This is a genomic window from Catalinimonas alkaloidigena (assembly GCF_029504655.1).
Lineage (GTDB): Bacteria > Bacteroidota > Bacteroidia > Cytophagales > Cyclobacteriaceae > Catalinimonas > Catalinimonas alkaloidigena.
In genome coordinates, this window is the sequence record NZ_JAQFIL010000001.1 from 3926483 (window position 1) to 4849228 (window position 922746).

Genomic DNA, 922746 nt, shown 5'->3' on the forward strand with positions numbered 1-922746 from the left:
ATTAAATCTCAGTTAGCCTAAAATAGCACTTTGCAATATTTCATTGAGTTTTTTCTCTTTTTTAGATTAATATCTGCTAAGAATATTTGTATATACTGGTATATTCTGAGCACTGAAAAAATCAAAGTTTGAAGCGACTTATTTATATTAGTCTACTTATATCTCTCTTCTTATTACTGTGTATTTTTATTTCCAAAAAAATACCCAAAGATTCATTCACAATTCAACTCGCTTCAGGACCTACTACTTTCATGATACCCTGCATAATACGCCAGTGACCGGGGAAGGTACACACAAAAGGATATTCCCCTGGAGTATCCGGGGCCATAAAAGTAAGCTCAATGGTTTGTTCGGGATCTACCAGAGGTGTACTGAAAAGCACTTCGGATAGCTCAGGTATATAATTTTTCTCCGCCCCCTGAGGATCGGTTGCCAGCTGATCTGCTGCGGCACCAACGGTTTCCAGTGTCCCCGGTTGTACAATTAACAGGTTGTGCTGCATAAAGTCAGGGTTTTCAAATACAATTTTCACCGGCTTTCCTGCTTTTACCACAAACTCACTCAAGTCGTATTTCATTTCGTTCTTCACAGTCCTGATCTGTACTACCTGTGTCTTTTCCTCGGTAGCGTCTGTCAGCATTGTATTCATCTCACCAGCGGCAGGTTTGTTCCAGTAGTTTTCCATCAGAGCATCTGCTAGGATTTTACCTGCAAATGGGGAATTTCCGTGGTAGATACGCTGATGGACTATACCTCCATGAATAAACACCTTTTCATTGACTGAAATTATAGGTTCATTTCTAACCACCATCACTTATACACCTCGAGTATTTTCCTGTGCAAAAAGCGAATTACACATTAGGTATATGCCAATGTAAAGTTGAAACACTATTATTTTTTTCTTCATTATAAAGTCTGCCATTTAATCGTTCCACTACTCACATCCAAGAGTCTGTAATAGAGTTTTTCTTCATCGCGACTATAATAAAAATCTCCTATTGCACCTATATTATCGCCGTCCACGGGTTTAACATCACCTAAATAAAGTACAGGGGTACGATAACTATCGGCTTTAGCTCCTATATTAATAGGTGATGAAGGGGCTGTATTGTATCCACCCAAAGAGGTCCAGTTTCCGCTCACTTTGTGATAAACTATATTATCATCAGTATCATAATAAAAGTCACCATTCTCAGCGCCAAGTGGATACAAAAGTGTGGGGGTATTTGTATCTGCATACCATTGTTTACTACCGAACGAAAAAAGCGCAAGCGTCTGAGGCTCCCATGCAGATCCATTCCAGCCAAGTACCTGGCCATTAGCTGGGTTGGGTGCATTGACTGCCTTACCTTGTAGCTTGGATATGTTTGCATTTCCAATAGCGTCCAGTGAAATGTCGCCTGAAATACTTCTGGAAGCCACTGTACTACCCTGTCCGATAAGTAGTTCTCCACTATTGGTATTGATGGTCTCCAGGCTTCCATCTACTGCTTGAATCAAACCCGTGCCCGCTACATTGCTGTTGATCTTGTCACGCGTAACCGCATCGTCTGAGATTTTGGTTTCCGTTATGGCGTTGTTTGCCAGTTTAGCATTTGTGACAGCTCCATCAGCAATTTTGTTAGTGGTCACTACGGTGTTTTTTAATGTAAATGTACCATCAGATTGTAGTACCAGATCGCCGGTTATACTGACAGAAGCAACTGTTGTCCCATTTCCTACTAATATTTGTGCATCAGCACTTGCATCAAAAGCAATCGCCTTATCCGCGTTGCTCCCTACCCATATATTTCCTTCAGTAAGCGTTGTAGCACCTACCAGACCACCAAGGTTTACTGTGTTTCCGTTGGAAATTTCTAAGGAGGTTCCACTTGTAGTTAAAGTTTGTGCATCTGTATTATCCAGATAAGAGCTAAGGTCAATCGTAGAGGCAGATGCGTTATTGGTTATTTTTAGTTCGTCATTGATTAGTGACAGGTCTTGTATCTCATTTCCAGAATCTGAGTCAGCATCGTTCACATTGTCAGTTGCAGAAACAGTGAAATTTGGATAAGTACCGCTAACGCTCACCGCGCCACTGCCAGTGATACTGACAGTCTGGTCGGGGGCTGTATTAATAATTTCATCACTACCGTTAATATCTATACCTGAGCCGGCTGTGTAGCTATTTCCCTGAAGACTGCTCAGGTCTACTATGTTTCCGCCAGAAATTTCTAGCTGGCTACCACTTAATGACAGTGTTTGTGCATCTGTATTATCTAAATATGGTAATAGGTTGATGGCAGTTGCCGAAGGGTTATTAGTGATTTTTAACTCGTTGCTACCTAGAGTCAAGTCTTGAATCTCATTGGTAGGGTTAGCATCAGCGTCATTCAAATCAGCTACAGACACTTGATAATCAGATCCGCTTTTAGTGACTATTACCGCTCCGCTTCCGGTTATATCAAACGGAATATCAGGTGCCGTATTAATAATTTCATTCTTACTGTTGATTCCGATACCACTACCTGCCTTATACTTATATTTACTGAAATTTACTGTATTACCGTTCGTGATGCTAAGTTCATCTCCCACCAAATCAAGCGCTTGTTTATCTGTATTGACACCAGATAAATCTACACTCTCCCCGTTTTCTAATGTTAATGTGTTATTGGAAATGGATAGCTTTAGGTCTTCTTTTTTTACCAGGGAACTGCCTAGCTCAATGGTATTACCACCGCTGATACTTAAGGATAAAGTTGTTTCATCATACATTAACGACGGAGCGGATAGTTGCTGAAACTGAGTCATTACAAAATTACGAGTAGCAACTTCCTGAGCATCTAAGGGGTCCGCTACGTTGGAGATTCGTTTACCTCCAGCATCCGTGCCTAAAGATAAGACTGATGACAAATTTTGTAATTCATTTGTAGAATCCCTATCACCAGTATTGTGTATAATATTCTCTTCAAATTTTATTCCTTTTCCTGGTTTTAATTGTGTTATTTCAGGTGATATATCCCCGTTTGATGGGTCAAGTTTGTGCCAGCTTTCTTCCCACCAGTAAAAAAACTTACCTTCATCTTCTACAAAGATCAGCAAGCCATTATCAGCAGCAGACAATTTTTCGCTTAATGCATTTGCTTCTATTTTGAGTAAACGGGGTACTAATAAACCTTGATCTCTTTGTGTGGAAACTAACTCAAGTACAGCATTAGGGTTCGGATTTTCAGTACCCATCCCTACAATAGTCTGACTTTTAGCGTTTTTCGTCATTAAAAGCAGTAGAGTGATAATGCTTATCCATAAAATATACTTGTCTTTCCAGACGCCTTCCCTAAATATGTGTAATAATAGATAAGTAGAACTTGTCATAGAAATTCAGGATTCAATTATTCCTAAATATCACTGATATAGTCTCCTTATTAAATCTCAGTTAGCCTAAAATAGCACTTTGCAATATTTCATTGAGTTTTTTCTCTTTTTTAGATTAATATCTGCTAAGAATATTTGTATATACTGGTATATTCTGAGCACTGAAAAAATCAAAGTTTGAAGCGACTTATTTATATTAGCTTACTTATATCTCTCTTCTTGTTACTGTGTATTTTTATTTCCAAAAAAATACCCAAAGATTCATTCACAATTCAACTCGCTTCAGGACCTACTACTTTCATGATACCCTGCATAATACGCCAGTGACCGGGGAAGGTACACACAAAAGGATATTCCCCTGGAGTATCCGGGGCCATAAAAGTAAGCTCAATGGTTTGTTCGGGATCTACCAGAGGTGTACTGAAAAGCACTTCGGATAGCTCAGGTATATAATTTTTCTCCGCCCCCTGAGGATCGGTTGCCAGCTGATCTGCTGCGGCACCAACGGTTTCCAGTGTCCCCGGTTGTACAATTAACAGGTTGTGCTGCATAAAGTCAGGGTTTTCAAATACAATTTTCACCGGCTTTCCTGCTTTTACCACAAACTCACTCAAGTCGTATTTCATTTCGTTCTTCACAGTCCTGATCTGTACTACCTGTGTCTTTTCCTCGGTAGCGTCTGTCAGCATTGTATTCATCTCACCAGCGGCAGGTTTGTTCCAGTAGTTTTCCATCAGAGCATCTGCTAGGATTTTACCTGCAAATGGGGAACTACCCGAGTTGAACTCTCTTTCTACCTGATACTTCCAGTTACCTGCCAGTGAAGTTTTGCTATTGCCCACCTGAATAAACATCTGCTCAGGCTCACCGCTGAAACCACCCCACCCACGGTAGTCTTCCAGCTTTACTACCACCAGATTGTTACCATGCTTTAATACATCAGCAGGAATAGGATATATTCTTTCAGTCTGGTAATCGTCCTTTGTCCCCCCTACCCTGAATCCATTCACCCAGACTTCATCGGTTTCATCAATTGGACCTAATGATATGGTGCCTGCCCTTCCTGCTGAATGTGCAGGCAGATTTATAATCTTCCTAAACCAAACGATACCATCTATGTCAAGGCCCGAGCGTTCCAGAAACTCCGGCAACTTCATCAGTTTCCAGTCATCATCTGCGTAACCCATATTTTCCCTTGAAGGCATAGCTGCTTTTTGAGCCTGCAACTCTTCATAACGGGGATTAGCAGCCAGATAGGCTGACATGAAACCATCCCTATGGCGACTGCCTGCCAGGTAAGCAGCTTTAGCAAGCCAGGCATCATTCTGTACATTTTCATCCTGAGTTAAGGCAAAAAGCTTCTCCCCTATTCCTTTTGAAGTTGGCATATCCGCTAAAGCTAAAACGGTAGCCAAACGAGTATGAGGGTCTGGATCTTCAGTAATTTGTGAACGCAATATTGCCTGATTGGCCCAGGGTGTGGAAGGTAAAACTTGTACCGCCGCCTTTCTTACTCCGGCAGCAGGATGATTGAGAGCATCTACAGCCACCCGGTAAGCTTCTTCATTTACATTATCTTCAAGTACTCCCAGCCCGTGCATTGTCCACAGTGCGTGTAAGGCGGCATTACCAAGACCCATATCATCGGTTTCTTTTGTTTTCAACCAACTCAAGGAGTTCAGGCAAAATATCGGTTTCGCCTCTTTCTACCAGTAAGCGTTGAGCAGTGAGTCTCCAGAACATATTGTCATCATTTAGTGCTTCCACCAAGCCTTCAGGATCTTCCATACTCAGGCTCATATGCTCATCAGGTTCAGCTCCTTTGTAGACAATACGCCAGATACGGCCATGCTGACGGTCACGTAGGGGGTTCACGTACGCGTTACCTTCGCCAGTTTCTGCTTCATACCCACCTCGCTCCAGTGTAGGGGTTGGGTTATGCTGTACAATAAAGTTATACCAGTCAGCCACCCAAACCGCTCCGTCAGGTCCTACCCTGGCTTCCACCGGAGACACCCATTCGTCGGCACTTGCCAATAGGTTGCCGCCATTTTTTTCAACAAAGCCCGCTCCTTCTTTTTCTAGAATGGCAGTGTGCACTACACCTCCGGTTGGCTCACAAACGAATGCAATACGGTTCCAGTAGTTTTTGGGGAAATTTCGGGCGGTATAAAAATTGTGACCGGCTGCAGCGGTAAACCCACCCCATACATCTACCTGACGTACATTAGGCGTGAGCGTCTGCATGATATAGTGACCATCTATTTTGGTACTACCGCTTACTGGCAGTCCGTCTACATTTTCATAGTAAGCATTGGGAATACCCATGAAAACACTATGCGTGTTGTTGGCAGTTGAAGCAAAAACATCAAAAGTCTCCGTGAAGCCTAGCCCCCAGGTGTTATTACTGGTACGGGTCAGAAACTCAAAGCGGTTCCCCGCCGGTTCACTCGCATCCGGTTTCAGTCGGTAGATACCCTGACCGAACTGATGATTTTTTCCGCCAATAGTACCTTCAAAACCAGAGTAACCTACTACGCCCCAAATCCAGTTGTCTATACCATACTTAAGGTTAGAGGGTCCGGCATGGGTGTCAAAGGTACCCCAGCCATTTACCAGAACTTTTCGCTCATCGGCCTTATCATCACCGTCAGTATCTTTGAGAAAGAGAAAGTCAGGTGCCTGAGAGACCACTACGCCACCATTGACAAAAGTCAGACTGGTGGGAATATTCAGTTGGTCAGCAAAAATGGTGAACTTATCCGCTTTTCCATCGCCATCAGTGTCTTCGCAAATTTTGATTCTGTCATCGCCCACTCCTGAATCATTTCTAACGGTGTTTGGGTAATCAACAGTTTCTATCACCCACAGCCTACCTTTTTCATCCCAGTCCATGGCGATTGGGTTGATGATATCCGGTTCTGAGGCAAATAATTCCAAGCTGAAATCCGGTGGAACCTGTATGAGCTTTTTAGATTCTTCAGGAGAAAGAGGAAGCTGGTACTTAGGTGCAAGATCTCTTTTCTCGTAGTTGGGTATGCTGTCTTTATCAACATATTCAAGCTTAGGAATATCCCGCACATATGCCTGCCACTGCTCAATTGCCTGATCACTCACTGCCCATAATACGCCCTGTTCAATCATCTTGTGAAACCCGGGCTTACTCCAGGCTTTTTCATCATGACCTGAGGCTGTATAAAATACTCTTCCTTCACCCTGCTCCCGCACCCAGGTCCAGGGCTCATGATGATCGCCTTCTACTCTTTTCATCAATACAGTACGATCCTCATTATGCTTGTGATGGACATAGGTCTCATCCCATGCGGAAAACTCTTCTACACCTTCCATAGCCGGATGCTCGGGCTGAATGATATCCGCTACAAATGTAGCCGTATCATGGCTATGAAACTGGGCACCTACCAGGTCTATGTATGCTTCTGAATTCTGGAAACAGAAGCTGGCACTATGGATAGGAATAAAGCCTTTTCCTCCTTCCACGAAATCTATTAAAGCTTTTTCCTGGGAAGGCGTAATGGTTTCATGGTTAGCATAAATCATCAGCCCATCATATTTGCTGAGCGTTTCAGCATTCAGGTCTGATTGATTTTCTGTATAAGTGAGGTTGATACCTTTCATGAAGAGTGGTGCAGCCAGCATAGGCATCAATATCTCAGAATTATGATGCTCACTATCGTGACCCAGGAAGAGAATTTGTATGGGTTTGGGACCAGTTTCGGCTTGCTGCTGTTCAGATTTACAGCCCAGTATCAACAAACACAGTAGGTAGCAGTACCAATTCCTCGCAATTTTCATGATTTTGTAGGTTGTTTATTGCTAAAGTCATTATTTTAATAAATAAAAACATACAGTATTTTACCCTATATCTGCACTATTTTATCCCAATTGATAAAGAATACATGCATATCATGATAATTTAGTTTTACCTTTATATATCCGCTTCAATTTTACATACCAAACAGACCTTAGAAAGACATTCATTGCATTTAAGTATTACTGCTCAATTCAGAAAAGACTTTATCCTATTCTCTTTTAACATTTGGGTTTCAATGGTTATATTGGGAAGGCATACCATTTAAGTTAATGCTTGAAAAAATTGCCAAGACTCCCTGATATGGCTTATTCCTGCTAATATTTTTATTGTTGCTTGTACTTTTTTTCATTATACAGTCAATCATAAAGGTGACCCAGGCAATGGCTTTGGATTTTATTTACCTTTTTGTTTAGCTTCTCTCGGTTTTATCAATGTCATAGTTGTAAAACTCAAACTGTTCTTATCAACGCTGCTCACCACCATCGTAAGCGGATTCATTGTGTTTATTGCTTACAGTAAGTTTAATGCACCAGATTTAAATGACACAGAAAGTCAACAGTTGACCTATCATTGACCTGATAGTCAAAAAACGATAGCTATGCCTTTTCAAATAAGTAATTTCGGTCATATTTTATTGAAAGCACCGTTCAATGATTCCAGAGGGCTATTTTTATTTGACACCGAAGCAGGAATTACTACCATCTAAGTAAACAAGAATTTACCAATGTAGTGTATTATGAAAAGAGATATGTTGACCTAACCGGTCTACAACTTATCAAAGCTTTTTGTGAGAGCAATACTGGATTATCGTGGTCAAAACTTATATTTGGTTAGAAAAGATAGGGAAGCGATAATATGAAATCATTAACCATTCTAACAAAGACTAATATTGACGCACAGTATAGCAAAGTAATGAATGAAAAAAGTTTTATTGATATTTCGCTTAATCATTAGCTTAGCGAGAATGTACAAAGAATAACGCAAAAAAAAGATGCCACAGACAGCAGATATCCATTCTACTGCGCATCAAGAATTTGGGGAAATTCTATAAGCGAAAACGAAAACATTATCAGCAGGGACTCAGTGAAGTTGCCCAATGGGAAATTAAACATGCACCCATCACAATTAATTTGACCAATGGATACTTTATTGCCCCCTGATGTATCATAAGCATAAAAAATTGCCGGAGAGATTTATCCAGCAATTTTTTCACTATAAAAACCAAATCTTTTCTATTGCCGCAGGGTAAAATCAGGCATTTTCATCACTTCACCGTTTTTCTGCGCCGACTCATGGGCAATGATACCCACGCAGGTAATATTGGCTGACTGCACCGCATTAGGATAAGGATCTTCACCCTTTACCAGCGCATCCAGGAATGCATGCACCAGATGGGGATGTGAACCGCCATGACCTGCTCCCTGCGTAAAGGACAAATGCTGATGCTCATCTTCATCATATACCCCTTTGGTGGTAAAATGCTGTATCTCTTCCGGCAGCAGTTTGGCATAATCCGGACATTCTACCTCTTGGGGTATTTCCGGCTCAGGCTTCTTGGCGGTATGTACCACCAGAGGATTACCTTCTATCAGGGGCCATTCCACTCCCTTTTTAGAACCGTAGACTTCAAAGCTCTCCCTGTACTGACGGGCCACATCAAAAAGTGAACGGTAGATATGACCGGTGAGATCAGAGTTTCGGAATTTGATATGCGTAGTTTCTACCGCATAAGGTGAATTGTAGTGCTTGTGGAGTTCTTCGCGAATGGTACCGGAACCAAAGCAGGAAACGTATTCCGCTTCAGCGCGGGTAAGTCCGAGTACAGGGCCTACGCAGTGCGTAGCATAATACATTGGCGGTAAGCCCGGCCAGTAATTGGGCCAGCCGTCCATATCCTGCTGATGACTGGCTTTCAAAAACTGCACTTTGCCCAGTTCGCCCTTCTCATAAAGTTCTTTCATATACAGGAACTCACGGGCATAGACTACAGTCTCCATCATCATATAGGTCAGACCTGTTTCTTGTGTAAGCTTTACGATTTGCTCACACTCCTCCACCGTAGTGGCCATTGGCACCGTACAGGCCACATGCTTACCTGCTTTCAGTGCTTTAATAGACTGTGTAGCATGATCGGGAATGGGCGTATTGATATGTACCGCATCCACTTCGGGGTCTTTCAGCAATTCATCATATGAAGTATAGCGATTTTCAATGCCGAAGGCATCCCCTATTTCGTCTAGTTTGGACTGGGTGCGCTGGCAAATGGCATACATATTAGCGTGGGGATGCTTCTGGTAGATAGGAATAAATTCCGCTCCAAAGCCTAAGCCGATGATGGCAATATTAATCTTATCTTTTCGCATAGGTGTAGTATTAATAGTTAAAAGTCTTTTTCATAAATTCCAGACCATCGGAAGCAAACTGGTCCTGATCATCCGCCAGATGACGCCAGATACAGACAGCTCCTGCCAGTTCCTTGATCTCAGGTGTGAAGCTTTCAATAGAGATGACACCATCATAGGCTATCCCTTCCAGCCCTTTGCACAGGCTGTCCCATCGGACTGAGCCGGTGCCCGGCGTACCCCGATAGTTGTCGGCGATCTGCAGGTGGATAAGTTTGTCACCCGCCAGTTTAACTGCTTTTTCCATATCGGGTTCTTCTATATTCATATGGAAGACATCCACCATGATTTTGGCTGCATCATGATTGATATCTTTGATCAGGCGCTGCACATCTTCCACCGTATTGATCAGGTCTGACTCAAAACGATTGAGCGCTTCTATCGCTAAAGAAAGACCTTCTTCGCTGGCCATACTACAGACTTTTTGGAGATTGGTAACAGCTCTGTCCCACTCTACTTTTCGCTCTTCCGGACTGAGCATGCGGGTTTTACCTACTGCAGCATACATGGGGCCCGCCAGAAAATCAGCATCCCAATCCTTGCAAAGCTTGAAGCAGTCAGCGATATAGTCAAAGCAGGTCTGGTGTACTGCAGGATCAGCATGGGTAAGATCACGGCTAGGCCCAAAAGCTCCACATACTACTGCTTTGAGACCGTATTCTTCCAAAGCTTCTCTCACTTTTTTGCCATCAATCAGATCAGGATATTCCACCGGAATTTCTACTACATCATAACCCATTTTCTTAATTTTCGGAAAGAGGGTCTGAGCAGAAGCTGTATTAAATGGAGATGTCCACAGCCAAGTACTCACGCCAAAAGTAGGTTGCATATGGATATGTTAGTGTCTTAAAAAATGAATTTCAGTTTGCTTTTACCTTTGAAGGGTAAAATACAATGATTGAAAATGTAGTTTACAATTTCATACTGTATGTTACCAATTACAAGCACTTTTTTGCCATCATTAGAATATTTTTACTTTTGCTGGGATAAATTAGTGTAACTATGCCACATGCTCTGCGAAAATCGCCTATCCCTGAGACCCATACTTTTATCATCAGGGAATTAAAAGAACCTTATTTTGATCCCAACTGGCATTTTCATCAGGAGTATCAGCTTTTTGTAGTGCTTAAAGGCTCAGGAACACGCTTTGTCGGCGACAACATCAAATCTTTTGAAGAAGGTGATGTGGTATTCACCGGCCCCAACCTACCGCATCTCTGGCGAAGTGATGTGATTTATTTTGATGGGAATCCCGATCTATATACCCATGGCATTGTTATTTACTTACATGAACACTTTCCCGGAAAAGACCTGATCAGGAAAGAAGAGGCTATTCGTCTCCGTCATTTCCTAGAAAGATCAAAATTAGGTTTGGAAATACTGGGTAACTCAGCGAAAAAAATCACCCACATGATGCAGCAACTTCTAAAAAAAGAGGGCTTGGAAAGCATCATCTTTCTACTTCAGATTCTCAATGAACTGATGCATTCAAATGAAATTTGTGAACTTTCCAGTCCCGGCTACACCAATACGCTCAAGGATGGTGACACTGAGATCATGAACCTTATCCATGCGTATGTAATGGACAACTTCAAGCAAAAAATCAGTCTCAAAGAGGTAGCTTCTATTGCCAATATGACGCCCTCTTCTTTCAGCAGATACTTTAAGATGCATGCAAACAAAACCTTTACTGAGCTAGTCTGTGAGGTAAGAATTGGCTATGCCTGCCGCCTCCTTATCGAAAAAAAGATGAATGTATCTCAGGCCTGCTACGAAAGCGGCTATCAGACGATTACCAACTTTAACCGTCAGTTTAAGACGCTCATGAAGCGAACTCCGCTGCAGTTTAAAAAAGAATATGAAGAAACACCCCATACGCATGCCAAAGTTGCAAGCTCTAAATAGACTACGATTTTTGTTGGAAAACCAATCTTAAAACATATAAGGTTGTAAAAAATTACTACTCTACCCGATGATTTTGAGTAAGAAAAAGAAAAGCTGAATTTTGAGGTTACCATACACTCTAAACTCAGCTTTACCATGAAATATTTATTAGAATCAAAGATAAAAAAACTTTGAATGCCTTTCCTGTTGTCCGCCATTTGTCACGACAGAAATTTGTCTGGCAGTTTGTAAAAACAGTTATCAAAATGCGCACTGTGCAATTCTGTGAGTTAGCTACGGAACTGAATGATGAAGTACGAGAGACTTCAAATGAACGGCGCATCCAAGCTTTTTTCAAAGATGCTCTTCTTGATTATCAACAAGTAGCGGCCCTTCTATCTAGGTTTCTACCCCCCGGAGAAGTGAGTCTGAGTCTTGACCGTACGGAATGGGATTTTGGCCAGTGCCAGGTTAATATTTTATGTATCACCGCTTGTGTAGGTAAAGTGGGCTTGCCTTTATACTTTGAGATGTTGGATAATAAAAGTGGGAATAGCAACTATCAAGATCGGATCGATCTACTGAAGCAGTGTGTAAGGCTGCTAGGTAAAGCACGCATCGCTTCAGTCATTATGGATAGAGAATTTATCGGCCATCAGTGGCTGACTTGGCTTCAGAAGGCTGAAATTCCCTTCTGTGTCCGCGTTCCTAAACATCATACTATCACCTTGCGTAACGGTGAAACCTACCAAGCCGAAGAATTAATGGCTCACCAGTCTACACGGTACTTTCAAAATGCTATTGTGGATGGAGTAAGAGTTAATGTAGCTATTAGAAGACTGGCTAACCGAGAAATGTTGTATGTCATCGGTACTCACTTTGCTAAGCAGCTTCCGCACATATATCGCAAACGCTGGACCATAGAGGTTTTCTTTCAAAGTTTGAAAGGACGCGGTTTCAAATTGGAAGGTTCACATTTACGAAGTCTAGACAAGTGGAAAAAACTATTTGCTTTAGTGTGTATTGCTTTTGCTATTTGCCTGTCCTTAGGCAGAGAGTTCTTGGATAAAACACAAAAAGTAGCGATCAAAAAGCACGGCTATCCAGCCAAGAGTACTTTCCGCAGAGGGTTAGATTGGTTCCGGCAGTATTTAAAAGGCAAGCATCAAGCTGACTTTGATAGGCTGCTTAAACTATTTCTGCGAAGAGTAGAGCGAACTGGGGCCTGCGATTATCAACTGATAAATATCATCGGGTAGAGTAAAAAATTACCATAGCAGTAAACTATTCTTTTGTGTTTTGCTTTATTAGTAGGAGCTAAGCTAGACACATATGCGTGCAAAATACTTTTGTTCTAAGGTGGAAAGGGTACAAAACTCTTTGATCGCTCATCTTCATGGCATACAAGGAATAGATACTAATGATGATGTAGATAACAATCAGTTTAATTTGTCTGCTCCAATTGGAAAACTACAAATCTGGATAGATAACCCTAAAGCTGAACAATTTTTTATAAAAGGAAAGGAATATTATTTGGACATCACAAAAGTGGATTCAGAAACGTTCTGATTATTTAGGAGTAACAAATTGTGTTATTCACTCTTTTAATAACCGGTTTGTGAAGATATTAAAGTAAAAAAGGCATTACAAAGAAATTTTAGCAACTTGAGTTCAGTAATTTGTCGTATCTTCACCGAACTTTGTGAAAAGCCATTGTGTTGAAATGACTTCCCCTTTAAATATCTCTGGATTTTAGTCATATTTTGAGGTTGAATTTTTAGTGCCGCATCTTCACAAACAATGATTTAATCAATCTCTGTAAACTTTAAAAAAATTACATTTCATAAAATTATCCATGAGACAACTAAAGATAACAAAACAGATCACCAGCAGGGAAAGCCAATCACTGGATAAGTACTTACAGGAAATAAGCAAAGTAGACCTGATCACACCTGATATGGAGGCTGAGTTAGCCAGAAGGATAAGAGAAGGAGATCAGGTTGCCCTCGAGAAGCTTACTAAGGCTAACCTGCGCTTTGTTGTATCTGTCGCCAAGCAATATCAGAACAAAGGTATGTCGCTAAACGACCTGATCAATGAAGGAAATTTAGGTCTCATGAAGGCAGCACAAAGATTTGATGAAACACGAGGTTTTAAGTTTATTTCATATGCTGTATGGTGGATACGTCAATCTATCATGCAATCACTGGCTGAGCAGTCCCGGATGGTGCGTCTTCCGCTCAACCGTATCGGTACTTTAACCAAGATCAGCAGAATATTCGCTGAACTTGAGCAAAAGTATCAGCGCGAACCTTCGCTGGAAGAATTGTCTGAAATGTTGGATATCACAGAAGAAGAGATTGCTCTTAACCTAAAAGTTGCCAATCGTCATTTGTCAATGGATGCGCCTTTCGCCAGCGGGGAAGAAAACGGATTGCTGGATGTACTGGAAAATAAAAGTGAGGTAACGCCTGACTCTGACCTGATGCACGATTCGTTGCAGAGGGAGCTGCAGAGATCACTATCTACACTTACGCAGAGGGAAGCTGACGTAATCACGCTGTATTTTGGATTGAATGGAGGAAAAGCCATGACGCTGGAAGAAATTGGCAGCCGATACGATCTCACCAGAGAAAGAGTACGTCAAATCAAAGAAAAAGCTACCCGCAGGCTTAGACATAGCTCACGCAGCAGTGCCTTAAGACCTTATCTGGGCTAGTATTTGTTCTTCCCACATAATTACCGATATTGTTACTATTCTCATTTACTCAGGATTCAAAATGTTTTATGCTGAAGCCAAGTATTTAAAAACCTTTTGTAGCAATACGGTAATTTACTGTAAGGTCAATGCTGTTCGTCCCCACCAATATCAGGTGACCATTCACGATCGGCTGTACCTCAACACATCCGATTATCATAAAGCTTTCTGTGCTATCAGAAAGATATTGAAGGCCAGGTTTAGTGAACTTAACTAGCTATTAAGAAGCTTTTATGGCATTTTATAAACCACAGCGTTTACATTCATCCCAGCCCCTACTGAAGCAAAAACCACATGATCTCCCTTACTTACCCGATGGTGCTCAAACTCTCCTCTCAGCAGTTTGTCCAGCAAAATCGGTACTGTAGCTACTGAATTATTGCCCAGCGTGGCAATGGTCATGGGCATAATATGTTCGGGGATTTCCGGGACGTTTAGTAATTTGAATAATCTTGATAAAATAGCATCATCCATTTTAGCATTTGCTTGATGGATGAGTACTTTTTTGATCTGTTGAAGACTAACATCGGCTTTATCCAGACATTCACTCAGCAGTTGTGGTACTGTCGTAAGGGCATATTCATATAGTTTTCGGCCTTCCATCTTAAGGAAAAGCGTATCGTCCTTATAATCCGGATTGTAGGATACGCCCATATTGAGGAGATGGGCATGTTGTAAGGTATCAGAACGTGTTTTGTGTGCTAAAACCCCTACCCTGCTCTCCTGCTGTACTGCTTCAACTACTACCGCTCCTGCTCCATCAGAATATATCATACTGTCAATATCGTGCGGATCAGAGATGCGGGAAAGTGTCTCGGCACCAATCACCAGTATTTTTTTGGCATCCCCCGATTTGATATAGTAGTCTGCCTGTATTAAGCCCTGTACCCAGCCCGGACAGCCAAAAGGTAAATCATAGGCAATGGTATAAGGATTTTGGATTCCGAGTTTATATTTGATCCTGGCAGCCAGGCTGGGCACCAGGTCTGTTTTTTTATTGGCGTGCAGTACGTCACCAAAATTGTGGGCTACTATGATATAGTCCAGACTTTCTTTGTCAATACCTGCTGAGATGACAGCCGCTTCAGCGGCGTAATAACCGATATCGGAAGTGACCATATCATCTTCCACGTACCTGCGTTCTTCTATTTCGGTGATCTGCTGAAACTTTCGGATGATTTCATCATTAGATTTGGGTATCCTCTCACCGGAAGCATTGAAAAATTCACTATCAAGAAAAGCTTCATTTTTTACAATTTGGGAGGGTATATATCTTCCTGTTCCGGAAATAACAGTGTAATAGGTATCATGAATCATAAAATTTATGTTTTTTTAAAGCATAAAATTTTAGAAATCACTCTATCTATTTTTATGCTTTAGTTGAAATTGAAATCTATAACCTTCCAACTTAAGCAAATGCCGGGCAATTTTTTAAGTTCAGTTAAGTTTTCTTTCCTATTTGATGTCTGATTATTCTTTATTTCTCACATAAATCAGCTTGAATTTTCCTTTTTGATTTTCTCTTTGCTCCACATCAAATTTATTGATAGACTTGATCAAGGGCGTAAGCTTCTGAAAACCATAGTTTCTTGAATCAAAGTTGGGTTGTTTCTTTTGGAGTAAGTTGCCTACATCTCCAAGAAAGGCCCAGCCATCGTCATCGGCAAGGTCGGAGATAGTCGTTGAGATCAAACGAATTACTTTGGGCGTAATCTTGTCTACATCACTTTTCTTCTCAGTCTTTCCTTTCCGAGAATCTGTTTCTTCTTCCTTGGATTGATCCTTTAAGATTTCCAGATAGATAAACTTATCACAAGCGACTATAAATGGATCTGGTGTTTTCTTTTCTCCAATCCCGAATACTTTCATTCCTGCTTCCCTGAGGCGAGTAGCTAATCGGGTAAAATCACTATCACTGGATACCAGGCAAAATCCATTTACCTTCTGCGAATACAGGATGTCCATGGCATCAATGATCATGGCTGAGTCGGTAGCGTTTTTACCGGAAGTATAACCATATTGCTGTATTGGAGTGATCGCATTCTCCAAAAGAAGGTTTTTCCATTTAGACAAATTAGGTTTGGTCCAGTCTCCATAAATTCTTTTGATGGTAGGATTACCATATTTAGCTATTTCCTCCATCATCTCTTTGATATAGGCTGATGGAATGTTGTCACCATCAATCAGTACCGCCAATTTTAAATCTGTTTCCATAAACTAAAAAAACATGCCCTTTTAGGAGCATGTTCTTCATTTCAAAGTGATAATATATTTTATTAAATAACTTTCACATTGACTGCGTTAAGACCTTTTCTTCCTTGTTCTTCTTCATATTCAACCTTATCGTCCTCTTCTATCTCATCGATAAGTCCACTTGAATGAACAAAAATGTCTGCACTTTGATCGGCTGGCATGATAAAACCAAATCCTTTCGTGTGGTTAAAAAATTTTACGGTACCTTCTTTCATTGAATTATTATTATAAGTATTAAGGCAATGTAACTGTAATTCATGGATAGTAGTTCAGTTCTTCAATATTTTTTTTTCAAAAAAGGAAAGTTCGTTTGTAATACAAATGATTTCAGTAGCGAAATACCTTATTATTCAGGTATTTATGGTTATCTTACTTCATGCAAAATATTTTTCCCGAAGGCTCTGTAGTTTACGCAAAAGAAAACCCCGAGCGGAAGCTCATCATCAGGCGTTATGTGGACCGTATCTACTATTGTGTAGATCAGAATGACACTTCCAAAAAAGAACTGGTGTACTTTGAGCGGGAATTAGTGCCTAAGCTTAAATAAGAGAAATTTGGATTATGCCGGTAATGTAAATATTATTATTTTCTAATGTTCGTGCTATAGTAGGGTATTCCTGGTGAATGCCTGTCCGTTATAGGAATGTAGGGTAGGCATGAGGACTGAAGGAAGCAATTCAACTACGTGTCCTATAGTCAGGTGCTAACATCATTTTTTTTGAGATTTAATCACACGGAATTTTATATGAATTTATTTGCTTAAAATTTACTTCACTTAATTCATAAATCCACATAGAATAGTCACTTGGATAAACCTCATAATCAGTTCGGCAACTAAATTCTTTTGTGTCTTCAATATCTAAATACAGTGTTTCAAGTCTTTCCCCAACGAGTAAAACTGTTTGATTATTAATTTCAAAAAAACCAGTATCTACCAACCAACCTATTCCTGAGGAACGTCTAACTTTTGCCTTTCTGTGTCTACCCAGGCTACGATCTGGCTGATCTGTTCTTCACTAAGAATCGCATCTCTATGTATCCAGGCATAGGTTGGCAATGGCATATGCCCCTCTTGTACTTCTTCCGCAATTTCTTCCAGCTTATGATCCATGCGTTTGATATCGTAGTCAGCAAAATCTGAAAAGTTAAGCTCGCTCTTGCCTTTATTGACATGGCTGTTTAACCACCAGCCTACGGGGTTCACTTTTGAGTACCAGGGGTATGCTGTGTGGTTGGAATGACAGTCATAGCAGGAAGCCTGCAAAGTAGTCATTACCTGCTCCGGCACATTGATAAAATGCGTCACATCCGTGCTGCTTTCCGCTTCACCCAAGTTTTCTTCAGGCCTTATAAATTGGATAATGATAAAAAGAGCCAGGAATCCAAATCCGAATATTTTTTTCATGGAATTGAGGTTTAAGATTGATCTGAATAGCACACATCTAATACAATGAAATACTTCTGGCGAATATTGTCAATGAAAAAGCCCGAATTAAGTTAATCCGGGCTTTTTGCACTATGTTGCATTTAGTTACAACTTTCTACTGGTATTTTTCAGACTGATCAATTCACCATCTGCACTATTGAGTAATATTCATCTGATTACTTCCGCCTTCTTTCAGGTCGTTATTTTGAATAGATTTTCTGCGTTTTGACTTTGGATCCGCATTAAGCTTGCCGATACGATAGCTGAAGTTAATCTTGAAGCCCATATTGCGCATACTGTTGGTGCTACTCTGACTGATGATTGGAGAGTTTACTTCGGTAATCATTTTAAATTCATTGGTGAAGAAATTCTCAGCACCGAAGCCGATGCTACCCTTTTTGTCGTTAAAATCTTTCTTAATGCTAAGGCTATAGATGCCGAATCCGGTCTGGTAACCTTGCAATTGCACCTGCTTACCCCTATAAAATCCGAAAAACTGCAAGCCCCAGCTATCGTTGATATTGTAGTTTCCGAACAACCTTCCGCTAAGTACCCAGCCTTCATTTTCTGCCTGATAAAGTGGATTATTCACATTGTTGTCCAAAACCGCATAGTATAGGTCAGTGCCACCGTTGAGTGAAAACTTATTGGATATATTCACATTGGCAAAGACGCTCATGCCATATGCATCTTCACTTCCTATATTCTCATAAGTGGTGAGCACCGTATCCTGACCTATCAGGCTACGTATCGGCTGGATAGATCCACTGGTGTTCCGCATAAAAGTGGAGATATTGAGTGAAGTTCCCTTGAGGAAAGTACTGTAAGACAGCTCATAATTGTTGGTATACTCCGGCTCCAGATCAGGATTTCCCTGCGTAATATTCAGGGGGTTTGAGGCTTGTAAATTAGGGTTGAGAAATTGTAAAGAAGGACGCTGGATACGACGGTTATAAGCGGCTTTGACCATGTCACCGTTCTCAAGTTTTCTGGACAGGTTTACACTGGGGACTAATATACCATAGGAAGGAATTTCCACCTCCTGCTCATCCTGAAAATTCGCCTGAATGGTGGTGTACTCGTATCTTAGGCCCGGTTTGATGCTGTACTTATCCAGATTAAGCGTATAAGATACATAGCCTGCCATCACATTCTGATCATAATTAAAGACATTGCTCAAATCATCATTTTCCACAGCCTCGTAGTTGCCCTCTTCATCACTAATGTAAAACTGGTAATCGCTGGACACTGTCCGCATGATCTCCTTTCCACCAAACTCAAGCATCTGCTTATCGCCAATTGGCATTTGATAGTCTGCCTGTAAAGTAATCTCCTGATTGAAGCTCTGGTTCTCATTTTTAAAACGATCAATCGCGCTCTCATCATTTTGGTTGATGATGTCGTTCACAAAATCGTTAGTACGGTTATTCCGGCTGTAAAGGCCCATCAGTATGAACTCCTGCTGAGGCTTCTCATAGGAATGAACATAAGTCAGGCTTACATCCATATTCTCCGACAAATTGGTCATATTTACATCTCTAAGGCTGCTGCTTAGCAATGCATCATTCTGGAAGGTCTGAGTTAGCAGTGCATCCTGCCTGGAATAAAAGTTGAAAGCACCCAGCTGCACAGAAGCTGAAACCCAGTTTTTCTCATTGATGTCATAGTCCAGACCCAGGGTATAGCGACCAAAAAGCATATTGTTACGCGTATCGGCCTGCTGCGTAGTTAAGATCTCATTGCCATCACTATCAGTAGTCAATTGGTTATTCTCAAAACTGCCCAGGATATTGTATCCGGTTCGTCCGAATCCGCCCAGCGAAAGCCCTACTTTCCCTTTGCGATAACTTCCATTCAGCCCCAGGTTAGACCCACGGTTACCTACGCTGCTATCAACACTTAGCGTCCCCCCCTGCAATTTGTTCTTTTTGGTAACAATATTGATGATTCCCCCGGTACCTTCAGCATCGTAGCGGGCGGAAGGAGAAGTGATCACCTCAACGGATTTGATCTGGTCAGCAGGAATTTGTTTTAGGGCATCTCCCACATTGGTTGCCGTAATGGTGGATGGCTTATTGTCAATCAGGACTTTGATGTTCTGGCTACCTCTCAGATATACATTACCGTCCAGGTCAACCGATAGCATAGGTACCCGCTTGAGTACATCGGTAGCATCTCCTCCTTTGGTAGTCTGATCATGTTCTGCATTATATACTGTTCTATCAACCTTCTCTTCAATAAGGTCACGCTGCCCCAACACCACAACTTCATCCAGCTGTTTGGTTTCTGAAGTAAGGAAAAGATCGCCTAGTTCAACTTGCTTTTCATTTCCGCTGATTTCAACTGAGCTTATTTCAATAGCCTCATATCCGATAAAACTGATGCTCAGTTTATAAATACCTGCCGCTATATTTTTAAGTTGAAACTTACCCTTTTCATCAGCAATGGTACCATCTATTGGTTGGTCAAGGTCCGGCTTGATGAGTGCTACTGTCGCATAGGGTATGGGTGACTGGCTTTCTTTGTCCAGGATGATACCGCTTATTTTTCCATCTCCCTGGGGTAGGTTAGACTGGGCTTTGCCTCCGGCCACAGTTTGTGGAGTCTGTGCTGAAGCTAGTCCGGAAATGGCGATTAAACCGGTAAATAGTATAAGTAAGTTTGCTATGTTTTTCATGATTGAGTGCTCGTTTAATATCTTTTTAGTGGGAATGCAACACGCATGTTGGCCAAAGGATATTTGAATTAACGGGCTAATTTGGTACAGGAAAATTAGAATAGACAGTCGGACAGAACATCACGACAGTTGATTTCTTTTCAGCGATGAAACAGGCATACAGGACATTTACAAAGCCATTAAGCAAGGAAATAGAGAAAAAGATGCATTCTGTCGTCATATTAATATAAACCATAGATTTGGCTGGCCTCAACTTATTATTTACCGTATGTTAGTTCTATAGTGAGACTACCTTTTCATCTCAGGATTCATTCTCTACATTATGGCACCATTCTCTGTACATCTTTCATTTCGTTCTCCATTCATACAGGCTTTGGTGTGGGTAGTGATGGGATTGTTTTTTCTCTTATTTCAGCCTATGGCCTGGCAGGCCTCTCTTCAGATTATCCTGCCAGTTGAGTTCTGGATCAAGCAGGCTATTCTCTTTTGCTTCCTGGTAGGTATTTTTTATCTGAACTCCGAGCTATTGGTTCCTAAGCTGTTGTTTCACAACAAAATTGGTTTGTTTATTCTGATGGTTTTAGCGGCAGTTTTCGTGCTGATGCCTGTCATGAAAACGATAGAAGGCTGGCTCAATCTGCCAGAGCTTATGCATAGAGCTTTCCATCCAGAGAGTGATGAACCCGCCCGGAAAGGAAGCCTCTGGTTTGATTTTTTTTTACTGTTGCTCTCTATGTTCGTTTTAGGGGTCAGTACCAGCGTGAAAGTCATACAGAAGTGGCAGGAAGATGTACAATTGCGCCAAAGCCTGGAACAGCAAAAGATCAGCTCTGAACTTTCATTCCTGAAAGCCCAGATCAATCCACACTTTTTCTTCAATACTTTGAATAATATCTATGCCCTCACTTTATCTGATTTAACTACGGCACGCCAGGCTTTGCATAACTTATCCCGCATGATGCGTTATGTACTCTACGAAACCCGCAAGGATGTTACTTTTCTGAGCCAGGAAATTTCATTTCTACAGGATTACATCAAGCTGATGCAACTCAGGCTTACTGATAAGGTCAAGGTAACTTTTAAGTACCCTTCTTCTTTGCATGATAAAAGTATTGCCCCTATGATGTTTTTACCTTATGTAGAAAATGCGTTCAAACATGGTGTCAGTACCCAATCTTCCTCCTGTATTTTTATTAATATAGAACAGGAAGGAAACTGCATACATTTAGAAGTAAAGAATTCTATTTTCAACAATAAGAGTATGATTCTTGAAGAAAGTAATGGCATAGGCTTAGCCAACACTAAAAGACGATTGGACCTATTGTATCCCGGCAGATATGCTCTTCAGGTCAATGAAAATGCTCCGAAAAATACTTTTCAGGTAGAACTAAAAATTCAGTTATCATGATAAACCTGAAGTGCATAGCCGTAGATGATGAGCCTCACGCGCTCAATATGGTGTGTACCTATATTGAACAAACTCCTTTCCTTGAGCTTACAGGACGCTTTTCTAGTGCGGTAGAAGCATTGAAGATATTACACGAACAAACTGTAGATCTTATTTTCCTGGATATACAAATGCCTGACCTGAGTGGTATTGAGCTTGCCAGGGTACTGGACAGAGGGGGAAGGATGAAAGGCCCGCGCATCATCTTCACCACGGCTTATGACCAGTTTGCCCTGGAAGGTTATAAGGTAGATGCGCTTGATTACCTTTTAAAACCATTCAGCTATGAGGAATTTTTACGTGCGGTAAGCAAGGCCCAGGCGTATGCCGAATTCGCTCAGCCTAAGGGTAATCCCGGCAGAAGCGCTGAGCCTGAAGCAGATTACCTCTTCTTAAAGGTAGAATACCAACTGGTGAAGATAAACTTTAATGACATCCTTTACATACAGGGACTAAAAGATTATGTAAAGGTATATCTGTACAGTAGCAACAAACCTCTGCTAAGCCTGATCAGTATGAAAGCCCTGGAAGATAAACTGCCTGCAAATCGATTTAGGCGTATTCATCGATCTTACATCATCTCCTTAGAAAAGATCAATGCGGTAACCAAAAGCAGCGTGCAGATAGGGAAAGAAAGCATCCCAGTGAGCAATCAATATAAAGAAGACTTCGCAAAGCTGATAGAACGCTGGATAAGTTAATTGAACCTACAAGCAAAACTCAAACTCTATCATGGACAAGGCTGATGTACAATTGGTCAAAGTAGAACGCCATCATTTGGATGAACTTCGGCAACTAAGCCTGACTACTTTTCTGGACGCTTTTGCCGACGCCAATTCTGAAGAGGACATGAGAATATACCTTAATCATGCATTTAGTAAAACACAACTTTCAGAAGAACTTCAGGATACAAACACACATTTTTACTTTCTAAGTTTTGAGGGAGAACTCGTAGGCTACTTTAAAATAAAATTTGGTTTGCCTAAGGTACTTCCTGAAGTGGGTACAGCGCTGGAGATTTGCAGACTTTATATTCACCAGGACTATCAGGGGCAGCAGTTGGGACAATGGATGCTGGATAACATCATACAAATCGCCAGAGATCATCGACTGGACTTTGTATGGCTGGGCGTATGGAGCCAAAATCCGGGTGCCATACGCCTGTATGAAAGAAAGGGTTTTAATAAAGTTGGCGCTTATACTTTTATGCTGGGCAATGATGCCCAAACTGACTTTATCATGAAAAAGGAGCTTGGCTAAGAATTTTGCCAACCTGGCCGTTATCGCTTAACAATAATACTATGAAACGTCTGTTAAAGCTTTCAGGAATTACTTTTATTGGTACTCCCTTCGCTTGCCTGCTTTAGTTCTTTCAGACTTTTCTCCATGCCCGCACTTAGGTTTTTCTGAAATGATTTTTTCATCAAAGATGGAAAAAAGCCTTCCAGGCTTTCCTCCACAGTGACGATAGTGTTATCTTTTTTTTCAGATAATGTCCAGTTGTGAATGGCAAAAGCGCCCATGATTTTACCTGTCCTCCCAAATGCCTGCTGAGGCTCAACTGTATGCAATTGTGAATGAAAGCTGAGGCCTCCGGCTTTCCAGACAAACTCCCTTCCTTCAGCTACTTCTCCTTTTCCTTTTAGCTTGGCTGATTTGACATTTTCCTGCCATTCCGGCCAACGCTTGATGTCAGTGAGCACTTTCCAAACTGATTCTACCGGAGCTTTGATTTCAATCTCTTTTCGCTCAATGACTGGTGCCTTCGGGTTGACTTCTCTTTTCATAAAGCCAGTAAACTCAGTTAATGATAAGCCAAAAAAGGTGGTTGATAAATCCAATGTCTAGCCTAGGGAATCCATTTGATATCTTTGAAGTTAGGCTTTCTTTTCTCCAGAAAAGCGTTCCTCCCCTCTTTGGCTTCGTCTGTCATATAAGCCAGGCGGGTAGCCTCTCCGGCAAATACCTGCTGCCCTACCATGCCATCATCGGTGAGGTTGAAGGCAAACTTGAGCATCTTGATAGAGGTAGGTGACTTTTCCAGAATTTCCTGTGCCCACTGGTAAGCCGTATCTTCCAGTTCGTCATGAGGAACCACAGCATTGACCATTCCCATATCGTAGGCTTCCTGCGCTGAATAGTTTCTCCCCAGAAAAAAGATCTCTCGAGCACGCTTTTGCCCTACCATCTTCGCCAGGTAAGCTGAGCCATATCCACCGTCAAAACTGGTCACATCGGCATCGGTCTGCTTAAAGATCGCATGCTCCTTACTGGCCAGCGTAAGATCACAAACAACATGCAGGCTATGCCCTCCTCCTACCGCCCATCCAGGCACTACAGCAATCACTACTTTGGGCATGAAGCGAATCAGCCGCTGTACTTCCAGAATATTGAGGCGGGGCATCCCTTCATCATCCACATAGCCCTGATGGCCACGCGCATTCTGATCCCCGCCACTACAGAAAGAATATACACCATCTTTGGTAGAAGGCCCTTCGGCTGAAAACAAAACTACGCCGATAGCTGTGTCTTCACGGGCATCTAAAAAGGCTTCAAACAGCTCAGCAACCGTTTTAGGGCGAAAGGCATTGCGAACATTAGGACGGTTAAAAGCGATGCGGGCCACCCCATCCGCTTTACGGTAGGTGATATCTTCGTACTCCTTGACAGTTTTCCACTTATCTTGACTCATAACTATTTTTTTGTGGTCAAATTAGAGGTTTTAAATTTTCTCTCAAATTAAGAATTAAAAATTCATCTCTTTGCAGGACTAATGCGATAGAAACAACTGCATAAAGACCAGGTCCAGCCAGCGGTTAAATTTATAGCCTACTTCTCTGAACCTTCCTACTTCCACAAAACCAAATTTCTGATGAAAAGCAAGGCTAGCCTGGTTATCAGCACTTATGCCTGCTATGATGGTATGAAAACGCTGCTTTTCTGCCAGTTCAATCAGTTTGTGCATCAATTGTTTGCCTACCCCCTTAGCTCTCATATCTTCAGTCACATAAATGCTATGTTCGACACTGTACTGATAAGCTGCCCAGGAACGAAAGATGCCATAACTTCCAAATCCCACAACCTCACCTTCCTGTTCGGCCACGATGACCGGCATCTGAGAATCCTGCTTCTTTTGAAACCATAACTGTTGTTCTTTCAGCGTGTGCGGATCATAGTCATACACCGCTGTGGTATGAAGAATGGCCTGGTTAACGATTTTCAGAATTGAGGGCAAATCTGTGGGGTGGGCATTTCTGATGATAGTTTCCATAGCAGTTAAGTTTACGCAAACCTCACAAGGCTTGTAAGGTAGCAAATATACCCTGATAGCTCATATAACTCATGATGACAGCAAAAATCAATATGGCTATCAGTACGATATTCAGCGCAGTAGAAAATACATGGTCCTTCATGAGCGAAGCTTTATTTCCTAGAATAATGATACAGGCTACGGTGACCGGTAGCACCAGCGCTCCGAATGCCTGAGAGGTGATCATGACTGCAATGGGAGGAGCATCAAATACCGGCACAATTAAACCTAGCAAAGAAATAAGCAGTACAATGCCCCTGTAATTCGCCCTTTTCATGTCAGGCTTTCTTTGATAATAGTCATCCAAAAGCCAGGGTAATAATGCTGTATTTGGAAATTGAGATGAAACGCCGGCAGCGATGATTCCCAGCGTAAATACAGCCACCGCAAAGCTACCGGCTGTGGGTTCAAGTATTTTGATCATCTCAGATACATTGAGCAGGGGCAATGCCTGAGCGTGTAATGTTCCTGCCGCTGCAGCCATGATCGCGGCACTTACTACAAACATCATAAAGCCAGAGAAGAGCGCATCTTTTCGTTGCGTTTTTAATTCAGCCATCGTCCAGCCCGCCTCCTTAACCAGTGTAGTTCTCAAAATGAACAAACCAGAAAAGACCGTAGTGCCTACCATAGACGCAATGACCAGAAAAGCACTTTCGTCTGGGCCTGTGTCTGGGATTTTGGGAATCATTCCACTTGCTATTTCTACCAGCGGAGGTCTCAGCAGAAAGAAGTTCATCAAAAAACTGATAGCCATAATGGCTACAATAAAAGCCAGCACCTTTTCAAATAAACCAGTCTTTCCCAGAAGAAAAATAAAATATACCAAGCCTATGAAAAATAAAGCAAAATACACGGGAGCTATACCTCCTGGAACATACATTTTGGACCACTCAAAACATACATTGGAGACTATGCCCATTACGCCAATTACACTACCGGACACATGAGCTGTAAGGGTAAGAATAAAGAAAATACCTACCATCGGATGGATATGTTTCTTAAAAGCGGCCAGGGCTGTCTCTCCACTCACCAAAGTAAATTTGCCATACAAATGGATGAGGAGGAAGGTAATGAGGCAGGACAGGAATACTGTCCATAGCAGGGTCATCCCATAATCTGCCCCTGCTTTCGCCATTGAAGTCACACTTCCGGTACCTATGGTATAACCAAATAAAAAAATGCCTGGTAAAAGTGATTTTACAATTCTTTTGAGTTGAGACATGCTTGAGGTTTTAGGTTGCGTTAAAGTAATATTGATTTTAGGGTAATCATTTAAGTAATTGTAAAAGCTGCTCAGTTGTTAGCACACGTGCGAACTCCCCTTCCAGGCTGGCCAGTTCAGTCGCATGCATGATTTCCGCTGAATATTTCTTTCCATCCATCCCTAACCTGTCAAAGGTAGCGGTAGCATCAGAAACCAGATAAGTTTCGTAGCCGAGATTACCTGCCATGCGGGTAGTAGTAGAAACACAGTGGTTGGTAGTAAGCCCGGTAATGACCAGCTTTTTTATGCTTAATTTATCCAGTCGCGGCTGCAGCTCTGTTCCGATAAAAGCACTGTTTACACTCTTTTCAATTACCGTTTCACTTTCCAGCGGTCTGACAATGTCTTTGATCTCATTACCAGGCTTTCCTTTCGCCAGTCTGGATTCAGGATTGGTAGAATTGTGCCTGACATGAAAAACTGGCAGTGCATGTTCACGCCAGAACTGCAGTAGCCTCGCGGCATTTTTTTCTGCTTCAGGATTGTTCCTGTGCCCTCCCCAGTATGCGATGTCATCCATACCTTTTTGGATGTCAATCAGCAGCAGGGCGGGCTGACCTTTTGGTGTCATAGGCTAAAGGCTAAATGTATGTATCAATTGTTTAAAGGAAGAAGCAAAATAATTTATGTTCACTTAAGTTTTGTAAAGGAGCCAATAAATTATCTTTTTTAGGGAGATGTATTGCTTCAGATTGATTTAATGATCAGACCAGACTGTTGAAGCGAGTTGACTTCATCAGTTGTTTGTCACCATATTAAATTGTGCCCTGCAATTCATTTTATGGGGATACGTTCGTGACAAAATCATCTTACGACCAGGTAAGGCTTAGCGTTCTATGAGTGTAAAGATGTAAAATCCCTCCTTACTTTCCTCATGTTTACTCAATCCTCAATGGCCGCAATGCCCAATGGCTTAAGTTTATTTCAACTTCCACAATTGAATTGAAGCTCACAGATACTCGTCAAGTTTGAAACTTGACTTGATCTAAAAGCTTCAGTAACATACTGAAGCTAGAGTGGGTATCTACAGTCTTAAAGATATCATAATTAGATCAATATCTCCTTTCCCATCTGTCATTCTGGAAGAAACTTTTCCGTAGTGAAGGTTTAACTATAATGTTTATGCTAAATTAAACTTAAGAAGATATAGAGACAGGCTCAATCTATATTTTTTTATGTCGGAGCACGTAGACTACTGGAACATTCCAGCCACATAGAGATTCTTATTTGTAGGGCACTGTTATATTTTTTGAATTAATTCTATTGTTCTATTAACATAGTTTCTCAACTCTTCGCTATTCATTGGAATTTCAAGATAGTTAGGATTTGAATGATGGCAAGATTTTGAATAACCATTAATATCAGATAAATCATCCAAAAATATTTTCAGCTTATTTAATGGATCATTTTCTTTTGAATCACGGATAGCTTTTAACATATCTCCAAGCCAATCGTCAGATTTAAAGATTGAAAAATATTTAAGTCTAAACATACCTTCAATACTTGGTCTGATACAGCGAGCTACTTCTCTTTGGTCAAATTCTGAGGTTTCGCCAAATTCCAAGAAATTGTACATGACAGTCAAGTCTTTATATATTCCTGTCATCGGTTCCAATTCAATATTATGAGGTATTATGGCGCTTGTTGAATTTTTAAAGACAATCTTTAAGCTTAGGCAATTTTCAGATCTTGTTATAAAATCCTTTACAAAATTTATATCATGCTTGCCACGCTTTGGAGTAAAAAAAATAAAAGTCTTTGATGCCCAGGGCAGCTTGGTGAAGCTTCCAGTCCGGGAATTCCTGTCCGGAAAACTGGTTTGAAAGTTAAGACACGCGTTACGCTGCACTAAACGTGCGCCAGATTAAGAAGGATTGAAATATTGTACTGTAAAGCTGGGCACACCTTAGTAATCGTGTGCCCAATGTCATTACGTTAAGGAAATTTACTAGCTTCAGTCGCAGACTACGCGTCCCGGACTGGCGAGTCCCGGACTGGCGAGTCCCGGACTGAAGCGAGCTTCGGAGCTTTGTACGCGTTAGAAAACGCGCGCCAGTTTCCAGTTTTCATTAGACAGGAATACACATATACGCTTTGTTACATTTATGCCAATTGTATGGGTATTTATACAAACGATATTCCGTGCTCACCACATATTTTGGCTACCTTTTCAAAATCGGGCGGGCCGGGAGGTAGTTCAGATAAAGCCTTGAACATCTTTTCTATGCCTGCGGGAAAAGCACTGGTAATCATTTTCGCCTTCTTAGTCCCTACTACTTTCCAGGAATGTACTACATTTTTGGGAGCAAAGGCAATGTCGCCTTCATTCAATACAGTGGCTTTGCCATTGACCATGATCTCAACTTTCCCTCTGATTACCCTGAATATTTCATCTTCCTGAGTATGTACATGGGGAGGAATTCCTACGCCCGGCTCAACATCATCTACCCATTCCACAATCTGATTATCGGTTTCACTGCCCAATAGTTTGTGGGTCTGTATGTCACCTAAGACATTCAATACTTTTCCTTTCCCATCTTTGATGATCTTTGGTTCTGCATGAGATAAGGCTTCTTCTTTGGGCAACAAACTTTTGCCAATAACGGCTTGTGAAGTTAAAGCAATCCCAAGCCCTATTCCTGAGGTTTTGATAAATTCTTTTCTGTCCATATTACTTATTTTAATATTCATCCGAAAGATATGGACAGCAGGCGCTAAAAAAGTTGCGAATAATACGGTAATACCTTAGAATTTTGTACTGCTTATTCTTTTCTAAGCTGAGTAGGTGTACTTCCGCTTTGCTTTTTAACGAAAAAACTGAAATACTCCGGTGAAGAAAAGCCTAAATCATAGCTTATTTCTTTGATGGTCTTATCAGTAAATTTGAGTTGGTGCCGGGCAATCATGCTCAATTGTTCATCTATAAGATTTTTAGCATTTGTACCCAGAACTTCTTTCACACACTCATTCAGATATTTATCAGAAATATTAAGCAGTTTAGCATAATCACCCACTTCATGGTATTGCGCAAACCGCTGGTCCACTACTTTTTTAAACTTATATACCAGGCTTGATTTAGCGTTATTACAATGAATTACGGATTTGATATTGCATTTACCATCACAGTAGACAAAAAAGGTATTCAGAAGCGAAAGGATGGCTTCTTCTTTATGTTTGAGGTTGGTACTTACAAGTTCATCAAGCATTTCAAGAATCGCCTGAACCCGTTTTTCAATACCGGGCGTAAGGTTTATCTTAGGGATTTCGCCCGCACTAAAAAGCCGCACTTCACTAATATGAAGGTTCTTGAAAACAGGATTATTCAGAATGGCGTGAGGAAGATAGAGTATGTAGCCGGATGAAGTGCCTGCCACTTTTTTAATGATCTTCCAATCAAATCCGGGGTTCAAAAAGAAAACAGCGTTAGCTACATTTTCATACAAAATTTGATCAATCTCTATTCCCTGAATTTCATGCTTTATCCAGCAAACAGCATAAAAATCATCCTGAGGGTTAGAAGTTATCTTTTCAGTGATCAGCGATATTTTGATGTCATTAGCGTTCATATTCATTATGCTACCAGCCGGCTCAGTATTTCCATATCTTTTTTCGGCTTATGGTAAAGCTTAATTTAGTTGTACGTACACATACAATGATATGGCCAATTTTTCATTTATTCAATTTCTCAAGGGCACATCAGAGTTGGGGCTGTCCTCCTGACTGAAAATATCAGCATCAGTAAGAAAAGTCCAATCGCTCAAACAATATGTAAGTTAGATTTTCGCCCATGATACCGTCCCGGCGGACTTATACACCCTTACATCACACCCGATTACAGCTTATCTAACACTCTACTCAAGCCTTCTGCTTACTCACGATAGTCGGCGCCGGTCAGGCTCTCAAGTACTGACTCCTGCCATGCAAGCAATTGCTGTTCTAGCTTTTCCGCGATCTCCGGCTTACTGCTGATCAGGTTATGCTGCTCTTCCGGATCATTATCCATATCAAACAGCTCTTTGCCGCTTCCCTCCTCTCCATCAATCACCAGTTTATAGCGATTATCCAGTATAGCCCGTTCTCCGGCATAATTGTCCTCGCCAATATCAGAATAATGAAAATTCTGAAATGAACGGGTGTATTGTCCGGCCATGATCTTGACCAGGGGGGTAGTTCCCTGCTGTAGTTCAGGGTCAATATAAGGCTCAGGATCAGCGGCAAGAATGGGGCCGGGTTCAAAATCCCAAAAGCAGATGGGCGCCGGACGTTCTTCCATCTCTCCCCTGATCAGGGGCATAAGATTGATACCATCCATAGGACGTTCAGGCAGTGGCTGTCCACTTAGTGCAGCCAGCGTAGGCAGCATATCACTGGTAACAGCATTTACCGAGCTGCTTCTTGCTTCCGGAATGGCCTGCGGCCACTCAATAATTCCGGGTACCCTTATGCCTCCTTCATACATCATGGCTTTCTGCCCTCGTAAAGAAGCGTTGAACTTCCCGCTGGAAGGAACGCCATTGTCTCCACAGTACCAAAGCAGTGTGTTTTTTTGCAAACCCTGCGCTGACAAATGCTCACGTAATTTTCCTATGGCCCTGTCCATGGCGGTAATCTCGGCATAGCGCTCCTGCAATACCGAATCAAGGGGCCGCTGCACAGGCTTGCCCGTTTCCATAGAAGTGAGCGTGACGTACTGTTCTGAAAGACTATCCGGTAAATTCTGATACAAGGCAAGGTCTTCTTCCAGTCCACTGTATGGTTCATGGGGAGAGCCAAACCAGACTACCGCAAAGAAGGGCTTATCCTGCTGCTGTGCCTCTTCTATAAAGCGTATGGTCTCGTCAATCAGAATTTCCGAACTTTCTCCCTCTATTTTGACCGGTGCTGCTCCATCTCTGGAAAGTACGGGATCAATTTCAAAGAAATTATCATGCGAAAGCCAGCTGTCAAAACCCATAGCTCCGGGATTGGTGGGAGAAGCTGCTTTTACCGGCCCTAAGTGCCACTTTCCGAAATGCCCGCTGCTGTAACCGGCATCTCGCAGAACCTGGGCGATAGAGACTTCCTCGGGACGTATTGACCAGTTAGGGGTGAAGGTACCGTAGCGGTTGGGATGGCGTCCGGTAATGACACTACCCCGGGTGGGTGAGCAGACCGGAGAGGCCGAGTAAAAACGGTCCAGCCGGAGCCCGGAGGCAGCCATTTCGTCCAGCACCGGGGTTTGTAGATAAGCATGGCCGTTGTAGGCGGTTTCTTCCCAGCCATGATCATCCCCCATCAGTAAAATGATGTTAGTTGGTTGTTCAACAGTAGTATCTTCCGATTCTACACAGCTTATCAGGATGGTACAGATTGAAAGTAATAATAAGTTGTAAAAAGATAGTGTGTTCATAGTTGAGAGATCAATTGTAAAACTGAAAAGGTAATATCTTACAATATTTTCTCAAAACATAAACTATTCTCCATCTTGACATATTGGCCATAATTTGGAATTATACTATAACCATTCTTTTCATATAGCCTGATAGCTTCAGACTGTCTTTTTCCTGTTTCCAGCACACACTTGACATAGGCCAGTTCTTTAGCCCAGCTTTCCAGTTCACCAAGTATACGACTTGCCATGCCTTTTCCTCTAGCTTGTGGCAGCGTATACATACGCTTTACTTCCATCGCTTCCGGGCTAAATTCTTTTATGGCACCACAAGCCACAGCATTATCATGCTCGTAGGCGATAATAACATATTTGATCTTGTCTAAGGTATTGTATTGAGCGTAGAATGCATGTTCTTCTCCATCTCTCTGAGCCAGTTCAACATCCAGCTGTTGTACGAGTATCTCAAAATCATGATGAGAGGCATCAGTACGCATCAGGCTTAACATATATAAATCATATAAGTCCTAGACATGACTAAAGATAAGCCTTTGACCTGAAATAAAGAACGGCTGAAAAGCTCAGGGGTATGAAAACTATGTCTGCTCACTGTCGACTGCTTCTGCAAATTCTTCCATGACCTGCTGTACCCATGCTTCTACCCGCTCTACGGTTAACTCGGGCTGATTGTCTTCGTCTATCGCCACCCCAGGCACCAACCTTCCTGAAACTCTGCTTTGGAAGCTTCAAAATCATAACCTTCGGTAGGCCATACGCCTACGATTTGTCTTCCGTTTTCAAAGTTCATAAGTAAGTGCCCTACAAGCTATTGTCAAATTGCTAATGCTAGTGTTTATGATTTACTAGTTCTAGTTAGTGTATCTTGTGAACGTTCTAGCTTATGTATTTTGAATTAAGAGTGCTTCTTTTTCCAATGCCAGAAAATGAGCAAGCTGATTCTGGTTATCAAATACAGGATGGATCTCTACATGGCAAAGATACTCTTCACCATTTTTACGATAATTAACTATATCGGCAGCACAGAATTTTTTCTGAACCAGTTTTTGTCTGATCAGCGCCTTGGTTTCGGGTGAAGTATTTTTCCCCTGCAGAAAAACCGGTCTTCTCCCCAGCGCAAAACTAGCCGGATACCCGGTCATCTGGGTAAATCCATCATTGACCCAACAAATAGTTTGTTGTGAATCAGTAACTACCAGGGCTTCGTATGAACTGGATAAGATTGCCTCTAATTCAATCTGCCAATGGTATTGCTTATGTAATTTTTCCAGTGAACGCAGGTCATTGTTTTTTTTTGCTTCATTTTTTCTCTCCAGTAAAAACATGGAATAGACATCCCAGCATAATATGGGAGACAATACCTTTTCGGGTATATTTTTACTTACACTCATTAATAATAATTTTCTATAAACTGATTAGCCACCAATGGATCAAAGATATCTATTATTTAATAAATACAACAAGGCAGATTTGTTCAATATACTGTACTGATTTTTTAAAAATAATACATTTTTTAATAAAAAAAGTGCAGGTATGCGTGGTAGCGAATGCACTTAGTCATTTTACACCTGCACTTTGCAGATAAACAAAAGCTTAGCTGAAAGCTCTTTTAATTAAACAGGATTTATGGTTTACACAAATATTAATGTATTCGCCAGGTCTATTTCCTGTTGGCTGATAACATGTCCTCGGTCTTTATAGATCTTGACAGTGACATCAGCATGCATGTCTCTGATTATTTCTGCTGACGCATGTACTCTATCAACTGGAATATGAGGATCAGGATCACTACTGCCAATAAAAACAGGCGTTTGCTCAAAGTCACCATGATATTTTTCTGCATTGAGCTTGTCCCCGATGAGTCCGCCGGTGAGGGCTATGACTCCTCCGTATTTTTTGGCGTGTCTGCTACTATATTCCAAACTCAGGCAGGCCCCTTGGGAGAAACCTAAAAAGTAAATATTTTCAGACGCAAAACCCTGATCAATAAGCCCCTGCTCAATCGCTGCCAGCCATTGCAAAGCAGAAGAAAGCCCCGGCTCATTCTGGTCGGTGGGCATCAAAAAAGAGTGAGGATACCAGGTATGTTGGGTTGCCTGCGGTGCCAGTAATGCATATTTGTCTACGTTAAGGTAGGATGACAAGCTAAGAATATCCTCTGCTGACCCTCCCCTACCATGAATCATGATCAATACTTTTTCAGCTTCTTCTACTGGTTTTCCTGCTTTTATAATGTTATTGCCGTGCATAAAAATTTAAGTTTAATTGTAACAAGTTTTGATCTTTAACCATGAGGGATACCCATGCAAGTCTGTATGTGCATGGGTACTCACCTGAGCCTCTTTAAAAGCAAATTTACCTTTAAACCAATTTAGGTAATACTGCCTCTATCTCTGCTCTGCGTGCTTCGTACTGAGGTGGAAGAAGCAAACCTGAACCTAACTGATCAAATGGCTCATCAACTCCAAAACCCGGATTGTCGGTAGCGATTTCAAAGAGTACGCCTCCCGGCTCACGGAAGTAGAGTGAATAAAAATAATTACGGTCAATTTTTTGGGTAATATGCAAACCTTTCTCTACCACCCGTTCCCGAAATTTCATTTGCGTTTCTTCATCTTTTACCCGAAATGCTACGTGATGATTTGTCCCAGCACCACCCAAACCTTTAGGTCCATCAGGGGATGCAATCAAATCAACGATATTTGCCTCTTCAACAGCATCAGTCATATAGCGGTAATGCTGACCCTTCTGTTCCAACAAATGGTAATCAAAGATATCTGTAAGCACCTTAGCGGTTGCCTCTGCGTTGTTTATCGTAAGGGTCACCCCATGAAATCCCCGGATGGCAACTTCAGCGCTTATTTCGTCAGTCACCCAGGCTATACGTTTATCTTCCTGCTTAGGAACCACCAGTTCAAACTGTAAGCCATCAGGATCTTCGAACGCAATATATTGTTCACCAAACTTCTCAGCTGCTGGGCTGTAAGTAACATCATATTCTTCAAAACGCTTTGTCCAGAACTCAAAACTGCCTTCAGGAACTGCGTAAGCAATTTGCGTAGCCATGCCACTTCCATTTCTGCCCTTTCGGCTTCCTGCATAAGGAAAGAAGGTAAGTATAGTCCCCGCATGTCCGATCTCATCTCCATAGTATAGGTGATATGTACCGGGATCGTCAAAATTTACCGTCTTTTTTAGCAATCGCAAACCCAATATTTTTGTATAAAAATTCAGATTGCGTTGAGCTGATTCAGCAATTGCTGTAATATGATGTAAGCCTAAAATTCTGTTTTCCATGATATTCAATTTATATAATATTTTACTGAAGTATTGCTTTAAATTAATTTACTGGCCAACAAAAGTATATACGTATATTGTATATACAATTGTTTCTCTTTGATCATTTTTTTAGCAAATCGGTGCAAGCATGGTACGCTTTTTTCTCTTTTAAAATCCAAGTCGGTCATTGCATTATTCCTTAAGAGGTCTTAAGTTTGAGTTAATTTATAATTAGTTTAAATAAAATTAAAATATTATATCAGTTTGATGGTACTACCATTCGCGGCTGTTTAAATTTTTGACTGTTTTTTGCTCTAAGTAGATGGAACCAACAAAAGTATTTGTAGCTGATCATCAGGAACTTGCGGTTGCAGGAATAAAACAGCTACTTTCAAGAGAAAAGCAGTTTGAAATTATTGGTCAAACCAGCAGTAAAAGAATGCTGGAAAAATCGCTTCAACTGTATACGCCTGATATTCTGGTGCTAGACTATGCTAACCTAAGAGATTTCAACCTAAACGATTGCCTGAATCTTTCCGCTGCTTATCCATATCTTAAGGTTTTTATCATTACTGCTGATCAACATCAGAAACGTATTATGCAGGTGCTGGAATCAGGGGTGCTGGCCTTTCTTACAAAAGATTGTAGCGCGCATGAAATCCTAAATGCTTTTCATTCCATTGTCAAAGGGCAAAAATTTTTCTGCAATAAAGTGCTGGATGTGTTGATGAACCATAAAGTGTATAAATCAAATGCGGACGAATCTTCTGATAAGCTTAGTGAAAGAGAAGAGCAGATTATCCGATTCATTGCCAAAGGCATGGGTACCCAACAAATCGCTGCTGAGCTTAACCTGAGCCCACATACAATCAATGCTCACCGAAAAAATATTCTCAAAAAACTGGATGCAACCTCACCGGTTGAGATGATAGTAAAAGCCATGAGCATGAAAATTATCACCATAGATTAGCGTAACCAGCTAATTTTATGATATTAACAAATATCTCACTTTTCTGCCTCTAATTTTTGCCCGATTTCTTCAAGGCAGTTTCGGCATAAGCAAGCACTATAATGCTCAAATATATACTCCTTTGCGCTATCAGTAAGTCTTAAGCCAAAACACTGGCACTCACCTATATTTCCGGGTTTACATTCAAAGGCTTCCATGCATCGGTGACAATATTTAGTTTCGTGCAAAGACATGATAGAAAAAGGGTAGGCAATCAACGATACCTACCCCAATATATTATAAAGCAGTGTCACTTACAAGTTCGCGCATACCTGTAGCTGCTTCTACCATTCTTTTTAAAGCCTCCCTGGTTTCTTGCCAGCCTCTGGTTTTCAGACCACAGTCAGGATTCACCCAAAGCTGCTCCGCAGGCAAGACTGAAGTGGCTTTTCTGAGCAGAGTGATCATTTCTTCGCTAGTCGGAATGCGGGGAGAGTGAATATCATATACCCCCGGACCTATCTCATTTGGATACTGAAAATCCGCGAACGCATCCAGCAGTTCCATCTGAGAACGAGAAGTTTCAATACTGATCACATCTGCATCCATAGCCGCTATATGTCGGATAATGTCATTAAACTCAGAATAACACATATGGGTATGGATCTGAGTTTTATCTTGTACCCCGGATGCCGAAACCCTGAAAGCCGATACTGCCCAGTCCAGATAATGTTCCCAATGCTTCCTCAGTAAAGGCAAGCCCTCACGAAGCGCAGGCTCATCAATCTGAATAACTTTAATGCCATGATTCTCCAGATCTGACACTTCATCTCGGATAGCGTAGGCAATTTGCCTACAAGTTTCGGCACGGGGCTGGTCATTGCGTACAAAAGACCATTGCAAAATGGTGACCGGACCGGTAAGCATTCCCTTGACGAGTTTATCCGTTAAGCTCTGAGCAAAAGTCGCCCACTTTACTGTCATGGCTTCAGGTCTTGAAACATCACCAAAGATGATAGGAGGCTTGACACAGCGGCTGCCATAACTTTGTACCCAACCATAACGGGTAAAAACAAAGCCCTCAAGCTGCTCACCAAAATACTCCACCATATCATTACGCTCAAATTCACCATGTACTAATACATCCAGACCTACCTCTTCCTGCCAGCGGATTGCTTTTTCAGTTTCTTCTTCAATCAACTGATTATAGGCATCAGCACTCAGCTCTCCTTTTTTGTGCTGTCGTCTCCATCTTCTTACCTCCTTCGTCTGAGGAAAAGAACCAATGGTGGTGGTTGGGTAAATGTTAAGATTAAGTGCCTCAGCCTGTTTCACCTTACGTACTGCGAAGGGATTTCTACGCTCTGCATCCTCAGTCAGAGCAGCCTTTAGTCTTTCTTTCACTTTTGAGTTGTGAATAAGTTCGGAAACCTTACGACTTTCTACTGCCTTTTGGTTTGCTCTAAGCTTAGCTTCAACTTCCTCTGTCCCTACTTTAGTAGCAAGTTGCTTTAGCGTTACTACTTCATCAATCTTTTGACGGGCGAAAGCCAGCCATTGTCTAACTTCTGTCAAGTCAGCGCTCTGATCTTTCTCCAGTGCAAGATCATAAGGCACATGCAGTAGTGAACATGAAGGAGCGATAAATACACGCCCATCTCCCAGTTTTTGTACTGCCTGGTTGATAAGCCCTAAAGATTGCTCATAATCATTCCTCCAGATATTTCTGCCATCTACCACTCCAAGTGAAAGGGTGGTTTTCTCAGGGAGATTTTCCATTACTTCTTCCAACTGTTGTGTCCTGCGCACCAGATCCAGGTGCAGGGCACATACTGGCAAATTGACAGCTGTTTTCAGATTATGTTGAATGCCTTCAAAATATGTAGCCAACAAAATCTTTAGTTCGGGAAAGGTATCACGGATCACTTTATAGGCATATTCAAAAGCACGATTATCTTTATCCTGCAAGTCCATGCCCAGTAAAGGTTCGTCCAGTTGAACCCAATTTGCTCCCTCTTGCTGCAGTGCTTTCAAAATTTCCAGGTAGACAGGAAGCAGTGAAGAGAGAAGCTCCAGTTTATCAAAAGAAGCACCTTTTTCTTTCCCTAACAATAAATAGGAAACCGGCCCTATGAGTACCGGCTTAGCAGGTATGCCCATGGCTTTAGCCTCCTTATATTCTTCTACAACTTTGTTTGAAGTCTTCGTAAAAGTTTGGTTTTCATAAAACTCAGGTACGATGTAATGGTAATTGGTGTCAAACCATTTGGTCATTTCCATAGCCACCACATCAAGGCCGTCTTTCTGATAGCCTCTGGCCATCGCAAAATACAGATCTGTAGGTGATATACCCTGTTTAAGAAGAGCTTGAAAACGTTTGGGTATAGCTCCTACCATCAGCGACATATCCAGCACCTGATCGTAGAGTGAAAAATCATTGACCGGGATTAAGTCAATACCACTCTCTTTTTGCAGCTTCCAGTTTTCAGAACGGATTTGACGGGCTGTATCCAGCAAGTCAGCCTGAGAAATTTTGCCTGACCAATAGTTTTCGCAGGCTTTTTTTAGTTCGCGATGGGCACCAATTCGCGGATAACCCAGATTGTGCGTTTGCATTTTCTTTAATTATAGTAAAACAATGAGAAAATGTCTTTGCATTACTTCGGTACCTTTGCGAACATCTCGGTGTAGTGAAGTATTGATACAATAAACCTACAAACAGTTTTATCACTATGCTTAAAAGACATAATTATACTGTTAACTGTATATGATTAAGGTATCAAACTGACTAAAACCTCAGAGCGCGAAGGCATTGTCATCACATAACGGGCAGGTCTCCTGGCTTGTAACGTTTTTACCATCCTTCCCGCTTTTGGCAGTGGATAACAAGGGTAAAAACAGTAGCGTTACTTACAGTTGCGCGACAGCTCGTGATTTTCACACGATTCCCTATTAGTTCACCTTCGGCAAAACCCGCTATGCTTGATAAAATGAAGCTATCAAAGAACGTTCAATTCAAAACTATAGTAATTCGCTGAGAGAAAAAAATATATTTGTGGGCGTAAAAAACAAAGCTCACTTGTTTTAATTTTATAGCCTGTCATTAAACTTAATATGAAACATTAATAAGGAATAATACTTAATCCTTTATTAATTAGTTTCCATGAAGAAGACAAATTTTCACTTTCAAAGTAGAATCATTTCATAAAAGAACTTTTCTCAGTACACTACCCTATCTTCATAAAATACATTGCCTTTTACAGAAATAATACCTTTTTCGTGTTTCACACCATTTTTAAAAATAATGATGCTAAGCGAAAAATTAGCGCAAAGAGTTAAATTATGCTCAAGCGCCGGAACCCTGTCTTTTAAACAGTAAAAATTGTTAAGGTCAACATCTTTAAACAGTAAAATTCGTATAAATAAGAAATAAATAATAACCTCATTGCCTGAGCCAAGGGTTCCCTGCCCCATTCTGACAACGCTTAAACTTTTTTAATTATGGTAAAATTTAGAAAAAAATGGTGGCTGGAAAAAATCAATAAGATTTCTAGCATAGCTAATACAAAAAAGGAGAGCCTTTATAAAAAAAACAACAATTTTAGTGCGTCAAAATCCCGGTTTGATGAGTTGGCAATGTGGAAAAGTATCTTATATAATCAGAGGAAAAAGTTGATTGACCTCTATACCAATACCGGTACTTTACCTATACAAAAAAAGAATCGTGTTCCCGGAAAAAAAACCTTTATTTACAAAACAGAACAAATTCTGGAAGCACATCTGACAGATCCGAACTTTGGAGTTTGCGCCTTCAGTTTTGAAATGAGCATGAGCCGGGTACACCTTTACCGGCTCACGAAGGATTTCACCGGTCAGTCTCCATCAGAATATATTCGTAACTACAGGCTCCATAAGGCCACCCTTCTACTTACACAAGCTAATAAGTCGGTCTCTGAAGTGGCCTATCTTACTGGCTTCAACGACCTTTCGCATTTCAGCAAATGCTTTAAAAAAGTATTTGGCGTTTGCCCATCCGAATACAAAAAAGTGGAAATCATGAGCTATTTATTTGTTTAAGTACGATATGCAACCAAATTACCAGAATATGTAACCTCAGTACTGCCTACCCCATCAATAAATCCATTAACTTGATCACATAAAAAGTTATAAAAATGAGCATGAAACCTAATACAAATCTATGTCTACTGCAGCTAAGCTATAATTGAGCGATAGCGCAGCAAAAGGGTAAAAAAACATTGTTAAGCTGTTAAAAGGCAGCATTAAGATTTCTCAACGGGCTCCAGTAGCCTGATCATTTGCGTTTTAGGAATAGCCCGGGGTTTTACCTCGTGGCTATTTTACTTTTAATGGCAAGCTAAGTATACATCTTGTCAGTGTATAAGACAATAGGTTACCTTTTTACCAGAAATTGACACATAAGTAACAGCCTAATACGTTTCTAGTACCTACCTTAAGTTTAGTATTTCAAGCATCGCACCAATGCCAGTCGGAGCGCTAAGCCTGTGCGAGTATTGCAAAGTCAATTTTCAACCATTAACAAGTTTCTACCATGAAACTAACCGCTATTCTATTACTAAGCTTACTGTGCTATTTCCAATTCCTCATGGCACAGCCTATTGTAAAAATCGGTGGACATGAAGACCCTTTCGCTATGGAAAAAGAGGTCTACTGGTATCTGAATCAGTTGGGTATACAGGAGAACATTCACCTTACGGTTATTTTCACCTCTATCATCCCGAAAGGTTTTGATGGACTTACAGTCAGTAGAAAAATTCTTGGAAATGGATATCAGGTACTCATGGTACGTATCAACAAGGCTTTGGTAGAAAGGCAACAGCAAAAAGTGCTTGCTCATGAAATGATACATGTCAAACAATACGCGAAGGGAGAATTAAAACTTTTAAAATCCAATACAGTGGTATGGCTGGGCAAAAAACATCGTTTGAGTAAGATACACCATAGAGGGCCGTGGGAAAAGGAGGCTTACAGAAACGACCATGTGCTGGCAGTTCAGCAACGGCAGAAGCCTGATATCACCACACTTGCATCATTTAAGAGTAAAGCAGATAGCCTGGTTTATATGCGTGAAGTCCAGCATTAGCGCATGCGCCTGAACAAGCTCCAGAAGAATACATGCTGTCTATTTATCTCAAATTTTTTCCTCTCTAACAACACCATATTTGTAGTGCATTTTCAGTAAGTTACCAAAGTGTTTTTAACAAGCTTGATAAGGTAAGTTGAAAAGTTTTGTTTTATGTTACCTACTTACAAATTTGTGTTACCTATGAATAAATCTTATTCAGTCTAATTCCTTACCTTGATAAGGTCAATAAAGTTAAAGGATTTAAGCACATGCTCTGCATCAATACTAAAATAGAGAGCAAAACTCCTTTCTTGACAAAAATCATCAATATGGTAATTAGATTGTGTAGCAAATAGAACAGTTCACCTTTGTTTACAAGCATCAAGAAATGATCTTCGGCTACAAACTTCATCTCAGGATGCATCGATACTAACCGAATATACCCAATAAGCTTAAACGTACTGATTATGAAAACTCAAATTCTTCTCATGCTGACGTTGTTACTTTCTTTTTGTATACAGTTAGTGGCACAGCAGCATCCACTGGTAGGTACCTGGCAAATGATTTCCTCCAAAGTGATAGATGTGGATGGTAATGAAATTTTACAGGATAACTCAAACGCAAGGGAAATTAAAATCATTACCCCTACCCACTTTATGTTTATCGCTCACGATATCAAAGACGACTCGCTCATTTTCAAGGGAAGTATAGCAGGAACTGTAAACGTGGAGGGTGACCGCTATATTGAAAGTCCTATCTATAGCTCAGCTGAGGAATATAATCACTTCAAAACCAACTTTAGCTGGCAGGTTGATGGTGATCAATTCATTCAAAGAGGCACTATTACGCTGGCTGATGGCAGCAAAGTCATATTGAAAGAGCTGGTATTTCAGCGGGTAAACTCAACTGAACAATACGTAGAAAACCCTTCGGTAGGAGTTTGGGATCAACTTTCATCATCTTACACCCTGGCTGATGGAACACAGGAATCACATACCAATGCCATTGCTACGCGCTTTCAAATTATTACCTCTACTCACTGGATGAGGATAAGTCATAGAAACAATGAGTTTGAAAATGCTATGGGAGGGCGTTATACTTTGGAAAATGTAAGCGAGGAAGTGAACCTTGAAGATTTCGCTCCCGGATATGGCGGTAAGCATACATCTGAAATTACTAAACTTTACCCTCAGCTTGAGTATGCATCCTTCTCTGTGAACCCTGAGGAAAAGTATGAATTTATCCAGCGTGTAGAAGACGATAAGCTGTATATCAGTGGATTTGGTAAGGACGCGGAAGGAAACAAAATACTAAGCTTTGAAGATATATTTCAAAAAGTAAATTCGCATGCCAATGGAACTACCTTATTAAAATAAATTTTGTGCTATTCTGCTCGCAAGAGCAGTGATCAGTTCTTTTATTTTTCTGGACAGTAATAAATTCGCACTTAGTCCTAAGAAATATAGGGCGGCAAATTAAGGGAGCGCATCCGCTCACAAATTTATTTCGGTCCACCCACTGTAAAGCTAACATTTGACTTAGAGAAATTTTAAATGCTCAAGCGATATTTACAATGAAAAAAGCAGAAGAAATTTTAACGAATCACTTACAGGCACTGGGAAGTGGAGACATAGATCAACTCATGCAGGACTACTCAGAAGAGTCGGTATTTATAACTCCCAATGGTTTATTCAAAGGTCTTATGGCAATTCAGGAAGAGTTTAGTAATTTACTGAGGGCCTTCCCTCCCGGCTCAACTTTAAACATTCTCAATAAACTCATCAAAGATAAATACATGCTTCTCATGTGGTCCGGAGAATCTGAAAGTCTAAACATACCCTTTGCTTCGGACACATTTATAATCAGTGACGATAAAATTATCTTTCAGTCTTTTGCCGGTCAGTTAATCGCCAAATGAAATGAGCTTAAGCACTTTGGTAGCTTCTGAGTATTTCATTTGGCTTTTTTATACCTCATCTGTATGTTTAAAGAATTTTTAAAATTACTTTTTAACTACTATGCTGAGATTTCTATTTACATTGACAACACTCCTTTTTTTTACATTTCAATCATTTGCCCAGGTACCCCCTAAGCATCATCCAAAAACAAAAGGTGATGATTGGAAACTGCTTTTTCAGCCTGACTTATCCGACGCTATCTATCCTGAGGGCGTATGGTCATTTGAAGATGGAGTACTAACTGCCACCGAAGACCAGGCCATCTGGACAGAGGAAGAGTATGATAATTTTATCATTAATCTTGAGTTTAAAACAGCAGAAGGTACCAATAGCGGTGTGATTGTGTATGCCAGTGATATTGATAACTGGATACCCAATTCCGTTGAAATCCAGATTGCTGATGATTATGCTGAGCAATGGGCCAATGCAGACCCCACCTGGCAGGCAGGAGCTGTTTTTGGACATCTGGCCCCTAAGCGTAGCAAAGTAAAAAAGCCGGGCAAATGGAACAAATATACCATTACCTGCAAAGACCAGATGATCTGGGTGATGCTTAACGGAGAAATGGTAAGTGAGATGGATATGAGCAAATGGACGTCTGCTACAACCAATCCGGACGGATCAGAAATACCATCCTGGCTGAGCACTCCCTTTTCAGAACTACCTACACACGGTAGAATCGGCTTGCAAGGTAAGCATGCCGGAGCACCTATCTGGTTCCGGAATATGAAGGTTAAAATATTGCCTTAAGCTTAAGATAAGAGTTAATAACCTCTTAATATTCTGATTAAGAGGTTATTACAATTTCAATTGAAGAATTGTGTTGATTACATTTAACCAATACTCTCTGCGATATTATCAAAAATAGCGCCTAGAACTGAGATCACGAGGCTAAAGATCAGTGCCCACCAGAAGCCGGATACATAAAAGTCGCCTACCATCGCATCGGTCAGGAGTACGATCACCGCATTGATGACCAAAAGGAATAACCCCAGGGTCAGCACAGTCACTGGAATCGTTAGAATTACTAAGATGGGGCGCAATACCGCATTAAAAAGGGACAAAATAACTGCGACGAGCAGCGCTGCCCAAAAGCTCTCTACTTCCACTCCAGGCAGTATATAGGCAGCGATTAACACAGCCACCGCCGAAAGTATCCATTTGATAATAAATGATAGCATAATTGTTGGTTCGGTTGATAATTCTCTGAATATGGCTAAAATATCCTTATCTGGCAATAAGATGCTCAGTATATCCTTCATCTACTAACCTTTGATAAGCTTCCCAAACCTCCTGGGGAACTTCCTGAGAAATCTGAAAACCTTTTTCTGCATAAATTTTGATTCGCTGCAGATCCCCTACAATGAGGTGAATGACTCTTTCATGATTAATTTCCGGATCACTGGCGATACAGTAATTATGATAATCTAAAGGAGGTGAAGAGATCAGGCATTTTTTATCAGGAAAATGCTTTTTAAAAGTAGCAAAAGCTCTTCTTTCCATATAGGGCTTTTGAACCACGATAAAATCCTGAAGATCCAGCCCTTCCGCCTTGATCAGCGACTCAGTTAAACGAAGGTTTTCTCCTGTATTGGTAGACTTATTTTCCAGATATATCCTTTCTTTGGGCACTCCTTTTTCAATAGCGACATCAGCGAAAACCTCAGCTTCCGCTCGTTCCCACATGCCTTCTGTAAGCCGGCCTAGTCCTCCGGAAAAGATAAGATGATCTGCCCAGCCTTCCAGATAGAGATCAGCCGCATGCGCTGCTACACGTAAATCATGGCTTCCCAGCGTGAGGATACAGTCTGCCTTTTCCAGTTGATGATGCATAAGGTGATAATCCCAGATAGTCTGAATACATTTGTTTTTGTCCATAGTCTGCAATTTAGTATTTTTAGTTTTAGTGGGTTTCCCGTTTACTAAAGTGATGTGACGAGCAACCCTAATGATCAATTTGTTCACCAACTCAAGCAAACTTAATCTCATGTTAACAATTTCTTAAACTCCCCTGCCTGAACTAGTTACTATTTAATGTAATTTTGAGTTTTCATCAACCTAATCTTCAACATGCAAAGCAATATCCAAAATAGACGTTCTTTCATCAAATCTGCCGGACTGGTAAGCCTGGGATTTCTGGGGCTTACACAGTATGTCAACGGAAAATCTTTTCTGACACCTGCGGCTAATAATGCGGGCTATGGCGCATTGTTAGCTGATCCTCAGGGAATTCTTAATTTACCCAAAGGCTTTTCTTATAAGGTAATTTTTCGTCAGGGAGATAAAATGACTGACGGCTTCTTTGGCCCAGATTACCCTGATGGAATGGCAACATTTAAAGGTAAAAATGACAGAGTCATTCTGATCCGTAATCATGAAACTAATCCGGGACACGAGAATGGTCCGTATGGCAAGAATCTGGAACTTTTAGGTAAACTGAAGCCCGAACAAGTGTATGATTATGGAGAAGGGAAACAACCGGGAACCGGAGGTACTTCCACTCTCATTTTTAACGAGAAAACGGGAGAAGTAGAAACTTCTTACCTCAGTCTGGCCGGTACAGTCCGTAACTGTGCCGGTGGCATGACGCCCTGGAGAAGCTGGATCAGCTGCGAAGAAAATACCAGCCGTGCCGGAGAGGGGCTGGAAAAAGACCACGGTTATAACTTTGAAGTTCCTGCCTCTGAAAAAATCAATCTCGCTGACCCGCTTCCTTTAAAAGAAATGGGGCGCTTTAACCATGAAGCAGTATGCGTTGACCCCCGTACCAGTATCGTCTACCAGACTGAAGACCGTGGGGATGGATTAATTTATCGCTTCCTGCCCAACAAAAAAGAAAAACTGCACAAAGGAGGTACGCTACAGGTGCTCGCCATCAAAGGACAAAAAAGCTTTGACACACGCAACTGGAAAGATCTGGAAACTCCTAAAATGCCAAAAAACGAAAAAATGGAGGTAGAGTGGCTGGACATTGACAATGTGGAAGCTCCTGAAGATGATTTGCGACTCAGAGGTTTTGAAAGTGGGGCAGCGAGATTTGCCCGCGGTGAAGGTATGTGGTTTGGCGATGACGAACTTTATTTTGCCTGTACCAATGGTGGAGAGATAGGCAGTGGGCAGGTTTTCCGTTATGTGCCCAGTACATACGAAGGAACAGAGCGTGAGAAAGAAGCTCCCGGCACTGTAGAGCTTTTTCTGGAACCCAACGATCAGGATATTTTAAAGAACTGTGACAACCTAACGATCGCACCCTGGGGGGATATTATCCTCTGTGAAGATCACCCTGAGCCTTTTGTCGTTGGCGTAACCCAGCAGGGAGAAATCTATAAGCTGGCTGAAAATGTAGGCTACCGTACAGAATTTGCCGGAGGTGTATTTTCTCCTTCCGGAGATACGTATTTTGTGAATATACAGGGGGCAGGAATCACCCTGGCAATCACCGGTCCCTGGAAAAAACCAGCCTGATCTGGTAGATAAGCTGATATAGAGGGATCTCGTCAGGTTTTGATGAGGTTCCTTTTTAGTTTAACCATGTCAGCAATTCATTACATTAAAGTGCACATCATTTCTACTTATGAAAAAATTATTTGCCGTATTATTTAGCTTGCTGATTATCAACAGTCTACAAGCGCAGGTGATCCCTTTACCTCACGCCCACGCCCACAATGACTACAATCATGAACGCCCTTTACTGGATGCGCTTGCCCACGGATTTACCAGCGTTGAAGCTGATGTATTGCTCATTGATGGTGAGCTGTATGTGGGACATGATATGCCTGAGGGAAAGCACGCTTTGCCTACATTCAAAGCATTGTACCTAGATCCATTACAACGGATCGTACATAACCACAGAGGCAAGGTTTACCCAGATTATGAAGGTGATTTTTACCTGATGATTGATATCAAAACTGAAGCTGAACCTACTTATGCAGTACTCCGTGAACAACTGGCTGCGTACACCTCCATGCTTACTTACTCTGAAAATGGAGAGGTCCATAAAGGGGCGGTAACTATCTTCCTCTCGGGCAATCGCCCCATTACAAGCGTGGAAAAGCAAAGTAAAAGCCTGGTTGCTATTGACGGAAGGCCGGAAGATCTCGGCAAAGATTATCCAAGCTCCCTTATGCCATTTGTCAGCCAACATTTCAGGGCAGTAGTAGATTGGGATGGCGAAGGAGCTATACCGAAGCAGGAGATGGAAAAACTAAGTGCGCTTACTGCCAAAGTCCATGCCGAAGATAAAAAAGTAAGGCTCTGGGCTTCTCCTGAAAATGAAAACACCTGGAAAATACTGATGCAGGCTGAGGCTGATCTGATCAATACTGACAAACTCAGTAAGCTACAGGATTTTCTCATCAGAGGTTATAGCAGTAGGCACTAGTCTTCAAGATAACTTAACATTGGGTTAATATTAAGAACATACTACTATCGTACATTTACCGCTGTAGATTTGATTTTCATAATGGACGGTCACAAAGAGCTGGGAACTTTCTCAGCTTTTTGTATTATATCCAAATCAAGAATTATTGGGATCCAGAAAGTTAAGCAGGCAAACTTGAAGAAAGCGTACCCCTTAGCCTGAGTATCCGTAGCTCAGGCAGGTATAAGTGGTGCAGTGAGGTACAACAGTCGTAGTGCTGGCTTTTGTCAGAGTTTTTCCCTTTTTATTTGTTGCCAGCTACTTGCACTTCATGCGTAAGCATGTATTTTTCACCTACGTCCATAAACTTAAGCTCACCATGAATACTTCCTCGCTTTTCTAGGTCTTTTAAAATATTGACAGGCTCCCCCAAAGGCTCATCTGAAAGGTCATACGTACCGTAGTGCATAGGAATCATTACTTTACCCCCCAAATCATTGAAAGCATGCACTGCTTCACCGGGATGCATATGGGCGGCTTTCATAATATAAGAGGGCTTATAGGCGCCTACCGGTAACATACAAATATCCGGACTACCTAAAATATCGCTGATCTCCTTGAAATGATCGGCATAGGCAGAATCTGCTCCGAAGTAGATACTCTTGTTCTTAGTTTTGATCAGAAAGCTTCCCCACAATTGCCGGTTGAAGTCCTTTAGGTACCGACGGTTCCAATGCTTGGCAGGTAAAAAATACACAGCTACATCTTCATTCAATGTATACTGCTGCCACCATGCTGCTTCCTGGAAACTGACATTTTTTTTCTTTTTGCCCAAAAGATCGCTGATTTTTAGTGGTAAGAGCAACTTCATTTTAGGGTTTTGATCCAGCAGCTGATTTACTGATGTTTTATCAAAATGATCCCGGTGTCCGTGAGAGATCAGCAGGTAGTTTATACCGATCAGATCGTAAATTGAACAGGGCAGGCCTACCTGTCGCTTTATAATCGGAAGGTCTTTGAGACAGGGATCAGTAAAAAAGCTCACGCCATTGATGCGGATAAAAAAAGAGGCATGGCCCAACCATACGATCATATCCTCATCACTGGTTATAAAAGAAGTATTGCGGTTTACTCTGAGTCGAAAATTATCATCTTTCTTCTCGGTTTTTTGAGGATTAGGGCTGAACTGCCACTTCAGGATTTTTTTGAAAGGAATTACCTCCGACGCATAATCAGCGCTTTCAAACATTTTATTTTGAAAGAGGTTTCCTTTATAGTTCTTTTTTATGGTTTTTAGCTCCGGGTTCAGTAAATACATAGTTGGAAAAATAGTGACGATAATCCGCCTTCAAACAAATTATTACGCAAAAAACATTTTATTTCAATTATTGAATGTATTAACTGTTTTTACTCCTAAACGTTTGTTATATTTTTCATTAATACTTTTACTGGTCTCTTGTGGAGATTCTTCAGAAAAAATTAGTGGAAATTATGAAACTACTGTAACCTCTCCTTCCCAACTCTATGAATATGAAGCATTTTCTAAAACATTGAATTCAGATTCTACTCAGGTAAATGATTTAGGCATAAGCCTTAAATTAAACCTTTTTGAAGACCATAGGGCAGAATTAACAATTGACTTTATGGACGCCCGTCCTGATATCAAACAAAAAGGGAGCTGGGAACTTACTGGAAATCAGCGAGTAACAGCTTATTTTGTAGAAAAAAACGGGAAGTATTTTCGGGACACGCTACTTCTTCGTAACGAAGGTTTGAGGTTGATGCTAAAAAGCAAACAAAGTTCCAGCCTTGAAGATATAACCCTAATGAGGTTGCAGTAGATAAAATGGAATTATGATCACTGAAGGCTAAATTAATACACCTTGATAATGATTTTCTTCTCCCATAACAATGATTTATAGTTGAGCCTGTCCATCTTTTAATACTTTGGCTTGCATCACCCATCCATCTCTTTTGATACGACCCGGGAAAAATTCAATAGCTTCATTGACCTTGGTCTCATCATCCTGATTGAACCTTGAGATCTGTTCAAAAGTATAAATACCCAGGGCATTGAGTTTCTTTTCTATGAATGGTCCCACGCCTTTGATAAGTTTCAAATCATCTTTTTCATGTTTGTCAGAACGGCCTATTCTATTGAAGTTGATGTCTGAGGATTTAGCTTTAATGCGGTCCAGTACTTCTGCCTGGCTTGTTTGCTTAGCAGCATTATTTCCATTAGCCTTAGGTGGCGGTGAAGGCAGCGGCTCAGGCGTAGCCTTGGTTTCAAAACTTTCAAGTCTGGCTTGCAAATCAGCCAGTTTCCTCTCCGCTTCCGCTCGCCTTCGGGTACAACGGCTAAGCTGGGCGGTAATGCCGGCCTGTTCCTGCCGGGTTTCTTCCAATGCCCGCTCTTGTTCATTAAGTGTGGACTCGTAGGCATTGGTAACCGTCTTTTTTCCGATCAGATAGCCTAAGAATGCACAGCCACCCAGGGCAACAAGCGCAAGAAATAAATCTAAAATCATGGTTTTAGGCGTTAGTTAAGTTTAATTTCTACACGGCGGTTTTGACTTCTTCCTGCTTCAGTATCATTACCGGCGATAGGTTCAGACTCACCCCGGGTATCAGTCACAATCTGTACTCTGGCTATGCCCGCCCTTGTCAGGATGTCTCTGGTAAACTCCGCCCTGTCCAGCCCATAATCCAGGTTGCGCTGAGCATCTCCGACATTATCCGTATGACCTATCAGTGCGACTGTTGCCTCCTTTTGATGACTTAGGTATAGTTTGAGCTGACTGATATACTGCCGTACTTCATCATTCACTTGCAGAGATGTTTCACCGGTTTCAAAATAAAGATTTTGGGAAGTGTTCTTCAACATTTCTTCCAGCGCGGCGACTTCCTCTTCTTCCAGTTTGTTTTCTTCGGGAAAATCATCTGTGATTTCAAATAAGAGCCCATCCATTAAAGTGTCTCTTTGAAAATTCAGATTGATATTTTCCTGGGCATTTACAAATAATTGCTGACGATCAATGCCAAAATCATTCAGCCAGGTTTTAAATGCTTCCGCTCTGGCCATTCCCAGATTGGGAAGCAAAGAGTTATTGGTTTCAGTATCATCGTACAAACCGATAATGAGCAAGCCCTCATCCTCATGTTCATTCAGGTAATTTTTTAGGGTACTGAGCGCCGTATCAGCAGTATTAGGTATAATTGGAATAGCCTGAGAACGAGCGAATTTGATATTTTCTTCCGCCCCTACTTCCAGGTCTTCACCCGCAAATATCAGCTGCGAAACTGTCTCTGTTCTTAAGGCAAGGTCTGAGGCACTTTCATCTCCACAGTGCCCCTGATGCCAGCAGACATAATAGTACGTCCATAAGCTGATCCAGCCTGCTAAGATGAGCATTAATAAAATTCTCATGCTAGGATATAGTAATCACCAATAATTCAATCCTTATCAGGTATCTTTTTTATTGAGTTGTTTTGCCTGCTCAATCCAATGATCTCTTTCAATCCGACCTGAAAAACCGTTAAGCTTTTCTTCTATTTTTTCAATATCCTGCCTGGTCAGCTCTGCAATATGCTCATAGGTAGTCAGGCCAATTGCTTTTAATTTCCGTTCTAAAACCGGCCCTACTCCTTTGATTTTTTTGAGATCATCTCCAGCAGCCGCTTTTGTTTTGTTTTTTTTCTTCTTCTGGGCTTTGGGGGGGGGCTCAGGAGAAGTTGGGGTTTGCGCTTCCACCACTTCCAACTCCCACACCTTGATGTTCCTACCCATTATGTAAAGCAGTATGCCTAATCCAGCGAGGGTAGCAATTATTTTTAAGATTAATCGGGACATATATTCATCGTTTAGCTGTGATCAATATAAGAAAAACATACCTTTTTGCATAAGCATACTGCTAGTTTGAGGCGTACAGCGAACGGAAGTGTACAATTTTGCTGTTTCAGGCATTTTCTTTCAAAAAACCCTTTATTTTGTATTAAAAGTTAAAACTGAAAATCGTATTTTTAGTTAATAGACCAACATTTTCACCAAATAATAATCATATGGGATCTATAGCTATACCAATTCCTCCCTTATCCGGCAATCAGGATATTGAAGTTGACATCCGGGTCAACGGAGAGTTGAAGAAACAGAATTTCCGGGTAGAAGTTTTTTTCTGGAAGGACTGCAAAGCACAGCAAAACCGTGCTGAATGTATCAGAGAAATACTCTCTAAGTATGATAAAGACTGGCAGCTCTACTACATAGGAATGCCCACCGATGAGTTTGTGCCAATTACATTTATGAAAAAAAGTGCCTGACCTACATCTGCTTACCAATATTAATTTAAAGGCACTTCTTCTGAATCATGTATTAAATTCATCCACAGCGCCACCATACCCTTCTTGTGGCTGCCATATGCCATTTTAAATTTACGCCCCCACACTATTTCGTCATTTTTATAAGAACTACGGGCATACACTTCCTGACTAAAAGAGTCATCAAAGCCCTTGATCAGTACCAGAAACTCCCCATTTTGCTGCTCAAACGTCTCTTTGGTAACTTTAAACAAGGGGCTATCTTCATCCAGTGGGTGCACGATAGTCCAGCTCATGGCCAGGAAATCTACTTTGTTACGCTCAAGCTTAAGGTTCTCATATACTCTTTTCTTCTGCTGATGGTCAAAATAGGTATACACTACTTTTACCTGTACCTCTATCAGCTCACTGCTTCTTTTGTTAGCGATACGAAACATAAAAGCATTGATATCACGATAAGGGGCGATAATCGCATTTTCGCTATAAAGAATTCTGGCATGCGGACGGGAAAAGCGGCCGTATATCAATCCGGTAATAAGTGCAAAGCCCATCAAACCTAGTAAAGATTCTACTGAGGAGACTACTCCTGCCCAAAAACTTACAGGGTTAACTCTTCCATAGCCTACTGTGGTTATGGTCTGAGAGCTAAAGAAAAAAGCCTCATACAGATTACCCATAAAAGCGCCTTCACTCACTGACAATTGGTCAATACCAACGGCTACATAGATAAATGCGAAGATAAGGTTAACCACAAAATAAGAGGCACTTACCAGACACAGAAACCTGATCCAGGACATGGAGATGAGTGCATTATACGCATCATAAGGACGAAGCCATGGCCTTCCTTTCTTCTTTACATTAAAACTCCCGTTTTTATTGATCAGGCGCTGACCGTATTCAAAGCTACTGTTGCCTAAACCCAGGTCTTTAAAGGAGTCATTCATGTGCAGGTTCTGGCTTAACTGACTTAAGTAATCTTTTAGGGCCACTGCATTAAATTTTTGATTTAGATAATTTGAAAGTTGAGCGAAAGTAATTTCATCTTATATTAGAACGTTCAAAACTTTCATAGGATAATATAGCAAATACATTATCATCTGATTTCATCAAACCCATAAGATACCCTTAGTTTCATGAATTGTACTAGAACCCTGAAATTGCTTTTGTCGGTACTCACCCCACTTTATCTGCTCACATCATGCGGTGAAGATAGTTTACAGTTTGCCATCACCTTCCCTGAATCCTTGAGTGAGGAGGCACTGGATGGCAGAATGTTGCTACTCATCTCAGACAATAATGAAGATGAACCTCGTTTTCAGATCAGTGACGGGCCAGATACAAAATTGGTGTATGGAATAGATGTGAACGCCTTGAAGGCAGGTGATGAAGCAATCATTTCAGATACAGTCTTTGGCTATCCGTTAGAATCACTCAGCAGGATCCCTGCGGGAGAGTATTACGTACAAGCACTGCTGCATAAGTACGAAACATTTAATCTTTCCAATGGCCACACCGTTAAGCTGCCGATGGATCAGGGGGAGGGACAGCAATGGAACCGTTCTCCCGGCAACTTTTACAGCACTCCGCAAAAAGTTTATATTGACCCTGCAGCAAAAGAAACGATCCACATCAGTCTTGACAATGAAATTCCTCCCATAGAAGAGCCTGAAGACACTGAATATATCAAGCATATCAAAATACAGAGTGAATTGCTATCAGAGTTCTGGGGTCGGCCTATGTATCTGGGAGCCCATGTCCTCCTGCCGGAAGGGTTTGATGAGCATCCAAACGCTCGTTATCCCCTAGCAGTTTTTCATGGTCATTTCCCCTATACTTTCGGTGGCTTTCGGACTGAAGCACCTGACCCGAACCTGGAGCCGGATTACAGTGAGCGATTTGACATGGAAGGATATAATAAAATTCAGCAGCAGGAAGCTTATGAATTCTACAAAACCTGGACCGGACCGGATTTTCCCCGCATGATCATCATAGAGATACAGCATCAAAACCCTTACTATGATGACAGTTATGCGGTAAACTCTGCTAACCTTGGGCCTTATGGAGATGCCATTACCTATGAGCTTATTCCTTATATTGAGCAACAGTTTCGTGGCATAGGCGAAGGCTGGGCACGTTTTCTTTATGGAGGGTCAACCGGTGGCTGGGAAGCCCTGGCCGCCCAAGTGATGTATCCGGAGGAATATAATGCCTGCTTTGCCGCCTGTCCGGACCCCATTGATTTCCGGGCTTACACCGTTGTGGATATTTATCAGGATTCAAATGCCTATTACCTGCCCAGCAAATATAAAAATACCCTTCGTCCCGGGCACCGTGACTATCTGGGGCATGTGAGTGCTACGCTCGAGGACATGAACCACAAAGAACTGGCTCTGGGAACCAAGAGTCGCTCCGGCCAGCAGTGGGATATCTGGCAGGCTGTATATTCTCCTAGCGGCGCTGATGGTTACCCTAAACCCATCTGGGACAAGCGTAGTGGAACAATAGACCATAGCGTAGCGGAATACTGGAAAGAAAATTATGACCTGCGACATATACTGGAACGTGACTGGGACAAGCTTGGCCCTGAGCTTCAGGGAAAAATCCATATCTACTGTGGCGATATGGATAACTACTATCTCAACAATGCCGTGATGCTGATGGAAGATTTTCTGGAGAATACTGAAGACCCTTACTATGATGGTGAAGTGGCCTATGGTGATGGCGCAGAGCACTGCTGGAATGGTGATCCGGAATTACCCAATGCTATTTCAAGGCTTCGTTATAACACCATGTACGTTCCCAAAATTCTGAAACGTATTGAAGAGTCTGCACCTGAGGGGGCGGATCTTAGCAGTTGGCGCTATTAATAAGAGCAGCTTGCGTAAGCGCAACAACAACATTCTGTATTTTATGCATTATTGAAACATTAATTGTTTTAGCTCGCTGAACTTTTTAACTTTCGGAAAAATATGATTAGGGTCCCTTCTTTTATTTAATTTACTGATTATGAAGGATTTGAAGACTGATTCAAAACAACAGTCTAAAGAAAAACATTCACCCTCTGATGAGGGGGTAAACAAAGATGAAGTATTCAAAGAGCCAAGCAACCGGGTAGAAGACTTCAAATTCAGCAAAAAGGTAGCTACTGTATTTGACGACATGGTCAGTCGCTCCGTGCCTTTCTATGGAGAAATGCAACGAATGGTCGCTGAGATCGCTTCTGACTTTGCTACTCCAGGCTCGGTAGTGTACGATCTGGGCTGCTCCACAGGTACTACCATGATAGGTATGAACAGTATGCTGGACGACAGTATCAAGTTTGTCGGCATAGATGAGTCGGATGACATGCTTAACAAATGCGACGAAAAGCTAAAAAAAGCAAATTTCACCCGTCCCTATGAATTAAGAAATACCAACTTACATCAGGGAATCAAACTTGATAATGCTTCGGTTGTGGTACTCTGTCTTACCTTACAGTTTGTGCGCCCGCTTTATCGTGATAAATTGATTGCTGAAATTTATGAGCAAATGAATCCCAATGGTGCCTTGATTCTTGTAGAGAAAGTTTTGGGAGAAGACTCCATTTTTAACCGCTTGTTTATCAACTATTACTACAACTACAAGCGCAGAAACAACTACAGCGAGATGGAAATCTCCCAGAAGCGTGAGGCGCTGGAGAACGTGCTGATCCCCTATAAGCTCATGGAAAACCGGGAAATGTTGCTCAATAATAAATTCCGGTACTTTGAGGTGTTTTTTAAATGGTATAACTTCTGTGGACTCGTAGCTGTAAAATAATGGTTAAAATAGGTAACTTCTTTTTTCATTACCGGAACTTCATGTTCCCGGTATTTTATCTGGCACTCTTTCTCCCTTCTCCCCCCATTTTTGAGCATTATGTAACGGCCATAATTTCAGGGGGAATCATAGCACTTATCGGCCAGAGCATACGCTGGACGACCATAGGCTTGGTGTACATTATCCGGGGCGGTAAAAACCGACAGGTATATGCTGAGAAGCTGGTCACTGACGGCATCTTTGCCCACTGCCGCAACCCCATGTATGTAGGAAATGTGCTGATGCTGATTGGTACCGGCATACTGGCAAACAGTTTGTACTTTCTGCTGATCGGTGGCCCTTTCTTTATCTTTGTGTATCAGGCGATCATCATGGCGGAAGAGAATTTTCTGCACAATAAGTTCGGTGCTGAGTTTGAAGCTTATAAAGCCAGCACCGGACGCTGGTTACCCAGGCTCAAAGGACTAGGCACCACCCTGAACAGTATGACTTTTCGGTGGAAGCGGGTAATCCTTAAGGAATACAATACTTCCTATATCTGGTTATTGGGCTGCACGTTACTGATCCTCAAGCAAGTGTACGAGCATGAGACTTCCGTAGAATTTGATAGGGCTTTGCCTGTTTTGATTGGCGTGATTATTTTCATTACGCTTACCTACGCTACGATCAAGTATATGAAAAAGACCAAGCGCTTTACCAGTGCTTAGTGAAAAGGGTTCTATCGCAAAAACATAAAGCCGACTTGACAGTCGGCTTTGTTATTTGAAATAGCTTATTATTTCATATTAAAAAATCTTCTCATAATTATATCATGAGGGTTCTGTATATGTTTGTTTTCTTTAGTTTTAGCTTCTGGATGTTCTGAATCAACTAATATAAACTCAAACTCATTAAATTCATATTTGGCATCATAAGCTTTTTCAATGAAGCCATTTAATGAACTTACTCCATCATAATTAAAGAACTGTATTTGTTCATGTGATAGATTATTTTTAGAATCTCTTATCAAAGAATATCTTTCATAGATTTCAGCAGGAATATTCATTTGCTGAACCTCTATATTTCCTTCTTTAACATCAGAATCAATATACCAATACACATTTCTCAATTCAGTATCAGTGCGATACCTATATCTCCATAGATTACTAACAAAATCAGCTTCGTAGTCCACTAACGCAGAAAAGGACTCTATACTATTATCGTCGATTTCAAACCCAACCTGAGGTATTTCATATAGATTATCAGGCTTGTCACTCGAAGTTTTATAATAAAGAACGGGTCCATTTTTGATAGTAATTCCATATTTATATTCTTCAAATAGGTCATTTGGTACATAAGCTGAGATGGAAGAAACATTTCCTGAAAAAGAACGCCAGTATACATCATATACCTCACTATTATTATACTTGCCTCTTATATTAAGGATAACAACTTCATTTAATGGAAGTGATATGTTTTGCCATAATTGCATAGGTGTGAAGTCTTCTTCTGTAAGGTTATATTCTTTATCCAACTCTATTGAAGTAATCCAATTATACCTTGGAGGTTCGTTATTAGTTCTGTTAAATATATATGTAAAAGCTCTTGCTGGCACTTCAGCAATTTTTAACATAGCATTATGTTCGGTAATACCATTTTCATAATAGACGCTTCCCCAGTTTCTCCTTGAAACGTTATAAGTTGAAATATTTGAACTTTCGTTCTGTTCTAAGTAATAATTTATCTTTGCTGAACCAATGCTATCATCATTGTACATAGAGCCTTTAAGAGTCCAGTTTTGAGGTTTCAAATATTGATGTTGCCAGATATGTATTGATTCATTACTATCATCAAATTCATTTCTATTCACACGCATAATGTTGATTTCTTCATCTAAGAAATCTTCAGGTCTGTCTACCCGATAAACTTTACCATTTTCCAACATAAAAGACTCTATTAGCTCTCCATTCGTTTTTCCAACAACCACCCATTCTTCTTCACCATTTTTCAGATAGCTTTCTTCAACCTCTACCTTCAATAAAGCATTGAAAATCTCTATCTCCTGCCTGGCTTCAGTTTGATTTCCTCTCCCATCATAGGCAAGGGCTTTGAGTGCATATTTACCATCTTCATACTGCTTGCTGTTAAAGCTTAATTCGTAAGGAGCTTCTGTATCTTCACCTAATAGTTCATCATCCAGATAAAACTCTACGCTCGCCACCTTCTGATCATCAGTTACTTCAGCCTTTACCGACACATCCAGCCAGAGCTTTGTATCTGTAGTAGGCGACATAATGCTAATATTAGGTGCTACAGTATCCTGTATTTCTTCTTTGCAGGATGCCAGCAAGCATGCAAGTACCAATGCATAATAGCCCAGCCAGTTTCTTTTTATCATCATCAATAAGTTATGGGAAATAAAATATGACCGGCCAAAATTAATAGGATGAAGAAAAGTTATTTATCCTTTATTAAGTGTCTGCTACTTGTGTAATATATGAGAAACTCATGCATAAATCAGAGTATTGAGATAAGCTCTTTCAGATTCGATATTAGCTTACTTCAACCAATACTGGCGAACATTTGGAAGAATGACTTTTCGGCTATTGTAACTGTTGATTGATAAATAGCTTAGGATAAGAAGATTTTAAGGGCCAGCGAAAAAACAAAATAATCACCTCCCTAGATATATATAAAAGCGTTACAATGAATTATAAATTTTTTAAACTGACTTGTGTAGGTTTGTTATTTCTACTGATGACTTTCTCTTCCTGTACTGAGGATGAGGAGCGTCCGGTGCTTCAGTTAGACCTTCCTGATTTTAACAAAATAAATGTAGCACAGAATATCATTGTGAATATTCATGCTGGTGAGCAGAAAGTAGAACTCACTGGCTTAGGTCTATTGGATAGCGTTGAAATGACGGTAGTAGATGAGGAGTTAAGTATTTATAATCCCAATCCGACTTTAGTCAATGATGTGGTAGCTGATATTTGGGTACCGGAACTAATACAGATCATCTGCCGGGAAAACAGCATCACTTATTTTCCTGACAATTTTAGTAGTCGCAGTAATGAACTCACTTTGTTCGGTAGAAATTCTGCTAAGGTAAAAGTTGAACAAAATTTTACGTATGACTCCGTATACTTCGGCTTGCGTGATGCTGCTACCCTTGAAATCGCAAATATCCAAAGTAGGGAAGTTTACGCTTTTTTACGTAACAGTACCCGTAGTAATATTCAAGGTTTTAGCGAGCGCTTTAACTTGGTCATGAACGATGATTCCCAATTCAATATAGATTTTCCCGATGCTACAATTCTGTTCATTGAACCTATAGCGTCTGAACAAGTCACCATTACTACTAGAAATGATGCTTACGCCTGGGTTTATTCTACCAACATTCTGGATGCTAATGTAAATGATGGAAGTATCGTCTACTATAAAGGTAAGCCGGCAATCATTAAGCAAGATTTAAGTGAAGATGGCCAACTGTTAGAAAAGGACCAATAATACTGTTTCGCTCAAAGGCTCTGATTTTTTTGGGCGATCTCTTCCAATCTTATATTTATGTCATCACGGCTGAGCCAGCGTCCCCGTACCATCACCCCTGCGGGACTTTTAATGGCCTCCAGGCTTTCCAGCGGATTTGCGTTGGTTAAGATCAGGTCAGCACTGGCTCCTTCTATCACTTCGCCAAACTCACCTTCCATCTCAAAAAATACTGCCGGGTTAATGGTACCAATCTGTATTGCTTCCAGCGGAGTAAGTCCTGACTGAAGCATACCATTGAGTTCATGATGGATAGAAAAGCCCGGTACATTAAATACCTGAGGGGCATCGGATCCCAGCAACAGCCCCTGTCCATTTTCGTGCAACTGATGAATCATCTCATGGCGAATAGCATTAAATGACTCCCACTGTTCAGCGCTATACTCAGCCCCTCCTACCAGTTCGGTTTTTCTTTCCACCCAGTTTTCCAGCGTAGACTTAGGCATGTATTTCATCTCAGGAGCCTCTGCCAGCATATCCGCCGCTTCAGGAGAAAACCAGCGGTCAAACAGTGCCTGGGTAGGGACTACCCACACTTCATTTTCACCACTCATCTGTACCAGTTCACCTATCGTAGAAGTATCAGCCAGCATGGTAAAGTTATAGCCAAAAAAGCCATTTTCATCGGGCTGTACATTGGCATCTTCAGGTACCAATCCTTCTAGAAAACCATCTACATGGTCTATGGATGCATAGCCGCTTTCCAGTGCCCTTCTGATTCCTACATCTACCGATACATGGCCGGCAAAAGGGATATCTACTTCATGGGCTGTACGCACGATTTCATTAAAAACTTCAAGTTGTATTCCCGGATGAAGCTTCAAGAAATCGTAGTCGGCTTCTTTAGCGCTTACTACTTTCTCACGCGCCTGCGCTACGGTCTGTACGGTATTTCCATTGAAGGAAGGGCTGGAAGTAAATATCCTCGGACTGAGAATTTCGTTATTTTTCGCCTGTTCTCTTAACTCCAGATGAAGCGGGTGCCCTAACATTCCCCTGATGGTTGTCACCCCATTGGAGAGATATAAAAACAGTGTTTGGTCAATCAGTTCTTGGCTTTGCGGTGGAGAAGGAATATGGGCATGCATTTCCGCCAGCCCGGGCATCAGGTATTTTCCGCTGCCATCAATCAGCGCTACACTTTCAGGCCATTCTGCTGCCTGATCTAGGATACGGCTGATTTTACCGGAGTCAACAACGACGAACTGCCCTTCATCAATACTGCCATCACGCACATCTACCACATTAACATTACTAATCACTGTTGAAGTGTTGCTGATATTCTCTTGAGTAACTTCTTCCTGTGTTGTACAGGCAAAAAAAGGTAGGAGTAAAAAGATAAGATACTTCATAGCTTAGGTCGTTTTTGGCTGAAAGTTGATTCCTGAATGTAATGATTTTAGTGAACATTTGCCTGAGCCGGACCCTGGCAAATACCATTGCTTTTTGTAATAGCCTATTCAATCAGGCCCAGCTTTTTTGCTCGCTGCTCCCACTTTTGGCGGGCATAGCTTTGCAAATCGGATATAGAATCGGTCTCATCCATAATCTCAAGCCCGAAGAGCGTTTCTATCACATCCTCAAGGGTAACCAATCCCATCAGCCCTCCGTATTCATCCACCACTACGGCCAGGTGTTCCCTTTTTTCATTCAGCGTTTCAAATACTTTACGGAGCGGTGTATGGTTCCAGATCATGCTCACCTCTCTGCTGATATTTTTTAACAACTCATCCGACTTGCCATCCACCAGATTGGATAAGAGGTCATCTTTGAGCAAAATGCCTGTAACCGTATCTTTACTCTCATTGTACAACGGAATACGGGAAAAGTTCATCGGCTGATTGTTCTGATAATAGTGCATCAGCGTCTGATTTTCTTCAGCCATAACCATGACAGTACGGGGTGTCATCACATCTTCAGCTGTCAACTCGTCAAATTGCAAGACATTCTTGATCAGCTTATAGTCTCCTTCGTCAAAAGCACCACTCTCGTTGGCTACTTCGGTCATGGCGGCAAAATCCTGTCGGCTGAACACACTTTTGCCCTTATCTTTTTTCAGAATCTTGGTAAGTTGATTACTCAGCCATACGAAGGGAGTCAAAATCCACATCAGTACTCTCAAGGCACGTGCCGTCAAAGGAGCCAGCGACTTCCAGTTATTGGCGCCTAAGGTTTTGGGAATGATTTCGGAGAGAAATAAGATTGCCAGCGTCATGAGGGTGGCAATCAGTGACTCATATGTCATCTGAAATCCCAACACATTAAAATAGCTGGAACCGTATAACTTGCCTGCCTGCGCTCCTACCCCGATGGCTCCTACGGTATGAGCTATGGTATTGAGTGTAAGTATAGCCGACAGAGGTTTGTCAATATCTTCTTTCAGTGCAGCCAGTAATTTACCAGTGGCGGGAGCCTCTTGCTCTTTTCTTTTGATATAAGAAGGGGTCACACTAAGTAAGACTGCTTCCCATACAGAGCATAAAAATGAAAAGAGTATTGACAGCAGAAAAAATCCAATAAGTATGGTCATGCCAAAAGGTAGTATTTTTTTACATAAATGTAGTTCTGTTCATTGATGTTTTACAAATCAATCGCAAACAAAAAAAGCAGCAGGCTGCAAAAAAATGTACTTGTAAAAGTTGACCGAAAGCAATATACTAGTAAACAACTTGAACAACCTATCATTATGAGTGACTACTTACAGCAACTGGGTGTACGACAAGACACCCTTTCTATTGAAGAAAAAGCATTTCTGGACGAAAACGGTTACCTCGCTTTAGGAAAACTCCTGTCTGATCAGCAATTAAATGATATACGGAAGGTAATTCAACGTTTGTTGGATGAAGAAGGAGAGCGAGCCGGATTTGAACTGGCTGAGTCTAAGTACATACGTCACCCTAAAGAAGAAGGTGCCGACCGCCTGGCCGACCTGGTCAACAAAGATCCTATATTTGATATTTTCTATACGCACCCCAGGGTCCTGGCAGGGGTTGCTCATGTCTTAGGTCGGGAGTTGAAGCTTTCATCGCTAAACTACCGGGCTGCGCTGCCGGGTTTTGGTCAGCAGAAACTGCATGTTGACTGGCACGAAATTGTAGCACCTGCTGATTATAAAGTCTGCAATTCCATCTGGCTTCTGGATGATTTTTCTGCAGCCAATGGTGCGACTCGTCTGGTAGCCGGAACCCATAAAAATGGTAAATTACCCCAGGATGAACTGGAAGATCAGATGGCTACACATCCCGAGGAAATTATCATTGAAGCTCCCGCCGGAACTGTAGTGATCTTCAATTCCCATACCTGGCATGGCGGTACTACCAACCGTACGGATAAAGCAAGAAGGGCAATACACAGTTACTTCTGCCGTCGTGATCAGCCCCAGCAAATAGATCAGAGCCGATATATTCTGCCCGAAACTAAAACCAGATTAAGTAAAGCAGCCATTGAAGTGCTGGCGGTATGAGTAAAGCAATTACGCTTTGATTTGTACAACTTATGCCTTAACATTTCCAAAGATATATTGCTCCAGATAGGCGTTTCTGAACTTACCTTCCGGATCATACTCCTTCACCAGCTTGATGAAGTCAGGCATTCTTTCATACAGCGAAGCCAAACGAGCTGCAGACATCCGAAAAACCTTGCCCCAGTGTGGTCGGGCATCATAAGGCTGTAAGCTTTCTTCTAGTGCAGGGAGCAATTGCTGTAGCTTTTCTGTTTCCTGCTCCCAGGTAAAATGAAATGCTACACATTCCTGCCGATAGCAGGGGCTCATCCAATAGGTATCGGCAGCGATGGTGCGTATTTCTGAAATCATCAGTATAGGGCCAATCTGATCTTTCAGTGCCTGTATGCTTAGAAAAGCCTCTAACGCATGTTGTTTAGGCACAAAGAATTCCGTCTGCAGCTCTTTTCCACTACTAGGCGTAAAGTTCATACGGAAATGCGGCATGCGCGCATACCAGGGACCAGCTACGCCCATTTGCCTGGTGCAGTTTTCTGCCGAAATTTCAATGATAGGGTGTACATCCCTATCGGCCAACCTGGCTTCATAAAACTCCGGCTCGGCAGGGCCGTCAGGCATATTTTCTATTTTGCGTTTGATCCATACCTGGTTGACCTTATCGCTTTGCCAATCGGTAAAAAGGCTTACACTGTAGCCAGATGACATGATCTCTTCAAAGTTTTCTTTCAACTGGCTTACTGGCAAAGAGAGGTAAATATCCTGCCGCATGTCAAAGGTAGGCTGAATATCCAGTCCAAGTTGGGTGACTATACCCAAAGCCCCCAGATTGACTATTGCTCCCTGAAATGTGTCGCCATCTGCCTCACGTGATAGCTTAAGCAGTTCACCATCTGCTTTGATCATCTCTATACTGTTTACTGCTGTAGGTAGATTACCATTGTTTACTCCTGAGCCATGGGTAGCGGTAGCACAGGCCCCTGCCACCGATATATGTGGCAAAGAAGCCAGGTTGTGCAGGGCATAGCCTCTCTCATGTAAATAAGTAGAAAGCTCACCGTAATTGACACCTGCTTCTACATATACAGTATTCGCTTTTTCGTCAAGCCTGATCTGCTTAAGCTGCTGCAGTGAAACCTGATTGGCTTTACTGTCGGCAATGTTATTAAAGCAGTGACGAGTCCCCAGAGCTTTTATTTTATCCAGGCTCCTGATGGTTTGCTGTAGTTCTTCCACATTTTGAACTTCATACAGCTTATCAGTGCTGTAGGTCAGGTTACCTGCCCAGTTTTTGCGTGCTTCCTGACTCAGTACTTCCTGATTTTGCTGCTCTGTGGATGAATGGCAGGCGGCGAGAGGAGTAAGCAAACTGCCAATGACAGTAGCGGAGGTCGTCTTCAGAAATGTTCTCTTTTCCATAAAACAAGGGCTGTTGTATTGTGTGAAAGTGTTGTCTTCACGCCCAATATAGCTATTTGTATGAAAAATCAAGATACTTAAGCACTGAGCCTGAGGCTGCTTCCTGACAATCAGACTAAGCTACTTCCATCCTGCGAAAGGTAAGGTTGATCCTGGCACGCTTTACCTTTTTTGTTTTGGGGAGCCTGTGCCACCAGTAAGTCTGGGTTGTACCTTTCATCTCCAGCAGGCTTCCATGCGCCAGTATGAGCGATATCGTTTGCCTGCTTTCTTTATGTTTGAAAGCAAACTTTCTTGCCGCGCCCAGGCTCAGGGAAGCAATGCTGCTATCTTTGGCCAAAGCTTTCTCATCGTCACTATGCCAGGCCATACCCTCTTCTCCATCATGATACAGGTTGAGCAGACAGGAATTGTAGTTCGTATCACAATGTTTCTCTACCAACTGTTTGAGTTCCAACAGCTCTTCTGTCCATGCTAATGCCTGCTTGGTGGCGTTGGAGTAGGTATATGAATAATCCTCATCACCATACCAGGCTACCTTTCGTTTGGTAACAATATGTTTTCCAAACATCACCGCCTCATCATATTTCCATGCAATACGATGCATCAGTTTTTCATAATAATTATCTGCCACTTCTGGTCGGATAATATTTCCATAGTAGTATACCTCACCATCGTAAGGCAGATGGTTGATGATTTCGTTCTGGCTAAATAAATTCATTTTTCCACGCTTGATAGGCTAATGACATACAATGCGCGCAGGGTCGGAACCCATTCCGCACTGCTTCCTCTCTGCTGCCAAAAAATATACGGTTTTGTTTATGCATACGTTTACCGCTTTTGCAGTACAATTCACCAAAGATTTTTAGTTTATGATTACCAGCCCACTGAATAACTCCTGTGCTGATCATTTTTCTGAGCTCTCTATCACTTATATTACAATGCAGCCACATGGTTACTCATTATTCATCAATCAGCATTTGTTCTGCCTTTACTGCTTCCCAGCCAATCATCGCCGCTTTGCGCACACTCCCCCAATGATACTGCCCGAACAATCCGCTGGACTGTATCACCCTGTGGCAGGGAATCAGATAAGCGACCGGATTATCACCTATTGCCGTACCTACCGCGCGTGATGCTTTGGGACGTTCTATCTGACGGGCGATGCTTCCATAAGTAGCCAGTTGGCCACTGGGAATCCTGAGCAGCGTTTCCCAAACTTTGAGTTGGAAATCCGTACCTTTCAGGTGTAACTTGATTTCATGGATTTTGTCCCAGTCATGGGTGAAGATCAGACGGATATTTTCCAGAACCGCATCCATTTGCTGAGTGTATACAGCGGCGGGAAATTTTGCTTTAAGCCCTTGTAAAGCAGCTCCTTCATCGTCTGCAAACGCAATGTGACAAACCCCTTTGGAAGTAGAAGCAATTAGCATTTTTCCGAATGGACTTTCCACATAGCTGTAATGGATGGATAAGTTTTCTCCTCCATTTTTAAATTCACCCGGCGTCATTCCTTCTATACGCACAAAGAGATCATGCAGTCGGCCGGAGCCGGACAAGCCACTTTCGTAGGCAGTATCAAAGAGGGAAGACTGCTGTTCCTTGAGTAGCTTTTTGGCATGTTTCAGCGTGATGAACTGCAAAAACTTCTTAGGACTTACACCTGCCCATTCGGTAAAAATTCTTTGGAAATGATACGGACTGAGATGCACATGCTCAGCAACTTCTTCTAAGGAAGGCTGCTCCTTAAAGTTTTGCTGAATATAAGCGATTGCCTCAGTGATGCGGTCAAAGTTCGTTGCTGCCTGTGTATTCATCTTGTTCATGGATCAGTAATAAAACAAAAGTAACACACAATACAGCAGCTACCCACCCGAAATTTGCTAATGTTAATTAACTCACCTATACTAATTTCAAATTAAGTAAGGTGACACTATTAGTTTAAATCATTGCTTTGTAGCAAGATACTCGCTTCAGTTTCTAACTGAAGTGACCAAATGAAGCAAAGTCTCAGACTTTGCCTTCATTCATAATTTCAGTCTTGAAGACTGAAACCAGTTTTTAGTTTAATGTAAATAAGTCTTCATACTTAAAAATTACAAACGACCATCGTGGCGCGATCGCCGCCGATTGAAGATTGATGAATTTCTAATTATCAGGCATTTAATAAATTTTCATTGCAATTTCTATATCAATATAAGTTCGTCATGAGCTTTTATGGGGAAACAAAAAAAGTCCAGACCGGAAGGCCTGGACTTGCTTAACAAAGTCATTGAGACATTAATTGGTCTTCGCCACTGCAGTGGAAGGATCAATATTGGCTTTGATTTCCATGATATTTGTACATGGGAAACCACCTTTTTCCGCATGCTCTTTAATTAAGTCTTCATTTTGAGCTTTGTACACACAGTAAAATTTATCTTCAAGTACATAGCTATTGATCCACTCAATGCCAGTCTCCATTTTATTGAGTACCTCACAGGATTTTTGAGAAGCTCCCTGCAAATCTGCCTGGCTCAGCGACCCTGCACCCGGTATATCACGCTCAATAAGATAAGTTTTCATAGTAGTTGATTTTGATGTTTCCTGCTTTTCTTGTTGCTGGGCAAATGCCGCAGTACTTAAAAAAAATGATAAGATGATCGTAAGTGTCTGTAAAGTTCTCATAATTGTTTTGAGTTTGATGATAACTCAAAGCTATGGGCTTTTTTACAACCAGGATGCTACAAATCAACCAATGAATTGTATAGATCAACCGAATTTAGCCTTCCAGTTTGAGGTATTCCAATGGCTTTAAACCAAACTTCTTCTGAAAGCATTTGGTAAAGTAAGAAGGGCTGTTAAAACCGGCATCGTAGGCTGTTTGAGAAATGTTGCCATCTGCTTTTTTGAGTAAACCCAGCGACTTGTTGAGCCGGTACTCCCGGAGCAGCACATTGGGAGCTAAGCCGGTTGCCGCGGTGGTTTTTCTGTATAGTTGAGAAGTACTTACATATAGCTGCCTAGACAAATCGCCAACATCAAAGTCAGGCTTGTTCCAGTTTTCTGATAAGGAGCAAATAAGCCCATCCAGAAAATTTTCTTCTTCAAGAGAAACCACATGAATGTTCTTATCTGATAACAGCTTTTTTTTGTCTTCTTTGTGCAAGTTATGGACCAGATTAGAAAGCGTAATCTGTTTCCCCTGCCCCAGTAGGCATAAATGTCGGGCATAACGGATGCTTTCTCCAAATAGTTCATCGCTATTCGCTACCGGCACACCGGCGTGCAAGCCTATCCGAAAATGCAAAAGCTCGGCAGCAATATGTAAACGCTTTTGTATAGCCTGAGCACACTGAACCGCCTGTGAGGGCGTGATAAAAGAAACTACAAAGCCCTTGCCTTCCATTTCTATTTTCTGCCCCTCATATTCCTCAATTTGTTGGTGTATTATTTCATTTTGTAGTGAAAAGAGCTCATATGCTTTATCCTTACCCGATGTATGGGTCAGCAGTTTGAAATCCAGGTGATCAGTGACCAATAGCAAACGAAAAGCCGGATCACTATAAAATGCCTGAATGTCAGATTTGCTCAATTCATCCAGGGACTCAGGATCTTGTAGCCTACCCAAAAAAGCAGACACCAGTTTACTGTTTACCTGCATTATTTTGTGAGGAATAAGTCCATGTGCCTCATCATGCATTTCTACTACCGATTCCTTATCCGGCGCCTCAATTAAACAAAATGCATGTCCACGATCCTTGTCAAACCAGAATGTCATACAATCACAATCAAACTGCTCCTGTATCGCTACATCCAGTTTGTGGGCTTCTACCACATCATCAATTACAGCTCCGGGTACAATATGAAGGTCCATGAAAAGCGGCATGTGTATATCATTTGATGTCAGCTAATAATAAAATAAATCTATTTTTAGTTTTATAAAACAATTCATGCAGGAAATCACACAAATCATTCATCTACCCACTCATTTACAGGCTTGAAATGACATATATTGCAAGCATGGGGAGGGTATTGAAAGCTATATTTGCTATATATTTTCAATCTCAAAGCTTTTTGTCCCGAAAAGTATTCAAATGCCCGGTATATATTACTTTGTAGGGTGCAGAGAGGCAAACGAGTACTCATATGTCATTCTGCACGCTTACAAAGTCACATTTGAGTACCCATATGTCATTTTGCAGCCTTGCAAAGCGATATATTTTTGGTTGAGATGATTGTGCAGGCTTACAAAATGGCAAATAGCAACCTAAATTCCATGCTACGTACTCGCATAGTAACAAATGCTTATCCTTATGTCTACCTCTTGCTTCAGGTCTTTTAAATAGATACCGCCAAAGTATTGCGGTTGCCAAGAAGAAAAAAGAGGAGTTAGACAAACTGTTAGCCTTGTACAACATTCAATATACAATTGAGGTAATTATCAATAAAGATTTACATGGCAATCAAGAAATTGATACAAAACTGACGTTCTTGCGCAAACACTACCGTTAAATAGTATCTTAAATAAGCTCTCCACACCCTACCTTCATGCCCCATTTCTCTTATCTTTGTAGGCTATGGCACAATCAAGCGAAGAACTCAGAAAAGTATACGAGTTGCTGAAGTTGGAGAAAGCAGCAGACCTTGAATATTATCGTCAGAAGGTTTTGAACGCCTCGCTGGAGCAGCGTAAGAAAGAAGGCCTCTGCTGGTATCCGGTTACCCTCACCAGCCAGCGCTACAGTATGGGCGAAAAACTGATCATTAAGCTCAACCGCACTACTGAGATTAACCGGCCTCATGTGTTTCAGTCGGGAAAAATTGTCAGCCTCTTCGCCAATACCAATGACCATAAGCAGCCGCCCAGTGTGTCGGGCGTGGTGAATGACGTGCGCAGCAACCAGATGACTATTACGCTCAATGTGGATGAACTTCCTGACTGGATAAACTACGCTAACTTAGGTGTTGACCTTCTATTTGACGAAATGGCTTACCGGGAAATGAACAAGGCACTTAAGAAAGTGATGGATGCCAAAAATGACGGTAGCCGACTGGCTGAACTCAGGGAGATTCTTCTGGGAAAACAGAACGCTGAATTTGACGAGAAGGAAGCCGAAAAAGTTCCGCGTTTAAATGACAGCCAGAATGCTGCCCTGCGAAAGGTAATGCAGGCTCGTGATGTAGCCATTATCCACGGTCCTCCCGGCACCGGCAAGACGACCAGCATGGTGCAGGCCATTATACAAACAGTGAAGCAGGAAGAGCGGGTGCTGGTTTGCGCCCCCAGTAATGCAGCAGTGGATTTACTCACAGAAAAACTAAGTGAAGAAGGGAAAAGAGTGGTACGGATAGGTCACCCTGCCAGGGTAACCGATGTGAACCTCAGCAAAACCATAGATGCCCAGATCGCCAATCATGATTATTACAAAGAACTTAAAAATCTACGCCGGAAAGCTGACGAATACCGCTCGCTGGGTTTTAAGTACAAACGTAAATATGGCAGAGCGGAGCGGGAGCAACGGCAACATCTGCTCCGGGAAGCTTCCCGGGCCAAGGAAGAAGCAGAACAACTGGAGCACTACATCGTCGCTGATATCTTTACCAAAGCCGATGTGATCACTTCTACACTGGTGGGAGCTTCAGGGCAGTTGATGAAAGGTATGCGCTTTCGCACCGTCTTTATTGATGAAGCGGCCCAGGCACTGGAAGCTGCCAGTTGGATTCCCATCCTCAAAGCGGAGCGCGTCATATTCGCAGGAGACCACTTTCAGCTCCCTCCCACTGTAAAATCCTATGAAGCTGCCAGGCAGGGGCTGGGTGAAACCCTGATGGAAAAATGTATCAAGCGTCAACAGGAGATGGGCAAGCCGGTAGATAGTATGCTGCAGACGCAGTACCGCATGCATCAGCAGATCATGGATTTTTCTGGTCAGTATTTTTACAAAGGTGCCCTCAGGGCAGATGAAGGCGTAAGGCAACAGCTACTTTCACCAGACATACCCCCTATGACCTTTATTGATACTGCAGGTTGTGGCTATACCGAAAAAGTAGACCCCGAAACACTGAGTACTTACAATGAGGAAGAAGCCCATCTGTTACTCAAACACCTGGCTGGTCTGGTAGAGCAATTAGGGATAGAACGTATGCATAAAGATGAATTAACCATAGGAGTTATTGCCCCTTATCGCGCCCAGACCAAAACCCTAACTGAGCAGTTTGAGTCTTTTGAAACGCTAAAAACTGTCAAAGACAATATCACCATTGATACAGTGGATGCATTTCAGGGAAGGGAAAGAGATATCATTTACATCAGCTTAGTACGTTCCAATAGCAAGGGAGAAATAGGTTTCCTGGCAGATGAAAGACGGATGAATGTAGCCATGACCCGTGCGAAGATGCGGCTGGTGATGATTGGCGACAGCGCTACCCTGGGAAGTAATACATTTTACAGTGAGATTCTGGATTACATACATTCTATTGATGCCTACCAAAGTGCATTTGAGTTACTCTACTAGGGTGCAAGTGGAGCAGTATTGCTGTCCATCCCTGCACATCTAATGTACGTTAATGAACACTATCTAAAGAAAAAATCCCCCTAAAAATACGATTTAGGGGGATTTTAATAGTTGGCACGGCAGTTGGCTTAAATACTGTGAAACAACATTAACCTTTTAAAACAATATTAACCCAAAATTTGAATAGCCATGACAACTGTTATCAACATTAACCCAAATTTATTTATAGATGTAGAAGGTGCTTTCATTACTACTTCTAAAGCTCCTGTTCCGCTAGCTGAAGTAAGTATGAAACGAGATGTAACCCCCATTTCCCAGATCAAAGTCGGCAAGTTTCGCCGCTTGTTCAACCGTCACATCACAGCTTTCAGACGTTAATCTACCTTTCTATTCAAAAGCTAGTGAATTTCAGGCAATTTTCCGAATGATCCGGAAAATTGCCTTTTTTATTTATCTCAATGATGAAATGATCACCCTCGGCACTCCTTCTGTTTTTAGTACCTTCTCAAAATACATCAGTTCATTATCAAGTATTTGCTGAAAAACACTACGGTATTTGGCGAGTTCTTCATTCAAATCTTTAAAACGATCGTAACAGCCTTGCGTTGGCCTGGCATCCTGTGAATGAATCACAGAATATAAATAAGCAAACTGATTATCCAGCTTAACCGGATAATTGATTGGATCCTGCGAACTCTCGTTACGACTTTGTATAAGCACATCTTCAAGGGAATCAAGCTTTTGTACCAACTGATTACAGGGCGTTATCAGCTTATCCCCGTAAGCTGTTTTCTGGCTGCGCTCAGTAATGAATTTTGCCTGTTCTTTTAACCCCCTGATACTTCTAATCAGATCATGCACGGAACTAAGAGTGTCACGAACCGCCAAAGCAAGTGCTAATTGGGCCTGTAGCTCATCTTCTGAGAATGTCCAGCGGGGGTCTTTGCTGACAGTGAAGGACTGCTCAAACTGTTGCTGTCCATCACTCAGCCTTACGGTATACTTTCCGGGAGCAGCTTTTGGTCCACCCGTATAGCTGAGGGACATTACCGCTTCATCTATAAGTTCAGGCTTAGGGTAAGTTAGATTCCATACAAAATGATGAGCTCCGGCCTGCGCTGAAAGTGCATGGGAATCATCATTACTATGATACGTACGGATGAGCTCACCCTCACTATTCAAGATTTCCAGACTCAGGCTATCCTTTTTGTCTTTCAAGAAATAATGAATTACTGCTCCATCAGGTTTGTTCTGTGGTGCGTTATCTCCCCGATACCCTTCTAACTGGGTGCGATAGGCTTTCGCCGGTTGATACAGAAACACCTCTTTTTGTAGGATGTCTTCACTTATTTGATGTAATGGCGTTACATCGTCCATGATCCAGAATGACCTTCCCTGGGTAGCTACTATCAAATCCTGATGATGAACTTTCAGGTCTGTGATCGGCGTATTGGGCAGGTTAAGCTGAAAGGGCTGCCACCGCTTTCCATCATTGAAAGAGATGAACATGCCAAACTCTGTTCCTGCGTACAATAAACCCTCTTTGTCCGGATCTTCCCTGACCACACGTACAAAGTGATCATCAGGAATACCGTTGGTCAGCTGGCGCCAGCTTTGCCCATAGTCTGTGGTCTGAAAAATATAGGGACGAAAATCATTGTCTCTATATTTATACACTGCCACCGTAGCCTTACCTTCCTGATGACGGGAAAGCTCAATACTATTCACTGTGCCATTCACAGGCATGTTTGAAGGAGTGATATCTGTCCAGTTTTGTCCACCATCTTTTGATAAATGAATAAGTCCGTCATCACTACCAGCCCATAAAACACCTTCCTGCAAAGGGGATTCTTCCAAAGCAAAAATAGTACAGTACAACTCCACACCAGTATTGTCATTCTGAATCGGGCCACCGGGTATCTCTGCCAAAAACGCTTGGTTGTCAGTAGTAAGATCAGGGCTGATCACCTCCCAGCTTTGCCCTTCGTTGGCAGACCTGTGCACATAGTTTGAAGCATAGTAAATAACATCGGGATTGTGTTGGGAAATAAAAATGGGAGCGTTCCACTGAAAGCGATACTTCAGGTCTTTGGGAAGAATACCATCATTTAAATCCGGATAAACTTCCACACTTCTGATATGTCCCTGGCTACGGTCCAGGCGAGTCATAATACCAATATAGTTGCCTGCGTAGATGATGTTATGATTTTCAGGATGCACAGCGATGTGTCCGCTTTCCCCTCCACCTACACTCAGCCAATCCTGTATTGGATCAAGATTGCCTTGTCCTTGACTGGGTACTGAGATGGTTGTATTGTCCTGCTGCGCACCGTACACACGGTACGGAAACTGATTGTCTACAGTCACTCTGTAAATTTCGGCAGTAGGTTGATTGTACTGTGTAGACCAGCTTTTTCCTCCATTGAAACTAACATTTACACCTCCATCATTACTTTGTATCATGATTTCGGGATCGTTGGGATTTAGCCATAAGCTATGGTTATCGCTGTGCGGAACAGAAATATTTTCAAAGTTTTTACCATCATTTAAAGATTTATAGAAGCCCACATTGGACAGGTATAGCGTATGTTCCTGCTTGGGATCAGCAAAAATACGCGAATAGTACCAGGCCCGCTGACGGTACGCATGTTTACGGTTGATTCGCTCCCAGTTTTTACCCCCATCTTCCGACATATACAAACCACCCTTTTCCTCGTCCAAGGCTTCCTGAATCACCCAGACCCTTTTGGGGTTCACCGGAGAAACAGCTATTCCTACACGGCCTACTACACCGCCAGGCAAGCCACCTTCTAATCGCTCCCAACTGTCACCCCCATCGGTAGATTTATACACACCACCCCCCTTGCCTCCATCAATGATAGTCCAGGGCTTACGCTCTACCTGCCAGGCGCCTGCATAGAGGATTCTGGGGTTCTCAGGGTCCATCACCATATCTATGATACCCGTACTGTCATTGATATACAGTACCTTTTCCCAGCTTCTCCCTCCATCCTTGGAGCGAAATACTCCTCTTTCAGAGCTGGGACCAAAAATATTTCCCAGAGCAGCAGCGTAAAGGATATCATGATTTTTAGGATGAGTCTGAATTTTGCTAATCTGTCCCGCATTTTCCAGGCCTGTTGCCTGCCATGTACTTCCACCGTCAACAGATTTGTACATACCTTTACCTGCCGAAATATTGCCTCTGGGAGAAGCTGAACCGGTGCCTACATAGATAATATTATTATCGTCAGTTGCTACTTCTATTGCCCCAATAGAGCCCACCGGGATAAAGCCGTCAGAAATATTTTTCCAGTTCAACCCACCATCAACAGTTTTCCATACCCCTCCACCCGTTGTACCCATCAGGAAAGTCATCGGTTGATCTGCTATTCCGGTAACGGCTGTACATCGCCCTCCTCTGAATGGGCCTATCATACGATAAGAGAGTGATTCAAACAAAGAAGAAGAAATAGCTGATTCCTCTCTTTTATTGGATTGAGCCAATAAGGAGGGGATCAAAACAATAAGACAAAAGAATACTAGAGTCAAGCGGTAATGTTGTTTCATGTGTATCAGTATTAAATGAAGCGTAATTTACAACTCTTGTTCTAATTGCGTTGTTTTGACTGTTTAATCCATACGATTTTAGTAATTTCGCGAGCTGAAATGCCAGGCATATGAACAGAGAAGTCATCCAGTTAGCATCCTACGATTATCATTTACCCGATGAACAAATCGCACGTCATCCCTTAGAAAAGCGTGATCAGGCAAAACTATTACATTATCAAAACGGAAAAATTGAGGACCGTTCCTTTATTGAATTGCCAGAACTGCTTCCTGCACAATCCCATCTCTTTTTTAATGCTACCAAAGTCATTCCCGCACGTGTGTTTTTTCAAAAACCCTCAACTGCCCAGGGAGAGGGCGCACACATAGAAGTTTTTTTGCTCAACCCGATAACACCAAGTACTATAATTGGCGAAGCCATGCTCGCTAAGCAAAAGTGTAGCTGGCACTGTATGATTGGCAATAAAAAGAAGTGGAGAAGCGATTTAGTACTCAAAAAATCATTATCAATCAACAGCAAGGAAATAGTTCTTTCCGCTACGCTAGAAAGGTCCGATGAGCAGATTGTCAGCTTTAGTTGGGACAATCCTGAAATGAGCTTTGTAGATATAGTGGAAGCCGCGGGTCGTACTCCTCTCCCACCCTATCTTAAACGTGAGGCAACAGATGAGGATAAACCTCGCTACCAAACGGTATACTCGGCCCATGAAGGCGCAGTAGCGGCCCCTACCGCTGGTCTTCATTTTACGCCTGAAGTTCTCAAAGCACTGGAGAACAGAGGCATTATTCAGGATTACCTAACGCTGCATGTAAGTGCCGGTACCTTTCAGCCAATTAAAGCGCACGATATTACTCAGCATCCTATGCATTCAGAACAGATGGTAGTCAACAAAACTCACATTGAGCGTTTGTTAGCCCATGAAGAAGGAAAGATTATTGCAGTTGGTACTACCTCTCTTCGCACGCTGGAAAGTCTGTACTGGTTTGGTGTTCTACTCAGCAAAGATGCAAATGCTTCTTTCAAGATTCCCAAGTTAGTTGCTTATCAGGATAATCCTGAAATCCTTATTTCATTAAAGGAATCCATGAATAACATTCTTGGATATATGGAAAAGCACAGGTTTGATCAACTCATAGGTGAAACAGAAATTTTTATTTACCCGGGCTACAAATTTAGAGTTTGCCAGGGGTTGATTACCAATTTTCACCTGCCCAAGTCTACACTTATCTTACTTATCGCAGCATTGGTGGGAGAAGACTGGAAACAGATTTATCAACATGCTTTACAAAATAACTATCGCTTTCTCAGTTATGGTGACTCTTCCCTGTTGCTACCGTAACAAATAGCAAGCTACCTATTCATTCATCGTCAAGGCATCCTCCTCAATATGCTCATTACCCTTCAGGCGATTAAAATAAGAGATCAGCAGATACATATTTACTTCTTTGTGAAGATTGCTCAATCCATTACGATCACGAAACACTTCTACTTCTGTTTGATAATCTTTCATCATAGGTAGAATTTGTCTTTTAAAGTTTCTCAGCCGTTTCACTTTATTTTCCTCATCAATAAAATAAAATTCCTCAACGGTGTATTCATCGCTGGCATCAAATACATCATACTCAAAAACACGCCTTAACAAGGTGATCTCTCCATCTGCTACGACCTGAAAAAGTTTTTTCTCCATACGGTCAAAGAAGCTATTGGATCTATAATCATAGCAGCGATACGCTCTGCTAAAATCACACTCATCAACTGTTTCAATTGAAGTTATCATGGAAGCATGGTAAGTAAGTTGCCTTCCGTCGTCCAAAGTTACTACTGCAGAATTGATAAACGAGTTGATATCAACCTTACCACTGACCACATCCTGGCTGGTAAGTTTTACTATTCCTTCTTGTGGTGCTTGAGCGAGTAGACTGCCATGTAATAAAAATGAAAGGACTAAAAGTGAAATATTTCTCATGTTATGGTTATTTAGGATAAATCTTACATCTGTATTCTATTACAATTATATAACTTTTCTTTAATAAAAATAAACTATTTGTATAATTTTTTATTGATTTTAGCTATTTCTAAGCTTTTATGGTTTTTTAAAGGTGTATATTTTCAACTAATCTTCTTTAATTTTATGTATTTGGCACTTAAAGTGCACACGTATTAATTTTCCCCACAATGAGTTTTTATTCATTTACATTGTCATTCTTACCTGAGTTTATTCCTATATTTTTATTATGAACAGACTTGCTAACTTTATTTTATGCTGTTGCATAGCATCACTATGTGCTTGTGAAAAGCAGAGTGTGAGTCTCGCCAATGCAGAGGTGGATACGATCTTTTCGCGCAGGAATACTTCTACCATCAACAGTACGGGGGGGGCGCCACTCCAGGATGTACATTGGCAGTCATACATCAGGGAGAAATCCTATACAGCAAAGGGTATGGAATGGCTGACCTGTAATACAATGTACCGATCATTCCCCGATCCATATTTTCATTTAGCTCAATCTCTAAACAATTTGTAGTCACTTCCTTTTTGTTGCTAGAAGAGGAAGGAAAGCTATCGCTGGATGATGATGTAAGAAAATACATTCCCGAACTTCCGGATTACGGGCATACCATCGGACTGCGTCACCTCATACATCATATCTGTGGCTTAAAGGATAAGCTCACCCTGTGGGAGATAAGCGGCAGAACATGATGGATGACATACCTGAAAAAGAGATCTTTGCGCTAATCTGCCGCCAGCAGGGACTTAACTTTCCGGAGTGGAATATGCATATAGCAACACCTGATACTTTTTGATGTCCATCTTTATTGAAAGGGTCAGTATAAAGTCACTAAGAGGATTCGCCAGGGAAAATATATTTGCTCCACTGGGTATGCATCATACTCAGCTTAATGATGATGATAAACGTATCATACCTATGCGGCTTCAGGCTATACTGAGCTGGCTGATGATAGCATAGGAAACCTTATTATGCGTTTTGATCTGGTAGGTTCGGGAGGCCTTTACAGTAGCGTAGAGGACCTGTACTTATGAGATCAGAATTTTTATCATAATCGGCTGGGTAAGCGTGGTCAGGCACTTATTGAGTAGTTGCAAACCAATGGTATGTACAATAATGGAAAAGAAGTCAACTACGCCTATGCTTTGATAAACGGAACATATCGGGGCTTGGAAACAATGCATCATACCGGGTCTATGAGGGCCACAGAGCAGTATATCTACGATTTCCTGACGAACAGTTCTCTGTCATTATTTTAGGAAATATAGACAAGCTGAATCCTTTGGCACGTGCATATGAGGTAGCATCAGTTTTTCTCAAAGATCAGTTAGGTCCCGAGGAAAAAGATAAAGAGAGCGTAGATACAGTAATGCACAAACCATACGCAGCGCGGAAAAATTACGTTACAGACATACATCAGCTTAGCGGATCTTATTACGGCCCTGAGCTAAATGCTACCTACCAACTCAAAATTGAGCCTAAAGGAGAAAAAATTATTTTGTATGATGCCCAAAGAAATACTTCAGTTCTTCATGTATTAAATCTCTATGAGTTAAGTAATAACACCTATAAAATTATTTTCAATACTAACTTTCAAACATTCAATATGAATTATGCTGGTACAAGAGGGATAATTTTTCAAAAAATTGCTAATCTTGCTGCAAATGAATAATTTAAATAGAGTTTAACGATTTTTTATTAGCTAGTTATCTAAAAAATTCGTTACTTTGTTTACATAAATACCTAAGTAATTTTTTAAGTATTGCTTCATATTTTTCAACTAAAGATTAACGAAGAGCAGAGACAGCATTAAGCTGATTTTTTGGGATGGGCACTTTATGTGCCCTTTTTTTATATCCATCCACTTCTCTTCTAATTTTCACATCATTTTGTAAATTGATCTTTCAATATCAACATTAACAAAAGCATATCCCATGGCAGAACGATCTCGAAAACCCGATAGCAGGATCATAGTTGGTTTTATTTTCGTCCTGATTGGCGCATACCTCTTACTTTATAACCTTAACCTGCTACCATTTTTCCTACCTAGCTACATCCTTTCCTGGAAGACCCTCCTAATCGCAATCGGCTTGTTGCTTATTGGTACCAGAGAAAATAAAGGTGGAGGCATTACGCTGATAGTAGTGGGTGGGGTCTTTCTTATTGCTGATATACTTGATCTTACCATTGGTCAGCTCATTTCCGAAATTTGGCTATTCTGGCCTGCAATCTTCATTATTGTTGGGCTATCTCTTCTGTTGAGACGCTCGCGTGAAAAAAAAACTGAAAATGTAGATGGTTTCAGAAGCTATGAGTCCGATGAAGATTACTTTGAAGTATCGGCAGTGCTGGGGGGTAATAAAAAAATTGCCTATTCCAATCATTTCAGAGGAGCCAAAGTCACTGCGGTACTGGGGGGCACCGACCTCAATTTGCTAAACGCAAAACCTGCGCCAGGCCGCCACGAGATTGATGTGTTCGCTTTTATGGGAGGCGCTTCCATTATTATTCCAAATGACTGGAATGTGCATCTGGATGTGACCCCTATAGCAGGAGGCGTTGACGATAAACGTACTTTTCCTCAAACTTATATTCCAAATGCTGATACAGAGATTATCATAAAAGGAGTGGTCATCTTTGGAGGGGTTGAGCTTAAAAGCTCCTAATCCTTAAGCTTTAGCCTGCATCCTTATTAATAATCAGTAAAAGCAGGCTTTGGCCTGGCTTTTTCATAAAATCGCCTGATCTCCCGGGTCAGGCTGGGAATTTCTATCAGGAAACCATCATGGCCGTAATCAGAGTCAATGATTGCCAACTGTGCATTTGCCACCCGATCGCTGAGAAACTGCTGCTCACTGACGGGAAAGAGAATATCAGTGGACACTCCAAGAAATAATGATTGCGCTTTTACATTCGCCAGTACTTCGTCCATACCAGCCCGTCCTCTTGCTACATTATGCGAATCCATGGCTTTGGACAGCAGCCAGTAAGAGTATGCATTGAAGCGTCTGACGAGTTTATCTCCCTGGTATCTTTGGTAAGAAGAGGCCTTAAAATGATTTACCTTGCCATTAGTCGTTTCACTTTGGGTTTTTTGATAAGTATTATAATGACGATAGGAAAGTAGTGCAATAGAGCGTGCTGTCGCCAACCCATGCATTCCTGCATTCGCATCTTTATTGGTCCAGGTAGGATCCTGCTCTATAGCCATCCTTTGCGACTCATTGAAAGCTATGCCCCAGGGGGAATGCTGGGCGTTAGAGCAAAGCTGCACCATGTGCGTTATACGATCCGGTTCCATAACCGCCCATTCCAGTGCATGCTGTCCTCCCAGTGACCCTCCGATTACGGTGTGGATTCTGTCAATGCCCAATGACTGTCTCAGCAGGTCAAAGGCTTTGACCATATCACGATTGCTTAGTAGTGGAAAATCGTGAAAATAAGGTTTACGGGACGCAGGGTTGATGGACAATGGGCCGGTTGAGCCATAGCATGAACCCAACATATTAGCACAAATAATGAAATATTTTTCGGGATCGTATAATCTGCCTTTGCCGAATAAACCTTCCCACCAATCCAGGAAGTTAGCATTGGCTGTTAACGCATGGCATACCCAGATTACATTATCTTTAGCCTCATTGAGCTGACCGAAAGTAGTATAACGAAGCTGAAAGCCGGGAAGTGATTCTCCCGACTCCAGCATGAATTGTTCCTCGTAAATGAAATTATCTTCTCTTTGCATTGGCTTTTTATACCAGTACAGTATCTGATATTTGTTTAAATGCTTGTTTGAAATCGTCTTTGATGTCATCAATATGCTCAATACCTACTGACACTCTCAACTGCGTAGGATGTACGCCAGAGTGTGCTTGTTCCTCCTCAGAAAGCTGAGAGTGGGTAGTAGAAGCCGGATGTATAATTAGCGTTTTAGCATCACCTACATTAGCCAGGTGGCTTACTAACTTCATACTGTTGACAAACTTTTTAGCTCTTTCCAGGTCACCTTTCAGCTTAAAAGTAAGCACTCCTCCGAAGCCTCGCTTCAGGTATTTTTTGGCCAGATCATGATACTTACTGGATTCCAGTCCGGGGTAATTTACACTTTCTACTTCAGCGTGCTGCTCCAGCCATTTAGCCAGTTCCAGCGCATTACTTACCGTTCTGTCCACACGTAATGATAGTGTTTCCAGACCTTGTAACAGTAAAAAGGAATTAAAAGGGCTTAAAGCAGGTCCAAAATCCCGCAGACCTTCTACCCTGGCACGGATTGCAAAAGCAATATTGGGCAAGCCCAAAGGGTTATTTTTACCAAATACTTCCGAAAAGACGATGCCATGATAACCTTCAGCAGGCTCAGAAAACTGCGGAAATTTACCGTTGCCCCAGTCATAATTGCCTGAATCCACGATGACACCTCCAATACTGGTACCATGTCCCCCTATCCATTTGGTGGCGGAGGAAGTAACAATTGCAGCTCCATGTTCTATAGGACGGAAAAGATAGCCTCCGGTACCAAAAGTATTATCTACTACCAAAGGAATATCATACTTCTGTGCCAGAGCAGCGAAAGCATCAAAGTCAGGAATATTAAACTCAGGGTTTCCAATGGTTTCTAAGTAGATGGCTTTGGTTTTCTCATCAATCTGCTTTTCGTAATTTGCCACATCTTCACCCTGCACAAAGCGCACATTGATACCTACACGTTTGAAAGCGATTTTGAATTGATTATAAGTACCGCCATACAGATAATTGGTAGATACGATATTATCGCCCACTTCGCAGATATTATTCAGAGCAATAAACTGAGCAGCCTGCCCTGAAGCTACTGCCAGCGCAGCCACCCCACCCTCTAAAGCAGCCATGCGCTGCTCAAACACATCGGTGGTAGGGTTCATGATACGGGTATAGATATTTCCGAACTCCTTTAGCGCAAAGAGATTCGCTCCGTGATCAGCATCTTTGAAATTATAAGATGTAGTCTGATACAAAGGGACTGCTCTGGCACCGGTCGTAGGATCAGGCTGCTGACCGGCATGAAGTTGTAAGGTTTCAAATTTGTGTGTTTCTGACATAGTTTTGTAAGTTGTTTTTGAAAGTAATAGGTTAAAAATTATTGCTTAGGTAAGATGCTGCCATTCAGAAAAGCCATAGGCTTGGCGAAAAGGCAAAGCGCTACCTCTACTTGTCAGTTGCAACAGCAACCGTACTTACCAATATACATCATAAGCGCAAAAAAACATGCAAAAGATGTAAAACTGGACTTACTTAAGAAAGTGTTATTTGTATTCATTTGACTCATTAATTTATATTCTCCCGGCACTTGCCGAGATCAGGATTTAGCACCTTTCCTATCGGAGGGAGGTTGCTAGCGCTTCGGTGAGCCTGTCTCTCCACGCTTCTGTATAAATCAACTACCTTATAGAAAGGTATTCATTGACTTGCAGGCTACAATATTAGGCATCTCTCTCAAAAGTTCCAAGCTTACTTTCAGATACTTCCTATCAGCCTGGCGATGCGCAAATAGGGCATTAAATCAAATTTTATTGTTAGTTAAACACACATCACTAACTTTTTTTGAGATGTCAACGTGATATAAGTAAACACCATCTAAAGCAATCCGTCAACCTTAATTCAAAAACATGGGCAAATTAATTCTGGCACTCATCGGATTTGGTCTGGAAGGTTTTCTGTGAGTGATTCTCATCGGTTCTAACAACCCGTACCGTCAGAAATATGGTTGGAAATATTATTTAATTGCCATTCCGCTGCTTGGCCTTACTGTGATTACCTTTATCATTTTGTATGCTTTCTGGCTATATTGATTCTTGACTGCTCTTTCTGAAAATTTGTATTAATAAAAAAACCGGCCTTAAGCCGGTTTCCCATATTGCAAGTTATTGCTTACTCAATTCTAAACACTGCCCTTACCTCCGCTTCTATCTCTATCGTCTGAAAATCTATGCTGGGCGCTTGTGCCCCTGAGTCAGCAGATTCCATCATCGCCATATTGCGGGCTTTGTACATGACGGGTGGCTGATAACCATTGTTGTTGACCTCCTGAACTTCCAGCACCTCTCCTCTTCTCTCATCAATTCCTTCCAGTAAATAGTCTGCTTTTTCTTTGGCATTTCGTAGTGCCTCTATCTTTAGGTCGCGGCGATATTGCTCAATCTGAGAGTGAGAATATTCAGAGATATTCGCATTCTGAATGCCTTTAGGGTCCAGATAGGCAAACAAGCGATTGATCTTATCCAACTCTGAAAATTTGATACGATACTGCTTCTGGGCAAGAAAATCCTCACGGTCTTTCTTTTTGTTCCAGGGATACCAGTTATAGTTGTAACCGTATACATTCTCTATCTGAAAATCTTCCTCCGGAATACCGATCTTACGAACAGCATTGTAAAGCTCTCTCTCCAGTTTTTCAATAGATACTTTAGCTTTATCCTCTCCTATGTATTCTTTCATGGTGATAGAAAAATAGATTTCATCGGGAGTGATTTCCTTTTTCGCGCTACCATAAACTTCTATTTTTTTGACCATCTCCTGATCATTCTGCGCCAAACTCACACCTGATATCATAAGACATAAGCTTAATAAAAATATATATTTTATCTCTCTCATCTTTATTTCTTTTTTATTGGACTATATTAAAATACTAATCAAAATTTATGCTTCATGCCGTGTAAAGGTGACTTTTATTCTGTTGTAGTACAAACGGGTTTTACCTTCAAAACCGGAATCAGTACCTAGGATGAGCCAGGCCTCACCTTTTTCATCAGTAGTCATCTTAAAGCTTTGCTCTTCATTATTGTTCCTTCTGATCAAATCATACTGCTCATCCTGCCGATTTGTGCCTATATGACCCAGTAACAGCATATCAGTCCCTCCTTCAGCCTGATTCCCTTTGTCAATGTTCATGCGCCAGTTTCCATCTTCCTTTACCGCGATAGGTTCTTCCAGAGTTACGCCTGCTTTCAAAAAAACCGAGCTTCCCGGGCTACCTCCTACCCCTAAATAGGATTCAGGATAGTTGGATGCGAATTCTACACTAAAACTCACGCTATATTGTGTCAGCGTATCAAGACCTTTTATTTTACGTTTCATAAACATAAAAAGGTCATCACTATGGTTATTTCCTTCTATCATCAGCGATTTTTTTGTCTGATTCAAGGGATAAGGTAGCGTGACCCAAGCTGAATCCAGTTCGTAAAATTCTTCTTCTCCTAACGGATAATCTGTAAAACCAACAGACCACTCCTGCAAGCTTTCCTTAAAGTCATAAGCGTACACCAAATCTTTCTTCTCGATGATAGGGTCTTCTTCACAGGCAAACAAAATTACTGAAATGAGTATGGCAGGACTATTCAAATATCTACGCATGGGTTAATATTGTTTTAAACCCATGACACACTACTGACATTCAAGGTTGGAATAAAGAAAGATGAATTTGATCTGAATTACCTTGCCTTGTATTTGTTTAAGGTTAATGAATGTATTTCCAAATCTCTGCGATTGATCTACACATTTCTTCTTTCAATAAAGAACGAAATTATTTAAGATTGCATTCAATGAATTTCGGAACAAATTAGTGCTATCAATCAACCATGAGCAAAGCCCATAAAGGTCCCAACCCTCCCAACGAAGAGCAAGTGACAAAAATATCCTCAGCGCGAAAGATGCTATTGATTGCAATCGTTGTAGGCATTGTTATCGGCATCGCCTACTGGATAAATGAAGATGCTGGTGACTACACTTATGTGCCTGATATAGAAAGTGTTGAAGAACCTGCATTTGTCAAAGAGGGTGAACTTGTTTTTCTGGAACAAAATACTGCAGATACATTAGCTCACATTGCCATAGAAGTAGCTGATGACGACTCACAGAGAAGCCAGGGGCTGATGTACCGTAGCAGCATGGAAGATTCTACCGGGATGCTTTTCATATTTGATGAAGCACGTCCCCAATCATTCTGGATGAAAAACACTAAAATTCCACTGGACATTATGTACGTATCAGAGGATTCTACCATTTTTATGATTTATAAATCTGTCATGCCTTATTCTGAAAAATCCATTCCCTCTGAAGAAAATGCCTTATATGTGGTTGAGGTCAATGGTGGTTTTACCAACCGAAATAATATAGAACAAGGGGATAAAATAGCCTTTGAATTAGAATAGGCGCCACTGATATAATAGTAAGATTATGAGTGTTCCGCCTTATAGTCTGTCTTTATCCCTTCTTTCAGCCATTTACGTATCCGAGATCTGGAGAGAAAAGTGTAAACTTTATACTGATTTAATGATTGCACTATTCTTTAAACTTTTGCAGTATGGGGATTAAGCAGCCCTCATCTCCTCTACATCTGTAGGCTTATTGCAAGTTTTTTCAGGTTAAACGCATTTAAACGTATGTAAAAAAAGAGGAGAGAGCTAACTTTGCCAGATGAATTGGCAAAAGGTTTTTGGAAGCGTTCCTGATTTTAGGATAAATCGGCGCAAGAAGCATAATCTGGTAGATATTTTAGTCATAGCCTTATGTGCGATAGTAAGTGGAGCAGATGATTTTGAAGAGATAGAAGCCTATGGTAAACGAAAGGAGGTATTCTTGAGAGGATTTTTAGAGCTACCGAATGGTATTCCCTCTCATGACACTTTTAATCGCGTGTTCAAATATATGGACAAATCAGCTTTTGGAGGTTGCCTGTATCGTTGGTCTAAGGAGTTATTAGGGTTTATCAAAAGTAGTATTGTCCAAATCAACGTGGATGGTAAGGTGCTTTGCGGTACAGCAAAGTCAGGCTTTAAGAAGAGCGGCATTTGTATATTAAGTGCCTGGGTAGCCGAACACCACTTGATATTAGGTCAGGAAAAAGTAGATGCTAAAAGCAATGAAAAGACCGCTATTCCTGAATTGTTGAAGTCTTTGGATTTGGAAGGCTCCTTAGTGAGCAGTGATGCAGCCGGTTGCCAGCTCAAGAATGCAGACGGTTCGCCGTGCGATTTAATTATAGAGAAAGGAGGAGACTATTTGATAGCTATCAAGAAAGATCATAAGCATATGTATGAGCAGATTACAGACTGGATGAGTAAAAGAAAAAAGCATATGTGCTTTGATGAGTGGATAGATTTTGGTAGTGGCCGCATTGAGAAGAGAGTCTGTTATGTGGAAACCCAGCTTGCATTACTAGATGATTTATCAGAATGGAAACATTTAAAGTCAATCATAATGGTGGAAGCAAACCGGGAAAAGGGTGGAAAAATTACCTATGAAAACCGCTTCTATTTAAGCAGTTTAGAGGTTACTGCTAAAGAGTTTAATAAACTCATTAGAAATCATTGGAGCATTGAAAATCATCTGCATTGGAAACTTGATGTTGTATTCCGAGAAGATATGAGTAGAACTAAAACAGGCAATGCTGCTGAGAATATGACAACCGCTCGGAAGTTAGCTCTGCAACTGCTCAATCAAGTTCAAGATAAGGAAAGCGTGAAGAACAGAAGAAAGATAGCAGGTTGGGATGATAATTATCTGCTAAACATTCTTAAAAACTTGACTAAAAATTAAATGCGTTTAACCTGAAGTTTTTTGGTAAAAAAAGTATTTCTCACTAATTCTGCTAACTTAGCATTAATCTAATAGTTAAATAAGCAAGCAACAATTCATTTTAACTGGTATTAGTGAAGCAGGAAGAACTTGTAGAAAAACTTCGGAAGAAAGACAAAGAAGCTTTGTCTTATCTGTACGATCATTATGCTGATGCTATCTACGGGGTGATTCAAAGGATTGTCGTGCAAACCGATGTGGCTGAAGAAGTGTTGCAAGATGCTTTTATGCGCTACTGGAATAAAATAGACCAATTTGATTCCAGCAAAGGGCGGCTATTTACCTGGATGCTACGTATTGCACGTAATCTCGCGCTGGATAAGCTTCGTTCTAAAGGGATGAAACAACACAGCAAATCCGATAGCATCTCCGATAACGTAAGTATCCTTGACAGCAAACTGCATACGGAAACCGTTACCGATCCTATAGGCCTGGAGAATGCCCTTAAAGACCTGAATGATGATCAACGTTTTGTGGTAGAGCAGCTGTATTTTCGTGGTTATACCCAATCAGAACTGGCAAAAGAGTATAACATTCCTCTGGGAACGGTGAAAACCCGCTTGAGGGCGGCTATGGTCAGGCTTAGAAAATTAATTGTGCCATGAATATTAACGAATGGATAAATTCGGGGGTTATTGAGTCCTATGTATTGGGCGAGCTGAATCAGGAAGAGATGCGCGAAGTTGAAGAGATGGCGCAACGCTACCCCGAAGTACAAAAAGAGATAGAACAAACTGAAGAGGCTTTGGAAGGAATTGCTATGAAAGCTGGTCTACAGCCTCGTCAAGAAGTAAAGTCAAAGATTCTTCAACAAATAGAGCGTGAGCTAAAAACAGATAAACAAGGCTTAGATCAGGAGCCTTCTCCTGAAAAAAATACGTCTGAAATTCAACCCGAATCCTTCAAAAGTATGAAACTATGGCAATACTGGTCGGCTGCAGCTTCAGCATTACTGGTATTGGCAACTGTACTGGCGATATATTACCGCCAGCAATGGCAGGTTACGGAATCTGAACTAGAAAATTACCTTGCTGAAAATCAGAACCTTACCCAGGAGTATCAGGCACTGCGCAGTGATTACGATAAACTACAGGAACAACAAAACATATTATCCAGCCCGAATTTCACGCAGGTAAAACTGAACGGTACGGATGTATCACCTTCTGCCTACGCCGTAGTGTACTGGAATGCTGAATCTGAAGAAGTTTACCTGCATTCGACTGGATTACCCACTCCGGAAAGTGGTAAGCAGTACCAGCTTTGGGCAATTGTAGATGGTCAGCCCCAGAGCGCAGGTGTTTTTGATCTGCAAAACCAGCTGGTAGACATGCAGGAGATACAAAATGCTTCTGCCTTTGCCATTACCTTAGAACCGGAGGGCGGTAGTGAGAACCCTACCCTGGAAGCCATGTATGTGCTGGGTGAAGTGTAGAATGTATCCAGTGAAGAATGGAAGCAGAACGACTCTTATGAGTCGTTCTATATAACTCCACTTCCTATCAGGTGGCCTTGATATCCATATTTTCAGGATCCCAATGCACCATCTTCTTTTCATAATGGCTAATATTAGCCGCCAAAGCAGGCCCGGCTGCTCTTAGGCCAAAAACGGGGTCTTCTACCGTAGCTTTTTCGCCTTTACGCATAGCCTGAAAGAGATTATCGAAATGATCCTGCCGCATACCATCATAGCCATATGCTTCCGGTACCCGATAAGTCATTTCTTTGGGTTCATGCATCTCAGGCCGAAGGTTAGCATACTCTTTTTGATACCATTCTTTGAATTCTTTCTGCGTTGCTTCAGAAAAAGAACCGATACTCATACCCGGTGCTTTAGGTAATTTTCTGCGCCGCACAGTCACTGCATCCCAATCCAGTTCCATCTCCCCTTCAGAGCCTACCATACGTATGCCGCTACGTCCGCCAGAACCATCAGCAAAGTTTACCCTGAGAGAAAAGTTAAAGGCAGGATGGTTTTGAGTCTCTGCATAATCAAACATACCCAGCATCACATCAGCTACATCGCGCTCGTCATCCCAATACCGTAAACCTCCGGTAGCCATCACCCGCTCGGGTCCGTGCGAGCCAGTGATAAAATGCAGCATAGAAAAAAGGTGAACGAACAAGTCGCCTGGAATTCCAGTACCATAATCCTGATAATTTCTCCAGCGGAAAAAACGTTTGGCATCAAAGGGGCGGTCAGGGGCATCTCCTAAAAATTGTTCCCAGGCAATGGCCTCTCTCTCTAAGTTCGGTGGAATAGAATACTGCCAGGCGCCGATAGCACTGTGGCGATCAAAATAGGCCTCAGCAAAATTGAATTTTCCAATTTCACCTGCCTGATAAAGCTCTTTTGCTTTCTCATAAGTCAATGAACTTACGAACTGGCTACCTACCTGAAATGGCAAGTTGCTTTCATTATAAGCTTTGATGAGCTCATGCCCTTCAGGGATGTGTTGCACTATTGGTTTTTCGCAGTATACTGCTTTCCCCTTACGTAAAGCCTCAATAGCAATAGTTTTGTGCCAATGGTCAGGCGTGGCAATAATGACCGCATCTATATCTTTATTATCCAGTACCTCTTTATAATCACGGGTAGTTTTTACACTTTGCCCAAATACTTCTTTGGAATGGATAAGACGGTCATCGTAGCAATCACAGGTGGCGATCAGTTCTGCTCCTTCTCCGCAGCTGAGCGCAGCATGTGTATCCCCAAAACCCATACCTCCCACGCCAATGGTAGCGATGTTGATACGCTCATTGGCCGCGATTCTATTTTTCTTTTTCAGGATTTGAAAAGCATGAGGAGATTGCTGAGCCGCTATGGCAGGAACACCAGCCAGGCCAGCCGCCGAAGCGCCTAACTTTTTAATAAATCTTCTTCGGTTGTTGTTGTAGTTACGCATGTATTGAATGGTTAATGAATTTTAGGTGAGTAATAAATTGATGGGTAACGCCTGCTATTCAATTTTCTGCTTAAATTTTTTGTCTTTGTCACTGGAAAGAAAATCCGCATTTTCGGAAATTCCCCTGCCAGTAGAGTCCATTAATACATCATCATCCACTTTTCTAATTGGTGTATAGCATGAGGAAGGCTCATCTTTGTAAGGCTTATTGGTAAGCAGATTGTAAACCGAAATCAAAGACCAACGGGAATGATCACTATCATTGCTGTCAGAGCGATGTAGCAGGTTGCAGTGAAAAAATAAGGCATCTCCCGCTTCAAGTTCCACATAGACCAATTCGTGCCGTTTCATAGCCTCATTCACTTTTTCCATCCTGGCTCCAACCTGTTCTCCCGCCATATTGTGCTCTACCCTGCCCATTTTGTGCGAACCTTTTAACACCTGTAAACATCCGTTTTCACGATTGGCTCTGGTAAGCGCCAGCATGATACTGACCATATCGGGATACAAAAATCCATTGTTGTACCAGTATCCATAGTCCTGATGCCACTCCCAGGCGCCTCCTTTCTTAGGTTCTTTCTGCATCAGTTTGGAATGGTAATGACCTACTTTGCCACCCAGGATCACCTCTGCGGCATTGACCATTCTTGCCGAACGGCTGTAAATGCCATATACATCGTCCTGAGGCGTATACCAGAGTGCCAGTTTGGTACGTAATCCTTTGCTGTCATTGAAATCAAAAGATTTTTCCTTGATCACCTGATCCTGCACTGAGGTCTGATAAATGAGATTGACTTCCTCAGGCAGAAAGAAATTACGAATAATCACATAGCCATCCCGCTCAAAATCAGCCAGATGTTTGGGAGTAAATGATAGATACTTTTTCATAGCTGAAGGTTTACTATTAATGCTCGTATAAAGAACGAAGGTTAGATCTTCCTCATTTTGAAAGTCTGGCAGATCTATAGTTTTTATAACTCTTTTTCAATGATCTTTCCGCTATCTTTTACTTTAAGTATTGCTTTTTTGCGGCCATCAGGCAGATGCTCTTCCTTAATCAGCCAGTGCTCAGCATCATATTCTTTAGCACCCAGCGCTATATGCTTTTCTGTATTTCCCCTCCAGAGCGGTAGTTTGACCGGCTCCCACTTTTTAGATCTGGCGGAAGCGTAACTGGCGTCCATGATGGCATTGACGATATAGGCATCGTAAAATGTTTCCATGGGACTTTGCTGCTTGTCCAGGGCATTGAACATGTCGGTAAACATCTGGTCATAACCCAGCGCATGAATTTCATCTCCTACCGGCGAAAGCCAGCCGGTTTCCTGTTCAGCCTTTTCAGCTACATAACCCTGCATACCCACAGCGGTAAACATATTATAGCCTGTATTCAGAAAATGATCTAAACGGATAGTACCTTCGGTGCCAGAAACTTCATCGCGCAAATCCATACCTCCCCGGAAAGCCCAACTCACTTCAAACTGAGTAACCGCACCAGTCTCATATCGGACCAAACCTACCGCATGATCTTCAGCACTGATGGGTTTTACCAATGTGTCAGCCCAGCACATGACCTCTACAGGTTTTACATCTTTGCCCACAAAGTTTCTTCCGATCTCTATACAATGGCAGCCCATGTCAATGATAGCACCTCCTCCTGACTTTTCGCTTTCCCAAAACCAGTCGGAATGTGGGCCGGGATGCGCTTCCCGCGAGCGGGTCCAGAGGATCTTTCCCAGCGCTCCTCTTTTGACAGCTTCCAGTGCATCCAGGGTTTTAGCGGTATAGACCAAATCTTCCAGATACCCGTGAAAGACACCGGCTTTTTCTACGGCTTCCAGAATTTCCAATGCTTCTTTTCCATTCATGGCCAGTGGTTTGGTGCAAAGCACCGTCTTACCCGCTTCTACGGCAGCCATGATAGCTTCTTTGTGCAAGTGATTTGGGAGCGCTACAATGACAATATCAGTTTGATCATCTTGTACCGCCTTCTTTAGATCGGTATAAGTACGGGGCACATTGAACTGCTCAGCAAACTTTTTACCTCTTTCTTCAGTACGTGAGTAGACAGCGCCGATGGTATCCCTCCGGCGGTGGCCCAGCAATGTCATGGCATAGAAAGAGCCGATCAGGCCGGTGCCCAGCATACAGATTTGATGCGTTGTATTGTGCATTAGTATTTTGTTAAACCTTTATTCTATAAAATTTGGAAATATTTACGCACAAAACCCATACGTTTTTAACATTTTTCATAATTTTATTATCAAATACGGATAAATTAGTATTATGAAGCCTATACTGGAAAAGCTGACACCTGAGCCGGAATGTTCTTTTGTCTTACAGAAAGACTCTTTTCCTTATTACCCTACACCCTGGCATTATCATCCTGAATATGAGCTGGTGCTGGTACAAAAGAGCAGCGGTAAGCGGATCATCGGAGATCACATTTCCTACTTCTCTGATGGAGACCTGACATTGCTGGGCCCCAACCTTCCTCATGTATTTGATAACGATCCGGCATACTATGAGAAAAATTCCACGCTAAGAGCTGAAGCGATTGTCATCCACTTTGCTGAAGACTTTTTAGGTAAGGGCTTTTTTATACTGCCTGAGATGGCCAAAGTCAAAAAGCTGCTCAACGCTTCCCGGCAAGGCTTGCAGATTGAAGGAGAGAGCAAAAATGAAATTGCTTTTCGCATGGAAAAGATGCTTCGCCTTTCTCCTCCTTTGCGGCTCACAGAATTGCTGAATATACTAATACACTTAGCCCAGACAGAAGCCTACACTACTTTAGCGAGTCCGGGCTTTGTGCAGCATTATGGCAACGCCAATGCGGAACGGCTGGACCCAGTGCTTGCCTACATGATGCAGCATTTTACAGAAGACATCTCTCTGGAAGATGTCGCTGAGCTGGCGAATATGTCTCCTCAGTCTTTTTGCCGATTCTTCAAACACTGCACCCGCAAAACTTTTCTTGCCTTTCTCAACGAATTACGCGTAGGTTATGCCTGCCGCCTGATCAGTGACAACCGATATAATATTTCAGAAGTCTGTTATAAAAGCGGGTTTAACAACCTTTCTAATTTCAACCGGCAGTTTAAGCGCGTAATGCAGAAAACACCTTCGGAGTATAAGCGGGAATATGTTTAGGAGAGATGAGTCACCTCAGAATAGATAAAGTCATCCGTAATTTTTAAGGCTTCTGCTGCTTCTTTTCTTTCTATAGTTTTACCCGCATGAATAGCTTTGTTTCTTAGCACAGCTAGTTCAACAATTCCATACTTCCTTTTAAAGAGATTTAGATAACAAGCTAATTCGTATTTACTTTTTAACCCATTATACTTACTCAAAATGGAGTCTTTAAAACTATTGCTGTATTCTTTTTTTATATGCTTTTCAATTCTGTCAGTCAACAAAACCTCGACAGCAGAGGCACATTCAAATACATTTGAGCGATATTTTTGCTGAAAGAATAATTTTCTTGCTTCATTAAGTAATTGAAATGAAAGTGGAGGCTCTTTCAACTTTTCTACATAATCAATAATTTTACTGATGAGATTTGAATCTAAGGCATTATAAGTTATAATAGAAGCATAAGCTGGCTTTGAGTACTTTTCATTAAATTTTTTGTCAAGCTTTTGCCTTAACTCATTTTTTGTTACATAATTAATTTTTGGTCTAGTATTATAATACTTTGGAGCAAAAGATTCTTTAGTATGAATTGAGAGATACTGCCTGAAAAGTTCTATACTTTTTTTAATATCTTCCATCTTATTAATAATCTTTTCCCCTTCAATTTGATTTGTAAATGGTATAATCAAGATAGCTTTTCTTACAAAAACTTCAATTTCATTATTTTGATCAATGCTAGTAACCATTCCCCATTCAAAATTATCTTTATACCATTTTCTAATACTTTTAGGGGTAAGTAGATAGGGATCATTGAAATTGCTATAAGACAAGGGAGATGAAACTTGAGGGAATTCAATATTAGCATTAATGCTATGTATTTTGATCTTGAAGGATTTCTCTAAAACTCCTTTTTCTACCGCTATTCCTTTTCCAAATTCAATTTCAAAAAAGATAAACTCATCCATCCCCTAAAATAAAAAGACCTATAAGATTAAGCGTTAAGAGAAGGAAAATATATTCTCATTCAGGCAAGCTTCTTCACACTTCTTTCTTTCAGGTTAAAATAGTAAAGCAGTGCCACAAGGAGACTTGCTCCGGCACAGCTCCACCAGAGTATACTAAAGCCATATACATCAATTACGCGGGTACCCAGGTAGGGAGCCAGCATGAAAGCGCTGGCCCAGGATAGAGAGTACAAACCTATATAAGCTCCTTTGTTATCTTCACTCGCACGATGAATAGTATAGGTCACCATAAAAGGCATGGCCATGATTTCAGCAAAGCTCAGCAAAAACATAGCGACTAGCAGTAATGAGAGTCCGGTACTGAAGTTTAGCAAAGCATACGATAGGCCGCATAGCAGTGTACCTATGATTATCATTTTCATCACCTGTACTCTGGGTTCCAGATAATTTACCAGTAACATTTCAAACAGAAAAACAACCAATCCATTAAGCCCCAGCAGCAGTCCAATGGTACCTTCCGACAATTGATGTACTTCCCGGTAATAGATTGGCAAAGTGTTGAAAAGCTGAAAAAATACGATCGCATAAGCCGTAGTAAGCAGGACGAATACCATAAATGTTCCATCCCGATAGGGAGAGCTGCTTTTAAGGGCAGTTTTGATTGGAGCCGGAGCTACTTCACTAGGCGTCCTTTTTCTAAAATAGAAGTAAAAGAAAATACCTGCACATATACAGCTAATACCATCTGCATAAAATAATAATTCATAAGAACGGGAAGCAAGTAAACCTCCGATGGCTGGGCCGACCGAAAACCCCAGATTGATTGCCATGCGGTTCAGTGAAAAAGAACGGGTCACATTCTCAGGTTTTGAATAGGCTGCAACAGAGGCCGTATTGGCCGGACGTAGACATTCTACAACCATACTGGCCAGAAAAAGGGTGGGCAACAAATATTCATATTGGGTAATCATAGGAAGCAGCAGAAACAATACCCCTCCCAGGGTGAGGCTTAGAAACTGCACCCAAAAGTTGCTGATCTTGTCTGACAGCCAGCCTCCCAGCAGTGAACCAGCCATGGCTCCAAGACCATAGGTTGCCAACATAATCCCCGTTTCACCTATGCCAAAGCCCAGGGCATCGGTCAGATAAATACTCAGGAAAGGCAATACCATAGAACCTGCCCGGTTAATGAGCATTACCACGGCCAGCATCCAGGCCGCCTCTGACAGCCCGGCATAAGCATTTCGGTATAAAGACAGTAATTTGTACACAGATTAGGAAATAAGAAATATTGCTTACGGCAATATTCACGAAAGCCTTGCTGATTTAATTAAGAATGAGCAGTTTTTTTTCTCCCCATCAATACAATTGTAAAAACTATAATTGTTTGAAATTCATCAATATTTACAATTCCAAAAATCATCTCAAACAAAGCTTCAAGATGAGCTGTTATTCGCATGATTTCAGAACAAAACATTTATGATTGTAAATCCTACGTCCCAGGGTTGGGAAATTATTTTTCAGAGAGCACACGCCCTGCTGGCTGCCAAGCTGGCCTATTACTTAGCTAACAAATTAAGGACCCCGGAAGCTATCTGGCTGGAAATGCTCACCAGCATAGCCGAGCATGATGATGGTCAAACTGGCTGGAAAAGAAAAAATCACTTAACAGAAGCCAATGCCCCCAAAGACATCACGCAGCAAAAATATAACCTCGAGCAGGCTCGCAGGGTAGTTTCAGAGTCTGCACACAAATCACGCTGGATAGCCCTGATGTCATCACTACATGCGTATCATTTACATCATCCTTTCCAGGGTGATAATCAGGAGGTAGATCAATTTCTGGAGGAGCAGAAAACTTACCAAAAATTGCTGCGTAAATCGCTGAAAATATCTGAAGAAGAAAGCGAAGTTGCCTATACAGTAATGCGCTGGTGCGATGAATGTTCTCTGATTCTATGTAAATCACAGATTCCCCCCCAGGATAAAAAGCTGGAAGTGGGAATGCTTCCTTACGGCACTTCACGTTTTATCCACCAGCAAGGTGACAAAGTCAGCGTTAGTCCATGGCCTTTTGAGAAAAAGCAGTTTGAAATCTCAGTAGAATACTACAGCGTGGACCAGCTTGCCTTTGATAATGATGAGTCACTAAGAAAGCACCTTAAAGATCAGTCACCGAATGTACGATGCTGGCATTTTGCCGAACATAGCTAGCAGTTATACCAGTGCCTCATACAAAATTTCAGCAGTATGCTTGGCAATACGACCGGTTCCGTCTTTGATCTGGTGGCGACAACTTGTCCCCGGTGCGGCGATGATCACCTCCTCCGGCTGCTTACGCACTGTGGGGAATAAGACCAGCTCACCTATCTGCATAGAAACATCAAAATGTTCTTTTTCATAACCAAAAGAGCCAGCCATACCACAGCATCCTGAAGGTATCATATGCATTTCGTAGTTTTCCGGCAGGCTCAGCATTTTCTTGGTAGGTACTAGTGAAGAGAGTGCTTTCTGATGGCAATGTCCGTGCAGCTTAATCACTTTCTTTTCTTTGGTAAAAGCTTCTTTGGTAATATTACCTTTATCTATCTCACGGGCAACAAACTCATCAAACAGATAAGTATGTTCAGCTATGCTTTTTGCCGCTTCCTGCTCTTTTCCACGCGTCAGATCAACGTATTCATCCCGAAGCGTTAAAATAGCAGAAGGCTCAATGCCAATAATAGGTGTCTGTTCACTGACGATATCCTTCAGATAGCTGATATTTTTCTGTGCAATCGCTTTTGCCTTGCGCAGCATGCCTTTGGAAAGATAAGTCCTTCCGCTTTCTTCATGCCTGGGGATTTCTACTTCATAGCCTAATTTCTCCAACAGAAGAATAGCCTTTATTCCGACCTCAGTATCATTGTAATTGGTAAATTCATCGCAGAACAAATAGACTTTTCCTTTACCTGTCTGCTGCTTTACCGGCATTTCAGAATATTCATCCCCAACGGGCGTGGTGGAAGGAGCGGAAAACCCACTCAATGCTACTCTGTTACCCTGCTTATGTTTCTGGTACCACTTGCGCAAAGTGGTTTTGTGCAAGAGCGGCATAGACCGACCCGGCGCAAATCCAGTTATTTTTTTCAGTATGCTGGAAGTAAACGGATTTTTTACTGACCAATTGTATAAGCCCGGGCTCAAGGCAGCTAATGAAGTAAGCCTGGTAAAATTACCGATAATCCGATTCCGAAATCCTACACCTTTAGCATCATAATAATGCTGTAAGAACTCAGCTTTCAGTTTTCCTACATCCACATTAGAAGGGCATTCTGATTTACAGCCTTTACAGGATAAGCATAAGTCCATCACTTCTTTGATCTCTTCATGGGCAAAGCGGTTGGGCTGCTCAGAATTGGTCAGAAAATGTCGCAGGATATTGGCCCTGGCGCGGGTAGTATCTTTTTCATCGCGCGTAGCCATATAGCTGGGGCACATGGTACCGCCTGAAATATGCGTCTTACGACAGTCGCCGGAGCCATTACACTGCTCTGCTGCTCTTAACACCCCCAGATTCTGGCTAAAGTCAAAAATAGTGTCAATTTCAGGAGTTGGATGATCAGGCATATAACGCAGGTACTCGTTCATGGGAGGGGCATCCACAATTTTTCCCGGGTTAAATATATTTTTGGGGTCCCATGTATGCTTTACCTCCCTGATAAGTCCATAGTTTTTATCTCCGATCATGAATCGGATAAACTCAGCTCTCAGCCTGCCGTCACCATGCTCACCACTCAGTGAACCTCGATATTTTTTCACCAGTTGCGCAATATCCTGCGCTATGGTACGAAACATCTCATTGCCCGGCTGGGTCTTCAGGTTAAGAATGGGTCTGAGGTGGAGTTCTCCATCTCCCGCATGTGCATAGTGCACACAGGATAAACCGTATTTTTTGAGGGTAAGGTTAAACTCAGCGATGTATTCAGGAAGGTCGCTCACAGCTACCGCAGTGTCTTCAATCACTGGCTGCGCCTTAGCATCTCCCGGAACATTGCCCAGCAGACCCAAACCGGCTTTGCGAACGTTCCAGGCATCCCGGCTATCCTGATTGTAGAGTACCGGAAAGTGATATCCCAGCTCATTTTCCTGCATTTCTTTGTACATGGCTTCAATGGCAGCATCTACCTCTTCTCTGGTTTCCCGGGCAAACTCAATCATGAGTACTGCTTTTGGTGAACCTTCAATGAAAGAAGCATACTTTCGGTACTCTATATTGGCACGGGTACGCTCTATGATATGATCATCCATCAACTCAGAAGCACCGGCACCATGTTTCATGGCAATAATGTTGGCCCGCAAAGAATCATCAATGGTTTTGAAGTGAGGGCAGGCTACACCTACTTCTTTGGGGGGTAAGGGCAGGCAGTTTAGTTTGATTTCAGTAATGAATGCCAGTGAGCCTTCAGAGCCGCAGATCAGCTTACACATATTGAAAGCTTCACCTCCTTCGGTAAAAATCTCGCTGTCCATCAGCACATCTATGGCATAGCCGGTATTTCGGCGGCGTTTGATTTCCTTTTTAGGAAACTGCGCTCTTATCTCATCCTGAACTGCTTGATCAGAAAGGCGGTCACGAAGGGTTCGGTAGATCCTGGTTTCCAGCTCGCTAACTGCAGTTTCCCCGCTACACTTCTTCTCAAATTCTTCAGGGGTAAGTGCTTTAAAAACCGTTTTACTGCCATCACTTAATATAGCTTTGACCTCCAAGGTATGTTCACGGGTAGTCTGGTAGATAGGCGAATGCAGCCCACAGGAGTTGTTACCAACCATCCCTCCTATCATCGCACGGTTGGCGGTAGAAGTTTCCGGCCCAAAGTAAAGGTCTTGATCTTTGAGGTAGTAGTTAAGATCATCACGAATGACTCCCGGCTGCACCCTCGCCCAGCTTTCTTTTTCGTTGATTTCCAGTATGTTGGTAAATGTCTGAGAAATGTCTACGACTATCCCCTTTCCTACTACCTGTCCTGCCAGTGAGGTGCCTGCGGCCCGCGGTATCAGCGACACTCTATGTTGATCAGCAAATTTAATCAGTTTGATGATGTCTACCTCTGTCTCAGGTATGGCCACTGCCAGGGGCATTTCCTGGTAAGCAGACGCATCCGTAGCATAGAGCGTACGCATCATATGATCGTAATGTAATTTTCCTTCTAGAGTATGTGCCAGTTGTTTGAGCTGCTGATTGTCCATAGTCTTCTTTTCGGTCTTCTTGCTGCTGTAAATGTAATACAAAATAGACAGGGCTTAAGTTTTTCACCTCCAAAATGTTTATAAATCCCCGCTTAAAGGTATATACGGATAAACTAGCCTCTACCTGCATAAGTAAGTCTCACTCTAAATTACTTAGTTATGGAAATTCAATCTTATGTGGTAAGAAGCAACCGACAAAAAGAAGCCAGTAATAATCACCGGTACTTTCTATTGTTAGAGCCCAAAAATCCTTCAAGCAATGTACAACACATTGTAATTTACTTCTTCGTACGGGAAAGAGTGACTAATGAGGACAATGTAGGATACCACCCCCTTAGTCGTACTAAGCATAAAGTGATCCGGTAGTCAGCAATCAGCCTGAAACAAAGAGTTTCAGCCTTCTTTCCCCCACTGCACCAGAAATGCCCCGGCAATTAATAAAAGTACGCCGATGATTTTTCTAAAATTGATTGCCTGCACATCAAAGCCCATCCATCCGTAGTGATCTACAATGACTGAAAAAATGAGCTGACTGGCGATGATCAGCCCGAATAGCTTGGTAGGACCAATAATCGGTGCAATGAAAATGACTGAGGTGATGAAAAAAGCACCTAAAATGCCTCCCAACCACATCCACCAGCGGGTGCGCATAATGTGTTCTGAATTTAGCAGGGAAGGATCAGTACCTACGATAATGTTCAGTATTAACAGTGAGAGTGCTCCGGTAGAAAAAGAGATTAAAGCAGCTAGAAAAGGGCTGCCTAACATGGCTCTGAGTTGAGTATTGGCCCCGGATTGAATCACTACTCCCATGCCTACCAGCAAAGGAATCACTAAAAGTAAGTTTCGCATAAAAAATATCAGACTGGTCAAAATGCCAAAGATATACGAATCCTCCTGATATAAAAAAGTAGATACTCAACTACCTGCCTGCCTGCTGCATCGGCCTATTGGTTACCTGATTGATCAGCAGGCGTAGTGTCTCCATGCGTTTGGCGGGATATAAATAGGAGGCATAATCCAAATATTGAGTAGCCAGCTTCAAATTCTGCTGGTTATAATGATCTACCGCTTCATTGTAATAATTGAGAGCCGCCAGTTGCTTTAAGCCTATTTCTTCATCAATGACGAAATTGTAAGTATAGTGGTCCTGTTGATCAGACTGCACATCTTCAGCATACATCCGGATCATCTCCTGCACTCTTTCAGGCTCTTCCACAAATCCACTTCTGGCATCCGTACTTTCCAAAAGGACAGGAGCTTTCTCATCGCCGGGCTGTGCTATCAGATATACATGATAGGGTAATTCTTTGATGATATAATCAACCTCTAAAGCTTCAAGAATTAAGGCATAAAATGCGCTACCAGTGATACAGTCATACTGTCCTTTATCCAAAAGGTCATTCAAACTGGCATGCGCAGTATAATGCTTCAAGTAGCGATTATGAATTTTGTAAAAAGTGTACTTAAGAAACTGCTTTTCAGAACGATACCGCTGCTTTCTTTTGGCTAACTTTTGGGTAAATTTTTCTATATCATCCAGAGAAGCTATCAGTTGTTCTTCAGTAAGCTGTGTGTCGACTCCTAGAAAAAGAGAAAATTGCTCCTGAGAAATTAATGTCTGTGCTTTCTGTGTGCTATCCTCTTGATGCAAGGACATAGCAGACAACTCCAGGCTTATACTCTGAAGTATGTATATACTGCACATTAATGCTGTGCATATGTAAAGCTTAGAACGACGAACAAATAAAATCTCCATTACGGCACCTCCCTTTCTTTATTTATTTCTCCTGATTGTTGAGTCAAACAAGATACATATTTTCTTAACAATTTGTTAACATTAAATTAACGTTGGGGTAATGACTGATTAACATATGTAATTGCTATGTGTTTAGAAAAGAGAGATTTGTGAGCCTGAAAGTGGCTTAAATTATTTTTCAGCAAGAAAATTGAGCATTTCTACCCAGAAATCGCTGAAGATTTTCAGATTAACTTAATGTTAAGGATGCAAGAAATTACTAAAAAAAGAGTGGATTGATAGGATTAGTTGTCTACCACTATGGTTTCTGTAATCTTATCGTGTGTCGTCTGACGGTTGCGGTCCCAAAAGTACTGAAAGAAACCCAGGCCTATTAAGGAAGCTGAGGCAGTATAACCCATCACCCGCTCCAGACTTCCCCACAAAGAAATTTCATTGCCATTCAGCTTTACCACCCGTATTTTCAAAAAACGTTTGGCGGGAGTCTGCCCCTGCCATCGCCAGGTGAAAAAAGTAAAATACACAAAGGCACCGAAAAAGCTGACCACCAGTCCAAGCGCATCATTCATGTCACTCAGCGGGCGTGTTAACCAGGTAAGGTTATTGATAAGTGATGCTTTTGCTGCCTGGTATGTATCTTCAGAAATAAAGCTCAGCATAAATGAAAAGAGGATGATAGCGGCGATTATTACAGGAGCATAGATAATCACGTACAGATAGACAGTCATGTGGCGACGGAACTGATTTCTTACTTTTTCTTCGATGGCGATTTCCTCCAGCTTACGGTCAGCAATGGCTATGTTTTTTTTCAGCAGCCGGCGGTTTCTCACCAGTGTGGTACGGAATCTTTTTTTGAAAAAAAGGAAAACGAACATGAGTGGAAATAGTAGTACGAAGTACTCAGAGCATAATATGATGATCAGCCAGTCCAGGCCGTAAGCGATGGCCCTGCGAGGAAAACTGGCCAATTTGCTGCCTTGTAGCTTTTCAGCAACTACAATGTGGCTAAAATCAAATTGTTGTTTTTTATGTAGTTGCTCCGAACTCATACTTAACAAAATGATGACATCTTTTTACAAATCGTTATCCACCAGTGACAGGCAAAGCTAAGCATTTACCTTATTTAATATTGTGTAAATATTCTGATAAGCATTCGTTAAGCACAAGGCCCATCGCTTTTTGCTTACACTTTATCCCCTCATAGTTTAAACATTTATCATCCAATTTACTAATTCATTCCATATATTATTATCCAATTGTAATCAATAACCAAATAAAATAGGTAAATCAGTTAATACTTTAATTATATGGTCCTATTTTTTTAACTTTCGCGCTTCTCTAAAAATTTAATGACAGAATCATTAACAATCTAACCTTTCTTGCATAATGATAAAAAAAATAGGGATTCTGGTTACCTGCCTGTGTTTCTGGCAGTTGACCTATGCTCAGGATGACATTTATCCGGTCAATGATGTAAGGGATAACCGACCTGGCATTTATCTTTTTCAAGATGCTACCATTATTACTGATTATCAAGCTAAGCTGGAAAATGCTTCACTCCTCATACGAGATGGATTTGTAGAAGCAGTAGGTACTAATATCAGTGCGCCAGAAGGTGCCAGGGTAGTAGATCTAAAAGGCAAATACATTTACCCCGGCTTCATTGACCTTTACAGTGATTATGGCCTATCCGATTTGCCCAAAGGCAGCACTTTCAGTTGGGGTAGTGCCGAAAAGCTGGGGACACAGAAAGAAGGAGCTTTCAGCCAGAATGACGCGCTTAAAGCACAATACAATGCGTTAGAAGATTTTACCGTTAAAGATGAGGAAGCCAAAGTGTACCGTGCAAATGGATTTGGAGCTGTACTTACCAACAAAAGAGACGGCCTTGCCCGTGGTTCTTCTGCGCTGGTCTCCTTAGGAAATGAGAAAGAAAACAAGACAGTGCTCAAAGCTCCGGCGGCAGCCCATTATTCTTTTGACAAAGGAAGTTCATCACAGTATTATCCGGTATCTAAAATGGGCTTTATCGCGCTATTGCGCCAAACATATATGGATGCCGAATGGTACCAGTCTGCAAATAACAAAGATTATACTGATAACACGCTGGAAGCATGGATTGACCTTCAAAATCTGCCTCAGATTTTTGATGCTCCCGGCTGGTTACAGATCCTCAGAGCTGATCAACTGGGCGATGAGTTTGGCAAGCAATATATCATCCGTGGAAATGGCGATGAATACCAGCGCCTGCAAGCTTTAAAAGCTACCAACGCCACTCTTATCGTTCCGCTAAACTTCCCTGATCCTTATGATGTAAGTGACCCCTATGAAGCACGCTATGTGGACTTCAAAGATATGAAACACTGGGAACTGGCACCCGCTAACCTCGGTATGCTGGCTGCCCAGGGGATTGAATTCTGCATTACTTCCGATGGGCTTAAAGAGAAAAATGACTTCCTGAAAAACCTGCGCAAAGCGGTAGCTTACGGTTTAAGTGAAGAGGACGCACTCAAAGCACTTACATACACTCCTGCCCGACTGATTCATGCTGAGAACCAGCTAGGCAGCCTTAAGGAAGGGGCAGTAGCCAACTTTTTTATCAGCTCGGGAAATATTTTTGAAGATGATGCTGTCATCTATGAAAACTGGATACAGGGCAGAATGTACAAGCAGGCAGATAAAGATGCTCCCGACCTGAGTGGAGTATATACCCTGAACGTCGGCAATGATACTTATAATATGACAGTAAGCGGAAAGCCCGGAAAGCAGGAATTTAAGCTGGTCAATGGTGATACCATTAAAGTAGATGTTACCCTCAGGGGTGACATGATTACCCTCAACTTTGCTCCAGCCCCTGAGAGTGATCAAACCGTACGCCTCTCCGGCTGGATAGATGGAGATGACCTGCAAGGCCGTGGAGAACTGGCTGACGGAAGCTGGGTAGACTGGCAGGCCAGCTATCAGAATGCATTGGAAGATGAGTCAGGAGATGAAAGTGGCGAAGAAGAGGAAAGTATTAACCTGGATGAGCTTACCGCCATCACATATCCTTTTCTGCCATTTGGAAATGAAGAGCTTCCGGAGTCAAAGTCATACCTGATAAAAAATGCTACCGTCTGGACCAATGAGGAAGCAGGCATTATGGAGAATGCCGATGTACTGGTAAGTGATGGTAAAATCGCTGAGGTGGGCGAGAACCTTACTGCCAGCGGAGCGGTGGAGATAGACGGTACCGGCAAGCACCTTACATCAGGTGTCATTGACGAACATACTCACATCGCGGCCAGCAGCATCAATGACGTGGCTACGGTTTCCGCAATGGTACGTATGCAGGATGTGCTGGAATCAAACGACATCAACATCTACCGCCAGCTATCGGGTGGGGTGACTGCCGCCCAGCTTCTGCATGGCTCTGCCAATCCCGTTGGAGGTCAGTCAGCGCTGATCAAGATGCGCTGGGGCGTTTCCCCTCAGGAATTGCTGATTGAGGATGCCGACGGTTTTATCAAGTTTGCGCTGGGTGAAAACGTGAAGCGTTCTTCCAACGAAAACTCAGTACGTTATCCCCAGACCCGTATGGGTGTGGAGCAGGTATTTGAAGATGCTTTCACCCGTGCCAAAGCTTATGACGAAGAATGGAAAGCTTATAATGCGCTCTCTTCACGTGAGAAAGCCAATGCAGTGAAGCCCCGTCGTGACCTGATGCTGGAAACCATGGCCGAAATCCTCAACAGTGAGCGCTTCATTTCCTGCCACTCCTACGTACAGTCGGAGATCAATATGCTCATGAATCTGGCCGAGCGTTTTGACTTCAGAGTCAATACCTTTACCCACATATTGGAAGGCTATAAAGTAGCGGATAAGATGGCTGATCATGGTGCCAACGGCTCTACCTTCTCCGACTGGTGGGCTTATAAGTTTGAGGTACGCTACGCCATCCCATACAATGCAGCCCTGATGAAATTGGCAGGTGTGAATGTAGCCATCAATTCCGATGATGCAGAGATGGCGCGTCGCCTTAATCAGGAAGCGGCCAAATCAGTGAAGTACGGAGATATGTCGGAAGAAGAAGCCTGGAAGATGGTTACCCTTAACCCTGCCAAGATGCTGCACCTGGATGACCGCATGGGTAGTATCAAAGCTGGTAAAGACGCAGACCTTGTACTCTGGTCAGATAATCCGCTGTCCGTTTATTCCCAGGCCGAGAAAACCATGGTAGACGGACGCATCTACTACGATATGGAAGAAGATCAGCAAAAGCGTGAGATGATAGAGAAGGAAAGAGCCAGACTCGTACAGAAGATGCAGGATGCCAAAAAGAACGGGTCATCTACCCGTCCGGCTAGCCGTGAGATGCAACAGCTTTGGCACTGTGATGATATCCACTTCGGGCACCTCGCTCACTAATTTCTCAATGAAAAACATGAAATCAAGCATGAATCAATCAATCAATATATTAGCTAGTTGGGCGCTGCTGTTGAGCTTGTCCATGGCATCAGCCTTTGCCCAGGTACCCGCTCCGGCACCACCTCAGGAACAGCCCATCATCATCATGGGGGCTACTGCCCACATCGGTAATGGTGAAGTCATTGAAAACGCGGCCATCGCCTTTGAAAACGGTGAGATCAGCATGGTAGGGACTGCTTCAGAGGCGCAGAGCATGGACCTCTCCGGCTATGAGCAGATCAATGCCGAAGGCAAGCATGTATACCCCGGCTTTATCCTTCCCGATACTGACCTGGGACTAAAAGAGATAGGTGCGGTACGGGCTACCGTGGACAATGAGGAAGAGGGACAACTCAACCCTAACGTTCGATCTATCATTTCTTACAATACTGACTCCGAGCTGATCCCAACATTCCGTTTCAATGGGGTACTTACGGCGCAGATTGTACCGCAGGGAGGCATGATCCCCGGCACTTCTTCTATCGTGCAGTTGGATGCCTGGAACTGGGAAGATGCTGCCATTAAAATGGACGATGCCATGCACATGAACTGGCCGGGTCGCTACCGTTCTCAGTTTGACTATTCTACCTACACTGTGAACAGAGTGCCTAATGAAAGCTATGAAGGTCAGGTGCAAAAGCTGGAAGACCTCTTCTCCGACGCAGTAGCATATAGCCAGTTAGGAAACGATAAGGAAGTAAACCTTAAGCTGGAAGCCGTTCAATCTTTATTTGATGGCAGCAAAGCCCTTCATATTCATGCGGAGGAAGCCCGGGAAATGGCTGAAGCCGTACTCTTTGCCAAAGAGCTGGGGGTGCAGCGGGTGGTCGTGATTGGTGGCTATGAGGCCTATCTGATTGCTGAGCTTTTGAAAGAGCATGATGTGCCAGTTATCATAGACAATGTACACCGCCTGCCTGCCCGGGAGGAAAATGATGTGCTTCTACCCTATAAGCTGCCCGCCATGTTGCAGGAAGAAGGCGTTAAGGTAAGTCTGGGATGCAGCTATGGTATGAATTCCCGTTCCCGTAACCTGGGCTTCATGGCAGGCACCGCCAGCGCTTATGGCGTAGAAAAAGAAGAGGCTTTGAGAATGATCACCCTCACCACGGCTGAAATTCTCGGCCTGGATGATCGCTTAGGCTCTCTGGAAGAAGGCAAATCGGCTACCTTATTCATCTCGGAGGGTGATGCCCTGGATATGCGGGGCAACATCATAGAGCAGGTATTCATCAACGGACGCAAGCCCCAGATGGACGCCATGCAGCAGCGTTTGTATCAGAAGTACAAAGAGAAATACAGCGACGATTGATGATGAATGATTAATTTCAACTTACTCAGAGTTCCCGCGATTGGTCTAGTCTGAGGGAGGGGGGTAAGGTTTGTGGAGACACAAACCTGGGCATATACGCCGTGGGCTTGTGTCACACAGCCCCTAGATGTGTTAGGCGCAAAGTTCCTAGGGGGTGATACATTCGGGTATTCTGAACTCTCTCAGCTTTGCTCTTCAGAGAATTCTGAGGAAGGAGTGGTTTAGAATAATAGTCGTATCTAAAACTACTAATATAGCAATGGTTCTTTTGCATTATTACTCTTTTTTTGAGTCTTCAATATCACTAGCAACTGCATGTAAGAAAGTCTTTCCAAGTTCAGTAAATGTTATATATCCCTCCTAGCTTCAGTGTCCCACTGAAGCTTTTGGATAGGATTCAAGTTTCAAACTTGTTTTTATCATAAGGCTCAAGTTAAAAACTTAAGCCAGAAAGGTGCGGTTCCTATTAGCTCCCTCAGAGTTCTCTGGAGAGTAACTCTGAGGGGGAATAGAGCTGTCTTCTCTTATGTTTTTAAAACATTTCTAAAGTTGTATGGTGAGCTGTATCTTTCCTGCAAAAAAGCATGAGCACGCATTATGTAACCGAAAAAGAATTCAGGGATCAGGATTTCACCCAAACTATTCTGGACAAAGGAGAGTATGAGGACTGTAGTTTTATCAACTGTAAGTTTGCCCGGGCGGATGTCGCCGAAATTACTTTTGTGGATTGCCACTTTGAGGATTGCGACTTCAGCCTGGCAAGAATAGCGCATACCGCTTTTCGTGAGGTAAACTTCAAAGCCTGCAAACTGCTGGGGCTCCAATTCAATACCTGTAATAGCTTTTTGCTTTCTTTTCGTTTTGAAGATTGTCTGCTCAACTCCTCTTCTTTTTATCAGCTCAGCCTTAAGCAAACAGTCTTCAAAAACTGTAGTTTGAAAGAAGTGGATTTTGCCGAAGCTGATCTTAGCCAATCTATTTTTGAGCATTGCGATCTTGCAGGAGCAGTTTTTGATCAAACGAAGCTGGAGAAGACAGATTTTCGCAGCGCCTACAACTTTACTATTGACCCTGATCACAACCGCATCAGGAAGGCGAGGTTCTCCAAAGAGAATATTGCCAGTCTTCTGGATAAGTATCAGATAATCATTGAATAATTAATAAGGCAAAAGCATAGTCGGATAAGTTTAAACCTTTTTCACCAACACATAAGCAATATTACAAAGCGGGTCAGTTGTGAATTTTAATTCATGCACCTGATCCTGATTGATGTCACTAAACAAGCTAATGATTTCGGTATCCGTACGATATTGTATATACCAGCCCATAAAGGCTTCCATATAGGTACGGTAAAGGGTATTGCTAACTTCATCACGGAAATGGCAAATCAGCATCATGCCGTGCGCATGCAAAGCATCAAACATCCATTGAATCAGTTGATGGGCTAATTCTTTATCTACATAATTTAACATTGAAGTAGCATAAATCAGATCATATTTGCCTATTGGTAAAGCGTCGTTGAGCAGATCGTCTATAGTACCTTTTAGCGGAACGATGCCCAGGTGTGCATAGACTTTTTTCACAAAACTGATATGAGATTCCTCCCAGTCATAAGCAATAAAGCGCTTGATCTTATATTCATCAAAGGCAGTGGACAGATCGGCTTCCCTTACATGTGCCGCACCAATGGATAGAACTGATACAACTTCATTACTTTGATTGACGATATCATCTATAAGTCCGGCAATATAATCCCGGCGATGCCTAATCGCTTCTGCAGGATCACTAAATAACATAAAGTCAGAAATACTTTCAGCCAATGCATTATTTGGGGTATGGTGAGGCAGTTGATAGCCTAAGAGATAATCCAGCAGTACGGCATCGTCCTCATTTTCTACCGGGCTTTCAAATGCCTGTTTCGTCAAACAATCTTTAAGTAAGACCTTATGTATTTGATGATAGTATACATGTTCCTGACAAAAGGCTCTCCAATCTTCAAGGCTTAAAGTACGCCTAAGGTTATCCAGTCCGTACAGGATGATCAAAAGCTGATGTACTATTGACTGCGTATCAGTCTGCTCATCATCTGAATCAAGGGTAGTAAAATTCATAGGTAGAGATGTCCTATTCGTGAGCTTAACGAATGGTGGGTGTATTAATCTTAGGTCACAAATTTAAATGAATGGATTCTATTTACGCTCCACCCTTAGCATTTCCTGAATCCGGTGTTGTAACACCATTAGGAGCAGAATCTCTGCTTCTTTCTTCATTACCACTTCCTCGCTTTTCAGAAGTTGCCTTTCCAAGTACATATCCTGCAATAGCCGCCAGTAAAGTACCAATATGCTGTTCTTTCAGTATTCCTAATATCCCCAGGATTACAGCTGCAAAAATAATTACCACCACTGCTGTAAATTCTAATACAAACTCAGCACCGCGTCCTCTTAAAGCAGATAAATCCATTTCACTGGTTGCTCTTTTTGCCCGCTTGGCAGCTTTTTCCTTCACATAATTCAAGTCTTTAGCATAGGCATCGTTGACCTTTTTGTTGATTTCCTCGTCCCACTTCTTTAAATCAGTTATCCACAGGTTCAATAAGCTATAAAATTCTTTTTTAATCTTATTTGAATCATCCTCGGGATTCTTATTTGGATCCTGAATAACCTGCTGTGGGCCTTCCCAGGGATCATCAAAGCCATTATCTATAAGACCCGGGCCACCTCTTAGCCTGTAAGTTTGCCTTGACCTAAGTCTTTCAATCTGATTCCTATACTGTGGCCCAAGATCTTCAGCACATCTTAATAAATCAGGTGATGGTTCCGGTCTGGCTTTTTCCATATTCCGAACTGCTTCTGCATAATACTCCCTTCTATCCCATTTCTCTTTATAGGGAGCCAGAATTTGTCTGTATTCCCAGTTTTCCACTGTCTCCTTATATACTTCTCCATAATAGCTTGCCATATCACGGGTACGAGACCAACTCAAAAGTAGATAAAAAAGAAGGCTCAATAACACTAAAACCAATATCACCAGAAGTACCGCTTCTCTACTATATTGAATCACATCATTAGCAGTAGATGCATCTTCATTAGCAGACAACTGATTTTACTGACCTTCTTGAAAGCGCGTTGGGGGGGGCTGCGCCTCCTGCACAGCAGTATCTTCTACTTCCTGCTCAGCGTTCAATTGAGCTGTATCTGACTCTTGCGCCTGCCCAAAATAAGCTAAGGCTACTGGCTTGGCTTCGTATTTCTCTTGAGAAAATATTGAATTGACTAACATTAATCCCAATGCAACTATTGAAAATACCAATAGTATGTGTGTTGTTCCTGCTTTCATAATTTCATTTTTTTGTGCAAAAAATGTAGGTAGCACGGCTTGCACTTTTTGGTATGAATAAAATCCAAGTCGTGACTGACAGTAAATAAGATTTTAATGTCTTTTCCTTAGCCCATTAATAGTAAAAGGTTATCATCTGAAGCACAATGAGCGTTTATTTCAATGGGTTCAAACTGATATTTTTGTGAGAATTCGGTACTGAATGTACCCTCAGGAATAAGTCCTAAATCAGCAATAGCAGTCCTCCAATCCGTAAGCGATGAACCAAAAATATTAGGGATTTGAAGTGCATATCCTGGTGGTGTAAGCTGCCCCCAGTGAAACACTGCCCCGTATTGTGTTCCCAGTGCCAGTGCATTAAGGATGCCTATATCATTTCCAGGGAACCCTTTAAAAAAGGTACACTCAACACTCACTGTTACGGACCAGCGTTGCATAGCCATTGTTGCCCTGGATTGTCCCATAAACCTCAGTGAAATATAGCCGGTTTTACGCCCGGGTGAATTATTCCACGTATTCTTAAGCTCATCAATAAATTTGAGATAGTTTGGGTTATTCGCATCAAAGAAAAATTCTATGGAGTCAACACGCCATTGGTCTTTCCACATGGCCTCCATCTGTGCCTGATAATTTGGATAAGGATCAGGCCTTCCTGCGGATGCATAATAACTACGATCGCGCACAAGCCGTGGATAGCGTTGCTGTCCAAAAGTGCTTCTTACGAGATCAAGATAGACATGATGAGGAAATAAACCTAGGTTAGTTTTTAACCATCCTATCCAATGTGCATCCCTTGCAAAAGTAGTAGGTTTGCTGGGTGGATTATCTATCCTAGAAGATGATTGCGTGGCCCACCGTTTGGTTACATAGGCCGCTTCAACACCATTGGGATCAATATCAACTTGAAGGTAATGGAGTGGATTTGGAGATCCGAGAGGAGAACGCTGCCCAGCCAACGCGTTATCAAATCCATTTAAGCTGGCCATGAGCAATGTATGCCGCATTACTTCAAGTTTACCACCTACCTGGCCCTGCCAAAGTGCATTATACCGCCATTCCTCCAGGTAATATGCTTCTTCTACTTCCAACACATAGGAATACACAATGCCACAGCGTCCCATAGAAACTAAAGCAGCATTAAAAACTGCATTTTCGCGAATAATCTTAACCCCACCAAACCATTCAGGTATGGTGAGGGTGTTACCAGTAGTCAGATGCTCACCTTCTGGCTCCAGCCAGAATTCCTGTCCACCTCGGCTCACCAGGTGAATTGCCCGTACTGCGTCGGCGAGCGGGGGGCGGTCAAAATCCCCCCCATGTGTTCCGGTTGAAATAGCCCCTGCCAGGCTTTGTCCCTGGCTTCCGCCCAATGAATGCAAAGCTCTGCCCTGTGCCCAAAGCCTTTCGTTCAACGCATGCAGCTTGATGCCTGCTTCTACATGCACATACCTGCTTGCATCCAGGCCAGGGCGTACCAGATTATTCATATTGGTAGGTAATTGACGGTTCAGTTGTTCCAAATCCACCCAGAAATCCTCCGGCTTAGCTGCACCGGTAAACGACCAGCTTGATCCAACAGCTTTGATCTGTGCTTCCCTTTGCTCTGCGTAAAGAACAGAGGCAACCAAATCAGAAAGTGATGTAGGTACTATCCGCCTCCCCCCAGCGCTTTGGTTCATTCTCCAATTGATCCAAGGTATGGGGGCTGCTTGAATTTCATCAATATTTACTTCACGTATCATAATAATATACTATTTTGAGCCAAAAAAAGATTAATCTAACATGCTTTCTTCATTTTCCCCTACCGGTTCCCTTGAGGATGAATACAAAAAGAAATACTTGTTTTCATCATCATAATGAATACCTATTGGACGCTCATTTCTGAGTAAATCTATGCACCATCCATATTTTGATGATGGAAGCTGAATATGAAACCAGAGTTTTCCATTTGGGCGTTTTTCAACACTATTTTCAGGTACTTTCTCTCCCTCATCCCGGAAATTTGCCCAAATGAGTTTGTTGTCATCCTGCGACCAAAGTTTAATCAGTGCTGACCTTGAGATTTTATCCTGGCTAAAAATCAAGGATTGATAGGTCACTATATTTATGTAATATTTCATGATTATATTATTTAAGAGTGTTGAATATTTAGAATTAATTAAAATAATCTTGTACAATACTTATTGTGAAATAATGCGATCACCAGATCATTATATTTTCTAACTATAGCGAATAAGCATGGTGCGCCATTAACCATTGGCTTAACGGTTTCCAAACCTCTTCAGGAGCGTTTTTAGCCATAAATACATCCGCATGCCCGTAGTCAAATGCACGCTGTGAATCTGGTTTAAAATCAGCAGTATAATCGGTAATATCAGTACTGGCAGTAAGGCTGCTGGTAAAAATTCCAAAGTCACCGAATCCTCCTCCTGCTCCCAGGTAAAGGATAGGTACACTTATCTGATCCAGATAATCATCAATGCTCACCTCCTCTTCATCACACTGACAAGCTCTAAACTCATAGACTGTCCGTATGGGCATATAAGGGGCAAGTGTAGTGAGCAAATTAAACCAGCGAGAGTTTTCAGTATAGGCCAAACCCAGAGGCACTCCATTTTCATCAAATTCACCAGCAACAAAGTGCCATAAAGGGGCAGGAACCAGATTAGGCAGGGCACCAACCGCAATAGCTACCTGGGAATTGGTAAGATCAGGAATTGGAAAAGGTAAGGGAAAATCATCATTAGGAGCATTAACCGCCAGGTTTCCGATAGGTGCGAGATCAATACCCTGGGTTAAATTATAAGTACCACCTTCTAGCGTAGCTTTAAATCCAGCAGCCTGCTCACATACCAGAGATCTAAGGTCTGAAGCGGTAGGATCACTCTCATCGTATTTCATGCCTGCTTCCACAGGTATTAGTCCTTTAATATTACGACAGAGGGGATGTTGCTGTGTTTCAATGCCTGCTGCCGTGTAAGCTACGGGTACGCCATAGCTAAAACCTAATACATTCAGGCGACCGAAGCCCTGGCCAGTCAGCCCTCTGATCAGGCGAGCAATTGACAGAGCTGATAAGGTATGTTCCGCATCTTTTTCAACTCCCCAGTTTTCCATGAAGCTAAAATCAGAAGTTTCTTCAGGTACCATGGTCCAGGCCAGGTCAATTCCCCACACATCTATGCCCTTTGATGCCAGATAATAGGGTGAAGAAGTTTGGGCATTTATATTATTAAAGGCTCCGGCAGTCAGAAATATATCATCAAAATCCTGGGACCCTCCATGTATCATAAATACTTCACTTTTGGTTCTTGCCGGACGATAATCTCTTTTTTCTTTGACCACTCTATGGATGCGTACTTTATCGTATTCACCATTTCCAAGACGAATCTCAAACTTGTAGTGGGCAATATTTCCCCCCAAAGACGCTCTTTTTATCTTACAGCGACGGTAATGCCTGGCGATCTGAGTTGAAGGCTTAAGGTTGGAAGGAAGGCTATTATCTGTAAAGTGCTGTAGTTCTACGTTTCTTATTTCTATTTCCCCTGCCAGCTTACCTAGTCGTATTCCAGCATCCTTATTTCCGGGATTTTCAAGAATGACCTTCTCACCCGCATTGCTTTCTATCCCGATCAGTTTGATTTTAGCTTTGTCAATGGTTAATACCTCTTTATAGACACCTGCTTCAACAAATATAGTTTCACCAGGTTTTGCAGCATTAATGGCCTCTTGAATAGAGTTTCCCTGTTCCACAATGATGCTATTTTCATAAATCATTGCATCAAGACGTTCCTGCCATTCCTCCACCCCCTGGTAGTTTTCAGCTTCCTTGATAGCTAGTTCCTCCTGTACCGGATCAGTACAACATATGCACAATATCAGAATGACATAGAAATAAGACTTACTCAGTAGTTGAATTGATAATGAAGTTAAGTTTTTCATGATTGAATCGTTTATCAGGCAGCAATGATCAGACAGACCAAAGCATTTATTTTTCATAAACTTCAGTCATTGATTTCCACCTTATTTTACAAAATTGTATGGAAAAGGAAGGGCCTATCACTTTTACAAACTTTGAATAAAGTTGTGACAAAAAAATGCATAAGACTTAGTACCTATGTTGCGAATGTGTACAAGTTTTCGCGTACATATGTTGTATTGTGCATGTATGTAACCTTAGACAAAATATAACTGCTACACTACAGCATCAGTCAGAAAAATAGTAGGGGTTTATAGTTCAGCTATTGGCGGATGGTTGACAGGGAGGTTCATTTTCTCCAGTAAACTTTGATAACGTTCTTCTGGCCGAAGAATGTCAAAAATGGGATCTACTCCTATGTAAGGCATATTAGAATCGTGCGCTTCATAGGCTTTCTCCAACCATTTTAAGGCTTCCACTTTGTTTCCGGCACGTGTATAAAGTGTAGCAATTCGCCAGGGAGTGACATAAGTTGATTCAGAACGTTCAATCAAGTACTCCGCCAGCTTTTCCAGTGCCCGATGGTAGCCTCCTTCTTCAGCGCCTTTTTCTAATGCTCTCATAGCTCCCTGATCCGCACGCTTGGCATAAGACACCTTCCAGACCTCCAGAGCCTCCTGGTACATACTTTTCATATGGTAGCTGGTTCTGAGGGTAGATAGTGCTACCAAGTGATTGACATCTTTTTTCAGATCTTCACCAAAGAGCGCAATGGCTTTGTCATATTGTCGGGTAAAGTTAAGGTCCATTCCGTACAAAGCACGGTATAAGTCATTGAATGGGTCAAGCTCCATCGCCAGTGCTATCTGTTCCATTGCTTCCTCTGGTTTATTCAGTATGATGAGCACATGAGAAAGGTATGCCCTGGCAGCTGAATAATTTGGGTTCAAAGCTATTGCTTTTCTAAGTGATTTTTCGGCTTCTTCATAATCCCAACCCACCCAACAGCCAGAGCCTCCCAGTATATAATGTACTTCGGCCAGTGTGCTATCCAGTTTCAATGCTTTCCGGGCTGCTGTCTGCAAACTTATAATACCTTTTTCATAAGGAACAAGTCCCTGTTGTAAGCGCCCTATCCAAACCAGACAAACTCCCGCGTATGCCAAAGCATTTTCTGGGTCTAAGGTTTTGGCCAATTCAAAATACTGCAGAGAGGTATTGAGATCTTCTTCAGTTAACCTATCCCAATAAAACACACCTTTAAGATAGGCCCTGTAAGCATCAGGATTTACCTTCGGAGCAACATCAAGCAGTAATTCTTCTTCAGGAGTTAATGTCACTTGTATTTCACGGGCAATGTTTTTAACCACATCATTTTGTAAGGCAATGATCCCGCTTATTTCCTGTTGATAATCCTGTGCCCATAAATGTTGTTCCTCGGGAAAAGCTTCAATCAATTGTAACTGTATGCGTATCTGATTTCCTGTACCCATTACAGAACCTTCCACAATAGCATCTACGCCTAGTTCTCGTGCGATATCCTGCAACAGCATATTACTTTCCTGATAGCGCAGCGTAGAAGTCCTGGATATCACCCTTAAAGCAGAAATCTGACCTAAAGAGCCAATTAGCGCATCGTGGAACCCGTTAACAAAATACTCCTGATCTTCCTCTCCTGTAAAATTGTGTAATGGTAATACTGCAATTGACTTCTGCGAAGGTACTGTCTGGTAGTAGAAGTAGATAAACGTACTAACAAGAACAAGTAATAATAAGATAAGAAAGATCACTCTGTATCTCTTCGTCTGCCGTACTTTACCAACCTCCGGATGAAGAAAAGGCTTGGTGTGTGTGATATGCTTATGTGTATCAGAAAGAGAAGGATTTAAGCTTTTACTCTCATATTTTCTGTTTTTGATCTCTCCGGGAGCGTATCCATAGTGCTTGCGAAAGCAACGGTGGAAATAGGTAGGGCTGTTAAAACCTACCCGATAAGCAATTTCTGATGCAGTACCTGCATCCTGCTGAAGCAGCTTGATTGCTTCATTCAGTCTTACTTCTCTTATAAATCGACTTACAGACTTCCCTCTGAGTAATTTAAGCTTACGGTGCAGATGAGAACGGCTGATGCCTACCTGGGCAGATAAGTCTTGCACCCCAAATTGCTCATTATTCAGATTTTGAAGAACAACATCAGTAAGCTTTTCTAGAAAGGCGTGATCTAACGAAGATTCTTCAGGTGAAGTCATGCTATTGATATTTATACCCTCATAGAATGTACTAAAAATTGTGCTTTCTTGCACCCTATATTCAGAAAACCGCTTATTTCTTTCTGTTGAATAAGCTTATTCCATGATGGCTTATACCTCAGAGATTAATTATGTTAACATAAGATATATGGTTATTAGCCTGAATAAAGGCTAAAATTTACCAAATTACAGCAACCGGCTACTTAACTGTATGCCAAATAAGCGGGGAGGTCCGGCAATGAAGGTAGGAATACCAAAGGCCTCTCCGGTGTTTCCCGCATCTATCAGATATTCTTCATTCAGTGCGTTATTGATGTAAAAAGCTACTTCATAAATGCCTCTCCAAAGCTTCATGCCTGTTCTGACATTAAGCAGTCCGTAGCCATCCTGTGCAATATTGGGCTGATTCTCCTCTTCAAAGTATACTTTAGATTTGTAATTATAGGTTGGCCGGAAAAACACCCTGCCCCAACTTGCCACCGGCATTTCAAAATTGAGCCCTAATGAGCCGGAATGCTTGGGCGTTAAACGAAACGTATTATCTGCCAGCGACTGTTCATTGCCCTCAGAGTCAGTATCATCAAAGCGGGCATGGATAAAAGCATAATTGGCAAACACCTGTAGTGGACGTGCCAACACATACTGCATGGCGGTTTCAAATCCCAGCGCAGTAGCATTACCCACATCCCGTGTCTCAAACACAAGCCCCTGATCCTCTGTAAGTCGGGCTACCTGCGTCTGGAAATCACTATAGTCGTAATAGTAAGCGTTAAGGTCCCACTGTAGCCGGTTGTCTCTGCTAAGCAGTTTTGTTCCCACTTCATAGCTCCACACGATTTCATCATTGAGCACACTTACATCAGTGCCCAGCACCTGTATGACATTCGGCCTCCTCCCCCGGGCAATACTGGCAAAGACATTCAATGATTCGGATACTTCATAATCTAAGGCCAAACGCCCTACTGCGGAAAGGTAGGATTCGGAATGAGATACGCGTCCGTTAGTAGGAGGAAAGATGTTATTGGGAAAATTGCCCAGTACAAATCCTAGTAGACCCAGAGAGTCAGCATCCTGACTTTCAATAGCTCCGGTAATATGTTCAAAGGTACCTCTTACGCCTAGTGTTACATCCAGCGCATCTGTTAGCTCATAAGTACCATCGGCAAAAATCTCAAAGGCATAATTCTTTCCGTAATTGGTTTGCCCCTCCCGATGAAAAGACTTCAGGGGTAAGCCGGCTAAGGGTCCCAAAAACTGTGGTAAATCAGGTAAATTGGGAATCAGATTAGGCGTACCATCAGGATTTACAAGCGGCTCAAGTGGCACAGCGGCCAAAAGCTGCTCTTTTTCGGCCTGAGAAAAGGCTGGATTATTCGTGATACTTCCCCTTACAAAAGGGTTAAGCAAAGCAAACAAGCTTCGTTCATCGGTTTCAACAGGAGTAGACTGTGAGCCATCTTCCCAAAAAAAGTTGACTCCCCCAAAGCCTGAAAAACCCTGCAGGTTGTTATAGTTGAACCTTACTTCCTGACTGAACTGCTTGCCTATTGCTTCTTCGGCAATCCATAAAGCGGGAGCCACTGTTCCATCGGCATCAAAAGCCTCATATGAATCAAAAGCTCTATAAGCCGTAATGGAAGTCAGATCCCACATATTGGTCAGCGAACGGTTTACCAGCAAAGTGGCTCCCCAAACCGTACGGTCAACGCCCAGTTCCTCTCCTCTTTCCAGTTCTGCAAAAGTGAAAGGGCTGGTATCTCCGCCAGCGGGGGCATAAGTACCGCTCTTGAATGAAGTTCCGGGAGGAGTATCCAGTTGGTAATTGAAGATGAAATCTACCACCGTTTTTCGGTCAGGCAGGTAGCGCCAGGCAGTACGAAAGGCTTTGGTCTCTTTACCATTCAGTTTACCTCCAGCATGATTATCAATGAAACCCTCTCTTTCATTGAAAATTCCCGCTACTCTGGCAAAGAGTTTATTTTCTACAATGGGTAAATTGAGATGTCCGGTAAGTAAGTACTGACCATAATTTCCGAAGCCGGCTTTCAACTCAGCAGTCGTTTGGTTCTGTGCTTTTTGCTGTATCAGATGGATGGCTCCTATCTGAGCTCCTCGTCCGAAGAGTGTTCCCTGCGGCCCTTTCAATACCTCTACCCTCTCCATATCGTACAGCTCAACGACCGATCCACGGGATTTACTGATAGAAACACCATCCTGGAAAACCGATACCCGGGGCTCAATACGGGCATCGCCATTATCACTGGTGATGCCTCGCACTACAAAGCCAGGATTATTTACGCTCTGAATCTGCACTTGTAAACCGGGAACATAATCTGAGAGGGCATCAAACTCAAATATATTGGTTTCCTGCAAAAATGAACCGTCATAGGTGGTGATAGCTATTGGCACATCCTGTACCAGTTGTGTTCTCTTCTGTGCAGTTACGATCAGCCCATCCAGCGCCAGGATATCCTCTTCCAGCCGAATGGAAAGTACTTCTTTCTCCCCGGCATTCAGAGCCAGGGTTTCGTTGTAGGTTTTATAGCCTACAAAGCTCACCATCATTTCATATACCCCTTCCGGAATATTGTTGATTACAAACCGACCTTCCAGGTCACTGATACTTCCATACGTACTACCAAGAAGTGTAATATTGGCACCGGGAACCGGTGCACCATCACTTGCCTGTACAATGCTCCCTTCTATGTTTGCCAAATTGTTTTGTGCAAACAATGGGCTTGCATTCAGGCAAAACACAACCCAAAACAGACAAGCCGGGGACAGTGTTTTCATGCTCAAGATGGTACTCACGTAAAAAATATTCCATTTCATATTACTGAAGATAGACATAGGAGTAGCAGATTGCAACAAAAAAAGCTACCTCCTCATGCAGGAAGCAGCTATTTATATTCATCCTTAACCAGTACTAAAGTTAAGGGCTTATAATCAAAAGGGTCAAAGGAGAGATCAGACCAGTTCCATCCGATTTTCCATCACTACACGCGCAAGTTCCATAAAGCTCCTGGCACCAGTTTTTTTCAGGATGCGAGAGCGGTGATTTTCGGCAGTCCGCTTACTTATTCCATAGAGGTCGGCGATATCATGGTTACTTTTGCCTTCAACTACAGCACTCAGAATCTCTTTTTCTCTACGGGTAAGCTGGTTAATCTTGTCAATCAGGCCTCCTTTGGGGGGCTCAGGTGTCCAGTCACCAATCAGCGTTTCAATGATTTTAGGGCTGTAGTATTTTTTTCCATTGGCCACATCTTCTATTCCACGCATTAATTCTTCGCCCGAGGCATCCTTAGGTAAAAACCCTTTGGCACCCAGCTTGATTGACTGCTGGATATTTGAAGGATTGGCATACATTGAAAGGATAAGAAATTTGATCTCGGGCCGGTCTTTGTAGGAAGCACGTAAAAGTTCCAAACCATCTCCTTCACCGAGAGAGAGATCCAAAATACAAACATCTACCTTCTGTTTACTCAATACTTGCTCGGCTTCTTCCAGGGATGAAACTTTACCTACGATTGAGTACTCTTCACGTCCGTCTAACATAAATCCAATCAGGTCACGGATCATCTGATGGTCATCTACAATGAGTATTTTACATTCATTTTTCATAGTCTTTTGGGCAGGGGTAAATATGTAATTAGAGAATAATTATACCTACGTATCAAAACGAAATTTAGGATTTTTTTTACTTAATACAAGATATATATGGCTTTATTCATTTTTGGGCAAAGTTATTATTTTTCCATTTCTGTATTATTTCTTTAAAGTAGCCATCCAGTTTTTTGACAAGATCTTTTTTTTCTGAAGTTTTTTTGGGAAGATCAGCCATGGACTCCAGAAAGTCCAAAAAGCTAGCCTCATGCATAATTTTTAGCGCACTGCTCAACTTATGAACCATCTGCAAGTACAATCTGTAATTTTGCCGAAGAACACTTTGCGAGAGCTGTTCCTTAATCATCAGCAATTCACTTTCCATATTTTTCACAATGCTCTGATAGTGAGCAGGTTGATGCTCACGAAGAAACGCGAGTACATCCTTGCTTCTAAAAGTATTGTCACCTTCCAGGCTCCGACTGATATTATGTAGCTCCTTTTCGTTAGGGGTTAAATACTTACGTAACACGTAAAAGAACTTATCAAAATTAATCGGCTTTTGTATGTAATCGTTGAAGCATCTCTGCCCTTTGTTGTCTAAACTATAAGCTGAAATAGCGATAAATGGAATATTATGATAGTATGAATTTATTTTTTTCAGTTTAACGACCACATCTTCACCACTACCGTCAGGAAGTCTGAAATCTGTCAGTACAAGATCATATTTTTGTTTAGTAGCCATCTCCACAGCTTCCTTGACGTTCGCTGCCAATTCAAGGTTAAGATTCCACATCTTTACATAACCTTTAAGGAGTAACTGGTTATAGACAGCATCTTCTACATACAGGACTTTTTTATCAGAAAGCTGTAAATGCTTATGCAATTCATCACTCTTTTCTCTCTGACTATTACTCTGAACCTTATAAAAGGGTAAGGTAAAGATAAATCTGGTACCCTTACCAAACTCACTTTCCACACGAATGTTTCCCGACATCAGGTTAACCAGTTCTCTTACGATATATAGCCCCAGGCCTGTACCTCCCTTCTGCTGATTGATCAGGAGGTCGTCCTGCTCAAAAGCGTCAAATATTTTCTCCAGATTTTTTGAGAGAATGCCTACTCCGCTGTCTGAAACTACAAATTGCAGCAGATAGTGATCTGCCATCTGCTTTAACTGTTTTACCTCCAGGGTTACACACCCGCGATAAGTATATTTAACCGCATTGCTGATCAGGTTAAAGATAATCTGATTAAAACGAGTGGGATCTCCTAGCACCTCTTCCGGAATATCGTCATCTACCTTTACTTCCAGCGTGGTTTCTTTATCGGCTAGCTGAGGACGAAAAAGATCTTCGGTTTGTCTCAGTTGCTCAGTAATACTGAAAGGCATTTCTTCCAGGCTTATTTTTCCATACTGAAGCTTAGCGGTATCCAGTAGGTCATTGATCAGGGAAAGCAGATGGCTGGCCGAAAAGTTAAGCGTTTTGATATGCTCCTGGCTTTTGTTCAGATCCGCTTGTTGAAGCAAGCGACTGATACCCACGATGGCATTAAGGGGGTTGCGGATTTCGTGACTGATGATTTGCAGAAAGCGATCTTTGGCCTGCTTGGAAACCTCTGCCTGCTCTTTGGCAAGAATAAGTTCTTTCTCCCTTTGCTTTACTTCAGTAATATCTTGTGTAGTACCAATGAGCTTGTCAGATTCGCCATCACCGCTGCGGGTATAAAACTTACCTGTACTCCTGAGCACTTTTTCTGTACCGGAACTTAGGCGCACGTGAAACTCTATGGAATGAGTTGGCTTGTGTTCAGGTAATGCAAGCACCTCATGTATAAAATTTTTTACTTTAGCTCTGTCTTCCTCTACTACCAACTGAGCAAGAGCCTCCATCAATCTCTTACCCCTGATTCTCTTGTCTATGCCATAGATGTTGTAAAGTTCATCTGAGAATATCAAATCTTTTTCCTCTATGTTCCAAGTCCAGCTTCCAACTTTGGCAATATGCTGAGCAAAATTAAGTATCCTATCCTGCTGCAGGAGTTTCTGCTCCACTACTTTGCGATTATGGATGCTACTGATCGCCCCTACCATGAAATCTATCTCTTTTTGCTCATTCATGATCACTGTACCTTTAGCCTCATACCAGCGATATTCGCCGGTTTCTGACAAAAGACGGAGTTCACGGCTAAAGTGTGGTATATTACCTTTCAAACAATCTTCAAGAATTTCAGAGATAGCTTCAATATCATCAGGATGAATAAGCATATCCCATTTCGCCTCCTCCAGATTTTTTCCAAGCACATCAAGCTTTTCTAGTATCCATCTGTACTTGGAAGAAATATAGGTATCATCGTTGGCTTTATTCCAGTACCAGATTCCGTCATTTGTATTCTCCGCCGTAAGTCTGTAACGCTCTTCGCTTGCTTTCAGGCGGGCTTCGGATTCTTTTCTTCGGCTGATATCCTGAATTGTTCCAATGATCTTCTGGATAAAACCTTCATCATCCTGTTCCAGCCGGATGATAGATAACAGGTGTTTCTCAGTGCCATCTTTAGTCTTAATTCTATGCTCAAAGCTCCCTCCCTTTTTTCTTTCCAACATTTTTCTTATAGAGTTCTTCACGTCAGTCCGATCATCAGGGTGGATATACTGAAGATAAGAGGTGACGAATGAATCCTTTTCTTCCTGGCTTTTTACACCTACGATCTGACAGAATGTCTGGGAGTAATGACTTTTAAAACTTTCTCCATCAATGCTGATGGTATAGCTTCCCAGCTGTGCAATCTGCTGGGCCTCTGCCAGCCTTTGTTCACTTTCAAGTAGTTGTTGTTGCGTCAGCTTGATAGAGGTGATATCTATGATACGAATGAAGATAAGCGTATTTTCCAGTAATCTGATCTTTTTACAGACCATATGCCCCCAGCGTTGATTTCTGCGCGAGGTGGTAAACTCAATTTCCATAGATACTTCAGGGTAGTCTTTCAGTGCTGAGCCCAACTCCTTCAAAATTTCAAAAAAAACAGGGCGATCCTGAAATAAATCGTCCAGGTAAGTGGCTAAATTTTCTTTGGTATCTAATTCTAATAAAGCGAGCGCAGCCTGGTTACAGCCTTCCAGAAACAGGGTTTCATGGTTGATAAGCAATATAGCATCAGGAGAAAGATTGATAACCTGATCAGCATAGAGTTTTAGCACTTCACTATTATCATAAGGTCTGTGCTCCTGACTCTCATTTGCTTTCAGGAACAAATCTACCAGCGCTTCTTTATCCAAACGCTCCAGGTATGCGCGCGTATATGCCATAAGTACTCTCTGAGTTCTTTATAAAGTTAACATTTAATCCCAAGGAATATTTTTCATTTTAAAAGTCAAAGCGTTTTACATGGGCTGGCTTACATCTTTAATATTGCAGAAAACATTTCCTGCAATTGAACATATATTGTAATTTGTTCTTTTCACCACAAAAAAAATTTAAAATCTCTTTACATTCTGTGTGCTGTCGGGCAATTTTGACAACTCATTAATGATAACATTATGAATAAGCAAGAAGAGCGTACTTCACTTAATTTTTTAGAAGCGATAATAGAAGAAGATATTTCTAAAGGAAAAAACAATGGCGTAGTACATACCCGCTTTCCTCCGGAGCCTAACGGTTATTTACACCTGGGCCATGCCAAATCCATCTGCCTGAACTTTGGTTTAGCTGAACAATATGGCGGTAAGACCAATCTCCGTTTTGATGACACCAATCCCGTTACTGAGAGTATTGAGTACATCAATTCCATCAAAGAGGATGTACACTGGCTGGGCTTTGACTGGGAAGGCCGGGAATACTACGCTTCAGACTACTTTCCCCAACTCTATGAATGGGCAGTAAAGCTTATTAAGGAAGGTAAAGCTTATGTAGATGATTCTCCCGTTGAGGAGATTCGCCGTATGCGCGGTACCCCTACTGAGCCGGGAGAAGAGAGTCCTTTTCGCAACCGTCCGGTGGAAGAAAGTCTGGACCTTTTTGAAAGAATGAAGAGCGGGGAATTCCCCGAAGGTTCTCGGGTACTGCGGGCAAAAATTGACATGACATCACCCAATATGCAATTGCGCGACCCGGTAATGTACCGCATCTTAAACAAGGAGCATCATCGTACCGGAGATAGCTGGAAAATTTACCCCAACTACGACTGGGCTCACGGGCAAAGTGATGCATTAGAAGGCATCACACACTCTATTTGTACATTGGAGTTTGAAATACATCGCCCGCTCTACGACTGGTTTCTTGAGCAGATTGGTGATTTCAACCCACAGCCCCGGCAAATTGAATTTGCCAGGCTCAACCTCAGCTATACAGTTATGAGTAAACGTAAGCTGCTGGAGTTAGTCAATGGTAATTATGTAAATGGCTGGGATGATCCCCGCATGCCTACCATCAAAGGGATTCGTCGCCGTGGCTACACACCGGAAAGCCTGCGCAACTTTGCTGAACGTGTAGGCGTAGCAAAGCGGGATAATGTAATTGATTTGAGCCTACTGGAGTTTTGCATACGCGAAGACCTTAACAAAAAGGCGCCCCGGGTGATGGGAGTACTCAACCCTGTCAAACTCATCATCACCAATTATCCGGAAGGCAAAACTGAAGAACTGGAAGTAGAAAATAATCCTGAAGATCCGGATGGTGGCAATAGAATCGTTCCATTTTCCAGAGAACTGTATATTGAACAGGATGACTTCATGGAAGAGCCACCCAAGAAGTTTTTCCGCTTGGGGCCGGGAAGAGAGGTAAGGCTAAAAGGCGCTTACATCATCAAATGTGAGGACTTTAAGAAAAACCCAGAGACCGGTGAGCTTGAGGAAATCTACTGTACCTATGATCCTGAAACCAAAAGCGGTGAAGATACCAGCGGCAAAAAGGTAAAAGGAACCATGCACTGGGTTTCGGCTCCTCATGCCATTTCCGTAGAAGTAAGGGTGTACGACAGGCTCTTCAGTGATCCTGATCCCAATGGGCATAAAGACAAAGACTTCAAAGAGTTCTTGAACCCTGACTCTTTACAGATTATTGAAAGCGCTTTTGTAGAACCCAGCCTGAAAGCAGCAAAGCCGCTAGAGCCTTTTCAGTTTATGCGCAAAGGTTACTATACGCTTGATCCGGATTCTACATCAGATCAACTGATATTTAACCAAACCGTCACCTTACGTGACACCTGGGCAAAAATTCAGAAGAAATAAAAATGAACTTTACAGGGAGCAGCAGCTCCCTTTTTTTTGATCCGCTCCTTTTATTCAGGTAGCGTTTGACCATGCCTGATCAAAAGGTAAGTCTGCTTACTTAATAATTTTTAGTATTTTTGCAATCTACCTTTTGTTATAAGAACAGATAAGACAGGCATCGCTAAGGATTTTTGTATATTAATCACAAGGCATCAAAAAAAACTATTCACCCGACAGTTTCATTTTTAGCTGGTTACAAAATTGATTTTTTTAAACAATAGCAATCGCTATTTCATTTAATTTTCAAACTCATGAATAAACTAAAGATAGGAATTATAGGAGCTACAGGATACACGGGCTCCGAGCTTATCCGTATTTTATATGGGCATCCTCAGGCAGACATCAAATTACTGACTTCTGAAAGTAAAAGCGGGCAAAAAATTTCAGAAATTTACCCTGCGCTTCTTGATGTGGTAGACCATGTACTTCAGCCTATGGCAGAAGTAAAAAATCATGAACTGGATGTAGTTTTTTTGGCGCTACCCCACGGCGCAGCTATGAATTTTGTCAAAGACCATTCAGATGCTCCTTTCAAGATCATAGACCTTTCCGGCGATTTCAGACTGAGCAATGTCGAGGTGTATGAAGAGTGGTATGGAATGGACCATATTTTTCCTCAGGGCTTTGAAACGGCTGTCTATGGATTGCCTGAAATCAACCGGGAGCGCATTCGCGACGCCAAGCTGATTGCCAATCCCGGATGCTACCCTACCGCATCCATACTGGCTACTTACCCTTTAATGAAAAGTAAGCTGATCAATCCTGATACCATCATCATAGATGCCAAATCTGGTACCACGGGTGCAGGGGTAAAGCCCAAGTCTGCTACGCATTTTACCAATGTACATGATAACTTCAAGCCTTACGCAATCAAAACACACCGGCACAGCATTGAAATACAGGAAACATTAAGTGCTCCCGGCTTGGAGGCTACCGTACAATTTACGCCCCACCTGCTACCTATTGACCGGGGAATCATCGCAACAGCCTATACACAACCTGAAGGTGAAACAGATGAAAAAAGTGTACAACAAGCCTATGAAGCGGCTTATGCTGATGAGCCTTTCATACGCCTGCGCCAGCAGCCTCCTTCGGTAAAAGATGTGCGTAGCTCTAATTTTTGTGATATCTTTGCTACCTATGACGCGCGCACTAAGCGCATCATTACCGTAAGTGCTATTGATAATCTGGTAAAAGGAGCGTCAGGACAGGCAGTACATAATATGAATCTGATGTTTGGTCTCGCTGAAGATAGCGGACTCAGGCAAGTACCTATCAACCCATAAACAAGAACCAAATACGAAACTTACATGATTCGCAACATAACTAGTGTTAAAGGATTTAGCTGTTGGGGAGCCCATACAGGCGTTAAGTCCATGAGGCGAGATCTCGCTCTCATCTTTTCTGAAGTACCCGCCAGTGCTGCGGCTACTTTTACGCAAAATGAAGTAGTAGCTGAACCCATCAAAGTTTCCAAACGGCATATCGCCAACGGAAAGGCACAAGCTATCGTAATCAATGCAGGAAATGCCAACGCCTGCACCGGAGAACAGGGCCGGCAAGGAGCGGAAGCGATGGTAGAAACCATGGCTGAAGAACTGGGCATTGACAAAGAGCTTGTACTTGTGGCCTCCACCGGCTTAATTGGTAAAGAATTTCCCACAGATGAAATTGTAGAAGGCATACGTGAAAACGTAAAAAAACTTAGCAACAAATCAAATGCCGGGTCTTTTCTCGCCAATGCAATTCTTACTACAGACACTTTTGCTAAAGAGGGCTATATAGATTTTGAGATTGATGGCAAACAAGCCAATATGGCGGGCATTGCCAAAGGCTCGGGAATGATTCATCCTAATATGGCGACCATGCTGGCTTTTATCTGTACTGATGTCGCCGTTGCTCCGGAATTGTTACAAAAAATGGTAAGAAAGGCGGTCAGCACTTCTTTCAATATGATTACTGTGGATGGCGACACTTCTACCAATGATATGGTAGCAGTACTCGCCAATGGTTTGGCAGGGAATCAGGAGATCCAGTCCGAAGATGATCCCGGCTATAATGAGTTCATGCATCAGTTGGAAGAAATGATGAAGCACCTGGCGAAGCTGATTGTTTCTGACGGAGAAGGCGCTTCTAAGTTTATTGAATATACAGTGGTCAACGCTCCTGATGAACTCACGGCCCGTAAGCTGGTCCGTAATATTTCGGATTCAACGCTGGTCAAAGCCGCTATGTATGGCAGGGACCCTAACTGGGGCAGAGTGATTTGTGCAGCCGGTAATGCCGGAGTCCCTTTTAATTACAAGGATGTTGATCTCTACATTGGAGAAGAGAAAACGCTCGTTAAAGTGCTGGAAGATGGCAAGCCGCTGGAATTTGATCGCAACTATATGAAAAAAGTGCTTCGTGAATCTCATATACGTATCCAACTGGATATGAAAAACGGGGATGCACAGGCAGTAGGTTGGGGCGCCGACCTCACTACCGATTATGTGGTATTTAATTCGGTGTATACTACGTAAAGCCGAGAATAAGATATAACGAATCAAGGGAGTTTTTTACTCCCTTTTTTTTAGCCTCAATTTCACTCATAATCCCTCACATAATCAATCTTAAGATAATTGGGCCAGAACGTATTTTTATCCGGAGCTTCAGTTCAGGGGCCCTTGAGGAGCACCAAGCACATTTCTTCATCCGGGCAGGAGGATACTATATTCGCGCCCAGTCTGTGTACCATCTGCTTTATCTCTCATTTTAGGAGCTGTCCGATAAGTTGTACAGTGACTATTAAGATGGTCTTCAAAAATAGTTCTATTCCTTCCCTTATACTAAGATCTGTTAATCAGTTTAAAAGCCAGCGCGGGCGAAATTCTGGACAAGAGATTGAGCATACCTACTTTGGCAATCCTGATCTCTTCCTGACGCTTTTCCAGTTTACTCAGCATTTCTTTTACCGCTTTCTGAGGTGAAATCGCCATAGCAGGTGCATTCCCCTCATGCCAGGGCGTATCTACTACAGTCATCTGCACCTCTATGATTCTTACCGGATTTTCCTGCAACTGATGTCTGAGCACCTGGGAAAAAGAATGCAAAGCAGCCTTGCTGGCGTTGTAAATGGGATAAGCAGCTTTAGGAGCATATACTAAACCAGTGGTAATGTTGATGATGGCAGGGTTTACGTTCTTCTCAAGCAGTGGTAAAAACAGTTTACTAAGGGCAATGGGCGCCATCAGGTTAGTCTGAATTTCTGCTTCCGCTTTTTCCATCATAGCTTCATCACATCTAAAGTCCGTGCGGTGGACGATCGCTGCATTATTGACCAGCACATTACATTCAGGATAATTTTCTGCTACCCGCTGATATAAGTTCTGTCGTTCAGTCTGGTGCGCTAGGTCACAAACGAAAATCTCCAGTTCTGGTATGCTCTGCCGTGCCTTTTCCAGTTTGCTTTTAGAACGACCACAAATCAGCACACGATTTCCTTTGCTTGATAATACGCTGGCGAGTTCTAAACCGATACCGGAACTCCCTCCGGTGATCAGGATGGTATTATCCTGTAATTTCATCACTTACACTGTTTTGATTAAACTTATGCAAAAGAAGTGTAGTGAAGATAGAATTGCATTAACCTAGGTTAACGACGCCCATTTTTCTTCGGATTCTGCTGAGGGCTACCGAAGTGATACCCAGATAGGAAGCGATAAGGTGTTGTCTGATTCTCTGGTCCAGTCCGGGATAACGATCCAGAAAAAGCAAATAGCGCTTTTCTGCGTCAAATAGTAGAAACTCTCTTTCCCGCATTTCTTTTATGATAAAGGCTTTTTCCATCATGGCTAGCAGGAACTCATTCCAGCAAGGGTGCTGCGCACGAATGTCATTCCAGGCCTCATAGTCAATGACCAGTATTTCCGCATTTTCCAGCGCTTCTATGGTGAAGTAGGAAGGGATTTCCTGTATCATGGCACTGTAAGAACTCAGGAATAAGCCTTCGGGAAAAAAGCCTTTGGTAAACTCATTGCCCTTTTCATCTACATAAAAGTAACGAAAGAGCCCTGCGTTGACGAAAGCAAATTTGTGAGGCACCTGCCCTTCCCGGATAAAAAGGTCTCCTTTCCTGACTGACTGAGACTTACAAATGCTGAGCAACTTGGTTTCCTGATCTTCAGGTATGTTTGTTATGGCTCGTATTGCTTGTAACATCAATGTATGCATACCGTTTGATTTTGTTATCCGTACAGCTCTGTTAGGACCAGGTGTCGCCATTTCAGAAATCGGGTAGATCTACAAAACTTATATTTCATTAGCTTCAGTCAGAATAATGGCCTCCTGATCCGTCACCATGATGGTATGCTCATGCTGGGCCACGAAGCCTCCTCTGTTACCTTTGAGCGTCCAGCCATCTTTTTCTTCACGGGCTATGGTAGAATGGGTAGCGATAAAAGTTTCGATGGCTAGCACGCTGTTCTTTCTAAAACGCTCACGATTGTAGCTGTCGTAGCAATTCAGGATTTCCAGTGGTGCTTCGTGCAGACTTCTGCCTACCCCATGCCCAGCCAGATTTCTGATTACCCTGAAGCCAGTCTTTTTGGCTTCGCTTTCTATCATCCTGCCTATTTCTGAGATGCGCACCCCACTTCTTACCCTGCCAATAGCTTTGTGTAATATCCGCTGTGAAGCTTCTACCAGTTTGGCATGCTGATGAACATCATTGCCCACTACAAATGAGCCACCATTATCTGCCCAGAAACCATCCAGTTCGGCTGATACATCAATATTCACCAGGTCACCACCTTTCAACACCTTTTTGGCTGAAGGGATACCGTGGGCTACTTCTTCGTTTAGGCTGATGCAGGTCCAGCCGGGAAAACCATAGGTGAGCTTGGGCGCAGACCTGGCTCCCATTTCTCTCAACAGACTTCCTCCGTATTCATCCAGTTCGGCGGTGCTCATACCTGGCTGAGCAAAGTCACGCATTTTTTTCAGGGTGATGCCTACGGCTTCGCTTACTTTCTGGATGCCGAGCAGCTCTGTGTGTGTAGTGATGGACATAATAAGAGTGTTTTGATGTTATCTTTTACTGATTTGGTGCTCATAAGTATTGATCCATTCCTCTGGCGTGATCTTTTTACTCAGTTCACCTATGAGCTCATAAGGTATCTGATCCATTTTTTTGAAGCGAATACAGCTTTTACCCATATCCAATTTACTTTTTGAATGTTTTGGGTATGCATCGGTAAACCATTTTAATAATTGCTTATCTGAATAGATTCCCATATGATAAAGAGCGATATAGTTTTTCTGTGAGGCAAGACTCATAAAGGGCAATGGCTGCTTAGGGTCTGCGTGATAACCTTTCGGATAAAGTGAGTGGGGCACTACGTAGCCAAGCATGCCGTAACTCATTGTTTCTTCAAAACCTTCAGGCAGGTTTTCCAGTATCGTATTTCTTAATAAAGATACAGCTTCTTTTCTATTCTCAGTAAGCGTTTCCAGATATTCCTCGGGTGTCCTTACTTCTGATTGCATAGCATAAAAGGATTGTTTACCCTAAGGTACGATACGCATGGTAAACCTGCTTCATGCCCATAGGATTTATATCATCAAATGCCTGTCCAATAGCATATCCTACTTATTCTTCCTCTTCCGTCTGACTACTTATCTGGCCTTCGGTGGTGAATCTGGCCGGGGCTGACCACTCACTCCAGTTGAGGTTTTTATCCCTGTACCTCACTCTCCAGAAATAAGTTGTATTTTCATTGAGCTTTCTTAGCTTTTCATCAGTCAGGTCATCATCTTTCTGCAAATCCTGATAGGCGTACCAGTCTTCAAACTGCTTCCAGCTATCAAAGACCGGCTCCTTAAAATCTCCGGTAGTGGCTAGCTGCCAGTGGCTGGCACCATGTTCGGCACTGGCCAGGTCACTGCTGAAAGCATTGGCCTTGAGCATGATATTGAATGGGTTTACCTTAGTATTCTTAGGAGAGATGGCTTGCGGAGTACTTGGTTTTTTATCAAATCTCCAGACAGTAACACTGTCTCTCAGTTCATTCTCTCTCTCCAGATTCTCATTGCCCTGGCTGAAGCGCTTCACCGTAAACTTGGGATCACCCTGGTTGGGATCTACTTCTACCATCACAAAGCCGTATTCGTCCTGCGTGACGGTAAACTCATCGTAGTTTTGCTGGGCAAACTCACCCCAGTAGTCTATGTTGCCTCCGGCGGTAGCTACATTGATCCACAAATGCTTATGGTCACGGGATTGTCCACGGGAATAGCCGTGTGTATGCCCAAAGAAGTGGATGCTGGGCTTGCCGGTTTCGGTGCTGAAAGTTTCCAGCTTCTTCACCACTTCTCCGGTAAAATCTTCTTCTCCCGCCAGCCAGAGTTCCGACTTATGCGGATGATGCAGTTGGGCAAAGACAAAGTCAATGGAATCATTCTCACGGGTTTTGGCGAGTACCTCATCCAACCAGCCCAGTTGTGTGCGGTTGCGATAACCTTCGTTAGAGTCTAAACCGATGATGCGCACATTGCCATAGTCTTTGTACCACCAGTGCTCATCAAATTCAGGGCTGCCGTTTCTGGGCAGGCTAAAGTACTTGAAGAAATACTGGGAGTTACGTTCATGATTGCCGGGAACCGGGTAGACCGGAACCTGAGAAAATAAATCCTGAGCGGGAGTAAAGAAATGTTCATTCCATTGCTCGTATACCCCACCATCCGTTACCAGATCACCGGGAATCATCACCAGCGCCAGATTCTCCGGCACTTCGCCTTCAAATTCGTTTTGCAGGTAAGTGAGGACACCATCCTGCACAATCTCGGCAAACTTATCCGGCTTGCCATCGTCAATCTGCATATCGCTCATTGCCACCAGTTGAAAAGCCTGCTCATCTCTGGCAAAAGGTGGGGTCTTGAACTGATAGATCTCCGATACCGCTTTGCCTGTCCTTACCCGATAATAATACATTGTAAGTCGCTCAAGATCCGCCAGGGAGACTTCATGCACGCGGGCATCGGAATAATTGATCGGAAAGGCTGTGCCCTTGGTCTTATTGCCTAGTTTAGGCGAAGTCCCCCACTCCACGATGCTTTCTTCTCCTGAAGAAGTCTCCCACATCACTTTGATGGAATGAGGCGTAGCATCCTGTAAGTAAGGCTTAATGGTGATTTTGGCAGTAGTGTTTTGCTGGGCAGCGGCAGGAAAGCCCAGCAAAAGCATAAGCAGAATGGAAAGTTGAATTTGTCTGGTCATTGGTGTTTAAGGTTAATAAGGCTAAACAAATATAGGAATAGCCAGCAATTGCCTACTCCTATTGCTTTGCAGAATGACCAAAATTCCTGATTATTTTGAAATAGAGGAAGTAATGGATGTTAATAATACGTTACTTCTTACCGATCTGCCAGTAGTCGGCTTACTTCTTTCCATACATCGGTGGCTACTGCTTCGGGTGAACGGTTGCCATCAATAATGCTGATTTTCTCCTCACCTTTTACCTTTTCAAAGGCTTCATAATACTTGTTTCTCACAAGTTGGAGGTTGTCCAGTGTTTCGTACATTTCGGTAGTATCACGCCCCTTATTGATGCGTTCCATGCTGATCTCCGGTGAAATGTCAATAAATATATTGAGGGCAGGACGCAGCAGTTCGGCACTCATGGCATTAGCCTGTATGACCCAGTCCATCTCCATGTGCACAGAATGATAGGCGTAGGATGAGAGGTAATAACGATCGGTCAGCACCGTATAGCCTTCTTCCAGTTTCTTCAGGATACCATCGGTTTTGCTTAGCAGATGGTTGAGGCGATCGGCCACAAACAGTCCGGCGATGACTTTATGATCGGCTTCCATGCGGTGACTGAAGATGTCCCGTATCATCTTACCGATGGGGCTGTCGGTGGGTTCAAAGGTAGTATATACTTTATGTCCTGCCTTCTCCAGATGCTCGGCCAGCAGCTTAATCTGCGTGCTTTTTCCACTTCCGTCTATCCCTTCCAGGGCAATCATTACATTCTTTGTCATGGCTTATCGGTCTATGCTCACAAAATTATTGTCGCCAAAGATAGGAGGTATGTATCAATTAGGCAGATAATGAGAAGTTATATTTGTAGATACGAACAGCGTGGAGCACTATTCTTCAATCTCCCTATCTATCAATTGTAGTATATGATCAATCAGTTCTACCAGGGGTTGATAGTGGACGTACTCCGTACTCACGCTGTTGGAGATGTATAGCAGGAGATTATTCTCAAAAGCCAGGGAAGTCAGCAGGCTAAGATTGCTGTAGTGCTGCTCACTTAGAGGGATATCCAGTTCCTGGGTGGATATACCGCTAAGGTCAAAGATCGTCCTGACGCTGCCCGCATCCGTTCTGAGCAAGTCAATCATCTTTTCCCGCTCTTGACGCAAACTCTCTTCCTGCCGACGCAGATTATCAATCACCGATTCCCAGGAGGTGAGGTAAACTCTGAGTTCTGCATTGGACACATCTTTCAGACTTCCCGAGCTGATCATTTCATTGAGCAGGGAGTTGTTGGGGTTATAGACAATCTCTGAAGCAAATGCATGGTAGAGTAGTTGGGATAATTCCTGCTCGCCGGGACTCACCCCCTCACTGATCATTCCGGCAATAGTTTTCGCTCCTTTATAATTCTGCTGGTTCACCTCCATCAGGTTTTGTAGCTTGTCCTTGTTTCTTTCAAACTCACTTTTCAACGCTTTCAGATAAAACTGCTCTTTCTCCCGGATGATACGGCGCTGATTCCAGTTGTTGATGCTCAGGGCAATCAGGATTCCGATTACCACCAGCACGATTTCACCGATGGCATAAAGCAGGTATCTGCCAAACCTGCTCTCCCTTAAGAGTTGTCTTCTAATGTTGCGGAAGAATTTCATAGTTTATTGAGTGAATTTACCAAACCATCCGGGCAACTACAGCCACATCCTTTGTAGATGTACTTACTAACTCATTTTTGCCTACAAGATAATAAATGTGCTGACTAATGGGTTAGTATCCCTCCTGATAAAGCATTTACCACTTGAAGTATGAAGACTTATTTACATTAAACTAAAAACTGGTTTTAGTCTTCAGGACTGAAATCATGAATGAAGGCAAAGTCTGAGACTTTGCTTCATTTGGCCACTTCAGTTAGAAACTGAAGTGAGTACCTTGCTTTAAAGCAATGATTTAAACTAATAGTGTCACCTTACTTAGAAGAAGTAGGTTCTACATCAGCATTTAGGTGCAGGGATTCGGAGCACCCAATGCCACAACAAGATGCACTTTAAGATAAGTGCAATGTGAATCTTACCTATCTTCCAGAACATGTCTCATTATCATTTCATCAGGGATAAAGGTTGTTCTGATTTTCTTTCAATAAAAGCAAAGAAGAACATATAGTACATTTTGACTGTCATTCCTCAACGCAGTGGAGGAATCTTAACCACTTTTGCAAATCAAAAACTTTCATTATGTCCGCTACGGTTTGGCTAAGATCCCTTCGCAAGGCTACGGGATGACATAGTATAATAAGCTCTAGTTTAGCAATAATTAGAATAATCTCTAATGATTGATAAGAAAGGGGCTTACCCACCTTATCAGTTATTAAAGGAAGTGCTCTTTATCTCTATGAGTTCAGGGGCAAGTCAAAGCTTTTCTAGGTATTTATACAAGTATCCAGTCTCCTTCCACTCCGGATTGATGCCAAAGTAATAGTACTTTAACCTCAAGTCGGGTGGATTGTACGTAGTGGCATGCTACTTTTGGGCAAAGTCAGCCGGATTTACGCAGCCGACGTAAGTTTATAAGGCTGCGTCAGATGGCGGTAAGGAAAAGTAGTATGACTTGCAGACAACTCCATACAGATTTACGTAGCAGAAGAGCTTATTTACCTAGTTTCCGCCCGACTTGGGCCAAAGTTGGTACAGCCGGAGCGTGTAAGAGCTTGTTGGGAGTTTGTTTGATTTGAATAGAATTGGTCGTCAGTATATATTAAGAGTGAACAAAACTCATATGATATGCAGTCACATTATACGCGACTTACTGACGACCAATGGAAAGTTATTAAACAGTTTATAAACTGGCAAAGGAATAGGGAACTAGATTTACGCAATGTTTTTGATGCAATTCTTTATATTACACGAACTGGCGTTCAGTGGCGGAACTTACCTTTCCCCAATTTTCCAGATTGGCAGGCCGTTTACTATTATTTTGATAAGTGGAAAAAGAATGGAGTTATTGAAAAAATAAACTTGTCACTAAATTTTCTAGAGAGACTACAAAATGACCGGCAGGCAACTCCAAGCCTTGGTTTAGCAGATTCTCAGAGTATCAAACTTGCCCCGATGATCTGTTCACATCGTGGCATTGATGGAAATAAAAAGGTAAATGGTAGAAAAAGACATGTGCTGGTTGATGTCCGTGGTAGAATTTACCAAGTACATGTTCATGCTGCAAACTTCCACGATAGCCCTCAAGGAGTGAATTTATTAGATGAGAAGGCTCCGTATTCCGAACGTTTAGAAACGATAATAGCAGATAAAACTTATCGTGGAACTTTTGCTAAAGCAGTAAAGCAAATAGGGATAGAGTTTGAAGTGCCTAATAGAGAAAAAAGCACAAAGGGATTTGTAATAGAAGCTAAAAGGTGGGTAGTAGAAAGGACTTTTGCTTGACTTAATTTCTATCGCCGAACAGTGATAGATTATGAACATACATCCGAAAGTTCAAAAACATTCTTACTTCTAGCAAATTTGTCTATGTGTATTAAGGCAATCTAACTTTTAACAAAAAGAAATTTCCCAACAAGCTCTAAGATTCAGGAAACACTTTTCCTGCCGCCATTGTGATGTCCTAATAAACAGGAAGCATACTGGAAGAACAGAAACTATTCATCCAGCAGCCCGAAAGTCTCAAAGTTGGTAAGCAGATGATCGGCAAAGCGGAGAAAACCCAGATCAGTAAAATGTACCCCATCTACCGTAGCTTCATGATCATCTCTCAGAGCCCCCTCCTGGCTCACATAATAGATATGCTTAATTCCCTTTTCCTGTAGTTTCTCATATTCTTCTTTCAGTGCCGCGTTCTTTCTTTGCAGCAAATCGTTCAGTTCCTGATTGAGATATGCCCCTTCATAGATCAGGTTTTCTACCAGTACAATGGGCGTTTCAGGCTGATGCTTACGGATGATCTCCACCAGAGGAATCGTACGTGCACTGACTTTATCCGGCTTCATATTGGGTAGGCAATCTATCACATAAAAACGAGCATCAGTTTGGGCGATCAGTTCGGCAATGGGTACTTCCATCTTGCCGTTGCCACTAAAGCCAAAGTTCACCACTTCTGTATCCAGCTTTCGGGAAATGATACTGGTATGCGCCATGCCGGGACGGGAAGCACAACCGCCTTGCGTAATGCTGGTGCCATAAAAAATGATCGGCTTTTGTGTTAAAGGTTCAGGTTTCTGTATCACGCTGCCAGCATCTATACCTATTTCCAGCTTTTCCAGACCATCATACAGGGGAAGAAACATTTTGTACGCTTGCATCTCACTGCTCATATGCTCAACCAGCAATGCTTCATTCTCTTTTCCTGATGGTTTGGCGGTATTGACGTATTGCCACTTGCCCTGATGCTTATAGTACAGGTCCAGCCCTTTGATACCGGTTTCCGCCATATGGGGCATATCCGCGTCATTGAGTACCGTCCACTTCGCACTGATGCTAGATGAATTGGACATAAAACGTACAGTTATGCCAGCTGATGATTTGGACAGTTCCCAGACCGGCTCTCTGACCTTTTCTTTATAGGAATCCGGTAGCCGATGGTAAGGATTAGACTTGAGAGATTCGTCTACACAGCTTCCCTCAATCAGAAAATGATCCTTTCCATAGTACTGAATGCTGTCCTCAGCGGTCTGCTCCTGAGCATAGAGATCTGTTGTGAGCATGGAAATAAGCAAGAGGCAAAGAAGTAAAAAGCCAGCTTTAGGCTGTCGCTTGAGAAAAATCATCATAGGTGTAGTATTGCTGCTTGTACACTAAACGGACTCCAATGTAATAATTATTTCTTTGTACCCAGCAAATACAGAATGACTCCCGGTCCTGACTTCATCTTACCAATATCCCAGGCAAAGCTGTCTTTTTTATTCAACTGATTGACCAAATGCTGCATTTCTTTGACAGAGTACGTTCGCAGGCAGGAGACCATCCCATCCCACCAGACAAATAAAGGTACGATGGGAATGAGGTAGGTATACAATATTCTACCTAATTTGAAAGGGCGGATCATAGGCGTGGTGAGCAGTACAGTAATGGGTGAAAAGAACATCGCCAGAATACTCCTGAAGCTTCTTTCCTGCGCTTCAAAAATAGCGATAGGCTGCTGAGCATCTACCGCGTTTTGTAGTATGCGTTGGGCATCTGACGGTGTAAAGTGATGTAAGGATAAGAATTGGGTTCTCAGGCCTTTAAGTTTTTCAGGCACATCTCTGGCATCTACTGGCTCGGCTAAATAATCTATGTTTTCTGCCTGCTTTTTGGTATAGTCAAAAGCATCGGTATTGGGAAAATAATCGGTGAGCAGGATTTTGAGCAGGGGGTACGTCTTTTTCAACTCCTGATTCAGCCAAAGCAGTCCACCACTACCTCCTGATGCAAGGTCTACGATCTGAGCTGTACAACTATTCTGCAAACCCTTTTGCAACAGAGGAATAACAGGCTCATACATTTTGGTCTTGTTAGCCAGAAACTGCAAAAAGTCGGTACCATAGTTTCTTAAAAAAGAAGGAAACCAGGGCAGGTCTTCAAACTCAAATAAATGGATACGTGCCATAGCTTAGGTCGGATGCTACCTCAATTTACACATTCTTTCTCTTTAAGCACTGTCTAAACAGTACTGTACGCATCGCATTGAAGCTTGAATTGCATTCCATTTGATCAATTTATCTTGATGAACCCATGGTTTCATGCTCGCATAGTCAGGAGGACCTTAACCCATTAAGCAGCACTGATCAGTTTCATTTAAGTGAGGCCCGTCTTTTCAAATGAAGTATTTAATTATTTCTAAAAAAATAATTTATAGCCTCAGAAAATAGTATTATCCTAATAGATATTTCTATGGCATCACTTTTTTGCATATTAATCAAAAAATTTAGTTCCAAAACCAATTAATCTTTTCTATATTTTGGATAATAATTGACCATTAGATATTTTTTCATGCTGATTATTTCTATCCCTAAAAGTGCAAGCACTTCATTACTGGACACTTTTGGCAAGCTACACGCTCTACCCTCAAGGCAGCTAGATTTCAAGAACAATCAAGCGGATGAAAGATTCCCTCTTTTAGGCAGTTACCATAATGATACCTGTAAACTCAGTAAAGAAGATATATCCATTTTTCTTGATAAAAAGAAACTTTATAAGCAACACATTCTGCCCACTGAGCAACATCTGAAATTGCTGAGGACTACCAAAAAAGTTGTTTTACTAAGAAATCCATATGATATCCTCTTGTCTTACCGTCGGGGTACATTAAAAAATATACACGGAGAAAAAAATGGCTTTAAGATCAGTTTTACAGAGGGAGAATGGATTGAAGCAGCGCAGAAAAATGGTTTCCTGGAAGAGTTAAGACAGTTTTACAATGGCTGGGCGCAGCATAATGATGAATATACTCTTCTACTGGGATACAAAGAATTAGTGAGAGAGCCATTAAGGTCAATTAATAAAATTGAGAAGTTTTATGAACTCCCACTCACGAAGAGAAAAATAACGCTTTCAAGAAAGCGGTACTCTCGCCATTCAAAAATAGTGGATATCAATAGCGCTTTTCGCAGAAAACTTATGCGCTTAATCGCAAAAAATAATATCTATGAACCCCTGAAAGGTTGCCAAACCTACCTGCGTGAACATGGTATCAAATGGGTTTAGTAAACCAAACACTATTAAAAAATAATACCGGCCAGATTCAGGATCAAGCCGGTTTTCATATTGATTTATTTCATTGTCAATCGTTTTCGTAAACCCTATCAAGAAAAAGGTAGCGGCTATCATTTTTTGCTTCTACTGCTTTGGACTCCACATCTATCACCATGACCGGAGGAGTAGTATCACTGGCATCCGCCGAAGGCCAGTTTGGTAATCCTTTTCCATTAGGATTACCACTCAGCACAAAATTAGCGAAGTAGTTCTGCATGGTTTCCGATACATTGTGGTCTTCCTCCTCCCAGGCATACACATCAATCAAATGGAGGTTGCCCATGGCATACTCTATTTCAGCAGCATGAGGCGCACCTACCGGATCCGGGCGTGGTGAAGCGTTGTCTTCTTTTTTTACCGTACCTCCGGCTAGTCCTGATTCCAGGGTCTCATCAACCAATGGTGGCCTTAACTTGCTATAGAGATATCTGTATACCGGCTGATCGGAATTTTTTCGGTGGAGGTCAAACCATTTCCAGGTACTGTAAGCAATAAACCGGTCAGATGCCAGAGCGGTAGCTGACAGTTCAATTTCTTGGGGTGATCCATGAGGGTACAATTCCAGTACCTGTTCATAATCTTCAGGATAAGCTTCTTTTACTTTTTGTATGTAGTTTTCTTCAGTATATGGCTGCCCTTGCATAAATGCCATGCCCGGTATTTCAGCTGAATTCCACCCCAAGAGTAAAGGTACCTGGGCTTGTTCTCCGGCTCTAAATATTTCTGGTAAAGATTTAGGAAAGAAATAACCGTCTATCACTGAGGGAAAGCCAAAACGCTTGGACTCATTGTATGCACCAAATATTTCTTCGGTACTGGTTGCCCTAAGTTCTTCTAACGAATTAAAGCCCGCGTTTTCAGCAAACTCTTTACCTATTTGCTCTGCTTCAGCCAGCGGCACCGGCGCTAAGGTAGGTTTGATGGCAGCGCCACTCTCTCCTATCGCTCCGGCAATCAGGTCTTTAGACAGTGGTGAAGCCATTTGCGCACTTACCGAGATAGAACCGGCAGATTCTCCTGCAATTGTCACTTGAGCAGGATCACCACCGAAAGCCGCAATATTTTTTTGTACCCACTCCAAAGCCGCATGCTGATCAAGCAATCCATAATTCCCTGAAGCATTGTAAGGAGCCTCTTCACTCAGTTCGGGATGAGCAAAAAAACCAAAAATATTTAAGCGATAGTTTACAGTAACGGCCACCATACCTTTTTGCGCCATGCTGGCACCATCATAACGAGGTTCGGAGCCATCACCTGCTACAAATCCTCCTCCATAAAAATATACCAGCACAGGAAGACCTTCTGATTTATTGAGTGCCGGAGTCCAGATGTTTAGGTAAAGGCAGTCTTCGCTCACGGTATCCGAACGAAATTCCATATCGCCAAAAACATTGGTTTGTACTGGAGAAGGCGCAAAAGATTTAGTTTCCAAAATCCCTTCCCATGCTTCTGCTTTCTGAGGCGCTTTCCAGCGTAAATCTTCAACTGGTGGTTTGGCAAATGGGATACCGAAAAACATATCCAGTCCGGTTTCCGCATTATGAAAACCTTCTATCACACCATTTTCAATTTTAGTTCGTACAGAGGTATTTTCACTTTGGGCCATGACAGTATTACTCATCAGACAAATACATCCTATCGTATAAATTAATCTTCTCATAATCCGCTTTACTTTAATCATTAACTTCTAATTTAGTTAAAAGTTAATAGGATACTTATATACTAATAAATAAATCACTATCTGGTCTTATATAAAGACAATTGTTGTGATTTATTATTTGTTTTCCGCAGCCTGGCTATTCCACGCAGGGTGTTTGTTCAGGGCTTCCTCCAGCATTGATTTTACCTCCTTTTCATCTTCAGAAAGTGTGGTTTCAGTTAATGCATTTTGCTCCTGTATATCTTCAGAAAGTTGATAAAAGTGACCATCCTGATACAGCTTATAATCCAGCGTTCTGACAAAACGGTTCCGGTGTTGATTCACATTTTTACCCCACCTCGGATCGTAATGAACAAAAGCTGTATTCCGGGCTTCTGGATTTTCACCGCTTAGTAAGGGATAAAAGCTTTTGCCATCAGTGTTTACTTCCTTGCGTACCACATCAGCCAGTGTGGGGAAGAAATCACTGAACTCAATCAGGCCTTCATAGACAATGCCCCGCTTTATTTTGTCCGGCCAGTAAGCAATCAGAGGCACATGCGTACCGGCGTCAATGGTGTTACCTTTTCCTCCCTGAATTATACGCTCATCAGTCTGGGAATAGATGGTAGGATGAGTACCATTGTCTCCGGTAAAGATAAATATGGTATTTTCATCAAGCTCCAACTCCCGGAGTTGACGAGCTATTTTGCCTACTATCTTGTCAGTATAGGCGACCATATCTTTGAAATAGGCGGTATCATTCTGATAACGCATACTTTTATCCATCCAATCTTCAGAATCCGGGGTAGGCACGAAAGGATCATGTACCAATACCATTGGGTAATAGATAAAAAAGGATGAGTCTTGTTTACGTTCTATAAAGTCAAGAATAAAATCAGCGAAGATATCGGGTCCATAGCTGTCTTCAAGATTCTCCAGCACTCTGCCATTTTGTTCAATGAGCGGATCAGCATACCTTTCTCCCTCTCCTCTGGTCTTAGTAAGTTGCCAAAGACAATATTCATCAAAGCCAAACTGATGAGGTCTGCCTGCATCGTTCCAATGGGGAATTTCTTCCTTATAGGCCAGCCCATTCAACTGCCACTTGCCGGCAATACAGGTGGCATAGCCCGCCTCTTTCATCAGATTACCAAAGGTATAGGCTTCATTTTGCAGGTGTCCGAAATAATCATAATTACGATAGTTGTAAAGTCCGGTCATGATCTTGACCCGCGAAGGGGTACATAGGGGCTGAGATACCGCCTGATCAAAGCGGATGCCCTGGGCAGCCAGGGAGTCCAGCACTGGCGTATGATAAGACTGGCTACCGTAGGTACTTAAACATTCATAGCCCATATCATCTGCCATGATCAGTATGACATTAGGAGTCTTACTTTCTTCATGAGAAGTGCAGGCCGTAAAGCCCAAAATAATGAAAAGTAGAAAGAAGTGGTATGTAGAAGTTTGGTCAATAAGTTTATGTGAACTGACTATAAAATAATGGGTGTTGCTTGCTGTTTTTGTCATGAATTAGGTTGTTCTGCAGTTTACTTTGAGTATTTAGACGCCAAATTGATTTAGATGATGATCCAGGTGCTTGTAAAACATATTGTTCCATTCGTTGATGTTCAGCTTACCAAATGAGTGAGAGGCTTTGTTGTCAAAATGAACCTCTCCTAATTCCTGGGTTTTCCTGATATAATTGATCAAACGGGTCTTTTCTTTTTCAAAGTCTCTGGAATCTATGATCAAAAAAGCCGGGGCAGTACGTGTATTTCGCTTATAGGGCTTTTCACCGGTTACTGTTTCTTTGATAAAAGATTTTAAGAAGAATTTCATCAGAAAGTTGGGCTTGGGATGTTTGTCCTCATACACCATTTCATAAGTAACATTGCAGTGCGCCAGCATCTGTGATACATTCATCTTACCCCAAAGTGGTTGTGTGTCCGGCTTGAGCTGATCGATTCTGTGTATTGTATTTTCCGAAACTTCCTTGTCAAAAATATTAGGTAAAGCCATAAGCGAATTTTGTTTAGATGATAGGAAATTACAAAATACCTCTGATTAAAACCCTAGTTGGCACCTCCCTTCCTGATGTTAAGCTTGGTATATCTTTTATATCCATTGAGATCCAGACTTAATACTTGTGTTTCCTTTTCTCGGCCTGAATGGCTTTATATAGTTTTCCCTGCTCTTTACTTTTCTGACGTTTCTCTTTGAGGGTACTGGAAAAGTGACTTTGCTCCCGCTTTAACTTCAGGTAATTGTCATAAGCATCCTGAGAAATTTCACCTGCATTAACAGCTTCCAATACTGCACAGCCTACTTCATGTGTATGGGTGCAGTCATTAAATTTACACTGCTCAGCCAGTTCCACGATCTCATCATAGGTCATTTCTATACCTTCTGCCTGATCTGTCATACCTACCTCTCGCATGCCCGGTGTGTCAATCACTATACTTTTGTTGGGAAGCACCATCAGTTCACGATGGCTGGTGGTATGCCTGCCCTTATTGGTACTGCTGCTAATTAGGCTGGTTTTTAATACTTCCTGCCCACACAAATGATTGATGATGGTTGATTTACCCACCCCGGAAGAACCCAGGAAGCAGTAAGTTTTATGGGGATACATAACTGCATGTAATTGATCAAAGCCCTTTTGGGTCTCATTACTCAGGGGGATCACCTGAATATGCTTGATGCGTTCCTTGATTTGCCCTACTAACTTTTCTACTTCCTCTTCTTGCACCAGATCAATCTTCGTCAGGATGATAAGGGGCTTAATGTCAGAGGCATGACAAATAGCCATGTAGCGCTCTATTCTTTTTAAGTTATAATCATGACCGACAGCCTGAACAATAAAGGCTACATCTATATTGGTAGCGATGATCTGCGTTTCTCCATGTTTGCCTACTGCCTGTCTTTCCAGTAAGCTTGTCCTGGGAAATACTTCCAGAATGACAGCCGAATTCTCATCCATGGGCGTGACTTTCACCCAATCTCCTACCGCGGGAAAGTCCCTTCGGCTACTGGCTGAAAACCTTAGGTTACCGGTAATTTCAGCATGATAAGTGCCCTGCACAGTTTGCACTATATATCGCTCCTTATGCTCTACAATGACTCTTGCCAGCTCAAAGCCTTCCCAGGCATCTGCCGTGATCAGTGTCGCGATCTTTCCCTCATAACCTAAACCTTCTAGCTCCATGATTTTTCAGATTAATGTTGGCTTTAATAAGCATATCGATGCTTTTGCATATATCAATTTAACAAAGCTTTCTGATTTGTGCTCAAAAAAATTTCTCGCAAAATACTTCTCACTACACAGGCTGGGTTACAGCTTTCACAATCTTTATGGTAGGATCAAAAGTATCTATCCACTCCACTTTTTCCAATGCTGTTTGATCAATAAGCCCTTTCAGATAGCCATTCTGCTGGTAGGTTTTGAAGTGTGGATAATGGGAGGTGAATCGCTGATCCAACCATAAAAGGAGTGTCTGTTTTTGAGTAAGGGGAGGACAGAAGCCACATATCAGTATGTTGTCAGCCATGCGCATCATATGGCTCAATATCTGCTGAGCATCATGCCAGGGGATAACATGAAAGAATAAGCTGGCAATAGCAACATCAAAATGTTCCTGAGGCTGATAATTTGTATTGACTTCTATTGCATTAAACTCAATATGCTCTATTTCAGTTTTATCAGCCTTCTTCCGGGCATAATCAATTTGGGATTTGGACTTGTCTATACCCAAACCATATTTGATTTTGGGAGACAATTGATACAAAAGGTCTCCAGTGCCACAACCAACCTCAATCACGCTGGATTCGGCTTCCACCAAAGCTACCATCTGCTTTCTAATCGGTGCCAGATATTGACCTGCCAATAAGGACCTCATATAAGCTTTTTTTTTACAAAAGTAGAAGATTCTACAGACAAAAACACCATCACCTGCCACAGGTTAAGTTCTGCTAAATATGCTGAAGTAAGCGGCTTTTACACATCAGCAAACATATGGTGCAGAAAAAACATCTACGCATCTAAGCGAATAGCTTTAGGCAGATTAAATAAATTCATATAAATTATGATTAGCTTACGCATTGATTCTTTGAACAAACCTCTGCTTCCCTGAAGCCAAGAGCTTTGGCAGTTCTTAGAAACCATAATAAGCAAAACTATCAGTTAGAAATATGGTAAAGAAAAGCCTAACGATAGCGGTATTTATGTTACTTATCTCCTCCCCGGTGGAAGCTCAGTTTATTTTTGGGGAAGTGTTGGATCACGAAACAGACAGTGTTATTGCCTATGCCAACATTTACTTTAATAACTCTTTTAATGGAACCACCTCCGACCTGGATGGACATTTTAAATTGAACATTAGCCAAAATCGTGGGCAGGACATTAGCGTAAGCTGTATGGGTTACTATTCCCAAAGCATTCAGGATTTTAACGAAGGCACATTCTACCGGGTTTATTTAAAACCCAAACCCAATATGTTGAAAGAACTGGTCATTGTATCGGATGATGTAGCACGAGAGAAAAAACTTAAAATGTTTATGAATGAGTTTTTGGGTAGCTCTTCCAATGCCAAAAATTGTACAATAGAAAATCCGGAGGATATTCGTTTAGTTTATTTCAAGTCTACCCATACCCTGGAAGCCTATTGTGATGCCCCGCTAAAGATTCATAACAAAGCCCTTGGATACCAGATCACTTACTTTCTGGAAGAGTTTACTCACAGTGGGCAGAGGACCTTTTACAAAGGTACTTCTATCTTTGAAGAAGATACCAGCCTTACTGCCCGTAATAAGAAAAAGGTACGGATAAGAAGAAGAAAAGCTTATTTAGGTTCAAGAATGCACTTTTTCAGGGCTTTATGGGCTGATAAGCTTGAGCATGAAAACTTTTCAGTACGTAATACTTTAAAAGGAAATTCGCTATCCTGCCAAGAAATAGTGGCCTCTCAAGGTCAATATGTGAAGCACTTGTCTTCAGTTGTTCCGCTTAGTATCTCATACGCTCGCAGGATGAGCTATATCACTTTTTATCAGGACAAAGACATATTATTTACCCAAAACGGTTTTTTTGATCCTGATGGACATTATTGGGATGGTAATATGGCTCAACATAGAATGGGAGATTACCTCCCCTTTGAATATACTTTCTGATTAAACCTAAACTATCAATTCGTGTTCCTATTAGAGCACGCGCAAGCTGGAGTGTATATCTGAATTTTCGTACTTCTGACAATAAGCGTCAAAATATTGCCTGGTAGTATATACGCCAATATTAATCAGCCTGAAAGTTGTTGTTGAAGTAATTTGAACCGTAGTCCGGATACTACATGATTATGTCACCAAAGTAAAGTCAACTTCAAATGAAACTGAGTGAGGGCCAACTGGCAATTGATTTTAAGGCAAAAGATATTAATGAACACGAAATACAACTTTCCTGCTATCGGGGCAAGAAAGTTATGCTGGGCTTTTTCAGAAATGTAAACTGTCCTTTCTGTAATCTGAGGGTACACGAACTGACCAGGTTAAGAGAGCAGTTTGAGGAAAAGGGACTCTACATGATTATCTTCTTTGAAAGTCGTCCAGAATTACTGAAACGCAGTGTTTTTCACCAAGAGGTGTCACCCATCCCTCTGATTGGAGATCCCAAAAGAAAATATTATAATCAGTATGGTGTGGAAAGATCAACCATGAAAATGCTGAATACTGTTTTTAAAAAAGGGAATATAGATATGGTGAAACAGAGTAAAGCACTCAACCTTCCCGAAGAAAAAGATCAGGAAGCTTCTCAAAACCTGATCCCTGCGGATTTTCTGATAGATGAAGAACAACGTATCGTAAAGGCCTACTATGGCTCAAACATCAGGGACCATATTCCCATAGAAGACATCAAAGCTTTCGCTGGTTTATAGCAGGTAAATATGGATACAGTAAGGTTTTAGCTACTCTATTCCAAAAGTTTGAGCAAAGCGGGGAACTTGTGGGTAAAATACTTCAAACTTTCAGCTTGCTACTCATCACTTATTATATCATTAATTCAAAAGCTTCTGCTTTTCATCCTATATAAAGCTTCCTCCTGAATGACAGTTTGATATAAGTTATCGTGTGATGACCTCCATAACTCTGGCTTATTCTCTTTTAAGTTTGTTGAGAGATAAATATTATGCTATAGGTGATTAAAACATATAGCCTATCTCACAAAGGAAGAGACAAATAAAAAGCGGATGAAAACCTATAGTTCTCTATCCGCTTTAAAGAAAATTGACGCTAATCTATTTATTATACATTGTTTTCTACTACATAAGGCTTTCTGTACTCACGACTCAGCATCTTGTCGGCCTCAGGATCTCTGACAAACTTCTCTTTCTTGCCATCAAACTCCAGGCTACGTCCCATACGATAAGAGATGTTGGATAACAAAGGAAGAACGGTTGAATAATAGCCTTCTTCAATATCACAGGTGAGGTCTGACTTTTTACCAGAACGTACAGCTGCGATAAAGTTGGCATAATGTCCACCACTGCCCGGAGCAGCCAGATAATCTACTACTTTATCAGTACCCTCTTCCTCGCTCTCAGAGCTTGGGCCGGGTTCGTTATCTCTACCCATATAGGTTTTCCATGTACCACCATTGACTTCCATCCAGCCTTCGGTACCATAAAAGAGGTTACCTATCTTCACACCCATATCAGCTTCACCTCCGGTATACAGACCACGAACTTCAAACTGTAAGATTTTACCATCCGCGTATTGCAGTTCGGCAGTCTGGGTATTGGCTGTTTCCTGACTGCACTCATCTGGACCATACTTATAATATCCACCCGAAGAAGATACTTTAACCGGATGCTCGTTCTTATTCATACCCCAGCGGGCTACATCAAACTGGTGAGGCCCCTGGTTACCAATGTCACCATTGCCGGTATCCCAATGCCAGTGCCAGTTGTAATGACTTTTCTTCTCATTATAGGGGCGCATGGCAGCGGGTCCAAGCCACATGTCGTAATGGAAGCCCTGCGGCGGCTCACTGTCCGCGGCGATGCCAAAAGAATCACGGGGTTTGTAACATAAGCCTTTTGCCATGTATACTTCTCCAATACCACCGTTGTGCAGGAACTGCATGGCCTTACGTACATTATTGATGGAGCGGTTCTGGAAGCCTACCTGTACGATTCTGTTGTATTTTCTGGCCGCTTCAATCATTTTTCTGCCTTCAAATACATTGTGCGAGCAGGGCTTTTCAACATATACATTTTTACCTGCCTGCACTGCCCAGATGGTAGCCAATGCGTGCCAGTGGTTAGGCGTAGCGATAGAGACAGCATCCACATCTTTGTCATCAAAAACTTTACGCATGTCTACTTCAGTACCTGGCTTCTTGCCCTGGATTTCGTTTACCGCCTGTACCCTTTCGGCCCAGAGGTTTTCGTCTACATCACAGATAGTTTTTACGTATACATTTTCTGATTCGGCCATGCTGGCCCAGCGTTTGAGGTGGCCAAAGCCCTGCCCTCTTGTTCCGATCACGCACATATTCACGCGGTCGTTAGCTCCCATAATTGAATTGTAGCTTTTGGCACTAAAAGCAAAGGGCGCACTCCCCAGCGTAATGCCGGTAGTGCCTAATGCGGCTTTTTTGATGAAGGTTCTTCGGTTGTCTTTCATGATATTAGTTTTATACAAACGATTGCACAATTACAATTTGTAAATTTATCCTCAAAACTCAAAGTATAAGCTAAAACTCGGGTGTTTTAATATGGGTAGGAATAAAGTAGATTGAAGAAACACGATTCAGCCTGGCTACAATGAATGAAAACACAGGAAAGGAAAGTACGACACAATATTAGTCCCTGCCACTTTCTAATAACCGATTTTGTACGTCAGAATAATGAGTCCATGATCAAACTCCTGTAATTCTGTTAATTCGTTTTGGGTCTGCTTTCGTACATTTCCAAACAGCGGTGTGCCGTCTCCCAAAGTGATGGGATTGAGCTTGATTTTGAGGATATCTATCATTTCATTTTCCAGCAACCATCCGGCGAAAACACCCCCACCACAAAGGTAGATATCCGTACCTTCATTCTGCTTTAGCGCTTCAATGATATCCAGCTTAGGAGGATGCACATGCAACTTAGGATCAGCATTATTCAGCTTCAGGCTTTTAGAAAAGATATGATGCTCCATATGCGGATACGCGAGTTGGCCGGGCTTAAGGCCAAATTTATAGCCAAATTCATAAGTACGCCTCCCCATGATGACTGTATCAAAAGATTGCAGGTCACTCAGGTATTTTTCAACACCAGTACCTTCTCCTACAAATGTACTGATATCTTCATCCGCTCCCGCGATATACCCATCCAGCGAGGAGGCTACATAATAAACGATATTTCTCATAGGGCTCAGAAGTAGGTTTGACTATTTTCTCATTTGACTATTTTCTCAGTGATGATCAAAGTAATTTACCTACTTAAGCGACAAAACAAAAGCCTGCTCCCGAAAGGAACAGGCTTAGCTCATGGAGTCGCTTAGACTCATGAAAACCTACATGAAAATCTATCTATGATTATTGTACCATATTTCCGTCCTCATCAAAGGCCAGGATTCCTGACTGAGAACCATCGGTAATGGTCAATTCATATTGTGTTCCCGCTTCAGCAGTTTCCGCATCCACTTCTACTTCTTCTACCTTAGATACTTCCCACTCTTTATACTGAGATTGCTCAAAAGCTGTTTTTACTTCTTCAGGAAGATCTTCATACTTTATCTCTTTGCGGTCAATTTTAGCTACAACTTCTATTTTGCTATCACTTTCATTTATGGGAAGCGCATGGGCTCCTACACTTGCAAATGAAAAAGTGGCTAATGCGGCAACTGCAATTATTCTACGTTTCATATCCTAAAAATTTAGTGTTAAAAAAATATGTATTTGAAATACATTTACTGGAGAAGTAATAACTGTGCCAATTGATATTTTTATTATCAAACAGTTGACAATCAGATACTTATGAATATATTTGGGTTTTGTAGGAGAAAGAACACATTGTGTATTTTAGTAATAATATATACTCAAACTGAGGTTTTATTCTACAAATTAACCCTCATACTATGGCTAAGGGCTCTACTATTTCCTGGACTTTCAACATTAGCTAGTCCGAATTGGATAGGGTGGGATAGCGGAAAATGTAGATGACTTTACTTTGATATGACTCTCCGATGATTTGTTGGATGACAGGAATTTAATGCTGAAATATTCAGCAATATATAAGCGAGCGATGTAAAACTATAAATTCTATTCGCTCCCCTGCTCAACGATCGCGTGTTCTCGTGCGATAATGTCAGATAAGGAATTGTTTTTCAAAAGATTGACGGTCTGATCTCGTACTTCCTTAAACAAGCTCCGGATTCCACAGACTTTTTCGTCCTTACATTCTTCACAACGCTCATAGTAACGATGGGTGACACAAGGCAGGAAACCAATCGCGCCATCAAACAGCCGTACTACATCAGCCATGTTGACCTCATCTGGAGATTTGATCAGATAATACCCTCCCCCTCTTCCCTTCTTACTGCCAAGGACTCCTGCATTTTTAAGATCAAGTAAAATTGCTTCCAGAAATTTTTTAGGGATGTTCTCATGCCTGGCAATATCCCCTATCAGCAGAGGCCCCTGCTCATATTTTTTGGCCAAATAGACCAGGGCGTTGATTCCATACTTGGCTTTTTTTGAAAGCATAAATAGTTCAGCGAATTAGCTTTGAAAAGGATGTATATTGCTGTTTGACAAAAGATAAAAAAAAGTAATTTAAAAGTGACAAACAAAAAAATCTGTTATTTCAGCACAAATAACCTAGTTATGCACTTCCCGGCAATTCATTAAAAAAAAGTCTCAACGGAAATATGAACATTACAACTGGATTCATATGATGGAATAGACAGTCTTCAGCGCAACTTAACGAAAAGCTTTACTAATTTTAATTTCGGGCAATTGAGTCTTATCCGAAAATCTCGCTGGGGTGACCATCAAGACTTCTCGTATTTTTTTCTTTCCAGTATTCTTTAATCCCCTCTTCTCCTTTTTTCTCAGCCCATATTTTAAGGGATTCTCTTTCACCCTGATAATCCATGTAAGGCACCGCCATACCGCAGGATGTCTGTACCATTGCTACCTGGATATCTATTAGCTGTCTGCTGCCCGCATGGGGAGCAAACAATTGAATGTGTTCCTTCCATTCCTGATTTCTATGATGATACACCCTGGCTGTTCCATAAAGTCTGAGAATAAGGGGTTTCCCTTCAAAAGCACAAAACATGACCGTAATCCGCTTATCATGTATCAGATGCGTAGCCGTTTCATTTCCACTTCCGGTAAGGTTAAGCCACATCACACGATTGGCATCCAATACGCGAAAAGTATCCATGCCCTTGGGTGAGAGGTTTACATGACCCTCGGCCATTGCAGTAGCGACAAAAAATATTTTTTGCTTTTGTATAAATGCCTTTAATGCGGGAGTAATTTTCTCAAGCTTCTTTCCCATGGATGTATGATTCTAAAACTGTAGTTATTGGTTTAGAAAAATAGTCCTTTATACAATAATTCCCTACCTAATATTAATTAAAAAAAGGAGCATAATTCGTCAGCCTTCTATGTTCATAAACATATCAATTTGTTAATCTGGGTTTAATATTAAAGTAATATACGCGTAGTAAATTTAACCTTACAAATTCCAGGGATGCGGAAAAAACTTATTCAAATCACCTTAAAAGAGGCTGTCATTCAACTCATTACGGCTTCATGCATACTGGCATTACTTCAATTGATTTTGCCTATCCCCACCTTGCACAAAGCTTTATGGGGCCAGCAAGCAATGGGCGATGCATATACTACTGAGTATGTTATCGTGCTGATGGTATTTACCAATTTTATACGATTATGTAGCGTCGCAGTGCCTCTGCTTTTCTCAAAGACTGAAGAGCAAGAACAGGCACATGTATACCATCAGACCTACCAGTCTTAGCAAAGCCTTCTTTTCAGAAACATAAGGCGGGAATAAATCACCACTATAATTTAGGGTTATTAGCAGAAATAAGGCTAATTTTCACACCTTATGAGCCTGGACTATAGATACATGTTATTGCTTGCCAGCCTGCTGATTCTCTTAAGTGTATTGGCGAGCCGTTTTGCTGCGAGATTAGGCATTTCTTCATTACTGGCTACGTTAGGCATTGGTATTTTGATAGGCAATGGGGGCAAATACGATTTCAATTACGATTTTCCAGAGCTTACCCTCCACATCAGTGAAGTAGCGCTATGCTTTATCATCTTCACCGGAGGCATTAATTCTAACTGGAAAGGACTTCGTCCAATTCTGGGTAAAGGTTTGTCATTGGCTACCATTGGTGTTCTATGTACCAGCCTTAGTGTGGGCTTGATTGTTTATTTGTTGTTTGACTGGCCTTTTCTGGCTGCCTTGTTGCTCGGTGCCATCGTTTCTTCCACCGATGCCGCCGCAGTATTTTCTATACTGGATAGTACCGGGCTCAAACTCAAAAACAGCCTGGGTGAGATTTTGGAATTGGAATCGGGTACCAATGATCCGATGGCATATTTCCTGACCATTAGTTTTTCTTTTTTGCTCGTTCAGCCCGATGCTGGTGTGTTGCAACTTAGTCTCAATTTTCTCATTTCCATGTCAGTAGGTCTGGTGACAGGAATAGTATGTGGAAAGCTTGGCAACTATATCATTATACATAGCAAGCTAAAAAAGGGACAAACCCCTGTGCTTCTCCTTGCCCTGGTGTTACTATTATATGCCGTCAATTCATTATTAGGGGGAAGTCCTTTTCTGGCAGTATATCTTGCAGGACTGCTGATCAGCCAGTCCCACTGGACAAACAAACCTATCAGTATATTTTTCTTTGAGGGTTTTTCCTGGCTCATGGAAACTGCCCTCTTCCTGATTTTGGGCTTGCAGGTGTATATTTTTGAAATTATGGATGTGTTCTGGGAGGGGCTTTTGCTTTCTTTTGTCCTTATACTTCTGGCACGACCAGTAGGAGTATATATATCGCTGATCTTTTTTAAAGATTTAGACTGGAAGCAAAAAAGTTTTGTGTCCTGGGTGGGATTAAGAGGAGCTACTCCTATTGTATTCGCATTGATTCCTCTGGTTAATCAAATTGGCGTAGCCCGGGAGCTGTTTAACGTTTCATTTATCATCGTGATCACCTCAATACTATTGCAAGGCACTACTGTTAAATATATTGCACTACTTACTGATAGTAGTACGGTCAAAGCTTAAAAAGCTACTGCTGAGGAGACAACTCCTTTTTCTCCATCAATACACCATCTGTGGTAAAAGAAATGCCCTGCTGAGAGGACGTTCCGATCATCACTGCCTGAATTACAGGCTTCAGGTCTGACTTTGCTCCCCAGTCTACTATAAAATTAGCCCCTACTCCTCCTTTATCTTCTTCATCTTCTATGACAAACTCTACCGAAGCCAGGGGAGCTAAACGGATTGAGCGATCCAGGTAAGTACGGTACTTAGTCCCTTCGGAATCATAATAATCTACAGTACTTACATAAAGTGTATCTACCATGCTGATATTCCTGATACTGAGCGTAGCAGTAAGCAGGAAACGGCGGTCACCGCTGCTATGATAAATCTCTGAATAAATTGGCACATAAATTTTTTCCTGATAAGGCATTCCTCCAACATTGACATCTACATACTGGTAGCGCTGGCCGTGGAGCTGAGTTTTCGGTTTAACGTCTGCATTCTGCTCCGAAGAAGAACAAGCGAAGAGTTGCAAGAACAAGAAGTATAAAAAAGAATAACGTAAGTATCGGATCATTATGGTCAAGTCTTCATGGTATTGCTATAAAGCTAAACAAGCAAATTTCTGAGTGAAACAAAGATATTCAAATTCTAAACTATTATTTTCTTGGGTAAGCGTGTGTATCTCATAAATTATGACGGAAAAAGGCTGTTGTAGGCTAATACTTCTACAGACAGCAAAAAATCCTCCCCCAGCAAAGCCGGATGGAGGATTTGAAACACTACAAATTAATCTTTATTTCATGCTTACGGCAGCATCACCTTTGAGGGTCGTCAGGTATTCTACCAGATCTATTAACTCCTGCTGCGTCATGGCGCGCTCCAGGTTATCAAACATTAGTGATTGTTCCATTTCTTCAACAGATGCTACCTGATCCATATTATACGTATTGGTCAAACCGCCATAGGCACGTATTTGAAGTTCGTTTTCATTTCTACTTAGGATATAACCCGTCACGGTGCTGCCGTCGTTCAGCTTTATGGTATAACCTTCATAGCCAAAGCTGATTCCTTCACTCGGATTTAGTATGGATTTATATAATGCGTCCCTGGACAGTTTATTACCAATCTCTGACAGTCCGGGACCATAGTCCACACCTTTACCATCCACCACGTGACAGTTTTGGCAGGAACGGGCGAATACGGTAGCCCCACTTTCGGCATTACCCCTTTGCGTCACCAACTTTTTGATAGGAGGCAGATCACCCTCGGAAGATGCTCCGGGCAAGTCCATCAGGGCTGCTGCTTCTTCGTAGATAGAGTTGCGGGAGGCACGAGAGAGGACCAGCGCAGTGACCGAATCCAGTTCGGAGTGAATATCTCCGTTCCTGACTGCGTCCAGCAATCTGTTCTCTCCTCCCCAGCTACCGGCAAAAGCCATGACAGCCTGCTCCCGGACAGCCTGGGGCTGTTGACGACTTCTGATGATATCCAGGAGCATCTCATGAGACTGACGGTTATCTACCCTGCGGAGTACTGCAATTATGGCATCTTTTTCTTCTTCCCTTCCGTTTCGGAGTACAGCTTCCATGGCATTTCCTCCTCCCATACTTAGTAATAATTTAGCGGATTCAGCACCGATATTTTCTTCTGGCTTATCAATAGCCAGAGCCAAAAGATTTTGATTATATTCTTTCAGGTCATATCGCTTAATCAGCTCTATGTATTCCTGACTGCCTTCTATACTGGTAAGAGATTGCTTCAGCGCACTCTTCAAGCGAGGAGAACTTTGTACTTTATCGGTAGAGATATGGTTCAGTGCCAGCATGGTAATCGCTTCCTGATTAGGGTGTTGCTGTACTGCCAGGTCAGCCAAAACTTCTTCCTTTTTGGGATCGGTCTGGAAGTCAAAAGCACGAAAATAACGCAGACGGTCAGTATAGGTATTAGCCTCCGAACTGTTTATCAGCTCTGCCAGCAATGGAATAGCTTCGCTGGAGCGTGCCCTCCAAATGATGTCCTGCCCGGCAGCATTGTTCCAATCCTCTCCTACTCTATTCATCCATGCCTGAAAACGCTGATCAGCATGCAGATCAGCGCCTATTCCCAAGGCTTCCAGGTACCAGCGATCTTTACCATCATGCTTTATGGCAAGTTCTGCCCATAGATCATCAGCTTCAGTACCTTCCATATATCGTAAGGCAATGGCTACTTGTCTCCTCACTTCAGGAGCATGATCACTGGCCATCTTCTTAAGGATGGGCATCATTTCCAAATCCAGTTGACGTGCCATCCGGATACCTGCAATGCGCAAGTCAGGGTTTTCATCCTGTAAAGATTCCTGCACATATTGCTCACCTTTGCCTTCAATTTTGGACAATAGCCATAATGCACGCGCACGATGACGATCATTTTCTGAGGAAGCCATTTCCTGCAAAGCTCCTTCTGCCTCGCTGCCCCATTCGTGGAGTTGGGTCCAGGCCAGGTAGCGACGTGAAAGGTTAGGGTTTTTCAGTGCTTCAACTGCCTTTTCAGGTGTAGAAATATCTAATTCACCTACATCATAAGCTTTTTCCCTGCTTCCAAACAGGCTTTGGAAGAAGCCTTCTTCGGCTTTTGGGGTAATTCTATAAACTCTGCCTTTCTGCTGATCGCCCATCTGGTGACCTCCTACGCCAGGGTCGTACCAGTCTGCAATGAAAAGAGAACCGTCAGGTCCGATACAAACATCGGCAGGGCGGAACCACTGGTCTTTTCCTTTGACAATATTATCTATACTGGCAGAGTAGCCCGCACCATTTTTTTCCACCGGATAAGCTCTAACTATATTAGGACCGGCATCGGAATGGATAATCTGGTTATGGAATCGTGCTGGTAATAAGTCACCTTCATATACCAAGATTCCTGTAGGAGAACCCGCACCGGTCTGTAATAAGTTAGGCACTACACCAGGGTCATTAAGGTGCCAGTGACGTTTAGGAATTTCTTCATCCATTCCAGTACGGTAAGACCGCCAGTTTTCGCCTGTCATCTCATCGGTATAGCCATAGTTACCATATTCCATCACATAGTTGATGCGCACCCCCTTGTTTCCGTCATCATCATTATCGGACTGCCAGAGGGTTCCGTATGAGTCTACTGCCACTTCGTAGTTGTTGCGGAAATTATGGCCCAGCACTTCAAAATTGCTTCCATCGGGATCGCAGCGAAACACCATTCCTTGCCGATACGGTTGACCTTTAGCGCTGACTTCTATTCCACTCTGTTCGGTTACCGGATCTCCATTTTTGTCCAGCACTTGCTCACCCGCATTGCCGAAGTTAAAATACAGTTTACCGTCCGGACCAAAGACAAAAGCATGAATAGCATGATCATGCTGCTCCCCTTTAAGTCCACTGAACAACACTTCTTTTTTATCCGCTTTATCATCTCCATCGGTATCGGTAAAGAGGAAAACATTCGGACTACAGGAAACGATAGCTTTATTGCCCATTACCCAGATGCCCAGGGCAGCATTGATGTCGTTGCCCTGATAAAACACTTTACTATTATCGGCTTTTCCATCGCCATCCGTATCTTCCAAAATCAGGATGCGGTCACCTTCCTTATTGGTAGGGTTGTTAGGATTGAGGCGAGGGCGATAATTATATCCTTCACAAATCCAGACTCTACCATGAGCATCTATGTCCATGTTGGTAGGATTCATCATCATAGGTTCAGAAGCAAAGAGAGTAGCCTGAAGGTCATCTGCTACTTCTAAGCCGGCCAGGGCGTATTTGACATCACGTTTCTGTTCATCACTCAATGAGTCATAAGCAATGTGTTCCGTGGGTTCGCCGGAACCACCACAGGCCGTCATTAGTACTATTGCACACATCAGTGTCCATAGCAAATATTTAAAAATTTGACCTTTATCATTATCAGCTTGATAAAGTTGCATACGATTAAGTAGTTTAATTTTAGGATTGTCTTAAGACATCAAGATAATAAATAGCTGTTAATATGCTGAAAAGATGACACAAAAAAGCCGATAGCACTAAGAAAATTAACTAGCACCATCGGCCTGTAGCAGAAAACTGTTTTGTTATTCAGAAGATACCGTCAAAATTATCGTCATCTTCTTCCATATCAATTGAATCAGAAAAGCCGATACCTTCAGCATCAACCTCTTCTAATTGCTCAAACAGGAAATCATCAAAGCCCGCCTCAAAGCCCTGGTCAAACTCATTGTAATCCTGGTCAAAACCATCATTCATAAAACTAGTAGAATTTTCCATCCTTAATACTTTATGGTTAAACAATTAATACTAATAATTATCAGAATAATATTAACACATGCCGCCAAAGCAGTCAAGAAAAGGTTATCTAATGCTAAAAGTTGCAGAATATACTGCTGTTTCAGTCGTATACATGCTGAAGCCTACATTTGCAAGAGATGAAATATTCTATGAGAAATCGGCTAATGATGGACTTTATCCTTACCTTTGTTCATGCAATAATTATATAAATCTTCTATTATGAATATCCTCCAGGCAATCCCACCTACTTTTTTTCTGCTATTTTTTTCATTATCATCAGTTTTCGCACAAGTACTATCTTCTCCTTTCGTGGAAGAAACCATAGATGAAATTGATATCGGCTACGGATTAGAGATTGGGGATGTGGATGGTGATGGTACATTAGACATTATACTGGCCGATAAGGAGCAATTTGTCTGGTATCGTAATGGAGACTGGAAGCGTTATGTGATGGTAGATGGGCTTACCAAAAGAGACAATGTCTGTCTGGCAGTACGGGATATCAACCAGGATGGCAAGGTAGAAGTAGCGGTAGGAGCGCAATGGAATCCTGGCGAAACCAGCGATACTGAGGCTTCTGGCTCGGTGCATTACTTAATAAGACCGGAAAATCCTGAAACCCCATGGACTCCCGTACCACTACACCATGAGCCAACAGTTCACCGCATGCGCTGGATTCATGCCGGAGAGAATGATTATAAGCTTGTCGTGCTTCCCCTACACGGACGAGGAAACAAAGGAGGTAATGGTGAAGGCGTGAAGATCATGGCTTATGACGCCCCCAATGAACCTGCGTCTAAATGGGATATTGCTACCGTTGACAGCAGTATGCATTTGACCCACAACTTTATGGTGGATGACCAGAACCACAATGCTGCCACATTTCTGGTGGCCGGCAAAGAAGGAGTTAAAAAATTCAAGTATGAAGGTAACGTTTGGCATTGGGAGGAAATGCCAAAGCTAAATCATGCGGCGGGAGAGATCAGTATGGGAAAACTGAATGATAAGTCATTTATCACTACCATAGAACCCATGCACGGTACAAATCTAATGTTTTACAGCGGTGATAATTATGAAGATAAAACCGTGCTGTATGATGACTTGCAGCAGGGCCATGCTCTGGCTGCCGCAGATGTGCTGGGTATGGGCAGAGATCAGATCATCGTAGGATGGCGTGAGCCTAACAAAAAAGGCAAGGTTGGCATTAAAATCTTTGTTCCTATGGACAGTAGTGGAGAATCATGGATGCACTATTTTATCGATGATAATGGTATGGCCTGCGAAGACCTGAAAGTGGCAGACCTGGATGATGATGGTGACCTGGATATTATTGCCGCGGGAAGAAGCACACAAAACCTCAAAATCTACTGGAACAGTAAAGTGAACAATTAAGCGATTAATTTTTTCACCATATACTTAGGTCAAAATTTTTATTTTGCTAAATCCAATATATAAAACAGTCATTTTGGTCTTTAGCATAGCACTGACTTTTTTCTTCTTTGGCTGTAAAAGTAATAAGAAGTTGAGCGCAAATGCACAAGACCAACAAATTTATGTAGTCAGCCAGGGCTGGCATAGTGGTCTTGTGGTTCCTTCTTCCTGCATAGCGGACTCTTTATGGCCGGAGAAGCATGACTACAGTGAATATGAGCATATACAGATTGGCTGGGGAGACAAGGATTTTTACCAGAATCCCGGTTTCAGTATCTGGTATGGAGCAAAGGCGGTACTCTGGCCGACCAAAAGTGCACTTCAGGTACTTGGATTACATCAGCTTTCAAACTTACAGTATTATGCTAATGAAACGGTTTTGCTGCAAGCTTCTCAGGCCCAGTACACTTCGCTTTGTAAATTTCTGCTGACGCAGTTTCAGCAAAATGACTCTGCCCGATTTATCCCGTTAAAAGAAGGACTATACCAGAACAGCCATTTTTTTCTGGGCGAACAGTCTTATTATTTTCCAAAAAACTCAAACGTATGGACTGCCAGCGCCTTAAAACATGCAGGTTTTGACCTTACGCCTATCTGGTACCAGTCACAAAGATCCTTACTCAAAAGGATGAAGAAAGAAGGCAAGCTGGTCTACTCCAAAAAAGAATAAGATAATCTTGTTTTATGGATAGATATTGATGGGCGTATGGAGAGGTACCGCACGATACAGCTCTTCTATTTCAGCATTGGTTAGAGCAATACAACCGGCTGTCCAGTTACGATAACGGTGGAAGCGACCTCTCCAGCCACAGCCATTCCTAAGTCCGTGGATTTTGATAGCACTTCCGGGCTTTAAACCATTTGCTTCAGCATGTGCCTGATCCCGATCATTAGGATACGAAATCCCCAGATTGAGATAAAATGCACTTTTAGGATTCTTATCATGTATGAAGTAGCTGCCCTCAGGAGTTCGCATGTCACCTTCTCTGCTTTTTGCGCCAACAGGCACTTTACCTAATGCTACTTTATAAACCTTAACCAGTTTTCCTTTAGACCAAAGCTGTAGTATCTTTCTTTTTTTAAAGACAATTAGCCGATCACATACGGTAGCAGTAGGCAAGTGGCGGGTAGGAAATAATGCATACAAAATGGTCATTATCAACACTCCACTCACTACACTAAGCAAACGAAACATATGCTATTAATCTGCTATCCACTCAGATACATTTACCTTACTCTCCAGGAGCACTTCTTCCTGCTCGGTTAAGGCAGGAAAAAAATCTATATTGGTCACCTTTTCTATGCTGTCAATAGGTACTACAAAGGAATAAATATCTTTCTCAGATCCATCATTTGGAAATAAAAACCCTATCGCCTTGATTTCAGGTTCAGTGTAATCCAAGAGTACTTTATAATAAGCTTTGGGGATGCTCACCCTGTTTTTGCCTATCCTTTTGGACCTCTGGTAAAATACCGGTCCTGTCACTACGTATAGCTTCCCATTTTCCAGCGCCCAGTCACGTACCTGCTCTTCCAAAATCCTCCAGATTCCACGATTAAACTCAGGTGCCTGAGGACTCATATTAGACATAAAGAAGCTTTCACTCATCGCTTCTTCGGAAAATTTCATATCACCTGCCGGAGCTAAGTGTCCTCTGTCGTAGCCGGAGCGATAATAATCATCCAAGCTGGCTGAACCTGTAAGTACCATAGGATCTTCCCGAAAATCATCAGAACGCTCTTCTACACCTTCTACTTCTATGCCTGTTAATTCATAGGCTACCCATTCAGCCTGCTCATGTTTTTCTACGTAAGACAGGGTATAGAACTGATGCTGAATTATTTGTTGGTTTTCAGATTTGGGTAGATAATCAAGCGTTCTAGTTTCTGAAACAGAGGGTTCGCTCTGTTTTTCCTGTTCGCTTTGTGTCTGTGGGGATTCAACTGGAGAAGGTTGCCTCTGCCAATTTTTGAGCAGCAAAAGCAGGAGGATAAAAACACCGACAATGATGATTGCCAGGATAAGGTATCGGGTAGATCTACTTGCCATTGATCGCTTTATATTTATTTAATGAGCTAATCAAAGATTAGGCAAAAATAGGCAAGGTGCAAGTTTAGCGATGATGTTTCAGTATAAAGTTAACTATAGGGCGTGCATCTTTTAGTCCATGTACATGCCCTTCTCCTTCCTTCATAACTACTTTTACCTTTCCCTTACGTTCTTTATATGCTTTCACGATCAGGGCACCATTTTCTTCAAAAGGGACCACCTTATCTTCATCTCCCGACACCATAAACAGAGGAATATCAGCTTCCGTGATAGCTTCTATTTTGTCTATAGGGTTTTGCTGGTAGTTGAGTGCTTCTTCCTCGCTCATGCCATATGCTTCCAGACACTGCTGCCAGTCTTCTTCACTGCCCCGACCGCTCATTTTACCTCCCGGCCAGCTTTTTATGTCGCAGACAGGTGCATCGGCATAAATACAGGAGACTTTGTCCGTATTTTCAGCAGCCCAGTTAAACACGATTAAGCCCCCCCTACTCATACCTTCCAGTACGACTTTGGAAGAAAAATCATATTCCTGAGTTACGTACTTGTAAAAATCATCCCAGATTTCAACCGCCTGAGGACTGCCATACAAACCGGACACATCAATGAAAGCCACATAAAACCCACGTGACAAGAGCTCTATATCTACCTCAGGCCGATGGCCAAAAAATCGTGCGCGCCATATCCAGGGATTATCTTTAGCAGGTCGTTTAGGGACCACAATTCTACTCTGCCGCCCCTGAAACTCAAAAGCGTACATACGAAATCCATGGAAATTGCCGGGCTCTCCCTGGATGTTGATTTCAGTTACTGACTGCTCTGCCTGTTGTACATAGGTACAACTCAGGCAGAAAAACAGGAGTAAGTATACACGAATATCAGGTAGTTTCTTGATGTTAATCATCCACGATTACGCAACGATTATTTTTAAGGTCATCTTCAACGGTTTTAAACTTAACATTTTTCTTGATACTTCCATCACTATATTGAACATTCACCCTATCGTTCCTACCTGCTACTTTGGTGGTTTTCGCAGGCTGTACCGGCTCAGCAGGCGGACGGTTTCTCTGGGCTGCTGCAGCATTGGCTGCGCTGCCTCTGTCAAGTGAGGAAGAAACTTCCTCTTTGGATTCTTTGAGCTTTTGTTGCTTTTGTCTTACAGACCGGGCTTCTCTTACCTGTTCAGAGCTTTGTACCGGGATATCAGCTTTCATCAGGAAGGAAATCGTTTCTTCATTGACTTTGGCAATAAACCGCTTAAACAGTTCAAAAGCCTCAAACTTATAGATTAGGAGCGGATCTTTCTGCTCATATACCGCATTTTGAACTGACTGTTTCAGATCATCCATCTCGCGCAGATGTTCTTTCCAGTTTTGGTCAATGATTGCCAAGGTAATAGCTTTTTCCATCGCCTGTATCATAGCTCCCCCTTCGGTGTCAATTACTTTCTGAAGGTTGGCTGATACACCCAGTTGCATTTTCCCATTGGTAAAAGGCACCAGAATATTTTCTACCGTTGCCCCTCGGGTCTCTTTGATGTTTTTCAGTACTGGCAGGGACTTCTGAGCTACGTGTTCATTCTTTTTGCCGTACTGCTCATAAGCGTATTGATACAGATTTTCTGTCAGTTGGTTTTCAGAAATCTGATCAAATTCGGCATGTTCAATTGGGTAATCAATAGCTAGCGTTCCCAATACAGTCAGCTTAAAGCTTTCGTAATTACTTACCCCTTTGGTACCAAGTACAATGTCTTCGCAAGTATCATACAGCATCGTCATGATATCCATGGAAAGTCTTTCTCCCTGCAGGGCATTTTTACGTCTTTCATAGATTACCTCACGTTGCTGGTTCATGACGTTATCGTATTCCAGCAGGCGTTTACGGATAGCAAAATTGTTTTCCTCTACTTTTTTCTGCGCTCTTTCAATGGAGCTGGTCACCATAGAATGCTGGATCACCTCACCTTCTTCCAGTCCCATGCGGTCCATCAGTTTGGCAATACGGTCAGAACCAAACAGACGCATCAGGTTATCTTCCAGGGACACAAAAAACTGTGAAGAGCCCGGATCACCCTGACGACCGGCACGCCCTCTGAGCTGGCGGTCCACACGACGTGACTCATGCCGCTCAGTACCTATAATCGCCAGTCCACCAGCCTGTTTTGACTCTGGTGAAAGCTTGATGTCCGTACCACGGCCTGCCATGTTAGTAGCAATAGTCACTGTACCGGGTTGACCGGCTTCTGCTACTATTTCTGCCTCCCGCTGGTGTTGTTTCGCATTTAGTACGTTATGTTTCACATTCCTCATCTTGAGCATGCGGCTCAAAATCTCAGAAATCTCCACCGAGGTAGTACCTACTAATATGGGGCGGCCTTTTTCAGACAGCTCATTGATTTCATCTACTACCGCATTAAATTTCTCGCGCATGGTTTTGAACACCAGGTCCTGGCGGTCATCCCGAACGATTGGGCGGTTGGTAGGGATCACTACCACATCCAGCTTGTAAATTTCCCAGAACTCCCCTGCTTCTGTTTCGGCAGTACCTGTCATACCCGCCAGCTTATGGTACATGCGGAAGTAATTCTGCAAAGTAATGGTAGCATAGGTCTGGGTAGCCTCTTCTACTTTCACATTCTCTTTGGCTTCAATGGCCTGGTGCAGACCGTCTGAATAGCGGCGGCCATCCATCACCCTACCTGTCTGTTCATCTACAATTTTGATTTTGCCATCAGCAATGATGTACTCCTGATCAATTTCAAAAAGCGCGTATGCCTTTAATAACTGGTTGACCGTATGGATACGCTGCGATTTTACGGCATAATCTTTAATCAGCTCATCTTTTTGCTTCACCTTTTCTTCATCGCTCATTTCTTCATCTTTCTCCAGATCAGCGATAGCCGTACCAATATCCGGCATGATGAAAAATTGTGGGTCTTCACCTGTTTGCGTTATTAAATCAATCCCTTTCTCTGTAAGGTCAATATTGTTATTTTTCTCTTCTATTGTAAAGTATAGAGGAGCATCCGCTTCAGGCATATTGCGAGAATTATCCTGCAGATAAAAGTTCTCAGTTTTTTGCATGATCTGCTTGTTGCCCGTCGCGCTGAGAAAGCGGATCAGAGGTTTGTATTTGGGCAACCCACGGTGCGCTCTGAATAGCGAAAGCCCACCTTCCTGCGTATTTCCTTCCTTTACTTTCTTCTTGGCATCCTGTAGCAGTTCGTTCACAAGCTTTTTCTGTGCTTCATACAAACGAGAAATACGAGGCTTTAGCTCGTAAAACTCATGCTCATCTCCTTTTGGAACGGGTCCGGAAATAATCAGCGGTGTACGGGCTTCGTCTACCAGTACGGAGTCAACCTCATCCACCATCGCGAAGTGATGTTTACGCTGTACCAGGTCACCCATTTCACGGGCCATGTTGTCACGCAGATAATCAAAACCAAACTCATTATTAGTACCATAAGTGATGTCTGCTTTATAGGCAGCGCGTCGTTCATCAGAGTTAGGCTGGTATTTGTCAATACAATCCACTGTCATTTGATGAAACTGGAAAAGAGGTGCCATCCACTCGGCATCTCTTTTGGCCAGATAATCGTTGACTGTAATCACATGCACGCCACGCTTGGCCAGGGCATTCAGGAAAGCTGGCAGGGTAGCTACCAGCGTTTTACCTTCACCGGTAGCCATCTCTGCGATTTTACCCTGATGTAACACGATACCTCCGATGAGCTGCACCTCGTAATGCAGCATATCCCATTTGATTTTCTGTCCGGCAGCCAGCCACTCGTTGCTCCATACTGACTTCTCACCTTCTATGCTTATGTGCTCATGTTTGGCGGCCATCTGCTTATCAAAGAGCGTGGCGTTTACCTCCATTTTACCATTGTCCTTGAAGCGACGTGCAGTTTCTCTTACGATCGCAAACGCCTGAGGTAATACTTTTAGCAATACCTCCTCCAGTACCGTATTGCGGTCTTCTTCCAATTTATCTATCTGTGCAAAAACCCTTTCTTTTTCATTTATATCCATTTTGGGGTTTTGCTCTACACGTTCATGAAGCTCTTTGAGTTGCTGATCAATGCTTTCTAACTCACCATCAATCACCGCTTTTACTTCAAAAGTTTTGCCTCTCAGCTCATCATCACTTATGCCTTGCAGCTTATCATATTCAGCTTTAATCTCCTCAACCATTGGCATGACCTCTTTGATATCTTTGTCAGATTTACTGCCGAATAGTTTTGCCAGTAATTTATTTAGCATATTGATTGGATATTTATATCTCTGTTGATTTCAAATAATTAATGTGTGTAAACTTTGCTAACCCTCGGTCCGAGTTTGCAAAAACACTAATATGTAAAAAAACCGTATTACACAAAAACAGTGCCCTCAAAAACCATGACAGCAGGCCCAATCATATATATATCTGTATAAAAATTGTCTTTCAGCTGTCGGAACGATACCTGAAGAATTCCTCCCTGGGTATTAATTGTTATGGGGCTGGCAAGTCCTTTGACTTTCGCTACCGTGAGCGCAACTGCGGTTACACCTGTTCCTGAGGACAAAGTCTCGTTTTCTACTCCTTTCTCATATATACGCATATGAACCTCATCGCCTTTCATTTCTACAAAACTGGCATTGGTACCCTGAGGCACAAATGCTTCATGATAACGGATTTTTTTTCCTACACCCATCACATCATAATCTGTCAGATCTTCTACAAACCTGACATAATGGCGCGTGCCTGTATTCATAAAGTAGCCGCTTTCAACCTCCTCAATACCTACTACATCCACCATGCGAATGTGAATCTGCTCGCCTTCAATCCGGGCCTCGTGGAAGCCGTCTTCAGCATAAAACTGTGAATGCTTACCGATCATACCCAGATGATGTGCCAGATGAACCGCGCAACGGCTGCCATTCCCACACATACTGGTGGTCGCATCAGCATTGTAGTAAATCATCTCAAAATCATATTCATCATGGTCCTGTAAGAGTATCAGGCCATCAGCACCTATACCGAATTTACGATGGCAGAGTCTCTGAATCAGCTTTTCATCATGTTGCGGAAATTTTCCTTCCCGATTGTCTATCATCACAAAGTCATTACCAGTACCCTGATATTTATAAAAATGCATTGTATTCATAGATGGTTCGTATTTTTGCAGATGGGCTAAAGTTTGATCAGTATATACATCTTAAGATTCACTGCAATAGCCTAGGGTATTTACGCTTGCATCGTGCAAATGCTAGCCCACTAATAATTTTTACAATACTAGAAAAATTTGAGCAGATTAGTGGGTCAAAATAAGAAAGTCCTTAAGCCGGGCTTCATTTTATTTCATCTATTTTTATATATTCAGATTTATGAATCTAATTAGAACCTCTAAGATGAGAAAAATCATTTTTCTTCTTTCCCTGCTTACTTTTTATGCTTGCCAGCCTCAGGAGCAGGAAACACATGACCAAAGACCCAATATTCTCTTTGCCATCGCAGATGACGCTTCCTTTCCCCATATGGGAGCATACGGCACTAATTGGGTAAATACACCGGCCTTTGATCGCGTAGCCAGCGAAGGCCTCTTGTTTAATAATGCTTACACGCCCAACGCAAAATGCGCGCCTTCCCGTTCATGTATACTCACTGGCCGCAATTCCTGGCAGTTGGAAGAGGCTGCCAATCATGTACCCTTCTTTCCTGCAAAATTCACCACTTTCATGGAAAGCCTGGCTGAGCATGGTTACTTTACCGGGCATACTGCCAAAGGCTGGTCTCCCGGTGATCCGGGAGAGAGGAACGGAAAAAGAAGAGAGCTTACCGGACCGGCCTTCAACGAATATATGACCACCCCGCCCGCAGAGTTTATGAGCAATAACGATTATGCCAGAAACTTTGAGGATTTTCTCCAAGCTCGTCCGGATTCGCTACCCTTCTGCTTTTGGTTTGGTGCCATTGAGCCTCATCGTGCCTATGAATACGGCGCGGGTATCAACAAAGGAGGTAAACAAATTGATCAGATTGATGAGGTTCCGGAATTTTGGCCTGACACTGATTCGGTACGCACCGATATGCTGGACTATGCTTACGAAATTGAATATTTTGATCAGCACCTTATGAGGATGCTGGAAATTCTAGAAGAAAATGGACAGCTGGATAATACTATTATTGTTGTCACCGCCGACAATGGTATGCCCTTTCCACGGGTAAAAGGTAACGCTTATGAATTGTCAAATCATTTGCCGCTTGCCATGATGTGGACGAAAGGCATAAAAAACGCAGGCCGTAAGATTGATGATTTTATCAGTTTCATTGACTTCGCTCCTACCTTTATGGAGCTGGCACAAATCTCTCCCGAACAGAACAGTATGCAGGTGATGCAGGGAAAGTCCATGACGGATATATTTCAGGCAGAAAAAGAGGGAATGGTCAACCCTGACCGTGACCATGTACTTATCGGAAAAGAGCGGCATGACGTAGGCAGACCGAATGACTGGGGCTATCCCATCAGGGGAATAGTTACAGATGACTTGCTGTATGTTCAAAACTTTGAGCCGGACCGGTGGCCCTCCGGTAATCCTGAAACAGGCTACCTGAATACCGATGGAGGTGCTACCAAAACGCAGATATTAAACATGCGCTATGAAGAAGACATGCGTGCGTATTGGCTGATGAATTTTGGCAAGCGTCCGGCAGAAGAGCTGTACCGCATTGATGAAGACCCTGATTGTGTACACAATTTAGCGCTCAACCCGGAATACACACCTATGCTGGAAGAACTAAAAGTACGCATGCTGGCAGAATTACAGGCGCAGGGAGATCCTCGAATGATGGGCAATGGGCACGTTTTTGATGAATATACATATGCTAATGAGTCCAATCGCAATTTCTATGAGCGCTACATGGAAGGCGAAGAGGTAAATCATGGCTGGGTCAATGATAGCGATTTCCAGGAAGAGGAGGAGTAGCTTCACAGAAAGTAAGTAGAAGTAGATGAGCATGATTCTCTCTTCCTTTAGGTTAGATGCATGCTTTTAACGCTGGAGGTCAAGCTATGCTACATATTTTCAACTACCTTTCGCTAGTAGGTAAGCAAAGCCATGCAGGCTGCCGAATACAAAAAGAAATAGGATAAAATGCATCATTAGTTATCAAAGTTCCATGAATAGGGGGCTTTTTTTGGCTCCTGCCTGCTGAAAGCATATTCATTTGATCAGTATAGAATCGCCATCCGATGGGCGTCCTCTCTTCATCCGATGCACAGGCGTTGATCATTGCATCCCCATCGGCTTGCCAAGCTGTGCCCATTCGGCTTTTAAAAAGACTGTAATAGAAAACCCAGGCCAAGAAAGCTGAGACTTACGCAAACAACGCTTAAACTTTTGAATAGAACCATACTGATAAATGGTAAGGAGAAGCCGATATGCAAAATACTTATTATTGCTGTGATCTTTTTTTCTCCCTCGCAAATTACAATTGAAAGTTACTTGAACTTTAAAGCTCTTGGCTGTTTAGAATAGGTTGAGTATTAGAAAAACGTACTTATAGGTAAAATAGTCAATCTCCTCGCCTGAGGGGAGATCTTATCATCAAATAATCAATAGAAGCCCGATAAGGATAAGAATAGACAGTATACTAGTTTTTATTTAAGCCCAAAAAAATGTGACAATTTCACGGAAGGAAAGCTGACAATTAGCACTTTACAGAAAAACACTCATCACCTTTTTCCTTACCTACAGCCAACAATCACATCATAAAAACCTTAGACACAGGCATACAAACATATATTCACAATACATGTGAGTATTTATACGTTACTTCTAATACTAACTTATATAGAACATACGCTAACCAAAACATGATGAATGCTACAGTTCTGCCTACGCTACTCTCAGTTCTACTTATTCTTTGTACTGCCGCAAGGGGACAACATATCAGTGGTAAAGTGCTGGATACGGAAACACAAAAGCCTCTCGCTTATGTACATGTGAGCATAGAGAGTGGTCAGAAGGGGACAGTAACCAACAGGTTTGGAAACTTTAGACTAGAGATCAGTAAAGCTACTGAATTACAGTTTTCTTCCATTGGCTATATCACCTACTATCAGCTGGTTGATCCTGCTGCTGATAGCAGCTTTACGGTCTACCTTATTCCCGACACCCATCTGCTCAGCGAAGTATTAGTATTTTCCAGTAGAATCAATATGTTAAAGCGGCCAGAGCGTACGCCAATTAAAGTACCTGTTCTTTTATCGCAAAAAAAATCTAAACCCATAGAGACAGGCAGTTGGGTATGGGATATGAGTTGGTATCCTGAGATAAGAGAAATAGTTATGCCTCCACAGCAAATTGGTGGCATACTCTATGGACCATTCTCATACTTCTCGACTCAGGAGAAACAAAAAAGAAAGATGAAGGCCGTACGCAAAAGAGAAAGAGACCTAAATGCCTATCATACAACTCTGGAGGATGAGGATTTCAAGCAGGAGACACTCAAGGCTTTAGACATGAAAGCCAGAGAATATGACAGTCTGCTGATCATATTCAACCAAGAACATACTGATCTGGTTGCCAACGCAAGTGAAAATGAAGCCATGACTATGCTTTACTTATTTTTTCAGGAGCAGCTTGGCAAATAGCAAAGAAAACTTTCCTTCCGCCTTCTCATACATTGCCCCACGTCACAATTATCCGTAGGTTAATGGTAAAAAATCTAACATAGCATGAAGCTACTACACACCTCTTCCCTATCCTTATTATGTTCCTTTCTTCCTTTTCTGGCGTCCGGGCAGGATAAAAATGAAGAGGAAAAGTGGAACGTAAGCCAGACGCACGGTCCTGCCAGTGAAGTTACAATTACTACTAACGAAGGTACCTGGATGAACCTGGATGTCAGTCCCGATGGACAGCGTATTGCTTTTGACCTTTTAGGTGATATTTTTACCCTGCCCATTGGCGGAGGTGAAGCTCGACTGATACGTGAAGGTCATGCTTATGAAAGCCAGCCCCGCTTTAGCCCGGAAGGCTCACAGATTGCCTTCACCAGCGATGCCGGAGGAGGTGATAATATCTGGCTGATGAATACCGATGGCAGCAATGCGCAACAGGTCACCAAAGAAGATTTCAGGCTGCTTAATAACCCTGCCTGGACACCTGACGGGCAGTACATTGTGGCCCGCAAGCACTTCACCTCCGGCCGGTCTTTAGGTGCGGGAGAGATGTGGATGTACCACATCAGTGGAGGGAGCGGCATACAACTGACAGAACGTAAAAATGACCAGCAGGATGTCAATGAGCCCACTGTCTCGCCTGACGGCCGCTTTGTTTACTATAGCGAGGATATGTATCCCGGAGGCTATTTTCAGTACAATAAAGACCCGAACAGCCAGATTTATGTAATCAAACGCTATGACCGTAAGACCGGAGAAATAGCTACCGTAACCGGTGGTCCGGGAGGCGCCTGTCGTCCGCAGGTTTCTAACGATGGCAAAAAGCTGGCTTTTGTTCGCAGGGTAAGAACCAAATCCATCCTGTTTGTTCATGATCTGGAAAGCGGAGAAGAGTGGCCGATTTATGATGGACTTAGCAAAGACCAGCAGGAAGCCTGGGCCATTTTTGGTACTTACCCCGGCTTTGACTGGATGCCCGATGATAAAGCCATCGTGATCTGGGGAGAAGGTAAACTTTGGAAAGTTGACATTGATCAGGTGAATGCTACAGAGATTCCTTTTACAGTAAGTGCTACCCATCAGATTGAAGAAGCGCTGCATTTTGAGCATGAGCCCGCTCCTGAGCGGTTTACTGCAAAGGTAATACGCCATGCGATTACTTCTCCCGATGAGAAAACATTGATTTTTCATGCCCTGGGCTATCTCTGGAAAAAATCCCTTCCTGATGGCAAACCAGAACGGCTCACTAAGGGAGCGGATTTTGAATTTGAACCGGCAATTTCCAAAGATGGCAATTCCCTTGCATATACAAGCTGGAACGATGAAACTTATGGCGCACTGTATCAACTCAAGCTCAATGAAAGAAGGGCTACACCGGTAAAGCTTACCACCCTCAAGGGAAGTTTTCGTACTCCTGCCTTTTCACCCGATGGTAAAATGATTGTGTTTCGCAAAGAGTCAGGGAACAGCGATCAGGGCTATAATTTTGACAAAGAACCCGGTCTTTATCTCATGGGTTCGGATGGAGGAAATGTGAGAAAAATCACCGATGAAGGTGAGTTTCCCATGTTCAGCCCGGACGGTCAGCGAATCTACTATCAGACAGGAGGCTCCCTATTCGGCTCACTGGACAAAAAGTTCAAGAGTGTCAATCTGAATGGAGAAGATGAGCAGACTCATTTTACTTCCAAATACGCTACGCAGTTTGTCCCCAGCCCGGATGGCAAGTGGATTGCCTTTACTGAGCTTTTCAAGGTATACATCGCGGCTTTTCCTCAGGCGGGTAAAGGCATAGAACTTAGTGCCGACACCAAAGCTATTCCTGTCACGCAGGTAGCCCGTGACGCAGGCATCAACCTGCACTGGTCTGCCGATAGTGAAAAACTTCACTGGACACTGGGTGAAGAATATTTTACTACTGAGCTGAGCAATAGCTTCGCCTTTATGGAAGGTGCTCCCGATGAATTATCTCCTGTGGATACCACAGGACTTAAAGTAGGGCTGGAAGTTGATTTTGATAAGCCGGAAGGAGTACTAGCATTACGAGGAGCCCGCCTCATCACCATGAAAGGCGATGAAGTGATTGAAAACGGTACCATTCTGATTGAGGATAACCGTATCAAGGCAATAGGCTCAACCGATGAAGTGGAGATCCCGAATTCAGCCAAAGTAATGGATGTCAGTGGCAAAACCATCATCCCCGGCATCATAGATGTGCATGCGCATGCGCAGCATTTCCGCCTGGGGCTTAACCCTCAGAAGCACTGGCCTTATTATGCCAACCTGGCTTATGGTGTTACCACCATGCACGACCCTTCGGCTAATACCGAGATGGTCTTTGCCTTTTCTGAGATGGTTAAAGCCGGTAATATAGTAGGTCCAAGAGTATTTTCCACCGGAGTTATCCTCTACGGTGCCGAGGGAGATTTTAAAGCCAAGATCAATAACCTTGATGATGCTCGATCTGCCATTCGTCGTACCAAAGCTTTTGGAGCTTTTTCAGTCAAAAGCTATAACCAGCCCCGTCGTGACCAGCGTCAGCAAATCATACAGGCAGCCCGTGAAGAAGAGATTTTAGTAGTTCCTGAAGGTGGTTCATTCTTTTTTCATAATATGAGCATGATCCTGGACGGACATTCCAGTATTGAGCATAATATTCCGGTTGCTCCACTTTACGATGATGTGTTACAGCTATGGGCAGCCAGCAAAACTACGTATACGCCTACGCTGATCGTCAATTATGGTGGGCTGAATGGTGAATATTATTTTTACCAGAATTCTAAAGTTTGGGAGAAAGAACATCTGCTCACATTTACTCCCCGGGGAGTGATTGATTCCCGCTCACGTCATCGGACTATGGTGCCTGATGAGGAGTATGATCATGGTCATATTCTGACTTCTGAAAGCTGCAAAGCTTTGGCAGACCAGGGTGTAAAAGTAAACCTGGGCGCTCATGGTCAGTTGCAGGGCTTAGGAGCTCACTGGGAACTCTGGATGCTGGAGCAGGGGGGCATGAGTGAGATGGAAGCGCTGAAAGCAGCGACTATAGATGGTGCTTATTATTTAGGCATGGACAAACATATCGGCTCGCTGGAAGAAGGTAAGCTGGCCGATCTGGTGGTGCTGGATGCCAACCCTCTGGATGATATCCGCAATACCGAGCAAGTAAGCCATACTATGGTCAACGGACGTTTATACGATGCCAAAAGTATGAATGAAGTAGGTCTTTATGATCAGGCAAGAAGCAAATTTTACTGGGAGCAGAATAAATACAATCAGCAGTTTGACTTCCATATGGAAACGTGCTCTTTCCTGACACCCCAGTGTCACTGTGGTGTACATTAGCAAAATTGTTTTTTTACAGCTTCCCAGACAGCAGAACGACTTTAATAAATCGTTCTGCTTTTTTGCTGATACTTGAATTATGTTAACAACAATTTGATGATTTGTAACCGCCTCCACTTTAATGCAGATACTGGGCTAAACATACTTCTCCAAATAAACGCAGGCTACATCCTTTTTCACTAAATTCAGGATAGGATAAAGTTTGGCAAGCCTTATGCTTCATTTATTTCTGTATGCATGAACGTGCTAACGCATGGTTGATGTTGACCTTACAGTAACTTCTGAAATCGCATGAAGCATATCCAGTATTTATTTGTATTGCCTTTCCTCTTGTTGATGGCTTGTGGCCCTAGTGAAGAAGAAAAATTTGAGCAGCAGGTAAGAAGCCGCGCCATTGAATATTTTTCTACTTATCAAAAAAGAGAAGATTGGAATAAATTTCTATCTTTTTACCATCCAAAAGTTACTTTTACTGACGCTGCCCTCAAGACCCGTACAAGAGGCCTGGAAGATTTTAAAGAATTCTACAACTGGCCCGACTCAAATTTTCAGAAGATAAGTCCCGCTCAGAAACATCTGGAATTACAGGATATCATCACTCAGGATAGTCTGGTAGTAGCTCGGGGACACTTCAATCCTTTTTACTGGCATGGCGAAAAGCAGGAGTGGACAGGAGGCTTTACCATCTGGCTCTACTTTGACAAAGATTTAAAAATAAGACATCAGGTAGACTATATTCAATACCCTGCATCGGTGATCCTTTCAGCAAGGAGGTAAATGAATAAAACTTATCGGTCTAAGATCAATCTTTTACGATTGTAAACCCTAATGCTTCAGCCTCAATCCGCTGTTCGTCTGCAATGTTAATATAGAGGTTGTTTCCACTCCAGCAATTACATGCTTCACAAAGATATGTATCGGGAGCTAATTCATTTTTCAACTCCAGCGATAAAACCTTTACCCCCTGATCTTTCAAGTAATCTCTGATATTATTCATGTATACCTCTTGATCATGCGCAAAGGCCCAGGGGTTCGCACACTGTGTTTCCGCCATCATCATTTTGATGCGACCTGCTGTACTGCCTTTCAAATCCTCTTCGCAGGAAATAAAACTTACGAAAAGGACCAACAGTAAAATATTCTTTTTCATAACTATCTCTTTTTAGGCTAGACTCCTATATTCACTTTTTGATTGGAATATTATCTTTACAGCATTCTCCACTGCAAATACCTGATCCATGATGAGAAAAAACTATACATATATTTTTTTAATAGCATTTTTGCTATGCAATGCATCCTTAGAAGCACAAAAGCTCCAGCAAAAACAGATTCAGGCGCTTACTAAAAAGCATCTAAACGATGGTATTCTGGAACTCAAAGAAATTCTCTCCATCCCTAATAATGCCAGTTACCCGGCACATGTTCAGGCCAATGTGAAATGGTGCGAGCAGGCTTTTGGCAAACGTGATTTCCAAACCCGGCTTCTGGAAACTGATGGACCTCCCCTACTGCTCGCTTCACAGTTTATCAGCCAGAAGTTGCCAACGGTACTTATCTATTTGCAGATTGACGGTCAGCCGGTAGATTCTTCTCGCTGGTTTCAGCCCAGCCCCTATGAGCCCGTTCTCAAAACGGCTGATGCTTCAGGTGGCTGGAAAATCATAGATTGGAGCAGCTTGGAGAATGATTATAAGCCTGACTGGCGGATATTTGCCCGTTCTGCTTCCGATGCCAAAGGTCCGGTGATCATGTTTCTGAAAGCAATGGATATTTTAGCCGAGCAAAATGTAAAGCCTTCTTTCAACCTCAAGGTAATCATGGATTTTGAGGAAGAACTGGGCTCACCCCACCTGCCCGGAGCTGTCAAAACTTATGCTGAAGAGTTGATGGCTGATCACATGATTGTCCTGGATGGTCCGCGTCATCCTTCCAATGAGCCTACCCTCACTTTCGGAGCAAGAGGTATACAGACCGTTACGCTAAAGATATTTGGACCTAAAAACCCTCAACACAGCGGACACTATGGTAATTATGTACCCAATCCTGCCTTTCGTATGGCTCATTTGTTGGCTTCCATGAAGGATGAATACGGCAGAGTGACTATTCCCGGCTATTACAAAGGCATCAGCCTGGACGAAAAAACCATTGCCCTATTAAAAACTGTACCTGACGATGAAGCCGCTATCAAAAAGATGATTGGCATCTCCGGTCAGGATAGCGTAGCGGATTTTCTACAGGCTTCACGTCAGTATCCTTCGCTCAACATACGTGGCCTGCAATCGGGTTGGGTAGAAGAAGAAGTACGGACTATCGTACCTGACTTTGCCATTGCAGAAATTGATATACGCCTGGTCAAAGAGTCTGATCCCGAGTACCTTTTAAATCTGCTTAGAGCACACATTGCGGCACAGGGCTATCATTTTGTAGTGGGTGAACCTGCTGATGCTGAGCGCCAAGACTATGATAAGCTCATCAGCATGGAGCATGAATATTCTTATGGTGCATTCCGCACTGAGATTAATTCACTCACCGGAAACTGGCTCTCCGCAGCCCTGGAACGGGCCTTCGGCAGTACACCGATTCGCATCCGTACTTCGGGCGGGTCCATACCAATTTCTCCCTTTGTGATTACGCTGGGTGTTCCTGCCGTTACTGTACCTACGGTAAACTCTGACAACAATCAGCACAGCCCCAATGAGAATCTGAGACTAGGTAATTTTGAGGAAGGCATACGTACTGTGACCGCAATTCTTACTCAGCCCATAGAATAATGTTAATAAAGATAATATTTTAATAGCGTTGGGAGTTTGATATGTAAGAAACGCTGGCAGGTACAACTTTTATTTGTTTTCACAGATTTTACATTTGCTAGTAATACATAGTAATCACCCACATTTGTAAGTAAAGAGCTTTTCTTATGCAATCCATTAAAAACATCCTCCGAGATGAGATGAATATTTTCATGCTTATCGTGTTTTTAGGCTTCACATTTGATTTTGTAACTACCTCATCTCTTCTGGATCAGATCCTTGATGGGCTTATTCTTGCCGTTACGATGGTTTATTTTAGAATCAGAGGTATTTTATAGGGTAAGTAATAAGAGAGACATGTCTTTGATTAAGAGCATGTGTTCCATCTCAAAAAGATTCTTTACTCATAAGCCTATCCAATATTCTGGCATCATTTTCCTGGCTATTTCTCCGTACCAAAAGGAAAGGCGGATAGTCCTTATTTTGCTTTATGGCGAAGACCTGTATTTCAAATGAAAGTATAGCTTTATTGCCTTTAACCTTCATAACTTTATAGATAAAATTGCCAAAACGGACGCAAAACGAAGGAATACCAGACGAGTAAGGAAGGCAGGTAGATGCTGTCTACCTGCGATAATACAATTATCACCCCCTGATTAGTCTGCCCTTGATGAGGTAAGCTTTTGCTGGCAAAGCGATATAATTAAATTGAGTTAGCAGTACATTCCTTTGTCGTTAATAAAGACCGCTTTGCAATTACTTACATTTCCCGTAGCCCGGGTACAGACAATTCTTCCACATTCCAATGGGCCAGCTTCGCCCCTGCCTGATACGCACTTTCCAGGAAGCTCAATAGCGCCTCTTCGGGATTCTCCAGCTCACGAATTTCATCATACATCAGCAAGGCCATAGGCGAACCATTGGCATCTATCCATTGTGCAGTTGCTGGACTCAGTTTTTCCAGGCCCAATCCTTCAGGAGACGGATAGGTATATGAGTAAAATGCAGGAGCAGGAGTATTATCATCACCTGCCCAGAAACCAAAACTAATTACCTCGTGTGAATAGGCATCTTTTTCTACTACTGACGCTCCGGCATCCATAGGAGGGGCTTTTCTTCCCGAAAAACGGGTCACCGTTAGGTCCATATGGTGCCAGTAGAGGTGTACCGGACAGGTTTTCCCATAATACCTTCCGCTAAACTCCTTGAACACGCCATCCACCCACAGCATGATCTTCCAGAACTTTGTAATGGAATCCAGATCCCAGTGATGATACTGCTTTATCTTTCCAAAGCTTTCCTGTATGGGCAGGTCAAAAGGTTGAGGAATGATGTCTACTTCCACACCTATCTCCCGCAGATGCATGCAGAACAACTGATAAAACTCAGCAACCGAGTTGCCATCTTTCAGAGATATCTGTATGTCATCCGCCCAGCTACTGATGATTTCCACCCTGCTGTCTTTGATGTTCAGATTGATCTCAAATACCTCCTGTCCAAAAGGAATGCTACGGGTGCTGAAGCCTTTGGCGCTGATATGCTCGGTAATGTACCACCAATGATTCTTGCGGGGCATGAACTGTAGCTTTACTTTTCCGATGATTTGTAAGATCAGATGCAGCGTCATTTTACTGTCTTTCCAGTCTGCAAGGGGCAAAGCAGGTAACGATAATTGTGTGGCTGAGGATTGCATAAGTAAAAAGTTTAATGTTCCAGAATAAAAATTTGTATGTATGTTCCTGTTTAAGCTACGTGTATAACACTATTTGCAGTTATTTGATGATATGTTTCCGGTAAAATCTGTTTATCTTAGATTACGTGATCATTAAATATATGGTACAAGCCGTCATACATTGCTTCTCTTCCAAGATAAGATACAAAACCACATACCTCAAATGCATACAGCTTCGTTGAGTAATTGCTGCCTCCTTACAGCGTTTAAATAAAGCATAGCCGATGCAAATCAAAGTAGAAAAAGAACCATACTCTCTTACAAAAGCATTGTGGGTTTACCTGATCCTCTTTCTGCTGTATTTTGCCATTGCAGTAGCTCCCGGCTTCTGGCTAAATGACGACAATTGGCAAAGCCTTCCCTTTCTGCGCTGGCTTAATCTCATGCTCATCCCGCTCATCTTCAGCCTGATCATTACCCATACTTCCCGCATAGCTCACCTTCACCTTACCCATCTGTCAGAACCGGAAGTAATAAGGCAGCGCCTGTTACAATCTTTGCAGCAACAGGGCTACAGCATAGCCCGTGAGTTCCCTGATAAAGTGTATCTGCGTTCCCGTTTCTTCCTCTGGGACTTCCTGATGGGGAAGGGTAATTTACAGTTGAAAGAAAAGAAATCATCCGTCCAGATCAGTGGATGCTGGAGCAAAATCCATCAACTGGAAAAGTTGACGCATGAGGGAGAAATACTTCTCCCCAACCCCAAATAGCCTCACTGGCAATATTCATTACATCAGTTGTCAATGCTCACTTCTATGCCGCAATTCACCATCGTCTGATCCAGTGCCATCCCGATAAACATAGGATATGACCAGTTCTTATACCTTCCCCAAACCTCACCGGAATATTCAGGCATGACCTGTTCCTGAATTGTGTCAACCAGCGGTTGCGCTTTCTCCCCCAGATTTCTTACGCTTATAGCCGCCTGTAACACCACCGGCTCGTTTTCATGTTGTAACATACGAGCTAATTCCTGATAAGCTCCTTCATCTTCTATCTGTTTGATCAGAATTTCTGAAGCCAATATGGCTACGCTGGGCGATTCATCCTGTGATAAGCTACTCAACACATTATACTGCGAAGCGATATCCCCCTCATAAGCGTCCAGGGCTACCAGCGCCCAGTAACGCACCCCGCTGTCTTCCGATTCCAGATAAGATGTCAGCTCCCCGGGATCATCGAGCTTACCAACCAGATCAGCAACCTGCAGTATATTAGCGGTAGCATAACTGCTGCTGTCACGTGCCATTTCATATACACTTCCATCCCCTTGCGCACGCATCATCATTTCTCCTTCGTTCAGCAAACCGGTATCATGATGTCTTACCATCCAGTCATATAGATTCTGCTGCATCTCCTGTGCCCTGGCCTGATGCCCTTCTTCACCGATCAGGTTATGCAACTCATAAGGATCATTCTGTAGGTCATATAGTTCTTCTACCGGTTTGGGCGTAAACATATCCTGAGCTTCAGGAGGTAGTTCGCCCTCTTCCTTCACCCTGAACAGCTCCTCAAAGCCTCTCTTTCCCCGGTTAAAGATGACGGCATTCTGTATATATGGTTTATGCGGCATGAAGTGACGTATGTACATATAGCGTCCATCGTAGACCGAACGGGCGACATCATAGCAATCGTCTGCCCGATCGCGATAACCGTAAATATATTCTTTGGGCTGTACTTCTTCTCCCAGAAAGTTTTTTCCTTCCATCATTTGTGGAACTTCGGCACCAGCAAGCGAAAGTACGCTGGGGGCAAAATCCACAAAACCTACCATCTGATCTACTTCCTGAGTCGTAAGATTAGAAACCAGCTCTTTGTACTGATCCGGCACATGCAGCACAAATGGTACCTGTAAACCGGAATTATACAGCCAGCGTTTGTAACGGGGCAGTCCATAGCCATGATCAGCAAAGACAAAAATGATGGTATTTTCATACTCTCCATCTTCCTTGAGCTGCTGTACCAGCTTCCCTACTTCCTGATCAAAGACCGTGATCAGATCATATTGATGTGTCCATATGCTTTTGAATTCGTCTGTCTTTGGATAATAGGGAGGAATCTGCGCCCGCTCAGGATCATGCTTTTGTTCCAGTGACTCTGTATCTTCGGGCCTGTTACTATTGGCATGACCTTCATGGGTAATGCCAAAATTGAAAACACTAAAAAAGGGTTGATCTCCTCCTCTATTTCGCCAGTGCGCTTCTCCTCCGTTCTCATCCCAGCGGCCTTCCGCACTAAAATTATAGTCGGTCTTGGCATTGTTGGTGGTAAAATAACCGGCATCCTTCATGAGTTCGGGCAGAACGCGCAGGTTTTGAGGCACAGGTATCTCAGAACGAAGATGCTGCGTGCCCAGCGAGGTAGCGTATATGCCGGTAATCAGCGTAGACCTGGCTGGAGCGCAGATTGGCGCGTTAGAAAAAGCTTTTCTAAAAATATAGCCTTCTTCTGCCAGTTGATCAATGTTTGGCGTAATAGCATAATCGTCGCCATAGCAGCCCCAGGCCGGGCCAATATCTTCGGCATTGATCCAGAGAATATTAGGAGGCTGAGGTTCCTGACAGGCATATAAGCTGAGAACAACTAATAAGAATATTAAGCTACGTTGCATAAAGTTGATGATAGTTTTTGTAGTTGATATTAATTATTTCGCCAAAATTTGTGAAGACACAAACTTTGCTTATTCGTCCTCCTGACCTGGCACCGGAAAATTTTTGTTGGCATCATCCAGTAGCAGTATCCAGTCCTGCCCCCGGCCCGAACTGGGCGGCGTGAAAGTCTGCATGCCTGTATTATCACCGGTATGGATGATATCTGTGATACCGTAGCGGGGATCGTACCAGGAAGCAGTGACCGCATGGGAGTCAAACTGAGAAAGATCTACTGTAAAAGGCGCTCCCCGGGGAGAATATACCAGTGCGAAGGAAGCATCACTGGCAATCATGGCTTTGATCTTTGCGCCACCTCTTTCAGGGCCATCCAGTACGAGCGCAGTATCCGGTATCAGGAGAGTGAAAGGCCGCGACGCAAATAAATTGCGCACATGCTTCATCTGAAAGCTGCCCGCATGGTCAATGGCATCGTACCAGGGTACGTTAGCGCCAATGACCGGATCACGTCCCGGCTCCCACATCTGCCAGATACTATTATGTCCGTAGGTATGTCCGCAGGCTCCTTCCAGCAAAGAAAAGTAGGCAGCCTGACGCGCGTCATAGTCGTCAAAGCGCAGGTTTTTAGGGTCTTTCTGATTGTAAAAGCCCACCAGTATATTTTCATAGCGCGGCTCTCCATCCAGCGTAGGCTTGACAGGCTTTAGCTGATAATCATGGGCAGCGAATAGTCCGTTATCATGATCGCGGGCACCGTGGGAGGACTGAAACATATTGAAATCCAGCCACTCGGCCTCATGAAAAAAGTCGGAAGACAGGCCCGGTCCTCGTGGATGATAGGTAATGAGATGTGCCCCACCATCACCTTCTCTCAGCCCCTGGGCCATGGCTTCAATGATATCCGCTTCCTCTTGGGTAATAATGTTCTGGTCGCCGCCCAGTATCCAGATGATAGGCTGGTCCCGATAGCGCTCTCCCAGAAACTCACCGTAGGCCCGGGCATTCTCCACGGTAAAAATGCCTGACTCATCGGAGGCATCGGCCTTCCACTTATCGCCCCAGGAGGGCAGCATACCGATAAACATATCCAGCACAGCGGCTTTGTTCACGATATAATCCACATGCTCAAAGTAAGCCTCATTGGGCCGGGCAGGATCATTATCTTCCAGTGGTGTTGCTCCATATGCATTGGGTACATTCAGCCCGCCAAGCTGCGCCAGCACCACTGCCTGGATTACGGTGAAGCCTTTTTCAGCACGGTTTTCCAGGTATTGATCTGCTTCTCCCCTGTCCAGGCGATGAAACAGCTCCCAGGCGGTATCTCCCATATAAAAGAACGGCATGTCATCATCATACATTAGATAGCGTCCGTTGTCAGAAACTTTAAGGCCGGGCACAGGCTGCGCAAAGAGTAGGTTAGTGAAAAGTAGCAATGAGAGTATTCCTGTAATACGCTTAAGGTTTGGTTGTTGCATTTAGTTTTTCAGTGAATATAAAAGCTTATGGCTAAGTCAGCAAACTGTAGCTCTAATAAAAAGCCTGAAGAATCGTTAGTGTTCTTTTCAGCAATTATTAAATTAGGAGAAAATTAAGCGCCTAAACTTATTCTCAATGCGACTATCTTTTATTCCTGCTTTGCTATTTGGTTTACTCATTTTTTCCTGTAGTTCTAATGCACAGGATATTCCTAATAAAGATGAACAGATACAGGCCGCTGTTATAGCAGCTCCCGAAGATAAACGAGCGGAGGCTACCGTATTAGGTTTTGATGCGGAAGGTAAATTAGTCACGCTCAGAGAGGGTAGTAATAATATGATTTGCCTGGGTGATGATCCCAATTCAGCTGGTTTTAACGCTGCCTGTTATCATAAGGACCTGGAGCCATTCATGGCGAGAGGGCGAGCACTCAAAGCCGAAGGAAAATCTCCGCAGGAAATCTTTGACATTCGGGAAGAAGAAGCTAAGTCAGGACAACTTGCCATGCCGGAAAACCCCAGTACGCTACATGTCCTCTCAGGAAAAGAAGGAAAATACAATGCTGAAAGCGAATCGGTTGAAAATGCCAATTACCGCTATGTAGTCTACATTCCTTTTGCAACTGCCGAATCTACCGGTTTGCCGGAAAGCCCTGTGGTACCCGGCGGCCCCTGGATTATGGACCCCGGCACCCACCGCGCCCATATTATGATTTCTACCCCTGCTCAGGAGTAAATAGTGTTATGGTTCTTGGTTCTTAGTGTTATCGCAACTTGGAACCAAGCCCCATAATACTAAGCACTTTAGATGGCAGAAGTAGCTTAACTTTGGCTTACATCCAATTCTGTATAGTTACCCAATTCCAGCGTCCAGTCGTAATCTTTGAACTCTAAGTCGGGATCAGCGTCTTCGGGAATAATATCGTAGCGGCGTAGCATCTCTTTGGCTCCATCCAGTCCGTCAAAGTCACCCCGAAACCAACTGATAAGCGAAGTAACATACACCTTACTTTCTTCCGGTTTATAGGTAGTGGTACGATTAAGAAACTGCCGGGAAATAGCATCTAACTGCTCATCCATTTTTGACACATCAAAAATCGCAATGTAGGGGCAACTCCTGGCCCCACAATTAAGCGCAAAATGGATGCGGGGATCAGTTTCCTCTACCCTAAAAGCTTTCTCAAAATCATCTGCAAATGGATCCTGAATCAGCCCTAAAGACCACTTCACCTTTGAACCACGAATGATGCCGTGTTCAATATCGTCCAGGCTAAGCGCTTCTCCGGCGATAGTAATCTGTTCGCTTTTGAAAAATTTATCCCTATCCTCAAATTTCTCCGGGTTTTTTATCAGGATATGCTGTACAAAGCCATTGTAAACGTTGATAAAGAACGCCTTTTTGGCCGCATCACTATCCAGTTCGCCTTTCAGTTCCTGCATGGGTGCATTGGCAAGCTGCTCAATAATTGGGGAAGCATCCTGTTGATTTTTTGCCCGCTGTACCAGCTGTTTGGAGAGTTCCAGATAGCTAGAGGCATGTGCTTTTTGTGCTATTTTTTCATTTATAGCATCATTATTGTTTGTTTCCGGGAGAAAACAATTCCAGCTTAAAGCTGTAAACAACATCAGTAAGATTGTCATATATTTGATGAATACTTTTTACTTACAAATCCGGCTTCTATATAGATTACGTAACTTATATAACCTACGGATTGATTATTACTTTTTTATGTAACGTTTTTTTCGCTCATCAATACAAATAAAGAACTGCAAATGAAGGTCAGTGTCATCATACCGACATTCAATGAAGAAAATAACATCGCAAAACTCATTCACTTCCTCTTTTTACACGCTACTGATAAGCTGGAAGAAATTATAGTTTGCGATGGTAACAGCAAAGATGCCACGCTCATTAAAGCTCAAAAGGCCGGAGCCAGCACTTTTCTTTCTCCCCGAAGAGGCAGAGCTTCTCAGATGAACTACGCAGCCTCACAGGCAAATGGAGATGTGTTGTATTTTGTGCATGCCGATACCATTCCTCCCAGCACCTATATCAAAGATATACAAAAAGGGCTGGCTGAAGGCTTTCTGCTAGGTGGCTATCGTTCTAAATTTCAGTCCAGAAACCCTTTGCTTAAAATCAACGCCTACTTCACTCGCTTTGATAGTGCAGCTTCGCATGGAGGTGACCAAACTCTTTATATCTACAAAGACTTTTTTGATGCGCTAGGAGGATACAGAGAAGACTATGTTATTATGGAGGATTTTGAGCTGATCAAGCGCGCCCGCAAAACGGCAGTATTCAAAAAGATGCGTAAGAGTGTTCAAATCTCAGCACGCAAGTACAGTAATAACAGTTATCTGAGGGTAAACTTTGCTAATCTCATTGTTTTCAATATGTACCGCCTGGGTTTTTCTCCTGCTGTACTACAAAACACCTATCATAAGCTGATCAAGCATCCCAAGCCAAAAATTGAACAGGAATCTTCTTCTCCACTGCAGGCATATTAGGCTTGATTTTATAAATTGTGCCAAAAATTAATTATGCCGAAGAAAATTTACTGCACAATACTATGCTGCCTGTTGACCTTTTTACCATCAATTCTACAGGCACAAGCTGAAAAAGAGAAAATCTCCGCTTCTATTGAAGCACAGCAAGACGCCTATCGTGATCTTGCCCTGGACATCTGGAACTACGCTGAAATAGGCTATAAGGAGACCAAAAGCAGCCAGGCTTTGCAGCAAACACTTGAGAGCGCCGGCTTCAACATAGAAAGAGGAGTTGCTGAGATTCCTACTGCTTTTGTTGCCAGCTACGGCAGCGGAGAACCAGTCATCGGCATATTGGGAGAATACGATGCTTTGCCTGGACTATCACAAGCAGCAGTTGCTGAACGTAAAACGCTCGTAGAAGGTGCTGCCGGTCATGCCTGTGGCCATCACCTGTTCGGAGTGGCATCAGCCGCGGCGGCTATTGCCATGAAAGACTGGCTGGACAATAATGATAAGTCTGGCACAGTCCGTTTCTACGGAACTCCCGCCGAAGAAGGAGGCTCAGGAAAAGTGTATATGGTACGTGCCGGTCTTTTTGATGATGTAGATGTGGTGCTGCAATGGCACCCTTCCAGTGTCAATGATGCCAGCCCGGGCACTACCCTGGCCAATAAATCAGGCAAGTTTCGCTTTTATGGGGAAGCTTCACATGCCGCCTTTGCTCCCGAAAGAGGCCGCTCCGCACTGGATGGCGTTGAAGCCATGAACTACATGGTCAATATGATGCGTGAGCATACTGAAGAAAGCTCCCGTATTCATTATGTTATCACTAAGGGTGGCGAAGCGCCAAACGTAGTACCTAATTTTGCCGAGGTATATTATTATGTCCGTCATAAAGATGTGGCGGAAGTAAAAGACATGTGGAATCGCCTAATCAATGCTGCCGAAGGCGCTGCGCAAGGTACAGATACCCGGGTAGAGGTAGAAGTGGTAGGAGGTGTATATAATATCCTGCCCAATGAAACCCTCTCTGAAGTCATGTATGAGAATCTACAATTCGTAGGTGGCGTGGACTATGATGCGAAAGAAAAAGCTTTTGCCGAGAAGATATCTGCGACATTTGGTAATAATGCAGTGGACCTCAGCATTGCCAATGAGATTCAGCCCCGACAGATGCGAGAAGGAAAAGCTTCTTCTGACGTAGGTGATGTAAGCTGGGCAGTACCTACCGTAGGATTGGGAACAGCTACCTGGGTGCCTGGTACTTCAGCGCACTCCTGGCAGGCAGTAGCCGCCGGAGGCACCAGCATCGGCATTAAAGGCATGATAGTCGCTGCTAAAACGATAGCCCTTAGTGGCATTGAGCTGATTCAAAAACCCAACATCATAGATGAAGCGCGACAGGAGTTTGATCAAAGAAGAGGAGAAGGCTTTCAGTATGAAGCCCTGATCGGTGAGCGTGAGCCCCCTTTGGATTACCGAAAATAATTGTAAGTGTAAAAGGGGATAGATATAGCTTTACTACATTTTTTTATTCATGGATATCAAGTACGTTCATACCAATATCATTAGCCAGGACTGGCGTAAACTGGCGGAGTTTTATATTCAGGTCCTGGGCTGTCAGTTATTATCTCCGGAAAGAAAGCTATCAGGAGCGTGGCTGGAAAAAGGAACGGGAGTCAAAGGTGCAGCATTTGAAGGTGTACATCTGAGGCTGCCTGGTTATGGAGAATCCGGCCCGACCCTGGAGATTTATCAATACAAGAAGATGGAGGATAAAACTGAGCCGAAAGCGAATCGTCTGGGCTATGGCCATCTTGCTTTCTTGGTAAAAGATGTAGCTGCAATGCTTAATAAGCTTATAAGTAAAGGTGGAAAAAGCTTAGGACAGACCACTCAGCATCAGGTAGAAGGTGTTGGTTTGCTTACTTTTGTGTATGCTACTGATCCGGAAGGAAATATTCTGGAACTACAGCATTGGTCGTAAGGTTTGACACCTCTGTTTTAAAAGAGAAATTTTTTATCCTTAAAATAAACTGATAAGTTCTATAGAATAGAGATATTGACGAGCGCGCAACTATTCCTGGAACTATAAAACTATCTCTGATTCACCATTACTCTTACATTCTCAGCAAAACCTGTATTTTAGCATAAAACCCAACCGCTATGAGTTCCTCTGATGATGCCCTTGATCGTTACATGAAAAAACTGACGGAATTGCAGTATGCCCGACAGGAAACACTTTATTCTGATGAAGAACTCAAGCAAATCGCGTTTGACTCAGGCTTTACTGAAGCTGAATGGCAAGAGGCCCGGAAACGCGCGGAGAAGCAGAAGCAAAGAGGAAAGTACCATATTGTTCATGCCAACTGGCAGGACGCAGTGGAAGAACTGGAGGCAGCCTGTGCCCTAACTCCTAATGATGCCGAAGCGCATACGATGGCTGCTGAAGCTTATATCAATCGTGGGGGCACCCAACAAAATACGGAAGATTTTCGTCAGGCAGAATATCACCTGGATCAGGCGCTACTGATAGACAGCAAATATGAAAATGCATTTAAGTTAAAAAGAGAACTAAATACTCGCCGTAAGATACTTACCACACAAACTCATAAAAGCACAAGAAACCGTAAACTTATTCGCTGGATGATTCTGGGAGGCATAGCATTAGTTGTAATTTTCTGGTATTTCACTTCTTATAACAGCATGGTAAATGCTGAAGAAGAAACCATAGAAGCCTGGGCACAGGTAGAAAATGTATACCAGCGTCGTGCCGACTTAATTCCAAATCTTATATCTACTGTAGAGGCCGCTGCTGACTTTGAAAGAGAAGTGCTCACGGAAGTCACCCAGGCCCGAAGCCAGACTTTAGGAAACCCTGTAGACCCTACTGAACTTAACCCAACTGCGCTGCGTCAGTTTGAACAAAACCAGGCAGCATTAGGAGCATCACTTTCACGGCTGATAGCCGTGGCAGAAGATTATCCTCAAATTACTGCTACTGAGAATTTTCGGGATTTGCAGGTTCAGTTGGAAGGCACAGAAAATCGTATCGCTGTGGAGCGAAGACGGTTTAATCAGGCTGTACAAGCCTACAATGCCAAAGCCCGTAAGTTCCCGTATAACCTCTTAGGATTTGATACTAAAGCCTATTTTTCAGCGAATGCAGGAGCAGAAAACGCACCCAATGTAACATTTGATTGATTATGTCCCAGTCCCTTATCACTAAAGAAGAAGCATTACAAATCAAAAATGCAGTAACAAAGGCTGAAGAACTTTCGGGAGGAGATATTGTCCCGGTAATTTCGCGTCAGTCTTCCTGGTATGAGTACACGCTCTGGCGTGCGGGAGCGCTTTTCTCTCTACTGACTGCAATCGTACTCACCATCATTTACCTGAGCTCTGACACTTTGCTTTGGTTTCCTCCCTATTTATGGTTGCTCATTTGTACTACCGGAGGCATAGCAGGGGCTACGCTTACTGAGTCATTCTCTTTTATAAAACGTTTTTTTATCAGCAAAGAAAGTTTAAAGCAACAGGCCGAGAGCAGGGCAAAACAACTGTTTGTAGAACAATCCATCAGCCATACTGAGCAGCGTACCGGTATTCTTCTTTATATCAGTTTCTTTGAAAAGCATGCTATTATTTTACCCGATATCGGTATTAGTGAGATCGTTGACCAGAACGTATGGGATGAAATTTTACTTAAGCTGGTCAACGATATGAAAAATGGTGCATACGCCTCCGCTATTTGTCATGCTATTGTTAGTTGTGGTAAAGTACTGGAAGAAAGCGGCATACAAAAGGTGATTGAGGATGATAATGAATTACCGGATAAAGTGCATATAGATGAATAAGCGCTTACCCAATCTTCGCAGATGGTTAATGCTGTTGTTCATCCTAAGCTTCCATGCTTCCTGGACCCAGGAAGTTCCTTACCTCTCCGCCCGTGTCAACGATTATGCCGATCTGATACCTGATCCACAAGAGAGGCTACTGGAAGAGAAGTTGTATAACTTTGAACAACAAAGTACGCATCAGCTTGTCATACTCACCATCAACAGCCTGGAGGGCGGTGATCTGGAAGACTTTGCAGTACGCACCTTTGAAAAATGGAAGCTGGGACAAGCCAGTAAAGATAATGGTGTGCTCTTACTCATCTCTTCCGAAGATCGTAAACTTCGTATAGAGGTGGGCTACGGACTGGAGCCTTATCTCACAGATGCCCAGGCCAGCCGTATCATTCGTGATGTGGTCGTACCTTACTTCCGTCAGGATAGTTATGCAGAGGGCATTACCGCTGGCGCAGATGCAATTATTCGTCAAATTGAAGGCACAGGGGAACTGCCTGAACCACAGGAGGGCAGCGGGGGTGGAAGTAGTTTTTTCCATTGGTTGCTTACTGCTATCATGAGCGTGATTGCATTGGGGCTCGTATTATTTCTGGTCAAAAGACACCGCAGAAACCGCCCCAGAGTAAGTCCTGAGACAGGCCTGCCCATGAAGAAACTGAGTGAGAAAGAGGAGGATATCCATCTGGACCCAGGACAGCAGGTGGAAGAATCTATCGGCTCGGTGGATTATGATGTCTGGGTATCAGGAAAAGAAAATGATATACTCATCATTCCCTACAAAAACTTCTGGGAGCAGTCGTACACTACATGTCCTAAATGCGGATATAGAACCTATTACCGTAAAGCTACCAAAGTAATTAAAAGTGCTACGTATGCCCATCATGGTAAGGGTGAGAGAATATATGCCTGTAAGCACTGCGATTACACCCAACATAAAGCGTATCGTATCCCCAAGCTCCAAAAGCAAAAAACCGTTATTATTCCCACCGGTGGCGGAGGAAACTTCGGACGTGGCGGGGGCTTTAGCGGAGGAGGCGGGTTTTCAGGGGGAGGATTTAGTGGAGGTGGTGGTTTTAGTGGCGGCGGCGGAGCATCTGGCAGTTGGTAAAAAGCATTCTAAACTTCTCATTATCAATGATTTGAAATTTTCATAGTATTTTTCTCAAAAAAATCGCAACCTTTGCCATACAATACTTGTATATACAATTAAATTAAATACAAGAGTAATTCTCAAACTATTACAAGTATCATGAAATCACTTAAACTTATTGCAAGCGTTGCACTCATTGCTTCAGTACTGGTATCTTTTACCCTGCCTACCAAAGTAGAATCTTATAATGTAGATGCTGAGCAAAGCACACTCATATGGACAGGGCGTAAGGTAACCGGAGAGCATACGGGAACCATTAATATCAAAGAAGGAAATCTGGAGGTAAATGGCGAAAAGCTTGAAGGCGGAAGCTTTACCATTGATATGAGCACAATTGAGAATGCCGATCTGGAAGGCGAATATAAAGGTAAACTGGAAGGGCATCTCAAATCTGATGACTTTTTTGGCGTAGCCAGCCATCCTACTGCTCAATTTGTCATCACCCAGGCCAGGGCCCAGGAAAATGGACAGTACGAAATCACTGGTGACCTGACAATCAAAAATATTACCAACGAAGTGACTTTTCCTGCTGAAGTAAAAGTAAGCGGAAATCAGGTAACTGCCGACGCTAAAATTGTAGTAGACCGTTCAAAATACAATGTACGCTATGGTTCAGGAAGCTTCTTTGATAATCTGGGAGATAAGACCATCTATGATGAGTTTGACCTGGAAGTAAGCCTGGTAGCCAATACTGCCGTAGGTAAATAAATATTACTCGTTTAGCCTTTACTTGCCTCTTTCGGTATTGCCGGGAGAGGTTTTTTTTTATAAATAAAGCGCTATTCAGTTAGAATAACGCTTTATGAAACATAGTCTGGTTGGTATAATTCAGCAGTAATATTTTTATTTACAGTGTATTGACCGTCTTATTGTCAATAGCTCCATCATAGGTATTACGGTAATACACTTTTTTCTCTATCGCCCTGATGATCTTACTGCCGTAATCAACTTCATACATCTGCGACATCAGATTGAGTCCTCCCGGACTGAATACATTTACTTCCATCAGCTTATCTCCTACGATGTCTACACCTACCAGAAACATTCCGTCCTGTACCAGTTTCGGACGCAGTACCTCTACCAATTGTAACATTTCTTCAGTGACTTCTGCTTTTTTGGGTTGTCCACCCGCATGAATGTTACTTCTAATCTCATCGGCATGATTTACCCTTCGCAAGCCTGCGTATTTGCCATTACACTGCAAGGGTTTACCGTTCATCAGGAACAGGCGGGTATCACCTTCCTTGGCTTTGGGCAAATACTCCTGGGCAATGATATAACCATCTCTGCTTATGGCTTCGATGATCTGGTTAAGATTACTCTTTGACTTACTGTCAACCATAAATACATTGGCTCCTCCCGAACCCTGCAAAGGTTTAAGTATCATCTTTTCCTTCTCATCTTTAAAAAATGCGTGTATTTCTTTGGGATCACGGGTAATAATGGTCCTGGGACGCAGAATTTCAGGAAAGTGCTGAAAGTACATCTTATTGATGGCATCCGACAAACTTCCGGGATGGTTCAAAACGATCACATTATCTTTCAGCGCAATCTGCGCAAAGATGTAGGGTGCGTTCTGTGCCCAGTTTCTTTCGTTCATATCATCGGCCGGATTATTTCTCAGAAATATTACATCCAGATCTACTGAACTGATATGGGTGGTTTCTGCATTCCGCAAATCTTTAAGAAAAGTAGAGGATGATTTGTATTTATGTTCTTTTACCGACTTGGCACGGGCTACCATATGTCCGTCTGAGGTATACCCCAGGTCACCTACGCCAATGATAAATACTTCATGGCCCATTTTATACGCTGAAAGAGCAAGGTATATCGTAGTATACCCTTCCTTTTCTGTTTCTATACTATTAATGACGAATGCTATCTTCATGATTTATGAGTTTAGTAATTGAGATCCCCCGGCGAACTTCCTCTAGCCTGCTTTTGGCCTGTTCGCTATTGATATAAGGCGGTAGAAAGGGAGTTTTTACTACCCGCCGGTGTATTAATTCTTTGACAAAGGGCACATGAGCAAGGGCAAATTTACCGGCATAAAGCGGTTCTACTTCCCCCCCTTTTTTCATGTACTCCATTAATTTTACCAGACCTTTAAGATAAGCCGCATCTTTGGTGAGGCCTCCGCCTCTGTGTACCCTGGTACTGATGTTGAATGCGCTTTTTTCCGCAAAACCGTAATCTTGATTTAGCATGCGGTAAGTCTCTATAAAGTCTGCACCATCACAAACCGACTCTACAGCCAACACTCGGATGGCCAATATTCTTAAGCGGGCTGCGGTAAGTCCGCCCACTAAATATTCTGCCAATACCGCCAGCCCTTCCTGCAGAGGGTCATAGCCTGCCATGCCGGCATAAAACAACTTGAATGGCTGATGCTTACCGTTTCCGTAGGTAAGTATGTGCGTACCTACCTCATGTTGAAGCAGTGCCTCTGCCCTCGCTCCTTCTAAGGAAAAATCCTCTCCGATCAGAAGCCTGCTTTTAGAAACCATAATGCCATTGATATCTTTTCTGATCTCTACGCCCAGCTCCACATCAGGAAAATGTGGGCGATACTGACCCAACTCATTGAGGGCTAACTGTTTAAATTCTTCAGCCTGCATCCGCTCCCTCTCCTCACTCTCTTCCGCTGAAACTTCTTCTAATAGCTCTTTTGCTATTTGAATAATGTCTTTTTCTACTTCACCATACAAGCTATTGCTCAGGTGCAGAAAGTTCTTGCTTTCTCTTTCTTCCAGCATCAGCAGTTGTTTTTCCAGCTCCATCCTTTTGTCACGAAAGAGGAAAGCCAGCGTAGGATCTTCAATATTTTCCAATTGTAAATTGAACAGTCGGCGCTTCTCTTCTTCGGGGTCCAGCGAGATCAGGCGGTAGTTAAATTCGGGAAGCCTACTGTAATGATGTTTTCTAAAGTTCTCAAACTCCACCGATTGGTTGACCGGGCTTACCCGCAGCAGAAAACTCATCTTCTCACTCACTTCCGCCAGCTGACGATCAGCCGAGCGAATCATCTGCGTCAATTGTGTCTTACCCAGGGTAAGGTAGTGACCAAACTGATTGGAAGTCTGTACCCTGATAAACTCAAAGGCCGCTTTTTTCAGCACCTGAGAGATTTTGCGCCTTACTTTACGGTACAGTAATGCATAGAGGTTCCCTTTTTCATCCTGATAGATCAGTGGGATTTCTATGCCTACCTGCAACGTACCTACTTCTTTCGCTCTCTCTAGTGAAAGCAAAGGCGTCAATCCGGGAGGGTGACGTTGCACAGTGTTCAGTACCTGTACTTTTAGCGGGTTGTATACTGCTTCTATGTCTTCAAATCCTTCTTTCAGGGCTTTGATGGTAGCGGGCGAACGATCTTCAGGAGCATATATCTTAAAAGTTTCAATTCCATTTTCTGGAGCCATCCACAGTTCAATGATCATAAAAGCATGGAATGCATGTGAAGCTGTAGCCGCAATGCAGAAAAGCAGTTCATCAATTTCCAGATCCTGACGTGCGACAAGGTAGGCCCCCTGCGTCTTCAGCAAACCAGACAGATAAGTATCTTCCTTATCGGCATAGCGATATACGCAGAGGTAAGGAAGCGGCTTGTCAATAAAGAGCTTACCTCCCTCCGGTAAGCGTCGGTTCACACTCTTGCCATTCGAGAGCGAGCGACACACGTAATTAATGAATGTTTTTTCCAGACTCATGCTTTCACTTTGAAGATCTCTTCAGCCGCTTCACGTACCGGCAGCATAGAAGAAATAAATAACTCTCTAAGGTGTTTAAGCTGATCCTGATTGGCTTCTCCAGTCCACTCGTTCATAAAAAACTTCTTCACTTCTACAGGCAGCACACACACCCTGTCTCCATAGTGATCGTTGATCCACTTACTGAAATAACCTCCCTTAAATTTCACATTCTCCCGCACGTCCAGATGCCTCCCTTCAAAATTATATTCCCTGAAGCTTTGTATCAGCGTATCCACCACAGCAGCCCATTGCTTGCGGTTCATGTTCTGCGTGCCGATGTTGATTTCCGGATTCTCCTCAGGACTGGCGTAACGGTCTACACCTTCCCGACGAAAGTTGTAAGAATGAAAATCATACACGACCAGCCAGGGATGCTTCAGTAGCAGTTGATCCAGATGATCGGCGAGCTGCCGGTAAAAATTATCGTAAACATTCAGGGATTTTTCTATCAGCTCGGCAGGGACGTCTTCTTTCCATACCTGTAAACCCCAGCTATCTTTAGGTTTTGAGTACACTGCCTTTTCCCTTGGCCGATTGACATCTACCTCAAAGCGGGAGTTGTGTACTTTTATCGTATTGTCGGATATATGTAGCCACTCCGTCGTGAAGGGGTCTTCTTCTCTCAGACGCTCTGTCTCATTCAGGTTCAGGTAAGGCAGAAGTTCAGGCCTGATCTGATGCCCATTGTGTATGGCCGCCGTCACGATGGGGCTATCTCCAGTATTGATTTCTATGTGTACCATAACCGTAGAAGTACAATTTGGAAACCATTCTTATCCGGATAGAATCAATTGAGTAAGTGGCAACCCCTTATCAATCGCATAAAAAAGGCTTTTTTTATAGAAATAATGGCCGTCTAAATTTTCTGTCTATAAAAAATTCATCCTTATGAATGGCTATCAGTTGAGGTCAGAAAATGTGGACTTCTACCTCATAGTAGTGGCGATTTGGCTACAAAAGTTGCTCAACACACGCATGCATTTCATTTGTTTTGCACAGGATAAGGCTCATTCTTTTTTATTATATTGTTGGTTCAACTACCGGATCAAAACATGAAAATAAATGTTCAGACTGTGCTCATTCTTTTTTTCAGTCTTGGCAGTGCTATGATGAGTACACAGTTTCCGGTGGATCAACAGTTCTCCAGCATGATCGCTCTAGCCATGTTCTTTACTTTCTTTTGTGGCCTTGTTACCATTTATGGACACATGAGCGCAGTAGAAAAGAAGAGCAGTACCATTAAGCAGAGCCGAAAAGTCCTGACAATGCTGAACTTTGCCTGCCTCCTCATCATCTGTAGTACACTAGGCTGGATCATCGGAGGCGTAGTAGTGTATAGCCAGACCAACTTCTTCGCTTTCTCCATCATGCTATATTTTCTCGGCCTTCGTTTAGGTGCTTATCTGCAATTTCATTTATTAAGTTTGGACAATCTACTGCTTAAATGACGGTACTCAGGCTTCCGGATAGCTGCCCCCCAATGTCCCTTCCATAACTACCGCAATGGTTTGCCCCAAAGATTGTCTGTTAATTTGTTCTCGCCTTTCAAATGTCAATGAAGGATATGGTTGTCTATTGAATAAAACGCTTTTCATATACTCTTACATCACTTAAAGGCTCATGAATATTTTAAGCAGTGTATTCAATGAGCTGCTTTCCGCTACCAAATACTCTCTCCTTTGGTTCTTACTGTATACCCTCAGTTTTGACTTGATAATTATTTGTGAACAATTTTCAAAAAGCTAAGCTCCTATCTACATGATAGCGATTGTTAGGGGCTTTTGTGTTTTGCTATTTCTTCTTCACTAAGCCCGAGAAACTTTGCGGCATTATTATAGAAAATATCCTCCTTCTGCTCAAGTGTGAGAAACTCAACATTATTGATTGATGCTATGCCATCGCTTATTACCTGAGGCCAGACCATCTGGTCACTTCCAAACATGATCCGCTCTCCAAATCCCGCATTAATCAGAGATTTTAGAAAGGCATTGAGTTCCGCTTGGGGTAAAATCCAATTGAGAACAGCAATGTCAATATATAAGTTAGGATGCGCATACATCAAAGCTTTCACATCGTCCACATATGGCCAGCCAGCATGCATAATATAGATTCTCAAATTCGGATACTTCACCAATACATCTTCCAGTTGTAATGGGCTGGCATTGTATGCACGCATGCCCCCCAGCATTTCAGGCATGCGGTGAAACCCATAATTTGGACCACCCGGAAAAATGTGAAATCCAACAGGAATGTCCAGATCTTGCGCCAATTCATAGTATGGCAGCTGAGAAGAATCGTTTGCTAATATCCCCGCATAAAAAGGAGCCATTTCTGCAATAGCTTGAAGAGCTCCTTCCTGATGCTGCTCTCTTAATGCATCTACTTCCCTGCCTGCCCCACCGATTAGTATAACTTCAGAACTATCTTCGTCCCATAGCTGACCATTAGTGACTACAGCTTTTACAATATTGTGTGTAATGAATTTCTCCAGAGTCTTTTCTTTTTGTTCTATGGCAGAATTCACACCTTCATAGGTCTTAGCTCGTAAAGTGGGTGGATGGGTCATTCCAAACATAGGATGTCCTTCATCAAAGGCATGAATGTGCATGTCTATGATCGGACCACTGTATTTTTCGGTTGCCTGAGTTTTCAGGTCATCATGTTCTGCCGTTTGGGTACACCCGCCTGCTACAGCCAGAAAGACTAAGTATTTGAATAAATAATTTTTCATAATGTTGGGGATGGCCCATGCGTTTTGATTCAATGCGTTCAATGCATTTTTATCCTTTGTTAGAGGAAGTTTAATGTTCTTAAGGTGGGGCTGGCTTCATTAAGTTAGTATTAAATTTCAGATGCTATGAAAAACTTTCAGCTTAGTTTGTGGATTGAAATTAAAAATTGACCATGCCAGCCATAATCATGATTGCCCTATTTTAGCTGCTCCATTGTATACCGGATCATGAAATCCTCATTTTTTCTTTCCGATTAATAACAGAGAATCTCCATACTCAAATTCTTTATATTCTTTAAGCAGTAAGATTTCAAAATAGTCCTCAAACAAAAGTCTTAGACTTTCATCGGTCTGGTAATTAACATATAATCCTTTGAATACTTCATCTCCTTCCCCCTTCCAAAATGAATGGCAGATGATTCCATTAAAATTCAATATATCAACTTGCCTTAGAATGGATTTTCTTAATTCTTCGTTGGTCAAATGCTGAAGGACTTTATTTGAGTACATCCCATCAAATTTCTTGTCAGTTTCTAATGTTATTGCATCTAAATGTAAAAATTCATCTTTTGTGTTATGATTAACGAGTCGACTTAGAAATTCTGTGGAATAATCAGAACCGACAACACGATAATTTTTCTTCAATATTTGAAAGTCAGTTCCAGGCCCGGAACCAATCTCAAGCAACAATGAATTTGAAGGCAAGTAAATATTCAATTTACGAATCAATTCACTTCCATCAACATCATTAGCTAATCTGATATATTCTTCAACAGATGCTTTGGTCTTATAATAATTGTTATCCATGTCTTTTAGATTCTAAGTTGTCATATTCTGTTAAAGGCATTACAATGATCTCGTTTAAGCTTCTTGCAGGTTGGGGAGAGTTTAACTGTCCGCCTGCTACAAGTGTATTGAAAGAAAAGTGCTCAATTTTAGTGCTTCAGATTACATTATGCTTATATTTTTACGGTTGGTGCTCTCGCTTATATCCAACCACTAATTAATTCTGATATGGCTCCATCCTAGGGCAAGGCCGGATCCCAGTAACAAATGCACAATACCCCATAATATGGCTACTGCGACTATGCCTCCGAGAGAAGGGAAGAATGTGATGCCAAGGCCAATAGCGAGTGCTACGTTCTGGAATGCAACCTCTATCGCCACTGCTCTACGTTCCGCTGCCAATAGTCCCACCACCCATCCAATTCCCCATCCCAAGCCGACTGCAAATACGAAAGTGAAAAGTACAGGAAATAAAGCAACTTGAGCTAACAGGGCAAGTGATTTAAAGTTGCTTCCGATTAACATGGCAACAATCACGAAAAATACGATCCCCGCGATGAGACGCACCATGCCACGAATGTGATTGGCAGTGTGGGGACGATTGGCACGGAGAAGCATACCGGCAGTGACAGGGACTACCAGCATGATGAGTAAGCTGATAATTACCTGCTGTGGATCCATACTGATGTTCTGAAGTACCTCAAGTGTGGAAGTGTTCATGGATGCCCAAAAAGTGAATAATACCGGTGTAAGTACGATACTGAAAAGCGTAGAGACTGTTGTCATGCTAATGGAGGTTGCCACATCCCCTTTTGCTACACCGGTAAGATAATTGGATAGCGCTCCCCCCGGACAACAAGTAACCAGCAGAAGTCCCAGTGCGATACTCGCTGCATCGCTTAGGTACAGGCCTGCCAGGAAGGCAATGGCAGGCAGTATTCCAAACTGAGCAAGAAGTCCGATTATTGGGGCTTTCGGATTCTTTAAGACGCTCATAACCTTTGCCCAGGTCAAGTCCAGAGATACGGCGAAGACCAGGAAACCTACCATGATGCCGACAATTAATCCGATTCGGGGATCGAAGTTAAAAGGGATTTGATTGATGTCATCCATTAGTCGTCCCTTTTAGTTGACAGCCGGTTTCTCTCCCAGCATACAATGAGCACCAAATCGTACTTCATCATTGTGTTCGGTTCTACAATTGACAAAGCCCGCCTCGCGGAATGCTTTCTCCAGATCTCTCAGTTCATGGAGATAAAAGCCTTCTGTTCCTACCGGTTTGAATTTTATAAAATTGGCCCGGACTGGAAAAGTTACGGCAGCAAGTCCATTGGATTTGAGAACACGATACATTTCTTTAAACACGGCACCAGGATCTTTAATCACATATGCCGTGGCAACCGTACAAGCTTTGTCAAAGACACCCGCTTCAAGAGGCAGTGCATTACCTGCGGCTTTGTGAAGTTTCACCTTGCCCTCCGAGATAGCCCTGGCATTTTTCTTAGATGCCATTTCAATGGCGGTGTCTGATATTTCGACTCCCGTAACGGAGCCCCTGGCTGCTCGTTGTAAGAGTAATTTAATGTTAGCACCGTTACCGAAACCTATCTCGAGGATATCATCATTCGGTTGTATATCCATGAGTTTCACCGTCCACCGAGCATGCGCAATGGTCATTCTCGTCATCCACGCAAACAAAATCTTGCCGAATAGCCCCCTCGGATACTGCATCTGCTTTCCGATCACGTTTATAAGTTTCATGATTTCAGGAGTTGATGTATTACTAAAATACAAAATTTTAAACTTTCTTAATTGAGGTCTTTTTTTTATAGCTGCCCTACATCAGCCAGTGGTATGAAAGTTTGGGAAGAGCGGGGAGCCTTTGTATCTACCCTTTCAGGATGTTGATGCGTGCCAGGGGCGCAAATAAGCACTTTATCTCAAATATTTGATGACCGCATATCAGCCGCTGGCAATTAGGATTTACTCTCTTTTCTACAAATTATCTGAATAAATCTTTGTGCCGGTTTGTTACCAACCTTTATGGCAGGTTCACGAATCTCCTCCGTATTTATCAATCCAAAATTTCCAAATTCTTTCTTTACTGCATCCGAATCATAAAAAAACAAGTGTATTCCATGTTTGGTCTTAAATGTATCTTCGCCAACTTTTTCTCCATCTCCATAACGAATATCCAATTTTGAAATCGCTACAAAGACCAGATATCCATTTGGATTTAGTTGGTTGTAACAATCCTGAATCAGTTTTTCTCGCTCAGACTTATTCAATAAATGAATCAAAGCGTAGCAATAAATTCCGTCATATGATTCCCGGTCAAAAGGCATGTTATGGACTGAACCATGATGAACTTTCAGCCTATTGCCATAATGCTTTTTAGCTAATTCAATCGCTGTTTCTGATATCTCAATTCCGGTGACATCAAATCCCTGATCTATAAATATTTTGGCATTTCTCCCGTAACCAAATCCAGGGATCAATATTTTATTCAATCCTTTTTTTTTGAACAGATTTAAGGTGGAAATGGCAGAATCAGCAGGTTCATAACCCCACATTTCTTTTTTATCCTTAAAGCTTTCTTCCCAAAATTCTGACATCTTTTACTTTTTTATTCAGTATCTCCCGGCCGTTTCTCCCGCTTATGGCCAAGGTCGGCGCTCAGGGAAATTTGAGTGCCGCATTCTATTAGTAAGATTTAAATAGAAAATTTAATAACACTATCAACAGGCAGAAATAGTTAAACTGCCAGAATTAACTACTACGATGGAGCATGCGATAAAGCGTAATGTGGTAATAATATCAACTCGTTGTTTATGTGTCGTTATTAGGAATCAGAAATTAGTTACATCTATCTGTGTAGTTGATATGCATGCTGTATTTTAAATATGCTTACTCGGATTAAGAAAACGAGCAAAAAAGACTATTCCCAATAGAACAATTAGTAATCCGAAAAAGCCATAGATTGATACGGAAACCCAAAACAATAATGGTTCTGACGCCTTCTGGATAAGTCCAACTCTTTGCTCGGTTTCACCCTCCTTAATGGCCAAAAGAACTTTTTCATAGATTAAGTAACTGCCAAATATTACTAAGGACATGCTAATCGCAAAGCTAAGTATTCGGGAAAATATAGTTTTAACTAATTTCATGACTAGGCGAGTTTGCGCCTTGGATTCTTACAAGTAACGTATCTGGTAGCATCATAAAACCCCGCATAACGATGAAGTTCAGGTGACACGGAGGCGTTGGCGCTGTTTTCTTACGGTGCTTTATATACCTGTTTGTTTGAAACAATGTTTCTTTTTTGCTCACTTACCAGCCGTGGTGCTTGCTCGGTGTCAGGAGCTTGTGTTTTACTTTATATCTAAATTAAATAATTGTGTCAGTTTCTTATCTAAATCTTCTATTTGGTTGGAGGTGATATTTCCTAATTTACCTATCACTAAAGATTTATCATTGGTAGCTATTTTACTAGTTCTTACTAAGGAGGCCTTTTTAAGGCCATTTGTTGGGTCAGGCTGCAAGAGAAAATCTGTGGGTTCTTGCCAGTGTAATTGAGTGGAAATAAAACTTACCGTTACATCCAAACTACCTGCAATTGAGATCAGAGCAGGACGTTTTTTCCTACCTGAAAGATCAGTAAATGAATTGGAATGAGAACGATGCCCCCTTTCACCATCAGTACTTTTCTTTTGGTCATTCTCATCATACAAATCTTCATCATCATGCAGAAAAGTAAAACTATCAGACTCGCTGACTAAAGTTTCTATGCCACTCTGAAGAAGCTGTTCTTCATGTTTTTTAAGTACATAGTCTGCAAAATCAGCTATTTCATGAATTCTATCTTCAGGTAGTTTTTCTAGTGTCTCAAGGGTTCTATTGATCAATCCTTGCTAATTCATTGCTTTATACTCTTTTTCTCAATATACGGATTTTCTCTCTTTTCTTTATATAGTCCATAACAGACAAATGCAGCGGGCGGCTCTGCTGGCAGCCTGAACGATGTTGGGCACTGTACTCACTTTATCTCTATTTCTTCAAACTCCAAAATATCATCACAGTTATTAAAGAGTCATTTTTGTCAATTTTCACTGATAGAATGCCATTGTCGCAATAGAATTGCTGCCTTCTTTCAGTAAGAAGTTGAGGTGACAAAACTACGGTTGAAATACAGCACGTGGGCAGAAGACAGGAGGAAACAGATAACTATTCCATCTCCCTTTCCTGATTTCTGATAAGTTCAATGGATTTGTCGGCAAAGCGTTTACCCATTTCCACATAGCCACTGGCCGACATATGCAGATCATCTTTGATCTCCTCTCCTCTCCTATTCACTCCATCATTCAGATCATCGGTATTGATCCAGCCAAAACGAGGATTAGACTCTGCCACTTTTACCTGTATCTCCCTCATCAAAGGCCATTGCGGATAGTTTTTGTCTTCAAGATCATGGTCACTCAGCCTTCCGATAACAAAGTTGATGTCTGTTCTATCCAGATCGTCACTAAGCTGTTGATAAATACCCATCAGGCTCTCTTCGTACACTTCAGCCAGTTGCTCTTTGGCATCACGCTCTCCCTGCATCCAGATGAATGTTACTGAGGCTAGTTCCTCATTTTCTATGTTTGCATTGACCTTGTTGATCAGTGAATCGTAGAGATCGGGCTGCGCCTGAGGTTCATCACCTTCAGGTGGCATCCAGTTTTTATACCAACGCCTGACCGGCTGTCCTCCGTAAGCGCTTTTCACTACGATCACCTTGTCGCTGCCAAATTCGGATTCAACTGTGGGTGTGAAAGATTCCTGAGGCCTTAGTCCCCCCATATTAGATTGACCGGAGAGAATAAAGAGATGCTTACCTTCCTGCGCTAAGGCAGTAGGTAAATTAATGAACAAGGAACCGCAAAGGGCAATTATGAATAATACTTTCATGAAAAGTGAAGTAGTGTGTTTTGATAGTTAAAGTTATAATCCGATATAATAAAGCGTTACTTGCATCTACATGATCAGGAGCAATGTACACTAAAGTTTTGAGCTTTTCATTCCTGCCTGCTTATTGCGATCTCATCCACCGGCAGTGGATGCCCAATGGCTCCTAATGCTGTTAAGGTTTGCATTACTTGGGTCAGCATCGCGGTATCTACTGATACTTCCCCGCTCCATTCTGTTTTGCTGAGCCATGCAGCGGCATCTTCTTCCGGCAGCGCAAAGCGGCTACTGATCAGTTCCAAAGCATCCGGTCTTTGCTTAATGTTAGCAGCATACTCGTTTATCACTTTGAGCATCTTTTGAACGGCTTCCCCTTTACTTTCCAGCACTTTGTTGCGAACTGCCACCACAAAGCAGGGCCAGGGGGTATCTATTTCTCCCACCCTTCTGAACTCTCCTCTGTCTACCAGGGGCTTGGTCATAAACTTCTCCCACATAAAAGCATCAGCTTCTTCCTCCGCCAGCGCTTTGCGCGCACCCTCTATCCCTCCTACTTCTACGAAAGGAATTCCAGCGCTATCCCATCCCTTTTGCTGTGCCAGCACAAAAGCCATGAGGTGAGAACCCGATGTAGGACGGCTGATGGCAAAGCGTCTTCCTCGCACATCCTCAACCTTTTGGAAGTCCTTATGCGCTGCCACATGTATACCCCATGTAAGAGGCGAAGTTACAAATACCCGCGCTATACGAGCTGCCGTACCTTTGATAATGCTAGTCACCACACCTTCGGTGAGGGCAATGGCCACATCTGCCTCTTCATTTTGTAAAGACTGCATCATGGCTCCGGTACCTCCGGGAGCATCCTGCCACTGCAGATCAATCCCTGCACGGGCAAAAGCCCCTTCTTCTATCGCCAGATACCAGGGTAAGTTGAAATGTTCGGGAACACCGGTTACTTTGATTGTTATAGGATTAGACATATGGTCTACTTGTTAAAAATAAATGCAATACTAACTTTAGCAGAATATGATTCAAAGTAGAGAATACAAGTCATCCCTGAAATATTTTGTTCAGAATTTGTTGAAAAGGAATAAAGGCTCTAGACAAAAGCGAAAATCAAATTTACCTCTTCGCTTTTTAAACGAGATAAATGATGGTTTTCAAGAGAGAAGTCATTTCGCAGTGAAACGGAAATATCCTTATTATGCGCCCAATGAATGTGGACATACAAACGGGCAAAAATATTTTCGGCATGACAAAAGAAGCACGCCCAGCCATGGATATTGGCTCGGGTTTATCCTGCTTATTGCATTTACAGCCGGACTTTTCCCTTTACCCATCCAGGCTCAGGATAGTGATCATACACTGAAAGTGGCAGTAGCTGCCAATCTGCTTCTTCCCATGCAGGAAGTCAAAAAGCTGTATGAAGAAAAGTACAGCGGAGAGCTGATTCTGATTCCCGGCTCATCGGGTAAGCTGACGGCTCAGATCATCAACGGCGCACCTTATGACATTTTCCTGGCGGCCGATATGAAATATCCCCAGCAGGTTTTTAATGAGGGGCGGGCAGTGAGCAGACCGGAAGCGCTAACCCGTGGCAGGCTGGTATTCTGGAGTAAAACCAGAACTGAAGCGCCTTTGGAAGAATGGCTACAGAAAAACAGCGACATCAAATCTATCGCCATCGCCCAGCCGGAACTGGCCCCATACGGCCAAAGGGCCAAAGACTGGCTCAGTGAAAAAGGGATCTATGAAAAGGTGCTGCCCAGAGTTATCTTTGGAGAAAGTATCGGGCAGGTAAACCAATACATACGTTCGGGAACCGTAGAAGCTGCTTTTACTGCTATCTCTGCCATGCAGGCTGAGGTGATGAAAGACATAGGTTACTGGCAACCCCTCACCGTAAATAGCGGAGAGGCCAGCCAGCTGGATCATGGATTCGTTCTACTGGAAAATGCGGTAGCCCCGGAGCTTGCCATCAATCAGTTTGTAGAATTTGTAAAATCTCCGATAGCAGCGCAGGTTTTTCAGAAATTTGGGTATGAGACCTATTAATTATACAAAAACATGAATACAGATGAGAAAAAGCTGGTAAATGACCAATAAGCTTTTAGGTTTGTAGATCAACTGCTTGTGCATCATATGTCAGAGTTTCTTCAACCTTTGGTACTGAGCTTACAACTTGCCATGGCAACTACGGTCCTGCTGTTTATTATCGCTATTCCATTGGTATATGCTATTTACTTCCACAGTGGCTCCGCCAAGCCTCTGTTCAAAGCAGTAGTAAGCATGCCCCTGGTACTTCCTCCAACCGTATTAGGCTATTATCTGCTTATTTTTATGCGTCCCGACGGATGGCTGGGGCAATTAAGCCAGCAGCTATTTGATCTCAGGCTGGTATTTAGCTTTCCCGGCCTGGTCATAGGCTCGCTGATTTTTAGCCTGCCATTTATGGTCAACCCAATTTTATCAGCGATTGAAAACCTCCCTTTTTCTTACAAAGAGGCAGCATATACTTTGGGGAAATCACGCTGGAATACACTTTGGCATGTCCTTCTTCCCAATGTGCGGTCCTCCGTACTCGTAGGTCTGGTGATGACCTTTGCCCACACCATTGGGGAGTTTGGCGTGATACTGATGATAGGAGGTAATATTCCTGGCGAGACCAGGGTAGCATCCATAGCTATTTATAATGAAGTGGAGATGTTGAACTTTGACAATGCAGATATGTACGCCGGAATACTACTGGCTTTTTCCTTCTTTGTACTTATCAGTGTATACATCTACCAAAACCGTAGCCCACAGGGAGTGATATGATCAAGGTATCTCTCCATAAATCTCTGATAGGTAGTGAAGGCAGCATAGCGCTGGATATTAGTTTTGGTATGCCTCTACATAGCATATGGGCCCTTATGGGGCCTTCCGGCGCCGGTAAAACCAGTATACTCAAGATGCTGGCCGGCCTTATGAAGCCCGACCGGGGTCAGATGTATGTAGACGAGCAATGCTGGTATGATAGCGAAAAAAAAATCTGGAGGAAGCCTCAGCAACGAAGTATCGGTTTTGTTTTTCAGGATTATGCCCTCTTCCCCAATATGAACGTACGTCAGAATCTGGAATACGCTCTCCCCTCATCATCCTCATCTCAGCTGATTGATGATGTAATGACTTTGATGCATATGGAAAAGCTGCAAACGCAGAAGCCTGCCAACCTATCAGGAGGGCAGCGACAAAGAGTGGCACTGGCACGCGCCATCATTCGTCAACCTAAATTGTTATTGCTGGATGAGCCTTTTGCCGCTCTGGACCGGAACATGCGCGAAAAGCTTCAGCAGGATGTGCTTAGCTTGCATCACAGGTTTAATACTACTATTTTACTTGTCAGCCACGATGTCCTTGAAGTGGCAAGGATGGCCGATAAGGTACTGGAGATTCAGCAGGGAAAAATTATGTATGAAACAAATGCTACCGAAAGGCTTCCCATAATTGATCAGGCCTGCTTTGAGGGAGAGGTCATAGAAATTGATGAGGAAAGGCAGTACTTTATTTTGCTGGACAAAAGAGTAGCTGGGCTGCTACGCTTTACATTACCTCAACATCCACAATTCAAAATACATGACAGGGTAGTAGTAAAAGGGGATCAAATTAAAGTGCAAACTTTAGATTGAACAAAATTATCATATATTGCCAAGCAAAAAAGGAATCATGAAAAGGACTAAAATGCAGGATTACTGGCGCCATAACCTTAAATATCTGGCTATACTTTTGGCTATCTGGTTTATCAGCTCTTATGGCTTTGGTATACTCCTCGCCGATGAGCTTAATCAGATCAAAATGGGTGGATTTAAGCTAGGTTTCTGGTTTGCCCAACAAGGTTCTATTTATATTTTTGTGGTCATCATATTTATTTATGTCTGGCTCATGAATCGCCTTGACAAAAAGTATGAAGTTGATGAGGAGGAAAAACTATCTTGATCAATACTTAATCTGACTGCAGCACTTCTATCGGATTTTGCTGCCGCTTAGGAAGTTACAAATTTCTGTTATGCTTCCTATGCATAATTTATTCCTGATAGAACTACCGCTAAACTAGTAAATGTACTTATGAATGATTCCGCTTCTTCTGACTCCGTAGACTCCAGAATTAGCCGCTTTGAAAAGGAACTTTTCAAGCTGGACACTTCCCAGCTCTTAACTATGATGAAACAACATCTCAGTGATGGCTATTGCATTACTGATGATGAGGGTATTATTGTAGATGTAAACGACTCTTTTTGCAGTACTTTGGAATATCGTAAAGAAGAGTTGCTTACAAAAAACTTTGCAGAGCTCTTACCCCAGGGCATACGTCCTTATGCCCTGATGCTGCATCACGAATATATATCAGGACAGACAGAAGAGAATGCTGCTGAGTGGGCATACGAAAGTAAATCGGGTAAAAAAGTGCTGCTGCGCTCCTCTACTTCCAGGCTGGCGCTTTCTCCAGGTCATACCTATAAGTTAGAGATCTTACAGCTAACTACTCAAGCAGTTGCTGATGAGCAGGAAAGTATGAAGAAGATCATGCATCAGTTTAAAAATACCTTACAGGAAATTGGCGGGCTACTGCAACTGCAAGCAGTGCAGCTTGAAGGAGAAGCCAAACAGGCAGTTGTACAAGCTCAACGTAGAACATCAGCGATTGCCCTCGCCTTTGAGCTGTTGCATAAGAGTACATATAGTGAAGCGATCAATATTGGAGAATACCTCTCCCGCCTGACCGGGCAGTTTGGGCAAAACTGTCAATTACACTTACACCACCAGGATATCTACTGGCAGATAAACAAAGCTTATGCGTTTGGAATCATTATTACTGAAAGCTTAAACAGCTTGATTGCAGCCGGAAATACTGTAATGCTACATCTAACCGCTAGTCAGGACAAGAATATATACGTGTGTGACTTGCGACTTGAGTACGCTTTTAGCGGAAAATTTACAGACTTCAGCAGGCAGTTAATTAATGCTCTGGGGAGGCAACTACAGGCAAAAGTAAAAATCCTACCCGACAGCCATCAAATACTTGATGTACAGTGTCCTTTATGACGCCTCAGAAAGTTCCTCGTATTTACTTTTGACTTGAACAAGTAAGTTATCAAATGATTGTCCCAGTTCATGAATTAGTACCGCTTTCCTTTCCTTATCTATAGCGGCCCCACTGATCTGTGGCTTAACCTGTTCCAGAAACTGACAAAGCTCATTTGCTCTCAACATCTCCAGATGTGACATGACATTATGTAATGTTTTTCTGAAACTGTGTATATCCTGCTGCTCAATTGAGAGTACTAACTTATTTATTGCTTCTTCAAATTCTACACTTATAATCTGCAAAAAATACCTGTATTCGTCTCTGGACTCAAATACTTCTTCTACATACGAGTAATCTATGTTAATATTCATTTTACTCTATCTGCTAATAGTTTCTGATTCATTCCCTAACACTACAATTTGCTTACAATGGAAACATTAAAAAAAGATGAAAGGAGAAGTATATACCTTATGTTTGAATATTTATTAAATGTTAAAATAACGAGGGATTGATCAAATAAACCGTAAGTCGCAACTGACATATGCGTGCCATCATTTAAGCTAAAATGATATTTTAACAGTAAAAAATTGAACTATTAAAACTTGTTTTCTGGGTTTTTTAAACAATGCGAGATATATACGTTATAAACAGTGTACATTATGTAAATTTGTACTCAGCCTACACGTAACCGTAAAACAACACCAAAATTATATACTCCATGGAAGAAAGTAATATTAAAGGTGTAGTTGCCCAACTTAAAGAAGACATTGATCAGGTGTCTCGCCAAACCAAAGGATTAAAAAACGGAGAAAGATTCAGATCAGTAAAAAAGCTCAATGACCTTCGCACAATTCTGGATAAAATTACCGAGATCAATCAGTCGGTAGATCATCTGATAGATGAGCAGCATCAAAAAAGAAACGGTCACCACTAATATTTTCTCCTTTTACGCATCCCTGGTTTAAAAGCATGATAACCTCTCTATCAGGCTAAGGCTATTTCTACGTGTACTTACTTTCCTTATTACTATTTTAAAATTGTTGTATATTGATTGATCATAAATCAACAACCTAACTACAACAATGAAGAAATCTATTTCTAAACATCCTGATCCTGCAGGACGAAGAAAGTTTGTAAAAAGCTCAGTAGCGGCATTCGCTACCATTAGTATCGTGCCCCGACATGTGCTTGGCGGTACAGACCACATCGCGCCCAGCGATAAATTCAACCTTGCTTATATAGGTACGGGCAGACAGGGAAGAGGCACCCTTTTCAGAAGTTTTATCGAAATCCCTGAAGTTCAGATTGTAGCAGCTTGCGAGGTTGATCAAAAGAAACTCGCTGACTTTGAACAAATGGTATCTGACTATTATAGCGCTCAAAAAGAGCAAAATAGTTACCAGGGATTATCCACGTATGCTGATTTCCGAGAAATGTTAGGCAGTTCCGATGTAGATGGAGTGATAGTTGCTACCCCGGACCATTGGCACGCTTTGGCCTCAATCGCGGCTGCCAATGCAAAAAAACATGTTTACTGTGAGAAGCCTTTATCGCTTACGGTGGCCGAAGGAAGGGCAATGGTAGAGGCTGCCCGTAGAAACAATATCGTATTTCAGACCGGAAGTATGCAACGCTCCTGGGCTGACTTTCACCGGGCTGCTGAGCTGGTTATCAATGGTTATATCGGAGACATAGAAAAGGTAGTAGTAAGTGTGGGAGGTCCACCTGAGGAGTGTAATCAGCCCGATGAGCCTACTCCGAAATACCTGGACTGGGATATGTGGCTTGGTCCTGCCCCTCAAAGAGGCTACAGTTCTTTCTTCGCCCCTCCCATAGAGTGGGATGGGTGGCCCCGCTGGAGATATTGTAAGCATTATGGAGGGGGCATGATGACTGATTGGGGAGCACATATGTTTGACATAGCACAGTGGGCCCTGGGGATGGATAATTCAGGACCAGTAGAGATAATTCCTCCTGACGGTAAAGACACGAAAGTACTGACTTACAGATATGCAAATGGAATCCCGATGACTCGTGAAGATTTTGGTAAAGGTAATGCTGTGCGATTTATAGGTTCTGAAGGAACAATTGAAGTAAGCAGGAGCTTTCTGAATATGCCTGAGAATTTAAAACATCAGTCCATTGATCTGAACGACACGCATCTGTATCAAAGCCTCAACCATTACCGGGACTGGCTTAATTGTATCAAAACAGGAGAAAAACCGATATGTGATGTAGAAGTCGGGCACCGTACCGCTTCAGTATGCAACATTGGTAATATTGCTTATGAGCTTGGCCGACCATTACAGTGGGATCCTGAGAATGAGACGTTTAAAAACGATAAAGAAGCTGATAGTATGCTGTCACGCGATATGCGACAGCCCTGGAAGGTTTAAGATGGATTAATGTTAATATTATTACCTCAGGCCGTAAAAAAAATTACGGCCTGTTTTTTTACGTTTAATTTCGTGAATGTTCTAACTGATAATCCTTGTAACACTGATTGATCGCCAGTATCACTTCATACTCATTTGGTCTTTCAACAAACAGATCTTTCATCCGGCAATACATCATAAACTCATCCAGTTTTTCTTTATTCAGGCCCGTCACTTTTTCTACTAAATTACGGTTGTACTCCTGTGTAAGGGCATTAGATCGTTTGTCTGCGGCGATCTTCCTGCGTGCTTCTCTCTCGTATCTTGCTCTTTTATTTAACCTGCCCGCGATAAAAGAAACAGGATTGAGTGGAGAAGCTGTAACTTCTCTTCTGGGACCATAGTAGGAGCCGGGAATATGAATCTGCTCTTCTTCCTCATCTAACTCCATCTCCAGGATAGCTTTCTTAAAAGCATATTCATCTTTAAAGGCAAAGATGGTGACATTTTCAAGTGCATATTCCTGTTCACTGAGGCGTATTTTCAGGTCATAATTATCAGTAGTAGCTGTATCTCCAAAATAAAGGTGCTGGGGCTTATGTGCTACTGTAGAAAGGACAAGGGTATCCTGCTTCGGAAAAACGATATAAAAAAAACCTTCTTCATCGCTTACTACTCCTTTACCACGCTTGCCAATAGAGATTGTGGCATAGGGTACCACTTCATCTTGCTCATCAACTATAGTTCCGGAAAGGCGTATCTCCGACGTGCTCTCCTCACCTTGTACATCCTGCTGAGCGAGCAGCGTTCCTGGTACAATTAAGCATATAAGACACAAAAAAAATGTATTTCTCATTTCAATATCATCAAAATTAAAGCTACTGCCGAACTCAAGTGCATTTTTTCATTATCATCAGACCAACGATTATTCTGTAAAAATAATCCATTTTTTGGATAAACTAGCTGGCAAATCTCTAAAACCAGAGATTAGCTACTGATTTACTCTTTTCAGTAATACAAATATTGCAAGGAAAAGTCTGTCCTATGTCTAACGAACAATAGATTGGTAATTGCATACCAACCACTATTTCTCCATATCATGAATGAGCAATATAAATTTTTCAGCATTACTGCATACCCAACTTTATAAAGTATGCATTGACATTTTGTAAGCCGACGCTTTGACATGAGGGTATTTTGAAAGACACTTTATACGTATAGGAGAATAACTTTGCCCACAAATCTGCCAATCTGTCACGACTTCAGCTGTTGGCATAAGCATTGATCAAACAACAGTGAATTTGAATTTATTAAATCTGAATCAATAAGATATTATGGGAAAAGTTATAGGAATAGACTTAGGAACAACAAACTCCTGTGTCGCTGTAATGGAGGGTAACGAACCCGTTGTCATCCCCAACAGTGAAGGAGGAAGGACGACCCCATCTGTGGTCGCTTTTTTAGATAACGGAAATGGTGAACGTAAGGTAGGTAGTCCGGCCAAGCGTCAGGCAATTACCAATCCTCATCATACAATCAGTTCTGTTAAGCGATTTATGGGTAAGAAGCACTCTGAAGTAACAGAGGAAAGAAAAAATGTCTCTTACGAACTAGAAAAAGGAAGTAATGATACGGTTCGCGTAAAAATTGGCGACCGTCTATATACCCCTCAGGAAATCTCAGCGATGATTTTGCAAAAAATGAAATCTACTGCTGAAGATTACCTTGGCACTACCATCACTGATGCGGTAGTTACAGTACCTGCATATTTTAATGATGCTGAGCGCCAGGCTACTAAGGAAGCCGGACAGATTGCTGGCCTGAATGTCAAAAGAATTATCAACGAGCCTACTGCTGCAGCCCTTGCTTATGGCCTTGACAAGAAAAACAAGGACATGACCATTGCAGTGTATGACCTTGGAGGTGGTACTTTTGATATCTCTATTTTGGAATTAGGTGATGGTGTATTTGAAGTGAAGTCAACCAATGGTGATGTTCACCTCGGTGGTGATGATTTTGACGGAAAAATCATTGACTGGCTGGCGGAAGAATTTAAGAAAGATGAAGGCATTGATCTGAGAAAAGATCCCATGGCACTTCAGCGTCTGAAAGAAGCTGCTGAAAAAGCTAAAATTGAGCTATCTAGTGCTACCAGCACTGAAATCAACCTTCCTTACATCATGCCGGTTGATGGAATTCCCAAGCACTTGGTAAGGACACTGAGCCGTGCTAAATTTGAGCAATTAATTGATGACCTCGTACGTCGTAGCATGGAGCCTTGCAAAAAAGCCTTGGAGGATGCAGGCATGTCTACTTCTGAAATTAATGAAGTGATTCTGGTAGGTGGTTCTACACGCGTACCCAAAATACAGGAAGAAGTAGAGAAATTCTTTGGCAAAAAGCCTTCCAAAGGTGTTAATCCTGATGAGGTAGTAGCAGTAGGAGCTGCCATTCAGGGTGGTGTATTCTCTGGTGATGTTAAAGATGTATTACTCTTAGATGTTACTCCATTGTCACTGGGTATTGAGACTATGGGTGGCGTATCTACCAAGCTGATAGAATCTAACACTACGATTCCTACCAAGAAATCTGAAGTGTTCTCAACAGCTTCTGACAATCAGCCTTCAGTAGAGATCCATGTCCTGCAAGGTGAACGCCCCATGGCTAACCAAAACCGTACAATCGGTAGGTTCCACCTGGATGGCATACCACCTGCTCCTAGAGGGGTGCCGCAGATTGAGGTGACTTTTGATATTGATGCCAATGGTATCCTGAATGTGTCAGCTAAAGACAAAGGTACCGGCAAAGAGCAGAAGATTAGAATTGAAGCTTCTTCCGGACTTACCGAAGAGGAAATAGAAAATATGCGTAAGGAAGCAGAAGCTAATGCTGAAACTGATAAGCAGGAGAAAGAAAAAGTGGAGAAAATCAATTCCGCTGACTCATTGATCTTTCAAACTGAAAAGCAGTTAAAAGAATTTGGTGAAAAACTTTCTGAAGGCAACAAAAAGCCCATTGAAGAAGCGCTTGCTGAACTTAAAGAAGCACATGGCAAGCAGGACTTGGATGCTATTGATGCAGCCATGAACAAATTGAATTCTGCATGGCAAAACGCTTCTCAGGAAATGTACCAGGCAGCGGGTGCTGATCAGGCAGGTGCAGCCGGAGGCCCTGAAGGTGCTCAGCCCGGTGGTGAGGATGCCAACGCTGGTGCAGACGGCGATGTCTCAGATGTAGAATACGAAGAGGTAGACGACAAAGACAAGAAGTAATTTGTTAAGCCTCTAAGGCCCAAATAAATAAGCTGAGAGCTCCACTTGCGTGGAGCTCTTTTTATTCGATTATATTTTTCTTATACCCAAATCGAATATATCTTCAGAGTGAATACTTCATCTTATTACATTTGAGAAAGTGAATTATTGCAGTAATTGTGGCAGCGAACAAATTAATTTTGATATCCCTCATGGAGATAACAGAGCCCGTTATATCTGCCATCAATGTAATGCCATACACTACCAAAACCCCAAAATGGTAGTCGGTTGTCTACCCGTTTTTGAAGATAAAATTCTGATCTGCCGCCGTGCAATTGAGCCCTGCTATGGACTCTGGAATTTACCCGCCGGATATTTGGAGAACAATGAAACCGTAGAGGAAGGCGCAGCCCGCGAAACATGGGAAGAGGCCAGGGCAAATGTGAAAATCATAAAATTGCACTGCATTTATAACCTACCTCATATCAATCAGGTATATCTGCATTTTCTGGCTCACCTGAAAAATGACAGGATTGCCTGTGGAAGTGAAAGCCTGGAGGTAAAACTATTTGATGTTTATGATATCCCGTGGAAGCAGTTGGCATTCAGTTCAAGTAAGTTTGCTCTGGAAAAATACATTGAATTTAAGGAAAGTTATCAGGGCGTACATATGGGTACTTACCAGGCGGATTAAGAGCAATCTACTATGATAATTGTTTCATTTGCTTGTATTTTCGCTTGATTGATCTCTTATAAAAATAATAACATCTCCTTCCTCAATTTTTTTGTACCGGATAATCTACCCGTACATTCTGAGTAATTATATCTAGCCAAAACCCGGATTAGTATCAAATAAATAAGAAATTATATCATTTGGTACGCTTCCTTGACAATGTAACTTTTTACCTCAATACCACAGAAAAATAAGTAGCATGAGCCCTAGTTTTACCGTATACTATCAACGAAGAAGCAATACTACCTTACAGGTGGTTTAACAATATCTAAATTTTTATAAGGGCGACGTTAATTTGTTAAACCTTACTGCAAACTTAAAATAGCGCAATATAATATTGTTTAGGCAATAATTTTTTAACTGTATCAGATAGAAGGATTAGGAGTCATCGTAATTTTTTATAAGTATGATTTTAATGATTTTTGAAATGTACTTAGATAGTTGTTTTCCTTTAGGCGAAACGCTGCAGGAAACACTGAGTAGCAAACAAATTATACAAAGTGAGCTGAGTAATATTTCTCCTTTACTTGCTTTGTTAAGCAGCATTTTCCCAAAAATAGTCTTTGAATGGCTCTACCTTATCATACCAATGGGTTTTTTCTATTCTCTTAGGTGTGATAAAAAAACAAAAGAGCTACACTTGTTTTTTGTCATAACAATAGCGTACCTGACGCTTTTTGCATTTATAAAAGTAGCTGGTGCCCATACTTCATGGATTAGTTTTAACGCAATGAACAACCTTTGGCTCGTAGCTTCAGCCCTGCTGTTAGCAATAAGTATTAAGGTCATTCCTAAAATAATTCGGATATCTAAGTCAGCTGAGCTGGAAAGAATCAACAAGAGACTGACTGAGGAGATCCAGGAAAGAAAAAAGGCAGAGCAAAGTCTAAAAGAACATAAAGAAAATCTGGAATTGGTAGTAAAACAGCGAACTGTTGATCTGGAAAACACTGCCGAAAGGTTACAAAAAGAAATCAATGAACATAAAGAGGCTCAGGCACAGATTAGTCTACAAACTTCACTTTTAGAACAGGTTGATAGTGCCATCATCGCCACTGACCTGCAGTATAATATCATCTACTGGAATCAATGTGCTGAAAGCTTGTTTGGCTGGCAAAGCAGCAAAGTACTGGGTAAGCCTGCATTGGAAGTCATGATTCGTAAAGAACATAGAAAAGCAGGTAAGCGGTTTCTTGAAAAATTAGGCGATAGAAAAGCCTGGTCAGGAGATTTTACTATTCCTCATATTTCGGGGAGAAAAATTCCTGTGGAGTTGAATTGCTCAGCACTACTGGACGCTCAGGGCAGACAGATTGGTTTCACCTGTGTGGCGATAGATATCACTGATTATGTTCGCTCCGAGCGCAAATTATTGCGAGAAAAAGAGAAAGCAATCAAGCAAGCTCATGCCAAACAGGATTTTCTGGCTACTATGAGTCATGAGATTCGTACCCCGCTCAATGTGATTATCGGAATGACGCGTCTGTTGAACGATACTAAGCCGACTAAAAAACAGGAAGAATACTTAAATAGCTTAGAGCTTTCTGCCAATCATTTACTTACGATCATCAATGATATTCTTGATTTAGCCAAAATTGATGCAGGCAAAATCAAACTGGAGAATATTAGTTTTAACGTTCACCAGGTAATTGAAGGCGTAAAGCAATCATTTGCTGCCAGAGCAGCGGAAAAGGGCATTGATTTAAGAATAGATAATGAAAGTATCTTACCAGTTTACCTAAAAGGAGATCAGGTAAGGCTTACTCAAATTCTCAATAACTTAATTAGCAATGCGCTCAAATTTACCAATGAGGGTTTCATTACAATTAGAACGAGGGTTCTGGATAGCAGAAATGAAAAAGTAAGACTACTGTTTGAGGTAAGTGACAGTGGAATTGGTATAGCCGCAGACAAGCTTGAGCATATATTTGAGAATTTCACCCAGGCGCAGGAAGATACAACGCGTAAATACGGTGGAACAGGTTTGGGATTAACTATCTGTAAAAAATTAGTTCATCTCCAGAAAGGAAAAATCAGTGTAAAAAGTAAGGAAGGTATAGGCAGTACTTTCAGCTTTGAGCTAAATTATGAGCTTGACCAACAAAATGAGGCCATCATAGAAACTACACAAGAAATTCAGTACCCGTTACAGGAGGTGTGCCTATTGCTGGTTGAAGACAATCATGCCAATAGAATTGTAGCTTCCAACTTTTTAGGTAAAATGGGTGTAAAGGTAAGCTTTGCTGAAAACGGAGCTCAGGCATTACAAATGGTCCAAAAACAAAAGTTTGACATTGTTCTCATGGACTTACAAATGCCTGTCATGGATGGTTATGAAGCTACAAGAAAGATTAGAATGCTTGGCGAAGAGTATACAAAACTACCCATCATCGCACTGACTGCTGATGTGGTATCAGATGTACGTCAGAAGGTGAATGAATCAGGGATGAATGACTACCTCTCTAAGCCATTTAAGCCTGAGCATTTGAATTACACAATAGCCAAAAATTTAAATATCAAGTCTCAGCCAGCCACGGTTGAAGAAGAGAATGTCATGACACTCTGTCAGATATTGGATGAGTATAGCGATGATACTCAGTTTGTGGCTACGCTGCTTGAATCTTTAAAAAGTAGCTTTGAAAAGCTACCGCTTCAGATCAGAGAAACAGCCAGAGAGCGTGACATCTACTCATTACGTAGAATTATGCACAAGCTTCAGCCTTCAGTCAGAATGATGGAAGATCATGAACTTTTTCCAAAACTGGAAAGCTTAAAACATATGCTTACCAAGGATGATGTAAATGATACTGAAATCCGCCTGATACTGGAAGATATTCATCAAGCTACCAAAAACTCCGTAAGCTATCTGGATAAGCTACAAAGAAAAACCCATAGCCAGAGCGCTAAAGTTTGATGAAAAAGTAAAATGCTTGTTGCTTTCCTGCTAATTTTGTTAGTTGTATGACATATAAACACTAACATAACTATCGCCATGAAGCTACAAACGCTATCATTTTGTCTACTCTTCTCTCTTTACTTTTCATGTGGCTCACAAAACAGCGAGAACATGGCTGAGGTAAATGGTGCAGGTTTGGCAGAGACTAATCCTCCCGCTGAGGGATTTAATGTTAACACTTCAGATCCTGAAGCAATTGAGATCGCTGATAAAGTAATGGAAGCCATGGGGGGCCGGGCAGCCTGGGACAACACGCGTTATATCCGCTGGAACTTCTTTGGCCGCCGCTCATTAGTGTGGGATAAAAAAACCGGTGATGTTCGTATTGATGTGCCTGCTGACTCAGCCACTTACGTCATTAATGTTAACAATGATCAAGGCCAGGTAATGATTGGTGGAGAAGAAATTACCAATCCGGATTCACTGACGAAGTATGTGGAACAAGGTAAGAAAATATGGGTCAATGATAGCTACTGGCTGGTAATGCCCTACAAACTAAAAGACAGCGGCGTTACTTTAACCTATGTAGGAGAAGATAGCATGCAAACAGGCGATATGGCAGATGTGTTAGAGTTGCGCTTTGAAAACGTTGGTTTCACGCCACAGAATAAATATCAGGTATATGTTGATAAAAATGACGGGTTGGTGAAACAGTGGGCATACTATAGTGAAGCGTCTCTTGACTCACCTAACTTTGTTACATCCTGGGATGACTACAAGGACTATAATGGCATCAAACTTTCCAGCAGCAGAGGTGAAAGAGGCATGAGTGACATCGGTGTGTTTGATTCTATCCCTCATGAAAAAGTATTTACACTGAAGCCATACAGGTTCAACTAGGAAAAAAAACGCACTGTCTTACAGTGCGTTTAGTTCTTTAATCGTTTGATATTCAAACTCAAAATCTATCTCAAAGCAGTCAACAAACTGCTTTTTCATGGCTTTCTTGAGTGCCTGAGTGTCCTCACAGTAAAAAATAAAAGCTCCCCCTCCGCCGGCACCGCATATTTTCCCACCGTAGGCTCCATTCTCTTTGGCAAAAGCATACATGGCATCCAGGTTTTCATTGGTGCTTGCCTGAGCCAACAGCTTTTGAGCTTCCCAGTTATCTTCCATAATTTTAGCACAGGCGATAAAATCCTTTTCTGCCAAGGCATGGATAAAACGATACCCACAGTCAGTAAGAATATCTAAAGCTCTTTTCCCCTCTTCTGTCTGGTAATTTTGATATACCTGTTCTACTGCCGACTGAGCATTTCGAGATACTCCCGTATGTAGCAAAAGCAAATTCTTTCTGAAAGCTTCAAGGGTATCTTTGGACACTTTTACATCCAAAGGTTTGGCAGTATCTTCCACACACTCAAAGCAATTAAACCCTCCAAAGACAATTGCGTACTGGTCCTGCCTGCCAATAGCCCAATTGAGCTCCCTATTTTCCAGGTTAAACAAGTCCTCAGCAATCGCGTGTAGGGATTTAGGCTCAGCGTTATACGTTTTGCTGCTGAGCATTTCCAAGAGCTTTACCGCAGTAGAAGTGCTTAACCCACTTCCCCGGGGATAACCGGAAAAGTTAAAGGTCTTGTTTCTCATCTCAATGATAGGCTTGATAGCAGCATTAGATACGTAACCTGTTTTTCCCTGCATAATATAGGGTACATCGGTCCAGCCTCCGGCAAAGTCAATCCTGAGTGGCGCCTTGTACGCATAATTAATCTTGTTAATGATTCGGGTAGTTGAGGTTGGCATAAGTTCAGGAGGAACAGCTCTATCTACGTATTCAATCTTTACTCCCACTTGGTCACAGAGTGCCTGCTTTTCTGCTATGGCAGAATCATCCTGATTAAGCACAAAAATGTCGGGTCTCAATTGGGTGATAACATCAGCAAAATCAATTTTTCCTTTACCGATCTTATGATCGTTAAGTACAGCGAAATCCACATCTTCTAATGCGGCGACCAGGTACAGTCTATTGTTCTCAGGATTTACAGGACGCCCGGGTCCTTTTAACCGTCTTAAGGTTTCATCTCTACCCACACCTACAACCAGCAGGTCACCATATGATTTACACTGGTTAAAAAATACTGCATGCCCTGATTGCAGTATGTCATAACATCCACTACAGAAAACTATTTTTTTGTCCTTGTAAGTATTTCTTAGCTCAGCAAGTGATTCAAGTTGGGTTATCTTGGCTCTGATATTGTCAAACATATTTGCTACTTTTATCAAAATGGTTAAAGGTAAATAAAAAGCTGACAACAAAGGACATGCATTTGCCTTAAATGTAGATTTGAGTTTGCAGCGTCCATTGCCCTAAACGATCGTTGGAAATATTCTCACCAGCCTGTCTGATAAAAAGCTCTCGTGTACCGTATTGTAATGTAATCTTCGCATGATGTCCTTCAATAAACCAGTTGAGACCTAAGTCAGTATTCAGTATGGAATCGTCTAGATAGTCCAGATTTTTTAGCTCTACTCGTGCAAAAGGCTGCAGCTTACCAAGACTTCCCAGCCAGTTGTCGGGCAAAAGTAATCCTGCCTGGGTCAAGAAGATACTTCCCGTTCCCAGCAGTGGCTCGGCATTGCCGAAGCCATCAATGGATACATCACCTTCAAAGCCAGTAGGCGAAGAAGCCTGCCCGGCAGCCGTATTCATCACGCCTACACTCCGATAGTAATCTGTCCCATAATCGTAATTGTAAAGTACTGAATATGCAGTTATCGCCATTCCCCTGATTCCAAAAGGATAGTCCAGGAAGGCATCTACTGCCCAGGAAGTATGGTCCTGGCGTTCCAGGTCACCGGAAACATCAAGAAAGCCACTTGCCTCAGGCTGGTGATAAAAGCCTGCTCCCAGATTAAAAACTCTTTTTGTACCCACATAAGTCTCTGTTCTGAAAGGAGTCAAATTTCCCTCAGGCTCCAGGAATTCATAAGCTACATACCCTCCCAGGGCTGGCTTATCAGAAGGAATATCTACTGCACTTTCAGTATTTACATTCTCCAGGCTTCCGCTTACAAAGGGTTTATTCAGATGAAAACGATAGTCCAGAGGACCGGCCTTCCCTTTGGCATAAATTCCAAACTGACGTCCAAACTGATCGCTTTGCTCTATATTTGGGAAGTTAAAAACCGGTAAGTCCAAGGTCATAAAGCTCACCACGCTGGCATTAGAAAAACGGGACACACCATTCCAAAAGTGCAGCCCCATGCCCAGAGCCAGAGAAAAAGGGTTCTTTTCTCCACTGCTTGGGTTCACCTGTGAAACTACTGAATATTCTGTCCAGGCATCATGGAAAAAAAGTTGTGGTTTTTTGGGTCCCTGCCCGGGAGCTCCTCCATTGATAAAGGTCTGATTGTTAATACCAATTTGGGTAAAAATTAAAAAGCGGGGAGTAATCTGCGAGTAAATGGTTGCCCTGGCCCTGCGTACACCAATATCAAAGCTATGCTCGGCCAATTCACCATTTGCGCCTACTGTACCGGGATTGTTCTCTACCCATTTTGCCCAGAACTGATTGAGGAGGATGATACGAATGTTTTTGCTACTATCCTGCCCAACCGGGATGTTGATACCACCATTATAAATTTCAGATCCCTGAGCATTTAGCTGGGTATGACCGATGAAAAAGAGACCAAGGATTAAGAAAAAAATTGCTTTGCGCATCATTATTAAATGACATTTTAAGTAGCTGAGCATAAACAAAAAGATATTTATTTACTGTAAAAGGTTGACGATAACATTCAGGTTTGAAATTCAAAAGCAACCGGCATGTGAGCTGGAGCTTATTTCAAAGCGCCAAAGATAGAAAAAATATAAATGCTACCCTTAAGGGTCGGGGATTGATCCGAATCAGCCGCCGATAGTAGACATAGATTCTGAAGCGGGGTGGGAAGCCTGCCGGGATTTTTCAGCCTCAAAACCATCTTTGGCACGATTGCCAAACGCTTTTTTCAGCGCATCCTGAATCTCATGATCACTGGCTCCGCTACGCATGAGCTTCCGGATATCCAGCACTCCTTCATCATATAAGCAGGTTTTGAGGGTGCCCTGAGCAGTTACACGAATACGATTGCAGCTTCCGCAAAAGGTTCGGCTGAAAGCAGCAATAATGCCTACATTACCTTGATGTCCGGGAATGTGGTAATTATAAGAAGTTGAATGCGCGGCATCTTTCACTTTCTGTATATCAGGATATCGCCCGCTTAGTTTCTCCAGAATTTTACGATGGGTCCACACCAGTACCGGATAGTGGCTGCCCTCTCCGTTAAAGGGCATCTCTTCAATAAAGCGAACATCTACCGGATAATCACGCGTTAGCTCAGCAAGCGGAATGATATCATCTGTGTTTTTGCCTTCCATCACTACCGCATTAATTTTGGTATGCACCTCATGAGCTATCAGCAGGTCAAAACAAGCTTTTACCTTTTCAAATTCATCTCTGCGGGTGATTTCTTTGAAGCGTTCCCGGTCAAAAGTGTCCAGACTGAGATTAACAGAACGAACTCCCAGTTGTTTAAGCTCAGCTACATAATCTGTAGTCAGCACCCCATTGGTGGTAATGTTGATATCTTCAATACCTTTGATCTGGCTAAGCTGCCGCAAAAAATACATCAGATCTTTCCGCACAAAAGGCTCTCCGCCGGTAATTCTCACCTTAGACACGCCCATCGCTGCCATCAGCCGCACCATCTGGAGCATCTCTTCATAGGTAAGGAGTTCCCGCTTGGGTAAATACCTGATCCCTTCCGCCGGCATGCAGTAAAAACAGCGCAGGTTACAGCGATCTGTGACTGCCAGCCGCAGGTAGGTGATAGGACGTCCGTGATTATCGTATATCAGGTCAGGCATAAAGAAATTTTTCCTAGCTCAAATACAAATGTACATAGCTTTGCGTATTAAACATAACTCACTTAATTTGTGTGCTATGCAACTTAATATTTTATTATTCGGCGTTACCAAAGAAATTGTTGGAGAGCAAAGGCTAAAACTGGAGCTACCCCAGGAGGCTAGTGTAAGCATTCTTTTACAAAGTCTCAAGCAAAACTATCCCGCATTGGAAAATTTGGAGTCTATGCTGGTGGCAGTCAACAATGAATACAGCGAGCAGGATCAGCGCTTACAGGAAAGTGATGAAATCGCTATCATTCCTCCGGTGAGCGGCGGATAGAATAATGAAAGATGAGCAATAAGAAGATAGATATAGCGCTCAGCGATCAGCCACTGGATATCAAGGCAGTGATGGAAGCCGTCAATGACGGAAGTGCCGGTGCGGTAGATGTTTTTATTGGCACCGTTAGAAACAAGACGCAGGAACGTTCGGTAGTAAGGCTGGAGTATGAAGCTTACGACAGCATGGCAATAAAAGAAATGGAAAAGCTGGCGGCAGAAACCGCCAATAAGTGGCCGGTGGCTAAAATTGCGATTCATCACCGCAAAGGAACTTTGTATATTGGCGATATCGCTGTGATCATTGCAGTATCCACGCCGCATCGTCAGGAAGCTTTTGAAGCCTGTAAATTTACCATTGACACCTTAAAGCAGCGGGTACCTATCTGGAAAAAGGAGGTTTTTGAAGATGGAGAAACGTGGGTGGCCGCTCACCCCTAGCCTATGCCCCATATAGAAAAAATCACCCTCTATCCTATCAAGTCACTGGATGGTATAGAGGTAAGTCATGCTAAAATCACCGACAAAGGAGCTTTGTATCTGGACCGCACATTTGCGCTGTTTAACAAAGCGGGCAGAACGGTGAATGCCAAGAAATACCCTACAATCCAAAAGTTACGCGCTGTTTTTGATCTTGCTGAGCTAAAGGTTAAGCTATCTACGCCTGGTGGGCTGATCTCAAGCTTTCAGATGGAACACGAACAGCAGCAAATCGAGGAGTTTTTCAGTGACTATTTAAAAGAGCCCGTGTCTATCAGGCAGAATGATATTTCCGGTTTTCCTGATGATGATGAAAACTCCGGTCCTACGATTGTTAGCACAGCCACTTATCAGGAAGTACAGCAGTGGTTCCCGGATTTATCTTTAGGCAATATCAGAAAGCGATTTCGGGCCAATATTGAATTAGGGGGATGCGAAACCCCTTTTTGGGAAGACCGGCTGTTCAATGCTCCTGGTATTGATCTGAGTTTTCAAGTTGGAACCGTTACTTTTACCGGTAAAAAGCCCTGTGCCCGATGTACGGTACCTACCCGCGACCCATTTAGCAGTGTTGCCGAAAAAAGCTTTATGTCCACTTTCATCAGTCGAAGGGAGGATACCATGCCTTCCTTTGTACAGTCAGAACAGTTCAGCCACTACTACCATTTATGTGTCAACACGCTTATTCCAGCCAGTGAAAAGGGTAAAATTGTGCAGCTAAAAGATCAACTCAACTTACTATGAGGGAACAGCCTGAAGCTCTTGTCCATCTAAATATTCTTTGAAGGTCAATTTTCCATAGCGGGGCGCTACCATATCATGTGTAGTGATGTAAGTGAAATAGCTAAGCTTATCATAGAGGTTCTTGTTGAGTAGCCTCACCAGCATCAGTCCTGGCTTCACAATCCAGAGGGGAATGTTCATAGTAAGCCTGGTATGGGTGGCCTCAGCTACCATTTTCATTACTTCATTACGGCTATGAATTTCCGGTCCTCCTACTTCAGCTACCTGAGGACCGTTCTGAAGATGGTTAATACAAAATGAAGCGAGATCTTTGGGGTGAATGGCATTGGTCAGACATTTACCGTTTCCCGGAGTCATCAAGATTCCACTTTTTGCCATAATGATTAGGTCATTCAGACCAGAAAACATACCCACTGGCTTAATGATCGTGTGAGATAATTTTGTATGCATCAGGTTTTGGGCAAACATTTCCTGTGTCCAGCCCTGCATGAGATTAGGTGAAGTTTCACTGCCATAAATAGAAGTGTAGACAAAGCGGGAGACGCCTGCCTTTTTGGCTTCTTCCAGCAAATTAAGATTCCCTCGGAAATCTAAATCCACAAAATTCCCAGCTTCCGGCGCAAACAAGCTCACACTTTTGCCAATGGTGGAAAACACAATCTCTATATCATCACAAATCCCCTTTAGCTGCTCAGGCTGCCTTGCATCTGCCAGCACCACTTCATCACAATAGGGAAGTATAGCTTTTCTTTTAGCTGCATCACGAATATGTCCTCTCACCCAATACTCAGGATGATCTTGTAGTTGTTTGAGCACTTCTAAGCCTAAAACGCCTGAAGCCCCAGCAATAAGTACCTTCTTCACTTGGTTATAATTTTAGAAACAACAGTTTTCTTTTATTTAAGTTTTATTTATATAGAACTAATCGTATCAAAATGGCTGATCAAAGCATGAAGATTAGGATTGGCACATCAGCACCATAAAACAACGACCCATGATGAAGCAAGAATATGAAAAGTACAGTGAAGAGGATTTTCAGGTATGGAAAATCCTGTACGAAAGACAGATTGTAAACCTACCCCATGCCGCCACCCAGGCTTATCTGGACGGGCTGCAACTCATTAATTTTACTGCTGACAAAATCCCCAACTTTGAAGAAACCAATGCGGTGCTTAAAGGACTTACCGGCTGGCAAATCCATGTGGTGCCCGGCCTGATTGACGATGACAAATTCTTTCAACTGATGGCTGACCGCAGGTTTCCGGCCTCTACCTGGCTACGCAAAATGAGTCAGCTGGATTATCTTGAAGAACCTGATATGTTCCATGATGTGTTCGGACATGTACCGCTGCTTACCAACCAGCCTTTTGTAGATTTTCTGCAAGCGCTTAGTAAAATTGCTCTCAGCTACATTGACAATCTGTGGGCGATTCATCTCATCTCCCGCATTTACTGGTTTACTGTGGAATTTGGCCTGATCAGAGAAAATAATGCTTTACGTATCTATGGAGCCGGAATACTTTCTTCTGCTGGAGAAACCAAATATTCGCTGAGCGAAGAAGCTACCCAGCTTCCTTATGATGTTGATAAAGTGATGGGTACACCCTATCGCAAAGATGTTTTTCAGTCTCAATATTTTATCATTAATTCGTATGAAGAACTATTTAATTCCATATCCGCTATTGGGGGCTATCTGGAAAAACATGCCGATACACCTGAACCTAACTTTGCCTGATATTGAAAAGAATTCATCTGATCTCTAACCCCCGTAACCTGTCCACTGCTTTGATGTATTCCTTTGCCCAGCGCAAAGATACCCGGGTGGTGGATGAACCATTATACGCTTATTACCTTAAGCTCAGACCTGATGTAGATCATCCCGCCAAAGATGAAATCATGGATAGCATGAGCAGTGACCTTCAACAGCTTATTGATGAAGTATTGCTCAAAGATTATGACCGGCCCGTGTTCTTTATCAAAGATATGGCGCATCATCTCATTAAGTTGGAGCTGGATTTCATGCTTTCCATGACCAATCTATTCCTGATCCGTACCCCCAGGCAATTGATTGCTTCCATCGGCAAGGTGATGAAGCAGCCAGCGATGGAAGATATCGGCTCTAAGCAGCAGTACGAACTCTACCACTGGCTCAAGGAGCGTGGGCAGAATCCGCTGGTGCTGGATTCGGGAGAATTACTTAAAGATCAGCGAGGCGTAATGCAAAAGCTTTGTGCCGCATTGGATATCCCTTTTGATGAAAACATGCTGCAATGGGAAGCAGGGGCACGGCCTGAAGATGGGGTATGGGCCAGGTACTGGTATCACAACATTCACCAGTCTACCGGATTCAGTAAGCAGGAAACGAGCAGCCGGCCACTGCCTGACCATCTGAAACCACTGTATGAAGAAGCTAAACCTTATTATGATTCGCTCTATCAGTATTCCATCAAAGCTTAAAAATTTCAGTATGAAAATTTCATATTAACAAACATCAAGACCCTAATAAATTTCAGCCTAAACCTTTAACCTACAACTTTTTACCAACCCCATGCTACAGAAATTCAATCCTAAAAATGCAGATATACAAGTCTATGTGAAAGATGGCCTCTACCCTCGTTCAGCAGCCAAAGTCTCCGTATTTGATAGCTCAGTACAGGGCGGAGATGCGGTATGGGAAGGGCTGAGGGTGTATAAAAATAAAATCTTCTGCCTGGACCGCCACCTGAACCGCCTGCAGGACTCAGCCAAAGCACTCTTGTTTGACAATGTCCCGAGTAACGAAAGCATTAAGCAGGCGATCTTTCAGACCCTGGAAGCCAATGGCATGAAAGACGATACCCACATCCGCCTGACACTCACCCGTGGTGAGAAAGTGACTTCCGGCATGGACCCACGGGTAAACCAGGATGGCTGCTGCCTTATCGTGCTGGCGGAATGGAAACCTCCGGTGTATGACAATGAGAAAGGCATTAGAGTCATTACCTCAGGGATCGCCCGTAACAGTCCTAAACACCTTGATTCCAAAATACATCACAACAACCTGCTCAACAACATACTGGCAAAAATTCAGGCCAATGTTGCGGGTGCTGATGCCGCCATCATGCTGGATGCTTACGGCTTTGTGTCTGAACTCAATGACACCAATCTTTTCATGGTGAAAGGGGGGAAACTGTACACCCCGCATGCCGATGCCTGTCTGCACGGTATTACGCGCGGACTGACCATTGAAATCGGACGTTCGCTGGGCATAGAAGTGATTGAAAAGAACCTATCGCTTACCGAATTCTATACGGCTGATGAGGTTTTTGCCACCGGTACTATGGGCGAGATGACCCCTGTAAGTGAAATGGATGGGCGAAAAATTGAAAACAAAACAGGCGAAAAACTTCTCCCTAAACTCAGAGGGAAGTTTGTCCAGATGATAGATGAGTTGAGTGAGTCTCTGCCTTTCTAAACACAATTGTTTAGCCGCTTACATTTAGCTGAGCGGCTAAACAAAAGCTTTTAGCCACTTACTTCAAGGGTATGGCTGTGTGATTTTTTTCACCAATATTCATCTAGGCCTTTCTTTACCAAATAAGACAGTCCTGTTGCAGATGCAACAGTCATGGTAAATTGTTGGCAGAAGGCTATTTATTCATACCTTATCCATGAACAATTAAGTCAGAACGATTCATCTCAATTAAAACATACCGCTTAAATAATCTTTCAATCTTGTCAAAATTGCTTTCAAATAGACGGATCAATTCGCTGTTCTTGATATTTCCTGTTTTTATGATTAACAGTTTCTTGGGTCTTCCTCTCAAGATATGATCATCAAAGAAATCACTATCTTTTGAGATGACAATTCTGTCTTCCTGATCAGCAATAGTAATAATTTCTTAATCGTCACTGTGATTAGCTTTGGGAAGGTTCAATGTATGTATCGCATCAACCCCATGATTTTCCAACCATATAGCTAATAGTTGAGGAAGTTGTGCATCGATGATAAACTTCATGAGGCTAAGGGATAGATAGCCTTAGTTTGAGTTACCCTCACAGCATAAGCCAAACAAGCCAGCAAATCTTCTTTTACCAAATCAGGATAGTCAGCTAGAATTTCTTCATAACTCATCCCTGCTGCTAACAACTCTAACATATTCTCTACTGGATACCTTAAGCCTCTAATAGTGGGCTTTCCATGACAAATATTCGCATTGATCGTAATTCGTGATAACAAGTCTTCTTGTTCCATAGTCTAACATTAATTTCCATCTAATATAGGCAAAATCATTATTTTTAGCTTGCTACTTCTTTGTGTTGGTACAGCTATCTGCTCCAATCGTTTATCTCAATGCAGATTCAATATCAAGCCTTGTACCATCAGTATTTTAATTTTCAGAAATGATCCAACAGTCTTTTACGTCTCCTCTTTTTAATAAGTTCGTATTCATTCCCTTCAATTTTCTCAAAAAGGCTCCTTCCCAAACTCAGAGAGAAGTTTGAGCAGATGATAGATGAGTTGAGTGAGCCTCTGCTTTTCTAATCATGATAGTTTAGCCGCTTACATCCAACTAAGCGGCTAAACAAAATGCTTTCAGCTACTTACATCAAGTGTATAACAATGCGAATTTTTTCCTTTCTGATATTCATTTATGCCTCTGTGTCAAATAAGTCAGTTCAACTCCCAGGCTAAGGAACGTAAGGAAATCCACTATTTTTGGTTACACCGCAACTACTATATTTTCTTAGCAACTGTTAGAGCAGTTTTTTTCTTTTTAAATATTCATATAGTCCTTTTTGAGTCAAATAAGTTGACCCCAAAATAATAAGTCCGACAATACCTATATCTAAAGGAAGTTTATCACTTAACGAGAAAATAAGGTCACTAAAAATGAGCACTCCACCAATAATTGACATTCCATTAAATGCCCAATTATATGTTCCAAGTTTAGCATGGTCATACCAAACTTTATAGTAATAATGTTCAGGATCTTCCTTGGCAAGTCTTTTGAATATCAGATAAGATTCTTTGAATTTTTTCTTTCTCGCCAACACCATTCCTTTTAAGAATCTTATATGTCTCTCCGATTTTTTATAGTTCCAATGTTCTTCTGATAACTTTTCCAATAGTTGAGAAACTTCCTCAAGGACACTGATCATCTTGTCAAAATGATGATTTTCTGTGAGAGAATTCGCGTAGTGTAATTTAATGTCTATAAACTTACTGATTTTGTCTGTATCCTCTAGTCTTTGATAATTATCATAGTAAATTCGGTTCAATTCATAGAAATTAATGACCTGATCTGGGTCTTTGAAGTCTACTTGTCTTAATTGATCTTCAACATTCATTTTTCAAATTATCTTAACACCTATGAAATAGAGACTTACCTCTTATATTTACATATAATACACCTCTCCAAAGTAAGCTAATCCACTATATTTTTCATTGAAGACGTATTAAATGAGTGGGTTTTGCCCAAATCTGTGAGTAAGTGTTCATGAAAGGTGAATTGATTTTTTACAGATGGTACCATTGAAAGAAGAAAAAATAAGTTTTCAGTCCACTGCGGCAGTCGCCACCAAGTTATCCAGTTAGGGATCTTATACGTTGTGAAAGTCATTGATTAATGATTTATATGGCTGGAGAAGATCCCTACACTACGTTGCGAAATGACAATTAACATATTCAATACTAGGTTACATCTCCCATGCGTATGTTTACTAAGCCTTATAGAACAAAAAAGCTTACTACGACATGGGCACTACACTAACTGACACCCTATTGTCTCTATTCCTTGGAGGCACTTATTTTTTTATGGTATTGCTGACCACTTACCTGGGAAGAAAAAGTAACCTGCACTGGGGCTTAGTAGCCATTGCCTCATTGCTATTTACACCGATAGTTGGCATGCTTCTCTTACTTTGGTTTGGAGAAAGAATGAACTCTTATCATAGAGTAGAACGCCTTAAACAACTGAGAGATCAGGGCATCCTCAATGAAGAGGAATTTAACTGGAAATACTATCCGGCAACTCCTGAAATGTTGCTTCGTGAGTTGGCTATACTGAGGGATGAAGGGGTACTCACTCGTAGTGAATACTCTTCCAAAGCATATCGCATAAAGGAAGAAGGAGTGCCTGGCCACAATCCTGACCATCATATTTCCAGAGCATCCCGGCAGACTGAAATAGCCGTATAATATCTATATGAGCGCTACGCTTGTATTCAAACGCATAGCGGAGATCATAATTGTATGCTGCTCACCTTAAATACCGTGCAGATGGAGTATCAAAAAGCCAATCAGATTTATTATTTTAAGGTAGGAAAAGGCAAGTGGACGGGTCAGTTTGAATTCAGACTTACTGATAAAGAAAGGCTTAAGCAAGAAAAAGTGGGGCTGCAAAACAATTTGCTGGTACAGGCTATGCTGCTCTTTCAAAAGCTTTTTGGCAAAGCCCGTATTGACTCTGAGATTAAGATCTATCCGCAAAAGTATGAGATTGGTAGCGCCTTTAATGTAGTCAGGATTCACAAATTTGGATTGACACTCTATCTACTAAAAGAAGAATACATCCTGAATGCCAATGGTAAAGATGTAGTCGTAAACGCTAATGATAGATTTGGCCCATTTCCTTTTCTCCTGAATAAACAAAAATCGTATCCAGCAGAAATTCTTAATGAAGGTTTGCAGTCTCGCTACTATATGCCCTTGCTGGGTAGCACCTGGATTTGTGAATATACGGTGAAAGATAATGATCATGTAGATGGGCTTTTGAAATGTGACTGGGGGGAATCTATTGAAACCATTCATAGGCTATGACCGCGACTACACTTACCTATCAGCAACGTATTGAGAAGGTTTATAATGCGCTGGATAAACTTACGCGAGAATTAGAATCTCAGCGGGATAGCAGGGCTACCTTTTCTTTGGTATATACCAGGATGACTTATAAGATCCTCTTAAGCCTGAATGAACATACCTACTTAAGTCCCGAAACTGTAACTGCCCTGACGGAAGCCTTTGCCCATAAATACATGAGTGCAGTAGAAGCTTATACTGAAGGCACTCACTGCCCTCCCGCCTGGCAATATGCCTTTGACACCCTTAAGCGAACCCATACCTCCCTGCTAGACGAACTGCTGATCTGCATGTATGTGCATATCAGCTACGATTTACCCTATGCCCTCTGGCAGGTGGATCAGCAATATCCTGATATCCTTAGCATTCATGATTTTCATCTGGTCAATGATGTTTTGCAATCTTCTATTGAGGAAATACAGGAGCTGGTAGCACAGCGATATAGCTATCGCCTTTTCTCACTAGACCGCCTACTCAAAAACAATGATGAAATTATTACCAATTATGGAATTCGGCTTTCGAGAGGTATCGCCTGGTACAATTTCCAAAGACTGAAGGCAAACATTGATATTGAAAGCGCCCTTTATCGGAGTTGCGAAGTCAATACCCGGCTTATCATCAACGGACCCTATCGCATTACCCAACTGCCTCTCAAAATCATCCGCTACCTCTTAAATCTTGACAGGTTATGGCCTTCTGATGATGAAAAAGAACTTGTCTGAGAAAATAATTATTTATGCTTCAGCCTCTGAAGGCATTAAAGCGTTCATATCGTTTTCCCACTCAGGCAGGCTTACTTGATATGGTTTTTCATCTTCGCTTCATTGACACAGCAAACATATTTGCGTATATGTCCATCAACTATTGATTTATTGCTGATTTAGTTATTTAATTTAGAGATATTCCTTCAACACTGCATATGAAAAAATTCAGATGGCCACTCATTGTTTTATCACTGCTCATCATCATCTATATGGCAGTCGCATGGATCGTTCCACAACAATTTGACAAGAAGCTGAATAAAACCCAAAAACCTCCACCCTATCTCGTATCAAATAAAGCACTCCACCTCTACCAATCCCTGGATTTTGTGGCTGACCTACACTGCGATGCCCTGCTCTGGGACCGTGACCTCACCGAAAAGAATGACATAGGCCATGTAGATTTCCCCAGAATGCAGCAGGTCAACATGGCCTTACAGGCATTTACCATCGTTACCAAATCCCCCTCAGGGCAAAACTTCAGAAAAAATTCAGGAGATACCTTTGATAATATTACATTACTGAATTTTTTACAGGCCAAACCGCTATCCAACTGGTTTAGTCTGGCCGAAAGAGCTGTATACCAAAGTCAGCAACTCTTTAAGTTTGCCGATGAATACGAAGACCCTTTCATTGTGGTAAAAAGCAGGGAAGATTTAAACCAGCTTATCACATCAAGAAAAGAGAACAGACGAGTTACGGGAGGTTTTTTAGGCATTGAGGGAGCACACTGCCTGGAAGGCAAGATGGAAAATCTTGAAAAACTATACCAGGAAGGTGTTCGTATGCTGGCTCCTACACACTTCTTTGACAATGCACTGGGAGGCTCCGCCCACGGTATAGAAAAAGGTGGTCTTACCGATTTTGGCCGTGAAGTCATACAGCGTATGGATGCTTTGGAGATGATCATTGATCTGGCGCACGCCTCCCCTGCCCTGATAGATGATGTGCTGGATCTGAGCCAACGTCCGGTCCTGGTTTCACATACCGGGGTCAAGGGCACCCGGGACAATGTGCGTAACTTATCCGATACACATATTCGTCGCATTGCTGCCAATGGAGGCCTGATAGGCGTAGGTTTTTTTGCGGGTGCAGTCAATGAGCCTCTGACGCAGGGAATCGTAGAGGCCATGAAACACATCAAATCTATTGCTGGTGTAGCGTGTATTGCTTTGGGTTCTGACTATGATGGCAGTGCCACCGTTCCCTTTGATGTGACCGGCTTACCATTGCTGGTAGAAGAAATGCTCGCCCAGGGATTTAAGGAAGATGAAATCAGAGCCATTATGGGTGAAAACGTAAAGCGCTTTATGCTACAAAACCTGCCTTAGTGCTTAAAAGCAAACAGAACTGACAGATTTTGTAGTCTAGCGCATTGAAAATTAACATTGGTCCCCAATAGGCAGATGTTCCCCTAGGTTACTTTACAGTTAGAGTTCCGTTTTGTGAGACACAATCCGGGGGCTCAGGCTTATTAATTTTTAACCTTCATTACAAGCAATCTGGCAGCGCTATGACCTGCTTATTTTGGTAAAAACCTAAACCAGCCAAGCTCGCAAAAAGCCATTATGACTGCCCTCAGACTAAATGGCGGGTTAATGACGGGTCAAAGTTCTTTAATTTCGTGTACTGGTATTGCGCTTTTCTCTAATCTTGTTCCCGATGCTGATCAGCAAGGGATTTCAAGCACGTAAGTTGAATGCTCCCGGACTTTTCAGCATGATCACCTAGCTGACAGCCTCAGAGGTGTGGCTGCCAACAGCTATAAGTGATCTTATGTATCCAAATGACCCATTAAACTTAAACCGGAACAAGATGAAAACAACCAAAATGTCTGCACTCACTATTTGTACTTTTTGCCTTATGATGATGACAGTAGCTACAGAAAGCAAAGGGCAAAGCACTGCTGAAGCCCAACAAGCCATTCAGACCGCTAATGATAATTATGTCAAATGGTTTAACCAGGGGCAAGTTGATTCACTGATGACCTTATACCGGGAAGATGCCTGTGTGATAGGCATTGGATGTAACAAAAACTACCTTACGGATTATTATCGCGCACAGATGGGCCGATATTCTTTCAACAAACTGGCTGCTGATCACATCAGCATACAGGATACTATTGCCAAAGAAGAGGGGAAGTTCAGCATTCTGTTTGCCTCTGGTAATGAGGTGAAAGGCACTTATGTTACGGAATGGCAGTATACTGATGGTCAATGGCAAATCAAAAGAGACCAGGCGAATATCACCGCTGGCCGATAAAGGCTGCATCAGCATTAGAGGCGGTAGATACACGATAGCTTATCGTCTCACCGCCCTCGTCTTTCACTCATTTATGCTACCCTCTAGCTGAAGTTTGCAACTTCAGCAACAATGCCTCCGTGCTCGCTATCTTCACCGACCTCACTCATACTCCAAAGGCAGTGCTTTGCATTCATCATATATCCAGCTTAGCCTGCCGGATATGCTCCATTGAAGCATTCCGTAACGCTAAGGAATCCTCACCTTACTAAGCATATTTCCCCACTAGCTGAAGTTTGCAACTTCAGCATCAATACCACTTCTCCAAAAAATACAAAAAACCCAAAACACAGCTATAACGAAGGAATACCGAAGGAGAAGCGAAGGAGAAGCGAAGACAAGCTATAACTCATTTCCAGCTAAAGTACAACTCAGTGAGTCTGCTTGATTTCTGATAACCATTAATCCAATCTTAGCTCACTCCCCCGCAAAGCCGAACAGCTAATTTTTAGCTCGTTGTATAAGCTCACTTACTGCCTGCTCCAGCTCCTGAGGTCTGTTATAAAGGGCTTTAGAATACAGCCACCCCTTTTTCGGTCCAATATTCAGCAAGCCGGTTCTAGCTTTATACAATCCCGCACTTACCGGACTCGACTCTTTCAGTGCCAGTTTCCACTGTATCACCTTTCCACTAGCCCTGGTGTCTTCATCGTCCAGGATACAAAAAAGATGCTTCTCGGTAGCTACCAGCCATGTCCGTTGTTGGGACGTGCGGAAAATCAGGATTTCATCTACTACCTGCTCACCTTTTCCTACCAGCTCTGAGTCGTTGATGATTTCCCTGATACCTTCCCGGGTAAAAAAACCGCTGGCTCCCAACTTTTCTATATTGCTATCCGCTTCGCCTCCCGGACTGGTAGCTTCAGCCACTTCCGGCTGAAAAGAAAACTCAGCTTCACCAAATTTGAACTTAGCCAATCGTTGAAAGAGCATCTTGAGTTCAATACGAAAATAAAAGAGCATCACTACTACGATGACCTGCCAGAAAAAGGTGGATACAAAATCAAGCCATACCTGTAGTTGCGTAGTGGTATCTTCCATGATGAGGGTTTTTCAAAAGAAGCTGTAGAGAAGGTCTCTTGCTGAATTTAAAGAAATGTCAGCTACAATGAAAATACTTTGCAGATCCCTATACGCTCCCGCATCTAAGTACGCTAAAACAACTCCCACTGCTTTACTTACCTACTCCCGCTTAAAATCTCGTTTGCCTCCGCTCTTGGCCATCAGTTTGGTCTCTTTGATCACAATGTCGTGGGAAAGGGCTTTGCACATGTCGTAAATGGTGAGGGCCGCTACATTGGCGCCGGTGAGTGCCTCCATCTCCACCCCGGTCCTGGAGGTTACGCCTACCGTACATTCCACCACCACCTCCTGTGCAGCATTGATGTATATCTTCAGCTTGCACTTCTCTATCGGCAAAGGATGACAAAAAGGAATCAGTTCATGGGTCTTTTTAGCTGCCATGGTACCGGCAATAACAGCGGTCTGGAATACCGGGCCTTTCTTACTATAGATTTCGTCCTTGTCTCCACTTTGGCTGAGTTCCTGCATAATATCATCCCCTAAAATGACAATACACTGTGCTGTTGCGCTTCTCTGTGTCACTGCTTTATCTCCCACATCTACCATCGTAGGCTGGTTTTTTGCGTCCAGGTGAGTCAGCCTTTGCTTATCTTTTGCCATAGTGTTTTGCTTTGCTATCGCTGCTAAGATAATAGGCAAAGGGGGCATAAAAAAACCTCCGCATAGCAGAGGCTTTTGTCATTCTTATGGTTTCTAATATGCTGTTCCTTTGTTTATTCTCCCAGTCTGCCTTCTTCAGCCGCTTCCTTCATCTCTTCATTGGCATAGATAGCCACTTCCACACGACGGTTTTCCTGACGGCCTTCAGCCGTATCATTATCGGTGACAGGCTGCTCCTCTCCATAGCCCATGGTGGTCAGACGGTCAGGGCTTACGCCTAAACTAAGCAGATATTCCGAAACTGACTCTGCTCTGTCTTCTGATAATTCTTCATTGTAATCATCAGAACCAGTACTATCAGTATGTCCTTCAATCAATATATTGGTATCTTCGTATTTTTTAAGGGTTTCGGCCATCTCCTGAAGGTTTTCTTTGGTATTGTCTCGCAATGCGTAAGAGTCATAGTCAAACAGCAAGCCGGAGTCAAAGGTAATCTTGATCCCCTCACCTACCCGGGTAACTTCAGCGCCTTCCAGGTCTTCTTCCAGTTCTTCTGCCTGTTTGTCCATTTGGCGACCGATCAGGGCACCGGCAGCCCCCCCTACCGTAGCGCCAATAATAGCTCCTACCGCGGTATTACCTGCTTTGTTTCCAATCACTCCACCAATAGCACCGCCTGCTCCGGCACCTATGGCTCCTCCCTTTTGTGTATTGTCCATCGTTTTACAGGCAGGCAATAAGCTTAAGTTGGTCAACAAGGCAAATGCTGCTATCCAGCTTAGTATTTTATTTGAATTATTGTGTTTAATATTTCTCATCAGTCTAATAGTTTGTTTACATGCCTATACATATTCAAAGTATGTACCAAAATCAGTAAGACATATACTTGATAGATATGAGCCTGCAAAAACCTGTAGGAAGCGTTTACATGAAGAAAGAGCATCTTTATGTTTTATAGAAAATAAATGTATACCAAAAAAATCCACATCATTGGGTAAATATTACACACTTCTGTGGAAAGATTACTTTTAAACGTTCTACAAAAAAAATAAATAATGGCTTAAAACAGTCAGCAATGGCTGTATTTAAGGCTTAAGCTAAAATAACTCACTCCAGTGGCACCATATTTACTTACTTTAAGACATAATCATCGTATACACTTATATGGAAAATATAGACCAAATCAATAAAAAAAGGAAGACAATCATCAGACTGATTATACTTATCATGTGCGCTATGCTTATTCCTTTGAGCATCATCGCACAGGATATTAAAGCAGGCGTAAAGGGAGGTGTAAATTTCAGTAATTTTGCTTCTCTGGAAAATGTAGAAGAGCAAAGTATGAGAACCGGCTTTCATGCAGGAGTGTTCGCCCAACTGCCCATTCTGGATGGCTTTGCGCTGCAGCCGGAAATTCTCTATAATACCAAAGGTACCAAAGCTACCTATGACATAGGAATAGCTGAAGGTGATGTAAAATATAACTTAAGCTATATAGACATACCCGTGCTCGCAGTGTTCAAACTGGGAGAGTCGGCCAATATCCACATAGGTCCCTATGTAGGCTTTTTGCTAAACAGCAATATTGACGCGGATGCGGTAGGTGAGTTTGATGGAGAAGATAGTTTTAAAACGCTGGATTTTGGACTTGCCGGTGGTTTTGCTTTAGACTTTGAAATATTATCTGTAGGTACCCGATATAATCTCGGACTTACTAAAATTAATGAAAGTGCCACTTCTGATGCAGTACTGAGTGAAGTGAGTAATTCACTGGCACAGGTTTATATCGCCTTGCAGCTTAATAATTAAACATTTACCCTATTGATTCTATTGACAAAGCGCCTTGATGGCGCTTTTTTATTTTGTCTATACTTTTTAACATTGCCATATCACCTAACGCTAACACTATGATTGACGTAGAGCAGGCCTATGAAACCGTAATGCAACATGTGCTGAGTCCAGGAACGGAAAATCTTCCATTAGAAAAATGTCAGGGCAAGGTATTACAAGAGTCTATCCATGCTGACCGTGACTTCCCTCCCTTTGACCGGGTAACGATGGATGGTATTGCCTATCGCTATGATCATGTGGAGGAAGGAGAACTCCTGGAGGTTGAAAGTCTGCTGGCCGCTGGAGTCCCTCCCCTTACTTTACAAGATGAACAAGCCTGTATGGAGGTGATGACCGGCGCGGTATGCCCTGTCAATGCGGATACGGTCACCCGATACGAAGATGTGGAGTTTATAGAAAAAGAGGGTAAGAAATATGCTAAGTTTTTGGAGCTCCCCAAAAAGAAAGGGCAGAATATCCACCGGCAGGGACTGGATGAGATAGAAGGTACTGAACTGCTGGCGGCAGGCGTGGTAATTGGTCCGGCAGAAATCGCGGTAGCTGCCTCGGTAGGTAAAACACAGCTAAAAGTAAGTCAAAGCCTGCATGTCGGTATTATATCGACAGGCGACGAACTGGTAGGAATAGACGAAAAGCCAAAGCCTTATCAGATACGCCGGTCAAATTCCTATGCGCTCTATGCGGCACTGCAACAGTTGGGAATCACAGCCAGCATCTATCATTTTGCTGATGAGAAAGATATCATTCGGGAAGGGCTCGGCAATGCACTGACAAAGCACAATGTACTGATCATGAGTGGCGGGGTTTCCAAAGGCAAAAAAGATTATGTTCCCGAAGTGCTGGAAGCCCTGGGCGTGGAAAAGCTTTTTCACAGGGTAAAACAAAAGCCTGGCAAACCTTTCTGGTTCGGTAAAAGCCCCAGGCACAAAGTTGTCTTTGCCTTACCCGGCAATCCGGTATCTACCTTCATGTGTTTTCACCGCTACGTAAAACCCTGGATTCTCGCGAGTATGGGCATCAAAGAAAGCAAACTTTATTTTGCGGAGCTGGCTGGAGAGATCAAATTTCCTCCTCCGCTCACATATTTCACCCAGGTTAAGCTAGAAAGCAAAACCGATGGCAAACTGCTGGCCTATCCCGAAGAAGGGCAGGGTTCCGGTGACTTTGCTAATCTTTTGGCATGTGATGCTTTCATGCAGCTTCCTCCCGAAAAAGAAGTATTTAGCTCCGGTGAAGTTTATCCAGTGTTGATTTATCGTTAGGCTGAAGCAGCGTCTGGTTTCAGTTTCACACGCTTACTATAATTATATATCAACCGTAATAATACTTGCATGGCTTAGCACAGGTTGATACTTTAAGAAGTGAAAAGGTAAAGAAGGGATTGATCTGAATATTATCTATGTAAAACCCTGACTTTATTGTGCTTAAGAGGTATCAGATTGTTGCTTTATCAGATGAATGTTTAAATTCAGCTTATCATGTCAACCTAACTCAATATACATGAAAGTCAGAGGTTTTCTTCTTGTATTCTTTCTGTGGGGAGGCTGCACGCAAAATCAGGATAGCACGACAGTCAACGGGTCATACGATATTTCTGAGGCACTGCTCAGTGGAACTATCGTTGACCTTACCTATGCCTATGATAGTTCAACCATTTATTGGCCCACAGAGGATGGGTTTCAATTGAATGAAGAGGCAGAAGGCTTTACCGATAAGGGATATTATTACACAGCCAACTCTTTTTGCGGAGCTGAGCACGGAGGCACACATTTGGATGCTCCGATCCACTTCGCCGAAGGACAGCAGGCTGTAGATGCTATTCCTCTGGAAAACCTGATAGGTTCAGGGGTGATCGTTGACGTGCAGGATTCTGCCGGTACTAATCCTGACTATCAGGTATCGGTGGATGACTTTGAGGCATGGGAAACCAGACAAGGTCAACTCCCAGAGGGAAGTATTGTCTTTCTACGAACTGGATATGGTCAATACTGGCCGGATCGGATGCAGTATATGGGTACTGATGAAAGAGGAGCAGAAGCAGTAGAAAAATTACACTTCCCGGGGCTTCATCCTGAGGCTGCCAACTGGCTGATAGAAAACCGTAATATCAAAGCCATCGGCATTGATACTCCAAGCATTGACTTCGGCCAGTCTACACATTTTGAAACCCATCAGGCGCTGTTCCAAGCAAATATTCCAGCTTTTGAGAACCTAGCTAATTTAGAGCAGTTAGCCTTTCAGGGCTTTACGGTTATCGCGCTGCCCATGAAAATTGGAGGTGGTAGCGGTGCTCCACTTCGCGTTATTGCTATCCATACCGAGTAGTTATTCTTTAGCTCAGGTCTTACCAAGATTTGCTTATAAGTTTTATCAGATTCAACTCATCTCAAAAACTCTTCGGAAGAAATAAGTATTTTCGTGATTTTTAGCCTATTATGCCGGCTCAAAACCACAGTAGTATGCAGCGTACAAGCTTTGTATTGATTTTATATTTGTTACTAATCATTCCTGCGAAAGCCCAGGATGCACAAGTCAAATGGGATGATACTTCAAGTAAAACCTGGCCTGATGCTTTCAGTACTGTTGAAATTCCGTCAACTACTGATAGCACTATTCAGAAAGCACGCTTTTATGCCAGTCAGCAGCAAAGTCCTCAACCGCTGATCGTCTCGCTGCATACCTGGAGTGGAAATTACAATCAGGAAGACCCTTTGGCCAAAGAAATTCTGCTTCGTGACTGGAATTACATTCATCCCGATTTCAGAGGCCCCAACACCACCCCTCAGGCTTGTGGCAGCGAGCTGGTGATTTCTGACATTGAGGACGCAATACGTTTTGCCATTGAGCATACCAATGTCGACCGTAGTGAAGTACATGTCATTGGTGTATCGGGCGGAGGATATGCCACACTGCTGTCTTTTATGAAGCTAAACTATCCGGTAAAAAGTTTCCATGCCTGGGCATCCATTGCTGATTTGGAAGACTGGTACTGGGAAAGTAAAGGCCGGAATTTAAAATACGCCAAACACCTGGAACAGGTGACCACAAATCGTCATCAGTTTGATCCAGCAGAAGCCAGAAGAAGATCTCCTATGCACATGGATTATGATGCTGAGCTAAGAACAAATGCACAACTGAGGATTTATACAGGTATTCACGATGGCTATACAGGTTCGGTACCGGTTACACATTCCATCAATATATACAATAAGCTATTGGATGAAATGTACGGAGAAACTGTCTACCCTGATCAAAGCGTATCATATCAAACCATTGAAACACTGCTTACCAAACGGTTGATGCCAGTTCCTGACACCTCTTTGGCGCTGGGCAGCAGAAAGGTTCATCTGCTTAAAGAAACTCCCCGCCTTTCCCTTATGATTTTTGAGGGGGGGCATGAAATGATTACCCCCCAGGCCTTGTCATTATTACCCATAGAAGGAAATCAGATTAACAAAAAATTCAACATCCTGACCATAGGTGATTCTAATGGAGCAACGGAATCTGGCTGGCCAGAGCAGATGAAAAAGCTTTTACCCTATGCTAGGGTCATCAACACTTCTGTTTCGGGCAATACCATTGGCTTTGATAATCTGGGCCGTGAAAACCTCAACACATTGAAAAACATAGAGGCTTACCTTCAGCATGCTACCGACTCCCTGGCAGAAGAGAAGCTGGATTATATCATCCTAGGTCTAGGTACAAATGACACAAAAAAAGTGTTTGCTGATCGTCAGGATGAGGTAATTAAAAATATGGAAAGCTTAGTGCAAAAAATCAAAGCTTTTCCGGCTTTTAAAAATCACACACCCAATATCTTAATACTCACGCCTCCCCCCTATGGATGAATCAAAAATTAATCAGGATAAATATGGTGGTGGAAATCAGCGCATTCAAAATAACAACAAAAAGTTCATAAAGCTGGCTCGGAAGTACGACTGTACAATCGTGGATAGCTATGCTTTGCTGGAAGAGGATTTTTCAAATTTATCTACCGATGGCGTGCACCTGAATGAAAAAGCACAGTTTAGCGTAGCGAAGCAGCTAGTAAATCAACTCATGACTAGCACTCCGGCACCTTAACAGAAATATTGACTGCCAGACCGCCCTGAGAGGTTTCCTTGTATTTGTGGTTCATGTCCTGAGCGGTTTCCCACATTGTTTTGATGATATTATCCAGCGATACACAGGCATCAGCAGGATCGCTGTCCAGTGCCAGTCGTGAGGCGGTAATAGCTTTGATGGCTCCCATAGAATTACGCTCTATGCAAGGTATTTGCACCAATCCTCCCACCGGATCACAAGTCAAGCCCAGATGGTGCTCCATCGCGATTTCTGCTGCCATCAAGGCTTGTTCTACGCTACCTCCCAGGCATTCTGTGAGGGCTGCCGCAGCCATGGAGGACGACACCCCTATCTCCGCCTGGCAGCCGCCCATAGCCGCTGAGATAGTCGCATTTTTCTTGAACAGTGAACCAATTTCACCCGCTACCATCAAAAAGCTAAAAATGTCATCTTCCTGAACATTTTCTCCTGAGAAACAGATATAGTACATCAAAACCGCGGGAATCACTCCGGCAGCGCCATTGGTAGGCGCAGTAACAATACGTCGGAAGCTGGCATTCTCCTCATTGACTGCCATGGCAAAGCAGCCTATCCATTTGAGTATGGCATTGAAGTCATTGGGACGTCGTTTTACCTCTGCCAACCAGTCTTCTGCATTTTCAAACTTTATGCCACCTATTAACTTATGATGCATGCTGGCTGCTCTACGCTTAACATTTAAGCCTCCGCCAAGTACCCCTTCAGCATAACATCCATGATACATACTTTTGAGCATAACCTGCCAGATTTGGCGTAGTCCAGAACGTATCTCCTCCTCTGACCTCCAGGCAAGTTCATTGGCCCACACCATATCAGCAACCTTCATCTGCTGTGACCGGCAATGTTGTAAAAGTTCTTCTCCATTTTGTGAAGGGTAAGGCAATTGAACCGTTCCCTGAGGGTCAGCTTTTTCGTTCGCTTTTTTTACAAATCCACCCCCTACCGAATAATAGGTTTCTTCAAAAACTCGCTCAGTAGTATAAGCTTTAAATATCAGCCCATTGGCATGTTCAGCTAACCTTTCGCCTCCATGCATGATGATATGTTGAGATGGATCAAAAGGAATGATGTACTGATCAGCAAGATTGATTCTGTGTTCTCTATAGATCTGCTCTTTAATATCCAGAACATTTTGAATGGGAATATCCACAGGGTCCTGGCCGCTCAGGCCCAGCATCACGGCAAGATCAGTACCATGACCTTTTCCGGTAAGGGCGAGAGAAGCATACAGATGTACTTCTACTGCCTGTACTTCTTGCAGGTCAAGCTGCTGACGGAGTTCCTCTAGCCAACGTTGTGCTGCCCGCCAGGGGCCAAGCGTGTGTGAACTGGATGGACCAATTCCAAGCTTGAACATATCAAATACGCTGATCATTTCCATTATTATCCTTAACGCTAAATTTCCACTTTTCGCTTAGCGTATTGGTAATATAGTTCTTGTTTCTTGGTTCATTAGTGTTAAACAGATATTTCAAAGAGCGGTGAAGATATTCAATGGACTCACTCTTTTGTTCACAGAAAAATTATAACTACACAAACTCAGAATCATAACACTATAAAACCACTCCGTAGTGGCCAGGAACTTAGTACTATTTTTTCGGACGGAAAGGCTTGATCACTTCTTCATTACACTCCAGATAGGGACCTTCCAGTAAATCTATGCAATAAGGGATGGCAGGGAAAACCGCATCCAGGCACTGGCGAATTGCTTTGGGCTTGCCTGGTAAGTTAACGATCAAAGTCTGATTGCGAATGCCAGCAGTCTGGCGGGACAAAATAGCGGTTGGTACATATTGCAAGCTCACCTGACGCATAAGCTCCCCAAAGCCGGGCATCATCTTTTGGCACACTGCTTCTGTAGCTTCGGGGGTAACATCTCTTTTGGCCGGTCCGGTACCTCCCGAAGTGATGATCAGGCAACAGCCCTCTTCATCAGCCATACGCTTCATTGTAGCTTCCAGTTGATCCTGCTCATCAGGCATGACCGCATACACTTTTTCCCAGCTTGAAGTGAGGTAATCATTCAGTGTATCGACAATAGCTTTACCGGGAATGTCTTCATAAACTCCTTTACTGGCACGGTCTGAAACATTGATGATTCCTATTTTGATATTCATAGTTAGTTCTTGGTGTTATGGTATAGGGTACTGTTGTTAGAATTGATATGTTTTTGTACTTAAAAAACAGATTATGCTGAAAAATTTGTTTAAAATGAAAAACAAGCTGAGAATTGAAGTTAGCCAGCCCAATATCCAATCTCTAAAATCAAAAAAATTAAATCTCTTAATACATAACAAATATCTGCTGGTCAAAATCCATAGGATACATATACTCAGAAAGCTATATCACTTAAAATCATCTCGGCTGATCATTTGTTTTTGCAGTAATTCACGAATTACAATTTCTGTGAGTTCACTTTTGAAGGCAAACTCATAGCGAATATCCATCACATAAGCTTTAAGGCGCATTTTAAGATAAGACCTTCGCTCTTTTACCTCATTAAAGAATAGCACTGCTATGGGTTTATTCAAAAAGATATATTTAGAGGTTTGTGCAGCCTCGGTGGCAATCTTTCTTACCTGTGAAGTATCAATATCCAGCGGCAAATATATCTCAGCTACCACCTGACAGTTGAGTTCTCCGGCATTGCTGTTAGACACTGAACGGTTCATTAGCTCTCCATTAGGTATAGAAACTAATGAGTCATCCGGTGTTACGATCCTGGTAGAGCGCAAGCCGATTTCAACTACTTCACCATAGAATGAGTCAATCTCAATTTTATCGCCTACCTTAAAAGGCGTATCCAGCAAGATTACAATACCACCAAATATGTTCTTCAGGACGTCTTGCGAGGCGAAACCTACGGCTACACCCACCGAAGCAGTAAGCGCCAGTACAGCCTCTATCTTAGGTTGTATTACCCCAGTTATGATCACAAAAATAACGATGATCCAGCCTAATATTCTGACTACGGGAATCAGTCCTTTGATCGTGATACGGTAATTAGTACTCCTTTCTGAAAATAACTCCAGAACTCTGGTAAGAAACCGGATCACAAAATATCCCAGCGCGAATATGATAAAGCTCCAGAAAATTTTTCCTAATGAAATTTGCCGAAGAGCTTCTGGTGTGCTTTGCTCCTCTTCCTCTGTTACCGAAGTATCTATCAGCGGCCTCTGGCTATTTACAAGTGTATCAGCCTGAATAATGATACTGTTCGCCCGTATCTGCAACTGAGAGCCTGCACTATCCAATGAATTTACTACTGCCCCATTCTGCGTAGAGTCAGCCGCAACTTGTGCGGTTTGCGCTCCAGCAGAAACCAGGTGCTGAGGTACGGGCAACCTCATATTCACAGAGTCTCTCGGAACCAGTTGTAAAGGGCTTATCAGCAGGAGCAGCCATATCGTGATTAGCTGGAACATCAGTGCAGGAAGTTTTTGTCTTTTAACAAGTTCACGACCTGGCGATACAGCAATGGATTGATCGTAAAGACATCGTCTCTTTTAACAATAAACCCATCATCCATCAGTTGAATCAGCTCAAGATTATTATTACCTGGCTTTTTGATCATTTTTGTACCCATAGTCTGGTAATCTGTCAACTCTTTGTACTGTTCTTCGGAAAGCCCATCATGCTGTATCAGCAAATGAAGAGTAAGCACATGTTGTAAGGAAATAGATTTGACAAAGGAAAAATCATAGTCTTTCAGCGCGCCAATGTAGATGGTATCACCAGTTACCCTACGCGCTGACCTGAGCCAGAATAATTGCGAGATACTAAAATTACCGGCAGTTATCTTGTTCAAATCATTAAAATACTCTTTCTCGAGATATTGCTGCTGCTCTTCATCCGACATCTTCTCAAACTTCTTTCTTCCTATATCTTCCAGTGCAGGTTCGTACACCAAGGCATAGCCACTCACCCGGTGACGTTTCAGGATGACTTCCCGTAATTGTTGATTCTGAAAAGGCTGGAGTTCAACCAGATATTCAAAATAATCGGAGATACGAATTGATTTGTCCAGGTATTCCCAGGCGTAAACTGTACAGGTACAAAGCCAGAAAACCTTTTTATTGGTTTTGGAAATCAGTTCAAAGAGAATTTTAAGACAAGCAAAACCTCCTACCCTCCTCAGATAGAAATGCTCCAGGTTTTCAAACACAAAAATCAGGGGTTGAGACCGTTGCTCAAAATATTGTACGATGTCCTCTATGCTCAAAAAGTGCTGGTCAGTAAATAGCTCACTAAAAAAATCAAGCAATGATTCTTCGGTATAAATCTGGCTCATTGTTGTTGACCTTACCAGCTGACAGCGTTTGATCAACCTTTGGTTACTCTGCTTCATGAAAAAGTTGAGCAGCGTAGTAATTCCGCTTCCTTTTTCACCGATGATAGCAGTGCTGGCAAAGCGTCCTTTGTTCCAGTTCTGAAAAGCCTCTTGCATGCTTTTTATCTCATCCGTACGCTCTTCATAAAACACCGGTTCGTCTAGTGGGCGGATACTGAATAAGCGCTGATAAACATAGGGCAATTGCTGGATAGATTTTTCGCTTTCTGTCAGGAAATCCGAAATCTCTGTACTAACCGCTACTGAGTTAGACTCTATCCCCATCTGCTTGCGGTAAGCCTTTAGTTGCTGATTTGCACTTAGGTAAGTCTGCCGAACAAACTTCAGCGTATAAGGTACCGCATTCTTAATATAATCAAATGCTTTCTGCTTAAGCTCTCGTGTCCTTTCCAGCGCTTTGGCTTTGGCAACTCTCAACTTCAGCTCAAGCGCATAATCATTACTCTTAAGCTCGGTCAGCTCATTGATAAAAGATTGGACTGCCTTATGCACATCGCTATCCAGATGAAGATAAACCTCATCCAAAGACTCAGTAATATGCTCTATTACCTTCAGGGCACGTTGCAAGCCTTCTACCGCAATGCTCTGGGCTTTATCCTTATTTTCCTGCTCTCCCTCGAAGACTGAAAGTGCTGAGTCCAGGTTGAAATAAGAAATCTGTCCTACCTCATTGATCATCTTTTGCACCTTTGCCAGCTCGTCGCTTACGGCTAGTTCTGATTTATTGATATTCTCTCTCAGATTGGGTAGGGTCTCAAAGCTCACAATCTGATGGGGAGACACATAATCAATCTCTGAAGTTTTGATACCTCGGTTATATTCATTGGTCTTCACCAGTCCTCTCCGATCCGCTAAATCATCTACTTTTTCTTTGGCCTGGGATTGTATATTGTTCAGCAGAGAAGGCAAGGCCTGCCGATAGAGCACCGCGATGGTCGCCGGGATGACAGTCCGGATCAACTGCAGATCAATGTATTGTTTCTGCTTATTCAGGCTTTCTTCAATCTGTTTTTTCGGTGATTTTTCTATGGCTTCCAGGGCATCATTGATCACACTTTTAGCTATGTTGAGCTGCGGAAGTACTGCCTGCTTTATTTTTAACTTTGCCTCTTCCCGCACTTTGTAGTGCTGGTAGAGTAGGTGATTGCTCAGGATAATGAATTCTTCGTCGATACGCCAATCTTCGTGTAAAGCAAAAAGTGTATTCCTCCACCCTTGAGCAATTCCTAGATAGACCTTTTTTGTGTGATGATTTTTGCTCAGTAATTTGGAATTACTGAAACGACGGGATGGTAGCTCCGCTGTTCCTGCTCTCTCATAAGCACTTAAGTACCTTTGGTGAAGGTCGGCAAGCAGCTCTGTATGGTCATGGATAATCTCCTGATGTAAGCTGTGCAGTTCATCAAGTACTTCCTGTATCTTTGCTTCAAACTTTTCTACTTCCAAAGCAGGTAATTCAGCCAGCCAGTTTTCCCGCTGATAATCTAGTTCCTGCATAAAATGGTTAATTTTAACCATTATACGATCTGATACCTGCCAGACCTGCTGGGAAGTAATGGCTAACTCCCGGTAAATTTTTTCAAATGCAGGAATAAGGGCCAGCGCATATTCTTCTCTATAGTAAAAAGCAGTGAGGTTTCTCAGTGGAAGCTTGTACTTCCAGGGCTCCAGTGGCTTTTGGGTTTTGCGGAACAGTTTACGGAAAAAGTTTTTCACCCTATGCGGCAAATCTCTCCACCTTCTGAGCCATCTTTTCCAGTATTTGATCAGACGAATACGCCAGTTGTCCTCTTCTTTTGTTTCAAAGCGTGCTTCTGCCTGCACCTCATTATGGTAAAGAGGCAGATTATCTAAATATTCCTTACTGGCCTGAAAGTATTCTTCCAGAATTTCATCAATATGGCGCAACTTATTGTCTTCGTACCTATGCGCAATCAGCTCATAAGTATTGCTACTGTAAGTCCGTAATGCCTCAAAAAAGCCTGCCGCATCTTGCTGCTTTTTAGCATCTTCATATTGAGCTGCGAAGTCATGAAAGGCAAGCAGTACCTCCTCAGCAAATTCTTTCTGGTACTGGATCGTCTTGCCCAGCACGGGTAGTGCAGTTGTTTGAATCAGGGAAGAGACACTCTCCTGAACTTCGGAGGGTTTGTTACTCATACCTATACTGATGATAAACTGCTATGAGTTCAACAGTGTCTTTGGGTTTCAGCAGCATTTACTTAAAATGATAGCGCGCTTTTTTGATCGCTTCATGCAAGGCATCGGCTGCTTTTTCAAAGCCCTGGCGTATATCATGGAAAGCTGCTGCGCTGGAATATTTAAGATCTTCATAGCTACGGTAGAGAGAGCTGTCCTTTTCTTTAAGACCGTTTAGCTCTTCATCCAGTTCTACCCTCAAATCTTTAGCCTTTTGCTCAAACTCCTTGATCCTGGCGTATATTTCCTGTAACCTGTCTTTAGCCTGATCTTCTGATTTATTTTGATCTGACATAGGTAAATAATGTTGGTTTTCTCTTCAATTTAACAAAAACACCCATGATTACAAGTAAGTAAGTCGTCATGATCTAAATCAACTCAAAAGAAGCTGAAATTTGATATCTCGGTGATAAAGTGAGAGATCACATTTGGCTCAATGATGACTGTAAAGATAACGCCAAAAAGCGCTCCATAGAGGTGGGCATCATGGTTAATGCGGTCACGCATCTGCTTAGAACGTTGATAAGAGTATAATAAAAACAATGCACCCAATATAAAGCCCGGTATGCCGATGAGGCCAAAAAGATATATTTTGCTGGTGGGATCAAACATAATGGCGCTAAAGACTACCGCGGATACACCACCGGAAGCGCCTAATGAGTTGTATGAAGGATCTTCGCGATGCTTAATATAGGTAGCAACATCAGAAATCACGATAGCCACCAGATACATCCCTACAAAAAGTACGATACCCAAGGTCCCCCCAAAAAGGTAAGCATAATACTGCTCAATGACACTACCGAAGAAGTAGAGGGTAAACATATTGAAGAACAAGTGCATATAGTCCTGATGAATAAACCCAGAGGTAATAAAGCGCCAGTACTCCTGTTTGGTATAGACTGAATACGGGTTAAAAATCCATTTGTACATCACTTCCGGCTTATTCCAGGCATATAGACTGGCCGCTACAGAAATGACGATAAGTATGATTGTGATAGAGTCCATAAGTATAATAGTCCCTTACTGAGGAGTTTTATTTTTCTCTTGCCATGAGATTTTCTGCAAAATGCCTCAGTATCTCTTTTTTATCGGGTTTTACATTGATTTGTTGTAGCTTTTGTAAGCCAATATCAAAAAATTCATTCATCTTCTGCTCGGTCAGCGCGCGGATATTCAGTTGGTCATATATAACTTTCACGGCACTTACTTTTTCTTCTTTATCAAACGCTTCCTTATACAGCCAGCGCTGCAGTTCTGACTTCTGCTGAGAATCTGCTTTTTCAAGTGCCTTGATAAGCAAAAAAGTTTTTTTGTTTACAATGATATCTCCTCCCACCTGCTTTCCAAATTTAGCCTGATCTGCATATACATCCAGGAGATCATCCTTTAGCTGAAAGCTGACACCAATGTTTACGCCAAAATCATATAAATGCTGACAATCTTTAGCATCTGCACCAGCCAGCATACCGCCCAGTTGTAAGCTGAAGCCTAACAAGACCGCTGTCTTTTGCTTAATCATCATCAGGTACTCTTCTTCACTTACCTCCTGACGGCTTTCAAAGTTCATATCCCACTGCTGACCTTCACAAACTTCGGCCGCACATTGATTGAAGGCCTTAAGCACTCCTAATAGTTTGTCCTGCTCAACGCCAATCAACAATTCATAAGCTTTCACCATCATCACATCACCTGAAAGTATGGCAATATTCTCATTCCATTGTTTGTGGACGGTAGGTTCTCCTCTCCGGAGAGGAGCCCGGTCCATGATATCATCGTGCATCAGCGTAAAATTATGAAAGACCTCTACGGCCAAAGCCGGGCCAAGTACTTTTTCCTCAGAGATATGTTCATGATAGAGCTGGTAAGCCAGAAGAGTAAGCACTGGCCTGAGTCTTTTTCCTCCCAGATTCAGAATATAACGTATGGGCTCATATAATTCACCGGGCTGATCCCCAAATTTATGATGCTGTAATTTCTGATTAATTTTTTTAATGTATTCCTGCACCACCGGCTGCATATACTTGTTCAAGTAGAATAGATATTACAAATGATCAAACCTCTGCCAAAAGCTACATTATAACTAAACATTAGTAAAAGATTTTAAGCGCTTTTGTAAAGTTTGGCTTCAGTTAAAATAGCATAAAAAGGAATTTCCAGAGCGTTGTAAAACTGTATAAAAGTATTTACAAATACAACTGATTACGACGGTATGCTAATAGCTTACCTAAGCCTCAGAATTAGCCCTCAATTTGTATTTGAAAAAATTACGGGCAAATTTTTACTTACGTATTATATTTAAATTCTTTTTTGCTACATTAATCTTTTAGTAGCTAATTATAACAGAAATATTAAGTATATACACTCAAATAATCTTAATAAGAAGTTTTTTGCAGCGTTTTACTAAGGTATAATTTAACGACACTTTACTTGTATATCCATCCAGAATACAAGCATTGATACATGAATATCTACTTACAAGCCTATTACAAATTTCTGAGCCTGATAGTATTTAAATTAATACTCATTTTGTTGATGGGCTGCCAAGCCAACATGCATCAAGTCCCGACTGCTCAGCAGGGAATTCTGGATTTGCGGCAATGGGATTTTGAAAAGTACGGCTCCGTCAAATTAAATGGCGAATGGACATTCTATTGGCAAGAACTTCTGAGTAGCGACCCATCCCTTTTAGCTGTAGTAGACAAACCTGATTATATTAGCCTTCCATCTGACTGGAAAAACTATGAATTAAACGGGCAAACTCTTGGTGGACAGGGATATGCCAGCTACGCCTTAGATATCTTACTTCCTGAAAATCACACAGAATTAGGCATCAATATTCTTAGCGCTGCAACTGCCATGTCCCTTTATGCAGACGACTCGCTGATATATGTAGCCGGTAAAGTCGGTAAAGATGCGCAAAGTGCACAGCCATGGTATGCTCCTGATTTTGTAAGATTTTTTCCTCAGGGGGATACGCTTAAGCTACAACTTGAGGTATCAAATTTTCATTATCGTAGAGGGGGCGCTTGGTCCCCTTTTTTTTTAGGAAGCTTCACCGATATCCGCAAAACATGGATTTTAGAAAGCGGGCTGGAGTTTTTTTTAGCAGGGTGTATTTTGATTATGGCGCTCTACTATCTAGGGTTTTACTTTTTTAGAAGAGATGACAGCACCTATCTGATTTTCAGTATCGCCTGTTTTTTTATTGTAATTAGAATTCTCAGTACCGGGAAATATCTTATCCATTATCTGCTACCGCTGAACTGGAACTGGATGGTCAGGCTGGAGTTACTGGGGTTTTACCTCTTTGTACCCCTCTTTTTGAGCTTCCTTTTCCAAATTTATCCAAAACTTATCCTTAAGCAGTTCATTCAGTTTGTCTGGGTGACCAGCATAGCCTTTTCATTATGGGTGATGCTAAGCCCACCCCTCAGTTTTTCCTACTCTATCATCCCCTATGAGATATTTACTATCGTCATCTGCATATTTGTACTCTATAGAATAATAAAAAAATACGACAAGAATGCCCCCGGTCAAACGATATTATTGATCAGCCTGATTGCTTTCTTCCTGGCATTTATCAATGATGTACTGTATGCGAACAACCTTATTTCTACCGGATATATAACTTCTTTAGGCTTATTATTATTTATTCTTTCTCAATCACTTATACTCTCCCAACGGGTTTCCCTGGCTTTGCATGGCCTTGAAAATGCTAACCAAACCTTATCCGTGCAAAACGAAACCATACACAGCAAAAACAAAGAGCTTACACGACTTAATAAAGAGCTGGATGTATTTGTGTACCGAACGTCTCATGACCTTAGAGCACCGCTAACCTCTACCATGGGACTTATTGAGGTACTGAGAATGGAAGATGACCCTAATAAGTTTGAAGCCTATCTGAATATGCAGGAGCAGGCACTCAACCGACTTGATGACTTCATACAGGATATTCTTAACTACTCGAGAAACACCCGCCTGGAGGTAGTGCATGAGCCTGTTGATTTTAAATTATTACTAGAAGAAGTGTTCGTGCTCTACCAACACCTCAGTAATTACCAGGAAGTGGAAAAAAACACTGAAATCAAACAGGAAGGTATATTTTATGGAGACAAGAAACGTCTGTCAATTATTATGAATAATCTTGTGTCCAATGCTTTTCGTTACTACGATCCTGAGAAAACTAAGCCATATTTAAGAATTAATGTCTTTACGGATAGTCAAAAAGCCGAAATCGTAGTAGAGGATAATGGCCTGGGCATTGATCAAAAGCACCACAAAAAGATTTTTGATATGTTTTACCGAGCGAGTAATAGTGCCAAAGGTTCAGGCTTAGGCTTATTTTTAGTAAAAGAATCAGTGACAAAAATGAATGGTGAAATACACCTGAAATCTGACAAAGGGGCAGGCTGTACTTTTTTAGTGGTTGTACCCAACCAATCACCCTCAGATGAGCAATAAGCTGGGCTATCTGTCAAGCGAATTCTGAATAACACTGATCTTTTATTTCAATCACTTTACAAACTCCAGGTCAATGGTACGTCGGTCCATGTCCGTTTTAAGCACCCTTACTTTTACTTTATCACCTAAAGCGATGATGCGCTTACGGCGCTGCCCAATGATGCGGAAATTTTTGGCATCGTACTCATAGAAATCATCAGTAATTTCAGACATGCGCACCATACCTTCACAGTGAGTTTCAATCATTTCCACATAAACCCCCCACTCTGTCACTCCTGATACGATACCTTCAAACACCCTGTCTACACCAAACTGCTGCATATACTGTACCTGCTTGTACTTGATAGAAGCCCGCTCGGCATCTGCCGCTCGTTTTTCCTGTTCGGAAGAGTGCTCGCATTTTTTCTCATACTTCTGCTGCTCTTCTACAGCCGCATCGTCCAGGTACTTTTGCAGGAGCCTGTGCACCATCACATCCGGGTAGCGACGTATGGGTGAGGTAAAGTGTGAATAGTGTTCAAAAGCCAAACCAAAATGCCCTTTGGCTTCAGTAGTATATTTGGCTTTCGCCATGGTACGAATCGCCAGTTGCTGCAGGATATCCTGCTCGGGCTTACCTTCCACGGCTGACATCAGTTCGTTGAGTGAAGCAGAAATGGCATCATCAGAAGTGTGTAATTTGTAGCCAAAACGTTGGGCAAACTCAGAGAACTCCTGAATCTTGGTGATATCAGGATAATCATGCACGCGGTACACGAAGGTGTTTTTTTCCTTCCTCTTTTTATAATGAAACACAAATTCCGCTACCTTTTTATTAGCCAGCAGCATAAACTCCTCTATCATCTTGTGCGCATCTTTCCGCACCTTAGGCACTACTTCCAGGGGATTACCTGCCTCATCCAGTCTGAAGCGGACTTCAGTGGTTTCAAAGTTCACAGCTCCCTGGGCAAAACGCTCATTCCTTAGCCGTTTTGCAAGGTTGTTTAATGTGATGACTTCATCCGCAAACTCTCCTTTGCCGGTTTCAATTCTTTCCTGTGCATCTTCATATGCAAAGCGGTGGTCTGAGTGTATAACTGTTCTTCCCAGCCACACATCTTTTACTTTGGCATTCTTATCCATCTTGAATACCGCTGAAAATGTAAGGCGATCTTCGTGAGGACGAAGTGAACAAAGTTCGTTGGACAGCTTTTCCGGCAGCATAGGAATCACACGATCTACCAGGTATACTGAAGTGGCTCTTTCTTCAGCCTCACGTTCCAGGGCTGTATTTTCCTGCAAATAATGGGTGACATCGGCAATATGGACACCAATTTCCCAATGCTTGTCATCCAGTTTTTTTATAGATAGCGCATCGTCAAAGTCTTTGGCATCAACCGGGTCAATGGTGAAGGTGGTGACATCACGGAAATCTCTTCTTTTAGAGAGCTCTTTTTTGTTCAGGCTGAATTTGATCTTTTCGGTTTCTTCCACCACATCTTCGGGGAACTCAAACGGCAGGTCAAACTCTGCCATGATGGAGTGAATCTCAGCATTATTCTCACCGGCAGGCCCCAGAACTCTGATCACCTTTCCAACCGGACTTTTATCATCCTCCGGCCACTTGATCAGCTTTACGATTACTTTGTCATTATTCTTTGCCCCTTGCAGGTCTTCCAGGCGCACAAAAATATCGTGATGCATTTTGCGGCTATCCGGCACGATGAAAGCGAAGCGGTTGGACATTTCTACCCTTCCTACAAACTCTTTGCGGGTTCGCTCAACCACTTCCAACACTTCTCCCTCAGGCCGTTTTCCTTCTATACCCGGACCAAAAGAAAGCACTTTCACAATATCACCATCAATAGCATTTTGCAGATAGTCAGCATCTACCTTGATATCTTCTTCCAGTTCATCGCAGATGATGAAGGCAAAGCGAGGGTTTACGAAGTCTACTTTTCCCAGCAGAACCTTAGGCTCGGCAGTAGTCTGATATTTTCCGTTGATAATCTTTTTAACTTTGCCCTCTTCTTCAAGTTTGTGCAGTATGTTGGGCAAAATATTTTTTGAAGCCTTGTCATGAATTTCCAGTCGCTTGGTAATCTGTCGGACCGAGTATGCTTTGGTAAGGTTAGCGTCAAGCAGGCCAATCGTCATATAGGCAAGCTGCTCCTTGGTATAGGCTTGTTTCTTTGATCGGGAACGTGTTTTCTGTTTATTTCTTCTTTTTGACATATTGATTGAAAAAATTCTTGCAGTGTTTGTTGAGCGAAGTTATAAAGAAATCAGAGGGCTCAGTGAAACACTGATTAATATTTTAGTTTAAAAATGGAAGTCTTCTTGTCAAACTCATTCAGAGAAGTGATGTTCTTCTAAATTCTTCAAATTATCAATCTCTGGAATTATTTGTTCAGCCTGCCAGCCCAGGGGCTTTGGCCTATTCAAGAAAAAGCGCAGACCAGTTAGGAAGACTCGATGTTAGTGAAATGAAAATTAATAAATTATGTGATTGTAAGATGGAGGGGTAACTTTTAAAAATATCATGGTTCCAATGTACTAACTGATTTCAATACATTTAGGTTCTAATCCATTGTTTATACTACCGTTATATTCTCCTGCCTGATAGGGTCAAGCGACTGCAAGTGCAAAAACACCTGTGCCAATACTGACACATTACGTTTACAGAAGCGCGCGATTTGTTCCAAAGACTTATCTTTATAATAGAGTCGGTTAACATCACTACCTTTCATATTTTCTTCCTTTACCGCTTGTACATCAAACAAAGCTGCCAGTAAATCTAAAGAAATATAGCTTTTGTAATCGCCAAACTTCCACATCTCCATGGTATCCAGATGATGAATCTCCCATGATTTTTTACCTGCTACATCCATAGATGGAGGTAAGTTAATGCCGTTGATCAGCATACGACGACAGAGGTAAGGAAAGTCAAATTCCTTTCCGTTATGGGCACAGAGCCTTAATTTGCCCTGATCAAACTTCATCACTGTTTCTTTAAAGTTCTCAAGGATTTCTTTTTCATTTTCACCAGAGATACATTTGATCCGCAGCTCTGTTTCATCGTTATCCAGCGTATGAAATATACCTACCGAAATGACAACAACTTTTCCAAATTCAGCATAAATACCTGCCCGCTCAAAAAATAAATCCTCTACGCTTAGCTCTTCTTTATTTTTTAGGTTGGATGCCTTACGGCTCCATTCGCGCTTGAGTACTTCTCCTAAATCATCAAAGCTGGCTTCAGCAGATACTGTTTCAATATCTACAAACATCAGGTTGCTCAGGTTAAGATCTAGTGACATTGCAAAAAAATTGTAGGTAAAAAATAAAAGTTATCTATATAAAAATTCAGATCAAGATACTATTTCTCAAAGTCTTTATAAAGCATACTGGGCTGAATTCCTTTGTTGTGCTGGTATTTTTTACTGTGGTATGCTTCGTATACACCCTCAATGGAATGGTAAAAAATCTGACAGATTTCCACACCTGCATATATACGAATAGGCTGCACACAAAACATTTCCAGGGTCCAGAAACCAGAAAAGCCCACATCGCCGAAGCCAGCGGTAATGTGAACAAACAGTCCCAAACGTCCTATGGAAGAACGCCCTTCCAGCATGGGTACATAATTGTGTGTTTCGGTAAACTCCAGTGTTCTTCCCAGATAAAGTTTATCTTTTTCCAGTAACAAGCCCTCTTCAGGTATCGTAATTTTCTGGGCCGTATTCTCAGTCTTCATGTCCAGCACCTGCTTATCGTATATTAAAAGGTCTTCATGAAGCCTGAGATTATAACTATTGGGGTTAAGTTGCTCTTTACGAAAAGGTTCAATAATAATGTCTTTACCTAATTTTGCTTCAATGGATTTTCCGGAGAGGATCATTCGGTTATAAAGTTCAGAGGTTGAGAGTTCACTGTTCTGGATTATCTATGTCTGAAATAGATTTTACCTGATGCAAATTAGGCAAATAATCATGGTAAAGCATAGGCTTGATACTTTCAAATGCAAATGTTAAAACGATTTTGCTTAGTAGTCAAAATTTTTCTTTCGGACTATTGTATTTTAAAAACCCATGCTTAACTTTGTACTCCCATTCGGAAAAAGCGAAAGTAGCTCAGCTGGTAGAGCGCAACCTTGCCAAGGTTGAGGTCGCGGGTTCGAACCCCGTCTTTCGCTCAAAACTTAAAGCGACTCCCAGATCAGATTAACGGAGAGTCGCTTTGCTGTTCTAAATAAGATGAGTTTTTTACTCATGCCGGGATGGTGGAATTGGTAGACACGCAAGACTTAAAATCTTGTGACCATTAGGTCGTGCGGGTTCAAGTCCCGCTCCTGGTACTCATTGAGCCTGTAAGTTTATCTTGCAGGCTTTTCTATTTTGTATAATCTTTTCAAGCACTCGTCTTCCGATAATTCCAGATAGCCAGCAAATTCATAATCACGGCATAAAGAGCAATAACTCCAAAAAGATGCGCCACATCTGCAAAGCCACTGCCTTTCAACAGTACCATGCGCATTATCTTCACAAAGTAGGCTACCGGATTGAAGCGGGTAATTGCCTGTGCCCAGTCAGGCATATTTTCTATCGGTGTAAACAGACCGCTCATCAGGATAAAAATTACCAGAAAAAACCAGGAAACAAACATAGCCTGCTGCTGGGTGTCGGTAATGGTAGAAACAAACATGCCCATACCCAAGACCAGTACCAAATAAATGCCTGCGAACAAATAGATCAAACCCAGGCTACCTTCAAAGCTGATCTGAAAATGATAATGAGCAATGAGCAGTCCTATCGTCAATTCAGCCAAAGCAATGATAAGAAATGGCAGCAGCTTACCGATAATGAACTGGTATTTTTTAATGGTAGTCACATTCAACTGCTCAATCGTGCCTATCTCTTTTTCCCGGACAATATTCATGGCCGACAGAAAAACCGCGATCATTGTAACCAGCAGCACCAGTATGCCAGGCACCATAAAGGTTTGATAATTTAGCTCAGGGTTATACCAATTACTGCTTTTAACGCTAATTCCTGTGCTATTGTGCTGCTTACTGCTAAGCATCTCAGCACGGACGTTCTGATTAAAATCTTGTAAAACTGTACTGATATAGGCATTGGCTAGTCCGGCTTTGGTACCGTTGATCGCGTTAATCAGCAGTTGGACAGACGCCTGTTTTTGTTTGTACAAATCCCTCTCAAACTCCATAGGGATATTGAGCAGTACATCGGCCTGATCAAAATCCAAAGCCCGGTAGCCTTCTTCCAGATTTTCTGAGTGGGCTGTCAGCTGAAAATAGGTGGAGCCTAGCAGTTTATCCAGAAGCTGCCTTGAAGCCTGACTTTTGTCGTGGTCAATGATAAATACTTTGACATGCTTGATTTCAAAGTTTGCCGCATAAGACAGCAAAAATATCTGTACTATCGGCATCACAAAAAGTATAGGCAGTATGCTGCGATTACGAAAAATCTGCAGAAATTCTTTTTGTATCAGAAATAATATTTTTCTCATGATTGGCTAAGTCTGACGTTGAATTTTACAATACTGAGCCCCAGCAGCAATAAGGTCATCCCGGCTAAGACTGCTGTCTCAAAAGCTACCGAAGCAAAGCCGGTTCCCTTCAGCATCACATTTCTGATAATAATGATAAACCACTTGGCAGGAATTACATTACTGATCCACTGCAGTATCTCCGGCATACTTTCAATGGGAAAAATGAAGCCCGACAGAATGATGGTGGGCAGCATCAAGCCCATGAGTGAAAAAAGGAGGGCGGTCTGCTGAGTTTCTGCAATGGTAGATATCAGGATGCCAAGCGAGAGTGACAATACGATGTAGAGAAATATCTCAGCGACCAGTAAGCCCAGGTTCCCCTCCAGGGGCATTCCAAAAACCGTGGCCCCTATGATAAGAATCGTGGCCGCATTGATCAGCGCTAATACGATGTATGGAATGGATTTCCCTAAAATAATGACTGCCGGGCGCAGGGGTGAAACCAGCAGCAACTCCATGGTACCGGATTCTTTCTCACGTGCAATGGTGATGGACGTCATCATGGCACCAATCAGCAGCAGAATCACCGTAATCAAGCCAGGAACGAACATATATGTTCCTTCCAGTTCAGGATTGTACAGCATGCGCAAATCCGGCTGCACCTGAATGATACCTGCCTTATTTCGTGCTTGGCTCAACTGATAATCCTGCACAATGGCGCTTACATAGTTTGTCAGTGTAGAGGCGGTATTCGGGTCAGTAGCGTCGGCGATCAATTGAAGGTTGCTACTTCCGTTTTTCAATAAATTATGCTGAAAGTCTTGCTCAAAGATGACGGCCAGCTTGATTTCTCCTTTTTTGAAAGCCTGCTCTATCTGGGACTCAGATTGCAGTATGCTGTTGAGCCGGAAGTAACCTGAGGCTAAGAGCTTATCCGTAATCTGCCGCGTAGCCGTGTCTTTGGACTTGTCCAGAATCGCGATGTCCGCATTACGTATCTCATTGGTAATAGAAAATCCAAACAGAATGATCTGTATGATCGGCATCCCAAAAAGAATGGTTAGCGTCCGCACATCACGAAAAATGTGAAAGAACTCTTTCTTGACAAAGGATATAAATCTTTTCATGGCCTAGCAAGTTGGATAAAAACATCATTCATACTCTCGGCATGGAATTGCTTCTTCAACTGATTCGGTGTATCCAGCGCTTCTATTTTTCCAGCCACCATCATGGAAATGCGGTCGCAATATTCAGCCTCATCCATATAATGGGTCGTGATGAAAATAGTGACACCTTCCTCAGCAGCTTCATAGATCATCTCCCAGAACTGTCGGCGGGTAAGCGGATCAACACCACTGGTAGGCTCATCCAGAAAAATGATCTGGGGGTCGTGCAGGGCAGCTACTGAGAAAGCCAGCCTTTGCTTCCACCCCAGCGGTAAAGCTTTTACAAGCTGATTACGCTTCTCAAAAAGTTGCAACTGGTGCAGGAGGCTACTGCTTTTTTCTTTGATCTGCTTTCGGGAAAGTCCATAAATACCTCCGTAAAAACGGATGTTTTCCGCAATCGTCAGGTCTTCATACAGGCTAAATTTCTGACTCATATAGCCGATGTTCTGCTTAATTTTTTCTGACGCTTTGTACACATCAAAGCCTGCCACTTTAGCTTCTCCAGCTGAAGGGCTGAGCAGACCGGTAAGCATACGCATGGCAGTTGTTTTGCCCGCCCCATTAGCTCCCAAAAAGCCAAAAATTTCCCCTCTTTTCACTTCAAAGCTGATCTGATCTACCGCCTTGAAGCTCCCGAAATGTCGGCTTAACTGCTGGGCTTCTATGACATATTGCGTATTCATAAGCTTGACGTTTCTTGCTTGCCCATCAATTCCATGAAGCGGTCTTCTACGCTGGCTTCTATCGGATTAACTATCAGGCCATGATGCCCCAACTCCTTCAGATGCATTTTCAGGGATTCCAGAAAATGCTCCTGCCTGAGGGTAAGGTGAACATGCTCCCCAAAAGCATATGCTGAGGAGGTTTCAGGAAAGGACCTCAGATCATTGAGCAGCCTGTACATACTTTGGTCAGTGCTTACTGCCCACAGGGTTTTGCTAAAGGTCTTTCTGACTTTATCCGGCTCATCTACCGTCATAATTTTACCTTTCTGTATCAGTGCTACTCTTTCACACAGGCTGGCTTCGTCCATATAAGGTGTGGATACCAGCAGCGTGATTCCTTCACTTTTAAGCTTACGCAGCATTTCCCAAAGCTCTTTGCGGGATACCGGATCAATGCCGGTAGTAGGTTCATCCATAAAAAGCACTTTTGGGCGATGAATAAGCGCACAGGAAAGGGCGAGCTTCTGCTTCATCCCTCCCGACAAAGCCCCCGCTTTCCGGTCTTTGAAAGGCTCAATCTGACTATAGATATCTTTGATCAGTTCATAGTTTTCCTGAATGCTGCTGCCAAAAACGGTGGCAAAAAACTCCAGGTTTTCCTGTACACTCAGATCAGGGTAAAGCGAAAAACGTCCGGGCATATAGCCTACATGCTGCCTGATTGTACGATAGTCTTTCACCACATCCCGGCCTCCTACTTTTGCTTTACCTCTATCAGCCAGCAATAACGTAGTGAGGATGCGGAAAAGCGTGGTTTTGCCTGCTCCATCGGGACCTATCAGACCAAAAAGCTCTCCTTCTTTCACATCCAGATTGATTTCATTCAGCGCCTGCACATCACCGAACTGTTTGGATATTTGTTCGGTCAGTATCATGATTCGGCTTCATTTGGATTGAAAATTACTTCGCCGGGCATACCAATTTTCAGGCGCCCATCATTCTTTACCCTTACTTTGATGGCATAGACAAGGTCCACCCTCTCATCTTTGGTCTGTATGATTTTGGGCGTAAACTCTGCTTTGTCCGATATCCAGCTGAGCGTGCCTTTCAACCGGTGAAAATTGGCTTTGTCCTGATCAATGAGCACGTCTACTTCCTCACCAAGCTTTACATCATCCAGTTGGTTGCCACTGATGTACGCTCTCAGCTCCAGATAGTCCAGATCGGCCATACGCAGCAAGGGCGTACCCGCATTGACCATCTCATGCGCTTCGGCCAGCTTCACCAGCACTGTCCCATGAAGGGGAGCGTTCAGTCGGGCATCTTTTATTTGCTCATTAAGCTGGGCAATGCGGGATTCCATGGTTTCTATTTCAGCAGATAAAGGACCAAATTCGGTGCGGGCAGAAGCGATCTGACGATCCAGGACTTCCAGACGGCTTTGCAGATCATCCACCTGCTTGGCAGTAGCGGCACCTTCTTTAGCGAGAATCTGAAAACGCTCTACTTCTCGGGCAGCATTTTCCCTTTCTTCTTTCAGCACGTCCAGCCGTGAAGCAACGCCCGGCTGACGGGCTTTAATGGCCTTGATACCCGCTTTAAGTTCCTGTTTTTTCAGATGCAATTGGGTGGTGTCTAGCTGCGCAATGAATTGCCCTTCATTGAGTTCATCCCCTTCCTTTGCATCAAAATTCAGTATTTTGCCAGGCACTTCGGCAGATAATGTCAGTTCAGTAGCTTCAAAATTTCCGTAGGCATCGGCCACATCTGAGTCCTGCTGACAGGCAGTAAACAGTAGGGCGAGGGCAAATAGGGTCATAGGTGTTTTCATCAGTATATTCCTTTTTCTGTGAGATAGGCCACTTGTGCCTGAATGAGTTGAATTTGGTGTAAACTATGGTTGAGCCGGGCTTTTTGCTCCTCATGCACATCGTCCAGATATTCAGTAGGCGTAATGATGCCCTGATCAAGCTGACGGGAAGCATACTGTCTGACCTCCTCCATCATGCTGATGATCTCTTCATCCTGCTCCATCAACTGCTGGTAACGGCTTATGTCAGCTTCCTGCTTTTCCAGTCGGATACGGATATTTCTTTCCAGATTTTCTTCTTCAGTACTGATGATCTGCTGCTGTATACTTACTTCTTCCTGTTTTCTTTGGGTCCTGCCCCAATCCATAAACTGCCACTGCATCCTCACACCTGCCTGATAATAGGGACTGGTATTGATCTCAAAAAAATTGAGGGGGTTAGGATAGCCCAAACCACCCTGAGCAAAAACTGAAATCTTAGGCTTGTTATCTGTACCAATCAGCTGAGACTGCGCCCCGAGCTTCCGGGATTGCAGAGTCAACAGTTCAAGTTCCGGACGATCAATCTCAGGATCAGTAATGTTGATTACCGGAGTACGCAAGGCTGTTGCTTCAGTGATATCAAATCCGGTCAGTGTACTGAGGGTTTGCATCGCGGCATTTTCTCTGGCACTCAGCTCTGCCATTTGCTGTTTCAGCTTAGCAATTTCGGAACGCAACCGCAGCGCATCAGCGGGCAATGCTACTCCTCCCCTTACTCCCGCTTCCACAGATCTGAGTTTATCCAGAAGCAGTTTTGTGGTAGTTTTTAAAATTTCTTCAGACTGCCGGGCAAGCAGTATGGAAAAATAACTTTGCTGCACCCTGGGTTTGAGCTGCTGAATATTGACTTCCTTCTGCTGTATATCAATTGCCAGTTGCTGCTCTTCCAGCGATTGACGAGCGGCCCTGCTCCCTCCACTATAGATCGGTTGGTTGATATCCAGGTATGCCTGCCAGCGTTCTTTAGGAAGTTCGGGAAGTTCAGTGCCGGGCATGCCTAAAGGAAACTGAATTACATCTGACTGATAAGTTACCTGTCCGTTCAAGCTAAGCCTGGGCAGGTAATCCGCCAGTGTGTTTTCTCTGCGAAGCTGACTTGCCTGTCGTAGTAAATCCTGCTGTTTGAGCAAAGGGAAACGGGCAATTGCTTCATCCTGACATGCCTTCAGACCAATTGTATCAGCCATTTGTGCTATGCCTGAATGCGCATACAAGAGTAAAATGAATATGCCATATTTCATGGTATTGGCTATTAAATTGAAAATCAGATTCTTCTGCTTTACCTAAATGGGTAAATTATGGGTAAAAAATTTAAGGTCGTAGCGCGCTTTTTACAAAATCGGCTATCAAAGTTTTACGCTCTTCTATCATCTTTTGAAATTCAGGATTGTCAGCATCAAGCAATACCTGTATCATAGGTCTGGCGACAAAAGGAAATATGCAAAGCCCTATGATATTTATGATCAGTTGCTTAGGTGGAAAGGGCCTGATATTCCCATGCTCTATCTCATGCTGTATAGCATCCAGAAGTGCCTGAACATTGGGCCGACGCTTTTTGGTTAGCACTTTGTTAATGAATTCATCCGGATGGCGGTTGAGCTCATTGATGACAAACAATGGCAAATGCGGATGCTTGATCAGCATGTTCATATAGGTATCTACCATCTTATCTATTTTATCATCCAGTGTATGCTGCGTGGAAATGATAGCATTAAGTCGGTTAACCATCAGGTCAAAAGCTTTGCTGAATACAGCTTCAAAGAGTTTGTCTTTGGTCTTGAAATAATAGTGAAGCAAACCCTTATTGATCTCTGCTCTGTCAGCAATTTCCTGCATACGAGCTCCGTTGAACCCCTTGCGCTGAAAAACCTGTTCAGCGGCATCAAGTATTTTTTCTTCAGTGTTAAAATCCTGTGTCATTTTTTACCTGTTTGGGTAAACTTACTAATTATCACGAATACAGCTCACGAAAGTTACCCGTTTAGGTAATTTTTTATGACTTATTTCAGGCAGGAGTGGATTTGGACAAATAATCTATGCCAACTGTCTGGTTACGACTAACCTCCTGCCACATTTTGCCGTTATCTATTGCGAAGCTTTTTTAAACTTAAAACCGAACATAAATTTTTTAGCTATGGCCATACTTGGCAATATCATTAAATCCGCTTTAGAACTGACGGATAAGGTTGTTCCTGAATCATCTCCACTTGAGGAGCAACAAGAAGTTCTGAAACAACTCCTAAAAAAAGCAAGGAATACCGCTTTTGGAAAGTACTATAATTTTTCCTCATTACTGGAAGAAAAAGATATACCCCGCGCATTTGCCGCTACTGTACCTTTTCATGATTACAACCAGATTTTTGAAGAATGGTGGGAAAGACAACTGGAAGGGGGTGAAGACATTAGCTGGCCCGGAAAACCTAATTATTACGCACTAAGTTCTGGAACTACCGGAGACAAAGCCAAGCGTATTCCTGTCACTGATGATATGCTGGATGCTATCCGCAAAACAGGGGTGGCACAGGTCCTGGCGCTCTCCAATTTTGACCTGCCTGCGGATTTTTTTGAAAAAGAAGTGATGATGCTGGGCAGTTCTACCGACCTGGGCCATAATGGAGATCATCTGGAAGGTGAAATCAGCGGTATTTCTGCCAGTAACATTCCTTCCTGGTTTAGAGGATATTATCGTCCCGGACCGGAAATATCCGCACTGGAAGACTGGGACGAAAGAGTGGAACTGATTGCTAAAAATGCCAAAGACTGGGATATCGGTGCTTTAAGTGGCATACCCTCCTGGAATGAGTTGATGCTCAAAAAAATTATTGAGTACCACAATCTCAACCATATCCATGAAATCTGGCCCAACCTGTCTGTCTTTACTTCAGGTGGAGTCGCTTTTGAACCTTATCGCAAAAGTTTTGAAGCACTCCTGGGTCATCCTATTACCATTATTGACACCTACCTCACATCGGAGGGATTTATTGCCTTTCAAGCCCGGCCAAATGAGCATATGGCCATGAAACTGTCTACCAGAAATGGGATTTATTTTGAGTTTGTCCCTTTCAAAGACGAACATATTGACGAAAACGGGGCTATTATACAGGGTACAAAAGCACTGACGCTGGAAGAGGTAGAAGAGGGTGTTGACTATGCGCTGATCATCTCCACCGTATCCGGGGCCTGGCGGTATATGATAGGTGACACCATACAGTTTACAGATAAGGAAAAAGCTGAAATTATCATTTCCGGCCGTACCAAGCATTTTCTGAATGTTGTGGGCTCTCAGTTATCTGTGATGAAAATGAATGATGCGATACAGCACTTAGAAGAAGAATTTGGGATTAGAATTCCTGAGTTTACTGTAGCAGCAGTACGTCCTGAAAAGGATTATATACACCATTGGTATTTAGGCATTGATGGTGAAGGTAATACTGATGAAGAAAAGCTGGCTAAGACGCTGGACGAACGCTTGAGAAGCGTCAATAAAAATTACAATGTAGCCAGGGACAAAGCGCTGAAAGATGTTAAGGTTTCTGTGGTGCCTAGCGATGTATTCTACCAGTGGAACGAAAAACAGAAGAAGAAAGGGGGACAAGTAAAAATGCCCCGGGTGATGAAAGAGGAAGAGTTTCAGGAATGGATAAAATTCACCGAAACGCTGTAATGCTATAATTCATCACCTTCAATGGGCAAGAGACTTCCGTCCTCATCAATATGCTCCATTACCTCCTCAGGCGACATATACAGTCGCCTGATTCTTTCTTTATAGGCCAGGGGAATCTGGGCATTTTCAAGAATAAAATGTTTGGTGCTGAGTATTTCGCTACCCAGCTGATGATTGATGGCATACATATCGGCTCTCTGTTCCGCTTTTTTCAAATATTTTTCTGAAGTCAAATAACCTATGCCAAAGCGTATAAGCGCAAAACCGCTTCTGTTTTTGTAATCCATAATATGTCCTAACTCATGACCTAGCCATCCAATCAATGCCTCAGTAGGTAGCTCTTCCACCGGTATGGATTTATCTTTCAGCTTCAGGGCAGGGGTAATTTTTACAACATACTTTCTTCTCTTTTTTCCCTGAAAGATACCGTACCATTTAGGCTGTGCCTGCATAAATGACTTGATAATATCTTTACGAAACACAAAATCTATTGGTGTTTCTGCCAGTTCAGGGTAGTGTGATAAAGCGGCAATAGCTTCATCTCGGATAATGTCAGGTATGGTTTTATTTTTTGTAAATTTCAAAGAATCAGCTTTGGTTAGTGTTTTTGGGGAAGCATTCTTAGCCACAGGTGTATCATCAGATTGAACCTCTCCTTTCTGAGCATAACACCAACTGATCAAAACGAATGTTACAGTGGCAAGCACAAGGCTACGTCGCATATGGTAAAGTATATTCTGAAGATATGCTTATTTACTCTATAGCAACTCAATTGTAGCCTGCTATTGTTTCAATTACACTCATATTTATCAAATTCTTTTCATTTTTTAAGCTTTTCTTTAATGACCGCTGATGGTATTACAATTGTCTTGAATAATAGTATTTAGAACCAGGTAAAAAAAAATAGCTACTACAGCGTAATAGCTACTTTCTAAATTACCAATCTACTTTCTTTACTGCTTCATGATTTTCCTGTCCACCACAAACTGATCGTGTGATATTCTCAAAATATAAGCTTCACTTGCTAATGTGGACAAGTCTAAAGCAATAGCTGTCTCACCATTCATCATTATTTTCTCATCCATGATGATTGAGCCTGTCATGCTTGAAATCATTATACTTACTTCTCCCTGCAGCGCCTGGTTAAACTCAACAGTCATATAGTCCATAAACGGGTTAGGATAAGTACCTACCATAATTGGTATTTCATCTATTTGCTCCCTGAGGTCAGCTTCGGTCAGAACCAGTCCTTTGTCACCCTCAGCTAGTTTCAGCGCGGCCACCTCATTTGCAAAACATGCATTGGTAGCTGCTCCACCAAGTCCACCGGGCTGTACACCACTGGTATTAAGGTGAAGTTTGTCTAGCTGAGTACCATCTTCACGGTAAGCGAATTCAATCGTATTATCTCCGCTGTTTAGGTTGAATGGAGCACCTGCCACTTCATTCCATGCAAAATTATTACTGATCGTCATACCCTGCCACCATTGAATCCAGTTACCTCCATTCACTCTCACCCAGAAGGAATCATTCACAAAGGAAGTAGCTTTCACCCTGGCAAACAGATAGTAAGCTCCGGTCTGCTGTACACTAAAGTTGTATTTTAGGATAGCCGTTTGACCTTCAGGAGCGGCAGCTAAACTACTTCCTGAAAGCTTCACTACATAAGCATCTCCGGAGGCTATATCATCAGCTACCACACTCCACTGATTACCCAATTCATTTGCGCATTCAGCTTCCAGCCATACCTCTTCAGGTGTTAAAGCCGAAGGCTCATCGCAAAGGGTATTCACTTCAATATTTGAGAATTGCGCTGAAGCTACTGCATTGTTATCATGCGCTGTCAATGCCATACCAATCAATACATTGCTGCCCATGCTAATTTCAATACTGCCTAATTCTGTCCACTGCTGAGAAGTGCTTTCACGATAGTAACCCGTGAAGACCGACCCTTCTCTTACGATGCGCAACCATTCTGGAGCACTGCCAGGAGTATTGGAGAAAGACATGTTGCCCCCGGTATTGACTCTATACTGAAAGTTTATGCCCTGCCCGGGGGTTACAACTATCATGGCATGCTTAGCGTTGGCAGCAGTGCTTTCTCTGATCATCACGCCTGCTTTGGCCCAGCTGTCTACTCCTTCCAACTCACTTAGCTGTACTATGATTTCTCCATCGCACGCCAGAGGCTGGTACACGTACCTGAACTCGTCAGAAGTACCCCAGATGTCACTGCCGGATGCAGTGATCTCAAATTCGCCAGCCGAATAACATGCTTCTCCGCTGCTGTTTCCACCTCCAATATAGGTAGCTGTCCAGTCCGCAGGAAGCGGTCCACATCCGGGTGATTCTTCCACGCTAACGACCACCACATCGGTTGCCGTACCTCCATCATCATCTGTGACTGTCAGCAGTAAGGTATGTATTCCCGCCGGCAGATCAACGGTAGGGTTAATTCCAGTAGCGATTTGTATACCACCCTCTGTCCAGACGTAACTCTCAATGATTCCATCACTGTCTGACGAAGCACTACCATCCAGTTGTATTGTAGCAAATCCACTCTGTCCTGCTACCGCCTCCTGGTTAGAACCTGCTGAAGCGAACGGCAATTCATTGCTTACTGTCAACCCTATTACTTCTATCGCTGCAACTGTAGGTCTATTGACTGAAGCATCCATCAGCATGGTCAGCACGCCATCTGTTACTTCAATATCTTCAAACTCCAGTACTAAGTACTTCTGCTGTGCGGCACCGGGTCCTACACCTTCGGCAAACAGATCCAGATCATTTTGAACCAGATTACCTTCCACGAAGATATCAAATACTCGCTGTCCTGCCTGTGCTGTGGGACCATTATAACCATAGTATAGCTCAGCATGATGCGTACGGATGGTATAAGTACCGTTTGGCACAGGTATATTGTAGCTGAGTATACCGCCATTTGTCTCAGATCCCCTCTCTGTCTGATAAAGCGCAGGAGCATTCAAACTTGTGTTCTGATAAGTATGGTCACTATTGTGATACGCAGGATTGATACTCGCATCCGCCGTAAAACTATCTCCATTTAGGTTCAGACTCGGCCCGCCCGCATTGATGCGTAAGGCACTGGTCTCTTCCGGTGCTTCTTCTACAGTGATCACCACTACATCGCTTGCCGTACTTCCATCGTTATCAGTAACAGTAAGCTGTAAAGTATGGATACCCACCGCTAGGTTTACTTTAGGGTTCACTCCCGTAGCAAGCTGAACGCCACCTTCTGACCACACATAACTCTCAATGGTGCCATCATCATCAAAAGAACCATTGCCATTCAACTCTACCTGTGCCAGGCCGCTTTGCCCTGCTACTACTTCCTGATCAGTACCTGCTGAGGCTACTGGTAACTCATTGCTGGCAGTTAATCCGAGCACTTCAATCGCTGATAATTTTGGCTGATTTACTGAAGCAGAGAAGTTCAGGTTCAAGGTACCATCGCTTACTTGTATTTCTACCTCTTTTACCACTGCAGTCATGCTTCCTACATCTGCAATAATATCATAGTTGCTAAGTCCCGGAATTGCATTTCCTTCCGCACTTACACTAAATATCCGCTTGCCAGCACCTCCGGCACCACCGCTGGTAGCCCCAAAGTATATCTCCGCAAAATGCAGTCGCACTAAATAGGTACCTGTTGTTACGGGAATATTATAGGCGAAGCTTTGCAAATTCTGGAGGGTGCTGCGTTCTGTCAGATATAGTTCATCAAAGCTGGTACCCGCAATGCTGGTGATATTGGTATTTGCATAAGATTTACCATTGCCATTAAAATACTGATCGGCCACAAAAGTTTCTCCGAAAGCGTTTATCTGCCCACCCCCAGCGTTGATTCGGATGGCTGAGAACACATCGGGGGCTTCCTCTACGGTAATGGTCACTTCATCAGTGGCAATAGCTCCATCATCGTCGGTGACTGTTAAGGTAAGCACATGTACTCCTACCCCCAGTTCTACCTGGGTGACAGCATTGGTACCATTGTACAGCACCGTTCCACCTTCGCTCCAGTTGTAGTTTACGATCTCTCCATCCGTATCGCTGGAAGCACTACCATCAAGCGTAACGCTTAAGTCTGCAAATCCCGTAGTCGGATCTGCACTAGCCACCGCGGTAGGAGCCTCATTGGGTTCTACATACTCTATCACCTCAATACCACCGATACTTGGACGGTTTGTACCTCCTTCACCTGTCGCTGATGTAAAGAAGATATTGAGTACCCCATCATTTACGGTAACAGGGTTTTGAAGTGCAAAAACGACTCCGGTAGCTGAAGCATTACCCGCCTCGGCATATATATTATAGTTATCAAGCACTTTTTCCCCTTCAATGAATACGTCAAAGAGGCGAGGGCTGCCACCTCCAATAGGAGCACCGCCAGGGGTACCGAACCAAATTTCAGCCATATGCAGCGCTATCTGATACTGGTTAGACTCCCCTGCTACAGGAATAGCATATGAGAAGCTTCCATTATTACTGTCAGCACTTCTTTCTGTCTGATACACTGTTCCATTCAGGTTAGTCAGATCTGTTCTACTGGAAGTTTTATTGCTTCCAGCGAAGTATTGATCAGCCTGAAATTCCTTGCCATCCATCGTAATCGCAGGACCACCAGTATTGATGCGGATAGCAGTCAGGTCAGCACCGCAACCTTCGTCTATCACTCCATTACAGTTATTATCCACGCCATCACAAATTTCAGGAGCTCCGGGGTAGATATCAGCGTTTCCATCATTACAATCTACATCATTGGTAAAGCCATCACCGTCAGCATCTATCGGCCCTCCACCAGGATTAACATTGATACTGAAGTTACGGCTGAATGTATTGTTCACAGCCTGTCCATCATTTAGCGTCAACACGAGCTGAGCTGTACCGCTTAAATTGGTGACAGGTGTATAAATCAGATCTCCGGTTTCCACATTTACCACAGGTTGACCTGTAGAAGTAAACAATTCAGGAGCGTTTGTCTCCAGATCAAAACTTAAGGCCTGTTCTACCTCACTGTCACCATCATCAATGTTGAAGGCCCAGCCAAAGACTGTTTGCTCCTCCAGACTAGTATTGGTGGTAGCATTGGCTGACAGGTCAAAGAAAGGCTCGTCATTCACCGGCGTCACTGAAATCGTGATCGTAGCCGGTGCAGAACTTTCATACCCATCATTCACCTGGAAGGTAAAGCTATCCGACCCACTTTCAGATTCATCGTTAAGTTCTGCATCTGGTGTATAGGTAAGGTTAGGGGCTTCGCCGCTTAAAGTTCCAAAAGACGGAACATCAATAATAGTGTAGCTTAGCTCATTGTCATCAGCGTCCGTTCCACTCAAAGCAATATTTAGTGGTGTATCTTCCTCAGTAGTCAGGTTCTGAGCAACAGCCACAGGTACGAGATTAGCCACACCCGTAAGGGGTATCAGCAGTGGCTTTTCTGAGTAATCATTATTCACTACCAGCGTAGCCTCTTTATCCCCCGAAGTCATAGGCACAAAGTTTACAGTAATGCTGGCAGACTCACCACTGGCAAGCTGTGTATCTATGCCTGTCTGTTCAATTTCAAAGTCAGCCGCATCTTCACCTGTGATTTGCAAGGAAGAAATATTCACAGTAGGATAGCCTGCTTCACCAATATTGGCAATACTGATTGTCTCGCTACTGCTGGTCTCAGTCTCAATGATGCCATAGTCTACACTTTCAGGGGTTGAAGCAAGCAACTGAGGCACTGCCCCTTCTACGTTAAGCGTGAAGGTTTCACTTGCATCCAAACCGTTGTAATCGGTGATCGTTACGGCTATTTCATAGCTTGATTTAGCGTTAAATGGAGGTGTTCCACTCAGCACCCCTGTATTCTCATCAAGCACCAGCCAATCAGGCAGAGCCTCCAGGGTCTGGCTGATGTTAGCAGTATACAGGATCTTGTTTCCAGGATAACCATTGTTAAAGAATCCTGAGAGATCAAAAGTAAAAGGTTGATTCGCTGTGGCTACAGCATCATCAATAGGCAAAGCGAATGGTACCGCTTCCGGACGTATATTGATAAAGTAAAAGGTATTATCATTCCAGTCGCAGTTTGCAGAGCCTGCGCCGCATCCATTTCCGATGAAATCCTGCAATACAATATATTCATTAGGGATTACATTGCCATTATGGTCTATCACTCTATATACCCTCACTCCCAACAATGAGCCGCCATTCTTTCCTGAGGTAGTCTCTCCTGAAACATTGATGCGGAAAGGCTGATTGATAGTATTGGCTGCATCAAAATTAATGTTACCACTATTATCTGCTTTGCGAGGAAGTAGCGTTTGGTACCAGAACTGATTGTGATTGAAGTTTATCCCTCCAACAGTACCTGAACCATTCACTTCAACAAGTTTAGCGCCATTTGATCCCGGCCCACCATGCAAAGCGGACAACTGTATCCCTATCACTGGCTGCTCAGGGTCTGCCTGTACAAACGTAGAAGAAAGTATCAAATCTCCTTCGTATCCACCATCTATGTTAGCTGGCAAAGGAAAATTTGAACTAGGGTTGGTAGTAGGTGTGGCTGTCACTTCTCCTTCATCATTAACATAACTTAGCATGCTAGTCTGGAAACCGAAAGCATCAAATACTTTTTGTGCATTGATTTCATCCCCTCCTTCAGGCTGAGGTGAGTATGCACCATGAAGGGTAGCACTCACATCCTGTGCATTATCAGCATTCGTGGTGAATGAGATGGGCTGCGTGAAGATTCCATTACTGCCGGTACCTGTTGTTCCAATGAAAGTCAGATTGATATCGCGTGACTCTCCGGGCGCAATAGTAATTGGCAGTGCTGTCGGAGCCTCTCCCTCCGGCAGAATCTCAAAGACAAACTCTGTAATATCAGGAATTATGATGTCTGAAATAACTAATGCAGCAGTACCGGTATTGTGCACCCTCATGACGTTAGCGTCATGGACCAGTGCCTGGCCGGGACTACCCAAACGATGGAAAGTATAGTAATCGTCTGCGGGAAAACCACGATCAGTACCCGGCACTTTCGTCATGTTTTCAATCGCCAGGAGCGCACCGCTTGCCGCTTCAACTGTAAGGCTGAATATTTCCTCTGTTACATTTCCATTGTTATCTTCTGCGACAACTACCAAAGTATGCTCACCCACTTCATCTACCACAATCGCTTCGTTATAGGTTTGCACTCCCTGGCTATCCAGCTCGTAAGTCAGGCTGGCGATACCACCGCTATTACTGTTATCTGCTGCCTGAAGGCTAATGCTTACCCTTCCTCTGTACACATTTTCAGCAAAAGCATTCCCTTCAAGTTCCGCGAAGATAGAAGGAGGCAAGGTACTTCCATCCACAGGAGAGAGCCTCACATAATTAACTTTGGTATTACTTCCTCCTGTCCCTTGCGTTAGTATTAGTATCCCATCGGTCACTTCAACGATTTCTGTACCTTCTGCAGTATGGGTGCCTAAGGGGCCATTCACTGCTTCGTCAAAAGTTACGATGGTCACCCCATTTACTTCTACCTCATGATTACTATCATCATCTGTACCCGGATCACCTACACTCACATTTACGTAGTAGAGTCCGTTGGGCAGTTCTATCATCCAGTCACGAGGAGGGTACTGCAAAGGTGAATTCTGATGATTAATAATATTCAGGGTATTTTCTAACCCACCCACACCACTCACACCTCTGTTTCTGGTATTGGCTGTAGCATCGGCAGGCGTGGTGGTACCCGCTTCAACCCAACCGAAAGACAGAGATTCTCCACCTACGGTTTTTGTACCGAAAGGCAGTCCGGTATCATCAACATACCCTTCAGGAGAACTCACTGAGCCATCCTGGAAGTTGAACTGATAAGTCCAGACAATTTCATCCCTTACTGACAGGTTGATGTCCATACCAGCACCCACATAACCCGGTGAAGAAGCAGTAACAGTTGCTGTATAATTGCCCTCAGCTAAGTCCGCCACGTTTACATTAAATGCCATCGGTGAGCCTACTATAACTTCATCTGGCAATACCACCCAGCTTTCTGAAGCCGTTAAGTTTACATTATCTCCCGCAATGCCACTATTGGCACTAAGGGTAACTGTCTGGGCCAGAGCCTCTCCTCCCGTACCTACTATAAAGTTCAGTGAAGCAGGGTTCAGGGTCAGAAGCAACGAACCTTCTTCGTAAGGCTTTACATTACTCAGCACGAACATATAATCCTGATAGTCCCCATTAGTGGCATCCTCAAAACATACCAGATAGCTGTTGGCTTCCACATTTCCATCTCTATCCTTCACAGGATAAATACGGGTACGATGCGCTACTCCACCCGTGTTGATCGCATCTTCAGTGTAGTTAAACCTACCAAATGAATTAGACTCAACAAATATTCCGAAGTAAGCACCCTGCGGATTAAACTCAGTAGAGCCGCTGCTTACCGCAGGATAAAGCGTTTGTGCTTCATCTATTCCATCTGCCAGAATTCCCACTTCATGCGTAGTGACAGAACCTTCTATATTGGTATACCAGCCAAAAGGAAGCTCTTCGGCAGGAGAATAACGTCCTACTGGTTCTATAGAAATATTTCCTGCCCCGGCTTTTACAAACAGTGGAGCGATCACTTCTTCACCTTCAGGAGCAGGAGCAGTACCATTGGAAAGGCTTGTCCAACCGACATTAATACCAATTCCTAATGCATCTACAACTGCCTGTAAAGGCGGTTCCTGATTTCCTTCAAAACCAGACTTTTTCAAAGCATGCAATCCTACATTGATACTTTCACTCTCACCATCATTACTTTCCAGTATCAGGCTGGCTTCCTGATAGCCCAAATCGTTCTGATTAAGATCAGGCTGATAAGTAAGTGTATAGACTGTGGATTCACCAGGTTGTAATGTAATTGATCCTGCGCCACTCAAGCTAAACTGACTGGCGAAAGCTCCACCTATGCTGATACTATTGATTGATAGCTCAGCAGTACCCTGATTGGTCACAGTCAGCTCCTGCTCATCGGTTTGATTGCCTTCGTTATTGACTGTAGTCTCAAAGACAAGTTCACCAGGCTCTACTGCCAGCTGCGCTACCGGGCTAGCCTGATCATCCGCACGTAAGAGCACCAATTGTTGGTTTACACTACCATCTCTGTCATACTGAGCCATGTAGATATTACCGGTATTAATATCTTCTACAATCTCCAGAGGATCATCTAAACCTTGTAAGCCCGGCACATCTTCGTAGGCCTCTATCACATCACCACTATTATTACCTGGCTGTAACACAATGATATCATCCTGTCCGCTAAAGCGGGTTACCAATAATAAACCTTTCATCGCCCCTCCGAATGCGTTACTCTTGTACTCTATCGCTCCGTTAGGGGATTTGTTCTTCCCAAAGTCAAATGCGGGTTCTACATAGTCAGGGTCAGGACCCAAATCATTAGGATATTTAGCTACGTCGGTGTAAGCGCTTTCCTGCTGTCCGGGCAATCCGCTATACGATATGCCACCATGGTTGAGAACAAACTCCCCGCGCAGTGGGTTGGGATGTCCATGATAGCTTCCTTTGAAAGATTTAAACAGCCAGTCTTTCTGCGTTTCTCCACCATTCACTCCCGGAATAGAGGTATCGGTAAAGAGCGTGCCATCAGGACGGCGTACCGGAGCATAATCTGCCGAAGCAGGTGTATTGGGTGAGCTGCTATTATTCCCAGCCGTTCCATTGGTAGGCACATATAACCAACCATTGGTATGCCATACGAGGTCATAGGCATTTCTTACTCCGGTAGAGAATATAGTCAATGGAGAACTGGTGGCATAGGGGTTATACGTACCATCCGTCATCCTTATGCTATTGGCAGGTGCATTATTGATTACACTGATGTTATCCGTAGTATAAGCATCTAACGGCCAGCTATTTTCATCCAGCAGATCCAAATCCAGTTTAAGAACCGCACCAGCCAGTAAGCGTTCTGGACGGAAACCCCAGGCAGCATCAGGTTTACCACCCGCTGTATTACTTCCCTGGCTCAAATAGATATCTCCGTCAGGACCAAAGATAATACTATTGGTGAGGTGATCTTTGAGAGAGCGGGGAAGATGAATTACAACATCCTTCACCGTAGCAAGGTCAGGACCACTCAACTGGCTGATCATACCATCCCACTCAGGGCCATCGGATAAGGTTAGAGCACTATGGGTTACATAGGCGATCAGGTTATCGGCAGTTGCTTCAGGCGCGAAGGTCAGGCCGATGATTAAGCGATTATTATTGTCACGGGCACCATCGCTAGGGTGAGGAGCACCATTCAGCTCAGGAGTAAGAATCTGCAGATTAGAAAGAGAACCATCCGCATTAATGTCCCACCGTTTGATCACTTCGCTGGTAGTACTGCCATAAAGTTTACCATCAGGCCCGATCACTAGGCTGGAGAAGCGATCTTCTATGCCTTCTCCTAAAGCTGCTCCTTTCACCTGGGTAAAACTTACCCCTGCCAGGTCAGCAGTTGGGTTTGTATCATCGTCCGTACCGGTAGTGAAGCGTGACTCAAAAGGCGTAAAGCTCATACGATCATTCAGGTCGCCGATGAGGTTAGCTTCCACCCCGTCTACACGGAAAATGTACTCTGAAAGCGGGTCCAGACGATCTATTGGCGTAAGGATAATGGCATCTCCCCCTCCGGTATCATTCACGTTGGCAGGCACTTCTACCTGATCGTTTGGCCCGTTATCTTTAATCAATTTTACATTACCACTTAGCGTAGCCTTATCCAGTTCGTATCCGTCAGGCGTTAATAAGCCTACGACAATCTGGAAGCTGTTCAGCGCTACACCGGTAGCTCCATCAGCGGGGTTTACCCCAGTGAAGAATGGTTCAGTGATCTCTTCAGGGGTGATGCTAAAATCTTCAAAACTGTAGACAACCGGTACATTCGCGTTTTCTCTACGTTTGGAAGCAAACACCCCTCCGAAGCTTACTTCCTGTCCATCTACATTTGCCCCATTGATCAGGCTGGCGTATAGCGGCATGGTACCCATTTCCACCTCTCTTCCATCATTGAGCGCATAGAAAGCGGTAAGCGTCAGTTCCGCAGGATTAATGAGCAAGCGTAGGGTTACGTTACTATTATGAATAACGTCAAGGTCTTCCAGCATAATCTGAGTCGCATCCGGCGTAAGCCCGTTTTCTTCAGCACGTAATTCTATGATGCCGGCATTACGCACCACTAATTTCACATAATTGTCCTCATCCAAGCCAAACCATAAGCCTGCCTGTTCAAAGTTATTGGAAGCATCTGAATAAGGATTTATAATTGTAGTCTGTAGGCTAAAACTACCTGCGTTTGCATTGAAACCCACTCCCATCGTATTGATTTGGGAATTCACTTCATCGCTAAACCCTTCTCCACTTCCATTTCGGGCAAAGGCTAAGCCTTTAGCAGCATCTATCTGAAGAGTACCTGAAGAAAGACTGAGGCGTGCTGGATCAAAACCAGGTACCTGTGGGTTACTAATGGTACCATCCGCTGACAACCTGGCTGAAGGGGGATCTACCATTGTAAATCCGGTATTCTCAATACCACCCTCTGCTCCTGTAAAATTCAATACAAAGGGCAAAGTCTGAATGATTTCTTCACATGCCAGCGTACTGATAGGCGAACAAGCCAGTACCGGCTTATCATCCGCGCCTATAACTTCTATTGCTGAGATGATAGCATTGTTTACACTTGAGGTGAAATCAATGTTCAAACTACCATCCGTTACAGTGATATTCTCAAAAGTGCGGATGATAGCTGTTCCCGGAGTTACCACCTCTGCATTCATATCAAAGTCAGTTAATGTACCCTGTCCACCTTCAATGTTCACGCTAAACACTCTGTTACCAGTCCCTCCCTGATTCGCACCACTCGTTCCTGGCACACCAAAGAAAGGCTCAACAAAATAGAGATTGACTGTCACTGGTTCAGTGGACTCTACAGGCATCTGATAGCCGAAAGGCAGACCAACACCATCTGTTCCCGCCTGTGCAAACCTGTATTCTAAGAAGAGAAGGTCCTCTTCAGTACCCTGTACATCAAAAGTTTTGGAAGAGATTTCTGATGAGCCTGTCAGGTATTGTCCATCCAGTTGCCATGTATTACTCTGGCTGTCTGTATAGGCTAGCGTTCCCCCTGCATTTATCCTGATTGCTTCAGCTACAGGAGGAGTGGAGTCTGCCGGTCTGATATTGCGGGCAATGACTACTATATCCTGATAATCAAATCCTGAAACATGCTCCTCTGTAGCAATGACATAAGCATTGGCCTCTCCCGGCAAAGGATATACTCTGATATGGTGAGGAATAGCACCGCTAAAAGTATTAAGCGCATCTTCACTGTATAACGTTCTATTGTTGAAAAACGGCCAGTAGTTATAGAAACCGAACGCTTCTAATCCCGGATCAAATGTCAGGCTGCCATTTAGGTTGGGGGTTAATGTTTGTCCGTTGCCAGAAACAGTATTCTGTACAGTGAAAAGTTCGTTCAATGCATTGGCCAGACCGGCTTGGTACCAGCCGAACCCAACAATCGGATTACTACTTTCAGGTCCATACACAGACAAAACCTCCAGTGTGACCGGCGCATCTGAAGCGCGCTCAAACTTCTGTATGCTTACTTCATCTCCCAGTAAACTGTTATAAGTCAAGCCATTGGCTAAGTTGATCAGGTTAGTAGCCGGGTTCTGGTCTCCTGCGTTCACTGCTATGCCATAAGTATCCAGTATCCACTGCAAGGAAGGCTCATTGCTTCCGCCTGTGCCTTGCTTACCTAAGCCACTTAGGCTTGTTTGCTTGCTTTCAGCATCTGTCCCACTTACTTCTATACTTGCAAACTTGGGTCCGTTACTGTCTGGGTTAAATGCCACTTTTATACTAGCAGAGGCTCCCGCAGCCAGCGCGTTAGGCAAGCTACTTTGATCTATCGTAAACTCCGATGCATCTGCACCTGTCAGATTTACGCTGATATCGTTGAGTTCAGCATTTCCGTTGTTTGAAATAAATACGGTATAATTTTCTCCTGCTCCACTGCCTGTAATACCATCTGTCACAATCTTTTCAGGACTTAGAGCGATTACCGGTTTAGGGGCAGCCTGATTGCTTGGCCTGATCAGTGTGATTTTATTGGCACCATATTCGGACACATAGATATTTCCAGTATTTACGTCTTCCACCAGGTCCAGAGGGCCACTTAAATTGGTAAAACCGGGGATACCTGCTTTAGAGGTACCTATATCACCATTCGTACCGTCAGGAACCAATGCTATGATATCACTACCTCCACTATAACGCACTACCAACAAACTACCTGTCAGATTACCATTCTCAGCATTGCTTTTGTACTCAATTACACCATTGGGTGATTTGTTAAACTCAAAGTCAAAGGCTGCGCCACGATAATTTGGATCAGGTAATACTCCATTATATACCGCATCATCAGTGTCAGCGTCCCCCCTGTTCAACACAAACTCTCCACGCAATGGGTTGGGGTGACCATAGTACCCAATAGAAGCATTAGGGTCTATTCTAAACAGCCAGTCACGCTGGACTTTATTACCATTAACGGCAGGAATCTGAGGATAAATATTATGGTCATAGAAAGTGCCGTCCGGGCGACGTGTTCCCTCTATGGAAGCAGGAGAGTTTGCTCCGGCAGCAGTACCGTTCGTAGGTACGTATAGCTGACCGTTGCTATGCCATACCAGGTCATAGGCATTACGAACACCTGTTGCGTAAAGTGTGAGAGGAGCATCTGTATGGTAAGGATTATACATTCCATCTAGGGAAGGAGAGCTCACATCCACGCTGTTGATCGCCTGAGCATTCATAGTTGTCATAGCGTCAAGTGGCCATTCAGAGGAAGGAAGTTTATCCAGATCAAGCCTCAATACTGCCGCAGATAGAAGCCTTTCCAGGCGATTGCCCCATGCATTATCAGGCGCGCCACCGGCACTGTTGCTTCCCTGATTGAAATACAGCACATTAGGTTCTCCGGGCCGGAAGGCAATACTATTGGTGAGGTGATCCTTTTTAGAACGAGGTAAGTTGGTTACAATCAGCTCTTCTGTTTCAAGGTTTAGCCCACTCAGTCTGGATATTTTCCCATCCCATTCGGGAGCGTTATTAAGTCCACCGGAACAATGAGAAATATAAGCGATCAGATTTTCAGCGGTTGCATCCGGATCAAATGTAAAGCCAACTGCTGACCTGGCTCCGTATTTTTGAATCAACACATCAAAGGTTTCTTTATTGGATAATGTTCCGTCCGCCTCAATGATCCAGCGATGGACTTCTCCACCAATAGCCAATCCATAGAATTTACCATCCGGACCTATGGTAAGTGAGGTGTAACCAGCTCCTGAAGCCACTGTTCCTGCTTTGGTAAAAGCTACCTGATCAAGATCTCCAGCGCCCACTGAGCTACCGGACCCGGTAGTAAAGGTAGAGGAGAAAGCTTCAAAGGCTATACCTGTCAAATCAGTTACCCCATCGATCTCAAACCTATAAGTAGTATTCGCTTCCAATGGAATGGCCGGTGTTAGGTTAATTGCATCACCTCCGCCGGTTCCTCCTACGTTGCTTGGTATTTCAGTATTGTCAGCATCCTTAAAGAGTTTGACTGTACTGTTTGTTATAGAGTTATTATCCACCCCATAGTTGCCTATTTCGTTAGCATTGGGCAGATATAAATCATTTGCAGAAATATTGGTGTTGAGTGCGATATTGGTTGAGCCATCCGCAGGTATGACACTGAGTACACGGGGAAGCAGTGAACCAGCGCTCAAAGATTCTATCAGCACTGAGTTTATTTTGGTGTTGGTACCTCCTGCAGCATCTAAGGTCAATGCACTATCCTGAACATTGACCACAACTGTAGCCGTTTCATACTCTTTGGCTGATGCACCCTGAAACTGGCTTATTGCACTAACCCCTTCCACATTGATGGAATGCTGGCTATCATATGCGTTATTGCCCCCTGGCTCATCCCCCACTGTAACGGTTACCTGGTATTCACCATTGGGCACGCCTATTTCCCAGATACCTTCAGTAAGGTTTCCATTGCCCCCTCCGGTATGCCCGTACTGCATGTGGATGATGGTATTCAGTAATAAATCTATGCCGACACGATCACGATTCCGACCGTTAGCTGTCAGATCCAGACCGCTTTGACCATCAACAGTCAACCAACCGTAATCATAACCTTCAGGAGTCACTTTCATACCATAGGGTTGCCCATCATCTTTCAGGTATCCCGGAGGAGGAGTGCTTGCCTCATCCTGGAAGTTGACCTGAATTACCAAAGGTTCAGTGGCAGATTCAGTTACTTCCAAAGTCACGATTAATTCTGCAGACACATAGCCCTCAGCGATAGCGAATACTGAGGTAGTATAAACATCAGGCACTAAGCCTTCCGCATCTATTCCGAAGCTTAAGTTTCCTATACTGGTGTTCTCGGGCAGTATCAGCCAGTTTGCTTCGGGGTCTTCACTAAGCGTAATGAGCGGATCGCCCTCACTCGCTACTAAGGTGGACGCTAAAGCCGAGGTTAAGCCTCCTTCTTCAACACTAAATTCCAGTGTTTTGGGCGTAAAGGTCAGCACGGGCTCCATGAGTGACTCAACACTAAATTCGTCAAAACTGGCAGTAAATTGGGTGCCATTTCTGTGGGTGGCAAATATACCAGCAAAGCTGAGTTCACTGCCTTCATATAGGGTACGGCCATTAAAGAAATTCGTAGGCACTGTAAGTGTTCCCAGCTCAGTTCTTGTTCCTTCATTTATGGTATAAAATGCAGTAACCGCATTGGTAACTGGATCTGCTTCCAGTTCCAATAGCACATCAGCACCGGATGCACCGGTAGCATTAGCCTTGATTTGATCAGGTAGATTGTTTCCGGATGCTCCTTCCCGCTCAACTCTTAATTCTATATCATCATCTGTTATTACCAGTTTAGCGAAATTATCTTCGTCAATGCCAAACCAAAGTCCTGCCTGCGCTGAGCCTGTACCCGTAGTAATCCCTTTCAGGCTGGTACTGATACGGAAGGTGCCTAGCAGGTTCTGCAAACCTACTCCCAGCGTGTTGACCTGATTATTATTGTTGGAACTGGCAGGAGGATCTAAGTAGGCGATCCCTGCCTGAGACAAAATGTCTAGCTGTCCACTTGTCGTATTTACTGTCAACAAAGCAGGCTCGTAGCCATTTACTTCGGGATTACTGATAGCAAGATCTCCATCTCTTCTGGCTTCTGAATGCTCAAGTACCATGGTAAAACCAGTACCTGTTCCATTTCCATCAAGTAATTGACCCGCATCCGCACCAAAATCCAGGTTCAGCGGTAGAGTAACAGCTATGTCTTCACAAGCTAATGTACTGATAGGGCTACAGGCTTCCACTTCTTCTATTACTGCTAACTCAAATACATCACTTACTACTTCAATGCCATCACTGGCTGTCACTTTAACCATCCATATACCCACTTCTGCAGGAGTACCATTGAAGGTACCTTCAACAAAAGTAAGCCAGACTGGAAGGGCAGTATCGTCTTCTAAGCTGGCTGTTAAAGTAAACTCTCCGTCCGCGTCTGCAAATGTATTCTCTGCTATGATGTACTCAAACAATGTACCCGCGGTAGCTGACTGATCCGGAATCATATTGACTACCACCGGAGCATCATATACCTCAGTGAGGTTAAAGGTGAAGGTATAAGCAGCATCACTATAATTTTTGCCATCACTTACACTAAAGCTGAATGAAGCATAGCTATCTCCATTAGCATTTTGTTCAGGGGTAAATGACAGATCAGAAATCTCTTCATGCAGGATGACGGTCTCTTCTGTGATTTCAGTACCATTGAATGTGAGGCTACCTGCGCTTACGGGACTAACTGTTATTTCAGCCAGTTCGTCTCCTTCATCTTCGTCAACAAATACAAAATCTGTAGAAGCAAAGGTATAAACTTCATCTTCATCAATTGTGACCGTAATATCTTCCGATGTGGGGTAGGCATTCAGTGTATTCTTTACGGTAAATGTAAAGATATCTGTAGTCCAAAGTCCTTCTTCGTCGGTTGCCATAAGCTCAACATTATGGACGCCGAGATCTTCATCCTCAGGGTTTGCGATGATCAGTTCTCCAAAAACCAGGGTAACCCATTCTGGACTTCCGCTTCCTAAACTATAGTCAAGTTCATCCCCATCAATGTCAGAAAAGGTCTCCAGCGGCACTTCAAAAGATGTATATTCATTGACAAGAATAGCTATGTTACCGAGCGAAACCTCTACTTCAGGAGCATCGTTTTGTGCTGTCACATTGATACTCATGGTACTAAATTCACTATAGCTTTTACCATCACTTACCGCAAAGCTAAAGCTTGTGTAATCTTCTCCGTTAGCATTAGCTTCCGGCATAAAAGATAGGAGACCGATATTGGCTAAGTAAATTTCAGTATCGCTTACTATTTCATTGGCGTCATAAATTAAACTCCCGGCAGTGGGTTGACTTACCTTTATAGCAATGAGCGCATCCCCTTCATCGGTATCACTGAATGGAAAATCATCAGCCTCAAATGTTAAAGCTGTATCTTCATCAGTATCTAATGTTTTATCTGAAGTAAGTGGAAGGCTGTTTTCAGTTAGAAATTCTTCTACATTGATGATTACATCGGTAGATGCTGAGGCTGTTGGTTCACCATCGTCAGTTACATTTATGGTTAGCGTATATTGGGAGTTTGTGGCAAATTCCAGTGCTCCAGCCAATGTGATAATGCCCAGGTTGTTGATGGCAAATACCTCATTAGTATTTCCTGCGCTAATTGAATAGCTTAAAGTTTGTCCTTCATCCGAATCTTCCGCTATAACTGTCCCTACTTCATCCGCAATATTGGCATTTTCAGAGATATTGAATTCAAAAGACGCATTGACAAATACCGGCGGAGAATTTGCCTCCTGTAATTCTAAGATCTCAATGGCCTGAATGATACCATTATTAACAGTTGATATAAACTGAATATTAAGTTCATTATCAGTAACTTCTACTGTAAAGGTTTCAATAGCAACTACACCTTTTCCATAGCTATCCACCAAATCCAGGTCATCTACTTTTACTTCATCTTCTATCAATACATCAAATACCCTGGCTCCAGGCTCTCCAAAAAAGTTTTCTGCCATATGCAAGGCTACCGTATAAGTGCCATTAGCGATAGGTAAGTTATAGCCAAAATCTGCACCAAAACGACGGGGATAATATAGGTCAGCATCTCCTCCCCCCAACTCATATTCACTGTCGCTTACAGTAGTGGAGGCATTTTCTACCAGATAGTTAATATTCTCTACTACATATATATCACCTTCCTTATTGTAATCACTGCCTCCCACATTCATCCTGTAGGGAAGCGCAATGGGTGGCGTAGACAATACGTTCACATTAATATCCAACACAAGAGGTGTAAAACCTACAGCCGTGGTAATTACTTCACTGTTGAGATGATCTCCTGCGGCTAAGGAAGCTGCACTGATTATAAATTCAATGTTGCCGACAGCGGGTATTTCCGGTAAGCTGAGCCATCCCCCATCAGTTGACGAATTGATGATCATGCCTACTGAGGGATTACCTGTACTTACTCCCAATGAAGTGTTTGCGACAGTTGATTCACCACTTTCAACTTCTACCTGTAATGGTGTGGGGTCAAAGGTAAATGTAGCGGGTACTAACGGAGCCTGCGTAGTTTCGGTAATCTCTACATAATTTATCTTGGAATTGACACCTCCCAATGCATTGATTGTCAGGGCTCCATCATTCACTTCTACGACAAATGTATTGTGGGTCAGCCTCTCAAAACCACTACCCTCAGGCACATGAGTAGAAATGATAGTAGTTCCTTCTACATTGAAAGTATGGACTTCAGGGTCTTGTCCTGTACTGTAGTCTCCAGCGCCCAATTTAACTTCATATACGCCATTGGGTATTTCCAACTCCCAGTATACCTCGGTGCCTCTTGCCTGTCCCGCCCAGTTCCCGATATGATTGCCCTGTACATGAACGAGCGTTCCTTCAACCTTTTGCTGATCAGTTGCACCTGCATACCCACCCCCTAATCGGTTTCGTCCACTACCGTTTTGCGGACTGGTAATATCATGAGGTTGGTCATCGGATACTTTCTTCCAGCCATAGGAAAAATTATTTCCTCTGTCACCAAATGCCTGTCCATAATCCTTGAGATAACCTGCCGGTGGTGTAGTAGCTTCATCCTGGAAGTTTACTTTTATAGATAAAGGCGCTACATATTCAGTAATATTGACAGTAATATCAGCCTCAGCAGCAACAGTCCCGTCATTGACCTCTACTGTTAATATATAAGATGAACTGACATCAAAATCCAGTGAAGCCGCTACTGTGATATTTCCTTCATCATCTATAGCAAACACATCTCCGGCATTTCCAGAAATGATTTCAAATGTCAACACGTCCTCATCGGCGTCACTGGCCTCCACCTGACCTAGAAAATCACCCACTTGCGCATCTTCCTGTATTTCAAAGGTAGCCTCATTGATAGAGGGGGGCATATTGGTGATCTCAATTTCCTCTCCTTCTATCTGAAAAGCGTCTATCCGGAGACCGCCATTCACTGAAGCTGAGTATAGGCCAAGAGCAGAAAGCTGGCCCAGGGGGATATCGCTGGCAGGCGTATCACCTACTGACAAGTTGCTTCCTTCTACAAACTCCAATACTTTCCAATCTTCTGCGGAGGCGGAAAATGCGATAGTCTTCAGTTCGGCATCAGTGTTAAAGTTACTGGCACTGCTGATAGCTGTATTCGTTTTTCCATCATTGTGCACATACCAAACGTCATTTACTTTGATGACTAAGTAGGTAGTATTTGAAGCAGAAGCATGTCCCTGATGCCAGGAGAACTGGATATTTTCATAACTGTCCAGGTTTATGCTGAACTCTTCGGTATATGCAAACCAACGGTCTGATGGAATATTAGCAAACAAGAATCCCTGCTTCTGGTCTGGGGTAGCCCCGGCATTAACATTATCTAAATTTGAAGGTTTACCATTAAAGCCTGAAATAGCTGCCTTAGGCTGTGGATCTTGTCTTCCAAATAGTGTAATCAGTTGAGCATTAGCTCCTTCATAATTATTCCATCCAGCCTCTGTGAGCGGGTCAATTGGTTCAGGAACATTATTCCCGGGATTTACCTCTGTATTATTATTCCCAAAAACTTCTCTATATAGTACCTGGCTGGAGGTAAGGGGTGGAGCTGTAGAAATTTGCAACTGAAAGTCATCAGCGGCAGAAAGGTTATTCTGATCTGTAGCAGTAATGACAATCTGATACGTATGCTCAGTACTAAGGCCTTCACTCGCACTGAAAATCAAAGTGTTAGCTACTGCATTGAAGCCCAGCCAGGCCGGCAGGGGTTGTCCTCCCTGCAATTGGGCAGTGTAAGTAAGTGTCTCACTGTCTATTTCACCAAAAACATCGCTAAAACTAAAACTGAAAGCTGCACTTGCTTCAAAAGGGCCCTGATCTGTTAATGCACTAAGCAGAAAAGGTGGATTACTCCCAGCTTTCACGACTTCATTATAGGCTGTACTTATACGTATGGCCTGAAATATTCCGCTGCTACTTGCATTATTGGCTGATGTACCGGCAAATAAACGCACAAATTCCAGACTCGTACTATTGGCAGAATGACTTCCTACCGGATTCCAGCTTACATCTCCTTCGTTTAGTGGCGGGTCTAGCGCAGCAGAATAATTAATCTGGTTCCCATCCCATACCGCTTTGATCACCCACTGATGACCTGTACCTGTACTTGCATCCTCTGTATAGTCATTAGGAGAACTGGAACCGCTGGCTAAAGCAACCGCAGCTTTTAGCTGGTTTTCCTCATTAAGAATACGAAGACGTACTGACTCGGTATTGCCTAGATCACCATCCTTACTTAATTCAATAAATGAACGGTAGGCATTTCCACTTGGAAGGTTATTGAAATCTTCCACCATAAAATCTACCGCGTAATAGAATGGTACATCCTTTTGGATCGGATAAGGTTGATCAAAGTAATTATCGTCTCCTCCCGTATTATAATTGAACGCGGCATTCCCACTTCCACTAGTGAACTCTCCCCCTTTTTGATTAGTAAAACGGTCAGGAATCTTCCCTTCCTGTGCTACGATGGTAGCTGATCCACCATTGCCACCTCCCGGTACCCACTGAGACACTGCTTCTAACGCTCCCTCTGCATAGTCAAACTCTTCAACCAAAGTAAAGCTACCACTGCTAACATTGAGTATAAAGTTAGTACTGTTACTAAGCGCTTCGCTATCTGTAGCAGTAATTTTTATTTCATATATACCAGAAACAGTAGTTCCTTCTGATGCAGTAAAGGTACGACTAAGTCCATCAAAGCTTAGCCAGGATGGTAACGCGCTATCGTCAGCTAATGATGCGCTGTAAGTTAACCCGCTTCCATCTTCTAAATCCTCAAAAGTATTCTCAGGAAATGTATAGCTCAAGGCAGCTCCTTCCTCTAAGATTACAGGTCCTTCTATTGGATTTAAAGTAACTGGTGCCTGATTTCCACTTGTTAAGCTTACTGAAAAATCATCAAATGAATAACTTAAAGCATTGGTTCCGTTTCTATGGGTTGCAAACAGACCGGTGAAGGTGACATTTTGACTAAATTTTCCATCATGATCTGTACCACTAATGAAAGAAGCGGGTACTGCAAGTATACCTAATGACTCCTCCTCCTGACCATCAATTGCATAAAATGCTTCCGCAGTGCTAGCTAACGGATCTATATATAACCTTAATGTTACAGTGCTGCCCGATACATTAGCTATACTTGCTTGAAGCTGATCACTATTTACGGACAGTGCATTCACTTCTCTGCGCAACGCAATTTCGCTACCGGAAGAAGTTGAGACCAGGACTAACTTGAAGAAATTGTCTTCATTCAGGCCAAACCACAAGCCTGCCTGCTCTGATTTTCCACTCCCACTCGGTGGGTTAATAAGTGTGGTTTTTACATTTAATGGTTCAGAAATACTTTGTAAACCAATGCCTAAAGTGTTTACCTGTGAGTTAGTGTTATTACTTTGTGATGGATTGCGATAAGCTATCCCTGCGGTAGTCGTAACAGTTAAGCTCCCTGAGCTTAAACTCAAATTTGATGGCTCATAACCGGGAACATTGCTATCTGAAGGGGCAAATAAAGGAACTGATGGTGGATCAATCATGGTAAATCCGATCACGTTTCCATTGCCATCTTCTAGGCCATCAGTAGTTGACCCATCAAAATTTAAAACATAAGGCAAGCTTGTATTTTCAATAACTACTTCATTACATGCTAAGGGAGAAAGCGTTAAACATCCAGCAAACGGCTCTAAAGCACCCTGACTGATTAGAAATTCGTCTGAAGCGGTATTACCGTTCCAATCAGTAGCGCTTACCTTGATACTTAGGGCTTCAGACAGCTCTCCTGCCTGAGGGTTTCCTGTAAATATCTGCTCCAAAGGTTCAAAAATGAGCCATGCAGGTAAGTTGCTTCCATCACTAAGTGTAGCGTGATACGTAAGATGGTCATTCGCATCGTCTGCAAATGCATTGACAGGAACCTGGAAAGTGAAGGTTCCTCCTTCAGCAAAGGCTAAGTCCTGCAGCGGGTTAGCCACCGAAGGGGCATTGGAAGGATCGGGTAATGTACCACTCTGATGACCTACCGAGGTTTCCCAAATTTCATATCGTGCAGCAAGATTATTGACAATAGCAGGATAACTACTGGATATGTTATTGAGCTCAGTAGGGTCTTCCTCGATATTATAAAGACTCCAGCTTCCATTGCCAGAGTTAGATTGTATTTTCCATTTTCCATGTCTTACTGCTCTCTCACCGCTATATTCCCAGAATATCTCTCTTGCTTCAACTTGTGCCGGATCGTCAAAAATCTGGGCAAAGCTTTCTCCGGCTAAAGGTTTGATTATATTTCCGTTATAATTTGTGGGATATGCATGGGTAGAGCCGGCAGCTTCAAGCACAGTTGGCATGATATCTTTGACATGCCCTATCTGATCAGTAATGATCCCATTATTTTGTATGCCATCTGGCCAGTGCACTATGAGAGGAGTCGCAATTCCTCCTTCTTCAGTTTCGTTCTTATGTTTCCTGAATGGTGTATTGGACGCATTGGACCACTCTTTCAAGTAAGACAGGTAAGAGCCTTGTTCCCCAATTAATTTACTATCATCATGATTATTTCTCCCTGATACATCCTCAGCACTTCCACCATTGTCTGACATAAACATGATAAGCGTATTATCATACGTCCCATTATCTTTGAGGTATTGCACTAACTTTCCAATAGCCTGGTCCATTCTGGAGACTTGAGCAGCATATACCTGCATACGACGTGTATAGTCAGCTTTGTCCAGATCATCATCATTGGAGCCATTATCGTCAGAAATACTGCTCCAGGCTTTGCCATCTCTGGCACTAAGTTGGGTTCCCGGTGCTATAATCCCTTTGGTGACCATGTTTTGCAACCTGGCATTTCTAATGTTATCCCATCCATCATCGTATACACCATCATAAGCTGCAATGTCGGATTCGTAAGCATGCAATGGCCAGTGGGGTGCTGTAAATGACAGATAAAGGAAAAAGGGATCACTTGTTCTGGTACTTTGGTGATCGTTCAAAAAATCAATAGCAAAATCTGTAGTAGCGTCAGTCATATAAAATCCATCACGCCCGTGACGAAGCTGGTCTGCCGAAGTATAGTCTGTTGCCGGATTCCAGGATTGTGAACCCAGCGCCATTTGCCTGCCATTTTCGGTAAGTAGCTCATAATAGCTGTTCGCTCCACTAATTAATCCCCAGTAGTTATCAAAACCTCTTTCCGTTGGCCAGTGGGCAGAATTTTCACCCACGTGCCACTTTCCTGACATATAAGTGCCATACCCCTCGCTTTTCAATACTTCAGCAATGGTTACCGTTTCGGGAGAAAGATAGCCCAGGTAAGCTGGAGAGTTTCCACTCCCGGAAGTGGTTAAATTTTCCATGCCGGCTGCATGAGGATACTGACCGGTTAACAGGGAAGCCCGCGTAGGACTGCATTTGGCGGTATTATAAAACCTCCTGAATTTGATTCCATTATCGGCAAGTGCATCCAGATTAGGCGTCTGAATTTCACTGCCGTAAGAACTTAAATCTGAAAAACCCATGTCATCAGCTAAGATGACAATTACATTAGGTTTTTGAGCAAAGCTATTGCTTGCACTTAGAAGCATGAATAGCAATAAAAGAAGAACATTCAGGCTGTTAAATTTTGATGGCAAAGAAGTTTTGGGCCACATAGTAGTATTGAAGTATTTGCTGAGGTAAAGATTTGCTGACGCTTATTAATAGATAATTATCTATTAACTCTATAGCATTTATAGGTTAATAGACATTTGTATATATGGAACTGACTAAAGTTTTATCCGACCTATCTCAACATATATTTGAGTAGCAGTACGGCTATAAAACTCTGGAATCAATCAGACTAAAGACAATCAATATTATTTAAAACAAATATGAGCTACTGGACTTGTCTTGATACTGAATCTTATCATGGTAGTGGGTGAACACCTATAACTGTGATAAGCTACAGGTGAAGCAATGACAAGCGCATGAGGAAAAAGAATAAGCATGAAACTTCTATAAAAAGTGCTTATTGCTTGCTTTAATCCAGGTAAGAAAACGTTAATCATAGAGGTAGTAAAGTATAATAACATGTAATATTCATTGCAAATTTTAAGAAGTAGTGTTTTGTATAAGATTACTTCAAAATCAATTTGTTTTTGTACAATAATAAATATTATGAGCTTAATTATCAATATTTATTAATGAAATATTCATATTACTATCTTCTTCATATAAGATTCGTGAATTGATAAATTATAGATAATTTAATTTTATATATGTATAATTATAATATATTTATTTATACAAGTTGAATTCCAATGAAATACATGTGCCTTTTATTACTTTTTTGAAGATTTATTAATCTGCGATTTTTATGCTGTAAAGTATTTTTTAAATTTAAAAAAACCGGAAGGGTAAAATTCGCAAATCAATTAGCTAGGGAATACTGAGTATTAGTCCTTACTTTGAAAAGAACTACATATTACTAATTGTACACTGTCGTAGGATAGGGCTAAACAGCAGAGGGCTGACAAAAGGGTAGGTTAACGCATCCTTATCAGTAATGACAGGTTGTTTATTTATACAGTAATACCTGATCTAACGGTTATTATAAGTGATACAAGCAAAAAGAAATAAACGTTTATCACTCATTTTTTAACAACAGATAACGCTTTAATTTCTGAGATAATGTATCAGCTTTTGCCTGATTTTTGGAGTATAAGTTTTTGACCTGTCCTAAATCATCGCGCAAGTTATAGAGCTGACCTTCACCTTCTAAAGGATAACCTTCAGGGCGAGGGTATCCCGCGCTAAAACCTCCTGAACCTGGACCATTAATATACACCCAATCTCCTTCTCGCATGGCATACAAACCATACACAGACTCTACCAGGAGATCATTTCTCAAAGCAGCACTGGGAGCTTCATTCAGTAAAACAGGCAAGAAACTATAGCTGTCTTCTGCCGTATTTTCCTGATCGATAAATATATCCAGCAAATCTGCCATGGTTGCCATCATATCGGTAAAACAGATAAGCTGGTTGCTGTTAGTATTCTCAGCAATATGTCCTTTCCATCGGGCCACAAATGGCATACGATGTCCTCCTTCATACGCATCTCCTTTCATACCATTTAAGGGGCCAACTGCACTATGCTCATAGCGCTCTACATCTTCAGAAAACCAGACAGGACCATTGTCGCTGCTAAAAAAAATCAGGGTTTCTTCATCAATGCCTGCTTCTTCAAGGTAAGCAAGTATGCTTCCAACAGTCTGGTCAACCTGGTATACGAAATCACCATACATTCCGGCATCACTTTTACCCTGATATTCTTCCAGCGGCAACCAGGGGGTGTGCGGTGCCGGTAAGGCAACATACAGAAAAAAAGGATCATCAGATTGTTGCTGATGGTTTTTGAGAAATTCCAGGCTTTTATCTCTTAGGTGAGGTAATACTTCTTCATGTTCAAAACCTGGAGCAATTTTACCTCCTCTCCAGAATGCTCCCTGTATCGGGCTAACATTCGGTGAGTTATTATCACCTATACTATCGGTAGGTAAGGCAACGCACTGGTCATTTTCTATGTAGTAGTACGGAGGAATATCCAGCGAAGCAGGTATTCCATAGAAGTAATCAAATCCCCGGTTGACAGGCCCGGCACTAAGCTTTCCATCAGGTGCAGGATCTTTCTCGTTCTCTCCCATCCCCAGATGCCACTTGCCTACACAAGCAGTGGTATAGCCCTGCTCCTGCAACATACTTCCTAAGGTCATTCTGTCTTCCTCTATCCAGGAACCATTGAAAATACCTGTGCGCCGTATAGGATACCTCCCGGTGATGAGCCCGTAGCGGGAAGGGACACATACCGCAGCGGGGGCGTGTGCGTCTGTAAAACGCATTCCTTCACTCACCAATGTATTGATCGCAGGCGTTGGAATTTTAGAATTGGTGTTAAAAGCAGATACATCTCCATAACCCATATCATCAACCAGAATGAAAAGAACATTAGGCGGTTTTTCTTCAGTATTTTGGGATTGTTGTGGGTTTGATTGACATCCAAAGAGAGTAATAAGTAGTAAGATGCTGAGGTAGAGAGGTCTATTCATTTTGGTAAGGCTTGAGGTTTAGGTTGTCTGTCAAATAAAAGCATTTCCTGCTTAGCGCACCACCGAATCAGCATATTTTGGGGATAAAATAAAGAAACCCGAGTAGTATTTCCCCGGGTTCATGTTGATCATTCTTTATGACGATTCAACTAATCTACTGTAAACGAAATTTTTGCATTAACCCCATAAGAGACAATTTTGTTGCCCTCTACATTAGCTTTCATCTCTTTAACATAGATGGAAGTAATGTTCTTAACTGATTTAGAAGCTTCAATCAACGCATTGTTTACCGCATCATCAAAACTTTTTTCTGATCCTGCGATCACTTCAATAATCTTTGTAATAGCCATAAGTGAAAAAATTTATTGGTTAATAAAAATGTCAAGGTCTTTGTCTCAGTTTACATTAATATACATTTCCGTAAAACAATTGTTCACGTTTGTGAATATTATTTGATACTCATCAAGCAGGTATCAGGGTGATTCTCTGGAGTCCGGACAGCTTCGTCAGAGGTTCTGAGTACAGCCTATCATTCCAGAACTATGTAATACAAAATACTGTTCTAATGAGTACAACATTAACCCTAATTACATGAACCTGACCCAAACTAAAGATAAAAAAAGTTTTTTCGGGCCTAAAGGTATGTCAGAATCTGGCAGGAAAGAAGAGCCCTATATCTGGCGTTACCTAAGGTCTTATGAAGGCAAAGCGATGGCTGAACTAATTAATTGGGAGGAGAGAATGCAAAAGGCTCCCAGCTTTGTCAACAGGCTATCCAAAGGATTCCAACACAAAGTCAACACCTTAATTCCTGATAAGATACATCGTGCGGTAACACTGGCCATTAAACAAATGGTACGTTCCATTCTCTTTGGCTCTGAGTTTACTTCAAAACGGCCTTTTACTGGCTTAAGCTTTCAGCAAAGGGAATTTAAAGCGATGCGATGTATCAATATCTACAACCGCTTAGCTGCAACTGAAGGGGGAATCACCGGAGCAGGGGGCTTCCTGATGTCGCTGGCTGACTTTCCGCTTTTCCTCAGTCTTAAGATGAAAATGCTTTATGAAATCGCTTCCATCTATGGTTTTGACGTACGAGACTACCGCGAGCGCCTGTACCTATTGAAAATATTTCAATTGGCTTTCTCCAGTCAGCAGCAGCGCAATGTTGTATTTGAAGAACTTAAGCATTGGGATGAATACAGCAAAAAACTACCTTACGATATTCATGCTTTTGACTGGCGTACGTTTCAGTTGGAATATCGTGACTACCTGGACCTCGCTAAACTGGCACAGATGATTCCCGGTATAGGTGCGGTCGTAGGGGTAGTGGTAAATTACCGGCTTACTAAACAACTGGGAAGAACTGCCATGAATGCCTACCGTATGCGCTGGAGAGCCTCTCAGAAAATGGAAACCATTAAGGTATAGGGATCTTCGCATATCCTGAGATAATTTTTAACAGGACTGCTTATAAAAGTCTGGCCTTTTGCTTATGGGTATGCTGATTTCTATATTAAAACGACTTCAAAAGTCGTTCTACTGAACTTTTTATATAAGAGCGGGTAAATATTTACTTCATATCTCCTTTTGCCTTTCCATTTAACTCCCTTAATAGATCGTATACTTCAGATTCTTCTGAGTTTTAGATATGTAAGGAAAAAAGTATCGTCCGATACGCTTTGTTATCCCCTAGCAAAGTGGGGAAATCTTTATTGTGGATAAGCAGACTTTCTATTGAGCTTTACATGCCCCGGTAAGAGGACTAATGATTATTTCCCTATTAGCCTGTACTTCTCATTATCAGGCATAGGAATGACAGAGGCAAAACCATTGCCCCTGCAAGCTGAATTTCGTCACGAAATTATGTTTGGTCAGAAACCGTATCCATCATTAAGCGTTACATTTAAAGAATTGACGAAGCAAGCTATGAAATTAAGCAAAACAACATTTTTATACTTCATGGTTCTTCTACTATTTGTCAGCCAGGCCCATGCCCAGAAAGTCAAGCAGGAATACGAGAAAAGTATTAAAGAGGAGGAAGTACCTGCTGAGATTCTTGACCTCATTAGGCCCATGCTGGAAGAGTCGCGTCGTATCAGGTATTATGAAGAGTACGACGGGGAAAAAACCGGCTATGAAATAGAAATGCTGTGGAGAGACAGGCAACTCAGTGTGGAATTCTATGCTGACGGCCGGCTGATGGATATTGAGGAGCTTATTGATTTTGAAGCAATGGAAGAAGAAGCCCGGGAAGAGATTGCCGAGTATTTTGAAGAGGATTTTGAAAAGCATAAGATTCAACGCCTGCAGCGTCAATATACCCCTGAAGAATCAGATGATGAAGATGAGGAGTTGATAGAAGATTTTATGGAAGAGGATCGCGAAGATCTGACCATTCGTTACGAAATTGTAGCTCGGGTAAAGAGTGATAAAATGTATGGCCCCTACGAGTTCTTGTTTGATGATGAAGGTGAACTGCTAAATGTACAAAAGATAGAAAGAAGATCGCTTGATAATGTCTTATACTAAGCTTGCCTGTATCATATTTCTGCTCTTATCAGGATTATCTATTCCAAAAAAAGGCTTTTCACAATCTGCTATTCGCTGGGAGCCGGAATTGTCCTATACCTGGGAACCTTTTCAGCACTGGTCGTTCAACAGCAGCCTCGGTGGACGCAATGTATGGATGGACGAAGCAAGCAAAGAACTGGAAACTTACGACTGGCAATTTATGGAAGGCCAGTTTTTTGCCAATTATGAGTTTTTTAACGGTGGCGAATTGGGAGGAGGATATAAATACAGAATGATTGCCCCCTTCAATGATGAGTTTTCGGGCTATGAACACCGCCTGATGCAGCAATATGCCTTCGTTTCCTTTGTAGGAGCCCGCAGACTGGCGCATCGCTTCAGAGCAGAGCAACGTATTCGCGATGCCGGAACCAGCAGCCGTTTTCGTTATCGGCTAAGTTATGACTTTCCTACTAACGGACAGCAGCTTGATCCCGGTGAGACCTATCTGATATTCTCAGAAGAAGTTCTCTGGGAGCTTAATGCCTATGAAAACGAGCTGGACAATCGCCTATACTTAGGTATCGGCTGGTATTTCACTGATAAGCGCAAACTGGAAGCAGGTGTACAGTATCGTTTGGAGGCAATCAATATGGGAAGTTCCGAAAGTATCTTCCATATCGTTACTTCCTACTACCTGAACCAGTGAAATAAAGAGGATTCTTCTTGTCTGGGTTGATCTCCAACAATTCCTGCCAAGGAATTGCTTAAGAAATTCATCCTTCAATTTGCTACTCGTTTATCCTATATTTTTCAATTTTGAAGATTTCAGATGCCTCAATTGGGGTCAAAATAGACGGATCTGCAATAGACAAAATGCTTATAGATTACATGTAAAGAAAGTTTTAGAACAAAACAGCGCTTATATATTAGGTTTCAGCGTTAAATAGGAGCAACTGAATGTTAAAATTTAATAATAAACCCAGATTGATTCTGCTTAGATGAACATTAAAATACCTTCACTGAGATCTCACGATGCCTATTTAAGCACTCATTTGTCTCTTGTTTTGTACCCCTAATGAAGTAAATACATTTTTGCAATTGATAGCATCGTTGCAGCAAATATGAAAAAATCTTAATGGTAAAAGTATGACCTGGTACACGATAAGTAATAATTGAACAATGGCCTGCCAGGTTTTAACAAGTATGCGTTTAAGAAGGCAGGTAATAAGTTGGTTACATATCTGATAATCAATCATTCTGCCAGGAAACGTAGCCCAAATGGAAGTTAATTGATCAACGGAATCGCAAATAATGTATTTTTTTCTTTTACATCTTAAAAAAGGAACTCACAGCTTCTCTTCAAAAGCATTTCCCCTAAAGCTTTTGCGGATAACAACGCGCAAAAATTCTTTACAAATCAGTATGAATAAGCAGGAGTCAAAGTAAAAAAGGTCAATTCGAGCTGAACTGACCTTTTCAGGTATTAAACAATTAGATTATGAAATCAGAAATCCATGTCATCATTCCCCCCATCGTAGCCGCCGCCACCTCTTCCACCACGCATGCGGTTGTTAATATCATTGAGACGATAGGTAAATGATAAAGTGAGCTGACGCTGAGCCCGCTGAAACTCAGCCTCTTCGTATAGTGTTTCGGTAATCGTCTCGTATCTGAATTTCCTGCTGTTCAAAATATCTCTTACACTAAGTGAAAGCGTACCTTTCTTTTGGAATACATCTTTGGTAGCACCTAGATCTAAAGAATAATAAGCTTTTCTTCGTCCCTGCGTAGTAACTTCAGGAGCACGGTAGAAACCGCTGAACTGCACATCAAATAATTTGGGCACTTCCCATTTGGAAGTAAAACGTCCACTGGCGGAATACGTATCAGCAAAAAGCTCCAGACCATCAAACTCACCTTCGGTGATAGAACGGTAGAAGTTAAAGTTCGCATTCACATTCCACCAGGAGAATAAATCTTTGGAACCGTTGAGTTCAAAGCCATAAGCGTTTTGTGTGCTCAGGTTTTCAGGACGCGTAAATGTGATCACCACGCTATCTACTGTTTCTGTCCATCGTACTCGCTCTACCACATCGTCAGTAAAACGGTAGTAGGCACCAAAATAGATATTACCGGTAGCATAGTTATAAAGATAACCCAGCTCATAGCTATCGGTAAACTCGGGGTCCAGATCAGGATTACCTGTACGAATATTACGTGCATCTGTAAAGCTGGAGAAAGGGTTCAATTCTCTGAAGCGCGGACGATTGATTCTGCGACTATAGCTTGCCTGAAGAGAGTTTGTTTTACTCAAGGAGTAGGTCAGAAAAGCGCTGGGGAACAGATTGATATAATCCTTATCATTTTTCTCATCAGTTTGTATCAAATGAGTGGTAATATCGGTAGCCTCAGCCCGTAAACCTCCCTGATAAGACCATTTACCAGTTTTGTTGCTCAGAATAGCATAAGCTGCATAAATATTCTCATCATAATTGAAGGTATTGGTAAAGCCCGGTAGGTTAACCCAGTCGCCAGACTCCTCCTGCTCCTCTACAATGTATTCATTATCTATCTGGCGCAGCGTATTACGCACTCCGGTTTCAAATTTCGCGTTTTCCAGGAAAGGATATACGTAATCTGCCTGTATCAGCCACTGTCGTTCGTTCTCATCGTTGAGCGAACGCTGCACCAAAGTAGGGTACATCTCTTCAAAACCTTCAAATTCGTTCTGATCGGCATCTTCTATCTCTGCACTTTGCCTGAATTGTACATTGGCGGTAAATTCTCTCCCCTTTTTCTTGTAAGTACGTTTATAATACAGTTCATACTCCTGGTTTTCCTCATCTTCATGCTCTCGGTCGGTACGCAGCGTACGCTGAATAAGGTCATTGTCTGTGGTAAAATCACGGTACCAGGTATCGGTATTGTTATCCTGATCCGATACATTGTATAGCGCGGAGGCAGTAAGGGTATTGTATTCGTTAAAGATGAAGTCCGTACCTAATCTGATATTGCTGGATATACCTCCCCGCAAACGGTCGTTCTCCCGGCGGGTAATATAAGAAGTATCAGCTCCGTTAAATTCCTGATAGGAGCTACCCATCCCCGGTGTACGACGATAGTTGACCCCGTAGTTAACAAAGAAGTTCATTTTGCTCTGGCGATAGTTCAAGTTTACTGAAGCGCCATAGTTTTCGGGAGTACCTACGTTCGCAGTAAAGGAACCATTAAGCCCAGCCTTCTTTTTCTTTTTCAGCACAATATTGATGATGCCGGCAGAACCTTCAGCATCATAGCGGGCCGAAGGGTTAGTCACTACTTCTACTCTTTCAATCACATCACCGTTTAGGGTACGTAATCCATCAGTATTGCCGATGCCGATAAGGCCGGAAGGTTTGCCATCTACCAGAATTCTCACATTACCACTACCTCTTAAGCTTACATTTCCCTCTACATCTACCGTGACCGAAGGGAGATTATCTAATATTTCGGAAGCATTACGACCGGTATTGCTCAGGTCCTGAGCGACATTAAAGACTCTCTTATCCAGTTCCAGTTCCATCTGTTCTCTTTTTCCTTCTACTACCACCTCAGCAAGGGTGGAGGTATTCTCAGCAAGTGAGATGGCACCCATATTTTTGTTGCTGTTTCCTATCTGTACGTCACTGACCACCTTAGGATCGTAAGACACAAATTGTAGCTTGATCATATAAAGGCCTGGCTTGGCCTCTATTGTGAATTTTCCTTCACTGTCGGTATATCCTCCGGTGATCAGGGTGGAATCGGCACCCTGCAAAAGACTCACGGTAGTAAACTCCAGGGGAGTTCCGGATTCTGCATCTAATACCTGTCCGCTAACACTTCCCTGGGCTAATACTAGTTGGGAACTTAATAGACAGAGGAACAATGAGAGTAAGTTTTTTAGCATGTCAGAAATAAAGGTTTTAATAAGGTTTCGCTAGCTATTACTATTACTTTGAACGAACGAAATAAACTTATTCCCGTATTTTCTAAGGCATACTAGACCAACACGAAAGAGTATTAGACTAAAACCTCATTTCTATGAAAGATTGTTTATGATAATCTATGAATATTAAGAGCTTGTTAATGAAAGTACTGAATTTTTTGCAGGCTCACAGGACCGATAATACCTGATTTTACGGGTTCCCAGGCCGATGCATCAAAGGGACGGTACGTAATATCTACTATGTTTATGTCATAAAACTTTTTCCATTCCACTCCCCTGCGGTCAATATCTCTCATTCTGTTAGCAGAAAGGTTTTGCACGATCAGTTCCAACGTATTATCCTCCTTCATATGATCCTTCGGCAGGATAATTTGATACGGGAGCGTCCAGACTGTACCCACTTCTTCTCCGTTGAGGATCACCTGAGCGCTTTCACGTAGGTCGGCAAACTGCAAAAGATAAGCATCCACGGAATCTTGCTCAGGCGACAGGGAGAAATTAAGCGTATAACGGGCTTTTCCACTGAAATACTGTAAACTGCTGTCTGGCAAGCTGGTCCAGGAGGTTAAAGTGTCAAAATTAAATACCTTTTGATTGAGCACTTCCGTGTTACCGGAGATAAACTTAAGCTCCCACTCATTCGGCAAGTCTAGTGTTCCCTTTTCTGCTTTATAGGGATAGATCGCTTCGCTGCTCAGCGGCAGATCATAGGTAAACAACATACATGATGCCCCGGGAGGAAGCTGAAGATAGATTTGTGTCTGCCCATCTACCACGGTATGATCAGCTTTTCCCCTCTCACCACTATTCGGGTCAAAGATTTCTACGGCCTCGCTCTCAACAGCTAAACGAATGGGACCTTCGGTAAATTCACTGCTCAGATTAGAGATAAAATACAGGTAGCCCTGCTCATGCTGTTTGCGAATGAAGCTAAGCCCCTGTTGTTTCATACTTTCCGGTCTTAAGAAAGGTAAATCTGAAAATGCTTCATGACCATCCAGCAATTGTACACGGGTATTTTGCTGTAATTGCTCATTGAGCTGAGCTAAACTATTTTCCTGCTGATCATATTTGTGGTAGCCCGCTACATAGGAAGGCAGTTTTTCCATGAAAATGACCGGCACTCCGCTTGCTGCCAGTTCATGTAGCTTATGCACACTTTCCAGTGGCATATAATCGGTTGGAGGCACAAGGATAGTTTGATATTCTGCCCCACCTTCCTGCAATTTTACCCCTCCCTCCTCCTGGCGTAAGCCGGCTAACTGACGATCAGTAAGGTAATCAAAAGTATATCCATCGCTATAAAGCCGTTCTGCCAGCTTTCCTACCGCTGAGGCTGAAAACCATTCTTCATAGTGGTGGACATCCAGTTGCAGCAGCCAGTTTCCTTCCTTCTTGGTCCAGAGATCATGTATGGGGAAGTACAGCAGAATATCGTTATCAGGTGAAGTATGCTGCAGATAACGCTGACAATTGCTGATATAGCTGGTAAGTTGAGGAAGCTCGTCCCAAAAGTGGGAGCTACGGCCAAAATTGGTAGAAGCATAAAACAGCCAGCCGGGAAAGCCCGCGCTTTCTGGCGAATAAGCCATGCCATGAAAGAAAACATGGTTGATGCCTGCCGTAAACAGCTCATCTATCTGTGGTTTGACCTGCGAAAGCGATACTTTGAAATGATTTCCCAGCCAGGTGGCAGTCTCTGAACTTACCCAGGGCTTGCCCATCAGATGAGCGGGTGAAGAAGCAAACTTCATCATCAAAGGGCTGGGCTTACCAAAGCGTTCTTCTTCAAAATCTTCATCTATCCTGAGTCCGGGAATATTAAACTTACTGGTACCGAAGGATTCAGTTTCAGGAACGCTAGACAGTCCGTACAAATCCAGTATGTTGCCCGGCGAACCATGGGCCTGATTGCGGGTAAGCCTGCCTCTCTCATCGCTCCAGGAGGTCCAGAGGCTGGTAAAGTTTTCAAATAGCAGGTCTGATATGGTTTGCCGTACATCGTGCAGCACTCTGCCATGCTGCTGATGCACAGTATCCTCCAGGATGGGCAGTGCTTCAATCAGCGAATAGCCTCTTAACCTCTCAAATTTCTCAGGAAAGTCAGTAGACCAGTTGGCACCGTACACTTCGTAGGAATCGTGGTAGAAAGAACGCGGCGGAGTGCTTGAAATCAGATCTGATAATAAAGACTCATGGTGTTGCAGATAGGCACTTACGGCTGTAGAATCAAAATAGTCCATTACCAGGCCTTCACCACCGGGCGCTGCGCGCTTCACCTGCTGTCCGGTGATAGATGTACCTAATAACAATAGCCTCCAGTTCCCTTCAGGCACTTGCTGAATGACTACATCTTCTTCAATGTTACTTATCACAATTTGCTCCCCTGTTTCATTGATGGCCATTACTGTTTCAATACCTCTTAGCTTATGCGCAGTAAGTATCGTATCTGTCCGAAATGAAATCCGATTCGTTTGGGGGAAGTCATAGGTAATAATTTCGGCCCGTTTGGCTGCATTGGCTTCACTGACCTGAGGTCCTCCAAATGGCCAGCCGGTTCCCAGCGTAAGGTCTACTCCCATTCCCAGAGAATCCGCAGTCTGGATTGTATGCTTTACTGCTATTAGCCATTCCTCACTCAAATAAGGAAGGAAATTATCTTCTTCACCCTTCACGCCATAGATAGGAATAATGTGCACACCTCCCATTCCTGCCTGCTGAAAGTCTACCAACTGATCCGTAATGTCTGCTTTGGTAGCAGCACTACCCATCCACCACCAGTAGGTCCAGGGTTTGGAGGTTTGAGATGCTTCAATATGTAAAGGTTCTACTTTTTGCTGACATGCAATTACGAAAAGGAATGGCCATAGCCATTGCAAATACTGCTTCATACTTACTGATACTGACTTAATTTTTTTTTACGCTTACCTTTGATTTTTCTAAAGTAAGGTAAGTAAAGCAGAAAAATTAAAGAAGCAGGTATTTTAGAGAGTTTCTATGAAGAAAAACTTATGTTCAGCTCAAAAGCCTCTTCCTCATGGCGTCCAAAGTGGATGCGGTATTTGACATGTGTATTTGCCTGAAAAGCTGTCTGATCAATATAAGGAGAGCGCACATTTTTTGCCAGAGTCTTCCACTCCCCACCATTGATACTTCGTACAATAGTAACTGCCTCCAGGCAAAACTTTTCAAAATGCAGCTTAGGTTGGTTATGCTCATCAAGGGTCAAATGAGCACGCTCATGATGTTCTTCAGAAATATAATTGCTGGTTTCAGTCATATTTTGTAAAAGCAGTAACCATAAAAATTGTTAGGCTGTTAATGTAAAATGTGAATCCGGGAGAGCATGTCTCTGTTTTTGAGACTATCATTTTCGGTCTCTTCTTCTTCCATCATATCATCATCCATCATATAGTCACGGTTATCGTCATTTTCGCTATCCTCAGTATTCTGACTTGCAGGAGTACATGCCAATGCAGAGACCATAATCAAGCAGGTCCATAGTAATTTTTTCATACCTCTTCAATTTAGGTTGAAAAATAGTTCATTCAACATAAAAAGCGAGGCAATCCAAAAAATGTTTCAGACTCAGTTGAGCTTCATGCCGGTGGGCAGGCATTGGTTAATAGATAAGCGCTGATCCAAGGGTGCCTGTACAGGTGTAGGCAGATAGACCGACGCTTTATCTTCCTGGTCGGGATTAAGGGCAAGGTACTGTTCTGCTTCAGGGATTTCTGCCTGATTAGGATCCGCATTTTTCCAGTTTTCCAGAAACTGCTGATAATACTGATATGCGGTAGCACGATCGTTCATCATTTCGGCTGCTCTTGCCATTCCTAATACTGAAGCGCTTCGCTTAGGAGTGCGTTCTAATGCGATTCCAAAACTTTCCATGGCTTTGTCCGCTTCGCCCATTGCCAGTAAAACTTCTCCATAAAGCTCATGAATCGGCTTAACCACATCGGGAGGACCTGTTGGAGGGTTCATGCTCTCTTCCAGTGCCATTCCTTCTTCAAACAGCTTTTGGCTAGCTGCCGTATTGCCCTGAGCAAACTTAAGGTAGCCGTTCAGCGCTTTTTCATTGATTTCGCAAAGCTTAACATGATAAGCATCTTCTTTTTTCTGAAGCCTTTTCTTGACCTTATCCATATGTTGCAATGCTTCATCTGCAGCCTGCCATTCTTTCAAATGCACTGCACTAAGTCCGGAAGCTAACATCTGGCTGCAACGCACATACAAGCCTCTACCCCCACGATCTTCAATTTCAGGCGCAGGAAGGACTTTCCACTTTTCTGAATTAATGATGTAATTCGCCTGCATGAGAGGCATATAATAATCCGCGGCACCACTTTCCACTTCATTCATGGCATCTTTGATCTTCTGCAGGTTCTGTTGAGACTTTTCAAACTGTCCACTCTGCTCATAACCATAAGACATCCAGGCAAGGCTGTGATAATCCCAGTCGGCGATGGTCAGCTCTTTTCTTTCTACCCACTTCTGAGATGCTGCGAAGGCATCAATATTAGAATTGATCACCTCATCCCACAAGCCCAGTTGCACAAAAATATGGGAGGGCATGTGCAAGGCGTGATTGGACTCAGGGGCAATCCTGGCATAGGTGTAAGCAGCCTCAAGTGCCATAGGTGCATGCAAAGGATCATCCAGAGCATGTATCAGATAATGTACCGCACCCGGATGCTGTTCATTTTCTGCCAGTATTTTTTGAACTACCGCTGCAGCCTGCATACGTTCTTTCTCACCTCCCTGATTGTTTCTCAAAACTCCTAACAGCGAAAGCGCATAAAAGGAAGCAACCTCATGATCGTCAGGATATTTGTCATAGAACTGCTTCATAAATTGCATGTAAGCACGATCTCTGGTGAGTTTATCTCCTTCTTCTCCATACAGTATGTCCAATGACTGCAAATACATTTTTTCTTTTTCTGAAGAAGCTAAAGCTAGTCTTTCTTCGGAAGAAGGGGCAAGTTGATTTAACACTTCCAGAGCGGCAGCTTTGTCCTGGTTTTGCCAGAAAGTACGGTTATGGCTCATGGCTTCGCCCCAGTGGGCCATGGCAAAGTCAGGATCTACTTCCCTGGCTTTCTGAAAAGCTTCCAAGGCTTCCGGATACCAGAAATTATGCAAGGCTGCTACGCCACGCATAAAATGGGGCATGGCTTCTTCGCTACCCTCCACTTCAAAACTAATTTTTCCTAAAGCAAGCGTATCTGATTGAGGAGAAGCAACATGTGTATCCTGTTCCGATGGTTGGCATGCAACAGTGGAAATGATAAAGAATATAAAAAAGCTTATGTGACGCAGCATATCAACCAAAGTTTAGGTATGTAGAGACGAATATTACTTCAAAATAATTAACTTTTACTGATATTACCAGTAGGTAGTCTTTGATTTCTTGAATTATTAAATCATGAATTTCTCAATTCTTGATGCATGACTAATTTTTGCAGGCGTTGAGCGAATCATGTACCCTGCTATTCTCTCTTGATTAGCCACACCTTGCTGATACGGCCAATGCCAAAGCTACATCTCAGGATTGTATCTATAGGCAGGTTCAGCATCGGCTCCATTAAAATCAATGATTTTGCTGTATCTTCCCATTCAAGTTCTACCCACAAAACTTTTCAGCTTTAGCGTTTCCGATGCTTTTTGGTTGAATAGCAGATTATTATATTCAACTTGTGCTTCATTAGCACGGATGTCCATGCAGGTAAGGCTGATCGTCTGCAACCCTCCACTTCTAGTCATTTTGAAATCCACAGTGGAATCTCCTTCTCCTCCGTGCAGGTGAAAATCCTGTATATTTTGTGCGGTAAATTCATTTCCTGAGGCCAGCCACTCCACAAACCACTGCTCTCTTTTAGCGCGCATTTGTTCATCATATAAGGTTACTGATGACCAGATATGAGCTTGTGAACTGTCTGACAGGCTATGCTGAAGCCTATGACCATCCCAACGAATGTCGTGCAGTGCTCTACCTTCAGATGTACTCACGACTTTTATCAAAGTGAAAGGCTCAATATTATCAAATTCATATGTATCCAAAAATTCAGATACATGTTCAAAATCAAAAGATTCTACGATGACTCTCCCTCTGCTTTTGCGATAAGGAGGCTTACGTGTATGATTTACAAATGCACCATTTAAGAGGCACGCTGCTTCACCATTCTCAGCTGTCAGTATCCAGGTTCCTCCCCCCTCTGGGTCTAGGGGCATCAAAAGTTTTCCACTTTTGCTATGACTTGATGAAGGAAAAACTGCCTTTTCGCGAGCAGTACTTTCATCTCGGTTAGATGTAAAAAGAAAGCCTTCTGAAGTAGGCAAATAGGTTAATGTGCACATGAGTTTTGAAATCGAGATTGTGATGTTGCAACATTGAAAAAAGCCGGAAGGTTTAGTGATGGAAGAGATGTCACAATTCTATATATGGTGTGCAGCCATTTAGCCTATAATATTACAGCTCACGGAAAATACCGTTATCAATATGATTAGCCCCATCTTTTAACCTGATATCCTTAAGTATTAAGTATACTATGAAGCAAGCCTTGCTTGATTTGACGTTTTTCATCAAGTATTCTGACTACTGCTGGTTCCGGCGCAATATCCTTTTTACGAACACTATATTTTACTTTTCCATCTAGCTACGCTTAAATAACTCAAGTTGCGAATTAAAAGGTTAAATGAAGCATAGTCTGCCAAAAGATTGTTAAAGTGAAGTTACCACACTTTACCTAACAATTACATGACAGACTATACTATTGCAATATATTGTTTTATGGACGATTATTTAAAAATCAGCCAACCCCACATAGACATTCGTCGCAAAGTAAGTGATGCGGAGATATTAACTACTGCCCTGCTCTCAGCCCAGTACTTTTATGGCAACCAGCACACTACTTGTCAATACATGCAGCAACATCATGGGATGGCCAAAATAGACAAGTCTAACTTTAATCGCCATCTGCATCGCCTATCAAATACTTTAATCAGGATCTTTTTAGCATTGGGGGAGAGTCTCAAGCAACTCAACACTGCAAGTCGCTACTTAATAGATTCGTTCCCAGTAGCTGTTTGTAAAAACATTCGTATTGGGAGGTGCAAGCTACTAAAACATGAATCTTATCGGGGATACAATGCCTCCAAACGACAGTATTTCTATGGTTTTAAGGTACAGGTAGTTACCACCGCCGATGGTATACCAGTGGATTATTTGATCACGGCTGGTTCTATTCACGACAATACAGCTTTACAAGCTATGTCCCTATACTTACCTCAAGGTAGTGAACTTTATGCTGACAGTGCTTATACGCATTATGAGTTGGAAGACCTTTATGAAGAATGCGATCAGGTGCGCCTATTGGTAGAGCGAAAATCTAACTCAAAAAGGCAGGATAACGCAGCTATGCGTTTTTTAAAAAAGCATTACAGAAAGCGTATTGAAACCTGCTTCAGCCAAGTTACTGCTCGCTTTCCCGGAAAAATCCATGCAGTTACCCCACAGGGGTTCTTGCTCAAGGTCGTTCTGTTCCTATTTGCTTTTACTTTTAACAAAACATTATCCACAACTTAAATTAAATAGATAAAATCTAATGATCTGGCCCACCAGACTGTGCTATCATAGATTGACATCAACCTTTAATGGTTTGGCTCATCTTATTCATTCGTGAGTAACCCTATGTTTACCAATCAGCCAAGATACGCAGGATTAGCCTTTGCCAGGAATTTGTGCAATTATTGACCATTCACATAATGAATTTTATAAGGGATGATAGTGTATAAGGCTAGTCAAAAACGTTACTTTACCAGTAGAACATAAATAAATATATTAGCAGCTAATATTGTTTTACTGTCAGCTAGGTGACAATGAGAATCGTAATTTCAGTGATCCTCAAAAAACATTCAGGTAAAACATCAACGTTATCAGTCCACCTGCGGTGACAAGGCCTATCAGAATAATCGCCCACAGCGGTAAGCTAGATTTTTTAGGTTGATCAGAAAGCATCAACTGCTCTTTGAGCTGCTTCAAAAAATAAATTTCAATACCTTGTAATACGTCTCTATGCATATGTACCGCCTGTGCTAACTCCGCATGCTCTCGCATTCGCTGTTCAAACTCAAGGCGCTCACCTTCATTCATTTCTTCATTTACATAGCGGTCAATCTGGTCTCTATGGTTTCCCTTGGTTTCACTCATTTTCTTAGTCTCCATAAAATTCATCTCCACTGTACTGATTTCTCAACTTGTGTTTCAGGGTAGTAAGGCACCGTAGCTTTTGTGTTTTAGCTACATTTTCATTCTTGTAATCCATAGCCTGGGCTATAGCCCCCATACTAAATCCTTTAAAGTAGAACAATTTGAGAATCGTCTTACAAGGCTCACCTATCGTCTCCATCAAATTTGCCACAAAGCGCTGCCTGTCATTGGTAGCAAAATTATCCAGAGGTTCCACATACAGATTTTCAATCATCCAGTTTTCATCTTTGTCCAGCACTGATTCCTTTTGAAGCTTTTTGCGCAGAATATTTTTTCCAATTGCGTATAAATAGGTCTTCAGTGAACTGGTCAGCGTCTCCAGCTTACCGCAGGTGATGTTATGATGTAAACAGATCACAGCATCCTGAAATACATCTGCAGCTGTAGGTTCATCTGCATGATAAGTAGACTGTGCCCATTGTATGAAGCCGTTGCGATGAGCCTGATATATGGCAACGACACTCTCTTCGTCACCCGACTTAATTTGATCTACGAATAGTTGATCTTCGGTGTTGGTTTCTTGCACAACAATACATTTGCGTTAGAGAAACAAGTTTACGGCAAAGCGCAAACTCTATTATTACTTTGTACTTATATTTTTTGCAGATGTAATTAATAATAATTTACCCAAAAAATCAGTATAGCTTCCCTTTTTCTATACAAAAAAACCACCTTTTTAGGGTGGTTTCTATATATTTTCAGAATAAAACTGTTTAGAAAATACTCTCTTCATCCAGTTGCTCTACCGGCTCATCTACCATGAGTGAATCAGGCTCCTCACCGAATATGTCTGATTTGTATTTATCACAATCTATTTCAATAGAAATACCTCCTGCGGGTCTTTCAAATGGTCCTTTTTCATAATCAAGCCTTTCATCTGCATACACGCTTTTCATATATTCTACCCATATAGGCATTGCCATGCGCGCGCCCTGGCCTAGCGCCAGTGTACTAAAATGGACACTTCGGCTATCACCACCTACCCAAACACCTGATACCAGGTCTTTTGTGACACCCATAAACCACCCATCTGAATAGTTTTGTGTAGTACCTGTCTTGGCTCCTACTTCATTTCCTTCTCTTATTTCTCTGGCTATCCCCTGACCTGTGCCTCCTTCCTCTTCGGTAGCACCTCTTAACATATATAACATTAAGTAGGCGGTTTCTTCACTCAATGCCTCACGTGTATTTACCGGGTTTTCATACACGGTATTTCCCTCTTTATCTTCAATTCGTGTAATAAACACGGGTTCAGTCCAGGTACCATGATTGACAAAAGTACTGTAAGCACCTACCATTTCGTATACTGAAACATCTCCTCCACCTCCTAATGAAAGTGCAGGAACAGCCTCAATATTGCTATTAATCCCTAATCGTTTAGCATATTCTACTACGGTTTCAGGCCCTATGCGCTTCATCACGAAAGCAGTAATAGAGTTTTTAGACTGAGCCATTGCCTGCCGAATCGTCATACGGTCTCCTGAATAGCCTCCTGTGGCATTCTGAGGCGTCCAGGTATCCTCTTCGCCATCTGTATATACTGAGAATGTAACCGGAGCATCCACTACCTCATAACAGGGTGAGTATCCGTTATCAATGGCGGCTGCGTAGACAAATGGCTTAAAAGTAGAACCAGGCTGTCTTTTTCCCTGCATTACATGGTCATATTTAAAATACTTATGATTAATCCCTCCTACCCAGGCTTTGATATGTCCGTTATGAGGGTCCATGGACATAAAGCCGGAATGCAGAAAGCTCTGCATATATTTGATAGAGTCAATAGGGCTCATTAGGGTGTCTATCTCATTATTTTCGGCCTCCCAGCTGAATAATGTCATTTCCACTGGTGTATTCATAACCACATCAATGGAGTCATTACCTTTCCCATATGTCTTTTCTAAACTTTGATAACGTTCAGAACGCTTTGCCAACATAGGAATAAAGCCTTTCAGCACTTCACCTTCCTCATCACGCCAAGGTTCTCCTCTTCCTTTCCAATGATCTCTGAACAGTTCCTGCTGATACTGCATATGTGCTTTTACAGCATTCTCAGCATGCTCCTGCATTCTGCTATCAATAGTAGTGTATATCCTTAATCCGTCTTCAAACAGGTCATAGCCATGCTCTCTTGCCCACCTTAGCAACCAGTTTTGTACTACAGTACGAAAATACGTAGCTAAACCCTCATTATGGCTGTCTACTTTAAAATCCAGAACAATTGGTAAAGAGGTAAGCGAATCGTATTGCTGCTCGGAGATAAAGTCGTTTTTATACATCTGGCCAATCACTACATTTCTTCTACCCTTGGAGTTTTCAGGGTTTCTGGCAGGATTATAATAGGTGGAAGCTTTAAGCATACCTACAATGGTGGCAGATTCTTCTATGGTGAGATCGTGAGGGTGCTTATTAAAAAAGGTTTTGGCGGCCACCTTGATACCATATGAGTTACTGCTGAAATTAGCAGTATTGAGATACATAGCCAAAATTTCTTTTTTAGTGTAATATTTCTCCAGTTTTACAGCTACCAGCCACTCTTTTGTCTTAACTATAAGTATTCGTAAACCGGGAATCTGCATAAGCGGCCCCTCGTTCTCACCGGTTCTCGTTTTGTAGAGATTTTTCGCAGTTTGTTGAGAAAGGGTACTCCCCCCCCCTTCCAACCCACTGGCGCCAAAGGTAACCACATTTTTAAACACCCCCCACCCAACACGTGCCAAACCGATTAAATCTATTCCGCTATGTTCGGAAAAGCGTATATCCTCAGTTGCGACCAAAGCATTTACTAGATTGGGCGACAACTCTTCATAGGTAACTGGACTACGGTTTTCCCGGTAGTATTTACCCAGCAGGATATTGTCGGCAGAATAAAGTTCAGACGAAAGGTCGCTTTTGGGGTTTTCAAGGGCTTCAAGGCTGGGTAGCCCGCCATATAAGCCTAAAAAATCCACACTCACCGTGTAAATATAAAGGGGGAACCCTATTAAAAAAGCTATAAAAGCTATCCATACTCCCCTTACAATCCATTTGTAAAGATTACTATGGCCTTTTTTCTGGCCTTGTTGCTTGCTCGTTGTATCAGACATTGTGGTTTTGAGCTGTTTGACAGTAAATCAGGTAAATACTATTAATCCTCTTTGAAACAAAAATCAGACAAAATTGAATCCAAAAAAATAGACCTCAAAATTACATGTAATGCTTTTCGAAAAAACGCAGATATTCATCCACATCCTGTGTCTGCAATAAAATGTTCAGATTGTCCTCCGTTATGACAAAGCTTTCTCCTACTTCGTTCCTTTGCTCAGCTGACAACTGCAGGACAGGGTTTTCCTCTCCACTAATTTCCTCAAAGTAGGCTCTTGCACTTTCTATATCATCAAATTTTTCTACAATAATCATTACTTTACCGCCTTCCAGCATCAGGTTCGCTACAGTTAGATTTTTATCTGCGAATTTTTGGCTGTTAAATGCGTTAATGGCTTTGGGCAAATCTGTGGAAATTTTCTGGACATTATTGTAGAGAATTATAAACGAATGCTGCCGGTCAAACCTTTCTCTGTAATTGGCTCCTCTACGTTTTGCTTCTTCTTCTTTAAAGGTCCTTGACTTTTCCAGTAACTGTTCCGCATAGGTATAGAGATCACTCTCAGGAAACACCTCAAGGAAATTTTGCAACCCAAGCTGATATTGATAGAAATCCTCAGTTTTTCCAGTGATCAGTACCTTCAGAAACTGCATGTTATCGGTAAAGTCATTGTCTGAAAACTCCTTCAGGCTAGCATTAATCATCTGCAATGCTTCTTTGTACTTACCTTCATCATAAAGCTCGTAGGCTGATTTATAGATTTTTTTCATCTTTTCACTAGCTAGGCTACTTTCTTCCCGGTAGTTAGGATTTTCCAGGATCTTGGCATAAATACTTTCAGGATGGTTTTGAAGTATTTGGTTTTTGTACTTGACATAAGCTTCATCTTCCAACCCCTTGTACAAGAGATACAATTCATATAAAACTTCTGGCTCATACTCCGTTTCTGGAAAGCGTGCCAGCATCGTTTCAAACGTTTCTATGGCATTGTGTTTTTCTTCCAAGTCAAAGTTATAGATGCCACCTAAATTATAGTAAGCATCTTCAATACTTACCAGCGCCTCTAATTGTGCTTCTTCGGTGAAAGGAATGTCCGCATAAAGCTGCTGTTTCCTGTTATCTGATGTGTTTTCAGTCACCGGCCCCTGGCTAGGGATATTTTCAGCAGCATCTATTGCATTCACATTATCCTGGGCAAAATTTTCATCAATAGTTTTTTCAGACCTCCTCCAGTTATCTTCCAGTTCACGGTTACCCCAGCGCCTAACGAATTCAGTGCGCCCGATGCTGATTGCGGAAGGGGTATAAAAATACCAGTTTTCTCCGCTGGCAGCCTGATTTTGGTCATCATCTCGTGCGAAAGGTGAGCTTAACTGCTCAAAACTGTTATTTCTTACACTTCGGTTTTGACGTTTGCTTTCTTGTTCCTGTTCAGCCAAAAGGCGGTTTTCATCTTCAATGAGTTGATCCAGATATGTGTCAAGTTCAAGTGAGTCCATTTTAGACAAAGCCAGAAGGCTGTCCTGTTCCTGTATCGTAGTTAAGTGTTTGACAAAATTATCCAGTACTTCCTGCCGTTCAGCAATCTGCTCATACTCTTCTTCATCCTGAGGCAATACCGTCATTGTACTGTCATAATACAGCTTGGCTTGTTGGTAATTTTTCTTATCGCTGTAGTAAATCCTCCCTAATGCAAGATAGGCATATGCTTTCTGACGATTGTTGTTGATGCTGGCCTGTACCGATTCATTATAATATTCCATTGCTTCGTCCAGATTGCCCTGCTTCTGCTCAAAAGAAGCCATCTCATAATAGATTTTATCCTTGTATTCCAGATTCTTCTTGTCTTTAAGCAGCTTCTTAAAATACTTACGGATCTTGCGGGTATCATTCTCTTTGGTAAGATCATAAACCTGAGCCATATTTAAGCGAGCATAAAAATACAACTCATATTCAGGATTGCTTTTGAGTACTTCTTCATAGTTTTGGTAGGCCTGAGCATCAAAACCTAAATCCTGATAAAGTTGTCCAATAATAAAATACGTACGGGCTCTACCTTCATCATTATCCAGTAGAGGAGCTGCTAAAAGCAGGTTACCTACCATCGTACTGTAGTTTTCATTAAGTTGCGCCAGATGTGCCCGGGTAAGAAAAAGCTTTGCTTTATTAACATCATTTAAATCTTCTTTCTTGAGGTAATCCGAAACCGCAATTGCGTTATTTTGCTCCTGTGCTTCTATAAATGTACGCATCAGGTGAATCAAAGCACGGTGACGGGCATCGTCATCTTCACTTTCAGTATTCACATATTTAAATGTCTTGATTGCGTCTTCATAATTCTGCTTATACATTCGGCACATACCCACCAGAATGTAGCTATCATCTGCCCAGCGACTGTTAGGATGGCGCTCAATGGCAATAGACGCCTTTTTTAAACAGTCTTCAATCTGTTGATCTAAGCTACTAATAAGTGCAGTGTCTACTTGGGGATAAATCTCCAAAATATCATTAAAGTTGTTTTCCTGGCTTTCCAAGATAGCCGCCTGAATTTCATCCATACGCATATTGGCATAAAACAAAGCATTATATCTGGAAGTGGTATTATGATATACACTTGCCACCATTCCGCTTCTCTCAGGCGCACAAGCGGATAATCCACCAAGTAATATAGCCCACCAAAGAATGTAATATTTGGAAAAAACTTTTACCTTCAAATGATTAATATTTAGATTTATATTAAAGCTCACTACTGACGCATCGCAGCACGTGCTATTCAATTAGTGTAATATTTTTTAATGCTTACTTTTGTCCTGTAGGGGAATTTAATTATAATACTTTGAAGTCAAGGAAAACATTTTCAAATCGGTTAACAACCAGATATCTACTCATCGTTCGGAATGAGGAAGACTTTGCTGAGAAAACGACATTTACATTTACTTACGCAAAGTTAGCCCTTTTCATTGTATCTGTGAGTATAATTATGCTGATTGGAAGTTTATTTTTAGTAAATACCTTACTAGAGCAGTGGTTTGACCCAAGATATGCACAAGCTGAGTCTAACAGAAAATTAATTGAGCTGTCCATGGCAGTAGATTCGCTAGAACAGGAGGTACAGAAGAAACAACACTTTATAACCTCTTTTCAGCAGGTGGTGCGTGGGGACTCTATTACTGATAATGAACAATTTTATATAGATAACTCTGGTGATAGAGTTGTGAATGCCAGTCCGGAACGTCGTAATGAAATCTCAAATGTAGATTCCCAGTTCAGGCAAGAGTTTGAAGAAGATGGCGTGGAACTGCTCACCGTAAATGCAAATAGTGCATCCAGTCAGTTGGATGAGTTATTTTTCTTTACACCGATTACAGGTATTATATCATCATCCTACAATCCCAAACAGGGGCATTATGGGGTGGATATCGTATCTAAGAAAAATGAACCTATTAAATCAGTAGCCGATGGTACAGTGATTCTGGCCTCCTGGACACAGGACGCTGGCTATGTAATCACGGTACAACATCGTAGTAATGTTATTTCCGTTTATAAACATAACTCCAGTTTACTAAAAAAATCCGGAGATTTTATAAATGCAGGCGATGTAATTGCTATTATTGGAAATACAGGGGAGCTTACCTCAGGACCACACTTACATTTTGAACTTTGGTACAATGGAAACCCTGTAGACCCTGAAGAGTTTGTATCATTTTAATTTATTTACATGACAATGTTCAGCAACAATCAAAAAGAGAAGGTGAAGACAGAAGAAGCTAGTAACTCTAGCAGTATTATTGGCAAAGGCACATCTGTACAAGGCGACTTGAATACAGTAGGCAATATGCGTATCGAAGGTGATGTCAAAGGAAATGTGACCTGTAAATCAAAGATAGCACTAGGCCAGTCTTCTTATGTAGAAGGTACAGTATTGGCCCAGAATGCCGAAATAGCAGGTGAGATCCAGGGTTCAATAGAGATCTCAGAGCTACTTATCTTAAGACCGACTGCTGTGATCCATGGAGATATTGTTACCAATAAGCTCATTGTAGAATCTGGAGCTACTTTCAATGGGTCTTGTCGAATGGGCGTCTCTGTAAATGATATTAATTTTGACGATGAACCAGATGAATTCCAACCAGAAGATGAACCAGAAGAAGACATCAAGTCAAGCTCCAAAGAAAAAGAATCAAGATCAATTTAAGTCTTATATTAAGTACTCAGGCTTGGCATTTCAAATGGTTGCTGTCATGGGCCTAGCAGTATGGGGCGGCATGAAATTGGATGATACAATGGGCAATGATTTTCCGTTATTTACGATTATCTTTGCCCTTATTGCTTTTTCTGGTTCACTAATCCTTACCATCCGAAGCTTACCCAAAGAGTAAATGCCGAAGAAACTGAGTTCTTGGTTTGCACTATTTTTGTTTGCACTAGTGCTAGTCATTATCGCCTACCTCGCCCAAACGATATTTCCCAATCTCGTTTATCAGGGCATATACTTAATCATACTTTTTTTTCTTCTCCTAACGCTTTTTACGCATTATATAACCCGTATGGGCTTAAAGCATGCACCTGATAAGTTTGCGCTGGTATATCTGGGTACGATGACTTTTCGCCTTCTTATAAGCATCGGTATCATTTTAATTGTCTTACTTCAGGAGATACCAGATAGGATTAACTTTGTCATACATTTCTCAATTGTTTATTTAGCATTTTTAATTTTTGAAATATATGCCTTATTAACTACCTTGCGCTCAAATTTTCAAACGAGGGCAGAAAATGCGGATAAAAAGCAACAAAAATTACCGTAAGTTATTCTTAATCAGCTACATATTTTTACTAATCAGTGCAATACCGCTCATTAAAGTACATGCTGCGGAGGTAGAGCCAGATCCAGAGACTGAAGGACCCACTGAGTTTATCTTTCACCACATCGCTAATTCTTACGATTGGCACTTTGCAACCATAGGGCATACTCATGTTACCCTGCCTTTGCCTCTGATTCTTTATTCAGATGACAGAGGACTTGAGGTTTTTATGTCTTCTAATTTTCTGAACGAAGATCATAACTATGTACCCTATAAAGGTTATGCATTAGAAGATGATGGATCACATCTGGTCTCATTGGAGGGGCGAGAATTTTACGATTTTTCTCTTACCAAGAATGTAGCAGCAATGATTCTCAGCGTTATTGTTATGCTGATTATCTTTCCTGCCGCAGCTTCTCGTTACAAGAAAGCACCGGATGCAGCTCCACAAGGCATTCAAGCATTTCTTGAACCAGTAGTCATATTTATCAGAGATGAAGTTGCGATTCCAGCCATTGGAGAGCATAAGTACCAAAGATTCATGCCTTACTTACTTACTGTTTTCTTTTTTATACTGGTAAATAATTTATTAGGATTGCTACCCGGCGCTGCAAACGTCACCGGTAATATCTCAATTACACTTACGCTTGCTACATTCACATTTATCATTACCCAGTTTAGTGGTAATAAAAATTATTGGAAGCACGTATTTAACACCCCCGGCGTTCCCTGGTGGCTTCTTCCTATTATGATTCCGGTTGAAATAATCGGTTTGTTCACAAAGCCTTTTTCTTTAATGGTGAGGCTCTTTGCCAACATCACAGCTGGTCACATCATTATTCTTAGTATCATTGGATTAATCTTCATTTTTGAAAGCATCGCTGTAGGTCCGGTAAGTGTACTGTTTGCTGCAGTGATGAACTTTCTTGAATTGCTGGTTGCTTTCCTGCAAGCTTTTGTCTTTACTCTCCTCTCCGCTATTTATTTTGGAGGGGCTGTAGAAGAGCATCACCACGAAGAGGGTAAAGCCCTGGAAAGTGAAAATGGCCACGCACCTTTGCAGTCAGACTCTGCAATGGTATAAATTAGCTTTCATTTGTTTCATTCATATAAATAGTTAAACTCTTATGTTGTTAGCTTTATTATTACAAGCTGCTACCGAAGCGGTTTCCGGATTAGGAACCATGGGAGCAGGTCTTGGTGCCGGAGTAGTTGCGTTAGGCGCTGGTCTTGGTATCGGAAAAATTGGTGGTTCTGCTATGGAAGCCATCGCTCGCCAGCCTGAGGCTAGCGGACGTATTCAGACAGCTATGATTATTGTAGCTGCACTGATTGAAGGTGTTGCTCTCTTTGGAGTAATTATCTGTCTAATCATAGCAACTGCGTAATGTAAACAAAAAAAAACCGGCTCTTGGCATTCGGCCCTGAGCCGGTTCTTTGATGAAACAAATCATAACTATTCACTATATAATATAAGCTGAAATGGATTTATTAACTCCAGATTTTGGACTGATAGTCTGGCAGATCCTTATCTTCCTGGTCGTACTTTTTGTGCTTTCAAAATTCGCTTGGAAACCTATCATTAACGGTTTGAATGAGCGTGAAAACAGTATTAATGAGTCATTACTTTCTGCTGAAAAAGCAAGGAACGCAATGGCGGAGTTGAAGGCTGATAACGAGAAACTACTGGCTGAAGCAAGGAAAGAGAGGGATAATATATTGAAAGATGCAACGGCAGCGGCTAACAAGCTCAGAGAAGAAGCCAAAGAACAGGCATCTAAAGATGGAGCTCGTATCATCGCTGATGCTAAGGCATCTATTGAAACGCAGAAAAACGCTGCTCTTGCTGAAGTAAAAGATCAGGTAGCTCAGCTCTCAGTACAGATTGCTGAAAAAATATTACGTGAAAAACTTAGTGACGACAAAGCACAAAAAGAATACATTTCCAAACTGGTTAATGACTTAAATGTTAATTAACATATTTGTTTAGCTAAGATAAACCGGACTTTCATACATGGTTAATACAAGAGTAGCATCCCGCTATGCAAAATCACTTATTGATCTGGCGGTAGAAAAGAAAATATTAAAAGAAGTCTATCAGGATATGGTTTTCTTTATGGAAACCAGTAAGTCCAATCGTGATTTTGTTTTGATGCTTAGAAACCCTATTATCACTCACGAAAAGAAGAAAGCTGTACTTTACGCACTTTTCAAAGATAAATTTAATCCAGCAACACTGGCGCTCTTTGATATTATTACTCGTAAAAACAGGGAAAGCTATCTACCAGCGATAGCTGAGTCTTTTGAAATTCAGTACCGACAGCATCAGGGTATCGTGAAAGCAACAGTAACCACTCCAATGCCTCTTACTGATACTTTGAAAAAGAAATTTATAGAGCTGGTTGCTACTCAAACAGGGAAGAAAATAGAGTTGGAAGAAAAGGTAGATCCTTCTATCATCGGAGGCTATGTATTGAAAATAGGTGATCAGCAAATGGATAACTCCATAATAGCTAAACTTAAAACTTTATCGTACGAATTTTCGGACGATAGCTACGTAAAAGCAATCTAAACTGAATTTTACATTAATCTAAAACCTGATATATAATGGCAGAAGTAAGACCTGATGAGGTTTCAGCAATATTAAGAGAACAGCTTTCTAACTTCAAAACAGAAGCTGAACTTGAAGAAGTAGGTACTGTGCTGCAGGTAGGTGACGGTGTTGCACGTATCTATGGTCTCACCAAAGCACAATCTGGTGAGCTTTTGGAATTTGAGAATGGCCTAAACGCCCTGGTACTTAACCTTGAGGAAGATAATGTAGGGGCAGTACTTTTGGGCGAGCAAGGAGATATCAAAGAGGGTGATACTGTTAAGCGTACCAAGCGAATTGCCTCAATTAAAGTGGGTGATGGCCTTGCCGGCCGTGTGGTTAACACCTTGGGAGAGCCTATAGATGGTAAAGGGCCCGTTCAGGGAGAGGTATATGAACTTCCCATAGAAAGAAGAGCCCCTGGTGTGATTTACCGTCAGCCAGTAAATGAGCCGCTACAAACTGGAATCAAAGCTATTGACTCAATGATTCCAATCGGTAGAGGGCAACGTGAGTTGATCATCGGTGACCGCCAGACAGGTAAGACAGCTGTAGCGCTGGATACGATCATCAACCAGAAAGAATTTTATGACAAAGGAGAGCCTGTATACTGTATCTATGTAGCTTGCGGGCAGAAGGCTTCTACTGTTGCCGGTGTGGTTTCCGCACTTGAGAAGAATGGGGCTATGGCTTACACTACTGTAGTTTCTGCTTCAGCCTCCGATCCTGCTCCTATGCAGTTTTTTGCCCCTTTTACAGGTGCTGTTATCGGTGAGTATTTCCGTGATACAGGAAGACCTGCTTTAGTAATTTATGATGACCTTTCTAAGCAGGCTGTCGCTTACCGTGAGGTTTCTCTCTTGCTTCGCAGACCTCCCGGACGTGAAGCATACCCCGGGGATGTATTCTACCTTCACTCTCGTCTTTTGGAAAGAGCAGCTAAGCTCAATGCAAACACTGAGATTGTGAAGCAGATGAATGACCTTCCTGAGGCAATCAAGCCATTGGTAAAAGGTGGCGGTTCTTTGACAGCACTTCCCATTATTGAAACGCAGGCGGGTGACGTTTCTGCTTATATCCCAACCAATGTGATCTCTATTACTGACGGGCAGATATTCCTGGAAACCGGTTTATTTAACGCTGGTTTGCGCCCTGCGATTAACGTTGGTATCTCAGTGTCTCGTGTGGGTGGTTCGGCACAGATCAAGTCAATGAAAAAAGTAGCCGGTACACTTAAGCTAGATCAGGCCCAGTTCCGTGAGTTGGAAGCTTTTGCTAAATTTGGTTCTGACCTTGATGCCGCAACGCAGTTGACCATTGACAGAGGAAGAAGAAACCAGCAGATACTTAAACAACCTCAGTTTTCTCCTCTTTCAGTAGAAGAGCAGGTAGCTATTATCTTTGCTTCTACTAAGGGGCACATGGATAAAGTAGCTATTGACAAGGTTAAGGCATTTGAAACGGACTATATCAACCAGTTGAAGGCTCAGCATCGTGATACATTAGATGCGTTAGCTGCAGGCAAGTTTGATGATAGTATCACCGATGTGCTTAAGAAAGTAGCTACTGAATTAGCGCCTAACTATCAGGAATAGAAAAATTAATGCAGGGCTGTAATGATACGAGCCCTGCTTCATAGATTCACTTAAAAAAACATGCCGAGCTTAAAAGCAGTCAAAAGCCGAATAGCCTCTGTAAAGTCAACGCAGCAGATTACCAAAGCTATGAAAATGGTAGCTGCCTCTAAGTTGCGTAAAGCACAGGATCGCCTGTTGCAGATGCGACCCTATGCAGAAAAACTTACTAAAATCCTCAACAACGTTTCGTCTAACTTGAGTGAAGAAAACGTGAGTGAATACGCAATAAGCAGAGAAGTTAAAAACGTCGTTTTTGTAGTATTCACTTCTGATAAGGGACTTTGTGGAGCTTTCAATACAAGCCTTTTCCGCTACCTCAGGCAGCTAATCTCCAATGAATACAGCACCTACGAGCGGAACAATCGTCTGAAAATCATGACAGTAGGTACTAAAGGTCGTGATTATTATAAGCGTAGAGGGCAAGAGATGATAGATGAGTATGCTGATCTTTTCAGCGAGCAGACATTTGAGAATGTCCGTAATGCTGCCGAAGCGGTCATGGAGATGTATAGAAAAAAGGAAGTTGATAAAGTAGTCCTGGTATATAACACATTTAAAAATGTAGCGACTCAAATCGTTACAAACGAACAGTTTTTACCAGTACAATCTTCTACCGAAGAGAAAGAAGAAAATGCCAATGATAATGGCATTGACTACATATATGAACCTTCTGAAGAATACATTGTGGAAGAACTCATTCCTCAGTCTTTAAAAATTCAGTTTTATAAAGCTTATCTTGAGTCTGCAGCCTCTGAGCAGGGAGCCCGTATGACAGCAATGGACCAGGCAACTGATAATGCAGGAGAGTTACTGAAACAATTAAAGCTCACTTATAACCGCACAAGACAGGCTGCAATTACCAAAGAAATTCTGGAAATTGTAGCTGGTGCAGACGCATTAGAAAGTTAGTATAGTTTTAGAAATACAAATTCTATTTAAAAAGCCCCGATGAGGGCTTTTTTTGTTGTTATACTTACTATTATTCATACTGGTATAAACTAATTGAAGTAGATAAATTACACCCTTATAATAAAACATAAACTGCATACTTGTAAACTAGGATCGTATGGTTTATAAGGAATGATAGACATTTATTAAATGATAAGTAAGGCGTTTAGATTGGCCAGAGCGCTCAGTCTGGATATCGTTATTGGAGCTGTTATAAGCAGTTTATTTTTGGCGGACTACATGCAAGTTGAGTTGCCTATCATCAGCATACTTGCCTTAGCTGTATGTGTATGGCTTATTTATACTGTAGATCACCTTTCAGATGCACATAAAATACCTCACACTGCACATACCTTTCGCCATCAGCTTCACCAAAAACATTTTAAAACCTTAAGTTATATTGCCTTATTTGTCTCAGGACTCAGCATGATCATTTTAGTGAGCTTGCCATTAAAACTGATTCTATGGGGTAGCATTGTACTCAGTTTTGTGGGTTTATATTTCTTATCCATCCGTTGGCTGAAAGTGCAAAATATTTTACCTAAAGAATTTGTGATTGCAATTTTGTACGGCATAGGGGTATTTCTCGCCCCACTTTATATCAGTAATGCTCTCCCTTCTACACAGGTCTGGCTACTTTTTGCACAATATTCTTTGCTTGCCCTATGCAACCTTTTACTCTTCTCCTGGTATGAAAAAGAGCTTGATCAGCTTGATTTACATATTTCTTTTACCACACTAATGGGAGATAAAACTTCAATCAAAATTATAAGAAAGTTGATATGGCTTCTATATCTTATTACAGGAACCGGGGTAATTTTTTATCATTCCGATACTCAATTTCTCTTCGCCCAACTGATCATTTTTTGGATGTCAATTACTTTACATTGTATACTATTGTTTCCTTATTATTTTAAAAAATACGAAAGGTACAGATCAATCGCAGACGCGATATTCCTTTACCCACTTTTTTACTTAATACTGTAGATGCGATCATTTTCATTTCAGCTAATCGCGCCATATTATGATTTACTTGCTAGATTAGTATTTGGTAATACCATTGATAAGGCTCAGAAACATTTTTTTTCACTTATTCCAAAAGGTAGTGAGGTGCTTATCATAGGGGGAGGCAGTGGTAGAATCCTTGGAGACCTGATCAAAGTTGCCCAACCAAATAAAATCACATTTTTGGAAGCCTCTTCAAATATGCTAAGAATAGCAAAAAAAAAATCTGCCAGGATATTAAAGAACAATCATAGGAATACTGAAATGTGCTTTATACACGGCACTGAAAATGATCTTCCTGTGTACAAAGAATATGATGTGCTGATCACATTTTTTCTCTTTGATGTTTATCCAACTCATGAAGCAAAAAAGCTGGCATCAAAGTTATCGGAGCACTTAAAATCTTCGGGCGTTTGGCTCTTTTCTGATTTCTGCCTTGAGGGACAGGGGTTTAGCTTTCTCTGGAAGAAAGTATTGCTTGTTGCGATGTATACTTTCTTCAGGCTGGTAAGCAATTTACATAATCAGTCTTTACCCGATTATCAAACAATCTTTAAGGAGTTACATTATTTACCGGTACAGCAGCAGTATTTCTATCACAATTTTATCATCAGCCTGATTTACCGGAAATTACTTTCTTAGATGGTACTAACACTTCATCTACCATAGTGGGTGAGCCTATCAAGAGAGGTGTCCTTTGGTGAAAAGTTTGAGGTTGAATATCGAGTATTCTTTCAAGTCCATTACAGGCTTTACCCCCCGCCTGTTCAGCGATAAAAGCCAGTGCATTACACTCGTACAACAAACGTAATTTACCCTGAGGGTTTTGTTTTGTAGTTGGGTAAATGTATATCCCTCCTTTCAATAAATTACGATGAAAATCACCTACCAATGAGCCAATATAGCGTGCCGAGTACTTTTTACGCTTGCACGCTTCTATATACGCTTGAATATTACTTTCATAATCATCATAGTACCCTTCATTGATTGAAAATATTTTACCGTCTTTAGGGATGGTCATATTCCGGTGAGAAAGGAAAAACTCACCCAGTGAAGGATCATAAGTAAAGCCATTTACTTTGTTTCCCGTAGTATAAACCAGCATCGTGGAAGAACCATACAGCAGATACCCGGCGGCTACTTGTGCACTTCCAGGTTGTAACACATCTTCAATAGTTGCCTCCGAGCCAATAGGAGATTTACGCCGGTAAATAGAAAAAATGGTGCCTATTGATACGTTTACATCAATATTAGACGATCCATCTAAAGGATCTATGGCCACCAGATACTTTGAATCAGGATTGAGATGCACAATCTCTTCATTCTCTTCAGAAACTATGGCACAAACTTCTCCTCCATTTTTTAAAGCTCTGGTAAAACGAATATCTGCTACTACATCAAGTTTTTGTTGATTTTCTCCCTGTACATTGGTTTCACCAAAATCACCTAATATGTTACCAAGTCCAGCACGATTGATCTCTTTATTCAATATTTTTCCAGCTAAAGCAATGTCTCTTAGTAGTTGAGAAAGTTCACCTGAAGCAAAAGGAAAATCTTCCTGATTTCTTTTGATAAACCTGTCTAAGGTGGTACCAACAGGTAGTCCAAGGTTACTTGTAGTCATGATTAGGAATGTTAAGATAGAATAACAATGAATCGCTCTTACAATTGATGTTCTTTTCTTATATAAGCAAGTAAATTTTGAGCACTTTTTTGCAAAATATCATAAACAATCATAAATCCATCCTGTCCACTCCAGTACGGGTCAGGTACATTCAGGTCTGAAGCATCATTTTCAAACTCTCGCATAAGGAATACCTGATAATGCTTCGGTTCTCTCATATATTCCAGCTTCAATATATTTTTTTTATTCTCCTCATCCATTGCGATGATATAGTTGAAGTCATCAAAATCTTTGGATAAAAATTGTCTCCCTTTATGATCAAGTGATAAATCTTTGGCATTTACCACCTCTATGGTACGACTGTCAGGAGGTTCATCAATATGATAGTCCGAAGTACCTGCAGAATCACAGCGGATTCTGTCTTGTAGATTATTATCCTCAATAAGTTTGTTAAACACAGCCTCAGCCATAGGCGAACGACAAATATTGCCCAGGCAGACAAACAAAACATTGATCATAACGAATTGACTAGTATTAAAAATGAGAAGTTAGGTGAGTTAAAACTAAAATGCCAATACTCTATCACCATTTTACAATTTTTTGGCAATTGTCAAACACCAAAATGAACTACAAGAATTTTGGATCAGCTGAAGTAAAGAGCATTGGTAAATTGAGCTGTTAATAAATTTTTAAAAAAATCAACAATAGACGAATTTTAAATAACTGAAAACCAATCACTTATAAAATTTATGATAAAACATTGTATTTATTTTTGAGTTGGGGGTTACCTTTTTCTTGTATCCAGTATATATAGATACATAACACAAATTGTTTTTATTCATACACCTGTTTACAGCAAGAAAACCTTCTTTAAATAAAGAAGGTTTTTCTTTTTAGAACCTTCCTTTTTGTCCTGAGTAAATATTTATGTTGAGTTCACTATTGAATTAGTATAATATTAAGTTTTATTGTCCTCCAATAAAAAGGCCAACCCAAAATTGGGTTGGCCTTTCTGTGTATTCTCAACTCAGTATTAAAAAGCATACTCATTTTTTTCAATAAGAAAGTCTGCTATAGATCTTCTTAAATCCTTTACATTGTAGAGTTCCATTTTTGTAAATCGCTTAAGCCCCATAAGCATTACTCTCTGCTCATCTCCTTTGGCAAAAGATACAATCGCTTCTTTTCCACTACTATTAATCTTATCAACCGCCATATACAGATACAGCTGAGCCATCTTGATCTGCGCCTGACAAACTTCTTCTCCCCTAATGCTCACCAGCTTTTCAGTACGTAACAGCGTAGATTCTACCGCATAAATCTCAATCATCATATCGGCGATATTCATGAGAATTTCCTGCTCCTCATCTAGCTTGGTGAAGTCCTGAGCAGCTTTTCCTGCTACCATAAGTACAGCTTTTTTCAGATTTTTGAGCACGTCTTTTTCTTTAGCGAACGTAGCTGATAAATCTTTGGTACTAAAATCTGGAACTGAGGTCAGTTCTTTGCCCACAGCCATGGCTGGTCCTAGTAAATCAATCTCACCTTTGAAAGCACGTTTTAGTGTCATGCCTACCAGCAACATTCTATTGATTTCATTGGTACCTTCATAAATTCTTGATATACGAGCATCACGATATGCCCTTTCCATAGGAGCTTCAGCCGAGAAGCCCATCCCTCCATAAATCTGCACGCCTTCATCAACACAGAAATCCAAAACTTCCGAACCGTGTACTTTCAACATAGCACACTCAATCGCAAATTGCTCCACACCTTTCAATTTGGCTTCATTCTCCGGCATTCCCTCATCAATGAGGGCCTGTATCCGGTCTTCTATATCCTGCCCCGCCCGATAATCGGCAGACTCTGTAGCATAAATCTTGCTAGCCATATCAGCAAGTTTTTGCTTGATAGCACCAAAACTAGAAATAGAGACTCCAAATTGCTTACGCTCATTGGCATACTGCACTGAGTCTGTTACCACTTGCTTACAACCTCCGATTACTCCGGCACCTAACTTTATTCTTCCAATATTCAGGATATTAACAGCTATTTTAAATCCATTTCCACGTTCTGAGAGCATATTTTCTACTGGTACCATAGTATCATTAAAAAATACCTGGCGAGTGGAAGACCCCTTAATGCCCAGTTTTTTTTCCTCTTCATTCATCGTGATGCCACCAAAAGATTTTTCAACGATGAAAGCAGATAAATACTTATCATCCTCTATGCGAGCAAAAACAATAAAAAGATCTGCAAAACCTGCGTTTGAGATCCACATTTTCTGGCCGGTAATTTTGTAGTGCTTACCCTCTTCAGTAAGTACTGCTTTGGTCTTACCTGAATTAGCATCCGAACCCGCATCCGGTTCTGTCAAACAGTAACAGGTTTTCCATTCTCCACTTGCCAGCAAGGGTAAGTACTTTTGCTTCTGCTCTTCAGTACCATAATAGAGTATGGGTAATGTACCGATACCGGTATGGGCACCATAGGCAGTAGAAAAAGAGCCTGCAGAGCCAATTACATCGGCTATCAGCATAGAAGTATTAAAGCTCATCCCTAAACCACCATATTCTTCAGGGATTGAAATTCCTAATAAACCTAACTCTCCCGCTTTGTCCAGTAGTGAAGGCATGAAACCAGACTCCATACTATCCATTCTTTCTACATTGGGGCTAACTTCTTTCTTTACGAAATCAAGCGTGGCTTCAGCCATCATCCGTTGCTCTTCACTGAATTCTTCTGGTATGAAGACGTCTTTGGCTGCAGTATCTTTAATCAAAAACTCTCCGCCATTGATGGCTTGTTTTTTTGCTAGTGTATCCATGAGAAGCAGTATTTATAATTTTTTCAGTACAAAATGCATAATAATTTGTTATGCATACATAACAAATATAGCGATTTGTTTGACAAATGGTATGCATGCATAACACTTTTTTTTTAACAACTGCTAATTCATTATGCGTTCCATAGGCTAATATTTTCTTAAGTAAGTTAACTTTTCTTTTTTTTAGAGTTATATAGAAATACAAAGTAGATTAACGAAAGAATAACTGTTACTGAATCTTATTTTTTTGAACAACATATATGGCACATGACCCTGAAGTATTAGAAAAACAACGTAGTGTAGCTGAAAGGCAGGCAGCTTTAGCGCGTAAACATATCAACAACTATAATGGAAAAGATGAACTGGAAAATCTTGATAAGCTCAAGGACGGTGGAGAAATTTTGAAAGAGCAAATTCAGATGGCTTTAACTGAATATAGACGTCATAATAAAGCCTTGTTTTTCTCATCTTTTTCTGGCGGATTAGAAATAGGTTTTAGTCTTCTGCTTATGGGTGCGCTTTATACCATGTTTCACGGAACCATGGAAAAACCAAGCCTGGAGATTGCGCTGGCATTTGCTTATCCCATAGGATTTATCTTCGTAATTCTAGGCCGTTCCGAATTATTTACCGAACATACAAATTTGGCAGTGTTACCTGTCTTAAATGGATCAGTACGGATCGCCAACCTTTTGGAGCTTTGGGGTATCATCTTTATTGGTAACCTCATGGGTGGGTATCTGTTTAGCTTGATCCTGGCGCAGATGGGGCCCGCTATGGGCGTGGTTAGTAAAGAAAGTCTCTACTACTTTGCTGACAAAATGGTGCAGTATGACTGGCTGATCACGCTGGGCAGTGCCATGTTTGCCGGTTGGCTCATGGGCTTACTTTCCTGGCTGGTTACTTCTTCTAAAGATACAATCAGCCGTATTATAGTAATTATTCTGGTTACCACTGTGATAGGAATTGGAGGCTTACATCACTCTATAGTTGGGTCAATAGAAGTTTTTGCCGGCATGATCGTAGATGAGAGGATTACAATAGTAGACTATCTGCATTTTCAAACTTTTGCCACGCTTGGCAATATCCTCGGTGGAACGGTTTTCGTTGCTATTGTAAAATACAGTCATTTGGGTAATACAAATCTGATCAGTGAACGCTTTAGGAAAAGAAAAACCGGAAACTAAAATTTCCGGTTGAAGACAGTATAGACAAGTTGAATATTATTCTATTTTCGTTACTTTGTTTTCATTGCCATTACTCACATTTAGTGTGGGTTCTCCGCTATATTCTATACGACTGGAATCTTCAGGATCTACGTTCAATTCACCGCTCACGTTCATCTTTGCTTTTGAGGCGCCACTACTTTCAACACTGGCGTCTACAATTTCCATTTCCATAGCATCCAAGCGTGCTGCACCGCTTAGATTCGCATCAATTTGTTGTGCGTTTCCGTATAGTTTCAAGCCAGATGCTCCCCGCATATTAAGTGATATACTCTGCACTTCAGCTTTTACAAATGCCTCACTTGAACCTGCCATATCAAGGCTGAGGTTTTCTGTTTCAAAATCACTTACATTTACCTGAGCATTAGCGTTCAATCGCAAAGCACTCAATGTAGGCATCGTCAACCTTACAGCTATTCTTTCCTTATCATCGTTTGTAAAAGCCTGTCCGTACCTGAGCTCCAAAGCTGTATGATCGGTATTGATATCCACCTCGTTTACAGCTTCTTCATCTCCGGTGAGGGTAAGGCTATAGGCAATATCCTGTTTTACTTCTACCCGAAAAGGGCCAGCAATATTTAACACTTCAAAATTGCTTACCTCAAATGTTCTGGAGAACCCTCCCGAAATTCCTGAAGGCGGTATGCTGTCAATTTCATCATCCAGATTTTCACGTTCTTCACAGCTAATACATTCCAGGCCTTGCTCCGTAAACATAAAAGTATTATCTCTTACATCTGAAATACTGTAACCATCGCGGTAGAGCGTATTGCGCAGAATAAGGCTTAGCTCACGGTCTATCATAAAAGGATATTGGTACGGAACGTAAAGCGTGACTTCTACTTCTTGATCCCTGAACTTAGCATCATCACTAAAAGTAAATACAGGAGGAAAACTGATGATAGAATCCTCTACTTCTACTTCATAAGCAACCATTTGCGCATACTCTATTGCTGCCTTACGGTTTCTTCCTCGGGCTTCAAACTCTTTTTCAAGCTCGAAAGCTCCTTCTTCGTGCCCACGAAGCATCAGTCTGGGACGGGCAAAATCATTACTTTCAGGGTAGCTACCCAGGGTCAATAAAGCGGTAGTCCCTTCCAGAGATAGTGTCTCATTTATAGTGTACCTGCCTTCTTCTCTGAAGTCCATGATTACCTGAGGTACAGTTACGCTTAAACCTATCAAAGCAACCAGCCAAAGGCCAAAAGCACTCCAACCCACTGTAGAGTTGATTAACTTCCGCTTTACAATCACTGCTATTCCTGAAATGATCAATGCTACAGCAGGAATAAAAATTGCAATAAAAGCAAAAACAGATGCAGTAGCCGGAATACTCTCTTGTAATAGTCTGAGCGGTATTTCACCATCAATTACCGGGTCAAAAGAAGAGAGGCCAAGTAAAATTCCGCCTGATACTAATAGACTAAATACAAAAGCGCCACCAATCAAAATCAGTAATAAGCCTAAGAGTACTCTTGCTAAATCTCCCAATACGTTAAGCATGGGTCCCAGGGCTCTTCCCAGCGCATTGATAACAATAGCAATGAGCCGGAAGGGAAACAAAATAATCTTGAGCAGAAGACTTTCCTCCCCATTCTCATCTACACTAAAGTTTTTTTTTATACTAGACTCAATATTAGTCAAAGTAACCGGTTCACCTTTCATTTGCATTTTGTCCGTAAGTGATTTAGCCTCTGGAGTAATAATCCAGAGGATAACATAAATCAACAAACCGGTACCTCCCAAGAATATACTCAGGACAAATAACAGGCGAATTACTGTCGGGTCTGAGCCAAAGTAGGCTGCGATTCCTCCCGAGACTCCCCCAATCACCTTGTCATCCGGGTTACGAAAAAGTTTCTTGACCTTCGCGTTTAGACTCAAGGCATCGTTGCCCGGGAGTACAATCCAGAGCACAATATAGGTCACCAGGGTAATGGTACCGAAAGAGGCAAAAGCATCAGCGAAGAAAAAGATCAAAAATGCCAGCCTTATCCAAAGGGGATCAGTTTTGAAGTAGTGTGCGATACCAGCTGCTACTCCTCCCAATACTTTTCGTTCAGTATCCCGATACAGACGCTTCCGTCCATAGGTTTCTTCATATGCTTCGGATTTGGTATCCTCAGCAGAGGAATAAGCTTTGTATGAAGTATCTTCTTCCATACCTTCAGCGGCAGCGAAATCTTCCACATTACCCATGGTCTTGATCACTCCCTCAACATCTTCACGAGTGATTACCTGTTTACTGTTACTTAATTTTGAAAGGAAAATCTCAGCGATCCTGCTTTCTATATCATCAGTGATTTCTTTGCTGTCCTCATATGTAGAAAAATAGCGGCTTATGGATTCCAGATAGTTCTTTAACAGCTCATAGCCGTCTTCCTCCACATGAAAGATGATACCACTTATGTTTATACTGATATTCTTTTTCATGTCAGACTTCTTTTACGATTTCTTTTGGTGTGAATTGGAAATTATGTGGTTAGTAGAGGCCACCAACTGCTGCCAGGTATTACCCAGCTCATCTAGAAACTGCTGCCCCTTATCGGTCAATTTATAGTATTTGCGTGGTGGCCCTGATGTTGATTCTACCCAGTGGTAGTCAACCAGGCCTGCCTTACGCAACCTAGTCAGCAGTGGGTAGAGCGTACCTTCTACTACCATAATTTTGGCCGACGTGAGTTCTTCCAGCATATCTGATGCATATACCTCCCCACGGGAGATAATGTGAAGAATGCAGTATTCCAGAATACCTTTCCGCATCTGCACCTGTGTGTTCTCAATTTTCATGTTTCAATTGATTTTCAGTTAGATCGCCTTTGCGACCTCTTTCGTATTCAACCCGGCTGACCTACTCGGTCAGCTCAAGTTGATACTTTTGGGTTAATGTTGTAATCATATACAAATGTATTATATAGTACTATGTTATACAAGGTATCTTATGTTTTTGTTACATTAAATAGAGAAAAAATATTTATAAGAGACAGGTTGTTTTCACAAAACACTGATAATCAACATAAAGCATTATTATTTATCTTTTTCATATGATTTTGACCTTGTTAAGATATTTAAGGCAGCAACTTTGCAGGCTGAGCCATACTGACATGTGAATACATCCATGCTTAAACATTTCTTGGTATTTGCAGATTAACTTCCTTAAAAAGTATGATTGATCAAGTAAGTAGCTTGGAAGAAATTATGGCACATATCTGGGGCACATTAGCCAGAGGAGGAGCAGATGCTAAACATGCCTATCATTTTCCTGTATTCGCCACAGTTATCGCCAATGAAGTTAAGCAAAGGACGCTTGTACTGAGGGATAGCAATATTCAGAAGCGTCAGTTGGTAAGCTTTACTGACATTCGCACACAAAAAGTCAGAGACATCCGTGCCAACACAAATGTTAACTGGCTTTTTTATGATCACAAGAGTAAAGAACAAATTCGGGCAAGCTCAATCGCCACTTTGCATCATATGGATGAGCAAAGCGAGACCTACTGGAGAAATATTCCACCTAAAAATCGGGGAGATTACCTGGGCCCTCATGCTCCCGGATCACAGTTAGACCACTATGCAGGTAACCTACCTCAAGATTTCTTGGAAAAGCCTACTGAAAAAAACACAGAAAGAGGAAGGGAAAACTTCTGTGTGATTATATGTGAAGTCAATACAATTGATTTTCTTAAACTCATGAAGGATGGGCACTTAAGAACACTCTTCACATGGAAAGACAATAGCTGGAAAAAAAACTGGTTAGCTCCTTAATTATGCAAAGGAAAAAACATTGGTAAACACAACCAGTGCTACGGTAAGTAATAATAGCAAAGTAAATAATGTATTACCAAAATCATTAAATAGTACGCGAATCAAAGCCTTCATAAAGGATTAATTAAGATTAGACCTTCTTTGTATTATCTTCAGTATTTTCATGCTCCTCTATTTCTTTATCTTCCTGCATTACAGTCATGACATGAGAAGTAACCAATGCAACGACTAAGCCCAAAAGACCTGCTACGATCCAAGTAAATAACGATAATCCTTCTGTTCCGAATGAGTCAAACATGTGAATGTGTATATTTCAGTATGTAAAATAGTAACTCAGCAAATTGCTGAAGGTTAAAACACGGCTGCAATTTTACCCATTTAAGCTTACTTTGACAATGGATTCATTACTTTTTTAGTGCAATTAATATCCGTGGGAAGCATACAATATTGTTTAAACTATGACGACATTAAATACTAATGTAACTTTGCAGCCTCAGAACAATTACTGCTTTACGTGGGTAATTTTTGAGATGAAGATAAAAGCATGAAAACTTATTTACGTATTCTTTCATTCGCTAGACCCTTTAGCGAAAATATTCCTCAGTATCTGATTTTTACGACTTTATCAATCATTTTTGGATTGATCAATTTCGCAATGCTGATTCCTTTATTGGATGTTTTATTTAATGAGGCGGGAAGATATGCGCAAGCTGAGATGCTCAACAAGCCCGAGTTTTCTTTAAACTTCAACTATTTCAGGTCACTTTTTAATTACTATTTTGCCCAGGTTATTGAAGAGTTCGGAAAAGTAGGAGCACTTGCGTTCATCTGTGGCATAGCGGTTGTCTCTGTCTTTCTAACCAATCTTTTCAGATATGTTTCCGGTATCACACTTGCTAAGATTAGAGCTAAAGTTATCAAAAAGCTCCGAAACCGCATATTTGATCAGGTAAGCCGTTTGCATCTTGGCTATTTTTCAAATGAGCGTAAAGGGGATGTGATGTCTCGTATTACAAATGATGTGCAGGAAGTAGAGGCCTCTGTCGTCAATACGCTGAAAGTAGTTTTTCGTGACCCAGCCATGATCATTGGTTATTTTACCGTGCTTTTCTTCATGTCTTTTAAGCTTACTATTTTCACTTTAATCATTATGCCGATCTCCGGTACCATCATATCAGAGATCACCAAACGCTTAAAGCGAAAGGCTACTCAGAGTCAGGAGTCATTAGGGCGCATTGTCAATATTCTGGATGAAACACTTTCAGGCATGCGCATTGTCAAAGCATTTAATGCAAGAGACTGGATCAGTGATAAGTTTGGAAAAGAGGTAAATCAATACGCCAGGATCAATGTTTCTATGGCACGCAGACAGGAGCTGGCTTCTCCCCTTTCAGAGTTTATGGGTATCTTTGTTGTTACAGGAATTTTGTTATATGGTGGAATATTGGTACTCAACGACAACTCAGAACTGAGTGCCAGTGAGTTTATTACCTATATTATTTTTTTCTCCCAGATCCTTCCTCCGGCCAAGTCAATTAGTAATGCTGTCAGTAGCATTCAGCGAGGTTTAGCTTCAGGAGAAAGAATTTTCAAAACGATTGATACTTTACCGCAGATAGAAGATAAAGCCGATGCGGTAGATTTGGAGAGTTTTAATGATGAAATTACATTTGAGCATGTTAGCTTCGCTTACGAAGACGAGCGAGTACTCAACGATATCAACCTGCGTGTACAAAAAGGGAAAACAGTAGCCATTGTAGGTCCTTCAGGTGGAGGTAAGTCAACCATTGCTGACCTCATCCCCCGCTTTTATGATCCGCTGGAAGGCACTATTTCTATTGATGGCATCCCCCTCACGAACGCCAAAACTGACTCTGTGCGTAAGCTTATGGGTATAGTTACCCAGGAGTCTATTCTTTTCAATGATACTATCTATAATAACATTGCTTTTGGCAAGCCTGAAGCTAATGAAGAAGACGTCATGCGGGCCGCGAAAATTGCCAACGCACATGATTTTATTCTCAGCGCACCCCAGCAATACCAGACCGTAATAGGAGAACGAGGGACTAAACTTTCTGGAGGACAAAGGCAACGCCTTAGTATCGCAAGAGCAATATTGAAGAATCCACCTATTTTGATTCTTGATGAGGCTACATCTGCATTAGACTCTGAATCAGAGAAACTGGTACAGGAAGCCCTTACCAATCTGATGAGAAACAGAACTTCGATTGTAATTGCTCACCGACTGAGTACCATCCAGCATGCCGATGAAATTGTAGTAGTACAAAACGGGCGTATCATTGAACAAGGCAAACACAATGAACTGGTAGAAATGGGTGGTTTGTATTATAAACTTACCGAAATGCAAACTGTCTCTTAAGTAAAAAACTATTTATCTCTTTTTAACTGTTTTGTAAATGAGTATTTTTTGATAAAACTTATACTGTTACACTATGAAACCTTTTAAACTCACGCTTTTTTTACTATTACTACTCTATCATGCAGTTTTTGTGGGCATCGCAATCAATAACAGTTGGGAATGGGTAAGTACCAATTTGCAAACTGTTCAATGGATCACTATCACCGCACTGGTACTCTTTCTAATACTTTTACTGATTAACATTCTTGAACGTCAAAGTTATCAAGGAAGAATCCAACGGCTGGAAGCTGAAAAAGATAAAATCAAGGCAAAAGTGTATGATATGCAACGTCGTAATGAAGAAATTGACGAGTCCATCAAGTCATTTGAACAATCAGTAGAAAACAAGGAAAAAAATAAAAACCAGGATAAAGATAAAATCTAAGTGCAAACTCAAACGATCATTAAAACCGAACTGGAAGAAGCCAGTCGTGTACTAAACAGTTTTATACAAGACGCCAATAATATTTCGCTCATAGAGGAAGGAGCTTCTCTTTTTGCAGAAACCATTAAGAAGGGCGGTAAAATTATCAGCTGTGGTAATGGTGGCTCTCATTGTGATGCCATGCACTTTGCTGAGGAGCTAAGTGGGCGCTACCGAGAAAATCGTCCTGCCTTACCTGCACTTGCCATTTCGGATCCCAGCCATCTCTCCTGTGTAGGCAACGATTTTGGTTATGATTATGTATTTTCCCGTTTTCTTGAAGGGCTTGGCAAAGCCGGTGATGCTCTCTTAGCCATAAGCACCAGTGGCAATTCTAAAAATGTAATAGAGGCAGTACTGATGGCAAAGCAAAAAGGAATGAAGGTGGTGGCCCTTACCGGAAATGATGGAGGAAAGTTGGGCCCACTCGCGGATATTGAAATCAGAGTACCTCATCAGGGCTTTGCCGATCGCGTACAGGAAATTCATATCAAGCTTATCCACATTCTTATATTGCTGATAGAAAAGCAAGTCCTGTAAATCATGGCCTAATACTACATCGGTCGGTAAAGTTCCAATTATGCTTTGCTATGTCTTGTTGAGTCTATTTATTTCGGAATAAAATTACGAGCAGAATCACATGTTAGCAAAAACTTACGGTAGTGCAGTGTATGGTGTTGATGCTTATATGATCACCATAGAAGTAAGTGTAGGGCAAGGAACCAAGTTTTTTATGGTGGGTCTGCCTGATAGCGCAGTCAAAGAAAGCGAACAGCGGGTAGAAGCTGCTATCAAGCACGCAGGCTACAGTATGCCCCGTATCAAAACGGTAGTCAACCTGGCCCCTGCTGATATCCGCAAAGAAGGCTCAGCATATGATTTGCCGATTGCTCTTGGTATTCTGGCTGCCTCAGGTCAAATAGAATCTCCTGATTTGGGGAAATACATGATCATGGGAGAGTTATCCTTGGATGGTATTCTCAGACCGGTTAGAGGGGCATTGCCTATGGCCATTGAAGCCAGAAAGAAGCAGTTTAAAGGCATGATTTTGCCCAAAGCAAACGCCAGTGAAGCAGCTATTGTAAATAACCTGAATATAATAGGTGTTGAAACTCTAAAAGATGCTATTGATTTTCTGGAGGGCAAACAGCCTATTGAGCCTCATTGGCATGAAACCCGGGATATCTTCTATCAGGAGTTGGATAATTTTGAAGTAGATTTTGCAGACGTACAAGGTCAGGAGAGCATAAAAAGAGCGATGGAAATCGCTGCGGCTGGTTCACACAATGTGATTATGGTCGGTCCTCCCGGTTCAGGAAAAACCATGCTCGCCCGTAGACTTCCTACAATTCTACCTCCGCTGAGTTTACAAGAAGCCCTGGAAACTACTAAAATTCACTCAGTAGCCGGAAAGCTTCCTGCCAATACTTCACTCATAGCTCAGCGTCCATTCTGTGCACCTCATCATACCATCAGCGATGCCGCTTTGGTTGGCGGAGGTAATATACCACAGCCCGGACAAATTTCCTTGGCACACAATGGAATACTTTTTCTTGATGAGCTGCCGGAGTTCAAAAGATCGGTTTTAGAAGTAATGCGGCAGCCGCTGGAAGAAAGGGCGGTGACTATTGCCCGGGCCAAAGGAACCGTCGCTTTTCCTGCTAACTTTATGCTTATCGCCAGTATGAACCCAAGTCCTTCCGGGGAGTTTTATGATCCGGGAAGTAATCACCCAGATTCCCCCTCGGCTGTACAGCGCTATCTGGGCAAAATCAGCGGCCCTTTATTGGATAGAATTGATATCCATGTGGAAGTCAATCCTGTCTCTTTTGATGAAATGACGGCCAACCGTAAGCAAGAAAGTAGTGCCAGCATAAGGGAAAGAGTCATCACAGCCAGAAAGATGCAGCAGGAAAGGTTTGAAGTTATTCGTCAAAAGGGTAATATTTCCGAACAGGTGTATTCTAATGCTATGATGCCATCACAACTGGTTAAGGAGGTTTGCCAGATCAACCAGGCAGGAAAAACGCTTTTAAAAACCGCTATGGAAAGGCTTAATTTATCTGCCCGAGCCTACGACCGTATTCTTAAAGTTTCCCGTACTATCGCCGATTTAGCAGCTTCTGAAAGCATAGAGATTGAACATCTAGCTGAGGCTATTCAATACCGCAGCCTGGATCGTGAAGGTTGGTTTGGGCACTAGTGTTCTGAGTTTTTGGTGTTTTAGGCTTCTAAGTGATATAGTTATTGAGGTTAACATGCGAGGTGTTTCGGTTAAAATTCGTACTTAACCCTAACAAACGTACGACAACACCAAGAACAAGGCACCAAAAAGTCAAAAAAAACAGGAGACTCAATTTTTCAAATAATTTTTAGTTATATCAATATCTCATGGCTCAACCTATCCTTAAAGCAGGCATCATCGCCTATGGAAACATAGCTCAGAAGTATCATGCACCTCTTCTTCACGCACTACCTGGTTTTGAACTTACGACAGTGCTGGAAAGACATCATAAAAAAGCTGAACAGGATTATACTCATGTTAAAAGTGTCAGTAGCTTACAAGCAATGTTGGACGACACTGCTATTGATCTGATCATCATTACTACCCCCAATCAATTCCATTTTGCTCAGGCCAAGGCAGCTCTGGAAGCGGGTAAACATGTGGTTTTAGAAAAACCTTTTACAGTAAGCAGTATGGAGGCAGAAATGCTCATGCAAACTGCAGAAACAGAAGGGAAATTGCTTAGTGTATTCCACAATCGGCGTTGGGATGGCGACTTTAAGACCGTACAAAAAATATTAGAAACCGGCGTCTTGGGGGAATTAGTAGAGTTTGAGTCTCGTTTTGACCGCTTTATTAACTACCAAAGAGAAAGTTACTGGCGAGAACAAAATATTCCTGGTGCAGGTGTGCTTTATGACCTTGGGCCCCACCTTATTGATCAGGCACTACAGCTTTTCGGAAAACCGCTCAGGCTGTATGCCGATATTCGTAAGCAGAGGAAAGATAGCCTAACTGACGATTACTTTGATATTGTACTTTATTATGAGCAATTCAAGGTAAGATTAAAAGCAGGAAATCTAGTGAAAGAACTGCAACCACGGTTTATTTTGCACGGCACCCAAGGCTCATTTGTCAAGTATGGGCTGGATGTTCAAAGACTTACTCCTATTACTGCTGAAAAGCTTTATTCACAGGAATGGGGAAAGGAACCTCAGGAGCAATGGGGAACAATCAGTACGAACATCAATGGACTGGATTGTAAGGGCCAAGTAGAAACACTTGCTGGTAGCTACCAAAGCTATTATGAAGATATTTATGATTCAATCGTGAACGGACATCAACCTATAGTCAGTGCGCAGGATGGGTTAAATACAATTGAGCTCATAGAGCTTGCCCAGCTGAGCCATCAAAAAATGGCAGTCTTATCAATTTAATTTTGCTAATTAAACCATATTTTGAGTTTTTTGGGTTATGAGTTTTTTTGATGTGCAAAAGATAGCGCTCAGTTTACGAAAATATCGCCAGTGGCACCGTTGGGTTGGGATCAGTATTGCTCTGTTAGTCTTAATCAGCAGCATTACTGGAATACTGCTTGCATGGAAAAAAGATGTAGCGATTTTACAACCTCCGACTCTAAATAGCAGTTCGCATACAGCTGAAAACTGGCTTTCTATTGATGAGATTGCCCAGTTGGCTGAAGTTGCCCTTCTTGAGCACACTCAATTAGAAGAAGTAAGCATTGACAGAATGGACGTCCGCCTCGATAAGGGTATCGTTAAAGTAAATTTTGTACAGGCTTATTGGGAAGTACAGGTTGATGGCTTTAATGGTGCTGTACTATCTATCGCCCGCCGGCATTCTGATTGGATTGAGCAGGTACATGATGGTTCAATCATTAGTGACTTTTTCAAGCTTCTATCCATGAATGCATTGGGTGTGGGGCTTTTAATACTTATGGCTTCCGGTGTATGGTTGTGGTTTGGTCCCAAAAAAATACGTAAGATGAAAAAAAGACAGCAAGCATGAACAATAAGTTATACTTTTGTATTGAGTAAACACATGAACATTGATTCAATTATGAACCGCATATTTATTTTTCTAACTTCTCTAAGCTTTTTAGGTATAGGCTTTACTGCCTGTTCTCCCTCCAAGACCATCGGGACTCAAAGAGATGATGTGTACAATGAAAACATTGAAAGTCTTCGTATACAATATTCCGATTCGCTGGAGAACTCTATGGGCAGTGCAGACCAGATTAATAGTAGCAACCCTTCACCTGAAACGCCCTCCCTTACTGCCAGTATCAGTACCCAGTATGCTATCAACGATTCTCTGAACTATTTTTTGGATGAAGTAACTGACAGAAATGCTGAAAATAATTCCTATCAGGGGTATACTGTACAAGTCTATACCGGGAATAGTAGGGAAAAAGCTAATGAGGCAAAAAATATGGTTTACGGCATATTACCGGAAGCCAGTCCTACCATTACTTTTGACCCTCCTAACTACAAAGTAAAAGTTGGAGAGTTCACTGACCGGCTGGAAGCGCAACCGACTTATTCATCATTGAAAGGCAATTTTCCAGTTGTACTCATTGTTCCCGAAAGGTTTCCCATTAACAGAGAAGATTAGTCACTACTGCACCTCCTATACTTCACCATGGATCTCAAAAAACAAATAAAATCTCTTGCTCAGGAATATGCGCCTGAAATCGTAAATATACGCAGACATCTTCATGCAAACCCTGAACTTTCTTTTCAGGAATTTAAAACAGCAAAATATGTTGCGGAAAAACTCAAGTCCTTTGGTATTACTCCTACGGAAGGAGTAGCAGAAACCGGGCTTACCGCACTAATAGAAGGAAGGAACCCACAGAAAAAGGTAATTGCATTAAGGGCAGATATGGATGCACTACCGATATTAGAAGCCAATGATGTGCCTTATAAATCTACAAATGAGGGTGTAATGCATGCATGTGGTCATGATGTGCACACTTCATCACTTCTAGGTACAGCGCAAGTGTTGAACCAACTGAAGGAAAATTTTGAAGGAAGTGTTAAACTCATTTTTCAACCTGGCGAAGAGAGAATTCCGGGAGGAGCATCACTTATGATCAAAGATGGAGCTTTGGAGGCTCCAAAGCCTGATCATATTTTCGGGCAGCACGTATTACCACATTTGCCCGCAGGAAAAGTAGGCTTCCGAGAAGGTATGTACATGGCTAGTGCTGATGAAATCTATTTTACAGTAAAAGGAAAGGGCGGGCATGCAGCCATGCCTGAAAAAAATATTGACCCCGTACTTATCACTTCACATATCATTGTGGCACTTCAACAGATCGTAAGCAGGCATGCCAGTCCTAAGATGCCTACAGTCTTATCTTTTGGAAGAGTTGAAGCTGATGGTGCTACGAATGTGATTCCAAATGAAGTAAAGGTAGAAGGGACATTCCGAACCATGGATGAAGAGTGGCGAGCTAAAGCACACCATAGAATGCGTTCAATAGCGGAAAGCCTGGCGGAAGGTATGGGAGGAAGTTGTGAGTTTGAAATCAGAAAAGGATACCCTTTTTTAAAAAACAGCCCTGAGCTAACACAAAGGGCACGAAACTATGCGATTGATCTTTTAGGCAATGAAAACGTAGTAGACCTTGACTTATGGATGGCAGCAGAGGACTTTTCGTACTACACTCAGGTAGCCGATGCTTGTTTCTACCGGTTAGGTACAGGAAATGAAGCCAGGGGCATTACTTCTTCAGTGCACACCCCTACTTTTGACATAGATGAAGATGCATTACAAACTGGCGTTAGCCTCATGAGTTGGATCACAATACAGGAACTCATGCACCAAGAATAAACTGTAGCGATATTGCTAACAAAAGATAAATGATAAAAAGTAACCAGTAAAAAGGTCGGGCTTTCTTTTTTGACTTACCAAAAATGTAGTTATCCAGCCCAAATTTGAAACGATTTTCGTATGGCGTTTTCATGGTTTTAATCTTTTAATCAATTTCACAAAAATGTAAATGCAATCAACTGCATATCATTTGATAACCTTACCTATATTAGCCAAATCGTATTTTTCATTTTCTCTTTGACCAGATAAATAGTACCAATAAAAGCTAACTATAAAAATTAAAGTAAATCGAATATACGCAATTTTGATGAAAATTACCTTGGTTCTCTTCTACCAATACACAATCTGACTCCTCTTTTGCTATGCTTAATGCGTCTTTATCAACATTAATCAGCAGACTTTTATTTGCAACGACACATTTCAATTAGAGTTCTCTTTTCTAAACTCGGCCAAAGGCATTTTTTTATAACAGTCAAAAAATTTAGTTTCTGCAATTTTTTTATATGAAAAATTATATATAATATCACATATATTATGATTTATAGTATTTAGAAGTTTATAGTTCAACAACTTTACTTTCCAAAATCAGGCAAATCTATAAGCTTTCCAGAAATCACGCTGATTGAAACTAAGTTAAGGATGGAAAACCCATCATTCACGAATTAAATCAATTTGTCAACGAATTGTCTAACATGCGTAGTGCGCATAAAATAGCTAGAGCAAAACAAGCTTTAGCTGTTATTCAGAAACTATAAAACTACAATACTAATTAGTTTATTTGTTGATGTTTTTATCATTTAACTCTTCTGCACAAATGTTTCATTATGGAGAAAATCATCAATACAGCAGTAAAAATAGTCAACGTACAAGCTTATAAAGAAACGCATGGACTGTACATTAATGGCCAATTACACCATCTTGGAACAGAAGCGGAATGTAATTTTATGCGGCTCACACTACTAGCGAATAGAAAAGCAAAAAAATAGACTTGGTGTAATCATCTGTACCGACCAGCACACATAAAAATTCACTTACTTATTCTATAAGTTGAATAAGCTGATCCCTAAATTGAGGATTTACAGATGTTGCAATAATGACAGATATGATCAAGCCTATCGTGGCTAATCCCAAATCCTTACCTATCATAGCAAATGCCTGTTTGATTCTTTTTTTCTTGGATTTACTTTTAGTCTTTTCTCTTATTCTGTATCCTAACTCTCTACCTCCCAGCAACCCAATAAATACCCAAGTTGTGCTCATTGGAATAACGCTGATAAATAATTTGTACACTAAGATAAGTGCATAGACAAAGTCAATAATAGTAGCAGAACGAATATCTCTTACCTCACTCTTTTCATTTACAATATCCTGAATTTTATCACCTTTGAGGTAAAAAATAAGCCCTAGTCCGAGAAATACAATTGAGGCAAAACCAATAAACTGAAAAGTACCTAATGTTCTGGGCAGGTAAATTGCAATATTCGCAGCATCTTGCATAATCCATACAGACCATAAGGTTCCACTCGTAATCCATTGAGCTGCAACCCACCATTGCGCAGGCTTTCCTTTAAAGTACTTGGCAGTTAAACGACTTATCGCTAACCAGACGATAAGGCCCAAAGCAAAAGCCATAAAATAGGCATTGATACTTTTTCCAATTACTGAACCAACAGCACCCGGACTTACCGCAAAACTACTTAGTAAAAGAAAAGTCGTAGAGACCGGCATTCTGAGCCGGGTGAGTACCAAGAGAAATATAGGAGCAGCAATTTGCAGAAAAGCAAATTCGTCAGGTTGAGGAAAAGCCAGACTCCCACTATCATCTGTGGCTTGTAGTCTTCCATAGGTTACATCGCCTGAGTTAACTATCCAGCCAATGGTAACTGTGAGTAAAAAAATCCCGCCAATGTAAAGCCATAGAACATACCATTTACGGTCAGCGTTGGAAGCAATAAAAGTACCGATGGTCTGAATACTATCATTGGAAACTGCAGAGTATGCTGCCAGAACAAAGCCAAACCACATTGCGACTCCGGAAAAAGGATAAATAACACCTGCCACCAAAAACAATAAGGCAGTTATTCCTATAAACTTCTTTTCTTCCTTAAAAATATCAAAAAGCTGATAAATTAGCTCCCTGAAGCGATTTGGATTTGACTTCTTATTCTTTTTTGTCTTAGGCATTATTTCAGCTTTCAGATAGGACGATAATGAATTTAATTTTTGCTATTACTCTTTCTCGCTACAATCTAATAAATTCAGTACTCACCAAACTGTGGTAGCATAATCTTGTTTTCAGCTTGCAAAGTTAATAAGCCTCGCAAGATCTTAAGTATTCTTCGTATTATATTTATGTTAACTTTATAGAGTAGCACCAAGGAGCATTTTTTGCAAAATAGTTCTGGATTTATCTTCAAAGTGCTGGAAGTATTTTAATTTTGAGTAAAATTTTAAGAGCAATTTACTTTTATGATTGACTATCAGAACTTTGTGCTGGATAATGGGCTAAAAGTTTACGTTCACCAGGATATTACTCTCCCTACTGCTACAGTTAATTTACTTTATGATGTAGGCTCACGCGATGAAGATGAAGCGAAAACAGGTTTTGCGCATTTATTTGAGCATCTGATGTTCGGTGGGTCTATCAATATACCATCTTTTGACGAACCCCTTCAACTTGTAGGGGGTGAAAACAATGCTTTTACCAGTCCGGATATCACCAATTATTATGTGAGTCTACCGTCAGACAATCTGGAAACCGCTTTCTGGCTGGAATCCGATCGTATGCTAAGCCTTTCTTTTGATCCACAGGTGCTGGAAGTACAACGTAAAGTAGTAATTGAAGAATACAAACAGCAGTACCTCAATCAACCTTATGGTGATGCCTATATGAAGTTAAAAGCATTGGTATACAAAGTTCATCCGTATCGCTGGGCTACTATTGGTAAGGACATTCAACATATAGAAAATGCCAGTATGGAAGATGTAAAAAGCTTCTTTCATAAGTTTTACATTCCTAATAATGCTATTCTTGTAGTTTCCGGTAATGTTGTTTTCGATGATGTGCGCAGACTAGCTGAAAAATGGTTTGGGCCAATTCCGTCTGGAAACAAATACAAACGCAACCTACCCCAGGAACCACTCCAGAAAGAAGCACGGGTGGAGCATGTAGAAGCTGATGTACCCCTGGATGCTATTTACAAGGCCTATCATATTCCCGACCGTCTCAGTCAACATTATTATACCGCCGATTTGCTCAGTGACGTACTCGGCAGAGGAAAGTCTTCAAGGCTTCATCAGGAATTAGTGAATAAACGCCGCTTATTTAGTAATATTAATGCCTATATCAGCGGGTCTATTGACCCTGGTACACTTAATATTCATGGTAAAGTCAGTAAAGATGTCAGCCTGGAAGAAGCTGAATCAGGTATACAGGAAGTCCTTCTGTCTGTGATGGAAGGGCCAATGGATGAGGAAGAGCTACAAAAAGTGAAAAATCAAGCTGAAGCATCCATTGTTTTTTCTGAAATGGAACTGCTCAACCGTTCAATGAATCTTGCTTATGCTGCTCTTTTAGGCAACCCTGACCTTGTCAACTTAGAATCAGACTTTATTCAAAAGGTAACAGCTAAGCATATACAACAAATGGCAAAAACTCATCTGATGCAAGAGAATAGCAGTACTGTATACTATCACGCAAAACAGTAATTGTGGCTATTGCTTACCGAAAAACATGAGATGCTGTTTGGGTAAAAGCTGCTTGTTTTCTATTAGATAAAGTCCAACTGCTGTCATTTCTTTCACAGCCTGATCCTCAGTCATTTTATGCCTTGGCTTGATCATTATACTCGGGTCTTCAGCTTTATATTCTGCCAACACTACTCTTCCGTCCGGCGCGAGAGAAGATACAATGGCCTGCATGGTTTCGCGGGGGTGGGAAAATTCGTGATAAGCATCTACCATAAGTACAAGGTCAACTTTCTCTTTTGGCAGTGAGGGATCCTTAACACTTCCCAATATGGGGTCAATATTGGATACATGTTGCTCCTGCATTTTGGAACGGATGATGTCCAGCATTTCTTCCTGTATGTCTACAGCCAGTACTTTGCCTCCAGGGACTAAAGGGCTGATTTTGAATGAGAAATATCCAGTACCTGCTCCTATATCGGCTACTACATCATCGTATTGCAGTTCTAACGCCCTAACTAAAAGGTCTGTTCTTTCTTCCTCTTCTCTACTTTCCCTTTCCAGCCACGAAGCTCCCCTATGTCCCATAACCTGAGCTATATCCCTTCCCAAATAGTATTTTCCGGTTCCATCGCTACTACTGGGATCACGATACTGATAAAATTCTTCTACTGCATCAGAAGTGGTATTTCTATGCTTTACCTGGCCACAGGATACATTTGAAATGAGCAATAGCAATAAGCATATACTATCTAACGTAAAATCAGACCTGAACTTCTTCATAATAATTCTACTGTCGGATCCCAAAAAAGTTTTGCAAAATCCTGTACCTGATCTTTTTCGATCTTCACCCCTTCTGATTCCAGCATCTCTTGCATCTTGGTAGGAGAACCAAAATGATGCTTACCGGTAAGGAGTCCTTGTCGGTTCACTACTCTGTGTGCAGGGACATCAGGGTATATATGCGCATTATTCATTGCCCAACCAACCATCCGCGCACTTCCTCTGGCACCAAGATAATTCGCTATTGCCCCATAGCTACTTACTTTCCCTTGGGGAATTAGCCTTACAACTTCATAAACACTTTCAAAAAAACTAATCTTATCACTCATCGGAATTGTAAATATATCAGGCGAAATGTTCAAAAATAATATAAAATAAACACTTCAAACCAAGCGTTTCATTGAGCAGATAAAAGATACATTATATATTTGTTATATGATTGTACCCAACATCAAGATCTTACGCTCTAACTATGGTTATCTCGCCGCAATTCTGAGTATTTCATTACTGACAGCTTGTGCGAGCAATAAAAAAGTAGCAGAAAACAGAAGGAGCAAGCCAACCTATCATAAAAGGGAAAGGTCTCAACCTAGAACTGACAACTACAGAAGTAACGTTCCTAATGCAACTACTGCTCCTGTTGAGAAAGTGATTGCAACTGCGCGTTCTTTTACCGGAGTTCCATATCGCTGGGGAGGTACTACCCGGGCCGGCATGGATTGTTCCGGCTTACTGATGACTTGTTTTCAAGCAGCTGATCTTAATTTACCCAGAACTACTTCCGAACAAGTTAAGGTGGGAAAAGGGGTAAGACTGTATGATTTACAGCCAGGTGATTTAGTGTTTTTCGCTGCAAAAAAGAGCAACCCCAATAAAGTAACCCATGTCGGCATGGTAACCGAAGTAAGAGATAAGCATGATGTACGCTTTATTCACGCTTCTACTAAGCTTGGCGTGGTAGAAAATAATATTTATACTGATTATTATAGAAGAATCTTTATCAAAGCGCGAAGGCCGTTTTGAGTTTTCAGAATTTTACCTAATTTTGTTGACCAATTGGAATTTCCATACGGGGAATTCCATTCGGGGAATTAGCTCAGCTGGCTAGAGCGCTTGCATGGCATGCAAGAGGTCACCGGTTCGACTCCGGTATTCTCCACACTGATTATCAAGGTGTTACAATTTATTTTGTGACACCTTTTTTTTTGGTAAAACTGAGGTAAAACTATTCTATAGTTTGAACAGAAATGAGGGATCAAGCTTAAAAGTTGTGGGGTAAGTTGTTAGGGTATAATTTAGCCGTCAAAAAGAATCATTGGATAAAGCTATCATTTCTTTGTTTCTACCGGATGGGATGCTTGACTATTTTGAAGTTACTTCAGTAGAAAAGACAGAAGAGAGCTACACTATTAGTTTAGCAGAGAAGAACCAGCATCCGGAGGAATATGCAGGTGAGAACCTCATCTCCAAAGGCTATTTTGCAGAAATTACTGTAAAAGATTTTCCCATACGCGGTAAAGCCTGCTATCTGAAAGTAAAACGCAGAAGGTGGTGGAATGAAGATACAGGAAAGGTAGTTTTTAGAAACTGGGAATTGGTGGCTCAGGGCACGCGAATGACTATGGAATTCGCGTCTTTTTTAAAAGCATTGCATCGATACCACACCGGTAAGCTGTAAAAGCTTAGGCAACTACTTCCATATAAACGGCAAGTTATTAGAAGAGCAATATGCTGCTCATTTGAGTGACTACAGGCATTGGGATCAGTTAGAGCATGCCGAGGATTATGTTGTTTTTCCTGAGAATGTTGGTGAATATATCACTATTGATGAAACAGCAGTTTCACAGGGTGAACTTTACACAGTGATCACCAACAAAGCGGCCAGGGGGAATAAAGGCTGCCTTATTGCAATGATCAAGGGTACTAACAGTGAACGAGTAAAGTCTATCCTGCTTAGAAAGATCCCATTAGAAAAAAGGAGGCTGGTCAAAGAAGTCACCTTAGACATGGCGGCCATTCCATGGGGGCCAGTATGGAACAGATCGTGACTAAGACATTTACCAAAGCTGTTTTAGTCACCGATCGTTTTCATGTGCAAAAACTGGCTTATGAAGCAGTTCAGGAAATGAGGATAGCTTATCGCTGGGAAGCTATTGAGCAAGAGAACCAAGAAATGGAATTGAGCAAAGAAGTAGGCAGAACCTTCGTTGCCAACAGGTTAGAAAATGGTGATACTCCTAAACAACTACTGGTCAGGAGCAGGTACCTGCTCTTCAAGGACAAAAGCAAATGGACGTCTTCCCAAGTCCACAGGGCAGAAATCCTGTTCAAACTCTATCCACAGCTTGAGCAAGCTTATGAATTAGCTCAAAAGCTAGGACATATATACCAAAACACTAAAGAGAAAGGTGTCGCTTTCACCAGACTGGCCAGATGGTATGATCAGGTAGAAAAAGCTGGCTTTAAATCTTTCAATACAGTCTCTAGAACCATTCAGCAACACTATAAAACTATCTTAAACTTCTTTGATAGAAGAAGTACTAATGCTGCTGCTGAATCTTTCAATGCCAAAATCAAAGCTTTCAGGTCACAGTTCAGAGGGGTGAGAAACATTAGCTTCTTCCTCTACAGACTTTCCAAAATCTATGCTTAGTACTACTGTCCCCCAGATTTGTTGCTTGATCCGAAATGAGACTCTTAAGTAATAATAAAATAAGAGGTATATATCTTTAAAAACATCAACTATATTTCTTCAATAAACCAAAATTGTAATTCATTCTTCTTTTTTATATCTGAGCTTTTAACTTCCTCTTATCAATAAGCCACTCTATTACTCTACCTTCTTTAGAAACAGTTTCAGCCCTACAAATTAATTGTTGTTTGGTAGAAATTGCTTTTCCATAATGTGTTTGCAGCCCTTCAAAAAAGCTGATAATGATGCGATAAGAACTTTGTTGAGGTAGGTAAGTCAGAAAAAACTTCTACCCTGACTAACAGAACTCCATTTTTTCATGCAGAAAATTGCTTAGATAGACTTGTACTTTAGTTTAAAGGAAAGAGAACCCACCTTTCCTAAACCTTTTAATGATATGCTACTATTATTTTGAGTTTGAATAAGAGGACCTAATAGAAGGCTTCACTACTCTTTTTCCATTCAGTAGCCTTATGTATTTTACAAAGAGCAATTTGACTACTCTATGACTTGAAAACTGAAGCTGGTGACAAAGTACTATGTGAAACAGAAAGCTCAAGGTTAAAAGTAGAAATGATACAGTAGGATCAAGCATAGTAAAGAAAAACAAGGCAGTAGCGATCATCAACACATTCAAAATACCAATGATGATAGTCGCGTTTCTATGACTAAAGTTTAAGTCAATCAGCAGATGGTGGATATGGTTTCTGTCCGGACTGAAAGGAGACTGCCCTCTAATAATTCTTAAAATAAACAAGCGTATTACATCAAACAGAGGGACACCTATCACACCCATTACTACTATTGGTCCATTTTCTAAATAATAAGGCGTATTGATTACTTCTCCGTTTAGTTTGAGAAACTGGAAAATCATGGTCGCGCTCAATGTACCAATAATCAATGAACCTGTATCACCGAGAAAAATTTTATTGTTTTTGGAGAAATTGAACTTAATAAATGCCGCTAAGCCGCCCACAAGGCTAAAAGCCAGGATAGCTTCATTGATAAATCCAGCACTAAGGAACCAACTTCCAAAAAAGCAGGCAGTGAACATGCCCAGTGAACTTGCCAATCCATCAATTCCATCTATCAGGTTATAGGCATTGGTAATCAAAATAAAGGTTAAGATGGTGAAAGGAACTCCGAACCAAGGTGAAATTTCATTCACTCCTAATACACCATAGAAGCTCTGCACTTCAATGCCAAGCCCATGGATAATCAACATAGAAGCAATAATTTGCGCTATAAATTTCTTTTTAGGAGAAATAACCAACATATCATCCTTCACTCCAATGAAGAATATTATCGTTAGGGCACCTATTACATACTGAAGGTGATTAAGTTCGTTGATCCCTCCCCAGATAGTTAGGCTTAACAAAATAGAAGCAAAAATAGCAATTCCTCCCAAGGTAGGAATTGGTTTGACATGAGAACTGCGATGATTAGGTTGATCCATCAAATGTTTAATTTCCGCTATCTTGATCACTACTGGTACAGAAACCCCTACTATACCCCAGGCAAAAACACTAGACAAACCAACAATTATTCCACTGGCTATATTTTGCATATTGTCAATCAAGCCGCTCATTAAAGCTATGAAGGGTATTAATAATGCTAAATAGGTAGCCCACTTGAACCCAACTTCAGGAAGGTTTATCTGTCCTATTTTCCTTAGGGGCTTCATAATGCGAAGAAGTGGATTGGGGCTTATATTATTTTTTTCCCAGGCCAGCACATCTTCCCGATTAGCTTTTAACCTTCCTTTAAGGGTACTATTACTTATACCCCCTATCCGCATTTTTACTAAAGTCTTATTTACGTAACCGGCTTCTATTTTATTTTTGTACAGGTAACGTAACATAAACTCATAATCAGCCGAGCAATTAAAAGCTGTATCATACCCCCCATATTGTTGATAGCAGGTCTTCCTTATATAGAATGTAGGATGGGGAGGCATCCACCCATTCAAAAATTTTGAACATTCATATTCGCCAGACTTCCAGTTTCTAATGATGGCATCAGTATTTTCTCTCTCCACATATACCAGGTCTCCGTAAATACAATCTGTCTTATTATCCCTAAATCCTTTCACTACCTCAGCGACTGAGTTTTTGGAATAAAAAATATCATCAGCATGCAATATTCCTATTACATCTCCGCTGGCTAAAGCCATACCTTTGTTGAGCGCATCGTACAAGCCCTCATCTTCCTCTGAAATAAATACTTGTATGTCATTGGCATACTGCTGTATTATATCCTGAGTACCATCTGTAGACTGGCCATCCACCACGATATATTCAATATCCTCATAGTTCTGGTTTAAAACCGACTCTATGGAAGTAGCTATTGTAGCTGCATTATTATAAACGACAGTAATGATAGAGACTTTCAATTTTTTACTTTGTTTTAATTTGGCTAAAAAGTAAGGAGGTCGTAGGTTGGCAGATTCTGACTTATTGCTGATTCAAAGAAATCTATTCTGACTGAGTTTACCCATTGAGAACAGTTTGATTTCTTACCTTGTATACTTTTGAATTAAAGGGTAATGATCGATAATGTGGAAGCTTTCTTTTGAGGACGTTTGGAACGCCAATACATTATTACGAGGATATTTAGCTCTCATTCTGGCAAATGTTTTCTTCACATTGCTAAAAAATCACAGCAAATATCTTTACCATCAAAGATTCAATGCTTTCCAATAATAGTGTAAGCTTGATTCTGTATGCATCACCTACACATATTCACCTGCCACTCCATTAAACTAAACTCCAGCCTTTTTTGCGGATCTAGGACATTCTATGCTTACGTACCATTTACGGTTTTTTAAAATGTTCTTCCATAAGCTTAGATCATAATTTGCAGTATCTCATAAAAGGATATATCTCAGATAATGAAAACAGAGCTTGATCAATATAATAACGACTGGTACAAGCCAGGTAAAACGGTAGCACATCGGCTTTTATGGTACTGTATAAACGCCCTTGTGTTTGAAAGCAAACTATTTCCAGTGAATCAACTGAAAACTAGCTTACTCAGACTTTTTGGTGCAAAAGTAGGTGTAGGAGTAGTTATCAAACCCGCTGTAAGCATCAAATACCCCTGGCGACTCAGTATAGGCAAGCATGTATGGATAGGAGAAAATACCTGGATAGATAATTTAGCTCATGTACAGATTGGTGATCATGTCTGCATTTCTCAGGGAGCAATGTTGCTTACAGGTAGTCATAACTACAAGGAAAGGGCATTTGACTTAATCGTAAAAGATATAGTCCTGGAGGAGGGTGTATGGATTGGTGCAAGGGCTGTAGTGTGTCCGGGAGTAAAGTGTCGATCACATAGTGTATTATCTGTAAGTTCAGTGGCTACAGCAGAGTTATCCGCATATGAAATTTACCAAGGAAATCCAGCGATTTCGAAGAGAAAAAGGAGTAAGCAAGCCGGCAACGGTATACTTAGCTTTGAAGGAGAAATTGCTGAGGCGCTATCAATAAGATAAAGATAAAAGAAGGGCTTGTCATGATAAGGCTGAGATTTATGAAAAACCCATTTACATCTTACACCAAATTTTGATCATATCAGGAGTAGCATTTCCGATAAAATATAATGCCATGAACAGGCGGAAAAACCACAAAAAAAATATTACCCCTTTACTTATTATAGCACTCTACTTTGGGCTAAACCACGCTGTGCATGCTCAGCTTCTTGACTCTCTGAAAGCCAAAGTAGGGACTAATATTACCATTGCGAAAGAAGATTACCAGCCACTGTGGCTGGTGTCAAATCGTTGGGGGACCATTACTGATCAAAAGTTTGATGCCAGTACTTATCTTACATTAAGCAATAAGTATACATTTGGCGGCAAAGGCCCCCTAAGGCAATATTACGGTAGATTTGTTAATCAACCTACCTCCTACATCATCTATGGCGTTACCATAAACAATCATAATCACCTTAAGCAAACTTTTCTTCCCGAAGCCTATGCTAAGGTGAAATGGCACGCGCTACGCTTAGATGTAGGGCGATACAAAGAAGTTATAGGTGAAGTAGATTATCAGCTTTCCAGCGGATCTTTGGGAGTCAGCGGCAATGCAGTGCCTATACCAAAAGTAAGCCTGGGGATTCCAAGCTATACCGATGTGCCTTTTATTGCTCCTGGATGGGTACAGGTGAAAGGGCAGTTCAGTAATGGGTGGATGGACAGTGATTCTCTGGTGAGCAAAGCTTATCTGCATCAGCGAAGCTTTTATGTCAGGCTGGGAAAAAAGCCTTTGGTCAATGCGCGGAAGTTTACCACCATCAACTTCTATGGAGGGTTAAACCAGTTTGTGGTTTGGGGCGGTGAAGATACTGTTGGCAATAAACTCCCCGGAGCATGGAAAGACCTCTTTACCAAAGTAGCTGTGCCCGGTAATAATTTAGGCTTTTTTGATTATGGCGCTACGCTTACTACCCGTGATTTTAAGCTCACTGCCTACACTCAGGTACCTTTTGAGAGTAAGACCAATATGAATCCTTTTAGAATCAAAGATCGGCTGGTGGGTATCTCGTTAAGTTCTATGCACAAAGGGGCAATATTATCCTCCATAACATTTGAAGCCATCAATACCACCTGGGAAGATCGTGAAGCCCCAAATGGGAGATCAGACTATAATTTTTATAACAATGCACGCTATACCAACGGCTGGACCTATCAAGGGAACATCATTGGTACTCCCCTGTTCTTCAACAGGCAAAGAGCAATCCACTACTTTGGTGAGAGTTATACCAGTAAGGCAACAAGCAACTGGAATATTGCTAACAATCGTATTAATGGCTTTCATCTTGGATTAAAGGGACATTTCCCAATTGATTGGTTTTCCTTATCCTATAGAACCTTATTCACTCATACCATTAACAATGGTAATTACTACGATGGCTATTGGGTAAAGGGTAATAAAAACCAAAGTTATTTGATGCAGGAGCTTACTTTTCAACTAAATGCCCTGAAACTAAATGCTGCACTGGGGGTCGATATGGGAAAACTCAGCAGTAATGTTGGGGGTATGTTAGGTATAGAATATGATCTGAATTACAAACCTGACCTTAGATATCTTGGTCCGGTCAGATTCAGAAGAAGAGTTAAGAGTCCGTTTAGGAGAAGGTAAATTTACATGCTACATAGGATAAAGCTGATCTGTTTCTTTTCAAAATCCATGAATCAATAACTTATGAAGTTAGAAAAATTAGAAGCTATTAGAGGGTTTGCTGCTTTATATGTTGTTTTACACCATATTTTGCCCAAGAATCTCAGTTTATGGGACATGAATATTTCCTTCTTATTTAGGTTTGGTCAAGAAGCGGTAATTTTATTTTTCTTACTTTCAGGATTTGTAATACATTATTCCTTTGAAAACTCTAAAAACAAATCATTTTTCTCTTATATAATTAAAAGGGGATTGAGGGTGTATATCCCACTTGTTATAGTTTATTTGATCAGCTATTTTATTGAATCATTTAATACAAGTAGATGGGTGGAAGTAAGCATATTTAATGTGGTGGGAAACCTATTTATGCTGCAAGATCTTGAGTTCTTAAGACCGAATACAATATGTCCTCCCCTTTTTGGAAACACTCCCCTTTGGTCTCTCTCTTATGAATGGTGGTTCTATATGTTATATTTTCTTATCCAGAAGAAAACAAACTACCTTAATCAAAATAAATTTGTTTTCGCTATGTTCACAGTAGCAACTTTGAGTTACCTAATCTACCCATTTTTTCTAAATAGAGTATTGATGTATTTTGGAATTTGGTGGGGTGGGGTGATGCTTGCTAAGAGTTATCTAGTTAATGATAAAGTTAAAATCGCCGACCTCAAATATTATTTGTCTTATAGCTTTTTAGCAATATTGATCTTACTGGTTAACGTATACATACGAACAGGTTTCGTCAATATACAAGCAGGAGCTTATCCATTTGGGGAAGTTAGGCACTTCGTTTTTTCGCTCATAATAATTATTGCTGCAATAGTATGGCAAAAGAAGAAATGGATAGGGTTTGATCATACATTTAGTCCTTTTATTCATTTTGCAAAAATTTCCTATGTAATTTATATATTACACCATCCTCTAATGTATATTCTTGCTGAAGTCAATTCTATACTCAATCCCATCATAGGCTACTGCTTGTTTTTCTTTTTCTTATGTGCGGTATCCTATGTGATAGAAATACTTCTTTATCCTCTGATAAAAAATAAAGTATTAAGCCTTATTTATAGTAAAGCATTCAAACGAAATGTATTAGTCAATTGATTGACTTTATTTATCTTTTTTTATGAGTTACTGGACATACATAGGATAATTGATATTAGTGATGTGTTTTGCTAAGTAATAAATATCCCAGGGTTACTCCCATTGTATTCAAAATAATATCATCAAAATCAAATACTCCTACTTGCTTATCCACAGTAAGAATTCTATCATACAAATGCAAACCTGAGGTTGTTATGTATATATAGAGAAGCTATCAAAAGACCCAGGAATACAAATATCAAAATATTCCCAAACAGGTTTACAGCTGATCCCCATTTAACCGGAAACCCGAGCTGAGTTTGAAAATTACAAAGAGGTAGTGACTGATATTCATGAAGGGTTCAAGGTTTGGTGGCCCTAAGTTTAAGCCTGATAATCTGGAATAATTCTCTCACTGATACAAAAACAATACCCATAACAGAAACAGCAGGTAGATAATCAGCAAGAAAGAAACTAGCGCTTTATTACTTTGCATATCCCTGATAGATTTCCTGATATAAATCTGCGTATCGCTGTGCGATGGCTTTTACCTGGTATTTTTTTACGTTCTCAAACCCTTTTTGGATGAGGTTTTCACGATATGACTGATCAGCGATAACCTTACATACTCCTTCCCGGATAGATGCAATGTCAAATGGATCCGCCAGAAAAGCTCCCTCGCCAGCCACTTCCGGCATAGAGGAGATATTACTTGTGATTACAGGACGGCCTACCGCCTGAGCTTCAACTATGGGCATGCCAAATCCCTCTAATGTGGAAACAAATACTAAAACATCACTTTTTACGTATTCATGAATAAGTCTTTCTTCTGATAAGTGCGAATCCCAGCTGAAATCAATTTTATAACTATTAAATATTTCTTCATCTTCTACAGAAGGTTTGCCTACTATCCTAAGATGAATTTCTAGACCTTTGATAGCTTCAGCTAATCGTGATATATTTTTATTGGTTTTGGTACCAATCTGTAAAAGTATAGGTTTGTTGTTTTTTGGGTAAGGCGCAGGCTGAAATGCAGGAGACACAAAATCGGGAATCACTTTAACTTTTTCTGAGGCACAATTTGTGTGTTTTAATACTTCACATTTGGTAGCTTCAGAAATAACCGTAACAACTTGAGAGTGCCACACTGGCAACTTCAACCAAAACCATAATAAAATTTGTTTGGCAACGAATGAAGGGTGATCCATAAAACCACAATCATGAATCGTAAGAATTGTCTTTTTTTTCTTAAGCAGAATAGTTAAAAAATGGACATCTCCCGTTATATGGTTAATATCCCCTTGCTTGGTAGTGGCTTCAAATATATTATAAATACGCTTTAATAATCCAAGGCTTGAAAATCTAGATATAGCAACATTCGCATCAATGTCATTAGGCAAATGTTCTCTAACTCCCTGAAAAACTTTCTCTATGCTAAAATGATTGGGATGAGGTTTACGCTGGTAAAAGGTTACTTTCATTCTAAAATCTGCAACAATTTGGGGTCATATTCTTTTTCAATAAGTTGGCGTAAAGAAAGCTGTTGGCATTTCATCTTTTTTTTCATTTCAAATACCATAGCATCTACTAAAAAACGAAACCAAAACCCTTGAAGAAAATGAAATATTAAACCCACTGTACCATCTAGAAAACCTCTTTTAATAAAATATCTATAAAAAAAATAAGCCAAACTTCTGCTAAAAATTGGAGATTTTTGAAAGATGTTATTCTTTAACCAACGACGTCTCTCAATGGGCGTACCCCAAAAATCAACTTTCACTTCTCCTTTCTGCTTATTTGCTGACAGCAATTCTACCGCCTCAAACATAGCCCAACGCGCATGGCTAGACGTAAAATCTTTTAAATTATCGGCTACTGTGTCTATGATATCAACACCCTTTTCTACAGTCTTCACATTGCCATTAACTACAAAATGTTGATCATATACCTTTTCTTCGCAGTTACCGAGTGAAGTACGATACAATCTCAAATGAAAGTTAGGATAATGCCCCCCATGTTTTATCCACTGATTAAAGAAGATAGTTTTTCTTGAAAACATATATCCCTGATACTCTCTTTGGTCAGAGTCAAATTGGTATTTGAACCATTTATTTAAAGCAGGAGTAAGTCGTTCTCCAGCATCCAAGTGAAAAACCCAATCTGTATTATATGGATTATTTTCCTGTGCCCAATTTCTCTGCTTTGCATAATTCTCAAATGGATGTTGGATATATGAAACTCCATACTTTTCTAAAATATCGATAGTTGAATCAGTTGAAAATGAGTCAACCGCAAAAACCTTAGCATTTAAATTTTGAATACTTTCTAGACAAGCAGGTAAATTTTTCTCTTCATTAAACGTTAGAATAATGAAAGTTAAATTGTCTAGAATATCCTCTTTGCTGGTATTCTTTGATATATGATTTTGATACATTAGTTCCCGAGAAATCATGATAAATTTGCTGAGTATTTACAATCGTATTATTAGTATTATTATAAGCTTTTGTTAGGTTTTCAACAATACACTCAACTGTAAGCTCTTTACAAACCCACCCCACATTCTTTTGCACAACATATTCACTCATTCCTACTTGATTTGAGAGCAAAGCAGGTGTTCCTACTGCTAAAGATTCAAGTACTACATTGGCAAAATTTTCATTATAGGAGGTAAGGATAAACAGATCGGACTTTGCTAATGCTTTATATTTTTCTTCACCCTGCACCCAACCTTTCCACAAAACACTTGAGCTAATGTCTAATTTTTCAGCTAAAAACTTGAGGCTTGTTACATATTCAGTCTCTCCTTCACCATAGACTTCTAATTGATATGGAAAATCACAACGTGCTAATGCTTCAAAAGTCAGTTCTAATCCTTTTTTTGGGTGAATACGAGAAAGAAATATTATTTTCAATATAGAATGAGCGCCGTTCCGCTCAAATTTACCTTTAGGTAAATCAATGATATTGGGTAAAATAAAACCCTTCCACTTAGGATTAACCCTATGGGCATCCTGCCATTCCAACTGAGAAGTTGCATGCAGTTTAGTTATTTTCAACAGCCAACTTCCCAATAACAAGTGAATAATTTTTTTCTTAATTGAATTATCTTCAGTGAAACTAAATTGACTAAGCATCCCCCTGGGAGATAAAACTGGCTGCACCCCTTTTAACCAGCATACTAAGGTTGCCAAAACAGAAACCAAATTCCACCAGGAATGAATATGTATAATATCGTAATGGCTGCAATTTTTCCATAAAAATTTTAGGAGTGCCGGAGAAAAATGGGTATGATCTCCGGTAAGTCTTTTAAAATAATACACCTTAACCCCCTCTATATATGACTTCCCTTCTGGCAATTCTTTGGTACCATTAGCTGTTGTAGTTGCTACAGTTACATTTTCTCCTATGGCAGCTTGATGCTCACAGAGCTGACTTACGGATAGTGTAGGGCCTCCATAGACAAAAGCAGGCTTATAAGAAGGGGTGATGTGAAGAATTCTCATTGGATAGATAAAGTAACTAGTTTAATTCTTAGGTTTATACATATTGAGTCCTGTATCATTTGAATAGACAAAACCATGAATAACTCTTTCCCAAAGCTTGTAGCCCTTTTCATTTAAATGTAAGCCATCATCTGTATACTCAGGTTTTAACTGACTGTGGAAGGTAAAAAAACCATATAAATCCACATACTGGATTCCGTAAATATCAGTTAACCGCTTAATGGATTGATTTATGTCAACTATTTTCTCATTAGTTGCCTGCTGACTATGTTCTGATTTTTCTATGAGGGGGAATACACTTTGTACATACAGTTCAGTATAAGGAGATTTTTCTTTGATTATTCTTATGAGTAAATCATAGTTATCTATTATTACACTCTTTTTCAATCCATATCGTATGTCGTTAATTCCTATCAGCAAAAAAATTTTTGCAGGTTCTAGTTGAATCGCTTCATCCAGTCTAAATAACACTCCTTCCACGGTATCTCCCCCTTTTCCAAGATTTATCACATCTTTATCATGGTATTTGTTAACCCAGTCATTCCGTTCTGTTATACTGTTTCCCAGAAAAACGATCCAATTATTATTACTTCTTTTTTTTTTTATATCCAATACTATTTCCCGACGGTGCCGCTTACTGAAGATCCCTCTTTCTCTTGATATGAAATAATACATAAGCACTCCATTAGCGGTTATAGATATCCCTAGTAAACATACAAATAACAGCAGCTTTAGCTTCATGCGTTTTTTGAGAATAGATAATCAACTTGCTTTCTTTAATGCGAAAAAAGCCTTTTTATTAAATCCTTTGGCCAGTTTATGGGAAGGCCTTTCCAAAAGCAGATAAAATACATATGAAAATACCAATACGGCAGGTACACTAATCATCCACTGTATGTACTGAGTCAGGCCTTGCATATAATGAGCTATAATAAAGAACACCGGCATATGACATAGGTAGATAGAATAACTCCATTTACCTGCTGACTCAAGCCAGGGTAAAGACTTTTTCTTTTGTAAATAAGAAACTTCTGCTGATATCCAAAAGAATGCCAGAATCGCAAATAAATTTAATGAGATAGTGTAACTCAGAGAAAAGTGAAATCGAGCAATAGAACAAATTATGGATATCAATAGGATAGACGCCCTCAACATAAGAATTTTAGACTTACTTACTTTAGTACCCGTAATCAAATCAAAGTTCTCGGCTATTTTCACGCCCAGTAACCAGCTTGGTAAGCCAATGAGCCAGGTATATAATACACCATGATACATAAAGTTTCCATCATATCCCTGATCTGTGGGAATTTGATGTATGAAACTATCAACCGTATACCCATCCAAAAAAATGAAGACAGCAACTAGTATGTATGAGATGATAATTAATGGATTGATTCCATTCTTTCTTATTTGGATCAATAATATAGGATAAATAGTGTAGTAAATAAGCTCACAATACAAACTCCAAAGTACCGGGTTAACAAAGTCTAAAGGAGTGGCAATTGCAACAATTACTAACATGGGAAGACTGATCCGGATATATCTTTTTACGAGAAAATCAAATAAATGTAGATCTTTGCCATCTCTGTACGGAAAATGAATCACTATTCCTGAAATGATAAAAAAGATAATCACTGCTGCTACCCCTACAAATAGATTGCCTGATAAACCTATCAAATATCTTTCTAGTAACTGATCTTTATCCAACCATAATGTCAAACTTTCTCTTATACCATCATGGTGACCAAGGACTACCCAAAGAGCAAGAATAAAGCGTAATGAATCCATTCCCTGTATCCAACCTTTATGCTTATTCTGTTTGGTTGCTACTTTTAATGTTGTCTCGTTCATTTTACTAAGCTATTTATATTTTATTGCTTAACTGAATGATCCCCAGCTGCCTGCCTGCCCAAAAAAGAACATACATGAGTATTACACTCCAGAAGACCGCATTGAGCATAAATTCAAAGCTATTTCCCCGCCATAGGATCTGAAAAAGGCCAGTATATACCAGGCCGGAACCCATGAGATAGCCTCCAAACAGATTTTCTGCCTGTACTGATATCCAGGAAGCAAAACTACCCAATAGCAAAAAAATGATAAATATTGCAAGTGCACCTCCCGACAAATAAGCATCTACCACCGGAGGGGGTTTAGCCGATACGATAGAAGCACGATCAGCAACGCCAGCCCGGTAGACCCTTTCCATGATCAGTTTTTCGGTAATAGGTTTTTCAGGATAAAATACCCGCGGTATCAGGCTCATAACCGCCTGATCAATAATTTGAAAGCCATAAAAACCCTGTACTTCCGGCGTATGTTTGATATATTTGATAAACATGCTCAGCTCTGAGATACGGCCGGTAAGAAAAGCCCAGTTGTTGGTCATCAAGTCTACTTCTCCTCTTTGGATTTGTGCTATGGCTATCTCTGCTGCTGCGTCTGCTGATGTATCCCCAAACCAGGTGTTTTTTCTTACAATACTATTATAAGAAGGGATATATATGAAAAACAATAAGATTACAGTAGGAAATAGAATCAAGGCAGTTTTCCTGTAAATTGGAAAAACTAAAGCGCCTAGAATAATTAAAGGAACCAAGATTTCTTCTTTCCAGCCTGAAATGAAAGCTTTGTACATATTTAATAAAAAGAGTACTAAAGCGAATAGCATGGATTTGTTGTTTTTTTCAGGTAGTGCATAAGCAAGTGCGATCACAGAAGCAACAAAGCTCAAATTGGCAAACTTAATCTGTACTTGTGCCATACCAGGAATATACTGCAGCACAAAAGTCATCACTGTAAATACTACAGTAAACTTCAGCATTAAAGCAGATAATGAGACTGTTTTAATATTGAAAGTACTTTTCTGATTGTATTTCATAAACATAAGTATGCCATGCGCTAAGGCAGCATGGGCTAAAACATAATAACTCTGACCTTTTGCAATCAGTGAAATATGTTCCCAACTTGCTTTAGTCCAAACATTATATTCAAAATAGTAATAGCCAATACTTTGTAAAAAATAAAAAATGGATGACACTGCCATATATCCCGCAAAAATGATTTGAGTTAGAATAATTGGGCGAAAAAATTGCTCAGTGAAACTTAGATCATCGGGTAAAGGTCTTACTTTTCCGCTAAGGGTGATATAAATTATCCACAATGATCCTAACCAGGCAGTAAAGTAAGATAGGATTGGACTACCACTTAATGTAAAAGCAACCAAAAATGGAATATAAAGTAACAAGTATGCCATTACTTATATTTTACAAATTTGATAATTGTTTATTGATTGCTTCTACTATTCTTTTAAAACTCCAATCTTGAATAAGTAGCAACGACTTCCCTCCCATTTCAGACATACTATCTTTATTTTCAATTATAAGCTTAAGTTTGTTAGTAATATCGGTTAATGAATTGCTCTCAAAAATGTAGCCATTCTTACCTGGTTTTACCAGATCAGATGCACATCCTACCTTGTTGCTTACTAAAACAGGTCTGCTACATGCCATAGCTTCATTGACTGCCAGCCCCCAGGTTTCTCCCGGTCCCTGTGAGGGCAGCGCAAATACATCGCCTAAGCGGTACACCACTGGCATACATGACTGGTTCTGAAAGTCCAGGAAACGAATATTTTTCATATCCTGGGCTGCTGCTTTCATTTGTTCTTCCAGATGTCCATTACCCACAAATAAAAAAATAAGATCAGCCCTGTGCTGCATTTGTTTTGCCACCTGCAAAAGCAGCAGAGGGTTTTTCTTATTTTCAAATTTTCCGCAAAACAAAATTACCTTTTGATCAGCTTTAATCTCTAACTTTTGTCTCCACTGCCGGGCTTCTTTTTCATACTTATTTTCCAGGTCAGCGAAACGACTATTATCAATGGCATGGGGGGCAAAGATCATTTGTTCCTCATTCAGTCCATGTTTAAGAAAGTACTTTTTACTTTCCGTACCCACATAAAAAGCATAGTCAATATGGCGATACACCCACTTCAGCAAAGCTCGTCTCAGGCTTTGTTTTATGCCTCTATGTTCGTCAAGCAGATGAGAATCTCCTCGGAAATACACCGGTATTTTTCCCTTGAAGTAACGTAAGGCTTTCAAATGGCTACGATTGCTCCAGCCAAATACCAGCAAGGCATTGGCTCCCCAGGCAGTGACTTCATTAATCAAGTAAGGGTTGACAATACCTCTGAAATGATGCGTACCCGGATCTTTGGAGGAATTTTTCAGGAAAAGATAGTCATAACCTTCCAGCAAGGGAATATCCCACTTGACCTGTCTGCCAAAACCCTTATCAAAGCTTTCTTCCTGCGCCCCCCGGGTGTAAAAAATTTTAATATTCACGGCAGGAGAAGCCGCCAGCATACGAAAAACCGGTGCGTAATACTGTATGGGGTGGGTGGTGAGTATGGCGAGTTTTGTTTCCAAGGACAGATATCTAATATTAGATTTTAGAACCTAAGATGTTAAACTTTCTGGCTGCTTGCACTCTCTCCAGTACATATTCTTCTTCTCTAATATAAATAGTATTATACGAACCGAAACATCCAAGCTTTGTAAGAACCCGTGAAAAAGGATCATAATCATAAGGCTGAAAGCCTAAACTTAACAATTGCTGGTGTATCTCGTGCTCATCAATTCCATATCTATCGCCACTTCCATTCAACTCGATAATGATTGCATTAAGCGCAGGGTTATTCAAAGTATGAATGGCGCCTTCCAAGACAAATTTTTCATAGCCCTCTACATCAATTTTTATCAAAGAAGGTGCTTTTCCCTTGAGGGTATTATCAAGAGTTTTAACGTTCACCTTAATAGCATCTTTCACAGCTTCGCCTTTTGTGACCACATGGTTTACCGTATCAAGCCCGCTGGTAAAGAAGATAGTATCAGAGGTTGACCCTAGACCTATGTTATTTAGTGATACTAACTCTTCAATCTGATTAACACATGCATTATTTTTAAGATGAATAAAAGTAGAAGGTACTGGTTCTATGGCAATTGTGTGAGCGCCCACAACAGAAGAAGCCAGGACTGTATAAGAGCCAACATTAGCCCCTATGTCAACAAACACATCACTTTCTCTTAAAAAATGCAACAGGAATCCCATATCATTAAATTCATGAAGTCCCGTATACACATTTCCTGTAGCTCCCGTCATCCCTTTGGAAACTAAAAGCCTACTATTTTCAACAAAGGGAAACACGAGCGGATAAGGATTAAGCCAACTTCCTATTTGCCACTTAAGAAACCGTAAGAAAGTTTTTGTTTTATGTTTTTTTGCGAGCGGGTGAGTGCCTAAAAAGCTAAACGTTCTCCAAATACTTCTCATAATTTCAATTTTTTTTCAAAGTGCATGGTCTGTTTTTTTGTCATTTCCCGGGCGGTATAAGGCTGAAAAGCCTGCCAATCGGTATCCGGGCTAAAGGGCAGCTTCAACAGCATATTATACCAGCCCTGATAAATTTTTTCGGCAGTGCAAGCCACGTTCACTGCGTTTACCTCACTAAAAGCCAGAGGGATACCAGCTCCTGTAACTTGCAGTATGGCATTCACACTGCTAGCTTCATGAAAGACCGCTAGCATAGGCTTTCTGGCCAGTATATAGTTATACAGCTTGGAAGCCGTATATTTGGGGTCATCCGAACCGGGCACCAACAACATGCTGGCATCCTTTAGCAAACGCAATGCCTGAAAATAAGGAATTCGATCTGTTGATTCATTAACATATTTTGAAACTGCAAATGCCTCGGCAATTGGTTCTACGGTTTTTTTTCCCTTTCCAGACGCAGCATAACTGGTACCAATAAAATACATCCTGATTTTTTGAAATAAACCTGGGTTTTCATTTAAGCCTTTTTGTAAAGCCTGGAAAATGCATGTTATTGAAAACTGCATATCATGCCCTGCTCTTCCTATATATGGAATATGAATTAGGCCATCTTCCGGATCAAAAAACAAATTAGGGATCTTAATTTTATTCAATACATCAAAGTCTTTTTCAAATGCACCAAAGGTAAGCGTAGTACAATTATCTGGTTTGATATTTTTATAACGGTCTTGGAGAATTAGATTATAAGCTTCTGAAACCGCTATGATCCCATCGGCTTTTTTCATCGCAAATGGTTCAGTTAATTGATTGAGTCTGTAAGAAAACCAGAATTTTGGTGGTCTTTCATGTTTAGGCTTTTGCAAATAATAATCAGTAAGCCAGGGATCCTGCATGTCAATTACATATGGAACTTCAAACTTTTTCTTCCAAACCCTCCCCAGTATAGGTAAAGGAAACATAGTTGTAGAAAAGTAGATAAGATCAAACTTTCTTTTTTTTAGCAGCTGATTAACTTTAGCATAATAGAACCATAAAGAGCGTAAAGCAAGGCTTCCTAAGCCCAACTTCTTGGTATATTTAGTAGATAATGCTTTTATCTTAATAATCTCAATATCTTGGGGCACAGTCTGCAGAAGCAATTCATCCTTACTTGCTTCTATATAATCTGGTTCAACAACCACCACTACTGGTTCCCAACCATACTCTTTGAAGTAAGGAAGGCTTTGTCTAACCCGATGCATATCAGCAGCATTGACGGGTGGAAAGGAAGGAGATATGATGAGTACTTTTTTCATTCTTGAGCAAAAACATTATTTACAGCTGACAATAGTTTTTCACTTTCTTGTTCCCAGTTTAACTCATTTTTTCCTAATTCTAAGGCATTCTTTTTGTAAGTTTTTAACACATCTATATTTTCACTAAGAAAAATCAATATTCCCTCCAATGCAGTTATATTACCCACTGGAAATGTTTGGCCAATTTTAGGATATACTTCCATAAACTGTTTTTGTGCCGATGTCTCTGATGCTATAATTGCCAAACCTGATAAAAGATAGGTGAAAATTTTATTAGTAAGACAGATGTCTCTATTCTCACAATGGGGCACTTCAAGTGCCAAACCAATATCCTGCTTATCACCTATAAGAAAAATTTCTTCGGGAGGAATAGCATCCAAAAATACCAACTGATTAGCTCTTAAGCCTATATCACTCGCTATTTTTTTGAAATATCGCCTATTTTGTTCGGAAGATTTTCCAAGAAGTGTCAGTATTATATTCTGCTTGCCTATATTGCCCATTGCATGAATTACATCCTCGATCCCCCGATTTTTACCTATAGTTTGAGAGAACCAAAATAATTTCATCTTTTGATCATCTTGTTCTTTATTATATTTATTCCTACTAGGAAATACATTATTAATAACGATCACATTATTATTAGGGTAATGCTTACAATATAAGCTTCCCATCAATGGACTAGCGGTGGATAAATATACATTTCCTGGTATGAAACTGTCTTCAAGAATTGTTTTAGCCCTATATTCTTTAGTGTCCTTGGCCTGTTCTCCCCTATGATAATCTTCTGCATCAAAAGCATATTTCGTATTATGAATAGAGGCTACTTTTGCAGCTATAGGTAAAGCTCCAAGGTTATGTGCAATGTACAAATCTGCATGAAGCTGCTTTGCAACTTGCAAAAGTTCTACATAACTTCTACAATATATGTAGGGTAATACTTTCGGAAGAGCGTAAATATTATAAAATTGCTTCGCTAGTTTATTTCTGATTTTTGTGAATCTATAAAGCCATTTAGAACTGTAAGGAGTTCCTCCAATTAGTTGATATTTCCACTTCTTATCTCTAAGTAATACCTCATCACTCTTCAATGCCCAATCATCCCAAAAACTATAAAGTACAGTCACATCATAGCCTGCATCATATAAAGCATCCGCTTCCTTAACTAACCTTGGATTTGTAGAAGGCTGTCCAGTGGTAATGAGAACTATTTTCTTCAATGTTTAAGGTTTTTTAGATGAAAATAAAGACTTTCGTAAGCATCAACGATACATTTATCACTAAATTTGTTTTCTGCAATTAGCCTTGCTTCTTTCCGTTTAAGCCCCTGTATTTGAAGCACAGCATTAACCATCTCTTCCACTGTATTACATCTAAAACCATTTATACCCTGTCTAACGACTTCCGGCACAGAGCCTCTGTCCATGCCAATAATTGGTGTGCCACAAGCTAATGCTTCAGCCATCACAATACCAAAAGGCTCATTCCATAAGATAGGCATTAAGAACGCGTAAGCTCCTCCAAGCAAATTGTTTTTCTGTTCATCATTTACAGGCCCAACATATTCAATATTTTCATTCAAGTGGGGTTTAATCTGATGGTCAAAATACTGTTTTGATTTTTTATCATCAGGTATATTTCCTGCAATTATTAGCTTTCGTCCACTTTTCTGTGCTACCTCTATGGCTAAATGCGTACCTTTTATATGCTCTATTCTTCCTAAGAATACGAGAGGCGCATCCTCAGTAATACTTTCCTGAAAAGTATATTGCTTTATCGGGACACCATTTGGGATAGCATATGCAGGTGCGTAAGGTTTAATCTGATCTGCAATATACCCACTGCAACCAGTAAAGTGCATTGAACCTTTCTTTGACAATCTCATCGCTCTACGGATCATCTTTATGGATGGCTCACGTTGATAACTCATCACTTTTGGTAATGAGGTGGGCATAAGCATAGTCAAATAGGCTAACCTGCCAAAACTATGGATTATATCATAATTTAGTCGTTTAAGCGAAGCCACTTGTTTCATATTGTTTAAGGTATCGCTTATTTTACTGGGATTTTCACCTTTGTATTTTATAAGATTACAAGATACGCTAGACTCAGGGTGAGCAAAAAGAGTAACTTCATGCCCTTTATCCAATAAGCCTCTGATAAGCATATCAATAATTCTTTCAATACCTCCATATAATTTAGGGGGTACCGGTATCACTGGGTCTGCGGTTATGGCAATTTTCATGCTTTTTTCTGATATGAAATCAACATCTGTTTATAAGGGAAATAACTTTTGAGCTTATTAATAGATAACTCAACAAACTTCCATGAAACATAAGCAAGAAGGGTTGATATAATGGTTATAAAAAAAGGGGGGGTGGTTTAAAATGTATAATGAGTTTGATTTCAGTAGTTGAACATTAATTTAATTGCTGAGAGGTGAATGTCTTTCTTCTTAGAAAAACAGCTAGTTTTTCTCACCAACTGCCTATTTTTAGCTCTTTAACAAGTATTCACTCCTTCAATATGCTTAGTATATTCCTTCCCCTCTTTATGTTTTGCAATAGGTAGCATTTTTTGAAAGGCTGGCCTTTCATTAGTGCACAACTCCTCTACTTCTATTTGCTTTAGCTTTTGGTAAAGCTTGTCTACTGTTTTAGCTGAACGATCTCCTTTAACATAGACCACAATTTCATTATATTTAGGGCTATACGCATACAAAAGCCAGACTTTGCCATCTTTCTGTCTACCAACATACGTCCAAAGTTCATTTATTTGTATGCTTAGATAGTGGTTACTATGCGCAATATTATTTAATCTCTGAGCACTGTTTTTCAAACTTCGTAGTACGTTATAGCAGTTCACGCCTAAAATAGTTTCAATATCACGTACGCCACAGTTCCTTAATAACATGATGTATATAAGCTTCTTGTTGGCAGGATCAGCACCTGCGTATTGGTAGCTGTTTTGAAACTGCTTACCGCAGCTTCTGCACAAAAAATTTTGCTTATCATTCGTTTTACTTCCCATCGCTCAACGATCCGATTTTTGATACATTTTCACTTGAGTAAAGGACGCATTTGAGCTTGATTGTTATTACACACATAACTATCTAATAAATGCTTCATTACTTCTTATTCTCTATCATACATTCTTTACCACAGCCAAAAAGGATACCTAAAATAATGGTATAATATTTCGTTATCGCATGCGACCTGATCACTCTGGCTAACAAGAGAGGATAGTAAAGTTGACCTGCTTCTTCATCTTCCAAAAATGACATATTTGGTTATAGGTAACTCTCTTGATAAACTCTTCAAATATATTAACTCTTTTAAAGTATTTTTATAAAGAGTATTTAATTTAATCTAATCATACAGAAAATTTTTTACTCATTTTGCGATAAAATTCATAATAACTTGTTTTTCTAAACCCTCCCCAGTATAGGTAAAGGAAACATAGTTGTAGAAAAGTAGATAAGATCAAACTTTCTTTTTTTTAGCAGCTGATTAACTTTAGCATAATAGAACCATAAAGAGCGTAATGCCAAACTTCCCAAGCCTAACTTTCTAGTATATTTTGTGGAAAAAGCTTTAATCTTTATTATTTCTACATCTTGGGGTACAGTCTCTAGAAGTAATTCATCCTTACTTGCTTCTATATAATCTGGTTCAACAACCACCACTACTGGTTCCCAACCATACTCTTTGAAGTAAGGAAGGTTTTGTCTAACCCGATGCATATCAGCAGCATTGACGAGTGGAAAGGAAGGAGATATGATGAGTACTTTCTTCATTTAATTTGATAACGCTGCTTCTATTAGTTGACAAAGTTTTTCCTCTTGCTTTTCCCAAAGAAAGCTTTTTAAGTATGATTGTCTTGCTTTACTTTTTGCTTCAACTAATAAATCTCGGTTTGATAGCAAAAGCTTAATCGCATCAATTAAAGACTTTTCTTGCTCAAAAAGAAAAACTGCTTCAGGTGCTAGTACAGCTACCTCAATTTGACCCTCAGTTTTAGAAGCGATTACCGCTACTCCTGCTTCCAGATATTGTAGAATTTTGTTAGTGATTGTATAGTTTCTACTTAATGGTTCTTTACTTTCAAGTGCAAACCCAATATCATGCTCAGCTATTCTAGCTGGGAGCTCTTCATTTAAAACTAATGAATGAAAGTGTAATGTTTGACATTCCTTATCAGGAAACTTTTCTTCTAAAAGAGAGCGATAAGAAGCACTAATATTTCCTCTTAAATGTAATTCTAAAGGTTGTTCAATATGATGCAAAGCACTAATCAGCACTTCTAATCCTCTACCTGGACCAATCGTTTGAGAAAACCAAAATAATGAAGCTTTTGAATGGTCTACCCTATCTTTATAATCTATTGCTTCCTTTTTTTTACGCTTTGGAAAAGTGTTATAAACAACTGCAGGCATATTAGTTTTGTATACAGCAGCCATTTTCTGTGCCATTATCTCAGATGTAGTCCAGCTTAATGTAGTTGCAAGTGCGTTTTGTTCTATTTTCTTAAGCAGCTTAATAGGTCGGGCTTTTCTTGCCATTGGAAGTAAATCTTCAGAATACCAGTCTTCAATATCAAAAACTACCTTCTTATTATTTTGTAAAAGTTTGGTTCCTATATAAGAGGCCATCTCCTGATGACAAATGTACAAATCAGCATTTTGCTTTAATGCCATATTATATAGTTGTTTAGGTCCATAACCAAGTGCCAAAGCACTATTTTTAATCTTATATTTTGTTAGCCATCCACCTAACCTTCTTAATACTTTCAAATAAAATTGCTGAAGGGTATTTCTCTTTCCTCTCCTGAGATCAGCATAACACTTGTACTCTATATTTAATTTATTTAATAAGCGTAAATCTTCTTTATACAGCTTTTCATCATAAAATGTCGTGAGGATAACTACTTTATAGCCTTTTTTGGCCAATGCCTGTCCTTCTTTCCAAACCCTAGGATTTCTGCATATATGTGACTGTGTTATAATGGTAATTGATTTCACAGTTTTATTCTCTCTATTTAATCATTATAATGAATACATTAAGTTACTTAGAAGAAATATACCACCTATCATAACTTCTACCAGTAAGCTCTTCAAGTAAAATTATATCCTTAGCAAAATATTTTTCTGTAAGCTCATTGACTAGATTTTCTGATATTTTAGATGGGGCGGTAGTAAAGCTCTCGTAAGTTTTATTGCGAATCTTATTATAGTAGCTTGTAGGAATTAAACTTTTGATAATATCATTCGGAAACCAGGTATTAAAAAATCTCATCAAATGATTATTCTTAGGTATCATGGTCTTGTTTGCCTGCTTTAATTTATCAAATTGATTATCAATTTGTAAAAAGGAACAAATAGACCTTATGGTATCATCGGTTTGATTGACTAGGTCTTCAAAACATATAATCAGAATATTCTTTAAAGGAAATAATTCATAGTATTTTCTTAACTGTTCGTAATACAAACTTCTACTTAAATAATGTGGTGGATTGTACCACAGATCATACTGATCTATTTTAGATTTTATTATTTCTTTACTAATAGCTTTTTCAAAATTGTTTTCAGTCTCAACTAAATGGCTTCTATAAAACTGGAATTGAGAATATGCCCTTTTCACAGGTTGCCGCAAGAAAAATATAAGTTTAATATTTGAACCAAGTAAATCTTTTATATTTGGTGCTACATAGCTATAATGCAAATAATCTGGAGTACAGTCCACTCTATATTTTTGATCGGAAGCTTCATTAAAGAAATTAGAATACCAACCTAATCCCTTGCTATAATTATCAGGCACATCAAAGTAGTGAAGCTCTTTTTGATGAGGGACAAAAATATCAGGGTGATCTTTTATAAGATCATAGAAAGATGTTGTTCCTGCTTTCTGAGCACCGCCAATAATTAAGTTAGGAAGTTTCATTTAAAAAGTGGTCTAAAGCCTTTTTGATAATAAAAGTGATGAATAGTTTTAGCTGCCTTCCAACCTATAAGTTTAGATAAAAGTGAAAGTCCTGGGCCAGCAGGAAGAGAAACAGTTGGGTTATCTAGATTTGTTATATGTTTCTCAGCTTTCATTACCAAATCTTTAAATGCAGGATAAAATTCAAATACACGCTGTTGCCATATATTTGCACATACTTTACGCGTTCGTTGACTATCTTCTTTTTCAAGAATATATTGACATCCTAATTCTGTTGAAAGATAAGCTGATTCCATAGCTTTTCGTGATTTTTGCCTAGACAAGCTTTCTGAAATACCTGAACGATAGAATAAACGTGCTCCAGAAGTAAAATGTATTTCTTCAGCATTTAATAAAATACGTAACATATACTCAAAGTCATCGATAAGGGATAATTTCTCATTCCACCCCCCCATTTGGTCAATTATTCTTTTAGGTATCAAAAAAATGCCTGGTTGCATCATATTAAACCCTTCTTTCAAAGAATTTACTACCCAATCAGTAGAATGCATATTCTTCCAGACTCTCTCCGGATTTAATTTAAAAGTTTCAAGCTTATCATCATAAAACCTTCCCCACTCGGCTGAAGCAATACATCTATTTTTGCCTTGTAAAACTTCAACCTGTTTTTCTATCATATTCTGAGACATTATGTCATCAGCATCAAAAAACTTAATCAATTTTCCCTTAGATTGATTAAGCGCATAATTTCTACTTGCTGCAGCTCCTCTATTTAGGCAATGAAAAACCTTTAATCTGCTATCATTATAGCTATCTAAAATAGATTTAGTTTTATCAATAGATCCATCATTAACTACGAGTACTTCAATATTAGAATAGGTTTGCTCTAACACTGATTTTAATGCTTCCTCTACGTAGTTCTCTACATTATAAGCTGGTATACAAACGGAAACTAAGGGATTCTTCATATCAAGCTTCTCCATGCATGTCTAAAATACCACTCTTTTGAGTCCGCTACATAATGTTGTAAGGTTCCTTGCTTGCAGTTTACCTCTTCAAGCGTAGGCATCACAATATAATCTTTTAAAGCCCCAACAACACAATGCTTATCAGCTACAATCATAGCTGTTAAAGCTTGTTCGAGTAAGTAATTTGAACCTTCTTGTTCTTCCATATGCTTTGCCCAATATTCAATTTGATCCCAATTTATCAAATCACTTTTCAAACCAATAGCACCGACATTTACTTTTGGAGGGATATTAAAACCTGCAAGTCGCTCCATTATTTGATCTGAATAATAATAGGAATGAACGCGATCAACTATATAAAATGGTCCTGATGGTTGTAGTAACCATTCCATCATAGTAACTGGCTTTTTTAAGAATATCATATCAGAGTCTAATAGCAGCTTAAACCCACTAGTGCCAGCATGAACATCGGTTAGTTTTTTGATATGTGGATATACTCGCCGCTTATAGTGTAAAAATGGATACTTACTTTCCGGCAAAGAGGTAGCTAAACGCTCATTAATTTGATGATGATCTACCACTTCTGATAGTGGAAACTGTGATTTTATTTTTTGTTGAATATCTTTATTTAGAGTACCGTCATCGTAAAAGATAAATTTAATATTCTTTTCAGACACTCTTGACAATGAATATGCGCAAAATGCAGTCATGAACCAGAATTTTGCTCCAGTAAGAAAACTAACTTCAGACAAATTATCCAGAGGTTGATCTTCATGAATAACTTGTTGTAATGTTTCAGATGCCTTTCTCATCTCATCTTTTCCACGATTGATCTGCCAGGTGTTGTAAATACCCTGCTGAATGGTTTTCTCAACCACTCCTTTAGGTTGATAATAAGTCTTATACAATATTTTACCGAGCATAGTATCCTTTTATTATAGATATATTTCTTTTTATGACTGCTTTTCCTATTAAAATAGAGGGTTTTTCCACCAGTCTGTAGAACCAATATGATATAAGTATCAATATTCCTAGCACAATAAAATCATACAGAATGTGCAATATCAGATTATCTAGAAAGATTCCTTTTCTAAACTGAAGTAGAAGATAAACTCCTATTGGAACATGAATAAGATATAGGCTATAAGAATATTCTCCCACTTTACTAAGCCAATACTTTTTACTTAAAAGAGATGAATGGCTGAAATAAATACTTATCAAAGTGAAAAGGCTAACTATGCCAACTGCTAAATCTTTAGTAAACGCAATCCCAAAAAAACTAATTAATAGTATCAATGTCCCAATACTCTTCTTTTTATTAGTAAACTGATATAGGCCTAAGCCTGCTCCAAACAAAAGCCACTCTCTAAGAAAAAAAAGACCTTCTACTACAGCTGGGCCTCTTGTTTTACCAACTGTTTCGTATGTTCCAGGAATAAAGCAAAGTATACAAATCAACAGAAATACATAATTACTGAATGATCTCCTATAAAGAGTTAGAGCAACAATCAAATAAAATACAATTTCATAAGTCAAACTCCAATAAACCCAATTCATTGTCCCCACTTCTGTAGCAGGCTCAGTTAATAGCGTAATGGTAGCCAAGATCTCAGTTATTGTAGATGGGATTGGACTTACATCGTTATAACCTGAGCAAATAACTCTTGTAAGAACTACCATTAATACTACTCCAATACTAGCATAGTAGGGAGGGAAAATTCTAAAAATACGCCGGAGCATAAACTCATGAGGAGAAGTAGATTTTTGTGTTACCATACTGATACAATATCCACTAAGTATAAAGAAAATAGGCACACCTAACCAGCCGTACTTTGCAAAGGAAGTATAAAAGTTTGTTTCAAAAGGGATAATTTCATTTAAGTGGAAAATCACCACCCATATCGCAGCAAAACCTCTTAGCGAATCTAACCAATAGTTTCTTTCCATGATATTATGTTGTTGTAAGACCTTCATACATTCCACATGCCCCTTTCCATTTGATATAATTACATTCACTCTTCCATGCTTTAAGCGAAAAATAAGCTTTCAGTTTGCGGGGCAAAACACTCCATGCTGGAATAGGTTTCCATGGTGAAATATTATGATCAATAAGAAGCTGAACCCATGATCTAGAAGAGTGATAATTCATTCTAGCTAAATAACTAGATTCTATACGTTTTTTGGGAATAATATGATCTACAACTAAACTAGGAAAATATCCCACTTCCCAACCTTCTTTTATTCCAATAATTACAAGTTCGTTATCTCCACCTGAACTCAATGATTTACCCTTGCGATCAGTAATTTTTGATATACTTTCTTTTCTAAAAGTAGAATAAGAATTAGCAACTTTTTTTCTTAAAACCATTCCAGTTCCAATAGGAGCAAAAGTAGGATATGAATTAAACTCATTATTTTTCACTTTATTATGATAGTTAGATAGTATTACCTTATCGCCTAAGTTTCTACAACCTAAAGCAATATTGATATTATGAAACCAATCCGGAGGAGCTTTTTCATAAACAGGTAAAGATTTTCCACCTGCAATACCCACGTTCTTATGTTTATTCATTATCTCAATTGCATTAATTAAGTAACCTCTATCCAGAATATTATCATCGTCTACTAATAATAAAATATCAGCCTTAGCATTTTCAAAACCTTTCAATCTAGCATAAGTCAAACCAGGCTCATCTTCTTTTACTATTTTCCAGTGTGGATGCCAGTCAAAGCTTAAAGATGAAATTGTATTATTAGTTGATGCATTATCGATAATTATCAGCTCCCAATAACTTAACGGAAGAGATTGTGCCTTTAAACTATTTAAGACTTTCGTTATTATTTCAAGTCTAGGATTAAACGTTGGGATAATCACAGAAATTTTCATAAATCTTGATTACTTTCTTTTTCTAATTATTTTCGCTGGTATACCTGCAACAATAGAATAAGAAGGAATACTTTTAGTAACAACTGCACCAGCTGCAACAACACATCCATTGCCAATTGTTACACCTCCCAGAATTGTTGCACCAGCTCCAATCCATACATCATTTCCAATACTCACAGGCATTTGAATATCAGGACAGGATTTTATGTTTATATTACGCTCAGGTATAGTATGATTACTTGATATTATTTTTGTATGCATTGAGATCAATGTATTATTCCCGATTTTTACTCCTCCATGCCCATATATGACAGTATATGGACCAATAAAAGTACTTCGCTCAATTTCAATTGAACCTCCCCAACATTCAAGAATTACTCCAGTAGTCAAAATACACCTCTCTGCAATCTTTAGCTTACCTTTATCTTTATTGTTAGCTCCTGTTTTAAGTTGAACATTTCTTCCAATAGTCACACTTGGATCAACTAGAATCCCTTTCAAATTAAAAAAAGAAGCTCTTAATAGAAAAAAATAATTCTTGTATTTATTTAATTTCATCTCTATCAGTATTCATTGATCAAAAGCACTTTATTTTCTACGACTTGCCATTTAGCATCAACATACATTGAGCCTACCAAACTTGATGGTAGTATTTGTTGTCTATGAAAATATTCTGATGAAGAATACTCAAAACCAATTATATCTACTTTACTGTCATAATCTTTGCTAGTATCCCCAAAATATACCGATAATATATATTCCCCCGGGAGTAAATTAGGATCGTCAATTGTTACACATATAATACCTGATTTCCAGTGAGATTTATTAAATCCCTCAGGATGAGTACGGGTATTTGTCCCGAAAACCGGAGCACCAGAGTTATTCTTCACAATAATACCTGCATTAGGAATAATATCAAATGGGGAGTTGAACTCTACACATACTTTTAAAGAATTCTTTCCAACTGTTGGGCTTCCTTTATCTAACTCAATTGAAACAATTGAAGGGATATTTGGCTGTGGGGAAAACTTAATTTGATTGCTAAGTTGGGCTGTTTCTTGCATATATGCCTCAACAGCCTCATTAACTTCTCCATTAAACATCACTTTGCCATGTTGCATTACTATTGCTGTTGAACATAAATCTCTAACCGAGCTCATATTATGACTTACAAACAATACTGTTCTACCTCCTTCCCGACTAACCTCCTGCATCTTACCAATAGCTCTTTTTTGGAACTCAGCATCCCCTACGGCTAATACTTCGTCAACGATTAATATTTCTGGTTCGAGGAAAGCTGCTACCGCAAATCCTAAGCGTACTTTCATTCCAGATGAATAGCGTTTTACCGGTGTATCCGCATATTTAGCACAGCCGGCAAAGTCCATAATATCATCAAATTTTTTATCTATCTCCCGCTTGGTCATTCCTAATATGGTACCATTAAGATAAACATTCTCTTTACCAGTCATTTCAGGATGCATACCAGTTCCTACTTCCAAGAGAGATGCTATTCTCCCTCTGGCTTTAATAGAACCAGTAGTAGGGGCAGTAATTTTAGAAAGGAGCTTTAGCAGGGTTGATTTACCTGCTCCATTTTTTCCAATGACACCTAATACTTCACCTTGTGGTACTTCAAAATTGATATCCTTCAACGCCCATACCTGCTCCCCTTTTTGGGCCTTTTGTGTACGGTCATTAACCTGTCCTACAGTAGCATAGGGATCATGTTTACCTCTCATTCTAGCCCACCAACGATTAAGGTCATGAGAAATCGTGCCTGTACCTACTTCTCCTAGTCGGTATAGTTTGGAGAGATTTTCTACTTTTATAGCTGCTTTTTTCATCTTGAAGTTTATGCTTTTAACTCTAAATACATGAATGACACCTACTTTAAACAGTATCCATAAAGGTCTTCTCAGTCTTGTTAAAAATGATAATCCCTGCAATAAGCAATACTAAAGTGAAGATTAGGCTATAACCTAACTGAGCCAAGTTGAAACTCCCAGCACCTAGCAAAGCATAACGAAAACCTTCAATAATGGGAGTCATAGGGTTAGCAGTAATAAGAAATTTATATTTTTCAGGAATAGTAGATACAGGATAGATAACCGGTGTCGCATACATTAACAACTGTACCCCAAACTGTATTAGAAAGTTTAAGTCCCTATATTTAGAAGTTAAAGAGGTGAAAATTATCCCACATCCTAAACTGAGCCCTGCCATCAGAAGAATAAGTGCTGGTAAATAAACTAAATATGCTGTAGGCATGATATCATATCCCTGGATAATGAAATACAGATATACTATCAAAAAGAAGCCAAACTGTATTCCGAACTTAATTAGCCCGGAAACAATTTTTGATATCGGCATGATAATACGGGGAAAGTACACCTTTCCGAATATGGATTCATTTTCTTTAAAGGTCTTGGAAGTCAAGGTAAAAGTTTCGGAGAAATAATTCCATAATACAATACCCGACAGATAAAACAGTATCTGAGGAAGACCGTCAGTAGATATCTTAGCGATTCTTCCAAATACCAAAACATAAATAGCCGTCATCATGATGGGTTGCACAATATACCATATCGGCCCCAATACAGTTTGTTTATACACTGTGACTACATCGCGCCTGACAAACATGCTTAGCAAATCACGATAACGCCACACTTCACCCAATTGAAAATCCAATAAGCTAGCCTTAGGTTTGATAACAGTATCCCACTGTTCTTCTTTATGCATCGTACTTATCATTGTTATATATTTATTCCCAGAAACTTCTTTTTCTTATTACCATAGCTGTAATAATACTGATCATACCCATAGCGAGATTCTTTGGCGGGAACCCCATTATACAGTATCACCGCATTGCTAAGATTCTTTTCTCCCATCAGTTCGTTGAAGAGTTGCATTGAACTTCTAGGGGTATAGCCATGCTTTACTACAAATAAAGTTAGATCTGCCTGACGGCTAATTTCTAAGGCATCTGAGAAAATACCCATGGGTGCTGTATCTAAAATAATATAATCAAAATCCTCATTTTTCAGGTCTAACAGCAATGATTCCATCCTGTAATTGATTAGTAATTCTGAAGGATTAGGCGGCAACGCACCTGAATTAATCACCTTAAGATTGGCAAGGTCTGAAGTATTGACTACTTCTTTGTAGGTAGCAAAACCTGCCAGGTATTCACTTAAGCCCTTAGGATTCTGATAATATTCCTGATGCGCATCTGGTTTTCTCAAATCTGCATTGATAAGCATGACTTTATGGTTTGCCAGTGCCAGTATATATGCTAAATGCTGTGAGCAATATGTTTTACCTTCCCCACTCACGCATGATGAAATTGTAATCACCTTGCCTTTATTACTACCTATCAAATAATTCAAATTCGACCTCAAGGTACGAAAAGCCTCTGCCGTAGCTGTATCAGGCTTTATATCTGAAAGCCTTCTATATTTTTCTTTGTAATTGGGTATTGAACTAACGATGGGGAAGGATGAATTAAGCAGGATATCCTCCTTAGAGGTCACTTTAGTGTTTAAAACTATAAAGAGATACATCAAGCCTAGCGGAGCAATAGCTCCTAATAGTAATGCTAAAAGGTAATTTTTCCTACTATTTGGAGATACCTGGGGACCTGCTACTGTGGCACCATTCACCATACGATAATCTGAGGCATTACCCGCCAGTTTGATGGACTCTTCCATCTTTTTCTCCATCAATAGCATGTAAAGATTTTCACTAAGTCCATAGTTGCGCTGGATACTGATCAATTCTCTTTGTGCTTCCGGTACTTTTTGTAATGAAGCATACAATTTACTTAGTCGTTGATCAATATTCTGAATGGTAACATCATTCGCTCCTCTTAGATTTTCCACATTGGCCATAATGTTGACTTTCAGTTCCTCAATTGATTGTTCTTTTTCAATCAAAATGGGGTTTTTATAGCGTTTTTCAGAAGCTATAGTATTTACTTCTATTTGTGTACTTACTAATTCAGATACGAACTCATTTAATATAGGGTCGTCAATACCCATAGTTGCAGGAATCACTACCTGATCTATAGCTTGTTCATTTTTCAACGTTTTAATCAGGTAATCATAATACTGATTAACCATTAGCACTTCAGCTTTACGCTCTTCCAACGTTTGCACTTTACTATAAATCTGGGCTGTTTCAGCATCCAGGTCTATACTATTATTTTCATCTTTAAAATTAACCAAACGAGATTCTATCTCTTGCAGCGTATCTTTATTGAAATTAAGCTGCTGGTCAATAAAATTGATAGCTTTTTGGTGGTTAAGATTCTTTTCATGCAAATTGATATCACTAACATTCTTCATGTAAGCATTTAAAAAAGCTATTTCTTTCTCAGGATTACTACCCAACAGGGAGATTTCCAAAATAGAAGAGTTAGACACCAATGGATGAACCTGAAGCTTTGCCATGTATTGTCTGGTCAGCGCATCAGCAGTAGCTACTTCAAATGCTAAAATATCCTGAGTTGACAGGCTCTGTTTAGCAGTAATTGTAAAAACGAAACCATTAATATTTTGCTGCTGTCCAAATACACCTTGACTTACATTTTCCTGACCAAAATACAATTCATAGTTCTTTTGATCTATAACGTTTACACGTATCCTTTTACCATACGGAATATTTTCAGATTTAAGCTGGTCAACCGTTAATTGGATAGGGCTATTGCCATATAGTTCAGTTGTTTTAACTACCCCTTCTCTAAAATAAGCTACTTCAAAATCCAGATCAGCAATTGTTGCTGCCACATACTGATATGACTTAAGGAGTACCGTTTCATTAGTCAAATTGATATTATTGTTTGAGCTATTCTCAAAAATCAAGTCAGCATAGGTCATACTTTTTTGAGGATCTTTTACCATTAAGCTTGCTTTTACTCTATAAGTAGGTGTGCTATATCTGTTAATGGCATAAGCTGTAAGCAAGGTGAGTATTACGGACCCCAAAATCAAATACCAGCGGTTTTTGACGAGTCTGAGTAACTTTTGCTGAATGAGTTTATTATCTTCTTGTTGCATAACTTATAGCATTACATTAATAACCTAATAAGCACAGCAATACCTCCTACTGCTCCCAGAACAGAAGATATTACAAACAACTGATTTTCTCTGAAGGAACGGGCCGGTAAAGGGTCCACGACTAAAATGTCCTCCGACTGAAGCTGGTACAGCTCAGTATTGATCAACTCATCATCTAACAGATCTACCCGATGCACCGTAAGCACTCCCTGATCTTTACGCATCAACCTGACATTAGAGCGATCTGCATAAGTGGAAAGGTCCCCGGCATGGGCGATGGCTTCCATAATATTCATTTCCCTTCCTATGATCACATACCTTCCAGGGTTATTAGCTTCGCCAAGTACTGAGAATATAAAAGGTGTCTGGAGCGTAATTCTTACTAAAGGACTTTTAAGATAATCTTCCAGTAAATCGCTGATTGTATCCTGGGCTTCCTGTATGGTATATCCAGCTACTTTTACTTTTCCAATGGCCGGCAGTTCTACCATACCTTCCCGGTCTATGACAAATTGATTGTTGCTTTTCCCCTCTCCCCCTTCTCCTTCTGGAGGTCCACTGAAAAAGTTAAACTGTCCGGGAGTAAGGCTGAATATATTAAGTGAGATGACATCTTTAGGCTTTAGTGCATACTCCTTGTCCTCATAGGTGAAGGTTTTCTCCGGCATGGCTACCTGACTGGGCTGTAGATAGATCAGCTTCTCACGGGGCACACATCCTCCGATAAGGTAAATGCATACAATAAACAGTAAGGCAGTTTGTATTTGCTTCACTTTATAATTGTCTAAGGTTTAGGACAAAATTTAAATGCTGGATCACCGTAGCCACCTTAACTTTCTCAAGCGCTAAAAAGCTTAATAACCAGCATTCTTATTTACTCAGTTCAATATTATAACTTACAAATTGTCTTTAGTTGACATTGTGTCACTTTAAGTTACATAAGCAAGTTTTCAATTTCTCCGTCTGATGATATCTTCTTTTTTCAGGACTTTAAAAATATAACGAAATACATAATATAACTTTAGCGCTATTGATGTATGATTTACATATTCAAAGTAAAAGTTAAATAAAAATAAATATTAAAATATTTAAATAAATACCAGGTAAAAATTAATTAACCGCTAAAACCATATTTATCAATATTTCCTTTCATTGGATATTAGAGTGTACACATATATGGTGATCCGTTAAAAAAGGCTCAAAAAATTTAAAAAAACGCTCATAATGTTAGAAAAAAGTACCTGCTTAGTTTAGACACCTCTCTAAGCGAACATTTGTGAAAGAAATTATAACCTATGCCATATTGAAATACTTCAATAATGGTTTTTTATCAACTGTAATACTGATTTTATAAGTAATATATTCACTTTTGAAGCGAAACATCAAAAATAAGTTCTTATAAGCAAAAAATGGGATTGTGGCAAAAGCATTAAAATGCAGATTGTTTTAAGGAATTAGATTATTTTACAATGATGAAAACCATCTCCATAATTTTTCTTCATGACTGGTCACAGGCAGCCTGGTCTAGGTAATTAAAAAATAGCCCCAACTACAGATACCAAGTGATATGAGGATTGGCCAGGTCCGTCATAGAAAGTACGCTCTCCATTATCATCACCTGAAGCGATGGTGGAACCAATTGTTTTATGACTTTAAGTCTACTTTAAAAAGGCTTGAGTACACTTTATAAGGGACAGGATTTGAAAAAGTGGTGTAATAGTAGCCAAGAGGAGCGAGAAGGTGTAGTAAAGCATGCATTAAGCAACTAAGACTAAGAGCTTATCCTGTCTCATAATTTATCTGCGAAGCGAGAAGGTATCCATGGCAGAGTTGAGAGAAGATGGCCCACCCTCTCCACATGGTTTTTTCTCCAGGGAAGGGCTGCTTTTTAGTAGGCGTAAACCCGGCCAGGGCAGCGATGATGATCAATGCCTGCTGTACACTGAGTTCTTTTCTGCCACTATGCTTTTCTAAGACTTCTATTTGTAGCGGTTCAAATATTTTCTCTGCAGCTAATTGGGCACTTTCTGCTGCCAGATGCTTAAGCCAGATCAATTGCCAGGCTACAATACAGAGCATAGCAATGGCATGAGATAGTCGTGTGAAAGTATCAAACTGTAGCTTTTCTATCTGCATACCACTCTTCAGCACCATATGCCAGCGTTCAATCACCCATCGTTTCCGGTAATAATCTATCATCAGCAAAGCAGCAGCTTGATCTTCTATATTGATGGTAGTGAGTAAATACCATAGCAGAGGCGGTTCGCTGCGCGGTTCTTCTCCTGCCGGAGTATGTGTTTCTTGAGCTACTACCACCCATAAGTCAATATCTTCTCCTTTTTTATAAGTAGGGACAGGGCATGTGATCTTACCCCAGCTTACCTGCAGCTTAGCATTACGCTCTTTTCTCTTGCTGGTCCTGGGCAGGTAAACTTCTACTTTAGTAGTATTGGGAAAAACCACTTCTTTAAGAAGCATCTTTTCTTGCTCATAATGCACCTTTCGGTTGAGATGATGTGCCCTGAAGAGTAATTCTACATGTTTGGAGCGGCGAGCAGCCATGTACTCATAAAAATCAGATTCTCTGTCGGAGATTACGATCACCTTCTTGGCTTTAGCTAAATGCTGATCCACCCACTGTAGGGCTTCTACCCACCGATAACTTTCTTTTTCTTCTAAAGGATAAAACTGCACCTGCTTTGTACGTCCTGTGGATTGGGGAGGCCACAGCTTTTGTCCTACCAGGCCCAAAGCCGTTCCCTGCTCACTCAGAGCCATGGCCGTATGCAGGCAAAGCCCTGGATTTACATGACTGCCGCCTAAGTCGCCCAGACCTTCAGTAGCGACATGACTGGCATAATTCAAGTCTGTTGTATCCTGACTCACCAAAACCACATCCTGGTCGGCACAGCGCTTGCTCGTTTGCCTATAGTGGCCGTAGCTGACGTCTACTTCCTGTTTGGAAAATATCCGCCAGGCTGATTTACGGAAATTCTCTCCTACTGCACTACTAAAGGAAAGCTCAGGGTTAGCTAAAAGACGATCAGCCATCAGTGACAAACTCTTTGCCTCGCGTTTATCTTCTACTGCACTTCCCATAAACTCTTGCATGCCCCAACTCTCTTCCATCTGTTTACCTCCCTTTTTTTTCAACCTAATTTACAACTTTTATAAGACATGAATAGGACTAAGAGGGAAAGCATGGCTAAAAGACCGGGAATATATAAAGGACAAAATTCAGCAGAAAGTTGAGCAGGATGGCTATTCATTAAATTAGTCAGTAGACCAGGCATAAAAAGTAGTCTGGGAGTTATTTGAAAGAAAACGACGACTACTTCCTGGTAAACCCCTACAGGGCAAGCCCATGAGGCATTACCATTTATTACAATAGCTTAGGTTAGTGATCTTTTTCAGGCACTTGTATTTTTTTCCTTGCTTTGACTTAAACGTTTTCTGCTATTATATTCTCCACAACTAGCCGTTCTACTGTATTTGCAAAATACTCTTTACCCCAAAATTAACTCCCCTAAGTTAATTCTTTGCCTAGCGACATTTCTTGAATTTTTCCCTGTCAGTCAAGCTCTTTAGCATAGTCACGATTTTAGCCACTATATAACCAAGTACACTTGAGCAAGAAAATCAATCTCGTAACGCGCTCAAGCGCTGCACAAACAGCTTATCAAACGTAGGCCGGACCTTTTACTTCTGTCAATATTATAACGTCCGATGGTGTCCACTATATTTTGCACTACTTACTTATATACTAAAGCAAAACTGTTAAGTTGTGGCGCTTGCCTCGGGGCATGCGCCCTTTCTTTGATGAAAAGCTTCTCGTCAAAGTGAAAGCCAATAGATTGGAAATGCAAAACCTGTATGTACAGAAAACCTATGAGGTAATAAGGAAAATGCCTGCTGTAGTAGTCACCTACTCTCTTATCCTTTTTATGGATTTCAGTAGCATAAAAGAAAATCACCATCATAAAAACATAGCTGTGCACAAATGAGCAACTTGAGAAATGAATTTGACCAGTGGAAACACCATCTACAAAATTTTGTAGTTTCTGAACTAACTGATCCGGTTTATTGAAGAAATTATCCTCGAGATAAATAGAAAGTACTACAAGTAAACAAAATGTACTGGCGTATACATTTATTATTTAATTCAATAACATACGGACTTTCATACAGCTTAGTGATTTCTCTTATTCATGGTTGTTTTTTTAAAATTCTATTCTGACTTCCTGTACAGTATATAAATTCAATTAATACCTCTACGCACTGTTTTCAATATAAGTATTCAATAATTATTTCAAAGCTTCTACTAATTAACTCCATCATACAAGCTAATTATCATCACTTAAAATGGGATAAGGTACTGTTGTATTATCGCGTAAGATATTGGTGTTTTTCACAAATTATTGGCGCTACTGAGTTTCTCTCATATGTATTTAGTTACTTAAACTGTAATGGTGGGTTCTTACTATTTGTTCATATTATAATACTTACACCTAGAATGAAAGGAAATTTATTTTAGTGTAGAAAGCTTCTTTACAGTGCTTTATTTGGACTTTTTCTAATAAAATTAAGTTGTTAAACCTTTTGCTTTATGTCTTTCTTTACAGGAATAGTACAATCGTTTAGCTGGTTTAAATATTCAATTTTTTAGAAAGATATATCACAAGTAATATATGTGTTTAACACAAACTAAAACCAATACTTCTCTGTACTTACTACCATATTCACCACCTTAGTTTGCTAAATAATGAGCAGAAAATATAATTGTGAACGCAAAACATTACACGCACAATGTTTTGCCTTTAATGGCGTATTTTCTACTCATTTATCAGAATTATGATATAAAAGTTGGTAAAAATTATAAAATAAATAGTTGTATAGCTTTTTATAGTTATCTATTAATCAAACATTGCAAAATTTATTACCTCTACTCTACCACAAAAAATTCGCACCAAAATGACCTGATTGCTAGAAATAGCAAAATTTACTTATTATTGTTTTGTCAAATTTCTTAGCAAGAACTACAACTCAATATTATACAAATGGCTAAGCTCAAAAACATTATTAGACAGCTTTCTGACTCAGATTACATCTCTATACATGAGTCATTGATGGAAAACAGTGCTGAGAAATCGGCTCACCTTCTTAAGGCTATGCGGGAAAGATCTTTATCTGATAACAAAATTATGGATGAATTAGGTGTAAACACTAATGCGTATTACACCTTACGCTCTCGTCTGAATCAGAAGATAGAAGAGTACCTGCTCCAGCAAATGGAGAACCCTCGTACAGACCTTATCAAAAAAGTTGCAAACATCAACGAGGTAATCTTTACTAAAAAGAAGGCAATAGCCATAGCAACACTCAAGAAGATTGAAAAGGAACTTCTGGATTACGATCTTCCCAGTGAGCTTACTGTTGTGTATAAAACACTTCGTAAACTTCATATCAATACTCCTGATCATTTTACTTATTCACAGCTATATAATAAGCACGTAGCTTATATGCTGGCTGTAGATAAAGCAGAAGAGATGCTTTCGCAATATTTCAAAAAGTATGGAGAATACTCACTCTCACGTGAAGAAACCGGCAAATTGGAGCTGAATCTTCTGGCTGAGGAAATGAATAACCTTTGTAACTTATATGAGTCTCACAGGCTTTATGTCTATCAAAGCTGCCTAAATGTTTTTCATCGCCTTTTCGTAGCGGAAGAAATACACGAAAGCAGCGACAAGGAACCTATTGAGGATATTCTAGATAGAGTCCATAACGTCCTGAACTCTTATTACCTGGATTCTATTTACCACCACCTGCAGCTTACATACGAGCTTCTTCGTCTGGAGTACTACAACCACTATAAAGTATACCGCAAAGCAGAGGATTACTATGAGGAAGTAAATGATGCAACCTCTACCCTACTTACTAATTACAGTTTACATACCTACCCCGCTCAGTACCTGATCAGTAAACTGGAACGAGCAATACGGGTTGGTGAAGAAGAGACACTTTATGAAGAAAATGAACTTCTCTTCCATGACTTTGAATGTGACTTTGACGACATTCCTAAGTATGTCACTTATGTAGTCTACCGTTCTTTGTCCTGCTTCTATGTTCAAAAATACAGTGAGGCAGCTCGTTGGATCAACAACCTGTTGAATGAAACCAGTCTCAAGAAGTATCCTTATGCTCAACTGGAAGTAAAAGCTATTCTAGCGCTACAGTATTGTCTGATGAACGATTACGACCTGTTCAATCAGCTTACCAACAGTATCCAGCGTCAGGTTAGAATCCTGGGCAAGGATAATAGCGAGTCTATCGTAATCTTTACTAAAATACTTAAGATTTCGGTTTCTGATGTGAAGCGTGATAAATACAACAAAATTAAGGCACTGGTAGAGAAATTCAACCGATTTGAAATGGTTAACTTTGCACCTACCAAGCTTGTAAAAATGGATGAAGCTTTCATCAATCGTCTATGCTAAGCCTGAGTATTTAAGCTAAGAATTCACCCTGGAGTTTCCCTTCAGGGTTTTTTTATGTTTGATGCTTAAATACATCTCTTAAAGTTTTGTTCAATAATTGTTTATAGCGGTATTAATAGTCTTAAGAATGACTCGCTCACCAGCTTACTTTAGTCATTCCCTTTAAACGAGGCCTCTCAAGCGTATACATATTGAAGGACTTAAGCCTGAGTATCACCATAGGTTTACTGTAATTAGGAGATTATGGTATAGGTCATAGGGTTTCAAAGACTAAAGTGTCCCTCAGGTAAGAGCGAAGTAATGCCAACAATTTTATAGCCGGGGCTTGGTGTCAGTACGCAAGGGTAACTGCTGTCTACCTAAGCAAAGCACTAGGCTGAGCACTACTAAAAAAACGTTTTACGCCGGCTCCTGATAAAGCATATAAAACCAGTTGAAGATAATATAAATAAGGGCCGGTAACACGTGTCTCTGATTGCTATAGGACAAAAAAAACCACACCAAGTTTTGGTGTGGAAAAAAAATAATACGAATTCTAAATAATATTAAACCGCTAATTTTTCTAAATTCTTCTGAGTCAAAGGTTTGTTGATATACTGCTTTACACAAGCATATTTATGTGACTTATTGACATCCTGAGGGTTAATTGACGAAGTCAGCATAACAATGCTGCAATGCTCTTTAGTTTCGTCGGCTAATTTGTCAAATTCATCCAAAAACTGAAAGCCATCCATCAAAGGCATATCAATGTCCAGAAAAATCACCTCAGGAAGAACAGTCTTCCCGTTTTCACCCAACTTTTCAATATTTTTCAAAAACTCAATTGCACTTTTTGCACCAGAGTGTGTATAGATATGATCGCTGATATTAGCAGCTTCTATCATTTTTTGATTGATGAGATTATCAATTTCGTTATCATCAATCAACATTACAGCGCGATGTTTCTTATCTTCTGACATATGCTTCGCTAACTTTTGTGGCTTAAAATTTATTAAGGATTATATTAAGTACGAATAAAGTAGAATTTAAGCAAAAGACGAATTTTCATGCTTCTTCTTTGTGCATTTATGATGCAAGTTATAAGATTTTCTTAAAAAAAATTTAGCAATTCCAGAATATACTTACTTTCATAATTTATAATTATACACATTATTTGTATTACTAATTATATATATCTGCACCAGAGTACAGAATTAAAGTAATAGTAGCAAAAAAAAAGCACCTTATAGGGTGCTTTCCGGGTAAGATATTCAGTGAAATTTACCATCCGTAACCATAAAAGGCATGCTCTCCATCTGGAGTAACCCCCTCAATCAGGATACCACCACTTTTATCTTTCATTACTTCATTAAGTTGCTCAGCATTCATTATTCGTTCATGGTCAATTGAGGTGATGACAAAACCTTCTTCCAAACCAGCATCAGCCCATTTTCCCTCACCTAAATCCACAATCTGAGCCCCTCCGTTGATCTCAAGCTTCTCTAGTAGGTCAGCAGGAGGGGTAATAAATAAAGAGCCTTCCATCTCTACCTCTTCCTGACGTTTAACAACTTCTGTATCACCCATTGTATTTTTAAGCGTAGCATACACTTTGCTCAATTCTCCATCCCTATAATAAGTAACTTTGACCTGATCTCCCGGGCGATTTCTTGCTACCATTTCCTGCAGCTCCGCTACATTAGCTACTTTCTTTTCATCAATTTCCATGATCACATCTCCTGGCCTGATGCCTGCCTCTGAAGCAGCACTTTCCTCAGCCACCCCCTGTATATACACGCCTTCTACCATCCCCAGCCCCTCTTCCTTAGCCAGACGAGCATCAACATTGACAATGGATACACCGAGTAGAGCACGCTGTACAGTACCAAACTCTATCAGATCGTTCATCACTTTCCGCACTAATGAAACAGGTACAGCAAAGGAATAGCCTGCATAAGATCCGGTAGGTGTAGCAATCGCGGTATTGATCCCAATTAACTCTCCTCTCAAATTTACTAACGCTCCCCCACTATTTCCCTGATTGACAGCGGCATCCGTTTGAATAAATGCTTCAATCTGTCGGTTATTTCTATCATGAAGTATATTGATATTGCGTGCCTTGGCACTTACAATACCAGCTGTAACTGTAGATGTAAGTGTACCGAATGGGTTCCCGATAGCAAGTACCCATTCTCCAATGTTCATATTATCCGAATCACCAAAGTCAACATAAGGAAGACCTTCTTCATCTACTTTAATCAGCGCAAGGTCGGTAGTGGGGTCAACTCCTATAACTTCGGCAGTGTACATCCGGTTGTCATCTAAAGTAACTTCTACTTTATCCGCATCCTCAATAACGTGGTTATTGGTCACTATATATCCATCCTGAGAAATGATTACGCCTGATCCTGAGGAACGAGACGGACCTCTTCTTTCTCTACGTTCGCGGTCACCAAAATAATCCTGATAAAGCTCTTCCAGTGGGTTAGAAAAGCCAGACCCTTGTCCTGAACCATTATACGTAGAACGGATAAATACTACCCCTGGCTTTACTCTCTCCGCAGCATATACGAAGTTTATGCCATCTGGCACAGCAAAAAGAGTATCCGAAAGGTATTTAGAAAGCTGTACATTCCTTTCATTCTGTAATGAAGCCGTTTGAGCGGTGTCATCATCAAAATACTGTACTAGACCTACAGCTACTCCTCCTCCGAGTAATGCTGCCAATATGATACCTAAAAAAAACTGTGTCTTATTCATGGTGGGGCTTATCAATAGTCAAAATAATTCGTATTACAACATGTAAATTATAACGTGATCTCAGAAGATGTGTTATCAGCAGAGTGAAAATAATACGTCTGTCGCGAATCAACCGTTTATCTGTTAATATAAAAAAGCAATGCTATAATTGTTGTAAACGGAAAACATTTTTTTCCTTTTTCGTAAGTATTATCATAAGAATAATGTAAAAAAATTTCCCTTAGAGTTGCATAATAATTTAGTCCATACTAATATTGCAATCCCATTGAGGAAAACACTCCTCCTTAGCTCAGTTGGTTAGAGCGGCTGACTGTTAATCAGTAGGTCCTTGGTTCGAGCCCAAGAGGAGGAGCAAATATTTTAAACATTGAAAATCAAGCACTTACCATATCAGTAAGTGCTTTTTTTTATTTGCTTCGCTTATAAGCTTTTGTACTTCATGAATCAAAAGGGATCAAGCTTAAAAGTTGTGGGGTAAGTTGTTAGGGTATAATTTAGCCGTCAAAAAGAATCATTGGATAAAGCTATCATTTCTTTGTTTCTACCGGATGGGATGCTTGACTATTTTGAAGTTACTTCAGTAGAAAAGACAGAAGAGAGCTACACTATTAGTTTAGCAGAGAAGAACCAGCATCCGGAGGAATATGCAGGTGAGAACCTCATCTCCAAAGGCTATTTTGCAGAAATTACTGTAAAAGATTTTCCCATACGCGGTAAAGCCTGCTATCTGAAAGTAAAACGCAGAAGGTGGTGGAATGAAGATACAGGAAAGGTAGTTTTTAGAAACTGGGAATTGGTGGCTCAGGGCACGCGAATGACTATGGAATTCGCGTCTTTTTTAAAAGCATTGCATCGATACCACACCGGTAAGCTGTAAAAGCTTAGGCAACTACTTCCATATAAACGGCAAGTTATTAGAAGAGCAATATGCTGCTCATTTGAGTGACTACAGGCATTGGGATCAGTTAGAGCATGCCGAGGATTATGTTGTTTTTCCTGAGAATGTTGGTGAATATATCACTATTGATGAAACAGCAGTTTCACAGGGTGAACTTTACACAGTGATCACCAACAAAGCGGCCAGGGGGAATAAAGGCTGCCTTATTGCAATGATCAAGGGTACTAACAGTGAACGAGTAAAGTCTATCCTGCTTAGAAAGATCCCATTAGAAAAAAGGAGGCTGGTCAAAGAAGTCACCTTAGACATGGCGGCCATTCCATGGGGGCCAGTATGGAACAGATCGTGACTAAGACATTTACCAAAGCTGTTTTAGTCACCGATCGTTTTCATGTGCAAAAACTGGCTTATGAAGCAGTTCAGGAAATGAGGATAGCTTATCGCTGGGAAGCTATTGAGCAAGAGAACCAAGAAATGGAATTGAGCAAAGAAGTAGGCAGAACCTTCGTTGCCAACAGGTTAGAAAATGGTGATACTCCTAAACAACTACTGGTCAGGAGCAGGTACCTGCTCTTCAAGGACAAAAGCAAATGGACGTCTTCCCAAGTCCACAGGGCAGAAATCCTGTTCAAACTCTATCCACAGCTTGAGCAAGCTTATGAATTAGCTCAAAAGCTAGGACATATATACCAAAACACTAAAGAGAAAGGTGTCGCTTTCACCAGACTGGCCAGATGGTATGATCAGGTAGAAAAAGCTGGCTTTAAATCTTTCAATACAGTCTCTAGAACCATTCAGCAACACTATAAAACTATCTTAAACTTCTTTGATAGAAGAAGTACTAATGCTGCTGCTGAATCTTTCAATGCCAAAATCAAAGCTTTCAGGTCACAGTTCAGAGGGGTGAGAAACATTAGCTTCTTCCTCTACAGACTTTCCAAAATCTATGCTTAGTACTACTGTCCCCCAGATTTGTTGCTTGATCCATCAAAAGGTAATGGGTTTACTGATATCCTTTTTGAAAAGATCGTAAATACCAAAGATCTGCCCATAAGGTCTTATGCCTTATTGGTTCTAGCTTGCCATGTAAGTCAAAAATGCATTCGCATCACTTAGCTGCTCATTTACCAATACGTAACGGAAATCGATTCATCACCTTGGAGAAAAATGATGTAACTACTGCTCACCTTATCAATCCAGTAATAGATTGGCTGTTTACAACCATAATCAGCAAGCATCATTTGAGTTTATTGTATTAGTATAAGTTTCGTTACTAGTGACTATCAGCGTCTGAGCAGATTGGTAAAAATCCCGTGCTTATTTTAACTTTTTGACTCTTGTGTTTCTCCTTATCGCAACACTATTATTAAAGCTTTATCCACTCGAGACTGAATCCAAAATTTATTTTGTCTCGAAATGTGACTTGTTGACATATCTATAGTCATAATGGTATACCTATTAAAATTGAGATATAAATAATCATGAAAGCCAGAAAAGTATTGCTAGTTGGTATGATGATATTCATCAATACCTTATTAGTGTATGGACAGGATTACCGTCCCGTAGAAAAACAAGTCCAACTGGATAAACAAATTGTGAATGCTTGGGTGGTTCAGATAGATGAACCCATGGAGCCCTTCAAGAAAAGTTACTCCAAGTATGCTAAACAGCAGTTAAATGTAAAAGTTAAAAAGTCTGGCAAGCACATAATGGCTGCTAAAGAAGTCACTATACCTCGTTTTTCCCAACAGCAGGGTGACCTAAAAGCCAAATTCTTTACTATTGGCGGTGAAACTACTTTAGCTATTGTTTTTTTGGCAGATAATGATACGCCACTCAATAGTGTGGACAATCCTATAGAAATGTACAACCTGCGCAACTATACCAAAGACTTTGTAAAATACTATAAGACAAATCACTTTCAAGAACTGATAGCTGTTGATAAAAGAAACAAAGATAAGTTGGTGGCTGCCTTGAAAAAAGATAAAAAAGAATACAAAAACCTTAGCAAACGTATCCCTAAAGTTGAAGCGTTAATCTTATCTGAAAAGACCAAGGAGACTAAAAAAGTTACGCTGAAGAACGAAAATATAGATAACCGTTCACGTATCCTGGCACTGGATAAAACTATTAAAAACTTAGAAAATGAAATTGTCAGCATAAATGAGAATATCGAGAAAAACAGCTTGGCAATCAGTAATCTGGAAAAACAGTTTGCTGCTATGGAAAACCCTCTGGCTACTCAGAAATGAAATTTCCCCGCTATCAATACAATGTTCCTGTCGTCTGGCCTGATACTTTTTATGTTTGGCTAATCACGCTTGACCGCATGTGAATTAAAAGAAGTGGAATTATCTGAATATCAGATAATTTCCTAACTGCAGCTAAAGCTTATCTGGGCTTCAACAACAGCCAATGTTCATTTTACTATTCTTGAAAAGTATCAGATTTCATTAGCCTGTTTTGACGAATCGCTTTACCTTTGCCGACCATTGTAAAACTTAAAAAGGAGTATGGCATGAAAACATGGTTTGTTTGTAAAGTAAAGTATCAAAAGCAGGATGAAAAGGGCAAAGTCAAAAATGTGGCCGAGCAGTATCTGGTAGATGCCGTTTCGTTTACAGAGGCAGAGACCCGCATTTATGAGAAGATGGGCGAATTGATAGAAGGTGATTTTTATGTATCAAACATTAGCAAGAGTAACTTTACAGATGTCTTTCACTATGAAGATGCTGAAACCTGGCATAAGTGTAAAATGACTTATACGCTGGAAGTAGAAGGCTCGGGAAAGGAGAAAAAAGTAACTAACTATATTCTACTGACCGCTCCTGATGTCAAAACTGCATATGACAGGGTCTATGAAAGCCTGAAAGGTATGTTGGTTGACTTTAGAGTACCTGAAATTGGTGAAAGCCCGATCCTGGAAGTATTCCCTTATGAAAGTAATGTAGAAGAGAAATGGCAGGAAGCGCCAGACAATTTTGAACCGATTACTACTGAAGAGGGCGATCGTCAGGTATAGGGTGAATTGTTAAAGCCCATTTTGTATCATTAGTTTTCGTATAAAGCGCTTATCGGCACTTCTAAGTTCTATAAAATATAGGCCGTTGGGTAGCTGTTGCTGGCTCAATTCATGTAAATTGACTTCCAGCGGAGAACGAGAATATTTCAGTTTTTCCTCACATAATGCTTTGCCTTGTCTGTCGTACAGGTGAAGCATTATTTCTTTGTTATACCAGAGTACATTTGACAACCAAAAAATGCCACCCGTAGGATTTGGGTAGATACGAAGATTAACATCTTCCGGATTACCCTCAGTAGAAGTCACATTGATCACAGTGAGTAATTTGCTGATGATATTAGAGCAACCCTCACTGTTTCGGGCAATAAGCCTGATCTGGTAAACACCCATAGAATCGTATTGCTGACTCACTCGCTCTCCCCTGTTTATCAATTGGCCATCCCCCAGGTCCCAGGTCCAGCTGATGTTGGTTGCCTCTTCTTTCAGGGCTATCCCTTGAAATACCACCTCACGTCCTTCAGATAGGTAAACTGTATCAGATGAGATATTGAAGTCTGCAAACTTGTTAATAATCACTTGAATGGGACTTACCTCACTTTCTTTTAAACTATCTATATTGGTAATGTAGTATGTCTTATCCATATTGAGCTCACCTACGTTCAGGCTTTTGCCCTTGTGGATAGGCTCCTGCAGCGAGGAATCCTCATAAAAATAAAATACTTCTCCATTAGATGGACTTAGGTTTACTGATTCTCCACTGCAAACCTGTTGAACTTTGAGTTGGGGTTTAGGGCTCTTTTTCAACACCAGCTGCTTACTCACCTTATGCTCACAGGTAGTTTCATCTTCAGCGGTATAAGTAAGCGATACATAAATATTTTCTTCATTTTCATGCTCAGCTGAATAATCATAAATCAGCGTATCAGATGTACCTACGACTACACCATTTATCTCCCAAATAAGGTCAGTCAATTCGGTAGCGTCAACATCGTTTGGCCAAAATTTGAGTAAGTATTTGCTTGCCTTGGAGAGAGAAAGACTGTGTTTGATATCTACTTTTGGTTGAATTACCCTGATATTGACTGGCACAGCCGTACTGGGATAACTTGAGGCATTATTAACGATATAGTATACTGAATCGTTAATCAAGGGGTCAGTGGTAAAACTGTCTCCACTATAAAGTAAATGATCAAGTAACTTATCTCGATATACTTTCAGTTGATCTGTATTGCTGGCAGAAATACTGGCTGGCGAGCCATAGCAAATTACCTGATCTTCAACTATCGGTTTGGGCACCCGCCTTACCACGGTAAGCGTTTTCAGCTTGATACTTTCACAACCTGCACTGCTCAGCACACGCAAACTAATATCGTACTCTCCTTCTTCCTGATACTGCACTGAAGGGTGCTGTTTACTGCTTTCAAACCCATTACCAAAATTCCAATGCCATGAAACCGCATCTGTACTGGTATCTTCCCATCTCAGGGTAGCCAGGTTTTCACTGTTTAAGAAAAGCGTATCTTGCTCGTATGTTCCCAGGTTCACTGACTTAAGACGAAATGAAGCCTGGGGCTGTAATATTTTGATCTGAACCTGACTGATAGGACTTTCGTATCCTTCATCAATTTTCGCCAGATATATAGATGTATCTCCAGCAAGCACAGATGTTGTAAAGCTGCTGTCTTCTGTCAGTAGTACAGTACCCAGCGCATCTTTATAAAAACGATAAAGGCCACTGTCTGAGGGTTGAACAACGACAGTACTGTCTACACATGCATAGATAGTCTCACTTACAGCAGGATTATTTCTGTAATCAATGTATTGCGCTTGCGCTGCCTGCGTTAATTCCTGTAATTCTGCCAAACTTGATGCAGAGAGTAAAGCAAAAGCTACGTATTGATGTTGGGTAGGTGGTAATGTATCCAGTTCCGCACCCACCATATGTGCTACATCATTTCCACTGCCATTTACCCCTGCTTCAGCTTTACTTATCCCCTGTGAAATCCAGGAGTAACGCACAGAATCAGAAAATGGACCTTCCAGATCTGCCACATTATTGTTTGCATTAAGCTTATCAATGGCTCGGTAGATGGGTGACTGACCGCTTAACAATGCTATCCCGCTATAAGTATTATCATCATACACATAACCTAATAAACTTGACATATCCCAGCTGGCCTTATTTTGCGAAGCATTTCCAATATCCCAGTCAGCAAACATCGCACTCATCAGATTGAATAGTGAATCTGGGCCACCGTTGATCATTCTGTATTCCGAGATAAGATACTTTTGTCCATCACCAGAAGTATTCGTAAGCCACCGTTGCTCTACGCTAAGATTGATAGGATTTTCAGCCCCTTGATCATTAAATACTGAGCTGAGTACAATATCAGCTTCAGAAGAATGGTCAAAGCGTATGTTTTCTGTCTTTTCAAAATCCTGGCTGTATGAAACATCGGTAAAATCCTGAATAGTATTGTCCGACAGGCTATCATTTGAAGTGCCAATCATCAGACCAATGTGTTTTGCCAGTGTATCTCCCTGATAAACAAAACCATGGTTTGAGATACCTTTTCCTATATCGCCATTACTCCCAATGGAAAGTCTGATCTTCCCATTATCTAATAATGGCTCATCGGAGGAAGATACGATATAAAAATACTGATAGTCTGTGTACCCATCATCTTCAAAAACCAGGCGAAAATAGATTTGCTCATTACCAGGTAAGTCTTCGTGCAGATAGAGGCTGAATGCATTTTCCCCGCTTTGGATGCTCCCCGAGTGGATGCTCCCCGAGTGGATGCTCCCCGAGTGGACACTCTCTAGTGTATCTAATGTTCCGATAGTAAATACAGAGTCCAGCATGCTTACATATGCTGAAGGTGACGTAAGTGTCACCTTTGCATCCGCGGATGTTTGGCTGAGGTAATTGGTAAAAACAGCTTCAATATTTAAGGTATCGCCATAAAAAGCGTAGGCACCGACATGATTTCTATAGGTAAAGGCAGACATTCTCAATGCAGGTGTTTCAAACGCATTCAGTGCTTTCCCCATATTCAAACGTCCCCTACCCATCTTTTCCAAATGCTGCTTATTGCTCCCCACATCATAAATGTCATCCGTACTTAACCGTATCTTTTCCATGATCTGTAAAGCATTAAGCTCCGGATAGTGAGCCCTGAGCAAAGCAGCAGTACCCGCTACTTGTGGTGCAGCCATAGAAGACCCTCCTGAATTAGCATAAGCATCATCGTCCCGGGTGGTGTAAATGTTATTTCCCGGTGCAGCGAGATCTACAAAATAGCTGGTGGTTGTGACCGAACGATGTTGGTCATTTGCATCAGTATGGGTTACTGACAATACGTGATTAAAGGATGCAGGGTAAAAATCTTCAAACTTCCCACTGTTACCTGCAGCTGCTACCACCACTACATCTTTTTCCAGCACAGCATAATCAATCATGTCCTGGCCAAAATTTGAAAAGGCATTGGCACCTCCCCAGGATAAGTTGATTACTTTGCAGCCCATATTCGCGGCATAAGCAATAGCTTCATACCCCTGATGAAAACTTCCGTCAGCCGTTCTGAAAATTTTGATAGGTACGTATGAGGAGTTGAAACCAGCTCCGCTTATGCCAATTTTATTATCAGTAGTACCTGAGGCTATGCCTGTTACCTGAATACCATGTATATTTTGGTCGGCTGTTGGGTCATTGTCATTATCCGCAAAGTCCCAGCCCAGGTAGTTGTCGGTTAAACCATCTTCATCATCGTCTATTCCGTTGATAGGATCAAGCTTATTTTCCCAGAGATTATCTGCCAGATCCTGATGCCCGAACTCAATACCGGTATCTAGTATGCCAATGCGTATAGAACTGTCCCCTTTTTCTATCGCCCAGGCCTCATAGGCATTGATAAGAGAAAGATAATCCTGTGCCCCTCCTGACTTAGCTGCCCCAGGATCATTAGGCACATATTCACCTGCATGGGTGCCCAGTGGTTTTAGCAGGTAATAGGGCTCTGCGTAGGCTACGTTTTCCAGCTGTAACAAACGCTGGATGGCTTCATTCAGGTCCTGGCCTTCCTGTAGGTGAATTTTATAAATATTTTCCAGATGTACCTGCGTTGTAACCTCACGTGCTTTCTGGCTTTGGGCATGAGATAAATAGGCAGAAGGTACGGCCGACTCAATGGATTGTATGGGAAGTAAAGATGCTATTTCATCTAAATGATGGTCAGGTGCAGGCTGTCTTGCATTAAACGCTTTAGCACTAGAATAGGTGTCTCTGAATTTGACAATAAGGGTATGTGGCGCATAATCATTGGCAGTAATTCCTTCAGGCCAAGAGAACTCACGGATATGCTGTGCAAAGCACATGCTGTGCATCATTAGCAAACCACAAACCCCTATGCTCAACCTAATAAAAAAGCCCATAGCCCTGTATTAATTTACTTAGTAAGAAGACGACTCCTTATTTCCTGAATGCTTTGTATTCACTTGGAAGCTTTCAGGGCTAAATTAGGAGTATACCCAACACTAAGTCTGACTAAATCTAGCAAAATACTACATGAGTTGAAATATTTAGCGGGCTGTTGGCTGACTATAATTTTACGATTTTCCGTTGATCAAGGGAAAATTCCACGGTCAATGTAGGAAAGCGCTATCTTCTCTACCGAACTTACGAAAGAAGCTGTTCTCAAATCAGGTATCTCTTTAGCTTTCATCAGCTCACGGGTATCATGATAAGCAGAAACCATAATCTCTTCTAAGCCTGAATTGACAATATCCACCTCGCCGGGACCAGTCTCCATCAGCTTATGCTGAGTCTCTGACAGTTTATTGCCTGTAAGCTCTTCCATGGCATGCAGAATACGACGATTATTCACCTCTTCATAGCGCTTATCCATACGGCCAAAAGATACCCTGGACAGATTTTTAAGCCACTCAAAGTAAGAAACCGTGACACCACCCGCATTCAGGTAAAGGTCAGGAATGATCATTATATTTTTCTCCAGTAGTATAGCTTCCGCCCCTTTAGTAACCGGTCCGTTAGCTGCTTCTGCCACGATTTTAGCTTTGACCCGAGGTGCATTATCTTCGGTGATCTGGTTCTCTAATGCTGCAGGTATCAAAATATCGCATTCGTATTCCAACAGTTCCCTGGCATTTACAATACTCTGTCCTTTCTGATAATTTACTATGGATCCGCTACTCCTTTTAAGGAGGATGAGCTCTTCAATATCCAGTCCGTCAATATTATAAATCCCTCCGTTATACTCAGCTACCCCAATGATTATGGCGCCTTCTTCCTGAAGAAACTTTGCAGTATGGTAACCTACATTTCCTAAGCCCTGTAAGATAATTCTTTTCCCTTCCAGACCGGTATTCAGGCCGATAGCCTTCATGTCTTCAGCCACACTTACTGCTTCCCGGATACCAAAAGATACTCCCCTACCGGTAGCTTCGGTTCTGCCGCGAATTCCGTGTAGTGAGATTGGTTTACCTGTTACACAACCGTAGGCATTAATTTGCTCAGGAAAAAAGGTGCTATAAGTATCAGCAATCCAGGCCATTTCACGCTCTCCGGTACCATAATCAGGAGCAGGAACATCCAGGGCTGGGCTGATAAAGTTCTTTTTAATCAACTCAGAAGTATACCTGCGGGTGACTGATTCCAGTTCGGAAGCTTTATATTCTAAAGGGTTGATACAAACACCTCCTTTAGCTCCTCCAAAAGGCACATCCATCAAAGCACATTTAAAGCTCATAAGAGAGGCCAGGGCCATTACTTCGTCTTCGTTAACATGTCTACTGTAACGAACACCCCCTTTGACAGGTAGCCGGTGATGAGAATGCTGAACCCGCCAGGCCGTAATCACCCGGTAACCACCATGGGCCAGTTTGATGGGAAAATTAAACTTATATACACTGTTGCACTGCTTGATCTGCTCTATGAGACCCTGAGGGTGGTCTGTATAGACGGCAGCACGGTCTATATAACTACAGACGTCTCCAAAAAAACTGTAATCGCTCATAATATTGGGTTAAGAGTGTATAATATATAAAAAAATAGCACCATAATTTACTCATGGTAAATAGAAATCAAAGACTATATCCTGCATACATTTGAAATGGCCTTTTGGACATTTTTTATAACCAATTTTAGAACAAGGACGACAAGACAATTTATTATTTTCAAAAATGGTAAACTTAGTCCGGTAAGGATACATTCCAAACATTGGAATAGTATTACCCCAAATAGAGAAAATTGTTTTCTTAAAGGCAGCGGCTATGTGCATCAGCCCGGTGTCATGGGTAAATACATAGCGGGCGTTTTTGACAATTGAAGCTGACTGGTTGAGGTTAAACTGCCCACAGGCATTGAAGATGATCGCTTTCTTATTCAGCTCTCTATGCAGTTGAGGTTCCAGAGGTGCTGAAGCCTCGGTCTTCTCAAAAAACTTCACAATCTCCTCGCCTGTTTTTCTGTCGTTTTTATCACCCAGTAAAATGATAGGTTTATTGATGCGATCACACAATTCTATCATACGGTTGACCGGTAATTTTTTTGTGTTAAACTGAGCACCAATGGCATATACTACATATTCTTTCTGGTGAGTTTCGGGAAGCCATTCAAGCTCTACTTCATCTTTCTCCGGAATAAAATAATCCAGCCCCAGACTATCCATCTTCACGCCTAGCGGAGCTACCGTTTCCATATAGCGGTCTACAATATGGACGTTGGGAAGTTTGTTAATCTTAAGATTGGTCATCAGCCATTTTTCTACGTTGAGCTTCATAAAGCTGTAGCTCTTTACCCCCAGCCTCTTCTTAATGATAAGTGTTCTTAAGTTATGATGCAGATCAATCACGTAATCAAAACGTTCGGCTTTTAATATTGTGATCAGTTCCCCCAGGTTTCCGTCCAGCAGGTGAAGTTTGTCAATATAGGGGTTGGCGGCTAATATGCTTTGGTATTGCTTTTTTACACAGTAGTGCACCTCAGCCTGCAGCTGTGTCTTGAGCGTACGGGCTACGGGGGTAGTAAGTACAATATCACCGATAGAGGAAAAGCGCAGAATCAGAATCTTCTTTTTTGACATAGCACAAAAGTAAAAATTAAGGCTGTGCTGATGTAGCTTAGCGCTAGTTTTTTAAAGAATTTCAGAATAGTATGGTGATGGGGGAGAATTTTACGGTGCAGGTGCGTTATATAAGTACTTATACTATTTATTTTTATGGCAAAAAACGTTATTTTATCATATAGAGCCATAGGTTTTGAGTTGATTATGATTAGATTATCCGGCAAGTAAATTTGCAAGTTATGGGAATAAGACTTTACTGGTTTTTGGCAATGCTCGGTGTTCCTCTTTTCGGCATCGCACAGATCATCCAGCCAGATCGTATTGAAATAGAAGTAGAGAGTACCAGCAATGAATTTGTAGTGGTGTCTGCAGACGAAAATGGTTTACTCATATTCAGAGATTCTGAGGAACGTAATCCTAAGGGAAAACATATATGGGAGTTTCGCAAGTACAATACCGCACTCAAGCAGGAATGGAGAAGGGACCTGGCGATGGAATCAGATTATATTTTAAGAGGCTATGATTATGACAAAGGCCAACTTTGTGTACTTTTTCAGGATGGTCCCTACCAGGATCGCAGTTGGCCTATGCTCAATATGTCGGTGGAAACCGGAGACACTGTACAGCATTTTATCAACCGGGTAGCCCCCGTGAACCTGGAGTATTTTGAGATCGTGGGTCAGACCGTAGTACTAGGAGGGCAGATTAACTATAAGCCGGTCGTAATACACTATGATATGCTTACCAGTCGCCTGAGGGCTTTGCCTGGTATTTTTCAGGAAGACGGAGAACTCATTGACATCATCCCCAATGAGAATGACAATACGTTTGACGTACTTATAGGAGAAATGAATGACAATCGCGTCAAAACAGTTACGCTTAAGGCTTATGATCAGTATAGTAATCTTTTACAAAGTGCTCCCTTAAATACTGAAGACCGCAAAAACCTATTAGATGCCCAGGTGACAGAGTTTGACGGAGAAAAACAATTTCTGGCCGGCACCTACGGACCAAGGCGCTCACGCTATTCCCGGGGGGTGTTCATCGCTTCCATACAGCCAAATGGGGAACAGGATATCAAGTATTATAATTATGGGGACCTGAATAATTTCTTTAATTATATGCGCGACAAAAGAGAAGCTCGCATTAAACGGCGCATTGAGCGAAGAAGACAGAAAAACAAGGCGCTTAAATTCAATTACCGGATGGTGATCCATGAATTTATCGCTGATAATGACAAATACATACTCCTGGGTGAGGCCTATTACCCCAAATATAACAGCTATTATTACAGTGGCTTTTATGGAGGATACCCCTCACGTTATGACAATATGTATTTTGATGGCTACCGCTTTACCCATGCTATTGCGGTCTGTTTTGACAAAAAAGGCAACCTGTTATGGGATCATGCCTTTAAGCTGGATAACGTTAAAAGCATGCAGCTAAAACAACTGGTCCATGTCAATGTACAGAATGATAGCGTAGTGCTGATGTACTCCTATGAGAAAGAGATCACTACCAAGGTGATCAAAAATAATGGAGAATATGAGGAGACTACGACCAAAGCTATCAAGCTGGCAAATGAAAATGATACGCTGAAAAATAAGAACGATAGTGAGATTGCCGGTATAGAGAAATGGTATGGAGAGTACTTTTACGTTCATGGCACGCAGGATATTAAGAACAGTCAGAACCGTAGTTTAGACCTAAAGCGAAAGGTATTCTTTATAAACAAAGTAGCCTATGATGGCAGTGGTAGCTGATGATAAAAGTTTTTTTAAAGGGCTGGCCGGCACATTTTTGTATGTTCCGGCTTTTTTATGACTATTCATACCAGAAAAAATTGCTCATTTACGCTTGCAAGATGTAACTTAAGCCTTGTAACTTGCAGCGATTCATGAAACAAATAAAACAAATCATAGATCAGCCTTTGCTGGAAGTAGTCCTGAGCAGGCTATGTCATCAACTACTGGAAAATCATACTCCTTTTGATAATACCGTACTCCTGGGATTACAGCCCAGAGGGATTCAGCTTGCCGACCGAATTAAAGCCAGGCTTGAGAAAATTATCGGACAAAAGGTGCCGCTGGGCTATCTGGATACCACTTTTCATCGAGATGATTTCAGGAGAAGAAGCTCACCCCTGACAGCCAGCACTACCAATGTACCCTTCCTGATTGAAGATAAAGAAGTTATCCTGGTGGATGATGTGCTCTACACCGGGCGCACCGTTCGGGCTGCGATGGATGCTATGATTACCTTTGGCCGCCCCAGCAAAGTAGAATTACTGGTATTAATCAATCGTAAATACGCTCGACATCTGCCTGTTGAAGCTGACTACATTGGCCAGTCAGTTAATACGCTGGATAGTCAGCGGGTAGAAGTATTATGGGAAGAGCAGGGAGATCAGGATGGTGTATGGTTAAGCAATAAACAAGAAAACAAAGCATGAACGCATTGCGCAGCAAACACTTACTGGGTATCAAAGACCTGAGTGGAGAAGAAATCCAACTGATTTTCCAGACAGCCGATAGTTTTAAGGAAGTCATTAACCGGCCTATCAAAAAGGTACCGTCTTTGCGTGATATCACCATAGCCAATGTCTTTTTTGAAAATTCTACGCGTACCCGTCTTTCATTTGAACTGGCGGAGAAAAGACTCTCAGCAGATGTAGTTAATTTCTCATCTTCCGGAAGCTCAGTCAAAAAAGGAGAAACCCTGCTGGATACGGTAAACAATATTCTGGCCATGAAAGTAGACATGGTCGTAATGCGCCACGCCAGCCCGGGAGCCCCCCATTTTCTGGCCAAGCATATACAGGCCAATGTCGTAAATGCTGGCGACGGTACCCATGAACACCCTACCCAGGCCTTGCTGGACACTTACTCTATTTATTCAAAGTTTGGTAGTGTGGAAGGAAAAAAGGTAGCGATCATCGGTGATATTTTACACTCCAGGGTAGCGCTTTCCAATATCTTTGCTTTACAGAAGCTGGGCGCCCAGGTCATGGTCTGCGGCCCTGCCACGCTCCTGCCCCGCTATGTGAAGCAGCTAGGCGTACAGGTAAGCCTGGATGTGCGTGAAGCGCTTGAATGGTGTGATATCGCCAATGTGCTGCGAATTCAGCTGGAAAGGCAGCAGGTCAAATATTTCCCTTCGCTCAGAGAGTACTCACTTTACTACGGCATTAACCTCAAGCTACTGAATAGTTTAAGCAAACCTATTACGATTATGCATCCCGGCCCGATCAATCGCGGGGTGGAATTAAGCAGTGATGTCGCTGATTCTGAACATGCCATTATTTTAGATCAGGTAGAAAATGGTGTGGCGGTAAGAATGGCTGTACTTTATCTTTTGGCCAGCAAGCATCAAAACTAACTGATCGTGTAACTACCCCACTCTTAGTTTATTCATGTTTACATAGCACCACTGTTAATCATTACAACTTTTGAACATGTGTTGCAGATATTCAGGCTGCATATCTGATATTGCGTATCTTTTGCAAAGTATGATATAAAAGATTGAACAGAACTTAGTTTCCTCCGGATAAACAATGCCTTTAATGCGATTTCTACATAATTATACTTTACTCTCCACCTGGCTCTATTTTTTTATCACCTATTTATTCTTCAGTACACAAACCTTTGCGCAGGAGCATGAGCAAGCTGATAGCCTGTGGAGCCTGCTCACCGACCTACAGGATACCAGTCAGGTCCATCTGCGTCAAAAGCTTGCCCGTACTTATCAGCACAACTACCCGGACAGTGCTATGGCTTATGGACAGGAGGCGCTTCGTTTATCTGAAGAGCTCAACTATGATAAGGGCAAAGCTGACGCCTTGTTGCATATCGGGGTATTAAAAAGAGACAAAGGGAATTTTACCGAGGCACTTGAAGATATATTTGTCGCATTGGACATTTACCAGGCAATAAGCGATAGTGTACAGATAGGCAATGCTTATAATGACATCAGTATTGTGTATGGCCTTTCCAATGATTTAGCTACTTCCAGAGACTATTTTCACAAGGCGCTGGATGTGTTTAGGCGCACCGGAGACACTCAAGGCGAATCTTATGCATTAAATAACATTGGAGCGATCTACGAAGAAGAGGGCAGGCTGGAAAAAGCAAAGGAGTATTACCTAGCTTCTATGGCTATTAAGCAAAAAAGGAAAGATTTATACGGAATTTCCAGGGGATATAATGCGCTAGGAAACCTATCCATAAACCAAAAGCATTACGAAGAAGCGCTTAATTATTTTTTCAGGGCAGACAGCCTGTTCATCAGGCGCAATGATGATATCGCCCGCACACATAATCTGAAATCCATTGCACAAGCTTATCTTGCATTGGATGAGCTTTATCTCGCCAGAGACCATGCCCAGCAAAGCTATGCCATCTCAAAACGATTGAATAACAAGCGGTCTCTGGAAATTTCCCTAAGCACACTGGCTGATATTTGTGCTGCTCAGGAAGACTTTCAGGCGGCTTATCAGTATCAGGTGCTTCATGAGGAGGTAACTGACAGCCTGCATAAGGAGAGTGAAGAAGCGTACCTTGCTGAACTAAAAGCCAGATTTGACAATGAATATCAAAAAACAGAAATCGCTCTGCTAAAAAATGAAAAACTACTGCAGGAGGCATCCATCGTTCAGCAGAGAACCATGATTTTTTCTTTGGGGGTCGGGTTATTAATTACCCTGGCTTTTTCAATAGCTTTGTATAAAGCAAACCTTGACAACAAACAAAAAAATAAGCTACTGGCCATCAAAAATAAAGAGATTCAGCAACAGTCTTATGAGCTCTCAGAACAAAAATATGACCTGGTTAAACTCAACCAGACTAAAGACAAACTTTTTTCAATCATCTCACACGATATCCGAAGTCCGTTAAATACTTTAAAAGGTTTTTCTGGCCTGCTCACGCATGAGGTAAGCATCATGAATGGGCATGAGATGCAGCGCATGAGTAAGCAGATCAATACTGCGCTGGACAATTTGAGCCAGTTGCTGGACAACCTACTCAACTGGTCACTGATGCAGACTGGAAATGCCAAACCGGAGTTTACTTCAGTGGATATCAACGAACTGATCAATTTTAATATTAATCTCTATCAAGCTACTGCAAGTGAGAAAGAAATACGGCTGGTCCAGGAATCTGATCAAAATGTATATGCCTGGGCAGATTATCAGTCTGTCAACACAGTTATCAGAAATCTTTTATCCAACAGCATTAAGTTTTCCTACCCTAAGTCTACAATTTACATCCACGCCGCTCAACATGAAGATTTTGTAGAAGTTTCAGTCATTGACCAGGGCGTAGGAATGAGTGAAGACGTACTCAACAGCATCTTTTCCATTGATAAAAAACAGTCTCAAAAGGGAACCCGCAATGAAACAGGCAGCGGCTTTGGGCTTACGCTTTGCCATGAATTAATCCATCAGAACCAGGGACAATTACGTGTAAACAGCAAGCTTCAAGAGGGTAGCACTTTTAGTTTCTCTTTGCCATTGTATAAGAAAAAAGGTGATAAAATCATCAAATAAGCATAAACTATCTGATGCGCATTTTTTCATGTTTATGATTCATATAACAAGCATGTGCTTATCTTATCATGACAGTAAGTATTGAAATACTTATTATTCAACTATTTTTTTTGCGACATGAAGCTTGATAAGCAACTAATCCTAATTTTTGGAATTGTTCCTATACTGTTCACTCAATGTGGACCTACTGTTCAACCCAATAAAAGTGCGAATGTAGATCTTTCTGAGTTTGACACTTACGCCTATCTTCCAAATAGCGATACTGTTGACTACAACAGATTAGAAGAGGATATAGTAGAGGAAGAAACGATGGAAGCCATCAATAGTGAAATGCAGAAAGTAGGATACAATATTGACAAAGACAATCCTGAGCTTTTGATCAAGACACACATTATGTTTGATCAGGAAGAAAACGTAGTTGCCGGCCCTGTTTTACCTCATATGATCATTATTACCCTGGCTATTTGGTAGGACATACATCTCCCTACTACTATACCGGCTATACAACAGTAAATGAGGTGGCAGGCTACGATATTGATGAGATTGAGTACACCGAAGGCACCCTTACTGTGGACAACATAAACACTGAAACTAACGAGGGGTGTATGGGAAGGATGGGCTGAAGAGACAATATCTGCGGATAATTTTGTCAAAGACTGAAGCACCTATGGTAAGCCAACACCTGCCAGAGTGTTTTTTCCTTTTTGGGCGACCTTTTATTAAGAAAGCAAGTTCGTGCTTCTAATCTTCAGCAGATTGCACGCTTTCTACCGCTGGCAGACTAATAATGGTTTTAGTACCTTCTCCTAGTTTTGACTGAAGCTCAATGGTTCCACCCAGCTTATCTACTGTCTCTTTCACAATATACAAGCCGATGCCTGAACCTTTGGATAAATTACTTCCACGGTAAAACATCTCAAATACCCTGGATAATGCATCTTTATCTATACCGATACCATTGTCTTCCAATATGATATTGGCTCTGTTCTCTTCTGTCACCTCTATATTAATATTCAGATAATTCTCTAATGCCCAGACATTGAGATATTTAATAGCATTGGACAGGAGGTTGCGAAAAATAATTTGCAAACGCCTATTATCACTGTAATGCTCACCTTTTAATAGATACTTTTCATTAATCTGGAGCCGCTTAGAATTCTCCATATACTGAAGCTCTTCCTTCACATCTTTAATGAGTTCAGGAAAATTAACATGCTCACGCTCTATTTGCAATCGTGTGTTACGTGAGTAATCCAGAATATCTTTAACAAAACTATCCAGTTTATGAATGCTCTTGGAGGTCATTTTTAGATATTCCTTTAGCTGCTTCTCATCTTTTTCATCCTCAATCAGTTCCACCAGGCCCAGTATGGAAGAAAGAGGAGCACGAATATCATGAGATACCCTGTACACAAAGTTGTCCAGTTCCAGATTGGACTTTCTTAAATCCGCAGTGCGGATTTCAACCCTTTCTTCCAGTTTCTGGTTGATAGACCTCACTTCTTCATTAGATTCCGCCAGTTCTTCTGCCTGAACCTGAATTTCTTTTTTTTGACTTTGGATGAGCAGGTTTTTGTCATATAAATCATTGTTAGCCTGCTTCAGGGCATAATTGACTGATTGTAGTTTCTTTGTGCGCTCAGCAACTTCTAACTCCAATCTTTTTTTCTGCTTCTTGATCCTGCTTATTCTCAGGTAATACGCAGTATACATCATCCCACCAAGCAGTAATACAAACAAAGCTCTAGCCCACCAAACAGTCCACCAGGGAGGAGTCACGATTATGATCAATTTTCGTGAATGATCCTCATCATCCATATTCGTAGTCGTTACAATAAATTCGTATTGTCCCGGGTCCAGATTGGTATAGGTTACTTTGCGTTCGTTATCTACTTTCTGCCAGCTTTCATCAACAAATCCTTTCAGCCTGTACTGATAAGATACCTGAGCGGGAAAAGTATAATCAAGTCCGGCATACTCAATGCTAAAAACAGACTGATCGTAGTTTAGCGTAACAACTTCTGTTTCGTTGATGTGAGCCTGTAAAGGTGAATCTTTCTGACCTATGGAAACCGGCTTATTAAAAATCTGAAAATCAGTGAGCACGATAGGTACCGGACGTATAGGTGCTATCAAACTATCAGGGTGAAACATATTGAAGCCATTAGAGCCTCCAAACAATATTTCTCCACCAGGTAGCTGCGCTGATGCGATACGATTAAACTGTAATCCTTGCAGCCCTATACTCATATCAAAGTTCTCAAAAGTTTTATTTTCAGGATAAAAACAAGAGATACCTAGGTTTGTGCTCAACCAAAGTTGTCCTTTTGTATCTTCTTCTATGGCATGTATGTAGTTACTGGGAAGTCCATCCAGGGTAGTCAAGGTCTTAAATTCACCACTTTTCCTATCATAGGATTTCAGCCCACCACCTTCCATCCCCAGCCAGAAATTCCCCTTACTGCTTTCAAAGATACACTGAACCTGGCTTTTACTTTCGCCCTCTTCCAAAATAGCATGTGGGGTAAACTCATTCTTATCCTTATTGTAGCTATAAAAATTACCCAAAGAGGTACCAAACCAAATGGTATTTTCTGAATCAATGAGCAATGAAACCACTCTATTGTCTTCTAATCCTTCACGAGAAATAATTTGCTCTTTATAATATGTAAAGGTCTCTGTCCGGGGGTTGAACCTATTAAGTCCCCCACCGAGCGTAGTCATCCAAATCATCTCTTCTTGATCTTCCGCCAGGCTAAGAATATTGTTGTTATTTGGTCCTTTAACAGGCCCCATAGCTTCCTTATAATGCTTGAACGATTGATTTTGAGGGTCAAAAAGGTCAAGACCTCCATTCCAAAAGCTTATCCATACCCTTCCCTTGCTGTCTTCAAGTAAATTTTTGATTTTATTTCCTCCAATGCTTTCCGGGTCTGTCAAATCGTTTTTATAGCTTCTAAAGCTTCCATCAAGAAGGTTAAAAATATTAAGCCCTCCTCCGTCAGTACCTATCAGGAGCATGCTGTCACTTAAATACAGAAAAGCGGTTACATTATTATGAGATAGAGTATTCTCCCCCGGAATAGCGTAATAATGTAGCGTATTGATATATGAGTTATCAAAGACATTAACGCCTCCATTGTATGTACCCACCCACAACCTGCCTTCACGATCAGTAAATAGAGACTTTATCTCACTTGCTGATATGCTCTTAGGATCGTATAAATTTGTCTTATATGCATAGAAGTTTTGTTCTGCCTCATTGAAGAGACATAAACCATTATCAGTGCCAACCCAAATGCGTCCATCATGAGTCTCAGTGACATCCATCACCTGATTGTTACTCAGTGAAGCAGGATTCAGAGGGTTATGGGTAAAATGAGTAAACTTACCAGCTTCAGCAACATCCATCAAATCAACACCTTTGTTGGGCATACCCACCCAGAGTCTGTCTCTGCTGTCATAGTAAAGCATGGTAAGGTGATTTTCTGCCAGGCTTGAGGGCTCATTCGCCTGATGCTGATAGTGTGTGAATTTTTCAGTTTCAGGATCAAAGTAATTGAGACCTCCTCCATGAGTGGCTACCCAAAATTTACCGTACTTATCCTGTTCAATAGCAACCACCTGACTGTGACTAATGCTCGTATTGTCTTCTGTTTGATGAGTGTATACTTTTGCCTCTAAGGTTGAGGGATTAATCCTGATGAGGCCCTGGCTCGTGCAAGCCCAGATATTTCCAGCTTTGTCTTTGTACAGATCACTGATAAAGTTGATTCTGCCAGAGAAAGGCTTTTGTGTATAATTGAGTTTCGGGTTTATAAAAATATCCTTTTTTCTGTCATACAGACATATCCCTCCTCCCCAGCTGCCTACCCACAAGGTGTTTTGCTCATCCTCTACCAAAGCGGTAATGTAATTACCTGACAGACTGGTACTATCTCCCAGTATTGAGCGATAGGCCATAAAATCATGTCCCATGAACTTATTTAGCCCGTCAGGTGTGCCCAGCCAAACCATACCTGATGCATCCTGATAAATTGCTGATACATAATCGTAAGACAAGCCATCCAGTACTGTATAGTTTTTGAAAACAACAGGTGGCTTTTGTGCGAAGGTATTTCTGCTAAATAACAGAAAACACAAACTAAGAATAAAAAGAAGCAGGATGCTGAGCTTAATTTTATCTGTGTTTGGTTTGTACATGAATCAGCTTAATTAATTCAAAACATTTGTATTTTGCTTCAAGCAAAGAAAAAATGTGCATGAAATGAGTTATGGCGATAGGATAGCCTATTCACCCCTGCATTTCTTACTTCACACAGGAGTGTATAAGGAATAAAAATATCATACACCTGTACGTACTAAAGTATGTTTTTAGCAACTTCTTCTTTTTCGAAAAAGTCTTAGATAAACTTCTGTACACCCTGGATATTTAAATTACTCATGTCCTGTTATCATTAACCCTCGTTAATGTATATAATCTTTGGCAGTAAGTGCATTCATATTATGATTGATTTGAGTACTTACATCAGCAATTTACAGGCTTATTTTTATTGTGCTAACATTTTGTTCTTTATCATTATCATTAAATATTCATTGCAATGAGTGTGGGTGTAAATCCTCTGGCAGTGTATGTAATGCCCTTATGATTTCACCAACTATTTATATAGAACCCTAGGTTTTTGAGTAAAGAACAATTACAGTACATTATCAAAAACCCTTCCTATTACCCACAGGAACTTTCAGAACTCTTTAAATGGGAGCTGGTGGCTACTCATAAACAAAATATAGGTGTGCAAAATAAACGAAGGAAATCTAGCAGGATATGCTTTTAAAGGACTTCTCATGCATATTCTGTATTTTTTGCATCAAAAGCAGCATTCGCAAATGAGGGCTTGGTTTGTTTCTCATAATGAACAAAAGGTTTTTCATGCATGTATCATTGAGCGATGGCAGAACTTTAACATTGGATTTCAAGTTACATACGTCAGGATTTAGTTCTAGGTATAACAATAGTCCGTAACGGCTCTCCTTCAGATTAGACATACTTTTTTTATATTGCCGGTTTGAAATGTGTAGAAGGGCAGATAGCAGCATTACGATGACACTTTTGGATAAATAATCTCGCACTTTATCATTTATAATGAAGAAATTTGATCTAACGCTTGAGGCCATCAAAAATATTAAACAGATCGGAAGTATTGCTTCCAGCAGCCGGTATCTCACCAGAAAAATTATCAAAGAAATTGACTTCAACCAAAAGATCAGGGTGCTGGAGTTAGGTGCCGGTGATGGTGTGTTTACCAAAGAAATACTGAAGAGAATGTCAGCGGACTCCGAACTTTATACTTATGAAAACCATGATAATTTTATTCCTTTGCTAAGGAAAATTAAAGATAAAAGACTGTTTCTGAAAGCTCAATGTGTATCCAGTATTGAGCAGCTACCTGACGATTATTTTAATATTGTAATCTCGAGCCTTCCGCTGGCTAACCTAAGCCATTCGTTTAAAGAAAACATTTACCGCGAGATTCAGTCCAAGCTATGTGATTCGGGTCTTTTTATACAGTATCAGTATCTGCTCAATGATTATCGGGAGATTGAGAAAGCATTTAGTATTTGCGAGCTTGGATTTTGCCTCTTCAACCTACCCCCGGCTTTTATTTACAAAGCCAAAATGCTGGAAGAAAAGGCTGTGGAACTCTCAGAAGCCTAATCACAAAAAGTATAGTAATTGCATCTTTCCTATCAATACAATCTTTCATAGCTGCAAGCTTCCCTTAAGCAGACTGCATGCCTTTGACATTTGTAGCTTGACAGGACCCCCAGTGTATCGTTCCTTTTCAAATTTTGCGCAGAGGTCTTAGATACGCTCATTTTCTGCACCAGTTCCAACCCATAGCTAGAGGGCCCTGCTCTGTTACTAGGTAGCCGCTGTATCTATTAACAATCACTTTTCCATAGCTAATCCATTCTCCATAAGGCACCGAACTACAGGTACATAAGCCCTACGTCTTTGATATTTAAATGATCGTTTTTGGCATAAAAGCGTACTATTCCGTCATACCTCTCTGCCGAAGCGCCATCACAACCTCATTGTATAATACAACTCAGTGATAAAGTCTGATCATATCTTTCTTTAGAAAAATAAAATAATTACACACGAATCACTTGCTCTTTAGACTTGTTATTATTCATCAGGACAACGAGTTTTGCATCAAAAATAAGTTAACAATGAATAATGATCCGGAACTGAACGGAAAATACCTGGGCACCATCACCAAGGACTTTGTAGTGGTTTCTGAAACCTTAAAAGAAGCCTCCTACCAAATCCGTAAACGAGGCTTTTCTGACTACCCGATTTTCCCAATTGCCAAAGTGGAGATACCGATTGGCAAGACGCTGATCGCAAGGGGTGAAATGGCTACCAACTGGCATTACAATATCACCTATCTGGATGAGTTCCTTCAAAGGAAGCTAGTGACAGATGAAGATGATTTTAAAAAAGCTTACAAAGATCCTGATGAGTTTTGTTGTCTTTTTGTGGTGGATAATGAGTTTACCAACTTCGTATTCATCCCTTATCCTGAAGAATAGGCTCATACACCGGGCATGTTTCCTTGAGTTTTGTAGAACAAAATGCCTGTATGTGGTTTATTCTAGCAAGTTGGTTTCTACCTTCCACTACTAAATTTACTTATAGGTTTTTCATGCAGCTTTCTAATTTTTCGGCTTTATCCCGCCCTGTAGATATTTCGTACCGCAGCAACTTCAGCGTACTGCTCATAAGTTTTTTTACTTTACTGGCTGCTTTTTTCTACCAATGGTGGTACCTGGATAATGAATTTGGCGAGAGTATATGGTGGGCAGTTCAGGCTATGCTTGCTGTATTTCTGGCCTGGGCACTGGGTAGAGAGATTGATCCCGACATTAAAGCCAGTGCTTTTGTTGCAATCCCTATTTCTTTCGGATTATTTTTATTCGCGGGTAGCTTTCAGTGGTGGGTCCTGCTGGCCATGCTGTTGTTGCTTAGGGTGGGTAATCATTGTACTGGCAAGTCAGTAAAGTGGCTTGATGTCATTTTTTGCCTGGGGCTGTGTGCATACCTTTGCTGGCAAGGTCATTATTTGGTAGGCTTTGCCTTTTGCGCGGCTTTTCTGGTGGACAGTCGCCTCCCGCCGGCAAATAAACTGAGCCAGTGGTATGCCCTGGCCGCACTATTGATGGCTATTTTGTCCATGATTTTTTTTCCTGCTGAATTATCCAACAATGAATTTCTCTTCTCGGGATGGTGGATAGCAGGTGTAGTACTGGTATTACTCATTTATCTATTGGCCATACGAGAATATAAGCGCCCTCACTCTACCGAAGATTACAGGGTACAACCTCTAAACGGCCAAAGGGTGCAGAGTACACAACTTATTGTCCTGTTTTTTGTATTGGTGATCTATCTGACCCAAAATTTTATGGCCAGCATTGAGCTGGGTGCAATTTGGGCCGTGATCCTCAGCGTGGACCTCTTGCGTTTTTATCAATTGCTTACGAGGCGTTCTCTTTATTGAAATGCGTCCAGCCCTGTGCCTGAATTGGCACCGCCTGCTGTGCTCTCGTGATCAGATTTACACCTTTCTTACGATCATGCACATAGCCAATAAAATGAATATCACGGTGGTTTTTGATCTTTTCAAAGTCTTCCTGTGCGATGGTAAAGAGTAATTCATAATCTTCACCTCCATTGAGCGCACAGGTATTGGGATCAATCTTAAACTCAGCTGCAGTACTGTAGGTAAGCTCATCAATGGGAAGGTTTTCTTCATATATATTCATACCTGCTTCGGATTGCTCACAAAGGTGGAAGATTTCTGAAGCCAAACCGTCAGATATATCAATCATGGAAGTGGGCGTAATTTGCAGGTCACCCAGTTCATGGATAATATCCATGCGGGCTTCAGGACGAAGCAGACGTTTTACGATATAGTCATATGATTGAATCTGAGGCTGCATCTGAGGGTTTTCCTGAAAGGTAATTTTTTCACGCTCTAACACCTGTAAACCCATATAGGCTGCCCCCAAATCACCACTTACGCAAACGATATCGTTGTGGCGGGCACCATTCCTGCGTGCCAGTTTTTCTTTTTCTACTTCACCTATTGCAGTAACCGATATTACCAGGCCAGCCTGAGAAGCGGTAGTATCTCCGCCTACCAGATCTACGTTAAAATTTTCACAGGCAAAACGGATACCCTGGTACAGTGCATCCACTGCTTCTACAGAAAAACGATTACTCAAGCCCACACTTACCGTAATTTGTTTAGGAATACCGTTCATGGCCGCGATATCTGAAACATTGACAGCCACAGCCTTATAGCCAAGATGAGCCAAGGGCATATAAGAAAGATCAAAATGGATGCCTTCGGTAAGCATATCAGTACTGATCAGCATGTACTTATCGCCGGCATCTATTACCGCAGCGTCATCACCTATGCCTACTTTAGTCGTATCATGGGTCGTTTTAAACTGTTTCTGAATGTGCTTGATCAGACCAAACTCTCCTAAATTTGCGATTTCTGTTCTTTTGGGCTGTTCTTCTGCCATGTGATTTTAGGTATTAGGGTTGTGAAAAGTTAGAAGCGGGTAATGGGCGTCTTTACTTCCCATTTTGGCTTCTGACTTCCCTCTATTCATTCAATTCTTTTCTCCTGACATAACTCTATCAGTACGCCATTCGTTGACTTTGGATGCAAAAAACAAATCAGTTTATTGTCTGCTCCTGCCTTGGGGGTTTCATTGACAAAGGCAAATCCATTATTTTTCAACCTGATAATTTCCATCTCAATATCATCTACCTCAAATGCCAGGTGATGGATGCCTTCCCCCCGCTTATTGATAAACTTATCAATGGATGAGTCAACAGCCAGAGACTGTAAAAGTTCCAACTTGGCATTGCTTAAGCGAAAGAAGGTGGTTTTAACATTTTCTCGCTCCACATCTTCGGACTTATACGCGCCCTCTCCCAGTAGGCGGGCAAAGAGTGAAGCCGCTTCCTGATCATCTTTTACAGCGATTCCAATATGTTCTAGACGCATCATACTTTGAAACTTTTTCTTGAAGAGCACAGTTCAAATTTATATATTACCTGGATAGTTTATAAATTAGCGGCTCATTAAAAACAGCATACGGTTATATTTTTTTGAGCAATACATCTAATTTGGATAGCTCATGGTCCTTTTGTTACTTAGAGATATCGGATGATACTTTACATTAGTAAGTTAGCATGTAAAGTTCGTGTTAAATATTGGCTTAATAAAATTTACTTTACAATGATAAAAGTCACAGACAAAGCAAAGGCAAAAATTTATGCTTTGAGAACTGAAGAAGGCTACACTGAAGATCATAACATCAGGGTAGCAGTGAAAGGCGGTGGTTGCTCAGGTCTTATGTATGACCTGGTCTTTGACAGCAAAGTTGAGGATAATGATCAGGTGTTTGAAGACCAGGGGGTCAAGATATTGGTAGACAAGAAAAGCCTGCTCTATTTATTAGGAACTACGCTTGACTTTACCGATGGCCTGAATGGCAAAGGATTTCATTTTGTAAACCCTAATGCCTCCCGGACCTGTGGATGTGGCGAAAGCTTTGCTGTTTAGAGCCTATAGTAACTTCTTTTAAAGTTTTCAAAGCCAAAATCATTACTGATTTTGGCTTTTTGTTTTTAAAACACATGCACTACCACTCCTCTCAGATATTGGTATCATATTATAAATAACACACAAATTTTCTTCCCTTATCCCCTGTAAAACCATGTCACAAGAAACACCTCAAAAACTCATTCATGAAACCGAGCAGGTTGATCTTACTTTTCTTCATTCACTTTCCGATGGAGATCTTGAATTTATACATGAAATGGTGAGTGCATTTATGAGTGAAATACCAGAAACAATTGCCCTTTTTGAACAGCACCTGCAAAACAAAGAATGGTACGCTATTGGCACTTTGGCACACAAAATCAAACCATCCATACAGACTATGGGGCTGAATAGTACTTATGAATTAATGAAGATTGTAGAAGTTAGTGGTAAAAAACAGGAAAGGATAGAGATGCTTCCCACCTATGTAGGCCAGATCACACAAACCCTCCAACAGGCTATCCCTCTTTTGCAATATGAGCTAGACCATAAGTTTCCTGGTTTGAACTCTGAGCTTTGATGCTATGTACCTGATCGTTGTTTGTATGTAGCTTCTTTTTCCATATTGATCATATCTACTACCAAACCAGCCCATGTAAAGTCATGGGCACCATTTCCTTCACCATTGAAGGGATGATAATATTCCCTGAAGCCACTCTTACCTACCAGTTTTTTTATACTTTTTACCAGATGCTGGGCTTCTTTAGTATAGCCTTTCTCCAGGAAAAACTGATGCATAAACCAGTTTAACAGAATCCAGGTGGGCCCCCTCCAAATGTAGGTTGACTGATCTGGATTAAATGACGGATGATTTTTTGCCACAGAAGGAATAGGGAAAGGAGCCCCAAACTCATTCTGATGGAAGAAATGTTTATCAATTACTCTCTTGCATATTTCGTCCGGCATTTCCTTGATGACCAAAGGAAAAAAGATAGTAGGCGTCAAAACATTGACTTTACGATTATGCTTGCCATACACATCCAGAAAAGCAGCAGACCTTTTATCATATAGTATATCCAGCATGCTTTGGATAACTTGCGCTGCCAGCTTGGTAAACTGTTTTGCATCCCTATCCTCCAACTCTTCACAGATCTTTGCCATGGCTTGCAGGTTCTGCGCGTAAATCGTATTGAAACCTGCGTCTTTTACAAGAAAATAATCCTTCTCTCCAATCTTCCTGAAATTGTAATTATGCCAGAAATTACGAATATCTACCGCTACTACTCTACAGAATAAACGCCAGTCAGCCTGCTTTTCTGGAAAACCGACGACCACATCAAAAGTAGGCTTCCAGTCCATTCCCGACTCAAAATTGGAAATGATGGAAATAAGCCCATCTCCATGAAAGTCTCTGTTACGGGCAATCCAATGATAGTACTTTTTTAACTTAGGCAGCATCTGCTGTAAAAACTCTCTATCACCGCAGGATTTATAGATGCGTAAAGCGGCTTGTGCTGCCAGAGGAGGCTGAATAAGCGCACTCATATGTGAGCGAAACAACTTTCGTTTCAGACTGGGCTTTGACTGAAAAATATCTGTAATTCTTTTAGGAAGCACATTATTCCAGTAAATCATATGCCCTACAAACCCATCCTCTTCCTGAAGTGCAAACAGACTCTGCAGGTGACGTTTTGCCATGTCATGCTCTTCCAATGCGCTGAGGATAAAGATATGCAGGCAGGTATCCCAGAAAAACTGATAGGGATATCTGCCTGGTGATGGTTGGGTAAAATGAAATTCCGAGCCTGCTGATTTGGAGTAGCCAGAGATCATGTTATCGTGCATGAGCTTTCTTACCCGCTCACGGATTTCTTCTTCACCCATATTTTACTTTACGTATTTATTCCATAGCCCATAGCTTTCCTTGACAGGGCCACGCGGTATGGCTAAGGCAGCAACAGCCAGTCCGGCGATAGTACCGCTAATATTAAGCGCGAGTACACTGTCTTGCAAAAACCAGGGTACTAAGGCCACCGTTAGTCCCAGTAAGACGTTGAGATAACGTCCTATTCTTACTACTTCACCCATACAGATGACAGACACTACTACAATTAGCGCGCCTCCCAGGTGGTTAATATCAGCAGCTCTGGCTTCTATACCTACACCAAAAGCAGCAGGAGCAAACATAAGCCAAATACCTAATACAGTAGACACAATCAGTGTCCAGGGGAAGCTCATGCCCCATATAGAGGCTTTGAAAACTTTCCAGGGGCTTTGAGGAAGTTCCATGATTTTGGGACTGCGCTCATCCATATTGTGTTCCATAGGCTTACCACCTTTCCAGAACACTTTCCAGAAGGAATCGCCTCTTCTTTTGGCCTGTACCATATGCTGCCCCATAGCCACTACTTCATCTATCTCGAGAGGGATCATCGGCAGCATAATAGCGGCGGCTAGCAGGCAAAATGTACACCAGTGCCCAACGATTACCGGCTGAGAAATCACCAAAAAGATATGTACCAAGCCTAAAGGAATAACAAGTATGCCAAAAAAAGTCACCATCCAGGGCATGGTTCTCCAACGGCTTGGAGCCCCCATCCAGCCCATCAGAAACTCAAAAGTATAAGCCAGGGCACCCATCGCTCCATCTGAGATGGGAAAGGAATGAGACATACTAGAATTAAGTACCAGACGACTGCCCTCGCCAAAGAAGGGGTCCCATATCTGATCTATATAGCCCAGCTGAAATGCTCCCAAATACCGAGAAACCATCCAGCCAATAAACCCGGTTACGATCATGATCCAGCGCTGCGGCCAGCTAGATGGGTTATAACTCCAACCCTGAGGCACCTGAGATCCCATTTTCATATAAGTGATCATATTGGGCATACCAGGGATCAGAATTGTAAGCGCAATCACCAGGACACCTACCAAAGTATCATTGATATAGGCAGCAGCATTGGGTGCCCAGAAGATAAGTGGTGCAATACTTAACCATACGCCCACAAAGCAGCATATCCACATGCTGACCGGACGATTGGGTGTCAGAGAACGCCAGCCAAAAAAGATAAGCAGTAATCCACTGATGATATCGCTCCATTTCATGAAGTTTACTCTTTGCGATAGCGTAAGCCACACTTCTCGCCCCCCACTAGGCTCAGCCGTGGACTGGGCATAACTGAATGTTAGGGGAGACAATACCATCCAAAAACCTAATATAACCAGCATCCAATACACCCAAAGCGTCTGCACATGATGCATATGCAACATTTGCATGCGCTGGTCCTGGCTCATCATCTGATGCTCATCACTTTTATGCTGCTGTCCTTCTTTTTTTTGGTCCTGTTTCTTTTGATGGTGCTGGCGGATTTGTTTTTCTGCCATAGGGCGGGTCACGCCTCGCAAGGCCATTCCTCCTTGCTTATGCTTTTTCTTATTACTCTTCTTTTCTTTATCCTTATCTTTATTTTTGTCTTTCATAATGGGCAAAGATTAAAAAATTAGAAGGTAGCTATTTTTGTTGTGTCTGCTCTTTCTGCAGGCGTTCAGGAGGTTCAATTTTATTCATCCTGTACCATTTCAACGGATCTGCTTTCAGTTCCTGGATCATGTAAGGCAACGTATCTATCAGCCTATGTTTAGGCTCCCAGTTAAGAAGTTCTTTTGCCCGGCTAATGTCCAGTTCATAATGGTCATCAGCACGACTGATCATCCAGGGTTTGATGAAAGGATCGCCGACCAGATCCATTCCCCAGGCTCCTGCTTTGGCCAGTGGCTTGGGCATTTCAAAAGTTTCCCAGTCTTCACCATGAACCAGCCTGCCTATGGTTTTTTGCAGCTCCTCATAGGTAGGGGTCTCGGCCTCACCGATGTTGATCGCAATTTCTTCAGCTAAGGTCTTCCTGTTTTCTACAGTCTTTTCCAGGGCATCCAGTAGGTCTTCCATATGCAAAAACACATTACCGTGCGAAGTGTCGCCCGAGTAAAAATGGCTGGTGAGCTGCTTTTCGTAGATACGTTGTATTTGATGGGAAACAGGAATAGAATGGCCTATATCATCATACACACCTGCCAGCCGTAATAGCACCGCGTGCATATTGCCTCGCTTTTCCCGTATGATTTCTTCGGTATTCATTTTTGACTCAGGATAATTCCAGTTGGGTTCTAACGGACAATCTTCGTTGATCCTGATTCCGGGAGTGGTGGGCTTATAGATCAGATTGGTACTGGAAAACACAAACTGTTCTACTTCAAAGTCCTGCAGTACTTTCACAAAATTTTCCGTTCCCTGAATAGTAACTTTCTCATACAAGGGACTGGGCTCACCGGAAAAATCATAATAGGCAGCCAGATGAATGACTGACGCTATCTTTGAACCATAGGCATAACGTACACGCTCCATGGCAGCACGGATACTTTCTTCTGAGGTAAGATCAAAACATATCCATTCGGCTTCTTTAGGAGGGTAAGGATTTCCCATTTTATCCAACCCTACCACCTGATAGTCTTTTAGCAACCTCTTAATGATGTTGGTTCCTATCATTCCACTACTGCCAGTGACCAAAACCACATCCCTATGATCATCTTGATCACCGCCACTTGCGGCTAGCTCATTGGTCGTTTCCATAGGATTTGTTAAAAAATGATGTGAAAAAATTGTGCAAGATAAATTATTAAGAAGCATGGACGCTCCATGCTTCCTAATGATTTATGCAGCAACACTCAAATAGCTTTCACAGGCTTCTTCGCAGGCACGGCAGGCTTTAGCGCATGCCTGACAGTGATCCATCTCATGCTTGGCGCACTCATCACCACATGCTTTACAAAGGGTACGACATAACTCCACTGCTTCCTTAGCATGCTTACTCTGCCTGGACACAAAATTTATGGCTTGTAAGCATGAATCTGCACAGTCATGATCGGTACGGATGCAATCTACCATTTTAGCAATGTCATCTTCATTAAGACACTGGTCAGCACAATACTGGCAAGCAGAAGCACAATCCGCTAACTTTTGAATAAATTCCTTATGTTCACTCATAATAAAAAGTTTTAAGATTAGAAGATTAAAAAATACTTAGCTAAGTTATGGGTTTAGCCTTCGTCCTAGTTTATAGATATATAAGTTAATGGTCTATATACATAGTGTAAATTATAAAGTATGACATATTGTTTTAAATACTGAAGCATAGCATGTTGCAAATTCCAATTAAGGCATATACTACCACACCCTATGACATCTTTTTATCAAAATCAAATAGGAACATTTTATCATTGTACTTCCTCTATCTTCCCTCATTGAGCGATAGTAGATCAACTGTCCTTACGGCTTAATATACAGGATAACATTTTGGTTAATTTTCTTATCACGCATCTACCTTACTTATGGAACTAGTAAAAAAAACATTAATTTAGATAGTACCGCTATATTGAAACCGCAAACAACATTACATGTACATATATTCATTTTGGAGAATTTACGCAGGTATAGTAGGGCCGTTTATACTTTTGGTTTCCTGCAACAGCAGTTTAGATCATTCCCCTCTATTTGTAGCTGTTTCTCCTGAAGAAAGCGGAATTTCCTTTTCAAACCAGATTGTGGAAAACGATACCTTGAACGTTATTGACTATCCTTATATCTACAATGGCAGTGGGTTGGGGGTAGGTGATGTAAATAACGATGGGTTAAAAGACCTCTTCTTCGCAGGTAATTTGGTTGAAAACCGGCTATACCTTAACAGAAGCAGCGCCAAAGAAGGAAGCACTTCGGGAAATTTTAACTTTGTAGACATCAGTAAACAGGCAGGCATTACTATCAACCGCTGGTGTACCGGGGTTGCTATGGTTGATATCAATCAGGACGGACACCTGGATATTTACGTGAGTGTCGCTAATAAATTCAAGCGTGAAGCCAGCCGAAATCTTCTTTTTGTAAATAATGGTGATGGCATCCCGACTTTCACTGAAATGGCGTCTGCATATGGCCTGGATGATGACGGATACTCCACGCAGGCGGCCTTCTTTGACTATGACAGAGACGGAGACCTGGATATGTACCTGCTTACCAATGGTATGGAGTCTTTCAATCATAATAATACCCGGCCTAAGAAAGTCAATGGAGAAGGCATCAGCAATGATAAACTTTACCGCAATGAAGGCATTGGCCCTGATGGACATCCCCTCTATACAGACATTACCCAGGAAGCAGGTATTCTCAAGGAAGGCTATGGGCTGGGTATTACAGTGAATGACATCAATGATGACGGCTGGCCGGATGTTTATGCTGCCAATGACTTCATCACCAACGATCTGATTTGGATGAATCAAGGCAAAGAGGATTCTCTGATCACTTTTTCTGATAAAGCCCCTGATTACCTCAAGCATCAGACACATAACGGTATGGGCACTGATATCGCCGATTATAACAATGATGGCCTGGTAGACATCATCGTGCTGGATATGCTGCCTGAAGACAATCAGCGACAGAAAACCATGCTATCCAAGCCAAATTACGAAAAGTTTGAGCTTACGCTGGACCTGAACTACACGCCACAGTACATGCGCAATACGCTTCAGCTTAATAATGGTAAAACGCCGGACGGCAGCATGTCATTCAGTGAGATAGGACAACTGGCAGGTGTTTACAAAACCGACTGGAGTTGGAGCTCGCTCTTTGCCGACTATGATAATGATGGCTATCGCGACCTTTTGATTACCAATGGTTACGTACGGGATGTAACTGATCTGGACTATATTATGTATCAGTCCTCAGCTTCACAGTTCGGTACGCAGGAGAATAGAAAAGCGGCAGTGAAAGAACTGGCCTCCAAGCTTAAAGAAGCTAAAATCCATAATTACATTTTCAAAAACCAGCAGGACCTCACCTTTGCTGACATGTCTGAAGCATGGGGAATCGCTACACCTTCTTTCTCCAACGGTACTGTATTCGCTGACCTTGACAATGACGGCGATCTGGACCTGGTCATGAACAACATCAATGAGCCGGCATTTGTCTACGAAAATAAAGCTGAAAGCAAGGGCAATCATTATCTGAAGATCAAGCTTAATGGGTCCGGCCAAAACAAAGCCGGGCTGGGTAGTAAAATTACCCTTTGGTACAATGATCAAAAGCAGTACCACTACCATACGGTGTATCGGGGATATAAATCCAGTGTAGACAGCGACCCTCACTTTGGCCTCGGCCAGTATGCGCAGCTTGACTCTGTGTGGATTGAGTGGCCCGATGGTAAGACTCAACAACTGTATCAGATCAAAGCAGATCAAACTTTGAGCTTATCCTATGAGGATGCTATAACACAGGAGCTTCCCAAAACTGAAAAAACCAAACCGCTACTCACACAATCTTCATTCTCCGGTAAACTTAACTATCAGCATCAGGAAAATGATTTTATTGACTTTAGGTTCCAAAGCTTGCTTCCACGTATGTATTCGCAGGATGGCCCTGCCATTGCTACCGGAGACCTCAACGGTGATGGTCTTGACGATTTTTTTGTAGGAGGAGCCCAAGGTTTTGCTGGTACGTTTTTCACCCAGCGAGCGAACGGGTCTTTTACAGAAATAAAACTGAAAGATGCTGTCAACAGTGAGGATATGGGTGCTTTATTTTTTGATGCTGACCAGGATGGCGACCTGGATTTGTATGTGGTCAGTGGAGGCAATGAATACTATGAAAAGCACGAGGCATACCAGGACAGGCTTTATCACAATGATGGAAAGGGAAACTTTAGTCGTGCTGAGCTGGCTTTACCACAAATGCTGAGCAGTGGCTCATGCGTGACGGCTGCAGACTACGATCAGGATGGTGACCTGGACCTCTTTGTTGGAGGCCGTCTTCGTCCGCAGCAGTACCCTCTGCCACCCCGCTCCTACCTGTTACGGAATGATAGTGGAACGTTTACTGATGTGACGGCAGAAGTAGCTCCTGAGCTGGCAGACATCGGGCTGGTGACCTCTGCCCTCTGGACGGATTATGACAATGATGGAAAAGCAGACCTGTTGCTGGCCGGGGAGTGGATGCCCATTACTTTCCTCCACAATGAAGAAGGCCATTTTGTAAATGCTACTGCCGAAACAGCACTTCCCAACACTTCCGGATGGTGGAATAGCCTCATTGCAGGCGACTTTGACCATGATGGAGACATGGATTATGTAGCTGGAAATTTGGGGTTAAATAGCAAGTTCAAAGCCTCTGACGAGGAAGCGGTAAGTATATATGTCAAGGACTTTGATCAAAATAATACTATAGATCCCATCATGGCTCATTACATCATGGGGGAAGAATATCCCGTCCCGCCTCGGGATGCACTTTTAGGTCAGCTCATCGGCCTGCGCCGCAAGTTTCCACGCTTTGAGATGTACGGGCAAGCCCGCTTTTCCGATGTGTTTACTGAGCAGGAGCTGGAAGACGCTTATATCTTGAAAAGTAGAAGGCTGGGAAGCAGTTATCTGGAAAACTTGGGTAATGGGAAGTTTAACATCCAGGAACTACCTATGCAAGCCCAGTTTTCTCCAGTTTATGGGATGATGACGGATGATGTTGATGGCGATGGCAATCTGGATTTGCTCACCGTTGGTAATTCTTATGCCACCGAAACGCAGACTGGTTACTACGATGCCGGAATTGGCAATGTACTTTTAGGAAATGGCAAAGGAGGTTTTGTCCCTATGCCAATGCAGTCAAGTGGCTTTTTTGTAGACAGCGATGCCAAAGCGATGGTTTCACTACTAGGTAACGATCAAAAAGTCAGCTACCTCATTTCTTCCAATGCTGATAGTCTGAAAGCATACACGCTGACTACTTCAATGACTGAAATGATGATTATCCCTCTGGAAAAAGATGATTTCTACGCATCAATAGCACTTAAAGATGGCAGCAGCTATCGTCAGGAGTTTCATTACGGTGAAGGGTATTTGTCACAGTCAACGCGTAACTTTTGTATTGATACCGCTCTACTGGAAAAAATTACGCTGTATAACTTTCAGGGCCAAAGCCGTGTGATAAAACCACAGCTTGACGAACTGAGTCAGCAGCATACGCCCTGATGACATGAAAAACCGGCAGGCAAGTTATATTCATATTCCCTTTTTAGCAGTATGCTGGCTGCTGTGTACTGCCTGTGAGCCGGATGCAGAGCAACTGAGTCATGCATATATGCTCCAGCTGCTGAAAGAGCTTCCCCCTGGTACGCATCAAACTGAAAATATTTTTGCCAACCAAACACGAATACAACATTTTGATAGCTTGTTGAAGCTACAGCCTGATCATCATCCTTATCAATACCAAAGAGCGCTGGACCTGCTTCGCTTTGGCAATTCTGCGGAAGCGGCTTCGCACTTGCGCCAGCTACTACTTCTGAAGGAACAAGGGCAACTTGAAGGAGAGCTTCCACCGGCAGATCAGGCATCTCTGGCAGCTTACGAAGCCCTGGCTTACCTGCGCCTGGGCGAACAGGAAAACTGCATCATTAATCATACTGCTGCCTCTTGTCTTTTCCCAATCCAAAAAGCAGGTTTTCATCAGCTTCCGCAAGGATCACAAGCTGCTATTGAGCGCTATACCCACCTTCTGGAGCATGATCCAGACAACCTGACTGCCCGCTGGCTACTGAATGTTGCTTATATGACGCTGGGTCAGTATCCTCAGCAGGTACCTTCCCCTTGGCTGATTGCTGACAGTAGTTTTCAGTCCGAGTACCTGGTGAAGCCTTTTGAAGACATTGCTTCTGCCATTGGGTTCGACTTCCGCGGCTTATCGGGCGGACTGGTGGTAGATGATTTTACCAACGATGGCTTTCTGGACATTATGATTTCGGAGTGGGGACAGGAAGACCAGCTTCGTTTTTTTGTAAACAACGGAGACGGTAGCTTTACTGAAAAAACCCAGGAAGCTAACCTAAACGGTCTTTTCGGTGGACTCAACCTCATACAAGCTGATTATAACAATGATGGCTGGCTGGATGTGTTTGTGCTGAGAGGAGCCTGGCTTCGTGAATATGGGGAGCATCCCAATTCACTGCTCAAAAACAATGGTCCCGGAGCGGACGGGCATCCTACCTTTACTGATGTCACCCATATGTCGGGATTGCTTTCTTTTCACCCTACGCAAACTGCTACCTGGAATGACTTTAACCGGGATGGTTGGTTAGATCTCTTCATTGGCAATGAAACCGCAGGCGCCAACTCTTTTCATCCCTGTGAACTATTTATTAATCAAGGTGACGAAAACCCTGGCTTTATAGATGTAGCAGAACAAGCGGGAGTAGCAGTAAGCAAAGTAGCCTTCACTATTGACCCTATCCACGTCAAAGGTGTTACTTCCGGTGACTATAATAATGACGGCTGGCCTGATCTTTTTGTGTCTACCGGTGGCGGGAATAACCTTTCATCAAATTTTCTATTCAAAAATAACGGACTCAATGAGGAAGGTATACTTAGCTTTACTGATGTTACTGACGAAGCCGGGCTTGGAGGAGAAAACTCTACATTTACCACCTGGTTTTGGGATTATAACAATGACGGCTGGCTGGATATTTTTGTAGCCAACTATTGGAAAGGAGATCAGGGAAACATTACCAGCGATATTGCTGCAGAGTACCTGGGCCTGCCCTTTGATGCCGCCACCGGTATGCTTTATGAAAACAAACAGCAGGGGCCGGACGGAAATGTCACTTTTACCAATGTATCTGAGGAAAGTAAGCTTGATAGAATCCTATACGCCATGGGAGCTAATTTTGGAGACCTGGATAATGACGGCTGGCTGGACATGTATTTAGGCACCGGCGACCCTACACTCAGCTCAATCATCCCAAACCGCATGTTTCGCAATGCAGAAGGCACTTTTTTTCAGGACGTGACTACGGCTGCTGGTGTAGGGCATTTGCAAAAAGGGCATGCCGTCTCTTTTTCCGATATTGACAATGACGGAGACCAAGACATACTCATGTCAATGGGAGGAGCTTATCAGGGTGATGTATTTCAGAACGCTTTTTTTGAAAATCCTTATCAGGATGGGCCCCACCGGGATGGTCCCCACCGGGATGGTCCCCACTGGATCAGTATAAGATTGACAGGAAAAAAAGCTAACCGATCTGCCATTGGCACAAAGCTCACATTCACCATTAAGGAAAACGGTATGGAAAGGAAAATTCATCGGGAAGTAAATTCAGGAGGTAGTTTCGGAGCTTCTACCCTACGTGTGGAAGTCGGAATTGGCACTGCCAACTTGGTGAAAAAGCTCACAGTATTGTGGCCTGATGGTCTAAGCCAGGAGTTTATGGGTCTTCAACCTGATAATTTTTATATACTTACGCAGGGTGACAAAAAAATAATCCGCAATAGACTGAAAGAGCTTCATTTTGAGCCTTCTGAACATAGGCATTCACACCTATCTCAACCCTAAAAAAGCGCCTCCCTAAGAAGACGCTTTCCCATCGTTTAACCAACATCTAAAAATACGTTTCTAATAGCCAGGATTTTGATCTTCCTGATTGATATTAGGGTTTGTCTCCAATTCCTGTTGAGGGATAGGCCACAGCTTGTATCGGTCTGCATAGGGCTTTCCACTGGCAATAGCCACATCATCATCCAGCCCCCAGCGACGCAGGTCGTTGTAGCGATGCTGCTCTCCGGCTAGCTCCACTTCTCTTTCATGCATAATAATGGTCATCACTTCGTCTGCTGTATTTGCCGGGTAATCCTCAGTAGGATACAAGCCAAGCTCGTTATCCAGGGTGCGTGGCATGTAAAGCGCTATATCGGGATTATCTTTCTGATCCAATGCACGTGCCCTTACCTGGTTGACCAATGCCAGTACTTCAGTCAGTGGCTTACCGTTGTTCAGTTTAGCCTCAGCGGCCATAAGCAAGACATCAGCATAACGCATCAGCCTAAAGTTAATGCCTGAGCTCTGGTTACTGTCGTCACGGATGTCATAGTTATGGTACTTTCGCCATGCAATCAAATCGCCGAAGGCATCTCTGGTAAATACTCCCTGGTACCAGCGTACACTATCATCGTAAAAAGTCTGCTCATAACGTGGGTCTCCCAGCTCAAAACGATCCGCAAAAGATTGTTTAGGGCGCACATTGTTAAAGCTGGCAAAAGCATATTCAACGCCTCTGAAGGTACTTTCTCCCCCTCCGGCATTATCAGTGCTCCACTGTGCTCCCAACCCATCCTGAAACTGTATTTCAAATAAAGACTCAATGCTATTTTCAGCAGCGGGCTCCTGTTCTTCTCCTATCCCGTTCCACCGGAAGTTCTCAACCAAGCCATAGGTACCGTGCTGTCCATCTATGACTTCCATAAACTCACGTTCTGCATCGTCCCAACGTTCCAGATACAGATACACTTTGCCCAAATATCCGGTTGCAGCACCTCGGGTAGCTCTTCCCAGATCGCTGGAACTGTATTCTTCACGGGTGGGCAGGTTTGCCTTGGCATACTGCAGATCTTCAATCACAAGCTTGTACACATCTGCAGCAGGAGAGCGTGCTTCTTCTATAGAGGCTGTCGGTGGTTCAGTAATCAAAGGAACATCACCCCACTTGTTGACCAGGTCAAAATAAAATGTAGCTCTTAAGAAACGTGCTTCTGCCACAATTCTGTTGCGTAATGTCTCATTCATCTCTATTTCAGGTACCTGTTGTACGATACGGTTCGCTCTACCAACACCAGTATAATAGGCATCCCACATACCACTGATTACTTCATTATTAGCATCCCAGGTATAGTTCAGCATTTGTGCCAGAGTAGCCTGCAGGTTATTGGTGCCAATACTTTCGTCAGAAGGCATATCATTACCGAAGAAATAGAAACGTTGCGCCAGGTTGGTAGCCTGCCAGGTAGCATAGACTGAGGTAAGGCCTAAGAGAGCGTCCTGTTCAGTCTGATAAAAAGTACCGGGTGTAGGCCTGTTTGGGTTATCGATATCTAGTAGTTCTTCATCCCGCTTACAGGAAATTACAATTACCAGATTAGCGAGTATAAATATCACTAAGAACTTTATGGATATACTATATTTTTTCATAATTCTGATTCTTTTTAAGCTCGTGTATTCGTTAGAAGGTTACTTGTACACCCAACATAAATGTACGGGCCTGAGGAAACTGTCCATTGTCAATACCCCTTCCTCTACTTGCCTGATCAGGATCGTTATTCTGTGAGCCTATTTCGGGATCGTAACCTTCATAGTCGGTGATGGTAAAGAGGTTCTGAGCGGTGAGATAGATACGGGCATTAGATATAAATCCTCCGGCATTTTTAAGTGCTACCGACGGTACTGTATAACCCAATGTAATGTTGCGCAGGCGTAAGAATGATCCATCTCCTATGAAGCGGCTAGACTCCCGGGTGTTATTGGCAGGATCACCTCCCACGGCACGCGGAATGGTATTACTTGTACCTTCGCCATCCCAGTAACCTAGCGTACGCTGCTCAAAGTTAAACGGTCGCAGCATCCCCTCGGCAAAGTAACGGTAGCCGTAATAAAGCTCTATGCCTTCTACTCCCTGTAAAAAAGCATTGAAGTCAAAGCCTTTGTAAGAAGCATCCAGGGTTAGACCATAGGTCAGGTCAGGAATAGGATCGCCAATATATGTCTTATCATCTACATTGATTATTCCATCTTCATTCAGGTCTTTAAAGCGAATATCACCGGGACGGGCGTTTGGTTGCTCTGCATGAGCATCCACCTCGGCCTGGTTCTGAAAGATACCGTCCATTTCATAGCCAAAGAAATGGCCAATGGGATAGCCTTCAATGATACGCGTTACCCGGGTCACGTTCACATTTCCGCTGATAATAGGCTGGCCTCCTCCCAAATCCAGTACTTCATTATCCAGTGTAGCGAAGTTACCGCTAATACTGTATTGAAAATTACCACTGGATTTACGATAGGTAGCGGCAAACTCAAAACCTTTATTCCTTACAGAACCAGCATTAAGTGTAGGTGAATTATTTACGCCTGTACTGGGCGTAGGTGGAATGGGTACCAGGATATCTTCAGTCTCCTTGATGTAGTAGTCTGCATTGATCAAGACCTGATTGTTAAACAAGCCTATATCAACCCCCACATCGGTTTGGGTGGAAGTCTCCCACTTCAGATCATCAGAGGCAAGGTTTCTTTGTGCCACTCCAGTACTGACGGTACCGTTAAATAAATAATTAATGGTGTTATCAAGTGTAGGCTGGAAAGAATAGTTACCAATTTCCTGAAATCCGGTCTCACCCCAACTTGCTCTCAGTTTCAGATCGCTTATGAAGGACACTCCGCTCATGAAGCCTTCCTCGCTGACTCGCCAGCCAAAGGATGCAGAAGGGAAGACACCAAACTTATTTCCCGGTGAGAAACGGGAAGAACCATCTCTACGGATATTTGCTGTCAGCAGGTAGCGGTCATTATAGCTATAGGTTAACCTTCCGAGATAGGAAACCAACGCAAATTCGTTTAAGCCTCCGCTCACATTAGGTACTTCATTCACACCATCCAGTACTCTTACTACTGAGTTTACTGTATTTCTTCCGCCAGCACTGGCAGAACGCTGGGTATAAGACTGACGCGTATACCCTACCAGTATCCCCAGATCATGCTGCCCAAAAGTCTTATTGTAATTGAGTGTATTTTCTATTAGAGGGGAAATAGAATAAGCATTGCGCTCATTTAGGGTCGCGAAAGGCTGATTTCGTCGGTCTCCGAATTTATAAGGAGGGGTATACTGATAGCGTGTACCATATATAAAGTCACCTCCTAAGCTTAACCGGTACGAAAGGCCATCCAGAATTTCATACTCCCCATAGATATTTCCTATAACTCTGAAGCGTGTGCTACGATCTTCATATAGGTCTGCTTCTCCTACCGGATTGTTAGCGTCCTGCTCGTCTATGATACGATTACCTGAATACAGACTGGGATTTGGTCCGGTAGTCCCTCCTACATTCTCAGGGTCAAATATCGGACGGTTGGGTGGATAATGAATAATTGAAAAGAAACTTGAGGTAAAATCATTGGCCTGGGTTCGACTAAATGCCATAGATTCTCCAAACTTAAATCTGCCATTTTTAAAGTCAGTATTTACCCTGAGGCTGAAACGGTCAAAATCAGTCTCACGAAGGATTCCCTCCTGTTCCATATAATTCCCTGATACGCTAAACTGAGCATTTTCAGAGCCGCCTGAAACATTCAGGTTCACATTATTGATAGGCGCGTTGCGAAACATTTCTTCCTGCCAGTCAGTCTTGTTGACCAATTCTTCTTCTCGCTGCAAAGCTACTACCCTGGGTAGTCCGGCATTGTCGGTAAGGGCATCAGAAATCTGCTTGTATCCATTAATGTCAGTGAGCTCCAGCAGTCTCCAGGGTTGTTGCATCCCTGTATATGCATCTAAAGATACTCTTGCTTCTCCTGCTTTTCCCCTTTTGGTTGTAATAAGTACTACTCCGTTGGCAGCTCTTGCGCCATAGATAGCCGCTGCTGAAGCATCTTTTAAAATTTCAATAGACTCAATGTCACTGGGGTTGATACTACTCAGGGCATTAAAATTATTTTCACCAGTAGCGCCATTGTCGTTGATTACCGGCACTCCGTCAATCACATACAAGGGCTCTGAGTTACCGATAGAACCAATACCCCTGATTTGCACCTGCATGCCCGCTCCCGGTTTTCCGGATTGTTGCACCACATTAACTCCGGCCACCCTACCCTGTAATCCCTGCTCAACCGAAGTAATTGCCATGTCCTTATATGAGGTCGCATCTACTGAAGAGACTGCACCGGTAAGATCTCTCCTTTCCTGCGTACCATAACCTACCACTACTACTTCACTTAAAGACTGAATATCAGGCAATAGCTCTATATCAATGGTTGACTGATTGCCTACGGTTACTTCTTCGGAAATGTACCCGATTGATGAAAATACAAGTACACTTTCGGAACTGGGTACCGTAAGCCGGTAATTGCCGTCCAGGTCGGTAACTGTACCCGTAGTAGTGCCCTTTACAAGCACGTTTACACCCGGCAGGACACCTTCACCCTCAGCTGTGAGTGTTCCGGTAACAGTCTTTTGTTGGGCATACGATGTTGATACGGTAAGTAACAAGCTCAGCACCAAGCCTGTGACAGGTTGCCATTTTGTGAAAATTCTCATTGAGATGTTAGGTTGGTTAGTTATAAATAAAACAATGTCGCCTGTAAGCTTTGGTATAAGACTTATCAAAAAAAATAGTTTTAAAGCTTTTCCACCAAACACTTAAAAATTATTCTGAAATTAAGTTAATATTTAAAATTTATCAACATTAATGCGCATGATTAAAAAATAAATAATTATGCAATAATTGATGGGTTCCTCTGCGCATATAATAAATTAATCCGTATTTTATTGACAGATATATCTGTTTTCACTCACTTACTTGCAAGTATTAAATTACCTGTTACCTCAGGGGAGTCAGTTAATACCAGTTTGACACTTAAGCTGAAAAGCCCTACTTTTCATTTTAGTTAACATACTGACAGCTCAATCCATACGCACTGTGAAAGCTCTACCTGTCTTTTTTCTTTGGTTTGTTTTTTCCATGTACGTAGCTGCTCATGCAGCATCAGAAAACCCTGCAAAAGACTTACTTAAGAAAGCGCAAAGCTTAGAGGAAAAAAAAGAAGTGGATAGCGCGGCATTCTATTACCTACGGGCGGCTGAGGCATTTCAAAAAAACATGGCCTGGCAAGAGAGCATTAACGTCCGGAAGAAAGCGGGCAACCTGTATTTTAGCAGGCGTATGAGTGATGAAGCTATTGCGAATTTCAACTATCTTCTGGACACGCTCCACTCCTATTTAAGCGACACGCTGAAGGCCGAGTTGTATTTTAAAAATGGAATCAGTCATGCCCGCCTGGCCCGCTTTGTAGATGCGCTCAATCATATGAAACAATCCTGCCAAATAAGAGAGCAGCTCTTAGATCCCCATGATCCGATATTAGGAGAGAGCTTCCATATGCTGGGCAGGTTATATTTTACAATTGGTAACTATCAGCAGTCATTAAACTACCAGCAAAAATACCTGGAAGTCAACCAGCACAATTATCCTCCTGACCACATGGAAGTAAGCGACGCCTTACATTTTGTAGGCTTATCCTATAGCCGACTCTATGAACATGAGCTCGCGCTGGAATACTACTTTAAATCCGCAGATATCGTGGAAAAGGCAGGAAAAAAGGAAAGATGGGCTTTAACCCATATCTACAACAATATCGGGCTGGTGTACGGAAGACAAAATATGCATGAGAAGGAGTTGGAGTATTTTCTAAAAGCCTTGGCCATGAAAAAAGAGCTGGGGATGAACATTAGTGATACCTATCATAATATCGGCAAAACCTACATAGATTTAGAAAGATACACCCAAGCCCAGGACATACTTCACGAAGCGCTACGTTTAAAAATTGAACAAGTAGGTGAGCGGCATACCACTGTAGCGGGTACCTTGTACTACCTGGCTGAATTATACGTAAACCAGGCTCAGTATGACTCTGCGATATATTACGCAGAAAAAGCCCTGTCTATTGAGCAGGAAAACTTTGGAAATAATGGGACTTCTTTAGCCGCCTCTTACCGGCAGCTTGCTACCATATACCAAAAACAACAGCTATGGAGGCAATCACTTGACCACTTGCAGAAAGGGCAAACCGCCCTTGTCAAATATTATGATTCAGGACAAATATCAGCAAATCCTTCTCCTAAGGATAATATCATTGATCCTCTGAGCCTTTTACGACTCATGCAGCAAAAGTCCGAAGTACTATTGCTACGCTACGCTGCCGATCAACAAACTGAGGACCTTAGGATGGCCTACCAGACCAGCAAGGCCGCTACTGAATTGATTGAGCATACATATGCGAATTTACACGACTCTGAGTCGCGTACTTTTCTGGCGGATCATGCCAATAAGATTCTGGAACTGGCCCTGCAAACCGCTTATATGCTACAGCAGGAAGAAGAAGACACTCAGTACCTGGAACTGGCCTTCCAACTTATTGAAAAAAACAAAGCGCAGTTGCTGCTGGAAAATATTACCTCTTCACAATGGAAAAGTAAGGGTGCCATTGCTGATACACTGCTTGAACAGGAGCAGGAAGTCAGCAGTAAGCTTGCTTATTATGAGAAACTAAAATTTGAAGAAGAAAGCCGTTCCTCTCCTGACTCAGTCAAGCTTTACACTTATAATAACCAGATTTTTGCATTGCACAGAACGCAAGAAAGCCTGAATCAATCTATAAGGCTTCGTTATCCACAGTACTATCACATGAGGCATGAGCAGAAATTCATATCGCTTCAACAGGCTCAAAAAGACTTGCTTCAGGAAGATGAGGTATTGGTTGAATACTTTCAGGGAGATAGTGCCATATATTATCTGGCAGTAAGTTCTGATCAGGTTTCTTTTTACCGGAATGAAATAAAAAGTTTGCCTATTAAACCCATGCTTAATGGCTTACAGGAACGAGATTATCAGACCTATACTCAAGCTGCTCATCGCTTGTACAACTACCTCTTATTACCGGTATTAAGAGATTTTTCAGAAAAAAAATTAATCATCATCCCTGATCACCAGATAGGTTATATACCTTTTGAGTCTTTGCTTGTTCAGCCTCCCTCATCCAATCCGGATTATAAATCATTGCAGTATTTGATGCTGGAACACACTATCTCTTATCAGTATTCAGCCAATCTGCTGGCCTCTACGCAACAAACCTCAGTAAAGGAGTATGAACGATCTTTCGCGGGTTATGCCCCTACCTTCTCAAAGCAGAAAAACACCTTACTGGCTACTCGTTCTTCCCAGGATCAACAGTTGGTCAATGAGCTTGAAGCCCTACCCTATGCTGAAGAAGAGGTTCGGACCATAGCGCAGATGCTTAACGGTGAAGCTCATATCAGCGAAACAGCTACGGAAAAAAACTTTAAAGAGCATGCCTCCAATAGCTGGATCATTCACCTTGCCTCTCACACCTTGATCAATGACCGCAACCCTTTGTACTCCAAACTAGTCTTTGCTCCTGAAGACAATGATGAAGAAGACGGGTTACTGCATACCTATGAGCTCTACAATATGCAGCTCAAGGCTGATATGGTTACCCTCAGTGCCTGTAATACCGGCGTTGGGAAAATACAAAAGGGAGAAGGCATCATCAGTCTAGCCCGTGGCTTTATGTATGCGGGCGTACCCAATGTACTGATGAGCTTATGGGCAGTATCAGATCGCTCCACCTCCCAACTGATGCAAAACTTTTACCAGGCGCTGAATAAAGGCAGCAGTAAAGCGGAAGCCTTACGTACTGCAAAACTGCAATATCTGGAGCAAGCAGACGCCAATACTGCCGCCCCCTATTACTGGAGTGGCTTTGTTTTAATTAGCAACAATCAGGACCCTGGAGAAAGTAACTTTCCAGTCCTTTTCTTCCTTCTTCCTATGATAGCCCTTATCTTGGCGGGTTGGTTTTATTTTAGAAAGAAAGCAGCACACAAAACTACCTAAACATTCGCTTAGACTGATATGAAGCATAGAATAATACAGTTAATCTGTTTACTGATTGTTTGTCCGTTTTACCTAAAAGCCGAAGTTACGCTTCCTCATTTTTTTTCTGATAATATGGTACTCCAACGCAATGTAGAAGTACCTGTCTGGGGGAAAGCCGATCGCAGAGAAAATATAACGCTTACTTTTCAGGGACAGGAGTACACTACCCAGGCAGACAAAGAGGGTAAGTGGAAAATCAAGCTGCCTGCTACCCCTGCCGGAGGGCCTCACAGGCTCACGATCACCGGTGAAAATATCATTCGCCTGGAAAATATACTCTTCGGAGATGTATACCTCGCCAGCGGGCAGTCCAATATGGTGTGGGAGATGTATAACTTGCCGGAAGGCTTGGAAACTGCTGGTTCGGCAGATGAGCACCCTGAAATCAGACTTTTTCTGGTAGAAAATAAAAGGGCATTTTCTCCCCAGGAAGACGTGCCTGCAGGCGCGTGGCAAATTGCCGACAGTAGCAGCGTACTGGATTTCTCAGCTATTGCCTATTACTTCGGCCGATACTTACAGCAAGAGCTTGACGTACCTATCGGCCTGATCGGATCTTACTGGGGAGGTACAGCGGTAGAAGCCTGGATGAGTTCCGAAGTGCTGGACAGCATTCCGAAATACAAAAGTATGCTTAACGCAATGGAACGGTATACGCAGTCAGCCGATGAACTGGAGCAGATGTACAGCACCAATCTGGAAAGATGGGTAGAGCAGTCTGAAAAAGAAGACCGTGGCTTTTCAGAAGGTTGGTACAGAGAACGCTTTGACGATCAAAACTGGGAAAGTATGCAGCTACCTGCCCCCTGGAAGTTTGCCGGGCTAGCTGATCATGATGGTGCTGTCTGGTTTCGTAAGACCTTTTTTGTGCCGAAAGCCATGAGTAACAAAGACCTCTACATCCACCTGCCCCGTGTTAATGAGCATGATATCGTTTGGGTAAACGGACAGGAAGTTGGTAGAGGAAAGGGTAATCTTCATCGGGTATATCAAATCCCTCGTTCTCTACTGAATGCAAGGGAAAATGTGATTACTGTCAGGGTTTTTGAAACTGGTTACCAGGGAGGTATCTGGGGACATGAAGAAGATTTTCATATCACTGATCGCAGACATAAGATAGCGCTGCGAGGAGACTGGAAATACCGCAAAGGGGTCAGTTGGGACGAATTACCTGTACGTCCTAATACGGTCTTTAGCGGATCTACACCTATGATGCTGTACAATGGCATGATCGCCCCGCTCATTCCTTTTGCCCTCAAGGGCATAATCTGGTACCAGGGCGAAAGAAATGCCAGCCGGGCCTATGAATATCGTACACTTTTTCCAATGATGATCAAAGACTGGCGCAAACGTTGGCAGCAGGAAGAGCTGCCCTTTCTTTATGTTCAGCTAGCGAATTATAAACAGCCTGCAAAAAAACCCGAACCCAGTGAGTGGGCTGAGCTGAGGGAAGCTCAGCAAATGGCTTTGTCTCTGCCCAATACCGGAATGGCTACTGCTATTGATCTGGGGGAGGCAGAAAATATTCACCCTGCCAATAAAAAAGATGTAGGAAGAAGGCTGGCTTTAGCAGCCCGGGCTGTTATCTATGATGAGGATATTGTACACCAGGGGCCTGTGTTTGATTCTATGCATATCGTAGGTAACCAGATTGCGATAACTTTCAAAACCCATGGCTCCCCGCTGAAAGTAGATGACCAATACGGATATGTCAGAGGCTTTACTATTGCTCGGGAAGACCGTGAGTTCGTCAGGGCCAAAGCTTACATCCTAAACGACAGTACGGTAATGGTCTATCACGATACGATGATCAACCCCGCAGCGGCACGTTATGGCTGGGCAGACAATCCTGAAGACATCAATCTATATAATGAAGCTGGCTTACCTGCCCTGCCTTTTCGCACTGATGACTGGCCTGGAAAAACTTACGAATCAGCGAGTTACAGTTTAAAATAGTGATAAATACTCAAAACATATATGGATTTAACTAGTTCTCAGGATATAAACTTTTTAAACTTTTAGATGATGAATTACAAAGAAATATTATCAAATACACCCATAGAGAGCCAGGATTATCCATTCAACTCTATTGAATTTTTTGACGAAACAGAAGTGAAAGACAAGATGTACGTGGATAAATCCAAGCTAAAATCCAACGCTGAGGATAGATTGGAAGAAGCAGTAGACAGCTATCTGGGAGCGCACCCTGATATAAAAAAAGCAGTTGCCTACCGGGAAGAAACTCCTGACAAACGCTTCGCATTCCGTGAATTTGGAAGAAATTAACATATATCATTTATGTATTACTGAATCTAACTCCTGAGCCTTCGTTCAGGAGTTTTTTTTAATGTTTCGTCAAATTTTTTATTGATGGCAAAAAAGATTCCTGATGAACTGAAAGAAGCTATTCTTCAACTACCAGAAAAGGAAAAAGATAAACTCCTGATCCGCCTGATTGGCAAAGATTCTACGCTGATCAAAAAATTACGCCACCAGCTACTTGAAGATGAGGTAGATATGGAAGCTATGCGGAATGAATTGATAAAAGGTGCTACTTCCCTCTTTTCCAGAGAAGATTTTCACCACTGGACCTATACGCCAGGACTTTTGATGATGGTATTGAGAGATTTTAGCGGAGCGATTGGCAGACATGTCAAAATCACCAAAGACAAATATGGAGAAGTAATACTTCTGGTGTTACTCGTAAATCTGCCCTTCCGTAAGCAATTCGCTATTCTTTATGAAAATCAGCACCGCGCGGATAAGTTTGCTGATTATGTATGTAAAAAAGCACAAACTGCCCTGAAAAAGCTACAGAAGCTAGACAGAGACTATTACCTGGAATTTGACAAAGATGTAAATGAGATGTTAGACCATCTTAAAACATATCCTCCTACCTCAAGGCTTATGAGTACCTATAATTTACCTGCGACATGGGAGTATTAAAGAAGACTGAAGTCAGGAGTAAGACGGAAGTTTAACTTCTGGCTTCATACTTCCCACTTCACCCTACTTTCCGAAAAATATTCCTCCTACAATCGCACCTATCCCCGCCAGTACAAAAATCAACCAACTAGCCTGGCTGGTAAAAAAGGTATCACTGATGTACAAACCTAGCAGGGCTCCTATGGTAGCACCTGATAAAACTTTAGCAATCAAAGGCATGCGTGTGGTTTCTGACATTTTCTGATCGTTATTTTCAATGATAAGCAAAGTCACATCCATAAAGTTGTCTGCTTAGCGACAAGTTCATTTCAGCCAATCTTTTATGCGTGCAGATAGTCCTTCCTCAGCCTCAGGATAAATGACCATAAAATCAGACGGATTCTGGTAAAAACCACGAACAAAAGACCATTCTTCTTCAAATTCATCAGCTGAGACTGCTTCGCTCAAATGATTTTGAGGGTTGATCATCAGCAGCTTTCCCGATCCTAACGTAGCAGCCAGATCGGCCAGATCATAGCCATTTACACTGCCGACAACGCTGGCGGGAACCCACTCCGGATCATAATTTTCATGATTCACCAGTGAAGCATAAGAAATCAAAGGGTCAACCAATGCGATACTGCCAATGGCGGGTTCAAAGGCAGCTGCATGCAACAAGGCTGGCGCTAATGTGCTATGCGCAATAGCGCTTAGTGCTACCTCTGGATTTTCCTCCTGAACATATTGTGCCATCCTTACCATATCCGCTGCCTGACGCGCCACAATGCTCTGATTAAGCAGAATGGAGGCGAACCACTGATTATAGGATACCCCTTCAATGTATGCATCCCCTTTCAGATAGCCGGGACCCAATTCACCCGTTCCCAAAATATCGGCAGAAAGTACAGTATAACCCTGTTTCACCAAAGCCTCAATTTCTTCACCTGTTTGGGATTGCGACATTTTTCCTTCAGGATGGAAATACAGTATCAGCCGGTTATTTCTACCTTCCTCGGGTGCAAAAAGCAGGAAAGGGTTTACATGCTGCTCTCCTACCATCAGATATTTTTGGACCTTATAGCCCTCCCTCTGATATTGACCGGCGAAATGCACTTCTTCAGGCGCTTCAGGCGCTTGATAGCCGGAGATCTTTTTAGCGTCAGCAACTATTTTTTCCTGCTTTAAAGCTGCTCTTTGCTGTACAGTTTTCGCTTTCTTATTTTGTGATTCTTCTCTGTTCAAGTCAAATACATTCTTACTACTCAATGCAGTAGCTACCTGCCCGGTGGAAGTCACTTGCAATTCTTCAATGGAAAATAAAGGTACTTCCACATCCCCTGGATTACCCGGATTTTGCAAATGCTTCTGAAAAAACGCGTACATCGCTTCCCGGTTTTTCTGGGTTGAGCCATGTACATGATCATCTTCGTTCATAGCCATGTTTTCTTCTTTGCCGAATGCTTCATAAGCCTGCTTTACTTCCTGATAAGCACGGCGCGCCCCTTCTATGCTAAAGAAATCACGGGTAGTACTGATAATCATACCCGGTTTGGGGGCTCTTACTTCCAGCAGGTCAGCCAGGTCTAAACCCTGCTCTATGAAATGCATAAAGTTTTGCTCGGCGTCCTGCGGACCTTTGGTTTTTAGCAGAATATCCAGAGTGGTAATGTAGGCTTCCGGTGCCGCAGCGTAAATTCTGTCATCAAAAGCAGCGATATAAGCCGTCTGCGTACCTCCTCCCGAACGTCCTGTCATCCCTATACGTTGGGGATCTACCTCAGGACGGCTGAGCAGATAATCTACCGTACGGATACCATCCCAGATCATATGCTTAGCCAGCGAACTTCCGGAGATAAAACACTGTGCCCCCGCATAGCCATGCTCTTTGGTAGGGCCACCAACCCTGGAGTCATCAGTCCCAGCTTCCGGATACTGCATACGTTCACCCTGTCCGAGCGGGTCAAAAGCCAATACGATAAATCCTTTGCGTGCCAGGTTCAGGATTTTGTGCTGATAAGTATCACTACGAAAGCCCAGAGCTGTGTGTCCACTACAATAAATAATAGCAGGCGCTTTACCTTTTAAGTTTTCCGGCATAAATAAAGCCGCCGTTACATAAAATCCCGGCTGAGATTCGTAGATCAACTTTTCTACTTTAACGCCATCTTTCACCAGAGTCTCTGTGACCTGAGGATTTAGCGGAGTCTTCTCCGGAAAAGCCCCTACAATGTTCATCAGCTTTTTTCGGACTTCATCCTGTCTTTGTGTCCATGCCTTCTCCGTTTTGAGGCCAGCTACATGCTCAGCTCTTTTGTCTAACACTATGGAAGCTTCATCTACCATTTCTTTGTAAAGCGCATCTGACTGGTCGCCATAGTACTGATAGAAATTCAGCAGGGACAGATCTTCTTCCTGGGCCTGAACAGACTGAGAGAAACAAAACGCTACCGTAAGTAAAAAAATGTTTTTCATTAAGCTATGATTTCGCCGATGTCCACCATGTACATCTGACGTTGATTATTTTGGTGAGTAGAGTCAAAGATCACTTGTGTACCCTGCTGATTAGAACGGGGGTGAAGGTCGCAGCGCCATTCACCGTTAAAGTGTTGGGGTTCAAAAAATTTTCCTAACACTACTTTTCTGTCAGTAGGTACATGGTAAAGGTAGAGCGTTTGACGCCGCCCGGGGTCACGATGGGGATACGTATCATTAAGAATCCATTCATTATTTGTGTTTGGCACGTACGTATTATGTCCGTTCTCCACCATTTTATCAGGCCCCACGATCTGGATTTCGTCCGTTTGATCTTTGAACAGATAAAAAGCTGCCAGTTTTCCTTCGGGTTGTGTCCAGGCACAGATATGCTCTGGGTCACGCCATATAAAATGAGATGTATTACCCGAGGGGTCCAGCATATAAGGGTCACTGCCATCCATGTTGATTGTAAACATACGGGTGGTAAAGCCGCGATTTACAGTATCCGGACTATTTACCGGGGCCTCCCGCCAGCGGTGCAAAAAGATAAACCGCTTATTGTCGGGGCTTACCAGCAGGTGGTTGAAATAATGCCATTTGTCTTTCAGCGATTTTCCCTGATAAGGAATATCAGCGGCCTGAGCCAAGGAAAAGATCAGCTCTGACTCCCCCGTTTGTAAGTTCATACGGTAAATACCAATGTCCTGCGGCGCTCTCTGATCAGCATAGGGATCAGGAATGCCTGGATAACCGTAACCAGGACGCATGTTCTGTATTCGGTTGAATTCCGTGCCTACCGCATATCTTCCGTCCTGACTCAGTGCATAGATAGCTTTGGACAGTGTACGCTGCTTACCCGTTTTCACATTCAGCACACGGCTTACAAACTGACCGTCCTCCTGATCATTCCAGATTACTTCTTCCTGACTCCCCGGAATCCACTGCAGCATACATCCCTGCTGCCAGCCCCAGGCATTGCTTTCTCCGATCTCAGTCCAGCGGTCATTGTCCTGCAGGTCCACCATCCCGATTTTAATGATATCTTTTTCAGTGGGTGAGCGCATGGGAATATCCACTTCCATACCCAGCACGTGGCGGCCTGAAGGGTCAACCTGCCATTTGTCGTAATATCCAAACCAATGTGATTTTGGTCCCTGGGTAAGCTGGCGAACGGGAAATTCCTGCATTCGGCTTTTTAAGAAATGAGGGGTGAGGCTTAAACCCAGCCCCATGCATCCGGCTTGCTTAAGAAATTGTCGTCGGTTGTGCATAGTACTCCTGGACGCAGCTCATCCTGCGTCATTATTTTAGATTGTCAATAGTATACTCCTGAATGTAAGAAAAAAGACTGTCAATAGTGGCAACAGATTACTGTGGAAGTTTATTATTTCAATTTAATGTCATAAAATCATTCCCTTGAAGTAGTAAGCCAATCAAAGGTGAAGCTGACAAAGACGTTTTCTGTATAATCATCTTTTTCAAAGAGTAAGCCTATCTTACCATCCTTTAAAATTGTGAGTGAGGAATATGCTGCTTCTCCGGGATAAATCACTTTACCTTCCGTCCAGCTTTGTCCTTCATCGTAGCTGACACGTACATTCAGATTTCTTCGTCCTTCTTCAGACTTGAGATTAGAGAAAAGTAAACAATCCTGAGACTCACCATCCTTTTCAAAGTTATAGCGAATCAGACTGGCGTTACAGCCAGGGTCAAGCAGGCTTGAGTCTGGCTGGCTAACCCAGCTCTTACCTTCATCATCCGATATATGAACGTAGCGCAAGCCCAGTTCATTTACCCTGCTATTGATCATCCAACGGCCGTCAGCCAGTTCCACCACTTTGGATTCATCTGCGGGCTTGATGGGAGTGTCAATCAAAAACCAGCTTTCACCGTGATCATCACTCCCAAACAAGTGCATTCCTTTGTCAAGATTTACTAGGCAGTGCAAAAGCCTCCCCTCACGTGTTTGTGTTCCCCTGCCTGAAGTAATGAACTTTAAATCCTGCTGCCAGTCCGGTTTTGTAATCTGTGTTGTGATATCCTCAGGCTCAGACCATGACTGACCGTGATCCTTACTTTTCATCATGTGTAGATAATAGACATCTTTCTCTTTTTTCAAATCCATAAAATTGTAGAAAAGAAAAACTTCACCGGTCTCTTCATCCAGAATGAAGGATGGGTCAGATGCAGATTGCCCCAGTGGAAAATCTATGATGGTTTTCACCTCTGACCAGCTTTTTCCATTATCCTCACTTCTACGCATGACTATATTGATATCATCACTCCATTTTAAATCACCACAGGATGGTACTCTTTCATCAATAGCTGCCAGCAAATCACCATTGGTAGCGGTAATGAGTGCCGGAATACGATAACAGGATACACTATCCTGAGCAGATGCATCAAACAAAAGATGGTAGGCACTTATCCCTTCAGCGATTTCAGCATGCTCGTCCTGGGCAAAAACAGGAACACATAAGAGCCAAGCATACATATATAGGTATATGCCTTTCATTTTCATTCGGGGAGTTAGGACCATTGTAATTTTAGGCTGAGTATAACAATTTTAGAGATAATCTCGCAACCTACACAAAATTGTAGTTTAGAAGCTACTCTATTGAAGCTTGAATAATACCCTATTAAAAAAAACGACAGGCTTTTCCTGTCGTCATCAATTTACAACTTACGTGCTCAGCATCATACTACTTCCTCAACCGGAGAAACGATGTGGTTGGGGCGGTAAAATTGCATAAGTGCGTAGCTGGCAAGAAAACCGGAAGTAATTCCCTCTATGGTGATGGTGAAAGCAATCAGTGCCGGATTAAGAAAATCACCGAATGGTTCCCGCTCCCGTATGACCTCCATAAATTCAGGAGAAATCACTGTGACGTATAAGCTTACCAATGCAGCAAATAGTGTTACCCCTATTGCTGAGGTAAGCACTCCCAGACCAAAACCTTTAAAGTAAACAAGCCCCTGACCTTTATATTTCTCTTTATAGTGCTTGATCGCCATCATTACAAAGCTGAACAAAATGATGATGTTCAGCGCTCTCAACTCCAGGTTATGCTCAAGCCCGAAAGCCTTCATCAAAAAAAAGAAGCCAACCAGGGCGAGTGTCATCAGCACTCCATATCGGAGGGCGAGTCGCTCTATTAAATTATCTTTCTTAGTATCTGTCATGATTTTGTGTCGTTTGTGGAATCAAACTATTGGTAGCATAACATGACAAACCCACTGTTGTTTAATATTTTAAAGTATTTAGTTAAACAAAATTTATGTATTTTCGGAATTATTCTTTATATGTTTAGTTATTGATGGCACAATATCAGACAGTAAAACAAGGCACCAGCTATCTATAGCATGCTTTTCAAGCTACCTTTCATTTGATAAATCGTACCAATCTCTTCTTCACTCAAAGCTCTATTAAATATTGCCAGCTCATCCATTAGGCCTACATAATTAATTCCCAGGCGAATGGTAGCCTTATCCAAATCCCAGCTAAAAGGCTCAGTGATATTTTCCTGGCTACCCTGTAGTTTTCCATTCAAAAAAAGGCTGGCACTTCCCTTAGCAGTATTCAGATGAGAAAAGCATATGACTACATGCGTCCATTCTTCACGACCGAAGGGCATTGTCTGTGCTGTTACCAGCCGACTCATAAATTCAGGGTGCTCACCCCCCTCCCCTCCCTGCGGATTCCAAACTGCCGCGTCGCCAAACACACCCATCCTGAAATCACGAGGATTTTTATCACTAAAGTCCACCCAGAGCGAAGCGTCATCATACCCTTCATCTGTAATCTGAATGGGGTCACTGTAGCCCGGCTCAAGGTCCTGATTGGGTTCCAGTTGCAGCCAGAAAGAAACAGCACCGCTCCAGTCTTCTTTAGTATAGTTTATATTGTCAGCAGCTTTGAAAAACAACACATGCTCGTTCTTGCGCGTAAAATCCAGACAAGCGCCTGACACCCCCTGATCGCTGACCCGCTGTATATATTCACTTTGCAACCCTCGCTTGCCCTGGGGGAGTTGATCATAGTGCTCAGCCGTAAAGATCCAGGGATCACCCTTAGCAAAGTCAGCTTCCGCTTTTTCATCAAATGAGGCATAAAATGTCAGTGATTCTTTCAGATCTTGACTTTGATCTATTCCTGTGGAAAAAAGAAGGCCGATCAGGATGGTAAGAAGGGGAATAGTTTTCATCTTATTTAGGTTGTCGGTTAGTTTGAGATGAATTTAATAAAAGTGCGGGATATGGAAGAAAATAACTGACAGCTCGTTTATTCTTTTCTGCCAGCTACTCATATTTGGTAAGCATAGCTTAGGACTTCACGCGCACCTCAGTCCGTTTACGCTTATTGAATTTTTCTGCAATAAGCGCGATGATCAGAATCTGTGAGATATGATAAAGCATCACCGGCAAAATATAAAGGCTTGCATTGGGGCTGCTGCCAAACATCACTTTTGCCATCACCGAGCCATGCACCAGAGATTTTTTTGACCCGCAAAACAAAGCAGTGATCCTGTCTTCGGTAGAAAAGTTTAGCCTCTTAGCAATGACATCTATCAACAGTAGCATGAGGAAGAAGAAAACCAGCACCGAAGCATAAAGCAGTAAGAAGTGCGTCCATTTCAAGCCTGAAAATAAGTGGGCAATAAAGGAAGCACTGAAACTGGCGTATACAATAAGGACGATCATGGTCTTATCAAAAAGACCAATGAGTTTATTATGTTTGATGGCAAAGCTGCCAAATCGGGGGTGTAGCAATATGCCTAAACCCAGAGGCAATACAATTTGCAGCATCAGTTTTGAAAACACATCCAGAAAAGAAATTCCCTGCATTTCTTCTACAATCAGCCCCAGCCACAGAGGCGTGGCTACGACTCCTATTAAGCCGGATATGCTGGCATTAAAAATAGCCCCAGCTATATTCCCTCTGGCAATAGAAACCATGATGACTGAAGAAGATACTGTAGAAGGTAAAACCGCCAGAAAGAACACCCCTACCCAAAGCAGATGCAGGGTCTCATCCTGAATCAACGGCTTAAAAGGCAGCACCAGCAGTGGAAACAGCACAAAAGTACTGAGCTGTATCAGAATATGCAGCCGGTAGTTGGAAATGCCATTCCTGAAACTTTCTACGGAAAGCTTCAGCCCGTAAAAGAAGAAGATCAGGCCAATACCAATATCTGTGACCTGATCCAGAGCGAGGAGTGTGGCAGCTTGCGGAAAAAGGTAGGCTACAAGCATCGCCAGAAATAACGACAGTATAAAGCCATTGATGTTAATACCACGTATCCTCATGTACGGTAGAGTGTTCTGTAGAGAAAGTATCAGCTACAAAAGTAAAGAATAGAAAACAAGCTATAAGGCTGTCTGGCTATTTTTTGTACTGCAGAACTATATTTTTTTCACTTTTTCAAAAGAAATACCCGCTCGTTTCACTATCTAATCGCTATCGTTTGTCAGTCAAGAAAAGCTTCCAGCCAGTTGGAATGCGCTTTCATTTTTACAATCAGCAAGGGTATATCCTTGGAAAGTGCGGTCATTTTTTCGGTAACCGAGCCGAGCAACAGCACTTCAGCATCGCTCTTACCTTTGGCTCCCAACACTATCAAACCTGCCTTATAGTACTGAGCCCAGCGATGAATCTCACCCGCTACCTCTTCTTTTTCTACCAGTTTGTAATGACATTTGCCTGTCTCCTCCTGCTTGATCGCTTTTTCCCTGAGCCTGGCAAAAGTTTTTTCTCCGTAGTCCAGATATCCTTCACGATATTTATCCAGGTTACGCGGCAGGTAGGGAAAATACTGAGGCGGCAAGGTATAAAGGTGCAGATATTTCAGCTCCGCGCTAAAAAGTTTTGACAGCTTATGGGCTGACTGTATCACAGGTATTCCGCTTTTGGAAAAATCCAAGGGAGCAATGATCTCCTGAATGGGATATTTCGCAGCTGAAGGAATCAACAACACCGGATGCCCGGTCAGCCTTAAAAAGCGAATAGAAAAAATGCCCTGCCCTTCATCTTCAGTTTTATTACCCAGCAGGCACAGGTCTACCTCATGTTCGTTTACCCACTTAACAATCTCACCGACGCTCTGATTCTGAAAAATCTTGATTTTAATTTCGGCGCCGCTATCTGATAGATACGCATTGATACCCTCTTCTATCTCAGCTTGCACCAGCTTTTCTAAGGGCTTGCTGGTTTCAGGATACAGGTCATGGAGTTCCTTGGGGGGTGTCTCCATGAGTATATTATGTATGAGCAAAATGTCTTTTACCGGAAAAACTTCGTTGAGATAAGCCACATAGCTGAAGAGACTTTTGTCAAAGTCAGTCATATCCAGGCAGACAAGTAGTTTCTTAGGGGTATTCATCATTCTTAGTTCTGGTTGAGAAATTATTTTCTTCTTCTTTCTGCCTTTGCTTCCTGACAAGATCTTTGACCACTTTCTCGTAGGATTTTTTGTCCTGCTCTTTTACCATCATTATTTCTTCTCTGTATTCTTCGTGTAAACCTTTGTAAAGACTGTAACACATGATCAACAATACAAAGGCAAAAGGTAAGCCTGTGGTGATAGCGGCAGTTTGCAAGGCGTTCAGTCCTCCTCCCAGCAGCAATACAGCAGCGACTGCCCCCTCAGCATTGGCCCAAAAGACACGCTGCCCTACCGGAGCATCCAGTTTCCCACCCGAAGTAATACTGTCTACCACCAGGGAACCGGAATCTGAAGAGGTTATAAAGAAAAAGATCACCAGCACAACTCCTACAAATGAAGAGACAAAGGACCAGGGGAACTGCTCCAGGAGCACAAATAAGGCAGTGGCTACGTTTTCCTGTACGGACTCTCCAATTTCAGCCAGGCCTTGTAGCTCCAGATATATACCGGAACCGCCAAAAGCAGATAACCAGAGGAAGGTCAGCAGGGAAGGAATAATCAGAACGCCCAATACAAACTCCTTCACAGTGCGCCCTCGGGAAATACGGGCGATAAACATACCTACGAATGGCGACCATGAGATCCACCATGCCCAATAAAATACCGTCCAGCTATTCTGCCATGCTGTCTGCTGATAATTTTCTGTCCAGAAGCCCAGGCGGAGAATACTTTGCAGGTAATTTCCGGTATTTTGCACAAAACCATCAAAAATATAGAGTGTAGGTCCTAATATGATGATGAAAAGCAGAAAGACACCGGCAATCCTGATGTTCAGCTCACTCAATACACGTACCCCCTTATCTATCCCCAATACTACAGAAGTGGTAGCTGCCAGCGTAATCGCGATGATCAGGATCACCTGAGTGGTCACTGATATCTCTATGCCAAACAAATAATTCAGTCCGGCATTGACCTGCTGCACCCCGAAACCCAGCGAGGTAGCCAGGCCAAATAGTGTGGCCACTACGGCGATAACATCTATGGTGTTGCCCACCGGACCATGAATACGTTCGCCCAGCAAGGGATAAAAAACTGATCTAATGGTCAGCGGTAGTTTTTTATTAAACGCAAAGAAAGCAAGTGCGGCTCCTACGAGTGCATAAATCCCCCAGGCATGCAAGCCCCAGTGTAGAAAGGTCATGTTCATGGCAACACGCGCAGCTTCTACTGTCTCTCCTTCGCCGAAAGGAGGGCTCTGAAAGTGATTCATTGGCTCAGCCACACTCCAGAAAAGTATCCCTATACCCATACCCGCACTGAAAAGCATAGAAAACCAGGCCAGTGTACTAAACTCCGGCTCAGCATGTTTTCCGCCAAAGCGTATACTACCTGTTTTGCTAAATGCCAGATAAAGCACAAAAAAAAGAAATGCATTTACGCACAGAATAAAAAACCAACCGGCATAATTAGAGATACCGGTCTGGAGCGTGGAAAAAACTTCCTCCATCGGCTCACCTACAATAAGGGTAACTGCGATAAACAGCACCGTGATAATAGCTGCCGGCCAAAATACTGGCGCATGTATGTCAAAGTATCTGTTAATGCCTTTCTGGTCTTCAGGACTCTGAAAGTCCTGATCTTGTATTTCTTTGTTCATGGTGTGTAGTTTTCAAATCTAAAAATAGTAGCCAATGTTGATGTTAAAGCGCGTATGCCATTTGGCATCTTCATTGCCTTCGGCCAGTGCATTGCTATAGTCCGGCCCTAGCCAGGGATGATTGATGCCACTGGCAAAATCTACATAAGTATAGACTGGCCCCGCTTTCACCATAGTACCCAACACATTCATCTGGGTATCAGCATAGCTTACTGTGGATTTGTCATAATAAGAATAGTTATCGTAAAATACCAGTTTGGAGATAGGTCCCCAATTTACCGGCACATGATAGCTCAGGCTGGCAGTATAAAGCTGTCCCTGATAAGCTACATTGTATGGAGCGCCATAGGCACCCATCGTTATGATATCATCTGCAGCCTCTTCTCCAATACTCAACTGGTCATCCATAGGAATATCAGCACCCAGTGCGATGGCCTGGAGCTTTATTCCTACCTGATTATAATCACCCCGCATATGCAGCGCCATGGCATGATGATTTCCTAATCCATCAGTAGTCAGGTTATAGATCTGTCCCCATTGTCCGGAAAGTCCGATGCGGGTTTCATCAGAAAGATGATGAACCAGCTTAGCGTTAAACTGATTGCTCTCTTCGTAATCACCAACAAAATCGTAGGAGTAACGCCCGTAATCTGTAGGAGACAATTCCGCGTTTTTGTAATAGGCAAGCACATACCCCCACTTCTTCCCGCTGTGTAAGTACTTAACTCCCAAATCGTAGTCATCTTCCAGCCCGAGATAGTAAGTTACGTTAAAGAACCAGTTGTCTGAGTTATACGTCTGATTCCCAAAAGGCACCTGATGCAAACCCAGCTGTATTTGGTTATTTTCATTAATGTTATAACCTGCCCAGGCACTATGGGGCATAGGGCCGCCGAAGGCATCCGAGTAAAAACGATATTCCGCACTGAGGATAATCCCTTCTAACTCCCCCGTCACATTGATACGAAACATATCAAAAGCCATATCGCCCCCTTTGTTACGATTATCTTCCTGACCTTCCCAGCTTTTCACAAAATAATTGAAGCGCACGGCTCCACCAATCATAATTAAGGGCTTGTCGCCTTCATCCTCCAGGGTATCTATTTCCATTACCTCAAAAGTGTTTTCGTGGACCTTACCTGTCAGGATAAGTACCGGGCGTATTTTTACACTATCAACACTGACTGAATCCGTTCTGATTTGTGCATTTGTTCTGTAGGAAATGACAAAAGTAGAGAATATGAGTAAGCAAAAAAGTGTATGATTTCTCATAACAGCTTAATTTCGTTTTGGAAAAAAATAGAGGGAAGCACATTGAAACCTTCTATCTTCCAAACTAATACGAAGCTGAGCTGTTCAAATTAACCTCAAGATTTGTGAAGTTTTGTAAACCAACAATTATTCAAGGCTTTGAAAGCGATAGTATAAAGGCCATACGGCATTGCCTAAAATCAAGCAAAACACTTGGTCTATAGAAGAAGGTTGATCTGCCGGAGTTTGGGTAAACATCAGCCTTTGAGCTGATTGAGCAAAACTTCAGCTATGCTTTCCACTACTCTACCCTGGCAGCAGGCCTTACTTCCGAACCTTCTACGCCCGTCAATCTGTCACCCAACTCCTTACGCATTTCATCCGCTAAAGCCTTGATTTTTTCTACCACTTCAGGATGCTCATCCGCCACATTGTTGGTTTCGCTGATGTCCTCTCTCAGGTTATAAAGTGCAATTCCATCAAAGTTAAGCTGTTCGTAATCAATGGGAAGCCCATCGTCTCTTCCTTCACGACCGTTCAGTGAGCGGTAAGTGTGGGGGAAATACAGCTTCCAGTCACCGTAACGAACGCCATGCAACTCATTGGTTTTGTAGTAAAAGAAATAAGCCTCATGCGGGCTTTCTTCTGATTCTCCGGTGAGTACACTCCACATGTTCTTACCGTCAATTTTTTTGTCTGGAAGTGATGAACCGGTTAGTGCAGCCACAGTAGGTAAGATATCAATGGTCATCAGCGGCACGTCTATGGTTACGCCTGCTTCCAGCTTCGCAGGATAACGGATGATACAAGGCTCGCGCTGCCCTCCTTCCAGGGCAGTACCTTTACCTTCTCTCAGGGGTAAGGCACTTCCAGCATGCTCTCCGTAAGAGAGCCAGGGGCCATTGTCGGAAGTGAAGATGACCAGTGTATTTTCATCCAGACCATTGCTTTTCAGGCTTTCCATGATCTGCCCAACCGACCAGTCTATTTCCATGATCACATCTCCGTACAGGCCTCTTTCCGACTTCCCTTTAAATTTATCAGAGACAAACAGCGGTACATGGGGCTGAGGATGGGCTACATAAAGGAAGAAAGGCTTGTCTTTATTGTCTTCAATGAAAGCGACACTTCTTTCGGTGATCTGCGTAGTCAGCATAGACTGATCTTCCAGCGTATCAATGACTTCTGTATTATCATAGAGAGGCAGGGGACCAAAGTTAAAAACCGGACCCTGCTGCGGATGCAAAGGCCACATATCATTGGAATAAGGAATACCAAAATAGTCATCAAAGCCCTGCTGATTAGGCATGTACTCAGGCTCATCACCCAGATGCCACTTACCATAAGCAGCAGTAGCGTAACCGTTAGCTTTCAGCATTTCGGCCATGGTAGTCTCTGAAGGGTTGAGCGCGGTTTTGGCATCAGGCATAAGCGCTCCGTGGATACCCACACGGTTAGGATAACAGCCGGTAAGTAAAGCCGCCCTTGAAGCCGAACAAACTGCCTGGGCAGCATAAAAATCAGTAAGTTTCAGGCCTTCGCTGGCCATCTGGTCCAGGTTGGGGGTTTTGATATCCGGTGAGCCAAAAACACCTACATCCTGATATCCCTGATCATCTGTAAAAATAATGACTACATTCGGTTTCCGGGCTTGGGTGTCCGCTTCAGTGGTGGTGTTCTGAGAGTTGCAGGCTAAAAGAGATAGTAATAAAGGCAGAAGGAATAAATATTGATATTTCATTAATTGTAAGGTTGTCATATATGCATTCGTATGTGTAGGCTTAGCGCCCAAGTATACTATTTTCAGATCGTTGTGACAAGATTTTCTTTTCAATTTCAGTCTAATAGTAATGATTACATGAGAAGAATTAACTTCTTCTTTTTGGAAATGCTCTCTGTGTTACTGAGCCTTCCCGGCGTACCTTTTGCCAGAAAAAACCTGATAAAAAATATTCCTGAGGAATAATTATTTCCTTATGTGTCGTTAATTTATAGTTAACATTCATCAAGACAAAAGAGTAATAACCCCCAGCCTTCATGAGCAGTCAAAGAAAAGCCCAGGTAAGTTCCTTAGTACGACAATTCTCAAAAAAAGACTTATTTATCCATCTGATAAGCGCTCTCAAAAGTGAGAGCTTTCTGTATGCCGGCATTCTTAAGGATGAAATTTTGAGCAGACCATTTTCGGAGAAGGAAAAACAGACGATAAGGAAAAGTTCTTTCTATCCACAGCTCAATGGAATTTTAGATAATTGACCCTATCAAATTAGTACCATCACAAAAAAAAGATACTCTATTAAGAACATCATAGGTATTCTCTAGTTAGGATAGTGTTTTAAGTAATGAATTTCAATTTTTTAAACTTTTTTAGTATGAAATACTTATTCGCTATTTTTTCGGCATGCTTTATACTTGGCATAGCCGCCTGTAATTCCGGGCAAAATAAAACTACTGAACGCACTGTACTCGAGGAGGATACTGTTGCCGTAGAGAAAGAGTATGAAGTGGAAAAGAAAATCCGGGAAAAGACGGTAACCATAGATACGGTTACAGAAACAGAAACCGTAGAAAAGAAAGAAGACCTTGAAGGTGAAAGTGGCTCCTAAAGCCATTGTTATTTTTTTAATCCTACATTTTAAATCAAACCTTAACAAAAATGAGATTTTTTAAATTTTTCGCTATGACCATAGCGATCTGCCTGCTTACCATCAGCAGCGGTTATGCACAGGTATCACCTATGGTGACTGATGTTATCGCTACACCACAGTTTTTTATCAGCCTGCTGGCTGGAGTATTACTAGCCGTAGGCTTCCAGGTTCTTTTGTCCGCGCTGTCTGTAGCAGCAGGAATTTCAGCGATAGGCAATATCCAGAAGAAGGCCAATAAATCTTCATCCGATTCCGACAAAAATAAGTCTTCTTCCGATAGCACTTCAACGGGTGTAAAAATCAGCTCCGGACTAGGTGCCTGGACGATGATCACTGTAAGTATAGCGCTTTTCTGCGCCAGTCTGCTGGCAGTTAAGTTGAGCCTTATCGGAAATGCAATCATTGGTATCACTTTAGGACTGGTGATCTGGGCTGCATTTTTTACTACCATGGCTTACCTGGAAGTAAAATCAGTAAGCTCTCTACTGGGAACGCTGATCAATACTGCTTTTGCCGGGATCAAGCATAGCATGTCGGCACTACAGGATATGTTTACCAAATCCCAGACGAGTAAGATTGAAGACATCGCCGAGCATACGATTGATAAGGTACGCCGGGAGATGGAAGATTCTACGGATATGCATGCCATCAGAGACAAAGTAGATGAGTATGTCAACCGCATGGAACAAACCGCTGAGCGCTCACCCGACTACGAGCAAATCAAGCAGGATTTTATTAATATCCTGAGAGATGTGCGTATAGAAGAAAGAACAGACCAGGATTTACAGGGTAAAGAAAGTGAAATATTCATTAAACTGGCATCTGAGCAGCCTAACCTCAGCAAGCAGGATGTAAAAAAAATGGGCAATGTATTTAAGCAAGCCCAACAAGCCGTGAAGGCAGGAGATACCAAAGAAGACAAAGCTAAAAAAGTAGCGGCACAGTTTACGCCTGCCAGCGAAACAGATATTGACAGTTATGTACAGAAAATAGAAGATTATCTCCGCAGTACTGATCGCAACGAACTGGACCCTGAAGGGATACGTCAGGATATAGAAGACATGATTCAAAATCCCAGTCATGCCCAGAGTATTGTAAACCGTCGTGCCGGTCAGATGGATCGTGGTACGCTGGTAGCTTTGCTGGAGAAACAGAAAAAGATGGATCATGCCAAAGCCGAAAAGGTGGTTTCCTTTGTTGAACAGGCCATTGGTACAGTAGCCAACAAAGCTGATCAAAGCAGAGATCAGGCTAGTCATACAGTAAGTGATGCTACTTCTACTGTCAAATCTCAGCTGAGTGAAGGGGAGCAGAAAGCTAATCAGAAGACTGAACAGGCCGGTTCCGGACTGGAGGCACGCCTGAGAGATTACTTGAGCAGCACCCAGCGTCCTGAAATCCAGTACGATTCGTTGAAATGGGACATAGAACGCATTATGAACGATCCTAAGTCTTCTCCTGAGATCGTGAGGAGCAGACTACAGCGTTTTAACAAGGAGACTTTTATCTCTTTGCTTACTGCGAATGATAAAATCTCTCGCAGCGATATTGAGCAACTGGCTAATAAGGTAGACGAGAGCAGAAACAGCATAATTGAGACTACCCATAAGATAGAGGCCGAAACAAGCCGTCGTCTTGAACAGGCCAGGCAGGAATCTCTACATCAGGCAGAAAATGTACGCAAGACTGCGGCGGCTGCCGCGTGGTGGTTGTTTGGCACTGCCATCGTATCAGGACTGGCCTCAGCCGCCGGTGGCCTGGTAGCTATTTTGTAATACGTTTGCTATTTATCGTAATGCAAAAAGGCCATAGGGTTCACTTATGGCCTTTCTCAAATTACACTGATTAGTTTTGGAAAGTACTCACCATAAGTTTTTGTATTAACGCAGTCATTTCAAGTTCATGGAAACTTTGGTTTTTGAAAATATTCAAAGCATAGTTTGGGTTTTCATTTCTACTGTAACTTTTTATTTCTTTACAATAGTCGCTAGTAAAATCGCCGGAATCAGGAGTTTTACTACCTATTCAAGTTTTGATTTTTTAGTTACTCTCGCGATGGGGGCTCTTTTGGCTTCAACCATTACCAGCGACAAGATATCACTTGCGGAAGGGGCAGTTGCTTTATTTACACTTTATGCATTACAAACTGTAATCGCATTTATGCGCCAGAAATGGAATGTTGTGGGTGATATTGTAGACCATAACCCTATTCTGCTTATAGACCAAGGTAAAATTATTGATGAAAACCTGAAGCACGTAAGAATCACACGTTATGAACTGAACGCCAAACTTCGGGGAGAAGGTATCACAGATTACAATCAGGTATGGGCTGCTGTACTAGAAGCAAGCGGTACAATCTCTGTAATGAAAAGAAACAATCCTGATCAAAAATTTGATGATGCTTTGCTGAAAGGGGTCAGATACAAAGTAAAATCCTAAGTCTTTATACACACATTTTTTTTACAACATAATTTTTTTGAAGATGAATACCTCAAATGGCGCCATAGCCTACCTCAAAGAAACGTTTAAAGAATGGCAAAGTGACGATGCCTTTCGCCAGAGTGCTTCATTAGCATATTATGCGATCTTTTCATTGCCAGCCTTACTAATTATTGTCATTAATGTAGCCAGTCTGGTCTGGAGTCAGCAGTACATAGAGCAACAGCTAAGTAATCAGTTAGGAAGTATGCTGGGCCAGGATGCCGCACAGCAACTCCAGACGATGCTCAGCAATTCTAAAGAGCAGGGCAATTCAGTGCTAAGCATCATTATAGGAGTAGCTACCCTGATCTTTGGTGCTACCGGAGTATTTTATCAGCTACAAAAATCACTCAATGATGTTTGGGAAGTAGAGCAGGACCCGGATGCCGGTATAAAACAGCTTGCCATAAGCAGGGTTACGGCCCTCGGACTGGTAATCGCCATAGGCTTTCTTCTCATTGTCTCTCTGGTCGTATCTACCGCTATATCATCCATGAGCGGTTGGATACAGCAACAGCTACCTAACTTCCCTGTATTTCTCTTTCAGGTCATTCAAATTCTGCTTTCCGTAGGCATACTTACCCTTCTGTTTGCTATCATGTTTAAGGCCTTACCTGATGCAAAAGTAGAGTGGCGTTCAGTTTGGCGAGGAGCCTTATTAACTGCCGTACTCTTTACAATAGGCAAATTTCTGATTGGCTTATACATTAGCCATACCGATCCCGGGTCTACCTTCGGTGCAGCCGGCTCAATCATTATCATCATGTTATGGGTTTACTACTCAGGACTGATATTGATATTTGGAGCTGAGTTTACTCAGGTTTACGCCCGTAGAAAAGGACACCGTTTGCAGCCCTCTTCTCATGCAAGACGAACAGCAGAGTACCGCCTGGCACAATTGGAAAAGAAGCATGAGCATACAGACGAAAAGTAGCACAAATTACATTAAGCATATATTCAATCGCCAGTACCATAATATTAGCACTTGCTTTCTTACTATTTTTAAACATGAAAGCTAGAATCCGGTTTCACATGTAAATATTTCTTCTTCCAAACTACTTTCATACTTAGATGAGCTTGGTTAAGGCATCCTCACGCTTAGGGAGAATATATCTTTACACGAGACTAATTTAGGAATGAAAAACCAATTTGATCAGGATTACATGCCCATTGACCATTATGGCATCATTGGAAATCAGCATACTGTTGCCCTGGTAGGAAATAATGGCTCTATAGATTTTATGTGCTTCCCTCGTTTTGACTCTCCCAGTATCTTTGCTTCTATCCTGGACTCAGAGAAAGGAGGGCACTTTTCAATTCAGGCTCAAATGGAGGATGAAGACTTTAAGCAACAGTATTTACCGGATACCAACGTTTTGCTTACGCGTTTTCTGGCCTATGAAGGCATGGTGGAGATTACTGACTTTATGCCGGTAAAAGAAATGGAACATAATTGTACACTGGTAAGAAAGGTGACCGTAATCCGGGGAGAAGTTGATATCAAAATGGACTGCGCCCCCCGGTTCAACTATGCACAGAATAAACACAAGGCCAAGCAACATAACAAACGTGAGATCTCGTTTAGCAGCACCCACTGGAACATACGGCTCCTGGCGGATGTGGATATGAAGCTCGAAAATGGTGATGCCCAGGCCGATTTTACGCTCAAAGAAAAAGAATCCGTGAGCTTCATCCTTGAAGCCATGTCCGAAGAAGGGGATAAAGAAGATGAAAAACGCAGCGTAGAACATTATGTAGACAAAACCTTTCAGGAAACGAATAACTTCTGGAAAAACTGGGTTGCCAAGTCAAACTACCGGGGCATGTGGAAAGATATGATGAACCGCTCTGCCCTCACCCTCAAGCTACTCACATCATATCAGTTTGGAGCACCGGTAGCGGCCCCTACTTTCGGGCTGCCGGAGAGAGTGGGAGGAGAACGCAACTGGGACTATCGCTATACCTGGATCAGAGATGCTGCTTTTACCATGTATGCTTTTATCAGGATGGGGTTTACTTACGAGGCGGGAGAGTTTATGAAATGGATACGTACCCAGTTTGAGAAAAATGTGGATAATCCCAATAATCTACAGCTCATGTACAGTGTAGATGGTGAATCAGACCTGCATGAAACTGAGCTGAACCACCTGGAAGGCTATAAGCAATCAAAGCCTGTAAGGGTGGGAAATGGTGCCTACAACCAGCTTCAGCTGGATATTTATGGTGAGCTGATGGATAGTATCTACCTCTACGATAAATATGGAGAACCCATCACTTATGATTTCTGGGAAAGGCTGACGCATCAAATCAACTTTGTATGTGACCACTGGCAAAAGAAGGATCATGGAATTTGGGAAATAAGGTCAGAGACCCAGGAGTTTATTTATTCGCGCGTGATGTGTTGGGTAGCCGTTGACCGGGCAGTAAGGTTGGCTGAAAAAAGGTCATTTCCTTATCCCTGGAAACGCTGGCGTAAGGTAAGAGATGAGATCTACCACGACATTTATAATAATTTCTGGAACGAAGGGCTTCAGTCTTTTGTGCAGCATAAAGGCAGTGAAGTGGTAGATGCTTCCGTGCTCCTTATGCCTCTGGTCCGCTTTATTAGTCCCTACGACCCTCGCTGGGTTTCTACCCTTGAAGTTGTGGAAAAAGAATTAGTGACAGACACACTGGTATATCGCTACAATAATCAAGTATTTGCAGATGGCCTGGAAGGCTCAGAAGGGACTTTCAGCATGTGTTCATTCTGGTATGTAGAATGTTTGGCCAGGGGGGGGCAGCTAGAAAAAGCCCGCCTCTTTTTTGAAAAAATGCTGGGCTATGGCAACCATCTGGGACTGTTCGCTGAGCAGATTGGCCTGAGAGGTGAGCAGTTAGGGAATTTTCCGCAGGCATTTACCCATTTGGGACTGATCAGTGCGGCCTTTGCCCTCAACAGAGGTTTGAATGGTACGCACTGAACGTTGGAGAAGTAGTCTGCTTTTACAGCTTTTATCACGCTAAGAGTGTCTATCGTTAATGCAATATTGCTAACTTCGCTTTAAAACAACCAAACGACAATTTCATGAAGGAGGAAAACATTATTCAGCTGGTGGTATTTGACATGGCCGGTACCACCGTAGAAGATAAAGACAGCGTGCAGAAAGCCTTACAAAATGCCCTGAGCAGGGTAAATATTAAGGTAGCCTTAGCAGAAACTGTAGAAGTAATGGGTTATCCCAAACCTGAGGCAATCCGAATTCTTCTGGAGCAAAAGCTGGAAGATCAATCTAAAATCACGCCTGATTATATTGAGGAAATTCACCAGTACTTTGTGCAGGATATGGTTAAATATTATCAGCAATCTCCTCAAATCAGCGAAAAGGCAGGTGTAAGTGATACTTTTAAGATATTAAGAAATAACAATATCAAGATCGCACTGGACACAGGCTTCAGCCGCCCCATCGCTGATGCAATCATTGACCGTTTGCACTGGAGAGATAAAATAGACGTGAGCATCACCAGCGATGAAGTAGAGAACGGTCGCCCCTATCCTGATATGATTTACAAAGCCATGAAGCTGACCGGGGTGCAGGATGTCAAACAAGTGGCCAAGGTAGGCGATACCGCTTCTGATATGCAGCAAGGCATGGATGCCGGTTGCAAATATGTCATCGGGGTCACTACCGGAAATTATACGGAAGAGGAGCTCAAAAATTATGAGCACACCCACCTGATTGCCCAGCTTCCCGAAATACTGGAAATCCTTGGCATTGCCTCTGAAAAAGTAGCCTAAAAAAACCCGGCTGTATGGGCCGGGCCTTCTTCTATATTTTGTTTTCTATCTGCTTCAGGTAAGCCGTACTTGCTGCTATGCTCTGGATTGGGTCAGGAGACTGGTCCTGCTCTACAAAGCACTGCTCTACCCCCACTTTAGGTGCCAGCCTAAGTACTTTTTGCACATCAATTACGCCATCACCTACTTCCTGAAAAGCATCTTTGGGTACCTGGGCTTCATCATATTCATCAGCAATTCCTGCCTTTTTATTTTTCAGATGCAGCAAACGTATCTGGCCTTTCATCTTTTTCATCAATTTTTCCGGCGCATGTCCGCCAACGCTGGCCCAAAAGATATCCAGCTCAAACTGCACATACTTAGGGTCAAGTTCTTCAATCAGCAGCTCATAAGGAACTTTCCCATCAATGGGCTGAAACTCAAATGAGTGGTTGTGGTAGCAAAGATGAATACCTGCCTGTTCACATTGCTCACCCGCGCTGTTCAGCCTTTCGGCATAAAGTTTATACTGGTCAAGCGTATCCCTTTCCGCCTTGCTGAGGTAACCAAATACCAGGTACTTGAGTCCGTGCTTCTCGGCTGCTTCTATTACAGATGCTATATCTTTAGACGCTGGAGCATTTGTAGCCTGTAAATCCCAACGCTCGGTTATATAAGCCTGATTAATAAATGAACTCTGCGAATAAAGCCCAGCATCTTTGATCATCGGTAACATATTACCATATTCCAGAGGATTCCCTCCTTCTACCTGACTGTAACCGGCTGATTTTATAGCTTTTAGTGTCCCTGCCGGATCTTTTACCATTTGATTTCTGACAGTATACAGCTGCAAACCAACCTGGTCTATATAAGCATTGTCCTCTCGGAAATAAACAGAAGGCACTAAAGATAAGCTAAGACCTGCCGCTGTGCTTTGTTTGATAAAATCTCTTCTCTTCATGATAAATATTAGGTTGTAGATATTAGATAGAACGTTAACTTTCTGTAAGCTTTGTTAAAGTAAAAATTCTTGTATCAGGAACGATGTGGAAGAGGGTTAGCCTGTGGTACATACTTATATATATAAAAGGGTAACGGTAGGGTGATCAATGCTAAAATTCAAAACTTTAACCCTTAGAAACAGTAGGGCTACAATGAACTACAACACTTTCTTTACCCTGCCTACCTCTCCACTTTCTAACCTTACTTTGATCCCATGAGGGTGAAATGCACTTTTGGTTAGTATATTCTGTACTACTCCTTCAGTAAGCTTACCACTACGCTGGTCTTGCTTCAACACAATAGAAACATCACTGCCGATTTTGATATCATTCCTGTTCTTACCATCCATAATTAACTATTTTTTTCTCACTACTATACTATGAGTTATTACACCATCACTGCTATTGTAATGATAAATCCTTAATCATTCTAACATTACAACCACAGTGTCCGGTATTGCCCAGGGTATTGGGTATAGCTTCAAAACCAAATTGCCTGTACAGTTGCTGTGCCTCCTTCATCTGACTCAGGGTTTCCAGGTAGATTCTTTCGTAGGCAAATTCATTGGCTTTCTGCAGGCAGTACTCCATCAAGGTCTTTCCTATCCCCTGCCTTCTGGCTTCAGGAAGCAGAAACATGCGCTGTAATTCGCATATATTATCCTCACTCCCATCCAATTGCCTTATGCCACCGCCTCTGACTATTTTAACATTCCACAAAGCTACGAAATACACCGCCTTTTCCTGTAGGTACGTCTGATACATGTGGTCAAGTGTGGGATCGCCCAGAATAGTAGTCTGGGGATCGGCATCATAGGCAGACTTGACTATGCGAATTACATGGGCAATAGCCAGGTCATCTTGGGGCTGGATCTCACGAATTGATAACATAATTTAGAAGATTAAGAAAGCGCCTAAATTAATGAATATCCACATGTAAAGTAATTATCCTGCTACATTTGACTGCCTGGACTGTTGTTGAATAAATGCTTTTACCGACATAGGCTTACGTCCCATAATTTTTTCAAAGTCATCGCTTACTTCATCGTATTCATTGGCCTGCATAGCCTCATAGCTGCTGATGATTCCCTGAATTTCAAAGCCGAAAGGAGAATCTCCTCCGTACAGTTTGCGCACCTGTTCCGGATTTACATTCATATATTTTATATCCTTCTGATAAGCCTCAGACAGCCAGTCTGCCACTTCTGCATAGCTGAAGGTTTCAGGCCCGGTAAGCTCAAGCGTAGAATTACCAAACTTATCTGTACTCAGCACCTCCGCTATGGCAGCAGCAATCTCAGCCCGGGGTATGGAATTTATCTTTCCTTCGCCAGCCGAAGCTTCAAGTTTAGCCTGCGCGAGGATTTGTTCTATACCTTCTGTAAACAAATCCGCATACCAGGCATTCCGAAAAATGGTGTAGGTAAGGCCACTACTTTTGAGGAGCGCTTCTGTTTTGGCATGTACTTCGGCAAACAAAAACCTGGACTCGGGCACAGCATTGAAAAAACTAGTGTAGGCTACATGCTGCGTCCCTGCCAGTACTGCAGCGCTCACTGCATTTTTATGCTGCTGAATTCTATGTGCGTTAGGCGCATGACCGGAGATGAGCAACACCTTGTTTACCCCTTTAAATGCTTTGATCAGGCTATTTTTATCATCAAAGTCTGCCGCTCTCACTTCCACGCCCAGCGCTTTAAAGTGACTGAGTTTTTCGGGGCTTCGGCTGCTAACCACCAGCTTCTCTCCATCTGCTAATTTAGGTAAAAGCTGATCAGCAATTGCGTGTCCCAAATGCCCTGAGGCTCCGGTAATTAATATCATGGCAGGATGCGTTGGATTTGAAAGATAGGCTTAATTGAACAAAGCCCGCCCCAAAAAGTTTTGAGGATAGCTTTTTAACTGTTGCTGCAGAAATTAGTTTTAGCAGAGCCTTAAGATTGTTAAATTGCCCATTCACTTTAATTAATACCTATCCTATGAAAAAATTAATCAGCTGTTGCATTTTCACATGCATCACCCTGCTTTCCAATGCGCAAACTGCAATATCTACTGAGCAGGAAAGTTATACTGTAGATACTGTACTTACTGATCTTACCACTCCCTGGAGCATGGCCTTTTTGCCCGATGGCAATATGTTGATCACTGAAAAAGGCGGAAAGCTCAAGCATTTTAACCCTCAGACCCAGGCTGTAAAAGAAATCAAAGGGCTACCAGAAATATATGTGCGTGGTCAAGGGGGACTATTTGACCTGGAATTGCACCCTAACTATGATGATAACGGCTGGATTTACATCACCCATGCCTACTCTGAAGGAGGAAATGAAGGCAATACAGCACTGATGCGGGCCAAACTGGAAGGAGATGAACTGGTAGCGCAGGAAGTACTTTTTAAAGGTACACCGCTTCGCGATGCCGGTCAGCACTTTGGCGGCAGAATAGAGTTTGACAATGATGGTTATCTCTACCTTTCTATTGGCGACCGTGGAGCACGCGAGAATGCGCAAAATCCTGAGAACATACTGGGAACAGTGATGCGTTTTAATGATGATGGCAGTATTCCTGATGATAATCCTTTTGTAGGTGACAAAAACAAACGACCTGAGATATTTTCATATGGCCACCGTAACCCTCAGGGAATGGCGCTGCATCCTACAAGTGGTGAACTCTGGGAGCATGAGCATGGACCTCAGGGAGGTGATGAGATTAATATTGTAAGAAAAGGGAATAACTACGGCTGGCCGGTAATTTCTTATGGTATCAACTATGACAACACTACCTTTACTGATATTCGTGAGAAAGAAGGTATGCAGCAGCCGGTCTGGTATTATGTACCTTCTATCGCTCCCTGCGGCATGGATTTTTATACCGGAGATAAATTCAAAAACTGGCAGGGTGACCTTTTTGTAGGCTCTCTCAAGTTTCGCTATCTAGAACGACTGGAACTGGATGGTGAAAAGGTAATCAGCTCAGAAAAGCTACTGGAAGATATTGGTAGAATCAGAACAGTACGCGAAGGTCCGGACGGAAATATTTATGTAGTAGTAGAAGGCCCGGGAATGATCGTTCGCATGCTTCCTGCCACTATGGACAAAGCTTCACTGGAAAAATAAAGATTTTAACCCGGTTCACCAGTGGATCGGGTTTTGTTTTTTTCCATTGTAGCCGGTGTTATAACCTGAAAATGAAGGAGTTTTTACCTTGTTTCTTCATGGTGCTATTAACCTACAGCAAAGCACCTTTCATCCTCTCCATGAGTTGCCTGGTTTTTAAATTTCATTTTTCTACATGAATGCCAGATCTAAGCGACACACTTTAAGCCTCTACAAACGGGCGATACGCTTAGGAGAAGGAACAGGTAAGAATTCATAAAAATCTACGGTTTTGCCAAAATGCTCCCTGGCACAAAGAGTATTTTTAACAGCTACAGGGATACAAGCATAGATTCAAAATATTACACATATATTCAGAAAAAATAAGGTGTCTAACCAGACACCTTCACTGAATCTTCGCAAAGCCTTACCTGCTCAGTAACATTTTTTTTGATGAAATGGGCTTACCATCTACCACCAAGGTATAGATATAAGTACCTTCGGGTATGCTGCCTACAATTATTTCTACCTGCCCTGCTCCCACATCCAGGTGATCAAAACGTTGTATTTCTATTCCGTGTAGGTTAGTGATTACCAGATCAACTTTTTCTGCTTGTTCAGGGGTGCTGTACCCAATAATGGTACTTTGAGCAAAGGGGTTGGGATAGTTCTTTTCCAGCCAGACTCCAATATTCCCTGTATTGCCATAGGCATTGCTTTTTTTGTCCTTGCCTTGTGCTTCTTCCAGCGCTGCGATTTGGCTTTCCAGTATGAGTATGTGTTGTTGTAATTCCTGGATAGCTTTAATGGCAAGCACGCCAAAGCCGCTGTAATCAAGGGTATATGTGTCAATTCCACGCTCTTCGTCTACAACATGATTCACCAAATGGGGAAAGACCTCAGTTACATCCTGAGCCATGAATCCGTAGGAAGCAGTGCTATTTTTCTTTTCATTTGTACCCTCAAATTGATAAGTGAAAGCTTTTAAAGCTTTTATTTTATCTAAAACAGTCGGCATAGCCTGGACATTGGCTTTTACGCGCTCATCAGAAACTGAAGTATATACTCCGGTGGTTGGATTGAAGTTTCCCCTAAAACTACCATTGGCATATAAGGACAGTCCTCCACTATTAGCCCAAAACTCCCAATCATCCAGGGTCGTAGCATTTTCAATATTAAAACCAAAAGTACTATGGGTAATCTTAAATTTGTATGAACCCGGTTCTTTTCCCACTCCCATATTTCCTGCAACCAATAAACCATTTGCAGGAGGGACAAGCGATGTACTACTGCCAATAGATACTCCACCACCACTGTGAACAAACATTTTTAATGAGTTATTTACCTCTACCTTTAAAGGATGTTGACCACTGGCACTGTTGATATGTAGCCGGGCACTAGGCGATGAAACGCCAAATCCCCACAGACCAGTATTAGTTACCCTGCCACGTTCACCGTTGTTTGTCTCAAAAATCAGGGAATGATTATTATTCGTACCTAACCTACCACTTGCAGAGAGGTTATTTCCCCCAACTACCCAGTTCTGGGCCATTAGATTAAAGCTGCTCAACACAAGCATACTCAACGATAGGTATATTATTTTTTTCATGATTAGCGTATTTTATACGGTTGGATAGCATGCTTACATTAAGCAATTAATGAAGCTGTCCCACAATATTCAGAGAAAGTTATTATGATTATTACCTGTGCAACATAAGCTCAGGATGACCTTCTTCTCCCTTGATGTCACTTCTGCCCATAGCTGTTTATTCCGTTCAAACACCTTTCAGGTAAAAGAAAGTGATAGCGTATTACTAAAACTAAGGAAGAGGACTATTGCATTGCGGGTAACAGGAATCTCAATGAGAAAGATGTATTACCTGCCAAAAGGATTGAACAGAAAAGAACAGTTATATCTACATTGTTTACTAATAAAGTAGATGGTGAACCAGCCAGTGATGAAATGAGAAAGCTTATGCTGGCAAAAATTCACCCAACGTCTTCTTATTTGGGGAGAGAATTTATTTTTTTTACTATCCTGTTATCACTTTGATATTTAATCAAAATCTTGATTCCAGATAAGTTCCAACGGGTTTAGAGGTGATCAACAATATATAAAAGCATCTTTTTACCTGCCACAAATTTTCACAGTAGCAGCATCTGCTTATGCATCAATGATAAGTGGAAAAAATTTCTAATATCAATAAACCACAATGATAATTTATGAAATATTCTATTCATATTTACTTGCTTAGCTGACAATTATTTTTGTTTGATTTGTGCAATAAGAGATAAAGCCAAGTGGAAAATGTTATTGGTTTATCACATTAATACGATCATTGAATAACTTCAAAATTGTGGAGAAATTTTAGAAGATTATCCTTCGTATAAGATTTATCTTCTGAGCTACATTATGGTTGGTTGGTTAGAAGTGGTTCAAATTTATGGGCACCACAGCGGAGTAAGTCATACGTATTTTACAACCTCTAATTTTAACAACGATAAGCTTTTTGAACCAAAATACTGATACATACCTTTTTACATGACTTCTCTGTCAGCCAATACCAGAGCCTCATCCAGTGCTTTTACGATAAAATCAATTTCGTTTTGCTGTACGATCAAGGGAGGCACTACCCAGATACCAAATTTGTCTGAAGGAATATAAATATTTTTCTCTCGGAGAAGGAATTCGGCAATCTCTGTAACTACCGTTTTAGTGTATTTCTCTGATATCTTCCGTAGCGGTTCTTTAGTCTCTCTGTTTTTGACAATTTCCAGGGTATAAAACAAGCCTAGCCCTCTCACCTCTCCTACCGATGGATGCTTTTTCTGCAGTTGCACTAATTTCTCTCCCAGGTAAGCGCCCATTTCCTGTGTATGGGATAAGATATTTTCTTCTTCCAGCACTTCTATGCTCGCTAAAGCGGCGGTACAGGAAAGCGTGTGCCCGGAAAAGCTCTGACCTATGCCAAAAATATTGTCATCAAAAGACTGAGCTACTTTTTCGGAGAAAATAGTTGCCGCCAACGGACTGTACATACCTAACGCCTTGCCCATAATGATGATGTCCGGCTCAATGTCATAGTGCTCAATGGCCAGCATTTTTCCGGTGCGTCCCATGCCCGTCATGGTTTCATCAACGATCAGGAGTATGTCATGCTGGTCACAAATCTCTCTGAGGCGGGGAAAGTAATCCGGTGGCGGAGGAATGATGCCGTTGGAGCCTACTACCGGTTCTACCAATACCGCTGCCACCTTCCCAGAGCCCCCCTCAAAAGTGATCATCTGTTCCAGATAATTGGCGCATGCCAGTTGGCAGGAAGGATATGCCAGACCAAAAGGACAGCGGTAACAGTAGGCATCGGGACCATGTACAAAGCCCGGCACATTGAAAGGCTCCTGAAACCAGCGCCGGGGATCTCCGCTGGCTGATGAAGCCAAAGTAGTAGCCCCATGCCAGGAGCGGTAGCGTGAAATGATTTTGTAAGGAAATGGATACTGTTTGCTGCCTTCCAGCTTTTCGCTGCCCTCCTGCTGCATATGGTTATACTGATACATGCGGGCTGCTTTGATGGCCGCTTCCACTGCATTGGCTCCGCTTTGCGAGAACCAGACTTTCTTGTTCGGACTTCCGGGCGTCACACGGGCAAGCTTTTCAGCCAGCCTGGCCGCTGGTTCAGTCGCAAAATCATCGGTGACATATACTACTTTTTCCATCTGCTGCCGCATGGCTTCCAGTATCTTGGGATGCCTGAAGCCCAGGTTGATACATTCGTGCGCGCTACGCAGGTCAAAAATCTTGCGACCGTCTGTAGTATGTATCCAGCAACCTTCGGTTTGCTCTACTTCCAGGGGCTGGTAGCCATCCTGGGCGGCCCAGCATTGCAGCATGTGCTTTGCTTGTTTACTGGCGTAATCTTCACTCATAGTTTAAGCAGTAATTTCCTGTGGACTGACTTCCGTAACTTCGCCCACCTTCCAGAAATGCAGCCGGTGGCGGAAGTAAATCATGGAAAGGATCATTAAGGCGCTGCCTACAAAGGTCATGGTGTAGGCGGAAACGATAAAAAATCGTAGCCAGCTTAGTTCAGCATGCCCAAAGTTTTTGTAAAAGAGCACCCCTACACTGCCCAGGTAGCCAACTGAGTCAGCAACATAAATCAGAAAGCCTGCTGTGCCTACATATTTAAATGCTGCCAGGAGGCGGTCAAACAATATACTGTTGAAAGGCACGTAGCCCAAATATAAGCCCAGGCCTACCAGAGTCATCCATACCGGAGGGCTAATCCAGGCCTGCTCAAAGGCAAAGGTACTGGCTCCTACCAGAAAGAAGCCAAAGGCTATCAGCAGATGATATGTATTAAGCGCTTTACGGTTACTTTTAATGAACATCAATAAACCCATGATAAGCAGAACTGCTAATGCGATAGGCACCTCAGTTTCGGTATAAATGGCTACATCCTCTCCGTAGCCCAGCGAAATCCATATTTCACGGGCGAAGTTATCTCTAAAGTCGCGGAAGGCAGTCAGGAATGTATAGGCAATGACCAGCAGGATGAGCCCGGGAGCAAATAGCCGCAGAAATTCCCAGCGTTCCGCTTTGTTCATGGGCTTGCGCCTGGTACGCAGACGCTCATCTTCTTCAGAAGGGGGAGGCAGTTGATTGAGCATCCATACGAAAAAAAGCAAAGGCAGTGCGAATAACCCTCCGGTCACAAAAGGCATCCAGAAGTTGGATACGCCCCAGTCCAGCATCACCCAGGCCCCTATAGTTTTGACAAAGCCTGAAGAAAAAATAAAGCTGACGGATAATCCGGCCCCCAATATTTCAGTAAGTTTCCTTCCTTCCAGGTAACTGAATACCAATCCCCACACCATGCCCAGTGGCAAGCCGTTGAAAAAAAGAAAAAGTATATTGTAAGGAGGAGGAACAATGGCAAAAAGGAAAAGCGCTACGCCAGCTATTCCAATTAGTATTACGATAGAGATCGCTCTACGCTTACCACCCATCTCAGATACAATTTTGATTCCTAAGAACTTGGATAGCGTATAACCAAGCACCTGAGAAGTGATCAGCCAGATTTTATAATCTACTCCCCAGAGAGAAAGCTCACTGAAGGTAGCCACCGCAAAGGGTTTGCGAAAAGCATACATACAGGAGTAGGTGCAGAAAGCAGCGATAATGGCGTACAAAGAAAAGACCCAGTCTCCAAGCGGGCCGTGGGTTCGGCTGAGCCAGTTCGTAATTTTAGGATGGTACATAGTGGATTCCTTTGATCGTGAGGGTTGCATCCTGCCATTTGCCATCCAGCAAAATTCGGCAATGGTCATAACCTATATCTAACAGCAATTTTGCGGTATCTTCAAAACAGGCCGTAATCTCTCTCGGATGATGCGCGTCTGAGTTCAACATGATAGGAATATCCAGCGCTTGCATACGCTCCAGTATCCAGGGTGAAGGATAGGGGGCTGTCGTTTTCTTCTTGTAAATACCCCGCGTATTAACTTCTGTAATCAGTCCTTTCTTCTGAATCACTTGTAGGGTCTCTTCTACTGCATCACGATACCAGAGAGCTTCCTCACTAAATAAATTCCCCTCCTCATTTTGAATCCTGATCTTGTCCAGGTGTCCAACAATGTCCGGCGGGTCTTTCTCAACCATTTGCCTGATGAGGCTGAAATATCGTTCTATGGCTTTCTGAATGTCTCCATTAAAGATCTGCTGCAATCCTTCCAGAAAAAGCTCATGCTTTCCGTCTATCTCCCAGGGATGACCCTTTGGAAAGAAATCCACAAAATGTACTGAACCCACCGTATAGTCCAGGTCCAATTTCCTGATCCGCTCATGCCCCGGACCAGCTACATCAGGAATAAAATCTACTTCCAGTCCGGTATAAACTTGAAGTTGTGCGGCATACTGCTCTTTTACTTTTCGGACTTCTGACACGTATTTCTCAGTCTCACTCTCCGGCATCGTCCAGGGCAGTTCGTAAGGAAGCGGAGCATGGGAAGAAAAACCATAGACCGGCATCTTCTGGGTTATGGCAGCCTCGGCATATTCTTCAGCCCTGCCTTTTCCATCACAATAATGCGTATGTCCGTGGAAGTTGGTAAAGCCCATAAATGATTTGCGGGTTAAAGTTTAAAAGTTTATAGCGCTTTGATAATTTAACCAGTTTCAAACAGGAAATTGAATATAGCATAAATAAAGGGGCGCTGGATTAAATTAATGTTATCATTTTTCAGAATAAGTTGAATTAAATTCAACATAAAATAATCATTCCATGAGATTTAACAATAAATTCTTATGGGATTTGCTACTGATCAGAAAGAAATTTTTACCTTGTTCAGGCAAAATTAAGTTAAATTCGCATGCGAAATCTCGTTACCTGCTCACTACTCTTTCTTTCATTAGCCTCGGATATACATGCCCAGATGTTGCCGGGGATTAAACATGTTGTGCTGATTGGCATTGACGGACTGAGTCCGGAAGGCATATTACAGGCCACTACGCCTACCTTTGATTCATTGATGCAGGAGGGGGCTTATTCTATGACTGCCCAGGCAGTACTACCTTCCAGCAGTGGGCCCAACTGGGCTTCTATGATCTACGGAGCCTCTCCTGAAGAACATGCTGTCTACAACAATGAATGGCGCCCTAAAGATATTGGAGATCAGGTGCTGTGCAATGAGGATTCAGGAAGTATGTGGCCCAGTATATTCCGTCTGGTTAGAGAAGAATATCAGGAGGCTGACCTGGCAAGTTTTCATGACTGGCCTACCATAGGAAGGTTAATTGAGCCAGGCGTACTCAATATGCTGGCAGATACCAAAGGTGAAGATCGTACTGCTGAGGCGGCGGCTTCTTATTTGTTTGAACATGAGCCTTCTCTGATGTTTGTTCACCTGGATCATGTTGATCATGCCGGACATTCACAGCAGTGGGGCTCAGCCGAATACCTGCATGCGGTAGAAAAAGCTGACCATCTGACCAACCTGATTCTGGACGGATTACGCAAAAAAGGTCTGCTGGAAGAAAGCCTGATCATCCTCACCTCCGATCATGGAGGCATTAATACCAGCCACGGCGGCAATACGCCCGAAGAAACCACTATCCCCTGGATCATCAGTGGGGCTAATGTGAAAGGCAGTTATGAGATTCCTGATGATATCATGACCTATGACACTGCTGCTACCATTGCCTATGTATTTGGCATACAGCAGCCTTCCTGCTGGATTGGTCGCCCGGTCATTAGCGCTTTTACGGAATATTAAGTGATGAGTAATGATGGATGAATAATGTGATAAACATAATGTACTTATTGCAAAGGTTCAGTGTATTGAATTATCAGAATATGCAATTTTCAAATCTGTAATTATTAATTCTTTTCCATGCAAAAGCAATTTGATGTAGCTATCGTGGGTGCTGGAATAGTAGGCCTGGCAGTAGCACTGGCTTCAGCCCGTAAAGGCAAAAAAGTAGCTGTATTTGAAAAGAAATCCCCGTGCCATCGGGGCTTCTATTCGCAACTTTGGTCTGATCTGGCCTATAGGTCAGGCCCCTGGACCGGCACTGGAAAGAGCGTTACGCAGCAGAGCTATCTGGCTGGAAGTAGCAGAAAAAGCTAATATCTGGCTTACTCAAAATGGCTCCTTACACCTTGCCCATCAGGCAGATGAGATGGCGGTACTGGAAGAATTTATGGCGCAAAACCAAAACAATGGTTATGAATGTCAGCTGCTTACCTCTGCTCAGGCTTCACAAAAAAGTAAAGGTGTTAAACATGAAGGATTGCTGGGAGGCTTATGGAGTGCAAGCGAACTGACTGTTGACCCCAGAGAGGCCATTAGCAAACTACCTGCCATGCTGGAAGAGCAGTATGGGGTAGCGTTTTACTTTGATACCGCCATCAATGCCATAGAAAAAAATAAACTACAGGCGAATCAACAGTCCTATCAGGCCGAAAAGATATTTGTATGCAGCGGCAGCGACTTTGAAACGCTTTATCCGGAAGTGTTTGCAGAGACTGAGATTACCAAATGCAAGCTACAGATGATGCGCACTGCTGTTCAGCCCAATGATTGGAAACTCGGCCCTACCCTATGTGGAGGTTTAACATTGAGGCACTATGCGGCTTTTCAGGACTGTCCCTCTTTACATGCGATGAGCGACCGCTTTGATGCGGAAAACCCAGCCTTTGCGTTGTGGCATATACATGTGATGATGGCTCAGAATGGTTTGGGGGAACTGGTGATTGGAGATTCTCATGAATATGGCAAAGCTTTAGGCCCATTTGATAAAGAAGAAATTAATGGTCATATCATGGATTACCTGCATACTTTCGCCCAGGCACCTGACATGCAGATTGCAGAGCGCTGGCATGGCATTTATGCTAAGCTGCCCGGAAAAACAGAATTTATCGCCCATCCTTCTGAGGAAGTGACTATCGTCAACGCACTAAGTGGCGCAGGCATGACCCTGTCTTTTGGGCTGGCAGAAGAAGTAGTCACTGACATTTTCTAAAAAAATAAGGATAGCCAGTAAGACTATCCTTCACTAATACATTGGTATTTTTTATTTAAGGCAGCATGGCTTTAAAGTCATCGTAGGAGGCTGGGTCTAAGGGATCCGTATCGCAGCCTACTGCATTGGCTTTTTCAGTGATGTTTTCAACCCTGCTACCAGGGTCAGGATGGGTACTCAAAAACTCTGGCGTGCCCCCTGCCTGCCCCTCTTCTTCCAGTTTCTGGAAAAAAGAGCGTGCTGCCGCGCAGTTGTATCGGGTATCAGAGAGATATTCTACGGATTTCTCATCCGCGTTCCTCTCGAAGTTTCTGCTAAACTTTAAACCCACTAAACCTGTGGCGATTTGTCCTAGCTGCTGGGCAGTACCATCGCCTAATACTATACTCAGTAGTAAGCTAGCACCATATTGTCTTTCCATCTGACGTGCTGAATGTTCCAGATCGGCATGGGCAATCTCGTGGCCCAGTACGCCAGCCAGATCATCCTCCGAGTCCAGGTATTTGATCAGTCCGGTATAGACATAGGCAAATCCACCGGGAGCAGCAAATGCATTCAGGGTTTCATCACCCTCTATAATTCTGATCTGCCAGGGGAATTCTTCGTAACGTACCGCATTTGATCTTAAGATTTCATCAAAAATACCTTCCAGGTAATCATATGCTTCAGGATACTCTGATGCGTCCAAAACCGGATATTCTCCGGGGCTAGCCATAATGGTAGAATCCAACTGGCGGCCTAATTCAATCTGCTGCTCGGGAGAAATAAATAATGCACTGTCTTCTTCACAGGAAGAAAAAGCAATAAATAAGGAGCAGCTTATCGCATAAAAGAAAAATCGGAATGAAAATTTATTGTTCATAAAAAAAGCATTAGAAATATTAACCAAATGAAACTTCATCTAGCAAACGATTTCCTGCAAGTTTCATGCTCTTAATGACGCCACCGTAGTTGACATGCACAATATTTATCTGATCGTCAAAAATTTCTGTCAGGATAGAACTTCTTACCTGTATGTTTTCTAACTGCTCCACATCGCTGATTTCAAAGTAACACCACATCGCCATATCTTCTACTTCCTTGCCCAGATAGGCTGCCTGCACCTCTTTTCCGTTCACTTTGATGTTCATGTGCTTCCGCAGATATTCTTCTACATACTGGTCCAGGCTTTGCGGATCCTTAGGGTTAAGCACATCAACAAAGGCCTGCTCAGGAGTTCTGAACTGCTCGTCATTTAATGCTTCTTCCAGATCATCGGCAAAAATCTTGAGGGTAATTTGCAGCGTATTTTCATCAGAAGCGTGGTGAATACTCATCACACTGACATGGAAGGGGTGAAAATTAAGCAGCAAACTTGTAAGGATATATGCTAGAATCATGTTTTTGCTTTCTTAAAACCATTGAATTTTATCTCAGTCGCGAAGCTGGAAGTCTGACAGCCAAAGTAAGATCTGCCTTCCGTCTTCCGGCTCCGGGCCTTTCTTCTAAACGGAAAATCTCCTGAATTCATCCCTTAATCTAGGGAAAGCTTTTCTGCAAACTGATCAAGAGTAGTCTCCGGCTTGCCCAACTGCTTCCAGGTTTCCTCCGCACGGAAAGTTTCAGGATAGTTGTTGATACTTTCTATAATGTGCGCACCATAATTGGCTTTGGAAGTAAAGATTCCCAGTAATTTGAGTATACCTATCGGCATTTTACTGATTTTTAATTTTTTTCCGGAAAAATGCTGAGCAAATATCTGTAGTGCTTCCTCCTGTCCGATCGCTTCCGGCCCCTGCACAATATAATGATGATTGCCTTCGTCTACTCGCAATGCTCGGGCTACCTGCTTACCATAATCATGGGCAGCGATCCACCACAATTTATGCTTAGGTTTACCCACCAACAGCAGGCGATTGCCCGACATAAACTGGCCGGGTATCGCTTCCATAAAGTTTGAGGGATAGAAAATCGTATAAGGAATTCGGGATTCTTTAAGTTGTCTGATCGCATCTCTCTTCACTCCAAACACCCACCAATCTGATGAATACTCCTGTACCAGTGAAGACAGGTTAGCAATGCGCTGCACCCCTTCCTTACGGGCAGCAAGTATAACTTTTCGCATGCCGTCTCTTTCAGCATGAAAACCTTTTTTGGGCTCATCCTGACTTACAGAAAGGCTCAGGTACACCGCATCCATTCCTTTGATTGCCTTGCTGATAGCCTCATCACTCTGCAAATCTCCCTGCATCAGTTCAATATCATCCGGAAGCAGTTTTCTTGCTTTGTCTACATTGCGTACCAGCGCTCTGAGTTGGAAACCTGCTTTATGTAGTTCCAGGGCTACCGGACGCCCCAACATACCTGTGGCACCTATGATGAGTACTTTCTGGATCATGAGGTTAGTAGTGTGAAGTTTCTGGTTATTATGGTAGATTACTTGTAATGCACCCTATCCATATCATAAAAATTTTATTGAATTATCGCTAAGAGAGACCTATAAAGCTAAGCAGAATTGCCGGAAAGAAAATAAACCTAACACTTTAACATCTTCATACTTAATCACTACTTAAACTCTGCCAGGATCTTCAAAGCATCTTCACGGTCTACTGCCAGTTGTGCTTTGAGTAGCTCAATATTCTCATACTTCATGTCAGCACGAATCTGCCCTATGAATTCCACCTGGAGTGTTTCTCCGTAAATCTGCGTATCAAAATCAAAGATATTGACTTCAATATTACGCTGCACTCCATTAATGGTGGGACGCACACCAATATACATCATACCTTCAAACTGCTTACCCTCCCATCTCACTCTGCAGGCGTATATACCATCTTCAGGAATTAGCTTATAACGTTCAGGGACTACTAAGTTAGCAGTAGGAAAACCCCAGCTTCTTCCCAGTTGATCTCCTTTCACTACTTTACCAGTGATTTGATAGGGCTGCCCCAGGTATTCATTAGCTGTAAAAATATCTCCTCCTTCCAGTGCGTTTCGGATTTTGGTGGAGCTTACCCCCACATGATCTACATCCTGGCGGGGGATCTCTTCTACCTGGAAGCCATATTTGTCAGCGTTTTCTTTGAGATAGTCAAAGCTCCCTTCACGATTCTTACCGAAGCGATGGTCATAACCAATGATGAGATATTGAGTATCAATTTTTTTGACCAAAATATTACGGATAAACGCTTCGGAACTGAGCTGGGAGAACGCTCTGGTGAAAGGTATGCGAACGACATGATCAATTCCCACTTGCTCAAAAATTTTTACTTTTTCTTCAAATGTGGATAAAAGTTTAAGTGTGTCGTCTTCGGGATGCAGGACCATTCGCGGATGCGGCCAGAAAGTAACTACCACAGTTTCTCCACTTCTCTGCCTGGCAATTTCAACCAGTCGCTTTAGTATTTTCCTGTGCCCTATGTGTACACCATCAAAAGTACCGCTGGTCACTACAGCAAGCCGGGGCTGCTCAAAAGAAGTGCTACCATCGTGTACTTTCATAGTTAAGGTTTTATCTCTTTTTGTAATTGATAAATGGATAGTTTGTTATGACACTTGCATTTATGATGCGTTTTTTTTGATCAGGTCTACAAACTCATTGATCTGATAGGCATCGCTCACATGAAACGCTCCATTGCGCGTACGGCGCAGGCTGGATAAATAAGCCCCCACACCCAGTGCTTTGCCAAAATCGCGCACCAGGCTGCGGATGTAAGTACCTTTAGAACAGACTATACGAAAATCAACTTCCGGCAGTTCAATTCTGGTCAACTCAAAAACACTTACCGTAACTTCACGAGGCTTTACAAGCACTTCTTTTCCTTTGCGGGCTTTTTTGTACAGGCGTTCTCCTCCTACTTTGATAGCCGAATACATTGGAGGGACCTGCTCAATTTCACCTATAAACTGCTTGCCAACGGCTTCCAGATCATTAGCATTCAGATGGTCTATAGGGGTATCACTATCAAAATCGGTTTCGAGGTCTATTGAAGGAGTCGTCTTACCTAATACTAAAGTACCGGTGTATTCTTTTTCCTGTGCCTGAAACTGCTCTATCTGCTTGGTCATCTTACCTGTACAGAGGATAAGTAAGCCTGTAGCCAAAGGATCCAAAGTACCAGCATGACCAATTTTTTTGAGTTTGATTTGATAACGGAGCTTATTCACTACATCAAAAGAAGTCCATTCCAGAGGTTTATCAATCAGTATAACTTCTCCCTGCTGAAAGTTATAATGCTCTTTGTCAAATAATGAATAATTTTCAGGCATGAATATTTTTTACGTCAATGCGGTAATAATGGCGATGATGCCTACAATTAAACAATAGATGGCGAAGTAAATAAGTTTTCCTTTTTTCACTATAGAGATCATCCACTGGCAGGCTAATAAGCCAGAAACGAAGGCAGCGATAAAGCCCAGCAAAAGAGCTGTTCCGGAAATCCCGCTTGCTAAGGCCGGCTCTTCAATAAAATCTTTTACTTCTAACAAAGAAGCTCCGATGATAGGCAAGAGTACCATCAGAAAAGAAAAGCGGGCAGCTTTTTCCTTTTCAACACCTATCAGTAATGAAGTGGCAATGGTAGCTCCCGAACGGGATATGCCGGGCAGAATAGCGATAGCCTGCGCCATTCCGATGATAAAAGCTTTGGGATACGTAACATTCCCCCCCTGCTTCCTGGCGTAATAGGTCATGGCCAGTAGAGTAGCTGTCAGTAAAAGCATAAAACCTACTAATAGCACATCTCCACCAAAAAAGGCTTCAATCTGATCTTTATAAAAAACACCGATAAGGCCTACGGGGACCATGGAAAGCAGAAGCTTGGAAATATACTTTAGCTCATCATTCCACTGAAACTTAAAGAGCCCAATGATCAGCCGGGCAATGTCTTTACGAAAAACGACTATGGTGCTGAGGGCGGTAGCACTGTGTACCACTACAGAAAAGAGCAGGTTGTCCTTGCTTTGTACTCCTAATAAAACTGTTCCCAGTTCAATATGCCCGCTACTGCTTACAGGCAAAAATTCGGTAAGTCCCTGAACGACTCCTAAGATAATGGCTTCTATGATAGACATAATATATACTCACTTTAGACTTGCGTGAGCAAAGATCATTCAGGTTTGGTCAAAATAGCAAAGAATTCTACGATAAAACCTATCATCACCGTAATTGGACCTAAAGTTAACCCTAAAAAGCCAAACCCATACTGCTCGCCGTCTAATGACATTAACGTAAAGCCCAGTATGAGAATGCCAATTCCGATGACCATCAGAACATAATTTTTCTTTCCAAAAGGAAGTTGACTTTTATCTGCCATGATTTATAGTATTAAAGTTCTTGGTTTTATGGTACAATAGTGTTTAGGGTTATGGTTCATTCTTCTTGGCGCTATAGCTTTAGAGTTCTAAGGGCTAATGTTTTTTACTATCTAATACAGTTCATCCAAGGACATTTTTAAGTATCTGCTTATGGCCCGATAAGTACTTAAAAAGCCAATAAACCCTCCTACGATAAGTAGCAAACCCATTAATATCATAATATTGGTAGGGTTTTGTAACTGTTCAATATCTTCAATCTGCTGGTTGAGGTACTGCAATACAAAGAGCAGGAGTACAGATGCCAGTATGCCTCCTAGTATCCCGTGCATAAAAGAACGCCTCAGGAAAGGACGTTGAATAAAGCCCGAAGTAGCACCAACCAACTGCATGCTCCTGATCAGAAAGCGCTGGGAAAAAAGTGCCAGACGAATTGTATTGTTAATCAACACGGCCACAATAATCACCAGCAACACCGCAAAGCCCAACAAGACCAGGCTAACCTTGGCCAGATTCTGGTTAATTGAACGCACCAGGTTTTCAACATAAGTAACTTCAAAAACGCCATTCATGCGTTCTATATCCAGCTTTACCTTGGCCAGTGCTTCAGTATCCTGATATTCCTGATTGATCTTGATAATGTATGCGTCCCGCAGAGGGTTTTCTCCCAGAAACTGGGTAAAATCTTCGCCTGTATCTTCAATAAACGCTTCTGCTGCCTCTTCTTTAGAAATAAAACTAATCTGCGGTTGCTCTTCGTCAACCGCTACATACTCTTTTCCCGCAAGGGTTTTCTGAATCTGAATTTTATCATTTTCTGAAATGGTACGATTCAGGAATATCTGCATGGTCACATTTTCACGGATCATACGGGTAAGGCTGTTGGCATGAAGAATTAACAGACCGAACAGGCCAATCACAAAAAGTGCCAGCGTGATACTGAAGACCACACTAACATAGGGGTAGCTCCCCAGCTTTTTTTTCTTTTTGTGTTTTACCTCTTTTACTTCCATGACAATTTTTCAGAAAAACGAAAGTCTGTGGTAATTATTTACCTTTACGGCCAGTTTTATTACCTCCACCTTTGTTGCCATTCTTACGGCTATCTTCACTGGCTTTCATTGCCTCTTCCAGACGTTGCTGAAACTTTGACTTCTTCTTGTTTTTATTTCTCTTCTTGTTCTCGTCCAGAATCTTACGGATTTTTTCATCATCCACAAACTTACGGATGATGGCCTGCTGACCGAAAGTAACAATGTTAGACACAAAATAGTAGAAGCTCAAGGCTGCAGGAAATGAATTCAGCACGAACATGAATATGAGCGGCAGAAAATACTGCATATTTTTCATCGGCCCCTGTACGGTACTCGCCTGATTGTTGGACCAGGTATACAATATTGTTGAGGCAGTCATCAGCAGTACGAACAAGCTCACATGATCGCCATAAAAAGGAATGGTAAACGGTAAGTCCAGTATGGAATCATAGGTTGACAGGTCTTCTGCCCAGAGGAAAGGCTCCTGGCGCAGCTCAATGGCATTGGGGAAGTAATTGAACATCGCCAGCAGTATCGGCATCTGAAGTAGCACCGGCACACAACCGCTCAAAGGGTTGACACCTACTTTCTGATACAATTGCATCTGGTCCTGCTGAGCTTTCGCCATATCGTCCCCATGCTTTTCTTTAATTTCATCCAGCTCCGGCTTCAGGACCTTGATCTTTGCCATGGAGATGTAAGACTTATACGAAAGCGGGAAAAGCAGGGTCTTGATCACCAGCACCAGTATAATTATGATCACCCCATAGTTACTGATAAACTGCTCCAGCCAGTGGAACATATACGAGATAGGGTATTTGCTAATCCACTTTACTATGGGCCAGCCAAAATCAATATTTTCCTCAAAATCAGGGGCGACTTTGGTCATTACCTGCTGGTCGTTAGGCCCAAAGTAATATTTATAAGAGAGTGTGCCGTTGCTTAGGTCTTCCAGCCCCATATTCACCGCCATATTCATCGTCTTGACCAGAGTGGTATTATCTTCTTCCGGGCTGTCTGTTGTTAAACGTGCCTGACTAAAAGACTCATCCGCGATGACAGCAGCACTAAAAAAGCGCTGCTTCATGGTAATCCATTTCAGCGGTACTTCTACTGTTTCTTCCTCCGCTCCATCGCCCATCAGGGATGATAACTGCTCAAAATCTCCATCAGCCGTATAGTAGTTCAATGAACTTCTGCGACGACTTTCTTCCATGTTCTGCTCCAGCGGGCGAAGCCGGCTGCTCCACAAAAACTGCAGATCACTACTGTTTAGTGCTCCTGTAGCATTTTGCAGCTCAAGATGATAACTTATTTCATATCCTCTTCCGGGAATGCTGTATACCTGCCTGATCTGCCCGCCCCCATCCAGCTTCGCTGAAAGTGTGACCACTGTAGTGTCTTCACCACTGACACTTACTTCAGAGGCATCGCTGTTATAGTATAGATTATAAAGGTCTATTTCACCGCTGGGAGTAGCCGCCAGTAAATTAATATCACTGCTTTCTTCATTGAAAAGTACGAGTTGATTACCTGATCCATCTTTATAATTTTTCAGCTCTACCCGCTCTACTGTTCCTCCGTGCGTATTAATTTCCAGAAGCACATCTTCACTTTCAACCGTTATGGTTTCAGCCGCCCCGCTTGCAGCCTGAGCAAATACCCCATAGCGCTCACGATTGCGTGCCTGTTGTAGGGAGTCTTTTTCGGCCGTTGCTCCTGCATCCTGCTCCATTACAGGCTCCTGCTGCTGTGCAGGTGCTTCATCTACCTGTTGAGCCTGTTGCTCATTTTCTGCCGGGGGTGCCGGTTCCGGTGCAAAAAACTGAAAGTAGACAATGAGTAAAAGGCCCGAAAGCAATAAGCCTATTGCTTGGTTTCTATCCATAATATTTTTAATTCTATGATAAGAATAGATACAATTTTATGCGTCTTAAAATTTCAAGAGCGCAATATTAATGATTAATGATCAATGTACAATGAACAAGCAGCAAGAGCTCATTCCTTCCTCTGTGTATAAGTCTTAAGCACTCAACTTTTTAAGTTGAATCTACATATAGGTTGCTCTCTTGCTGTTTTTTATTTCACTATACCCAAAATTATTGTTTATTTTCTTTGGCAGCCTTGATAAAACGTACAAACAAAGGGTGCGGGCTCAGGACCGTACTCTTAAGTTCGGGATGATACTGAGTGCCCAGAAACCAGGGGTGATCTTTAAGCTCAATGACTTCTACCAGTTTTGAATCCGGGTTGATACCACTGGCTATCATGCCCGCCTTTTCAAATCTTTCCAGGTATTCGTTGTTATATTCATAACGATGGCGGTGCCTCTCCTGTATGGTTTTGCGTCCGTAGGCCTGATATGCCAGGCTTCCTCTTTTAAGTTCACAATCGTAAGCTCCCAAACGCATGGTTCCTCCTTTGTTTACAATATTTTTCTGGTCTTCCATTAATGCGATCACCGGCTGCTTAGTTTTAGCATTCATCTCGGTTGAATTAGCGTCATGGATGTCTAACACATTACGCGCAAACTCTATCACTGCACATTGCATTCCCAGACAAATCCCGAAATATGGTATTTTATTTTCTCTGGCGTAACGTGCTGTCACCAGCTTGCCTGGAATACCACGTTCCCCAAAGCCCGGCGCTACCAGTATACCATCCAGCTCACCTAAAACCTCTTCTTTATTTTCTTCGCTTATGGATTCGGAAGAAATCCAGCTTAATCTGACTTTACATTCATTTTCAGCACCAGCATGTACAAATGCTTCAGCAATTGATTTGTAAGCGTCCGGCAGTTCCACATATTTACCAATCACCCCAATGTTCACCTCGCTCAATGGGTTTTTGTAACGACCCAGAAACTCTTTCCACTGCTCAATATCCGGTTCTCGCTTATGAGACAATTTGAGCTTGCTGAGTACCCTTTCATCCAGTTTCTCCTTCCGCATAAGTAGCGGCACATCGTAAATAGTATCCGCATCCACCGCCTCTATGACCGAGTTGATATTTACATTACAGAAAAGCGCGATTTTTTTCCTGATATCCATAGGAAGATGCCGTTCTGAACGACATACAAGAATATCCGGCTGTACGCCTGCTTCCGAAAGACGCTGAACCGAGTGCTGTGTTGGTTTGGTTTTAAGTTCTTTGGCAGCTTCCAGATAAGGAACTAAGGTAAGGTGAATGACCAGAAAGTTGCTACTCCCCAGCTCCCAGCGTGCCTGACGCACTGCTTCTATAAAAGGAAGAGATTCAATATCACCCACACAGCCCCCGATCTCGGTGATGACAATGTCAAACTCACCTTTTTCACCTAAGCGAAAGAAGTTAGACTTGATCTCATCTGTGATATGAGGAATCACCTGAACTGTCTTCCCTAAATAAACCCCCTTTCTTTCTTTGGTGATTACATTGTTGTAAATACGACCTGTAGTTACATTATTGGCTTGTGAAGTACGGACATTTAAAAACCGCTCGTAGTGCCCCAGGTCAAGATCCGTTTCTGCCCCATCATCTGTCACATAGCACTCGCCATGCTCATAGGGATTCATAGTGCCCGGATCAATATTGATGTAAGGATCAAATTTCTGGATGGTAACCCTGAAACCTCGCGACTGTAGCAGCTTACCCAGCGATGCTGAGATTATTCCTTTACCTAATGAAGATGTAACGCCTCCCGTTACGAAGATATACTTAACTGAACCCATAAGATGTTGCCTCCCATTGTTTTTGGACTTTAGCAAATATTATGGGGCACAAAGTTACGGGAATAAATAAGATTATTAAGTAATCCTGACGATTAAAGTTGATGCCAGCACAGATGATTGCTAAACGGTGATTTTTGTAACATTTTGCATATTATTAAGTAGTTAAATGGCAATGAATTTAATACTGACCCAAAAACTTTCAAATAAAACTTACATTAGATACATTAAGGTCTTTTGTGATTTATCCGATTACATTTTTTAGTTATAAGCCTAGATATTGTGGTTACAAAATTCATAAAATTAAATTTTTACGTGTAATTATTACACTTAATCAATAAGTAACGCATTTATTATCATATTTTTTAGTTAAGTTTTTTAATCTTTCTTCTGTACCTATATATAAATTTCTTGAATATTTTAAAAAATATCTCAACTTTATTTGTATATTTGAAAATGTAATATTATTTATTTTTTTTAGTACTTTACTCATAAATAGTATTGCAAGCGCACTGAAACAAAAAGACATACAAGATGCAAAGGCCTATTGCGATCATATTTTTCTGTTTGTCATGCCTGACGGGTTCGCAGGCCTGGGCAGGTAATAGTAACAACCTTCCTCATAGATTAATATTCCCACTTAGTGCTTTTGTCTCACCTACTGCTGATGCCAGCAATACACAAACTGAATATACCGATGAAGATGATAATGGTAGTGAAGAAGTAAGCCTTGATGCTTCTAATTCCTCTGATGCTGACGGTACCATTGAAAGCTATGTCTGGACGGAGAACAATGTGGAGATCGCTACTGGCGAAACTGCCGATGTGGAGCTTGCTGTTGGCGTGCACAACATTACTTTGACAGTTACCGATGATGATGGCGACTCTGATACCGATAATGTAGTCATTACTATTACTGAAGCTGAGAACCAGGCTCCTACCGCTAACGCAGGACAAGACCAATCTATCTCAGATGAAGATGATAATGGAAGTGAAGAAGTAAGCCTTGATGCTTCTAATTCCTCTGATGCTGATGGCACCATTGAAAGCTACGTCTGGACTGAAGGCGGTAACCAGATCGCTACTGGAATCAACCCTGATGTTACCCTCGATGTAGGCGTACACAACATTACGCTCACTGTCACCGACGATGATGGAGATTCTGATACTGATAATGTAGTCATTACTATTACTGAGCCTGCTAACACTCCTCCTACCGCTGATGCCAGCAATACACAAACTGAATATACCGATGAAGATGATAATGGTAGTGAAGAAGTAAGCCTTGATGCTTCTAATTCCTCTGATGCTGACGGTACCATTGAAAGCTATGTCTGGACGGAGAACAATGTGGAGATCGCTACTGGCGAAACTGCCGATGTGGAGCTTGCTGTTGGCGTGCACAACATTACTTTGACAGTTACCGATGATGATGGCGACTCTGATACCGATAATGTAGTCATTACTATTACTGAAGCTGAGAACCAGGCTCCTACCGCTAACGCAGGACAAGACCAATCTATCTCAGATGAAGATGATAATGGAAGTGAAGAAGTAAGCCTTGATGCTTCTAATTCCTCTGATGCTGATGGCACCATTGAAAGCTACGTCTGGACTGAAGGCGGTAACCAGATCGCTACTGGAATCAACCCTGATGTTACCCTCAATGTTGGCGTGCATAACATTACGCTCACTGTCACTGATGATGATGGAGATTCTGATACCGATAATGTAGTCATTACTATTACTGAAGCTGAGAATCAGGCTCCTACCGCTAATGCCGGACAAGACCAATCTATCTCAGATGAGGATGGTAATGGAAGTGAAGAAGTAAGCCTTGATGCTTCTAATTCCTCTGATGCTGACGGTACCATTGAAAGCTATGTCTGGACTGAAGGCGGTAACCAGATCGCTACTGGCGAAACTGCCGATGTGGAGCTTAATGTTGGCGTGCACAACATTACTTTGACAGTTACCGATGATGATGGGGATTCTGATACTGATAATGTAGTCATTACTATTACTGAAGCCGAGAACCAGGCTCCTACCGCTGATGCCGGACAAGACCAATCTATCTCAGATGAAGATGATAATGGAAGTGAGTCAGTTGAACTGGATGGCTCAGGCTCTTCTGATGCTGATGGCACCATTGAAAGCTATGTCTGGACGGAGAATAATGTGGAGATCGCTACTGGCGAAACTGCCGATGTAGACCTTAATGTTGGCGTACACAACATTACTTTGACAGTTACCGATGATGATGAGGCTACTGACACCGATAATGTAGTCATCACCATTACTGAAGCCGAGAACCAGCCTCCTACTGCTGATGCCGGACAGGATCAATCTATATCGGATGAGGATGGTAATGGAAGTGAAGAAGTAACATTAAATGGCTCTGCCTCTTCTGATGCTGACGGTACGATCACTGATTACGTCTGGACTGAAGGAGGCAACCAGATCGCTACTGGCGAAACTGCCGATGTGGAGCTTGCTGTTGGCGTGCACAACATTACTTTGACAGTTACCGACGATGATGGAGATTCTGATACTGATAATGTAGTCATCACTATTACTGAAGCCGAAAACCAGGCTCCTACCGCTAACGCCGGACAGGATCAATCTATCTCAGATGAAGATGATAATGGAAGTGAGTCAGTTGAACTGGATGGCTCAGGCTCTTCTGATGATGATGGCACCATTGAAAGCTATGTCTGGACGGAGAACAATGTGGAGATCGCTACTGGCGAAACTGCCGATGTAGACCTTAATGTTGGCGTACACAACATTACACTCACTGTCACCGATGATGATGGGGATTCTGATACTGATAATGTAGTCATTACTATTACTGAGCCTGCTAACACTCCTCCTACCGCTGATGCCAGCAATACACAAACTGAATATACTGATGAAGATGATAATGGTAGTGAAGAAGTAAGCCTTGATGCTTCTAATTCCTCTGATGCTGATGGCACCATTGAAAGCTATGTCTGGACTGAAGGCGGTAACCAGATCGCTACTGGAATCAACCCTGATGTTACCCTCGATGTAGGCGTACACAACATTACGCTCACTGTCACCGACGATGATGGAGATTCTGATACCGATAATGTAGTCATCACTATTACTGAAGCTGAGAACCAGGCTCCTACCGCTGATGCCGGACAGGATCAATCTATCTCAGATGAAGATGATAATGGAAGTGAGTCAGTTGAACTGGATGGCTCAGGCTCTTCTGATGATGATGGCACCATTGAAAGCTATGTCTGGACGGAGAACAATGTGGAGATCGCTACTGGCGAAACTGCCGATGTAGACCTTAATGTTGGCGTACACAACATTACACTCACTGTCACCGATGATGATGGGGATTCTGATACTGATAATGTAGTCATTACTATTACTGAGCCTGCTAACACTCCTCCTACCGCTGATGCCAGCAATACACAAACTGAATATACTGATGAAGATGATAATGGTAGTGAAGAAGTAAGCCTTGATGCTTCTAATTCCTCTGATGCTGATGGCACCATTGAAAGCTATGTCTGGACTGAAGGCGGTAACCAGATCGCTACTGGAATCAACCCTGATGTTACCCTCGATGTAGGCGTACACAACATTACGCTCACTGTCACCGACGATGATGGAGATTCTGATACTGATAATGTAGTCATCACTATTACTGAAGCCGAAAACCAGGCTCCTACCGCTAATGCCGGACAGGATCAATCTATCTCAGATGAAGATGATAATGGAAGTGAGTCAGTTGAACTGGATGGCTCAGGCTCTTCTGATGCTGACGGTACGATCACTGATTACGTCTGGACTGAAGGAGGCAACCAGATCGCTACTGGTGAAACTGCCGATGTAGATCTTAATGTAGGCGTACACAACATTACTTTGACAGTTACCGACGATGATGGTGATTCTGATACTGATAATGTAGTCATTACTATTACTGAGCCTGCTAACACTCCTCCTACCGCTGATGCCAGCAATACACAAACTGAATATACCGATGAAGATGATAATGGTAGTGAAGAAGTAAGCCTTGATGCTTCTAATTCCTCTGATGCTGATGGCACCATTGAAAGCTATGTCTGGACTGAAGGCGGTAACCAAATTGCTACTGGTGAAACTGCCGATGTAGATCTTAATGTTGGCGTACACAACATTACTTTGACAGTTACCGATGATGATGGGGATTCTGATACCGATAATGTAGTCATTACTATTACTGAAGCTGAGAACCAGGCTCCTACTGCTAATGCCGGACAGGATCAATCTATCTCAGATGAAGATGATAATGGAAGTGAGTCAGTTGAACTGGATGGCTCAGGCTCTTCTGATGATGATGGCACCATTGAAAGCTATGTCTGGACGGAGAACAATGTGGAGATCGCTACTGGCGAAACTGCCGATGTAGACCTTAATGTTGGCGTACACAACATTACTTTGACAGTTACCGATGATGATGGGGATTCTGATACCGATAATGTAGTCATTACTATTACTGAAGCCGAAAACCAGGCTCCTACTGCTGATGCCGGACAGGATCAATCTATCTCAGATGAAGATGATAATGGAAGTGAGTCAGTTGAACTGGATGGCTCAGGCTCTTCTGATGATGATGGCACCATTGAAAGCTATGTCTGGACGGAGAATAATGTGGAGATCGCTACTGGCGAAACTGCCGATGTAGACCTTAATGTTGGCGTACACAACATTACACTCACTGTCACCGATGATGATGGGGATTCTGATACCGATAATGTAGTCATTACTATTACTGAAGCCGAGAACCAGCCTCCTACTGCTAATGCCGGACAGGATCAATCTATCTCAGATGAAGATGATAATGGAAGTGAAGAAGTAGGCCTTGATGCTTCTAATTCCTCTGATGCTGACGGTACCATTGAAAGCTATGTCTGGACTGAAGGCGGTAACCAGATCGCTACTGGCGAAACTGCCGATGTGGAGCTTGCTGTTGGCGTACACAACATTACGCTCACTGTCACCGATGATGATGGGGATTCTGATACTGATAATGTAGTCATTACTATTACTGAAGCCGAGAACCAGGCTCCTACCGCTGATGCCGGACAAGACCAATCTATCTCAGATGAAGATGATAATGGAAGTGAGTCAGTTGAACTGGATGGCTCAGGCTCTTCTGATGCTGATGGCACCATTGAAAGCTATGTCTGGACGGAGAATAATGTGGAGATCGCTACTGGCGAAACTGCCGATGTAGACCTTAATGTTGGCGTACACAACATTACTTTGACAGTTACCGATGATGATGAGGCTACTGACACCGATAATGTAGTCATCACCATTACTGAAGCCGAGAACCAGCCTCCTACTGCTGATGCCGGACAGGATCAATCTATATCGGATGAGGATGGTAATGGAAGTGAAGAAGTAACATTAAATGGCTCTGCCTCTTCTGATGCTGACGGTACGATCACTGATTACGTCTGGACTGAAGGAGGCAACCAGATCGCTACTGGCGAAACTGCCGATGTGGAGCTTGCTGTTGGCGTGCACAACATTACTTTGACAGTTACCGACGATGATGGAGATTCTGATACTGATAATGTAGTCATCACTATTACTGAAGCCGAAAACCAGGCTCCTACCGCTAACGCCGGACAGGATCAATCTATCTCAGATGAAGATGATAATGGAAGTGAGTCAGTTGAACTGGATGGCTCAGGCTCTTCTGATGATGATGGCACCATTGAAAGCTATGTCTGGACGGAGAACAATGTGGAGATCGCTACTGGCGAAACTGCCGATGTAGACCTTAATGTTGGCGTACACAACATTACACTCACTGTCACCGATGATGATGGGGATTCTGATACTGATAATGTAGTCATTACTATTACTGAGCCTGCTAACACTCCTCCTACCGCTGATGCCAGCAATACACAAACTGAATATACTGATGAAGATGATAATGGTAGTGAAGAAGTAAGCCTTGATGCTTCTAATTCCTCTGATGCTGATGGCACCATTGAAAGCTATGTCTGGACTGAAGGCGGTAACCAGATCGCTACTGGAATCAACCCTGATGTTACCCTCGATGTAGGCGTACACAACATTACGCTCACTGTCACCGACGATGATGGAGATTCTGATACTGATAATGTAGTCATCACTATTACTGAAGCCGAAAACCAGGCTCCTACTGCTGATGCCGGACAGGATCAATCTATCTCAGATGAAGATGATAATGGAAGTGAGTCAGTTGAACTGGATGGCTCAGGCTCTTCTGATGATGATGGCACCATTGAAAGCTATGTCTGGACGGAGAATAATGTGGAGATCGCTACTGGCGAAACTGCCGATGTAGACCTTAATGTTGGCGTACACAACATTACGCTCACTGTCACCGACGATGATGGTGATTCTGATACCGATAATGTAGTCGTGGTAATAAATGAACCAGAAACGCAAACTCCTTTCTTCTCCCTGGTACAGGAAATTTTTGAAGCCAATGAAGATTTTAATTCGGCTGTAACTGTAGCGGTTCAACCCGATGATGAAAGTCAGGAAGTATCCTATTCTATTCTACCAGGTAGCATTGACTTTGCTACCCTGACTGCTGATAACAGCAACGGAATTTATGAATTTGAATCCCTTGCTGACCGAAATGGTGAACAAGAGTTTACGATTACTGCCACTGCTGAGGATGATCCGGGGAATCAATATGCGCAAAATTTTACTTTCAGAGTAAATGCCGTAAATGATCAACCGGTATTCAACCTTGCTCAAAATAATGTAAACGTTGAAGCTGCCAGCGGAGCACGAAGCATTACCAATTTTGCAGAAAACATTGCTCCTGGCCCGGCGACTGCTACCGATGAAGCGTCACAAACATTAGCATTTACAGCTACGGCAACTGATCAAAGTCTGTTTGCTGTTCAACCTGCGATTAGTAATAATGGTACGCTTACCTTTACACCGGCTGATGATAACATCGGAAGTACAGCTGTAGAAGTCATCCTTACGGATAGTGGTCCTAATAATGGAGAAAATCAGAACAGTAGTTCTACTACATTTACTTTTGCAGTAACCGAACAGCCTAATGCAGAACCTGAAGCTGAACCAGAATCATATACATTTGATGAGGATAACGTTCAGGTGATTACGCTAGAAGGTTTTGATGAGGATAATGATCCACTTACCTATTACATTGAAAGCTTGCCCATCAATGGTACTTTGACTGTAGGCGGAGTAGAAATTGAAACTGAAGGTGAGATTGAAGGGAAAACTGTCACGTATACTCCAAACCCTGACTATAATGGCACAGATGCCTTCACTTTCGCTGTATCCGATGGCACAGAACCTAATTCAAATGTAGCCACAATAGGCTTAAACATTGATCCGGTAAATGACGCGCCTACTTTTACGATTGAAGATGATGATATAGAAGGGGAATACAATGCAGCAAGTGAACAAACTTTCCCTGGTTTTGCCAGCGAGATTGAGGATGTTGAAGGTCAGGAACTTGAATTTATCCTCACTCCTGCTGATGGCAACACACTGACCTTTACACAAGAGCCAGCGATAGATGCAGCAAGTGGAGATTTGACATTTGTCGTTGCTAACAACAGTGCTGGTATTGCTGGTTTTACAGTCGTATTAAGTGATGGAGATGATGAAAGTAGTTTACAAAGTTTTACTATTGTAGTACAAGCACCGGAGGTTGAAGCTCCCAGCAACATTACATTAACCCCTAATAATCCAGTAGATGAAAACGATGAAGGTGCATTTATTGGAGATTTATCTGCCCAAGGTACACAGCCTATTTCCTTTTCTCTGCCTGAAGGAGAAGCTAATAATGAGCTTTTTACGATCAACAATGGCAATGAACTCTTTACCAATGGTGCGCTGGACTTTGAAACTGTCGGTGCCTCTTTAACTGTAGTGGTACAGGCAACTAATGGAAACGGAAACACTACCCAAAACTTTGATATTGAGGTTACTAATGAGGAAGAACCGCCTACCAGCATCTCCCTGGATGGCAATACCATAGAAGATGGCGATGCGTCCGGTACTACTGTGGGTACTTTATCCGCTCAGGGGGGAGCGCCCGTCCCTATTACTTTCTCTCTAACCAATGCTCTTGATAATAGCAACTTCTCTATCCAAAATGACAACCAACTGGTAACCGCTTTTACTGCTGACTATGATTCCAAATCCTCTTATCAGGTGGAAGTGCAGGCACAAGGGGATGGAGACTTTGAACAAACTTTCAACATCTCGGTGAATCCTCCTGTCATAGTAGCCCCTACCACTATTACACTGAACCCTACTAGCCCTACAGTTGCTGAAAATGATGAAAATGCTTTGGTAGGTACTCTGTCCGCTGATGGTACTGCTCCTATCTCTTTCTCTCTGACTGATGCTGAAGATAATGACTTCTTCACCATCAATGGAAACCAGCTTTTCGTAGATGGATCGCTGGACTTTGAAACTGTCGGTGCCTCTCTAACTGTAGTGGTACAGGCAACTAATGGAAACGGAAACACTACCCAAAACTTTGATATTGAGGTTACTAATGAGGAAGAACCGCCTACCAGCATTTCCCTGGATGGCAATACCATAGAAGATGGAGATGCGTCCGGTACTACTGTGGGTACTTTATCCGCTCAGGGGGGGGCATCAGAAACCGTAACTTTTTCTTTGCCCGAAGGAGAAGCTGATAATAGCAACTTCTCCATCCAAAATGACAACCAACTGGTAACCGCTTTTACTGCTGACTATGATTCTAAATCCTCTTATCAGGTGGAAGTGCAGGCACAAGGGGATGGAGACTTTGAACAAACTTTCAACATCTCGGTGAATCCTCCTGTCATAGTAGCCCCTACCACTATTACACTGAACCCTACTAGCCCTACAGTTGCTGAAAATGATGAAAATGCTTTGGTAGGTACTCTGTCCGCTGATGGTACTGCTCCTATCTCTTTCTCTCTGACTGATGCTGAAGATAATGACTTCTTCACCATCAATGGAAACCAGCTTTTCGTAGATGGATCGCTGGACTTTGAAACTGTCGGTGCCTCTCTAACTGTAGTGGTACAGGCAACTAATGGAAACGGAAACACTACCCAAAACTTTGATATTGAGGTTACTAATGAGGAAGAACCGCCTACCAGCATTTCCCTGGATGGCAATACCATAGAAGATGGAGATGCGTCCGGTACTACTGTGGGTACCTTATCCGCTCAGGGGGGGGCATCAGAAACCGTAACTTTTTCTTTGCCCGAAGGAGAAGCTGATAATAGCAACTTCTCTATCCAAAATGACAACCAACTGGTAACCGCTTTTACCGCTGACTATGATTCCAAATCTTCTTATCAGGTGGAAGTGCAGGCACAAGGGGATGGAGACTTTGAACAAACTTTCAACATCTCGGTGAACTCCTCCTGTCATAGTAGCCCCTACCACTATTACACTGAACCCTACTAGCCCTACAGTTGCTGAAAATGATGAAAATGCTTTGGTAGGTACTCTGTCCGCTGATGGTACTGCTCCTATCTCTTTCTCTCTGACTGATGCTGAAGATAATGACTTCTTCACCATCAATGGAAACCAGCTTTTCGTAGATGGATCGCTGGACTTTGAAACTGTCGGTGCCTCTCTAACTGTAGTGGTACAGGCAACTAATGGAAACGGAAACACTACCCAAAACTTTGATATTGAGGTTACTAATGAGGAAGAACCGCCTACCAGCATTTCCCTGGATGGCAATACCATAGAAGATGGAGATGCGTCCGGTACTACTGTGGGTACCTTATCCGCTCAGGGGGGGGCATCAGAAACCGTAACTTTTTCTTTGCCCGAAGGAGAAGCTGATAATAGCAACTTCTCTATCCAAAATGACAACCAACTGGTAACCGCTTTTACCGCTGACTATGATTCCAAATCTTCTTATCAGGTGGAAGTGCAGGCACAAGGGGATGGAGACTTTGAACAAACTTTCAACATCTCGGTGAACCCTCCTGTCATAGTAGCCCCTACCACTATTACACTGAACCCTACTAGCCCTACAGTTGCTGAAAATGATGAAAATGCTTTGGTAGGTACTCTGTCCGCTGATGGTACTGCTCCTATCTCTTTCTCTCTGACTGATGCTGAAGATAATGACTTCTTCACCATCAATGGAAACCAGCTTTTCGTAGATGGATCGCTGGACTTTGAAACTGTCGGTGCCTCTCTGACTGTAGTGGTACAGGCAACTAATGGAGACGGAAACACTACCCAAAACTTTGATATTGAGGTTACTAATGAGGAAGAACCGCCTACCAGCATCTCCCTGGATGGCAATACCATAGAAGATGGAGATGCGTCCGGTACTACTGTGGGTACCTTATCCGCTCAGGGGGGGGCATCAGAAACCGTAACTTTTTCTTTGCCCGAAGGAGAAGCTGATAATAGCAACTTCTCTATCCAAAATGACAACCAACTGGTAACCGCTTTTACCGCTGACTATGATTCCAAATCCTCTTATCAGGTGGAAGTGCAGGCACAAGGGGATGGAGACCTTGAACAAACTTTCAACATCTCGGTGAACCCAGCTCCTGACCCAGTTTTCACACTAGATCCAGACAGTTTCTCAGCTAAGGAAGATTTTGAAGGTATACAAACTATCACTATAGTTCCTGCAGAGGGTACACCTGCCGCTGAGTATAGCTTTGAACCCCAACTAAGTACCATTGATTTCGTTGATGTTAGCTTTGATGCTGAAAATCTTGAAATTATTTTTCAAGCAGTGAATAATGCTTTTGGAAGTACTGAGGTTTTAGTTACTGCTACAGACCCTAACAGTGGTAATACCGTCACAAACACTTTAAATATTGCAGTAAACTCAGAAAATGACAATCCTACAGTTTCCGAAATTCCTCCTGTCAACGTTACAGAAGATGATCCGGATGAAACTATTACTTTATCCGACTACTTCAGCGATGTGGAAGATGCTACATTGGACTATGCTGTTGAAGAAATCGGCAATGAAAGCCTGCTTACCGCTACCATTGACGAAACCACTGCTGTACTGACCATCAGCTTTAACGAAAATGCTTCCGGCAATACAAGCATTACAGTTTCTGCTACGGATGATGGAGGCTTGTCTGCAACAGCTACGATTGATGTGCAGATTAGCGGCTCCAATGACGCGCCCGTCATTTCTGATCAAAATGAGGTGAGCACGGATGAAGATGTGGACTATCAGATTTTACTTACTGACCTAATCGTAGAAGATGCTGACAACACTTATCCCGCAGGCTTTACTTTAACGATAGGACAAGGCGATAACTATGAAATCGTAGATGGTACCACCATAAGTCCTACTGCCAACTACAATGGAGAACTCACCGTAGAGGTACAGGTCACCGACCCTGAAGGAGCAAGCAGCAATCCCTTTGATTTGTCTATCACCGTTGAGCCTGTCAATGACGCTCCGGTAGCCTCTACCATAGAAGATTTGGAAGTTGAGGAAGACGCTGAACCGGTAAGCATTGACCTTGCACCTTATTTTTCTGATATTGATAATGAAACTTTGACCTACTCAGTAGTTTCAAATACGAGCGACCAGATCACCACTGATATTGATAATGCTAGCCTACAGCTATCTTTTGAGACTAACTTCAGTGGCAATGCTACCCTGAATATACAGGCGAGTGATGGAGAGACTGTCACCGATCCTAACCTTTCTCTACAAGTCGTAGTAATTCCTGTGAATGATGCTCCTGTGCTTTCAGTAAATGAAGTAGGAATTAGCGGTACGGAGGACACATCTGTAGATTTGGAGTCGCTTCTCTCCGAGACAAACAGTGTCCTTACTGTTACTGACCCGGATAGTAATTTTCCAGATGACTTTTTTATTGAGGCACAAGATCTGAATGAAACCAACAATTACACACTTAATAATGACCGAAATAGTGTAATCCCTGCTGAAAATTTTGATGGTGATCTTTTTGTACCCATACGGGTAAACGATGGCAATGCCTATAGCACTTACCAAACATTGAGGATTAGACTTAATCCGGTCAATGACCGACCTCAGATCTTTTTATCTGCCGAAGAACGTGGTACCGCCATACAGTTTAACCGGGGAGATAGTCCGGTGAGCATCACTTCTTCGCTGATCATTAACGATGTAGATAACATAAATATGTCTTCAGCATCTGTATCTTTCGTTGAAAACGGGCCGGTCTTTTATTCACCGGATGAAGATGAGCTCCGCTACCCTGCACAGATAGGTAACATCACCGGACAGTGGGATGCTGAAAACGGAGTGCTTTCTTTGACAGGGAATGCTAGTATCAATGACTACAGAGATGCATTACGCAGTATCACATATTTTAACAATGCCACTACGCCTACCGCGCTTCCCCGGCAGTTGCTTTTTGTCATCAACGATGGTGCATTGGCAAGCAATGAGGCCAATGATGTAAGGTTTATCAGGGTAGAAGACTCTAACCTTCCTCCCGAGCTTACAGACTTTGACAAACAGGTACCGGAAGACGAATCTCTGACTTTAAGGGTAAGCGATTTCAGTGATAACTATGCTGATGATCTTGACCCATTTGATAACGCAATTTATATCACAAGACTTCCTGACCCCTCAAAAGGGAGCCTGGTAGTTGATGGAGAAGCTATTACTGATGGCGATCTTAACCCGGCCATAGGCGGTTTTCTCATAGATTTTGATACTAATCCCAGCTTCAGCTACCAGCCTGAAACAAATTTTAATGGTACAGACTCTTTTGAATGGACAGCCCTGGATAGCGAAACTCAGCCGGGTACTCTTATCAACTCAGCCAGTGTGAGCATTACCGTTTTGCCGGTAAGCGACCCTCCTACCATCAATGCTCCTGCTTCCATCACTGCCAGCGAAGATGCTATGTTCAGCTTTTCAGATACACGTAGCATCACCATTGAAGACATTGACAGTACTACTGACAGCATTACTGTGAGTCTGGCGGTACAGGAAGGCCTACTTTCTTTTGTAAATGAAGGGGTTTTAGCGTCAATCAACTTCCTTGATGGAAGTAGTACAGACACGCCAAATATGACGTTCAGAGGGGTTTCTTCTGATATTGATAATGCGCTTACCAGCTTACAGTATGCTGCACGTAGCGATTTCAACGGCACAGACATATTAAAAATTACCGCTACCGACCCTCAAAACAACTCGGCTGAAGCAGAAGTAAATATTATCATTAACTCCGTGAATGATCTGCCAGCCTTGGTTAATATGGAGAGTGATACACTCAGCTATACAGAAAACGATGCGCCCTTACTCCTTACTGAAAGCCTAAGCATAGAAGATCTGGAGAACGACAATATCGTAGCCGCTACCATATCTATTACGGAGAACTTTGCAGCAGAAGAAGACCGGCTGGGATTTACGCCTACCCCAGGCATTACGGGAAGGGTAAGTAACAACCGACTCATCCTCACTGGTAACGCTTCCATAGAAGTATATCAGTCACTTCTCAGAAGTATCACCTATGAAAATATGAGTGAAACGCCGCAAAGCGGGGTACGCAAAATCAACTTTCAGGTAACTGATGTGGGAAATGGTTCCAGTAACATAGCTTCGCGTTATGCCAATGTCATTCAGACTGATGATTCAATTCAAATTACAGATGTAGAAAGCACTGCACTTGCCTATCGTCCCGGAGATGCCCAGCAAATCCTCACCGAGTCTATTATCCTTAGCGATGCTGATGATGATAGCCTGACTACTGCGATCATTAGCTTTTCCAATGACAGTTATATTGCCGCTGAGGACAGTCTGATCTTTGAATCTGACGAATTCGAGGTCAGCTGGAATGAAGAAAAGGGTACGCTTACAATCAATGGTGAAAATAGTATAGCGGAATACCAGAATGCGCTACGGGCTGTACAGTATATCAATACTTCTGATACGCCTACCCCTGGCAGCAGGTTGATCCGCTTTACAGTATTTAGAAATGGCGTAGCCAGTAATGTAGCGATCCGGGAAATCACAATTATCATCAATGAGCCTCCGCTGCTTACAGACTTCAACCTGGCCCTGCTCAAAAACAGCAGTTACAGTTTTAGCGCTGAAGACTTTGCAAATCACTATAATGATCCTGATAATTCATCTGAAAACCTTACATTTGTAAGATTAAGGATTAGCAAACTGCCCAGCAGGGGCCAGTTACTCCTTAGTGGAGAAGTAATTACTCAAGAGATACTTGATACTGAAGGAGCATTTGAAGTGAGTACTGAAAATATCAATCAGCTGACATATCAGCCTGAAAGTGATTATGTAGGGGCTGACAGTATTGAATGGAATGCTTTTGATGGTGAAGCTTATGCCATCGCCAACGCTAAGCTGACATTCAATATCACTGACCTGACAGTGAATGCAGGAGCTGATGTAGAAGTTTGCCTTGGAGATCCCCTGACATTAAATGTTGAAGTCAGTGGAGGAAGTGGCAATTACACTTATACATGGACCTGCGATCAGGCTGACTGCATGATAGACAATGCCAATGCTGCTGAAGTGAGTGTATCTCCGGGCGGAACTACTGCCTACTTCGTAAAGGTAACGGATGAAAATGGTATAACATCCAACAGTGATACGATCATCGTAAATACTATAGAATGTTATGGACTGCCCCTTAGCATTCCTACGGCTTTTACACCCAATGGAGATGGTCCTAATGACAGTTGGGTAATCACCAATATAGAGACTTACGATAGCCAGGTAGTAGAAGTGTATGACCGATACGGAAAGCAGGTGTATTTCTCAGAAGGCTACCAAAGGCCCTGGGATGGCTCCAGAAATGGTCAACTTTTGCCTGCGGGTACTTACTATTATTTAATCAAGCTTAACGGTGGGGAGCAGTTCCATCGTGGATCTGTAAGTATTCTTAAGTAAGAACATGATTGTAAAAACACTACTTCAGCGAGTTAGCAGCACTATTTTTTTTATTTGTGCATTTTTATATGCTTCAGGCATTGCCGCACAGGGTAATCCCCCTTCAATCAGCAATACCGGCACCGCAACCCTTAACTATCAGGAAGGCAGAGCCCCTGTGACCCTGGTACCCAATATCATTGTTGAGGATGGCGATAGCCAAAATATGCTGCTTGCCACCTTTTCTTTTGGAGGAAATTACCAAAGCAATCAGGATACACTGGTCTTTGAACAAACTGAAAATATCAAAGCGCACTTTGAGGAAAGCAGTGGTACCCTCAGGCTATTAAGCCTTTCCGCAAATCAGGGAGTAAGCATTGCTCAGATGCGGACTGCCATGGCCTCTGTTGGTTATCGTATCACTTCAGATAATCCTAGCAATAAAACAATAGCCGTAAATATCAGTGTAACTGATCTGGAGGGAAACCAGAGTAACACCGCCACCCGTTCCATCAATGTTAGCCCTACTAATGATGCTCCTGAAATTAGCAGTAGTACCACCGCCACAATTAATATCGTCAATGATGAAGAGCAGATTTTTGATGATGTGGAAATTACTGATCCGGATAACGGGCAAATGTCTCGGGTAGAAATTGAGATCGTAGAGGGATTCAACTCTCCGGAAGACAGACTCGTCATCGATAGTGATGATGAAGGCCTGAACCGAGAGACAGAAACCGCTCAAAAAATTGTTCTAACTGGACTAGATGACATCGAAACCTACGAAAGTGCTATTCAGAATTTCTTTTTTAGGCATCAGGTACTGGTTTTTAGGACAGCGGGGCTAAGAAGAATTAACCTCAGGGTTTTTGATGAGAATAATGTAGCCAGCAATACACTGTCTCGTTTTTTTGTTGTGCAGCCCATTTTTGGTGCACGGATAAACCTCCCGCCTTCGCTGGAAAATTTTTCCGTAGATACCAATGAGGATAGTAATTACACTTTCTCTGCCTCTGATTTTGTAGACAGTTTTGATGATCCTAACGGATCAAGTTTGGGTGGCATTATCATTAGTGCCTTACCAGAATACGGTACGCTCCTGCTAAATGGTACCGCTATCAACAACCAGGATATCATCAACCGCACCTTAATTTCTCCTGACCAAATCAGTAACCTTACCTACAGCCCTCCTGCCGGCTTTAACGGCAGCGACGCGTTTGGATGGAACGCTACTGATGGTAGCGACTTTGCTGCAAACCCAGCTAAAGTTATTGTCCGTGTAGAGCCAGTAAACCAGCAGCCTGAGCTTAGCTTACCCGCAAATGCCGATGTGGAAGAAGATACCGCAACCCCCATATCCGGAATTTCTCTTACCGACCCTGATCAGGATGAAATAAGAGTGAGGGTCTCTGTCAGCGATGGTGTTTTGTTTCTGACTCCCAAAGCGGTAGAGGATGAGCTTATAGATTTTATCTCCGGGACTAATAATGGAGAAGCTGATATTGTATTTAGCGGGCCGGCAGCGCTGGTTGCATTTGCTTTAAGCGGCTTAATTTATCAGCCGGATGAGGGGTTTTCCGGAGATGATCAGCTCGCTGTGGAAGTAGATGATAACAACGGAGGCACAGCCAGTGGAAATACGAACATCAATATTCTGATCATCAATGACGCGCCGGTACTCGCAAATATGGAGAATGAGCCCACTGCCTTTGAAGAAAACGAAGAGCCAGTAAGAGTAAGCAATACCTTGACTGTTACTGACGAAGAAAACAATCAGATAAGCTCCGCTACAGTCACCATTAGTGAAGACTATGCGGGAGCACAAGATGTATTAGCATTTACTGCTTCTAACGGGGTTACTGGTGATTATTCAGAAGGCACCCTTACCTTGAGCGGAAATGCTACCCCTGCCGTGTATCAGAACATTTTACGTACTGTAAGCTATGCTAATACCAGTGAGAATCCTTCCGATGTGCAGCGAACAATCACTTTTACAGTTACTGACAATGGCTCTCCCAGTGCTACCAGCCAGGCAGTAAGTCGCATTGTGGAAGTTATTCCCGTAAACGATGCCCCGGTACTGGACAACCTGGAAGAAGCTCCGATTAGTTACGATATTTTGGATAATAACCCGGTAGCGATCACTAACGCATTGACTGTAACTGATGTGGACAATGATAATATGAACGGTGCTACCATCGCATTTGAAGAAGGATATGAAGAGGACAGTGACCTGCTCGTTTTCAATGACCCAATTGGAAACATTACTGCAGAATGGGATGAAGATGATGGAGTCCTCACCCTGAGTGGAGGGGGTACCAAAGCACAGTATCAACAGGCCATTAGAAGTATAAGCTATCAGAAAAATGGTGACGACGACGATGAGGATGAAGATGAAAATAAACTTATTTCTATCACTGTATCAGATGGGAAGGACGAAAGTAATACGCTGAGCAGGGAGATCATTATTATTACCAATGACCCGCCTACCATCAATTCGTTTAGTAAAACAATTGATGAAGATGAAGCCCTCAGTTTTGGCGTGGAAGACTTTCCTTATGAAGATCCAGACAATGGCCCAAGCCAGGGACTACAAAGCATCGCGATTACTGCCTTACCAACAAACGGTATATTGGTTGTAGCTAATGATACCATCACCAATGAGGATGTTGAAAATGCTAATTCCGGTTTTGGAATCAGTGCCGACCAGATTAGCGCATTTCAATATATACCCACACCAAACTTTTCTGGAAGTGATAACTTTAGCTGGAACGCTTTTGATGGCGCCGAATACGCTGAAGAAACCGCAGAGGTGAACATTACTATCACCGCTCAACCGGATGCTCCTTTACCTACTGACTTTACGATTGCCAGTCAGGAAGATCAGCCTTATGCATTTACCGCCGAGCAATTTGCCAATGCAGCTACAGACCCTGATGGAGATGAATTGTCAGCGATTGTTATACGTACTGTTCCCGAAAACGGCACATTACTTCTGAATAATATCAGCCTGCCTGCTAATAGCGAGCTTAGCCTTCAGGAAATTAATAACCTCAGCTATCTGCCCAACGAAAATTTCAGTGGTCAGGATGCTTTTACCTGGGCTGCATCTGATGGCAGCTTGCTGAGTGAGCAAAGCGCCCAGGTGATCATTACTATCAGCCCGGTTAACGATGCACCGATCATCAACAGTTTTACCAAAGCAATAGATGAGGATGAGGCTTCCTACACTTTTGCGGCGAGTGACTTTACTGAAAACTATCTGGATATAGAGAATACGCCCCTCAATTTTATACAGATCACCTCCCTGCCCATCAACGGAAGTCTTTTACTTAATGGCTCTGCCATTGAGGCTGGCACACAAATCAATGCGGAAAATATCAGCAACCTTAGTTATCAGGCGGCAGACGAGCAGGAAGTCGGAATCATCAGCTTTGGATGGAACGCTTCTGATGGAAGTAGCCTGTCAGCCGAAGAGGCCAGGGTAACGATTATCATAGGAACCGGCGTCACAGATTTCAGTATCAGTACAAATGAAGACACGGAGTATAATTTTAACCTGTCACTATTTGCCAATAATTATGGCAACCCTGACGCGCCGCTACAAAACATCAGGATAGAAGCACTGCCCGAAAACGGAGCACTACTGCTCAACGGTGAAAATGTAAATGTAGATCAGGAAATCAGCGCTGATGTGATTAGCCAGCTTAGCTATCTTCCCGATGAAAACTATTTTGGAGAAGATAGCCTGGTGTGGAATGCCAATGGAGGGGATACCTATGCGCCGGTTCCCGCACAAGTATCGATTACCATAGAGGCCGTAAATGATCTCCCTGTCATTGAACCGCTTGCTGATCTCACCCTGCTGGCGGGCAAAAGCAGTGAAGCCATCACTATTATTATTAGTGACCTGGAGACCGAAGCGAGAAACCTCACTTTATCTGCTTCTTCAGGTGATAATACGATTATTCCGGGTGAACAAATTGTGATAGAAGGGGATGGAGAAAACCGTACGCTTACCCTAACAGCCTTGCCTGAAACCAGAGGAGAAGTAATGATTAGCCTGATCGTTTCTGATGGAGAAGCAGAGGTGCAGCGACAGTTTACGGTAAACGTTGTTCCTTACCTGATCAGCCTTGAGGTACAAGAAGTCCTTGACCTATGCCCTGATCAGGAAGAGACTATTGCACTGAATATAGAAGGTAGTGAAGGGCCTTTCACCTTGGAGACAGAATGTGATCAGGAAAGTTGCGAACTTGATTTTTCAGAGGGTAATATTACGCTTAGCCCTTCGGAGACAACTACTTATTATTTAACAGTAGTAGATGCCAATAATATTCGCAGTAATGTAGATACCCTGACTGTAAATGTGAATGAATGTACCAACCTTACATTGGATATTCCTTCCGCGTTTACGCCCGATGGTGATCAGGTCAATGACCTATGGGAAATTGAAAATATTCAGTACGCTACGAATGTAGTAGTGGAAGTGTTTAATCGTTACGGAGAGTCAGTCTTCCGTTCAGAAGGATACCAGCAGCCATGGGATGGTACCCAGGGAAGTACCCTACTTGCAGTTGGGACATATTATTATGTGATCAATGTAGACGGTGGTTTACAATCTTATAAAGGATCAGTTACCATACTCAGATAATTAAAAGAGGATGAAGAATTTATACATTAAAACCGGAATTTTAACGGCTATCCTGCTCTCCATTTCCCTTGGGACAATGGCTCAGCAGTCGTTCAGATTCAGTCAATACTTTCAAAACGCAATCACTTTTAACCCTGCTGTATCAGGCTCAGAAGAGTTTGTAGACCTGAAGATTGGTTATCGTCAGCAATGGTCTGGTCTGGACGACGCCCCTCAAACTTACTTTATCAGTGCTCATGCCCCTTTGGGAAAAAGGGAGAAAAGTTATGGGTTCCAGAACAACTCGCTTCGCATCAGCGACCCTGGCATGTACAATGAACTGGCCAATGCCAGAACCCTCCTGAGAAACCGTATTACCCACGGAGTCGGAGGCTACATTGTCAGTGATATGCAGGGAATTTTTCAGCAAACCAATGGTATCCTTACCTATGCTTTGCATTACAATGTAGGTAATACAGTATTGTCCTTCGGTGTAGGAGGTGGCTTAAATAGCCGTCGCCTTGACATGGAGGGCATTATGGTGGGTAACACTGAAATTCCCGATGAAACATATCAGGCTTATCTGGCACAGCAGGGACAGATTACCAACATTGACCTGAATGCCGGGATTTTTGTGCGCAATGAGAACTTTTACTTTGGGTACTCTGCCAAGAGGCTTTTTCAGAACGAGCTTTTTGCTACCATTGATGCTATAGAGGCTGCCGAAGAAATAGAGCATTATGGTATGCTTGGATTACGTTTTGATGTCAATAACACACTGATGATCACTCCCGGCGCGTTTATCAAGTATACTGCCAGTGGCTCGCTTTTATACGATGCCAATATCAGGTTCAAGTATAATGAACTTGTTTGGGTGGGAGCCTCTTATAGAAATACTGAAACTGTAATTGCTATGGCAGGCTTTAGCCTCAACAACCTGATCAACCTGGGCTATTCGTACGACCTGGGTATCGGTGAAATCAATGACTACCGATCCGGCGTACATGAAATTGGCCTGGGCTTTATGTTATTTAATAAGCAGGATACTTCACCCTACATGTGGTAATTAGAAACTATTAGACTATGAAAAAGTCATTCTCTAACCTATTACTTTTACTAATCGCATTGCTCAGCTCCACTGCTATACATGCGCAAAGGCTATACTTTGAAGCCTCAAAACCTCTTTCAGATACCCTGAATTCTAATGCTGAAGAAAGTCTCCCTATTTATTCGGAGCAGGATAGCACCCTCTTTTTTGTACGCTCACTTTATGCCCAGAATACAGGCGGCCTGCATTCCGGTCAGGACATTTGGTATACCAAAAAAGATACGGCCGGAAGATGGACAGAACCCAAAAATGATCTGGGTAAGTTGAATAATGAAGGGAACAACGCCATTGTTGGAATCAGTTCTTCCGGTCGTACGGTCTATCTGCTGAACGACTACGGCACAGAAAACTCTCAACAGGCAGGCCTGTCATTATCATTCAATAGAGAACAGGACTGGAGTACTCCCAATAAAATCTCTATTCCCGGGATTAGTAGCAAACAAGGTAATTTTTACAGCCTGTATATGCACCCTTCAGAAGAAGTCGTTTTGATTTCTGTGCAGCTAGAAAACTCCCTGGGCCAGGAAGATTTATATGTAAGTACTAAAGACCCTTTTACCAATGAGTGGTCTGAGCCTGTTCACCTTGGTCCTACGATCAACACCGGAGGCTTTGAAATTTCTCCTTACCTGACAGCGGATAAGCAAACGCTTTTCTTTTCCAGTAATGGTCATCCTGGTTACGGGAACGCGGATGTCTTCGTAGCCCATAGGACTGATACCAGCTGGACCAATTGGAGCAGTCCTGAAAATCTGGGTGACCAGATCAATTCCGCCGGTTTTGATGCTTATTTTACCGCTAAAGAAGATAATGAAGTATTCTTTGTAAGTAACCGCCGGGGCAGTTCAGCCGATATTTATACGTCAAGAATCATTACTGAAGAGGAACGTCAAAGAATGCTGGCTCAGCGGGTAGAGGGTGGTGGCAGAGGAGCCGGAATGCTCAACCAAAACAACTCAACTGAGATCGGAGGGCTAGACACTGAAACCCAGGCTCTGCTGGATGAAACCCGAGCCCTGTTGGATGAGTTTAACCGTATCAAAACTGGTGATGGTTCTAACAACAGTAACACCGCTACAAGCAGCGCTGGCTCTGAAAGTGGAAACAGCAGCCTTTTTGCTTCTCAGGAAATGCTTTTCCAGCTGAATTCCGCTGAAATTCAGAACAAGTTTCAAAACACACTGAATATTGTAATTGAGACGCTAAGACAAAACCCCAGCCTGAAGGCTGAGATTGTAGGCCACGCGGATGATACCGGGGGTAAGGATTATAACCTTAAGCTCTCAATAGACCGTGCCATTGAGGTAAAGCAATTTCTGGTAGAAAACGGAATCAGCGAACGGAGAATCATCACCTATGGCAAGGGTTCCACACAACCAGTTTCCGATAACCAAACCCCGGAAGCACGACAGAAAAACAGAAGGGTAGTCATTTCATTTATATAAGCGAGAGGGCCGGTGTTCACCGGCTTTTTGTTTTAGTAGCTTTCCGGCAAATGCCCGCTTCAGAATATAGAGAACCCTCTCTCTTAAGCTGCACGTCAATTACCCTTTCCTGCTCCTCCTGCGCATGCTCAGGTGTATTGATGCAGCCTAAGCCTGATACATGATAAAAAGACACTCCTTCTCTCTACCCAAGCTTTACTTCATTACTTTAGTTTGCTGCTGGCAAAGATTGATAGCTCAAACATAGGATGGCAGGGCAATAGCATGAATCCTGGCTGTCCCCTATCTCCTACCACCCCGCTCTACGGTAATCTGAAGGGTTAGCTTTTGACAAAAAAAGCTTTCAATTGAACGGTCCTGTGAAATAACTTAAAGTTAACATCAACTATTTTCAGCCTGGAACTGTTCTTGCTAACTTAAGACTTTGTTCCATTCAAATTTAATTATTCTGCATAACGATAAACATACAGGCGTAGGTTTTTTAGTCATTGGTGATTGGGGGAGAGAAGGCTCTGCTGAGCAATATGCTACGGCAAATGCATTGGCAAAACAGGCCTTTCACAGACAGACAGATTTTGTAATCTCTACCGGAGATAACTTTTATGAAAACGGGGTGGAAAGCACCCGGGATTCACTTTGGCAAAGTAGTTTTGAAAAGGTATATACTCAGCCTTCCTTACAGATACCCTGGTATAGCATACTGGGCAACCACGATTACAGAAGCAACACTTCGGCACAAATTTTATACTCCCAACAGAGCGCAAGGTGGTGTATGCCCTCACGCTATTATAGTAAGCTGATGAAAGTAAATGCATCCAGCGATGTGCATTTCATTTTCACAGATACGACTCCTTTGATTGGTGAATACTGGGAGACAGAAAACCATCCGGATGTGCTGATGCAAAAGCCTGAAGAGCAGTTGATCTGGCTTGAAAAAACGCTGGCTGAAAGTACTGCCCAATGGAAGATTGTGGTGGGTCACCATCCGGTATTCTCTTCCAGTCCTATGCATGGTGATACAGAGGAGTTGGTCACCCATTTTCTTCCGCTCTTTGAAGAGCATGGCGTAGATGCTTACCTTTGTGGTCATGAACATGATCTGCAACTACATAAGCCTGAGGGAAATACTATGTATCTCGTTTCTGGCGCGGGTTCAGAGGTAAGAGAAACTGATCGTAAGGATATGACTTTATTTAGTGCCTCTGACCAGGGTTTCGCTTACATCTATCTTGATCATGAACACATGGGCATCGCTTTTATCAACAGTCAGGGGGAGACTATTTTTGACACCAGCCACAGCCACGCAACAAATACGCTATCCAAAGCCCTGAAATAATCAAGCCAGCCGACAATCCGTAAATTGCCATTTCTTCCGTGACAGTTTGGACAAAAAAACTATCTTTGCTGCAAACTTAGCAGGCTATGTCATTGATGAATTATATGGTTTGGGCAGCAGACCCTGATCTCGCGACTTTATGGGGCTTAACAATTCGCTGGTACGGATTACTCTTTGCCAGTGGGTTCCTTATCTCGCAACAGATTCTTTTTAGAATATTTAAAGCAGAAGGTCATAAAGAATCAGATGTAGAGACGCTCACCGTATTTATGGTTATTGCTACCATTTTGGGCGCCCGTCTTGGTCATGTTTTTTTCTATGAACCTGCCCGTTATCTGTCTAACCCTATTGACATACTCAAAATCTGGGAAGGTGGGCTAGCCAGTCACGGAGCGGCCTTTGGTATATTGTTCGCACTTTATCTATACAGCAATTACGATATTCGTTTCAATTTCTTTTCAAAATCCAAAAGTACCTTCAAAAAGCAGCCTCGTCCTGGTCAGAGCTTCCTTTGGGTGGTAGACAGAATTGTGATTGTAGTAGCCATGACGGGTGCGCTGATCCGCTTCGGCAACTTCATGAACTCAGAAATTGAAGGTCTCCCCACGAGTAGTGATTACGGGGTAATCTTTGCCTGGAACGCCAAAGAAGCACTTTTGAGTAGTAGCCCGGCAGTAGAAGAGGTAGAGGTATCAGAAGATGAAGATAGAGTCATAGCTGAACCTGTAGGGGATGAATATCGTCCAATCACTTTTACCATCAGATTTAGAAATGCCGATTATCCTGAAGAGGAAATTCGTTCATACCTGGATAGCAGGGTAAAAAGCCTGTTTACCAATTACCAAAGCATTCGCCGGCATATCTACGAACCCGCCGGCACCACGCTTCATTATACGCTATCCCAAGACCGCGGTGCTTATGTGGCTGAGGTACATACCTATGGAATACCCCGTCACCCTGCACAGCTTTACGAGTCAGGGACTTCTTTTTTATTATTTTTATTTTCTGCTTTTCCTTTGGAGCTGGATGCGCGAAAAAACACCGGAAGGCCTGTTGCTTGGACTTTTCCTGGTGATACTGTTCGGGTTACGCTTTGTTCATGAGTACTTCAAGGAGAATCAGGTTGATTTTGAAGATGCGATTCCGCTAAATATGGGTCAGTGGCTGAGTATACCTCTGATACTTGCAGGTATCATTCTCTTGATAAGGGTATACAGTAAATCCAGAAAACAGGCACACTAATAGCTAGCAAGCTTTGAAGCCGGCACGTAGATTTTGAGCGTTTGCCCGCTACGGATGATATTGTCTTTCATAGCGTTCCAGTCTCTAATCTGGCGCAGGCTTACGCCATAGCGTTTGGAGATGCCATCCATGGTTTGTCCACGGACGACTTTGTGCTCAAGTAGTTTCAGTTTATCAGACGCAGGTACGACCTCTCTCAGTACCTGCGCAGAACTCCTGACTTCATCTTTCAGTGGGTAGCTGGCAGTAAGGCTTTGATTATTCTTTGCAAAGGTTGCCATCTTATGCATAGGTAAAACAAGTGGCCAGCCTGCTCGTGAAGAAGGTATTATATTTTTGATGAGTGCGGGATTCAGAAACTCAAGTTCATCCTCCTGCATCTCCAGGCTTTCGGCTAGCTCATCAAAATTGACCTCATGATATACCCTGACGGTGTCTACTGCCTGAAAAGGGAGTTCAGGAAATACCGGCCTGATATTATGTTCTTGGGGATAATGGTTCAAGTATACTAAAGCCATGAAGGCTGGCACATAACTACGGGTTTCTGCCGGAAGATACTCTCTGATCCTCCAAAAATCATGGCTGCCTCCTGCCCTGACAATCGCTTTGTTTACATTTCCAGGCCCACTGTTGTAGGCAGCCAACGCCATAGGCCAGCTTCCGTAAATACCATGCAGGCGGTCAAGATAGTTGAGCGCGGCTCGGGTAGAAGCATAGGGATCTCTTCTTTCATCCAGATAATCATTAATTTCCAGCCCCAGCCACTTACCGGTACGATAGCGAATCTGCCATAGACCAACAGCTTCCATATTAGAACGGGCGTCGGCATGCAGCGCAGACTCTACCATCGTTAAGTACTTCAACTCCTGAGGCAGGTCTTTTTCCATGAGCGCTTGCTCTATGAAAGGAAAATAGAGCATACTTTTGCCGATCATACGCTCGGTAAGCTCTTTTTTTCGGATACCATACAGGTCTATAAAGTTCTCAACCTGTTCATTGAATACCAGATTCACTTTTGAAGTCATGTTAGCAAACCTCTTCCTGTAGACAGAGTCGGGGTAACTTACCAGTTCATTTTCTTCAAAACCATATGGGTTCTGGTGCAACGTATCAATCTGCGCGTAAAAAAGGTTATTGGCAGCGCTATCCAGATAGCTTGCGGTAAGTATTGGAGTGGTATTATCTTCACTGTCTGCCTCAGCAAACATAGAAATAATCGTATCAAAAGTAGTGAGTTCTTCTTCCACCTCAGCATTTGCCTGAGGTTCATCTCTACGGAGACTATCTTTGCTGATATCTGCTGAAGAAATACTACGGTTAACTTCTGAGCAAGAATATAAAAAAATGAAAACCAAGCTCAGGCTTAAAAAATAATACGTGCTTTTATCTTCCATATCATATACATAAAGCTTTTATCTCTAAAAATGTTATGTATATCCTACAAGTATTCTTTTTTTCAGATATCCTAAGCCATAAAACAGAATTATCTACTGCGTTTCCAGATCATACCATTGAATATTTTGCAGGTTTTTACGTCTCCCCGTCTGCTCGGCTGCATAATGTTCTGCCAGATAATCCAGAATCTGATCTTCATTTTCACCCAGGTCCCAGAGTTTCTGGGTTTCCTGCATCCATACGATCATACTCTTCCAGCCTTCCCGGCTCGCCCTGTTTTGCGTGATCAGTTTAGCCGAATGGCAGCCGGTACAGTTGCCAATCACCAGGGGTAAAGCTTCATCCACTACCAGACCGGTAGCCTGGTCAATGCTATCTGCCTGACTAAGTTGAAGTGAGTCTGACGACATCTCTGCATTGCCGCTTTCCGGAGACTGACAAAAGCTGAAGACAGCAGATAAAACAAAAAAAATCAGTGCTGAATTAATATTAATTACTTTAAGCATAACTTCTCTTTTTACACCACCATAACCGCAATGCGGTGGCATGCATTGTTCAGATAACCTTTAGGATTCCAGCCGGGGACTAACATGGGCTGCATTTTTCCTTCGCTGTCCTTAGCTCTGGCCCATACCTCATAGTATCCTTTTTCGGGAAAATCAATTTCTGCCTGCCAGTGTTGCCATGCCAGCCGATTTTTAGGCGCTTGCAGCTTACAGGATTTCCAACTTGCACCAAAGTCTATAGAATAGTCAACCGCCTGTACAGAAAGATCACCTGCCCAGGCATGTCCACGGATAGCCAACGGCTGCCCCTCATCTATGCGTGCTCCGGTTTTGGGATAAGTAATCAGAGACTTAACCGGCATAGATTCTATGATGCACATTTCTTCTTCCGGCACTTTTGTACCGGGTGCTACTGGCTTACAAGGAACCCGGTAGGAATCACCTCCCATCTTAGGCCCATCATGTACCTGGTTGCGTATCACAATTCTGCTCAGCCACTTGCCTGAGGTGGAAGCGGGCCAGCCTCCAAATACCAGACGAAGGGGATAGCCGTTCATGAGGGGTAAATCTTTACCATTCAGTGCCCAGGCAATCAGCGACTCATCTTCCAGCGCTTTATGCATCGGTACGCCCCTAGAGATCACTACTTTTTCAGGATCATTACTAAGATGCGTATCCTGCCCATAGTAGCCAATGTAGACGGCATCGTCTTTGATTCCCACATCCTTCAACACATCTTTAAGCTTCACGCCTGTCCATTCAGGGCAGCCCACTGCACCCGTAGTCCACTGATTGCCTTTAGCAGGAGGGTTAAACTCATTACGGCCATTCCCCCCACACTCAATCGTCAGCTGATACGTGTAATTTTTAAATTTACTTTTTAAATCTTCTAGTGTATATACTTTCTTCTTTTGGGCTGACTCACCTTCTATGGTCAGTGTCCATTGGCTAAGGTCTATGTTCTTGGGTGGAATACCATTATTACGGACAAAAAGTGTTTCTGCAGCAGTGACAGGATCATCCAGCAGATGCGGTGGGGTTTCCACATTCCAGGGGCGATCATTTAATACCACCAGTTCGGGGTGTTTACCTTCCAGCGCAAAGGGTGCTGTATTTTCTGTCAAAGCAGCAGGAATAAGCCCTGCCGGCATATGATCGGCATATACGATTTTGGCTCCTAACACTGTGCTCATGGCTGCCAGTGCACTTTTTTTTAGAAATCCTCTCCTGCTTTTTGGGTCACACTCCCTCCCCCATAACAGTCGGTCAGCAGCGAGTGGGTCTTTACGGTATAGCGCATGTAAACCTATGCGCGCTTTTTTATTTTTCATATTTACATTCTTCTAAGCCCTTAATTTATCAATAAATGTTTTTTTTGCAGGAAAAGGCAGTAATTATCTTTAGCATATGACTTGATCAGCCATTGTAGTATGCTTTTTGATTTTGCATTGATATGTTAAAGAAAGTTTTTTTTATAAGCATTTTCCTGCTTGCGCTCATCTTACTTGCACGATTGCTGGCGCCTAGCTGGTACCGTTTTTTAGCAGTAGATCAGCCGGTGCAGAACGCTAAAGTTTTACTGGTGGAAGGGTGGGTATCAGATACTACGCTAAAAAATGCTGCACAAACTTTTTTAGAAGGTAAGTACTCAAAAATAATTGTAGCCAGCATTTTATTTTCTAACGAATACGGTATCAATTCTACCGGAAGTCTGGTATATAACATCAGGGAGCGGGCAAAGTATGACTCACTATTTATCAAGGCACACAGTAAAAAAGTGAGTGGAGAATATGCTGAAATGCTGGTCATGGTCAATGAGGATACTTTAGGTGAGACCTCCACTACCGCCGAGATCAAAAAATACGCCTTCCCGATTCCTCAGCAGGTTGATTCAATACAGCAGGTTAAAATTACTTTTACCAATGATTTTTTTGACTTCGCCCAAAAAGCTGACCGCAACCTCATAGTTGACAGCCTGTTTTTAGACCAAACTTTTGTTCCCAACCGTACCGACGATGTGTACTTTGACCGGAATAAAATTGATGGCTTAAGTACAGAAAGGGCTTACACAAGCCGTGCTGGCTCTGCCGCTGACTATCTGATTGAGCTTGGTATACCCGCTGAAGCTATGTATACCATTGATGCTCCCAATGTAGAATTTAACAGAACCTACACCACTGCTGTGGCTGTGGCTGCATGGATGGAAGAAAACAATTTTCCGGAAAAGCGAATGAACCTTATTTCTGAGAATGCACACGCCAGGCGAAGTTGGATGCTTTTCAAAAAGGCGATGCCAGACAATGTTGAGATTGGTATTATCTCCTCCTCAAGATTTGATGACGATGAGATAAAGTGGTGGAAAAACAAAGGTAAAAGAGCCTATGTATTTAACCAAACTTTAAAGTTTTGGTATGCAGTTATATCATACTTCTTTGTGTAAACATTATTTATGAATAAGCAGTAAGACTTTTTTAAAAAAATAGTATCTTATGGTAGGTACTTTTTTACCTCAACTGTCTGTCTATGAAAAAACTTGTACTGTTTGTTTTCATATCTTCTTTTCATCCCTGGCTTTGGGCACAGGAATTTAACTGGGGGCTTAATGTAGCTCCCGGTATCTCATATCGTATAGGACAAATCAATGGTGTAAGTGACTACGCCCAGTCTGTACAGATTGGGGAAGAACCCATGTACGTATTTGACTTTGGCATAGATATGCGAAAAAATATTACTGAGAAGCTCAGCCTCGGTACAGGGATATATTATTCTCAAAAAGGCTTTTCCAATACCCATGTGGCTGCTGCCTATGACGATCCGCTACTGAGCAGGCGTTATCTACTGGATTTTGTCCAGAACTACCTGGAAGTGCCTTTTTACCTTACCTACAGTGTTTACCAGAATGAGCAACTTGAATTTTACCCTATGTTAGGGATAAATAACAGCATGCTTCTGTCTGAAAAAAATAGCATTTCCACCACGAGCGGAGAGATCAGTGAGGAAACGATGAAAACACTTTCCGAGCCTTACCTCAGCAGTACTAAGCTCCATAACCTTGGCCTTTTAGGTGGAATTGGGATTATGGGTACTGTCGACAGCAAATCGGCGATTGGCTTAGAAGCTATCGGTAAGCTTATGTTTACTCCACTGGAAGATAAGTTTACTGTAACAAACCGCTACTTATACTCATTGAATTTTAATTTTAAGTTTGTCAGGAAAATCCGCTAATTCATACCTCAATCCATTTTAGCAATTCATATAATGCGTATCCCTTATTTTTTATTGTTATTACTGCCATTTTGTAATTATTCCTGTGCCAGCAGTCAATCATTAGATATAGTAGATAAGCCCATTATCTTTGATGAAGAGCGAAAAGCATTGTCGCTGGAGTACATGAGATCTCACTACGGAATTGAGGCAGAAGAGCCTGTCATTGAACCCAGTATGATCGTGGTCCACTGGACCGCCATACCCACATTTGAAGGTTCATTTGAAGCATTTTATAATACAAAGCTTCCATCATCCCGTACAGGTATCAAGGGGGGGGGGGCGCTTAATGTGTCCGTTCCTTACCTGATTGATAGAGATGGCACCATTTACCAGCTCATGCCTGATACAGTTTTTGCCCGCCATGTCATTGGCCTTAACCATACTGCCATAGGCATTGAAAATGTAGGAGATGGTGATCAGCATCCCTTGACCGAAGCGCAGTACCAGGCTAATAAAGACCTTATCAAGCACCTGGCAAATAAGTATGACATTGACTACCTCATCGGGCACCACGAATACCAGCGATTTAAAACCCATCCCCTTTGGCTGGAGAAAGACCCTGATTATCTTACTGAAAAGGATGATCCGGGAGATGAATTTATGAACAGGCTGCGTGCTGATCTCGGTGACCTAAACTTAAAGTCTCTACCCCTTCAAGACAATATCCAACAGGGTATACAAGGAAAAGTCATCTGGCGGGCAGGAAACCTGATGCCCGACATCCAAAATGATGACATTCCTTCACCTGAAAAGCAGGGAGAAGGTATAGCCAGGACGGTCTATATTTATGATCTTACTGATCGTAATGAAGCAGTGTATCAGAATGGTTTCTTTACTGAAGTAAATGAAGCGTTGATTGAAAAAGTAACAAGCGATGAAAACGGATATTTTTCTGTAGCTCTAGCTCCCGGTAGTTATTCTATTCTTATAGAAGAAGAACAGGGGCTGTATGCCAATTTTTTTGACGGCGAAGGTAATATTCATCCGGTACAGGTATACCCGGATAGCGTCAGCCATATAGATGTTATAGTAGATTACAAAGCCGCTTATTAACTTTTTTAGCAGCGGATTCACCAGATAGTGTGATAAGCTATCCTAGCTTTTGTAAACCATCTTGGCATGGGCTTGTTTTTTAGCAATCTGAGGTAAGATTGTAGGGGTATTGAAAAAAAAATATAGTGCTTTTATAACCATTTGACCATCAAATCATTAGAAAAGTAACAATATATTTTATTAAATATTTTTTAATATAACTTTATTCATAAAAATCATTTTTTAGTTATATCCACAGCTTTATATATTATCACAACTAATAAGTCTATCAAAATAAACCCTATGTGAAGAATGAAAATAAATCAAATTTTTCTTTGGAAAGACGCTATTTACTTTTGAGCTCATAGACTTTTGGGTTCTCTATGAGCTCTCTCTGAAGTAATCATACCGCAACTACTTTCACTATGGAAAATATAGAGCAAGTAATCTTAGAAAACACTCTTGTAGGATATTGGGATTGGAATATCGCCGAAAACACCAAATACCTGAGTCCTCAATTTAAATCCATGCTTGGCTACGAGGATCATGAGTTACCAAATAGCCCTGAGACATGGGAAACACTTATTTTTCCTGAAGATTTGGTGCGTGTATCAAAAATTTACCATGGACATACAAAAAGTAAGGGGAAAATTCCCTATAAGTCCGAGGTAAGATATAAGCATAAAAATGGTTCAACGGTATGGGTGGTCTGCACAGGAAGGGTAATAGAGTGGGACGAAGATGACAAGCCTGTTAGAATGGTTGGCTGTTATATTGATATTACCCTACAAAAAGCAGCAGAAAAAAAACTCAAAACCCAGAATAATAGATTCCAGAGTATTTTAGCAGGTACTAATAGCGGCACGTGGGAATGGAACGTTCAAACAGGAGACACAATTTTCAATGAACGTTGGGCAGAAATCATTGGATACACCCTTGAGGAACTTCAACCTGTATCCATTGAGACCTGGCTTAAACATACTCATCCTGATGATCTAAAGCGCTCGGGAGAATTACTGGAAGATCACTTCGTCGGCAAAACAGATTTTTACGAGTGTGAATGCAGAATGCTGCATAAAAATGGGCATTGGGTGTGGGTCCTGGATAGAGGCAAAGTAATTAGCTGGACCCTAGATGGTAAACCTCTGTGGATGGCTGGCTCTCATCAGGAAATTACCGAACGAAAAAACAATGAGGCCCAACTAGAAAAGTACAAATACCTATTAGGCAAAGCCAATCAGGTAGCTAAAATTGGAACCTGGGAAATTGACTTTAAGAAGAACAGGCCTATATGGAATGAGGGAACTCGTAAAATTCATGAAGTAGATGCGCATTACCAGCCCGATATGGAAACTGCCATCTTGTTTTATCCGGAAGGTGAGCAGCGTGATAAAATTACTGATGCGGTAAAAAAAGCCATCAATGAGGGCCTTCCTTTTGACCTTGAACTTCAAATTCTTACCGCTAAAAATAACCTGATATGGGTAAGGGCCATCGGAATTCCCGATTTTGAAAATATGAAGTGCAGAAGGCTGTATGGTATTTTTCAGGATATCGATGAGCAAAAAAAATCAACCCTCAAGCTAACACGAAGCGAGGAACAGTTTAGACAAACCTTTACGCATGCAGCTATTGGTATGGCACTGGTCTCAACGGAAGGAAAGTGGTTACAAGTGAACAAGCAAGTCTGCGATATGCTTGGCTACACTGAAGAGGAATTACTGCAAAAAACCTTTCAGGATATCACGCATCCTGATGACCTTGATATTGACCTCAGCTACGTACAGCAAATGCTCGACAATGAAATAAGCTCTTACCAAATGGAGAAGCGGTATTTTCATAAAAACGGCGGTATTGTCTGGGGTTTGTTGGCTGTTTCTCTGGTAAAAGACGGAGAGGGTAATCCTTTACATTTTGTCTCACAGATACAAGATATTTCTGAGCTTAAAAAAGCCTATAAGCAACTTGAAGAATCCGTCAGTCTTGTAAAAGAACAGAATGACAGGCTTATCAATTTTGCGCATATTGTTTCGCATAACTTAAGGTCACATACGGGCAACCTGGAAATGATGCTGAAGTTTCTGAGCATGGAAACCGATGAGGAAGAGAAAAAGATTTTACTGGAAAATATTACCGGTATTTCCTCTTCTCTTTCTGAAACCATCACCTACCTGACAGAAGTGGTGCGTATTCAAACGGATGTTGACGGACAAAAAGAGTCACTGAACCTGAAGCATTTTCTTGACAAGACGATCAATACCCTGAGTGCGGATTTACGGAAAACTGATGGAGAGATTGTGGTAAGCGTAGATGAAGAGACAGAAATCATCTTTAACTCAGCTTATCTTGACAGCGTACTGTTAAACTTTTTGAGTAACGCACTGAAATACAGGCACCCTAAACGTAAACCTCACATAAAAATCTGGACAGAAAAACAAGATGATTATCTCATACTTTCTATTGCCGACAATGGCAGAGGAATAGATCTGGATAAGTACGGAGCAAAACTTTTTGGCCTATATAAGACCTTCCATGAGCATCAGGATGCCCGGGGCGTAGGGCTTTTTATCACAAAAAACCAGATAGAAGCCATGGGGGGCAAAGTAAGCGTAGAAAGCACTATTAATATTGGAACAACCTTTAGAATATATTTTTGCTATGAAAAAAATAAAGCTTGCGTGCATCATTGACGACGATACTATTTATGTATATGGCGTAAAGAAGTTGATGAAAATAGTAGACTTCTGTGAAAACACATTGGTTTTCAAAAACGGTAAGGAAGCCATCAAATACCTAAAGCCCGTCATTGAACAAGGAGAAGGAATACCCGATGTCATTCTATTAGATATCAATATGCCTGTTATGGACGGTTGGCAGTTTCTTGATGAGTTTGTGAAAATCAAACCAAAAACAAAAGAAATCACTATTTATATGGTTTCTTCGTCTGTAGACCCTGAAGATGTCAACAAGGTTAAAGATTATGCTGATGTATCAGACTACATTATTAAACCGATCACAGAAGAAGCATTGATAAGTCTGATTGATAAAAACCCATAAGTGCTTTGACGCTAAAGCCTTAGTGTACATTTTTTTTTGGCAGACTCGCTCTTTCCCACTAATCTTTTTTATATTCTCTCTCTATTAGCGCTTAAATTACAGGCTGCTTTCCAACCCTTTTTACCCATTGAGTGTCTAAAGAAAAGATAAGCAACAAAGCAAAAGTATCAACCTAAGCCTGGAACTATAGTTTAGCATGCATGATGAAAAAGCGCTTGTCTCCGGATGTATCAAAGGAGAACGGGCAATGCAGAAAGAATTGTATGATCAATTTTCCGGACGGATGCTCTCCGTATGTATGCGCTATTGCAAAAGCCGTGAAGATGCTGAAGACATATTGCAGGAGGCATTTATTAAAGTTTTCAACAATATTGAGTCTTTCCGCAAAGAATCTTCTCTAGGCTACTGGATCAAGCGTATTGTCATCAACACAGCCTTAAACTACCATCGTAAGAGCGTTTATCTTTATCCACATTTTGATATTGAAGATATGCATGATATCGGTGATGATGACCTAACAATATCTAACCATAACTACAAAGACTTACTGAAGATATTACAGTCGTTACCCCAGGGGTGCCAGGTAATATTTAACCTGTATGCTGTTGAGGGTTACAAACACAAAGAAATTGCTGAAATGCTAAACATCAGTGAAGGCACATCAAAATCACAGTATGCACGCGCCAAATCATTGATCAAAGACATGATTACGGAAACAGGGGAGGTGAAACATGGCTAATATGGAAAAAAGGTCAGATTTTGAAGATCAGTGGAGGGACGCATTTGAAGATGCTGAAATCTTACCCTCTGCTAATTTGTGGAAGAATATTGATAATCAGCTTACCATGCAGGAGAATGGTAAGTACCGTAAAGGTTTTATTTTTTATCGTGCTGTAGCGGCTGCTTGTATTGTATGTTTACTTGCACTGGGCTACTATGTCTTGCAAAATAACATGGGCAAAAGTGAGCAGGAACTCGCTAATCAATCAGCAACGCAGCAGCAGGGACAGGCTCCCGAGCAGAAAGCTAATGATGGCTTGGCATTGGAAAATAATAATGAAGCGCCAGAGCATGTTAATGAGCAACAATTACCTGATAGAGCGTCGCAAAGCACATTGAACAACTCACTGGCACAGGAAAACAGGAATGAGACGGAAGAGGCAGGGCAAAGCTCTGAGCAGGCTAAAGCGGACATCTCTGTGAGTCACAAACAAGGTATTGGCGCTGGTCCAACTCAGGCTCTCTCCCCTGAAAACTTAGCCTTGACCCATAAGGATAACGCACGTCTCACCCCAGGTGCTTTTGGGCATCATGATTTGAGCAATGTATTGGCTTTATCCTCAATATCTTCCATGGGGCCTGAGCTTACTGAGATAGAAGTCAGTGACTGGACTAAAGATGTTGTCAGACTCTACAGCGTGCCACAGGTAATCGTAGATGACAAGGGTGCCAAGCAAAAGCCTGAATTCTTTGCCGGGCTGAATCTGGCGACCAATTATTTTGACCCTAATTTCAGCTCAGGGGCTAATAGTGCTTTTGCCCATGGCCTCAGTCCTGCCGCCGATGAGAATTATAATGTTTATAACCTTGACCAGGGCTTCAGTACACTGGGCACGCGTAGTTCTCCTGCGAACAGTGGGCTGGAAAATAAGCCCCGGCTATCACTTTCCTATGGCGTAGATGTAGGGGTAATGTTGACCGAACATATAAGCCTGGAAAGTGGGCTGGACTACGGACGCATGAATACCAGCACCCGAACCAGCTGGATAGCTGAAGATTACGCGCAGGGTCAGCGTATTCCTTTGCTGGCTAGCAATGCGCAGGCGGAAGCAGCCTTTAGTCGTCGAACTCAATTTTCACAACAGGAGCTTGAGCTTACTAATTCTTTCGCGTTCCTATCCGTTCCGCTTAAGCTGGGTTATAATCTGGGCTTTGAGCGTATACATTTTAACTTGAGTTCAGGTGTGGCCGCTAATTTTTTCCTGAATAACCGGCTTTCTGATGAGAGTGGACAGCTCAGTACTGTAAACATTAGCGCAAATACGAACAGTCCTTACCGTCCGGTTTACTATAGTGGTGTAGTGAGTGGTGGTGTAAACTACTTGATAGCCAGTAACTACGCTGTATCGGTATCCCCTAACTATAACTTTTCCCTCAGCGCACTCACTGAAAACGGAAACAACTTTAGCAGTCAGCCCAATGCCTTTGGGGTAGATTTTGGTCTGCGCTATAATTTCAGATAAAAAAAAGAAGCCTGAAATGTTTCACTTCAGGCTTCTAAACTATTCAGACTAAAATATATCAACCATTACTTTTTCCACTCCCGGGAAGCAAACGCTTTATCTACCGGAGTCTGAGCCAGATGGTTACTGTAATTACTGATAGTTTTGACACTGATGGCCAATACAATATTCAGAATATCGTCCTGCTCATAACCAGCATCTAAAAATGCCGAAACATCTTCTTCTGCCGGCCACCCTCTTTTTTCTACCATGGTACGGGCAAATTTGCTCAATGCATTGAGTTTATCTTCCTGTATTACTTTACCATCTCTAATGGCATTGGTTATTTCTTCCGGTACTTTAGACATCGTATCAGCAATGATGCTATGCGCAGCCATGCAATAGTGACAGCTATTTTCATAACTGATAGACAGCAATATGACTTCCTGCTCTACCGCTGAGAAGTTTGTTTTCCCACGAAACAATTTATATCCATGTAGGTAAGTATCCAGTTAAGCCGGTGAATTGGCCATTACGCCGTACATATTAGGCACAAATCCCATCTGCTCCTCCGCGCCTTCTAAAAAACATTTTGCGCCATCAGGTGCATTATCTACTGTTCTGATAGAAAAATCCACATTATTCAAAGTCTCCATAAAACGAAAAAATTATATTTTTTTAAGATTAAAACTGTTATGATAACGGATGCACTCCCAGGCTTTTGAGCAAATTGTGTCTGCCAAAAGACAAAGTCCATGATTAAACAATACTAACTGAAAGGACAAAGTCAGCTCAAACTGGTAGGCAATGGCTTGAAGACTACCCTGATCCTCCGGCAAAATCTTTCAGCTTGTTTTATTTGAAAATACCCCGTATTACTACTTATGTTCGTATTATGCCAACTTTAGCACCTTCAGTATCTGTCATACTGCCTTTCAGAAATGCTGAGCTATCCCTGAGAGAGTCAGTTGAGAGCATTTTACACCAAACACACACTGATTTTGAACTACTACTTATTGATAACAACTCTTCCGATCAAAGCACTACAACTGCCAAAGATTTTGCCCAAAAAGATGAACGCATACGATATATCACGGAATATCATGTAGGCATAGTCCATGCATTGCATACCGGCCTGGCACAAGCTACTTGTAAATACATTGCCCGTATGGATGCCGATGATATCGCTTACCCTGAAAGACTTCTGCGCCAATACCAATATCTGAAACAGAACCCTTCGGTTGATGTAGTAGCCTGTCAGGTCAGCTGTGGTGAAAGCGAGAAATCAGAGGGGATAATGACTTATGTAAATTGGGCTAATGCACTGGTTTCGCACGAAGACATGTTTCTGAACCGCTTTATAGATTCGCCTATTATTCATCCCACTGTGATGTTCAGGAAGTCCCTGCTTACTCAATTGGATAGTTATCGTGAAGGCAGTTTTCCTGAAGATTTTGAATTGTGGCTCCGCTGGATGGAAGCAGGCGTACGATTCTACAAACTTCCTGAGGTATTACTTTACTGGCGGGATAGTGAAAACAGGCTTACCCGTAAAGATGCACGCTATAAGACTGAGGCCTTTTACCGTATCAAAACAGCATACTTAGTGAAGTGGTTACAAAAATACAATCCCTTCCATCCCAAAGTAGTAGTCTGGGGTGGCGGACGGAAAAGCAGGCAAAGGGCAAGCCTTCTGGAAAAAAATGGCATAGAGATTACCGCCTATATTGATATCATATCTGATAAAACCACTGCTAAACCTTGTATCCATTATCTGGATATAGCAGTTCCGGGTAGTTACTTTATTTTATCTTATGTCAGCAAGCGCGGACAAAGAGAGAAAATTAAAGATTACCTCCAGCAAAAAGGTTATCAGGAAGGCAAACATTTTTTACTGATCGGCTGAAATCAGCCCAAAGCAACATCCAAAATCATCATAATGGTAAAGCCAAGCATGACCCCCACAGTCGCTATGTCGGTATTTTTATGGTACTGAGATTCAGGAATCAATTCCTCAACCACTACAAAAATCATGGCTCCTGCCGCAAAAGAAAGGGCATAAGGTAGGATTGGGCGAAAAAATAAGACAGCAGCCGCACCTAACACCCCGGCCATAGGCTCTACCAAGCCGGAAAGCTGACCGTACCAAAAGCTTTTCCTTCGGCTAAGCCCCTCTCGTCTTAGTGGCACTGAAACTGAAATACCTTCCGGAAAATTTTGAATGCCGATACCTAATCCCAATATCATGGCACTAGCCAGGGTCGCGGTAGAGGATACATCCGAAGCTATAGCGCCAAAGGCTACGCCTACCGCCAAACCTTCCGGGATATTGTGTAAGGTGATGGCCAATACCAATAAAATGCTGCGGTGCCATTGGGTTTTCATTCCTTCAGCTTCTTCTGTAGGGAAGCCCAGGTGCAGGTGTGGCAATATTTTGTCAATGCCAAACAAAAAGGCCCCTCCTAAAAGAAAGCCTACGGCAGCGGGAACCCAACTGGCTACGTCACCTTGTTTTTCGGCCATCTCAATGCCGGGGGCAAGTAATGACCAGTAGCTGGCCGCGATCATGACACCTGCGGCAAAGCCCAGCATGCCATCCATAAATTTCTGATTGATGCGCTTGAAGAAGAAGACAAGGCTGGCCCCCAGTGCTGTCATCAACCAGGTAAAGCCGGTAGCTACTAATGCTTGTGTAATCGGCTGTAATGTTTCTATCCAGGTTTTTATAGATTCAAACATATGGGGTAACCCTGGAATGCTATAAGATGTTGGAACAAATTTATTAGCTAATCTTTGCCCCCGATAAACCTGAATACTATTCACCATGAATAGATACCCACTCACCTTTGATAAGTGCTGCTTCACATGTAATACTTGAAAATAATGCACCATAACGGTAATTTACTAGCATGAAAATAACACGAACCCGCCTTTTTATTATCATCGCCGCCAGTTTGCTACCCCTGCATTTATTCTTTGAATTAATAAGTGTAGATACCATAGCTTTATATGCAATGATCTATCAGTTTCTGATAAACTCTATGCCTATTGTGCTAGGCATATTCATTATTTACTTTGGGTTTCGCTATTTACAAACCCAAAAGAACGAACAGGCCATCACGCTAGATCAACAATCCAGTCAGTCTATTCTTAAGATCGCCGTACAATCAGGAGATAAAATTTTACTGCTCTCACTGGATAAAATTGCCTCTTTCTATGCACGTAATAATTATGTCTATGCCTACACAGACGAAGCCAAAGAATACCTGGTGGAGCATACGCTGTCCGCATTAGAAGAAAAACTTCCCCCTCAGTTTGTACGCGTACACCGTTCTTCTATCATCAATGAAGATTACGTGCAAAGCATAGAGAGAGGAAAAGAGGGCAAGCATACCATCACCCTGGAAGACCAAAAAAACAAGAAAATACATGTAAGTCAGTCCTATGGACAGGTAGTAAGAAAGATGACGGCTTTGTAAAGCTGCCTCACATTGTTGTATCTTGAAAGCGAATTTTTTAATCTTTAAAACTATTTTTTTCATGGAATACAGAACTTTTGGAAATACAGACTTAAAAGTGAGTGAGGTAGGTTTTGGTGCCTGGGGCATCGGTGGACCGGCTATGGCTGGTGATATTCCTATCGGCTGGGGCGATGTGCAGGATGAGACTTCTGTTAAAGCACTGCAAAAAGCTTTTGAACTGGGTATCAACTTTTATGATACGGCTGACTTTTATGGCTTAGGCCATTCTGAGGAGTTGATAGGAAATGTATTCGGTAACCGCCAGGATATTATCGTGGCCAGCAAAGTAGGTCATCGTTTGGCCAACGACCAATCCATATTTGTAGATTATTCCAGGCAATACATCCTGAAAGCCTGCGAAGATAGCCTCCGACGGCTCAAGCGAGATACTATTGACTATTACCAATTACATAGCGCCAAAAAAGCTGACCTGGAGCAAGGTGAATGCCTGCAAGCCTTGGAGCAATTGAAACAGGAAGGAAAAATTCGCTACTGGGGCCTGAGCCTAAATACTTATGCTCCTGAGCCTGAAGCTGAATACATGTTGGAAAACCAAATCGGTAGTGGGTTTCAGTTGGTTTTTAATATGATTAACCAACAGGCAGTCCGTATTTTTGAAAAAGCGAAACAACAGGGAATGGGAATTATTGCCCGTATGCCGCTTCAGTTTGGCCTGCTGACCGGTAAATTTTCTAAAGCAACTCGCTTTGAGACCAATGACCATCGCCACTTTCGCCTGACTCCTGAGATTCTGGAAACTTCACTGGACGCATTGGAAGAAGTATGGCCGCTATGTGAGAAGTACGGTGTCAGCAAGACTGAGCTAAGCATGAGTTTTATCCTAAGTTTTGAAGAGGTGTCTACTGTGATTCCGGGAATCAAAACACCCGAACAGGCTGAGAAAAACACGCATGGAATCGTAAGACTTTCTTCAGAAGACAGAAACTTTATCTCTTCTCTTTTTGAAAGTAAGTTCCAACAGGTTTTACAGCAGATGCAGCAGCATGGCTAAGCACTACCCATTCAGCATAGGATTCATTCACCGGATATTTCCTGAAAGCACTTATTGGTGAGGAATCGTATGCTGATGAATTTCAGCTCCGGTTCCTGACAAATTCCAGAATCTGCTGACTAAGCCTATCTGAACTTTTGATACAATCACTCACTGATATACCTCCACGAAAGTTACCTCCTATAAAGAAGCCGGGATGTGTCTCTTCAAACTGCTGAAAATAAGCCTCATGCAATGCATGGCCTATGTTATATTGAGGAATCGCTCTGGGCCACACTTTGCTCTCCATCAAAACCGGATCATCAGGCTCAGCAATCATCATCAGCTGCTTAAACTCTTTAATCACTTCTTTTTTCTTGGCTTCCAGATCATCTTTAAGCAAATCAGGCTTACGTGCCCCCCCCACAAAAAGTGTGAAGGTAGCATATTCATCCTCAGCCCGATTTTCAAATATGACTGAACTCCAGATCGCACCGAGAAACGGTCTTCTCTCCTGCCCCGGGATCAAAAAGCCAAAGCCATCCAGAGGCTGTCGTATGGCAGAACGGCGAAAAGCCAGGTAAAGCACCATTACCGGGGGATAATGTATTGCTTCCAGATGCTGAGCGAGAGACTCGTCCATCATTTGAATCGTCTTGGACAAACGGTGGGCAGGAATAGTAGATAATACAAACTCTGATTCTAATACCCTTACCTCATTGTTTTGCTTGATATTTAAGCGAAAGCCTTTTTCATTCTGCTCAATTTTTTCCACCACACTGTCATACTGTATACTGTCATTCATGCTAGCTGCCAGCGCCCGTGGCAAGGTCTGCATCCCTTCTTTAAATGAAAACTGTTGGGCACTTTGCTTAGACGTTTCGCCGCTTTTTTTTCTCTCCCTCGCCCCTGCGATCGCCCCTTTGATCAGACTTCCGTACTTTTCTTCCAATGCGTACAACCTGGGCATGGCTGATTTGACACTGAGCTTTTCAGGATTTCCCGCATAAATGCCGGAGATAAAAGGATCAACCGCATTGGTTAAAAATTCTTCTCCCAACCTATGCCTGACAAAATCAGCAATACTGATGTCTTCTGTAGGATCTGTTTTCTTTACAAAAGGTTCTTTCAGTAAGCGTAGTTTGGCTGAAGCAGGAAACAGATCGGTACCCAAAAACGACAGTGGACCGGTAGGAAGGGATATCAGTCGTTTGTTTTTGAGGATGTAACGTTTCTTGGCTTCCTGATTAGCAAAAATCAACTGGGGCTGTAAGCCCAATTCTTCTACAAGGCGACCAATGAGAGGTGTAGTATCCAAACCACTAGTAGGGCCATAATCAATTAAAAACCCATCTTTTCGCTCAGACTGCATGGAACCGCCTGCTTCGGACCGGGCTTCTACTATCTCTACTTCTATGCCTGCCTTTCTCAGCCAATATGCGGTGGTCAAGCCTGTGATTCCCGCTCCTAAAATGACTATCTTATTTTTTGCCATGATCAAATTTTCTTTCCGGTAATACTATAAAAGTAATTCAAAACAAATCAATATTTACCTTAGTCTTTTCATCGCTACAAATTAGCGCTTTCCTGATTGGTCAGTATAAAAATAATAATATGGAGCCATGTCTTGTTTAAGCATAGATAACATCAGATATAACAAAGCAAATTTTTTCTATCATTTATAGCATAGGTAGGTCTACTAATCCATAAAAATGCTTAATTTAAGCACACCTATACTTATTTTTTTAAGGGTTCATTTAGGTTATATGGGACTAAGAAAATGGAAAAAGAACAAGCATTTTACAAATCGGAACTAGAAACAGTATCCCTTTGGGGAAAACTGAAAGGCCAGAAAGTAGAGAAGAATGCCGTCATTGAGATCAATAACCTACTTTCGGAAAAAGCGGTAATGGATGTTAGGGCTGACGATATTCAGGAGATTATGGATAAGTATGATCTTAATCTCTATACTGATTTTGATGATGGTTCTATGCGTGAATTGTACAAGAAGTACCTGCGCTTCTGCTTTGATGATAATCATCTGGATAGCGAAGAAATTACCCGCCTAAGACACCTGAAAAAGCTACTCGGCCTTACGGACAAAGCAGTAGAGATCGCTAACCATCAGATCTGTCAGGAAGTGTACGAACGTGAGCTTGATGCGGCACTTGAGGATAACCGGCTGGACGCAAAAGAACTTCAGTTTCTCAAGCAACTGCAAAACAAATTACAACTCCCGCAATCCTGGGTAGATTCTATCTACCAACATAAAGCGCAAAGTATTATCATCAGGTTTGTTAAAGGAGCTATTGAAGAAAAGCGTTTGTCTCCTGATGAAGAAAAGGAGCTTAAGGCCCTGATTGATAATTTAGGCATTGAACCTCAATTGGATACTGCCACTCAGGCTGAGCTTGCCAAGTACCGCCTGTTCTGGCAAATTGAAAATGGTGAGCTTCCCAGTATATATGTTCCTATCAAATTAAAAGCTGAAGAATATGCCTACTTTCTGACTGATGTACAGTCATATGAAGAACGAAAGAGCGAAAAAGAAGACGCCACCACTTCCGCGAGCTCCCTGAAGATAAAACTGTCAAACAGCAATTACTGGCATCCGGAGCATACCTCTCCCTTTACAGCTGAAGAAGAGCAATGGAAGTCCATAGTATCGGGAAAGGCTTACATCAGCAGCCAAAGGATCATTCTCAGAGAAAAAGAGAAAGAAAATGAGAAGTCTGTCAAGCTCAGCGTTATCAAAAATTTTGTGGTATATCCTAACGGGCTTATGCTGATACGTGATAAGCAAAAGAAGATATTTCTGCAAACCAATGCCTATACTGATGTTTTTTCTATGATTTTAGGCAGAGTGCTAAGAAATTTGTAAGCTAACTCAATAAAATGCGCTTTAATATTTGTATTGCCTCAGGTTGGCGCATAACTTGAGGCAGTTTTTTTTAATCAGGCCGCACTATGATCAGTATTCAGCAGCTTACTTTTCAGTATAATGCTCATTCTCATCCTATTCATTTTCCCGATTGGCAGGTAGCGCAGGGAGAGCATGCACTGATTCTCGGCTCTTCAGGAAGTGGCAAAACCACTTTGCTTCACCTTCTCGCCGGGCTCCTGAAACCTAGTCAGGGTAAAATAAAAGTTGGGGAAGAAAACCTGGACCGTTTACAAAAAACCAATCTTGATAAGTACAGAGGCAGGAATATTGGATTGGTATTTCAAAAACCCCACCTCTTAAATTCGCTTAGCCTGGAACAAAACTTACTTCTGGCTCAGTACATGGCAGGCTTAAAACAAGATCGTCAACGTGTAAATTCGGTAATTGAGACGCTTGGACTGGCACACCGCAAAAAAGCCCTGGTACACACTTTAAGCCAGGGAGAAGCCCAGAGAGCCTCCATTGCCCGCTCCGTACTCAATACGCCAAAAGTCATCCTGGCTGATGAACCTACCTCCAGCCTGGACGATGAAAACTGTGAAAAGGTCTTATCCATCCTGCGAGAACAGGCCCAGGCTTATCAGGCCACCCTTGTCATTGCCACCCACGACAAGCGTGTAAAAGATATTATTAACAAGCACTACATAATGCGCTAATATGAACTTACTGCTACTTAGCTGGAGCTATATCAAGACCAAACCGTTAAATACTACACTCAATATCCTGCTGCTCAGTTTGGGCATAGCAATTATTACCGTTCTGCTTTTGCTCAGTCGTCAGATGGAAGAGTCACTGACGCAAAACAGCAAAGGAATAGATCTGGTGGTAGGTGCCAAAGGCAGCCCTTTACAGATTATTCTTTCCAGCGTATTTCATATTGATTATCCTACCGGAAACATCTCACTTCAGGAAGCCAAGAACCTTTCACGTAACCGGCTCATACGCAACACCATCCCTATGGCTTTAGGAGACAGTTATCAGGGAAGCAGAATTGTGGGTACTACTTATGAATACCTGAAGCTTTACAATGCGGAAATAACCAAAGGTAGGCTCTGGACTGAAGTGATGGAGGTCGCTGTAGGCGCGCAGGCTGCCCAGGATCTTGGTTTGCAGGCAGGAGATACATTTAGCAGCAGCCATGGGTTGGCAGATGATAATATCAATGTGCATGATGAAAAACCCTATCGAGTGGTCGGCATCCTCGCTCCTACCCGAACTGTGGTTGATAACCTGATACTCACAGCGGTTGAAAGTGTATGGGAAACCCATGCCAGCCATGAACCAGCTGCCAGTGATAGCAGTACTCATGAAGAAGAGGAACACGATCACCCTGATGCGGATTCCGCTCATACACATGCTTATGACTCTATTGCCACACAGGGCTTGCCCTTGGGAGATTCCGATGACCAAATCACTTCTTTATTGGTGCAATATCGTTCGCCTATGGCAGCTGTACAGTTGCCACGCTACATCAATGAGCGCAGTAATATGCAGGCAGCTTCTCCTCCTTTTGAGACTGCACGTTTGTTTTCACTGGTAGGCATTGGCGTGGATTTGTTACAGGCATTTGCATATGTCATTATCATAATTGCGGGGCTCAGCATTTTTATAGCCCTCTACAACGCGCTGAAAGAAAGGAAGTACGATCTGGCGATCATGCGGTCGCTGGGTGCCAGTAAGACTAAGCTCTTTGTTCATGTCATCCTTGAAGGACTCATTATCACCTTATTAGGGAGTATTCTGGGATTGTTATTAGGCCATATCACTATCGCTGTCCTGGGAAAACTTTTTACACAGTCCAGTCAAATAGGACTTTCCGCCTTCAGACCTATATCCGAAGAATATTTGGTGTTGATCGGGAGCTTACTGATTGGAATAGTCGCTTCTGTGATCCCTGCGATAAATGCCTACCGAACAAATATTTCATCAATATTATCACAAGGATAGTCATCAATAGCTGTAAACTAGTCATTAAAAACAGAATAATATTTTGTTTTTCACCTCTTTCTTTTGAGGATACAAAAGCATATTTTGGCTAATTGTGAATCTTCAAATAAAATGACTTAATTTTTCATTAAATAAATTTTTTGGCGTTCAATTTTGAGCATTTGGTTTTGATTGGCTTATTTTTTTGCAATTCTTTTTATTTACAAAATTTATAGCTTTATTAGCGACGAAAATCTGAATTTGTCTTATTTTACAGTATTAAATACGGATTTTTAGTCACTTTTCCCTTGTTTATTTGTTTTTCATGCCTATCAAAAACCATTATTTATGAAAAAAATTGAAGCCATCATTCGGACTTCCAAATTTGAAGAGGTTGTAGAAGCGCTGGCAGCAGTAGGGATTACTTTTCTCTCCTTTTATGATATAAAAGGTCATGGCTTAGAAAAGGAATACCAAACCTACCGCGGTGCTACTTATGATGTAGGATACATACCTCGTACTAAGCTTGAGATCATTGTTTCGGATGGATTTCTCCAGAAAGCTGTAGATACTATTCTTAATGTGGGACGTACCGGAAAGGTAGGAGACGGTAAAATTTTCGTGACCCATGTAGATGAAGTATACCGCATTCGCAACGGAGAAAAAGGTAACGAAGCATTGAATTAAATAATCCAATCACTTAAGCAAAGTTTAAATTCAAAAGACATTATGGAAGTACTATTTACAACAAACAATCTATGGATGATGATGGCTACCATCCTGGTTTTTATCATGCATCTGGGATTTGCCACGCTTGAAACTGGTCTGACTCAATCTAAAAACACTGTCAATATTCTTTTTAAAAATGCCACGATCCTCCCTATAGGCCTTCTTACCTATGCGCTCTGGGGCTTCAACATCATGTATCCCGGCAGTGATTTTGCCGGCAGCTTTTTTGGTTTTGCCGGATTTGGCCTTACCCTTCCAGAAGGAGCCAATGACGGAGGCTATAATGAAGCTTATACCTATTATACTGATTTTCTATTCCAGGCCATGTTTGCTGCTACTGCCGCTACCATAGTATCAGGTGCTGTTGCAGAAAGAATTAAGCTTAACAGCTTCTTAGTCTTCACCCTGTTATATGTTGGTCTCTGCTACCCTATCGTGGGTATGTGGAAATGGGGTGGCGGTTTTCTTGATGCCCTGGAAACCCCTTTCTATGATTTTGCTGGTTCCACTATTGTTCACTCCGTAGGGGGATGGGCTGCATTGGCAGGTGTAATGTTACTTGGAGCACGTCGTGGAAAATATATTGATGGAAAAATTCGTCCCATTCCTGGTCACAGTATGCCTTTTGCTACTGTGGGTGTATTCCTGCTTTGGTTTGGATGGTACGGTTTTAACGGTGGGTCTGTATTAAGTGCTGATCCCGGGCTGGTCTCTCTGGTATTTGTTACTACTACGCTGGCCGCCGCCGCCGGTGCTTTAGGAGCTTTCATCACAGCAGTTATTGTTGTAAAGTCAAATGACCTGACCATGGTGCTCAACGGTATTCTTGGTGGTCTGGTCGGTATTACTGCCGGCGCTGACCAGATGGGAATAACTGATGCGATTATTATCGGGCTTGTCGCTGGTGCCTTGGTGGTTTGTGCCGTTGTGTTTTTTGATCGTATGCGAATTGATGACCCTGTTGGAGCTATTTCTGTGCACCTGGTATGTGGCGTTTGGGGTACGCTGGCGGTTGGCCTATTTGGAGCACTAGCCAGTGGCGCTCAAATCATTAGCCAATTGATCGGTATTGTGTCTGTAGGAGTATTCTGCTTAGCCACTTCACTACTGATTTTCTACGTGCTAAAAGCTACGATCGGCATAAGGGTTTCCAAAGAAGAAGAAACAGAAGGATTGGATATTGGTGAACACAAAATGAGAGCCTATCCCGATTTGCATAAAAACGCTGAAGAAGTTTATTCTTGATTGAAAGTACCTTCATAAAAACCCCCTGCTCACTTCACTGATCTGAGCAGGGGGTTTCTTTTTTTAATGTGCTCCTACTTTCTCTCGCTCTTCCACGCTAGGGCCGTTAACAGGAAGAGTCACTCCCGGAGGCAGGTCCAATTCAGGAAAGTCAAATTCAATAGGTAGTCCTCCGTCATTATTTGACTGGTTGGACTGACGGTTCTTCAATGCATTGATAATGACCAGTACGGTACCAAATGCCAATACGAAAGACGCTATGATAAAGTCTATAGCCATATTTACTGATGGATTTTGAAATAATACAAATGATTTACTGGCGAAATGTATCCGCGGCTTAAAGATAGTAATGACTGTACAAAAACTGAACCTGAAATGATTCAGAGGAATCACTAATCGTATAATTGCTGCATAGCACACCCATCACTACAATTCCACAAACTTCCTCCCATAAAAAACACTCAACTTTATAATTTATTGTAAAAAACTTACCAAGCTCACCCCTTCCTTCTTTTCTGTTTTTTACCTTTGTATGGAAAATCCCCGCATTGCTCTGATCGTAGTTATGCAGCTTGGGGAAAAATGTTACAATCATACTTAAAAGTAGAATATGGAAGTTAAAGGAAAGCTAATTGAAATTTTTGACACCACTCAGATCAGTGATCGCTTTCAGAAAAGAGAGTTTGTACTTGAGTATGCAGATAATCCGCAGTATCCGGAATTTATTAAGTTTGAGGCCATACAAGACCGTTGTGGCATGCTCGATGAGTACAAGGTGGGCGATGAAGTAACCGTCTCCTTTAATCTGAAAGGACGTAAGTGGACTGATCGGCAGGGAGAGACCAAATACTTCAACTCATTGCAGGCCTGGCGGATGCAAAAGGAGTCAGGCACCCCTTCTGCACCTACGCACGAAGCATCATCTACTGACAACTTGCCCTTTGCGGATGAGGGAGGGGACGAGGATGATCTGCCGTTCTGATGCCTATAGGACTGATTTATTTTATTATTTAACAGTAAATCTTTTTTCTTATTTGTATTTATTATAAATAAGACTAATTTTGCTGCATGTCAGGAGTCAGAATAGTATTTAGTAATGGAAGCGGCTGTATTTATCAGGATGATAGAAAGGGTTGCTTCATTTTAGAATATGGAGGGTACAGTTCATCACTGTCTGTACCCTGTTTTTTTTGTCTGAAGAAAAGCTTAGACAAAATCAATATACCTGCAATGCTCGAGAATGTAAGCTCGGCGGCTGATGTGGAAGTCCTTTCTCCTCATGGCTGCGACCGATGTTTCGTACTTTCAGTCACTGAGCTATTAGGCTTAAAAGAGCTGTTCGCGGGAGCTCGTGTCATGCTGGAGCTCAATAGTATTTTACAGGAGCGTATTTATTCCCCTGTCCTTACCTAAACCATACTGTTTAGAACCTTTCCGAATTGATATTCTGGGTAGCATTTTCTGTAACTATCTCCGATATTTATTAGTATAATGAGTAATTCAGATATCAAAAAAATACATTCATGAAAGATTTACTAAGGTTAAAAACATCTCTTACCGAGGAAGTGGAAGGCTTACTTAACGAACAGATTAAGATGGAAGCCAAGTCTTCTGCTACTTACCTTTCTATGGCTTCCTGGTGTGACAGACATGGCTTTGACAATAGTGCTGACTTTCTATACAGGCAGGCTGAAGAAGAAAGAGAGCACATGATGAAAATTTTCAAATATGTAAACGACCTGGGAGGGGCAGCTTTATCTCCTGAAATTTCAGATATTTCTACTGAATTTGATTCTTTCAGGGGTATTTTTGAAGAAGCTTTGCAGCAAGAAATCGCTGTGACCCAATCATTCAACAGGATTGCGGCCAAGTGTCAAAAACTTCATGACTTTACTACTTTCAACTTCCTGGCCTGGTTCCTAAACGAGCAAATAGAAGAAGAATACATTGCTCGTCGTTGTCTGGAGCTTTTTGAAGTCATTGGAGAAGAAGGTGCAGGTCAGTACATGATTGATAAACAAATCGCGAAAGTGACGTACAAAGCTTAAGTTAATTTTATCAAAAATAATATTGCTTGCCCGGCCATTCATTAGCCGGGCTTTTTATTTAAGTCATGGACACTAATCTATTAAAGGAGCTCTGTGAAGTCTTTGCTCCTTCCGGTGATGAGGGTAAGATGAAAGAATTCATCATCAGTTATGTCAAAAAAGAAATGGCTAACTGGAAAGTAAAACCAGAGATCATTGCCGGAGAGCAGCTACAGGACTGCCTGATGCTACGCTTTGGGAAGCCTCGTACCGCTATCTTCACCCATATGGATTCTGTCGGCTTTACCGTCCGCTATCAGGATCAACTCGTACCCATAGGGAGCCCTGAAGTAAAAGATGGCTATAAGCTGGTAGGTGAAGACGAGCTGGGCCCGGTAATCTGTGAGCTCAAAGTTCAACAGCAAAAAAAAGACAAAAAGAAAAAACTCCACTATAAGTTTGGGCGGGGTATTGCCAGCGGTACCAATCTGGTATTTGAATGTGACTTCAAGGAGAAAAAAAAATACATCACCTCCTGCTACCTGGACAACCGCTTAGGAATTTATAATATGCTGAAACTGGCAGAAACATTAGAAAATGGGCTGATTGTGTTCAGTTGCTGGGAGGAGCAAGGAGGAGGCTCAGTGCCCTTTTTGCTGGACTATATCATGAAGCATCATCCAGTAAGCCAATGCCTTGTCGCTGACATAACCTGGGTCACGGAGGGAGTAAAACACGGAGAAGGGGCAGTAATATCTCTAAGAGACCGAAACATTCCCCGCCGTCCATTTGTAAATAAAATCATAAAGCTGACTGAAGAGTCTGAAGTACCCTTTCAATTGGAAGTGGAAGGAGAAGGCTCCAGCGATGGTCGGGAAATTCAAATGTCACCTTATCCGCTGAACTGGTGCTTTGTTGGGGTTCCGATTGCCAATGCTCATACGCCACATGAGAAGGTGCACAAAAAAGATATTCAAAGTTATTTAGACATTTACCACTACCTGATGCTAAGTTTGTAATATGAAAATAAACGATAAATCCTTTGTCCCCTTTATAGAAGAAGATAAGATACAGGAAACCATTCGTAGGATAGCTCAGGCAATCAATCAAGACTATGCCGGACGAAAGCCTATACTGGTAGCTGTACTCAATGGAGCTTTTATGTTTGCTTCCGATCTGGTAAAATGTCTGGAAATAGAAGTGGAAGTAAGCTTCGTGAAAGTAAAATCCTACCAGGGAACACAAAGTAGCGGACAGGTGAAACAACTTTTTGGGCTGGACACTTCACTGGAAGGCAAAGACGTTATTCTTCTTGAAGATATTGTAGATACTGGTTTTACCGTACAGCACCTTATCAAAGTACTTGAGGAAAAAAGCCCTGCCAGCATCAATATCGCTAGTTTACTTTTTAAACCTGATGCCTTACAGACACCAGTCGATTTAAAATACAAAGGGATTGAGATTCCTAATAAGTTTGTAGTAGGCTACGGTCTTGATTATGAGGGGTTTGGAAGACAATATAAAGAAATTTACCGTCTGGCAGAGTAGCCTCTTTGCTGTATTTTACAATAATATTATTATTAGTATCATCTAGCGTTTATATTTGCCAGCTTATCACGGCAATCACTGAATTATTTCATTAAAACAACATCGCCATGCTTAATATCGTACTTTTTGGCCCTCCCGGAGCCGGGAAAGGAACACAAAGCGAAAAACTGATAAAACATTATAATTTACTGCACATCTCTACTGGGGACCTTTTCAGAAAACACCTGGGAGAGGGAACAAAGCTGGGGCAAAAAGCCAAAAGCTACATGGATGAGGGTAAGCTTGTGCCCGATCAACTGGTAGTAGATATGGTTGACGTTAAACTTCAGGAAAATCACGATGCATCAGGAATCATATTTGATGGCTTTCCCCGTACCATTCCTCAGGCTGAGGCGTTAGACAAATTACTGCAAAGCAAAGATATGCCCATAATTGCTACCGTTATGCTGGAAGTACCGGATGAAGAACTGATCAACCGGCTGTTGGAGAGGGGGAAAACTTCAGGCAGAACTGATGACCAGGATCGTGCTAAAATTGAAACTCGCCTGAATGTATATAAGCAAGAAACCTTGCCAGTAGCTAATTATTACGACAAGCAGGATAAGCTTGCCAAAGTAAACGGTGTAGGTGCGATTGATGATATTTTCCAGCGCATCTCCAGCGCAATAGATAGCAGAAAGGTGTAGGCTTAGCTTGACGATGAACTTTTACAGCACGCCTAGCCTTAAATAAATAGTTTATTACCTACAAATACCTCCTGCTTTGGCATCATCCAACTTTATTGATTACGTAAAATTCTGTGCCCGCTCGGGCAAAGGAGGAGCTGGCTCTGCCCATCTCAGGCGAGAGAAGTTTGTCCCTAAAGGAGGGCCGGATGGAGGTGATGGCGGAAGAGGAGGGCATATCATTCTGCGGGGCAATGCCCAGCACTGGACATTACTCCACCTCAAATACCAAAAGCATGTAATTGCCGAGAGAGGTGAGAATGGAGGGGGAGGCAGGAAGTCCGGTGCCCAGGGTGAAGATGTGATCCTGGATGTTCCGCTTGGTACACTGGCAAAGCATGCTGATAGTGGAGAAGTTGTAGGAGAAATAACTGAGGATGGACAGGAATTCGTACTGCTGGAAGGAGGACGGGGAGGCTTAGGAAACGATCACTTCAAAACCTCCACTTTTCAAACCCCTCGCTTTGCCCAACCGGGTGAGCCTGGTAAAGAAGAGTGGTTCATACTGGAGCTAAAAGTGCTGGCTGATGTCGGGCTGATTGGCTTTCCTAATGCCGGAAAATCCACCTTGCTTTCTGTGATCTCCGCAGCTCGTCCTGAAATTGCTGACTATCCTTTTACTACCCTTACGCCTAACCTGGGTGTGGTGGAATACAGACAGTACAAGTCATTTGTAGTCGCTGATATTCCCGGAATTATTGAAGGGGCGGCTGAAGGTAAAGGGCTGGGAACTCGCTTCCTGAGGCATATTGAGCGAAACGCTGTTCTTCTTTTTATGATTCCGGCTGACAGCAAAGACATCAACCAGGAGTATGATACGCTTTTGGGTGAGCTGGAACGTTACAACCCTGAAATGCTGGATAAAAAACGCCTGTTAGCGATTACCAAGTCCGACCTGCTGGATGACGAACTTACCCGGGAAATGAAAGCGGAAATCACGATTGATATTCCCTATATATTTATTTCAGCAGTAGCAGAGAAGAACATTAGTCAGCTCAAAGATCTATTGTGGCAAACATTACAATAGTTAGTAGCCTGTCATCTTGTCACTTCTTTCGCCATTGGCAAAATAGTTGAACTTCTTAAGCGAAAATTAACTATTGATAAAATAATTATAGTTATGGCTCATAACGAATCAGAAGAAAACAAGCAATATACTGAAGTAACTGCTGAAGAGAGTATGAAAGAGCAACCCAATATGGAGAAAGATAATACAGACTCAATACAAGAAGAGGCTGACAAAGCTTCTGACCAAAATGTAGAGGCTGACGATACGACAGCGCAAGACGATACTATTCAAAAGTTGGAAGAGGAAGTATCTGCCGCCAAAGATAAGTATCTCCGACTATATGCGGAGTTTGAGAATTACCGTAAACGTACTTCTAAGGAAAGGTTAGACTTGGTAAAAACTGCCAATGAAGAACTTATTCTGGACTTACTAACGGTAGTAGATGACCTTGAACGCTCGCTTCAGATCTTTGAAAACAAAGAAGAAGTGGCTCCTATGTATGAAGGGATCAGTCTGGTCAGTCAAAAATTTCATAAAGTCCTGACACAAAAGGCCCTCAAACCTATGGAAGTAGGACCCGGCAGTGATTTTGACAGTGACTTTCACGAAGCAGTAGCTCAAACCCCTGCTCCCGAAGATAAGCTGAAAGGTAAGATTGTGGATGTAGTAGAGAAGGGATACTTTTTGGGAGAAAAGGTGTTGCGCTATGCTAAAGTTGTAATCGGACAATAAAGCTTTATGGCAAAAAGAGACTATTACGAAATATTAGGGCTTTCTCGGGATGCGTCCCAGGATGAAATAAAGAAGGCTTATCGGAAAACAGCTATTAAATTTCATCCGGACAAAAATCCTGATAACCCGGAAGCAGAAGACAAATTCAAAGAGGCAGCGGAAGCCTATGAGGTGTTACGTGACCCTGACAAGAGGGCACGTTACGACCGCTTTGGTCATCAGGGTGTCGGTAGCGGCGCCGGTGGTGGCGGAGGCATGAACATGGATGATATTTTCTCACAATTTGGAGATATCTTCGGTGGCTCAGCCTTTGAAAGCTTCTTCGGTGGCGGCGGTGGAGGGCGTGGACAGCGCCAGCGTAAAGGCTCAAACCTACGCATAAAGCTTAAATTAACGCTTCAGGAAGTTGCTCTTGGCGTTGAGAAGAAAATAAAAGTGAAGCGCTATGTCGCCTGCGATGTATGTAACGGTAATGGCGCTAAAAACGGTACGGCAGTCACCACCTGCCATACGTGTAACGGTACCGGACAGGTGAGAAAGGTTGTCAATACCATGTTAGGACAGATGGTTTCCGCCAATACCTGCCCCACATGTGGAGGAGAAGGAAAAACCATTGACGAAAGATGCGACAATTGTCATGGTGAAGGACGCATATTGAAGGAAGAAGTAATCCCTGTAAAAATCCCTGAAGGTGTAGGCGAAGGCATGCAGCTTTCTATGGCAGGCAAAGGCAATATGCCTAAGCGTGGTGGGGTGCCCGGAGACCTGCTCATTGTGATTGAAGAGGCTGAAGATGAGTACCTGAAAAGAGACGGATCCAACGTAATATATGATCTCCACCTCAGCTTCGTAGATGTTACATTAGGTACTAACGTTGAAGTACCAACCATAGATGGAAGCGTAAAGATTAAAATTGACCCTGGTACTCAAAGTGGTAAAATCTTAAGGCTTAGGGGTAAAGGTATCAAAGAGATAAACGGCTATGGACAAGGTGATCAACTCATTCATGTAAATGTATGGACACCAAAGTCTGTGAGCGATAACGAAAGAAAAATGCTGAATGAGCTTAGAGATTCACCTAACTTTAAGCCTAATCCGGGAAAATCTGACAAAAGCTTCTTTGAGCGAATGAAAGAATTTTTCTAAGAAAACCAGACAGACTTTTTCATCAACTCCTTATCAAGCAATGTCTTACGGCATTGCTTTTTTTATTAGTTACGTGTCAGGAGCAACCTGATTGAAGATGTTTTCGTATTCAAACACATGAAAGTTTTATTAGTATTGATCACAAGTACAATACTGACAGTAGCAGGAGGGCAGGCCCAGACGAAGCAGCATTATCATGTATTGCCAGTGGATGAACAGCAGGTTGTAAGGTTGGAGATGAATGCGCCATCTGTTTCCTGCCGCATCAATTCTACGTATAATATGCGTGCGGTAAGTATCTATGGCTATCCCGAAAATCAGGATTTCAACCCAATTGTTTTCAATAAGGTTAGTAATAACGAACACCTTGTAAAGTTAAAGTTTGAGGACCCAACGGAGAACTTCACATCAAGTATTTCCAGCAGGGTGTTTAAACAGCTAAATGATGGATCTGATAAGCCCTGGCATGTTTATCTGTCACGGGGAATACCTTTTGACCTGGATTTACATTATGGCATGGGTAACTCTTCAGTAGACTTATCCGGCCTTTCGGTTGAGAATTTTAAAATAAGTACCGGAAGTGCCGATGTCAAAGTAGGCTATTTTGACAATGTGTCTAACCGTATACCTATGGACACTTTTTATGCTAAAGTAGACATGGGGGTCCTGGAACTTGACCAAATTAACCTGTCCCGTGCAAGGGAAGTAGTAGCCGATGTAGGCTTCGGCAGATTGATGGTGCACTTTAGTGAGCAGATAGCCGAGAAAAGTAACATCAAAGCCAGCGTGGGAGCCGGCAGTATGATCGTATTGCTGGACGACCCGGATATTCCTTTGATTGTTTATATAAATAACTCTCCTCTATGTCGTATTAAGATGCTTAAACAGTTTGAAGAGATTGAACCTAATGTATATGTCAATCAAAGTTATGATGAGAATGCGAAGAACCTTATCAGTTTTGACATTGATGTCGCTATGGGTAATGTCATCTTCAGAATGAATGAGTAATTGATTAGTTAATTTTGTCTATAAAAATAGGAGGGCGTAATCAGTAATTACGCCCTCTTTTGTTGGCTTCCCGTTACGACTAGGATATATTTACAGTTAAATACTTTAAGAGTCATATATGTATGAATATACTTGAGGCGGAACAGATAAGTAAGAGGTACGCTAAGCATGAGGCGCTTCGTGAGGTTAGCCTGCAAATTCCCCGGCAGGCTATTTTTGGTTTATTAGGACCCAATGGAGCAGGAAAAACTACTTTAATCCGAATCATCAACCAGATTATCAATGCTGACAGTGGCACTATTTATATCAAGGGTGAAAAGCTCAAACCCAAACATATAGCTGATATAGGTTACCTGCCTGAAGAGCGCGGCCTCTACCCTAAGATGAAGGTAGGTGAACACTTGTTGTATCTTGCCCAGCTCAAAGGCTTAAACGCCCGCGATGCGATCAACCGCATCAATGACTGGTTTGATAGACTGAATATCAGTGGGTGGAGTGAAAAAAAGATAGAAGACTTATCTAAAGGAATGCAGCAAAAAATACAGTTCATTGCTACCGTTGTTCATGAACCTGATCTGATCATTCTGGATGAACCTTTCACGGGTTTTGACCCGGTTAATGCGAACCTTATCAAAGATGAGATCCTGAAACTGAGAGAAAGTGGAAAAACCATCATTTTCTCTACCCACCGCATGGAATCGGTAGAAGAAATGTGTAGTCATGTTGCGCTTATCCATAAGGCAGAAAAAATACTGGATGGTACCAAAGCTGAAATCAAGAACCGATACCGCACAAATACTTTCCTGGTAGCACACAGTGGTGTACTGAACGGACTTAATATGGAGTATACGCTGCTTGAGGAAAAAGCTCTGGAAAATGGAGACTTGTACTCTACCCTGCAGATAGATGCTTCTTATGCACCCAATGACTTGCTCCGTGAGCTGATCAACTGTGTAGAAGTGCATTCTTTTCAGGAGAAGATTCCCAGCATGAACGAGATTTTTATCAGAGAAGTACAAGAAAACTAATATGAACAAGATCGGACTAATCATCAAACGTGAGTACCTGACCAGAGTGCGTAAGAAGTCATTCATCATCATGACACTGATCGGCCCCCTGGTTTTCGCTGCCATCGTTATCGTACCGGTATGGTTGGCATCTATGGACAGCTCTGATACCAAGATCATCTCAGTAGTAGATGAAAGCGGATTACTGGCCGAAAGCTTTCTTAACTCAGCCGTTGGGGATGATAATATCATCTACCAATATGTCACTGAGCCAGTTGAAAGTGCCAAGGCAGAGGTAAGCCAGGGCCAGCAATTTGGCCTGCTCTACATTCCACAGATAGATGTAGAAAACCCTCAGGGCATTACACTTTTTTCGGAGAGTAGTCCCAGCTTAAGCATGATCAATGGCATAGAACGTATGCTCCAGGATGAAGTCAAAAATATCAAACTGGAGCGCTCCAACATCAGTAGAGAAACGCTGGATCAGTTGGAAACCAATATAGATATACAGACCATTAGCCTGACAGAAGCGGGAGAGCAACAGGGAGATGCTGGAGTAGCCTCAGTAGTAGGTTATGTAGGAGCTTTTCTTATTTACACTTTCATCTTTCTGTACGGGGCGCAGGTAATGCGTGGAGTGATGGAAGAAAAATCAAACCGTATCGTGGAAGTGGTTATGTCATCCGTACGCCCTTTTCAACTGATGATGGGCAAAATCATCGGTGTTGCCTCGGTAGGGCTTACGCAATTTCTCCTCTGGATTGCACTGACATTCGGGCTGGCTACAGTTTTTTTACAGGGCTTCAGTCCGGAAGATCTGGTAAGGCAGCGCAGCGAACAAATTAGCCAGGGTATGCCTGAGTCTGATATGGCTCAATCGGAAATGGCAATGGGTCTGCAAGAGGCGCTGGCATCTCTGGATGTTACAGGCTTTGTATTAACTTTTTTGTTCTATTTCTTAGGAGGGTATTTGCTGTATGGAGCTCTTTTTGCAGCTATAGGCTCAGCCTCAGATTCCAACACAGATACACAGCAGTTCATGCTCCCCATCTCTACTCCCCTCATACTCTCTATTGTAACTTTAGGGGCGGTGCTGAATGAACCTAATGGCACACTGGCGATATGGATGTCCATGATCCCCTTTACTGCACCGGTAACCATGATGATGCGCATACCTTTCGGCATCCCTACCTGGCAACTTATACTGTCAATGACACTACTGGTAAGTGGATTTATTTTTACCACCTGGATAGCCGGAAGAATTTATCGTGTAGGAATACTTATGCACGGTGCTAAAGTCAATTATAAAGTGATGGCAAAATGGCTCTTGTCCAATCAGTAAATTTGTACAAACCGATGTAAAGCACTAATATTCTTATCGTTATGGATAATTTATTGTCTCATATTCGTTAATTTACATGTATATGGCTATATCCAAACCACTTAAGCCAGCAGAAAATTGATTTCGTACATGAAGAAGCGTGTATATTCTAAAGAAAAGGTGGATAATATCTACCAAAAAAAGAACACTGTAAAGATTGTAGTCCTGATCTTTGCAACGCTCATTGCCGGAGGTTCCGTCTACTATACCAACAGCCTGGTAGAAGAATTAAAAGAAAGAGAAAGGAGTTTCATTAACCTCTATGCCGAAACGCTGGAAATGGTAGCCAACTCCGAGGGTGACGATATACCGTTTCTCTTCCAGCAGGTGATTGTTCCCAACAACAGCATACCTGTTATATTGACAGATAGCTATGGCAACTATATTGAAGGGCGGAACTTAGGCCTTAAGGATTCTTACAGTGAGGAAAAGCGAGCCCGTATCATTGAAGAGCAACTTGAGGAGATGCGGGCATTGTATGATCACATTGAAATTGTACTCACCAATCCCACTACCGGCATGGTAGACGGCTATCAATTTGTATACTATAAGAATTCTTTCCTGCTCACCCAGCTTCAGTACTACCCTTACGTGCAGCTTTCTGTAATCGCTGTTTTTGCTCTGCTAACCTACACTGTATTCAGTTATTCCCGGAGGGCAGAACAAAACCGTGTTTGGATCGGTATGGCCAAAGAAACCGCCCACCAGTTGGGTACTCCCCTATCCTCTCTGATGGCCTGGCTGGAGTTCTTCCGCTCCGATCCCGATCGTTATGATCCCGCAATAATAAAGGAACTGGACAAAGATATTCAACGACTGGAAATGATCACTTCCCGCTTTTCAAGCATCGGCTCTGTCCCCACCCTTAAAAAAGAGAATATCACTTCAACGATCAAAGGAACCATCCACTATCTTGAAAAACGGATTTCTACCAAGGTGAAGATGCAGGTACAAAGCACCTCTGATGATATTGATGTGCTGATGAACCGGCCGCTGTTTGAGTGGGTCATAGAAAATATTTGTAAAAACGCGGTTGACGCCATGAGTGGTGTGGGCAGTATCAATATTGAGATCAGGCAGGAAAAAAATAAAGCTATTATAGATATTGCCGATACGGGAAAAGGGATTCAGAAATCTAAGGTAAATCAGGTATTTACTCCTGGATATACCACTAAGAAGAGAGGCTGGGGCCTTGGCTTGTCATTGGCACAGCGTATCATAGAAAACTACCACCGAGGTAAAATCTTTGTCAAAGAGTCTGAAGTAGACGTAGGCACTACTTTCCGCATCATTCTCCACACAGAAAAACGCTCCGTCAATGGAGAAAAAACACAAAACAGGCCAGAATTGATGAAAGAACATTAATCTCTTTTCTCGTTCATCACTGCTTTATTCCTGTTCATCCATCTTTTTTTGATCTCCTCCTGCTTTGTGTTTACTTCACGACATGATCTATTGTACTTTTGATAAAGTAATAACAATGAGACGACAGCTTTGTAATCATGTATATTGTTTATCTCTAATACATAAAAATTATGTCAGGACACTTTTCATTTTTTAAGAAGCAGGCATTTGTGTTTTTATTGCTTTCAGGCATATCCTTATCGGCTTGGGCGCAGGAAAGTGAATCTCAGGAAACACTTTTCGGAGATTTTACCATCACCAATTCCGGTGGCTATGGTGGACCGGCGGTACGCCTTTCTGCCATCAGCGGTGATTTTGCCGCTTTTTTTGGGGGCTACGGAGGCTGGTACCTCAACAAGAGGTTTATGATTGGTGGTGGTGGCTTTGGCCTGGTCAATAACCTCCCTGTACCCCTAGATATGAGGGTTGACCCTAACCTGGACCTTCACTACGATATGGGGTATGGCGGTTTTATGTTTGAGTATGTGTTTAACTCAGACCGCATATTACACCTGATGACGAATGTGCTGGTAGGAGGCGGAGGCATAGAGCAGGATTTTGAAGGGCTAAGCGATTTTTCAAATACACAAAGTGCCTTCTTTGTGTTTGAACCGGGAGCGCATTTAGAAGTCAATGTAGCCCCTTTTTTCAGGGTAGCCGGAGGAATTACCTACCGCCTGGTCAGTGGCTCTGATACAGTGGGCATTCAGGATAGCGATTTGAGTAGCATGAGTGTGGCACTCAGTTTGAAATTTGGCTATTTTGACTAATGCTTCCCCAAAGATCCCAGCACTTACGACTCTACCAAAATACCCTGATCGCTATCTCGGGCATGAGCCTGCTGATTCCCGGTATTTTTGTGCTCAAAGCTATGTTGACCGGAAGTCAATGGACGCCGGCCAATGAGAGCCGGCTGATTTATAAAATTGTTTTCACTTTTTACCGTATCTACTGCCATCTTCGCGGCCAATATTGCAACGGTCCGTAGCCTGGATAAGCTCATACCCTGGAACCGCAATGTGAGCAGGCGAATCCTTGTTGAAATCCTCATCACTTCGCTGAATGCGATATTCATTATACTAGTCTGGACCTACGTTTACTTTTATTTATTGAATGTAGAAGATGAGCAGTTCACGTCTTCCCTGTTTAACAACATTCTGATTGCCCTGATTGCCAATGCGATTGCCACTTCTATCATGGAAGGCAGTGCTTTTTTCAGAGCATGGAAAGCATCGCTGATTGAGTCGGAGCGTATGCAAAAGGAATATTTAAGGACGAAATATGAAGCACTTAAAACCCAGATTAACCCCCATTTTTTGTTCAATAGTCTCAACACTTTATCTTCTTTGGTGCATACTGATCCTGACCTGGCTGAGGAGTTTATAGATGAGTTCGCACGTTTCTACCGCTATATTTTGGAAATCAAAGACAAAAGCCTGGTAAGCCTGGAGGAGGAGCTAAGCATGGTGGAATCTTATGTGTACCTACAAAAGATCCGCTTCGGAGACGCACTGATGATTGAGAATCATATTGGTATGGAACATATGCAGAGGCAAGTCCCTCCACTCACCTTACAGCTTTTGGTAGAAAATGCGATAAAACATAATGCGCTAAGCGCTGAGCACCCACTCACCATCCGCATGGAGGTACTTGAGCAGTGCCTACAAATTTCAAATAATTTGCAAAAAAGAGATGAAGACGTATTTTCTACCGGAATCGGACTCCATAACCTTGAAGCAAAATACCGCATCCTCTCCACAAAAATGCCTGAGTTCTACCCTAAAGAAGAGTATTTCGTAGCCACTATTCCTCTACTCCAAAAGAACGTTAGAAATGCAAGTACTGATTATTGAAGATGAAAAACCCGCCGCCGACAAGCTGATCAGAAGCCTGGAAAGGATTGACCATGAGATTGAAGTGCTGGATACCCTAGGCTCGGTGCAGCAGGCTGTTGGGTGGCTTAAAGAAAATCGTGCGGATCTCATCTTTTTGGATATCCACCTTTCCGATGGGGTTTCTTTCAAAATCTTTGAGCAGCTTCAAAACGCTGGAATAGAATATATTCAGACACCTATCATATTCACCACAGCTTACGACGAATACGCTATAGAAGCTTTTAAACTGAATAGCATAGATTACCTTCTCAAACCCGTAAACCGACGAGACCTGGAGGCCAGTCTTCAAAAATACCGGCATTTACAGGAACAAATTCCGCCGCTGCAGCAGAACTTTAAGTCACTGATAGATAGCCTGCGAAAGCCTGCTTACAAAAAAAGGTTTATGGTGAGTTTTGGACAAAGGATGAAGAGCATAGATACCCATCAGATTGCTTACTTTTATGCGCATGATAAGCTGGTACAGATGCTTACCTTTGAAAATCAAAGATATGTGGTGGACCATACCATACAGCAGCTTGATGAGATACTTGACCCGGAAATATTCTTTCGTATCAATCGTAAATTTATGGTCAATATAGAGGCTATTGAACAGATGCACAGCTACTCCAAGAGCAGAGTAAAACTTGACCTCAGGCCCGAAAGTACCATGGAGGCAGTAGTAAGTGTAGAACGTTCATCTGATTTTAAAGCGTGGCTTGATCGCTAAAATTTACTAGCTTTGCGCAAACCGTAGTTATGATTCCTTTAGAACATTATTTTATACTCAGCGCACTGCTACTCTGTATAGGGCTGGCAATCATCATTGTCAAAAAAAACGCGATCGTTGTGTTAATGGGTATTGAACTTATTTTTAATGCCGCCAACATCAACCTGGTCGCCTTTAGTCAGTATGATGCTCATTTGCTCCAGGGGCAAACCTTTGCGCTTTTTGTCATCATCATCGCTGCTGCAGAAGCCGCTGTAGCGATGGCCATTGTTCTTAAAGTGTATAACTTCTATAAAACTTCTAATCTCAACGAAGTCAATGAAATGAAGGAATAACGCTATATGTTGTAGGCAGACTAAGGTGGTTTTTGTAAGAAAAAATTTATCTTTAGTAAATGAAACTAGAAGAAGAAATCAAGCAAAGAAAGTTTAGCAGTGAAAAGCATAAAGTCATCATCAATCTGATGTACACTGGTAACTGGGTATACTCCATCAATAAGTCCATTCTCAAGCAATACAATATCTCCCCTGAACAATACAATGTACTCCGCATCTTAAGAGGGCAATACCCCGATCCTTCTACGGTAATGTTACTCAATGAGCGTATGCTCGATAAGATGTCTAATGTATCACGCATTGTAGAAAAGCTACGCGTTAAGAATCTGCTAACTCGCAAAGAATGTCCTGCAGACCGACGTCAGGTAGATATTACCATTACCAGGGAAGGCCTGGCGCTGCTCAAACAAATAGACAGAGACGCCAGCATCTCTGAACAGGCGGCAAAAAACCTTAGCACTGAGGAAGCAGCGCAGCTCAACGAACTGCTGGATAAGGTAAGAGGATGACTGCCCCTACCTTACTTACCTTTGTTACCAGAAGCTCCCAGAGAATCAGGATTATCAAATGTAGATTGGCCTTCAAGCCAGTTAGGAAAAACTTCGCCCAGGCCTTCTAACACAAATTGCATGGCTACCGCAGCTACCAATACGCCCAGAATTCGGGTAAATACCGTAAACACCAGATCATCAGTGTTTTTCTCTACCAGATGCGAAAAAGTAAAGATCAGGAACAGCATGAGCATGGTAACTACCAGCACTGCTGACAAGCCTAAACTATCCATAGGTCCATTAGCCCTTGAACTAAACAGTATTACCGTAGTAATTGAGCCCGGTCCAGCCAGTAATGGAACTACCAGCGGCACAATAATTTTACGAAAGCGTTGTTTGGAGATCTGAAACCAAGTATCTCCCTCCTCCTCACGCTCTTCCAGCTGGGTAGCCTGACCTTTGATCATTGATAGTGCTGTCTGAAACAGGAGCATTCCTCCTGCTACCTTAAACACAGCCACATCTATACTAAAAAAACTTAGTACCTCATGACTTACATTCAGGAAAATCAGCAATACCACGGTAGCTGTAACTGTCGTCAACAGCGCTACCTGAAGCTTGACGCGACGGCTTGCATCATTCATCAGTTCTGACCAAAAGGGCACCAAACCAACCGGATTGACAATGGCTAGCATCGCTGCCACAAAATTAAGCATTAAATTCCAATTCAAATTCATACCCTGTTGCCCGACAAGACTATGCCAATTCATGAGCCGTGACATAAGTGGGTTTTTAAAGCTTTAAATCATGTGCTTGAAGCCTATGTGGATGTACACTGTGGAATCAGTTGCGCAGCATCCGTATTTTTTTGTGTATATTTTACCAAACCTAATAAGCTATGAACCGAAGAAGTTTTTTACAGTACTCCGGGCTGGCAACTTTGGCCGCTCCCTCTTTTTTTAGTTTTTCATCAGCTAAAAAAGACTATCCGCCTCATCTCAAACTGGCACTCAATGCCTACTCTTTTAATCAGGCGCTACGAGAAGGCAGCATGAACCTGGACGAGCTGCTGGATTTCTGTGCCGGGCTGGCTTTTGATGCGGTTGACCCTACGGCATACTACTTCCCCGGCTATCCTGAAGTACCCGATGACCACTTCCTGTACAACTTCAAACGTAAAGCCTATGAGCGAGGGCTGGCTGTCAGTGGCACGGGGGTGAGAAATGACTTTACATCCGCAGATCCTGAAAAAAGAGAAAAAGATTTCCAGTTGATAGAAAGCTGGGTGGTAGCTGCTGCCAAAATTGGGGCACCATCCTTAAGAGTATTTGCCGGTAAAGTAAATGATGATCGCAATGCATGGAAGAAAGGAAGAGAAAGACTGATTGAGGGGCTTAAGCGGAGTGCTGATATTGGTGGGAAACATGGTGTCATGATCAATCTGCAAAATCATTACGAATTTCTGAAAACCGCCGATGAAGTAGAAGAAGTCTTACATGAGGTACAGCATCCCTGGCTGGGACTCATGCTGGACATTGGCAGCCTGAGAGACAATCCCTATGAAGAGGTACGTCAGCTTGCTCCGTATGCAAGAAGCTGGCAGGTGAAGGAGCAAGTGTATGTCAGGGGCAATCCTGAGAAAACAGATATCAAAAGAATTGTATCCATCGCCAGAGAGGCACAATACCGGGGCTATTTTCCTCTGGAAACATTGGGTGAAGGCGATCCTAAACAAAAAGTCAAGGCCCTCTTGCATGAGGCACAGTCAGCGATTAAAGTATAACATACGCCTATGGTATGTACTCTCAGATGCTATTAATACCCAATAAATGGAATGTTATCAAAATTCTTAAGCATGATGTCTTTGTATGAGACCTGAGATGGCCCACCGTCTGTGGCTACTCTGGGGTAAACCTGTAAACAGATATTGCCGGCATGCCGGTAGGCCTCGGGCACTAAGCTTTCCGCTGCTTTAATACCATTTACATAAACCGTTATCTGCTCATCAAAAGCAAAAATTTCCATCATGTTCCAGTCATTGTAATCTACCAAACCCGCAAAAGCGCGGGCATGGGTGTTGATGGAGCCGGTAGGATGTGCCCAGCTCAGCCCGGGGGCATCGTACACATTAACTTCCAGCCCCACATCCAGGCTTACCTCCTCGGCCTCAGGCTTCAGACGGATAAATACACCGCTATTGTCTTCATAGGCGATTTTGAATTTCAGACTCAAATAAAAGTTTTGGTAGGTACTGTCAGTACAAAGGTATCCTCCTTCGGAGCCGCGACTGTCACCGGTGATTTGCTCATCAAGCACTGCCCAACTGGCATTGTTGAGGACATGCCATCCTTCAAGGGTTTGCCCGTTGAAAATAGGAACTTTATTTCCCTTGTAAGTAGAATGCATATAATCATCAATCAGTGGCTGAGTGATGGAAGATGGTGCCAGCTCCTTCATCTCAATATTGCGGAAGCTTACCTCAGCCTGCGCTCCCCAGGGGGCCTGCAATGCGATAGCCCCCTGCATGCTGCGTCTGCTAAATGTTTCTGCTACCTCCTGATCATTGACTTTTACCTGTACATGATCTCCATCGGCGAGGATATGAAGACGATTCCATCCCTCAGGATCTATGCTCTCACTCCAGAAGGCACGGGCAAGAAAATCTATCGTTCCGCTGGGGTTTTGTATGTCTGAACGGTTATCCAGATTGATCTCATAACCACTGCTGGTAGGGTCACTGCTTCTCTGCTTAGGCACCCGGATAGCGATACCACTATTAGCACCCGGCTTAAGCTTGTATTCTGCCCTTAACTCAAAATTAGCCGGCTGTGCGTCCGAGTATAACCAACCGGCGGCATCAGCATTGCGCTTAATGATCAATACGCTGTCCTGAATACTTGCTTCGGCACTGCCCACACTGCTCCATCCCTCCAGATTCTCACCATTAAAAAGCGGCAGCCATTCCTGAGACTTTGTGGAGACAACATCACTTTCTTTTTGAGAGGGGGCACATGCTGAAAGATAAATCGCGCATGCGCAAATGACTAAATTATGCAGGTTGATACTTTGAAGCAGATTGATCATCATGAAGTGAATATGTATCTGCAAATTAACAAAAAGCTAAATACATACCAGTTTCATCAAGAAATTCATCATTCCAGGCATAGAGTACATACCATCATTACGTTCGTAGGTGAGCTGCCACAAAACTTTTCATTTTACTACGATTGCTGAATCTTATATCTAAAAAGGCCCTGAGGTAGAAAGCTGGGCCATTTATTTTTTCTTTTTTTTATAGGAAATATGAATTAACCCTGCCAATACCAATAGGGACGCTGACATAAAAAGCGGCACAAAATACATATTTTCAGCAACCAAATTCAGGCCTAACAGTAATGCGCCTAACGAAATTACGCCTGCCATAATCGCAAAAGACTTTTCATTGTAATACCACGCATAGGGGAAGAAATGCGCCCCGGTAATGATAACATAGGTCATCACAAAGTACTGAGGGGACTTGAGAAGTATAAGTATCAGGAAAGGAAAATAAAACAGTTGGGCAAAATTAAGCCATAGGCCCAGGGGCTGAAGGGGGTTATTTTTGATTGTCCAGCTTGTGTTCAGTAGTTTAGAGAGTCCCCAGGCCACCGGAAGCATAAGGCCTCCGATGATGAAGGTAATAACGCTCTTGTTATAGTCCGAATAAGGTAATGTCCAGACATAAGAAATCATGAGCCATATGATACTGGCCGCGAGGATAAAATCTATTCCATTCTTTGCTTTTAGCGCGAGTTCCAGCCTCAGCTGATTCAATTCTTTTGCGTTCATAGCGTGTTGCCTGTATGGATGATGCGCTAAATATTTTAGGCAGGAAGCATGTTTCTGATGGCCGCAATTCTCCATCGGTCACCCCCATGCACTACTACAAAAGTACTCCACATTTTCCTGACACTCCCATCGGTATTTCTGATTTCATAGCGGGCATCCGCAATGGCAGTTTCCAGACTGAGAAAGCGTATCTGCTCTACGGCCAGTGTTCTTTCTCCGGGATTACTGCTGGAACTACGCATCATGCCCTGCCTTGCCTCCTCTTTTCCTCTCCGCCACTCTCCCGAAGAAACCAGCTGATCAATATCTTTGGTCAGGATTTCATTGAGCAAAGTGGTATCCTGCTTTTCTCTGGCCTGGGCATACTGATCAATCAATGCTTTTATGTTTTGCTTTTCCTTATCATACATTGTGCTATCCTGAGCGATGGCAGGGATGATCATCAGTACATTAAGCAAAAGGAGGATAGCGTATTTTTTCATGTGATTCATCGTTTGGCTTGGGTAGTAGTTTTTTCTTTGTAAGATACGTTTTTCAGAGATTGCATGGATAAATAAGCCAGGCTTATTTCACCTATTGCGCTCTTATAGTTGCACTTATGTTTTAATGAGGTTGTTTACCCAATGTTTTATTTAGTACTCATTGGCTGTTTGTGAGACCTCCAGTCCGGGACTTCCAGTCCGGGATACAAACAGTGGCAGAAGGATCAGTTTTTTTATTTCTCTTCATTGTCCTTCAGAAGGAAACTTGCGCAGACCTGCTTTAGGCTTGAATGAAATACCAGATTGATCTGGCACGCATTTGCCAAGTGTGCCCTGCTTCACGAAATCATTATATGCTTTTCAATCCTCAGAGCACTTCTATCTTTCCGATAATAGGAAAGTGATCGCTGTAGCCTTTGGGAGGCTTGATGCCATCTTTGTCAAACTCAAATCGCACAGGTCGCTGCTTTTGCCTACTGCTCATGATGTCGGGACGGAAGATTTCCACAGATTCGCAGTCAAACTTTAAGCCCTGCTCACCATAATACAGTCCACGGGAGATCATAAACTGATCCAGCAGGTTCATTGTATTGGTAGATCCATTATAATAGAGGGTGCCAATATCCGGCTGGGCCAGAAAGGGCCACATACAGTTGAACAGATACGCCTGTTCTTCAAAGTAAGTCTTGGGCATAGGTGTATTTTCGCGCTCATTTCCCGAATAACGATCGGCCTTAATGACTTCCTCCAGATGATCAGTACCACTGCTGGCTTTGAGATAGTCCAGTATGCTGCGATCGAAGGGTTCGTCATTAAAATCACCCATCACCAGCACATTACGGTTCCAGTAGCGGTTGAGCAGTTGCAGCGTCTCATCCGTATCGGGCATTGACAAATAGGCCACACGATCTAGCTTGAGCTTATCATCTATGAGTTTGCCCAGGTGGTTGGCTACCGTCATGCGCAGAGGCTCGCTTTCATATCTTCCCCTGCTCCGCGAGGGCCAGTGATTTATATAGACAATCAGTTCTATGTCCGAATTATTCAGCCGAAGAGGCACTTCAAAAATATCACGGGTAGGAAAACGGTTGGCAACTTTAATGGCGCGGGGAGGCATCTCAGGGTCCAGATGAAAAAGTTGCTTGTTGTACAAGAGCGAAACATCTATGCCGCGAATATCAGGACTTTCCACATGCGCTACATCATAACGTTCCGCATCAAGTTTGCTGATCAGCCTTTCCATCAGCGGTTTGTTTTCCACTTCGCAAACGCCCAGCAGATCGGGCATTGTACTATCATGCATCAGGCGAATTACTTCGGCCAGCTTATCCAGTTTGGCTTCCACCACTGCTTCGGTCCAGCCTTCTTCGGCAGTAAAGCCCAGATCGGCGGCTATGGGAGACAGTTGTGCATCAAACAGGTTTTGCAGGTTCCAAAAGGCTACTTTAAGTTCCATAGTTTTGTGATTTTAAAGTCAGTAATCGGGAGACCAGAGCCAGAAGTTTGCTACGGACTTCGGACGCCCGGCTACTTAATTTTCTCTTTCAGCGCGACCATCATATTCATTGAATCAAACGCAAAATCGTAATTTATAATTTACAGTAAATTGTTCTTCAGAATTATAGTTATGCATTTTAGCTTTATACAGGCAAGGGATCACTTCAGCCAGTGAGCGGATAGCATATCCCACAAACCTTTTGAATTCAGGGTAAGACTGACCAATAGAACCCTATGAAATATTTAAAGCGATAGAACCTCATCCTCTTCTGACCTGTGAGGCAAGGTTGTGTAGCTCTTACTTCAGAAAATTGTTAGCCAGTTTATGAATATCTTCTCCCAATTCCATAACCCTCTGCCAAACTATCAGTTTTCTCAAACTAAAATTCATGATTCCTTTCATCAAATAGTAGTGAATGTACAAATTCTGTCATCCGACTCCTGACTTCCAACTTTCCACTCCCCACTCCTAGCTTCTTACTCAGCCTTTGTCCGTATAGCACTAATCATGAAATCGTCAAAAAGCTCAGCTACTTCATCGGGATCAATGCCCTCTTTAAGTGTGTCAATGTAATGGTGACGGGGATCATCAGGCTGCAAGCGCCACATGTGGGTACCATCCTCAAAAATATGGTTGTAGCCCTGCGAATTAAATTCAAAATACTCCCCCCATCCCCTTACCGCTACATAGACGGCAATCAGGTCGGCACTGTGATGATAGTTTCTGTTCCAGCTTTCCAGAAATATGGTGTAGGCACGGGAAATAGGATTGGAATCCTGGGGATAGTCAAATGTCTTTTTGCCGGTTTGAAACAAATCAGCAAAGTCGCCTCCTCCGGTGTAGATGATATCTGTAGGCCAGGCCTGGGCGACATGCACTGTGGCTCCGGGATCAGGCATGAAATTGCCCCAGCGCCCCGGGTTCTGCTGAAAAGGATAACGACCGCCCATACAGACCAGATGCTTCACCTTTTGACGCACCAGTTCCACCCCATTGAGCGGACTGATGTCATCGGGAGCACTGTTAAGCAGATAAGAAAGATTGGTCAGGTAACCTACAGTGACAATGACGACACTACTGTCTTCTTCTGCCGCTAATAACTGACGATAAAGCTGGGTGGCATCCTTTGCTCTTTCTCCCAGTCCTTCATCCTGAGGAAACTCTTCGGAGATGATTCTGGCGTATTTAGAATTACGGTAAACGCCCAGTGTTTTAACCGCCCCGATGGGAATATCCGGCCTTCCGCAATAGGTGTTCACTACATCTACCGTGGGTACGGACCAGGGGTTCAGGCTGCACACCATGGTGCCTAATATTTCCGCATCACCAGCATCAGCCAGTCCGTGAAGCATGGCCAATGCCCCCACATCATCCACATCGGATTCCATATCGGTGTCAAAGATGATCCTGGTAGGCTGGGCTAATACTGAATAAGAGATAAATATGCTTAAAAGAATAGAATAGATTGATTTCATAAGATATTGAATAGAGAAAAATGATTGTTGATTAATAACCGGCGGCCTGACCATCCTTGCGGGATTCGGAAGCTCCGTAGTACACACCGCCTTTGAACATAATGGCCTGATAACCGCCAAATATACCTCTCGCCATACGGATATTATGTCCTTTCTTCATCAGTTCGCTCAGCACTTCGTAGTCAAAGCCTGACTCCAAATAAGTATCGCCAACATTATCGGAATGTCCGTCATACCATATACTTCCCCGATGGTAAATACGGGGTGCATCGCCGGCTTCCTGCAGGTTCATCCCGAAGTCCAGCACATTCATCAGGATTTGTACATGACCTTGCGTCTGCATGTCACCTCCCATGACACCAAAGCTCATGAAAGGCTCACCATCTTTGGTCACAAAAGCAGGGATAATGGTATGAAAAGGACGCTTGCCCGGTGCGTAGGTATTGATATGCCCTTCTTCCAAGATAAAGCCCCCTCCCCTGTTCTGCAAAGGAAAGCCCAGCCCTTTGACCACTTCCAAAGAGCCAAAAAGTGCGGAATTGCTCTGAATGAATGAAATCATATTGCCCTCCTTATCCGCAGCGGTCAGGTAAATCGTATGATCACCCGACTGTAAACCGGGATGATAGACTCCGGCTTTGTCAGGATCAATCAATGCTCTGCGTTGAGCAGCGTATTCTTCAGAGAGCAGTTCTTCTATGGGAATATCACCAAAATCAGGATCGCCATAGTAGCGCACCATATCTTCGTAAGCCAGTTTTTTCGCTTCCAGGAAGTGGTGGATATGCGCTGCGCTGCCATAACCAAAGCTGCCGATGTCAAAACCTTCCAGTATACTCAGCATTTGCAACGCACCCATGCCCTGTCCGTTGGGAGGAAGTTCCCACACGTCATAGCCGCGGTAATTAACCGATACCGGCTCTACCCATTCAGATTCGTGCGCAGCCAAATCCTCCCGCGTCAGGAAGCCTCCCCTTTTTTTCATATGGGCTTCTATCTTTTCGGCTATTTCTCCTTTATAGTAAGCATCTCTCCCCTGCTCACTGATCAAACTCAGGGTATTGGCCAGGTCCGGGTTCTTAAACATATCTCCTTTACGGGGAAAATGTCCGTCGGTAAAGAAGAGCGCTTTGAAATTCTCATGATCACTATTGATCACGCTTTCTTCCATATCTTTCATATTATCGGCCACCTCCTGCGTAATGGGAATCCCCTCTCTGGCATAGGCAATGGTAGGTTGCAGAAGCGTAGACATGGGGAGTTTACCAAACCTTTCGTTGAGCGCAAACCAGGCATCCACACAGCCGGGGGTAGTGACGGAAAGAATACCTGTATGATGAGGTGTGCCTTTCTCCTGCTGTGCCAGCAGATACTCCCTTGTCATGTTTTGCACAGACCTTCCACTACCATTGATGCCGTAAAGCTGCTGGGTTTCTGCATCCCAAACGATGGCGAAAAGATCGCCGCCTATGCCGTTCATACCAGGGTCGGCAAAGCCCAGGAAAGCATTGGCGGCAATGGCAGCATCTATGGCTGAGCCACCCTGCTTGAGAATGTCAATACCGATCTGGGTAGCCAGCGGATGATTGGTAGCGAGCATACCATTGCGGGCCAGCACTTCAGAGCGGGTGGCAAAAGCTTTACCTGAAGAACGGTCCTGTGCGTAAGTAGTGAAGGTGATAAAGCATAATAGAACAAGTAAAAAACAGATTATTCTCATGCGGTCGTAAAGTTGCTTGAAACTGTAAGTTAAGTGAAAATGCTTTTCACATAAAGAAACGCATACATTAACAATTGTAAAACCTCAAAAGCCTTTAAAAAAACTGATATGAGGCACTATGAATCAAATGTAATGACAAATGAAACGAATTTACCAGCAAATGAAACATACGTTATAACGGACATACGAAATACTTGCTAGCTTTATACACAAGGAGAATGAGCTGAAACTTAATATCCTATCATAGATATATCAGCATACACTCATTAGCACAGATAGCATAAAAGATCATTTACGAAGTTTTGTGTCAGTTTCATGTTCGCAAGTCAATACGCCTGCCATCAGCAGTTTATAGTTCTCTTTCTATTGTCAACCTAAAACCTATATGTCATGCCTATTTATATTGATATACACAAGTTAGAAGGAAACCCTACTGAAGAAGATGTTAGGCTTGCCCATCAGGCTGATTTAGCTGTACAGGATGAGTTTGGCGTACGATTCCTGCAATACTGGTTTAATGAAGAGGCCTCTACCGTCTACTGTCTGATTGACGGTCCAAATCCGGATGCCGTAAACGCCTGCCATTGGTCATCCCACTGTCATACTCCCTGTAACATACAGGAGGTGGAACCGGTATACCTTAAGCTTTTTATGGGAGAAGAAGCTCCACTGGACCGTGACATGACGCTCACCACAGATGGTAAAACAGATGCCGCCAACCGTACCATACTGCTTACCGATATACGCAGAATAAACAACACGCAAAATAAATATTATCTGGTTCCGATAAAACCCAAGAACCTGGTAGCGGATGCCATCGCTAAGTTTAACGGTAAATTTGTAGAGTATATCATAGAAGAAAAGATCATCGGCGTATTTGATTCTCCTATCAATGCCATCAGATGTGCCAGAAATATACAGGAAAGTATACAGAGGCGACAGCATAAGCATACTGAAAACAGTGAATGGGATATCCATTACCGAATAGCCCTGAACATAGGCCAGCCCCTCACTGAAAAAGGCGGATTTTTTGAAAAGGCCATCATGCAGGCTGACCGACTGAGCATGATCGCTCCACCCAATCAGGTGATCATGACAGCACAACTAAAAGAGTTGCTGCAGATGGAAACCGAAGGTTCGCTATACCCGGCTACACTTTCTTCTGCTAAAGTATTGAGTGGCTCGGAAGTAGCGTTTACCGATGAGCTGTTTGAAACTGTAGAGCAAAACCTGCAGGCAGAATCCCTGAATGTTGCTAAGCTTGCTAAGCTGATGGGCTTAAGCCGGGTTCACCTTTACCGCAAAGTAAGTGCCCTGACCGGAAAATCCCCCAATGACTTTATCAAGGAAGTACGTATGAGGGAAGCCTGGAGCCTTTTACAATCTAAAAAGAAAAGCATCTCCGAAGTAGCCTACGAAGTCGGGTTTTCCAGCCCGTCTTATTTTACCAAAATCTTCCACAAGAAATATGGATACCCTCCTTCTGAATTACAAATGGCATGAAACATATTTACCTGTATTTAAAACAAATGTAACATAGTAAATGGTACTTCATCGCTAGTTTTAACAAAACAGTCACACGATCAGTCCATCCAACCTAAAGAAAGATACCATGATAACATCTCCAACCCCTACCCTTCAAAAAGACCTTTTGGATAAGGTCAGGGAAATTAAACCTGTGCTCCTCAAATACGCTAAAGAAGCAGAAGAAAACAGAAGATTATCCGACCCTGTACTTGATGCGATGAAAGAAGCTGGTTTGTTCAGGATATGGAAGCCCAAAGCTTATGGCGGATTGGAAACAGATCCTATTACCGCCTTTGAAATATTTGAGGAGCTTGCAAAAATAGACAGTGCCGCAAGTTGGAACCTCCAGCTCACTGCCGGAATTGATATCATCCTCCAATGCTTTTCCGATGAAGCTATGGATGATGTCTTCGCTACGGAAGAAGAAGTGATTGTCGCTTCTTCCCTGCATCCCCCCGGACAAGCCATACCGGTGAAAGGAGGCTACCAGATAAGCGGACACTGGAAAATCTCTACGGGCTGTCAGTATGCCAATTGGTTTTTTACCAATGCCATCGTAATGGAGGGAGAAAAGCCCCGAACTTATGGCAACGGTCAGCCCGTCATCATTTGCCTTATGGCTCCAACCCACGAAGGTAAGGTAGTGGATAGCTGGGACACCATTGGCATGAGAGGAACTGCGAGTCATGATTTTACTTTTGAGGGTATTTTTGTCCCGGAACATCGTATTGCGCCCATGCTGCCCATTGATAATGCTGTCGGCTCCGCTTTTCAGGGAGCACTCTACCGCAACTCTGTATGGTATGCTGTATCTGCGCTGGCGGCACCGGCTTTGGGAATTGCCCGCAGTGCGCTGGATGAGATTTTAGCGCTGACGAAGCAAAAAGTCCCAAACTACACTCAGGCTGTTTTAAAAGACAATCAGCACATTCAAATGAAACTGGCAGAGGCAGAAGCGACATTCAGAGCAGGTAGAGCCTATTTATTTGAAATCCTGCATGATACCTGGGAAACTGCCCTGCAGGGATTGAGGATCACTACCGAACAAAGAATGCAGCTCCAGTTATCCAGCACTTACGCCATACGCTCATGTGTAGACGCTGTCAATATAGCACATGAAATGGCCGGGCTAAGTGGCATGCGAGAATCGGGTAACATACAACGACATTTCAGAGATATCCATACCATTAAGCATCACGCATTTATCTCCACTGACCGCTATCAGGCAGTAGGACAATTGATGCTAGGGCTAGAGCCTAACTGGCCTTTTTTCTATTTCTGATCTTCTGATAAAATCAAGTACCACATAAACTTACTGTGATGAAACACTTTAGCATATATATGATAAGTTGGCTGATCTGTTATGTTCCCGCTTTGGCACAGCATACGCTTGAACCTGTAGAAGTTGCAAGGATAGCTACTTTTGCTGAAGCTCCGGTTTTTGATAAAGAAGGGAACCTCTATGTCTCTGAACCTTTCAGAGGGCCGGTCACAAAAATTACTCCTGAGGGTGATACCAGTGAATGGTTTGCTACTGAAGGAGCGAACGGCCACAAGATCCTGAGTGATGGAAACCACTTGCTCTGCGACAGAATACGTAAAGTGATTTTGAAACTTGATGCCAATGGAGAAGAGCTAAGCGAATTTGTGACTGAATGTGGCGGTAAGCCCCTGCGCGCGCCCAATGACATCGTGCTGGATAATCAGGGAGGCTTCTATTTCACCGACCCTGCAGGGGAAGAAGACTCTATTGGTCGGATAGGCTATGTAGATGCAGGAGGAAAATCACACTTCTTAGCGGAGTGGGTAGGCTTTCCTAATGGTATCGCATTGGCCCCTGATGGTAAGTCGCTATATGTAGGAGATTTTAGGCATAACGAAATTCTTGTTTTCCCCATACTTTCTCCGGCTAATGTAGGCCCAAAAAATTTATTCGCTAAGCTACCGGATCTGGGAGAAGAGTTTGGTGGCCCGGACGGTATCCTCTGTGATGAGGATGGCAATCTATTTGTAGCCCACCTGGGCACAGGAAAAATACAGGTACTAGATCCTCAGGGCAAACTGATGCGCAGCCTGCCTGCCGGGCAGCTTTGGGTGTCCAACCTCACTTTTGGAGGCCCTGATGGCAACACCTTATTTACTACCGGTTGCCCAAAGCAACAGATAATGGAAACAGGCGTAGTGTATCAACTGGACCTGAGTCTGGCAGGCGGTGAAGCCTCCAGGAAATAGCTGGAGCTAATATCCTACTTCAAACCATGGCGACTATGAAAGAATCAACCAAAAGCGCTACTTATCAATAATCAATGTTAAGATGAAACGCAGAACAATACTCAATTTTATTAGAGTAAGTCACTTTGCGCTTATATCCTCACATTATGCTAATGAAAACCAATGGGTCAATGATCTAAATAACAGGCGGAAAAAGTCAATAGAATATACGCTAGCGGCATTTGAGCCATGCCAGTAGAGCATATTGAATATAGCCCCACTGAAAATCAATTGACTTTCGCCCAGCACTTCATCCATCTCAGCTTTTTTAATGTCCTGTTTATGGGATTCATGATGGATGAAGCTGATTTCACAGATTTTGAGAGTTTAATGCAAAAAGATTATTTGATACAACCTCCTGATGATATTAACCTATTTATGGGAGACTATCTGACCAATCAGTCCGGCGATGTTAATAAAAAGAGGGTAATGGATTATAGCAGTGATTCATTTGACTTCGTAATCAATACGTTTCCTCAGATAAATGATGAAATATTGAGCCAGGGAAAAGATAAGCACAAGCCCTCGTTTCTAGAAGGGCATTCAAACCTGGATTTAATTCTTCGGGGAGAGAGCCATACAGCCCATCATCGGGCTCAGGCGATAGTCTGTTTAAGGATGAAAGAGGCAGTTCCTCCCAGTTTTACTGAATACAATATTCTAGGATAAACAACAATAGACTGCTTTGTGACATGTCATAAAATCTGGAACATAGAACCGGAAAGCTTGGGGTTTAATACCAATATCAAACCGACCTTTCATAAATAAGTATAAGCATAGCGGAAAAAGAGGGGTTTCCCCTCTGCTTCCGCATTCTTTATCCTACATACTATCGGGAGGTTACTTTCTTGATTGAAATTCGTCTAATAGTATGAAAACATTTATTTATACCACACTAGCATTGCTATCCCTACACCAAATAGGGTATTCGCAAAGCAGTATTCGGGGTAGCATTTATAACGACCAACAAAATGGCCTAGCCTATGCTAATGTATTACTGCGCAACCAAGCAGATTCGGTTCTGATAAAAGGAGCTGTCTCTGATGAAAATGGACATTTCAGTCTGGTTGATGTACCCAATGGAAATTACTTCATTGAGTATTACATGATAGGGTATACCAAAACCTATTCTAATCCGCTTAAGATTCAAAAGAAGGACCAGCTCTCCGTAGGGATCATTACGCTGGCAGAAGACACGCAGGAACTGGATGAAGTAGTCATAAAAGCCACTAAGCCTCTCTATGAGATGAAGATGGGCAAGATGGTAATTAATGTGCAAAGTAGCATCACTTCAGCGGGGCTCTCTGCCATTGACATACTGGAAAGGTCTCCGGGAGTATTTGTTAACCGGCAAAATAATGTTTTCTCAATAAACAGCAAAGATGGTGTCATCGTCCTGATGAATGGTAAGCGAAGCCGCATGCCAATGGAAGCAGTATACCAGATGCTGGCCGGAATGAATGCCGGAGATATAGAGAAGATAGAAATTATGACAGTGCCTCCCGCTAAATATGACGCTGATGGAGATGCTGGCTTCATTAATATCATCATGAAAAAAGGTAATGGTGTAGCAGGTACGCATGGTACGTTTACAGGTAGCCTGGGGCACAGCAGTGGAAAGCTAGCCAATACCAGTATCAACCTGAACCATCAGGGAAGAAGGCTGAGTGTATATGCCAATTATTCCTTGAACTATACCGAACAACTGCAACGCTGGAGGAACCGCAGGGAAAGTGAAAACGAGACTGAGTCTGTATCCGCTTTGAATATTTCTAACCGGAATACAGAACGTAGGGCACACAATTACCAGTTTGGATTTGATTATCTGCTGGGTACAAATACCATTTTCAGCGGATTAATGAGTGGTTACAGTAACCGTTTTCAGATGGAGGCTCTCACTTACTCTTCTTTTGTTTATGCGCAATCCACTGACACCCTGGTTGATTTGATAATGCTGGAAACGAACCAGTGGAAACATCTGATGGGCAATATTAACCTGCAGCACACTTTTAGCCAGGGACAGGTACTCAATGCCAATCTGGACTATCTGACCTATAATAATGCCAATCCATCGCATTATAGCAATGAATTCTATACCGCTGAAGGATCTTTTGTACGAGAAGAAGAAAATAGAATCAGCAAAGACACTCCCATTGACATTTGGGTAGCCAAGATAGATTATTCTATGAATATCGGCTCATCCATTACTCTGGAATCAGGCATCAAGGGCACATTCTCCCACCTGATCAATGATGTGGCTTTTGAAGAAAAAGAAGAAAGGAATTGGATAAAAGAACCTGCTTACAGTAGCAATGCTGATCTTACTGAAGATATTCTGGCAGCATTTTCTTCCTTAAAAATAGACATAGATGATGCTACCACCCTTCAGGCAGGATTAAGGTACGAACATACCAAAACCTATCTGGAATCCCTGGGTGAAGGTGAGTTGATAGCGCGCAATTACGGCAATTTATTTCCTTCTCTGTTCGTATCCAGAAAATTGAGTAAAGATCATGTGCTACAGTTTTCCTATGGCCGTAGAATCACCCGCCCCACATTCAATGAAATGGCCCCCTTTGTGGTATTCCTTGACCCTTATACCTTCTTTTCAGGCAACGCCAATATTTTGCCCACTTTTACCCATAACCTTAAAGCGGACTATGCATACAAGAGCTTTATGTTCTCCTTACAATACAGCATGGACAAAAATGTGATCATGCGATTTCAGCCACAGATTGATCAGGAGACCAACATGCTTATTTTCGTATCTGATAATATTGACAGAAGGAATACCTTTGCCGTCACCTTTACTTTACCATTCCCACTGACACCCTGGTGGGAAGTGGAAAACAACCTCACTGCTAACTGGCAGATGATCGATACCGAACTCAATGGTGAATATTACCAAAGGGCCCAGAAAGGGTTTCAAGCCAACACTACGCATACTTTTCAGTTGCCTGCGAAGTTTACCCTGGAGTTGGCAGGCAACTACAGCTCACCGGTCATCAACGGCTACTTCAACTGGCTGGCAAGAGGCTTTGTAAATCTGGGTATACAGAAGAAATTCAATAACAATGGTTCCTTGAGATTTTCCTGCAACGATATTTTTGAAACTACACAGTTTAGGTGGAAAACTCATGATAGTGCTGCTTTTGTGCTTGATGGCAGAATGAAGTTTGATAAACGTCAGTTCATCATCACCTATACACAGAAATTTGGTAACAATAAGGTTAAAGGAGCAAGGCAGCGAGCAGGGGCATCGGCAGAGGAACAGCATCGGGTAACCAATTGATATTGAACCCTGATACTGTTGATGAACTACATATTAAAACAAATACTAATACACACATTACCTACAACTTAATTATAAAAAACTATGAAAAGCTTAATTTCAAGAACTTCGCTTTGCTCAGCCATCGGATTGCTGATCTGTTCACCTCAGTTGTAGGCACAATCTGATGAAAAGGTACAATGGGATTACAATGCTACCATTATTGAAGCCTGCAGTTGTACTATGTTTTGTCAATGCTTCTTCAATGGCCAATCTGCCCCCGCCATAGCGGGCAGCATGCAGAACATCATGGAGATGAGGCCGCACATTATTGCCGCTTCAATATGGCCCACAGAGTCAATAAAGGAAGCTATAATGGTGTTGCACTGGATGGGGCAAAATACTGGCTGGCCGGCGACCTGGGAGAAGATTTTTCACAGGGGAAAGCTGACTGGGCAGTTCTGACCTTTGACCCCTCGGTAAGTGAGGAGCAGCGGGAAGGAATCAAAGTCATTCTCAGCCATATTTTACCTCTACAATGGAGCTCCTTTGAAGTGGAACAGGATGCTGAAATGCAGTGGATGGCCGATAATGATAAAGCTGAAGCTCGTCTTAATGATGGCAAGACCGCTGAAATGGTACTCCAGCATCAGCAAGGTATGACTGATGGCCCGGTGGTAATCCAGAACATAGGGTATGCAATGGTTCCCCGCAATAATGGCGTCATACTTATGCCCAATCTGGTACAAGCCTATCATGCAGGAGAAAAACCTTTTGAGACTAAAGGCACTACCGGCTTTATGGTGACTATTGACATAAGCTCAGAGGATGTGATGGCAGGCCAGTAAACACAGATTCAAACAGTAGGTACCCTGCGTTAATGCAGGGTACATTTTCTACATATAACAAACCATTACGTCATGAAAAGAAGAATACTAACAAGCATACTAAGCTTGTCTCTCATTGCTAATTTAACAGCACAGAATACCCCTGAACCTGTAGAAATGGCTAAGTTGGCTACCTATACGGAAAACCCTGAACTGGTAGGTAAGGTAGCCAGAGTTCCCATTGCCTATCGCATGTGCTGGGATGATGGAAAAATCCAGCAATGGTATATCTACTTTGATATGGAGTACCTAAAAGCGCAGAGAGGTGTGGAATAACATTTAGAAATGAATAACTCACTTTTGTAAACCTAATCCTTATACCAATAAATAATACTTCAATATACAGCAGGCAATCCTATTTGTACGATGACTGGGACCAAGCTAAGGCTTAGGAGGGTTGAAAGGCTGTTTGTTGCTTTCCTGTCCCTCAAATGTACCGGTTTCCAAAAGTTTTTCCAGTGGATCGGGCCGAGGCTGAAAAGTTCTCAGGTGTCTAACGATTCCCGCCATGACTTCATAATCTGTCATATCCATCATGACAAAGGGATGAGGCATGTACAAGTCTGTGAAGCGTTGGATGTCGTACTGGTTTAGCTTGGCAGCTACCGAAACCATCGCCTGGTACTTGTCGGTCATGGCTTCCTGGATAGACTGGTTTCGCTGCTCTTCCTCTTCTATTTCCATAATCTCCTTGAGCTTCTTGTGCTGCTGAAATTCACTGTTGAACAGATTGGCAAAAGCGGTCACCGCCCCTTCCAGCCGCGCACCATTTTCACCACCGCCTACTCCCACTGCGTTTTTCTCTTCAGGTTCCCAATGTTCTAACATAGGTGTACCCTGTGACCTTCTCAAATCTACCGTGCTGTCATAGTTACGTGGAATGTATTTGGTGATGTCTATGTATTCTTTAAACTTCACTTCATCCAGCACCGTAACCTGCGGCTCCATCCGAATAATCAGATTTTTAAGGCTCTGGGGAGTAGTATCTGCCGGAACGATCAGGTAAGGTTTGTAACCCACACTGGAAAAGACAATAGAGTCGGTAGCGTTCACCCTGATCTTAAAACGACCATCGGCCGCGGCAACGCCACCCCTGTACGGAATTCAGCGTAGCTACTATTTGGTTAATCTCTAGTTATTGGGATGAATGAAATCCCACGCCTTTAGACGGCTACTGACAGTTGGCCCTATTTAGTATCTTCGCGGTATGTTACTCCAAAAAGCTCTCGTACTCGCCATAATCTAAAGATACATCTTGTTTGAATTACAAAATATAGAAAGTCTGTATTGCAAGTGGTCGCCTTTAGGTTTGTAGGGTAGTAAAATTCTAAGAAAGCAGTAGTTGCTACTAAGTGTGAATATATGTGGGCCACCGTGAATTTTAAGGTAAAAACAGGTTTTCTATGTATGATTTTACGAAGAAAGCTTATTCTGACATCCGCAGAGAACCAAAAGTGCTGAGTTATGCCAAAAAGATTGGCAATGAATCTAAAGCTTACCATGACTATGGTATATCCTGTGAAACATGCTACCACCGATCGTCGGCCGATGAATGCGGGCTTATTAACGGCAAGCCTTGTCCGAAAAATCAAAAACTTTGTACTTCACTTCCAGTTGAGGAGTTGCTTATTCATTTACGGAAAACCTATTACTTGGGTCAAGGACGTATCAAATGGCATGATAGTCAAGTTTCTGAAAATGGATATTTCGGATGAAACTGGCTCTTCCGAAGTTTTGATGAAAGATGTATGGAATTGGATATCTGTATGCTTAAGTCTCCCGGATTGTCATTTAGACTAACTTATAGAGGTGCGAAACAAAATTATCCACCGAATTTTTGCTTGTATCCGAAACAACTAAAAATATGGAAAAACCATGCGCCAGCCCTTGCTTAAACCATAGAACTTGTGAATATTTTACAATTGCCTAAGATTTCATTCCTCTTTAGGGGCGAACGCCTTACAAAGTTTTTAAGGAACGGCCGCTATTGTTATGTTTTTCTTTCTTGTTTCACGATGGGCTTGTCCTTTTACAAGACCGAGAGGGTGAAGTGAAAGAAAAATGTTATTTTCGTTTGTTAAGCTTAGTTCTGATTAGGACACTACACCCAGACGAGCTAGTAGGTAAATATATTAATATCCAGCCCAGTATCTTCTTTAAAATCTTGCGCTTCCTCTAGTGAATCTTCGTCTTTTTCAGGATAATGCCAATTCACGGTAACATCTCCTCCCTGATCTTCATATTCTTTTAGAAATAATAATAATTCTAATATGCCTTTCGATGAACTCGTATTGAAATACGATAATTTAAAATCAAAAGTAATCGGGCGATTGGAAGCAGTGTAATTCTGTAACCACGTCATCAAGCGTTCATAAAAGTCCCACGTATCCTCCAGAAAAGCTTCACCTTCCATTAAACACTTGCCGTTTTGCGCTTGGAAATGAACATGAGGCACAAAGAACGTTCCCTCTTCACCGTGAATTTCTAAATCATTTAACTTAGTTGCTTTCATACTTACTTATTTATTGATACTAATAATGTGAAAAACTTATAGTCGGCACAAGCCTTATGAGCACAAACTCGGATGGGATTTCCAGAAAGTATAGCTACCTGGGTAATCCCTATTCCTGCCCCTTTACTTTTAGTGCTAGAAGGCTGACGACGCTGTACTCTTCTAAGTTCGCGAAGCTCATCTTTGCTCATAGAATTGACCCGCTCATAACTATTGACTAGCTCTTCAACTTCTATTTTTTGAACAGGATTACTACAAATTACCGAGTATTGATTACAATCCTCTATGACGTATACTGTGCCAACACTATCCATATTTTCTGAGTAGGCTACCTTTTCGGCAGAATAAAAATAGATATTCTGAGCCAACTCCAGAAAAATGGAGAATACTTTACGACTGGCTCTCAAGTTCTCAGAAAGCTTATTTTGAATATCTCGTCCAATCTCTACCATGATTGAAGGTGTAATAGGTCCTGTATAATAAACGACGACTCTATTATCTAATACTTTACCGAGCTGTTCGTTCAGTGTATTTAATCTTAAAAACATAATTTTTGCCGACTAGTATGTTTCGTTAAACTTTAATTCCAATCAAATTTATATCGTCCCGCTGTTCAGTATCCTGTTGGTAATTTTCTAATGCCTGAGTAAAGGTCACTTTTTGTTGATCCATGGTTTGAGGATACGCTTTCAAAATAAGATCCTTAAGGCGAACTGAACCAAAACGCTCCCGTTCGGGATTAGGTTGGTCAATGTAACCGTCAGTGGTCAGATAGATTGCATCCCCCTTATGTAGCCGCATTTTCTGCTGAGAATAATTGTATCCCTCTTTGATCAATCCAATTGACTTCCGATCTCCCTTTAAGGTAGATAATTCACGATTTGAGACTACATATAACGTGTTTTTCGCACCACTATAGGTTAGCTTAAATGATGATCCGGAAGACTGAAGCATACAGATACCCAACTCCATTCCATCTCTAATTCTGCCTTCTTTTAGCCGTAGCTTTAAGCTTAAGCCTTTATCTAAATAGTCAAGTATTCTGCCCGGGTTTAGCAAGTTGTTTTCGTAAATAGCTTCATTTAGCAAATTATTACCAATGAGCGAGACCAATGCTCCCGGTACTCCGTGACCATAACAGTCTACCGCAGCAATAATCGTCTTATCTTGGTGCTGCGATATCCAATAAAAATCCCCCGATACAATATCTTTCGGCTTATATAGAATAAAACTATTCGGAATAATACTCTTTAGTTGTTTACCATCGGGCAGTATGGAAAACTGTATTCTTTGTGCGTAATGCAATCCTTCTTTGGTCTTTTTATATTCTATTTCTAACGCCTTTTTTTGCTTAGCCAACGTGTCCTGAGTAGACTGGAGAGCTTGCATATTGCGTCGGAGCTCTCCTTCCCTCTTCTGCAACTGCGTATTTTTTTCCTGAATTACTTTTTGCTGTCTTTGTAGCTCTGCACCATTTTCCTCCGCGCGTTGAAGCAGCATTTCAGCTCTAAATTCAGAATTAAGGTTTTGAGAAGCCACTACTAAAAGACTACCCACGCAACTAAGTAAAGATACCAACGTCACCGCTACGCTTAGGTATCCTGTTCTCATCCCTTCATTATCAAGTTCAACTTCAAACCAAGCATTTATGTAGTCGCTCATTAAAAAAGTGAAAACAATGAGAATAAACGATGCAAGCACATATCTTCTCTCTCTAAGGTCAAATACTAAAAACGGAACCAGTGAAAAGCTAAGTGATAATAAAGAGAGACTAGAAACGAGCATCTCACCAGCCCTCGATAAATAAGCATTATATAAAGCAGCAGCTATGAATGGTGCGAAACTCGCAAAGAATCGACCTATATAGATAAAACCTTGCTTATTGAGTAGAATAGAGATAATGCCAAACAGAACTGATACAGCCGGCACCCATGTAGTAGGCGGGTAAAAGAACACAGATATTAAAATAAAAGGAATACCTGCTGCTGATATTAATAAAACCATAACCTGGTTAGAGATCATGATTTTTCTTTGCAAGTACTCAGGATAAGTTGGCTTTACCCCTGCTCCTGCGACGGCATGGTAACTCGCTAGAATACAAGACCAAAAATCTGATTTTTTGTATTTGAGTAAAGTTCGAGTGGCAAAAAGACCCACAGGAATAGAAAGAAAGAAAATAGAGTGGTACAATCCACCATTTCTGCCAATTTCTTCCTGGTAGAGTATGTAGCGAAAAAATAATACTATGATCGCTACTGAAAAAAAACTACTAATAACTTTACTATTCCGATTCATGAATATTCAATTGTTCAAAATATAGTGCCTGAAGCGAAAATACTACACCACTCAAATACCAATGGTATCTATTGGTTTCTTGTATAAAGTAACTCTTTAATAGTGGTGAAGACATAAGATGGTAATAGTAGAGTAATAGAAGAAGCAATCACGTGCGTTCTTCCAGCATTTGAATTCTTTTTTGGTACTCTCTCTCTTTACGCTGCATTTCCTCCTGAGTAGCGGCTAGTTCTTCCATATTCTGTCGCATTTCCTCTTCCTGTGCTTTTAACTGTTCTGATTGCTGCTGAGCCTGTTCCAGCAAAACTCTAGTGTTTTTATTCACTCGGTCATTCTGAATAAACGATGCGATACCTTCGCCTAAATTATTAACGAATTCTATTTCGTGAGTTTCAAACGGTTTGAATGACGCTATTTCTAATAACCCTTCTACAACATCATTCACTTTTAAAGGTGCTATCAATAATGCTCTAGGAGTAGACTCACCTAGCCCAGATGTTATTTTAAGGTACCCCTCAGGAATGTTGGTCATGTAGGTTGGCTTACCTTCTAAATATGTTTGTCCTAGTAAGCCTTCACCTTCAGAGATTGTTTTTTCAGAATATTTCTTACGTCCGTAAGCATAGCAAGCTACCAGATCAATCTGAGTACGTCCCTGTGTATTTTTTTCCCCCTGTACTACATACAACCCACCCTGATTACCCTCGAGATACTTGACGGTCATGGCAATTATTCGGTCATAAATCTCTTTTTCATCTAGTTTGCTCCGAAGAATATACGATAGCTTCGTAATGCCTTCCGAGGCCCATTGCTGTTTTCGCTCAACTTGCTGTGCCTGAGTCAATCGCTCAAGATCTACTTCTCTTTGTAGTTTTTCCGCATGCAATTGCTCTTTCTGCTCCTCAGCTTCTCGCCTCAGGCTATCACTTCTTCGCTCAGCCTCACTGTTAAGAATAGCCAAGCCCAAAATAGTACCCACTGCCGATAGTATTGCTAGCTCCGTGGTAACGTAGCTAAGCCAACCTGTTTTTAGTAAGCTTATGTATTCGTTAATTAGCACCGGGTCGTACTCTACATTAAACCAAACCTTTTGGATAGGAAAGCTTAATATAGCTACAGAACATACTACCAAAGAACCAAACAAAAACACTTTTTCTCGCAGGTCAAACATGATAAATGGTGCCAGCATAAAACTGATAGCCACCAAATAAAGACTTCCAATTGGCTGATCATCAGGACCACATAGGTAGCTATTATAAAGCATCACTTGCCATACTGGCAGAATAGAAATAAAGAGGCGAGAGTACTTCAAACCACCCAAAGTATTAACAATGATTACTCCTACTCCAGTGATTCCTCCAGCTAAAGGAATATAAAAGAGAGGGGGGGCAAATATTAGTGAAATAATAACGAAAGGAACCGCGATAGTAAATACTAAAATCAGCGTAACTATATTAGTTGCTTTAACCTTTTTCCGAAGATAATTGGGTAAGTGATCGAAATCAGCTCCGGCGTTGAAAATCTTATCTACGGTATTCATTCGTATGAACAGGTAAGTTTGTTTCCATATTTCTATGATTATCTCAAGTTTACAACCAAAATTTACTTATTCAGCGTGATAATTGAGCATTCATACTCCATGTACTTTTTTACTGTTTTTAGTCTTTTGTTCTATGAAAAACTGCACTGCGTATTTTTAGGTAAGGCAATAGATAGTATGACTTCTCCTTCTGAGAATGAAATTACCTGGTACTGTTCAAAGTTAGTGAACGAACTCACCATAAACCTGCCTTGAGAAGTAATTGCCTCAATTTGGTAAATACTCATAGGTACCAGCAATCCAGTAGTTAATAATTTGGCTAGGGCTTCTTTAGCTGTCCAAAGATAGGTATAAAGCTGGGTACGATTTATTTCGCACCCCGCACTAAGTTGTCTTTCATAAATTGTTAGTTGTGACTCAATGGTTTCTGCTTTGCACTTCTCAATAGTTTCTATATCTAGACCCATTGGATGTTCTCTAGGAAAAACCACACAGGCAGCCATGTTTTCCGTATGAGAAATACTGATCGATGGCGGATTGCAGGTAGTGGCCCTTACAATAGGCTGTTCAAAAACTCCTGGAGAAACTAAAATCTCATTGAGCGAGGCAATGTTCAAGAATCGCCCTAGTGATTTTTTTGCTACATATCGACCAGCTAAATAACTCTTACGGCGCTTTTCGTAGCGAAGGCTTTGGTAGTAGGCCATTTCCTCAGGATGCAGATACGTTTCGTGTCGGATTGAAGGGCTATTTTCACTGGCATCCATTGTTCCAACCAGGGCTTTACCTCGCCAATTTTTTCTCACCAACGAAACTTCAAGAACTGTAACCAAAGCCAATATATTTAATACGATACAACCTGAGCAAAGAGTACTAGGAAACCTGAGAAAACTATTGTTGTTCTCAATTGAATTTACCCACTCCGCCACTCAATTTCTGAGTAGTAATTTAAGTTTTCAGATACTACAAGCCGCTTTCGTTATTTTCATAAAAAAACTTATTCTGCTCCAAAGCTTCGGTCAGCCGTTGCAGAATAAGTTCTTGATTACGACTCAAGAACCAATGATCTCCCTCTAATACCTCTAAGGTAAATTCCCTGCTAGTTTGAGTTCGCCATTCATCTACCTCATCTATTGACACTACTTCGTCTTTAGAAGCGGCAAAACCGGCAATAGGAATATCTAACTTACCTGAATCGGCGTATCGATAACTCATCAGCAATGGCATATCGTTTCGCATAACTGGGAGTATCTGCCGTAAGAAATCTACATCGTCTATATAATTAAGGATGCCGATGATTTTTTCTTCAGAATATGACCGGATAGCTGTTTTGGATATGGCCTCCGTTTTCTTCCAGTCTTGGGTCAATTGAGGAGCAATTGTTCCCGATACAAACAACTGAAGTGCTTTGATACCGTGGTGTTTCCACAAGAAACGGATAAGTTCAAATCCAATGATACCTCCAAAGCTGTGCCCAATTACTATGAATGGTTTATCCAAGTATGGTCGGATGGCATTTGCTAGATCAGGAATAAGCTGCTCTATATCTTCGTAAGGAGCCTCCTCACTACGGTTCTCTCTACCCGGTAACTGAAACGACAATACATCGGTGTTTTTAGGAGGATTCAGTAAGAAATGACTGAACATGGTAGCCCCGGCTCCTACCGGATGGATACAGAAAATTCTTTGCTCTATCTCCTGCTTGTTAGTTTTGTTACGTACAAACCACTCATTAACTATCTCCATTTCATCACCCAAATCAAAACCGGCAGTAGCCTCATTTTTGGAACTTTCTTTCTTAGGAGCTGCCGGAGCTTCTGCCGGAGGGCTACCCACTAGCATCGCCGCTAACTCTCCTATACTAGGTCCTTTCGCAATCTTCATGAGTGGGAAGTTAATACCTAGCTTCTGCTGAATCCAATTTCGTAGCTGATTAAGCATAAGTGAGTCCAACCCTAACTGGGCAATCGATAGATCAGCATCAATCTTTTCGGCAGATGTACCCAGGATTTTTGCCAATGCCTCCGATAATTTTACTTTCAAAATACGCTGTTTTTGCTCTGGGGAGGCATGCAGCATCTCATCTTCAAAAGAAGTTGCCCCTGACGTATTCGAAGACTCTTCTTGGTTCAAAAACTTCGCAAATCGTACGTCATTCTCCAGGTGAGTGAAGAAGTTTTTAAACCGTGACCAGTCCAGGTTGGCAACCATGCGCTGAGCGGGCTTTTGCAGTAAAATACTTTCAATCTTGTCGGTAACCTGCTTTACTGATAAAGGCAACCATCCTTGATTGGATAGTACATTCATCACATTCCCACCATCCCGAGACATACCCGCGTATTGTCCTAGTACTCCTAAGTTGATTGAGGAGGCTGATAAGCCTAATGACTGTCGATAATGGGCTAATTTATCCAGAAAATTATTAGCCGATGAATACGCTGCTTGTCCCGGCAACCCAAACAAAGATGATATGGATGAGATCATCAGGAAGAAATCAAGTGAATCATTCTGAGTTAACATATGCAAATTCCACGCTCCTACAACTTTGGGTCTGAACACTTTCATAAAGCGATCTAAGTCCGTATTCTGAAGCGTAGCGTCATCGAGCACTGCTGCACTATGCACAATACCTTTTATTGGCGGCATCGTTCGACGAATCTTATCAATTTCTTTTTGAACATTAGGTTCGTTAGTGATATCCACATTAGCTAGATATACCTGTACCCCGTCAGCTTTCATACGGTCTACTGATTGGAAATCTGACTCCAGCTTACAACCGCTCCGACTCATAAGGGCTAAATGGCGAGCTCCCTTTGTAGACAACCACTTTGCCAAAGTTAATCCAAAGCCACTCGCTCCGCCGGTGATCAGGTACGTAGCATCTGACGGTAATTGTAGATCCAACGCAGGCTTTACGTTAATAGGTTGACTACCGAGACTAACAACTGTTTTTCCGATATATGTATCATTCTGGCTAACCATTTTCTGAACCGCATCATTCAAATCCTGAATTGGATATACTTTAGTCGGAAGACCTTTCAGCTTCTTCTGATCAAACAGCTGAACTATCTCATGTAGTAAAGTACTGCTCAATGCCGGCTTGCGCGTATAGAGGTGCTCGATATTAAGTGAATGATACGATAAGTCACTTTGAGTAGCAAACTGTAGTTTTCTTTCACGTTCGAAACGAAGGTCAATGTATTTACCATACGGTACTAAACATTTGAAGCCTTCCATTACACTGTCTCTCGTAAAAATATTTGCGATAGCATCTACTCCTCTATCTCCGGTAATGCGAAGTACCTGCTCCGCAAAACGATTGGATGAAGTATCTACTACATGTTCTACACCTATTGATCGAAGATAAGTACGCCCATAAGTATTGTCCGAAGTAGCATCAATCGACGCAATTACATTAGCTCCGGTTAGTTGGGCAATTTGAATAACAGCCAATCCAACTGGACTAGTAGCACCATGTACAAATATCCAATCCTCTCGTTCTAGTTGAGCTATCTTATTTAGGGCATAATACGCAGTGAGATAGGCTACTGGGATACCCGCTGCTTCTCTAAAGCTAAGACTGCCGGGTTTTAGCACAACTTGTTTTTCGTTAGCATATATGTACCCTCCTAAACAAGCAGAAGTCCAAGCAATCACTTCATCTCCCAGCTTAAGTTTAGTAACTTTATTACCCACTGCCTTAACTACTCCACTGCATTCCCAACCAAGTGCGTATCTTTCTTGGGTACTTAAATCACTCATGGTTACAGAATCCTGATGCGACAATCCGGTAGCTTTGACTTCAATCGCTACTTCATTCTCACCAAGTTTTGTAGGGTAAGTATTGCGAAAAACAGTTCGTTTGCTTTCCCCTTGTCCTTCAAACGTAGCTCTGAAATTTGCACCCGATGCAGGTAGTTGGTATACACATGACTCCTCAGCGGTTTCTTCAGATACTTCTATTAAGGTGCGTATCAGCCTATCATTACCTCTAAGTGCCATTTCGGGATATTGAATCGTCTCTTTACTCAGTATGCTTTGGTAAAGCCAATCCAATTCTTCCTCTGTAGTATTGCTACTAATATCAACAATACGAGTAGTAATGAACGGATATTCATTCATCATCACTCGAGAGATACCGTAGATAGCAGCCTGGCTAATATTGACCGAGTCACCCTCGTAAATTAATTCTACTCCCTGAGTAATTATTTGAATTGTCGGTTCTAACCCCTGGGAGACAACTGACCGGATCGTATTGAGTAAGGCATTGATCAGAGCTTCTTGCTGACTCTGAAAAGCTGTGGATTCAATATTCTTCTCATCTTGAGGAGCTAGTGCCCAGAGGTAAATAATTTTATCGACTAATATATCTTTATTTAGCAATGTGAGGAATACCTGCTGTATGTCTGATTGTTCGTTAGGATTAACGATATAATGCTGTTTGCTGATCTCTTCGAAACGTTCTCCTTGATAGATAAGGATTGGGGATAATCCGTCAGCCTGAAAGCGGTTTATCAACTTTTCTGAAATATCGCCCCGTTCAGCGAAAATAGCTATCTTTTCACCTAATGATTTACCCGACTGACCAAGCACATCTGTTTGTAACTCATCTTCCAGTTTCTCCCAGGCAAACTCGTACATACCTTCGTGGCGCTCCCTCTCAACTTCGCCCCGAGAACCATCAATATACTTACATTCTAACCCCTGAATCTCGGCAACTAGCGTACCATCTTCGTTAAAAATCCAGTAATTGGCATTGAGATACTCGGCGTGAACATCACTGATTTCAATGTAGCAGTACACGCTGTTCTCGGGAGATTGATGAACCTTAAATTTCTCTATGTACGTAGGTAGATAGATGCCCGTTTTTTCTTCTTCATTGGTCCATTTACCGGCGTATTCAATAGCATGTAAACAAGCGTCGGAAAGTGTAGGATGAAAGTGGAACTTCTCCGCTTCATGGGTACAACGATTGCTAAGTGAAAGCTGGGCTAATATTGTACTGTTATCTTTATCCGCCCAAAGTTTCTTTATTCGTCGAAAAGTCTCCCCGTACTGCAGTCCGCCCTCCTTAAGCTCCAGATAATAATCAGATACCGAGATTGGTAGATAAAAATTTTTCTGGATATCGGATAGCACCTTGGGTTGAGAACGAAAGTCCTCAGACTCACCTACAATCCTTCCCGAAGAATACTGATCCCATAGTGACTTATCTGCCGAATTTTGAGCACATAGGTAATATTTCTTATTGTCCGATGATATCTCTAAGCGGATAGTTGGCATATTTTCTTCGGAAAGAAATAATGCAGTTTCAAACTTAATGTTTTCCAAATGACTAAAGCTATCCGGAAATGATGCTTTTCCAGCAGCGTAAGCCACCTCTAGGTGCCCAGTACCAGGAAACACTATATCGCCGTTCACTTTGTGATCGTCAATATAATTATGTTTAGCTGGATTGATATCGACTTCCCAAATAAAGTGCTGGTTTTGTATTGCTGATTGGATGCTTTCCGAAAGATGTGGATGTACTTTTGTTCCCAATCGCTTTTGGGCATTTTCTTTAGTTTCAAACCAGCAGTACTCTCGTTGCCAAGCATAAGTGGGCAAGCGCACATATTTAGCATCTGAGCCAAACTGCTTGTACCAACTTACCGGATATCCAATAGTATGAAGCTTTCCTAGAGAAGTCATCATAGTTACTACTTCATCCTCCTTTCTCCTCAGCGAAGGAACGATCAAACTGCCATTTCTGTCGTTTTGACGAAGCAGAGCTAACACTCCTTCGGTTAGTACGGGATGAGGGGCAACCTCAATGAAGACATCATACCCGTCATCAATCATACTTTGGACGGCGTCGGTAAAGTAAACTGTTTCTCTAACGTTTTTGTACCAGTACTCACTGGTTAAGTGCTTTCCATCTTCTTGGTTTCCCGATACAGTTGAATACAATGGAGTTGATGCCTCGTGAGGTGTCAGATCTTTTAAGGAAGAGATTAGCTCTTCTTTAAGCGGAAACATGTGGTGACTATGAAAAGGTACATTTACCCGCAAGAACCGATGAAACACGTCCTGTTTATCCAGTTGCTGAGCAATAATTTCTAGCGGCTCAACATCGCCTGATAATGTGAGCATCTCAGGGCCATTAATTGCCGCAATGGATACCCGATCTTCAAAGCCTTTAATAAATTCTTTAGCCTCTGGTAATGGAAGGGCTACCGCGAGCATTTTTCCCTTGCCAGTAGCTTTATTTTGTCCGCGACTACGATGGTAAATAACTTCAACCGCCTGCTCAAGAGTCAATGCTCCGGCAGTATACGCCGCTGCTATTTCACCAATAGAATGGCCAACGCAACCTTCAGGATTGATGCCCCAGGATTTCCAGAGTTCGGTAAGCGCAATCTGGATTGCCATGATAGCTGGTTGGGCAATTCGCGTATCGCTAACGCGAGATGACTCTTCATCTTTATTCATTTCTTCTAATAGCGACCAGTCAGCTATCCGAGAAAATAGTTTGTCAATCTTAAGGATAACGTCACGAAATAACGGTGATTTCGCAATGAGTTGTTGCCCCATGGCAAACCACTGAGGGCCTTGCCCTGAGTAGATAAATCCAATTTTAGGAGTTTCTTTCCAAGTTCTTTTATTGTAACTCATTCCCGGCCTTCTTTCATCCCGAAGAAAGGCAATTAAATGCTCAGCTAATTCTTCTTTAGAATGAGCGACAACCGTTAACCGATGGTCGTGATGAGTCCGACGGGTAGCAGCAGAATAACATATATTCTCAAAGTTGTTTTCCGTATCTTTTAGATAATTGATAAAGTTCTTCACACTAGTCTTCAACCCCTCTAAGCTCTTAGAAGATATACTGAAAGGCCGGGCTTTGTCTCCTCCTTTTGTGTCCGAATCTGATTGTGAAACGGGTATATATTCCTGTAAAACGATATGGGCATTGGTACCACCCGCACCAAAAGAATTGACCCCTCCAATTAACGGTTTATCGGTGCCATCCAAAGACTCCTGCCTGGTAGGTACTCGCAATCGGTATTCATCGAAAGGGATTTTCGGATTAGGATTCTCAAAATGTAAGTTTTGAGGAATTAAGCGGTTTTTAAGCACCAATGATAGCTTTATCAGACCCGCAACACCTGCGGCCGCCTCAAGATGTCCAATATTACTTTTTACCGAACCCATCCAGCATTTCTGATCCTCAGCCCTATCTTTTCCAATCACTTTTCCAAAAGCCTTTGTCTCAATAGGGTCGCCCACCGGTGTACCTGTACCGTGCGCCTCAACGTAGGATATATTTTTAGGGTTTACTCCCGCCTTTTCGTAGGCTTCTTGCAACATAGCAATTTGTGAGCTCACGCTAGGCACCGTAAAACCATCTTCGGTGTATCCATCTTGGTTTACAGCCGACCCAAGTATAGTAGCATAAATATGATCACCATCTGCTTCGGCTCGTGATAGAGGCTTTAGTAGTACCATACCACAACCTTCACTCCGCACATAACCATTCGCCCGGCTATCAAAAGACTTACAGTGGCCATCAGGTGACAAAAAGTTTCCCTTCGACATTAAAATAGAAGATTCCGGCCTTAAAATAAGATTTACCCCGCCAGCCAGACCTATCTCGCTTTCTCCTGTCCAGATGCTCTGGCAAGCCAAATGCACTCCTACTAAAGAAGAAGAACAAGCCGTATCGATAGTAACGCTTGGACCTTTTAAGTTAAATAAATATGATAAGCGATTAGCTCCTGATGTACGAGAAGCACCCATCGCTACATGAGGGCTGGTCTGATCACGTTGTAAACTAGAGGTTTGTATATCCCAATAGTCATTCATGAACATACCTACATATACCGCAGTTTTAGTACCCGAAAACTCTTCTAACTTGATTCCTGCATCCTCTAGTGCCTCTAGAGTCACCTCCATTAAAATGCGCTGCTGAGGGTCTATACGATTAGCTTCAGCCGGATAAAAACCAAAAAAGCTCGCGTCGAAATCCCCAATGTTTTTAAGAAAACCGCCTTTTCGAGTTTTTATTTTTCCAGCTTTAATTGGATCAGGGTCATAGAATTCGTCCAAAGACCATCGATCTGAAGGAACATCTGTAATTGCATTGCCTCCTTGCTTTAAGAACTCCCAATATTCCTTAGGGCTAGCAACCTGGTCGATCTCATTTCCACTAGGAAATCGACATCCTATACCTACTATTGCTATAGGTTCATTTTTTGCGGTATTCGGGGCATCTAGCACTCCGTTCTCGTAGTTCTTCATCAATTTATGAATTTATAAGTACCGTCTACATCATGCTATCTCAAATATGAAAAGTAGCCGTCTTGAGAGTGGGTATGTTTGAAAACGTTGGTAAAATTAAATTATAACAAGATATATATGATGCTAAGAACAGAGAAATAATTACTTAAGTAATAATAAAACTCAATATATCATTAATTGAAGATGTAGGAATTTAATATAGCATACTCATTGATAAATATGTAGATGAGTGTTGATGAAATGCCGGTTAGCAACGCATTGATCCTGTTAACTTAATCCAAAAAGCAAGAAATCCGGTAGCGTTTGATTAGGTACTATTCCCCTATACTATCTGAAAATCAAAAAGTTAGATGTATTTAATCTTCCTTTTTTCGTAAATTCAGATATCAACGGCGTAGTAAAACCCCTTCAGTAAAACAGTAGTGATAGATAAGTATGAGATAAAAATGAGATTAGACAGCAAGCTTGTAATTGATATTCCGATAGCAGTAGAACAGAAATGGGCGTTAAAAACAGAATAACATACTTTTGGTGGCCTTTGGTAGCGTAAAAGTAAATGTGCTTCCCTCTTCGAGGGGTAATGTTTCAGCAAGTATGTAAAATTGGAAGTTTATAAATTTGAAACAAACCACTTGAAACGTGAAACCAAAAGAACATAAATTAAATGAAGAGTTTCTATGTCAGTTTAAGTCTGAACAGGACATATCTGCATATTTCGGTGAGATGTACAAAGCCGTCATTGAGCAGATGCTGGAGGGGGAAATGGAACAGCATCTTGGGTATGCGCCTTATGATCGGCAGGGTGATGAGCAAGATAGTTACCGCAATGGCAAGAAGGCCAAGTAAGTAAGAAGCTAACTAGGGACGTTAGATGTGTCGGTACCCCAAAACCGGCACAGTAGCTTCACCCTGAAGGTGGTACCTAAACGCCAGTCTGTGATGGCTGACTTGGAAGAGCGCATACTGATCTTCTATGCCCATGGTATGAGCACTAGAGACATCGCTACACAGATGGAATTTATGGGGTAGCTTTCTCAGCTGCTCAAGTATCGTGGATCACCGAACGGGTGCTGGATACGGTTAAGGAATGGCAGATACGTTCGCTGGATGCCTTATCCTGTGCTTTGGCTAGACGGTATCCTCTTCCGCGTCAAGGAAAGCAGTCAGTATAAAACCAAGGCCGCCGAAATTCTAAGATAAAAATAAGCTTTCTTCATATAATTTTTTCAGGAAAGTGATTTCTACGCTGTGGGGTATTGGAATATGGATAACTCTATTAAGTTGCCCACATTCTAATAGCGTAATAGCAGCAACAATAATTCAAGTTGCTTGCCTGTACCGCTTTAAGCGCATACTCAGTACCCTGGTTTATCGTAGCGAAAACTCGCTTAATTAGCCTAGCTCGTACTGCGTTAATGACGACCATCCTAGTGGTTGCACACAGGGGGTTTCCTTCTTTCGTTGGTAATAAATAGGCTTTCAACTCACCAATCAAACCGGGCTACATCGCAATAGGAGGCAAACTTTCGGTCATCAGCAAAAGACATAAAGTTATTGGTTGCCAATATCAGGGCTACAGCAGTTGCTAAACCAATCCCCGCTACTTTTCTCTTTCTAAGAAAATCCAGAAACATCCGATAAAATACTGATTTTAAATCTCAAAACTTCAGTTTAAGTAAGTGGACAAAAGTTATGTGGTAAGCCTTAATTATGCTGCCTTATTGGTATGCGTTACATCACTGAACTTACCGAAAAAGAGAAAGGGCAACTGCATGAAAGATTCCAAAGTGGCCCTACTCATCGCTTTCGTATTCGTTGTCAAAGCATATTGCTGAGTGCAGAAGGGTATCGGATCAACTAATTGGCCGCCATGTTTAGCGCCGACCGGGATATGGTGAGCCGGTGGTTAGGCCAGTGGGAAAAAGAAGGCTTGAAGAGATTACGAGATCAACCTCGGCGTGGCCGACCGGCTAAACTACGTTTGGATAATCCTGAGCATCTACAGGTGGTAAAGAAGCAGATAAAGATAAGTATGTCAAAGTTTAGATAAAGTACGCTTAGAGCTAGCCGATTGGCTTCAGGTAGATGTATCTAGGAAGACACTGAAGCGTTTTTTAAAAAGCTTGGCGGTGGCCGCGCCATTACCGATGGCGGCGCTTCCGGTTATCGCTGAAAGCAAGACAAAACCCTGCTGAGTACCAAGACAAAGTAGAGCGCTTATCAATACTTATAGAGCTATACCAGAACAACAATACTGACTTATTCTTTGCCGTGGTCCCCACCGGGATAAGGCAGGTTTTTGTCTTACTCCCACCGTCCCCTATGGCTGGCAATTGAAGGGAGAGCAAATAAAGCTGGTGCCTAAAGACAGTAAGCGGCTAAGTATATTTGGGCTCATGAGCTTAGACAACCGCTTAGCAGCCTATCCTACCGAGGAAACGACTACGGGAGATTTTGTAGTACGGTGTATGGAGGATTTTATTCAGACCATTGATAGACCTACAGTCGTCATATTAGATAATGCCGCGCGGGGGCACCTATTCATCGATGCCAAGCTGTTTATGCTTGGATAGAACAATGGCAAGAGCAGGATTTGTATATCTTCTTTCTGCCGAAGTACAGTCTCCATCTCAACTATATTGAGATTCTTTGGCGGAAAATGAACTGGGCCGCCGACGGCGGTATAGGTGGCTGAAGTCAGAGAACTACAAAAGTTAGGGTAGGCTTACCAAAGCCGTAAAAAGAATTCTTAGGAGTTTTGGTAAAGAATATAGAATCCGTTTTCAAAACTCTGATTTACCCTTTTAGTTTTGTCCACTTACTTAATGTTCCGGACCGCAGACTAAGGCTTAGGAGGATTCAGTGGCTGTTTGTTGCTTTCCTGTCCCTCAAATGTACCGGTTTCCAAAAGTTTTTCCAGTGGATCGGGCCGAGGCTGAAAAGTTCTCAGGTGTCTAACGATTCCCGCCATGACTTCATAATCTGTCATATCCATCATGACAAAGGGATGAGGCATGTACAAGTTTGTGAAGCGTTGGATGTCGTACTGGTTTAGCTTGGCAGCTACCGAAACCATCGCCTGGTACTTGTCGGTCATGGCTTCCTGGATAGACTGGTTTCGCTGCTCTTCCTCTTCTATTTCCATAATCTCCTTGAGCTTCTTGTGCTGCTGAAATTCACTGTTGAACAGATTGGCAAAAGCGGTCACCGCCCCTTCCAGCCGCGCACCATTTTCACCACCGCCTACTCCCACTGCGTTTTTCTCTTCAGGTTCCCAATGTTCTAACATAGGTGTACCCTGTGACCTTCTCAAATCTACCGTGCTGTCATAGTTACGTGGAATGTATTTGGTGATGTCTATGTATTCTTTAAACTTCACTTCATCCAGCACCGTAACCTGCGGCTCCATCCGAATAATCAGATTTTTAAGGCTCTGGGGAGTAATATCTGCCGGAACGATCAGGTAAGGTTTGTAACCCACACTGGAAAAGACAATAGAGTCGGTAGCGTTCACCCTGATCTTAAAACGACCATCGGCCGCGGTAACGCCTCCCAGATTAGAATTCTGTATCCTCACATGCACCGAAGGTAATACCTGCAAAGAATCCGCATCTATCACCCTACCTTCTATAATGATCTTTTCCTCCTCCTGCCCAAATGATAATAAGGGGAGAAGTAAGAAAAGTAATATAAAGTACCCTACGTACTTATTCATAGAAGCGGATTTTGATACACAACATCATTCTTTTAACGTAAACTCAAAGGGCTATTGTTATAGTTCGCCAGCTTATTTTACTTCTGCTGAAGTAATGAGATCAATATTATCAATAAAGGTTTAATAGACATTATTCTGATTTTTTACTGTTTGCACAATCAAAAGAAATTGAATGAGTCATCCCGCAGCAACGCGGAGGGATCTTTACCACTATAAAAATCATAGAGTTAGGAGGATGGTAAATATTTCTCCGTCACTCCTCGATGGTTGCACTCCGAAATGACAAATAATAATGTGCTATACGTTCTTTTGTTTCCATAAAAGAAAATCAGAATAATGCTTAATGTTAATTTATTGTTGATAAAAACCATTGTATTCCTTTTGCAGGAGAGGCATCAATTCCTCCACGATTTCAGGATGACTTTCAGCAATGTTTTCAGATTCGTAGGGATCGTTTACATGGTCGAATAATTCAATCAGTGGCTCCTCTTCCCTGAAGTATTTCGTGAGGCGATAACGTGCATTGCGGACAGTAGCGCCTCTCCTGAAGTAGCTATACGCCAGCTCATTTGAACCCTGAGCAGGCTCACGAAGCAGAGGCATAAGACTCTCACCATCGGTAGGATAAGCAGGCTCAATATCACTGAGTTCCATGAGCGTCGGATAAATGTCTACCGTTTCTACCACTGTATTGACCGCTGCATTACCTTCCATACCGGGTACTTTGATCATCAGTGTACTTTTGAGCGCCTGCTCAAAAAGCGTATGCTTGCCCCACACCAACTGATCTCCCAGATGCCAGCCATGATCTCCCCATACTACCACAATGGTATTTTCTGCCAGCCCCAGCCTTTCCAGTTCGTCCAGCACTTTACCAATGAGTGCATCGGAGTAGCTAATACTGGCAAAGTACGCATGACGAAGCTTGCGGGCATACTCATCCGACACCGCATGGTCCAGCCCGGCTTCCTCATCATTCAGGTGGTAGCCATTAAACTCTCCACTGCCGTGCAGGCTCTTGAGGTTTACATGTTCAGGAATATGAGACACCGGAGACAGTGGAATTTCATCCCGCTCATACATATCCCAATACTTTTGAGGAGCAGTAAAGGGCAAGTGCGGCTTAAAAAATCCAACGCCCATAAAAAAGGGTTGGTCTTTGTCTTTCAGCTCTTTGATCTTATCAACCGCCAGGCCAGCAGTAAGCCCATCAGGATAACCTTCATCCTCTACCTCGCCTTTCTCGTATGGCTTTACCTGCCGGTTCATGCCCTGCCGGTTGCTGCCATCGGCATAGCCAAAGAAGGCATTCCAGCCGGTACCCCATTTGCCGTAGTCAAACAACAGTTCGTTCCAGCTATGGGGCATTTCTCTCTGCTCAGATACCGGCTCAGTGTATCCGTACCAGTACCCATCGGCTGAATGGCTCATCTTGCCTATACCCACGGTGTAGTAATCATTTCTCCGCAGATGGTGAACAAAGCTTTCCGGCCGTTCTTCTTCTGGCTTACCAATCATATTATCAGCGATAGCGCTATTGGAAAGATGACCTGAGACTGAAGGCCTCATCCCGGTCAGCAGGGCAAAACGGGAAGCCCCGCAGGTAGGCACCTGTACATAATGGTGATTGAAGGTATAAGCCTGAGCAGCTAAACGATCCAGGTTGGGGGTTTGAATAAATGCTTTTGTTTCGGGGTCAATTTCAGAACGGAAGTCATCAACGGCAATGAATAAAATGTTGGGCTGCTCAGACTGAGCATACATGCTGCTTACCCAAAAGTTTAACAATAAGGCAGGGAGTAGGAATAGTTTTTTTCTCATGAAACAGATTCAGGTTGAATTCAATTTTCAATATAGAAAAATAACTAGTTTTTCTTCAATGCTACCGCTACCTGCTTGAGATGATGGAGATTATGACTGGCTACTTTGTCAAATTCATCTTTCAGCGTCCTGACTCCGGTATCGCTGTGCACATACTCTTTCGCACCTAAAGCTTCATAATGTTGCTCCGCCAGGTAGATGATATTATCCCTGACAGAAACATAGAGATTTTTGCTGAGTACCAAAGGGTAGGTTTTGTAATCCAAGCCCTCTTCCCAGGCATCCTGGTCAAAGTTCCAGAGGACCTGCCGCGGTTCGGCGATAATTCTCCTGATCCTCTCGTACAAAACAGTTTCCGTATCTGCCAGATGTACCAGAATCTGTTGTATGCTCCACTTTCCATCTCCGTACGTTTTGCTTAAATCAAACTCAGGAAGTTCAAAGTATGCTAAAGTTTTGTGTTTAGTGTCTGCCAGAAGTTTTAATGTATCCATGTTTATTTTTATTGGTTAATGTTGTACTTGCGTTCGCACAGGAATGTAGTGCCTTTATCAATTATACCAACAGCTACTTAAAAAACTTGCCAAGTCCAATGGAAAAAAGTACTAAGCCATAGCAATAATGCTCTATACAAACATTGACCAGGCTTTTGGTTTTGAGGTAGTTGTAAATAAAAACCCAGCTAAAGCAAAAGGCTGCGATGGGTGCAAACCAGTTGTTGTAGATCACATGCAAAAAACCGAACAGCAAAGCATTGCTAAACAGGAAGAACCATTGCTGTGAAAACAAACCCCTGTAGCGATGAAAGTAGTAACTTCTGTATACTATTTCCTGCGGAATCACTGAAAGGAAGGGGTACAAGCCTAATGTTAAAAGGTAATTATGAGTGTTTTGTAAAGGATACTGAAAAAACAGCTCAGGATAAAAATACCAGGTAAATCCTACTGCGATTAAAGCAAGAAACACAAAGCGTAATGCCGCTTTCTTCCAGGGATACTTATTGAGGATATAGAGTATTTTATTTTCAAAAGTGGGATCATTCCACAAGAAGAAAAAAAATAGCACTGCTGTACTGAGGAGCGGTATGATGATATACATTCCGGAAATAAACCACTTCGTCAACAGGGGCAAAACCAGATAAAACAGAGTGAGTTCCGTAGCTTTGAATGATTTTGAGTAATACCACTTTCCAGGGGAGAATGCCATATATAGTTTATTTGAAGCAGTTAAATACACAGTACTCCCCTGCTCTGAAAATGTTATGATCTAATTTACAAATGAAAGCTCTTAAACACTCTACAATATCCTGCCTGTAGTAAGCTCATGGACGAAAGCTGTAATTCTCCTTTTGAACTATTCACTTTCAAGCCCCATACGAATCGCTGTTTCTACCGGAGAATAGACCGCTCCCTTTTGTTCCAGTTGGAAAGCCTCAGCAGGTAGAAGTGGAGGCTGTGCCATAAAGCGCGGATGTTCTCCATGGTGGGATTGGGCCGCGTGAACCAGGAAGGGATGACAGAGGTAGACCGTACCCGCTTCTCCCGTCGCCCCTACCTCCTGACAGTGGGCTGTTGTCTCAAGCTTTTCTGCTAATTTCATAAACGTTAATCCTTCTTCTCCATATGGCGCCAACAGTCTGGCTACTTCCAGATGAGAAGTGGTTCTTATGCGTGTTGGCGCGTCTTTTTCACTGACATCAGAAAAAAGAAAGAGCATAAGCAGCGCTCTCCCCCTGGAGCGTACATTGATTCTCCAGGAAAGATAGTCATTTGGGTTATCCCCGGGAAAACTGGCATCCACATGCCAACCGGTATCAGCGGGCTCATCAGCACCGGGAAAGCGGACTGGAAAGCTTCCTAAATCGTTTCGGGCGAGCCAAAGGCCTTTTCCTACCAGCTGGTCAAATGCAGTATGCAACAATGGGGTGTTAACCGCCTTGCGAAATGCTTCCTGATGGTAGTTGCCCAGCCTCACCACCGGCTGAGTCCAGGTGGAAGGGTCATCAGGCTCAGCAGCTATGTCCAGCCATAAAATTTTGCGTACTTCTTCTGCCCACGCCTTTGAGAAAGCGTGCTCCAGCCGGACAAAGCCTTCATGAATAAATTGCTGTATATGGGTCTCACTTAGCATCCTGCACAATACTTTCTTCCTGCGCTAATCTAACAATTTCAGTGCATTTTACCTTCCTCATTCTATGAGCACTGGAAATAGTCAGTCAAGATACTATATTGCCATAAGTATATTTAGAATACTCAGTCATGATGAATCTACACCTAAGCCCCTGCCTACTCCTGCTTACGCTATTCGTAAGTGGTGCCTGCCAGAATTCTTCTGACCAAAACGTAAATCAAAACGTTGACATGTCTATCCGAACCAATTTTGAAGGAGGCAGGCTGGGTGAAGTGCGGCAAATTGCAGATAACCACTGGGAATGTGCTGTAGCCGGAGAGTCTGATTCGGAAGGCCGAAACCGGCAGGCCAGTTGGTACTACTTTCGCATTGATGGAGCGAAAGGAGAGACACTTACCATTGACCTGACCAATCTCGTAGGTGAGTACAATTACAAGCCCGGTGCACATGCCATTACTTCTGAAACCCGACCAGTGATCAGCTATGACCTTAAAGAATGGCGACATCTAGGTAAGGAAGAAGTGGAATGGAATGAAGAAAAGGTAGAGCTGCGCCTGAAAATTCAACCCAAAGAAAATAAAATGTGGATAGCGCATCAGCCACCATACACCACCGCACGCCTTGAACGGCTGTTGAACTCATTCCAGGATGATCCATTTGTACAAATGAGCAAGATTGGTGAAAGTGCTGACCAAAACCCTTTGCACCTGCTTACCATCACTAATCCCGAAAGTGCTCCGGGAAACAAAAATATCATTTGGCTGATGGCACGTCAGCACTCCTGGGAGTCTGGTACTTCCTGGGTGATGGAAGGTGCATTTAAATACCTGCTGGAATCTGAAGATGGTAAAAAGCTGCTTGACAAAAATATATTCAAGATCATGCCGATGGCCGACCCCGATGGCGTAGCGCGTGGCGGAGTGCGCTTCAATAAATTCGGTCATGATCTCAATCGTAACTGGGACCTGGTCATTCCAGAAGAAATGCCGGAAATTTATGCCCAGAAAAACGCCATTGTCAACTGGCTGCTGCAGGGTAAAAAGATTGATATCTTCCTTACCTTGCACAATACCGAAGCCGCTGATTACATACAGGGACCAGACTTAGCAGTGGGGCAAAAACTTTTTAAATATATGTCAGAAAACACTTCTTTTAAAGATGAGCAGGGACTCAGAGAGATGCCCGCCACCACTACCGAAGGTAAGCGAGGACGTATGACCGTCAATCAGGCGCTCTGGGCTGAACAGAAAGTTCCGGCTTATTTAATGGAGCTAAAGGTGGAGGAAGTAGAAAAACTCAATGCCAGAAGGTCAGTAGAAGACTGGCTGGCGCTGGGCGCCGGAGTCGTGAATGGTTTGGTAGCCGCGGTAGAATAAGGTAAGTAGATTGAAGCGATATGAAAACCCGGAATGTAGGCATACTACTGCGGGTTTTCAAAAGCGGGCTCTACCAAAGCAGGCTTTCAAGCTTTTTTTACAAGAACATTCCTCCTGATGCTTCCAGTCGCTGCGCGTTGATCCAGCGGGCGTTTTCAGTACATAAGAAGGCGACTATACTACCTATATCATCTGGCAGGCCGACTCTTCCCAGGGCAGTTTGTTGTGCAATATCCTCCTTGATCTGTGGATTGGTGGCAAAAGCCGGTGCGGTAAAATCTGTTTCAATGGCCCCTGGTGCTACGGTATTGGCGGTGATACCTCGTCTCCCCAGTTCTTTTGCCAGATAACGGGTAAATACCTCTATCGCTCCTTTCATTGAAGCATAAGCAGCATTGCCCGGCAGGGTAGCGGGTGGTGCGGTTTCTGCAAGCAGAAAAGGAAACTCTTCAAAGATATCAGCATGTACCTGTTCTTTCAAAAATGCTTCGGTAAGGGTAATGATGTAGGCTTCATGCAACGCCTGCATCTCAAACGCTTTGATGTGGCCCGGACTGGTAAAATAGATCGTAGCCGGAACCGTAGGAAAAACATGTTCATCTGTCGTATAAGTACCTCTTCCGTCCTTGACAAAAACAAATGAATAGTACTCTGTCCGAAACTTAGGAGATTTGAAAGGTAATTCTGAGTGGATATCAGGGAGAAAATGAATCGTAAAATCTACCTCCTGCTCTATTGGCAAGTTCAGTGCCCTATAGAGGTCAGAAAGAGTATGGTATACGATCAATTCTCCCATCTGTAGTTTGTTTAAGCCATTTCCCAACCCTGACGCACGGGCTCTTTGATAAACTGATCGGCTTCGGGTAAGCCTTTGGCTTTCATCTGCTCATAATCCCAGTCAATTTTCTTGCCGCCCATCCGTAAGGAAAGTACACCGAGCAAGGTAATCTCTGTCAGTCGGGCACCATACTCAAAATTAGCGCTGGAAGGATCTCCCCCTTTGATCGCGTCAACCCAATCTCTAAAGTGACCATTGGAACGGGGTATTGTTTGCCTGGGTGGCTTAACAGCATCACGTAAGCTCTCAGGATAAATTTCAGGAGCACGGTTGCCTCCATCATTCATGATAATGCCTTTCTCTCCTACAAACATAGAAGCACGACGTCCATATTCATAGCCTTTGGGTAGGGCTTCGTGCAGCTCAGGCCGTAAGCCACCGGAATACCAGTGCAGCTTAAGCGCTGACTGATCTCCCTGCTTTTTAAAATCATAATAGCCGATCTCACCATAAGGCGCTATGTTCTCATCACTATAGCCTGCCGGAAATATCTGCACACTCTCCGGAGCCTTGAGGTTAAAGGCCCAGGTAGCAGCATCCATATCGTGGCAGCCAAAATCACCCAAAGCGCCGCAGCCATACATCCAGAAGTCTCTCCAGCTCACCGGCACATATTCTTCCTGAAAATCCTGCTCTTTACGGGGGCCCTGCCACAGTTTCCAGTCAAAGCCGACGGGCAGGTTGGGATTTCCCTGAGGTAGCCCTTGCAGGCCGGGATTCCATCTGCCTGCCGGTACCCAGGCATGGGCTTCTCTTACTTTGCCGATGACTCCGGCTCGCAGATATTCTACGGTCTGGCGAATACCATCCGCACTATGGCCGCTATTGCCCATCTGCGTAGCCAGACCGCTTTCTCTAGCTAAGCCCTGTACCTGGCGCGCTTCCCAGATGTTATGCGTAAGCGGCTTCTCACAGTACACATGCTTTCCAGCCTGTAAGCCTAGCGAAGTGATGTAGGCATGAGAATGGTCAGGCGTAGAGCAGACAATCGCATCCAGGGCTGTTTCTTTTTCCAGCATCTCCCGGAAGTCCAGGTACTCAGCTACCTTGAAGTTGGGTGTTTTGGCTGCGTAATGTTCTTCTACCAAATCCATCACCGGTCCCCGGCCCGCTTCTGAGCGATAGTAGAAGTCGGCCAGGTTCCAGTAGTAAGCCGGATCGGCAATAGCCGTCACCTGCACATCATCCAGTTTCAAAAAGGCTTCGGTGTTTTTTCTGCCTTTACCTCCTGCACCTATAATTCCAATATTGACCTTATCGCTGGGTGGTACAAAGCCTTTACCTCCCAGTACATGGCGGGGCATGATCATAAACCCTGTAGCTGAAAGGGCAGCCCCTTTTACAAAATTGCGTCGGTTTACTGTTTTCTGCTTACTGCTGTCTTGATTCATCAGATATGAGTTACTTGTTAGGTATTAAAATGATTATGGTTGAGCCATAAACCACCCAAGATAAGCAGATTATTTTATTTTGGCAGAAGACAGGAAATTATGCTCTTCATCAGCAGCACAAGTATTTAGCTATGCTTCAACTTTTACCACCACTTTACCGATGGATTTACCGCGCTGGAAAAGCCGGATGGCCTCAAGCATCTCTTCAAAGTTGTAGACATGCCCTACATGCTGGGGCTTGAGCTGTAGCGATTGTAACCCACTGAGCATTTCGTGCATCATATCCGTTTGTTCGTATAGATAGATCAGGTTGAAGCCCATGATGGACTTGTTCTGGGTGGGCAAACTCATGGGGTCAATCTTTGGCCGCCTGAGGTATTTCCAGATAAGCCGGGGATAGTTGGGGCTGGAACCATGACTGGTAAAACTGGCTGAACCGTAGGAGACCATACGTCCCATGGGAGCCATCGCCTGCCATCCCTGTTTAAGGACTTTACCACCTATGCATTCCATGATCAGGTTTAGCGGTCGTTCGCCTAAGGCGCTTAGCAGTTTTTCATAAAAATCATCGTCGCGCAGAATGATGTCATCATACGCTTCCTGCTTCCGCAGAAAGTCTACCTTATTCGTTTGGCTTACCGTACCAATGGTATAGGCATCGTATTTTTTGCAGATGCGATTGGCCAGAATCCCTACGCCACCCGCTGCGCTGTGGATGAGAACGGTCATGCCTTTTTGTAAGTTACCCAGTTCTTTGAGCGCATAATAGGCAGTAAGGCCCTGCACCAGAAAGCCTGCGCCCTGCTCAAAGCTCCAGCCTACAGGAAGCGGAATCACATAACGATGGTGGATGTTGATATGCGAAACATAGCCTCCAAACTTGGTAGCGCCCATGACTTTATCACCAACTTTCCACTCCCCCACCTCATCACCTACCGCTATGACCTCACCGGAAAACTCCAGTCCCGGAATGAACTTACCCTTGGGAGCCGCTTTGTACAGCCCCTGCATGGCGAAAACATCGGCGAAGTTGAGGCCTATCGCCTTCACTTGCACACATACTTCGTGGGCCTGAGGATCAGGGAGTGCTTCAGTTTGTAATTTCAGATTTTTGATAGAGCCTGGTTTCGGCATGCTGTATACCCGGCGCTGGCGCATAAGTGATATGATGGTTTGGTTTTAAATCTTTTTTAGCTGAATGAACATAAGATGTGCCCTCTTTTCTTTCAGGTCTACTCTCTAACATTCGGCAGAGAGCTGCAAAATACGAAAGATAAATTTAAGCTTAAGAGAGATAATCAATTCCGGTGAGTTTTTCAGAAACTTCTCATAAGCGGGTTGCCTTTTGCCCGTTTTTGGAGTTTTGGTTGGAATCCACCACCACGGGTTTTCCCTTGCGCTGCTTTTTGCCATCCGGTCCCAGGTACTCACCACCTTTCAGCTTATCATCTAAAGCTGTCCGTAAAGTTTGGTAACGCCCCTTCTGCGGCCGATTGGATAAATATCGGTGCCAAAACTTTGGCCATCAGATGTATAAACTTAGGAAGATTGCGAACAAGCTCCGTATCGGATATTCCCGGATGCGCAGCTAGCGAAATGGTAGAATGGCCCCTAGCCTTTAACCTGCGCTGCATTTCGTAGGCAAACATCAGGCAGGCGAGCTTGCTTTGTCCGTAAGCCTTACGGGAACTGTAACCTTCTTCAAAAGCCATATCGTCAAAGTAGATATCGCCCCAATTATGGGAAAGGCTGCTTAGGGTCACTATCCGTGTATTTTCTGCTGCCTCCAGTTTGGGAAGCAGGAGTCCGGCCAGGAGAAAATGGCCCAGATAATTGATGCCCATTTGCTGCTCAAAGCCATCCTCAGTGATTTGGTAGGGCGTCAGCATCACCCCGGCATTATTGACCAGCAGGTCAAGCTTCTCAAACTGTTGCTTAAATTTTTCGGCAAATGAACGTACCGATTTGAGGCTGGACAGGTCAAGTTCCATGATATGCAGGCTGGCCTGGGCATGGCTTTCTATGATTTTGTCTTTTGTTGCCTTAGCTTTCTCCCTATTACGGCAGGCCAGTACTACTTCCATTCCCCTTGCGGCCAGTGCTTTGGCAGTTTCAAAACCCAGCCCCACATTGGCCCCGGTAACCACTCCTATTTTACCTGCTTGCGAAGGCGTTTCTTCCAGTTTCCAGCCTGATGTCATATGATCTGTTTATACGTTGAACTATTTTTTATTATCTACTGAATTCCTCCCCTTCCCGGGACGAGCTTATCCTGCGCTCTCTCCTAACGCCTTATTCTTTCTCAAAGCAGTAATCTTCTTCAGGATTACGGAAAGAAGTAAACTGAACAATACAAAAGCAATGAATAAAATAAAACCGGGCTGAAGAGAGGTCTTATTGGTGGAAATACTAACCAATGCATCGGTCTCCACATTCATGATGGCAAGTTGATCCTCAAGTATCCCCTGAAATCCAACGTAGGACATAAAAATAGCGATGACATACACATCGGCCATGCTCCACTTTCCGGATTTGAAAGCAAAAAAATATATAACTTTGTTGTTCTTCCACTTCTCTTTTCCTGTAAGGTAAATCTGGGTAGCAAGCAACTTGGTAATGGGAAATACAATACTGAATACGAGGATCAGCAGCCCCACCAGAATGGAATCATATTTTCCTGTTTCCAAAAGGATGACCACTACATCTACAATACTTTTGCTTTGAAAAAAAAGAATCTGATCATTAAAAGATATCTCTTCCCCTATCAGAAAAAAGCTTACCTCTTTAAAGCGGGCATCAATTTCAATCATGGGTGTGGTGAGTCCCGCTCCCAGCACGACCAAAGCCAACAACACTGAAATGATGAAGAAGGGCGTATGTACTGTTTTCTGATGCCTTAATAGCCACCACAGCATCAAATAGGTCAGAATAATTCCTATTACGACATAGGTAAAGAAGTAAGTTTCTTCCTGTAGCCTCTGAAGTGTAGCCTCGCTCCTGCGGTTAAACTCTTCCACACTCGCCACATTATTTTTAGCTAAAATTGTGTTTACCAGCAATGAATCATTGGCTTCAGCATAAGTGCTATCCGTATATTCCTGAACTTTGGTTCTGACCAGATATTTAAGCGCTTCCTTATTATCAGGCGCTTGTATTTCATTGGTAAGGGTCTGGGAAAAGGTAGGTACCAGGGCTTCTATTTTGTCTTTGTTCACAAAAGTATTGACCGCAAACTTCGTAAGCTTACCTTTAAAAGTTTTCTGTTTCTGCTCCAGCAAACTATCTGCCTTATTGACGACAGCATACAGCATCTGATCAATGGCATACTTCAGGGTGTCTTCCTGCGCAGGGGTCAGCTCAAAATCACTGATCCTGTTCATAGCGATCTTGGTCAGATGATCGCTCCACACATTGATAGAAAGCAGACCGTAGCTTATGCTGTTGACCTCACTGTAATCAAATTTGATTTCTGCTCTTTTGGAGGAAAGGTTATAGATATTGAAGGTACACCATCCGGCCGCAAGCAGCAGAGCACCGGAAAAAAATATGGTGAGCGCGCGTTGTAAAAATTTGTTCATAAAGTAAAATTAGATTCATGTAGAATACCCACATACGCCAAATTGTTTAAGCTAAGTATAACGCTTGCTGAAGTTGACGTCTATGTATCAAGTCTACATTATACAAAACCTTGAAATAGAGGCACATACATTTCCTTAGCAATATCAGAAGAGGGAATGCTTAACGCTACTACTTTTACATCCTCTACGTTGACGGTATAGTATAACTTTCCTGTTATTCTTTTGAGGATGCGGGGCTGAAATTATATCGTCGCCTCAAAATTTCCCGAAACTGATCTTTTTCAGGAGACCATTGTATTACAAATACCTGAGCTCGTAGCTGTGGCTACTCCTCTAAATGCAGACGAGCGGCTTTCGTGTTTTGTGGTACGTCAAAGATGATACGGACGGACTGCCTGCTTCTGAAGCGCTCCACCTGGAACTGCTGTTAATTGTCAAAGCTACTTCAGTAGGGTAAACTTCTTGATAAAGTGATTTCTACTTGCGCCAGTTGCTTTAGGTCCAGCTACTTACTATCAGCAGGATAAATGAAATGAGGAAGCTTCATATTTACTTTCCGATACAGAACTTGCTAAATATATTTCCCAGCAGATCATCGGTAGTGATTTCACCGGTGATTTCACCAAGGTGTTGTAAGGCATGGCGAATATCCTGGGCCAGAAAGTCATGGGTAATTTCATTGGCTAAGCCATTAAGCACATCCTGTAACGATTCGCGGGTCTGCAGTAGACTTTGGTAGTGGCGTACATTGGTCACAATAGTCCCGCTGGTCTTGAGTTTGTCCAGGTCTACGAAATCAGTGATCATCTTTTTCAGCCCTTCCAGGTTTTCTTTCCGTTCCGCTGAGATAAAAACAACATCTTCAATTTTTTGAACAGCTTCCAGCAGTTCCGGCCGGGCTTTGTCCACCTTATTACCCACCTTGATAAATGGAATACCCTGGTTCTCCAGCTGATTGATTGCCCGATATACATCCTGAATGTTATCATGCTCCAGATCAAAAAGATAAATGATAAGCGAAGCTTTCTGCATCTTCTCATAAGTACGCTTCACGCCTATAGCTTCTACCTTGTCGGTAGTTTCACGTAAGCCCGCAGTGTCGATGAAGCGGAAACCAATTCCTCCGATATTAATCTCATCTTCAATAAAGTCGCGGGTCGTGCCGGGTATGTCGGAGACTATGGCTTTTTCTTCGTTGAGTAGGGCATTGAGCAAAGTAGATTTTCCGGCATTGGGCTTACCGGCAATCACTGTAGGCACACCATTTTTGATCACATTGCCCAGGTCAAAACTATCAATTAGCAGATTGATCATGCGTAAAATTTCGTTGATCAGGTTTTCCAGTTGCTCGCGATCCGCGAATTCCACATCTTCTTCTACAAAGTCCAGTTCCAGTTCTATCATAGACGCAAAGTGTACAAGCTGCGCCCTAAGGCCTTTAATTTCTTCTGAAAAGCCGCCCCGCATCTGATTGAGGGCTGCTTTGTGAGAAGCTTCAGAATCAGACGATATCAAATCAGCTACCGCTTCAGCTTGGGCCAGGTCAAACTGACCGTTCATGAAAGCACGCTTGGTAAACTCACCGGCCTGAGCCAGCCTCGCCCCTTTTTTCAGTAATAGTTGAATGATCTTGCGGACAATGTAAGGGGAACCGTGGCAGGAAATTTCTACCACATTTTCTTTGGTAAAAGAGTGAGGAGCCTTAAATAATGAAACCACAACTTCATCTAAAATCTCTTTTCCATCTCGTATGGTACCAAAGTGAAGGGTATGGGAAGCTTGCGATTCCAGGTCTTTCCCCTTAAAAACCTGATTAGTGATCTGAATGGCATTTTTTCCCGATAGTCGAATGACAGCTATAGCTCCTATACCCTCAGGTGTAGAAAGCGCTACGATGGTATCTTCTACGCTATATTGCATAAAAAAGTCAGTTATCTGTTCTCTTTTGCAAAGGTACAGGATAACTGACAATCCAAAATTTTATGGCAGCGTTTATTTTCCTGCTGGCTCTGCCTGATTAAATGATTCCAGCATTTTCAGGAATTCATCCGCCTGGCGATAACCACTCACCGGCTGGAATTTAGAGAAATCTTCAGCGAAAAACACAACGGTTGGGTAGCCACTTACTCTCAGGGCTTTGGTAAACTGGGGATTGGTAAACTCCTGGCCTTTAAAGGCAAAGCTCTTATTGGCTTCAGCGTCAAACTTAACCGCATAGAAATTTTCATTCACATACTCCACTACCTTTTCATCGGCAAAAGTGGTCTTATCCATTTTTTTGCACCATCCGCACCAATCCGTATACACATCCATGATGACCTTTTTTGGATTTTCTTTAGAAAGTTCTTGCGCTTCCTCTATCGTTACCCAATTGATTCCTTTAGTTGGTTTGCTTTCTTTAGGAGGTTCAGTAAATGAAGAAACTAAAAAGAGTAATCCCAAAGAAAGTACGCTAAGCATTAATTTATTCATAAGTGTGTTGTTTTCTTTATTTGCAAACGCACTAATTATACAAAAGATTCTCTATAATTCTGACAAAGATTAAGCCAGATGTCTTTTTGCTGAGCCGCTTGCAACATTTCTATGCATATTGCTGTAGAAGTTTTTCGTAGGGGGCTACGTTTTCCACCGATCTTAACAACATTTTTTTTTCTGAATAGCTGAGTAATTCCGAAGATCGCAGCATAATTTGCGGCAAATACTGACTGATCAGTGGAATGCTAGCACCATATACTACCTCTGCGATTCCTGCGAATAAGGCCGCGGCCGTACACATGGGGCATGGCTCACAGGTGGTATAGAGTATGGCATCCTTAAGTTTGCTTGCCCCGATCTTTTGACTGGCCTCCCTAATTGCATTCACCTCCGCGTGTGCAGTAGGGGCTTTACTTTGACTCACCGTATTAAACACTGCCGCCAATACCTTATTCTGCTGTACAATGACTGCCCCGAAGGGAGTTTTTCCCTCATGGGCTCTGTCAATGGCCAGTTGTAAGTAGTCTTCTTCTTGCATAAGCTGAGTGCAGTGGGTTAAGAAATGCTTGTGACGATAAGCTTATGATACTAAATTTAGTTATCAGGATTTTGGCTCGCTTTCTTCTGCTCCTCTTCCACATGCTTCACCAGCTTGTCGCAGAGCTCATTGATCTCATCAGACATATACGTGTCACCCGTGGCGGAAAGAATAGTCTGAGCGATACCGCCTATGGTATCTATAGAAAAACGCTTCATCTCGTCAACAGGCATCTCCTTAGTCCACAAATCTATTCTGAGCGTATTTTTTTGCAGATGGTCCCAAATGGAAAGGCTGATCGCATTGGAAGCGGAATCCGCGCCATCGTCTTTATCGGTGGCATCCCAAAAGATTTTTTCAGGCACATTATCGTCATCCAGATGTATGGTCAGGTTGATTTCTGACTTTTTCATAATTATTTGGTTTTCTTTTCAAAATATGCAGGCAAAGTTAGGCAAAGAAATGAGTATAGAGCAATTTGCCCGATGATACTTTTAGCCACCATACTAGCCATTGGCTTACACTTCCGGTGGGGTAAGCAGGTATACTACCAGCATTGAACAGTTTTTATCAGACTTATTAATGGGAACATGCGGTGTTCGTCCGTCAAAGAAAAGGGAATCTCCGGCTTCCATTTCCACAATATGTTCTCCAATATGATATTCTACCCTACCACTTAGCACGTATTTGAACTCAAAGCCATCTGTGGTGACGAAGTCTCTTTTAGAGTTTGGTTGCAAATCCAGAATTACAGCTTCCACAATTACGCTGGAAGCATGTTTGCTCAGGATATGTCTGTAAATAAATCCTATGGCACTCTCTTTTTCAGTAAATACGTAGTCTTCCTTTTTCTTATGAATGTAGGGGACATGTCCGTTTGCTTCTATGCCTTCAAAAAAAGCGCTGAATTCTACTTTAAGTACCTGAATAATGGAAACCAAAACGGGTAGAGATGGTACGGATCTTCCATTTTCAATCTTTGACAAAAGGCTTTTACTGATATTAGCTTCTTTGGCCACTTCGTGTAGCTTCAGGTTTTGTTGTTGACGTATGCTTCTTACTTTCTTGCCGATACCAGCAATAATCTGGTCATTCATTTCATTTTTTGCGTTAAAACTAATCAAATCCTTCATTTTCATTTCATAGGTTTTTAGCGATCTTCTTTTCCTGCAGGCTCACTTAATATTTTGTTAACAAAAACATAAAATAGCCATCATGCCCAATACTTTAATATAGGCATAAAAAAAGCGATTATTATAGCAACAAACATCTCGCCTTTCTTTTTCATATTCTAAAAAGTTTACATATATTAAACTCATGTTGTCTTATTGTGCGTAATTTTAACAATTACTTAAAGTATTGTTGAATTTAGCTCAATCCTATTTTTCTACTTTTGTACTGAATCCAATCATTAACCCAATGGAAAGGAGACAGTGTGCAAGCAAACCTATTCTTGATTAAATGAGAGGGCTGAAATGGTTTTATCCACTGTTTCAGCGCCTCTTCTCCCACTTTGCTTTTTGTAAGTCATACGATATAATTTTTAACCAAACTATCTGAATCTCATGATGAACCTTTTACAAACGCTAGTCAGGGTGAGGTACAAGGCAGGCTTTAGCTCAGGCTTGCTATTGTTTTCTCTGCTGCTTGGCTTTACTGCTTATGCCCAGGAGATGAGTATAAGTGGAAAAGTAACTGACCCTAACAACGAACCCATCCCCGGCGTAAATGTGCTGGTGAAAGGTACTACTCAGGGCACTATTACCGACATTGAAGGAAATTATCGCCTGAATGTCGCTGAGAATGCCGAAACCTTAGTATTCTCATTTGTAGGTTATGAAACGCAGGAGGTGACGATCAATGGGCGCACTACTATTGATGTGAACCTTGGTCTGGACGCACGTGAACTGGGTGAAGTAGTAGTTACTGCCCTCGGCGTAGAACGTGAAACCAAAGCCCTCGGCTACTCGGTCCAGGAAATTCAGGGAGAGTCCATTACCCAGGCCCGGGAGACCAACCTGGTCAACTCGCTAGCCGGTAAGGTTGCGGGTGTCAACGTCACCGGATCATCTACGACCATCGGCGGTTCTTCCCGTATCACCATCCGTGGAGAATCTTCGCTGGACATCAACAAAAATCAGCCTCTATTTATAGTGGACGGTGTGCCTATCAATAATAATATGATCGGCTCCTCCGGCTCAGGGAACCTGGAAGCGGACTATGGCAATGGCGCCGGTGAAGTAAATCCCGATGATGTTGAAAGCATCAGTGTCCTTAAAGGTCCCAATGCAGCCGCGCTTTACGGTTCCAGGGCTGCCAACGGGGTGATTATCATCACTACTAAGTCCGGCAAAGGAGCCAATGGGATAGGTGTCAGTGTCAACTCTACCACCTCTTTTGAAAATCCTCTTCGCCTCCCTGATTGGCAGGATCAATACGGACAAGGAAACCGTGGTCAATTCGCATTTGTAGACGGTTCCGGTGCAGGCATCGCTGATGGAGTTGACGAAAGCTGGGGCCCCCGTCTGGATGGTCAGCTCCTTCCTCAGTTTGACTCTCCCCGTGATGCTGCCGGTTTCCGTGGGGGCGACATTGACGCAGCTCCAGATGGAAGTACCATCACGCCTACTCCCTGGACCGCTAATCCTGATAACATCAATGACTTCTTTGAAACCGGAGTCACGCTGACTAATAATGTCGCCGTTTCAGGAGGTAACAAGGATGGTAATTTCAGATTGTCCTTTACCAATCTGGACCAGAGCGGTATGTTACCCAATACTGACCTGCGAAGAAATACCATGCTTTTCAGCGGGGGCTATAACCTCACGGACAAGCTGAAAGCAAACGCCATGGTCAACTATATCAGAAGCAGAAGTGATAACCGCCCCTCTATCAGCTATGGTACCGAAAGCATTATGTATCTATGGGTGTGGTATGGCAGACAAATCAATACGGGTAACCTTCGTGATTACTGGCAGCCCGGCCTGGAAGGCAGACAGCAGTTTAATTATAACTACAACTACCACGACAACCCTTACTTCACCATGTACGAGAATACCAATGGGCAGGCGAAAGACAGGGTACTGGGGAATATCTCATTGACCTATAAATTTACCGACGAGCTGAGCCTGATGGTACGTTCCGGCACTGACTTTTATCGCGAACTGAGAGACAGAAAAAGAGCGTTCAGTACGCAGCGCTTTCCCTTCGGTATGTACCGGGAAGACAATATTTTCTTTGAAGAAAGAAACACGGACTTCCTGCTGACTTACGACAAAAACTTTGATGATGTATGGGATGTCAATGTCTCATTGGGTGGCAACCGTATGGACCAGAACTATGAGTATAATGAGTTAGTTGCACCTCAGCTATCCATTCCAGGCATTTACAATTTTGGTAACTCCAGGGTAGCGCTGCAGGCTGAAGAGTTTGTCAATTCCAAACGAATCAACAGCTTATATGGACTGGCTCGTTTCGGTTATCAGAATGTGCTTTTCCTGGATTTAACCGCTCGTAACGACTGGTCCAGTACGCTTCCGGCAGATAACAATTCCTACTTCTACCCTTCTGTCTCGGCCAGTGCAGTGATCAGTGATATGGTGGAGTTGCCCTCTGCCATCTCATTTGCAAAGCTGAGAGCCGGCTGGGCGCAGGTGGGTAACGATACCGACCCTTACCGCCTTACCAATGTTTACAATTACCTGCCTCCCTGGGAGACTACGCAGAGGGTTACCGAATCATCAGTCATCCGAAACCCTGAGCTGAAGCCGGAGATCGTGACATCATTTGAGATAGGTACCGATATGCGCTTCTTTGGCGGTAGAATGGGGCTGGACTTCACCTACTACAATATGAGCAGCCGCAACCAGATCCTGCAGATTGATGTAGACCGCACTTCGGGCTATAGCAGTAAGGTGATCAATGCCGGTGAAATTGAAAACAGAGGCGTAGAACTGATGCTGACAGGTACACCGGTTGAACTTAATAACAGCCTGCGTTGGGATGTATCGGTGAACTGGTCCAGAAACCGCTCACAAGTGGTGGAGCTGGCTGATGATATTCCGTCTTATCGCATCGCAGCCAACCGTGGAGCTGAAATTCTTGCAGTACCCGGTGAGCGTATGGGCGACATCTATGGCTCGGTATTCCAGCGCTACAATGGCGAGATTGTGTACAACGAATCTGGCTTCCCATTAAGAACTTCTGAGCTGGAAAAAGTAGGCAATTACAATCCAGACTGGATGATGGGTATTAACAATACCATCAGCTTCAAAGGTTTTAACCTGGGCGTGCTGCTGGATATTCGTCAGGGAGGCATCATTGTCTCGCAAACCACCTGGATAGGTAGAAATGCCGGTCAGCTGGAAGGTACCGTAGTAGGCCGTGAAAATGGTATGGTGGGCGAAGGAGTGATCGCCACCGCCTATGATGAAGCCGGAAACATCACTGCTGCCCGCCCTAATGATGTGGTAGTGCCTGCCCGTGACTGGAACTACCAGTACTTTCGCAGAGAGAGCAATATTGAGGCCGGCGCCTGGGATGCTTCTTACACCAAATTGAGAGAGATCAGGTTTGGCTATACTTTACCCAACAGTTTGCTGGAGTCACTCCCTTTCCGTGATGTGAGCTTGTCTGTAGTGGGAAGGAATGTAGCACTCTGGACACAAAACCCTCATATTGACCCTGAGAATATGTCGCTATCCGGAGGCACACTGGTTCCCGGCGTGGAAAATATGGCATATCCTACGCCTCGCAGTATAGGTTTCAACCTGAATTTTAAACTGTAAACTGAGGTCTACAACGCAAAAAAATTGAAGCAATGAAATATATTAATAGTAAAAATCTACTCACCATCCTATTAGCGCTCTTTGTCACCAGCGCCTGTGATGATGATTTTGAAGAAATTAATGCCAACCCTAACCAGCCTGAGACTGTCACTTCTGATCTGCTGCTCACCAATGTGATCATCCAGGCGGTAAGGGAAATGGACGGGCAAGCCTGGGGTACCGGAAATGTAGTGGCCCAGCATGTAGCCAAGATTCAGTTTACCGGCCGTGACCGTTATGACTGGACGCCGGAAGGCTCGCCCTGGTTTGACTTCTACGACGTGCTCCGTGATGTCAATAACATTATTGATAATGAGGAAAGTGAAAATAGTTATGTAGCGGTATCGCTGATCATGAAATCCTGGATGTATCAGATTCTGACTGACCTCTACGGTGATATTCCTTATTCTCAGGCTATTCAGGGTAAATCTGAAGCTAACTTCACCCCGGTATTTGATTCACAGCAGAATATTTACGCTGGCATACTGACAGATCTGGAAAAGGCTAATACCATTCTAAATACCAATGCTACACCCATCTCAGGTGACATCCTATTCAATGGAGACCTGAGCCGCTGGCAGAAAATGGCTAATTCATTAAGACTTCGTATCCTGATGCGTCAGTCTGAGCAGATTGATCCTTCTTCCGCCATGTCGGCGATTCTCAATGATGTTAACGCACCTGTTTTTACCAGCAATGAAGATCATGCGGTATTAGATTACCTGAGTTCTGCTCCCAATCAGCAGCCGCTCTATACCACTCGCTCAGGCTCTTTTGATGAGTACCGCCTCAGTCAGTTTATGGAAAATATTCTAAAAGATTTAAATGATAACCGGCTGTTTGCATACGCCCAGCCTACCACCAATTCCGGTGCCGGACTGGTAGGTGAACCGGAGGATTATGTAGGTGTACCCAACGGCTTAGCTGATGAAAGCGCTTTGATATTCAATGGAGGTTCTAATTTTGTATCACGTGTTGGCCTGATGTACTCCTGCTTAGCCTGCGACGATATGGCCTCACCTACTGCTCGTCAGGGCATGATCATGACCTACTCAGAACTGCAGTTCATTCTGGCTGAAGCTGCGGAGAAAGGTTATATCGGGGGAGAAGCTGAAACATATTACCTGAACGGTGTAGAAGCTTCATTTGACTACTTTGTAGAAAGAACAGCGCTGATCGCTCCGGAAATCAGTGAAGCCGTAATGCCGGAAGCCAGCTATTTTACACAAGCTGAGATTGCTTATACCGGCACTCAGGAAGAAAAACTGGAGAAAATCGCGCTGCAAAAGTGGCTGGCGCTATTCTTCAACGGCAACGAAGCCTGGGCAGAATGGAGAAGAAGCGGTTACCCCGAGATTGAGCCCGGACCGGATGCGTTGGTCAATCAGGTGCCTACCCGCTTTATGTATCCTATTGAGGCGCAGTCGCTGAATGGAGACAACTATGATGCAGCCATTTTTTCTCAGGGCCCAGATGTGATCACTACCAAGGTATGGTGGGATGTTCAGTAATCATTAAACAAAGCAAGACAATGAAAAATATATTCAGCATAATTACTCTTATGGTTATCAGCAGCACATTTTTACTCAGCAGCTGCTATGATGAGTTTGACAAGACCGAAGCTTTTGAACCCTTTACCAGGCTTACTTTCACTCCTGCTGACGGTGATTTTGAAGGTGCTACCGATGTGATTATAGAGATCACCGCTCCTGATCTGGAAAGCGCAACCGCTATCGCACTGGGAGATGGCTTGAGTGTAGACTTAGGTACCCTTAATTTCAGCAATGGCGTAGCCACTTTGAGTGTACCTCTGTCAGAAATAGAAGGGGCTGACAGAATTAATTTTACGGCTTCCAATACTGACGGGAGACCTTTTACCACACGCTATCAGATTTCTTACTAACTGTTTTGAGATAATCAAGCTTTGTGATTAGTCCTTAGCCTACCAAAAAGCGTGAGATTCCTGAAATTTCACGCTTTTTTCTTTTAATTAACTTAATTACAGATAACGGCTTTGCTTGCTCATGACTATCCTACTTTCAATTATGAAAACACTACTTAGCTGCTTCACCGCCTTACTCCTGTCATTTCCGATATTCGCCCAGATTCCAGACGAACATCTTGTCGGAGCATGGCATTTTGCTCCTCAATACACGCTACCCGGCAATGCTCACAATATTCCCGGTCCTTTTATTTCTCCTCCGGCAACGCCTTACAAAAAAGTAGATACGCAGGCTTATCCACTTATTTTTCATGGAGAAGACCCTACTGAACGTATCATTAATTTTCTTCCTGCTGACAGCTTGCCTCACGGCCCGTTCTCATTGGAAATGTGGCTGGTTGATCATGTCAATCAGCCGGTGGGTGTGTTGGCTACCGTCAAAGGAAAAGACGTGAATACTGAGCCAGACTGGTTACTTGCTTACTATGATGGTGATGTGATTTTTACCCTGTTAACCGAGGATTCACCCAGAGGCACAATTTTGCATGCCCAGGCTGATAAGCCCTGGAAACGTTACTGGCACCACTTACTAGCCACTTATGATGGCAGTCGGATAAGCTTGTATCTGAATGGTACTGAAGTAAGCAGCACTAGCGTAAAAAAGCGCCTTCAGGATAGATCGGCCTCTCCTGAGATTGAAGTTGCCGCCTATATGAAAAACGAACCTTATATGGATATGGGAAATCTGCTGAGGGATTTGCGCATTTACAATTGTGCGCTGAACAGTGAGCAGGTACAGAGCCGTTTTGAAAGTTTACAAACTACCGTTGAGGAAGGCTGGTTTTACGAAGATAAATTTCATTTTAACGCAGGCCCTTACCTTCATTTTGCTACACAGAAAAGTATCAATCTGATTTGGGAAACAGATCGTCCTGCTACTGCAAGCATCAAATACGGTAAGCAACTTCCTTTGCAGGAAGAAGTAAAAGCTTCTAACTTTGAAACCATTCAGGAAATCACGTTGGAAAATCTGGAAGCGGCTACTCCTTACTTCTACAATATCATTTCTAGGGATGAGGAAGGGAATAAGATAGAGTCAGGTGTACTTACTTTTCAGACGGCTGTGCAGGATGAAGGAGCCTACTCCTTTGCGTTGATTGGAGATACAGAGGCCCGCCCTCATATCAATGACCGCATCACTAAAATGGTATGGGATGAGCGCCCTAATTTCGTACTAAACCTGGGTGATTTGACCGATGGCGGGTTTGAGCCTCATAAGTTTGAATGGAACTACGAATACTTTGCCGGCACAAGACAGTTACACAGCCGCGTTCCGGTTTTTCCGGTAGCGGGTAATGGAGAAGCAGATCTTTTCTGGTATAAAAAATACCACAGATTACCCAATGACGAGGTTTACTATGCATTCCGCTATGGCAATGCTGAGTTTTTTATGCTGAATAGCAATGAGAGCAAGGAACAGTTTAAGCCAGGAGGAGAACAGTACGTCTGGCTGGAAAACGCTCTGAAAGCTTCAACCGCACAATGGAAATTTGTAGCCCATCATCATGCCCCCTACTCCGCTGATGAAAATGATTACGGAAATTCCTGGGAAGGACCATCAAATTACGGAGACCCGACGGTGCGCCCTGTCGTAGCGCTGTACGAAAAATATGGGGTAGATATGGTTTTCTTTGGTCACCTGCATACCTATCAACGTAGCCTGCCGGTGCTGGATGATTTGGTCAAAGAAGAGGGAGGTGTGATTTATGTACAATGTGGCGGTGGTGGCGGTAATCTGGAAGATTTTGCTCCGGCCAGGGCCTGGTTTAGTGCCAAAACCTATCGTGGTCACCACTATGCAACCATTAGCATTCACCACAATAAGTTGCGCTACCAGGTATTTGATACAGAAGGCAGGATGAAAGATTTATTGGATATAGTCAAATAAAAAAGCCAACTCAATAGAATGAGATGGCTTCATTTTAGACATGAAATGGAATCTATCTTTCCAATTTCATTAATTCTGCGTCTATGTTATATTCTTTGACCAGTTCTGTAGTATATTTCTTTCTTCCGTAGGGTACTAACAAATAAAACTGCCCATTCTTGATCTTTGCCAGATTAGAAAACAGCTTCCACTTACTTACTACATCCTGTATATTTTTTTATCACCCTCTACTACCTGAAAATAATCTTTACCTAGATCCTTCTCACCAGTAAGGTCAGGCGTATATGATTTGTCAGAGGTTTTTTCGGTAAAGCTGGTAGGTGATTCATATTCAGGCAATTCTGCCTTAATATCACTATACCCTCTTTTTTCCAAAAGGCGGACAGCTTGCTGCAAGTACTTCATCTGTTTGCTGTCCTTTTTTGTAATCACTGTATCTGTATCCATAGTAAACAAGTAAAATTTTCAATATACCAAATTGTCATTGAGCAGGTGTCTGTCTAAACGACACTCAGATTGTAATAAAACACAAGAGTTTTGCTCCGGAACGGAGACGAATGTGTAATATTAAAAAATTTTATAGCTACCAATGACTATAATAAAACAGCTGCTAAGTTAATAAAGTTCGGTTAAAGTTTGAATAAGTAATAGTATTAATTTGATTTTACACTAGTTTTAGGCTAACCTAAAACTAGTGTATTTGGTTTGATAGCTAACTAATTAAGCTACTAATTCAAAGGCTTCTTTCATGGCATCAGCTGTCTTTTTTACCGCAGCCTCGTCTTCCATATCACGAAGTTCCTGATTGAATGGCTCAGCCCGAATAGGGCCATCAAATCCAATCTGAATGAGCGCATTCAAAAACCCTTTTATGTCTATTACTCCACTACTCATGGGCAGCTCTCTTTTTCCATCTATCTGTTCCAGTCTGCTAAATCCAGAACGTGCGTCATTGAGGTCACAGGCCACAACTTCACTGTTATTCAAAGTCAAAATGTCATTTACATTTTCACCAGCAGTGTACCAGTGGAAGCTATCCAGCACAAACCCTACATTGGGCTCGCCTATGGCAGTGATTAGTTCTTTGGTCTCAGCCATGCTGCGCATAAAAGGGTATTCTTTGGCATTCTGCAAGGTTTTTGGACCTACATACTCCAGACCAAACCGTATGTTATGATCACCTAAAATTTTAGCGACTTCGCGCAGTCGGATTGCGTGTTCCCTGAAGTTTTGCAGGTAATTGAGCGTAGGATGATTAGGCATAATCCAGGTAGTGATCCGGTTCACGCCTGCTTTCTCTAATCCTTCTGCATGCTTAGGCAAAGCTTTTAGGTCAGCCTCAAAAGTACTGCGGTCGTTACGAAACTGTACCGGCAGTCCGGCATTGCCCCACACCAGATTTTTTTGCTTCATATCAGCCAGAAGCTTCTCCCTCTCTGAAGAAGAAATGTCAGCGAGATAAGCTGAATGAGCACTCACCGACTCAAAACCATATTTGCTTGCCAAATCAATTAACTCTTTTTGTCCGACGCTTACACCGATTGAGCCGCCATCCAGTTGCATTGTAAATTTACGTGAAGCAAAAGAGCGCCCAGGGTGGCCCAACACTTGAGTAAGGGGTGCAGATAAAGCGGCTGCGGTAAGTAAGGAAGATTTTTGAATAAATTCGCGTCGGTTGTGCATATTTGTATTGTGTTTTTTCAAGTATAGCACTTTTTAGAAAAACTTAAAAACAGACAAAAAGGTCTGCATTGAAATATCCAAACTGAGCGCATATGTTTATCAATATTAATTGTGCTTAATTCAAAACATTTCAGACTCGATTCTATTTATTAGATGTAAGCTTAAATAGCCATTTTTTTAACTTTAATTGTGTATAGATATGAAATCGGTAGATAATAAATTCATTTTTTTTGCTTTTGCTTTAACAATATTTACTATTTCCGACCTGTTTGCCCAAGCTCAAAATCCTGCGATGACAGATAGCAGCAATGTTTATTTGGGAGAGGCAATCGGAAGGTCTCAGATTGAACTTAGCGAACTTCCGGAGGAAGTGACTGAAAGCATTAAAGCAACTGCGTATGGCGATATGAATATGATCGCTGTTTATAAGCTCAGTATAGTACCAGGACAAGAAACTGCTACGGATAGTATTATTAATGCTTCGATGAGTAAAGATGGTAGTCGTCGTCCGTATCGTATGAGAAATGATAACTTAAGCCTTAACGAAACTTACTACCAGGACACTTATAACGACATTCGGAATGAGGAAATGGAGAGTACAGCTCAGGAAAATGCCACCGACGCTGACATGACTGAGGATGAGGCCGCACAGAAGGAAATGCCCTCAAATGTGGAAGTCTATTATGAGATTGAGGTAAATGACGAAGACAAAGCCGATACCTATGTACTCATGTTTGATGATAGCGGTCAGCTTACTCATACCATCCCTGAAGATATGTAAGCGAAAACATGAAAACGGGCCAGTTGCCCGTTTTTTTTGTTTAAGTACAACTGAACTGCTTCAATTTCAGTGGGCCGAAGCCATAAACTCAGGTCTGGCCTCTTGCTTAAAAAGTACCCAAAGTCCATAACCCCCTAATGCAGTCCCAAAAGGAAAGCCAGGTAGACTTACAATACTCAGAATGATGACAAGTATCCTGGCCCACTCCTGACGTTTAAGTAGTCCCCATCCTCCCAAGATACTTACTCCACCCATCGCAGCCATAAAAAAACCAAACCCTCCTCCTACTAAGGAAGTCACCCACATGGCGTTCTCATCTCCGGATATCAGTCCACTGCCCGCGATAAAAAGAGCGATAATCAATCCTGTAAGTACTGTAAGCGTACCTAATACGATATGCAAATATGCGAGGATTTCAATGTGTCTGCGCATTTCTTGTGTTGGTTAGGGTTGTTAATCAACACAATATAAAAATTCTGGTGAATATTTATTTTAAATACTTCTTCAATTGTCTATCTGTACGGACGGTTGCTTGTCAGGAAAGCTTATGCTTATACGATTCATAACCGAAGGTCTTCACCAGCTCAAAGGTGTCGTCCTCATGCCAGATTCCGATAGAAGGATGCCTGACACCATTGAAAGTAGTGGTCTTCACCATAGTATAGTGCATCATATCATCGAATACCAGCATGTCTCCGGGCTTAAGAGGTTGATCAAAATGATAGTCGCCAACATAATCTCCTGCCAGACAGGTAGTACCTCCGATACGGTAAGCCGGATGTCCTGGTCTGGCGTCTTTGGCGCCCAGAATTTTAGGCTTGTAGGGCATCTCTATGCAATCAGGCATATGGGCAGCCACACTTACATCCAGTATTACCGCATGTATTCCTTTGCTGTCAATCACATCCTGTACCGTAGAAGTGAGATAACCAGTATCCCAGGCTACAGCGGAGCCTGGCTCCATGATAATCTCCAGATCATACTTTTCACGCATACTTTTAACCAGTCCGATCAGATGATTGATATCATAACCTTCTCTCGTCATCAGGTGCCCACCTCCCATATTCAGCCATTTGGCCTGATGGAGCAAGTGACTGAATTTGGCTTCTACTTCTTTGAGTGTGCGTTCTAATGCATGGGAATCACTTTCACAAAGCGTGTGGAAATGTAAACCTTCTATGCCTTCCGGCAGTTTATCTCCAATCTGGTCGGCGGTAACGCCCAGTCGGGTGCCAATGGCACACGGATTATACAGGTCTGTTTCTACCTCAGAATATTCCGGATTGATGCGTAACGCACAGGAGATCTCCTTTGTATTGGCTTTCACTTTGTCTTTAAAGCGCTCCCACTGCGCAGGAGAATTGAAGGTGATATGGTTACAATAACTCATCAGTTCATCAAACTCATCCTCAAAATAGGCCGGACTATAGGCATGTACTTCATCACCAAACTCCTCAAAACCCAATCGTGCTTCGTGCAAAGAAGAAGCAGTAGTACCGTGCAAATATTTTTTGATCAATCCGAAGGTACTGAACATAGCAAAACCTTTGAGTGCCAGTATGATGTTGACACCTGATTCATCCTGTACTCGCTTCATAATCTCCAGATTACGGCGTAATTTACGCTCTTCCAACACAAAACAGGCTGAGGGAACTTCCTTAAAATTGATAGGCATAATAGGTATTCATTGAAAAGGGAGGCTTTACACCTCCCCTATTTTGCTGTATATTAATTGATGTTGTAATCGTCAAAAGCCAGTGGTTCGTCCACTTTTTCATGCCAGGGCAGCCCGTATTTGTTGAGGGCTTCCATAAAAGGGTCTGGATCAAATTCTTCCACATTAAAGACCCCTTCTTTCTTCCACTCTCCGGTCAGCATTAGCATAGCCCCGATCATAGCAGGTACGCCGGTAGTGTAGGATACTGCCTGCGCACTAACTTCTTTATAGGTTTCGGCATGGTCGCAGTTATTATAAACATAATAAGTCTTCTCCTGGCCATCTTTGATCCCTTTAATCTGACAGCCGATAGAAGTCTGCCCTTTATAATTTTCACCCAATGTACCTGGTTCCGGTAGTACTGCCTTCAGAAACTCCAGGGGCACGATATCCATTCCGTTGAATTTAACTGGATCAATACGCGTCATACCTACATTTTGCAATACTGTCAAGTGCTTAATGTACTCCTGTCCGAAAGTCATCCAGAAGCGGGCCCGCTTCAGATGTTTGATGTTTTTGGTAAGTGACTCCAGTTCTTCATGATAGAGCAGGTAAGACTCCTTAGGACCAATCTCGGGATAGTCAATCGGCCGGTGAATTTCCAGTGGCTTTGTTTCCTTCCACGCTCCTTTTTCCCAGTAGCGGCCATTTTGCGTAATCTCACGAATATTGATCTCGGGATTGAAGTTAGTCGCGAAAGCCTTGCCGTGATCTCCGGCATTACAATCAATGATATCCAGGTAGTGGATTTCATCAAAATGATGCTTTTGTGCATAAGCAGTGAACACCCCGGTTACGCCGGGATCAAAGCCACAACCGAGTAAGGCCATCAGACCGGCTTCTTTAAAACGATCCTGATATTCCCATTGCCACTTGTATTCAAATTTCGCTACATCTTTTGGCTCGTAATTAGCAGTATCCAGATAATGTACCCCGGTTTCCAGACAGGCATCCATGATCGTCAGATCCTGATAAGGCAATGCTACATTGATTACCATCTCCGGCTTGAATTTGTTGATCAATGCTACCAGCTCGGGTACATGATCAGCATCTACCCGGGCGGTCTGAATAGGCTGGGCATCAGGATATTTTTCAGCTACCATCCGGGCAATAGCATCGCATTTGGATTGAGTACGGCTGGCCAGCATAATTTCTGAAAAAACTTCAGGAACGGAGGCACATTTGTGGGCAACGACATTCCCTACACCACCGGCTCCAATGATTAACACTTTACTCATAGGTCTAAAAAGTTTATAATGGCATGATGTGTCGCAAAGGTACAAATTCAACCCATAAAGCAAATAGGTGTTTGCCCAAGCTCAAAAAAATGAATCGCTATAAAAAAAAGATTGTCCCGACGGAAGCGAAACAATCTCTCAGAAATTGAAATTACAAAATTCAATCTGTCCTTATCCTAGAAATGCTTTTAACATCCAGATACGCTTTTCAGTCTCGGTAATCAATTCACTGATCACCGTTATAGTAGCTTCATCCTGAAAACTTTCTGCCAGATGCAGTACTTCCTTAAGATCATATAACAGTACCTGGCTGTTCTTCATCGCTATACTTACCGCCTCTTCTCCCTTGCTGATATTTTTGGCAGAGCTAAGCTGCGCCTGCTGAAAATATTCTTCTATGGTATGTAATGGCGTAGCTCCCAATGCACGAATACGCTCTGCGATAACATCTACAGCTTCGCTGGCTTCTCTGTATAAATCCTCAAATTTATCATGTAATTGGAAAAAAAGGTGTCCCTTTACATTCCAGTGAAACCCTCTTAAATTATGATAATACAGCTGATAGTCAGCAAGCAGTTGATTCAGCTCTTGTACAAGTTTTTCATTTCTCACTTCAGTGCGAGATTTAGCGACTACAGTGTTCATTGTTTTGTTGCTTTGATATCCACAAATATACGCATCATGTTATCATCAGAACAATTGATATTTATTATATTAGCATAACTAAAACTTATATTATGACCCTGGAACAACTTCAATACGCTTTGGCGGTATATCATCAGCTCAGTATCATCAAGGCTGCTGAAGCTTCTCATGTGAGTCAGCCCGCACTAAGCATGCAAATCAAAAAACTGGAAGATGAAATCGGCTTTACCTTATTTGACCGTACGCATAAACCGTTGCGTGTTACTGAGTCCGGAAAAGTATTTCTTGAAAAGGCAAAAGAAGTCGCTTTATCATTTAAAGGATTACAGGGCCTTGCGGAAGAATTGCAAAGCAGTGAAAGTGGTTTACTTAAAGTAGGGATTATTCCTACTTTAGCCCCTTATCTCCTGCCTTTGTTTGTGAAGCAGTTCAATGCTAAACACCCTGAAATTGAATTACACATCACCGAATTAACCACCGAAGAGACCCTTTCTCAGCTCAGAAATGGCAAACTGGATGCGGGTATCATCGCTACTCCGGTCAGCGCCAGCGGGCTTATTTTTGAGATTTTGTTCTACGAACGCTTCTTCATCTATATCTCAGAAGACCACTCCTTATACAATAAAGAAAATATTCAACTGGATGAAATCGCCGGTAAAGACTTATGGTTGCTGAAAGAAGGAAACTGTTTCCGAAATCAGATCAACGATATCTGTCATCTGGGCAAGAAGACTACCCAGGAAAAATTCACCTACGAAAGTAGCTCTATTGCATCACTCATGCGCATTGTAGAGCATCAGGGAGGCATTACTTTCATTCCTGAACTGGCAACCTTGGGCGTAAGTGCAGTGAAAGAAAATATGCTCAGAGATATCAGTGGGCAGAAAGTCGTCAGAGAGATTAGTCTGGTACACAGCCGCTTCCACTACAAACAAAAAATATTCAACAAGCTTAAAGCCAGCATAATACAGAGTATTCCCCAGTATATGCTCACCGCCGGTAAGTATGAAGTCGTAGATTCGTTTATTCGTGTATAATTTTTTGGATAAAATAAATCCTTTTTCTAAATTGACCGTTGTATATACAACAAAAGTAGAAACAAAATATGAAGCTTGAGGAAGTCATAAAACAGGATCAGTTTAAAAATTCTTATTATAAAGCGATACTTAATATCAGAGTAACAGAAAGCTGGCTATCCAATCAGGTGAATCAGTGCCTGAAGCCTTTCGGCATATCTCAGGAGCAATACAATGTATTGCGTATTCTGAAAGGTCAGTACCCCAAACCTTCATCTTTACAATTGATTACTGAACGCATGGTTAACCGAATGTCTAATGCTACCCGTCTGGTAGAGAAGCTTAGGCTGGGGGGCTATGTTACTCGTAAAGAATGTTCAAGTAATCGTCGTAAAGTGGATATTCTGATTACTGAAAAGGGTATGGAACTTCTGGAGCAAATCAGGCCGGAAATAGAGGGAAGTATGGACCGCATGAAAAACCTGAGCCAGGAGGAAGCAGAACTGTTAAACAAGCTGCTTGACAAGTTTAGGGGGTAAAAAAAAATTTTGTTAAATTAATTGTATATACAAATATATTATAAACAACTAAATTCATTAATTATGGAAAATGTAGCAGAAAAAAAAGCTAGCTGGGCAGTTGATCCTATGCATTCAGAAATCCAGTTTAAAGTAAAACACCTGGTGATATCTACTGTGACCGGTAGCTTTGGGAAATATGATGCCAGCTTCAGCAGTGAGAAAGAAGACTTCTCAGATGCCCAAATCAGTTTTTCAGCAGACGTCAATAGCATCAGTACCAACAATGAGCAGAGAGATGCCCACCTGAAATCTGATGATTTTTTTAATGCTGAGCAGTATCCTAATCTGGCTTTTACATCCAAAACGTTGAAAAAGACAGCTGATGATGCGTATAAGTTAGTAGGAGACTTAACTATTCGAGATATTACAAAAACTGTAGAACTGGATGTAGAGTACGGTGGTACTATGGTAGACCCTTATGGCAATACCAAAGTTGGCTTTGAGGTTTCTGGAAAAATCAATCGCAAAGAATTTGGCTTAAAATGGGATGCCATAACTGAAGCCGGAGGCGCTGTGGTAAGTGATCAGGTAAAAATTATTGCTAACGTTCAATTTGCCAGGCAGGCTTAAGAAAAAAGCTGGAAGCCGGGAGTTAGGAGTCAGAAGTTTTCCTTCGGACTTCTGGCTCCGGCATTCCAATCTTAAACTTTTCTTAAATCACTCTTTCTTATATACCATTCACGATTGACTCTGCTCATCCCCTCACCTGCCCATCTCCATAAATCTGCCATTTGTAGCTGGTAAGTTCAGGCAAGGCCATAGGTCCACGGGCATGAAGTTTTTGTGTGCTGATCCCAATTTCCGCTCCCATGCCAAACTGAGCGCCGTCAGTGTAAGCAGTAGAGGTATTGGCATAGACAGCTGCGGCATCTACTGAGCGCATGTACGCTTCAATTACCTTTTTATCCTCAGCAACGATTGCCTCGCTATGTTTGGAGCTGTATGTGGCAATATGATCAAGTGCTTCTTCCAGACTGCCTACGGTCTTTATGGACATTTTATGTGCTAAAAATTCAGTTCCGAAGTGCTCAGCCTGAGCTTTATGCAAGAACGCGGCAGGATACACCCCTTCCAGGTACGCATAGCTTTCAGCATCAGCATAGACTTCTACTTCTTTGGTGATGAGCTTGTGCGTAAGGGCTTCCAGATCCGCCAGTCTTTCCCGGTGAATGATCAGGCAATCCAATGCATTGCATACGCTCACCCTGCGGGTTTTCGCGTTAAAAATAATTTCTTTTCCCTTTTTCAGGTCTCCACTTTCATCAAAGTAGGTATGTACGATACCTGCACCGGTTTCTATGACCGGGACTTTGGCATGGTCACGCACAAAATTGATCAGCCCCTGGCTACCTCTGGGAATGATGATATCTATATAGCCCACGGCTTCCAGCATCACCTGAGTAGCTTCACGTCCGGCAGGCATAAGATAAAGCATATACTCGTTGATCTGATGTTTTTTCAGCACTTCATGGATGATACTTGCGATGGCAATGTTAGAAAATTCAGCATCACTCCCACCTTTTAGGACACAGGCATTGCCCGACTTCAGGCAAAGCGCAAATACATCAAAAGTCACGTTGGGGCGGGCTTCGTAAATGATACCGATTACTCCCATCGGCACGCTCATTTTCTTCAATTGGAGACCATTGTCAAGTGTTTTTTCCTCCAAAACTTTTCCCAGTGGAGAACTTAGTTTTGCCACATTGCGCATGTCAGCCGCAATTCCCTGAATACGCTCGGCAGTAAGCATCAGACGATCATACTTTGGATCGTTGGAGTCCATACGGTCCAGATCTTTTTGGTTGGCATCCAGTATAGCTTCAGTCTGCTTAACCGCCAGATCAGCTACTTCATTAAGCACCTGATTGATTTGCTTATCACTCAGTTGATAGGCTTTGCGTGCCGCTTTTTGTACTGCTTCCAGATGTTGGGTAATATTCGTTGCTGTAATCATGTCCCAAAATTAACAAAACTGAATTTACAAAGAAGATTAAGCTCTTGATAATGACCAACGTTTTTAACGATCCACAAAAAAAAGCTACTCCAGAAGAGTAGCCTTGTTATGTTTTATAGAGAATCTACCGCCAGTCGGTATTTGGGATCTTCAATGATATTGACATCAATGACTTTCTCAGCGTTCTTGAGTAATACTCTACAATCATCGCTAAGGTGCTTCAGATGAAGTGTCTTTCCGGCTTTGCGGTAGCGCTCGGTGATCTTATTCAGTGCTTCTATGCCTGACATATCGGCGACTCTGCTTTCGGCGAAGTCAATGATCACTTCATTAGGGTCATTCAACACATCAAATTTTTCGTTGAAAGTAGCCACCGATCCAAAAAATAATGGTCCATAGATTTCGTAATGTTTAACACCATGCTCATCAATATGCTTACGGGCACGGATACGCTTGGCGTTTTCCCAGGCAAAAACCAAAGCAGAGATGATTACACCAATCAGCACAGCAAGTGCAAGGTTATGTAAAAATACGGTTACCAGGGTAACCAATACCATCACCAATACATCAGACACTGGCATTTTGCCAAAGCTACGCATACTAGCCCACTCAAAAGTACCGATCGCAACCATGATCATCAGTCCGGTAAGTGCCGCCATAGGCAACTGCTCAATCAAGCTCGCGCCAAACATGATAAAGAAAAGTAACATTACTGAGGCTACGATCCCCGAAAGCCTGGCACGTGCACCAGAAGATATGTTGATCAGGCTCTGTCCGATCATAGCGCATCCCCCCATACCGGAAAATAAACCAGACAGCATATTGGCTGCTCCCTGCGCAACACATTCTTTATTTCCACGGCCACGGGTTTCAGTTATCTCGTCTATCAGGTTCAGTGTCAGCAAGCTTTCAATAAGGCCAACGCCTGCTACGATGAGTGCGTAAGGAAAAATGATCTGTATGCTTTCCAGGTTAAATGGGATAGCAGGAATATGGAAAGGAGGAAAACTTCCCTGGATAGAAGCTATATCGCCAACCGTCCTGGTTTCTATACCAAAACCTATCACAATGCCTGATACCACCAAAATGGCTGTCAGTGAAGCAGGGACTACTTTGGTAAGCTTAGGTAAGCCCCAGATGATGAGCATGGTAATAAATACCAGGCCAAGCATCAGGTACAATGTAGAGCCACTCATCCACTCCAGTGCGCCTGCCGCATTGATCACCTTAAACTGATCCATTTGAGAAAGGAAAATAACAATTGCCAGCCCGTTCACGAAACCAAACATTACTGAGTGCGGTACCAGACGAATGAACTTCCCGAGTTTTAAGACTCCGGCCAGCATCTGGATACCCCCGGCCAGAATCACAGTAGCAAAAACATATTCTACGCCATGTGCCTTTACCAGGCTCACCAATACTACTGCAATTGCTCCAGTAGCACCGGAGATCATACCAGGACGCCCGCCCAGTATTGATGTGACTAATCCCATCATAAAGGCTGCGTATAAGCCGGTAAGAGGAGAAAGACCCGCTATCAGAGAGAAAGCCACAGCTTCAGGAATCAGTGCCAGCGCAACCGTAAGCCCTGATAAAACTTCGGTTTTGTAATCAACCTTTTGGGTTAAATCAAATAACTTAAAATACTGTTTCATAATTTTGTCAATAGGATACCCTTAGGGTGAGCACCCACTCGTACATTTTTTTAATAATTTCAATGAGGATTCAGGCCGGATTAACCTGCTGGTTGTTATTAGTGTTTCTTAGCAAAGAAGACTCAAATGTACGCATTTATTCAAAGAAATAAACGCTATTATATAAAATTCACATCTTACGGGATATTTTATTGTGAAAAGAACAAACCAATAATCTCTCCAGATTAGTTCAAACTAGAAAGAAAATAATTAGTGTTATTTTGGGGAGATTTTTACCACCATACAATAACAAATGAAATCTCTTAAGATTAAAAATTTACTGCTGCCAGTCTTATTTTTCATCAGCTATTCCCTAGTAGCACAGCAGCTACCTATAATTGATATCCAGAAAGCAGGGTTTTCGGAAGAAAGACTTGCCCGCTTATCCGATTATCTAAATCAGGAAATAGAAGAAGGAGAGCTGGTGGGAGCTGTAAGCTTAATCGTTAGAAATGAGGCTACCGCCCACTTTCAGAGCTATGGCGCCAGCCATTTGTCAGACCAAAGTCCAATGCAAAAAGACCAGCTCTTTTTTATACAGTCTATGACCAAACCCATCATCAGTGTGGCCTTTATGATGTTGTTTGAGGAAGGCCACTTTGATCTGAATGATCCCCTTGAAGATTACCTTCCCGCCTTTGCTGATATGCAGGTACAAACTTCGGAAAATGAAGCAGACAGTCTGGATGAGCCTATTAGGATCTGGCACCTCCTAAGCCATACCGCCGGCTTGTCCCACGGTTTGGGAGGCAGTGCGCTGGACAAAAAATACCGTGAAGCATTATATATGCAGCAACATCAAAATATTGAAGCCCGCGTGGATGTCCTGCCTGCGCTCCCCCTGGTCGGTCAGCCGGGTGAACAATGGTATTACAGTGCCGCACCCGATGTGTTATCCCTGCTCATTGAGCAGTTTTCCGGTATGAGCACTGCCGAATTTTTACAAACACGTATTTTTGACCCACTGGGCATGGAAGATACCGGCTATAATGTAGCGGAAGATCAAAAAGAGCGTGTGGTCGGTTTACACTTCAAAAACCAGGATGGGGAACTAACCGTCAGTGAAAGGCAAACACCAACTTCAGGAAATACTGTTTATGGAGGTACCCATGGTCTTTTTTCCACTGCCAGAGATTATATGCGTTTTTGCCGGATGCTGCTAAACAAAGGAGCCTTGGATGGGCAGCGGCTACTAAGTCCTAAAACTGTAGAACTGATGACCGTCAATCATGTAAATGACCTCTATGGTGAAGGTTATGGCTTTGGGTTAGGTTTTTCAGTTCGCACTGATCTGGCTGACCCCAGGGCCTTAGGCTCAGTGGGTACCTTTGGCTGGTCAGGCGCTTTCAACACTTACTTTTTTATTGACCCTAAGGAAGAGTTGGCAGGCATTCTTATGACGCAGTTCGCACCCTACACCAATTTTTATAATAATAAATTTCAACAGCTTGTATATCAGGCTATTATTGAATAAAAAAAAAGTCGGTAATCATTATTATTCTTTACTTCTCAGGAGCATCTCAGCTTTAGATAACAGAGATAAGCAAACTTTTTACAATTTCAGGTCGTATTCAGAGTGACCAGTATTCTCTTTTTATTTATACCGCGTATGGATTCATTATTTGCTAAAAGGTTGTATCACTCTCATCAGGAATGCACCAAATGTCCTTCTACTAAAGCAATTATTACTTTTTACCACGAACTTATGGGCGTGCTCTTTCCGCCCTATGCACAGGAAAATGTAGGTTCTTTTGAGGATTTTGAAGAAAGAATTCGTGCGATGAAGCTTGATATGGGTAAAATCCTGTATAATAACTTAATCCATGAAGGGGATCAAACCGAAAATATAGCAAATGCTTTCTTTCAGGCTGTTCCCGAAATTTATGATAGCTTACAGAAGGATATTGACGCTACATTTGAAGGTGACCCTGCTGCCCAAACCAGGGATGAGGTAGTACGTGCTTACCCTGGGTTCTACGCGATTGCAGCCTACAGAATAGCCCATAAGCTTCATGAGCTGGGTGTAAAAAGTATTCCCAGATTGATTACCGAGTATGCCCATAGCATTACCAGCATTGACATACACCCCAAAGCTACCATTGGTGAATATTTTTGCATAGACCACGGCACCGGGGTAGTAATTGGTGAGACTACGATCATTGGGAATTATGTGAAAATTTACCAGGGTGTAACATTAGGTGCCTTGAGTGTGAATAAGGAAGATGCCAGCGTCAAGCGTCACCCTACGATTGAAGATCACGTAGTCGTCTACTCCGGGGCAACTATTCTTGGAGGAAACACCGTGATCGGCCATCACTCGGTAGTGGGTGGAAACGTATGGCTTACCCGCTCTATTCCGCCTCACTCCAAAGTCTACTATCAGGCACAAATGCACAATAGTGAGCAAGGACAAACAGATTTAATTATTTTTAAATAAACCATAACATGACCCTTTTTGACCTGATCGGTAATACCCCCTTAGTAAAACTTGAGTATATCTCTCAATATAAAAATATATCCATCTATGGGAAGCTTGAAGGCCAAAACCCCGGGGGAAGTGTAAAAGACAGGGCTGCTTACGGGATGATCAAAGGAGCACTAGACAGAGGAGAAATCAAGAAGGGAGACAGACTGGTAGAGGCCACCAGCGGCAATACCGGCATCGCACTTGCCATGATCGCGCAATCCATGGGTGTACACATGACCTTACTTATGCCGGAGAACGCTACCCAGGAACGTATACAGGCCATGAAAGCCTACGGCGCCAAGGTGGTACTGACTCCCGCTGATAAAACGATTGAATACTCACGTCAGCTTGCGGAAGAAATGGCTGTGAATGAAGGTTACTTTATGCTTAACCAATTTGCCAACCCTGACAACTATGGGATGCATTATCAAACTACCGGCCCGGAAATCTGGCGCGATACTGAGGGTAAAGTAACACATTTTGTATCAGCCATGGGTACTACCGGTACCATTATGGGCGTATCACGTTATCTCAAAGAAAAAAATCCCGATATACAGATTGTAGGTACACAACCTACCGAAGGGTCCAGCATACCGGGCATTCGTCGCTGGTCACCTGAGTACTTACCCAAAATCTTTGAGCGTGAACGGGTGGATAGAATCATTGATGTAAGTGAAGAAGAAGCGCGGGTGATGGCTCGTCGGTTGGCCAAAGAGGAGGCGATACTTTCCGGCATGAGCAGCGGGGGCGCTTTGCAGGCGGCTTTAAAATTAGCCGAAGAACTTGAAGAAGGCGTGATCGTCTTCATCGTCTGCGACCGTGGCGACCGCTACCTAAGCTCTGACCTGTTTGATTAAGCGCATAATACATTTTGCTCATCAAGGAAACAAATACAGATAGTCATAATGTACCAGGGGCTTTTGTCCCTGATTTCCCATCAGTTGTCTGGCTCGTTCTGCGTCATACTGTGCTTTGCCCAGCCCAAAGCTCTGCCCTGCTTCGTCCTTAAGATTGATAATATCGTTTCTCTCAAACTCCCCTTCTATCTTCACCACGCCGACAGGTAATAAGCTGGTAGCCCTTTCAGAATTCACCAAAGCTTTCTTGGCTCCGGCGTTTACACAGGCACCACCACTTGCATAGCCTACGGCATGGCCCAGCCAACGTTTTACGCCGGTTACTTTCTTTTCAGGGATGAAACGGGTGCCTACTTCATCTCCTTTTACAATACGCTCAATGATACGCTCAGTATGACCTCCCGCAATGTGAACACTTATTCCCATATCAGCCAGCTTCTGTGCCATAGCAGCTTTGGTAAGCATTCCCCCCCGGCCAAAGTCTGATTTCTCCATGCTTACCATCTCGCTTAAATCCATGCTACGATCTACCGTTTTAAGCAATTGCGCCTCAGGCTCCTTAGGGTTACGATCATAGATCCCTGCCACATTGGAAAGGATAATCAGCGTCGGAGCATCTACCATAGCGGCAACCAGTCCGGCAAGTTCGTCATTATCAGTAAACATAAGTTCGGTGACAGATACTACATCATTCTCATTGATGATGGGGACTACCCCATGGGCCAGCATGCCTTCCAGGCAGTTGCGCATGTTGAGGTAATGCATGCGGTCACGAAAATCTTCTTTGGTTACCAATACCTGAGCGCAGCTAAGCTGAAATTCCATCAGAATGCGGCTATAGGTGTTCATCAGATGAGTCTGGCCTATTGCTGCCAATAGTTGTCGCTGGGTAACGGGATCTGTTTTTTTCTCCAAATTAAACCTTCCTCTTCCCGCTGCCACTGCGCCCGAAGAAACCAGAATAGGTGAATACCCTAACTGATGCAGGCTGGCCAACTGACTGCAGAGTGACTGCAAAAGACCTGTATTGACTTCACCATTGCTACGGGTGATGACGTTAGAACCAATTTTGACGACTACTTTATGATTTCTCAAGGCTATATATTTTACCTTAACAAAGGTATAAAGAATCATTTTCCGGCAAATGTATTTGAAAAGAGATCGTGAAATTTTAATCCATAGAATATTGATGTATGGTCGGTCTTTGTATATTTTATTGATGAACTCAAGTGAGCTGATCAAAGGTACACTCATCACTATTACCCTGAAGCGCCTCGCTGATGAGAGGAAAAGGTATGGATATGAAATCACCTAAAAAGTGAAGGACATATCAGGTCATAAAATGTTGATTAAAGAGCACGCGCTCTATCCTGCCCTGCACAAACTGCTTGACGATGGGTTTTTAGAAGTTGAAAAAGTTTATATTGGTAAACGGGTTCGTACATACTATAAACTCACCCGGCAGGGAGAAGTGCAGAAAGAGGCTCAGTTCGCTGAATTACACGAATTTCTGAAAACTATTCAGTACATTGTTTTTCCTCAGTTCAATACTGTTAATGCATAAGACTGACAGATGAACAGCCTGAAAGCAGTAGTGAGCAAATAGCAAAAGACAAGTAACACTTTGGATAGCCTGAAAGATAACCTGCTGGATCATATTTGTTGCGTAATTGAGCACGAAAGGAAAGAGTATTACTGCAGCTTAGGATAAAGCTATCGTTCAGCTCAGCCATGATGGGTTGAGTAGAATACAAGGTGAAACCCTCTTTTCTATTAAACTTTAATAAAATTATTCGTATGAAAAAGATTATGTATGCAATCGGCTTGCTGTCTTCTATGAGTGTGAGTATCGGCTATTTGTTTATCATTTTACATTGGCCGGGAGGGCTTAATATGTTTAATTACGGAATTTTAGCTTTTGTATTAATTTTTTTGCCCTTGCTGGCAATTGATCGTTACAAGGTAAATATCAGTCAGGCATTGCCGGAAAAAATCAGACTCATTCTTGGCTTTTCCAGTGCCTTTTTAACAGGTTTTTCGGTAGTCTTCAAGCTGTTACATTTACAGGGCGCCACCATATTAATGATTTTAGGAGCTGTCCTCTTTGCCTTTGGCTTTCTTCCCTTTCTATTCTTCAATATGTACAAAAAGTCAGTTGAATAAGGAGCTGAGGGTATTATTTCCATGCTGCTATTGCAGTTCTGACTACAGAATTGGCTTAACTCGCACTTTTTTATAGCTTAGTAAGCAGCGATCTTTTTTAACTGATCAAGCGAGTTTAACATACGATGAGAACACAACAACCTATTTACACATTGAGCTATTTTGTACAGGTCTCACTTACTTTTCTCTTACTTCTATTCACTTCCGGTGTTAGTAGTAGCTGCGAGTCTCCGGCTTCTACAACGCAATCCACAAATGAACAGATAGAGCAAGCATCTGATGAGATTGAGACTGAGCATATCATCATCGGACATTTGGGAGCACAGCATCTGGCTAACCTGGTCTACCGTAAGGGAGCAGATGGTGATAAGCTGGTGGGTTGGGGACGCACCCCCATTACCGAATGGCCTATGGGTTCAGCTTCAAAGCAAGTAGTAGTCCAAGAGAACCCGGAGCATAGGTACTCCAACGGAGGTTGTGCAATGGACCTGGATGGTGATGGTGTAGATGAAATTGTAGTAGCCCGTGGACATATTTCTAACCTCAAAAATGCCAAGCTGATGTGGTTTGATGAAGTGGAGGGAAAACAACATTGGCAAGGATACGAAATCGCCAGCCTCTGGGAGCAGGGCTTTTCCGCACCTCACGACATTGAGCCTTATATTTTTGAAAATGCTGAAGGAGAACAAACCAAAGCGGTCATTGCCAATAAGTCCAGAAGAGAGATGTATATGTTTGTCGTTCCTGAAGATCCGGCACAGGCATGGAACACTTACCATATAGGTTCTTTTCCCCACAGGAATCAGTCAGGCATAGAAATCATTGACATCAATGATGATGGGAGACCAGACATCGTGAGTGGCATGTTCTGGATTGAAGCTCCTGAAAATCCTGCGCAGGACAACTGGGAATTTCATCAGTTTGGTAATTGGGAAAATGATGACTGGCAATGGGCAGGCATGAACAAACATGGGGTAGCTGACTTTGACGGTGACGGCAGGCTGGAAATTGTAGTCTCTGAAGCAGAAATTCCTGATGCCCGCCTAAGCCTCTTTGACCCTGAAACCGGAAAACTAGAAAGTACCTGGAGTCAACATCCTATTGACAGTGGCCTGGATGCGCCTCACAGCCTGGTGGTGCTGGACCTGAATGGAGATGAAAAGCCTGATTTTCTGGTTGGTGAAATGACTGCCGGAGGTTGGGATTTTCCTTATAATCCTAATCCTAAAATTTACGCCTATATCAATCAGGGAAATATGCAGTTTGACAAAACTGTCTTTTCCGAGGGCTGGGGCGTACACGAAATGCGCATCTTACCCAAAAAGCTTGAAGGTAAAACAGTAATCTATGCCGCTGATGAAATCCAGCCGCAGAAATTCAATGCTATGAATACCCATGTGAGTTACTGGATGATTGCTTCACCCTGACTCTTCTTTTTATAAGCTTTTGAGGTGTGAACAGTAAAAGGCAAACTGCTTATTGGTAGAAGAGTATTCCTGCTTAGGATCAGACAACACCAGCATTTGCTGAAAAGGTACACTTTCAGTTACCCTGCTTCTGCTTATATCTTCTTTTTCTTCAAGGGCAAAGGGAGTGCGCTGGAAAAGCAGCAGCATATCATCCGGGCGATCAATTTCCTCCTCCCGCAGCCAGTATCCGCCAAACTGTAATACTACCACATCCTGTGTGCGTGCTGCTCCCGGTACTCCCGTAGGAAAGTTTTTCAAAAATGCCTCTGCCGGCCATACATTACGAGAAATGTAAGTAAGTACTTCTTTTTTCTGGACAGTATATATATCTATTTTCTCAATACCAGCTGATTTAATGCTGCTGGCAAAGGGCGACCAGCTTTGTAAAAAGGTGTCTTCATCCAGGCCGGTCTGGAAGCCAACATACTGTATGATATAAGGTTTCTGATACTTCATAAAATACTTTTTGTGCAAATTTAAAAGGAAACTTCATACTGTACCCTAAATCGCCAGCTTTGATGAGAGGTATCCACTTCACCTTCCTCAAATTCAAAATAAGTTACATCTGCAGTCAGCTTATTCGCATGTCTGCTGAAGAAGCAATTTAAGGCTAAAGAAAACTCTTCTCTGGCATATTGAGGAAAACCAATAGAGGGCTGGAAAATCGCATAACGAAATGCTGGTTCAAATAGTGGCTTCGTAGTGGCAGCTTCGTGATTCAGCACATAGCCTGCCTGCCAGAACCCTCCTCTCAATTGAGTAAATGTTTGATTTATATGATCATCTATGTTTTTTAGGTGCATCTCACTATGCCAGCTGAATGAACGGTACATGAAGGCCGTCTCAAATAACCACTGGTTTACGCTATACTGACCGGCTTCCCCTATCTCAAAATCAGTCAGGTTTCCTCCTCCTGAAGAAGAAAATCGGGTATACCTACTCCTGTTGGTTACACCAGCCACTGCCACTGAAGCCAGAGGTTCTTCGCGAACTTCCAGGTCTGAGCCAATCATGGGTACTGCTTCTCCTAAAAAATTCCACTGAACACGGGCAGTATACATCAGGTTTTCGTCATCATTTACACGTGCATTGATGCCCGTTCCGGTAAGCACCGCCAGGTTATAGTTAAAGTCGGCTACTTTAGACATTTGAATATGTCCATATACCGAGATCCCTTGTTGCCTGTCTACGGTAAAGGGACGGTTGATGATAGAGCGTTCCATCATTTGCTGATTGCCGCTGGAAATTACCCTCTCCCGGGTATACTCAGTCTTCCATTGGCCTAATTTAAAACTCAGCCAGGGCCATTTCTCTATCATGAACCTGAAGTCCAGCAACCTTGAAGCCCCTAATTCGTACTCAAAATAATACCTCAGCCAGGGGTGAAAGGTATGCCCTCCTACCTTCAGACGTGCGCGATTGATTTTAAAAACCGTTTTCCGTTCCGGGTCAAAGTCCGCAAACGTGATCGGGTCCTGATCGTTAGGCGTGGCAAACCTGAACTGAAGTCTGCCTCCGATCTGCAACTGAAATTTGTTGTTAGGTGCTGTAAACTGAAAGCCTTTTGAGGTATACTCAATCTGCGTAGCCAGCGAATCTTTTTCAAGGCTACCTTTATCTTGAAAAGCCAGGGCAGCGTGAAAAGTGCATACGCAAAAAGCACATACTAAACTTGTGCATAGTTTAATAATCATGGAATAGACGTAAATAATAGTTGTTGCCTATGCTATTTTCAGGCAAAAAAATAAAAAAAATGAGTTTGAGCTGCTTTAGCCAAACCCAGCAGGTATCTCCATGCTGTTGGAAATAAAAATATAAATTTTTTGGCTGAACTCAGTAGCCCTCTACCTGCTTACAGGTACTCAATTGGCCGGATACCATTCACCTAGTCGGACTTCTATGTCCTGATCTCCTTCATTTACCAGTTTTTTGAACGCTTCTACATCACTAAACTGTCCGCCACCCCCGCGAAAATGAAAAGGATATACAACATCAGGTTTAAATTCCAGCACAGCATCCGCTGCCTGCTTAATGTCCATGGTATAAGGCAGGTTCATGCAGACAAAAGCTACATCTATGTCTTCTAAAGCGCGCATCTCAGGGATATCTTCGGTATCGCCGGAGATATAGATACGCTTGCCTCCCATTGAGAGTATGTAGCCGTTTCCTCTGCCTTTAGGATGACGGGAATCTTCGGTTTCTGGTAGGTTATACATGGGCACTGCTTCTACGCCAATAGACTGCCAATTGGTTTCTTCTCCATTGGCCAGGGCATGAGTTTCTTTAAATGTCACATCTCCCAGCTGATCAATCACCGCCTGAGGGGCAATTAGCTCTGTAGCTGAAAGATCTAAAGCGGATAAGGTTTCCGCATTCAAATGATCTCCATGAATATCAGTGATCAGTACGAGGTCAGGAGCATCAAATGAGGAAAAAGCTTCTGCTCCGCCATAAGGGTCAGTGTAAATTGTTTTGTCATCCCACTCCAGCACCATCGTACTGTGTAGCACAGGATTGACCGTAAGATCTCCTTGATCAGTGGAGATTTTATCCTGGGCGGTCAACAATCCGGAGACTAACATCATGCTTACCAAGCTGCAAAGTATTTTCATAGTAGATAGTTTGGTTTAAAGGCTTATAAAGTCCAGTATGTAACTTCAATCTAGTGCTATTTGTTGAGTTTTATGTACAAACGATCAACAAGCTCTTCACTGCATCCTTCCTTTCCTCACTTTCAATATTTATTGCGTCAGCTCTGAGAGTCGGGCTCTGCTCGCTTCAGGCATTTTCCAGCTGTAATCACTCAGAAGAGTCTGAAAAACTTCCTGCCAGAAGCTATCGTTCTGTACTTCTCCTGAGTTTCTTTTACTTCTTAGAAAGCGGGCTATCTCATATACCTGATGAAAAGAGCTATAGCTTAGTTCTGCATTCTCAAATGCAGTAATCGCCTGGTCCAGATTTTTATTAATGATGTTTTCAAAACCTATCTCTTCCCAACGCAATGCCGACTCATAGTCATTGGCCTTAGTTTCTTTTCTGAAGGTAGGCGTAAGTTCATGGTCTATACTCTCTATTTCCCTTTCCAGTTTTTGTATTTCCGGGGAAGGTATCGTCAGGCTGTCTGAAGACTTCTTAAGTTCGGCAAGTTGCATTTGTTTCTGCTCCCTCATCTCCATAAGCTTATTGTATTCTTCGTCAACAGTTTTGAAATACAAAGCCCAGCCTTCTTTCAATTTCTCAGAGGGTGTAATGTGGGCAAAATACTGAGCCAGCAACCTTCTTTCAGAGATTTTTGTATTGTCAGTGACCAATGAGACATATTTATCATATTCTTTGATCTCATTGATGCCCACTTCACGGTCCTTAAAGCCAGCATTAATGATGGTGGTCATGATGACCAGACCTACCGATACCACCGCCCATTTACCAAGGTCAATCCAGATTTTCAGTCTTTCATCAGTCATAGGATTGTAGGTTCAACGATTGATTCAAGTAAGCCGCAGGCAGGAGCTTTAACCCTGAGAATTCCTGCGTAGCACGGCATTTTAAAATTACGGTTTTCCCTTGTATAACACAAAATCTCTATTTTCTGGTAACTACTTCTGTCTGCTTTACTTTCCAATTCGCCAAGAAAGTTTGCAATGACTGTTATATCTTCTCGTGGATTGTCATGCATGCTCATGTGCGCAGCATTTGATGTTACTGAGAATTTGGAATCAAGTTATGGTAGTATTGTACTGTCTGAGAATGATAAAATCGTTCAATTCAAAGTAACTGATCACTTCCTTTAATTCAGCGACATACTGTTCAAGGGTCATCAATGAAGTATCTATAATGCGATCAGACCGACCGCAACCTAACTGATCAAAAAAAATGACAGGCCGGTCAATATCCAGTTCTGCTAAGGGTTTGAGGTAATGACTGGAGCGCCCGGTCCTCCTTGGAGCATGATCATTGGTGTATTATGCTCTACACCTCTTATCTCATACCACACTTTACCGCCATCAACATCAATAAACCCCTCTTCTCGTTTTAATTTGTCCATGAGTTTGCAACTGATTAATATTATGGATAAGAAAAACAGTTTCGCGTAGCATAATTACAATGGTATTATCTTGACTGTAAATACTCCCTATCTACATATATAGCAGACTACGATGAGTTAATCCATATTATGACTTCTTGGCATACACCTTCCTAAAAGAATTGTATATTTTTTAATGAAAAAACAGCTTTGAATCTCTTCTAAGTGATAATCTGCCTCTTGCTTGGTGTATCTACCAAAGGCAGATGCTGCAGGCGGGCCATAAGGTTGACGTTTTTTTCACATAGGTAGTGGTGCGTCATTAAATTTTTTATACTTCCCAATGATTATACCCACAAACAAGATCATAGGAAAAATTACGTTTTGAACAAATTGCGGAATCTCCGACATACCGAATTCAGACTTATATCTCCTGAGCAGAAACGCTGCATCAAAGATGCCTGGCTGGCCGCCATTTTCATTAGATGACTTGAAGATTTGTGTAAGAAAATAGTCTAAGTTACCGGCAGGACTGATATATCCTGTGCAACGCAATATATCACTGCCAGCATTCCAAAATTTATGTGGAATACCAGCCTTGAATAATATTGTTTCACCGGGGCCAGCGTATTTTTTTTCTTCCTCCCAGATTTGATAACCTAGTTTTCCTGAAGTTACTGTAAAAGATTCGTCTTGCTTGTAGTGCACATGCATAGGAGGGCCAGCCTTAGGCTTGACTTCATTTTCTCCTTCAAGATATTCAATCCCATCTTTAACGGTAATTCTCAAAAAAGTTATTTTTTCTCCTGTTGTATTTTCAATCGTGTGTGGAAAAAGGGTTTTCATATAGTTAATTTAGCAATTCCTAACAATTACTGATAACACTCAGACGAAAAAAAGTGCGTGATTTTGAAAGTGATTCTTTACTCTTTGTACCAAATGCTGATTTGTTGCAATACCTTTATTTCCGAGCAATCAGTTCACATCTGCTAAAAGTTGATGTTAGCTCTATTTTTCGTATTCTTTGATCTGCTCCAATATTTCCGCTGATTTAAGAAGGGGTTCCCATTCGCTCCCCGACAGAAAAAAATCCCTAACCTTTGATTCCTTGTTTGTATAACTCAGCTGTTGGTAGAGCCAATATGCCACATAGGCCAGCATTATAAATATCAATAAATTTATTCCTCCATAAATTATAGGGCTTTCTTTAATGGCATCTACGCTCTCCCAATAAACTGACCAAAATGGTAATTGAAAAACCGCTAAGTTTAGACGTTTGAAACTGGAAATTTTCAGCTTTGACAACAGTCGTTGGCTTGATAGAATTTCCTCACTATTTACTACACGGCTTATCAAAAACAACTGATAAAATAGATTGAAACTCCAAGTGTGTAGTTCCCAAAAATGGTTACTAAGAGAATCGTGCCATGGTATCTTTCTTTCTTTAGCCTCAATTTGATTTGACTGGTTCCAATTATTAATCTGAAGCGCAATCAAACTTCCAAGAACTACAAGAACAATTTCTCCGATAGCATATTTTAGATACTTACCAACTTTGCATTCTGAAAGTAGATTTTGTCTGATTCTTATAATGAATTTTGTTATTGGTTATTTTGATCTGTCTTAAAAAAGCACTTCGGCCGAGCATAGCGGCTATGCCCTTGTTGTGCTTTGTTTATCTTTCTACAATTTCCCAATTTCCTTTTCTTTTTTCAACAAGTATTGCCCCATAATAGCCACTCATGCTACCCGTCTCAAATCCTCTTTCATAATGAATTACCAGTAGAGCATTTTCCATTTCTTCATCAAAACAAACTCTTGAAAAAGAAAGGATTGAATATTGTTTATCAGATTTAATCCTATGGTTTGATTCAAGAAGTTGCACATATGGTTCTAAAATTTGCAATCTGTTTTTGTAAAACTCTCTATAAAACAAATTCTCAAATCTTCTAGAGTTTACGATTTCCTTGAATTTAGGATTGTTAGATAATTCTCCAAAAAACATCCATTTATTATCCTCTTTAAGCTGTGCAACGGGAAGCAGTGCATCAGAAACATAAACCCCTAAATTGGTAGTATCGTTAGTTATTCTACTTTTAAGAACATTTATCGATTCAGGTAGTGGAACATTTGTGAAGTCTATCTGATATTTTACCAAAAAGGCATTCAATACATCATTAAGTACTTGTTCCTCAAGCATTTCATATTTCTTGTTGCAGCCTGTACAGAGCAAGAATATTAAAGAAATGAAGTATATACTTTTTTGTTTAATTCATAAATCACAACGGCCACTGCATGCATTAGCGAGGACATCGCCCGAAGCATAGCGCTTGCAGAATGTTAGACATATTATTTTAAATAATTCCCAAAATAAACTATCGGTACCACTACAGTAAATCGGAAATACGTAAAGTTAAAGAATCAATCTTCACCAAAATCTACGAACCATTTAAATGTCATATCATCCCATTCTCTCTTGAATATTTTGATAAAGAACTTTCTCATTCCTCTGCAAAGCGCAAATCCTAAAAGGGGAAGAATTCAGGATCTGAAGTCAGGTTTGTTGGCGTAGATTGCATAAACACCGACTAAAAACATAGCTATTGTGATTCCCCATAAGATATCCTGATTTCATTCTTCATTTAATACCTTCCTATTCATCAGGAATATTCCTGGGACTAGTAATACTCCAGTAACCCATAAAATAGTTGAGACCATTTAATTTTTTATTTCATGTATACTGCGCCTAACGTTTAGTACGTGAAGCGTAGTATCCGGCAGGGAGCTATGATTTCATATACATTCTTTACACCTGTGCTTTCTATTTTTTCCTTAATATTTGTGTCAGTTTTATCATAGTATTAAACGAAATATCAGGATGTGCCACCTGATTTACCGTTCCAGCAATATAGATGTTTTCTTTTGGGCTATAATATGCCAATGAGCCAGAAAGTCCTGAATGTCCGATGAAGTCAGGCACTGCAGCGGTTGGATTGAAAATCCAAGGTAGTTTAAATAAATGTAATCCTATTCCAGAGCGCATTGGAAAAAATATTCTGTTCCATTTTTTCAATTCGTCAATGAATGAAGAGGGAAACAACTTTCCAGTAAAAAATGCTTCAATAAAAATAAGCATATCTTCTGATGTTGATACTATGCCTCCATCCGCTCTAAAAGAGGTCATTGCTTTTGGTATGCTGAGTTCCTCGTTTTTGTAATAAAGAGTCTTTGGTGTATTGTCTGTTGGGTCTTGATATAAATAGGTGTTTGTCAGCGCAAGTGGGTTAATGATTAAATCCTTGCAGTTTTCGGAATATGACTTGTTGGTTAGGATTTCAATGATTTCACCCAATAACTGAAAGTTTGTATCTGAATAATTTGCTTTATTCTTACTCCCCGGAGCAAAAAGGGGACTCATCTTTTTAGCTCGTTCAATCGCTTGTTGAAATGTCCAAAATTGGTCATTGCCATTTATCAATTCGTCTTCCAAACTTTTCCCATTTGCTCCTTTAGCTTGAAAGTAGTCAGGAAGTCCTGATGTGTGAGCGAGTAAGTGTTTAATAGTAAGTTCTTTTGAATACTCTTTCTCTTTGTAGACATGCAAACCTGATAAAATAGCTTTGTCTATGTAGTTGCTGATTTTGTCATCAAGTTTTAATATGCTTTCTGCTTTTAGTTTTAGAATTATTGCAGTCGTAAATAATTTAGTCGTGCTTGCAATGAAGTAAGGCTGGGCTTTGGATAAGTTTCCGGAAGTACCATGCCAAACTAAACTGTCCTTTTTAACGGCAAATGATATTCCGAATACTTTTTTACTATCCACTCTTTTATCTAAAACGGTCTGTAAAGATTTTTCCTTTTCAGTCATACCCGCTTGGTTGTTGGTTTTAGCATTGATGGTAACGGACAGCTGTATGCTTAGTGCGGGACTTAAAGCTCCTGACAATCAAAACAGTGCTCCGTTTATTTATTGCTTTAAGTTACAAATATAGCACTTTCCCACATTAGGTATGACAGCATTGTTGCAAGTGGGTTTTCTTTTCATAACTCAGAATATCAGCTATTTATATTTCCAAGTCAACCTGAACCAACTTGCGGCGGTGCACAGAGTTTATTTTGCTTTGGTGGGTGGGCAACCCTAAAACCGTCCTGCAAGACGGTTACACGGGCTGGCTTTGTAAGCGCTTTGGTAAGTTTAGCCTTGCTGATTATTGCTCTGCTCGGCAATGTTTAAGTAAACTTGCTTCTGCTCTCGCTTACCGCAATCATTTGGTCTGAGCGTGGCTTGTGCGACTTGCCAATGTGCTTACAATTGCATTGGCAATTACGCATACCTTTGAAAATAAAAGTTTACTTGAGTAAACAGGGCCTGAAATTAATTCATTGATGCATTTTCAATATATTCTTTCGGACTAAGCCCTGTTTTCTTCTTGAAAAGGCGTGAAAAATATTGTGGATATTCAAAGCCCAGTTTATAAGCTGTGCCAGAGATTGAGGCGTTTGGTGCAAGTAATAGATTCTTTGCTTCTTCTACCAAATACAAATTAATTTGGTCAACGGCTGTTTTTCCTGTCTCAGCTTTAATGGTGTCACTCATATATCGATGACTCACACCTAACTGACCTGCCAACCAATCTACCGTTGGGATTCCTTTTTCTTCCAATTTGCCCGATTCAAAATACTCATCCAGTATTTCTTTGAAACGAGTAAAGAGAGCTTTATTAATGTCTTCACGATTCAGAAACTGGCGCTTATAAAAACGATCAGCATATTTCAACAAAGCTTCAAGGTGTGATATCATTATGTCTTTACTAAATTCATCCTGATTGTTATTATATTCTGCTTCAATCCCTTTAAAAATAAGTTTGATAATTTTTTCTTCTTTTGGAGAAAGGTGCAATGCTTCGTTTACGTTGTAATTGAAGAAATTGTAATTTTTGATCCGCTTCTGAATATCCAGTCCACGAATAAAATCTTCGTGAAAAGCAATAAACCAGGATTCTGAACTTACCACTATATCTTTTACTGTATATGTCTGATTCGGTGAGGAAAACAATAAGGTGCCGGTGCTGCAATCATACTTTGTGCGGCCATAAATAATTTCTCCTGATACAATGTTTTTCAAGCTGATAAGATAGAACTGATTCGTGTAACTTGCTTCTTCCTGGCTGGATATACATTTTTCAACTTCATCAGCATTTAACTCTTTATGCCCTATGCTAAATAGGGGGTTTTCTGGTTCAGGTAAATTCTGAGCCTTGTTAAATTCCGTAATATTTTTAAAGTTTATATCAATCATCGGAACAAAGTTAATGTAAAACTATAAGAACATCTTTGGCCACCAATGTTACCTTTCTTTAACAACAGCAAACCAAAGATGCTGATCTATAAATAAATGTTTAAATCATTAATCGTTTTGAAAGCGGCTAAATAAGCTTTCTCCACGATTCTGAGGGGGGAAATATTGAGGATATTCTGGTTGTAAAGCGCTCACCTCATCCAATTGATTTATTTCTTCATCACTTAACGCAATATCTGTAGCACCCAGGTTATCAATTAGCTGTTCTTCCTTTCGTGCCCCCACAATTACGCTGGTAACACCTTGTTTGTGAAGCAACCAGGCCAATGAAATTTGGGCAACAGAAGCATTCTTGCTTTCTGCAATTTCCTTCAGTTTATCCACCACATCAAAACCCTGTTCCTTTTCAACCGGTGGAAATTCAAAATTTGCTCTTCGCCCTGAAGCTTCACCATCACGAGTATATTTTCCACTCAAAAAACCTCCGGCTAAGGGGCTATAAATCAAAGTTCCCAACCCCAGATCCATGGATGCAGGTATAATTTCCCTTTCCAGTTCACGACCCACTAATGAATAATAAGCCTGAACCGAACAGAATTTTTCAGTGCCTAATAATTTTGCAAGTCCATCGGCTTTGGCAATTTGCCATGCACTGAAATTGGAAAGTCCGATGTATCTCACCTTGCCCTGATGAACCAGGTCATCCAAGGCTTTCAATGTTTCTTCGAGTGGTGTTGTTGCGTCAAAACTATGAACCTGGTAAAGGTCGATGTAATCTGTTCCTAAACGCTTCAAACTGGCTTCCACTTCACGCATAATTGCAAGACGGCTTGTACCCAGGTCATTGGGTCCGGTAGTCATGGTGCTATACACCTTGGTTGCAATAAGCACATCTTTCCTTTTATCGCCCAAGGCTTTTCCAAGCATAATTTCCGATTCACCTGAACTGTAAACATTGGCAGTATCAAAAATATTAATGCCCGCATCCAATGCCAGACTAACCATTTTTGTGGCCAGTTCCTGTCCGGTTGCTCCAATCATTCCTGAGTAACTTCCACCTTCTTTGTCGAAGGTCATGGTTCCGAGTGTCAACTCCGAAACATACAATCCTGTATTGCCTAAACTTTTGTATTTCATCATTTATAAATTTTTAGTTTTTGATAAAATTATTAGGATACAAAGTAAGTGCACACCAACTGGATATCACTTAAACATTTTGGTAGATGATGTATACATTTTTGTAGTACTCAATCTTAGGGTTCGGCAATCAAGAATATGGGAATTATCACCTTAGGCATTAGAGGCAGTTTTTAACGAATTATGGGCTGTGGAGCTGCATTTGAGGAAATGGCAAACCGTTATTTTTTTTCTTGTTTTTCAACTAATACCAATTCCTTGTTATAGGCTTCAATTCTGGCATGGGCTGTACCGTCAATCAATAAAATAACCACCAGCATGGCAATAGTTGTAATCATACTTGCCCGCCATATAGGCGTATTGATGAATATAATGACCAGGGCACAGGCAGCGATAATTAACGGAATCACTGTAAAAACTATGGTTTTATATTCGTTTAAAGTGCTTTCGGCACGGGCAATTTCTGATGCTACAAAAGCCGAGGCATCACGATTGTAGGCAGTTTCAAATTGGGTGATTCTTGATTTATTGGTATAGAATAATCCAAGTCCTATGGTCAACAGTAAAGCACCTGCTACCAGCATCGGGATGATGTAAGCTTTTGCCATTTCGGTTTTGCCGAGCTGCCAAAACCCAACGCTCGCGGTTAAAAACAAAATCGCGAAAAAGATGAAGAATCGTGTGGAGAAAACTTCGGCTTTTGCCCACTCAGTGGCTGTTTTTAATATTTCCATTTTTTTATGATTTTAACAGTTTTCTAATTAAATATTCCACTTTACACCGGTTTCTTTTTCTGACAAATCCCACAGCTTCTCCGCTACAGGCTTATCCAAAGCATGCGGCTCTAGTTTGCATTCACCAACAGGTCCCTTAAAATAACCTCGTCCTGTAGGACCATAAAAACCCTTTTGGTCCAAATCGTCTTCCGTGGCACACATAAGTTCAGGATAGGAACCTTTTTCAGCCGATTGTACCATTGGAGATAACTTCATCAGTTGCCAAATGAATCTTGTCATTAAACTACCGCTGGTTTTAATCAGTGAGGTTCTGGAAGCACCTGGGTGACAAGCATAAACCTTGACACCAGTCTTACCCGCTTTTTTCAGTCGGTCCTGTAATTCGTAGACACTCATGATCTGCGCTAATTTGCTTTGACTATATACACCATTAGGACTATAGTTTTTATCCCAGTTCATATCGTCAAACTGTATGGTTTTAATACCTAAATTATACCCCATACTACCTACAGTCACGATACGTCCTTTGGATTCTTCAATCCGTGGGAACAGCAGAGCTTGCAGGGTGAAATGGCCGTAGTGGTTCACGCCAAGCTGACTTTCAAAGCCATCAACAGTAAGCTTCTGATTGGGTACCTGGGCAATAGCACCATTACACATCAATGCATCTATACGTGTCACTTTCTCAAGTACCTCTTCCGCTGCTTTTCGTACAGAAGCCTGTTCTGCCAGGTCCATACGTATATATGACACGTCTATATTATTACCGAGTTCTTTTTTCAAAGTCGCAATGACATCATCTGATTTTTTTGCATTACGGTTTAACATCACCACTTTTGCGCCCTTGGACAGCAGTATCCGAGTAGCTTCAAATCCTGTTCCGCTTGTAGTACCTGTTATAAGGTATGTTTTACCTTTAAGAGACCCAATGCTCTCGGGTGTCCATCCCTTCTTTCCAAATTTGTTTCTAGTACTCATCATTCAGTTTTTTAATAAAATTATCATGGTACAAAGTTCGCTCATAAAGGATGTTTACCACTTAAACATTTTGGCAAAAGTTGTATACTTTTTAGCAGGAAGTAGTTTTTCTGTGTAGCAACAACTTAAATATCAATTAATACAAGGGGGCATTAGAAATGAAGCAGCTCCCAGCTTTGCCGGCAGGCAGGTTTTGTAAACTTTGGCTTGTGGGTTGGTTTGCGTGATTTGGAAATGTGCTGTTTGTAGGCGGGACTTAAATTTTGAACTAAAGCTGATTAAGATTGGCACGAGGGGAAACAAAATAAATTCACATCAAACTTGCACTGACCTATCTACGAAGAACCGGTTCAATGAATTTTTCTTCGTTTTAAGCCTATTTTTCAGGTAAATGCATCAGGGCACCCGTCTCATTCCTGCCTTGTACCCAACGTTCAGTTATTAACTCAGGGTGTTCGATTAGCCCATATTGCCGTTTTATAACTTGTTAGCTGCTGGCTCTATTATTAAATTCTTTTTGTGTCATAATCAAGGGAATTCCAATCAACATCAGCGCAACAATATTGATTAGAATTACATTATGAACTGCACCATAGTAAATTGAAATTCCACTATCTATTAAGAACCAAGATAAAAGTCCATACCACATTGCTTTGTAGGCCCACACTTCTTTTTTCTTAAATGAATTCTCCGAAATCATTACCATCAGAATGTGAAATCCAACAATAGTTCCGCCAATAATTCCGAATAGCCAGTTCTTGTATGCTAAAATATTTGTCTCAAATTCATTTCCGTTCAGGAAAACATCTTTTGTGTAATTATTGTGTATTTCAAAGAAAAAAGAGTTTCCAGCAAAAGCTACCAATAGTCCAACTGCAATTGTCAAAACATTTGCATAGGTCAACCATTTTTGCCAAAATTTAAATCTTTTATCTTCTCTGTTCATTTGTTTCTGATTGTTGCAACGGTTAGGCTAAAAAGCGTTGCCATCCCGCAGGATGGCAATGATTTTTTAGGTGTTGTTGCGTAGCGTTATTTTTAATCACAACATATTCAAATAAAATATGAGAACTCTTCTACCCAATCTATTCGGTTATTTTTTCTCAAAATTTGCAGTTACACTTCCTACATTATCAATCACAACTTTCAACTTAGTATCCTGATCAATATTTACGAGTTCAACAGGAGAGCCTGGGATTACCAAGTTTCCTTTTTCTAAAGACAAGCATTTATCGGTTAGAAAATTCACCAACCATCGTAATGAGTGAAGAGGACCTCCCATAATCTCTGAAGCAGGTGCAGACATTATGAAGGAATTATTCTTATAAACCGTAAACTTCTCATCTTTGAATTGCAGACCTTCAGGAGAAACTCTTTGGTTTCCTATAATAAGTCCAGTATGAATGCCTCCAGTACAAATTAGTTCTTGAATGGTCGGTGGTTTAATCCAAAAATTGTATTCATGGATTTCAATTCCAGGACTGATATAGTCAATCGCACTTATAAGATCCTTATCTGAAAGGTTTTTCCCTTCAAGATTTTTCCCGATTCTAAAGACCATTTCTGGTTCAATAGCACAGTTAATGTAATCGCTCCAATCAATATTTACTTGATTTTCTGTCGTGTGTGGATAAAATAGCTTTCCATTAATCGGCTCACTTAAACCAAACTGTCTCCTAATCGAGCTGCTTGTGCACCCTACTTTAAATCCTGCCAGAGTTTCTCCAGATTCTATTCTTCTTTTCGTTACCAAGTCCTGTACTTCATAAGCTTCTTTAATCGAAAGATTTCCTACTAAGGTTTCCTCACCATTCCATTCCTTTTCGTAAAATGAGTGATAAAAATCGTTTGCTATGGATTCGATCATCTTCAAAGGTACTTTAATATTTTTTTATGATACACAACATCCGAATAAACACATCAGACTTATGTTTATTTACATTATACAAGCTTCAATATGAAGTTGATTACTATGCTTTTTCCGGGTGATGCTTAAAAAAAATGCGTTTTTAGTTTATCCATTATCATACTTATATAAACGTTTATCAACACTTATAAGCTTTACTTCAACCTAGCCGCTTGAGGTATACAGTTTTCATAAGCCAGCCCTTTTTTTCCGCTATCTCTCAGGCTTAGCTTCGGTCTTCCTTTCATGCAGTCAGAATATATCAATTTTTCTCCTAAAAGTCTGCTGTATTGCTGCCCTCTAAGTCATTTTTCTAATCAGCACACACAGCTATCAGGGGCTGCTAAGCCTTTTTTCCAGCGAGGTGTTACCCATAAGTGATTTTTTCATTCGGAAGCATGACTTATGGATGCCTGCTAACTGACTATTCTTCCCGAATGAATCACTTAAGTGTAAGTATCTCCCATTTTTTTTCAGTTGAAAGCAAGGTATATGTAAATATAGTTTACTTTTCCCTATGCAGCACTGAGCTGACAAGCCTCATTGAGCACTGTTTTTCAGCGCTTAATAATCTGATCATCAGAAAATTACGCATGTATTATTGTCTGATATCCCTTGAACTACTCACTTTGTTCTGGATTTTAATTTGTCCTGATCTACCATCCATAGGAAATATATTTAGGTGACTACCAGCAGAGCATGCTGATATCAGAACAGATAGACAGGGAAGTAGATACCCTCCGCCCTGTCTTTAAAGATTATGTGACAGCAGTACGCTTTGTTTTTCGGAATGAGCCTGCCTTGTTGCGTTCTTTCCTTCCTAAAGCAATCAATACCAATAAGTGGAAATGGATTTAACAGGCGCATCATTTTTACAACCTAACCATATCATATACCGACTAGCTTGAACCCCATGGTATCAGCGCGGCTGAACCGGAGCAGGCCAAAGCGTCGGTAAAAGCCCTTATGAGTCTGCGCAAAGACCGGATGCGAAAAAAAGGAGAGGCAGAAGAAAATACGGAGGGAAGAAACCAAGCCCTGCGTCAATTGAAAAGCCTGATTAAGGAGTTTCATGCCGCGGCACGTCTGGCGCTCAAAGACCACCCTCAGAAGCTGGAAGCTTTTGGCATAAGGGTACGCTTTCTGCAAAAGCAGTAAAAGCGCAAAAGCCTGAACGGTTTTCCCGGCTATGCCAGTCTCAGACTGCTTTGAGAGTAAGCCGTTCAACTTTTCCTGTCTATTCTTTATCTACAACTGCTGGAGGAGGAACAGAGCATCCAGCCTTGCTTTTGCTTCTTGTTTTCTGTAAACCTGCTGATTTTTTTCATGGCAAAGCCAAATTTACGCCGGCTACGCTCTAAAAGCAGGGCTTACCTTTAAATCAACTGGTACTGATGGGCAAACTGCACCAGCGCTGGCGTACCTTTGAGACCAAGCTTGCGCATGATGGTTTTGCGGTGTGTATCTACCGTATGCTTGCTGATGCATAACTCATCGGCAATCTCGCAGGAGGTTTTGCCCTTACAAACCTCCCGCACCACCTCCTTTTCTCTCCTGCTGATGGCGTTGACGACGATAGGAGGCTCCGCTTTCCAACGCACAATCAGGGTGTTCTGATGATAAAGGCTCAGGGTGGGAGGAGAGGTTTTCTGCCAGTGCGAAATATCATAACAAATGCCTGCACTGTATACAATGTTGCCGATATTGTCTGTGCTCAACACATGGTTTTGCTGTATCAGGTGCACCCAGCCCCCATCCGCATGCTGCAGGCGATAGTCAATATTCATATTATATTCCTTCCTGAAGGCAGCAGGCTGATCTAAGATCAGTTGCCATGCCTTAAGCATCAGCTTCATGACCGGCTCATGCTCTTCAGGGTGCATGACGCGATCCAGAAACCGCAAACCTTCGCACATCACTTCTTCAGGCGTGTAGCCGAGTATCCTGTAAATACTTTTGTCAATGTGCTGGTAAATCGAGTGTACGTGATCATAAATGTAACTGAAACTATTTCCAATTCCTCCGGGTATGGGCTTCCATGAGGGACTGGAAATGGTGTGGGGAGACACGAAAGCCTGTTTCTCCCAACACTGTTGAAGCTGGCAAAACGAGGACATAGTTGATTAGGTTGATAGTGAAAGTCTGACAATTTGGAAACCTACAATATCCTCGGTTTTGAGGGACTGCAGATATCCATATAATACAATAAATTGTTATAATAAGTATAATATATCATTAATTAGAGAATTTGCAAAATATAGTATTGGAAAAAGCAGCAGGTGCTATAAAAAAGGTGGAAAACACCCTAGGGAATAAGTATTTTTAGGGAAAATTGCAGCTAATTTACCGCATAATGGGGGTAATAAAGCATAGAGCGCTTTGTTGACACTTAAACACCCCTATAAACTGCCAAATATTTCACTCTACTAATTTTTTTGATTATACAACTATTCAAAGTAAAAATTTGTATCACAGCATATTTATAGAATTTATCTATATTCATTTTTGTGGATTATTATTTACAATCAGGTGAATTATATGTGCCTGAGCCACGTTATTATGGTAGACAAAATAGGAGTTAACATGAAAAATATACATATATATATTACAGCAATATTATTGTTCTTTATGGCAGGTACTGTTTCCGCACAGTCTAAAGAGGACCGAAGAGAAGCCAGGAAGCAGGAGCGCATGGAGAAGAAACGCATGAAAGCACTTGCTATGGAGCGCAGTAAAGAACAGGCCTACAATCTGGCACAGAACAAAACTTTTGTGTTGGAGGCTGACGCCTTGTATGACCGTTATATGAACCGTTATAACATGGTAGCCAACAGCTTTATCATGATTGACGGTGACAGAATGGTACTGCAGACTGCCGCTCCCAACGGACATTTCGGCTATAATGGGCTGGGAGGCATTACCTTAAACGGTAAAATCCTGGATTATGAAATTCTGGAAGGAAGTGAAAAGAAGCCTGTTAGAATTTCTGCACAGGTCAGCACTACTGCATTAGGACACGGCACCTTGAATATGTCTTTTTCCGGAAAAAACAATGCACGTGCTACTTTCAGAGACAACTGGGGTAACAGAGTTACGTTTTCCGGTCAGTTGAACAGCCTGGATGATTCAGTGATTTACGAAGGCCAGACGATATTCGGATAATCCATTAAATCTTTTAGTGGTTAAAAATGGAACGGATGAGCCCGCAGGCTCATCCGTTTTTTTTATACCTGCTAACCCTACCCTAGCTTAGATTTAATATTTAAGCAATAAAAAAGCCTTCCCTTATACAAAGGAAGGCTTATAAAGAGGATTAATAAGCTTATATGTTGAGCTTTTTCATTTCCTGCACTGCGAAATCAGCGGCTCTGGCAGAAAAAGCCATATATGTAAGCGAAGGATTCTGCGTACTGGTAGAGGTCATGCAGGCACCATCAGTCACAAACACATTTTTGCAGGCATGCAGTCTGTTCCACTTATCCAGCAGCGAAGTTTTAGGATCATGGCCCATACGTACACCGCCCATCTCATGGATATCCAGTCCCGGAGCCTGATGGCTGTCACTCGTCCTGATGTTAGTGAAGCCGGCTTTGGTATACATTTCGGTAAACTGCTCCTTAAAGTCTTCTACCATCTTATCGTCATTGTCATCATACTCTACATTGATCTTAAGTAAAGGAATACCCCAGGCATCTTTCTGCTCAGTATCTAATGCCACATAATTACTTTCTTTAGGAATGGTCTCGCCCATCATATGTGAACCCACACGCCAGTTCCCCCACTCAGGGTTAAGCAGATTTTCTTTCAGCGAACTGCCTAAGCCATCATAATCTCTCTCTACCCGGCGTCCGGCACTGAAGCCTGATGCATATCCTCTTAAAAAGTCTGTCTCCTGCGCATACACATTGCGGAAGCGAGGAATATAACCGCTGGTAGGACGCCTGCCCACGGTAGCACTATCCAGTTGCCCTTCGTATTCGGCAGAGATCCGGGCGCGATAGTTATGGAATGCCACATATTTGCCCAGTAGTCCATTGTCATTGCCCAATCCGTTAGGAAAACGATTGGAAGTAGAGTTAAGTAGCAGGTGATTGGTATGCAAAGCACTGGCATTGACGAAAATGATCTGCGCATAAAACTCTATCATCTCCTTGCTTTCGGCATCTATCACACGTACGCCGGTAGCTTTCCCCTTCTCCTCATCATAAATAATAGAATGTACCACCGAATGCGGGCGAAGCGTCATATTACCCGTCTTGGCCGCCCAGGGTAAGGTAGAGGAGTTGCTGCTAAAGTATCCACCAAAAGGACAACCTCGCTGACAGAGCGCTCTGTTCTGACACTGCCCTCTGCCCTGCTCCAGATGTATCGCCTGCGGCTGCGACAGGTGGGCACAACGGGAACTGATGAGGTTACGGCCTTTGTACTGGCTTTCCAGCTGCTGTTTGAAGTACTTTTCCACGCAGTTGAGCTCCCAGGCGGGCAGAAATTCTCCATCAGGCAGGTTATCGAGCCCGTCTTTATTTCCTGCGATGCCGGTAAACTTCTCTACATGGCTGTACCAGGGGGCTAAATCCTCATAACGGATAGGCCAGTCTACCGCGAACCCATCACGGGCCGGGCCTTCAAAATCATATTTGCTCCACCGCTGGGTCTGACGTGCCCATAGCAGGGACTTTCCACCCACCTGATAGCCTCTGATCCAGTCAAAAGGCTTTTCCTGCACGTAAGGGTGTTCGGTATCTTTGACAAAGAAGTGTTTGGTGTCTTCTCTATAAGCATAACAGCGGCTTACCACCGGGTTTTCTTCTTCTACCTCCTGCTTTATTTTTCCCCGGTGCTCAAATTCCCAGGGTAGCATATTCGTAGTAGGATAATCTTTGATATGCTCTACATTTCTGCCTCTTTCCAGCACCAATGTTTTCAATCCTTTTTCACATAGCTCTTTGGCTGACCAGCCACCGCTGATTCCTGAGCCGATGACGATAGCATCGTACGTACGTTCTTGTTTGCTGTCTATATTTAAATTTGCCATTACATTACAATTAAACCTTCAGTAGAAACACAATCCTGGTAAGGGCCGGGCACCAGTTTATAGGGGAATTTTTCAGTCATGATATACTCAGAGGCCATATACCCCTGAATGGTATAGTGCTTGGCCAGATTGATAAACGCTTTGATATCCTGCAGGGGAGCCATTTTTTCCTCCTCGCTCTCTTCCATCGCTAAAATGGAGGTGAGTACTTCCTCATTTTTCTGCTGATCATCCTCTACAAAGCCACGGCCTATCTGCGCTTTGGCAAAAGGAACAATCTGTTTTAATCCATTCACAAAAGTCTCCTGATTTTCCTTAGGCTCGCAGTCATCCATCATGACCAGTACAAAGCGATATAGGTTTAAGGATTCTGCACCGGGAGATTCTTTGGCAGAGGGAATAATAGTTTCAATTACCCTAGCCAGCAAATCCTGAAGGTCCAGGTCTAGTTGCAGGTTGTCCAGAGCAACGGCTTCTCTTTCGGGGCCAAAATTGCAGGAAGGAATAAGAGCGATACCTCCAGCAAAGAGTGCCGCCTGTTTTAGGGCTGTTCGTCTATTCATAATTTATAATTTAACTGATATTCAAATATCCAAGGCTAATGCTATTTTTAAACAAAGCTTTCAATTTACACATTTATGTCTTTTTCATATAACATATTTTCAAAGATGTAAGTACTTTCAGTCTTTGATTCATAAAATTATAAAAATTCTCAACAAGCCATCATGACCCATTCCTTCCAGAAAAGTATGATTCCGGTTCTAAGTCCCATTGAAAGTTAGCTAAACTAAAACAGGTAAAATCCGCTTTGCCATTGCGATAAAAGTCATGCTTACCTTCCATTAAGCACCCAAAAACTCTCCTCCCCGCTCGGTATGGTGAAAATAATCTACCGCACCTCCCAATGGCTCGATTGAATAAGCAAAGCCATGCGCATCTGGACGATAAAATTCTCCTTCGCCCAGGTATTATTTACCAATCAGGGCTGATTAATACCCTTGCTCTTTCAACATCCTGGGCAGCATTGGCACAGAAAAGACTAAAAACTTAAGAATAAATATTCTCTTTAACTAAACGTTAAGACCTACTTATTCTGGGCCTCATCAGAGCGGGCTTTCTGCTCTACAAAATAGGGCTGAAAGGTATAAGATGAATGCCTGGTCCAGGGCACATTCATTTGGGGCAAATGCTTTTTTACATCGGCTTTTGCTTTCTGATACATGGGATGATCCGCCATATTATTCCATTCCTGCGGATCTACATTGTGGTCATAAAATTCTTCTCCCCCATCTTCATACTGAATGTAACGATAGTCTTTGGTACGTACAGCATGATTGTTCATGCCGAAGGTAGTGATGGCATGCCATTCATCTGCTGTAGCTTCTCCCCTGATTAGTGGCACAAGGCTGCGTCCTTCATTTCTGTGATAGGCAGGCAGGCCACTAAGCTCCAGCAAAGTCGGGTAAAGAGATAATAATTCTACCGGCTCACTTACTATTTTTCCCTCCGGAATATCTTTTCCTGCAAAAATTAAGGGCACCTGTGTAGCTTCTTCCCATAAAGCGTGCTTGGCAAATGTGCCTTTCTCACCCATACGGTAGCCATGATCGGACCACAATACGATAATGGTATTCTCCGCATGAGGGCTTTCTTCCAGTGCGTTGACTAGCTTACCTACCTGATCATCAACAAAGCTTACACAGGCCAGATAAGCCTGAATGATATCACCCCAACTGCCCGACTCAATCGCCCATTCGGTGCTGGGCATCATGGGCAGATCATTAATCTTATGCGCTACCGGAGGGACATCCTCCAAATCATCTGCTTTATAAGGTGGCATCGTCAAACCTTCAGCAGGATGCATCTCAAACCAGGGCTGTGGTACATACAAAGGTACGTGCGGACGCAGGAAACCTACCGCCAGAAAGAAAGGCTGCTCATACTCTTTTTCTAATCGTTCTATCGCCCACTCCGCAGACTGCTGATCGGGCATGAGTGAGTCAGCAACAGGAAACGCGCCCCAGTCGGTACTGGTACGCCCATAGTTTTCTCCCCCAAAGCCATCCCAGACAAAGCGCTCTTCAGGTAGTGGGCCAAAACCTTTGTAGCGCCCTCCTGACTCATCAAACAAGCTATCGGGAGCGTGTTGATGGAACAACTTTCCAATACCCATCGTATGGTAGCCCTGCTGCTTGAAGTATTCAGGCAAGAGGATGATGTCGGAGGTGACCTCATTATCTACTTTGATTTGTTCATCATCAACCATGCCGTAGATCCCGGTAGTTGAAGGACGAAGACCGGTCATGATGGAAGCCCGTGAGGGGCCACATAATGGCGCCTGGCAGTGGGCATTCTGGAAAAGCACCCCTCGCTCCGCCAGTTTGTCCATGTGTGGAGTTTTAGTATCCGGGTGCCCCTGCATCACGCCCAGCCAGTCGTTGAGGTCATCAATAGCGATAAAGAGGACATTCGAACGATTTTCTGTGGAAGTCTCAGATTGTGCAAATAATGCTGTAGAAGTATGTAATAAGGCTAAACTAATAGTAATTACATAAAACAGGTAGCTGAAAGATTTGCCTGGTTTCAGAAACCTGGCAGATCTACAGCCTGAAGTATAATAGGTTGTGTGCATACAGTTACTTTTTTTAATCTTGGTACTAAAAGTAATGGAATAGAAAAGTAATGCCAAGAATCTTTAGCTAGCTAAACAGGTGCCCCCTACTCCCCTACCTGCCGCACGTTTGCCACGCTTGGTCAGTCTCAGCACATTTACAATGTCCAAGGTGGAATCGCATGCCCTCTACTTCTCCCACCCCAAAATATCAGAAAAGTACAAGCACTCCAGCATACAGCTTGCTTAGAAAAAGGATAGGAAGCAGAAAAAACGCCCAAAATAGATAAAGTGTAAAATCAACACTACCTTAAACCATTATACAGACCACCACTTTTGCCCATTCATATTTTATTAAACCTTTCATTTCGTATTACGCAAACTATCTATTATTTTAATGGGAATAAGCTTAGAAGAATAAGCATTTTTTATGCGCAGCAACCTGAATTTACTATTTATCTATGTTTTATGCTATGCCCTCTTATCTGCCTGCCAGGTAGATAAGCCGGAAGAGATCATGGCGGCAGAAGCGCTAATACCAGACAAAGTAAGTTACAACTTTCATGTAAAACCTATCCTTTCCGATCGCTGCTTTGCCTGCCACGGCCCTGACGAAGACAAGCGAGAAGCAGGCCTCCGCCTGGATGTCGCTGAAGCTGCCTTTGCCGAGCTTCCTGAAAATGAAGGCAAACATGCAATAGTCGCTCATGACCTTGCCGACAGCGAATTTTACCACCGCATCATCAGTGATGATCCAGAAGTACAGATGCCCCCTCCGGAGTCTAACCTCAGCCTGTCAGCAGAAGAAAAAGCCATACTCATCCGCTGGATAGAACAGGGAGCAGATTACAAGCCTCACTGGGCGTTTGCACCAGCGGAAAAAAAGCCCGTTCCCGTAAGCCAATCTTCATGGATAAAAAACGAAATAGATGCTTTTGTGCTCAGACAATTAGAAGAGAAAGGCCTTAGTCCTTCCGCGGAAGCTGATCGGGAAACGCTCATCCGTCGTCTGAGCTTTGACCTTACCGGCCTCCCGCCCAGCCTGGAAGAGATAGACGCTTTTGTTGCCGATACATCTCCTGAGGCTTACGAAAAGCTGGTGGGCCGGCTGCTGGATTCTCCTGCCTATGGCGAACGCATGGCAGCTCACTGGCTGGATGTCGCCCGCTATGCCGACAGTGATGGTTATCTGGACGACAAGCACCGCGACTTCTCCCCCTGGCGGGATTGGGTGATTGAGGCTTTTAACCAGAATATGCCCTATGATGAGTTTGTCACCCTGCAACTGGCTGGCGACCTGCTGCCCAATGCTACACGGGAAGACATTCTGCCTACTGCCTTTAACCGTCTGCATAAGCGTAATACCGAGGCAGGGATCGTCTTTGAAGAGTACAGAGTAGAATATGTAGCGGACCGTACCAACACACTGGGCAAAGCTTTTCTGGGACTTTCGCTGGAATGTGCGCGCTGCCACGATCATAAATATGACCCTGTCTCGCAGGAGGATTATTACAGCATGTTCGCTTTCTTCAACAGTACCTTTGAGTCGGGCAGCCCGGTCTACGGTCCCGATCAGACTCCCGGTCCAGCACTACTGCTGAGTGATGAAAAGACCGATGCACAGATCAGTGAACTCAGACAGTTCATTTATCAACAGGAAGAAAGCTTAGAGGAAGACAAAGAGCAGAAGCATTTTGCACAATGGAAGAAAGCAAAGCCCAATCTACACAGAGCGTTAGCGCAAGACATGCAGCGGGGTTTACAGGCTTATTATCCTCTGGATAAGTTTACTGAGCTGGGTAATGGAAAAGCCCTGACCGACAATCTGGTCAACGCCCAAAAGCCAGCCACATTGAAAGAGGCTGTCATCAGGGAAGGTATTCAAGGCAATGCTTTTTATGTCAGTGATTACAATTCTATCGCCCTGGGCGAAAAGATCGGCTGGTTTGAAAGAACTGAACCTTTCAGCCTAGACCTTTGGGTGTATCCAGACACAGTTTATGAAGAAGCCGGAGTCTTTACCCATTGTGAAGATGTACGCCTGGGCTTAAAGGGCTACTCTCTCTACCTGCAAAATAATAAGCTGCAATTCATCATGGCCCATTCCTGGCCTCAGAATGCGATAGAACTCACTAGCCGGGAAGCACTTCCCGCCAAAGCATGGAGCCGGATCACTATTACTTATGATGGTTCCAGCCGTGCCGAAGGCATCAGGCTTTATCTGAATGGGAAAGAAGCTGCCCGTGATGTAGTTACAGATAATCTGTATAAAGGGATTCTCTACGAACCCAATATCCACACCTATGCTTTCAGAGGTTTTCACCTGGGCAGCCGTGACAAGATTACCCCCATGAAAGAGGGTGGCCTGGACGAAATCCGCATCTACGAGCGAGAGCTTACGGCTTTGGAAGTCAGCTATCTAAGTCATCCGGAACAAACGAAAGAAGCGCTGAAACAGGGAACAGTTACAGAACAGGCTTTAGCCGAATACTACTTTGCCCGGCACAAAGATGCTCCCCAGGTAGAGGAACTGCAACAGGCACGTAACGAACTCAACGCTCTGATGAACAGCATACCGGAGATCATGGTGATGGGCGACCTGCCTAAGCCCCGTCCCACCTATCTGCTGGAAAGAGGCAGCTACAGTCAGCCGGGTAAGGAGGTGCTGCCAGATACGCCTGACAAGATATTCAGCTTTCCCGACAGTTTGCCTCGTAATCGACTGGGCCTGGCAAAATGGATGTTTGCCCCTGATCATCCCCTCACGGCCAGAGTCATCGTCAACCGTATCTGGCAACTGCATTTTGGCAAAGGGCTGGTCAAAACTTCTGATGACCTGGGCAATCAGGGTGACCTTCCTTCCCACCCTGAGCTACTGGACTATCTGGCTATCTGGCTGCAGGAGCATGAGTGGGACCTCAAAGCCCTGCACAAGCTTATTGTGATGTCAGCGACTTATCAGCAAAGCTCCCAGGTCACGCCTGAACTATTGGAGCAAGACCCGGAAAACCAGTACTTGGCAAGAGCGCCCCGCTTCCGTTTGCCCGCTGAGATGATACGCGACAATGCACTGGCGGTCAGTGGACTGCTGGTAGAAGAAACCGGAGGCGAAAGTGTATACCCTTACCAGCCGGAAGGGCTGTGGGATGAGCTGAGCAACAAATCCTGGCGCTATCCTTATCTGCAAACCGAGGGTGAAGGCTTGTACCGCCGTAGTATTTACACGATCTGGAAGCGCACTTCTCCTCCTCCTTCCATGCTTATCTTTGATATGCCGCAGCGGGGAGAGTGTAAAGTACGGCGCACCACCACCAGCACGCCCCTTCAGGCGCTGGTGCTGCTCAACGATCCGCAGTTTGTGGAAGCCTCCCGTGTGCTGGCTGAGAAAGTACTGCAGATGGATAACTCAAGCCTGGAAGACAAACTGGAAAAAACTTTTCGCCTGCTTACCGGCCGTAAGCCTCAAAGCAAAGAGACACTGTTGCTACAGGCGCACTATAAGGATGAATACGATAAATTTAGTAAGCATCCTGAGGACTTACAGGCTTACCTCAGCATAGGTGCGCAGGAAGTAAAAGCTGAGCAGCAGACAGAGCTGGCTGCCCTGGCCGTAGTAGCCAACAGCATCATGAACACCAACGAAGCATATACCCGAAAATAAATGGCTATGGACAAGCATTTTTCCCAACAAAGCAGAAGACAGTTTCTGAACAAAGCCTCCCTGGGCTTCGGCTCAATCGCCTTGTCCTCTCTCTTCTCTCCCCTCTCTTCTCTGGGAAGCACATCAGCCGGTAAGCTTACTTCTCCTAGCAGTGGGGTCCTCGGCCATGGGCATTTTCCTGCAAAGGCCAAACGGGTGATCTACCTCTTTCAGAGTGGTGGTCCTTCCCAGATTGAGACTTTTGACTATAAGCCCGCCCTCAGGAAATGGCATGGCAAAGAGATACCCGACTCTATACGAGGTACACAGCGTAACTCCGGTATGGTGGCTAATCAGTCTACCTTTCCGTTGGTACAATCTATCTTTGACTTTAAGCAGTACGGACAGTCCGGGGCCTGGGTAAGCGAGCTGATGCCTTACACTGCCAAAATTGTAGATGAGCTTTGCATCGTCAAATCGGTCTTTACCGAAGCAATAAATCATGAACCGGCAGTAATGTTTGTGCAGACCGGCTCGCAGCAGAGTGGACGTCCTTCCATCGGCTCCTGGATGAGCTATGGCTTAGGTTCCAGCAACCAGAACCTGCCCAACTTTGTGGTGTTGGTATCCAAAGGAGGTGGCGCGCAGCCCCTCAACTCATCGGCCTGGGGCAATGGCTTTCTGCCCTCCCACCATCAGGGCGTTCAGTTCCGTTCCGGCAAAGACCCGGTACTTTACCTCAACAACCCCTATGGCATTCACCAGCATGACCGCCGCAGGGCGTTGGATTACATCAAAGAGATGAACCAGATACAGCAGAAGATGAGCGGCGACCCGGAGATAGAATCAAAAATACAACAATACGAGATGGCTTTCCGCATGCAGACTTCGGTGCCCGATGCGGTAGACCTTTCCAACGAGCCTGACTATATCTATGAGATGTACGGAGAAGATGCCCGTACACCCGGCACCTATGCCGCCAACTGCCTGCTGGCAAGGCGACTGGCTGAGAAGAACGTTAACTTTATACAGCTCTACCACATGGGCTGGGACCAGCATGGCAACCTGCCGGGAGGCATTAGCAGACAATGCAAAGATACCGATCAGGCGACAGCCGCCCTGATCCTGGACCTCAAGCAGAGAGGCTTGCTGGAGGATACTTTGGTGGTCTGGGGGGGAGAATTCGGACGTACCAGCTTCTCACAGGGCAGACTGACTAAAGAAAACTATGGGCGTGATCATCATCCCGGTTGCTTTACGATGTGGATGGCCGGAGCAGGGGTTAAAGCCGGAATGGTGTATGGAGAGACCGATGAGTTTAGCTACAATGTAACCAAGAATCCGGTGCATGTGCATGACTTTCAGGCTACCTTAATGCACCTGCTGGGTATTGACCACGAACGCCTGACCTACAAATACCAGGGTCGCCGCTTCCGCCTCACCGATGTGCATGGAAAGGTGGTGCAGGGGGTGTTGAGTTGAGGGACAATACCTTGCCCTTTTATAAACATCTCCGAATGAATGAAATTATATATTTGTGTTATCAAAAGCATTTTTAAACTCATTCAAACCGTCATCTCCATAAAACTTTTCATTATTCCCTTCTTCCCATTCCTCTACTAATATATTTCTCAATCTGTTAAACAACTTATTTCTAACTTGAAAATCTTTACCTTTTAACCTCAACTTGTAGCTCTGCGAATACATGCTTTCTTTCAATGGAACTGGATATCTACCTCCCCAAATAACAAACTCTTCAAATCTGCTAAGCAAGTCTAATTCATCCTTTGTTACGTCATCAATTAAGTCTCTAGCTATACTTGAAATTCCATGACCTTTCCTATAATTCCAACGCTTTTGCTTTAAGATGTCTAAACTTTCATCTTTGAATCTAGCAATAGAAACACCCTTTATAAGGTTTTCGAATGCATAGCCCGAAAGTAACATGTAAGAACCCATGAATCCCATGGTTGCTTTGCTCCTTGCTGAAGGACTTAGATTATGATTACTATACGATTTGATCAAGTTTTGATATATGGAGATAGCTGATATATTCAGTAATTCTGCTTGTTCTAACCAGACAAGTGAATCAGCTGCTATGCTATTGTGGGTTGAATGTAAATCTGCTTTTCTCAACATTTAAATTGTTTTCTACTACAGTTTCTTGTCTCAAAAATTAAATATACCAAATACTTATGATATCAGGTTTTTCAAAGTTTTAATGTAATAGCGTTAGCTCAACTGTCTATCTCTTGGTAAAGATTCCTCCACTATGTTCCGGAATGACACAGCAAGAGAGCACTGCAATAACTACAAAGCATATGGAAATACTCATTTGTAAAGCATGCACCAATTTACCCCGACGCAAGTATTGACAGTCCGGGGAAACAGAAATAAACAATTTTGGTAGTAGAGAGCAGCAAGGGATTCTGTCCAAACACAGACAATCTATTATCCAACACCCTGGGAAGGGTTATGCACTGGCCTGATTTGTTAGTATACTGTTAGGGGATCGTGAGTGAAAAGCCCAATTTGTTAGTATCCCCTGCGGGGAAGGTGAACAAACAGCACCAAAACTACGCGTTCCCCAGTGGGGAATGTAATAAATCAGCCCAAAACTCGGGCTTCCCTCTAACATACAGCCATGCATTTGGCTGATATGTTATTTTCCCCTAACAGCAAAATGATAAAAATGGTCTGATGTCTCTCTGTAAGCGGTTTTTAGCCTCTCCATTTGTTAGTGGGGACAATGACCATCATGTGAGAATAAGCGCGTTAAAACAAAAAAGGGAGGCGAATTGCCTCCCTTCTTCTCAATTTATTGGTTAATGGGCGTGGGTACCAGTATGCCCGGAGGGTCCGGTGCGTTACTGTTGGCGTTGATCTCACTATTGGCATAGATAAACCGTTCGGGATAGGCCGTAGCGCTACCAATATTCAGCGGAATGGGCACTGCGATATCCTGATCGGACTTACGCAGACGTCGGGCATCATTAAAAGCGGTAAGCTGACCAAATCCTGAAACATACCTCTCCTCTATCACTTCTCTGAGAAACGCTCTGTCAGCAGCTATTCCATCGGGATTTTCAATACCGCCACTGGCAAAATCCGCCGCCACAAAGGGCTCATATGAATACGCTAATGTATCTGCCAAAACATCAAAAGTACTTGCCTCATCCAGTTCGGCACGTAGCTCATTCAGGTATGGCAAGCCATCAGATAAATCTCCGGCACGGGCAGCGGTCTCTGCCAGTATGAGTTGATTTTCCGCATAGGTGATGAGGGGCATGGGCTCTACCCTTCCGGCAAAGCCGGTTTCTACTGCCCGGCTTTCGTCAATGGTAAGGTAGGCCTTACGGGCTTCCTCATTGGTTTTGGCATGATTGCGGGAGTCCGGATTATCTACATCCAGCAGTTGCATGGCAAAGCTGTTGCCCGTTCCAATGTCACCGGTACGGCTTCCGTTGAGCAGCTTGAAGAAAAGATTATCATTGTCCTGATTGGAGTCATCTATCGGCTTGTAATACATAGAATTCTCTGGTGAGGATATGCCATTCTGAGCAGCACTGAGCGCTTCAGCATATTGCTTGGTCAGTACGTAATAGCGCGCCTTCAACGTCCAGGCGGCTTCTATCCAGAGCGTAGGATCACCCCCATAAAATATGTCCGGTTCTACATTGGGGCTTCCATCCACACTTTCCAGTGTCTGGATAGCATCGTCCAGCAGCGCCTGTAAGTCAGCGAAGACCTGCGCCTGTGGGTCAAACATAGGGTCATCAATTTCGGGCTCAGCCGCCTCACGGTAAGGAATATCACCAAATAGCGATGCCATATTGCCTACGATGTGGGCTTCAACGACCTGAGATATGCCCAGGTAGATAGGGTCGTCACCCAGTTCTTCCTGTACAAAACGTAACTGATTCAGCGCACCCTGATATGCATCTTCCCAGGTGGCCTCAGACTCTGCCGCCGTGATGTTGTATTCGTAGAGTGTCTTATAAAGCGACTGGAAGCCAATCAGCTGTCCACTCCACATACTGGCAATTCTGGGGAGATGACCATAGTTCATCTGCACATCTACTAACAGAGCGCCTTTCAAAAACAAGCGGGGGTCAATGTTATCCGTAGTGATTTTATTTGGATTGTCATTGATGTCATCTACCAAATCCTCACACCCAAAGGTCATGAGCAATGTCAGACTCAAGAATATATATAGTAATTTTTTCATAACAGTTCTAGTAATTGATTTTCAAGGTGAAAAGAACAGAACGAGTGCTGGGGTTGGTGAAGTAGTCAATACCAAAGCCGTTGGTTACCCCAAACTGATTGATCTCCGGGTCAATGCCCAGGATATCTGTCCAGAGGAACAGGTTACGACCAGTCACTGAAAACTCTACCGAATTTAACTTGGTCACATCCCTCAGCCAGCTGTTGTTCAGTACATAGCCCAGTCTGATCTCACGCAGACGCGTCCAGGTAGCGTCTGACACAGCAAACTCATTCATCACACCATCACCGAAACCAGCGCCACGGCCACGGTACCAGGCTTCATCCAGCAGTACCGGACCGGCACCAAAGTCTTCTATGGCTCCTCTGACGGTAGTACCTGAAGGTATCACGTCACCTGCCACATTGATAAGATCCTGGCTAAGCGTCACTTCATTCCCTACATCGGCATGGGTACCAAAATTACGCAAAATAAAGCGGGTTCTTTCCGCAAAGTCGCCTCCCTGAGAGTGTTCAAACAGTATGTTAAAGCTGATATTTTTATAGCTGGCACGCAGCCCTAATCCTCCTCTCCAGTCGGGATTGGGATCACCAATCACTCCCTGGGTATTAGCGATCTGAGGAAATCCATTGTCGTCCAGCAACAGGCTTCCGTCGTCATTGCGCTGAGGTCTTGTGCCCCAGAGTACACCCAGTGGATAGCCGGGTACGGCACGGGAGCTGATAGACTGGGTGGTCAGATCTACTGATTCCGTTCCTTGCAGGCTTACTACTTCATTTTCATTGGTATTGAAGTTCGCATAGGCGTTCATCGTAAAATCATCACCCTGAAAGATTGCGTAATCCAGTTCCGCTTCAAATCCACGGTTTTGCATCACTCCCGCATTGGTATATTCACTGAGGAAGCCTGAGGAAGGTGTAGTCGCTACTTCAAACAGGAGGTCATTGATTTCATTTTGATAATAGGTCATGCTGAGTGACAGGCGGTCCTGCATAAACCTCAGGTCGGTACCGATTTCCCACTCAGTTTTGATCTCAGGCTTGAGGTCAGGATTACCTTTGTCATCATCCACACGGAAACCACCGCCAAACTGAGAGATGTCCAGACCATCATCGTAGGTGCTGTAGACAAAGCCACCCTCGGCCAGCGTCTGGAAGCGATGCGCCTGGGGCTGTACCCCTACCTGCCCCCATGAGGCTCTCAGCTTACCAAAACTCAGGAAGCCGGTATTATCCAATCCAGCCAGTTCAGTAAACTGCCAGGCGACATCAAAAGCGGGATAGAAGAAATTGCCCTGTACACTGGAAGCAGCTTCCACCGTACCTGAGGCATTGAAATATAACTGATCAAAAAAGTCAAAATTAAATACTGAATAGAGGCGATTGGAACGTATGAATTGCTTAAAGTTTTCAATGCTGGAAACCTCATTACTGGTATTAAGGTCAGTAGTCAGCAGATCCACATTAGCCTGAAAGTTGGTCAATGTGTTGAAGTTAGAACGTCTTACGCGATTATTATAATTCCATCCAATAGTTGTGGTCAGACCGATAGCATCAGTCAGGCTAAACTGGGCTTTACCAATCGCGTCAAAGTTAAACTCACTTTCGGTAATAATATCTTCATCAAAGCGGCCGAATACTTCTCCTCCTGAGCCTATGGGGTAGAAATAATTTCTCCGGTCAGTATAAGTATCCACTCCACCTCTCAGGGTAAATACCAGCCAGTCATTAGGTTCAATATTAATATCACTGTTGGCTATAAAGCGGTCTACCAGGGTATTGCTTATCTGCTCATTGGTGGTCCATAATGGATTATTGTAGATAGGGTTATTTGTAGATCCCAGAGGCCTGCGATAGGCGCGATGCCTCTTGGGGTAAGCAGTTCCATCCTCATCATAATAGGTTCCCTTGTAGTCAGCTATTGAGAAATCAGGGGGATTTCTTAGTAGTCCGAGGTAAAGCCCTGCCACATTGGAGCTTTGCTGAATACGGTTAGACTTCGTATTGGTATAAGCAGCACGGGAAGAAACATTAATCCAGTCGGCGAAGAAAGTCTGGTTGTTCAAACGAACGTTGGTTCTATGGTAATCACTGTTTTTGACAATACCTTCCTGATCCAGCCGGCCCAGGCTGAAGAAGAAAGTTGATTTTTCAGACCCTCCGCTGATAGAAAGGTCATTCTGTAAAAAGTAACCATTCTGGAAAACCTCATCAAAGTTTTCATCTACATAGGTTTCTCTTGAGTTTTTGTTGATGATGGGGTAATAAAGTGTACCATCATCAGCTTCAAAATATTCTCCTGACATATCTACCTCATCTTCTCCACCTGGTCTTTCTGCTATTTTGTCGCCCCACGACTCTCTATCTCCTGAATCCCATTCGCCATTTCTACCCTGCCCAAATTTATTTTGCAAGGGGTGACGGGTGTTTACCTCATCAATAGAATAAGTAGACGAAAAGCTGATTTTAGGCCTGCCCGCGCTACCTTGTTTGGTCGTAATTACGATTACACCATTGGCAGCACGAGAACCCCAAAGCGATGCAGCTGAAGCGCCTTTCAGCACCTGAATACTTTCTATATCGTTGGGGTTGATGTCATTGAGGCGTGACTGCTGAGAAGTACCACCCGAGCGGTTAGCCCCATTTCCACCCCCATACACTGTATTGTTGTTTAGCGGAACTCCATCAACAATTACCAGGGGGTTAGAAGAACCGGTAATGGTATTGGCTCCTCGGATCTGGATGGTGGACCCTGCTCCGGGATCACCATTGGAACGGGCAATACGTACGCTGGCTGCTTTTCCGGCCAGACCATTGATTACGCCTGTTTCTCCGGATTGTACTACTGACTCAGCATCCACCCGGGAAGCTGTAGAGCCCAGCTGATCACGGTTCTCCTTAAAACCCAGCGCATTGACAACCACTTCTCCCAGCTGCTGGATATCTTCCTGCAAACTAACATTGAACTCTGTCTGGTTATTTATCGGTACAGATTTTTGTGTGTACCCTACAGAACTGAATGTTAGCGTTTCTGCATTCTGAGGTATGCTGAGCCGGAATATACCTTCAATATTGGTAGTGGTACCGGTGGTAGTACCTTCCACGATTACGGTAACTCCGGGAAGTGGTTCTCCACTCTCATCGCTTACCGTACCACTGATATTTACCTCCTGGGCAAAGAGCGGTACGTACATTAGCCCTAAACAAAGGCTAAAAAAAAGGACACGTAGATAGTTTCTCATGAATAAGGTCGTTTGATTAAAAAAATACTAATTTACTTTTTTTACCCCCTGAGTCAAATTTGAATTGCTTCAATCTAGCGCAATTCACCCAATTTGGGTGAGAAATATTGACTAGAAAAGCTTACCAAATTTTTGTTTTTTTATGATAAAATATGAGGATATAGCGATATCTGATAAGGTAACTCTCATAAGCATATTAGGTTCAAAATATTGAACATCATTCAGCTAGTGCATACAAAGCATTAAAAGTTATATTTTGCCACGATAAAATATTTTACCGACTCATAGACCGAATTAATTAAAATAAAATTTTAGCTTTCATGGCTTTTACCAATATAAATTCTCCTTCTTTTACATAGATTCGTTCATTTTGCCCGGCTTTTCTAGCAATTGCGGAATACATCTGATATTTTTGGATTTCTACATCATCTTTATCTAGCCCTGATTTATGAAAAACCTACTTTTTCTTCTTGCATTAGCATGCATTTCAATAAGCTGCCAGGACAGTCAGCAGTCTGCAAAAACTGAGACGATAGAAGAACCTGCACTCACCCAGTCAGCACAAGCCGGGGGAGGTATGGTGGCCGCAGCACACCCGCTGGCCACAGCAGCGGGGCAGCAGATGTTATCACTCGGAGGTAATGCAGTAGATGCAGCGGTAGCTGCGGCTTTTACTTTGGCAGTGGTAGAGCCCAGCATGAGTGGATTAGGAGGACGCTTGCAAGCTATCCTCAGACTGCCTGATGGTAAAGTAAGAGGCGTTGATGCTACGACACAGGCCCCTATGTCTTATGATGCCGCAAACGCTCCTCAAGGCAGTTACGGATACCCTACCATTGGTATTCCGGGTGTGGTTGCCGGGCTCACTAAACTTTTGGAAGAACACGGTTCACTTCCCTTGACCAAAGTAATGGAACCGGCAATTCGTTATGCGGAAGAAGGGTTTGCCCTGCTGCCTGGTGAAGCCACCCGACATGCGCTCGCCCTGAAGGAGATTCAGGAGTTTGAAGGCACAAGCACCTATTTTCTTAAAGAAGATACCACTACTTATGCTGAGGGTGAAATACTGGTACAAAAGGATCTGGCCAAAACCCTGAGAGCAATAGCCGAAGGAGGTGATGAAGCGTTTTACCGTGGTGCAATAGCTGAAAAAATTATTGCTGATATACAGGCCAATGGAGGGGTACTTAGCATGGAGGACCTGTCTAATTATGAAGCCCTTGATGCTGATATTCTTAACAGTACCTACAGAGGTAATGAAGTGTATGCGCTCTCCATGCCTTCTTACGGAGCCATCACACTGGAAATTTTGAATATACTGGAAAACATGCCGATGCAGGAAGCCAGCGAAGTGGAATGGGCTAGTAATATGTACCTTGCCGTTGAGCGTGCTTATGAAGATCGCAGGAGCCAGACAGCAGACTCCATTCCGATTCTGATCTCCAAAGATTATGCACAAAAAGTAGCGAGTCAACTTTCTTCTCCTAATGTATTAACTCACTTACCCCCCAAGGATATCGAGGTGCCGCAGAGCTGGCTCGCCGAACAAGGGCATACTACTCACTTGTCTACAGCTGATGGCAATGGTATGATGGTAGCGCTCACCCAATCATTAGGCCCCAATATGGGTTCCAAAGTAGCCAGTCCGGGGCTGGGGTTCTTATATGCGGTAACTTTAGGGGGGTATCTGGGAGATTTTGAGCCCGGACAAAGAGCCGCTTCTCACATTTCACCCATCGTAATCACAAAAAATGATCAGCCTTATCTGGCACTGGGAGCTGCTGGCGGTTCCAGAATTATCTCAGCTATTACTTCGGTAAGTAGCAGAGTGATAGACCAAAATATGGAACTGGCGGAAGCACTTGCTGCTCCCCGCGTTCACCCCGATGATGCAGACAGTGTTTTTGTGGAGACGCATAGTGGTGAGGGCTGGCAAGATGAAGTACTGGAAGCCCTGAAAGCCAAAGGTTTTCTGCTCAATGAAGTACCGGAAGTCGCCCGCTTTGGGAGAGTACATGCGGTAGAATATAATGCTGATACCCAGCAGTTTGTGGGTGCTGCTGATCCGGATTGGGAAGGTGCTGCTGCCGGGGTTCAATAAGCCTTTTTCGGAAGTTTTTTTTCTGCCCCATATTTCAGGTGCTTGAGGTTGGCTACTATGATGATGCTGATGATCACCAGTAAGAACCAGGAGCTGATCTTGCTCAGGTGTACCAGTTTCCAGGTATTTGCCTGATCAGGATACTGCCATGCACCAAAGAAAGTAGAAATGTTTTCCGCTATCCAGATAAAGAAACCGATCAGTAGAAAAGAAAGGATGGTAGGGATAGGGTATACTTCTCCCCTGACTGTGAAACGTACGTAAGACTTGCCAAAGACCAGAAATAAGGAGGCGGTTATCCACCAGCGGAAATCCGGGAGAAAATGATGGGTAAAGAAATTGAGGTAAATGAACAGAGCAATCGGGTATGTCCGGTAATCAGGGGGCCAGTGCATAAACCGCAGTTCCAGCCTTCGCCAGGCCTGGCAGATATAACTGGCTACACTGGCGTACATGAAGCCACTGTACAAAGGTACCCCACCAAGCTTGCTAAGCGCTTCTTCTGGATATGACCAGGAGCCCATCTGCACTTTGTACAATTCCAGTGCCAGGCCGATCACATGAAAAAGGCAGATGACTTTGAGTTCATCCCACGACTCCAGCTTGGTATAGATCATGATAAACTGTATCAGCAGACAAATGATGAGGATAAAGTCATACCGATGGAGGCCTGGAATGTCTATGACTTTAGAGAGGGCTAGCGTCGCAAATATCAGAACAGCGAAAATGCAGGAAAGGGCTTGTTGAATGCCAAAATGAAAGAGCTGCCGTATAAAATGTGTCAATAAGTTATGCTGCTGTTAAAGTTGAATCTGTTTTGCTTCAATCACTTCCCAGAACTCATCCACCTTACGCTTTTTCAGAGAGACCATTACCACCACACTAGCGCTGGCTTTGTAGGCTTCCGGCAAACGGGGTGCTTTGAACAGCTCTATCTTATCTATCCAGCGTGGGTCAATTATTGATCGCTCCTGATAGTCAAGCTCGTACTGCCGTCCCTCAATCTCCATAAGATAGGTAGGTTCAGCTTTTAATTTTTTGGTGAGCCTGGTGTTTAGTTCATTAAGATCTGCTCCTGACTTAGGCATGATGATTACTGCTACCACCAGCGCAATTAGAAAATGATAGATCATTAGAAGTATTTTTAAGTCTGCTTTCCTGAAAATTCGTGTTGCTATTTACATAAATTTGCATGCCCTCTCCATAGGGAATCTCATAGGTATTACATGTGTACAGCTTTTGAGCAAGAGTAAACTATTTTCAGCCTATATTTCACAATACACTGATTATCAATATTTAATACTCCTGATCACTACTGCAATGCATAAAAACCCATTTTTTATTATTGAGTAGAAATCTATATTTCCTGCGACAAAGATTTACGAACCCGCAACACTTTCTGCGAATTATTTATTATATTCCCTATATCATCAGTAAGCTAAAAAGCTGGCTACGACTACCGGCATTGCCATTTGAAAAATAAGCTTACTGCTTTTCAACAGACACAGATAGCTCCACCTCCAGTCAAGATTAATATATACTTAGCCAAAAGCTGAGGCGATTTACAAAGAACCTGATTTGAAAGCTTCTTTGCATTCGCTTCTTAACTACGGTAGAACTTACATTTGCATTCATCCGGATACTCAAAACCACAATAACATGAAAAATACTACACTCACCCCTACTCCTAAAACCCAGAAAAACCAAGAGGAAGAAAAAGATGTACTGATCAATAAACTCATAAAACAACCTGAAATCTATAGCAAACAGGATACAAAAAAACTGTTAGGCGTAGTGAATGACGATCTTTTTGGTGCGGAAGAGCTTGTTAACGTAATAGACCTTAAGCTGGCTATTCTGAGAATATTTGACCAGAATGAGAATTACAAATTTGACAATGCAAGTTCAGGTTATCTGGGTAGACTGAATAACTTAAGCCAGAATAGAAGAAATAATAAGTTTATCAAAAAGATCAAAAAAAATCCTATGGCCATGCGGGTGGTGGCTGAAGGGGATTCCTGGTTTGAACACCCAATTTCTGATGATGTGATAGACTGGATAGATCATCTGGGTGATAAAGATATAGCGATCTACAGCCTGGCCCGGGGAGGTGATTTCCTGACCAATATTCTGGAGGAAAGAGAATATATCACTGAACTTTCCATTATCTCCCCTGATGCTTTTCTGGTCAGTGCCGGTGGGATAGAGCTTGTAAATCATCGTAGAGTTTCCTTAATGGTGAATGCGGAAGGGGGGTATGTTACAGAAGAATACAAGCAGCAACATCCGTTAATCAGAAAAGTACTGGATGATGATACATTAAGTTCTGACACCAAAGCCCAAATTGAAAGAGGCTTACATTTTCTTAACCGGGAGTATTTTTCCCTTATTGCCATTCTGGAATTGAAGTACAAGTATATGATCAAGCAGCTTCGCAAGAAGTTTCCCGACCTCAGAATGATTTGCCATGGCTATGATTATCCTATTCCATCCTTCAGGCGAGGCTCCTGGATCAAACCTATCGGCCGCCTGATGCGCATCATCGGTGACAATGGAAGACACTTTAAACAACCCATGCTGATCAAAAGAATTATTAAGCAGCAAGATCAGAATGATATTGCTTTTGCCATGCTACACCTTTTCAATGAGATGCTGTACGATTTGGTAAATGACCCCGCCTTTGGCAGAGAGGTTTTTATGATTGATTGTCGTGGCTACGCTAAGCCTGTAGACTGGTTTGATGAATTACACCTTGAACCTAAGAAAATAGAAAAAGTGGCTGAGGCTTTTTTGCAGTGTATGAATAGTACAGAACCGCAACAAAAAGTATTTCAAGTGCGCCTCCCAGCCATGCTATAGACTTAGGTTTTACATAATTTCTTCTCCATCTATTTTAAATACCCAGGCAAAATCTACATTGGTAGCGGCCTGTGAAGGTACAGATATTGATAGTCCGTTGGCTTCATCATAATTCCAATCCAATGGCTGGCCATAGCCCAATAGATAAACATCTGATCCTTCCTCAGGCTTCAGCCTGGTGAAGTTGACTTTAGCTTGCGGGGCTTCCAATAGGATACCATAGTAAGTAGGCTCACCTTTTTTCTTGGTAAAACGAATGGATTCTCCCTGCTTATATTCACTTTTCAGCCGCTCAGTCTCATAAATGGCTTCTCCGTTTATATCCAGCCAGTCACCCATGGCCATAAGCCTTTCTACACTGGGAGCCGGGATAGTACCTTCAGGGGTGGGTCCGATGTTTAAGAGATAATTCCCTCCTTTAGCTGCTACATCTACAAGGTTATGGATCAACATTTCCTTTGACTTCCAATTGTTATCATTCTTTTTGTAGCCCCAGCTATCATTCATCGTCATGCATGCTTCCCAGTCAAACTCGCTGGTACCTTCCAGTATCTCCTGCTCAGGAGTACCGAAGTCACCCACATAATCTTCACTGCTGTCGTTCATACCCTGCAAACCCTGACGCCCCTTATCTACCCTATTGTTGATGATTAAGTCAGGATTTAACTGTCTTAAATGTGTATACATCTTTACACCATTTTCATGCGTCCACTCAGGTATCCACTCTCCATCAAACCATATCACATAAGGATCATACTTTTCTACCAACTCCGTTACCTGTGGAAAAAGATAATTATCTACATACTGCTGGAAGTTGGGGTTTTCTTTTTCATCCGTATTGTAGTCAGGATAATGGGGGCCTGCGCGTCAGGGTGATGCCAGTCCGTGATTGAATAATAAAAACAAAGCTTGATGTCATGCTTTTCACAGGCTGCTTTCAGTTCAGCCAGGAGGTCACGTTGAATAGGCGCGTAATCCATGACATCATACTCACTTACATCAGAATCCCAGAGGGCAAAGCCATCATGATGTTTGGAGGTGATCACGATGTATTTCATTCCTGCATTTTTAGCAATTCCCACCCACTTATCTGCCTCATATTGGGTGGGGTTAAATTGCGCGGAAAATTTCTCATACTCTTCTACCGGAATATGCGCAGTATTCATGATCCATTCACTTAGCCCCTCTACTTCTTCCCCCTGGTATTCACCTGCAGGAATAGCATAGGGTCCCCAATGGATAAACATGCCGAACTTGGCGTCTCGCCACCATTCCATACGTTCATCAAAATCTTCTTCAGACTCATTTAGAATTTCTTCCTCGCTTAAGGTAGTACTCAAAATAGAAGAAGTTTCCTTACTCTCCTCTTCCTGCCCGCTATTAGATTGGCACTGGCCAAATATCAGTAGGATCACCACCAAGATGGTGCATTGATAAGATACATTTCTCATACCCTCTTAAACTAGTGTTGTGCGTGATATTTGGAAAGCTAAGCATTAATTGCAAAAAAACATATGGCTACTGACTTTACTTAATTATCTGCCTGCCACGTACTTCCTCCCGGAAATGTATTGGCAATCATAGATTCCTCCTTCATACTGATGCTGTAGCCAGCCGCGCTAGGTGGCATATAATGAGCATTTCTGATAATTACCGGATCTATAAAATGTTCGTGCAGATGATCTACATACTCAATGATGCGGTTTTCCATACTTCCGCTAACTGTTATGTAGTCAATCATGGAGATATGCTGCACATATTCGCATAGTCCTACCCCACCGGCATGGGGGCACACAGGAACATTAAATTTGGCAGCCATGAGTAGCACACTAAGAATTTCATTTACTCCACCCAGCCGACAGCTATCAAGCTGACAAAAATCCATAGCCCCACTTTGTAGCATTTGTTTGAAGATCACACGATTGTGACAGTGCTCTCCGGTAGCAACTTTGACGGGTGCTATCGCTTCTCTGATGGCTTTGTGGCCCAGAATGTCATCCGGGCTGGTAGGTTCCTCTATAAACCAGGGGTCAAACCTGGCCAGTTGCTTCATGTTACAGATGGCCTGTGGCACATCCCACTTCTGATTGGCATCCATCATCAGCCGGATATCACTGCCAATTTCTTCACGGATGATAGCGGCCCTCCGCATATCATCTTCCAGGTTACTACCTACCTTCATTTTAATGTATTTCCATCCCTCTTCCTTTGCCTCTCTACACAGTCTCCTGATTTTCTCTTCCGAATAACCCAGCCAGCCCGCAGAAGTAGTATAAGCCGGATAGCCATGTTCCATCAGGTGGGCAATACGCTCTGACTTTCCTGCTTCTTTTGCTTTGAGCATACTGATGGCTTCTTCTGGCGTAATCACATCACTCAGGTAAGTGAAGTCTACACAGGAGACCAATTCTTCGGCACTCATATCGCATATCAGTTTCCAGAGCGGTTTTTTCTCTGCTTTGGCATATAAATCCCATACCGCATTGACTACTGCCGCAGTTGCCAGGTGGATCACACCTTTCTCAGGTCCCAGCCAACGCAACTGGCTATCACCGGTAATCGTTCTCCAAAAACCCGCCATATCCGAGGTGAACTCACTCAACTTCTTCCCCTTCAGTAAATATGACATGGCTTTGATCGCCTCAACACAAAGTTCGTTGCCCCTACCAATGGTGAAGGTAAGCCCATGCCCTTCCAGCGCAGGTTTATTGGTTTCCAGAATTACATAAGCTGCTGAATAATCGGGGTCGGGATTCATGGCGTCAGAGCCATCCAGGGTTCGGCTGGTAGGAAAGCGAATATCTAACACTCTGATTGCTGTAATTCGCAAGCTGTTTACACTCATTTTTTGGTTACGTTAAACGTTAATACTTTTGATATAGAAGCAGTTGCACCCAATCTATATGTGATTATACGTATAAAGTTATTTTTACCCATAGACAATATCTAGCACTATATTGACTAAGCTTGATGCGTTTTTTGCTAAGTATTTTGAACTGGTGCGATTACCAGAGTGAAGTGTTTTCAGACTTGATGATCCCTTTTGATATCAAAAATCAAGCTTTCTCTCCCTGCCCTGGTAATCTACAATCCGGATGGATTTTACAGTTTGAGAAATACTTATGGTACGGGCTGACTGACTGAGGTAAGCAGAACCATATTGAAATTCATGCTTTGCTACAGAACCATTCTGATATTCAATAAGCACATAAGCATCCATTGGATTTGCCTGCAAGAGTTTTTGCTCTGCCTGCCGGCTCGGACTTAATATTTTTAAACTATCAGCATTTACTGCTGCAATGAAAAGCTTTCTGTCATGCAAATCATGCATCATGCACAGTCCACGAGTATCTCCCTTAAGATATAATCCGCTTTCCTGTGGTGTAAGGGCGTCAAAACCTCCTTTACCATCACCTAGCAGCATTACCCCCAGTGAAGCATCCTGCCACCCGTACAGGATTTCATTGGCGTAAGAGTTACCGCTGAGTAAAAGATCGGGAATGCCATCAGCGTTAAAGTCATCACTTTGTATTCCATATACTGCTGAAAACTGCGCTTCTACCGGCAATGGTCGCATAGCAAATTTATGCCCCCCTTGATTCAAGAGTACAATACTCTCAAAGTGAGAAGCCTTAAATTTCTCAGCTTTGCTGAGCAATTCAGTGGGAATAATCTCACCAACTTCGGAAGACGCAAATTCTTCATAGCCCTGGAAACTCTTTTTGAGAGGTACTAATTGACGAAAAATGTCATCGCGGCTATGGAAGGGATACATGGCCTCTTCATCGTCCCGATTGACTAAATAACGGGTTAAAAGGGGATCTAATTTACCATTGGCATCATAGTCGTAAGCATAGATGTTAAGGGGTTTTTCATCGCTGGGAGCATAATCAACATTTGTTCCCATATTGCCCAACACATAATCCATATCACCATCCATGTCCAGGTCTACTGCTTGTATACTACTCCACCATCCCTGGGTGTTTTCTAAACCAAGCTCTTCTGTAATATTGACTAAATTGCCCTGCTGATTCTGAAAGAAGGTAACCGGCATCCACTCTCCTACTACGATCAGATCAATCCAGCCATCATTATCAAAGTCAGTCCAGCTAGCTGCATTGACCATTCCCAGCTCACTTAATCCTTCCACCTCCTGGGTCTTATCATAAAATCTCTTTTTGTCATTTTCCAACAGATAACTTTTGGGTGCTTTAGGATAAGCATTGGGTAGATACCTTCCTCCCACGAACAGGTCAATATCTCCATCCTGATCATAATCAGAACCTACTACACAGCTACCGCTGGCGGTAACCTGTGGTAAAGCATCCGGCATCAGACTAAAGTTACCCTGCCCGTCATTACTGTAAAGCCTGTCCTGATAAGCTTTTGTATCTGCCTTGAATTCACTGCCTCCACTCACTACATAAAGATCATTGTCACCATCCTCATCATAGTCAAAAAGCAGCATCCCCATGTCTTCATACTCCTTTTCATCCGGCATCCATGTTTGTTGAGCAAAACTTGCATCCCGATTCTGCAGAAAAAGTGTGGCGGCAAATCCTTTGGCTCCTCCCAGCAAAAAATCATCCCCTGGCTCTCCATCTATCTGCCCCACCGCTATACCCGGACCTCCCTGAGAGTACATTTTGGGAAGTAGCGGCTCTGAATAAAAATCAATATGTGTATTCTCCTGATGCTGAAAGTGCACCTTACATGAATCATTAACCTCAGTGAAAAGTGCACTGGATTTAGTAGCTGACTTTTGACCGTTCACCCTATGCGCCTGCTGATAGTCAAATACTACTGCCTGATCAGATTGAATACTCTTCAAAAGCTGCTGCTTTCCATCGGGCCAGATTATCTTTATAGAATCTACCTGCTGCTGTGTACCCAGGCCGATATGGACAGGCGTGTGTATGCTGGATAGATACCCCCGCACCGGCATATGATAATAGTACTGACTGTTTTCTCCCTGATAGACAAATAGCTTAGCACCTATTCCGCCAGGATTCTGCGTACTGCCTTTTAATCTCAGCCTGAGGTAAAAGTTTTTCTCTTCTCTTTCTTCACTACGGTTTCTGAAGATAAAAGCCTCTTCATTGATGTTGTTGACCACCAGGTCAAGATCTCCATCATTGTCCAGGTCAGCATGAGCAGCGCCATTAGAGAAGGAAGGCTTACGAATTCCCCAGGCTGCTGACTGATCTACAAAGGCAAAAGCTCCCGCATTCTGGTAAAGGAAGTTGGAAACTTTTACGCTTTTGAGCTGCGCTGCCAGCTCTTTTTTTCTTTCCTTCTTGTGCAGCTCAGTTCCAAAAACGGTTGATGAAGCTACATAACGCCCAAAATCAAGATTGGTAATATCTTTTACAAAACCATTGGTAATGTAAATATCCCGCAAACCATCATTATCAAAGTCGGCGAAAAGTGGGGCCCAACTCCAGTCGGTGGCATGTACACCGCTCAGCTGACTGACATCCGCAAATTGCGTAATACCTTCAGGGTCGTTGCCACGATTGATCTGTAAAGTATTGCGCATAAACTGAGGGATATAGCCCGCTCCCAGCTCTCTTCTAAAGCGCTCATAGTTCATCTCAGCGATGGTGGTTTTACGACGCTCATTATTTTCGGGCAGCATATCTACAACCATGATATCCGGCAAAAGGTCATTGTTGACATCGCTGATATCTACACCCATGCCATTGTAGCTTTGGTGCCGCTGGCTTCGGGCTGCCTGCTCTCTGAAGCTTCCATCCTGCTGGTTGATGTATAGCAGATCGTTGGGCATAAAATCGTTGGCTACATACACATCCGGCCAACCGTCAGCATTGAGGTCATCAATGGCAATCCCCAATCCGTAGCCTTCATGCATAATGCCTGCTGCTTCCGATATATCTATGAAGAGCGGGTGTCCTAGCGAGTCTGATACACCCGTATTTCGATAAAGCTTGTCAGTAGTAAGTCCTTCTGTCAGTGGATAGTCTTTATCATGCACATAGCTTTTGTCTACAAAATTGACTGTATTGGTCATGAGGTACATGTCCAGGTCACCATCCCGGTCATAGTCAAAAAAAGCAGACTGTACACTATAAGCTGTGTCTGCCAGTCCGTATTCCCGGGCAGCCTCTTCAAAGCTGAGTTGACCATTCTGCTGAATGCCCTGATTGATGAAAAGCAGGTTGGGATAGCTTTTCTCTGCCTTGGAACCGGCTACATTCAGATAGATATCCAGCCAACCGTCTGTATTTATATCTACTACAGAAACTCCGGTAACCCAGCTTGCAGTATTGATTCCTGATTCCTCAGTGATATCCTGAAACTGAAAATTGCCCTGGTTCAGATATAAGCGAGAGGACACCATATTTCCGGAGAAAAAAATATCCACAAGGCTATCATTATTAAAGTCTCCTACTGCTACACCACCGCCATTGTAACAATAGTAATAATCCAGCACATTGACCGAATCATTTTCGGTGATGGTATTGGAGAAAGAGATGCCGGTATCATCACTGGACAGTTGTTCAAACAATTGGAATTCGTGATGAAGCTCACTGCATGACAGCATAGAGGTCACTACAAACAACGACACATATGATAAAAACCGGTACTCCTTCATATCCGAACACTTTTTGTCAAACCCATTTTCCGTATAATCTTTACACTACACGAAAGTAAACTTTAGCCTGTCAATAGCCGGGATTCTGTTCAAAGTTAGGATTGGTATCTACATCGTTTTGAGGAATAGGAAGATATTCATGTTTATTTCTTTGAAACACACTTCCGCTATTGGAACGGTACTCTGGATGCTCCTCAAATACATCGGCAGCAATCCCCCAACGGAGCAGGTCAAGAAAACGATCCCCTTCCAGGGCTAACTCTAACACTCTCTCATCTCTGATGCGCTGACGCATCTGCTCCTGACTCAGACCGGCAGGTAAAGCTGGCATATCTGCTCTTGCTCTTACCTGATTTACAGCATCATATACCGCGGTACTTGGGCCATTAGCTTCGTTCTCAGCCTCAGCATACATCAGAAGCACATCAGCATAACGTATCATCCGGCGGTTGTTGGCTGAGTAAGACCAGCTTCCGGGAGTCAGTGAGCTGGTTCTTTCAAAGTTAAGGTATTTACGTACCCATATTTTATTCAGGTCTTCTCCTGTGAGCGCGTTGCTAAATTCATCCTGATAAATCATTGCCCCCGGATAATTCCACAGAATGGTAGCATAAGCTCTGGGGTCAACATCACCGGATAGCGTTTGCTCTTTCATATATAGATCATACACCCACTGATTGACGCTCACACTCTTTTGGCTGGTATATCCTTTGGGAGCAATATCTGGTTCCCAGGCTTGCCCACGCTGAGGATTAGGTGTACCACTAGGTCCCCAGTTTCCATCGCTACTACTCTCATACTGAAGCTCAAAAACCGACTCTGCATTATTATTGGTTTCTGGTAAAAAGTTGTCCTGATAATTATCTACCAGTTGATATAAGTTGGCGTCAATAATTTTTTTGAATTCAGCAGCGGCAGCCGACCATTCTTCTGTATAAAGGTAGGCTTTACCCAACATGGCAGTAGCGGCTCCCCAGGTGGCTCTACCCAGCTCTTCCGCCGCCCACTCTTGCGGCAAACGACTTTGTGCTTCGGACAAATCCGATTTGATGCTTGCCCATACTTCTGACTGAGAGGCCTGCTCTACAAAAAGGTCTTCCACTTGATTCACCGGCTCAGTGAGCAAAGGGATATTTCCCCACATATTGAGCAGATAAAAGTGGGCAAAGCCCCTGAGAAAATAAGTTTCACCTAAGATCTCAGCCTTTCTATCCTCATCCATTTCAATCTCGGGCACATTAGCCAGCACCTGGTTTGCTCTGGCTACTATGGCGTTGAGTTCTCCCCAGCCTTCATTCACCCTACCATCAGTGGGTACCACATTGAAGGTCCCCACATCATTTACGGCTGGTTGGGGAAAGGTATTGACAATATCCGAACGATGAATAGTAAGGATAGCGCCTAACATGCGCCCCCAGCCGGGAATCGTGGTAAGCGGGCTGTATACACCTACCAGCGCTTTCTCCGCATCTTCAGCGTTCTTCCAGAAAAGGTCCGGGCTCAAACGGTTAGGATCATTGATATCCAATACTTCATCACTACACTGACTGAAAGGAAAAAAGGCTAAAAGCAGGCTCAGCGAGATGATTATCTTATTTTTCACAGAATATATATTACTATGCATAACTAATGTTTTTAACGCTTAAAAAGAGATATCCAAACCTAAAAATACGCTACGGGCCTGGGGATAAGCTTCCACATCCACGCCAGCGCCAAACAAACCGGTAGCTTTGGTACCGCTATTCCTTCCTATTTCAGGGTCATAGCCGCTGTACTGCGTGAGGGTCAGCAAGTTTTGTCCACTGATACTTACCCTGGCGTTTCCTATGCCTATTTTATCAGTAAGCAAAGAAGGTAAATCGTAGCTCAGCTGTATACTCTTCAGGCGGAGGTAAGAGCCATCTTCCACATAGAAAGAAGAAGAGCGCTTATTATTCGCAGGATCAATCACAGTGGCCCGCGGGATATTTGTATTTGTGTTTTCGGGAGTCCAGGCGTCCAGCACATCGGTAATTTTATTACCCCCATCATCAAATATGAACTGAAATTTCTTGGCATTCCAGATATCTACTCCTTCAACTCCCTGTAAAAACATACTTAAATTGAAGTTTTTGTAGGTTGCATTAAAGATCATTCCGTACTCAAAATCAGGAATAGGATCTCCTAAAAATGTTCTGTCATCATTGTCAATATTTCCATCCTCATCCAAATCAACAAAGTTGAGGTCTCCCAGTTGGGCATTGGCACGTCCGTCAGCGTTTATTTCTTCCTGGGTCTGGTAAATTCCTTCTACCACATGTCCGTAAAAACTTCCCAGAGGGTAACCTGCCTCAGTACGGGTAGCCACCAGCGATTGTTGAGTGAAGCCTCCTCCTGAGATTGGGCTTACACCCTCACCCAATTTGATTACTTCATTATCCAATACTGTGAAGTTAGCCGTAACACTAAACTGAAGGCCGTTGCCTACGGGAAGATGGTTATAGGTTCCGGAAAATTCAAAGCCTCTGTTTTCAATGGTAGCGGCATTCTGAGTAATTGAGCTCCCCACCCCACCATACACCGGTATGGGAAGGTCAGTCAGAATATCTTCAGAACGTTTATTAAAGTAATCCAGGGTAATGGAGATTTTATCATCCATTAAGCCAATGTCAGCACCTATATCCGTAGTCTTGGTTGTCTCCCAGACCACATTAGGATTAGCAAAATTGGTAAGGGCTGTTCCTGACTGACGACCACCGTCAAAGAAATAATCGGTATAGATATTCAAGCCGGTAATTGTCACATAATTACCGATATTCTGGGACCCCAACTCACCATAACTACCTCTTAGCTTTAAGTCACTGACAAAACCTTCGGGAAAGAAAGCTTCATCACTAACCCTCCAGCCCAGTGAGATAGAAGGGAAGGTACCATAACGGTTTTCTTCAGTGAAGCGGGAAGAGCCATCTCTACGGATGGTAGCGCTGAGCAGATACTTGCCATCATAGTTATAGTTTACCCTGCCCAGGACAGACTGAAGGGCATATTGTTGCAAATTACCCGTAGAGTTAATCTCTTCATTAGCTGCATCTACCACTCTCAAATCATTGGTAGCGAAGTCTGTTACCTGCGCACCCACACTCCGGCTTTCGCCAACCTGCTGGGTGAAACCAGCCAGCAAGTCAATATTATGCTTCCCGAAAGCCTTATTATAATTCAGTGTATTCTCTACCAAGCTTCCCAGGCTGCGAACCACATTTTCGTTGAGGTCGGCCACATCATTGAAAGCTTCCTGAGAAGTACTGAAAAAGAAAGTAGGAGTAAAATTATAATTATGGGCTACAGTGTAGTCAATCCCTACATTTAGTTTATAGGTAAGTCCGTCAATGAATTCGTACTGCGCACTCACATTCCCCAGTATCCCATCTGTAGTATATCGGTTATCATTAAGTTTAGCCAAACCATACCAGTTAATACCTCTAGCCACGCCATGGTAAGCAGGCTCAATCCCTGCGAATCCGCCATCATTGGTCTCATCATATACCGGAATGGTGGGCAGTTCACCACGCTCTCTGCCAAAGTAGGTATTAGGGTTGTTTACTTCCCGAGCCAAGGACAATGACTCTTCAATTTTGAACCTACCCTTGGTAAAAGATGAGTTAGCTCTGAAATTATAACGTTTGAAATCCGAATCTACCACTATCCCTTCCTGATCAAAATATTGGCTGGAGATATAAAAGGTGGTATTCTCATTTCCACCGGATATACTCAGATTTAAATCTGTGACAGGAGCAGGGTTAATAGATAAATCCTGCCAGTCAGTATCTACTGAGGGGTCAAATTCTGCATCATTGGCTAATGCGCGGGGCTGACCATCATTATCATTGGCAAGGTTACGATAGTCAGCGTATTGGCGGGCATTGAGAAAGTCAAACGTGCTGGTGGGTCCCTGGGTACCGAACTTTGAACTAAAATTAATCTGTGTTTCACCCGCAGACCCTCGCTTGGTAGTCACAATAATTACTCCATTGGCGGCCCGGTTTCCGTAAATAGCCGCTGCGGCTGCATCTTTCAATACCTCTACCGACTCTATATCGTTGGGATTAAGGAAAGACATGGAATTGGTAATATTACCATCAATAACATAAAGCGGCTGATCATTACCAAGTGTGCCCGAACCACGAATTACGATATTAACCCCGGCTCCTGGAGCACCACCACCGTTTTCTACCCTTACCCCGGCCACTTTACCCTGGATCAATCCGGCGGAGTTAGCTGTAGTTACATTATTAAGGTTTTCAGAAGATATAGAGCCTATCGCGCCCGTTACATTAGCTCTTTTCTGGGTACCATAACCCACTACTACTACTTCTTCTAATTGTTTGGTGTCTACCTCAAGGCTTACATCAATCGTATTTCTGTTCCCTACTTCTACTTCCTGTGACAGGTAACCAATAGAAGAAAACACGAGCACATTACTGCCTTCACCCCTGAGGTTGATACGGTAATCTCCCTCAACATTGGTTACAGTTCCGTTGGTAGTTCCTTTTTCCAATACTGTAACTCCGGGTAGAGCATCCCCTTCGCTATCAGTGATTTTTCCGGTTATCGTTTTTTGCTGGGCATAGGTTACGGAGACAGCCATAAATAAAAATATAAATGTATACAGGCATAGTCTCCTCCCCTGAATGGAGTATAAGTTTGTCATAGTCATAGGTTGTTGTGTTAAAAGTTTCAGGCTGATACAAATCTACCGGAAGTAGACAGATCAATAAAACTATTACAATATTAGTCAAATAGTTTTGCTATAACTACCACACTTTCTACCTAGTACAATACTTTTTTTGCAAAAAACGTCTTATTTTTATCATAAATGCACAAAAAGCTCAGATTATTGTGTAAATTTTGTGCCTATTTCAATCTATCCTGCAAACCCTTAACTTATGAAAGCCGAGCTGATAAGCCGCTCTATACACCAAGACAGTTCCTTTTCTTTAGAGAAGCACTGCTACAAAAGCTTCCTAAAAAAATGGCATTACCACCCTGAACTGGAACTGGTAATCATAGTGGAAAGTACCGGTACCCGATTCGTGGGTGACAACATTGAAAAATTTTCACCCGGAGAGATTGTATTGCTTGGCCAGAACCTCCCCCATCTCTGGCTGAATGATAAAGCTTACTTTGCTGATAATTCAACGTTAAAGGCAAAAGCTAATGTGGTTCACTTTAGTGAAAATTTCGCCGGAGGGTTATTTAATATCCCTGAGTTTTCTGGCATCAAGCACTTGTTCGAGCGTGCCCGCCGAGGAATCAAATTTGAAGGGTTAGGAAATGAGGATATAGTACATAAGATCAACGAAATGTATAATCTTGAAGGTTTTGAAAAAGTGATGCGCCTGCTAGATATCCTTCATGAGCTATCCAATTACCCGCATGCGACTTTGCTTTCAAGTGCTGGCTTTGTAGATAATTTTAAGAGTAAGCAACATCACAAACTTATAGTGGTATATGAGTACATCATGAATAACTTTAAGCAGGAAATCACGCTGGATAAAGTAGCGGAACTGGCCAGCATGAATCCTTCTGCTTTCAGCCGTTATTTCAAAAGCATTAATAAAAAGACCTTTACCCAGTATCTCAATGAGGTCAGAATTGGTTATGCCTGCAAACTATTACAGGAACACCGTTACAATATTGCTGAAGTGTGTTTTGAGTCTGGTTATAATAATATTTCCAATTTCAACCGGCAGTTCAAATCATTGAAAAAAATGTCTCCTACTGCTTACCTCAAGATGTATGCCCAGCTAGAGTATAATTAAGGTGATAGAGTTGAGGTATTATGAAGCGATAGTGTTATGGTTAAAAGCTATGAAATTTTGATATACTTCACATCAAGTGATAGTCATCTGCTATAGCGTTTTAAAACCGTTCAATCCAGTAATAACCCTAAGCACCAGAACACGATCAACCCCAAACTTTACAACTCCAGATGTTTTGAAGCTACGGTATGCCCTAAAAAGATTGCTGCCTTACTGTCAAAATCCTCAGTAGACTCGGTGGTATAAAAAACTACCTGCCCGTTTTTGCTGCATCGTTCCTCCAGGTCCGGGTGGTGTTCCAGATAGCTTAATAAACTATGCGTAACAATCTCGCCCTGCGTAAGCAGTCTGATATGTTCCGGCAGATACCTGCTTATCTTACTGCTAAGCAGAGGGTAATGCGTACAGGCCAAAGCGATGGTATCAATCTGTGAGGATTGAGCCAACAACTGGTCCAGATGCTTCTGTATAAAATAATCTGCCCCTCCCGACGTATGCTCATTATTTTCTACCAAGGGTACCCACATCGGGCAGGCTTCCTGAAAGACTTTTACCTGAGGAAAAAATTTGTTGATCTCAATGATATAAGATTCAGACTTTACAGTTCCGACCGTTGCCAGTATGCCTACATGACCACTTTGAGAAAGCGTACCAATGATCTCAGTCGTAGGACGAATCACACCCAGTACCCGGCGATAGGGGTCCATCAGTGGCAGGTCACGTTGCTGTATGGTACGCAGCGCTTTGGCAGAAGCCGTATTACAGGCAAGTATCACCAAACGACAACCCATAGCAAAAAGATGTCTTACGCATTCCAGGGTGTAACGGTACACCGTCTCATAGGAACGAATTCCGTACGGCACACGGGCATTATCGCCCAGGTAAATATAATCGTACTGGGGTAGCGTTTTGACAATTTCGCGAAAGATGGTGAGTCCTCCGTAGCCGGAGTCAAAAATACCGATAGGGCCATGTATCTGTGTCTGAGGAATCAAGCTGCAATCAGTGGTTTGAGTTTAAATTCACGATCTGACCAACAATTATCAAACCAATGCTGATGAAAAATATGTCTTCTTTTCTGCTATTTTAAACCTTTAATTAAATAAACACTATAAAATTAGTTTATCTGTTAAACTGATTATTGAATTAACTAATTAACATACAATAATACGCAAGTATTTCTACAAGACATTTGTTAGTATATACTTATCATTAATCCAAATATTTCAATATATAATTCTGATATTATATAAAAATATAGAATTATATTTTTTATTCATCTCATAAAAGTTACTTTAGCGGTTAATAAACGAGCAAACAGCCAAATAATTCACCCTCTTAATGGCTGCTTACTTATAATCTTTAATCTTTTTTTCGGATGACTTCATAAAAAAGCGAAAGTGCTGCAACACCTTCGCTTTCTAGCATTCTCCCCTGTAAGACATATGCCTGCAAGCATATAAGGGGATCATTGTTCATTATAAACATGGTAATTTATGAAATTTTCTCTACCTAAGCTTCACGCAGCAGGATTTTTTGTCTTGCTGGGATTTCTTCTTCTTCCTTATCACAATTCACTCCTGGCACAAAGTAGTCGGCCGGTCAGCGGAACGGTCACAGACACTAACGGTGACCCTATCCCCGGGGTAAATGTTTTGGTCAAGGATACAGAAAAAGGGACGATCACCAACATTAATGGGGCATACAAACTATCGGTCACCCAGGAAAACCCCACGCTGATCTTCTCCTTTATCGGTTATCTTTCCAAAGAAGTGGCTCTCGGAAGTAAGTCAGCGCTCAATGTTACGCTCTCTTCAGACACCAAGCAGCTCTCTGAGGTCATCGTATCCGCCCTGGGGTTTGAAGAAGATGCTGATATACAGGGTTCCACCCAGTCAGTAGTGGAAGGGCAGCAGCTCGCTTCCTCCGGAGAAACCGGGCTGATCAATGCCATATCAGGTAAAGCTTCGGGTGTACAGATCACTCAGCAAAGCTCCGATCCGGGTGCTGGCTCATTCATCCAGATCAGGGGAATGAGTACAATTGCCGGTAATACGCAACCACTGATTGTGATTGATGGTATTCCCATTAGCAACACGCTGGAAGGCAATAGCTCCGGTGGAGGTGGAGTGAAACAGCAGTCGCGACTCAATGACATCAACCCCAACGACATCGCTTCCATGACCATCCTGAAAGGAGCAGCAGCGGCAGCGCTCTGGGGTTCAAGAGCTGCCAATGGTGTGATTAACATCACCACCAAACAGGGGAAGAAAAGTGATAAGATCAACATCAGCTACAGTACTACTTTTTCGCTGGACAGGATTAACAAATTCCATCCCCGTCAGAATAAGTTCGGACAAGGTAGCAATGGCGAATACGATCCTACCGATTCCCGTTCCTATGGTGATAAGATCTCGGAAAGGTCAGGTGGCAATGACTTAGTTGACGAAAGTGGAGCGTTCTTTGAAGCCCTGGGCGGCACCCGCTACTACCCTATCCTGGAAAGAAATTCTCAGGAAGAGTTTGTGGACGATAACTATGACGCAATATTTGGCGATGGCTTCTATTTTGACAATAATCTGAATGTCAGCGGCGGAGATGATAAAACTACTTATTATTTCAGCCTGGGTAACTTTAATCAAAAAGGCATACAGCAGGGCAACAGCCAGTACCGCCGTACTACGATACGATCTAATTTACAGCACACCTTCAATTCAGTGGTTGAAGTTCAGAGCAATACGGCCTACATCAACAGCCTGGCTGACCGGATTCAGCAGGGAAACAACACTTCCGGTTCCATGCTGGGCTTGCTGCGCAATCCACCTGACTTTAATGTACGTGACTACAAAGGATACTACTACGCCAATGAAAATGCCAGTCCTATTCTCCGTCAGCGATCGTACAGGCGTTACCTGGGTAATGATCCTTACCCTATTTACAATAACCCGCTTTGGCCAATCAATGAACAGGAAAACTCAACCCTGGTCAACCGTTTTATCAACAGCACACAGTTTAAAATAACTCCTGCAGACTGGTTTCACATCATTGCCCGGGGAGGGATTGACAGTTATACCGATGAGAAAATTAACTACTTCCCTATCAATGACTCCGCTAACCGGGGTAATGGTACTTTTACCGAGCAGATCACCAAAGAAAGTGAACTTAATCTTGACCTGATCACTAGGTTTTTCCAGACCATCGGGACGAACTTTGGAGCTACATATACAGTAGGTTTTAATCTGAACAGCAGAAACTATTACAATACTTCTACCCAGATCAATAACTTTCTGATTGATGACGGTCCCATCAGCTTTTCCAATGCAGTAGTATCTGACCGTTTTCCCTCTAATGAGAAGCGGGAGATCCGTACTTCAAGGCTTTATGCTACTGCGAATTTCTCAGCTTTTGACGCCCTATATCTAAACATATCCGGAGCGGCGGAAACTTCCTCTACTTTTGGAGATGAATCTGACAAAACTTTCTATTACCCTTCAGCCGATCTCGCCTGGCAGTTTACGAATCTGAATGCGCTGGACAAGCTTAACTTTCTATCCTTTGGTAAGTTGAGGTTGGCTTATGGTATTGTTGGTATTCAGCCGCTTCCTTACCGTACCACTACCGTCTTTGTACCGGCTACCTTTTCTAATTCGCCTTTTGGGGATAACCTGAACGGAGCACAGTTTGGTGAAGGCGCTTTCTTAAGAAGTACCGAGCAGGGTGATAGTGAGTTGAAGCCGGAAAGAAAGACTGAATATGAAATCGGTACCGACCTCAGATTTTTCAACGACAGGCTGAATACCAGTTTTACTTACTACCAGAACAAGGTAGTAGACATGCTTATTCCGGTTACGCTGGCACCTTCGGTAGGTTTTTCAACCCAATACACCAATGCCGCCTCACTGGAGAACAAAGGTATTGAGATTGATGTCAATATAGATGTCATCAGCACACCACAACTGCTCTGGAGTGTATACGCAAACTTCAACCGCAACAGAAATAAAGTGCTCAGCCTGGCAGGAACAGAATCCCTTTTTCTGGAAGGTCGTGAAGGAAGAGCTGACTCCCGTGCGGTAGTAGGACAGCCCCTGGGTGTGATCTGGGGAGGTAAGTTTGCCGAAGATACGGAAGGCAACCTGATTCTGGACGAGAATAATTTCCCTACCGTAGCCACACAAAGTGGTGTGATCGGAGATCCCAACCCTGACTGGCGGGGTGGTCTGGGAAGTACGCTATCTTTCAAAAACTTCACTCTGGATTTTCTCTTTGAAACAAATCAGGGAGCGGATTTTCACAATGGTACCCGTGGGGTAATGTATAATTTTGGCACCCATGCCGATACCGGAAATGAGGTAACTTTAGCCCAAGACTTACAAAACTATGCCGGTGAAACCATTCCGGCAGGAAGTACCGTCAGAGGTAATATTACCGACTGGGGAGGTGGACCAGTATTACTGGACCAAAGTTTCTACACTGATCTGGGTAGCGGGTTCGGTCCTGTCAACCAACAGTTTATCTCTGATGGTAGCTGGACCAGGCTACGCAAAGTATCGCTGAGCTACCGCCTGCAGACACCCGGCTTTCAGGAAGCCACCAGACTGAAATCTGTAGAGATCTCGCTCAGCGGAAGAAACCTGTTTCTGTGGACAGATGTGGTGGGCATTGACCCTGATACTAATCTGGGAGGAAGTTTCTTTACCAAGAACATGGACTACTTCAATACACCGGGATCCAAGTCCTACCTCGTTTCTCTTATCATTAATTACTAATCCCCTTTCAACTGAACAAGATGATGAACAGACTATATAAAACACTCTGCTTACTGCTCAGCTTTATAACTATTACCGCCTGTGAAGATATCGTGGAAGGCGTAAATGATAATCCCAACAATCCTACGGATGCCTCTCTCTCACTCATGCTCACCGGTATTGAGGTAGCGAATATAGCGGTACAATCAGGTCACGCGGCACGAGTGGCAAGCATCTGGTCAGGCTATCTGCACGGCGCTGACCGTCAGCACTCAGCTATCAATTCCTACATCATTGACGGAGACTCATTTGACCAGAGCTGGGAGAAGATTTATGCCAATATTATTGGCAATGGCAACCTGATCATTGATAAAGCTACTGCGATTGACAACCGCCTGGTGATGGGTATTACCAGGGTAATCCAGGCCAACATTCTAGGCACTGCTACTGCGGTTTTTGGGGACATTCCCTTCTCACAGGCAGATAACACCAGTGAATTTCCCAACCCTGCTTTTGATGCCCAAGCGGATGTTTACACTGGCTTACAAAACCTTCTGGATGACGCCATTCTGGACCTGGAAACAGGTAAAGGCTCTATTGATGTCGCGGAAATATATTTTGGCGGAGATGGAGCAAAATGGCTGGAAGTGGCACATAGCCTGAAAGCCCGCTATTACCTGGAGTCCAGACAATATCAATTGGCTTATGAAGAAGCTATGCTGGGCATCAGTAGCCTGGGAAACTCTCTGCTGGCTCCTCATGGCGGTACTGCCGGACAGAATGAAAACCTTTACCATTCCTTTCTTGAAGGGGGCCGCTCCGGAGATATTGATGCCAGCGGTACATACATCACACAAATATTAGACCCGACCAATCCTCTCTATCGTGGCAATGCGAAAACCGATGAAGAAGCTCGTTTCAATTACTATTTCAAAAATATAGATGATCCGGCCAATATCACGCCCAATACTGAAGGCACAAATGCTTTCGGAGGTATCTTCGCCGTAGATGCCTCTTATCCGCTGGTCACTTATCAGGAGAATTTGCTCAGCCTGGCTGAGTCAGCGCTCAGAACGCTGGGACTGAATGCCGGTTTGGAGGCATTAAACGATTATCGTAGTTTTATGAACGAGGGAGGTTACCTGAACCCCGCCTATCAGACAGAAGAATATAGCGCCATGTACTTGCCTTATGAAGCTGCTGATCTGGAGGCAGGCGGAATGTTGAATCCACAGGGAGTTAGTGCTGAAGAAGCCTTACTCAATGAAATTCTCATGGAGCGATATATTGCCTTCTTCGGACAGATCAACGGTTTCAACGATATTCGCAGGAGCAGATCGGAAGGGCTGGGAGTACAGCCTCCACCTAATGCGGGTAATGCGTTGCCTGAGCGCTTTATTTACAGCCAGGCGGAAATCAACTCTAATACGAGCGCACCAGAGGATATCCCTGGAATCTTTGTTAAGACACCGATTAATAATCTTTAATATACATCCAATGATTTTAAGCAAACACTACCTAAGCCTGACCTTATGTTTTACCATTATCACGCTATTTGCTTTTTCTGAAATCCGTGCACAACGAAGTGTAGGCGAGGCCTGGACTACCCGCTCGGAAACGATAGCCCAAAATGGGATGGCAGCTACCAGTCAGCCGTTGGCAGGACAGGTCGCTATTGATATTTTGAAGCAGGGCGGAAATGCGGTAGATGCTGCCATAGCCGCCAATGCGGTGATGGGGCTTGTTGAACCCACTGGCAATGGCATCGGCGGAGACCTCTTTGCCATCATCTGGGATGCCAAGAATGAAGAACTATACGGCTTGAATGCCAGTGGCCGTTCACCCAAAAGCCTCAAGCTCTCTTACTTTCAGGAGAAAGGTCTGGACTTCATACCTTATCTGGGACCTTTATCCGTTTCAGTTCCCGGCTGTGTGGATGGCTGGTTTACTATGCACGAACGGATGGGTAGCATGCCAATGCGTGAGATTCTTCAGCCCGCCATCAATTATGCAAAGCAGGGCTACCCGGTTACGGAGATCATCGCTGCCCGCTGGGCCAGAGAAGTAGCTCGCCGCATTGCGTATCCTGGCTTTAAAGAGACTTTTACCATAGATGGCAGAGCACCTCACAAAGGTGAAGTTTTCAAAAATCCCGACCTGGCCAGTACGCTGGAAAAGATAGCCGAAGGAGGTCGTGACGCATTCTACGAGGGAGAGGTCGCCCGTACCATTGATAAGTATATGAAAGAGAATGGCGGCTTTCTCTCCTACGAAGACCTCAGAGATCATACTTCAGAGTGGATTGATCCGGTATCTACCAATTATCGTGGATACGATGTGTGGGAGCTTCCCCCTAACGGTCAGGGAATTGCAGCCCTGCAAATCCTTAACCTGCTGGAACCCTACGACATCAAGGGTATGGGCTTCGGCAGTACCGACTATATGCACCACTTTGTTGAGGCTAAAAAACTGGCTTATGAAGACCGGGCAAAATACTATGCTGACCCGGACTTCAATGAGATTCCGGTAGATCAGCTTATCTCTAAAGCCTATGCGGATGAGAGAAGAAAGCTTATTGATCCCGACAGGGCAGCAGAAAAACTGGACGCCGGTGAGCTCAATCAAAGCCACACCATTTACCTCACGGTGGCCGACAAAGATGGCAATATGGTTTCGCTGATCCAGAGCAATTATGCGGGTATGGGTAGCGGCATGGTGCCTACCGGATTAGGCTTCGGCCTGCAAAACCGGGGGCAGCTCTTCAATGTGCAGGACGAAGACCATTTCAATGTATATGCACCTAACAAGCGTCCTTTTCATACGATCATCCCTGCTTTCGTCACCAAAGATGGAAAGCCTTTCATGAGCTTTGGCCTTATGGGAGGCGCTATACAACCTCAGGGTCACGCACAGATTCTGATCAATATGATAGACTTTGGCATGAACATACAGGAAGCAGGTGACGCACCCCGTATCAATCATTCCGGATCTTCTCAGCCAACAGGCTCAATTATGACCGATGGAGGGACGGTCTATATAGAGGAAGGCTTCTCTCCTATGGTGGTGCGTGAGCTAATCAAGAAAGGACATGATGTGCAATACGGACGCCCCGATGGTTTCGGAGGTTATCAGTCTATCATGTATGATGCAAAAAATGGAGTGTATTACGGTGCCTCAGAAAGTCGCAAAGACGGGCATGCCGTAGGTTACTAAGTTTTACCTGATACAGTAATTTTCCCACCCGGCAAAATCAACATAAAATTTTTCCGGGTGGATTTTCTTATTTCTTCTTGGTCTTTGCTTTAGCTTCTGCCTTTTCTTGATTCTCTTTCACCCGGTAGCGCACAATTTCGCTGATCAGCTCATAGGGTAAAGCACGGCCTAAAGGAAACTGTACCGAGCCTTTGGCAAATTTATACTCTACGAGTTTTCTTTTAAAGGCTTCTATACCGGAAGCGCCCGGATAAAAACCAATATGATTTTTATAAGCAGAAAAATGCACCAGGTTCTTTCCGTTCATTTTGAAAGTAGGTATCTGATAAGAGATAGCTTCTTCAGCCTCCGGTGCAGCTTTATGAATAGTTGCCCTCACTTTTTCTAAAACTTCCTGTATATCCTGCGGAAAATCAGCAATGTATTCGTCTATAGTTTCGGGCTTGGTTTTCTCACTTTTCATGGGCAGATTAAATAGTTTGGTTGTTGGGCTTATTGTTGCGATCTCATCAATTTAGAAGATTTTGATGAAAATAGCGAATGCTATCCAATAAGGTAGAGTAGTTTGAAACTTAAACTTTGGAATGGACCTCTTCTACACTTTCCTTAGATTAAGGCAAAGTAAGAGCATCAAGCTATTTGAAAGCAGGAATAAGCCTGTCCAAGCTCCAGGGTACGAGTACTATCAAGGCAATTCCAACCATTGATATCCACCAGGCCTTCTTTCTTAATCCTTTATACTTTTCTGTAGACATATGCTTATCCATTGGATATTTTGCCATCTTCCTGAAAAGGAGCTTAAAAGCATAGTAATAGGGAGCAAAAATTAATATGCCTACAATAAGTTGAATGAAGAGGTTTTCTTTTATGAAAGGTGAGACAGCAATGCCTGCTTTGTATTGCAGTACCGCAATGATAAGTGATAAAGCCATGTAGTAGCTGGAGAATATAAGCATAAGCATAGTCTGGTACTTCTTTTTTGCATAAGCTGTGCCATTTCGTTTGCTAAGCATGTTAAAGAAAAAATCTCTCAAATCTATCAGTTGCTGCAAAAGCATATGTTTGTTTTGTTGGTCACAAGTTATGCTTCACTAAAGTTGAAGGAGAAGACATATTTTTATTCAGTTCTTCTTTTTCCAATCCAATTATTGCCTGAGTATTCAAACATCTGTCTAATATTTGCTTTCTCTATTTTTTCAATAATGTTTTTGGCAGGACGGAAAATGGGTATTGCCTGGAATCTATTTCCTCCATAAATATATATATTACCCGTTTTTCTATCATAAAAGTATCCTTCAATACTTACTTCTGTTCTTGAATCTAGGTTTATACTCAAAGCTGTTAATCCTTGATTATCCACTACTTCAAATCCTTTTGAATCATAGTTAAACTTACCGCTATTATTTGCATATCTATACCAAACATTATTTTCAATTTCAACTATCAAATTACCATATATATCATATATCGTTATACTCACTTTTAATTTTCCATCAACTATCTTAATAGGAATTAGATCACGACCACCAATACTAATATATCCTGGGGGATTATTACTCTTAAGACTTCTAACATTATTACCGACTTCTACACCTCCAGCTCGGACTATCAAAGTTTCACTATCCTCTAAGGGTTTATCATATTGAAAATCAAGAATACCAGTTAAAGCATTTTCTGCTGAAGCTTTTTTAATTAATTCATTTGAAGTAGTTGTTAGCTTTTCAACTTCTTCAATCAATTCATTTGCTTTATTTGTAAGCTGAATGTTGTGTTGGGTGAGAGAACGGTTTTCAGCTACAATAGTATCAATACGGGTTGAGATTTGGTTGTTTATGTCAGATAAATACTTGATCTCTTTACCTAATTTTAGATTCAAAGAATCATACTCTTCCATTCTGTTTAATTGCCTATTACTCTGTACATTTGACCAAAATGCTGCTATAGCTGCAATAATAGTAACAATTAATATTATGAAGGGGTATATTAATGAAGCATCTATTTTCATTGTACTTGCTTTGATATTGTTTTTTTCCTCCTAAATAACCTTCTTTTAAGTTGTACTCTTTACTCCCAAAAAGATACAGCAATTTCAAAATTTTACCAATCCCGGCAAAAGCGCATTTTTAGCGTAGCTCATTTTTCTGCTTGGCGCCTTTTTTAGAGTGGTAAGAATGAGGTGATTTTCCTTTAATTGGGTAAGAAAAATGGCAAAACACTGCTGCATGTCCATTGAAACGACTGATTCAGTACATCTGTAGTGCTACATGTCCGCTGAACTTACATATTCAGTACACCCGCAGCACCGTTTGTCCACTAAATCACTTCATTCAATGCTGTTGCATTACTGTTTCTTCACTGAATCAAGTGATTCAATGGACTTGCAGCGCTACATCACCTCTCATCCAAGTGTTTTAGTGGGCTTGCGGCACTGCATGGCTTTTGAAATGAGTCATTCAGTCCGTGTGCGGCATTACATTGGCAGTGATTTTCTGTAAAGGTAAGTTTTGCGGCTTTTCAGTAGAACTAAGTTCGCATGAAGAACTCATTTTCAGCCTCCCGGCTTCCATCAAAATAATGCCTGCTTCTACATACATGGCAACTGGCTTTTTCTTTTACTTCAAATTTATGTGAATCAACAGAAAGGACTAAACTTTTCTCTACAATGTCATGCTGACCGCAGGGAAGCATCCTTTCTCTGCATGGAAAAGATCCCTCCGCCTTGCTGCGGGATGACTTTATGAAAAGATAATACAGCGTACCCAGAGAGGTAAGGATTATATTGTTTGGCAGGAAGGTTACCACGCCAAGCAACTCATTAGCAGTAATTTTCTTGATCAAAAGCTAAACTATATACACAATAATCCAGTCATAGCAGGACTGGTGAGCAGGCCGGAAGACTATCTCTACTCCAGCGCAAGGAATTATGCCGGTGAATCAGGAATACTTGATGAAATTGAGTTTTTGTGATCTGTATGTAATACGGTCGCATTGCAAATGCGACCTAACATACATATAAGATAGTCCACATTAAGCAGATGCGACCTAACTCGTAAAGACTAAGTGGCGCCAGGCTAAGTCGCATTTGCAATGCGACGCCTGACCAGCACTTTCAACACTTTATACACTACACCACATACGTATCCCAGACGGAGCCGGCGAATAGCTTGCCAAATTTGGCTACGGCAGCCGTTGCGTCAAGAGCACTCTTAGGGTGAATAGCCTGCATGGTGGTCATCTGTTTGGCAAAGTCTTTCGGCTTAATTTTGAGTATGCCTTTGCCTGCTAATACCCCCTTTTCATCCTCTTCTTCATACACGCTGATGTAAAGCACCGTGGTATCTTCCCACAAATCAAAGCCTTTGTCATCGTGGATGTCTTTGAAGCCGCGGAAGTAATAGGTTTTGCCATCCCGGCTGTGCATCAGCATGCGGTAGTCCATTTTCTTACGATCTTCATCCTCCGGGTCAGTAATGAAGAGATTAAACTTTCCCTCGCTAATGGTCAGCGGATGCTCACTAAGGACAGGCGCATTGACGGTGCCCATCATCCCGGCTTCATGCGCTTCCTCTTCTACAAAACGGTCAATATCATCGCTCTGTACGGTAAGGGTAAAGTCAAAAGATGAGCCTGCTTTCTCTCCTGCCTCATACGCTTTTTGGTAATCCTCTTGCTCATCGGTGGAGAAGAAGCCAGTCATCTTTTCGGTAAACTGTATACCGGTAGTGGGTTCTTCTTCCGGCTTATCGGCAATCTCAGGGAAAGCATAATCCAGTTGGCAGCCCATTTCTTTGGCAATGAGCTGGCAGTTACGCTCCGCTAAGCCTGAAATGGTGAGCAAAGGGTTGGTACCCACTGAGCGGGGAATGATGGCACCATCCATGATATACAATCCTTCGTGCAAAGCAGTGCCCTGCTTGCCGGAGAAGACCTGCCCTTTATGGTCTACCACACCTGTTTCCGCACTTTCGCCCATTACACAACCACCCAGCGGATGTACGGTTACTAAATCGTAGTCCATCAGTTTGGTAAAGGCGGGGTTCTTGACATAAGATCCGCCCAGGGCTTTGGTAGCCTGGTGTAATTTCTCCCCTACCTGATTGAAGATCTTTTGCTTTCCTACTCCTTTCCAGCTGATGTCAATACGGTCATGCTTCAATGACATCTTGCCACTGGAGTCATCATGCGCCATGACCAGATAGACCTGTGTATTGTTCAACGCTCCGTAATAAGGGCCTCTTACCATGCTTTGCAGTTCGCGCCACTTTTCTTTGAAAAAGTCGGAAAGATTGCGATCGGTATCCCTGCCAAAGATGCGGGTAAAATGCACGATGGAGGATAAGACGACCTTACCAATGGCTCCGGGTATGCTGCCTTCTTCCAGGGTCATGCCATCTTCCAGTTTTTCTTTATTGCGTATATCAATCACACTAGTGATACATGGGCCTACATCGCCCATCTCATCTTTCTTCAGAATTTTACCTATGCCTCTGACAGGTGTATCACAGTTGTAGCCAAAGCCCAGCACATCACCATTCCCGGTAAAGCGTTGTCCTACCATATCGGAAGCACTAAGTCCTTTTGCTACTGATCGCAGTAAAATCTCTGTGCTGCCTAAAGCGCCCGCGCTTAGAAAGACTTTTTTGGCACGGACAAAGAGAGAAGGAGCGTCAAACTTATCCCGCCCGGCACCCAACACATCAAAATGTACCAGCCAGGCGTTGCCCTGTTTTTCTACATAGCGAACCGCCACTTCGGTAAATATCTCCGCCCCGTGGTTTCTGGCGTCGGGCAGGTAGTTCATTTGTGTTGTATTTTTGGCAGAATGATTACAACCACTCACACAGTCGCCGCAATTGTTGCAGCTTTTCTGATGCACGCCCACATGATTGACCTGCTCTTTGAAGTTTACATTGATATCCAGGAGCCTGAATTCTTCGTTCATCGCTTTGGCTGAAGCACGCATCCCTTCTGTTTTGGCCAACACTTTATAACCATTCTCTCCTTCAGGATAAGGAGTGGGTTTCAGCATCTCACGAGCACGGGCGACACCAAAATCCAGGGCAAGTTTATCTTTACGCAGAGCTTCCGGCCATTTGGGGTCATCAAACACCCTGTCTTCCGCTTCAATGGAGACATTGGCGTTGATGAGGGAAGTGCCACCCAGCCCACAGCCTTTGAGCACGCTGATATCTTTGCCTACGACAAAGTCAAATAGTCCGTTTTCTGCCCCTAGTTGCGTTTTACCTTTAGACATATGCATTTCATTAGCGGCATCTACTACCGAGCTGGGAAATTCACCTGGCAAAAACTCCTTTCCTTTCTCCAGCAGGCAGACAGACCGGCCACAGCGGGCCATACGTGAAGCAGCAATGCCTCCTCCATATCCTGATCCTACGACTACGACATCATATTCGGGTTTTAAGTTGCTCAGTAGATTTGACAAGCGTTTCATGGCGGTTGAATTTTATGTGTATAGGCTGTTCTATAAGTTCGTACTTGATAGGCTTCCCTTCAAAGCGCGGTTTTTCTTCAGTCCCTTTATTTGTCCAGTGATGCACTACTCTTTTCACACCTATGGGATAAATTGTAACCCCCTGTGCGGTGATGTGGAAGCGAAGAAAGTTTTTGTAGGTTGTCTCTCTAAAGGATGAAAAAGATTCGGTAGGATGAGACTGAAATACTAAAGAGCTGATCAGTAAGTACACGCCAAAGATGAAACCCGCGGATAGAGCGCCAATGGTCAGCATCTCGGTAACAAAAAGTATCGTATAGAGCAGAGAAGCAATTCTCCACTCATGCATTTGGTTATAAATTTCTCCGAAGGTTTCACCGGTAAGCATCAGGGAGTTGACCCGGGAAAAGAGCCAAAGCAATACATACAGATTGATCACGTGCGCAATACCATGAAAGACACCCGCTATCCAATTCCACTTCCCCCGTCCGAAAGAAGTATCGGTAAAGCCTAACACCCCTACGATGAGGATCAGATTCATGATGATACCAAAGGGGTTCAGCACCAGCGCATCATTGACGATAAGAAAAATTTCTCCCAGATTATCCAGCTGATAAGGCACTTCAGCCAGCTGGCTGGTGATGGTAGTATCTGACATACTTTGTAGAAACCAGATGATAAAGAGATAGATAAAGCTCAACATCATGGTCATTTCCCGATTAATAAAAGGAAAAAGCAGGTTTTTGAAAGCCAGCTTTCGCGATTCTGTCCTTGAAGGATACGTTTTTTTGAGTTCAGCATGATGCTCATCGGCGGTGATCAGGTCATCTTTGAGCATATGCGTAGGATGCATGAAGGCCCCCCCTCCCCCGGCTGTAATCAGGTGGCCGCCCCCCTGATCTTCCAGAATTTCGTAGCGGGAATAGTGATGCAGATCGCCGGAAATCGTAGCCAGCAGCTTAAGCTTTTTGGAAGGGCAGTCTTTACGTTTTTTATCTTTTAGCAGTATATGTCTTTCAATGAAAAATTTAAGGTTATCATAGGTATCATTACTTTTGTCAATAGAATCAAAGATCCAGGCAGGCTCGGCAGTACAGAGGATAATCGTATCTCCATCTTCCATCTCATCATTCACGATCTCAGTAAAATACTCACGCTGCGGACGGTCAATGTCGGCATGCAGTTGTACATCTATGCCCCACAGCCAGCAGCGATGCGGCAGTTTGATAGCAAAATAACTACGTTTCTGCTTGGTAAGCCAGTTGCCAATCGCCCGATCCTGACAAAAAAGCTTGATAAAATTGGTGAGCCCATCGTACCAGTCATGATTACCGGGAATGGCAAAGAGATGGGGTCGGTCTTCATCATTTTCCTGCCAGGGAAACGCCGCATTATACGGCCCCTGCATACGATTTTTATATTCAATTACTTCAGGCGTAGGGTATACCTCATCTCCCCCCATGACCAGCACTTCTCCTCTTTTGATCTCCTTACCATCAACCTTAAGAGAAGGCTGGGCAAGGAGATGTGCCATAGTGTAGGTGGAATTGAAGCCATCACCAATGTCAGCTATATAATCTACCCATATTTCTTCGTTGTCAGAATAATCAAAAGATTCGTTGGCACTCAGGGCAGCCTGTATTTCCCGTTTGTCAGCAAAGTTGCCGAAAAGGGAAGAGATTATTGTCTTAAGGCCGGTTGTAGCCAGCAATCTCACATTATACCAACGAACCATGGGTTGACGATCAAATTTCATAGATTAGGGATTACGCGTATAGTTTCTTTACCATCTGATATTTTTCCTTCAAACGGATTCCACCCTGCCCATTGCTCGTCAGCTTATTGTTCAGCAACTGTTTAAGTCTGTTACCGGCGGTTTGCCGGAGATGCCCTTCACACAAGTTTTCCTGCTGGTCATCAAATAGCTGTAGCTTTACCTTTTTAAACTCAAGGCCTAGCAACCAGTTGGTCACAGAATGAAGTTGAATACTTGCCTTGAGTACATATTTTTGCGCTTCATGGACAAAAGTAGAATCTATCTCAAGATAAGAAGCTTTGTCCTTTTTTATAATGTTGGCCTGGTTTTCTTTGGTGCAAATCTCCCTGCCTAATGCTTCAATATATACACTGGCGACTGCGCTGATTGAGAGTTGCCCGTTTATTTCCCTGACCGTAAAGGACGGGTGATAAGCCATAGCACTTATTTTTCCTCCAAACTTCGTTTTACCTTCATAGGATTGACGGAAAGTAAATTGCCTGCCCGGCTCTTTCATGCGGGTGCTATTGGCATCAAAGGCTACTCCTTCAGTCTTCATGCGCTTCAGGTAATTTAAAGCATCTACATAGCCCATATTGATGAGGGTGTTCGTATCTATTTTGTTAAAAAACAGATCAGGGTCCAGGGGCAGGGGATATTCCGGCTTGATGACATGCAGACGGATAGGCTTTCGCTGTCCGTAGGGCGAATCCCCGGCAGCTATTCTTTCATTCAAAGCTTTGATCTGGGCATACTCTTCCAGCAAGCCGCCGTTAGCACTCATCTCAATCATATGGACGTACTGATTAAAGAATCCGGGCAGATATTCTTTGGTATTACCGATGGCCCAGACCAGCCAGATTTCTTCGGCACCTTTCCGCACCGCTTCCATCAGGTTAGCATCTTTGATCCAGACCGCATCACTGTACCAGTCATCATTAATTTTGATGGCGGGCATAAAGATGGGCAGTGAAACTCCGGCAATCAGATGATCTTCGGTAACATTACTATGAGGAATAGCTTCTATCGTTTTATGGCTGAAGTTACAGACATTGAAAGTCGCACACACCTCTTTATTTTCTCTAATCTTTTTCAAGTCAATTCCCAGCTGAGGAAATACCTTTTGCCGTATGCCATCCGCATCGCCGAAAGCTGCCATGCTGGCCAGTTTCAAATAATTTCTAGCCGGACGCAGCGACATAAAGCTACTGATATTCAGGCTTCTCCAACGCTTACACATCTCTTCCGTTTCGAGCCCGGAGGCTAGCATTCCTGCATTGAAAATTCCTCCTGAGGTGCCATCCACATGTTGAAACCGCAAGCTGTTTTCCTGCAAAGCCTGCAGCACCCCTGCCTGATATGCCAGCCTTACACCTCCTCCCGCCAGTATCAGTGATCTTTTAGGCTGAGTATTATCCTGATGCAATTGTATAAGCTTAGGTAGGGACATAGGCTTGTATACTTTGTCGGGTGTGCAGATAAATGAAGATAAAACCTATGATTTCGTAAATCATAAAGAAGTACATCATCCAATTGGGAGAGCCTTCGTAAGCTAAGGATGCTACTCTTGCCAGGATGCCGGAAGCCATAATGACCAGGAATAAGCTGTTAAACTTCTTCTGCGTGAAAATTTCCCTGGTAAACAGTAAGGCAAATAAGCCAAATCCAAATTCCAATGCTCTTAAGAAGCGATACTGACTGAGCAGGTTGTTACGTATTCCTTCAGGTAATTCACTCGTATCCAGCCCCATCAGAAGCGAAAAATCCAGATGCGCATTGAAAAACGCGCCCCAGATTCCTGCCAGACAGACTAGCCCGATATAGGTGTAAAAGAAGAAGTAGCTAATGAACTTCATGGTTGCGCAGGCTTCTTAGGTAGTACAAAAACAGCAACCCTGAAAAAAGATCAAAGAGGGCTACTCCGGCAGCAATCGGACTAAATATCTCATAAATTATGCCCAAGCTAACCGCCGCAAAAGCTCCGATCTTCTGAAATGAAGCCCATAATATGGCCACTTCGTTTGTATAAGCACTGTAGATCGCATGCAGCACCATACCTCCGAAAAGTGTCATAAACATACCTACGATAGCAAAAAAGTGCATAGAGGTAGCGCTTATACTTGCACCAATAAACCCTAATACAAAGCCAGGAGCAACTACTTGTGTAAGTCCTGAGGCTACTGTTATTACTGAAATAAGAATGACCAGAAAGCTAAGGTACTTTTTCATACACTAAGCCGCCTCAAAAGATACTTCACGCTGCTGTGGCTGCTGATTCTTCTGCCGGGCTTTGGCGATAAAGAAATACATGGTAATGCACCACATGATCGTAAGAATGATCCAGCGCACATCATTAAGAAACATCCATTCATTTAATAATGCCCCAAGTTCCTGAGGATCAGTCACTCCTGCTTTGAACTTATTATTGACCCTTTCAATAAACAATTGCTGCACAATGACTGGCGCCAGCAGGCCGATAATCCAGGCCAGCGGCACCCAACGAAATTTAGTTTTCCATTCACTGATCAGCATGATCACAATAGCAACTGCCATGATCGGAATGGTAATGAAGAAGAACTGAGTGGCAGTGTCAGTGATCGGAATGATCGCATCATAATAATTATCTACATTCAAGGTAGTGGGATAATTAGGAAACCAGAAGAAGTGCAGCGACCAGAAAAGCCCCAGGTATATGGAGGCACAAAAGAAGATATAGGCGTTGTTGATGTCTAGCAGTGTTCGTTTCATAGCGATTTAATTTCAGATTGAAGATTATCTTTTGAGGCGGTTCGTTTACATATTAATCATTGCTCCACATTTTGAAAGTTTTCAAGTGCTGTCAGGAAGCTATCCATAGACACAATATGAGGTAAATGACCTCCCGGCATTTCAATAAGGTTTGCATCGGGCAAATGAGAAGCAAGTTCATCAACGATTAAGTGCAGATTTGGCGATGACCCACTGCCCTTCACCAGCATTACAGGTAAATTGAAAGCCATCAGCCGATTCAAATCATCTCTTTGGGCATAAATGGCCGGAAGATTTTGTAGTGACTGTCTGTAATCAATCCACTGTGGCCACATGGGATGCTCCTGCGCAGATTGTCCTTCTCTTAGCACTCCTGCATCCCGCAGGAAGGCTGCAAGCATTTCTTCAGTAATATCACCCATAAATTGATTGTGAAAATTAATCGTCTTTTGTATTTCATCATCAATCAACTTTCTTTCCTGAAGTACCCAAAATGCAGGAGGCTCAATGAGCGTCATCGTACGAATACGCTCAGGATAGCTTAGCGCATAATCCAGTAATACCAAAGCACCAAAAGACCATCCTACGACATCAATAGGGCTATCATAAACTAAAGAATCAAGTGCTGCTGCAAGCGCCTGGCTTTCCATCTTTACTGAATAGTCAGAGGGTAAAGATTGATTTTCAAACCCATACGCTACATTGATGAGCTGCACACGAATTATTTTTTTCTCTTTTGCAATAAATATATGCACAAAAGGCTCCCAACCTATCCAACCGGTTAGGCCGCCTGGAACAAGTAGCAGAGGACTTCCTTCTCCCTCAACTTTTACCTGCATTTTTATTGCTTCAGCCATAGATGTTTTGTCTAGAATATCTGCTGTAGGTTCACTTTCTGATACAGTTTTGCATGAAATCACTTGATAAATGAGTACTGTAAGTGCTAAATAGTAAGTGATCCCTTTTAACCTTTTCATCTGACCCTCATTAGTTTTTGCTAACCGGCGAACCTACATTAGACAATGCCAGTACTTACAGTGAAATACGCTCCTTGATCATGTATTAAGCACTGCTGTTTTCCGCTCTGCTCCTATCCGGTATTGCTCCAAATCAGTGAAAGCCGGAGGTGCGAGCCAATCTTCATTTAGTCCCAGATCAAAGACAGTTTCAAACCCTTCAGGCATTTTGGCTGGCGGTTCGTCATAAGTCATGAACCAGCATTTGAAATGATCGTCCAGTACGCCATTGGCTTCCGGCATAAACATGGTAAAGAAAGGATCTGGTGTGATCTCCAAGTCCCTGAGGTAAGAGACATTAGGGTGGTCACCAATGTAGAGTCTCGCATTGGCTTTGCCGAACAGATTAATGCCTACCTTGGACTCAAAATAGATATAGGAAGCCATCAGCATATTTCGGTATCGACAGTAATTGGTCGTACCCACATTGAGCTTGAAGCTGGGTGACTTAGGGCGGTCTATTTCAATGCGAAAAGCAAACTGACCATCTTTCTCATACTGGCTGGAAACCATATCGTCCGTAATGATAAAATCCAGATTGGCCTGATGCTTAGGCATGCCCCATATTCCCTTGCCTCCTTTAACTGATACTTCAGAACTTACCGGCAGATCCAGAATATATTGCCCGGTGCCAAAAGTCTTCATCATCATGGCAGGCAGCAGTGGCGGCGCAGGTTTGCGTCCGTGTGTGCAGGCAATAGCGATGCTATACTCTATGTATTTACCTATACTGGTATCCAGATAATTGATCACAGTGATCAGTAGCACTGCTTTGCCATTGGGCAATTTAAATGCATGCAGTTCATTACCGGGCAGCAGGGCATTTGCTTTCTCGTAGTCACAGGAGAAACCCGCCATCAGTGCCGGAGAGTTTTTGGCATAGATGGGCATCTTATAAGGAATACCATCTACGAGAGCGTACCGGTCCCGGTACCGCTTGATTCTTTTGGGGATGGCCATGATTGTGTTTGTTTAGGTTGTAGTTCTTGCTTGAGTTCTTTCATTATGATGGGAAATATATCACGGTGGGCATGCTTTCCGAGAAAAACATCCAGATGGCTGTAGCCTTTCAGGATATAAAGCTTATGCATACCCGGCTGTATGCTTTCCAGGTATTTATAGGTGTTCTGCTGGCTTCTAGGCAGAAAGCAGCGGTTCTTTTCTCCACCGAAAAGGACGACCCGGGCATGAAGCTTGGGGGGCTGAGACAGATACGTTCTCATCACATCATCCTGATTGTCAGCAGGCGCTAAAGCTCCTCTTCTTACTCCTTTCTTAATGTGGTCAAAAAAGCTTAAAGGAACTTCGGCAAACTCATGCTGAATCCATGCTTTGGTAGTTTCATCCAGATTCTCCAATCTCCATAAGGCAGGAAAGCCCGCCCCGTAGGTGAAACTTACAAACTTGCCCACCAGCGTATCATTCTCCCGATGGGTCAGCATGACCAGGAAGCGCAGTATTTTTGTTCTGATATCCGGTGCTTTTACGCCCCATTGAGGATTAAGGTACTTGAACATCAATTTGACAATGGGCACAAAAACATTCAGTTTAAAAACAGAGTAGAGGGGGACTACCGGATGTAAAGATACCGCGTTGCTTATAATGACTTTGACCTCAGGCAACAATCCCAGCACGGCCGCAATCATAAAGCTGGTACTCCCCTGACAGTGAATAATGGCTTTGATCTCTTTTGCTCCGGTCTCTTCCAGCACTTTTTTTACGGCCGCCGGATGATCATAAAGCGCTGCCTGATCCAGGTCCCATTCGTTGGGCAACAGATCAATGCTGGCCCGCCAGTTTTCCAGCCACACATCGTAGCCTTCTTCCACCAGCATATGGATAATATTCTTCTCGGTAGGGGGATTGAAGATGTCGGCTCTTACGCCTGCTCCATGTACTAAAAGCACAGGCGTTTTTGCAGGTTGTGAACCTTGGCCGTCAGGCGTGTGGTCTACAACATGTTTTAGGTTGCAGAAAAACCCATCACGACTCGTAAAGGGCACAGTTTCAAACTGTATAGTCATAATCTTTGTGGTTAGGCATGATTAACTTACATATTTTATTACATAAATACAATAAAACAACACTGTCTTCATATAATGCTTTGTTTTGATATCCATGTTTTGGCCTTAAGCTGAGTTGTTTAGCTTGCTGTTGCCGCTGATAGAGCTGAAAAAGCCACTAAACCTTAAAAGATATGGAATGGCAGTAGCCAGCCCCGCCATCAGTGCTACAAACTGACTGATGATTTCTTTCTGAGACAGTGAAACGAATACAATAAGGCTAATCAGCAAGATCAGGAAGACAGAACTGTATAAACTCCAGGTACCGGAACGCCTAAGTTCTTTCTCCATGGCCAGTGATTCTGATTCTTTGATGGTTGACAGTATAAAATTTCTAAAACTTTCATTCATCACCTGTAATGACTCATGATAATATATCAACCCTTTCTCCAGTAGCTTTTTCAACCCTCTTTCATTTTGGGTATTGACAAATCCATCCATCGCCAAATCGTAGAGCAGGTATTTCTCTTCTTTTGAGCAGGTGTTCCATAGCGAAAAATAGAAGGGTTGGGCCATGCTCTGTATCTTCAGAATAATTTCTTCTTTTACATCATTATGCTGAAGGGGCTTGCTTTCTTTTTCCTGTTCTACTACTGCAAGAGAAGGCATAAGCACTATATTTCCGGGCTCCCACTTCTGCGTGAATGCCTGCTTGATCCGACGGAAATACTCTTCATTTACCCGAAACTCATAGGACAATAGTTCTTTAATGCTAAAATTTTCAGCGTACTTCTGATGCAGGGTATTTTCGTGGAGCAAGGAATAAAATACCTTGACAAAGCCCGCCAGTATGTCTTTCCATTTAGACATCTGTATCTCAAGTTCTGCCTTTTGCCCTACATCTTCCAGCTTAGTAATACGTTCCTCGTATTGGTCTATTATCTGGGTTGGCGACAGGCGGGATACAATAATAATGTTATTTTGATTTCTGAGTAAGCGCTCTACAATATCCAGTATTTGTTTATTGGCCAGAGTATCTTCTATTACGTAGCTAAAATGCTCAAGCACTACCTGGCTGTTTTTGATCTTCAGGATTTTGGCACACTCTTTTTCATCCAGCAGGTGTGGTACATCAAAGACCTGGAGATGGTTTTTTTGATACAATTGATGGGTACCGGCAAAAGGAAGTGCCACCACGAAAAGATGCTTATGCCCATCTTCCTTCAAATTTGTACTAAAATAATTATCCAGATAGGCATCGTCAATCTCCATAGTCTGCAGATTATTGAATAGCTCCATAGCAAAGAACTTATTGGTAGCGAAACGGACGACATAGAAAATAGCTACTAAAAATGATAACCAGATCACTGCCAACCAGAAGGTATTTTCTTTAAGCTCGCTCCAGATATATGGCCAGTTTAAACCTCTGCTTACAGTAGCTAGCACTACTCCATCATCAGGAGTCTGATTTACGCTATGATAATGCATACGTATCCCATGCGTATCACAAAGATCAGTTTTCCATTCATCTCCCCCTTTAGAGAATACAAACCCATTTGAAGCTACAAACATATTCGTGAAAAACGGGCGGCTACGATGGAGTAAGCTGTTCCAGCGGGGGCGCAATTTAGTCACCTTTATACTGGATCGGCAATCACATGCTTTAAAATTGAGTGTATTATAATAGTTGCCTTCATGTATAGCCAGCTGATAAATACTTTCTGGCTGAGTATTTTCTTCATTCACCACTGTCTTATGCTTATACAAAGTGTGCAGGGCTACATTCCTACTTTCTCTCGCTTTACTGATTTCATAAAGCTCATACTTTGCCCATATTTCCAACTCCTGTACATAAGCAGCGCTGTATAAGAAAATTGCCGGAAGTATACTGCTGACAAACAAATAGGTAAACAGCATGCCCCAGTAAGCATTTCTAAAACCTGTCTTGACAGGTGGCCAGGGGAGATTTTGTAAGTTTTTGCTACGCAGCGGGATGGACAGGATGAATGAAATCACTACCACCAGTAATAAGACGAAAAAGTTTTCGCCCCAACCTAAAGTAATCAGGCTGGTCATTACATAGATAATGAGGCAAACAGCAATTGTAGCCCCCAATATGATTCTACTTTTATACCTCTTTTGCCTTGAATCATCTTCCAGGACTAACCATCCACAGCTATTACTAAACAGGACAGCGTATAAAAATGAAGACAGCACCTGTAAAACTGTAAGCTCATAATACAGGTGGTATAACCCTAGTGCCGTAGCCAGGATGAGATTGTATATCATGATACTAAAGTATCTTTCTCTTTTCCCCTTCACAGGCCAAAGCCAGTCGTAGTAAAATGTCTGCTTTTTAAGCTTGGAGGGCTTATGGTCAAGTAGAGAAATAAGATACAACTGAAAAAAAGCTATTCCCCCGATCACGAGGACACAGATCACACAAAAGCTGATAAGCTGTAAGTAGGGCGATTCTATATAGGCTTTATCGTAGGCAGTCACCAGCATCCAGGGCGTATGCTTCAGCGGACTGATGTAGATCATCTGACTGTTTTCTCCGGCATATACATTGGCGTAAATATTATTCTTTCCAATCAGTGCGGAGCGAACTCCTCTATGATCATCTACATCAGCCAGAAGATTTTCCTGTAAGTTCTTCTCTTTGTCAGAGTGAAAGAGCACATCGCCTTCTTCGTTAATTACACAGAAGGAAAAGGCAGGCGGAAGCAGGGGGTCCATGAGCGCATGCAGGCGAATAGATGCCGCCAGCACCTTGATGTTATCGATGGTTTTGTCCTTAAGATCAATATGGTCACTTTTGGACGGAACAGATACGACTGCCAGCTTCTCTGAGTTTAACCAGGAGGTAATAGACTGCACATAAAAAGTATTTTGCGTGCTGATACGATCTGAATGCCAACCATTGTTATTGGCTATCTCATAAAAGTAAGGGCGCTCCTTAAAGTTTTTAGGTTCTATCGCTTTGCTTTTACTGGTTTCAGTAGAAATCTGGTACTTCCACGTACCCTTATCATCAATCCAGTAAAGGTTTCTTAAAAAAGCGTAGCGATTCAGCTTTTTGTGCAGTGCCTTATATTCATCTTCAAATATATTAATATTGGTAAATGTATGATTAGGGGATTGCTCATAAGCCACCTCTTCCATTTCTTTCATCAGCGAGCTGATGGAATCCAGCTCCTGCTCAAAATCTCTATTGATATGATCAGACAACGCGCTTAGGTCACTTTCTATATTTTTCAGGTCGGCACGATAAGATGCCCAAAAAAGCAAAAACAGTGATAGCAAAGAAGTGCAGATGACAAAAGAAGAAGTAGAAAGTACTACATCTATCCGGTGCAGACGCTCTATAGGGCTGATGAGTGAAAGTTTGATAAGCGGCAACGCAAATATGAGTATCAGTAATATCACGGCAATTACGATGACGACCATATAGGGGATCATTTTGATATCCGCTTCAAAATTTTCAGCATTTACCAGCGCGTAAATGGTCCATACCTCATTGTCACTGGACTGTATGTTAGTAGAAAACAACTTATACTCCGCAGCCGAGAGCTGTACTTTAATGCCCGGCTCATAAACTTCAGGTATTTCTTCTAACTGATCTAGCTTAAGTTTTACCTTTTGCTTCTCAGCGCCCTTTAGCAGGCTATCCACATTAAAACTATTGTCAGAAGACTCTCGGGAGACCTGTAATAATTCTCCATCCACAGTGCTATACGCCAACGCATTGCCTTTAAAAAGCAGGTAATCATCAAATCGCCTGGTTTTTTGGAAAGGTGCAAAGAAGAAATCCACGGTGGCAGCCAGTTCCACACCGCAGGTCTTAATGTTCGTTTTGGTGTTTTCTATGACATAAGGATAAGCTATATCATTTGCCATTTTGAAAGTAGTATCTATAAAACGAAGGTTGGGATTGCCCGAAGTCCTATTCAGTTCTGCGCTCAGCTGTTCAATCAGTGCTTTTCTGTCATCAGGGTCTTCGCAATTATCAAATATACTTTTGATGCTGTCCTTGATATATATGGAATTGGCGGTCTTGCGGTATACTTTATCCTTTTCTTTAAAGTTGATTGCGATCTGTTGCAGGTCTCTTACACGCTTGGAAATCTGAAACGCTTCTCTGGCAGGTAAGTATACCCAAAAGTAATAGCCAAACAGTGCCGCCAACACCATGAAGGTGCCTAGAATGATATACGAACGACGAGGCAGGTTAGAAAACAGTTTCATAATTTAGGAATCTTAATTGCAATGGCTGATTGCTTCTATCAATACATCAATTCCGCTCTATGAATTAGTAGACTAACATGTGTTAATGTAACCTACTTGGTCCTAAAACTTGGATAACTACAATATTTATCCTGTTAGTCAGACTGTTCTCTGGCTAAAGTGCTAAAATGACATTCTGATAGTCATATAGTTATAAGCACTTAGCTGAAAGTACGTAATTAAACGATCATTTTCAACTAAGGAGGCTATTGAAAGCCATGACCAAATAATCACCAAAACACCTAAGTTTAATCAAGTGGCAAGTCTACTTTTATAAAGTTCAATTTTCTGGTCTTTCTCGTTTTTTTCCCCTGGTCTCTGTACAGAAACCGCAACCGAGAAGTTAGGCTACAGGGGTGCCCGCAAAACTCGCATGAATGACTGATTGAAACAAACCAATCATTTTTACCGCAATGCGCTGGATTATGTGGAGACGCTGGATCAGTACAATATTCCCCGCCACGAACTGGAAGAGAGTAAGTCACTACTGGGTCAGTTGATAGCGCTATCCGCGCTACAGCGGAAAGCACACAGCAATGCGCAGGAACTTACCCACAAGAAGCAGGAAGCTTTGGCCCAGTTAGATCGCTGGTATCGCAAACTTATCAGGGTAGCCTACATTGCCCTGGAAGAAGAACCTCAGCAGATGGAAGCCCTGGCGGGGTAGTGGTCTAGCGATCTCCCTTGCCACCGCCCACCCTTTTATCCCTGAAGGGATTCTACGCGCATTGAATTCTACGGGATTAGTTCGTGCGTCGGCTCCCCTCCCAGGAGAAAAGGGGTGTGAGGTAGCGAAGTTCACAAGCATCAACATAAATAGCACCTTATGCAAAGAAAGATGTTTTATGGTGCCGGGCCTGAGCTCTTTGCCAGAGCGAGGAGGCTTAGGGCAACATGTACTCCGGCAGAAACAGAAATGTGGAAATATCTACGTGAAAGCCAATTGGGTTTGAAGTTTAGAAGGCGGCACCCTATTGCCAATTACATTGCTGACTTTTATTGTCATCAGGCCAAGATTGTAGTAGAGATAGACGGCTCAATTCACAAACTTCAGCACATCAAAGAATATGATGAAGGGCGTACCTATGTAATGGAACAGCTAGGAATTGAAGTTCTGCGCTTTAGTAATGAGGAAGTATTCTCTGATATTGAAACAATAGTAGAGAAAATCAGAAATGTAATCTCTAATATAAAGCAAGAGCCTGGCTAAGCTATATTTTTATTTTACACCTTAGAATTTGAGCTACTGATAGTTTGGGAAGATAGCTGCCTGAACGTAAGCCTGAAAATAAAAGAAGGTCTGCCAATGGCTGACTGCCTTGACAAACCTTCATTTTTGAACATCAATCATTGGTCAATTACATTGGCATTCTTCCGCCTGTGACGCCCATCACCTCACCGGTGATATAGCTTCCTTCCTGAGAAGCCAATAACACGTATATGGGAGCAATCTCTGCCGGCTGACCGGGACGCCCTAGGGATGAAACAGAACCGAACTTCTCAATATTGTCCTGGGGCTGCCCACCACTGGGCTGCAGAGGTGTCCAGAAAGGACCGGGGGCCACCGCATTGACACGGATTCCCTTTTCCGCTACCTGCTTAGACAAGGCTTTGGTAAATGCCACAATAGAAGCTTTGGTCGGCGCATAATCCAGCAGATTATCCGAAGGCTGATAGGCCTGAATGGAAGTGGTATTGATGATAGATGAGCCAGCATCCAGATGTGGCATCGCTGCTTTACATATCCAGAAGAGGGAATATACATTTACCTTAAAGGTATTGTCAAACTGCTCGCTTGTCAGCTCATCAATGGACATCTGAGATGTCTGCCTTCCGGCATTATTGACCAATATATCCAGTCCGCCCAACTCATGCACGGCATCTTCTACCAACTGCTTGCAAAAGCTTTCATCAGCGATATCACCGGGCAGCGGAATAGCCTTTTTACCTTCCGCTTCTACCAGCTTGATCACTTCCTGCGCATTTTCTTCTTCGCTGGGCAGGTAGTTGATGGCAATGTCTGCGCCTTCGCGGGCAAATGCGATCACTGTAGCACGCCCAATGCCTGAATCACCACCGGTGACCAGCGCTTTTCTGCCTTTCAGGCGGCCAAAGCCCTGATAACTTTCCTCGCCGTGATCGGGCATGGGATCCATTTTGTTCACCGAGCCCGGTACAGGCTGCGGTTGACGAGGAAAAGGAGGTTTAGGATATTGATCTACAGGATTCTGCTTCTCGTATTGGTTTTTTACTTTATTATCACTCATTTCAAAAAATAATTTAAGTTAAAAAAATAGCTACCTGCTTTACAGGACAGGTAAGCAAACCAATTTGTATAATACAATAGGAGAACAATTGTTACCAACATTTTCAAAAAAGTAATTGGGTTTTTAAAATACAGGCAAGCAACTAGCCTGATATTTCATTTTTCTCTATTTTGGGCCTATGAAAAGTAAAAAATTAGCACTACACATCCCCAAAATATGCCTTAGCCTGCTCTGCTGTTTACTCATTTCCATACCCCTGCAAGCACAAACTTACGACCTTCTGATACGCAACGCCCGCATCGTTGATGGCACTGGCAATGCCTGGTACGAGGGTGATATTGCCACCCAAAAGGGTATGATTGTCAAAATAGGTGAGCTTGGAAGTAGTAAAGCTAAACAAATAATTGATGCCGGAGGCTTATATGCTGCTCCCGGCTTTATTGATGTGCATACCCATGTGGAAAAAAGCCTGCCTGATCGCCCTAGCGCGGATAACTTTCTCTACGATGGCGTTACTTCCATCATCACCGGCAATTGCGGTGGTTCGGAGGAAAACCTGGGCAAATTTTTTAATGCTATGGAGAAAGAGGGCTTATCTATAAACCTTGCCTCTTTGGTAGGACACAATACAGTGCGTAATGCGGTGCTGGGTTCTTCCAATCGTGCACCAAATGCAGAAGAGTTACAGCAGATGGAAGCTTTGGTCGCTCAAGCCATGGAGGATGGAGCTGTGGGTCTTTCTACCGGACTCATCTACGTACCGGGCACCTATGCCGAGACCGATGAGGTAGTCGCACTGGCAAAGGTGGCGGCTCAATATCAGGGTGTTTATGCTTCCCACATCCGCAATGAGGCCAATGAAGTATTTGATGCTATTGACGAAGCTGTGCATATTGGTAAAGAAGCTAACATTCCGGTAGAAATCTCTCATATCAAGATCTCAAGCAAAAAATACTGGGGCAGAACCAACGAATTGCTAGAAAGAATTGAAGATTATCGTGCGCAGGGCATAGATGTAACGGTTGACCAGTACCCATATACTGCCAGCAGTACCAGACTGGGTGTATTGCTACCTTCCTGGGCTTTTTCAGGGGGTACAGACTCACTTAGAGCTCGCCTGGCAGATACTGAGACCCGCAAAAAGATCAAAGCTGAGATGTTGGAAACCCTGCGAAGCGTAGGCTTTGAAGATTACAGCTATTCAGTGGTAGCCAATTGTCCGTGGGAAGAAAAATACAGCGGTAAAAGTATTGCCGAGATCAATCTTATGCTGGGTAAGACAGCCGGAGCGGCTCAGGAGGCAGAGACTATTATGGATATGATGGCTAAGGTGGAAGAAGGTGATCGTGTGCAAATGGTATATCATAAAATGGACGAAAATGATGTACAACATCTGATGAGATATCCCTTTACCATGATTGCCCGCGATGCCGGCGTGCCTGAGATGGGCAAAGGCGCACCTCATCCCCGTGCTTATGGTTCCTGTTCAAGAGTACTGGCCCATTATGTACATGAGTTGGGCGTAATAAGTCTGGAAGATGCTATTCGTAAGATGACTTCTTTGCCCGCCCAGCGTTTCCAACTCCGGGACAGAGGTTTATTGCAGGAAGGCAAGGCTGCAGATATCCTACTTTTTGACCTGGAAGAGATCAATAGCCCTTCTACCTTTGAAAGCCCGCATGCCTATTCGGAGGGCATGGAGTATGTGATTGTTAATGGTAAGCCAGCAGTAGAAAAAGGCAAGTACAATGGAGAAAGGCCCGGCCAGCTACTGAAAGGACAAGAAGCCAAATAATAATAAAGAAGCCGTCAGGAATTTTTTAGGAAGAAGATCAGACGGCTTGACTTATCTTTGACATTTCCTGTTGCACAAATGCCTCCAGTTCATGCTCACTTAAAGCTCCGGCATGTCTTTTTACCTCTTTTCCCTGGTGAAATAATAAGATTTGCGGTAAACCTTTTACTTTATAACGCTTAAGTAACTCAGCATTCTGGTCAGCATCTATTTTTCCTGCCGCAATGTCAGGATTTCGCTGGGCGAAACTTTCTAAAGCAGGTTCCATCATCATGCAGGGGCCGCACCAGGCTGCCCAGAAGTCTAAAACTACCCATTCATTATCCTGTAAAACCTGTTTGATATTCTGTGTATTGACTTGTAAAACGGCTTGCTCTTTTGCAGAGGCAATAGAAGATGGCAAAAGCCTTTTCAACCATAGAAAAGGGAGACGAAAAGCTGCCAGAAAAGTAGAGAGGAAAAAGCTAAGATAAGCTAAGCTCAGCTTGAAGAAGTTTGGCAGGTTCTTTTGCTTTTGAAAATGCTGTTCTGAAGTATTTTGAAAGTGTATGATCTTATCTCTAAGCGAATTTGCTGTATACATTTATGATTTAGTTGGTCTCAAATCGTTTTCTTCTACTCTGTTTGTATACAAAAGATCTCCATTATTTCATGGCAAGTTGTTTTTTTTGAAAAACCCATACAAAAGCCTATAGCCCGGTAGCAAAACCATCATTGTCGCTCTTGAAGATTGTACTGAATATCTTCCACTTCTACCTTGTACCAATGATAATCACCCTCACTGAGTTTCCAATGGATACTTGCCCTGGCAGGCACACGTATTCCATCAAACTCCTTCACTCCTTCCAGCTGTATCACCCACCTTTCCAGGCTCGCCCCACCTTTCTGATGGTAATAACGGTCGGCTTCCACCCGAATCACCTCCCCCTGTTCATTGAAAAAGAACATAGCTTCGGCAGTACTTTCTCCATATCGCATGCGGGCCTTAGCGGTCGTGGCGTTAATTTCTTCCCAGGCTATATAATCATTGAGGGCAGCCGTAGGATACCACACCAGTTCGCCCAGATAGCGCAACATTGCCCCCTGATCTATTTCCGGCCCATTTGCATGCTCAATAGGGATAAGTGACAGCAGCCTGATGTGCATATTGCCCTTCCCTTCCGCATAATTATCCCGTGCAGCGATGGTCATTCCCATTGGAGCCTTAACATGTGCGAGCCAGATAAAACCTGCATCTTCTGTTCTGGTCCATTGCTCTGCTTCAAAGGGCGTCCATTTACCTTCAGGACTCATGCGCATCTCCCCTGACTGTACAAAACAAGCAGTTTCAATGAAACTTTTTCCCAGGATATTTGTCTTCCTGAGCCATTTCTCTACCATAGGAGGTAAATCAGCCAGTTGATCCGCAGTGATTTTGCCTGCCCGATCTCTTACAAGAGGAAAGAAGTGCCTGACTTCATTTTTGACTGATGCATTGAACTGCCAGTGACTATAGCTTAGTACAATTCCAATTAGCAAGATGATATTAGCCAGTGTTCCAAACTTCGCGTCTGACCAATAAAAAATGATGAGGCCTTGTGAAAACAACAGAGCGAAAATACCGATCATCCACCACCATTCTTTATTGAGGAGAAAAGCAATGGAAGTGACGATCAGCACTACCGCAGCCACTAGCCAGACGATTCCGGCGGCTTTTGAAATGCTCATACTCAGTTGACTGACTTCAGCGAATTTAAAAGCCTTGACAAAGCCCATCAGATGAATCAGAGCATGTAGAAATAATAGTATGGCAAAAACAAGTTTCATAGCAGATTTATCTTTGACTTTTCTGATAAGAAACTACAGCATCAGTCAGGAGAGAAAAATGATATTGGTCACCCTATTTATTGACTTTATGAATAGATGATGCTTTGAAAATGAGCATTGTGTACAAAAAAAAGCCTGTCATCATTTGATAAAAACTGATGACAGGCTGATAAACAAGTTAAGTATTATGACTTATGCTTTATCTTTAGCGATCTCTACACCAATTCCTTTTCCCTTGTGAGTGGCATACTGCAGCGCATCCAGCACATCTTTTTCATAGCTGCGATCTACTTCAAAAAAAGAGAAATTGTTCAGAATTTCTATCTGTCCGATTTTAACATCCTCATCCGGCATATGCTTATTAACCATACCGATAATAACCTTAGGAGACATCTTATCTTTTTTGCCCATGTTCATAAAAAAACGTGAGAAAGTAGATCCATTCGTTTGTGCCCCTTTCTTGGGCTTGCGATCACGCTTTTCCTTACGGTCTTTCTTTCCTTTGTCTGCAGAGAATGAAGCATTCAGGTCAGGAGAGTTTTTATAATGCTCCAGCATCTGGTTAAACTCCATAGAAACGAAGTGCTTGATCAGGTCATCTTTATCCAGCCAGGAAAGCTTGCTGATAATTGCAGGCAGAAACTGCTCTATTTCAGGGTTTACGTCAACTTTTTCTACTTTATCTATCAGCGTAAAGAGTTGCTTTTCGCAAATGTCTCTACCACTGGGCACAGGCTTCTGTTCAAATTTTTTATTGACGGTTCTCTCTATTTGTTTGAGCTTACCTTTATCTCTCCCATGCACCAATGTCAGACAGATACCACTTCTGCCAGCCCTACCGGTTCGACCACTACGGTGTACATATACTTCCGGATCATCGGGGAGGCTATGATTGATCACATGTGTCAGATCATTAACATCCAGGCCACGGGCAGCTACATCGGTAGCAATGAGGAGTTGTAAATTCTTCCTACGGAAGCGATTCATAACCACATCGCGTTGTGCCTGTGATAAGTCTCCATGCAGCGCATCAGCATTATAACCATCTTTCATCAGGTGATCGGCAATTTCACGCGTATCATTACGAGTACGGCAAAATACGATGCCATACATATTGGGATTGATATCCACAATACGCTTCAGCACCTCATAGCGATCTTTGGCATGTACCGGAATAAACTGATGCTGGACATTGTCCGCACCGGCATTACGCTTACCCACGCTAATTTCTTCCGGCTGGTGCATGTACTTCTCGGCAATCGCCATCATCTCTTTAGGCATGGTGGCAGAGAAGAGCAATGTCTGCTTATCCTGTGGGGTATTTCCCAAGATAGCATCCAGTTCATCCTTAAAACCCATAGATAACATCTCATCGGCTTCATCCAATACAAGGTGACTAATGTTTTCTACTTTAAGTTTTTTACGTTTAATCAGGTCAAGCACTCGCCCAGGTGTCCCCACAACAATCTGAGCACCGTCTTTGAGTTGCTTCATTTGTTTGGCAATATCTGCCCCACCATAGACTGGCACCACGTTAAGCGTTTTCAGGTATTTAGAGAAAGTAGCCAGGTCATTTGAAATCTGTAGGCAAAGCTCTCTTGTAGGGGATAATATTAATGCCTGTGTAACGTCATTATGTTCATCAACTTGCTGAATGATAGGCAGACCAAAGGCAGCTGTTTTACCAGTACCGGTCTGTGCAAAAGCAATCAGGTCATTTTCGGAATTCAGGACGAAAGGTATGGCTTGTTCCTGTATAGGAGTGGGTTCTTCAAATTTTAGCTCACTTAGTGATTGTAAAATTTCCTCGCGCAAACCCAGCGCATCAAATCTTGTCATTAAAAACTATTATGTGTGTACGGGCGCAAAAGTAGGTAAAAGAAATAAGCTTTACGCACCGCTGCACCTAAATATATCATCATGTAGCAACATAATACAGTAGTAGGCAGTTCCTCCAAGCTATTTTATTTCCTAAAAACTATTGGAAGTGTAGTCTGTTGGGATAGTGTACAGCAAAATTTTTTTTAACTAATACAGGCTTATTTTTATGAAGCAAAAAAACATACTGATAGTCGGTTATAATGAGTTTAATTTACAAGAACTTAACACCATTGAAGATGCTGAGGCTTACCATTTTATTCCCATGTTCAGGTCTGGCATTCAGAAGAGTGAGGATATACAGATTAAAAAATTAGTTGATGAAGCCAGGAAGGAAATAGAAAAAGAGGATCCCCCTATTGATGCGATCATCAGCTTTTTTGATTTTCCTTTCACCCTGATTGCCTTTTTGCTCTGCGAAGAATACGGTTTAAAAGGGCCGACACTCGTACAGGGACTTAAGTGTGAACATAAATACTGGAGCAGGCAGGAACAGCATAAAGCAATTCCTGAGAATATTCCAGCTTTTGATGCAGTCAACCCATTTGAGCCTGGTCCATTTGAGGAACTTAGTGTAAATCCTCCTTTCTGGATCAAACCGGTTAAAGCATTTAGCTCTCAGCTAGGTTTTAAAATTGAAAACAAGGCCGATTACGAAAACTGTATGCCTACTTTTCGGGAAGAAATAGGAAGGCTGGCAGAACCTTTCAATTTTTTTCTGGAAAAAGCTGACCTTCCTGAAGACATACGTAAAGTAGATGGCAACTACTGCCTGGCAGAAGGACTTATTGGCGGACATCAATGCACTATATCCGGCTATGTATACAATCATGAAGTGTATAGCTATGGCCTGATTGACTCGGTTAGATATCCGAACTCTCCTTCATTCTTTTACTATCTGCTACCCAGTACGCTCCCCTCAAGGGTGCAACAAAGAATGGATGAAATCAGCCGTAGGGTAATGAAGCAGATAGGTTTTAATAATTCGCCCTTCAACATAGAGTATTTTTATGATGAAGAAAAAGATAAAATTTATCTGCTGGAGATCAATCCTCGCATGTCACAGTCGCATAGTGACATGTATGATAAAACCAGAGGACATTCTAACCATCAGGTTCTGGTCAAGCTGGCACTGGGAGAAAAACCGCACTTCAAAGAACTGCAAGGTAAATATGAATATGCCGCTAAATTTCAGTACAGGGTATTTGAGGATGGTGTGGTAGAAAGTATACCCGATGAAGAGAAAATCAGACTGATAGAGGAAAAGTATGATGATACGACCATCAAAATTGATGTTGAAGAAGGACAACGCTTATCTGAACTTCCTCTTCAGGATAATCATAGCTATGCGTTGGGCGTAGTGATGACCGGTGCCCAAGCGAAGGAGGCACTACTTGAAAAATATTACCAGATCATTGAAGCAATTGATATCAAAATAAAATAACCAGAGTATGCAGGAAGTGAAGGAATTCCCCCATGCATTTGAAGAAATTGAAAACACCTGGATTCCCATGCCTGATGGCATTCGCTTAGCTGCCCGCATGTGGATCCCCGAAAAAGCTCATGATGAGCCTGTACCTGCGATTTTTGAATATATCCCTTACCGGAAACGGGATTTCAAAAGAGTCAGAGATGAGATCAACCATCAGTACTTTGCAGGTTATGGATATGCTTGCATCCGGGTAGATATTCGCGGCAGCGGAGATTCTGAGGGAGTACTTGAAGACGAGTATCTGGAGCAAGAGTTATCGGATGGAGAGCACATCATCCAGTGGCTCAGTGAGCAAAGCTGGTGCAATGGCAACGTAGGAATTATTGGCATCTCCTGGGGTGGATTTAATGGATTACAGCTTGCGGCACGCCAGCCTGAAGCACTTAAGGCAGTGATTACCGTATGCTCTACTGATGACCGCTACAAAGACGACGTCCATTACATGGGAGGCTGCATGCTGGGAGATAACCTCTCCTGGGCCTCGGTCATGTTTGCCAAAAACAGCCTCCCTCCAGACCCTGAGATCGTAGGAGATCGGTGGAAAGAAATGTGGATGCAACGACTGGAAGGCAGCGGACTCTGGCTGGAAAAGTGGCTGCGTCATCAGGCCAGAGATGAGTACTGGGCGCATGGCTCCATCTGTGAAGATTATAGCGCTATAAAAATACCCGTACTGGCTGCCAGCGGTTGGGCAGATGGCTATACCAATGCTGTGTTTCGCCTTATGGAACACTTAGACGTGCCTCGCATGGGTTTAGTAGGCCCATGGAGCCATAAATACCCAAACATGGGGGTGCCCGGTCCTGCCATAGGTTTCTTACAGGAAAGTATCCGTTGGTGGGATCAGTGGCTGAAAGGTGACGAAACAGGGATCATGGATGAACCTATGCTAAGAGTCTGGATGCAGGAAAGCATGCCACCCAGTACGCAATATGAAAATCGTCCCGGCTATTGGGTGGGGATGAAGGAGTGGCCTTCCCCTATCATTGAAAATAAAAATTTCACCCTCAACCAGGAGCATCTTTTACTGGAGCAGCACACAGAAAAAGAATCGCAGCAGGCTTCAGTTCCCATGAGCGTCAGGTCCCCCCTGAGACTGGGGCTTTTTGCGGGTAAATGGTGTTCTTATAATGCTCCACCGGATTTGCCCAGCGACCAGAGAGAAGAAGACGGCGGGGCCTTGGTTTTCCAGAGCGAAGTGCTTTCTCAGGATCTGGAAGTACTGGGAGCCACCTCCCTGGACCTGATGTTGGAAGCTGATGAGCCAGTGGCTTATGTGGCAGTGCGGCTCTCAGATGTAGCGCCTGACGGCAAAGCGACCAGAGTGACCTATGGTCTCAAGAACCTGGCACACCGTCATGGACATGCAAATCCGGAGCAATTAGTGCCGGGAAAAAAGTATAGGGTCAATTTGCAATTGAATGAGTGTGCTCATGTATTTCCCCAAGGTCATCGGTTTCGAATATCTATTTCCACCTCCTACTGGCCACTGGCCTGGACTCCTCCGGAGGTGGCTACTGTCTGGCTGTACCCTGAGGAAAGCGATATTAAGTTACCGGTAAAAATTAAGAGTGGCATTACTGACCTTAAATTTCCTGCTCCGCAAGGGGCACAACCTACTTCAACTGTGAAATTGCTCCGTAATGGTGATGAAAAGTGGCAGGTGATCCGGGATCTGGTAGACGATAAATCTACGCTCTGGGTACTGAAAGATAGCGGAACCCAAAAAATTGAGGAAATAGATTTACAGATGTCAGACTGTAGTGAGGAAAAGTATAGTATCATCAATGATGATCTATCTACTGTAAGAGGAGAAACCTGGAGCAAAACCCAGTTGGAAAGAGCAGACTGGAATATCCATACCAAAACTCATACTACCCTTACTTCTGACAAAGACTACTTTTACATTCATGCTACTTTAGATGCGTACGAAGGGCAGTCACGTATCTTCTCTAAAAACTGGCATGAAAAGATTCCTAGGCACTTATTATAGCAGGCACAAAAGGTTTCTTGCATGCAAAAATCAAAGGCTACCCGAAGGTAGCCTTAATTGTAGGTTATGAAGTGTAAAATCTTAAGCGTAATTATTAAGCATTACCGGCATTACCAGCATCAAAATATCCTCATCAGATTCTGTATCCTTAGGCACAATCAAACCAGCACGGTTTGGAGCAGAAAGTTTAAGAATAACCTCATTTGAATCTAGGTTATTTAACATCTCTATCAGGAAGCGAGCATTAAAGCCTATTTCTATATCTTCTCCATCATGCTCACAACTTAATTGTTCATTTGCCTCATTAGAGAAGTCCAGATCCTCCGCTGAAATATGAAGCTCATTTCCTGCAATTTTCAGCCTTACCTGATGGGTGGTTTTGTTGGCATATATCGCTATACGCTTCAATGAACTTAAGAACTCAAGGCGGTTAATCACCATTTCGTTTTTGTTATCCTTAGGGATTACATTCTCATAATCCGGATAGCGCTCATCAATCAGGCGGCAAATCAGCTGGATATTATTAAACTTAAAGAAAACGTTAGAAGCATTGAATTGCACATTAACCGGCACCCTATCCGTGGGCAATGTGGTTTTCAGTAAACTCAATGCCTTACGAGGAATGATAAGTGAGGTTTTGTTAGATGAATGTACATCTGAACGCAAATAACGAATCAGGCGATGACCATCAGTGGCTACAAAAGTACTATTATCATCCTTTAAGTTAACATACACACCTGTCATAGCCGGGCGCAATTCGTCTGTACTGGTGGCAAAGAGGGTATTACTTACTGCACTAGAAAGCACATCTGAAGGAATTTCAACATCATAACCATCTTCTACCTTTGCTATGCTGGGGAAATCGGTGGCATTTTCTCCGGATAATCTGTATTGTCCGTTGGCAGAGTGAATTTCTATGTTATAAGATGAACTATCAATGGTAAAAGTTACTGGCTGTTCAGGAAGATTTTTGAGCGTGTCAATTAGGATACGAGCCGGAACAGCGATACTTCCACTCTCTTCAGCATCAACTTCCATCTCAGTAATCATGGAAGTCTGCAGGTCAGAGGCGGTAATGGTCAGCTTACCGCTACTCACCTCACAGAGGAAGTTTTCCAGTATAGGCACTACCGGATTGGAAGCAATTACTCCGTTGACAGCAGATAATTGCTTTAGCAAAGCGGAGGAAGAAACGACAAACTTCATAATACAAGAGTACTTAAAATCAACAAATTAACGCTAAGTTCTTAAACTAATATTTTAATGGGTAAATATATAAATTTATATGAGAAGATTGACCTGCCCAACAAATTAAAACAATTGTCTTCTTTAGCAGCTATTTTTTTTATAAAATAAAAGCCCGGCATTTTCATACCGGGCCTTGACTGATCTAAATTATCTTTTCTGTTTACTCACTAACCGAAATACGTTTGAAAGCAATAACTTTCATGCCTTTGTTAACGCTATCCAGGTACTGAGCTACACTCATACTTGGATCTTTAACATAGGCCTGATTCACTAAAGTGTTGTCTTTATAGAATTTGTTAAGCTTACCCTGAGCAATTTTTTCAATGATATTTTCAGGCTTACCTTCAGCTTTAGCCTGATCACGCCCAATTGTCAATTCACGCTCAATGGTGGCCTGATCTACTTCATCCTTATCAAGTGCGACGGGGTTCATGGCAGCAATCTGCATACCTACATCACGTCCTGCTTCTTCTGCATCCCCACCGGTATTCTCCAATGCTACCAGTACTCCCAAACGGTTTCCAGCGTGGATATAAGAGACTACCATTTCGCCAGTAAGCCTTTCGTATGCACCGATGTCTATTTTCTCACCTATTTTACCAACCAATTCAGTCAGTTTTTCTTCTACAGTAAGATCACCAAGCTTCAGCTTTTGAAGTTCATCTACATTAGCTGGCTTCTCATTGAAAGCTACATCAAGGATAGCATTACCCGCCTGCTGAAATTCTTCATTTTTGGCTACGAAGTCAGTCTCACAATTGAGTGAGATCATTACAGCTTCCTTAAGATCATCACTTGATTTGACAAATACAGTTCCTTCATTTGTTTCGCGGTCGGAGCGAGAGGCTGATATTTTTTGTCCCTTCTTTCTAAGGATCTCTACTGCTTTATCAAAATCGCCATCTGCTTCAACCAGAGCCTTTTTGCAGTCCATCATTCCGGCTCCTGTCATCTGGCGGAGCTTATTTACATCTTTTGCAGTGATAGCCATAACAGAATATTTTTTCTAGGTTTTATGAATTGTGTTAATTACTGTCTTTCTTATATAAAAAAAGAACATCGAGCTAAGGCCGATGTTCGTATGTATAAGATATTTTACAGGAGTTTACTCTTTTGATCCTGAGTCTTTTGGCTCAAGCTCTTCCTGCTCGTCAGCTTTCTTCTTCTGGTTTTCTTCTTCCTTCAGTTTAGCTTCCTCTTTTTGCTGCTTGCGCTCTATTAAACCCTCCTCTACTGCTTTACCCATATGCTTCACAATCAGCGATATAGATTTGTAAGCGTCATCATTCGCGGGAATAGGATACTGAACTTCGTTAGGGTCAGAATTTGTATCAACAATTCCAATCACTGGAATATTCAATTTCTGAGCTTCTTTGATAGCGATATGCTCACGCTTAATATCTACTACAAACAGCGCTGCAGGAAGACGAGTAAGGTCGGCAATACCTCCCAGAACTTTTTCCAGCTTATCTCTTTCTCTGGACATCATCAGGCGCTCACGCTTCGCCAGGTTCAGATAAGCTTCTTCTTTGGTAAGCTTATCAATAGAAGACATCTTACGTAAAGACTTACGTATGGTAGCGAAGTTAGTCATCATACCCCCCAACCAGCGGTCGGTTACGTAAGGCATTCTAAGGCGTTTTGCTTCTTCAGATACTACCTCTTGCGCTTGCTTTTTGGTAGCTACAAACATCACCTTACGACCAGATTTTACAATCTGCTTCATAGCATTGGCTGCATCATCAAGACAAACCAATGTTTTGTTAAGGTCTATAATATGTATCCCGTTTCTCTCCATAAATACATAGGGAGCGATTTTCGGATTCCACTTACGGGTAAGGTGTCCAAAGTGAACACCAGCATCTAATAAGTCTTTATATTCTAATTTTTCCATGCTATTGATTTTGTTGAGTTACTCAATTAGGAGCTCGTTAGGGCACAAACTCGAGTAATCACAAAAATTAAGTTTAAAATAATATCTATCGTTTACTGAACTGGAATGCTCTTCTTGCTTTCCTACGGCCGTACTTCTTACGCTCCACCATACGAGGGTCACGAGTCAGGAAGCCTTCTTTCTTAAGTGATGGGCGGTGCTCATCATCATTGCTTACCAAGGCACGTGACACAGCCAGACGAATTGCTTCTGCCTGTCCTTTTACCCCTCCTCCGCTTACAATGATTTTCAGATCATAGCTCCCATCCTGCTCAGTCAGCGTGAGGGGCTGTTTCACGATGGTTTGCAGAATTTCTGAAGGGAAATACTGTTCTACAGGTTTTTTGTTGATTACAATCTTACCGTTACCAGGCTGCATGTACAGTCTGGCTACTGAAGTTTTGCGTCTACCAATTGTATTAATAACTTCCATAGATGGGATTCAGGCTTATAGGTGACTTAAATCTAGTTTTTGTGGCTGCTGAGCTTCATGAGGATGCTCTGATCCTTCATAAATATGCAGGTTTTTAAATACTTCTCTTCCCAAACTGTTTTTAGGAAGCATGCCTTTAATGGCCTTTTCAATTACGCGAGTAGAAGATTTTTCCATCTCTTCACGAGGTGTAGAAAAACGCTGACCTCCGGGATACCCTGTATGGCGGATATACTCCTTAGCATCTATCTTCTTACCAGTCAAACGCAGGCTGTCAGCATTGACAATAATTACTTTGTCACCACAATCTACGTGAGGCGTAAAACTAGGCTTGTGCTTTCCTCTTAAAATTTTAGCCACTTCACTGCACAAACGGCCCAGTGGAGCGTCACCGGCGTCAACGATGTGCCACTTCTTTTCTACTGTTGACTTGTTAGCCGATACCGTTTTATAACTTACAATATCCAATTTTATGTTATTTTTAGGTTCATCAAACCAATACTATTACACCTTTTTCTAAAAAGAACACAAAGGTAGCGGGTATTTCCATTAAATGCAACACGCCCTCTAGCTTTTCTCAAGATTAGCTTAACTTTTCTAATTGCTTCAGGACAACAGCAAAGTCTTTAGCGTAAGGCGCTTTTACAGAAACGTTCTCTTTGTTTAATAGTTCAAAACTGATCGCTTGGGCATGTAGCGCTACTCTTTTGATCAGAGGCAACTCTTCGGCATCCTTTTTCAGGTTATAATTTTTTTTCAGTTCCGACAAATAAAAGGGCTTACCACCATACTGCTCATCTCCACTAATAGGAGCTCCCATTGCCGATAAGTGTACCCTAATCTGATGCATACGCCCAGTCACAGGCTGGCATTCTACCAAGGTATGTTTCCTGTAAGCTTTTAGGGTATTTACGTAGGTCAGCGCCTCTTTTCCGTCTCTTTTACTGATTTTTACCACACCTTTACTTGTCGCATGTATTGGCAGGTCAATTTTTATTTCATTGTAATCATGAATACCGTCGCAAACAGCATGGTATATCTTTTTGACCTTACGATGCTCAAACTGCATTGAGGCAGACCGGTAAGCTTCCGGGTTCTTAGCAATCAGCAGTGCTCCTGAAGTTTCTTTATCAAGTCGATGACAAACCTGTGCATCTGCCACATAATCACGCGCCATTGCGATGATGCTAATATCATCATGACGATCATCCAGGGTGGACACAAATGCGGGTTTATTGATCAAGACATAATCGTCATTCTCGAATAATATCAGATCACTGAAGCTAACTTTATATAATTGTTGTATAGCCTGTGCGGCGTATGATTGACGTGATTCCATATCCATATGACTAAAAATACGAGCTGAGGGTTACAGTAAATCGCAGAAACATTAAGCCATGGCTTACTATGTCTGCTCTTCATCCTCAACATCCATGTACTCTTCTACTTTATCTTTGTTCCCTACCGGAAGCTTAAAACTGAAAACAGACCCTCTATCAACTTCGCTTGATACCCTTACCTTAGAATGATGCAGTTCAATGATGTGCTTTACTATCGCAAGCCCCAGGCCGGTACCTCCTTTATTTTTGGAGCGGCTCTTTTCTACTCTATAAAAACGCTCAAAAATACGGTCAATGTCTTCAGGAGGAATCCCTCTTCCGTAGTCTTTCACATACACCACTACATTACGCTCTTCTATCTTAAAATATACTTCTACTGCCCCGTCTTTCTTGGTGTATTTAATAGCATTGCTGATAAGGTTTACCAGCACTTGGTAGATACGCTGATGATCGGCAAATACATAGGTAGAGGTTTGCTGCCTGAGAACCATCTCAATATTTTTCTTTTCTGCTTCGCTCTCAAACTGTTCAAAAACTTCTTTTACCATCAGAGAAATATCAAAATGCTCATAATTCATTTTAATATCTCCGGTTTCCATTTGCGAGAGGGTAAGCAGGTCTTGCACCAGCATATCCAGACCATCCAGGCTTTTTCCCGCTTTTTTCAGAAATTTGTAGCGCACCTTTTTGTTTTCCATGGCTCCATCCAGTAGCGTATGGACAAAACCCTGGGCAGCGAAAATAGGCGTCTTTAACTCATGGGATACGTTGGCGACAAACTCCCTTCTAAACTCTTCCATCTTCTTCAGGTCGTTGATCTCTTTTTGCTTATTGGCAGCATACTCAAAGATCTCTTCATTGATCTGTTTCAGAGGGTTTAAAGCTCGTTTGCGCTTCCTTTCTCCTACAAAAGACAGGTCTTTACGTTTAAGTTTATCCAGCACATGATAAATCTTGTTGATCTCTCTAAAAATTAAAAATTCCAGGCTAATATTAATAAGTATGTAGGAAGAGGAAAAAGAAAGTATCAGCGCCACCATTAATGCGGTTAAACTAACTCCCTCTACCAATGATAAAAAAGCAGTGGTGACGATTGAAATAGAAATACCTAATAAAAAAGCAACACCTCTCGCATTGACCAACATACTATAGAATTTTGATCACTATTCTTCCACACCAAACTTATAGCCTACCCCTTTGACGGTGGCGATATACTGACTGCCCACTTTCTCGCGCACCTTACGAATATGAACATCTACTGTGCGGGCAAGTACATATACGTCGGCACCCCATATATTTTGTAAGAGGTCATCACGGCTATGCACTTTATCAGGATTTTGGGCAAGGAAATAAAGCAGTTCAAATTCCTTCTTAGGCAGGCTTACCTGTTCGTCATTTACAGTAACCATATAACTGGTTCTATCAATCGTAAGTCCGCCGATGGTAATTTTATCACTTTTCTGCTTTTTCTTGGCTTCTCTCCTAAACATCGCACTGATACGGCTCATCAGAGCACGGGGCTTGATAGGCTTTGTAATATAATCATCAGCCCCGGTATCAAAGGCTGCCACCTCTGAGTATTCTTCAGAACGCGCTGTTAGGAATACAATATAAGTATTATAGAGTTCCGGGTTTTCGCGCAATTGCCGGCAAGTTTCCACACCATCCTGATTGGGCATCATGATATCCAGAAGAATCAAATCTGGTAAAAAGTTAGCGGCAATTTCTACCGCTTTTTTTCCATTGGTAGCCGTCTTTACCTTATATCCTTCTTTCGCCAGGTTATATTCCAGCAGGTCTAAGATATCGGGTTCGTCATCTACCACAAGCACTTTGTGCTGCTTGCTTGCCATAAGGTTTAAGATAAAGGTTTAATTATCAACAATTTGCTCGTAGTACAAAAGTCATAATTTGAAATCAAAAATAAAGACAAAAAACAGGAATAAAAAATAAGAAATCCATAGACTGATTTCAACCCTTGACAGTATCTTCAAACGCTTGTTTCCAAAAGGAAATGAACGGAAAAGTACAAATAGTGTAGTGCTAAGCCTGGAAGGTGTAAGCGTAATTCGCAAAGAAATTCCACAGCACAACTATGCCGATGGCAAAAAACTTTGAGAGATAAAAATTATGTTCTTTTTTGCCATGCAGAAAGAACACGATAAGGTTATTGATACCCAAACCAATGACTCCTATGACCATAAATGAAAGATACTGTTTCAGCAAATGTGGATCGTTACTATGAAATGTCCAGTGTCTGTTCAGAGCGTAATTCATACTGGTAGCTATGATAAAGGCAGTACTATTTGCCAAATACTTGCGCCAATGCATCTTTTCCTTCAATATCCAGGTGATGAAGAAGTCCAGAGACACTCCCAGTACCCCTACCATACAAAAATGTAAAAATTGAATAAATACAGGCTGGTCTAAATAAGCATACATTTTGCAGTATTTTTATTTAAATTTAGCAATAATATATACTAAAGACCAAATAGTTAAATTTTTAATTGCTAAAATAAATACCTACTCTTAACTGTCAGCACTTTCCTTTGCAAAGTATACATCTCAATTTGTGAGCTCGTACGCATAAATACCCTTTAACAATCTTCTTAAGGCGGCAAAAGATTCAGTAAGTTCGGAGCAAGTTTTTATCTTTGCGAAAGCTTAACATTTTTAGACTGAATTATTTATGTCGCTCTCTAGCAAATACAACCCACAGGCCGTTGAGGACAAATGGTACCAACAGTGGATGGACAAGAAATTTTTCCATTCAACCCCTAAGCCTGATAAAGAACCATATTCCATCGTCATCCCTCCGCCCAATGTAACTGGAGTACTTCATATGGGCCATATGCTCAACAATACTATACAGGATGTACTGGTGCGCAAGGCTCGTATGGAGGGTAAAGAAGCCTGCTGGGTGCCGGGTACCGATCACGCATCTATTGCCACTGAAGCTAAAGTAGTGGCTATGCTGAAAGAAAGAGGCATCAAAAAGCATGACATCAGTCGTGAAGAATTTCTTCAATATTCCTGGGAGTGGAAAGAAAAATATGGCGGGATTATTCTTGAGCAGCTGAAAAAGCTGGGAGCTTCCTGCGACTGGGACCGCACCCGCTTCACGATGGAAGACCATATGTCGGAATCGGTGATCAAGGTTTTTGTAGATTTCTATAATAAAGGTTACATCTACCGTGGCTATCGCATGATCAACTGGGACCCACAGGGAAAGACCGCCCTGGCCGATGACGAAGTGATTCATAAGGATGTAAACTCCAAGCTTTACTATGTAAAATATCAGATTGAGGGTGAAGATAAGTTTGTCATCATCGCTACTACCCGCCCGGAAACGATACTGGGAGATACTGCGGTCTGTATTAATCCTGAAGACGAACGTTATCGTCATCTGAGAGGAAAAAGAGTAATTGTTCCGCTGGTCAATCGCGCTGTGCCGGTAATTGAAGATGAGTATGTGAGCATGGAGTTTGGTACCGGCTGCCTGAAGGTTACGCCGGCCCACGACCCCAACGACTATGAGCTGGGCATTAAGCACAAGCTGGAGACACTGGATGTGATGAACGAGGATGGTAGCATGAGCGACGCTGCGCAGTTTTTCGTAGGAGAAGATCGCTTCATCGTCAGAAAAAAGATTGCCAAAGAAATTGACAAGCTGGGCCAGCTGGAAAAAGTAGAAGATTACAAAAATAGTGTAGGCTTCTCCGAAAGAACCGATGCTGTGGTGGAACCCCGACTATCTGAGCAGTGGTTTGTGGCGATGAAAGAACTCACCAAACCCGCGCTGGAGCACGTACTAAATGATGATGTGCAGCTACACCCCCCCAAGTTCAAGAACATGTACCGCTCCTGGATGGAAAATGTGCGCGACTGGTGTATCTCCCGTCAGCTGTGGTGGGGACAGCGCATCCCTGCTTATTATCTTCCTGATGGTGAATTGGTAGTGGCTGAAACACCAGAAGAAGCGCTGAAGCTGGCGCAGGAACAAAGTGGCGATTCCTCCTTGACTTCAGAAGACTTGCGCCAGGACGAAGATGTGCTGGACACCTGGTTTTCTTCCGGCCTCTGGCCTATCACAGTTTTTGACGGTATCCGTAATCCCGATAATGAGGACATCAATTACTATTATCCTACCAATGACCTGGTGACTGCACCGGAAATTCTTTTCTTCTGGGTAGCCCGCATGATCATTTATGGCTACGAATACCGTCAGGAAAAGCCTTTCCGCAATGTGTACCTGACCGGGATAGTGAGAGATAAGCTGGGCCGCAAAATGTCCAAATCCCTGGGCAACTCACCTGATCCGCTGGAACTGATCAAAGACTATGGCGCGGATGGAGTCCGTACCGGAATGTTGTTTAGCTCACCGGCAGGCAATGACCTATTGTTTGATATCAAACTCTGTGAGCAAGGCCGTAATTTTGCCAACAAAATATGGAATGCTTTCCGTCTGGTAAAAGGCTGGGAAGTAGAAGGTGAGCGAACCAATGAGCAAAATAGCACAGCGATCGCCTGGTTTGAAGCCAAATATAATCAGGCACTGATAGAACTGGAAGATCATTTCTCCAAATTCCGAATCTCAGATGCTTTGCAGGTAGTGTATAAGCTGGCATGGACTGACTTCTGTTCATGGTACCTGGAAATGATCAAGCCCGAAGACAGGCAGATAGATCAGATGACCTATGATGCTACCATCCGTTTCTTTGAGAAGATGATGAAAATACTGCATCCTTTTATGCCTTTCCTAACTGAAGAAATCTGGCATGAGATCAAAGTACGTACAGAAAACGACTATCTAATTGTAGCCCCCTGGCCGGAAGCAGATACTTCCGAGAGCCGCCTTGACGCTGATCAAACATTAGTCAGCAATGGTCAGGTAGCCATTGATATCATCAGTAATCTGCGTAATGTAAGAAGCAGTCGTGGTATTGCAAACAAACAGCCTCTGGAACTCAGCGTTCGTACCGATTCTAAAGAGACTTTTGATCAGTTTGGCAGCATTATCCAAAAGTTGGCAAATGTAGAAAGCATCAGTTTTACCGATGATAAAATTGAAGGTGCCGCCAGTTTTATGGTCAATACCCCTCAGGGAAAACCAAATGAATGCTTTGTGCCGCTTGGTGGTGCCGTAGATGCAGAGCAGGAAAGAGAAAGGATGGAAAAAGAACTGGAATACAACCGGGGCTTTCTGGCATCAGTGAACAAAAAGTTGAGTAATGAGCGCTTTGTCCAGAATGCTCCGGAAAAGGTAGTGGCTATGGAACGTAAAAAGCAGGCAGATGCCGAAGCTAAGATCAAAGCACTTGAGGAACAGTTAGCAGCGCTGTAGTATCGCTTATTTTTATCAAATTCCAGCAGATACACTCTCTTTTTTCTAACTAAATTTTCTGAGAAAAACTATAAAAAGTAATATTCACTGCCTTTTCATACATGTTCATTGCTAGAAACTTATAGCGATTGCATAGCTTTTGTGCATAGCTCATGGAATCAAAAAAGATGAGTCTTATGAAAAGAAATGTATATTCTCTAATTTTATTATTTTTTGTTTTTACCGCCTGTGAACAGGTAGATGAGCTTACCAAGTTTAATATGGACTATGACACTTCCATAACCATTCCTTCAACTACCGGGCTTAATCTACCGCTGGACATTTTCACACCAGATGTAAAAACTAACTCAGAATCTACTTTTGGGGTAAATGATACGCGAAAAGATTTAGTAGAAGAGATAAGGTTAAAAACATTAGAGTTGACAATTCAGACGCCTAATGATGCAGATTTCAGCTTCCTGAAAACTATTGACATTTACATAGAGGCTGAGGGTTTACCCAAAGAAAAGATCGCCTGGCATGAGGATGTATCTTCCATCTCAGGAAATATGCTTGCTTTAGAAACCACGGGTATTGATCTGAAAGAATACATTAAACAAGATGAATTCTCTTTGATCACAGAAGTAGTAACTGATGAAGCACTCAGTTCTGATTATACAATTGACGTACATACCATATTTGGAGTGAATGCCAAGATTCTGGGTATTTAGAACTTTGTACTTTTTCCTCTTAATACAAAGCGGCATAATTTATTAAATTGTGCCGCTTTTTTACTTTTCAAGCAATAGCTTATGGCTCACTTACCTCTACCCACATTCCTTCCAAACCAGCATTGATGGTATTGTCATACATAGCTTCGCAGTAAATACTGGGTTGGTAGAAACGGCCTTCGTAGCTGGCATTCAACATGATTCGGAAAGTTTTACGTTCTCCGGCAGCCAGATCAAAATAAGTATATACACGGTCATCGCGGATATCCTGATAGTCATAGGCGGACTGTTGGTTAAACTGCTCCATATCCAGCAGGCGGGTATTCAATATCTCCCAGCCTGAAGGCACGATATGCGATAAAGCTAACTGCTGAATATCACCATTTGTACCGGGATTATGCACCATTACTTCAGCTACGAAGTCAGTTCCCTGCTTGATGTCCTCAATTTCTAGAGCTTCACCGTTGATTCCTTTGTAAACCATTTTCATCTGCAAGCCATTACTCAGCATTGTTTCATTGCCAAGGGCGGGCCTGCCTCTGAGGATAACTCTCGCGTATAATTCCCCCTCACCCTGATTGACTACTTTCACATTGTGCTCACTTCTTCCGTTCATGGCAATAGGCCGCTGCACTACCGATAGCTCCGACTGCAAATTAATCGCAGGTTGACCGTCAATCTCAATACTGGCGTTGATGCCTTCTCCCAGTTCCATGTTCTCAGCAAATTTGGTAGTAGCCATAAGGGCAAAGGCTGTGGTCTGGGTGCTCATCCAGTTGTCATCATTGCTTAATGCAGAAGAGATACGGCGGAACAGCGCCAACCCTTTTTCTCTCTGGTTCATCAGTGCTAAAGTCTCCAGGATCATAGCTTCATCTCTCAGGGCAGAGCCGTAAGTACCTGCTGTTTCTTCATAGCTTTGCACCTCATTGCTCAAACCAGAAATGAGGGATTCAGCAACATCATTCTGTTCTAACAAGGCATAGGCAGTAGCAAGTCTCCACTGAGCAGCCAGACTCAGGCCACTAAGTTCTCTCATACGATTCATAGCTCCCTGTTCTTCCTGTCCGGCTAGGGCCAGCGTGTAGAGGCGATAAGCCTGTATCAGATCTTCACGGGCATACTGCTGGCTTCTTCCCCATTGGGTAGCTCTTCTTTTTTGGTAAACCATCCATGACTGAATCAGTCCGGCGGGAACAAAATACCCTTTCTGCTGCGCTTCCAGTAAGAAGTGTCCAGCATAGCTGGTGCTCCACTCATCAGCATCATTGGAGCCAGGCCAGTAAGCAAAAGCGCCCTCATTCGTTCGGAATGCACTTAACTGCCTGATCGCCTGCTTAATGTGTGTTTCAACTCTTGCCTGTTCTTCCGCTGATAATTCCTGCACATTACTCAGATACAATTGGGGAAAGGCCGCCGAAATGGTTTGCTCTACACAGCCGTGCGGATAGCTGATGAGATACTCCAGGCGCCTGCCAAGATTAAGGGGAGGTATATCAGAAAGTTCTATGACAGCCTCATTGGTACCGGACATGCCGATGGCTTCAAAGCTGGCTTCCCAGTTACTACCTGCGCTCAGCAAAGAACTCAGGGCTGTAGTAACTGGAGGATTAGGATTGCGCACATCTATCTCTACATTATAACCTGCCCTAACCGGCCCGGCAGCCGCATTAATTTCTACAGTCCCTGTTCCTACCTGCTCAGACACCTGCAAATTAAAATCTAAGATACGATCACCGGGATTGGCAAAAAACATCTCTTCTGAACGTTTACCCTGCAGGCTCATCAAATTACCGGTACTCACGCTTACCCTTACACTCTTAACCGAATTATCCATTGCAAATACGTCTACGGGTAGCTGAAGACGCTCTCCGGGACTCAAAGTTCTGGGCATGGTGCCCAGCACCATCAGTGGCTTGCTTACCGGTGTACTTTGCTCGGTATGGCCGTAAGCTCCTTCATTAGCAGCTACAACCATCGTACGGACAGAACCTACGTAGTTAGGCATGCGAATGGTGTGAATATTTTCCTCTCCATCTTCCAGAAAGAAAGGGCCCAGGAATTTTACCACCGGGTCAAAGCGGTTAGCACGACGGCTTCCTTCTCCCCGAGCAGCTTCATCCCCTCCGATAGACAGAATTCTCTCCAGTTCTCCCCCATAAGCGCCGATCACATACTCGTACATGTCCCAGGTTTTGACACCTAAAGCTTCGCGCGCGTAGAAGTAATCATGAGGAGCGGGAGTCTTAAAATTGGTGAGGTCCAGCAGACCTTCATCTACCATTGCGATAGTATAGGCCATAGGCTTTTCATTGGCTTCCGTGACCGTGATGATCATTTCACCTTCGGGTTCCACTTTTTCCGGCATGCTAATCACCGGCTCCAGCAATGTTTCCGGATTACTGACTTCCAAAGGAATAATGCCGTACATACGGATTGGCAGGTCATTGACAGTCTGCGCATGAGGCTGTAGCAGTGACACATGCACATAGATATTGGGCGTCATCTTTTCTGTGATCTCAAAGATAAAAGGAGTCTCTCCTTCTTCTTCCATTTCTACCCAGTAAGATTCCAGTACCTCTGTTCCATTTTCTATGCTGACCAGCGCTCTCCCTTCACCTTTGGCAGGAATGTTTACAGTGGCTTCTTCTCCTACTTCGTAGCTTACTTTGTCTGCCGAAAAACTTAACATGGCGGCTGCCTGAGGTGCATTGCGCCCATCGCGACCGGCATATTCCGGCCAGTCCAGATAAACGACTTCTCCGGTGCAATGGCCTGACTCAGTATCACAGGCCCGTAGGTAATATCGCCCCCAGGCTTCTTCATTTACGCTAAAGCTCCAGTTTGTTTTTCCATTGTCAACAGAAATCGTCTCCTGTAAAACAGGCTCATGGTATTCATTTCCTACGTAATTGGCTATGTAATCTTCTGATTGCTCCCACCACCAGCGCCAGTCCAGTTTGTATAATGACATGTCCAGTTCACGGCGGTTGAGCAGTTCTCCTCTTTCGTCTACTACGACCAGGCTCACCTGATGAGATTCTCCGGTAAGCAATGCACCACCCATACTTTCACCTTCAGGTACATCCAGGCCAACAAAAGAAGAATAAGGGTAATAGGGCAGCGTAAAGCGGTCAATACTGAAATTTCCTCCTTCTTCATAGACTCTGCCGAAGAAAGTGGCATTCAGTACGCCCGGTACTTCCTGCTCCAAATCCAGGTCTACGTCAAAGCTGGTACGGCCATTCTCATCTACCCTGCCATCAAATACTTCGCGACGTTCATCTGAAAAATCTCTGGCTTCATCCTCAAAAGTGTAGTTGGGGAAACCTTCAAAGTCAGTTTGTCCGGGGCTAAGTTGCATCTCAAACTCAGCCCGTAAGTTGCGGGCATTTGCTCCGCTGAGCCAGCTTACATTCAACTGTCCACTGGGATTCGGATTACGGGCGACGAACCTATCCGTTCGGAAGTCCAGATCAATTTTCAGTCGATTAGGACGAACGGTCTCTACACGCAAATTTTTGGTGAAGGAGGCCCCTCCTACCTGTACATTGGCAGTCCAGTTTCCGGTAAGGGCATCTGCTTCGGTAGCCGTGCTGAAATTGTAAATGTTTCCTATTGCATTAGTCCTTACGATGCGTTGTACCATCTGCCCACGTGGATTTTCCAGTTGAAAAATGACCGGATGGTTGGCAGGTAAAGTTTGGGCTTTATCTTCCAGTATAAAGTTAATATGCAGTGAATCACCGGGGCGCCATACGCCCCTGTCACCATAGATAAAGCCCTTCAGGCCATTGCGGACTTCCTGTCCGGATACTTCAAAGCTACTGAGAGACAGAGAGCTACCATCATCCACACGTAGATAGCCCCGCTGCCTCCCATCGGAAGCTACCAGTAGGTAGGGACGACGATCAGTTTCAATTAAAGCTTCTCCATCTCCGTCAGTTGAGGCCTCAGTGATCAGGCGTTGCTGAAAGTCGTATACATTTATATCTACTCCCGAGAGGGGTTCGGCAGAACGCAGATCGGTGACAGCAATATAAAGCAGATCGTTTTCTCCCCGCTTGGCAATAAGCCCCAGGTCAGATGCCAACAGCTTGGTCTTGGCACTGCGGCGAAACCCGTAGTAGGATGGTGAGCAGGGATTGTCTCTTTCTTCCCAATTGTAGTTAGGGGCATAATAATACTGATTATAAGCATCCCAGTAAATTTTGGAAGGGTCGTCCCAGTCTTCGGAAAGGTCATAGTCCGTCAGATCATTTTCTTCAGCATCTGCTGTGTTACAGCTATAAAGTGACTGGCTTAGTCTAAAACTTAAAACGACCTGATACAAAGCACCGGGATCTGTCTCAATGATCTCCCTAAGATCCAGCGTAAAGCGGTTCCACTTACTGAGGTCAGTAGCACCGGAGGCGTTGAGCGGCACTTTTTTCTGGGCTACCGGACGGGCTACCCTGCGGATTTCCTGCTCTCCATCGTATTGGTTGACCTGAAAAAACTGATTGAGATTATCTTCAAAAATTTTCACAATGGTCACATCAATTTCCCGCAGATTAGCAGCCTCAAAGGGAAGCATCATGCCATCGGTAGAAGGCAGGATCACTCCTTTGTTGACGAAACGAACGCCGGGTTTGATAGGCTCAAAGAGGACATCCACTTCTGTAGTTTGCTCCAGGCGTTCGCCTTTACTATTTTTAATGCCCTCATTAACCACCAGCGTATAGCGCCCACTCATAGCTTCAGGAGGATATACCCGCAAAATATTATTGTCTATGATAAGTCGTGGGTTACCTTCACCGGATTGTCGTATCTGAATAAGCCCTTCCAGGTCTTGATTCTCCTGTAAAGGGTCTGAAAAACGCAGTTCCACATATTGCTCTGGCTCTTCTGTTACTGTATGTCCGATAAGTGAAAAGCGACCTAATGAAGGTACAGGTATCTCTATCTCATCGCTCTTGTTTACAGAAATGAGCTCTCCATTACTTTGCAAAAGGATATTAACGTCTCCACTTAATCTGCTGATATTTCGCACTGTAAATTGGTGAGTGAGGGCATTATGCTGCCAGTCTATTTCCAGGGTATTTTCATCCTGCATAGCTGTCAGCATTTTTTCCACAGATGAGGCATCCGCTACATCTGCTGTTAACAACCTTCCTTCCAGTACGGGTTTGGCAAGGTCTTCACGATCCTCGTATGTAAGACCATTTAACTCCACCGCATAATTTTGCTGCATGGTACGAAGAGCATACTCAAAACTTTCAAGTTCGTCGGGCACTTCTATTAGTTCTTCCAAAGCAAACTTTACCTGATATTTTTGTCCTGAACGCAGTCTTTGTTCAGGCATAAATTCAAGCGTACTCCTATCCAGCCAATACGTTTCTCCTTTGATAGAAGGGTTAAAAGAAAAGTATTCCTCATCAACTTTTTTACCCAGCTGGCTAGAGTCAGCAAGGGCCTGGTTAAATTTTATACGTATGGATGACTCTGAAGAGATTATTCCGGCAGTATAGCCTGAGATATACGCACTGAAAGCCTCATCTACCTCTTCGGTCCCCTGGAAGTCTTCATCTGAGAACAATGAGCCGCCCCATACCAGTAGGAAAATAAGGAGAAGGCCACCGCCACCGACTATTCCTCTCTCTTGCCAAGAGGCCCGTACGTACCAGGCGTGAAGCCATGAAATAGCATTCCTGATCCAGTAAGAAATTTGATTGAGTAGTTGTAATAGAAACGCTCTGACTGTGTTCATAATATCTTTGAAACGATATCAAATAAGCTAAATTATACCACATATAGAAGGATAAAAAATTCTATGTGTATTCAAGGTCGTAAAAATAGGAATGGTTTTTTTTATAAAAAATTTTGGTATAACAGGTGTAGGAAAGAAGCCTTGATTTAATTACAAAACACGACAAGAGTTTTTATATTTGTAACTTCATAAAAATTCAAAAGCTTTGAACCTTATTGCTGGTTTAATTGTAAAAAGGCTTAGAACGTTCTTTCAAAAAAATTAAAGATTACCCGCTTGGGTTCTGGACTCGTTTTCTAACTCCAACACTTAGATAAATACCGAGTGAAGCTTACCATCAAAACCGGGCCTCACCCCTTGCTTTTGTGAGGGGCTTCGGTGAATGCCGGAGTTAACAGTGGATTGTTGCGATGGTTTAGCAGCTCAAAACCTGTCATAAAGGGGGTTAGTAAAACCCTCCAGACTCAAGTTGGGTATTTTTTCAACTTTCATCACCCTCCCTCAATCGTTCTGCTTCAAGCTGGGCTTCTTTTACGGTAACCCTTTCGCCATCAACTTTGGCAACAATGAAAGCATCCTGTATTCCCATCTTACGTATATCCTGGGCAAAATCCTGGGCAATTTCCAGCTCACGAAATTTTCCTAAGGTATACTGATCCAGTTCGCCACTATAATCTATGTTAAGTTTTGCCAGTCCCTCCTTATATTTTTCTAGGTCAAAATTTTCAAAAGCTCCGATTTGTACCTCAAAAAAGACGCCGGTATAATAGGGCGAAATCTCTACCAGCAGATTATTTACACGGTTCAGGCTATCAGTCTCAGCCTTAAGTTTTTCATTTTCAAGCTGGAGATTTTTATAACGCTCGGTTAATTCTGGCCACCTGCCGAAAAATGGAGGGTAATATTCTATGTAAATGATATAGGCAAGTGCAAGTAAGAGCAGAAAACCTAAAATTCGCATCCAGTAAATAAGCTGTTTATTATATCTGCTCAGAGCAGTATTTCTCTTACTCAGTGTCTGGTATTCTTCTGCCAGCGTCTCCATACTATTTATATAAATTTGTGGTCATTTCGGGCAGTATTTTTTTGCCCGGATAATATTTGCTATTTAAGCGCGCTTTGGCTTATAAAATCACATCGTCTGTATTTTATGCACAATTTGATAAACTCCGTTTGAAAAATAAAGATAGGACTTTATATTTGTCGCACATGGTAAGAATTAGCAAGACATATGTAAAAACTAACTGGTGGTGGCGCGCAATTCATTTTGTCGCGAACGGCTAGTTATTTAATGTCTTTATCCATAAAGCATGATTCATAAGCCTACTGTTCGCTCAGTAGGCTTTTTTATTTTAAACAGAGAACCAATGCAGACAAAACCAAGCAAGCACGCTTTTCATCTGGTGAGTGAGCACCGCCGAATGCTCGCAGACACCATTACACCGGTCAATATTTATTTGAAAATTCGTGACCGCTATGATAACCCTATCCTGCTGGAAAGCTCGGACTATCACAGCAGCGACAATAGTTTTTCCTTTATCTGCTGTAGTCCTATCGCTTCCTTTTCAGTAAAAAATAAAGTAGTACGCCAAAAATTCCCGGATGGTACTTCTACTGAGACCAAAACCGAGAAGAAGCAGGACATTATTGAAATGCTAAGCCAGTTTGCGGCTTCTTTCAAGGCTGAAGATCATCCGTATAAATTCAGCACCAATGGCATGTTTGGTTATATGGGATATGATGCCGTTCAGTATTACGAAGATATAGAGATGGATGCCGATACTGAAAAAGATTACGGAATACCGGAGATCCACTATGCGGTATACCGCTACGTCATCGCTATTGATCATTTCCGGAATGAGCTGTATGCCTTCCATCATGAAGTATCGGGGGAGGAAGCTTCTCATGATAAGCTGGCTGATCTAATCTCTCTCATCAATAACCGCAATATCCCCACCTACCGCTTCCAGCGACAGGGAGAAGAAAGCAGCAACTACTCTGATGAGGAATTTCTGGATATTATCCGCAAAGGACAAGCGCATTGCTTTCGGGGAGATGTATTTCAGATTGTGCTTTCACGCAGATTCCAGAACCAATTTAAGGGTGACGAATTCAATGTGTACCGCGCACTGCGCTCTATTAACCCATCTCCATACCTCTTTTATTTTGACTATGGCAGCTACAAAATCTTCGGTTCTTCACCGGAAGCACAGATCGTCATCAAAGAAGGTGAAGCCAGTATCTATCCCATCGCCGGAACGTTTAAGCGTACCGGTAATGATGCAGCGGATGCTGAGTTAGCGAAAAAGCTTATTGACGACCCGAAAGAGAACTCCGAACATGTAATGCTGGTAGACCTGGCTCGTAATGACCTGAGCAGACATGGCGATGAAGTCACTGTAGAAACTTTCAAGGAGGTACAGTATTTTTCGCATGTTATCCACTTGGTATCTAAAGTTACCAGCAAGCTGGCGCCAGAGACATCTCCCATTCAGGTAGTAGCCGATACTTTTCCGGCAGGCACCTTGTCCGGAGCACCGAAACATATGGCGATGCAGTTGATCAACAAATATGAAAGCACCAAAAGAGGATATTATGGTGGAGCCATTGGCTTTTTAGGTTTTGGCAGTGAGCATCATACTGCACAGTTTAACCATGCTATCATGATCAGGTCATTCATCAGCCAGAACAATACTTTGTATTATCAGGCGGGTGCAGGTGTAGTGGCTAAGTCGGTGGTAGAAAGTGAACTGCAGGAAGTCAACAACAAACTCGCTGCCCTAAGAAGAGCGCTTGATGTCGCGGAAGATATATCAAATTAAAAATTGCAGATTCCAAATTACAGATGATGGGGAAGATAGAGCAGTTTGAAGATTTACCTATCTGGAAGCATGCTGCTGCTTTGGCATTGGATATCTATCAAATTGCTGAAGAAGGCAAACTAAAGCAGGATTTCAGTATGAAAGATCAAATTAAGAGTGCTGCTATCTCTATTTCCAGCAATATTGCCGAAGGATATGAATATGGAAGTAATAAAGAATTTGTAAGATTTCTTCGCTACGCAAAAGGTTCAGCCGGAGAATTAAGAAGCCAGTTGTTCATTCTAAACCATACAGGACTTCTTGAAGCTGAAAAATATGAATCTTTAAAAAGTTAATTATTAGAAATATTGCGACAGCTTTCTGGTTTTATGAAATACTTAAGAGAACACTAATTAATTTTGAATCTTTAATATGCAATTTGCAATTCACTCATGAAAATACTAGTTCTAGATAATTATGATTCATTCACCTATAACCTGGTGCATATCCTGCGGGAGCTGGGTTATGGCGAGCAGATGGACGTAATCCGAAATGATAAGATCAGTCTGGAGGAAGTAGGAAAGTATGATAAGATACTCCTTTCTCCCGGTCCCGGTATTCCCGAAGAAGCAGGCATTATGATGGATGTAATCAAAAAGTACGCGCCTGAAAAAAGTATCCTGGGCGTATGCCTGGGCCATCAGGGCATAGCAGAGGCTTTTCAAGCCAGACTCTACAATATGCCTACGGTACTCCATGGCTATGCCGATAAGGTTACATTACAAGACCAAGATGAATATCTCTTTGAAGGTGTGCCTCAGGAATTCAACGTATGCCGCTACCACAGCTGGGCTGTAGAGACCGCTTCTGTTCCTGAAGATTTGATCATCACAGCTCTGGATCCGAAAGGTGAAGTAATGGGTCTGCGCCATAAATCTTTTGATGTGCATGGTGTGCAGTTTCATCCAGAGTCCATACTCACGGAACACGGTAAGCTAATGATCAAAAACTGGTTAACTCATTAAAGGATTAAACTGCTAAACGGCAGGATCATGGAAAAGAAATATTTGAGTTTGAATGATCTTGAGGCTTATCAGATTGCCTACCATTTGAGCAATAAAGTCTGGAAAATCGTACTTCGCTGGGATAATTTCAGTCGTAATACTCTTGGACAGCAGTTTGTCAGGGTAATTGATTCTGTTTCAGCTTACATTGCGGAAGGATCTGGCAGGTTTGGTAAAAAGACAAAATTCGTTTCTACCGCTATGCAGCCGGTTCTAATTACGAATGCCTGGACTGGAATAAGAAAGCCAAAGAAAGAAAGTTGTTGACACATGAAACTTATGATTATATCTTTCAGGAACTCAAAAAGTTACCCAAAGCCATCAATACCCTCATCAAATACACAAATGAGATTTAGCCATTTAGCCGATAATCATTTAATGATATAACAATTCACTCATTAGCTCCAAAGCAAGTCAGTAATTCAACCATTTGACAATTTGGTCATATAGCCATTTAATCATTCAGCAATTCAACCTATGAAAGACATCCTCAATAAACTTATAGAATATAAATCTTTAGACAAAGATACAGCACAGCTAATCCTCACCAAGCTGGCGCAGGGAGAATACAACCAAAGCCAGATGGCTGCTTTTCTCACTGTTTTTCTGATGCGAAGCATTACGGTAGAAGAGCTGGAAGGATTTAGGGATGCGATGCTGGAGCTTTGTGTGCCCCTTCACATCGAAGAGTACGATGCGATTGACCTCTGCGGTACCGGTGGCGATGGTAAAGACACTTTCAATATTTCTACCACCGCCTCTTTTGTAGTTGCAGGGGCTGGACAGCCAGTAGCCAAACACGGTAACAAAGGTGTTTCTTCAGTAAGTGGTTCCTCAGACCTGATTACTCACTTTGGTTATGAATTTACCAATGATTCTGATCAGCTGAAAAAGAGCTTGGCAGAAGCTAACATCTGCTTTTTGCACGCGCCCCTGTTTCATCCTGCCATGAAAAATGTAGGCCCCGTACGCCGTGAACTGGGTATGAAAACCTTCTTCAACATGCTGGGACCTATGGTTAACCCTTCCTTTCCCAAAAGACAACTGGTAGGTGTGTTCAGTCTGGAACTGGCTCGCCTGTATGCGTATCTCTATCAAAAAACGGATAAAAAGTTTGTGATCCTCCACTCTCTGGATGGTTATGATGAGATTTCTCTCACCGGGCCTTTCAAAATGATTACCAATGATCAGGAGCAGGTTTTACAGCCGGAAGACCTGGGCTTTTCAACGCACAAAGCGGAGGCATTGCATGGAGGCGAATCTATAGAGGATGCGGCACGTATTTTTACAAACATTCTGGAAGGTAAAGGTACCAAAGCGCAAAATGAAGCTGTACTCGCAAATGCTGCCATGGCTATTCACTGCGGTAAACTCGGGCTCAGCCTGCAAGACAGTATTGCTGCCGCTCGTGAATCACTTGCATCCGGAAAAGCCCTGGAAACGTTTAACAAGTTGATAGCGACACAGTCTTCCTAATATATTATTTCATCATAGAAGAGCGTTAACGTTAATTTATGCTTTACTGGCTTGGTAATGAACTGTGCTTCCCTCACGTAGAAGAAGCTGAAGAGTGGGGAGGCCTGGCTTTGGGAGGGGATCTATCACCCGAGAGACTACTCTTGGCTTATCGTTCGGGGATTTTCCCCTGGTATGACATAGGGCAGCCAATCATCTGGCATGCTCCTGACCCTCGCTTTGTTATGTTTCCCAAAAAACTGAAAGTGGCTAAAAGCATGAGGCCAATTTTTAACCAAAAAAAGTTTGGAGTGACATTTGACACCGATTTTTCTTCTGTGATCAGAAACTGTCAACAGACAAGACGCAGTGGTCAGATAGGTACGTGGATTACCGACGAAATGCTGGAAGCCTACTGTTATCTTCATACATTGGGGTACGCCCATTCCGTAGAAGTATGGCAGGAAGACAGACTGGTTGGCGGCTTGTATGGCGTTTCTTTAGGTAGCATATTTTTTGGAGAATCTATGTTTAGCAAGCTTAGCAATGCTTCCAAAACCGGATTTATTACCCTGGCCTGGGAGCTTCAAAAAAGAAATTTTAGCCTCATTGATAGTCAGGTACATACGCCCCACTTAGAAAGTATGGGTGCCGAAGAGATTCCTCGCAAAAAGTATATGAACTTACTCAGGCAAGCCTTGAGACAGCATACACATAAAGGTAGCTGGACAGACTGGCTTGAATAAAAAATGAGTTACCACCGTAGCGGTAACTCATGTAGAGATATATAAATAGGGGAATCTTAACTATCTTTTCTACCTCTGCCTCGGTTATTTCCGCGACGCTCATGCAAATCTTCTTTGATTGTGAGGTACTCGTTGAATTGTTCTTCTGACAGTAGGGACTTTAGTTCATCTTCCATTGCCGTCTGCTGTTCTTCTCTTAAAGCCATTCTCTCTTCCCTGCCTGAAGCCTGTTCCGCTTTTTCTCTGCCTTCTTTCATGTTTTTGAGAAAAAGCGCTTCCATCCCTTCAGCCTGCTCTTCTGTAAGGCTTAACTTTTCAGTCAAATGGGCTGTCATCTTTTCAGCTCTATCCTCAGGAGACCTGCCTTCTCTCTGTGCGAATGCGGTGGTACTTATCAATATTCCAAAAGCGAATGCTATTATTTTTGTTTTCATGATTGTATTTGTTTTCGTTTCTGGAACTTAGAGCAGTCTTATAAGCAAAGGTTTAAAACCTCTCCCAAAATTTTTCTACCAATTACACCTACTCTATTCTATTCAGGCTTAGGCATGAACAATGTACAAGGTTTTTAACCTTTAACTTTAAACTTCATACCTGTCACCACATCATAATCGCAAAATTACCTTCCAGGTGCTGGTAATAAAGCCTTGCCCTCAGTACATAACGGCGACCTTTGATAAGCCGGTAGCGTAGGTGTGCATTATAATCCTTCCCGCTATCATCATCAGCACCCCGGTAACGCCATTCGCCTCCATCATCTTCAAAAAGCACCAGAATGGTATCTGACTCACCGAATGTGCGTATGCTGTAGGTACGCGAAGTTTTGGGGATAATGACATAGTCTATCTGATCTCCAGCTTTGATACTGAGTTTTTTGGAACGGAAAGGTTTGAGCTCTTCCAGCTCTTTTTCCAGAGGAGGATAAAAGGTTTTGACCCATTGAATATCTCGCTCAGATAGACCAGGTGCCGGAAATATTCCTTCTTCACCATAAATTTCGGGCTGAAGAATCAGGCCAGGTCCGAAGGGGTAGTGCATAATAGAATTGGGGTCCCAGTTTGAACCCTGCACCGTATCGGGATCAAGCTTGCGGATGATATTATGATAAGTTTTATCCCTTGACCAATTATTGGGCGGCTGGGCAAGCGCAGCATACACTGCCTCTTCATCCCAAATGATTCCAGCATTAGGATTCTGGTGCTCATGTGGTAGCCCTAGTGTATGTCCAATTTCATGTAGCGCCGTGTCCAGCCCATCCTGACCCGATAAATTCCAGCCAAAATTCATGGTTCGCTGACCTGCTCCAATATTGAGCACATAGGTACCCAGGTATGACCATGCCCCATCCCCTTGCATGAAACCAATTCTTACCTCAGCATCTTCACGATTATCTACCTCCTGAAACTCCAGGCCAATGCAGATTTCTTTCCACTTTTTGAAAGCCTCCCTGACCACATTCTGCTGATCTTCAGGGCCCACCCAACTTCTCCAGATACGCTCCCCTCCCGGCGTAAATATGAATTCACCATCTTCTTCCTGATCAAAAAAGTAGTAATGAATCACCGTACCATTCACCCATTTATTATCAGTAATAATAATCGCCGAGGCTCTAAACGGATTGACTTCAAGTTCAAAAACCCTGGTAGGCGTAGGGGGCATGGAACAATAATGCGCAGTCGGATTACTTTTAGTAAGCTCGTCTTTTGATTTAGCTTTCTTTTTGGATTTGGCCATGGTTATGCAATATTATGTGTGATAATTCTTAAATGACAGTAACTTCTAACAAGAGCTCAGGATTGAACATGCTCTTATGTAAATGAAATTTAAAAAAATTAGAGAGTGATGACTAGCTCCTACTTCAAATACTTTTGACTCAAAAAATGATTTCCATAAGTACAGGTATGGAACCTCAGCATGTAAATAGCTTATAAAAATTAAAAAATTGTAAAGCTAACTTTACAATTTGCTGGTAAAAGTAATGATTCTTGTTCACTGCTATTCTGGCTTAGGTACAATTTCATATGAAAAATTACTTTATATCCTGTATCCTTTACCAATAAGAAAATAGCTGAATACTGGTAAAACGAAGGTGAGTCAATTTTATTCACTGTATTTCAGCAGAACATATTAGTTTTTTTGAACAATACTCACACTTGTTTTCACCCTTGAGATATTTTTGTTTCACTATCATGATAAATAATTAAACAAATTTTATACATATTTGCATTATATTAATATTACGTATAAAATTATAGCAATATGTTAGCACAATTAGTTTATGTCAGCCTGAGAGCACCGATTTGTACTGAAGATGAAATTCAAAAAATATTAGCTTCTTGTAAAAAGAATAACAAAGAGAAAGATGTAACCGGAGTACTGCTGTATTCTGACACACACTTCTTGCAATATTTAGAGGGCGATTACAAAAACATCGCCTCACTTTATGATACAATCAAATTAGACAAAAGGCATAAGCATGCACTTATGGTAAGTAATGCTCCAATCAGCAAAAGGTCATTCCCAGGCTGGCAGATGGGTGCGAAAAAGTTTGATAAACAGGATATAGTATTTCAGTCTGAGATGAGTGCCTCAGAGCGCATAGCTTTCAAAAGTTTGCTAAGCGGCGAGTCTGAAGATGGTCAACTGGCACTTCACTTAGTTTTAAAGTTCTTCAAATAAGCGGAAGGACTTCAACGAATTTATGGTCTTTTTGAGAGGACCTAAGCGTCGTCAGAAGCCACGGTTTTTCTTTACCAGATGGTTAAGCTTTTGCCCAAACGGTGATCTCCCCTACCTACCAGCTGGTAGCTAAGTGTCAATTCGTTGGTTTGCATAATTAGCCGCGCTTCTCCAGTAGGGATTTCAAATGCATAGCCTAGCTGTAGTTTCTGCAAGCGTAAACCCAGATTAAAAGAATAAGCCAGCTGATGTCTGTAACCCGCTCCCACCCAAAACTTATTTTGAAAAACACCTTTAAGTTGTCCTTCAGGGCTTCCACCACGTTTCTGATCGTATTGGTAAAGGCCATTCACCACCAGCCCAAACTGTTCTGAGAGCTGGGTCCTGTAACCGGCTTGCACCATATGTTTATAATCATAAACGATAAAGGTCATCTCTTGGTCCAGATTTCCTTGTCCTTTAGTGGCATCATGCAGGGCATACCCAAGGTAAAAATTTTCTCCTGCCAGCATTAAGCCCAGATTGATATCCATGCGCCCGTTTTTGGTATTTTGCATGTATTGCAGTACGAAGGGATCGTTACTTTGCTCCAGATTCATTTTGCTGGCATCCATCCCTTCCATATTGTATGTAAGGCTGGTACCTGCTCTCAAACTGATTGATCGGGTAAGTTTGAGGTTGGAGCTGTAGCTGAGGTAGAACTGGTGCTCGTAATATGGGCCGAATGCATCTTTCATAAATGATAGTCCAAATGCATGCTTGGCTCTGGATTGCTCAATTTTCTTTTCCTCTTTTTTATCATTTTCTTTTGCTTTCCACGTTTTTAAATCAGATACATTGAGCTCGGTAGCAAGATAGAAAGTGGAGGGCGCCCCTTCTACTGATGACCACTGACTGCGGTATAAGGAGTTTATGACTGAGCCTTCAAAACCGGTAAGCGCAGGATTAAAATATTGTTTGAGCAATGGAAAGTTAGCTGACTGCTTTCTGCTTTGTGCCAGCAAGCTTAAAGTAGAGAATAGTAATATGCCTAATAAGTAAATTTTCTTCATGCCTTTGGCTATTTGATGACGCTCAGTACGCCGCGTTTGCTTAGTTGAATATCCTTGATGGTAATGATGTAGTAGTAAGTTCCATTTTGTACGCTACCCTGGTTGCTTCCATCCCACCCCTGTTCTGGATCAGTAGTCTGGAAAACTCTCCTGCCCGCCCGATCATATACTTCTATGAGGACATCATCAAAGAACTTAAGGTCTGGCACGAGCCATATTTCGTTAATTCCATCTCCATTAGGAGAAAATGTATTGATGAAATTGATGGACTCTGCTGGCTCAAAGGAGGTTTTATTGAGCGTGAAAACGGCTTCGGTAGCATTAGCATACGCATCTGCGCTTTGCACTCGGATAGAGAAAGTCTTTTTTCCTGAAAGGCCACGGTTTGAATTCAGAAACAATGCATCTCCGATGATTGAAAACAAATCATTTTCACTATCCCCTTCACCTTCCACCAAAGTATAAGTATGAGTTTCATCATCATCTTTTGTAGTAAAAACAGCTATTGGCTCTTTCAGAGAAATGTCAGGGCTGAAAGCATTTCTGGAAATAAGGATTTGGGTAGGCGCAAGATTTGCGCTGAGTAGCACTTGAAGCTGAGCTGTAAGATTTTTGGTGTTGGTACAAGCTTCTGTTACTATTTCTCCCTGAAGGAAATAAGAACCTGCCTGATCCTTATTATAATTTCCAATGTGCCATTCAACAAGTAAATATTTTTGGCTTCCGTCTGAGCAACTAACCTGAACCGCTTCGGGTAAGTCTATGGATTCAAAAGAGGTAGCGTAAGGCACTTCAATGGAAGAAATAGATGCCACACTCACAATGTTTACCGTAGTTTTCCTGATGCTTGCCTTTACTTCTTCGCCTCTATTGCCTGCCGCATCTTCCAGATAAAAAGAACTTGCTAGCACTCCATCCGGCAAAGTGAGCAGGTTCAAGTCATCGATTTCCATCTGAGCTTCAGTGACTTCAAGCTGGCCTTCTACGACTTTACCTTCGCCCTGGCCGTTTATGGCATAATACAACATACTTCCTACTTCTAAGCCAAGTAGCTTAAAACCATAGGTGTACACATTTTCCATGTCTACATCCTCAAGTGGCTCATCAAACGCATAGGTATTTGGAGGAACAGTATCATAAATAACTTTCAGGCTTTCAGAAGAAGGGAGGTTTTTATTACCAGCTTCATCCTGAGCCACTGCGGAGATAATTTCAATTTCTACCTCACCATCCTGCTCAGGAACAATCTGAGCAATGTAATGCTGCTGGTCTTCAGTTTGCAATTGCTCAACGGTTCCATTTTTTACTGAAATATCTTCCTCAGCAAAACCGCTTACTACTTCAGAAAAAGCAACATGAACTTCAAAAGATGTATTGAATACCTTGGCGGAAGTGGAAAGTGTCACTTCGGGAGAACTACTATCATATGTTAAGCGCAAGCGTTCAGATGCCTGATTCGTATTTTCTGCTGCATCAATCACTAATCCATCTTTTATTTCCAGGCTTAGTAATCCTTCGGTTTGAGGCTGAATGCTGAGCGTATAATGCTTAGCGCTTATTAACTGCATATCGGAAGCAGTAGCATTTTCTAACGCTATATCGTCCAGCGTAAAGTCACTTACGGCTTCACTGAAGTAAATGTTTACAGCAAACGCTGCTTTAACCGGGCCTTTGATAGTGGTAGAAATACGTACTGTTGGCCTTGTCGTATCTTTATAAATCGTGGCAGTAGCTATACCTCCGGTATTTCCGGAAGCATCGGTAAGCGTAAGCGAAAGGGTAAGCTCTCCATCGGCAAGACCACTCACATCTATAGCATTTACCAAGTGATCTTCTGCCTCTACCGCTCCACTGCCGCTAACTGTAGTTGCTTCCGACTCACTTTGGATAGCATACTCATAAGTACTTCCTACTTCAGCACTGTTTATGATAAAAGATATGTCCAACTGTTGTGCTGAATTGATTACACCCTCATCAAAAGTAAGGGTATAGCCTTCAGGGGCAGTATTATCCTCTATGGTAATGGTCGCCCTTGCACTTCCCTGGTTTCCACTTCTGTCCGTGGCAGTGAGGACAACTATATTTTCGCCCAAATCTTCTATACCAAATTCAGACTTATTTAGATTGAGGGTAAGCCTGTCAGAGCAAGCATCTATAGAACCACCATCAAGCTGCTCAGCACTGACGCTGGCTTTACCCTCTTTATCTAATTGAACCTTGATATCTTTTGTAAGCACTTTAGGCGCAGTAAAGTCATATATCATGACATTGGCTGCGGTTGAAGACGTATTACCGGCATTATCACTTACTGTAAAAGTCACAGTATTTTCACCCAGTTCCTCACATGAAAAATAAGTCTTATCTACGGTATAGTGTAGCTCACTACAATTGTCACTACTACCTCCATCCAGATAGTCGGCAATTAGCTCTGCCTGACCGTTTTCGTCTAATATCAGAAAGTAATCACTGGCTTTAACCTCGGGTGCTTCTTCATCTAAAATCACCTCATAACTAATTGAACTGTGATAAGCATCTCCTTCGCTGTCCACCACTGTACAGCTTACAGTTTTTGGTCCGTCAGCATCAAAACGAGCATCTAAAGCTTGCTCACCATAGAGCTCTCCATCACCGATATCCCAGCGATAAGACTGTGCTGCTTTCAGTACCAGGACAGAAATATCATCCATACCCCAGTTATCGTAGCTGGAGCCTGAATTGGAAGGCTGAAACCAGCGAAAACGTGTGCTATTCGTTTTGGCAGCTTCGGGTATAGCAACTGAAAACTGTGTCCAGCTATACAGGTCAATGCCTTCGGGAGACAAAGTACCGATCTGGTAAGGTACCCAGTATTTGATAGTGTGCCATTGTGATCCGCCGTCGGTAGAATACTGAAGATAGACTCCTTCACTGGGTTCGTCAGGGTTTTCGCAACCGCTGCTGGGATCATCTCTGCCAAAGCGCATGCTGAAGGTAATCTGCCCTCCTATGTTTACATCAAGGTCGTTGGTAGCCACAAACCGCTGTCCATTCTTATCATTAATAGTTGCCCAGAAATAGTCTGAATTGTCCGGGGTGTCGGAAAAAATACCGGAGCAGGCCTGTCCGAGATTGTAAGGACTGGAAGACCAGTCGTCAGGCATATGCCCCGAGTCAAAAGAATAAGTTGTACCTACTTCAATAAAGCCAGCCTCAAAGGTCACATGCTGATTACCACAGCTTCCGCTTTCTTTATTGGAATTGATGGTGAACTGCTGCGCTTGCAAGGACAGGCTACTTTGCCAAATGATAATTGTTACTAATACGCTGGTCAATTTACTTTGCATGAGTGGCTATCGGCTATAGGAGATAATATCTAAAATCAGTAAAATAAGGCTCGGCTGATCTTGCACTGGCCAGTACCATTAGATGGTTATTGGCATAGCTTCCGCAGTTTCCCTGCATTACTTCTCCCGGAGCAAGTAGAATGCTGACATAATTTTCATTGCTGTCCTCTTCAGGACTGCTGAACCACTGTAGATTGAGCTCTTTATCGGACTTATTTTCCAGGCGGATAGCAAAAAAGTCAAATGCAACTCCGTTCATAAAGTCATCGCAATGTATCCGACGATAGCTGATGCTGTAAGCTTCTTCTTCTTTGAAAGTGGTCCACTCATCTAATGCCAGTAGCTCATGAGTCATCATAAAAAATGAACAAAGGCACAGCAAACAAATTCTTTTCTTACTCATCAACATGCGTTCGTGGTTTGAGGTAGAGTCAATTCTGACACAACACTTAGTCTTTTCATTAGTGCTTTTCAGCATTTTATACTAATGATTCCGAAAGTTAGGCAGGTAGGTATTAAGTTGTGGTGCGATGGAACTGGGTAAGACACGCTCGTAGTGTTTTCTCATTTTTGACGGAAGGCCATGTATAAAATACAATAATCAAAGAGAAGACTGCGTACCTCTTTTATTTCATCTTAATGAAACAAAATATGTCAATATCTAATAAATATAACTAAGCAAAGTATGACTATAACTTATCCTGAATAATATTAAAAATCAGCTTCATAATATCCATATGGACGGATATACTACAAAAAGTAATGAGACTAAGCTTGAAAATTAGGTACTTAGAGAAGAAAAACCTTACGCATATTAATATTGCACAGAAAGTAAAAATATTAACAAAAAGCTGCGTAAAATTCATTGAATAAGCAATACAAAATGAAATACAGAAAAAAGCCAGTAACTATTGATGCCATACAGTGGAACGAGACCGATACTCAATATAAGGGAGTGAAAGCATGGTGTGAGAGCTTTGGAGATCGTTTTGAAGATCACTTCATAACGGATGATGGTTTTAAAGTGAACACCCTGGAAGGGAGTAGTTATAGTATCAGCCCGGGAGACTATATCATCAGAGGGGTGAAAGGTGAATACTATCCCTGCAAAGCTGATATTTTTGCAGAGACTTACGAAGCTATTTAAAAGGTAAACCAATACTTCTTGAATGAGCTTTTTTGGGCTGAACCCTCATCTCAATTTCTCTTTGCGTTTTATTTTTAATCTTCAATACCTAATTTTCCATCTTCCTTAGTACTTAACACTACAGCAGTCAGACAGATATGAAACGTATAGCCTCATTCCTTTTCTTTTGCCTCTTTTCTTCCTCCCTATGGGCACAGGCGCCCGCACCTTATGGTCCTGTTCCCTCTGAACGCCAGCTGGCCTGGCAGGATTTGGAGTATTACGCTTTCGTTCATTTCAACATGAACACCTTTAGCGATATGGAGTGGGGCTATGGCAATGAATCACCCAAATTGTTTAACCCTACACAACTTGACTGCCGCCAGTGGGCCAGAATAGCGAAAAAAGCAGGCATGAAAGGTATTATTCTCACTGCCAAGCACCATGATGGCTTTTGCCTCTGGCCTTCAGAATACACCGAGCACTCGGTCAAAAGCTCACCCTGGAAAAATGGACAAGGCGATGTGCTGCAGGAATTACGTGAAGCCTGCGATGAATATGGTCTTGAAATGGGTGTCTACCTTTCGCCCTGGGACAGAAATCATCCTGACTACGGTAAGCCGGAGTACCTGACGTATTTCAGAAATCAGCTTCGCGAACTCCTGACCCAGTACGGCGACATTTTTGAAGTCTGGTTTGATGGCGCCAATGGCGGTGATGGCTATTACGGCGGTGCCAACGAAGAGCGTAAGATTGATCGCAAGACCTATTATGACTGGGAGAACACCTACAAGATCGTCAGAGACTTACAGCCTATGGCAGTGCTCTTTAGCGATGCTGGCCCAGATGTGCGCTGGGTAGGCACAGAGGAAGGCTTTGCTAATAAAACCAACTGGAGCCTGCTGCGGAGGGATGAGGCCTGGCCCGGATGGCCCCGCTATCTGGAGCTGCGCTCCGGCCATGAGGATGGCACCCACTGGCTTCCTGCTGAGGTGAATACTTCTACCCGTCCTGGCTGGTATTATCATGAGTCAGAAGACCATAAGGTCAAAACTTTGCCGGAACTGCTGAACATCTACTATCATAGCATTGGCCGTAACGGTACTTTCCTGCTCAACTTTCCGGTAGATACCCGCGGGCTTATTCATGAGGAGGACTCAGCCCGTGTGATCCAATTAGCAGAACAGATCAAGAAAGATTTTGCCAATAACCTGGCAGTTAATAATAAAGTAGAAGCCAGTCAGGTAAGAAATGGCGAAGTTACCTATGCCGCTGACAAGGTAAATGACAATGATCCGGAAACCTATTGGGCTACGGACGATGGTGTCACTTCTGCTTCACTCACTATTGACCTGGGTGAACCTACTTTTATCAACCGTTTTCTGGTGCAGGAGTACATTCCTTTGGGCCAAAGGGTAAAATCTTTTACCCTGGAAGGACTACAAAATGGAAGTTGGAAAACCATAGCTGAAGAGGCTACTATCGGTTACAAACGTATTCTTCGCTTCCCTGATATTGAAGTTTCTAAAGTACGCTTCACTGTAACTGAAGCCAAAGCTTGTCCGCTGATTTCCAACCTGGAACTGTACCGGGCACCTAAAGTGCTGAGCGAGCCACGAATTCTGAGGAATAAAGAAGGGGTAGTAGAAATCATTTCTCCCGACCTGGACGCCAGGGTCTACTATACGACCAATGGTCAGGAGCCCACTGCTGCTTCCAAACCCTATACCAAAGCATTTAACTTTGCTAAAAAAGGAACAATAAAAGCCATTATTATAGATGCCCAAACCGGTAAAAGCAGCCCGGTAGCATCTGTGGATTTTGATATCAGCAGGGCTGATTGGAAGCTGCTGCAGCCAAAAGGTAAAGCCAAAGAGGTAAACGCGATCTGGGATGGAAAGGCCTCTACCCAATGGGGCGTAGAAGATGTTGATTTTCCCGCAGAATGGATTGTTGATTTAGGAAAAAGCTACCGCTTGAAGGGTTTAACCTATCTACCCGATCAGAGCAGATATGCGGCAGGTATTGTTTCCAACTATGAAGTGTATGTCAGTGAAGATGGTAAAAACTGGGGTACAGTGGTGGCAGAAGGCGAGTTTTCTAATATTCGCAATAATCCCATAGCGCAGCAAATTAACTTCAACCCCAAGTCAGGTCGCTTTGTAAAGTTTGTAGCCACTAAAATTACAGATGGGCAGGATGGCGTAAAAGCCGCAGAGTTGGGAGTGATTACCGAGTAGGTTGGATACAAACTGATGTTTCTGGTAGAATAGTTGGCTATATACCGTCTGTCTTCCTCTTCAAGTATGTTTTCTATCATATGCTCACAAGAAAACCTGACCGAAAAGAACACCAGGATAAAAAGCTTCTTAATAAGAGGGCTTATAAATCTTTAGATGAACTAAAACAACAGTTTCGGATATCAAGGCAATTGATATCTTCCAGAAACCACTGTGCCAACTGCTTAATTTTTAGGCAGAAAAATCTCTGCCATCATACAGCGGGCACTGCCTCCGCCACAGGTTTCAATCGTGTCAAGTGGACTGCACAGAATATCGGTATGCTTCTCTATCTGCTTGACCTGTTCTTCGGTCAATGAACGGTAAGCCTGCTCCGACATCACCAGCAGCTTTTGACCGCTTTGGCTTTTCACCTGCAGCATATTGCCGGCGAACTGATTACACTGCTCCTCAGTGATATGGAAGATTTCTTTTCCTGACTCTTTTAATGTCTGGTTGACCATTTCACGTTCTTTTGCATCCCGTATAGCTTCATCACAGAGAATGGCGATATCTTCTCCTACACTCATCATCACATTAGTATGGTAAATATCGGATAAACTACCTTCTGATGTAGTCTGAGAAGCGGTGAAAATCACTGGCTTATAGCCAAATTCTTTACAGAAAGCCGCAAACAGATCTTTATGCGTGCGCGGCGACACACAGGCGTAAGCAATTTTATGCTCCCGATCCAGAATCATGCTGCCGGTACCTTCCAGATATTGTTCCTGCGCTTCAAAGCTGGAATAGTCCAGCCTCCGCCCTACCTTATAGCCCATCTTCTTCAGGGTATCAATGATATCTTCGCGACGTTCCAGCCTGCGGCTCTCTGCCCACATCGGGTAGGTGACCACTGTGCCATCCGTATGGGTGGATATCCAGTTGTTAGGAAAAATAGAATCAGTCTTGCTAGGTTCTATGGTATCATCTATGGTGATAACGTAGACCCCAGCAGCTTTCAGTTTATCCACAAACTGATTGAATTCCGCCAAAGCCTGCTGCTGAATGTCTGCCGGACTTTGGGTATCCAGTTTTTTCTGGTAGAGGTTGTTTTCAGCCGTTTCAGCATTATAGCCAAACTTAACCGGCCTGATCATGAGTAGGGTATCGGTGAGTTGCATATTAATTACTTATTGTGAAAGTAGTTCTAGGGGTCATGGTTCTTGCTTATATGGGATTCGTTTCTTACGTAAAATATAAAACATAACACCACTAAGAACCAAAATGCCTTATCACCAAGAACTTCAAATTATTAAACAGTTATCGCCACATCATCTCTTAGCAGAGGCATGCTCATACAATGGGTACCACCACGCGCTCTGGAAAGCTCGGCGGAAGGTAAAAGGATTAGCGTATCTCCGGTTACGATTTCGTCTATGTCTTTGCCGTTTTCTACCTGCTCAATGATTTCAGCAGAACGTAATACCAAAAAGCCCCGCTTTCTGAATTCTTCTTCGGTTTTTACATTGCGGTCATAGCCAATGACTACACCTTCCCTGATTGCGAGAAAATTACAGGCATCGGTCCATTGCTCACGTTCGCTATAGGGAAACTCTCCTCCGGCACTGGGAATGATTTCGCAGCGCTGGGCTCCAAAATCTTCCTTACTGATCTGCTCCATCAGGTCGTCCAGATAATTCAACTTGTTGATGTTTACGCTGAACATATCATTTCCTTCATCTACGCGAATAAATTGTGTGATTTCCACATTATAGACAGGCTCACTGTGTTTCCCGTTCAGTGCTCCGCTAAAGTCAAATTTGCTCTGTTTGGCCAGCATTTCCTTTTTAGAAAAAGGGCTGAACAGTATCCAGGTGTCTTTTTTGACCTGCGTAAAGACAGTATCAATATGCATATAAGCACGACGCCGGGGAATTTTGATCACTGACACCTTCTTGATCAGATTAGTCCGAAACACTTCATCTACCAGACGGTCAGCCGCGGCGATAGAAGTACGTTCACTCAGCCCTACCAATACATGACCAGGGCTGACCATCATCACATCTCCCCCTTCTATGGTGACTGCTTTATCTTGTATTTCTTCTTCGCTGGAAAGGAAAAAAGGATTAGGCTCCTGCAGTTCTATCACCTGCTGGGCAAGCTCGTCAGGCTGCTGGCTGGTGGTCTGCTTAAGTAGTTCAAAGTGAGCAATGTATTTAAAGAGCAAAGCTTCACGATCGCGGGCATCTTCATAGGGTTTACTCAGCAGTATATGATCATGGATCGTAATGCCAATGTCACGGGTAAAGATCAGGTTAGGAATAGGCGCAAATATGAAGTATTCTTTTCCATCATCATCCATTAAGATTCCGGTGATCAGGGTTTTGGCCAGTTCGGCAGGTGGCATTTCCAGCAGATGTTTCTGAGCCCGGAGTCCGCATTTTTCTATCGCACAGACTGAAGGGATGAGTAGATATTTTACGTCCTCATTGTGCAGAATACGGGTTAGCATTTCTTCCACCTTCAGCACATAGTCAGAGTCAAAGCTGTTGTTACGTGAAGCTTCCTGATAGGCCGGGTCATTTGCTTTTCCCTTGATTTTATCCTGATCCAGGAAACACAACAGCACTTTCAGATATTCGCCATACTCCTGCTGCATTTTTTCCAGATATACAATATCATCGTAGAGCAGTTGTTCCTTGATACGAGGTACGATCTTGCCAATTCCCGCATCAGGGCTATGTACTAACAAACGTCTTAAACGACCAATCTCAGAAGTAACTTTGATGTTATGGTTTGTCATATGCTCAGGGCTTATGTTGTTTCTACTATCATTCTCAAAGTTAAGATAATTCCCTGCACTTTGGATGCGCTGATGTTGATCTTTTCAGGAAAGCTCTATACGTAAATGGTTACATGATTAAATGATTGCTTGACTAAACGGCTTAGGATCATTTGGCAGTTCAGCCATTTTACCATTTGACCCTATCTAATTTAGTCTACATAGCTTTAGCAAAGAAGCCCCCAACTACTTAACTTTGAACTTCAAAAATATGAAGCAAACCCTATGAATATACTGGATAAGATTGTTGTCCGGAAAAAGGAAGAGATAGCGCAGCGCAAGGCAGAAACAAGCGAGGAAAGCCTTAGAAAAAGTTCGCTCTTTGAGCGCAGTACATTTTCATTGTCGGGAGAACTCAAAAAGAAGCAGCCTGCCATCATCGCTGAGTTCAAGCGCAAATCTCCTTCCAAAGGTATCATCAATGCAGAGGCGGATGTGATGCAAACTACCACTGGCTACGTAAAAGCCGGAGCTGCGGCTCTGTCTGTCTTGACCGATATAGATTTTTTTAACGGCAGCGACAAAAACCTTCGCATCGCTCGCCAGCATAATAATTGCCCAATCCTGCGCAAAGATTTTACCATTGATCCTTATCAGATCACCGAAGCCAAAGCTTTAGGAGCGGATGCGATTCTGCTGATCGCTGCTATTCTCAGTCCTGAAGCGGTAAAACAACTGGCTTCCTATGCGCGTGAACTGGGCCTGGAAGTACTGTTGGAAGTGCATAATGCGGAGGAACTGCAGCAAACCGCACTTGACGATAATATTGCTCCTTTCTTAAACGTAGTGGGCGTTAACAACCGTAACCTTAAAACTTTTGAAGTGAGCATTCAGACCTCCATTGATCTGGCTGAGTTGATGCCAGAAAGCATGGTGAAAATTTCGGAAAGCGGCATCAGCAATGCAGAAAATATCCGAATACTGACTGAACATGGCTACCAGGGATTTTTAGTAGGAGAATATTTTATGAAGCAAAGCGACCCTGCTGCAGCCTGTAAAGCATTCATTCAACAAATCTGATGCAGGCTGAACTATCAAAAGTAAAATTTAGGTTGATGAAGTGATGGCAAATACGCGAATAAAACTCAAAGTCTGCGGAATGAAGTTTTCGCACAACATGCACAAAGTAGCACAGATGAAACCGGATTATCTGGGATTTATCTTCTACGAAAAGTCGCGCCGCTACATGGCCGATACACTCAAACCTAAAGATTTGCAGGAGTTACCCCGGCAAACCAAAAAAGTAGGCGTATTTGTGAATGCCACTACTAAGGAGATGCTAAAACAGGCAAAAAAATATCAGCTGGATTTTTTGCAATTGCATGGACAAGAAAGCCCCGAACAGTGCGAAGAGATCAAAAAAGCTGGCAAAAAAGTTATTAAGGTATTCAGCATAGGCCAGCAGGATTTTGATTTCAGCCAATTGGAAGCTTATAAGCCTCATGTCAGCTATTTTCTTTTTGACACTGCCGGAAAGCATCCGGGAGGCAATGGAGAAACTTTTGACTGGGGGCAATTACGTTCTTATGACCAGGAAATCCCTTTCTTTTTGAGTGGAGGCATCAGCCTGGACAATGTGCCTCAGTTGAGAGAGCTCTCTTTCTTTAATATTCATGCCATAGATGTCAATAGCCGCTTTGAGATAGAACCCGGCCTCAAAGATGTGAATCTGGTACAAAAGCTAAAAGATAAGTTGTACGGAAGAAGTGAAAGGAAATCAGAGAAAGTGCCGTTTCAATTCCGCCGGAAAAATCAGTAATTTTCAGGCTTAGTAGAACACTTAGCTTAGATCATTTGGCAAACACTATTTAGATTAATGCTCTGAAATGAATTCAGGGTAAAATTCTCAATTCGCTATGGAAGTAAAAGATATTCAGTACAGTCCTTATAATGTTAATGAAAGAGGATATTACGGCCAGTTTGGTGGCGCTTTTATCCCGGAGATGCTGCACCCAAATATTGAAGAGCTGCAGCAAAACTACCTGCAAATCATCAATGCCCCTGATTTTCAACAGCAATTTCGCAAGCTGCTTAGAGATTATGTAGGTCGGCCAACGCCACTATACTTTGCGGAACGGTTTTCAGAAAAATTTGGTGCTAAAATCTACTTTAAGAGAGAAGACCTCTGTCATACCGGTGCGCATAAAGTCAATAATACCATAGGGCAGATCATTTTGGCAAAGAAACTGAACAAAAAATTCATCATTGCCGAAACCGGAGCCGGACAGCACGGCGTAGCTACAGCCACTGTCTGTGCCCTCATGGGCATGCCCTGCAAGGTGTTTATGGGCTCAGTAGATATGCAAAGGCAAAAGCCGAATGTGGAGCGTATGCGCATACTGGGGGCGGAAGTGATTCCTGCAGAATCAGGGAGCAAAACCCTGAAAGATGCGACCAACGAAGCCATGCGCCACTGGATCAACAATCCTAAAGACAGCCATTATATCATTGGTTCTGTTGTGGGGCCTCACCCCTACCCTGATATGGTAGCCCGCTTTCAGTCAGTGATTAGTGAAGAGATGAAGTGGCAGTTGAAGGAGCAAACTGGCTCAGCAAACCCTGACTATGTGGTTGCCTGTGTGGGTGGAGGAAGCAATGCCGCTGGTGCCTACTATCATTATTTTGATGATGAGGATGTCAAGCTTATTGCGGTAGAGGCTGCCGGAGAAGGTGTGGCATCCGGTCGTTCTGCCGCTACCACCGCACTGGGCAAACCGGGCATACTGCATGGCAGTCGGACTTTACTGATGCAAACCGATGACGGTCAGGTGACCGAACCTCACTCTATCTCTGCCGGGCTGGACTATCCGGGTATCGGCCCTATGCATGCCAACCTTTTTGACACCGGACGTGGTACATTCTATAGTGTCACCGATGATGAATCTATGAAAGCCGGAGTACTGCTGAGCCGTTTGGAAGGCATTATTCCTGCCATTGAATCAGCGCATGCCATTGGAGCACTGCATCAAATGTGCCTTAATGCTGAGGATGTGGTGGTCATCAGTCTTTCTGGTCGTGGAGACAAAGATCTGGAGACATACATCAAGTGGGGAAAATACTGAAAACTAAATTGTTAAATGGCTGAATGGTTAAACTGTTGGATACTCATTTCCGGCCATTCAGTCATTTAACAATTTAATCATTTAAACCTATGAAACACTGTGCTTATCTGAGCATGGATAGCCTGGACGGCTTCTTCAGTTATGACCGGTTGACCTTTGAACCTTTACAGGCATTGGGCTGGCAGGTAGAAGAAGTATCCTGGAGAAATGAATCTGCCGACTGGAATCAGTATGATGCGGTGGTGATCCGAACCACCTGGGACTACCAGGATGACCCACCGGCTTTTATGAAAGTGCTGGAGCAGATAGAAAGCTCTGAGGCTCAATTGCACAATAGCCTTGAACTGGTACGCTGGAATCTTAGCAAAACCTATCTGAAAGAACTGGAAGAAAAAGGGATCGCCATTGTGCCTACCCTCTGGGATCAGAAGTTTAGCCCTGAGAATTTCAGAGGCTGGGCTAAGTCACTGGAAAAGCAGGAGCTGATTGTGAAACCTGTAATCAGTGCCAATGCAGATTTTACTTACAGGTTGGCAGTCAACACCTCGGACGTAGAATTGGAGAAGATTGCTCCGGACTTTCAGCAGCGCCCTTTTATGGTACAGCCATTTATGAAAAGTATAGTGGAGGAAGGAGAGTACTCGCTATTTTTTTTCGGAGGTAATTACAGCCATACCGTGCTCAAAAGGCCCAAGAGGCAGGATTTCAGGGTACAGGAAGAACATGGTGGAAAAATTGAGGCGGTAGAAGCCCATGAAAAGCTACTGAATACCGCATGCCAGGTGATGGAAGCTATTACACCTCAGCCTTTATATGCGCGTGTGGACCTCATCAATAACCAATATGATGAGTATGTACTGATAGAGGTAGAACTTATAGAACCTTCTTTATATTTTGAATATTGCAAAAAATCTCCCGGGCTCTTTGCCCAAGCATTAGACGCTAGCACACATTAATCATTTACCATCATCCATTATGATACAAACGACCAATCGCATAGATCAAATTTTCAGGGAAAAGCAGGGAGATATACTTTCTGTCTACTATACTGCGGGCTTTCCTGGGCTCAATGACACTGTTCGGATTGCTCAATATCTGGAAGAAGCCGGAGCCGACCTGATTGAAATAGGGATGCCTTTCTCTGACCCTCTGGCAGATGGCCCTACCATTCAAAACAGTGGTACTCAGGCGCTCAGTAATGGAATGACCATTAAAAAACTATTTGAGCAACTCAGTGATATACGCTCTTCAGTCCATATACCCATCATCCTGATGGGTTACATGAATCCGGTAATGCAGTTTGGTGTAGAAAATTTCTGCAAGCATTGCCAGCAAGCCGGAGTTGACGCGCTTATTCTGCCAGACTTGCCCATGCAGGAGTATCTGGAGGAGTACAAAGAATTGTTTGAGTCGTACGGCTTATACAATATCTTCCTGATTTCTCCACAAACTTCAGAAGATCGCATTCGTCTGATAGATGAAAACTCTCACGGCTTTATTTATATGGTTTCTTCCGCCAGCATTACCGGCGCCAAGCGTGGCATTTCTGAGGAGCAGATTACCTATTTTAAGAGAATTCAGGCCATGAAACTTCAACATCCTACGCTGATTGGTTTTGGCATCTCCAATCACGAAACTTTCAGCAAAGCGTGTGAGCATGCCAGCGGAGCCATCATCGGCAGTGCTTTCATCAGGGTATTGGAAAAGAGCCAGAGTTTGCAAAAGGATATCGCACAATATGTAAAAGAGGTGAAAGGGATAGGCTAAAAAAAATAGCCTTCAGCTTATATATGACCAAAGGCTATTCAAGGACGTCTGATTAAAGGAAATTCAAGTGAATGAATGCTGAGCAAGCCCGGTATTCAGAATCAAGTGTGAGCCACTTCTTTTTCTCGTATATCTGATAAAGCCAGCAATGGCACCTGGGTTTCCATCACCATTCTGCGGGTGATGCTTCTTTTCAGCAGGCGGTCCATAAAGGTACCCTTGTGGGGAATCATCACCAATAAGTCAGGCTGGTAGTTCTTAATTTCATCCACAATACTATCTGCTACCTTGGTAGCATTCGTCATTTTGTAAGCGTGATGTGTACCTTTCAAAACCTGTTCCAGCTCATCTTCCTGCATTTCTTCTGTAAGCTCATCCGTTTGCTTTACCGGCATTTTCTCTACATGGAATATTTCAACATCCGCTTTAAAGCCTTCAGCAATTTCCTTAAGCAGTCTGATGCTTTTATCTTTTTCATGAATTGCGTTCTCGTCTCTGGCAAAAAGTATTTTTTCAATGTTGTGAAACTCCACACCAAAAGGTACGACCAGTACCGGAAAATCCGCTTTTCTAATTACAGCAGTAGTCGTGTTACCCAGGAGCTTATTCTCAGTCAGATCGTTTTGCATGCCCATTACTACCAGGTCAACATGATGTTTTTTGACCAGCATACTTAATTCTTCATCTACCATAGAAACATAAGTGATGCCTGTAACTTTTATATTATAGGTTTGGGACAGCTCATTGCCTAATTCATTTAAGCGCTCCTCATTGTTGGCAATCATATGATCTACAGCAGAAGGAGACATAAATGCGTTTGAAGTATGTACAGACATTTGAAAAGCATTAAAAAGCAGTAATTTTGCGTTAAAGTAGGCGGCTAACTTAGCAGCATAATGTACCGCATTCTGGGCATCGCTGCTATAATCGGTGGTGACTAAAATGGTTTTCATGGCTATGTGTGCTTTGTTGATTGATACCTCAATTTAATCATTACACGAAAGAAAAAATATGATGCGGGTCACCGTTGAACATGACTAATATTAGTTTTTTGCTTTGTACACATAAGTTTTCACCTCTTAACTGCTAACCCAGCCATTGACGTAGCGTAAGCAAGTCAAACAAATGTTGTAAAACACAGCTTGCTTAACTGTTCTCCAAATTTTTTTTGATTCATATTTGATCTTAAAGCCGTCTATGTCAGCAACTCTACGCACAGAAAACCTTAGCTTCAGTTACAGCAAGCAGGCAAGAATACATGATCTGTCTTTACTCATTCCGGCAGGAAGCTGTTTTGGACTTTTAGGTCAAAATGGCGCTGGTAAATCTACGGTAATGAAGCTTCTGCTCGGTTTGCTGAAGCCACAGCGTGGCAAAGTATTTTTGTTTGGCAAAGAGTTACAAGAAAAAAAAGACATCTTCAAGAAAGTCGGGGCTTTGGTAGAAGATCCACCTTTATATCCCTATCTGTCTGCCGAAGATAATATGAAGATAAGTGCCCTGTACAGGAATATTTCAAATAAACGTATAGCAAAGACGCTGGCGCAGGTGGGACTTTCAAGCAATGCGAAGCAGAAGGTAAGCACTTTTTCTACCGGGATGAAGCAACGCCTGGGCATTGCCTTGACGCTACTCCACGACCCACAGCTCCTGATTTTGGATGAGCCGGTCAATGGACTGGACCCGGAAGGGATTGTGACTATTCGCAAACTTATTCAACATTTACATCATGAAGGCAAGACAATTTTACTCTCCAGCCATCTGTTACATGAAGTTGAGCTAAGCTGTGATCATGTAGGAATTCTGCATCAGGGAGAATTACTTTTTCAGGGAAAGCTGAAAACACTACGGCAGGAGCAATATGCTGCTCATCCGGTAAGTCTTGAAATCAGCGATCTACAAAAAGGAGCACAGACTCTGAAGCATAACCACTACCAGGCCAGTATACATCATGATTTACTTGATGTCAACCTTCAGCACAAAGAGGAAATCTCTACAGTTATTGATCTCCTCAGACAACAGGACATCAGTATCTTTCAGATCAAAGCGAAAGCGTTAAGACTGGAAGACTTATACCTGCATTTTACACAAGCCAAAACATCTGCCCATGGAAAAATTTAAGCTAAGCCTGGAAGCAGAAATTCTGAAAGCCAAGAATTCGCTAGCTTTGTGGTTGTCGTTTTTAGGTACTACCGGCATTATCATCGCTTTCTTTTTCATACTGTTATTAGGTACTGAAAGCTTTCTTCCTTCAGGGCAGGAACAACCCTGGCGTCACTTTTTCAAAATATACTATGAAGGTACTGCATTTATGTTACTACCTCTTTTTGCCATTATTACCGCCACACTGGTATGTTACATAGAGCACAGTAACAATACATGGAAGCACTTGCTGATCTCTACCGTTCCCCGTTATTCTCTATACCTGTCAAAGCTTTCACTTACCTTCCTGATAATAATTACAGCCCATCTTTATTTCATCATTTTGATGCTTATCTCGGGAGGGATATTAGGATTTATCCGGCCGGAGCTACAGCTTTTTGACGCTCCTCCTGATTTTATATTTCTGTTCAAGCTAGCCATAAAAACCCTTTTGTCGGTTAGTGGCATGTTAGCTATTCAGTTTTGGGTAAGCATGCGCTTCAAGAACTTTATTGTTGCGCTTGGCGTGGGGGTAATAGGTTTTGTGCTTTCTAGTTTGTTGATTGATAGCTGGTACTATGTGATTTTTATTCCTTATACCTATCCCCTACTATACCTGAGAGAAGCATTTTTAGAGATCTGGCTCAGCAGGGTAGAAATTTTCAGTATTGCCTTTTTCTTGCTTTACACGCTACTGGGACTTTTTGATTTTCAGAAAATGACCATAAAGATGTAAGTATTTATACCTTAATTTACCGAAATGAGATTTTTTTTACTAAAATGATAAAACTAAAAGCGCAAAATGCTGCATCTTAAAGTTTTTTTTCACAAAATTTGCAATATCGTTGGCAGTATAATAGTCTTGATTAGCAACATACATGTCAGGAACAGGCTATTTTTCATCAAAAAAATTTCCTCTAAGCACTAGGCTTTTATGATTTGACTTTTTTGATGCAATTATTTTAAGATATTGTCAGTTGTAACTAATATAGCCTTATTTTTGTTGCTTAAGACAAAATCAAGTCTTCAGACACAAGGCAGAGAAATAATTAAGAATGCATTTAGTAAAAAATTGTAGAGGTGTTATGAGAACTATCAACCGCTTGTTATTCTTGGGATTAGCATTAAGCCTGGTTATCAGTACCGGCTTTGCTCAGGAGACATCTAGTACTTTGGATCAGCAGTATAACGAATTGATAGAATCATCTAATTCTGTTAAGTCCAGTTCAGGCAGAGAATACAAAGTAATTAACCTTCAGGACATTAATGCCATCTGGAGAAATGTGCAGAACAGTATGGCTGCTTCTAAAGAAGAACTTTCGGCTACTCAGAATAAGGTGGAGAACCTCAACCAGGAAGTTGCCAAGCTAACGCAAAAAATTGATGAGCAGCAATCTACTGTGGAAGCCAGTGAACACGCTGCAACACATATTTCAGTACTAGGACTTGATATTCCTAAGGATAAGTTTGTGGCTACATTTTGGATCACTACGGCAGTACTTTTAGTATTACTGGGAGGAGCTATATTTCAGTTTAAGCGGAGCCGTAATGTCACCCAAAGAACACAGCTCAACTTTGTGCAATTGCAGGAAGAAATGGAAGAGCTTCGCCGTACTTCTCTTGAAAAAGAACGCCGTCTCAGAAGGGAGCTCCAGACTGAAAGAAATGCCGTTGAGGAAATGGGGCGTAATACCGGTATTAAGCGTTAAAGGATAAGATCACTAAGAAAACGACAAAACCCTACAAACCGCCATTGCGCGGTTTTTTTTGTCTTTTTTACAGATAGGCTTATCTATATTTGTGAATGTTTAAGCCTATTCGCCTATTTCAATTATTCCTTCTTTTTGTAATCCTTGCCTGTCATAAGAAAGCAGAGCATCCTTATAACTTTATTCAGGAAGGCATAGCCTCTTATTATGCATCTTCTTTGAGCGGAAATCATACAGCCAGTGGTGAAGTCTACCACCCTGACAGCCTTACGGCAGCACACCGCTATTTACCCTTAGGGACAGAGATACTGGTGATCAATCCAAAAAATCACAAGCAGGTCCTGCTGAAAGTAAATGATCGCGGCCCTTTCCACGGAAAGCGTATTCTGGATATCTCGCACCGTGCAGCAGATTCTTTAGGGATAATTAACAAGGGGGTGGCAAAGGTCATCGTCAAAGCTGCCCTAAGACCGGACGTAGCTGAGAAACTTAGTCTTCAACTGAATGCAGCCAATTCCACCACGCCATAAAGCCTACCTCAGCTTCACTTCATTTTCCAGTGGCTTGCCCTCTTCAAAATCCCGTATATTCTGCAAAGTTGTTTCAGCGATATTTGTCATCGCATCTTCGGTAAAGAAGGCCTGGTGTGAGGTAATCAGCACATTGGGAAAGGTCATGAGGCGCGCTATGTCATCATCCTGAATGATGTGACCCGATAAATCCTGAAAAAAAAGATTTTCTTCCTGCTCATAAACATCCAGGCCCAGAGAGCCTATCTTACCGTATTTTAAAGCTTTGATAATGGCTTTGGTATCTACCAGCCCCCCCCTACTCGTGTTGATCAACATCACCTCATCCTTCATAGTGTTAATAGCTTCTTCATCTATCAGGTGGTAGGAATCTTCTGTAAGCGGACAGTGAAGGGAAAGAACATCTGAAGCTTCCAGTATTTCCTTCAGGGATACATATGTAAGCTTACCTTCCTTTTCAAACTGCTCATTGGGATATGGGTCATAAGCCAGTACCTTACAGCCCAGCCCATACATGTTGGAAGCAAAGATCTGTCCTATTTTACCAGTGCCAATTACCCCTACTGTTCTGCCGTGCAGATCAAAGCCCATAAGGCGGCTTAGAGAAAAGTTTCCGTTACGAACACGTTCGTAGGCAAGATGCGTTTTACGGTTAAGCGTAAGTATCATCGCAAGTGCGTGTTCTGCCACAGCATAGGGAGAATAGGCAGGCACCCGCACTACCTTGATATCCAGCTCTTCCGCTTTTATAAGGTCAACATTATTAAAGCCGGCACAGCGCAATGCAATCAGGCGAATACCCTGCTGATGAAGTTTGTCTAAGGTTTCTCCCTTCACCTGATCATTCACAAATACACAGACCGCCTCATAATCGTTGGCCAGAATGGCGGTAGAAGTTTCCAGGCTGGTATCGTAATAGGCAAGTTCATGCTGGTATTGGCGATTGGCCTTATCCATAAACTCCTTGTCGTATGACTTCGTACTAAAAAAGGCTACTTTCATACTTATCTGTTATTTAAAAATTCCTCTACGTGTTTACGCAAATCCGGAAAAAAATAGGAGAAGTCTTCTTCAAATGACACAAAATCTTTTTTTAAATCAAGGGCTGCGTTTTCCAGATTTGATTGAAATTGTGCCCTCTGACTAATCCCTGTTAATGACCTGCTGATGCCTTCTATATCCTGATAACTCAAAAGCCAGTCATGCTTTGACATATAAGTAAGTACCTTCTGTGCGGAAGGGGTAAGCACTTCGCGGTGTTTCTCCAAAACCTGATATACATATTCACTAAATTCTGACAGAGGTACATCAGCGTATTTTGCCCACTGCTTAGCCAGCAGATGATCATAAAACATATCAATGGCTACCCCAGCATAATGGCCATATTTATTGCCCAGGCGGTGCTTACTTTGTAAATGGCGGGGATGTTGATCTGTGAAAGAATCTATTTCACGATGCATCTGAATCCCCCTGGAGATTTCGGGAGAATAATTCTCATACTTATTTCCTTTCACAAAATCTCCCAGGAAATTGCCTACAATCAATGATTCATCTTGCTCAGAAAGGTAGAAGTGCGCCAGAAAGTTCATGCTAATTTATAACCTGATAAGTAAGGGGGGAGTTACACAAAACATTCACAAAAGGCTACCTTTAATCATTTTATTTGTGAAAGTAGTTACGCAAAGTTTAGAAGCGATGGGCAATGTGTAACCACAGTGAGAAAGCCTTTTAGATACCTGTCAGCACTTCCATCACTACTCCCTTTTCCGGTTGGCCAGCCAGCAAGGGCATAGCCTGAGCGATCAACGCTTGCACACCTTCCATATGGAGTGATTGATCATGATCTTCTTTACTATCCCATACTTCAGTAACCCACACACGCTCTTTATCTTGCGCGTCTCTGCTTACCATATAAAGATGACAGCCCTTGGCATCTGAAACCAAAGCTGAAGCTTGTACCAGAATGTCAGCCAAGCTATCACCCTTTCCTTCTACTGCCTGTAAATTACCGTGAAGCCCGTATTTTTTCATGTTGATGCGTTATGAGTATATGGTTTATAATTCATTTACGATTGTGCGACCTTCCATCCTCCAAAAATAGCATGTCCGGCAGTCATCCAATAGACTTCTACATCTTTAAATCCGGCATTTTCCAGCCAATTTAGCTGCTCTGAAAGGCCAGAGGGCTGATCAATGGTGTCAGCATCAGGATGCTTGAAGTAATTCCATTTTTCATCTACAAACTCCTGATAAGCTTCTAAATTTCCTGCTTCTTCAGTAGTCTCTCTCACCCACTGCTCCCAGAGAGACGCGGCTACCTGATGGCCTTTCTGTGTGACAGGTCGTATAATGTCAGCAATGAGTAAAGCCCCTCCCGGATGTAAGCGCTCTTGTAAATCCTGAAATAGTTGCTGTTTTTGTTGCGCATTAAGATGATGTACTGCCAATGAGGATACAAAAGCATCTGCCGGCCCTATAGATGCTCTCCAATTGGTCTCGGCCAGATTAAATGCGTAGGCAGAAAATCGTGGAGAGAAATTTTTCAGCTTACTTCTGGCTTCTGACAGCATCTCATCGGATAAATCATAGCCATGTACTTCTGCTTCAGGAAATTTTTCAAGGATATTTTTGCTTAAAAACCCTGCCCCGCAACACAGATCTACCACCAGCTGTAAAGATGGAACGGCATCCAGCAGCTGACAGATAATATCAGCCTGCTGCTGTCGGTGAGGAACAAAGAAGTCGCTGTAGTCAATAAACTTCCGGGAGTCCTGTTCCGACCACTTATCTTTTTGAGGTGAGTCCATGGGGAGAATGCTATGGTTTCAAAGCAAGAAAGAAGCGGCTCAATAAAATTATAACAGCTTCAATCAAGATGATATAAATCGTTCCGGTCAAATTACAATTCTTTGTCATCGTACTGAACATCGGTAAATTCACCATCTCTCACTTCATAAACATTCTTGGTATCCTCATCAATAGCATCGTATGAGAAAGTACCTGAAATCAGCTTTGCCTCACGGTCTATTTTGGTAATGGTCAGTATATTGGTCTCTGCCATTTCCGTTTCAGCTTTAAAATCTACTGTATTATTATCATCCAGGGTATAATAGCCAATCATCAACTTTTCACTGTCATCACCGACAAAGGTATCACCTTCACTAAGGCTGGAAAAATCACTGGAGATTATGCCTAGCACCAATGCATAATTTACACCATCATTGATCCTTGCTCCTCCAATTGCCAGGTTATAAGAACCATTACCGAGTGGGCTTAATACAGAAGTTACAAAAACACCGCTTGCTGAAAATTCATTTCCATTTATGGTGGCTGTTATTGAGGCTATGCCATTTTGGGACAGATTATCTTCAATATCTTCTAATATGTCTTTTGCTACATCATCTTCATCATCATTGCTGCATGCGGCCAGGAAAGTTAGACATACAAAAAAGAATAAGAGCGCGCTTGGATTTTTTTTCATTGGGGTCAGATTATTTAAGGTTGATGACAATAAACTTAGCGGTTAAAGTATTTAAAAGCCACATGTACATTGAATAATTGTCTTTTTATCAAAAGAGGCCTGAAAAGATGATGAAAAATTACGATCTGCTATCAAACTGTAATAATCTATTACAGTTCTCAATAAAAACTAAAGGCTATGAACAACCCAATAGATCAACAATTGCGAGAGCAACTGGTCCGGCATCTGCAAGGTGGACAGGCTTTCCTGCCAGTTGAGCATTTGCTAAAAGAGATCTCATTTGATCAGCTGGGTATCGTACCGGAGGGTATACCTTATTCTTTTTATCAACAGTTCTATCACATGAGGATCGCCCAGTACGACATACTGGAGTTTTCCCGAAATCCAGACTATGTGGCACCTGACTGGCCGGATGACTATTGGCCTGAGCAATCAGCTCCGGCTGATGAGCAGGAATGGAAGCAATTGGTTGACCATTATTTTGAAGAAAGACAGCAGCTTTGTGAACTCGTTTCAGACCCAAAGAATGATCTGTTCGCCCCATTCCCGCATGGCTCAGGACAAACTTTACTGAGAGAAGCCATACTGGTCGTGGAACATTCTGCTTATCATAGCGGACAGCTGCTGCTTATCTTAAGACTTTTGGGATTGCATGAATAATAAGTATGCCACTACCTGTGCTGAAATTTGCAGATGTCTGGAAAACACAGCTATTTTAGGAAGCTAACCAACCCAATGACCAGCCATGAAAGAGTTTATGTGCCTTGCCTGTTTTTTTACGCTGACAATTCACGCTTTTGCTCAGACCGATTACCCCGAAGCTGAGTTACAAAACGATCAGCTTGAACTTGATGTTTATCTGCCCGATGCGCAGCAGGGCTACTACCGCGGCACGCGCTTTGACTGGTCAGGAGTAATCAACAGTCTGCGATATAAGGGGCATGAATACTTTGGTCCCTGGCGTGAGCACGATCCGCTTGTCCACGATGCCATCACCGGACCGGTAGAAGCCTTTACGCCCATAGGTTTTGAAGAAGCCGAAGCGGGTGAGCCTTTCCTGGTCATAGGAGTAGGTACGCTACGCAAGCCCGATGCAGAAGCTTATCAGTTTCACAAAACCTACGACATTATCAATTCGGGTAAGTGGAAAGTAAAGAAGAATGCTGATCGCATCGTGTTTACGCAAGCACTCAGCACTAAGGAAGGCTATGCTTACGAATATACCAAGACGCTGAGGCTGGTTCCCGGAGCACCTAAATTCCTGCTGGAACACAGCCTGAAAAACACCGGTAAACTTCCTATTGAAACTACGGTTTATAACCATAATTTTTTTACAATAGACGAAGAGCCCACCGGGCCAAATATTGTGACCAAGTTTCCTTATCCCATTAGCGCTGAGGGCCGGGGATTTGGAGAACTCATTACTGTGCAAGGCGATAAATTGGTCTACACCCAAAAGCTGCAAAAAGGAGAAAATGTGTATACGCCAGGTATAGAAGGCTTCAGTGAGCATCCAGAAGATTACCACATCAGCATAGAAAACAAAAGGACAGGTGCAGGCGTAAATATCACCTCCGATCAGTCCTTGCTGAAGCTGGTCTACTGGGCCTCTGTCAACACAGCTTGCCCTGAGCCTTATATCACCATAGACGCCCAGCCCGGAGAGACTTTTGGATGGACGATTACCTACGAATTTTATACTTTTGAGCCGGCTACCAGCGGGCGAGAGTAATACGCTTTTGTACTGCTCAAACGTATTAATGTCTAACAAGCAACTCCTTTATCTCAGCAGAAAGCAGTGTTAAGCTTTAGACTCCCAAAATCTATTCAATAAGCTCATCATTCACTTTTACATTGACCATCGTCAGGTCCTGGATCAGACTTTTGTCGTAGGCAGCGTTTTCGGCTTCAATGTCCAGGTTCTTAAATGTAAAGTCAGAAAGCTTATCATATTCTGTGGTGGCAATGTCAAAAAACACTGCACAATCCAGATCAATGTTTCTCATGGTGATATTTTCAGAATAAGAGAGAGGCACTTCTTTACGGCCTTTTAAATCAAAAAACTGTGTCCAGGGCTTTACATAGATCATGCTGTAGGCCTGTCCTTTGATATTTTCTACCGTAATATATTCGTACTTCTGTGGTGTATCGGGCCTCATTTTCAGCCAAAGCAACCTTCTGGCTTCATTGACATAGCAATTGCGCATCAATATATTTCTGTTATGAATAGATTCACTGCCGCAGGTTAAGGTAGAATGGCAAAAGCCAAACTCACAGTCTTCAATAATGATATTGGTATTTTCTCCATTGTCAGCAGCGGTATCTGCCCAGGGACCTTTTCCACCCTTCAATGCAATTGCATCGTCATTGACAGACATATAGCAGCCTTTGATCAGTACATTGGAGCATACGTCCAGGTCAATGGCATCGGTACTGGGTGCTTTGACCGGCGCGTGAGGCGAGTAGATGTGCAAGTCCAGAATCTTTACATTATTACACTGATAATAGTGACTGGTCCAGAAGCCTGAATTATGTAATTTGACATCCTGCACCTGCACATTGTCGCTATTCTAGATAAAGACCAGACGAGGGCGGGAGACTTCCAGATTAGTACATTCAGGATCTTCTTCACGCCTTTGCCAGAAGGCTTTCCAGTATTTCAGACCGTTACCATCTATGGTACCTTTGCCTGAGATCGTAAAACCATCAACACCATAGGCATTTACCAGGGCCGGGAAGTACTCCAGGCTCTGCCCTTCCATCCGGGAAGGCATTTTCGGATAGTCGGCTATGTTGTCTGAGCCTTTCAGGACCGCTCCTTCTGATATATGCAGATGGGTATTGGGCTTGAAAAACAAAGCACCACTCAAAAAAGTACCTTGGGGTATGATCACTACTCCACCCCCATTGCTGTGGGCCTCATCTATAACCATTTGAATCATTGCTGTCTGGAGTACTGTACTATCGTTCCTGACTCCATAGTCGGTAATGATATAGGGAGTGCCAAGTTCCTCTAGCGTAACTTTGGTTGAACTCAGAAACCACTCAGGAATCACAGTACCATCGGGGAAAAGCTGTTTCTGATTTTCTTGTGATAAGGCTGATTGAGAGAGCCAGCAGATACAGCTAAGGAGTAATAATACGTATTTCATTTTTTAGCTTAATTGTGCATTATGTAAGGCGTGAATATACAATTAATTTATTCTCTGCTGAAGGATTTTAATATGAAGAAGGTCTATCTGTTAGCTAAGGCTATGATAAGTTTTTATCTACAATCACTCATCACTTAGGCGTTGATACTTCTGTCTTTTCTTTAACTTTCACGCCTTTAACCAGCAACCAGACCATAAACACCAACTCTCCAAAGAAGGTAAACATCAGATAAGAAGTATTGAGGTCGGGTAGAAAAAATGCCCTGAGAGTATCCAGAAAGTAACCTAGACCCGCAAGTAGCAGCAAAATCCCATAAATTTTGGGCACATAATCTGCCTTAAACACCAGATAGCCCAGCAGTATCAAGTAAATACCAAAAACCATCAGTGCGAAGCTCCACTCCATCCTGAATGCACTGACAAACAATGAGATACTTTGATCTAATTGCGTAGGCATGATCATATTTGCCTGTTCATTCAGCGCTACGTAATTTAATACCTTGATCAGATTGATCAGCGCTATTAAGTACATAGCCGTATAGATCAACCTGAACCAGGCAGTAAGCAATGACAGGCTTTTATGTACAGGCTTGAGAAAAATATAGAGCGCCCAGGCTACCACTACATCACTGATCAGCGTTAATAGGTGAAGAAAGATGCCGGTTGTGAACAACCCTTTATGATTAATGATGTTACTACTTGTCTCCGCCGGGTCTTCACTTATGAGCTTTTGGAAGATATAAAACTCCGAGACCGGAGCGGCAAACACCATTATAAGTAAGCCCAGGCCAGCAATCAAAGCTGAACGGCCTAATGAGATTTCCTTATTAGTTATTGTATTCATCTACTGTAAATGTTAGTTTTCTTATTGTCTGAGAGGATTTCCAGCACATAATTAAATATGCGGAAAAAGCTGATATGAATGAAATGCCTGAAAATATTTATCAAAAAAGTAGATAGTAATGCAAAAATTGTATTAGATAATTAAATGTTTCGTGACTATGCAAAGGGAACTCAAATTTTGCGTGTACGTACACTTGATTGCGTTTTAGTCGTTGATAGTTCAACCAAATTGACTAATCAAGCTATTTGGTATTAAGTAAGTTGACACTATTATTTTAAATCATTGCTTTGTAGCAAGATACTCGCTTCAGTTTCTAACTGAAGTGGCCAAATGAAGCAAAGTCGTAGACTTTGCCTTCATTCATGATTTCAGTCTTGAAGACTGAAACCAGTTTTAGTTTAATGTAAATAAGTCTTCATACTTATCATTAATATACTTTCATTAAGTCTCCTTCAGTTTGTTGGAGACTTTCTTAATTTCATGGGTTAGGATATTATACTTATCCAGATGAGCTTCAAATAAATCTTCTAAAGAGTCAAGCCTAGTTACGAATTGCCTGGGAGAAACAGCCTTGAAGGCAGGAAAATCCGAGTAAACAAAACCTGAAACGGCAGGAGCAAAAGCCTCAAGTTCTGCAAAATATCGCTCTTCAGCTGTGCTACTGGACTCTTCGCTTTGTGCCCCCCAGATTTGCGTGATCAGCACTAAAATGAGCAGCAATAGATGTCTTGTCATTTTCTATTTAAGTTACACACTGCATTATCAATTAGAATTGAAGATATGGTGTTCGTTAAGATACATCCTTTACACAAGTTATAGATTAAGGTTTACACTAGATTCGTTTCAAGCCTTACTGATTGTTCTTTAGTTCTTAATTCATTTTCATTAAAGTATCCTAAAAATACATTTCTGTAAAACACACGCCAAATTCCGTTGCCCATCTCCAAAGCTCCGATGTATTTTCCTTGCAATGATGCGGATACATACACCCAGTTGTAAGAGCCCCATCGTACAGAGCCGTTCCTGCTTACTTTCAAGACTTTCAGTTCTGAGTCGTAATCAAAGTTGGAGATTCTTTCCGGAAAAGGACGCGTAGAAAATTCATGCACGGAAGCAGGCGTTTGCATCTCCAAAGCTTCGTGGGGTCTTACATGATTATACTCCTTTACAAAACAATTTAAACGTCTTTGCTGTGCTCTTAAATCATAAGCTGAAGGATTGGTCCAAGTCCCTGTATTATTTCTTATCGTTCCCTTTTTCTGGACATGTTATTTGTTGTTTTGTACTTATAGTCTGACAACCCAAGAACTGTGAATCCTGACTTGTCAGACTAAGTTTAAAAATTCCACCCTAAGTAAATCTGTGGTTCAAGAAGAAAGTAGTTTCTCCATTTATCGTCCAATTCCTTAAATCCATCTGGAGCATTGTTATCAAACATCCAGTACATACAATTAATCTGTGGTTCTATGAAAAAATGTTTTTTCTTACCAAATTTGATATGGTAGCCCAAATGATACGAAGTATAAAGTTTAAAATCATTTCCAATTTTTTTTCCGTCTAGATCCATATAGGTTTGAAATTGAGGTAGAACTTCAACTGTTGCAAATAGTCCTTTCCATAGCATACGTTGGTACGTTATGCCTATTCCTGTTTCTCTCACATGTCCTGGATAGAATTCACTTTCTTTCTCCAATTTATCTAAAAGACCATCCCACCATGTGATTCCCATGGGCTGAAACAATCGCCAGGAGGCAAACTTCAACCCTATGATGTTCTTATTATCTAGGTTGCGTTTTATATGAAGCTCTAAGTGTTGTGTACTTGTTCGATCGTCCCAGGAATCCACGATAAGTCCTTCAGGAACAAAATAAGGCAAACTTACCCTCCACTTATAATCCACTTCAGCTTTATTATCCACCAGTGAATCAGTTTGAGCAAAAGCACTTAGCGTGCAAGAAAATAAAAGAATTGTAAATAGATTTTTCATGATACTAACAGTTTAATAGGTTCAATAATTATATTAATTTCCAATTGCTACAAAGTACTTCCCGATTTCATTAGCTCTTTTGGGTAAGGACAAAAGGAAACATCATCTCATGATTTTTCACTCTGCTTTATCAAATTGACAATGCAAAGATGAAGTGGAAAGAGAGGTGAATCGTCCTGAATTATAATTGCGGACTTTATAGTATGATTTGAGACCTTTTAAACAGGCTTAAGTTTGATTAGACTTCAACCAAGCTTTGGGTGTCATCCCTTCGATTTTTTTAAAGAAGGTATTGAATACCGTTTTAGAATTAAAGCCGCTTTCATAAGCTAGCGCTAAAAGGGTAAGGTGGCCATTGGCAGGATTTAGGGTAATCTCTTTGAAGTGCTCCACACGAAAACTATTAATGTACTCATTGAAGTTTTGGTCAATTCGTTCATTCAGCAACCAGGAAAGTTTGTTGCTGCTAATATTCATGTTTTTAGCTAACTCGCGTAAGGATAAGGAAGGATTTTGAAACCACTTTTCTTCCTTCATTCCTTTTTCTAAAATGTCTAATGCTATGTCGATTTCAGCATCTGACATTAAGGCTTTAGTAGGGGTGATTTGTATTTGTATTTCGGGATTAGGTGGCAATAGTTCTACTCGGAAAGCAGCTTGTACTAAATCCTGAAATCGCTTAAGCCGGCGCAAAGGTTTAAGCAGCGGAATATTCATAAAGTTTATGATTTGACCGGTACACATCCTGATGTTTTCTTCCAAAAAGTCCAATGCCATTTCGTGTTTGTCCAAATGGACCAATAAAAAAAGTTGCCAGGGAAAAAGCGTTCCCCCAGAATCCTCTTTTATCATTGAGCCAACCCTGCTGATATCAATATCTGTCTTATCTTCTGGATTTACCAATTTGTATAATACTCTGCATTCTTCTGGTCTCTCTGCCAAAGGGGTTTTATCTAAGAAGTCATTTAGCTTTTCGTAATCTTTTGTAAGAATTAAGCACACTTGTTTTAGTGCAATAGGATGTGTAAAATCGGGGTTGATGCTCAATGAGGTCTCTATACATTCCAGCGCTTTTGTATAGTCCTCTTTTAAATAATAAATATTCGCTTTGGTAAAATAATGATTTGGAGACAGAGGGTTTATTTTTAAAATATTATCGGCATGCCATAGTGCTTTTTCGAAATAACCTACTGCTGTATACAATTCGCATAAACCTTCTTCTGCCTCCGTATAGGATGGATTAAGTTCTATTGCTTTTTGAAAGGTTTTATGACCATTGATGAAATCCCAATGACCCCAAAAAAGTAGTGTTGCTTTACCAAAATACCCTATGTAGGATTGTTTATCCAATTTAAAACCTTTGCGAAGGTTCTCTTCTGACAACTGTAATAATGCGCTATTATTTCCCCAGGATCCGTACATGGCATAACTATAACCCAAACCAAAGTAGGGTAAAGCAAATGAAGGGTCTATTGTTACACATTGTTCATAGAGTTCTACCGCATTTCTGATTCCTTCGCCATCCCACATTAAATGCTGATAACGACCTTTAAGATAAAGGTCATAGGCCTCCATATTTTTAGTTGGTGCTTCAATTAAATGTTCTTGAATGTTGAGGTGACCAAAATTTTCTCGGATCTGGTCAGCAATGTGTAAGCTTATTTCATCTTGTACTGCGAATATGTCTTCTAATTCCCGATCGAAATTCTTTGACCAGAAGTGAGTGCCGTCATTAGTACTGACTAACTGAGCTGTAATGCGAACCCTGTTTTTGGCTTTCCGGACGCTCCCCTCCAAAACTGTACTTACTCCTAACTGCTCACCAATGGTTCGCACGTCTATGTTTTTATTCTTAAATGCAAAAGAGGATGTGCGGGCAATGACTTTCAAGCCCTTCACGGTGGTTAGGGCGTTGATTATTTCTTCAGTAATGCCATCGCTGAAGTATTCGTTCTCCGGATCGGTACTCATATTAACAAAAGGGAGAACCACAATGGATTTGTTGGATGATGATATGTGTAGATGGTTGCTCATTTTCTACTATACTTTATCAGGGCTTCTTCGAACTGATATTGAAATTTCAATGATTTTTCTTTTAATTCTGACTAACGGTCAAAATGACTGTTGAACTTCAATTATTTATAGATTAAGCAAAATCAATAATTGAAATTCATTTTTTGGCTTTATTCGTTAGCTTCTTTAGTTAATTCTGTTTCTTCTTATAGGTGAATTGGCTACAACATATTATATAAACACAACAAAGTTGTGTCTACTTACAATATATTCCTAATACCCACATCACACAAGGCTTAACTTTGTCCTTCAGCTATACTGTGAGCTACTTAAACACTAGCAGTTTGCAGAATGAACAGATGTTTTTGTTGTAATCAGCTTCCTTGCAGCACCGTCCACTGTGCGTTTAGCTCCGGCAACATAGTCTGCGGTGGGATTTGGTCATGTTTGAGTTAGTGAAAACTGTGCTGCCCCCAGTGTAAGCTGGATTGCACTAGAGGGGAACGCGTTACAAACGCGCTCCAGAATTGTAATTTATTATGAGTTAGTATTTAGCTTTCTTAAACTTTCAGGGCTTATGGCCCCACTTTTCCTTCCACTTCTTTGACCAGCAGCTGAGGATCGTAGCCATAGCCTTCTTTGAATACATACTCCACCGCCTTAATTGCAGAGGCATCAGCCATAAGATCACCATTGAGCAGCACGAAGTCAGCCCGCTTTCCCGGCACGACAGCACCGATATCCGCTTTCTCTAATACTCTGGCGCCATTACTGCTCATGATCATAATGGCTTCTTCCGGACGGAAGCCTGCTTCTATAAGCAGCTCATAGTTTCTCTGATCACCATAGCCCGGCAGATTGTGCCTGCCTGCATCCACTCCCGCAGTGAGGGTGCCTCCCCTCTTAAAAAACTGGTATTCAAAAGCCATAATACGCTTCAGCCGGGCTTCTCTAAGCGCTCCTCCCTCCTCCTCATTTTCGTACTGCTGCCTTCTCTCTTGGTACTGCGCCTGCAGGCCGGGCGACATGGCTTTGAGGCTACGCTCGTCGGCTAGCGCACGCATGGGTATGCTGGACTCATATATAGACAGGGTGGAGGTGAGAAATACATTCCGCTCAATCATATGCTGATGCAGGCGACGGACTTCCTCACTCCCGATATCCAAACTGTCAATATAGCCTCTTGACCCATTACAAAGGCCAGCGCTCTTGTTTTTCCTGAAATCGCTGGCGCTATTGAGTCCATGCTCAATACCATCTATACCCATACTGACAGCTTCCTCAAAGGTAATGGAGCATAAGTGTCCCGTCACCTTGGCATTGTGTTGATGCGCTTCATCAATGATGACCTGCAAATCTTCCGGACGGGTATGGCGGTATACTTTGAACCAGCGTACGCCCTGCTCTACCCAATGTTGTATAGTATCCCTGATATGGGCTTGGCTTCGGGGAATGATCATATTGGGATTGCCTCCCGGGCCGGTGAAGTAGGGTCCGCTGGTGATAATATCCGGTCCTATGGCTTCTCCCTTTTCGATTTGCTCAGCCAATGCTACTTCTTCATAGGGCGAAGCCGCTCCGCAGGTGTGTATGGTGGTAACGCCCGCCGCCAGATACAGTTTGCTGGCTGTACTGCCCATAAAAGGCTGGCCCGGCATGTGCAGATGATTGTGTACGCCTACTATGCCGGGGATGATGGTTTTGCCTCTGCCCTCAATCACTTTGGCACCTTCAGGAATTTTCATGTCATTTACCTCACCTATTTCCTCAAAGTAGCCATTGCGAATCAAGACAGTTTGATTTTCAAGGGCTGGGCTTCCCAGTCCGTCAAGGAGCTTCACCTGGGTAATAGCGATCATCGGTTCATCGTATACAATGTACTTGCGTACTTCCTTAGAAAGCTCAGTTTGCTTCGTTTCAGGCCTGGTATTGTAGGTAGTTTCGCTGCTGCGACAGCTTAGCAGTTGGATATGTAAGAGCAGTAAGCAAAGATACTTCATGTAAATAATTCTATGCCAGGTAGCGGGTTAAAAGCTTATAAGCGGTGAATTGAAAGTCAAAACATCCCATTTTCATTGGGCATATTCGGAGGTACGGCCTGCCCAAAGTCCCAGAGTTCGGCGATTTTGCCTTCTTCAAAACGGAAGATATGCATTACTGCCATTCCCAAATCCTCCGGCTTTTGACTGATACGCGAGTGTACGGCTACCAGATTGCCATCCTCCAAAGCTCTTTGTATCTCAAAAATCTTATCAGGGTTTTGCCTGGCATCTTCTTCCATGGCCAGCATCAATGTTTGTCCATCCCCCTTGAAGTAAGCGTTGTGATGTTTGAAATTTTGCCCTACATACTTTCTAAAGGCTTCTCTTGAAGCTCCCTGAGCAGCCAGTTGCAAGAAGTCCTGTGCGATCTCTTTAGTGGTCATGGTTTTTTTGTTCAGTATCAAGTTGTAATATGTAAAAATTAATCAGGCTTTCATGAGCTTGCGACGCCACAGGCCTCGCCAGTAACCTTTTTACGCTAATATTTAAAGCACAGCAGCTTTTCTGTTTTCTATCATCAGCACATATCGGGTAATGATGCATGACTTTTTTATACCAACCGTAGCGGATAAATAAGCTTTGGCTCAATTTACATTTCCTGCCTGGAAGAGGAAAGGGGTTCTTTCTTTACCAGTTAAATCTTGATAGCTGGAAGCCCCTCTATCACATCTAAGGTTTGAGAAACACTTAACTGATCTGAATTTAGGCAGTGTACATAGTCCGGCCATACATAAGCCTGGAGCTCCTGATTGACAATGGCCACTCTCTCATTCATGCGGTTTTCAACTTTGCGCAACTGGTCCCTTCGCTGATTTTCTTCCAGAGCGCAGCGAAGCCACACTACTTTGATGGTCCTGACCTGCGCTAATTTCTGAAAACCTTCCTCCAGTATTTGTATACCCCCAGGACTCCATACATTTTCAATAGCCAGCGGCATGTCATACTTCAAATATTGCTGTCCTAATAGCAGTGCGATTTCGGCTACGAACTTTTCTTCTTCTGCTGTCCAGCGGGGAAAATCTGCCTTGTAAATCCACTCCGTCAGGTAATCACAATCTATGATAGCGCCATTTTTGCGTTTGGCCCAAGCCCGGGCAATGGTAGACTTCCCTACTCCACAGGCTCCGGTGATGATCAGTACTTCCATGACTTAATGCTTATAAAAGCACAAAGGTATACTAATCGTTTACAAAAGCAGGTTACTATAAGGGTTTAGAAAGCAGCATGGGTATGTAATGTTGACGATAATAATAGGCCAGTAAGATGTTCCCCAGCAAAAGAAAGATAGCTACTGCCAAACCTTCGGGAGCCAGAAAGCTATGATAAAGAAAAATATTTACTACAACAGGAAAGATCACTACCGTTGCCAAAGGGACAAAAAAACCTGTGATAAAGGCAATGGCACAAATCAGTTCAATGATTTTAATCATGGGAATCATGTATACAGAAACCTCCATGCCCTCATTAAAAAGCTTTACCTCTCCTGCCAGGTCTGGCTGAGGCACCAGATTAAAAAGAACAACGATGGAAGAAAACAGAAAGATAAGCCCCATCAGTATACGAATGATTTTTACAGTTATTTTCATGAGTTTTTTTTATCGTATTGGTGAATAGCAAAGCGCTACAATACCGCATTCAAAAGCTCGTACATGAGAGCTTTGCAAATTTCTTTTTTGTTCCAGGCTTCCAAAAATGCTCATACCCTTGCCAATCGCTGTGGGATTGATAAAGAGATGGTACTCATCTATCAGGTCTTCCCGGATCAGGGAAGACACAAAACTACTGCCACCATAGGCGATGATATCCTGCCCCTCCTGATTTTTGAGATGCTTCACTACAGAAACAAGATCACCATGCTCTACTTGCGTGTTTTTGCCTTCCATCTTTTGGACTGTTTTAGAAAAGACAATTTTTGGTGTGTGCACAAACTTTCGGGCAGCATCATCCGCGCTTTCCGCATCAGCCAGCCGAGATTCCCAGCTTGGAATGAAGCCTTCGGCCAGTTTACGTCCCAGCAGGATGCAGTCTACTGAGGCAGTGATTTTATCTACATATTCATTTAGGGCAGCATCCCAGTTCCACGCTATCCAGTCCATTTCACCATTGGGCCCGGCCACAAAGCCATCCAGGGAAATTTGCATCTGTAGTTTTAGTTTTCGCATACTATTGATTGTTTACTTGTATCAGCATTGAAGCAGTGAATTGTAGAACGACCCATAGCCGTTCTACAGATTCAATCGTTATTGTTGTTTTCTGATTTTTTCTCTTACTGCTGCTTATAGGCATAACTGATCATCCACTGTATGCCGAATTGATCGGTACACATACCGAAATAGTCTCCCCAGGATGCATGCTCCATGGGCATACTTACTTTTCCACCAGCAGAAAGCTTCTCAAAAAGTTGATCTGCTTCCGCTTCACTTTCTACTTGTAGAGATAAAGAGATATTATCACCTACATTCAGCTTATGCCCCATTGACTCAAGGGTATCGGTAGCCATTAGTATGTTTTCTTTTCCAATGGGCAAGGCGATATGCATGATCTTTTCCTGATCAGGGGCCGGCATTTTATCGCTTTCGGGTATTTCATTAAAGCGATGCAGAGCAGCGAACTCTCCGCCAAAAACAGACTTGTAAAAGTTAAATGCTTCTTCAGTATTTCCGTTAAAGTTCAGGTATGGATTAAGGATTGGCATGTGTTTAATGATTAATGATGAATGAATAATTAAGTATTGACGAAAGATTTTGAAGGCTTTGCCTGGTTTTACTCAGCATTATCTGTTTCAACCACATAAGAAGTCATCTCCTTGATCTTCCCATCTTTGTGACTGCTTAAGAGATAGATGTCGCAGAAGGCATAGATTTTTACTTTACCGGATTTGTCCGTCACTTTCATGATGCCATCTACGGCGGCTGTTTTTCCGTGGGTGATCATATGATTAATTTTAAATTCGTGAGTACTCTCACTTTCCATAGCTTTGATTGATTTGGTAAATTCTTCTTTTCCGCGAATGATACTTTCCCCTACCATATTCCAGATAATATCGTCGGTTACCTGTGCGATGATGTAGCCGGAGTCGGATCTTGAGAAAGCTTCATTAAAGCGGTAAAAAAACTCCTGATTATTGGTCATGATTGATTGTTGTTTATTTCATAATTCATTAAAACTATGCCCTGCTCATACACTTTCGTATTCATCAGTCTCAGATGAGAAAGTCTGAAATCTGGAGGAAACAAATGCTTACCCTTTCCTATGGCAAGCGGGCAGACTCTAAGCTGATACTCATCTATAAGCCTTTCTTTCATGAGGGATTGCGCCAGCTTTAGGCTGCCCCACAAAACCATATCTTTTCCGGGCTGCTGCTTAAGGTTGCGCAATTCATCAGCCGCATCGGCTCTCATTACTTTAGCCTCTTTCCACTCTCCCCAGGGAGCAGCTTCAAGGGTTTTGGAAAAGACTAGTTTGGGCATACCGTTCAGTCTATCCGCAATTATCTCGGTGTCAGTAGTGGCTGTGGGCCAAAATTCTGCAAATAACTCATAAGTGAGCCTACCAAGAAGTATGGTATCAATAGTGTCCATGAAGTACAGAAGGTCCTGATCTACTGCACGATTGGTACTAAATGCATCCATAAAATCCAGTTCCCCTTTTGGGCCTGCAGCGAATCCATCAATAGTTGTAAATTCCTGTAATATTATTTTTCTCATTTTTCTTAGATGTCTGACTAGGAGGATTATGCCTGCTCATAGGCCTGTTTTAAAGCAGCGACATCCAGCTTTTTCATTTGCAGCAGTGCTCGGGTAACATTTTGAGATTTGCTGGAATCAGGGGCACTGAGCAATTCATGTAATATAGTGGGCACTACCTGCCAGGAGAGGCCGTATTTGTCTTTAAGCCAACCGCAGGCCTGCGCCTTTTCATCTCCTCCTTCAGCAAGCGTATTCCAGTAATAATCCACCTCTTCCTGATCTTTGCAGTGGATGATAAATGAGGTAGCTTCGTTGAAGGTGAATCCATGTTCCAGATAGCTATCCATCGCCTTAAACTCCTGTCCATTCAGCCTAAAGGCAGCATAATTAATTGCACCTTCCATATTGGGGTCTTGTCCTTTTTCGTAGCGTGAAATCTCTTTAATTTCTGCCTGCTCAAATACCGAGGTGTAAAACTGCATAGCTTCTTCCACTTTGCCTGCCTGATCCCCCACAAACAGTAGGCAGGGTACTATCTTCTGCTTAATCTCAGCCTGATCTGCCAGTATGAGCTGCCAGGAGACACCGTACTTATCCTGCACCCAACCGTAGTATTCGCTGAAAGGGTATTGTTGCAAAGGCATCATGACAAAGCCTTCATCAGAGAGTTCTCTCCACAGGCTGTCCACTTCTGCTCTGGACTCACAGTAGATAAAGAAGGAAACCGAAGGGGTAAATTTGAACTGAGGACCTCCGTTGAGTGCCACAAATTCCTGCCCCTCTAGCTGAAAAGATATAGTCATCACTGTTCCTTCGGCTTTCCCATGAATTTCGTGTCCTTCTTTTCCAAAGCGCGTCAACTCCAAAGTTTCAGAATTTTTGAAAATAGAAGTGTAAAACTTCACGGCTTCTTCTGCCTGATGATCAAACCATAGGTTGGTAGTGATCTTTTGTGTCTGCATTGTTTTTACATCTGTCATAAGTCTGGCTTTTATATGTTTGACATTAATTTTCTTCAATAAGGGAAAGAATATTTCCGGCAGGATCTCTGAACCATGCGATATTGGGCCCCTTCGCCTGTGCAGCGCCACGGAACACTCCCTTTTCATCCGTTTTGATCTCACCTCCATACTGTTCAAATGACACTCCTTTTGCGCTTAGACTATCTACCGCTTCATCAATATCATCTACCGGAAAATTGAGAATGGTGAAGGTGGCTGGTTCATGATTGGGTTTAGGATACACCAGAATATTGCTGCTTCCGGCTATATGAATTTCCAGTATTCCCATAGGATTATCTGCTACTTCCAGACCCAGCACTTCGCCATAGAAGGCTTTTGCTTTTGCCAAATCATCTACCGAAAATCCGCTGAATGCTTTACTGTGTTTCAACATGCGTTTATTAGTTTTATATAAAAATGCTATTTATGGCCAGGCCTCCAGTTTGGGCATGCGCATCACATCCTCTCCCAGATACCACTCTATACCAGGTGCTATGGTAGCTGGCCGAGAGCCTCCCAACTTCCTGAATGCCAGGCTGATTTTTTCTTCCTGCCCTCTCCAGTTTTTTTACATTTTCAGTCAGCTACTTTCCTTTTGAGAGCACATAATTCTCATAAGCGTACTGCTCACTTTCCCCATCAAAAGCCTGAGATACCGCAGCCTTATAGATCAAGCTTCCCTCCTGATCAGGGTAAGATACTCCGAAAAAAACTTTATCCTGACTGTCGGGCAGCATGTGCATCCATGTGTTAAAAGCTTCGCCTATTCCTTCAGGAAAATACCGGACAGTAAGCGCGATTAGCGTCACTTCCTCAATGAGCGCATATTCTTTCACGACCTTATTTTAAGAATAAAAACTTATTTTAAGTATATTGCAAACCTACAGTCTATTTCCGAATTTTAGAGGGTGCGATTGCGACAGTTTGTGGGGTGAATCACGACATTAATACTAACCAGCTTTTTGACATGAAACATGTATCTATTCTTGTTCCCCGTGGACATATTAGCGTAGTTAATATTGAGGGCACTTACCAGATATTATCGGAGGTAAATGGCCTGCTCAAAGAGATGGGCAGAGAGCCAGTATTTGAAGTTCACCTCGTAGGTTTGGTGAAAACAGAAGAAAAACATGGCCTTTTTAGTGTTAAGCCTGATGTGGGTATAGAGAATGTGCCCAAAACGGATCTTATCATCATTCCTGCCATACATGGAGATCAGGAGAAGGTGCTGTCCCATAATCAGAGTTTTATGCCGTGGGTGATACAGCAATATGAAAATGGTGCAGAAGTAGCCAGCTTTTGCATAGGTTCATTTTTCCTGGCTGCTAGCGGTTTGCTCAAAGGCAAACAGTGTACTACCCACTGGAAGTTTATCCATGAGTTCAGGCAAATGTATCCGGAAGCACAGGTGGTAGATGATAAGATCATGACGGAACAGGAAGGGATTTATACCAGCGGCGGCGCTTATTCTTACCTGAATTTATTACTCTACCTGATAGAAAAATATGCAGGGCGAGAAGTTGCTGTTTTCATTTCCAAAGCCTTTATGATTGACATTGATCGTACCAGTCAGTCACCCTTTATTATTTTCCAGGGACAGAAAACACATGAAGATGAAGAGGTCAGGCAGGCGCAAGAGTTTATTGAGCAAAACTTTCAGGAAAAGATTAGTCTGGATACACTCGCTTCTATGTTTGCCATGGGCAGAAGAAATCTGGAGCGCAGATTTAAGAAAGCTACCAGCAATACAGTTACTGAATATATCCAAAGGGTGAAGGTAGAAGCCGCAAAAATGAGCCTGGAGTCTTCCCGTGAGAATGTGAATGAAGTGATGTACAAAGTAGGCTATACCGATAACAAAGCTTTTCGTGCTGTTTTCAAAAAAATCACCGGTTTGTCTCCGGCTCAGTACCGCAATAAGTACAATCGTGAAGCAGCCGTGTCTGCAAGCTAAACTTTAGGGCAAAAAAAAGCGGAAGATAATTCTCCCGCTTTTTAACACTTTAGAACTTAACCTTATCTAATCTTTTCTTTCAGGGTTTCAACCTTGCGCTTGGCGTCGGTCCTGCCCAGCGCATAGGCTTTTTCGTAGAGCAATAGTGCTTCCTGATAAGATGCCTGTTTCTTTTTGCGCGCCAACTGCGTACGTTTGGCTACTTCTTCTACAGCCTCTCCTCTGGCGAAGTAAGCATCAGCCTGGGAAATTTGCTGTTGCAGGATCATCGCTTTGATGTGAGCCTCAGCATTGGCCAGTTCTTCATTCTGCGCCATGATTTCCTCAGTTTTCCGCACAATTTCTTCCTCCCTGACAGCTACTGTCATCACCAGAGAAGCATTGTCTGCTTCCAGCCCTTCTACCTGAACCTGTAGCGCAGTAACTTCCTCGTTTTTAGCAGTGATTTCTTTTTTCAGCTTTTTGATGTTAGCTGCATAAGTCTGGCTTACGGACTGAGAAGTTTGCAGACTTTTCTCGAGCTCAGCAATTCTTTCCTGTGTCTCCAGAATATACCCCTGTATGCTTTCCATCCGCTGGATGTAGCTATCGGTAGGACCGGTCTCCAGGTTGATAGCCATATACTGACGGGCAGCATCGATAGAATCCATTAGTACGCCTACTTCTTCCAGCATGCGTGCAGCCTGCTGGCTGTGGATCAACTCTAACTGTAAGCTGTCAAGCTGCGCTTGTAACTGTTCTTTTTCCTGTTTTGCACCACAACCAAAAAGGGTACTTATTAACAACATGACACCTACGAGTGCCAGCCTATTTTGTCTGATCATTTTTTATTTGATAATATGATAATTAGACGATGCTTGAGCCTAAAGTCACTATTCAAAGAAAAAATTATTTCATTTAAAGATATTAATTTATTAAAGCCCGTTTGATCTTACCAGTTCAGACAGCGAGGGGCTATGCCATTGACGTACTTGCGAATGGCTTCAATCTCTTCTGCTGTACTACCTCCGTCAAAACCACCTAGCGCTGCATAGCCGATTTTTTCATTGTACTGCTTCAGAAACTGGCTGGCAAGCGGCATATAGCTCCAGTGCCATTTTTCTTCATTGTAGCCGTGTGGCCTCTCGCTGCCTTTTTCGGTATACACCTGGCAGAAGCCATACTCATGGGCATAAGCCAATAACCAGTCGTACACTTTTTTACCCTCACCTGAAGCGAAGTAAGCATTATTCAATGCGTTCAGGTCAATATCAGTGCCCCAGTGATGGCGAGATGTGCCGGGCATGGAACTGTACTCCAGTATCTTTAAAGCCCTTTCCTTCGGATCAGTTACAGCCTGGCTCAGGTCCATTCCATCTACTTTTCGCTGACCATTCCACTTGGCTTCCCAGATGCTTTTCTGGGCGGCGAAGTTTCGTGTGGCTGAGATAATATGAAGCTTTACACCCTCTTCCCCGGCTGCTTCTGCCATACGCACAAAATCCTCATAAGCCTCTTTTCTGAGGTAAATTTCATTTTTACTGGTATACTGAGAAGCTATTTGGGTAAAGCTACTGTCCTGCGCGGGTTGGATTTTGCCCAACAGTGCTTCTGTACTTAGCTCAATCTCTATCCCCCTGTCACCTTCTGGCTGACTTACATTTTGGGACAAGCTCTGTGTCTTTTGGTTTACTTTTTCAGTAGCCCCTGCTTTCTTTTCCTGCTTTGGCGACTGGCAGGCCGTACTTAACATTAGCAAAACTATACAGCTAATTATGCTCATTTTATTCATAATTCATTCGTCATTATTCAGTAAACGCTTAATTCGGTCTTTGTAATTTCTACTGACCTTTAATACAAGCCCGGTATTCAGTTGTAGTTCCAGCTCACTCATTCCTCCGGTATTGATCTGCTGCACGTGACTTAGGTTGACAATACTGGATTTATGAATTCTAACGAACTGATCTCCCGGCAAATTCTTCTCCATATTTTTCATGCTGTCGCGCAGCAGGAAATAACGCGCCTTGGTATGCACCTTTATATAATAATCATACGCCTCAATCCACATTATCTGATGATAGGGCAACAGATGCACCCGCCCTTCTGTTTTCACCGCCAGTCTACCCGTAGGTTTTCCTGAGCCTGAGGAGAGGAGGCTTCCTTCTCTACCTTCGGCAGCCTGCCGCTGCTGGTTCTGCAATAGATCATTCAGACGCTGCTGTTTCTCCTGCAACTGCTGTTGCCTGATGCGGGCTTTGGCAAAATCAAGTGCTTTGAAGAACCTCTCATCCGTAAATGGCTTAAGCAGATAGTCTATGGCATGCACTTCAAAAGCCTTTAGCGTATATTCGTCATAGGCGGTGATAAATATCACTTCGGGACGGTATTCGGGGGGGAGGCTGTTGAGAACTTCAAAACCGTTGATACGGGGCATTTGTATATCCAGCAATAGCAAATCGGCTTTTTGATCCTGTAAAACTTCCAAAGCTTCCAGGCCATTAGCACAGCGTGCCAGCACTTCTACCTCTTTATCTTTCTCAAGCAGATGCTGCACGCCTTCCCGGGCTTCCGGTTCATCATCTACAATAATACATTTGAGCTTGCTCACTGTTTTTTTAGGTTAGTAGTAAAGAACTGAGAGGGATTGTGTATTAAAGTTGAATTCTTCATTTCAGTAATATTTACTCGCTTACTATCTTCTTTTTTACGTTCAGCCTGTCATCTGTATTGTTGATCGGCAAGCTTAGCCTGACCAGCACACTATCTTCCTGGGCGGTAAACTGAAGGTGCGCCTTGCCCTGATAGAGCTGCCGCAGTCTGTCAATGGTATTGCGCAAGCCTATACCCTTGCTTTTGGCCATCACCCAGTCGTGAGGAGCTACATCTGTGCTGTTGTAAACTTCCAGTATCAGATAGTTATTTTCATAATAGCTGCTGATACGAAGTTTTGCAAGGCCTAAAGAATGTGCAATTCCATGCTTAAAAGCATTTTCCACGATAGGCTGCAACACCATATTAGGCACCTGCGCTTGCTTTGTGCGCTCTTCTATATGCATTTCTAGCTGCAGACGGTCCTGAAAACGGACCTGCTCAACATTCAGATAATGCTGAATTAAGCTTAGTTCTTCTTCCAGGCTGATGAACTGTTTTCTTTTCTGGCTGAGGTTATTGCGCAGCATCTCACTCAAACCAATAATCATGCTGATGGCTTTGGCCTGATCGTTACGCCTTACCATCATAACAATGGCATTAAGTGCATTGAAAAGAAAATGGGGCTGTAACTGCATACGCATACTGTTGAGCTGGGCATCACTGAGCTGAGTCTTAAGCCCCAAAGCCTGCAATGCCTGCTCCTGATAGCGGTGCCGGTAATCCAGCGCTGTCAGTGCAAAAAGGACCAGCCAGTACACGCCTGCTCCATTCGTAATGTCAAACCAGGTATCTCCCCAAAGTATGAGCAATTCTCTCCAGTTCAGACTTTCCTGAGGAAGAAAGAGACGTTCCAGTAGCAGACCACTGATGTAAGTCAGGCCTTTGTGTAAAACTCCAAAAAGTACACTCATCAAAACATGGAAGATGATAAAGGAGGCTCTCCTCCACCGTTTAGAATATAAAAAAAAGTCTATGACAAGATAGCTGAGCGCCCAATAACTAAGATACGTTGAGAAGGGGTAGCGTATCATGCTTTCCCACTCAAAGTTTAGCCCAAAGCTAATGGCATGGCTGTACTGCTTTACACCTGCCAGAATCCCCAGCAGACACCAGGCCAGAAAATTATAGGTCAGCAGCCTTTTGATCTGTAAAACACGCTCAATGGAATGCATAGGATGTTAGCAATATAGAAAATCAGGGCAGTGATTTAAACAAATTGATGCTGAAAAGGATAGTCTGATATGAGCAGTTTGAATACCTTCCTGAAAAAATTTACTTCTCGCATGCAACCTGTCGTATTTGGAGGTGCAGCGGCTACAGTGCTGATTTTCGTACTGGCTGGTAGTCTTTTCCCCAAGCATGTCTCTGATCTCTTTGGTCAGATTCAGACTTTTATCATCAATGATTTTGGATGGTTTTATGTCCTAAGCGCTAGCGCCATACTACTCTTTGTCATTTACTTAATGATCGGTCCGCTCAGTCATATCCGTCTGGGAGGGGATGGCGCTCGTCCTGACTTCAACTATTTTACCTGGTTTACCATGCTTTTCAGCGCGGGCATGGGCACCGGCCTGGTATTCTGGAGTGTGGCTGAACCTTTGAACCACTATCATAAGCCTCCCCTGGGTGAAGGAGAGTCTTATGCTGCCCTGAGAGAAGCATTTCAGTTTACCTTTTTTCACTGGGGGCTGCACCCCTGGGCAATCTATGCCCTTTTTGGGTTGGGCATTGCATACTATCACTTTCGCATAGGGCTGCCATTGGCACCCCGCTCACTTTTCTACCCACTCTTTGGTGATAAAATCTTTGGTTGGCTAGGACATTTCATTGACATACTTGCCACAGTAGGGACGCTCTTTGGCGTGGCTACTTCTTTGGGTTTAGGTGCCATGCAGATCAATTCAGGCCTTAGCATACTTAGCCAACTGAATCAGTCTACAGGAGTACAAGTCATCATTATTGCTACGATAACACTTGTTGCCACTATTTCTGTTGTGCTGGGTTTGGACAAAGGGATCAGTCGCCTCAGCCGGTTCAATGTCCTGCTGGCTTTTCTTCTGCTGGTGTTCGTTTTCGTTGCAGGTCCATCCGTTTATCTGCTCAATACTCTGGTAACCGGCATAGGAACTTATTTGCAGCAGTTACCTTTCAGTAGCTTCTGGGTCAATATGAACAGTGAAAATACCTGGCAGGCTGACTGGACCTTATTTTATTGGGCATGGTGGATTTCCTGGTCACCTTTTGTAGGCATATTTGTAGCCCGTATTTCTAAAGGACGTACAGTTAGAGAGTTTATTATGGGCGTATTATTTGTGCCCACACTGGCCACTTTTATATGGCTTTCAGTTTTTGGGGGAACAGCTCTTTTTTACGAGATTGAGGAAGGAGTATCTCTTTTCAATGAAATTGAGGGCACTCCCTCCATTGCGTTGCATAGGTTATTGCAGGAGCTGCCATTCTCCACCATCAGCCTGATATTTGCTACCCTACTCATTACTATCTTTTTTATTACCTCTTCAGATTCCGGTTCATTTGTAGATGACATGGTCACTTCAGGAGGTCACCCTAACCCGCCAGTGGGGCAAAAAGTATTCTGGGCAGTATCGGAAGGGGCAGTGGCTGCCACACTTCTTCTTTCGGGTGGGCTTGATGGTTTACGGTCTGCCTCACTGACCTCCGGCCTACCCATGACGATTCTGCTGCTGATGAGTGGAGCGGGGCTTTATAAGGCATTAAGCAATGACCATAAACTCCCTAATGTTCCCAAAGCCCGGGAAATCAAGAAAAAATTAACGGAAAAAAGAAAGTGAAAGCTTTATAATGAAGGTCTCCTGATCATGTAAAAGGGATTGCTCAGCTTCTCGGTCCGTTTATCCAGAAGCAGTCTGGCAGCATTTTCTCCCATTTTCTGGAAGTCGGTAGAGATCACGGCGATTCCATCGTGCAGCACCTCTTTGATCGGCGTATCATTATAGGAAATGATCCCCACATCTTTGCCTATCTCCAACTGGTTTTGTTTACAGTACTTGATGATATTGACCAGTTCATCTTCCTCAATTACGATGTACAGACTACGTGGCTTTACCAAATCTGCATCAAACACATTGGTAATACAATATTCATAATGGTAATCGGTACAAAACTTTTTGAAGCCCGTCATGATATCGGGTACATACTGATTACCGTCCGGAAAGATGAAGTTAATTCTCTGGTAGTTACTTAAGCGATCCATCGCAGAAGCCAGCACATCATAAATATCTTTTTCAAAGTTTTCGCAAACTGCTTTGTAATTTCCTTTCAAGGTTTTTACGTCCTTATCAATCAGCAGTAGCTTCTCTTTTGGCACCGAGGAAATTACTTCTACAGTCTTTTCAGAAAAATCTTTGAAGCATGGGATGATAGCGTAATAGTGATAGTTACCCTGGCTTTCGTCTAACAACCTTTTTAGCATTTCGGTGCTGTAATTATGCACACAGGTCTCTACACTTGCCTGTTCGCCCAGCGTTTCTACAAATGCCTGTACAATTTTTTTCTTATGGGCACTGATCTTATTGATGATCAGGAGCACGCGGATCTTATCTACGGGATGATCACAGTTTACATAATAACCTTTGCCCGGTACAGATTTGATGATACCCTGCTCCCTCAGCCTGGTATAGGCTTTTTCTACGGTGTCTCGTGAAATCAAAAAGTCTTCACTGGTTTCATTGATGGAAGGGATACGTTCACCCCGCTTAAAAATCCCATTTTCAATATCCGATTTGATCAGGTTCATCACCTGCTCATACTTTGGGGTATGTGAATCCTCCTGAATCTGGGTAAAGTTAATTGTAGCCATAAATAGGTTGTTATAAAACACTAAAGAGATTAATCTTGCTCAAGACATGCTACCATCCATTCTATTGCAAAAATGACAAATTAACAGCAGCTTTTTCCACAAAATTAAATATACAATTCTTTTTTTAATCTCTCTTTGCGCATTTTGAGATTATCAAAATTTTGAATTTTAAACATAAACAAAAAAATGTGACAATTGCTCTCTCAGGCGCATTAAGGGACTTTTTTTTATGCTATAAATAGCTTCCGCATTGTATAGATTAGTGCTAAAAATATTTTTTCTTTGTGCCTTCTAAAGCTGAACCTTACTGATGTATGTCATCAAATGTAGCTAAAAAACCTCCTTCCGTAAACGTGTCCAGAATGGCCGTCGGTGCTTTTTTTATCATCCTCGGAATCATCTTTTCTACCTGGGCCAGCCGCATACCCAACATTCAGGGGCATCTGCAACTTAGCGACGGAGCTTGGGGTAGTGTGCTTTTCGCACTTCCTTTTGGGTTGCTCACCGGCTTGCCTCTCTCAGCCTGGGCAGTAGCTCGCCTGGGTAGCCAGCGCACAATGCTCGCCGCCACTCTTTTTCACATCTTCACCCTTCCATTCATCGGACTGGCTAACGAAAGTTGGGTACTGATGAGCATCCTGTTTTTCTTTGGTCTGTCAGGAAATCTGATCAATGTAGCAGTAAACACCCAGGCTGTAGCTGTTGAAGCCTTGTATAAGCGCTCCATTATGGCATCTTTCCACGGGCTATGGAGCCTGGCAGGCTTTGCAGGAGCAGCGCTCGGAGCCCTGTTTATCTCCCTGGGCCTTAGTCCCTTTATACATTTTTGTATCATCGGAGGGTTGGTATGCATACTATTGGTATTTGCGTACCGTCATACCCTGGCTGATGAAAATACTGAGCAGAAACAGCAAAAGGTTTTTGTAATGCCCGACCGCCAGCTCCTGGTATTAGGCATGATCGCTTTCTGCGGCATGATCTGCGAAGGTACGATGTTTGACTGGAGCGGCATCTACTTCAAAAAGGTAGTAGAAGTACCTGAAGCCTACATCGCAGTAGGCTATGTCGCCTTTATGTGCAGCATGGCTGCCGCCCGTTTTATTGGTGACCGCCTGGCGGGAAAATTCGGTACTTTCAGGATGATTCAGCTAAACGGACTATTGGTCACTATTGGCCTATTAATTTCGGTTGCTTTCCCCAATATTGTCAGTGCGACTTTAGGGTTTATGCTGGTGGGACTGGGTGTCTCTACCATCGTACCATTGTTGTACGGCGAAACCGGAAAAACCACCACCATGTCTCCTGGCTCAGCCATCACCGCGGTCTCTTCAGTAGGATTTCTGGGTTTTCTCTTTGGCCCTCCGGTAATTGGTTATATTTCCGAAATTACAGACCTGCGCTGGGCTTTTGCCCTGGTCTCTCTCTTGGGCATCAGCATTGTACTGATTAGCAGTAGCGTAAAAAAGATACAGTAATTTACTTTATCACTATGGAAGAACTCAAAAACCTCCTGATATTGACGGTTACAGTCGTGAGTGTGTTGATAATTGCTTCCTTACCCTGGATGTTTATTCTTGCATTTGGGTTTCGTTCGCTGGCAGCAGAGATGGAACAGGTAGAATTAACTTTTGGCCTGGGCAATGCTTATGTCAGCTTGTTGATAATTGCCATGGTGAGTAGCGCCCTGATCCTGTTTTTTCTTGTAAGTTGGGTTGTCAAACATAAGGACCGATTTTTTAAGCCTTAAGAATCGCTCACGCTTACAATGTCCAAAAACAGAATCATTAAACCCTGGAATATGCAAAACTGAAGATCTGCCAGATTATTAAATCTGGCAGATCTCAGCTTAATCAGTTGTAAGGTACTTTAACTTTAACATTGTCAAAACCAAAACTACTGCTGCTGGTACCTCCAATCAGAACTTGCGTGATTTCGGTTGAGTAGGCAGAAAGATTCCATGTACCCGTACCCAGGCTTGACCATTTCCACCAGCCTCCTCCTTTCTTCTTAAACCACAACTGAATTGGTCCATTGGTTACTTTGATACCCAACAGATCAAAAGTTCTCTGGGAGCTACTGTAATCATAGGCATAGATTTTAATCCACTGTGAACCATGATGGGTGTCTAGCTTACGAGGCTCCAAAATTGGGTTGATATTCAAACAGGAGTTTCCCGAGGGCTTACCAAACTCTCCACTACCGGTGATACAGGGGTTGAAATTCTGATAACTCAGATGATAATGGTTATAGTTGCTGGTAAATGCCGGATTATAGCCAGCGCCATTATTTTCTTTTACATGTATCCATGCATTACCCACCTTATGAATGTAAAAAGGCCAAAAGGTAAATGTATTCTGAGCATTGTCAGGAATAATAGTAAGTGCCATCTGGTCATTGAAATCTACATAATCAGTCACTCCTGCCGCAGTAGCCTTTGCATTCGTTGATTTTTTCTTGCTTTCAGGAAATCTAAGGTTAGCAATCTCTTCACGTACTTCACCCGAGGCGGGAGCCTCAGTAATATCAGGGGCGGTAGCCAAACGGCTTACTTCTTCCTGCTGAATATCAGGAGCCGTATCAGGAACCAGCTCTTTGCTGTCTTCAGAACAGCTGACAATAAAGCTCAAAAAGATAGCCGGCAAAAGAGCTGCGCTTAAGGTTGATTTGATACTCTTTCTCATCACAAATAGTTTAAGGTTAACATTTATTTGTTGGTAAAGAGTCGTACAAAGCTTGTAACCAGTTCCTGGCTATTATTTTGAAAATGTTAACTTAAGTTAAATACTGAAAATTTAAAATTTAACGCTTGAGTGCATGGTATACAGTTTAATTGATCAGTAGAATATTGTTTGTGTAAACCCTTAAATACCAGGGTAATAAGCGGGGTTTTTTATCTGTAATCAAGCAAGAACAACGATCAGATTAGCATATTATGTAATTATTAAATCTTAAAACTATTTAGAAATAAATCTATATTTTTAGCATATTCATAAAAAAAGCACTAACTATCATATAACTGTTAGAGAAAGGTACTATCAAGACCAAGCTTATGATCAGTATTAAGGCTGAGTGTAACAAGTAGTGCTTGATCTGTCAATTTCTACATGCTCAAAATAAAATATGCTAGAAAGACCTATTGGTATCAGCCCAGGTTTCAACTACAGCAAAATATTAATTTGAGTACAATACCAGAAAAAATCAGGGTACAACCAATCGGTTGCGGCCAGTTTGGTATGACCCTTCGCCTGAGTTTTTTCGCAATATATTTTTATCCGGCACAATATCAGTCTTAAACAAATTTTTGTTATCTGCGATGGAGCGGGATGCACAATGGATTTCAGAAATCAAGAAAGAAAATAGAGGAGCTTTCAGGGCTGTGTATGATCATTACGCAGACAAGATCTTCTACGTCTCTTTACGCTTTCACCTTAGCGAAGATGAGGCTAAAGAAATGGTACAAGCTGTATTTCTGAAGCTCTGGGAAAAAAGAGAAAGCCTGAAAGAACATCTGTCTCTCAACGCATTCCTCCTTACTATTACCAAAAATAATATCCTTAACCTACATAAGCGAAAAGCTGTCGAACTTGCGGGCATGCAAACTTATCTAAAATACCAACCTACTTCCGCCAGCACTACTGAAGATTACCTTAGCTTTTCCGAACTTGAAAATTGTACCCTTCGGTTTATTAACTCTCTACCTTCTCGTCACAAACAGATTTTTCTACTAAGTAGAAAAGAAGGGATGAAAAATGAAGAGATAGCCAGCCAGCTTAACTTATCCAAAAGAACGGTGGAGAATAATATATACCAGGCTGAGTTAGCAATACGTCAGTTTCTGAAGAAAAATAAAATTCTGGAAAGAAGCTTTGTTTTCCTCACGGTCTGGATTGGCTTATAGAAAAGTAAAAAATTTTAGTTCGGATAGAGTAAATGAAGTTGTTGGATTGTATACATAGTATACACCAGCAAAAACCGCTTCATTCGCATGGCCCCGGAACTTTTAGCAAGGTTTTTTAGAAATGAATGCTCACCTGATGAGCAGCGAAAAGTTTTGGCCTGGTATCTGTCAGGAGAGGCAGACGCGGAACTCTCGGAAAAAATTGAAGCTTACTGGAAAGAAGAAAAAAGCAGCTCCCATGACCAATGGGGTAAGAAAGCTTTATTTTCATCCATTGAGAAACAAATTAATTCTAATCGCAGCACTACTAAAACCAATACCAAGAAAGGAGAAGCAAATTCAAAAAATTTTTGGAGAAGCTGGAAATATGCTGCGGTTTTTGCCTTACTGCTGCTCACAATAGGGTGGTGGTATCAATCTGTATATAAGCTAGCTCAGCCTCCCCAAAACCCACTGGTTAAACAAACAGTAGATGAGGAAGCGTTTACTATAAAACAGACTGCGAGAGGAGAAAAGCTTACCATCACGCTGGATGATAAAACTGTCATTCAACTCAATGCTGAGAGTACTATTCAGTACAAAAAGAGTGCAGTAAGAGAGGTGTTTCTGGAAGGAGAAGCTTTTTTTTATGTCGCCAGAGATACTGTTCATCCCTTCCAGATCCACACTGCTAGCGTTACTACTACCGTGCTGGGCACTTCATTTAACATTAAAGCTTTTTCCGATGAGGATGACATAGCTGTATCGGTAGTATCAGGGAAAGTAAAGGTGGAAAAAAAAGATACTGCACAGACCCAAACCGTACATCTGATCCCCGGTGAGCAGGTAGTCTACACTCACCGTGACACTGCATTTGCCAAGAAGAATTTTGAATTTCAAAGCGTAATATCCTGGAAAGACGGAACTCTCTTCTTTAAAAACGCAAGCTTTCCGGAGGTAGTCACCACCCTGGAGCGCTGGTATGGCGTAGAAATAGATGTTCAACGAAAAGGTATTGAAAACGGCTTTAGCGGCTCATATACCAATAGATCTCTGGAAAGTGTGCTGGAGGGTATGAGCTTTGTTCTGGATTTTGAATATGAAATTAACCATAAAACCATCATCATTAAATAAACCGCTTGCCAATGAAAATTTACCGACAAACAAACTTACAGTAGTCTCCAGGAGATCTACTGACTGCCATATGATGTAAATGCTCCGGTAGTAGCTCTGTCCTTTTTACATCAGTACTAATACAAAGCAACCAATAACTATCACTTTAATGAAACCTAAACTATTACTACAATCAACCACTATGGGTAGGTTCCTGCTGCTTGGAGTTCTGACTCTGTTTTGCTTTAACACCAAGCTTCTTGGCAGTAACGACTCGGAACAAAAGAAAAGTATTGAAGAGATTTTCATTGAAATCAGACTCGATAAGGTCAGTCTGGGAGAAGCAATTTCCTCCATTGAAAAAGAAACTGACTTCAGTTTTGTCTATAATGAAAATGTGCTCAGGAAGAAGCACGATATATCACTGGATGGTACTATAAAATCCTTAGGCGATGTATTAAGAAGTATTTCTCAGCAAACCCAACTGGCCTTTAAACGCATGGGTAACAATATCCATATCAGTGACAGTAAAGCAGTTGGTCAGGTAGTAGAAGAAGTAATGGGAGCAATACCACAAATCGTAGTCAGTGGTACAGTTACTTCTTCTTCAGATGGTTCAAGCTTGCCCGGAGTAAACGTGCTTGTAAAAGGAACCATGATCGGTACAGTTACAGACGCAGAAGGGAAATATAGCATCAACGTGCCAAATGATGATGACATTTTAGTGTTTTCATCCATTGGATTTACCAGCCAGGAAATCCCCCTCAACGGCAGAAGTGTGGTCGATATCTCTATGGAAGAAGATGTACAGTCCCTGTCTGAAGTTGTTGTGGTTGGTTATGGAACCATGAGGAGAAGTGATGTTACAGGTTCTGTTTCCAGTGTAACGCCTAAAGAACTTGTAGACAGACCCGTAGTGAACATCGGACAAGCTCTACAGAATAAAGTATCAGGGGTACAGGTAATTAAGCAGGGAGCTGGATACCCCGGCTCCAACCCGCAGATTCGCATCCGGGGTACTAACTCCATTAACTCAAACAGCGATCCGCTCTTTGTAGTAGATGGAATAGTAGGGGTGAATAATGCCTTAAGAAATATTAACCCCCAGGATATTCTGACCATGGATATCCTGAAAGATGCCTCCGCTACCGCTATTTATGGTACTCGTGGTGCAAATGGTGTAATCATTATCACTACCAAGCGCGGCGAGGTCGGTAAAGTAAGCGTCAATTATAATGGCTCAATGACCCTGGGAACGATGCAGAGACATAATTACACAGTTACTGCTGACCAGTTTTTTTATTTATATGAGCAGGCGTTCACCAACACCCCTAAGTATGGTACACTGGACAGATCAAAGGATTTCAGAGGGGACTCTGGTACAGGATTATCTTGGTCCGAAATGCCACATTTATTCGAACAGGTTCAACAAGGGGAATACTTTATGGACCTGGTTGGGAATGATGGAAACTATTATAAACCAAGGTTTTATTCAAACTGGGAGGATATTGCTTTCGAAAACTCTCTCTCACATGATCATTATGTTGATGTAAGCGGAGGGTCAGAAAATGCCAAGTATTCAATCGGTCTGGGACATACGAATCAGGATGGCCTTTTGTTAGAATCTTACTACAAACGTATAAATGCCAGATTCTCCACTGATATTGAGTTAAACGATTGGCTGGGGGTAAGTACCAACATATTGTATTCCCGGGCCAAAAGTGCGCGAGGAGATGACCAACTCAGAACTGTCTCTGAGACCTGGCCTATTCTGCCGACCAGGTATCCTAATGACCCTGATGTGTATGGTATATATGCGGGCAAATGGAGTGAGGGCAGAGACTTCCCAGTAGGTGAGAACTGGAGAAATATAGTGTATACAATGAATCAGAGAGACGGATACTATCTAAACACCCAGTTTACGGGAGGTATAGTATTTAACGCTCAGATTACCCCTAATTTAAGTTTTAAGACCAACCTTTCAGTAGATAACCGTAGTGAAGACAGCCGGTGGTTTAACGGAGATTTCCAGGGTAACCGGACTTCAGACGCCAGGGGTAGTAATCAGAGATGGCTGTATTGGCAGAACGAAAACTACTTCAACTATGACAAATTGGTGGGAAATCACTCGTTTTCCGGTATGATCGGACTTTCATGGTCAGAAACTGTCAGAGATTGGGTAGAAGCGAGAGCATCCAATTTCCCATCAAACTTCTACAGTTATAATAACCTTAATGCCGGCACAAATACACCAGCAGCTTATTCTGAAAATCAGCGAAGTGCTCTAAACTCCTACTTTGCAAGGGTCAATTATGCATATAATGACAAATATATGTTTACGGCAACCGGCCGTATGGACGGATCCTCAAAGTTCGGTCCGAACAATAAATACGCTTTCTTTCCATCAGTTGGCGTGGGCTGGAGAATTTCCAATGAAGACTTCATGGCAGGTAATAACCTGGTCTCAAATCTTAAAATACGGGCCAGCGCCGGTAGAACCGGTAACCAGGAGATTGGTAGTTTTGTAACCCAAAGGTATATCAACACCACCAACGTAATGTTTGGTGATGGCAGGCAGGCAGGCTTCTATCCTGGCTCTACCGGTAACCCGGACCTAAAATGGGAAACAACTACACAGTGGGATGTAGGAATTGATCTGGGCCTGTTTAACAACCGGGTTAATATCGTCGCTGACTATTATCATAAACTAACTGACGATATGTTGTTCAACCTCCCTCTACCTGAATCAACCGCACCCGGAAGTGCTTTCGTAAATTATGGAGCTGTAGAAAACACTGGAGTAGAAGTAGAATTGGCCACTACCAATGTTATAAATGATAACTTCTCCTGGGATACCCGCTTAACAGTATCTGCCAACAGAAATGAGATCAAGAAACTTGGTCCCACCGGCGCAGACGTATACGTGGATACCGGCGCAGGTAATGGTACCTCTGTATATAGAATCGGAGAACCCATAGGATCTTTCTTCGGGCTCAATCGTATGGGAGTTTACAGTACCCAGGAAGCCGCATTGGCTGCCCGCTATGGCAGGGTACCCGGCGATCTGAAGTTTGAAGATGTAAACCAGGACGGAAAGATAGAATTGATTTCTGATGGGGATGTAATCGGTCATTCTTACCCCAAATTTTATGGCGGTTTCATCAATACCTTCAGCTATAGAAATTTTGATGCGAACATTACCATACAATTTGTAGGTGGAGTGGATAAGGTTATCGTTCATGAGTCCGCTGAAGACCGCCAGTTTGTATCGGGTATGGTAAACAGAGTGTTGAATGCATGGCGTCCTGACCATCAGGAGAACACGATGGTTGCGCAAGTTAGAGCTGGAAATGCAGGAGCTCGCTACGACTCTTTCACTGATACGCACTCAATTTACAATGCAGCTTTTATCAGAGGACAGTCGGCCTCCCTGGGCTATACATTTTCTAACTTAATAGGCATAAACAGCTTGCGGGTTTACTTTGCGATGGAAAACTTCTTCCTGTTAACCGCAATTGAGATGGAAGGGTATGATCCTGAAGGTAGTTCACTGGATAAAGCACGCGACAATATTCAAAATATTGACAAGTACCAATATCCTAATCCAACCAACTTCAGCTTAGGGGTTAATGTCAATTTCTAATTTAAAAAGAGTTTATGCCATGAAATACTTAACAAATAATATATTGATAAGATGCACCACAATGACTTTGGTGTTATTCTTTGTTACGCTTAGTAGTTGCGAGGACTTTTTAGAAGAAGTGCCTACCGACCAACTTACTGCTGAGGCCGATTTAACCTCCAGGGAGTATGGGGAACCCCTAACCATTGGGGCGTATAGAATGCTATCTGCCTGGACTGGGGGTGCCAGAGATTGGGGTAATGTACTACCCAATACATTGGAGTTTCCTACCGGCGGAGCCTATACCGGTGAACCCCATGCCCAATTTGATAAATACTCGACCAACCAGGTAACTGGTAACCTGCTCGACAATTTCAACAATCAATGGTCAAATTGGTATGCTGGCGTACAAGATGCTAACCTCGCACTGGAATTGCTTCCCAACGTAGATCTGCCGGAAGCAGAATTGGCCCAGTACCAGGGAGAAGCACGTGCCTTAAGAGCATTCTACTATTTCTGTATTGTACGGTACTGGGGTGATGCGGTGCTGATCACAGAACCTCTTGAAAACGTGAACCAGGCGGAAATGCCACGGACCAGCCTCAAGCAAATTTATGATGAAGTGATCATCCCTGATCTTGAATTCGCCTTGGGGGTTGTTCCTGCTGGAAAGTCAGACAATGGACGGGTAACACAGGATGTGGTCAGAGCGATATTAGCCGATGTGTATCTTACAGTATCAGGATATCCTTATCAGGAAGTAGAAACTGATCCTCAAAGAGACTGGTGCAGAGAAGGCCTATGGTCTATGCAGGATTATCCGGTAAATAGTGCCAGTTCCACCGCTTTTTTACGAAAAGCCAAAGTCCTGCTTGATGAGTTGTACGGTACTTATTCCCTGGGAACTTACGATGATTTGCACGACCCGGCTATGAATAATCTGGGCGAAGCCATATTTCAGGTACAGTACTCATCCGATCCCGGGTTTAACAATGGCATCGTACAGCCCTCTTTACCCCTGTTGACTAAAATTTCAAAATCAGATGAGAATGGCTCATTTGTTCCAGCTGAACATTATTACAATTCTTATGCTCCCAATGATAAGCGTATTATGGAACGTCAGATGTTTTTTACCTGGGATACCAATATTGACGATGTAACAGATACGGTCCGTTTTTCACCTCCTCACCTGTTCAAGTATTACGATGAGGCTGCAGTAAAATCAGTCAATGGTTCCGGACTTAATTGGTCTCATTATCGGTATGCTGATATTTTATTAATGCTTACAGAAGTGAATTGGGCATTAAATGAAAGCCCTTCCGAGATTGAGAAAGGCATCAACGAAGTAAGAGCAAGAGCCGGATTAGCTCCTCTCAGTGGTGTTACGCTCAAAGATATTCTTAGCGAACGTGCCTGGGAGCTGGTGTTTGAAAACAAGATGCTCTGGGATCAGCGACGTACAAGAAAGTGCATAGTATATGGTGATGGACAAATTTCAAGTATCCAAAACTTTATAGGCCATCAGCCTCAAATTTTCAATTTTGCTTTTACTTCTCAGCATTTGTTATCGCCTATACCCGGTGATGAAATGATCAACAATGGAGTAATCCAGCAGAATTTTGGATATCTGCCAGTACAAACCAGCGGTAGTAATGGTGAATAATCATCTAAACTAAAAATTGAGCAATATGAAAACTAAAAATATCTTGTCATTCTCATTACTGATGACTTTTATTCTGATAATGGGTTGTACCGACCAGCCATACTTTGACATCCCACGGGATGACAACGGAAACGTAATATTTACTGATATTTCAGAGGTCACCACGACGGGTGTAACCACTGCGGATGAGGATTTTACCATCTTTGCCCATTTCCCTAATGCACAACCAGGGGATGTGATGGAAGCAGAAGTGTTAAAAAACCAGGTGCCTTCATGGAATCCGGATGGAGCATTGCAGTTATTGCCCTTAGAGGGAACTAAGAAAGATGTAACTGTGGATGAAGACCTGAACACTTCTGTAACCTATACCAGGGGAGAAGCCGATTTAATGAATGTAGGGGATGCCGTAACTGTGGTGTTTTCAGGGGCTACAGATTCAGGCATCATAGAGATCAGGCTTGAAGAATAGTGGCTGACTGAAAACTCTTTTCTTATATAGGCATTACTGTATTTTCAGTAATGCCTTTTTCTTTTATTGCTGTAACACTAAGTTTCAACCCAAATTTCTATACCACTTAATTCGCTACACTTTAAGAAATTCACCGTTGAAAATAGTAAAGACTCCCTCCAAAAAGGAAGCCTTTTATGCAATTAAGCCATGTCGGCGACTTCCTGTTCCTGTCCTTCCGCTTCCTGATAAGCTTCCATAGGGATACAGCTGCACATCAGATTACGGTCTCCATAGGCACTGTCAATTCGGCTTACTGATGGCCAGAACTTATGTGCTCTCACAAATGGCTGGGGATAAACAGCCTTTTCACGACTGTAGCTGAAGTTCCACACATCACTTAAGGCCACTTCAGCCGTATGAGGCGCATTCTTCAGTACATTATCTTCTTTGTCGGCTATGCCATCTTCCACCTCTTTGATCTCCTGACGAATACTCACCAAAGCTTCGCAAAAGCGGTCCAGCTCGGCTTTAGACTCACTTTCGGTAGGCTCAATCATCATCGTACCGGGAACCGGAAAGGATACTGTAGGTGCATGGAATCCGTAGTCCATCAGTCGCTTGGCAATATCTTCTACCTCAATGCCCGCTTTCTTAAACTCACGACAATCAATAATCATCTCATGCGCGCTGCGTCCATTTTTTCCGGTGTAGAGCACCGGGAAATGACCATCCAGACGCTGCTTGATGTAGTTAGCGTTCAATATAGCTATTTTGGTAGCATTGGTAAGTCCTGATCCACCCATCATAGCAATATAGGCATAAGAAATTGTCAGGATGCTGGCACTGCCGTAAGGTGCAGCGGAGATGGCATGAATAGCCTGTTCCCCTCCTACTTTATGCACCGGGTTTCCTGGTAAGAAAGGCTCCAGATGAGCTGCTACGCCAATAGGTCCCATACCTGGTCCGCCTCCTCCATGAGGTATACAGAAAGTCTTGTGCAGGTTAAGGTGACAAACATCCGCCCCTACATTGGCCGGGCTGGTCAATCCTACCTGCGCATTCATATTGGCTCCGTCCATATACACCTGCCCGCCGTGCTGATGGATAATGTCGCAGATCTCCATGATCTCTTCTTCAAATACGCCGTGGGTACTGGGATAAGTTACCATCAGCGATGAAATCTGGCTATGATATTTTTCTGCTTTGGCTTTAAGGTCATTCAGATCAATATTTCCTTTGTCATCGCAATTTACTAATACTACTTCTCCCCCGGCCATTACCGCACTGGCGAAGTTGGTTCCATGGGCAGAAGTGGGGATAAGCACTTTATCTCTGTGACCTTCGCCCCTGCTTTCATGGTAAGCCTGTATCACCATCAGTCCGGCATACTCTCCCTGGGCACCGGAATTAGGTTGAAGAGAAACTTCTGCAAAACCTGTAATCTCGCTCAACCAGGCTTTTAGTTCTTTAAAAAGCTTTTGGTAGCCTTCAGCCTGATTCAGGGGAGCAAAAGGGTGCAAACCTCCGAATTCAGGCCAGCTCAGCGGCATCATCTCAGTAGCAGCATTCAGCTTCATGGTGCAGGAGCCCAGAGAAATCATAGAATGTACCAGAGATAAATCTTTATTTTCCAGACTTTTGATATAGCGGAGCATGTCATGCTCGGCCTGGTATATATTAAAGACCGGATGTGTCAGGTATTCAGAGGTGCGTTGCAGATTTTCAGGCCAATTGATGGTAATCTCGCTGGTTTCCGCATGTAGATCAAAAGTTAATTCTTTATTGGCTACTTGGGCAAAAATTTCCAGCAGGGCCTGCACATCATGCAGTCGGGTGGTTTCGTCCACTGAAATGCCGACAAAATCACCTTCATAACGAAGGTTTACCTCCTGCAGCTCGGCAATTTTCTTAAGCAATGCCTGATCTTCTACTTTAAGCTTAAGCGTATCAAAGTAAGCAGCGTTTAGCTGCTCAAAACCCAGGCTGTTTAGTCCTTTCTCTAACAAACGGGCCATGGCATGTACCCGCTCAGCAATCTTTCTGATCCCTTTGGGGCCATGATACACCGCATACATTCCTGCCATTACGGCCAGCAAAACCTGCGCTGTACAGATATTAGAGGTAGCCCGGTCACGCTTGATGTGCTGCTCACGTGTTTGCAAAGCCATACGATACCCTTTCTTACCGGTAGCATCCTGAGACACACCGATAATTCTGCCCGGAATCTGCCTTTTGTAAGCTTCGCGGGTAGCAAAATAAGCTGCATGAGGTCCGCCATAGCCCATAGGTACGCCTAATCGCTGGCTGGTACCTACCACACAGTCGGCACCAAACTCACCGGGAGGAGTAAGCATGCTCAAGCTTAGGAGGTCAGCGGCAACTGCCACATGTACGCTCTGCTCATGAGCTTCTTCGGTCAACGCGCTATAATCGTGAACCGCTCCATCGGCATCAGGGTACTGCAGAAGTACGCCAAAAAGGTCTTCATCGCTAAGGTCAAGCTCACTGAGCTCGCCAATCACCAGATTGATGCCTACCGGCTTAGCCCTGGTTTTCAACACATCTATGGTCTGAGGGAAAGTGCGGCTGTCTACAAAAAAGGTATGTGACTTCTTTTTAGCCCCCTTGCGCAATCCTAAAAACATGCTCATGGCTTCGGCAGCAGCAGTTCCTTCGTCCAGAAGAGAAGCATTTGCCAGTTCCATGGCAGTCATATCCATCACCATGGTCTGGAAGTTGATCAAAGCTTCTAACCTGCCCTGTGCAATCTCTGCCTGATAGGGGGTGTAAGCAGTGTACCAACCCGGATTTTCCAATATATTTCTTTGAATAACGGAGGGCACAATACAATCGTAATAGCCCATGCCTATATAAGACTTAAAAACTTTATTCTTAGCCGCCAGCTTTTTGAAAGATTGCAGAAAGTCATACTCTGACTTAGGCTCAGGGAGCTTCAGCCTTTTCTTGAGTTGAATGGCTTTGGGAATCGTTTCATCAATCAGGTCTTCCAGCGAAGAAGCCTTGATCGCTTCCAACATTTCCTTGATTTCTTCCGGACGGGGGCCATTGTGACGATGTTCAAAAGTGGTAGGAGACGAAAGATTTATCTTCATGAGCTACAGAAATAATTTTTCATGTCTTAAAACCTGCTGTGAATATAAATCACTAACGCTCAGCTCAATATATTCATCTAAATCCATAAGCAGGCTTTGCTTAGTCTGGCTTTTTAGCCAAACCGCAAATATAGAATACAAGTACGGAAAAATAAGAGCGCGCTGCTCTTTTTATTCTTTTCTAGCAGATAACCGCACTTGGTGAGGAGTAGTTCATCAAATTAGGACGAATATTAAGCACAAATGTTTTCTTTCGGACAAGTCTGAAACTCCTTAAAACCTGACAAAAGCCAAGTGGATGAATGTCTGTACAGGTAAGACTATTTTATCTCAATATTTCTCTTGATGGCTAAGCAAGGAAAGGCGAAGAAAAGCGAATACTATATCTCCTATGCCTTCTTCTGTACTTTCAGCAGGCCCGGCTACATTGAGCGTTCGCACCGCCTTTGCTTTTAACCAGTCTGTTAGCAATTTTTCTGATACTTTCAAGCCAGGGTCAAGGAGGAGTAAGGGCTTGTGATAGATTTCTGCAGCCTTCATTGTCCAGCGAGTGCCCGCATCTTTGGGCTTGGCCTGTGAAGTTAGGATCAGGGTAGCATCCGCATCCCGCACATTCCACTCGCTGCGTAGCGAACGAGGGACATCAGGAGCATTTTCACTTCTCTCCTGAGGAGTTTCTTCTAAGGTAAAGCTTTCCGGGATCACTCCATCCTCACAAGTACGTCCCGGGGGGCACCACCCTCAGTGTAGTATTCCCAGTTTCTGTGCAACACGCAGTGCAACCTGGTCTACGCCTGTCTGTCCACCGGAAATAATTTTGACTATCATTTATCACTCCTGTTCCGGCAGGGCAAAAGCCACATAGGCATCGGAAGAAGGAGTACCGCCTCTTCCTCCTCCTCCGGCAGCGATAACTACATATTGCCTGCCACCCACCATGTAGGTAGCCGGAACGGCATAGCCACCGGCAGGAAGGGTAGCCTGCCATAACTCTTCACCGGTCTCAGCATCAAAGGCCCGAATTTTCTCATCGGTAGTAGCCCCAATGAACACCAACCCTCCTGCCGTGCTGATACAGCCGCCAAAGGTACGGTTGCCGGTAACAGGGATTCCCATTTCAGTGAGCTCTTCAATCTCGCCTAAAGGCACTTTCCATTTGAGTTCTCCGGTAGTCAGGTCAATAGCATTGAGGCTGCCCCAGGGTGGTTTGGATAAGGGGTAGCCTTTTTTGTCCATAAATTTATTATAACCAGCTGTCACATAGCGCTGAGACTGCTTTTCTGAGGAAGATAGGCTGGTATTTTCCATACTTTCAGCTCCTTCCTCCAGAAACAGTACAATTGAGGCCAGCTCTCTGTCAGAAAACTGGCTGTAGGCAGGCATAGCGCCATTTCCATTCCTGATGATTCCTGCAATTTTCTCACCTTCATAACGCTCGCCGACCTCCAACAGAGAGGGAAAAGAGGGCTGGATACCCTGCCGGTCGGCACCATGGCAGGCCGAGCAGTTGAGTTCATAAAGATTTTGCCCCAACGATCTACTTGGTTCAGCATCCGGTTGATCATCCATCACCGCTACCTCATCCCGCACCGTGACCGGACGAATCTTGTTGATGGAAGCCAGTTCGTTGGCATTAATATACATCACTTCAGTATGAGGATTTACCGAAGCCCCACCCCAAAGGCCACCGCCCCAGGTGCCGGGCATTCCCAGACTCCCCTGAATACTGGGGGGAGTGAATCGCCCTTCGTAGCGGTATTTACCATATTCTTCCAATGGATCATCATCGGTGCCGGTAGAGAACGTTCTCAAATCATCTTCGGTCAAAGTCTGGCGCGTGTAGAAGCCGGTTTTAGGGTAAGGCTGGGTAGGCCAGGCCTCTTCTCCCGCTATGTCAGAAGCGGGTACGGGCTGTTCTTCCATTTCAAAGAGTGGTTCGCCGGTTTCACGGTCCAGTACCACCAGATAACCCATTTTGGTAGGTTGTACTACTGCGTCTTTTTCCTCACCATCTAGTGTTATACTTACTAAACTGGGCGCGCAGGGCAGGTCATAGTCCAGCAGGTCGTGGTGTACCACCTGATAATGCCAGATATACGCTCCGGTAGCTGCATCTACAGCAATTACCGAATTGCCATAGAGGTTTTTACCTTTACGATTGGCGCCATAGAAGTCATAAGAGGGAGAGCCGGTAGCCAGGAAAACCCAGCCTCTTTCTTTATCCAGACTCAAGCCTCCCCACACATTGACCGCCCCATACCATTCACCCTCCTGCCAGTCCCAGGTTTCGTAGCCAGGCTCTCCTTCCTGAGGTATGGTATGGAACACCCAGGCCATCTCTCCGCTGCGCACATCATAGGCACGTACAAAGCCAGGAGATGAATTATAACCTTCACCGGTAGCCGATCCCATGATAATCAGGTCTTCATAAATGATACCGGGAGAGGTAGCAGAAAGACTGAGATCTTCCGCAGGATAGATAAGCCCTTCTCTTAGGTCAACCCTGCCATTACTGCCAAAGCTTGAAATAATTTCACCATTACTGGCATCCAGGGCAATCAGATAATAACCAGCGGTGAAAAGGATACGCTTATCTTCTCCTTCACGCCAATACGTAACGCCCCGATTGACTCCCGAAATGGTATTTTCTGCTTCCGGTACAAACTTCCAGATTTCTTCTCCGCTCTGTGCATCCAGGGCAACGACCGCAAGTTTGGGAGATGTGATATACATTACGCCATCAATGATGAGCGGATTGCATTGAATAGTAGTACGCTCTCCGGCATCTCCACTATAATATTCCCAGACCGGCTCCAACTGCTGTACATTGGTGGTATTGATTTGCTCCAAAGCAGAAAACTGATTGGCGGCGGCAGTACCACGATATACTTCCCAGTCTTGATATGCGGCAGAAGCATCAGTGTGGGCATGCGGCTGGCAGGCTGTGAAGTAAAGTACTAAGTAAAATAGTAAGCAGGCATTACAAACGCGCACAAGAATGAACGCACTAAAAACACGCGCTAGTATAGGGGAATATTGATTCATTACAGTCAGGTTGTTGAGTATCTACTTAATCACTTAGCTCCTAAAATAGAAAGCTTTTATAAAGCCGCGCAAAGTCTCGGGCATTATTTTCTAGGATTGATACTTCTATCCCGGTCTTCTTTAGCATCCCTACCCTTTTTTTAGCCTCAGCACAGGCATATCCCTGCTTCCAAAACTAGTATTGAGCCTCGGCTTGGTACTCGTCGCCTCCCTCCGAAATGATTTTTAGGCTTAGCCGGGCAATTTCTTTAAGTATTATGAGGGTTTTGAACATCACTTTGCCCTCTGTACCTGCTGCTCAGGTAATTTTAAACCTCAGAAAACATATTTAAGCAGCTAACCTACCCTATTACAAGGCTCAGTCCAGCATTGGGTAGACGTTTCCCTTCATTGATTAAGCCTTATTTTCATCATTTCGCTCATTTTCCATCCATGTTATGTTAGTATAATTCATATAATTTATTTAAATATTAATATTTTTATCTTTGGTATTACAAAAAACTAAAGCGGATATGAAAATCTCATCTTTCAATCAAAATGAATTGACCTACTATGTAGACATCGCTGTGCAGGCAGTCATTTCTATTCCTGAACTTGAAGCTGCTATGGCAGAGGCAGGACTCACCCTTGAAAAGGTGAAAGTAGGATTTGCGCTATGCGAAGATGTCTTCAACTGGCAGACAAAGCAGGAGGAAACCCAGAGTAATGCGAGTATAGCAAAGCGTCGTCTGAACCAGGCACGTGATACCATTGACAGCATTTATACCAAACACCGTATTGCCGCACGTTTTGTCTACCGGGAAGATGAAGGTATACTTAAGAAGCTGCAATTGCAGGGTAGTCGTAAGAGACGTTATACGGATTGGCTGGATCAGGTACAGCAGTTTTACAAGCATCTGGATACAGAAGCGTTGCAGCCAGTAGGTATTCTTCCTGAAGAAGTTAGCGAAGTGAAAAAGCTCATTGGTAAACTCACAGAACTACAGGTACTGCGTTTTGACAGCCGTCGTCTGGCCCAGCAGACTACCGAAATGAAACAGAAGGCAGTACTAAAGCTGCGTCAGTGGTTCCGCTACTTCATCAGCACCGCCGAACTCGCCTGCAAAGATAACCCTCAACTGCTGGAAGCTATGGGAATTGTAGTGCCTTCTAAGTGAAATAGACAGCATGGGTTATAAACGGCACGCCAGGTAGATACCTCCAGGGAAAAAATTGCGAGCAAGCGTTGTAAATGCGCGCTAGAAAAGGCTTAACTGACGCGCGTTTGTAACGTCAGGCGTGGAGCGTGTGATTACGCTCCCCATGATAGATTTAGTCTGGTTTTTCTTTATTTTCGCAATTTGAGTATCACCGCCAACCCATACTATACTTATGAGAGCTATTTCCATTGCCAGCCTGCTATTATTGCTGTGCCTTCATCTTACTGCTTTTGCGCAAACACATAATGCTTACGAGATCTCATTTGCCAATGCGGTACATCATGAAGCCGAAATCAAAGCCACCTTTACCAATCTGGAGCACAAAGTCTTGGAAGTACGTATGAGCCGTACTTCTCCCGGTCGCTATGCCCTGCATGAGTTTGCCAAGAATGTATATGACGTCAAAGCGGTAGATAGTAAAGGCGAAGAATTGGAAATCACCCGTCCTAATCCTCACCAATGGAATATCAGCGGGCATGACGGCACAGTGGTATTAAGCTACACACTTTTCGCCAACCGAGGCGATGGTACTTATTCACAGGTAGATGAAACGCATGCCCATCTCAATATACCCGCTACTTTTATATATGCTCCTGCCCTTGCTCAGCGCCCTGTTCAGGTGAAATTTAATGTACGGGATGATCTGAACTGGAAAGTAGCTACGCAACTCAAAGACTTAGGTGATAATCTGTACTACGCTCCTGACCTGGACTACTTTATGGACAGCCCTACCGAGATCAGCAATTACCAGCTCCGCGAGTTTCAGGAAGAGTCTAATGGAAAAAGCTATAATATCCGCCTCGTTCTGCATCATCCCGGTACAGAAGCTGAACTGGATGAGTATTTTGAAAAAGTGAAGAAAGTAGTACAACAGGAAAAGGCAGTCTTTGGCACTTTACCCGATTTTGATTATGGTACATATACTTTTCTGGCCTGCTATATGCCTAACGCTTCCGGTGATGGCATGGAGCACCGTAACTCTACCATACTTACCAGCACCAGTAGTCTGGCCGAAGGTGGTATGGAGAATAATATAGGTACGGTTTCTCATGAGTTTTTCCATGCCTGGAATGTGGAAAGGATTCGTCCTCTTACCCTTAAGCCATTTGACTATGAAGAGGCTAATATGTCGGGGGAATTGTGGTTTGCTGAAGGTTTTACCAGCTACTATACCACTTTGATCTTGTGTCGGGCAGGCCTGATCAGTCAGGAAGCATATATAAATGGCCTCGCTGGTGGGCTCAATTATGTATGGAACTCTCCTGCTTTGCAATACTTCACGCCTATTGAAATGAGTTATCAGGCGCCCTTTGTAGATGCTGCTCGTTCGGTTGACCCGGTGAACAGGGAGAATACTTTTATCTCTTATTATACTTACGGCAGTGTGCTTGGACTGGCACTTGATCTCTCTCTTAGAAATCTGGAGGGTGGTCATACGCTGGATGGCTATATGCGTGCACTATGGGAAAAGTATGGGACAACAGAGCAACCCTATACCATCAGAGATCTACAATCTACCTTAGCTGAGTATACCAATGCTGAATTTGCCAATACATTTTTTAGTCAATTCATCTTCGGTAGTCAGATGCCTGATTATGAAAACCTCCTTGCCAGCGTTGGGGTAGTTTTTGAGAGAGCTAATCCTGAAGCACCTTACTTTGGAGCTTATGTTCAGATGCAGGGAGGAAAGGGCATCATTGCCACTAATCCTACCGAAGGCAGCCCCGCTTATAAAGCAGGCTTAAATCAGGGAGACGCCATACTAGCCCTGGGAGATACTCTTCTCACAGCAGTTGATGACTTTGGTAAGTTAATGAGCAGTTTTTCTGTTAAAGAAACAGTAGAAGTAGGCTTTGAGAGATATGGAAAACCTAGAAAAGTGAATATGGAGTTGAAAGCTGATCCAGCCTATGCTACCTCATTCATGGAACAAAAGGATGAAAAACCCGGAAAAGAAATGCTGCAATTGAGGAACTCATGGCTGGAGGCCAAATAATCTTAATGCTAAAAGTATAATCTTTCTTCAGCCTCAGTCAGCCGTTGGAAATACAAGTCTTTAAAGCATCAGCTTTGTACAACAGTCTTACTTTCAAAACCTTACAGTGGAGGTAAGGCTTTTTATTTTCTATAGCCATCCGGCATTCCAGTCAACAATTAATGTATAATATATCTACATTTATGTTGAATAATTTACCCAACAAATTATTGAATAGAATAAAAAATTATATGTAAATAGTTGATTTTCAGCAGATTACTAATTATTAAAAATTACTGGATCTATTTTTTCATAGTGTATTATAAATAAATTGGTAATAATTAAATTAATATAATTATGAAAAAGATAATATTGACACTCGGAATAGCAGTTGCTTCATTTGCCACATTGCAAGCACAGGATCAAACCCAAACTCAGGATAAGCAAGAGATGATTGAAGGGGAAGGTATTGAGAAAATAAAGAACTCTGAAATTCCTGAGGAAGTAAACGAAGGATTGAAAAACAGTGATTTTGAAGGTGCTGAAGTGGCAGAAGCTTACATCTTGAGTGGAACTGCACTAGACCAGCATTTAGGAGACCAAGCATTAGAGATGTATATCGGTGATCAGTTCCCTGATAAAGTATATCAGTTACAGGTAAGCCATGATGATAATCCCGCTATACTCTATTTCACTAAAGAGGGAGAGTTATATGCATCCAAAGATTTAGAAATGTAATAGGTAGAGTAAGTTAAGTAGTTAGGAAGTCAAGTTAAAAAGGCTGTGCACGTATGTTGCACAGCCTTTTTTCATGCTTAACCACAATTTAACTACTAGAAATATTCCGAGACTATTTTATTCAAGCGCGAGGTAAATAGGTCACCAAAATATTAAATAAAAGCGTTCCATCTTGTCATCATCCACTAAACAGTAGCTGCCTTTTGGGCATCCTGCTGGGCATTATGGTAGTAGAAATTCATTTCTTTGATTTTATCTCCCTCCCAGCGGTACACAACGATTTCTTCCATCGTCATTGGCGCAGGCGCGCCTTTAAAATTTACCTTCATCCAGGTCTCGGCCATGCTAACGCCTGCGTCTTCATTGGCAGTAATCACATTGGTTCCTCCGCCAAGAAACTCCTGTACCATCTCCAACCACTCATGTACTGCTTTCTTTTGGGCATCAACTCCTTTACGGACTTCTCCATTTGGCTTCTCAATAGCTTGCATGTCAGGGTGAAAAAAAATGTCCAATGCTTCCAGATCTTTTCCCTGATCCAGCATAGCATGTAACTCTTTGGTTTTTTGTAAATAGCTCATAGTTAGGTAGGTGTTAAGGGTGAAACAATATACTTTAAATAAGTATATTTTAATGACAAATCCAAGAGTTCAGAGGGGCAATTTATCCCCCATGTTGGGGGATTTATAAGAAAAAAGCTTCAAGAAAAATTACAGCACATATTTTTATACTTATTTTGAGAATAAATATAAGCTACAATGAGAATTTCAGCTCTTTATTTGATTTGAGGGAGTTCAATAGCATCAAAAGCACTGGGTTCAGCCATCATAGCTTCTATGTCTTCTGCTTTGCGTGGGGCAAGATCTGAAAGCAGTTCGTAACCATCTTTCGTAATTAGATAGTCATCCTCAATGCGCACCGGAATATTCCACCATTTTGGATCACAGGGACTTCCTTCCGGAATATATATACCGGGTTCGATCGTCACTACCATCCCTGCCCGTAGCGTATCATACTCACCAAGATCGTGGACATCCAGGCCAATGTGGTGGGTGCAACCGTGAGGATAATAACGATTACGGCCAGTAGCAGGGTTGATAATATCTTCTTTTTCCAGGCTTTCGTAAATACCAAGCTCCACCAAACCTTCGTTAATCACTTTTGCCGTAGCAGCATAAATTTCTTTGAAGGTAGTACCCTCTTTACAAATCGCCATCGCTGCTTCCTGTGCTTCATAAACCAGGTCATAAATAATTTTCTGTTCTTCGGTAAATTTACCATTTACCGGAATGGTACGGGTCACATCGGCAGTATAGCCGTGGTACTCTGCTCCCAAATCCATCAGGATAAGTTCTCCATCCTCTATTTCCGGCTTATAATTTTCAATGTAGTGCAATACACATCCATTGTGTCCGGCTCCCACAATACTCGGATAACCTTCGTACTCTGCCTGATACTTTTTGTAAATAAACTCATGCATGCCCTGTACTTCCAGTTCCGACATGCCCGGCTGCATGGCTTTCATCACTTCTACCTGACCCAGGGCTGATATTTTTACTGCTTTACGCAAAAGATCTAATTCTTGCTTAGTTTTGATTCCTCTAAGCTCACTCATCAGACTATCAAGAATTTTAATATCCAGGTTATTCTGACTAGGTTCAGGTTCTATGACCAGTTCTTTTTCATCCGGATAATTAATTTTTTGTTTGAAGGACGCTATCAGATCGTAGAGATCACCTTTCTCCTTGGTGTCCCGTACATCATCATAAAAATCGTAGAAGAGCACTTTGTCAAACTTAGAAAAGTCAATATTGTAGTCCTGAAAATCTGTTCCTTCAAAAGTCAATTTAAATTCCAGTTTTTCTTTTGCTCCCTCTTTTCCCAGTCGCCCACCATCGTATAGCTCTTTTAAAGCGTCATGTCCTTTTACAAAGATGGTTTCATCTACGGAATGACCATTCATTTGCTGCTCTTCTTTGAATATCAACAGTACCGAATGAGGTTCACGATGCCCGGTGAGGTAATAAAAGTTTGGGTCCTGATGATACATATAATTTACATCATTGGCCCGGTTACGAACTGGATTGGCAAAAAATACTGCTACCGAATTGTCTGGCATTTTATCACGCAAAGCTTCACGCCGCTCGGCATGAAAGTCCATAGGAAGAAAATCGTCAGGAAGGTTAGGCTTCTGCGCAAAAACATCACTCCCCAGACATGCTGTCCAAAGCAATAAGCTAATCCATATATTTTTCATGCGACAATCTCAGGTTAGGTGCTAACAAAATTACGAATATAATCTCATCAAATTATATCATCTCTACTGAAATGCGCTTTTTGAAAGAATAGTTGCAAGTTCGCAATCTATCAGGCACTGAACTGCTCAGGCGCTACTGTAAACGAAGCACTGCCACTACCGGAAGGTGGTCAGATGCATAAGTTTCGGAAACTACTTCATGCTGAAGCACCTCAAACGAGGACTGAGGCCGAAATGCGATAAAATCAATGGCTTTGGTAGGATTTAATACCGGAATAGTGGGAGGACAATCATTACAGCTTCTTTGAAAGTGTTGGTCTAAAATTCCAATTACTTCAGAATCAAGAGTAGCATTGAGGTCTCCGGCAATGATTATGGGGAGTTCTTCATCGGATATAAGTTCTCCTATCTTCTTGATCTGCAAGAGGCGATTGGTATTTTCTTTTTGGGCATCCAGATGAGTTGAGCCAAATCTTAGGGTCCTATTGTCGGGAAGTCGTACTTCAACAGTAGCTAGCACCCTGGCTTCTCCACCGGTGCCTGCTTGTGTAGGTAGAGGATGTGTCTGTTCTTCTGAGATTGGGAAGCGAGATAAAATGGCTACGCCATACGCTCCACCATCATGGTCAATGGCTTTGCCAAAGTAATAATTCATCTCTAACTGTTCGGCCAGCATTTTAGCCTGATCTATCTCACCCGACCTGCCCGTCATCACATCTATTTCCTGCAGAGCGACCAGGTCAGGATTTTGCTTCCTGATCGTTTCAGCTACCGCTTTTACATCTATTTTACCAGCTTCGGAAGGTGGATTACAATGATGCACATTATAGGCCATGACGCGTAGTTCCGTTACAGCTTTTGCAGCTTCATTTTCCTGGCTGCTTTCCGAAGTGGTGGGTGTACAGGAAAAAGAAACCGCCCAAAGAGCGGCTCCTAATACTAATGCAAATGGATTAATTTTTAGCATTGAAACAAACATTAGTGTTTTCTTTCCAACCTGATTACCATCCTGGGGATTACCATCCCGGAGATTACCATCCCGGATTCTGCTCAAGGTTGGGGTTTAACAATATTTCGGTTCTCGGTAAGGGATAAAGATAGTCTTTATTCTCGTCAAAATCTCTTTCTCCCAGACTGGGATAAGGATTAATCAAACCGTTAGCATCCAGCGCAATATCTTCTCCCAGTTTCAGATACAATACACCATCCTGTTTATCTCCTGCTTCGCCACTGAAAATGATTACATCTATATCGCCATCATCTTCCAGATCGTATTCCCCTGCTCCCGGAAAATACATACCGCGGATATCCTGTACCAGCTTTTGGCCTTCTTTCCAGCGCATCAGGTCATCCCAGCGGTAGCCTTCCATAAACAGCTCAATGCGGCGTTCGCGACGTATTTCCAGAATAATGCCCTGATTTGGCCCTGCTTCTACATTGACATACTGCGCCTGCAGGTAAGGATCAGGATTATTGTTAGCAGCTTGCAGGTTCATACCCGGCATGCCTACTCGGGCTCTCAGCAAATTAACCGAGCGCTCCAGATCGTCTTGGGTTAGTATGCCCAGCTCTGCCCGGGCTTCGGCATAGTTTAGCAATACTTCTCCATAACGGAAGATGGGCATGTCTGTGATAGATTCATCATTACTGTCAAAAGCAGGCTCAGTCACAAATTTGGTGAGTTGATAACCAGTAACAGTAGCGCCCAGATCAGGAGGAAGCACGAAAGTTTCTCCCAGACGAGTATAACCAGGCGTACGAATCGTCTGTGAAAGTCGGGGATCACGGTTTTGTACTTCTTCCACAAACTCTATCTGGTTAAAATCAGGCTGATCGGTAAAGCGGCTTCCATCCTGCATCAGATAGCTGTTGACCAAATCTTTAGGCATGCCGGGCATACCGTAAGATGAGGTGATGGTAAAATAATTGACATTGTGGTCAATGCCATGCTCGGTTACAAACTGACGCCCTAAAATCACTTCATCTCCAATAGCATCATGAGAAGAGAAGAAGTTACGATAATCTTCTTCCGGATTACCAGAAGAGTAAACTGTATAAGTACCGGACTCCATCAATGCTTCAGCAGCTTCCCACGATGCATTCAAAAACTTTTCACTACCTTCCAGACCATGATATTTTCTAAAAGTCCCCTCATACAGCCCTGCACGGGACTTCAGGGCCATAGCAGTCCATTTGGTAGCACGATACACTTCTGTACTTGCATTCATATTTTCTATGGCGTAATCCAGATCAGCCAGTACCGAATCCATTACCAACTGACGAGAGTCACGTGTTTTGTTCAGTGCTTCCTCATCGGTAGGTTCTACCGGCTCTGAATACCAGGGTACATCTCCAAAACGCTTGACCTTGTCAAAGTAGAAGTACGCTCTGAAGAAACGGGCTACCCCGCTATAATGACGCTTGGCAGCCTCATCCTGACAACGCTGATAGTTTTGCAGAAAGTAGTTGATCTTTCTCAGGTCATCCCAGGTCCAATCAGCCGTTGCTGCATCGGTAGGGATCACTCTATCACCCCTCAGGCGTTCATCGGCTGAGTTGAGAATTACATTATCTGTTCCATCATCTTCCCGGTAAATCCTTTCAGGAATCATCAGGTAAAAGGAATTGGTATAAAGCTGCAAATCGCTGGCTTTCTGAAAGAAGTTGTCAGTGGTTACTTCTGACAAAGGGCTCATGTCCAGTTCATCCTCGCTACAGCCAGCAAACAGAAGAACAAACATTCCAAGAATGGCTAAATATATTTTACGTTGCATGTGTTTAAAATTTTGGTGCATTGACACAATCATCTTAGAAATTGACAGTGACTCCAACAGAGAAAGTTTTACTGAATGGATAAGTTTGGGCCGTCCCACGGTCATCTGCCTGGGAAGTTTCCGAGAAATCCACATCGGCAGAAGCGGCTTCAGGGTCTACATAATCTGTAAGCTTGCTAAAGGTCACAAGATTCTCTCCGCTGAAGTAGAACCTTACGTTCTCCAGATTAATACCTTCCACCCATTGACGAGGCAAAGTATAACCAATACTCAGGTTTTTCAGGCGGAGGTAAGCTACGCTTTGCAGGTAGCGGTCATTGACCGTTCCTAGCTCACCATCACTGCTCAGGGCAGAGTAACCTCTCAAACGAGGAAAGTATGCATCGGGATTATCTTCTGACCACATGTCATTCACCAGGTCTTTCCTCAGGAATGAGTTATAAGGGCGATTGTACATGGCCCAGAACAAACGGGAGTCACGGTTAGGATACCAGTCCTGTTTGCCAATGCCCTGGAAGAAAACGGAAATATCAAAATTATTCCAATCCGCCTGTATGCCGAAACTGTAAGGGAACTGAGGTGTAGCATTTCCAATTACTCTTCGGTCCCCGGGATTTTCCAGGGTATTGTCTCCTTCGCTGACCAGGCCATCACCATTCAGGTCAGCATATTTGACATCTCCTGCCCTGGGCATACCAAACTCCCCGGGAGATGAATTAATTCGGCCGTTCACCCGGGTCTGGTCCGCATGATTTAGCGCTTCTTCATCGGAAGCAAACAAACCTTCAATATGGTAGCCCCAGATTTCACCTACAGTCTGTCCTTCGTAGTAGTCTCCCAGGTAATTGTTAGGGTTATCAAATTTGGTGATTTCAGTTACCTGATTGGAGACTGTTCCATTCAGTACAAGGTTGAGAGGCTTGCCCCCCACATTAAAGCTTTCCTGGAATGAAAGTGATACTTCAAATCCTCTGGTCTGTAAGTCAGCGGCATTTTCCTCGGGAGAGGGTGTACCTAAAACCGCTGGAAGCGTTCTTCCCTGGGTAAGCATACCCAAAGTATTTCGCTGGAAGAAATCCACATTAGAAGTCAGGCGGTTTTTCAAAATTGAAATATCAAAACCCAGGTTGAGGGTATTTACTTTTTCCCAGGTAATATCCAGTGGATTGAGGCCAGGAGGATTTACATACTCTAATTTATTGCCATCTATAGCATAAGCGCCTGAAGTGTACTTGCTCAAGGTAGGTACATAAGCGTAATAATCATTTCCTAGCTGATTACCTAATGAGCCATAAGAAACCCTCAGCTTCAGATCGTTGACATACTCGTTTAATCTGGCGAAGAAGTCTTCGTTGGCAATAGACCATCCGGCAGAAACTGATGGGAAGAAGCCCCAACGGTATTCGGAAGGAAAACGAGAAGAACCATCATATCGGCCGTTTACTTCTAACAAATAACGGCTGTCGTAATCATAATTGACACGGAAGAAATACCCATGAATACCCCATTCCCAGGCATCCCCGTAAGCTTCAGGATCGCTACTTCCCAAATCCAGTGCGTTCAACTCATCAGAAAGGCTGTTTTTCTTACGAGCATCCACCGACTCATAACTCTTAAGTTCGCGGTTAAAACCAATCATCTCACTGAAGTGATGACGTCCAATATTATGCTCATAATTGGCGTAAAGGTTTAGCGCAGTATAGTTTTCCTTTAAGTTCAATTCCCTCAGCTGATCATTGCCCAGATAATCTATCTGTCCGGGATATACCGACCAGGGCACTCTCACGTTTCTTTCTACTTCATCATGAAAATCCCAGCGGTTGGTGTAGTTAAATTTAACACTCAGGTTTTCTACGGGAACAGGTGTGAGGGTAGCGCCAAAAGTGTTTACCAGTTGTCTTTTGTTGATGGTTTCTTTTGCTTTGCCATAAAGCAAAGAGGCAAACACCCCATCTCCAATAGTATAATTGTTCAACTCGGTTCGGAAAGTAGCGGTACCATCAGGATTGGTCAATGTGTAAGAAGGCAGGGCATGTACCCAGATCAGGCTTCCCCAGGGATCATCCCATCCATACATGCTACCACCATGGGTGAGCTGGTCGCTGGTATTGACCATGATATTTTCTGAAAGGCTCAGCCAGTCGTTTACTTTCAGGTCAAGCTTGGCTCTACCGTTATACGCCTCAAAATTATCATCCTGTATTTTCAGGATACCGGTTTGCTTGTAAAAACGTCCTGAGAGCAAAACACTTAGTTTTTCTGTGCCACCGGTAATGGTAACATTGTGGTTTTGTGAAGGCTGCCATTTGCGGAACATGGTGTTCCACCAGTCCGTATTTCCATAGTAGATGTACTGCTCTCTCCCATTGCGATTATCCAACACTACATCAGGAAGCGAAGGATCTTCTGACCTTCTTCTCAACTCTTCATAATCCGCTTCAGAATAACCGGTATAGGTCCTTCCTACAGACACCTGAAAAGCTTCATCCACCAGCATAGCCGCCTGATAAGGGTCAGTGACAAAGTCGGTATTAGTGGTAGCAGTTCCCCAGGCAAAGTTGTTGGTATAGCTTACTCGTGTACGGCCTGCCTGAGCGGTTTTGGTTGTTACCAATACTACGCCGAATGCCCCTCTGGCTCCATATATAGCTGAAGCAGCAGCATCTTTCAAAACTGTAACCGACTCGACATCAGCAGGGTTTATCTTATTAATATCACCCTCTACACCGTCTATCAGTATCAGCGGGCCACCGCCATTGATAGAAGTATAACCTCTCACATTGAGCTTTGGCTCAGCACCGGGATTCCCGCTACCACGGTTAATATTTAAGCCGGGAAGTGTCCCCTGCAAGCTTTGGGTTAGGTTTACATTGGGACGCTTGGCCAGCTCCTGCGCATCCAGTTGAGAAACCGCACCGGTAAGATTGGCTTTCTTTTGCGTACCATAACCGACAACCACTACTTCGTTGAGGCTTTTTACATCTTCAAACAGACTTACATTCAGGCTGCTCTGTCCGTTTACTTTTACTTCCTGCGTCTGATAACCTACAAAAGAAAATACCAGGACAGGATCATCAATATCATCGGCGATGTTCAGCCTGAAATTTCCATCTATATCAGTGATCGTCCCGACAGTAGAATTTTGGATCAGCACGGAAACTCCGGGGATGGGCTGTCCTTCCTGATCGGTTACTTGACCACTTACATTTTCCAGAGGCTGTTTTTTGAGCTGAGGCCGGCGCTTTAAGGTCACAGAAATTGTTTGCCCGTTGATGCGGTATCTTATGGGAGCTTGATGAGCCAGCATTTCCAGTACTTGCTCAATGCTTTCTTCCCGGCTGATGATGGTAAACACCTGATTCAGTTTTGCTACCTCCTCTGCATAGGCAAACTGAAAATCGTATCGAGATTCAATTTCCGCAAACACCTCTATCAGCTTTACATCACTAAGAGAAAGCGAGATGCTTGTCGGTTCATGATTTTCTGGTCCCGCTTTCAGAGGCGGTGAGGCCAGATGCAATAAGGCAAGCAATAGCAGCGCATAACTGCTGATGAAGCCCTTCTTCACAAAAGGTAATTTTGGTTTCATAGTAGGTTTTATTGTGGTGTAATAGATATATTTTGGTTTGCATTGATTTCGTATTCAGCCCCCAGCAGAAAGCAAAGGTCATCCAGTACATAGCTGATGGGCTGGTCTTGATAGCTTGCGGTAACTGAGCGGTCCAGCAGGCTGGCTTCACAATGAATTCTTACGCCATAAGCACGTTCCAGACGAACTATGACCTGGGCCATGTTAAGCGTCTTGAACGCCAGCACACCTTCCTTCCACGAGAAGACCTCTTCAGGAATATGGGAGATGTGATTGAGCTGAGCATGTTGCTGATCCAGCAGTGCTCCTTCATGGGGTTTAAGTCTAATTTTTTCTTGCTGGCCGTGTTTATTGGTGCTGACTTCTACCAAGCCGCTGGCTACTGCTACCATAGCCTCACTGTCATGGACATTGACATTAAAGGAAGTGCCTAAAACGCGGGTGGAAAGCGACTCAGTTTCTACAATAAAAGGCGTCTGCTCATTTCTCCGAACTTCAAAAAAAGCCTCACCCTCCAGGTAAACTTTTCTTTCTTCTGTGCCGAAAAGATTTTTCTCAAACCTGATCATGCTCAGATAATTGAGCTGAACTGTTGAGCTATCCGGTAACATGACTTTTCTTTGCTCGCCGGCCTGTGTACTGTAAGTTTGCCATGCTAATTTGGCTACGGATGGCTTCGTTGAAGTAGCATCACCTTTGAAATAAAAGAAGTAGCTAAATCCTAGTAGCAGCAGTAATGAAGCGGCTGCTTTCCCTATTAGCGCTGAACTCATAGAATTTTTGGAAGCAGAAGGACGAATGCCTCGCTGAACATTTTTCAGTATTCTCTGCCTGACTTGCTCAGGTGAGTCTTTCAGTTCATTCCAAACCTCCCCTGAGTCTGACTGCTGTTCGTCAAAAAACTGGTCTAGCACCTTAGTTTCAGTAGCTTGTGACTGCCCTTTTACATATCGGGCGAACAGCTGCCTCCAGAACTTTTGTTGCTCCATAGTTATCGCTTTACACAAGCAAGTATCAGAAAGCAGGACTTCTACTTAGTGCAAAGCGATTATGGATATATTAAATGAAATGCTTAAGAATTAACAGAATAGTAACGGGATTGATCTTGTTTTTCAAAATCTTAGTAGCATGGTACAAATGATTTTCTACCGTACGCACTGACATGCCCAGGCGCTCGGCAATTTCCGTCACACTCCGGTCTTCATACCTTCTTAAGACATAAACCTGCTTGCAGCGCGGGGGCAATTCTTCTACGACCTGTTCTATTTTTTCTCTCAACTCATTGAGAATATACTGATCTTCTGCCGAAGCCTGATGTAAAAGAGTTTCCAGTATATCAATGTTCCTTTCCGGAATATGATTGCGTGAGAGGGTGGTAAAGACTTTATTTTTTACCATTTGGGTCAGGTAAGCCTCAGGATTCTGCAAATCCAGGCTCTTTCTTCTGGACCACAAATCTATAAATACATCCTGCACCAGGTCTTCAGAAACTTTCTGATCCTGAAGAATTTTGTAGGCTATAGAAAAGCAGCGCTGCCACTGTTGGTTAAAAAATTCGCCAAAGGCAACTTCTGAATCGGACTGGATTTGCTCCCAGATAAGAAGATCGCACATAGGAAATCAATTTTGAGGCAAATAACGAAGGCTAGAGAATGATTAGAAAATTGGAAGGTTATGATTTTGTTATATTTGGATCCGGGCATGAAGAAAAAAACAGCACACTTCTGCGCACTGCTTTTATTATTAATACCATCTGCACAAGCAGATTTAGCGCAAATTATTTTAGCTGGAATACCCGTGAGATGTTAAAACCAAAATGGATATCTCCTGAGAAAAAATTGCCGGTCGTTTCGGTGATAAAACCTTCTTCTATCATCGCCCGGGCATTGGTGAAATGTAGCTGAAACACATGCCCTCCCGTTTCAATATCAAAACCGATGGCAAAGGGGTTGTAGTACATACTTTCTTCTGCCTCTGCATTGATGCGATAATAATATTCTGCATTCAACGCTACTCTATTGGTGAGTTTGTAACGACCTCCTACTCCAAGTGCATACAGCTTATTGTCCATCTCCGCTGTAGCCACCAAATTACGATGTACCAGTGTGGGCATAAGCTGAAGCGAGAGTTTACTACTGAACTTCCTTGCCATCAACAACTGATAGGTATAATCAACCCTTGATTTGAATTGTAGTTCACGCTCAGGATTTTCAATTCTGAGGGTATTGATGGCCATACTCGTAAAAGCAGTAATGGTAAGAGGGAGCAGGCGTGCACCACGCTGCTGCTGCAAAAGTTGATATTTGACAAATCCATCTATTACTTTCTCCAAAGAGCTACGCCCAATACCAATATTTAAACGATCAGTAATGCCGTACTCTAAACCAAGGCGGATATTGGACTCGTCCAGTCCAAAAAACTCATAGGCCCCACCATTGAGTCTGCCAAAACGGTGAGAAATTAAAAAAGTAAGTGCGCCCTCTCCATCGGTTTCTACCGAATGTCCATTGATCAGCCGGCTGCCTTTAAAAGTTGCGTCTTCAATCAGTACTTGTGCACTGTCTTGTTCTTTTTCAAGCTCATCCAGCAGTCCCTGTGCCCTACCGGCACTACCAATTATTAATAGAAGGCTTACAAAAATTATGGTTTTATTGCACATAAGGCTGGTATTGAAAACTGACACTTACTTCTACTTCTTCTGCAATGTTATAAAAGACAACTTTGGGAATATCTATATCGTAATCTTCAAGTCTGATAGGAAAAGTGGCTTGCATGCTCAGGTCGGAACCATTGCTCTTCACCGTACCAGGCACTTCAATCTGATGCGTAACTCCATGAATGGTCATTTCTCCCTGAGCAGTAACCTTTTGTTCAGTCTTGCCTGCTTTATAACCATGAAGCTTACCCTCAAATTTAGCATTGGGATATTTATCAGACTCCATATAGTTTTCGTTAAAGTGCTCCTGCATGAGAGATTTCTTAAACTCAAAACCTTTGATAGGTATCACAAAAGCTATTTCTCCCGCTTCAGCATCAAAGATACTCTTGGCTTCCATATTATAGGCTTCTATGTCTTCCATGGGGGCTTCTGAAAAGAAGGATACTTCGCTGGAAGATAATCTGTACTTCTGTGCGTATGAGTTTGAGAAAAAATGACTAAACGTAAATACAGTGATGATCAAAAAATATTTCATAAGAGATTAGTTGTTAGGTGCTCCGCTATCTACCCAGCAGGCGATGGCCTGTATCTGGGCATCTGATAAGTCTTTTCCCGAGGAAGCAGGAGGCATAACCCCACTTTGCGTCACAGACCTGATACGTGAAGCATTGTTCATAATAAGCTGTGCTGAACTTAGGTTTGGAGCCTGTATCCCGCTATGGCAAGCAGGTATGGCACAATTGGCATTGATGATGGGTGTAATATCATCAGCCAGTGAATGCGCTTCCTCACCACAGAACATTTTCCCAAACAGCTCTTCTTCATTGTCACTGGCACAGGCCATTACCATTATGCATACAGTGCATATCACCATTTTTTTCATACGTTTTCTACTTTATAGATTGTATAGGAAGTTAATTGTCAGGGGCTCCGCTATCTACCCAGCATGCGATGGCTTCTATTTGTTCATTGGAAAGTGAGCCCCCCGAACTTGGCGGAGGCATAGTTCCTGAGCCTGTTCTGCTTTTGATAGCAGCTGCCCTGTTCAATATGGTTTGTTTTTCCGTGAAGTTGGGCAGGCCGGTACCCGCTACATGGCAACCACTTACTGCACAGTTGGTGCTGATAATATCACTGATACGGGCACTAAAAGATATTTCGGTATCTACACTGGCGGTAAGCTCGGTAGTACAACCATTGGCGTCCTGAACAGTCACTACATATTCACTGGCTTCCAGCTCTTCAAACGCATTGTCGGATTGAAAATTTTCACCATCCAGACTATAAGCATAGGGAGAAGTCCCTCCGTTTGCTTCCACCATAAGTGTACCTTCTGCCTGCCCACATTCAGAAGCAGTTGTGCTGGCCTGTGCATTTATTTCCACCTCTTCATTTCCAACAGTCACTGTCAGACTGGTAGTACAGCCTTCAGCATCTTCAGCACTAATCTCGTAGGTAGCGGGGGCTAGATCAGTAAAAGTATTATCGGACTGGCTGCTGCCTCCATCCAAACGATAACTTACTGTTCCCTGTGCACCACTTGCAGACAGGCTTATTGTACCATTTTCCGCTTCGCAGGTAGCATTCGTAACATTTGTAGTGCTTAAAGTGAAGTTATCGGGACAGGTCACGCCTTCTTCATCTTCATCGCAGGAGAATAAAAAGCTACAGCATAGCAGGGCAAAAAAATAGTTAAAGTACTTCATAGCATCTGAGGTTTGTTTCACACACGATTGGTTGAGCAGCGTACTGCTTTTATGTTATTAGAACAAAGCCAAATATTGATTGGGGAAGATATTCCGGGGCAAATGCCCCGGATTATCCGTAGCCTAGATCCACTTATATGTGGTATTTTGAATGTCTTGGTTTCAGCGCTTTCCCCAACGGTAGTGGACTGATAAAAATGTCCCCAGTGTAGACAGCTTAAGGCTTCCTTCTCCTACCCCTGCCAGTGGAAGCTTTACAAAAGGTTCTACCTGCATCGCCCAGTGATTACCTAATGCTCGTTCGTAGCCGAGTGAAATATTAGCTACTTTGAACAAATGGTTATTCTCATGCTTGTACCCATAATCTCTGCTATAATACTTCCCGTACTTACCACTTTCTTTATACACATATTCATAATCTTCAGTCAGCATCATATAAGATGAAAGCCCTCCGCTGATGAAAAATCTACTTTTAGCTCCACTCAGTGCATACCACCTCAGGTTGAGAGGAATATCCAGCACTTGGCATTGACCATTGATACCGACAGGTATATTTTTGTACTGATACTTCTGCTGATAATCATCAGGTGAAGCTGAATACACTTTTTTGGTGAAAACAGCCCCGCTGCTCACACTCAGATTAGGTAAGACAAAGAACTCCAATTGAATAGCCGCTTTGGTACTCACGTTATGAATATCTTGGAAGCCCACACTACTCAGATCAGGTGAAAGCGCAAAGCTTATACCCCAGCGATTTACCAACTGTCGTCTGTTAACGACCACATCCTCTTGTGCAGGTGCTGTTTCGGTCACACCTAGCAGGTGCAAAGTTTGCTTCGGCATTTTCCATTTGTCTTGTGCTATTCCATTAGCATTTAGCAAGCGAACGGTTTCGGATTTGTCAATTTCATTCAGGATGATACCTGTAAAACCTGCATTGGCATTGGTTGTACCCTCATCCGCCTGCGTCATTTCAGTGTTCTGTTCAAAGGCTGATTGATTTTCTTCCATTTTCGCACCTTCCTTTAATGCTTGGCCTTCGGTATCTACACTTTCCTGCCCCTCCGTTTTATCTTCTGCCAGTATAGGTGGCGGTGGCACTATAGGAAACTTCTCAGCTGAGTAAGCCTGTCGCGCTTGACTTAATTCTATTTTTTCTTCTAACTGAGCTTCTGTGTTCCTGCTTTCATTTAACCACCAGGCTGTGCCCAAGACCAAAAGCAGTACTGTTAACCCAATTAAACCCTTCCTTAAGCCCCCCCAATAACCACCTCCAGCCCTGTTGAGACGAGCCTGCATACCTTTCCATCCTTTGGAGTTATAGGGCACCTCCAGGTTATCGGCTGCTTTTTTAAACAAAGCATCAAGTTCTTTATCGCTCATACCTTGCATGCTATTTTGCTATTTTTTTTCAACATCACACGCAAATTTGCCCTTGCCCTGAATAAGTTGGACTTGGAAGCTCCTACAGAAATTTGCAATGCTTCAGCAATCTCTTCATGCGTATAACCATCAATAACAAATAGGTTAAAGACAGTACGATAAACCGGGGATAAGTCTTGTATCAGCCTGATCATCTCTTCATATGAAAGATGACTTAGTATGCTGCGCTCATCCGCCACCTGATTACCTTCTTCAATGGGTTGATGATGCTTGTGCTTTTCATTTTTGTGATAATGATTAATAGAGGTATTAATCAGTATTCTCCTGAACCAGGACTGAAAAGGCTTTTGCTGGTCAAAAGTTTCCAGCTTGGCAAAGACCTTCATAAAACCATCATTTAACACTTCTATCGCCTCTTCTTCCGTATCTGTGTAGCGTAAACAAACACTCATACCGTAGGGATAAAACCTCTGGTAAAGTTTTTCCTGGCTTTTTCTTTTACCTTTCAGGCAACCAGTGATTAGTGTCTGTAGTGTACCATCACTCACGTCTAGGCTTTTGTTTTTGATCTATACAAGCGAATTGAAGGGGGGGTTGCTTAAGGTAAGGAAAAAAATAAAAATAGCTGGCCCGCAACATGCGAACCAGCTATTTGCTTCAGCAATCTAGCTCTACCTACGAAGTTTAACTAACTATGAGAATTCCTAATTTTTATAGTTAGTAGTCAGGACAGGAAGGATGTAACCTATGATTTCAATTTTTTTTAATATTTTTTTTATACCTGAACCGGTGAAGAAAAAATAATCCCAAAAATCGCTTTTCTAATACAATAGCACTGTCAAAAAAGTCAAGATTTCCACAATGAATTCCTATCACTCTCTGTCTAAAGCACAAAGCTGCTTTTCGCCAGCCTGAAGTTTTTGCTTGCAAGCTTGTACGCCATCGGATAAAAGTGTCCACCTATGAACATTAACCTTATTTTACAGGCTACACAAACCCTTGTTTATCAATTATTTATAATTTATGGTACACTGCTAGCATTTCATAGTGTCACTGCTGTATCCCTGAGCGCGGGAGATATGAAAAACTTAAACACTCATGAAATGCGAACTCTGTTATTTACATACATAATTTTACTTTTTGCCGTAAACGCAAGTCTGGGACAGGCTACGATAGTTGTCAAGAACGATCCCATGCCAGAGGAAATTTTGCTTCAGGCAAAGCACTATGCAGATATTTTTGGTTTTAAAGATGATGTACTAATTGTCATTAGCTTCAGCCATAGCGTATCTAAAATCAATAGTGGGTATACTCTATATCAGAATGTACAACATTTAGGCGGAGGACATCAGGTTCATATCATCATCAGTAAGAGAGAGGACCGTAATTTCCAGTTTTATACTTTGGCGCATGAGATGGTGCATGCACAGCAGTTCGTAGAAGGCAAACTGGTCAAGTGCGGGGATTCCTTTTTTAGCTGGAAGGGAGACAAATGCCTGAACACCCGATACATTGCCTATCATCACAGGCCCTGGGAAAAAGAAGCGCATAAGCTTGGCACAAAACTTTATCAGGAGTATCGGAAAACCAAGCAGATGCTGGCATCACACTAAGCCTGATATCTTTCTCTGAGCAACCCCATCATGTAGAGATTAGCTTCCCACTGGTTGGTGAGCGGCTCCTTAACAAAAGGCAGTTGCGGCATATAAGGTGCCGGCCCGAACTCAGGGGTTACAGTAAGCACTTTAGCCCCTTGCTCTTTTTTGAGTTTTATAATTTCATCCCACCACACAAGGTGCCGATGCAATGTCTCCTGAAACTCAGGGGCTTTGGGCTCAGAAACCTGGGGTGCCTGCTGAAAGCCGATACGGGCATGAATATGATCCACCCTGGGGTATACTTCTTTGAGCATGGCTTCCTGCTCAGGAGCTTCCAATAGCGACTCAGATACCACACACCAATGTGAAAAATCCGCACATAGCCTTAAGCCAGGCAATGTTTTCAGGTAATAGGGCATTGTATCAATAGCGTAAGAAAACTTCCCACGATGAGTTTCATGTACTATTTCAACGCCTGTTTCTTCAGCGATCTTATCGGCCAGCTTGAGGATCTGCACATTGTGCTCCTGCGAAAAATAGTCTTTCCCGCTTTGCGAATTGATAAAAAGAGGCTTTACCGCTGCCAGGTTCCTCAAGTACTTATCATAGTCTGCTTCGTAGGTCTCCGTAGGCGATAATATGCATTCCCAATGCTGAGCAATGAACTCCAGCTTATATTGTTGCATTAGTCCTGCAATCTCATCTCTTTCATCTTCATCCAATGGCAAGGACATTTCCACACCATCGTAACCCGCTGTTTTTACATTTTCAAAAAAAGCTTCATAAGGCAGACTTTCACTTCCCCATCGGGGGCAAAAAAATTGTATATTCATTGGGTTGATTGGTTAAAGGGTCAGCCTGAATTTATTCCTGACAGCGCGGCTGCCGCCTGTCGTCAGGACAGGTTCAGGGTCAAACGAGAAGCATTGTATTGCTCAGGCTCACAACTTTGTAATGTATACATAATACCCTCCGTAGGTATTTCCTTGCTGATCTTTGTACCAGGACAGCAATTCAGTTTTTCCAGCCGGCAGATTAATTTCAAAACCCACCAGCTTTTGGTCATCTTCAATACTGCTACTTGCTTTGTGCTCGCCAATTTGTATTCCCGCCTCGGTCAATGGTAATGCCTTACCTACTGAATAGGCTTCGCCTCCGGGAATTTGGTCACCGCGGGCTACGGTACCACTGATCAAGGCATCTGCTTCTTTGGGCCATCGGCTAAGCTCAATACGATAGTCACCGGCTTCAGCTACTTCCAGTGTCCAATATCCCTGATTGTTTTGGGCATTGCGAATAAGCTCCTGATTCCAGGCAGGGTAACCTTCTTGGGTGGGATGGAAATCATGACAGGTCAGGGTGACTGACTCAGCCTTTTCATTGCCAATAATGATGCGTGCATATTGTTCAGCATCTTCGCTTACCTTGGTCCACCATGCTTCATAGTCTTGTCTCAATTTATCGGCTACCTCCGGATACTCATCAATCAAATTCTGAGTCTGCCCAGGATCGTTTTCCATGTCAAAGAGAAGGGTATCATAGACCAGACGCCAGCGATTGGTCATCACAGCAGCATTTTTTCCTTTCTGCAGCATTTCTCCCCTTTGCGTATCTGTCACCAATGTTCGTTCCTCCCAGATCGGCTCATCTTCCCGGATCAGACGCACCAGGCTTTTTCCAAAAAAACTTTGGGGAGTTACACCGGCCACTTCCATATCCAGGCCACATAAATCAATCAGGCTGGGCAGTATATCCGTATAGGCTGAGATTTCATCCACATCTTTTCCTTCGGGCACATTCCCTTCAGGCCAGCGGATGAATAGCGGTACTCTGTGCCCTCCATCATAAGGAGATCCCTTTTTACCCCGCATCCCAGCGTTGAAACCATTTTGGGGAAAGCTCTGCTGATCCAGATTCACACCGGCTGATGTTCCATTATCTGTCATAAATACCAACACCGTATTTTCTCTTAACCCCAGTTCTTCCAGCTTCTTTTCCAGCAAGCCTAGGTTATCATCAATATTACTGATCATGCCATAAAAGTTAGGATTAGGAATGTCAGGATTGTTGGCATACATATCTATATAGGATTGGGGGACATGAAAAGGGCTATGGGGCGCATTGGTACTGATATAGCAGAAGAAAGGCTGATCCTGGTTTTCCTCTACAAATCTTATGGCTTCGCTAAACCAAACATCGGTACAATAACCTTCGTATTTTTCCGGCTTACCGTTGTGGTAGTAAGTATCATCAAAATAATCGTTGTTCCAATAGTCGGGGGTTTGCCCTACCCCACCTCCTCCATGTACCACTACCTCTTCAAATCCATTGTCCTGAGGTCGGAAGGGATAGTTATCACCCAAATGCCACTTACCGAATATACCGGTACGATATCCATTATCCTGGAAAACCTCTGCCATCGTAGGAAAGCCTTCTTTCAGCAGCGACCTTCCGATGATGGTATGCCACACTCCTACCCTGTTGCAGTGTACACCCGTCATGATACCTGAACGGGTGGGGGCACAGGTGGTCCCGACGTGGAAATTAGTAAAGCGGGCACTTTGCGCATGCAGCGCATCCATATTAGGGGTTTTAATCCAGGGATTGCCATGCGCCGCAATATCGCCGTAACCCTGATCATCGGTGATGATGAAAATGACATTGGGCTGGGAAGCTGCTCCCTCTTCATTCTGCGTGTTTTCTGAAGGCTGGCAGGCGATCAGTGAAATACTGAGAAATACAAAAAATGCTATTTTAAAGTACAGAGACTTCTTCACACTCATTATCCATTCAGTCATTGGTCATCAATCATTAGTCATTACTTATATTAGAAAGCTTCTCTAAGCCCAGCATTAGCGCTTGCGTACCTAGTTTGCCGTGTCCCTGTGCTTTTACGGCTTCATACATCTGCTTGACAAGTGCCAACCCGGGCAGTGCCAGTCCCATGCGGTTGGCTTCCATCAGGGCAATGCCCATGTCCTTAATAAAATGCTCCACATAGAAGCCGGGATCAAAATTACGATCTACGATACGAGGCGCCAGATTATCCAAAGTCCAGCAGGCAGCGGCACCTCCACTGATAGATTTGAGCATGGTAGGTAAATCTAAGCCAGCTTTATAGCCGTAAAGCAAACATTCACATACGCCTATCATAGTGCCGGAAATAGTAATCTGATTACACATCTTGGTATGCTGACCATTTCCCGCACCACCCTGATAGACAATATTTTTGCCCATAATCTCGAAGAGTGGCATCACAATATCTACTGCTTCTTTGTCACCCCCTACCATGATGGACAAGCTACCATTTTTTGCACCGACGTCTCCCCCCGATACCGGGGCGTCAATAGCTGATACACCCTTTTGCTTCGCTTCAGCGTAGATCTCCTCCGCCAGGCTGGGCTCGGTAGTCGTCATATCTACCACAATGCTACCTTCTTTGGCAGACTGTAACACACCTTGCTCTCCCAAATAAACTTCCCGCACATCCTCAGGGAAACCTACTATGGTAAAAATGATCTGTGCTTTCTCGGCCACTGCTTTAGGAGAATCTGCCCATTCAGCACCTGCCTCTATAAGGGGCTGTGCTTTCTCCTTGGTCCGATTATATACTACTGACTGATATCCCTGCTGCTGAATGAGTGAAAGCATAGAAGCTCCCATAACACCTGTCCCTATCCATCCAATGCTTGTTTTTTGGTCTAAATTTTTCATAAAAGTCTAAAAAAGTTAAGGTTTGATTGCTCACTAAGATAGTATTTATAACCGCAAAACCACAAACATGTAGCATGTCTGCCAGTTAAAAGTCTGCCAACTAAACCAATAAAATAAGAATATGAAGTTTATCAATATCAAAGACAGCAGGATGCCCGCTCTGGGATTTGGGACCTATACACTGAAAGGAAAAAATTGTGAGGAAGGCGTAGAAGACGCTATTCGTCTGGGCTATCGCCATATTGATACTGCTGAAATGTATGATAATGAAACTGAAGTAGGAAAAGGCATCAAAGTTTCGGGCATCAGTCGCGAAGAACTCTTTATCACCACTAAGGTCTGGTATACACATCTCCATAAAGACGCGCTGATCAATGCGGCCCATCAAAGTTTACAAAAACTAGCGCTAGATTTTGTAGACCTTTTATTGATTCATTGGCCTAATGATAGTGTAGCGCTGGAAGAATCACTTCAGGCGATGATGCAACTTCAGGAGGAAGGTAAAGTCAAACATATCGGAGTCAGCAATTTTAATCGTAAGATGGTGGAAGAAGCCAGAAAAATAGCCCCCGTAGTTTGTAACCAGGTTGAATATCACCCTTACCTGGACCAGTCTAAGCTGCTGGATACTGTACATGAAAATGACATGTTTCTGACAGCTTACTGCCCTATTGCCAAGGGTAAAGTAATGGATGATGAGCAACTTCGTGCTATTGGGGAGAAATATAACAAAACTGCTGCGCAGATTTGTTTAAAGTGGCATATGCTTCAAAAGGGGGTTGCTGCGGTGCCTCGCTCCGGAAATCACGAAAGGCGTAAACTAAACCTTGATATTTTTGATTTTGAGCTTACCGCTGAAGAAATAGATCAAATCTGCGGGAAACAGGGAGACAAACGCTTGATAAACCCTGCTTGGGCACCTGAGTGGAATTAGATAATTTCTCGGTATGCAGGCTTGACCAGATAGGCGTGGCAACATATGCTCTGATAACCTAATAAATTTAATTATTCTCATATGCACCCTGCTGGACTGTCTGTCCCGGATGACATTCACAGTTACATAATAAGCTCAAATCAGCACTTTTTTTGCGAAAATCTTTCATAGATCACATTCAAATTAATCTTTGTTTTATTGTACTATTTTAATAATTAATATAATAATATCATTATAAAATGAGAGCAAATACCGTTGGTCGGTCATGATTCCAGAAGTTCCCAAAATGCTTATCTGTTAAAATATTGCCCATTATTACATCTGTGTATTTTGTTAAATTGGCTACTGTTTAAGTAAAAAAATAAGTTTTTATTGCGTAAAAAGCAGTTTTCGCTAGCATTAACTTTTCCTGTCTTCCCAAGCTTTATCCCTTCTTCTTTCATTCCTACATGATCAGGGCTATATCAAAGTTGAAATATCCGCTTTAATATAGCTTTGCAAATAATGAATGTAACTTTATCGCTAAAAAGAGAAATTAAATTGCACTAAATCATGATAATTTAGCAAAAATTTGTCCGTATTAGGTAATCTGGCAAATCAAATATTCAGATTGAAGCGTATGAAGAACTTTTCCAAAATATTATTTGCATTGCTTTTTTTTGGCCTCCTTTCGGAAGTCAATGCACAAAACTGCCCTACTGGTGGTGGTGGATACATTATCCAAAGTGAGCAATTATGTGCCGATCAGGATGTACAGTACCAAATTATCTATCCCAATTTAAAGACATATAATGATAATAAGGTAAACATTGATTGGGGAGATGGAACCGTAGAGGAATTTGATTTGGTGCAAAACGGGTCTATGTGGGAGTATAATGCCCATCATACTTACCCCCAGGGATTAGGTGATTGTATATATACAGCAAGAGCCTCTGCCTATGTCAATGGAACTGAATGTGAAGAGTCTATCATTACAAAGGATGTGATTGTCTGGGACACCGATGATGTTTTAGGCGAAGGTTTACAACCTAATGTAGAGACTTATTATGTTTGTGCGGGTAACTCGATTAATGTAAGCTTTGAAGACTTAACACAATTTACCTGTCTTGATCCTGAGCACCCGGACAATTTAGGTAGATGGGTTGAGTGGGAATATGGTACTGCCAATACCATCACAGGCGATGTCAAGATCGGTGGACAAACCAAGACCTTTCCTTTCAAAGAAGCTGCTGAGCCAGTATGGCTGGACCCTACTGCTACCTCTTCAAACGTTTCCACACTCAATATCAGTGTGCCTAATACCAGTAAATCAGGTGAGTTTTTTGAACTTACGTTGCACAACTGGAACAGCTGTAACCCTTATAAGGATTCTACTGGAGTTTTGACGGGTATTCCTTCAGTATCCAAAACGGTGTATATCCGCGTAACAAACGGTGCTCATGCTGATTTTGAAATAGATAATAATCCTGCATGTGTGGATAACCCTGTTCTGTTTACCAATAAAAGCTCTCCGGGCATGCAGTATGAATGGGATTTTGGAGATTCCAGCACTTCTACAGATGTTAGCCCTACAAAAACCTATTCAGCCCCGGGAGATTATACTGTTTCTTTAAAAGTAACCAATACTTCTGTTACCGGTAATACAGGTACCTGTTTCAATACTGTTTATAAAACAATCACCATTTTACCTCAACCCGTAGCAGATTTTGATATTAGCCCATCTGGTCCTCAATGCGGAAATACCAATGTAACACTGAGCAATACCTCAACCAATACCCCAAGCGGAACAACATGGAACTGGGAAATTAGAAGAGAAAAAACTGACGGACAACTGGTTGACCTAAACGGAAGCGCGACCGCTGGGTTTGCAGCGACTACCGAAGATATCACCAGCTCACTTCCGTACTTTGGAAGTAAACCTACGGCTACTTATTATGTCAAGCTCTACGCCAATACACCCAATGCCTGTAGTGACGAATCTGGTTGGAAGACATTGGTAGTCAATGCTAATGTAGGTACTCCTGTGTTTTCCTCTCCCGTAACGAGCCTTTGCCAGGGAAACAATACCACACAATATAATGTGACTGCTACTAATGTGGTGAGCTACCTTTGGGAACTAACGCCTGCAACGGCCGGTAGCATTAGCAATACCGGTGAAGTTAGCTGGAACAGCAGTTTCAGTGGTGCAGCCACTGTCAAGGTAACGGCTAAAGGTTGTGGAGCAGATAAGTCTGAGAGTGTAAATGTTACTGTAACTCCGGCAGTGGGCGATCCTGATCCAATTTCTGGAGATGAGGAAGTGTGCCAGGGAATTAGCAGCAGTACTTATTCTACCCTGGCATCCGATGCTATCAGCTATGAGTGGACCCTCTTAAATGCAGGCAGCAGCAGCATTTCAGGCAGCTCAACCTCCGCAGTGGTCAGCTGGGACCCTAGCTTTGTAGGCACTGCGATGATAATCGTAAGGGCGGAAGGCTGCAATGGCTTTTCTGCACCTGACACCCTTTCAGTAGAGGTAATACAATCACCACAATTAGATAATCCAGCTTCTGACTACGAAGAAAATATCTGTTCAGGAGAAACCGCAAGCTTTACCCCTTCCGTCACATTAGGTGGGTCTTCCTTTAAATGGACCACCACAGTAAGCGGTTCAATATCAGGTGTGACCACAAGTGGAGATCAGCTTGTTGGCAGTAGTATCTCAGATGTATTGACAAATTCGGGTACAATTACTGGCACAGTTACATATCATATTACGCCTTATAAAGATAGTTGTGAAGGAGAAACAAAAGATTTTACAGTCACTGTAAACCCTGGCAAGCCGGATGATGCAGGAATTATTAGCGGCCCCACCCCTGCTGCTATCTGTGAAAAAGAAAGCGGCATTGACTTTAGTGTAGCAGCTATTACCAATGCTAAAGACTACATCTGGACATTACCTGCAGGCGCAAGTATTACCTCAGGTGACAAAACGAATACAATTACTGTAGACTTTGGCACTGTAGCAGCTGGTAATCATGTTGTGGAGGTGTATGGTGAAAACGGTTGTGGAATTGGTGCAAGTTCTTCATTTAATATCGAGGTTAAGCCCAATCCTGACCTCATTGTTAATGTGACCAATTCTGAAATTTGTCACGAAGAAGAAGCGATTGCCACCTTAAGCAGCAGCCCTGCTTTTACCGGCACTTTATATTCCTGGACGATAGAAAGTATAGGGGCTGATATTACAGGAGCCAGTAATGAGAGCAATCAAACAGAGCTCCGCCAGCAGCTTTCCAATACTGGTATTGCTCCACAGGATATTACCTACAGAATCACCCCTGTGCTTAACGGGTGTGAGGGAGACTATCAGGATGTTACCTTTACTGTTAACCCATCTCCTGTGCTTACCATTAGCCCAACTGCTACTACTTTATGTAATGGTAAAGAAACAGATATTAGCCTTAGCGCTAATGTATCTGGTACTACTACTTACAACTGGACTGCAATAGCCGATGAGGCTGATTCATTATCCGGTTTTAGTGATGGCACAGGTGATGAAATCAAGCACACGCTTGTAAATACAAGTAGTAAGCCACAAAAGATCACGTATACAATAACCCCTACGGCTTACGGCTGTGATGGAGATAGTAAGACGGTAGAAATTACTGTCCAGCCTACACCTGTACTTACTACCACCGTAGTAGCCAGCGCCATTTGCACTGAAGAAGATGCGGAAATCAGCTTATCCAGCAATGTCGTCGGTACTACTTTTGAATGGACAGTTTCCAGCGATGCAGGAATTACAGGGGCTGCCCCGGGAAGCGGGAGTTTAATTCAGCAGACTTTGGAGAATACTACTTCTGCTCCTAAAGCAGTAACATATACCATCACTCCCAAATTCAATGGTTGCGAAGGGGCAAGCCAGGATATAACAATCACCGTTAATCCTAAACCTGATTTACAGGTCACTAATTCATCTCCTGAGATTTGTGATGGCGAGCAAACCAATGTCAGCCTTTCGTCTTTGGTAAGCGGTACTATTATTAGCTGGACAGCCAGCTATGATGCTACTTATGTGAGCGGAGTTTCTGATGACAGTGGGACCAAAATTGAACAAACATTAAGCAACAGCAGCAATGTGGTTCAGACGGTAACTTACCATATTACCACTGAAGCCAATGGCTGTAGCGGAGAGAGCCAGGATATAGAAATCAAGGTTAAACCTACACCTATTCTGACGCTTAACTACGCTGGCACCGTCATCTGTAGCAAAGATAAAGCAGAGGTAGTTTTCAGCAGTTCGGTAGCAAGTGGTATGACTTATTCCTGGACAGTAGACATCAGTGATCCCTCCAAAATCAACGGAGCGTTTCCCGGATCAGGAAGTGGTTTCAGTCAAACCTTAACCAATAGCGGTACATCTCCGGTAGATGTAACCTATAAGGTAACGCCCTCTGCCAATGGATGCTCGGGAGAGATAAAAGAAGTAACATTTACCGTGAACCCAACCATCAGCGATGCTGTTGCCGGCGGAGATGCTGAGCTTTGTGGACTCAATTATGACATGTCAGCCACTACTCCAGCTGTAGGATCAGGAAAATGGACATTCGTAAGCGGTCCGGGAACTGCTAGTTTTGACGATGAAAACGCTCCAAATGCAAATGTAACAGTTTCTACTTCTGGCATTTACACTTTCCGCTGGACCGTAAGTGGTGTTTGCGGAGGTAGTAATATGAACGATGTTACACTGAATTTTAAAGATTATCCTACTACTTCTGATATCAGCGGGCCGACAGAAGTTTGTGTAAACTCAAGTGATATACTTTATTATGTAGACTGGCATTCAGGCTCTTCTTACAGTTGGAGTGTTTCCCCTGACAATGCTGATGCTCCGGAAGTGTTGTCTTCTAACCAGATTGCTGTATTAAACTTTGGAAGTAACCCCTGGTCGGGAGAACTGATTGTTACAGAAACTAATGATGGTTGTACTGCTCCACCTAAAAAGATTGCGATTAACGCCTATTCTATTCCTGTAGCTGATGCCGGTGATGATCAAACTATCTGCGCAAACAGTACCACCACTTTAGGTGGCACACCAAGTGCCAGCGGAGGATCTGGCGATTATTCATACCAGTGGTCACCTACTACCGATTTAGATGATGCAAACTCAGCTAACCCTACGGTCACGCTTAGCAGTAACCGTACCTATACGCTTAAGGTTACCGACCTTAATACCGGCTGTATTTCTGCAATTGATGAAGTAAAAATTACAGTAAAACCCCAGTTGGAGGCAGGTCTTATCAATGGTACCCAAAGCATCTGCTCAGGAACTGCACCTGCTGCTTTCACTCAGAATCCTGCCAGCGGAGGTGATGGAGCTTATACCTATCAGTGGCAAATATCTAGCGATGGAGGAGCTACTTATGCGGATATTACAGGAGCTGATGATGAATTGTATAAAGAAAACTCAACTTTAACTGCCACCACATACTACCGAAGAAAAGTTACCGACGGAGTTTGTGGAGAAAAAATAACGGACCCCATCAAAGTAACTGTGGAGCCTCCACTGACCGCTGGTACCATTGGTACTGATGATATTATTGTAGCGGGAGATACTCCGAATAAACTTATAAATATTGCGGATGCTCAGGGTGGCAGCGGCTTACAGTACAAATGGCAAAAGTCCACCAACGGAGGTAGTACATTTACAGACATAGTGGGTACCAATAGCGCGGAGTACCAGCCCGGTGCGCTGTTCATGACGACAGTATTCAGAAGAGTCGCTTTTGATGGTGTCTGTACTGATATAGCATCCAATACAGTAACCATAGAAATAGAAGATGCAGCGGAAGCCGGTACCATTGAAGAGGACCAGCTGATCTGTATTAATTCTGTTCCCGCTCCTATTACTCAGAAAGACCCAGCAACAGGAGGTGTCGGAAGTTTTGATTATCGCTGGTTGTATTCTGAAGATGGAACCAACTTCACCGTTATTTCCAGTGAAAATGATATCAATTACACCCCAGTCAATCCTTTAGACACTACGACTTATTACAAAAGAGAAGTGAAGTCTGGTACGGCTGGCTCCTGGGTAAGCTCTAATACCATTATTGTAACGGTAGAACCTGAACTTGATCCCGGAGTAATTGGTGGAACGCAAACTATTTGTGAAGGAAGTAACCCTTCGGCTTTCACTGAAGAGCAGGCTGCGAAAGGTGGCTCGGGACAATATGGTTATCAGTGGAAGTTTTCTACCGACCCCAGCCCTGGCCGTACTTATACAGATATTCCTTTTGCCACCAATAAGCTGTATGATGAGATGGCTCCTTTGTCCGATACAACTTATTACGTAAGGGAAGTACGTTCCAGAAATGGCGCCTGTGATCCTGCACTTTCCAATGTGATAGTTGTTTATGTAAACCCTGCTTTGGAAACCGGTACTATTACAGGAGAGCAAACTATCTGTGAAAACACCAGGCCCTTCACATTCACGCAGACTGAGGCATCAGGAGGAAATGATACTCTGGTGTATCAATGGCAAAGAAAAATCAATAACGGAGATTTTGTAGATATTCCAGGAGCTGATGCGAAAGAAGCGAACTATACTGAGCCAGATTCGTTGGTGGCAGTGGCTGAGCAGATCACGAAATATACCTATCGCAGAAAAGTTACAGGAGGCGTTTGCGGATATGATTTCTCCAATGAGATAGTAGTGACAGTGGAACCTACGCTTAATCCCGGTGACCTCACTGGCGACCAGGTAATTTGTGCAGGAAGTCAACCTAATCCGTTTCCTACACAAAATCCTGCCAGCGGTGGAAGTGGTTCTTACAGCTATCAGTGGCAGAAAGCTACAGGAAACGGAGCCTTTGCAAATATTGATGGAGCAGAGTCTGCGGATTATATAGAAACTCAAAACCTGTCCGATACCACCTATTACCGGAGAAAAGTCTTTTCCGGTGAATGCGGAGAGCAGATTTCTGATACCATTCGGGTAGTAGTACTTCCTGCTCTTGACCCCGGGAGTATAGCAGAAGATCAAGCCGTTGTATTGTTAGGTACACCTGATAAGTTCACTGAAGTTGATCCGGTCACCGGTGGAGACCCTGCTGACAGAGAGTATGTCTGGCAATATTCATCCTCTGAAAATGGCGTATACACTAGCATTTCCAGTTCAAACTCAAAAGAGTATCAGGTGACTGGCAAATTAACTCAAACTACCTATTATCGCAGAGGGGTAAAATCAGGAAACTGTGATACATTCGTATATACCGAGCCTGTAGAAGTGATTGTACAGACCACCCTTTTGCCGGGAGCCATAGGGGGTGAGCAGACAATCTGTGAAGGCGGTATTCCTAATAATATCGTAGAAACAGTACCAGCTAGCGGAGGAGATGTAAACTCATACTTATATCGTTGGAAATACACTACTGATCCCAATGAACCATATCAGGATATAGATGCAAGCTGGGTATTAGATCCTGAGGGGCAAGAACTGCAGTTTGTTCAGGGATTGATGGATACTACTTATTTCAAAAGGGAAGTGAAGTCCGGAGCCTATTTATGGATAATCTCCGAAGACTCAATGGTCATCAATGTACAGCCTGCTTTACAGCCCGGCTCTGTTAAAATTGAAGGAGCAGATGAGGTGTGCTTTGGTGATACTCTCGGTACATTTGAGGAAGAAACTGCTCCTCAGGGTGGAAGTGGTAGCTATGAGTACCAATGGATGTATGCCACCCAAAGCGGAGGACCTTACCAAACGATAGCTGGTGCTACAGATTCTGTTTTCCAGGCAGCTGCTACCCTTGCTCCTGATACTTACTATTATGTAAGAAAAGTAATCTCCGGTGAATGTGATGATGTACTTTCTAATGAATTAGTGGTCACCGTTCATGAGTTGCCCAATGTTTCACTTGCCAGTTCAGTTCCGGACAACATTATCTGCCAGTGGACGGAGGTGACTTTTACAGCAGGAGGAGCGGATATATATGAGTTTTTCCTGAATGGTGTTTCCGTACAGGGGCCTTCAGCCAATAATATGTATATCACCGATAGTCTTGTAAATATGGATGAGGTATATGTAGTAGGAACTGATGAGAAGTCATGTAACGCAGCAAGTAGCAGTATCACTACCTTAGTCAATGATCTGCCAACAGCCAGTATTGAGGGTTCTACCGATATTTGCAAAGGTAGTCAGACCGGTCTTACGCTGAGGATGACAGGAAATATACCGATGGAGGTAGTGTATACTGATGGCATACAGAACTATACCCTGAAAAACCTGTCGTATGAAACGATCCTGAATGTTAAACCTTCAGTAAGTACTACTTATACCTTACTATCAGTGAAAGACGCGAATGGCTGCGCTCAGCAAATTTCAGATCAGGAAGCGGTGGTGAATGTAGGTGATCCAGTGGCGGAATTTAGCATCCAGGGTGATAATCCCGCTTGTAACCCTCAGACATTAATCTTTGTCAATGAAAATATCCAGGAAGGGGTAAGCTATACCTGGAGCTGGGGAGATGGAACAGAGGATGTGGTAACCACTGCCAGTGATTCCGCTGAAATAGAGCATACATTTGTCAACTATTCCAATAGCCGGGACATGACGTTTCAGGTTACCCTGACTGCTACGCATGAAAGCATAGGCTGTACTGACAGAGCGGTTTCCAGCGTGCATGTTTATCCATCTCCTGAAGTGAGGGTAGAAGCCGACAAGCAGGAAGGTTGCGGACCTTTGCTGGTCAACTTTTTCAACAAATCTTTTGGTGTAGATGGACATCGCTGGTATTACCGAGTGAAAGGAACTGATCAGGTGTTGGAAGAAACTGCCAGCAAGAATGCTTCTTATATTTTACCGAACACTACTTCAGAAACCATTACTTACGAAGTCGTGTATGAAGCCAGTCTGGATAAGTGTCCCGCCCAGCCCGAAATCATTGAAGTAGTTGTGCATCCTGAGCTGGAGCCGTTTTTTACAGTGACTCCCGCTCATCAGAACCTCCCGAATTCTACTGTCAGCATTTCCAATCAGACCAATGAAGGGGATTGGGATTACCATTGGGATTTTGGTGATGGCAATACCAGTACTGAGAAAGACCCTGCTAGTCATACATACGAAGATTACGGGCAGTATATTATTACACTTACAGTCTCTAATGGAGCGTGTGAAAAGCAGTATGAAGAAAGGGTGATGATTGATATTGACCCCAGCCTGCCTTTCGTTGAGTTTAATGTTGATACCCACGAAGGCTGCGGTCCGCTGACGGTTACCTTTACCAATGCGTCCAATTATGTAAACCCTGCTACTTTCCAGTGGAATTTTGGTGATGGCACAGGAGCTTCGGGAGTTGAGCACCCTATCCATACCTATGACAAGCCAGGGAAATACTCTGTAAAACTGGAAGCTGTCAACATTTTTGGAGAGCATAAGGTGATCATGAAAAAGTTTCTGGTAGAAGTATACGATCAGCCCACTGCGATCTTCAGTGCAGGACCTCCAACTGTGTATTTGCCTGACAGGCCCATTGCCACAGTCAATCAGAGCACGGGGGCTACCGCTTACGAGTGGCACTTTGGTGATGGCACAGTATCCAATGAGTTTGAACCTACACATATCTACACCGAAGAGGGTTTATATGATGTGATGCTGATTGCCTTTAACGACAGTGGCTGTTCCGATACCTTACTGATAGAAAGACTGATCAATGTGAAGAAACCAGAGGCGGGTAAAACCAGAATTCCCAACTCGTTCACTCCGAATCCTGATGGATCTAATGGAGGAAACTATCAGTATGGAGATGTCAGCAACGATATATTCATCCCTATAATTGATGGTGTCTCAGATATGTCCATGACTATCTACAATCGTTGGGGTAAAGTGATGTTTACCAGTAAAAGCAAAAACATAGGTTGGGATGGCTATTATGAAGGACAACTTTGTCCGGCGGATGTATATTACTATAAAATTGAGTTGAATTTTTCTAATGGAGAAAGGAAAACGGAGTATGGAGATGTGACATTAATTCGCTAATGAATTAAAACTTGTATAAACAGTTTGTGTGTATAGCTAGCCTGGAATCAGGCTAGCTTTTTTTTCTTCCCGGAATTTCTTTCCCATCAGCAATTGCTGGTTTCCAATCATTTTTCAATGCCCTATAAATCAAACAAAGTAAGAAAGTTAATTCTGAGCTTCATATAATGGCTCCTTACTTCAATTGTGCGGTTGTGTTACCCGCATCAAAATACTTACTAAATATCACTTTCATTTTCTAAATACATTGTAAGTATGCTCTTCAGGAGTAATAAAAAGGACACTAGCATGATTCTCCATCCCTCCAAAAAGGTGTAATTTGTAATTTTCTAATAAAATTTATGAATAATACAGGTGTAATATTTTTTGTATTTAACTATTTTTATATATATTTGTATTATATCAATGCCAAATAAACTTTTATCTGACTGAATTATTATGAAAGCTTGCAACAAAAGAATAAGCGCCCAGTCAAATACTACTGTCCGTTCTGGAGAAGATAGACTTAAAGGTTTAGCAATAAATACTTTCTTTTTATTTTTTATCCTTACCAGCTTAACCAATCAGGTCAATGCTCAGGATCCTCAGTTTAGCCAGTTCTTCGCTGCTCCTTTGTATTTGAACCCTGCCTTCACGGGTACTACCAAAGAACATCGTTTTGTAGCCAATTATCGGAATCAATGGAGAAATGTAGCAAACGGATATGTGACTTATGCGTTTTCCTACGACTACAATATGAGAGATGCGAGAAGTGGTTTCGGCCTGATGGCCACAGCCGATAAAGCTGGTGCCGTAGAAATGGGAACCAAGAGTGTAGGCTTCTTATATTCTTATAAGATTAAACTGTCAAACAACTGGATCTTAACGCCCGGTCTCCATTTTGCATATGGTAGCAGAGGTATTGATAAAGATAAAGTAGTGTTACTGGATCAATTGTCTTACGGAGACGCTACTATCGCTTCAAATGACCCTTTGGTATTCTCACTAAAAGACCACGACTACTTCGACTTCGGATCAGGCTTATTGTTGTATAGCAAAACCTTCTGGATAGGGGCTTCTGCTTTCCACATGAATCAGCCTAACATCAGTATGATAAGTGATAACAGTGAGCTTGCTATGAAAACTTCTATACATGGAGGAGCTAGAATAAGACTATATAACGGTCCTTTCCGTAGAAATATCGTACCTAGTATCGCTCCATCTTTTATTCTGAAAAAGCAGGGAAGCATAGAGCAGTTAGATCTTGGCGTTAACTTCCACTACGATCCTGTAATGTTCGGGATGTGGTATCGTGGTATGCCCTCCAAACAGAATTTAGAGGAAAAAAATATAAGCCAGGATGCTCTTATTTTCTTAGTGGGTATGAAGCATAAGCAATTGGAGTTTGGCTATAGCTATGACGTTACACTCTCTTCCTTAGGACCTACTTCAGGTGGTGCGCACGAAGTGTCTTTGACCTATCATTTGCATAACCCCAATCGTCGTCGTCCTAAAGTAAAATATAAAGATATTCCATGCCCTACTTTCTTGCTGGATAATTAGAAAAAAGGATGAAATTTCTCAATCGCTGAAATGCTCTTTATTCCAGCCTTGATCGTTAATCTTCCACAAACATAATTATGAGTCGCTTATAGTCAACATAACATTTTGCTTCTTTAATCATACTAACTGAACTATCCATGCCCATTACTTTATAACTTTTATCATGGATTTGAGCAGTCAGCTGCCCGCTTCCATAACCTGCATCCGGTATACGTTCGCCTGCTTTGGGAGCTAACAAATCAGTCAGGCTTTCACCATATTGATATACATAGGCATGTTTACTATTATATAGAATAGGAATTCAGGCAGTCACTGTTTTATGGTGTTATATTAATAAATAATAAAATTAACCATAACGCTATAAGAGCACTATAATACTTAAGAAACTACTCAGCTTCCTTGAGTAATTTGATGGACTCAGAATTGATACAATAGCGTAATCCGCTGGGAGCAGGCCCATCAGGAAATACGTGTCCGAGATGACAGTCGCATACATTGCACATCACTTCTACTCTCACCATCCCAAAGGAATTATCTTTCTCGTACTTAATTACATTATCTTTTACCGGCTCGGTAAAACTGGGCCAGCCTGATCCTGACTCAAACTTTTCGGAAGAATCAAATAATATGGTCTCGCAACAGATACAGGCATATTGTCCCGGTTCGTGTGCATGACAGAGCGCACCAGAAAAAGCCGCTTCAGTACCTTTAAGACGAGCTATTTTATACTGTTCTGGCGTAAGTTGAGCTTTCCACTCTTCATCCGTTTTTTCTACTCTTTTGTCAGGCTTCGGGCTTCCCTGATTGGCATATCTGATTACATCATTCCAGTTTATCATATTCTTTAATTTTACGTAATTAATTTTCACATCCGGCTAATTTGTATTACCTGAATGAGCAGGATATGTTCAGTTAAAATGTGTTTTTTTCAACTCACCTTCTGATCAAAGCGGCGCATAGCTAACAAACCCAGTACCGGCCCAACCGCCAGAAACACATAAATATAGGTAGGCTCAATATGCTCTAACAACATACTCAGCAATTGAATACTTAATATAGTGATAGAGAAGCCCAGGCAATTGACAATCGTAAGCGCGGTGCCCCGGGATGCTGCCGGAGCGTTCTGAGCCACCAAGGTTGAAAATTGTGGGGAGTCCGCAACAACTAACATTCCCCAAAACAGCAAAAAAATAATAAGGACAACAGAGGGTAGATAAAACGCAAGTGGGGAAAGTATACAGCAGATACATGAACCTAGAAGTGCGAAATAAGCAGCCTTTTTGCTACCGTACTTCTGAGAAAAATATCCGCTAGCGACACATGCCAAACCTCCTATCGCAATGGTATAAAAAGAGAGCATGGATGTGCTCCACTTTATCTCGGTATGCAATTGCTGATAGCTTAGTAATAGTACAGGCACAAAAGCCCAAAAAGCATACAGCTCCCACATATGGCCAAAGTATCCAAAAGCAGCCAGACGGAAGCGACGATTCTTAAAAACTTTAAAAAAAGCGCTAAGATCAGGCGTTTTAGAAAACTTACGATGCGGTCCGTCGGCTACCAAAAAAAGTATCAACAATCCACCTATGAAGGACATGGCCGAGGTAATCACAAAAATAAATCTCCAGGGCAGTGACAGGTTCAGGCTCTTCAGCAGGTGAGGGAAAGCAGTGCCTATCACCAATGCTCCTACCAAAAAGCCTAAAGCTTTGCCTAATCCTTCATGGAAGTAATCTGAGGCGATCTTCATACCTACCGGATAAATACCTGCCAGAAAGAAACCGCACATGAACCGTAGCAGAAGTACTGTCAATTCTGATTGCCCTTCTATGATCAATCCGAGATTAGCTGCACCCGCTGCCAAAGCACTAAAAAAGAATACTTTTGAAGGAGAGAAGCGATCTGAGAGCGTCAGAAAAGCATAGCTTAAAGTACCTACAATAAAGCCAAACTGAACGGAAGAAGTAATATAGCCCAGGTCAGAAAGAGCGAAATTAAAAGCTTCAATAAGATCAGGCATCACTGCGTTGCCTGCAAACCAAAGTGAGGTACAGGCAAACTGAGAAAATACAATAACTACCAGTACCCAACTTCTACTACGAATCATTTTTTAACACCCTGCTTAAATGGATTTTAAATACAAATAAACACCAATACTTTGAAAATAGTAACTTGCGAACACCATCGCATGGATTATTTATCATAAATAAAGAAACCCGCTCCAAAAGGAACAGGTTTCTAGTTCTTGTCAGCGACATGACAAGTTATTGGATTATAAAAAAGAAGATGTTTGTTTACCCTATCATATTTCCATTTTTATCATAGGCAATAGTACCAGTCTGTGTACCATCAGATAGAGTGATTTCATACCTTATTTTTTCTGCTTGCTTTACTTCGTGTACTTTGGATACCTCCCAGTTGCTAAACTGCGAATCTTCAAAAGAAACCTTTACTGCTTCAGGTAATTCTTCATATTTGATTTCTTTGCGATCATCAAGCGTGACCTCTACTGAGGACTTTTCCTGTTGACTGAGATTTGCCTGTGCACCAAATGAGGCAAAAGAAAAGGTGGCCAGGGCGGCTAAAGCAATTACTGAACGTTTCATATCTAAAAAATTAATTTGTTTAAAAAATCAAATAAAAAAATACAGTATGTCTTAAGGAAATAAGCATGCCAATCGCGCCAATTTATTCATAACGTTCTTTATATCAATGACATATAAGGATATTTTCGCTTTAATACAGAAAAAATTGAACGTATATTATTTTAAGAATATGTACCCAAAATGAGGTTTTATTCTACATACTAACGGAATTTTATTCTTTCTCATCACTCAAATTGCTTTCATATGGTAATACCGAGACGTGCTGCTGTTACAGAAAAAGCTCCGTCTGTTCTTGTGATAAACTGAGTTGGCAAATCTAAGCAGAATTTACTTTACGGTTCTCCCGATGAGCAAATGGTATTTTTCACGCTACTATAAGGAATTACATTGTTCATTTAGGTTTAAAACATTTGCGCTATATGTTACTCAAATGTATTTCTCATGCGCTCTTACAGTAGGAAAAAATTCACCAGCAATCCTCCCAGCAGCCACAGATAAGAAATGATTGCCAGATACTTGAGCACAATTTCTATCGCTCCCTTATCGGCCATTTCGTGGTGGTGATGATGTCCGCCTTTATCTTTTTTTCCGAAGGCCAACCAGGCAAAAATACCCAAAATTACCAGGAAAGCGATATTAAGAAAGAATGTATAGTTGATCTCAAAATGCGACTGCTCAGCCATACTTTTCCCCCTGTCACAGGCAGTAAGCCAAAAGCGCTAAAACCGAAGTGCAGAAGAAGTGAAGTGACAAAGAGGGCGGTAAAAAGTAGGAAAAGAATGTAAAATGACATTTTCCACCCCTAGTATTTGGCATTAATCCTCAAGACAGGAAACACGACCAGGTCGCTGAAAATAAAAGCCATGATACCAGCAAAGCTAACACCATTACTATAGAGTAAAGATGCCAGGGGAATATTTCCCATTGAGCCGATAACGGTACAGAATGCTGCTACCGGACCTACTACCACATGTTCCAGCAGCGTAAAGAAACTGTATGACGTTTGATCACCTCCGGTTCCGATGAATAATGTCTCAAAAAAACTGGAAGGAACAAAGGCAGCGATAATTCCGGCCAATGTGAAACCTACTGTTACATCTTTCCATACCATATTCCACTCCATAAAATACTGCATGCTTACCTTTTTCCAGCCCTTAACAGAGGTGATTTGTTTTTTCCAGTCGGTTTTTCCATATGTGATTGTCCATCCTCGCCTAAGCGTTCCCGTACCTTTTTAATGAGCTTTTGTGGTTTGGTAAGTCTTACCACAAGCTATGAGATAAGTATCAGTAAGACTCCTCCTACATACTCTCCCACAACGAACTGCCAGGTCAGAAAGATGGAAATGATGATGCCCAGCTCAACCACAAGATTGGTTAAGATTGGTTGAAGCCAACAGAAAAGCGATAGAAGGGACGAAACCCGCCCCTTTCTTGAATAATGATTTGGTAGTTGCCAAAGCAGCGAAGCTGCATGAGCTGCTGATAAAACCAAAAAATGTCCCTAGAAATACGGCCTTGCTATCTGCCTTACCCATACTCTTTTTCATACGTTCCTGCGTCACAAAGACCTGTATCATACTGCTTACCGCATAGCCCAGAATAAATGCCCACAGTGCCATCCAGAAAAAGCCCAAAGAAGTCATGGCAGCTACGGCATACTGCTCAAAAAATGAATTCATCCGTGTGAAATTAAAGAATGCAAAAAAATAAAGACGCTATTCAATTGCCCTAACTTAAACATAGCCTATATGTTCGTCAGTGAAAAAATGACATGCTGTTACCAATTAAGCTTATCAGGCAATATACATTTTAGCTATTAGGCTGAACATAAGTTAGTGAGCTATTCATGTCTTATAAAAGTTGTAAATTAGGTTGAAAAAAAAAGGGAGGTAAACAGATGGAAGAGAGTTGGGGCATGCAAGAGTTTATGGGAAGTGCAGTAGAAGATAAACGCGAGGCAAAGAGTTTGTCACTGATGGCTGATCGTCTTTTAGCTAACCCTGAGCTTTCCTTTAGTAGTGCAGTAGGAGAGAATTTCCGTAAATCAGCCTGGCGGATATTTTCCAAACAGGAAGTAGACGTCAGCTACGGCCACTATAGGCAAACGAGCAAGCGCTGTGCCGACCAGGATGTGGTTTTGGTGAGTCAGGATACAACAGACTTGAATTATGCCAGTCATGTCGCTACTGAAGGTCTGGGCGACTTAGGCGGCAGTCATGTAAATCCAGGGCTTTGCCTGCATACGGCCATGGCTCTGAGTGAGCAGGGAACGGCTTTGGGCCTGGTAGGACAAAAGCTGTGGCCTCCCCAATCCACAGGACGTACAAAGCAGGTGCAGTTTTATCCTTTAGAAGAAAAAGAAAGTTATCGGTGGGTAGAAGCCCTACAGTGGGTGGATCAGCATTTAGCTAAAGCCAAGAAGGTGATCGTAATCTCCGACAGAGAATCTGATTTTTATGAGTACATGGCTGCTCGCCGCTCCAAACATGTAGAATTACTCTTCAGGGCACATCATCTCAACCGAAAGGTGCATTATGAGCAAGAAAAGATGCTTCTTAAAGAAGTGGTTTTTCCCAATACTACTAAAGTAGAAGTTTACCTGCCCAGGACCAGCAAGAGAAAAGAGCGTAATGCTAAGCTGCAGGTAAGCTGGGGTAAGATCACATGCCCTGTCCCTACTTATAAAAAAGGAGAAGATATTGACTTATGGGTGGTAGTAGCTCAAGAAACACATACTCCGGCAGGAGAAGAACCGCGCAGCGAACCGCCTCTGCTATGGTATTTACTCACTACCATCAATATAGAAGATCAAGCTGCTGCTTTGCTGATGATAGATTATTACCGGAAACGATGGGTGATTGAACGCTGGCATATGGTGCTGAAGAGTGGTATGCAGATAGAAAAGCTACAGTTTGATACTTTCACACGACTATCTCATGCCATTGCTATGCTCTGTATTGTAGCCTGGCAATTGATCTGGCTTAAGCATCTGGCAGCAGAAAGTGCCCAATTAGCTGCAGAGAAAATATTTGAACCGCTACAAATAGAAGTCTTAGAAAAGCATAGTGGCAGAAAAGAACTCAGTGTACAGCAGGCATTGATCATCATCGCTGCCCTGGCCGGGTTTACGCCTACTAAAAAGCAGCCCTTCCCTGGAGAAAAAACCATGTGGAGAGGGTGGGCCATCTTCTCTCAACTCTGCCATGGATACCTTCTCGCTTCGCAGATAAATTATGAGACAGGATAAGGTTAGTGAGAGAAAACCCTGCCCGGTTAACATAAAAACAAATGGCAGGATTTATGACATTTTTTAGGCTGTAAGCATTAGCTACACTATAAATTCCTTTTTTTCATCTCTTCCATAGCATAATTCGTTGCCCGGGCAGTGAGTGCCATAAAGGTCAGGGAAGGATTTTGGTTACCCACTGAAGTCATGCAGGCACCGTCAGTTACAAATACATTCTTACAAGCATGCAACTGGTTCCAGCGGTTGAGTAAAGAAGTTTTAGGGTCCCTGCCCATTCTTACTCCGCCCATTTCATGGATGTCCAGGCCGGGTGCTTGCTTGCTATCCATGGTACGGATGTTTTTGCAGCCGGACTTATCCAGCATCTCTTCGCCCTGTTCCAGAAAGTCCTGCAAAACTTTCTCATCATTGTCATCATAACCTACTGAAGTAATCAGTTGCGGGATGCCATAAGGATCTTTCTGATCTTCACTAAGACGTACATGGTTCTCTTCTTTGGGTACGGTTTCACCCTGCATCATCATGTAAACCTGCCAGTCACCGGGCTGACTGAGTTCATCTTTCCACTCTCCACCAAAACGATTTGCTTCTACCATACCCCGCTGCCAGCCCTGACGTGAAGCACTAAAAGCCACCATGTAGCCACGTAAAAAATCAGTATCCTGCTGAAAAACGTTGCGGAAAGAAGGCATAAAAGCAGTGGTAGGCCTTCGGCCATAGTAGTATTTATCTTCAAAACCTTCATAGCTGGCCAGCATACTGCCGCGATAATTATGAAAAGCCACATACTTGCCCAGTAACCCGTTGTCATTACCCAAACCTTTGGGAAAGCGGTTTGACGTGGAGTTGAGCAGAAGTAAGTTAGAATTGAGTGCTGCGGCATTGACAAAAATGATATTGGCGTAATACTCCATCATCTCTTTGGTATGAGCATCTATTACCCTTACGCCGACTGCTTTACCTTTGTCCTCATCATAAATAATAGAATGTACCACTGAGTCAGGTCTTAATGTCAGATTGCCAGTTTTAGATGCCCAGGGAATAGTGGATGAGTTAGAACTGAAGTAAGCGCCAAAAGGACAACCCCGATAACAAAGATGACGTGCCTGGCACTTGCCCCTACCCTGTTGAATATGAATTTCCTGAGGCTCGGTGAGATGGGCACAACGACCGATGATCACATGACGGTCAGCATAATTTTCTTTTACCCGCTGCTGTATGTGTTTCTCCACACAGTTCAGATCAAAAGGAGGCAAAACCTCACTATCGGGAAGGTTAGGGATATTATCGCGATTACCGCTGATGCCTACAAACTTTTCTACATGAGCGTACCAGGGTGCAAGATCATTATAACGAATAGGCCAATCTACTGCGAAACCATCCCGGGCGGGAGCTTCAAATTCATAGTTACTCCAGCGCTGTGTCTGTCTTGCCCAGATCAGTGACTTACCTCCTACCTGATAGCCCCTGATCCAGTCAAAAGGTTTTTCCTGCACATAGGGATGCTCCTTATCCTTTACAAAAAAGTGCTCGGTAGCTTCTTCAAAAGCATAGCAACGGTCTGCGATTGGGTTTTCTTTCGCAAACGCAGGCGTGAACCTACCCCGATGAGGAATCTCCCAGGGAAACTTGTTGGTGGTGGGATAATCTTTGACATGTTCTACCTGCCTGCCCCTTTCCAGCACCAATGTTTTCACACCTTTTTCGCAAAGCTCCTTGGCTGCCCAGCCTCCACTGACTCCCGAACCGATGACGATTGCATCATAGGTCATATCCTTTTTAGCGTCTCCCTGAATATACATAGCTCAATTTTTTAGCGGATAAATCTAATAAGCATTCTTCAGCAATACCAACAATATTTTTGAGGAACCTATCATTGGGAAAGAAATAATTCACCCTGCATTACCGCCACTGCCTTTCCTTTAAGCTTCACTCTCTCCCCCAGGTATTCTAGTTCCAGATCTCCTCCCCTCGCAGAAGCCTGATGTGCTTTCAGCATTTTCTTACCTAATATCTCTGACCAGTAGGGAGCCAATGTGCAATGGGCAGAACCTGTAACAGGATCTTCATTAATGCCACAGGCAGGGGCAAAAAAGCGGGAAATGATATCGTAATCAGAATGAGTAGAGCTTGCACTTACAATTATTCCCCGACAATCTATCTCTGCCATCCGGTTGAAATCAGGCTTCAGCCTTCTCACTTCTTCTACATTCTCTAAGACTACCAGATAATCGTAATCGTTCTTGCCCAAGAACTTAATTTCAGTATCAAATAATGCTTTTATTTCTTCCTGTGCTATCGCCTGAGCAGGAGTAGCGGGGAAATTCAGCACAATCTTGTCATGTTCTTTACTAGCCCTTAGTTCACCACTCAATGTATAAAATACAGCCGTCTCATCTGATGAAAGTAGCCCCATATCCCATAACAAATAAGCACTGGCCAGTGTAGCATGGCCACATAGCTCTACTTCATTAGCAGGGGTAAACCAGCGAAGATGAAAGCCCTTATCTTTTTTTACCAAAAAGGCGGTTTCCGATAAATTCATTTCGATAGCAATCTGCTGCATTAAGCTATCTTCAAGAGGTGCTGAAGTGATACAAATGGCAGCTGGATTTCCTCCGAAAAGCTTGTCTGTAAATGCATCAATTTGGGTAATTATGATCGGTTCGTTCATCATGTAGTGCGTTATATTTCTTCTATGGTGGACGTACCTTTTGCCTGGTCGCCGCTGGTCCACTGCCACTGTTCGTGCAATCTGATTCTTCCTTCAATCAGCGCTGGGCTTGATATACATTTACCTGTTTTAAATGCATTGTCTGTGCTCACATGCTGATAGCGCATTTCCAGCCGCCCGCTTTCCAGCCAGCGACCGATCATATTGCCCTGCCGTATTGTTCCTCCACTGTATGTTGCCCATACCAAATCCTGCTGCTGATAGTAATGAAAAATTGTCTCATTGCCCACATCCCCATGAGCATCATTAGATAAGGAACGAAAACGTTTGTTATTAAGATCGTATTGCATAAACTTTGCGTGTAGTGGAACAATAATAATATATTTCATCTAAGCATAACAACTTTTTTAAATATAAGCTACCATAAGTTATACATAGCTAATCTTCCATGCTAAGATTTTTAGAAGCGCTCCTGCCCATTTTTGGTGTTGTGATACTCGGCCAATTCTTTTACAGGTATAAATTTCCCGGAAAAGCTTTCTGGCCTCTGGCAGACCGGCTTACCTACTATGTTTTACTTCCTGCCTTACTGATTAGTAAAATTGCAGAGGCAAAGCTTACTGATACCAGTATTCTACCAATGGCTGGTTTATTGGTGCTGGCCACTTTTATGCTGGCGTTGACTTTAGTTTTACTGCAATTTTTTATTAAAACTTCTCCTTCTCGCTTTACATCTATATTCCAGGGTAGTATTCGGCCCAATACGTATGTAGGTCTGGCAGCGGCTAGTGCCCTTTACCATGAACAGGGACTGGCGCTTATTGCAATTGCTATAGCAGGAGTGGTGCCTTTGGTCAATATACTGAGCGTCGGTGCTTTTACGATTTATGTTCCACAAACAAACCGTAACGGGCAGCAACTGGCCCGAACATTTGTCACCAACCCCCTCATTATTGCCTGCCTGCTGGGGATAGTATTTAATATAACAGGCCTGCCAGAGACTGGAATTGAGCTACTGAATATTTTCAGCCGTGCCGCACTACCACTGGGCTTGCTATCAGTGGGAGCCGGGCTTAATTTCATCGCTTTGAGAGCTTCTATGCGCGCTATCAGCATCACAACTATCCTGAAGTTAATAGCCTTGCCCTCACTGGTTATGCTGCTTTTTTACCTTTCCGGCATTGAAGGCATTAGTCGTGAGGTAGCACTTATCTATGCTGCCGTTCCCGGGGCTATTTCTTCATATATCCTTGCCCGACAGCTGGGAGGAGACAGTGAACTTATGGCAGGAATCATTACGCTGGAAACCTTTCTGGCAATGTTCTCTATTCCCTTCTTATTATGGCTTTATACCTAAAAGAGTAATTATATAAAGGGCTTTCATAATTATTCTCTGTTTTTTGATAAATCTTTTTTTTTAAGAGAATAATTAACCGGAATACCTTATCTTAACGTTTAATTAATTATTTTAGCATTGTTATTTTTTGTCTGATCAAACCAATAAGGGTAAGTGATGATCCCCCTCCGAGAAGGATAAATTAATATTTACATTCAAGTTTGTATACGATGCACCTTAGTGAGTCTGATGTAGCTAATTATCTGATCAATAATGACTACTTCTACAAAATAGAAGAACTGGCAGAGGTGCGCAATGTCAATGTACAGATCATCATTGAAGATATTTATGATCAGCTGAACCACAATATCGGTTCATATTACCAAATATCTAAGCAGTATATGACGCATCACTGCTCCAGCACTTATTTTTTATCCCTTGCCAGCAGGATCCTGGATATGTTTTATGCAAAAGAAATAGAAGGAACTGCCCGTGGCTTCCCAATGCCTGGCAATTAATTTTTTTGTTTATGGCCAAAGAGATTGAAAGAAAATTTTTAGTCGATGAGCTTCCCGCTTTCATTACCAGCCAGTACCATGGTATAGATATCTTACAGGGTTACATTACTAACGATACTTCCGGCCGCCAAGTGAGGATCAGAAGGAAAGGGGGTAAGTATTACCTCACTGTAAAAGACAGGGGGCTTCTGGAAAGAGAGGAAGTGGAAATAGAGCTTTCAGAAGCGCAGTTTCATGCACTCTGGCCCCTCACTGAAGCGCGCAACTTACATAAAAAACGTTTTGAAGTTCCTCATGGCACCTTTACCATTGAAGTGGACGTGTTTGAAGACAAACTTTGTGGTCTGGTGATGGCTGAAGTTGAGTTTACATCTGTTCAGCAGAGCCAGCAGTTAGATGTTCCCTCCTGGTTTGGCAAAGAAGTAACCGAGGACTTACACTATACGAATAGTCATCTGGCCAGTAGCCAGCAGGTTCCGGACGTAAGGCTCTAGATTTTTTGAGAGGATACGCTCTTAATATCCACTCGCTCATACCAGTGTGAGAGCTCGGATATACATTCATAGGAACGTATCTCTTTGACCCGGTCTCCCTGCATCCCATCAAAACTTACTTCTATAAAAATCGCGTTGTCATAATAAAGACATATACCAAAAGTCTTGTACTGCTCCCGCACTACCTGAAAATCAATCAACTTACAATTTTCATAAATGTAGTTGATCTGTTCTTTAGGCTTCAATAAGTTAAAACTATAACATTCCATAGATACAAATAAGCTAAACTCTACCCTGAAGCACCAGACAAATTTTTAGCATTCCTTACAATGTAGTGGTAGTGCAGATATGCATCTAAAAATCCTGTTGGTCATAAGCAGGTTACGATTCATCCTAAAATACTGCCGCTTCAGTTGGTTAAATTATTAATCTCATGACTTGCAGACCACCTTTGTCATATATCCTAACTAACGTATATGAAAACGGTTATTATATTTCTTTTTTCTCATGCATTTTTATTTGCAAGTCAGGCTCAAACTCTCCTGCAGGGCAATATTCATGACCAACAGAATAAGCCGCTCACTGGAGCAAATGTCTATCTGCTAAACACCTATGATGGTACTTCAAGTGACTCTCTGGGTGACTTTTCTTTTGAAAGCAGCGCTGAAGGACAGCAAAGCCTGGTGGTAAGTGCCATCGGATATCAGCCTTACCAGAAAGTAATTCAAATTGGAGATACTCTCCTCACAGTTGATGTTAGACTGCAAGAAAGCAGCAGTGCCCTGGATGCAGTTACTATCACTGCCGGAGCCTTTGAGGCGGGCGAAAGCAAAAAATCAGTAGTACTGACACCTCTGGACATCGTTACTACTGCCGGAGCTCTGGGGGATATCAATGGTGCCTTACAAACGCTACCCGGCACACAAACTGTTGGAGAAGATGGCAGACTGTTTATCAGAGGCGGTGAAGGGTATGAAACACAGGTTTTTATTGATGGAATGCTGGCACATACCCCCTACAATGCCAGTGTGCCTAACTTACCTACCCGAGGCCGCTTTTCTCCTTTTCTCTTCCGGGGTACCACCTTTAGTACTGGCGGCTATTCCGCAGAATATGGGCAGGCACTTTCTTCAGCCCTGATACTGGCAACGCATGACAAAGCGGAACAAACCCAAACCGATATCTCACTGATGACAGTAGGTACAGATCTTACCCATCAGCATGCCTGGGAAAAAGCTTCAATAGCGGCTAAGGCTGAGTATGTCAATCTGAAACCCTACCAGCTTCTAATGCCCCAGGATCTGGATATGTATAAGGCCCCAGAAACTTTTGGCGGATCACTGGTGGGACGTAAACGAACTTCAAATACCGGCTTACTCAAAGGCTATGTGAACTATAACCAGGCTGAGCTAGGCCTGCATCAAAATAATATCAATCATCTGGATAAAGCTGATAGTATTTATCTCTCTAACAATAATTTATACGCTAACCTCAGTTATCGTGAAGTTATTGGTGAAAAATGGACAGTACGTTCAGGGCTTTCCTACACTTTTGACCGACAGTACAGAAGTCTGAACGAAAATCGGATAGAAGAAGAAAAGCAGTACTGGCATGCTAAAACCGTTTTCACTTATGACTTGTCAGATGAAGTAGCGATCAGAATGGGTGGAGAACATATGGATCAGCAAACAGAGCAAAAGTATGGTCAGGACATGTATGTTGAGACCCAGAAATTTGAGCTCGGACAAAACATTAGCGCAACATTTATTGAAGGAGATATTTACCTGAGCTCTCGTCTGGTAATTCGTCCGGGACTAAGATACACTTATTCAGGCACGCAGGATCAATACGCCCTTTCGCCTCGTTTCTCCATGGCATACAAGACAAGTAAAGACAGTCAGCTCTCATGGGCATACGGGCAGTATTATCAACAAGCAATTACACAATGGCTATTACAAAAACCAGAACTTGAAGCAGCACGAGCAGACCATTACATTCTCAACTATCAGTTGGTCCGGCAGGGTAAAACTTTCAGAATTGAAGCCTACCACAAGCAATATGACCAACTGATCAAATTTGAGACTGATCCAAGCGGAAAGCCTGTCGACCTGAACAATGAAGGAAAAGGCTACGCCCGGGGCCTTGACATTTTTTGGCGGGATCGCAAGTCTATTCCTAATGGAGATTACTGGATCTCCTATTCTCTGCTGGACACAGAGCGAGATTATCTGAACTACCCTCAAGCCGCTATGCCCGGTTTTGCTTCCCGCCATAATTTCTCTGCCGTGTACAAGCATTTTATTCCGGAGGTAAGAACCCAGTTTGGAGGTAGTTATCAGTGGGCGAGCAGCCGCTCATACCATGACCCTAACCAGGAAGAATTTCAGTCGGGCAGAACCCCTTCCTACCACAACCTAAGCCTGAACGCTGCATTTCTTTACAAGCAAAATATTATTTTCTACGCTTCTATGAGCAATGTGCTGGGCACCCGTAACATTTTTGGATACGAATATGCCGAGCAGGCGGATATGAGCGGAAAGTTTGCCCGGGAGGCCATTGTACCACCCGCTCCCAGATTCTTCTTTATGGGAGTGTTCATTACCCTTAGCAAAGACCAACAAGCCAATCAGTTAGACCAACTATAAACATTACACTTATGGTAGTATTATTTATTCTATTCCACTTTCTAACAAGTCTAGGCTTGGCAGATTGTCAAATCAACCCACCAGCGTATCCACTTACCTTAAGCATTCAGAGCATCTGCCTGGCGGAGGGTAGAATCAGGCTGGACATATTTGATGTGCCGGATAGCTTTCTTGAAACTTCTATTGTTTCTCGCATAGCTCAGTTAAAAAAGAAAGTCAGCATCCAACGGGACTTCGAATTACTACCACAGGCTACCTGTGTAGTCTCTGTAATCCTTGAGCAGCATGCAAAGGAAGACTGGACGTTAACGCAGTGGGTATTTCCTGTGAAGGCTACGACTTTTCTCAAGACGCAATGGGGATAGCCTCCCTCTGTTGAAAAATGTACAGATCAACATCCATAAATCACAAAGCATATAAATTCATTTACACTAAACGATAAAAACCATGAAATCATTAACATTTAGTATCGGATTGTTATTCATCACCTTCTCTCACACCCTCCTTGCCCTGAGCGACTATGAAGAAGCCATGAAAAAAGGGATCACCGAACTGCATAGTGCACAGGGGCCTGAAGCTATGAATCGCGCTGCCAATTTTTTTGAAAGGATTGCGGCCACCGAAAATGAAGAATGGTTACCCGCTTACTATGCCGCGTATGCGAGAATTACTCTGGGCGCCATGGAGAACTCAGACGAACAATTGGATTTGGCTCAAGCTCATTTAGATAATATCGCTGATAAAGAAAGTGAAAATTCTGAAGTAATTGCCCTGCAAGGATATTTGTATACGATACGTGTAGCCCTTGACCCGGCTAATCGCGGTCCTCAACTGGCTCCCAAGACGATACAAACTTTGTCAGAAGCTGTGCAAATGAACTCCAGGAATCCAAGAGCGCTTATGCTCCTGGCTCAGATGCAGTATGGTACTGCCCAATTTTTTAACAGCGATACCCAGGAAGCCTGTCAAATGATTGATAAGTCCATTTTATTATTTGAAGAGAATACAGGTAGCGGGCCTCTGCAACCCAATTGGGGACAAGACATAGCAGAAAGAATCAAACAGCAATGCACAGAAGAATAAAAGCAATAAACAAATAAAAAAATTCACAAAATTTTATTCTGTTTGATGTAAAAATCCTAAAAACCAAGACAATCCCGCCACTTTTATTTGGTATAGATTGTAATTATTTGCGAAATAAATATTGCTATTATATAACTATATGGTAATTTTATAACTATTCCTGTGTAGCTCCGTATCTCTGATTACCAAATATTATTTGGCATCTATAACATTAACCAAAAATCAGAAGATGGAACTCAGAATTGTAAAATCATTTAAGACATTCAGTATCGTGGCATTAGCAAGCATGATATCACTTAGCAGCTTTGCCTCTGTCAGTCCTTTTGACGACGCACATATTCAACTCAAGTCTATTGAGTCAGGAAAAAAAGCTATAGTAACAGTTTGGAATTTACCCGAAACCCAGTCAGCTAGTCTCAGAGTACTCAATGCCGAAGGCAAGTTAGTGTACAAAGAAAGCTTTACCAGCGCTGCTTATGCCAAAAAGTTTGACTTCTCTCAACTTCCAGCCGGTCAGTACAAAGTATTGTTATGGGCGGGTACTCATACCCAGAGCGAAAGTTTTGAGGTCATGCATAATGGCAGCATAAACATAATGGAAGACAAATTCGCTGATAAAGGTTTTAAGCCATATTTAAAAGTTCGTGAAGGCAATAAAGTAGACTTACAGATAGAAAACCGCTTCGCTAAAAAGATGAATATCACCATTAAAAACCAAAAAGGACAAGTTGCCTATCAAAAACAAATTGACCCTCAGGGAAAATATGCGCATAGATTAAATCTCAGTCAATTACCCAAAGATAATTATATGCTAAGTGTAAAGGGTGAAGGTTTTGAGTATGCCCAGGAGATCAGTATATTCTAGTATTAAGTATTTTTTATCATGAAAAAGCCTGGTCCTTGCCGGGCTTTTTTACTTTCCAGCGCTCCTATTTACCACTCATCCTTACAATTCTGCAGTTCAGCAATTTTTCTTAGCTTGGAGCATCCTAAGTACCTTACTTTAGAAACTTATGTACACTCTTAGCTTCAGCAAACTAAACATTCGTAAGCTTATGTCAGAACTTGGGATTAACCTGGGACTGGCTATGCTCATTATGTTTTCTATCTCTCCACAAAGCTTCTTCTCATTGGAAGGACTGAGCAAAATCTGGGATGATGTGCTGTACTCATTTGTACTTTGTCTTGGGCTGGGCTATGGTAATGGTACCCTCAACTGTATTCTTGATAAACACTACAGTTGGATTGATTTTCCAGTGAAAAGGCTGATCTATAATGTGGTCGTACTTCTGCTTTATTCATTTTTATTTTCACTCATTACCGTTTATGTTTTTATCAACATACGCTTCAGGGAAGAAGCTTCCGGCCTAACCTTATCAGAATATATTTCATTTACCTATATGCCATTGGCGATCGCGGCAGTCATTACCATTTTTATTACCAGCCGTGGATTTTTGATGGGATGGCGACAATCGGTGATAGAAGCAGAGCAACTCAAGAGAGCACAGATCGCTTCTCAGTACGAATCCCTGAAAAATCAGATCAATCCCCACTTTCTGTTCAACAGCCTCAATGCCTTAACCAACTTGGTTTACGAGGATCAGGACCAGGCGGCACGCTTTATTCGCAAGCTCTCTGAAATCTACCGTTATGTCTTAGATACCCAGGATAAAGAAGTAATCTCCCTAAGGGAAGAAGTAGCTTTTGTGCATTCCTGTATTTTTTTGCACCAGATTCGTTTTGAAGATAATCTTCGGGTTGACATACAATTGGCTGAAGATGAAAACCTTATGATTCCTCCCCTATCCCTGCAAATGTTAGTAGAGAATGCCATCAAACACAATGAAATATCTGGTGAACAGCCTTTACACATTTGTATTAAAAGTACAGACGGTCAAATTGAGGTCACGAATAACTTACAGAGGAAGCGGCAGGGGGAAAATTCCTTAGGCTTAGGCCTTCAAAATATCAAAGCACGCTACGAGCATCTGAGTGGAAGCCCAATTGAGATTACTGAAGACCAAAAAAGCTTTACCGTAAAATTACCCCTGCTTAAATTTTCTGCCACATGAAGATATTGATCATTGAAGATGAAAAAGCAGCTGCCAAACGCTTAATTTCACTGATAAGGCAACTTGATGCCAAGGCTGAAGTATTGGATGTATTAGATACTGTAAAACTTTCAGTTCGTTGGTTTCATGAAAACCCCGGGCCAGACCTTGTCTTTATGGACATACAATTGGCTGACGGGCTCAGTTTTGATATTTTTGAGCAGTATACCCTCAGCATTCCGGTCATATTCACTACTGCCTATGATCAGTACGCGATCAAAGCCTTTAAGGTAAATAGTATTGATTATCTGCTCAAGCCCATTGTTCCGGAAGAATTAGAAAGTGCGTTAAAAAAGTTCAAAGATCATTACCATCAGCAATCCGGACAAATTGACTTTCGCCAGATTCAACAGACGATGAAGGCCCTGACAAAAGCGTACAAGAGCCGTTTTATTGTAAAAGTAGGTGAACATATCAAAGCGGTTGAGGTGGGTGATATACATTATTTCTGCAGCCGGGAAAAGATGACATATATGTTTGCTCACGATGGTCGCCATTACATTGTAGATTATTCATTAGATCATCTGGAAAACAGCCTGGATCCCAAAGTATTTTTCAGGATAAGCCGTAAATATATTGTTAGCGTGCAAGCCATCGCGGATATTATCACCTATTCCAGCAGCCGGCTCAGGCTCATACTCCGGCAATCAGATGATAAGGATATATTGGTGAGCAGGGAAAGAGTAGCAGGATTCAAAGCCTGGCTTGACCAGTAAGGACCACACTGGGTGTTCCATACTGGATGTTCCATATTGGATGTTCCACACTGGGTGTTCCACACTGGGTAATTAATACCCAGCCAATGTAGAATAAAGTTCATACACCAGAAGTCCAATATGCTGTTTAGAGGGGTTTGGCACGCTGGCAACAAGTTTGACTATACACAGGTGAAGTAAAGGTTAATAGCTGGGCTTAATTTTTTAAACTAGATAAATAATATTTTTTCATTACTAAGCTCTTCTAATGAGGTTTACATGAGGCTAGCGAAAGCGGTACAGAAATTCTGTACCGCTTTTTTTTATTTACCTTTGTTCATATACAGTCTGATTCTTCTGTCAAGCCTATGCTTAAATTGGAGACCATTTTTAGATTTGAGGTCTATTCATTCTACTTTAAATTATCATGCTGAGCTTAGTATAGATAAGCCCGTCCTTCTGGACAAATTCAAAAGATACATTTGTCATTCACATCTGACCTGTCTCAGATCAGCATAGCGGTTTGCCTGTTAGACACACATATAAAATATGCTACTACCCATGTTTTTTTTTATCATTCAATATTTCATATAAGATTCACCATATTTATTTTAAGATTAGTTTAATAGCCATCTTAAATAATAGCTTTTATTTTTTCACTGAGGAGGAATAGGAGTAAAAAAAACAGAAAAATACTCACTAGTGGGTATTGACTTTTTGACAATAAGAAAATCTACGTAAAGTAATCCTATTTAATTAAATATTATTTCAATTCTCTATGGTTGAGAGCTTGTTTTTACTTATTTTTAATATTGAACATTACATCAAAAGTACATTCATTTCACATTTGTGATGATAGAGCCGTTTAAATTTTTTGCCAGTTTATATGTTTGCTTAGCGGTGGCTTTAGCTCCATTCGTCACTTTTGCTCAACCTCAAGACGTTATTTATACTACCGAGGGTGGTGCAGTTAAAGGATTTATAAAGAGCGTTGATGATTCCCGAATTCTTTTTGAAAACAATCAATCTATCAGTTTGGGAAAACTAATACTGGGCATCAAGGTTAATGGTGATATTTTAACAGCCTCCACTAAAGATCAGCACTATAAATGGATTTTTAATGACAACCCCCAACACGATAAAATAATCACTTCTAAGCATGAGGTTTTTGCAGCCGAAAAGGTAGATATCATTAATGAAAAAATAGCCTTTCAGGATCTCTTCAATGGTAGATACTTTGTATTGGATAAATCCGAAGTAGCCTTGATATTAAGAAACTCAGGCCATCATTATTTGGCAGATCCGATAAAAGCAAAAAAAAGCCTGGAGTCTTTAGATAACCTTAATACTTATTCTTCTCGGGAGCCAACAAGCACCGTTGAGTTAAGCGCGGAGGAGCAGGATTATTTTTCCCGCAGAGCTTTAAAAAAAACCCAGGCTTTAAGTGTGTACCTAAGCATTATTTCTGACGCTAAGGCCGATGAGCTAGATCAGGATGATGCAGTACAACAAGCCATACAGCTTTTCATTGATGAAGACAGATTGGTAGAAGTTACGAGCCTGAACAGCGAAAATGTACGGAGTTATAAGATTGGAGAGTATTTGAACCATGTCAGGGTGCTGCCTTACGCAAGGGTAGAAATATTATGGAACCAGGTAGCTTACGTCAATCAGATCAAGCGAAGTGCCGATGGTAATTATTATGGTCTGATTACCGTAGAACAAATTTTCAGAGGATTCAACGAAGAGCAGGTAGTAGTGTATGAGGACTTAACTCGAAAAAATCTGCAAGTAGTCGTAAAGCCTTACAATCAGGTAATTGATGGCAAGGAAATTAAAAAGTGGGATGTGTTCCTTTCGGACATAGGCGTACAAAATACCAGTTCATTATGAGGCTGCTCCTAAGCTTAGTGCTTATCACAAATTGTGCAATGGGGCAAAATACACCTATGCATTTTGACGATGAAAATTTTGCGTACCAGGTAAAGCAGGTGGATGAGTTTATAGAGCGCTTTAATAATACCAATGAAACGCTGATCAAAAGTTATCTCAAAGACAGGTACAACCTTGAGGTATCCAGAGAGGAACTGGTCGCCAGTTTATTTGATTTTTCAAAAAAAGACTGGAATAAGCAACAGATAGAACAGTTTTTAGAAGATGTAGTCTACCAAACCGACCCTCCATACATTAGTTTTTATGACCAGGGCTGGTATGCAAAAGTAGTTTGCAAGGGTAGGTATGATAGAAAAAATGTTTATTTCTCACTAATTATGTCTGTCAAGCATGACCTGGATAACGAAACCGTCAACTGGGTAATCAACAGTATAGACGCAGATTTTTTAAGGATTCATGGAGAGGTAACAAATGATATGATACTGCCGCCTAACAGCCACGGAACAGATTTTCTGGAGCTGAAAAGAATCTTTAATTCTCCTGAACTATACATAGATCGTAGCCGCTCAAATGAAAATCCGGTAAATAAACTTTTACAGAGTGTGAGGCAGGGAAAGCTACAATACATGCATGTGGACAATGTATCTTATCATTTTATGCAGTTGGATAACTGGATTTTCAAAGTAGAAGAATTTGACCGGCAGGAAAAAAATAATGGTTGGCTGATCAGCGAACTATACACTGCTGACCAGGCTGAGAAAGACCGGTACTTAAGCAGTCAATTATACATTTTGCCTCACTAGCTTATGATATATATTCTTATGATATGAAGGGAAAAATACATTACCTGATGCTTATGCTTTGTCTGAGTATTACAATTTCCAGTACTCAGGGACAAGGCCTGACAGAATTTGACAAAAGTCAGATTGAGAGAAGAGCGAGGTTGAAAATGGATGAGTTTGAAGAATTACTTTTTCTAATCTCTGACCCTACCCGTAGTAGAGGAGCAGTAAACAGGTATATTCTGAGCAGCTACTCTCAGGAAGACAGCCTGTTTAACCGGGTTTTCTACAACGAAGATGTCATCATTGAAGACGATATTTCAAAGATTGTGCTCACAAATGACAACATTGAAGTATCAGCACTTGATGTAGTAACCTACCTTAATAATTTTAAACTGCAGTACGAAAAGAATATTGAAAAGACCGTTCACTTCACTGACTATAGCTTTTCTGAGCCTGTCCAGGACGCATATACCTATATTGTTGTCAGTTATACCAGTAAGTTTAATGGAAAAAATATTAACCTTGATGACTATAACTATCCTGCTGTAAAAAGAAAAGCCACCTTGAGGACAGAATACAACTTTAAGCGTGATGCATGGCAGGTATGGATCTCAGGCGTAAACTACGACCGTGATGTATTGACTTCAGAAGCAGAGGAGTTGACGGTGATTGAAGATAAAGACCTGAAAAAAGAGACAATCGCTCCACCTCCTGATCAGCAAGAAGAAGAAAGCCTCCCTGAGCTTCAGTTTACCTCTACCATTCCAAAAAATATTAAAAAAGGAGCAAGCCTCCCTTTGAAATGGAACAACTCCGTTGAGGATGCGGAAATCAGTCTCTATCAGGAAGGGCAGGAGATGATGACCTTAAGAAAAGGTTTATATGGACAGCAATGGGATTGGAATGTAAATCAAAAGCCCGGCAAAAATTACAGCATTACGCTATACGAACCAGCTACCAACAGAACAGTGAAGAGCTCTTCTTTCCAGCTTAAGCCTCGCTTTCCATTGGTATTAAAAGTTGGAATTCCTTTAGCAGCAATAGGGGTAGCGGTATTACTACTAAATGATCCTGGTCCTGGCCCCGGACCTGAGCCAACGCAAGATCTCTCAGAGCCTCCCGGTTTACCTACGAATTAGCCAAGCGAAGATTAAAAACAACGACCCTTTGAAACACATTCTGTATGAAAAAATGTTGTAAACAAATCACTATTGGTTTACTAATATTCATTAGTATAATATCAAGCTCACCTTTAGTTGCACAAACTCTGGACGACTACAAGCTTGTTACATCTGAGGGCACAGCCAATGCTGTAGATACTTATATTGACCAGTCCACAGGTGACTATTACCTAATAGGCCTGATGAACAAAGCAATTACATTTAGAGGCTGGGGAAGTAGTCGTACGCTGAATGATGATCCCCTAACGCGTGATTTCTTTTACGCAAAAGCTAATTCATTAGGTGTACAGCATCTTTACAGAATCTCAGTTCAGGGAGATGAAGCCTATATAAGTAATATTGCAGTCGGAAAAGAGTATGTGTACGTGCTTGGCTCTTTTACAGGCTCACTAAGAGTATTTGATAGCAATGGTAATGTAATAGCAAACGACTTTGGAAGTACAGTAGTCAATTCAAATGGGAATACCGATGCGTTTCTGTTGAAGATACAAAAAAGTAATGGGCAACTGCGAAGAAGCTATGCCATAGGAGGTGCAGGAAGAGATTTTGGCCACAAGGTAGTTATAGATAATACCAATGATGTTATGATAGGCGGGAGATTTAATGGCACTGTCAACTTCGGGCTAAATTTCCTAGACTTTGTCTCTAGGACGAGCGATGGTAATGATTTGTATGTGGTTAAATATGATAGCGATGACTTTTTTGTTGACTTTGCACAAATAGGTGGGGATGAACCACAGGATCAGATTTGGGCGATGACATCAAATAATAATAATGATATTTTTATATCCGGAGTGTTCAACAGAAGTGTAGAAATAGGGTCTTTTTCATTGAATCCCGATAAAGTCAAACAGTTTTTTGTAGCCAAACTGGATGTCAACCTTAATCCACAATGGCTTAAACTTTTAGAAAGTGACTCTACTACCACAGAAGTTAGAGATTTAACATTTGATGAATACAGTCAGAACCTTTACCTGCTTGGAAGAATAGAAGGTAACCCAAAGTACGATGGGACTAGCCTCAATACGCCATCTCCGAATGATGATGCTTTACTATTAAAAATAAATTCTAACAATGGTTCACTTGTGAAATCAAGTATTTTTGGAGGAAACAGTTATGAAGATGGCAAACAAATTACATTTGACTCGTTCGGTAATTACTTTATTACAGGCACTTTCAATAATACATTTACCATTTCAAGTAATAACCTTAGCAAAACCACCAATGGAAGTACAAACAGTACTTTTTTAGCAGCATTTAACAGAAACGATGATATCGTATACCTCAACAGTTTCACCTCTTCCAACACAGTATTCGGAAGCAGATCTCTAATATTAGCCGAGGGTAGTGAGTTGCAACTTAGTGTGCCTCTTGTATATAATAATAATGTAGCCGTAGGGCTGGATGCGGAAGAAATAATTGTTAATAATTCAGGTAATCTGGATTCATATATTGGAAGTTATAAATTTAGCACCATACCTATAATCATCAGCGGTGCTCATGATTCTGACAATGGCTCAACGGATAGATTTTATGATTATATAGTGTTTGGAATAAACCTGGGCTCTGATGACTTAGCACTACAATCCAGGTTCGTAGATGAGAACGGAAATTATACCGACTTTATTACCCCTACTTCTGATGGCCCAGAGGACGTAAAATTTAGTATTCCCACCAACATTGTTGCAGGAATTTCTTACCGACTTGAAATGAATAAATCAGAATACAAAGATATATTTCGTTTCAATACTTTTAGTATTCCTCCCGATATACATCAAACTGGATCGGAAGCAGACGTAGTCGCCGGGGATAACCTCAATATCCCTGGCCGCTACTTCGGGAACCAGACCAGTGGGGTAAGCGTAAGTTTAGTAAATGAGGAAAATGGGAATGTGGTTCCTGCTCAGGTAAGTTCAGTAGCTCCTAATATGATTACCATAAGTATTCCCCAAGCCTATCCAGGTCGGTATACGGAACGAGTAACCGTAAATGGTGAGACAACGGATGGGGGGAATATCATAAATGTATTCCCTCAAATCACTGAAATCATTCCTACAAACAATATTCCCGGAGGTAATATGGTGATCAATGGGAACACATTTATAGACGACAGCCATGCTGAAGATAAACTGGAAGTCAGGTTGATAGAAGAGGATAATACTACAAACACAATTGCTATTACTGACTTTACGAGCGTAGAAGCTGAAAAAATCACCCTGAAGCTTCCTGAAGATTTAGCCGATGGTACGTATCAGGTAGAGGTAGAAACAGATGGATTTGTTTCCAATAAAAAAACCATCACGATAGAGAACACAAACCCTGTTGTAAACGCTCTCCTGCCTACTTCAGGTCTGGTTGGAGATGAAATTACCATTTCTGGGCTTAATCTTGAAGCAAGCACTGTAAAAGTAACCATCAATGGAGTTGAAGCTTCCCTGGTTACTGCAAGTGATATTGAAGTTAAAGCAGTGGTTCCTGAGCTTGAACCCGGTGTTTATGAGGTGATACTGGCATTAGATGAAGTAGCTTATAAATTGGCAGACACGTTTACTGTGCTCGCGCCTCCTATTATAGTAAATCCCTTGAATGTTACTTCCGGTGTAGCAGGGGGTGAAATTATTATTACAGGACTCAACCTGGAAGCCAGTACGGTACAGCTTACAGTTGATGGAGTAGATGCTCCTATCATAAGCGCAAGTGATACTCAGATCAAAGCTACAATACCTGAACTTGAAGCAGGCACATATCAGGTTTTGCTCTATTTAGATGGTGAGGAGTATAACATAACAGATACGTTTAAAATTATTTTTAATAAGCCTGTTATCACCGAAGTAGATCAGGACTCTGTGGATATAGGAACTATCGTTACAGTGAGTGGCTTAAATCTTAATCTGGCAACAAGTGTTTCTTTGGGCAGTAATGAAACGTCCTTTGAGACTGTTGATAACACTACTTTAAAACTAACTGTACCGGATTTATTTCCTGGAAATTACCGAATTAGCATAAGTGACCAAAGTGGCGAGGAACCCGCTACTTATGAGTCATTGATAGTCTCCCAAAAAATCAGCAGTTTATCTCCCTCTGAAGTATTTAGCAGTAGCGAGATTACAATAGTTGGAAGTAATTTCCGCTCTATAGCCTCCCCTCCTACTATTGAAGTATTACTGAATGACTTAGCAGTAGATGATATCAGTGTAAATGAGGAAGGCACTGAAATCTCTTTTATGCTAACTGTCAGTCAAGACATCATCAATGAAGAATATACTGTCAAAGTCAATGTCAATGGTGTTGTCGTAACTGCCGATGAAACCATTCTGATCAAGGAGGATGAAACAGCTGCACTGGTAGTATCTACTTTTCCTTCCAATGCGCTTAGAAAAAATGAATTTAATGTTTCTGTTCAGGCATCTGATGCTGAGTCCAGCATACAAAAAGTAGAAGCCGCCTTTGCCGGAATCATGGATGAAGCATTCGGTCCCTTTCAGGAGATCACACCAGACGAAAGCCTTTACACACTGTTGACCGATAATGGAGATGAGTTAGGCGTAAAGTACCAATTCAAAGTCACTAACGGTGCTGGCCTGGAGAAAATAGAGACAGGCCGTACCTATTGGCGTTATGCTGAAAACATTGAAAAAGTAAACCGTAAGAGCTTTACTTCCGCTCCTACTCAACAAAACTACCAACTGGTGGCTATTCCCTTTAAGCAGCAGACAGTAAATGCAGCTTTAGGAAACAAAGAGTATAAAAAAGAAGACTGGCGCTTATTTCGCCTCAACCAGGCTAATACTAGTGAAAATGTATATCAGGAGTATAATGCGGGATTTACCCAATTTAAAGCTGGTGAAGGGTACTGGCTCATTGCTAAAGAAGGTATACTTGATAGTATAAAAGGTGATGTGGCAGAGCCTAATGAAGAGGGGAATATTATCATTCCCGTAAGGGAGGGATGGAATCTTATAGGTAACCCCTTTCCTTTTGCGCTGGATTGGAGCGTAGTGGTATCAGCTAACCCTGATATCTTTTTAGATCAGGCAAGACTTAGTGTATATAATGGTAGCTATAATAAAGAAGATGAAAGCTTATCAGCTTATGAAGGAGCATTTGTTAACATCAAAGAAAGTGGCAACTTAGTTATTCCCTTTAGTGCAAAAGCCGGAAACAATCAAAAACAAAGCAATGTGGAAAAAGAAAAAGGAGTCACTCTGGACGCATCAGCATGGCAGGTGAGTTTATCAGTGCATGTTTCTGACGAATTGAAAGAGGACTTAATATTAGGTATGCATAATGCATCGGAATCAGGTAAAGATTTTTATGATGCAGATGTTTTTCCATCGTTTTTTAGTTCTTCTGCTGCCTCATTTACCAGAGAAGGCCTGGTGCTAGCCACTGACATCATTCCTCCATCTTCATTTGCGGAATGGACCGTTAAGCTTGATGAAAAAGTTAATAATGAAACTGTCTATCTCAGTTGGGATAATGATCAGTGGGTGAATAATAAATTCAGACTATGGCTCTATGATGAAAATCAAAAGCAGGTGATAGATATGCAGGCTGCGCAATCTTACCAATTCCAACCGGCTGCCTCTCAACATCTTAAAGTATTGTATGGTACTGAAGAAGCATTGCTCAGGTACGTACTTCCTACAGAGGTACAAATCGGACCGGCATACCCTAACCCAGTTGTGGATGAGGTCAATGTTACTTTGATGGTTCCCGATCATGCTAGTGGTTTCGTCAACTGGCAATTAGTGGATATAAAAGGAAGAATTACTAAATCCGGGACGATACCACTGCACTACGGCATACAGAAAACCTCCGTTCAGCTCGCTGAAAAGCAGGGGGTATATTTACTACAATTTTTGTCTTCGGAAGGTGAAGTGCTAAGCCAGGAAAGGCTCATCATCAGGTAAGCCAGGCCGAAATGGAAAAAGCGTTAAGGCATCAGTATTTGTTTATTGATAGGGTTTTGATTTTATCACCCTTCAGTTCAGTAAGTAAAGTATCTATCACCCAGCTACGTTCTTCTATACCGGAGGTGTTCACTACATACCGCATAAAGCTTTCTATGCTTTCCTGGTTAATACTATCATTAACAGTGAAATACACTTTTGCTTCTTCATCAACAAAGTACTCATTTACATAATTATTGATTCTGCTTAACCTGAGATTTGTATTGATAATTTCATTATCAAGAGATTCAATTTCTCTGAGTAAATTATCATATAGCATATTTTTCTGAGCATTGGTTAAGCCAAGGGGTAATGGCAATGATTTGGGCTGATTGGCTAGGGTAGAATCCTCTGTCAGTATTGTATCTGCTTCAATCACATTTTGCCCTGATGCTTTAATGGGCGGCATAGTTTCCTGAGTGAGCCGGGAAGAATCTGTGCCTGCTGAAGTAGAATCCATCAACTGTGCGGGAACACTTTCGCTCTTCTGGCTCTGTATCTGCGCAGTTTCTTCATTTTTTACAGCCGGTGCATCAGAGGAAGTAAAGACATACCAGAAACCAAATGCCAGCAATACGAATACCAGCAGGATGCCGGCAATCATAGCTTTATTCATTTTCTTTTTGGTAGGAACAGGGGCCTGCAATATCTCTATCAGTTCCAGGCTGGATTGCACTCTCTTCTTGGCATCCTTGATGAGGCATTTGCTGATTATTTTCCTATAGGGCTCAGGTACATTTTTAATTTCTGAGGGGAGTGGGTTATGCAATACATTATGCATTATTTCCATTGGGCTTTGGGAAGTATTTCTATCGCCAAAAGGAGATTTATCAGTAAAGATCTCTGTCAGTATCACGCCAAACGACCACAAATCCACATTGGTAGTAATCTGCTGATTGATCCCGTACTTTTTAGGGTCAAACTGTTCAGGAGCCATATATTCCATCTTACCCACCAGCTCAGATGAGGCCTTTTTTTGCCCCATATTGAGCGTCTTCATATCAATTTCTTTGGATATCCCAAAGTCAGCAATTTTGGGAATCCAGGTCTCCTTCTCTTTTACCATCAAAATATTATCAGGAGAAAGGTCACGGTGTATGACTCTTTTTTCAGTATGAATATAGTGTAAGCCCTGAAGTATTTCTTTGATTACTTCCTTGAAAACTTCTTTTGAGGGTGAGGATTTCAAGAAATCCAGCAAATTACCCGCATTGGCATATTCAAGTATACCCACCTGCACATCTTCGGCTATACCAAAGCTATTGGTAAACCTTACGATACGAGCGTCATGCACTCTAATGATATTTTTGTGGGTAAACCTGCGCGAGTTGCGCATTTCGCTTATTATATCATATTTCTGGGCATCGGTATTTGTGTAAAATTTGAGCGCGACTGTTTCTTCAAATTGACGATCGTACGCCTGATAAACTTTGGCAAAGCCTCCCTCCCCTAGTAAATTGGTATGATCGTAAACAAACCTTCTTCTAAAATCCTGTTCAGAGATGACTACTTTTTCACCCTCCTGCATAATGTATGATTCAGTGTCTGAAGTTAAATAAAATTGCTAAGTGAGCAGCAAATAAATTTAACATTATTTATTGTAATTGTTAAATGTTCAGCACAGACAAAATGAGGATTTTCAATAAAATTTTAATATATTTAACTACAATTAGTCCTTAGCTTATCACAACATTTTTATGTCCAGAGCTACACAATCCTTTAAGACAGGCATGTCTTTTATAGGGGGTGGAAATGTTCCTGCTTACACACTTGAATTTCTTACCGCCTCACCTAAACACGAGGTGTCAAGCTTTGAAACTATAGTAGTGCCATATATTGAGATTGGGAGGTCTAGAACTTGTGCTGTCAGGTTTTCAGAAGAGGTAAGTACAGTCAGCAGAAAACATGCTGCACTTGAGAGAAAAGGTAATGATGTATACATCAAAAACTTATCAGCTACTAATCCTACCCTTGTCAATGGTTCTCCGGTAGCTGAAGAATGGAAGTTAAATAATGGTGATGAGTTTCAGCTTTCCTTTGAAGGTCCACGCCTGAGATTCAACATCGCGCAAAGTGGATCTACCTCTATGGGGGTAACCAAACGGATTGGCTTGGTTGTCAACCAGGCGGTAAGACCATACCGGGTAGCAGTGATTACAATGATAAGCCTATTGATTATAAGCGGACTGGTAGCAGGTTTTTTTATCTATCAACTGAACCGGGAAACAGAAGTACTCGCCGGACAAACAGATACTTTGCGTAAGAGTAACAAAGCCATTACTGATTCACTCGCCCACGCTATCAAGAAGAATGAGGCGCTGAAACAAGAGATGCTGGCCAACAAACAAAACATGGAAGCTCAGCTTCAGTCTACTGTCGCGAACTTTGCTGCCAAGCAGAAGCAACTGGTACAGCAGATCAATAATACTAAAAAAGAAAGCCCCGAAGAGATAGTTGCCATGGCTATTGCCCAGGTCAAGGAAAGTGTGTTTTATATGGGCATAAAAAATGTACGTGCTGAGATGGACGGAGAAGTCCTTGTAGATGAACCTCTACCCGAAAACTGTCACTGCACAGGTTTTTTATTAGATGACGGTAAGTTTGTCACGGCCAGGCATTGTGTGGAGTTGTATTTTTATGAAAAAAATGAGCTCAATTTACTGGCCAGTTTAGGAGGAACAGTTACCTACGATTTTTATGCTGTATCTTCTGACGAATCCATAAGATTTGACTTCACCAACCATGACTTTATGATTGATCATTCTACCGACTACTATGTGGATGAAGAGTATAATGGACAGGAAGTAGTTTTGGTTCAGGCAAATAGTTATGACGGTACCGACTGGGCATATTTCCAGACAGATCAGAAGGGAACTATCACAGCAGCCCCCCAGCTTTCGGCTTCACTCAAAAGCGGTACTGAATTACATTGCCTTGGCTATACGTATGGCAATACTTTTCAGCAGTTAGGTAACGATAATGGTCTGGAGGTGCTATATAGCAAAGCTAGTGTAGCCAAAGATGACCTTGATAACAATACCATCATTGTTTCCGGCTATGGCTTTGATAATGGTAACTCCGGGGGACCACTCTTTGTCATCAGAGATGGTGTACCGAAAGCTATTGCCATTGTATCAGCAGGTTATACCAACCCATCTACCGGAAGGGATGATGCATTAGGCTCAGTAGTCCCTATCAAAAACATTAGCAAATGATCTTATGAGAAAAGCAGTTGAATTCATTTTGGTATTCTATACGCTATGTTTTTTTAAAGTAGAAGTGCATGCCCAGATAGATTCCACCTCCATCCGTATCCCTCAGTTGGTAGCCTTACAAAACAATCAGAATTTAGTCAACAAAGCCATAGATGGTGCCATCTATCTCGTTCGACAGGAATATATGCTGGAGTCTTCCTCCGGTGAACGCTTGGGAAGAGGGATTTTAGATTATTTTGGTAAGACGTACAGGATTGGCGTGCTGGTGAACAGAGACCTTTGGCTACCCAGCAGCATAAGAGAACCTTGGCGGACAGATCCTAATTTCAAGGAATATGAAGCGGATTTTGAACCCTTTTGCTCATTAACCAAGGTTAAAGCAATCAATTCTGACAATGATTATAGGGTATTTGAGATCAAGAAACTGAACTTGGAATCACCATTGACCAGCTTCAAACCAGGTGTTGCCGGATTAAATGCCAGCGATTCGCTTCCTCAAAATGGCAAGTTGCTGGTTTATTATGTTGAAGAAGATAACAGTCCGGATGAGTCTGTAATTAAGTCAACCAATATCAACCTTAATCAGATCTCCTGGGATAATGAAGGTATGGCAGAGGTTAAGGATATTCAGTTCAAAGACCGAATGATACTGGGAGGAGCTTTATTTGTAGAAAAAGTGAGTCTGGGCAAAATAGATATTGAATTAGTTGCCGTATATACTGATGTAGAGGAGAACTGGGTGCTTCAGGCGGTTCACCCTATCATAACAAATCACATTCCAAGTAATTAAGCATTAAATTTTACCATTGTGAGTCACAAAAAAGGTAGTTTAAAATATTTTGGGGCCACTGATGTGGGACAGGTCAGAGACCATAATGAAGACAGTTTTGTCATCATTGATCTCTCTCAGGAGGAGAATAATGCCCGGGGAACAGTATTTATGGTGGCGGATGGTATGGGTGGCGCCAATGCCGGGGAAGTAGCCTCCGCCATAGCGTGCAATGTAGTTGAGGATAGATTTCTCAAACTGCAAACGATACCTGACACACAAAGAAACATAGAGAAATACCTCAAAAACCTTCTGCTGGAAGCACATCAGCAAATTTTACAGCATGCCAGCCAACACCCTGAATGTACAGGCATGGGCACTACCGCTGTGATCGCCTGGGTCATTGATGACCAACTGCATGTGACATGGTGCGGGGATAGCCGTTGTTATGTCTACCAAAAAAAACAACAGTATACGCTGAAACCCCTTACTGATGACCATTCCCTGGTATGGCAAATGGTACTCAGCGGAGAGCTCTCTGCTGAAGAAGCCAGAATTCATGAGCAGAGTAACATTATTCTTCAGGTATTGGGAAGTACAGACTCTAAGCCCAAACCATCATACCTGAACAAGAGATTGGTGGAAGGTGAAAAAATACTGCTCTGCAGTGATGGGCTTAATGGCATGTTGAGTGACGCGGCAATACAACAAATCCTGGAGGGCAATGATAAGATCAAGGATACTACCGGAGTTTTGATTGATGAAGCCAATCGGGCGGGAGGCTCTGATAACATTACTGTAATCTACGTAGAAGTAGAGGCCACATTAAATACGGCAACGAGACAAAAGCGAGGCGTGTTAAGTACTCTCAAAAGTAAATGGCCTTTTGTATTGGCACTGTCTTTACTATTGCTCGTTCTGGTTTACTCGCTTATAGCCTGGAAGGGAAGTAAGGCTAGTCCTGAACCCAAAACAGAAGATAGAATTCAGCCCACAATTTCAGAATCACACTCTGCTCAGTCCTCGCTCACTAAAGAATCAGATGAGATGGAGGGTGATGCAAAAGCTACCAATGCAGAAGCCGATAAGCCTGGGGTTACCACTGGAGAAGAGCATTTAAGCGCGACTAAGTACAACTTCCTTGGTGCCCTTGATGAATTAAATATTCAACTGGAAGAACAAATCAATAATACCAAAAAATTAATAGAGGGGTGTCAGACTTGTAATGATAACCCTCAACTAGAGAATGTGAATGAATCTCTTTCGGCGACACATGATCTGATAAAAAGTCAGATAAAATTAACCAATCAAAATTTGCCTATCTCCAGTCAATCTAAAGAAAAACTTTCTTCAATAAGTCAGTCAGTAAATGTATCTTATGATGCTGATAAAAAATTTAATACGAATAGCATAGTATCCGAACAAGAATATATGGTCAATACCATTACTAAAGTAGTAAAAAAAATTAATAAACAACTGGAGACTTTGACTATTCAAGTGCAGGAGCAAAATTAAGTGATATGAGAAACCCATTCAAAAAGAAAAGCTCTAAGACAAAAAAGGAAGTGCCTAAACCTCCAATTGATCCGATCAAAGAACCCTGGAATAGACTGCCTAATGAAAGGCCGTTAAAGCAGACTAATAAAACAATTGTTGGAAAAAAGCCGGAAAAACCTTTTCTGGATCAAAAAGCGCAAGATGATACTTTTGACAGTGGATATCAATGCCCAGAATGTTCTTATCCATTAAGGAATCAGGTATCTGTAGCCACCCCTTGCCCTAATTGTGGTTTTGTGGGAGTAAAAACTGAGCAGGAAACCACTGCAAAGCGCACCATGACTTTCAGTAGTCTTAACTTTGGCAAGATATCCAACAAGAGAAAATTTTCGCTGATCAATGAGGCGGCACCCGATATGTCTGTAAGTGCAGAGCTCGGTGAAGTTGAGGAGATTTCACTTGGTCGTGATGAGTTAGACCCTGACAACCCCAGTATATCTGGCAACGGGCACATTCAACTTAGAGAAAGCCAGGGAAAGTGGTTTATTAAAGACATCAGTTCTAATGGAGCCACCTTCGTTCAGGCCTTGAATTATCATCCTTTATATGAGGGCAGCAGACTGATATTAGGCAACCGTATTTTTCTTTTTTCATCCAATGTTACCAAGAACAAACCTGTGCAGGTAGAACCAAATAAGACAATGCAATTTGGTCAGTTTAACATATCAGAAAGTCAGCAGGGCACTTTTACTTTAGTGGATGAGTTAAACGGTACGGCGAAGCAGTTTACCGGACCTGAAGTGACACTTAACCGCTTTAACCTTGACCCTGATGACCAAAGCATTTCCAGCAAACAACATGCGAGTGTTGAAAAAAAGCAAGATATGTGGATGATAATTGACCGTAGCTCTAACAAAGCTACATTTGTTCAGTGCAAGAACGAAGTGCATATCCCGCATCAGACTAAGTTAATTTTAGGAAATAAAGTATTCAAATTTGAGATTGAATGATCTCTATTTCTCAATTCATGTCTGCTCCTGAGAGAATAAACCTTCAACCTCCTCAATCCATTCGGATGAATGGTGCTGATATTATCATCAAAGAGGAAATAGGAAAAGGAGGATTTGGTAGTGTATACCTGGCGGAGCGTGATGGCGTTTATATTGCTGTCAAACTTTACCGTATGTGGGAAGTCCTTCCTGCCGAGCGAGAGGATATCCTCCAAAGATTCTTGCAGGAATACCAGATCAGCAAAGGAATTGATTCGCCCTATGTATTAAAAATCTTCAATTATCATGAGCTTGCCGGTAACCCCCTACTAGTCATGGAGTTTTGTGGGGGGGGCAGCCTGAGAGATATCATTGGCGAAAATCTGGATGACCGCAAAATTTCAAAGGTTGTATATGACATTTGTAATGGTCTTTTATGCATGCATCAGCATAACATTGTACACCGTGATGTTAAGCCGGAAAATATACTCCTGAAAGGAGGTAATTATTGCCTGAGTGATTTTGGCGTATCCGCAAGTTTACACAACAGACTTACCCAGACGGATATACGAGGAAGAGTCAAACAGATCTTTGCAACTGCTGCCTACTCACCACCTGAGCAAGCCGATGGTGCCATGGCATACAAAAAAACGGGGCCGACAAATGATATATTTGCTTTGGGAGCCGTACTATATGAGTTACTGACACAGGGGCACCTGCCGTTCGGATCTTTTGAGCAATACCAAAACGACCCATTGCAATACGAAAAGAGAAAAATCAGCGAGGAATGGGATTATAAAAGGTTAATCGACTCAGATGTTAAAGCTTTTTGGAAAAATATCATCGTCAAGTGCCTGAAACCACTGGCAGAAGATAGATTTCAAGGTGCTGATGAAATCCTGGATTTACTTAAGAGCAGTGATTTCTCAAGTAAGCCTGTTCCCTCCAAAGCAAGACAAATAGCTCATAAAAAGTTAACCAACTTAGCTCCCAGAAAAAGCCAGCAACAAAATTTTTACATCAGTAAGATCGCCGAAAACAAGAGTAAATTCAAGCTTACAATCGGGCGACTCGACGACGAAAACTTCGCGGCCAATGACATATTAATTGATGAAGGAAAAAGCGCGTTTATCTCTCGTTATCATGCTACTTTAGAAAAATTTTTTGATAAGGAAGGTAATGAGAAGTGGTACATTAGAGACGGTCAGTGGATCAAAGTTGAAGGTCAGATGAAATGGAGGCCCTCAACCAATGGTACTTTTGTCAACGATATTCAAATCGGTCAGGAAGGATACTTGCTTACCGATAGTGATATCATAAAGATAGGTAATACTAAATTAGCATTTGAATAAGTCAAGGCTGGCTGAATTTTCTCAACTACTTCATTGTCATCATCTGTAGAGAGGACTGTTTATTCTTCATTCACAATATATACTGCAAACTTTTTTATCATTCCTGAGGCTCCGCTTCCCATCATGCTGAGTCCTGCGCTAATGCTTTCCAATAGCCTGGTTCTTACCTCTTTGGTGATATCATGAACTCTAAATATTTTTGGAGCTACTCCATCTTTGACCATTTGCTTAAACTGTCTGGAAGTAAGCTTTGGATTATCTGCTTCCGCTAATATTCTTGGTAATCTTTTCCGGGCTCCTCGGGAGAGTTTTTCTGATTGCTTGAAAGTCTGCATGAGAGGCCGGCCAGTAGCTTTACTTAGATTCCTCCCAAATTGAACAGTCCCTTTTATTGAAGATGCTCCTCCAACAATTGAAATGGTATCTAATGCCATGGTCCCGTATTGATAATACTCACTGTCATCGAGCATCTGATTATGGCTTGGGTCAATAAACTCATTCACAATTCTACCTGCAGAAAGCCCGCATTGTGCAGCGGTAGCCGCCGCCCCGGCCCAGGCCAGCGTGGTGATTGCCAATGAACCTCCTCCCGTGACAGGCGTTGCTGCAATACCACCTGCCGCTGCAACTCCGGTTAAAACAGCAGCACCACAGCTTGTAGTTAAGCCAAAGACCTCCCACCCCCAGCTAAAGTTACTCTCAGCAGCAACCTCTTTCACTGTTTTCTTTTCCAGGCTCTCTTTGACTTCACTAATCACTATCCAGGAACCCAAGCCTTCGGGCATTAAACTCGGTCTGATTACATAAGAATTTCCCCTGCCTACATAAGCAATTCCACAATACCTGAACTCAGGTAGCTGGTTGATCCTTTTGATAATATTTTCTTCTTCCTGCTTACTTAGATAGCCATATCCCATGGAGTAAAAATATGAGTTCTGATAACATTATCCTCCAATTAGCACAGTAGGTGCACCGAGTACGATAACCCCACCATGCGAAGTAGAATCGCCCATACGCGCGGCAGGCTTTCCTCCAATCATGACAGTGGCTGAGCCCAGTATGATACTGTCGGGTGGACCTACACATGTACACATATCACCCATTACAGCAGCGGGCATTCCGGCAATCAATACAGTAGGCACTCCTGGTCCGACAACAGGGCCTCCCACATGTGGAACCGGCGGTAAGCCGGGAGTTACCATTGGGCAAGTATGCATATCTCCTATTCTGGCAGCAGGCTTACTCATAATTCCCTCCCTCCTCTGAATATTTTAACAGTAGAACCCATTTTTTTAGGTGCGGCCTGCTCCGGTTGTGGTTCAGGTTCTTCTCTGGGCCTTTCATAAGCCGGAGCACTACTATAGGGTAGTTTTGAGAGTATTTCATTGAATGTGCTTATTTCCTGGTGAAGCTTGGCTATCACCTGATAGATTTGCCTATGCGAGTATTTGAGATTCAATATGTTATTGATCATATTTTCAAAGGTACCGGCAGCAAAGCTTCTGTTAAAGGTATTATACACATTAAGCCTGTCATCTTCCGGCATACAGTTCAGTTCTGTAGAGACTAACCTGATGTGTCTTAAAAAGAACTTGAATAAATATATAGGAGATTTGTTAGGGATTTCCAGTTGAAACTCATCCTGGAAGATAGCCATGGTCATCAGCATACTTTCAGACAAAGCCAGGACATTCTGATTAACTGTCCTATCATCCAGCGCACGGTTTTTTTTGATAAATTGAGTAAGATGCTGCCTGGTATCATTGAGCAAAGTCTCAAACTCACGGTAAAATTCTACCAAGGTCGGGTGACTGCTCATACTGGTACAGGGCGGAATGTAATCTTCCACCTGCACTTCCCCCCCTACCACTCTGAATTTTCCTATCGTAAGGTGGTAAGTGCTAAACTCTTCAGAATTAACCTCTTTGGAAGGAATGATGTCAACCGAATATTTAGGAATGGAAAACGGATGTCTAAGCGGGTGCTCTTCCGGATCAGGATCACCTATAGGAGTCCTATGGTATGGGTCAACGGTTACCACAATGGCATACTGCTGGTTAGAGGCATTGTTCAGATCAAACTTAACTTCAAACTGATTGCGTTCCAAACTATACAGCTTACTAATATAGGGAGTAATCTCTATTCTGATACCACCCCTGGTGATTGCCCTGCAGGACAGGAGCGTAACTTTTATAAACTGTGTCTGCTCAATATCTATCTGAAAATTTACTGAAGTATCAACATCATCAGAGGCCGGTAGCAATCCATACTCGTTGTCAGTCAACCTTAAAGCAGCTATATCTTTGAAGTGGTCAATGATCCAGTCTTCGGTTTGATGAAAGTGATCTTTATTCACTTTCATTCCATCTATCCAGTTGACCGATGCTTTTCTTAGGTTAGGATGCATATATCAATAATCTATTAAATAACTGTCGTATAATTTAGTAATCCTTTTCCATAATTGTCCCCTAATCTAAATGATTCTTGCTCAGGATTTACCAGAATCTTTATTTCCCAGTCAAGCTCAGCAGGAATGAAGTAAGCAAGTAGAAACTCAATATATTTCTGCTCTTTTCCATCAGGTAAAAACCCAGGGAGAGCCTGCTCTTGAAGAGGGCCAATTCTTATGGTAAGAGCATCCAGTTCACCTACATAAACGTCATCGAGTAAAAAATTATCACCCAGCTCAAATGCACCCAGACTGTTGTCTTCCAAATGAAAACTTTCATATTTACCCAATGTGCTTTCTAAAGATACCGGAACTTGCAAAAGAATACTCAGGCACTGCGCTGTCAGTTCTATATTTCCAACTATATTATGTACATTAGGTAACATGTAAGCAAGACATAACGATTGGTAATAATCTAACGGAAAAGGTATTTGCCAGAAATCTGCAATCAGTTCATCCACTATCGCTTCAGAAAGGCCTACAAGAGATTTTTGTTCTTCTATTTCAATGGCAATCCTTTGTTGATAAAACATCTGCTCCAGAGGCAGGAAAAACTTTCTTGCGCTTTTTTCTTCTTCCCGATGTATTTTAAGCTCTTTCACCGATTCTTCGGTATCAATATGCTTGGTCTTCCTGAGATTTGTATGAAACAATCCCTCCGGTAGCATATCATAGAGTCCCTCACGATTGATATTAAAGTGTGCGGCTGAATGCCCCATTTTTTTATCTTCAATCACTTCCACTTTGGCCAAGTCAGGCTGGTAATTTCTGGAAAATGTCCCTTGAGGTTTAATATACAATTTCTCAGGGTCTACCCTACCCTCTTCTATCAAAGCAGCAATCACTACCTCTACATACAGGTCAAGCTTTAGCTTAAGTGGCAGTTCTTTGAGTGTTGCGCTGGTATCTTTAGGAATGGCATTCATCTCAGGAGAATTCTTGTAATACAATTTTTACCGTAATTGGTAAGAAGATGGAAGAACGCCGCTGCAAATTCATTGACAGCTCCTCACAGATTTTATTCCACTCCTCTACTGATAATTCCTCTTTTTCATGGGGAGTAATTTCAACATTTAACACCCTGCGCAGCCCTTGCCGATGTGAGGGCGCGTTGATATATCCTTTATTGATATCTATGTGGGCTATCGTCTCTCCCAATTCAGCATAACAGGCAGCTTTTATGTCTTCCCGAGTGACGATCCTGTCCCTGGAAAGTAAGTTGCTACGGAAAGTATACAATTTTTCCTGTTCAGAGGGTTTGTCTTTTCCTCCGAATGATGTGGTCATAGAAAACACACTCTTGGCTTTGATGTCTATGGAACGTGTTTTGAATGCGCTTCCGGCTGGAACCTTGTTAGCAAGCGCCCCGGTAGTATTCCAAAAAGAAACGTAAATATCTTTCGCCTTATCCGGCTTAAGCATAAGGTACTGATCGGTGTCACCTTCCTGTGTTTTGTTGGCAAGGTTATTTTCAATCCTGTTCAAAATTTGCTCTAACTCTACAATTTCCTTGGAGCCAATAGAACCGCTGGCTGCCTTAAATGCTGCGGCCTCATCCCGCATGAGCTCCAGTACATAATTCAACATTTCACGGGCATTGCGACTGTCAAACTTGCCTACCCTATCTCTGCGTATCGCAAAAATTCCCGGTTTCATCTGCTTGGCATCAAAGAACGGAAGCCCCTGAAAAGGCTGATTATCGTTTGAGGCTACCTTGTGTATGGCTAGAAAATAATCATCAGATTTCAGGGGGATGATATTAAGACTTTCATCAAGGCGATAAGGCCGGCGGTTGTCAATCAATTGCCGGTTGCAGGCCGGAAAGCAGTTAATGGCCATGGTCATATCTTCGACAGCATCCTGAGGAATCAGTTGCGATAATGATAACTTTATCCAGAGAAGCGGTTCTTTAAAATTTTTTAATACCTCTTCTTCAAAAAGCGCTTCAAAAGCTTCAGGGTAATTCCTCAACTGTGCCTTGGTCATGATGTCACTACTACTGATGGTAAGAAAATGCTGCTCGTACAACTGATTTACTTTATCCTCAATTTTGGGTAAGATGTCCCACTCCTCCTGCAATTCATTTCTAAGCTTGCTTATTCTGTCTTCTACAGTCAGGCCGTAGCCCGAGCGGGTACTCATATTGTTTTCTCCTACTGAACATTGAGTGACGGGTAGCAGGTTAAGGAATTTCTGTTTTTCGGGATGGTTGCGCCAGTCAAAGAAAAAGCTAATTTGTGGAATGTTTCCCAGATTAGCATTCACCTTGACCCCCACCCATATGCTTTGATTGGGGAAGCTTTCTCCTTTTTTTGTGCTGCTCAGCGTTTCCCTCGTATTGACATCTATCTGCTGCAGAAGCCGCTTTCCCACACCTATATAACGTATGCTGACATCAAAAATATTGGCCGGAAGTGTAGGAGAAAAAAAAACCGCTTTCTTACTGATTTCAGTGGGTTTTGCCGGGTTGATCACTTCTTTGTCAATTGAAAACTGATCTTCTGGGCGAAGTGTATAAAGTGGCTCTACTGCACTGGCGTGCATGATGGTATGGGCCGGCAGAGGAGTAACCAGGCTTTCCGGTAAGAGCAGATGCGCCAGTTTTTCTAATACCCGGCTCTGGGAAGAAACGATCTGGTTGGCGGTGCGCTCAAACTCCACCGCGCAGGCTCCCAGCAGCAGGTCTACCAAGGGATCAAAGCCATCCATATCAGCCTGCTGATAGCCCCAAAGGTCAGCTACATACTTTACTAAACGGCGTTTGATGTTGGATTTGCTAATATTCATATGCAGAGAGCGTTTCCTTAAAATTAATGAATTGAAAGTGGACTAAAATATATAAACTCCTGATGTTGGAATAGCTCGCGTGTTTTCTGAATTGTGCCGGATACAGTAATATGGATTCTTTTTTTCAGGCGGTTTTGTGGATTACTTCCAACAGCATAATCTTTGGGATCTTCTACTTTCACTTTGGTTTGGATAGCATCCATCCGCTTCTCATAGCAAGCAATGGCCTCTTTGATCTGTGTCTCAAGTGCGTTTTCCCACTTGCTGATGCTCTTGATATTCTCAAAATCCTGGTTCCATACGTAGCAGCCAAAATCGTAATCATAGCGGTACTCAGTGAGGTGTGTTTTGAGGATGATGTGAATGTAATCCGCGATCCCTTCCTTCAACTCAGCTAAGCGATGTCTTTTTTTCTGAGTCAGTTGCTCAGTTTGTAATGGAAATGTATAGTAGGGGCGCATAGGTTTTAGTCTTTATGAGTGTAGAGGTAACTTGGCTTTCCCGGATAAACAGTTTTTAGCTTTCCGTCTTCATAAGTAACTACAGTTACTGTTGAGGTGGGACTATTCAACTGTGAATCGTAGCCAACTACATACCCCATATCAAAAGTGGTGACCAAAAGCCTATTGTTGGCTACTATAGCCGGATACACCGCGGATCTTAATACCGCTTCCTCTAGTATCTCAAAGCTATTAAATTTACTTTTTTCCAGGCTATCTGCTTTATTATCTAGCTGATGACCTGATCTTCTCTTTTCGTAACCGGGCAGTCTGGCATTGGTCTTAGCCAATATTTTGTCTACATATCTAGTTTTAGGTTTAGAGTTTGGGTTATCATCGTCAGCATCATCAGGGTGAGGGTCAGGATGCCATGTCGCATAATCATGATTCATCCGAGCATGAAATTTGTCTTCATACTCAAAAATTACAGGTGGCTTGTTTTCAGGAAGAACTATTTTCATATCAGTTCAATTTATTTTCACCAGGGCACCTTTCAAACTGGCCATAGGGCCACCATCCAGATCCAGTTGGACTCCTCCTTTAAGTGAAGACATTATCCCCCCCTCAAGGTTTAGGTCAGTACCACCTTTCACACTTGCCGCGGTTCCTGCCTCAACTTTGGTATCAGTACCAGACTTGACATTTAGCTCAGTTCCCGCTTCCATTTTTGTATCCGTACCGGATTTGATCTCCAGCCCCTGACCTACATCCAGGCTGGCATTAGCTCCTGCTTTGATGTCAATATCCTCATCTGCATTCATGGTGATGGAATTAGCCTGTATATCCAGTGCTCCCAAAGTCATGATCGTGATCTTTCCATCTCCTTCCATACTTAGCCGAATCTCGTTGGTCGCACTATCAATATCATCATTGGTAATGATAATTTCTTCTTTATCGTTCTCATCTACAAAGTGAATCTGATTCCCAGAGCGTGTCCTGATCACCTTTCGGTTGGTATCCGAATTATGCCACTCTTTGGGATGATTGCTGCTATTGTTATGGAAGACACTTCCCATCACATAAGGTAATTCGGGATTGTCATTGATAAACCCTACAATCACTTCATCCTCTATCTCTGGCGTGAAGAAGAAGCCGTGCAGATCAGATGACTGCCCGGCATAAGGCTGCATCATACGTACCCAGGGGGTCATTGACCCGCTATCTTGCCATTTAAACTGCACTTTCACCCTACCCATGCCTTCAGGATCATCATTTTCTATGACTGTCGCCTGTTGAGCTTCACAGAAAGGAATGCGTACTCTCGGGTTATCGGGAGGACTGGAAGCCGCATCAGGAATGGCCTGTATGGTATTGCTATAACTGAAGCTTTCATCTATGCTATGATTGATCGCCGTGATGATGAACTTTTCAAGGTCTACCTCATTGGCTTTTTCACCGGTAATATTGATGACCGAACCTACTCTGAGTTGTGTATGATCGGTTGTTCCGCTAAGCACCACCATATCACGGGAGCGGGTGGCCATCTCATGGCGGACATAATCATCCAGAGCGTCAGCAGATTGAAACTCATGATACGGTATGCGTAGGGATTTACCAGAGAAGGCGTCCGGCTCAATTTTATTCAGTATTTCGTTGCCAAAAGTATCAAGATCTGAAATATCACCGGGCCTCGCTCTGCTTTCGTAAACCTCATGCTTGAGGTAATCATAAGCTTTGGCTTTAAAATTTACCGGCACTACCCGCATAGAGAGCTTCATATCCTGCAGATCTTTTTCCAGCAGTAAATCAATCGCAGAACTTGAGGGTTGCGCGCCAAAAATAAACTCATCACCATCATAATAGAGCCACTCACCGTAGGTATCTGCCAGTCTTTGCAGAAACTGCATATTTGTCTCCCGATACTGCACAGCATACTCTATGTTTTCAGTGTATCTGGGATCAACTTTAGCGCTCATATTGGCTGGCACATCCTCTAACAACTGGTTGACAATATCCGCCAAAGTCATTTCATGAAAAGAGCGGGTTGTGGCTACGCCACTGAGGTAAACGGTAGGGCTATGGGCAGTAACAAATATCATCCTTTCTCCTCTTTGAGAGCGGGTCATTCGGATGTCAGTCACTATTCCTTTAAAGCTAAAATCTCTTTTGAGTTTATTAAATACTCCTGAAGTAATTTCAGCGGTAAGCGGCTGATTCAGATAATCCTTAGCCTGATTAAGTATTTGTGAGTTATTGTCCTTAAATGCGTTAAGAGGAATGACGACCTGAATAACATTATGGTCAAATAAACTCTGACTGATGTCCAGATCTGCTATTGGAGAAATGGGCTTGCCCGCAATGGTGACATTTACCTTTACTTGATGTGCCAAAATAATGTGATGGTTTTATCTACAATCAGTAAAATAGATCTATCATCTTTACTGCCTAACACTGATAAGTCATTTTGAATAGTACATCATGCGCACATGCTATACAGCTAAATAAAACTGGTTTGATTTTTTATAAATGCTTGAAATAGACTAATAAGCTCAATAGAAAATCAAAACAAGTTCCTGATCATTACCTTATCCTGTTAGCTACTGTTTAAATTGAATAACTGCACCACTTTAGTACTGAGTATTTCAAGCGGTGCAGCCTATTTTGTTTATTTAGCAAAATCAGGCCATTCGTTCTCATGTACCGCAGGGCCATCATCACCTTCAATTGTGATTTCCCGTGCAGAAAGACCAAAATTTTCAGTGGCTTCCGAGTTTTCACTGTAGGTTTGAGAGTAGTCTACAATGTAGACATCTTTCAGACTAATGGTCTTTACAGGCTTTTTATCGTCAGTTTCATCCATAATCTCAATCTTGGCCTCCTTGGTTTGGGTATTGGCCAGGGTCATCCAGGTGGGCAGGAAAACACTCTTGGACGCTTCAATACTGAGGCTTACATATCCTCCGGTTATGTTGCCAGAAGGCTTACCTGAAAAATCGGTACCCCGTGAGAAATTGTAACTAAAAGCCAAAACTCTCCTGTCAGTAATTTTGTCTAATGTTAATCTTACTTTTTGAGCCATGATAATTAATAGTTAAAGTTGAAGTTGTGTATTTTTTAAGTTGATATTTCCAAATGCTGTACAGCCATCAGTTTCAGATAAGTATGTATTATATACCCGCTACCTGCCAAGCCACTTGTTTTCGGAAATAGAGTTAGCTAGATCTTATTCTTCAGCAAATTCAGCAGCCCACTCATCCGCAGTATCTCCTTTAGTACCTCCCAGTTTCAAAAGGAAATTTTTGGCAGGAAAAAAGGGCGTGATGTGTAGGTCAATATTAATTCGCTTGGTTTCGGGGTCCTGCTCCAACTTCATCAGTTTATAGTCCTGAATAATCTTGGTGCTTCCCATGATACTTTTTAGATATCCGGAAATCTCACTACTCAGCTCTTTTTGAACTTTAGGAGTCCAGTTCACAAAAGCCTGTCGGTTAAGGAAGTCAATAAGCACCTTGCCTATATAATCAAATACACGAACTACTGAGTATGTCTGCAAGCCTATGTCGTTTCCGGTATAGAGGGTTTTGGCAGAAAAAGCCATAATCTTATCCCACTCTTTTACCATAGGTACCAGGCCGCGTTTTTCCAGTTCAGTGATTTCACTTTTCTTCAATGGAAACCTCACTCCGTTTACCTCATTGATACCACCATGCATTTTTCCGGCAGTAGGCTGTGCAATGAGTGTGCTGTAAATTTTTCCTGCTAAAGCGGCAGAGGGAGGAACATGTAACTCTTCCTCTTCGCCCAACTCGTCATACTTTTCACGGCCTACCAGCCAGTTACAAGCCATGATCACATTGGAGCGATGAATCTCTCCGCCGGTAAGGTTGGCTACATCAAACTCTTCCATTACCGCGTCAGGATCATCCAGGTGTGCGAAGTCAGTAACCAACATTACCTTATTCTGGTAGGCAATTTTAGCCCATTTTTCTACTACCATATTTGACCCCAGATAGCCGGGAATTACCAGTAAAGAATAATTTTCCCTGAGATCCAGTCTGTCATGGCGGGCTTTAAGCTCTTCTGCTATTTTATCAATGACTAAAGTATTATCAAGGTCTTTCAGGCGGTCAAGGTCTGCGTTAAATATGGTAATGTTCCTTACCTTGTCCTGCTCAGAATTTTTAAAGAACAAGGCCATAGAGCGATAATTTTGCTCTAACTCGCGGGTAGCCTCCATGGCTTTGGCAAGGTTCTGATTCAGTAATTTTTCCGCTGATTGACTTCTTTCTTCGGCTTTACCCACCAATTCAGTAATATCATCAGATTCACTGAGCAGGGTATGCCAGAGCTGAAGTTGCTTTTTGAGTTCTTCCCGGTCTTTCTTCCGGCCCGCTTCGTTGAGGAAAATGTTTTTACGTGCTTTACCTTCAGGGCTCATTACTTTAGAGCCATCTACTGAGGCTTCAATGAGTTCAAACTCTCCGTATTCTACCAACTCTTCCAGGCTTTCTTCCAGCACCTGGTTAGGGTTATCAATTTTTGCTCCTTCCTTGGTCTTGGCAGGTGCCGCCGCTGCGGTCGCAGGCGATTTTTGAGCTTTCTGATCAGCCATAGTTTTTTTGTTTATTGGTCAGCGTTTTCGATTTCCTGTATCATTGCTTGCAGAGCTCGCAAATAAGCTTTTTTCGCATCCGGGTTAGTCATGGCAGACTTAAGGATTTTGTTAGACCTGAGTTGCTTTGCAAATTTTTGATAATTTTCTTTTTGTGCATCCAGCTCTTTCAGGAAATCACTCTGTCCGGAAATTCCTTTTTTGTTGAAGTCACCCAGGTTACTGAAGTTTAGCTCTTCCTTTACCGGTGCTCCCTGCTCATTTTCAAACTCAACTTTTACATTGGGCTTGAAATGATCAAACACATCGTCAACGGATTTAAGGCCCGTAATAGGCTCTGGCTTGGTAGGTTTACTGGTAAGCTTTTGCACCAGCAGGGTCCTGTTGGAAGAAATCTGTGAGATTGCTTCAAAAGATTCCTTAGGCACTAACTGACCTCCGATTTCTACTTGGTTCATGAGTTATTGGTTTATTAATTATATTAAATTCGCTCTTACCAATCCTTCGCATAAGGAAAAGGGCGTTCCTCCAGAGGAATATAATTCATATCCTCCGCTTTGCGGCTGTAGGCCAGCCCACGATGGGTAGGCACAAAAGGTTTAGCGCCTTTAGACTGATTACATCCACCATCACCTCTCTGTAATGACGTACACAAAATCACCGCATTGATCGCAATGGCACTTGGTCTCCCGCTTCCTCTGAGCATATGATCCGGAGCCAAATGATCCACATTGAAGTAGCGCTTGTCAGTATGACAAAACAAACAGTTCTCACAGAAATATATTGAGCCAATCAGATGCCTGTAACTTTCTGTGATTTCTATCCCATCTTCACCTTTCCTAATCCTGAGCGCATTATAATAATAGGCTTGATCTTTTTGGGTTGATAAGAATTCTTGTCGCATGGTGGCTTATCTTATATCAATATTTAAATCTTAGGGATTAAGGATAAATAGCACTTCAAACAAGCATGCCTGTTGCCCTTATTAGTATGTATCCAAAGCTGATAATAAGTAGCCTCAAATGGGTTAATATTCCCATTTCAACTCTTTTTTATCATCCAGGCTCAGTTTGATGACTGAGCCTTTTTTTACTTTCTCGGCGATGATCATCCGAGAAATGGGCCTTCTTAATTGGTTTCTGATTACTCCAGTAAGTGGTCTTGCACCATACTCCGGTGTGTATCCGGATAGCGCTAACTGCTGCTTGGCTTCATCTGATATTTCCAGGGTAATACCCTGGGCTTCTAACTGCTTTAATAGCTTTTTGAGGTGGATCTCAAATATCTTGACGACATTCTTTTCTAATATAGGTGAAAATGGAATGATTTCCGTCACCCTTGCCAGAAATTCAGGACGGAAGCTACCGCTCATGATATCCATCATCTCATTAGAAGTAGGAAGGTTTCCTTTCTCTACTTCATCAATAATATGGCGGCTACCGATATTAGAAGTGAAAAGTACTACTGCGTTGGAGAAATCCCCTTCTTTACCCAAGCGATCGTGAAGTTTTCCTTCATCCATGATCTGCAAAAAGATATCAAATACCGAAGCATGCGCTTTTTCAATTTCGTCAAAGAGCACTACTGAATAAGGCTTTTCTCTGATTTTATTAACTAAAATTCCTCCTTCTTCATAGCCAACATATCCTGCTGGCGCACCCAACAGCACTGCTGCCGAATGTGCTTCTTTAAACTCTGACATATCAAAGCGAATGAGCATATTTTCGTCATTAAACAGGAAGTCTGCCAATGACTTGGCAAGTTCGGTTTTCCCCGTTCCGGTCGGTCCAAGAAAAAAGAAGGAACCTATGGGTTGCCCTGCTCTGGTAAGCCCTGAACGGGATTCTAATATAGCGTCAGAAATCACTTTAATCGCATGATCCTGCCCTACTACCCTCTTCTTCAAATGCTCTTCCATATTGAGCAATTTCTCTCGCTCCTGTGTCTGGATTTTACCAATAGGAATACCTGTTTTGTAAGCTACTACAGCAGCAATATCTTCTTTCTCTACAGCGCCTCTTTTCTTTTCTGTAAGTGTAAGCAGAAAGTCTATGGTTTTGTCCAGGTAATCCGCAAACTCATCAGCAGATGCCTTTTCGTGGGTCTTTTCTTCTTCTACAATTTGACCTAATAGAATAGGGCTGATTTTATCGTTGAGCTGCCGGTGAAACCATCTTAGATCAGGTAGTGACAACAGCTTCTCTTCATCTTCTCTGAAGCTTTTTAGTTCTTCCTTAAGGGTTTTCAATTCATTTTCGGAGGTTTCATCTGCCATTCGTATCGCTGCCATGGTGCGGTCTAACAAATCTATGGCAGAATCAGGAAGCCTTCGGTCTTTTACGTATCTTTTCGCCAATACAACCGCTTCGGATGGCGTACTTTCTGACACAGAAATCGTGTGATGCCCTTCATACAAAGGTATCAGGGTTTTGATCATACGCGTTGCAGCCTCTTCATCGGGTTCTTCTACTCTGAGCACTTCAAAGCGACGGTTAAATGCCTCTTCTTTCTCTATGAACTTTCGGTATTCATCATTGGTGGTAGCCCCAATGACCGTAATCTCACCCCGGGCCAGTTCGGGCTTAAGCAGATTCGCAGCTCCGGCGCCTACCGGGCCACTACTATCCAGCAGCAGATGAATTTCATCTATGAAAAGGATAGCTTTGTCAAAGGTTTTCACTTCCTTGATAATATTCTTAAGGCGATCTTCCACTTCTCCCTTGTAGGAAGCGCCGGCTACCAACGAACCCAGGTCAAGTTCAAAGACAAGTGCCGCCCCCAAATGCATGGGCACTTTTTCCTGAATGATACTCAGGGCAAAACCATCAACCAGCGCAGTTTTACCCACACCGGGCTCGCCTATTATGAGCACATTCGGCTTGGTTCGTCGTCCAAGGATCTCTATCATCATACGTGTCTCACGGTCGCGCCCTATGATGGGATCAATTTTATCTTCTTTAGCCAGGGAGGTTTTATCTACGCAATACTTATAGAGTGCCTGGGATTTTGCAGATTTTTTTCCACTGGTACCATTGGATGCGCTACCTACTGCCTGCTGAATAGCGTCTTCCTGTATGACTGTTGCCAGAAGATCATCCTGCTTAAGGGGAAAAGTTTTGAGCTGGTCTTTTGAAAATGCTACATTAGGCTTGCATAGGGCGGAAAGGAGAGTGAAGGGGGTAATCTCTTCTTCGTTTAATTTTAAGCGTATCAGGTCGGCCTCTTCAATACTAGCTGTTACTTTAGTATCTCCCAGTGGCTCTTCGGGTATCTGCGTATTTTTGGACAGGTTTTCAATACGAACCTCTGCCCATTCCTGTAAGTAGGGGATGTCCTGACCAATAGAATTCAAAAGGTCACGCAGCCCCACATCTTTATGTAATAATGCAAGCAGCAGGTGACCGGGAGTAAATTGCGCATTTTGATACTCCTTAGCAAGCGATTGGGCAATTTGAATAGCATGCTTGGTTTGGTCAGATAAGTTTAAGGTTGTTGTCATGGGGAAGTGATATTTTACGTAAGGCTAAGCAATCAAATAAAGCCAAAAACCCTGGCATAGGTCATAATATCTTTAAAGGTCTTGATTTTAAGTTTTTCCTTCAGGTTTTTCCTGTGGGTCTGGGCTGTATATTTGGAAATAAAGAGTTCTTCGCCAATTTTTTCACTGCTATAACCCATTGCTAACAAAAAAAACACTTCTTTTTCTCTTTCACTCAGCGAGTCAAATTTCTTCTTATTGCACTTAAGAAACTGATTATCCCGGGTAAGCATCTTCAATATTTTAATGCTTTTGGGGAGCTCTTCCAGTGGCTGCTCTATTTTTATAACTGCTTTCCTGTACTGCGTGTTCTTCTCTACCGTTACCTTCCATGCCTTTTCTTCAGTAGTTATCATGAGGTGTAAGATTTAAAACAATTTAATAAGCTTTGGGTAGAGAGAATGCTGTTACTTATTAACTTGAATTGTATACAATAACTAATATTACAAATAAATTATGAACATGCAAAGAAAAAAAATTGTGTTTCTGTTGTTTTTAGCATACTGCTCTTTTTGACAAAAAGTCAATACCCACTAGTGGGTATTTTATTAAAAACCACACACTTTATCTGTAATTTTTTATATAAAAATTTACTAAAGGATACAAATAGCGTATGTTATTGAGCTTCTAGCATGATAGTTTGATTTCTGGTAGTTTGTATGATAATTGTATTGTTCTTAAGCTCATAAGCAGCACCTGAGCTGTAAGAATCTGATCCAAAAGGATTGACAATACGGAGGATACCACCTTTTTCAGATGATATCTCTACATGACTGACTTTATTGTTTTTCATCTCAGCCGAGACCACAAAGGCTCCCTGAGCTCTCAACCCACTGAAACTTACCTGGCCCCAGTGATCAGGTATTGCAGGGAAAATACGTATAGCATCCGCATGGCTCTGCATGAGCATCTCCTGAAGACCAGCAGCAAAAGCAAAATTTCCTTCCAAAGTAAAAGGACGATAAGTAGCACTGGTATATCCTTTTCCTGATTGATCGCCATTGACATGGAAGCTATTAGGCAAACAGAAGGCTGAAGCAAAGATTTGCAAAGCTTCCGCCGCGCTTTCCCCGTCAAAAGCACGAGCTTTCATATTAGCCAGCCAACTGAATGAATAACCTACCCATTGCTTTGTCCCTAGGGAGTCCAGTGTGGCTAGGGTATTATCAATAATTTCTTGTTGCGTCTTTCCTTGTGAATAATCCAGAAGACCCAATGGATGAAAGCCAACCATATAAGAATGGTGACGGTGTGATTCGGCAAGAGGGTGTTCAGGAGCCAGCAGTAAACCAAGTTCAGAATCAACTGCCAGAGCTGGCCATTGGGACAAATACTCCACCCAAAGTTGAGCCTCCTCTTCCTTATTGAGCACCAATGCTAATTCAGCAGCCTTTTCAAAGGTCCAGCGTATCAGTGCCAGATCAAAATTTGTGGTCTCTTTAAACCATGCCTGCACTGAGTTATTATAAATTTCCGGAGAGGCACTGATCGGAAGAGAGCGGTACCCATTTTCATCCACTACCGAGATATTGTGTAAATAAATCGCAACATCAGCGATCCAGGGGTATGCCCGGCTTCTCAGAAATTCCTGATCCATACTGTAGCGCCATTCAAGGTAGAAGTGATGACCTAACCAAGCGGCAACGGTAGGGCCAAGCGCATACTGAATCCAGCCTCCCATCGGGTCGCCATCCAGCGTGGTGACTCCCGGAGCATTTAAACCTTCTACACCAAAGTAATCTTCAGTATACTTTTTAAAAGTGTCTCGCTTGTTCCATAACCAATTCGTATATCCCGAAGCTAGTTTTAAATGGTTACCGGTATAGGCTGGCCAGTAGCTTAGTTGTGTATTGAGATCATGGTGAAAGTCACCTTTCCAGGGAGGAAGCTTGCCGTTGTCTGCGGTCCACACCGCTTGCAGCGAAATAGGTGGGGTATCGCTCCGAGCTACGCTGCCAAATTTGTACATCTCCCGGTAGTACTGCTTCTCCAGCAATGCGTCGGGCAAGTCAAGCATGGACTGATTCCAGTAGGATGTCCACCAATTTACATGAGATGGCCAAATAGCTTGATCCAGATTTCCATCTATAAGGGGGAGTCGGGCTTTTTTATTATTTGAGATTGTCCAGAGGCCGACCAGTTTGTTACCGGAAACCTTCTGCCATTTTACCAACACTTCGTAAAAACTATCTTCGTAGGTAGGTTGATGATAGTGAATGACATTATCATTTTCGGTCAGCGTTCCTTTCGGATAGCCTAACCTCTGTAAGCTCTGTCCATCTACTGAATTAGCGGGGCCTGCCTCTGCTAATGAGGCATAGTCGGGTATTATCAATTGAGGCAATATGTTTTCCGGTAGATTCTCCAGGATAAAAACTCCGTAATTTTGTGTCGCATGGACATAGGTATGTAAACTTCCTTTGTTTTCAAACTCAATAGAGTTTAAGCCATTTTGCAGATTCAATTCGTTGGATATCACCTTTCCTAACTTAGCCAAGTCAAACTCTAAAGCAGCGCCTGGAATTTTGGTAGGCGCGGCGTTCTGTTCGTAGGGAACATCGCCCAGCTGTTGTACAGAATCATATTGGTTACGCTTCACTTTCTTAATGACCCAGCTAAACTTTAATTTGTCTATGCCCGGCATAGGGCGGTCATCCCACAGGTCTACTCTGTCCAGTGACATTCTCAGCCTGTTTTCTTTTTTCCAGACCAGCGCACCTAGCATGCCATTACCCATAGGCATGCCTTCATCCCATCGCTGAGCGAGGGAGTCAAACTTAAGATTATGCTCTTCATGAGGTGGATGAGGTAATTGCCATTTCTTCGCGCTTAATAAGTGAAATGGTAACACCATCATGACCATGAGAAACAGTACTTTACCCGTGTATTTCATATCTTTTAAATAAATTTCAATTTATTCCTTATAAGCTGGGTTTGAATTAGGCATTCGGGCATTTATACTAGTTCTCCAGTAGTGCAGCAGATTTCTTAACTCCTGGGTCTTTGCGGGGTTTGAAGAGGAAAGATCATTGAGTTCGCCTATATCATTTACCAGTTTATACAATTCTACGTGCCTTTTCTTCATAAAACTCAATAAGTTTAAATTGCCCTGATCTGACAGCTACTGAAGGCCTACCTCCCAATCTGTCTCGGTGGACCGGAATGACATGCCCATAAACAAATAACATCTTTCTAACGCCAAACTGTTGCCGCACTCTTTTGATAAAGTGGTTTAAGTTTTGCCCATAGTTTTCTGAATGAACCAAACCCGCTATATCTCGAGCATCTCCCTCACCCTGCTGCCAAAACATGCCCTTAACTTCAGGAGAGAACCCCTGATGGCGTAGCTGTGCCAAGCCCTCTTCCACCGTATCAACAAAATACCTGAACTGCTTTCCGGAGTGTGCAGTATCCTCTTTATTTTCCCCCAGATACCAGTCTTCATAAAGATTGGGGCCTGAATAAGCATGTTTAATCAAGGCAACCTTTTGTTCATGGTAGTGTTCTTGAAGTCTGGTTCCCAAAGAAAGCTCTACACCAAATTTATCAGGTGTTTCAGAAGCCTGGTACAAAGGCTGCCAGGTATAGGGGGCTTTTCCTTTCAGCAAATGGGAGTGGAAAATCATTACACTAGTGTCGATAGCAACATTCGGTGGCAAATTGACTAAATATCCCTGTCCGGTAGCGTTAAATTGTCCGCCAATTAAGTAGACACCAACTGGGTTTTGCTGAGAAAACAAGTTATAGCCAGAGAACAGCAACAAAGTCCAAAAGAATGGGAGATAGCTTAAGGTGATTGCTTTCATAAACAAGATTACTCAATATAAGTGACAGCTAAGTTTTGAATGACCGGCTCCATCACTGCTTCTTCTACGCTTAACTTTACTTCTGAAACTTTTTGGGTAGCAAACCTGGCAATATGCTTGTGGCCGATGCTGCTGCCTTCATATAGGGTAAGCCATTTGTCATCATCTTTACCTTCTACCACAAACTTTCGTACTCTTTCGCCCTGGGCGATATCCTCTTCTATGATCAGATGATTGATGGACTGAGGCTGTTCTAATGACAGAATAAGCTGCTTTCCTTTACCCGAGGTTCGGGCAATCGGTTGAGAGAACCTTCTGTCAATTTCTTCGCCCCACTCCTGCAATCGTTTCACGTCAGCCTCAGGAAGTAGGCCCCGGGGATCAGGTGTTAGCCCCAAGATTAAGGTAGAATTTCTTCCCACTGACTTGTAATACATTTCCATGAGGTTTTCCAACGGATAGATATGCTTTTCATCGTCAGGTTCCCAAAACCACTCATGGCCACCATCGTAACCACGAAGTGGCGCATCGCTCATGGCAGGCATATAGTACTGCCCATCGGGAAAGCCGTACTTCAGCGGCTTAAACCCAATATCGTCGCCCCGCCTGGCAAACCATGAAGGGGCGTTGTAGGTACCCCAGCAGGGATAGGGTACCGTGCCTGTCTCGCTGCCCCCCCAGCGTATATCAGCTCGTTGCAAATTGTGATAAAACAAACCGTTAGGTTGATACTTCTCAAAGATGGATAGCACATCGGGACCACCCTGTTCAGGACCGTGGGCACCACCATCAAACCAGACAATGGCCAAATCTCCATAGCGGGAGCAAAGCTCTTCTACCATGCCTTCACAGATTCGGTTGTAATGCTCCTGCCGGTTTTTGGAGAATTCTCCTTCACCCTGAACTTTGAAGTCGTGAATGCCATAAAAAGCATTCCAGCGTATCCCGATATAGATACCGGGTTTGATGCCGTATTTCCGGCAAGAGCTGACAAAGTCTCTGACGATATCTCCCTTTCCTCCTTTCCAATTTACCGCTTTGAGGCTGTAGGGATTCACATCGCTTTGGTACAGCGCGAAGCCTGTCTCATGGGTCGCGGTCAGGATGGCGATCTTAGCCCCCATATCTTTGACCGCTCGTATCCACTGATCAGTGTCTAATGCTTCAGGCTTGAAGATGTTATGATCAGCGATGGGATTGATTCTATTCTGTGACTGATTATAGATTTTGCCGTCAAACACATGAAGATCGTAGTGAAATACCGCCACCAGCTCGGCATCTTGCCATGCTAACTGAGCAGGGCTGGGCAGTGGTACTTTTGAAGCTTCCTGCCCCAGAGCTGTATGGTGAATGAGGAGAAGTATTAGGTACAACAGCATTTTATTCATAAAAAAAGTGCATGTGGTCAAGTTTGTATGGCTGATAAGAAACAATGAACCATTGGTTAGAAAGTTTTATGGGAAATAAAGGTCATACTCAAATATGCCTAATGTCCAGGTGAAAAAGTATCAAATAATCAGGTTAAACGCATTAAAAGTACAAGAATAACATGTAAAGCGTAGCTTTGCCGGATGAATTGGCAAAAGTTTTTTGATAGTGTGCCTGATTTCAGGATAAATCGGCGTAAGAAGCACCAATTGGTGGATATTTTAGTGATAGCCTTATGTGCTATTGTAAGCGGGGCTGACGATTTTGAAGAGATTGAGGCTTATGGGAAACGTAAGGAGTCATTCTTAAAGGGGTTTTTAGATTTACCCAATGGTATTCCATCTCATGACACTTTTAATCGGGTGTTCAAATACATGGACAAAAATGCCTTTGGTGAATGTTTGTATAGTTGGTCTAAAGAATTGTTGGGGTTTATTTACAGTCATATCACCCAAATAAATGTGGATGGTAAAGTGCTCCGAGGTACGGCCAAGGCAGGGTTCAAGAAAAGTGGCATCTGTATTATTAGTGCTTGGGTGGCTGAACAGCATCTGGTTCTAGGACAAGAGAAGGTAGATACTAAAAGTAATGAAAAAACGGCTATTCCCGAACTGTTGAAGTCCTTAGCTCTGGAAGGCTGTTTAGTGAGTAGCGATGCGGCAGGCTGTCAAGTAAAGAATGCCGACCTGATTGTTGAAAAGGGTGGAGATTATTTGATAGCCATCAAAAAAGATCATAAGCATATTTATGAGCAGATCACAGATTGGATGGATAGAAGAAAGATATATTTGCCAGTGGATGAGTGGGTAGATTTTGGCAGTGGCAGGATAGAGCGCAGAAACTGCTATGTTGAATCTAACCTTAAATTACTTGATGACTTGTCAGCATGGAAGCACCTAAAGTCAATCGTAATGATAGAAGCCCACAGAGAAAAAAATGGCAAAACGACCTTAGAGAAACGTTTCTATTTGAGTAGCCTGAAAGCCTCTACTAAAGAGTTTAACCAGTTAGTCAGAAATCACTGGAGTATCGAAAACCAGCTTCATTGGAAGTTAGATGTTATCTTCCGAGAGGACAGTAGCAGAACTAAATCGGGGAATGCGGCCGAAAATTTGACTACCGCCCGTAAGCTAGCCTTGCAACTTCTTCATCAGATCAAAGATAAAGAAAGTATTAAGAACAGAAGGAAAATAGCAGGGTGGGATGACCATTACCTAATTCGAATCCTCCAGAGATTAAATCAAAATTAAATGCGTTTAACCTGTCAAATAATGGAAAGAAAAGAAATGACAAACAGATTTATTATGCAAAAGCTGTGGCAAACAATAGCATTATTTGTTGAGCAAGTCATCCATATTGCTCGGAGACTTTTCCAGCTTAACTATTGAGCAATCAGGCAGATATTCAATATTTTACCAACGCTCCCCTCCTTACTGTGCCTCGATAATTAGAACATTTCTATGGGATTATCACCAATCTAAGACGCTTGGCTGTGAAGCACAGAGAGTTGACCGTGTGTCTGCTCGATCAACTCTCTATAATGTTACTATTTTTATCAATATCCCGGATTTTGCTTCAGATTATTGTTGATATCCATCTCACTCTGAGGAAAGGGAAACAGATAATGCTTAGAGGGATCAAACTCCCGGTAAGCACCATTAGGCCTTAACAGGGTAGGAATATAGGTCTCTGCAGTTTTCCAACGTTTAATGTCGCTATATCTCAACCCTTCTAGTGCCAGTTCTACTCTTCTTTCATTCCTGATACGTGTCCTCATTTCGTCCTGTGACAGTCCTGACGGTAATGGTGGCATATCAATACCGGGCCTGGCTCGCACTTCGTTTACTGCTGCATATACCGATGGATCGGGACCTACTGCTTCATTCTGGGCTTCGGCATAATTTAATAGAACTTCAGCATAACGTATCAAGATCCAGTCGTGTTCACTTCTGGTGGAATAGTCCACCGGCAACTCTTCAACATCTACGAATTTAGCAGGCTCATATCCTGTGGATGATGGATTGTTATAATCGTATTCAACTACTTCTCCTGAAGAAAGAACTGCTGGGTCTTCAAAAGCCTTTAGTGTAAGAAGCATTCTCGGATCTCTGTTCGCCTTCCAGTCGTCAGGATCATAAAGAGGTGATGCATTGATAGGAAGCCCATCAGTGCATTCGTACGCATCGACTAACTCCTGACGAGGATTCAGTATCCCCCACCACTGTAGCTGGATATCCTGCTGGTTAAAATTATCAGGGTTTAAAAACCTGGTTGAAAATAAAATTTCAGGATTATTATCCTGCCCATAGTGTAAAAACAAGTTTTTAAAATCTTCATACAGCATGAATCTGCCGTCCGTCATCACCTCCCTGGCTACTGCAGCTGCTTCTTGCCAGGCTCCCTGATGAAGCAGCACTCTGGACTTAAGTGCTAAAGCCGAAGCTTTTACAGCATGTCCATTATAGATTTCACTGGGAAGGTAAGCAATGGCTTCGTCCAAATCGCTAAGTATTTGTGTCACCACCGCTTCTTTTGTGCTTTGCTGTACCTTGGCTTCTTCCAGGGTAATGGGTGCGGTATAAAGGGGTACTCCCCCGTAGAACTCAGTAAGCCTAAAGTAAAAAAAAGCTCTCAAAAAGAGTACTTCACCTTTGTATTGGTTCAAAGTAGTTTCTTTTATGTCTGTCCTCTCAATATTCGCCAGAAAATTATTACAGGCAGCAATTCCTACGTAGCAATTGGCATAGATATCACTGACGAGACCTCCCGAGTTGGCTTCAACCTCACCGGCAGCAAGGTTATTGATTGGGCCGGTACCCGATATACCGCTTTGCTCAGAATCCCCTCCCAATACAGAATAATAAACCATCGGAAAAGTAAAGGAAGGATTATTCAAGGTTGAGTAAACACCTGCCAGTGCCATTTCAGCGTCGGCCTGAGAGTTCCAAAAAGTAGGTCCTGAAATCTGATCCAGAGGGTTTAGGTCTAGCTCATTGCAGGAAAGCAATAACAACATAAAACTTCCGATCAGGGCTTTAGCGATGTTATGTTTTATATAGTGGTTCATGATATTATAGTTTATCGTTAAAGTTTAACTCTTACGCCTAAGGTCAGAATCCTTACTTGCGGGTAAGCTGTAAACCAGTTATTGTCGAAAGCTTCAGGGTCTGCTCCGGGATAATCCGTGATTGTAAACAGGTTATCACCTGACGCATATACCCTTAAGTCTTTAAGGCCAATATTTTCGGTAAGCCTTACAGGGAGATGGTACTCGATCAGCAAATTTTTCAAACGAAAATAAGAAGCATCCTGCAGCCAATAGGTACTGGCCGTCCCCGTTACCGGACCGTATCCATTGGCAAACATAGCGGGGTAGCTGTTGGTAGAATTTTCAGAAGTCCACCTATTTTCTACAAATTCGACCGGAGGGGGTGAACCCTGCATATAGTTTCCTAAACCCCACGATAAGACACGATTATTGACTTTCTGCCCTTCAACTCCCTGGAAAAAAGCTGTCAGGCTCAAATTCTTCCAGCTTAAGTTCATGCTACCACCATAAATAAAATCAGGATATGCTCCATCAACGACAACCCGATCATCCGCATCAATTCTGTTGTCACCGTTCTGGTCTTTATATTTCAGGTCACCTGGTTTGGGGTTAAATGGATGCTCAGGCCCTTCATCTATTTCAGCCTGGTTTTGAAAAATCCCGACCCACTCAACCAGATAATGAGAATTCCAGGGAAGCCCCTCTTGTATCGTTCTTTCTCCATAGGCAGGAGCCAATATTCTGTCTACCTCATTTCTGTTGCGGGATGCATTAACAGAGATATTGTAACCAAAATCTCCTAGTTGTTGACCATGTCCCAAAGCAAGCTCAATACCCGTATTGCTCATTTTACCAAAATTTACTGTGGGAGCAGCCAGGCCTACGCTGGCAGGAACAGGAATGTTATAAAGAATATCATCGGTAACCTTATCGTACCAGTCAATAGTGGCATTAAATACCCCCCCATTTACGACCAGGTCTAAGCCAATATCCGTCATCGTAGTGGTTTCCCATTTTAAGTCTTGGTCGACCAAACGTGTTTGTCTCACCCCTGCTGAAGTTGAGCTTCCAAATGGATAGGCAGTTGTAGACAAGACCTCCTGGTAAGGATAGATCCCTACATTTTGATTTCCCAGCTTACCCCATGAGGCCCTTAATTTGAGATTGTCCAGCCAGCTTACCCCTTGTGCAAAAGCTTCTTCAGAGATCCTCCAGGCACCTGATACGGATGGGAAAAAACCCCATCGGTTGTCTGGTGATATTCTTGAGGTTCCATCGTATCGGGCATTTGCTTCTATGAGATACTTGTCATTGTAATTATATGCGAGACGACCAAAAAAAGAACTGATGGCCCATTCATAAGCAGAACCACCAGTGCTTTGTCCTTCAGGTGAACCTGCATCAAGTTCTTTGAGCTCGTTGGTGGGAAACAATTGTCTGGACCCATTCAACGAACGGGAGAAAAATGACTCCTGGTTATACCCAGCCAAAGCATTTAAATAATGTCCCCCTTTGAAATCTTTTTCGTAATTGAGCGTAGAATAAAGTGTTGTAAGCGTACTTTGAGAAGCTGTTTCCCTAACCCCAAGGCGCCAGGTAGCATTATTATGGGCATAAGAGCCATCCTCAAAAAAATAGTTGTCTACCGGGTGCTCATGCCCCTTGTAAAAACCGTCCGTCAGAGAAAATGCAACCTTAGTCTTCCAGGTTAGATTATCATGGAGTTGAATATCCGCAAAGAACTGTGGCATTATATTATAGTCGTCTTGTATGATTGACCCGCTCGCATCCTGGGCATCAGGATTTCTTACGGTCCATTCCGCAATGCTCGGGCTGTACCTTGCTACGTATCCGGTAGACCCATCCGGCAATGTCATGGTCGGTGTATAGTTGGGGCCTGCACCATAGATAGCCAGAATTTGATAATCCACATCATTGTCCCAGGCACTTTTGGTAATGTCTTTCTTCACAAACTGAATCTGGCCGCCCAGTTTGAGCCAGTCGGTTACCTGGGAGTTAATGGAGAAAAGAGAGCTATATTTTTTAAAATCATAGATGCTGGTAATCCCATCCTGGTCAAAATACCCTACTGATAAATTGAAAGCCGTTTTATCGTTTCCTCCATTCAAACTCAAGTGATGATTTTGGGCAAGCCCGGTTCTGAAACTATGGTCTATCCAGTCAAAATTCGGATAATTTACAGGGTCATTAGGATTGTTTCTGAACGCGTCAATTGTAGCTTGAGAAAAGTGCGGAGCAGCTCCACCTCTAATTCTGGCTTCATTCCATAATTCCATATAATCAGCAGAATTAGTCAGTAATTCCGGTAGGCGGGTAGCCTGATGGGCCTGAACATTTCCGTGGTAAGATATGGAAAGCGGCCTGTTTTTCCCTTCTTTGGTAGTCACGAGAATAACCCCATTTGCGGCGCGGGCACCGTAAATTGCACTTGAGGCAGCATCTTTCAACACTGAAATAGACTCAATATCATCGGGGTTTAAATTAGACATATCGCCAGCCACGCCATTAATGAGCACCAGGGGATCACTCCCGGCACTACTAAAGGTTCCGGTTCCCCGGATACGAATTGAGTTTCGTTCATCCCCCGGTTTTGCAAAAGGCTGCGTAATCTGAACACCTGAAACCCTCCCTTGCAGTAAGTTGGTTGGGTTGGATACTGGCCGTTGAACAAGCTCATCACCCTCGACAGCAGCTACTGATCCTGTCAAGTTTACTTTCTTCTGTTCTCCATACCCTACCACAACAATTTCCTCCAGCTGGCTTATGTCCTCCTGCAATGTGATATTGATGACAGAACGGTTGTCAATAGCTTCTTCCCAGCTAAGATATCCTACTGAACTGAATACCAGTGTACCTTCTTCCGGGGCTTCCAGGCTGTAATTACCTCCAATATCAGTAATCGTGCCTTGCGTAGTACCTTTTACCAGTACGTTCACTCCCGGCAGGGGCTCATTTCCTTCCTGAGAAGTAACTTTCCCTGTAATTACCAATACCTGTCTGCGATTATCCATGGCTATTCGATGAACCGTTGTAAGTTTCGGATAAATACTGCTACCCTGCTTTAGCGTCGGTCTGATGTTCGGAACATTGTCCACATTCTGCCGGGCGGCTTTCTTTTCTATCATATAATTAGACTCATCCAGTCTGGTAGACTTTAAGCCTAATGGAGATAGTACTTTTTGCAATACGACTTCCAGCTTTTCTTCTCCGATTGCCGTTTCTTGTATCAGCTGTTCATTTACATGTTCCTCATCAAAAAAGAAATTTACCTTGTGGGACTCTCCGAGTTCTTCCAGGAAATGGATCAATAATTTTTGTTCTTTCCGCTTTTGCTTTACCGGATCGGCAACCAAGCCCAGTGAAGCCAGCTGCTGAGCCTGCAGCGGCATTACCATGCTGCCCAACAGGCACCATAGTAATAATCTGGCAGGTTGTAGTAGTAGTTTTGACATGTTCTCTAAAATTAAAAAGTTCAACAAATATTGAGTACTCTTATCTCAGCTTACCCCTTGTTATGGAGCAGCATCTTTTTCTATCAGAATGACATTCTGGCCTTGAATTATACTGACCCCGTATAGCTTTTCCAGCATATCCAAAAATGCAGGGATATATTTGGTAAACACAGGGGCTGTAGAACTGATCTTCCTATCCTGTACATCGGGGCTTATCTCTACTTCATACCCGTAGGTGTCCCGCAGCATTTGCGCTACTTCCTGTAAGCTGGAATTGTCAAACACAAACTGGTTGCTTTTCCAGGCATCATATACTTCCACGTTCACCAACTCTTTGGACAGGAAAGCTGAGGTATCCGAAACCCGAGCCAATTCGCCTGGCAATAGGGCAATGGTCTTTTGCTCTCTTTTAAGGAGTATCTTTCCGGAATTCAATACCACTTCCGTGCTTTGCCGACGCTGCTTCACATTGAATTCAGTGCCGAGTACCTCCACCTCCACCTGCGGAGTGTGTACTACAAACTTCACCCTGGTATCCGGTTTTGCTTGCTGTGGATGATTTACTTTCTGTACTTCAAAAAAAGCCTCTCCTCTTAGCCATACTTCCCGTACTGATTGGCTCTCCCAGTTATTATGGAACTTTAGCGTGCTGTTGGCATTCAGGGTTACCAAAGAGCCATCCGGCAGCGATATCATTCGTTTTTCTCCGTAACTGGTGCTAAGCGTTTCATGAGCTGAAAGGGATACAAAGTACAGTAGTCCAGCCATCAGGGGAAATAGCAAAAAGGCTGCATAGCGGTACAAACGGTGTAAATACCATGATCTGCTTGCAGTTGGCGCTTCTTCAGCTACTGAAATCCGGGAATTGATATGTACCCAAATGCCTCTTTCCTCTTCCGGGGAGAGTGAATACTGTTCAAAGGGCATAGCCTGAATGAAAGCTTTCGCCTCCATTACTGCAGTTTGCTTTTCCGGGTGTTTGGCCAGCCAGCTTTCCCAGAAATACCGGGCATCTTCATCCTGAGCAACTACCCACTGCTGGAAGTATTTATCCAGCGCAAACTCTTGGGCAGTATAGGAGGTATAGTCCTGCATTGTACTAGTTAAGGATCAGTATACAAAGGGAGCAAAACAGAAAAGTTATCCTCCTTTAGGAAATTTTTTTTATTATTTGAGTAAAAACGGCAGAGATAGCACCCGAATGTGGTGATCCTTCGCCAGGGATTTGGATAGGATGAAGAGTAGTTGCTGTACTTAAACGACTACATAAAGGGTAAGAAATATCGTCAGCAGCAGCGGCTTCAACTGCTTAACTTTCTTTTTTAGCGTCTTTGCAGCCTTCCAGGCCAGTGTATATACTGAACGGGTAGTAATGCCCATGAGTCCGGCAATCGCTTTGTACTTCATGTTATGATAATAAAGTAAAAAGGTCACCTCCTTTTGTTGAGGAGAGAGACTTTCTAATGCTCTTTCCAGACACTGTTTCTGTAACTGAATACTTTCCTGCTGAATAAGATCATGATCAAAAGGGGTAACCAACTTTACTGTACTTGCTTCCTGATATCTGTACTGTCTTATTGCCGCTTTGGTATACTTCTCTTCATTTTCAATAATTCTTCGCCTCAAAGCAGTGAAGAGGTAAAACTTAATGGCTGTGGTCTTTCCCAGGCTTTCCTTATTTTGCCATAAGGATACAAAAAGATCCTGCATGGCGTCTTTTACCTGGTCGTGCTGTTTGCAGATCTGTCTGCCGTAGTTATAAAGCTGAGATGAATACTGTTTATAAATACAGTGAAAGGCCTGATGATTACCGTTTTTAAACTCCTCCCACAAGGCTTCATCAGTCCACTGATTCAGGTCGCCAAGGTTTGTGTGGGATAGGTCAGGCATAGTAAAAAATTTCGAAATAGTATGTATACAAATAATATAAATTATACATATTTTCAAAATTCTTGAATCTGACTTTGCTGCCAATGCCTTTTTTGTCAGAAGTAAAACGCACTTGATGATTTTAGACTTACCTCCTTAGTATAGGCATGGCTATAGTCTTGTACCAATTCTCAAACCATGAGCTGCATCCCTCTATCATACTGCCATTTGAAATGTACACGTTGCAATAATGACAGAAATTGTTGTCTGGAAGCATGAGTATACAGATCTCCATTTGCAAACCATGACCTGGTTTTCTCAGTTGATTTCTTCTTCTTTTCTATTCCCAGTTTTAGAAAGGTTTGACTAAACAGGTTACTTTGAGTTTAGGTACTGCTTCTTTTATCTAAGATTTTCTTTAAGCACCTAAAACTTTATTTGAACAGTTATTATGTTTTGCGTTGTTCAATGCCAGCTTGTACGCTTCCAGGGGTTGACAGTTTTACAACGTAAAAGACTTACCTGGCAAAGAATTTTTCAGCGCAAATATGCATACTAACTTTTTTAGCTTCACTGTTAAGGGGCTTACAAATGGGTGCTAATTTGGATCCTATTATTGCAAAACACCTTCTATCCTCGTTTTAACAACCAAAGGAAAGATTGAGAGTAGCCCCGACAGGAATCGAACCTGTATCTAAAGTTTAGGAAACTTCTATTCTATCCATTGAACTACGGGGCCAGTAAAACTGGTACTGAAAAGTGAACGTCTAGTCTACTTCATTCAGTCAGTTTATCAGCGCTGCAAAACTAATAAAATACATTACCTATGGCAACCAAAATTTGAGCGCTAAGCAAAAGAATTCTAGTCGTATACTTTCTCTCCCTGCTTAAGCCAAATTCCCCAAACTCTATCGTAGGCATGAACTTTTTCAGTAGGTTGTCCCGAGGAATCTACCACGTCTTGGCCTTGGTTGACCCACTCAAATATCCCGCCGTACAAATTAGAAACATTTTTGAAACCAGCTGCTCTGAGTTTTTCAGTTACTTTTATCACTTCGGTAACCGACACTACAGTATACTACGAGCTCCTGATTTTTTGAGAACTCTTCCACACGCTCTAATGAAAAATCATCATAGCCTACCCAATGAGCCCCCTTGATTCTGCTCACATTATACTCTTCTTTCTCCCTTGCATCCAGCAGAATAACTTCATTACTTTTCATTTCCGCTACCGATACTTCAGGTACTGAATGCCCCAACAAAGTAGAGAGCATTACATCATAAGCTGTACTCTCTACCTCCTGGGCATGTATTGAAGAACTGACTAAATAACAGATAAGCAGCAGTAAATAATTTTTTATCATTAAATATTTCTTTGTTTTCCTATTAAACTTAGCAATTGTACTGAGCGATAGTCTCTACAGAAACACATGACAAGCCAGATAGTTCTGTTTGATTAATTGGATTACCTCTCTTGATCATGCCTTAAACGCTGCACAATGGCATAGATTAAATATAGCCAGGGAGCCCCATGGAGGAGCAGGTCAAAGTAGTCCATGGCTTGCATCCCCTCGGCACCACCCAATAGCCAGCTGATCTTTCCCACGATATGAGGCTCGGGGACAAAAGGAGCCAGGCCGAGCGTAAAGGCAAATACTAAGGCGAACAATAAATTCTGGCCTTTATTTTCTTTCTTCAAGGGCTTTGAGTCTTTTCTCAATTTCAATCAGTTTATGTAGGATGATAATGTGTGTTTTCTTGGCATCTATTCCAACTACACTTTCGCTACTCGCAATCATCTTTTCAATTTCCTCATATATTTCCTGAGGTACTATTTCTTTTTCCATAAGGTGTGTATTTAAGTAATGACGTAAGAAAATCAACAATTACCTTATCAGGCTACCTTGACACTTCTCCAGGCACCTATTCCTCCAGCCAGGTTATAAAGGTTTTCAAAACCCATATCAGCCATCAATGCACATGCATTCGCACTGCGATTCCCACTTCTGCAGTATACCAGGTAGTGCTTTGACTTATCTAAGTTCTCAACTTTACTTCTGAATGCAGGATCAAAAAGATTGATGGCTATATGGCCCGAAATTGCTTCTTCGGCAACTTCTCCCGGAGTGCGTACATCTAGCACTACATATCCTTCTTTCTTTCTAAGCTCATTGAACGCTTCAGGACTTATGTTACTATATTTCATGGGTCTTTTTTTAAATAGATTAAACATCATTTTGATAGTTAATGATTAATGGTTTTTCTGTACTTCAAACGTAAGGTTGCCCTGATGGACAGACCTGGTATTCTTGTTGTTTAAATGGCCTTTTTCGCCAGATAAAAATCTACTTTCTCTATACTTTCATCAGCCAGCCTCGCATCCATTTCTTCCAAGGTTTTGGGCGGAGGCACAATTACTTTATCTCCTTTTTTCCAGTCCAGGGGCATGGCTACCGAGTACTTATCTGAAGTCTGTAGTGCTTCCAGAGCTCTCAGTATCTCATCCATATTTCGGCCAACATTGAGGGGATAGTACATGATCAACCTGACTTTCTTGCTGGGATCAATGAAGAATACGGCCCGTACCGCAGCGGTTTCGCTTTCGTTGGGCTGTAGCATACCATAATGTTTCGAAACCTTCATGTCCAGATCGGCGATAATGGGAAAATCAAAGTAGACGCCAGTATTTTGTCTTACATTATTTACCCAACCCAGATGAGCATGTACACTGTCAATGCTCAGGCCAAGCAATTCGGTATTTAACGCTTCAAATTCATCTTTTCTCCTGGCAAAACCACTCATCTCGGTAGTACATACAGGTGTAAAATCGGCGGGGTGAGAAAACATAACTACCCACCTATCATGGGCAAATTCTGAAAAGCGGATTTTGCCTTTGGTAGTAACAGCTTCAAAATCGGGAGCGAGATCTCCGATTCTGGGCATCTGCATAGGTGTTTCTTTATCTTCCATGACAAGTATCTTTTATAGTGTGTATAGTTAAATGAACGGCTTTTTAGTGTGCTATGCTGTAACAAAGGTTACACAAGGCTTCAATAAAAAAGCCCCGGTTCAAAAAACCGAGGCTTTATCAATCTCACGCAAAGTTTGAAAACTACAACATGGTTTCGGGTTCATGATATTGCGTTACTTTGATACAGGATTTCTTGATTTCGTTAAAACCACCGCGAATATTAACAATTTGATTGTAACCTCTGGCTTTCAAGATTGAAGTAGCAATCATAGAGCGATAGCCTCCCTGGCAGTGCAGATAGTACTGGGTGTCTTTGTTAATTTTTGACATGTTTCTATTGATAAAGTCCAGGGGAAAATTTACCGCTCCTTCAATATGCTGAGATTCATATTCACTCTGCTTCCTTACGTCCAGTACATTCAGCCTTTCTGTGTCGTATAAGTTGGTAAAATCATGTGGACCAACTTCTTTTACAGTATCTATATCTTTTCCGGCTTCTTGCCAGGTCTGCATACCCCCATCTAAATAGCCCAGGGTATTGTCATAGCCTACCCGGGACAAACGCGTAACCACTTCTTCCTCTTTACCTTTCTCAGCAAGGAAAACAACAGGCTGCTTTAGGTCTGTAATCAACGCACCAACCCAGGGAGCAAATTTGTCATCCAGGCCGATCCAGATAGCGCCGGGGATGAACCCTTTTATAAAGTCTGCCTGGGGTCTGGTATCCAGAATCATGGCGCTCTTTCTTTCTACTACGTCCACAAATTGCTCAACATCAAGTGGCAGCACACCTCTATCCAAAACTTCATCTATACTTTCATAGCCCATTTTGTTCATGACAGCGTTTTTGGGGAAATACTGGGGAGGTTCTACCAATCCGGTAGTTACTTCCTTAATAAACTCATCCTTTGTCATATCTGCACGCAGCGCATAATTGAACATTTTCTGATTGCCCAAAGTATCAGTAGTTTCAGCACTCATATTTTTGCCACAGGCCGAGCCAGCTCCATGACCAGGATAGACAATCACCTCATCAGGCAAAGACATAATCTTGTTTCTTAGTGAATCGTAGAGGTGAACGGCCAAATCTTCCCTGCTCAAATCAGTTTTTACTGCCAGGTCAGGACGCCCCACATCCCCAATGAACAAAGTATCACCGGTAAAGATAGCAGTCTCTTTACCTTCATTATCAATCAGTAAAAAAGTACTGGACTCCATGGTGTGGCCAGGCGTGTGCAACACTTTTATTTTGATATCTCCTAAGGGTAGCATTTCTCCATCTGTAGCCACGTGTGCCTCAAAATTGGGTTGAGCAGTAGGTCCGTAAACGATCTTAGCACCGGTTTTTTTGGCCAGATCAATGTGACCCGACACAAAGTCGGCGTGAAAGTGCGTTTCCAGAACATATTTTATTTTCGCGCCGTTCTCTTTTGCTTTTTCTATGTAAGGCGCTACCTCTCTGAGAGGATCAACGATGGCTACTTCACCCTCAGACTCTATATAATAGGCAGCTTCTGCCAGACATCCGGTATAAATTTGTTCTACTTTCATAATACTTTTTGTTTGATGACTATACTATAAATAACGGATTTCAGCACCTGAAAGAGTGTTACTAATGTTACACATAAAAGTGACTATTGTCATGCACAAACCTCTTTCCCTTGAAACTTCTGTATTGATGGGGGTGCTTAAAAATTGTAGTTGATAAGCAAGTTGAGCTGAAACATATCCACTTTATTTATGGTGAAGTTGGGATTTTCAGGACGGTCTCCGTTTCCTATTTTGTAGGTCAAGAGTAATTCCGGTTTAAGTCTTTTTACGTTTTTACTGTGGTAGAAGAAATCCAGATTGAGATGTGTATAATCAGGCATAGCATATTTATTATCCGCTGCATTACTCACCGGAGGTTTCCAATGATGCCCTATGCTAATGATAGATTGAAACCTGTCATTATCATTATTCAAAGGAAAAGTACGGTCAAAAGTGAATACCACTGCATGGCTGTTGGCTGTACCTTCGCTACGTTCTCTCTTCTGAAAACTGAACAAAGGCTCACGCCCCCACTCCCGTGGAAACAAAAAACCTGCCACCTTCCAAAATATGGTCATAACCGAGGCTAAATCTTGTCTTGCTGAACTTCATTTCAAGCTGCGTTCCCAGCACATTGGAACGCTGATCTTCAAAATAACGCAAAGAATCAGTTTCATTTCCTCCTTTTCCTACCATCTCCTGATGTATCCATTCCAGTGAAAGCCGGATATCTTTTTCATGCAGGTCAATAGCAGGTTTTAGATAAGTAGTATTGAAAATATTATCTACATAATAATTCCATGCTTCAGCCTTGATAAAATCAGTGAGTGATACGTTCAGACCAGTGATAGCAATATAGTCGGATTGTGTATTACCAGCATACTGGCAGGCAGTACCGGCCAGCGTTCTACCTACCGGATACTTCCCTATACTTTCTCCTATCTTAAAAAATCCATCGCTTGAACGAGGAGCTATTGCATTCAGCACTCCCAACTGAAACCTGTATTTTTGTTTTTTTGTATGGGTGTACAAGACTCCCTGACTCAGTGTGGGTATCATTCTTCCATCCTCAGGATTTATAAACGGTGTGGCTAATTTAAACCTTCCCAGGATCAGCTTATGTCTCTGATTTTCATACTGTACGAATAACTCTCCTGCAATAAAGACCAATCTGTCACCCATATCCTGTACATTGAACAAGCCAGACTCATAACGACTGTATTTACCCGTAGTGGCATCAGGAACGCTCAAATCCTGTATTCCTAAACTAAAAGATGTATAGGCTGCTGCACCAAATTTGAAATGTTCTTCCAGCGAATACACATATTTTAACTTTCCACCGGTGGCAAGTGCATAATAGTCTTTCAACTCACCTTTGTTAAAAGTATTGAGGTAAAATGTCCTCCATTGCCCTGAAAACTCGCCACTGCTATTTTTAAGAGAATCTTGCGCTATCACCACATGGTTACACCACTGAAACAGAATCCAAATAAATAGTGCTATCAGTCTCATTTCGTTTTAGTGATATCATACTTATCCTTATAGTAGCGCATGATGGGCCCAAAAGGGCCATACTTATGCTGTTCCGCCGGAAAGTCATCTGCCCAGGGGCCATAAGGCGTTGAGACATGTTTTAGCTGGATATCAGGAAAATCAGCTTCAGCATTTTCTTTTAAAGGGCGCTCAAAACTATCAATATAGGCTGCCACATGATATGCCTCCTCATCTGAAAGTTTAGGCTTATCATGGCTGGCCTGCCCAAATGGCATATTCGCTTTGATAAATTCTGCCGCGGTAATCACACGGTTCATTCCAGCGCCATGGTTATAGCTATCCGGCCCCCAAAGTGGAGGAAACTGGTAACCTTTGCTACTATCAGCCAGCCATACGCCTTCGCCATTTTTTCCATGACAGAGCATACACTCCCTTTCATAGACAGATTTTCCAATAGCCGGGTCAGCGGCTAGTTCAGGAAGCTTAATGTCAGGAAAACCGGAAAAGGCATAGACCTTCTCCTGAGGAATACCTTCGCTTAGCCACTCCATATAAGCTACGATTGCTTTCATCTGCTTAGAATTTTCAGGGAGCTTGCGGCCATTCACGCTGCGTTCCATACAGCCATTGATCCTGTCTTCTATGGTTCCCACTTTATTCTCTCTGGCGCGAAACTGAGGATAACGTTCAGTGACGCCAATCCATGAAGCTGAACCCGCCTGTTTCCCCGCATTTAAATGGCAGTTTTTACACGCCAGATTGTTACCGGCATACTGCATGTCAGGATTCTTCACCTGTGGCCCCATCCATTTTGAAGTCTCAGTGAGCAGCAAGTAGCCATACCTGATCTGTCTTCCTCTTTCATCTTCTGGCAGATCTGTATCAATAGCTGGTGGAAACCAGTCTGTGAGGTCTGTCTCTGCCTGATGTGTATAAAATAGAGATGGCTTTAGCTGGTAAAGAATGACTGCTCCAAAGAACCCCAGTACCAGCACAAACATTACAGTAGTCAGGCGGGCAAGCTGTTTTATGGCTTTCTGGAAGTCCATGGCGTATCAATGAGGTAGCTTGCTTCTGAGTAAACCGTATGTATAAGTTCCTAATAAAGCAGCAGCTATCATGACTAAGATCACTCCTACACCGTTTCCCAGCAGAATAAACATAGGGCCGGGACAGGCACCCGTCATGGCCCAGCCTAAACCAAATATAGAACCTCCGATCAGGTATCGGGGGATACTGAACTGCTTGGGGTTGATCACAATAGGCTCGCCATCCAATGACTTGAGGTGAAAGCGCTTGATGATTTGCACGAAAATGATTCCCAGCAACACAGCGGAACCTATCACCCCATACATGTGAAAAGACTGAAACTTGAACATCTCATATATCCTGTACCAGGAGATGACTTCAGCTTTTGCCAGCGTAATTCCGAATATGATGCCTATGATTAAATATCTTAAAAACTTCATGCTATTGCTTTTAAAAGAATTTATAGAGTAAGTAAATGTGGTAAGATCAGGTAGGTCATGATTAGACCACCAATAAAAAAGCCGATTACGGCAATCAAGGAAGGCAGTTGTAAATCGCTTAATCCACTGATCGCGTGTCCCGATGTGCAGCCCCCTGCATAGCGTGTGCCGAAGCCAATCAGAAAGCCTCCTACTACGATGAAGATCAACCCTTTCAGGGTGAAAAGAGATTCCCAATTAAAAATGCTGGTTGGGACCAGGCTGCTTCCCGGCTTATCCAGACCAAAGGCCTGCAAATCGTTGATCGTAGCCTGAGAAATGTGTACTTCTGCATCTGGTGTCAGGTAGAGGTGTGAAATCAACCCTCCGATTACCAAACCTAAAGCAAACACCAGATTCCAGACCTGACTCTTCCAGTTAAAGTCAAAGAACTCACAACTCTTTCCTGCTCCTGCGATAGAGCACATCGTCCTCAGATTTGATGAAATGCCAAAGCTCTTACCCAAGAGTAGTAATGAGAACATTACCAATGCAATGATTGGCCCCGCCACGTACCAGGGCCAGGGCTGGCTTATAAATTCAATGATTGTATTCATGTAAATAATTTTCTTTTATAATTACCTATTCAAATGTACGCATACGCATAGAGCAGAAGCGTAACAATTGTTACATACCTGACTCCAAAAGCTACTGTACTCACATATCCAAACAGAAAAAGCCGGAAAATGTCCGGCTTTAATTCCTGGCTGAATGATGAGACTTTATTTTAGTGTGGAAGGGCAGACATAGTCAGTTGTAGGAATATCGGTCTCAGATATCGCTTTAAACCCTCCGCTAATATCTACGATATGCTGGTAGCCTCTGGATTTTAAGATGGAAGCCGCAATCATTGACCTATATCCACCAGCACAGTGAAGGTGATAAGTTTTTTCTTTATCTACCTTCTCCATATTTTCACTGATATAGTCTAATGGAAGGCTCTCTGCTCCCTCTACGTGCTCTGCCTGATATTCTGTAGGCTTCCTGACGTCCACCACGTTTAGGTGCTCTTCCTCTTTCAATTTTCCTGCAAATGCTGGAGCCGAAATGGAAGTCACTGAATCTGTTTCCTTACCAGCGGCTGTCCAGGCCTCCAGGCCTCCTTGCAGATAACCCAGCGTATTGTCATAGCCTACCCGGGATAAGCGAGTTATCACTTCTTCTTCCCTACCTTCGGGGGCGATAAAAACCATGGCTTGCTGAAGGTCAGGAATCAAAGCACCTACCCAGGGGGCAAAGCTACCGTCAATTCCTATAAATATTGCATTCGGAATATGACTCGCTGCAAACTCTTCAGGTGAACGCGTATCCAGTACTACCGCACCTTCATGGTTAGCAATAGCTTCAAATGTATCAGCGTCCAGCGGCACATTTCCTTTTTCCAGGATTTCACTCAATCCTTTTGCCCCGCTCTTATTCATGGCAACGTTCTGAGCAAAATACCGGGGAGGAGGCAGTAGCCCTTCAGTTACTTCTTTGATAAATTCTTCTTTGCTCATATTAGCTCTGAGCGCGTAGTTGGTTTTCTTTTGGTTACCTAACAGATCAGTAGTTTCTTTGCTCATATTTTTTCCACAGGCAGAGCCTGCGCCGTGGGCAGGATACACGACCACATCATCTGGCAAGGTCATAATTTTATTTCTGAGGCTGTCGTACAAATATCCGGCAAGATCATTCTGGGTCAGTGCACCTTTCTGAGCAAGGTCGGGCCTGCCTACATCTCCTATGAAAAGGGTATCTCCGCTAAAAATCGCATGCTCTTTTCCCTCCTCATCTATCAGAAGATAGGTGGTACTTTCCATCGTATGGCCAGGGGTGTGCAGCACCTTTATCTTTACTTTGCCCAGCTCAAATATTTCTCCATCCTTAGCTTCATGGATATCATATTCAGTCTTGGCATTGGGTCCGTACACAATAGTAGCGCCAGTCTTTGCTGCCAGGTCTACATGACCAGAAACGAAATCTGCATGGAAGTGGGTCTCAAAAATGTATTTGACCTTTGCGCCTTCTTTTTCTGCTTTTTTGATGTAAGGCTCAGATTCTCTCAAAGGGTCAACGATGGCTGCTTCTCCTGCGCTTTCAATATAGTATGCTCCCTGAGCAAGACATCCGGTATATATTTGTTCTATTTCCATATCAATTATTTCTATTACGTTTAACTATTCAAATATACGTGAGCTTGATAGGTCTGAGTGTAACAATTGTTACTTTTTGTGATTAGACTGCAAAGCATATTCTTTGTGCCCCTCTCCTTCTTGAGTGGTGATAAAGCGCACTGCTTCGTTCAGGTCAAAAAAGATGTTATCCTTACCGATGAAGTCTATCAAGCCCGTACGGTGGAGTGTGTCTCTCACTGGCCCTATCAGATCACAGAGTACAAATCTGATATCCTTCTCTTTCAAAAATTCCAACAGCTCCTTTAATCCGAGAGAAGCGGTGGCATCCAGATGACTGATTGGCCCTGCATCCAGTATCACTGTATCTATTTTGCCCTCAGAGTCTTGGATGGCATTTTCAACGTACTCTTTGAAATATTGGATGTTGATAAAGGTCAGGGGGGCATCCACTCTCAAAATCAGTAAGTTTTCCCATACTTCCAGCTCTTTAAAACGAGTTATGTTTCTGAACTCATGATAGCCTTTTACTCTTCCCAAGCGGGCAATATGAGGATAAGCTGCTTTGTACAACAACACCAGTATGGATAGTACGACACCTGTCACAATGCCCGGTACCATGCTAAAATTCAGGGTTACCAGGAAAGTAGCCAATAGGAGTAAAAACTCCATTTTACTGTCCTTCCAGAGCTTTCTGGCATAAGATATGTCTATAAGCCCGGCTACAGCCACCATGATGACTGAGGCAAGGATAGCTTCCGGTAAATAATAAAATAAAGGTGTTAAGAACATTAAGGTCAAAGCGACCAAAGCTGCGCTTATGATTGAAGCAATTGGCGTATTGGCACCTGACTGATAATTTACCGCAGAGCGGGAAAAGCCTCCAGTTACCGGATATGCCTGAAAAAGTGAACCCACCACATTGGCTGCTCCTAATGCCACCAGCTCCTGATTAGGAAGCACTTTATAATCTCTCTTTTTGGCCTCTATGGCTTTAGCTACCGAGTAAGCTTCCATAAAAGCTACTACCGAAATCGTCAACGCTAAAGGAACAATTTCTCCCAGCTTGCCCAGAGATAAGTTAGGGAGCTGAAATGCAGGCAAACCTTCCGGTATGGTTTTGACGATACTCACTCCTGCTTCATTCAACTGCATAAAATAGACCAGCAGCGTACCAAATACTACAGCTACCAATGCTCCGGGAATATTTTTATGAATCTTTTTAGCCCCCTTGATCAGCGCAATTCCCGCAATTCCAATGAGTAAGGTGAACCAATGGATATGATCAATTTGCTGAATGGCACTCCAAAGGATTTCATAGACTCTATTGCTCTTCACCAGCTCTATGCCCAATAAATATTTCAGTTGGTTTAAGCCTATGATCAGTGCAGCGGCAGAGGTAAATCCACTAATCACCGGCTTTGACAAAAGGTTGGTAATAAAGCCTAATCTCAGCACTCCTAACAGTAACTGAAAAGCCCCCATAAAGAAGGCTAACAGAATGGCAAAGCCAATATAGGCGTCAGTACCCTGGGTGGCCAATACCGATACACCGGCAGCAACCAGGAGAGAATCCATGGCTACCGGAGCTACTGATAACTGACGAGAGGTGCCAAAAATAGCATAAATGATTTGGGGAACGATAGATGCATATAACCCATATACTGGCGGTAGTCCGGCGATCAAGGCATAAGCCATTCCCTGAGGGATCAGCATGATGCCAACTGTTATCCCCGCAAAAATATCTCCCTTGAGATATTCATTCTTATAAGCAGGCAGCCAGTTGGTGATTGGCAATACTTTTTGTATAAGTTTCATAATCTAATGTTCATACTCATATCAAAAGTACGTTAGGTTGATTTTCAGGAGTGTAACATTTGTAACATAAGCATGTTTACAATATTTCTATACGGTTGCGGTATTGCTCTATTTTCTGCGCCTTTTCCAGTTTTTTCAGCAGTCTGGATATCACTACTCGGGAAGTATTCAGTTCATTGGCGATCTGCTCGTGGGTTTTGTGAATCACAAAAGATCCGGAAGCCTGTTTTTTATCTAATAAGTATTTGTAGAGCCGTTCGTCCAAATTCAGAAAGACTACACTGTCCAAGGTATTTAGCAACTCGTCAAACCTGCTTTGGTATGAGTCAAATACAAACTTTCTGAACGAAGGATACTTGGTGATCCAGGTATCCAGATAGCTCATAGGAATCATCCAAAGCACAGAGTCCTCTTCGGCCATTACCAAAAAAGAGGTCTTTTTTCCTTCTATGCAGCAGGTAATAGACATAGCACAGGTCTCTCCCCCTTCCAGAAAATACAGGAAGACTTCATTACCATTTTTGTCCTGACGCATCACTTTGAGCAAACCCTGTAATACGATGGGCATCTCACTCGCCTGACTTTCAGGACTAATTAATACTCGCCCGGCTTTTACTTTTTTCAAGCGTCCTACTGCCAGTATTTCTTCTATCAGCTTGGGTTCAAGTGACGAATTGTTAAGTACTTTGTTTACAAGTTCTTTCATACATCAAAGTATACAAATATGTTTTTTTGTTCATATGATAGTTTAATATACCGTATCATAGCTTAGTATGATAATAATAAAGTAAAAAGCCTTTTACATAAACTCAATGATTATACGTAACTGAGCTGATGAGGTCTTTGGATTTGCAGACAAATGCCAATAGCCTCATGTAATTATCGGTCTTACGGCAATGCATTTCTCCAGGCAATCAGGCGTAATCCGTCCAGGGTAAGCCAGGGGTCTAAGGCATCAAACTGGTCAGTATGAGGAGCTATTATTTCGGCTAACCCTCCGGTAGCAATTACTTTGGCAGCCCCTCCCAACTCTGCCTTAATCCTTTTAATCAATGATTCTACCAATCCCACATAACCCAAAACTACCCCTGATTGTATGGCATGAATGGTATTTTTACCGATGGCTGAAGGAGGGGCTTCTAACTGAACGAAGGGCAATTGGGCCGTATTTGTAGATAGTGATTTCATTGCTGATTTTAGTCCCGGTGCGATAGACCCCCCCAGAAGTTTTCCACCTTTGCCCACTATCGTTATGGAAAGTGCCGTTCCAAAATCTACTACAATACATTGATCCTGATACTTGGCATATCCGGCTACCGCATTCGCTAAAAGATCGGAACCAATTTCGGCTGGATTGTCAATTACTATTTCTATTCCGGTATCTATCCTGGCATTGACCATTAGAGGATCTAGCCCAAACATACGGCCTGTCATCTGCCTGAAAGTAGTACTAAGCGTAGGGACAACACTACTGATAACCACCTGTTTGACCTTATCAAAGTTTTCCCGCCCATTTAACAGGAGTGAGCGAAAAAGCACTTCATACTCATCTGAGGTTTTGTCAGTAACTGTATTGAGTCGCCAATGCTCTTGCCAGTCACCTTCAAAGATTCCGAATGCAATATTTGAATTACCTATATCTATCGCTAAAAGCATAAAAAATTCTTTAATAAACAATGCTCAATATGTGATGTTCCTTTAATAAACCCAAAATCAAGACGATGGTTGTTGAAGAGAATCGCATCATTACTATGAGTTATGAGTTGAGAGAAGCTAATGCTTCTGGACAGGTATTAGAAGTTATGGATATTGCTTACCCTTTCATTTTTTATTACAAATCTACGGGCATATTAAATAGCTTTCAGGAAAACCTTCGCGGTATAGCTTCCGGTGAAAACTTTGAATTTGTACTGTCGGCAGAAGAAGCTTATGGTCCATATAAAGAGTCCAGCATTGTTCCCATACCGATTGAACGCTTTGTTGTAGATGATGAGATGGCGGATTCTATCCGTGATGTAGGAGATTATGTATCGGTAACAGATGAAGAGGGAAATACGCAAAATGGTAAAGTGGTGGAGAAAAGTGCTACACACCTTAAAGTAGACCTCAACCATGCAATGGCTGGCAAAGACCTTCACTTTAAAGGAAGAATTTTGAATATCCGAAAAGCTAAAGTTGATGAATCCGTGCAGAAAAGATACATCATGCCCGATGGAATTCGGTTTTAGGTGATTCTTATTACATTTGTGCGGCAAACATTTATCATAACCGTACTATGTGTTTTAAGCATTTTCTTTTCGCCTGTATTATTCTTTTTTGTTCTCAAAGCCTCTCAGCTCAAATTCTCAATGTTGAGAAATCTCGCCTTAGCGGAGATTCAGTAAACTATTTTTTAGGTAGTCTGGGTTTATCATTCAATACCAACAACCGCAGTATCGATGATGATGGTGAAACAGTTTCGTTCATTGGCCTTACTGCTAACTCCGATTTTGGTTATATCTCTGAATTACATAGCTTCCTGATCATCAGTCAGTTTAACTATACCGCTACCTCGGATGACCCGATCAATAGCACCGGATACGGTCATTTTCGCATTAATTTTTTACGTAAGCGCTCTGTATCTTATGAGACCTTTACCCAGGTGCAGTATGACCAGGGAAGAGGTATGCAGATACGGTGGTTAGGAGGTGGAGGCTTACGTTTCAGGCTAAAAAGTACCGAAAAAAATAGTATCTACGCCGGCATAGGAGCTATGTATGAAGAAGAGATCTGGGATTATCCTGGCCCTAGTGAGGCGGAGTTTACTACGCGCATCTGGAAATCATCCAATTATCTTTCAGGAAGGTTTAAGCTGAATGATCATATCAACCTGAACCTGATTACTTACTATCAAACCGGCTATGACTTTGATGCAGAAATTTTCAGACATAGAGTGAACGCTGATTTAAACTTACTCATCAATGTAACTTCAAAACTCTCACTTCAGACCAGCGCATTTATTGGCTATGAAAATGAGCCGGTAGTTCCCATCACCAAAACTATTTACTCCATCAGTAATGGTGTGATTCTAAGCTTTTAGAAAAAAAAAGGACTGTCTTTTCAGACAGTCCCTGCATTTATTAGCTTACTAAAATTTACTCTTTCTTTTCTTTCTCCATTTTTTTCTTCTTATGGCTTAAAGTAAGTTCTTCACTTTTGCCATCATAGTCGGCCACGATAATATCAGTTGGCTCTACATCGCCTTTGAGAATTTCTTCTGCTACAGCATCTTCAAGATATTTCTGTATCGCTCTGTTAAGTGGACGCGCCCCGTACTGAGGATCATAGCCTTTATCAGCAATGAAGTCTTTTGCTTTCTTCGTTAACTCAATGGTATAACCAAGTGCTGTTACACGAGCAAACAACTTACCAAGCGTGATGTCAATGATCTGGTGAATATCTCCTCTCTTCAGAGAGTTAAATACAATCACGTCATCAAGCCTGTTCAGGAACTCAGGGCTGAAAGTTTTCTTCAATGCATTCTGAATTGTAGACTTCATGATCTCGTCCATATTCTCCTGCTTTGATTGCGTAGAGAAACCTATGCCTGCTCCAAAATCTTTGAGATCTCTGGCACCGATGTTAGAAGTCATGATAATGATCGTATTCCGGAAATCTACTCTTCTTCCTAAACCGTCGGTCAGAATACCATCGTCCAGTACCTGCAACAACAGATTAAAGACATCAGGGTGTGCTTTCTCAATCTCATCAAGCAATACCACACTGTAAGGTTTTCTCCTTACTTTTTCGGTAAGTTGTCCCCCTTCCTCATAACCTACATATCCGGGAGGCGCTCCTACCAGACGTGATACGGAGAATTTCTCCATGTACTCACTCATGTCTATTCTGATCAGCGCATCTTCCTTGTCAAACAGATAAGTTGCCAAAACTTTCGCAAGTTCAGTTTTACCTACTCCTGTTGGTCCTAAGAACACAAAAGTACCTATCGGCTTCTGAGGGTCTTTCAGCCCTACGCGGGTTCTTTGAATGGCCTTCGTAAGCTTATTGATCGCGTCTTCCTGACCAATTACCTTGCCTTTCAGTTCACCACCCATACCTAGCAGTTTCTGGCTTTCGTTCTGTGCCACTCTGCTGGTAGGAATACCCGTCATCATCGCAATAACTTCCGCTACGTTTTCTTCATCAACCGTATAACGCTTGGTACGCGTTTCTTCCTCCCACTTTTGTTTGGCACTTTCCAGTTGATCCAGCAACTTCTTCTCACGATCGCGCAACTGGGCAGCCTCCTCATACTTCTGGCTTTTTACGACACGGTTTTTCTCAACCTTGATGTTTTCAATCGCCTCTTCCAGTTTTACAATCTCATCAGGTACATGGATATTGTTAATATGTACACGTGCGCCAGCCTCATCTAACACATCAATTGCTTTATCGGGGAGAAAACGATCACTAATGTAGCGGTCCGATAGGCTTACACAAGCGTCCAGCGCTTCCTGCGTGTAATTCACATGGTGATGACTTTCATACTTATCCTTGATATTATTCAGGATTTGCATGGTTTCTTCCGGAGAAGTTGCATCTACCATTACCACCTGGAACCTACGGGCTAAAGCACCATCTTTTTCAATGTACTGACGATACTCATCCAAAGTAGTAGCACCGATGCATTGAATCTCTCCTCTGGCAAGTGCAGGTTTGAACATATTAGAAGCATCCAGCGAACCGGAAGCACCTCCCGCACCTACAATAGTATGCAGCTCATCTATGAAAAGAATAACGTCGGGAGACTTTTCAATTTCATTCATTACTGCTTTCATACGCTCTTCAAACTGGCCACGGTATTTGGTACCTGCTACCAAAGATGCAAGATCCAAGGTCACCACTCTTTTATTGAAGAGTACACGAGATACTTTTTTCTGAGTAATTCGCAAGGCCAGTCCTTCAGCGATGGCAGTTTTACCAACACCTGGTTCACCTATCAAAATAGGGTTGTTCTTCTTTCTACGGCTGAGAATTTGAGCCACGCGCTCAATCTCCTTCTCTCTTCCTACAATAGGATCCAGTTTGTCTTCATCAGCCAGCTTGGTAAGGTCGCGGCCAAAGTTATCCAGTACAGGTGTTCTGGATTTTTCAGAACCTTTTGACTCTCGTCCTGAGCTTGAACCACCAAAGATACGGCTGGAAGAATCTTCATCGCTATCATCAGTATCAGAAGAAGCCATGGGATTCTCTGTCTGGTATTCCAAAAGTTCTTTTACGACATCATAATTGACATCAAATTTCTCAAGAATCTGTGTAGCGATATTATCTTCATCTCTCAGGATAGAGAGCAACAAATGCTCAGTTCCGATCAACTGGCTCTTGAATATTTTAGCTTCAAGGTATGTGATTTTTAATACCTTCTCTGACTGTCTTGTCAAAGGAATATTGGCCAGGTTTTTTACATTGCCCGTGGCAGTACCTTTGGTAGCCTGCTCTACTGCATTTCTGAGCTCATCAAGAGATACACCCAGTTTTTTCAGCAAGCTAACCGCTACTCCCTCTCCCTCTCTGATCATGCCAAGTAGCAAGTGCTCCGTACCAATATAATCATGTCCTAAGCGGAGAGCCTCCTCTCTACTCAGGGATATTACTTCTTTCACTCTATTAGAAAATTTAGCTTCCATACACTAAGGAATTATAAGTAAGTCGCCGGGGCGCCAGTCTGGCAAAACCCGGTCGGAAATCGTTAATTTGACTTATCCTGCTTACGAGCAAGATAAAAATTTTGTACTAGAAATCAACAAGTCTAGGAAAGCAAATGTTCAACGAAAGGTGAGGGAAGATTGCTCTAAAATCACATTGGCATTTGCACCTTCACAAAACAGCAAATCTATTACACTAAGATTAGGAACAAAGTTTTTGCCAAAAACCTGATTGTATGCTTTATACTCACCTTTTTTATCACCAGGGGGTACAGAATTTACATCTATTTGTCCTCTTAGGTCAACCCACTGGCTCTCAGGAGCTTTCACGTATGAACTTGTCAATTCTATTTCTTTACCATGCCAATTGAGCAGTTCAAGACACTTTGTCAGTAAATCTAAATTCAGGTCTATCAAAAACTTGTATTTACTGTATAAAATGTCATGGAAGTAATCAGCAAAAAAATCAAAAAAAGGAGATTTACCATAAGCAGACCTGATAGCTCTCCAATGATTGTTTTGCCAGTGTTGCGAATAGCTCACCCTTATGTCTTTCACCTTAGTTTTAACCCCGTCTTTGCTAACTGGTATACTTAGGATTTGCACCTTATTAGCCGTGAGAATATAAGCACGATTCCGATAAGTTTGCTTGGTATAATTTTCATTTACCTCAAGCATAATTTTCCGAAACTTCTGCAGATGAACGAAATAAGCGATGCATGGCAGATAATGCAACTCTGTCAAAACAGTATCTGCTGTTGAATGATTCATTCTTCTGCCCAGATTACATAAAAGGCGCCAGATCGCCCATTCCTTCCCGCACAATTTTCACTTCGTAATCATCAGTACAGTCCACCACAGTAGATGCGGTGTTATTTCCAGGGCCGCCATCTATAATAATATCTACCAGATTGCTGAACTTTTCATAGATCAAAGTCGGGTCGGTGGAGTATTCTATAATCTCATCATCATCATGGATAGAGGTGGTAATAATCGGGTTGCCCAGTCCTTTGACTATCTCGCAGGGAATATTATGATTCGGAATCCTGATCCCTACAGTTTTCTTTTTAGAATCTATCACCTTAGGTACTTTACTACTGGACCGCAGGATGAAAGTATAAGGACCGGGCAATGTTTTTTTCATCAGCTTAAAAGTAGGTGTAGGCAGGTTTTTGACATACTCGGAGATATGACTCAGGTCGTTACAGATAAACGAAAAATTATTTTTAGAGGAATCTACCCCTTTGATGCGAGCTACTCGCTCCACAGCGTCTTTGTTGTAAATATCACAGCCAATTCCATAGACAGTATCTGTGGGGTAAATCACTACTCCCCCCTGACGTAGTACATCTATGACCTTATCAATTTTTCTTTTTTCAGGATTTTCAGGGTGTATCTTCAAAAGCTCTGCTTTCATAAATAAAATAAGTTTGGATTGACTAATAAAAGATAGCTTAAGTTAAACTAAGTATCGGGTAAATGATGTTTGTTGTATTCAAGCATTTTACGTAAAGTTTTATCAAAAACTACATGCTCATCACAAGATTATTAAAAACAACTGATCAAAAATGTCCTTCTCGGACAAATTACTAATTTTGCTGGTGTTATAAAATGAGCGTTAGTGTTTCTTGAGTCACAATATTTGTTTTATCAATCTATATACGACTTAGTTCACTAACAAAGAAAGGATATCAAATAAATACGAATGAAAAGAAATAAAATACTGATTGTAGGGCTGATAGTATTCACAGTAGTAATAGTATCTTTTTCCTTTTATGCCTACCAGATGTTTATGTCGCCCAACATACTGGTAGATAAGTCAGAAAGAGAAGTGCTCATACCGACCGGCTCCACTTTTGACGAGGTGCGTGATATGCTATATGAGGAAGGCTATGTGAATGATCTGCTGTCATTTAGTGTGCTTTCCAAACTCATGAAGTACGACCAGTACGTAAAACCAGGCCGTTACATTCTGAGTCCTGATATGTCTAACCTGGAAGCTATCCGATATTTACGTTCCGGCAAACAAGTGCCGGTGGACGTAACTTTTAACAATGTACGACTTAAGCCTGAGCTCGCTGAAAAGCTTACTTCCAACCTGGAAGCAGATGCCGACGAGTTTTTAAGACTTATACAGGACTCTTCTGTAATCGCGCAATATGGCTTTTCGGAAGAAAACATCATGACAATGTTTCTGCCCAATACGTATGAGATGTTTTGGACAACGCAGGAGCAGGAACTTTTAGAACGCATGCACCAGGAGTATCAGCGGTTCTGGAGCGAGGAGCGCCTCGCCAAAGCCAAAGCGCTCAATATGACGCCTGTGGAAGTTTCTATACTAGCGTCAATTGTAGAATCAGAAACCAACAAAATGGATGAAGCACCTATAGTCGCTGGTTTGTACCTAAACCGCTTGGACCGCAATATCGCCCTACAGGCTGATCCTACTCTTGTATTTGCCGCTCAGGATTTTACCATTCGCCGGGTTCTGGACAAGCATAAAGAAATTGACTCTCCTTACAATACTTACAAATATACCGGCCTCCCTCCCGGCCCTATACGTGCGCCCTCTATTCAGGCGATCAACGCTGTACTTAACCATAAAGAACACAACTACTTATATATGTGTGCAAAAGAGGACTTTTCCGGTTATCATAATTTTGCCACTAACCTCCAAACCCATTTGGCAAATGCCCGACGCTATCAGCGTGCCCTGAGTCAGGCAGGTATTTACAATTAAGCTATGTACAAGCACACTACGCAGATCAGAGTTCGCTACGGGGAAACCGATCAAATGGCTTATGTCTATTATGGCAATTATGCTTCCTACTTTGAAGTAGCACGTGTAGAGGCATTAAGGCAACTGGGCATGAGCTATAAAGAGTTGGAAGACGAGGGCATTATGATGCCTGTATTAGAAAATCACTCTTACTATCATCACCCCGCTGTATACGATGATTTACTCAGCATAGAAGTCAGTATCAAAGACATGCCATCCGTAAGGATAAGTTTTTCTTATCGTATTGTTAATGAAGCAGGTAAACTCGTGCACTCAGGCGACACCAAGCTTGCTTTCATGAGAGCAGATACCAAGCGTCCTTGCAGGCCTCCGGAAAAGATGCTGGCTTTACTCAGGCCTTTTTTTGAATAATCTTCCCTAAAATTAAAAATTCTCCCTTATAGCGTTTGTCATTAAAATGAAAAACTTTACATTTGCATTCTCGTTCACCAAAGCGTATATCTACACAGAGAGTTGGCGGAGTGGTCGAACGCGCCGGTCTTGAAAACCGGAGACCTTCACGGGTCCGGGGGTTCGAATCCCTCACTCTCTGCAGGGTCCTGAACCTAAAGCGCATCTTACAGCAAAGCCCTTTAAATCATATGATTTTGAGGGCTTTTTTTTTCTTCAGGATATCAAATAAAACCAAACAAACACAAATCATTCGGTGACCTTTTTTAGTTTTTTATTCCTATAAATTGTAGTTCATTGATTTGTATTGGCAGATGTCAAAATAAAGCAAATTAATGAAATTTGATCATCTGATCATGAGGCTATGTACTTTGGAATAAGCTTATTTCTTTCCATTACCGATAGAAGCTTCTTGAAAATCACAGTTTTTTATTCTCAACCTTTGACTCTCAGATACAGTATGCGCTGGGGTATCAACTGAAGAATCCTACGCTGATGAAAGCTGAGTGGATGAAGAGTTAAATGAGGAGTTTATGCAATGAATCAAGACAAAATCTTTGAACTTTAGGCTTACAAGTATTCAATCAGGTTTGAGATGATTCACTGATTTCATACGTCCTTTAACATAAACTGAAATTATTGTACTTGAAATTTTTATGTTTTTAGCTGTGTATTTTATATTAATTAACCATCCTTGCTCTCCCCTGCTTTATGATTGCCACCTTGAGCAATCAATTTTCCACTATGTATACTCATCTAAATAATTCAAGTTGCTACCTATGAAGGAAAGTGTTACCGTATGGCAGAAGATCGTATTTTTGAGGTTACCACACTTCAAGCCATCGATACTTATGCTCAACGATAACACTGTTGCAATATAGGTGATTCTGGATGGCATTCTTCAAACGATTGACCCTCATGAAGATGCTCAACGCCAAGTGAATGATGCTTTGATTCTGACTACTGCCCTGATTGCTGCCTGGTATTTTGGCCGTAATTGGACCACAGCCCTGAGTTACATACGTGCTCATCACTGCTCTTACATGTTAAGTTCATCCCGATTCAATCGGCGCTTACATAGTATCGCCTTAGTGGCAGAATACTGCTTCCGCTTGTTGGGATGGGTTTTTAAAGCAGCTAATTTTAGGCAACGCTATCTGTTAGATACTTTTCCGGTACGCGTATGTCATAACATCCGCATTGCTCGTTGTCGGTTATTGCAAGGAGAGGATTATCGGGGCAAGAATACTTCCAAACGTGAATATTTTTATGGCTATAAAGTAGCTTTATTAACAAACGAAGAAGGCTTACCTGTAGAATTAGCTTTCTTACCAGGTGCTTACAGCGACCATTCTGCCTTAGCCCGCTTAGATTTTGACCTTCCTCATGGTAGTATTGTTTGGCAAGATGCTGGATTTACTGATTATGTATGGCCGGCACCGGTGGGAAGATTTTTACCAACAAGAAGAACATATTGAGTTTGCTACACAGCGTAAAAAAAACTCTCAACGTGGCGATAGTTTTGTAGATGCCATAGCTAAAAAATACAACCGGAAAAAGATAGAAACCGGGCCACGGCGGCTATCTTTAGTGAAATCACGGCTCGATTTGCCAAGAAACTACATGCTGTAACCATAGAAGGCTTTCAATACAAAGTATTTTTAACAATTATGGCTTATAGCTTGGTCAAATATATTCAATTATAAGTAGCAACTTAGATTAATTAGCATAAGCTAAAACTCTTGGAGTTCTCTACACCCAAGGAGTTTTTAATGAAAGCAGTACCAGTGCACGTATGGCTGCTGCTCAAGCACCCTGTGACATTTTATTCCTTGATTTAGGTCCACTTTCCCTGGATTTGCTTGGGCTGACTGTAGATTTATCAGAAATTGTGCTGGATATCAATGCCGTTTCTGGTTCTGGAAATTTACTGGATAATTTACTTTGTGCAGTGGCTGGCCTATTGGATGCTGGAGGGCTCCTTTCAGATCTCATTGGTAGTCTTACTGGCCTTCTCGATATTCTCAATCAGATAAATGATAATTTCTAGAAGGCGAGATTTAACCTAAATCTCGCCTTTTTTATTGTCACGATCGCTTACTACTCTTCACCTCTTCATCACAATCTGCTATTCAATCCTACTTTCTTCATTTACATTTCATTCTTCAGATTTTGATAGTCCTTTTCAGGGTATTTACAAGATCCATCTTTTGCTGATCCAACTGCCCTTTATTTAGGGATTTTACAAGAACCTTTTACTGAAAACCCGGTTATTTTGATTCAGCATTTTTAGCGTTGATCCATTGATGGGGATAGAATTTTTTGATATTAAATTTTAATGGAAAGCTATATAATCAGCATCACAGTCATTGGTACTGCCGCATTGGGTATGACATGGATACCTAGCTTAACTAAAAAGTTAAACATATCCTACTCTATTATCTTTCTCTTATTTGGCGTCATCATTTACAGTGTTATAGATAATTTACCATGGCCGAACCCTTATCGGGAGCAGGATTACACCGTACACCTTACAGAGTTGATAGTCATTGTGGCATTAATGGGAACAGGGCTAAAGATAGATCATCCTTTTTCATTCAAAGAGTGGAAAATTCCTTTTCGTCTGGTAACCATCACTATGCTGTTTTGTATAGCCAGCATGGTAGTATTGGGTGTATGGGGCTTAGGATTTGATCTTGCATCAGCAGTATTATTAGGAGCTGTACTTGCTCCCACTGACCCTGTTTTAGCTTCAGACGTTCAGGTAGGTCCACCCAATGAAGGAGAAAATGATGTGGTGCGATTTTCATTGACGGCTGAGGCAGGGCTTAATGACGGAATGGCTTTTCCTTTTACCTGGCTGGCTATTATACTTGCTATAGTGTCACAGACCGGCGAACCTTGGTTAGGAGAGTGGCTATGGAGAGATGTATTATATCGACTCTTTGCAGGAGTAGGGCTAGGTTTTTTACTGGCAAGGCTGATCACCTATCTTTTTTTTCATCTGCCGGACAAATATAAAATGCTACATGTGAGAGATGGTTTAGTAGCTGTTTCTGCTACTCTATTTATTTATGGGGTTACAGAACTAGCACATGGGTATGGTTTCATGGCTGTATTTGTAGCTGCTGTCACGATCAGAAATTATGAGATAAAACATGAGTATCATCAAACTTTACATTCTTTCACCGACCAGATAGAGCGTATCTTACTGGCTGTGCTTTTAACTTTGTTTGGAGGTAGTTTGGTAGCAGGAATTTTAAATAATCTTAGCTGGAATATGGCACTCATAGGTTTAGGTTTCGTACTCATCATACGTCCTTTGGGGGGATTAATAGGTATGCTGGGCATACCCATTAAAATGAGAGAGAAAATAGCAATTGGTTTTTTTGGGATCAAGGGGATTGGTTCTTTCTTTTACCTTGCATTTGCCTTGAATGAAACAGATTTCGTACATCAAGGAGAGCTATGGTCTATGACCGCCTTTATTGTACTTATCTCTATTTTGTTGCATGGCCTCACAGCTTCCATTACTATGAAAAAACTTAAGCTCAGGTATATCACTGAACAAGAAAGTGAGAAGCAGAAAGAGCATAAAAGTAAAAAGGAATTTTATTCCTAAACATGAAAACTGTAACAATGCAAAAGACATAAGTGACTACAATTGATCAATATTATCTTATACATTTTTCAATTTACGGCAGCAGATAATTATTCAAATTTTTTTTGTCTTGTCCTGTGTTAAAAAGGTCCCTTTTCATACTAAAGGTTGTTAAAGGACGACTCAGGCATTAAAGTAAAGTTTAAATTCTGTCCCTTCTACATGCCTGTGGAAACGTTTAAACATAGTAAACAACTTTGCCTGGTGAGCGATACTTGATAGCATTACTTAGCAGATTATATAGGATACTTCTCAGGTTTACCTTGGCAAAGGTCAGTTCTCGCACCTGCAAATCTTCACTAATCTTGACTTTAGTACTCGTAACTAAGTGGCGTATCTCTTCTTTTGCTTCCTCTAGCACCTCTTTGAAAGAAACGACCTCCTCTACTTCCTCCATATTCCTCTGAGCCTTGGTCATTTCAATAAGGCTCTCTATGGTATTTTGTAGCCTTAATCCCGAAGTACTCATCTTCTCAACAATTTGATTTTCAGCCTCATTGAGCTTCGGACTTATAATTCTTTCTACCAAAGAAAGTAATCCTTCCAAATTGCTAATAGGAGCTCTGAGATCGTGTGAGGCTGTATAAACAAAGTTGTCCAGGTCTGTATTTACTTTGTGCAACTCCCTCATCAGTGCTTCATTACTGACACGTTCACTTAAATCCGTGTGATTTTTGTATAACCTATATGCTGGTTTTGATGATTATATATGGTAGTAATAATCTCATTAGCCCAGAATTGGGCTACCATCTTTTCTCACTCTCCATCCTTCTTCCTCAAACTTACCTTCCTTTCTGGCTACTTTTAGTTCATATGCAGGATGATTTCGCTTCATCGCCTCTTCAGGATAGAATATAGAAAAGTGTTGATCGATGATTTCTTCTTTGCTATAACCTTTCAGGTTTTCTACTCCAGTATTCCAGGTGGAAATATATCCTTGAGGATTCAGCATAAAAACGGCATAATTTTTCACACTATTGATCAATAGGCTATACCTGGCTTCGCTTTCTTCTAAAAGCTTTTTGGCTCTTATAGAAGGCGGCTTACTCACGGCTCATCTTTTAACATCTAATCCATAGATAAAAAATTAAGCAAGTAATCTTTATGAAGACAAAGATAGGAAATATATTCCTTTTTGATTTGTCCTCCCCAATATGTGTTTGATAGCCAGTAGATCAGATCAGTTCATCCCATTCAAACTGCTACTTACAAATGCAAGGAGGAAATATAGACTAGACAATGCTTAACATTTTTTCTTTGGTTAGAGGTTTATTAAGCACCTCTTTAATACCTAAGGTGGCTAATCTTTGTAGATCCCTGCTATGCTTTGATGAGGTGAGAACAATTATTCTGTATTTAGAAGCTTTACCAACATCCAACTGCTGAAATGCTTCTATAAAATCAAAACCATCCAAATGAGGCATGTTCAAGTCTAGTAAGATCAAATCAGAACCTTTATCCTGAGAACTTTCGTTCTTAATGAGGGATAGTGCATTTTCTGCCTCTGTGAATATTTCCACCTGATGTGCCACTTTTAACTCAGTAATGATATGCTCATTAACAAAATTTGTGATGGGATCATCATCGATAAGAAAGATTCTTTCAAGCATATTAACCTCAGTATTTTCTGTAAATTCTTTCTTCTATAGCAAGTTATAAAAACAGAATTACAATAAATTTGCCTTTCTGCATAAGAATAAGATTATAAGGAGAATTCTGGGTGGTTTTGAGTACTTATTGCTACACCCTCATCCGATCAGGCTACACAAGCCTACCAATTAAACATATTAGATTGATTGCAATACTCACTTATTTTAAACACTACTTTCCATGAAATGCATTACATAAAAAGCTTTTTAAACTATTCTTTGCTTAAGTGTACCACCTCTACTGGCCAGGTAAAACAGAATCTTGAGCCAGTATTCCATTGAATAGCATCCTCTATCCATATATTTCCCCCTTTTTCATTGACTATTTTTTTTACGATAGCCAGACCAATACCTGTACTATCCACGTCTTTTTTCTTTTGCAGGATAGTAAACATATTAAATACGGCTTCACGTTTATTTAAAGGAATTCCCATTCCATTATCCTCTACAAAATATATGAGCTCTCCTTCCGCTGTTTCTTCAAAACCTACCTTTACTCTTCCTTCTTCTTTATCATTATATTTGATAGCATTGGATAAAAGATTACTCAACACCTGGTCTATAAAAACCTCTTCCGTAAAAAGAATCGGAAGGTCGTCTGCAATTTCAACAAGAAAGTTTTCCGGCTTTACCAGATTTTCTGCCACACTAACTAAAAGCTTCTTTAGATCAACACTTGTTTTATCTACTTTCTCATGTCCTGCTCTACTATAAGCTAAAATACATTCTATAAGATTTTCCATCTTCTCTAACTGTCTTTTGAAGATAGAAAGCATTTTTTCCTGGTCATTTATGTCTCCATCCTCAACGAGTTGTACTACCCCTTTAAGATTTAAAATTGGAGCCTTCAGGTCATGAGAGACAATATGGGCAAATTGATCTAACTCTTTGTTTCTTTTGAATAGAAGCTCATTTTGTATAGCATATTCGTTAGAAAGCTCCTTTATTTTTACATAATTATGCTCTAGCTCATTATTAAGAGATTGAATTTCCTCTAACTGTTCTTTGGTTTGTGACTCTTTAACCCTTAACTCTTCTAAAGTCTTTAACAGTAGATGATTTTGCCGTTTTAGTTCGTCATAAGGTGAAATAGGTGCTACCTGAGTAAAATGATTACGCCAGCCGGAAAGAATCAAACGATTAATGGGTGGATGGCCTACTGGAAGACGCATGGCGATTTTGACACATGTTCCGGTTTCTACATCGCTATCTATGTCAAACTTATCTGATAGCCGCTTACAGTTTATAATTCCTGTGTGTTGCCCATTGATTTGAGTATCTAATTTTTGCAGCAAAGCATCAAGGTTTCTTATTCCCGGCCCCTGATCTGTGACTATCGCTTGTACATAGTAGCTGCTACCTTCTTGAACAATAAAAAAAGTAACCTCTCCTTTACGGGCATAGGCTAGTGCATTTCTTGAAATTTCTGAAACAGCAGTGGCGAATTTGGTCTGGTCAGTAAAATTTAGCCCGGAGATTTCAGCAAGTCTCATAGCTTTTTTATAGGCGATCACCAGATCCAGTTCTCTGTCCAGTGATACTTCAATGATCGGCTTTTGATCCTTTTCCATCTGTACTGGGATGTTTACATATTATAATAGTTGTATCATCATTTCCCCGGCTATAATCCCGGTAGAGACATGCCGCCAGAATTACTGGATCATATTTTTGTATCTGAAGATACTTTGCAATGTCACAACGAGAGATAAGGCCGTCTGAATGAACAAGTAGGAGCCTTCCTCTTTCCCAGGGTATTTCCTGATCATGAATGCGAGATGACATCACATGTCCGACAATTCCGTTGAAAGAAGGTAAGTGTTTAGTAGTATTGCAACTAATTGTTTTTCCAATAATATTTCCTATTCCGCAAAAAGAAAGTACTTCTTCTTTGAAGTGGTATTTTATCGCCATGGCTACCGCTCCCCTGGTTTTTTTAATCTGGTTGTGAATCTCTCTTAATACCACTTCAGGAGAATCTTTAGGCAAAGTCGCGTATACTTCTATGCCAGCCTGGGAAGCTTCGTAAGCTCCTGCACCATGCCCTAAACCATCCAGTAGCAGTAGGTTTAATACCTGGCTTTTCGGTGCATACTCAATATAATACCCATCACCACAAACCTTTTCATCAGGCTTGGCTATCGAAAGGGCAGCAAAATGAAAAGCTTGTATTTTATGATAAAGCTCTTCTGAGATAAAAAAGCGTGATAGTACTACTGTTCCCTGTCCAGGCTGTGAATAAATCTCAAAAAAGTCAGACTGCCTTTGGATAGCTCCCAAACCTTCTCCTGCTGTACCAGAAGTAGAAAAACCATCTTCCAAAGCTTGTGCAACACTACCAATGCCGGGGCCTTTATCCAGTGTCAATATTTCTATACCTTTCTCTTCTTGTTGCTGCACACTTTTCCAGAGCAACTCTCTGCTTCGCTCTCCAAATTTCAATAAATTAGTTGCCAGTTCGGCAACTACAATCTGAAGTTTAGCGATCTTTTCTGAAGGAAAGCCTAATCTTTCAGCTTCTTTGGTAATATCTTTTTTTATGATGGAAAAATAGCTTCTGTCCTCAATTCTGTATCTGACATAAGCTCCTGTACTACCTTTTCCACCGAATGATGGTAACTGTTGTTCCATGCCCCACTTTTGATTGAACGTCAAAAAAATTTACCAGGCGTTTTGCACCGGGTAAGCCTAAACCCAAGCTTTTTCCTGTTGAGAAACCGTCTTGCATTGCTTTGTTTACATCTGCTATGCCTGGTCCAGAGTCTTCAAAAATCACTTTTATTCCTGTCTGCAGTCGCTCAGATACAACCTCTATGGTTGCTTTTCCTTCTCCTGCATAGGCTAATATATTTCGAGCAAGCTCACTAGAAGCCGTAATCAATTTGGTCTGATTGACAACACTCATGCCTATCTTTTGAGCATACTCCCGCAACCGCTGCCGAAACAACACCATATCCTGTTCAGACTTTATTTTAATGGTGTCTTTACTCAAGCTGATCATTATTCTCCCAGTCAGCTCCCTGCTCATCTATATCCGAATTAGCTTCTCTTATTTTGACGTGAAGGAGGGCCATTCCCTTTTCTACATTTAGAGCAGTATGTACTCCAGTAAGGGGTAAACCCAATTCAACAAGGGTAATCGCTACCGCAGGTTGCATTCCCACTACCACTGTCTCTGCATCAAGTATTTTAGACATAGTAGCAATGTTGCCAATGATTCGTCCCATAAAGGAATCTACAATGGAAACTGCTGAAATATCTATGAGTACACCCTTTGATTCATGTTTTTGAACCATTTGAACCAGGTCATTTTCAAGGTTGAGAGCGAGTCTGTCGTACATATCTACCTGGATGGTAACTAACAGGAACGCTCCCATTTTTAATATAGGAATCCTATCCATTTGCTAAATCATTAAAGCTTATCCCAATTTCTTCTTTGTTACAACTAAATTCATTTTATTAAAAGCCTGTTTTAATGCTGAGGCAAGTGTGGCTTTTGTTTGTACACCTTCCAGGTTAATACCTAAATGAACAATGGTCTGGGCTATTTCAGGTTTGATACCACTGATAATACATTCTGCTCCCATAAGGCGAGTGGCATTGACGGTTTTGATCAAATGCTGAGCTACCAGTGTGTCTACAGCAGGTACTCCGGAAATATCCAAAATAGCAATACCGCTTCCCGTATCCACAATCTCCTGTAGCAGGTTTTCCATCACTACTTGAGTCCTTTCACTGTCTAGTGTTCCAATAATGGGTAATGCGAGGACTCCTTCCCATACTCTAATGACCGGTGTGGAAACCTCATTCATTTCATTACTCTGCCGCTGGATTACCTCTTCTCTTCCTTTAACATAAGTTTCAAAAGTCATTAGGCTTAAGCTATCCAGAAGATTGGAAATGTTTAAAATCTCATTCACAAGTTCATCAGGTTCGCCTTTTAGCTCTTCCTGGAGTACACGAATAATTGCTTTTTTCAGGCTCAACACATAAATAGCTGTTTCCCGGGGAGTAAACCCACCATGTGCCCGTGATAAAGATATTCCACTTAATATCTCAATAATGGAATTATACTCCTGTCGCGATATATCTTCATAGTTTTCATATTTAATGACCTGTAAGAAGGCATCAAGCAATTCTTCCGATTGATTTCGCATCTCTTCATTACTCATTAAATCTTCACGTAGCGCGGGATCTTCAATCTGATAATTTATCCAAGTCTGTAAAATATCACTTTTTCTTTTGTTGAGGAGAGTTGGGGTAGTGTTATTGGCCATTAATCAATGCTATTTTAGTAGGGTTAGTCTTTTTTATAATAATGATACCACTGAAGGTAAGGTATTGAACAAATATAGAACTTAATCTATGTTTTCTAGGCTTTCCTCTTTCTTTTTGATGCGGTTATTCCAAATCTACACTCACCAATCTTGCATAGTTTTACGCAAAAAATATTTTGTTCAACCTATTATCAAACGAAGGTTCATTTTTTAGTATTTTGACTTGTCTGTCAGGAAAAGGTCCTACTTTGCTACTGATATCTCATTTTTTTCCATGGTTGTCTTTGATCGCTAAAGGTTAGTTTGCCTCTCAGCAACCAGAAACCCATAACGACCTGTTTTAGGCTAATCACTATTGCTGTGCAGCAATAGTAACGGATTGGCTGGTCTTCTGTCCCAATATTTTCAGCATTCTAATATGGGATTGCAGTGCATGCCCAAAAGTAGGTTTAATGTTGTAGGGCAAATGGAATTCATCAGCCGTTTTTTCCACAATCTGAGCTATTTTTCTATAGTGTACATGACAAATATTTGGAAATAAGTGGTGTTCTATCTGGAAATTTAAGCCGCCAATATACCAATTGAGTACACGGCTATTTTTGGAAAAATTTGCTGTCGTTTCCAACTGATGAATCGCCCATGCATTTTCAATGTTTCCTACTGCATTAGGCAAAGGCTGATGTGCCCCTTCTACAATATGAGCCATTTGAAAGATGGTACTTAGGATCACTCCTGCAGTGAGGTGCATTAACACAAAACCTATCATTACCTGCCACCATAATAGAGAAGTAATCAGTATAGGAAGACCGATTGTCAAAAATAGATAAATCAGTTTGAATCCTGTCAGGCGGAAGTATTCTTTTCCTGCATGGGATTTAAGCTTTTTTATGATTCCCAAACGATGATAGTTGATAAGCTTCATACCATCATCGACGATCATGCGTAGAGTAAGGAAGCCATACAGAAAAAATACATAAATGTGCTGAAAACGGTGAAAGCTTCTAATAGGTGCATGTTTAGACAAGCGTATCACTACTTTAGTGTTGATATCTTCATCCAATCCATGAATATTAGTATAGGTATGGTGAAGCATATTATGTTGTACCTTCCAAACAAAAGCATTGACTCCTACCATATAGATCGTATTGCCCATAAGTTTATTGGTCTGAGCATTTTTAGAGTAAGAGCCATGCAGGGCATCATGCATGACTGACATGCCTATACCTGCTTTAGCAATGCCCATCAGCAGTGCCAGGGGCAGAAAGAGCCACGCATTCAGGGGAAGCGTTATAACAGCTAGATAAGATAAAAGATACAGGCTAATCAACACCACCGATTTGGTGACCATTTCCTGATTGCCATACCGAGAAATGTTATTGTCTTTAAAATACTGATTTACTCTGCTTCGTAAGGTAGGAAAAAATTTAGATTGTTCTTGATTGATAAATTTAACAGAGGACTTCATAGGAAACAGGCTACAGAGGTGATAAAAAATTTAGTGTTTATAACCCCGCTAGTTATTAAAAGGTTTTCCTGCCTTTTTGATTTCTATAGATTTGATGTGTCTTGCCTCTCCTAAAAAGGTCCGTTTCAAACACCTCCCCTCCTACTCTATTATTGGTAGCTGTTTCAAAAAAAATTCAGCTATTTAGTGTGCAAACACAGTATAAGATTCATAGTGCTAAAAGCTATGAATGTACCTGAATATGGATACCTTAGTTTATCTACCTTCCACAAACCTGAACTATACCTGATCAAGTTGACCTATCTAATAGATTTTAACTACGATAACACGACATTTGCTTATTATATTAAACATTTTAAGTATAAATGTCGTATATTTAGACATGCAAGTAGAAATATCCAATGTTACCACTTTACTTGGTTTTGAATTTGACAAGAGCAAGATGCTAGGTCTTGATCCTCACATCTCCATTGCACAGCAAGGTTTGCCTCGTAAAGCAATTGATCATTTGAAACAGAATACAGGCCTAAGTTACAGCTTCTTAGCAGATTGCCTTCATATTAATCTTCGTACTCTTCAACGCTATACACCTGAGCAGCTTTTTTCTCAGACTGTCTCGGAAAGAGCACTTATGATTGCTGATGTATATGCCAAAGGATATGAAGTTTTTGAGGATAAAGCTGCTTTCCAAAAATGGATGAAAACCCCAGTACCTGCTCTATCTGAGCAGGAGCCTCAGCAGCTATTACCCAGTACTTATGGCATTAATCTTTTGCTCATGGAACTGGGAAGAATTGAACATGGGATATTTGCCTGATCTGTTTACCCATGCCTTTCGCCTATCGCATTACCAAAAGTAAATACGCCAGAGACTTATCGGGTACCGGAGCATATCTGAATGGTGGCCGATGGAACTATCCTGGTACTTATATGCTCTACACAGCCAGCAGTGTTGCATTGGCTACTTTAGAAACACTTGCTCACATCAGGAAAGGAATTACTCCTAAAGGTTTTGTATTGGTAACGCTTTATCTACCTGATAGGGAGGTTCCTAAGCTAGAAGATCACCTTCACCTCAAAGAGCAATGGCATAAGCTACCTCCCTATGAAGCATTTACTAAAGAGATTGGGGATACTGATATTTTTAAGAACCATTTTTTTATCAGTGTTCCTTCAGCAGTAACGCTTAAAGACAGAAACTTCCTGATCAATCCATTACATCAGGATATCAACTCAGTAAGGATTGTAGATACTGAACCTTACGATTTTGATCAAAGGTTACTTTGATTATAGCCTAGTAGCTTCAAATAATAAATAATGGCTAAGGTAATCACACACCGTTAAGTCTATACTCGCATTTACTTAAGACTCTAAACAAATACCTTCAAGATCATAGCTTGTCAGTTTGATAAGTAAAAGATTATAAAATAAACCTCGTTTAATTGGTAATGATAATTTAATGAAAATCACTTACTTTAAAGTGTTTATTATTATAAATAATGCGAATCAAGAGTTAATAAACATTAAAAAAGAGGCAGCTGCTAGTTTACCAAATACATGGACATACAAACCAGTTGAAAAGTGATTCAATAGGTTGTCTGACTGTGGAGACTGCTTTTGAAAATAAATCATCAGCCGCCTTGTTGTGCTGTCTTTCTTGTTCAGATTGACCTTTAACAAGCTTTACAGGGGTATAAATGAATGTATTCTGTTGCTTTTCTAAGTTTTTGTTGAGTGGCTGATCTGCATAAATTTTATCGCCAAATAGGGCTTTTCCTGCAAGTTTAGGCAAGATTGGTCTTACAGCAGTTAGATCATGTGTTGAAGCTGGAGTCAATCCAACAAATTCTGGAACAGGTAAAGTGTATGGAGCATGTTTGGCTACAACATGAAGTTTTACACCGTAGTAGTGAGAGTTTTTAGTAGAGCAAAACCCTTTATCAGACAATGCTCTGGCTACCGCCCGGCGGCCGGTTTTGCTTATCTTTTTGCACTACAAAGCATGATTGGCAGCGAATCCATCAGACTGATTTCTTCTGAGGTCTCTCTGCCAACTTTGGATAAAAAATATTCTGCTAAGCCTGGAAGGACATCAGAGAGCCTATTTAGGCGAGCATTAAAGGCTTGGTAACTAGGCAAAGCAGGAAACCAAGACCTTAAGTAAGCAGAAGCATGCCTCCAGATGGATTTAATTTTATACTTTTCTTCAAAAAGCATGACGTATATATAAATGGTCAACAGTTCTTTATCAGTAAATTTAGGTTCCGAGGAATTATGGCTATGCCGTTGACAGCACCATCTTAATTGTTTATCATAACAATCGCAGATGTGGTAGTATAGGGCTATTAATTGTAATTTGTGCATACACAATCAATGGCTTAGCTATCACATCTGTTCCTTTTACCTCTTTACCCTTGATTCGCATGATATACAAATACTTAAATTAAATATTCAGGAACCTCACTCTCTGCAGGGTCCTGAACCTAAAGCGCATCTTACAGCAAAGCCCTTTAAATCATATGATTTTGAGGGCTTTTTTTTTAAGCTGTGTCTCGTCCTAAAATAAGTTGACAGAAGCTTGACTTATTTATGAAAAGACATCAAAATGCAGAAGAATCTCAAAAAAAGCGCACGCAACGGGACTATACACTGGGCTTTAAATTATCGGTATTAGATCAGGTAGAAAAAGGCGAACTGAGCTATAAACAAGCCCAGCAGAGATATGGTATTCAGGGAAGGAGCACAGTTTTAGTTTGGTTAAGAAAGCATGGGAAGCTAGATTGGAGTAAACCTTCACACAACATGCATCCTATGCCTAAATCCAAAGAAACTCCTGCCCAGCAGATTAAGCGTTTAGAGAAGGAGTTGGCCGATGAGAAGGCCAGAAACCTGATTCTGAATAGGATGATCGACATCTCTGATAAAGAATATGGGACGGCGATCCGAAAAAAGTTTTCCCCCGGGCAACAAGAGAACTCCAGCAAGAGCGCCAAGTAAGCCTGGCATCCTCTTGTAGTTTGTTCGGGGTAAGCCGTCAGGCTATCTATCAGGGAGAGAGACGATATACCCGGCGTACATCAGTACTGCTGAAGGTAAAAGAATTAGTAGTTGATACGCGTAGACGTATGCCTCGCATAGGTACCAGGAAACTGTACCTTGCTTTCCGGTGCGTTTGATACTATGGGCGTCAAGATTGGTAGAGATGGGCTGTTTTCTTACTTGCGCCAAGAGCGTTTGTTGATAAAACCCAGGAAGAAGTATACCAAAACCACTGACTCCAAACATTGGCTCAAAAAATACCCTAACTTGTATCAGGACAAGGTGTTTATCAAGCCGGAGCGTTGTTTTGTCAGTGATATAACCTATGTGAAGTCATCGGAAGGGATACATTACTTATCGCTGGTCACCGACGTCTATTCAAGAAAAATTATGGG

At 42.4% G+C, this 922746-nt stretch carries 767 protein-coding genes, 6 tRNA genes, 13 pseudogenes and 2 riboswitches (1 of these 788 running past the window's edge); of the genes and pseudogenes, 322 read left to right on the forward strand and 464 right to left on the reverse strand.

Annotated elements, in window-relative coordinates; genetic code table 11:
* Positions 1 to 223: 223 nt before the first annotated feature.
* The 5 genes and pseudogenes from OKW21_RS15935 to OKW21_RS15955 all read right to left on the reverse strand — a co-directional run bounded on the left by OKW21_RS15935 (position 224) and on the right by OKW21_RS15955 (position 10417).
* Entirely contained in the window at positions 224 to 811 is a 588-nt protein-coding gene (locus OKW21_RS15935; protein ID WP_277480881.1) for a plastocyanin/azurin family copper-binding protein, read from the reverse strand.
* A 95-nt stretch (positions 812 to 906) separates the two neighbouring features.
* On the reverse strand, positions 907 to 3255 hold the full coding sequence (locus OKW21_RS15940; protein ID WP_277480883.1) for an autotransporter outer membrane beta-barrel domain-containing protein: 2349 nt from the start codon (positions 3253 to 3255) through the stop codon (positions 907 to 909).
* A gap of 371 nt (positions 3256 to 3626) precedes the next feature.
* Positions 3627 to 7167 (reverse strand): annotated as a pseudogene (locus OKW21_RS32735) (PVC-type heme-binding CxxCH protein).
* 1251 nt (positions 7168 to 8418) lie between these two features.
* Positions 8419 to 9549: a Gfo/Idh/MocA family oxidoreductase gene (locus OKW21_RS15950; protein ID WP_277480884.1), complete on the reverse strand. Its 1131-nt coding sequence runs from the start codon at positions 9547 to 9549 to the stop codon at positions 8419 to 8421.
* Positions 9550 to 9559: 10 nt separating this feature from the next.
* Positions 9560 to 10417 carry a sugar phosphate isomerase/epimerase family protein gene (locus OKW21_RS15955; RefSeq protein WP_277480886.1) on the reverse strand — a complete coding sequence of 286 codons (858 nt, stop codon included), beginning with the start codon at positions 10415 to 10417 and terminating at the stop codon, positions 9560 to 9562.
* Positions 10418 to 10590: 173 nt separating this feature from the next.
* Here OKW21_RS15955 and OKW21_RS15960 point away from each other — a divergent pair, with 173 nt between their 5' ends.
* The 4 genes from OKW21_RS15960 to OKW21_RS15975 all read left to right on the forward strand — a co-directional run bounded on the left by OKW21_RS15960 (position 10591) and on the right by OKW21_RS15975 (position 14191).
* Positions 10591 to 11493 (forward strand): AraC family transcriptional regulator, encoded by a 903-nt coding sequence (locus OKW21_RS15960; protein ID WP_277480888.1) that lies wholly within the window; start codon positions 10591 to 10593, stop codon positions 11491 to 11493.
* A gap of 245 nt (positions 11494 to 11738) precedes the next feature.
* Positions 11739 to 12731, forward strand: a complete 993-nt coding sequence (locus tag OKW21_RS15965; protein WP_277476649.1) for an IS4 family transposase — start codon at positions 11739 to 11741, stop codon at positions 12729 to 12731.
* Positions 12732 to 12804: 73 nt separating this feature from the next.
* Positions 12805 to 13041: a hypothetical protein gene (locus OKW21_RS15970; RefSeq protein WP_277480890.1), complete on the forward strand. Its 237-nt coding sequence runs from the start codon at positions 12805 to 12807 to the stop codon at positions 13039 to 13041.
* A 286-nt stretch (positions 13042 to 13327) separates the two neighbouring features.
* Entirely contained in the window at positions 13328 to 14191 is an 864-nt protein-coding gene (locus tag OKW21_RS15975) for a sigma-70 family RNA polymerase sigma factor (RefSeq protein WP_277480891.1), read from the forward strand.
* Positions 14192 to 14461: 270 nt separating this feature from the next.
* On the opposite strand, the gene OKW21_RS15980 is transcribed toward OKW21_RS15975, so the two are convergent.
* From OKW21_RS15980 to OKW21_RS15990, 3 genes are all read right to left on the reverse strand, one after another.
* On the reverse strand, positions 14462 to 15547 hold the full coding sequence (locus OKW21_RS15980) for a 3-oxoacyl-ACP synthase III family protein (protein ID WP_277480894.1): 1086 nt from the start codon (positions 15545 to 15547) through the stop codon (positions 14462 to 14464).
* A 153-nt stretch (positions 15548 to 15700) separates the two neighbouring features.
* Positions 15701 to 16444, reverse strand: a complete 744-nt coding sequence (locus OKW21_RS15985) for an NYN domain-containing protein (RefSeq protein ID WP_277480896.1) — start codon at positions 16442 to 16444, stop codon at positions 15701 to 15703.
* A 62-nt stretch (positions 16445 to 16506) separates the two neighbouring features.
* Positions 16507 to 16698 (reverse strand): cold-shock protein, encoded by a 192-nt coding sequence (locus tag OKW21_RS15990; RefSeq protein ID WP_277480899.1) that lies wholly within the window; start codon positions 16696 to 16698, stop codon positions 16507 to 16509.
* Between the two features lie 161 nt (positions 16699 to 16859).
* Here OKW21_RS15990 and OKW21_RS15995 point away from each other — a divergent pair, with 161 nt between their 5' ends.
* Positions 16860 to 17030 carry a hypothetical protein gene (locus OKW21_RS15995; RefSeq protein WP_277480901.1) on the forward strand — a complete coding sequence of 57 codons (171 nt, stop codon included), beginning with the start codon at positions 16860 to 16862 and terminating at the stop codon, positions 17028 to 17030.
* A gap of 396 nt (positions 17031 to 17426) precedes the next feature.
* Here OKW21_RS15995 and OKW21_RS16000 read toward each other — a convergent pair whose 3' ends face one another.
* Positions 17427 to 17888 carry a heme-binding domain-containing protein gene (locus OKW21_RS16000; RefSeq protein ID WP_277480903.1) on the reverse strand — a complete coding sequence of 154 codons (462 nt, stop codon included), beginning with the start codon at positions 17886 to 17888 and terminating at the stop codon, positions 17427 to 17429.
* A 175-nt stretch (positions 17889 to 18063) separates the two neighbouring features.
* On the reverse strand, positions 18064 to 20586 hold the full coding sequence (locus OKW21_RS16005; RefSeq protein ID WP_277480906.1) for a TonB-dependent receptor: 2523 nt from the start codon (positions 20584 to 20586) through the stop codon (positions 18064 to 18066).
* A 322-nt stretch (positions 20587 to 20908) separates the two neighbouring features.
* Between OKW21_RS16005 and OKW21_RS16010 the strand changes: the two genes are divergently transcribed.
* Genes OKW21_RS16010 through OKW21_RS16020 form a run of 3 tightly spaced genes read left to right on the forward strand, consistent with a single transcriptional unit; the run spans position 20909 to position 23293 of the window.
* Positions 20909 to 21994, forward strand: coding sequence for a sensor histidine kinase (locus OKW21_RS16010; protein WP_277480909.1), 1086 nt, complete (start codon positions 20909 to 20911; stop codon positions 21992 to 21994).
* Positions 21994 to 22734, forward strand: a complete 741-nt coding sequence (locus tag OKW21_RS16015; RefSeq protein WP_277487704.1) for a LytR/AlgR family response regulator transcription factor — start codon at positions 21994 to 21996, stop codon at positions 22732 to 22734. Before OKW21_RS16010 ends, OKW21_RS16015 begins: the two co-directional genes overlap by 1 nt.
* Positions 22735 to 22765: 31 nt before the next feature.
* Positions 22766 to 23293, forward strand: coding sequence for a GNAT family N-acetyltransferase (locus OKW21_RS16020; RefSeq protein ID WP_277480911.1), 528 nt, complete (start codon positions 22766 to 22768; stop codon positions 23291 to 23293).
* Between the two features lie 62 nt (positions 23294 to 23355).
* Here the strand turns inward: OKW21_RS16020 and OKW21_RS16025 are convergent, their stop codons facing one another.
* From OKW21_RS16025 to OKW21_RS16085, 13 genes are all read right to left on the reverse strand, one after another.
* Positions 23356 to 23820 carry an SRPBCC family protein gene (locus OKW21_RS16025; protein ID WP_277480914.1) on the reverse strand — a complete coding sequence of 155 codons (465 nt, stop codon included), beginning with the start codon at positions 23818 to 23820 and terminating at the stop codon, positions 23356 to 23358.
* Positions 23821 to 23882: 62 nt separating this feature from the next.
* Positions 23883 to 24725, reverse strand: coding sequence for a 1,4-dihydroxy-2-naphthoyl-CoA synthase (locus OKW21_RS16030; RefSeq protein ID WP_277480916.1), 843 nt, complete (start codon positions 24723 to 24725; stop codon positions 23883 to 23885).
* Between the two features lie 78 nt (positions 24726 to 24803).
* Positions 24804 to 25304, reverse strand: coding sequence for a GNAT family N-acetyltransferase (locus tag OKW21_RS16035; RefSeq protein WP_277480918.1), 501 nt, complete (start codon positions 25302 to 25304; stop codon positions 24804 to 24806).
* Positions 25305 to 25326: 22 nt separating this feature from the next.
* Positions 25327 to 26568, reverse strand: coding sequence for an Nramp family divalent metal transporter (locus OKW21_RS16040; protein WP_277480923.1), 1242 nt, complete (start codon positions 26566 to 26568; stop codon positions 25327 to 25329).
* Positions 26569 to 26614: 46 nt separating this feature from the next.
* On the reverse strand, positions 26615 to 27181 hold the full coding sequence (locus tag OKW21_RS16045; RefSeq protein WP_277480925.1) for a cysteine hydrolase family protein: 567 nt from the start codon (positions 27179 to 27181) through the stop codon (positions 26615 to 26617).
* Between the two features lie 669 nt (positions 27182 to 27850).
* A complete protein-coding gene (locus tag OKW21_RS16050) occupies positions 27851 to 28216 on the reverse strand; it encodes a hypothetical protein (protein WP_277480927.1) in 366 nt (121 codons plus the stop codon).
* 518 nt (positions 28217 to 28734) lie between these two features.
* The gene (locus OKW21_RS16055; protein ID WP_277480928.1) at positions 28735 to 29280 is read right to left on the reverse strand and encodes a cupin domain-containing protein; all 546 of its coding nucleotides are present in this window, start codon (positions 29278 to 29280) and stop codon (positions 28735 to 28737) included.
* A 92-nt stretch (positions 29281 to 29372) separates the two neighbouring features.
* Entirely contained in the window at positions 29373 to 30182 is an 810-nt protein-coding gene (locus OKW21_RS16060; protein ID WP_277480930.1) for a helix-turn-helix domain-containing protein, read from the reverse strand.
* A 296-nt stretch (positions 30183 to 30478) separates the two neighbouring features.
* On the reverse strand, positions 30479 to 31999 hold the full coding sequence (locus OKW21_RS16065) for a sulfatase family protein (RefSeq protein WP_277480933.1): 1521 nt from the start codon (positions 31997 to 31999) through the stop codon (positions 30479 to 30481).
* A 38-nt stretch (positions 32000 to 32037) separates the two neighbouring features.
* Positions 32038 to 32487 (reverse strand): GNAT family N-acetyltransferase, encoded by a 450-nt coding sequence (locus OKW21_RS16070; RefSeq protein WP_277480936.1) that lies wholly within the window; start codon positions 32485 to 32487, stop codon positions 32038 to 32040.
* A 390-nt stretch (positions 32488 to 32877) separates the two neighbouring features.
* Positions 32878 to 33387, reverse strand: a complete 510-nt coding sequence (locus tag OKW21_RS16075) for a PAS domain-containing protein (protein WP_277480938.1) — start codon at positions 33385 to 33387, stop codon at positions 32878 to 32880.
* Between the two features lie 240 nt (positions 33388 to 33627).
* Entirely contained in the window at positions 33628 to 34245 is a 618-nt protein-coding gene (locus OKW21_RS16080; protein WP_277480941.1) for an alpha/beta hydrolase, read from the reverse strand.
* Positions 34246 to 34357: 112 nt separating this feature from the next.
* Positions 34358 to 35293, reverse strand: coding sequence for a ring-cleaving dioxygenase (locus tag OKW21_RS16085; RefSeq protein ID WP_277480943.1), 936 nt, complete (start codon positions 35291 to 35293; stop codon positions 34358 to 34360).
* A 304-nt stretch (positions 35294 to 35597) separates the two neighbouring features.
* Here OKW21_RS16085 and OKW21_RS16090 point away from each other — a divergent pair, with 304 nt between their 5' ends.
* Positions 35598 to 36245 (forward strand): LuxR C-terminal-related transcriptional regulator, encoded by a 648-nt coding sequence (locus OKW21_RS16090; RefSeq protein ID WP_277480947.1) that lies wholly within the window; start codon positions 35598 to 35600, stop codon positions 36243 to 36245.
* Positions 36246 to 36280: 35 nt separating this feature from the next.
* On the opposite strand, the gene OKW21_RS32740 is transcribed toward OKW21_RS16090, so the two are convergent.
* From OKW21_RS32740 to OKW21_RS16100, 3 genes are all read right to left on the reverse strand, one after another.
* The gene (locus tag OKW21_RS32740) at positions 36281 to 36478 is read right to left on the reverse strand and encodes a cysteine-rich CWC family protein (RefSeq protein WP_420870112.1); all 198 of its coding nucleotides are present in this window, start codon (positions 36476 to 36478) and stop codon (positions 36281 to 36283) included.
* Between the two features lie 43 nt (positions 36479 to 36521).
* On the reverse strand, positions 36522 to 38840 hold the full coding sequence (metE, locus tag OKW21_RS16095) for a 5-methyltetrahydropteroyltriglutamate--homocysteine S-methyltransferase (protein WP_277480949.1): 2319 nt from the start codon (positions 38838 to 38840) through the stop codon (positions 36522 to 36524).
* Positions 38841 to 39035: 195 nt separating this feature from the next.
* Positions 39036 to 39216: riboswitch (cobalamin riboswitch) on the reverse strand.
* Positions 39217 to 39443: 227 nt separating this feature from the next.
* The gene (locus OKW21_RS16100) at positions 39444 to 39698 is read right to left on the reverse strand and encodes a hypothetical protein (RefSeq protein ID WP_277480951.1); all 255 of its coding nucleotides are present in this window, start codon (positions 39696 to 39698) and stop codon (positions 39444 to 39446) included.
* A gap of 27 nt (positions 39699 to 39725) precedes the next feature.
* Here OKW21_RS16100 and OKW21_RS16105 point away from each other — a divergent pair, with 27 nt between their 5' ends.
* The 5 genes from OKW21_RS16105 to OKW21_RS16125 all read left to right on the forward strand — a co-directional run bounded on the left by OKW21_RS16105 (position 39726) and on the right by OKW21_RS16125 (position 44036).
* The gene (locus OKW21_RS16105; RefSeq protein WP_277480952.1) at positions 39726 to 40301 is read left to right on the forward strand and encodes a helix-turn-helix domain-containing protein; all 576 of its coding nucleotides are present in this window, start codon (positions 39726 to 39728) and stop codon (positions 40299 to 40301) included.
* A 547-nt stretch (positions 40302 to 40848) separates the two neighbouring features.
* Positions 40849 to 41346, forward strand: a complete 498-nt coding sequence (locus OKW21_RS16110) for a hypothetical protein (protein ID WP_277480954.1) — start codon at positions 40849 to 40851, stop codon at positions 41344 to 41346.
* Between the two features lie 449 nt (positions 41347 to 41795).
* The gene (locus tag OKW21_RS16115; RefSeq protein ID WP_277480956.1) at positions 41796 to 42704 is read left to right on the forward strand and encodes a hypothetical protein; all 909 of its coding nucleotides are present in this window, start codon (positions 41796 to 41798) and stop codon (positions 42702 to 42704) included.
* A gap of 197 nt (positions 42705 to 42901) precedes the next feature.
* The gene (locus tag OKW21_RS16120) at positions 42902 to 43246 is read left to right on the forward strand and encodes a nuclear transport factor 2 family protein (protein WP_277480958.1); all 345 of its coding nucleotides are present in this window, start codon (positions 42902 to 42904) and stop codon (positions 43244 to 43246) included.
* 100 nt (positions 43247 to 43346) lie between these two features.
* The gene (locus tag OKW21_RS16125; protein WP_277480960.1) at positions 43347 to 44036 is read left to right on the forward strand and encodes a 3-keto-disaccharide hydrolase; all 690 of its coding nucleotides are present in this window, start codon (positions 43347 to 43349) and stop codon (positions 44034 to 44036) included.
* Positions 44037 to 44119: 83 nt separating this feature from the next.
* On the opposite strand, the gene OKW21_RS16130 is transcribed toward OKW21_RS16125, so the two are convergent.
* Together OKW21_RS16130 and OKW21_RS16135 are read right to left on the reverse strand one after the other, a co-directional pair.
* Entirely contained in the window at positions 44120 to 44467 is a 348-nt protein-coding gene (locus OKW21_RS16130) for a phage holin family protein (RefSeq protein ID WP_277480961.1), read from the reverse strand.
* Between the two features lie 46 nt (positions 44468 to 44513).
* On the reverse strand, positions 44514 to 45164 hold the full coding sequence (locus OKW21_RS16135; RefSeq protein ID WP_277480963.1) for a YdcF family protein: 651 nt from the start codon (positions 45162 to 45164) through the stop codon (positions 44514 to 44516).
* A gap of 192 nt (positions 45165 to 45356) precedes the next feature.
* Here OKW21_RS16135 and OKW21_RS16140 point away from each other — a divergent pair, with 192 nt between their 5' ends.
* Both OKW21_RS16140 and OKW21_RS16145 read left to right on the forward strand, forming a co-directional pair.
* A complete protein-coding gene (locus OKW21_RS16140; RefSeq protein WP_277480965.1) occupies positions 45357 to 46751 on the forward strand; it encodes an alkaline phosphatase PhoX in 1395 nt (464 codons plus the stop codon).
* A gap of 109 nt (positions 46752 to 46860) precedes the next feature.
* The gene (locus OKW21_RS16145; RefSeq protein WP_277480967.1) at positions 46861 to 47667 is read left to right on the forward strand and encodes a phosphatidylinositol-specific phospholipase C/glycerophosphodiester phosphodiesterase family protein; all 807 of its coding nucleotides are present in this window, start codon (positions 46861 to 46863) and stop codon (positions 47665 to 47667) included.
* Positions 47668 to 47950: 283 nt separating this feature from the next.
* On the opposite strand, the gene OKW21_RS16150 is transcribed toward OKW21_RS16145, so the two are convergent.
* Positions 47951 to 48964 (reverse strand): MBL fold metallo-hydrolase, encoded by a 1014-nt coding sequence (locus OKW21_RS16150; protein WP_277480969.1) that lies wholly within the window; start codon positions 48962 to 48964, stop codon positions 47951 to 47953.
* Positions 48965 to 49067: 103 nt separating this feature from the next.
* Between OKW21_RS16150 and OKW21_RS16155 the strand changes: the two genes are divergently transcribed.
* A complete protein-coding gene (locus OKW21_RS16155; RefSeq protein WP_277480972.1) occupies positions 49068 to 49487 on the forward strand; it encodes a hypothetical protein in 420 nt (139 codons plus the stop codon).
* Between the two features lie 75 nt (positions 49488 to 49562).
* Here OKW21_RS16155 and OKW21_RS16160 read toward each other — a convergent pair whose 3' ends face one another.
* From OKW21_RS16160 to OKW21_RS16170, 3 genes are read right to left on the reverse strand one after another with little or no spacing between them, the layout of a single operon-like run.
* Positions 49563 to 50174, reverse strand: coding sequence for a hypothetical protein (locus OKW21_RS16160; protein ID WP_277480974.1), 612 nt, complete (start codon positions 50172 to 50174; stop codon positions 49563 to 49565).
* Between the two features lie 11 nt (positions 50175 to 50185).
* Positions 50186 to 51073: an OmpA family protein gene (locus OKW21_RS16165; RefSeq protein ID WP_277480976.1), complete on the reverse strand. Its 888-nt coding sequence runs from the start codon at positions 51071 to 51073 to the stop codon at positions 50186 to 50188.
* 36 nt (positions 51074 to 51109) lie between these two features.
* The gene (locus OKW21_RS16170) at positions 51110 to 51496 is read right to left on the reverse strand and encodes a hypothetical protein (RefSeq protein WP_277480979.1); all 387 of its coding nucleotides are present in this window, start codon (positions 51494 to 51496) and stop codon (positions 51110 to 51112) included.
* Positions 51497 to 51705: 209 nt separating this feature from the next.
* Here OKW21_RS16170 and OKW21_RS16175 point away from each other — a divergent pair, with 209 nt between their 5' ends.
* On the forward strand, positions 51706 to 51963 hold the full coding sequence (locus tag OKW21_RS16175) for a hypothetical protein (RefSeq protein ID WP_277480982.1): 258 nt from the start codon (positions 51706 to 51708) through the stop codon (positions 51961 to 51963).
* A gap of 20 nt (positions 51964 to 51983) precedes the next feature.
* On the opposite strand, the gene OKW21_RS16180 is transcribed toward OKW21_RS16175, so the two are convergent.
* Positions 51984 to 52904: an ion channel gene (locus OKW21_RS16180; protein WP_277480984.1), complete on the reverse strand. Its 921-nt coding sequence runs from the start codon at positions 52902 to 52904 to the stop codon at positions 51984 to 51986.
* 189 nt (positions 52905 to 53093) lie between these two features.
* Between OKW21_RS16180 and OKW21_RS16185 the strand changes: the two genes are divergently transcribed.
* The 3 genes from OKW21_RS16185 (at position 53094) to OKW21_RS16195 (ending at position 56465) form a co-directional block, all read left to right on the forward strand.
* Positions 53094 to 54827, forward strand: a complete 1734-nt coding sequence (locus tag OKW21_RS16185) for an alpha/beta hydrolase-fold protein (RefSeq protein WP_277480986.1) — start codon at positions 53094 to 53096, stop codon at positions 54825 to 54827.
* Positions 54828 to 54966: 139 nt separating this feature from the next.
* Positions 54967 to 55758 (forward strand): carboxy-S-adenosyl-L-methionine synthase CmoA, encoded by a 792-nt coding sequence (gene cmoA / locus OKW21_RS16190; RefSeq protein ID WP_277480988.1) that lies wholly within the window; start codon positions 54967 to 54969, stop codon positions 55756 to 55758.
* Between the two features lie 41 nt (positions 55759 to 55799).
* Positions 55800 to 56465, forward strand: a complete 666-nt coding sequence (locus OKW21_RS16195) for a methyltransferase family protein (protein WP_277480990.1) — start codon at positions 55800 to 55802, stop codon at positions 56463 to 56465.
* A gap of 68 nt (positions 56466 to 56533) precedes the next feature.
* On the opposite strand, the gene OKW21_RS16200 is transcribed toward OKW21_RS16195, so the two are convergent.
* Positions 56534 to 58138 carry an Ig-like domain-containing protein gene (locus OKW21_RS16200; RefSeq protein WP_277480992.1) on the reverse strand — a complete coding sequence of 535 codons (1605 nt, stop codon included), beginning with the start codon at positions 58136 to 58138 and terminating at the stop codon, positions 56534 to 56536.
* A gap of 305 nt (positions 58139 to 58443) precedes the next feature.
* Between OKW21_RS16200 and OKW21_RS16205 the strand changes: the two genes are divergently transcribed.
* On the forward strand, positions 58444 to 59247 hold the full coding sequence (locus tag OKW21_RS16205) for a GIN domain-containing protein (RefSeq protein WP_277480994.1): 804 nt from the start codon (positions 58444 to 58446) through the stop codon (positions 59245 to 59247).
* An 11-nt stretch (positions 59248 to 59258) separates the two neighbouring features.
* On the opposite strand, the gene OKW21_RS16210 is transcribed toward OKW21_RS16205, so the two are convergent.
* The gene (locus tag OKW21_RS16210) at positions 59259 to 60638 is read right to left on the reverse strand and encodes an amidohydrolase family protein (protein ID WP_277480997.1); all 1380 of its coding nucleotides are present in this window, start codon (positions 60636 to 60638) and stop codon (positions 59259 to 59261) included.
* Positions 60639 to 60742: 104 nt separating this feature from the next.
* Complete coding sequence (locus tag OKW21_RS16215; RefSeq protein WP_277480999.1) at positions 60743 to 61816, reverse strand: hemolysin family protein; 1074 nt, start codon at positions 61814 to 61816, stop codon at positions 60743 to 60745.
* A gap of 156 nt (positions 61817 to 61972) precedes the next feature.
* Here OKW21_RS16215 and OKW21_RS16220 point away from each other — a divergent pair, with 156 nt between their 5' ends.
* The gene (locus OKW21_RS16220; RefSeq protein ID WP_277481003.1) at positions 61973 to 62749 is read left to right on the forward strand and encodes a phytanoyl-CoA dioxygenase family protein; all 777 of its coding nucleotides are present in this window, start codon (positions 61973 to 61975) and stop codon (positions 62747 to 62749) included.
* Between the two features lie 30 nt (positions 62750 to 62779).
* Here OKW21_RS16220 and OKW21_RS16225 read toward each other — a convergent pair whose 3' ends face one another.
* From OKW21_RS16225 to OKW21_RS16250, 6 genes are all read right to left on the reverse strand, one after another.
* Complete coding sequence (locus OKW21_RS16225; RefSeq protein ID WP_277481005.1) at positions 62780 to 64165, reverse strand: D-arabinono-1,4-lactone oxidase; 1386 nt, start codon at positions 64163 to 64165, stop codon at positions 62780 to 62782.
* Positions 64166 to 64280: 115 nt separating this feature from the next.
* Positions 64281 to 64886: an alpha-ketoglutarate-dependent dioxygenase AlkB family protein gene (locus tag OKW21_RS16230; protein WP_277481007.1), complete on the reverse strand. Its 606-nt coding sequence runs from the start codon at positions 64884 to 64886 to the stop codon at positions 64281 to 64283.
* Positions 64873 to 65118, reverse strand: a complete 246-nt coding sequence (locus OKW21_RS16235) for an Ada metal-binding domain-containing protein (RefSeq protein ID WP_338130062.1) — start codon at positions 65116 to 65118, stop codon at positions 64873 to 64875. The genes OKW21_RS16230 and OKW21_RS16235 overlap by 14 nt, the downstream gene beginning before the upstream one ends.
* A 9-nt stretch (positions 65119 to 65127) precedes the next feature.
* The gene (locus OKW21_RS16240) at positions 65128 to 65994 is read right to left on the reverse strand and encodes a bifunctional helix-turn-helix domain-containing protein/methylated-DNA--[protein]-cysteine S-methyltransferase (RefSeq protein WP_338130063.1); all 867 of its coding nucleotides are present in this window, start codon (positions 65992 to 65994) and stop codon (positions 65128 to 65130) included.
* A 454-nt stretch (positions 65995 to 66448) separates the two neighbouring features.
* On the reverse strand, positions 66449 to 66835 hold the full coding sequence (locus OKW21_RS16245) for a DUF4242 domain-containing protein (RefSeq protein WP_277481012.1): 387 nt from the start codon (positions 66833 to 66835) through the stop codon (positions 66449 to 66451).
* Between the two features lie 94 nt (positions 66836 to 66929).
* Positions 66930 to 68036 carry a nickel-binding protein gene (locus OKW21_RS16250; protein WP_277481014.1) on the reverse strand — a complete coding sequence of 369 codons (1107 nt, stop codon included), beginning with the start codon at positions 68034 to 68036 and terminating at the stop codon, positions 66930 to 66932.
* A gap of 691 nt (positions 68037 to 68727) precedes the next feature.
* On the opposite strand from OKW21_RS16250, the gene OKW21_RS16255 reads away from it, so the two are divergent.
* Both OKW21_RS16255 and OKW21_RS16260 read left to right on the forward strand, forming a co-directional pair.
* Positions 68728 to 70665: an AAA domain-containing protein gene (locus tag OKW21_RS16255; protein WP_277481015.1), complete on the forward strand. Its 1938-nt coding sequence runs from the start codon at positions 68728 to 68730 to the stop codon at positions 70663 to 70665.
* 189 nt (positions 70666 to 70854) lie between these two features.
* Positions 70855 to 71043: a hypothetical protein gene (locus OKW21_RS16260; protein ID WP_277481017.1), complete on the forward strand. Its 189-nt coding sequence runs from the start codon at positions 70855 to 70857 to the stop codon at positions 71041 to 71043.
* Between the two features lie 72 nt (positions 71044 to 71115).
* On the opposite strand, the gene OKW21_RS16265 is transcribed toward OKW21_RS16260, so the two are convergent.
* Complete coding sequence (locus OKW21_RS16265) at positions 71116 to 74235, reverse strand: glycosyl hydrolase (protein ID WP_277481019.1); 3120 nt, start codon at positions 74233 to 74235, stop codon at positions 71116 to 71118.
* Between the two features lie 110 nt (positions 74236 to 74345).
* Between OKW21_RS16265 and OKW21_RS16270 the strand changes: the two genes are divergently transcribed.
* Complete coding sequence (locus tag OKW21_RS16270) at positions 74346 to 75575, forward strand: S-adenosylmethionine:tRNA ribosyltransferase-isomerase (RefSeq protein ID WP_277481021.1); 1230 nt, start codon at positions 74346 to 74348, stop codon at positions 75573 to 75575.
* 15 nt (positions 75576 to 75590) lie between these two features.
* Here OKW21_RS16270 and OKW21_RS16275 read toward each other — a convergent pair whose 3' ends face one another.
* Positions 75591 to 76202, reverse strand: coding sequence for a hypothetical protein (locus OKW21_RS16275; protein ID WP_277481028.1), 612 nt, complete (start codon positions 76200 to 76202; stop codon positions 75591 to 75593).
* A 510-nt stretch (positions 76203 to 76712) separates the two neighbouring features.
* Here OKW21_RS16275 and OKW21_RS16280 point away from each other — a divergent pair.
* From OKW21_RS16280 to OKW21_RS16295, 4 genes are all read left to right on the forward strand, one after another.
* Positions 76713 to 76937, forward strand: coding sequence for a serine hydrolase (locus OKW21_RS16280; RefSeq protein ID WP_277487716.1), 225 nt, complete (start codon positions 76713 to 76715; stop codon positions 76935 to 76937).
* Between the two features lie 414 nt (positions 76938 to 77351).
* Positions 77352 to 77504, forward strand: a complete 153-nt coding sequence (locus OKW21_RS16285) for a hypothetical protein (RefSeq protein WP_277481032.1) — start codon at positions 77352 to 77354, stop codon at positions 77502 to 77504.
* 23 nt (positions 77505 to 77527) lie between these two features.
* Entirely contained in the window at positions 77528 to 77917 is a 390-nt protein-coding gene (locus OKW21_RS16290) for a hypothetical protein (RefSeq protein ID WP_277481034.1), read from the forward strand.
* Between the two features lie 262 nt (positions 77918 to 78179).
* Complete coding sequence (locus OKW21_RS16295; protein WP_277481037.1) at positions 78180 to 78911, forward strand: LiaF transmembrane domain-containing protein; 732 nt, start codon at positions 78180 to 78182, stop codon at positions 78909 to 78911.
* Positions 78912 to 78937: 26 nt separating this feature from the next.
* Here the strand turns inward: OKW21_RS16295 and metX are convergent, their stop codons facing one another.
* From metX to OKW21_RS16315, 4 genes are all read right to left on the reverse strand, one after another.
* A complete protein-coding gene (gene metX, locus OKW21_RS16300; RefSeq protein WP_277481039.1) occupies positions 78938 to 79987 on the reverse strand; it encodes a homoserine O-acetyltransferase MetX in 1050 nt (349 codons plus the stop codon).
* A gap of 7 nt (positions 79988 to 79994) precedes the next feature.
* A complete protein-coding gene (locus OKW21_RS16305; protein WP_277481042.1) occupies positions 79995 to 81317 on the reverse strand; it encodes an O-acetylhomoserine aminocarboxypropyltransferase/cysteine synthase family protein in 1323 nt (440 codons plus the stop codon).
* A 228-nt stretch (positions 81318 to 81545) separates the two neighbouring features.
* Positions 81546 to 81654: riboswitch (SAM riboswitch) on the reverse strand.
* A gap of 492 nt (positions 81655 to 82146) precedes the next feature.
* Positions 82147 to 82827: an SIMPL domain-containing protein gene (locus tag OKW21_RS16310; RefSeq protein ID WP_277481045.1), complete on the reverse strand. Its 681-nt coding sequence runs from the start codon at positions 82825 to 82827 to the stop codon at positions 82147 to 82149.
* Between the two features lie 87 nt (positions 82828 to 82914).
* Positions 82915 to 83628, reverse strand: coding sequence for a hypothetical protein (locus OKW21_RS16315; RefSeq protein WP_277481048.1), 714 nt, complete (start codon positions 83626 to 83628; stop codon positions 82915 to 82917).
* Positions 83629 to 83852: 224 nt separating this feature from the next.
* On the opposite strand from OKW21_RS16315, the gene OKW21_RS16320 reads away from it, so the two are divergent.
* The 4 genes from OKW21_RS16320 (at position 83853) to OKW21_RS16335 (ending at position 87283) form a co-directional block, all read left to right on the forward strand.
* Positions 83853 to 84425 (forward strand): DUF192 domain-containing protein, encoded by a 573-nt coding sequence (locus tag OKW21_RS16320; protein ID WP_277481050.1) that lies wholly within the window; start codon positions 83853 to 83855, stop codon positions 84423 to 84425.
* A 265-nt stretch (positions 84426 to 84690) separates the two neighbouring features.
* Entirely contained in the window at positions 84691 to 85812 is a 1122-nt protein-coding gene (locus OKW21_RS16325; RefSeq protein WP_277476480.1) for an ISAs1 family transposase, read from the forward strand.
* Positions 85813 to 85925: 113 nt separating this feature from the next.
* Positions 85926 to 86456, forward strand: a complete 531-nt coding sequence (locus OKW21_RS16330; RefSeq protein WP_277481054.1) for an RNA polymerase sigma factor — start codon at positions 85926 to 85928, stop codon at positions 86454 to 86456.
* Positions 86453 to 87283: an anti-sigma factor gene (locus tag OKW21_RS16335; RefSeq protein WP_277481056.1), complete on the forward strand. Its 831-nt coding sequence runs from the start codon at positions 86453 to 86455 to the stop codon at positions 87281 to 87283. The genes OKW21_RS16330 and OKW21_RS16335 overlap by 4 nt, the downstream gene beginning before the upstream one ends.
* A gap of 67 nt (positions 87284 to 87350) precedes the next feature.
* Here OKW21_RS16335 and OKW21_RS16340 read toward each other — a convergent pair whose 3' ends face one another.
* The 3 genes from OKW21_RS16340 to OKW21_RS16350 all read right to left on the reverse strand — a co-directional run bounded on the left by OKW21_RS16340 (position 87351) and on the right by OKW21_RS16350 (position 90928).
* On the reverse strand, positions 87351 to 88754 hold the full coding sequence (locus tag OKW21_RS16340) for a Gfo/Idh/MocA family protein (protein WP_277481058.1): 1404 nt from the start codon (positions 88752 to 88754) through the stop codon (positions 87351 to 87353).
* 54 nt (positions 88755 to 88808) lie between these two features.
* A complete protein-coding gene (locus OKW21_RS16345; protein ID WP_277481060.1) occupies positions 88809 to 89642 on the reverse strand; it encodes a phytanoyl-CoA dioxygenase family protein in 834 nt (277 codons plus the stop codon).
* An 83-nt stretch (positions 89643 to 89725) separates the two neighbouring features.
* Positions 89726 to 90928: a Gfo/Idh/MocA family protein gene (locus OKW21_RS16350; protein WP_277481063.1), complete on the reverse strand. Its 1203-nt coding sequence runs from the start codon at positions 90926 to 90928 to the stop codon at positions 89726 to 89728.
* Between the two features lie 112 nt (positions 90929 to 91040).
* On the opposite strand from OKW21_RS16350, the gene OKW21_RS16355 reads away from it, so the two are divergent.
* Positions 91041 to 91904 carry an AraC family transcriptional regulator gene (locus OKW21_RS16355; protein ID WP_277481064.1) on the forward strand — a complete coding sequence of 288 codons (864 nt, stop codon included), beginning with the start codon at positions 91041 to 91043 and terminating at the stop codon, positions 91902 to 91904.
* Here OKW21_RS16355 and OKW21_RS16360 read toward each other — a convergent pair.
* Entirely contained in the window at positions 91901 to 92851 is a 951-nt protein-coding gene (locus OKW21_RS16360) for a hypothetical protein (protein WP_277481066.1), read from the reverse strand. The two genes, OKW21_RS16355 and OKW21_RS16360, sit on opposite strands and share 4 nt — an antisense overlap.
* A 59-nt stretch (positions 92852 to 92910) precedes the next feature.
* A complete protein-coding gene (locus tag OKW21_RS16365) occupies positions 92911 to 94122 on the reverse strand; it encodes an MFS transporter (protein WP_277481070.1) in 1212 nt (403 codons plus the stop codon).
* 208 nt (positions 94123 to 94330) lie between these two features.
* Between OKW21_RS16365 and OKW21_RS16370 the strand changes: the two genes are divergently transcribed.
* Positions 94331 to 95065, forward strand: a complete 735-nt coding sequence (locus OKW21_RS16370; RefSeq protein WP_277481073.1) for a DUF3891 family protein — start codon at positions 94331 to 94333, stop codon at positions 95063 to 95065.
* 3 nt (positions 95066 to 95068) lie between these two features.
* Here OKW21_RS16370 and OKW21_RS16375 read toward each other — a convergent pair whose 3' ends face one another.
* A complete protein-coding gene (locus OKW21_RS16375) occupies positions 95069 to 98080 on the reverse strand; it encodes an FAD-binding and (Fe-S)-binding domain-containing protein (protein WP_277487719.1) in 3012 nt (1003 codons plus the stop codon).
* 159 nt (positions 98081 to 98239) lie between these two features.
* On the opposite strand from OKW21_RS16375, the gene OKW21_RS16380 reads away from it, so the two are divergent.
* Entirely contained in the window at positions 98240 to 98446 is a 207-nt protein-coding gene (locus tag OKW21_RS16380; protein ID WP_277481077.1) for a hypothetical protein, read from the forward strand.
* Positions 98447 to 98473: 27 nt separating this feature from the next.
* Here the strand turns inward: OKW21_RS16380 and OKW21_RS16385 are convergent, their stop codons facing one another.
* The 3 genes from OKW21_RS16385 to OKW21_RS16395 form a co-directional block, all read right to left on the reverse strand.
* Complete coding sequence (locus tag OKW21_RS16385; RefSeq protein WP_277481078.1) at positions 98474 to 98932, reverse strand: DMT family transporter; 459 nt, start codon at positions 98930 to 98932, stop codon at positions 98474 to 98476.
* A gap of 70 nt (positions 98933 to 99002) precedes the next feature.
* A complete protein-coding gene (locus OKW21_RS16390; protein WP_277481080.1) occupies positions 99003 to 99740 on the reverse strand; it encodes a hypothetical protein in 738 nt (245 codons plus the stop codon).
* 383 nt (positions 99741 to 100123) lie between these two features.
* Entirely contained in the window at positions 100124 to 100888 is a 765-nt protein-coding gene (locus tag OKW21_RS16395; protein ID WP_277481082.1) for an RDD family protein, read from the reverse strand.
* 337 nt (positions 100889 to 101225) lie between these two features.
* On the opposite strand from OKW21_RS16395, the gene OKW21_RS16400 reads away from it, so the two are divergent.
* From OKW21_RS16400 to OKW21_RS16410, 3 genes are all read left to right on the forward strand, one after another.
* A complete protein-coding gene (locus OKW21_RS16400) occupies positions 101226 to 104246 on the forward strand; it encodes an amidohydrolase family protein (RefSeq protein ID WP_277481084.1) in 3021 nt (1006 codons plus the stop codon).
* A gap of 28 nt (positions 104247 to 104274) precedes the next feature.
* Complete coding sequence (locus tag OKW21_RS16405; protein WP_277481086.1) at positions 104275 to 105597, forward strand: amidohydrolase family protein; 1323 nt, start codon at positions 104275 to 104277, stop codon at positions 105595 to 105597.
* Between the two features lie 584 nt (positions 105598 to 106181).
* Positions 106182 to 106754 (forward strand): pentapeptide repeat-containing protein, encoded by a 573-nt coding sequence (locus OKW21_RS16410; RefSeq protein ID WP_277481088.1) that lies wholly within the window; start codon positions 106182 to 106184, stop codon positions 106752 to 106754.
* Between the two features lie 30 nt (positions 106755 to 106784).
* Here OKW21_RS16410 and OKW21_RS16415 read toward each other — a convergent pair whose 3' ends face one another.
* From OKW21_RS16415 to OKW21_RS16460, 10 genes are all read right to left on the reverse strand, one after another.
* Positions 106785 to 107708: a hypothetical protein gene (locus OKW21_RS16415; RefSeq protein WP_277481090.1), complete on the reverse strand. Its 924-nt coding sequence runs from the start codon at positions 107706 to 107708 to the stop codon at positions 106785 to 106787.
* Between the two features lie 82 nt (positions 107709 to 107790).
* A complete protein-coding gene (locus tag OKW21_RS16420) occupies positions 107791 to 108696 on the reverse strand; it encodes a hypothetical protein (RefSeq protein WP_277481092.1) in 906 nt (301 codons plus the stop codon).
* Between the two features lie 6 nt (positions 108697 to 108702).
* Positions 108703 to 108936 (reverse strand): hypothetical protein, encoded by a 234-nt coding sequence (locus OKW21_RS16425; RefSeq protein ID WP_277481094.1) that lies wholly within the window; start codon positions 108934 to 108936, stop codon positions 108703 to 108705.
* A gap of 107 nt (positions 108937 to 109043) precedes the next feature.
* Positions 109044 to 110678, reverse strand: a complete 1635-nt coding sequence (locus tag OKW21_RS16430) for an FAD-binding oxidoreductase (protein ID WP_277481095.1) — start codon at positions 110676 to 110678, stop codon at positions 109044 to 109046.
* Between the two features lie 30 nt (positions 110679 to 110708).
* Positions 110709 to 111056: a hypothetical protein gene (locus tag OKW21_RS16435; RefSeq protein WP_277481096.1), complete on the reverse strand. Its 348-nt coding sequence runs from the start codon at positions 111054 to 111056 to the stop codon at positions 110709 to 110711.
* Between the two features lie 103 nt (positions 111057 to 111159).
* The gene (locus tag OKW21_RS16440) at positions 111160 to 112878 is read right to left on the reverse strand and encodes a right-handed parallel beta-helix repeat-containing protein (protein ID WP_277481097.1); all 1719 of its coding nucleotides are present in this window, start codon (positions 112876 to 112878) and stop codon (positions 111160 to 111162) included.
* Positions 112879 to 113166: 288 nt separating this feature from the next.
* Positions 113167 to 115104 (reverse strand): helix-turn-helix domain-containing protein, encoded by a 1938-nt coding sequence (locus OKW21_RS16445; RefSeq protein ID WP_277481098.1) that lies wholly within the window; start codon positions 115102 to 115104, stop codon positions 113167 to 113169.
* A 186-nt stretch (positions 115105 to 115290) separates the two neighbouring features.
* Complete coding sequence (locus OKW21_RS16450) at positions 115291 to 117897, reverse strand: TonB-dependent receptor (RefSeq protein WP_277481099.1); 2607 nt, start codon at positions 117895 to 117897, stop codon at positions 115291 to 115293.
* A gap of 174 nt (positions 117898 to 118071) precedes the next feature.
* A complete protein-coding gene (locus OKW21_RS16455) occupies positions 118072 to 118728 on the reverse strand; it encodes a response regulator transcription factor (RefSeq protein ID WP_277481101.1) in 657 nt (218 codons plus the stop codon).
* A 106-nt stretch (positions 118729 to 118834) separates the two neighbouring features.
* Positions 118835 to 122017 (reverse strand): hybrid sensor histidine kinase/response regulator, encoded by a 3183-nt coding sequence (locus OKW21_RS16460; protein ID WP_277481102.1) that lies wholly within the window; start codon positions 122015 to 122017, stop codon positions 118835 to 118837.
* Positions 122018 to 122248: 231 nt separating this feature from the next.
* On the opposite strand from OKW21_RS16460, the gene OKW21_RS16465 reads away from it, so the two are divergent.
* From OKW21_RS16465 to argJ, 3 genes are all read left to right on the forward strand, one after another.
* On the forward strand, positions 122249 to 123937 hold the full coding sequence (locus OKW21_RS16465) for a glutamine--tRNA ligase/YqeY domain fusion protein (protein WP_277481103.1): 1689 nt from the start codon (positions 122249 to 122251) through the stop codon (positions 123935 to 123937).
* Positions 123938 to 124230: 293 nt separating this feature from the next.
* Positions 124231 to 125265, forward strand: a complete 1035-nt coding sequence (argC, locus tag OKW21_RS16470) for an N-acetyl-gamma-glutamyl-phosphate reductase (protein WP_277481105.1) — start codon at positions 124231 to 124233, stop codon at positions 125263 to 125265.
* A gap of 24 nt (positions 125266 to 125289) precedes the next feature.
* Positions 125290 to 126501: a bifunctional glutamate N-acetyltransferase/amino-acid acetyltransferase ArgJ gene (gene argJ, locus OKW21_RS16475; RefSeq protein ID WP_277481108.1), complete on the forward strand. Its 1212-nt coding sequence runs from the start codon at positions 125290 to 125292 to the stop codon at positions 126499 to 126501.
* A 306-nt stretch (positions 126502 to 126807) separates the two neighbouring features.
* Here the strand turns inward: argJ and OKW21_RS16480 are convergent, their stop codons facing one another.
* The 7 genes from OKW21_RS16480 to OKW21_RS16510 form a co-directional block, all read right to left on the reverse strand.
* The gene (locus OKW21_RS16480) at positions 126808 to 127545 is read right to left on the reverse strand and encodes an SDR family oxidoreductase (protein ID WP_277481110.1); all 738 of its coding nucleotides are present in this window, start codon (positions 127543 to 127545) and stop codon (positions 126808 to 126810) included.
* A gap of 58 nt (positions 127546 to 127603) precedes the next feature.
* On the reverse strand, positions 127604 to 128191 hold the full coding sequence (locus tag OKW21_RS16485; protein WP_277481111.1) for a Crp/Fnr family transcriptional regulator: 588 nt from the start codon (positions 128189 to 128191) through the stop codon (positions 127604 to 127606).
* Between the two features lie 78 nt (positions 128192 to 128269).
* A complete protein-coding gene (gene map / locus OKW21_RS16490; protein ID WP_277481114.1) occupies positions 128270 to 129028 on the reverse strand; it encodes a type I methionyl aminopeptidase in 759 nt (252 codons plus the stop codon).
* A gap of 18 nt (positions 129029 to 129046) precedes the next feature.
* Positions 129047 to 129505 (reverse strand): DUF1801 domain-containing protein, encoded by a 459-nt coding sequence (locus OKW21_RS16495; RefSeq protein ID WP_277481116.1) that lies wholly within the window; start codon positions 129503 to 129505, stop codon positions 129047 to 129049.
* Positions 129506 to 129608: 103 nt separating this feature from the next.
* The gene (locus OKW21_RS16500) at positions 129609 to 131234 is read right to left on the reverse strand and encodes a purple acid phosphatase family protein (RefSeq protein WP_277481117.1); all 1626 of its coding nucleotides are present in this window, start codon (positions 131232 to 131234) and stop codon (positions 129609 to 129611) included.
* 137 nt (positions 131235 to 131371) lie between these two features.
* Positions 131372 to 132001, reverse strand: a complete 630-nt coding sequence (gene tmk, locus OKW21_RS16505; RefSeq protein WP_277481118.1) for a dTMP kinase — start codon at positions 131999 to 132001, stop codon at positions 131372 to 131374.
* 108 nt (positions 132002 to 132109) lie between these two features.
* On the reverse strand, positions 132110 to 132874 hold the full coding sequence (locus tag OKW21_RS16510) for a DUF6090 family protein (protein WP_277481120.1): 765 nt from the start codon (positions 132872 to 132874) through the stop codon (positions 132110 to 132112).
* A gap of 1122 nt (positions 132875 to 133996) precedes the next feature.
* Here OKW21_RS16510 and OKW21_RS16515 point away from each other — a divergent pair.
* Positions 133997 to 134653: an IS5 family transposase gene (locus OKW21_RS16515; protein ID WP_277481123.1), complete on the forward strand. Its 657-nt coding sequence runs from the start codon at positions 133997 to 133999 to the stop codon at positions 134651 to 134653.
* Between the two features lie 212 nt (positions 134654 to 134865).
* On the opposite strand, the gene OKW21_RS16520 is transcribed toward OKW21_RS16515, so the two are convergent.
* Positions 134866 to 135927 (reverse strand): SGNH/GDSL hydrolase family protein, encoded by a 1062-nt coding sequence (locus OKW21_RS16520; RefSeq protein ID WP_277481126.1) that lies wholly within the window; start codon positions 135925 to 135927, stop codon positions 134866 to 134868.
* A 113-nt stretch (positions 135928 to 136040) separates the two neighbouring features.
* Positions 136041 to 136811: a response regulator gene (locus tag OKW21_RS16525; RefSeq protein WP_277481128.1), complete on the reverse strand. Its 771-nt coding sequence runs from the start codon at positions 136809 to 136811 to the stop codon at positions 136041 to 136043.
* Positions 136812 to 137194: 383 nt separating this feature from the next.
* Between OKW21_RS16525 and OKW21_RS16530 the strand changes: the two genes are divergently transcribed.
* Positions 137195 to 137908, forward strand: coding sequence for a sulfotransferase domain-containing protein (locus OKW21_RS16530; protein WP_277481131.1), 714 nt, complete (start codon positions 137195 to 137197; stop codon positions 137906 to 137908).
* 76 nt (positions 137909 to 137984) lie between these two features.
* On the opposite strand, the gene OKW21_RS16535 is transcribed toward OKW21_RS16530, so the two are convergent.
* From OKW21_RS16535 to OKW21_RS16555, 5 genes are all read right to left on the reverse strand, one after another.
* The gene (locus OKW21_RS16535) at positions 137985 to 139616 is read right to left on the reverse strand and encodes a carboxylesterase/lipase family protein (protein ID WP_277481133.1); all 1632 of its coding nucleotides are present in this window, start codon (positions 139614 to 139616) and stop codon (positions 137985 to 137987) included.
* Between the two features lie 114 nt (positions 139617 to 139730).
* Positions 139731 to 141125 carry a sulfatase family protein gene (locus OKW21_RS16540; RefSeq protein ID WP_277481135.1) on the reverse strand — a complete coding sequence of 465 codons (1395 nt, stop codon included), beginning with the start codon at positions 141123 to 141125 and terminating at the stop codon, positions 139731 to 139733.
* 33 nt (positions 141126 to 141158) lie between these two features.
* Positions 141159 to 141617 (reverse strand): DUF1569 domain-containing protein, encoded by a 459-nt coding sequence (locus tag OKW21_RS16545; RefSeq protein WP_277481138.1) that lies wholly within the window; start codon positions 141615 to 141617, stop codon positions 141159 to 141161.
* 118 nt (positions 141618 to 141735) lie between these two features.
* Positions 141736 to 142803 carry a ribosome small subunit-dependent GTPase A gene (rsgA, locus tag OKW21_RS16550; RefSeq protein ID WP_277481140.1) on the reverse strand — a complete coding sequence of 356 codons (1068 nt, stop codon included), beginning with the start codon at positions 142801 to 142803 and terminating at the stop codon, positions 141736 to 141738.
* 112 nt (positions 142804 to 142915) lie between these two features.
* On the reverse strand, positions 142916 to 143494 hold the full coding sequence (locus OKW21_RS16555) for a class I SAM-dependent methyltransferase (RefSeq protein ID WP_277481142.1): 579 nt from the start codon (positions 143492 to 143494) through the stop codon (positions 142916 to 142918).
* Positions 143495 to 143786: 292 nt separating this feature from the next.
* Between OKW21_RS16555 and OKW21_RS16560 the strand changes: the two genes are divergently transcribed.
* Together OKW21_RS16560 and OKW21_RS16565 are read left to right on the forward strand one after the other, a co-directional pair.
* The gene (locus OKW21_RS16560) at positions 143787 to 144764 is read left to right on the forward strand and encodes a carboxypeptidase-like regulatory domain-containing protein (protein ID WP_277481145.1); all 978 of its coding nucleotides are present in this window, start codon (positions 143787 to 143789) and stop codon (positions 144762 to 144764) included.
* 209 nt (positions 144765 to 144973) lie between these two features.
* Positions 144974 to 145522, forward strand: a complete 549-nt coding sequence (locus OKW21_RS16565; RefSeq protein WP_277481148.1) for a redoxin domain-containing protein — start codon at positions 144974 to 144976, stop codon at positions 145520 to 145522.
* A 367-nt stretch (positions 145523 to 145889) separates the two neighbouring features.
* Here the strand turns inward: OKW21_RS16565 and OKW21_RS16570 are convergent, their stop codons facing one another.
* The 5 genes from OKW21_RS16570 to OKW21_RS16590 form a co-directional block, all read right to left on the reverse strand.
* Entirely contained in the window at positions 145890 to 147272 is a 1383-nt protein-coding gene (locus tag OKW21_RS16570) for a Gfo/Idh/MocA family protein (protein ID WP_277481151.1), read from the reverse strand.
* A gap of 195 nt (positions 147273 to 147467) precedes the next feature.
* Positions 147468 to 148001 carry a dihydrofolate reductase family protein gene (locus OKW21_RS16575; protein WP_277481153.1) on the reverse strand — a complete coding sequence of 178 codons (534 nt, stop codon included), beginning with the start codon at positions 147999 to 148001 and terminating at the stop codon, positions 147468 to 147470.
* Positions 148002 to 148170: 169 nt separating this feature from the next.
* Positions 148171 to 148500: a hypothetical protein gene (locus OKW21_RS16580; RefSeq protein WP_277481155.1), complete on the reverse strand. Its 330-nt coding sequence runs from the start codon at positions 148498 to 148500 to the stop codon at positions 148171 to 148173.
* Between the two features lie 396 nt (positions 148501 to 148896).
* Positions 148897 to 149340 (reverse strand): RrF2 family transcriptional regulator, encoded by a 444-nt coding sequence (locus OKW21_RS16585; RefSeq protein WP_277481156.1) that lies wholly within the window; start codon positions 149338 to 149340, stop codon positions 148897 to 148899.
* A gap of 259 nt (positions 149341 to 149599) precedes the next feature.
* Positions 149600 to 150142, reverse strand: a complete 543-nt coding sequence (locus OKW21_RS16590; protein WP_277481158.1) for a pyridoxamine 5'-phosphate oxidase family protein — start codon at positions 150140 to 150142, stop codon at positions 149600 to 149602.
* 195 nt (positions 150143 to 150337) lie between these two features.
* On the opposite strand from OKW21_RS16590, the gene OKW21_RS16595 reads away from it, so the two are divergent.
* Both OKW21_RS16595 and OKW21_RS16600 read left to right on the forward strand, forming a co-directional pair.
* Complete coding sequence (locus OKW21_RS16595; RefSeq protein ID WP_277481161.1) at positions 150338 to 150622, forward strand: hypothetical protein; 285 nt, start codon at positions 150338 to 150340, stop codon at positions 150620 to 150622.
* 90 nt (positions 150623 to 150712) lie between these two features.
* Positions 150713 to 151906 carry a potassium/proton antiporter gene (locus tag OKW21_RS16600; protein WP_277481163.1) on the forward strand — a complete coding sequence of 398 codons (1194 nt, stop codon included), beginning with the start codon at positions 150713 to 150715 and terminating at the stop codon, positions 151904 to 151906.
* Positions 151907 to 151910: 4 nt separating this feature from the next.
* Here OKW21_RS16600 and OKW21_RS16605 read toward each other — a convergent pair whose 3' ends face one another.
* From OKW21_RS16605 to OKW21_RS16615, 3 genes are all read right to left on the reverse strand, one after another.
* Positions 151911 to 152462 carry a DUF3124 domain-containing protein gene (locus OKW21_RS16605; protein WP_277481166.1) on the reverse strand — a complete coding sequence of 184 codons (552 nt, stop codon included), beginning with the start codon at positions 152460 to 152462 and terminating at the stop codon, positions 151911 to 151913.
* Positions 152463 to 152681: 219 nt separating this feature from the next.
* The gene (locus OKW21_RS16610) at positions 152682 to 155825 is read right to left on the reverse strand and encodes a PVC-type heme-binding CxxCH protein (protein WP_277481167.1); all 3144 of its coding nucleotides are present in this window, start codon (positions 155823 to 155825) and stop codon (positions 152682 to 152684) included.
* 148 nt (positions 155826 to 155973) lie between these two features.
* Positions 155974 to 156162: a hypothetical protein gene (locus tag OKW21_RS16615; RefSeq protein WP_277481169.1), complete on the reverse strand. Its 189-nt coding sequence runs from the start codon at positions 156160 to 156162 to the stop codon at positions 155974 to 155976.
* Between the two features lie 240 nt (positions 156163 to 156402).
* Between OKW21_RS16615 and OKW21_RS16620 the strand changes: the two genes are divergently transcribed.
* Together OKW21_RS16620 and OKW21_RS16625 are read left to right on the forward strand one after the other, a co-directional pair.
* On the forward strand, positions 156403 to 157575 hold the full coding sequence (locus OKW21_RS16620; RefSeq protein ID WP_277481171.1) for an FG-GAP repeat domain-containing protein: 1173 nt from the start codon (positions 156403 to 156405) through the stop codon (positions 157573 to 157575).
* A 130-nt stretch (positions 157576 to 157705) separates the two neighbouring features.
* A complete protein-coding gene (locus OKW21_RS16625; protein WP_277481173.1) occupies positions 157706 to 158284 on the forward strand; it encodes a DUF2459 domain-containing protein in 579 nt (192 codons plus the stop codon).
* Between the two features lie 12 nt (positions 158285 to 158296).
* On the opposite strand, the gene OKW21_RS16630 is transcribed toward OKW21_RS16625, so the two are convergent.
* The 5 genes from OKW21_RS16630 to dapF all read right to left on the reverse strand — a co-directional run bounded on the left by OKW21_RS16630 (position 158297) and on the right by dapF (position 164813).
* Positions 158297 to 158809 carry a L,D-transpeptidase family protein gene (locus tag OKW21_RS16630; protein ID WP_277481175.1) on the reverse strand — a complete coding sequence of 171 codons (513 nt, stop codon included), beginning with the start codon at positions 158807 to 158809 and terminating at the stop codon, positions 158297 to 158299.
* Between the two features lie 6 nt (positions 158810 to 158815).
* Positions 158816 to 159664: a DNA/RNA non-specific endonuclease gene (locus OKW21_RS16635; RefSeq protein ID WP_277481176.1), complete on the reverse strand. Its 849-nt coding sequence runs from the start codon at positions 159662 to 159664 to the stop codon at positions 158816 to 158818.
* A 64-nt stretch (positions 159665 to 159728) separates the two neighbouring features.
* Positions 159729 to 160568: an alpha/beta hydrolase family protein gene (locus OKW21_RS16640; protein WP_277481178.1), complete on the reverse strand. Its 840-nt coding sequence runs from the start codon at positions 160566 to 160568 to the stop codon at positions 159729 to 159731.
* A complete protein-coding gene (gene secA / locus OKW21_RS16645; protein WP_277481181.1) occupies positions 160561 to 163929 on the reverse strand; it encodes a preprotein translocase subunit SecA in 3369 nt (1122 codons plus the stop codon). The genes OKW21_RS16640 and secA overlap by 8 nt, the downstream gene beginning before the upstream one ends.
* 107 nt (positions 163930 to 164036) lie before the next feature.
* On the reverse strand, positions 164037 to 164813 hold the full coding sequence (gene dapF, locus OKW21_RS16650) for a diaminopimelate epimerase (RefSeq protein WP_338130064.1): 777 nt from the start codon (positions 164811 to 164813) through the stop codon (positions 164037 to 164039).
* A gap of 244 nt (positions 164814 to 165057) precedes the next feature.
* On the opposite strand from dapF, the gene OKW21_RS16655 reads away from it, so the two are divergent.
* The 4 genes from OKW21_RS16655 to OKW21_RS16670 all read left to right on the forward strand — a co-directional run bounded on the left by OKW21_RS16655 (position 165058) and on the right by OKW21_RS16670 (position 172454).
* Entirely contained in the window at positions 165058 to 166632 is a 1575-nt protein-coding gene (locus OKW21_RS16655; protein WP_277481183.1) for a sulfatase family protein, read from the forward strand.
* A gap of 890 nt (positions 166633 to 167522) precedes the next feature.
* Positions 167523 to 168302 (forward strand): carboxypeptidase-like regulatory domain-containing protein, encoded by a 780-nt coding sequence (locus tag OKW21_RS16660; RefSeq protein ID WP_277481184.1) that lies wholly within the window; start codon positions 167523 to 167525, stop codon positions 168300 to 168302.
* An 84-nt stretch (positions 168303 to 168386) separates the two neighbouring features.
* Complete coding sequence (locus OKW21_RS16665; protein WP_277481186.1) at positions 168387 to 171677, forward strand: amidohydrolase family protein; 3291 nt, start codon at positions 168387 to 168389, stop codon at positions 171675 to 171677.
* Positions 171678 to 171968: 291 nt separating this feature from the next.
* The gene (locus tag OKW21_RS16670) at positions 171969 to 172454 is read left to right on the forward strand and encodes a nuclear transport factor 2 family protein (protein WP_277481189.1); all 486 of its coding nucleotides are present in this window, start codon (positions 171969 to 171971) and stop codon (positions 172452 to 172454) included.
* A 25-nt stretch (positions 172455 to 172479) separates the two neighbouring features.
* Here the strand turns inward: OKW21_RS16670 and OKW21_RS16675 are convergent, their stop codons facing one another.
* The gene (locus OKW21_RS16675) at positions 172480 to 172827 is read right to left on the reverse strand and encodes a hypothetical protein (protein WP_277481190.1); all 348 of its coding nucleotides are present in this window, start codon (positions 172825 to 172827) and stop codon (positions 172480 to 172482) included.
* An 88-nt stretch (positions 172828 to 172915) separates the two neighbouring features.
* Between OKW21_RS16675 and OKW21_RS16680 the strand changes: the two genes are divergently transcribed.
* Both OKW21_RS16680 and OKW21_RS16685 read left to right on the forward strand, forming a co-directional pair.
* Positions 172916 to 174448: a M20/M25/M40 family metallo-hydrolase gene (locus OKW21_RS16680; RefSeq protein WP_277481191.1), complete on the forward strand. Its 1533-nt coding sequence runs from the start codon at positions 172916 to 172918 to the stop codon at positions 174446 to 174448.
* A gap of 146 nt (positions 174449 to 174594) precedes the next feature.
* Complete coding sequence (locus tag OKW21_RS16685) at positions 174595 to 174765, forward strand: hypothetical protein (RefSeq protein ID WP_277481192.1); 171 nt, start codon at positions 174595 to 174597, stop codon at positions 174763 to 174765.
* 422 nt (positions 174766 to 175187) lie between these two features.
* Here the strand turns inward: OKW21_RS16685 and OKW21_RS16690 are convergent, their stop codons facing one another.
* Positions 175188 to 176120, reverse strand: coding sequence for a DUF5996 family protein (locus tag OKW21_RS16690; RefSeq protein WP_277481193.1), 933 nt, complete (start codon positions 176118 to 176120; stop codon positions 175188 to 175190).
* Positions 176121 to 176383: 263 nt separating this feature from the next.
* On the opposite strand from OKW21_RS16690, the gene OKW21_RS16695 reads away from it, so the two are divergent.
* On the forward strand, positions 176384 to 176869 hold the full coding sequence (locus OKW21_RS16695) for a hypothetical protein (protein WP_277481194.1): 486 nt from the start codon (positions 176384 to 176386) through the stop codon (positions 176867 to 176869).
* A 23-nt stretch (positions 176870 to 176892) separates the two neighbouring features.
* Here OKW21_RS16695 and OKW21_RS16700 read toward each other — a convergent pair whose 3' ends face one another.
* Together OKW21_RS16700 and OKW21_RS16705 are read right to left on the reverse strand one after the other, a co-directional pair.
* Positions 176893 to 178770: a sulfatase-like hydrolase/transferase gene (locus tag OKW21_RS16700; protein ID WP_277481197.1), complete on the reverse strand. Its 1878-nt coding sequence runs from the start codon at positions 178768 to 178770 to the stop codon at positions 176893 to 176895.
* Between the two features lie 69 nt (positions 178771 to 178839).
* Positions 178840 to 180243 carry a glycoside hydrolase family 140 protein gene (locus OKW21_RS16705; RefSeq protein ID WP_277481199.1) on the reverse strand — a complete coding sequence of 468 codons (1404 nt, stop codon included), beginning with the start codon at positions 180241 to 180243 and terminating at the stop codon, positions 178840 to 178842.
* Positions 180244 to 180379: 136 nt separating this feature from the next.
* Here OKW21_RS16705 and OKW21_RS16710 point away from each other — a divergent pair, with 136 nt between their 5' ends.
* The gene (locus OKW21_RS16710) at positions 180380 to 180979 is read left to right on the forward strand and encodes a hypothetical protein (RefSeq protein ID WP_277481202.1); all 600 of its coding nucleotides are present in this window, start codon (positions 180380 to 180382) and stop codon (positions 180977 to 180979) included.
* 86 nt (positions 180980 to 181065) lie between these two features.
* Here OKW21_RS16710 and OKW21_RS16715 read toward each other — a convergent pair whose 3' ends face one another.
* Positions 181066 to 181884 (reverse strand): DUF547 domain-containing protein, encoded by an 819-nt coding sequence (locus OKW21_RS16715; RefSeq protein WP_277481203.1) that lies wholly within the window; start codon positions 181882 to 181884, stop codon positions 181066 to 181068.
* Positions 181885 to 182016: 132 nt separating this feature from the next.
* Between OKW21_RS16715 and OKW21_RS16720 the strand changes: the two genes are divergently transcribed.
* From OKW21_RS16720 to OKW21_RS16750, 7 genes are all read left to right on the forward strand, one after another.
* A complete protein-coding gene (locus OKW21_RS16720; RefSeq protein ID WP_277481205.1) occupies positions 182017 to 182754 on the forward strand; it encodes a TIGR04283 family arsenosugar biosynthesis glycosyltransferase in 738 nt (245 codons plus the stop codon).
* Between the two features lie 33 nt (positions 182755 to 182787).
* The gene (locus OKW21_RS16725) at positions 182788 to 184224 is read left to right on the forward strand and encodes an amidohydrolase (protein WP_277481208.1); all 1437 of its coding nucleotides are present in this window, start codon (positions 182788 to 182790) and stop codon (positions 184222 to 184224) included.
* A gap of 49 nt (positions 184225 to 184273) precedes the next feature.
* On the forward strand, positions 184274 to 184723 hold the full coding sequence (locus tag OKW21_RS16730; protein WP_277481209.1) for a VOC family protein: 450 nt from the start codon (positions 184274 to 184276) through the stop codon (positions 184721 to 184723).
* Between the two features lie 179 nt (positions 184724 to 184902).
* Positions 184903 to 185940 carry a LemA family protein gene (locus tag OKW21_RS16735; RefSeq protein ID WP_277481212.1) on the forward strand — a complete coding sequence of 346 codons (1038 nt, stop codon included), beginning with the start codon at positions 184903 to 184905 and terminating at the stop codon, positions 185938 to 185940.
* 2 nt (positions 185941 to 185942) lie between these two features.
* Positions 185943 to 186593, forward strand: a complete 651-nt coding sequence (locus OKW21_RS16740) for a TPM domain-containing protein (protein WP_277481215.1) — start codon at positions 185943 to 185945, stop codon at positions 186591 to 186593.
* Positions 186586 to 187698: a TPM domain-containing protein gene (locus OKW21_RS16745; protein WP_277481217.1), complete on the forward strand. Its 1113-nt coding sequence runs from the start codon at positions 186586 to 186588 to the stop codon at positions 187696 to 187698. The genes OKW21_RS16740 and OKW21_RS16745 overlap by 8 nt, the downstream gene beginning before the upstream one ends.
* 141 nt (positions 187699 to 187839) lie before the next feature.
* Complete coding sequence (locus OKW21_RS16750; protein WP_277481219.1) at positions 187840 to 188448, forward strand: YceI family protein; 609 nt, start codon at positions 187840 to 187842, stop codon at positions 188446 to 188448.
* Between the two features lie 139 nt (positions 188449 to 188587).
* Here the strand turns inward: OKW21_RS16750 and OKW21_RS16755 are convergent, their stop codons facing one another.
* The 3 genes from OKW21_RS16755 to OKW21_RS16765 are packed head-to-tail and all read right to left on the reverse strand — an operon-like array spanning position 188588 to position 192235.
* Entirely contained in the window at positions 188588 to 189628 is a 1041-nt protein-coding gene (locus OKW21_RS16755; RefSeq protein ID WP_277481220.1) for a glutathione synthetase, read from the reverse strand.
* Entirely contained in the window at positions 189606 to 191450 is a 1845-nt protein-coding gene (locus OKW21_RS16760; RefSeq protein WP_277481222.1) for a peptidase MATCAP family protein, read from the reverse strand. The genes OKW21_RS16755 and OKW21_RS16760 overlap by 23 nt, the downstream gene beginning before the upstream one ends.
* Positions 191447 to 192235 (reverse strand): N-formylglutamate amidohydrolase, encoded by a 789-nt coding sequence (locus OKW21_RS16765; protein WP_277481225.1) that lies wholly within the window; start codon positions 192233 to 192235, stop codon positions 191447 to 191449. Before OKW21_RS16765 ends, OKW21_RS16760 begins: the two co-directional genes overlap by 4 nt.
* A gap of 309 nt (positions 192236 to 192544) precedes the next feature.
* Between OKW21_RS16765 and OKW21_RS16770 the strand changes: the two genes are divergently transcribed.
* Positions 192545 to 192940, forward strand: a complete 396-nt coding sequence (locus tag OKW21_RS16770; RefSeq protein WP_277481228.1) for a hypothetical protein — start codon at positions 192545 to 192547, stop codon at positions 192938 to 192940.
* Between the two features lie 6 nt (positions 192941 to 192946).
* Here OKW21_RS16770 and OKW21_RS16775 read toward each other — a convergent pair whose 3' ends face one another.
* The 9 genes from OKW21_RS16775 to OKW21_RS16815 form a co-directional block, all read right to left on the reverse strand.
* Positions 192947 to 193087, reverse strand: coding sequence for a hypothetical protein (locus tag OKW21_RS16775; protein WP_277481229.1), 141 nt, complete (start codon positions 193085 to 193087; stop codon positions 192947 to 192949).
* A gap of 176 nt (positions 193088 to 193263) precedes the next feature.
* Positions 193264 to 194223 (reverse strand): amidohydrolase family protein, encoded by a 960-nt coding sequence (locus OKW21_RS16780; RefSeq protein ID WP_277481232.1) that lies wholly within the window; start codon positions 194221 to 194223, stop codon positions 193264 to 193266.
* A gap of 237 nt (positions 194224 to 194460) precedes the next feature.
* Positions 194461 to 195030 (reverse strand): class I SAM-dependent methyltransferase, encoded by a 570-nt coding sequence (locus tag OKW21_RS16785; RefSeq protein WP_277481237.1) that lies wholly within the window; start codon positions 195028 to 195030, stop codon positions 194461 to 194463.
* Positions 195031 to 195222: 192 nt separating this feature from the next.
* Positions 195223 to 196122, reverse strand: a complete 900-nt coding sequence (locus OKW21_RS16790) for a bile acid:sodium symporter family protein (protein ID WP_277481241.1) — start codon at positions 196120 to 196122, stop codon at positions 195223 to 195225.
* Positions 196123 to 196134: 12 nt separating this feature from the next.
* Positions 196135 to 196770, reverse strand: coding sequence for a class I SAM-dependent methyltransferase (locus OKW21_RS16795; RefSeq protein WP_277481245.1), 636 nt, complete (start codon positions 196768 to 196770; stop codon positions 196135 to 196137).
* Positions 196771 to 196985: 215 nt separating this feature from the next.
* Entirely contained in the window at positions 196986 to 197624 is a 639-nt protein-coding gene (locus OKW21_RS16800) for a class I SAM-dependent methyltransferase (protein WP_277481246.1), read from the reverse strand.
* A 756-nt stretch (positions 197625 to 198380) separates the two neighbouring features.
* Positions 198381 to 198914 carry a type II toxin-antitoxin system PemK/MazF family toxin gene (locus OKW21_RS16805; RefSeq protein WP_277481247.1) on the reverse strand — a complete coding sequence of 178 codons (534 nt, stop codon included), beginning with the start codon at positions 198912 to 198914 and terminating at the stop codon, positions 198381 to 198383.
* A gap of 319 nt (positions 198915 to 199233) precedes the next feature.
* Positions 199234 to 199959 (reverse strand): sialate O-acetylesterase, encoded by a 726-nt coding sequence (locus OKW21_RS16810; RefSeq protein WP_277481249.1) that lies wholly within the window; start codon positions 199957 to 199959, stop codon positions 199234 to 199236.
* A 107-nt stretch (positions 199960 to 200066) separates the two neighbouring features.
* Positions 200067 to 200936 carry a substrate-binding domain-containing protein gene (locus tag OKW21_RS16815; RefSeq protein WP_277481251.1) on the reverse strand — a complete coding sequence of 290 codons (870 nt, stop codon included), beginning with the start codon at positions 200934 to 200936 and terminating at the stop codon, positions 200067 to 200069.
* Between the two features lie 46 nt (positions 200937 to 200982).
* On the opposite strand from OKW21_RS16815, the gene modA reads away from it, so the two are divergent.
* The 5 genes from modA (at position 200983) to OKW21_RS16840 (ending at position 205038) form a co-directional block, all read left to right on the forward strand.
* A complete protein-coding gene (gene modA / locus OKW21_RS16820; protein ID WP_277481253.1) occupies positions 200983 to 202011 on the forward strand; it encodes a molybdate ABC transporter substrate-binding protein in 1029 nt (342 codons plus the stop codon).
* Positions 202012 to 202098: 87 nt separating this feature from the next.
* Positions 202099 to 202773, forward strand: a complete 675-nt coding sequence (gene modB, locus OKW21_RS16825; RefSeq protein ID WP_277481255.1) for a molybdate ABC transporter permease subunit — start codon at positions 202099 to 202101, stop codon at positions 202771 to 202773.
* Positions 202770 to 203624, forward strand: a complete 855-nt coding sequence (locus tag OKW21_RS16830) for an ATP-binding cassette domain-containing protein (protein WP_277481257.1) — start codon at positions 202770 to 202772, stop codon at positions 203622 to 203624. The genes modB and OKW21_RS16830 overlap by 4 nt, the downstream gene beginning before the upstream one ends.
* A gap of 37 nt (positions 203625 to 203661) precedes the next feature.
* Complete coding sequence (locus tag OKW21_RS16835) at positions 203662 to 203931, forward strand: DUF4212 domain-containing protein (RefSeq protein ID WP_277481260.1); 270 nt, start codon at positions 203662 to 203664, stop codon at positions 203929 to 203931.
* Positions 203932 to 204060: 129 nt separating this feature from the next.
* The gene (locus OKW21_RS16840; protein ID WP_277481263.1) at positions 204061 to 205038 is read left to right on the forward strand and encodes a histidine kinase dimerization/phosphoacceptor domain -containing protein; all 978 of its coding nucleotides are present in this window, start codon (positions 204061 to 204063) and stop codon (positions 205036 to 205038) included.
* Here the strand turns inward: OKW21_RS16840 and OKW21_RS16845 are convergent.
* Entirely contained in the window at positions 205033 to 205392 is a 360-nt protein-coding gene (locus tag OKW21_RS16845; protein WP_277481266.1) for a hypothetical protein, read from the reverse strand. The two genes, OKW21_RS16840 and OKW21_RS16845, sit on opposite strands and share 6 nt — an antisense overlap.
* Before the next feature lie 347 nt (positions 205393 to 205739).
* Here OKW21_RS16845 and OKW21_RS16850 point away from each other — a divergent pair, with 347 nt between their 5' ends.
* Together OKW21_RS16850 and OKW21_RS16855 are read left to right on the forward strand one after the other, a co-directional pair.
* A complete protein-coding gene (locus OKW21_RS16850) occupies positions 205740 to 205955 on the forward strand; it encodes a hypothetical protein (protein ID WP_277481273.1) in 216 nt (71 codons plus the stop codon).
* Positions 205956 to 206103: 148 nt separating this feature from the next.
* The gene (locus tag OKW21_RS16855; RefSeq protein ID WP_277481277.1) at positions 206104 to 207417 is read left to right on the forward strand and encodes a Gfo/Idh/MocA family protein; all 1314 of its coding nucleotides are present in this window, start codon (positions 206104 to 206106) and stop codon (positions 207415 to 207417) included.
* Positions 207418 to 207481: 64 nt separating this feature from the next.
* Here the strand turns inward: OKW21_RS16855 and OKW21_RS16860 are convergent, their stop codons facing one another.
* Positions 207482 to 208252: a carboxypeptidase-like regulatory domain-containing protein gene (locus OKW21_RS16860; RefSeq protein ID WP_277481279.1), complete on the reverse strand. Its 771-nt coding sequence runs from the start codon at positions 208250 to 208252 to the stop codon at positions 207482 to 207484.
* A gap of 478 nt (positions 208253 to 208730) precedes the next feature.
* Between OKW21_RS16860 and dnaK the strand changes: the two genes are divergently transcribed.
* The 4 genes from dnaK (at position 208731) to OKW21_RS16880 (ending at position 215176) form a co-directional block, all read left to right on the forward strand.
* The gene (gene dnaK / locus OKW21_RS16865; RefSeq protein ID WP_277481281.1) at positions 208731 to 210668 is read left to right on the forward strand and encodes a molecular chaperone DnaK; all 1938 of its coding nucleotides are present in this window, start codon (positions 208731 to 208733) and stop codon (positions 210666 to 210668) included.
* Positions 210669 to 210807: 139 nt separating this feature from the next.
* Complete coding sequence (locus OKW21_RS16870; protein WP_277481284.1) at positions 210808 to 211341, forward strand: NUDIX hydrolase; 534 nt, start codon at positions 210808 to 210810, stop codon at positions 211339 to 211341.
* A 769-nt stretch (positions 211342 to 212110) separates the two neighbouring features.
* Positions 212111 to 214294, forward strand: a complete 2184-nt coding sequence (locus OKW21_RS16875; RefSeq protein ID WP_277481286.1) for an ATP-binding protein — start codon at positions 212111 to 212113, stop codon at positions 214292 to 214294.
* Positions 214295 to 214447: 153 nt separating this feature from the next.
* Positions 214448 to 215176: a hypothetical protein gene (locus OKW21_RS16880; RefSeq protein WP_277481288.1), complete on the forward strand. Its 729-nt coding sequence runs from the start codon at positions 214448 to 214450 to the stop codon at positions 215174 to 215176.
* 18 nt (positions 215177 to 215194) lie between these two features.
* Here the strand turns inward: OKW21_RS16880 and OKW21_RS16885 are convergent, their stop codons facing one another.
* From OKW21_RS16885 to moaA, 3 genes are all read right to left on the reverse strand, one after another.
* Positions 215195 to 216544, reverse strand: a complete 1350-nt coding sequence (locus OKW21_RS16885) for an adenylyltransferase/cytidyltransferase family protein (RefSeq protein WP_277481289.1) — start codon at positions 216542 to 216544, stop codon at positions 215195 to 215197.
* Between the two features lie 67 nt (positions 216545 to 216611).
* Positions 216612 to 218003 (reverse strand): porin, encoded by a 1392-nt coding sequence (locus OKW21_RS16890; protein ID WP_277481291.1) that lies wholly within the window; start codon positions 218001 to 218003, stop codon positions 216612 to 216614.
* A 183-nt stretch (positions 218004 to 218186) separates the two neighbouring features.
* Positions 218187 to 219176, reverse strand: coding sequence for a GTP 3',8-cyclase MoaA (moaA, locus tag OKW21_RS16895; RefSeq protein WP_277487723.1), 990 nt, complete (start codon positions 219174 to 219176; stop codon positions 218187 to 218189).
* An 85-nt stretch (positions 219177 to 219261) separates the two neighbouring features.
* On the opposite strand from moaA, the gene moaD reads away from it, so the two are divergent.
* From moaD to OKW21_RS16910, 3 genes are read left to right on the forward strand one after another with little or no spacing between them, the layout of a single operon-like run.
* The gene (moaD, locus tag OKW21_RS16900) at positions 219262 to 219504 is read left to right on the forward strand and encodes a molybdopterin converting factor subunit 1 (RefSeq protein WP_277481293.1); all 243 of its coding nucleotides are present in this window, start codon (positions 219262 to 219264) and stop codon (positions 219502 to 219504) included.
* Positions 219505 to 219515: 11 nt separating this feature from the next.
* Positions 219516 to 219944 carry a molybdenum cofactor biosynthesis protein MoaE gene (locus tag OKW21_RS16905; protein ID WP_277481294.1) on the forward strand — a complete coding sequence of 143 codons (429 nt, stop codon included), beginning with the start codon at positions 219516 to 219518 and terminating at the stop codon, positions 219942 to 219944.
* Between the two features lie 3 nt (positions 219945 to 219947).
* Positions 219948 to 220727, forward strand: coding sequence for an MOSC domain-containing protein (locus tag OKW21_RS16910; RefSeq protein ID WP_277481296.1), 780 nt, complete (start codon positions 219948 to 219950; stop codon positions 220725 to 220727).
* On the opposite strand, the gene OKW21_RS16915 is transcribed toward OKW21_RS16910, so the two are convergent.
* A complete protein-coding gene (locus OKW21_RS16915; RefSeq protein ID WP_277481298.1) occupies positions 220722 to 221591 on the reverse strand; it encodes an SDR family oxidoreductase in 870 nt (289 codons plus the stop codon). The two genes, OKW21_RS16910 and OKW21_RS16915, sit on opposite strands and share 6 nt — an antisense overlap.
* A gap of 106 nt (positions 221592 to 221697) precedes the next feature.
* Here OKW21_RS16915 and OKW21_RS16920 point away from each other — a divergent pair, with 106 nt between their 5' ends.
* From OKW21_RS16920 to OKW21_RS16930, 3 genes are all read left to right on the forward strand, one after another.
* Positions 221698 to 222462: a phenylalanine 4-monooxygenase gene (locus OKW21_RS16920; protein ID WP_277487726.1), complete on the forward strand. Its 765-nt coding sequence runs from the start codon at positions 221698 to 221700 to the stop codon at positions 222460 to 222462.
* Between the two features lie 2 nt (positions 222463 to 222464).
* Positions 222465 to 223184: a sulfotransferase-like domain-containing protein gene (locus OKW21_RS16925; RefSeq protein ID WP_277481300.1), complete on the forward strand. Its 720-nt coding sequence runs from the start codon at positions 222465 to 222467 to the stop codon at positions 223182 to 223184.
* A 91-nt stretch (positions 223185 to 223275) separates the two neighbouring features.
* Positions 223276 to 224181: an aminotransferase class IV gene (locus OKW21_RS16930; RefSeq protein ID WP_277481302.1), complete on the forward strand. Its 906-nt coding sequence runs from the start codon at positions 223276 to 223278 to the stop codon at positions 224179 to 224181.
* Between the two features lie 190 nt (positions 224182 to 224371).
* Here OKW21_RS16930 and OKW21_RS32560 read toward each other — a convergent pair whose 3' ends face one another.
* From OKW21_RS32560 to OKW21_RS16945, 4 genes are all read right to left on the reverse strand, one after another.
* A complete protein-coding gene (locus OKW21_RS32560; RefSeq protein ID WP_420870139.1) occupies positions 224372 to 224605 on the reverse strand; it encodes a DUF5615 family PIN-like protein in 234 nt (77 codons plus the stop codon).
* 3 nt (positions 224606 to 224608) lie between these two features.
* The gene (locus OKW21_RS32745) at positions 224609 to 224725 is read right to left on the reverse strand and encodes a DUF5615 family PIN-like protein (RefSeq protein ID WP_277481304.1); all 117 of its coding nucleotides are present in this window, start codon (positions 224723 to 224725) and stop codon (positions 224609 to 224611) included.
* Entirely contained in the window at positions 224722 to 224961 is a 240-nt protein-coding gene (locus OKW21_RS16940; RefSeq protein ID WP_277481305.1) for a DUF433 domain-containing protein, read from the reverse strand. The genes OKW21_RS32745 and OKW21_RS16940 overlap by 4 nt, the downstream gene beginning before the upstream one ends.
* A gap of 503 nt (positions 224962 to 225464) precedes the next feature.
* A complete protein-coding gene (locus tag OKW21_RS16945; protein ID WP_277481307.1) occupies positions 225465 to 226058 on the reverse strand; it encodes a tetratricopeptide repeat protein in 594 nt (197 codons plus the stop codon).
* A gap of 406 nt (positions 226059 to 226464) precedes the next feature.
* Between OKW21_RS16945 and OKW21_RS16950 the strand changes: the two genes are divergently transcribed.
* The 5 genes from OKW21_RS16950 to OKW21_RS16970 all read left to right on the forward strand — a co-directional run bounded on the left by OKW21_RS16950 (position 226465) and on the right by OKW21_RS16970 (position 230591).
* Positions 226465 to 226908, forward strand: coding sequence for an SHOCT domain-containing protein (locus tag OKW21_RS16950; RefSeq protein WP_277481309.1), 444 nt, complete (start codon positions 226465 to 226467; stop codon positions 226906 to 226908).
* Between the two features lie 81 nt (positions 226909 to 226989).
* Entirely contained in the window at positions 226990 to 227529 is a 540-nt protein-coding gene (locus OKW21_RS16955; RefSeq protein WP_277481311.1) for a hypothetical protein, read from the forward strand.
* Complete coding sequence (locus tag OKW21_RS16960; RefSeq protein ID WP_277481313.1) at positions 227526 to 228290, forward strand: DUF5995 family protein; 765 nt, start codon at positions 227526 to 227528, stop codon at positions 228288 to 228290. The genes OKW21_RS16955 and OKW21_RS16960 overlap by 4 nt, the downstream gene beginning before the upstream one ends.
* Before the next feature lie 197 nt (positions 228291 to 228487).
* Positions 228488 to 229660 carry a dipeptidase gene (locus OKW21_RS16965; protein ID WP_277481315.1) on the forward strand — a complete coding sequence of 391 codons (1173 nt, stop codon included), beginning with the start codon at positions 228488 to 228490 and terminating at the stop codon, positions 229658 to 229660.
* A gap of 484 nt (positions 229661 to 230144) precedes the next feature.
* A complete protein-coding gene (locus tag OKW21_RS16970; RefSeq protein ID WP_277481318.1) occupies positions 230145 to 230591 on the forward strand; it encodes a Cif family virulence factor in 447 nt (148 codons plus the stop codon).
* A gap of 480 nt (positions 230592 to 231071) precedes the next feature.
* Here the strand turns inward: OKW21_RS16970 and OKW21_RS16975 are convergent, their stop codons facing one another.
* The 3 genes from OKW21_RS16975 to OKW21_RS16985 form a co-directional block, all read right to left on the reverse strand.
* Positions 231072 to 231671, reverse strand: coding sequence for a hypothetical protein (locus OKW21_RS16975; protein ID WP_277481320.1), 600 nt, complete (start codon positions 231669 to 231671; stop codon positions 231072 to 231074).
* A 141-nt stretch (positions 231672 to 231812) separates the two neighbouring features.
* Positions 231813 to 232313: a cyclic pyranopterin monophosphate synthase MoaC gene (gene moaC / locus OKW21_RS16980; RefSeq protein WP_277481322.1), complete on the reverse strand. Its 501-nt coding sequence runs from the start codon at positions 232311 to 232313 to the stop codon at positions 231813 to 231815.
* 113 nt (positions 232314 to 232426) lie between these two features.
* Complete coding sequence (locus tag OKW21_RS16985) at positions 232427 to 233131, reverse strand: YiaD family glycine zipper/OmpA-like lipoprotein (protein ID WP_277481325.1); 705 nt, start codon at positions 233129 to 233131, stop codon at positions 232427 to 232429.
* A gap of 346 nt (positions 233132 to 233477) precedes the next feature.
* On the opposite strand from OKW21_RS16985, the gene OKW21_RS16990 reads away from it, so the two are divergent.
* The 5 genes from OKW21_RS16990 to OKW21_RS17010 all read left to right on the forward strand — a co-directional run bounded on the left by OKW21_RS16990 (position 233478) and on the right by OKW21_RS17010 (position 238247).
* Positions 233478 to 234122: a porin family protein gene (locus OKW21_RS16990; RefSeq protein WP_277481328.1), complete on the forward strand. Its 645-nt coding sequence runs from the start codon at positions 233478 to 233480 to the stop codon at positions 234120 to 234122.
* A 98-nt stretch (positions 234123 to 234220) separates the two neighbouring features.
* The gene (locus tag OKW21_RS16995) at positions 234221 to 235426 is read left to right on the forward strand and encodes a molybdopterin molybdotransferase MoeA (RefSeq protein ID WP_277481330.1); all 1206 of its coding nucleotides are present in this window, start codon (positions 234221 to 234223) and stop codon (positions 235424 to 235426) included.
* Between the two features lie 238 nt (positions 235427 to 235664).
* A complete protein-coding gene (locus OKW21_RS17000) occupies positions 235665 to 236489 on the forward strand; it encodes a cyclase family protein (protein ID WP_277481332.1) in 825 nt (274 codons plus the stop codon).
* 134 nt (positions 236490 to 236623) lie between these two features.
* Complete coding sequence (locus OKW21_RS17005; protein ID WP_277481334.1) at positions 236624 to 238012, forward strand: SGNH/GDSL hydrolase family protein; 1389 nt, start codon at positions 236624 to 236626, stop codon at positions 238010 to 238012.
* The gene (locus OKW21_RS17010; protein WP_277481336.1) at positions 238005 to 238247 is read left to right on the forward strand and encodes an SGNH/GDSL hydrolase family protein; all 243 of its coding nucleotides are present in this window, start codon (positions 238005 to 238007) and stop codon (positions 238245 to 238247) included. The genes OKW21_RS17005 and OKW21_RS17010 overlap by 8 nt, the downstream gene beginning before the upstream one ends.
* Here OKW21_RS17010 and OKW21_RS17015 read toward each other — a convergent pair.
* The 7 genes from OKW21_RS17015 to OKW21_RS17045 all read right to left on the reverse strand — a co-directional run bounded on the left by OKW21_RS17015 (position 238228) and on the right by OKW21_RS17045 (position 246835).
* A complete protein-coding gene (locus OKW21_RS17015; protein WP_277481338.1) occupies positions 238228 to 239649 on the reverse strand; it encodes an L-serine ammonia-lyase in 1422 nt (473 codons plus the stop codon). The genes OKW21_RS17010 and OKW21_RS17015 overlap by 20 nt on opposite strands.
* A 208-nt stretch (positions 239650 to 239857) precedes the next feature.
* The gene (mog, locus tag OKW21_RS17020; RefSeq protein WP_277481340.1) at positions 239858 to 240385 is read right to left on the reverse strand and encodes a molybdopterin adenylyltransferase; all 528 of its coding nucleotides are present in this window, start codon (positions 240383 to 240385) and stop codon (positions 239858 to 239860) included.
* A 228-nt stretch (positions 240386 to 240613) separates the two neighbouring features.
* Positions 240614 to 241693 (reverse strand): mechanosensitive ion channel family protein, encoded by a 1080-nt coding sequence (locus OKW21_RS17025; RefSeq protein ID WP_277481342.1) that lies wholly within the window; start codon positions 241691 to 241693, stop codon positions 240614 to 240616.
* On the reverse strand, positions 241693 to 244779 hold the full coding sequence (locus tag OKW21_RS17030; RefSeq protein ID WP_277481346.1) for an ATP-binding protein: 3087 nt from the start codon (positions 244777 to 244779) through the stop codon (positions 241693 to 241695). Before OKW21_RS17030 ends, OKW21_RS17025 begins: the two co-directional genes overlap by 1 nt.
* 58 nt (positions 244780 to 244837) lie before the next feature.
* Positions 244838 to 245113, reverse strand: a complete 276-nt coding sequence (locus tag OKW21_RS17035) for a sll1863 family stress response protein (protein WP_277481349.1) — start codon at positions 245111 to 245113, stop codon at positions 244838 to 244840.
* Positions 245114 to 245196: 83 nt separating this feature from the next.
* Entirely contained in the window at positions 245197 to 245823 is a 627-nt protein-coding gene (locus tag OKW21_RS17040; RefSeq protein ID WP_277481351.1) for a rhomboid family intramembrane serine protease, read from the reverse strand.
* A 28-nt stretch (positions 245824 to 245851) separates the two neighbouring features.
* Positions 245852 to 246835 (reverse strand): polyprenyl synthetase family protein, encoded by a 984-nt coding sequence (locus tag OKW21_RS17045; RefSeq protein WP_277487728.1) that lies wholly within the window; start codon positions 246833 to 246835, stop codon positions 245852 to 245854.
* 443 nt (positions 246836 to 247278) lie between these two features.
* On the opposite strand from OKW21_RS17045, the gene OKW21_RS17050 reads away from it, so the two are divergent.
* The gene (locus tag OKW21_RS17050; protein ID WP_277481353.1) at positions 247279 to 249282 is read left to right on the forward strand and encodes a sensor histidine kinase; all 2004 of its coding nucleotides are present in this window, start codon (positions 247279 to 247281) and stop codon (positions 249280 to 249282) included.
* A 51-nt stretch (positions 249283 to 249333) separates the two neighbouring features.
* Here OKW21_RS17050 and rnr read toward each other — a convergent pair whose 3' ends face one another.
* The 3 genes from rnr to dcd all read right to left on the reverse strand — a co-directional run bounded on the left by rnr (position 249334) and on the right by dcd (position 253162).
* On the reverse strand, positions 249334 to 251496 hold the full coding sequence (gene rnr, locus OKW21_RS17055; protein ID WP_277481356.1) for a ribonuclease R: 2163 nt from the start codon (positions 251494 to 251496) through the stop codon (positions 249334 to 249336).
* Between the two features lie 359 nt (positions 251497 to 251855).
* Entirely contained in the window at positions 251856 to 252581 is a 726-nt protein-coding gene (locus tag OKW21_RS17060; RefSeq protein WP_277481358.1) for a ribonuclease H-like domain-containing protein, read from the reverse strand.
* 59 nt (positions 252582 to 252640) lie between these two features.
* Positions 252641 to 253162 (reverse strand): dCTP deaminase, encoded by a 522-nt coding sequence (gene dcd, locus OKW21_RS17065; protein ID WP_277481360.1) that lies wholly within the window; start codon positions 253160 to 253162, stop codon positions 252641 to 252643.
* A 221-nt stretch (positions 253163 to 253383) separates the two neighbouring features.
* On the opposite strand from dcd, the gene OKW21_RS17070 reads away from it, so the two are divergent.
* Positions 253384 to 253456: transfer RNA gene (locus tag OKW21_RS17070), tRNA-Gly, on the forward strand.
* Positions 253457 to 253534: 78 nt separating this feature from the next.
* Positions 253535 to 253618 (forward strand) — tRNA-Leu (locus OKW21_RS17075).
* 53 nt (positions 253619 to 253671) lie between these two features.
* On the opposite strand, the gene OKW21_RS17080 is transcribed toward OKW21_RS17075, so the two are convergent.
* From OKW21_RS17080 to OKW21_RS17110, 7 genes are all read right to left on the reverse strand, one after another.
* Positions 253672 to 254790 carry an ABC transporter permease gene (locus tag OKW21_RS17080; protein WP_277481361.1) on the reverse strand — a complete coding sequence of 373 codons (1119 nt, stop codon included), beginning with the start codon at positions 254788 to 254790 and terminating at the stop codon, positions 253672 to 253674.
* Positions 254787 to 255899 carry an ABC transporter permease gene (locus tag OKW21_RS17085; RefSeq protein ID WP_277481362.1) on the reverse strand — a complete coding sequence of 371 codons (1113 nt, stop codon included), beginning with the start codon at positions 255897 to 255899 and terminating at the stop codon, positions 254787 to 254789. The genes OKW21_RS17080 and OKW21_RS17085 overlap by 4 nt, the downstream gene beginning before the upstream one ends.
* Positions 255896 to 256624: an ABC transporter ATP-binding protein gene (locus tag OKW21_RS17090; RefSeq protein WP_277481364.1), complete on the reverse strand. Its 729-nt coding sequence runs from the start codon at positions 256622 to 256624 to the stop codon at positions 255896 to 255898. The genes OKW21_RS17085 and OKW21_RS17090 overlap by 4 nt, the downstream gene beginning before the upstream one ends.
* Positions 256621 to 257541, reverse strand: a complete 921-nt coding sequence (locus tag OKW21_RS17095; RefSeq protein WP_277481365.1) for an ABC transporter ATP-binding protein — start codon at positions 257539 to 257541, stop codon at positions 256621 to 256623. The genes OKW21_RS17090 and OKW21_RS17095 overlap by 4 nt, the downstream gene beginning before the upstream one ends.
* Complete coding sequence (locus OKW21_RS17100) at positions 257538 to 258437, reverse strand: HlyD family secretion protein (RefSeq protein WP_277481366.1); 900 nt, start codon at positions 258435 to 258437, stop codon at positions 257538 to 257540. Before OKW21_RS17100 ends, OKW21_RS17095 begins: the two co-directional genes overlap by 4 nt.
* Positions 258437 to 259699 (reverse strand): TolC family protein, encoded by a 1263-nt coding sequence (locus tag OKW21_RS17105; RefSeq protein ID WP_277481367.1) that lies wholly within the window; start codon positions 259697 to 259699, stop codon positions 258437 to 258439. The genes OKW21_RS17100 and OKW21_RS17105 overlap by 1 nt, the downstream gene beginning before the upstream one ends.
* A 70-nt stretch (positions 259700 to 259769) precedes the next feature.
* Complete coding sequence (locus OKW21_RS17110; RefSeq protein ID WP_277481368.1) at positions 259770 to 260378, reverse strand: TetR/AcrR family transcriptional regulator; 609 nt, start codon at positions 260376 to 260378, stop codon at positions 259770 to 259772.
* A 214-nt stretch (positions 260379 to 260592) separates the two neighbouring features.
* Between OKW21_RS17110 and OKW21_RS17115 the strand changes: the two genes are divergently transcribed.
* On the forward strand, positions 260593 to 262122 hold the full coding sequence (locus OKW21_RS17115; protein WP_277481370.1) for a GH3 family acyl-acid amido synthetase: 1530 nt from the start codon (positions 260593 to 260595) through the stop codon (positions 262120 to 262122).
* A 2-nt stretch (positions 262123 to 262124) separates the two neighbouring features.
* On the opposite strand, the gene OKW21_RS17120 is transcribed toward OKW21_RS17115, so the two are convergent.
* The 4 genes from OKW21_RS17120 to OKW21_RS17135 form a co-directional block, all read right to left on the reverse strand.
* Positions 262125 to 262844: a hypothetical protein gene (locus tag OKW21_RS17120; protein ID WP_277481371.1), complete on the reverse strand. Its 720-nt coding sequence runs from the start codon at positions 262842 to 262844 to the stop codon at positions 262125 to 262127.
* A gap of 231 nt (positions 262845 to 263075) precedes the next feature.
* Positions 263076 to 286463: a malectin domain-containing carbohydrate-binding protein gene (locus tag OKW21_RS17125; protein ID WP_277481372.1), complete on the reverse strand. Its 23388-nt coding sequence runs from the start codon at positions 286461 to 286463 to the stop codon at positions 263076 to 263078.
* A gap of 1040 nt (positions 286464 to 287503) precedes the next feature.
* Complete coding sequence (locus tag OKW21_RS17130) at positions 287504 to 288964, reverse strand: sulfatase family protein (RefSeq protein WP_277481374.1); 1461 nt, start codon at positions 288962 to 288964, stop codon at positions 287504 to 287506.
* A gap of 149 nt (positions 288965 to 289113) precedes the next feature.
* Positions 289114 to 289314 carry a dodecin family protein gene (locus tag OKW21_RS17135; RefSeq protein ID WP_277481375.1) on the reverse strand — a complete coding sequence of 67 codons (201 nt, stop codon included), beginning with the start codon at positions 289312 to 289314 and terminating at the stop codon, positions 289114 to 289116.
* A 292-nt stretch (positions 289315 to 289606) separates the two neighbouring features.
* Here OKW21_RS17135 and OKW21_RS17140 point away from each other — a divergent pair, with 292 nt between their 5' ends.
* The 3 genes from OKW21_RS17140 to OKW21_RS17150 all read left to right on the forward strand — a co-directional run bounded on the left by OKW21_RS17140 (position 289607) and on the right by OKW21_RS17150 (position 292184).
* On the forward strand, positions 289607 to 290395 hold the full coding sequence (locus tag OKW21_RS17140; RefSeq protein WP_420870140.1) for an EcsC family protein: 789 nt from the start codon (positions 289607 to 289609) through the stop codon (positions 290393 to 290395).
* Between the two features lie 531 nt (positions 290396 to 290926).
* The gene (locus OKW21_RS17145; RefSeq protein WP_277481376.1) at positions 290927 to 291496 is read left to right on the forward strand and encodes a hypothetical protein; all 570 of its coding nucleotides are present in this window, start codon (positions 290927 to 290929) and stop codon (positions 291494 to 291496) included.
* Positions 291483 to 292184 carry a DUF2490 domain-containing protein gene (locus OKW21_RS17150; protein WP_277481377.1) on the forward strand — a complete coding sequence of 234 codons (702 nt, stop codon included), beginning with the start codon at positions 291483 to 291485 and terminating at the stop codon, positions 292182 to 292184. Before OKW21_RS17145 ends, OKW21_RS17150 begins: the two co-directional genes overlap by 14 nt.
* A 798-nt stretch (positions 292185 to 292982) precedes the next feature.
* On the opposite strand, the gene OKW21_RS17155 is transcribed toward OKW21_RS17150, so the two are convergent.
* From OKW21_RS17155 to OKW21_RS17180, 6 genes are all read right to left on the reverse strand, one after another.
* Complete coding sequence (locus OKW21_RS17155) at positions 292983 to 295406, reverse strand: TonB-dependent receptor (RefSeq protein WP_277481378.1); 2424 nt, start codon at positions 295404 to 295406, stop codon at positions 292983 to 292985.
* 176 nt (positions 295407 to 295582) lie between these two features.
* On the reverse strand, positions 295583 to 298336 hold the full coding sequence (locus OKW21_RS17160; RefSeq protein ID WP_277481379.1) for a glycosyl hydrolase: 2754 nt from the start codon (positions 298334 to 298336) through the stop codon (positions 295583 to 295585).
* Between the two features lie 104 nt (positions 298337 to 298440).
* A complete protein-coding gene (locus OKW21_RS17165) occupies positions 298441 to 298725 on the reverse strand; it encodes a hypothetical protein (RefSeq protein ID WP_277481380.1) in 285 nt (94 codons plus the stop codon).
* Positions 298726 to 298763: 38 nt separating this feature from the next.
* On the reverse strand, positions 298764 to 298961 hold the full coding sequence (locus OKW21_RS17170) for a hypothetical protein (RefSeq protein ID WP_277481381.1): 198 nt from the start codon (positions 298959 to 298961) through the stop codon (positions 298764 to 298766).
* Between the two features lie 72 nt (positions 298962 to 299033).
* Positions 299034 to 300770 carry a tetratricopeptide repeat protein gene (locus OKW21_RS17175; RefSeq protein WP_277481382.1) on the reverse strand — a complete coding sequence of 579 codons (1737 nt, stop codon included), beginning with the start codon at positions 300768 to 300770 and terminating at the stop codon, positions 299034 to 299036.
* A gap of 294 nt (positions 300771 to 301064) precedes the next feature.
* Positions 301065 to 301805 carry an NRDE family protein gene (locus OKW21_RS17180; protein WP_277481383.1) on the reverse strand — a complete coding sequence of 247 codons (741 nt, stop codon included), beginning with the start codon at positions 301803 to 301805 and terminating at the stop codon, positions 301065 to 301067.
* 400 nt (positions 301806 to 302205) lie between these two features.
* On the opposite strand from OKW21_RS17180, the gene OKW21_RS17185 reads away from it, so the two are divergent.
* Entirely contained in the window at positions 302206 to 303033 is an 828-nt protein-coding gene (locus tag OKW21_RS17185; RefSeq protein WP_277476897.1) for an IS982 family transposase, read from the forward strand.
* Positions 303034 to 303351: 318 nt separating this feature from the next.
* On the opposite strand, the gene OKW21_RS17190 is transcribed toward OKW21_RS17185, so the two are convergent.
* From OKW21_RS17190 to porW, 4 genes are all read right to left on the reverse strand, one after another.
* Complete coding sequence (locus OKW21_RS17190) at positions 303352 to 303657, reverse strand: hypothetical protein (RefSeq protein ID WP_277481385.1); 306 nt, start codon at positions 303655 to 303657, stop codon at positions 303352 to 303354.
* A 4-nt stretch (positions 303658 to 303661) separates the two neighbouring features.
* Positions 303662 to 304243, reverse strand: coding sequence for an RNA polymerase sigma factor (locus tag OKW21_RS17195; protein ID WP_277481387.1), 582 nt, complete (start codon positions 304241 to 304243; stop codon positions 303662 to 303664).
* A gap of 187 nt (positions 304244 to 304430) precedes the next feature.
* Positions 304431 to 306800, reverse strand: a complete 2370-nt coding sequence (locus OKW21_RS17200) for a penicillin-binding protein 1A (RefSeq protein WP_277481389.1) — start codon at positions 306798 to 306800, stop codon at positions 304431 to 304433.
* Positions 306801 to 306900: 100 nt separating this feature from the next.
* Positions 306901 to 309513, reverse strand: a complete 2613-nt coding sequence (porW, locus tag OKW21_RS17205) for a type IX secretion system periplasmic lipoprotein PorW/SprE (RefSeq protein ID WP_277481390.1) — start codon at positions 309511 to 309513, stop codon at positions 306901 to 306903.
* Between the two features lie 266 nt (positions 309514 to 309779).
* Between porW and OKW21_RS17210 the strand changes: the two genes are divergently transcribed.
* From OKW21_RS17210 to OKW21_RS17265, 12 genes are all read left to right on the forward strand, one after another.
* Positions 309780 to 310508, forward strand: a complete 729-nt coding sequence (locus tag OKW21_RS17210; RefSeq protein WP_277481392.1) for a M23 family metallopeptidase — start codon at positions 309780 to 309782, stop codon at positions 310506 to 310508.
* 9 nt (positions 310509 to 310517) lie between these two features.
* On the forward strand, positions 310518 to 310994 hold the full coding sequence (locus OKW21_RS17215) for a bactofilin family protein (RefSeq protein ID WP_277481393.1): 477 nt from the start codon (positions 310518 to 310520) through the stop codon (positions 310992 to 310994).
* The gene (locus tag OKW21_RS17220) at positions 310936 to 311178 is read left to right on the forward strand and encodes an AtpZ/AtpI family protein (RefSeq protein ID WP_277481396.1); all 243 of its coding nucleotides are present in this window, start codon (positions 310936 to 310938) and stop codon (positions 311176 to 311178) included. The genes OKW21_RS17215 and OKW21_RS17220 overlap by 59 nt, the downstream gene beginning before the upstream one ends.
* Complete coding sequence (locus OKW21_RS17225) at positions 311179 to 311604, forward strand: hypothetical protein (RefSeq protein ID WP_277481398.1); 426 nt, start codon at positions 311179 to 311181, stop codon at positions 311602 to 311604.
* Entirely contained in the window at positions 311573 to 312685 is a 1113-nt protein-coding gene (gene atpB / locus OKW21_RS17230; protein ID WP_277481399.1) for a F0F1 ATP synthase subunit A, read from the forward strand. Before OKW21_RS17225 ends, atpB begins: the two co-directional genes overlap by 32 nt.
* A 43-nt stretch (positions 312686 to 312728) precedes the next feature.
* The gene (gene atpE, locus OKW21_RS17235; protein WP_277481400.1) at positions 312729 to 312989 is read left to right on the forward strand and encodes an ATP synthase F0 subunit C; all 261 of its coding nucleotides are present in this window, start codon (positions 312729 to 312731) and stop codon (positions 312987 to 312989) included.
* A gap of 94 nt (positions 312990 to 313083) precedes the next feature.
* The gene (locus OKW21_RS17240) at positions 313084 to 313578 is read left to right on the forward strand and encodes a F0F1 ATP synthase subunit B (RefSeq protein WP_277481402.1); all 495 of its coding nucleotides are present in this window, start codon (positions 313084 to 313086) and stop codon (positions 313576 to 313578) included.
* A gap of 37 nt (positions 313579 to 313615) precedes the next feature.
* A complete protein-coding gene (gene atpH, locus OKW21_RS17245) occupies positions 313616 to 314173 on the forward strand; it encodes an ATP synthase F1 subunit delta (protein WP_277481403.1) in 558 nt (185 codons plus the stop codon).
* 35 nt (positions 314174 to 314208) lie between these two features.
* Positions 314209 to 315789, forward strand: a complete 1581-nt coding sequence (gene atpA, locus OKW21_RS17250) for a F0F1 ATP synthase subunit alpha (protein WP_277481405.1) — start codon at positions 314209 to 314211, stop codon at positions 315787 to 315789.
* 60 nt (positions 315790 to 315849) lie between these two features.
* The gene (gene atpG, locus OKW21_RS17255) at positions 315850 to 316740 is read left to right on the forward strand and encodes an ATP synthase F1 subunit gamma (protein ID WP_277481407.1); all 891 of its coding nucleotides are present in this window, start codon (positions 315850 to 315852) and stop codon (positions 316738 to 316740) included.
* 189 nt (positions 316741 to 316929) lie between these two features.
* Positions 316930 to 317766, forward strand: coding sequence for a hypothetical protein (locus tag OKW21_RS17260; RefSeq protein WP_277481410.1), 837 nt, complete (start codon positions 316930 to 316932; stop codon positions 317764 to 317766).
* Positions 317767 to 318426 (forward strand): methyltransferase domain-containing protein, encoded by a 660-nt coding sequence (locus tag OKW21_RS17265; protein WP_277481414.1) that lies wholly within the window; start codon positions 317767 to 317769, stop codon positions 318424 to 318426.
* Here the strand turns inward: OKW21_RS17265 and fbp are convergent.
* The 3 genes from fbp to OKW21_RS17280 form a co-directional block, all read right to left on the reverse strand.
* The gene (gene fbp, locus OKW21_RS17270) at positions 318395 to 319408 is read right to left on the reverse strand and encodes a class 1 fructose-bisphosphatase (RefSeq protein WP_277481415.1); all 1014 of its coding nucleotides are present in this window, start codon (positions 319406 to 319408) and stop codon (positions 318395 to 318397) included. The genes OKW21_RS17265 and fbp overlap by 32 nt on opposite strands.
* Before the next feature lie 38 nt (positions 319409 to 319446).
* Positions 319447 to 319926 (reverse strand): low molecular weight protein-tyrosine-phosphatase, encoded by a 480-nt coding sequence (locus OKW21_RS17275; RefSeq protein WP_277481417.1) that lies wholly within the window; start codon positions 319924 to 319926, stop codon positions 319447 to 319449.
* A gap of 515 nt (positions 319927 to 320441) precedes the next feature.
* The gene (locus tag OKW21_RS17280) at positions 320442 to 322235 is read right to left on the reverse strand and encodes an acyl-CoA dehydrogenase family protein (protein WP_277481419.1); all 1794 of its coding nucleotides are present in this window, start codon (positions 322233 to 322235) and stop codon (positions 320442 to 320444) included.
* A gap of 260 nt (positions 322236 to 322495) precedes the next feature.
* On the opposite strand from OKW21_RS17280, the gene OKW21_RS17285 reads away from it, so the two are divergent.
* Positions 322496 to 323422: a formate/nitrite transporter family protein gene (locus tag OKW21_RS17285; RefSeq protein ID WP_277481421.1), complete on the forward strand. Its 927-nt coding sequence runs from the start codon at positions 322496 to 322498 to the stop codon at positions 323420 to 323422.
* A gap of 36 nt (positions 323423 to 323458) precedes the next feature.
* Here the strand turns inward: OKW21_RS17285 and OKW21_RS17290 are convergent, their stop codons facing one another.
* Together OKW21_RS17290 and OKW21_RS17295 are read right to left on the reverse strand one after the other, a co-directional pair.
* Entirely contained in the window at positions 323459 to 325894 is a 2436-nt protein-coding gene (locus OKW21_RS17290; RefSeq protein ID WP_277481423.1) for a PspC domain-containing protein, read from the reverse strand.
* Between the two features lie 12 nt (positions 325895 to 325906).
* Positions 325907 to 326251 (reverse strand): PadR family transcriptional regulator, encoded by a 345-nt coding sequence (locus OKW21_RS17295; RefSeq protein ID WP_277481425.1) that lies wholly within the window; start codon positions 326249 to 326251, stop codon positions 325907 to 325909.
* 375 nt (positions 326252 to 326626) lie between these two features.
* Between OKW21_RS17295 and OKW21_RS17300 the strand changes: the two genes are divergently transcribed.
* The gene (locus OKW21_RS17300; protein ID WP_277481427.1) at positions 326627 to 327226 is read left to right on the forward strand and encodes a hypothetical protein; all 600 of its coding nucleotides are present in this window, start codon (positions 326627 to 326629) and stop codon (positions 327224 to 327226) included.
* Positions 327227 to 327356: 130 nt separating this feature from the next.
* Here OKW21_RS17300 and OKW21_RS17305 read toward each other — a convergent pair whose 3' ends face one another.
* Positions 327357 to 327524 (reverse strand): hypothetical protein, encoded by a 168-nt coding sequence (locus OKW21_RS17305; protein ID WP_277481430.1) that lies wholly within the window; start codon positions 327522 to 327524, stop codon positions 327357 to 327359.
* Positions 327525 to 327770: 246 nt separating this feature from the next.
* On the opposite strand from OKW21_RS17305, the gene OKW21_RS17310 reads away from it, so the two are divergent.
* The 8 genes from OKW21_RS17310 to OKW21_RS17345 all read left to right on the forward strand — a co-directional run bounded on the left by OKW21_RS17310 (position 327771) and on the right by OKW21_RS17345 (position 335932).
* Positions 327771 to 329606 (forward strand): ABC transporter ATP-binding protein, encoded by a 1836-nt coding sequence (locus OKW21_RS17310; RefSeq protein WP_277481431.1) that lies wholly within the window; start codon positions 327771 to 327773, stop codon positions 329604 to 329606.
* A 73-nt stretch (positions 329607 to 329679) separates the two neighbouring features.
* Positions 329680 to 330030: a hypothetical protein gene (locus OKW21_RS17315; RefSeq protein WP_277481434.1), complete on the forward strand. Its 351-nt coding sequence runs from the start codon at positions 329680 to 329682 to the stop codon at positions 330028 to 330030.
* A complete protein-coding gene (gene lpcA / locus OKW21_RS17320) occupies positions 330031 to 330609 on the forward strand; it encodes a D-sedoheptulose 7-phosphate isomerase (RefSeq protein ID WP_277481436.1) in 579 nt (192 codons plus the stop codon).
* Between the two features lie 100 nt (positions 330610 to 330709).
* Positions 330710 to 332272, forward strand: a complete 1563-nt coding sequence (locus tag OKW21_RS17325) for a YifB family Mg chelatase-like AAA ATPase (RefSeq protein WP_277481438.1) — start codon at positions 330710 to 330712, stop codon at positions 332270 to 332272.
* Positions 332273 to 332460: 188 nt separating this feature from the next.
* Positions 332461 to 333510 carry an oxidoreductase gene (locus OKW21_RS17330; RefSeq protein WP_277481440.1) on the forward strand — a complete coding sequence of 350 codons (1050 nt, stop codon included), beginning with the start codon at positions 332461 to 332463 and terminating at the stop codon, positions 333508 to 333510.
* A gap of 37 nt (positions 333511 to 333547) precedes the next feature.
* Positions 333548 to 334102, forward strand: a complete 555-nt coding sequence (locus tag OKW21_RS17335; RefSeq protein WP_277481442.1) for a PepSY-associated TM helix domain-containing protein — start codon at positions 333548 to 333550, stop codon at positions 334100 to 334102.
* A gap of 51 nt (positions 334103 to 334153) precedes the next feature.
* A complete protein-coding gene (locus tag OKW21_RS17340) occupies positions 334154 to 334708 on the forward strand; it encodes an SPOR domain-containing protein (RefSeq protein WP_277481445.1) in 555 nt (184 codons plus the stop codon).
* Between the two features lie 27 nt (positions 334709 to 334735).
* The gene (locus OKW21_RS17345; RefSeq protein WP_277481447.1) at positions 334736 to 335932 is read left to right on the forward strand and encodes a M20 metallopeptidase family protein; all 1197 of its coding nucleotides are present in this window, start codon (positions 334736 to 334738) and stop codon (positions 335930 to 335932) included.
* 1035 nt (positions 335933 to 336967) lie between these two features.
* Here OKW21_RS17345 and OKW21_RS17350 read toward each other — a convergent pair.
* Positions 336968 to 338116: a hypothetical protein gene (locus tag OKW21_RS17350; RefSeq protein ID WP_277481453.1), complete on the reverse strand. Its 1149-nt coding sequence runs from the start codon at positions 338114 to 338116 to the stop codon at positions 336968 to 336970.
* Between the two features lie 285 nt (positions 338117 to 338401).
* On the opposite strand from OKW21_RS17350, the gene OKW21_RS17355 reads away from it, so the two are divergent.
* Entirely contained in the window at positions 338402 to 339640 is a 1239-nt protein-coding gene (locus OKW21_RS17355; RefSeq protein WP_277481455.1) for a M16 family metallopeptidase, read from the forward strand.
* A 6-nt stretch (positions 339641 to 339646) separates the two neighbouring features.
* On the opposite strand, the gene OKW21_RS17360 is transcribed toward OKW21_RS17355, so the two are convergent.
* Together OKW21_RS17360 and OKW21_RS17365 are read right to left on the reverse strand one after the other, a co-directional pair.
* Positions 339647 to 340402, reverse strand: coding sequence for a class I SAM-dependent methyltransferase (locus OKW21_RS17360; RefSeq protein WP_277481457.1), 756 nt, complete (start codon positions 340400 to 340402; stop codon positions 339647 to 339649).
* Positions 340399 to 340731: an MGMT family protein gene (locus OKW21_RS17365; RefSeq protein WP_277481459.1), complete on the reverse strand. Its 333-nt coding sequence runs from the start codon at positions 340729 to 340731 to the stop codon at positions 340399 to 340401. Before OKW21_RS17365 ends, OKW21_RS17360 begins: the two co-directional genes overlap by 4 nt.
* Before the next feature lie 106 nt (positions 340732 to 340837).
* Between OKW21_RS17365 and OKW21_RS17370 the strand changes: the two genes are divergently transcribed.
* The 5 genes from OKW21_RS17370 (at position 340838) to OKW21_RS17385 (ending at position 343055) form a co-directional block, all read left to right on the forward strand.
* On the forward strand, positions 340838 to 341425 hold the full coding sequence (locus tag OKW21_RS17370) for a C40 family peptidase (RefSeq protein WP_277481462.1): 588 nt from the start codon (positions 340838 to 340840) through the stop codon (positions 341423 to 341425).
* Positions 341426 to 341487: 62 nt separating this feature from the next.
* Positions 341488 to 341561, forward strand: a tRNA-Ala gene (locus OKW21_RS17375).
* Positions 341562 to 341717: 156 nt separating this feature from the next.
* Positions 341718 to 342080, forward strand: a complete 363-nt coding sequence (locus OKW21_RS17380; protein WP_277476278.1) for an ISAon1 family transposase N-terminal region protein — start codon at positions 341718 to 341720, stop codon at positions 342078 to 342080.
* Between the two features lie 61 nt (positions 342081 to 342141).
* Positions 342142 to 342450 (forward strand): transposase, encoded by a 309-nt coding sequence (locus OKW21_RS32750; RefSeq protein ID WP_420870092.1) that lies wholly within the window; start codon positions 342142 to 342144, stop codon positions 342448 to 342450.
* On the forward strand, positions 342423 to 343055 hold the full coding sequence (locus OKW21_RS17385) for an ISAon1 family transposase (protein WP_420870093.1): 633 nt from the start codon (positions 342423 to 342425) through the stop codon (positions 343053 to 343055). Before OKW21_RS32750 ends, OKW21_RS17385 begins: the two co-directional genes overlap by 28 nt.
* A gap of 445 nt (positions 343056 to 343500) precedes the next feature.
* Here OKW21_RS17385 and OKW21_RS32565 read toward each other — a convergent pair whose 3' ends face one another.
* On the reverse strand, positions 343501 to 345486 hold the full coding sequence (locus OKW21_RS32565) for a glycosyltransferase (RefSeq protein ID WP_338130066.1): 1986 nt from the start codon (positions 345484 to 345486) through the stop codon (positions 343501 to 343503).
* 498 nt (positions 345487 to 345984) lie between these two features.
* Here OKW21_RS32565 and OKW21_RS17400 point away from each other — a divergent pair, with 498 nt between their 5' ends.
* The 3 genes from OKW21_RS17400 to OKW21_RS17410 all read left to right on the forward strand — a co-directional run bounded on the left by OKW21_RS17400 (position 345985) and on the right by OKW21_RS17410 (position 349381).
* On the forward strand, positions 345985 to 346590 hold the full coding sequence (locus OKW21_RS17400; RefSeq protein WP_277481464.1) for a WcaF family extracellular polysaccharide biosynthesis acetyltransferase: 606 nt from the start codon (positions 345985 to 345987) through the stop codon (positions 346588 to 346590).
* A 112-nt stretch (positions 346591 to 346702) separates the two neighbouring features.
* Entirely contained in the window at positions 346703 to 348238 is a 1536-nt protein-coding gene (locus OKW21_RS17405) for a capsule assembly Wzi family protein (protein WP_277481467.1), read from the forward strand.
* A 63-nt stretch (positions 348239 to 348301) separates the two neighbouring features.
* The gene (locus tag OKW21_RS17410; protein WP_277481469.1) at positions 348302 to 349381 is read left to right on the forward strand and encodes an acyltransferase family protein; all 1080 of its coding nucleotides are present in this window, start codon (positions 348302 to 348304) and stop codon (positions 349379 to 349381) included.
* A 464-nt stretch (positions 349382 to 349845) separates the two neighbouring features.
* Here the strand turns inward: OKW21_RS17410 and OKW21_RS17415 are convergent, their stop codons facing one another.
* From OKW21_RS17415 to OKW21_RS17545, 27 genes and pseudogenes are all read right to left on the reverse strand, one after another.
* Positions 349846 to 350841, reverse strand: a complete 996-nt coding sequence (locus tag OKW21_RS17415) for a glycosyltransferase family 4 protein (protein WP_277481471.1) — start codon at positions 350839 to 350841, stop codon at positions 349846 to 349848.
* Positions 350838 to 351812 carry a glycosyltransferase family 2 protein gene (locus tag OKW21_RS17420; RefSeq protein ID WP_277481473.1) on the reverse strand — a complete coding sequence of 325 codons (975 nt, stop codon included), beginning with the start codon at positions 351810 to 351812 and terminating at the stop codon, positions 350838 to 350840. The genes OKW21_RS17415 and OKW21_RS17420 overlap by 4 nt, the downstream gene beginning before the upstream one ends.
* Positions 351715 to 352863, reverse strand: a complete 1149-nt coding sequence (locus OKW21_RS17425; RefSeq protein WP_277481475.1) for an XrtY-associated glycosyltransferase XYAG1 — start codon at positions 352861 to 352863, stop codon at positions 351715 to 351717. The genes OKW21_RS17420 and OKW21_RS17425 overlap by 98 nt, the downstream gene beginning before the upstream one ends.
* Before the next feature lie 21 nt (positions 352864 to 352884).
* Positions 352885 to 353604, reverse strand: coding sequence for a GDSL-type esterase/lipase family protein (locus OKW21_RS17430; protein ID WP_277481477.1), 720 nt, complete (start codon positions 353602 to 353604; stop codon positions 352885 to 352887).
* 21 nt (positions 353605 to 353625) lie between these two features.
* The gene (locus OKW21_RS17435; RefSeq protein ID WP_277481479.1) at positions 353626 to 354714 is read right to left on the reverse strand and encodes an acyltransferase family protein; all 1089 of its coding nucleotides are present in this window, start codon (positions 354712 to 354714) and stop codon (positions 353626 to 353628) included.
* 13 nt (positions 354715 to 354727) lie between these two features.
* Positions 354728 to 356119: an exosortase Y-associated Wzy-like protein gene (locus OKW21_RS17440; RefSeq protein ID WP_277481482.1), complete on the reverse strand. Its 1392-nt coding sequence runs from the start codon at positions 356117 to 356119 to the stop codon at positions 354728 to 354730.
* Between the two features lie 10 nt (positions 356120 to 356129).
* Positions 356130 to 357296, reverse strand: a complete 1167-nt coding sequence (locus tag OKW21_RS17445) for a glycosyltransferase family 4 protein (RefSeq protein ID WP_277481485.1) — start codon at positions 357294 to 357296, stop codon at positions 356130 to 356132.
* A 16-nt stretch (positions 357297 to 357312) separates the two neighbouring features.
* Positions 357313 to 358200 (reverse strand): FkbM family methyltransferase, encoded by an 888-nt coding sequence (locus tag OKW21_RS17450; protein WP_277481488.1) that lies wholly within the window; start codon positions 358198 to 358200, stop codon positions 357313 to 357315.
* Entirely contained in the window at positions 358197 to 359495 is a 1299-nt protein-coding gene (locus tag OKW21_RS17455; RefSeq protein ID WP_277481491.1) for a glycosyltransferase, read from the reverse strand. The genes OKW21_RS17450 and OKW21_RS17455 overlap by 4 nt, the downstream gene beginning before the upstream one ends.
* Complete coding sequence (locus OKW21_RS17460) at positions 359492 to 360715, reverse strand: glycosyltransferase family protein (RefSeq protein ID WP_277481493.1); 1224 nt, start codon at positions 360713 to 360715, stop codon at positions 359492 to 359494. Before OKW21_RS17460 ends, OKW21_RS17455 begins: the two co-directional genes overlap by 4 nt.
* A complete protein-coding gene (locus tag OKW21_RS17465; protein WP_277481496.1) occupies positions 360712 to 361740 on the reverse strand; it encodes a glycosyltransferase family 4 protein in 1029 nt (342 codons plus the stop codon). The genes OKW21_RS17460 and OKW21_RS17465 overlap by 4 nt, the downstream gene beginning before the upstream one ends.
* Positions 361741 to 361997: 257 nt before the next feature.
* Positions 361998 to 362492, reverse strand: a complete 495-nt coding sequence (locus OKW21_RS17470) for an IS1 family transposase (RefSeq protein WP_477099975.1) — start codon at positions 362490 to 362492, stop codon at positions 361998 to 362000.
* Positions 362493 to 362622: 130 nt separating this feature from the next.
* Positions 362623 to 362778: a hypothetical protein gene (locus OKW21_RS17475; RefSeq protein WP_277481501.1), complete on the reverse strand. Its 156-nt coding sequence runs from the start codon at positions 362776 to 362778 to the stop codon at positions 362623 to 362625.
* 144 nt (positions 362779 to 362922) lie between these two features.
* A complete protein-coding gene (locus OKW21_RS17480; RefSeq protein WP_277481503.1) occupies positions 362923 to 363291 on the reverse strand; it encodes a glycosyltransferase family protein in 369 nt (122 codons plus the stop codon).
* Positions 363292 to 364515, reverse strand: a complete 1224-nt coding sequence (locus OKW21_RS17485; protein ID WP_277481505.1) for a glycosyltransferase — start codon at positions 364513 to 364515, stop codon at positions 363292 to 363294.
* A gap of 43 nt (positions 364516 to 364558) precedes the next feature.
* Positions 364559 to 365434: a sulfotransferase domain-containing protein gene (locus tag OKW21_RS17490; protein WP_277481508.1), complete on the reverse strand. Its 876-nt coding sequence runs from the start codon at positions 365432 to 365434 to the stop codon at positions 364559 to 364561.
* On the reverse strand, positions 365431 to 366417 hold the full coding sequence (locus tag OKW21_RS17495; protein ID WP_277481511.1) for a glycosyltransferase family 2 protein: 987 nt from the start codon (positions 366415 to 366417) through the stop codon (positions 365431 to 365433). Before OKW21_RS17495 ends, OKW21_RS17490 begins: the two co-directional genes overlap by 4 nt.
* Complete coding sequence (locus OKW21_RS17500) at positions 366399 to 367325, reverse strand: hypothetical protein (protein WP_277481512.1); 927 nt, start codon at positions 367323 to 367325, stop codon at positions 366399 to 366401. The genes OKW21_RS17495 and OKW21_RS17500 overlap by 19 nt, the downstream gene beginning before the upstream one ends.
* On the reverse strand, positions 367315 to 368349 hold the full coding sequence (locus tag OKW21_RS17505; RefSeq protein ID WP_277481515.1) for an acyltransferase family protein: 1035 nt from the start codon (positions 368347 to 368349) through the stop codon (positions 367315 to 367317). The genes OKW21_RS17500 and OKW21_RS17505 overlap by 11 nt, the downstream gene beginning before the upstream one ends.
* Positions 368350 to 368353: 4 nt before the next feature.
* Complete coding sequence (locus OKW21_RS17510) at positions 368354 to 369289, reverse strand: glycosyltransferase (protein ID WP_277481517.1); 936 nt, start codon at positions 369287 to 369289, stop codon at positions 368354 to 368356.
* Between the two features lie 15 nt (positions 369290 to 369304).
* Positions 369305 to 369463, reverse strand: a pseudogene (locus OKW21_RS32755) (DapH/DapD/GlmU-related protein); the annotation flags it as partial.
* Positions 369464 to 369852: 389 nt separating this feature from the next.
* A complete protein-coding gene (locus OKW21_RS17520) occupies positions 369853 to 371136 on the reverse strand; it encodes an ABC transporter ATP-binding protein (protein WP_277481521.1) in 1284 nt (427 codons plus the stop codon).
* Positions 371137 to 371182: 46 nt separating this feature from the next.
* A complete protein-coding gene (locus tag OKW21_RS17525) occupies positions 371183 to 372031 on the reverse strand; it encodes an ABC transporter permease (RefSeq protein ID WP_277481523.1) in 849 nt (282 codons plus the stop codon).
* Positions 372032 to 372045: 14 nt separating this feature from the next.
* Positions 372046 to 374346 carry a tyrosine-protein kinase family protein gene (locus OKW21_RS17530; RefSeq protein WP_277481525.1) on the reverse strand — a complete coding sequence of 767 codons (2301 nt, stop codon included), beginning with the start codon at positions 374344 to 374346 and terminating at the stop codon, positions 372046 to 372048.
* A gap of 11 nt (positions 374347 to 374357) precedes the next feature.
* Entirely contained in the window at positions 374358 to 375119 is a 762-nt protein-coding gene (locus tag OKW21_RS17535) for a polysaccharide biosynthesis/export family protein (RefSeq protein WP_277481526.1), read from the reverse strand.
* A 1006-nt stretch (positions 375120 to 376125) separates the two neighbouring features.
* Complete coding sequence (locus OKW21_RS17540; protein WP_277476848.1) at positions 376126 to 377499, reverse strand: IS4 family transposase; 1374 nt, start codon at positions 377497 to 377499, stop codon at positions 376126 to 376128.
* A 599-nt stretch (positions 377500 to 378098) separates the two neighbouring features.
* On the reverse strand, positions 378099 to 378326 hold the full coding sequence (locus OKW21_RS17545) for a hypothetical protein (RefSeq protein WP_277481528.1): 228 nt from the start codon (positions 378324 to 378326) through the stop codon (positions 378099 to 378101).
* Positions 378327 to 379403: 1077 nt separating this feature from the next.
* On the opposite strand from OKW21_RS17545, the gene OKW21_RS17550 reads away from it, so the two are divergent.
* Positions 379404 to 380843 (forward strand): hypothetical protein, encoded by a 1440-nt coding sequence (locus OKW21_RS17550; RefSeq protein ID WP_277481530.1) that lies wholly within the window; start codon positions 379404 to 379406, stop codon positions 380841 to 380843.
* A 545-nt stretch (positions 380844 to 381388) separates the two neighbouring features.
* On the opposite strand, the gene OKW21_RS17555 is transcribed toward OKW21_RS17550, so the two are convergent.
* A complete protein-coding gene (locus OKW21_RS17555; protein WP_277481532.1) occupies positions 381389 to 381802 on the reverse strand; it encodes a response regulator in 414 nt (137 codons plus the stop codon).
* Between the two features lie 301 nt (positions 381803 to 382103).
* Complete coding sequence (locus tag OKW21_RS17560; RefSeq protein WP_277481534.1) at positions 382104 to 383582, reverse strand: trypsin-like peptidase domain-containing protein; 1479 nt, start codon at positions 383580 to 383582, stop codon at positions 382104 to 382106.
* 278 nt (positions 383583 to 383860) lie between these two features.
* Here OKW21_RS17560 and OKW21_RS17565 point away from each other — a divergent pair.
* The 6 genes from OKW21_RS17565 to OKW21_RS17585 all read left to right on the forward strand — a co-directional run bounded on the left by OKW21_RS17565 (position 383861) and on the right by OKW21_RS17585 (position 387502).
* A tRNA-Asn gene (locus OKW21_RS17565) sits at positions 383861 to 383934 on the forward strand.
* Between the two features lie 162 nt (positions 383935 to 384096).
* Positions 384097 to 384459 (forward strand): ISAon1 family transposase N-terminal region protein, encoded by a 363-nt coding sequence (locus tag OKW21_RS17570; RefSeq protein WP_277476278.1) that lies wholly within the window; start codon positions 384097 to 384099, stop codon positions 384457 to 384459.
* A 61-nt stretch (positions 384460 to 384520) separates the two neighbouring features.
* Positions 384521 to 384829 (forward strand): transposase, encoded by a 309-nt coding sequence (locus OKW21_RS32760; protein ID WP_420870092.1) that lies wholly within the window; start codon positions 384521 to 384523, stop codon positions 384827 to 384829.
* Entirely contained in the window at positions 384802 to 385434 is a 633-nt protein-coding gene (locus OKW21_RS17575) for an ISAon1 family transposase (protein ID WP_420870093.1), read from the forward strand. The genes OKW21_RS32760 and OKW21_RS17575 overlap by 28 nt, the downstream gene beginning before the upstream one ends.
* Positions 385435 to 385961: 527 nt before the next feature.
* Positions 385962 to 386732 carry a hypothetical protein gene (locus OKW21_RS17580; RefSeq protein ID WP_277481537.1) on the forward strand — a complete coding sequence of 257 codons (771 nt, stop codon included), beginning with the start codon at positions 385962 to 385964 and terminating at the stop codon, positions 386730 to 386732.
* A gap of 266 nt (positions 386733 to 386998) precedes the next feature.
* The gene (locus OKW21_RS17585; protein ID WP_277481540.1) at positions 386999 to 387502 is read left to right on the forward strand and encodes a DUF4494 domain-containing protein; all 504 of its coding nucleotides are present in this window, start codon (positions 386999 to 387001) and stop codon (positions 387500 to 387502) included.
* Positions 387503 to 387511: 9 nt separating this feature from the next.
* On the opposite strand, the gene OKW21_RS17590 is transcribed toward OKW21_RS17585, so the two are convergent.
* The 3 genes from OKW21_RS17590 to OKW21_RS17600 all read right to left on the reverse strand — a co-directional run bounded on the left by OKW21_RS17590 (position 387512) and on the right by OKW21_RS17600 (position 394605).
* Complete coding sequence (locus tag OKW21_RS17590; RefSeq protein WP_277481542.1) at positions 387512 to 391936, reverse strand: S8 family serine peptidase; 4425 nt, start codon at positions 391934 to 391936, stop codon at positions 387512 to 387514.
* A gap of 191 nt (positions 391937 to 392127) precedes the next feature.
* Positions 392128 to 393537 carry a Glu/Leu/Phe/Val family dehydrogenase gene (locus OKW21_RS17595; protein WP_277481543.1) on the reverse strand — a complete coding sequence of 470 codons (1410 nt, stop codon included), beginning with the start codon at positions 393535 to 393537 and terminating at the stop codon, positions 392128 to 392130.
* A 51-nt stretch (positions 393538 to 393588) separates the two neighbouring features.
* Complete coding sequence (locus OKW21_RS17600) at positions 393589 to 394605, reverse strand: glycosyltransferase family 9 protein (protein WP_277481545.1); 1017 nt, start codon at positions 394603 to 394605, stop codon at positions 393589 to 393591.
* Between the two features lie 221 nt (positions 394606 to 394826).
* Here OKW21_RS17600 and OKW21_RS17605 point away from each other — a divergent pair, with 221 nt between their 5' ends.
* The 6 genes from OKW21_RS17605 to OKW21_RS17630 all read left to right on the forward strand — a co-directional run bounded on the left by OKW21_RS17605 (position 394827) and on the right by OKW21_RS17630 (position 400755).
* Positions 394827 to 396350, forward strand: a complete 1524-nt coding sequence (locus OKW21_RS17605; RefSeq protein ID WP_277481547.1) for a hypothetical protein — start codon at positions 394827 to 394829, stop codon at positions 396348 to 396350.
* Positions 396351 to 396484: 134 nt separating this feature from the next.
* Complete coding sequence (gene pyrR, locus OKW21_RS17610) at positions 396485 to 397039, forward strand: bifunctional pyr operon transcriptional regulator/uracil phosphoribosyltransferase PyrR (protein ID WP_277481549.1); 555 nt, start codon at positions 396485 to 396487, stop codon at positions 397037 to 397039.
* The gene (locus tag OKW21_RS17615) at positions 397036 to 397965 is read left to right on the forward strand and encodes an aspartate carbamoyltransferase catalytic subunit (RefSeq protein WP_277481552.1); all 930 of its coding nucleotides are present in this window, start codon (positions 397036 to 397038) and stop codon (positions 397963 to 397965) included. The genes pyrR and OKW21_RS17615 overlap by 4 nt, the downstream gene beginning before the upstream one ends.
* Positions 397966 to 398149: 184 nt before the next feature.
* Positions 398150 to 400132: an ATP-binding protein gene (locus OKW21_RS17620; protein ID WP_277481555.1), complete on the forward strand. Its 1983-nt coding sequence runs from the start codon at positions 398150 to 398152 to the stop codon at positions 400130 to 400132.
* A gap of 117 nt (positions 400133 to 400249) precedes the next feature.
* Positions 400250 to 400603 carry a DUF4136 domain-containing protein gene (locus tag OKW21_RS17625; protein WP_277481559.1) on the forward strand — a complete coding sequence of 118 codons (354 nt, stop codon included), beginning with the start codon at positions 400250 to 400252 and terminating at the stop codon, positions 400601 to 400603.
* The gene (locus tag OKW21_RS17630; RefSeq protein ID WP_277481562.1) at positions 400597 to 400755 is read left to right on the forward strand and encodes a hypothetical protein; all 159 of its coding nucleotides are present in this window, start codon (positions 400597 to 400599) and stop codon (positions 400753 to 400755) included. Before OKW21_RS17625 ends, OKW21_RS17630 begins: the two co-directional genes overlap by 7 nt.
* 118 nt (positions 400756 to 400873) lie before the next feature.
* On the opposite strand, the gene OKW21_RS17635 is transcribed toward OKW21_RS17630, so the two are convergent.
* Positions 400874 to 404335: a sensor histidine kinase gene (locus tag OKW21_RS17635; RefSeq protein WP_277481566.1), complete on the reverse strand. Its 3462-nt coding sequence runs from the start codon at positions 404333 to 404335 to the stop codon at positions 400874 to 400876.
* Between the two features lie 940 nt (positions 404336 to 405275).
* Here OKW21_RS17635 and OKW21_RS17640 point away from each other — a divergent pair.
* The 3 genes from OKW21_RS17640 (at position 405276) to OKW21_RS17650 (ending at position 407694) form a co-directional block, all read left to right on the forward strand.
* On the forward strand, positions 405276 to 405848 hold the full coding sequence (locus OKW21_RS17640; RefSeq protein WP_277481568.1) for a class I SAM-dependent methyltransferase: 573 nt from the start codon (positions 405276 to 405278) through the stop codon (positions 405846 to 405848).
* Between the two features lie 518 nt (positions 405849 to 406366).
* On the forward strand, positions 406367 to 406729 hold the full coding sequence (locus OKW21_RS17645; protein WP_277481570.1) for a hypothetical protein: 363 nt from the start codon (positions 406367 to 406369) through the stop codon (positions 406727 to 406729).
* A 113-nt stretch (positions 406730 to 406842) separates the two neighbouring features.
* Positions 406843 to 407694, forward strand: a complete 852-nt coding sequence (locus tag OKW21_RS17650; RefSeq protein ID WP_277481573.1) for a hypothetical protein — start codon at positions 406843 to 406845, stop codon at positions 407692 to 407694.
* Here the strand turns inward: OKW21_RS17650 and thiL are convergent.
* Entirely contained in the window at positions 407672 to 408727 is a 1056-nt protein-coding gene (gene thiL / locus OKW21_RS17655; protein ID WP_277481575.1) for a thiamine-phosphate kinase, read from the reverse strand. The two genes, OKW21_RS17650 and thiL, sit on opposite strands and share 23 nt — an antisense overlap.
* Positions 408728 to 408813: 86 nt before the next feature.
* Positions 408814 to 409221 (reverse strand): methylmalonyl-CoA epimerase, encoded by a 408-nt coding sequence (gene mce / locus OKW21_RS17660; protein WP_277481578.1) that lies wholly within the window; start codon positions 409219 to 409221, stop codon positions 408814 to 408816.
* Between the two features lie 231 nt (positions 409222 to 409452).
* Here mce and OKW21_RS17665 point away from each other — a divergent pair, with 231 nt between their 5' ends.
* Both OKW21_RS17665 and OKW21_RS17670 read left to right on the forward strand, forming a co-directional pair.
* The gene (locus OKW21_RS17665) at positions 409453 to 409779 is read left to right on the forward strand and encodes a HesB/IscA family protein (protein WP_277481582.1); all 327 of its coding nucleotides are present in this window, start codon (positions 409453 to 409455) and stop codon (positions 409777 to 409779) included.
* A gap of 154 nt (positions 409780 to 409933) precedes the next feature.
* Positions 409934 to 410338: an Hpt domain-containing protein gene (locus OKW21_RS17670; protein WP_277481585.1), complete on the forward strand. Its 405-nt coding sequence runs from the start codon at positions 409934 to 409936 to the stop codon at positions 410336 to 410338.
* A 2-nt stretch (positions 410339 to 410340) separates the two neighbouring features.
* Here OKW21_RS17670 and OKW21_RS17675 read toward each other — a convergent pair whose 3' ends face one another.
* The 4 genes from OKW21_RS17675 to OKW21_RS17690 form a co-directional block, all read right to left on the reverse strand.
* Positions 410341 to 411642: an amylo-alpha-1,6-glucosidase gene (locus OKW21_RS17675; protein WP_277481587.1), complete on the reverse strand. Its 1302-nt coding sequence runs from the start codon at positions 411640 to 411642 to the stop codon at positions 410341 to 410343.
* 3 nt (positions 411643 to 411645) lie between these two features.
* Positions 411646 to 413238, reverse strand: a complete 1593-nt coding sequence (locus tag OKW21_RS17680; RefSeq protein ID WP_277481589.1) for a vitamin K epoxide reductase family protein — start codon at positions 413236 to 413238, stop codon at positions 411646 to 411648.
* 31 nt (positions 413239 to 413269) lie between these two features.
* Positions 413270 to 414385: an NAD-dependent epimerase/dehydratase family protein gene (locus OKW21_RS17685; RefSeq protein WP_277481591.1), complete on the reverse strand. Its 1116-nt coding sequence runs from the start codon at positions 414383 to 414385 to the stop codon at positions 413270 to 413272.
* Between the two features lie 81 nt (positions 414386 to 414466).
* The gene (locus OKW21_RS17690; protein WP_277481593.1) at positions 414467 to 414799 is read right to left on the reverse strand and encodes a four-helix bundle copper-binding protein; all 333 of its coding nucleotides are present in this window, start codon (positions 414797 to 414799) and stop codon (positions 414467 to 414469) included.
* A 410-nt stretch (positions 414800 to 415209) separates the two neighbouring features.
* Here OKW21_RS17690 and OKW21_RS17695 point away from each other — a divergent pair, with 410 nt between their 5' ends.
* Both OKW21_RS17695 and OKW21_RS17700 read left to right on the forward strand, forming a co-directional pair.
* Positions 415210 to 418821, forward strand: coding sequence for a VCBS repeat-containing protein (locus OKW21_RS17695; protein WP_277481595.1), 3612 nt, complete (start codon positions 415210 to 415212; stop codon positions 418819 to 418821).
* Positions 418822 to 418825: 4 nt separating this feature from the next.
* Positions 418826 to 421177: a CRTAC1 family protein gene (locus OKW21_RS17700; protein WP_277481598.1), complete on the forward strand. Its 2352-nt coding sequence runs from the start codon at positions 418826 to 418828 to the stop codon at positions 421175 to 421177.
* 60 nt (positions 421178 to 421237) lie between these two features.
* Here the strand turns inward: OKW21_RS17700 and OKW21_RS17705 are convergent, their stop codons facing one another.
* Positions 421238 to 422806, reverse strand: coding sequence for a RagB/SusD family nutrient uptake outer membrane protein (locus OKW21_RS17705; protein ID WP_277481600.1), 1569 nt, complete (start codon positions 422804 to 422806; stop codon positions 421238 to 421240).
* Positions 422807 to 422837: 31 nt separating this feature from the next.
* Positions 422838 to 425921: a SusC/RagA family TonB-linked outer membrane protein gene (locus tag OKW21_RS17710; protein ID WP_277481602.1), complete on the reverse strand. Its 3084-nt coding sequence runs from the start codon at positions 425919 to 425921 to the stop codon at positions 422838 to 422840.
* A gap of 382 nt (positions 425922 to 426303) precedes the next feature.
* Here OKW21_RS17710 and OKW21_RS17715 point away from each other — a divergent pair, with 382 nt between their 5' ends.
* The 4 genes from OKW21_RS17715 (at position 426304) to OKW21_RS17730 (ending at position 432285) form a co-directional block, all read left to right on the forward strand.
* Positions 426304 to 429297 (forward strand): CHAT domain-containing protein, encoded by a 2994-nt coding sequence (locus tag OKW21_RS17715; protein WP_277481604.1) that lies wholly within the window; start codon positions 426304 to 426306, stop codon positions 429295 to 429297.
* Between the two features lie 18 nt (positions 429298 to 429315).
* Positions 429316 to 431295: a sialate O-acetylesterase gene (locus tag OKW21_RS17720; protein WP_277481606.1), complete on the forward strand. Its 1980-nt coding sequence runs from the start codon at positions 429316 to 429318 to the stop codon at positions 431293 to 431295.
* A 66-nt stretch (positions 431296 to 431361) separates the two neighbouring features.
* Positions 431362 to 431625, forward strand: coding sequence for a hypothetical protein (locus tag OKW21_RS17725; RefSeq protein WP_277481609.1), 264 nt, complete (start codon positions 431362 to 431364; stop codon positions 431623 to 431625).
* Between the two features lie 84 nt (positions 431626 to 431709).
* Complete coding sequence (locus tag OKW21_RS17730; RefSeq protein ID WP_277481610.1) at positions 431710 to 432285, forward strand: hypothetical protein; 576 nt, start codon at positions 431710 to 431712, stop codon at positions 432283 to 432285.
* Between the two features lie 63 nt (positions 432286 to 432348).
* On the opposite strand, the gene OKW21_RS17735 is transcribed toward OKW21_RS17730, so the two are convergent.
* The 11 genes from OKW21_RS17735 to OKW21_RS17785 all read right to left on the reverse strand — a co-directional run bounded on the left by OKW21_RS17735 (position 432349) and on the right by OKW21_RS17785 (position 445771).
* Positions 432349 to 432564: a hypothetical protein gene (locus OKW21_RS17735; RefSeq protein ID WP_277481611.1), complete on the reverse strand. Its 216-nt coding sequence runs from the start codon at positions 432562 to 432564 to the stop codon at positions 432349 to 432351.
* A 24-nt stretch (positions 432565 to 432588) separates the two neighbouring features.
* Positions 432589 to 434736 (reverse strand): alpha/beta hydrolase family protein, encoded by a 2148-nt coding sequence (locus OKW21_RS17740; RefSeq protein WP_277481613.1) that lies wholly within the window; start codon positions 434734 to 434736, stop codon positions 432589 to 432591.
* Positions 434736 to 435971 carry a hypothetical protein gene (locus OKW21_RS17745; protein WP_277481615.1) on the reverse strand — a complete coding sequence of 412 codons (1236 nt, stop codon included), beginning with the start codon at positions 435969 to 435971 and terminating at the stop codon, positions 434736 to 434738. The genes OKW21_RS17740 and OKW21_RS17745 overlap by 1 nt, the downstream gene beginning before the upstream one ends.
* A 176-nt stretch (positions 435972 to 436147) precedes the next feature.
* Positions 436148 to 437254 carry a sialidase family protein gene (locus tag OKW21_RS17750; RefSeq protein WP_277481617.1) on the reverse strand — a complete coding sequence of 369 codons (1107 nt, stop codon included), beginning with the start codon at positions 437252 to 437254 and terminating at the stop codon, positions 436148 to 436150.
* 182 nt (positions 437255 to 437436) lie between these two features.
* Positions 437437 to 437922: a DUF4199 domain-containing protein gene (locus OKW21_RS17755; protein WP_277481619.1), complete on the reverse strand. Its 486-nt coding sequence runs from the start codon at positions 437920 to 437922 to the stop codon at positions 437437 to 437439.
* A gap of 173 nt (positions 437923 to 438095) precedes the next feature.
* Positions 438096 to 438944: a LamG-like jellyroll fold domain-containing protein gene (locus tag OKW21_RS17760; protein ID WP_277481620.1), complete on the reverse strand. Its 849-nt coding sequence runs from the start codon at positions 438942 to 438944 to the stop codon at positions 438096 to 438098.
* Between the two features lie 118 nt (positions 438945 to 439062).
* Entirely contained in the window at positions 439063 to 440046 is a 984-nt protein-coding gene (locus OKW21_RS17765) for a bile acid:sodium symporter family protein (protein ID WP_277481622.1), read from the reverse strand.
* A 161-nt stretch (positions 440047 to 440207) separates the two neighbouring features.
* The gene (locus OKW21_RS17770; protein ID WP_277481625.1) at positions 440208 to 441122 is read right to left on the reverse strand and encodes a universal stress protein; all 915 of its coding nucleotides are present in this window, start codon (positions 441120 to 441122) and stop codon (positions 440208 to 440210) included.
* Entirely contained in the window at positions 441106 to 442779 is a 1674-nt protein-coding gene (locus OKW21_RS17775; protein ID WP_277481627.1) for a BCCT family transporter, read from the reverse strand. Before OKW21_RS17775 ends, OKW21_RS17770 begins: the two co-directional genes overlap by 17 nt.
* An 18-nt stretch (positions 442780 to 442797) precedes the next feature.
* Positions 442798 to 444051, reverse strand: a complete 1254-nt coding sequence (locus OKW21_RS17780) for a hypothetical protein (RefSeq protein ID WP_277481629.1) — start codon at positions 444049 to 444051, stop codon at positions 442798 to 442800.
* A gap of 280 nt (positions 444052 to 444331) precedes the next feature.
* Positions 444332 to 445771, reverse strand: coding sequence for a sulfatase family protein (locus tag OKW21_RS17785; RefSeq protein ID WP_277481631.1), 1440 nt, complete (start codon positions 445769 to 445771; stop codon positions 444332 to 444334).
* A 296-nt stretch (positions 445772 to 446067) separates the two neighbouring features.
* On the opposite strand from OKW21_RS17785, the gene OKW21_RS17790 reads away from it, so the two are divergent.
* The 7 genes from OKW21_RS17790 (at position 446068) to OKW21_RS17820 (ending at position 452937) form a co-directional block, all read left to right on the forward strand.
* The gene (locus tag OKW21_RS17790; RefSeq protein ID WP_277481633.1) at positions 446068 to 446286 is read left to right on the forward strand and encodes a hypothetical protein; all 219 of its coding nucleotides are present in this window, start codon (positions 446068 to 446070) and stop codon (positions 446284 to 446286) included.
* Between the two features lie 116 nt (positions 446287 to 446402).
* Positions 446403 to 446636: a hypothetical protein gene (locus tag OKW21_RS17795; protein ID WP_277481635.1), complete on the forward strand. Its 234-nt coding sequence runs from the start codon at positions 446403 to 446405 to the stop codon at positions 446634 to 446636.
* Between the two features lie 50 nt (positions 446637 to 446686).
* Entirely contained in the window at positions 446687 to 448453 is a 1767-nt protein-coding gene (locus tag OKW21_RS17800) for a hypothetical protein (RefSeq protein ID WP_277481637.1), read from the forward strand.
* A gap of 127 nt (positions 448454 to 448580) precedes the next feature.
* Positions 448581 to 449117, forward strand: coding sequence for a DUF421 domain-containing protein (locus OKW21_RS17805; protein ID WP_277481638.1), 537 nt, complete (start codon positions 448581 to 448583; stop codon positions 449115 to 449117).
* Positions 449118 to 449160: 43 nt separating this feature from the next.
* Positions 449161 to 450093: a YihY/virulence factor BrkB family protein gene (locus tag OKW21_RS17810; protein ID WP_277481640.1), complete on the forward strand. Its 933-nt coding sequence runs from the start codon at positions 449161 to 449163 to the stop codon at positions 450091 to 450093.
* A gap of 202 nt (positions 450094 to 450295) precedes the next feature.
* Positions 450296 to 452122, forward strand: a complete 1827-nt coding sequence (locus OKW21_RS17815; protein WP_277481642.1) for a glycoside hydrolase family 15 protein — start codon at positions 450296 to 450298, stop codon at positions 452120 to 452122.
* A gap of 104 nt (positions 452123 to 452226) precedes the next feature.
* Positions 452227 to 452937: an HAD hydrolase-like protein gene (locus OKW21_RS17820; protein WP_277481644.1), complete on the forward strand. Its 711-nt coding sequence runs from the start codon at positions 452227 to 452229 to the stop codon at positions 452935 to 452937.
* Between the two features lie 31 nt (positions 452938 to 452968).
* Here the strand turns inward: OKW21_RS17820 and OKW21_RS17825 are convergent, their stop codons facing one another.
* The 4 genes from OKW21_RS17825 to OKW21_RS17840 form a co-directional block, all read right to left on the reverse strand.
* Positions 452969 to 453877, reverse strand: a complete 909-nt coding sequence (locus tag OKW21_RS17825; protein WP_277481648.1) for a sugar phosphate isomerase/epimerase family protein — start codon at positions 453875 to 453877, stop codon at positions 452969 to 452971.
* 198 nt (positions 453878 to 454075) lie between these two features.
* A complete protein-coding gene (locus OKW21_RS17830; protein WP_277481650.1) occupies positions 454076 to 454267 on the reverse strand; it encodes a YwbE family protein in 192 nt (63 codons plus the stop codon).
* Positions 454268 to 454319: 52 nt separating this feature from the next.
* A complete protein-coding gene (locus tag OKW21_RS17835) occupies positions 454320 to 454808 on the reverse strand; it encodes a GNAT family N-acetyltransferase (protein ID WP_277481653.1) in 489 nt (162 codons plus the stop codon).
* Positions 454809 to 454862: 54 nt separating this feature from the next.
* Positions 454863 to 455741, reverse strand: coding sequence for an SDR family oxidoreductase (locus OKW21_RS17840; protein WP_277481655.1), 879 nt, complete (start codon positions 455739 to 455741; stop codon positions 454863 to 454865).
* A 155-nt stretch (positions 455742 to 455896) separates the two neighbouring features.
* Between OKW21_RS17840 and OKW21_RS17845 the strand changes: the two genes are divergently transcribed.
* Positions 455897 to 457030: a PQQ-dependent sugar dehydrogenase gene (locus OKW21_RS17845; RefSeq protein WP_277481657.1), complete on the forward strand. Its 1134-nt coding sequence runs from the start codon at positions 455897 to 455899 to the stop codon at positions 457028 to 457030.
* 406 nt (positions 457031 to 457436) lie between these two features.
* Here OKW21_RS17845 and OKW21_RS17850 read toward each other — a convergent pair whose 3' ends face one another.
* From OKW21_RS17850 to OKW21_RS17865, 4 genes are all read right to left on the reverse strand, one after another.
* Positions 457437 to 458618: a tail fiber domain-containing protein gene (locus tag OKW21_RS17850; protein ID WP_277481659.1), complete on the reverse strand. Its 1182-nt coding sequence runs from the start codon at positions 458616 to 458618 to the stop codon at positions 457437 to 457439.
* A 929-nt stretch (positions 458619 to 459547) separates the two neighbouring features.
* Complete coding sequence (locus OKW21_RS17855) at positions 459548 to 460936, reverse strand: aminotransferase family protein (protein WP_277481663.1); 1389 nt, start codon at positions 460934 to 460936, stop codon at positions 459548 to 459550.
* 3 nt (positions 460937 to 460939) lie between these two features.
* Positions 460940 to 462271, reverse strand: coding sequence for a DUF5690 family protein (locus tag OKW21_RS17860; protein WP_277481665.1), 1332 nt, complete (start codon positions 462269 to 462271; stop codon positions 460940 to 460942).
* Positions 462258 to 463130 (reverse strand): histidinol-phosphatase, encoded by an 873-nt coding sequence (locus tag OKW21_RS17865; protein WP_277481667.1) that lies wholly within the window; start codon positions 463128 to 463130, stop codon positions 462258 to 462260. Before OKW21_RS17865 ends, OKW21_RS17860 begins: the two co-directional genes overlap by 14 nt.
* A 251-nt stretch (positions 463131 to 463381) precedes the next feature.
* On the opposite strand from OKW21_RS17865, the gene OKW21_RS17870 reads away from it, so the two are divergent.
* From OKW21_RS17870 to OKW21_RS17880, 3 genes and pseudogenes are all read left to right on the forward strand, one after another.
* Positions 463382 to 464284 carry an alkaline phosphatase family protein gene (locus tag OKW21_RS17870; protein WP_277481669.1) on the forward strand — a complete coding sequence of 301 codons (903 nt, stop codon included), beginning with the start codon at positions 463382 to 463384 and terminating at the stop codon, positions 464282 to 464284.
* 117 nt (positions 464285 to 464401) lie between these two features.
* Positions 464402 to 464473, forward strand: a pseudogene (locus OKW21_RS17875) (hypothetical protein); the annotation flags it as partial.
* Positions 464474 to 464498: 25 nt separating this feature from the next.
* Positions 464499 to 465533, forward strand: a complete 1035-nt coding sequence (locus OKW21_RS17880) for a TIGR03364 family FAD-dependent oxidoreductase (RefSeq protein WP_277481670.1) — start codon at positions 464499 to 464501, stop codon at positions 465531 to 465533.
* 55 nt (positions 465534 to 465588) lie between these two features.
* Here OKW21_RS17880 and OKW21_RS17885 read toward each other — a convergent pair whose 3' ends face one another.
* The 10 genes from OKW21_RS17885 to OKW21_RS17930 form a co-directional block, all read right to left on the reverse strand.
* Positions 465589 to 466395, reverse strand: a complete 807-nt coding sequence (locus OKW21_RS17885) for a M48 family metalloprotease (RefSeq protein WP_277481672.1) — start codon at positions 466393 to 466395, stop codon at positions 465589 to 465591.
* Positions 466396 to 466414: 19 nt separating this feature from the next.
* Positions 466415 to 466912: a DUF6702 family protein gene (locus tag OKW21_RS17890; RefSeq protein ID WP_277481674.1), complete on the reverse strand. Its 498-nt coding sequence runs from the start codon at positions 466910 to 466912 to the stop codon at positions 466415 to 466417.
* 134 nt (positions 466913 to 467046) lie between these two features.
* Positions 467047 to 467910: an SDR family oxidoreductase gene (locus tag OKW21_RS17895; protein WP_277481677.1), complete on the reverse strand. Its 864-nt coding sequence runs from the start codon at positions 467908 to 467910 to the stop codon at positions 467047 to 467049.
* Positions 467911 to 468077: 167 nt separating this feature from the next.
* Entirely contained in the window at positions 468078 to 469013 is a 936-nt protein-coding gene (locus tag OKW21_RS17900) for a bifunctional riboflavin kinase/FAD synthetase (RefSeq protein ID WP_277481679.1), read from the reverse strand.
* A 60-nt stretch (positions 469014 to 469073) separates the two neighbouring features.
* Positions 469074 to 469781, reverse strand: coding sequence for a tRNA pseudouridine(55) synthase TruB (gene truB, locus OKW21_RS17905; protein ID WP_277481681.1), 708 nt, complete (start codon positions 469779 to 469781; stop codon positions 469074 to 469076).
* A gap of 9 nt (positions 469782 to 469790) precedes the next feature.
* Positions 469791 to 470585, reverse strand: coding sequence for an undecaprenyl-diphosphate phosphatase (locus OKW21_RS17910; protein ID WP_277481683.1), 795 nt, complete (start codon positions 470583 to 470585; stop codon positions 469791 to 469793).
* Between the two features lie 35 nt (positions 470586 to 470620).
* Positions 470621 to 470827, reverse strand: a complete 207-nt coding sequence (locus tag OKW21_RS17915; protein WP_277481686.1) for a DUF3098 domain-containing protein — start codon at positions 470825 to 470827, stop codon at positions 470621 to 470623.
* Positions 470828 to 470938: 111 nt separating this feature from the next.
* Positions 470939 to 471838: a cell division protein FtsX gene (locus tag OKW21_RS17920; protein ID WP_277481688.1), complete on the reverse strand. Its 900-nt coding sequence runs from the start codon at positions 471836 to 471838 to the stop codon at positions 470939 to 470941.
* A gap of 34 nt (positions 471839 to 471872) precedes the next feature.
* On the reverse strand, positions 471873 to 473747 hold the full coding sequence (yidC, locus tag OKW21_RS17925; protein ID WP_277481690.1) for a membrane protein insertase YidC: 1875 nt from the start codon (positions 473745 to 473747) through the stop codon (positions 471873 to 471875).
* Positions 473748 to 473958: 211 nt separating this feature from the next.
* Positions 473959 to 475569 (reverse strand): CTP synthase, encoded by a 1611-nt coding sequence (locus tag OKW21_RS17930; RefSeq protein WP_277481694.1) that lies wholly within the window; start codon positions 475567 to 475569, stop codon positions 473959 to 473961.
* A 531-nt stretch (positions 475570 to 476100) separates the two neighbouring features.
* Here OKW21_RS17930 and OKW21_RS17935 point away from each other — a divergent pair.
* The 7 genes and pseudogenes from OKW21_RS17935 (at position 476101) to OKW21_RS17965 (ending at position 500244) form a co-directional block, all read left to right on the forward strand.
* Positions 476101 to 485052: a beta strand repeat-containing protein gene (locus OKW21_RS17935; RefSeq protein ID WP_277481696.1), complete on the forward strand. Its 8952-nt coding sequence runs from the start codon at positions 476101 to 476103 to the stop codon at positions 485050 to 485052.
* Between the two features lie 31 nt (positions 485053 to 485083).
* Positions 485084 to 490501, forward strand: a complete 5418-nt coding sequence (locus OKW21_RS17940) for a tandem-95 repeat protein (protein ID WP_277481698.1) — start codon at positions 485084 to 485086, stop codon at positions 490499 to 490501.
* 4 nt (positions 490502 to 490505) lie between these two features.
* The gene (locus tag OKW21_RS17945; protein WP_277481701.1) at positions 490506 to 495134 is read left to right on the forward strand and encodes a tandem-95 repeat protein; all 4629 of its coding nucleotides are present in this window, start codon (positions 490506 to 490508) and stop codon (positions 495132 to 495134) included.
* A gap of 10 nt (positions 495135 to 495144) precedes the next feature.
* Entirely contained in the window at positions 495145 to 496179 is a 1035-nt protein-coding gene (locus tag OKW21_RS17950; RefSeq protein WP_277481703.1) for a PorP/SprF family type IX secretion system membrane protein, read from the forward strand.
* A 17-nt stretch (positions 496180 to 496196) separates the two neighbouring features.
* Entirely contained in the window at positions 496197 to 497666 is a 1470-nt protein-coding gene (locus tag OKW21_RS17955) for an OmpA family protein (protein ID WP_277481705.1), read from the forward strand.
* 424 nt (positions 497667 to 498090) lie between these two features.
* Entirely contained in the window at positions 498091 to 499002 is a 912-nt protein-coding gene (locus OKW21_RS17960; protein ID WP_277481707.1) for a purple acid phosphatase family protein, read from the forward strand.
* Positions 499003 to 499106: 104 nt separating this feature from the next.
* A pseudogene (locus tag OKW21_RS17965) lies at positions 499107 to 500244 on the forward strand (prolipoprotein diacylglyceryl transferase).
* Here OKW21_RS17965 and OKW21_RS17970 read toward each other — a convergent pair.
* The 3 genes from OKW21_RS17970 to OKW21_RS17980 form a co-directional block, all read right to left on the reverse strand.
* Positions 500241 to 501638 carry a lytic transglycosylase domain-containing protein gene (locus tag OKW21_RS17970; RefSeq protein WP_277481710.1) on the reverse strand — a complete coding sequence of 466 codons (1398 nt, stop codon included), beginning with the start codon at positions 501636 to 501638 and terminating at the stop codon, positions 500241 to 500243. The pseudogene OKW21_RS17965 and the gene OKW21_RS17970 sit on opposite strands and share 4 nt — an antisense overlap.
* A gap of 93 nt (positions 501639 to 501731) precedes the next feature.
* Positions 501732 to 502145, reverse strand: coding sequence for a cytochrome C (locus OKW21_RS17975; RefSeq protein WP_277481711.1), 414 nt, complete (start codon positions 502143 to 502145; stop codon positions 501732 to 501734).
* A gap of 11 nt (positions 502146 to 502156) precedes the next feature.
* Positions 502157 to 503338, reverse strand: coding sequence for a sulfite oxidase (locus tag OKW21_RS17980; RefSeq protein WP_277487734.1), 1182 nt, complete (start codon positions 503336 to 503338; stop codon positions 502157 to 502159).
* Positions 503339 to 503598: 260 nt separating this feature from the next.
* On the opposite strand from OKW21_RS17980, the gene OKW21_RS17985 reads away from it, so the two are divergent.
* From OKW21_RS17985 to OKW21_RS18015, 7 genes are all read left to right on the forward strand, one after another.
* Positions 503599 to 504585, forward strand: coding sequence for a carbohydrate-binding domain-containing protein (locus tag OKW21_RS17985; RefSeq protein WP_277481714.1), 987 nt, complete (start codon positions 503599 to 503601; stop codon positions 504583 to 504585).
* Between the two features lie 83 nt (positions 504586 to 504668).
* Positions 504669 to 505370, forward strand: a complete 702-nt coding sequence (locus OKW21_RS17990) for an outer membrane beta-barrel protein (RefSeq protein WP_277481717.1) — start codon at positions 504669 to 504671, stop codon at positions 505368 to 505370.
* A gap of 33 nt (positions 505371 to 505403) precedes the next feature.
* Positions 505404 to 506465, forward strand: a complete 1062-nt coding sequence (locus tag OKW21_RS32570) for an N-acetylmuramoyl-L-alanine amidase (RefSeq protein ID WP_338130068.1) — start codon at positions 505404 to 505406, stop codon at positions 506463 to 506465.
* Between the two features lie 404 nt (positions 506466 to 506869).
* Positions 506870 to 509134, forward strand: a complete 2265-nt coding sequence (locus OKW21_RS18000; RefSeq protein WP_277481719.1) for a PAS domain-containing sensor histidine kinase — start codon at positions 506870 to 506872, stop codon at positions 509132 to 509134.
* A complete protein-coding gene (locus OKW21_RS18005) occupies positions 509103 to 509501 on the forward strand; it encodes a response regulator (RefSeq protein ID WP_277481722.1) in 399 nt (132 codons plus the stop codon). The genes OKW21_RS18000 and OKW21_RS18005 overlap by 32 nt, the downstream gene beginning before the upstream one ends.
* A 196-nt stretch (positions 509502 to 509697) precedes the next feature.
* The gene (locus tag OKW21_RS18010) at positions 509698 to 510240 is read left to right on the forward strand and encodes an RNA polymerase sigma factor (protein ID WP_277481724.1); all 543 of its coding nucleotides are present in this window, start codon (positions 509698 to 509700) and stop codon (positions 510238 to 510240) included.
* Between the two features lies 1 nt (position 510241).
* A complete protein-coding gene (locus OKW21_RS18015; RefSeq protein ID WP_277481726.1) occupies positions 510242 to 511744 on the forward strand; it encodes a hypothetical protein in 1503 nt (500 codons plus the stop codon).
* Positions 511745 to 511809: 65 nt separating this feature from the next.
* Here the strand turns inward: OKW21_RS18015 and OKW21_RS18020 are convergent, their stop codons facing one another.
* A complete protein-coding gene (locus tag OKW21_RS18020; protein ID WP_277481729.1) occupies positions 511810 to 512208 on the reverse strand; it encodes a carboxymuconolactone decarboxylase family protein in 399 nt (132 codons plus the stop codon).
* Between the two features lie 27 nt (positions 512209 to 512235).
* Complete coding sequence (locus OKW21_RS18025; protein WP_277481732.1) at positions 512236 to 512379, reverse strand: hypothetical protein; 144 nt, start codon at positions 512377 to 512379, stop codon at positions 512236 to 512238.
* A gap of 203 nt (positions 512380 to 512582) precedes the next feature.
* Here OKW21_RS18025 and OKW21_RS18030 point away from each other — a divergent pair, with 203 nt between their 5' ends.
* Positions 512583 to 513629, forward strand: a complete 1047-nt coding sequence (locus tag OKW21_RS18030; protein ID WP_277481736.1) for a glycosyltransferase family 2 protein — start codon at positions 512583 to 512585, stop codon at positions 513627 to 513629.
* A 2-nt stretch (positions 513630 to 513631) separates the two neighbouring features.
* Here OKW21_RS18030 and OKW21_RS18035 read toward each other — a convergent pair whose 3' ends face one another.
* A complete protein-coding gene (locus OKW21_RS18035; protein ID WP_277481737.1) occupies positions 513632 to 514462 on the reverse strand; it encodes a ZIP family metal transporter in 831 nt (276 codons plus the stop codon).
* 170 nt (positions 514463 to 514632) lie between these two features.
* Between OKW21_RS18035 and OKW21_RS18040 the strand changes: the two genes are divergently transcribed.
* Positions 514633 to 515202 carry a LytR/AlgR family response regulator transcription factor gene (locus tag OKW21_RS18040; RefSeq protein ID WP_277481738.1) on the forward strand — a complete coding sequence of 190 codons (570 nt, stop codon included), beginning with the start codon at positions 514633 to 514635 and terminating at the stop codon, positions 515200 to 515202.
* A 61-nt stretch (positions 515203 to 515263) separates the two neighbouring features.
* A complete protein-coding gene (locus OKW21_RS18045; RefSeq protein ID WP_277481739.1) occupies positions 515264 to 516256 on the forward strand; it encodes an aldo/keto reductase in 993 nt (330 codons plus the stop codon).
* 82 nt (positions 516257 to 516338) lie between these two features.
* On the opposite strand, the gene hemG is transcribed toward OKW21_RS18045, so the two are convergent.
* Positions 516339 to 517730: a protoporphyrinogen oxidase gene (gene hemG / locus OKW21_RS18050; protein WP_277481740.1), complete on the reverse strand. Its 1392-nt coding sequence runs from the start codon at positions 517728 to 517730 to the stop codon at positions 516339 to 516341.
* A 285-nt stretch (positions 517731 to 518015) separates the two neighbouring features.
* Between hemG and OKW21_RS18055 the strand changes: the two genes are divergently transcribed.
* From OKW21_RS18055 to OKW21_RS18075, 5 genes are all read left to right on the forward strand, one after another.
* Positions 518016 to 519116 carry a hypothetical protein gene (locus OKW21_RS18055; protein ID WP_277481741.1) on the forward strand — a complete coding sequence of 367 codons (1101 nt, stop codon included), beginning with the start codon at positions 518016 to 518018 and terminating at the stop codon, positions 519114 to 519116.
* An 86-nt stretch (positions 519117 to 519202) separates the two neighbouring features.
* Positions 519203 to 519835, forward strand: a complete 633-nt coding sequence (locus OKW21_RS18060) for an ABC transporter ATP-binding protein (RefSeq protein ID WP_277481743.1) — start codon at positions 519203 to 519205, stop codon at positions 519833 to 519835.
* Position 519836: 1 nt separating this feature from the next.
* Positions 519837 to 521126 (forward strand): ABC transporter permease, encoded by a 1290-nt coding sequence (locus OKW21_RS18065; protein WP_277481744.1) that lies wholly within the window; start codon positions 519837 to 519839, stop codon positions 521124 to 521126.
* A gap of 327 nt (positions 521127 to 521453) precedes the next feature.
* Positions 521454 to 521792, forward strand: coding sequence for a P-II family nitrogen regulator (locus OKW21_RS18070; RefSeq protein ID WP_277481746.1), 339 nt, complete (start codon positions 521454 to 521456; stop codon positions 521790 to 521792).
* Between the two features lie 42 nt (positions 521793 to 521834).
* Complete coding sequence (locus OKW21_RS18075) at positions 521835 to 523079, forward strand: ammonium transporter (protein ID WP_420870113.1); 1245 nt, start codon at positions 521835 to 521837, stop codon at positions 523077 to 523079.
* A gap of 63 nt (positions 523080 to 523142) precedes the next feature.
* On the opposite strand, the gene OKW21_RS18080 is transcribed toward OKW21_RS18075, so the two are convergent.
* The gene (locus OKW21_RS18080) at positions 523143 to 523358 is read right to left on the reverse strand and encodes a hypothetical protein (protein ID WP_277481747.1); all 216 of its coding nucleotides are present in this window, start codon (positions 523356 to 523358) and stop codon (positions 523143 to 523145) included.
* Positions 523359 to 523689: 331 nt separating this feature from the next.
* Here OKW21_RS18080 and OKW21_RS18085 point away from each other — a divergent pair, with 331 nt between their 5' ends.
* The 19 genes from OKW21_RS18085 (at position 523690) to OKW21_RS18175 (ending at position 538514) form a co-directional block, all read left to right on the forward strand.
* Positions 523690 to 524061 carry a DUF3127 domain-containing protein gene (locus OKW21_RS18085; RefSeq protein WP_277481749.1) on the forward strand — a complete coding sequence of 124 codons (372 nt, stop codon included), beginning with the start codon at positions 523690 to 523692 and terminating at the stop codon, positions 524059 to 524061.
* Positions 524062 to 524309: 248 nt separating this feature from the next.
* A complete protein-coding gene (locus tag OKW21_RS18090) occupies positions 524310 to 524492 on the forward strand; it encodes a hypothetical protein (RefSeq protein ID WP_277481750.1) in 183 nt (60 codons plus the stop codon).
* Between the two features lie 110 nt (positions 524493 to 524602).
* Positions 524603 to 525127, forward strand: coding sequence for a ferritin (locus OKW21_RS18095; RefSeq protein ID WP_277481752.1), 525 nt, complete (start codon positions 524603 to 524605; stop codon positions 525125 to 525127).
* Positions 525128 to 525192: 65 nt separating this feature from the next.
* Positions 525193 to 526125: an aminopeptidase gene (locus tag OKW21_RS18100; protein ID WP_277481755.1), complete on the forward strand. Its 933-nt coding sequence runs from the start codon at positions 525193 to 525195 to the stop codon at positions 526123 to 526125.
* 1 nt (position 526126) lies between these two features.
* The gene (gene hpt, locus OKW21_RS18105; RefSeq protein ID WP_277481757.1) at positions 526127 to 526654 is read left to right on the forward strand and encodes a hypoxanthine phosphoribosyltransferase; all 528 of its coding nucleotides are present in this window, start codon (positions 526127 to 526129) and stop codon (positions 526652 to 526654) included.
* 107 nt (positions 526655 to 526761) lie between these two features.
* Positions 526762 to 527340 carry an adenylate kinase gene (locus OKW21_RS18110; RefSeq protein WP_277481760.1) on the forward strand — a complete coding sequence of 193 codons (579 nt, stop codon included), beginning with the start codon at positions 526762 to 526764 and terminating at the stop codon, positions 527338 to 527340.
* Between the two features lie 76 nt (positions 527341 to 527416).
* Positions 527417 to 528406, forward strand: a complete 990-nt coding sequence (obgE, locus tag OKW21_RS18115; RefSeq protein WP_277481763.1) for a GTPase ObgE — start codon at positions 527417 to 527419, stop codon at positions 528404 to 528406.
* Positions 528407 to 528499: 93 nt separating this feature from the next.
* Positions 528500 to 529120 (forward strand): nucleotide exchange factor GrpE, encoded by a 621-nt coding sequence (locus OKW21_RS18120; RefSeq protein WP_277481765.1) that lies wholly within the window; start codon positions 528500 to 528502, stop codon positions 529118 to 529120.
* 6 nt (positions 529121 to 529126) lie between these two features.
* Positions 529127 to 530266 (forward strand): molecular chaperone DnaJ, encoded by a 1140-nt coding sequence (dnaJ, locus tag OKW21_RS18125; RefSeq protein WP_277481766.1) that lies wholly within the window; start codon positions 529127 to 529129, stop codon positions 530264 to 530266.
* A 117-nt stretch (positions 530267 to 530383) separates the two neighbouring features.
* Entirely contained in the window at positions 530384 to 531274 is an 891-nt protein-coding gene (locus OKW21_RS18130) for a hypothetical protein (RefSeq protein WP_277481769.1), read from the forward strand.
* A 122-nt stretch (positions 531275 to 531396) separates the two neighbouring features.
* On the forward strand, positions 531397 to 532302 hold the full coding sequence (locus OKW21_RS18135) for an ABC transporter ATP-binding protein (RefSeq protein ID WP_277481771.1): 906 nt from the start codon (positions 531397 to 531399) through the stop codon (positions 532300 to 532302).
* A gap of 1 nt (position 532303) precedes the next feature.
* The gene (locus tag OKW21_RS18140; protein WP_277481773.1) at positions 532304 to 533623 is read left to right on the forward strand and encodes an ABC transporter permease; all 1320 of its coding nucleotides are present in this window, start codon (positions 532304 to 532306) and stop codon (positions 533621 to 533623) included.
* Positions 533624 to 533752: 129 nt separating this feature from the next.
* Positions 533753 to 535027, forward strand: coding sequence for a sensor histidine kinase (locus OKW21_RS18145; RefSeq protein WP_277481775.1), 1275 nt, complete (start codon positions 533753 to 533755; stop codon positions 535025 to 535027).
* 170 nt (positions 535028 to 535197) lie between these two features.
* Positions 535198 to 535836 (forward strand): hypothetical protein, encoded by a 639-nt coding sequence (locus OKW21_RS18150; RefSeq protein ID WP_277481777.1) that lies wholly within the window; start codon positions 535198 to 535200, stop codon positions 535834 to 535836.
* Complete coding sequence (locus OKW21_RS18155; RefSeq protein WP_277481779.1) at positions 535836 to 536054, forward strand: hypothetical protein; 219 nt, start codon at positions 535836 to 535838, stop codon at positions 536052 to 536054. The genes OKW21_RS18150 and OKW21_RS18155 overlap by 1 nt, the downstream gene beginning before the upstream one ends.
* Positions 535993 to 536919, forward strand: a complete 927-nt coding sequence (locus OKW21_RS18160) for a sensor histidine kinase (protein ID WP_277481781.1) — start codon at positions 535993 to 535995, stop codon at positions 536917 to 536919. The genes OKW21_RS18155 and OKW21_RS18160 overlap by 62 nt, the downstream gene beginning before the upstream one ends.
* Positions 536900 to 537670: a LytR/AlgR family response regulator transcription factor gene (locus OKW21_RS18165; protein WP_277481783.1), complete on the forward strand. Its 771-nt coding sequence runs from the start codon at positions 536900 to 536902 to the stop codon at positions 537668 to 537670. The genes OKW21_RS18160 and OKW21_RS18165 overlap by 20 nt, the downstream gene beginning before the upstream one ends.
* 29 nt (positions 537671 to 537699) lie before the next feature.
* Complete coding sequence (gene nuoK, locus OKW21_RS18170; RefSeq protein WP_277481786.1) at positions 537700 to 538005, forward strand: NADH-quinone oxidoreductase subunit NuoK; 306 nt, start codon at positions 537700 to 537702, stop codon at positions 538003 to 538005.
* Positions 538006 to 538064: 59 nt separating this feature from the next.
* The gene (locus tag OKW21_RS18175) at positions 538065 to 538514 is read left to right on the forward strand and encodes a MarR family winged helix-turn-helix transcriptional regulator (protein ID WP_277481788.1); all 450 of its coding nucleotides are present in this window, start codon (positions 538065 to 538067) and stop codon (positions 538512 to 538514) included.
* A gap of 11 nt (positions 538515 to 538525) precedes the next feature.
* Here OKW21_RS18175 and OKW21_RS18180 read toward each other — a convergent pair whose 3' ends face one another.
* Positions 538526 to 539266, reverse strand: a complete 741-nt coding sequence (locus OKW21_RS18180) for a MarC family protein (RefSeq protein WP_277481789.1) — start codon at positions 539264 to 539266, stop codon at positions 538526 to 538528.
* Positions 539267 to 539394: 128 nt separating this feature from the next.
* Between OKW21_RS18180 and OKW21_RS18185 the strand changes: the two genes are divergently transcribed.
* Positions 539395 to 540279: a sugar phosphate isomerase/epimerase family protein gene (locus OKW21_RS18185; protein ID WP_277481791.1), complete on the forward strand. Its 885-nt coding sequence runs from the start codon at positions 539395 to 539397 to the stop codon at positions 540277 to 540279.
* Between the two features lie 32 nt (positions 540280 to 540311).
* Here the strand turns inward: OKW21_RS18185 and OKW21_RS18190 are convergent, their stop codons facing one another.
* The 7 genes from OKW21_RS18190 to ggt (OKW21_RS18215) form a co-directional block, all read right to left on the reverse strand.
* Positions 540312 to 541583 (reverse strand): 3-keto-disaccharide hydrolase, encoded by a 1272-nt coding sequence (locus OKW21_RS18190; protein ID WP_277481792.1) that lies wholly within the window; start codon positions 541581 to 541583, stop codon positions 540312 to 540314.
* A gap of 189 nt (positions 541584 to 541772) precedes the next feature.
* Entirely contained in the window at positions 541773 to 542324 is a 552-nt protein-coding gene (locus tag OKW21_RS18195; protein WP_277481795.1) for a DUF7010 family protein, read from the reverse strand.
* Positions 542325 to 542359: 35 nt separating this feature from the next.
* Positions 542360 to 542806 (reverse strand): YybH family protein, encoded by a 447-nt coding sequence (locus OKW21_RS18200; RefSeq protein ID WP_277481797.1) that lies wholly within the window; start codon positions 542804 to 542806, stop codon positions 542360 to 542362.
* Between the two features lie 367 nt (positions 542807 to 543173).
* Positions 543174 to 544262, reverse strand: coding sequence for an endonuclease/exonuclease/phosphatase family protein (locus OKW21_RS18205; protein WP_277481800.1), 1089 nt, complete (start codon positions 544260 to 544262; stop codon positions 543174 to 543176).
* 114 nt (positions 544263 to 544376) lie between these two features.
* Positions 544377 to 544529, reverse strand: coding sequence for a four helix bundle protein (locus OKW21_RS32765; RefSeq protein WP_420870141.1), 153 nt, complete (start codon positions 544527 to 544529; stop codon positions 544377 to 544379).
* Positions 544530 to 544780: 251 nt separating this feature from the next.
* Positions 544781 to 545779 (reverse strand): nucleoside hydrolase, encoded by a 999-nt coding sequence (locus OKW21_RS18210; RefSeq protein WP_277481802.1) that lies wholly within the window; start codon positions 545777 to 545779, stop codon positions 544781 to 544783.
* Positions 545780 to 545810: 31 nt separating this feature from the next.
* Positions 545811 to 547499, reverse strand: coding sequence for a gamma-glutamyltransferase (ggt, locus tag OKW21_RS18215; protein WP_277481806.1), 1689 nt, complete (start codon positions 547497 to 547499; stop codon positions 545811 to 545813).
* Positions 547500 to 547889: 390 nt separating this feature from the next.
* Between ggt (OKW21_RS18215) and OKW21_RS18220 the strand changes: the two genes are divergently transcribed.
* From OKW21_RS18220 to OKW21_RS18250, 7 genes are all read left to right on the forward strand, one after another.
* On the forward strand, positions 547890 to 549002 hold the full coding sequence (locus OKW21_RS18220) for a nickel-binding protein (protein WP_277481808.1): 1113 nt from the start codon (positions 547890 to 547892) through the stop codon (positions 549000 to 549002).
* 109 nt (positions 549003 to 549111) lie between these two features.
* Complete coding sequence (locus OKW21_RS18225) at positions 549112 to 550308, forward strand: acyl-CoA dehydrogenase family protein (protein ID WP_277481810.1); 1197 nt, start codon at positions 549112 to 549114, stop codon at positions 550306 to 550308.
* A 38-nt stretch (positions 550309 to 550346) separates the two neighbouring features.
* Positions 550347 to 551258 (forward strand): SMP-30/gluconolactonase/LRE family protein, encoded by a 912-nt coding sequence (locus OKW21_RS18230; RefSeq protein ID WP_277481813.1) that lies wholly within the window; start codon positions 550347 to 550349, stop codon positions 551256 to 551258.
* A gap of 228 nt (positions 551259 to 551486) precedes the next feature.
* Positions 551487 to 551966 carry a DinB family protein gene (locus OKW21_RS18235; RefSeq protein WP_277481816.1) on the forward strand — a complete coding sequence of 160 codons (480 nt, stop codon included), beginning with the start codon at positions 551487 to 551489 and terminating at the stop codon, positions 551964 to 551966.
* 202 nt (positions 551967 to 552168) lie between these two features.
* On the forward strand, positions 552169 to 554589 hold the full coding sequence (locus OKW21_RS18240; protein ID WP_277481818.1) for a TonB-dependent receptor: 2421 nt from the start codon (positions 552169 to 552171) through the stop codon (positions 554587 to 554589).
* Between the two features lie 233 nt (positions 554590 to 554822).
* A complete protein-coding gene (locus OKW21_RS18245) occupies positions 554823 to 555416 on the forward strand; it encodes a DUF1326 domain-containing protein (protein WP_277481819.1) in 594 nt (197 codons plus the stop codon).
* 72 nt (positions 555417 to 555488) lie between these two features.
* Complete coding sequence (locus OKW21_RS18250; RefSeq protein WP_277481821.1) at positions 555489 to 555731, forward strand: hypothetical protein; 243 nt, start codon at positions 555489 to 555491, stop codon at positions 555729 to 555731.
* A 105-nt stretch (positions 555732 to 555836) separates the two neighbouring features.
* Here OKW21_RS18250 and OKW21_RS18255 read toward each other — a convergent pair whose 3' ends face one another.
* From OKW21_RS18255 to OKW21_RS18285, 7 genes are all read right to left on the reverse strand, one after another.
* On the reverse strand, positions 555837 to 556508 hold the full coding sequence (locus tag OKW21_RS18255; protein ID WP_277481823.1) for a hypothetical protein: 672 nt from the start codon (positions 556506 to 556508) through the stop codon (positions 555837 to 555839).
* A gap of 1063 nt (positions 556509 to 557571) precedes the next feature.
* Positions 557572 to 557967, reverse strand: a complete 396-nt coding sequence (locus OKW21_RS18260) for a DUF1987 domain-containing protein (RefSeq protein WP_277481825.1) — start codon at positions 557965 to 557967, stop codon at positions 557572 to 557574.
* A gap of 2 nt (positions 557968 to 557969) precedes the next feature.
* Positions 557970 to 558515, reverse strand: coding sequence for a SiaB family protein kinase (locus OKW21_RS18265; protein WP_277481826.1), 546 nt, complete (start codon positions 558513 to 558515; stop codon positions 557970 to 557972).
* A gap of 25 nt (positions 558516 to 558540) precedes the next feature.
* Positions 558541 to 560262 carry a PP2C family protein-serine/threonine phosphatase gene (locus OKW21_RS18270; protein ID WP_277481828.1) on the reverse strand — a complete coding sequence of 574 codons (1722 nt, stop codon included), beginning with the start codon at positions 560260 to 560262 and terminating at the stop codon, positions 558541 to 558543.
* Between the two features lie 148 nt (positions 560263 to 560410).
* A complete protein-coding gene (locus OKW21_RS18275; RefSeq protein WP_277481829.1) occupies positions 560411 to 561802 on the reverse strand; it encodes a GAF domain-containing protein in 1392 nt (463 codons plus the stop codon).
* 131 nt (positions 561803 to 561933) lie between these two features.
* Positions 561934 to 562635, reverse strand: a complete 702-nt coding sequence (locus tag OKW21_RS18280) for a 4'-phosphopantetheinyl transferase family protein (protein WP_277481830.1) — start codon at positions 562633 to 562635, stop codon at positions 561934 to 561936.
* 130 nt (positions 562636 to 562765) lie between these two features.
* A complete protein-coding gene (locus OKW21_RS18285; protein WP_277481832.1) occupies positions 562766 to 570079 on the reverse strand; it encodes a type I polyketide synthase in 7314 nt (2437 codons plus the stop codon).
* A gap of 639 nt (positions 570080 to 570718) precedes the next feature.
* Here OKW21_RS18285 and OKW21_RS18290 point away from each other — a divergent pair.
* Positions 570719 to 571251: pseudogene (locus tag OKW21_RS18290) on the forward strand (transposase).
* Positions 571252 to 571563: 312 nt separating this feature from the next.
* Here OKW21_RS18290 and OKW21_RS18295 read toward each other — a convergent pair.
* A complete protein-coding gene (locus tag OKW21_RS18295) occupies positions 571564 to 571713 on the reverse strand; it encodes a transposase (protein ID WP_277481834.1) in 150 nt (49 codons plus the stop codon).
* Positions 571714 to 571805: 92 nt separating this feature from the next.
* Between OKW21_RS18295 and OKW21_RS18300 the strand changes: the two genes are divergently transcribed.
* The 4 genes from OKW21_RS18300 (at position 571806) to OKW21_RS32770 (ending at position 572774) form a co-directional block, all read left to right on the forward strand.
* The gene (locus tag OKW21_RS18300) at positions 571806 to 571940 is read left to right on the forward strand and encodes a hypothetical protein (RefSeq protein ID WP_277481836.1); all 135 of its coding nucleotides are present in this window, start codon (positions 571806 to 571808) and stop codon (positions 571938 to 571940) included.
* 9 nt (positions 571941 to 571949) lie between these two features.
* On the forward strand, positions 571950 to 572129 hold the full coding sequence (locus tag OKW21_RS18305; RefSeq protein ID WP_277481838.1) for a helix-turn-helix domain-containing protein: 180 nt from the start codon (positions 571950 to 571952) through the stop codon (positions 572127 to 572129).
* A 211-nt stretch (positions 572130 to 572340) separates the two neighbouring features.
* Positions 572341 to 572652 (forward strand): transposase, encoded by a 312-nt coding sequence (locus OKW21_RS18310; protein WP_277487737.1) that lies wholly within the window; start codon positions 572341 to 572343, stop codon positions 572650 to 572652.
* Positions 572649 to 572774, forward strand: a complete 126-nt coding sequence (locus OKW21_RS32770) for a transposase (RefSeq protein WP_420870142.1) — start codon at positions 572649 to 572651, stop codon at positions 572772 to 572774. The genes OKW21_RS18310 and OKW21_RS32770 overlap by 4 nt, the downstream gene beginning before the upstream one ends.
* A 147-nt stretch (positions 572775 to 572921) precedes the next feature.
* Here the strand turns inward: OKW21_RS32770 and OKW21_RS18315 are convergent, their stop codons facing one another.
* The 5 genes from OKW21_RS18315 to OKW21_RS18335 form a co-directional block, all read right to left on the reverse strand.
* The gene (locus OKW21_RS18315) at positions 572922 to 573794 is read right to left on the reverse strand and encodes a carboxypeptidase-like regulatory domain-containing protein (RefSeq protein WP_277481841.1); all 873 of its coding nucleotides are present in this window, start codon (positions 573792 to 573794) and stop codon (positions 572922 to 572924) included.
* A 351-nt stretch (positions 573795 to 574145) separates the two neighbouring features.
* Positions 574146 to 575615: a sulfatase gene (locus OKW21_RS18320; protein WP_277481842.1), complete on the reverse strand. Its 1470-nt coding sequence runs from the start codon at positions 575613 to 575615 to the stop codon at positions 574146 to 574148.
* A 44-nt stretch (positions 575616 to 575659) separates the two neighbouring features.
* Positions 575660 to 576109, reverse strand: coding sequence for a DinB family protein (locus OKW21_RS18325; protein WP_277481843.1), 450 nt, complete (start codon positions 576107 to 576109; stop codon positions 575660 to 575662).
* Between the two features lie 73 nt (positions 576110 to 576182).
* Complete coding sequence (locus tag OKW21_RS18330; protein WP_277481844.1) at positions 576183 to 576821, reverse strand: CPBP family intramembrane glutamic endopeptidase; 639 nt, start codon at positions 576819 to 576821, stop codon at positions 576183 to 576185.
* Between the two features lie 147 nt (positions 576822 to 576968).
* Positions 576969 to 577745, reverse strand: a complete 777-nt coding sequence (locus tag OKW21_RS18335; RefSeq protein WP_277481845.1) for a phytanoyl-CoA dioxygenase family protein — start codon at positions 577743 to 577745, stop codon at positions 576969 to 576971.
* 128 nt (positions 577746 to 577873) lie between these two features.
* On the opposite strand from OKW21_RS18335, the gene OKW21_RS18340 reads away from it, so the two are divergent.
* Positions 577874 to 579121, forward strand: coding sequence for a M14-type cytosolic carboxypeptidase (locus OKW21_RS18340; protein ID WP_277481846.1), 1248 nt, complete (start codon positions 577874 to 577876; stop codon positions 579119 to 579121).
* A gap of 97 nt (positions 579122 to 579218) precedes the next feature.
* Here OKW21_RS18340 and OKW21_RS18345 read toward each other — a convergent pair whose 3' ends face one another.
* From OKW21_RS18345 to OKW21_RS18390, 10 genes are all read right to left on the reverse strand, one after another.
* Complete coding sequence (locus OKW21_RS18345; RefSeq protein ID WP_277481847.1) at positions 579219 to 579917, reverse strand: SDR family oxidoreductase; 699 nt, start codon at positions 579915 to 579917, stop codon at positions 579219 to 579221.
* Positions 579918 to 579928: 11 nt separating this feature from the next.
* The gene (locus tag OKW21_RS18350; protein ID WP_277481848.1) at positions 579929 to 581350 is read right to left on the reverse strand and encodes a Gfo/Idh/MocA family protein; all 1422 of its coding nucleotides are present in this window, start codon (positions 581348 to 581350) and stop codon (positions 579929 to 579931) included.
* Positions 581351 to 581479: 129 nt separating this feature from the next.
* Positions 581480 to 582508 carry a synaptic vesicle VAT-1 family membrane protein gene (locus OKW21_RS18355; protein ID WP_277481849.1) on the reverse strand — a complete coding sequence of 343 codons (1029 nt, stop codon included), beginning with the start codon at positions 582506 to 582508 and terminating at the stop codon, positions 581480 to 581482.
* A 287-nt stretch (positions 582509 to 582795) separates the two neighbouring features.
* On the reverse strand, positions 582796 to 583551 hold the full coding sequence (locus OKW21_RS18360; RefSeq protein ID WP_277481851.1) for an oxidoreductase: 756 nt from the start codon (positions 583549 to 583551) through the stop codon (positions 582796 to 582798).
* A 66-nt stretch (positions 583552 to 583617) separates the two neighbouring features.
* Positions 583618 to 584928: a paraquat-inducible protein A gene (locus tag OKW21_RS18365; RefSeq protein ID WP_277481853.1), complete on the reverse strand. Its 1311-nt coding sequence runs from the start codon at positions 584926 to 584928 to the stop codon at positions 583618 to 583620.
* Positions 584929 to 585477: 549 nt separating this feature from the next.
* Entirely contained in the window at positions 585478 to 586848 is a 1371-nt protein-coding gene (gene mnmE, locus OKW21_RS18370) for a tRNA uridine-5-carboxymethylaminomethyl(34) synthesis GTPase MnmE (protein WP_277481856.1), read from the reverse strand.
* Between the two features lie 72 nt (positions 586849 to 586920).
* Positions 586921 to 587400, reverse strand: coding sequence for a thioredoxin family protein (locus OKW21_RS18375; RefSeq protein ID WP_277481858.1), 480 nt, complete (start codon positions 587398 to 587400; stop codon positions 586921 to 586923).
* Between the two features lie 109 nt (positions 587401 to 587509).
* Positions 587510 to 587941 carry a nucleoside deaminase gene (locus tag OKW21_RS18380; protein ID WP_277481860.1) on the reverse strand — a complete coding sequence of 144 codons (432 nt, stop codon included), beginning with the start codon at positions 587939 to 587941 and terminating at the stop codon, positions 587510 to 587512.
* A 56-nt stretch (positions 587942 to 587997) separates the two neighbouring features.
* Positions 587998 to 588354: a gliding motility protein GldC gene (gene gldC, locus OKW21_RS18385; protein ID WP_277481863.1), complete on the reverse strand. Its 357-nt coding sequence runs from the start codon at positions 588352 to 588354 to the stop codon at positions 587998 to 588000.
* A gap of 105 nt (positions 588355 to 588459) precedes the next feature.
* Positions 588460 to 589080 carry a helix-turn-helix domain-containing protein gene (locus OKW21_RS18390; protein ID WP_277481865.1) on the reverse strand — a complete coding sequence of 207 codons (621 nt, stop codon included), beginning with the start codon at positions 589078 to 589080 and terminating at the stop codon, positions 588460 to 588462.
* Between the two features lie 426 nt (positions 589081 to 589506).
* On the opposite strand from OKW21_RS18390, the gene OKW21_RS18395 reads away from it, so the two are divergent.
* From OKW21_RS18395 to OKW21_RS18410, 4 genes are all read left to right on the forward strand, one after another.
* Entirely contained in the window at positions 589507 to 592728 is a 3222-nt protein-coding gene (locus OKW21_RS18395) for a SusC/RagA family TonB-linked outer membrane protein (RefSeq protein WP_277481867.1), read from the forward strand.
* Positions 592729 to 592760: 32 nt separating this feature from the next.
* Positions 592761 to 594278, forward strand: a complete 1518-nt coding sequence (locus tag OKW21_RS18400; RefSeq protein WP_277481869.1) for a SusD/RagB family nutrient-binding outer membrane lipoprotein — start codon at positions 592761 to 592763, stop codon at positions 594276 to 594278.
* A 20-nt stretch (positions 594279 to 594298) separates the two neighbouring features.
* Entirely contained in the window at positions 594299 to 594670 is a 372-nt protein-coding gene (locus OKW21_RS18405; protein ID WP_277481871.1) for a hypothetical protein, read from the forward strand.
* Between the two features lie 142 nt (positions 594671 to 594812).
* Entirely contained in the window at positions 594813 to 596657 is a 1845-nt protein-coding gene (locus OKW21_RS18410) for a metallophosphoesterase (RefSeq protein WP_277481873.1), read from the forward strand.
* Between the two features lie 198 nt (positions 596658 to 596855).
* On the opposite strand, the gene OKW21_RS18415 is transcribed toward OKW21_RS18410, so the two are convergent.
* Positions 596856 to 597104, reverse strand: coding sequence for a hypothetical protein (locus tag OKW21_RS18415; RefSeq protein WP_277481876.1), 249 nt, complete (start codon positions 597102 to 597104; stop codon positions 596856 to 596858).
* Positions 597105 to 597377: 273 nt separating this feature from the next.
* The gene (locus OKW21_RS18420; protein ID WP_277481878.1) at positions 597378 to 598361 is read right to left on the reverse strand and encodes a sugar phosphate isomerase/epimerase family protein; all 984 of its coding nucleotides are present in this window, start codon (positions 598359 to 598361) and stop codon (positions 597378 to 597380) included.
* A gap of 178 nt (positions 598362 to 598539) precedes the next feature.
* Here OKW21_RS18420 and OKW21_RS18425 point away from each other — a divergent pair, with 178 nt between their 5' ends.
* Complete coding sequence (locus OKW21_RS18425; RefSeq protein WP_277481880.1) at positions 598540 to 599121, forward strand: hypothetical protein; 582 nt, start codon at positions 598540 to 598542, stop codon at positions 599119 to 599121.
* Positions 599122 to 599187: 66 nt separating this feature from the next.
* Here the strand turns inward: OKW21_RS18425 and OKW21_RS18430 are convergent, their stop codons facing one another.
* The 4 genes from OKW21_RS18430 to OKW21_RS18445 all read right to left on the reverse strand — a co-directional run bounded on the left by OKW21_RS18430 (position 599188) and on the right by OKW21_RS18445 (position 602721).
* Entirely contained in the window at positions 599188 to 599553 is a 366-nt protein-coding gene (locus tag OKW21_RS18430) for a hypothetical protein (RefSeq protein WP_277481882.1), read from the reverse strand.
* A gap of 103 nt (positions 599554 to 599656) precedes the next feature.
* On the reverse strand, positions 599657 to 600796 hold the full coding sequence (gene nspC / locus OKW21_RS18435) for a carboxynorspermidine decarboxylase (RefSeq protein ID WP_277481888.1): 1140 nt from the start codon (positions 600794 to 600796) through the stop codon (positions 599657 to 599659).
* Positions 600797 to 600849: 53 nt separating this feature from the next.
* Positions 600850 to 602076, reverse strand: coding sequence for a saccharopine dehydrogenase family protein (locus tag OKW21_RS18440; RefSeq protein WP_277481891.1), 1227 nt, complete (start codon positions 602074 to 602076; stop codon positions 600850 to 600852).
* A gap of 171 nt (positions 602077 to 602247) precedes the next feature.
* On the reverse strand, positions 602248 to 602721 hold the full coding sequence (locus tag OKW21_RS18445) for a Dps family protein (RefSeq protein ID WP_277481892.1): 474 nt from the start codon (positions 602719 to 602721) through the stop codon (positions 602248 to 602250).
* Positions 602722 to 602813: 92 nt separating this feature from the next.
* On the opposite strand from OKW21_RS18445, the gene OKW21_RS18450 reads away from it, so the two are divergent.
* From OKW21_RS18450 to OKW21_RS18460, 3 genes are all read left to right on the forward strand, one after another.
* Complete coding sequence (locus OKW21_RS18450) at positions 602814 to 603758, forward strand: hydrogen peroxide-inducible genes activator (protein ID WP_277481894.1); 945 nt, start codon at positions 602814 to 602816, stop codon at positions 603756 to 603758.
* A gap of 68 nt (positions 603759 to 603826) precedes the next feature.
* Positions 603827 to 604276 carry a MarR family winged helix-turn-helix transcriptional regulator gene (locus OKW21_RS18455; protein ID WP_277481895.1) on the forward strand — a complete coding sequence of 150 codons (450 nt, stop codon included), beginning with the start codon at positions 603827 to 603829 and terminating at the stop codon, positions 604274 to 604276.
* 63 nt (positions 604277 to 604339) lie between these two features.
* Positions 604340 to 604888: a YceI family protein gene (locus tag OKW21_RS18460; protein ID WP_277481897.1), complete on the forward strand. Its 549-nt coding sequence runs from the start codon at positions 604340 to 604342 to the stop codon at positions 604886 to 604888.
* Between the two features lie 124 nt (positions 604889 to 605012).
* On the opposite strand, the gene OKW21_RS18465 is transcribed toward OKW21_RS18460, so the two are convergent.
* Positions 605013 to 606272: a glutamate-5-semialdehyde dehydrogenase gene (locus tag OKW21_RS18465; protein ID WP_277481900.1), complete on the reverse strand. Its 1260-nt coding sequence runs from the start codon at positions 606270 to 606272 to the stop codon at positions 605013 to 605015.
* Between the two features lie 113 nt (positions 606273 to 606385).
* The gene (locus OKW21_RS18470) at positions 606386 to 607927 is read right to left on the reverse strand and encodes a SulP family inorganic anion transporter (protein WP_277481901.1); all 1542 of its coding nucleotides are present in this window, start codon (positions 607925 to 607927) and stop codon (positions 606386 to 606388) included.
* A gap of 292 nt (positions 607928 to 608219) precedes the next feature.
* Between OKW21_RS18470 and OKW21_RS18475 the strand changes: the two genes are divergently transcribed.
* From OKW21_RS18475 to cysM, 3 genes are all read left to right on the forward strand, one after another.
* Entirely contained in the window at positions 608220 to 609440 is a 1221-nt protein-coding gene (locus OKW21_RS18475) for a serine hydrolase domain-containing protein (protein WP_277481904.1), read from the forward strand.
* Positions 609441 to 609575: 135 nt separating this feature from the next.
* Positions 609576 to 610403 carry a serine acetyltransferase domain-containing protein gene (locus OKW21_RS18480; RefSeq protein WP_277481906.1) on the forward strand — a complete coding sequence of 276 codons (828 nt, stop codon included), beginning with the start codon at positions 609576 to 609578 and terminating at the stop codon, positions 610401 to 610403.
* Positions 610404 to 610411: 8 nt separating this feature from the next.
* On the forward strand, positions 610412 to 611290 hold the full coding sequence (gene cysM, locus OKW21_RS18485) for a cysteine synthase CysM (RefSeq protein WP_277481907.1): 879 nt from the start codon (positions 610412 to 610414) through the stop codon (positions 611288 to 611290).
* A gap of 21 nt (positions 611291 to 611311) precedes the next feature.
* On the opposite strand, the gene proB is transcribed toward cysM, so the two are convergent.
* The gene (gene proB, locus OKW21_RS18490; RefSeq protein ID WP_277481908.1) at positions 611312 to 612385 is read right to left on the reverse strand and encodes a glutamate 5-kinase; all 1074 of its coding nucleotides are present in this window, start codon (positions 612383 to 612385) and stop codon (positions 611312 to 611314) included.
* Between the two features lie 223 nt (positions 612386 to 612608).
* On the opposite strand from proB, the gene OKW21_RS18495 reads away from it, so the two are divergent.
* From OKW21_RS18495 to OKW21_RS18505, 3 genes are all read left to right on the forward strand, one after another.
* Positions 612609 to 612854 (forward strand): PadR family transcriptional regulator, encoded by a 246-nt coding sequence (locus tag OKW21_RS18495; protein ID WP_277481910.1) that lies wholly within the window; start codon positions 612609 to 612611, stop codon positions 612852 to 612854.
* Positions 612855 to 613087: 233 nt separating this feature from the next.
* Positions 613088 to 613453, forward strand: coding sequence for a hypothetical protein (locus OKW21_RS18500; protein WP_277481912.1), 366 nt, complete (start codon positions 613088 to 613090; stop codon positions 613451 to 613453).
* Between the two features lie 125 nt (positions 613454 to 613578).
* Positions 613579 to 614880, forward strand: a complete 1302-nt coding sequence (locus OKW21_RS18505) for an FG-GAP repeat domain-containing protein (protein WP_277481913.1) — start codon at positions 613579 to 613581, stop codon at positions 614878 to 614880.
* A gap of 9 nt (positions 614881 to 614889) precedes the next feature.
* Here the strand turns inward: OKW21_RS18505 and OKW21_RS18510 are convergent, their stop codons facing one another.
* The 16 genes and pseudogenes from OKW21_RS18510 to OKW21_RS18585 all read right to left on the reverse strand — a co-directional run bounded on the left by OKW21_RS18510 (position 614890) and on the right by OKW21_RS18585 (position 628964).
* Positions 614890 to 615378, reverse strand: coding sequence for a hypothetical protein (locus OKW21_RS18510; RefSeq protein ID WP_277481914.1), 489 nt, complete (start codon positions 615376 to 615378; stop codon positions 614890 to 614892).
* 20 nt (positions 615379 to 615398) lie between these two features.
* The gene (locus OKW21_RS18515; RefSeq protein ID WP_277481916.1) at positions 615399 to 616616 is read right to left on the reverse strand and encodes an OprO/OprP family phosphate-selective porin; all 1218 of its coding nucleotides are present in this window, start codon (positions 616614 to 616616) and stop codon (positions 615399 to 615401) included.
* Positions 616617 to 616784: 168 nt separating this feature from the next.
* Entirely contained in the window at positions 616785 to 617534 is a 750-nt protein-coding gene (locus tag OKW21_RS18520) for an MBL fold metallo-hydrolase (protein ID WP_277481920.1), read from the reverse strand.
* 129 nt (positions 617535 to 617663) lie between these two features.
* On the reverse strand, positions 617664 to 618386 hold the full coding sequence (locus OKW21_RS18525) for a hypothetical protein (RefSeq protein ID WP_277481923.1): 723 nt from the start codon (positions 618384 to 618386) through the stop codon (positions 617664 to 617666).
* 437 nt (positions 618387 to 618823) lie between these two features.
* Positions 618824 to 618967: a hypothetical protein gene (locus OKW21_RS18530; protein WP_277481925.1), complete on the reverse strand. Its 144-nt coding sequence runs from the start codon at positions 618965 to 618967 to the stop codon at positions 618824 to 618826.
* A gap of 279 nt (positions 618968 to 619246) precedes the next feature.
* Complete coding sequence (locus OKW21_RS18535; protein ID WP_277481928.1) at positions 619247 to 619792, reverse strand: cupin domain-containing protein; 546 nt, start codon at positions 619790 to 619792, stop codon at positions 619247 to 619249.
* A gap of 162 nt (positions 619793 to 619954) precedes the next feature.
* Entirely contained in the window at positions 619955 to 620251 is a 297-nt protein-coding gene (locus OKW21_RS18540) for a hypothetical protein (protein WP_277481930.1), read from the reverse strand.
* Between the two features lie 150 nt (positions 620252 to 620401).
* Positions 620402 to 620551, reverse strand: a pseudogene (locus OKW21_RS32575) (DUF6090 family protein); the annotation flags it as partial.
* Between the two features lie 70 nt (positions 620552 to 620621).
* The gene (locus OKW21_RS18550) at positions 620622 to 621146 is read right to left on the reverse strand and encodes a hypothetical protein (protein WP_277481932.1); all 525 of its coding nucleotides are present in this window, start codon (positions 621144 to 621146) and stop codon (positions 620622 to 620624) included.
* 621 nt (positions 621147 to 621767) lie between these two features.
* Positions 621768 to 622814, reverse strand: coding sequence for a serine hydrolase domain-containing protein (locus tag OKW21_RS18555; RefSeq protein WP_277481935.1), 1047 nt, complete (start codon positions 622812 to 622814; stop codon positions 621768 to 621770).
* A 507-nt stretch (positions 622815 to 623321) separates the two neighbouring features.
* Positions 623322 to 624245, reverse strand: coding sequence for a helix-turn-helix domain-containing protein (locus OKW21_RS18560; RefSeq protein WP_277481938.1), 924 nt, complete (start codon positions 624243 to 624245; stop codon positions 623322 to 623324).
* Positions 624246 to 624353: 108 nt separating this feature from the next.
* Positions 624354 to 625385, reverse strand: coding sequence for an aldo/keto reductase (locus OKW21_RS18565; protein WP_277481939.1), 1032 nt, complete (start codon positions 625383 to 625385; stop codon positions 624354 to 624356).
* A 218-nt stretch (positions 625386 to 625603) separates the two neighbouring features.
* Complete coding sequence (locus OKW21_RS18570) at positions 625604 to 626116, reverse strand: hypothetical protein (RefSeq protein WP_277481941.1); 513 nt, start codon at positions 626114 to 626116, stop codon at positions 625604 to 625606.
* Between the two features lie 27 nt (positions 626117 to 626143).
* Complete coding sequence (locus OKW21_RS18575; protein WP_277481943.1) at positions 626144 to 627100, reverse strand: SDR family oxidoreductase; 957 nt, start codon at positions 627098 to 627100, stop codon at positions 626144 to 626146.
* Between the two features lie 484 nt (positions 627101 to 627584).
* Complete coding sequence (locus OKW21_RS18580; protein WP_277481945.1) at positions 627585 to 628043, reverse strand: hypothetical protein; 459 nt, start codon at positions 628041 to 628043, stop codon at positions 627585 to 627587.
* Between the two features lie 147 nt (positions 628044 to 628190).
* Positions 628191 to 628964, reverse strand: a complete 774-nt coding sequence (locus OKW21_RS18585) for a 2-keto-4-pentenoate hydratase (protein WP_277481947.1) — start codon at positions 628962 to 628964, stop codon at positions 628191 to 628193.
* Positions 628965 to 629702: 738 nt separating this feature from the next.
* Here OKW21_RS18585 and OKW21_RS18590 point away from each other — a divergent pair.
* Complete coding sequence (locus OKW21_RS18590) at positions 629703 to 629861, forward strand: hypothetical protein (RefSeq protein WP_277481951.1); 159 nt, start codon at positions 629703 to 629705, stop codon at positions 629859 to 629861.
* Positions 629862 to 629918: 57 nt separating this feature from the next.
* Positions 629919 to 630161, forward strand: a pseudogene (locus OKW21_RS18595) (hypothetical protein); the annotation flags it as partial.
* Positions 630162 to 630379: 218 nt separating this feature from the next.
* Here the strand turns inward: OKW21_RS18595 and OKW21_RS18600 are convergent.
* Positions 630380 to 631120, reverse strand: coding sequence for a LuxR C-terminal-related transcriptional regulator (locus OKW21_RS18600; RefSeq protein WP_277481955.1), 741 nt, complete (start codon positions 631118 to 631120; stop codon positions 630380 to 630382).
* 466 nt (positions 631121 to 631586) lie between these two features.
* Between OKW21_RS18600 and OKW21_RS18605 the strand changes: the two genes are divergently transcribed.
* Positions 631587 to 632165 (forward strand): DUF4251 domain-containing protein, encoded by a 579-nt coding sequence (locus OKW21_RS18605; protein ID WP_277481957.1) that lies wholly within the window; start codon positions 631587 to 631589, stop codon positions 632163 to 632165.
* A 160-nt stretch (positions 632166 to 632325) separates the two neighbouring features.
* Here the strand turns inward: OKW21_RS18605 and OKW21_RS18610 are convergent, their stop codons facing one another.
* The 3 genes from OKW21_RS18610 to OKW21_RS18620 all read right to left on the reverse strand — a co-directional run bounded on the left by OKW21_RS18610 (position 632326) and on the right by OKW21_RS18620 (position 636670).
* Positions 632326 to 634038, reverse strand: a complete 1713-nt coding sequence (locus OKW21_RS18610; protein ID WP_277481958.1) for a GMC oxidoreductase — start codon at positions 634036 to 634038, stop codon at positions 632326 to 632328.
* Positions 634038 to 634601, reverse strand: a complete 564-nt coding sequence (locus OKW21_RS18615; RefSeq protein WP_277481960.1) for a gluconate 2-dehydrogenase subunit 3 family protein — start codon at positions 634599 to 634601, stop codon at positions 634038 to 634040. Before OKW21_RS18615 ends, OKW21_RS18610 begins: the two co-directional genes overlap by 1 nt.
* 521 nt (positions 634602 to 635122) lie before the next feature.
* Positions 635123 to 636670 (reverse strand): sulfatase, encoded by a 1548-nt coding sequence (locus OKW21_RS18620; protein ID WP_277481961.1) that lies wholly within the window; start codon positions 636668 to 636670, stop codon positions 635123 to 635125.
* Between the two features lie 409 nt (positions 636671 to 637079).
* Here OKW21_RS18620 and OKW21_RS18625 point away from each other — a divergent pair, with 409 nt between their 5' ends.
* The gene (locus tag OKW21_RS18625; protein ID WP_277481964.1) at positions 637080 to 640310 is read left to right on the forward strand and encodes a DUF1553 domain-containing protein; all 3231 of its coding nucleotides are present in this window, start codon (positions 637080 to 637082) and stop codon (positions 640308 to 640310) included.
* Between the two features lie 6 nt (positions 640311 to 640316).
* Positions 640317 to 641771, forward strand: coding sequence for a DUF1501 domain-containing protein (locus OKW21_RS18630; RefSeq protein WP_420870114.1), 1455 nt, complete (start codon positions 640317 to 640319; stop codon positions 641769 to 641771).
* Positions 641772 to 641816: 45 nt separating this feature from the next.
* Here the strand turns inward: OKW21_RS18630 and OKW21_RS18635 are convergent, their stop codons facing one another.
* The 3 genes from OKW21_RS18635 to OKW21_RS18645 form a co-directional block, all read right to left on the reverse strand.
* Positions 641817 to 642428: a hypothetical protein gene (locus tag OKW21_RS18635; RefSeq protein WP_277481971.1), complete on the reverse strand. Its 612-nt coding sequence runs from the start codon at positions 642426 to 642428 to the stop codon at positions 641817 to 641819.
* Between the two features lie 679 nt (positions 642429 to 643107).
* Positions 643108 to 644517, reverse strand: coding sequence for a SusD/RagB family nutrient-binding outer membrane lipoprotein (locus OKW21_RS18640; protein ID WP_277481973.1), 1410 nt, complete (start codon positions 644515 to 644517; stop codon positions 643108 to 643110).
* A 7-nt stretch (positions 644518 to 644524) separates the two neighbouring features.
* On the reverse strand, positions 644525 to 647758 hold the full coding sequence (locus tag OKW21_RS18645; RefSeq protein WP_277481976.1) for a SusC/RagA family TonB-linked outer membrane protein: 3234 nt from the start codon (positions 647756 to 647758) through the stop codon (positions 644525 to 644527).
* A 448-nt stretch (positions 647759 to 648206) separates the two neighbouring features.
* Between OKW21_RS18645 and OKW21_RS18650 the strand changes: the two genes are divergently transcribed.
* On the forward strand, positions 648207 to 649859 hold the full coding sequence (locus OKW21_RS18650) for a gamma-glutamyltransferase family protein (protein ID WP_277481978.1): 1653 nt from the start codon (positions 648207 to 648209) through the stop codon (positions 649857 to 649859).
* On the opposite strand, the gene OKW21_RS18655 is transcribed toward OKW21_RS18650, so the two are convergent.
* A complete protein-coding gene (locus tag OKW21_RS18655; protein ID WP_277481985.1) occupies positions 649853 to 650644 on the reverse strand; it encodes a DUF817 domain-containing protein in 792 nt (263 codons plus the stop codon). The two genes, OKW21_RS18650 and OKW21_RS18655, sit on opposite strands and share 7 nt — an antisense overlap.
* A gap of 15 nt (positions 650645 to 650659) precedes the next feature.
* Complete coding sequence (locus OKW21_RS18660) at positions 650660 to 650992, reverse strand: hypothetical protein (RefSeq protein ID WP_277481987.1); 333 nt, start codon at positions 650990 to 650992, stop codon at positions 650660 to 650662.
* Positions 650993 to 651518: 526 nt separating this feature from the next.
* Here OKW21_RS18660 and OKW21_RS18665 point away from each other — a divergent pair.
* The gene (locus OKW21_RS18665) at positions 651519 to 652718 is read left to right on the forward strand and encodes a hypothetical protein (protein WP_277481990.1); all 1200 of its coding nucleotides are present in this window, start codon (positions 651519 to 651521) and stop codon (positions 652716 to 652718) included.
* A gap of 9 nt (positions 652719 to 652727) precedes the next feature.
* On the opposite strand, the gene OKW21_RS18670 is transcribed toward OKW21_RS18665, so the two are convergent.
* The 7 genes and pseudogenes from OKW21_RS18670 to OKW21_RS18700 form a co-directional block, all read right to left on the reverse strand.
* The gene (locus OKW21_RS18670) at positions 652728 to 653063 is read right to left on the reverse strand and encodes an alpha-L-fucosidase C-terminal domain-containing protein (RefSeq protein ID WP_338130119.1); all 336 of its coding nucleotides are present in this window, start codon (positions 653061 to 653063) and stop codon (positions 652728 to 652730) included.
* A 24-nt stretch (positions 653064 to 653087) separates the two neighbouring features.
* Positions 653088 to 653492 (reverse strand): annotated as a pseudogene (locus tag OKW21_RS18675) (alpha-L-fucosidase); the annotation flags it as partial.
* Between the two features lie 23 nt (positions 653493 to 653515).
* Complete coding sequence (locus OKW21_RS18680) at positions 653516 to 654169, reverse strand: alpha-L-fucosidase (protein WP_277481992.1); 654 nt, start codon at positions 654167 to 654169, stop codon at positions 653516 to 653518.
* Positions 654170 to 654249: 80 nt separating this feature from the next.
* Complete coding sequence (locus tag OKW21_RS18685) at positions 654250 to 655563, reverse strand: L-fuconate dehydratase (protein WP_277481995.1); 1314 nt, start codon at positions 655561 to 655563, stop codon at positions 654250 to 654252.
* A gap of 204 nt (positions 655564 to 655767) precedes the next feature.
* Entirely contained in the window at positions 655768 to 659334 is a 3567-nt protein-coding gene (locus OKW21_RS18690) for a VCBS repeat-containing protein (protein ID WP_277481997.1), read from the reverse strand.
* Positions 659335 to 659404: 70 nt separating this feature from the next.
* The gene (locus OKW21_RS18695; RefSeq protein ID WP_277481999.1) at positions 659405 to 660937 is read right to left on the reverse strand and encodes a RagB/SusD family nutrient uptake outer membrane protein; all 1533 of its coding nucleotides are present in this window, start codon (positions 660935 to 660937) and stop codon (positions 659405 to 659407) included.
* Between the two features lie 39 nt (positions 660938 to 660976).
* The gene (locus tag OKW21_RS18700; RefSeq protein WP_277482002.1) at positions 660977 to 663958 is read right to left on the reverse strand and encodes a SusC/RagA family TonB-linked outer membrane protein; all 2982 of its coding nucleotides are present in this window, start codon (positions 663956 to 663958) and stop codon (positions 660977 to 660979) included.
* A 298-nt stretch (positions 663959 to 664256) separates the two neighbouring features.
* Between OKW21_RS18700 and OKW21_RS18705 the strand changes: the two genes are divergently transcribed.
* The gene (locus OKW21_RS18705) at positions 664257 to 665132 is read left to right on the forward strand and encodes an AraC family transcriptional regulator (RefSeq protein ID WP_277482005.1); all 876 of its coding nucleotides are present in this window, start codon (positions 664257 to 664259) and stop codon (positions 665130 to 665132) included.
* Positions 665133 to 665290: 158 nt separating this feature from the next.
* On the opposite strand, the gene murI is transcribed toward OKW21_RS18705, so the two are convergent.
* Entirely contained in the window at positions 665291 to 666127 is an 837-nt protein-coding gene (murI, locus tag OKW21_RS18710) for a glutamate racemase (RefSeq protein ID WP_277482006.1), read from the reverse strand.
* A gap of 501 nt (positions 666128 to 666628) precedes the next feature.
* Here murI and OKW21_RS18715 point away from each other — a divergent pair.
* Genes OKW21_RS18715 through ggt (OKW21_RS18725) form a run of 3 tightly spaced genes read left to right on the forward strand, consistent with a single transcriptional unit; the run spans position 666629 to position 673090 of the window.
* Positions 666629 to 669898, forward strand: a complete 3270-nt coding sequence (locus OKW21_RS18715) for a SusC/RagA family TonB-linked outer membrane protein (RefSeq protein ID WP_277482008.1) — start codon at positions 666629 to 666631, stop codon at positions 669896 to 669898.
* Positions 669899 to 669918: 20 nt separating this feature from the next.
* Positions 669919 to 671364 (forward strand): SusD/RagB family nutrient-binding outer membrane lipoprotein, encoded by a 1446-nt coding sequence (locus OKW21_RS18720; RefSeq protein WP_277482011.1) that lies wholly within the window; start codon positions 669919 to 669921, stop codon positions 671362 to 671364.
* Positions 671365 to 671374: 10 nt separating this feature from the next.
* Positions 671375 to 673090 carry a gamma-glutamyltransferase gene (ggt, locus tag OKW21_RS18725; protein WP_420870115.1) on the forward strand — a complete coding sequence of 572 codons (1716 nt, stop codon included), beginning with the start codon at positions 671375 to 671377 and terminating at the stop codon, positions 673088 to 673090.
* A 67-nt stretch (positions 673091 to 673157) separates the two neighbouring features.
* Here the strand turns inward: ggt (OKW21_RS18725) and OKW21_RS18730 are convergent, their stop codons facing one another.
* From OKW21_RS18730 to OKW21_RS18795, 14 genes are all read right to left on the reverse strand, one after another.
* Positions 673158 to 673553: an iron chaperone gene (locus tag OKW21_RS18730; RefSeq protein ID WP_277482014.1), complete on the reverse strand. Its 396-nt coding sequence runs from the start codon at positions 673551 to 673553 to the stop codon at positions 673158 to 673160.
* A gap of 172 nt (positions 673554 to 673725) precedes the next feature.
* Positions 673726 to 674148: a hypothetical protein gene (locus tag OKW21_RS18735; protein ID WP_277482017.1), complete on the reverse strand. Its 423-nt coding sequence runs from the start codon at positions 674146 to 674148 to the stop codon at positions 673726 to 673728.
* Between the two features lie 59 nt (positions 674149 to 674207).
* Complete coding sequence (locus tag OKW21_RS18740; protein ID WP_277482021.1) at positions 674208 to 675095, reverse strand: hypothetical protein; 888 nt, start codon at positions 675093 to 675095, stop codon at positions 674208 to 674210.
* 518 nt (positions 675096 to 675613) lie between these two features.
* On the reverse strand, positions 675614 to 675928 hold the full coding sequence (locus OKW21_RS18745) for a hypothetical protein (RefSeq protein WP_277482024.1): 315 nt from the start codon (positions 675926 to 675928) through the stop codon (positions 675614 to 675616).
* A gap of 286 nt (positions 675929 to 676214) precedes the next feature.
* Positions 676215 to 678542 carry a GMC family oxidoreductase gene (locus tag OKW21_RS18750; protein WP_277482026.1) on the reverse strand — a complete coding sequence of 776 codons (2328 nt, stop codon included), beginning with the start codon at positions 678540 to 678542 and terminating at the stop codon, positions 676215 to 676217.
* Positions 678496 to 680298, reverse strand: coding sequence for a metallophosphoesterase (locus OKW21_RS18755; RefSeq protein WP_277482028.1), 1803 nt, complete (start codon positions 680296 to 680298; stop codon positions 678496 to 678498). Before OKW21_RS18755 ends, OKW21_RS18750 begins: the two co-directional genes overlap by 47 nt.
* A 10-nt stretch (positions 680299 to 680308) precedes the next feature.
* Positions 680309 to 681748, reverse strand: coding sequence for a patatin-like phospholipase family protein (locus tag OKW21_RS18760; RefSeq protein WP_277482032.1), 1440 nt, complete (start codon positions 681746 to 681748; stop codon positions 680309 to 680311).
* Positions 681735 to 682154: a DUF4345 family protein gene (locus tag OKW21_RS18765; protein ID WP_277482034.1), complete on the reverse strand. Its 420-nt coding sequence runs from the start codon at positions 682152 to 682154 to the stop codon at positions 681735 to 681737. Before OKW21_RS18765 ends, OKW21_RS18760 begins: the two co-directional genes overlap by 14 nt.
* Entirely contained in the window at positions 682141 to 682527 is a 387-nt protein-coding gene (locus tag OKW21_RS18770; RefSeq protein ID WP_277482036.1) for a patatin, read from the reverse strand. Before OKW21_RS18770 ends, OKW21_RS18765 begins: the two co-directional genes overlap by 14 nt.
* A gap of 3 nt (positions 682528 to 682530) precedes the next feature.
* Positions 682531 to 683046: a hypothetical protein gene (locus OKW21_RS18775; RefSeq protein ID WP_277482039.1), complete on the reverse strand. Its 516-nt coding sequence runs from the start codon at positions 683044 to 683046 to the stop codon at positions 682531 to 682533.
* A gap of 56 nt (positions 683047 to 683102) precedes the next feature.
* The gene (locus tag OKW21_RS18780) at positions 683103 to 684023 is read right to left on the reverse strand and encodes an alpha/beta fold hydrolase (RefSeq protein WP_277482041.1); all 921 of its coding nucleotides are present in this window, start codon (positions 684021 to 684023) and stop codon (positions 683103 to 683105) included.
* Positions 684024 to 684101: 78 nt separating this feature from the next.
* The gene (locus OKW21_RS18785; protein WP_277482043.1) at positions 684102 to 685022 is read right to left on the reverse strand and encodes an acetoacetate decarboxylase family protein; all 921 of its coding nucleotides are present in this window, start codon (positions 685020 to 685022) and stop codon (positions 684102 to 684104) included.
* Positions 684971 to 686086: an esterase/lipase family protein gene (locus OKW21_RS18790; protein ID WP_277482044.1), complete on the reverse strand. Its 1116-nt coding sequence runs from the start codon at positions 686084 to 686086 to the stop codon at positions 684971 to 684973. Before OKW21_RS18790 ends, OKW21_RS18785 begins: the two co-directional genes overlap by 52 nt.
* Positions 686087 to 686191: 105 nt before the next feature.
* Positions 686192 to 690313 (reverse strand): hypothetical protein, encoded by a 4122-nt coding sequence (locus OKW21_RS18795; protein WP_277482046.1) that lies wholly within the window; start codon positions 690311 to 690313, stop codon positions 686192 to 686194.
* Between the two features lie 424 nt (positions 690314 to 690737).
* On the opposite strand from OKW21_RS18795, the gene OKW21_RS18800 reads away from it, so the two are divergent.
* Both OKW21_RS18800 and OKW21_RS18805 read left to right on the forward strand, forming a co-directional pair.
* Positions 690738 to 691019 (forward strand): PQLLE family protein, encoded by a 282-nt coding sequence (locus OKW21_RS18800; protein WP_277482048.1) that lies wholly within the window; start codon positions 690738 to 690740, stop codon positions 691017 to 691019.
* Positions 691020 to 691178: 159 nt separating this feature from the next.
* Entirely contained in the window at positions 691179 to 691562 is a 384-nt protein-coding gene (locus OKW21_RS18805; protein WP_277482051.1) for an endonuclease domain-containing protein, read from the forward strand.
* Positions 691563 to 691710: 148 nt separating this feature from the next.
* Here OKW21_RS18805 and OKW21_RS18810 read toward each other — a convergent pair whose 3' ends face one another.
* Positions 691711 to 692619 (reverse strand): SDR family oxidoreductase, encoded by a 909-nt coding sequence (locus tag OKW21_RS18810; RefSeq protein ID WP_277482053.1) that lies wholly within the window; start codon positions 692617 to 692619, stop codon positions 691711 to 691713.
* A gap of 178 nt (positions 692620 to 692797) precedes the next feature.
* On the opposite strand from OKW21_RS18810, the gene OKW21_RS18815 reads away from it, so the two are divergent.
* Positions 692798 to 694414 (forward strand): N-acyl-D-amino-acid deacylase family protein, encoded by a 1617-nt coding sequence (locus tag OKW21_RS18815; protein WP_277482056.1) that lies wholly within the window; start codon positions 692798 to 692800, stop codon positions 694412 to 694414.
* A gap of 37 nt (positions 694415 to 694451) precedes the next feature.
* Here the strand turns inward: OKW21_RS18815 and OKW21_RS18820 are convergent, their stop codons facing one another.
* The 3 genes from OKW21_RS18820 to OKW21_RS18830 form a co-directional block, all read right to left on the reverse strand.
* Complete coding sequence (locus OKW21_RS18820; protein WP_277482057.1) at positions 694452 to 694997, reverse strand: thioredoxin family protein; 546 nt, start codon at positions 694995 to 694997, stop codon at positions 694452 to 694454.
* 128 nt (positions 694998 to 695125) lie between these two features.
* Complete coding sequence (locus OKW21_RS18825; RefSeq protein WP_277482059.1) at positions 695126 to 696220, reverse strand: ferric reductase-like transmembrane domain-containing protein; 1095 nt, start codon at positions 696218 to 696220, stop codon at positions 695126 to 695128.
* A gap of 192 nt (positions 696221 to 696412) precedes the next feature.
* On the reverse strand, positions 696413 to 698059 hold the full coding sequence (locus tag OKW21_RS18830) for a DEAD/DEAH box helicase (protein WP_277482061.1): 1647 nt from the start codon (positions 698057 to 698059) through the stop codon (positions 696413 to 696415).
* Positions 698060 to 698267: 208 nt separating this feature from the next.
* On the opposite strand from OKW21_RS18830, the gene OKW21_RS18835 reads away from it, so the two are divergent.
* Positions 698268 to 699542, forward strand: coding sequence for an ATP-grasp domain-containing protein (locus tag OKW21_RS18835; protein WP_277482063.1), 1275 nt, complete (start codon positions 698268 to 698270; stop codon positions 699540 to 699542).
* A 7-nt stretch (positions 699543 to 699549) separates the two neighbouring features.
* Positions 699550 to 701583 (forward strand): CocE/NonD family hydrolase, encoded by a 2034-nt coding sequence (locus OKW21_RS18840; RefSeq protein WP_277482065.1) that lies wholly within the window; start codon positions 699550 to 699552, stop codon positions 701581 to 701583.
* 81 nt (positions 701584 to 701664) lie between these two features.
* Here the strand turns inward: OKW21_RS18840 and dnaN are convergent, their stop codons facing one another.
* The 9 genes from dnaN to OKW21_RS18885 all read right to left on the reverse strand — a co-directional run bounded on the left by dnaN (position 701665) and on the right by OKW21_RS18885 (position 708979).
* A complete protein-coding gene (dnaN, locus tag OKW21_RS18845; protein WP_277482068.1) occupies positions 701665 to 702789 on the reverse strand; it encodes a DNA polymerase III subunit beta in 1125 nt (374 codons plus the stop codon).
* A gap of 202 nt (positions 702790 to 702991) precedes the next feature.
* The gene (gene tsf / locus OKW21_RS18850; RefSeq protein WP_277482070.1) at positions 702992 to 703822 is read right to left on the reverse strand and encodes a translation elongation factor Ts; all 831 of its coding nucleotides are present in this window, start codon (positions 703820 to 703822) and stop codon (positions 702992 to 702994) included.
* 114 nt (positions 703823 to 703936) lie between these two features.
* Positions 703937 to 704725 carry a 30S ribosomal protein S2 gene (rpsB, locus tag OKW21_RS18855; protein ID WP_277482072.1) on the reverse strand — a complete coding sequence of 263 codons (789 nt, stop codon included), beginning with the start codon at positions 704723 to 704725 and terminating at the stop codon, positions 703937 to 703939.
* An 85-nt stretch (positions 704726 to 704810) separates the two neighbouring features.
* Positions 704811 to 705197 (reverse strand): 30S ribosomal protein S9, encoded by a 387-nt coding sequence (gene rpsI / locus OKW21_RS18860; protein ID WP_277482074.1) that lies wholly within the window; start codon positions 705195 to 705197, stop codon positions 704811 to 704813.
* A gap of 15 nt (positions 705198 to 705212) precedes the next feature.
* The gene (gene rplM, locus OKW21_RS18865; RefSeq protein ID WP_277482078.1) at positions 705213 to 705665 is read right to left on the reverse strand and encodes a 50S ribosomal protein L13; all 453 of its coding nucleotides are present in this window, start codon (positions 705663 to 705665) and stop codon (positions 705213 to 705215) included.
* Positions 705666 to 705780: 115 nt separating this feature from the next.
* A complete protein-coding gene (locus tag OKW21_RS18870) occupies positions 705781 to 706536 on the reverse strand; it encodes an RluA family pseudouridine synthase (protein WP_277482080.1) in 756 nt (251 codons plus the stop codon).
* Between the two features lie 66 nt (positions 706537 to 706602).
* Positions 706603 to 707682 carry a sensor histidine kinase gene (locus OKW21_RS18875; RefSeq protein WP_277482082.1) on the reverse strand — a complete coding sequence of 360 codons (1080 nt, stop codon included), beginning with the start codon at positions 707680 to 707682 and terminating at the stop codon, positions 706603 to 706605.
* An 18-nt stretch (positions 707683 to 707700) separates the two neighbouring features.
* Positions 707701 to 708390 (reverse strand): response regulator transcription factor, encoded by a 690-nt coding sequence (locus OKW21_RS18880; protein ID WP_277482084.1) that lies wholly within the window; start codon positions 708388 to 708390, stop codon positions 707701 to 707703.
* Positions 708391 to 708580: 190 nt separating this feature from the next.
* Entirely contained in the window at positions 708581 to 708979 is a 399-nt protein-coding gene (locus tag OKW21_RS18885) for a GtrA family protein (protein WP_277482086.1), read from the reverse strand.
* A gap of 247 nt (positions 708980 to 709226) precedes the next feature.
* Here OKW21_RS18885 and OKW21_RS18890 point away from each other — a divergent pair, with 247 nt between their 5' ends.
* Complete coding sequence (locus OKW21_RS18890) at positions 709227 to 711881, forward strand: valine--tRNA ligase (protein ID WP_277482087.1); 2655 nt, start codon at positions 709227 to 709229, stop codon at positions 711879 to 711881.
* A gap of 176 nt (positions 711882 to 712057) precedes the next feature.
* Positions 712058 to 712591: a hypothetical protein gene (locus tag OKW21_RS18895; RefSeq protein ID WP_277482089.1), complete on the forward strand. Its 534-nt coding sequence runs from the start codon at positions 712058 to 712060 to the stop codon at positions 712589 to 712591.
* A gap of 79 nt (positions 712592 to 712670) precedes the next feature.
* On the opposite strand, the gene OKW21_RS18900 is transcribed toward OKW21_RS18895, so the two are convergent.
* Positions 712671 to 718340, reverse strand: a complete 5670-nt coding sequence (locus OKW21_RS18900) for an alpha-2-macroglobulin family protein (protein WP_277482090.1) — start codon at positions 718338 to 718340, stop codon at positions 712671 to 712673.
* A gap of 481 nt (positions 718341 to 718821) precedes the next feature.
* Positions 718822 to 719385, reverse strand: coding sequence for a hypothetical protein (locus tag OKW21_RS18905; RefSeq protein ID WP_277482093.1), 564 nt, complete (start codon positions 719383 to 719385; stop codon positions 718822 to 718824).
* 322 nt (positions 719386 to 719707) lie between these two features.
* On the opposite strand from OKW21_RS18905, the gene OKW21_RS18910 reads away from it, so the two are divergent.
* The 6 genes and pseudogenes from OKW21_RS18910 to aat all read left to right on the forward strand — a co-directional run bounded on the left by OKW21_RS18910 (position 719708) and on the right by aat (position 724406).
* Entirely contained in the window at positions 719708 to 721162 is a 1455-nt protein-coding gene (locus tag OKW21_RS18910) for an anthranilate synthase component I family protein (protein ID WP_277482095.1), read from the forward strand.
* Between the two features lie 23 nt (positions 721163 to 721185).
* Positions 721186 to 721497, forward strand: a complete 312-nt coding sequence (locus tag OKW21_RS18915; protein ID WP_277482097.1) for a four helix bundle protein — start codon at positions 721186 to 721188, stop codon at positions 721495 to 721497.
* Between the two features lie 96 nt (positions 721498 to 721593).
* Positions 721594 to 722166 (forward strand): anthranilate synthase component II, encoded by a 573-nt coding sequence (locus OKW21_RS18920; protein WP_277482103.1) that lies wholly within the window; start codon positions 721594 to 721596, stop codon positions 722164 to 722166.
* Positions 722167 to 722193: 27 nt separating this feature from the next.
* Positions 722194 to 722561 (forward strand): annotated as a pseudogene (locus tag OKW21_RS18925) (four helix bundle protein).
* Between the two features lie 121 nt (positions 722562 to 722682).
* Positions 722683 to 723681 (forward strand): anthranilate phosphoribosyltransferase, encoded by a 999-nt coding sequence (gene trpD, locus OKW21_RS18930; RefSeq protein ID WP_277482106.1) that lies wholly within the window; start codon positions 722683 to 722685, stop codon positions 723679 to 723681.
* A gap of 38 nt (positions 723682 to 723719) precedes the next feature.
* A complete protein-coding gene (aat, locus tag OKW21_RS18935) occupies positions 723720 to 724406 on the forward strand; it encodes a leucyl/phenylalanyl-tRNA--protein transferase (protein ID WP_277482108.1) in 687 nt (228 codons plus the stop codon).
* A gap of 56 nt (positions 724407 to 724462) precedes the next feature.
* Here aat and OKW21_RS18940 read toward each other — a convergent pair whose 3' ends face one another.
* Positions 724463 to 724840: a hypothetical protein gene (locus OKW21_RS18940; protein WP_277482109.1), complete on the reverse strand. Its 378-nt coding sequence runs from the start codon at positions 724838 to 724840 to the stop codon at positions 724463 to 724465.
* A gap of 163 nt (positions 724841 to 725003) precedes the next feature.
* Positions 725004 to 726140: a M12 family metallopeptidase gene (locus OKW21_RS18945; RefSeq protein ID WP_277482111.1), complete on the reverse strand. Its 1137-nt coding sequence runs from the start codon at positions 726138 to 726140 to the stop codon at positions 725004 to 725006.
* Positions 726141 to 726665: 525 nt separating this feature from the next.
* Between OKW21_RS18945 and OKW21_RS18950 the strand changes: the two genes are divergently transcribed.
* Entirely contained in the window at positions 726666 to 727085 is a 420-nt protein-coding gene (locus tag OKW21_RS18950; RefSeq protein WP_277482113.1) for a BLUF domain-containing protein, read from the forward strand.
* A 71-nt stretch (positions 727086 to 727156) separates the two neighbouring features.
* Here the strand turns inward: OKW21_RS18950 and OKW21_RS18955 are convergent, their stop codons facing one another.
* Genes OKW21_RS18955 through OKW21_RS18965 form a run of 3 tightly spaced genes read right to left on the reverse strand, consistent with a single transcriptional unit; the run spans position 727157 to position 731818 of the window.
* Positions 727157 to 728137: a PorP/SprF family type IX secretion system membrane protein gene (locus OKW21_RS18955; protein WP_277482115.1), complete on the reverse strand. Its 981-nt coding sequence runs from the start codon at positions 728135 to 728137 to the stop codon at positions 727157 to 727159.
* Positions 728138 to 728145: 8 nt separating this feature from the next.
* Positions 728146 to 731460 carry an Ig-like domain-containing protein gene (locus OKW21_RS18960; protein ID WP_277482118.1) on the reverse strand — a complete coding sequence of 1105 codons (3315 nt, stop codon included), beginning with the start codon at positions 731458 to 731460 and terminating at the stop codon, positions 728146 to 728148.
* 13 nt (positions 731461 to 731473) lie between these two features.
* Positions 731474 to 731818: a hypothetical protein gene (locus tag OKW21_RS18965; protein WP_277482120.1), complete on the reverse strand. Its 345-nt coding sequence runs from the start codon at positions 731816 to 731818 to the stop codon at positions 731474 to 731476.
* A gap of 525 nt (positions 731819 to 732343) precedes the next feature.
* On the opposite strand from OKW21_RS18965, the gene OKW21_RS18970 reads away from it, so the two are divergent.
* Complete coding sequence (locus OKW21_RS18970) at positions 732344 to 732607, forward strand: hypothetical protein (protein ID WP_277482123.1); 264 nt, start codon at positions 732344 to 732346, stop codon at positions 732605 to 732607.
* Between the two features lie 137 nt (positions 732608 to 732744).
* Positions 732745 to 734826 carry a discoidin domain-containing protein gene (locus OKW21_RS18975; protein WP_277482126.1) on the forward strand — a complete coding sequence of 694 codons (2082 nt, stop codon included), beginning with the start codon at positions 732745 to 732747 and terminating at the stop codon, positions 734824 to 734826.
* 224 nt (positions 734827 to 735050) lie between these two features.
* On the opposite strand, the gene ctlX is transcribed toward OKW21_RS18975, so the two are convergent.
* Together ctlX and OKW21_RS18985 are read right to left on the reverse strand one after the other, a co-directional pair.
* Positions 735051 to 735986: a citrulline utilization hydrolase CtlX gene (gene ctlX, locus OKW21_RS18980; RefSeq protein WP_277482130.1), complete on the reverse strand. Its 936-nt coding sequence runs from the start codon at positions 735984 to 735986 to the stop codon at positions 735051 to 735053.
* A 131-nt stretch (positions 735987 to 736117) separates the two neighbouring features.
* Entirely contained in the window at positions 736118 to 737608 is a 1491-nt protein-coding gene (locus OKW21_RS18985) for an arginine deiminase family protein (RefSeq protein WP_277482132.1), read from the reverse strand.
* Between the two features lie 264 nt (positions 737609 to 737872).
* Between OKW21_RS18985 and trpC the strand changes: the two genes are divergently transcribed.
* The 5 genes from trpC to trpA all read left to right on the forward strand — a co-directional run bounded on the left by trpC (position 737873) and on the right by trpA (position 742476).
* Complete coding sequence (gene trpC / locus OKW21_RS18990) at positions 737873 to 738667, forward strand: indole-3-glycerol phosphate synthase TrpC (protein ID WP_277482134.1); 795 nt, start codon at positions 737873 to 737875, stop codon at positions 738665 to 738667.
* A 79-nt stretch (positions 738668 to 738746) separates the two neighbouring features.
* The gene (locus tag OKW21_RS18995; protein WP_277482137.1) at positions 738747 to 739406 is read left to right on the forward strand and encodes a phosphoribosylanthranilate isomerase; all 660 of its coding nucleotides are present in this window, start codon (positions 738747 to 738749) and stop codon (positions 739404 to 739406) included.
* Positions 739407 to 739503: 97 nt separating this feature from the next.
* Positions 739504 to 740709, forward strand: a complete 1206-nt coding sequence (gene trpB / locus OKW21_RS19000; RefSeq protein ID WP_277482140.1) for a tryptophan synthase subunit beta — start codon at positions 739504 to 739506, stop codon at positions 740707 to 740709.
* Positions 740710 to 740798: 89 nt separating this feature from the next.
* Positions 740799 to 741665 carry an ATP-grasp domain-containing protein gene (locus tag OKW21_RS19005; protein WP_277482143.1) on the forward strand — a complete coding sequence of 289 codons (867 nt, stop codon included), beginning with the start codon at positions 740799 to 740801 and terminating at the stop codon, positions 741663 to 741665.
* Between the two features lie 19 nt (positions 741666 to 741684).
* Positions 741685 to 742476, forward strand: coding sequence for a tryptophan synthase subunit alpha (gene trpA / locus OKW21_RS19010; protein WP_277482145.1), 792 nt, complete (start codon positions 741685 to 741687; stop codon positions 742474 to 742476).
* Between the two features lie 101 nt (positions 742477 to 742577).
* Here the strand turns inward: trpA and OKW21_RS19015 are convergent, their stop codons facing one another.
* Positions 742578 to 743429, reverse strand: a complete 852-nt coding sequence (locus OKW21_RS19015) for a universal stress protein (RefSeq protein WP_277482148.1) — start codon at positions 743427 to 743429, stop codon at positions 742578 to 742580.
* 244 nt (positions 743430 to 743673) lie between these two features.
* Between OKW21_RS19015 and OKW21_RS19020 the strand changes: the two genes are divergently transcribed.
* From OKW21_RS19020 to OKW21_RS19035, 4 genes are all read left to right on the forward strand, one after another.
* Positions 743674 to 744597 carry an ABC transporter ATP-binding protein gene (locus OKW21_RS19020; protein WP_277482152.1) on the forward strand — a complete coding sequence of 308 codons (924 nt, stop codon included), beginning with the start codon at positions 743674 to 743676 and terminating at the stop codon, positions 744595 to 744597.
* A complete protein-coding gene (locus OKW21_RS19025; protein ID WP_277482154.1) occupies positions 744584 to 745354 on the forward strand; it encodes an ABC transporter permease in 771 nt (256 codons plus the stop codon). The genes OKW21_RS19020 and OKW21_RS19025 overlap by 14 nt, the downstream gene beginning before the upstream one ends.
* A 349-nt stretch (positions 745355 to 745703) precedes the next feature.
* Positions 745704 to 746327, forward strand: coding sequence for a hypothetical protein (locus tag OKW21_RS19030; RefSeq protein WP_277482157.1), 624 nt, complete (start codon positions 745704 to 745706; stop codon positions 746325 to 746327).
* Positions 746328 to 746422: 95 nt separating this feature from the next.
* A complete protein-coding gene (locus OKW21_RS19035) occupies positions 746423 to 746857 on the forward strand; it encodes a septal ring lytic transglycosylase RlpA family protein (protein WP_277482160.1) in 435 nt (144 codons plus the stop codon).
* Between the two features lie 3 nt (positions 746858 to 746860).
* Here OKW21_RS19035 and OKW21_RS19040 read toward each other — a convergent pair whose 3' ends face one another.
* The 5 genes from OKW21_RS19040 to OKW21_RS19060 all read right to left on the reverse strand — a co-directional run bounded on the left by OKW21_RS19040 (position 746861) and on the right by OKW21_RS19060 (position 750338).
* Positions 746861 to 747859: a 2-hydroxyacid dehydrogenase gene (locus tag OKW21_RS19040; RefSeq protein ID WP_277482162.1), complete on the reverse strand. Its 999-nt coding sequence runs from the start codon at positions 747857 to 747859 to the stop codon at positions 746861 to 746863.
* Between the two features lie 2 nt (positions 747860 to 747861).
* Entirely contained in the window at positions 747862 to 748446 is a 585-nt protein-coding gene (locus OKW21_RS19045) for an acyl carrier protein phosphodiesterase (protein ID WP_277482164.1), read from the reverse strand.
* A 139-nt stretch (positions 748447 to 748585) separates the two neighbouring features.
* Positions 748586 to 748888, reverse strand: a complete 303-nt coding sequence (locus tag OKW21_RS19050; RefSeq protein WP_277482167.1) for a putative quinol monooxygenase — start codon at positions 748886 to 748888, stop codon at positions 748586 to 748588.
* A 35-nt stretch (positions 748889 to 748923) separates the two neighbouring features.
* Positions 748924 to 749664, reverse strand: a complete 741-nt coding sequence (locus OKW21_RS19055) for a class I SAM-dependent methyltransferase (protein WP_277482170.1) — start codon at positions 749662 to 749664, stop codon at positions 748924 to 748926.
* Positions 749665 to 749756: 92 nt separating this feature from the next.
* The gene (locus OKW21_RS19060) at positions 749757 to 750338 is read right to left on the reverse strand and encodes a Riean_0653 family protein (protein ID WP_277482173.1); all 582 of its coding nucleotides are present in this window, start codon (positions 750336 to 750338) and stop codon (positions 749757 to 749759) included.
* Positions 750339 to 750515: 177 nt separating this feature from the next.
* Between OKW21_RS19060 and OKW21_RS19065 the strand changes: the two genes are divergently transcribed.
* Both OKW21_RS19065 and OKW21_RS19070 read left to right on the forward strand, forming a co-directional pair.
* A complete protein-coding gene (locus OKW21_RS19065) occupies positions 750516 to 750998 on the forward strand; it encodes a DinB family protein (RefSeq protein ID WP_277482176.1) in 483 nt (160 codons plus the stop codon).
* 85 nt (positions 750999 to 751083) lie between these two features.
* Positions 751084 to 752070, forward strand: coding sequence for a hypothetical protein (locus OKW21_RS19070; RefSeq protein WP_277482177.1), 987 nt, complete (start codon positions 751084 to 751086; stop codon positions 752068 to 752070).
* A 91-nt stretch (positions 752071 to 752161) separates the two neighbouring features.
* On the opposite strand, the pseudogene OKW21_RS32775 reads toward OKW21_RS19070, so the two are convergent.
* The 18 genes and pseudogenes from OKW21_RS32775 to OKW21_RS19155 form a co-directional block, all read right to left on the reverse strand.
* Positions 752162 to 753490, reverse strand: a pseudogene (locus OKW21_RS32775) (rhamnogalacturonidase).
* 130 nt (positions 753491 to 753620) lie between these two features.
* Complete coding sequence (locus OKW21_RS19080; protein WP_277482179.1) at positions 753621 to 754334, reverse strand: DUF4386 domain-containing protein; 714 nt, start codon at positions 754332 to 754334, stop codon at positions 753621 to 753623.
* Positions 754335 to 754775: 441 nt separating this feature from the next.
* Complete coding sequence (locus tag OKW21_RS19085) at positions 754776 to 755069, reverse strand: hypothetical protein (protein WP_277482181.1); 294 nt, start codon at positions 755067 to 755069, stop codon at positions 754776 to 754778.
* Positions 755070 to 755161: 92 nt separating this feature from the next.
* Positions 755162 to 755461, reverse strand: a complete 300-nt coding sequence (locus tag OKW21_RS19090) for a hypothetical protein (RefSeq protein ID WP_277482183.1) — start codon at positions 755459 to 755461, stop codon at positions 755162 to 755164.
* Positions 755462 to 755581, reverse strand: a pseudogene (locus OKW21_RS32780) (hypothetical protein); the annotation flags it as partial.
* Between the two features lie 89 nt (positions 755582 to 755670).
* Positions 755671 to 756321 (reverse strand): hypothetical protein, encoded by a 651-nt coding sequence (locus OKW21_RS19095; RefSeq protein ID WP_277482185.1) that lies wholly within the window; start codon positions 756319 to 756321, stop codon positions 755671 to 755673.
* 228 nt (positions 756322 to 756549) lie between these two features.
* Positions 756550 to 758355 carry a helix-turn-helix domain-containing protein gene (locus tag OKW21_RS19100; protein ID WP_277482186.1) on the reverse strand — a complete coding sequence of 602 codons (1806 nt, stop codon included), beginning with the start codon at positions 758353 to 758355 and terminating at the stop codon, positions 756550 to 756552.
* A gap of 554 nt (positions 758356 to 758909) precedes the next feature.
* Positions 758910 to 760334: an amidohydrolase family protein gene (locus OKW21_RS19105; RefSeq protein WP_277482187.1), complete on the reverse strand. Its 1425-nt coding sequence runs from the start codon at positions 760332 to 760334 to the stop codon at positions 758910 to 758912.
* 56 nt (positions 760335 to 760390) lie between these two features.
* Positions 760391 to 760759, reverse strand: coding sequence for a nuclear transport factor 2 family protein (locus OKW21_RS19110; RefSeq protein ID WP_277482188.1), 369 nt, complete (start codon positions 760757 to 760759; stop codon positions 760391 to 760393).
* A gap of 251 nt (positions 760760 to 761010) precedes the next feature.
* Positions 761011 to 761523 carry an AAA family ATPase gene (locus tag OKW21_RS19115; protein ID WP_277482189.1) on the reverse strand — a complete coding sequence of 171 codons (513 nt, stop codon included), beginning with the start codon at positions 761521 to 761523 and terminating at the stop codon, positions 761011 to 761013.
* Positions 761524 to 761578: 55 nt separating this feature from the next.
* Complete coding sequence (locus OKW21_RS19120) at positions 761579 to 761962, reverse strand: DoxX family protein (RefSeq protein ID WP_277482190.1); 384 nt, start codon at positions 761960 to 761962, stop codon at positions 761579 to 761581.
* 9 nt (positions 761963 to 761971) lie between these two features.
* On the reverse strand, positions 761972 to 762538 hold the full coding sequence (locus OKW21_RS19125; RefSeq protein ID WP_277482191.1) for a dihydrofolate reductase family protein: 567 nt from the start codon (positions 762536 to 762538) through the stop codon (positions 761972 to 761974).
* Positions 762539 to 762642: 104 nt separating this feature from the next.
* A complete protein-coding gene (locus OKW21_RS19130; RefSeq protein ID WP_277482193.1) occupies positions 762643 to 763071 on the reverse strand; it encodes a VOC family protein in 429 nt (142 codons plus the stop codon).
* Between the two features lie 68 nt (positions 763072 to 763139).
* Positions 763140 to 763508 (reverse strand): nuclear transport factor 2 family protein, encoded by a 369-nt coding sequence (locus OKW21_RS19135; RefSeq protein WP_277482194.1) that lies wholly within the window; start codon positions 763506 to 763508, stop codon positions 763140 to 763142.
* Entirely contained in the window at positions 763505 to 764083 is a 579-nt protein-coding gene (locus OKW21_RS19140; protein ID WP_277482195.1) for a dihydrofolate reductase family protein, read from the reverse strand. Before OKW21_RS19140 ends, OKW21_RS19135 begins: the two co-directional genes overlap by 4 nt.
* A 26-nt stretch (positions 764084 to 764109) precedes the next feature.
* The gene (locus OKW21_RS19145; protein ID WP_277482196.1) at positions 764110 to 765045 is read right to left on the reverse strand and encodes a VOC family protein; all 936 of its coding nucleotides are present in this window, start codon (positions 765043 to 765045) and stop codon (positions 764110 to 764112) included.
* Positions 765046 to 765070: 25 nt separating this feature from the next.
* Positions 765071 to 765460: a VOC family protein gene (locus OKW21_RS19150; RefSeq protein WP_277482197.1), complete on the reverse strand. Its 390-nt coding sequence runs from the start codon at positions 765458 to 765460 to the stop codon at positions 765071 to 765073.
* A 190-nt stretch (positions 765461 to 765650) separates the two neighbouring features.
* Positions 765651 to 765902: a hypothetical protein gene (locus OKW21_RS19155; protein ID WP_277482198.1), complete on the reverse strand. Its 252-nt coding sequence runs from the start codon at positions 765900 to 765902 to the stop codon at positions 765651 to 765653.
* A 131-nt stretch (positions 765903 to 766033) separates the two neighbouring features.
* Between OKW21_RS19155 and OKW21_RS19160 the strand changes: the two genes are divergently transcribed.
* Positions 766034 to 767020, forward strand: a complete 987-nt coding sequence (locus OKW21_RS19160) for a GlxA family transcriptional regulator (RefSeq protein WP_277482200.1) — start codon at positions 766034 to 766036, stop codon at positions 767018 to 767020.
* 62 nt (positions 767021 to 767082) lie between these two features.
* Here OKW21_RS19160 and OKW21_RS19165 read toward each other — a convergent pair whose 3' ends face one another.
* The 4 genes from OKW21_RS19165 to OKW21_RS19180 all read right to left on the reverse strand — a co-directional run bounded on the left by OKW21_RS19165 (position 767083) and on the right by OKW21_RS19180 (position 770823).
* Complete coding sequence (locus tag OKW21_RS19165; protein WP_277482202.1) at positions 767083 to 767844, reverse strand: coiled-coil domain-containing protein; 762 nt, start codon at positions 767842 to 767844, stop codon at positions 767083 to 767085.
* 107 nt (positions 767845 to 767951) lie between these two features.
* A complete protein-coding gene (locus tag OKW21_RS19170) occupies positions 767952 to 768752 on the reverse strand; it encodes a M15 family metallopeptidase (protein WP_277487743.1) in 801 nt (266 codons plus the stop codon).
* A 42-nt stretch (positions 768753 to 768794) separates the two neighbouring features.
* On the reverse strand, positions 768795 to 769607 hold the full coding sequence (locus OKW21_RS19175; protein ID WP_277482203.1) for a LytR/AlgR family response regulator transcription factor: 813 nt from the start codon (positions 769605 to 769607) through the stop codon (positions 768795 to 768797).
* Between the two features lie 73 nt (positions 769608 to 769680).
* A complete protein-coding gene (locus OKW21_RS19180; RefSeq protein WP_277482204.1) occupies positions 769681 to 770823 on the reverse strand; it encodes a sensor histidine kinase in 1143 nt (380 codons plus the stop codon).
* A gap of 69 nt (positions 770824 to 770892) precedes the next feature.
* Between OKW21_RS19180 and OKW21_RS19185 the strand changes: the two genes are divergently transcribed.
* Positions 770893 to 772461 (forward strand): BCCT family transporter, encoded by a 1569-nt coding sequence (locus OKW21_RS19185; protein WP_277482205.1) that lies wholly within the window; start codon positions 770893 to 770895, stop codon positions 772459 to 772461.
* A gap of 5 nt (positions 772462 to 772466) precedes the next feature.
* Here OKW21_RS19185 and OKW21_RS19190 read toward each other — a convergent pair whose 3' ends face one another.
* Entirely contained in the window at positions 772467 to 773489 is a 1023-nt protein-coding gene (locus tag OKW21_RS19190) for a GntR family transcriptional regulator (protein ID WP_277482206.1), read from the reverse strand.
* Positions 773490 to 773803: 314 nt separating this feature from the next.
* On the opposite strand from OKW21_RS19190, the gene OKW21_RS19195 reads away from it, so the two are divergent.
* Both OKW21_RS19195 and OKW21_RS19200 read left to right on the forward strand, forming a co-directional pair.
* Positions 773804 to 774964, forward strand: coding sequence for an MFS transporter (locus OKW21_RS19195; protein WP_277482208.1), 1161 nt, complete (start codon positions 773804 to 773806; stop codon positions 774962 to 774964).
* A 14-nt stretch (positions 774965 to 774978) separates the two neighbouring features.
* Positions 774979 to 775236, forward strand: a complete 258-nt coding sequence (locus OKW21_RS19200) for a hypothetical protein (RefSeq protein WP_277482209.1) — start codon at positions 774979 to 774981, stop codon at positions 775234 to 775236.
* Positions 775237 to 775339: 103 nt separating this feature from the next.
* Here OKW21_RS19200 and OKW21_RS19205 read toward each other — a convergent pair whose 3' ends face one another.
* Positions 775340 to 776170 (reverse strand): hypothetical protein, encoded by an 831-nt coding sequence (locus OKW21_RS19205; RefSeq protein ID WP_277482211.1) that lies wholly within the window; start codon positions 776168 to 776170, stop codon positions 775340 to 775342.
* Positions 776171 to 776790: 620 nt separating this feature from the next.
* Here OKW21_RS19205 and OKW21_RS19210 point away from each other — a divergent pair.
* The 5 genes from OKW21_RS19210 to OKW21_RS19230 all read left to right on the forward strand — a co-directional run bounded on the left by OKW21_RS19210 (position 776791) and on the right by OKW21_RS19230 (position 784233).
* A complete protein-coding gene (locus OKW21_RS19210) occupies positions 776791 to 777387 on the forward strand; it encodes an RNA polymerase sigma-70 factor (RefSeq protein WP_277482213.1) in 597 nt (198 codons plus the stop codon).
* Positions 777388 to 777474: 87 nt separating this feature from the next.
* Positions 777475 to 778500, forward strand: coding sequence for a FecR family protein (locus OKW21_RS19215; RefSeq protein ID WP_277482215.1), 1026 nt, complete (start codon positions 777475 to 777477; stop codon positions 778498 to 778500).
* Between the two features lie 148 nt (positions 778501 to 778648).
* Complete coding sequence (locus OKW21_RS19220; protein ID WP_277482217.1) at positions 778649 to 782122, forward strand: SusC/RagA family TonB-linked outer membrane protein; 3474 nt, start codon at positions 778649 to 778651, stop codon at positions 782120 to 782122.
* Positions 782123 to 782183: 61 nt separating this feature from the next.
* On the forward strand, positions 782184 to 783764 hold the full coding sequence (locus OKW21_RS19225; protein WP_277482218.1) for a RagB/SusD family nutrient uptake outer membrane protein: 1581 nt from the start codon (positions 782184 to 782186) through the stop codon (positions 783762 to 783764).
* Positions 783765 to 783789: 25 nt separating this feature from the next.
* Positions 783790 to 784233 (forward strand): hypothetical protein, encoded by a 444-nt coding sequence (locus OKW21_RS19230; protein ID WP_277482220.1) that lies wholly within the window; start codon positions 783790 to 783792, stop codon positions 784231 to 784233.
* Between the two features lie 182 nt (positions 784234 to 784415).
* On the opposite strand, the gene gcvP is transcribed toward OKW21_RS19230, so the two are convergent.
* From gcvP to OKW21_RS19245, 3 genes and pseudogenes are all read right to left on the reverse strand, one after another.
* Positions 784416 to 787328, reverse strand: a complete 2913-nt coding sequence (gene gcvP, locus OKW21_RS19235; RefSeq protein ID WP_277482221.1) for an aminomethyl-transferring glycine dehydrogenase — start codon at positions 787326 to 787328, stop codon at positions 784416 to 784418.
* 330 nt (positions 787329 to 787658) lie between these two features.
* Positions 787659 to 788156, reverse strand: a pseudogene (locus OKW21_RS19240) (YpsA SLOG family protein).
* Between the two features lie 3 nt (positions 788157 to 788159).
* Complete coding sequence (locus OKW21_RS19245) at positions 788160 to 790373, reverse strand: outer membrane protein assembly factor BamB family protein (RefSeq protein ID WP_277482222.1); 2214 nt, start codon at positions 790371 to 790373, stop codon at positions 788160 to 788162.
* A gap of 512 nt (positions 790374 to 790885) precedes the next feature.
* Between OKW21_RS19245 and OKW21_RS19250 the strand changes: the two genes are divergently transcribed.
* From OKW21_RS19250 to OKW21_RS19260, 3 genes are all read left to right on the forward strand, one after another.
* The gene (locus tag OKW21_RS19250) at positions 790886 to 791530 is read left to right on the forward strand and encodes a PQLLE family protein (RefSeq protein ID WP_277482223.1); all 645 of its coding nucleotides are present in this window, start codon (positions 790886 to 790888) and stop codon (positions 791528 to 791530) included.
* Positions 791531 to 791744: 214 nt separating this feature from the next.
* A complete protein-coding gene (locus tag OKW21_RS19255) occupies positions 791745 to 793568 on the forward strand; it encodes a M61 family metallopeptidase (protein WP_277482224.1) in 1824 nt (607 codons plus the stop codon).
* A 336-nt stretch (positions 793569 to 793904) separates the two neighbouring features.
* Positions 793905 to 794285 carry a hypothetical protein gene (locus OKW21_RS19260; RefSeq protein WP_277482226.1) on the forward strand — a complete coding sequence of 127 codons (381 nt, stop codon included), beginning with the start codon at positions 793905 to 793907 and terminating at the stop codon, positions 794283 to 794285.
* 185 nt (positions 794286 to 794470) lie between these two features.
* Here OKW21_RS19260 and OKW21_RS19265 read toward each other — a convergent pair whose 3' ends face one another.
* From OKW21_RS19265 to OKW21_RS19325, 13 genes are all read right to left on the reverse strand, one after another.
* Positions 794471 to 794866 (reverse strand): nuclear transport factor 2 family protein, encoded by a 396-nt coding sequence (locus OKW21_RS19265; RefSeq protein WP_277482228.1) that lies wholly within the window; start codon positions 794864 to 794866, stop codon positions 794471 to 794473.
* A 194-nt stretch (positions 794867 to 795060) separates the two neighbouring features.
* Positions 795061 to 796542, reverse strand: a complete 1482-nt coding sequence (locus OKW21_RS19270; RefSeq protein ID WP_277482231.1) for an aminopeptidase P N-terminal domain-containing protein — start codon at positions 796540 to 796542, stop codon at positions 795061 to 795063.
* Positions 796543 to 796675: 133 nt separating this feature from the next.
* Entirely contained in the window at positions 796676 to 797596 is a 921-nt protein-coding gene (locus tag OKW21_RS19275) for an endonuclease/exonuclease/phosphatase family protein (RefSeq protein ID WP_277482234.1), read from the reverse strand.
* On the reverse strand, positions 797574 to 799316 hold the full coding sequence (locus OKW21_RS19280) for a RagB/SusD family nutrient uptake outer membrane protein (RefSeq protein ID WP_277482236.1): 1743 nt from the start codon (positions 799314 to 799316) through the stop codon (positions 797574 to 797576). Before OKW21_RS19280 ends, OKW21_RS19275 begins: the two co-directional genes overlap by 23 nt.
* Positions 799317 to 799350: 34 nt before the next feature.
* Positions 799351 to 802905, reverse strand: coding sequence for a SusC/RagA family TonB-linked outer membrane protein (locus OKW21_RS19285; RefSeq protein WP_277482239.1), 3555 nt, complete (start codon positions 802903 to 802905; stop codon positions 799351 to 799353).
* Between the two features lie 8 nt (positions 802906 to 802913).
* Positions 802914 to 803894 carry a FecR family protein gene (locus OKW21_RS19290; RefSeq protein ID WP_277482245.1) on the reverse strand — a complete coding sequence of 327 codons (981 nt, stop codon included), beginning with the start codon at positions 803892 to 803894 and terminating at the stop codon, positions 802914 to 802916.
* Positions 803895 to 803964: 70 nt separating this feature from the next.
* Positions 803965 to 804519 carry an RNA polymerase sigma-70 factor gene (locus OKW21_RS19295; protein ID WP_277482247.1) on the reverse strand — a complete coding sequence of 185 codons (555 nt, stop codon included), beginning with the start codon at positions 804517 to 804519 and terminating at the stop codon, positions 803965 to 803967.
* A 163-nt stretch (positions 804520 to 804682) separates the two neighbouring features.
* Positions 804683 to 805564, reverse strand: coding sequence for a DUF5777 family beta-barrel protein (locus tag OKW21_RS19300; RefSeq protein ID WP_277482250.1), 882 nt, complete (start codon positions 805562 to 805564; stop codon positions 804683 to 804685).
* Complete coding sequence (locus OKW21_RS19305) at positions 805554 to 806099, reverse strand: YceI family protein (RefSeq protein WP_277482252.1); 546 nt, start codon at positions 806097 to 806099, stop codon at positions 805554 to 805556. The genes OKW21_RS19300 and OKW21_RS19305 overlap by 11 nt, the downstream gene beginning before the upstream one ends.
* Positions 806100 to 806105: 6 nt before the next feature.
* The gene (locus OKW21_RS19310) at positions 806106 to 806447 is read right to left on the reverse strand and encodes a c-type cytochrome (protein ID WP_277482255.1); all 342 of its coding nucleotides are present in this window, start codon (positions 806445 to 806447) and stop codon (positions 806106 to 806108) included.
* A gap of 31 nt (positions 806448 to 806478) precedes the next feature.
* Complete coding sequence (locus tag OKW21_RS19315; RefSeq protein WP_277482256.1) at positions 806479 to 807270, reverse strand: hypothetical protein; 792 nt, start codon at positions 807268 to 807270, stop codon at positions 806479 to 806481.
* A 162-nt stretch (positions 807271 to 807432) separates the two neighbouring features.
* On the reverse strand, positions 807433 to 808653 hold the full coding sequence (locus OKW21_RS19320) for a hypothetical protein (protein ID WP_277482257.1): 1221 nt from the start codon (positions 808651 to 808653) through the stop codon (positions 807433 to 807435).
* The gene (locus OKW21_RS19325) at positions 808650 to 809201 is read right to left on the reverse strand and encodes an RNA polymerase sigma factor (protein WP_277482260.1); all 552 of its coding nucleotides are present in this window, start codon (positions 809199 to 809201) and stop codon (positions 808650 to 808652) included. The genes OKW21_RS19320 and OKW21_RS19325 overlap by 4 nt, the downstream gene beginning before the upstream one ends.
* Positions 809202 to 809756: 555 nt before the next feature.
* Here OKW21_RS19325 and OKW21_RS19330 point away from each other — a divergent pair.
* On the forward strand, positions 809757 to 810266 hold the full coding sequence (locus OKW21_RS19330) for a hypothetical protein (RefSeq protein WP_277482263.1): 510 nt from the start codon (positions 809757 to 809759) through the stop codon (positions 810264 to 810266).
* Here the strand turns inward: OKW21_RS19330 and OKW21_RS19335 are convergent.
* The 3 genes from OKW21_RS19335 to OKW21_RS19345 form a co-directional block, all read right to left on the reverse strand.
* A complete protein-coding gene (locus OKW21_RS19335) occupies positions 810263 to 811084 on the reverse strand; it encodes a sugar phosphate isomerase/epimerase family protein (protein ID WP_277482266.1) in 822 nt (273 codons plus the stop codon). The genes OKW21_RS19330 and OKW21_RS19335 overlap by 4 nt on opposite strands.
* A gap of 108 nt (positions 811085 to 811192) precedes the next feature.
* Positions 811193 to 813049 (reverse strand): arylsulfatase, encoded by a 1857-nt coding sequence (locus tag OKW21_RS19340; RefSeq protein WP_277482269.1) that lies wholly within the window; start codon positions 813047 to 813049, stop codon positions 811193 to 811195.
* A 13-nt stretch (positions 813050 to 813062) separates the two neighbouring features.
* Positions 813063 to 813965, reverse strand: coding sequence for an NAD(P)-dependent oxidoreductase (locus tag OKW21_RS19345; protein ID WP_277482271.1), 903 nt, complete (start codon positions 813963 to 813965; stop codon positions 813063 to 813065).
* A 121-nt stretch (positions 813966 to 814086) separates the two neighbouring features.
* Here OKW21_RS19345 and OKW21_RS19350 point away from each other — a divergent pair, with 121 nt between their 5' ends.
* From OKW21_RS19350 to OKW21_RS19360, 3 genes are all read left to right on the forward strand, one after another.
* Complete coding sequence (locus OKW21_RS19350; protein WP_277482273.1) at positions 814087 to 814899, forward strand: aldo/keto reductase; 813 nt, start codon at positions 814087 to 814089, stop codon at positions 814897 to 814899.
* Between the two features lie 619 nt (positions 814900 to 815518).
* Complete coding sequence (locus OKW21_RS19355; protein WP_277482276.1) at positions 815519 to 824917, forward strand: PKD-like domain-containing protein; 9399 nt, start codon at positions 815519 to 815521, stop codon at positions 824915 to 824917.
* Between the two features lie 438 nt (positions 824918 to 825355).
* A complete protein-coding gene (locus tag OKW21_RS19360) occupies positions 825356 to 826459 on the forward strand; it encodes a PorP/SprF family type IX secretion system membrane protein (protein ID WP_277482280.1) in 1104 nt (367 codons plus the stop codon).
* 55 nt (positions 826460 to 826514) lie between these two features.
* Here OKW21_RS19360 and OKW21_RS19365 read toward each other — a convergent pair whose 3' ends face one another.
* The 7 genes from OKW21_RS19365 to OKW21_RS19395 form a co-directional block, all read right to left on the reverse strand.
* Positions 826515 to 826697: a class I SAM-dependent methyltransferase gene (locus OKW21_RS19365; RefSeq protein ID WP_277482283.1), complete on the reverse strand. Its 183-nt coding sequence runs from the start codon at positions 826695 to 826697 to the stop codon at positions 826515 to 826517.
* Between the two features lie 148 nt (positions 826698 to 826845).
* Complete coding sequence (gene msrB, locus OKW21_RS19370) at positions 826846 to 827298, reverse strand: peptide-methionine (R)-S-oxide reductase MsrB (protein WP_277482284.1); 453 nt, start codon at positions 827296 to 827298, stop codon at positions 826846 to 826848.
* A gap of 89 nt (positions 827299 to 827387) precedes the next feature.
* A complete protein-coding gene (locus tag OKW21_RS19375) occupies positions 827388 to 828566 on the reverse strand; it encodes an MFS transporter (protein WP_277482287.1) in 1179 nt (392 codons plus the stop codon).
* A gap of 187 nt (positions 828567 to 828753) precedes the next feature.
* The gene (locus OKW21_RS19380) at positions 828754 to 829065 is read right to left on the reverse strand and encodes a PepSY-like domain-containing protein (RefSeq protein ID WP_277482289.1); all 312 of its coding nucleotides are present in this window, start codon (positions 829063 to 829065) and stop codon (positions 828754 to 828756) included.
* Between the two features lie 449 nt (positions 829066 to 829514).
* Complete coding sequence (locus OKW21_RS19385) at positions 829515 to 829748, reverse strand: hypothetical protein (RefSeq protein ID WP_277482290.1); 234 nt, start codon at positions 829746 to 829748, stop codon at positions 829515 to 829517.
* 119 nt (positions 829749 to 829867) lie between these two features.
* On the reverse strand, positions 829868 to 830200 hold the full coding sequence (locus OKW21_RS19390) for a permease (RefSeq protein ID WP_277482292.1): 333 nt from the start codon (positions 830198 to 830200) through the stop codon (positions 829868 to 829870).
* Between the two features lie 225 nt (positions 830201 to 830425).
* Positions 830426 to 830746 carry a permease gene (locus OKW21_RS19395; RefSeq protein ID WP_277482295.1) on the reverse strand — a complete coding sequence of 107 codons (321 nt, stop codon included), beginning with the start codon at positions 830744 to 830746 and terminating at the stop codon, positions 830426 to 830428.
* A 218-nt stretch (positions 830747 to 830964) separates the two neighbouring features.
* On the opposite strand from OKW21_RS19395, the gene OKW21_RS19400 reads away from it, so the two are divergent.
* The gene (locus OKW21_RS19400; protein ID WP_277482298.1) at positions 830965 to 832314 is read left to right on the forward strand and encodes an IS4 family transposase; all 1350 of its coding nucleotides are present in this window, start codon (positions 830965 to 830967) and stop codon (positions 832312 to 832314) included.
* An 86-nt stretch (positions 832315 to 832400) separates the two neighbouring features.
* On the opposite strand, the gene OKW21_RS19405 is transcribed toward OKW21_RS19400, so the two are convergent.
* The 3 genes from OKW21_RS19405 to OKW21_RS19415 form a co-directional block, all read right to left on the reverse strand.
* A complete protein-coding gene (locus OKW21_RS19405; protein ID WP_277482301.1) occupies positions 832401 to 834116 on the reverse strand; it encodes a GMC oxidoreductase in 1716 nt (571 codons plus the stop codon).
* A 71-nt stretch (positions 834117 to 834187) separates the two neighbouring features.
* Entirely contained in the window at positions 834188 to 834991 is an 804-nt protein-coding gene (locus OKW21_RS19410) for a PhzF family phenazine biosynthesis protein (protein ID WP_277482303.1), read from the reverse strand.
* An 8-nt stretch (positions 834992 to 834999) separates the two neighbouring features.
* On the reverse strand, positions 835000 to 835338 hold the full coding sequence (locus OKW21_RS19415; RefSeq protein ID WP_277482305.1) for an avidin-fold protein: 339 nt from the start codon (positions 835336 to 835338) through the stop codon (positions 835000 to 835002).
* Between the two features lie 98 nt (positions 835339 to 835436).
* On the opposite strand from OKW21_RS19415, the gene OKW21_RS19420 reads away from it, so the two are divergent.
* The 3 genes from OKW21_RS19420 (at position 835437) to OKW21_RS19430 (ending at position 837336) form a co-directional block, all read left to right on the forward strand.
* Positions 835437 to 836345: an AEC family transporter gene (locus OKW21_RS19420; RefSeq protein ID WP_277482307.1), complete on the forward strand. Its 909-nt coding sequence runs from the start codon at positions 835437 to 835439 to the stop codon at positions 836343 to 836345.
* A gap of 209 nt (positions 836346 to 836554) precedes the next feature.
* Positions 836555 to 836842, forward strand: a complete 288-nt coding sequence (locus OKW21_RS19425; RefSeq protein ID WP_277482309.1) for a hypothetical protein — start codon at positions 836555 to 836557, stop codon at positions 836840 to 836842.
* Between the two features lie 11 nt (positions 836843 to 836853).
* Positions 836854 to 837336: a CYTH domain-containing protein gene (locus tag OKW21_RS19430; protein ID WP_277482311.1), complete on the forward strand. Its 483-nt coding sequence runs from the start codon at positions 836854 to 836856 to the stop codon at positions 837334 to 837336.
* On the opposite strand, the gene OKW21_RS19435 is transcribed toward OKW21_RS19430, so the two are convergent.
* Positions 837333 to 837581, reverse strand: a complete 249-nt coding sequence (locus OKW21_RS19435) for a hypothetical protein (protein ID WP_277482314.1) — start codon at positions 837579 to 837581, stop codon at positions 837333 to 837335. The two genes, OKW21_RS19430 and OKW21_RS19435, sit on opposite strands and share 4 nt — an antisense overlap.
* A 231-nt stretch (positions 837582 to 837812) precedes the next feature.
* Between OKW21_RS19435 and OKW21_RS19440 the strand changes: the two genes are divergently transcribed.
* The 10 genes from OKW21_RS19440 to OKW21_RS19485 all read left to right on the forward strand — a co-directional run bounded on the left by OKW21_RS19440 (position 837813) and on the right by OKW21_RS19485 (position 852642).
* Entirely contained in the window at positions 837813 to 839981 is a 2169-nt protein-coding gene (locus tag OKW21_RS19440) for a TonB-dependent receptor (protein WP_277482316.1), read from the forward strand.
* An 11-nt stretch (positions 839982 to 839992) separates the two neighbouring features.
* Positions 839993 to 840346, forward strand: a complete 354-nt coding sequence (locus tag OKW21_RS19445; protein WP_277482318.1) for a hypothetical protein — start codon at positions 839993 to 839995, stop codon at positions 840344 to 840346.
* Positions 840347 to 840428: 82 nt separating this feature from the next.
* A complete protein-coding gene (locus OKW21_RS19450) occupies positions 840429 to 841064 on the forward strand; it encodes a hypothetical protein (RefSeq protein ID WP_277482320.1) in 636 nt (211 codons plus the stop codon).
* 229 nt (positions 841065 to 841293) lie between these two features.
* Positions 841294 to 841929, forward strand: a complete 636-nt coding sequence (locus tag OKW21_RS19455) for a T9SS type A sorting domain-containing protein (RefSeq protein ID WP_277482324.1) — start codon at positions 841294 to 841296, stop codon at positions 841927 to 841929.
* A 190-nt stretch (positions 841930 to 842119) separates the two neighbouring features.
* Complete coding sequence (locus OKW21_RS19460) at positions 842120 to 843136, forward strand: sensor histidine kinase (RefSeq protein WP_277482326.1); 1017 nt, start codon at positions 842120 to 842122, stop codon at positions 843134 to 843136.
* Positions 843133 to 843891, forward strand: a complete 759-nt coding sequence (locus OKW21_RS19465) for a LytR/AlgR family response regulator transcription factor (RefSeq protein ID WP_277482331.1) — start codon at positions 843133 to 843135, stop codon at positions 843889 to 843891. Before OKW21_RS19460 ends, OKW21_RS19465 begins: the two co-directional genes overlap by 4 nt.
* 879 nt (positions 843892 to 844770) lie before the next feature.
* On the forward strand, positions 844771 to 845763 hold the full coding sequence (locus OKW21_RS19470) for a hypothetical protein (RefSeq protein WP_277482334.1): 993 nt from the start codon (positions 844771 to 844773) through the stop codon (positions 845761 to 845763).
* On the forward strand, positions 845760 to 846566 hold the full coding sequence (locus OKW21_RS19475; RefSeq protein ID WP_277482336.1) for a hypothetical protein: 807 nt from the start codon (positions 845760 to 845762) through the stop codon (positions 846564 to 846566). The genes OKW21_RS19470 and OKW21_RS19475 overlap by 4 nt, the downstream gene beginning before the upstream one ends.
* 23 nt (positions 846567 to 846589) lie before the next feature.
* On the forward strand, positions 846590 to 847687 hold the full coding sequence (locus tag OKW21_RS19480; protein WP_277482337.1) for a hypothetical protein: 1098 nt from the start codon (positions 846590 to 846592) through the stop codon (positions 847685 to 847687).
* A 44-nt stretch (positions 847688 to 847731) separates the two neighbouring features.
* A complete protein-coding gene (locus OKW21_RS19485) occupies positions 847732 to 852642 on the forward strand; it encodes an IPT/TIG domain-containing protein (RefSeq protein ID WP_277482340.1) in 4911 nt (1636 codons plus the stop codon).
* A gap of 31 nt (positions 852643 to 852673) precedes the next feature.
* Here OKW21_RS19485 and OKW21_RS19490 read toward each other — a convergent pair whose 3' ends face one another.
* A complete protein-coding gene (locus OKW21_RS19490; RefSeq protein WP_277482342.1) occupies positions 852674 to 854209 on the reverse strand; it encodes a serine/threonine-protein kinase in 1536 nt (511 codons plus the stop codon).
* Between the two features lie 169 nt (positions 854210 to 854378).
* On the opposite strand from OKW21_RS19490, the gene OKW21_RS19495 reads away from it, so the two are divergent.
* The 5 genes from OKW21_RS19495 to OKW21_RS19515 are packed head-to-tail and all read left to right on the forward strand — an operon-like array spanning position 854379 to position 860503.
* Complete coding sequence (locus tag OKW21_RS19495) at positions 854379 to 855896, forward strand: FHA domain-containing protein (RefSeq protein WP_277482344.1); 1518 nt, start codon at positions 854379 to 854381, stop codon at positions 855894 to 855896.
* Positions 855897 to 855900: 4 nt separating this feature from the next.
* Complete coding sequence (locus OKW21_RS19500; RefSeq protein ID WP_277482345.1) at positions 855901 to 856686, forward strand: hypothetical protein; 786 nt, start codon at positions 855901 to 855903, stop codon at positions 856684 to 856686.
* A gap of 18 nt (positions 856687 to 856704) precedes the next feature.
* Positions 856705 to 858180 (forward strand): Stp1/IreP family PP2C-type Ser/Thr phosphatase, encoded by a 1476-nt coding sequence (locus tag OKW21_RS19505; RefSeq protein ID WP_277482346.1) that lies wholly within the window; start codon positions 856705 to 856707, stop codon positions 858178 to 858180.
* Between the two features lie 5 nt (positions 858181 to 858185).
* Complete coding sequence (locus OKW21_RS19510; RefSeq protein ID WP_277482348.1) at positions 858186 to 859172, forward strand: FHA domain-containing protein; 987 nt, start codon at positions 858186 to 858188, stop codon at positions 859170 to 859172.
* Positions 859169 to 860503 (forward strand): FHA domain-containing serine/threonine-protein kinase, encoded by a 1335-nt coding sequence (locus OKW21_RS19515; protein ID WP_277482350.1) that lies wholly within the window; start codon positions 859169 to 859171, stop codon positions 860501 to 860503. The genes OKW21_RS19510 and OKW21_RS19515 overlap by 4 nt, the downstream gene beginning before the upstream one ends.
* Positions 860504 to 860562: 59 nt before the next feature.
* Here the strand turns inward: OKW21_RS19515 and OKW21_RS19520 are convergent, their stop codons facing one another.
* From OKW21_RS19520 to OKW21_RS19600, 17 genes are all read right to left on the reverse strand, one after another.
* Positions 860563 to 861420 (reverse strand): hypothetical protein, encoded by an 858-nt coding sequence (locus OKW21_RS19520; protein ID WP_277482353.1) that lies wholly within the window; start codon positions 861418 to 861420, stop codon positions 860563 to 860565.
* 27 nt (positions 861421 to 861447) lie between these two features.
* Complete coding sequence (locus OKW21_RS19525; RefSeq protein WP_277482355.1) at positions 861448 to 861750, reverse strand: PAAR domain-containing protein; 303 nt, start codon at positions 861748 to 861750, stop codon at positions 861448 to 861450.
* Positions 861747 to 862910 (reverse strand): hypothetical protein, encoded by a 1164-nt coding sequence (locus tag OKW21_RS19530; protein ID WP_277482357.1) that lies wholly within the window; start codon positions 862908 to 862910, stop codon positions 861747 to 861749. Before OKW21_RS19530 ends, OKW21_RS19525 begins: the two co-directional genes overlap by 4 nt.
* Positions 862911 to 862924: 14 nt before the next feature.
* Entirely contained in the window at positions 862925 to 863902 is a 978-nt protein-coding gene (locus tag OKW21_RS19535) for a type VI secretion system baseplate subunit TssG (RefSeq protein ID WP_277482359.1), read from the reverse strand.
* Complete coding sequence (locus tag OKW21_RS19540; protein ID WP_277482361.1) at positions 863880 to 865739, reverse strand: hypothetical protein; 1860 nt, start codon at positions 865737 to 865739, stop codon at positions 863880 to 863882. The genes OKW21_RS19535 and OKW21_RS19540 overlap by 23 nt, the downstream gene beginning before the upstream one ends.
* 23 nt (positions 865740 to 865762) lie before the next feature.
* Entirely contained in the window at positions 865763 to 866200 is a 438-nt protein-coding gene (locus OKW21_RS19545; RefSeq protein ID WP_277482363.1) for a GPW/gp25 family protein, read from the reverse strand.
* A gap of 5 nt (positions 866201 to 866205) precedes the next feature.
* Positions 866206 to 866700, reverse strand: coding sequence for a hypothetical protein (locus tag OKW21_RS19550; protein WP_277482365.1), 495 nt, complete (start codon positions 866698 to 866700; stop codon positions 866206 to 866208).
* A gap of 6 nt (positions 866701 to 866706) precedes the next feature.
* Entirely contained in the window at positions 866707 to 868569 is a 1863-nt protein-coding gene (locus tag OKW21_RS19555) for a type VI secretion system Vgr family protein (RefSeq protein WP_277482367.1), read from the reverse strand.
* 275 nt (positions 868570 to 868844) lie between these two features.
* Positions 868845 to 869258 (reverse strand): type VI secretion system tube protein TssD, encoded by a 414-nt coding sequence (gene tssD / locus OKW21_RS19560; RefSeq protein ID WP_277482369.1) that lies wholly within the window; start codon positions 869256 to 869258, stop codon positions 868845 to 868847.
* 144 nt (positions 869259 to 869402) lie between these two features.
* Positions 869403 to 870791: a type VI secretion system contractile sheath protein TssC gene (locus tag OKW21_RS19565; RefSeq protein WP_277482372.1), complete on the reverse strand. Its 1389-nt coding sequence runs from the start codon at positions 870789 to 870791 to the stop codon at positions 869403 to 869405.
* 11 nt (positions 870792 to 870802) lie between these two features.
* Entirely contained in the window at positions 870803 to 871249 is a 447-nt protein-coding gene (locus tag OKW21_RS19570) for a hypothetical protein (RefSeq protein WP_277482374.1), read from the reverse strand.
* A gap of 35 nt (positions 871250 to 871284) precedes the next feature.
* A complete protein-coding gene (locus OKW21_RS19575) occupies positions 871285 to 871695 on the reverse strand; it encodes a hypothetical protein (RefSeq protein ID WP_277482376.1) in 411 nt (136 codons plus the stop codon).
* Between the two features lie 123 nt (positions 871696 to 871818).
* On the reverse strand, positions 871819 to 874290 hold the full coding sequence (locus tag OKW21_RS19580) for an ATP-dependent Clp protease ATP-binding subunit (RefSeq protein ID WP_277482383.1): 2472 nt from the start codon (positions 874288 to 874290) through the stop codon (positions 871819 to 871821).
* A 32-nt stretch (positions 874291 to 874322) separates the two neighbouring features.
* Complete coding sequence (locus tag OKW21_RS19585) at positions 874323 to 874685, reverse strand: helix-turn-helix transcriptional regulator (protein WP_277482386.1); 363 nt, start codon at positions 874683 to 874685, stop codon at positions 874323 to 874325.
* A 260-nt stretch (positions 874686 to 874945) separates the two neighbouring features.
* On the reverse strand, positions 874946 to 877222 hold the full coding sequence (locus OKW21_RS19590) for a glycosyl hydrolase family 95 catalytic domain-containing protein (protein ID WP_277482387.1): 2277 nt from the start codon (positions 877220 to 877222) through the stop codon (positions 874946 to 874948).
* A 163-nt stretch (positions 877223 to 877385) separates the two neighbouring features.
* Complete coding sequence (locus tag OKW21_RS19595; RefSeq protein WP_277482390.1) at positions 877386 to 878135, reverse strand: sialate O-acetylesterase; 750 nt, start codon at positions 878133 to 878135, stop codon at positions 877386 to 877388.
* 8 nt (positions 878136 to 878143) lie between these two features.
* On the reverse strand, positions 878144 to 879523 hold the full coding sequence (locus OKW21_RS19600; RefSeq protein ID WP_277482392.1) for an alpha-L-fucosidase: 1380 nt from the start codon (positions 879521 to 879523) through the stop codon (positions 878144 to 878146).
* A 183-nt stretch (positions 879524 to 879706) separates the two neighbouring features.
* Between OKW21_RS19600 and OKW21_RS19605 the strand changes: the two genes are divergently transcribed.
* Complete coding sequence (locus tag OKW21_RS19605; RefSeq protein WP_277482395.1) at positions 879707 to 880813, forward strand: ISAs1 family transposase; 1107 nt, start codon at positions 879707 to 879709, stop codon at positions 880811 to 880813.
* 305 nt (positions 880814 to 881118) lie between these two features.
* Here OKW21_RS19605 and OKW21_RS19610 read toward each other — a convergent pair whose 3' ends face one another.
* The 21 genes from OKW21_RS19610 to OKW21_RS19705 form a co-directional block, all read right to left on the reverse strand.
* Positions 881119 to 882630, reverse strand: a complete 1512-nt coding sequence (locus tag OKW21_RS19610) for a RagB/SusD family nutrient uptake outer membrane protein (RefSeq protein WP_277482398.1) — start codon at positions 882628 to 882630, stop codon at positions 881119 to 881121.
* Between the two features lie 17 nt (positions 882631 to 882647).
* Complete coding sequence (locus OKW21_RS19615) at positions 882648 to 886085, reverse strand: SusC/RagA family TonB-linked outer membrane protein (RefSeq protein WP_277482401.1); 3438 nt, start codon at positions 886083 to 886085, stop codon at positions 882648 to 882650.
* 60 nt (positions 886086 to 886145) lie between these two features.
* A complete protein-coding gene (locus OKW21_RS19620; RefSeq protein ID WP_277482406.1) occupies positions 886146 to 887180 on the reverse strand; it encodes a FecR family protein in 1035 nt (344 codons plus the stop codon).
* A gap of 159 nt (positions 887181 to 887339) precedes the next feature.
* On the reverse strand, positions 887340 to 887975 hold the full coding sequence (locus OKW21_RS19625; protein ID WP_277482408.1) for an RNA polymerase sigma factor: 636 nt from the start codon (positions 887973 to 887975) through the stop codon (positions 887340 to 887342).
* A 646-nt stretch (positions 887976 to 888621) separates the two neighbouring features.
* A tRNA-Arg gene (locus OKW21_RS19630) sits at positions 888622 to 888693 on the reverse strand.
* A gap of 123 nt (positions 888694 to 888816) precedes the next feature.
* Positions 888817 to 888954, reverse strand: a complete 138-nt coding sequence (locus tag OKW21_RS32590; RefSeq protein WP_338130073.1) for a hypothetical protein — start codon at positions 888952 to 888954, stop codon at positions 888817 to 888819.
* Between the two features lie 37 nt (positions 888955 to 888991).
* Positions 888992 to 889318 carry a rhodanese-like domain-containing protein gene (locus OKW21_RS32595; protein WP_338130074.1) on the reverse strand — a complete coding sequence of 109 codons (327 nt, stop codon included), beginning with the start codon at positions 889316 to 889318 and terminating at the stop codon, positions 888992 to 888994.
* Positions 889319 to 889419: 101 nt separating this feature from the next.
* On the reverse strand, positions 889420 to 889674 hold the full coding sequence (locus OKW21_RS19640) for a hypothetical protein (protein WP_277482410.1): 255 nt from the start codon (positions 889672 to 889674) through the stop codon (positions 889420 to 889422).
* Positions 889637 to 889801: a hypothetical protein gene (locus tag OKW21_RS19645; protein WP_277482413.1), complete on the reverse strand. Its 165-nt coding sequence runs from the start codon at positions 889799 to 889801 to the stop codon at positions 889637 to 889639. Before OKW21_RS19645 ends, OKW21_RS19640 begins: the two co-directional genes overlap by 38 nt.
* A gap of 47 nt (positions 889802 to 889848) precedes the next feature.
* Positions 889849 to 890160, reverse strand: a complete 312-nt coding sequence (locus tag OKW21_RS19650) for a rhodanese-like domain-containing protein (RefSeq protein WP_277482416.1) — start codon at positions 890158 to 890160, stop codon at positions 889849 to 889851.
* A 110-nt stretch (positions 890161 to 890270) separates the two neighbouring features.
* Complete coding sequence (locus tag OKW21_RS19655; protein WP_277482418.1) at positions 890271 to 890924, reverse strand: peroxiredoxin; 654 nt, start codon at positions 890922 to 890924, stop codon at positions 890271 to 890273.
* Between the two features lie 142 nt (positions 890925 to 891066).
* Positions 891067 to 892476, reverse strand: a complete 1410-nt coding sequence (locus OKW21_RS19660) for an MBL fold metallo-hydrolase (RefSeq protein WP_277482426.1) — start codon at positions 892474 to 892476, stop codon at positions 891067 to 891069.
* Between the two features lie 137 nt (positions 892477 to 892613).
* Positions 892614 to 893033, reverse strand: a complete 420-nt coding sequence (locus OKW21_RS19665; RefSeq protein ID WP_277482429.1) for a hypothetical protein — start codon at positions 893031 to 893033, stop codon at positions 892614 to 892616.
* Positions 892978 to 893967: an OprD family outer membrane porin gene (locus OKW21_RS19670; RefSeq protein WP_277482430.1), complete on the reverse strand. Its 990-nt coding sequence runs from the start codon at positions 893965 to 893967 to the stop codon at positions 892978 to 892980. Before OKW21_RS19670 ends, OKW21_RS19665 begins: the two co-directional genes overlap by 56 nt.
* Entirely contained in the window at positions 893964 to 894998 is a 1035-nt protein-coding gene (locus tag OKW21_RS19675) for a c-type cytochrome (RefSeq protein ID WP_277482432.1), read from the reverse strand. Before OKW21_RS19675 ends, OKW21_RS19670 begins: the two co-directional genes overlap by 4 nt.
* Positions 894999 to 895004: 6 nt before the next feature.
* Entirely contained in the window at positions 895005 to 895418 is a 414-nt protein-coding gene (locus OKW21_RS19680) for a YeeE/YedE family protein (protein WP_277482434.1), read from the reverse strand.
* 20 nt (positions 895419 to 895438) lie between these two features.
* Entirely contained in the window at positions 895439 to 896014 is a 576-nt protein-coding gene (locus OKW21_RS19685; protein ID WP_277482435.1) for a YeeE/YedE family protein, read from the reverse strand.
* Between the two features lie 165 nt (positions 896015 to 896179).
* Entirely contained in the window at positions 896180 to 897592 is a 1413-nt protein-coding gene (locus OKW21_RS19690; protein ID WP_277482438.1) for an MBL fold metallo-hydrolase, read from the reverse strand.
* A 69-nt stretch (positions 897593 to 897661) separates the two neighbouring features.
* Positions 897662 to 899389 (reverse strand): SulP family inorganic anion transporter, encoded by a 1728-nt coding sequence (locus OKW21_RS19695; RefSeq protein WP_277482440.1) that lies wholly within the window; start codon positions 899387 to 899389, stop codon positions 897662 to 897664.
* A 76-nt stretch (positions 899390 to 899465) separates the two neighbouring features.
* Entirely contained in the window at positions 899466 to 900095 is a 630-nt protein-coding gene (locus tag OKW21_RS19700; RefSeq protein WP_277482442.1) for a Crp/Fnr family transcriptional regulator, read from the reverse strand.
* A 182-nt stretch (positions 900096 to 900277) separates the two neighbouring features.
* Positions 900278 to 901045, reverse strand: a complete 768-nt coding sequence (locus OKW21_RS19705; RefSeq protein ID WP_277482445.1) for a type III pantothenate kinase — start codon at positions 901043 to 901045, stop codon at positions 900278 to 900280.
* Between the two features lie 65 nt (positions 901046 to 901110).
* On the opposite strand from OKW21_RS19705, the gene OKW21_RS19710 reads away from it, so the two are divergent.
* Positions 901111 to 901617 (forward strand): FKBP-type peptidyl-prolyl cis-trans isomerase, encoded by a 507-nt coding sequence (locus tag OKW21_RS19710; protein ID WP_277482448.1) that lies wholly within the window; start codon positions 901111 to 901113, stop codon positions 901615 to 901617.
* Between the two features lie 47 nt (positions 901618 to 901664).
* The gene (locus OKW21_RS19715) at positions 901665 to 902468 is read left to right on the forward strand and encodes a DUF481 domain-containing protein (protein WP_277482451.1); all 804 of its coding nucleotides are present in this window, start codon (positions 901665 to 901667) and stop codon (positions 902466 to 902468) included.
* Positions 902469 to 902523: 55 nt separating this feature from the next.
* On the opposite strand, the gene OKW21_RS19720 is transcribed toward OKW21_RS19715, so the two are convergent.
* The 3 genes from OKW21_RS19720 to OKW21_RS19730 all read right to left on the reverse strand — a co-directional run bounded on the left by OKW21_RS19720 (position 902524) and on the right by OKW21_RS19730 (position 906490).
* The gene (locus OKW21_RS19720; RefSeq protein ID WP_277482453.1) at positions 902524 to 905055 is read right to left on the reverse strand and encodes an ATP-dependent Clp protease ATP-binding subunit; all 2532 of its coding nucleotides are present in this window, start codon (positions 905053 to 905055) and stop codon (positions 902524 to 902526) included.
* A gap of 138 nt (positions 905056 to 905193) precedes the next feature.
* On the reverse strand, positions 905194 to 905844 hold the full coding sequence (locus tag OKW21_RS19725) for a WbqC family protein (protein WP_277482456.1): 651 nt from the start codon (positions 905842 to 905844) through the stop codon (positions 905194 to 905196).
* A gap of 13 nt (positions 905845 to 905857) precedes the next feature.
* A complete protein-coding gene (locus OKW21_RS19730; RefSeq protein WP_277482458.1) occupies positions 905858 to 906490 on the reverse strand; it encodes an L-threonylcarbamoyladenylate synthase in 633 nt (210 codons plus the stop codon).
* Between the two features lie 288 nt (positions 906491 to 906778).
* On the opposite strand from OKW21_RS19730, the gene mltG reads away from it, so the two are divergent.
* The 6 genes from mltG (at position 906779) to OKW21_RS19760 (ending at position 911885) form a co-directional block, all read left to right on the forward strand.
* Entirely contained in the window at positions 906779 to 907813 is a 1035-nt protein-coding gene (mltG, locus tag OKW21_RS19735) for an endolytic transglycosylase MltG (RefSeq protein WP_277482460.1), read from the forward strand.
* Positions 907814 to 907816: 3 nt separating this feature from the next.
* The gene (locus OKW21_RS19740) at positions 907817 to 908224 is read left to right on the forward strand and encodes an acyl-CoA thioesterase (RefSeq protein WP_277482462.1); all 408 of its coding nucleotides are present in this window, start codon (positions 907817 to 907819) and stop codon (positions 908222 to 908224) included.
* 96 nt (positions 908225 to 908320) lie between these two features.
* Positions 908321 to 908405 (forward strand) — tRNA-Ser (locus OKW21_RS19745).
* A gap of 739 nt (positions 908406 to 909144) precedes the next feature.
* Complete coding sequence (locus tag OKW21_RS19750) at positions 909145 to 909741, forward strand: transposase (RefSeq protein ID WP_277482465.1); 597 nt, start codon at positions 909145 to 909147, stop codon at positions 909739 to 909741.
* A gap of 317 nt (positions 909742 to 910058) precedes the next feature.
* Positions 910059 to 910313: a hypothetical protein gene (locus tag OKW21_RS19755; RefSeq protein WP_277482467.1), complete on the forward strand. Its 255-nt coding sequence runs from the start codon at positions 910059 to 910061 to the stop codon at positions 910311 to 910313.
* A 288-nt stretch (positions 910314 to 910601) separates the two neighbouring features.
* Complete coding sequence (locus tag OKW21_RS19760; RefSeq protein WP_277482469.1) at positions 910602 to 911885, forward strand: cation:proton antiporter; 1284 nt, start codon at positions 910602 to 910604, stop codon at positions 911883 to 911885.
* A 217-nt stretch (positions 911886 to 912102) separates the two neighbouring features.
* On the opposite strand, the gene OKW21_RS19765 is transcribed toward OKW21_RS19760, so the two are convergent.
* The 9 genes from OKW21_RS19765 to OKW21_RS19805 all read right to left on the reverse strand — a co-directional run bounded on the left by OKW21_RS19765 (position 912103) and on the right by OKW21_RS19805 (position 919312).
* On the reverse strand, positions 912103 to 912555 hold the full coding sequence (locus OKW21_RS19765; RefSeq protein WP_277482472.1) for a histidine kinase dimerization/phospho-acceptor domain-containing protein: 453 nt from the start codon (positions 912553 to 912555) through the stop codon (positions 912103 to 912105).
* Between the two features lie 96 nt (positions 912556 to 912651).
* Entirely contained in the window at positions 912652 to 912975 is a 324-nt protein-coding gene (locus OKW21_RS19770; RefSeq protein ID WP_277482475.1) for a PAS domain-containing protein, read from the reverse strand.
* Positions 912976 to 913156: 181 nt separating this feature from the next.
* Positions 913157 to 913534, reverse strand: a complete 378-nt coding sequence (locus OKW21_RS19775) for a response regulator (RefSeq protein ID WP_277482478.1) — start codon at positions 913532 to 913534, stop codon at positions 913157 to 913159.
* 251 nt (positions 913535 to 913785) lie between these two features.
* Entirely contained in the window at positions 913786 to 915144 is a 1359-nt protein-coding gene (locus OKW21_RS19780; RefSeq protein ID WP_277482480.1) for a sensor histidine kinase, read from the reverse strand.
* The gene (locus OKW21_RS19785) at positions 915116 to 916201 is read right to left on the reverse strand and encodes an anti-sigma regulatory factor (protein WP_277482482.1); all 1086 of its coding nucleotides are present in this window, start codon (positions 916199 to 916201) and stop codon (positions 915116 to 915118) included. Before OKW21_RS19785 ends, OKW21_RS19780 begins: the two co-directional genes overlap by 29 nt.
* Positions 916164 to 916571, reverse strand: a complete 408-nt coding sequence (locus OKW21_RS19790; RefSeq protein WP_277482485.1) for an anti-sigma regulatory factor — start codon at positions 916569 to 916571, stop codon at positions 916164 to 916166. Before OKW21_RS19790 ends, OKW21_RS19785 begins: the two co-directional genes overlap by 38 nt.
* Complete coding sequence (locus OKW21_RS19795) at positions 916555 to 916971, reverse strand: STAS domain-containing protein (protein WP_277482487.1); 417 nt, start codon at positions 916969 to 916971, stop codon at positions 916555 to 916557. Before OKW21_RS19795 ends, OKW21_RS19790 begins: the two co-directional genes overlap by 17 nt.
* Before the next feature lie 18 nt (positions 916972 to 916989).
* Positions 916990 to 917847, reverse strand: a complete 858-nt coding sequence (locus OKW21_RS19800) for an STAS domain-containing protein (RefSeq protein ID WP_277482489.1) — start codon at positions 917845 to 917847, stop codon at positions 916990 to 916992.
* A gap of 352 nt (positions 917848 to 918199) precedes the next feature.
* A complete protein-coding gene (locus OKW21_RS19805) occupies positions 918200 to 919312 on the reverse strand; it encodes a fatty acid desaturase family protein (protein WP_277482490.1) in 1113 nt (370 codons plus the stop codon).
* Positions 919313 to 919694: 382 nt separating this feature from the next.
* On the opposite strand from OKW21_RS19805, the gene parS reads away from it, so the two are divergent.
* Both parS and OKW21_RS19815 read left to right on the forward strand, forming a co-directional pair.
* Positions 919695 to 920129 carry a type II RES/Xre toxin-antitoxin system antitoxin gene (parS, locus tag OKW21_RS19810; protein WP_277482491.1) on the forward strand — a complete coding sequence of 145 codons (435 nt, stop codon included), beginning with the start codon at positions 919695 to 919697 and terminating at the stop codon, positions 920127 to 920129.
* Positions 920130 to 920140: 11 nt separating this feature from the next.
* Positions 920141 to 920599 carry an RES family NAD+ phosphorylase gene (locus OKW21_RS19815; protein WP_277482493.1) on the forward strand — a complete coding sequence of 153 codons (459 nt, stop codon included), beginning with the start codon at positions 920141 to 920143 and terminating at the stop codon, positions 920597 to 920599.
* A 259-nt stretch (positions 920600 to 920858) separates the two neighbouring features.
* Here the strand turns inward: OKW21_RS19815 and OKW21_RS19820 are convergent, their stop codons facing one another.
* On the reverse strand, positions 920859 to 921296 hold the full coding sequence (locus OKW21_RS19820) for a transposase (protein WP_277487746.1): 438 nt from the start codon (positions 921294 to 921296) through the stop codon (positions 920859 to 920861).
* 605 nt (positions 921297 to 921901) lie between these two features.
* On the opposite strand from OKW21_RS19820, the pseudogene OKW21_RS19825 reads away from it, so the two are divergent.
* Positions 921902 to 922746: pseudogene (locus OKW21_RS19825) on the forward strand (IS3 family transposase); it runs 397 nt beyond the window's last position.

Bases quoted from the DNA above. Each gene is read 5' to 3' on its own strand.
- OKW21_RS16760 (WP_277481222.1), bottom strand. From the start codon at position 191,450: ATGAGTCTGGAAAAAACATTCATTAATTACGTGTGTCGCTCGCTCTCG.
- dnaJ (WP_277481766.1), top strand. From the start codon at position 529,127: ATGGCAAAAAGAGACTATTACGAAATATTAGGGCTTTCTCGGGATGCG.
- OKW21_RS18825 (WP_277482059.1), bottom strand. From the start codon at position 696,220: ATGAAACTTGTTTTTGCCATACTATTATTTCTACATGCTCTGATTCAT.
- OKW21_RS18955 (WP_277482115.1), bottom strand. From the start codon at position 728,137: ATGAAGAAAATTTACTTATTAGGCATATTACTATTCTCTACTTTAAGC.
- OKW21_RS16515 (WP_277481123.1), top strand. From the start codon at position 133,997: ATGCAGTCACATTATACGCGACTTACTGACGACCAATGGAAAGTTATT.
- OKW21_RS19090 (WP_277482183.1), bottom strand. From the start codon at position 755,461: ATGCAAACGCCTGCTTCCGTGCATGAATTTTCTACGCGTCCTTTTCCG.
- OKW21_RS19530 (WP_277482357.1), bottom strand. From the start codon at position 862,910: ATGCATCCTAACCTAAGAAAAGCATCGGTCAACTGGATAGATGGAATG.
- OKW21_RS17260 (WP_277481410.1), top strand. From the start codon at position 316,930: ATGATAAGTAAGGCGTTTAGATTGGCCAGAGCGCTCAGTCTGGATATC.
- OKW21_RS16975 (WP_277481320.1), bottom strand. From the start codon at position 231,671: ATGGAAGATACCACTACGCAACTACAGGTATGGCTTGATTTTGTATCC.
- OKW21_RS16040 (WP_277480923.1), bottom strand. From the start codon at position 26,568: ATGTCTCAACTCAAAAGAATTGTAAAATCACTTTTACCAGGCATTTTT.
- OKW21_RS19395 (WP_277482295.1), bottom strand. From the start codon at position 830,746: ATGAATTCATTTTTTGAGCAGTATGCCGTAGCTGCCATGACTTCTTTG.
- OKW21_RS18715 (WP_277482008.1), top strand. From the start codon at position 666,629: ATGAAATTTTCTCTACCTAAGCTTCACGCAGCAGGATTTTTTGTCTTG.
- OKW21_RS18475 (WP_277481904.1), top strand. From the start codon at position 608,220: ATGAAATCTCTTAAGATTAAAAATTTACTGCTGCCAGTCTTATTTTTC.
- OKW21_RS19705 (WP_277482445.1), bottom strand. From the start codon at position 901,045: ATGCTTTTAGCGATAGATATAGGTAATTCAAATATTGCATTCGGAATC.
- OKW21_RS19415 (WP_277482305.1), bottom strand. From the start codon at position 835,338: ATGCAATACGATCTTAATAACAAACGTTTTCGTTCCTTATCTAATGAT.
- secA (WP_277481181.1), bottom strand. From the start codon at position 163,929: ATGCTAAATAAATTACTGGCAAAACTATTCGGCAGTAAATCTGACAAA.
- OKW21_RS18530 (WP_277481925.1), bottom strand. From the start codon at position 618,967: ATGGACAAATTAAAACGAGAAGAGGGGTTTATTGATGTTGATGGCGGT.
- OKW21_RS17980 (WP_277487734.1), bottom strand. From the start codon at position 503,338: ATGAGCACAGTGTTAGGAGCCAAAATCGTATATGCCGATCATATGCCG.
- OKW21_RS18590 (WP_277481951.1), top strand. From the start codon at position 629,703: ATGCTGATATCAGAACAGATAGACAGGGAAGTAGATACCCTCCGCCCT.
- OKW21_RS17900 (WP_277481679.1), bottom strand. From the start codon at position 469,013: ATGAAAGTACACGATGGTAGCACTTCTTTTGAGCAGCCCCGGCTTGCT.
- OKW21_RS16520 (WP_277481126.1), bottom strand. From the start codon at position 135,927: ATGCTCACAACAGATCTCTATGCTCAGGAGCAGACCGCTGAGGACAGC.
- OKW21_RS19195 (WP_277482208.1), top strand. From the start codon at position 773,804: ATGTCATCAAATGTAGCTAAAAAACCTCCTTCCGTAAACGTGTCCAGA.
- OKW21_RS17685 (WP_277481591.1), bottom strand. From the start codon at position 414,385: ATGGAAACGACCAATGAGCTAGCCGCAAGTGGCGGTGATCAAGATGAT.
- OKW21_RS17080 (WP_277481361.1), bottom strand. From the start codon at position 254,790: ATGAGAAAAATATTATTTCTGATACAAAAAGAATTTCTGCAGATTTTT.
- OKW21_RS18575 (WP_277481943.1), bottom strand. From the start codon at position 627,100: ATGATGAGTACTAGAAACAAATTTGGAAAGAAGGGATGGACACCCGAG.
- OKW21_RS18625 (WP_277481964.1), top strand. From the start codon at position 637,080: ATGCGCAGCAACCTGAATTTACTATTTATCTATGTTTTATGCTATGCC.
- OKW21_RS19070 (WP_277482177.1), top strand. From the start codon at position 751,084: ATGAAAGAGTTTATGTGCCTTGCCTGTTTTTTTACGCTGACAATTCAC.
- OKW21_RS18390 (WP_277481865.1), bottom strand. From the start codon at position 589,080: ATGAAAATGAAGGATTTGATTAGTTTTAACGCAAAAAATGAAATGAAT.
- OKW21_RS16060 (WP_277480930.1), bottom strand. From the start codon at position 30,182: ATGAATATGAACGCTAATGACATCAAAATATCGCTGATCACTGAAAAG.
- OKW21_RS18340 (WP_277481846.1), top strand. From the start codon at position 577,874: ATGATGAATCTACACCTAAGCCCCTGCCTACTCCTGCTTACGCTATTC.
- OKW21_RS17480 (WP_277481503.1), bottom strand. From the start codon at position 363,291: ATGAAGAAAGTACTCATCATATCTCCTTCCTTTCCACTCGTCAATGCT.
- OKW21_RS17760 (WP_277481620.1), bottom strand. From the start codon at position 438,944: ATGAAAACTATTCCCCTTCTTACCATCCTGATCGGCCTTCTTTTTTCC.
- OKW21_RS18130 (WP_277481769.1), top strand. From the start codon at position 530,384: ATGAAAGTTTTATTAGTATTGATCACAAGTACAATACTGACAGTAGCA.
- OKW21_RS19645 (WP_277482413.1), bottom strand. From the start codon at position 889,801: ATGGAAAAAGAAATAGTACCTCAGGAAATATATGAGGAAATTGAAAAG.
- OKW21_RS16150 (WP_277480969.1), bottom strand. From the start codon at position 48,964: ATGTATTTACTGAACCCGGAGCTAAAAACCATAAAAAAGAACTATAAA.
- OKW21_RS18740 (WP_277482021.1), bottom strand. From the start codon at position 675,095: ATGAAAATAGATGCTTCATTAATATACCCCTTCATAATATTAATTGTT.
- OKW21_RS18940 (WP_277482109.1), bottom strand. From the start codon at position 724,840: ATGAAAACAAAAATAATAGCATTCGCTTTTGGAATATTGATAAGTACC.
- OKW21_RS18680 (WP_277481992.1), bottom strand. From the start codon at position 654,169: ATGAGAAATGTATCTTATCAATGCACCATCTTGGTGGTGATCCTACTG.
- OKW21_RS19460 (WP_277482326.1), top strand. From the start codon at position 842,120: ATGTCAGAACTTGGGATTAACCTGGGACTGGCTATGCTCATTATGTTT.
- OKW21_RS18270 (WP_277481828.1), bottom strand. From the start codon at position 560,262: ATGAATCGGAATAGTAAAGTTATTAGTAGTTTTTTTTCAGTAGCGATC.
- OKW21_RS19740 (WP_277482462.1), top strand. From the start codon at position 907,817: ATGTACAAGCACACTACGCAGATCAGAGTTCGCTACGGGGAAACCGAT.
- OKW21_RS16940 (WP_277481305.1), bottom strand. From the start codon at position 224,961: ATGGAACAAGAAGACTTGTTATCACGAATTACGATCAATGCGAATATT.
- mce (WP_277481578.1), bottom strand. From the start codon at position 409,221: ATGATGCGTCTAGAACATATTGGAATCGCTGTAAAAGATGATCAGGAA.
- OKW21_RS17695 (WP_277481595.1), top strand. From the start codon at position 415,210: ATGTACATATATTCATTTTGGAGAATTTACGCAGGTATAGTAGGGCCG.
- OKW21_RS18040 (WP_277481738.1), top strand. From the start codon at position 514,633: ATGAAAATAACACGAACCCGCCTTTTTATTATCATCGCCGCCAGTTTG.
- OKW21_RS17440 (WP_277481482.1), bottom strand. From the start codon at position 356,119: ATGGCATACTTGTTACTTTATATTCCATTTTTGGTTGCTTTTACATTA.
- OKW21_RS17755 (WP_277481619.1), bottom strand. From the start codon at position 437,922: ATGACAGATACTAAGAAAGATAATTTAATAGAGCGACTCGCCCTCCGA.
- OKW21_RS18900 (WP_277482090.1), bottom strand. From the start codon at position 718,340: ATGAACACAGTCAGAGCGTTTCTATTACAACTACTCAATCAAATTTCT.
- OKW21_RS18165 (WP_277481783.1), top strand. From the start codon at position 536,900: ATGCAAGTACTGATTATTGAAGATGAAAAACCCGCCGCCGACAAGCTG.
- OKW21_RS18640 (WP_277481973.1), bottom strand. From the start codon at position 644,517: ATGAAAAAATTACTATATATATTCTTGAGTCTGACATTGCTCATGACC.
- OKW21_RS19245 (WP_277482222.1), bottom strand. From the start codon at position 790,373: ATGAATCAATATTCCCCTATACTAGCGCGTGTTTTTAGTGCGTTCATT.
- OKW21_RS17750 (WP_277481617.1), bottom strand. From the start codon at position 437,254: ATGAAAGGCATATACCTATATATGTATGCTTGGCTCTTATGTGTTCCT.
- OKW21_RS18790 (WP_277482044.1), bottom strand. From the start codon at position 686,086: ATGACTATACAGTTTGAAACTGTGCCCTTTACGAGTCGTGATGGGTTT.
- OKW21_RS16460 (WP_277481102.1), bottom strand. From the start codon at position 122,017: ATGGCATATACGCGCGCATACCTGGAGCGTTTGGATAAAGAAGCGCTG.
- OKW21_RS18425 (WP_277481880.1), top strand. From the start codon at position 598,540: ATGAAATCGGTAGATAATAAATTCATTTTTTTTGCTTTTGCTTTAACA.
- msrB (WP_277482284.1), bottom strand. From the start codon at position 827,298: ATGATAAACTGGAATGATGTAATCAGATATGCCAATCAGGGAAGCCCG.
- OKW21_RS16530 (WP_277481131.1), top strand. From the start codon at position 137,195: ATGCTGATTATTTCTATCCCTAAAAGTGCAAGCACTTCATTACTGGAC.
- OKW21_RS16340 (WP_277481058.1), bottom strand. From the start codon at position 88,754: ATGCGTAACTACAACAACAACCGAAGAAGATTTATTAAAAAGTTAGGC.
- OKW21_RS19525 (WP_277482355.1), bottom strand. From the start codon at position 861,750: ATGAGTAAGCCTGCTGCCAGAATAGGAGATATGCATACTTGCCCAATG.
- nuoK (WP_277481786.1), top strand. From the start codon at position 537,700: ATGATTCCTTTAGAACATTATTTTATACTCAGCGCACTGCTACTCTGT.
- moaD (WP_277481293.1), top strand. From the start codon at position 219,262: ATGCAACTTAATATTTTATTATTCGGCGTTACCAAAGAAATTGTTGGA.
- OKW21_RS18140 (WP_277481773.1), top strand. From the start codon at position 532,304: ATGAACAAGATCGGACTAATCATCAAACGTGAGTACCTGACCAGAGTG.
- OKW21_RS16450 (WP_277481099.1), bottom strand. From the start codon at position 117,897: ATGAAAACACTGTCCCCGGCTTGTCTGTTTTGGGTTGTGTTTTGCCTG.
- OKW21_RS19690 (WP_277482438.1), bottom strand. From the start codon at position 897,592: ATGGAAATAGAACAAATATATACCGGATGTCTTGCTCAGGGAGCATAC.
- OKW21_RS16430 (WP_277481095.1), bottom strand. From the start codon at position 110,678: ATGATACGTGAAGTAAATATTGATGAAATTCAAGCAGCCCCCATACCT.
- OKW21_RS19045 (WP_277482164.1), bottom strand. From the start codon at position 748,446: ATGAACTTTCTGGCGCACTTCTACCTTTCTGAGCAAGATGAATCATTG.
- OKW21_RS18450 (WP_277481894.1), top strand. From the start codon at position 602,814: ATGACCCTGGAACAACTTCAATACGCTTTGGCGGTATATCATCAGCTC.
- OKW21_RS16910 (WP_277481296.1), top strand. From the start codon at position 219,948: ATGCCCCATATAGAAAAAATCACCCTCTATCCTATCAAGTCACTGGAT.
- OKW21_RS19765 (WP_277482472.1), bottom strand. From the start codon at position 912,555: ATGAGGGAGTTGCACAAAGTAAATACAGACCTGGACAACTTTGTTTAT.
- OKW21_RS18300 (WP_277481836.1), top strand. From the start codon at position 571,806: ATGCGTTACATCACTGAACTTACCGAAAAAGAGAAAGGGCAACTGCAT.
- OKW21_RS17455 (WP_277481491.1), bottom strand. From the start codon at position 359,495: ATGAAAAAAGTACTCATCATATCTCCTTCCTTTCCACCCGTCAATGCT.
- OKW21_RS17800 (WP_277481637.1), top strand. From the start codon at position 446,687: ATGAGATTTTTTAAATTTTTCGCTATGACCATAGCGATCTGCCTGCTT.
- OKW21_RS19020 (WP_277482152.1), top strand. From the start codon at position 743,674: ATGTCAGCAACTCTACGCACAGAAAACCTTAGCTTCAGTTACAGCAAG.
- OKW21_RS17370 (WP_277481462.1), top strand. From the start codon at position 340,838: ATGATTGTACCCAACATCAAGATCTTACGCTCTAACTATGGTTATCTC.
- OKW21_RS19420 (WP_277482307.1), top strand. From the start codon at position 835,437: ATGCTAAGATTTTTAGAAGCGCTCCTGCCCATTTTTGGTGTTGTGATA.
- OKW21_RS18365 (WP_277481853.1), bottom strand. From the start codon at position 584,928: ATGAACAAATTTTTACAACGCGCGCTCACCATATTTTTTTCCGGTGCT.
- OKW21_RS17310 (WP_277481431.1), top strand. From the start codon at position 327,771: ATGAAAACTTATTTACGTATTCTTTCATTCGCTAGACCCTTTAGCGAA.
- OKW21_RS19290 (WP_277482245.1), bottom strand. From the start codon at position 803,894: ATGGAGCAACAAAAGTTCTGGAGGCAGCTGTTCGCCCGATATGTAAAA.
- OKW21_RS18700 (WP_277482002.1), bottom strand. From the start codon at position 663,958: ATGGCTGTCTCCGTAACCTATGCCCAGCAAAAAACGATAACCGGAAAA.
- OKW21_RS16255 (WP_277481015.1), top strand. From the start codon at position 68,728: ATGGCACAATCAAGCGAAGAACTCAGAAAAGTATACGAGTTGCTGAAG.
- OKW21_RS19285 (WP_277482239.1), bottom strand. From the start codon at position 802,905: ATGAAACCAAAATTACCTTTTGTGAAGAAGGGCTTCATCAGCAGTTAT.
- OKW21_RS17130 (WP_277481374.1), bottom strand. From the start codon at position 288,964: ATGAATAGACCTCTCTACCTCAGCATCTTACTACTTATTACTCTCTTT.
- OKW21_RS19270 (WP_277482231.1), bottom strand. From the start codon at position 796,542: ATGAAAAATATATGGATTAGCTTATTGCTTTGGACAGCATGTCTGGGG.
- OKW21_RS17520 (WP_277481521.1), bottom strand. From the start codon at position 371,136: ATGAAAAAAGCAGCTATAAAAGTAGAAAATCTCTCCAAACTATACCGA.
- OKW21_RS17330 (WP_277481440.1), top strand. From the start codon at position 332,461: ATGGCTCAACCTATCCTTAAAGCAGGCATCATCGCCTATGGAAACATA.
- OKW21_RS17050 (WP_277481353.1), top strand. From the start codon at position 247,279: ATGAATATCTACTTACAAGCCTATTACAAATTTCTGAGCCTGATAGTA.
- OKW21_RS19495 (WP_277482344.1), top strand. From the start codon at position 854,379: ATGTCCAGAGCTACACAATCCTTTAAGACAGGCATGTCTTTTATAGGG.
- OKW21_RS19150 (WP_277482197.1), bottom strand. From the start codon at position 765,460: ATGTTGAAACACAGTAAAGCATTCAGCGGATTTTCGGTAGATGATTTG.
- OKW21_RS18205 (WP_277481800.1), bottom strand. From the start codon at position 544,262: ATGGAACTTAAAGTAGCCTTTTGGAACCTGCAAAACCTGTTTGATGCA.
- OKW21_RS19660 (WP_277482426.1), bottom strand. From the start codon at position 892,476: ATGAAAGTAGAACAAATTTATACCGGATGTCTGGCAGAAGCTGCCTAT.
- OKW21_RS17305 (WP_277481430.1), bottom strand. From the start codon at position 327,524: ATGTTTGACTCATTCGGAACAGAAGGATTATCGTTATTTACTTGGATC.
- OKW21_RS17780 (WP_277481629.1), bottom strand. From the start codon at position 444,051: ATGAGAAATCATACACTTTTTTGCTTACTCATATTCTCTACTTTTGTC.
- OKW21_RS19465 (WP_277482331.1), top strand. From the start codon at position 843,133: ATGAAGATATTGATCATTGAAGATGAAAAAGCAGCTGCCAAACGCTTA.
- OKW21_RS19345 (WP_277482271.1), bottom strand. From the start codon at position 813,965: ATGAAAAATTTAGACCAAAAAACAAGCATTGGATGGATAGGGACAGGT.
- dnaK (WP_277481281.1), top strand. From the start codon at position 208,731: ATGGGAAAAGTTATAGGAATAGACTTAGGAACAACAAACTCCTGTGTC.
- OKW21_RS19480 (WP_277482337.1), top strand. From the start codon at position 846,590: ATGAAGGGAAAAATACATTACCTGATGCTTATGCTTTGTCTGAGTATT.
- OKW21_RS17450 (WP_277481488.1), bottom strand. From the start codon at position 358,200: ATGAGAAGTATTTGGAGAACGTTTAGCTTTTTAGGCACTCACCCGCTC.
- OKW21_RS16185 (WP_277480986.1), top strand. From the start codon at position 53,094: ATGAATTGTACTAGAACCCTGAAATTGCTTTTGTCGGTACTCACCCCA.
- OKW21_RS15985 (WP_277480896.1), bottom strand. From the start codon at position 16,444: ATGGAAACAGATTTAAAATTGGCGGTACTGATTGATGGTGACAACATT.
- OKW21_RS17700 (WP_277481598.1), top strand. From the start codon at position 418,826: ATGAAAAACCGGCAGGCAAGTTATATTCATATTCCCTTTTTAGCAGTA.
- OKW21_RS16005 (WP_277480906.1), bottom strand. From the start codon at position 20,586: ATGAAAAACATAGCAAACTTACTTATACTATTTACCGGTTTAATCGCC.
- OKW21_RS32740 (WP_420870112.1), bottom strand. From the start codon at position 36,478: ATGTCTTTGCACGAAACTAAATATTGTCACCGATGCATGGAAGCCTTT.
- OKW21_RS17935 (WP_277481696.1), top strand. From the start codon at position 476,101: ATGCAAAGGCCTATTGCGATCATATTTTTCTGTTTGTCATGCCTGACG.
- OKW21_RS17675 (WP_277481587.1), bottom strand. From the start codon at position 411,642: ATGGGTGAAGAAGAAATCCGTGAGCGGGTAAGAAAGCTCATGCACGAT.
- OKW21_RS16880 (WP_277481288.1), top strand. From the start codon at position 214,448: ATGGCTGAGGTAAATGGTGCAGGTTTGGCAGAGACTAATCCTCCCGCT.
- OKW21_RS17910 (WP_277481683.1), bottom strand. From the start codon at position 470,585: ATGTCTATCATAGAAGCCATTATCTTAGGAGTCGTTCAGGGACTTACC.
- OKW21_RS19685 (WP_277482435.1), bottom strand. From the start codon at position 896,014: ATGAATACAATCATTGAATTTATAAGCCAGCCCTGGCCCTGGTACGTG.
- OKW21_RS17705 (WP_277481600.1), bottom strand. From the start codon at position 422,806: ATGAAAAAATATAGTATATCCATAAAGTTCTTAGTGATATTTATACTC.
- fbp (WP_277481415.1), bottom strand. From the start codon at position 319,408: ATGACTACAAGTAACCTTGGACTACCTGTTGGTACCACCTTAGACAGG.
- OKW21_RS18705 (WP_277482005.1), top strand. From the start codon at position 664,257: ATGAAAGCCGAGCTGATAAGCCGCTCTATACACCAAGACAGTTCCTTT.
- OKW21_RS17770 (WP_277481625.1), bottom strand. From the start codon at position 441,122: ATGATGAATACCCCTAAGAAACTACTTGTCTGCCTGGATATGACTGAC.
- OKW21_RS16320 (WP_277481050.1), top strand. From the start codon at position 83,853: ATGAGCAAAGCCCATAAAGGTCCCAACCCTCCCAACGAAGAGCAAGTG.
- OKW21_RS16595 (WP_277481161.1), top strand. From the start codon at position 150,338: ATGCGGAAAAAACTTATTCAAATCACCTTAAAAGAGGCTGTCATTCAA.
- OKW21_RS17140 (WP_420870140.1), top strand. From the start codon at position 289,607: ATGTCAGAATCTGGCAGGAAAGAAGAGCCCTATATCTGGCGTTACCTA.
- OKW21_RS17315 (WP_277481434.1), top strand. From the start codon at position 329,680: ATGAAACCTTTTAAACTCACGCTTTTTTTACTATTACTACTCTATCAT.
- OKW21_RS16815 (WP_277481251.1), bottom strand. From the start codon at position 200,936: ATGTCTAATCCTATAACAATCAAAGTAACCGGTGTTCCCGAACATTTC.
- OKW21_RS19160 (WP_277482200.1), top strand. From the start codon at position 766,034: ATGAAACATGTATCTATTCTTGTTCCCCGTGGACATATTAGCGTAGTT.
- OKW21_RS19170 (WP_277487743.1), bottom strand. From the start codon at position 768,752: ATGTTAAGTACGGCCTGCCAGTCGCCAAAGCAGGAAAAGAAAGCAGGG.
- OKW21_RS16010 (WP_277480909.1), top strand. From the start codon at position 20,909: ATGGCACCATTCTCTGTACATCTTTCATTTCGTTCTCCATTCATACAG.
- OKW21_RS16860 (WP_277481279.1), bottom strand. From the start codon at position 208,252: ATGAGAAATACATTTTTTTTGTGTCTTATATGCTTAATTGTACCAGGA.
- OKW21_RS18075 (WP_420870113.1), top strand. From the start codon at position 521,835: ATGGAAGTACTATTTACAACAAACAATCTATGGATGATGATGGCTACC.
- OKW21_RS17170 (WP_277481381.1), bottom strand. From the start codon at position 298,961: ATGAAAAAATTACTATGGACCTGCTTGATTATGGTCTCTGCATTGGCA.
- OKW21_RS19775 (WP_277482478.1), bottom strand. From the start codon at position 913,534: ATGCTTGAAAGAATCTTTCTTATCGATGATGATCCCATCACAAATTTT.
- OKW21_RS16745 (WP_277481217.1), top strand. From the start codon at position 186,586: ATGAATAAGCGCTTACCCAATCTTCGCAGATGGTTAATGCTGTTGTTC.
- OKW21_RS17640 (WP_277481568.1), top strand. From the start codon at position 405,276: ATGAAGAAATTTGATCTAACGCTTGAGGCCATCAAAAATATTAAACAG.
- OKW21_RS19375 (WP_277482287.1), bottom strand. From the start codon at position 828,566: ATGATTCGTAGTAGAAGTTGGGTACTGGTAGTTATTGTATTTTCTCAG.
- OKW21_RS18135 (WP_277481771.1), top strand. From the start codon at position 531,397: ATGAATATACTTGAGGCGGAACAGATAAGTAAGAGGTACGCTAAGCAT.
- rpsI (WP_277482074.1), bottom strand. From the start codon at position 705,197: ATGGAAGTTATTAATACAATTGGTAGACGCAAAACTTCAGTAGCCAGA.
- OKW21_RS18635 (WP_277481971.1), bottom strand. From the start codon at position 642,428: ATGTTGAGAAAAGCAGATTTACATTCAACCCACAATAGCATAGCAGCT.
- OKW21_RS15990 (WP_277480899.1), bottom strand. From the start codon at position 16,698: ATGAAAGAAGGTACCGTAAAATTTTTTAACCACACGAAAGGATTTGGT.
- OKW21_RS17510 (WP_277481517.1), bottom strand. From the start codon at position 369,289: ATGAAAATTTCTGTGATTATCCCAACGTTTAATCCTAGACTTGAAATA.
- OKW21_RS18840 (WP_277482065.1), top strand. From the start codon at position 699,550: ATGCAGGAAGTGAAGGAATTCCCCCATGCATTTGAAGAAATTGAAAAC.
- OKW21_RS16655 (WP_277481183.1), top strand. From the start codon at position 165,058: ATGAGAAAAATCATTTTTCTTCTTTCCCTGCTTACTTTTTATGCTTGC.
- OKW21_RS19790 (WP_277482485.1), bottom strand. From the start codon at position 916,571: ATGATCAGCTTGAGTAAAGACACCATTAAAATAAAGTCTGAACAGGAT.
- OKW21_RS19405 (WP_277482301.1), bottom strand. From the start codon at position 834,116: ATGTATATTCAGGGAGACGCTAAAAAGGATATGACCTATGATGCAATC.
- OKW21_RS16565 (WP_277481148.1), top strand. From the start codon at position 144,974: ATGAAACTGAGTGAGGGCCAACTGGCAATTGATTTTAAGGCAAAAGAT.
- OKW21_RS15960 (WP_277480888.1), top strand. From the start codon at position 10,591: ATGCCACATGCTCTGCGAAAATCGCCTATCCCTGAGACCCATACTTTT.
- OKW21_RS17165 (WP_277481380.1), bottom strand. From the start codon at position 298,725: ATGACTGAAACCAGCAATTATATTTCTGAAGAACATCATGAGCGTGCT.
- OKW21_RS16985 (WP_277481325.1), bottom strand. From the start codon at position 233,131: ATGAGAAATATTAAACACAATAATTCAAATAAAATACTAAGCTGGATA.
- OKW21_RS18035 (WP_277481737.1), bottom strand. From the start codon at position 514,462: ATGTTTGAATCTATAAAAACCTGGATAGAAACATTACAGCCGATTACA.
- hpt (WP_277481757.1), top strand. From the start codon at position 526,127: ATGAAAATAAACGATAAATCCTTTGTCCCCTTTATAGAAGAAGATAAG.
- OKW21_RS18620 (WP_277481961.1), bottom strand. From the start codon at position 636,670: ATGCACACAACCTATTATACTTCAGGCTGTAGATCTGCCAGGTTTCTG.
- OKW21_RS18000 (WP_277481719.1), top strand. From the start codon at position 506,870: ATGGAAAATATAGAGCAAGTAATCTTAGAAAACACTCTTGTAGGATAT.
- OKW21_RS19720 (WP_277482453.1), bottom strand. From the start codon at position 905,055: ATGGAAGCTAAATTTTCTAATAGAGTGAAAGAAGTAATATCCCTGAGT.
- OKW21_RS17340 (WP_277481445.1), top strand. From the start codon at position 334,154: ATGAACCGCATATTTATTTTTCTAACTTCTCTAAGCTTTTTAGGTATA.
- OKW21_RS18690 (WP_277481997.1), bottom strand. From the start codon at position 659,334: ATGAAGGAGTACCGGTTTTTATCATATGTGTCGTTGTTTGTAGTGACC.
- parS (WP_277482491.1), top strand. From the start codon at position 919,695: ATGCAAGTAGAAATATCCAATGTTACCACTTTACTTGGTTTTGAATTT.
- OKW21_RS16295 (WP_277481037.1), top strand. From the start codon at position 78,180: ATGGCAGAACGATCTCGAAAACCCGATAGCAGGATCATAGTTGGTTTT.
- OKW21_RS18180 (WP_277481789.1), bottom strand. From the start codon at position 539,266: ATGAATTGGCATAGTCTTGTCGGGCAACAGGGTATGAATTTGAATTGG.
- OKW21_RS16160 (WP_277480974.1), bottom strand. From the start codon at position 50,174: ATGATTTTAGATTTATTTCTTGCGCTTGTTGCCCTGGGTGGCTGTGCA.
- OKW21_RS17735 (WP_277481611.1), bottom strand. From the start codon at position 432,564: ATGGATGTGACTTTGCTTATCATTGAAAATAACGATCAGAAAATGTCA.
- OKW21_RS16360 (WP_277481066.1), bottom strand. From the start codon at position 92,851: ATGGATGAGTTTATCTTTTTTGAAATTGAATTTGGAAAAGGAATAGCG.
- dnaN (WP_277482068.1), bottom strand. From the start codon at position 702,789: ATGAAGTTTGTCGTTTCTTCCTCCGCTTTGCTAAAGCAATTATCTGCT.
- OKW21_RS18770 (WP_277482036.1), bottom strand. From the start codon at position 682,527: ATGAAAAAGTACCTTAGCTTTCTGGTCATTCTTATTTCAGTAATAACA.
- OKW21_RS18415 (WP_277481876.1), bottom strand. From the start codon at position 597,104: ATGGATACAGATACAGTGATTACAAAAAAGGACAGCAAACAGATGAAG.
- OKW21_RS16790 (WP_277481241.1), bottom strand. From the start codon at position 196,122: ATGGATGACATCAATCAAATCCCTTTTAACTTCGATCCCCGAATCGGA.
- OKW21_RS16120 (WP_277480958.1), top strand. From the start codon at position 42,902: ATGAAAAAAGCAGAAGAAATTTTAACGAATCACTTACAGGCACTGGGA.
- OKW21_RS17360 (WP_277481457.1), bottom strand. From the start codon at position 340,402: ATGAAGAAGTTCAGGTCTGATTTTACGTTAGATAGTATATGCTTATTG.
- OKW21_RS19780 (WP_277482480.1), bottom strand. From the start codon at position 915,144: ATGGAAAAGGATCAAAAGCCGATCATTGAAGTATCACTGGACAGAGAA.
- OKW21_RS16440 (WP_277481097.1), bottom strand. From the start codon at position 112,878: ATGAAAAACTTAACTTCATTATCAATTCAACTACTGAGTAAGTCTTAT.
- argJ (WP_277481108.1), top strand. From the start codon at position 125,290: ATGATTCGCAACATAACTAGTGTTAAAGGATTTAGCTGTTGGGGAGCC.
- OKW21_RS16485 (WP_277481111.1), bottom strand. From the start codon at position 128,191: ATGCATACATTGATGTTACAAGCAATACGAGCCATAACAAACATACCT.
- OKW21_RS18820 (WP_277482057.1), bottom strand. From the start codon at position 694,997: ATGTATACAGCAAATTCGCTTAGAGATAAGATCATACACTTTCAAAAT.
- OKW21_RS18660 (WP_277481987.1), bottom strand. From the start codon at position 650,992: ATGATCTATCATTTTCTAATTGCGCTGGTGGTAGCAGTAATCATCATG.
- ggt (WP_277481806.1), bottom strand. From the start codon at position 547,499: ATGAGAATAATCTGTTTTTTACTTGTTCTATTATGCTTTATCACCTTC.
- OKW21_RS16765 (WP_277481225.1), bottom strand. From the start codon at position 192,235: ATGGTACACATAGAAATCAATACTGGAGATAGCCCCATCGTGACGGCG.
- OKW21_RS19185 (WP_277482205.1), top strand. From the start codon at position 770,893: ATGAGCAGTTTGAATACCTTCCTGAAAAAATTTACTTCTCGCATGCAA.
- OKW21_RS16405 (WP_277481086.1), top strand. From the start codon at position 104,275: ATGAATCAATCAATCAATATATTAGCTAGTTGGGCGCTGCTGTTGAGC.
- OKW21_RS19390 (WP_277482292.1), bottom strand. From the start codon at position 830,200: ATGCAGTATTTTATGGAGTGGAATATGGTATGGAAAGATGTAACAGTA.
- OKW21_RS17115 (WP_277481370.1), top strand. From the start codon at position 260,593: ATGGCCATACTTGGCAATATCATTAAATCCGCTTTAGAACTGACGGAT.
- OKW21_RS16605 (WP_277481166.1), bottom strand. From the start codon at position 152,462: ATGATCCGATACTTACGTTATTCTTTTTTATACTTCTTGTTCTTGCAA.
- OKW21_RS19510 (WP_277482348.1), top strand. From the start codon at position 858,186: ATGAGAAACCCATTCAAAAAGAAAAGCTCTAAGACAAAAAAGGAAGTG.
- OKW21_RS16680 (WP_277481191.1), top strand. From the start codon at position 172,916: ATGATGAGAAAAAACTATACATATATTTTTTTAATAGCATTTTTGCTA.
- OKW21_RS16995 (WP_277481330.1), top strand. From the start codon at position 234,221: ATGATTGACGTAGAGCAGGCCTATGAAACCGTAATGCAACATGTGCTG.
- OKW21_RS17620 (WP_277481555.1), top strand. From the start codon at position 398,150: ATGCGATTTCTACATAATTATACTTTACTCTCCACCTGGCTCTATTTT.
- OKW21_RS18455 (WP_277481895.1), top strand. From the start codon at position 603,827: ATGAAGCTTGAGGAAGTCATAAAACAGGATCAGTTTAAAAATTCTTAT.
- OKW21_RS18830 (WP_277482061.1), bottom strand. From the start codon at position 698,059: ATGACAAGATTTGATGCGCTGGGTTTGCGCGAGGAAATTTTACAATCA.
- OKW21_RS16410 (WP_277481088.1), top strand. From the start codon at position 106,182: ATGAGCACGCATTATGTAACCGAAAAAGAATTCAGGGATCAGGATTTC.
- OKW21_RS18150 (WP_277481777.1), top strand. From the start codon at position 535,198: ATGTCAGGACACTTTTCATTTTTTAAGAAGCAGGCATTTGTGTTTTTA.
- OKW21_RS18440 (WP_277481891.1), bottom strand. From the start codon at position 602,076: ATGAGTAAAGTGTTAATCATTGGAGCCGGTGGTGTAGGGAATGTCGTT.
- OKW21_RS16740 (WP_277481215.1), top strand. From the start codon at position 185,943: ATGTCCCAGTCCCTTATCACTAAAGAAGAAGCATTACAAATCAAAAAT.
- OKW21_RS18520 (WP_277481920.1), bottom strand. From the start codon at position 617,534: ATGAAAATACTTTGCAGCTTGGTAAGCATGATGTTAGTCTCCGGATTG.
- OKW21_RS19120 (WP_277482190.1), bottom strand. From the start codon at position 761,962: ATGAAAATAACTGTAAAAATCATTCGTATACTGATGGGGCTTATCTTT.
- OKW21_RS17670 (WP_277481585.1), top strand. From the start codon at position 409,934: ATGTCACAAGAAACACCTCAAAAACTCATTCATGAAACCGAGCAGGTT.
- OKW21_RS18555 (WP_277481935.1), bottom strand. From the start codon at position 622,814: ATGACTGAAAAGGAAAAATCTTTACAGACCGTTTTAGATAAAAGAGTG.
- atpA (WP_277481405.1), top strand. From the start codon at position 314,209: ATGGCAGAAGTAAGACCTGATGAGGTTTCAGCAATATTAAGAGAACAG.
- OKW21_RS16390 (WP_277481080.1), bottom strand. From the start codon at position 99,740: ATGTCCTTGCATCAAGAGGATAGCACACAGAAAGCACAGACATTAATT.
- OKW21_RS17605 (WP_277481547.1), top strand. From the start codon at position 394,827: ATGGGAATAAGACTTTACTGGTTTTTGGCAATGCTCGGTGTTCCTCTT.
- OKW21_RS17975 (WP_277481711.1), bottom strand. From the start codon at position 502,145: ATGCTTAAAGTAATTAATATTAATTCAGCACTGATTTTTTTTGTTTTA.
- OKW21_RS16210 (WP_277480997.1), bottom strand. From the start codon at position 60,638: ATGAAGTATCTTATCTTTTTACTCCTACCTTTTTTTGCCTGTACAACA.
- OKW21_RS18875 (WP_277482082.1), bottom strand. From the start codon at position 707,682: ATGTTGGTCAATGCGAGAGGTGTTGCTTTTTTATTAGGTATTTCTATT.
- OKW21_RS19350 (WP_277482273.1), top strand. From the start codon at position 814,087: ATGAAGTTTATCAATATCAAAGACAGCAGGATGCCCGCTCTGGGATTT.
- OKW21_RS18380 (WP_277481860.1), bottom strand. From the start codon at position 587,941: ATGCAAGAAGAAGACTACTTACAACTGGCCATTGACAGAGCCCATGAG.
- OKW21_RS17190 (WP_277481385.1), bottom strand. From the start codon at position 303,657: ATGAGTGAAACCAAGGGAAACCATAGAGACCAGATTGACCGCTATGTA.
- OKW21_RS19700 (WP_277482442.1), bottom strand. From the start codon at position 900,095: ATGAAAGAACTTGTAAACAAAGTACTTAACAATTCGTCACTTGAACCC.
- OKW21_RS16385 (WP_277481078.1), bottom strand. From the start codon at position 98,932: ATGCGAAACTTACTTTTAGTGATTCCTTTGCTGGTAGGCATGGGAGTA.
- OKW21_RS17335 (WP_277481442.1), top strand. From the start codon at position 333,548: ATGAGTTTTTTTGATGTGCAAAAGATAGCGCTCAGTTTACGAAAATAT.
- OKW21_RS17625 (WP_277481559.1), top strand. From the start codon at position 400,250: ATGAAGCTTGATAAGCAACTAATCCTAATTTTTGGAATTGTTCCTATA.
- OKW21_RS15980 (WP_277480894.1), bottom strand. From the start codon at position 15,547: ATGATTCATGATACCTATTACACTGTTATTTCCGGAACAGGAAGATAT.
- OKW21_RS19025 (WP_277482154.1), top strand. From the start codon at position 744,584: ATGGAAAAATTTAAGCTAAGCCTGGAAGCAGAAATTCTGAAAGCCAAG.
- OKW21_RS17410 (WP_277481469.1), top strand. From the start codon at position 348,302: ATGAAGTTAGAAAAATTAGAAGCTATTAGAGGGTTTGCTGCTTTATAT.
- OKW21_RS16105 (WP_277480952.1), top strand. From the start codon at position 39,726: ATGGTAAAATTTAGAAAAAAATGGTGGCTGGAAAAAATCAATAAGATT.
- OKW21_RS16575 (WP_277481153.1), bottom strand. From the start codon at position 148,001: ATGAGAAATATCGTTTATTATGTAGCCTCCTCGCTGGATGGGTATATC.
- OKW21_RS16250 (WP_277481014.1), bottom strand. From the start codon at position 68,036: ATGCCGCTTTTCATGGACCTTCATATTGTACCCGGAGCTGTAATTGAT.
- OKW21_RS16455 (WP_277481101.1), bottom strand. From the start codon at position 118,728: ATGAAAAATGAATGTAAAATACTCATTGTAGATGACCATCAGATGATC.
- OKW21_RS18185 (WP_277481791.1), top strand. From the start codon at position 539,395: ATGAACCGAAGAAGTTTTTTACAGTACTCCGGGCTGGCAACTTTGGCC.
- OKW21_RS19050 (WP_277482167.1), bottom strand. From the start codon at position 748,888: ATGAAAAAATACGGGCTTCACGGTAATTTACAGGCAGTAGAAGGAAAG.
- OKW21_RS16990 (WP_277481328.1), top strand. From the start codon at position 233,478: ATGGAAAATATAGACCAAATCAATAAAAAAAGGAAGACAATCATCAGA.
- OKW21_RS18780 (WP_277482041.1), bottom strand. From the start codon at position 684,023: ATGAAAAGGTTAAAAGGGATCACTTACTATTTAGCACTTACAGTACTC.
- OKW21_RS19330 (WP_277482263.1), top strand. From the start codon at position 809,757: ATGCGAACTCTGTTATTTACATACATAATTTTACTTTTTGCCGTAAAC.
- OKW21_RS17110 (WP_277481368.1), bottom strand. From the start codon at position 260,378: ATGACACAGGATTTTAACACTGAAGAAAAAATACTTGATGCCGCTGAA.
- atpB (WP_277481399.1), top strand. From the start codon at position 311,573: ATGCGGATAAAAAGCAACAAAAATTACCGTAAGTTATTCTTAATCAGC.
- OKW21_RS18510 (WP_277481914.1), bottom strand. From the start codon at position 615,378: ATGAAGTATCAGAAACCTTATATCATACAGTATGTTGGCTTCCAGACC.
- OKW21_RS16350 (WP_277481063.1), bottom strand. From the start codon at position 90,928: ATGCACAATACAACGCATCAAATCTGTATGCTGGGCACCGGCCTGATC.
- OKW21_RS17930 (WP_277481694.1), bottom strand. From the start codon at position 475,569: ATGGGTTCAGTTAAGTATATCTTCGTAACGGGAGGCGTTACATCTTCA.
- OKW21_RS17795 (WP_277481635.1), top strand. From the start codon at position 446,403: ATGAAATACTTATTCGCTATTTTTTCGGCATGCTTTATACTTGGCATA.
- OKW21_RS16310 (WP_277481045.1), bottom strand. From the start codon at position 82,827: ATGATATCAGGTGTGAGTTTGGCGCAGAATGATCAGGAGATGGTCAAA.
- OKW21_RS16130 (WP_277480961.1), bottom strand. From the start codon at position 44,467: ATGCTATCATTTATTATCAAATGGATACTTTCGGCGGTGGCTGTGTTA.
- OKW21_RS16780 (WP_277481232.1), bottom strand. From the start codon at position 194,223: ATGAAAAATTATTTATTCAAATACTTAGTCTTTCTGGCTGTAGCAGGC.
- OKW21_RS16725 (WP_277481208.1), top strand. From the start codon at position 182,788: ATGCCGAAGAAAATTTACTGCACAATACTATGCTGCCTGTTGACCTTT.
- OKW21_RS16705 (WP_277481199.1), bottom strand. From the start codon at position 180,243: ATGCAACAACCAAACCTTAAGCGTATTACAGGAATACTCTCATTGCTA.
- OKW21_RS16165 (WP_277480976.1), bottom strand. From the start codon at position 51,073: ATGAGAATTTTATTAATGCTCATCTTAGCAGGCTGGATCAGCTTATGG.
- OKW21_RS18615 (WP_277481960.1), bottom strand. From the start codon at position 634,601: ATGAATAGACGAACAGCCCTAAAACAGGCGGCACTCTTTGCTGGAGGT.
- OKW21_RS16690 (WP_277481193.1), bottom strand. From the start codon at position 176,120: ATGCAATCCTCAGCCACACAATTATCGTTACCTGCTTTGCCCCTTGCA.
- OKW21_RS16850 (WP_277481273.1), top strand. From the start codon at position 205,740: ATGGAAGAAAGTAATATTAAAGGTGTAGTTGCCCAACTTAAAGAAGAC.
- OKW21_RS17765 (WP_277481622.1), bottom strand. From the start codon at position 440,046: ATGAGGATACGTGGTATTAACATCAATGGCTTTATACTGTCGTTATTT.
- OKW21_RS17010 (WP_277481336.1), top strand. From the start codon at position 238,005: ATGGATGAATCAAAAATTAATCAGGATAAATATGGTGGTGGAAATCAG.
- OKW21_RS16200 (WP_277480992.1), bottom strand. From the start codon at position 58,138: ATGATGATAAAAAGAAACTGGCTGGGCTATTATGCATTGGTACTTGCA.
- OKW21_RS16265 (WP_277481019.1), bottom strand. From the start codon at position 74,235: ATGAAACAACATTACCGCTTGACTCTAGTATTCTTTTGTCTTATTGTT.
- OKW21_RS17240 (WP_277481402.1), top strand. From the start codon at position 313,084: ATGGATTTATTAACTCCAGATTTTGGACTGATAGTCTGGCAGATCCTT.
- OKW21_RS16545 (WP_277481138.1), bottom strand. From the start codon at position 141,617: ATGGCTTTACCTAATATTTTTGACAAGGAAGTTTCGGAAAATACAATA.
- gcvP (WP_277482221.1), bottom strand. From the start codon at position 787,328: ATGAAGATAAATCTTTCGTCTCCTACCACTTTTGAACATCGTCACAAT.
- OKW21_RS19665 (WP_277482429.1), bottom strand. From the start codon at position 893,033: ATGACCATATTTTGGAAGGTGGCAGGTTTTTTGTTTCCACGGGAGTGG.
- OKW21_RS17950 (WP_277481703.1), top strand. From the start codon at position 495,145: ATGAAGAATTTATACATTAAAACCGGAATTTTAACGGCTATCCTGCTC.
- OKW21_RS19430 (WP_277482311.1), top strand. From the start codon at position 836,854: ATGGCCAAAGAGATTGAAAGAAAATTTTTAGTCGATGAGCTTCCCGCT.
- OKW21_RS19455 (WP_277482324.1), top strand. From the start codon at position 841,294: ATGGAACTCAGAATTGTAAAATCATTTAAGACATTCAGTATCGTGGCA.
- OKW21_RS16615 (WP_277481169.1), bottom strand. From the start codon at position 156,162: ATGGAAAATTCTACTAGTTTTATGAATGATGGTTTTGACCAGGATTAC.
- OKW21_RS17830 (WP_277481650.1), bottom strand. From the start codon at position 454,267: ATGGATGGTAAGAACAGGAATGATATCAAAATCGGCAGTGATGTTTCT.
- OKW21_RS18090 (WP_277481750.1), top strand. From the start codon at position 524,310: ATGCTCGAGAATGTAAGCTCGGCGGCTGATGTGGAAGTCCTTTCTCCT.
- argC (WP_277481105.1), top strand. From the start codon at position 124,231: ATGAATAAACTAAAGATAGGAATTATAGGAGCTACAGGATACACGGGC.
- OKW21_RS16110 (WP_277480954.1), top strand. From the start codon at position 40,849: ATGGCACAGCCTATTGTAAAAATCGGTGGACATGAAGACCCTTTCGCT.
- OKW21_RS17645 (WP_277481570.1), top strand. From the start codon at position 406,367: ATGAATAATGATCCGGAACTGAACGGAAAATACCTGGGCACCATCACC.
- OKW21_RS17825 (WP_277481648.1), bottom strand. From the start codon at position 453,877: ATGAAGAGAAGAGATTTTATCAAACAAAGCACAGCGGCAGGTCTTAGC.
- OKW21_RS16220 (WP_277481003.1), top strand. From the start codon at position 61,973: ATGAGTGACTACTTACAGCAACTGGGTGTACGACAAGACACCCTTTCT.
- OKW21_RS18335 (WP_277481845.1), bottom strand. From the start codon at position 577,745: ATGCTAAGTGAGACCCATATACAGCAATTTATTCATGAAGGCTTTGTC.
- OKW21_RS17120 (WP_277481371.1), bottom strand. From the start codon at position 262,844: ATGCGACGTAGCCTTGTGCTTGCCACTGTAACATTCGTTTTGATCAGT.
- OKW21_RS19715 (WP_277482451.1), top strand. From the start codon at position 901,665: ATGTGTTTTAAGCATTTTCTTTTCGCCTGTATTATTCTTTTTTGTTCT.
- OKW21_RS18015 (WP_277481726.1), top strand. From the start codon at position 510,242: ATGGAAAAAAGGTCAGATTTTGAAGATCAGTGGAGGGACGCATTTGAA.
- OKW21_RS17045 (WP_277487728.1), bottom strand. From the start codon at position 246,835: ATGCAGCCGGTGGTGCAGGAATACATTAAAAAAATTAATCAGAAATTA.
- OKW21_RS18650 (WP_277481978.1), top strand. From the start codon at position 648,207: ATGAAAAACCTACTTTTTCTTCTTGCATTAGCATGCATTTCAATAAGC.
- modB (WP_277481255.1), top strand. From the start codon at position 202,099: ATGTCAGAGTTTCTTCAACCTTTGGTACTGAGCTTACAACTTGCCATG.
- OKW21_RS18915 (WP_277482097.1), top strand. From the start codon at position 721,186: ATGATGGGGAAGATAGAGCAGTTTGAAGATTTACCTATCTGGAAGCAT.
- OKW21_RS18905 (WP_277482093.1), bottom strand. From the start codon at position 719,385: ATGGAGACGCTGGCAGAAGAATACCAGACACTGAGTAAGAGAAATACT.
- OKW21_RS17290 (WP_277481423.1), bottom strand. From the start codon at position 325,894: ATGAAAAAGAATATCAGTATAAACATAAGTGGTATCATCTTTCATGTG.
- OKW21_RS16635 (WP_277481176.1), bottom strand. From the start codon at position 159,664: ATGGCAAGTAGATCTACCCGATACCTTATCCTGGCAATCATCATTGTC.
- OKW21_RS16800 (WP_277481246.1), bottom strand. From the start codon at position 197,624: ATGTCAGAATTTTGGGAAGAAAGCTTTAAGGATAAAAAAGAAATGTGG.
- OKW21_RS17060 (WP_277481358.1), bottom strand. From the start codon at position 252,581: ATGTCACTAGATCTTAACCTGAGCAACCTGATGTTTGTAGATATTGAA.
- OKW21_RS17805 (WP_277481638.1), top strand. From the start codon at position 448,581: ATGGAAACTTTGGTTTTTGAAAATATTCAAAGCATAGTTTGGGTTTTC.
- OKW21_RS16965 (WP_277481315.1), top strand. From the start codon at position 228,488: ATGAAAAAATTCAGATGGCCACTCATTGTTTTATCACTGCTCATCATC.
- OKW21_RS19760 (WP_277482469.1), top strand. From the start codon at position 910,602: ATGGAAAGCTATATAATCAGCATCACAGTCATTGGTACTGCCGCATTG.
- OKW21_RS16370 (WP_277481073.1), top strand. From the start codon at position 94,331: ATGATTGTAAATCCTACGTCCCAGGGTTGGGAAATTATTTTTCAGAGA.
- OKW21_RS15995 (WP_277480901.1), top strand. From the start codon at position 16,860: ATGCAAAATATTTTTCCCGAAGGCTCTGTAGTTTACGCAAAAGAAAAC.
- OKW21_RS17035 (WP_277481349.1), bottom strand. From the start codon at position 245,113: ATGTCAGATCAAAATAAATCAGAAGATCAGGCTAAAGACAGGTTACAG.
- OKW21_RS18760 (WP_277482032.1), bottom strand. From the start codon at position 681,748: ATGTCCCTACCTAAGCTTATACAATTGCATCAGGATAATACTCAGCCT.
- OKW21_RS17495 (WP_277481511.1), bottom strand. From the start codon at position 366,417: ATGGAGAAGCTTGATATGAAGAATCCCTTAGTTTCCGTTTGTATACCA.
- OKW21_RS18775 (WP_277482039.1), bottom strand. From the start codon at position 683,046: ATGAAACGAACACTGCTAGACATCAACAACGCCTATATCTTCTTTTGT.
- OKW21_RS19305 (WP_277482252.1), bottom strand. From the start codon at position 806,099: ATGAAATATTTTTTGATCATCACTGTATTTACGTTTAGTCATTTTTTC.
- OKW21_RS17745 (WP_277481615.1), bottom strand. From the start codon at position 435,971: ATGGGGCTGGGTTTAAGCCTCACCCCTCATTTCTTAAAAAGCCGAATG.
- OKW21_RS18325 (WP_277481843.1), bottom strand. From the start codon at position 576,109: ATGGATACATTAAAACTTCTGGCAGACACTAAACACAAAACTTTAGCA.
- OKW21_RS16045 (WP_277480925.1), bottom strand. From the start codon at position 27,181: ATGACACCAAAAGGTCAGCCCGCCCTGCTGCTGATTGACATCCAAAAA.
- OKW21_RS16775 (WP_277481229.1), bottom strand. From the start codon at position 193,087: ATGAAAAGCGTTTTATTCAATAGACAACCATATCCTTCATTGACATTT.
- OKW21_RS17585 (WP_277481540.1), top strand. From the start codon at position 386,999: ATGAAAACATGGTTTGTTTGTAAAGTAAAGTATCAAAAGCAGGATGAA.
- OKW21_RS19065 (WP_277482176.1), top strand. From the start codon at position 750,516: ATGAACAACCCAATAGATCAACAATTGCGAGAGCAACTGGTCCGGCAT.
- OKW21_RS18360 (WP_277481851.1), bottom strand. From the start codon at position 583,551: ATGACATCAGGCTGGAAACTGGAAGAAACGCCTTCGCAAGCAGGTAAA.
- trpA (WP_277482145.1), top strand. From the start codon at position 741,685: ATGATACAAACGACCAATCGCATAGATCAAATTTTCAGGGAAAAGCAG.
- OKW21_RS19805 (WP_277482490.1), bottom strand. From the start codon at position 919,312: ATGAAGTCCTCTGTTAAATTTATCAATCAAGAACAATCTAAATTTTTT.
- OKW21_RS19670 (WP_277482430.1), bottom strand. From the start codon at position 893,967: ATGAGACTGATAGCACTATTTATTTGGATTCTGTTTCAGTGGTGTAAC.
- OKW21_RS17555 (WP_277481532.1), bottom strand. From the start codon at position 381,802: ATGTCAGAAGATAAGAAACATCGCGCTGTAATGTTGATTGATGATAAC.
- OKW21_RS19200 (WP_277482209.1), top strand. From the start codon at position 774,979: ATGGAAGAACTCAAAAACCTCCTGATATTGACGGTTACAGTCGTGAGT.
- OKW21_RS16715 (WP_277481203.1), bottom strand. From the start codon at position 181,884: ATGACAATCTTACTGATGTTGTTTACAGCTTTAAGCTGGAATTGTTTT.
- OKW21_RS16905 (WP_277481294.1), top strand. From the start codon at position 219,516: ATGAGCAATAAGAAGATAGATATAGCGCTCAGCGATCAGCCACTGGAT.
- OKW21_RS19140 (WP_277482195.1), bottom strand. From the start codon at position 764,083: ATGAGAAAAATAATATTACAGGAATTTACAACTATTGATGGATTCGCT.
- OKW21_RS16695 (WP_277481194.1), top strand. From the start codon at position 176,384: ATGCAAATCAAAGTAGAAAAAGAACCATACTCTCTTACAAAAGCATTG.
- OKW21_RS17595 (WP_277481543.1), bottom strand. From the start codon at position 393,537: ATGAGCGATTACAGTTTTTTTGGAGACGTCTGTAGTTATATAGACCGT.
- OKW21_RS18210 (WP_277481802.1), bottom strand. From the start codon at position 545,779: ATGAAATCAATCTATTCTATTCTTTTAAGCATATTTATCTCTTATTCA.
- OKW21_RS18500 (WP_277481912.1), top strand. From the start codon at position 613,088: ATGAAAAAGATTATGTATGCAATCGGCTTGCTGTCTTCTATGAGTGTG.
- OKW21_RS16735 (WP_277481212.1), top strand. From the start codon at position 184,903: ATGAGTTCCTCTGATGATGCCCTTGATCGTTACATGAAAAAACTGACG.
- OKW21_RS17600 (WP_277481545.1), bottom strand. From the start codon at position 394,605: ATGTCAAAAAAGAAGATTCTGATTCTGCGCTTTTCCTCTATCGGTGAT.
- OKW21_RS17790 (WP_277481633.1), top strand. From the start codon at position 446,068: ATGAGCAGTCAAAGAAAAGCCCAGGTAAGTTCCTTAGTACGACAATTC.
- OKW21_RS18145 (WP_277481775.1), top strand. From the start codon at position 533,753: ATGAAGAAGCGTGTATATTCTAAAGAAAAGGTGGATAATATCTACCAA.
- OKW21_RS16175 (WP_277480982.1), top strand. From the start codon at position 51,706: ATGGGATCTATAGCTATACCAATTCCTCCCTTATCCGGCAATCAGGAT.
- OKW21_RS17710 (WP_277481602.1), bottom strand. From the start codon at position 425,921: ATGAGAATTTTCACAAAATGGCAACCTGTCACAGGCTTGGTGCTGAGC.
- OKW21_RS16710 (WP_277481202.1), top strand. From the start codon at position 180,380: ATGCGACTATCTTTTATTCCTGCTTTGCTATTTGGTTTACTCATTTTT.
- OKW21_RS16050 (WP_277480927.1), bottom strand. From the start codon at position 28,216: ATGACAGGAATATATAAAGACTTGACTGTCATGTACAATTTCTTGGAA.
- OKW21_RS17505 (WP_277481515.1), bottom strand. From the start codon at position 368,349: ATGGAAAGAAACTATTGGTTAGATTCGCTAAGAGGTTTTGCTGCGATA.
- OKW21_RS16075 (WP_277480938.1), bottom strand. From the start codon at position 33,387: ATGAGTGTAAGTAAAAATATACCCGAAAAGGTATTGTCTCCCATATTA.
- OKW21_RS19425 (WP_277482309.1), top strand. From the start codon at position 836,555: ATGCACCTTAGTGAGTCTGATGTAGCTAATTATCTGATCAATAATGAC.
- OKW21_RS17265 (WP_277481414.1), top strand. From the start codon at position 317,767: ATGCGATCATTTTCATTTCAGCTAATCGCGCCATATTATGATTTACTT.
- OKW21_RS16665 (WP_277481186.1), top strand. From the start codon at position 168,387: ATGAAGCTACTACACACCTCTTCCCTATCCTTATTATGTTCCTTTCTT.
- OKW21_RS19295 (WP_277482247.1), bottom strand. From the start codon at position 804,519: ATGTGCGATCTTCTTATCTGGGAGCAAATCCAGTCCGATTCAGAAGTT.
- OKW21_RS17280 (WP_277481419.1), bottom strand. From the start codon at position 322,235: ATGGATACACTAGCAAAAAAACAAGCCATCAATGGCGGAGAGTTTTTG.
- OKW21_RS18895 (WP_277482089.1), top strand. From the start codon at position 712,058: ATGAAAAGAAATGTATATTCTCTAATTTTATTATTTTTTGTTTTTACC.
- OKW21_RS17420 (WP_277481473.1), bottom strand. From the start codon at position 351,812: ATGATTTCTCGGGAACTAATGTATCAAAATCATATATCAAAGAATACC.
- OKW21_RS18965 (WP_277482120.1), bottom strand. From the start codon at position 731,818: ATGATGACTCATGAGCTACTGGCATTAGATGAGTGGACCACTTTCAAA.
- OKW21_RS16810 (WP_277481249.1), bottom strand. From the start codon at position 199,959: ATGAAAGTATTATTCATAATTGCCCTTTGCGGTTCCTTGTTCATTAAT.
- OKW21_RS17385 (WP_420870093.1), top strand. From the start codon at position 342,423: ATGGGGGCCAGTATGGAACAGATCGTGACTAAGACATTTACCAAAGCT.
- OKW21_RS16180 (WP_277480984.1), bottom strand. From the start codon at position 52,904: ATGAATGACTCCTTTAAAGACCTGGGTTTAGGCAACAGTAGCTTTGAA.
- OKW21_RS18120 (WP_277481765.1), top strand. From the start codon at position 528,500: ATGGCTCATAACGAATCAGAAGAAAACAAGCAATATACTGAAGTAACT.
- OKW21_RS19730 (WP_277482458.1), bottom strand. From the start codon at position 906,490: ATGAAAGCAGAGCTTTTGAAGATACACCCTGAAAATCCTGAAAAAAGA.
- OKW21_RS17915 (WP_277481686.1), bottom strand. From the start codon at position 470,827: ATGGCAGATAAAAGTCAACTTCCTTTTGGAAAGAAAAATTATGTTCTG.
- OKW21_RS16495 (WP_277481116.1), bottom strand. From the start codon at position 129,505: ATGCAATCAGAAGTAAGGACACCCGAGGAATATCTGGAAACGCTTACT.
- OKW21_RS17860 (WP_277481665.1), bottom strand. From the start codon at position 462,271: ATGTACCATCCTAAAATTACGAACTGGCTCAGCCGAACCCACGGCCCG.
- OKW21_RS17730 (WP_277481610.1), top strand. From the start codon at position 431,710: ATGGCAAAAAAGATTCCTGATGAACTGAAAGAAGCTATTCTTCAACTA.
- OKW21_RS17355 (WP_277481455.1), top strand. From the start codon at position 338,402: ATGATTGACTATCAGAACTTTGTGCTGGATAATGGGCTAAAAGTTTAC.
- OKW21_RS17820 (WP_277481644.1), top strand. From the start codon at position 452,227: ATGAAGGAGGAAAACATTATTCAGCTGGTGGTATTTGACATGGCCGGT.
- OKW21_RS18410 (WP_277481873.1), top strand. From the start codon at position 594,813: ATGAAAACACTACTTAGCTGCTTCACCGCCTTACTCCTGTCATTTCCG.
- OKW21_RS16225 (WP_277481005.1), bottom strand. From the start codon at position 64,165: ATGGAAAAGAGAACATTTCTGAAGACGACCTCCGCTACTGTCATTGGC.
- OKW21_RS17920 (WP_277481688.1), bottom strand. From the start codon at position 471,838: ATGGAAGTAAAAGAGGTAAAACACAAAAAGAAAAAAAAGCTGGGGAGC.
- trpD (WP_277482106.1), top strand. From the start codon at position 722,683: ATGAAAGACATCCTCAATAAACTTATAGAATATAAATCTTTAGACAAA.
- OKW21_RS19105 (WP_277482187.1), bottom strand. From the start codon at position 760,334: ATGAAGTATCTTTGCTTACTGCTCTTACATATCCAACTGCTAAGCTGT.
- OKW21_RS16890 (WP_277481291.1), bottom strand. From the start codon at position 218,003: ATGATGCGCAAAGCAATTTTTTTCTTAATCCTTGGTCTCTTTTTCATC.
- OKW21_RS17870 (WP_277481669.1), top strand. From the start codon at position 463,382: ATGCGAAATCTCGTTACCTGCTCACTACTCTTTCTTTCATTAGCCTCG.
- OKW21_RS19625 (WP_277482408.1), bottom strand. From the start codon at position 887,975: ATGCCTGACCTATCCCACACAAACCTTGGCGACCTGAATCAGTGGACT.
- OKW21_RS17725 (WP_277481609.1), top strand. From the start codon at position 431,362: ATGATGAATTACAAAGAAATATTATCAAATACACCCATAGAGAGCCAG.
- OKW21_RS17295 (WP_277481425.1), bottom strand. From the start codon at position 326,251: ATGAAAATTGAGAACACACAGGTGCAGATGCGGAAAGGTATTCTGGAA.
- OKW21_RS18445 (WP_277481892.1), bottom strand. From the start codon at position 602,721: ATGAACACTGTAGTCGCTAAATCTCGCACTGAAGTGAGAAATGAAAAA.
- OKW21_RS18735 (WP_277482017.1), bottom strand. From the start codon at position 674,148: ATGCTTTTGCAGCAACTGATAGATTTGAGAGATTTTTTCTTTAACATG.
- OKW21_RS16620 (WP_277481171.1), top strand. From the start codon at position 156,403: ATGAATATCCTCCAGGCAATCCCACCTACTTTTTTTCTGCTATTTTTT.
- OKW21_RS19675 (WP_277482432.1), bottom strand. From the start codon at position 894,998: ATGGACTTCCAGAAAGCCATAAAACAGCTTGCCCGCCTGACTACTGTA.
- OKW21_RS18605 (WP_277481957.1), top strand. From the start codon at position 631,587: ATGAAAAATATACATATATATATTACAGCAATATTATTGTTCTTTATG.
- OKW21_RS17200 (WP_277481389.1), bottom strand. From the start codon at position 306,800: ATGTCTGATACAACGAGCAAGCAACAAGGCCAGAAAAAAGGCCATAGT.
- aat (WP_277482108.1), top strand. From the start codon at position 723,720: ATGCTTTACTGGCTTGGTAATGAACTGTGCTTCCCTCACGTAGAAGAA.
- OKW21_RS16080 (WP_277480941.1), bottom strand. From the start codon at position 34,245: ATGCACGGCAATAACATTATAAAAGCAGGAAAACCAGTAGAAGAAGCT.
- OKW21_RS18755 (WP_277482028.1), bottom strand. From the start codon at position 680,298: ATGAAATTTGATCGTCAACCCATGGTTCGTTGGTATAATGTGAGATTG.
- OKW21_RS18870 (WP_277482080.1), bottom strand. From the start codon at position 706,536: ATGGAATCACGTCAATCATACGCCGCACAGGCTATACAACAATTATAT.
- OKW21_RS16670 (WP_277481189.1), top strand. From the start codon at position 171,969: ATGAAGCATATCCAGTATTTATTTGTATTGCCTTTCCTCTTGTTGATG.
- OKW21_RS19550 (WP_277482365.1), bottom strand. From the start codon at position 866,700: ATGAAAATAGTTCTTCCTGAAAACAAGCCACCTGTAATTTTTGAGTAT.
- OKW21_RS18220 (WP_277481808.1), top strand. From the start codon at position 547,890: ATGCCTATTTATATTGATATACACAAGTTAGAAGGAAACCCTACTGAA.
- OKW21_RS17215 (WP_277481393.1), top strand. From the start codon at position 310,518: ATGACAATGTTCAGCAACAATCAAAAAGAGAAGGTGAAGACAGAAGAA.
- OKW21_RS16230 (WP_277481007.1), bottom strand. From the start codon at position 64,886: ATGAATTTATTTAGCCAGAACGAAATCATCAACCATCTGCCTTACGAT.
- OKW21_RS16055 (WP_277480928.1), bottom strand. From the start codon at position 29,280: ATGGACAGAAAAGAATTTATCAAAACCTCAGGAATAGGGCTTGGGATT.
- OKW21_RS19605 (WP_277482395.1), top strand. From the start codon at position 879,707: ATGAATTGGCAAAAGTTTTTTGATAGTGTGCCTGATTTCAGGATAAAT.
- OKW21_RS17815 (WP_277481642.1), top strand. From the start codon at position 450,296: ATGAAAAACCAATTTGATCAGGATTACATGCCCATTGACCATTATGGC.
- OKW21_RS17175 (WP_277481382.1), bottom strand. From the start codon at position 300,770: ATGCTGCGTCACATAAGCTTTTTTATATTCTTTATCATTTCCACTGTT.
- OKW21_RS18505 (WP_277481913.1), top strand. From the start codon at position 613,579: ATGAGAACACAACAACCTATTTACACATTGAGCTATTTTGTACAGGTC.
- tssD (WP_277482369.1), bottom strand. From the start codon at position 869,258: ATGGCTCAAAAAGTAAGATTAACATTAGACAAAATTACTGACAGGAGA.
- OKW21_RS17005 (WP_277481334.1), top strand. From the start codon at position 236,624: ATGCAGCGTACAAGCTTTGTATTGATTTTATATTTGTTACTAATCATT.
- OKW21_RS16660 (WP_277481184.1), top strand. From the start codon at position 167,523: ATGATGAATGCTACAGTTCTGCCTACGCTACTCTCAGTTCTACTTATT.
- OKW21_RS19385 (WP_277482290.1), bottom strand. From the start codon at position 829,748: ATGGCTGAGCAGTCGCATTTTGAGATCAACTATACATTCTTTCTTAAT.
- OKW21_RS16945 (WP_277481307.1), bottom strand. From the start codon at position 226,058: ATGAATGTTGAAGATCAATTAAGACAAGTAGACTTCAAAGACCCAGAT.
- OKW21_RS32745 (WP_277481304.1), bottom strand. From the start codon at position 224,725: ATGAAGTTTATCATCGATGCACAACTTCCTCAACTATTAGCTATATGG.
- OKW21_RS18005 (WP_277481722.1), top strand. From the start codon at position 509,103: ATGAAAAAAATAAAGCTTGCGTGCATCATTGACGACGATACTATTTAT.
- OKW21_RS18535 (WP_277481928.1), bottom strand. From the start codon at position 619,792: ATGAAAACCCTTTTTCCACACACGATTGAAAATACAACAGGAGAAAAA.
- OKW21_RS19135 (WP_277482194.1), bottom strand. From the start codon at position 763,508: ATGACCAATAATCAGGAGTTTTTTTACCGCTTTAATGAAGCTTTCTCA.
- OKW21_RS16285 (WP_277481032.1), top strand. From the start codon at position 77,352: ATGTACAATAATGGAAAAGAAGTCAACTACGCCTATGCTTTGATAAAC.
- OKW21_RS17300 (WP_277481427.1), top strand. From the start codon at position 326,627: ATGATTGATCAAGTAAGTAGCTTGGAAGAAATTATGGCACATATCTGG.
- OKW21_RS17550 (WP_277481530.1), top strand. From the start codon at position 379,404: ATGGCTAAGCTCAAAAACATTATTAGACAGCTTTCTGACTCAGATTAC.
- OKW21_RS16275 (WP_277481028.1), bottom strand. From the start codon at position 76,202: ATGAGAAATATTTCACTTTTAGTCCTTTCATTTTTATTACATGGCAGT.
- mog (WP_277481340.1), bottom strand. From the start codon at position 240,385: ATGAATATCAAAATAGGAATCATCAATGTTTCAGACCGTGCCAGTAAA.
- OKW21_RS19410 (WP_277482303.1), bottom strand. From the start codon at position 834,991: ATGATGAACGAACCGATCATAATTACCCAAATTGATGCATTTACAGAC.
- OKW21_RS18750 (WP_277482026.1), bottom strand. From the start codon at position 678,542: ATGAAACGCTTGTCAAATCTACTGAGCAACTTAAAACCCGAATATGAT.
- OKW21_RS19320 (WP_277482257.1), bottom strand. From the start codon at position 808,653: ATGAGCGATAAAGAACTTGATGCTTTGTTTAAAAAAGCAGCCGATAAC.
- metX (WP_277481039.1), bottom strand. From the start codon at position 79,987: ATGCAAAGAGAAGATAATTTCATTTACGAGGAACAATTCATGCTGGAG.
- OKW21_RS19545 (WP_277482363.1), bottom strand. From the start codon at position 866,200: ATGCGCCCCTACTATACATTTCCATTACAAACTGAGCAACTGACTCAG.
- OKW21_RS18400 (WP_277481869.1), top strand. From the start codon at position 592,761: ATGAAATATATTAATAGTAAAAATCTACTCACCATCCTATTAGCGCTC.
- OKW21_RS17150 (WP_277481377.1), top strand. From the start codon at position 291,483: ATGTCTTATACTAAGCTTGCCTGTATCATATTTCTGCTCTTATCAGGA.
- OKW21_RS17635 (WP_277481566.1), bottom strand. From the start codon at position 404,335: ATGTACAAACCAAACACAGATAAAATTAAGCTCAGCATCCTGCTTCTT.
- OKW21_RS16435 (WP_277481096.1), bottom strand. From the start codon at position 111,056: ATGAAATATTACATAAATATAGTGACCTATCAATCCTTGATTTTTAGC.
- OKW21_RS18600 (WP_277481955.1), bottom strand. From the start codon at position 631,120: ATGTCCTCGTTTTGCCAGCTTCAACAGTGTTGGGAGAAACAGGCTTTC.
- OKW21_RS17985 (WP_277481714.1), top strand. From the start codon at position 503,599: ATGTTAAAGAAAGTTTTTTTTATAAGCATTTTCCTGCTTGCGCTCATC.
- OKW21_RS19040 (WP_277482162.1), bottom strand. From the start codon at position 747,859: ATGAAAGTAGCCTTTTTTAGTACGAAGTCATACGACAAGGAGTTTATG.
- OKW21_RS18815 (WP_277482056.1), top strand. From the start codon at position 692,798: ATGAAAAGTAAAAAATTAGCACTACACATCCCCAAAATATGCCTTAGC.
- OKW21_RS17720 (WP_277481606.1), top strand. From the start codon at position 429,316: ATGAAGCATAGAATAATACAGTTAATCTGTTTACTGATTGTTTGTCCG.
- OKW21_RS16590 (WP_277481158.1), bottom strand. From the start codon at position 150,142: ATGGGAAAGAAGCTTGAGAAAATTACTCCCGCATTAAAGGCATTTATA.
- OKW21_RS18795 (WP_277482046.1), bottom strand. From the start codon at position 690,313: ATGAAACTGTTTTCTAACCTGCCTCGTCGTTCGTATATCATTCTAGGC.
- OKW21_RS18480 (WP_277481906.1), top strand. From the start codon at position 609,576: ATGGATTCATTATTTGCTAAAAGGTTGTATCACTCTCATCAGGAATGC.
- OKW21_RS19380 (WP_277482289.1), bottom strand. From the start codon at position 829,065: ATGAAACGTTCAGTAATTGCTTTAGCCGCCCTGGCCACCTTTTCTTTT.
- OKW21_RS16025 (WP_277480914.1), bottom strand. From the start codon at position 23,820: ATGAAAAGAGAAGTCAACCCGAAGGCACCAGTCATTGAGCGAAAAGAG.
- OKW21_RS18100 (WP_277481755.1), top strand. From the start codon at position 525,193: ATGGACACTAATCTATTAAAGGAGCTCTGTGAAGTCTTTGCTCCTTCC.
- OKW21_RS17525 (WP_277481523.1), bottom strand. From the start codon at position 372,031: ATGCATAAAGAAGAACAGTGGGATACTGTTATCAAACCTAAGGCTAGC.
- OKW21_RS16395 (WP_277481082.1), bottom strand. From the start codon at position 100,888: ATGAGTTCGGAGCAACTACATAAAAAACAACAATTTGATTTTAGCCAC.
- hemG (WP_277481740.1), bottom strand. From the start codon at position 517,730: ATGGCAAAAAATAAGATAGTCATTTTAGGAGCGGGAATCACAGGCTTG.
- OKW21_RS19615 (WP_277482401.1), bottom strand. From the start codon at position 886,085: ATGTCAAAACTACTACTACAACCTGCCAGATTATTACTATGGTGCCTG.
- OKW21_RS19095 (WP_277482185.1), bottom strand. From the start codon at position 756,321: ATGAAAAATCTATTTACAATTCTTTTATTTTCTTGCACGCTAAGTGCT.
- OKW21_RS16400 (WP_277481084.1), top strand. From the start codon at position 101,226: ATGATAAAAAAAATAGGGATTCTGGTTACCTGCCTGTGTTTCTGGCAG.
- OKW21_RS17895 (WP_277481677.1), bottom strand. From the start codon at position 467,910: ATGATCCAGAAAGTACTCATCATAGGTGCCACAGGTATGTTGGGGCGT.
- trpC (WP_277482134.1), top strand. From the start codon at position 737,873: ATGAATATACTGGATAAGATTGTTGTCCGGAAAAAGGAAGAGATAGCG.
- map (WP_277481114.1), bottom strand. From the start codon at position 129,028: ATGTCCATCACTACACACACAGAGCTGCTCGGCATCCAGAAAGTAAGC.
- OKW21_RS16960 (WP_277481313.1), top strand. From the start codon at position 227,526: ATGACCGCGACTACACTTACCTATCAGCAACGTATTGAGAAGGTTTAT.
- OKW21_RS18910 (WP_277482095.1), top strand. From the start codon at position 719,708: ATGCAGACAAAACCAAGCAAGCACGCTTTTCATCTGGTGAGTGAGCAC.
- truB (WP_277481681.1), bottom strand. From the start codon at position 469,781: ATGCCTGAAAATTATTCATTATTTGACAAAGAGCATTATAACTTTCAG.
- OKW21_RS16730 (WP_277481209.1), top strand. From the start codon at position 184,274: ATGGATATCAAGTACGTTCATACCAATATCATTAGCCAGGACTGGCGT.
- OKW21_RS17365 (WP_277481459.1), bottom strand. From the start codon at position 340,731: ATGAGTGATAAGATTAGTTTTTTTGAAAGTGTTTATGAAGTTGTAAGG.
- OKW21_RS18275 (WP_277481829.1), bottom strand. From the start codon at position 561,802: ATGAATACCGTAGATAAGATTTTCAACGCCGGAGCTGATTTCGATCAC.
- OKW21_RS16500 (WP_277481117.1), bottom strand. From the start codon at position 131,234: ATGACCAGACAAATTCAACTTTCCATTCTGCTTATGCTTTTGCTGGGC.
- OKW21_RS17125 (WP_277481372.1), bottom strand. From the start codon at position 286,463: ATGCTTCTAAGTGCAAGCAATAGCTTTGCTCAAAAACCTAATGTAATT.
- OKW21_RS18190 (WP_277481792.1), bottom strand. From the start codon at position 541,583: ATGATGATCAATCTGCTTCAAAGTATCAACCTGCATAATTTAGTCATT.
- ctlX (WP_277482130.1), bottom strand. From the start codon at position 735,986: ATGCAACTCACCGATACCCTACTCATGATCAGGCCGGTTAAGTTTGGC.
- OKW21_RS19515 (WP_277482350.1), top strand. From the start codon at position 859,169: ATGATCTCTATTTCTCAATTCATGTCTGCTCCTGAGAGAATAAACCTT.
- OKW21_RS17690 (WP_277481593.1), bottom strand. From the start codon at position 414,799: ATGAGTGAACATAAGGAATTTATTCAAAAGTTAGCGGATTGTGCTTCT.
- OKW21_RS19265 (WP_277482228.1), bottom strand. From the start codon at position 794,866: ATGAGCTATTTACAAAAAACCAAAGAGTTACATGCTATGCTGGATCAG.
- OKW21_RS17100 (WP_277481366.1), bottom strand. From the start codon at position 258,437: ATGAAAACACCTATGACCCTATTTGCCCTCGCCCTACTGTTTACTGCC.
- mnmE (WP_277481856.1), bottom strand. From the start codon at position 586,848: ATGCAATATAGCGTAGAAGATACCATCGTAGCGCTTTCTACACCTGAG.
- OKW21_RS17285 (WP_277481421.1), top strand. From the start codon at position 322,496: ATGGCACATGACCCTGAAGTATTAGAAAAACAACGTAGTGTAGCTGAA.
- OKW21_RS17945 (WP_277481701.1), top strand. From the start codon at position 490,506: ATGATTGTAAAAACACTACTTCAGCGAGTTAGCAGCACTATTTTTTTT.
- OKW21_RS19725 (WP_277482456.1), bottom strand. From the start codon at position 905,844: ATGAATCATTCAACAGCAGATACTGTTTTGACAGAGTTGCATTATCTG.
- OKW21_RS19590 (WP_277482387.1), bottom strand. From the start codon at position 877,222: ATGAAATACACGGGTAAAGTACTGTTTCTCATGGTCATGATGGTGTTA.
- nspC (WP_277481888.1), bottom strand. From the start codon at position 600,796: ATGCCTATCAATTTTAAGGAAGTTCCCTCAGCCTGTTTTGTGTTGGAA.
- OKW21_RS16840 (WP_277481263.1), top strand. From the start codon at position 204,061: ATGAATGATTCCGCTTCTTCTGACTCCGTAGACTCCAGAATTAGCCGC.
- OKW21_RS16425 (WP_277481094.1), bottom strand. From the start codon at position 108,936: ATGAAAGCAGGAACAACACACATACTATTGGTATTTTCAATAGTTGCA.
- OKW21_RS19655 (WP_277482418.1), bottom strand. From the start codon at position 890,924: ATGGAAGATAAAGAAACACCTATGCAGATGCCCAGAATCGGAGATCTC.
- OKW21_RS16375 (WP_277487719.1), bottom strand. From the start codon at position 98,080: ATGGACAATCAGCAGCTCAAACAACTGGCACATACTCTAGAAGGAAAA.
- OKW21_RS18305 (WP_277481838.1), top strand. From the start codon at position 571,950: ATGTTTAGCGCCGACCGGGATATGGTGAGCCGGTGGTTAGGCCAGTGG.
- OKW21_RS17000 (WP_277481332.1), top strand. From the start codon at position 235,665: ATGAAAGTCAGAGGTTTTCTTCTTGTATTCTTTCTGTGGGGAGGCTGC.
- OKW21_RS17490 (WP_277481508.1), bottom strand. From the start codon at position 365,434: ATGAAACTTCCTAACTTAATTATTGGCGGTGCTCAGAAAGCAGGAACA.
- OKW21_RS18805 (WP_277482051.1), top strand. From the start codon at position 691,179: ATGCAAAGAAAGATGTTTTATGGTGCCGGGCCTGAGCTCTTTGCCAGA.
- OKW21_RS19205 (WP_277482211.1), bottom strand. From the start codon at position 776,170: ATGAGAAAGAGTATCAAATCAACCTTAAGCGCAGCTCTTTTGCCGGCT.
- OKW21_RS17225 (WP_277481398.1), top strand. From the start codon at position 311,179: ATGCCGAAGAAACTGAGTTCTTGGTTTGCACTATTTTTGTTTGCACTA.
- OKW21_RS16560 (WP_277481145.1), top strand. From the start codon at position 143,787: ATGGTAAAGAAAAGCCTAACGATAGCGGTATTTATGTTACTTATCTCC.
- OKW21_RS18645 (WP_277481976.1), bottom strand. From the start codon at position 647,758: ATGAGAAACTATCTACGTGTCCTTTTTTTTAGCCTTTGTTTAGGGCTA.
- OKW21_RS18080 (WP_277481747.1), bottom strand. From the start codon at position 523,358: ATGGCTATAGACTTTATCATAGCGTCTTTCGTATTGGCATTTGGTACC.
- cysM (WP_277481907.1), top strand. From the start codon at position 610,412: ATGACCCTTTTTGACCTGATCGGTAATACCCCCTTAGTAAAACTTGAG.
- OKW21_RS17090 (WP_277481364.1), bottom strand. From the start codon at position 256,624: ATGAATACGCAATATGTCATAGAAGCCCAGCAGTTAAGCCGACATTTC.
- dapF (WP_338130064.1), bottom strand. From the start codon at position 164,813: ATGAATACAATGCATTTTTATAAATATCAGGGTACTGGTAATGACTTT.
- OKW21_RS16000 (WP_277480903.1), bottom strand. From the start codon at position 17,888: ATGAAAAAAATATTCGGATTTGGATTCCTGGCTCTTTTTATCATTATC.
- OKW21_RS17885 (WP_277481672.1), bottom strand. From the start codon at position 466,395: ATGAACAATAAATTTTCATTCCGATTTTTCTTTTATGCGATAAGCTGC.
- OKW21_RS16955 (WP_277481311.1), top strand. From the start codon at position 226,990: ATGGAGTATCAAAAAGCCAATCAGATTTATTATTTTAAGGTAGGAAAA.
- OKW21_RS17015 (WP_277481338.1), bottom strand. From the start codon at position 239,649: ATGGAAATGATCAGCGTATTTGATATGTTCAAGCTTGGAATTGGTCCA.
- OKW21_RS19110 (WP_277482188.1), bottom strand. From the start codon at position 760,759: ATGACCACTAAAGAGATCGCACAGGACTTCTTGCAACTGGCTGCTCAG.
- OKW21_RS16685 (WP_277481192.1), top strand. From the start codon at position 174,595: ATGCAATCCATTAAAAACATCCTCCGAGATGAGATGAATATTTTCATG.
- OKW21_RS17180 (WP_277481383.1), bottom strand. From the start codon at position 301,805: ATGTGCACATTAACCTATTTGCCTACTTCAGAAGGCTTTCTTTTTACA.
- OKW21_RS19795 (WP_277482487.1), bottom strand. From the start codon at position 916,971: ATGGATAGGATTCCTATATTAAAAATGGGAGCGTTCCTGTTAGTTACC.
- OKW21_RS19250 (WP_277482223.1), top strand. From the start codon at position 790,886: ATGAAAATCTCATCTTTCAATCAAAATGAATTGACCTACTATGTAGAC.
- atpE (WP_277481400.1), top strand. From the start codon at position 312,729: ATGTTGTTAGCTTTATTATTACAAGCTGCTACCGAAGCGGTTTCCGGA.
- OKW21_RS17220 (WP_277481396.1), top strand. From the start codon at position 310,936: ATGAACCAGAAGAAGACATCAAGTCAAGCTCCAAAGAAAAAGAATCAA.
- OKW21_RS18225 (WP_277481810.1), top strand. From the start codon at position 549,112: ATGATAACATCTCCAACCCCTACCCTTCAAAAAGACCTTTTGGATAAG.
- OKW21_RS17850 (WP_277481659.1), bottom strand. From the start codon at position 458,618: ATGAAAAAAATAATATACCTATCGTTGAGTATGCTTGTGTTGAGCAGC.
- OKW21_RS16540 (WP_277481135.1), bottom strand. From the start codon at position 141,125: ATGACAAAAACAGCAAGCAACACCCATTATTTTATAGTCAGTTCACAT.
- OKW21_RS16855 (WP_277481277.1), top strand. From the start codon at position 206,104: ATGAAGAAATCTATTTCTAAACATCCTGATCCTGCAGGACGAAGAAAG.
- OKW21_RS17275 (WP_277481417.1), bottom strand. From the start codon at position 319,926: ATGATCAATGTTTTGTTTGTCTGCCTGGGCAATATTTGTCGTTCGCCT.
- OKW21_RS18285 (WP_277481832.1), bottom strand. From the start codon at position 570,079: ATGAAGAACTACGAGAACGGAGTGCTAGATGCCCCGAATACCGCAAAA.
- OKW21_RS18095 (WP_277481752.1), top strand. From the start codon at position 524,603: ATGAAAGATTTACTAAGGTTAAAAACATCTCTTACCGAGGAAGTGGAA.
- OKW21_RS18785 (WP_277482043.1), bottom strand. From the start codon at position 685,022: ATGGCCATCCCCAAAAGAATCAAGCGGTACCGGGACCGGTACGCTCTC.
- OKW21_RS18565 (WP_277481939.1), bottom strand. From the start codon at position 625,385: ATGATGAAATACAAAAGTTTAGGCAATACAGGATTGTATGTTTCGGAG.
- OKW21_RS15970 (WP_277480890.1), top strand. From the start codon at position 12,805: ATGCGTGCAAAATACTTTTGTTCTAAGGTGGAAAGGGTACAAAACTCT.
- OKW21_RS17435 (WP_277481479.1), bottom strand. From the start codon at position 354,714: ATGAACGAGACAACATTAAAAGTAGCAACCAAACAGAATAAGCATAAA.
- OKW21_RS19165 (WP_277482202.1), bottom strand. From the start codon at position 767,844: ATGATCAGACAAAATAGGCTGGCACTCGTAGGTGTCATGTTGTTAATA.
- OKW21_RS18045 (WP_277481739.1), top strand. From the start codon at position 515,264: ATGGAATACAGAACTTTTGGAAATACAGACTTAAAAGTGAGTGAGGTA.
- OKW21_RS18975 (WP_277482126.1), top strand. From the start codon at position 732,745: ATGAAACGTATAGCCTCATTCCTTTTCTTTTGCCTCTTTTCTTCCTCC.
- OKW21_RS16795 (WP_277481245.1), bottom strand. From the start codon at position 196,770: ATGAAACTTATAAACGTGATCGGAAAGCAGATGCAGTATCCGAGGGGG.
- rnr (WP_277481356.1), bottom strand. From the start codon at position 251,496: ATGTCAAAAAGAAGAAATAAACAGAAAACACGTTCCCGATCAAAGAAA.
- OKW21_RS16115 (WP_277480956.1), top strand. From the start codon at position 41,796: ATGAAAACTCAAATTCTTCTCATGCTGACGTTGTTACTTTCTTTTTGT.
- OKW21_RS16445 (WP_277481098.1), bottom strand. From the start codon at position 115,104: ATGACTTCACCTGAAGAATCTTCGTTAGATCACGCCTTTCTAGAAAAG.
- OKW21_RS16065 (WP_277480933.1), bottom strand. From the start codon at position 31,999: ATGAACACACTATCTTTTTACAACTTATTATTACTTTCAATCTGTACC.
- OKW21_RS18630 (WP_420870114.1), top strand. From the start codon at position 640,317: ATGGACAAGCATTTTTCCCAACAAAGCAGAAGACAGTTTCTGAACAAA.
- OKW21_RS18765 (WP_277482034.1), bottom strand. From the start codon at position 682,154: ATGAAGTTCATTAGCTACTTCTTCTTTTACACCTATATCGGGCTAGTC.
- OKW21_RS19055 (WP_277482170.1), bottom strand. From the start codon at position 749,664: ATGGACTCACCTCAAAAAGATAAGTGGTCGGAACAGGACTCCCGGAAG.
- OKW21_RS16510 (WP_277481120.1), bottom strand. From the start codon at position 132,874: ATGAAATTCTTCCGCAACATTAGAAGACAACTCTTAAGGGAGAGCAGG.
- rpsB (WP_277482072.1), bottom strand. From the start codon at position 704,725: ATGGAAAAATTAGAATATAAAGACTTATTAGATGCTGGTGTTCACTTT.
- OKW21_RS17325 (WP_277481438.1), top strand. From the start codon at position 330,710: ATGTTAGCAAAAACTTACGGTAGTGCAGTGTATGGTGTTGATGCTTAT.
- OKW21_RS17405 (WP_277481467.1), top strand. From the start codon at position 346,703: ATGAACAGGCGGAAAAACCACAAAAAAAATATTACCCCTTTACTTATT.
- OKW21_RS18920 (WP_277482103.1), top strand. From the start codon at position 721,594: ATGAAAATACTAGTTCTAGATAATTATGATTCATTCACCTATAACCTG.
- OKW21_RS19485 (WP_277482340.1), top strand. From the start codon at position 847,732: ATGAAAAAATGTTGTAAACAAATCACTATTGGTTTACTAATATTCATT.
- OKW21_RS16090 (WP_277480947.1), top strand. From the start codon at position 35,598: ATGGAACCAACAAAAGTATTTGTAGCTGATCATCAGGAACTTGCGGTT.
- OKW21_RS16345 (WP_277481060.1), bottom strand. From the start codon at position 89,642: ATGAAAAAGTATCTATCATTTACTCCCAAACATCTGGCTGATTTTGAG.
- OKW21_RS16355 (WP_277481064.1), top strand. From the start codon at position 91,041: ATGAAGCCTATACTGGAAAAGCTGACACCTGAGCCGGAATGTTCTTTT.
- OKW21_RS18295 (WP_277481834.1), bottom strand. From the start codon at position 571,713: ATGTTTCTGGATTTTCTTAGAAAGAGAAAAGTAGCGGGGATTGGTTTA.
- OKW21_RS19080 (WP_277482179.1), bottom strand. From the start codon at position 754,334: ATGAATACAATAACTAATAAGGAAATCTCATTAGGCCGTTCAGCTTTG.
- yidC (WP_277481690.1), bottom strand. From the start codon at position 473,747: ATGGATAGAAACCAAGCAATAGGCTTATTGCTTTCGGGCCTTTTACTC.
- OKW21_RS19785 (WP_277482482.1), bottom strand. From the start codon at position 916,201: ATGGAACAACAGTTACCATCATTCGGTGGAAAAGGTAGTACAGGAGCT.
- dcd (WP_277481360.1), bottom strand. From the start codon at position 253,162: ATGATCCTCTCCGGAAAATCCATTGAAGCAAAATTAGGTAAAGACATT.
- OKW21_RS19595 (WP_277482390.1), bottom strand. From the start codon at position 878,135: ATGAAAGCAATCACCTTAAGCTATCTCCCATTCTTTTGGACTTTGTTG.
- OKW21_RS18260 (WP_277481825.1), bottom strand. From the start codon at position 557,967: ATGAAAGCAACTAAGTTAAATGATTTAGAAATTCACGGTGAAGAGGGA.
- OKW21_RS19190 (WP_277482206.1), bottom strand. From the start codon at position 773,489: ATGGCTACAATTAACTTTACCCAGATTCAGGAGGATTCACATACCCCA.
- OKW21_RS18110 (WP_277481760.1), top strand. From the start codon at position 526,762: ATGCTTAATATCGTACTTTTTGGCCCTCCCGGAGCCGGGAAAGGAACA.
- OKW21_RS19450 (WP_277482320.1), top strand. From the start codon at position 840,429: ATGAAATCATTAACATTTAGTATCGGATTGTTATTCATCACCTTCTCT.
- OKW21_RS17040 (WP_277481351.1), bottom strand. From the start codon at position 245,823: ATGGACTCTATCACAATCATACTTATCGTCATTTCTGTAGCGGCCAGT.
- OKW21_RS17955 (WP_277481705.1), top strand. From the start codon at position 496,197: ATGAAAAAGTCATTCTCTAACCTATTACTTTTACTAATCGCATTGCTC.
- OKW21_RS19130 (WP_277482193.1), bottom strand. From the start codon at position 763,071: ATGCCAATCCTTAATCCATACCTGAACTTTAACGGAAATACTGAAGAA.
- OKW21_RS19475 (WP_277482336.1), top strand. From the start codon at position 845,760: ATGAGGCTGCTCCTAAGCTTAGTGCTTATCACAAATTGTGCAATGGGG.
- OKW21_RS17615 (WP_277481552.1), top strand. From the start codon at position 397,036: ATGAACGCATTGCGCAGCAAACACTTACTGGGTATCAAAGACCTGAGT.
- OKW21_RS16700 (WP_277481197.1), bottom strand. From the start codon at position 178,770: ATGCAACGTAGCTTAATATTCTTATTAGTTGTTCTCAGCTTATATGCC.
- OKW21_RS16335 (WP_277481056.1), top strand. From the start codon at position 86,453: ATGAATATTAACGAATGGATAAATTCGGGGGTTATTGAGTCCTATGTA.
- OKW21_RS19335 (WP_277482266.1), bottom strand. From the start codon at position 811,084: ATGAATATACAATTTTTTTGCCCCCGATGGGGAAGTGAAAGTCTGCCT.
- mltG (WP_277482460.1), top strand. From the start codon at position 906,779: ATGAAAAGAAATAAAATACTGATTGTAGGGCTGATAGTATTCACAGTA.
- OKW21_RS19125 (WP_277482191.1), bottom strand. From the start codon at position 762,538: ATGCGAAAACTAAAACTACAGATGCAAATTTCCCTGGATGGCTTTGTG.
- OKW21_RS17835 (WP_277481653.1), bottom strand. From the start codon at position 454,808: ATGTTATCAATTCGTGAGATCCAGCCCCAAGATGACCTGGCTATTGCC.
- OKW21_RS19260 (WP_277482226.1), top strand. From the start codon at position 793,905: ATGAAAAAGATAATATTGACACTCGGAATAGCAGTTGCTTCATTTGCC.
- OKW21_RS16085 (WP_277480943.1), bottom strand. From the start codon at position 35,293: ATGGAAAACAGAATTTTAGGCTTACATCATATTACAGCAATTGCTGAA.
- OKW21_RS18375 (WP_277481858.1), bottom strand. From the start codon at position 587,400: ATGAATAAATTAATGCTTAGCGTACTTTCTTTGGGATTACTCTTTTTA.
- OKW21_RS16170 (WP_277480979.1), bottom strand. From the start codon at position 51,496: ATGTCCCGATTAATCTTAAAAATAATTGCTACCCTCGCTGGATTAGGC.
- OKW21_RS16235 (WP_338130062.1), bottom strand. From the start codon at position 65,118: ATGTGGCTGCATTGTAATATAAGTGATAGAGAGCTCAGAAAAATGATC.
- OKW21_RS19280 (WP_277482236.1), bottom strand. From the start codon at position 799,316: ATGCAACGTAAAATATATTTAGCCATTCTTGGAATGTTTGTTCTTCTG.
- OKW21_RS19610 (WP_277482398.1), bottom strand. From the start codon at position 882,630: ATGAACCACTATATAAAACATAACATCGCTAAAGCCCTGATCGGAAGT.
- ggt (WP_420870115.1), top strand. From the start codon at position 671,375: ATGATTTTAAGCAAACACTACCTAAGCCTGACCTTATGTTTTACCATT.
- OKW21_RS16600 (WP_277481163.1), top strand. From the start codon at position 150,713: ATGAGCCTGGACTATAGATACATGTTATTGCTTGCCAGCCTGCTGATT.
- OKW21_RS17425 (WP_277481475.1), bottom strand. From the start codon at position 352,863: ATGAGAATTCTTCACATCACCCCTTCTTATAAGCCTGCTTTTGTCTAT.
- OKW21_RS18570 (WP_277481941.1), bottom strand. From the start codon at position 626,116: ATGGAAATATTAAAAACAGCCACTGAGTGGGCAAAAGCCGAAGTTTTC.
- OKW21_RS16035 (WP_277480918.1), bottom strand. From the start codon at position 25,304: ATGGAAACTATCATCAGAAATGCCCACCCCACAGATTTGCCCTCAATT.
- OKW21_RS17400 (WP_277481464.1), top strand. From the start codon at position 345,985: ATGAAAACAGAGCTTGATCAATATAATAACGACTGGTACAAGCCAGGT.
- OKW21_RS18350 (WP_277481848.1), bottom strand. From the start codon at position 581,350: ATGAATCAAGACAGCAGTAAGCAGAAAACAGTAAACCGACGCAATTTT.
- OKW21_RS17740 (WP_277481613.1), bottom strand. From the start codon at position 434,736: ATGAAAAACATTTTTTTACTTACGGTAGCGTTTTGTTTCTCTCAGTCT.
- OKW21_RS18665 (WP_277481990.1), top strand. From the start codon at position 651,519: ATGAAAAATACTACACTCACCCCTACTCCTAAAACCCAGAAAAACCAA.
- OKW21_RS17345 (WP_277481447.1), top strand. From the start codon at position 334,736: ATGGATCTCAAAAAACAAATAAAATCTCTTGCTCAGGAATATGCGCCT.
- OKW21_RS16140 (WP_277480965.1), top strand. From the start codon at position 45,357: ATGCAAAGCAATATCCAAAATAGACGTTCTTTCATCAAATCTGCCGGA.
- OKW21_RS19060 (WP_277482173.1), bottom strand. From the start codon at position 750,338: ATGAAAAAAAATCCAAGCGCGCTCTTATTCTTTTTTGTATGTCTAACT.
- OKW21_RS17650 (WP_277481573.1), top strand. From the start codon at position 406,843: ATGCAGCTTTCTAATTTTTCGGCTTTATCCCGCCCTGTAGATATTTCG.
- OKW21_RS19500 (WP_277482345.1), top strand. From the start codon at position 855,901: ATGAGAAAAGCAGTTGAATTCATTTTGGTATTCTATACGCTATGTTTT.
- OKW21_RS17160 (WP_277481379.1), bottom strand. From the start codon at position 298,336: ATGAAGCAGTATTTGCAATGGCTATGGCCATTCCTTTTCGTAATTGCA.
- OKW21_RS16845 (WP_277481266.1), bottom strand. From the start codon at position 205,392: ATGAATATTAACATAGATTACTCGTATGTAGAAGAAGTATTTGAGTCC.
- OKW21_RS19300 (WP_277482250.1), bottom strand. From the start codon at position 805,564: ATGTGCAATAAAACCATAATTTTTGTAAGCCTTCTATTAATAATTGGT.
- OKW21_RS18720 (WP_277482011.1), top strand. From the start codon at position 669,919: ATGATGAACAGACTATATAAAACACTCTGCTTACTGCTCAGCTTTATA.
- OKW21_RS17210 (WP_277481392.1), top strand. From the start codon at position 309,780: ATGCTGATTGGAAGTTTATTTTTAGTAAATACCTTACTAGAGCAGTGG.
- OKW21_RS19585 (WP_277482386.1), bottom strand. From the start codon at position 874,685: ATGATAACTACTGAAGAAAAGGCATGGAAGGTAACGGTAGAGAAGAAC.
- OKW21_RS18315 (WP_277481841.1), bottom strand. From the start codon at position 573,794: ATGAATAAGTACGTAGGGTACTTTATATTACTTTTCTTACTTCTCCCC.
- OKW21_RS18320 (WP_277481842.1), bottom strand. From the start codon at position 575,615: ATGAGAAAAAAACTATTCCTACTCCCTGCCTTATTGTTAAACTTTTGG.
- OKW21_RS16020 (WP_277480911.1), top strand. From the start codon at position 22,766: ATGGACAAGGCTGATGTACAATTGGTCAAAGTAGAACGCCATCATTTG.
- OKW21_RS16640 (WP_277481178.1), bottom strand. From the start codon at position 160,568: ATGATTAACATCAAGAAACTACCTGATATTCGTGTATACTTACTCCTG.
- OKW21_RS16070 (WP_277480936.1), bottom strand. From the start codon at position 32,487: ATGTTAAGCCTGATGCGTACTGATGCCTCTCATCATGATTTTGAGATA.
- OKW21_RS18985 (WP_277482132.1), bottom strand. From the start codon at position 737,608: ATGACAAACCATAACATCAAAGTTACTTCTGAGATTGGTCGTTTAAGA.
- OKW21_RS17415 (WP_277481471.1), bottom strand. From the start codon at position 350,841: ATGAAAGTAACCTTTTACCAGCGTAAACCTCATCCCAATCATTTTAGC.
- OKW21_RS19680 (WP_277482434.1), bottom strand. From the start codon at position 895,418: ATGAAGTTTTTAAGATATTTAATCATAGGCATCATATTCGGAATTACG.
- OKW21_RS19710 (WP_277482448.1), top strand. From the start codon at position 901,111: ATGGTTGTTGAAGAGAATCGCATCATTACTATGAGTTATGAGTTGAGA.
- OKW21_RS17890 (WP_277481674.1), bottom strand. From the start codon at position 466,912: ATGATTCTAGCATATATCCTTACAAGTTTGCTGCTTAATTTTCACCCC.
- OKW21_RS16240 (WP_338130063.1), bottom strand. From the start codon at position 65,994: ATGAACAAGATGAATACACAGGCAGCAACGAACTTTGACCGCATCACT.
- trpB (WP_277482140.1), top strand. From the start codon at position 739,504: ATGGAAGTAAAAGATATTCAGTACAGTCCTTATAATGTTAATGAAAGA.
- OKW21_RS18585 (WP_277481947.1), bottom strand. From the start codon at position 628,964: ATGATCGAATCCATAGCAAACGATTTTTATCACTCATTTTACGAAAAG.
- OKW21_RS19650 (WP_277482416.1), bottom strand. From the start codon at position 890,160: ATGAAATATAGTAACATAAGTCCTGAAGCGTTCAATGAGCTTAGAAAG.
- OKW21_RS18885 (WP_277482086.1), bottom strand. From the start codon at position 708,979: ATGTATGCTTATTTAGACCAGCCTGTATTTATTCAATTTTTACATTTT.
- OKW21_RS16205 (WP_277480994.1), top strand. From the start codon at position 58,444: ATGAATTATAAATTTTTTAAACTGACTTGTGTAGGTTTGTTATTTCTA.
- OKW21_RS17095 (WP_277481365.1), bottom strand. From the start codon at position 257,541: ATGATACTGACCGAACAAATATCCAAACAGTTCGGTGATGTGCAGGCG.
- OKW21_RS18155 (WP_277481779.1), top strand. From the start codon at position 535,836: ATGCTTCCCCAAAGATCCCAGCACTTACGACTCTACCAAAATACCCTG.
- OKW21_RS18525 (WP_277481923.1), bottom strand. From the start codon at position 618,386: ATGACTGATGAAAGACTGAAAATCTGGATTGACCTTGGTAAATGGGCG.
- OKW21_RS17500 (WP_277481512.1), bottom strand. From the start codon at position 367,325: ATGCTCGGTAAAATATTGTATAAGACTTATTATCAACCTAAAGGAGTG.
- OKW21_RS18430 (WP_277481882.1), bottom strand. From the start codon at position 599,553: ATGCGCAGACACATTGAAATCCTCGCATATTTGCATATCGTATTAGGT.
- OKW21_RS18055 (WP_277481741.1), top strand. From the start codon at position 518,016: ATGGAAAAAGAACAAGCATTTTACAAATCGGAACTAGAAACAGTATCC.
- OKW21_RS18880 (WP_277482084.1), bottom strand. From the start codon at position 708,390: ATGGCAAGCAAGCAGCACAAAGTGCTTGTGGTAGATGACGAACCCGAT.
- OKW21_RS18025 (WP_277481732.1), bottom strand. From the start codon at position 512,379: ATGGAGACTTTGAATAATGTGGATTTTTCTATCAGAACAGTAGATAAT.
- OKW21_RS15950 (WP_277480884.1), bottom strand. From the start codon at position 9,549: ATGCGAAAAGATAAGATTAATATTGCCATCATCGGCTTAGGCTTTGGA.
- OKW21_RS16835 (WP_277481260.1), top strand. From the start codon at position 203,662: ATGAAAAGGACTAAAATGCAGGATTACTGGCGCCATAACCTTAAATAT.
- OKW21_RS17970 (WP_277481710.1), bottom strand. From the start codon at position 501,638: ATGGAAGATAAAAGCACGTATTATTTTTTAAGCCTGAGCTTGGTTTTC.
- OKW21_RS18355 (WP_277481849.1), bottom strand. From the start codon at position 582,508: ATGCGCCAGCGCCGGGTATACAGCATGCCGAAACCAGGCTCTATCAAA.
- OKW21_RS16770 (WP_277481228.1), top strand. From the start codon at position 192,545: ATGAAAATAAATGTTCAGACTGTGCTCATTCTTTTTTTCAGTCTTGGC.
- OKW21_RS19570 (WP_277482374.1), bottom strand. From the start codon at position 871,249: ATGAACCAAGTAGAAATCGGAGGTCAGTTAGTGCCTAAGGAATCTTTT.
- OKW21_RS18730 (WP_277482014.1), bottom strand. From the start codon at position 673,553: ATGAAAAGTGAGAAAACCAAGCCCGAAACTATAGACGAATACATTGCT.
- OKW21_RS19360 (WP_277482280.1), top strand. From the start codon at position 825,356: ATGAAAGCTTGCAACAAAAGAATAAGCGCCCAGTCAAATACTACTGTC.
- OKW21_RS18065 (WP_277481744.1), top strand. From the start codon at position 519,837: ATGAACTTACTGCTACTTAGCTGGAGCTATATCAAGACCAAACCGTTA.
- OKW21_RS16630 (WP_277481175.1), bottom strand. From the start codon at position 158,809: ATGTTTCGTTTGCTTAGTGTAGTGAGTGGAGTGTTGATAATGACCATT.
- OKW21_RS18230 (WP_277481813.1), top strand. From the start codon at position 550,347: ATGAAACACTTTAGCATATATATGATAAGTTGGCTGATCTGTTATGTT.
- atpG (WP_277481407.1), top strand. From the start codon at position 315,850: ATGCCGAGCTTAAAAGCAGTCAAAAGCCGAATAGCCTCTGTAAAGTCA.
- OKW21_RS16585 (WP_277481156.1), bottom strand. From the start codon at position 149,340: ATGCTTTCAAAAAAAGCCAAGTATGGAATCAACGCCCTGGTCTATTTG.
- OKW21_RS17990 (WP_277481717.1), top strand. From the start codon at position 504,669: ATGAAAAAACTTGTACTGTTTGTTTTCATATCTTCTTTTCATCCCTGG.
- OKW21_RS17465 (WP_277481496.1), bottom strand. From the start codon at position 361,740: ATGAAAATTGCCATAACCGCAGACCCAGTGATACCGGTACCCCCTAAA.
- OKW21_RS16145 (WP_277480967.1), top strand. From the start codon at position 46,861: ATGAAAAAATTATTTGCCGTATTATTTAGCTTGCTGATTATCAACAGT.
- OKW21_RS16570 (WP_277481151.1), bottom strand. From the start codon at position 147,272: ATGAAAGACAACCGAAGAACCTTCATCAAAAAAGCCGCATTAGGCACT.
- OKW21_RS18175 (WP_277481788.1), top strand. From the start codon at position 538,065: ATGAAACTAGAAGAAGAAATCAAGCAAAGAAAGTTTAGCAGTGAAAAG.
- OKW21_RS19800 (WP_277482489.1), bottom strand. From the start codon at position 917,847: ATGGCCAATAACACTACCCCAACTCTCCTCAACAAAAGAAAAAGTGAT.
- OKW21_RS16270 (WP_277481021.1), top strand. From the start codon at position 74,346: ATGAACAGAGAAGTCATCCAGTTAGCATCCTACGATTATCATTTACCC.
- OKW21_RS16610 (WP_277481167.1), bottom strand. From the start codon at position 155,825: ATGCAACTTTATCAAGCTGATAATGATAAAGGTCAAATTTTTAAATAT.
- OKW21_RS18560 (WP_277481938.1), bottom strand. From the start codon at position 624,245: ATGATTGATATAAACTTTAAAAATATTACGGAATTTAACAAGGCTCAG.
- OKW21_RS16215 (WP_277480999.1), bottom strand. From the start codon at position 61,816: ATGACCATACTTATTGGATTTTTTCTGCTGTCAATACTCTTTTCATTT.
- OKW21_RS16245 (WP_277481012.1), bottom strand. From the start codon at position 66,835: ATGAGAACTTTACAGACACTTACGATCATCTTATCATTTTTTTTAAGT.
- OKW21_RS19490 (WP_277482342.1), bottom strand. From the start codon at position 854,209: ATGCAGGAGGGTGAAAAAGTAGTCATCTCTGAACAGGATTTTAGAAGA.
- OKW21_RS18685 (WP_277481995.1), bottom strand. From the start codon at position 655,563: ATGAGTGTAAACAGCTTGCGAATTACAGCAATCAGAGTGTTAGATATT.
- OKW21_RS18060 (WP_277481743.1), top strand. From the start codon at position 519,203: ATGATCAGTATTCAGCAGCTTACTTTTCAGTATAATGCTCATTCTCAT.
- OKW21_RS19695 (WP_277482440.1), bottom strand. From the start codon at position 899,389: ATGAAACTTATACAAAAAGTATTGCCAATCACCAACTGGCTGCCTGCT.
- OKW21_RS16675 (WP_277481190.1), bottom strand. From the start codon at position 172,827: ATGAAAAAGAATATTTTACTGTTGGTCCTTTTCGTAAGTTTTATTTCC.
- pyrR (WP_277481549.1), top strand. From the start codon at position 396,485: ATGAAACAAATAAAACAAATCATAGATCAGCCTTTGCTGGAAGTAGTC.
- OKW21_RS19100 (WP_277482186.1), bottom strand. From the start codon at position 758,355: ATGAGCAACCATCTACACATATCATCATCCAACAAATCCATTGTGGTT.
- OKW21_RS16135 (WP_277480963.1), bottom strand. From the start codon at position 45,164: ATGGACAAAAACAAATGTATTCAGACTATCTGGGATTATCACCTTATG.
- OKW21_RS16100 (WP_277480951.1), bottom strand. From the start codon at position 39,698: ATGGGGCAGGGAACCCTTGGCTCAGGCAATGAGGTTATTATTTATTTC.
- OKW21_RS19035 (WP_277482160.1), top strand. From the start codon at position 746,423: ATGTTTAAGCCTATTCGCCTATTTCAATTATTCCTTCTTTTTGTAATC.
- OKW21_RS17580 (WP_277481537.1), top strand. From the start codon at position 385,962: ATGAAAGCCAGAAAAGTATTGCTAGTTGGTATGATGATATTCATCAAT.
- OKW21_RS19005 (WP_277482143.1), top strand. From the start codon at position 740,799: ATGAAACACTGTGCTTATCTGAGCATGGATAGCCTGGACGGCTTCTTC.
- OKW21_RS16580 (WP_277481155.1), bottom strand. From the start codon at position 148,500: ATGAAACGTAGAATAATTGCAGTTGCCGCATTAGCCACTTTTTCATTT.
- OKW21_RS18245 (WP_277481819.1), top strand. From the start codon at position 554,823: ATGCTTCTTCAATGGCCAATCTGCCCCCGCCATAGCGGGCAGCATGCA.
- OKW21_RS19620 (WP_277482406.1), bottom strand. From the start codon at position 887,180: ATGCAGGACTATACCTCCTATACTGCCCAAGAGTTTGCGCTGGATAAA.
- OKW21_RS16950 (WP_277481309.1), top strand. From the start codon at position 226,465: ATGGGCACTACACTAACTGACACCCTATTGTCTCTATTCCTTGGAGGC.
- OKW21_RS17560 (WP_277481534.1), bottom strand. From the start codon at position 383,582: ATGAATAAGACACAGTTTTTTTTAGGTATCATATTGGCAGCATTACTC.
- OKW21_RS19115 (WP_277482189.1), bottom strand. From the start codon at position 761,523: ATGGAAGTACTGATCATCACCGGAGCCTGTGGAGTAGGGAAGTCTACC.
- OKW21_RS17785 (WP_277481631.1), bottom strand. From the start codon at position 445,771: ATGAAATATCAATATTTATTCCTTCTGCCTTTATTACTATCTCTTTTA.
- OKW21_RS17085 (WP_277481362.1), bottom strand. From the start codon at position 255,899: ATGAAAAGATTTATATCCTTTGTCAAGAAAGAGTTCTTTCACATTTTT.
- OKW21_RS18995 (WP_277482137.1), top strand. From the start codon at position 738,747: ATGAAGTTTTCGCACAACATGCACAAAGTAGCACAGATGAAACCGGAT.
- OKW21_RS17575 (WP_420870093.1), top strand. From the start codon at position 384,802: ATGGGGGCCAGTATGGAACAGATCGTGACTAAGACATTTACCAAAGCT.
- OKW21_RS19215 (WP_277482215.1), top strand. From the start codon at position 777,475: ATGGCCCCGGAACTTTTAGCAAGGTTTTTTAGAAATGAATGCTCACCT.
- OKW21_RS18195 (WP_277481795.1), bottom strand. From the start codon at position 542,324: ATGAACGCAAAAGAATTGAATCAGCTGAGGCTGGAACTCGCGCTAAAA.
- OKW21_RS16885 (WP_277481289.1), bottom strand. From the start codon at position 216,544: ATGTTTGACAATATCAGAGCCAAGATAACCCAACTTGAATCACTTGCT.
- OKW21_RS18465 (WP_277481900.1), bottom strand. From the start codon at position 606,272: ATGATTACAGCAACGAATATTACCCAACATCTGGAAGCAGTACAAAAA.
- moaC (WP_277481322.1), bottom strand. From the start codon at position 232,313: ATGGCAAAAGATAAGCAAAGGCTGACTCACCTGGACGCAAAAAACCAG.
- OKW21_RS19180 (WP_277482204.1), bottom strand. From the start codon at position 770,823: ATGCATTCCATTGAGCGTGTTTTACAGATCAAAAGGCTGCTGACCTAT.
- OKW21_RS18235 (WP_277481816.1), top strand. From the start codon at position 551,487: ATGCCAGTAGAGCATATTGAATATAGCCCCACTGAAAATCAATTGACT.
- OKW21_RS19230 (WP_277482220.1), top strand. From the start codon at position 783,790: ATGAAAACTAAAAATATCTTGTCATTCTCATTACTGATGACTTTTATT.
- OKW21_RS16305 (WP_277481042.1), bottom strand. From the start codon at position 81,317: ATGTCAGAAACACACAAATTTGAAACCTTACAACTTCATGCCGGTCAG.
- OKW21_RS16195 (WP_277480990.1), top strand. From the start codon at position 55,800: ATGTTCCCGGTATTTTATCTGGCACTCTTTCTCCCTTCTCCCCCCATT.
- OKW21_RS18330 (WP_277481844.1), bottom strand. From the start codon at position 576,821: ATGGCATTCTCCCCTGGAAAGTGGTATTACTCAAAATCATTCAAAGCT.
- OKW21_RS19600 (WP_277482392.1), bottom strand. From the start codon at position 879,523: ATGAATAAAATGCTGTTGTACCTAATACTTCTCCTCATTCACCATACA.
- OKW21_RS16750 (WP_277481219.1), top strand. From the start codon at position 187,840: ATGAAATCACTTAAACTTATTGCAAGCGTTGCACTCATTGCTTCAGTA.
- OKW21_RS17665 (WP_277481582.1), top strand. From the start codon at position 409,453: ATGATAAAAGTCACAGACAAAGCAAAGGCAAAAATTTATGCTTTGAGA.
- OKW21_RS17680 (WP_277481589.1), bottom strand. From the start codon at position 413,238: ATGAAAGACAAAAATAAAGATAAGGATAAAGAAAAGAAGAGTAATAAG.
- OKW21_RS15955 (WP_277480886.1), bottom strand. From the start codon at position 10,417: ATGCAACCTACTTTTGGCGTGAGTACTTGGCTGTGGACATCTCCATTT.
- OKW21_RS17775 (WP_277481627.1), bottom strand. From the start codon at position 442,779: ATGAACAAAGAAATACAAGATCAGGACTTTCAGAGTCCTGAAGACCAG.
- OKW21_RS18265 (WP_277481826.1), bottom strand. From the start codon at position 558,515: ATGTTTTTAAGATTAAATACACTGAACGAACAGCTCGGTAAAGTATTA.
- OKW21_RS32595 (WP_338130074.1), bottom strand. From the start codon at position 889,318: ATGATAAAAAATTATTTACTGCTGCTTATCTGTTATTTAGTCAGTTCT.
- OKW21_RS17350 (WP_277481453.1), bottom strand. From the start codon at position 338,116: ATGCCTAAGACAAAAAAGAATAAGAAGTCAAATCCAAATCGCTTCAGG.
- OKW21_RS19815 (WP_277482493.1), top strand. From the start codon at position 920,141: ATGCCTTTCGCCTATCGCATTACCAAAAGTAAATACGCCAGAGACTTA.
- OKW21_RS19145 (WP_277482196.1), bottom strand. From the start codon at position 765,045: ATGACAGATGTAAAAACAATGCAGACACAAAAGATCACTACCAACCTA.
- OKW21_RS16125 (WP_277480960.1), top strand. From the start codon at position 43,347: ATGCTGAGATTTCTATTTACATTGACAACACTCCTTTTTTTTACATTT.
- OKW21_RS16785 (WP_277481237.1), bottom strand. From the start codon at position 195,030: ATGGATAACAATTATTATAAGACCAAAGCATCTGTTGAAGAATATATC.
- atpH (WP_277481403.1), top strand. From the start codon at position 313,616: ATGGTTAATACAAGAGTAGCATCCCGCTATGCAAAATCACTTATTGAT.
- OKW21_RS19085 (WP_277482181.1), bottom strand. From the start codon at position 755,069: ATGACAAGACATCTATTGCTGCTCATTTTAGTGCTGATCACGCAAATC.
- OKW21_RS18670 (WP_338130119.1), bottom strand. From the start codon at position 653,063: ATGGCCATGGGTGACTGGCTGGATATAAACGGAGAAGCCATTTATGAG.
- OKW21_RS18610 (WP_277481958.1), bottom strand. From the start codon at position 634,038: ATGGCAAATTTAAATATAGACAGCAAACAAGAACGTACGTACGATGCT.
- OKW21_RS19400 (WP_277482298.1), top strand. From the start codon at position 830,965: ATGGAAGAGAGTTGGGGCATGCAAGAGTTTATGGGAAGTGCAGTAGAA.
- OKW21_RS18010 (WP_277481724.1), top strand. From the start codon at position 509,698: ATGCATGATGAAAAAGCGCTTGTCTCCGGATGTATCAAAGGAGAACGG.
- OKW21_RS17185 (WP_277476897.1), top strand. From the start codon at position 302,206: ATGACAGACTATACTATTGCAATATATTGTTTTATGGACGATTATTTA.
- OKW21_RS19340 (WP_277482269.1), bottom strand. From the start codon at position 813,049: ATGACTGAATGGATAATGAGTGTGAAGAAGTCTCTGTACTTTAAAATA.
- OKW21_RS16720 (WP_277481205.1), top strand. From the start codon at position 182,017: ATGAAGGTCAGTGTCATCATACCGACATTCAATGAAGAAAATAACATC.
- OKW21_RS16030 (WP_277480916.1), bottom strand. From the start codon at position 24,725: ATGAGTCAAGATAAGTGGAAAACTGTCAAGGAGTACGAAGATATCACC.
- rsgA (WP_277481140.1), bottom strand. From the start codon at position 142,803: ATGGAGCTAGAAGGTTTAGGTTATGAGGGAAAGATCGCGACACTGATC.
- OKW21_RS19540 (WP_277482361.1), bottom strand. From the start codon at position 865,739: ATGAATATTAGCAAATCCAACATCAAACGCCGTTTAGTAAAGTATGTA.
- OKW21_RS17030 (WP_277481346.1), bottom strand. From the start codon at position 244,779: ATGAGTAACAAACCCTCCGAAGTTCAGGAGAGTGTCTCTTCCCTGATT.
- OKW21_RS17145 (WP_277481376.1), top strand. From the start codon at position 290,927: ATGGTTCTTCTACTATTTGTCAGCCAGGCCCATGCCCAGAAAGTCAAG.
- OKW21_RS16315 (WP_277481048.1), bottom strand. From the start codon at position 83,628: ATGCGTAGATATTTGAATAGTCCTGCCATACTCATTTCAGTAATTTTG.
- OKW21_RS17855 (WP_277481663.1), bottom strand. From the start codon at position 460,936: ATGAGTGAAGATTACGCCAGTAAACAAGCAAAGCACATGCTGCAATGC.
- OKW21_RS19580 (WP_277482383.1), bottom strand. From the start codon at position 874,290: ATGACAACAACCTTAAACTTATCTGACCAAACCAAGCATGCTATTCAA.
- OKW21_RS18810 (WP_277482053.1), bottom strand. From the start codon at position 692,619: ATGAGTGATAATAAAGTAAAAAACCAATACGAGAAGCAGAATCCTGTA.
- OKW21_RS15965 (WP_277476649.1), top strand. From the start codon at position 11,739: ATGCGCACTGTGCAATTCTGTGAGTTAGCTACGGAACTGAATGATGAA.
- OKW21_RS17155 (WP_277481378.1), bottom strand. From the start codon at position 295,406: ATGCTAAAAAACTTACTCTCATTGTTCCTCTGTCTATTAAGTTCCCAA.
- OKW21_RS18970 (WP_277482123.1), top strand. From the start codon at position 732,344: ATGAAATACAGAAAAAAGCCAGTAACTATTGATGCCATACAGTGGAAC.
- OKW21_RS16875 (WP_277481286.1), top strand. From the start codon at position 212,111: ATGAACAACCTTTGGCTCGTAGCTTCAGCCCTGCTGTTAGCAATAAGT.
- OKW21_RS17105 (WP_277481367.1), bottom strand. From the start codon at position 259,699: ATGAAATATGGCATATTCATTTTACTCTTGTATGCGCATTCAGGCATA.
- OKW21_RS18395 (WP_277481867.1), top strand. From the start codon at position 589,507: ATGATGAACCTTTTACAAACGCTAGTCAGGGTGAGGTACAAGGCAGGC.
- OKW21_RS18250 (WP_277481821.1), top strand. From the start codon at position 555,489: ATGAAAAGAAGAATACTAACAAGCATACTAAGCTTGTCTCTCATTGCT.
- gldC (WP_277481863.1), bottom strand. From the start codon at position 588,354: ATGAAAAAGTCAGAAATCAACCTGACCATACATCTGGATGACGATAAT.
- OKW21_RS18345 (WP_277481847.1), bottom strand. From the start codon at position 579,917: ATGGGAGAATTGATCGTATACCATACTCTTTCTGACCTCTATAGGGCA.
- OKW21_RS18950 (WP_277482113.1), top strand. From the start codon at position 726,666: ATGTTAGCACAATTAGTTTATGTCAGCCTGAGAGCACCGATTTGTACT.
- OKW21_RS18200 (WP_277481797.1), bottom strand. From the start codon at position 542,806: ATGAAAAAATACGCTATCCTCCTTTTGCTTAATGTACTGATGATCATC.
- OKW21_RS32570 (WP_338130068.1), top strand. From the start codon at position 505,404: ATGCGTATCCCTTATTTTTTATTGTTATTACTGCCATTTTGTAATTAT.
- OKW21_RS17845 (WP_277481657.1), top strand. From the start codon at position 455,897: ATGAAAAAATTAATCAGCTGTTGCATTTTCACATGCATCACCCTGCTT.
- tsf (WP_277482070.1), bottom strand. From the start codon at position 703,822: ATGGCTATCACTGCAAAAGATGTAAATAAGCTCCGCCAGATGACAGGA.
- OKW21_RS16555 (WP_277481142.1), bottom strand. From the start codon at position 143,494: ATGAGGTCCTTATTGGCAGGTCAATATCTGGCACCGATTAGAAAGCAG.
- OKW21_RS17810 (WP_277481640.1), top strand. From the start codon at position 449,161: ATGAATACCTCAAATGGCGCCATAGCCTACCTCAAAGAAACGTTTAAA.
- OKW21_RS16830 (WP_277481257.1), top strand. From the start codon at position 202,770: ATGATCAAGGTATCTCTCCATAAATCTCTGATAGGTAGTGAAGGCAGC.
- OKW21_RS16380 (WP_277481077.1), top strand. From the start codon at position 98,240: ATGGAAATTCAATCTTATGTGGTAAGAAGCAACCGACAAAAAGAAGCC.
- OKW21_RS19030 (WP_277482157.1), top strand. From the start codon at position 745,704: ATGAGAACTATCAACCGCTTGTTATTCTTGGGATTAGCATTAAGCCTG.
- OKW21_RS16415 (WP_277481090.1), bottom strand. From the start codon at position 107,708: ATGAATTTTACTACCCTTGATTCAGATGATGAGCAGACTGATACGCAG.
- OKW21_RS19440 (WP_277482316.1), top strand. From the start codon at position 837,813: ATGAAAACGGTTATTATATTTCTTTTTTCTCATGCATTTTTATTTGCA.
- OKW21_RS19565 (WP_277482372.1), bottom strand. From the start codon at position 870,791: ATGGCTGATCAGAAAGCTCAAAAATCGCCTGCGACCGCAGCGGCGGCA.
- OKW21_RS17025 (WP_277481342.1), bottom strand. From the start codon at position 241,693: ATGTTCCAGCTAATCACGATATGGCTGCTCCTGCTGATAAGCCCTTTA.
- OKW21_RS18835 (WP_277482063.1), top strand. From the start codon at position 698,268: ATGAAGCAAAAAAACATACTGATAGTCGGTTATAATGAGTTTAATTTA.
- OKW21_RS18580 (WP_277481945.1), bottom strand. From the start codon at position 628,043: ATGAACAGAGAAGATAAAAGATTTAAATTTTGGCAAAAATGGTTGACC.
- OKW21_RS19575 (WP_277482376.1), bottom strand. From the start codon at position 871,695: ATGCGACAAGAATTCTTATCAACCCAAAAAGATCAAGCCTATTATTAT.
- OKW21_RS17530 (WP_277481525.1), bottom strand. From the start codon at position 374,346: ATGCAACAAGAAGATAATAAACTCATTCAGCAAAAGTTACTCAGACTC.
- OKW21_RS18890 (WP_277482087.1), top strand. From the start codon at position 709,227: ATGTCGCTCTCTAGCAAATACAACCCACAGGCCGTTGAGGACAAATGG.
- OKW21_RS18550 (WP_277481932.1), bottom strand. From the start codon at position 621,146: ATGCTTGAGGAACAAGTACTTAATGATGTATTGAATGCCTTTTTGGTA.
- OKW21_RS19255 (WP_277482224.1), top strand. From the start codon at position 791,745: ATGAGAGCTATTTCCATTGCCAGCCTGCTATTATTGCTGTGCCTTCAT.
- tmk (WP_277481118.1), bottom strand. From the start codon at position 132,001: ATGACAAAGAATGTAATGATTGCCCTGGAAGGGATAGACGGAAGTGGA.
- OKW21_RS18460 (WP_277481897.1), top strand. From the start codon at position 604,340: ATGGAAAATGTAGCAGAAAAAAAAGCTAGCTGGGCAGTTGATCCTATG.
- OKW21_RS17135 (WP_277481375.1), bottom strand. From the start codon at position 289,314: ATGGCTATTACAAAGATTATTGAAGTGATCGCAGGATCAGAAAAAAGT.
- OKW21_RS19355 (WP_277482276.1), top strand. From the start codon at position 815,519: ATGAAGAACTTTTCCAAAATATTATTTGCATTGCTTTTTTTTGGCCTC.
- OKW21_RS15940 (WP_277480883.1), bottom strand. From the start codon at position 3,255: ATGACGAAAAACGCTAAAAGTCAGACTATTGTAGGGATGGGTACTGAA.
- OKW21_RS18960 (WP_277482118.1), bottom strand. From the start codon at position 731,460: ATGCAAAGTAAATTGACCAGCGTATTAGTAACAATTATCATTTGGCAA.
- thiL (WP_277481575.1), bottom strand. From the start codon at position 408,727: ATGGCAGAAGAACAGCCCAAAAGAACAGAAATCGCAAATTTAGGAGAG.
- OKW21_RS17475 (WP_277481501.1), bottom strand. From the start codon at position 362,778: ATGTCATTTTTGGAAGATGAAGAAGCAGGTCAACTTTACTATCCTCTC.
- OKW21_RS17865 (WP_277481667.1), bottom strand. From the start codon at position 463,130: ATGGGCTTTACCAACTTCCACGGACATACGCATTATTGTGATGGAAAA.
- modA (WP_277481253.1), top strand. From the start codon at position 200,983: ATGATTCAAAGTAGAGAATACAAGTCATCCCTGAAATATTTTGTTCAG.
- OKW21_RS17590 (WP_277481542.1), bottom strand. From the start codon at position 391,936: ATGGGCTTTTTTATTAGGTTGAGCATAGGGGTTTGTGGTTTGCTAATG.
- OKW21_RS18945 (WP_277482111.1), bottom strand. From the start codon at position 726,140: ATGGCCAAATCCAAAAAGAAAGCTAAATCAAAAGACGAGCTTACTAAA.
- OKW21_RS15975 (WP_277480891.1), top strand. From the start codon at position 13,328: ATGAGACAACTAAAGATAACAAAACAGATCACCAGCAGGGAAAGCCAA.
- OKW21_RS19225 (WP_277482218.1), top strand. From the start codon at position 782,184: ATGACTTTGGTGTTATTCTTTGTTACGCTTAGTAGTTGCGAGGACTTT.
- OKW21_RS16465 (WP_277481103.1), top strand. From the start codon at position 122,249: ATGAATAAGCAAGAAGAGCGTACTTCACTTAATTTTTTAGAAGCGATA.
- OKW21_RS16480 (WP_277481110.1), bottom strand. From the start codon at position 127,545: ATGAAATTACAGGATAATACCATCCTGATCACCGGAGGGAGTTCCGGT.
- metE (WP_277480949.1), bottom strand. From the start codon at position 38,840: ATGCAAACGCACAATCTGGGTTATCCGCGAATTGGTGCCCATCGCGAA.
- OKW21_RS17545 (WP_277481528.1), bottom strand. From the start codon at position 378,326: ATGATGGTGATTTTCTTTTATGCTACTGAAATCCATAAAAAGGATAAG.
- OKW21_RS16755 (WP_277481220.1), bottom strand. From the start codon at position 189,628: ATGAAGATAGCATTCGTCATTAATAGTATAGAAACAGAAAAGGAAGGG.
- OKW21_RS18240 (WP_277481818.1), top strand. From the start codon at position 552,169: ATGAAAACATTTATTTATACCACACTAGCATTGCTATCCCTACACCAA.
- OKW21_RS19315 (WP_277482256.1), bottom strand. From the start codon at position 807,270: ATGAAGTACTTTAACTATTTTTTTGCCCTGCTATGCTGTAGCTTTTTA.
- OKW21_RS18070 (WP_277481746.1), top strand. From the start codon at position 521,454: ATGAAAAAAATTGAAGCCATCATTCGGACTTCCAAATTTGAAGAGGTT.
- OKW21_RS16930 (WP_277481302.1), top strand. From the start codon at position 223,276: ATGCTACAGAAATTCAATCCTAAAAATGCAGATATACAAGTCTATGTG.
- OKW21_RS18515 (WP_277481916.1), bottom strand. From the start codon at position 616,616: ATGATTATTAAACTATGCACAAGTTTAGTATGTGCTTTTTGCGTATGC.
- OKW21_RS17430 (WP_277481477.1), bottom strand. From the start codon at position 353,604: ATGAAGCTAAAGCTGCTGTTATTTGTATGTTTACTAGGGATATCTATA.
- OKW21_RS19220 (WP_277482217.1), top strand. From the start codon at position 778,649: ATGAAACCTAAACTATTACTACAATCAACCACTATGGGTAGGTTCCTG.
- OKW21_RS16970 (WP_277481318.1), top strand. From the start codon at position 230,145: ATGAAAACAACCAAAATGTCTGCACTCACTATTTGTACTTTTTGCCTT.
- OKW21_RS16260 (WP_277481017.1), top strand. From the start codon at position 70,855: ATGACAACTGTTATCAACATTAACCCAAATTTATTTATAGATGTAGAA.
- OKW21_RS19520 (WP_277482353.1), bottom strand. From the start codon at position 861,420: ATGGGATATGGCTATCTAAGTAAGCAGGAAGAAGAAAATATTATCAAA.
- OKW21_RS19015 (WP_277482148.1), bottom strand. From the start codon at position 743,429: ATGAAAACCATTTTAGTCACCACCGATTATAGCAGCGATGCCCAGAAT.
- OKW21_RS19310 (WP_277482255.1), bottom strand. From the start codon at position 806,447: ATGAAAAAAATGGTGATATGCACTGTATGCATAATGGTAATGGCCTGT.
- OKW21_RS18405 (WP_277481871.1), top strand. From the start codon at position 594,299: ATGAAAAATATATTCAGCATAATTACTCTTATGGTTATCAGCAGCACA.
- OKW21_RS16525 (WP_277481128.1), bottom strand. From the start codon at position 136,811: ATGGCACGTATCCATTTATTTGAGTTTGAAGACCTGCCCTGGTTTCCT.
- OKW21_RS17840 (WP_277481655.1), bottom strand. From the start codon at position 455,741: ATGATATTAATTACCGGAGCCTCAGGGCATTTGGGACACGCAATTGCT.
- OKW21_RS18085 (WP_277481749.1), top strand. From the start codon at position 523,690: ATGGAAGTTAAAGGAAAGCTAATTGAAATTTTTGACACCACTCAGATC.
- cmoA (WP_277480988.1), top strand. From the start codon at position 54,967: ATGAAGGATTTGAAGACTGATTCAAAACAACAGTCTAAAGAAAAACAT.
- OKW21_RS16325 (WP_277476480.1), top strand. From the start codon at position 84,691: ATGAATTGGCAAAAGGTTTTTGGAAGCGTTCCTGATTTTAGGATAAAT.
- OKW21_RS16535 (WP_277481133.1), bottom strand. From the start codon at position 139,616: ATGAGAAGATTAATTTATACGATAGGATGTATTTGTCTGATGAGTAAT.
- OKW21_RS15935 (WP_277480881.1), bottom strand. From the start codon at position 811: ATGGTGGTTAGAAATGAACCTATAATTTCAGTCAATGAAAAGGTGTTT.
- OKW21_RS18470 (WP_277481901.1), bottom strand. From the start codon at position 607,927: ATGAAACAGTATTTTAAGTTATTTGATTTAACCCAAAAGGTTGATTAC.
- OKW21_RS19445 (WP_277482318.1), top strand. From the start codon at position 839,993: ATGGTAGTATTATTTATTCTATTCCACTTTCTAACAAGTCTAGGCTTG.
- OKW21_RS19755 (WP_277482467.1), top strand. From the start codon at position 910,059: ATGGCTGCTGCTCAAGCACCCTGTGACATTTTATTCCTTGATTTAGGT.